Origin of the sequence: Pseudomonas ficuserectae, assembly GCF_024584585.1 — a bacterium.
Taxonomy (GTDB): Bacteria; Pseudomonadota; Gammaproteobacteria; order Pseudomonadales; family Pseudomonadaceae; genus Aquipseudomonas; species Aquipseudomonas amygdali.
In genome coordinates this window covers 4520234-5438482 of sequence record NZ_CP085684.1, presented here as the reverse complement: position 1 = coordinate 5438482, position 918249 = coordinate 4520234, and the positions used below count along the sequence as shown (strand labels likewise).

Sequence of the window (918249 nt, the reverse complement as noted above, 5' to 3'; positions counted from 1 at the left end):
AGCATGCGTCCATACTCAGATAATTGATTAACATAGAAGTCCAGAGGGGTTGTCGCTGCTGAACCGCCCCGGGTTTCTCGGAGACTCCAACCTTTGAGAGGATGGAGCGATGAAAAAACTACCGAAGTACTCCCCCAGAGGTCCGTGAGCGGGCCATCAGGATGGTTTTCGAACACCTTCCTGAGTACGAGTCGCAGTGGGCCACCATCAGTGCCATTGCCCCCAAGATCGGCTGCACGCCCGAGACATTACGGCTGTGGGTTCGCCAATCTGAGCGCAACAGCGGCCAGCGTGATGGGCTGAGCACAGTCGAACGTGAGCGAGTCAAGCTGTTGGAGCGTGAGAACCGTCAGTTGCGTCAAGCTAACGAGATCTTGCGTAAGGCCTCAGCCTATTTTGCCCAGGCGGAGCTCGACCGCCCATTCAAACGATGAAGACGTTTATTGATGAAAACCGCCAGTCTTAAGGGGTCGAGCCGATTTGCAAGGTGTTGCCAATCGCCCCGTCGACGTACTACCGGTACGCTGCTCAGCAGGCTGACCCCAGCCAGCAGTCAGCGCGTGCGCAGCGTGACCAGGAACTGGGTGAGCACATCCAGCGAGTCTGGGATGAGCACTTCCATGTATATGGCGTGCGCAAGGTCTGGCGACAGTTGCTGCGTGAAGGCCAGCAAGTCGCCCGCTGTACGGTGCAACGCCTGATGGGAGAGCTGGGCCTGCAAGGCGTGGTACGCGGCAAGCCTGTCAAGACGACGGTCAGCGACCAAGCCAGGCCGTGCCCGCAGGATCATGTCAACCGTCAGTTTGTGGCTGAGTGCCCGAACGCCCTATGGGTATCGGACTTTACCTACGTCAGTACCTGGCAGGGTTTTGTTTACGTGGCCTTCATCGTTGATGTCTTTGCCCGATTCATCGTCGGTTGGAAGGTGTCCAGTTCAGCGCGTACCGATTTTGTACTCGATGCACTGGAGCAAGCCCTTTACGCCCGTCGCCCAGTCAAGCAGGGTGGACTCATTCACCACAGTGACCGTGGCGTGCAGTACGTGTCCATTCGCTATACCGAGCGTCTTGTCGAAGCCGGTATTGAGCCATCGGTCGGGAGTGTCGGTGACTCTTACGACAATGCCTTGGCTGAGACCATCAATGGTCTTTACAAGGCTGAAGTGATTCATCGACGCTCTTGGCCCACACGGGGGGCGGTGGAGCTGGAAACGCTGAAATGGGTGGACTGGTTCAATCACCGCCGCCTGCTGGAGCCAATCGGTCATATTCCACCGGTCGAGGCAGAAGCCATCTATTATCAGCAACTCACCGAGTCTGCCCACGTGGCATGACTCAAACAAAAGGGTCTCCGAGAAACCCGGGGCGGTTCACTGCTGCTAAAGGTGGAAGTTTAGGGTCGAGCGAGCTAGTGGCCAAGTTCAAAAGAAAATAATTCGTAGCCAAAGCAGCTATAGGGGTAAGAATGTAAAGTAACCAGCTGCTTGAATTAAATTGACCTTTCAGAATGGATAGTATGGCGGCCGTAAGGCTGAAAGCAAGCACGCTAGTAATGATCACTATGAACACGTAGCGAATGTATTCTACGTAAACTACGTACTTCCAAATAAAAAATAGCATCGCAATAGCGGAAAATAATAGGATCGCTCCTGCGCCGCTGTCATCACTGGTACTTTTATGCTGCTTGTTATGAACCACAATATTTGTGGTCACAAATATGCGTGTAGTCTGGATGACTGTCACTGGCGCTTCTTCACTAGGTGGAGCATTGAAGCCGGCAAAAGCCATGCCCACGATGGCACCCATAAGAGGCCCCCAAATCCAAGCCTCCATGTGCGCATTAGTCATTAAATCCCAAATCTGTTGCATCCCCACTCCTATCATCCGGTCCCTGATCAACTCTGCGCTTAGCCAGAGCTGTTCGCGTGGCCTCGAGCTGTACTGAAAATTAAACCTTATTACGCCAATATCGAATCGTCACCGGCGCTACATTGTCTGCTCGAGTCAGAAGCGCTTTATGTCGGCATGCTTCTTTGACCCAAGCCAGACCAACATGCTTTTCATAAGCCCTGTAGAGAAACTCGCTTACCCATATATGTCAGGCCTTCTGGCGAGCCGATAACTTTGAATGCATTCTTGTAACCATAGAACTGGCCTGGTTGCTTTTCATCAGGAATATTGTCAAGACCATTTACTACTGCCGTGTTGCCACCGAATGATAAGAATTGTGGGGCATAAGGAGATGCACCGTCTGATACATAAAGTATGGGCGTTGGATTTTCTCGAGGCTGGCACCAGGAGTAATAGGAATGCACCACGCCAGCGAGTACCTCGCTGGCTGGATCGCTTCTCGAGAAGAGGACAATATATGGGCGCCAAATGCTCTCGTGTACACATGATACACCAAGTGAAAAGTTGCGCTCCGCTAGCTCGCCAATCAGGTGTAGAACAACTTTGGCTGTATCCTCATCAAGTTTTTTTGAGAAGGAAGCCATTTTAGTTTCGTCATCGAGCCATAAAGGCTGCCCACACCCATAGATCAGATGATTTACGGCTTCTTTTACAGAGTCGAATGGGATGGAATCAAAGTTCTTTGATTGGGTTACCTGTCTGCGCGACTTGGCATTTTCAAAGGCGCTCGTGGTTAGAGATATTGCCCAATTAGTCCGTTGTAGACTTGACTGAATCTCGGGGTCCAAAACATTCAAAATTGACGAAATCCAGCATCTAGAATCTGTGCATAGCGAAACAGGAAGAGTTTTTTCTCGCAAGTCCAGTGAACGGAATCCTTCGAAGATTTCATCAAGCCCTAGCGCCTTGATCCCGTCGTAGATCAGGGTTTCCTGAACTGACTCTGCCTGTGTTTCTAACAAGATCAGGCCCGGCAACTTTCGAGTACTCATTTCCTCAAACAGGAGGGTAAGGGCAGGGGTAATAGAGTGCCGTTGATTGCCCGTGAATACCACAGGACCATTCTCTGAGTACTCAAGACCAAGCTGGTATAAAGCACTCAATGCTGCTTGATGGTTATCGCTGCGCCCAAAAATCGTCCAGAAAGGTGCGTGTTTATTCAGTCCTAACCGTTGAGATATATTTTCGACATCGGCAAGTGAGCGGAATCCGCGAGACACTGCCACGGCTTGCTGGCATACCTTCAGTGGATACTCGGTACCAAAAACCAGCTGGGAGTTTTTTTGGAGACGCTTGGCATCACGCTTCAATGCCGATACGTTACGAACAACGGACGCAGTAAGACTGCGAATTAGAGAAAACGCCATTTTTTAGCCTTTGATGCCTACGTGGGCACCTTACGGTCAGAAAAATTGGCCCGCAGAGAGATGAGACTTCATGCAGAGACCATTTATTAAAGCAGTGCGTCCCTCTCAGGTTTCAATGCGCCGCACCAGCGCAGTTGTAACGGTAGCTCAAAGCTTTCTCAATGTGCAAGGTAAAGCCATGCTTTACACCGTCGGATTTTGACGGCTTGGTGACCGCTGTTTTGTGTTGACCATCATTTTCCGTTCAGGCTTGAAGGACTCGTCATGAACATCATCGCTACCTCCAGGCTTCAGCCCTGAGACAAGGGAAAATTGGTCGAGCAGACGCGTCGACTCCGGCTGAGAGGTATCTCTACCATCGGCAGCAATCTTCCAGTCTGCGACTTAATCTAGTTCGGCGTGCGTGACGTCGCTCATGGCGAGCACGTATCATCCCAAGTCATTGTGTACAGCAGAAAACTCAGTGCCCATTACAGTTCGAACTCACTGAGCAACCAAGGTCTATTCTAACGGTGGATGATGAGCACATGAGCGATATTCCTAAAGCAGCGACTGCCTTTGCTGCCTCGACGCCGCGTTTTGCAGGCAAATTTCCGGACAATGACTCAGAGGAGCTATGGGTAGCGGATATCAAGGCATGTGTGTCGGGCGGCATGTGTCAGGTTTTTAGAGATGTGATGTTTGTTGAGGCCCAGGGAGCAGCATATATCTTCGGAGTCGAGAACGAGGACGGCTGTCCCAAAGGTGTCAGAGCCGAATTAGCTGAGCGACAACAAGCCTTTGTCGACTTTATGCGAGAGCAAAACGAAATCATGGATCGGGCTATAGGAGGTTTTGGCGCCCTGTTCCAAGGCTCAGAATACGCTAGTGAGGCAAGGGTGACCGCCGCATATATGATTCATCGAAAACATCTGAAATACCTCGCCCTGGGTTACCGGAATCGTGAAGGTGAGTATTTACGTGAAAAATTCGATGACTCAAATGAGTTTCTTGAAAGTGCTCGCTCGATGTTGTCTTTCGACGAACTGGACCGCTGATCTGTAGCAATTCTAATAGTCGCATCCGGACATGACAGACCTCTCGCCCCAGCAAGTGCTTCTTGAATATCCGGCTGTTGGTGGTCACATGGAGCTGCTTCTTGACGTGGAGCTATGACTGACAATCCGAGCGACAGTCACTAATCCACAGTCGATCTGAAAGGCGTCGGTCCACCCGTTTTGCCTAGGTCTGATGATTTCTTCGCTTCGTGTTTGTTGAGAATTGCTCCAAGGGTCGTGCGCGTAACGAAGATCGGTAGACGATCAGTGAGACCGCTTTGATCATCTAAGAATAGCGGCTCTGGAATAGGTGTGGGCTTTTCCATGCTTTGCTCTCGAGTCTAAATGAGACAGATATCCGCCGCAGATCAGTTGCGGCGGTCTTCGTAATACTTAATCCGGAGTAGGATCTCTATTAATGAAATCTGCAAACTCATCGGATCCGCTCACACTATCACCGTCGAACCTCTCGTGCTTGTCGGAAAGGGACGCTTTGCTATTCTCATTGATCGAAGCCGCAACCCTGCCGCCCGCCGTCTCTGCTACCGCTGCACTGGCTCGACTGCTTATGCTCTGTCCCACTTGTTCAGCGATGAGCGCCCCGGCACTTGCTGCCAACCTTCCAGTCTGGGCCACCCTCGAAGCATAGCCTGTGTTCTGTCCATTGCCCATGGCTTGCCCAAAAGCCGATTGTCCCGAACCACTCGTTGTGTGCTGCTCGCTGCCGGAACCATATTCAAAGTTACCTGCATCAGTGGAGCCGCTGTCCATGTGGGCTTCAGCAGCTTTAAAGGCAGCCGTGAGTGCTGAAGTGCCTCCAGCTATCTCGTTGGCTCCCGCCAATGCGGTGCTCGCTGCCGAAGTTACGGTAGAAGCAGCCATGGTTGCTGCCCCTATCGCAGCTCCGGCGCCGAAACTACCGATGCCCGAGGTCTGCCCTCCAGAGCTGATGATACCGGCAAGCATTGGAGGTAGCTTATTGACCAAGGTGAGCAATACCACGGATGCGACCAGCAGTACGCATAGGCTATTCAGGTCAGGCGTCCCAACTGAAAAGGCCTGGTAGTACTGGTCCAAAAATGATTTTCCTACACCGATCAGAAACGTCATGGTGAAAAGTTGGATGCCGACGCCAAGTACAGTTTTGTAGTAGTTGATCGCTATATCCGAGGTCCATTGGCTACCGCCAAACCCTAGAAGGAAGATCCCGGCGTAGGCCAGCAACCATGCCGAGATGAGCAGCAGGAGCATGTTCACGGCGATCAGTGCAAGGATCACCAATACTACGATAGCTGCCGCGAGCATCAGGGCGGTGACTACCGGGTATAGCAGCGAGGCTGACTCGCTGACTTTAGTGAGAATATTGAAGCCTATGTCTACGATGCTCGACGGCGACAGGCCACTCCCAAGCCCAGAAGCTTTTGCGCTGACCTCTCGCATCGAGTCGATGATGGATAAAGAGATAACCGGTCCATGAATTAGTAACCACCAGAAGAATCCCAAGGTTACAAAGAATCGAATGGTCTCGGCGAAGAAGGCTTGGATGTCTGCGTTACGCAGGATCATCAGGCCATAAGTCCAAACCATGCTTATGGATGCGAGCCCCCAAAACAGCCATGAGGCGTGTTCTGTGATCTCGTCTTTCCAAGTCACTGCAACCGTCGAGAAGTTATCCAGAATGTTGTTGAGCATATCGCCGCTGTCCAGGCCCGCTGCTTGAGCCGTACTGCTGAATGCTAGCGCGATGAGCAGCAGGTGGATTGGTAGTAGCCTTTTCATAGAGTCACCATTTCCTGTCTGAGCTTTGGGTGTTTTTATGCCCCAGGACACACGCTTCCTGGTTGTTCGTTTTAGGCGACGCCTGCTCTGTTTGTGGCGCTCCGCAACCAGAAGGCTTGGTGTCATCAGGGGCTCCGCAACCACTGGTCAGTAACGCGATGAGAACAAGCCCCGTGGTTCGCCGAATGAAAGCATTCATATCGTCACCACTGCCTGTCTGCGCTTTGGCTATTGCGGCCGCTGAGAGCTTTTCGATCCGCAGCAAACTTTTGAGCGTCACGATCAGCCTCCACCTGTGCGTTGGTTGCAAGCGCGTTTTGCTGTGCAATTAGGAGGCTGCGGATTTGTAAAAGCTGATTGGTTTGCGCGCTGGCCAATTGGTTTGCTGATTGAATCGCCTGCATCTGGCCGGTAGCACCGCTCGCCGCACGCTGCACGCTTGCAAGAGCTTGGGCATCGGATTGCAAGGTTTCTTGCTGACGCGAGACGCTTGTTAGAAGGGCGTCATTTGCCCTTTTTCTAGCTGTAGTGGCATCGCTCTGCGAGTCGGCAATTGCTTGTTGGTCTTGAGCCGTACACGTGTCCATACCGATGCAGGGTGCATTAGCGTAGTGAGCAGCATCCCTATAACGCGAAAGGTACTGCTCTAAGCTCCCTGCTTGATTTTTGTAGTAGCTGAGTGTGTCCTGAGCCGCGAGTAGCTTTGAAATCGTCTGGTCAGCCTCACTCCAGATGTAGGCCGCCGGCGCAGCTGTGTTCTGCAGCATGGTTTGGTATTGCTGAAGCTGAATTTTGTACTGCTCAATCTGTTTGGCTACTGCCGCAACGTTCTGAATTGCGCTAATGGTCGTTTGGCTGGTGTTCGCGCCGTCGAATACTGGAACGCCTGCCATTGCGATGTGAGGTATGGCCGCGGCGATAAGTACACTAATCCACCGTGGGGTTTCTGGAATTTTCATTTGGACTCCAAAGGGTAGGATGAGGTGAATTTTTTAGCCGCTAAAATTTCAGCGCCTGTACCAGTCGGAGCATTTCGTCCTGGTTGGTCTCAATCCGCTTTAAAAGTGCGCGTACGACTGCGGGCGTCCAATTGCCACCACAGACAGCCAGCTTGGGGTCATCTGTTAACCACAGCTTTAGCAATCCACCTAATCTGCCTTGGTCAGCGTTAATCTTTACGATTTGCAATACGTAGGTGGAATCCAGCGTGCTCTTGACCTCGTATCCGAGGCTCAAACGGCGTAGATATTCCGCCACTGTCAGACCAACATTTGCTGCGTTCTCTTTAATCGTTTGCTCTTCGTCAGGTAACACCGGCACTCGCAGATGCTTTCCGTGTTTTCGTGTGTGTTCCTGCTGTTTGTGAGGACTCATTTTTAACCTCCTTCTGGTGTTCATAACGTCGCGGAAGCGACCTGCCTCGCAGAGCAAGACAGCATTGAGTGCCGCAGGCGCGAATACGCGATAGTGAAATTGGCTAACCGACTTGTCGGTTGGCTAACTTCACCTATCTTGCCCTCGAAATCACCGTTGTTTAGCCAAACAGTGTCCATTTCTCCGAGCGAACTACAGCATTGTTTTGCCGCACAAAAGGAAACTAATCGGTAGAACAACGGAATTGTTCGGCAGATGAACGTGAAAAGCGGTATTGATCGCTGTAGCAACGAAAAAAGTCTGGTTGCTGATAGCTTGTTTGGTCTGTTTAGTGCGTCTTGTTATCCGCATTTATGAGTACGCGAGCATATCGGCGAAATGCTTGGTAACCGAAATTGATTACTCCCTCTTCGCTGAGTGTTTTCCAAATGCTCAGCAGTGAGCATCCTCGCTGAACTGCATCCTCTATCTCTGATCTATGTATGATCATTACCGCGCGGTGCGCCAAAGAACTTTCTGGTTTTGCGCTTTGAATTACACGCTCTGCGATTCTGAGGCTTAGTGATTTCATTGCGTTTCTCTGGTCGCCTTATTGGCCTTGCTCCGAGCGAGGCCCCTCATCTGTCACGTCGCATTAGGGCGACGAGTTTGGGCTACGCGTAGTTTTCTTTAATTTGCCTAGATACTCCAAGCCTACGTCAGAGCGCTTGCTTGCATTGACACTTGGGGGGCTGTCGCGCGCCGTACTAACTGATTTAGCAGGACTGTTCTCCTGAACGTCCTGTGACGTCAGCGCTGTAAAATTGAAGGCCCCTTCTCGGTACCGCTTGAGCGCGCCATGAAACCAGCGGATCGGCGTAGTCTTGATTGCCCCTGACTTTATCGCTGCACATAACTCGTCGAGCATGCGTTGTCGATCAAGTGGATCTACCTGCCCCAGTGCTTTGAAAACTTGCTCACTGGTTTCCGTAAGCATCGGAGCGGTCAGTCGCAGTTCCTGCTGGACCTCGCCAAGGATAGGGGGGTGGGTTGTAGTAGTATTTTTTGTTTTTGGTTTTTTTGTTTTGTAAGTATTTATAGGTCTATGGTTATCCGAAATCGGGTCGCCCGAATGTGGGTTTTCCATATACGGGAGATCTTGGCTAATTTCGGTCACTTTAGAGTTTTCGGGCTGATCCCTCAGCCGCCATTCGTACCCAGCATAATGGCCGCGTGTATCGTATTTTTGCTCTACTTTCAAGTACCCAGCGTGCTGTAACTCCTTTATCCCGGACCTGATTGCGGTAGTCCCTGTTTTATACTTGACTGCCAGGCGTTCAACGCTTAGGTGTTCATAACCTGGCGGTAAAGAAAGCAATGCTGAGATTAGTCCCTTCGCCTTGAGGCTTAGATTTTCATCATTGATTATGTGATTGGGTATCATCGTAAAGCCTCTTGATTGGCTTTGTCTTTCCACGAGCAAAGTTATAGACATACCGCTAGCCCTGATCGATGGCTTTGGCTACATCAGCAGTACGAAAATAAATCCTTCGTCCAATCTTCACTTTGCAAGGTAGGAATTTTCTAGAGACCTCGTTATCACCGCTCAAGCTAATCCGTAGACCGTCCTTGCTTCGATGAAGTACCTCCGCCAGCTGATCAATAGACAAGAGCGGGGCCCCAGAAAAAAGCGCGCGTATTGACTCTTCGGTTGTCATATTTTAAGTCTCGTTCGGTTAGCTTCAAATATCCTATGACAACTTCCACTGGTATTGGAAGCTTTTCTTTAAAATTATCTTGGCATCTATAACTTTAGCTAAGCTAGTTGGGCTGGTGTTACGTAAATTTTAGCGGCTAAAATTTTAGCGGCTAAAATTTTGTTCCTAATGGAAATGGCTGCTAGCTTTGCGGCCAGGTTCTCTGATCTGAGATGCGTTACCGCTTCAGTATCCGCACTGATTTGTGGTCTCTACACTGGAAACCTCAAGGTCAGAAAGGCCGCCGTCAACGAGAGGGCTCACCACCCAGTGCCTTAAACCATGAAATCCGGCGGCGTGAACTTTTTAACGAAAACTCCTGTATTTAGGAAGTCGGCTAAATTCGGAAACCCCAAGAGGGATTTTGTTAGTTTTAGAGAAATTTATTTGCCACTTGATATTAATATTTATAACTTTAGCTAAACTTTGCTTTGGAATTAACTAAGAAGGTTAAATGGACGCGACGCGCTTTTTAGTCGCTAAATTTTTTTCCTAATAGCCATAGCGTCCAGTTTTTCCACCAAGTCCTCTGACCGTAGGTGCGTGTATCGTTTCAACATCTGCATTGATTTGTGGCCGCTAATACTGGAAACCTCTTGGTCAGAGAGGCCTCCTTCAACGAGGCGGCTCACGGCCTCGTGCCTTAGATCGTGAAATCTGAAGTCTGGCAACTCAAGCTTTTTAACGAGCAACCTCCACGTTTTGGTAAAGGCATAAGGGCGACGCTTTGTATCCTTGCCGGGTTCACCGAAGAACACCAGATTGCATTCACTCGGTCGAGCTGGATTTTCCATGGCCGATTGGAAGAGTGCTGTCGCTCGCTTGCTCAAAGGCACAGTGCGTTGTGCGTCGTTCTTCGTATCCACAAGCTTCACGATACGACGCTCCAGATCAACTTGGGATTTACGTAGCGAACTGATCTCTGCAGACCGCATACCTGTCTCTAGAGCGATACCAACGATCCAGCCGAGCATGGGGTTGCTGTGCTTATTCATGGCGATCAGTAACCGGCGCTCCTCGTCAGGTGATAGCCGACGATTTCGGCCTTCTCCCGGGCTCGGCTTGCGGATGTTCAGGACCGGATTGAATGCGAGGCCCAGCCCCCACTCTTGAATTGCAACGGTGAATAGATGGCTCAGTAAAGCCAGCTCCAGGCGAACAGTGTTGTTGCTGGTAGTACCAGCGCGCCCTTTTTCATTCAGGCGCTTGTCGCGATACCCTGCGATGATTTCAGCGGATAGGGCGGCCAGTGAATATTTGCCCAGATGCTCGATGAGCTTCTTGGCCTTCGAGGTTTCGCCACGCTGGGTGGTGGGCTTCTTGGTGGGGGTGATGTCACTCAAGTATCGCTTGAGGGCTGCCTCCAACGTCATGCGCTCGGAGCCGCTGCGCTGGATATACACACCTCTGACCATTTCGTCTTCGGTGCGACGTGACCAGTCCTCCGCATCGCGTTTGGTGCGGAAGGTTTTAGCCACAGTTGGCCAGCCAGTTTTGCGGATCAAAGCCTTCCAGGTGCCGGAAGGAGTTTTGACTAATGTTGCCATCTGAAAGGACTCCAAAGGTGTACTGGCGCACCAGTACTGTACCGATTTTGTACCTTTGGACCATAGGACTGTATTAGTGTAGAACCACCCAGAAACGCGAAAGCCGCGCAATGCGCGGCTTTCAAAGGTGGTGGGCCCACACGGACTCGAACCGTGGACCAAAGGATTATGAGTCCTCTGCTCTAACCAACTGAGCTATGGGACCTCAGTAGGCCGCGGATTATAACGGCGGTTTCGCGGCTGTGCTATCCGAAACGTCCGAAAGATTCATAAGAAGAAATCTCGCGCTGAATTCTTCGGGTTGAAGGGGCAGGCTGATGATGTAGCCCTGGATTTGTTCGCAGCCCTCGCGGGTCAGGAATTGCTGCTGTTCGCTGTTCTCTACGCCTTCTGCTATCACGGTCAGTTGCATGCTGCGCCCAAGGGCGATGATGGCGCGGACGATGGCGGCGTCGTGGGTGTCCTCGGGTAGTCCGCGAACGAAGGACTGGTCGATCTTGAGGATGTCCAGCGGCAGGCGTTTGAGGTAGCTCAGGGAGGAATAGCCGGTGCCGAAGTCGTCGATGGTCAGTTGTACGCCGAGTTTCTTCAGTTTGTGCAGCACTGCCAGCGCTTCCTGGGTCTGGCTCATGATGAAGTTTTCGGTGATTTCCAGTTGCAGGCAGCCTGGCTCCAGGCCGTTGTCGGCCAGTAGTTGTTCGATGTGTTCGACAAGGTTCGTCTGGCGCAGTTGAGCGCCTGCAAGGTTGACTGACACTAGGCCGAACGGCTGGCAGGTTTTGCGCCATTTGCCCATCTGTTGGCAGGCCTGCTCCAGCACCCATTCGCCGATTTGCAGGATCATGCCGTTTTCTTCGGCCAGCGGTATGAAGTGTTCGGGTGGCACGTCGCCGAAGGTCGGGTGGTTCCAGCGGATCAGCGCTTCTGCGCCTATCAGCGTGTGGGTCAGAAGGCTGATTTTGGGCTGGTAGGCCAGGGACAGCTGATTGCGGTCTAGCGCTCTTCTCAATTCCTGTTCAAGGGCAATACGTTCGCTGGCCTGTGTGGTCAGGTCGCAGGTGTAGCTTTCGACCCGATTGCGGCCCTTGGCCTTGGAGCGGTACATAGCGGCGTCGGCGTTTTTGACCAGTGTTGCTACGTCGGTGCCGTCAGTCGGGAAAACACAGCTGCCAATGCTCGGGCTGATGTAGAGCTCATGTTCGCCAGCTTCAAAAGGCGTGTTGAAGCAGGCCAGCAGTTTGTTGGCAATGGCTTGTGCGTCGCTGGGCTGCAGCAGGCCAGGTAACAGAACGATGAACTCGTCACCACCAAGGCGCGCGACCGTGTCGACATCGCGCAGGGTCTCCTTGAGCCGGTGTGCGATGCCCTTGAGCAGCAGATCGCCGACCGGATGGCCCAGGCTGTCGTTGATGTGTTTGAAGCGGTCCAGATCGAGGAACAGCACTGCGCCAAGGCTGCCGGATTCTTCGCTGTGCAGTAATGCCGATTGAAGGCGACTCTCGAACAGGGTTCGGTTGGGCAGGCCGGTGAGTGGGTCGTGGTGGGCCTGGTAGTCGAGGCGCGCCTGGGCGTGTTTGAGGCTGGAGATGTCAGCGAAGACGGCGACGAAATGGGTGGTGAGGTTGGCTTTGTTGCGCACTGCATTGATCGTCAGCCAGCTTGGGTAGAGCTCGCCGCTCTTGCGTCGGTTGCTGATCTCGCCCTGCCAGTGGCCATCGGCTGCAAGTTGATGCCACATTGAGGCATAGAACGCGCTGTCATGCTGGCCTGAGGCGAGCAGGCGAGGCGTCTGGCCGATGGCTTCGCTCTCGCTGTAACCGGTGATCTCAGTGAAGGCACGGTTGACTGCATTGATGCGCTGGTTGGTGTCGGTAATGAGCACGCCCTCGGCTGTGCTCTCGAACACCGTTGCAGCCAAGTGCAGTTTTTCCTGCATTTGTCTGCTTTCGGTTATATCCCGTGCAATCGTCAGCAGGCAGTCGTCGCCTGCGATGACGATCGGGTGCGAGGACAGTTCGCACAGTTTGATACTGCCATCAACATTACGAAGCCGGGCCCTGAAGTCCCGGACGGATCCGTGCCGCTTCAGTTGCTCAATGAGCCTGGAGCGGTCGCCCAGATCCACCAGACACCCAGGTCGAATGTCGAGTGCTCAAGGCAGTACGCTTCGCTATACCCCGTGATGCGGCAGAAACCTTCGTTCACCTCTAAAAGCATTCCGTCCTGTTGGCGGGTGATAGCCAGCCCGTCAGGCGAGGCATGAAACGCCTTGGCGAATTTTTCTTCGGAAAGTTGAAGTTGCTGCTGGGCCTGCTTGCGCTGGGTGATATCACGCACTATCACCAGTACGGCTGGCGTCGAGCTCTGGTCGAAAGGCTGAGCGGACATGAGCCCGGAAAAGGTTTCGCCGTTCTTGCGCCGAAAGGGTATCTCCAGATTATGAATGTTGCCTGTCTGCAGTTGCTGCAAAACTTTTGGGCCTATACCTGGCACTGCCCACAAATCCAGTTGGGTGGGCGTTTTCCCAATCACTTCGTCAAGGGTGAGGCCGGTCCGTTCAACGAACGCCGCGTTGGCATCCATGATATGCCCGTCGGCAAGGCTTGCGATAATCATGGCGTCCGGGCACTGAGCGAAGACCGAGGCGAATTTTCCCTCGGACAGGCACGACGCTTCCCGGTCATTGGTGTCGATTATTACTTCACGCATATGCGGCTTACGTCCGTGTCTGACTATCGCTGATATTGTTGTGGCGTGAATTTGTAACAATCACTGGCCAAGGCTCGACTGGCAAGCGCTTGTGTCCTGTGTGATACATAGTTGTAGGTCAATTCGCCATGGCCTGCAATTAGACCGACGTCTGACCTCTGTTTGATTTGATCAATTGACGACTGGACCTGCAAATCCGGATTTCTTTTTCCCGGAAACGCAAAACCCCCGGCAGGCCGGGGGTTTTGTTGACTCGCTGGTGCGATTACTCGTCGAGGAACGAGCGCAGGTGCTCGCTTCTTGTCGGGTGACGCAGCTTGCGCAGTGCCTTGGCTTCTATCTGACGAATCCGCTCGCGGGTAACGTCAAACTGCTTACCGACCTCTTCAAGCGTGTGATCGGTATTCATGTCGATGCCGAAACGCATGCGCAGAACTTTTGCTTCACGGGCGGTAAGGCCCGACAGCACTTCGCGTGTCGCTTCTTTCAGGCTTTCAACAGTGGCGACATCGATTGGCGACTGCATGGTCGAGTCTTCGATGAAGTCACCCAGATGCGAATCTTCGTCGTCGCCGATCGGGGTTTCCATGGAGATCGGCTCTTTTGCGATCTTCAATACCTTGCGGATTTTGTCCTCAGGCATTTCCATGCGTTCGCCCAGCTCTTCCGGGGTCGGTTCGCGACCCATTTCCTGCAGCATCTGCCGGGAAATACGGTTGAGCTTGTTGATTGTCTCGATCATGTGCACCGGAATACGGATGGTGCGGGCCTGGTCGGCAATCGAGCGAGTGATCGCCTGACGGATCCACCAGGTGGCATAGGTCGAGAACTTGTAGCCACGACGGTATTCGAACTTGTCCACAGCTTTCATCAAGCCGATGTTGCCTTCCTGGATCAGATCGAGGAATTGCAGACCACGGTTGGTGTACTTCTTGGCGATGGAGATCACCAGACGCAAGTTCGCTTCAACCATCTCTTTCTTCGCGCGGCGGGCCTTGGCCTCACCGATCGACATGCGACGGTTGATGTCCTTGATCTCGGCTATTTTCAGGCCGGTCTCTTCTTCCAGTGCCGACAGCTTCTGCTGGCAACGCTGGATGTCAGGCTGCAGACGACCAATGGCTTCGGCGTATTTGCTCTTGCCCTTGGCCAGTGCGTCAGTCCAGCTTTCGTCAACTTCGTTGCCCGGGAACTGGCGAAGGAAGTCGGCGCGCGGCATACGTGCATCACGTACACACAGCTGCATGATGGCGCGTTCCTGAGCACGAAGACGCTCAAGAGCACCCCGCACACGCTCTACCAGACCTTCAAACTGCTTTGGAACCAGTTTGATCGGCATGAACAGTTCGGCAAGTGCAACCATTTCGGCAATGGCGTGCTTGTCGTCGCGACCGAATTTCTTCAGCGCCTTGCGGGTGATTTCCATTTGATCGGAAACTGCACCGAAGCGCTGCTGGGCGATGACCGGATCGGGACCGCTTTCGACTTCGTCTTCGTCGTCGCTGGCGTCTGCCGATTCTTCCTCGTCGTCATCGGTGCCTTCGGCCTTGACGGCTTTGGGATCGACAGGCGGAGGTACTTCGGCAGGCGGCGCAATGCCGTCGTCCGGGTCGATATAGCCGCTCAGAACATCGGAGAGGCGACCGCCTTCGCTGGTGACACGTGTGTATTCGGAAAGAATATGGTCAACCGTGCCAGGGAAGTGCGCAATTGCGCCCATCACTTCACGGATGCCTTCTTCGATACGTTTGGCGATTTCGATTTCGCCTTCACGGGTCAGAAGTTCAACGGTGCCCATTTCACGCATGTACATACGAACGGGATCGGTGGTACGCCCGATGTCGGTCTCGACCGCTGCCAACGCTGCAGCCGCTTCTTCTGCGGCTGCCTCGTCGGTATCGGCGTCGGCCAGCATCAAGGCGTCCGCATCCGGAGCACTCTCGTGTACCGGGATCCCCATGTCGTTGATCATGCGGATGATGTCTTCCACCTGCTCGGGATCTGAAATATCCTCAGGCAAGTGGTCGTTGACCTCTGCGTAAGTCAGATACTTCTGCTCACGACCCAGGGTGATCAACTCTTTGATACGAGATTGCTGTTGCGCTTTTCCGGACATAACACCCTATCCACTGAAGGTCTTGGCGGGCAAAAAACAAGCCGAGGATTATACCCGAGCTATGACCTCACGCGCCAGTTGAGGTCGGGGTTTGTGCGGGAACATTGCGATTTAGCAGTTCCCTAAGCTGAATTTTCTCTTCTGCGCTCAACTCGGTTTGACGAGCCTTGCTGATCAGATGTTCCAGACTGCGCTCGCGTTGGCGAGCGGATAAGCTAGTTATAGTGTCGAAAAACTGTTGTTCAAGGTTGTCGGCCTCAATCAGCCATTCCTTTTCTGCCAGAGCGCGCAGCAAACGGCCCTGTTCAGTCCCGTGCCACCTCGCTATCAACTGTAACGACCGCAGGTTGGGATTCTTTTGCCTGGCTTCGATAAGGGCGACCAGCAGTTGCGCGTTAGATTGGTCTTCTGCAGCGAAATGGCTGGCATTTTCGACCTTTTCGGCCAGTTCAGGGTGATGCAGCAATGTTCTCAGTGCGGCCTGCATGGGTGGCTCGACAGCGGTCGGTACACGCGGCGTTCGAGGTTCGAAGTCCTGACGCTTGCCTTTTTTGCCCCAGGATTTGTTGTCCCATTTTTTTTGATTCTGACCGCCGGTTTTCTTTGGCGTCCATTCCTGCTGTGGCTCATAACCGCCTTGAGGCTGGTAATCGGCAAAGTCAGGCATGGCGTCGTAATCGATATAGGGGTCGTAGCTCGGTGGCGCATCCACCGGCGCGCTCTGTACCAGTTGACTGACGGCCTCGCCGGTAAGCCCGGTAATTTCGGTCAGGCGTTGGCGCATCAGAATGCGCAGGTTCGCCCCAGGCACTTTATCGATGAGTGGCGCCGCGAGGGTGGCCATGTGCGCCTTGCCTTCCAGCGAGCGTGGGTCAGACTCTTTGGTCAGTTGCTCGAAAAAATAATCGGCCAGTGGCTGGGCGTGCTGATTGATGCGCGCCTTGAACGCGTCGGTGCCTTCGGAGCGCACCAGCGTGTCCGGGTCTTCGCCTTCGGGAAGAAACAAAAAGCGCGCCCGACGCCCGTCCTGCAGGTTCGACAGGGTGGCTTCCAGTGCCCGCCACGCGGCATTGCGCCCGGCCTGATCGCCGTCGAAGCAGAACAGCACGTTGGGCACGACCCGGAACAGTCGTTTCAAATGCTCCTCGCTGGTCGCGGTACCCAGCGTGGCCACGGCATTGCGCAAACCTTGCTGCGCCAGGGCGATGACGTCCATGTAGCCTTCAACGACGATGATTTCATCGAGGTTGCGATTGAATTTGCGGGCTTCGAACAGCCCGTACAGCTCCTGGCCCTTGTGGAAAACCGGTGTTTCCGGCGAGTTCAGGTACTTGGGCTTGTCATCACCCAGTACGCGACCGCCAAAGGCGATGACGCGTCCGCGCGAGTCGCGTATCGGAAACATCACCCGGTCACGGAAGCGATCATAGCGTTTGCCGGTTTCGGCGTTCTCGATCAGCAAACCGGCATCGATCATGACCTTTTGCTGCAGTGAGTCGCTGCTCAGGTGCTTGTACAGGTTGTCCCAGCCTGGCGGAGCAAAGCCCAGGCCAAAGTCTCTGGCGATTTCACCGGACAGCCCGCGGCCTTTGAGGTAATCCACCGCTGCCTTGCGCGATGGATGGCTTTTCAACGCCTGGCGATAGAACTCGGCGGCGGCGGTCAGCAGCGGGTAGAGCGGGGAATCGGTTGGCTGGCGGGGCTTCTGGCCTTTTACGCCCTGTTCGCGAGGCACTTCCATGCCTGCTGCTTTGGCGAGGTCTTCGACAGCCTGGGGGAAATCCAGATTGTCGTGATCCATGATGAAGCCGAGCGCGTTGCCGCCAGCGCCGCAACCGAAGCAGTAATAGAACTGTTTGTCCGGGCTGACGCTGAAAGAAGGTGTTTTCTCTTTGTGGAACGGGCAGCAGGCGGTGTAGTTCTTCCCGGCTTTCTTGAGCTGCAAGCGCGAACTGACTACATCGACAATGTCGGTGCGGTTCAGAAGGTCGTCGATAAAGCTCTGGGGAATCAGCCCGGCCATGGCGTTCTCATCATTCAAGCGTGGTGCAAAAGTATCGGGAGACTCTACGAGCGTTCCGTCAGCCTGTCAGCCGTCTTTTTGAAGACGTGGGCAATCAACGGGCACGTCTTTGCATCCGATGGGCGGTGTGGGCCTGAAAGGGGAATAAACTTGAGCCTGCGGGCAGGTCATAAGGCTTCACGCTGGGTGTCCACCTGAGGGTGACAAAACCCGGTTACATAAGCCTGGGTGCACGGAAGACGCTGCCTTGGCTGAGCTTCTTGCGAAGTCATCAAGGCATACTCGTCTTATCATCGACCGGTCTGCTGCCCGAGTGGGCATGTCCGACGTAGCCTGTGAACAGGCTGGACGTGCTTGATTGAATGTCTGAGTCGCATCGGCGGCCTGGACGAGGTCAATCAATCTAGCTTACGCGCAATCCAGTTAACGCAAAAAAGCGAAGCTGGAACTGCCGACAGCCCGGCTGGTTGGCCGGGCAAGGCAGAAGCTTGCGACGAAGGTCTGTAAATTAATACAGACGAACGGCGCGGCGCTGTTCGCGCTGGACTTTCTTGGCGTGGCGTTTGACAGCAGCTGCTGCCTTGCGCTTACGCTCCGAAGTCGGCTTCTCGTAAAATTCGCGGCTACGAACTTCAGCCAGAACACCGGCTTTTTCGCAGGAGCGCTTGAAACGACGCAGAGCTACGTCGAAGGGTTCGTTCTCTTTAACTTTGACGGCTGGCATCCAGAGCTACCTTCATTCATTACCGGGGTCAACGCTTAGTGCAAACACTGCACAAAAGTACGTCGGTTTTTAAGGGTTGCGGATGTTAACCCCTCATTGAGAGGAATGCAAAGCCTCTGATCGAAAACCGCTGGTCGGCACCTCGGTCGACGACTATTATGCGCGCCTTCAAATCTGCCCCCTACAAGGCGCAACCCCATGCTAGTACTGGGATTAGAAACCTCCTGCGACGAAACCGGTGTCGCGTTGTACGACAGCGAACGCGGTTTGCTCGCGGACGCATTATTCAGCCAGATCGACCTGCATCGTGCCTATGGCGGTGTGGTGCCGGAGCTGGCTTCGCGCGATCACGTCAAGCGCATGCTGCCGCTGATTCGCCAGACACTGGCCGAGGCGGACTGCGTGGCCACTGACATCGACGCCATTGCCTACACGGCCGGACCGGGTCTGGTAGGTGCATTGCTGGTCGGCGCCTCGTGCGCTCAGGCGCTGGCATTCGCCTGGGATATCCCGGCGTTGGGTGTTCACCACATGGAAGGCCATTTGCTGGCCCCGATGCTGGAAGAAAACCCGCCGCAGTTCCCGTTCGTCGCTTTGCTGGTGTCCGGTGGTCATACGCAACTGGTGCGCGTCGATGGCATCGGTCAGTACGAACTGCTGGGCGAGACGCTGGACGATGCGGCAGGTGAGGCGTTCGACAAGACCGCCAAAATGATGGGCATGCAGTACCCAGGCGGCCCGGAGATTTCCAAGGCGGCGATGCAGGGCGTGGCGGGGCGTTTTGTCTTTCCCCGGCCAATGACCGATCGCCCCGGGCTGGAATTCAGTTTCAGCGGCTTGAAAACTTCTGCGCTCAATACCTGGCAGCAATGTCAGGGCGCTGGAGACGACAGCGAGCAAACCCGCTGCGACATCGCTCTGGCGTTCCAGCAGGCGGTAGTGGAGACTTTGACCATCAAGTGCAAGCGTGCGCTCAAACAGACTGGCCTCAAGAGCCTGGTCATTGCGGGCGGCGTCAGCGCGAATAAGGCGCTGCGGGCTTCGCTGGAAAGCATGCTCGGCGACCTGCGCGGAAATGTTTACTACGCAAGGCCCGAGTTCTGTACCGATAACGGCGCAATGATCGCCTTTGCGGGCTGTCAGCGTTTGCAGGCAGGGCAGAAGGAAGATTTGAGCATCAGCGTGCAGGCGCGTTGGCCCATGGAGCAGTTGCCGGGGCTGTGATGACAGGCGAGGGTGAGATGATTTCAGGTTGCCCTTCAGAAATGTCGTTCGCGCCCGGCGAGCAGGTCGCGTAGATTGCCGCGATGGCGCCAGACGATGAGCAGCGTCAATACGCTCATCGGCAACAGCGCATGAGGTTCTTGCCATGCCAGTAATGGCAGGGTCAGCGGTGTGGCAATCAGGGCGGCAAGCGAGCTGGTACGCGTCAGGTAGAACGTCAGCAACCAGGCCGCTATGGCAAGGGCGGCTGCGGGCGGGTACAGCCCCAGCAGCACGCCGGCGGCTGTTGCGACACCTTTGCCACCACGGAAGCGAAAGTACACTGGGAACAGGTGGCCCAGCACTGCGCAGACGCCGATCCAGCCCTGTTGCGCGATGTTCAGGTTCCAGGCGCTGGCGATCAGGATTGGCAGCAGGCCTTTGCAGAGGTCGCCAAGCAGGGTCAGGATGGCCAGTTTTTTTCCGGCCAGACGCAGCATGTTGGTAGCACCGGCATTGCCCGAGCCACTGGCGCGCGGGTCTGGCCTGCCGCTCAGGCGGCTGAGCAGAATGGCGAAGGACAGCGAGCCAAGCAGGTAGGCGAAGGTGGCCAGTAACCAAAACATGCTAACCATTCCGGGCGAGGATGCCCTGATTCTAACGGCGCATCGCGCCCTTGTCGTGCAGTGGAGAGTAGTGCTTGGACAGAGTTTTCATCGAGGGCCTTGAGGTTGATACGGTCATCGGCGCCTATGACTGGGAGCGCGGCATTCGCCAGTGCCTGCGTCTGGACCTCAGCTTCGCCTGGGACAATCGCCCTGCAGCGGCAGGCGACGACCTGAGCAAGGCCCTCGACTACGCCAGTGTTTCGACACGTATTCAGGCTTTCGCCGAGCAGGCTCAGTTTCAGTTGGTAGAGACCTTCGCTGAGCGGCTGGCTGAAGTGCTGATGAGCGAATTCAATATTCCCTGGCTGCGTCTGAAACTGACCAAGCCGGGTGCCGTAGCGGCCGCTGCCGGTGTGGGCGTGGAGATCGAGCGCGGATGTCGCTGACGCGGATTTTCCTCGGCCTGGGGAGCAATATCGAGCGCGAACGTCACCTGCATGCCGGGCTGGATGCGCTGGATGGCTTTTTGACTGACCTCAGTTGCTCGCCGGTTTTTGAAAGCCATGCGGTGGGCATCAAGAGCGGGCCGTTCTTCAATCTGGTGGTGTCGGCGTTGACCGATCTGCCGTTGATGGAGCTTGATCGCCGCCTGAAATTCATCGAGGCCGACAATGGCCGCTATGCCCCGGATCGCAAAGGGCTGCCGCTGGATATCGATGTGCTGTTGTATGGCGAGCAGGTCGGCAATTTTGACGGGCTGATTTTGCCCAGAGCGGAGATTCTGAAGAATGCCTTCGTGCTGTGCCCATTGGCATTGATTGCCCCTGAACGTCTGCATCCGGGTGTGGGGATTGCCTTCAGCAAGCTTTGGGCTGACGCGCAGATCGATCAGCAGCTCTGGCCGGTAGCGTTTGAGTGGCGCGGCATGGGTCTTACGCCTGAGAGTCTGCTGCGTAGCTAGCTGAGTGGGTTCGTGGTTCTCGGGTGCTGAGGATCGGACGCAGAGCGTCCAGGGCTGCGCTCCCACGCTGGAGCGTGGGAGCGCTAGTAGTCAGTTAGAGTCAGGCGACGTGCTCCGCCTTATAGATTTTCAGCGCCTTGAGGCGTTCGTTCTTTAGCGCGTCGCCCAGTTCCTTGCCCTTGAAGCCCTTCTCCAGCAGCGGCTGTACTGACACCGTTCGAGCGGCCTGTGCTGCACCGCGCAGGTAATCAGCCTGTGGATAACTGCGTTGTTCGAAGCCGTGACGTCCTCGCGCGTCCATCTCGCACGCCGCAATGAACTCTTCAAAACGCTGCGGGCGGCGGTAGACGTCGAAACTTTGCAGCAGCTCCAGCAAAGTCGAGGGTTTCAGTTCCAGCGCCCGATGGCCGTGGGTGTGGTACTGGCCGACCAGCAGTGCCAGTTCCTGACATTCCCTGGGCACCCGAAAACGCTCGTTGGCCGCTTTAATCAGGCGCAGGCCGGTATGTTCATGGGCGATGTGCCTGGGCCATTCGGCTTCCGGCGTCAGCCCCTTGCCCAGATCGTGCAGCAGGCAGGCCCAGCGTACGGTCAGCGGGTGTTTGTGAATCGCAGATTGCTCAAGCACGCTGAGGACATGTACGCCGGTGTCTATTTCCGGGTGATGTGCAGCGGGTTGCGGTACACCAAACAATGCCTCGACCTCAGGCATCAGTTCCTTGAGCGCGCCGCAGTCGTGCAGTACCTGGATGAACACCTGAGGCTGCTCTTCCATGAGCGCGCGTGAGATTTCCTTCCAGCTTCGCTCGGCGGTCAGCGCCTTGAGTTCGCCGGATTCACTGAGCTGGCGCATCAGTCCCAAGGTCTCGGGTGCGATGGTGAAACCGTAACGTGCGTAGCGCGCTGCGAACCGGGCCACGCGCAAGACCCTAAGCGGATCTTCGGCGAATGCGGGCGAAACGTGGCGCAATATTCGCGCTTCAAGGTCTTTCTGACCGTTATACGGGTCGGTCAGGTTTCCGTCCTTGTCTTCGGCTATGGCATTGATCGTCAGGTCGCGCCGAATCAGGTCCTGCTCAAGCGTTACCTCGGGGCTTGCATGAAAAACAAAGCCTCCATAGCCCACGCCGCTTTTGCGCTCGGTGCGCGCCAGCGCGTATTCCTCATTGGTCAGCGGGTGCAGAAACACCGGGAAGTCTGTGCCGACCGGGCGATAGCCCTTGACCAGCATGTCCTCAGTGCTCGCGCCGACCACGACCCAATCGATATCAGTGACAGGTTGACCCAGGAGGCGGTCGCGTACAGCACCGCCCACTTTATAAATCTGCATAAAAAGCCTCCGTAAGCGCGACAGGATAAACCTTGTGCCGTGCTTGCGGAGGCTAAAGCTGCATGAGCAGCCGTTTAAACAGCCTTTTCCCTAACGCCTAAAGGTGGACGACCGCCATATCAAGCCGGGGATACTCACTGTCGGCATGCTCGCCTTTTGGAGGTACGTGATGGGTCTTGACCACCTGATCGCCCTGCAAGGTTTCGAGATGGATATCAAAGCCCCACAGCCGGTGCAGGTGCTTGAGCACCTCGTCAGTCGAATCGCCCAGCGGTTTTCGGTTGTGCTGTTGGTGGCGCAGGGTCAGCGAGCGATCGCCTCGGCGGTCGATGCTGTAGATCTGCACGTTGGGCTCCCGATTGCCCAGGTTGTATTGCGCAGCGAGGATCTCGCGAATGGTCCGATAACCGTTTTCATCATGAATGGCAGGCACCAGCAGGTCTTCCTGCTGGTCGTCGTCCATGATGCTGAACAGCTTGAGGTCGCGAATCACCTTGGGCGACAAGTATTGGAGAATGAAGCTCTCGTCCTTGAAGCTGGTCATCGCAAACTTGATCGCCGTCAGCCAGTCGGTGCCGGCAATTTCCGGAAACCACTGCCGGTCCTCATCGGTAGGGTTTTCGCACATCCGGCGTATGTCCTGATACATGGCAAAGCCCAGCGCGTAGGGATTGATGCCGCTGTAGTAGGGGCTGTCAAAACCGGGCTGGAAAATCACGCTGGTGTGCGACTGCAGAAACTCCATCATGAAGCCGTCGGTGACCAGCCCTTCGTCGTACAGGTCGTTCATCAGCGTGTAATGCCAGAACGTTGCCCAGCCTTCGTTCATTACCTGGGTCTGGCGCTGTGGATAAAAGTACTGCGCGATCTTACGCACAATGCGCACCACTTCGCGCTGCCAGGGCTCCAGCAGCGGCGCGTGTTTCTCGATGAAATAGAGAATGTTTTCCTGCGGCTCGGCAGGAAAGCGTGCGTTGTCCTCTTTGCTGTTTTTTTCGGCGTTCTTCGGAATAGTGCGCCAAAGATCGTTGATCTGGCGCTGAAGATGTTCTTCCCTATCCTTCTGACGCCGCCGTTCCTCTTCAGCGGAAATCGGATACGGACGCTTGTAGCGGTCCACGCCGTAGTTCATCAACGCGTGGCACGAGTCGAGCAAATCTTCCACGGCGTCGATGCCATGCCGCTCCTCGCATTGCATGATGTACTGCTTGGCGAACACCAGATAATCAATGATCGAGCTGGCGTCGGTCCAGGTGCGGAACAGGTAATTGCCCTTGAAGAAGCTGTTGTGGCCATAGCAGGCGTGCGCAACGACCAGTGCCTGCATGCAGATGGTGTTTTCTTCCATCAGGTAGGCAATGCAAGGGTCCGAGTTGATCACAATCTCGTACGCCAGCCCCATCTGGCCACGCGAATAGGATTTTTCAGTGCTGAGGAAGTGTTTGCCGTATGACCAGTGATGGTAGCCCAAGGGCATGCCCACCGAGGCGTAGGCATCCATCATCTGTTCGGCAGTGATCACCTCAATCTGGTTGGGATAGGTGTCCAGAGCATACCGCTCGGCAATTCTGCCGATCTCACGGTCGTAGGCCCGGATCAGTTCAAATGTCCACTCTGACCCCGTGGAAAGGGGTTGGCGCTTCTGCTCTCTGGCGGTCATGACACTAACCTTCGCTGGAAGAGTTCGCGGAATACCGGATAAATATCACCGGCAGAGACCAGCTGCTGCTGGGCGAACGTGTCGGCATAGTCTTCACCGATGCGCTCGTATTCGTACCACAAGGCCTGGTGCTCACGCGGCGTGATTTCCACGTACGTGTAGTACTGCACGAAGGGCATGATCTGTTTGGTCAGGATTTCCCGGCAAATGGGCGAGTCGTCGTTCCAGTTGTCTCCGTCCGAGGCCTGTGCCGCGTAAATATTCCAGTCGCTGCTCGGGTAGCGTGCGGCCATGATTTCCTGCATCAGTTTCAAGGCGCTGGAAACGATGGTGCCGCCCGTTTCCCGGGAATAGAAGAACTCTTCTTCATCCACTTCACGGGCGCTGGTGTGGTGGCGAATGAACACAACGTCGATCTTGTCGTAATTACGCTTGAGAAACAGGTACAGCAGGATGAAGAAGCGCTTGGCGATGTCTTTGGTCGCCTGGGTCATGGATCCGGAGACGTCCATCAGGCAAAACATGACCGCTTTGGAGCTGGGGTTGGGTTGTTTGACCAACAGGTTGTACTTAAGGTCGAACGTGTCGAGGTACGGTACGCGACGAATACGTGCTTTCAGTCGATCGATTTCTACTTCCAGTTCCTGAATATCGCCGAAGTTGTCGGGCTCTTCGCGCTTCATACGCTCAAGCTCGACAGTTGCCTCTTTGAGTTTTGCCCGGCTGCTGCCGGACAGCGCAATGCGTCGCGCATGCGCCGAGCGCAGGGTGCGGATGATGTTGATACGTGAAGGGTTGCCTTCGTTGCTGATACCCGCGCGCACGGTCTTGAAGGTGTCGGTACCGGTCAGGTTGCGCTTGACCAGGTTCGGCAGCTCTAGGTCTTCGAACATGAATTCAAGGAACTCTTCCTGAGTAATCTGAAACGAGAACTCATCCATGCCTTCGCCGGAGTTGCCTGCCTTGCCAGGCCCTTTGCCGCCACCGCCGCCTTGAGGGCGGGCGATGTGCTCGCCTGTGGTGAACTCCTTGTTGCCTGGATGAACAACGGTCTGTTTGCCGCCACGACCGTGATGCAACACCGGTTCGTCGATGTCGCGTCCGGGAATGCTGATCTGCTCACCGTGTTCCATGTCGGTAATGGAGCGCCGGCTGACCGCTTCCTCCACTGCCTTTTTAATGTGGTCACGGTAACGCCGCAGAAACCGCTGCCGGTTTACCGTGCTCTTGTTCTTGCCGTTGAGACGTCGGTCGATCACATAGCTCATAGGCTCCTCCGAGGAGCTTCAAGTTGTAAGCTTCAAGCTGCAAGCGAGCGCGCCATCGATCCCGAAGCCGGGCCTCGATCGCTTTTCGCTTGCAGCTGATAGCTTGAAGCTTGCAGCTGCTTTATTGCGATTTCCGCACGCGCAGATACCATTCGGACAGCAGACGTACCTGCTTGTCCGTGTAGCCCCTCTCGACCATTCGTGTGACGAAGTCGTTGTGCTTCTGCTGATCCTCCTTGCTGGCCTTGGCATTGAAGCTGATGACGGGCAATAGGTCCTCGGTGTTGGAGAACATTTTCTTCTCGATCACCACGCGCAGCTTCTCGTAGCTGAGCCAGGTCGGATTCTTGCCGTTGTTATTGGCGCGGGCACGCAGCACGAAGTTGACGATTTCGTTGCGGAAGTCTTTCGGGTTGCTGATGCCGGCCGGTTTCTCGATCTTTTCCAGCTCCTCGTTCAAGGCCACGCGATTGAGAATCTCGCCGGTTTCCGGATCGCGGTATTCCTGATCCTGAATCCAGAAGTCTGCATACAGCACGTAGCGGTCGAAAATGTTCTGACCGTACTCGCTGTAGGATTCCAGGTACGCCGTCTGGATTTCCTTGCCGATGAACTCGATGTAGCGGGGTGCCAGGTATTCCTTGATGAAACGCAGGTAGCGTTCACGCGTTTCGGCCGGAAATTGCTCCTGTTCGATCTGCTGTTCCAGTACGTACAGCAAGTGCACCGGGTTGGCAGCAATTTCGTGTGGATCAAAGTTGAAGACCTTGGACAGAATCTTGAACGCGAAGCGGGTAGAGAGACCGTTCATGCCTTCGTCGACGCCCGCACTGTCGCGGTATTCCTGGATCGACTTGGCTTTGGGGTCGGTATCTTTCAGGTTTTCGCCGTCATACACGCGCATCTTGGAGTAGATGTTGGAGTTGTCCGGCTCTTTGAGGCGCGACAGCGTGGTGAATTGTGCGAGCATCTTCAAGGTGTCAGGTGCGCAATGCGCTTTGGACAGCGAGCTGTTGAACAGCAGTTTGTCGTAAATCTTGATCTCGTCGCTGACACGCAGGCAGTACGGCACCTTCACGATGTAGATACGATCGATGAAGGCTTCGTTGTTCTTGTTGTTGCGGAAGCTGTGCCATTCCGATTCGTTGGAGTGCGCCAGCAGAATACCGGTGAACGGGATGGCTCCCAGCCCCTCGGTGCTGTTGTAGTTACCCTCCTGGGTCGCGGTTAGCAGCGGGTGAAGGACCTTGATCGGTGCCTTGAACATCTCGACGAATTCCATCAGGCCCTGGTTGGCCCGGCACAGTGCGCCCGAGTAGCTGTACGCGTCGGCGTCGTTCTGTGGGAATTCTTCCAGTTTGCGAATATCGACCTTGCCGACCAGCGCGGAAATATCCTGGTTGTTTTCGTCGCCGGGCTCGGTTTTCGCTACGGCGATCTGGTTGAGAATCGAAGGGTAGAGCTTCACAACCTTGAACTGGCTGATGTCGCCACCGAACTCGGCCAGGCGCTTGGTCGCCCACGGCGACATGATAGTGCTCAGGTAGCGTCGCGGAATTCCGAAGTCTTCTTCCAGAATCGCGCCGTCCTCAGTGGCGTTGAACAGGCCCAGAGGCGACTCGAAGACTGGCGAGCCCTTGATGGCGTAGAACGGGACTCTTTCGATCAGTTGCTTGAGCTTTTCAGCCAGGGACGACTTACCGCCGCCAACCGGGCCGAGCAGGTAAAGGATTTGCTTCTTCTCTTCCAGGCCTTGGGCGGCATGGCGGAAATACGAAACAATCTGGTCGATGCATTCTTCCATCCCGTGGAAGTCGGCAAAGGCTGGATAGCGGCGTATCACCTTGTTGGAGAATATTCGCGAGAGCCTGGAGTTGGTAGAGGTATCCACCAGTTCGGGCTCGCCAATGGCCAGCAGAAGACGTTCTGCGGCAGAGGCATAGGCGCTGCGGTCCTGTTTGCAGAGCTCCAGATACTCCTGTAGCGAGAGCTCTTCTTGCCGTGTGCTTTCGAAGCGTTGTTGGAAGTGGCTGAATATACTCATGACGTCACCTCGCTCGATACGTGGAGCCGGCGGCGGATCGTCAGTCGATGCTGGCAGCGACCGCGATGCGGCTGCTGTTTCCCCCCAGAACACCTTAAAAGTAACTACCGATGACCCACGCGCCGGTGTACCGGCTCTCCCCTGAATACGGATGGCCTAGGCTAAGGATAGTTCGGATTCGGAAAGATAAAGAAGGGATGCGCGAGAAGACGGGCTGACCGTTCGTCAGATGGCTCGCGAGCCCGCGTAGAACGCGGGATCAGCTGTCATAAAAATATTTTTTATCAGCCTTGCACGGTTTCGTCAGGGTAAGTGGCGCGCCACAGCTCGAAACCACCGTCGACGCTGTACACATCGGAGAAACCCTGGCCGACCAGATAGGCTGCGGCGCTCTGGCTGGAGTTGCCGTGGTAGCAGACAACGACTAGCGGCTTGTCCAGATCGGCCTTGGCGATGAAGTCGGCAATCGAGTGATTGTCCAGATGCACGGAGTCAGGAATGTGATTGCTTTGAAAGGTCTGCGCATCACGAACATCGACCAGCACTGCGCCTTGCTCGCGCAGCGCCTGTGCCTCTTCAGGTGGAATACGTTTGAATTCGGTCATTGCCTGGGCTCCTGAGCCTTGGGGTTAGTGGCGGTGCCGGCCTGTGCGCTTGTAACAAGCCCGTTGGCGGCATGGCCGACAGCATCGCAATTGCACTGGTGACGTTCAAGGGTATCAACGTTGAGCAGCGTCATCGAACCTCCCCAGACACATCCACTGTCGAGGGCAAAGACGCCCGGCTCGTCGCAGCGACCCTCAAGCGCCGCCCAGTGGCCAAAAATGATTTTCAGCTCACGGGTCTTGCGTTTCGGGTGGCTGAACCAGGGCGCATAGCCAGGTATGGCGGTTTCAACGCCTTCCTTGCTCTTCAGGTCGAGCTTGCCATCGCTGGTGCAGAAGCGCATACGGGTGAAGTAGTTGGTAATGACCCGCAAACGCGTGACGCCTTGCAGGTCGTTGTCCCACTTGGCCGGCTCGTTGCCGTACATGCCGTCGAGAAAAGCGCCATATAGCTGGTCTTCCTGAAGTGCCTGCTCGACTTTGGCTGCGTGCTTCAAGGCCTTTTTCAACGACCACTGCGGCGCGATACCCGCATGCACCATGGCAACGTTGCGTTCTGCATCGTAGTGCATCAGCTTTTGCCGACGCACCCAGCCGAGCAATTCGTCACGGTCCGGCGCTTCAAGGATTTCGCGCAGCGTGTCGCCTTTTTTGAGCAGTTCGTGTTTACGGGCGACCGCAAGCAGGTGCAGGTCATGATTGCCCAGCACGCACACCAGCGATTCACGGAGGCCGTACAGGTAGCGAAGTGTTTCCAGCGATTGCGGGCCACGATTGACCAAGTCGCCCACCAGCCAGAGTCGATCATGCTCGGGGTTGAAGTGGACGTGCTCGAGCAGGCATTGCAGAGGTTCAAGGCAACCTTGCAGGTCACCAACGGCGTACACCGCCATCAGTGCAGCGAACCCGGGACGGCCAGACGAAAGGGCTTTATGACCGCATCAAAGCGTTTACCGTCTTCAGCCAGCATCTGATAAGAACCCTGCATATTGCCCACGCGGGTGGTCATTACCGTACCGCTGCTGTAGGTATGGCTTTTACCGACCTCGATCAACGGTTGCTGACCGACCACGCCCTCGCCGCGTACCTCTTCGACATGGCCGTCGCCGTCGGTGATGACCCAATGACGCGACAGCAGCCTGGCAGATAATTTACCGTTGTTGTGCACGGTGATGGTATAGGCGAAAGCGAAGCGATTCTGCTCGGGTTGCGACTGTTCCGAGAGAAAGCGTGTGACGACGCTGACGTCGACCTGGTAACGAGAATCGGGCATGCAATAGGCCTTGAAATCCATAACGAAAAAAGGGCGTGTGCGGCAGGTAGACAAGTCTAGGACAAGTAAGCGGGAAATGACGACTGGCAGTGCCGTTTACTTGTCCTCAGGGTTCACTCTGTCACAACTTTCTCGCTGAGAGTGTCTGCCAGACGGACGAATGCAGCCAGGTCGAGTTGCTCGGGACGCAGGCTGCCGTCTACTCCGGAAGCGGTAATCTCATCGCTGGTCAACAGCAACTTGAGCGTGTTGCGCAGGGTCTTGCGACGCTGGTTGAACGCTTCGCGAACGACCCGCTCCAGCACGCGGTGATCCTTGGCAGGGTGCGGCAATGTTTCGTAAGGGACGAGACGCACAATGGCCGAGTCCACTTTCGGCGGCGGGTTGAACGCCCCCGGCCCTACGTTGAACAGATGTTCCACGCGGCAATGGTACTGGACCATGATCGACAGGCGACCCCAGTCACCGCCGCCGGGACCGGCAGCCATGCGCTCGACCACTTCCTTCTGCAACATGAAGTGCATGTCGCGGATCAGGCTGGCGTTTTGCAACAGATGAAAAATCAACGGCGTCGAGATGTTGTACGGCAGGTTGCCCACGACACGCAGGCTGCGCGGTTCGGCGCCCAGGCTGTTGAAGTCGAACTTCAGTGCATCACCCTGATGCAGGTTGAAATTTGGCTTGTTGCCGAACTGGCCGGTGAGGATCGGGATCAGGTCCTTGTCCAGCTCGACCACGTCCAGCTGTGCGCCGCTGTTGAGCAGCCCTTCGGTCAGCGCGCCCTGGCCCGGTCCGATTTCCAGCAGCCGGTCTTCAGGTTTGGCACGAATGGCGCGCAGGATTTTGTCGATAACGCCTGCGTCGTGCAGGAAGTTCTGACCGAAACGCTTGCGCGCCCGGTGTTGGTATTGCTCGGTCATGAATGGGTCTCGGCCATCTGGTAGGCGGTTTGCAGTGCAACGTGCAGGCTGCCGGTGTCAACGTTCGCGCTGCCAGCCAGATCCAGCGCCGTGCCGTGATCGACAGAAGTGCGGATAATCGGCAGGCCGAGCGTCACATTGACTGCTGCGCCGAAACCTTTGTATTTCAGCACGGGCAAGCCTTGGTCGTGGTACATCGCCAGCACTGCGTCGCAGTGCTCCAGATATTTTGGGGTAAACAGAGTGTCGGCAGGCAGTGGGCCGCGTAAGTCCAGGCCCTCGCTGCGCAGGCGCTCCAGAGTCGGTTCGATGATGTCGATTTCCTCTCGGCCCAGATGCCCGCTTTCGCCAGCATGAGGGTTGAGGCCGCAGACCAGAATACGCGGGCGGGCAATGCCGAATTTGTTCACCAGATCGGCATGCAGGATGCGTGTCACGCGCTCCAGTCGGTCTGGCGTGATGGCATCAGCTACTTCGCGCAACGGCAGGTGCGTGGTCACCAGTGCCACGCGCAGGTCGCCGGTCGCCAGCATCATCACCACCTGTTCAGTGTGGGTCAGTTCGGCAAGAAATTCGGTGTGTCCGGAAAAAGCGATGCCGCCGTCGTTTATGACGCCTTTGTGCACCGGGGCAGTAATCATGCCGCTGAACAGCCCGTCGAGACAGCCTTGGCCAGCGCGAGTCAGGGTTTGCAGTACGAATGCTGCATTGGCCTTGTTCAGCACGCCGGTTTCTACCGCGGCTGCCAGGGGCGTATCCCAGACGTACAAACTGCCGGCAGGCGCAGGCAGGTCGGGAAGCTTATCAGGGGTGACGTCAAGCAGACTGACCGCCACACCCAGTTGCGCGGCCCGCTCAAGGAGCAGGTCACGGCTGGTGATGGCGATCAGAGGGTATGGCTGAGGCTGCGTGGCGAGCAGCAGGCAAAGGTCAGGGCCTATGCCGGCCGGCTCACCGGGTGTCAGGGCGAAACGCTTGGGTTTCACTGCGCAGCCTGGGTCGCGCCAGGGAGTTTGATTTCAACGTAGGCTTCGTCACGGATCTGACGCAGCCAGGTTTGCAGCTCTTCGTCGTACTTGCGGTTACGCAGTACGTTCAACGCCTGCTGTTCACGCGCCTGATCGGTAGCATCCGTGGAACGACGACCGAGAACTTCCAGAACGTGCCAGCCATAAGCGGTCTTGAACGGTTTGGACAATTCGCCTTGTGGCGTTTCGTTCATGACCTGCCGGAACTCCGGAACCAGAGAGTTCGGATCAACCCAGTTCAGATCGCCGCCATTGAGTGCCGAGCCCGGATCTTCCGAAAAGCTTTTCGCCAGTTCGGCGAAGTCTTCGCCATTCTGGATGCGGTCGTAGATTTTCTCGGCAAGACGCTTGGTCTCTTCTTCGTTACGGATTTCGCTCGGTTTGATCAGGATATGACGCACATGCACTTCATCACGCATTTGTGCCTGCCCCTGGCCGCCACGTTTTTCCAGTAACTTGAGGATAATGAACCCACCCGGCGTGCGCGCTGGAGGCGTCACGTCGCCGACAGGCATCGCGCTGAGCATGTCACCGAAAGGCGGTGGCAGTTGCGCAGCCTTGCGCCAGCCCATGTCACCGCCTTCCAGTGCATTTTCGCTGGAGGAGCTGGTGGCTGCGAGTTGGGTGAAGTCAGCACCTTTCTTCAGCTGGTCATAAATGCCCTTGGCTTTGACCGCTGCAGCCTGGATGGCGTCCGAAGAGGCGCTGTCAGGCGTGGCGATCAGGATGTTGGCCAGGTGGAACTCCTCAGACAACTGAGCCTTGCCCTGATCGGAGGCGAGGAAGTTTTTAACTTCCTGCTGGGATACCTGGATACGTTCGGCCACCCGGCGCTGACGCACACGGCTGATGATCATTTCCCGGCGCACCTGCTCGCGTGCATCGTTATAGGACAAACCGTCATGAGCCAGCGCGGCGCGGAACTGCTCCACGCTCATGTTGTTGCGCTGGGCAATGGTGCCAATGGCCTGATTCAACTCGTCGTCTGAGACGCGAATGCCAGAGCGTTCGCCCATCTGCAACTGCAGGTTTTCCAGGATCAGACGATCCAGAACCTGTGGTTGCAGGGCTTCTGCAGGCGGTACACCAGAGCCACGCTTGGCAATGGTCTGCTGAACTTCACGTACACGCTGGTCCATCTGGCTTTTCATGATCACATCGTTGTCGACGATAGCCACGACACTGTCCAGAGGTTGAACCGCAGCATGCACTGCACCGCTCAGGAGTAACGCGCCCAGCATCAGCGGGCGCAGACAATCAGAAAGCTTGGTCTTCACGTTCACGATAACCTTGAATGCCTTTGTCGAGGAAGCTGTCTACCTTGGCGCCAGTTACACCGCCGAGCCCCTTCAACACGATTTGTAGGAATATGCCGCGGTCGCCTTTCTCGTTCTGAGGTGCTGCCTGGCTGAACTCGTCGTAGTCGATCCAGTAGCGATTGACCAGACGCATTTTCCAGCAGCAGTTGTCGTACTCGAACCCGCCGAAAGCTTCGATGGTGCGTTCACGGTTGTAGTCATACTGCCAGCGGCTGATCAGGCTCCACTGCGGCACGATTGGCCAGATGACCGAGAAATCGTGCTGCTGGATCTTGTAGTAGTCCTTCACGTAGTTGTCATCGCCCGGACGTCCGTAGTCGCCACCGCCCACGATCCAGCGGCCAGTGCTTTCGTCGTAACGAATCTGGTCGTTGCGATAGCGATAGCCGAGGTTGACGATCTTGTTCGGGTTGTCTTCAGGCTGGTAATGGAACATTGCGCTGCCCGAACGGGTGCTCTTGCTGTCCGGATCCCAGTTGAAATCGGAGTTGAAGCGCCAGTCGCGGTTGAAGCGGTATTCGTATTCCAGCGCGTAAGGCGAAACTTTGGAACGCGCATCATCACGATCAGCGAACACGACGCCTGGCAACTGCACCTTGCGGTCTTCGAAATACAGCGCCTGGCCGATGCTGAAGCGTTGACGTTCAAAGCCGTTGTCTTCGATCCAGCGGTTGGTGATACCCAGCGACAGCTTGTTCTCGTCGCCGATGCGGTCGGAACCGGTGAAGCGGTTGTCACGGAACAGCGAGGCATAGTTGAACGTGCTTTCGCTGGTGTCGAATACCGGGATGTCGGTCTGGTCTTTCTCAGGTACATAGAGATAGAACAGGCGCGGTTCCAGGGTCTGACGGTAATCCTTGCCGAACCAGTTGGTGTTACGGTCGAAGTACAGGCCGCTGTCGACGCTGAAGATCGGCACGCTGCGGTTTACGCTGCTGTCGAACGTTCCGCCTGCGTTAGCCAGTTGAGTCTTGCCTATACCGTCCAGACTCAAGTCGTATTGGGTATAAACATACTTGAGCTTGGGTGTCAGGAAACCGTAGGTCCAGTTCATCGGCAGGCTGACGGATGGTGCCAGGTTCAGGCGATCACCGTTTGCCCGGTCAAGACCAGTAACGTTGGTGTCCAGACGGTTTTCAAAGTTGCCGTCTTCGTCAACAAATACGCCATTACGCAGGTCGCGGTCGAAACGAACGGCTTCGGTCTGGTAATCGAACTTCAACCCGCCAGGGCTGTACGGCAACGTACCGTTGACCATCAATTGAGGCAGGCGGTTATAAGGCGTGATGTTCGCAACCGTCGCCAGTTTGTAGGCCTGAGCGTTGAAAACTGCCGAGTAGCTGTCGCCACGGTAGGTCAAAGAGCCCTGCTGGTTGAGGAAGTCCGTCCTTTTAACGCCGATCTGATCGGTTTCCAGATCCTGGAAGTAATACGGGTCGCTGATGTCGGTGTAATCAACCTGGGTCAGCCAGCGCGTATCAAGTCCGCCCTTGTGCTGCCAGTTGATCATCCAGCGAGTCTTGTCGTAGTCCGACTGCAGCTTGCGGTCGTCATTCTCGTCGTTCAGGTACGCGCCGCCAAACTGGCCTTCGCTGCCTTTGGTCAGGTAGCGGAACTCGCCTTCCATCAGCAGGCCGCGGTCAGCCATGTAACGCGGGTACAACGTGGCGTCGTAGTTCGGTGCCAGGTTGAAGTAGTACGGAGTAACGAGCGTGAAACCGTTATCGCCGCCTGCCGCAATGGACGGCGGCAGGAAACCGGACTGACGACGGTCGTCGATCGGGAAGTAGATATACGGCGTATACAGAACCGGTATGTCCTTGACCCGCAGGGTAACGTTGGTCGCTGTACCGAAGCCGGTGGCCGGGTTCAGCGTGATGTTGTTGCCCTTGAGCGTCCAGGCGTTGCTGTTCGGCTCGCACGTCGTATAGGTGCCGTCCTTGAGCCGGATGATCGCGTTCTCTGCACGCTTGGCGTACAGGGCGTTACCGCGGATGTTCGACTTGTGCAGGACGTACTCGGCATTGTCGACACGGGCTTCGCCGGTATCGAGTTGCAGCTCGGCCTTGTCACCGACGATCAGCGCGCCGTTGTCGCGCAGACGGACATCGCCGTTCAGCTCGCCACGGTTCTCGGCCTGATGCAGTGCGGCCTCCTGGGCCTGTACCTGCATGCTGCCCTGGCGCAACACGACATCACCTGCCAGCGTCGCGACCTGCGCTTCCTGTTCGTAACGCGAAGCCTTGGCTCCGACGAACATAGGCGCGTCTTTCATCGGCGTCTTGTCGTCCATGCCTGGGCGGATCGGCTCGACGTAGGCACCCGAGCAATACGGACCGGTCTCGGCCAGTTGTGCTGCGGTGAGCTTTTCACGAGGAACCCAATCAAGGTGGCTGTAGTCAGCACTACGCGACCTGAGACCTTTGCCCTTGGCTTCGGTAACCAGTTGCGTACCCGCAACCTGCTCACCCGAAGAGGTGCTTTGCGAGGTGACTGTGCCGTTGGAACTGACCGACGTCGTGTCATGCACGGGGCGCGGAGGCAGGTCCACTGCAGCAGCATTGGATTTCGGCGCACAGTTCCAGGCACCCGAAGCAGAGACTGAGCAGTCATACTGTTCCGCGGCGACCACGAACTGAGTGGCCAGAGGTTGCATCGCCAGCAGACTGCCGGTTACGAGCAACGGAAATTTTTTACGAAACGCGGGGGATTTCAATGCCATCTTATTAGTCCGGGCTTCCTGCGCGCCATCTGCCCGCGGGGGGGCCGCACGCCTCTCGATGGGCTGAAAAAGATTCCGGATAATAAAGCATGACCCGCTTGACGGCTAGCGCCGTCGGAGACCCTTGTAATGTCAGATCAAGATATACGCCTGCAATCCCTGAAAGTTTGGCTCGATGAGCAGTTGCCAGCGCTGTTTGCGGCGCAAAATTGGGGCGCTGTACCCCCGGCTACATTGACTGCGGCCAGTAGTGACGCAAGTTTTCGTCGTTATTTTCGCTGGGAGGGCGCTGGCCGAACTTTTATTGTGATGGACGCGCCGCCACCGCAGGAAAACTGCAAACCGTTTGTGGATATCGCTCATTTACTGAAAAAGTCGGGCATTAATGTTCCAGAAATTTATGCCGAAGACCTGACGCAAGGCTTTTTGCTGCTCAATGATCTTGGCCGTCAGACCTATCTGGATGTGATTGACGCTGACAATGCCGATGCCTTGTTCGCCGATGCAATCCAGGCGCTGCTGGCCTATCAGCAATTGCCGATGGACGCGCCGCTGCCCAGCTATGACGTCGCGTTGCTGCGCCGTGAACTGGAGCTTTTCCCCGAGTGGTACGTAAAGCGCCACCTGGGTATTGAGATGGACGAGGCGCAACTGAGCGATTGGCAGCAGGCCAGCGATTTGTTGATCAACAGCGCTCTGGCGCAGCCCAAAGTGCTGGTGCATCGCGACTACATGCCGCGAAACCTGATGATCAGCGAGCCCAATCCAGGCGTGCTGGATTTTCAGGACGCTGTCTACGGCCCGGTCACCTATGACGTGACCTGCCTGTTCAAGGACGCGTTCCTGAGCTGGCCACAAGAACGCGTCAGCGACTGGCTCAGGGCCTACTGGGATCAGGCGCGCGCCGTTGGTATCCCGGTGCAGGAAGATTTTGCAGCCTTTGAGCGCGCCAGTGATCTGATGGGTGTTCAGCGCCATTTGAAGGTGATCGGTATTTTTGCCCGCATCTGCCACCGCGATGGAAAGCCGCGTTATCTGCAAGACGTCCCGCGCTTTTTCGCTTATATAGAGGCAGTTTTGTCGCGCCGCCCCGAGCTGGCTCAGCTCGGGCAGTTGCTCACCAGTCTGCAGCAACCGGTAGAGACCGCTGTCTGATACGCCAGCGACGGCCTGAAAAACGGCCATTTTGAAAGAAACCTGATTGTGTTGAAGAGGACTGCATGAAAGCCATGATTCTCGCCGCCGGTAAAGGCGAGCGAATGCGCCCGTTGACCCTGCACACGCCCAAACCGTTGGTGCGTGCCGGGGGGATGCCGTTGATCGAGCACCACCTGAACGCCTTGCGCGCAGCCGGGTTTCACCAGCTGGTCATCAACCATGCCTGGCTGGGGCAGCAGATCGAGGATTATCTGGGCGACGGTCAGCGTTTCGACCTGAGCATCCGTTATTCCCCCGAAGGCCAGCCGCTGGAAACAGGCGGCGGGATTCATCGGGCCTTGCCATTGCTGGGCGTTGAGCCGTTTGTGGTGATCAATGGGGATATCTGGACGGACTATGACTTCAGCGCTTTGCGCGTGCCGCTAGCCGGTCTCGCGCATCTGGTGCTGGTCGATAACCCGGCACATCACCCCACTGGCGATTTCTCGCTGGTTGACGGTCAGGTGCGCGATGACGATTCGGCAGGCCAGCGGCTGACCTACAGCGGCATCGCCATCCTGCATCCACAGTTGTTTGCCAACTGCGAGCCCGGTGCGTTCAAGCTTGCGCCGTTGTTGCGTGAGGCCATGCATCAAGGCCTGGTAACGGGAGAGCACCACAGAGGGCGGTGGGTCGATGTCGGCACGCACGAGCGTCTGGCTGAAGTCGAGCAGTTGCTTGCGGAGACCCGCTGAATGCTTTGGTCTGGCACATTGATCGGCGCGGGTGTCGGCTATGCAATTGCCAGCATCCCGGGCGCGATGCTGGGTGCTCTATTGGGGCAGGCGCTGGACCGGCGCCTGAAGCTGCAGAGCTGGGCGCACCTGCGCGAGCGTCTGGGCGGGCGGGCGGCGATACCCGCCGATGGGCTGCTGTTTGTGTTGCTGGGCCGTCTGGCCAAGAGTGACGGACGTGTCCTGGCCAGTCATATTAATCAGGCCCGTACCGAAATGCGCCGTCTGAACCTGAACGAGGCGGACCAGTTGCGCGCCATCAACGCCTTCAAACGCGGTCGTGACGGTGCCGACGGCCTGCGCAGTTATTTGCGCGGTCTGCACGGGCAGCCGGACACCGCCGAGGAGTTGTTGCGTGCCTGCTGGCGCATGGCCTGGGCGGATGGCAAGGCTTCCCGGGTCGAGCGCGAGCTGATCGGAGTATGGGGCATGTGGCTGGGCTGGACAGGACCACAAGTCGAAGCGCTGGCTGCCGATCACGACCCGATGAAGCGTTCGCCGGTCAGTAGCGGTGATGACTACAAAAGCGCGATGACGCTTCTGGGAATAAAACCGGACACCGATCCTTTAAGCATCAAGCGCGCCTACCGTCGGCTGCTCAGTCGGCATCACCCTGACAAGGTTGCCGGTTCGGGTGCCAACCCTCAGCAAGTGCGGGTGGCTACCGACAAGACCAGCCAGCTGCATAACGCCTATCGGGTGGTAAAGGCCCGACGCGGGTTCAACTGAGCCTGCTGTGCGTCGGGCGCTCGGGGTGAAGCTTATTTTTCTTCCTTGGCGTCTATCCAGCCACGAACCCTGCGGAACAGTTGTTCTTGCTCGGTATCTTCATTGCCCACGATATTGATCAGACCAATCTGCGTAAAACCGGGGCCTTTGGCGCGTTTGCTGGCCTGCAGACGTGCTTTGGCGGCCTGGTCCGGCGAGTTTTTGTAGATGAAGTCGGCGGTCTTTATTTTCAGCTGAGGCACCATGTCCAGCAGAGAAGGCGCAGCATTGACCGGCTCGCGCGCAGCAAGCATCACCAGCTTCTGCACGGCAGGCGATGTGCGTTCATTGAGGAATCTGGCTGCCCAATAGGCACCGCTGCTATGGCCGATCAATACGATGCTGCGAGCCTTGTTCTGCTGCGCAAAGCTGATCGCGCTTTCGATCCGCGCGAAGATGCGCTCGGCCTGAGCCTTGTTGAGTTCCTCGTCGGCAGCTGCCTTTGCGGTTGCTGCGGCAGCCAGAGCCTCGGCTTCAGCTGCCGGGTCTTGCGCTTTCGCACTGGCGTCCTTAGGGGATTCCTTGGGTTTGGCAGCGTTCGCGTCGGTCGAGGCGGCGTCGGGCTCGCGTGGCACCAGGCTGTTGTCTATCGCATCCGGCAGGGTGATGCTCAGGCTTGACCAGCCGACATCCGGAAATTTTCTGCGCAGCGGGCCGACGGCATCCGGCCAGTCCGGTGACTCGGCGTCGCCAGGCACAATGATCACCGCGCCCTGGGGCTCGTCACTGTTTGCGGGCTTCCAGAGCGCGAGAAAGCTTTCGTCACCCGCCTGAAGTTGCTGCTGATCCTCGCGAGGCAATTGACGCTCCAGCGCTATCGCGTCTTCCTGCGAGCGGCTGAGCAGCGGTGCCCGTTCTACCGGCGCTTCGGCAGCCGCGTCCTTGGCCGGGGCCGGATCGGCTGCGAGCACAGGCAATGCGCAAGGCAGGACCAATGACAGAAACAATGCAGGAAACGTTGCGCGAAAGGTGTAGGACATCGGATATTCCAAGCCAGAAACTGTCCCGGCAGCCTAATGGGTTGATCGGCTTTTGTCAGGCCTGAGCCTGCGCGGCATATGGCCGTCATACGAACACACGAGAGCGACACATTGATGATTGGTCTTCTGCGCACCGGCTTTATCGGCTGCCTGGCTTTGCTCTTGATGGTTCAGATGGCGAATACGCAGGCCGACGAGCCACAAACGCCTGAACCTGCGCAGTTGAGTTCAGCACAGCGTAGCTGGCTCGATCAGCATGGCCCATTGCGGGTTGGCCTGGTACTGCGCGCGCCTTACGCCCAGTTCGATCAGCGTTTGCAGCAGTTGTCCGGCGCTAACGTCGACCTGATGAACGCGCTGGCAGCAACGCTGCCGGTCGAGTTGCTGTGGCGGAACTTTCCTGATCAGGCGGCGCTTGAGAAGGCTCTGGCCAATGGTGAAATCGATGTTGCGCCTGGTTTGATGCAGACCCCGGCGGGCCTGCGTCTGTGGTTGTTTTCCGATCCGTATCTGCGTGTTTCGCAACTGTTGATCGGCGAACGTGACGGCAGCACTGCCGTGGACCTCGAGAAACTCGACAGCCTTTCGCGGGTTGCTGTACGCATGCCAGGCCCTGCCGCCGATTACCTGCGCAGCAATTTTCCGCACCTGAACCTGCAAGGCGTGCCGCTGGAGCGTCAGGCGCTGCAATTGCTGCTCAGTCAGCAGGCACGGTATGCCGTGGTGGACGAGGCGCAGCTCAGCCGTTTGCTCCGCGAGCCGGAGTTTGCCGGGCTTGCGATAGTGGGGGATATCGGGCTGCCGCAACTGTTGCGCGTGGCTTCACGCCGTGACATGCCGGAGCTGGCCGCCATTGTCAGCGAAGCGTTGCGCGCGATTCCTGCCAAAGAGCTGGAGCAACTGCACGCGCGCTGGATGCCACTCACCCCATCGCATTTCATCGAGTCGACCAAGCTCTGGAAAAACCTGTGCATTCTGCTGCTGGTAATGTTGCTGGCCTGTTTCGCCATCGTGATCTGGCAGCGTCGCCAGCAGCAAGCGCAGGAGCAGGAGTTGCTTTGCGCGCGAGAAGAACTCGCCCGTCGCGTCGAGGGGGAGGAGGCGCTGCGTCTGGCGCAATTCTCCATCGACCAGAGCACTGTCGGCATCCTTTGGGTCAATTGGGACAGTCGTGTGCGTTACGCCAACCGGGCGGCGGAATCCATGCTCGGCTACGCGCCGGGACAGGTGGTCGAGCGCCCGTTGATTGATTTCGAGCCCGGTCTGCACATGGACCGCTGGCTCAACCTGTGGAAGAACGCGCGTTCCCGCGAAGACAGCCCGCAGGTGTTCGAGGCCCATTGTCTGCGCGCTGATGGCAGTCTTCTGCCTGCCGATGTCTCGTTGAGCTTCCTGCGCTTTCACGAGGCGGAATACCTGGTGGTGTTTCTCAGCGATGCCAGCGAACGACGCCGTGCGCATGATCAGTTACGTGAATTATCAGCGCACCTGGAAAGCGTGCGTGAAGAAGAGAAGGCGCGTATTGCTCGCGAGGTGCATGACGAGCTGGGGCAGATGCTGACGGTGCTGAAGCTGGAAACATCAATGTGCGAACTGGCCTATGCTGACCTGGACCCCGGCCTTGGTGAGCGACTGGACAGCATGAAGCGTCTCATCGCTCAGCTGTTTCAACTGGTGCGTGATGTTGCCACGGCATTGCGGCCACCGATTCTCGACGCCGGCATTGCGTCGGCCATCGAATGGCAGGCACGCCGTTTCGAGGCGCGCACGCAAATCCCTTGCCTGGTGCAGGTGCCGGACAACCTCCCGGTGCTTAGCGATGCCAGAGCCACTGGCATGTTCCGGATTCTCCAGGAAGCGCTGACCAACGTCATGCGCCACGCCCAGGCGCACACGGTGGAAATCAGCCTGACGTTGCAGGATGGCATGATGTGCATGAGCATCGCCGATGACGGGCAGGGGTTTGTCGTCGAGTCGGGCAGGGTGGTTTCATTCGGTCTGGTCGGGATGCGCGAGCGGGTGCTGATGCTCGGCGGCAGACTGGAGCTGGACAGCGATGCCGGTGAGGGCACAACCTTGCGCGCCTACATCCCGTTGGACCCCGTCGCACAGGAGCGAAGCCAGTGATTCGTGTTTTGGTAGCCGAAGACCACACCATCGTGCGTGAAGGGATCAAGCAGTTGATTGGTCTGGCCAGAGACCTGCAAGTGGTCGGTGAGGCCAGCAATGGCGAGCAACTGCTCGAAACCTTGCGTCATGTGGCCTGCGAAGTGGTGTTGCTGGATATCTCCATGCCCGGCGTCAATGGTCTTGAGGCGATTCCGCGAATTCGCGCACTGGCCAGTCCGCCCGCCATTCTGGTGCTGTCGATGCACAATGAAGCACAGATGGCGGCACGTGCGCTGAAAGTCGGCGCCGCAGGTTATGCCACCAAGGACAGCGACCCGGCGCTGCTGCTGACGGCAATTCGTCGGGTAGCGGCAGGCGGGCGCTATATCGACCCGGACCTCGCCGACCGCATGGTCTTTGAAGTGGGCCTGACCGATAGCCGGCCTTTGCACTCATTGTTGTCGGAGCGCGAGTTCTCGGTGTTCGAGCGCTTGGCGCAGGGTGCCAACGTCAACGACATCGCCCAGCAACTGGCACTGAGCAGCAAAACCATCAGTACCCACAAGGCGCGGCTGATGCAGAAAATGAAACTCAACTCACTGGCCGATCTCGTCAAATACGCAATGGAGCACAAACTGCTCTGAGTCTGAAAACGACACTCCAGTTGAGTGTCGGGTCGGTGCCTTACTCACAACTATCGTGCGACGCTCCGCGTCGGCATGCCGTTCTGTACGCTCTGCGTCCTCTTTTGTGACGCAGAGCGTCACGTACTGCATTCCCACGCTGGGGCGTGCGCAACGATCAGGCTCACTCACATACTCAATCGCGCCATCGCTGTAGGGCAATCCCTACCCCCCCGCCTTCCAGCCTGCCTAGGCGATTCTCTCCCGGCTGCCGATTTGCGGGGCATTCAGGCTGCTCTAGGCTTGAGCCCACGCAGACAAAACAAAGGTGTGGGTAATGAGCGACGTCGATACAAGCGCTGGAGCAAATGATGTTCTGGTCAGCTTTCGTGGTGTGCAGAAGAGCTACGACGGCGAAGCACTGATCGTCAAAGACCTTAACCTGGATATTCGCAAGGGTGAGTTCCTGACGCTGCTCGGCCCGTCCGGCTCGGGCAAGACCACCAGCCTGATGATGCTGGCCGGTTTCGAGACCCCGACGGCTGGCGAAATCCTCCTCGGTGGCCGCGCCATCAACAACGTGCCGCCGCACAAGCGCGACATCGGCATGGTGTTCCAGAACTACGCATTGTTTCCACACATGACGGTGGCCGAGAACCTGGCGTTCCCGTTGTCGGTGCGTGGCATGAGCAAGACCGATGTTGGCGAGAAAGTGAAAAAGGCGCTGGGCATGGTCCAGCTGGACACCTTTGCACATCGTTACCCGGCGCAGTTGTCCGGTGGCCAGCAGCAGCGCGTGGCGCTGGCGCGTGCGCTGGTGTTCGAACCGCAACTGGTGCTGATGGATGAGCCGCTCGGCGCGCTCGACAAACAGCTGCGTGAGCACATGCAGATGGAGATCAAGCACCTGCATCAGCGTCTGGGTGTGACCGTGGTCTACGTGACCCACGACCAGGGCGAAGCCCTGACCATGTCCGACCGGGTCGCCGTCTTTCATCAGGGCGAGATCCAGCAGATCGCACCGCCACGCAGCCTGTACGAAGAGCCGAAGAACACCTTCGTGGCCAACTTCATCGGTGAGAACAACCGCCTCAATGGACGTCTGGTCAGTCAGGATGGCGACCGCTGTGTCGTCGAGCTTGAGCGCGGCGAAAAAGTGCATGCGCTGGCGATCAACGTCGGCCAGCCTGGCGGCCCGGTGACCCTGTCGATCCGCCCTGAGCGCATCAACCTCAATGGTCGCAGCGAGAATTGTGCAAACCGTTTTTCCGGCCGCGTGGCCGAGTTCATCTACCTGGGCGACCACGTTCGCGTGCGTCTGGAGGTAGCCGGCAAGAACGACTTCTTCGTCAAACAGCCGATTGCTGAACTGGACCCGACGCTCAGCGTGGGCGATGTCGTGCCGATCGGCTGGCAAGTCGAGCACGTCCGCGCGCTCGACCCCTTGCAGCAAGTGCATTGATCTACCGATAAAAGCAATAACAGAGGCGACCTGATCGCCCATCCCAATCGCTTACCAACACTGCTAGTGGAGAAAAGAACCTATGTTGAAGTCTTTGAAGTTCACCGCCATCACGTTGGGCCTCATGTGCGCCGCGCAGGCCATGGCAGCCACCGACCTGACCGTCATCTCCTTTGGCGGTGCCAACAAGGCCGCTCAGGAAAAGGCGTTCTACGCGCCGTGGGAAAAGGCCGGTAACGGCAAGATCATCGCCGGTGAATACAACGGTGAAATGGCCAAGGTCAAAACCATGGTCGACACCAAGAGCGTTTCCTGGGACCTGGTAGAAGTCGAATCGCCGGAGCTGGCCCGTGGTTGCGATGAGGACATGTTTGAAGAGCTGGACCCGAAACAGCTGGGCAATGCCGCTGACTTCGTGCCTGGCGCCATCACCACCTGCGGTGCCGGTTTCTTCGTCTGGTCCACCGTGCTGGCCTACAACGCCGACAAGGTCGCCACAGCTCCAAACGGCTGGGCCGATTTCTGGGACACCAAGAAATTCCCGGGCAAGCGCGGTCTGCGTAAAGGCGCCAAGTACACCCTGGAATTCGCCCTGATGGCTGACGGCGTTGCGCCGAAAGACGTTTATAAAGTGCTGGCCAGCAAAGACGGCCAGGACCGCGCGTTCAAGAAGCTCGATGAACTCAAGCCAAACATTCAGTGGTGGGAAGCAGGCGCACAGCCGCCGCAGTATCTCGCTTCCGGTGACGTGGTGATGAGCTCGGCCTACAACGGCCGGATCGCTGCTGTGCAGAAGGAAAGCAACCTCAAGGTCGTGTGGACCGGTGGCGTATATGACTTCGATGCCTGGGCCATCCCGAAGGGTTCGAAAAACGCCGATGCCGCGAAGAAGTTCATCGCCTACATGCTGAGCCCCGAGCAGCAGAAGACCTATTCGCAGAATATCGCCTACGGCCCGGCCAATACCCAGGCGGTCAAGCTGCCGGACAAGGAAACCCTGCAGAACATGCCGACCACGCCTGAGAACATCAAGGATCAGGTGCAGATGGACGTAGCGTTCTGGACCGACAACGGCGAATCCCTTGAGCAGCGTTTCACTGCCTGGGCTGCCAAGTAATCAGGCTGCATCACGTCAGATCCGGGCGCTCTCTGCTGTAGGGAGCGCCCTCTCGTTGAAAGATTCCGGAGTTCGCTATGGCCATCGCCGTGCCCCTGACTGAAGGCGCCAGCCCTAACTTGAAGCAACGTCTCGCTCGCGCCGAGCGGGTCAACCGCTGGAAGGCTCAGGCATTGATCGCTCCGCTGGTGATTTTCCTGCTGTTAGTGTTTCTGGTGCCGATTGCTGCGCTGCTCTACAAGAGTGTCGGCAACCCCGAAGTCGTCGCCGCATTGCCGACCACTGTGGTCGAAGTGCAAAAGTGGGATGGAAAAGGGCTGCCACCCGAGTCGGTCTACAAGGCAATGAGCCTGGACCTGGCCGAAACACGCAAGAATTCCACGCTGGGCGATCTGTCCAAGCGTCTGAACATGGAACTGGCCGGTTATCGCAGCCTGCTGAGCAAGACCGCTCGCGCCTTGCCGTTCAAGACTGAACCGGCCTCTTATAAAGAAGCGCTCGAAGCGCTGGACGAGCGCTGGGGTGACCCGGCCTATTGGCAGGCGGTGCGCCGCAATACCAGCAGCATCACCCCGTATTACCTGCTGGCGGCGGTAGACCATCGTATCGATGACCTTGGGGAAGTCGCGCCTGCGACCCCGGATCAGGCGATCTATCTGGATATCTTTGCCCGTACCTTCTGGATGGGCCTGGTGATTACCGCGATCTGTCTGGTGCTGGCTTATCCGCTGGCTTACCTGCTGGCCAGCCTGCCTGCGCGGCAGAGCAACCTGCTGATGATTCTGGTGCTGTTGCCGTTCTGGACCTCGATTCTGGTACGTGTGGCTGCCTGGATCGTGTTGTTGCAGTCGAGCGGTCTGATCAACAGCGCGTTGCTGGCGATGGGCATTATCGACAAGCCGCTGGAACTGGTCTTCAACCGGGTGGGCGTATACATCTCGATGGTGCACATCATGCTGCCGTTCATGATCCTGCCGATCTACAGCGTGATGAAGAACATCTCCCCGACCTACATGCGTGCCGCCATTTCACTTGGCTGCCATCCGTTCACCAGTTTCTGGCGCGTGTACTTCCCACAGACCTACGCCGGGATTGGTGCAGGCTGTCTGCTGGTGTTCATTCTGTCGATCGGCTACTACATCACCCCGGCCTTGCTGGGCAGTCCGAACGACCAGATGGTCAGTTACTTCGTCGCCTTCTATACCAATACCAGCATCAACTGGGGCATGGCCACCGCGCTCGGCGGGTTACTGCTGTTGGCGACCATCGTGCTGTACCTGATTTATAGCTGGCTGGTCGGCGCCAGCCGCCTGCGTCTGAGCTGAGGAGTGTCACCATGTTGAACCCCTACACATCGCCGATCGAACGCATCTGGTATTACGCCTTGCGCATCATCTGCGCACTGGTGCTGCTCTTTCTCGTGTTACCGGTGCTGGTCATCGTGCCGTTGTCGTTCAATTCAGGCAGCTTTCTGGTCTATCCGCTGCAAGGGTTCTCGTTGCAGTGGTATCAGGACTTCTTCAACTCCGCCGAGTGGATGCGCGCACTAAAGAACAGCACGATCGTTGCCCCGGCCGCTACGTTGTTGGCGATGGGCTTCGGCACGCTGGCGGCGATCGGCCTGACCCGTGGCAACTTTCCCGGCAAGGCGCTGGTCATGGCGCTGGTGATTTCGCCGATGGTGGTGCCAGTGGTTATCGTCGGTGTCGCCAGTTACCTGTTCTTCGCGCCACTGGGCCTGGGCAATAGCTACACCTCGCTGATTCTGGTCCACGCGGTACTGGGCGTGCCGTTCGTGATCATTACCGTGTCGGCCACTTTGCAGGGTTTCAACCACAATCTGGTACGCGCTGCCGCCAGCCTCGGTGCATCGCCGCTGACTGCATTCCGTCGTGTGACCCTGCCGTTGATTGCGCCAGGGGTGATTTCCGGTGCGCTGTTCGCCTTCGCGACCTCGTTCGACGAAGTGGTGGTGACGCTGTTCCTCGCCGGGCCGGAGCAGGCGACCTTGCCTCGGCAGATGTTCAGCGGCATTCGCGAAAACCTCAGCCCGACCATCGCTGCCGCCGCGACCTTGCTGATCGGCTTCTCCGTGCTGTTGCTGCTGGTACTGGAGTGGTTACGCGGGCGCAGTGAAAAACTCCGAACGGCTCAATAACCGGGCGCCGCAAGTTTCAAGCTGCCAGCCAAGGCGAATCCATTGGCGTGCAGCTTGAGGCTTACCGCTCCAGGCGAAGCTTGGCGTACAATCCGCGCACCGTGATTCTGCTCAAACAGGTGCGTCATGCAGCCCTTCGTTATTGCTCCATCGATTCTTTCCGCTGACTTCGCCCGTCTGGGTGAGGAAGTCGACAATGTGCTGTCCAGCGGCGCCGACTTCGTTCACTTCGACGTGATGGACAATCATTACGTCCCGAACCTGACCATTGGTCCGATGGTGTGCAGCGCGTTGCGCAAATATGGCGTTACTGCACCGATCGATGTGCATTTGATGGTCAGCCCGGTGGATCGCATCATCGGTGATTTCATCGAGGCCGGTGCCACCTATATTACCTTTCACCCGGAAGCGACCCAGCACATTGATCGTTCGTTGCAACTGATCCGTGAAGGCGGCTGCAAGGCGGGGCTGGTGTTCAACCCGGCAACTCCGCTGAACCTGCTGGAGTACGTGATGGATAAGGTCGACATGATCCTGCTCATGAGCGTCAACCCGGGTTTCGGCGGGCAGAAGTTCATTCCCGGCACGCTCAACAAGCTGCGTGAAGCGCGGGCGTTGATCGATGCGTCGGGCCGTGACATCCGTCTGGAAATCGACGGTGGCGTAAACGTCAACAACATCCGTGAGATCGCAGCGGCAGGTGCTGATACCTTCGTTGCCGGTTCGGCCATTTTCAACGCGCCGGACTATCGGGAAGTGATCGAGAAAATGCGTGCAGAACTGGCAGCATCCCGCGCATGAGCGGCTTTGAGCAGCTGTTTGCAGGCAAGTTGCCCAAGCTGATCATGTTCGACCTGGACGGGACCCTGGTGGACTCGGTCCCTGATCTGGCAGTAGCGGTGGATACCATGCTGGCTGAACTTGGCCGGCCAATAGCCGGGCTTGAGTCGGTCCGCGCCTGGGTCGGCAATGGCGCACCGGTGCTGGTACGCCGCGCGCTGGCCAACCACCTCGACCACAGTGGCGTCGATGATGAACTGGCTGAGCAGGGTCTGGAGATCTTCATACGTGCCTACGCTCAGAAGCACGAGTTCACCGTGGTCTACCCCGGCGTGCGTGAAACCCTGAAATGGCTGCAGAAGATGGGCGTCGAAATGGCACTCATCACCAACAAACCGGAGCGCTTTGTCGCGCCGTTGCTGGATGAGATGAAGCTGGGGCGTTTCTTTCGCTGGATCATCGGTGGCGACACCATGCCGCAGAAAAAACCTGACCCTGCCGCGCTGTTTTTTGTAATGAAAATGGCGGGTGTGCCTGCCTCGCAAGCGCTGTTCGTGGGTGATTCACGCAGTGATGTACAGGCTGCCAAGGCGGCCGGTGTGGCCTGCGTCGCGTTGAGTTATGGCTACAACCATGGGCGGCCGATTGCCGAGGAAAACCCGGCGATGGTCATCGATGATCTGCGCAAACTGATTCCCGGTTGCCTGGACATGGACGCTGAGATACTGTTGCCCGACATCAAACGTCCCTCCTCAAGAGAATCCATCGTGGTGGTCACTCGCAAGCTCTGGATGAAAGTCATCAAGGCCCTGGCCCGCTGGCGTTGGCGCGCCTGACTTGATCCTGGCCGGCCTGCCGGCACGTTTGCCTGACTGACCGTTTTTCCTCAAACCACGAGGTTGCTCATGAACCGTGAAGAATTCCTGCGTTTGGCCGCCGAAGGCTACAACCGCATCCCGCTTGCCCGCGAAACCCTGGCCGACTTCGATACGCCGCTGTCGATCTACCTCAAGCTTGCCGATCAGCCCAACTCCTACTTGCTGGAGTCGGTTCAGGGCGGCGAGAAGTGGGGGCGTTATTCGATCATCGGCCTGCCATGCCGCACCGTGATGCGCGTTCATGGCCATCACGTCAGCGTGACCCACGACGGCGTCGAGATCGAAAGCCTGGATGTCGAAGACCCGCTGGACTTCGTCGAGACCTTCAAGGCGCGTTACAACGTACCGACGATTGCCGGGCTGCCACGCTTCAACGGCGGGCTGGTGGGCTACTTTGGCTACGACTGTGTGCGCTATGTCGAGAAGCGTCTGGCCAACTGCCCGAACCCGGACCCGCTGGGCGTGCCGGATATCCTGTTGATGGTGTCTGACGCGGTCGTGGTGTTCGACAACCTGGCGGGCAAGATGCACGCCATCGTGCTGGTCGATCCGGCGCAGCAGGATGCCTACGCACGTGGCGTCGCGCAGCTTGATGAACTGATGCACAAGCTGCGTCAGCCGATCACGCCGCGTCGCGGTCTGGACCTGGACCGGCCTCCGGCTGCCGACCCGGTGTTTCGCTCCAGCTTTACTCAGGATGATTACGAGGCTGCGGTCGACACGATCAAGCAGTACATCCTCGCGGGTGACGTCATGCAGGTTGTGCCGTCGCAACGCATGTCCATCGATTTCAAGGCCGCGCCCATCGATCTGTATCGGGCGCTGCGCTGCTTCAACCCGACGCCTTACATGTACTTCTTCAACTTCGACGACTTCCATGTCGTCGGCAGTTCGCCGGAAGTGCTGGTAAGGGTCGAGGACAACCTGATTACGGTGCGTCCAATCGCCGGTACTCGCCCTCGCGGTGCCACCGAAGAGGCCGATCTTGCGCTGGAAGAAGACCTGCTGTCCGATCACAAGGAAATCGCCGAGCACCTGATGCTCATCGATCTGGGCCGTAATGACGTTGGGCGGGTGTCCGAGATCGGTACGGTCAAACTGACCGAGAAGATGGTTATCGAGCGTTATTCCAACGTGATGCACATTGTTTCCAACGTCACCGGTCAATTGAAAAACGGGCTGACGGCAATGGACGCACTGCGGGCGATTCTGCCGGCTGGCACGTTGTCCGGTGCGCCGAAAGTTCGCGCCATGGAAATCATCGATGAGCTGGAGCCGGTCAAGCGCGGTGTCTATGGCGGCGCCGTGGGGTATATGGCCTGGAATGGCAACATGGACACGGCTATCGCGATTCGTACTGCGGTGATCAAGAACGGCGAACTGCATGTACAGGCCGGTGGCGGCATTGTTGCCGACTCGGTGCCGGCATTGGAATGGGAAGAAACCCTGAACAAGCGCCGCGCCATGTTCCGCGCTGTTGCCCTGGCGTCGCAGCCTGCCGAGGGTTGAGCAGGCGTGCTGCTCTGGTAGTTAGATAGCTATCGTTCCTCATGCTCCAGCGTGGGAATGCCTTGGGTGATGCTCCGCGTCAGAGATTTGCACCGCGCCGCAGTTCTCAGGAGAGGACGCGGAGCGTCCAGAACGGCATGCGACGCGGAGCGTCGCACGATAGCCTAGATTATCGTTCCTCACGCTCCAGCGTGGGAATGCCTTGGGTGACGCTCCGCGTCACAGATTTGCGCCGCGCCGCAGTTCTCAGGAGAGGACGCAGAGCTTCCAGAACGGCATGCGACGCGGAGCGTCGCACGATAGTGAAACCCCGAAAAAGCGCCACGCACGATAGTGAGGCTGCCCAGCGGACTCTCTAGAAACTCATACTCAACGCAACATTCACACCTTGCTGGGTCACGTCGTCGTTCTTGCGCCAGTTGTAGTTGCCGCGCAGTGTCAGGTCTTGAGTCAGCTTCTGGCTGACACCCAGCGTTGCCCGATTCAGGTCGCGTTGCGGTGCGTAACCTTCCAGCGTGAAACCCACTGACTGGACGCTGTTGAGCGCCATGGTCACGTCCTGCTGATCGCTCTCGAACTCCCGTTCATGGGCAACTTCTCCCCATACCTGTGTGCTCGGTGTCACCTGGAACTTGCCCTGCACACCCACGCCTGCACGCCGCGACTTGCGGGTCTGGTCGCTGAAGGTCAGTGCCGTCGAGCGATCACCTTTTTCCGAGTAGCCATCGACATCGATGTGCGCGTAGTCGGCGCTGACAAAAGGCGACAGATGCCAGCGGCTGGAAGCCCCCGCGATGTCGAAGCCGACTCGACCGCTGGCCGCCCACATCTCACCGTCGGTATCGCCTTTTTCCTGACCCTCGCTGACCCCCAGTGCGAACTTGCGCTCGGCATTTTCGTAGTCCAGCTTGCCGCCTGAAACCGCCAGATCACCCCACCAATGGTTGGCCTGATACTGCAGAAACGCGGTGGCGATGTAGCTGGTGAGTTTGTAGTCCGAGTCCCTGGGGCCTGCCTCAAGATTCTGCCGATACGCTCCGGCAACAACGCCGGTGCGCCAGTTTTCGGCAAATCGGTAGCTGCCGCCGATGGTCAGGTTGTAGCCTCTTCCATCAGCATCGGCCGAGCTGTCCTGCGCGTCGAAGTCCATTTTCTGACCGCCTGCGGCGATGATGCTCTGCCACTGGCCGACACCTTGCCAGTTGCCCCAGTCGCTCAGCCACTGCGCGCGAATCTCGTCCTGATGCATCCGCAGCGTGCCATTGGCCATCTCCGGCAACAGGGTTATTTCCCATGGGGCCGAGAGCAACGAATAGGCGTAGTCGGCCAGCAGTCGTTGTCCGGCTTCCGTCGGGTGGACGCGGTCGTTGAAAAACACTCGGCTCGGATTCGGCGTCGCGCTGGACCTGCCGTTGGCTGCGCTTTCTGTGCAGCTGTCGCCACTGAAGCAGGTACTGACCAGGTTCTCGTTGGGATCGAACCCGAAGCGTGCCGGTTCAGCGAGGACTTCATTGATCAGCAATGGAACATTCAGTGGAATGATCTGGGCATTGATCTGCGCCAGTCGGCTGACCAGTTGCTGATTGAAACCCGCGCTGAGTGCCGAGGTGGCCGAAGCCAGTGGCGAACCGCTCAAGGCTGGCGTTTTACCGATGTCCGGTAGCAACCAGACCATGATGTAGCGCGCACCGGCCTGTTGCAGGGCTTGCGCGCTGTCAGCCAGCTGATTGGCGGCTTGCGCTGCGCTGCTGGCACTCACCACGCGACCCTGCAGGAAGTCGTTGCCGCCTCCGGTCAGGTAATAGAGCGCATTGGGGTCGGCGCGAAAACCGTTTGCGGGCAGATAGCCGGTCCGGCTGCGCAGCAGTGTGCCTGTGTTCGGGTCGACAACGGTGGATTGCGAGTTGATCGACTCAAGAATCTGGTCGGTCCGATAGCCGCCGACTGCCCAGTTATTGCCATCCGGGGCGCCCAGCGCAGCATTGACTGGCGACGTGGAGGCCGCCAGATCTCCTGCCGGAACACCGAGCATTCTGCCAATCAGCGTCGATGAGTTCAGATTGAACACTTCACCGCTGCCGTCCTGATACGTGGGGCCGACACGATTGGTGAACCTTAGCGTAGAGCCCCTGGGCCCTGCGGTATCCGGAAACTGCCCGGCATCGGCCAGACTGTCACCGAATACCACCATGGTCGAATAGGGCGCGGCAGCAGCGGTGCCGCAGGCAAGCGATAACAGGCAGGCCGCGAAGGGCCAGCGCCTCGATGTCTTGGTCATGAACGGATCCCGATTGTTTTTGTTTTGTACCGGAAACGTAGCAAGATTTTTCATGGCTGCAAAGTTTGATGAACATTATCGCGCTGCGGCGGTGGTTTTTTGACCTCAGGCAGCCCTGTTGGTCACGATGGCGCTCAGATAGTTGGCCAGGTCATGCAGGTACACGAAGGGGTGACCCTGACGACTGCCGCCTGTGCGGCTGACCTTCAAGTCGATGCGTCCTGCGTTGATCTTGCGCAGCAGATTTCTGTCGTTCGACAGGTGCGAAAAATAACGCTCTCTAACGGCGCTCAGCGAAGGGCACGGCGTGGCGAATTCTTTGCGAAGTTGATCCAGTATTTCGTTCATTCCATGACTCCCTGTGGTTTGCATGTGAGTACTCCCGAGATGGGGTGCAGACAAACAATACGATATGTAGCGCGTCGTGACAATACAGTTTGTATTTTAAATACGATTTGTATTGTTCGTCTTACAGGGAATCGATGTACCAGGACACGCGAGCAGTGCCGTTTTCAGGGTTGCGGGTGACGCTGATACCTTCGGCCTCGCTGATCTGATCCATGATGCGCTCCCAGTGAGCCACCGATTCGCCAGGCTCCCTGATCAGCAGGACCTGATGCTCGATCTGCGCCTTGTCACTGGTGATAGCGTCCTGAATGCGCTGTGCCAAGGCCAGGTAAGCGTCATGTTGCGAGGTGTCGGGGAACTGCTTGAGCATGAGTGAACTCCTTTTTACTGTATGTGCATACAGTAATTGAGGGGTGTTTCTCACGCAAGCTACAAATGTTTCCTACACGGACACCTGCCTGGGACGAAACAGCGGCGCATGAAAAAGCCCCGGTTATCGGGGCTTGGACGTGGCATGCCGGGGGTCAGAGACGCATCGTCATCTGCCTGATGACACCGATCAGTTTGCACTCCTCGGTCACCGCAAGGGTCGGGTAGGCGGGGTTCAGCGGCTTGAGAAAGTAGCGTCCGGCGTCTTCGACCAGTTTTTTGAACGTGGCCTCGTTACTTTCCGGCAGTTTGGCGATGACCAGCTTGCCGGCAGTGGGCTCGATTCCGGTGTCGACCAGAATCAACATGCCTTCAGGAATGCTCTGGCCTGCGGGTGCGGTCATCGAATCGCCACGGACCACCAGCCAGAAGGCTCTGCCCTTGGCTTTATAGTCGCTGATCTCGAAGGTGTCCGAATAGCCGGCAGGGTAGGGCTCGACGGCTTCACTCCAGCCACCGGCCTCTACCCAGCTGATGACCGGATAGCGATAGAAACGCGAGGGCTGCACCGTGGGCTCCACGTTGTGCATGCCGGGCTCGCTGGCCGGAATGGAGGTGGTGAGAATCGGCAGGCCGAGCTCGGTCAGGAACCGATTGATAACCTCGATCTTCGGCTCACGCTTGCCATTCAGCCAATGCCCTACCGCGCCGGGCGTCACGCCCATCCGCTCAGCCATCTCTTCCTGGCTGATCTGCTGGGTTTCCATGACCTGTCTTGCGACTTCATACCATTTTCTGTTCATGCGTCGAATCATACAGGCTGTAGGGTGTTGAGCAATATACATAATGTAATGCTTCGTTGTGTCATAAAAATACAAAATGTATTGTAAGGCCTTGGTTCTGCGCAGCGAAAGACGCTGCGCAGCGTTTCAGAAAGGTCCTACAGGAGAGACACGATGATCGAGAAAATAGAAACCGTGATGCAGCATTGGGGGGAACAGCGCATACGCATTGGCCTGGGCGGCGGACTGAGCAGCCCGATGGCCGGGATCATGGAATGGGGCGCGTACATTCCGCGTCGCACACCCGGCTCGCGCGCACTGGTGGGTAATGGCAGCGGCCTGGACTATATAAGCAGTGAAGTCGAGGCGGCTGTGGCGCAGCTTTCGCGCAGCCCTGCAAAGAGCCGCGGGCCTGAACTGGCCCAACTGGCGACATTGCGTTATGTCGAGTCGTTGCCGGTGCGCGAGCAGATGCGTCTGGTGGGCATCAATGAAGGCGCAGACCGCACCTATCGCAACTGGATCAACAAGCTTCACCAGCAAGTGCTGGCAATTCTCGCTGAGCGCAGCGCTTCCAGAAGCAACAACGCCGTCGCCAACAAAGCTGCACAGGGCTGAACGAAGACACGGTTTCACGCCGTTTATCCGGGTCGATTGCACAGCTGTGGCCGAACTCGTGTTGAACTCCGGTCAAACTCGACCCACCCCGAAACTGCCCCTTCCCAGCCTTTCCGGAGGGGGGTAAAAAGGTCCCACGATATGCGATTTGCGCCTCAGGGCAGCAGCCGGAAACAGGCTGAACAACAGCCACAACCGGTCACTCGCAACCCACCTCAAACCCCGCCTCGGCGGGGTTTTTCATTGGGTCAGGCACACGGAGGCCAGTGCACATGTTGAAGGACTTTCGATGCGGGCAGTGCAAGAAACTGCTGGCCCGCATGGGTGAGTACACAGAGCTCCAGATCAAATGTTCCCGCTGCGGAACGTTGAATCATGTGAAGGCCGCGCGCTTCGAGTTATCGCCGTTGAGCGACAGAGGTACAGCAGCGTCGTTGCTGCCTCGCGGTGCTAATCAGAGGTATTAATCATGTCCAATAGCAGTTCTGCTGTCAGCCAGCTCAAGAATATTCCGCTGGTAGGTATCAACCTGGGTTCAGTGGCTAACGCCGGGCAGATCGTGCCTGGCGAGGCAGGGACTCATTATCAGTGGCCCAATCGTGGAACCATCACTACCTGGGTCAAGAATCGGGGCGTGCGTCTGATCCGTTTCCCGTTCGAACTTCAGCGCGCTATTCAGCTGTCGACTCTGGACGGCCTGCCAGGTCAAGGGGCGAACCTGAATACCGACTTCGTGAAGCGCTGGAAAGAAATGCTTGGCTGGATTCGTGAAGACTCCAATGGCGAGGCCAGAATCATTCCTGATCCGCACCACTACATGCGTTTGCATCGCTACGAAACCGATGCAAACGGGAACCTGACCGGGCGCATTCTTCCTGCCGCGGAGGCCGGTAATCAGAACGGCTGGAAGGCAACCGAGTCGGTATTGATCAAGGATGGGAACGGTGTCAGTGGCACTTTCTGGAGCGCCGTTCACCTGGCCAACTTTCACCAGAAGCTGGTCACCGAATGCGACGATCCGATGGTGTTGGGCTGGGGGTTGGGTAACGAGCCGTATTCGAATACTACGGTGGGTGCCAAGGACTACATTACGTTCCCTGCTCTTGAGGCGCTATACATCAGCACGATGAATACCGTGCTGCAGGCGTTGCGCAACAGCTCGAAAAAGCCGGTGTTCATTTGTGGGCTTGAGTTTGCGAGCGCCAGAAACTGGGCCACCGTCTCTGCCAACCTTCAGTCAAAGATCGTCGACCCGGCCAATGCAATTGTCTGGGAAGCCCATGCTTACGGCGATTACGATAAAAGCTCCAGCGGTGCCTACGCCAATAACAACGACCTGATCTCGCCGACCGTTCTGCGCGATGAAATCGTGGGTCCGTTTCTGACCTATGCCAAGACCAACAAGATGGCCGCATTTATCGGCGAAACAGGGATTCCGCCAACGGCTGCCGGTCGCACCGCGCTGAAAAACCTGCTCGATAAAGCGAAGGCGGAAAAAGTGCCAGTGACACTGTGGGTCACAGGGCCAGGCACCGATGGCGAAAAGATGAGCCTGGAGGCCAGCAATCAGGCGGAGACCGTCGCACTGGTCACACCGTACTTTGCCGAGCGCATTGCCCTGTGGGGTTATGCACAGGCATGACGGTGCAAGTCATTCCGTTCTGACCCAACAACGGAGCCCCGCATCAAGGGGCTCTTTCCAGTTTATTCAGGCTTTCGATTTTCGAGGGCCTTGAGAGTCCACCACCCTATTACGGAGCACCAATGGACCCAACCGACCTAGGCCCAGGCACAGCTACCTGGCTGGGCGGCACGGGCACAATTCTGCTTGGCGGCTTTCTTTGGCTGCGCAAGTTTCTTTCCAGAGATGCAACAGACCGGGCGATGGACAACGCGGACATCGGTACGGTGCGCCGCCTCAATGAGCTGCTCGACTCCGAGCGTCAGGCGCGCAAGGAAGCCGAAGCGCGGGCTGATCAGTTCGCCAAGGAGCGCAACGAGCTCGCCGCAGCGGTTGGGCGGATGGAGGGCAAGATCGAAGCCCTAACCAGCCACATCGTTCAACTCACCGACAAGGTCACCACGCAAAGCGCCGAAATAGCCCGGCTGCGATCCCAACTCGGAGGTGCAAACGATGCACAGATGCGCAATTGATTTCATCGCTCGCCATTGGTGGCGGCGCCTGGAGGTCTGGCTGATTTCCGTACTGCTGATCGCCGGCTGCCTGATGCTCGGTTTTCAGGCCGGGCAGTGGTCGGCGAATGCCGAGCATACGCAGCAGCTGGCCGAGGTTCGCAATGCCTACGACGCAGCGCTGGGCAAGCGCGACCGGTGCCTGGACAGGCTGGCCTAAACCACCACCCAGGCGGCAGACAAGGTCGAGAGTGCTGCATCAATTGCCAATCAGGCCGCTCACACGGCCAGCCGTGCTGCAGACAAGGCTGATGAGGCGTTGGGCAAGGCGAACCAGTAGGCGTTTCCCACGCCGCAATCAACCTTCAACACACGCGGAACCCCTCATGAAGATAACCCCGATAGTTGCCCACTTGCAGGCGACCTGCCCGAGCTTTGCCGGGCGAATCAGTGCCGGTATCGACTGGGCGGCGGTCGCCCTCGGTGATCAGCTCGCCCACCCGTCGGCGTACGTCATTGCCACTGGCGATCAGTCCACCGCCAACGATTTGCAGAACGTTATTCGCCAGAACATCACCGACCGGATTGACGTGGTGGTGGTGCTCGACGGCGGTGACAAGCGCGGGCAGGAAGCCAGTGAGCAACTGCACACCCTGCGAGCTGAGTTGTGGCGAGCGTTGGTGGGCTGGAACCCGGATCGCGATTACGACGCGATGCAGTACACCGGTGGCGCGCTAGTGCAGATCAGCGGCGACCGGGTGACGTATCGCTTCGGGTTTGCAGCGCAGTTTCAACTGGGCCGCAACACCTCCGATCAGCCTGCCGAGACCTGGCATGAAGCGTATCTGGACGGTTTGCCCGGATTTACCGGCGCCACCCTCGAGATGGACTGCGTTGACCCCGCAGATCCGAACCTGAAATCCCCCGGCCCTGATGGCCGTATCGAAGTGAAATTCACAGCAGAGGTAACACCATGACTCAACGCATCACTGTAGTACCGGCCGAGGGCCGCACTGTGCCGGATCCTGAGGCGGGCGATTTGCTGCCCGTCGAAGGTCGGCAGGTGACCTTCAACGCCTGGTGGCAGCGTCGTCAGAACGACGGCGACATCACCCTTCAAACCGAGCAATCCACCACCACCCATCAAGCCTTCACTGCTTAACCAAGAGGAAGCCAAGCAATGGCTATCAGCTTTAACAACATTCCATCCGATGTTCGCGTGCCGCTGTTTTATGCGGAGATGGACAATTCGGCCGCCAACAGTGCGTCGGCCAGCATGCGTCGACTGATCGTTGCGCAGGTCAACGACGATGTGTCCGGCCCCGAACTGGGTTCTCTGGTGCTGGTGCCGAGCGTGGCGCTGGCGAAAAACATCGGCGGTCAGGGCTCCATGCTGGCCTCGATGTATGAAACCTGGCGCAAGGCGGACCCCACCGGCGAAGTCTGGTGCCTACCGCTGCTCAATACCGAAGGCGCCAAGGCCGGCGCGAAAGTCACCCTCACCGGGGCGGCGACCGAAGCCGGTTTGCTGAATCTGTATGTCGGCGGCATGCGAGTGCAGGCCACTGTCGTTAATGGCGCAACCGCTGCCCAGGCGGCCACTGCACTGTCGGTGAAGATCAATGCCACGCCTGACCTGCCTGTCACCGCGGCTGTCGAAGCGGGTGTGCTGACCCTTTCCTGCAAATGGAGCGGGGCAAGCGGCAATGACATCCAGCTGGAATTCAATCGCCAAGGCAAGACCAATGGCGAAGTCATTCCGGCTGGCCTGACGGCGGCAGTCACGGCCATGACCGGCGGCGTGGGTACGCCTGATCAGCTCAAGGCACTGGCTGCGCTGGGCGATGAGCCGTTCGAGTTCATCTGCATGCCCTGGACCGACACTGCCACGCTGGATGCCTGGAAAGCGGCAATGGACGACAGCACCGGTCGCTGGAGCTGGGCGCGTCAGTTGTACGGCCACGTTTACAGCGCCAAGCGCGGCACGGTCGGTACGCTGGTGGCCGCAGGTCAACTGCGCAACGATCAGCACATCACCCTGCAGGGTGTCGAAAACGGTGTGCCGCAACCGGTCTGGCTGCAGGCCGCTGCACTGGCTGCGCGCACGGCGGTGTTCATCTCTGCCGACGCCAGCCGTCCGACCCAGAGCGGCACCATGCCTGGCATCGATCCGGCTCCGGCCAGTCAGCGTTTCACCCTGACCGAGCGTGAGTCGCTGCTGCGTTACGGCATCGCCACGGCGTACTACGAAGGCGGTTACGTACGCATTCAGCGTTCGATCACCACCTACCAGAAGAACGCTTACGGCCAGGCTGACAACTCGTACCTGGACAGTGAAACCATGCACCAGTCGGCGTTCATCATCCGTCGTCTGCAAGGCATCATCACCAGCAAGTACGGCCGCCACAAGCTGGCCAACGATGGTACGCGCTTCGGTGCCGGCCAGCCGATCATCACGCCGAGCACCATCCGTGGCGAGTTGATTGCGCAATACGCACGTCTTGAAGAAGAGGGTCATGTGGAGAACGCCGAAACGTTCGCCCAGCACCTGATTGTCGAGCGTGACGGCAATGACCCAAGCCGCGTGAACGTGATGTTCCCGCCTGACTACATCAACGGCCTGCGCGTGTTCGCGCTGCTCAACCAGTTCCGCTTGCAGTACGACGAAGCGGCATAAGCCTAACCAACCCTTTCAAGCCCGCCTCGTGCGGGTTTTTTCATTCTGGAGATAAACAACATGGGTCAGAAAGTTGCGGGTACCTGCTACATCAAAGTGGATGGCACCCAATTGACTATCAGCGGCGGCGAAGCGCCTCTGATGAACATCAAGCGCGAGACCGTCGTGCCTGGTTACTACAAGGAAACCGAAAAGGCCGCCTGGTTGAAATTCACCGCCGTGCATACCGCGGATCTGCCGCTCAAGCTGCTCACTACCGGTGTGGACATGACCATCACCTGTGAGTTCAAGAACGGCAAGACCTACGTCCTGTCCGGCGCCTACCTGGTCGATGAGCCGAGCAGCAAGGCTGACGACGGCACCATCGAACTGCAATTCGACGGCAATCAGGGGAGCTGGCAATGAGTGAAGTCATCGACTTGGCCAGCCCGATCGAAGCGCACGGCGAAACCCTTTCGCAACTGACCTTCCGGCGCCCTACGGCGCAGGAAGCGCGGGCTATCAAGGCCCTGCCGTACAGGATCGACAAGAACGAAGAAGTTTCCCTGGATCTGGACGTGGCGGCGAAGTACATCGCCGTCTGCGCCGGCATCCCGCCCTCGTCGGTCAATCAGATGGACCTGTGCGACATCAACACGTTGAGCTGGAAGGTTGCGAGTTTTTTCATGGCAGCGGCATCAGCAACCTCGAAGGACTGATCGCCGTCGTTTACGACCTCGCGTATTTCTGGAAGACCGATCCCGAACTGATGATGTCCAGGGAGCTGGACGTCATCACCGAGTCGATCTTGCAGACGCAACGCATCAACCAGATCCTGCAGGGGGAGTGATGGCAGACACTATCAGAACGCTGATTACCGGCGTCGACCAGCTGTCTCCAACGCTGGCAACTATCCGCAACAATGTCAAAGGCCTCGAGACCAGTCTGGGGGCCATAGACCTTGGCAAGGCAGTCACGGACAACGCTTTGGCGGGGCCTTTGATTGCCGGGGTAAAGGCAGCGATCGGTTTCGAGACCAGCATGGCCGGCGTGAAACGCTCGGTAAGCTTTGAAACACCGCAGCAGTTCCAGCAGATGGGGTCCGACATTCTGGACCTCAGTGAACGGCTGCCGGAAAGCGCCAATGGCATCGCGGCGATTGTTGCTGCCGGTGCCAAGGCCAATGTACCGCGTGAAGAACTGACCGGGTTTGCCAGCGATGCCGTGAAAATGGGCGTCGCATTCGATCAGACAGCGGCCGAGTCGGGCGACATGATGGCTTCGTGGCGGTCATCGTTTCAGATGACTCAGCCGCAGGTCGCGGCGTTGTCCGAGAAGATCAACGTGCTCGGCGGCAACAACCTGGAAAAGAAAATCGCCACCATGGTCACTGCAATGGGCCCGCTCGGGCCGGTTGCGGGGATGGCCTCCGGGCAACTGGCGGCAATGGGCGCAACCCTGGCCAGCGTCGATGTGCCGGCCGATGTGGCCGCCAGCGGCATGAAGCGTTTCATGCAGTCGTTGACCGAAGGGGGCGCGGCGAAAGCCGGGGCGTTCGAGGCGTTGCAGCTCGACGTCAACCAGCTGACCCAGGGCATGCAGAGCGACCCGTCCGGGACCATTGAAAAGGTCCTGACGGCGGTCTCCAGTGTTGACCCTGGCAAGCAGTCGGATGTTATCACGCAACTGTTCGGTGCCGAATCGCTGGGTGCTATCACGCCACTGCTGGCCAATCTGGATGTGCTCAGGTCCAACCTGGCCAAGGTCGGCGAGGGCGTGCAGAACAGCGGCACTATCGAGAAGGAATTCGCCGACAACTCACAGACCACGGCCAAGGCCATCAAAGAGATGACCAACCGTGTCGATCGTCTGGGCATCAACATCGGCAGTATGTTTCTGCCGGCGATGAACGAAGCAATGGCCGTGATCGGGCCGATGATTTCTCAGGTCGCCGCGCTGGCGGCCGAACACCCTGGCGTGATCAAGGGTGTGGTGGCCGCTGCGATTGCGTTCGGTGTATTGCAAGTTGCGGTCATGACCGCGACGACCGCCATGAGCGTACTTAGCGCGGTGATGGGCCTGTCACCGCTGGCCCTGATCGTGCGCGGCCTGGCGCTGGCGGCAGGTCTTCTGATTGCCAACTGGTCGACCGTCGCGCCTTATTTTCAAGCTGTCTGGGAAGCGATTCGTGGGCCGGCCATGGCGCTTTGGGACGTACTAAAGGCGGTATTCGCCTGGACGCCGCTCGGTATGATCGTCGCCAACTGGCAACCGCTGTCCGAGTTCTTTGCTGCGCTTTGGGACGTTATCAAGGCGCTGGCAACACCGTTTTTCGACTTCCTGCAGACGCTGTTCGCCTGGACGCCGTTGGGCATGGTCGTGGCCAACTGGCAGCCAATCTCCGAGTACTTCGCCGGGCTATGGGAAACCATCAAGGCCGAGGCACAGCCGTTTACCGATGTGCTGGCAACGCTGTTCAGTTTTTCGCCGCTGGGCATGGTCATCGAGAATTGGCAGCCGATCAAAACCTGGTTCGCAGGTCTGTGGGCGGACATCAAGCCATTCATCGAACCGATCATGAGCTGGTTTGGTGGCGACACTGATAAGACCGTGCTGCAGAGGGCGACCGAGAAGGCCAATCAGTTCGCGGAACAACAGCGGATACGCAATGCAGGCCCGGGCGGCGGGACCGGTGCGTTTCTGGCGGCCGGTGCCGTCGAGAACGTTCGCATGAATCAGCAGTTGCTCAATCAGGCCACTGGCGTGCCGTCGACCAGCCAATTGCTCGGCGTACCCACCCCGCTGGCGCCCGGCAGCCTGTTGTTGCAGCAGGGCGCAGCCGGGGCCGGTCCGCGACTTGAAGGCGAGCTCAACATTCGCTTTGAAAACGCGCCGCCGGGCATGCGTGCCGGGCAAGTGCAAACCAACCAGCCGGGTTTGACGATATCGCCAAACGTCGGTTATCGAACCCTCGGCGCAGGAGCCGCATCATGAGTACATGGCGTGACAGCCTGCTGCCAGCGTCTTTTCGGGGCGTCGGTTTTTTCATTGAAAAAGCCGTCGTTCCGGCAGGCCGCAAGGGGCAGTTGCATGAGTTTCCACAACGCGACGAGCCTTATTTCGAGTCGCTGGGCAAACAGTCGAAAGTGCATACGCTGACGGGGTTCATTGTCGGTCCCGACTGTTTCGAACAGCGAGACAGACTGCTGCAGGCACTGGAGCAGGAAGGTGCCGGCGAGCTGGTACATCCCTGGCTGGGTCGCGTGCAGGTTCAGGTTGGCGAGTGCGGCGTCACACACAACCTGAGCGAAGGCGGACTCGTCCGGCTGGACCTGAAATTCTATCCGGCCAACCCGCTCAAGTTTCCCGTGTCGACGCTCAATACGCGACGGCAGTTGCTGGGCGCGTCCGAGAGCCTGCTGGATTCGGCGCTCAGGCGCTACCGCTCGGTGATGGCCACAGTGGACGCGGTACGTATCAACATTCAGGCGCTGCGCAGCGCCCTGTCGGGTGTGTTCGCAACCATTCAGCGGCAGTTCGTACCGTTTATGGCGATCTATTCGGATGTCACCGCGCTGGTGCATTCGCTGGTCGATGCGCCGTTGACGGTCAGCACGCTGTTTACCACGTTCTTCGCCAGTTTCGACGGTGACAGTCAACGAGCCAGAAGAGCGAGCGGCACCAGCAGTTCCGGCAGCTCGGTCACCGGCAGTTCAGCAAGCGGTTCCGCGAGCGGCAATAGCGGCGGCACGTCCAACAGCATTGCATCAAGGTCCAGCGGCAACGGTGGGGCGTCTTCTGTTGAAACGGTCGATTACCGGTCTGTGATTTCCGAGGCCACACAACAGGCAGAGGCGGTGTCCGGTATCAATCTGGTCAGCCAGGGCAGCGGTCGTGATACCAGTGTGACGGCTCAGGCCACTGCCAACCTGGTTCAGGATGCCTTGTTGGTCAAGGTGGCGAGAATCGTCGCGAGCATGCCTATTGCGACGACGGTCACGCCGCTCAACGTGGTGCCCTCGCTTGATCAGCAGGTGACGCAAGCCCTGCAACGCGTGGATGTGCCGGTTGCCGATGACATCATCGAACTGCGCGACACGCTGAGTTCGGCCATCTGGGAAGCGTCGTTGAAAGCCGATCCCGAACATTATCTGGCGCTCAACACGTTGCGTCAGGCGTTGATCAGGCACCTCAACGCGGTGGCGGCCTCCGGTGTACGTCTGGTGGACATGAAGGTCTCCGAGCCTTTGCCCGCGCTGGTGCTGGCCTATCGCCGATTCGGTGACGCCAGCCGGGCGCAGGAAATGGTGCAGCGCAATCGGCTGGCCCACCCGGGTTTCGTACCGCCAGGCACGCTGAAGATCGCACAGGAGTGACCCATGATCGACCCTAACGTTGTCACCCTGACGGTTGACGAGCACGACTATGCCGGCTGGAAGTCGGTGGAAATCTCTGCCGGGATCGAGCGTCAGGCGCGCAGCTTTGACGTGAGCATTACCTGGCAGTGGCCGGGCACTGAAATCTCGCATCCGATCACGCCCGGCGCAGCGTGCGAAGTACGTATCGGCGGCGAGTTGATTCTGACCGGCTGGGTGTTTGCCGCGCCGATCAGCTATGACGGCAAGCAAATCACGCTAGGGAAGGTCTGAAGTAGCCGGATGTTTTCCGGCTACCGAGTCCTCAGCACTTTTCAAAAAACGATGCATGTCGAAATTTGCTCAATTATCTTCGCTTTTTAGCTCTTTCGGCCGCTGCAAAGCCTTTTGCGGTAACCATTTCCTGCATTACACGCGCACCTCTCCTGCGCTCGCCAACAAATGTCGACGGGCCATCCACAGGTTTGACAGGGCGAACAACGTCACCATCTGCGCGGTGTTCTTGGCCAAGCCCCGAAAGCGCACTTTTTCATAGCCAAACTGGCGTTTGATGACCCGAAACGGATGCTCGACCTTGGCGCGAACCTGGGCCTTGGCCTTCTCGATTTTGCGGATCGCCTTGTACAAAATACTGCGTTTTCCGTGCTTTTTGTAAGTGCTGCGGCGGGCGGCAATCTGCCAAATGACCTTGCGCCCGGCGTGTTCTTCGCGCTTCTCGACCCCGGTGTAACCTGCGTCGGCGCAGACTACGTTTTCCTCGCCGTGCAGCAGTTTGGCAACCTGCGTGACGTCTGCCACATTGGCCGCTGTTACTACCACGCTGTGCACCAGGCCTGACTCGTCGTCGGCGCCGATGTGAGCCTTGGCGCCGAAATAGTACTGGTTACCTTTCTTGGTTTGATGCATCTCAGGATCGCGTTTGCCATCCTTGTTCTTGGTCGAACTGGGCGCGTGAATCAGCGTGGCATCGACGATGGTGCCTTGACGCAACGACAAGCCACGGTCGCCCAGATAACCATTAATTACGCCGAGAATCCCGGTCGCCAACTCGTGCTTTTCCAGCAGACGACGGAAGTTGAGAATGGTGGTTTCGTCTGGAATTCGCTCCAGGCTCAGGCCTGAAAACTGACGCAGGATGGTCGTCTCATACAGCGCTTCTTCCATCGCCGGATCGCTGTAGCCGAACCAGTTCTGCATCAGATGAACACGCAGCATCGCCATCAGTGGGTAGGCGGGCCGGCCACCTTCTCCTTTTGGATAATAGGGCTCAATCAGGGCAATCAAACCTTTCCAGGGCACCACCTGATCCATCTCGATCAGGAACAATTCCTTACGGGTCTGCTTGCGCTTGCCGGCATACTCGGCGTCGGCGAAGGTCATCTGTTTCATCATCGAAAAGCTCGGCGACTGGTGTCCGGAGATTTTGCCAAATTAGGAAGTCTTTTTCAGAGTTTCCCTAAAGATTTCCGGACGCTCGAAAACCGCCGACCTCATCGACTGCTCGGCCATCAACAGGCCGAGCCAGTGGAAGGAGGTGGGGGTGTTGAAGATCGTTGAAGCGCTGGCTGCTCCTTATGGTTTGTCGGTAATCAGCGAAATACCGGAGACCTCGAAGATGGCCGATCACACCATCGAGCCTGCCGAAACCGTGTTCAAGTCCATTGACCGGCTGCTGACCCTGTTCCGGATTTTTTCCACCGATGACGAATACGGCAATGTGGTGCTGGCCAGGCCGGGTAGTCGCGGGCAGAGCGCAGACGCGCTCGAACTCGGCAAGAATGTGTTGAGCGCCGTCATCGCGCGGGACTTTTCCGGGCTTTTTTCCGAATACCGGGTCATTGGTCAACAGACCGGTAATGACCAGACGTTCGGCAAGGAGTCGTCGGAGGTCTCGGCAGAAGTCACGGATGACCGGCATGACGACCCTGCGCATAAAAAGCGTCTTCGCGTACTGGTCGTTCATGAGGATGCGCCGATCACACCGACGCTCGCCTTGAGTCGCGCCAATTGGGAGCGTGGTCAGCGGGCCGGCAAGGCACTGCTCACCACCTACAAGGTCCAGGGCTGGCGGCAGTCCAACGGGGCGCTCTGGCGGCACAACACCATGGTCCGGGTGATTGATCCGATCATCGGTTTCACAAGCCGCAACATGCTGATTTCAGCCGTGACCTACTCGCTGAGCGACCAAGGCACGATCACCACACTGGTGGTCGGTCCGCCTGAAGGTTTCCAGGCCGAGCCAGGTGACCCCAACAAGCGCAGCAAGGTGCAGGTCAATCAGGACGCTTACTCCTGGCTGTTGCCCATCGACGAGGAAACAACCTCATGAGCTTACTCAATCGCATGCTGGTGCGCGGCACGGTGGTGCTCGCCAGGGCCAGCAGCAAAATGCAGGCGCTGCAAATGCGCCTCACCGCCGGAGAGGTCAAGGACGACATGGAGCACTTCGAACCCTATGGCTTCACCAGCAACCCGCTGGCCGGCGCCGAGGGCATCGCCGCCTTCATTGGTGGCGACCGGTCGCACGGTCTGCTGCTGGTAGTGGCCGACCGGCGCTATCGCCTCAAGGGCCTGGAGTCAGGCGAAGTAGCGATCTACACCGACGAGGGCGACAAGATTCACCTCAAGCGCGGCAAGGTCATCGACATTGAAACCGACACCTTGAACATCAAGGCCGCGGTAGCGGTGAACTTCGACACACCGCAGATCACCCAGACCGGAAAGATTGTTTCCAAAGGCGACCAGCTTGCCGCTGGCATCAGCCAGATCAGCCATCTGCACGGCAACGTGCAGGGCGGTAATGGCCAGAGCGGGCCGCCCGTTGGAGGTGACGGATGATTATCGAAGGCTCTCTGCAAGCGTCCTTGCTGCGCTCGGTGGTCATCAGCCTGTTCACCTGGCGGCGTGCCGAAGCGGACGATCCGTTCGACGATGCCGAGCGCTATGGCTGGTGGGGCGACACCTACCCGGCACAGGCCAATGACCGCATTGGTTCCAGGCTGTGGCTGCTGCGCCGGGTCAGGCTGACTGCCCAGACTCAGCGCGACGCCGAGTTCTATGCCCGCGAAGCGCTCGACTGGCTGATCGAAGATGGCCAGGTCAAGCACATCAATATCCTTACCGAACAGGTTCAGAGCAATCGCCTGAACCTGGGCGTCGAGCTGGTCGTTTCGGACGGTCAGATCGTGCGCTTCAACCCTTCTGAACAGTGGCAGGTGATTTATGCCGTTTGAAACACCTACGTTACCGGCGTTGATCAACCGAACCCAGGTCGACCTCGCCGACGAAGCGCTGCGTCAGTCCGATGCTCGGGTATTGTCCCGTGCGCACAGCGGCGCGGCCTACGGACTGTACGGCTATCAGGACTGGATCGCCGACCAGATTCTGCCGGACACCGCCGACGAGGAAACCCTCGAGCGGCAGGCCATCCTGCGCCTGAGGCAACCGCGCAAGGTGGCACAGGCCGCTACCGGCACGGTGCGCTTTACCGCTGCAGCCGGCGCGGTGCTGGATGCGGACACTGTGCTGCAGTTCAGTGATGGACGCTTCTACCGCGTGACCAAAGGCGTCACCACGGTTGCAGGCAACAACACAACCACGGTCGAAGCAGTGGATGCAGGCGTGCTCGGTAATGCGGATGCCGGTCTGGCGATGACCGCTGTGCAACCGGTCGAAGGTATCGACAGTACGTTCACCGTCATCGGCGATGGTCTTTCCGGCGGCATCGCGCAGGAAAGTATCGAGTCGTTGCGTGCTCGTGTGGTGCGTTCCTATCGGGTCATTCCTCACGGCGGCAATCAGGACGACTACGTGACCTGGGCGCTGGAAGTGCCGGGCGTGACGCGTGCCTGGTGTGTGCGTCGCTTCATGGGGCCGGGCACGGTGGCGGTGTTCTTCATGCGTGACGATCAGGCCGATCCCATTCCTGACGCCGAGCAGCTGGCTGCGGTCGCTGCGTATATCGAGCCGCTGCGTCCGGTCACGGCAGACGTGTATGTGCTGGCGCCGGTGCAGAAACCGGTGGTTTACACCATCCGGCTCACGCCTGATACCTCTGCCGTGCGATCAGCGGTCGAGGCTCAGCTGCTGGACCTGCACAACCGTGAGGGCGGACTGGGCGAAACTCTGTTGCTGACGCACATCGCCGAGGCCATCAGCCGCGCGACCGGCGAAACCGATCATGTGCTGATTGCGCCTGTCGCCAATGTAGCCGCAGGCCCTAACCAGTTACTCACGTTCGGGGGCATTCAATGGTCGTCATAAGAACTGCCGAGCACTACGCCGGGCAATTGCAGGCGCTGTTGCCACCCGGGCCTGCGTGGGACCCGGAGCGCGTACCGGAATTGCAGCAGGTCATTACCGTCCTGTCCCGCGAGTTCGCGCGCATCGATGGCCGTGCGTTCGACCTGCTCAACGAGATGGACCCTGCAACCGTCAGTGAATTGGTACCGGACTGGGAGCGGGTCATGAACCTGCCGGACCCATGTCTGGGGCTCAAACCCTTGTTCGCAGACCGACGCTTGTCAGTGCGCCAGCGGCTGGTAGCAACAGGAGGGCAGAACGCAGCGTTCTACATCGACATTGCCGTCAGCCAGGGCTACCCCGACGCCACCGTGACCGAACACCGAACGCCCCGTATGGGGCGTTCGCGTTTTGGCCAGGCGCACTTCGGCACCTGGAGCGCGCAATTCATGTGGACCCTGAACACCGGCGGTCGCCAGCGGCTGGGACGGCGCTTCGGGGCCAGCTACTGGGGCGAGCGGTTCGGGGTGAATCCCGGGCTCGCAATCGAATGTTTGATCCGTCGAGCAGCACCGGCGCACAGCGTCGAATTCGTAAACTTCAACTGAGGAACACAATGTGGATTATCCCAAGAGTGTGCCGGGCGTAGGCTTGGCAAGCGGCAAGTTTGTAGATGAAAACCCGGCAACCGGCACCCCTGGTTCGCTGATCCCGGCGCAGTGGGGCAACTCGGTGACGCAGGAGATTTTGAACGTGATCCTGGGGGCCGGTCTGGTGCCCAACGAGGAGGATGTCACCCAGTTACATCGAGCCATTCTCGGCCTGGCAGCATCCGATTACAAAAAATCGGTGCGTTGCGCCACGACAGTCTCCATTGGGCTGAGCGGTTTGCAGACCATCGATGACGTCACACTGGTGGCCGGCGATCGGGTGCTGGTCAAGAATCAGGACACTGCGTCGCAGAACTGGATTTACGTGGCCGCGGCAGGCGCCTGGGCACGTGCGCAGGATGCGAACGAAAGCACCGAGTGCACGCCGGGTCATATGGTGCCGGTGCAGGCCGGCACGAAGAACGCGGGCACCGTATGGCAACTGGTCAATACGACAGTGCCGGTGCTGGGTACAACTGACCTTGCGTTCGAGCGTCTGCTGGGACGCAGTGGTGTGGCCGCGGGTGATTACACGCGGGTCAAGGTCAATAAGTTCGGGCAGGTTGAGGTGGGGAGTAACCCTACGACACTTAGCGGTAATGGTATTTCGGATGCGTACACCAAGGCTGAGGTGTATGCCAAAAGTGAAGTTGACACGCGCTTGGACAGCAGGGCTTTAGCCGATGCCATCTCTTACGTGGGGCTTGCAGGCGGAGTTCTGGGACAGCCCTACATGCGACGTTCTTCTGACTCCGCTACCTGCTGGCTTCAGACTAAATTGCTTTACGCACCCGTTCAGCAGGGCACTGGCGTAGGGCAGCTCAATAATGTTGTGAAGATTGGTTGGTCGGACAACGGTCTCAAGGCGACCGTTGATGCTACTGATATGGGGACTCTCTGGTACGCCAACAACTTCGATCCAGGTAGCAAAGCCAATTGGGGCAGTACGCTTGCTGCGTATGGCATTACCAATGCGTATACAAAGGCTGAAAGTGATGCCCGTGACTTACAGCGGGCTATGGCGGATTCTATTTCATATGTGGGGTTTGCCGGTAATGACGTAAACCTTCCGTACATGCGCAGGGCTTCGGATGGCCAGGTTTATTACTTGCAGCCGCGTCTGGGATTTCCGCCTATTGAACAGGGCGGCGGCCCGAACATGTCGACCAACAAAGTTCGCCTTGGCTATAACAGTGCCGGCAGCCTGCGCCTTCAAGTAGATGTCACTGACTTCGGCGACCTGACGAATGATTACAACCTGCCTACGAAACTTGCCGGGTTGGGTATGAGTGCAATTGGTTCTTACGCTTTTGCGCGGGTCATTTCTTCTCAGGGCCAAGTCAATCAGGGAGGGATGATAGCGGGTTCCAATCTGATTTATAGCTCCACAAACGGCGGCGATGGCGCTGGTAACAACTCTGGCCTCATTGGCGTAGGCACCTGGCGTGCACACGGCGCCTTCTCTAGCGGTGAACGCACTCTCTTTCAACGAGTTTCGTAAAGGTAATCATATGAACACAGTATCAAGCGCTCGCAACCCTCGCTGGGCTGATCAGGCCCATACATCCATTGTTCTTTGGGTAATCTTCGAGGAAACCAAGGATTTGTATGGCGAGGTACCTTTCGCTGCCTCCGCCGATGACTCGGAGCCGCATGGCGTAGATCTTTTCAATCGCGCAATCGCCGGTGAATTTGGCGAGATTCTTGAGCCGACCGAAGAGATGGTCATGGCACATGTCATGATTCTGCGCGGCGGCTATTCGGCCGGGGCTACGGAAAAAATCAACGCATTGGCTAATGAGCTGGATACTTTGCAAGATGCCGTCGCATTGGGTTTGGCTACTGAGGCTCAACGGGAAGCGCTGCCTGTGCTGAAAGCTGAGTTAGATGCGTATCGGCTTTATCGGGTGCAACTTGCTCAGCTCGACGCACGCTCAGGCTTTCCTATGTCGTTCGATTGGCCCGTTCCGCCTGCTACGCCATTTGTCGACGTGCGGCCTCCGGAAAAGCTCGCGATTCCAAGGGGCGTAAGTGAAGACGAACTGCCCAAGCCATAACGCCCCGCATTGACGGGGCGTTGTTTTATCTGCCGTTCAACTTGCTTTTAAACAGGGGAATTTTATCGACTCAGGGGGCGGGTTAGTCCTGTAACCCCTAATAGGAGGACCGATGCCTATCAACCAGCAACAACTACTACAAATCCTCCCCAACGCCGGCCCTCAAGCCGGCGTTTTTGTTCCTGCTCTCAACATCGCCATGGCCCGCTACACCATCGACACCCGCCTGCGTATCGCCGCGTTCATCGCCCAGATCGGGCATGAATCCGGGCAGCTTCGTTATGTGCGCGAGCTGGGTAGCGACAGCTATCTGGCCAAGTACGACACCGGGCAGTTGGCGCTGCGTCTGGGCAACACGCCAGAGGCAGATGGCGACGGTCAACTGTACCGAGGGCGCGGGCTGATTCAGGTGACGGGGCGGGCTAACTACGAAGCGTGCGGGGAGGCGCTGGGGCTGGACTTGTTGCGCCAGCCGCAACTGCTTGAACAGCCGGAGCATGCCGCCATGTCGGCGGCGTGGTTCTGGGATCGGGCCAATCTCAATTTGCTGGCGGACAAGGGCGACTTGCTGATGATCACCCGGCGTATCAACGGAGGCACCAATGGCCTGGCAGATCGGCAGGCGCTTTACCAGCGGGCATTGGAGGTGCTGCCGTGAAAGTGCTGGATATGCGATTTCTGATCCTCGCATTCGTGCTGGGGTCAGGGCTGGGTACATGGGCCGCCTGGCAGTGGCAGGCGGCTCACTATGGTCTGCAACTGTCTACGCAAACGCTGGCTTGGCAGCAAGAGCGCGAGCAGGCGGCGCTGGCGGTCGTCGACTGGCAGAACGCTGAACAAGCGCGAAGGCGGGCGCTGGAACTCCGTCTGCAAGATAACGATACAACCATTCATAAGGAATTGAGCGATGCACAGACTTCTCAGGCTCGCTTGCGTGATCGTCTGGCTACCGCTGATCTGCGGCTGTCAGTCCTCCTTGCCAGCCCCACCGCTGGCGATGGAATGCCAACCGCCTCCGGTTCCGGCGGCGTGGTTCATGGAGGCCCACGAGGCGAACTTGACCCAGCGGCTGCTGGACGAATTGTCGCCATCACCGACTACGGCGATCAGGGATTGATCGCTTTGAAGGCCTGCCAAGCCTACGTGCGCGAGATTGCGCACTGATGTTCCTCTCGGCTCCCCACCCTCGGCCATCGTGCCCCTGCCTCAATCCCGCCTCCACAAGGAGGCGCGGCCCTCTTTTCAGCCTTTAACCGCTTTTCAATCGGCGCAGCCCGGTACATTCATATTGCACCGGTCGGTTCGGTACGCTAATGTCCCGAAACGTACCGATGAGACCCCTTCCGTGACGACTGTCAGCAAACTCTTGATGCGCGTTATCAAGGCTCACGCCCGTTGGCGTTGGCGCGCCTGACTATTTCCTTGCCGGCCCTGCCGGACCCGTACCTGTATGCCTTCGATTTTGTGATGTTTTTCTCCGTCCCCCGGCCTTATGGCTGACGAGGGGATGCATGAGTGAAGCAGAATCCGGAAGGCCTGAATCAAGTCAGTAAATCAAAAGGTTGATAGCAAAATGCTGCTGATGATCGATAACTACGATTCGTTCACCTACAACGTCGTGCAGTACCTCGGTGAGCTGGGGGCCGATGTCAAAGTCATTCGTAACGACGAACTGACCATTGAACAGATCGAAGCCCTGAACCCTGAGCGCATCGTGGTCTCGCCTGGCCCGTGCACACCCAATGAAGCCGGTGTCTCGCTTGAAGTGATCAAACATTTCGCGGGCAAACTGCCGATTCTGGGTGTGTGCCTGGGGCATCAGTCCATCGGGCAGGCCTTTGGTGGCGATGTGGTGCGCGCGCGTCAGGTGATGCACGGCAAAACCAGCCCGGTGGTGCATCAGGACGGCGGCGTGTTCGAAGGCCTTAATCATCCACTGGTGGTAACCCGCTACCACTCGCTGGTGGTAAAAAGCGATACCTTGCCCGAGTGCCTGGAAGTGACCGCCTGGACTGCGCTGGAAGACGGCTCGGTTGACGAGATAATGGGCCTGCGTCACAAAACGTTGAACGTGGAAGGGGTACAGTTTCACCCTGAGTCGATTCTGACCGAGCAGGGCCACGAGCTGTTCGCCAACTTTCTCAAGCAGAGCGGCGGCCATCGTCAGGGCTAAGGATTTTTTATGACTACCCCCATGAACATCAAAAGCGCGCTGAACCGCGTGGTCAACCAGCTGGACCTGACCACTGACGAGATGCGCGACGTCATGCGCGAGATCATGACCGGCCAATGCACCGAAGCGCAGATCGGTGCGTTTCTGATGGGCATGCGCATGAAGAGTGAAACCATCGATGAGATCGTCGGTGCTGTTTCGGTCATGCGTGAGCTGGCCAGCAGTGTCGAGCTGAAAACACTGGATGGCGTTGTAGACATCGTTGGCACTGGCGGTGACGGCGCAAATATTTTCAACGTGTCCACGGCGTCGGCTTTTGTCATCGCCGCTGCTGGCTGCACGGTGGCCAAACACGGCAACCGCGCCGTGTCAGGCAAGAGCGGCAGCGCCGATCTGCTGGAAGCCGCCGGGGTTTATCTGAACCTTACGCCTGTTCAGGTGGCTCGCTGCATCGACAGCGTGGGCATCGGTTTCATGTTCGCCCAGTCTCATCACACGGCCATGAAGCACACAGCCGGGCCGCGCCGCGAGCTGGGTCTGCGCACACTGTTCAATATGCTCGGCCCGCTGACCAATCCGGCCGGGGTTCGCCACCAGATCGTCGGCGTGTTCAATCAGGCGTTATGCCGACCGCTGGCCGAAGTGCTGCTGCGGCTGGGCAGCAAGCATGTGCTGGTGGTGCACTCGCAGGACGGCCTGGACGAGTTCAGTCTGGCCGCGCCGACCTTCGTTGCCGAACTGAAAAATGGCGAAGTGACTGAATACTGGGTACAGCCCGAAGACCTGGGCATCAAAAGCCAGAGTCTGTATGGCCTCGCTGTGGAAAGTCCGGCAGTTTCGCTGGAACTGATTCGTGATGCGCTTGGGCGACGCAAGACCGAGAACGGGCAGAAAGCCGCGGAAATGATCGTGCTTAATGCCGGCGCCGCGCTCTATGCTGCCGATCATGCGACCAGCCTGAAAGAGGGTGTGGCCTTGGCACACGATGCCCTGCACACCGGCCTTGCGCGGGAAAAGCTGGAAGAGTTGGGTGCCTTCACGGCAGTATTCAAACAGGAGAACGAAGCATGAGCGTGCCAACCGTACTGGAAAAGATTCTTGTTCGAAAGGCCGAGGAAATTGCGGCCCGTCGAGCAATTGTCAGCCTCGCCGAACTTGAACAACAGGTCGCCAGCGCCGGTGCGCCACGTGGCTTTGCCAACGCGCTGATCACTCAGGCCAGGTTGAAGCAGCCTGCCGTCATCGCAGAAGTCAAAAAGGCGTCTCCAAGCAAAGGCGTTATCCGGGAGAATTTTCTGCCGGGCGAGATCGCCAGAAGTTATCAGGCGGGAGGCGCTACCTGTCTTTCAGTGCTCACTGATGTCGATTTCTTTCAGGGTTCCGATGCCTATCTTCAGGAAGCGCGGGCGGCGTGCAATTTGCCGGTGATTCGCAAGGATTTCATGATCGATCCTTATCAAGTGGTCGAGGCTCGCGCGCTGGGCGCTGACTGCATTCTGCTGATCATGTCGGCACTGGAAGACGCGCAAATGGCTGAGCTGGCCGACGTTGCCAAGCGTGTCGGGCTGGACGTACTGGTCGAGGTGCACGACGGCGACGAGCTGGAGCGCGCACTCAAGACGCTTGATACACCGCTGGTGGGTGTCAACAATCGCAACCTCCACACCTTTGAAGTGAGCCTGGAAACCACGCTGGAGTTGCTACCGCGCATCCCGCGTGATCGCTTGGTCATCACCGAAAGCGGCATTCTCAATCGTGCGGATGTCGAGTTGATGGAAATCAACGATGTCTATTCGTTCCTGGTGGGCGAAGCTTTCATGCGCGCCGAACACCCGGGCGCCGAGTTGCAGCGGCTGTTCTTTCCGGAGCGCAAGCTTGCGGCGAGCGGCCCCTCTATCGACTGACTGAACTGAACACCACGCTGAGGTCCGGCATGCAAGACTCGATCATCGACATCTGCGTCGAACAAGGCTTGCAGGCCGAGCAGGACCTTCTGGCGGCTGTGTGCTCCGGCGCTGCCGATCATGGGTTGCTGTTCTGGCGACCTACTGATAGGGCGCTGGTCATGCCGCGGCGCATGAGCCGCTTGCCGGGTTTTGTCGAGGCCAGCGAGACTCTGGCTGACAATGGATGGCCCGTGTTGTTGCGTGAAACCGGTGGTGAGCCGGTGCCACAATCCTCTGCCACGGTGAATATCGCGCTGGTCTATGCACAGCCCGCTGCTGATGTTGATCGTGACCGCATAGAAACCGCCTACCTGCGCTTGTGTCAGCCGCTGCTCGACCTGCTGGTCGAATTGGGCGGCCAGGCTTCATTGGGCGAAGTGGCGGGTGCATTCTGTGACGGCCGCTTCAACGTCAACCTTGATGGTCGCAAGATGGTCGGAACAGCCCAGCGCTGGCGGCAGAGTCAGGGCGGAACGCGTCCTGTGGTGTTGGCCCACGGCGCATTGCTGCTGGATGATGAACGTGTACAGATGGCGGGAGCGGTCAACCGCTTCAACGAGCTTTGTGAGCTTGAGCCACGTATTCGGGCCGAAAGCCACGTTGCCTTGCACGAAGTGTTTCCGAATGTCGACGTTCTGCCTCGCCTGGCGCAGGCCTATCGGCAGCTACTCGCTGAACTCTGACTGGCAGAGGTTCAGCGCGTACCGTACACCACCATCGTTTTTCCCTTGACGTTGACCAGGCTCTGCTCTTCCAGGGCCTTGAGCACGCGCCCGACCATTTCTCTTGAACAGCCTACGATGCGTCCGATCTCCTGGCGGGTAATCTTGATCTGCATCCCGTCCGGGTGGGTCATTGCATCTGGCTGCTTGCACAGCTCAAGCAACGTGCGAGCTACTCGCCCGGTGACATCGAGAAACGCCAGATCACCGACCTTGCGTGTGGTGTTGCGCAGGCGCTCGGCCATCTGACTGCCCAGAGCGTAGAGAATTTCCGGCTCCTGGCGGGTCAGCTCGCGGAAGGCGCCGTATGAAATCTCGGCCACTTCGCATTCGGTCTTGGCTCGCACCCATGCGCTGCGCACGGATTCGCGTCCCGGCTGCTCAAACAGACCCAGTTCACCAAAAAAATCCCCGCTGTTGAGATAGGCGACGATCATCTCGCGTCTTTCGTCATCTTCGATCAGAACCGTGACTGAGCCTTTCAAGATCAGAAACAGAGACTCAGAGCGATCACCCGCATTGATGATGTTGCTTTTGGCGGGGCAGCGGCGGCGTTCCGCATGGGGCAACAGCTTGTCGAGACTGTTTGCTTTGGGCGTTAAAGTTATTGCGACCATGCGTGACTTCCGAAATAAGGTGTATGGCCAAATGGCATACCTGTAGGTATCGGCTGCGCCTGCATTCTCACCAGCTTTTCCAGACGTGTAGGAAGCTATTTGCGAATATTCCTACGCGTTTCCTACAAAAAGCATTTTTCCAATGCGTCCAGGCAGCGTTTGGCGCTGTGCTAAGCTGGCGACCCCTTTTTTACAGTGGAGTCCTGGCGATGAAGGCACGCATTCAATGGGCTGGCGAAGCCATGTTCCTCGGCGAATCCGGCAGCGGTCATGTAGTAGTGATGGACGGCCCGCCTGAAAGCGGAGGCCGCAACCTGGGTGTACGCCCGATGGAAATGGTGTTGATCGGTCTGGGCGGCTGCAGCAACTTTGACGTGGTGAGCATCCTGAAGAAGTCGCGCCAGCCAGTGGAAAGCTGCGAGGCATTTCTTGACGCCGAGCGCGCGGATGAAGATCCGAAAGTGTTCACCAAAATTCACCTGCACTTCGTCGTCAAGGGCCGCGGGTTGAAAGAAGCTCAGGTCAAACGGGCTATCGAGTTGTCAGCGGAGAAGTATTGCTCTGCTTCTATAATGCTCGGAAACGCGGGTGTGAAGATCACTCACGATTATGAAATTATCGAGTTGACCTGAACGCCAGACATCCAACGATCATAAAAACGGCGCACACTCTGGCAGACGGCTTCGGACGTCTGCATAATGCGCCACTTTTTACGGGCGCAGCATGTACTGGTTTTCTGCTGCCGGCCCGGACAGACAACCAAAATCGCCAACGCGAAGAGGTGTTAACCGTCCTACGCAGATGAGCCGGACTCAACTGACGGGCATGCTTGATCACGCGGCTGGCGCCGCACCCATATAGAGAGTTTTTAACGGTGAAAAGCAAACTCAAGCTCCACGGGTTCAATAACCTGACAAAGACCTTGAGCTTCAACATTTATGACATCTGCTATGCGGAAACCCCGCAGGACCAGCAGGCGTATGTCGAATACATCAACAGTGTGTACGACGCAGAACGCCTGACGCGGATTCTGACTGATGTTGTCGATATCATTGGTGCCAACATCCTGAACATTGCACGTCAGGATTACGATCCACAAGGTGCCAGTGTGACCATTCTGATCTCCGAGCAGCCGGTGACGCCTACCGAAAGCCAGATCGAAGAGTCGCCAGGTCCACTGCCGGAAACCATCCTGGCGCACCTGGACAAGAGCCACATCACGGTTCATACCTACCCGGAAATTCACCCGGTAGATGGCATCGCCACGTTCCGCGTGGATATCGATGTGTCGACCTGTGGCGTTATTTCACCGCTCAAGGCGTTGAATTACCTGATTCACAAGTTTGAGTCGGATATCGTGACCGTCGATTATCGCGTGCGCGGCTTTACTCGTGACGTGGAAGGCAAGAAGCACTTCATCGATCATGAAATCAACTCGATCCAGAATTACCTGTCCGAAGACACGCGCAACGGTTACCAGATGACCGACGTGAACGTGTATCAGGAAAACCTGTTCCACACCAAGATGCTGCTCAAGCAGTTCGAACTGGATAACTACCTGTTCGGCGACGCGACCAGCAACTTGTCTGCCGAGCAGCGCGAACAAGTGACCGCCAAGGTCAAACACGAAATGCTGGAAATCTTCTACGGCCGTAACGTAGCCGTATAAGCCCGGATTCCGGACATTAAAAAGGCGCCTGATGCAGGCGCCTTTTTTATTCGTCCTTATCCGTCCTGATGCGTCGTCAGATGCGATAAGCCGACTTGGTCATGACCTTGGCCAATATGCTCATGCCAAACTTGACCGGTGCCGGGAAGCGAAAGCCGCCCGCTTCCAGCGCTGACTCGGCATGGTGTTCTTCATCATTAAGCATCTGTTCCAGAATGGCCCGCGACTTTCCGTCTTCGCTCGGCAATTGCTCAAGGTGCTCACTCAAGTGCTTGCAGACCTGATCCTCTGTCGCCGCGACGAAACCCAGGCTGACCCGGTCGCTGATAACGCCGGCTACCGCACCGATCCCGAATGACAGGCCGTAGAACAGCGGGTTCAGCACGCTGGTATGGCTGCCAAGCTGATGAATGCGCTGTTCACACCACACAAGGTGATCGATTTCCTCTTCGGCCGCATGCTCCATCGCCTTGCGCACCTTGGGCAGCTTCGCTGTCAGCGCCTGCCCCTGATACAGCGCCTGGGCGCAGACTTCGCCGGTATGGTTGATGCGCATCAGGCCCGCAACGTGGCGAGTGTCGACGTCGCTCATCTTGTGATCGGGCTGGACAACCGCAGGGGAGGGCCGCTGCGGATGTGCGCTCAATGGCAGCAATGTGCGCATTGCGCTATCGGCTTGCAGTAGCAGACGGTCGAGGGGGGAATAGTGACGTTCGGTAGCCATGGGCACCTCCGGAAGATCATGTGGGCAGTTTACCCGAATCGGCCGCAGGCAGCAGGGGCTTGTGTCGACCGGCCAGCGAACATAACGGCCGCTGACCGGCTGCAAAGCCCGGAAACGCGGGATCAGCCCGGCGGCCAGTTCATCTGACGCTGACCGAGTACATGCATGTGAATGTGATAAACGGTCTGTCCGCCCAGATCATTGCAGTTCATGACCACGCGGAAGCCTTCTTCACAACCCAGTTCAATAGCCAGACGCTGCGCTGTGAAAAGGATATGCCCCGCCAGGCCTTTGTCTTCTTCGGTCAGATCGTTCAGGGTCCGAATGGGCTTTTTCGGGATAACCAGAAAATGCACGGGTGCCTGTGGGGCGATGTCGTGAAAAGCCAGTACCTGGTCATCTTCGTAGATGATCTTCGCCGGAATTTCCCGATTGATGATCTTGGTAAACAAAGTTTCCACAGCCGTTTGCTCCTTGTCGGTTGATGGTCGTCGCAGGGTATCGCTGTGCAGCAGTGCGCCTGAGTGTACTGAGCGAGACGCCGCTCGCCCAGTCGTTTGTCTGTCAGCGTGGGCAGTACTTCCTGTTGATGTAGCCGCTGATCTGGCGGGCCAGCCAGCGCGAGACCAGGCGCGGGCTGAACGTCCATAGGCGGGTGCTGAAGCCGGGGATGATCACTGCACGGTCCTTTGCCAGTGCGCGAACGGTATACAGGGCCACTTCTTCGGGGCTCATCAGGTTGTCGACATTGACCTGCAACTGCGCGGTACGGAAAAAAGCCGTTCGGGTCGGGCCGGGGCACAACACCGAGACCTTCACCCCGGCCTTCTTCACTTCCTCGCGCAGCCCCTCGGAAAAATGCAGCACATACGCTTTGCTCGCGTAGTAGGTGCTCATCCACGGCCCTGGCTGGAAAGCCGCCACCGAGGCGACATTGAGTATCTGCCCACCACCCTGAATGGCCATGAGGTTGCCGACCGTATGGCACAGGCGCGTCAGAGCGAGGATGTTCAGGTCGATCAGGTCCTGCTCGGCGCTCCAGTCCTGCGCCAGAAAAGGTCCGCACGTGCCGATGCCCGCTGCATTGACCAGCAGGTCAATCTGATGCGCGCCGTCTTCCAGCTCCAGCAGGAAGCCCGAGAGTCGCAGCGGTTCGCCCAGGTCGCATGCACGAAACAGCACTTCCACGCCAAAACGCTGAGTCAATTCCAGTGCAATTGTTTCCAGCAGGTCGCGCTGACGGGCGACCAGAATCAGGCTGCGACCACGGCGTGCCAGCGCTTCGGCCATCGCCAGGCCTATGCCGCTGGACGCGCCGGTGATCAGGGCGTAACGGGTCATGCATTTCTCCATTGAGCATATTGCGCCCGGCAGTCTGCCGAACCGTGAGCAGTCTATTACGTGTCACTGTGTTTCTTTGAGCTCTTTGTTGACATCCACCGGCACGATCAAGGCACTGTCCTGGTCTTGTTCATCGTCGTACGGGAGGGATTGCTCGTACTCGTCGGTCTGCAATTCCAGCTCGTCGCGCAGCATGCCTGCGCCTCCGGCAGTGAGGCCGATCAGAATAATCGGTAGCAGCAACAACCACAGAACGGCCAGCGTCTTTACGCCTTTCGAGTTCGGCGGTGGCGGTGGGCCGAACTGATTGGGGCCTTTTGTACCCGGCAGCAGGACCATGAGGAACGGGAAGACGCTGCCTATGAAGGGCACCATCGTCAGCAGTAAAAGCCAGCCCGACCAGCCCAGGTCGTGCAGCCGTTGTATACCGATCTGTGCACCGATGACTGCAAACACCACGAGCACCACTGCGCTCAGCAGCCCGCCAGCGACCAGCGACTCGTTCATCGTCAGCAGACACACGGCAACCAGCGCCAGTGCCGCTGCGCTCAATACCAGGCTCCAGGCCAGATAACGCAAACGCCCAATGCGCCCGTTTATGCTCAGGACTTTTAGAGTCGAATGCTCTGGCTGATCACCGCCAACCTGTGCTTTGGGCGGCGCATAGGGCGATATTTCCAGAAGCGCGGGTTTTTGTGCCAGAGCGCTGGCTGTTTCATTGAGGCTCAGGCTGATGTCGCTGTCAGGTTCGATGCGTGCTTCGACGCCTGCGTCATTAAGTGCCTTCAGGTAGCGCTCAGCATCCGTATGGGTCAGCCCGCGCTTGAGCGCAACGGGCTGGCCGTTGAACAACTTTTGCACTGCGCGAGCTTCACTTTTGAACAACCCCGCAAGGTTGGCCTTCGCGGTATCAAGCTCGACGCCTTCACGCACCTGTCCTTCAAATACAATCTTGAAGAGGGAATCGGCCATACAGGGCTTCCTTGTCTTGTGGTTGGGGACAGTACCGGGCGCTTGCGTTACACATTGCGTAAAGCCGAGCGCCCTGGTGTGTTACTGGAGAGGCCGAATGCTTTCCGGTCAGAAGGGTTTGACGATGACCAGAATGACGATAGCGATCAGGATCAGCACAGGAATCTCGTTGAACCAGCGATAGAACACATGGCTGCGGCCATTTTCTCCACGGGCAAAGCGTTTGACCTGTGCGCCACAGACATGGTGATAGCCGATCAGCAGGAACACCAGTACCAGCTTCGCGTGCATCCAGCCCTGACTGAAATAGCCGCTGACGTCAAAGCTGATCAGCCAGCCGCCGAAGACCAGCGTTGCGATCATCGCCGGGGTCATGATGCCTCGGTAGAGCTTGCGTTCCATCACCATGAAGCGCTCGCGGCTGACCGTGTCCTCACTCATCGAGTGATAGACGAACAGTCTTGGTAGATAGAACAGGGCTGCAAACCAGCAGACCATTGAAATGACATGCAGCGCTTTGACCCATAGATAGAGCATTTTTGATTATTCCCAGGTTCACGGTGGCCGAATAGTAGTGTCTTGTGCGTCCGTACGTCACGTTGTCGGTTGTCGCAGAGGCGATAGGCTCCTATTATCGACCGCTTTCCAGTTGTTTCGTTGAGGGCAGGTTATGGTCAAGGTCGGTATTGTCGGCGGCACGGGTTACACCGGGGTCGAGCTGCTGCGTCTGTTGGCACAGCATCCGCAGGCAGAAGTAGTGGTCATTACCTCGCGCTCGGAGGCCGGCATGCCAGTCGCCGAGATGTACCCGAACCTGCGCGGGCACTACGACGGCCTGGCTTTCAGCGTACCTGACGTGAAAACCCTGGGTGCCTGTGACGTGGTGTTCTTCGCCACGCCCCACGGTGTCGCTCATGCACTGGCCGGTGAACTGCTTGCGGCAGGCACCAAGGTGATCGACCTGTCTGCCGACTTCCGTCTGCAGGACCCGGTCGAGTGGGCCAAGTGGTACGGCCAGCCGCACGGTGCTCCGCAGCTGCTGCAGGATGCGGTTTACGGATCGCCGGAAGTCAATCGCGAACAGATCAAGAATGCTCGGCTCATCGCCGTGCCGGGTTGCTATCCGACAGCTACACAATTGGGTTTCCTGCCGTTGCTTGAGGCGGGCATTGCCGACAACACTCGCCTTATTGCCGACTGCAAATCCGGCGTGAGCGGTGCCGGACGTGGCCTGAGCATTGGTTCTCTGTATTCGGAAGCCAATGAAAGCTTCAAGGCCTACGCCGTGAAGGGCCATCGTCACCTGCCTGAAATCACTCAGGGCCTGCGTCGCGCTGCGGGCGGTGATATCCACCTGACGTTTGTTCCGCATCTGGTGCCGATGATTCGTGGCATTCATTCCACCCTCTATGCGACAGTCGCTGATCGTTCGGTGGACCTGCAAGCGCTGTTCGAGAAGCGCTATGCCGACGAGCCTTTTGTGGATGTAATGCCCGCTGGCAGCCATCCCGAGACCCGCAGTGTGCGCGGAGCCAACGTTTGCCGCATCGCGGTACACCGTCCGCAGGGCGGCGATCTGGTTGTCGTGCTGTCGGTTATCGACAATCTGGTCAAAGGCGCGTCAGGTCAGGCGGTTCAGAATATGAACATCCTGTTTGGTCTTGATGAGCGCGCCGGTTTGTCTCACGCGGGCATGATGCCGTAAGCACTGCCGCCGTCCAGCAAATAGTTGACCGATTTTCTAGGAGAAGCGGATAATGCCGTCATTACGCATTACGACGGCTAACGCCGGGAGATATCTGACATGAGTGTCGAATCCTTCACGCCTACCGCTTTGGAGTTCACTCCGAATGCAGCGCACAAGGTGAAAACCCTGGTCGACGAAGAGGGCAATGATCGTCTCAAACTGCGTGTATTCGTTACAGGTGGTGGTTGTTCAGGTTTTCAGTATGGCTTTACGTTTGATGAAGACGTGGCCGACGATGACACTATCGTCGAGCGCGAGGGCGTAAGTCTGGTTGTCGATCCGATGAGCTTCCAGTACCTGGCTGGCGCAGAGGTCGATTATCAGGAAGGACTTGAGGGTTCGCGATTCGTGATCAAAAACCCTAATGCTTCCACGACCTGTGGTTGTGGCTCGTCGTTCTCGATCTGATTGAAGCTTGTTGTAAACAAAAACGCCGCTCATTGAGCGGCGTTTTGCGTTCAGGCACGAGGTCAGGCGGGGTAGATCGCGCCCAGAACACGTCTGCCTTTAGCGCCGGTTACCGTTGGGCGGTTGGCCGGTACGCCTTCGAGGCAGCAATGAGCCAGCCAGGCAAATGCCATGGCCTCAACCCAGTCAGGGTCCACGCCGAACTTCTCGGTACTGCTGACCTCTGTGTCAGGCAATAGCTCTGCAAGGCGTTTCATCAGCGCCTTGTTATGTGCGCCGCCGCCACAGACCAGAAGCTCCTTGGTGATCGCTTGTGCCGATTGCAGGGACTCTGTGATGGTCAATGCAGTCAGTTCCAGCAGGGTGGCTTGCACGTCTTCAGGTGTCAACGTTGGCAGCTGGAACAGATGATGGTGCACCCAACCCAGGTTGAACACTTCCCGACCGGTGCTTTTTGGGCCTTTGGTCAGGAAAAACTGATCGCTGAGCAGTTTCTGGAGAAGCGCTTGATCAACCTCGCCGCTCGCCGCCCATTCCCCGTCCTTGTCGTAGCTTTCATGGCGCTGGGATTGTATCCAGGCATCCAGCAGCACGTTACCTGGACCGCAATCGAAGCCTTCGACCGGGCGATCGGATTCGATCAGGCTCAGATTGCTGAAGCCGCCGATGTTCAATACAGCGCGGTGGTCTTTGTTATCGTCGAACAGTGCTTCGTGGAAGGCGGGCACCAGCGGCGCACCCTGTCCGCCTGCGGCGATGTCGCGACGACGAAAATCGCTTACCACGGTGATTTCTGTCAGCTCTGCCAGCAGCGCCGGGTTGCCGATCTGAATGCTGTAGCCGCGCGCAGGTTCATGACGAATAGTCTGGCCGTGGCTGCCAATGGCGCGAATCTGAGCAGGCACCATGTTTTGATCTTCCAGCAAGGTCTGCACGCCCTGTGCGACCAGCCTGCACCACTTCTGCTCGGCGATTGCTGCACGTGCAAGCTCATCGACGCCACTGGAGCAAAGCCCCAGCAGTTCGGCATGCAGATCTTCCGGCATCGGGATGTAGTGAGTAGCCAGAAGCCTTGAGCGGTCATCCTGCTTCAAAAGGGCGATATCAATCCCATCGAGACTGCTGCCGGACATCACACCTATATAGAAGAAGTCCATGGATTACCTTTTATTCGAGGCCAGCGTGGTGGCCTTTTCCTGATCCATGCGCGCCATCAACGGCTGGCTTTGTTGCATGAACCGCTGTTTTTCGGATTTGGCGATCGGATCCGCCATCGGAAGCTTCTGGCCCAGCGGGTCTACGTGAACGCCATTGACCTGAAATTCATAGTGCAGGTGCGGGCCGGTAGACAAGCCGGTAGTTCCAATATAGCCGATTACCTGGCCCTGTTTAACGGTTCCGCCGGTTTGTATGCCTTTGGCAAAGCCTTGCATATGACCGTACAGCGTGCGGTAGGTATCGCCGTGCTGGATGATGACGGTATTGCCGTAACCGCCGCGACGGCCAGCGAGCAGAACCTTGCCGTCGCCGGTTGCCTTGATCGGCGTACCGCGTGGCGCCGCATAGTCGACGCCCTTGTGCGCACGGATCTTGTTGAGGATAGGGTGTTTGCGACCCATCGAAAACATGGAGCTGATGCGGGCAAAGTCTACCGGGGTGCGGATGAATGCCTTGCGCATGCTGTTGCCGTCGGCAGTGTAGTAATTGGTATTGCCTTGCTTGTTGGTGTAACGAACGGCGGTGTAGGTCTTGCCGCGGTTTGTAAAGCGAGCGGAAAGGATATTGCCTGTGCCGACGCTTTTGCCGTTGACCACTTTCTGCTCATACACCACGTCAAACTCGTCACCCTTGCGGATGTCCTGCGCGAAGTCGATGTCGTAGCCGAAGATGTTGGCCATGTCCATTGTCATGCTATGAGTCAGGCCAGCGCGCTGCGCGGATTGCGAAAGTGAGCTGTTGATCACGCCATGCACATACGCATTGCGCACATTGGGCTTGCTGATCTCGCGATTGAAAACGAAGCCGGAAGCCGATTTCGACAGGCTGATCGTCTCGAGCTCGCTGAGTTTGGTATGCAGTTGCTTGAGCTGGCCGTCCTGCGATAGTTCGAACTGCAGGGTTTGCCCGTTCTGCAGCTTGGTGAACTGTTTGGCCTGCTTGTCGCTGGCCAGTACTTCATGAACGGTAGCGGCTGGCAGCCCGACTTTTTCGAACAGAGTCGAAAGCGTGTCGCCCTTGCTGACGATCACTTCCCGATGGTTAGGGTCTTTGGCTGGGGTCGGCTTTTCTGCGTCAGACTGTGCTGTGGCGGTCTCTTGAGCCTGGTCATCTGCATTGTCGATCTGGGCAAATGGCGATTCAGTGGTTTCAGGTGTGGCTTGAGCAGCGTCTGGAGCGTCTTGGTCTTGTACGCCTTGATCCGGCATCTCCAGATCAAGGGAAAGGTTCGTTCGTTTAGCTTCAACTTCGCTGGAAGGGAAAACCAGGAGAGCCAGGCTCAACAATGCGGCAATGCCGCTTGCAGCGAGCAGGTGACTCTTCGGATAAAGCGGGGGCGCTTTAGGCGGTGTGTCTTTCATAGGTAATTTGACTTTGAAAAAGGTGAAATGGAAAAGATGAATGACATGATGAAGATGAAATAACTGTATAAAATATAACCAAAACCTGCTCGAAGCAACCCTTCCCGCGTATCAGTCACTGATTCGCAGGCGAACGCTGGGCAAAACTTGTAATTGGGCTCTGATCTTGTAAGGTTGGTTCCCTTTGAATTGGGGGCTGAAATGAAGTCGGTTGAAGAGCAGCTGGCGCTGATCAAGCGCGGTGCAGATGAACTCCTGGTCGAGGCCGAACTGGTCGAGAAGCTGAAGCGTGGCCAGCCACTGCGTATCAAGGCTGGTTTCGACCCGACAGCGCCCGATCTGCACCTTGGGCACACGGTGCTTATTAATAAGCTGCGCCAGTTTCAGGACCTGGGGCATCAGGTCATCTTCCTGATCGGTGATTTCACCGGCATGATCGGCGACCCGAGCGGCAAAAGCGCCACGCGTCCGCCGCTCACTCGTGAGCAGGTTCTCGACTACGCCGAAACCTACAAGTCTCAGGTTTTCAAGATTCTCGATCCGGCCAAAACCGAGGTGGCGTTCAACTCCACCTGGATGGACAAGCTGAGCCCGGCTGACTTCATTCGATTGTCTTCGCAGTACACGGTCGCCCGTATGCTTGAGCGTGACGATTTCGACAAGCGCTATAAAAGCAACCAGTCCATCGCCATCCACGAATTCCTTTATCCGCTGGTGCAGGGTTATGACTCTGTGGCCTTGAAGGCCGACGTCGAACTGGGTGGTACTGATCAGAAATTCAACCTGCTGATGGGGCGCGAGCTTCAGCGCGCTTATGGGCAGGAGCCGCAATGCATTCTGACCATGCCGCTGCTGGAAGGCCTGGATGGCGTGAAGAAGATGTCCAAGTCGCTGGGCAACTACGTTGGTATTCAGGAAGCACCGGGCATTATGTACAGCAAGCTGGTATCGATTCCGGATTCGCTGATGTGGCGCTACTTCGAGCTGCTGAGCTTCCGTTCGATGGAGGAGATCAATGGCTTGAGGGCTGATTGTGAAGCGGGTGCCAATCCGCGTGATATCAAAATCAAGCTGGCCGAAGAGCTGGTCGCCCGTTTCCATGGTGAAGAAGCTGCCGCCAATGCGCATCGTTCTGCGGGCAACCGTATGAAGGAAGGCGAGTTGCCAGACGATCTGCCGGAGATCTCCGTGGCTGCTACAGAGGATATGCCGATCTCGGCCGTCCTTAATAAAGCAGGGCTGGTAAAGAACGCTGCAGTCGCTCGCGATCTGCTGGCATCTGGTGGTGTGCGTATAGATGGTGAGGTGGTGGATCGCGGCTTTGTATTCAAGTTGGGTGCAACTCACGTCTGCCAGGCCGGTAAGAAGGCTTTCGGGCGCGTTAACCTGGTTTCTGAAGAAAGTTCAAAATAACGGTTGACGCCCTCTGTGATCTGTCTATAATTCGCCCCACTTCCGGCGCAGACGGAGACGAAAAAGCTTTGTAGATCAATGGTTTGCAAGGTTTTGAAGTGAAGAGTCAGCGAGGAAGGAGGTCGAGTCTGCAGTGATCGACAGCGGTGAGAAAAAAGAGTTTGACACGCGGTTGTAACGCTGTAGAATTCGCCTCCCGCTGATGAGCAACTGAAGAGTTGATCGAAGCGCAAGTGGTTGAAGTTGCAAAGGAAACTTTGAAAACTTCTTAAAATAACCGCTTGACAGATACAAGAGACGCTGTAGAATGCGCGCCTCGGTTGAGACGAAAGCTCTTAACCATCCGCTCTTTAACAACTGAATCAAGCAATTCGTGTGGGTGCTTGTGGTGTCAGACTGAAGTCAACAGATTATCAGCAACCCAAGTTACTCCGCGAGAAATCAAAGATGTAACCAACGATTGCTGAGCCAAGTTTAGGGTTTTCTCAAAACCCAGTTAGATGTTTGAACTGAAGAGTTTGATCATGGCTCAGATTGAACGCTGGCGGCAGGCCTAACACATGCAAGTCGAGCGGCAGCACGGGTACTTGTACCTGGTGGCGAGCGGCGGACGGGTGAGTAATGCCTAGGAATCTGCCTGGTAGTGGGGGATAACGCTCGGAAACGGACGCTAATACCGCATACGTCCTACGGGAGAAAGCAGGGGACCTTCGGGCCTTGCGCTATCAGATGAGCCTAGGTCGGATTAGCTAGTTGGTGAGGTAATGGCTCACCAAGGCGACGATCCGTAACTGGTCTGAGAGGATGATCAGTCACACTGGAACTGAGACACGGTCCAGACTCCTACGGGAGGCAGCAGTGGGGAATATTGGACAATGGGCGAAAGCCTGATCCAGCCATGCCGCGTGTGTGAAGAAGGTCTTCGGATTGTAAAGCACTTTAAGTTGGGAGGAAGGGCAGTTACCTAATACGTGATTGTTTTGACGTTACCGACAGAATAAGCACCGGCTAACTCTGTGCCAGCAGCCGCGGTAATACAGAGGGTGCAAGCGTTAATCGGAATTACTGGGCGTAAAGCGCGCGTAGGTGGTTTGTTAAGTTGAATGTGAAATCCCCGGGCTCAACCTGGGAACTGCATCCAAAACTGGCAAGCTAGAGTATGGTAGAGGGTGGTGGAATTTCCTGTGTAGCGGTGAAATGCGTAGATATAGGAAGGAACACCAGTGGCGAAGGCGACCACCTGGACTGATACTGACACTGAGGTGCGAAAGCGTGGGGAGCAAACAGGATTAGATACCCTGGTAGTCCACGCCGTAAACGATGTCAACTAGCCGTTGGGAGCCTTGAGCTCTTAGTGGCGCAGCTAACGCATTAAGTTGACCGCCTGGGGAGTACGGCCGCAAGGTTAAAACTCAAATGAATTGACGGGGGCCCGCACAAGCGGTGGAGCATGTGGTTTAATTCGAAGCAACGCGAAGAACCTTACCAGGCCTTGACATCCAATGAACTTTCCAGAGATGGATTGGTGCCTTCGGGAGCATTGAGACAGGTGCTGCATGGCTGTCGTCAGCTCGTGTCGTGAGATGTTGGGTTAAGTCCCGTAACGAGCGCAACCCTTGTCCTTAGTTACCAGCACGTTATGGTGGGCACTCTAAGGAGACTGCCGGTGACAAACCGGAGGAAGGTGGGGATGACGTCAAGTCATCATGGCCCTTACGGCCTGGGCTACACACGTGCTACAATGGTCGGTACAGAGGGTTGCCAAGCCGCGAGGTGGAGCTAATCTCACAAAACCGATCGTAGTCCGGATCGCAGTCTGCAACTCGACTGCGTGAAGTCGGAATCGCTAGTAATCGCGAATCAGAATGTCGCGGTGAATACGTTCCCGGGCCTTGTACACACCGCCCGTCACACCATGGGAGTGGGTTGCACCAGAAGTAGCTAGTCTAACCTTCGGGAGGACGGTTACCACGGTGTGATTCATGACTGGGGTGAAGTCGTAACAAGGTAGCCGTAGGGGAACCTGCGGCTGGATCACCTCCTTAATCGACGACTCAGCTGCGCCATAAGCACCCACACGAATTGCTTGATTCATTGAAGAAGACGATTAGAAGCAGCTTTAAGCTCCAAGCTGATAGCTCAACGCTAGCGGCTACAAGCTCGAAATTGGGTCTGTAGCTCAGTTGGTTAGAGCGCACCCCTGATAAGGGTGAGGTCGGCAGTTCGAATCTGCCCAGACCCACCAATTTTGTGTGGGAAACGGCTGTAGAAATACGGGGCCATAGCTCAGCTGGGAGAGCGCCTGCCTTGCACGCAGGAGGTCAGCGGTTCGATCCCGCTTGGCTCCACCACTTACTGCTTCTGTTTGAAAGCCTAGAAATGAGCATTCCATTGATCCTGATGATCAATGAGTGAATGTTGATTTCTAGTCTTTGATTAGATCGTTCTTTAAAAATTTGGGTATGTGATAGAAAGAAATAGACCGGGCACCTCTTTCACTGGTGCGTGTCCGGGCTAAGGTAAAGTTTGTGAATGCAAACTTTCGGCGAATGTCGTCTTCACAGTATAACCAGATTGCTTGGGGTTATATGGTCAAGTGAAGAAGCGCATACGGTGGATGCCTTGGCAGTCAGAGGCGATGAAAGACGTGGTAGCCTGCGAAAAGCTTCGGGGAGTCGGCAAACAGACTGTGATCCGGAGATGTCTGAATGGGGGAACCCAGCCATCATAAGGTGGTTATCTTGTACTGAATACATAGGTGCAAGAAGCGAACCAGGGGAACTGAAACATCTAAGTACCCTGAGGAAAAGAAATCAACCGAGATTCCCTTAGTAGTGGCGAGCGAACGGGGACCAGCCCTTAAGTTGTATTGAGATTAGCGGAACGTTCTGGAAAGGACGGCCATAGTGGGTGATAGCCCTGTACGCGAAAATCCCTTTGCAATGAAATCGAGTAGGACGGGGCACGAGAAACCTTGTCTGAATATGGGGGGACCATCCTCCAAGGCTAAATACTACTGACTGACCGATAGTGAACCAGTACCGTGAGGGAAAGGCGAAAAGAACCGCGGAGAGCGGAGTGAAATAGATCCTGAAACCGTATGCGTACAAGCAGTGGGAGCCCACTTTGTTGGGTGACTGCGTACCTTTTGTATAATGGGTCAGCGACTTATTTTCAGTGGCGAGCTTAACCGAATAGGGGAGGCGTAGCGAAAGCGAGTCTTAATAGGGCGTCTAGTCGCTGGGAATAGACCCGAAACCGGGCGATCTATCCATGGGCAGGTTGAAGGTTGGGTAACACTAACTGGAGGACCGAACCGACTACCGTTGAAAAGTTAGCGGATGACCTGTGGATCGGAGTGAAAGGCTAATCAAGCTCGGAGATAGCTGGTTCTCCTCGAAAGCTATTTAGGTAGCGCCTCATGTATCACTGTAGGGGGTAGAGCACTGTTTCGGCTAGGGGGTCATCCCGACTTACCAAACCGATGCAAACTCCGAATACCTACAAGTGCCGAGCATGGGAGACACACGGCGGGTGCTAACGTCCGTCGTGAAAAGGGAAACAACCCAGACCGTCAGCTAAGGTCCCAAAGTCATGGTTAAGTGGGAAACGATGTGGGAAGGCTTAGACAGCTAGGAGGTTGGCTTAGAAGCAGCCACCCTTTAAAGAAAGCGTAATAGCTCACTAGTCGAGTCGGCCTGCGCGGAAGATGTAACGGGGCTCAAACCATGCACCGAAGCTACGGGTATCATCTTATGATGATGCGGTAGAGGAGCGTTCTGTAAGCCTGTGAAGGTGAGTTGAGAAGCTTGCTGGAGGTATCAGAAGTGCGAATGCTGACATGAGTAACGACAATGGGTGTGAAAAACACCCACGCCGAAAGACCAAGGTTTCCTGCGCAACGTTAATCGACGCAGGGTTAGTCGGTCCCTAAGGCGAGGCTGAAAAGCGTAGTCGATGGAAAACAGGTTAATATTCCTGTACTTCTGGTTATTGCGATGGAGGGACGGAGAAGGCTAGGCCAGCCTGGCGTTGGTTGTCCAGGTTTAAGGTGGTAGGCTGAGATCTTAGGTAAATCCGGGATCTCAAGGCCGAGAGCTGATGACGAGTGTTCTTTAGAACGCGAAGTGGTTGATGCCATGCTTCCAAGAAAAGCTTCTAAGCTTCAGGTAACCAGGAACCGTACCCCAAACCGACACAGGTGGTTGGGTAGAGAATACCAAGGCGCTTGAGAGAACTCGGGTGAAGGAACTAGGCAAAATGGCACCGTAACTTCGGGAGAAGGTGCGCCGGTGAGGGTGAAGCATTTACTGCGTAAGCCCACGCCGGTCGAAGATACCAGGCCGCTGCGACTGTTTATTAAAAACACAGCACTCTGCAAACACGAAAGTGGACGTATAGGGTGTGACGCCTGCCCGGTGCCGGAAGGTTAATTGATGGGGTTAGCGCAAGCGAAGCTCTTGATCGAAGCCCCGGTAAACGGCGGCCGTAACTATAACGGTCCTAAGGTAGCGAAATTCCTTGTCGGGTAAGTTCCGACCTGCACGAATGGCGTAACGATGGCGGCGCTGTCTCCACCCGAGACTCAGTGAAATTGAAATCGCTGTGAAGATGCAGTGTATCCGCGGCTAGACGGAAAGACCCCGTGAACCTTTACTATAGCTTTGCACTGGACTTTGAATTTGCTTGTGTAGGATAGGTGGGAGGCTTTGAAGCGTGGACGCCAGTCTGCGTGGAGCCAACCTTGAAATACCACCCTGGCAACTTTGAGGTTCTAACTCAGGTCCGTTATCCGGATCGAGGACAGTGTATGGTGGGTAGTTTGACTGGGGCGGTCTCCTCCTAAAGAGTAACGGAGGAGTACGAAGGTGCGCTCAGACCGGTCGGAAATCGGTCGTAGAGTATAAAGGCAAAAGCGCGCTTGACTGCGAGACAGACACGTCGAGCAGGTACGAAAGTAGGTCTTAGTGATCCGGTGGTTCTGTATGGAAGGGCCATCGCTCAACGGATAAAAGGTACTCCGGGGATAACAGGCTGATACCGCCCAAGAGTTCATATCGACGGCGGTGTTTGGCACCTCGATGTCGGCTCATCACATCCTGGGGCTGAAGCCGGTCCCAAGGGTATGGCTGTTCGCCATTTAAAGTGGTACGCGAGCTGGGTTTAGAACGTCGTGAGACAGTTCGGTCCCTATCTGCCGTGGACGTTTGAGATTTGAGAGGGGCTGCTCCTAGTACGAGAGGACCGGAGTGGACGAACCTCTGGTGTTCCGGTTGTCACGCCAGTGGCATTGCCGGGTAGCTATGTTCGGAAAAGATAACCGCTGAAAGCATCTAAGCGGGAAACTTGCCTCAAGATGAGATCTCACTGGAACCTTGAGTTCCCTAAAGGGCCGTCGAAGACTACGACGTTGATAGGTTGGGTGTGTAAGCGCTGTGAGGCGTTGAGCTAACCAATACTAATTGCCCGTGAGGCTTGACCATATAACACCCAAGCAATTTGAATGGACTTCCTGACAGGAGCATCAGATTGCGGTGACTGTGAAGATGACACGAACCGAAAGTTTGCGTCACAACCGCACCGAGCTATCACATACCCGATTTGCTGAAGCGCGCCGCAAGGCACGATTCGGTACCCGAATTTCTTGACGACCATAGAACATTGGAACCACCTGATCCCATCCCGAACTCAGCAGTGAAACGATGTATCGCCGATGGTAGTGTGGGGTTTCCCCATGTGAGAGTAGGTCATCGTCAAGATTAAATTCCAGAAACCCTCTTCGCTTACGCGTTGAGGGTTTTTGTTTGTCTGGGGTTCCACAAACCTCTGCATTCTCCTGAACTCATAACCACACCTCTCCGGCAGTCATTCAGACCAACATGCTTATGGCAATCCAGCGCGCTTGCCCTTATGGTTCGGCATCAGGTTCTACGCACCGGTCAAGGAAGCAAGCATGTCCGTTACAACCTCTCTGAGTGCAGGTTTCATGGTGGTTCAAGGCAACCGCCCGGATGAGCTGCGCAGTCTGGTTGTGTCGTGGATGCGACGTTATCCATTGGCCCCCCTGGAAAACGAGATTGCTCTGGTGCAGAGCAACGGCATTGCGCAGTGGTTGAAACTGGCGTTGGCCGAGGACGCTCAGGATGAAGATAGCGGTGGCTGTGGCATTGCCGCAGCCATAGACGTCCAATTGCCCGGTAGCTTCATGTGGACGCTGTACCGCATGGTTCTCGGAAGCGATGAAATCCCCTCGACTTCCTTGCTCGACAAGACCCCGCTGACCTGGCGCTTGATGCGCTTGCTCCCTGAACTTATCAATCAGCCGCACTTCGAGCCTCTGCAGCGTTTCCTGACCGACGACACTGATCTGCGCAAGCGCTATCAATTGTCCGAGCGCCTGTCAGATCTGTTCGACCAATATCAGGTTTACCGCGCCGACTGGCTGGAGGACTGGGCCGCTGGCCGCCATCAATTGCGCGATGGGCGAGGTCAGGCCAGACCGCTGTCAGCCGCCAATTGCTGGCAAGCCGAACTGTGGCGCGCGCTGCTAAATGATGTCGGTGCCAAAGGTATGTCGCAGAGTCGAGCGGGTGTACATCAGCGTTTCATCGAGCGCATCGGCAGCATGACCGAAGCGCCTCCGGGTTTGCCGGCACGCGTCATCGTTTTTGGCATTTCCTCGCTGCCTGCACAAGCGCTCGAGGCATTGGCGGGCCTAGCCAAGTTCAGCCAGGTTCTGCTCTGCGTTCACAACCCGTGTCGCCATCACTGGGCTGATATCGTCGCCGACAAGGACCTGCTGCGTCACCAGTACAAACGCCAGGCGCGCAAGACCGGAATGCCGATGGTCCTCGACCCGCAAGCGCTGCATCAGCATGCTCACCCGCTGCTCGCTGCCTGGGGCAAGCAGGGTCGCGATTACATCAATTTGCTGGACAGCCATGATGATCCGCGCAGCTACCGCTCTTCGTTCAAGGATGAGCGGATTGATCTGTTCAGTGAAGTCGAGCCCACCAATCTGCTGAATCAGTTGCAGGACGATATTCTCGAGCTACGCCCGCTGGATGAAACCCGTGAGCTCTGGCCGGCAGTCGATCCGCTGGAAGATCGCTCGGTCCGTTTCCATGTTGCGCACAGTGCGCAGCGCGAAGTGGAAGTGCTGCATGACCAGCTATTGGCACGGTTCAGCAAAGACCCGGGCCTGCGCCCGCGTGACGTGATTGTCATGGTCCCGGATATCGACAGCTACGCCCCACACATACGAGCGGTATTCGGGCAAATCGAACGCGAAGACCGTCGCTTCATCCCCTTTACGCTGGCCGACCAGGGGCAACGTGGCCGCGAACCCTTGCTGATTGCCGTTGAACACCTCCTCAAACTCCCGGACAGCCGCTTCCCGGTCAGCGAAATCCTTGACCTGCTCGATGTTCCTGCCTTGCGCGCGCGCTTCAGGATTCAGGAGCGCGATCTGCCAACGCTGCACCGCTGGATAGAAGGCGCCGGCATTCGCTGGGGCCTCAACGCACAGCAGCGTGCCGGTCTGGGGTTGCCGGATGCGCTGGAGCAGAACAGCTGGCATTTTGGTCTGCGGCGCATGCTGCTGGGTTACGCCGTGGGTGCAGGTGACGCTTACGACGGCATTGAGCCTTACGATGAGATTGGCGGGCTTGATGCCGCATTGATCGGCCCACTGGTAGCGCTGATTGACGCGCTTCAGGTGGCCCATATGGAATTATCGACACCCGCAACTCCGTACGCGTGGGGAGAGCGCCTGCAATCGCTGTTGCAGTTGTTCTTCCTCGCCGACAGCGAACACGACGATTACCTGCTCGCTCAGCTTGAAACACTGCGCGAAAACTGGCTGGAAACCTGTGAAGCGGTAGGGCTGACCGATGAGCTGCCGTTGACCGTTGTGCGTGAGGCCTGGCTGGCCGGGCTTGATCAGGGGCGCCTGTCCCAACGCTTTCTGGCGGGTTCGGTCAACTTCTGCACCCTGATGCCCATGCGCGCCATTCCATTCAAAGTGGTCTGCCTGCTGGGCATGAACGACGGCGATTACCCGCGCGCGCAACCGCCGCTGGATTTCGACCTGATGGGCAGCGACTACCGTCCCGGCGACCGTTCGCGGCGTGAAGACGATCGCTACCTGTTGCTGGAAGCGCTGCTCTCGGCCAGAGACCAGCTCTATATCAGCTGGGTTGGCCACAGCATTCGGGACAACAGCGAGCGTCCTGCATCGGTGCTGATTGGCCAATTGCGCGATCACCTGGCCAGTGGCTGGAAGCTGGCTGGCGAGACCGAACCGGACGGCAAGCAGGACGATGGCGAGCGTTTGCTGAACGCGCTGACTGTGGATCACCCGCTGCAGCCTTTCAGTGCCAGTTACTTCCATGCAGGCACGGGGTATTTCAGCTTCGCCCGCGAGTGGCGCCTGCTGCATGAAACCGACCTTCAGGTGCCCGTACCTCAAGCGCTTCCCCCCCATGAGCAGGAAGAACCCCTGTCCATTGCACAGTTACAGGACTTCCTGAGAAACCCGGTGAAGCATTTCTTCAGCCAGCGCCTGAAAATCTATTTCGAAGTCGCCGAAGCGCCGCTCGCCGATGAGGAACCGTTCGTGCTCGACGCGCTTGAGCGTAACGGCCTCAGTGAAAGCCTGCTCAGCGCAGCGATGGCTTCCCCTGACGATATGGATGTCGCCCTGAAAGCCCAGGCACTGAAACTGCAAGCCAGTGGCCTGCTGCCGCTCGCGGGGTTCGGCACCTTGATGCAGAGCGAGCTGATCGAGCCGTTGCCAGACGTCCTCAAGCGTTACCACGACCTGTTGACCCTCTGGCCCGAAACGTTGAGCAGCGCATTACCGATCAGTTTCAGCCATGGCAGTGTGAGTATCGATGGCTGGCTTGGCGGGCTGCACCGTAACGCTCGTGGTGAGCTGTTGCTGGTCACGGCGATTCCCAACAGCATCGGCTCGAAAAAGACTCGCAAATGGCACCGGCTGATTCGGCCGTGGGTCAATCACCTGGTTGCCTGCGCCTGCGAGCTGCCGTTGCACACGGCACTGGTCGCCAGTGACGAAACCCTCATGCTCGAACCGTTGGACAAGGACGCGGCCATTACCACGCTGAATCACTTGCTTATGGCTTGGCTACGCGGCATGCAAGAGCCTTTACCAGTCGCCGTCAAAACCGCATTTGCCTGGCTGGGCCAGCCCGCCGACAAAGCCGAAGCAGCAGCCCGCAAGGCCTATGAGGGTGACGGGCAGACCACTGATGGTGAGCGCCGCGAAAGCACCGCGCTGGCCCGACAGTTTCCGGACTTTGACGCGCTGGTCGACAGTGAAGAGTTTGCAGGCTGGTGCGAGACGCTCTACAAACCGGTTTACGATGCGCCCTGGCAGTCGTTGTCTGGCGGGGAGGGTGGCGCATGAACAAACAATCCCTTCCTCTGGCGCTGCGCTTTCCACTACGCGGCAGTCAACTGATCGAGGCCAGCGCCGGGACCGGCAAGACCTTCACCATCTCCGCCCTGTACTTGCGCCTAGTGCTTGGGCACGGCACCGAACAGTCAGGCTTTGGTCGTGAATTGCTGCCGCCGCAGATCCTCGTGGTGACCTTTACCGACGCCGCTACCAAGGAGCTGCGTGACAGGATTCGTACCCGATTGGCGGAAGCTGCGCGGTTCTTTCGTGACGAGATTGCCGCACCTGACGGTTTGATTGCCGAGCTGCGCGAGCAGTTCGAGGCCGAGCAGTGGCCGGCCTGTGCCAGCCGTCTGGACATCGCCGCACAATGGATGGACGAAGCCGCCGTCTCGACGATCCACAGCTGGTGCCAGCGCATGTTGCGCGAACACGCATTCGACAGCGGCAGCCTATTCACCCAGACCCTGGAAACCGACCACAGCGATTTGCTCGGTGAAGTGCTGCGCGACTACTGGCGCCGCTTCTGCTACCCCATGAGCGGCGACGCGTTGACTTGGGTGCGGGAAAATCTGAGCGGTCCGGCGGCGTTGTTGCCGCGTGTGCGAGGTTTGTTTGGTCGTGATCGCAGCCCGCTCACTCAAGAGCCCGCCGAACTGATCGAGGCGTCATTGCAGGAGCGCCGAGCAGCGCTCGCTGCCCTGAAAGCGCCTTGGGCCGCTTGGGCTGAAGAGCTGTATGCGCTCTGTCAGGACGCCGTAGCCCGCAAAGTGGTCGATGGCCGCAAGATGCAGGAGCGCTACTTCAAGCCCTGGTTTGAAAAGCTTGCCGCATGGGCCGCTGACGACACACAGGAAACGCTGGACCTGGGAACCGGTTTCACTCGCCTGACCCCGGAAGGTGTTGCCGAAGCCTGGAAAAGTGATCCGCCTTCACATCCTGCTTTCGAGGCCATGGCACAGCTGAAAGCTGCGCTGGACAGCCTGCCCAAGCCGGATGCCGCGGTGTTGCAGCATGCGGCGCAGTGGGTAAGTGCCCGCTTTGAAGAAGAGAAGCGGCGTCGCGCCGAGATGGGGTTTGACGACATGTTGCTCAGGCTCGATGCCGCCCTGCACAGCGCTGGCGGCGAACGTCTGGCCACCCTGATTCGTGAGCAGTTTCCGGTAGCGTTGATCGATGAGTTTCAGGATACCGACCCGGTGCAGTACCGGATCTTCGACAGCATCTATCGCCTTGAGGGTAACGACGAGCAGACCGGGCTGTTCCTGATCGGCGACCCGAAGCAGGCGATCTATGCGTTTCGCGGTGCCGATATCTACACCTACCTGCGCGCCCGGCAGGCCACCGACGGCCGTTGGCACACGCTGGACACCAACTACCGCTCCAGCCATGCAATGGTCGCGTCGGTCAACCATGTCTTCACGCGCGCAGAGCAACGTCCGCAAGGCCGCGGAGCGTTTCTGTTTCGTGATGATCAAGGCAATCAGGTGCCGTTCTCCGATGCGCTGGCCCAAGGGCGCAAAGAGACCCTGGAAGTCGAAGGCGCGCCACTGACTGCACTGACGGTCTGGCATCTTGAAAGCGAACAGCCGGTGTCCGGGGTTATTTATCGCCAACAGTTGGCGGCCAGTTGCGCCAGCGAGATCGTGCGCCTGCTCAACGCCGGTCAACAGGGCCGTGCCGGTTTCGCCATGCTTGACAAACCGCTGCGCGGGCTGCGTCCGGCCGATATTGCGATTCTGGTCCGCGATGGCAAGGAAGCGCAGGCGGTGCGTCAGCAGCTCAGCGCGCGTGGCGTGCGTAGTGTTTATCTGTCGGACAAGGATTCAGTATTCGCCGCTCAGGAAGCCCACGACCTGCTGTCCTGGCTCAAAGCCTGTGCCGAGCCCGATTCAGAACGTACGCTGCGTGCCGCACTGGCATGTATCACGCTTGACCTGCCACTGGCCGAGTTGGAGCGTCTGAATCAGGACGAGCTGGCGTGGGAACGGCGCGTCATGCAGTTCCGTGGCTATCGTGCCGTGTGGCGCAGCCAGGGCGTCCTGCCAATGCTGCGCTGCCTGCTGCACGACTTTGCCCTGCCGCAGACATTGATGACGCGTACCGACGGTGAGCGAGTACTGACCAACCTGTTGCACTTGTCTGAACTGCTGCAGCAGGCCGCCGCCGAACTGGACGGCGAACAGGCGCTGATTCGGCATCTGGGCGACCACCTTGCGCTGTCCGGTCAGGCTGGCGAAGAACAGATTTTGCGTCTGGAAAGCGACGAGCAACTGGTCAAGGTGGTGACCATCCACAAGTCCAAGGGCCTGCAATATCCGCTGGTATTCCTGCCATTCATTTGCTCCTCGAAACCCGTGGACGGCAGTCGCCTGCCACTGCAGTTTCATGACGCCGACGGCAACTCGCAGATCAGCCTGCAACCCACCGAAGCGCTGATTCAGCAAGCCGATGACGAACGTCTGGCCGAAGACCTGCGCTTGCTCTACGTGGCGCTGACCCGTTCCGAACACGCTTGCTGGCTGGGCGTTGCCGACCTCAAACGCGGCAATGCCAGCAACTCGATGCTGCACCGTTCTGCGTTGGGTTATTTGCTGGGTGGCGGTGTTGTGCTGGCCGAGTCGGCAGAGCTGAAAGTCTGGCTGCGTGATCTCGCGCAAGGCTGTGATGCGATTGCCTTGCAGCCTGTTCCCGAGCCCACTGACGAACGCTTCAGTGCGCCGCGCAACGAAGCCGCGCTGGTCAAACTGCTGGTACCCAAACGTCGCGCTGCCGAGAACTGGTGGATCGCCTCCTACAGCGCCCTGCGTATCGGCGACACCGTAACCACCGGTGCCGATGAATCGCCTGACAGTCCGCAGGCACAGAAGCTGTTCGACGACGAGCGCCTGGACCCTGAAGCGCCGCGTGACATTTTGACCAGCGGCGGCGATATCCACCGCTTTCCGCGTGGCCCCAATCCCGGCACCTTTCTGCATGGACTGCTCGAATGGGCTGGCAACGAAGGTTTTGCGATGACCGCGCACGCGCCGGACAAACTGCAGGACGCCGTTGCCCGGCGCTGCAATCGGCGCGGTTGGGCGGGCTGGATCAATACCCTGAGCGATTGGCTGCAGCACATGCTGAACATGCAGTTGCGTCTGTCGCCGGATGCCACACCGGTCGCGCTGGGTGAGCTGGACCAGCCCAATCAGTACCGCATAGAGATGGAATTCTGGTTCGCCAGCAACAACGTCAATGTGGCGCAGATGGATGCCCTGGTACGCCGCTTCACCCACAACAACGCGCCGCGTGCCGCGACCGAGACGGTTTCGCTCAATGGCATGTTCAAAGGCTTTATCGACCTGACGTTCGAACACGACAGTCGTTATTACGTGGCTGACTACAAGTCCAACTGGCTGGGCACCGACGACACTGCGTACACCGAACTGGCGATGGAAACCGCCATTCTCGACAACCGCTACGACCTGCAATACGTCCTGTACTTGCTGGCGTTGCATCGTCAGCTCAAGGCACGGATGGCCGACTATGATTACGACCAGCACATGGGCGGCGCGCTGTATCTGTTCCTGCGCGGCAGCCGTTCGGTCTCTCAGGGCGCGTATTTTGTCCGTCCGCCACGCGAACTGATAGAGAGTCTGGACCTTTTGTTTCAGGGTAAACCGTTAGCGCATGACCTGCCGGGAGCATTGGCATGAGCCGCTCGTTCGACGATCTGTTGCCCACCGCGCTGGACGACATCAGCCTCGCTGAATTGAGTCCGCTGACGCGCGTCGGCGATCTGTTGATCCTGCTGGAGCGCTGGGTCGAGCGCGGCTGGTTGCGTGCGCTGGACAAAGCATTTGTCGCGTTCCTCAGTGACCTCGATCCGCAAGCCGATCCACTGGTGCTGGTGGCTGCGGCGCTGACCAGCCATCAGCTCGGCCACGGCCATGTCTGCCTGGATCTGTACGAAACCCTGAAAGAACCGGACTTCGCCCTGTCACTGCCACCCGAGGGCGATCAGCAAGGCGGGACAATGCTGCTGCCCTCACAACTGTTGGCCGCGCAGGATGGCACCGCGTGGTGCCAGGCGCTTGCAGGCAGCATGCTGGTGGCCGAAGTAGGAGACTCAAGTGCCGAGGCGTTGCAAAAACCATTAGTGCTGGCCGAGCGACGTTTATATCTGCGCCGCTACTGGACCTATGAACGGCGTATCGCCGCAGCCTTGCGTCAGCGCCTGGCGCAGAGCGAAACGCCGCCGGAGGATCTGCCGCAGCGCCTGAATGCCCTGTTCGGGCCTGCGAACTCAGCGCCTCAAGCCATTATCGACTGGCAGAAACTTGCCTGCGCGCTGGCGACCCGCAAGGGCTTCAGCATCATCACCGGTGGCCCTGGCACCGGCAAGACCACAACCGTGGTGCGCTTGCTGGCCTTATTGCAGGCCCCGGCGGTGCAGAGCGGCCAGCCGTTGCGTATCCGTCTGGCGGCACCTACCGGCAAGGCGGCGGCCCGGCTGACCGAGTCCATCAGCCAGCAGGTGCAGAGCCTGGACGTCAGCGACGACGTACGGCAGAAAATCCCCAGCGAAGTCACCACCGTCCACCGCCTGCTGGGCAGCCGCCCCGGTACCCGGCACTTTCGCCATCACGCAGGCAACTTACTGCCACTGGACGTGCTGGTGGTTGATGAAGCATCCATGATCGACCTGGAAATGATGGCCAATCTGCTCGACGCATTACCGCCGCATGCGCGCATGGTGCTGCTCGGCGACAAGGACCAGTTGGCGTCCGTTGAGGCGGGTGCCGTACTGGGCGATTTGTGTCGCGACGCCGAAGAAGGTTTTTACAGCCCTGAAACTCAGGCCTGGCTTGAAGCTGTCAGCGGCGAAGACCTCAGCAAAGGTGCCTTGCGCCAAGGCGATGCGCAGCACCATCCATTGGCCCAGCAGGTGGTGATGCTGCGCCACTCGCGTCGTTTTGGCCAAGGCAGCGGTATCGGCCAGTTGGCCCGACTGGTCAACCAGCAGCAGGACCAACAGGCCCGCGCGCTGCTTGCGGCGGGCAGTCACGACGACCTGTTCGCCCTGACCCTCAAGGGCGAACAGGATCTGAAGTTCGAACGCCTTGTGCTCGACGGGCTTGGCAGAGGCGAGCAAGGTCCGCAGGGTTACCGCCATTACCTCAACGTACTTGCCGCCGGGCGGCCCGCCGATGATTCGGCACTCGACGACCATTGCTGGACGCGATGGGCGCGCTCGGTACTCAGCGCCTTCGACGCCTTTCAACTGCTGTGTGCCGTACGCAAAGGCCCGTGGGGCGTGGAGGGTTTGAACCAGCGCATCACTCACGCGTTGTTCAGCGCGAAGCTGATCGAAAGCGAACAGCAATGGTACGAAGGTCGCCCGGTGCTGATGACCCACAACGACTATGGCCTTGGCCTGATGAACGGCGACATCGGCATCACCTTGCGCCTGCCCGAGCGCGACGGCGAGGGCAAACAGGTATTGCGCGTCGCCTTCCCCCGCAACGACGGCAGCGAAGGCGTACGCTTCGTCCTGCCCAGCCGCCTCAACGAGGTCGAAACCGTGTACGCCATGACCGTACACAAATCCCAGGGCTCCGAATTCGCCCACACCGCCCTGATCCTGCCCGAAGCGCTCAACCCGGTACTGACCAAAGAACTCATCTACACCGGTATCACCCGCGCCAAACACTGGTTCAGCCTGATCGAACCGCGCCAGGGCATCTTCGAAGAAGCCCTGCGCCGCAAGGTCAAACGCCTGAGTGGGCTGATGTTGGGGCTTTGAGCCTGCCCGTGATCACGCCTAAGCCGCCTGCAGTCGTGAAGGCTCTAAAAAGCTGGCGTCTGCCCGGATGGAGCGGAAGCGGACCGGGCGCCAGTGGGAGCGGACTCGTCCGCGAACTGCCGGGAACCGGCAGCAACGGTGCACACGGTACATCAGACGCAACTGAGGCAGCTCGTCTAAGGGCCGCCGCAGATCCGACACAACACCTCACACGCCATAATCCACATACCGCGCCATGAGATTCGGTCGGCTAAACGTGTCAATCGCATAAACCCGCTGCCACATGGCATCGACTTCCGCTTTGAACGTCTCGTTATCCATGTCGATCCAGTAACGAGGGTTGCGGCCGCGCTGCTGATCGTAACTGGCAGTGACCGGGTCCAGGTGCCGGTACGGTTCAAACAACGGGATATCCGGAATCGGGCCGCTGGTGTCCATGTAGTTTTGCAGGAAGTCCCAGAGAGCACAGGGGCGTTGCTGGAAATCATCAGGGCCGAGTAATGCGTGAAAGTTGATGCACTGCTCCTCGTAGCGATGCTGGAGCATCAGGCCGTGATAGCAGCCATGACGATCATGCGTGGTGGTCATGTAGGCATCGAACTCGTAGAACGGCGCGATGAACTCGTCGATCACCCCTTCTTTTCGATGGCGTTTGTAGCCGAAGATCGTGATCAGGCCGGTTTTGCGGTTAAGCTCCCAGAGTGGGCCTTTTGGCGGGCGGAACCAGAGGCGGGGAAAGTGATTGATGACGATATGGCCGACGACCCAAAAGACCAACTAAGGTGCCATAAGAATCGGAAATGTTTCGATGATATTATTAAAGTACAGGGTGATGGCTGAGACAGTCGGCTTATTGATACCCAAGAAGCTTACGAGCAAGAACATAGGAAGCAAAATAATGAAAGACCATTTTCCACCCTGTTGCATGAATAACCATAATTGCGTTTTTAACGGGAGCTGAGTAAAGCGGAATCGCTCTTGATCATACTTTTGATGCAAGTCAACTGATTCAAAGATAGCCGGTGCATAAGTATTTTCAGCTTTCTGTTGTATCGCTTTTATCTGCTCTTTTTGCCAAAATCTCATGCTCTCAGGTGTGGAGTTTTTCATGAGTTCAATAGGCACTGCCTCCTGAGTTGAGGACCAAGGCAAGCGTATGGCACCAGACAAGATAGTACGGGGCTTAAGTGCACATGATTGCCGTAAGATGTTGTCTGGACTGTATGAGTGGGAAGCGTAATAAAGCCTATGGATTGATTTAGTCATTAGCCTCGGCCTGGTGAGTTATTTCATCTGTCCAAAATGGTTGGTTAACCTTATTGACGTCTGGCTTGGTCCACGCATCGCTAAACCGGGGTTGACTCTCGTGCCAATGCTCCGCGTTGGCATGCATCCCGTGACGCTCCGCGTCACGAATCTGCAGCCTTGCGCGTTATCAAGTGTGACTGAGGTTTAGGTTTTGCATGCGTCCGACCTGGAACACAGTCCCGTCGCTGACCGGACGCCACATCTCATGATCCGTAATCCACATACCGAGCCATGAGATTCGGGCGGCTGAACGTGTCAATCGCATAAACCCGCTGCCACATGGCATCGACCTCGGCCTTGAACGTGGCGTCATCCATGTCGATCCAGTAGCGAGGGTCGCGGCCGCGCTGCTGATCGTAGCTGGCAGTGACCGGATCCAGGTGCCGGTACGGTTCAAACAACGGGATGTCCGGAATCGGGCCGCTGGTGTCCATATAGTTTTGGAGGAAGTCCCAGAGTGCACAGGGGCGTTGCTGGAAATCGTCAGGGCTGAGCAGTGCGTGAAAGTTGATGGACTGCTCTTCGTAGCGATGCTGGAGCATCAGGCCGTGATAGCAGCCATGACGATCATGCGTGGTGGTCATGTAGGCATCGAACTCGTAGAACGGCGCGATGAACTCGTCGATCACCCCTTCTTTTCGATGGCGTTTGTAGCCGAAGATCGTGACCAGACCGGTTCTACGGTTTAGCTCCCAGAGTGGGCCTTTTGGCGGACGGAACCAGAGGCGGGGGAAATGATTTACAACGATGTATCCCACGCTCCAGCAGAGTAGAGGGGGGAGTGAAATAAAGTAGCCACCTCCAATAAGCGTGTCAAAAAAATTAATTTTTGTGTAAGAATTTATCGAGGCAACATACATCATCAATGCTATAAATATATGAAATGGCGTAAATATTAAAAACGACCATTTTCCACCGAGATATGCGTAAATCCAGATTTTTGAATTCATGGGCAGCTGCGCAAAGCGCAGACGCTCGTGATCATAATTTTGATGAAGGTTTACCCCTTCAAACGGTGCTGGGACATAGGCTCTACTATTTGTGCTCTCCTGCTTTTCTTGTCTGATTTTTTTCCAAAAACGCATCTCCGCTGGGGTCGGCTCGTCCAAAATACTGTCTGGCACTACAGCCTTTGTGTGCCCCCAGGCCAAGCGCGAATCCTCAAAATTATAAGCAGATTGTGCAGGTTGAGCGGGTACGCTGTTTGGTAGGTAAGCGCTTTCGCCGTAGTAGGTGTTGCTTTCGGAATTAATCACTAGACGAAGCCCCGTGCGTGACTTCGTCAGCCCAGAACGGTTGATTGATTTTTCCAAAGTCAGGCGTTTCCCAGTTTTGGCTGTACTGAGTGGAGTCCTTGACACCCGGGGCGGGGAAATAATATTTTTCTCTTCCGCGCGTCAGGATAAATTGAGCTCTTACCACCCATTTGTAATAATGTCTGCGGCTGCCTGTCGAGGATATCTGATTAACTTTAGTTGTGAAAAAAAGCTCCAGTGCATCAGGGTGCAGCCGTTGTGCATTCGGCGTTTCAGGTCTTTCACCGGCCTCACTTTCTGCTCGATAAGGAACGCCCTGATTATTGGTTCTTTCAGTGATACGGCACTGCCGACACTCGGCTTGAATACTGATGCTGTCGAGACGACCTATAAAGCCCGGCAAGCGGCTTTGCAGGCGAATAATCGTGTCTGCACTAGGGATGGCGTGAGGTATGTCGGCGCGAGTATTAAATGTAGCGTGCTTTTCGTAAGCCGGATTTTTTTCGATGGAAATGCTAAGGAAGGTCTGAAGTAGCCGGATGTTTTCCGGCTACCGAGTCCTCAGCACTTTTCAAAAAACGATGCATGTCGAAATTTGCTCAATTATCTTCGCTTTTTAGCTCTTTCGGCCGCTGCAAAGCCTTTTGCGGTAACCATTTCCTGCATTACACGCGCACCTCTCCTGCGCTCGCCAACAAATGTCGGCGGGCCATCCACAGGTTTGACAGGGCGAACAACGTCACCATCTGCGCGGTGTTCTTGGCCAAGCCCCGAAAGCGCACTTTTTCATAGCCAAACTGGCGTTTGATGACCCGAAACGGATGCTCGACCTTGGCGCGAACCTGGGCCTTGGCCTTCTCGATTTTGCGGATCGCCTTGTACAAAATACTGCGTTTTCCATGCTTTTTGTAAGTGCTGCGGCGGGCGGCAATCTGCCAAATGACCTTGCGCCCAGCGTGTTCTTCGCGCTTCTCGACCCCGGTGTAACCTGCGTCGGCGCAGACTACGTTTTCCTCGCCGTGCAGCAGTTTGGCAACCTGCGTGACGTCTGCCACATTGGCCGCTGTTACTACCACGCTGTGCACCAGGCCTGACTCGTCGTCGGCGCCGATGTGAGCCTTGGCGCCGAAATAGTACTGGTTACCTTTCTTGGTTTGATGCATCTCAGGATCGCGTTTGCCATCCTTGTTCTTGGTCGAACTGGGCGCGTGAATCAGCGTGGCATCGACGATGGTGCCTTGACGCAACGACAAGCCACGGTCGCCCAGATAACCATTAATTACGCCGAGAATCCCGGTCGCCAACTCGTGCTTTTCCAGCAGACGACGGAAGTTGAGAATGGTGGTTTCGTCTGGAATTCGCTCCAGGCTCAGGCCTGAAAACTGACGCAGGATGGTCGTCTCATACAGCGCTTCTTCCATCGCCGGATCGCTGTAGCCGAACCAGTTCTGCATCAGATGAACACGCAGCATCGCCATCAGTGGGTAGGCGGGCCGGCCACCTTCTCCTTTTGGATAATAGGGCTCAATCAGGGCAATCAAACCTTTCCAGGGCACCACCTGATCCATCTCGATCAGGAACAATTCCTTACGGGTCTGCTTGCGCTTGCCGGCATACTCGGCGTCGGCGAAGGTCATCTGTTTCATCCTCGAAAAGCTCGGCGACTGGTGTCCGGAGATTTTGCCAAATTAGGAAGTCTTTTTCAGAGTTTCCCTAGAGATTGAGATATCCTGCAGGGAGGTGTTCAAGGGCGTTCTTGGGGTGTATGCCAGCACTGACTATTCCTTTACACGTGAAGATGTGAGCTACCTTCAAACACTTGCTAACCTGTTGGCCGCCGCGCTTGAGCGGTATGACGCCAAGAAAAAGCTAATCTATCTGGCCGAAAATGATTCGCTCACCCATCTGCCTAATCGCTGGTTTCTTAGCAATTATCTGCGCGAGATAATCAGTCGGAAAACGTCAGTGCCAGATGCAGTCAGCGTCATATTCATCGATTTGGACAGATTCAAAGCAGTGAATGACACCATGGGGCATTCAGTGGGCGACCAATTGCTTATACAGGCGGGTCGACGCTTGAAAGACTGCATTGATGAAAACAGTGTGGTTGCGCGGCTGGGAGGCGACGAGTTTTCTATCGTCGTTACCCATCATGTTTATTCCGAAAGCCTTATAAAAACCCTTGCGAACCATGTTGTTGAAGCGTTGGGGAAACCATTCAATCTGGGCGGTCAGGATGTATTTGTTTCAGCGAGTGTCGGTATCGCCAATTATCCGTTTGATGGACGTGACACTGGCGTTATCCTGAAGAATGCGGATACCGCCATGTACCATGCGAAAAAAAGTGGCCGTAATAACTACAAGTTTTACAACGCCACAATGAATGAAAGTTTGGTTCGGCGCTTGCAAACTGAAACGCGATTGCGGGGTGCGCTTGATCGTGATGAGTTTATTCTACATTTTCAGCCAAAGGTCAGCCTCACCGATGGCAGGATAAGTGGTTTGGAGGCTTTGCTGCGGTGGAATCACCCGGAGCACGGTATGGTTTCTCCGGCTGAGTTTATCCCTATTCTTGAGGACACTGGCCTGATAATTCCTGTCGGCGAGTGGGTTATCCGCAACGTCTGTGAAACCATAAAAAGCTGGGAAGAAAATAATGTCAGGCAGGTACCGATCGCCATCAATCTGTCCGTCAGGCAGCTTCAGGTAAAAGGCCTAGCTGAGACCATCAAGCACATTGTTGAGGGGTACGGTATCAACCCCGCTCTTTTAGAATTCGAATTGACCGAGTCAATGCTGATGATCGATCCCGAGTCGGCGGTTAACATACTTCGAGATATAAAATCGTATGGCATAAGCCTTTCGGTCGATGATTTCGGAACGGGCTATTCGAGTTTGGCTTACTTGAAACGATTCCCTCTTGACGCCCTCAAAATTGACAGGGCGTTCATAAAAGATATAACGAGCAATCATGAGGACGCCGCTATCACCAGAGCGGTCATCGTGTTGGCGCACGAATTGGGTCTTAAAGTCATTGCAGAAGGCGTCGAAACAGTCGACCAGTTAGCGCTGCTTGTGACGTATGGCTGCGATCAAATGCAGGGTTATCTTTTTAGTAAGCCTGTCATCATTGAAGAGTGTGCTTCTATGATTAAATCGTCACGTAGTCTGAGCTTGTTGGAAATACCTGCTTGAGAACCGCGAGCATGAGAGTTATTCGTAGCAAAGACTTCACCGCACTCAAGCTTGGGCAAGCAACGCCACTAATACTAGATTTCCTTTCACTGCATTTCCTTGCCTGAGTTATTTGAGGGCGTGATTATCAGGAACCTCAGATTCAAGGGCAATGCTTGATGGCCAGCGGGTCCTACATCCTCAGCGCTATAGCCTCTGCCACAAGACACTCCAGTGCAAACTGCTCGGTATAGGTCATCTGAATCGGCGTGGTTTCGCCTTTGACGGTCCTTTCCCCATCCAGAATGTAGCGAATGCGCTTGTCAGTCACACCAATGCGTTTTGCGATCCACGAAGGTGTTTGTCCGATGCGCGAAATCAGCTTGTCGGCATATTCGGTGGACGGGTTATAGAGTTCTGCGTTGGGTGTCATGGGGTGTCCAGATGAAGGTCAGGCGCTGTATGTCAGGGGAGTATGCAGCACGATGGGGTATTCGTCGCCATTGAGGTTGGCAACCCACGCGGTCGTGCAGAGACAGGTACATTGCTTTCGCGAGCAAGCTCGCTCCCACAAGAGCCTGTCTCCAAAATCAAAGTTTCACGCCCAGTGTTACAAACGCGCTGCGTGGCGTGCCCACCTGCAGAATCTGCAAATTGCCCGCCGGGTCGCTCGCTGCGCTGGCGTCGGTGTTGAGGGTGGAGATGTAACGCTTGTCGAACAGGTTGACCATGTTCAGCGAGACGGTGGTGTCTTTGACGGCGCCGAGTTTGCCGAAGTCGTAGCCGAGGTTGGCGTTCGCTACCCAGTAGCCGCTGACACTGGAGTCGTTGGTGTAAGTGTAATAGCGCTTGCTGATGTAGTTGCCCTGCATGCCGGCATTCCAGTGCTCCCAATTCCAGTCCAGGTTGCTGGAATACATCAGCTTGGGCGTATCGACGACTGTTTTGCCTTTCACATGAACGGTGCTGCCGCCGCTGGCATAGTCGTCGTCATAAGTGCTGTGGTTGTAGGACATGGAGTTGGACCAGCGCCAGTGCTCGTCGGGCGTCAGGCCGAATGACAGTTCCAGGCCCCGACTGGTGACAGAGCCGACGTTGGCAACGCCGTTCTGACAGATGACGATGCCGGTACAGTTGGTGATGGCCACCAGGCGATTGTCGAATTTGGTGTTGTAGACCGCCGCGGATGCCGAATACAGCTTTGTGCTGCGGCGCACGCCCAGTTCAGCGGTTTTCGAGGTTTCGGGTTTGAGGTCCTTGAAGCCGTTCTGCGCATCCACTGCGGTCTGCGTGGTGAAGAACGGGCTGTAACCGCCACTCGGAAAGGCCGCCATGTTTTCCGAATAAGACGTGAACACTTCATCGCTGTCATTGAGTGTGTAGGTTGCGCCCACTTGCGGCAAAAACCTGTCCCGCGCTTCCAGCGAACCGCTGGCATAACCGCCGCCTTTACCTTCGGCAGTGGAGGTGGTGACGGTATTCTTTGCGCCGAACTCAAGCTTGAGGCGGTCATCGAGCAGGGTGTAGGTGTCGCGCAGGAAAAACTGTCGGGTCAGGTCGTTGTAGCTCTGGTCCAGTACCGTAGCCGCCTGCCTCAGGCCATTGGTTTTGACGATATGGTTTTGCGGAGTCGCATTGGTGGTATCGAACAGGTAACGGGCGATGTCGTTCTTGTTCGATTGAATCCAGAACCCGCCCTGAATTTCATGCTGGCCCAGGAAGTAGGTCAGCGAACTCTGGAAGCCGGTTCGATCAATGCCATACACCGTGCTGCGAATCGAGTTGCTGGGGACAGTGGTCGAGCCGCTGGTAAAGATGAACGGATAGTACGAATTGCCCCGGCCCGAGTCATGGTGGTGATAGACCGTGGCGTCCAGCACCAGATCATCGGTGAGCGAGAAATTGCCGTTGAGGATGTCCAGTTCGTCGTCGCGCAGGCTGCTGGCGTTGTAGGTCGCATCGCCTGCGCTGGTTACGCCGCCGGTGTAGATGCCGTTGGCCGCATTGACCGCGCGGGTCCAGTCCGGGGTGTAGTAACTCCAGTTGTAGCCCAGGCGCTGAATGATGCTCTTCGACAGACTGGGCAGATTGGCTTCGTCGTGAGACGAGGTGCTGTGGAAAAAGCTCACGCGGTTTTCGCCGAAGTTGTAATTGACCTTGGCGTTCACAGCGTCGGATTTTTGCGGGTTGTCGTGACCTTTCCAGGCATCGGCGTCGTACTTTTCTCCCGACACATAAGCGGACAGACCGTTGTATTCGCCTGTGTCGACGCGCATGAAAGTGCGCGAGGTGTCGTAACTGCCCAAGGTCTGTGACAGTCGCGCGCCGAATTCCTTGTCCGGATTGGAACTGGTGAACTGGATGGTGCCGCCCAGGTCACTGTTCGATGCCGTGCCCAGCGAACCGATGCCTGGAGCCACTTCGTTGGCGGCGATGTTTTCCGCGATGATCGCCCGGGTGATGCTCAGACCGTTGAAGTTGCCGAAGCTCATGTTGCCAAGCGTGACGCCGTCCAGCGTGTAGCCTAGGTGGTGCATGTCAAAACCGCGCAGGCTGATGCGCTGGCTGCCTTCTTCACGACCCAGCGGGTCGCCGGACTGGAAGTTGACCCCCGGTAGCCGTTGCAGAACTTTCAACGGGCTGGTGCCTGCGGAATAAGCGCTTACGTCCTTTTGCGTGACGCGTTGCACCTGCCGGGTTTCGCCCTGGCCAATCACTGACACCGTGCCCAGTGTCACGGCAGCGGTGTCGTCGCTGGAGGGCGCCGTCACTGAGGTGGGCACATCGTCATCGGCCTGAATGAACGGGCTGATCAGGCACAGTGAATTCAATGAAACCAGCAACGCAAGGCGCGTTATCGGGAATCGAGAAGCACGCGGTATCGATCGATTGTTCATGAAAAGGTTTTCCTGGGGCGTCAGGGCGCCGCGCTTGCGACGGGGAATCTGCAGGACGGTGTTAGCGTTGACATGAGTCCAGTTCGCCCTTCAAGACGTACGAGTCCTTCGTGTTTTCGAGGGGCTCGTTTCAACGAAAGGGCTCGTTTGAACTGGGGGTGATATTAATACTCACTGTGTGTATTAATTATGACCAGTGGCGTGTTATCCCGATTTTTCTGCCGGTCAATGCCGACTCGGCGTGTTGGCAGTTGGTCGTAAATTTCATTAGGCAAGGCGTCCGTTGCGATGCTATCTGTCCAGACTCAGTGGGTTCAGCCCAATCGTGAATACGTATTTCCGAAGGCCGGGCAACAGGGCATCACCCTCTGAATCCGCGGTTTGCACCTTGGACTGAAACGGGAGAACTCGATGAAATTGCTTCGTTACGGTGAAAAGGGCCAGGAAAAGCCAGGCCTGCTTGATGCTGCCTACCAGATCCGCGATCTGTCCGCACATGTCACGGACATCGCTGGCGAGGTGTTGAGCCCGGCAGGCCTTGCCAGCCTGGCCGCGCTTGATCCCGAAAGCCTGCCTTTGGTGGCGGGCCGACCGCGCATCGGGGCGTGCGTCGGGCAGGTCGGCAAGTTTATCTGCATAGGCCTGAACTACGCCGACCACGCAGCCGAATCGCGGATGGAAGTGCCCAAGGAACCCATCATATTCAACAAGTGGACCAGCGCAATTTGCGGTCCGGACGATAACGTCGAAATTCCTCGCGGTTCGCTCAAGACTGACTGGGAGGTCGAGCTGGGCGTGATCATCGGCAAGGGCGGGCGTTATATCGACGAAGCCGTTGCCATGGAGCACGTTGCCGGTTATTGCGTGGTCAACGATGTGTCGGAGCGCGAGTGGCAGCTTGAGCGCGGCGGAACCTGGGACAAGGGTAAAGGCTTCGATACCTTTGGTCCGATAGGCCCTTGGCTGGTGACCCGCGACGAGGTTACCGACCCTCACTCACTCGACCTGTGGCTGGAGGTTGACGGTCATCGTTATCAGAATGGCAATACGCGCACGCTGATTTTCAACGTGCCGCAACTGATCGCCTACCTGAGCCGTTGCATGAGCCTGCAACCGGGTGATGTCATCTCCACGGGTACGCCGCCGGGTGTGGGCCTGGGCGTCAAGCCAGAGCCTGTCTTCCTGCGCGCAGGGCAACGCATGCGCCTGGGGATTGCGGGGCTGGGCGAGCAGAATCAGTTGACCGTTCAGGCCGACTGATTTGCTGCCTGCGGGGAGTCGGCAACCGGCTCCCTGTTACACAAAAATATCAGCCCTGCACAAACGTCAGCAGGTCCTTGTTGAGTGCCTCTGCATGGGTCACGGCAAAGCCATGCGGCGCGCCGGGATAGACCTTCAACTCTGCACCCTTGATCAGCTCGGCGGCGCGCTTGCCTGATGCTTCGAACGGCACAACCTGATCACCATCGCCATGAATCACCAGGGTCGGCACATCGATTTTCGCCATGTCCGCACGGAAGTCGGTTGCGGAGAACGCCGTCACGCAATCCAGCGTGCCTTTGAGCGAGGCGAGCAGGGCGATATTCAAGGTCTGGGCCTGTACGCCCTCGGAAACCTTCTGTCCTTTGTTCAGGCCGTAGAACGGCGTGGCGAAATCACTGATGAATTGGGCGCGGTCCTTGAGCAACCCTTCCTTGATGCCATCGAACACTGATTTGTCGACGCCTTCCGGATTATCGTCAGTCTTGAGGAAAAACGGTGTGACCGAGCCCAGCAAGGCCAGTTTGGCAACTCGCTCGCTACCATATTTTGCGATATAGCGCGTCACATCGCCGCCGCCCATTGAAAAGCCCACCAGCGTCACGTCGTGCAGATCAAGGTGCTCGATCAGCTCGGCGATATCGTCAGCGAAGGTGTCGTAGTCATAACCGGTCCACGGCTGGCTGGAACGACCGAAGCCGCGGCGGTCGAAGGCAATGGTGCGATAGCCCCGGCTGCTGAGGTATTCCATCTGGTATTCCCACATATCCGCATCCAGCGGCCAGCCGTGGCTGAACAGTACCGGCTTACCCTCGCCCCAGTCCTTGTAATAGATCTCGGTGCCATCTTTTGCGTCGAACGTGCTCATGCAGATTCCTCTCGATGTCGGGTTGATCGGGCAAGCGCTCTGGTGCACAGGCTCATGCATGCCTTCGGCAGCCGCCGATAATTCCGGCAGTTGGCGCTTTGCATAGTTCAGTCGGGAAGAATGAGCGTACTGTTCTGGCGCAATTTTTTGAAACATCGGCTCATCGTATTTCCCTACCGGAACCGAACTTGCCGGGCATGCGGGAATCAGTTCCTTGGGATCAAAGCGCGCTTTGGTCTGTGTATGGTTGTATTTGTCCATCGAAGGAGAGAACTGCGTGGCGTCTCAGCTGAAAATCTTGATCCTGTCGGGTCTGCTGCTATTCGCAGGCAGTTTCAATCTCCAGGCAGCCGATGTACCTGCGCTGCCAATGGGCGCTGCGGTGCCGACCGACGGCAAAGCGGCCGAAAAGGCCGATGGCAAAGCAGCTGAAAAACCTGCGGCGAAAGCGGATGACAAGGCCGCTGAAAAGGCGGATGCGAAACCGGCAGACGGTGGGGAGCCAGCAGCGGCCGAGGCCCCGGAACTTCTGGTGCAGGGCGGGTTGCTCGGTGCCATCAGTTCCAGCATTGATGACGTCCAGGAAAAGCTTAATCTTGACGACAACCTCTTCGACGCCTGGCAACTGCGCGCCGACCGTGCAGCCGACGAGCTGGAGAAGCTGGTCAACAAGCGCACCACACGTTCTCCGTGGAGTGTTGCCGGGGACTTCCTTGCCCTGTCGTTTGTCTGGATCGGCTCGTTTGCCGTTCTGACCACGTTGGGTCGTTTTCTGGCGGTGCGCTTGTGCCGAACGCCATTCATGCGGGTGCGCGAGCGCAGTCAGGCGCTGCTCAAATACGTATTGCCGTTCACCTTGCCAGCCATCGTCTGTCTGCCATTGACTCTCTACGTCAGCCACTTCATGCCGTCTTCGGTGGGCCGTGCGCTGGCGCTGTGCTTTGCCTATGCGACCAGCAGTGGCATCGTGTCGACCTCGGTGCTGCTCTGCGTGATTGTGATGTTCAACTCCGGGCACAAGCGCGCCGCGGTACGCATGATTCGCCGCTACGCGCCGAGGCCACTGTTTGTGGTCGGTTTTCTGGCGGCGCTGAGCGATGCACTGACCAGCCCGCAGATCGCCCGCCAACTGGGCAGCAACGTCACCACCAGCGTTGCGGTGTTCACCGGGCTGTTTGCGTCGGTGGTGTTCTGCATGCTGATCATCAAGGTGCGCCGCCCGGTGGCGCACCTGATTCGTAACCGTTCCTTGAGCAGCCGCCTGCAACGGCCAGCACTGCAGCAGTCGCTGAAAATCTTCTCCAACCTGTGGCACTTGCCGATCCTGCTGATGATTCTGGTCTCGGCGATCAATCTGATCGGAGCCGGTGAAGACAGTCAGGAAGCGCTGCGTTGTGCGTTGTTCACCACCATTCTGCTGATCGCCACGGTATTTTTGAGCACAGTGTTCCAGCACCTGTTCAAACCGACCGAATCCCTGGGGCGCGGCGGGCATGTGTACAAGGCGCGCCTGCTGAGCCTGGTGTACGCGGTGTTGCGCATTGCGCTGGCCATCGGGTTCATCGAGATACTGGGGCGTATCTGGGGCTTCTCGATGTTCGAGTTTGCCCAGCGCAACACGCTGGGGCGCGTGATCAGCGATTCGCTGAGCAGCATCGGCCTGATATTTGTGGTCACCTGGCTGCTGTGGGTGGTGCTCGACACGGCTATTCAGGAAGCCCTCAAACCACCGGCCAATCATCGCAGTGGCCGCCAGCCGAGTACACGAATCAAGACCATTTTGCCGCTGCTGCGCAACGCGGTGAAAATCATTCTGGTGGTGATCTGCGCGATCACCACCATGGCCAACCTGGGCATCAACGTTGCACCGCTGCTGGCGGGTGCCGGGGTTGTCGGTCTGGCCATCGGTTTCGGTTCGCAACAACTGGTGCAGGACGTGATCACCGGTCTGTTCATCATCATCGAAGACACCTTCTCGGTGGGCGATTGGGTAGTGCTCAGTACCGGCCACTCCGGATCGGTGGAAAGCCTGACCATCCGTACCGTGCGCCTGCGTGACGGCAAGGGTTTTGTCCATTCCGTGCCGTTCGGGCAGATTAAGGCGGTTACCAACCAGTCGCGGCAGTTCGCTTATGCGTTCTTCTCGGTGCAGTTCACTTACGACTCGGATATTGATGATGCGCTGGCGCTGATCCGCGAAACCGGGCAGTCGATCAGCGATGACATTCTGCTCAAGCACAACCTGCAAGGACCGCTGGAGGTGTTCGGCGTCGACAGCATGAATCTGAACGGCATGGTGTTGACCGCGCAATTCCGCACCTCTTCCGGTGGTCAGTACGCAGTGGGGCGCGCCTTCAACGAGCGCCTCAAGCGTCTTGTGGATAAAAACCCGAACGTGCGTTTCGCGCAGACTTATCCACAGATGGTCATGGGGCCGGGCTTCAACAACCCGCAGGCTGGTGTCGAAGCCGAGGGGCCTCCTGCGCCCTCGGACCCTGCCGCTGCGACACCTTCTGCGCCGACACCTGCACCGCTTGGTCTGCCCAAGGGCAACAGCCCGCTGGGTCCGGCAGCTCAGTAATCAATCGGGCGGCATGAGACGGCTGCAACGCGTTGTTGCGGCGTCATTGCCCCGCCGGGCTGCGCAACTGTTGGGGGTTGGCAGGCAACGTGTTATGTTTGCAGGCGTTTTTCAATTGTTCGTTTGATTATCTGATACCGAGCCTGCTGACTCTATGCGAATGCGCCTTATGCTGTTGGGCGGCGGGAATGCCCTCGGGCAGGCGCTGATTCGTCTGGGTGCCGAGGAAGACATTGGTTTCCTCGCACCACGTCCACCGCAAGACGGCTGGGACGTGGCGAGCCTCACGCAACTGCTTGATGACACCCGCCCCGATGCCCTGATAAACCTTGCTTACTACTTCGACTGGTTTCAGGCGGAGACCGTGAGCGCAGCGCGCCTGACCCGCCAGGAGCGCTCTGTCGAGCGTCTGGCCGAACTGTGTCAGCACCACAACATCACGCTGGTCCAGCCTTCCAGTTATCGTGTGTTCGATGGCTCGCGCGCGACTGCCTACAGTGAAAAAGACGAGCCAGTGCCCTTGGGTCTGCGCGGTCAGGCGCTGTGGCGTATCGAGCAAAGCGTGCGCGCCACCTGTCCGCAACATGTGCTTGTGCGTTTTGGCTGGTTGCTGGATGACAGCGCTGATGGCGTGCTTGGCCGCTTTCTTTCGCGCGCCAAAGAACCCGGAGAGCTGCTGCTGGCCGATGATCGACGCGGCAACCCGACGCCGGTCGATGATGCGGCGCGGGTGATTATTTCAATCGTCAAGCAACTCGATTGCGAAGCGCCGCTGTGGGGCACGTACCACTACGCCGGGCACGAAGCGACCACGCCACTGGCGCTGGGTCAGGCGGTGCTCACCGAAGCACGTCTGCTGCACCCGCTGGCCATTGAATCGCCCACCGCACAGGCTCACGCCGCGCGTCCCGATGCAGCCGAGGAACCGCAGCACGCGGTGCTGGCCTGCAAGAAAATTCTCCACACTTTCGGCATCAAGCCCCGCGCCTGGCGGGCCGGCTTGCCAAGCCTGCTGGACCGGTATTATCGACATGTCTGACGCTCCTGTTCTGATTACGGGAGGTGCGGGTTTCATTGGCTCGCACCTGACCGATGCATTGCTTGCCGACGGGCATTGCGTGCGTATCCTCGACAACCTCTCGGCGGGCAAGCGCAGCAATCTGCCGCTCGACAACCCGCGGGTTGAACTGATCGAAGGCGACGTAGCCGATGCCGAACTGGTCAAGCGCGCTGCGCAAGGCTGTAAGGCAGTGGTGCATCTGGCGGCGGTGGCCTCGGTTCAGGCGTCAGTTGATGACCCGGTGCGCACCCATCAAAGCAACTTCATCGGCACACTGAATGTCTGTGAGGCCATGCGCGAAGCGGGCATCAAACGCGTGATCTTTGCTTCCAGCGCGGCGGTATACGGCAACAACGGCGAAGGCGAAGCTATCACCGAAGACACCACCAAAGCACCGCTGACTCCGTACGCATCGGACAAGCTGGCCAGCGAGTTCTACCTGGATTTCTACCGCCGTCAGCATGGTCTGGAGCCGGTGATCTTTCGCTTCTTTAACATCTTCGGCCCGCGCCAGGATCCGTCGTCGCCGTATTCGGGCGTGATCAGCATCTTTGCCGAACGCATCCAGAAAGGCCTGCCGATCAGCGTGTTTGGCGACGGCGAGCAAACGCGCGATTTCTTCTACGTAGGCGACCTGCTCAAGCTGCTGCTGCAGGCCCTGTCACGGGAAAGCGCCATCGAGGGCGCGATCAACGTCGGCCTGAACAAGACCACTTCGCTCAACGAGCTGCTGGCCGCGCTTTCGCAAGTGGTCGGAAAACAGCCGGAAGTGAGCTATCAGGCACCGCGCTCGGGCGACATCAAGCATTCACGGGCCAGTAACCAGCGTCTGCTGGAGCACTTCAGCATTGATGAGCCGACACCACTGGTTCGTGGGCTTGAGTTGCTGATGGGGCAATGAGCCCCGCATCGACTGTAAGTGCTGATCGTCCCCACGCTCTGCGTGGTGATGCATTTCTGGACGCTCTGCGTCCGCTCTTGAGCGTGCGGTGCAGCGCCTATTTGTGACGCAGAGCGTCACGAACTGCATGCCGACGCGGAGCATCGGCACGATAGCCAGGAGTCCGGGCGCGGGTTAAATCACGGCACGATAGCCAGGAATCCGGCACGCAGAGTTCAAACCACAAAACACAAAGGCACCCGCTGAGGGTGCCTTTGTGTGTGTGGCGCTTGAAGGTGTGCAGGTCAGAACTTGTAACCCACGCCCACCATGTACACCCACGGGTCGATATCCACGTCGACCTTGGTCTTGCCGACGGCCAGGGCAGAAGGGCCGTCCACAGTCGCTTTGGTATCGATGTCGACGTACCAGACCGAGGCGTTGACCAGTACGTTGTCAGTGATCATGTAGTCCATGCCCAACTGAGCAGCCAGACCAACCGAGTCCTTGAGCTTGAGGTTGCTGAAACCCTGATCCTTGCGGTTGCCGGTCAGGTCGGTATCGAAGAAGGTGGTGTAGTTGATACCCACGCCCGCATACGGTTGAAATTTCGACGAAGGTTCCATCGGGTAGTACTGCAACGACAGCGTCGGCGGCAGTTGCTTGATATCAGCCAGCTTGCCGTCCAGGCCTGGCCCCAGGCCTTTTACTGAAACGGTGTGGCTGAACGGTGTAGCAGCCAGCAGCTCGATGCCGACATGCTGGGTCAGCATGTAAGCGAAGGTCAGGCCGAGCTGGTTTTCGCCATCGACAGTGGCTTTGGTGCCGGAGACCTTGGCACCGTCCAGACGGACTTCGCCGCTGTCTTCATTGGGCTGGACGTGCGCAACACCGGCGCGAACGATGAAGTCGCCAGGCTCGTAGGCATGTGCCGCGACCGGGGCGGCGATGGCAAGCGCGACAACAGACGCGCGTAGCAAGTGCTTGTTCATGGAGGCTCCAGAGATCAGTCAAAATTTATGGGCATAATGTTAAAGCGCTGTCGAGCGGCGACTTTGACTCAGCTCAATGAAATCGCTGGGAACCTCGTCATCCTTATGAATCCGGCAACTCGTAGACAAGTATCTTGTCTGCCTGCATCTGATAACCCGCTTCTGCCAGTTCGCTGGTAGACGATTTGGCCTGCATCGGTCCTTCGATCCAGTACGGCTGATACAGCTCATCGACCTTCACACCCAGCTCACTCGTGACATGCACGATCTGGTTCGCTGGCGGCGGCGGCACATGGATGCAGGCACCGAAATACGGCACCAGCAAAAACTCCGTCACTCTGCCTTCCTCGCTGACCTCAAGTGGCACGATGTAGCCCGGTAAACGCACCAGCTTGCCATCCAGTGCCTTGACCACTGGCGCATGCGGAGCCAGTTGATGGGCCGCAGGCGCTGCCTCCATGGCCAGTGCATCGGATAGCTTGGACATATCGTGTATCGGAGCCGTTACCGGCTTCACCACGGGTGCATCGGGTGGAATCATGTCATTCCAGGTCAGTTCACGCGGCTCGGCGGCCCACAGTTGAGTGGAAACCGAAAGCAGCAGAGTGAGTAGCATGCGCCGCATCATGAAGGTCCTCATAAACGAATCGACAGTCCATCGGCCAGTGACTGCCTGTAGGCTCGCCAGGCTGGCACGGTTCCCATCAACAGCGCGCAACCGAGAATGGCACCGAGCAGGGTCCATTCATATTGGCCAGGTGGCATAGACGACAGGTACAGACCGTAGTTGTCGAGCACGTAGTCTCTGGCCACGAAGATGCCGATATAGAGCAGTGCGAGGCCGCTGATGACACCCGCAAGTGCCAGGGCGAAGGCTTCAAGTATAAGCAGACTTGCGATATGCCAGGGCCGTGCGCCGACCGAGCGCAGGATGGCCATCTCCCGGCGTCGTTCATTGAGGCTGGTGAGAATCGCGGTCAGCATGCCGATCAGACCGGTCAGCACCACGAACAGCGAAATTACGAACAGTGCCTTTTCCGCGGTGCCCATCAGGCTCCACAGCTCTTGCAGCGCCACGCCGGGCAGAATCGCCAGCATGGGTTCGCCACGGTATTCGTTGATTTCGCGTTGCAGGCTGAAGGTTGAGATCTTGCTGTTCAAACCCAGCATGAAGGCGGTGATCGCAGTCGGCGTCAGATCCATATTGCGTGCCTGATCGGCAGAGATACGCTCGTTGCCTCGCGCCGGTGCGCCGTTGTGCCAATCGATATGAATGGCTTCCATGCCGCCCAGGCTGATATGCAGCGTGCGGTCCACCGGTGTACCGGTCGGCTTGAGTATGCCGACCACGGTGAACGGCTTGTCGTCATGCTTGACCAGACTGATCGCCGCCACACCGTGCGCCAGTACCAGCTTGTCGCCCAATTTATAATGCAGCGCCTTGGCGACCTCCGAGCCCAGCACTACCTCAAAGGGATCGGTCTTGAATTCACGTCCTTCGGCCATTTCCAGATGCTGTTGGCGACCGAACTGATAATGCTCGAAATACGCTTCGTTGGTGCCCATTACCCGATAGCCACGATGGGAGTCGCCCAGCGAAATCGGGATCGCCCATTTGACCTGTTTGCTCTGGGCAAAATGCTCAAAGCTGTCCCAGCGAATGTTGTTGGTGGCGTTGCCGATGCGAAATACCGAGTACAGCAACAGGTTGATCGAACCGGAACGTGCGCCGACGATCAGGTCGGTACCGCTGATGGTGCTGGCGAAGCTGGAGCGGGCTTCGGTGCGCACCCGCTCTACGGCCAGTAACAGGCACACCGACAGCGCAATAGCGAAGGCAGTGAGAAACGCGGTGAAACGGCGGTTGGCCAGGCTGGCCATGGCCAGACGAAACAGATACATCTCAAATCTCCACGGCGACGGCGGCGCGATTCAGGTCGCTGAGCGACAGGTTGCGATCAAACAGCGGTGCCAGGCTCTGGTCATGACTGACAAACAGCAGGCTGGCCCCGGCCTCGCGGCATTCGGCGAACAGCAGGCGAATGAACGCTTCGCGAGAGTCGGCGTCCAGCGCCGAAGTGGGTTCGTCGGCGATCACCAGTTCAGGTTGACCGATCAGCGCACGGGCCGCGGCCACGCGTTGTTGCTGGCCGATGGACAGTGAGTCGGCACGTCGTGTCAGCATCGCCGGGTCTTTCAGGCCCAGGTGGGCGAGCAGGGTGGTGGTCGCTTTTTCGACGCTGCCGTGGCGTTGCTTCGCACGCTCGGCGCGGACGCTGGAAAAGTGGCAGGGCAGCTCGATGTTTTCTCGCACCGACAGAAACGGCAACAAATTGAACTGCTGAAAGATGTAGCCGGTGTGATCGACTCGGAAGCGATCACGTGCTGCCGCCGACAGTGTCGACAGGTCCTGATTCAACAGGCGAATGCTGCCGCTGACAGGTTTTTGCACGCCGCCCAGCAGGCCCAGCAAAGTGGTTTTGCCGCTGCCGCTGGGGCCTTTGAGGAACAGGGTTTCGCCGGTTTGCAGGCGAAATTCAGGGATGTCCAGTAACTGCGGATGGCCTGGCCAGTTGAAGCTCAGGTTCGATAGCTCGATCAGTGCTTGGGTCATGGGCTGACTCACGCTAGGTTGGAAATTAAAAGACCGGGCCAGGCCCGGTCGTTGTACCGCAGAGTGCGATCAGAATTTCAGCGTTGGGTTGGCTGCGATCACTTCTGCGCCCGATTGGCCGCCTGGCGAGATCAGTTGTACCTGAAGCTTCTTGGTGTCGGGAAAGGTTTTGAAGATTTGCGACAGGTCGAGCCTCTTCAGAACGGCCGGTGCGTCACAGACGAACTTGTAGTGACCGTGAATTTCGCTGTGCTCATGATGATCGGCATCGCCGCCCTGGGCGTGCTCATCGTGATCGTCATCCTTGTCGCCGAACAGCGGGCTTTCCAGTTTCACCGAAGTGGCCGAGCAATTGGCGGCATCGGCGATGCTGAACAGCGCGTTGGGCTTGAGTAGCAACTCGCGCGCCTTGGCGACTTTGGCCTTGTCTTCATCCGAAGTCGCAACGTGCTCGAAACCGACGATATTCATGGCCGGGCTGTCGAATTCAAATTCCAGCGTCTTGCCTTCCAGCACCACATCCAGACGTCCTACGCCATGCTCGTGGGCTCCCAGACTGCCGTGTTCATCGCCGTGATCATGGTCATGTACTTCGGCTGCGTGGGCAGCAACGAGTGGCAACAGGGCGAAAGGCAAGGCGAGTAGCAAACGGCGCATAGCGGACTCCGGGGACAATATTGATGAAATTTGTTATGTGATCTTATAACAAGCGCTGGTGTGCGTGGACGTGTTTTTGTTCAAGCACTGGACGATCCGGTCTTCATGGACCGTTATCTGGCGGCGTTATCTGGAATACCCTGGCCCGTGCTTATGCTGAAGTAGTCTCAGCCTTTGCGTCATCAGGTCCTACTCTGAAAAATGAAAATCGCTGTACCTGCGCCGGATGCGCCGGGAGGATTTTCATCGCCAGCCGAGTGTGACATCAGGGAAGATACTCATGAACAAGCTCCATCCGAATAGAGAAATCCTGCGTGCGGTGTACAAGGATCCAACTCGAATTACCGAATTCGCCGACGCTGACATTGTGCTGCACAAAGCCGATCAGGGCGCTGGTGGTGGCTTGTCCATAGCCATTGGCAAGGACGCAGTGCTTTCCCACGAGATCAATCTGATCAGGCGCACACGTCAGACCCTCTACATGGATGTCCACGACATCATTGCCAACGAGCACTATGGCTCGGTGCTGGGAGAGATGCGCGCCAGTTGCGAGGGCCGGAAGATCATCATGCCGTTTTGCGGCCTGTGGCGGTTTCGTGATGGCAAAATTGTCGAGCATTGGGAAAATGTCTATGACGTGCGGGCGCTTGGCAACTTCATGAACGGCAAAGAGCCGGTCATCAGCCAGTGGCGTTACGGTTGATCATGGGCATGCGCGCCAGCCTGTGGGAGCATGTATGCCTGACTGTCAGCAGGTACACATCATGTTGCGTATTCGTGGAACCGTAGGCCAGTGGCCGGTGGATTTGACTCTTGAACTGGACGAAGGCGACTGGGCGCAACTGGGCGCGCAGCTCAAGGCGGCAGCTCCCGACTTATCGGCCGCCGTGGTCGAGAGCAAGCCGCTCAACCAGGACGACAGGCTGTGGCAGGTCGCACAGGAGTTGTTGCAAAAGGCCGGGCAGATGAGTGGGCCGGATCTGCTGGGGCAACTGGAAGGGCTGGCCGGCAGTACCGCGGCAGGCAAGCATTTGCTGGTGCGCCTGCGTCACTCTGCGAACGTGAAGGTCGAGAGCGGCGGGGATGCGCCGCTGTACAGCTGGGTCGACGCGACGTGATCTGACCTGGTTGTTCAGTCACCGGCACCCGCGCGGTGCCGGTGGCAAGCTGGCTTAATACAGCGCTGCGAACAGCTTGCGACGGTATGCGGTCACCAGTGGATGCTCATTGCCCAGCAGGTCGAACACTTGCAGCAGCGTCTTGTGCGGCAGGCCCTCGGCGTAATTGCGATTGCGAATGAACAGTTTGAGCAGGCCATCCAGCGCGGCTTCGTACTGTTGACGCGACAATTGCTGAATCGCCAGTTGATGCACCGCTTCGTCATCCTGAGGGTTTTGCGCCAGGCGACTTTTCAGTTCGGCCACATCCGGCAGGGTGGCCGCTTGTGCCAGGAACGTCAGTTGCGCCTTGGCACCCGCCAGCTCGGCTTTGTGTGCATCACCGGTAACGGCGTCCAGCACTGCCTTTGCCTCGCTCAGTTCGCCACGTTCTGCCAGGCAGCGCGCATACAGAATCAGTGCTGCGGCGTTGGTGTTGTCTTCGCCCAACAGCACCTTGAGCAGTGCTTCGGCTTCGGCAAAACGGCTTTCGGCAAACAGCTCTTGCGCTTGCTTGAGTGGATCGGCGGCCGGCGGAGGCGGCATGACGACATGCTGTTCGAGAATCTTGCGGATTTCCGATTCAGGCTGGGCTCCGGCAAAACCATCCACCGGCTGGCCGTCCTTGAACAGCACCACGGTCGGCAGGCTACGAATACCGAAGCGCGCAACAATGTCCTGCTCGATGTCGCAATTGACCTTGGCCAGCAGCAATTCGCCCTGATAACTCTCGGTGATTTGCTGCAGCAGGGGCATCAAGACCTTGCAGGGCGCACACCACTCGGCCCAGAAATCGACCAGTACGGGCTGGTCGAACGATTTGTCGATCACCAGTTGATCAAAGTTCGCGGCGGTTGCGTCGAAGATGTAAGCAGTTTCCTGGCTCATTGCACGTCTCGAAGAATCTGAATGCCGCCAACTATAAAGCCCGCAGGGCAATGCTGAAAGCGGCGTCGGCGGTGGGGCATCATCCTTGCCCCGCACGCTCAGCGCTATCCACACATCTGCTTTTGATTCTGGCCGAAGGCCGTGGGAGCGAACATGTTCGCGAAAGGGACGGAAAACGCTCTGGAAAGTTATCGTTCGAACGACCTCCTTCGCGAACAAGCTCGCTCCTACAGAGCCCGTTTAGCTGAGCGCTCCCGAGCTGTTATTTAGCGCTCACCGCGCCGCATGATACAGACTCACATCCCGAAACTCGTGGGGTTCAGCCAGGTCCGGCAGGGTGTGCGCATGCAGCATCGTCAGGCGCTGGTAAGCAGCGTGCTTGAAGTCGCGCACGCGGGAGTCTGCCACCAGTGCTTCGCGGCCCCGGGACAGAAATTGATCCAGCAGCGGCAGGTTGGCGCGGTCGTACAGCACGTCGGCAACCAGAATCAGATCAAAGCGATCCGCTTCGGCGAAAAAATCCGTCGAGTAGCTTAACTGCACCTGGTTGAGTTCGGCATTGGCCCGGCAGGCAGCGATCGCCAACGGGTCGAGATCACAGGCCACCACCTCAAGTGCCCCGGCCCTCAGCGCGGCAATACCTGCCACGCCCGAACCAGCACCGAAAACCAGTACCCGCTTGCCTTCTACCCAGTACGGGTTTTCGGCCAGAAAGCGCGCCAGAGCCAGGCCGCTGGCCCAGCAGAAGCTCCAATACGGTGGCTCTTCCAGAATGCGGCGCGTTTCATCCGGGCTGAAGGCACGGTCCATGTTGGCATCGTCGATCAGCCACAGTTTCAGCTCAGTGCCCGGCAACGTTGTGACAACCAGCCGGGCGTCGCCGAGCAGTTCGCTCAGCGCGTCCTGAAGGTGTCGCGGAGCAATCATGGCGCCTTGACGAATTGCAATTGCCCCAGTGCCTGAGTGGTGGGCTGGTCGATGCGCATCGACGGCAGGTGCAGTATCAATTGCCCCGACTGACTGGCGCGGCCGCGCAGTTCGACACGCCCGCCTACCGGAAAGGCTTCCGGGTTGAAGCGTAACTGGAACGGCAATGACTGGCCGTTGCCCTTCAGCAAGGTGTTGGTCAGCAGCTTCTGTGGACGACCGCGCTCGTCGATCACCAGCATCGCCAGTTCGACCTCGGCCCCGGCAGGTACGCCGAGCAGTTGCCCGCTGAGTTCACGTTGGTACGGTTGCAGCGGGCCGGGCCCGGCAGGCACTTTGATTGCCGGGGCGACGGGCGGTGCCGCAGCCGGTTTTGGTGCGTCATTGCTGCTGCACGCGGCCAGCAAGCCAATGAGGCTGAGTAGAATAACGGGGCGTAACGTCATCAAGAGCTCCACAAGACAAAAATCGAAAGGCTGAGTGACGCCATGTATGCAGTATTACCGAGCGCAGGCAATTTCACATCGCTTTAATGCGCGTCTATATACCGTAAACCCTCAGCCTTGTCTTGCCAGCAGGATGCGCTAACATGGCGCTCCTCATTCTTTCGTTGCCAGCCACCATGCACTGTCCCTTCTGCGGTGCCAATGACACCAAAGTCATCGACTCCCGCCTCGTCGCCGAAGGCGAGCAAGTACGCCGCCGACGCGAGTGTCTGGCCTGCGGCGAGCGCTTCACGACGTTCGAAACTGCCGAGCTGGTTTTGCCGCGTCTGATCAAACAGGATGGCAGTCGTCAGCCTTTCGATGAAGAAAAACTGCGCGCCGGTATGCAACGTGCGCTTGAAAAGCGTCCGGTGAGTGTCGAGCGCCTCGAGGCGGCACTGGTGCACATCAAGCACAAGCTGCGAGCGACCGGCGAGCGCGAAGTCAAATCGCTGGTGGTTGGCGAATTGGTCATGGCCGAGTTGCAAAAGCTCGATGAAGTGGCTTATATCCGCTTCGCCTCGGTGTACCGCCGCTTTCAGGACCTCAACGAATTTCGTGAAGAAATCGACCGTCTGGCCCGCGAGCCGGGTAAGGAATAAGTGCATTGCTGACTGAACAGGCGGCTCTCGACGTTCATTACATGGCGCGTGCGCTGGAGCTGGCGCGTAACGGGCTCTACTCCACGCACCCCAACCCACGCGTCGGCTGCGTTATTGTGCGTGACGGCCAGATCGTCGGCGAGGGCTGGCATGTACGGGCTGGCGAGCCGCATGCCGAAGTGCATGCCCTGCGCCAGGCCGGCGAACTTGCCAGAGGCGCGACCGCCTACGTCACCCTTGAACCGTGCAGCCATCAGGGGCGCACGCCGCCCTGTGCCGATGCGCTGGTCAACGCCGGGCTGGCGCGGGTCGTCGCGGCCATGCAGGACCCCAACCCTGAAGTGTCCGGTCGTGGCCTGTTGCGCCTGATGAATGCCGGTATCGGCGTTCAATGCGGCGTGCTGGAAAGCGAAGCGCGAGCGCTGAACAAAGGCTTTCTCAAGCGCATGGAAACAGGACAGCCCTACATACGCGTGAAGATGGCCATGAGCCTGGATGGCCGAACCGCTATGGCCAGCGGCGAAAGCCAGTGGATCACCGGTCCCGAGGCGCGTTCCGCCGTTCAGCGTCTGCGCGCGCAGTCGAGCGTAGTGCTGACCGGAGCCGATACGGTGCTGGCCGACAAGGCCCGCCTCACCGTGCGCCCCGATGAGTTGGGTCTCAATGCAGAATTGACCGCGCTGGCCTCTGCGCGTCCGCCCCTGCGGGTATTGATTGACGGTCGTCTGCGTGTGCCGCTGGACGCGCCGTTCTTTCAGGCGGGCAGTGCGCTGGTCGTGACCTGTGCTGCGGCGTCGGCGCGAGGTCGCTATCAGGAAGAAGGCCACGAAATGCTGGCACTGGCTGACAGCGCCGGTCATGTGGACCTGCGCAAGTTGATGGGCGAACTGGCCACGCGTGGCGTCAATGAAGTGCTGGTCGAAGCCGGTCCGCGGCTGGCGGGTGCCTTTGCGCGTCTCGGGCTGGTCGACGAGTTTCAGATATTCATTGCCGGCAAGTTTCTCGGCTCATCGGCCCGGCCGCTGCTCGACCTGCCGCTGGCGCAGATGAGCGAAGCGCTGGAGCTGAACATCGTGCAAATGCGTGCCGTCGGTAATGACTGGCGAGTCATCGCTCTCCCTGTGCGCGCACCCGGCGTATAATTCCCGGCGTTCGCCTTGCGCGCAGCCCTTGTTCTCCCGGAGGACCCATGTTTACCGGCATTATCGAATCCATCGGCAGCATCCGCGCCCTGACTCCCAAGGGCGGCGACGTCCGCGTTCACGTGGAAACCGGCAAGCTCGACCTGAGCGACGTCAAGCTCGGCGACAGCATTGCCGTCAATGGCGTATGCCTGACCGCCGTCGAATTGCCCGGCGACGGCTTCTGGGCTGACGTCAGTCGTGAAACCCTGACCGTAACCGCCTTCGTCGATCTGAAGAGCGGCAGCAGGGTCAACCTGGAAAAGGCCCTGACTCCGACCACGCGTCTGGGCGGTCATCTGGTCAGCGGCCATGTTGACGGCGTGGGCGAAATTGTTTCCCGTGCCGATAACGCCCGCGCCATTCAGTTTACGGTGCGTGCTCCGCGCGAGCTGGCCAAATACATCGCCCATAAAGGCTCGATCACGGTCGACGGCACCAGCCTGACGGTCAACTCGGTCAATGGTGCCGAGTTCGAACTGACCATCGTGCCGCACACCCTCAGCGAAACCATCATGGCCGACTACCAGCCTGGCCGTAAGGTCAACCTGGAAGTAGACCTGCTGGCACGTTACCTGGAGCGCCTGCTGCTGGGCGACAAGGCCGCCGAGCCTGGCCACGGCACGATCACCGAAAGCTTTCTGGCCGAAAACGGCTACCTCAAATCCTGAATTGATTGAAGGGGGTGCCGCGTGGCGCTCAACACTATCGAAGAACTGGTTGAAGACATTCGCCAGGGCAAGATGGTCATCCTCATGGATGACGAAGACCGTGAGAACGAAGGCGACCTGATCATGGCCGCCGAATGCGTGCAGCCCGAGCACATCAACTTCATGGCGCGTTTCGCCCGTGGCCTGATCTGCATGCCGATGCCCCGCGAGCGCTGCGAAACCCTCAAACTTCCGCTGATGGCACCGCGTAACGGCTCCGGCTTCGGCACCAAGTTCACCGTTTCCATTGAAGCCGCGGAAGGTGTGACCACTGGTATCTCCGCAGCTGACAGGGCACGTACCGTTCAGGCTGCCGCCGCAAAAGAAGCCAAAGCCGAAGACATCGTCAGCCCGGGGCACATCTTCCCGCTAATGGCTCAGGCCGGTGGCACTCTGGCTCGCGCCGGTCATACCGAAGCGGCCTGCGACCTGGCGCGCATGGCCGGCTTCGAACCGACGGGGCTGATCTGCGAAGTCATGAACGACGACGGCACCATGTCGCGTCGCGCCGAACTTGAAGAATTTGCCCGGCAACACGACATCAAGATCGGCACCATTGCCGACCTGATTCACTACCGGATGATCCATGAACGTACCGTTCAGCGGATTGCCGAGCAGCCGATGGACAGCGAACTGGGCAGTTTCAACCTGGTGACCTACCGCGATTCGGTCGAGGGAGATGTGCATCTGGCGCTGACCCTGGGCAAGATCTGCGCAGAAGAACCAACCCTCGTACGCGTTCATAACATGGACCCGTTGCGCGACCTGCTGATGGTCAAACAGCCCGGCCGCTGGAGCCTGCGCGCTGCCATGCGAGCGGTTTCCGAGGCTGGCAGTGGCGTTGTGCTGTTGCTCGGTCATCCGCTGGATGGCGATGTGCTGCTGGCTCACATTCGCGAAACGGCAGGGCAGCAACCGATCAAGACGCCGACCACTTACAGCACGGTGGGTGCCGGTTCGCAGATCCTTCGTGACCTCGGCGTGCGCAAAATGCGCCTGATGAGTTCACCGATGAAGTTCAATGCGATATCCGGTTTCGATCTGGAAGTTGTAGAATACGTGCCCTCCGAATAAATACCGGCAGGTCGGGGCGTGCGAAAGACGGTTTTTTCGCAGCTTTTGGCCTGACAGTTGCGATTCGTGGCCTAATATCCCTCAAAGTCCGCCCCAAGGCGGGCTTGCTCTTTAATACGAGACTCACCGAATGACCTTGAAGACCATCGAAGGTACCTTCATCGCCCCACAAGGCCGCTACGCCTTGGTAGTGGGCCGTTTCAACAGCTTCGTCGTGGAAAGCCTGGTTAGCGGTGCCGTTGATGCGCTGGTACGCCACGGTGTCAGCGAAAGCGACATCACCATCATCCGTGCGCCGGGTGCGTTCGAAATCCCGCTGGTCGTGCAGAAAGTTGCCCAGCGCAGCGAATTCGCGGCCATCGTCGCACTGGGTGCGGTGATCCGTGGCGGTACTCCGCACTTCGAATACGTTGCAGGTGAGTGCGTCAAAGGCTTGTCTCAGGTGTCCATGGAGTTCGACGTTCCGGTCGCTTTCGGCGTACTGACCGTCGACTCCATCGAGCAGGCCATCGAGCGTTCCGGCACCAAGGCCGGTAACAAGGGCGCTGAAGCTGCTCTGTCCGCCATTGAAATGGTAAGCCTGCTGTCGCAGCTGGAGGCCAAGTGATTTCCGACGATACCGACCAGTTCAACCCGCGCGACGCCAAATCGCCGGAAGCTGCCAAGGGCAAAAGTGCCAAACGTCGCGAAGCGCGGCAGATGGCTACTCAGGCCCTTTATCAGTGGCACATGGCTGGCCATGCGTTGAACGAGATCGAAGCACAGTTTCGTGTAGACAACGATTTCAGCAATGTCGACGGCGCCTACTTCCGTGAACTGCTGCACGGTGTGGCCACCAACAAGACCGAGATCGACACCGCGCTCTCGCCTTGCCTCGACCTGACCATCGAAGAACTCGACCCGGTTGAACTGGCCGTCCTGCGCCTGTCCACCTTCGAGCTGCTCAAGCGCATCGACGTGCCTTACCGCGTTGTGATCAACGAAGGCATCGAGCTGGCCAAGGTCTACGGCTCTACTGACGGTCACAAGTTCGTCAATGGCGTGCTGGACAAGCTGGCACCGCGCCTGCGTGAAGTCGAAGTGAAGGCCCACAAGCGCTGATTCGCGCCTGACCTTTATGGGAGAGTTCGAGCTGATCCGCAATTACTTCGCCGCCGCGCCCTGTGCGCAGGTGGGCGAGGAAGTTGCCCTGGGGATCGGCGACGACTGCGCGCTGCTGGCGTTAGCGCCCGGCGAGCAGTTGGCGATCTCGACCGATACCCTGGTTGCCGGGGTGCATTTTCCTGATGTCTGCGACCCCTTTCTGCTTGGCCAGCGAGCGCTGGCGGTATCTGCCAGCGATCTGGCGGCCATGGGCGCTCGTCCTGTCGCGTTTACCCTTGCCTTGACCCTCCCGCAGGTCGATGCCGACTGGCTGCAGGCATTTGCCCGCGGCCTCAATCACATGGCGCAGGGCTGTTCGCTGCGTTTGATCGGCGGCGATACCACACGCGGGCCCTTGAGCCTCACGCTAACGGTGTTCGGCGCTGTTCCAGCCGGCTCGGCCCTGACGCGCAGCGGCGCTTGCGCCGGAGATTTGCTCTGCGTTGGCGGCGCGCTGGGTGATGGCGCAGGTGCGTTGCCGCTGGTATTGAAGCAACGCAGCATCGAGGCTTCGATTGCCGAGGCGTTGCTGGCCCGCTACTGGTCGCCGCAACCTCAGCTAGCGCTGGGGCAGGCATTGCGGGGCAGGGCGACGTCGGCGCTGGACATCTCCGATGGGCTGCTGGCTGATTGCGGACACATTGCCCGTGCATCAGGCGTCCGGCTGGTCGTCGAGCGTGACAGGCTGCCGATGTCTGATCAGTTGCTGACGTTGTTCGATCTGCCGTCTGCCCGGCAGGCTGCGCTCAGCGGTGGCGACGATTACATCCTGGCTTTCACGCTGCCGTCCGGACACCTTGCCAGCTTGCTGGATGAAGGCTGGCCGGTGCATGTTGTTGGCCGGGTAGAGAAGGGCCAAGGTGTCGTTGTTGTTGTCGACGGCGCAGGGCTCGATGTCACGCCCGATACGCGTGGCTACCAGCATTTCGGCAGCGCGCAGTGAAGCGATGCACTGCGTCTATCTATCGAACTTTATGATCTAAATGCCCGAGAATTCAGCCTGAGCGTCCGCAGGAACCTGCTGTTACAATGCGAATCTTGCGAATTTCCAGTCTTCATACTGATCAGGAGCACACGGTGCCCGTCGTATTTGTCGCCGCTTCCAAACTGCCCACCCCCTTTGCAGAGTTTGCCATGCACGGCTTTATCGAGTCGGCAACCGGCCGTGAACATGTCGTCCTGAGTCTGGGCGATGTGGCGGACGGTGCGCCGGTTCTTGGCCGCGTGCATTCCGAATGCCTGACAGGCGACGCCCTGTTCAGTCAGCGTTGCGATTGCGGTTCACAACTTGAAGCCGCCCTGCGCGCCATTGCTACCGAAGGGCGCGGCGTATTGCTGTATCTGCGTCAGGAAGGGCGCGGTATCGGCCTGATGAACAAGATTCGCGCCTATGAGCTGCAGGATGGCGGTGCAGATACGGTAGAAGCCAATGAGCGTCTGGGCTTTGCTGCCGACCAGCGCGATTACGCGATCTGCCTGCCGATGCTTCAGCACCTGGGCGTTCGATCGTTGCGTCTGATGACCAATAACCCGCGCAAGGTCAAAGCCTTGACCGACATGGGCATCACGGTCGCCGAGCGTGTGCCGTTGCACACCGGACAAAACCCGCACAACCGCCTTTATCTGGCGACCAAGGCGGGCAAATTGGGACACATGATGGGTAACGAGCATCAAAGCGAGGTCGGCCCCGCGTGACACGTAGCGAGGTGCGCCAAAAGCTGGAAATGGCGTGGTGGCGTCAACTGGGTCTGACCCTGGCGCCATTGCTGGTGGTCTGTGTGTTTTTCGGTGCCAGCGAGCCGCTCATTCCTGTGTTGGCGATACCGCTGTTCATTGCCGGGGTAGGCTCGATGTTCGTCAGCCTGAAGCCGTTCGGGGCTTACAAGCGAGCGTTAACGGCTACCCAGGCTGCACTCGACACGCCGGAAGAGCCGGCAGCATGGCTCAAACTCGCTGCTGTCCGCCGCCTGGCCTTTCTCGCTGCCGGGCTGCCCGCCTGGATCGCCGCCATCGCAGTGCTGTTCGGCTTGCACCCTTTGCCGGTCTGCCTGCTGGCGTTTGCCAGCGCAGTGCTGCTCTACCTGTACCGCATTCCTGCGCTTTCCCGCTGATCGACCCTGGCTGATTTTTCCAGACGAAGTGGGTACGACCAGCGGAAATCCGATCAGCCCGCCAGCAACCACACACCCGTTGCCGCAGAAGCTGCACCTGCGATGCGCACCAGCGGCGCTGCCGCCTGAGGCAATACGCGAACCACGGCATAACCTGCCGCATGCAAGGCTGCAGTCGCTGCCACGAAGCCTGCTGCGTAAGCCCATGGGCTGGACATGTCCGGAAGCTCAAGGCCATGCGCCACACCGTGGAACAACGCAAACAGTGCTGTCGCTGCAACGGCCAGTGCCAAGGGCGGACGCACCGCCAGTGCCACAGCCAGACCCAGCGCCAGTACCGACGCGGCAATGCCGCTTTCCAGCGCTGGCAGGTTCAGACCTTCAAAGCCCAGCACGCCGCCGACCAGCATGGTGCCGACGAAGGTGCAGGGCAGCGCCCAGCGTGCGGAACCTTGCTGTTGTGCGGCCCACAAGCCAACGGCAAGCATTGCCAGCAAATGATCCAGACCGCCAATCGGGTGGCTGATACCCGCTATCAGACCGTTATCGCCATGACCGGGGTGGGCCAGCGCCAGGGTCGGGATCAGCAGCAGCGCGAGGGCGCCAAGGGCTTTTTTGTAGTTCATCGACGGGTTCCTTTTGGTTGTGAATTCAGGCGGCTGCAGTCAGCAGACCCTGGCGTTCAATGAAGGCAATGATCTGCTCCAGACCCTGACCGGTTTTCTGGTTGCTGAACACGAACGGCTTTTCGCCACGCATCCTGCGCGTGTCGCTGTCCATCATTTCCAGTGACGCGCCCACCAGCGGTGCGAGGTCTATCTTGTTGATCACCAGCAGATCGGACTTGCAGATACCCGGGCCACCTTTGCGAGGCAGTTTGTCGCCTGCCGATACGTCGATCACGTAAATCGTCAGGTCGGAAAGCTCCGGGCTGAACGTTGCGGAAAGGTTATCGCCACCGGATTCGACAATGATCAGGTCCAGGCCCTCAAAGCGGCGATTGAGCTGGTCAACCGCCTCCAGGTTGATCGAAGCGTCTTCACGAATGGCGGTGTGCGGGCAGCCACCGGTTTCAACACCGATGATGCGCTCAGGGGCCAGTGCCTCGTTGCGCACCAGAAAGTCAGCGTCTTCGCGGGTATAGATATCGTTGGTCACGACCGCCAGGTTATAGCGGTCGCGCAATGCCAGGCACAGCGCCAGAGTCAGAGCTGTCTTGCCGGACCCTACCGGGCCACCGATGCCGACGCGCAGAGGTTGGCTGTTCATTGAGTTCTCCATAAAGACTGATCAGGACCGGAATAACCGGCTGTATTGACGTTCATGCGCCATGCTCGCCAGGGACAGGCCGAAGGCCGCGCTGCCAGCATGGTGGGTATCTTGTCGGGTGGCATTGACCTGCGCTTGCTGCAGTAACGGCAACAGCTCGCTGGTCAGGCGTTGCGCAGCTTGCTGGCCGAGTGGCAGGGTTTTCATCAGCACGGCCAACTGGTTTTCCAGCCAGCTCCACAGCCATGCGGCCAGTGCGTCTTGCGGGCTGATCTGCCAGGCACGTGCGGCCAGCGCCCAGCCCAGGGCCAGATGCGGCTCTGCAGTCTGTTCAAGAAAGTGGCGTGCATCGCGATCCAGCTCAGGCAGGCCATTGAGCAATTGTTGCAAGGAATAACCCATCTGCCGGCTTTCCTGATGCAGCTCGCGCGTTTCACGGCTGGCGCGGTGTTGCTCGCTGACTTGCAGCAGTTGACCCCAGTCACCGGCCGACGCTGCTTCACAGTGGGCCAGCAGCAGGGGGGCCTCAAAGCGAGCGAGATTGAGCAGCAGCTGATCGCTGATCCAGCGCCCTGCAGTCTGCGGGTCTACCACGATGGATTGCTCCACGGCCATTTCCAGCCCTTGTGAATAGCTGTAGCCACCAATCGGCAGCTGCGGGCTGGCCAGACGCAAAAGCGCCCAGGCGCTGTTCACTTGCGCACGCCGAACTGGTGCATGCGGGGCGGATAGTTGAAATCCTCTTCGCCTGCACGCGAGTGGTGATGCCCGCCGCCATAGGCACCATGTTCCGGCTGGAACGGCGCTTCGATGGTTTCGACGGTGGCACCGAGCTGATCGAGCATGGCCTTGAGCACGTAGTCATCGAGCAGGCGAAGCCAGCCGTCGCCGACTTGCAGGGCTACGTGACGATTGCCGAGATGATAGGCCGCGCGGGTCAGTTCGAAGGTACTGCTGCAAGTAACGTGCATCAGCTTTTCCGGGCGTGCGCAGACACGCACCACGCGGCCATCTTCGGCCTTTAGAAACTCGCCATCGCGCAGGGGCGATTGACCGCGTTGCAGAAACAGGCCCACGTCTTCGTTTTCCGCACTGAAGCAGCGCAGGCGACTCTTGCTGCGTGCCTCGAAATTCAAATGCAACTCGGCGGCCCATTCGGCCTGAGGTTCGATTCGGTTGTGAATCACCAGCATTAGATAGCTTCCAGCCAATTGCGATGCTTCAAATCAGAGCAAGGGGCTTGCCAACAGGGCAGGCTGTAGGAAATTGCTGGCGGAAGTGGCTGACTTTTAATTGTGTACGGCCTTGTCGCGCTCATTAATGGTGCGCAACGAAAAAATCGACCTGTTTTGGTGCTATCGCTGACTTCAACTGACGCTCAATCGTGACTGCCGAGCCCACGCCAGTGCCGTGCGCCGATAAAGATGAAGCGCAATTGCTGGGTAATCTTGGCCTGAGGTGTCAGGTGCGGTGCAAGCGAAGCGGGTGGAGGGTCGATCAGCTCCGGCAGCATGGCGAACACGCTTTTGACCACAAGGTCGGCGATGATCGACAGCGCGTCAGCGTTCAGGTGCTGCCATTTGGGCATTTTTGCCAGGTCGGCCGTCAGGTCGGCGCTGATGCCCTCGCGCAGAGCCCCCAGAGCCTGACGCACTTTAAGAGAGCCGCCATACTGTTCTCGGGCCAGAAAAAGAAACTGCGAGCGATTGGCTGCTACACGCTCTAGAAATATCTTAACTGACGCGCGAATCAGTCCGCCCATGGCGAATTCGTTGTGGCGTACCAGCCGGATGGTTTCGCGGAAGGTCTGGCCGACCTCACTTACCAGCGCCAGGCCCAGCTGGTCCATGTCTTCGAAGTGACGATAAAACCCGGTCGGCACGATGCCCGCCGTGCGTGCCACTTCCCGCAGGCTAAGGCTGCCGAAGCCGCGCCCGCTTTCCATCAACTGATGGGCAGCGTCAAGCAAGGCTCTTCGGGTCTGTTGTTTCTGTTCGGCGCGGGGCAGCATGGCTCAAACGATTCTTGGATTAGGCTGGACTGCACTTTAGCAAATGCGCTTTACCTGCGTCGAAAGGGTTTTCATTCAGACTCTTTTACGTGCGCTGCAGCTCGGGTGCTGGCCTTTGGTGCGATTTCGTATTCAAATCAAACCCTCGGCGCGTTTGTCAGTCGAACATTCATGTCGTATTCAGCGCGCCAGGGTCGGGGCGCTGTTTTCTGGAGAGTCACGCATGACGCGCAGCCGCAAGATTTTCGCCTGGACAGGTGCCACGTTGTTGGTGGTGCTGGCCATACTGGTCATTGTGCTTGTCACGTTCGACTGGAACCGCATCAAACCTACCCTCAATGAGAAAGTCAGCGAAGCGCTGCATCGCCCGTTCGCCATCAATGGTGACCTGGATGTGCGCTGGACGCGCGAGCCCGAGCTCGGTGGCTGGCGTGCCTGGGTGCCGTCGCCGCACTTCGTGGCCGATGACCTGACACTGGGTAATCCCGAGTGGTCGAAAACTCCGCAGATGGTCACTCTCAAGCACGTTGAGTTTCGTCTTTCGCTGTTGCCGCTGCTGGCTCAGCAAGTGGTCATCCCGCGTATCGATTTGACCGGTCCAGAGGCAAAGCTTGAGCGGCTGGCCGATGGTCGCGCCAACTGGGTGTTCGACCTGCCCAAATCCGACCCGAACGCTGAACCTTCCAAGTGGGTGGTGGATATCGGGGCCATCAAGTTCGACAAGGGGCTGGTGAGTTTCAATGACCAGACACTGAATGCCAATCTGGATGTGGTGATCGACCTGCTCGGCAAGCCGATCCCGTTCAGCGAAATCGTTGGCAGCAAGGAAGCGCAAAAGGCCCAGGAAAAGGGCGCAGTACCTCAGGACTACGCGTTTGGTCTGGCTGTAACAGGCCAGTACCACGGTCAGAAACTGAGCGGCACCGGCAAGGTGGGTGGCCTTCTCGCACTCAAGGATGCCAGTCAGCCGTTCCCGGTGCAGGCCGATGTGAAGGTCGGTGATACCCACGCGGTCATCGCCGGGACCCTGACCGACCCACAGAACCTGGGTGCGCTGGATCTGCGCCTCAAACTTTCCGGCGCGAGCCTGAGCAATCTGTACCCGCTGACCGGCGTGACCCTGCCGGACTCTCCGGCTTACTCCACCGATGGCCGCCTGATCGCCAAACTGCATGACCCGGCAGGAGCCAACTTTCGTTACGAAGGCTTCAACGGCAAGATCGGCAACAGCGATATCCACGGCGATCTGGGTTACGTATCCAGCCAGCCACGGCCGAAGCTGAGCGGCGTGCTGGTGTCCAATCAGTTGTTGTTCAGCGACCTCGCGCCACTGATCGGTGCGGACTCAAATGCCGCTCAGAAAAAGCGCGGTGGCGAGAGCAAGCAGCCATCGGGCAAAGTCCTGCCCGTAGAAGAATTTCAGACCGACCGCTGGCGAGCGATGGATGCCGACGTGGAGTTCACCGGCAAGCGCATTGTGCAAAGCCCGGACTTACCGTTCACCGACCTGTATACCCATCTGATTCTCAACGATGGTCAATTGAGCCTGGAGCCGTTGCGCTTTGGAGTGGCAGGCGGCAAGCTGGATGCGGATATCCGCCTCGACGGCCGCAACAAGCCGTTGCAGGGCAGGGCGAAGCTGTCGGCGCGCAACTTCAAGCTCAAGCAGCTGTTCCCGACCTTTGAACCGATGAAAACCAGCTTCGGTGAGCTGAATGGCGATGCCGACATCAGTGGCCGAGGCAACTCGATTGCCGCTTTGCTCGGCACCGCCAACGGTGAAATGAAAATGCTGGTCAACGACGGCGCGATCAGCCGTGGCCTGATGGAAATTGCCGGGCTCAACGTGGGCAACTACGTGGTGGGCAAGCTGTTTGGCGACAAGGACGTGAAGATCAATTGCGCGGCTTCTGATTTCGGCATCAAGGACGGCTTGGCGACCAGTCGGCTGTTCGTCTTCGATACCGAGAACGCCATCATCTACATCAATGGCACCGCAAACATGAAGACTGAGCAACTGGACCTGCAGATCAACCCGGAATCCAAGGGCTTCCGCGTGTTCTCGTTACGCTCGCCACTGTACGTCAACGGCCCGTTCGCCAAGCCCAATGCAGGCGTGCAGTCCGGCCCGTTACTGCTGCGCGGCGCCGGTATGGTTCTGCTCGGTGCAACTGTAGGCCCGGTGGCCGGTCTGCTGGCGCTGGTCGCGACCGGCGATAGCGCACCGAACCAATGCGGCCCGCTGCTGGAGCAGATGCGCACCGGCAAGGCGCCGAAGACGGTGAAGTGATTGCACACTCAAGGATCAGCGGTGCGATGCAGATCTGCGACGCAGAGCGTCACGCAATGCATTCCGACGCTGGAGCGAGCGGAACGATAATCTCAACTATCGTGCGACGCTCCGCGTCGCATGCTGCTCTGGACGCTCCGCGTCCGGTCTTGATGTACGGTGCGATGCAGGCTTGTGACGCAGAGCGTCACGATCGGCATGCAAAGGGAGCACACGGAACGATAGTCGTGCGTCGAACACGCATTCCAGTTGTCCACAAAAAAAGCCAGGACACAGGTCCTGGCTTTTCACTTGTAGCCGCTTGTTACAGGCCTTCGAGGATGTCCGACATGTCGTCGGCGTGCTCTTCTTCCTGAGCAAGAATCTCTTCAAAGATGCGGCGGGTGGTCGGATCACTGTCACCGATGTACTGAATGATCTCGCGATAGCTGTCGACCGCGATGCGCTCGGCAACCAGATCTTCGTACACCATTTCCTTCAGCGTGTTGCCCGCAACGTATTGTGCGTGGGAGTTCTTCGACAGCAGGTCCGGGTTGAATTCCGGCTCGCCGCCCAGCTGCACGATGCGCTCGGCCAGCTTGTCGGCGTGCTGTGCTTCCTGTTCAGCGTGCTCCAGAAACTCGGCTGCCGCCACGCTCGCCTTGAGGCCGGACGCCATGTAGTAGTGGCGTTTGTAGCGCAGCACACAGACCAGCTCGGTCGCCAGCGACTCATTGAGCAGGCGCAGCACGGTTTCGCGGTCAGCGCTGTAACCTTCAGTCACAGCACCATTCTCAACGTTCTGGCGCGCACGCTGGCGCAGAGTATTTACATCGGAAAGCTGTGATTGCGGTGCAGAAATCATCATTTATCTCCAGGGTTCATCAGGTTTTGCTGTCCCGCTCTGTATGTTGCCCGGCAGGATCAGCAAAGGTTGTGAGTGCTGGAGGAGGGGAAAAGTTTTATCGGATTTTCGCCGGTGCGGACGGTTGTGACTGAATGTAAAAATATAAGAAACGAGTGCAGAACGCTGCGGTCCCAACCATGAGACCCAAATAAATCGTGGAGATACACAATGCTTAAGTTTCTGGGAAGCACCGTCGGCATCATCTTTCTGATCGGCCTGGTAGTGGTCATCGCCCTGTTCAAGCTGGTTTTCTAAGCGTCAACCTGCTGGTAGGCCTGATACTGCGCTCTGGAGGGTTCTCTGGGGCGTGGTGTACCTTCTATCCTAGGAAATGTGTTGTGATTCGTCGGGTAACTTAGGCAGATCACCACCGTCTATCCTGCGCCCGGACCTGCTTGGGTGCGCGTCATTATCATCTTTCAAGCGCGGGGAATCACAAACTGCGTGAACCAGATCAATGCAATAAGCACCACGATCTGCGCTGTCCAGGGGATAAACAGTAGGTACTTCATATTTTTAGGAAAGCTTCTGGATTCCTTTATATCCATAAGGCCTCGTTTCTTACCCAGGTCGGGAAAAATCAAAAACAGATACATCATCCCGCATCGCACCATTTTTCCAGGCATGCCTGCGTCGCCGTACGTGGATTTGTTGCCTGTGATGAGCTTGCAGTTGGGTAAGTGGGATTCAAAAATGTGCGTGTAGTTATGTGCTACGTAGGCTGAAGCGAGAATAATGATGAGCATCGCGGCGTACAAGAAAACCCCAATCAGGCCCGGCTCGATACTGGTCAAGTTCTGATCTCGCTCATGAAGACTGCTCCCTTGTGCGCTTTATGAAAGGGGGTGCCATGTATGCCTTTGGTCTTGTCGTTATCGAGTGCTAATTCTGACCCAGGGAGATACTAAGTGCCATCATTGTTGTAAATAAACAAAAATTTACGACTGTCGGGATTATCAAGATTTTTTTATAAAACGCTGGGAGTTTTTCAACCTCTTTGGCATCAATGACGCCTCTCTTGGCGCTTAGCTTTGGCACCATCAGTACTATTGAAATAACGCCGCCGCGCATGACTTTTCCGAGCAGGCCGCCGCCTGACCATGCTTCTCTGATGGTCTGCACGGAGGAGCAGTTTGGTAGCTGCTCCTCTATAATTTCAACGTATTTGTGCGCAATGACGTCGGTGGCGATGAGATTTAGTATCATCGGTACCATTATGAACAGGCCGATCAGGCCTATCGGGATATTCGTCATGACCTGATCGACCTTCAACATGGCGTATGAGCGTTTTATTCAAAGTAATACTTTCTATTCGGGCAGGTTTTTAAAATCCCCAAAAATAAGCTGAAACCCTGAGTGCCATAAGGCAGAAAAACAAAAAGAACGTCACGATTGTCGGGATGAGTAAAGATTTTTTGTAAAACCCTGAAAGGTTTCTGACTTCCTTAATGTCGATAAGTCCCCTTCTGGTGCTCAGGTTGGGGGCCGTGAGTATTGTTGCGATAATGCCGCCGCGCATGATTTTTCCAATCAGACCACCTCCCGACCAGGCCTCTCTAATTGTCTGTACAGAAGAGCAGTTGGGTAGTTGTTTCTCTATAGTTTCAACATACTTGTGCGCAATAATTGCGGTGGCAAAGAGATTTATTATCATGAGTGTCAATAGCAATCCAAAAAGCAAGCCTACTCCGGTTTCTGTCATTTTATTTCGCTATTATTCAAGAAGGTGGCTTGATATTTTAAGTAAGGCCAATGCGATAAATAATGTTGCTGACGTAACTGTCGGAATGACAAGCAATTTTTTGTAATGGCTTGGAAGGTTTTTTATTTCTCGTTCGTCAACGAAACCTCTTCGGGCGCTAAGCTTAGGCATCATTAAAATCAAGGCGATTACGCCGCCTCGCATTACTTTGCCGAGCAGGCCGCCACCCGAATATGCTTCTCTAACCGTTCTTATATAAGAGCAGTTTGGCAAATGTGCTTCTATGGTCTCAACATATTTGTGTGCAATTACAGCGATAACGATGCTTGTTAAGAACAGCGGTATCAATATGGCTCCCCCGAGCAGGCCTATCATGGTACTTGTCATTTCGACATCGCTCCATAAATGATCTCGCCAAAATGTTCACCCGCTGACTCACCTATTTCGCCGCCTGCCCATCCTCCAACTGCACCTCCGACCACGCCGCATGCCAAGGCACCTGGGCCCGTAGTTATACCCAAAATAAAAGCACAACCTCCCACAGCTGCATACCCTAAGAGGTAGCCACCGGTACCTGCTCCGCTGATGCTGCCCATCAATGAGCTACCTTCAACATACTTCGCTTTTCGACACTGCTCCTCGCGTCCCATCGTGCAGGCGTTACGAATTTCGATTGCGGTTGAACCTACTTCAAGCGCGGTTCCAATATAGGCTCCTCTCTTGATCCATTTGGAGGCTTTGGCCACGCCAGATACCTTGTCAGCATATCCCGCGATTTCTCCTGTGCGCATGTAGCTATTAGTCGAAAGTCCAAGCAGTCGTTTGATCGAGCCTTCGTTGCGCAGTCCGGATCCATACGCCAGAAAATTGTTCAGCAGCTTATCAAGCTTCATGAACAACTCAGTTCGTTTGGCGTAGAAAGCGTCTCGTTGGGTCATCGTGCCGGAGCCCATGTGTTCCCGGTAGAGTTTTTCGATCTGTTGAAGGGCTTTCTTGATCTCGTCCATATGCTTGGCCCAGCCATCACTCGTGGCGCCTATCCCCATGGACGTATAAGAAATCGTCTGCTTGAGCAACTCAAAATTCTCAAGAAAAAAGTCATCTCCCTCCACGCCATTCACCAGCAACGCTGTATGCACTTCCGCAGCCTTGGCCATCAGGAAGGCTTCCTGGGCGGTAGACGAGGGCGTGGACGCGTCGCCGACGATGACCAGCTCACCGGCCAGTACGACGCCGCCCGAGATGTGGGAATTGAGGGCGACGAATTTGGCTTTGGCATTCTTTGGCAGCGCAAGGTTGGCGTTCAAAGAATCGAAGGTCTGTGTTCTGGAGTTGATGAAGGATCGTGCTTCGGCCATGGTCGTGCCTCACGAGTACTTTTTATTATTGATCCGGTCCCAGCCGCCAGCCACGTTACCGCCTGCTGTGCCATCGACACGTTTCTGCAGGGTGTAGGTGGTTTTGATGCGGCCGTAATTGAGCTGTACGATTTCGATGGGGATGCCGGCGCTTGCGCTCTGGGTGTAGTCGGCGATGATGACTTCCTCGAGAACCACTTCGTAGTATTTGAGCTTGTCGGTGCCTGCGCGGCAGAGTACCAGCTTCACTTCCTTGAGGTGCTGGCCTGCGCAGCTGGCTTCCATGAGCTTGCAACTAGCGCTGTCGAGGTATTTGGTAAACGTGAAGTTGGTCATGGTGGTGCGACCGGATGAAGCGCCGCCCGAGGAGCTGGCGGTGGCAGAGGTGCTTTGGTTGACGCCAAAGTTATAGCCGGTGATTTCGATCCACTTGCTGTACTTCTCGTCCAGCGCCTCGCCCGGGATGTCTGCGATCTGAATAAAAGCGTCGAAAGCCATATGAACCTTTCCTTGGTCATTAGTGATGCGGTGTAGTGATTTTAAGATGAGCGGCTATGACAGCAAATTTGTACATGGGTTTCAAGGCGCAAGCGTTGGTTTGAAACGCAATGTCTAATGACGGGTTTAATACTTAAACATCAAAATAGAAATGCCCGGCGCATTGCGCGTCGGGCGTCGGGCGTCTGTAAGTTATTTCCGTTACATCGCTTTTTCGTTTTTCTCGCGTTGTTCGCAGGTCATGAAACCTTTGTTGGTCACGCGGCCGTCGCTGTTGAAGCTGACGTGGTAAACCTGTTTGTGGCCATCTTTGGCCAGGACGTAATTGTTGCAGGTGCCTGGGTTGACCTTACGCTCGATGGTGCTCGACGGCTCGCCGCCGATGGTCAGGACCTGCTGGCGCGTCATGCCGTTCTCAACCTGCTTGACCAGCGGTTCGTTGCGATAAGTGACGTAATCCACCGGGTTCTGCACGGTTGTGTTGCTGCAGCCGGCCATCGTCGCCAATACAAAAGTCGCCGCGAAGATTTTCTTGTACATCGTTATTGCTCCACATGTCAGAGCCGGTCTTGGCCCGGTAGCGCTTTGAGCAGGAAACCGGGCTAAGAGTTCGAAAAAAAGATGGCGATACGGCAGTACCTCTCGCGACAATCCCTGACCGCGAGGTGGCCCTTTGAATATTCGCCAGCACGTTCCCGAAACCGCGAGGTCAATCTGATGGCACGGTCGGACATTAGGGTCCGGCCCTGGGCTCGGTCATCGGTTGTCGGACCGTAGTTCGTTAATCAGCCGCTCCTCAGTGACGGCCAGGAAGATGCGATGAGCGATAAAGAACTGTATGAAATCGAGTACACCTTGCTGGGCGAGCACCACGTAGACTTCATCGAGAATCTGGATGTGCCCATCATCGAAGTGGTACACGAGCTGGCGCTCAAGCACCATGTCGAGCTGGACGATCTTGCAGTCGGTGAAGCCGGCATGGCTCACGCCGCCGGAATCACCGATGTGTCAATTCATAGTGTGGAGGGCAGTGAGGGCAGCGCGACTGCCTAACTCGTCTTTGACCGCAGCGGGGTCGTCCAGCGTTCTGCAAGGATGACGCCGCACAGGGTCAGCGCTCCGCCGAACAGGTGATAGAGCGCAAGTTGTTCGCCCAGCGTCGCCGCGGCAACCAATGCCGTGGCGATCGGCATCAGGTTGAAGAACAGCGTCGTGCGGCTGGGCCCCAGACGCATGATCGAGGTCATCCACAACCATGGCGCAAGCATGGAAGTCGGAATGGCTGCATACAGCACCATCGGAATGTTACTGGCATTCAAGCCGGTTTTTGCCGACAGGATAAAAGGCGGCAGCAATACGATAAGCGCCAGCAGAATCTGTACGTAAAGCAATTGCAGGGGCGGCAGGCACAACTGCCACTTCTTGAGCAGCGTGCTGTAGACCGCGTACGACGCTGCGGCCACCAGCACCATCGCATCGCCCCGATTGACGCCATGATCGATCAGCCCAGCGGGATTGCCCGCCGACACCACGACTACCACTCCCACGAATGACAGCACAGCGCCCAGCAGTGCGCCACGGGTCAGGCGATTGCCCAGGCAGGCTATCGACAGCCCCAGCGCCATCATGGGCACCAGCGACTGAATGATCCCCATGTTGGTGGCGGTCGTCAGGCTTGCAGCGAAATACGCCAGGCTTTGATACATCGCAGTGCCGAGCACGGCAAGAATGAAAATTTTACCCAGCACCGGTTTGATCGCGGCACGGTTCGCCCAGACAGGCCTGAGCATGAAGGGTGTGAACAGCAAGCCTGCCAGCGCCCAGCGATAAAAGCCTATTTCAGCCGGAAAGATCACTCCGGCAGACGCCTTGGTGACGGCCGTATTGATCGCCCAGATAAGGACTGTAATCAGTGGAAAAGCGTATTGCATGAGGGAATCATCGTTAAAGCGAGGCGTAATTATCCGCCTGTTGGTCGAGAATGCCAGCGGCGATGCAGTGTGCCCCGTCATGGGTCGCAACATCTGACTACACTGAATCACAGCCTGCGCCGTCCGGTGCGGTGGTTCTGGAGAGTGGATCGATGAAGAAGCTCGGTATTCCTTTATTGCTCGTTGGCTTGATGCTGTCTGCTCAGGGGTTCGCGGCGACTGCACAGCAGAACAAAATGACCACTTGTAATGCCGACGCCAGCGCCAAATCGCTTAAGGGCGATGAGCGCAAGGCATTCATGAGCACTTGCCTGAAAGCGGCACCAACGCCGGCAGCTACCCAGCAGGACAAGATGAAGACCTGCAATGCGACCGCCAGTACTCAGGCACTCAAGGGCGACGCTCGCAAGAGTTTCATGAGCGATTGTCTCAAGAAGAAATAATTTTCCAGCCATCGCCATCGCTACAGACAAGGCGCGCGGGTGCAGTAAACACTGCACTTTGGCGCCGTTATCGAGCCGATCATCGGGCAGATGATTGCGCCGCACTTTTTCCGGCTTTCGGATCACTGGTTCTCGACTGAGAAGGCTGGCAGACTGCCCACCTTCCTTGTGTTGCCCGTTGAGGGTCTATGCCAACGTTTTCTGCGCGTCAGGTGTTAATAGCCAGCTGGATTCTTGTATTTGGCGGTCTGTTATTGGTGTTGCCATTCAAGTTGCTGCCCAGCCTGCTGGCCGGACTGTTGGTGTTCGAACTGGTCAACATGCTGACCCCCAAGTTGCAGCGTCTGATCTCTGGCGAACGCGCCCGCTGGCTGGCGGTAGCGCTGCTGGGTACTGTGGTGGTCAGCCTGCTGACACTGATTTTTGCCGGTGTCATCAGCTTTGTGCTGCACGAAGCCGAAAACCCCGGTGCCTCGCTGGACAAGTTCATGACCCTGGTGGATCGCGCGCGCGGTCAGCTGCCGCCGTTCATTGATGCCTATCTGCCTGCCAGTGCGGCGGAGTTTCAGGTCTCCCTTGGGCAGTGGCTGCAGAAGCACGTCGGCGAGTTGCAGTTGATCGGCAAGGGCGCAGCACACATGTTCGTTACCATGCTGATCGGCATGGTGCTGGGGGCAATCATCGCCTTGCAGCGTATTTCCGATGTCCATGCGCGCAAGCCGCTGGCGGCCGCACTGTTCGATCGTCTGTATCTGGTCAGTCGCGCATTTCGCAACATCGTTTTCGCCCAGATCAAGATTTCCCTGCTCAACACGGCGTTTACTTCGGTATTCCTGGCCATCGTCCTGCCGTTGTGCGGGATTCACCTGCCGCTGACCAAGACCCTGATCATCATGACCTTCCTGCTCGGCCTGTTGCCGGTGGTGGGTAACCTGATGTCGAATACGCTCATTTTCATTGTCGGCATGTCGATCTCGATCTGGGTAGCGCTGGCTGCGCTGGGTTACCTGATCGTGATTCACAAGGTCGAGTATTTCCTCAATGCACGCATCGTCGGCGGACAGATCAATGCCAAGTCGTGGGAGTTGCTGCTGGCGATGCTGCTGTTCGAAGCCGCATTCGGCCTGCCGGGTGTGGTGGCAGGGCCGATTTACTATGCGTATTTGAAGAGCGAACTGCAGAAGGAAGGGTTGGTCTAGGGCGCGTGGATATCTGACTGGCTAGAGTCTGCGTTGCGGCTGGAATCTGTGACGCAGAGCGTCACGAACGGCATTCCCACGCTGGAGCGTGAGGAACGATAGTTCTTTAACTACCGTGCCTGCGCTCCGAGTCATGCCACTAGCCGTAACGCTTCTTCGCTTCAATCGCCAGGCCGCTGCCGATGCTGCCGAAGATGTTGCCTTCGAAGTGGCGGGCGTTGGGCAGCATCGCCGAGACGCTGTTGCGCAGGGCGGGAATGCCGCTGGAGCCGCCGGTGAAGAACACCGTGTTGACCTGTTCGACACTCACGCCCGCGTCGCTGAGCAAGTTCGTCACGCTGTTGCGCACGCGCTCAAGCTGAGCGTCGATTGCCGCCTCGAACATCACCCGGCTCAGGTCCACACTCAATCCTGCTTCCACCCGGTCCATTGGCAGATGGCGGTTTTCAGCGTGGGTCAGCTGGATTTTGGTTTCTTCCACTTCCATGGCCAGCCAGTGCCCGGCGCGCTGTTCGATCAGCTTGAACAGGCGGTCGATGCCACCCGTGTCTTCAATGTCATAACGCATGCTGCCCAGCGCCAGCTGCGACTTTTGCGAGTACACCGCATTGATGGTGTGCCAGGTCGCCAGGTTCATATGGTGGCTGGTCGGCATGTAGGCACCGCTTTTCATACGGCTGCCGTAACCGAACAGCGGCATCACGCCTTGCAGGCTCAGCTGCTTGTCGAAGTCGGTGCCGCCAATGTGCACGCCGCCCGTGGCAAGAATGTCCTGTTGGCGATCATCGTGCTGGCGTCGCTCGGGTGACAGGCGCACCAGCGAGAAGTCCGACGTACCGCCGCCGATGTCGACAATCAGTACCAGCTCTTCGTCTTTGATGGTGGACTCGTAGTCGAATGCCGCAGCAATAGGTTCGAACTGGAACGACACGTCCTTGAAGCCGATCTTGCGGGCCACTTCGGCCAGTGTGTCTTCGGCTTCCTGATCGGCCTGTGCATCGTCATCGACGAAATGCACCGGGCGACCCAGTACCACTTGCTCGAACTCGCGTCCGGCCGTGTGCTCGGCGCGTTTTTTCAGCTCGCCGATAAACAGCGCCAGCAAATCCTTGAACGGCATCGCCGTGCCCAGCACGCTGGTGTCATGCTTGATCAGCTTTGAGCCCAGCAGGCTCTTGAGCGAGCGCATCAGGCGGCCTTCATAACCTTCCAGATACTCGTGCAGCGCCAGGCGGCCATACACCGGGCGGCGTTCTTCCATATTGAAGAACACCACCGACGGTAGAGTAATCTTGTCGTCCTCCAGCGCGATCAACGATTCCACGCCGGGTCGTTGCCAGCCGACGGTGGAGTTGGACGTGCCGAAATCGATGCCGCAGGCACGGGCCGGGGATTGGTCATTCATGTCTTTTACGTTCCAGTCAAAAAACGGCCGCGCAGTTTATGTCAGCGCGCGCCAATTGCGTAGCGCGACACGTCGCTTATATTTACTTGGCTGTATTTACCGTCAAGGCTTGAACTGAAGCCCGTTACCCCCAATCTTGAAGGGATTCTCGGTAGACCTGGCTGTCGAACACGATGTTGTCGAGTGATCGACCCGTCTGCAAAGACGGCCGGCTATCTATAAATTTTCGACGTTAGGTAATCCAGATACCTCGTAAACAGAGGGAGCTGGGCGCGTGACGCCAGCGTATCTGGCTTTGCCGGATAATTCGGATGGGTGATCGTTACATGGATTTCAAAGACTACTACAAGATACTTGACGTTGAGCCGACTGCGGACGACAAGGCGATCAAGACCGCCTATCGCAAACTGGCGCGCAAGTATCACCCTGACGTCAGCAAGGAAGCAGGCGCTGAAGACAAGTTCAAGGAAGCGTCCGAAGCCTATGAAGTGCTCAGCAGCCCTGACAAGCGCGCTGAGTACGATGAGCTGCGCAAGTACGGTCGGCAGGGTCGTCCGTTCCAGACGCCGCCAGGCTGGCAAAGCCGGGCTGGCGCAGGCGCTGGAGGATTCGAGGAAACGGCAGACTTTTCAGAATTTTTCAGCTCCATTTTCGGCGGCCGGCCACAGCAGGGCGGCCGTACCCGCAACCCCGGGCGTACCGGGCAGGACGTTGAGATGGAGCTGGCAGTCTTCCTTGAGGAGACCTTGTCGGGTGAGTCCAAGCAGGTCAGCTTCAAGGTGCCGCAGCACAGCCCCAACGGGCAGCGCATGAGCGATATCACCAAGACCCTGAACGTGAAGATTCCTGCGGGCGTCGTCGACGGCGAGCGCATTCGTCTCAAGGGCCAGGGCGCGCCAGGAGTGGGCGGAGGTGCCAACGGCGATCTGTACCTGATCATTCGCCTGGCACCGCATCCGCTGTTCGAGGTCGAGGGCCATGATCTGGTCATCACCGTTCCACTGGCGCCCTGGGAAGCAGTGCTGGGCACCAAGGTGGCGGTACCGACGCTGAACAGCAGGATCAACCTGACCATCCGCCCGGACAGTCAGAACGGTCAGCGTCTGCGGATCAAGGGTAACGGCTTGATGAACAAGAGCGGCGAGCGGGGCGACCTTTACGCCCAGCTGAAAATCGTCGTGCCCAAGCACACCGACGAGGCAACCCGGGCACTCTGGCAGAAACTGGCAGACAGTGCCTCGTTTGATCCCCGGGCGCAGTGGAAGGGTTGAGCGTAGCAGTCTTGCGATTCTGTCTTTTCTGAATGGGCTGATGCGCCACCCGCATCAGCACGCAATCAGCCTCGATCAGTTTTTCGGCAGCACCACATTGAAGGTCGTGCCCTCACCAATGGTCGAGGTCACAGTGATGCTGCCACCGTGGGCGTTGACCACTTCCTTGACGATGAACAGGCCAAGACCCAGGCTGGTCGATGTACTGCGTGTTTCGCTGTTTTCCTCGGTGCTGCGCACCAGCGGATCGAAGATCGTCCCGATAGCGTCTTCGGCAATCGGCTTGCCTTCGTTGTGTACCACCAATATCACCGCTTTCTCGGCACCCGTAACACTGACCGTTATCTCGTGACTGGCCGCACCGTGCTGCAGAGCATTGCCGATCAGGTTCTGCAGCATCTGGCTGATCCGCCCGGCGTCCCAGTGCCCTTTGGTGTTGCCTTCGATGTTCAGCACCGGAACAGAGTCCGGTCGCCCGGCGCAGGCTTCCTCGATGGCTTCACGGCAAGCACTGGCCAAATCCATGTATTTGCGTTCAACCGGTAGCCCGGCGCCCAGGCGACTGCGCACGAATTCCAGCAGATCGCTGACCATCGAGCCCATATGGCGGGTGCTGGTCTGGATACGCGAAACATAGGACTGGGTCTTTTCGTCCAGCGCTATCTTGCGTGCCAGCAATTCCGTCGACATGCTGACGGCCTGCAGCGGCGCGCGCAGATCGTGACCCAGAATGGCAAGAAATATATCCCGTGAACGGCCAACCCGTTCCGCATAGGCAGCGGTGGATTCGGCAAGCGCCTCGTCGATGGCTTCGTTGAAACGAATCACGTCCTGAAAATCGGCCAGTTGCGGCGCTGCCAGGCTTTCTACCCAGAGGCGGATGACGCTGGCGCGCAGATGGCGAAATTCCGACGTCATCTGCACCAGATCAAAGCCGACCTCATGACGCAACTCGCCATGGCTGCTGGCTGCTTCGTCCAGGCTTGGCGTCTTGTTCAGCTCTTCGCCTCTGGCCTTGGCAATCTCCTCGCTTTTGCTCTGCGCGGTATTCATGTCCCGCGCAGCGGCGAGCAGGATCGACCTGGCATGATCCCGCAGCTCGGCTTTGCTCATCGTTTCTGCCGCCGGTTTCAGGGTCCTGGCGAAGTCTTCCCATTCATCGACAATGCGATCCACATGAACAACGATAAACTCGGAAAGGCGCATGGCCGACTACCTTGTTGGAGGAGCGTGACGGAAGATGGGCGCATATTACCTCCTTTGCATGACACGACAAACAGGGCGTTTACTGTCATTTCTGTCAGTAGACGCCCTTTTTTTGCAGGCCTATGTTCAATCAGCGATTAATTGAGTGGAGGGCTTGAGCATGAGTGTCATTACGGTTACGGACGCAACCTTTCAAAAGGAAGTTCTTGAAGCCAGCAAGATAAAGCCGGTTCTGGTCGAGTTTTCTACCAGGGCTAAAGAAAACAAACAAAAGCTGCCTAATGCCAGCGCAAAAATGGACGCCGTTATAGACGAGTTGGACGCAGTTTACGCGGAGCAAGTCAAATTCGTCAGGGTCGAGATCGAGTTGGATCCGGATTTGAAGGACACTCTGAATCCGGTGACTTCGAATATGTATGCCATCAACCATGGCCCGACGACCGTGTTGATCAAAACGGTCGAAGAAATAGCCGAAATAGTCGGTGGCTATGACAGGAAGTACGTAGAGGACAAGTTGAAAGCGTTCGCGGGGATTGATAACGGGGGTGCCAGATGATCAAGGCAGAATTCAAGGTGTTTATTGAAGAGCGCATCAAGCTGGCGGCGTTGCTCCTGGCCGACGGAAAAATCAGCGCTCGGGACGATATGGCAGAAGGGAAACTGAGCGTTTTACTCACATTGCGTCGAGCATTGTCTGGCAAGGGGACTGCGAAGGATCTGGGCATGCTCGACGCCATCAACGACTCGCTTCAGTTGTTACAGATACTTAACTCAAAAGAGACATTCCTGGGGCGTCTTGAGCCTTAGGACTTTAATCCAGGTAGTACGTCGAGAAACAGGGGCTCAACAAGAGCCCCCCTCCTTTCGAGCGCTTTGCTAGAACAGAAAATACCGTTGTGCCATCGGCAGCACATCGGCCGGTTCGCACCATAGCAACACGCCGTCGGCCTTGACCTGATAGGTCTGTGGGTCAACTTCGATGTCCGGCAGGTAGTCGTTGTGGATCAGGTCTTTCTTCTGCACGGTGCGACAGCCTTTGACTACGCCGATCTGCTTCTTCAGGCCCAGTGACTCCGGTACGCCTGCGTCGAATGCCGCCTGGCTGATAAAGGTCAGGCTGGTGGCATGCAGCGAGCTGCCGTAGCTGGCGAACATGGGGCGATAGTGAACCGGTTGCGGTGTCGGGATCGAAGCGTTGGCGTCGCCCATCAGGCTGGCGGCAATGGCGCCGCCCTTGAGGATCAGGGTCGGTTTGACGCCGAAGAATGCCGGACGCCACAGCACCAGGTCCGCCCACTTGCCGACTTCGATGGAGCCCACTTCATGGCTGATGCCGTGGGTGATCGCCGGGTTGATGGTGTATTTGGCGATGTAGCGCTTGGCGCGGAAGTTGTCGTTGCCGGGACCGTCCTGCGGCAGGGGGCCGCGCTGCTTCTTCATCTTGTCGGCGGTTTGCCAGGTGCGCATGATCACCTCACCAACCCGGCCCATGGCCTGGCTGTCGGAACTGAGCATCGAAAAGGCACCTAGGTCGTGAAGAATGTCCTCGGCGGCGATGGTTTCCCGGCGTATACGGCTTTCCGCGAATGCCACGTCTTCGGCGATGCTCGGGTCCAGGTGGTGGCAGACCATGAGCATGTCCAGGTGTTCGTCGATGGTGTTACGGGTAAAAGGCCGGGTCGGGTTGGTCGAGCTGGGCAGCACGTTCGGAGAACCACAGGCCTTGATGATATCCGGCGCGTGGCCGCCACCTGCACCTTCAGTGTGGTAGGTGTGGATGGTGCGGTTCTTGAACGCGGCGAGGGTGGTTTCGACGAAACCTGACTCATTCAGCGTGTCGCTGTGAATCGCGACCTGCACGTCGTATTCATCGGCAACGCTCAGGCAGTTGTCGATGGCTGCGGGTGTGGTGCCCCAGTCCTCGTGCAGCTTCAGACCGATAGCGCCCGCCTTGACCTGCTCGATCAGCGGGCCGGGCAGGCTGACGTTGCCCTTGCCGGTGAAGCCAATGTTCATCGGAAACGAATCCGAAGCCTGGAGCATGCGCGCCATGTGCCACGGACCGGGCGTGACCGTGGTGGCGTTAGTGCCAGTGGCAGGGCCGGTGCCGCCGCCGATCATGGTAGTCACGCCGCTCATCAGCGCTTCTTCGATCTGTTGTGGGCAGATGAAGTGGATGTGCGTGTCGACGCCGCCAGCGGTGAGGATCATGCCTTCACCGGCAATGACTTCGGTGGCCGCGCCGACCGCAATGGTCACGTCTGGCTGGATGTCCGGGTTACCGGCCTTGCCGATGGCTGCGATGCGTCCATTCTTGATGCCGACGTCAGCCTTGACGATGCCCCAATGGTCGATGATCAGGGCGTTGGTGATCAGCGTGTCGACCACATCGGCGGCCATTAGCTGGCCTTGGCCCATGCCGTCACGGATGACCTTGCCACCGCCGAATTTCACTTCTTCGCCATAGGTGGTGAAGTCCTTCTCGACCTCGATCCACAGCTCGGTGTCGGCCAGGCGAACCTTGTCGCCGACGGTGGGGCCGAACATGTCTGCGTAGGCTTGTCGGCTTATCTTCATCTTTCGTACCTCGGATTCAGAGCGGCAAGCTGCAGGCCGCAAACTGTAAGTTTTTCAAAGCGACCAGCGGCGAGCTGCAAGTCGTTAGTCGTCAAAGCTTTTGATCCTCGTGCCGAGTGCCCATCGTCATACACACGTCCCGATTGGATGCCTGCATGACCGTTGCGGCGATCCGCATTGCTCACGAAGACGTTAGTCCGAACGCGCTGTTTCTGGAGGCTGTACCGGCCTCTTCGCGAACAAGTTCGCTCCTACGGCCTTCGGCCAGAATCAAAAGCAGACTTGTATGTAACGATGAACGCGGAGCGTAGGAACGGTATTCAAAAAGGCTTCAATCCAGATCGCCCATTACCCGTCCGGCAAAGCCGTAGACCTTGCGCAATCCGGCCAGGTCCACCAGCTCGACTTCACGGGACTGGCCCGGCTCGAAGCGCACGGCGGTGCCGGCCGGGATATTCAGGCGCATGCCGCGGCTGGCGGCGCGATCAAAGGTCAGTGCGTCATTGGTTTCGAAAAAGTGGAAATGCGAGCCCACCTGAATTGGTCGGTCGCCGCTGTTGGCAACCGTCAGGCTGAGGGTACGGCGTCCGGCGTTGAGTTCGATATCGCCGGGCTGGATCTGGTATTGACCAGGGATCATGTCGGTTGCCCCAAGGTTTTAAAATAAATGGCGGTCGGATGAAGGCGACCGTCCGGTGTGGCGCAGTAGCCTGACAGTTCGCCGACGCGGGTGTAGGCCAGCGCGCTATAGAATGCTTCAGCAACCGAGCCCGCTTCGGTGTCCAGGTGCAACAGCCCGCGTTTGTGTTTCACGGCCGCCTGTTCAACGGCCTCCATCAATTGCCTGCCCAGGCCACGCCCGCGCGCCGCAGGCAGCACCATCAGTTTCTGTACTTCGGCGCGGTTCAGGCCGTTGGGCTTCTGGCACAGCGACAGTTGTGCACTGGCCAGGACGTTCTCGTTCTCGACCACCACCCACAGCAGCAGAGAGCCAGCGGCGACATCGGCTCTGAGCCCGTCGCACCAGCCGTAGGCCTGCGCCATGTCGAGGTCGGCCATGAAACCGACCGACGCGCCATCATGAACCGTATCGAACAACAATTGCGCCAGACCCTGGCGGTAATGCGCGAAGCTTTCGGCGGTGACGCGGCGCAGCTGTGCTGGATTCATGACGTGCTCTCTAAAGGGCGGAGGGGGCTTGCGAAGCCGGTGGCTGAGCACCGGGCGACAGGTCGAGCTGCATGAAGGTCAGGTCCAGCCAGCGGCCGAATTTGGTGCCGACCTGCGGCATTTGTCCGGTGGTCTTGAAACCCAGGCGATTATGCAGGGCGATGGACGCAGCGTTACCACTTTCGATCGCCGCGACCATCATGTGCTTGTCACAGTCGCGGGCGCGCTCGATCAAGGCGGCCATCAGACGCGGGCCCAAGCGTTTGCCACGCTGGTCAGCGCGCACGTAAACCGAATGCTCGACCGTATGGCGAAAGCCTTCGAACGGCCGCCAGTCGCCAAACGACGAATAGCCGAGCACTTCGCCTGCGGTGTCGGTCGCCACCAGAATCGGATAACCCTGACTCTGGCGAGCGGCGTACCAGGCCTGGCGGTTGGCCAGATCAACCGGCTGCTCGTTCCAGATAGCCGTGGTATTGAGCACTGCGTCGTTGTAGATCTCCAGAATGCCCGGCAGATCGTCCGGCAGGGCATCGCGAATCACGTCTTGCATGATCACTCCTTCAAGCAATCGGCTGATGCACGGTGACCAGTTTGGTGCCGTCCGGGAAGGTGGCTTCCACCTGAATCTCCGGGATCATCTCCGCAATGCCTTCCATGACCTGATCGCGGGTCAGCAGGGTCGTGCCGTAGTGCATGAGGTCAGCGACGGTCTGCCCGTCACGCGCACCTTCAAGCAGTGCGGCAGAGATGTAGGCCATGGCTTCCGGATAATTGAGCTTCACGCCGCGCGCCAGACGCCGTTCGGCAACCAGTCCGGCAGTGAATATCAGCAGCTTGTCTTTTTCGCGTGGTGTCAGGTCCATGGGGCTTCCGTTTGTTCAAATTCGGTGGTTGATCGTTCCCAGGCTTGAGCCCTCATCGTTATGTATAAGTCTGTTTTGGGTTCTGGCCGAAGGCCGTGGGAGCGAACTTGTTCGCGAAGGGGCCGGTGTAGTCGCCGAAAATGCAGCGCCTAAAACATTGTCTTCGCGAACACGTTCGCTCCCACGCCCTCCGGGCAGAAGCGCTAAAAGCCCCGATTTTCGGGCTTTTCAGGACTTATGTATCACGCTGAGTGTATCAGCGCCGAGGGTGTAGCCTGGAATGCAGAGCGTCCAGTCATCAATCAGGTGTTCCAGATTCTTGGCGTTACCGCCTCGCGTCCCAGCAGGGCAGGGCGCAGGTATTTCCAGATTTGTATCAGCCAGGCCCGCGCGTGCAGCGCTTCGTCTGCCAGGCAGCGAGCCACTACAAGGCCCGGCAATTGGGTCAGATCACCGCGTACCGGGTTGGGCATCGACAGCGAGCGACAGGCCTCAAGCAGATCGCTGCTCACTTCACCGGTCAGCAGCAGGGTGGCGCATACCGTTTTGCCGTCCAGGCCGATGGGCGAGTCCAGCAGCCCGTCGCCACCGATAATGCGTTGCCGTTCGTGCCAGAGCAATGTGCCGTCGCGACGGATATCCAGATGCGACTGAAAATGTCCCTGCTCGAAACGCTCGCCGCTGGCCGGACGGCCCAGTGCTACTACATCCCAGTAGCATAGCTTCGCGTCACCGTGCAGTTCTATGCGGGTGGTAAGTTCTGCCTGGGCATTGCTGAAGACGATGGTTTCCTGCGGCAGCCATTCCAGCGTCGCGCCGGGCTGGACATGCAGCTCCAGTTGCTGAAAGGCCGGGCTGGCGGCGCGATACCATTTCGCCGCGCCGGGGCTGGTCAGTTGTGCCCAGGCATCGGCACCGACCGTGGCTGAAATGTCCAGCCGGTCTCCCCCGGCGATACCGCCCGGTGGGTGAACGATGATGTGCTGGCACACCTGCGGTCCTTCGGCATACAGATGCTTTTGCACCCGCAGCGGCCCTTTGTGGCGACGTTGGGTCGGGCGTGTGCAGTCATCGAAACGGCCATAACCCAATTCCAGCTCGGCATGCCAGCTGGGGGTAAAAAGGGCGGTGTTGGCAGGCAGATTCATGGTGTCTTCATTGGCTTGTCGAGTGCAGCACGATAACGGATTGGCGCATTAATTAAATAGTCACCAGACCGCGAACCCCTTCGGTCTCCATGTTCTCGCCACGGCCCTGCTGGACGATTTCTCCCCGCGACATGACCAGGTATTGATCGGCCAGTTCCGCCGCGAAGTCGTAGAACTGCTCGACCAGCAGAATCGCCATGTCGCCGCGCTCGGCCAGTTTTTTGATCACTGCGCCGATTTCCTTGATCACCGAGGGCTGAATACCTTCGGTGGGTTCGTCGAGAATCAGTAAGCGTGGACGACTCGCCAATGCCCGGCCTATCGCCAATTGCTGCTGCTGACCACCGGACAGATCGCCGCCACGCCGATGTTTCATCTGCAGCAGCACCGGGAACAGCTCGTAGATAAATGCCGGCACTTCCTTTGCTTCGGAGTCCGGAAAGCGTGACAGGCCCATCAACAGGTTTTCCTCGACCGTCAGCCGGCCGAATATTTCCCGGCCTTGCGGCACGTAAGCAATCCCGGCATGCACCCGCTGATGCGTCTTGAACTGGGTGATGGCCTTGCCTTCCCAACGCACCGAGCCTTCCTTCGACGGCAACAAGCCCATCAGCACACGCAACAACGTGGTCTTGCCTACGCCATTGCGGCCCAGCAGGCAGGTGACTTCACCGACCTTCACATCAAACGACAGACCACGAAGAATGTGGCTGCCACCGTAATACTGATGAAGCTTTTCGACTTGGAGCATGGTGAATGTTCTCGTCGGTTGCAGCGTAATCGTAATGTTGGGACGCGGGGCGTCTGGACAGGTATTTCCGTGCCGCGCGCCGATCAGTTCGTTGCGTCAGCGCCCTAAATACACTTCGATTACGCGTTCGTCGGCCTGCACGTCGTTCAGCGAGCCTTCGGCCAATACGCTGCCTTGGTGCAGCACGGTGACGTGGTCGGCAATCGAGCCGACGAAGCCCATGTCATGCTCGACCACCATCAGTGAGTGTTTGCCGGCCAGGCCCTTGAACAGCTCGGCGGTGAATTCGGTTTCGGCGTCGGTCATGCCCGCCACCGGCTCGTCGAGCAGCAGCAATTGCGGATCCTGAACCAGCAGCATGCCGATCTCCAGAAACTGCTTCTGGCCGTGAGACAGCAAGCCCGCCGGGCGGTGCATGGAGGTGGTCAGGCGAATGGTTTCCAGGACTTCGCGTATCCGGTCCTGCTGTTCGCCGCTCAACCGCGCACGCAAACTGGCCCATACCGATTTGTCGGTCTTTTGAGCCAGTTCAAGGTTCTCGAACACGCTCAAGGCTTCGAACACCGTCGGCTTCTGGAACTTTCGGCCAATTCCGGTCTGAGCAATCTGCACTTCGCTCATCTGCGTCAGGTCCAGCGTTTCGCCGAACCAGGCCTTGCCGTGGCTGGGGCGGGTCTTGCCGGTGATGACGTCCATCAGCGTGGTCTTGCCAGCGCCGTTGGGGCCGATGATGCAGCGCAGCTCGCCCACGCCGATGTACAGATTCAGATCGTTCAGTGCCTTGAAACCGTCGAAGCTGACGCTGATGTCTTCCAGCGTCAGGATCGTGCCGTGTCGTGTGTTCAGCCCTTTGCCAGCGCTTTTGCCAAGGCCTACCGCATCGCGGCTGGTGCCTGCATCAGAGTTGGGTGCCAGAACCGGTTCAAGCATGAACGACGGGGTAGGAGTGGTTTTCATTGCTCGCTCCTTTTCTTCAGCAAGCCGATCACGCCTTTGGGCAGGTACAGCGTGACGATGATGAACAGCGCGCCGAGAAAGAACAGCCAGTATTCCGGGAAAGCCACGGTGAACCAGCTTTTCATGCCGTTCACCAGACCCGCACCCAGCAATGGGCCGATCAACGTGCCACGGCCGCCCAATGCTACCCACACTGCTGCTTCGATAGAGTTGGTCGGCGACATTTCGCTGGGGTTGATGATGCCGACCTGCGGCACATACAGGGCCCCGGCCAGGCCGCACAGTACGGCACTCAAGACCCAGACAAACAGCTTGAAGCCGCGCGGATCGTAACCGCAGAACATCAGGCGGTTTTCCGCATCACGCAACGCCGTCAGAACCCGGCCGAACTTGCTCTGCGCCAGGCGCCAGCCGATGTACAGGCTGGCAATCAGCAATAAGACTGTCGCCAGGAACAGCGTTGCTCTGGTTCCTTGGGAACTGATGCTGAAACCCAGAATGCTGCGAAAGTTGGTAAACCCGTTGTTGCCGCCAAAGCCGGTCTCGTTGCGAAAGAACAGCAGCATGCCGGCAAACGTCAGGGCCTGGGTCATGATCGAGAAATACACACCCTTGATCCGCGAGCGGAAGGCGAAGAAGCCGAACACCAGCGCCAGCAGCCCAGGTGCGAGGACCACCAGACACAGCGCCCAGAGGAAATTGTCGGTGCCTGCCCAGTACCACGGCAGTTCGGTCCACGACAGGAACGTCATGAACGCAGGCAAACCATCACCTGCGGCCTGGCGCATCAGGTACATGCCCATGGCATAGCCGCCCAGTGCGAAGAACAGGCCGTGGCCCAGCGACAATAGCCCGGCGTAGCCCCAGACCAGATCCAGCGCCAGGGCGACAATGGCGTAGCAGAGGATTTTGCCCACCAGGGTCAAGGTGTAGGCCGAGACTTGAAAGCTGTTATCGGCAGGCAACAACGACAGCATCGGCAGTGCCAGCAGCACAGCCAGTATCACAAAGCCTGCGGTCAACGTGCCTTTGGGGCCGACTTTTTGTGCGGCAGTTACCATCAATGGCTGGCTCATCAGTCGATCACCCGTCCTTTCAATGCGAAGAGGCCTTGCGGACGTTTCTGGATAAACAGAATGATCAGCGCCAGTATCAGGATCTTGCCCAATACAGCGCCGATTTGCGGTTCGAGAATCTTGTTGGCAATGCCCAGCCCGAAGGCCGCCATCACGCTACCGGCCAGTTGCCCGACACCGCCGAGCACCACCACCAGGAATGAGTCGATGATGTAGCTTTGGCCAAGGTCGGGGCCGACGTTGCCGATCTGGCTCAGGGCGACGCCGCCCAGACCTGCAATGCCCGAGCCCAGACCGAATGCCATCATGTCGATGCGCCCGGTCGGCACACCGCAGCAGGCAGCCATGTTGCGGTTCTGGGTCACAGCACGCACGTTCAGACCCAGTCGAGTCTTGTTCAACAGCAGCCAGGTCAACACGACCACGAACAGGGCGAAGGCGATGATCACGATGCGGTTGTAAGGCAATACCAGGTTAGGCAGCACCTGAATGCCGCCTGACAGCCATTGCGGGTTGGCGACTTCAACGTTCTGCGCGCCGAAGGCCAGACGTACGGCCTGAATCAGCATCAGGCTGATGCCCCAGGTGGCGAGCAGGGTTTCCAGTGGACGGCCATACAAGTGACGGATGACCGTACGTTCCAGGGCCATGCCGATCACGGCGGTGACAAAGAACGCCACCGGCAGTGCGATCAGCGGATAGTATTCGATGGCGCCCGGCGCATAGCGCTGCAGCATCAGTTGCACGACATAGGTTGAATAGGCGCCCAGCATCAGCATCTCGCCATGGGCCATGTTGATCACCCCAAGCAGGCCGAAGGTGATCGCCAGGCCCAGCGCCGCCAGCAGCAGGATCGACCCCAGCGACATGCCGCTGAACGCCTGACCGAGGATTTCACCGATCATCAGCTTGCGCTTGACCTGTGCCAGGCTGGTTTCAGCCGCCACGCGTACCGAAGCGTCGGTTTCCACGCCGGGCGCCAGCAATGACTCAAGACGGGTACGCGCCAGCGGGTCACCGGTTTCACCCAGCAGTCGCACGGCAGCCAGACGTACTGTCGGGCTGGAGTCGACCATTTGCAGGTTGGCCAGCGCCAGGGCCAGGGCGCTTTTGACGCTGGAATCGGTTTCGCTGGCGACACGTTCGGTCAGCAGCTCCAGTTGTGCAGGGCGAGCGCTTTTTTGCAATTGCAGGGCTGCTGCCATGCGCAGTTGCGTATCGGCTGCCAGCAGTTGGTGGCTGGCCAGCGCTGTTTCAACCAGACCACGCAGCCGGTTGTTCAGGCGCAGTTTGCGCGGTTCGTCAGGAGTTGGGGCGTCGGCTGCTGCAGGGGCTTGTGCATCGACCGGCACGTATTGATCGTTGTTTTCGATCCAGGCGCGCTTGCTGCTGTCGGCGGCAACACGCCCATCGCGTAGAGCTTCAAGCAGTTCAACGCGTTCCGCTGTCGGCTTGGCTGCCCATGCCTCCAGCAGCTCGGCCTGTTGTGCAGAACTGGCTGCGACAAAATCACTGGCATCGCTGGCCTGAGCTGCAAGGGGCAGCAGCAGGCTGATAGCGAGGATGAAACGGTAGAAGTAGGAAGGCATATCAATATGGCCTTGATTGAGTGTGGCGCCGTCTGCTCTTGATTCTGGCCGAAGGCCGTGGGAGTGAACTTGTTCACGAAAGGGCCGTTACATTCACTGAAGATGTATCGTTTGAACAGCCGACTTCGCGGACAAGTCCGCTCCTACAAAAAATGCTTTCCACCCTGAGGCCGAGCGAACGTGTGCGTACGACTAGCGCTGGAGCGTAGGGGCGAGAGTTATTGTGCTCTCAGCCCCGTCACATCAGTTGCTCTTCACGGGATGATCAGGCTTTTTGTCGTTGCCAGGAATGTAGGGGCTCCATGGCTGGGCGCGGATCGGCTCTTTGGTCTGCCAGACGACGTTGAACTGACCGTTGTCCTCCACTTCGCCAATCATTACCGGCTTGTGCAAGTGGTGGTTGGTTTTGTCCATGGTCAGGGTGAATCCCGACGGTGCTGCGAAGGTTTGTCCGGCCATTGCCTCGCGTACCTTGTCCACGTCAGTGGTTTTGGCTTTCTCGACTGCCTGTGCCCACATGTGAATACCGACGTAAGTAGCTTCCATCGGGTCGTTGGTTACCGCTTTGTCAGCGCCTGGCAGGTTTTTCTTTTTGGCGTAGGCAGTCCAGTCAGCGACGAACTTCTTGTTGACCGGGTTTTCCACCGACTGGAAATAGTTCCAGGCGGCGAGGTGGCCTACCAGTGGTTTGGTGTCGATGCCGCGCAGTTCTTCTTCGCCTACCGAAAACGCTACAACCGGTACGTCGGTGGCTTTCAGGCCCTGGTTGGCCAGTTCCTTGTAGAACGGTACGTTGGAATCGCCGTTCACGGTGGAGATAACCGCTGTCTTGCCACCCGCAGAGAACCTCTTGATGTTGGCCACGATGGTTTGATAGTCGGAGTGACCGAACGGAGTGTAGACCTCTTCGATGTCTTTATCCGCTACACCCTTGGAGTGCAGGAATGCACGCAGAATCTTGTTGGTGGTACGTGGGTAGACATAGTCGGTGCCGAGCAGGAAGAAGCGCTTGGCCGAACCGCCTTCTTCACTCATTACGTACTCGACCGCAGGGATCGCCTGTTGGTTAGGCGCGGCACCGGTGTAGAACACGTTGGGCGACATCTCTTCGCCTTCGTACTGCACGGGGTAGAACAGCAAGCCGTTGAGTTCCTCAAAGACCGGCAGCACCGATTTGCGCGATACCGATGTCCAGCAACCAAAGACCACCGCCACCTTTTCCTGGGTCAGCAATTGGCGGCCTTTTTCGGCGAACAGTGGCCAGTTGGAAGCCGGGTCGACAACCACTGCTTCGAGCATCTTGCCGTTGACGCCGCCTTTGGCGTTGATTTCGTCAATGGTCATCAAGGCCATGTCTTTGAGCGAGGTCTCGGAGATCGCCATGGTCCCGGACAACGAATGCAGAATACCGACCTTGATGGTTTCGGCAGCCTGAACCGTCCAGGTCAACCCCATGGCGGCGATCGATGCGGACAGGGTAAAGGCTTTGATCAGGCTGCGACGCTTCATTGACTAGCTCCCTTGGTTCATTTTTTTGATAGGTCTACGGCGGTGCATTACGTTGCTCTTTCATAGCAAGGTCTGGGCCAACCCAAGGGCGTCGCAAAATGGAACGAATGTGTCGCGCAGTAAAGGGTATGCGCACCAACCTGGAACGGGGGCAGGAAAAGGGCGTGCGCTATGCGCTGCAATGGTGCGGGTCACGAAATACCAGCATTGTCTCTACTGCCGTTGTGTTCAAACGGCCAAGCGCCTCATACCCAGAACTCCTGTGCTCCGGTGTAAAGATCGTAGGTCTGGTCAACGAGTCGCTCGGGAGCATCGAACTAGGCGAACAGCTGGCCGTTGACCCGTGTTGTCGCACCCAGTTGCACGCGAGTTCCAGGCGGGATGGCGACGTGATCACCGAGAAAGCCGGTAAACATGTTCTTCTTGGGCACATTCGGCGCGAAGATAAAGAATACCGGGTGATTTTCCGAGTTGGCGTTACTGCTCACAAATCCATCCTGGCTCCATCTGGAGGCATTGGCTCGCGATACCGATGCGGACTGCACGCCATTATCTGTAAATACCGCACCTATCTCGCGTTCCAGGCATGCCACTCCTTCGCTGGATACATACGTGGAGCGAAAGGCAGTGCCATGCCATGGCTTGAGTTTGTAGAACTGGCGGAGAAACCTGCTTGTGGTGGCGTTGCGCATACCGTTTCGCAATACAGGATTGATGGCCGCCGAACCTCCCTCTGTATAAGCTGCTATTTCCGAAAAGCTTTCTGCGTTGGACGCTCTACTCAGGGCGAGGTAATCGGCCTCGAACTTCAAACGTTCAGCGCTGCTTGCTTCTTCCAGGGACGCAGGCCAGGTAGTTGTCAGGCTGGTCAGCTGTGCTTGGGCATTGCGGATGGCTGGCTGACTCAGCCGCGGTATTTGTTTTCCCACGGTTTTCCAGGCACCGCTGGTAGTACGCAAGGCAAACTCCTGCTCATGCACCAACTGCGTTGCATCCATCGGGTTCGGCCGATAAAGGCGCGAGTGGCCAAACATGTTGGCACGACGGCTTATGAAGCAGGTCTGGCCCTCTATCTCGATGGCAGTGAAGCGGTGAGGGTCCATAGCGACGATCAATTTAGAGTCTGCAAAACGTGGGGCTTTGGAATGCGACAGGAGATAGCCAATCTGTATCTGCCCATCGCGGCCAACTCTGCGAATCAGGTGCGGACTTCTTGCTGCTCCGGAGGCATGCGTTACCGGTTTAAGCGCTAGCGCCACATGACCAATGAGAGCAGTGGCAAGATAGCCAATGGCGCTCAGAAACTCCTCGGCGGCTCCTTCGTGGTCGCCTTCGTCTATTTTCGAAAAGGCGTTCCAGGTTTTATACAGGCCCACGCCCAGCGCAACAGGCATCATGATCGGTTCAGGCAGAAACAGAATTGCGATACCGGCGATCAGATCGAAGCTTCGGCCGGCTTGCCCCTGATTGGTTTCCTGGCTCATATGCCGCTTGGCTTCGCTGATCAACTGAGTGATCCTGGTCTCGTGAATTTCCTCGTAGATATCTTTGCTCTGGCGGATAAAAACGACTGGATGCAGCAGCCTTGAAGGGATCGGTATAAGCGAAAATTGAGTAAGTACCTGTGGCGGGCGCCAGTGCTTTGCCTCTTTCTCGTACTGCATGGCACGCAGTGTCTCCAGACGCCTGGACAGCGGTATTTGCTTAAGCAGGTACTGCTGAAACGGGACTTCTTCCAGAAAGGTGGTGGTGAGATGAAACATGCTGCTGAACCAGCGGAAAACGATGCCGTCGGAAGCATTCAGTGTGCACAGTACAAGCGGTCCCTTATCGAATTTCCCCGCGGGAGCGATCAGCATGACATTGGTCATCTTGAATTGATTGACAGTGAAAAACCTGACTTCGATGGCTTCATCTTTGATGGTTCGGCGCCCTTGCGGTGCTGGCGAATCCAGCACTGCTTTGATCCACTCTCGACCCGCTGGCGCAAACGCCAGTTGTTCGATCTCCAGCAGCATCATCTTCATCTGAGCTTTCAGCATGACTTTTCGTGACTGCTTGAGTTGTTGCGCATACGCCGATGTTTTCAGATTGAGGTCGAGGTACTCGCTGAGGTGCTGAGGGGTCTCGATGGTTGTAACCAATTGGTCGTAGGTTCGAATCCCACACGACCCACCATTTTTGGTTCCAAGGTTTACCTTGGAGCCGAATCTTAAAGATCTGATGCCACTCGTATCAGGTCGCAGGCAGCTAGTTGAGGTGCCTTGATTTACCGGGGTATAGCGCAGTCCGGTAGCGCGCCTGCTTTGGGAGCAGGATGTCAGGAGTTCGAATCCCCTTACCCCGACCAAACACTGTTGTGGCTGTATCTTTAGGACCTTGATGGGTGTTCATGTCTCAGTTTGAGGCAGGCTTTACCGTATGAGGGGTCTTATACCCAAACAAGCAGCCGTCTGTCGCGAAACATAGCGTCAGCAAGCTGTGATGTCAAATTGGAGCGCCCCGTACCGAGCGAAAGCCTGTGTACGGGGCGTTTTTTTTTGGCAAAAAATGCTGTGCTGCGCGTGTATCGGCCCATATGAAGCAGTCATTAGGCCTGATAATTAAATAATCTGCACCGCGATGCATCTGCTGATAATGGCAGATTGAGTATTTTTACAAATATTCAACGCAGGTGATCAGCCTGACCTGCCAATCCATCCGGCCAATTCCAACATTTCCGGGCGTAGCTGCCGAGCATCCTGGCTTGGGACAGGTCTTTCCTCAATTACTGGTTCAGCACCAGTTCCACCGCCGGCAATGTTGTTCTGTACCCACCTGGTGAGTTCTCCCAAGCTTCTCAACAGATCTTCTGGACTGGAGCAGCCTAAAGGTAGCTGGCTGACTGCGGTGTCGCGGTCACTAGCGGGTGAGGGCGTCTCGTCGCGGTTCGCTGTCCTGGTATCTGGAGCAGTTGATGGGCTCATGGTAGAGACCGGTTTAGGCAGTGCGCGGGGCTTGGTCAAGGCCCGGACAGCTGCGCTTTCGGCTTTTGCAGTTGTTTCGCGAGTCGTAGTCGACGGAGTCAAGTCCTTAACTGGAGCAGATATTGATCGGTGTCTATCAGCACGCAGCGTCGCATCCGGTTTTGCCATGTAGCTGATTTTGGCCGGCCGCTTTCCTCGTTCATTCATCACCTCCCGCATCATGTCGTAGTCGGGTTCGATGTAATCCATCGTGGTAGCTATATTCGAGTGGTTCAGCAATTTCTTGGTCAGATAGATATTGCGCTCTGGTAGCGTCATGAGCTCACTGGCGATCGTGTGTCGGAAGCGGTGAGGCGTCATGCGTATGCCGGTCATCGCAGTGAGTTTTTTATACATCGCCTCAACTTGGTTGGAGTTCATCTCGTGGCGGCGGTAGTGGCCTGAAAATCTGTTTACGTTGAACAACTGGTCACCAGGCTGGAACCTCAAGGCCTTCGCTGCGTGCATAAGCGTTTCTAGCTGAGCCATCAGGCCGTCCGGGATAGGAATCAGGAACTCACGATGAGTCTTCTCCGTTTCGCCTCTGACTCTGATCAGTCGGTCGCGCAGGTATACATCCGCATATCTCAGGCATAGCAGCGCATTGAGCCTGATCCCCGTGTAGTAGAAAGTTTCGAACACGCACAGCCAGAACCAGGCAGGTGTAATTTCTGTCCGTTTAGCGGTGGCACGCTCCTCTGCCGCCAGCATCCTCAGCCAGTTACGAGCGCGGACGCTTGCGTCGTTCGCAACTGTCTTTTTTGGGCGCTTGGGCGGCATCACACGCGTGTTTTTAAGTGGGTTAACAACCAGATCCAGCAGACCGTGCTCAATTGCATAGCCGTATATGGTGCGCAAATGGCTGGAATACGTGTTCCAGCTGCGCTTGGAGATCCGCTCAAGCTCAGACCTACGCCAGTCAAGCATGTCGCGGTGGGTCGTCTCACAGGCAAGGCAGTCGCCGAAGAATCTGACATAGGATTTTGTGGCAGCCCAGTAGATCTTGACGGTGTCGGGCCTAAGATCATGAGTGAGTACATATTCCTGGGTCAGTTCCGGAAGCGTCATCGGTTTCATTCAGATGTGTCCTTGTCTACCAATTCTGCCAAGCTGATGACCGGGTTGTCATAGGGCACCTCGCTGAAAACGTCGGTAGGCTCTATGAGCAGATAGCCCCGCAGTTGCTTGCTTTTTCGTGGTCCTTTGACCAGACATGTCCAGATGTTCAGGCCTGCGCCAGTCTTGCGATGTTTTTTCAGCTTCTCAAAAGAACGCTGAACGACCTGCCAAGCTTCCAGATCACGCTCTTTAGCCTCACGCCCTATATCTGGGTGCTCAAGTGCGTAACGTTTGAATATGTCCGGGCTCACCAGGAACGCAGTGCCATCCACGGTATGCACACGTGCCTTGGCGTCATTGATGATGATCCTGTGGGAGATCACGCCCCCCTTCAGCCAGGTGAGGAAATTCAAGCCGTGGCTTGAGCCACCTTCAGGCGAGACTTTCGCTGGCTCTTCCACTCGCGGTGTGTCATTCGTTGCCTTGTCACCCACAAGCTGCCGAGGTTGGCTTAGACGAGTAGCTGTCGGAGGAGGTGGCGAAAAGGGAATCTGATCATCATCGTCTATCGACTCGGGTGCTGGTTGAGTTGGTGATGTCGCTACCGGGTCGGGGAATAGATCGAGCAGCTCGTCCAGTGCATCAAAATCTTTCGCTGCAGTAGGTGCTTGCTTTGGTGCAGGGGGCGCTGCTGACGCTGTAGGCGTAGTTTTGTTGCTCACGGGTTGTGATTCTTGGTCTCCAGCAGTAACTGGCTCGTTTTCATCAGCAACTGCTGACGATTCCACGGTCAGCGAGCCGGTATACGTCTCAGGTCTATCAGTTGTGTTTGGCCAGACCAGTGCCGGCGCTATTTTCAGCACCGTGAATGTGTTCTTCCAACCCCGACCATTGTCGATGCTGGCCTTCCATATCGCTTTCCCCTCTCCGTTGGGCTGAATGATCGCTTGATCCTGAAGCAGGTTAAACATCGGGGCGTTGGAGGTGGGGATGTGTTCGATACCTTGTGACAGCAGATGAGCTCTGAGCTGATCTACGGCTGGCTTGCTGACAAGCCACAAGCCGTCCTGAGTCAACCATCCGTCCGAGGGACCGTCGGGCTGGTTCAACTTAAACTTCTCGGAGACGAGCATCCTCAAGCCTTCAGCGAGCTGCCGTTGAATGGACTGCTTGGGCGCTGACATAGCTCGGCCAGGATTGCCTCCGAGCTCCTTTGCCACGGAAGCCTGGTCAGCTTGGGAGACAATTTCACCAAGGATATCGGCATGCTCATACTGACCAGCGAATGCGAACACGAGTTGAGACCAGAGCTCGGGAAACCCGCTGAGCCAGTCCAATGCCTTCGCCGGAATCACGTTGGAGTAGATCAGCGACGAAGCGGCTCCATGCAACCGATAGTCTCGACCTTTCACGTACTTGAATCGGTATGGCTGATCCATAGGCCCGTGCCATGGATGCCAGATAGTGCCATCCGCGAGTTCAACCTTCACGTCTACCGCAATCTTGCCCAAGTCGTGGACGAGCGCACCATAGGCTGATGCTGCAGACCATGCTTCTGACTGAGCCGCCTGCGACTCGGGCGGCGCTCCGATGGGGAGCAGATACATTTGCCTTATCTTCAGTGCGTAGGCGACGATTTCGAGACCGTGATCCAGCATGCCACCATGATATGCATGGTGATGATTTTCAGAGGCAGGGAGATGCTGCACCAAGGCTGCGTAGCTCTTGAATGCCTGCATGTAAAGCGTCTCGAACTGCTCACGCGGCAGAGAGGTCCGCTGCCAGATGTTTTCAATCAACTGGCGCCGTCGGGAAGTCGACAGCAACGCGTCGGGAGATTCTGGTTTGAAAAAGCCTGCAGCAGCATTGGACGATATCGGAGACGCTTTTCTTCGCGTGAAGAAACTAAGCATTTAGGCACCCATGATGAAGTCATTGGTGGGCCTTTTGCTTTATATGGCTCAGCGTGACAAGTCGAAACCTATATCCATCCTGGAAAGGTTACATACATAGCCGTCGCTTGATTGGCTGGGATCCAAACAGTGACAGAATTGGATGTTGCCACGCTCGCGTAAAAAAATGTAGCCTCCAAGTGACTGTTAAGTAACATTTATTGTAAATTTCTTTTTTATTGAGAATGCCTTTCGAGCCCTTTCGGCATCCATTTCCGGCGGACTCGCCGGCCCTTTCGGGTAAGGCACTTACCCTTATTCCCCATTCCATTCAAACCCTTCGCTCTGCCATTTGCTTCAGCCCATTTAGCCCCTTTCGGGGCGGACGAAGATGGACAGCCGTTTGTCGGGTCGAAGTCAAAGGCGTGGGGCAGTCAAAGCTCAACGGGCTGGATGAGCTCCGGTCCTTGATTCCGCACGTTCCCCACTGCGCGACCAACCGGGAACCATTCAAAATCGTCGACAATCCTGCAGTGCTCTTTTGCCAACGCTTCGGCTTTCTGCGGTGTAGTTTCGGAATCAAGCCATGCCCGCGCATCTTCTGCCGTCAGTACCACCGGGCGGCGATCATGAATGTCGACCATTCCCGAGTCGCTTGCCGACGTGATGATTACAAACCCGTCGCCATCATGCGGCTCAAGCCCTCTGTGGACCTGAACCAACGCAGCAAAAAACATGGGCTTTTCACTCTTAAGGCGGATGAAGTAGGGCTGCTTTTTCTTGGGGTCATCCGGGTCCTTGACCCATTCAAACCACCCGTTCGCTGGGACAACTGCCCGTCCGCTAGGCCAGAGCTCTTTGAAGAACTTTCCCGTCATTACGGTTTCGACTCGAGCGTTGATTGGGGCTGGTCGTTTGCCTTTCGCCCAGAAAGGCTCCCACCCCCACCGAACCTTGTCGACACTTAGGGAAACTCTGAAAAAGACTTCCTAATTTGGCAAAATCTCCGGACACCAGTCGCCGAGCTTTTCGATGATGAAACAGATGACCTTCGCCGACGCCGAGTATGCCGGCAAGCGCAAGCAGACCCGTAAGGAATTGTTCCTGATCGAGATGGATCAGGTGGTGCCCTGGAAAGGTTTGATTGCCCTGATTGAGCCCTATTATCCAAAAGGAGAAGGTGGCCGGCCCGCCTACCCACTGATGGCGATGCTGCGTGTTCATCTGATGCAGAACTGGTTCGGCTACAGCGATCCGGCGATGGAAGAAGCGCTGTATGAGACGACCATCCTGCGTCAGTTTTCAGGCCTGAGCCTGGAGCGAATTCCAGACGAAACCACCATTCTCAACTTCCGTCGTCTGCTGGAAAAGCACGAGTTGGCGACCGGGATTCTCGGCGTAATTAATGGTTATCTGGGCGACCGTGGCTTGTCGTTGCGTCAAGGCACCATCGTCGATGCCACGCTGATTCACGCGCCCAGTTCGACCAAGAACAAGGATGGCAAACGCGATCCTGAGATGCATCAAACCAAGAAAGGTAACCAGTACTATTTCGGCGCCAAGGCTCACATCGGCGCCGACGACGAGTCAGGCCTGGTGCACAGCGTGGTAGTAACAGCGGCCAATGTGGCAGACGTCACGCAGGTTGCCAAACTGCTACATGTAACGACCTGCAATCGAAATGGCCCCGACCTGCAATCATCGCGTTTTTCGACCGGGATTGATTGCGTCTATCCGAGCCAGCAAAACCGGGATTATTTGCGAATGAACCTGCATTCATCTGGTTCGACCTGCAATCAACCGTCATGAACCGGAATTATTTGCAAGTGATTGCTCGCCGTTGATGTCTCAGTTAAGTACGCCTAAATAGGCTACCATCATGACGACTCTCAATGTCACGCGGATCTACCTGCGTGTCAGTACCGAAGACCAGGACTTGCAGCGCCAAGAAGCAATCATTGGCAAAGCGCGAACCTCGGGCTACTACGTGGCTGCGGTCTATCGCGAAAACGCCTAGGCGCTCGATCCGACCGTCCCGAGCTGTTGCGCATGATCGAGGACCTGCAACCTGGTGAAGTCGTCATCGCAGAGAAGGCCGACCGAATCAGCCGCCATTGCTCCCCAGCCCCCTGTTCACTACGCATAAACCTGTATCAAAGACTTACGAGCGCACAGGCAGAATATGTATTTCTGGGACCGGAAATCTACTCGAATAGGCTTGAATTATATCTCGCATGCTCTCCTCAACGGTACCTGTGTCAGCTTTAAAACTGTATTCTCCATGATTCGGATCAAATACATGTAATTTGTTACCAGTACAGTGCGTGGCAATCGCATGGTTATCTCCGTTCATCCTCACGATAACAAGAACATGGGACGAATTGGGATCTCGCAGCGTATTTGCCATGCTTCCCATAGCTTGTTCTTCATCGCTCATAATATCAAGAATGCGAGCATTACTGAGACGCAATGAATAATCTCGGAAGGTGGGAGAGAATAATATTTCGTACGGAGTACGAGGATTATTTATTTCATGATTACGGTACGTCTGCTGACGCTCAGCAACTTGTTCCAGGGTCGCTCTATGTCGCATATGATCGATACGTGCTTCGGCCGGTTGTGAGTGATGGCGGACGCGGTCCAACCACGCTGCGGTTAACACAACGCAGGCCGCTCGTTGATCGCCGACTCTTGCCAGCTCATCTGCTTGCTTGAAAGGTATCTCTTTGATGCGTGAAGCTGTGGAGCTGGAGCATCCCCCTATAGTTGCTTGAGTAGTATGTTCGACCGCTGGTTGCAAAGTGTTTGATACTCTCACGCGCATATCCTCTGAAAAGTAGAAACACTGAGTGGTCGAGACCTTCTATCAGTTCCGCTGAAAAGGCATGGCAGCTCAAAGCGCCAGTTTTACCCAGAGGGTCAGTTCTAGGTTGGCGTTAGGTGTAGCGGCCTGCAATCGAAATGGCCTCGACCTGCAATCAACGCCTTTTCCGACCCGAATTAATTGCGGTTATCCAGCCCCGCAAACCGAGATTCAGTGCCAATGAACCTGCACCCATCCGCTTCGACCTGCAATCGAGCACAGCCGACCAGGATTAATTGCGACTGAAGGCTGTCGACTGTGGCAACTATCGAGCTTAAATTCCTATCTTTTCGACACAACCTGACAAATCTATAGAATTAATCCTCAGGAAAAAGAACTTCGTCTGGTTTTATACGTAAGTGACCAGTGAACTCGAACTGGGTCGTGTCTTTTTTTAGAAAGTGACTAAGGAAGGTCTGAAGTAGCCGGATGTTTTCCGGCTACCGAGTCCTCAGCACTTTTCAAAAAACGATGCATGTCGAAATTTGCTCAATTATCTTCGCTTTTCAGCTCTTTCGGCCGCTGCAAAGCCTTTTGCGGTAACCATTTCCTGCATTACACGCGCACCTCTCCTGCGCTCGCCAACAAATGTCGACGGGCCATCCACAGGTTTGACAGGGCGAACAACGTCACCATCTGCGCGGTGTTCTTGGCCAAGCCCCGAAAGCGCACTTTTTCATAGCCAAACTGGCGTTTGATGACCCGAAACGGATGCTCGACCTTGGCGCGAACCTGGGCCTTGGCCTTCTCGATTTTGCGGATCGCCTTGTACAAAATACTGCGTTTTCCGTGCTTTTTGTAAGTGCTGCGGCGGGCGGCAATCTGCCAAATGACCTTGCGCCCAGCGTGTTCTTCGCGCTTCTCGACCCCGGTGTAACCTGCGTCGGCGCAGACTACGTTTTCCTCGCCGTGCAGCAGTTTGGCAACCTGCGTGACGTCTGCCACATTGGCCGCTGTTACTACCACACTGTGCACCAGGCCTGACTCGTCGTCGGCGCCGATATGAGCCTTGGCGCCGAAATAGTACTGGTTACCTTTCTTGGTTTGATGCATCTCAGGATCGCGTTTGCCATCCTTGTTCTTGGTCGAACTGGGCGCGTGAATCAGCGTGGCATCGACGATGGTGCCTTGACGCAACGACAAGCCGCGGTCGCCCAGATAACCATTAATTACGCCGAGAATCCCGGTCGCCAACTCGTGCTTTTCCAGCAGACGACGGAAGTTGAGAATGGTGGTTTCGTCTGGAATTCGCTCCAGGCTCAGGCCTGAAAACTGACGCAGGATGGTCGTCTCATACAGCGCTTCTTCCATCGCCGGATCGCTGTAGCCGAACCAGTTCTGCATCAGATGAACACGCAGCATCGCCATCAGTGGGTAGGCGGGCCGGCCACCTTCTCCTTTTGGATAATAGGGCTCAATCAGGGCAATCAAACCTTTCCAGGGCACCACCTGATCCATCTCGATCAGGAACAATTCCTTACGGGTCTGCTTGCGCTTGCCGGCATACTCGGCGTCGGCGAAGGTCATCTGTTTCATCATCGAAAAGCTCGGCGACTGGTGTCCGGAGATTTTGCCAAATTAGGAAGTCTTTTTCAGAGTTTCCCTAAGCGTTCGAACAGAACATCCTTTCGCATCCACTTTTAATGCCCCACTCAAAGGAGTTCCCACGTTTTGGGCCGCTGCCTGATAAGCAGCAAGTACAAGATGAGAACAGAACGCGCCGTCTTCCCCCCACTTTGGATTGGATTCGAACGCGTCTTTCCCATATTTTTTTGCAGAGGCTATGGCTAATGGGCCAAAATTTGAGAAGCGAGTGACAGACTTAGCGGACTTAATTGCATTGTAAGGTATTTTTCGTTCGCTTGCCCATGACATGGCTGACTGCGCTGCCCAGTCACCTATATTTTTGTCTTTAGGCCGGTAAACCTGATAAAGGCCCTTGCGCAAGGCGGTGTCCATTATACCGCCGCCGCGCATTTCAACAACTTCACTCTCCCCCTTCCCACCACGCTCGGTTGAAACTGGATTTTGGGGATTTCGAGTCCACAATATTGCGTGAACCGCACTGGCTTTACCTAGATTATTCCTCAGCATAGACAGACCTTCAAGTTTTTGGCCTGCAATAATAATTTTATGCAGCTTCTCGGTATCATGTGGCTCATCGATCAGAAGCAAAATATCGCCTGGAATAAGATCGGCTTTCTTTACATTTGGCCTTTGTGGGCTCAGCATGACGCTCATAACTCGTGCGTTTTCAGCGGGTTCCGTTGACACTGATGCTTGGGAGCCGACAGGCGAGCTGATTGAAACCCTTTCCTCGCCGAAAGAAAACCTCCCTTGCTCTTGAGCTGGGTTATGCTCAGACATTGTGTTCTGTTGAATGCTAAAAGGCGTACCACCTTGTATTCTCATCATCATTCCTGCCTGTGTAAGTATTAATTTAAAAGCTATTTATTGAATATCTTGCAAAAGATCAAATTAGACGGCTAGTGAGCTACACGCTTGTTATGGCATAATCTGCTTTAGCACATTCTCCATCTTGGATTTTTACTTATGTGGTCAGAACCCCTCGATCGGTTCCACATAAAGCATGTCTATTGAATAAAATGTATTTTACTGGCTGTGGTCTGAGCTCTAACTGCAAACCTTTATTTTTAGGCGGCGGTTGCTGGGGCAGAATGCAGCAAAATAACTGAATTAAAGTTTACGTAGCATGTTGCACACTAATTTACTTGGTTATCACTTCAATCGAACATTTAAAATCGAAGTGCTCACGGCCTCACATTAATTGCGAATGAAACCGCATTCCGTCGCTTCCGATTCATATTAACTGCGGATGAAATTAAACGATTTCAAATCGGCAATCCCGCCGCCAGCATCCTGTCGCGCAGTTCTGTGGTGCGAGCCGGATCGAGTGCGTTACTGAACAGCGCTTTGATCTCGGTGGGTCTGGCGTCGAACTGCTCGACCAGATCCTTGATGCGGTAGCCATGGCGCGTCAGGGTTGGTTCCAGATCATCCAGTTGTCGCGACAGCACGGATTCCACCAACTCCGCTGAGACAGGTTTTTCTCCGGTCAGGTAAACGATGTCTTGAAGATCCTTGATGCTTCGTGCGAGACGATCAACACGCGTCACCACTAATGTATCGCCAGGGCGTAGAAAATCGAGCAGTGTTTTCAACTCCGTCCGACCAACCCGGCTAGCCCCGCTTTTTTTCTCGGAGCGCACGACATCACAACCTGCTTCACGAAAAGTTTTTTCTTGCAGAACGAAATCTTGATCGCTTGTGGAAACGCGAGCGTATCCGTAAAGGGCCATCGTCAAGTTTGTCTCTTTAGGCTCTAGAAGCTGAGAACTTACCATATCAAAAATGAAATGCCACCCTATTGAGACGCAAAAAGCGCCTCAGCCACGCGTCTCACAAGGGTGTGCTCAAATGAGACATAAGCGGCGAGCGATCACTCGCAAATAATTCCGGTTCATGACAGTCGATTGCAGGTCGAACCAGATGAACGCAGGTTCATTCGCAAATAATCCCGGTTTGCTGGCTCGGATAGACGCAATCAATCCCGGTCGAAAAACGCGATGATTGCAGGTCGAGGCCATTTCGATTGCAGGTCGTCACAGCTACACGGCGAGGAAAACGTAGTCTGCGCCGACGCAGGTTACACCGGGGTCGAGAAGCGCGAAGAACACGCTGGGCGCAAGGTCATTTGGCAGATTGCCGCCCGCCGCAGCACTTACAAAAAGCACGGAAAACGCAGTATTTTGTACAAGGCGATCCGCAAAATCGAGAAGGCCAAGGCCCAGGTTCGCGCCAAGGTCGAGCATCCGTTTCGGGTCATCAAACGCCAGTTTGGCTATGAAAAAGTGCGCTTTCGGGGCTTGGCCAAGAACACCGCGCAGATGGTGACGTTGTTCGCCCTGTCAAACCTGTGGATGGCCCGCCGACATTTGTTGGCGAGCGCAGGAGAGGTGCGCGTGTAATGCAGGAAATGGTTACCGCAAAAGGCTTTGCAGCGGCCGAAAGAGCTAAAAAGCGAAGATAATTGAGCAAATTTCGACATGCATCGTTTTTTGAAAAGTGCTGAGGACTCGGTAGCCGGAAAACATCCGGCTACTTCAGACCTTCCCTAGCGTTTTCGTAGGACCGATGCCAACGCCCACAGGAATGCCAGTGCATTTGAGAATGGTCGCCCGGATGCGTCGACCGAAAGCTGTTAGATCTCCAGGGATCCCAGTGAGGTCTGCAACGCCTCATCAATGTAAAGGAAAGATGTCAACCCATGGACATCGATTTGGATGAATATTTGTGAGGGTTTAAATTAGGTCTTCGATGTCCATAGACAATACACATTTTTCACAGAAATGGATCACGTGGTGTCCATGGCAAATACCTGAATTTTGTGGCGACGAAAGCTAGCGTGATCAAGATGAGCCAGAAATCGCGGTTGTGGCCACGATTCAATTGAAGGCCCTCTGTAGGGATCTATAGGCAGTGGCCGTCGTTAGTGCCAGAGCAGAAGGGTTTAGAGTAAGCGCTCCATAAACCTCACATACCGCAAGGTGAGGCTATGGCTTACCGTGGCATTTCCGGTGAGCAGTTCCACGGCAGCAAGGCTTCGTAATCCTCAACCGATTGCGCTTGCGGCAACCGCTCGAGTACGTGGCGCAGCCACGTATAGGGCTCTTGACCGTTTGCCTTTGCGGTCTCTACCAAACTGTAAATCTGTGCACTGGCCGTGGCAACGTTGACGGTATCGCTGAACAGCCACGCCTTGCGCCCGATCACAAACGGCTTGATCGCCCTTTCGGCGGCGTTGTTGTCGATGGGCAAATAACCTGCTTCGACATAGCGCTCCAGCCGACTCCAGTTGCTGGCCATGTAATTGACGGCCATGTGCACTTGGACGCAAGAACTGGCTCTTTGCAGGATCGTTGCACAGCGGCAAACGGGCGGCGGCGATCATGAGTTTGATCCCGTCTGCGCGGCTGAATGGCCATGATCCTTACGCGTATCTAAAAGATGTCCTCACGCGCCTGCCGACGCAGCGGGCGACTGAAATCGATCAATTGCTACCGCATAAGTGGCAACTGGATTAAATACCCCAGGCGATATGCGCGCATGCATTCCTTAAAAGCTATATGGCTCAAGCTCTGCAAGCTGGGACAACAGGATTAAATGCTCCACTGTTTTTAGTTTCTCAACATGATCAAGAGATGCCGATCCGCCAAGCATTAACGCTGGAACAAAACCATACATTTCATCATGGCGCAACGTGCCGAGCTTTTTCTTCGCCGGTGTGAACAAGTCATCGAAATCGTTATACTCAACTTCTATAGATAGAAGAAAGTTTTGTAGCTCTCTATCCATCTCATCACTAGTAATTTCAAAGTCATGAATGACACACCGAGAAATACAGCTAGTGATTTTAAGTGAAAATCCTGTTTTTTCGCCCCATAGGTACAGGTCACCAAAGGCGCTGCGGGCAATCAGGTGGTAGGTATCGCGCTGTTCAAATTTGGTCCCTTCAATCCATGACGCTACCACCCCTTCGTATTCTTGCGGGTTAACTATCCAGAAAATCCCCTCACCGTAACCGCACCAGCCGTGCTCGGCCCAGTATTCCAACAACTTATTGGGTAGCTTGCCTCTATAGAGTTCAATACTTGACGTTGGTACTTCCTGCCGATCAACAGGCCCGCCAAAGGTTTGCAAAAAAATTGAAAACACTTCATCCATAGCTTTTCCCCTTAACATTTATGCAGCTTTACATTGAGATAGGTGTCACCACGTAAAGTTGCTGGCACTGCCTCCACGGCCTTTTTCAAATTTGTAATTTTTGGCCCCCACTGAGGACCTATGCTGGAGTTGACTTGTCGGTCACCGAAATCGGCGATGATATCTTTCCCGCCAGCGCTCAGATCAGGGTTGTGTAGTCCTGCTAGGTTCGACATCGTTTCCTTGGCTTTTTTCACACTCTCTGCTTTCGCAGCTACGGGGCCTAGCGTTTTCGAATATTCCCTTTGAAATCGTGTTTGCAAGCTGGCTTGTAAATGTTTTCTAGCCCGTCGGGCAGCCGTTTGGCTACGCTTCGCCGGATTGGCGATATTCTCTAAATACTCATCAACCGTCAGCCGATTCAGTCCGTCCTCCTGCCCCTTCAATTGCCGCTCGAACTCTCCGACTTTAGAGGCTGGCATCTTGTCTGCCTTGAAGCATTCGACGTCATGGCGCGGCATGGTATTTGGCTTGCCTTTGGGCGGCTCTTTGTCTTTTCCAGATGGGCTGTTCGGTGGTGACTCCTGCGGCCCAAGTGCGCCTCTGCGAGGCTCTGCCGTTTGTAGGTCAGGGTGTTTTTTCAATGCTTCTTCGTGCTTGAGCATCCACTGGCCAAGCTTTGCACCTCTCTCGCTGCCTCGCATTTCGGTTGCAAGCACCCTTGCGCTTCCACGACCCCGCGTCAGATAAGCAACGATGGCGCTTAGCAGGAGAATCACTACGGCCTCATGGGAGCTTGCAATATCCCACGCACCTTGTTGTGCTGCCATGCTGTCATCGGAAAAGGAACTCAACGGATTGCCGGTTCGCTCTCGAGGGCCGTTCCAAGCGGTGGAAACCCCACGAATGTAGCCCGTAGCTATCGGCTTAAGGCCTTCTGTGAAGAATTCAGCAATCGAGGCCAGCCCCAGTACTCCAAGAATCCAAGTTCCCGCTTGCACTCCGACCAGTGCTCCTGCCGTCGCGCCTGGGAACGCGCCGATGCCGCCAGCGAGTAATCCGATCCCTCCACCTATCGTAGCGCCAGTTAACGCACTGCCGATAATGATTATGGCCATGTCGACCACTGCGCTAATCATCTCATCAAGGATGCTTCGAATATCAAGGTCAGAAAAGCGCTTCAGGATGCTGTTGGCGGCCTCTTTTTCGCCCAGATCACAAGCTCGGCGGACACATCTGACCCGGCGATAAATCAGATCGATACTAGGGAAGGTCTGAAGTAGCCGGATGTTTTCCGGCTACCGAGTCCTCAGCACTTTTCAAAAAACGATGCATGTCGAAATTTGCTCAATTATCTTCGCTTTTTAGCTCTTTCGGCCGCTGCAAAGCCTTTTGCGGTAACCATTTCCTGCATTACACGCGCACCTCTCCTGCGCTCGCCAACAAATGTCGACGGGCCATCCACAGGTTTGACAGGGCGAACAACGTCACCATCTGCGCGGTGTTCTTGGCCAAGCCCCGAAAGCGCACTTTTTCATAGCCAAACTGGCGTTTGATGACCCGAAACGGATGCTCGACCTTGGCGCGAACCTGGGCCTTGGCCTTCTCGATTTTGCGGATCGCCTTGTACAAAATACTGCGTTTTCCATGCTTTTTGTAAGTGCTGCGGCGGGCGGCAATCTGCCAAATGACCTTGCGCCCAGCGTGTTCTTCGCGCTTCTCGACCCCGGTGTAACCTGCGTCGGCGCAGACTACGTTTTCCTCGCCGTGCAGCAGTTTGGCAACCTGCGTGACGTCTGCCACATTGGCCGCTGTTACTACCACGCTGTGCACCAGGCCTGACTCGTCGTCGGCGCCGATGTGAGCCTTGGCGCCGAAATAGTACTGGTTACCTTTCTTGGTTTGATGCATCTCAGGATCGCGTTTGCCATCCTTGTTCTTGGTCGAACTGGGCGCGTGAATCAGCGTGGCATCGACGATGGTGCCTTGACGCAACGACAAGCCACGGTCGCCCAGATAACCATTAATTACGCCGAGAATCCCGGTCGCCAACTCGTGCTTTTCCAGCAGACGACGGAAGTTGAGAATGGTGGTTTCGTCTGGAATTCGCTCCAGGCTCAGGCCTGAAAACTGACGCAGGATGGTCGTCTCATACAGCGCTTCTTCCATCGCCGGATCGCTGTAGCCGAACCAGTTCTGCATCAGATGAACACGCAGCATCGCCATCAGTGGGTAGGCGGGCCGGCCACCTTCTCCTTTTGGATAATAGGGCTCAATCAGGGCAATCAAACCTTTCCAGGGCACCACCTGATCCATCTCGATCAGGAACAATTCCTTACGGGTCTGCTTGCGCTTGCCGGCATACTCGGCGTCGGCGAAGGTCATCTGTTTCATCATCGAAAAGCTCGGCGACTGGTGTCCGGAGATTTTGCCAAATTAGGAAGTCTTTTTCAGAGTTTCCCTAGGTACATTTATGGAGCTGGGTGGGCTGAGAGGACTCATGCCCCTTTCGCGTCCCCCTAGGCCGCGCTTACTAAATAGGCGTTCGGCATAAGCCTCGATATCGAGCCAACTGGGGATCCTTGTCCATAAACGCATTCATCGCTCCTGCGTTCGGGGGGAGAATTTGGAAAGCTAAACTTTGTGCCATGTTATGTCAAAAGTGATTTCAAGGGATCCAAACCTTTAAGGTAGCGGCAGTCGAAAGGCTCGTGCCAGAAGATTACCGCTTCCCTGTGGTTCAGGCAGTGCGATGCAGAGTCAGGATACTCACGTCGGACGTCTAAAAATTTACCTGCTAGATGACTTCGCCAGACGCATACGCTACAAAGGCGCTTTCACCGATCAATCTTCCCGCTGTTTTAGAAAACCGACTTTTTCAACAGAATCGGCTATTAGCAGACGTTTGTAGGGAACACGGATGCGCCGGATTCAGCCTGGTTGCCATCCAATACTGGAGAGCGCTCAATCCTTACCGGCTCTCTGCATCAGGGTTGACCGTCGCACCTTTTTCACCCGTGCGGGAAGCTATGGGATTGCCTGAAACTCGCCTTTGGCAAACCAGTTGCTCTCCTTGATTCTAGCCAGTGCCGCTGCAGGGTCGGACGACCAGAGCACAAGGGCAAGCGACTCCTGCGCGCGGCTGCAGGTTACGTAAAGCAGCCGCAAGGTGCGGTCGATAGTCGTCTCTTTGCCCAGCTCTACGTTTTCTTTGTCCCGCTTGCTAAGCTCCACACCACCAAAAATCTTGTCGTAGGAAATAATGTAGTGGTCTAATGGTTCCGGACACTCATTTAGGCGAGAATATCGCCAGATAGAGGTGTCTGATGACCAAACAACGCCGTACCTTTTCCGTTGAATTCAAACGCGAGGCCGCAGGCCTCGTGCTCGATCAAGGCTATAGCCATATCGAAGCCTCCCGCTCGCTTGGGGTGGTCGAATCTGCGCTGCGTCGCTGGGTCAACCAGCTTCAACAAGAGCGCAACGGTGTCACTCCACAGAGCAAAGCCCTCACGCCCGAGCAGCAAAAAATCCAGGAGCTCGAAGCCCGGATCGCCCGTCTTGAGCGGGAGAAATCCATTTTAAAAAAGGCCACCGCGCTCTTGATGTCGGAAGAGCACGAGCGCATGCGCTGATTGATCAGCTCAGTGTCCATGAGCCAATCGAATTGCTGTGCGAAGTGTTCGAGGTACCTCGCTCGTGCTACTACAACCATTGCCTGCGGCGTCGGTCTCCAGACGCCGAGCGGGTTCGTTTACTTAGCCGAGTCAATGAGCTGTTCGGGCAAAGTCGAGGCGCTGCCGGCAGCCGCAGTATCGTGTCGATGATGCAGGCGGATGGCGAGCAAATCGGTCGGTTCAAGGTGCGTAGCTTGATGCGGGAGCTGGGATTAATCAGCAAGCAACCAGGCTCGCATGCTTATAAAAAAGCAACAGTGGAGCGGCCTGACATTCCGAACATTTTGAATCGGGAGTTCGATGTACCCGCGCCCAATCAGGTCTGGTGTGGCGACATCACCTACATCTGGGCGCAAGGAAAATGGCATTACCTGGCGGTGGTTATGGATCTTTACGCGCGTCGGGTGGTGGGCTGGGCGTTTTCGAACAAACCGGATACGGACTTGGTGATCAAGGCGCTGGACATGGCTTATGAGCAACGCGGCAAGCCTCAGGGCCTGCTGTTTCATTCCGACCAGGGCGTCCAATACGGGAGCCGACAGTTTCGCCAGCGGCTTTGGCGATACCGCAGACGCCAGAGCATGAGTCGTCGTGGCAACTGCTGGGATAATGCGCCGATGGAGCGGGTGTTCCGGAGTTTGAAAACTGAGTGGATACCGACCGTGGGCTACATGACGGCCCAAGAGGCTCAGCGAGACATCAGTCATTATCTGATGCATCGCTACAACTGGATTCGGCCACACCAGTTCAATAACGGACTGGCGCCAGCTCAGTCCGAAAAAAGACTTAACGTCGTGTCCGGGATCAGTTGACCACTACAATACTCGGCGTCGGCGAAGGTCATCTGTTTCATCATCGAAAAGCTCGGCGACTGGTGTCCGGAGATTTTGCCAAATTAGGAAGTCTTTTTCAGAGTTTCCCTAGGTAAAGAGGAAAATCGTATGCTCCTTCTGACTCGCCGCGAAGGTGAAAATATTATGATTGGCGATGGAATTCAGATCCAAGTCTTAAGCGTTTCAGAGGATACTGGGAATGTACTTATCCAGATTGAAGCCCCGGATGTCGTCGAGGCCCAAGGCAGAACCGTTGGGAACGAAGTGACCGCTCACAAGCCTGGCCCTGTTATTACTCATAAGCGGCGGTGGCGTTCGTTGGTCACTCAGTAGGAAGTTTGGATGACCAACCAGATCAGGAGCACAAGATGGCATTGATGAGCGTTGACCAACTGCTGAATCAAGCAGAGGACGAGTACATGAGCGTAGACCAGCTGGTCTTTTTCAAAGACAGGTTGGAGGTCAAAGCCGCAGAGCTTCGTGATCGCTTGCTCAGCTGTCAGGTCAGTTGCGAGATCGAGCGTCACCCGGACGAAGCCGACTTCGCTTCCGATGAGGAAAACAGAGCGGTGGCAGCAAGCATGATAGAAAGGGACAGACAGACGTTGAGCCATGTGCTTAAGGCCCTGGAAATTCTCGCTCTGGGCGACTACGGTTTTTTTCAGGAAACTGGTGAGGCCATAGGCATAAAACGCCTGCTACTGGTCCCCGAGTCGTTGTACTCGGTCGAATCGATGCGTGCGCTGGAGGCCAAGGGAATGCACCAACGCCAAGCGGCCCAGTAAAGTCGCCGCAGCGATGTGATCCAGGAGAATTGCGATGACTGCAAAAAGTGTCGAGCGCGATATGGCTATCTCAGAGCTTGCCGACCATTTGGAGCGCGATCTGATGCCTTGTCCAGCAGGACGTACCGCACTGCTGACTTGGATAGAAAAAAAGCTGGCTCAAATAGCGCTCAATCCTGTACCCACAGCAGCTGATGCTGCGTGGTTGATCGAAAGCGCTTATATCCAATGGGCCGCTGCACAGCCAAAGGGCTAAGGGAAATTCTATGAACGCGATTGCTACCCCTGTTATGGGGTTCATAACGTTTACTGAGCCGCTTCAGGCCAAAGGCTATATTTTCTTTTGTTGATAGTCCTTCTTGGTGATCTCGGCCATCATATCTATCATCATGCAGTTGATGGCCTCCAGCATGCGGTGGGTGGACTCGTCCCCTGAATGCGCCTTCATGCCTTGATGACTGGTAGGCAGATCCACCGAGACGATCCGTATGCCTCGGTTATCGATTGCTGTTTTGAGGGATCGCCATGACTGGTCATCCATCCGCGACGGCCGATCGATACTTTCCACCAGCGGCACGTCACTTCAGCGAGAATCTTTGAGTAGTCGGATTAATTCCGGGCGGTCGGCAAGGCTGTCACTGGCATTTTCCATGTAACACGATGCGTTGGCCTTGCCGTAGCTGCGGCCTCGCATCGCGCCTTTGTCACGCACCTGTGCGCCCGATCGACCTAAGCGAATCGGCAGCAAAGCCGGTACACAGGTCAGACGAGATGACCAGACAAGCAAAGCAACAGCTGATGAAGCGCTTCACAAGCGGTCAGGTCGATATCTGCAAAAAGCTGCTGAAACTGAGTCGCCAGGTTATGCCGCATCTGCGGACTTCTCTATGCACCTTCATTGGGCGATAAGAAATATCACGCAGCTATCGGGTGGGGGAGGGGCGAGGAGCAATGGAACAGAAAGTTAACTTAACCCCGACGCCCGTCCGCAAATACGCATGCTGCCTACAGAAACGTTACGAATCAGGCTTGTCAACCGAGCTACTGTATAGCTGCGATTGTACATTGATCGCCCTTCCGCCATAAAACTCTGTCGCTGCAGCCTTGCATGCGTCATTGTAAAAATCTTCAGCATCCTCCACTGTGTAGCCAGCTCCAACGAAACACCCGTGCGCAATTTCCCTAAGAGTGTGGCGTTCACTACTGGCGTTGTCGTAAATCGCATTAAGGCATCCTACTATGGCGATCACGTCTTTCTTGGAAAGTCTGTCCTCACCACTCAACAAGCGTGCATGATTGATGTATGCCGATACGTTATATCCAGTAAATGAATCAGCCAGACCAGAAGAATCCTCAAAGCTGGAAACATCTTCATTCATCTTGAAATGGGCGATAGGGATGTATTTCATTTCACCCAGCTTTTTGGCTGTCAGATCACTTATTGCTTTTTCATCTTTCTTGTAAATCGACTTTTGCAAAAATATGTTAAGCTTGTTTAGTGTAGGTCCTGCAAGGCTAGTATTGCGCCGTGCAATTCCTTTTTCCATATCGGTTTGTGTAAACGGCCTAGTTGCGCCAAGCTTTTGATTTTCCTGAGAAGAAACTAGACCCTTTTTTTCAAGAAAGGGCATCAGTACTTTGTGAGCATCTCCCCAATTTTCTGAACTACAGTACAACGGCCTGAGTATCAGCAGAGCTTGCCCTGCACGGAATTGGGCTTCAGGACTTAGGCCCTCACTTTTCTGTAGGAGCGGCTGCAATGCATCGACACAATTTCTTGGCGTCAATGCCCGCTCACTGTTGATTGCTCGGGCATGATGGTTCTCGCCTTTTTCAATAAAAGGATTAGAGACAGATCGTGATGCATAGCCGTAAGACCCTGTCTCTTGATTTGGAACGCCGGACAAAGAATACTTATTTTTGCAATCATAAGACGCGCCCTTGGTTATATCGAAATCTGGCGGAGTTTGGACAATACCGTGTTTTTTCAACAACTCAGGCTTGACACGCTCACCCATGATGCAAGAAATATTATTAGCTATGGAATCATGCGCTTCCTTGGTGTCGATTAAGTTCTTCATGTGCACTTTTGTAGCGGCGCGAAAATCCAACATCGTAACGAAAAGGTTTTCCCCGCACAATTTTGGCAATAATGAAGAACGCGTCGGCGCAACACCTCCAAAATTGGCACGATTATGGTAGGCATGATAATTAGCTTCTGCCTTTTTCTCTGCCTTCTGCAGGCGGGCGTCGCTGGTAAAGCCTTGTTTGCCGTCATTTAAGGAAGTGGTAGAAAGAAAAAAATCATTGACTGTTTTGTCGTAGAGGTAGGCGCTGCCCGCAAGATAAGCAGCGTACCTCATACTTCGGAGGTGTGATCGAGAGCCATTACTAGATTTGCCTTTCGAATCGCCCTCGTGTGTCCGTGCGGTTTGAGTTGCGCTCAGCGCAGCGGACTCATTATTTTTTGCTATTGTATTAGCCGCTTCTTTCGTAGACGAGGCATTAAAGGTATTCTGCACCAGTCTTGAGGCTGAGTAGAGATGACTGTTCCTTATTTGCATAATCTATATCTCCTAATGCTATGAGGCATTTGTTCATGTAACAAGATTATACGTGGTCATCACAAAGCATAGAGTTCCGCAGAAAATTTCTGTCCGGGGAATGGAAGGTTCAGCGCTTTCCAGTCGTTACGTTTGATGCACTTGATAGCGTAGGTCTTCGATTGCTCCCTTCGGAGGTGTTCCGCAGCCGCTTCGCGCTCCTCCTCAACGATCCGAGCTTCGTCGCTTGAGCCTGCTCAGGTCCGCCAGTTTGGGAACGTCACTGAGAATAAGTCGGCATCTTGCGCCGTAGGGAACTGCGTAGCGCATCTTGCAGCGCGCTTGCAGCATAGCAAGCTCTTCCACAAGCCAGTACGCGTTGTTGGCAACGATCTTCGCCATCTGATGAAAACCAAGTGAGCCATAGCTACGGACCTGCACCCATAGTAAGCGCGCTTGTAAGGCTTGTTCAAAGGCTGGGTTCATTTATAAATCCTTCGTGCTGGCCAGCCAGTCGATTGCGGAAAGCAGCACGTTACCGTCAGGTGCTCCCTGCAGCTTGATCGATCGTCCAGAGACTTTATCCTTGATGACCAGCGTCGGTGTGGCAGTGATGCCGTCCAGGCCGGCCTTGTGCGCCTGGCTAACAACGGTCTGTCGGACAGCCGGGTTGCTCGACGCGCAGTTATCGATGAAGTGCTGTCGATCCTCAAGCCCCGGGATCTGCGGATTGCCAGCAGTTCCAGCACCGTTCGACCGAGTGCGCTGATAAATGAGTTCGACGGCGAGCCAGAAAGCGTCATTGCCGCGCTCAATCCCCGCGCACTCAGCCCACCGAGCTTCATAGCTCGCGGTCGGCTCGTGCATGGGAAGAGGGAGGTTGTGCCACTGCAGGTTCACGTCTGGATGCTGATCCACCCATGCTTTGAGCTGTGGGAAGTAATCCTTGCAGTACGGGCATTCCAGATCTGCATACTCGACGATGGTGAATCTGGCACTGCTGCTCCCGTAAACCCAAGCGCCATTATGCTTCGTCTGTTTGGATGTCTGGCTGACGGTGTTGAGCATTTGCATGGCCTGTCTGACATCTGGCAGGCATTTAAAGGCCAGAATTGCCAAGGCTACCGCACCGATGCCGTACAGGATCTGGCGACGCGTGGGGCTCATCATGCGGAGGCCTCTTTGTTGAGGAGCTGCTTTGCCAGCAGCTCCTGATCTAGCAGCGTTAGAAGAGCTTTCTGGGCGCTTTCAGGCTGTGGGTGGTGCTCAAGCCACTGGTCCAGCGCTTTGTGCAGTTGGGATTGAATCTCCCTGCGATCTACTGCTACATGTTTGACGACTTGTAGGTGCTCGATCAGTACCGGCGCGCAGATCTTCAATGCGAGCAGGGAGTCTTCCTGGGGGCACTGAAGTATTTGGGTAAGACTGTCGATCAGATTTTGAGTCAGGGCATCCATGGCTCTCATGCCAGGTTCTCCAATGCACGGGGTGTTGGGAATGTAATGTTCAGGGGTTCAATACCTCGTTTCCGGTCTAGATCTGCAGCTACTTCCAGGGCAGCTCCCAGCTCGTCGACACCCATTGACTGCATCAGGTCGTAGCGCTGTTTTTTCTCTTCAGGCTCGGTCATGGCCAATGCCAGGTACAGGCTCGGCGGAACAGCGCGAAACAGGACTTCCATCGATTTCGAAAGAACCACGCCTTCGGTGTATTTACCGCTTTCTTTGCGTGCTGACAGCATCAAGCCCTTCTGGGCAGGAGTTAGCTCACGGAAACGGGAGATCTTTTCCACTTCATCCGGGGGCATGTTCAGACAGATCCACCACTCGATCATGTTGAGCATCGGCGCAGCCGCAGGGGGTAAGTCATCGATGTTCTGAGTTGCAAGCCAGAACCATGCTCCGAGCTTTCGCCACATTTTGGTGATCTTCATAATGTAAGGGGCGAGGAGGGGGTTTTTGGTAATGATGTGGCCTTCGTCTGTCACGTTGACCAGAGGACGGCCCTTGTACTGATCACGCTCCGCTATGTTGTTCACGGTGTTGATCAGCGAGATATAAGCGATCGACAACTGGGCGTTGTAGCCCTCACGTGCATAGGTGGCCAAGTCGACGATGGTCAGATCTGCCTCAGGCCAAGGCGTACCAGTACGGTTGAACATCTCCCCGTCGGCGCCCATGCAAAACATGTCCATGGCTTCGGCCATTTCAAGCATCCGATTGCGTCTGCCCTCCGGAATCGAGGTGTCTTCCCCGGCCGCGCGCAACGCATTGCGGACATCTTCCGTCAGGACGGTGCGATCGGCGTCGGAGCAAATTCTGGCCGCAGCAAGGATGCACTGTCGGATTACGCTGCGGTCAGCCCGGGTCAGCCGAGCTTCCTCTTTTTCCTCACCGCCGGTGATCATCAAACGGGCTACGATTTCCATCTCGCCGAGGACATCCCGTTCGTCATCGTCTTCATCGGGCTTGGCATTCATGTCCTCGTCAGAGCTTTCTAGGTCATCAGCGTCCAAGGTCTTGACCTGGCTCGGGGTGTTTACCAATCGAATAGCGTCGGCGAACGGAGCCAAGCTAACGCCCGAGTTCGGGGCCAGCTTGATCCTGTTGACCGTCAACCCAAGCTTTTTCGCGAAATCCCCTAAGAGGCCGAAACTGTTACCCGCCTCGACGATGAACAGGCGGGGAGCGTAAACCGCAATGAGCTGGTTGAGCAGGTTATTCAACGTGGCAGACTTACCTGCCCCTGTGGGGCCGAACAGAAACATGTGGGCATTCATCTGACGATCCAGCTTGTTGAATGGATCAAATGTCAGTGGAGCCCCACCACGGTTGAATAGCGTGATGCCAGGATGCCCAGTACCACTGGAGCGACCCCACACAGGGCACAGGTTTGCAACATGCTGGGCGAGCATCATCTGCACGTACCAGTCCATGGCTCGCTTTTGATTGACGTCGAAGTTCCCGGGTAGCCAGCGTAGGTAGCTGTTGAGCGGGGCCACCTCGTCGTCAGTTGCTACGGGTTCCATACCGGCACCCAGCAATGCGTTGGTCAACTGCATGCTGCGCGCGGTGAGCTGTGCTTCGTCATTTCCTTTGAGGTAAAAGTCGATGCTGCCTCGGTACAGCTTGTGTTCACGACCGATCAGTTTCCTGGCATCGTTTACCGCTTCGCGGGTCAGTAGTGAAGCTTGGTTGTCACCCACCGACTTGCGTGCCAGCTTTTCAAGATGAGCCTCAAGCACGTCTGAGGGGTGATGACTAGGGTGATGGCCAGCACAGTGTCCTCAGGCAACTTGTCGAACAGGGCATGCAAGGCATCACCGCCTTTACGTGTTTCGCCAGTCAGGTGGCCGGTCTTCGGGGCTTCGCGCAGCCGATCCAGCATGATGACTTTGTGAGGCTGGCCATCGAAGTACCACAAGCCTTTTTGACTGTCGGATTTTGGCTCTCGATAAAAGAGTCTCTGCGCGAAGTCGTCGCCAGTGACCAGTGGGAGATCCTCGCCGGCATCCTCTGTGCGTTTGTTCACCAGTTGAAAGAAGCGATCAAAGTCTTTGAGCGTCGTTCCCAGGTGATCGGGGTGAGGGTTGAACCACTGCAGGAGCCAGTGTCGAATATCGTAACCGTCCATCCGTTTGCTTTTAATGCCGGCGTTGGCCAGGCCTCCTGTGAAGCGCTGACAGATGTTATCCAGATGGTTTGGCCACGGAAAGCTGCATCTCCGACTACCCGGCGATATACGACTACCCGCACGCGGCGTTGCTGGCCACGCCAAGGCAATTTGGAAACCGTGGTGTCTTCAAAAAGACCACCAGGTTTGGCGATTGCATCGAGGTGATGCTTGAACAGATCCAGGTACAGCTCCGAGAAAGGGCTGCCTTTAGCCTGTGGTCGGATGTATTCCCGCAGGTTCCGAAGGTAGTCATCCCAGCTGGTTTCGTCCTTCGCGTAGAACTGCACAACCCAAGGTGAGGTATCGAGCTCGTCAAAACTGTTTTGGAGAGCGTTCTCCAAGGCATCGCGCACCTTGCGAAGCCATTCGGGATCCCGGCCTTCAGTGCCGATCGGAGTCAGTTCGAAGAATGCTGCCAAGGATTTTCCATCCTCAAGCAGCATCGCTTGCTCAGCAGGCAGGTACTCAATCCATGGAAGGAGGTCGACAAAGCTCGGCTTGACGTCGTACAGCGCGGCGACGTCGCCAACTGTGGCAGGCTTCTGCTTTGGGTTTCTCCAATCGCCTGGCGCAGGTATGCCCTGATCCTCCAGTCGCTTCAGGTAACGCTCAAGGGCAGCATCCACATCGTTTTGGTCTGAAGCTTTCAAATCCTCAACCAGATCATCATCAGGCTGTTCAAATTCGACCGCTGAAGGCTCGCTCAGCAGAGGGGAGCCCGCTATATCCGTCTGCGTAGCTGAATTGAGGGATGCGCGGCTTTTGAGCCGTTGAAAAAGAGTCATCAGTAGTCCTCAACCCGCTCGCCAGGCATGGCGTACTGCACACGCTGATAGAGAGGGAAAACAGTGGTGTAGCCAGGGACTGGTGCTGGATCGGATCCCGCAAGATGTGGAAACACGTACATGACCAGGTCCGGATTGGGCAGTCGCTTGAACTGGCTGAAGATCTCGTTTTGAGCGGTACGGGTGTAGGCCGCGCTGCCCTGCAAGGGCTGGGTAGCGCGTACATCGATTGGACGGCGCAACTCCGAGCTCGCATCGAGCAACTGCCGGCCACTAGCGCTCCCGGCTGAACCGGTCGTGCCTTGGTTCCAGACGTCCATCATGGTGTTTTGACCATGCGGCAGCATTTGGTCTTTGTTTGTCGAGCATCCAGCCAGCAAGCCCGCGGTGAGAACGCAATACAACAGCGCGCTGCGCGCTGACCCCAAGTGATCAGTCCAGGTTGGCATTGGCATGGTTCGCTCCTGAGGCGTACTTGACCTTGCGGCCTTTGAGTTCGTAGTCAATTTCCAGCTCTTGATCGATGTGCAGTGAGACTTGCGCACCAGGCAGGACATAAATGGCCGCGAACGCTTGTCCGTAGAGTTTGTTAACCCAGCTCGAAACGTCCGTGACTCCTTGGGTCAGGATCTTCCCCATCGCCTCGTTACCAGACAAACCGGTGCTACCAAGCGTCCCAGAAGCGTTCGAGACGTATGAGGAGGTGCTTCCCTCGGTCTTGATCAACGATGCTGCTCCAGCGCCTGCTGCGGTGATGAGGGCTTGTGAACCGATGTACTGCTGCGCATTGCTGCGTCGCTCGCCCGCAATACATGGAATGCCATATGGATCACTGATCCAGCCAAGACCACCTTGGATGGGTTGTTGGTCTCCAGAGTTGTTCTGGTTGTTATTCTGTTGATTGCCACCCTGAACCGGTGCCGGCAACGTGCGGACAGTGCCGTCGGTAAACACGAAGGTCAGACTTTTGATCTGCCCCCGCACGCATGATAGGGTCCAGTCGCCGGACGCTGTACCGCTGGCCACCGCACCGGCTACGTCAGGAAGGTCGATGCCATTGGCAGTCAGGTTGTCCGGACCGATTAGCACCTTGAACGGGTAGGGGTCATTAACCGTCCCATCAACAGGAACCCGGCCGATCAACGCGGACATGGCCACCGAGCCCATCAACGTCGAGTTTTGAGGGAGGGTGTAGGCACGTCTTACCTTCTTACGCTCCTGTTGCTGGCCACCCATGTCATCGCGGACAGACTGAGCGCCTGTCGTGAGCGCTTTCTGTCCTCGGTCTACGGACTCGCCGAAGGCTGTAGGAAAGCTGTAGGCGCTCGCGGGGACGCTATTGCCGGCTGTGATCGGTTTACCGTTGCTGTCCAGGGCCGTCGCGTCCTGTGGATCGATCCAAACGATGTCTGAACCGTTTGTTTCCGATTTGAACTGTTGGCCATCACCAGGCTGAACACCCAAGCCAATCGGTAGATCCGAATTGGAATTATTGTTTTGTCCCAGTCGGGTCAGTTCATCCATCTGTTTGCGCAAGCCCTCCAGCACGCTCTGCTGTTGCTGCTGACTATCTAGCTTGAACTGCTCCTGGGCGTTTTTAAGGCGCTGGTCGACGGTCTGGTCAATGTTTGCCAGTCGCTGTTTGAGCGTCTCGTTGTCCTGCTTGTAGGCAGCGTTCTGCGCAAGGACGTCTGTGACCTGTTGCTTGAGCTCGCGTCCTTCAGCGACGACCGTGCGCAGCGTGTCGCTCGGCGTATCGCCTTCTACACCAAGGGCTTTGGCTTGCTCAGCCGTCAGTTTTGGAGCAGGGGTTTCGGTATTAGGTGCGGGAGCACTTCCCAGTGACTTGATGCCGACGAAAATCACTAACAGGAGGAATGGGATCACCAGGTACTTGAGCAGCGGATTACCTTTCATGCTTCGCTCCCTGCGCTGCACGCGGATCTGCTTGGGTCGCCGAGAATACGGCCGCCTGTGTCAGCCCGTGTCCCCGCGTGACAAGGTACAAGGTCGTGGTGTCACTGGCATCGCCGCGTGATCCAAGATAAGGATGTTGGAACGCTGCTGTGACGAATTCACCCATGAGCTCGCGAGGGTCAAGCGTGATGCGCTGCGCCGTCTGATTCTGTAGCTTCACGGCAGTCACCCAAAAATCATCCAGACGCCATGCGCCTAAGGGGGTGGACTTCACCGGTAGAGTGGGAAGCAGGGTGGCCAGATCAAGGCTGCGCTCAACCTTCACCTGTGCGATGCCGTCTACAGGCTCGACGGTGCGCAACGGCGCATAAAGCATCTGGGCTGCATAGCGGGTGAGGACGACTGGGACGGGCGTTTCTCGCTTGACTACTTCCTCTGGTTCATCGTTTTCATCGCTTGAACGGCTGGTTGATTCCGTGCTCTTCGCAGTGGCCTTGGCTGAGCGTGCTGTAGCAGCCCCTCCATACCGTGCGGATGATGTTTCACCTTCGACGATCTTCACCGGCTCCAGCGGCGTTTGATCCGCAGATGCCTCTGTAGCAGCGATGTCGACCAGAATGATTTCACCGGTCTTGGCGTTCTGCAGCTGGAGTCGAGTGGGCTCTATCGCTTCCTTCGCAAACAGGTAAATCGCACCGCCCGTACTCTGCACCCGCAGCTTTTCAGTCAGCGAGCGCGGGAGTCCAACACGAACATTTTGATCAACGAAGACGATGCGTTCCTGATTGATGCGCAGAGGAATGGCCAGCGGCAACCGCTCCCAGCGGAGAATCTCGACTGCCGAGGCGACTTGGGCGTTGCCAGCCAGCACCGCCAGTAATGTCGAGTATGTGATTACCCGCAATACACTCATTTGAAGACTCCTTTCGACGGAGTTGCGGGAGCTTCCACATTGCCCTCGATGCGTTGTGGTGCGCCGTTGTAGCAGTCCCATGCCAAACCGAAGGGATTGGTTTCGGGATCGACGTCCATGCGTACAACGTGGAGCGGATATCTCGCGAGGGCACGCTTGACCAACTGCCCGCCGTAATACTCGTCTGCTGTGATATCGAGCGTGACAGTCCAATCATCGATAGAGTTGGTCACCGTCCTGGTTTCTGGCGAATCTCCATAGCCTCGACCTGGAATTTCATACACGCCTCGGACGCGCTTGCGTAGCTCACCGCTAGACCTGCGCAGTTCAAAATCGCTCTGCAGGTAATGCTTACAAGATGGCGTGATGTAAGCATCCAGGCGGGTGATATTTGCCTGATAATCCAGCTCGCCGTCGACCGCCACCGGTTCATTTGCTGAAAGATGTACAGGCCGAATGTGTATACCGATTGGGGAGGGACATCCCACCACATTCGCGTGCTTCCAGACCGCAGATCTGGCGGAACGTGAACGGTCAATTGCTTCGGCGAACTCCACCAGCCGAAACCAAGGCCTGCTGCCACCAGCGCGATCAAGACTATCGCTATCCTCAAGCTATTGATGTGGGCACGTTGGGAGTCGGCCAACTTCAAGAAACGGCTCATCGTTGCTCGCTCCGGCGGCAAGTCCAGTTGCCTGATCGAAGGACCAGGTTGGCTTTGTTGAATGAGGTCGGACCGAGCATTGCCGTCTGCAGCTGCAACCTGCGGTAGACCCATGTCTCAGGTCTACCGCGTTTGAGGCGTCGCAAAACCCGAGATGCGATGAGCAGTCCCATTACTCCTCCTATCAGGGCGCACACCACGGGCATTGATGGTGTGATGATGAAGGCCAGCGGCAGACCAATCACAAAGCCTACGCCGCTGCAGCCGAATACAGTGACCCACATCTCGTCCGCCGTAAGACCGCCAATCACCACTGGCTGATTGTTCAATCGACTTGGCAGAAAACGCAGGGTGCCGTCTTCATGCTGATCTTGCTGGAGCTCAGTCATGGAAGCCTCTGCGACTCAAAGGATGTTGGTAGCTGTAGTGACCAGGTAGATCGTGACGCCAATCAAGCCCACACCGACTACGGCAGTGCTGCCCAAGTCAGCCCATTTGGCTTTGCCCATGTGGATTTCGTGGAAGACGCCCAGCGCATGGCGTCCGACCATCACGATGCCGTAAGCGCAGAGACACAACCCCAGTAGTGTGAAGCCATCAAACGCGTAGTTTTGCATCGTCTGTGCGAAGCTGGTGCCCGTCCCGCGCGTTGGGGCCTGCGCGGCTGGTAGCACTGCAAAAGCACTACCTGGGCTTACCGCCATCAGGACGATCAAGCGGCGGGACTGAAAAAAGGCAACTGCCTGGGAAAATAATCGATACAGCATCATCTTTGTCTCCTTGGAAAAATCAACTCAACAACATGAAAGTCATGATCATGAACAGCACCGCCCAGCGAGCAGCAGCGACTGCCGCCGCCGGGGCTGCCAGGTTTCGGGTGGCCCAGCCGCGATAAATGCTTGAAAACACCCAGACGCCCCACAGCAGGAGGATCCCCACTGCAATTCCGGTCCACAGCGTGTTGCTGCTGGCAGGCGTAAAGCCCGCCGCCGCCTGGAAGGCGCTGGTCTGGGTGGAGGACATCGTCATGGCGTGTGATCACCGCTGACGTTGTACTGGCCGGAAATTTCTACGGGGTCACGAGGCTGTGCGCGGGACGGCGACAGGTAGTCCTGCAAACCTTGGCGGATGCGGGCGATGTCGCTGGCCAACCGGGGATAGTCCAGGTGATAGCGTTGGGCCGGGTCTTGTGGAAGATCGACACTGCGCTGGGCGACGGCCTCGAGCGAGTTGAGCTGGCGAATCATCACTTCCACATTGGCGTGTTCAGAAGCCGTGCCAGCTGCTCCGGCATGGGTGGAAAACAGCAGCGGTAAGCACAGCAGGACTGCGGTCAAGCAGATCTGCACGCGGGAAGACGTTGATCTGAGCGCGGGGGGATTGAAGTTCACGTCGCGGGCCCTGGAAGCTGTAGGAATCTATGTCCACAGCATGACCAAGGGCCGAGTTTGAATCAGTACGAAACCCTTTTTAGGTCTGAGAGGGTTTGTCCAAGGAGGTCATTGAGGCAGTGCTGCGTTTAAAGAAGAACAGGAACCCGGTACTGATTGCATACCCAACCGCCCACGCCTGGGCGTTTTGATTACCAAATCGCTCATGGCCACGATTGATCTGCTGAACGTTGACCAGCTCCCATCCTTCTCTGCCGTGGCGATTCAATACGGCCAGCGTTTCAGGGTTGTTCAAATATCCGTGCATGTCCGGTTCGGTAGTGTCGTCCGTCGACTTGAACATCAGCACTCCGCTGGTAACGGTTTTGTAGGGGAGTGGGACGAAGGTCTGGGTGTATTCAAACAGTGTCATAGGATACCAACTGCAAGGTGGGGTGATCGGACAGATCATCATCGAGAAGCTCGGCGACTGGTGTCCGGGAGATTTGCCCAACCAGGAAGTCTTTTTCAGAATTGCCATTGAGTGGTGCTTAAGACGGATTCGGGTCCACGCAGTTAACGCAATCCTCGCCCAGTATCGCGTCGGCAGGTAGTGCGAGCTGAGGGCGAAGCAACTGTCGTATCCTACTGATCCACTTTGCCCATCAGAAAGCTTCAGTCGCGCGCGATGAGTACCAAACGCCATCATTATTGACGGGAATAGCGCCTTTGCATTGGGCTCATTCCGGCGCTAACAACTCCACCATGGCCTGTATTTTTCGAGATATGGGGGAATAACGGAACCCATCAGCACAAGCGCACCACGAACGTAACACTTAAAGCGCCCAGATCACCGCTCCCTTTATTGCGCATTAAGAAATTACCCGGTGGAAACGTATTTTATGGCTTTATCGAACCGTCCGGAAATCATCGATACCGCTGATGGCCATTCCCTTCCCAACTCAGACAACAGCGATCTTGAGAGCAATTGGCAGGTGCGTTTCTGGATGATTTTCACCGGTCAGACTCTTTCCCTGATCGGCTCCGGGCTGACCCAGTTCGTTCTCCTTTGGTGGATTACAGACACAACGGGTAGCCTGGCAGCGCTGGCAACCGCTGGGGTCGTAGCGCTCTTGCCACAGGCGCTGATCAGCCCTCTGGGAGGCATATTTGCTGACCGCTACAGTCGCCGCGTGTTGATGATTGCCACCGATATGATCAGCGCGCTGTGCATGTCGATATTGATTGTACTGTTTCTTACCGAGCGTGTTGAACTGTGGCACGTTTACTGGATGATGTTCGTACGCAGCGCGATGCAAGCGTTCCAGACGCCGGCCGCATCGGCCAGCGTGGCTATGCTTGTGCCACGCAGTTTTTTACCCCGTGCAGCGGGCCTGAGTCAGGCCATGCAGGGGATAACCCTGGTTGCTGCCGCACCGCTAGGCGCGCTCGCTATCAGCATGATCCCGCTGGGATGGGCACTGTCCATCGATGTGGTTACAGCACTATTGGGCTGCTTGCCGTTGTTGCGCTACCGTGTTCCCCAGGCATTCAATAGCAACCATACGGGTCTATCAACTCTAAGGAGTGAGTTTCGCGATGGCTTGCATTTGATCTGGAGTCACCCTGGCTTGCGCCACCTCTATGCGTTGATGGGGGGCGTGGTACTGATGATTACGCCTTCGTTCACATTGGTGCCATTGTTGGTCAAAGAGCACTTCGGCGGTGGTGCGCCGCACGTTGCGTTTATCGATGCAATGGCAGGCGCTGGCATGCTGATAGGGGCCGTAGCTGTGGCGCTATTTGCGCCTCGCCAGCAAGTCAAATGGATCCTCTGGGGCTTCGCTACCTCATGTTTCGCGCTAGCATTAACAGGTCTGATGCCGGCCGACCGCTTCAACATCGCCGCAGTGTGTTGGCTGATTAGTGGCATGTCCTTCATTCTAGGTGATGCCCCAATGACTGCATTGCTTCAAGGCACCATCCCCAATCACCTGCAAGGGCGTGGGCTTTCGTTGCTGAATATGGTCATGGGGCTAGCCGCTCCACTAGGTTTGGCGCTGACAACTCCACTAGGTGAGCTTATCGGCGTGCGATGGCTTTTTGTCTTTACCGGCGTGTTAGGCGGACTGATTTGCCTGATGGGATTTTTTTCATCCGCCGTGCGCCGTCTTGAAGACGGCACGCACTACTGATGGCCACTCACAAATAACGTTGATGACATGGAACCGATAACGACTTTTTGACCACTTATCTGGTTTAAGGACATTTCGATGCATAAGCTCTAGGTTTGGCAGAGTGTTTGATCTCAACCGCAGGGACACCCGATGGAGCAGACGACCTTCGCTGACGCCGAGTACGCTGGTAAATGTAGGCAAGCCTATAAAGAGCGTTTTCTGACAAAGCCTTATTATCCAAAATGCGAAGGGGTTCGTCCGGCTCTTCCGTAGATGGCCGTTCTGCGCATAAAACATGATTAAGCAGGCGGGATCAGCGGTAATGTGGGTTGCACCGGCGTGGACAAGCATCAGAATTGTCAGATTATCTGGTCGATTGTTGTACGTCCGACCAGCTGCAAAAAGCTTGATGAGACTAGTTGGATCGTTCGAGTGCATTGCAAAATCGAGTACGCGAAAGCCCAGTGCGCGCAAAGGTCGAACATCCGTTCCGCGTGATCAAGCGCCATTTTGGATATACGAAAGTGCGGTTTCGCCGGCGCTCTAAAAACACCGGGCAACAGGCCGCGCTCTTTACCCTGGCGAATAGTTGGGGGGCGGGCGAAAGCGCCTGCCGGGGATAGGAAAGTTGCACCTAAGTGTGGAAAACGTCTTGGGACTGTGCTAATCGACAAAACTTAATGAATTAAACGCGGGAAAAGTCTGATGGTCTGATAGGACGGGATTTTTTGAAACTCAGGCTAAAAAGTTATCAAAAGTTGATACCTGCTTCAGACCTTCCTCAAGGCGTTTAATGAAACAACCTGGAGGTGTTATGGTGTAATTATATACCTGCTGACGCTATGAGTGCCTGGATAACGTGAATCTCAGGATGCAGCGCTTGGCTGTGAAAGTCATACGTTTAAATGCGCCCCTTCAGTCAATATGGCGGCGTTTAAATCGATAGAAAAATAAGGTCAACCATGTCATATCAAAAAGCAGAACCCGCTTACTTCACAACGACCCAAAGTCCAGTTGAAGTTTACACAGAATGGGACCCGTTGGAGGAGGTTATCGTTGGAATCATGGATGATATTCGTGTCCCGGATTGGGACCTCGGCCTAAAAGCAATTATCCCGAAAGAATCCAGTGATTTTTTTATGACGTACTCCGGGCGTCGCTTCCCAGAGGAGTTGCTTGTTAAAGCCAGGCAAGAAGTCAACACATTGGCGCGAATATTGGAAACTGAAGGCGTTCGCGTAAAAAGGCCCAATGAGTCAAATCACCACCAACCCATAATGACGCCGCACTTTACAACGGGCGGAACCTTTTACTCCGCCATGCCCAGAGATTGTCTTTTCGCGATCGGCAAAAAAATCATTGAGGTACCCATGGCTTGGCGAAGCCGTTACTTCGAGACCTTCGCGTTCCGCGACCTGTTGAACGACTATTTCAGTCAGGGCGCCGAGTGGATCGCGGCCCCCAAGCCCATGCTGAAGGACGATGTCTGGCAACCGAATTATGATTTCGAACAAGAACTTCCGTTTCGTTCTATTATCACGGAGGCGGAGCCGCTGTTTGACGCCGCCGATTTTATGAAAATGGGCCGGGATATCATCGGGCAGCGCAGCCATGTGACGAATAATAAAGGCATTGAATGGTTGCGTAGAACCTTGGGTCCGGACTACCGCGTGCACATCTATGAGTTTGAAGAGCCGGGCCCCATGCACATTGATACAACGATATTGCCGTTAGCACCGGGCCGCGTACTCATCAATAAAGATTGGGTGCCACAGATTCCTGATATTTTCAAGGACTGGGAAATTCTCAATCCGCCCCCCTCCAACCTCCCGGATGACCATCCTTTGTTCATTACGTCGAAGTGGATTCACACGAATGTCCTGATGCTTGACGAGCGGACTGTCGTGGTCGAGAAAGATGAAGAGGCGCTCATCTCCGCTTTCCGCAAATGGGGCTTTGAAACCATTCTTTGCCCTTTCAAGCACTTCCAATCCTTCGGCGGCTCGTTCCATTGTGCCACTTTGGATGTTAAGCGACGGGGAGGACTGCACCGTTATATTTGAGGGCCTTGCCTAAGCGTGTGCAGGGCCTGAAGGCCCTGCCACTGACAAAGACATTTTCAATCGCACACAGACGATAGGAACTCGACATGCACCCTACAAAAAAAATACTGGTGGTTTCTTCCGAACTGGATGCCGCGAAAACGGTACGCGACGTCAAAACCATGTACCCGTCTGCCACGTGGGATTTTATCTTCCTGTTGGAGGATTTTCTGGGAGTGGCCAACGATGAGCTGAAGTGCCCTGAACACTTTATCGTGCGCGACTTCGCCGACACAGCCGGGGTGATGGCGGTGCTGGAAGTGATTGCCCAGCAGCACGTTATCTCTCAGGTTGTCCCCAGCGATGAATTTTCTGTTTACATTGCTGCATTGGCCAATGACCGCTGGGATCTTCCCGGTATAACCCGTGAAAAAGCCAAATCTTTTCGTGACAAAAAAGCAATGAAGGAAATCGCTCAACACGCCGGTATCAGGACTGCGCGGGAAATCACCTTGTCCGATATCGAGGGCGGGCATGTTGAATTTCCTGTGGTCGTTAAACCGCGCTCTCTGGCAGGTTCAATGGGCGTCAGAATCATTACTGAAGCAAAACAACTGACGGAAATGGATGTCGACTGGGGAGCGGCTTACCGAGATATGGATGAGCGACAGTACATGATTGAACAGTACAACCCTAATACGATTTATCATATTGACTGCATTGTTCTTAAGGGCCACCTATCTTTTATTTCAGTCGGTCAGTACTTGGGTAAGCCTATTGACTTCTTGCAAGAAAAGCCGGTCGGAGTATTGTCTGTACCTGATCAGGCCGTCGCAGATACGTGGCGACCCTTTGCTGAATCCGTGATTAAAGCTTTTGAAGCCCCTGAGGGGGTTTATCACATTGAAGCCTTTGCCGATGCCGGCTTCGGCTTAGAGTTATTGGAAATTGCTTATCGTCCTGGCGGAGCAGCGATTGTAGAAATGATTGAGATGGTGCATGGGCTGAATTTGAAGTGCATTCACTTAGCGGCGCAACTTGGGCTCGTCGATTATGTCGATTCGCAACGTCAGGAAGAGGCGTTTGGCTATATGACTTTTCCAAAAAAGCATCTTTCTACTGAAGCGCTTTACGTCACTCAGATTTCCTTGCCCCCCCTCGAAAGCATGCCGACCTTGAGAACCCACGTAGTGCCGGCTCTAGGTGACATCGCATCAGGTGAATTCTACTGTTACAAGGATTCTCTGGGATCCTTCGTATTTTGTGGAGACCGTGACCTTGTCTCACGGGATGTGTACTACCTGAGCGAACATTACTCGGTACAGGTCGCCGCGAAGAAAAACAGCCCTCCGTTTGAGGAGTGACATTCCCCTTTGCACAATTAATGACAAACACATTTAAAAGAGCTGTCAGGTCATGGACAAAAATAAGCCAAACACTATTCTGATCGTATCTTCCGAACTGGATGTAAGCGAGGTGGTCTCCCGAATCAGGAGTATCTATCCGATCGCTGCCTGGACGTTCATCTACCTTCTGGAGGATCTTCTGGGGCAGGCGGGAGAGGAGCTGAATCGCGATGGACACTTTGTGATCCGAGACTTTGCCGTGCACACCGAGGTCGAAAAGGTATTCGGTCAGATTGCAACGAAATATTCCGTCACCGCCGTCATTCCGAATGACGAGTTTGCGGTATACATTGCTGCATGGGCCAACGACTGTTGGCAGCTGCCTGGATTGACGTTTGACGTGGCGACACGGTTCCGTGACAAAAAGCGAATGAAACACATTGCCCAAACGTTCAATATCCCGACAGCAAAAGAACTGTCGCTTGATGACATTACGCATGGAGCGGTGACGTTTCCGGTTATTTTGAAGCCTCGGTCTCTGGCGGGCGCTGTAGGGGTCAGAATCATTACTGAGGTCCAGCAACTTTCTGAGGCATATGCCACCGAAAGTGATGACTATCAGGATATGAACGAGCACCAGTATCTTATTGAAACTTACAACTCACAACCCCTTTATCAAATTGATGCGGTGGTTCTAAAAGGGCAGTTGGCGTTCCTGTGTGCAGGTGAGTACCTAGGTAAACCCATCGATTATCTGGCCGAATGTCCACTGGGATATTTTTCACTTGCTGACGACGATCTACACACTCTTTGGCGTCCATTCATCGAGCGAGTATTGTTCGCTTTTGAGGGGGCTGATGGTGTTTACCATATTGAAGCGTTTGGTGATGCGGGCGACGGATTTGAATTACTTGAGATTGCCTATCGGCCCGGTGGGGCTTCCACTGTCGATATGATAAAAATCGCTTATGGGATAGACCTGCGTTTCATTCATCTTGCCGTCCAGTTAGGGCTTGTCGATGCCTTGCACGTTGACCGTAAGGGCGAGGCGTTTGGCTATATGACGTTCCCTAAAAAACACCTCGCCAAAGAAATGCTTTACGTCACTCGGGTTTCACTGTCGAGTATGGAAACCCTGCAAACACTGAAGATGAAGAAAATTGCGCAGGTAGGCGATATCGCTTCAGGTGAATTTTTCTGTCACAAGGATTGTCTGGGGGCCTTTGTATTCTGTGGCGATCGAGGCAGCGTCGCTCATGACTTGAAATATGTTGAGGAGCATTATCAAGTGCATGTAGAAGTTGTGCATGGTTGATAGACAGTACCCTTCCGGGCATCCCGTCTTGAATTAAACCGGTCGCCAGTTATGTGGCAGCCACTGATCTGTCTCGCATCGCCTGATGCGTCGGCTGGCGCGTGAGAACCTTCCTTAAGGTACGCATATTGGTCATGGCAATTAAGCCTCGCAAGGGGCACTGATCAAGGTCTTGAGCGCTGCATGATGTCGATCACCAGCGAGTTCACGGCCAGAATCTTCATGGCTCGTGTGACAGCTACGTACAGAAGGTTCAGCTCATCGTCGCGTTTGCCGGCGTCGATGTCAGGGGAAAGCGGATCTGCAGAAAAGTCGTCATAAAGCCCAACGAAGTCCCACTCCAGACCTTTGGCTCTGTGCGCAGTGGTAAGGGTCACGGTTGCATCGAGCTCCGACGTGACAGATGCAGCACGGAGCTGCTCGATTCGTTGGGGCAGATCCGCATAGTTTTCGATGATTTTGATTGAGCGCAGCATCTCAGGATCCTGCGTGGCCTTCGCGATCACGACATACTGGTCGTAATCGGCATAGTCGGTCAGCAATTTGCGCTGCTGGACCTGGTCATTCATATGCCGGCTGAAATAGAACAGGTCCTCCAGATCGCGCAAGGAATAGCTGTAGATCCCTCCGATCCACTGCATGCGGTGGTTTTGGTTGACTAGGCGCAGCGCGTTCTCGATCACACCGCTCACAGTACGGTGCAGGTAGGTGCGGTGAGGGAGATCGTCCGGTAAGACTCGTTTCACCAACGTCGGCTGTCCCAGGCCTTGCAGGGGGATCTTTTCACCCTTGAAGGAAAGGATGACGTTGGCCACGTAGGCAACTGAATCGCCCCGGATTCTCTAGACACCTTGCAAGCTCATTGCGTAACGTTTTTCAAACTCTACCGGTGACAGCTGATTGTTGAAACCATGGCGGCGTTTTGGGTTGTAGAACATCTCGATGTAATCGAACACATCACTACGAGCATCTTGCCGTGAGGTGTAGATTTTCCGCTTGATTCGTTCCCGTTTCAGAAGCTGGAAAAAGCTCTCAGCCACGGCGTTGTCATGACAATTGCCTCGGCGGCTCATGCTGGCAACCAAATTGTTTGCCTTCAAAAAACTGCGCCAATCGGAGCTGCTGTACTGGCTGCCCTGGTCGGAGTGAACCATCACCTCTTGTTTCGGTTTTCGCCTCCAAACCGCCATCAATAACGCATCAATGGCCAAATCACTGGTCATCTGCGACTTCATTGACCAGCCAACGACCTGACGAGAAAACAGATCCAGCACCACCGCCAAATACAGCCAGCCTTCATACGTACGAATGTAGGTGATGTCGGTGACCCAAACCTTGTTGGGTTCCACGACATCGAACTCGCGCTTCAGTAAATTGGGTGAGGCGACCGCTGGCTTACCGCCGTACTTTCCAGGGCGACGTCGATACCCTGTCTGAGAGCGCAGACCTTCAAGACGCATCAACCTCGCCACACGATGCCGACCACAATCTTCACCGACCTCGCGCAGGTCGTCATGGATTTTGCGATAGCCATAAACTCCGCCGCTCTCCAGCCACGAGTGCTTGATCAAACCCAGCAATCGCTGGTCGTCTTTAGCGCGTGCAGATTGCGGCTCAGACAACCAAGCGTAATAACCACTGGGATGGACTTTCAGCGTCAGGCAAAGCCGTCGAATGGAGTAGTCGCCCGCGCGCTGCTTGATAAAGGCGTACTTCAGCCGCACTCCTTGGCAAAGTACGCGGCGGCCTTTTTTAAGATGTCTCGCTCTTCAGTGACCCGCTTGAGTTCCGCTCGCAGACGACGCAGTTCAGCGTGCTGATCATCGTCTTGCTGCCGTTCTGCCTGAGGTTTGCTGTAGCGCTTTATCCAGGCATAGAGGCTATGCGTCGACACGCCAAGACGCGCCGCCACATCAGCGACAGGCAGCTTCTTTTCGGTCACTTGATTGACCGCTTGGATTTTGAATTCTTCGGGATAACGTGGGTTGCTCATGGCACCTCCTGATTGGCCTCAGTTTAAGGCATGGAGGTGTCTACGAAACCCGGGGCGATTCAGCGTCTACGGGTCTGCCTTTGTAGACGCCTGAAGCTTTTGCCTTCTCAATACCTTGTGCCTGGCGCAGTCTTCTTTGCTGATAGTCCTTCCTGGCGATGGCGGCCATCATATCGATCATCATGTAGTTGATGGCCGCCAGCATGCGGTCGGTGAACTCGTCCCCCGACTGGGCCTTCATGCCTTGATGACTGGTAGGCAGATCCACAGAGACGATCCGTATGCCTCGGTTATCGATTGCTGTTTTGAGGGATCGCCAAGCCTGGTCATCCATCCGCGACAGCCGATCGATGCTTTCCACCAGCAGCACTTCACCTCGGCGAGCATCTTTGAGTAGGCGAATTAATTCCGGGCGGTCGGCATGGCTGCCACTGGCATTTTCCATGCAGGGGTCGGTTCCGGCTGGGGGCGAAATGACACTCTAAGGAAACTCTGAAAAAGACTTCCTAATTTGGCAAAATCTCCGGACACCAGTCGCCGAGCTTTTCGATGATGAAACAGATGACCTTCGCCGACGCCGAGTATGCCGGCAAGCGCAAGCAGACCCGTAAGGAATTGTTCCTGATCGAGATGGATCAGGTGGTGCCCTGGAAAGGTTTGATTGCCCTGATTGAGCCCTATTATCCAAAAGGAGAAGGTGGCCGGCCCGCCTACCCACTGATGGCGATGCTGCGTGTTCATCTGATGCAGAACTGGTTCGGCTACAGCGATCCGGCGATGGAAGAAGCGCTGTATGAGACGACCATCCTGCGTCAGTTTTCAGGCCTGAGCCTGGAGCGAATTCCAGACGAAACCACCATTCTCAACTTCCGTCGTCTGCTGGAAAAGCACGAGTTGGCGACCGGGATTCTCGGCGTAATTAATGGTTATCTGGGCGACCGTGGCTTGTCGTTGCGTCAAGGCACCATCGTCGATGCCACGCTGATTCACGCGCCCAGTTCGACCAAGAACAAGGATGGCAAACGCGATCCTGAGATGCATCAAACCAAGAAAGGTAACCAGTACTATTTCGGCGCCAAGGCTCATATCGGCGCCGACGACGAGTCAGGCCTGGTGCACAGCGTAGTAGTAACAGCGGCCAATGTGGCAAACGTCACGCAGGTTGCCAAACTGCTGCACGGCGAGGAAAACGTAGTCTGCGCCGACGCAGGTTACACCGGGGTCGAGAAGCGCGAAGAACACGCTGGGCGCAAGGTCATTTGGCAGATTGCCGCCCGCCGCAGCACTTACAAAAAGCACGGAAAACGCAGTATTTTGTACAAGGCGATCCGCAAAATCGAGAAGGCCAAGGCCCAGGTTCGCGCCAAGGTCGAGCATCCGTTTCGGGTCATCAAACGCCAGTTTGGCTATGAAAAAGTGCGCTTTCGGGGCTTGGCCAAGAACACCGCGCAGATGGTGACGTTGTTCGCCCTGTCAAACCTGTGGATGGCCCGCCGACATTTGTTGGCGAGCGCAGGAGAGGTGCGCGTGTAGTGCAGGAAATGGTTACCGCAAAAGGCTTTGCAGCGGCCGAAAGAGCTAAAAAGCGAAGATAATTGAGCAAATTTCGACATGCATCGTTTTTTGAAAAGTGCTGAGGACTCGGTAGCCGGAAAACATCCGGCTACTTCAGACCTTCCCTAAGGAAACGCTGCAAAAATAGCCAACTGCGCGGCTTCCAAAAAAATCGATGGAACCAAATATGTAGTTATGGTCACTCACTTGAGTTAAAAGGTAGAGGTACTTCATGAAGAATTCGTTTGACCGCCTAATCGATGGGCTTGCAAGTGAATATGGTATGCCCAGTTTTCCTGAAAAAAACATAAGCACGAAATTTACTGCTTTGCATTTGAAGTCGGCGTTTCAATCAACATATATCAAGATGAGTTTCGATGGGTATATTTTGTTGCCGAAATGGGTCAGGTCGTAGAAACTAATGCCGACACACTGGGACGAATGCTATACTTCAACAGTTTCAGTTTTAAAAACCATTCTTTACACTAGGTTTTAGTGACGGAGACGTCGGAGAGCTACATGCGCGTGTTTCTTTGGTGGAAGTTGACAGTGTCGAAATGCGAAAAATCTTTTAGGTGGTCAGCCGTAGGAAATTAAAATGTTTAGGGTGAATACTTTTAACGGCTCTCATTATCCCGCTAAGACGGGAGATGAAGGGCAGGCTCAAAATAACGATCCCGGTACTTCTCGGCTCGTAATTGGGCCGCCATCTTCAGAAATTCCGGCCAATACAAACTGTTCTTTCATTGGCTCAAGACCAGCTTTTTATGCAAGCCAGACGATGGTCGAGGCTATTCCGCGAACGAATATTCCTCCATCATTACCAAAACAGTACCAAGGCTTTAATCGCATTTGTCAGTCATTACGTCATATAGCAACTTCTGTAAACTGGGGCATGATAGGCCTTAAGTCGTTGAGGCCTATCGAAGTTCAAGCATCTGTTATTAATGGACAGCTGCATGTCTCTTCAAATTTCCACAGTGAGCACATTCAGGAATCATTGCATTTTGCTTTAACGAGAGATACAGAACGCCCAATCCCCTATCCGGGAAATAGAAAATCTAAAGCGCTGGTTGAGGAAAGCAGAAATAGGCGTCATGTCGCAAAACTCAAGGAGAATTTCCTCAACCAAGATAGGTTTGAGGTATTGAAACAAAATACTATTTCCGAGATAGCCAAGGGTTTGGGTTGCCCAGTCGAGAATAACCTCTCACGTCAGGAGCTTTCTGAGCAAGCTATTGCTGCGCTGCATATTTTGCATAAGGTTATTCAGGCTGCCTCACAGGCGAAACCATCATTCGAAAGCTTGATTATTCATCCACCATTTAGGGATGCAAGTCTTGATGACATATTACCTGATGGGATCAATCAAACCATGCATGCAGAGCAGAACATTCAGAAAGCTTTGGCGGGCGATAAAGAATTTCAGTATCAAGAGCTAATAGCAAAGCTTGGACTGCAAGAGGGAAAACATGTAATTGTTCCTATTGCTGGAAAGTATGTGCCCTGCGCAACATGCTCTGAAGTTGAAAGCGAGGCTAAGGGGGTGGATGGATTATTTGATCCTAATAGAGGAAAGTTTATACTGCATAGATCAACTCAGCGCATCGGGATGGCTTTTTGGGATGAGGTGCAACATATTGCCATCGAAGGTCTCGATGCTGATCAAGAAAAAGCGCTTGCCAAAGGTATTGCTATCAGAGATCGTTTTTATGAAAATCCTGAAAAATTACAGGCTTCGCATCGAGAGATGGTGGAGGATTATTCGTTTGATACGGATAGTGCCTGTTCTGACGACGACTCCACCCTATAATGTCACACGCCCTTTGGCTCACTGATCGAGCGCCGACACCGGTATCAGGAGTGGCATGACTTTCTCCAGGCCAACATGCTGCGCCGGGTGGTGCAGCACATTCAGAAAAGCATTTTCGGATGATCCGGTATTTTGGATTCCTGGGCAATCGGGTCTGCGTAGTACCTGCTTAAGGTGTAAGCACCGACACCTGCCACCTGGTCGATACGGTTCATGCATAGGAATTTCAAAATGCCTATGCATCAAGCAGCACGCTATGACGGAGGCGTCATGCCTTCATAGCGATGCGTAGTAAGACGCTGATGCGTTACTTATGCAGTGAAAACCCCTATCAGCAAGCGTTAATGCAGGTTATTTCACCGCGAAGCCTAGGTGCGGACGCACCTTCCCCCTGTCAGTGCTTCACGTACCTCATCTGCGCGATCGCCTGAGCGTTGAGGACCAGTCCCTGCACCGTCAGCCCGCTGATTGCCGCCGTGTATACCATCCGCGCGCCACACAGCACGCAGCGGAACGGATCGACGTTTAGAAAGGCTTTGGCCAGGTGTGGTGCGGCGATATCACTTACATCTGGGCACAAGGGAAATGGCATTACCTGGCTGTGGTTATGGATCTTTTCGCGCGCCGAGTGGTGGGCTGGGCGTTATCAAGCAAACCGGATACTGATCTGGTAATCAAGGCGCTGGATATGGCCTACGAACAACGCGGCAAGCCGCAGGGCCTGCTGTTTCACTCGGATCAGGGCGCCCAGTATGGCAGCCGACAATTTCGCCAGCGGCTTTGGCGATACCGCATACGCCAGAGCATGAGCCGCCGGGGTAATTGCTACGACAACTCGCCGATGGAGCGTGTGTTCCGCAGCTTGAAAACTGAGTGGATACCGACCGTGGGCTACATGACGGTCCAAGAGGCTCAGCGGGATATCAGTCATTACCTGATGCATCGTTACAACTGGATTCGGCCACACCAGTTCAATGATGGAATGGCGCCCGCTCAGTACGAGAAAAACCTTAACGTCGTGTCCGGGATCAGTTGACCACTACAAACAGACGAAATTTTATCGACGCAAACGACACCAAACAAGCTATACCTGCCAACATAAAAGAGAGTCGATAACCAAAGCTGGAGATAATCAAACCAAAGAGCACCTGACCGAAGAAGAAAGAAAAATCGTACACTGAGCTGAAAATAGAAAGTTGAGTTGAGCTTGCTTTGGGATTCTGTTCCGCATTCAATCCTATTAATGAGGGGAAAACCAGCCCCCACCCGAGGCCCATGAAAGACGAAGCCGCAAGCATCATAGATTTCGAGTTGGATGCTGCGAGCACCGTGAGCGCCAGCGTGCATAACAGAGCGCCTGCCTGAGCGAGCCAAGTGAAACTTCGCCAACAGCTCAGTTTCGACATATTCACCCTGATAGCAAGTGTGGCACAAGCAAATATGAGGAAGAAGGCGCTCACAGACCCATAACCCCCCTGCCGCGAAAAAATCGGAACAAATGCTTCTGCCATACCTAGGGGGGCAGCGACCAGCATCAGTTGGATGCATGTCGAGCGCAGTGGCGGAGGTTTCTTGCTCTTCGTACTAATGGTCGGCCCTGATGGGAAGTTCAAGAGAGGCTCGCGACCTGCGCAAATAAATGCCGCAGCCAAAAAACACATGGCAGAAGCCATCTCAAAAGTGCGTGCGTAACCTAAACACTGAATAACAAATTCGCCTAATGCAGGGCCGAGCGCATAACCAAGAAAGCTAAATATACTGTTGATTGAAAACTGGCTGGTGCGCTCACGAGCCTGCGCAGAATTAACAGCAAAGGCCAGTATTCCAATAATTGAAATCGTGTAGCCTATACCCTGAACGAAGCGCACTGACACCAACTGAAAAATCCCTTCAACTTCATTTGTGATGAGATATGAAAACGCCGTCGTCACGAGCCCAAAAACAATCAGTATTTTCTTTTTTTTATATTCTAGCAGGCGGGAAATGTAAACTCTAAAAAATATCGGAGCAAGCCAAAAAGCCCCGCTAACAATTCCAATCCTGGCTTGGGTCAAGCCTGAATCTTCCAAGGATCTTGATAACAAAGGGATGGTGCAGCCGATACTGCCCAAAAGCAGGAACGTTGCTATGTTCGGCAGCCACACCCTAACACCCGAGTAATCCATTTTTCAGCCCTGTATTAGCTTCGGCAACCGCAAGATATATTGAGTTCACCAAGAAATTGAGGCGACTTGCTTCCAAGAGTCGATATCAGCTCGAGTCGGCACCATCCACGGCTTTCGTTGTTTAAGCTTTCCGATTCCTGATTTCGGATAGCCAGTCAGAAGACTGTAGTCAACTTGAAGGATGCGGTCAGTCCGAACTTCTTCAGAAACAGCCATGCCTAAGAATTTTTGATAGAAGCCAGCATGATCAGCACGCACTTCCCCGGTGATAAAATCAATATTGTCAATGGTTTGTATGGCCATGGCTGCCTTAAGAAGTGCGCAGGCAGCAATTGGGAAATTTCCACCCTCCGTGATGGCGAATCTATTAAACTCCAGAATGTTTGGGCTGGAATTCGAGATGCATTGGTCTATATGATCTTTCCAGAGCTCATAGCTCAACAGCCTATCAATCGTGTCCCTATTCGCTCGAATGATCCGCATCGTGCCAATCGGCTCATTCTTTTGGAATGCAATGAGCGAGTCCACCCAAGGATTTTCGTCCGTAGCATCGAACCCCATGCGCTTGCCATTGTTGCTCCACTCATATTTTGCGTATGCATTGATTCTCAACTCATGGACAGCTTGCTTGTCTTGATGTGATTCAGAGAGCCGTACGGTTATGCCAGAGAACATGTTTTTCATAAATTTCGTTTGATCATTCGTTGTGGACGTTGTAAGCCTGGACCCCAGATATTTCCGTTACCCCATCTTGAGGGATGGCAAGGGTTCGTTTAAAAAAAAGCAAAACCAACTAGGGCTCGCGTTGCTGGAGTTGCGCGTGCTGGTTCAGACTCTGTGTCCACCAGAATAAGCGCCATGTGAACCCGCTCCGTTGATACCTACCAACGCATACTGAACTGCATGACAACTGAGTGGCAACTGGGCAAGAAAGAGTTCCATCTTGATGTATAGGAATTTCAATAATTCCTATACAGGGTAATCCTCCTAAAAAGGCACCCTCTGCGTGATGCCAACGTGGCGTCGATGTCGGCAAAAAGCTTTTTTCACCCATCACCCACGCCGAAAAATGGATTGAAAGCGACTTTTCTGTACCTTTTCCAGATTTTGGACGCACCTCTCCCGTATCAGGCCGGCACGTACCTCAATTGCGCGATGCTTTGAGCGTTGTTGATCAAGCCCTGCACCGTCAGGCCGGCGATGGCTGCGGTGTACACCATCCGCGCTCCGCACAGCACGCAGCTGAACGGATCCCGATGCAAGAACGCTTTGCTCATCTGCGCAAAATACAGTTTTGGCGCTTTGCCACGCCTTTCCATGCGTAGCGCCTCATACACCCGGGGTAGCTGTCGGCCACAGACGCTGTTGGCCAGAAATCCAAAATACCGGATCATCCGAAAGTGCTTCTCCGGGATGTGCTGCACCACCCGGCGCAGCATGTCGGTCTGGCTCAGCGTTTCCTGCTGATAGGTCTTGGTGCGGTGATCCAGGTAGGTAAGCTCAACGTGGCACCGGAGGTGTAGTGCGCCAGACGACTGCTCGATTTATCCGCAGAACTACACCAACTGGCGAAGACAGTCCACGATTATGCTAGCCGATTTCCATCGACAGAAAGTGGCGATAGTCAGCTACTACAGGGCTGCTATGACTACATGAATGCTTTCAAACAGGTTCTCGACAGCTCATCAAAAATCCAGATGGACTACATTTGTCTACAATATCCGGGATTGTTTCGCTTCGCGCAGATGATGGAGTTGCTGGCCCAAGGTATTGCTGATGGCGTCATTCAGGTACCGAAAGAACAATAAAAGTGACAGACCGGAAATTTCGGCATTTTTAGGCGTACAACCATGATATGCAAAAAGCCCGCCAAAAGGCGGGCTTTTCTTGAATCTGGGTGGCCCCGTAGAGCGTGGCCAAAAACTGACCTAGTGTCATCACCAGTATAGTGGCTGGGAGAGAACATAGCCTAGGGCTGCACACGCAGTATATCATCATGATCCTAATATTCCAAATGATGCCAATGAACTGGTCTGACCTTGGAAAACATTTTTCATCCGCACGGCTAAGCCGCTATCGCGCTTCATGCGCCGACGATGAGGTGAAAGCCGCAACGGCCTACGTGAATAATATGCTCTTGGCTGAAGCCATGATGCCTATGCTCAGCGTTTTGGAAATCGCACTCAAGAATGGTATCCATCGTCGCGCTGTCAGCGCTCTACCACCGGGCCGACTGGTGGGAGGAATGGGCTAGCGATCAGGCGTTCGCATGGCAGAGCAGGGAAGTGGCAAGCGCGAAAAATAAGTTGCAACGCCGGTCAGAAACTGCCACCACTGACAAAATTGTAGCAGAGCTCGCCTTTGGTTTCTGGAGTTCACTATTCAACGGCAGCTTTCAGACTGTACTTTGGAAAGACCTGCGGTTGGTCTTCCCTCGTTGCCCCAAGCACCAGCGCAAACGTCAAACTATCTCATCAGCCTTGAACCTGATACGTAACTTGCGAAACCGGGTGTTTCACCATGAACAGCTCTTGTGGCTTGCGCCTTCTCTGCTTGATCTGCACATGAAGGGAACAGAAGTCATTGGCTGGCTTGACCCTCAATTGGTGCCTTGGCTCGCTCAATATGATCGTCTTCCTGCTACGTGGGCCATCTCCCAGGGGTACGGTTCTGGCTGACGCCGTGATGCAACGCATACGTCTCGGATCGCATAGCGAGCTTGGCTTGTCCTCCCCAGAACAAGGAAAGGACTAGCAGGGGAGCCCGCAGAATTCGGAAAAAATCGTACGGTAAGGGGTTGTAAGCCGGAATCCCAGAAATTTCCGTCATGGGCGGGAAGCCAGTACTGGTGCGGATTGACGCCAAACAGTTGATTTCCGATGCAGCCGCGCCAAGCGAGAAGATGGCACCTTTCCATGGGTAAAACGTGTACGTAAAACCATGTCGGGTAGACGAACCAGCCGGAAACCAAGCCTCAGACGTTTTCCGACGGAATTTTCGGCGATTCCGGCTTATACCCCCGTCATGGGGTTCTCACTGCCAGTTGGAACCGTTGGAGCCTATGCGCCCACGAAAGAGGTGCATTTGTTCATAGTATCCAATTCATGCAGAATCATGTCATTACTTCCCGAGGCGTCATACCTTTGTCGAAAGGGGGTTCAGCCAGCGATCTCGAGCCTGCCTATGCGCAGTTGACTCCCGAAGCCTATCGACACGCGGTTACGAAATTCAAACAAGCGCTGACTACACCGGAGCGGCCGACCGGTGAGCCCGTGTTCCTCTATGACCGCACACCAGGCGAACTGGAAAATTTCCGTTCTTCGGACAGTTTTATTCTTCCTCCTCACCTCAATCAAAAAGGCTGGGACACGCTGCACATTTCCGGCAGTGCCAGTATCGCCAGTTTGGAGCAAGTGCAACGCTTGCATCCCACCCCCGAAAGCCCCGTCGTGGTATTGGATGTACGAGAAGAATCTCACGCGATCGTTGGGGGCTATCCATGTACTTGGCGACTGGGCAACAATTGGGCGAACGTGGGTAAAAGTCGCAATGCCGTCATCGCCGATGAGCAATCTCGCATCGCTGCGCTCAAGCAGCAGCCAGCAGTCGAGATCATTCATCGCAAGGATGCCAAACACGGGCTGGAGAATCCTCGTAAGGTAGTGTTGAAGAACCCGGATATCTCCAGTGAAGAAGACTTGGTGAAGTCCACTGGTGCAGGGTACCTGCGTTTGATGGTGACCGACCACATGGGCCCGCGTTCGGAAGACATTGACCTATTCCTAGCCATGGAGCGCGCGTTACCCGAGCACGGTCGGGTACATATCCATTGCGGTGTCGGGCAAGGCCGCACAGGCATCTTCATCGCCATGCACGACATGCTCAAGAACGCTCACCACGTATCGTTCCATGACCTGATAGAACGCCAACTCGCGTTCAATCCAGGTCGCGCGCTGGATTTCAACAAGGATGTAACCCACGAAGGCCGCGCCAACCTGCGCAATGACCGCTTGGAATTCATTTCGCTGTTTTACGAATACGCCAAGCAAAACCCCAAAGGAGCGCCCCGCTCATGGTCAGAATGGCTCGCTGACCCGAACACCCCCTCTCAACAACGCTGACTGACTTACGCATAAGCATTATGCTAATGCCGTGCTCCTATAAGGGGGTTGTCAGCCTGAACCCGAGAATGGGGTCTGTTCCATTGCTCCCAGCCCCAAATCAGCCGAAAACAAAGGAAAGTTGTATGCTTCTTCTGACTCGCCGCGAAGGTGAAATTATTATGATTGGCGATGCAATCCAAGTCCAAGTCCTAAGGAAGGTCTGAAGTAGCCGGATGTTTTCCGGCTACCGAGTCCTCAGCACTTTTCAAAAAACGATGCATGTCGAAATTTGCTCAATTATCTTCGCTTTTCAGCTCTTTCGGCCGCTGCAAAGCCTTTTGCGGTAACCATTTCCTGCATTACACGCGCACCTCTCCTGCGCTCGCCAACAAATGTCGGCGGGCCATCCACAGGTTTGACAGGGCGAACAACGTCACCATCTGCGCGGTGTTCTTGGCCAAGCCCCGAAAGCGCACTTTTTCATAGCCAAACTGGCGTTTGATGACCCGAAACGGATGCTCGACCTTGGCGCGAACCTGGGCCTTGGCCTTCTCGATTTTGCGGATCGCCTTGTACAAAACACTGCGTTTTCCGTGCTTTTTGTAAGTGCTGCGGCGGGCGGCAATCTGCCAAATGACCTTGCGCCCAGCATGTTCTTCGCGCTTCTCGACCCCGGTGTAATCTGCGTCGGCGCAGACTACGTTTTCCTCGCCGTGCAGCAGTTTGGCAAGCCGTGTCTTCGAACACGCGCTCACAGCCTGCTTTCTCCAACGCATCGCGCTGCAGATCGAGTAGTTGGTCGTCGGTTGAGACGCGGGCATATCCAATCAGCATGGTTTCGTCCAGATACTCAATGAAAATTCAGTGTAGCCGGATATTGAAAATTGGAAGCTGTTACTGGATGCAGATAATGCAGCGTCCCGAGCGGACGATCTCATCTCGACCTGATGTCCAACAAACCTACGTTTGATAGACATTTTGACTCGAGCAAGATGTGGTTCGCATATCCGGCGGATCAAATCCGCAGATGTTCTAACCCGGAGCGAGCTGCACTTGACCCTGGTGATGAAACCGAAACGGCGTTGCTTGCCACACAGCAGGTTCATCTATCCAGGAGGTCGACTCAATGCATCGTCCTATCACCGCAGCCTATACCACCTCACGTCTCATCCTAAATCAGTCAAAACAGATATCACGCACCCCATCGGAAAGTAGCGTGCAATCAGCACTTCCTCAGCAAACAAGTATGAGCAGCCCAGTTCTGGAGCGGTCGAAAAGTGCGCCAACGTTATTGACTGCGGCACAGCGCACGATGCTTGCACAAGTGGGCGCATGCAACGCTCATCTGACCTCAGACGAAAACATGGCCATCAATGAACTGAGATTACACAAGCCCCGGTTACCTAAGGATACGTGGTTTTTCACTGATCCTAACAAGGACCCGGATGATGTCGTGACCTACACCTTGGGCAAGCAATTGCAGGCTGAGGGCTTTGTGCACATCACGGACTTAGTGGCAACACTGGGTGATGCTGAAGTTCGCTCTCAACGTGCCGAGATGGCCAAAGGCGTGTTCAACAAGCTTGGGTTGCATGACGTGCATGTGTCGCGTGGTCGGGATTACGCAATGAATTCGCTTCAGTCGAAGGAACATGCCAAATTTTTACTGGAAGGTCATGCTTTAAGGGCTGGACCTGGTGAAATACACCGCGACAGCTTGCAGGACATGAGCAGGCGCCTGGCCCGTGCGCCACATGGAGTCGGTATTGTCGTAATTGCAGGCATGAGTGATATCAATGCTCTCATCACTACCTGCCCGGATATGGTGCGCGAACGGGTTGATGACATCACCATCATGGGCGGCGTCGAGCCTTTAAAGGACGCAGATGGTTTTGTACAGCCTGATGCACGCGCTTACAACAATGCGACCGACATGGATGCTGCGCGCAGTCTTTATCGGAAAGCGCAGGAGCTTGGCATTCCACTTCGTATAGTGACAAAGGAGGCGGCCTATAAAACGGCGGTTTCGCCTTCATTTTACGAAGGGATAGCGGGGAGCGGACATCCAGTAGGCCACTACCTGAGAGACGTTCAGAAGAGTGCGTTGAAAGGCCTCTGGGAAGGTATTCAAGCTGGATTGCTTCCCGGGTTGGATGACTCATGGTTCTTTCGGACGTTCATGCCGAATGCACAGATTGAAGCAGCACAACTGGATAAAAATAAAGAGAGTTCGTTTGAAGATATCTGGCCTAAGGTGACGAAGCTAAACCTGTATGATCCTCTGACATTACTGGCCTCAGTGCCAGGGGCGGCAAAACTGCTATTTAAACCAAAAGCTATACACACAGAGGGATTTGGTGTTGTAGAGCAAGTAGGTCCAGATGATGTGACGCATCCAGAGAAAGCAAAGTTATTGATGTCCGCTTTAGCCAAATCTGCGCTTGTCCAGTCGACGGTAGCCCCAGATTGACCCGTAGTGCCGACAAATGTGGGAGCATCCGCGATGGCGAGGGTAGCACGGTGAAAAACCATGCTACCCGCCTGACTGCTGCTCGTGAAGTCCAGTAGGTCGCGTCGACTATGATTCAGGGTGCGGGCTGCCGCGACGTGTCGGGCACAGCCAGGTCTTGATACGGAATACGTTCGGCCAATGGAGCCTCACCGTATCCAAGCTTCCGAACCAGGGCGGGAATTGCCTCAAAGCTGGCATTCATGCCGTTGACAATCGCAGATCCCACATGGCGCAGGAACTCGCTCCGGGGAGCCAGCATTTGATGTAGCTCCTCTGCGGAAATGTCACGGTCTCCAGCTTCCATGTGCTGGCTGGCCCGCGCAAGGATGGTTTGTGCCACGCGTGCATGCTTGGCATTGTCGGAATCAAATAGCCCGGGAACGTTGACACGCCCGCCAAGCGCCAACGCGTTCAGAGCGATGGCTTCGATTGGATTGAAGACGGCGCTCCGGAAAATACGCAGTACCTGTTCCGACAGCAGCCCGGTTGCCTTGTTGCTGGCAATCAGTGGAATCATCCCGACAATCGATGCGAGCCCCATAGACTTGACAGCGGTGCTTTCGCCCGGAGCGATATCCAGCGCATGGCGCGTCATCCGCTCAATCGTCTTTTTGGTGTCCGCCCCCTCGCCTGGATGAGCCATCACGCCGTCCTTCATGCTCTGGAATAAGCCAGCACGCATCAGCTCTTCACTTTCCTTGACCTCGGGTGGAATACCGGAGGCGGCGCCAAAGATGGCCGCTTCAGTTGTCATTGAGTTTGCCGCAAGATCGCCGACTTTGGATTTGAAACCTGCGTACTGCAAAACATTATTGGGGAATGACACCACCGAGGAAATGGCACCGGCCTTCAACGCCTTGGGAAGTAGATCGCTCATGGACCACTCCTCACCTTTCATGCCCTTGATGATGGCAAGTACGCACATGGTGTCCATGGACTCGATAATCAAAGGAGGCACTGAATCGATTCCAGCCAATTGCAGGGCATATTGGCTCGGTGAGAAATTTTTGCCGAAGATGGCATTTTTCAACAGCTCAGAAGCGCCAAGCTCCCATGCCGAGCCGAGTATGCTGCTGACCCCGATGCTGCCGGCTAGACCGCCGAGCTGGAATTCCTTCTTGGTGGCTACATGCAACAATTCCTGTGCGCCCAAGCGAACTTGAAGATCGTCATCCCCCTTGAGTTTCTGGTTGATGAACTCGGAGAGGAAATCGTCATTGGACGTGATCTTGGGAGCACATGAGGCGAGAAACGCTTTCGCGCTATTCCGGTCGATCGATGCGTTTGGACCAAATGCCGCAGCCCCCCGCTCGATGGCCTTGAGCAATAAAGGGATATGGATGTCTGCGTTGACATCCTCATCTACCCGCTCCGACGAGTTGGTACCGGACATCAGTTGCGCCTTCTCCACCGTGAAGGCGCCTTTGAATTCCTCAAGTGCTTTCTCAATATCCCGACGTGGCCGCATTTCCAGCTGGACCCCGGCAATGCTCGCGGCCTGTGGTGGAAATGCCTGGTCGGCCTGCGCAAACGATAGCAGGGCCTGTACTACCGGGTTATCGGAAACAAGGCTACCAGAGTCCCTGCGGACCGACCCGATATGCACGGGCTTTGGCTGTGATGGCGGACGAGAATGGTCTGGCGAGCTCAGTAACGGAGTTTCCAAGCTACTGCTGTCTACTGCATCTTGTGAGAGAACGCGACTCATACCTAGATGGGTCCGTTCACTCAAGACAGAAGATGCTGAACCATGTGCGGGCAGGGGGCTGGGTACGTCGAAGGATATGGCTTTCGAAGAGCCATGCAAATGTGCGCTGACGATGTCGTACTCCGATTGATCATTTAATCGGGCCTTAACCGTCAGTTCGTTATTAATCAAGTGGTCGGTTCTCACGGTATCGGTGTCAGCTGGCAGACAGATTGACGCTTTATAGGTTACTTGCGTGTCGTTACTGGATTGAAATTGAAATGTGCCATCCTGCAGAGCGTTGCGTACCAGTGATGCAAGGCGTTGGTGTTCGGCATTAGCTGAAAGGCGTTCTAGAGCCTGGTGAGCGCTTTGGCTCAATTGAGAAGGTGAAATCCTTTCAGGATGGGATTGCTGGGCCTGAGGGCCCACCGCGTCTAATGGCTGACCGCCACTGATTGGGGGAGTTGTAATGTTGTGTTGAATAGATTGTAGAGAATTCATAGCGCTATCAGCTGTCCCGGATGAATTAATCGGATCCATTGTGTGGTCGCAAGGGCTCTTGGGTTCCAAAGACAGACTCAAAACCGGCGAATGCGTCGAGTGGGAAGCACACCACTGACATGGACACACTGCGCGATGAAATGCTCGCGGCGGATTTGCCGATCTGCCCCGCTCATTTTCACTCGCAGCTAATGTGAGTTGCCAGCGATGTAATGCAAGCAGACGCAGTTGAATGCAAGCTCGCTCGCCACCGAGCCCATGGATATGCGCGCCGGCACTGAAACGGCGCTGGCCAGGGTCGTCGCGGTGTTCGGTGCGGCGAAGCCGCACTGCGCCTATCTATTTGCCAATCGCCGCGCGACCCGGATGAAAGTGCTGGTACACGATGGGATTGGCGTCTGGCTGGCGGCACGTCGCTTGAACCAAGGCAGATTCCATTGGCCAGGCGTTCGGCAAGGCAGCGAAGTGCCGTTGGATGCTGAGCAGCTTCAGGCCTTGGTATCTGAAGGATGTTCTCACGCGCCTGCCGACGCAGCGGGCGAGTGAAATCACTGAATTGCTGCCGCATAAGTGGGTGAAAAGCCGGGACTAACCCTCAAGCCGTTTTTCCATAACGATGGTGCGCTCATCCCCATGAAACTCGTCGCGAATTTTCTGATAACCCAACGTAGCGTAAAACTTCTCCGCCGTAATCGACGACGGCACCCGCAAAGCTCCAACACCAGCGCTGGCAGCAGTAGCATGAATGACATTCATCAACTGCCGACCGATACCGCCACCTTGGTATGCAGGATCAACGAAAACGCTTCTAACAACATCACCGTCGAGGCTTGCAGTGCCGATAATAATTTCGCCTAGCAAAGCTACGAGAACCTTGCGCTTATCGAGCAGTGCGCTGACGGCTTCAGGAGCAAAGCTCCGCTCCACCTGAGCGATAACGTCAGGTGAGTAATCTTGTGAATTTGACTCACGCAGAGCGGCGATCACTACACGGCTAATTGCTGCTGTATCTCCGCCTGTTGCGGGGCGAACCTGATATTCCATGTTGGGAACCTCAATCTTTAACGATCACAGCGTAGCCCATCTCAATGTGCCTTCGCCGGACGCTTACCCCTGATGGCCTGGCAGGTGACAACGATTCTCCCCCAACAATGGAAGTGCTGACTGGCTCCTTTGGGCTGATCCCGTCTTGGAGCAAGGACAGCAAATTTGCCAAGCGCACTTACAATGCTCTATCAGAGACAGTGGCCGAAAAACCGTCATTCCGGCATGCATGGCGCCACGCGCAACACTGCATTATCCCTGCAGTGGCCATATACGAGCCGGCCTGGCGATCGGGCAAGGCCATTTCCACGCGTATAGCCCGTGCAGACGGCGAGCTGCTGGGCATTGCGGGCCTGTGGGAGCAGTGGCGCGATCAGTCCACCGACCAGACCCTGCACAGCTACACCATGCTGACCGTGAATGCTGATGATCACGACTTCATGAAGGCGTATCACAAGCCCCAGGACAAAAAGCGCATTGTAGTGATTTTGCCGAAGGGCTCGTATATGGACTGGTTGACCGCGCGGCCGGAGCAGAGCGCAGCGTTTATGAACCAGTACCCGGCAGATCGGCTGACTGTGGACATGTGATCATGTCTTCCCTTGAGCTGGTGATGGACAGGGTGACTCGCAGATGCTGGAAGCAGCGGCGGTGGGTAAGCAGGCTCCATGATGATCAATAACGGGCCTCATGACAAAGCTCAAATCGATGTTTCTGAAGCTACGCGATCGTAAGAACGGGCGATTTGCAGCCGCAGGCTGCCCTGTTCATGCATAGGAATTTCAAAATGCCTATGCATGAACAGAGGCTACCTTGATTCCGACCTGGTTACCAACGAGCGCCACCGCTTATGAGTGATGGCGCGGCCGTGCTTGCGGTAGCTCACTTCGCGGACCTCAACGACATCCGGAGCTTCAATCTGGATACGCACGGCCCCCTCTGAAACGCTTAGGGAAACTCTGAAAAAGACTTCCTAATTTGGCAAAATCTCCGGACACCAGTCGCCGAGCTTTTCGATGATGAAACAGATGACCTTCGCCGACGCCGAGTATGCCGGCAAGCGCAAGCAGACCCGTAAGGAATTGTTCCTGATCGAGATGGATCAGGTGGTGCCCTGGAAAGGTTTGATTGCCCTGATTGAGCCCTATTATCCAAAAGGAGAAGGTGGCCGGCCCGCCTACCCACTGATGGCGATGCTGCGTGTTCATCTGATGCAGAACTGGTTCGGCTACAGCGATCCGGCGATGGAAGAAGCGCTGTATGAGACGACCATCCTGCGTCAGTTTTCAGGCCTGAGCCTGGAGCGAATTCCAGACGAAACCACCATTCTCAACTTCCGTCGTCTGCTGGAAAAGCACGAGTTGGCGACCGGGATTCTCGGCGTAATTAATGGTTATCTGGGCGACCGTGGCTTGTCGTTGCGTCAAGGCACCATCGTCGATGCCACGCTGATTCACGCGCCCAGTTCGACCAAGAACAAGGATGGCAAACGCGATCCTGAGATGCATCAAACCAAGAAAGGTAACCAGTACTATTTCGGCGCCAAGGCTCACATCGGCGCCGACGACGAGTCAGGCCTGGTGCACAGCGTGGTAGTAACAGCGGCCAATGTGGCAGACGTCACGCAGGTTGCCAAACTGCTGCACGGCGAGGAAAACGTAGTCTGCGCCGACGCAGGTTACACCGGGGTCGAGAAGCGCGAAGAACACGCTGGGCGCAAGGTCATTTGGCAGATTGCCGCCCGCCGCAGCACTTACAAAAAGCATGGAAAACGCAGTATTTTGTACAAGGCGATCCGCAAAATCGAGAAGGCCAAGGCCCAGGTTCGCGCCAAGGTCGAGCATCCGTTTCGGGTCATCAAACGCCAGTTTGGCTATGAAAAAGTGCGCTTTCGGGGCTTGGCCAAGAACACCGCGCAGATGGTGACGTTGTTCGCCCTGTCAAACCTGTGGATGGCCCGCCGACATTTGTTGGCGAGCGCAGGAGAGGTGCGCGTGTAATGCAGGAAATGGTTACCGCAAAAGGCTTTGCAGCGGCCGAAAGAGCTAAAAAGCGAAGATAATTGAGCAAATTTCGACATGCATCGTTTTTTGAAAAGTGCTGAGGACTCGGTAGCCGGAAAACATCCGGCTACTTCAGACCTTCCTTAAATGAAAATTTATTCATGTCAGTTGTAACCTTATTGTCATGAAAACTATAGAATATCTATTTTGTAAAAAAAAATCGGTCAAAAGACTTCATTCGCGGTATTGTTCGCAACCACACACCCACTAATATATGCAGAGGAAATACCATGAAGTCAGCACTGAAAGGTTTCGTCGTGACCACCGTCGCAGTTATCGGCCTGCAGGGCATCGCTTTTGCCGGTACCGTCACACAAACCGCACCAGCTGTCGATGGAAAATATGCGATCATGCAGGACTCGGGTAAAGGCGTTACCCGCGATATCAAAGCCGTACCCGTGCAAGTAGCGCTCCGCTCATCCAGAGGTTTGCGCATCAATACTGCGTGCGATGACACTGGTCTTCCTTGCCCACGCGGCTAAAAGCATCTGACTGATACAGCAGCCGCAAATTAATACTTTGCGGCTTTAAGGTGACAGTGTCCCCAAACCCTTTTCTGTGGCTTATTCCATCACTGCGAACGGTCTAACTGTAGCGCATTGCAATCGGAAATCCCGCCTCTCGCCGAACTTATGTTGCACCAGACTTCGGTCAGTACTTCACTTTGAAGGTCGGTGAATCCTCCGCTCGATTCTGCCGCCGATCATAGATCCGGGTAGTGCTGATATTGGCATGCCCTAGCCAAACTTGCACCTTGGCGATGTCGGCCTCATGCTCCAGGACATTGGTGGCCGCGGTAGCCCTGAGTCCGTGCACGCCAAGGCCGTCGACCTCAATCCCGGCACCGGTTAGCTTGCCTCGCAGCGGTATGAACAGCGGCACCTTCCTGTCGGCCAGATGATGCCCTGAGCTTTCCAGGTACTGATGAATGCGGTCGGCCGCGATTGGGTGCAGCGGCAGGTAGCGGACTTTGCCGCCCTTGATGCATAGGAATTTCAAAATGCCTATGCATCAAGCTGACGCTATGGAAGGAGGCGTCATGCCTTCATAGCGATGTGTAGGAAGACGCTGATGCGTTACTTATGCAGTGAAAATCCCTATCATTAAGCGTTAATGCAGGTTATTTCACCGCGAAGCCTAGGTGCGGACGCACCTACCCCTGTCAGGGCTTCACGTACCTCATCTGTGCAATCGCCTGAGCGTTGAGGATCAGTCCCTGCACCGTCAGCCCGCTGATTGCCGCCGTGTATACCATCCGCGCGCCACACAGCACGCAGCGGAACGGATCGACGTTTAGAAAGGCTTTGGCCATCTGCACAAAATACAGCTTCGGTGTCGGTCCTGGCGTCGCCATCTTCAGTGCTTCATAGACCTTTGGCAGGTACTGCCCGCAGACCCGATTGGCCAGAAAACCAAAATACCGGATCATCCGGAAATGCTTTTCCGGGATGTGCTGCACCACCCGGCGCAGCATGTCGGCCTGGCTCAGCGTTTCCTACTGATAGGTCTGCGTGCGGTGATCCAGGTAGGTGAAGCTCAACGTGGCCCCGCAGGTGTAATGCGCCAGACGACTGCCCGAGATCGGCGGTTTTTTCAGGTAGCGGCCCAGGTAATTGACGGTCTTTCGGCCGTTTTCCGTCTTCTTCGACAAGTGGATGTGCCAGTGCTGGCCGCCAGCGGTCAGTATCAAACGGCGCCAGTCGCTTTCACAGAGGATGTGGGCCAGCGGCGGCGGCATCGTCAGTTGCGAAAGCGGCTGTCCCAGCAGGTGGACGTGGGGATGCCAGTTGAGCCGCCGGCCATAGGTGTGCAGCGCCCCGAAAATCCCGACGCGCAAACCGCGCCGCTTGGCGGCGTAGATCAGGTTATCGGCCGCCAGCCGAAACAGCGCATCGAGCAGCCAGCGGTTGTAGAAGAACAGGGACCACAGCGTGTCGGGCAGCGTGAACACCAGATGCTGCCAGGGACAGTCGGGCAGACGGTTGTTTTGCACGGCGATCTACTGGTCGATGGCCTTTTTGCCGCAGGATGGACAGGCGCGGCAGCTGCAGGTGTTGCACAGGTATTTGACGTGCGGGCAGCTGTCGTTGCCGCAGGTGTAGTGTTTGACGCCCAGTATCGAGGTGCCGCAGGCGAGCATTTTGCTGATCGACTCCACTTCGATTTGGCGCAGACCGCCGGCTTCCAGCAAATCTGCCCAGCAGCCGTTGGCCGTGAAGAGGTTTTTGAGCGGTCGAGGTGTGTAAGCAGGCGGTGGTGCAGAGGCCACGTCAGCAGGGTGGCTCCTCATCGTGGTGAATGACGGCGGTGATGGCCAATCCGCCCGGCCCTTCTCTCATCGAAACGCTTACGCAAGAAGCGTCGGGAAACCTGTCGTTCAGATACGCTGTCTGGCAGCAACTACAAAGATCGACATCACCCAAAGGATCGACATCGAAGAAAAAGTCGGTATCGGGAACGAAGGTGGTATGCCCGGCGCGTTGGAGACGGGTCTGCTTTGCCTTGGCTTTTGCCCGGCTCGCCCGTTTACGTTTTTTGGTCTCTGACGCCATGTGTAAGCCTGTGCTGATGAGGTATCGACTCCATTTCGGCTATGATAACCGATTTCAAAATCCCACAATTTGCAGCCGCAGGCTGCCCTGTTCGGCGTCGGACAGGACACTGATCAGCTTGTTCTTATGGATCATCAGCAACTCTTCCGTAACCTTGCCTACCGACACGCGCCAGGGTTTCGATCAAGGTGGTGCGCTTAACACCGAAGTTACGGCACACGGCGGCCTTAGACATGCCATCGTTCAGCGCAGCAACGATGGCATCCAGCTTCTCACCGGTGATCGCCTGCGGCCGTCCGCCAATGCGACCGCGCCGCCGGGCGGCGGCCAGACCCGCGACGACGCGCTCCTGGATCAGCGCGCGTTCGTATTGCGCGAGCGCACCGAACACATGAAAAAGCAGCTCGCCAGACGCCGTGGTGGTATCCATGCCCTCGGTCAGCGAGCGGAACGCCACCTGTTTGTCCCGGAGCGAGGTCACGATGCTGAGCAGATGCGACAGCGAGCGACCGAGCCGATCCAGCTTCCAGACCACAAGTACGTCGCCGGGGCGAACGAATTGGAGCGCTTGAGCCAAACCCGTGCGGTTATCCTTAGTGCCGGAGGCGTAATCCTCAAACAGGTGTCGTGCATCGATGCCGGCACTGAGCAGCGCATCGCGTTGTAAGTCAGTGTTTTGCCTGTCTGAGTCCGACGACACGCGCATGTACCCAACCAACATAGACGAATAACCATCAAGAATAGGTTTCCGTATGGTAGCGGAATGCGACAGAGTTTTCCGCACATTTCTAGAGCGTCTGCACGATCATATTCGCCAGATGGTGGCCGGTGATACGATCGTTGGATTTACCGCTTCAGCGCGGTTCAATACAGGTTCATTCGCAGTTAATGCTGGTTGCCCCATCTGGTCAGTCGCAATTAATCCTGGTCAAAAACCGCGCTGATTGCAGGTTGGGGATTTTTCATTTTAAGGTTACACCTAGGGAAACTCTGAAAAAGACTTCCTAATTTGGCAAAATCTCCGGACACCAGTCGCCGAGCTTTTCGATGATGAAACAGATGACCTTCGCCGACGCCGAGTATGCCGGCAAGCGCAAGCAGACCCGTAAGGAATTGTTCCTGATCGAGATGGATCAGGTGGTGCCCTGGAAAGGTTTGATTGCCCTGATTGAGCCCTATTATCCAAAAGGAGAAGGTGGCCGGCCCGCCTACCCACTGATGGCGATGCTGCGTGTTCATCTGATGCAGAACTGGTTCGGCTACAGCGATCCGGCGATGGAAGAAGCGCTGTATGAGACGACCATCCTGCGTCAGTTTTCAGGCCTGAGCCTGGAGCGAATTCCAGACGAAACCACCATTCTCAACTTCCGTCGTCTGCTGGAAAAGCACGAGTTGGCGACCGGGATTCTCGGCGTAATTAATGGTTATCTGGGCGACCGTGGCTTGTCGTTGCGTCAAGGCACCATCGTCGATGCCACGCTGATTCACGCGCCCAGTTCGACCAAGAACAAGGATGGCAAACGCGATCCTGAGATGCATCAAACCAAGAAAGGTAACCAGTACTATTTCGGCGCCAAGGCTCACATCGGCGCCGACGACGAGTCAGGCCTGGTGCACAGCGTGGTAGTAACAGCGGCCAATGTGGCAGACGTCACGCAGGTTGCCAAACTGCTGCACGGCGAGGAAAACGTAGTCTGCGCCGACGCAGGTTACACCGGGGTCGAGAAGCGCGAAGAACACGCTGGGCGCAAGGTCATTTGGCAGATTGCCGCCCGCCGCAGCACTTACAAAAAGCACGGAAAACGCAGTATTTTGTACAAGGCGATCCGCAAAATCGAGAAGGCCAAGGCCCAGGTTCGCGCCAAGGTCGAGCATCCGTTTCGGGTCATCAAACGCCAGTTTGGCTATGAAAAAGTGCGCTTTCGGGGCTTGGCCAAGAACACCGCGCAGATGGTGACGTTGTTCGCCCTGTCAAACCTGTGGATGGCCCGCCGACATTTGTTGGCGAGCGCAGGAGAGGTGCGCGTGTAATGCAGGAAATGGTTACCGCAAAAGGCTTTGCAGCGGCCGAAAGAGCTAAAAAGCGAAGATAATTGAGCAAATTTCGACATGCATCGTTTTTTGAAAAGTGCTGAGGACTCGGTAGCCGGAAAACATCCGGCTACTTCAGACCTTCCTTTACACCCGTTGATTATGACTTTGCGTCGGGCAAAAGCCTCAGCGACTACGCCCTTGAGGCAAGTACGGCGTTTCCTTTTGCATCCGCCGGCTTTGATGGCAATGTGCTCAGGCTTGTTGCCAGCGATGTGGCAGGAGGGGAGCTTATCATTCACACTGACGCGGGAACTCAGGGGATCGGACTGAGGCTGAAGGTGAAAAACGCGAGAGGAAATGCCACTACCGGAGGGGATGCGAACGCACTGATTAGCAATGAATATGTCGATACCACAACGGTCGGTAACGGGGCCCTCATTATATCCGTCAGGTATGGTGAGACATTCGAATTCACGGGATACAGCCTGATTAACGGGTAGACTCCTGATCCGGGTTCCGGCACAGAACCCCTGAGTACCGGGGCTGTGCCGGAAGCTGGTAAACGTCAGCTGTTTTTTCAGTAAACCTGCCACCGCTGCCGCTTTACAGCCGTGTAAATAAAAGACCTGCGGTCCGTCGGAGAGTCTTTTTCAAATCTAAAAAAGTAGTGACCGTCCGCCGCGCAGCAGATGCCAGCGTAACAAAAACAGCGGCGAACATATTGTTAAGGAAGATGAATATGATTCAGATAAAAAGCACGGCATTTAAAGAAACCGCGCTCCTCGTTCTTGTGCTTTTCCTGTCCGGGTTTGCGACCACCTTACCACCGACCATTGTGAAGAAAACAGCTCCCCCGGCTGGGGTGCCTGAACGAAAAGTCTGTTCCGGTCAAAAAGGGACGGTATTCCTGATTGCAAGCTCGTCGCAATATGACGAGAACATCATCCCGGAGATTGAGACGGCGTTTTCCCGCCAGTGCTACGCGGTTGACAAACGATATCTCGACCAGAAGCCTACCAGGCTGGGTTACGTCAATACGGATGAAAAGCGGGCCCGGACCCTCATTAATGCTCTCAGTAATCGCAACGTGCACTACCTCTGGTTTGTCAGGGGCGGCTCGGGGGCGCTCAACCTTTACCCTGCCCTGCATGCAAGCCGACAGCGTATTTCAGCCTCAACGCCGAAAATCCTCATCGGCTTCAGTGACGTAACGGCCATTCACAGCTTTGTCAGTCATGAGCTGAACTGGCCAGGCGTGCATGGCGTGGTGGCGTCTTATAATAAAGAAATGCATGAGATTGATAACAGTAAAAAACTCAGTATGAACAACAGTCTGAATGAAGTCTTTGAGGCCCTGTCTCACGGGGTTAATTACACCGGCATCGAGCCGATGAACCGTCAGGCAGCAAAAACAGTGAGTGGTAAACTGGATGGCGGGAACCTGACCCTGGTTCAGTCTCTGTTTTCCACTGTCTATGAGGGCAGCTATTCAGATAAAATTATGATGCTGGAAGATACGGGGGGAACTCCTGAACAGCTTGACCGCACCTTGCATCAGATAGAGTACAGCCGGAAATTTCACCCACGCGGTGTTATTTTTGGTCAGTTTTACGGCCTGAATGCCAGCGACGAAGAAAAAACGCTTTACCGGTATGTGATAAAACAGTTCGCCGGGCGCGTTAACTATCCGGTTTATTATTACCCGGAATTCGGGCATGGTGAAACTAATCAGCCATTTATTCTGGATCATCAGGCCAGTATTTTATGCAACAACCTGTCCCGGTTGTGCAGCCTGACACAGACTCCTGTAAATGAATAACCTGCATGGGGTCGGTTCCGGCTGGGGGCGAAATGACACCTTAAGCCGTTTCGCGATGCCTGCGCACGATGTCAGTGACGGTGTTTTTGCTGATACCCAGATATCGGGCGATCTAGCATTCAGGTGTGTGCAGGGTGAACGTCAGCTCGTCAGACGGGAATTCCGGAGAGCCCCAGAGCAGTGAAATGAAGAGCTTGATGTGCCGCCCGAGCTCCTGGCGCATATCTTTACCGGTGGGCTGGGCGCACGTATTCTGACTGGCGAATATCTCTGGCCCAACGGCGAAAAGCTTAGGGTGTCATTTCGCCCCCAGCCGGAACCGACCCCAAATAGCGCGTGACGACTTCGAGGACCGGCGAGAGCGACAGCGCCAAGGCATAGACTTGGCCAAGTGCGCCGGTCGATACGCTGGGCGTAAACCGAACACCAAAATGCATGGACTGGTCCTCAACGCTCAGGCGATCGCGCAGATGAGGTACGTGAAGCCCTGACAGGGGGAAGGTGCGTCCGCACCTAGGCTTCGCGGTGAAATAACCTGCATTAACGCTTTCTGATAGGGATTTTCACTGCATATGTAACGCCTCAGCGTCTTACTACGCATCGCTATGAAGGCATGACGCCTCCGTCATAGCGTCAGCCTGATGCATAGGCATTTTGAAATTCCTATGCATGAACTGGGCAGCCTGCGGCTGCAAATTGTGGGATTTTGAAATCGGTTATCATAGCCGAAATCGAGTCGATCCCTCCTCAGCACAGGCTTACACATGGCGTCAGAGACCAAAAAACGTAAACGGGCGAGCCGGGCAAAAGCCAAGGCAAAGCAGACCCGTCTCCAACGCGCCGGGCATACCACCTTCGTTCCCGATACCGACTTTTTCTTCGATATCAATCCTTTCGGTAATGTCGATCTTTGTAGTTGCTGCCAGACAACGTATCTGAACGACATGTTTCCCGACGCTTCTTGCGTAAGCGTTTCGATGAGAGAAGGGCCAGGCGGATTGGCCATCACCGCCGTCATTCACCACGATGAGGAGCCGCCCTGCTGACGTGGCCTCTGCACCGCCTGCTTACAAACCTCGACCGCTCAAAAACCTCTTCACGGCCAACGGCTGCTGGGCAGATTTGCTGGAGGCCGGCGGTCTGCGCCAAATCGAAGTGGAGTCGATCAGCAAAATGCTCGCCTGCGGCACCTCGATACTGGGCGTCAAACACTACACCTGCGCCAATGAGCATTGCCCACACGTCAAATACCTGTGCAACACCTGCCATTGCCGGGCCTGTCCTTCCTGCGGCAAAAAGGCCACCGACCAGTGGATCGCCGTGCAAAACAACCGTCTGCCCGACTGCCCCTGGCAGCATCTGGTGTTCACGCTGCCCGACACGCTGTGGTCCCTGTTCTTCTACAACCGCTGGCTGCTCGATGCGCTGTTTCGTCTGGCGGCCGATAACCTGATCTACACCGCCAAGCGGCGCGGTTTGCGCGTCGGGATTTTCGGGGGGCTGCACACCTATGGCCGGCGGCTCAACTGGCATCCCCACGTCCACCTGTCGGTGACCGCGGGCGGCCTGGATGAGCAGGGCGTCTGGAAAAATCTGTCGTTCCACAAAGAGGCCCTGCGGCGGCGCTGGATGTGGCTGGTGCGCGATTACCTGCTGGGACAGCCGCTTTCGCAATTGACGATGCCGCCGCAGCTGGCCCACATCCACTGTGAAAGCGACTGGCACCGTCTGATACTGACCGCTGGCGGCCAGCACTGGCACATCCACTTGTCGAAGAAGACGGAAAACGGGCGAAAGACCGTCAATTACCTGGGCCGCTACCTGAAAAAACCGCCCATCTCGGGCAGTCGTCTGGCGCATTACACCTCCGGAGCCACGTTGAGCTTTACCTACCTGGATCACCGCACGCAGACCTATCAGCAGGAAACGCTGAGCCAGGCCGACATGCTGCGCCGGGTGGTGCAGCACATCCCGGAAAAGCATTTCCGGATGATCCGGTATTTTGGTTTTCTGGCCAATCGGGTGTGTGGGAAATACCTGCCGAAGGTGTATGAAGCATTGAAGATGGCGACGCCAGGACCGACACCGAAGCTGTATTTTGTGCAGATGGCCAAAGCCTTTCTAAACGTCGATCCGTTCCGTTGCGTGCTGTGTGGCGCGCGGATGGTATACACGGCGGCAATCAGCGGGCTGACGGTGCAGGGACTGGTCCTCAACGCTCAGGCGATCGCGCAGATGAGGTACGTGAAGCCCTGACAGGGGGAAGGTGCGTCCGCACCTAGGCTTCGCGGTGAAATAACCTGCATTAACGCTTTATGATAGGGATTTTCACTGCATATGTAACGCCTCAGCGTCTTACTACGCATCGCTATGAAGGCATGATGCCTCCGTCATAGCGTCAGCCTGATGCATAGGCATTTTGAAATTCCTATGCATGAACACCGCGCAGATGGTGACGTTGTTCGCCCTGTCAAACCTGTGGATGGCCCGCCGACATTTGTTGGCGAGCGCAGGAGAGGTGCGCGTGTAATGCAGGAAATGGTTACCGCAAAAGGCTTTGCAGCGGCCGAAAGAGCTAAAAAGCGAAGATAATTGAGCAAATTTCGACATGCATCGTTTTTTGAAAAGTGCTGAGGACTCGGTAGCCGGAAAACATCCGGCTACTTCAGACCTTCCCTAGTGTTGGTTTAGTTAGCCAGTCACCAAATGTTTTATAAAGTGAGTCGAGTTGTCATCTAAAATAACAGCGCCCAGCAGAGTGTCAGAAGTTCTGTTTGCGCAGGTCTCGTCGAACTCTAGAGGAATCCCTTCATCTGCAAATAGCTGTTTCAATGCATCCGCCGTGCTAACTGAAAAATCACCCTCTCTATCCCCACCATGCATGGCGACACGCATTGTCAGACCCTGTGCTCTGGCATTTTGCAGATAATCGCGTATAGACGCTAAAACCTCTTCTGGCACAAGGTCTTCGTGACAAAAAGGGAGCAGATGGAATACGCGGACCTGCGCGCCCCGCATACGTTCACCCGTGTCAGCATCCACGTTTTCTGCAGCACAAGCAACAGCAATACAAGCAGTCATGTTATCTGTGACAACAGGCATGTTTATTTGACTCGTGCCAGCACTGTATAGATGCCGAGTCCCTTCGTCGTTGGGTGTAAGGCCGTTGAACCCCGCCACTTTGACAGTAGTGGTTCTGTCGATCTGAAAGCTGTAATCCAAACCTGTTTTAGAGTGATAGACACGGACCCACGGGAATGTAGATTCACTGCGATCCTTTATTGCATTGCCACTGTGCCGTCTTTCTGCTTGATAAGCGTCTAAAGAAACCATTTTAAGGGTATAATTTCCACCACGTCGTGCAAGTTGAAAATGAGAGAACTTTGCAGGACGTTCATTCACCTCGTCTGATGCTCTGTAGCTCGTAGACGCGGGTTGATGACCAAAAGTAGGCCTGGTGTTCGGAGAACTTGCAGAAGTTTCCAAGTTTTCACGATAGTTACTACTAGACGGTCTTGAAATACATAGTCCCATAACAATTATCTCTTTAGAATAGGGTTAAACTCTTAGATCATCTGTAGCTCATAGTGAATTTCGATGCAGAAATAGTTGCGCTGCCAAGTCTTCGCTCTCGCCTAAACCGCCGCCTAGATGCATTCGTGGCGGATCTGTGTACCCACCAAAATAAGCGCCAGATGACCCTGCTCTGCTGATACCCACCATATGCTGATTTTCTCCGCTTACGGGCTTGCAGGAAACTGAACCTGCAAAACAAAAATGGGTGGTAGCGGGCAAGAAAAAGTTCCATCTTGATGCATAGGCATTTTGAAATTCCTATGCATAAGGTCTGTCGCTTTCGTCGAGACCGCCGCCTGGATGTACTCGTGGTTGGACTTGGCACTGGGTGACGGAAATTTCTGGGATTCCGGCTTACAACCCCAGGTACTGGCGTACATTCCACATCCAGCGCCGACGCAAGGCTGATGGATGAAACGACAGATCTTTCCAGACACCTGCGTCATCGATCCCACCCAAGGTGACCGAGACATGGATGTGTGGGTGCCAGTTAAGTCGCCGGCCGTAGGTGTGGATGGCGCAGAAAACACCCACCTCCACGCCCCGGCGTCGGCCCGCATAGAGCAGGTTGTCGACGGCCAGGCGACACAAGGCATCGAGCCAGTGACGGTTATGAAAGAACAGCGGCCACAGGGTGTCAGGCAATGTGAACACCAGGTGTTGCCAGATACACTCGGGTAAGCGGTGCTGTTGATTGGCGATCCACTGATCGGTAGCTTTTTTGCCGCAGGATGGACAGGCGCGGCAACTGCAGGTGTTGCACAGGTATTTGACGTGCGGGCAGCTGTGGTTGCCGCAGGTGTAGTGTTTGACGCCCAGGATCGAGGTGCCGCAGGCCAGCATTTTGGTGACGGACTCGACTTCGATGTCGCGTAAGCCGCCCTCCTCGAGGAGGTGTGCCCAGCACTGGTTAGCGGTGAAGAGGTTTTTGAGCGGTCGAGGTGTGTAGGCTGGACTCATCTGAAGCAGCGGTGGGTAAGCAGGCTTCATGATGATCAATAATGGGCCTCATGACAAAGCTCAAATCCATGTTTCTGCTGCTACGCGATCGTAAGAACGGCCGATTTGCAGCCGCAGGCTGCCCTGTTCTTAACGTGTCATTTCGCCCCCTGCCGGAACCGACCCCGTCATGGGCGGGAAGCCAGTACTGGTGCGGATTGACGCCAAACACTGATGTCCGATGCTGCCGCGCCAAGCGCGAAGATGGCACCTTTCCATGGGTAAAACGTGTATGTAAAACCATGTCGGGTAGACGAACCAGCCGGAAACCTAGCCTCAGACGTTTTCCGACGGAATTTTCGGCGGTTCTGGCTTACACCCCCGTATAGGAGTTATTGAAATTCCTATACATGAACAGTTGGTGGAACTTCAATAGGGTGTCGTACCACTCAGATGGCTCAATATCTAAGGGGACCCCATGAAAAATTCATTCGACCGCTTAATCGATGGGCTCGCAAAAGACTATGGCATGCCTAGTTTTCCTGAGAAGAAACATGAGCACGAAATTTATTGTTTTGAATTTAATACCGGAATCTCAATCAAAATTTACCAAGACAAATTTCGCTGGGTGTATTTCGCGGCCGAAATCGGTCAGCTCCATAAAGCTGATGCCGATACGTTGATGAGTATACTTTATCTCAACAGTTTCAGTTTTAGAAAGCCTTTCTTTACACTGGGTTTGAATAACCAAAAAATTGGAGAGTTACATGCGCGTACCCCTTTACTGGAGGTTGATAACGTCCAGATGCGAGAGGTTTTTGAGAACTTGCTAGGCGTAGCAGCTGAAATTAAAAAAATGTTCGATTTTAATTGAGAGGTGTTGTTTGTGGGTAATATTTGTGGTACTTCCGGCTCCCATTATGTATATAGTCCGCCAGTAAGCCCTCGACATGTATCGGGTTCGTCCACACCGGTGCACAGTGTAGGCGGTCAAGGCCTAACCTCGGTGTATCAACTTTCCGCTGAGGCACGAGATGATTTTCTTGATCGCTTTGACCCAATGCGAAACCTGGGTCTGAACTCGGAAACGCCGCTTTACAGGACCACGGATACCAGCTGGCGCAATGTTATTGCGCAAGTAAGAAATCCTGACGAAGATCCGCGCATCGACTATCTGCTGACAATGGCAGAAGAAATTTACAAGGCATCAAGCACTTTTAGAAAAAGAATGAACGCAGTTGCGGGCGAAGGTGGTGTCACGATAAGGATCGTGCCAGACAGTGAGATCGGCCATTCCTTTGGGCATGCCGCAACAAGACCGGCAACTCGGTCTATTGCCTTGACAGAGACAACAGCAAGCAACGTTCAAGGAAGCCACTATCAATCTCTCAATATATTATTGGTTGAACTCTCAAACCTGAGCCGGGCCAATGAAATTACGGAGAACCGTTCCAGTTTCCAGCAGGGACGAATAGGTCAGCGGCGCGCGGCTCATAACGCCGAAAGAGCAGAGTATGGAACGATCGAAGACATGGTCAAATATTTTACGGAGGCTCGACCTGTCATAGAATCACTAGGCTACGGGAATCCGTCGATGTGGTACGCCGCACACGACTACGGCGGCGGAATCGTGCCAGCATACCGATCATTCGAAGATTACTACGCAACAGCGCTTTCAAGCGGCCATACTGACGTTCACCTTAACAACTATTCTCGGTCTGATGAATAGCTGCGTTGGAAGTCGCGGGTGATCGTGGACACCAAGGGCTTCCCCATTGAGCACAAGCCCAATAGTTTCTGTTTGACTCCGCTGCATGTGCCGGATCGACGGAAAGAAGGTGAAGGACTGCGGTACTACAAACGGTCATCTTGACTCGGGTAAGCGGTGCTGTTGATTGGCGATCCTGAACCGCCCCGGGTTTCTCGGAGACCCTTTTGTTTGAGTCATGCCACGTGGGCAGACTCGGTGAGTTGCTGATAATAGATGGCTTCTGCCTCGACCGGTGGAATATGACCGATTGGCTCCAGCAGGCGGCGGTGATTGAACCAGTCCACCCATTTCAGCGTTTCCAGCTCCACCGCCCCCCGTGTGGGCCAAGAGCGTCGATGAATCACTTCAGCCTTGTAAAGACCATTGATGGTCTCAGCCAAGGCATTGTCGTAAGAGTCACCGACACTCCCGACCGATGGCTCAATACCGGCTTCGACAAGACGCTCGGTATAGCGAATGGACACGTACTGCACGCCACGGTCACTGTGGTGAATGAGTCCACCCTGCTTGACTGGGCGACGGGCGTAAAGGGCTTGCTCCAGTGCATCGAGTACAAAATCGGTACGCGCTGAACTGGACACCTTCCAACCGACGATGAATCGGGCAAAGACATCAACGATGAAGGCCACGTAAACAAAACCCTGCCAGGTACTGACGTAGGTAAAGTCCGATACCCATAGGGCGTTCGGGCACTCAGCCACAAACTGACGGTTGACATGATCCTGCGGGCACGGCCTGGCTTGGTCGCTGACCGTCGTCTTGACAGGCTTGCCGCGTACCACGCCTTGCAGGCCCAGCTCTCCCATCAGGCGTTGCACCGTACAGCGGGCGACTTGCTGGCCTTCACGCAGCAACTGTCGCCAGACCTTGCGCACGCCATATACATGGAAGTGCTCATCCCAGACTCGCTGGATGTGCTCACCCAGTTCCTGGTCACGCTGCGCACGCGCTGACTGCTGGCTGGGGTCAGCCTGCTGAGCAGCGTACCGGTAGTACGTCGACGGGGCGATTGGCAACACCTTGCAAATCGGCTCGACCCCTTAAGACTGGCGGTTTTCATCAATAAACGTCTTCATCGTTTGAATGGGCGGTCGAGCTCCGCCTGGGCAAAATAGGCTGAGGCCTTACGCAAGATCTCGTTAGCTTGACGCAACTGACGGTTCTCACGCTCCAACAGCTTGACTCGCTCACGTTCGACTGTGCTCAGCCCATCACGCTGGCCGCTGTTGCGCTCAGATTGGCGAACCCACAGCCGTAATGTCTCGGGCGTGCAGCCGATCTTGGGGGCAATGGCACTGATGGTGGCCCACTGCGACTCGTACTCAGGAAGGTGTTCGAAAACCATCCTGATGGCCCGCTCACGGACCTCTGGGGGAGTACTTCGGTAGTTTTTTCATCGCTCCATCCTCTCAAAGGTTGGAGTCTCCGAGAAACCCGGGGCGGTTCATTCTGCTTTGCCTTGGCTTTTGCCCGGCTCGCCCGTTTACGTTTTTTGGTCTCTGACGCCATGGGTAAGCCTGTGCTGCCCTGTTCATGCTTTTGTTGATACAAGTCAATGACAGGGGCTCTTGGTTTTGTGCTTGTGGAACCTAATGGGTATGAACGCCAACCAAAGGCTGCGTTACCTAAAAATCACGAGAAAAGACAAGTCAACATTAGCAGAACTTAACTTTCTCCCCGCAAAAAGGCACGGAATGTCTTATGAAGCTTTCAATTGCATGCATTGGAGCGCTTATTTTTGGAGAGTTTCTGCTTGAAATTGGCCTTCCCACTACTGACCATGTGCTTGTTAAAGCGGGGCTTTTGGCGCTTAGCGCGTCAATTGCACTCTTCCTGGCGGAATTGGGCTTGGCGGCCATGAAGGTTCTTCGTGACCAAGCATGTCCAGCCGCTACACCGCTTGGCCGAATCAGTAGAGGCTCGTCCATGTCCGCCTCCAGGCAATCAATAAGAAAGGAAAGCGCTATGCTTGTTCTGACTCGCCGTGAAGGTGAAAATATTCTGATTGAGGATGGGATTCAGATCCAAGTCCTCGCTATTTCAGAGTTCGATCAGATTGTGCGTATCGGGATTGAAGCACCGAAAGTCGCCATTGTTCAATGCAGAGACTGTAGTGGTCTAATGGTTCCGGACACTCATTTAGGCGAGAATATCGCCAGATAGAGGTGTCTGATGACCAAACAACGCCGTACCTTTTCCGTTGAATTCAAACGCGAGGCCGCAGGCCTCGTGCTCGATCAAGGCTATAGCCATATCGAAGCCTCCCGCTCGCTTGGGGTGGTCGAATCTGCGCTGCGTCGCTGGGTCAACCAGCTTCAACAAGAGCGCAACGGTGTCACTCCACAGAGCAAAGCCCTCACGCCCGAGCAGCAAAAAATCCAGGAGCTCGAAGCCCGGATCGCCCGTCTTGAGCGGGAGAAATCCATTTTAAAAAAGGCCACCGCGCTCTTGATGTCGGAAGAGCACGAGCGCATGCGCTGATTGATCAGCTCAGTGTCCATGAGCCAATCGAATTGCTGTGCGAAGTGTTCGAGGTACCTCGCTCGTGCTACTACAACCATTGCCTGCGGCGTCGGTCTCCAGACGCCGAGCGGGTTCGTTTACTTAGCCGAGTCAATGAGCTGTTCGGGCAAAGTCGAGGCGCTGCCGGCAGCCGCAGTATCGTGTCGATGATGCAGGCGGATGGCGAGCAAATCGGTCGGTTCAAGGTGCGTAGCTTGATGCGGGAGCTGGGATTAATCAGCAAGCAACCAGGCTCGCATGCTTATAAAAAAGCAACAGTGGAGCGGCCTGACATTCCGAACATTTTGAATCGGGAGTTCGATGTACCCGCGCCCAATCAGGTCTGGTGTGGCGACATCACCTACATCTGGGCGCAAGGAAAATGGCATTACCTGGCGGTGGTTATGGATCTTTACGCGCGTCGGGTGGTGGGCTGGGCGTTTTCGAACAAACCGGATACGGACTTGGTGATCAAGGCGCTGGACATGGCTTATGAGCAACGCGGCAAGCCTCAGGGCCTGCTGTTTCATTCCGACCAGGGCGTCCAATACGGGAGCCGACAGTTTCGCCAGCGGCTTTGGCGATACCGCATACGCCAGAGCATGAGCCGCCGGGGTAATTGCTACGACAACTCGCCGATGGAGCGTGTGTTCCGCAGCTTGAAAACTGAGTGGATACCGACCGTGGGCTACATGACGGTCCAAGAGGCTCAGCGGGATATCAGTCATTACCTGATGCATCGTTACAACTGGATTCGGCCACACCAGTTCAATGATGGAATGGCGCCCGCTCAGTACGAGAAAAACCTTAACGTCGTGTCCGGGATCAGTTGACCACTACAAGGTGCGTGTAGCTGGGGAGCCTAGAGAATTCGGAAAAAATCGTACGCTAAGGTTTTCCGATCAGTCGCAGACCCGCCAGTTGATGTGTTCCGTTGCTCTATCGATCTTCGCGGCTGTGCCATAGGCGCAGCAGGTAGATAGTGGAATCCGCTATCTCGTAACGCATTTCGTATTGGCCGATCTGAATTCGGCGTACGTCCCTTGGCTCGAACTCCTCTAGACGTTCGCCAATGCGCGGATTAGCCAGCAGCGTGGTAGGTGCGGTGGTGAGTTGCTGCACTGCTCGTGCTGCGGCAGGTTGATTCGCCAAGGCCAGAAACTCGTATAGCCGGGTAATGTCGGAAAGCGCCTTGCTTGTCCACCTCAATTCCATCAGCGCGGCACCGCCAACGGAGTGTCGGTGCTAAGACTATCAGCCCAGGCCTGGACAGCTTGGTGGTCAACAACACGGCCAGCGTCGACATCAGCCAAGGCCTCACGGGTCAGGCGACTACGTTCTTCTTCCTGGTCTATCCAAGCAGACAGGGCTTGCTTGACGATCCAATTCTTAGAGCGCTCCAGACGCTCAGCCATTAAATCGACTTTTTCTGCCAGTTGCACCGGAACGTGAGCTGTGACGGATCGGGTTTTGGCGGTGGTTGCCATATGCGGTTAGTCCTGATTCAGTTCGATTAAAATATAATCATAGTTAATAATAGCGTGTCGTCAAGTGTGCTGTCAGTTTGTGCTATACCTCAAACGGGCGTCAGGCGGGGACTCAGCCAATAACCCCCGAGCATCGGCATGCGCCCAATCTACGGCAGGCGATGGCCCGCACGGCGGCGGGCTTTTCCCCCTACTTTTCCCACTTGTTGTCCAAGACAGCGGCTACCCAGCATTTCGCGCCGTTACATTCATCACCGCCTTCGGCAATGAAAATGTGATCTGTTTCATTCACAGCGTATACGCCTGGGCTCTCATCGCTCGCATCACGCAAGGAATCCTTCCAGCCGTACACCGCGCCCTGCCAGATGAGCACGACGCCGCCACAGTGATCCTGGTTAGCGTTCCGCCATTTTCTGGCAGTTGCACGAAGCGCTTCACTAATATTAGTCACGGCTGATTTTCCTAGTCAGTTACCGCGCCTGGCGAACGCGTTCGCAGACGACACCCAGCAAAAGCTGGCCCTGCAGCGTGTAAGTTGCCGAGACGCTAGAGCGCTCCGCTTCATCCGCAGCGTTCAGGCCACCATTTTTTAGAGCTTTCGCGTCAAGAGCCTTCCAGCGTTCCAAGGCCTGCTCGATATGTGCCAAGTCGGCGGCTAAGTCGGTCAGATCAACCAGCAACGGCGCGGCGGTAATGGACGTTTTCTCGGTCATGGCTACAATTCCTAGACCTTGTATGCAAATCGACTCAGGTCGCTATCGAAGTAGGGGTTCATTGGTCCAGTCTCTGGATTTTATTCTTAACCAACCCGTGGAAAAAATGACAAATCCCGCAGATGGCTGCCATCAGCATGATGAGCGGTGTCCAGCCTTCGGCAATGGCTTTTTGGTCCACTGGTTGTTCGGCGGCTAAACCCAACATAACGATGGCCACCATCGCGAAAAAAACTAGTGCGCCGCAGAAGAATGCAGATTTACACGCTTTGCGTAGCTTTGCCTCGACTATCAGTAGGTGGGCATTTTCGTTGCTCATAGCTTCATCCTTTTGAGTTCTTGTTCCGTTGTTCGTGGAGCTGATGGTGGACAGGGTGACTTGTCGTCCTAGTTATCAGCAGCCACCAAGCCCCTGGGCGCGGTAGCCGATTTTCCTACGCTGATTCAGTTCTCTCAAAACCGCCTGTTCCAAAGCCTCTTTCCCGGCGTGGTCGTACTGCCGCGAATACCGGCGCTTAACCAGCCAGGACAAGGGGCCGGCTGCAAATTTATTTGGCCGAGCTGACTGATACCAGCTCGATGTACCTGTATTTCTTGCGAGCGATCTTCAACGCATCCATTTCAGCCTGAAGGTGGCTAAGCGTATCGGCCTCGTGGGTGATCAGCTCTGTCTTGCCTTCATACTCATTGCCTACACGCAGCGTGACTGTCAGTTTGGGTACAGAATTCTTGGCCGTCTTCCGCCGATCAACTGAATGCTCAGGCCTTCTGACCAAAGCATGCGCTTGAGCCTGTGGGGTCGCTGAATGTCCGGCAGACCCGCTAGAGCCGAACAGTGCTTTCCGCATTTCTTCTTCGGTCATATTCATTCCGGCTTCCATAAGTACCCGAGCACAAATTCTTCGGCGACCGTGACGATGACAGTGTTAGGCATCTTGCGCACCCGCTCGACCATTTTCTCGATCTGCGCGTGGACCTGCGCTATCAGCTTGGGATCATCCTGTTCGATCTGGATCAGAGGCATGGTGGGGTTGCAGCGTTGGCCATGCCAGCTGCTGTGATCAGGATGACTCCCGTCAGTGTGAACATTCGCAGGTTGTAAACGGTCATGTGAACCTCTAAGGGCGCAGAGGCAGAATGCGGGTTGAGCCGTTGATGCTGAACAGGGCGCGGGAGTCATCCAGGCTGTTGAGCTGCCAGTTGCTCCCCCGCAACCATGTCGCCCGGGCGTACCAGATTCAGCTGACTCAACTGAGTGCTGCCAGGCGGGGCAACTGACAAGAAACGTTCCCCTCCGCGATACTCCACACCCACGACCGAAAACGGTGGAGGTGCATCTGGAGCTTTGGTTTGTGCTGTTGTTTTGCGGGAGGGGGATGGAGTCTTTGGCTTGGCTGCAGTGATTTGGACAGATGCTGGTTTAGCCGCACGCAGGTCCTGGAGTTTCACCTGCAGCTCCTCGATCCGAGCGCCCATGACCACAACTTCTTGCATCGAGGCACCCCGCTGGGCAGCGTCCTTCGCCGCCTCCTGCACCTGCTTCAGGAGTGCTTGAACGGCATCGATTCGGTTGGACAGAGCCTGCTGGCCGGCCCTGAAATCATCGATGGTCACGGACTTCAGCTGGCTGGCGGCATCGAGCCGGTCATCCACGCCATTGATGCGTTGGGTGATGGCGTTGACGGTTTCCAGGTTTGCAGCTGATTCAAAACCTGTTTTCAGGTGGAGAATCTGCCACTGCTGTTAGATCAGCACGCCGATCAGGACGATCAGGGCCAGGATTTGCAGTACGGTGGCGCGGGAAAGAGAAGGGCGCAGTGGCAGCTTCATGGAGGACCTCACTCAAGATGTGAGGCACGTTCGCAAAAACAAAGATCTGAAGCAGCAGGAAACCGTATTTCAGTCGCAATGGGTTTTCACTGAGAAGCACCACAATCCACTTTCGCGACGTTCTGACCAGCTACGGGGATGACGATCGAGAACCACAGGTTCAACTGAAACTTGGCCAAAGCCAAAATGGCAGCGACTGTTTGATCGCCTCAAAATACCGGAAGCGTAAGTCAACCGTATCATGTTCAGACAGTTGAATGAGAACCTATGCATCACGTAGCACTTTGACATGATCGCAATAGGTTCTGCGATAATTACGACATTAGCTCTGTTATGTGAGGATTTGGAAAAATATTTTTATATAGAGTATAGGTTTTGACCAAGCAATCTCAATCTCCAAAAAAATCAATGGAGTTCGGATGAGACGTAGATTTAACTGATCTTAAAATAAGTTTTTCAGAAAAATCTTTCTGGTTAGCAACATAATATCCAAGCTCTCCTACTCCGTTACCTATACGGCTATAGATAAACTGAAACTTTCTACTAGGGATCGTCGACAAAAGTGAGTTATTGAATTCGGTCATGGCACCTAAAATCTGTGGCGACGGCATGCCGCTTTCATTTTCGAGCCTATAGTTCCAGGCGACTACTACACGAACAGTCAGATCATCGGATTTGATCTGGTCTATCGCAGCGCGGGGCTTGAAATATAAAACTTTTTTTCCACTTTCAAATACCTCACCTACGACGTCTGAATCGAGAACATCGCTATATTTTCTCACAAAGGCCTCGTTAAGAAGTTTTCGCACTCAATGTTACTAAGCATCTATCGTGTGCTGACAAAAGCCAATAGGCACATCAATTTAATGCCTCTGTCCCGATGTCTTGAAGGAGAGGTAAGATTTGATGGCGACAAATCTGCTCAGCCCATGAAAGAGTGGCGTGATTAATAGGTGTGATATTGGCATTGCTATCGCAATATGCTGCAAGCTTAGAAGCCACTTCGAGGCCAATATTAAACTGCGCTTCAATTGTGGACCCCCCTATATGAGGAGTGAGGATAACATTGTCGATCCCTTGAAGAGGTGAGACAAAGTCATCTTCGCTGCTGAGCGGTTCTGTAGGGAAGACATCAATAGCGGCTCCGCCCAAGCTGCCGGACTTTAGTGCCTGGACAAGACACGGAATATCTACAAGACTGCCGCGAGCGGCATTTATAATCATAGCCCCCTTTTTCATGACGGCAAACTCGCCTTCGCCCATTATAAGGTGCGTCTCAGGAATGTCAGGAACATGCAGACTGACGATATCCACAAAGCTTAACATTTCGTGCAGTGTGGACACCTTTTTTGCATTCCCAATTGGCAGTTTAGCTACGACATCATAAAAGTAAACATCTAGGCCCATTCCCTCTGCCAAAACAGAAAGCTGTGAGCCTATAGCACCATACCCAACAATCCCTAATTTCTTTCCGCGAATTTCATGAGAGTTAACAGCTCCTTTTAGCCATCCCCCGGAGTGACAGCTAGAATTTTTCTTGATCAAACCTCGCATGAGAAAAATAATCTGACCAATGACTAACTCCGCAACTGATCGTGTATTGGAATGAGGTGCATTGAAAACTGCAATTCCTTTTCGACCGGCTGCGTCAAGATCTACCTGATTCGTACCTATACAAAAACAGCCTACCGCAATCAGATTATTAGCACAGCACAGTATCTCTTCACTGATAATGGTTCGAGAACGTATGCCAACAATGTGGACCTCAGAGATTTTATCTTTCAGTTCATCCTCACTGACAGACGAAGCACAATATTCCACATTCGAAAATCCCGCATTTTTTAAAAAAGACACGGCTGATTTATGGATGCCTTCCAGAAGAAGAAACTTCACATCACTTTTCTTTAACGGCATGTTGCTCATATATAATCCCTTATAAAGATTCGCGTAAAATTATTTTCTACTTCATAGACCCTAGCTTGAAGTTAGCCAGTGGATGAACCTGATGCCTGTGCAGGCAGCGTTTCGTTTTTATTTGAACCGCCTGAAGAAAGTATAATCAGAGATGTAAGTATCATAGCTGCTCCAACGGTTGACAGTAGGGTCAAGTGCTCGCCTAGAAAAATATATGCAAACAACGATGCAATCAAAGGGTCACACGTTTCGATAATTTGAACCACTCCCGCAGGTACTCTTTTAGTAGCCTGCAGCGTGAAATAAAACCCTCCAATAGTCGGAAAGATTGCCAACGCGCTAACGGCCGGAAGAGCGTCAATGGGGAGGTAAAGTTTATCACTGTACCAAGCTGGACCTAGAAGCATTAAGCCACCCAGCATAAACAACCACCAAACAAGCCCTAAACCATTCGATAAAGAAAAGTACCTTGAGAAAAAAATAAACAGTGCATACCCAAGGCCTCCCAATAACGCTAGAGATGTTCCTATGCCAACTGTGGGATCTTCTGATTTCCCCAGAAGCATGATAGCGACACCCACCATGCAAAATAGCAGTGCAAATCCTCTCGCTAAGCTCAGTCTCTCATTAAGAACCAATACTCCCAGGATCACAGTTACAATTCCCGGAACATAGATCATAAAAGCGGTCATTGGAACGTCAGCTATGGAAAATGCCCATGTTTCAAAGAAGTAAAGCGTAAATACGCCTAGTAGCGCCAATAGAAACACTTTCCAAAATGATTTTCTAAGCGCCCAAATATCTTTTCTTATCTTGGGAGCAATCAGAGCAAGCGCTGAGAGAACACAAAAGCCTATCAGGGTTTTATAAAACGCGACGCTTGCGAATGAGGCACCAAAAGAAAATGCGAATTTATTTAGCACTCCGATAGAAGCGTTTAGAGTGGCGGCGGTCAATGCAAAGACAAATCCTATTACATAAAACATCTTGCCATACCTTACTGTGGTCATCGTTCAACCAGTGTAGTTTCGATACGCTCTAAACCACGCCCTTGATTTTTACGTTTTAATGACACGCGCCCAATATGCCTGGTTGAGGGTGGGTGCGTCCCACTGCACATCGTTTTAAACGGGCCGCACTTCCAGTACTTTATATCGTTCTCCAACCAAGTTTCTATGGGGTAGTCAAGAGAAATAAACTCATTTATCTTGCATTCGATCAATGCTAGCTGGTCAGCCGTTAGTCTCGATGCAGTATTGTAGTCGGAACGGTCTTTTATTTCGTTAACATATGATCCAACTCGTTCAAAACCGCTGATCTCCGCGAATAAAAATTCTTCCATAATATGGCTTGCCGAGTGCAGGGCTTCTATTTTTCTACGTCGTAAAATATCAACTGCTCCGACAATCGAGGCACCAACTTCGAGGTGAGAGGTATCGCCATCAACATAATGCACGATAATTCCATTCACGCTTACCTGACTTCCATTTACGACCTTGGTGTCCGCAAGCTCGAGTTCCACTCGAGCTACTGAGATACCGTCCAAGGTTCCCCTATCCGAAACCTGCCCTCCTAACTCTGGATAGAAAGCGCTTCTATCCAGGACGATACGGTTAGCGTCCAGTTCCTGAACTGTGGCAGTAAATTGATGTTGTTCAGGGTGAGCATCAAACAACCTCAGCGTTCTGTCACTCATCAGCTGGTACTGCTAATGCTTGATTGAGGTCTTCTATTATTTCATCAACGTCATCGATGTAGCCCAACGCCAATCGAACGGTACCATAGGAAACGCCAATATTATCCAGCTCTTCTTTACTATATTCAAAATATGTAAAATAGGTGCTTTGTTCAACAAGCGTCTGTGGCGCTCCAAAATTAGATGCCATATAAGGCTTTTTGAGTCTGTCAACAAAGTCAGCCGTCTTCTGTTCATTAATGGGCAGAGTAAAAGTAATAACTCCGCCATGACCATTTAAGTACTTTCTGCCAAGGTCATAATGAGGGTGAGTTTTCAAACCCGTATAAAGTACGCTTTCAACTTTCGGATGAGTTGCTAGGAACTGGGCAACTTTCATGCCCATTTTGTTTATAGCTTCCACTCGTAAACGCAGTGTATGAAGACTGCGATTTAGTTGGCTAGCTACGTAACCATCTGCGATCGCACCTGTTGTATCACGGTACCAAGTAATTTTATCAATTAGCTCCTTCTTCCCGGTGACGAGACCTGCCATGATATCGCCGTGTCCGTTTAGATACTTAGTAGCACTGAAAATTGCCAAATCAACGCCCCATTTTAATGCGTAAAAATTAGGAGGCGGAGAGAATGAACTATCCATGGTGATGACTACGTCTGGAGATAACGCTGCTCTAACAGCCTCTATATCGATCAGATACATGTGGGGCGAAGATGGCATCTCCAAATGCACTAATTTGATATCATGTTTCTGAGAGAGTTCTCGAACCCCAGCCACAAATTTTTCAGGGTTAATTATTGATAGCTCATGAGCTATAACGCCCAAGCCAGGCAAGATTTTGAGAAATATATTCCTCACCTGCCTGTAGCATTCAGCTGGAAAAATGACATGATCACCAGCTTTTAAAAGCGATATAAAAGCAGTGAAATGCGCAGCCATGCCAGAAGCAAAAAGCAGTGTATCTTCCGAGTTGTTAATCTCGGTCAATCGATTTTCAACATGCACCCATGTAGGATTATTATACCTGCCATATCGCCCTACGGATATGGACCTATCATGCAAGCCTTTTTTTACCTCATCTTTACTAGTGAAGTAGTAAGAGGCATTAGAGTAAACAGGAATGTTAATGCTGTTCTGGTATGCATCGGATGGTCTGATTTTAGGCATGACTTAAATCCTTTTTAAAATTAAAAATCCAGTGTTGCAAAAAGGTCGGACGTTTGTTCTCGCCGACGAATCAGCTCTAGCTCGAAATGCTCTCCTTTGGAGCGCATTAAGACTTCTGGGGACTTCGTCTTGCCGTTATAACTGAACCCCATGGAGTAGCCGTGTGCACCAGTATCATGGATGATCAATAAATCGTCACGACTACACCTTGGCAACTCCCTGTCGATGGCAAATTTATCGTTATTTTCACAAAGAGACCCTGTTACATCACACTTGATTAGTTCTTTGCTGTCATTTAAAACAGTCACATGATGATAGTCTTTATAAAGCGCAGGCCTCATGAAGTCAGCCATTGATGCATCAACGCCCACAAAGCGCTTATGCTTACTAGTAACGTGTCGGACTTTGGTCAACAACACGCCAGCAGGTCCGGTAATGTATCTACCGTTTTCCATATATATATCGGGGGTGATACCATCTTCACTATGAAAATATTGGGTATAAAGCCTGCCTACCTCTGATCCGACTAAGTCAATATCAATTTCCGAATCTGTGGGATGCTGCGGTATACCTAAGCCTCCACCTAAATTAATGAATTCTATATCGATAGATAGGTGTTCGCTAATTCTTTTAGCTAGGTCAAACATTATTCTTGCTGTTTCGATGAAAAAAGCTGCATTTCTTTCATTCGAGGCCAGCATAGTATGAAGGCCAAACCGTTTTACGTTTCTCTTCTTCATCGCAGCAAAGCAGTGAAAAATCCTATCGTCGGTAATGCCAAATTTAGACTCTTTAGGAGAGCCGATGATCTGGTTGCCTTGTCTTTCTTCACCTGAGCTATTAGGTAGGTATCTGAAACTTACCAGTTCCGGTTTTATCTCCAATACATCGAGGCGAGTAATGTGTTCATAGTCATCTATATTTAAAATGGCGCCCATGCTACAAGACTTTACGAACTCTTCGTCAGGAGTATTATTCGAGGTAAACATAATGTCTCGCCCCCTGATACCCAATCTTTCACACAGCTCCAATTCTGCAGCTGAGCTACAATCCATACCCATCCCTTCTTCTTTCAATATCTGCATGATTCGAGGGTTAGGGGTTGCCTTTACGGCAAAGAAATTCTTAAAGTTTTTTACGCCCGCAAAAGCTTTATTCAGCTTTCTCGCCCGCTGCCGAATTAGGTTTTCATCGTACACATGGCACGGTGTACCAAAGTCTTGTGAAACTTGGTCAAGGCAATTTCTATCAAAAATATTTAACTCGCTCATTGCTATTCCGTCAGTCGATTGTTGTGTGCCATTGATACAAGTTGGAACTGGAATCATCATGCTTGAACTAACAAATCTACCCTGGCAGAAATAAAAGCTGAGGGCACATTAAGGTCGGCAAGCGTCCAGCCTTCGCATAGGTTAATATGCGGGTATCAAGTAATATGATTGAGTTATGCTCAGGATGAGCAAAGGCTAAAAATTCAAGATTGCTACTCCATCAGCGTTATATCATAGGCAGTCATTTAGCTTCTATATTAAAATTCATGTGACCAGGCCTGTCAACAAAAAAAGCTACTCCTCTGTGTGTCCATTGTGTGTTTGAAAATTGGAAATTTAACTAGTATAAAAGCTCAATATATTCAATGGGTTACTGAAATTTTCGGCCGCTATTCCGCTTTTGAATGACACCTGTATTCTGCTTTCTGTTAAACAGCTAGCTTTTTGATATCTGTTGTCTGATAACGTAGGATTTGTCTGAAAAGCCGCTTTGGATTAAATTGTGCACCTAGGGAAACTCTGAAAAAGACTTCCTAATTTGGCAAAATCTCCGGACACCAGTCGCCGAGCTTTTCGATGATGAAACAGATGACCTTCGCCGACGCCGAGTATGCCGGCAAGCGCAAGCAGACCCGTAAGGAATTGTTCCTGATCGAGATGGATCAGGTGGTGCCCTGGAAAGGTTTGATTGCCCTGATTGAGCCCTATTATCCAAAAGGAGAAGGTGGCTGGCCCGCCTACCCACTGATGGCGATGCTGCGTGTTCATCTGATGCAGAACTGGTTCGGCTACAGCGATCCGGCGATGGAAGAAGCGCTGTATGAGACGACCATCCTGCGTCAGTTTTCAGGCCTGAGCCTGGAGCGAATTCCAGACGAAACCACCATTCTCAACTTCCGTCGTCTGCTGGAAAAGCACGAGTTGGCGACCGGGATTCTCGGCGTAATTAATGGTTATCTGGGCGACCGTGGCTTGTCGTTGCGTCAAGGCACCATCGTCGATGCCACGCTGATTCACGCGCCCAGTTCGACCAAGAACAAGGATGGCAAACGCGATCCTGAGATGCATCAAACCAAGAAAGGTAACCAGTACTATTTCGGCGCCAAGGCTCACATCGGCGCCGACGACGAGTCAGGCCTGGTGCACAGCGTGGTAGTAACAGCGGCCAATGTGGCAGACGTCACGCAGGTTGCCAAACTGCTGCACGGCGAGGAAAACGTAGTCTGCGCCGACGCAGGTTACACCGGGGTCGAGAAGCGCGAAGAACACGCTGGGCGCAAGGTCATTTGGCAGATTGCCGCCCGCCGCAGCACTTACAAAAAGCACGGAAAACGCAGTATTTTGTACAAGGCGATCCGCAAAATCGAGAAGGCCAAGGCCCAGGTTCGCGCCAAGGTCGAGCATCCGTTTCGGGTCATCAAACGCCAGTTTGGCTATGAAAAAGTGCGCTTTCGGGGCTTGGCCAAGAACACCGCGCAGATGGTGACGTTGTTCGCCCTGTCAAACCTGTGGATGGCCCGCCGACATTTGTTGGCGAGCGCAGGAGAGGTGCGCGTGTAATGCAGGAAATGGTTACCGCAAAAGGCTTTGCAGCGGCCGAAAGAGCTAAAAAGCGAAGATAATTGAGCAAATTTCGACATGCATCGTTTTTTGAAAAGTGCTGAGGACTCGGTAGCCGGAAAACATCCGGCTACTTCAGACCTTCCTTAGCCCTTTGGCTGTGCAGCGGCCCATTGGATATAAGCGCTTTCGATCAACCACGTAGCATCAGCGGCTGTGGGTACAGGATTGAGCGCTATGTGAGCCAGCTTTTTTTCTATCCACGTCAGCAGTGCGGTACGCCCTGCTGGACAAGGCATTAGATCACGCTCCAAATGGTTGGTAAGCTCTGAGATAGCCACATCGCGCTCGGCACTTTTTGCAGTCATCGCAATTTTCCTATGCATGGACCGAGGCATTGCCCTCTGAAGCGGTGGGTGTAGCATTACGGAGACAGCGCGGCTGGCCGGGGTCTACGCCCCCGCAGCGCAGCATGTCGGCTTGTCACCCTGTCAACTTTATCTGAAAGGAGCATACTCATGCGTAAACGTACTGCGCTACTGCGTTTTGATCCAGCGCTTGCCTCATTGCGCGATGGCATTTCGGCAGTTCAACGGATTGGTACCACGCTCTGGATCGCCAACGATGAAACCACGAGCCTTGAACGGCTGACCGTTAGAAATGCTACGCGAGGCGAGGTGATATGTGATGAGCACCGATCATTTTCACTAATCAAGTATTTAAAGTTACCTCTACCAAAGTCGGATGCGGAGATCGATATCGAGGGGCTGGCCTATGATCACGGCACGGGTTACCTCTGGCTGGCCGGCTCACATAGCCTGAAACGCAAGAAGGCCAAAGCCGACGATTCCTCGCAGAAGAACATCAAGCAGCTATCGACGGTAGAGGCGGATGGCAATCGTTATTTGTTGGCCCGCATCCCGGTGGTTCAGGAGGGCGACAGCCATGTACTTACCAAAAAGGTGGATACCGATGCTAGAACAGCAGCACAGCTAAACGGTAACGAATTCGGCAATGACTTGATCAAGGAAATTGCAAAAGACGATCAACTGAAAGACTTTCTGCTGATCCCGAGTAAGGACAATGGTTTTGACATCGAAGGGCTGGTAGTCATCGGCTCGCGCCTGTTGTTAGGGTTGCGTGGTCCGGTACTCCGCGGTTGGGCCATCGTGTTTGAGATCGAGCCCGAACTGAGCAAGGACTCGACTGATACGCTGGTGCTCAAGAAGATTGGTCCAGATGGGCGCAGATACCGTAAACACTTCTTCGAGCTGAATGGCCTGGGTGTGCGTGACCTGTGCATCTCTGGTGACGACCTGCTGATTCTGGCGGGTCCGACAATGGAGCTGGACGGTCCGGTAAAAGTCTTTCGCTGGCACGGTGGCTTTGCCGAAGAAGAAAGCGTGATTTTCTCGGACCAATTGGAGATCGTGATGGAGGTGCCTTTCGGGCAAGGCGTCGATCATGCCGAGGGCATGTGCATCTTTGGCACCGGAGAACAGGCCGGTGATGAGCTGTTGATTGTTTACGACGTTGCCGCGCAGCGTCGCAAGCTTGGTGACACAGATGTAGAAGCGGACTTGTTTACGCCAAATCAGCTTTAAAGACTTGGCGAAATCGGGGTTTGGGGAGCAACGGAACCGTAAACGCACTTAAGACGTGGTTAGGGAAGGTCTGAAGTAGCCGGATGTTTTCCGGCTACCGAGTCCTCAGCACTTTTCAAAAAACGATGCATGTCGAAATTTGCTCAATTATCTTCGCTTTTTAGCTCTTTCGGCCGCTGCAAAGCCTTTTGCGGTAACCATTTCCTGCATTACACGCGCACCTCTCCTGCGCTCGCCAACAAATGTCGACGGGCCATCCACAGGTTTGACAGGGCGAACAACGTCACCATCTGCGCGGTGTTCTTGGCCAAGCCCCGAAAGCGCACTTTTTCATAGCCAAACTGGCGTTTGATGACCCGAAACGGATGCTCGACCTTGGCGCGAACCTGGGCCTTGGCCTTCTCGATTTTGCGGATCGCCTTGTACAAAATACTGCGTTTTCCGTGCTTTTTGTAAGTGCTGCGGCGGGCGGCAATCTGCCAAATGACCTTGCGCCCAGCGTGTTCTTCGCGCTTCTCGACCCCGGTGTAACCTGCGTCGGCGCAGACTACGTTTTCCTCGCCGTGCAGCAGTTTGGCAACCTGCGTGACGTCTGCCACATTGGCCGCTGTTACTACCACGCTGTGCACCAGGCCTGACTCGTCGTCGGCGCCGATGTGAGCCTTGGCGCCGAAATAGTACTGGTTACCTTTCTTGGTTTGATGCATCTCAGGATCGCGTTTGCCATCCTTGTTCTTGGTCGAACTGGGCGCGTGAATCAGCGTGGCATCGACGATGGTGCCTTGACGCAACGACAAGCCACGGTCGCCCAGATAACCATTAATTACGCCGAGAATCCCGGTCGCCAACTCGTGCTTTTCCAGCAGACGACGGAAGTTGAGAATGGTGGTTTCGTCTGGAATTCGCTCCAGGCTCAGGCCTGAAAACTGACGCAGGATGGTCGTCTCATACAGCGCTTCTTCCATCGCCGGATCGCTGTAGCCGAACCAGTTCTGCATCAGATGAACACGCAGCATCGCCATCAGTGGGTAGGCGGGCCGGCCACCTTCTCCTTTTGGATAATAGGGCTCAATCAGGGCAATCAAACCTTTCCAGGGCACCACCTGATCCATCTCGATCAGGAACAATTCCTTACGGGTCTGCTTGCGCTTGCCGGCATACTCGGCGTCGGCGAAGGTCATCTGTTTCATCATCGAAAAGCTCGGCGACTGGTGTCCGGAGATTTTGCCAAATTAGGAAGTCTTTTTCAGAGTTTCCCTAAGCCGCCCACCAGAGAGCTACCTTCGACATATTTCGCTTTTCTACACTCGTCCTCCCTGCCCATCGTACAAGCCTTATGGATCGACAAACCCGTGGATGCCACATCCAAAGCTGTGCCTATGTAGGCACCTCTCTTAACTAGATTAGCGGCTCTTGCGACCCCAGAGACTTTATCGGCGTACCCGGAGATTTCGCCTGTATGCATATAGCTAGATGTAGAGATTCCCAAAAGTTTTTTAATTGAACCTTCATTACGTAATCCCGAACCGTAAGAGGCCATGTGTGAAAGCTGCTTATCAAGTTTTAAGAAAAGAGCTGTTCTTTTCGCATAAAACGTGTCGCGTTCTACCATAGAGCCTGAACCGAGGTGCTCCCGATGCAAAATTTCTATGTCATCAAGTGTGGTCTTGATGGCGTTCAGATGTTTATTCCAACCATCGGTTACAGCACCTTGTAGTGGTCTAATGGTTCCGGACACTCATTTAGGCGAGAATATCGCCAGATAGAGGTGTCTGATGACCAAACAACGCCGTACCTTTTCCGTTGAATTCAAACGCGAGGCCGCAGGCCTCGTGCTCGATCAAGGCTATAGCCATATCGAAGCCTCCCGCTCGCTTGGGGTGGTCGAATCTGCGCTGCGTCGCTGGGTCAACCAGCTTCAACAAGAGCGCAACGGTGTCACTCCACAGAGCAAAGCCCTCACGCCCGAGCAGCAAAAAATCCAGGAGCTCGAAGCCCGGATCGCCCGTCTTGAGCGGGAGAAATCCATTTTAAAAAAGGCCACCGCGCTCTTGATGTCGGAAGAGCACGAGCGCATGCGCTGATTGATCAGCTCAGTGTCCATGAGCCAATCGAATTGCTGTGCGAAGTGTTCGAGGTACCTCGCTCGTGCTACTACAACCATTGCCTGCGGCGTCGGTCTCCAGACGCCGAGCGGGTTCGTTTACTTAGCCGAGTCAATGAGCTGTTCGGGCAAAGTCGAGGCGCTGCCGGCAGCCGCAGTATCGTGTCGATGATGCAGGCGGATGGCGAGCAAATCGGTCGGTTCAAGGTGCGTAGCTTGATGCGGGAGCTGGGATTAATCAGCAAGCAACCAGGCTCGCATGCTTATAAAAAAGCAACAGTGGAGCGGCCTGACATTCCGAACATTTTGAATCGGGAGTTCGATGTACCCGCGCCCAATCAGGTCTGGTGTGGCGACATCACCTACATCTGGGCGCAAGGAAAATGGCATTACCTGGCGGTGGTTATGGATCTTTACGCGCGTCGGGTGGTGGGCTGGGCGTTTTCGAACAAACCGGATACGGACTTGGTGATCAAGGCGCTGGACATGGCTTATGAGCAACGCGGCAAGCCTCAGGGCCTGCTGTTTCATTCCGACCAGGGCGTCCAATACGGGAGCCGACAGTTTCGCCAGCGGCTTTGGCGATACCGCATACGCCAGAGCATGAGCCGCCGGGGTAATTGCTACGACAACTCGCCGATGGAGCGTGTGTTCCGCAGCTTGAAAACTGAGTGGATACCGACCGTGGGCTACATGACGGTCCAAGAGGCTCAGCGGGATATCAGTCATTACCTGATGCATCGTTACAACTGGATTCGGCCACACCAGTTCAATGATGGAATGGCGCCCGCTCAGTACGAGAAAAACCTTAACGTCGTGTCCGGGATCAGTTGACCACTACACTTCTTTGAGGTGCTGGCCCGCACAACTGGCCTCCATAAGCTTGCAGCTGGCACTGTCCAGATATTTGGTGAAGGTGAAATTGGTCATTGTAGTTCGACCAGAGGACGCGCCTCCTGATGAACTGGCTGTAGCGGACGTGCTTTGACTAACGCCGAAATTGTAGCCAGTGATTTCGATCCACTTACTAAACTTCTCGTCAAGAGCTTCGCCAGGAATCTCTGCGATTTGAATATAACCGTCAAAAGCCATGTGTACCGCTCCTTGGCAAGCTGTAGTGTGTAAGGTTTAAGGAAACTCTGAAAAAGACTTCCTAATTTGGCAAAATCTCCGGACACCAGTCGCCGAGCTTTTCGATGATGAAACAGATGACCTTCGCCGACGCCGAGTATGCCGGCAAGCGCAAGCAGACCCGTAAGGAATTGTTCCTGATCGAGATGGATCAGGTGGTGCCCTGGAAAGGTTTGATTGCCCTGATTGAGCCCTATTATCCAAAAGGAGAAGGTGGCTGGCCCGCCTACCCACTGATGGCGATGCTGCGTGTTCATCTGATGCAGAACTGGTTCGGCTACAGCGATCCGGCGATGGAAGAAGCGCTGTATGAGACGACCATCCTGCGTCAGTTTTCAGGCCTGAGCCTGGAGCGAATTCCAGACGAAACCACCATTCTCAACTTCCGTCGTCTGCTGGAAAAGCACGAGTTGGCGACCGGGATTCTCGGCGTAATTAATGGTTATCTGGGCGACCGTGGCTTGTCGTTGCGTCAAGGCACCATCGTCGATGCCACGCTGATTCACGCGCCCAGTTCGACCAAGAACAAGGATGGCAAACGCGATCCTGAGATGCATCAAACCAAGAAAGGTAACCAGTACTATTTCGGCGCCAAGGCTCACATCGGCGCCGACGACGAGTCAGGCCTGGTGCACAGCGTGGTAGTAACAGCGGCCAATGTGGCAGACGTCACGCAGGTTGCCAAACTGCTGCACGGCGAGGAAAACGTAGTCTGCGCCGACGCAGGTTACACCGGGGTCGAGAAGCGCGAAGAACACGCTGGGCGCAAGGTCATTTGGCAGATTGCCGCCCGCCGCAGCACTTACAAAAAGCACGGAAAACGCAGTATTTTGTACAAGGCGATCCGCAAAATCGAGAAGGCCAAGGCCCAGGTTCGCGCCAAGGTCGAGCATCCGTTTCGGGTCATCAAACGCCAGTTTGGCTATGAAAAAGTGCGCTTTCGGGGCTTGGCCAAGAACACCGCGCAGATGGTGACGTTGTTCGCCCTGTCAAACCTGTGGATGGCCCGCCGACATTTGTTGGCGAGCGCAGGAGAGGTGCGCGTGTAATGCAGGAAATGGTTACCGCAAAAGGCTTTGCAGCGGCCGAAAGAGCTAAAAAGCGAAGATAATTGAGCAAATTTCGACATGCATCGTTTTTTGAAAAGTGCTGAGGACTCGGTAGCCGGAAAACATCCGGCTACTTCAGACCTTCCTTAAATCTATGTAACGGACAGCCCTTTTTTTTTGAGGTTCCATCCAGGCACTTTATTTTTTCGCTTCGTTCAATTTCTTTACCTCTTAGATAGTTTCGGCAAGAGCCTTTTTGCTCGACGCCTCCGCCTCCGCCTCGATGAGGTCGCTGGCCAGAGCGCGCTTATCCATGAGCATCTGCCACCGCTGCTGGTCGATGGTGTCCTCAGCTAGAGAGATTTTGACGACAACCATACGCCACTGCCCGTTGCGATAGGCTCGATCCTCAGCTTGGTCCTGCAGCCCCGGTGCCAGAAAAAACACATAGTTCGCAGCAGTCAGGTTGTAGCCTGTGCCGGCGGCCGATCTGGTCCCGATGAACACTCTGCAGTCCGGATCCTGCTGGAAAGCATCAATCGCTTTCTGTCGTTTCTTGGGCGAGTCACTGCCTACCAACGTCACGCACCCGGCGCCCATCTTGAGGCAGTGCTCACGCAACGTGGCCACGGATTCCTGATACTCGCAGAAGAGGATCACCTTGTCGTCGACGTCCAGTCGGCCATCAGATCCGCCAGGATCCGTACCTTCACGCGCTCGAGCAGTTGGCGCAGTGCGCCCAGCCTTGCGAATCGGTGCTGGTCGCTGCGCATGATCTGATTGTACTCGTCACGTTCTACTTGGCTGAGTATCACCGGCACAGTCTGGCGCTGCTTCCCCTTCAGGTTGGGCAGCACATCCTTGCGGCGACGAAGCATCCAGTCAGATATCTCATCCCTTAGCGTCTTGCGAAACTCAGGACTGCCGGCGAATCGCTCGCAGAACTCATTGAGGGGCAGTTGACCTATTGGGTGGCCTGAAAGCCTGAGCAGTGTGTGCAGCTCCGCTTCGCGATTGAGCACTGGCGTGCCCGTTAACAGGTAGCGGTTTTGTACCTGAGCCGCGATGTCGAAGCCGTGGCGTGTCCATGCAGCAGTGGGTTCCTTGAGTCGGTGAGCCTCGTCAATGACCATCACCGCGAAGCGGTTCGCGTGCATGACAAAATCGCCCAGTCGCTCGTAGTTCACGACGATCCATCCAGCGTTCGCATCAAAGGTTTGCATGGCGATCTGAGCTTGGGGAAATACCATCAGGATCTCGCGCTGCCAGTTGATGATCAGGCTGTTGAGCACTATCACCAGAACCGGTTTGCCTTGGGCACGTATACCAGCGGCAATCAGGGCAGTTCACCACCACTTTGATCGGCGATGTTCAGTCCAAGCCGAGAATATGGATGCAGGCCGTCTAGCATTTGCAAAGTGCCCCGATTGAATTCGCAGGCGTTTAGTATGTTGGGTTGTAGTGGGGACCCACCATTTTTGGTCAGTTTGTATCTGGCTGGATCTTAGGGAGTGACGCCACAAGCGTCACCCAAATAGAAAACGCCTCCTCGGAGGTATTTTTTAGCATCATCGGGGTATAGCGCAGTCCGGTAGCGCGCCTGCTTTGGGAGCAGGATGTCAGGAGTTCGAATCCCCTTACCCCGACCATTTTCGCCCAGCTGTATCAGGGTTGAAGATCAGAGCTCAAAAACAATTGTTTTGAGCTCAACAGAAAAGGCGTCCTTCGGGACGCCTTTTTTGTTGGAGACTTATAGCTACAACACTCATGAAGCGATTAATACTTCGTACGCCTGACCCCACCCCGTTTACGGTCTGGCCGGTAGAGGGTTGCCTGTAAGACTGCTTGCACGCTGTCTGGCTACGCACAAACGTCTCAAGGCGACCCCCGGCTTCCTACAACCCCCGCAGGCGTTATGCCTGGTTTACACCATGTCTATTGATTGGGTGGCCGCGCTAGCCACACCCACCAGAGACACCTGCGCGGTTGGCGCAAAGATCATATCGTTGTTGCCCAGATCCTGGGTCCAGTCGCCGGTGAGGGCAATCTCAAACCGATGGCCCTCAGCGTCAGGTTCCACATCCTTGAGGTAGGTGCGGTCCAGATCCGCGTTATAGGCCATCTTCAGCGTAGTGCCGGTACCGTCGCCGAACCCTGTGTAACCCAGCGCCGACACACCGATCTTGTCATTGTTGTCTGCGAACCGGGCAATCAGGTCCACGAAGCTCTGGCTGTCCGTGCGGTAGCTGTCAGTGGCTGCCGTGTAGCGGAACACGTCAGCGTCATTGATGCCATCACGGCCATAGACCGAAAGGTTCGGGTCGTCGCCGCCGATCAGCAAGTCGGCGCCCGCGCCTCCGATGATCACATCCGAGCCTCTGCCGCCGTCGATACGGTCGTTGCCGGCCAGGCCATAAATGACTTCCGACATTGCGCTCCCCGTGATTACGTCCTTGCCAGCCGTTCCTTCAACGGTGGGGGCCGTGAACACCAGGTTGGTGCTGTTCAACTGCCCCGTCAGGTTGCCTTCGAACGCCAGTTCGAAGCGCTGTCCGTTGGCGTCGGCATCGAAGCTTTTCAGGTATGTGCGAGTACCCTCGGCGTTGGCCTGGACGGCGAGCGTGCCATTGTGGCCATCGCCAATGCCGGTAAAGCTCAACGCAGTCAGATCGACACGGTCCTGAGAGGCGTCGAAGTCCAGAATCCGGTCGCTGCCTGTTTCGGTAGCGGTACGGTAGCTGTCGCTGATCTGGGTGAAGCGGAAAATATCTGCGCCCATCCCGCCTGCCAGCACGTCACGGCCACCCGCGCCTTGCAGCACATCGTCTCCGCCCAGGCCACGGATAATCTCGGCCGTGTCGTTGCCAATCAGGTGATTGGCCTGGCTGGATCCGTCCACGTGGTATTGGCCATCCTGGCTGCCGAAGGTGGTGTCCAGGCTGCCATCGGCGTTCAGACGGGTGATCACGTCGCCGGCGATAAGGATTTTGCCATCGGGCTGAACGATTGCCGAGTGGGCATAGTTCGACGCGCCTTGGGGTACCTGGATCGTCAGCTTGCCATCGTCACTAAAGGAGGTGTCGAACGAGCCATCCGCATTCAGCCGCAGTACGTTGAAGGCGTTATTGTCGTTACTCTCGCCGGCCACAATGATCTTGCCATCGGCTTGCACGGTTATCGCAGCGCGGTAGTCCAGCCCCAGCGCGGTATCGAAATACACCACGCCGTCCACGCCAAACGCGGTATCCAGGTTGCCGTCGGCTGCAAGTCGCTGAACGGCATAAACCGGATCGCCCGGGTCGTGGGGGCCGTCGGCACCCACGTACAGCCAACTGCCGAGCAATACGCTGCCGTCGGGCTGCACGACCGTGGCGATATTGCCGGTGCCGTATTGCCCGGTCGGGTTGAGGAGAAGTGCGCCGTTGGCACCGAAATCCTCGACCGGCGCCCCGGTGCTGTCCAGCTTGAATACGATCGCTTGGGACGTGCCGCGAAGGCTGACGTACACCGAGCCATCTGCTGTGGCGTAAATAGCCATTCCATCAGCGCCGATCGGTACATCAAGGCCCGCGGCACCGCCATTGCCGAATGTGGTATCCAGAGTGCCATCCACGTTGAAACGTTCAACCTTCAAACCGCCAAGCCCTGGCTGTGCTGATAGCACTTTACCGTCGGCCTGCACCGCCATTACGTAGTAAGCATAATCTTCCGGGTCCAGGTTGCCGGGCACGAGGGCAATTCCCTCTTGGCCGAAGCTGTTGTCCAGGCTGCCGTCAGCGTTGAGGCGCACCGCCGTGTAGCTGCCGCGCGCACCATAGCTTTCATCGCCCGGCGAGCCAGGATAGCCAATGGCAGTCTGGAAGCTTTCGCCACCGACAAGGATTTTGCCGTCAGGCTGAAGGATGATGCTCCAGTTTGAATCGCTACCCGTGGAGGGGGCGACCTGCACTGTCCCCGGGCCTGTCGCACGGTGTAGTTGATGGTGGCCTTGCTATCGATTGACGCCATGACATTGTCCTTTAGGCATGGAATCCGAACGGATTGGGAAGAGGCTTGCACGGATCCTCTGGATCTGACCTTGGCAGGATGGATAAATGCGAACGTTTTGTGTTCCGCCGACAGCACACCGGGTCAACTGGCCCTCGCGCTAGTACTCCGGTATTGAACAAACGGCCAAAAGCGTTAGTTGCCGGGGTCAGTCGTCCTTGCCTCCATTCATCAGAGATGAGCGTGAGTGGTCGCGTGCTCGCCGGTCGAAATACACTGAACGCCTCCGCCCAGTCTGACTCCAAATCTTGCCTCGGCGCTCAAAGCCAACGTATCACGTCGATGGGTGCTTGAATCCTCTGCCCAATCAAGGAATTCCCATGACCGACCCACGTAACGTCGCCCACGACAAAAAAGTTCAGCAAGAGAAAAAGAACCACGGCGAAGAAATCGCGCCCAACGCTGAACACGCGCCTCAGCCAGGCATGAAGCCAGCACTCAAGCACGACGACGATGACAAACAAGACGAGCAAGCTTGAGCCAGGTATCAGCCCGACTTGAAGATTGAGCTCAACAGAAAAGGCGTCCCCAAGGACGCTTTTTTTGTTCAAGGATAAATTTTCAGCCGAGACCGCTTTGAACATAGGGCACCTCGCTGAAGACGTCGGTAGGCTCTATGAGCAGATAGCCCGCAGTTGTTTGCTTTTTCGCAGTCCTTTGACAGGCATGTCCAGGTGTTCAAGTCTGCTTTAGCCAGTCGCGCCAGTAGCGTAAATAGCCCAGCTCAATAGTCTTGGGCGGATGCATCAAGCAAGCTGGGCAGTGCCGTGCGTGGTGGTACAAGTATCGGTGCGACCTTGTACAGCCGAACCTCTGGCTCGGGTTGGTCGATGAGTTCAAAGGCCAGCTCAAGGATGCGTTCGACGTTCTGTCGCATCATGTAGACCGGGAAGGGCAGGAAAGAGGCGAAGGGGTCGTAGTCGAAGCAGCCCACCACCAAGTCCGCGACAGGGTACGTCGACTGCTGCGGCAGCACGCCGAGCAGGCCCTCCAGGTTGATGGTGGAGTTGATGAAAACCCCTCTCGGCAACCGCCCATGGCATTGGACGTGAGCGGTCAGGGCCTGGCGGGTCATGGCTGGCGAATAGCCGGGGGCGCTGAAGACGTCGTCGCTGGTGGCTTCGCCGAAATGCGCTCGCTTGGCGGCCAGAAATCCGCCGATCCGTTCACGGCTGGCATAGTCGGAGTAGCCGCCGAACAGGCAGAGATCCGTCGATGACAGGTCGCCGATGGGCGCCAGTTCGCTGAGGATTGCCTGCGTCAGCTCGAAGGCGCCGGCGTAGTTGTCACTGGTGATCGATGGCGCGAGGGTACCCGGCAGGTCGAGATTGAGATGCCGCACGCCGGCACGCGCGCAGGCGCCGTGGATGCTGTCCGGATCGGTAGCGCCGACGATGAATAGCTCGTCGATGGAGTAGGCCAGCAGCGACTCCACGGTACTAAGCTCCAATTGCGGATCGCGGCAGCCGCTGACGACCAGCGGGCAGAGGCCTCGCGCCCGGACGCGTGCCTCGAAGCCTTGCGCCAGTGCGGAAAAGAAACGGTTGTCGTAGAGCGGCAGCATCAGCCCAACCAGGCCGGAACGAGACTGCCGCAGGCCACGGGCCTGCAGATTGGTGCTGTAGCCATGTTCGTCAGCGAGAGACTGGATGAGCTGCGCCGTCGCCTCCTTGATCCGTCGTTTTCGCCAGGAGCCGTTGAGCACCGCGCTGACGGTGGAAGCGGAAGAGCCCGAAAGCTGAGACAGATCGTAGATGGTCGCTTTCTTCTTGCTGCTAGGGGGCATCACAGAGCTTTTCCATTGGTCGCAAAGTCACTTGACAGTGGTGGAAGTCGAGGAGTAAATCTTATTGCACCATCGATTGTGCAATTTACGCAGCATCGTCGATGGGATTGCAATCTGGTCTGCAATGCTGTGCCGCTGGCCATATCCATCTTTCGTCGGATCTCGTGATCGGCGTCGGTCGGGTGTGTGTCGTCAGGTAGGGGAGTATAGCGATCCTGAGCCTCCCGCCGCAGCAAACCCCACCCACCGGGCGGGGCCGCAGTCTACGAATAGCCCGGTTCAAAGCCCTATCCAAGGATAACAAGAAAATGGCGCGAATCTTCAAGCTCTCCCGGCTCTCCCGCACCGTGCTGGCATTTGCCGTCGGCACCAGTCTGGCCGCCTCCGGTCTGCAGGCGGCCCCGCCCGTGGCATCGCCGGTGGCTTTCCTCATGCCCGACCAGAGTTCCACCCGTTACGAAGAGCACGACCTGCCAGGCTTCCAGCGACAGATGAAGACGGTCTGTGCCGACTGCCGAGTGATTTACCAGAACGCCAACGGCGACGCCTCCCGTCAGCAGCAGCAGTTCAACGCCGCGCTGTCGCAGGGGGCCAAGGTCATCGTTCTCGATCCGGTGGATTCCAAAGCGGCGGGCTCCCTGGTCCGTCAGGCGCAGGCCCGTGGCGTCAAGGTCATCGCCTACGATCGACCGGTGACCTCGGTGCCGGTCGATTACTACGTGTCCTTTGACAACGAGGCGATTGGCAAGACGATCGCCACCTCGCTGGTACAGCATCTGCAGGCGCAGAAGGTCGATCCGCAGAGCGGTGGCCTGCTTGTGATCGGCGGCTCGCCCACCGATGCCGCCGCCGGACTGATCAAGAAGGGCATCATGGCCGGCCTTGCCGAAGGCGGCTATCAGATCCTCGCCGATTACGACACGCCCGAGTGGGCACCTGCCAAGGCTCAGCAATGGGCCAGCGGCCAGATCACCCGCTTCGGCAAGCGCATTCTGGGCGTGGTGGCTGCCAACGACGGTACCGCTGGCGGTGCCGTGGCTGCTTTCAAGGCGGCCGGGGTGAGTCCAGTGCCGCCGATCACTGGCAATGATGCCACCGTGGCCGGCCTACAGCTGATCATTGCTGGCGACCAGTACAACACCATCTCCAAGCCCAGCGAGATCGTCGCCAGCGCGGCGGCTGATGTTGCGGGCGAGTTTATCGCCGGCAAGACGCCTAAGCCTGAGACCACGCTATATGACGCGCCGTCGCGGTTGTTCGTGCCGACTCTGGTCACGGCCGAGAATTTGAAGGCGCAGATTATCGATCAACGTGTGGCCGGCCAACCGATCCAGACCGCTGCCCAGCTGTGCACGGATCGTTATGCCGCGGGTTGTCAGAAGCTGGGCATCAAGCCCTGATGCCATTGCGCGGGCGGGGCAAGCGCGGTAAGTGACGCACAGCCGCCTTGCTCAGCTCGCGCTGACTTCTTACGTCCTGCTGGACATCAACAACACTATAAGGGAGTCAAACATGGATGATCATTCCGGCCAGACGGCCCCGCGCGAGCCCGTATTGAGCTTGCGTGGTATCTGCAAGAGCTTCGGTGCGATCTCGGTGCTCTCCGATATCGACCTGGACCTCTATCCCGGCGAAGTGGTGGCCCTGGTCGGTGACAATGGCGCCGGCAAGTCCACCCTGGTCAAGATCATCTCCGGCGTTCACCAGCCCACCTCCGGTTCGCTTAAGGTGGGCGGGCAGGCGGTGAGCCTGGCCAGTCCCGCCCAGGCCCAGGCGCTGGGTATCGCTACAGTGTTCCAGGACCTGGCGCTGTGCGAAAACCTCGACGTCGTGGCCAACATGTTTCTTGGCCGCGAACTGCACCCCTGGGCCCTGGACGAGACCACCATGGAGGTCCGTACCTGGAAACTACTGGGCGAATTATCGGCGCGCATTCCCAGCGTGCGGCTACCCATCGCCGCGCTCTCCGGCGGGCAGCGTCAGACGGTGGCCATCGCAAGGTCGTTGCTGCTTGAACCCAAAGTCATCCTGCTCGACGAGCCCACCGCTGCTCTGGGCGTGGCCCAGACCGCCGAGGTACTCAACCTCATCGAGCGGGTACGCGACCGGGGGCTGGCGGTGGTGGTCATCAGCCACAACATGGAAGACGTGCGGGCCGTGGCCGATCGCATTGCCGTGCTGCGTCTTGGGCGCAACAACGGTATTTTCGCCCCGGACGTGAGCAGCCAGGAGCTGATCGGCGCGATCACCGGTGCTGACGACAATTCGGTCTCGCGGCGCGCTCTGCGTCGTCAGGCTGCCACCCTCGAAACCACTCAGGAGCAGCCGTCATGAGCCAGACCAACGAAACGGCGACGTTACTCGACCGGAGCGACAGCCGCGTCAACCAGACCGTTGGCCTGGCCGCCAGCCTCAAGGCCACGGCTGAGCGGATTCGCGCCGGAGACCTCGGACCGCTGCCCGTAGTGATCGGCCTGGTGGTGATCTGGACAGCGTTCGGCGTTTTGAATCCGGTGTTTCTCTCCAGCGCCAACCTGTCCAACCTGCTGTTCGACGCCGCTACCGTGGGCATCATTTCTCTTGGTGTTGTGTGCGTGCTGATGGTGGGGGAGATCGATCTGTCCGTGGGTTCAATCAGCGGCTTCGCGTCAGCGCTGGTGGGCGTTCTCTGGGTCAATCAGGGTTGGCCGGTGGGCTTGGCGATGCTTGCTGCCCTGGTCGCGGGTGCCCTGATCGGCAGCCTCTATTCGCTGCTGTTCACCCGCCTGGGCATGCCCAGCTTCGTAGCGTCTCTGGCGGGACTGCTGACGGTGCTGGGATTGCAGCTTCAGGTGCTTGGTAACGCCGGCTCCATCAACCTGCCGTACGACTCCTTCCTGGTGAGCTTCGGCCAACTCGACACCCTGCCGCCGCTCCTGGCCTACCTGCTGGCGGGGCTGACCGGCACGTTGCGGTTCTTCAATGGCTACCGGGAACGGGCGCGGCGGCGCCAGGCGCAGCTGTCGTCGCCCTCGCTGGTCGGGCTGGCGCTGCAATCTCTGGCCCTGACGGTCCTGCTCGGTTCTGTCGCCTACTACCTCAACCAGGATCGTGGGGTGCCGTGGATCTTCGCCTTCTTCGTCGCGCTGGTGGTGGCGATGAATTATGCCTTTACCCGGACCCGCTGGGGTCGCAGCCTGATAGCGGTGGGTGGCAATCGCGAAGCTGCGCGCCGCGCCGGTATCAATGTGCGGCGCATCTACACCTCGGCCTTCGTGCTGTGCGCCAGCCTGGCCGCGCTGGGCGGCATCCTCGCCGCGGCGCGGCTGGCCTCGGCCAGTCAGCAGGCGGGGACCGGTGACGTCAACCTCAATGCCATCGCCGCGGCGGTGATTGGCGGCACCAGCCTGTTCGGCGGTCGCGGCAGTGCCTACTCCGCCCTGCTCGGGGTGATCGTTATCCAGTCTATCGCCAGCGGCCTGACCATGCTCGATCTGTCCTCGGCGCTGCGCTACATGATCACCGGTGCCGTTCTGGCGCTCGCGGTCATCATCGACGCCCTGGCGCGCCGTTCGCGGTCTGTCCACGGGCGGGCGTGACGCTGACGCCCCACTTTCGAATGCAAAGGTGAACACATGAACCAGAAACTATCCATGAAAGTAGCCGCCATCACCGGCGGTGCCTCCGGTATCGGCTTGGCGTGCGCCAAGGAAATGCTCGCCGCCGGTGCACAAGTGGCGTTGATAGACCGCTCTCGCGAAGGCCTGGAAAAGGTCTGTGCCGAGCTGGGCCCGAACGCCTTTCCCGTGGTGGTGGACCTGCTTGATCCGGACAGCGTCAAGACCATGCTGCCGCAGATCCTCGAGCGCTTCGGCCGGCTAGACATTTTCCACGCCAACGCCGGCGCCTACATCGGCGGCGAAGTTGCGGATGGCGATCCGGATCAGTGGGATCGCATGCTTAATCTGAACATCAACGCCGCCTTCCGGTCGGTGCAGGCGGTGCTGCCACACATGATCGAACGGGGCAGCGGCGACATCATGCTGACCAGCTCCATCGCCGGGCTGATCCCGGTGGTTTGGGAGCCGATCTACACGGCCTCCAAGCATGCCATTCAGGCCTTTACTCATAGCCTGCGTCGGCAATTGATTAAACATGGCATTCGCGTCGGCGCGGTGGCACCCGGGCCGGTGGTCACCGCGTTGATCAGCGACTGGCCGCAATCCAAGCTCGACGAGGCCAAGGCGTCGGGTGCCCTGATGGAGGCCAACGAGGTCGCCGAAGCGGTGCTGTTCATGCTGACCCGGCCGCACAACGTGGTGGTCCGCGATCTGGTCATCATGCCCTTCAGCGTGGACCTTTAATGCCATGAGCCGACATTTCATAGGGGTCGATGTGGGAACTGGCAGCGCGCGGGCAGGCGTGTTCGACGCCAGCGGGCGGCTGCTGGCCGCGGCCAAGGCTCCGCTTGAGATCTGGCATGGCGGCAGGCAGCGGGTCGAGCAGTCGGCTGAGCAGATCTGGCAGGCCATTGTCAGCAGCGTCCGCGGCGCGCTGGACAAGGCTGGCGTCGGGGCCGAGGCCATTGCTGGCATCGGCTTTGATGCCACCTGCTCGCTGGTGGTGGTAACGGCCGCGGGCGATCCGGTCGGCGTCGGCGACTCAGGCGACGACCAGCGCAACGTCATGGTCTGGATGGATCATCGCGCCACGGCGGAGGCGATCGAGATCACCGCGACTGGTCATCCGGTACTGCGCTACGTAGGGGGCCGCATGTCGCCGGAGATGGAAACGCCCAAGCTGCTCTGGCTCAAACGTCATCGGCCACAGGCTTTCGACCGCGCCGGGCATTTCTTCGACCTGGCAGACTATCTCACCTGGCGTGCCACCGGCGATCTGGCGAGGTCGGCCTGCACCGTCACCTGCAAGTGGACCTATCTGGCCCACGAGCAACGCTGGGACGCCTCCTATTTCGAGACCATAGGGCTTGGCGAACTGGCAGAAGAAGGTTTCGTACGGCTTGGCACGCGCATCGTCGAACCCGGTACGCCCTTGGGCCAGGGTCTCTGCCCGACCGCGGCAGCCGAGTTCGGCCTGCTGCCGGGCACGGCGGTGGGCGCGGCGCTGATCGACGCCCATGCTGGCGGGGTCGGCTCCCTCGGCGGTGCCTCCCCCGATGGGCAGACGGCGGTCACGCAGCGTCTGGCCTATATCTTCGGCACCTCGGCTTGCTCCATGGCATCCAGTCCGGTGCCGGCCTACGTTGATGGCGTCTGGGGCCCGTATTACTCGGCTATGCTGCCGGGGCTCTGGCTCACCGAGGGCGGGCAGTCGGCGGCGGGGTCGGCCATCGATCACTTGGTCTCTCTGCATCCGGCGGTGGGGGAAGCACGCGAGACGGCCGAGCGACAGGGCCAGACGCTGCTTGCCTGGCTCGAAGCTCAGGTGGCGCCCCTCGGCAGCGCGGCGCTGAGCCTGGCCGACGGTCTGCACGTGGTGCCCGAATTCCTCGGTAACCGTTCGCCGTTCGCCGATCCCGATGCCCGTGCGGTGCTCGCTGGGCTGACCCTGGATCGAGAGCTGGAGGGACTTCCCGGCCTATACGTCGCTGGCCTCTGCGGCATCGCCTACGGTCTGCGGCAGCTGCTCGAAGCCTTGGCGCGTGACGGTATCCCTATCGAGCTGATCGTTGCCAGTGGCGGTGCAGCCCAGAGCGATTTCGTCCGGCAGTTGCTTGCCGATGCCACCGGTGTACCGGTGGCGGTTAGTGACACCGAGGAGCCGGTATTGCGAGGGGCGGCCATGCTGGGCGCTGTTGCTGCTGAAGCGGGTCTGCGTCTGCTCGATGTCATGGAACGCATGGCGAGCCTGGACCGCGTATTTACACCGGTACAGGGAGCGTTCGCAGACCAGCATCGCAGGCGCTACACTGCGTTCGAGGTTCTTCAGGCAGCTGAACGAGAAGTGCGATCTATCTTCATTCGAGAGTGATTTCGACCCTGAAGTCCGTGATGAGCCTGCTTAACAAAAAAGGGTCCAGACGCCCCGTTTTCGGTGCTGTACTGGACCCTTGGCGATCAAGCTTGCTCCCACGGCCTTAGGCCAGAATCGAGAGCAGACTTGTGTATAACGCCGAGCGCTACAACTACGGTCAGAAGCGAACGGTCACGCCTGCATTGACCGAATGGAAGCGCGTGTCGGTACCGAACTGCCCCTGGTAGGACAGGTCCAGATCGGTCTGCTTGTTCAAGCGCAGTTTCGCGCCCACTTCAGTCAAGGCGGTGTTGCGTGTTTGAGCGACGCCCTGCACTTCGAAGTTTGGCCCGCCAGCGAAAGAGTGGACGTTGCGCGGGTCCAGGTCACCGTAGGCGCGTCGCCATCCTACTGAGCCGTAAACCTGCGTATTGACGTTCGCCACATTGATGCTCGACGACGCGCGCAGACCCAGTGTCGAGAAGAAGGTGTCCTGTTTATCGCTGGACACGTCCAGTGCGGCTGGCCCGCCTTTTTCGTGCAGGTCTTTGGCGTCGTAGCGCACGTAGGAAAGACCGGCGAAAGGCTCCAGAGCCATGCTGCCGACCGGTATGCGGTAGGCCGCTTCACCACTTGCCTGCAGCGACTGGGCGTTGCGTTTGCCGGTCAAGTGATCGCTGAATCCGGCAAACGCTACATTCCGCTCACTCTCCAGCTTGTGCCAGGTGTAACCGACGTCAGCACTGAGGCGCAGGGCATCGATCTGACCACCGGTGTAGAGGCCCAGATGATAGTTGTCGCTGTGACCGTCAGCATCGCTGTCATCGGCGTCGAACTTCGAACGGCTGTAGCCAGCGTAGACGCCACCGCGCCAATCCGGTGTGAAGCTACCGTCTGCCCCGAACAGCAGGCCGCCAGTGCTTTGGTGTAGACCACCGGCACCGTTATTGCCGCTTGTCTTGGTCCAGTTGCCGAATGGCTGCACCCAGGCACCGTTTTGCGTGGTCGGTGTGCTTGGCATCAGATTGAGTGCCATGGCAGGCATGCGCAATGTTCCCGTATCCAGCAGATTACGCATGCGGGTGCCCAGCACTCCGGACACCACTTGGCTATTGGCGATCAGGGCTGTTGAAGTACTGCCGAGGTAGTCGCCGGACAGTTGATCGGCTGCGTTGCGAGCGCTTTCGGCATCCAGAACCAGCAGGTTGTTGTAGAGGCGTAGCGGCTCGCCGCTTTGCTCGAGTACGCTCAGCGCGCCAGCGGTATTGAACTGGTTTTGAGTCAGCATGACCGTCTGAAAGATGCCCGGAGCAGGTGCGGGTTCTGGAGTGGGCGTAGGTGTAGGCTCTGGTGTCGGTGTCGGTGTCGGTGTTGGAGTTGGCTCAGGAGTAGGAGTCGGAGTTGGCGTAGGCGTAGGCTCTACGCTTTTTTGCTCGATGGTGAGGTTCAGATCATTGGCGGTGCGCTGCAGTCCGACATTCAGGAACGCCGAGTTGGTCAGCGCCTGGGCATAGGCGGTGCCTGCGGCGGCACCGTCGACCACACCGCCCTGAGCAGAGAGCAGGGTGTAGGTCCTGCCGCTCTGATAGCTCTGCGCAGGATCCAGCGCAGTCACGTTGACCTGCGTACCGCGCAGTGTGGCTGTGCCGCTTACGTTGATCTTGTCTGCTCTACCGTCGCCTGCGATGTCCGCGGCGTAACGTGAGCCTGCGGCCATGTCGAGGTCGCCTTGTATGGCCAGCGCACCTATGGCGTTTTCTCCGGGCGACAGAGTACCGCCGGAAGCTACCTGCGTAGTACCCACCTGACCGACGCCGGCCAGAACGCCGCCGTCCAGTACCTGTGCGCTGTTGGTATACGTCCCGAACTCGGTGCGCCCGGCAATACCGTTGACCACCAGGGTGCCGTTGCCTACGTTAAACCGCGAAAGGCTTTGGGTGGTGGCTGTATTGCCGCGCTGATTGACCTGGTCGACGTTCCCCGACAGCACCAGTCGCCCGCCGCGCACAACGACGCTGCCGGCCAGCCCGGTAAGGTCGCCGCTCAATGTGGTGTTGCCGTTGAACGCATACACTCGGCCCGTTCCGTTCAGCGTGTTGGCAACCTGCAGATCAGTATCGGTATGGTTGAACGCCAAATGCCCCCCGTTGCCGGTGCCGAAATTAATGGCGGTTTGCGGGTCCAGTCGGCCGGCCGCCTGAGCTGTTCCGGCAGTCGTCGAATCGATATCGGTACGGTTGGGGTCGGTCACGACCGGACCGCCCACAGCAAGCGTGCCGCGTGTCGGATTGTTGATGCTGCTGATGGTGCTGATGAGAATACCGTTGGTAGAACTCAGCTCGGCACCGTCGGACAGCGTCAGGTAAGTGCGAGAGTCACTGGTGCCGAGCGTCATGCTTTGCGCTGCCAGGCGGGTGCCTTGTCCGGAAATACTCACCTGATTGCTGCGGCCGATGATGGCCGAACCCAGTAAGAGCGAGTCGGTGGTCAGTACTGCGCCGTTATCGAGAGTAAGGTTGTTTCTGTTTCTGAACGCGCCACTGTTGTCCCAGCGGGTTCCGGCACCGGAAAGATTGACGACGGAGTCGATGTCTACCTGCTGGCTGTTGATCTTGCCGCCATCATTGGCCGTTATGCTCGACCTGTAGACAAACACCCCACCGGCTTCGATATTGACCGCGTCGACCAGGGAGTTCTGGCCACTCACCAGCAACTGCGCGTTTGAAAATGCGTTGGAGCGGGAGCCGTTGACTTCACCCAGATCCAGATCCCGCACCGACACCTGACCCCCGTTGCGCACGTTCAGGTCGCCTTGACCGACCCCACCGACAACGATCGTGTTACCCAGTACAAATGAGGTACGCGGTACTACCCAGCGCGAACCTGCCCCTTCGACTATGACGCTGGCCTGGGCCTGGTTGACGCCGGTACTGCTGGCTTGACCAACAATGTTGCCGCCTTCGCTGGTCACGGTTGCGCCACTGTTGATGGTGAGGCTGGAAGAGTTGCCGTCAGTTGACCGCACCTCGATCGAGCCATCAATGACGCGGTCGCTGTTAAAGGTTTCCTGACCATTGGTAAGAACGTAATCCGCTGCCTGAGCATCTGGAAGCAGTGCAAGAGTAACCGCAAAAGCAAGCGGGGATAGTTTGAATAAGGGGTTCATAGCGACTCCAGATACTCCATAAAAACCACAAGGGGTGGCTGCCAGCCCTGAGGGCTTAGGCGTTTCCGTTCGGCGGGGTGCCAACAACGGGAGTATTGAGAGGCGAAGGTTGAATGGAAATAGCACGCATGTACTAGTGGCACGTACGCGTATGTACTAGTGGCACATATTAATGCCTGGGTTGATCAGTTAGTCAGGGATGACGTAGTGCATCTGTACTATTGATATTCTGTTATGCCGTGACTACGGTTGCGTGCGAAATTATTCGACGTTAATTATTTAAATAATGAGTGGCAACGTTAGGTGTCTGGTGTGCCAGTCAGTGGAGTGTATGAATGAAAAGTGTAGCCTTGTTTCCGTTGATTCTGGCATTGTCGGGGTGTGCGGGTCTTGATCAGACCATGTCAATGACCAATGGCGTTCTTGATCAAACGGGTGATGTACTGAGCGGGGATTTCAGAGGGCTGGCTGAGGCCAGAGAAACAACCTTGACAGAAATATGGCGCGATTGGCAGACCAATGAGGTTACCGCGAAAGAAAAATGGGACGCTCAAACACTGATCATTCCTGGCGTCGTACAGCGCATTACTAAAACAGGGACGGCGGTCGGTCAGAATCAGATTGCGGTCATCTTCAGCGATCCGTCCAATCCCAAATGCACGGGCCAGGGCTTGACCCGCGATGACCTGTTGGTCAACAAGAAAAAAATAAGCAGCTTCAAGAAGGGCGACAGGGTTCTTGTGAAAGGTGTGTTGGGCACCAGTGAATCAAAGTGGACCGACAATGATGCTTGCTGGCTGTCTTTTGACAAAGCCGAATTCACACTTCAGAAATAGAAGCCGTCAGCATAAAACCCGGACAATGTCCGGGTTCTGTAAGCCGCGCATTGATAACGCTGTCAGTTCTGCCAGGTTGTGTAATAAACCGGAATACCCCGCGAGTTGGTGATGGATGCATAATTGAAACCTGGCGCAAACGACTCTCCGCCTGCGAAGGTGTAACCAAATGCGCTGAATTCAATACCACCGCCGACCTGGCTCAACTCGGTCTCGTTCAGCACTCGAAGTGCTGGTCCGGCAGGAAGCGCATTATGTACCTGTTGTGGGTTCACTGCTTGAGTCATGGCGTTGTTTCCTCTGAAATTGTCATTGATAAATCAGGGCTTCCGTACCGTTGAACGACGGAAGACAGCATCATTAAAGTCACCGCTTACAAACACCTCAATAGCACAAATGAGCTACTTTTTAGTGTGTCTTTTGGCCATTAGTTCATGTGTGCTATTGAGGTTACTTGTCGTCAGGGCTGTAATGCGTCGCCCGTTTATGGTGCCTGTTTTATGGAGCATTCCTGATGATTGAAGCGATGGTCATTCATGCTCTTTCGATCTGAGGCGCTTGATGCGCAAAAGCGCAGTACGTTGGGGACGGTTTTGCTGGTCAGTCCATTGTCGATGAGGCTGGCCGCTGCGGTGGCGTTGCTGTTTTGCATCAGCATGGGCCTGTTCCTGACCTTCGTCACCTACACCAAACGTACAGCCGCAAGCGGCGTACTGCTGCCTGAAACCGGCCTGATCAGGATCTACTCACCACAAGCTGGCGTGATCACCCGGCTCGACATCGTCGAGGGGCAACACGTTACAGACGGCGCCGTGCTGATGGCCTTGTCCAGCGACACACAAAGCGGTGAGGCGGGTGGCGCGCAACGTGCGATCAGCCTGTCGATCAAACGTCGTCAGGAAAGCCTCGCTCAGGAAATCGACGAGACGCTCGCTCTGCATCTTCAGGAGCTGGAGGGCAAGAAACGTCAGGTCGCGGCGCTTGAAACCGAGCAGCAGAAAATACTCGCGCAAATCGACCTGACGCGTCAGCGGCTGGCTTTGACCAAGGGCCTTGCCGAGCGCTACGCCAACTTGCAACGCTAGGACTACGTGTCCCGTGACCAGCTTCAGGAAAAGCAGGATGCAGTTCTGGACATGCGCTTGCGGGGCGAAGAGCTGAATCGCTCGCTGCTGACGGTTCGTGCCGAAAGCACCAGGCTGCGGGCGGAACTGGTCGAGCTGCCGTTCAACCAGAGCAAGCAGCTTGCCGATCTGCGACGCAGGCTGGCCGAGAATCAAGACCGCTTGATCGAAAGTGAAACCAAACGAGAGATTCTCATCACCGCACCGACGCTGGGTGAGGCCACGGCGATCGCGGTCTCCAATGGATCACGAGTCGACAGTACGCGACCGTTACTGAGCATTGTGCCTGCCGACGCAAAACTGCACGCCGAACTGTATCTGCCCAGCCGCTCCGTGGGGTTCGTGCGCACTGGTGACACGGTGATGTTGCGTTACCAGGCCTATCCCTATCAACGCTTTGGACTGCAACCGGGCAGGGTGTCATCGATCTCGCGTACCGCCTTGCCGGCCGATGAAGTCATGACCCTGGGCAACGTCTCTGAGCCGATGCGTGAACAGGGGCCTTTCTACCGGGTCACGGTTGCCCTGGCGTCTCAAACCATCGACGGCCAGGGCATGCATGAGCGCTTGCGTTCCGGCATGCAACTGGACGCCGACATCATGCAGGAAAGGCTGCCGCTCTATGAGTGGATGCTGGAGCCCTTGCGCGGAATAGGAAAGCGGCTTTGAACCTGAGAAATACCTTCGCTTTTGGTGTGGGGAGAAAGCTGCCGGTTGTGCTCCAGGCCGAAGCCACTGAATGTGGCCTGGCGTGCATGGCCATGATCGCCAGCTATCACGGCCAGCACAGTGACCTCTTGTCGTTGCGGCAACGTCTCTCGCCCTCAATGAAAGGGGTCAACCTCAAGCAACTGACCCACATGGCTGCGCGGCTCGGGTTGGGCAGCCGTGCGTTGCGGGTCGAGCTGAATGCGCTGGGTCAGTTGCAGTTGCCCTGCGTGCTGCACTGGAACTTCAACCATTTCGTAGTGCTCAAGGAGGTCAGCGCACGCGGCGTGGTGGTGCATGATCCGGGGCGTGGCCTGTGCAAGCTGACGCTTGACGAGGTGTCGGCAGCATTTACCGGCGTGGCACTGGAGTTGTGGCCGGAAAGTGATTTTCAGCCCGCCGCTGCAAAGCCGCCGATCCCGCTGCGCAAACTGCTGGGGCGAGTACAGGGCTTTGGCCGGGTGCTGACGCAGGTGCTGCTTCTGGCCCTGGCGCTGGAGCTGTGTACCATCCTCAGTCCGTTTTTCATGCAGACGGTTATCGACAAGGTGCTGGTCAGCGCAGACCTGGACCTGCTGACGGTACTGGCGATCGGCTTTGGCCTATTGCTGATCATTCAGCACACCGTTGCGTTGGCCCGTGCATGGGCGCTGATGTACCTGGGCACGATGCTCGGGTCACAGTGGCAGATCAATGTATTTACCCATCTGCTGCGCCTGCCGGTGGCATTTTTCGAGCGTCGTCATCTGGGCGATATCGTCTCGCGCTTCGGTTCTCTGAAGGCCATCCAGCAGACCGTGACGACATCGTTCATTGAGGCCCTGCTGGATGGGCTGATGACGGTCGTCACGCTGGGGCTGATGATTGCCTATAGCGCGAAGCTGGCGCTTGTTGCTGTGGTGGCGATGATTATCTACGGCCTGGCGCGCTGGATCTGGTTCGGGCCGTTGCGGCATGCCAGCGAGAACCAGCTTGTCCATGCTGCTCGTCAGCAGTCGCACTTTCTGGAAAGCGCGCGCGGCGTGCGCACCATCAAGCTGTTCAATCGGCATGAGCAGCGTTGCAGTGCCTGGAGCGCTTTACTGGTCGAGGAAATCAATGCCGGTCTGCACCCGCAAAAACTGCAACTGGCCTATCGGGCCTTCAACGGCGTGCTGTTCGGGCTGGTCACGATCATTGTTATCTGGATGGGTGCCAGACTGGTTCTGGAAGGGCAATTCAGCGCCGGTATGCTGATTGCGTTCAACTCGTACAAGGAGCAGTTCAACGGTCGTGTGGCTGGTCTGATCGACAAGATTGTCGACGTGATCATGTTGCGCCTGCACGGTGAGCGGCTCGCCGACATCGTGCTGCACGATGCCGAGCCGATTGCCGGTCCGGATACGTTCGATGACGCGTGCAACGACAGGGTGCCCAGCCTTGAAGTACGGCAATTGCGCTTTCGCTATTCCGAGCATGAACCGTATATGCTGGACGACGTGTCGATTCATATCCGCGCAGGCGAATCGGTAGCCATCGTCGGTCCCTCGGGTGGCGGTAAAAGTACCTTGCTCAATGTCATGCTGGGCATTCTGGCGCCCTGCGCGGGCAGTGTTCTGCTGGATGGCTTGCCGGTCGGGCCGGAAAACATCGGCAGGCTGCGCCGTATCACCGGTACGGTGCTTCAGGACGATGTGCTGTTCGCCGGTTCCATCGGCGACAACATCAGTTTTTTCGAGACCGGTGCCGATCAGAAATGGATCGAGCAATGCGCGCATCTCGCTGCAGTCCACGATGATATAGCGCAGATGCCGATGGGCTATAACACGCTGGTGGGCGACATGGGCACGGTACTGTCCGGTGGGCAGAAGCAAAGGGTGCTACTGGCCCGCGCCCTCTACAAGCGCCCGCAACTCCTGTTTCTCGATGAAGCGACCAGCCACCTGGACATCAACAGGGAAGCCGCAGTCAATCAGGCGCTGCAAACGTTGAACATCACCCGCATCATCGTTGCCCACCGTCCGGAAACCATCCGCACGGCGGATCGGGTCGTGGCACTTGCGCAAGGCCGGGTTGCCTACGACGGCCCGGTGCTTAACGAGGCTCCTTCAGCGTGAGGCGGCGGGGCATGATTCGTTGCGCTGGCTGGCAGTGCCTGTTGAGCGCGTTCGGCCTGTTAATGGCGTCGTTGTGCCTGGCCGATGCTCGTGTGGACGCGTGCCCCGGCTCCAGTCGTCTGCCAGACGCATTGAGTCTGGCAACGGCCGTGTCTGTTGCGCTGTGTGCCGACCCGAAATTGCGTGAGGTTTGGCTGACCGAGCTGGCACGGCAGGCTGACCTGGACGCCGAGCATTCGGCTTACTATCCGACCGTGCAGGGGCAGTTTCAAAAGGGGCGGGCTGGCAAGACCACGCGCTACCCGGGTTTTCCCGAAGCCGACTCCAGGTTGAACTCCAACACCAGCGTCTACGGTCTCAACCTGAGCTGGGTATTGTTCGACTTTGGCCTGCGCGCCGCCAAAGTAGAAAGCGCCCGGCAGTTATTGAATGTCGCCAGTAGCAGCCGGATCGAAGAGGTGCAGAAGTCGATGCTTGCCACCGCCCGGGTTTTCTATCAAGTACAGGCGAACATGGCGTTGTTACACGCCAGAATCAGCGCCGAGCGTCTGGCGGCCAACAGTCTGAAAGCCGCTGACGCAAAGTATCGCGAGGGTGCCGGCGAGCAGACGGATCGTCTCCAGGCTCAATCCAGTTATGCCGAAGCACAATTGAACAGGGTCATGGCGGAGGGCGATCTGGCAGCGGTGCAAGGCGAGTTGGCCAGTCAGCTGGGGTTGTCGCCGTCGGCACCGCTCAAGCTGGTTGAGCTGGTTGAGCTGGATGAACCCGGGGCTGATGAAGGGGTGTTTCTGGGCAACGTCAATAGTTTGATGGAGCAGGCCAGAGCGTCCCATCCGGCTATCGAAAAGGCCCGCGCCGACTGGGCGGCAAGCCAGGCCAAGGCCGATGCGGCAAAAGCCCAGGGGCTGCCGACGGTGTCGCTGTTCAGCAATTACAGCCGTCAGGACACGCCTATCGAGCAGGTTTCAACCCGTCAGGAGGTGAACACCTGGACTATCGGTGTGCAAATCACCGTGCCGATTTTCGATGGCTTTCTCAATCGGCGCAGAGCGCGGGCCGCCCGTTACGAAAGCGCCGCCCGCGAACAGGCCCTGCACGAGGTTGAAAACAGTATTGCGCTCAGTGTCTGGAGGAGTCGACAGACCCTGGAGTCCAGAACAAGGGCGCTGGCAATCAGTCGTCTTTTTGTCGAGAGTGCCAGCAAGTCTTACGAAATTGCCCAGGGTCGTTACAAAGCAGGCGTTGGCAGTATTCTTGAGCTTCTGCGCTCGCAAAACGATCTGAGCGCGGCGACCCAGAAACGCGTGGAGTCTCTGGTCAACTGGCATAACGCCAAGCTGCAATTGGCATCTGACCTTGGCAGCCTGAACATCGGCGACTGATGCCGTCACAGGCCCCGGGTGATCGACTGCATGGACGCAAGAATGTACTGCGCTCCCTGCACAACGAGGTGCGTCCATGAAAGACCGAAAGAAAAACGCTGAACTGGATCAGGCCACATTGCGGTTGATCGTGGCGACGTTCGCGATCAGCTATGTATCATTGATTGGCCTTCTGCCGGGGCTCAAGGTTGCCACCTATCAGCCCATCATTTTCTATTATGCGGGCTTTCTGGTGGTTTCTCTGATCTTGCGCCAGCACATCATCAGCTATCCAGGTGTATTTGCGTTGCGCCGTGTATTCGGGATGGTGCATGACTACACTGCCATTTCCGTCGGACTGATCGTTGGCGGGGAGGCAACACTGCCGGTTTTCAGCGTGATGGTCTGGGTCACTCTAGGCAACGGCATGCGCTTTGGTTCGCGATATCTTGCAATTGCGGCGTCCCTGGCCTTGTTGGCGATACTGGTCATCTATCAATTGACGCCGTACTGGCAGGCGCAGCCATTTATGGTCCTGATGCTCGTCGCCGTCACTATTCTGGTGCCTGGCTACGCGCACATTCTGTTGGTGAGGGCTCGCGAGGCGTCAGAGCAGGCGACCGTGGCCAATCGCGAGAAAGAGCGGTTTCTGGCTCAGGCCAGCCATGACCTGCGTCAGCCCATCCACTCCATCGGCATGTTTACCGCTTGCCTGCGGTCCAGCCCGCTGGGCGATTATGAGCGTCAACTGGTCGATAATATCGATCGCTCCCTGCACAACGTGTCGCAGCTGTTTCGCTCGATTCTGGATATTTACACGCTGGACAGCGGCAAGGTTTCAGCCAAGTCGGATGTGGTCAATCTGGGTGACATGCTCAATGAAGTCGCTCATCAGAACACTGCGGCTGCCCGCTGGGCCGGTGTAGAGCTTCGGGTGCGACCTTGTCGACGCTGGGTCAGGGTCGATGCCACGTTGCTCGCCACGATGGTGCAGAACATCATTTCTAATGCGCTCAAATATGCCCCTGATCACCCGGTGCTGATCGGTGTGCGCAGCCATGCTGGGCGTCTGTCGATCAGTGTGTATGACCGGGGCCGGGGTATTGCTGCCGAACATCTGCCCAGGGTCTGTGACGAGTTCTACCGCATCCGCCATGTGCGCGACAAAGACGTGGAGGGCGTCGGGTTGGGGTTGTCCATCGTCAAAAGGCTCAGCCAGATTCTCAATGTGCAAATCGCGATTGCCTCGCGAATAGACCGCGGGACTACGGTCACCATTCATGGGCTTGAAGAGGTGAGCGCGCCTGTTCGGGTGGTACCCAAGAAGGCATTGGGCGAGAGCCTGCTCAAAGGGGTCAGGGTGTGTCTGGTGGAGGACGACCAGAACGTTCTGATGGCCACCGCAGCGCTGCTTGAAAGGTGGGGATGCGAAGTGCAGACCGCCCGATCGGCGGAGGGGCTCACCACTCATTGCGACATTATCGTCGCCGATTACGATCTGGGCACAGTGGCCAATGGTCTGGACTGCATCGAGAGTATACGAGCTGCCCGTGGCTGGGATGTGCCTGCGCTGATTGTTACCGGGAGGGAAGTGGAAGTCGTGCTTGAGTCAATGCAGGGCGCGGAAGTGTCAGTGTTGTCCAAGCCGTTGCGGCCTTCGGAACTGCGTCTGAACCTGCTCTCGATTCGCGAGCGGCGGATGAGTACTCCCTGACCTGCGTGCATACGGGCCAGGGAATAACGGGGCATCAGGCAGTAATGAATGGCCCGCGAATATCCGACGGCGGGGGCACGTCAGGGAATGGATACACGCAGATCGGGTCCGGTTTGATCACACCAATGCCAGGCACCGGCATGATAGTGAAATCGGCTCCACCGGAGACGCTGTACGTCTCGGCGTCGGTCAGTACATGAGCATGAACCGAATAATTGTCGACGGTGGTTCCAGTGGTTTTCTGATTGCGGATAATCATGTCAAACCTCGTGGTCGTTATTGAAAAATACTATAAACCAAGTGGGCGGTCGGGCGGCTTGATCCTCGTGTGCAATCGGTTGTATCCAGGCGCTGGCGTTCTGTGAGTTTTGCAGCCGGACCAACCGTTGCAAGAGGTTAGATGATCAAGTCATTCATCATGAGTCTGGGCTGGTCAGGTTTCCTGCCGACGCCGAGCGGTGGCGGCCAGCGCTGTAAACATGCCGGCAAGGCCAATGTAATGCCATTGAAAATCAATACTGGCGGCAATAAGAAACGCGAGCGCTGCCAGCCAGAACAGTCTCGACGAATTGACGGTTTTCCCAAAGAGCTTATGACGATCGGGCATCATAATGTTCTCCTGTTTTCCCGGTAGGTGCCTGCACTGCGCTGCCCACCCGAAATGGCAAGGCGTGTTACTGCGCCATCTGGTAGGTCTGAAAGGCGTCAATCGCGCTGGCCCCTGCCACGCCGGCCAATATGACACCAGCCTCGACCGCAGTCACCGGAGCTACCGCCACAGCAGCGGCTACTACACCGATGGCTGTCAAGCCTTCTGTTACTGTCATACCGCCACCGATCTGTGCCAGTTCTTCATTGTCGAGTTCGCGCATCATTAATTCCTTATTCATTTGAAATCACCTGTTTGTCGTGTTATTTCAAAGTTTCTGGTCAGTAAGCCATTAGCGCATTACAGGCATTTCAGTCATTGCCTGATAAGTGTTAGTGGCCGTTACAATACTTAACCAGTGCGCAGGCTAAAGAAATAGTACAGGTGTGCTAAGACAGTGGCTTAATATTAAAAGGCTATTATTGTGATGCGTTAGTGTGTTGTGCTGCAGCGGTGGATTGAATGTTTGCCCAGTCTTCGATCAAACCGGCATACAGCTCGACGCACTGTTGAAGTTTGCTGACCTCACAATACTCATCCACCTTGTGGGCCATGCTCGGCTCTCTTGGGCCTGTCTTCACGATGATGCGGGCGAACCTGACCTTGATATGTTCCCAAGCCAGGGCGCTCCTCCAATCTCATCGGTGCAATATCGCCTGATGAATTTCCTGTAGTGGCATGATCCTCTGCGCAGCATTCAGTTTGATGGCTTCCTTGGGCATGCCGAACACGACGCAACTGGCTTCATCCTGAGCCACTGTCGAGCTTCCGGCATCAAGCATCTCCTTTAAACCGCGTGCGCCGTCGTCGCCCATGCCGGTCATGATGATACCCGTAGCATTCTTGCCGGCGAATTTGGCCACCGAACGAAACAGCACGTCCACTGAAGGGCGGTGGCGGTTGACCAGTGGGCCGTCGATGACCTGAACGTGGTAATAGGCACCGCTGCGAGTGACCATCATGTGTTTGCCGCCGGGCGCAATCAGGGCCAGGCCGGGCAGGATGCGGTCGTTGTTTCTGGCTTCGCGTACCTCGATCTGCGACAAGCCGTTGAGACGTTCGGCGAACGAGGCAGTGAATTTTTCCGGCATGTGCTGAACGATGACCATGCCCGGACAGACTCTGGGCAGGGCAGTCAGCACCGCTTCCAGTGCCTGAGTGCCGCCGGTCGAGGTGCCGATGGCCACAATGCGCTCGGTGGTCTGCGCCATGGCGTGACCGCTGGCTGCGGGCAAAATGGCGTCTGCGGTGAGTTTGCTTGCCGGGGCCAGAACGGGCGGAGCCGTGCGCTTACCGAGGTTTTTGACGTTGGAGTTCGCCGCTGCGCGGACTGCCGCGACCAGCTCGGCGGCTGAATCAATGAGAAAGTTCTTCAGGCCGGTGGTAGGTTTGGTGATGATTTCCACCGCCCCGGCAGACAGCGCCTGCAACGAAGTTTCTGCGCCTTTCTGGGTCAGCGACGAGCAGATCACCACTGGTGTCGGCCGTTCGCTCATGATCTTCTTGAGAAAGGTGATGCCGTCCATGCGGGGCATTTCCACGTCCAGCACGATGACGTCCGGCCATTCCTGAGCCAGCTTGGCCATGGCGAATATCGGGTCCGACGCCGCGCCCATGACATGAATATCGGGGGTGTCGTTGAGAATGGCCACGAGTACTTGGCGAACGACGGCCGAATCATCGACCAGCAATACGCTGATTTTTTTGTTTGGCATCTTTTTCGATTGCTTCCATTGGTTGGTGCCTGACCCATACGTTTCCGTTCCACAGGTCGAAGATGATGTTGCGATGACCGGTGCTGCCCAGGTCCTGAGCCATCAGCTTCAGGCGATGCCGGTCGGCCAGCGTCAGCGCCGCATTGATGTTGCGATCTGCGACGTTGTGCATCTGCTGGTCGTGGCGCTGCGCCGGAAACATCTCGCCGCCGCCAAACAGCTTGACCTGATATTCCTCCGGAAGCGTCCCGCTGGCCAGCGCATGGCTAATAAGCATCTCCATCGCTTCATCAGCGTATTTGCCGTCCAGTGGCTGACCCTTGCGAATACGTCCTGGCAGCATGAAGTGGCACATACCACCGATACGCCGCCACGGGTGCCAGAACGTGATTGCTACGCACGAGCCCAACAATGTGCGCAAGCGCGCAGGCCGGGTCTCGAAGACCACTTCGCCGGGAGCCAGGACTATTTCGGCCACGCCGACGGGCTTGATCATGGCTTACGGTATATCGACGGGGAGACGAGTTTCAGCAGGTCGTTTATGCCGTTGAGGCTTTCCGAATGACTGATGATGAAATACCCCCCGGACTTGAGGCGCGGTAATAAACGCGCCACGACTTTGCTCTTGGTTTCCTGATCGAAATAGATCATCACGTTGCGCAGAAAGATCACGTCGAACTCACCCAGATCGGGCAGGGTCTCGTTGAGGTTGACCTGCACGAAGCTGACCCGGCTGCGCAGCGATTTGTCGATCAGAAACGTGCCTTCCTGACGGCCAACGCCCTTCAGGCAATATTTGAACAACAACGGTTGGGGCAGGGTTTCGGTGCGTTCCATGGGGTAATGCCCACTGCGCGCCTTGCTCAGCACGCGGGTGCTGATGTCCGAGCCGATCACTTCCCAGGGCGTGGTGCCCAATTGTTCCGCCAGCGTCATTGCCAGGCTGTAAGGCTCTTCGCCAGATGAACTGGCGGCGCTCCAGACCCTGAATACCTTGCCCGGCGCCACCTTGGGCAGCACCTGCTGGCGCAGAAAATCAAAATGCTTGGGTTCGCGAAAGAAGTACGTTTCGTTGGTGGTCAGCAGGTCCAGCGCCACTTGCAGCTCGCCGTTGCGCTGATCGTTCATGATCAGCTTGAAATACTCGCCATAGTTGTCCAGCTCGTAATGCTTGAGACGCTTGAACAGACGGCCGGCGACCAGCGCTTTCTTGGCCAGCGTCAGTTTGATGCCCGCAGCGTTGTACAGCCAGTTCTGGAACTGGCCGAATTCGCGATCGGTGAGCGACGCTGTATCAGGCATGTGCAGGCCTCACGTCGCGTCGGCGTCGGAAGGCAGCGACTGACTTGCTTCGGCGAGGCTGGACATTTCATCGATAGACAACACCCGATCGACCTCAAGGACAATGACGAACTTGCCGTCGACCTTGGCCATGCCGCTGATGAAGTCGGCACGAATGCGCGCACCGAAGTTCGGTGGCGGTTCGATCTGCGAGGCCGGTATTTCCAGCACCGCCGAGACGTTATCGACCAGCAGGCCGATGTCCTGCGGCTGGCCGTCCTCGCTGCTGGCCTCGATGATGATGACGCACGAGCGCCGGGTGATGTACGAGTTCTGTCGCCCGAAGCGCGCCGACAGATCAACCACGGGCACTACAGCGCCGCGCAGGTTGATCACCCCGCGCACGAAGGCGGGCATCATCGGCACCACCGTCAGGCTGCCGTATTCGATGATTTCCTTGATGCCCAGAATGCCGATGGCGAACATCTCGCCACCGAGCATGAAAGTCAGGTACTGCGCCTCTTCCTCGACCGCCGTGGCAGTCTGTCGAGTCGTGACCAATGAGCCCATGTCGTTCTCCCTGTGAATCGCTATCGAGGCCGGCAATCAGCAGCCAGTCATCAGAAACGAGTGAATTCCGATTCGTCCGGGGCGCCCGCCATGCTTTGCGCAAACGCCTTGCGCGGAGCCTGTTGCGGTGGGCGCGGGGGCTGGCGGTTCGGGCTGCTGCGGCCGTCGACAGGGCTGCCTTGTGCGACGGCCCTTGGCGATGCATCGAGGGTGAAGAAACTCATGGCCTGTTGCAGCTGTTCGGCCTGACTGCTCATCTCTTCAGCGGTGGCGGCCAGTTCTTCGCTGCTTGATGCGTTTTGCTGAGTGACCTGATTGAGCTGGGTCATGGCGGTGTTGATCTGCGCAACACCGGCAGCCTGTTCCTCTGAAGCCGCGCTGATTTCCTGCACAAGGTCTGACGTCTTGTTGATCGAGGGCACCATCTCGTCCAGCAACTTGCCGGCCTTCTCGGCCATGTCCACGCTGCTCGACGACAACTCGCCGATTTCCTGCGCGGCCACCTGGCTGCGTTCAGCCAGCTTGCGCACCTCGGCGGCCACTACCGCGAAGCCCTTGCCATGTTCGCCCGCACGGGCTGCTTCGATGGCCGCGTTGAGGGCGAGCAGATTGGTCTGGTAAGCGATGTCGTCGATTATGCTGATGCGTTGGGCGATTTTCTTCATCGCCACGACGGTCTGCTGCACCGATTCGCCGCCGTCAGTCGCTTCCTTGGCAGCCTTGCTGGCCATGCCATCGGTGACTTTGGCGTTCTCGGTGTTCTGGTTGATGCTGGCGCTCATCTGCTCGACCGACGCGCTGGTCTCTTCGACGCTGGCCGCCTGTTCGCTGGTGGCCTGGCTCATGGATTGCGCGGTGGCGCTGACTTCTTCCGAAGCGCTGGCCAGGTTGTCGGCGGCGTTACGCACTTCGCCGATAATGTGTGACAGCTTGCCGACCATGTTGCGCATGGCGTTCAGCACCATGCCGGTTTCATCCTTGGAACCGTGCCCGATGTGGGCGTTCAGGTTGCCCTCGGCCAGTTGCTCGGCGGCAGTCGCTGCCTCTTTCAGTGGGCGGGAAATGATCCGTGCAATGAACAGCGCCAGACCCAGGCCGACCAGCAAGGCTGCAACCAGCACGGCAATGATCGAGATGCGCGCGCTTTCGTACAGGCTGGTGCCTTTGTCGCCAGCGGCAGTCGCGCCAGCGTCGTTGAGCTCGACCATTTTTTGCAACTGGTTGGTGACTTCGTCGAAGTGCAGTTTGGACTCGCCGCGCAGCAAGGCACGCGCTTCGGCCTCCTGGCCCTGCCGGGAGAGAGCGAACAGATTGTCGCTGACTTTCAGGTAGGCGGACCATGAGGCACTCACGGCACTGAACATCTGCCGGTCCTGATCGCTGACGATTAACTTGTCGTACGTGGCCAGCCGCGTTTCAAACTGTTTGCGCGCTTCTGCTGCCTCAAGCTCCATCTGCGCCTTTTCCTGGGCAGAGTCGGCGGCAATGTGGCGGTTTTCCTTCAGCCGGAAGTTGGCTGCGTAAAAGCGCATGCCCGACGCCGCGCGCATGGACGGCATCCAGTTTTCCTTGATGTCCTGGGCGGCCTGGTTGACCTGGCCCAGCTGGATAATGGCAAAGACTCCCATGGCCGCGGTCAACGCCAGAACCACCAGAAACGAGGTAATCAGCTTGGTGGAAATCTTCAGATCGTAAAACCATTTCATTGAAGTAACTCCTTGGGAATTGCAAATCCGTCAGCGAGAAGTGGGCAATAGGGATTGAGGCGCCTGGGTCGAGCGGGCTTCCATTTGTACGATCTGGTTGAGCAAGGCCGGTATGTCGAGAATCAACGCCACCGCACCGCTGCCCAGAATCGTCGAGCCGCTGATGCCGCGCAGTGCGCCGAACAGCTTGCCCAGCGGTTTGATAACGGTCTGGAACTCGCCGAGCAGGTCATCTACCACCAACCCGGCCTTGTGTTCGGCGTAGCGCACCACCACCACGTTCTGGCGTCGTGCAGCGGGGCCTTCATGGTTGAAGTGATCACGCAGGTAGACCAGCGGCAACACTTCGCCACGCAGGTCGAGGTAGCCGCTGTCGCGGGTCAGGTGACGATTCTGTTCGTCCAGCTCGATGCATTCCTGAACCATGTCCAGCGGGATCACGTAAGTCGACTGATCGATACCGACCAGAAAACCATTGATGATCGCCAGCGTCAGCGGCAGGCGAATGCGCACGATGGTGCCCTGACCGGGCTGGCTGTCCAGGTCCACAGTGCCGCGCAGCAAGGTGATATTGCGTTTCACCACATCCATGCCGACACCACGCCCTGACAGGTTGGTGACGGCCTCGGCGGTAGAAAAACCGGGCTCGAAGATCAGGTTGTAGATCTCCTGATCGGTGAGGCTTGCGCCAGCTGCCACCAGCCCGCGCTGCTGGGCCTTGTCGAGGATCCGCTCGCGGTTGAGCCCCGCCCCGTCGTCGGCAATTTCAATGACGATGCTGCCGGAGTCGTGGTACGCATTAAGGCTCAAATGACCTTTTGCCGGCTTGCCTGCCGCGCGCCGTGCTTCGGCGCTTTCGATGCCGTGGTCCATGGAATTGCGCAGCAGGTGCATAAGCGGGTCGCCGATCTTCTCGACAACGGTTTTGTCCAGTTCGGTTTCCGCACCGTTGATAATCAGGTCGATGTCCTTGCCCAGTTCCTGACTGACATCACGTACTACGCGGCGAAAACGATTGAAGGTGTCGCCGATGGGGATCATGCGCAGGTGCAGCGCGCCATCCAGAATTTGCTCGACCAGCCCCGACACGGTCGAGCTGGCTTCCTGAAGCGGGTCGTTGTCGCACGAACGGGCCAGCAGGCTGGCCCCGGCGCTAGCGATGACCAGTTCGCCGACCAGATTGATCAGCTCATCAAGCTTGTCGGCATTGACGCGCACATAACGACCGTCCTTGTTTTTCTGCTCGCTGGCCGAAGAAGGGCGCTCTACAGCTGTTGCCGCAGCAGGCGCACGCGGCACGGCGCGCTGGTCACCCAGCAGTTCGCCGCTGGCAACCGCAGGACTTTGTCCGGTCTGCGAGACCAGGTCTGTGCCAGTGGGCTCGACGTGGTTTGCTATCTCGCTCATCAAGGTGATTTCTACGGCGCAGTCTTCCCGCACGAAGTCGAACACTTCGTTGATCGCGGCATGCCCGGCAGACGAGCGAAAATCGATCTCGAAGCCCAGGTGGCAGGATTCCGGGTCCCACGCTTCCAACGCCGGGATGCTGTCGGTGACGGTGGTGACCTGAACCATTTGCCCCAGCGTATTGAGGTAACGCAGGAACGACAGCGGGTCCATGCCGTTGCGAAACACATCTACGCCAAAACGCAGCGAGATATGCCATAGCACTTCGGCAGGCTGTTCATCGATCACACTCGGCGCTTGTGCCTCGTCAGCAGGCTGGGCATTGCCCGGCACCTGATAGACCTGTAATGCCTGACGCAGCGCCGCTTCGCGTTCCAGTGCTGGTGGCTGCAATGTCTGGCCACGACTGGCCACTACGTCGATCAACTCAAGCATGTGATCGCCGGACTTGAGCAGCACTGCGATCAGCCCGGCGTCCACCGACACGCTGCCTTCACGCAGGCGGTCGAGCACGTCTTCAACGATGTGGGTGAAGCTGACGATAGGCGTCAGCCCGAATAGCCCGGCCGAACCCTTGATGGTGTGCGCTGCGCGGAACACTGCGCCAATCGCGTCCTGATCGCCCGGTTCGCTTTCGAGTTGCAGGAGGGATTCCTCCATGGCCTGCAAAAGCTCACGCGCTTCAACGATGAACGTCTGCTGTGCCTGATCGAGATTAATACTCACGATGACTTCCTTGATCGATCACTCGGCAATAATGCAAATGGACGCGCTACAGCACGACACCGGGATTACATAACTCGAAGGTTTCGGTGACTGCCTTGCTTTGCCCGGTCATGCGCAGCGAGGTCCCGGTCTTGCCGGCTTCGCGCTGGATGACTGCCAGCAATTGCAGGCCGGCACCGTCCATCTCGGTAACTTGCGACAAGTCGACTTCCACTCGTGCGGCACCAGTGATCTGTGGCAGCAAACGGGCGGCGAGTTCGGTCACGGTGTAGATCGTCAGCTCGCCGTCGATCTGCACGCGGGTGGCGTCAGCCTGATTGTCGTCTGGGGTTGGCATGCTGGCCTCCATGGCCCTTGATCTCAGGGCAGGATCAGCTTGGAAACCGCTGCGAGCATTTGCGCTGGCTGGAACGGTTTGACGACCCACGCCTTGGCACCTGCCGCCTGACCTTCAGCCTTTTTCGATTCCTGAGACTCGGTGGTCAGCATGATGATCGGCGTGAACTTGTAACTGGCCAGCTTCTTCACTTCCTTGACGAACGTGATGCCATCCATGTTTGGCATGTTCACGTCGCTGATGATCAGGTGCACTTTCTGCCCGGTCAGCTTGCCCAGTGCATCTTTGCCATCGCAGGCCTCGATAACGTCGTATCCGGCACTTTTCAGCGCGATGCCGACAACCTGCCGGACACTGCTTGAATCGTCGACCACCAATACACTCTTAGCCATGATCTACTCCTAGAAAAATGTAATTTCCTGCGAACTCTGCTGTGCGGCCGATTCGCCGCGGTGAGTGCGGCGTTGTTCGTCGGTCGCATAGGTGGACTCCATGCGCGCCAGCCATTGCCGGGCGTCGATGGCGACGGCCTCATCGGGAGACTGGCTGGCCTGCAACAGATGCGCGTGCAAAGAGTCGATGTTGTCGCGTACGTGAGCGAGAATCTGGCTGACCCGGTCCTGAAACTGCAGGTTTACAAGGACTTCGGTCATTTCGTCGCGAATACCGAAGCTTTCCTGCTTGAGCAGGTCGGCGGATTCGGCCAGGCGACCGGTAATGCTCTGGAAACGCTCCAGGACGTTCTGGATGCTTTGCTCGGAAGCGGCCACCGAATGGCTGTCCTGATCAGCACCGCTGGAGGCGGCCTGCACCAGTTGCGTGATGGCGTTATTGATGATGTCGACCTTGGCCGACATCTGCTGACCGGTTTCGCTGGACTTGCTCGACAGGCTGCGCACCGCGTCAGCTACCACGGCAAAACCACGGCCGGCTTCGCCTGCGCGGGCCGCTTCAATCGCGGCGTTAAGGGCCAGCAGGTTGGTCTGTGCGGCAATCGCTGCGACGTCCGCGGCCATGGTGCGCAACTCGCCTGTGTAGGCGGTCAGGCTGCGAACCTGGGAGAGCGTCTGGTCGCGGCTGGCCTGGGTGGCTTTAAGGGAGTCAATCACCTGGCTCAGCTCGCTGTCGCTCTGGGACAGGACTTTCAGAGCGCCATCGGCATTCTGACCGTCCAGCTCACCGGCAGCGTGCTGCGAGGCCTGCACGGTTTCCTGCAAGCGTTCGGAAATTCCCATAAAGCGGCTGCTCAGCTCGACAATGGCGGTTTCGGTCTGCTGGCGCGAACTTTCGACCTGTTTGGCCCAGATCGGCATGGCACCGAGAAAGACTTCATTGAGCTGTGCATGGGAGGCCATGGCGCTGGTTTGAGCGTTATGTGCCTGGTGATGGTCCAGCGCTTGGGCAACAGCGCGACGCACGTCGTTCTGCTGGGTGCGGGCAGCCAGTGCACAGGCACCGAGACCGATAGCGAGCAGTGCCGCACAAGCAAGCAGATTGGTCGTACTCGTACCGGATTGCGTGAGGATCCAGGCAACGGCAGGTATGACGGGAATCAGAGAAAACCAGATGAAATGCGGACGACTTTGCGCAGGAGTACTGCTGGAATGATTCGACATCATGGGTTCGATCCCTGAACAGTGCAGCGTTGTACACGACTCAATGGTTATCTGCGCGGTGCAGACGAACTTGATACCTGTACGAGCGCCTTCCGTCCGATCGCATCGCGCAGAGCCCGGTCAGACTAAAAATAGCGGGTATTCAGGGCACTGCAAGTCGGCGCAGAGCGAGATTCACTCAAGAGCGTCCAGAAGGGTATGACGATAGTGTTCTCCCCGCACGCCTCTCGTTCCTCACGCTCCAGCGTAAGAATGAATTTCACGACGCTCTGCGTCGCAAGTTCTGCGCTGCACAGGTCAATTCAAGGAGGACGCAGAGCGTCCAGAAGGGCATGCCCACGCGGAGCATGGGCACGATGGTGTTCTTGCGGACTGCGCTGCACAGGTCACTTCAAGAGAGGACGCAGGGCGCGCAGAAGGGCATGCCCACGCGAAGCATGGGCACGATGGTGTGTTCCCGCACGCCTCTCGGCTGGCGGGCCTTAGTGCAGCTTCATCCGTGGCTCGGTGCCTTTGCCGATCTTGCTGCCCAGCATCAGCATCAGGGTGCGGAAGGTGCCGTACAGCGCCATCTGGTGCATGCGATACAGCGACACATAGAACATCCGCGCCAGCCAGCCTTCAAGCATTACGCTGCCCATCAGGTTACCCATCAGATTGCCGACTGCCGAGAAGCTCGACAGCGAGATCAGCGATCCGTAGTCCTTGTAGGTGTACTCCGGCAAGGTCTTGCCTTCGATCCGCAGGCGCAGCGATTTTGCCAGCAACGACGCCTGCTGATGAGCAGCCTGAGCGCGTGGCGGGACGTTGCGGTCGGTGCCTTTTTGCGGGCAGGCGGCGCAGTCACCGAAGGCGAAAATATTCTCGTCACGGGTGGTTTGCAGCGTCGGCAGCACTTGCAACTGATTGATCCGGTTGCTCTCCAGCCCATCCAGCTCATGCAGAAACGCCGGGGCACGAATACCTGCCGCCCAGACTTTCAAACTGGCCGGAATGACCTGCCCGCTGGCCGTGATCAAGCCGTCGGCGGTCACTTCGCTCACCGCGGCATTGGTCAGCACCGTCACGCCAAGTTTTTCCAGTGTCTTGTGCACCGGCGCGCCGATACGCTCTGGCAATGCAGGCAGCACCCGAGGCCCGGCTTCGATCACGGTAATGCGCAGGTTTTCCGGCTTGATCTGGCCCAGCCCGTAAGCCGCCAGCTCGTGCGCCGCGTTGTGCAGTTCTGCCGCCAGTTCAACACCCGTCGCACCTGCGCCAACGATGGCCACGGTGATTTCCTGAGCACTGTCAGCCTGACCGGCGTGGGCGCGCAGGTAGTGGTTAAGCAGTTGCTGATGGAAGCGCTCGGCCTGTTTGCGGCTGTCGAGAAACAGGCAATGTTCTGCCGCGCCCGTGGTGCCGAAGTCGTTGGTGGTGCTGCCCACGGCGATGACCAGCGAGTCGTAACCCAGGCTGCGTGCCGGAACCAGTTCGGCACCGTTTTCATCCAGCGTCTCGGCCAGGTGAATCTGGCGACTGGCGCGATCCAGCCCGGTCATGCGCCCGAGCTGAAACTGAAAGTTGTTCCACTTGGCCTGAGCCACGTAGTTCAGCTCGTCTTCATACGAGTTGAGCGAACCCGCCGCGACCTCGTGCAACAGCGGTTTCCAGATATGCGTCAGGTTGGCGTCGACCAGCGTGACACTGGCCGTGCCTTTCTTGCCCAGGGTTTTACCCAGGCTGGTCGCCAGCTCCAGACCGCCAGCGCCGCCGCCAACGATAACAATACGATGCGTCATAAGGATTACTCGGAAGGTTTAAGGAATTCGCGGGGAGCCTGATCTTCGCGAGCGCAAGGCAGCTCATAGCGTCAGAAGGCTCAATAAACGGGTTCATCACGGCAACACCGGGATCAGGAGCGGCCTGCGCTCGACTGGATGCCGGTTTGCCTGAAGGTACTCTTCGACACACCTTTGCGGTTCCGGGTTCAGGTGGCGGCTCAATTTATGCGTTGTCTCAAGCGTGCTGACGGGCAGGGGGCCAGGGATCAGTGATTTCCAGCGGCTCGACCTGCAACACATCGTCCAGGCGGATAATGCCGCTTTGTAACACTCGCGCAGTGATTCCGCCATGCCCACGCACCGCCTGGAACGTCCCGTGACCAAGGCGTTGTTCAAGTCGCGCACACGGCTGACACCAGCCGGTGGTTTCGAATATCGCCTGACCGATCCGGAAACGTCGATTCTTCAGGCTGAACAGGTTGATGCCACTGATCACCAGATTGCGCCGCAAATCCTGCGGCACGATGGGGTTATCCGCCGCGCGGTTCAGCAACGAGCCAACCACCGCCAGATGCTCCCATTGGATCAGCGTCACCTGCCGCGCATTGCGCGGGCCGGGCCGCGAGTGATCGCCGGTCAGACCCGCTTCGCGACGCGCTTCCACGGCATCCAGCTCGATCATCTCGACCCGCGATTGCGGACGCACGCCTATCCAGCGCACGCGACCTTGTTGCGGCACACCGGCCAGCAGTTCCTGCAAGGGGCTCATAAACTGATTCCAACATCGAAAACGACACTGCGCCCCAGGTTGGTACGCAAAAAGTCCGGAGCGCCCGGATGCGCGAACAATACCCGAGCAAAGGTCGGCCCCACCAGCGACAACGAACGCCAGCCCTGACGCAGGTACTCGGTCGGTGGCGGAAAATGACTGTTGAGGTCCAGCACCTCGCGCTTGAGGCTGGCGAAGGCGATGATATCCAGCCCGCCGAGGTCAATGCCGCGTTCGCGATAATTGGTGGATTTCTTGCGCAGGGTAGGGGCGAGTCGGTGCAGCAATTCAGAGGCGGGAATCCGTTTGGGCTTCGCTTCCCGACGTACCAGTTGGCTCAACGAAAAAGCGCTACGTCGTCGCGCCAGCTCCTCGCGCCACTCGTCATTGAGACGACGCCCTTCATCGAGCACAAAAAACACCTCGAAACGCCCGTCACGAAACAGCACATCCGGAGGCTCCTGAGTGGCAGGCGTGAAGTCCTCGTTGCGATGCGCAATGTTCAGCCCCTGCAACAGGCGCTGACAAACCCAACGCTCACGCTCCCACTTCCGCGCATTGGAAAGAAAGGCGTTGGCTTGTTCGGCCTGGATCGTCAACAGGCGTAGGTAGTCTGAGTCATCCATAGGGCCAAGCTTAGCGTTCAAGTTGCCATGACTGGAAGAGTGAATGCAGGTGTGTAGACTGGCAATTCATTTTTTGATCGCTTGCGAAAAATGCCCGCAGGCGCTGCTTTTATCGAGGCTCTTCAGGACAAGCCAAAAGGCGTTCTGAGATCACGCCACACGGTGTTCGTCGCTGACATCCAGAAAATGCCATCCATCGCCAAGACGTTCGCCATTCCCAAAATGCGCGATTACAGCTATCGCATCATGCTTGATCGAGAGGTGCGCATCGTGCCGCAGTACGCAGGCGATGACGATAAAGGGCTGTGGTTACAGTTGCGCGACGGGCAGTTGATCAGTCAGCAGCAGTTTGGCAATGCTGATGCGTTGAGGACTGCGTTGGAGAAGCCTTGGCCGTAAATACGATCATTATCGTTCCCGCGCTCCGCGTGGGAATGCATTTCTGGACGCTCTGCGTCCAACCTGGAATGTGCGGTGCGGCGCAGATTTGTGAAGCGGAGCGTCACGGAATGCATGCCAACGCGGAGCATTGGCACGATAGTCATTCGTTGACTCGAACGATGAGTGCAGAGCCCGGGGATGCATCGCGGAACGTATCAATGCCCCCGGTGCGGAGCCTCCAGATCACCCGAGAACAACTCATCCTCAGCATCCGGGCTCACCGGAATCGCATGCTCTTCAGAAGCCCAGGCTCCCAGGTCGATCAGTTTGCAGCGCTCGGAGCAAAACGGGCGGCTCGGGCTGGCGGCGCTCCATTCCACCGGGGCATCGCAGGTTGGGCATTGGACGGTCATTGGTTGGCTCATGATTGGCCTCCACGCAAAGTAAGGTAAAAGTGGTGCAGCCGCTCGACTTCGCTGTTCAGCCAGGCGTGATCGCGGTCATTGACCAGCACATCGTTGGCATGGCGCAAACGGTCTTCACGCTGGATCTGCACCTTGAGAATGGTTTCGACCTGCTCCTGGCTGGAACTGTCGCGCAGCATCGTGCGCTCTATTTGCAGGTGTGCCGGAGTATCAATAACCAGCAGGCGCTGCACCATCCGGGATTGTCCGGATTCGATCAGCAGCGGCGAAACCAGAATGGCATACGGCGATTTGGCCTTGGACAGATGGCTGACGATTTCCTGATTGATCAGCGGGTGCAGCAGCGCTTCCAGCCAGCGTCGCTGCTCCGGGTTTTCAAAGATCACCTTGCGCAGCGCGCCACGATCCAGCTCGCCGCTGGCCTGCAAAACGCCTTTACCGAAGTGCGCGGCTATCTGCTCCAGCGCTGGACGCCCTGGCTCGACTACCCAGCGGGCGGCGTGGTCGGCATCCACAGTATCGATGCCAAGGTTGGTAAAGCACTGCGCCGCTGCGCTTTTACCGCTACCAATGCCGCCAGTCAGGCCAAGAATCCAGGGTTTTTGATCAGGGTGAGTCATCTGAAACCGGCAAACTGCATGTAAGAGTCGGTTATTTGACCACCCCAGAGCAAAGCGATCCACCCCGCAATGGCCAGATAAGGACCAAAGGGGATCGGCGTACCGCTTTCAACCCTGCGCACGCGCATCATGATCACCCCAAGCACCGCACCCACCAGCGATGACAGCAGGATGGTCAACGGCAGAATCTGCCAGCCGCCCCATGCGCCAAGCATGGCCAGCAACTTGAAGTCGCCATAACCCATGCCTTCCTTGCCGGTCACCAGTTTGAATAGCCAGAACACCGACCACAGCGCCAGATAGCCGGCCACCGCGCCCCACAGCGAATCGTTCAGCGATGTGAACAGCCCGAAAGCGTTGACGATGAGGCCCAGCCACAACAGTGGCAGCACCAGAGAGTCAGGTAACAGCTGGTGGTCGGCGTCGATCAGACTCATCGCCAGCAGGCCCCAGCTCAACACCAGCATTGCCGCCGTTTGCCAGCCGAAACCGAAATGCCAGGCGACGTAGGCCGACAACACTGCGCAGGTCAGCTCTACCATTGGGTAGCGCATGCTAATGGGGGCTTTGCAGTGTGAGCATTTACCGCGCAGCAGCAGATAGCTGACGACCGGCAGGTTTTCCCACGGGCGGATTTTGTGCGCGCAGTGCGGGCAACTGGAGCGGGGGCGGTTCAGGTTGAAGGCAGGCTGATCAGGTTCGGCGGGCAGGCCGAGCATTTCACGGGATTGGGCTTTCCAGTCGCGCTCCATCATTCTGGGGAGGCGGTAGACGACTACGTTGAGGAAGCTTCCGATGATGAGGCCGAGGATGCAGCAGGTAATGACGAAGGCCAGGGGGGAACTGGCCAGGAAATCGAGGAGGGGCATGTCAGACCGCGCTTCCAAGTTTGAAGATGGGGAGGTACATCGCAATTACTAAGCCGCCTACTATAACGCCCAGCACGGCCATGATCATCGGTTCCATCAGGCTGGTCAGGCTATCTACCATATTGTCGACTTCATCCTCGTAGTAGGTCGCTACTTTGTCCAGCATATTGTCTAATGCGCCGGACTCCTCGCCAATGGCAGTCATTTGGATTGCCAGACTCGGGAAAACGCCGGTAGAGCGCATCGAAAAATTCAATTGCATACCTGTGGAGACATCCTGTTTGACCTGATTGACCGCATGTCTAAAAACTACGTTACCCGTGGCTCCGGCGACAGAGTCCAACGCTTCGACAAGCGGCACGCCAGCGGCAAAAGTTGTAGCAAGTGTCCGAGCATAACGGGCCACTGACGATTTAAAAATCAATGGTCCAATGATAGGTGTTTTCAGTAGAAAACGATCCATGCTGTCTCGAAATTTCTGAGACTGCTTATAAGCTTTTTTAAATATGAAGAACCCGACAAAAAATAAGCCAACTAGCCCTAGCCACCACTGTTGTACGATTTCAGATAGGCCGATGACCATCAATGTGAACCCCGGCAGCTCCGCGCCAAAGCCGGTGAATACAGATTGAAATTGCGGCACTACCTTGATCAATAAGATGCCGGAAACAATAATGGCTACTATCAAAACGGCAGCGGGATAAGTCATGGCTTTTTTAATTTTGGCTTTCAGCTTTTCGGTCTTTTCCTTATAGCTCGCCACTCGGTCTAGCAGACTCTCTAGCGCACCAGCCTGCTCCCCAGCGTCTACTAAGTTGCAAAACAAGTCGTCGAAATATTCAGGCTTCTGCCTCAAGGCTGCTGCGAAACTATTGCCGGCAGACACCTCTTGTTTGAGGGAATTTACCAGCGCTTGCATGTTAGGGTTTTCGCTGCCCTCGATGATGATGTCAAATGATTGTAGCAGCGGCACCCCCGCCTTCATCATTGTCGCCATCTGCCGAGAAAAGAACGCGATGTCCAGCGGCTTTATCTTCTTGCCCTTGCCGAATAACGATACGGACTTCTTGCGCACCTTGGTCGGATTGATGCCTTGCTTGCGCAGTTGAGCTTTTACGAGCGCCAGATTATGGCCACTCAATTCGCCACTAATTTTAGTGCCTTTTTTATCGACACCTTCCCAGCTGTAAACGGTGACTTTAACTGCCTTGCTGGCCATGCTTAATCCTTGGTCACGCGATTGACTTCTTCAAGACTGGTAATGCCTTGCATGGCCTTCGACAGGCCGGAGGTCCTCAAATCATTGAAGCCGTCCTTGCGCATCTGCCTTGAAATCTCCAGTGAATTGCCTTCTTCCATGATGATACGTTCCAGCGCAGGTGTTTTCTTGACCACTTCATAAATCCCGACCCTGCCCCTGTAGCCGCCGTTGCAATGCTCACACCCTACTGGGCCATAGATTTTAAACGTACCGATCTTCTCCTCCGGAAAACCCTCCTGGATGAGCGTTTCCCGGGGTATATCGAGTTCTTTCTTACAATGGCTGCACAGCTTGCGCGCCAGCCGCTGGGCAATGATGAGGTTGATTGCTGTAGCGATGTTGAAAGCTGCGACACCCATATGATGCAAGCGAGTCAGAGTTTCTGCGGCGCTGTTAGTATGCAGAGTAGATAACACCATGTGGCCGGTCTGCGAGGCTTTAATGGCGATTTCGGCGGTTTCCAGATCTCGTATCTCGCCGACCATGATTACGTCGGGATCTTGACGCAGGAATGCGCGCAATGCCTGGGAAAAGTCCAATCCCTGACGCGGATTGACGTTGACCTGATTGATGCCTTCCAGGTTGATTTCTACCGGGTCTTCAGCTGTGGAAATGTTGATGTCCACAGTATTAAGAATGTTCAGGCCAGTGTACAGCGAGACGGTTTTACCCGAGCCAGTGGGGCCGGTCACAAGAATCATGCCTTGTGGCTGTTTCAAGGCCTCCATATATAAAGCTTTTTGGTCCGGCTCATAGCCCAGCGCGTCAATGCCCATCTGTGCGCTGGTCGGATCGAGAATCCGCATCACGATCTTCTCGCCCCACAGTGTCGGCAGCGTGTTCATACGGAAGTCGATAGCTTTGTTTTTTGACACTCGCAGCTTGACCCTACCGTCCTGCGGTTTACGCCGCTCAGAGATATCGAGACTGGCCATGACCTTAAGCCGTGCGGCAATCCGATTGGCCAGATGAATCGGTGGTCTGGCCACTTCATGCAAAATGCCGTCGGTACGCAGGCGCACGCGAAAAATCTTTTCGTAAGGTTCAAAATGCAGGTCCGACGAGCCCAGCCGTATCGCATCCATCAGCATCTTGTTGACGAAGCGCACAACAGGAGCATCGTCGGCATCACTCTGTGTCGCCAGTGAGGTTTCCTTGTCACTGGCAGGTTCGATTTCAAGACCCAGATCAATATCCGCCAACTCGCCGAGGCCGCTTTCAGTGTCAAAAAAGCGGTCTATGGCAAGGCTTAGCTTGTCATCTTCAACCAGAATCGCTTCAGTATTCAGGCCAGTGCTGAACTGAATATCTGTGATCGCCTGATGGTTTGTCGGGTCCGATATGCCGATAAACAGCTTGTTACCACGGCGCCACAGGGGGAGGGCATTATGCTGTCTGACGAGCTTCTCACTCACCAACCCCTTAGGCTGGCTTTCTTTGTCAAGACTGGAAAGATCCACGAAAGGAACGCCGAACTGATCAGACGCGATCTCTGCCAGCGTAAGGCTTTTGACCAGTTTGTTTTGTACCAGATAGCTAACCAGCGAAATTTTTTCGCGGCGCGCCTGCTGATAGGCCTGCTGGGCGGCAATTTCTGTAAGAAGCTCGGCCAAGACCAGTTGCTTGGCCAAACCGGTGAGAACAACATCAGTCATAAAACCACCAGACGCAGACAGTGTGAGGGTTATAGCGCAGTCGGACGATGCTGCCAAATAGCAGCGGTAAATGTGACAAAAATTGTCAGTTTCTGCGATTTTCTGAAAGCTATTCGGCTTGAATAGCTTATGGAATATGCGCAAGCGCAGAGTTGCCTTATTGTGGCACGAGCTGTGCTTATCTTGAGTGAAGGCGCTACCCTTTGACGCTTGGAGAAGTAAGCATGCAAACGCAAAAAGGCTTTACGTTGATCGAATTGATGATCGTTGTTGCGATCATCGGAATTTTGGCTGCTGTCGCACTACCCGCTTATCAGGACTACACTGCGCGAGCAAAAGCTTCGGAGCTGATCCTGGCTGCGAGTAGCGCCCGTACGTGCGTGACTGAGACCGTCGCCAGCAAGGGGTTTCTTGCGCTCGACGCATGTGGCACAGGATTCGTCGCTACTACATATGCGAAAAGCTTGACTGTCAACGCGACCACCGGGGCAATTACTGTGAAAGGCTTCATTAAAGCGGCGGATGACACAACTGTCACTATGACGCCCACTAAAAACGCTGGTGGCACAGACATTACCGGCTGGACGTGTATCGGTACTCCTTCCAATTGGATGCCAGGCTCTTGCAAGTCAAACAGCTAATCAGTCTGGAAGTGACTTTTGTGAGTCCACATTCAGAACGATATATGTTGTTGACGTGATTGAAAAAGCGCTACGCTTGACCCTCATATGACGGGCTAGTGTTTGCTTGACATAAAATAGAAACCCGATCATTAGTGATCGGGTTTTTTAGCGTGGACAGAATTTTGTTTTCAGTACTCAGAGAAAGCCTATTTTTTTTCGTGTGTTTTTCCGTACTGCTTGCGTGTGCTTGCATCTCTGATTTGACAATGCATGATCCCCAGAGGATGGGGCAGTTTTTTATCGGATTGTCATCTGTCGCAAGTCTATTCTGGAATTTCTCTAAGTATTCAGCTGTCAGTACTGCAGGGTTAAAGATAAGAGCAGTTTTTTTTCTTATATTGCTTGGTGGTGTTGTTTCAAGCCTTAGCGCCAGCCAGCCCTTGTGGGCGCTAACCGAGCTATCAGTCCTATTGCTGTCCTGCGCCATTGCCACCGCCTTTGCCCTGCAAAGAACACTTCACGGTGTCCAACTGGATCGCGCCTTTATAGGCTTTGTCATCCTCATCTGCATTGTTAAAACAATCCAGTTTCTATCCGCCTCCACAGCAGCATTCCTCAGCTCCGCCCCTGCCCTGGACACCGACCTCCTACTCGACGGCTTTTCCAACAAGCGCTTTTACGGCCAATTTCAGACCTTCACTCTGCCCTTACTGGTGCTGCCACTACTACTGCCCTCCACACGACGCTCAATCAAGGTCGGTTTGTTCTGCCTGACCAGCCTCTGGTGGATGATCGCGATCAGTGGGGGGACTCGGGGCACATGGCTGGGAATGGCCGCCGCAGTTGCAGTTTTGTTCTGCCTCGGACGTGCTGGACGCCGTTGGGCTGGTTGGCAGATGGGCGCGGCCTCGACGGGGCTTCTGCTGTTTACCCTGCTGTTTAACGTGCTGCCAAGCCTGCTGGGTATCGAAGTCAGCAATTTCGCAGGCGACCGCCTGACGACCTCACTGTCCGCACGTGAAATACTCTGGCAGCAAGCATGGGAAATGATCAAAGAGCGCCCGCTCCTTGGTTTTGGTCCCATGCATTTCGCTGATATATGGAATGCCGTGGCAGCGCACCCACATCAGGCCATTTTGCAATGGGCCTGTGAGTGGGGGATTCCCTCGACGTTATGCGTGGCAGGCCTTGCGTTATACGGGTTGAGCACCACCGCGGTACTATTGCACAAGCGCGCGCTGTCTCTTGAGCCTGTAGACCTAATGCGCCTGTGCCTGTTCGCCAGTCTCGTTGGTGCCCTGACCCAGTCGATGGTCGACGGCGTGATCGTCATGCCCTATTCACAACTCTGGCTGGCGATCATTGTGGGCTGGCTGCTGGCGTTGCATGAATGGCAAACACCCCTTCGTCCTGCCAGTGTTGCGTTCAGTCGTGCATGGCTGGTTTATCTGACGCTTGCAGTAGGTATGATCTTCTACATCATCGTTCGTGATGTTCCGGATATGGATACACGCAAGCAGCAATTCGCCGAAGACTTCGGTGGGCGGTATTCTCCTCGTTTCTGGATGCAGGGCGTTATTGCGCATCCCCTTGGGAGATGACTGCGACACTTGTGCTAGCATTTTGTGCGTTAGACAGCTTGATCCAGGGACGAGTAAGCAGAGACGCGTCTCGGTGAAATTTAGATAAAGTATTTTCTTTCGGAGTATTCAATGGCTGCAAAGATGCCTTTACAGCGCACTGAAACTCCATCGAATTTCTCGGTATTTTCTCTGTTGAGGAAAGGCAGTCCTCTAATCGTTCAGTGGATGTCAACGATTTACGGCGCTGCAATGTCGCTTGGCATCTCAGTTCTCCTGGCGAGAAGCATGGGGCCGGATGCCTTTGGCGCTTACACCTACATTTATGTTCTCGCTATGTTTCTGGCATTGATCCAGGACGCGGGTCTTAAGACCCTTTTTCTGCGTGAGCGAGCCTCTCCTACGGCGGCTCTGAAAGCGTTGAATCAAACGCTGCCGAGCCAAGCGTTATTGCATCTTGTAATCAGCAGCCTGGTGTTAATGCTGCTCGCCTGCCTGGCTTCCCGCTGGATAGATGGTTTCGCGCTGGCTGCTGCAGTGTTCTGTTTCGGCGCAATTACTCTGGTTACATGGTTATCGTCATGGCTCAAAGGCCCTGGAGAGTTTTCCAAGGATGCGTTCTTTCAGGTTTGCTCTCGAAGTCTGAGCGCGCTGATGATCCTGTCCAGCGTTGCTATCTTCGGTTTGACACCTGTCGCAATCTTCTCTGCCTGGGGGCTTGGCCTGCTGCTGACATTCGTTTGGTTTCGGCGAGAGTTGCCTACGCTGATCAAAGCACCGCTGATGTTGCCCGTATGGGCTTACCGTAGTGCGTTCGTTTTTCTGTTGCTAGACCTGCTTACAACAATCTACCACCGCGTAGACATCGTCATTTTGCATAGCGTGCTGGGTTATGTCCCGCAAGTAGGTTCCTACGCCGTTGCTTGCCGGTTGATTGACGGCGTCATGCTGCTTACTACTCCTCTCGCGCTAGTGATATTCCGGCGCATGCGGCATTTGGCGGAGACGCCGGACGGTAGCGTTAATTTCAGCCGCAAGGCGATCCTGATCGCTTTTGCGATTGGTGCGTTGCTGGCAGGCGGTGGCTGGATATCAGGCGGCTGGGGAGTAGGCCTGCTTTTTGGTAGCACTTATGTTGACGAAACACAGCCCATCATGGGTTGGTTGTCGATTTCATTGTTCTTTGCTCTCCCAAATTTTGTTCTTACGCAATGCGCAGTTGCAACTCATCAAGAGCGTTTTTTCCTGGTCAGCGCTGCATTTTCGTTACTCGTTAATGTATGCCTTAATGCGTGGCTTGTTCCATTGCACGGGGCGCTGGGGGCTGCATGGGCAACTGTCTGTTCAGAGGCCATATTGACTCTCTGCCTGTTGCTTGGCGGTATGCTCGCAGTAAAGCACGACACGTCTGCTCAATAAGGCCCTCGCCTTAAACTATCCGCCGAGGGCCGTAAGTCAGAGCTAAGTGCTACCTCACAACCCCATCAACCCGAGCCCGCCCTTTAAACCTCTTCCTCACCCCAACCACAACCATCACCACCAGCAACCCCACCACCACAAAAAAGATCGTGTTAAACACCGGAAACGGCTGATCACGGCTCGTCACCGCTTCAACCTCGGTCACGTTGGGAAACATCGATAGGATCGTTATGCGCCAGCCGTAATAACGAATCAGCGCCAGTTGCTGGGAATCACGCGAGTAGCCCTGGGCTTTGGCCTGGATGTCGGCGGAGTCGAATTTGAAGTACCACGGGAAGCTCCAGCCGGTGTCTTCGTTGCGGTAGACCACGACTTTCTTGGTGTCCGGGTCTTCGGTGTTGATGAAGTACACGTCGCGGGTCGGGCCGTCTGCCGGGTTTTCGGCGTTGATGACGCCGTCGGCGTCCATTCTTTTGACTTCCACGCCGGTGATCATCACGACATCATGGCGCGGCAGGACGTAATAAAGGCTTAATGCGCCGATCCCGAGTGCCACGAATACCACAAGCCAAATCGACCTTCTCAGCCACTTCATACCAGCGTCCTCTGTTTAAAATTGCGTGACTTTGCCCTAATCCGAACATTTCGAAGCAAAACAGTTATTACAAAATTCGACAAGGCCGTTGCAGATGGCGTTGTCTTCCGGAGATTTACATGATTTGGTTCCTTGAAGGGCAGTCCAGCCAGCGTGAAGTGATCATGGGCGCGCGCGATGCGCTGCCTGCGTCGGTGCAGATTATCGCCTCCCATCGCCAGCAGCGCTCCGAAATTACCGGGCAGGCCCATGTGGCGCTGCAAGAGCCGGTCGATAATGAAGAGCGTATCGACTGGGTGCTGGAGACCGCTCGTTCGCTGGGCGTCCGGACTATTGTCGCCGGGCGTATAGGCAGCTTTTACGAAGCGCAGCGTGCACGTTTTGTTGCCGAAGGTTTGGACCTCGTCACGGGCGGAACGTCCCAGCAGACCTTCATGGATGTCGATGACAAGAGCCGCTTCACGGCGGCGGCCGAGGCGGCGGGTCTGGCTTGCATTCCCGGAATTGCCGCGAGCAGCGCCGAGGAGTTGCAGGCGGCTTACGATTCGTTGTCGGTATCTGGCGAGGTGTGTATCAAGCCGGTGGTCGGGATTTACGGGCGGGGCTTCTGGCGCTTCAAGGCCGATGTCGACGATTTTCGCTGTTTCGCCAATCCGGATGCGCATGAAACGACTTTTCAGGCGTACCTTAATGCTTATCGTCAGGCCGAAGACGTACCGGCGATGCTGCTGATGCCGTATATGCCCGGCAGTGAATGCTCGGTGGACATGGTCTGTGAACACGGCAAGGCGGTTGCTTTTGTCGGGCGGCGCAAGGTGGGGCTGAATCAGACCTTCGAGCGCGACAGCGAAGCGGTGCAACTGGCGGTGCGCGCAGCGGAGCATTTTGCCTGCGACGGGTTGATCAATGTGCAGACCCGTGACGACGCTGACGGCAAGCCGCGTTTGCTGGAAATCAACCCGCGTTACTCCGGCGGGATCGGTTATACGCGTGAAACCGGCGTCAACCTGCCGGGTATTTTTGCGACACGCCGTCTTGGCTTGAAAGAACCGGAAACACATTGGCTTGAGGATATCCGCGTGAAGGCCATCACGGTCGCTGTACGGGCCACGGTTTGATCAGGATAATAGATTTTTGCTATCACTAATCGCTCTTATCAGGGAGGATCGGGCATGAAGCTTCTTGCGCCAGGTGCAAACACTGCTTTAGCAAACGCCCACTGCACCTGGAATCTGGAGAGCGGCAAATCTTCAGTTTTTGGTGAGTACGCAGCGGTCGCTTTGCTGGCGGTCAACGACAAGCGCCAGCCCATGGGCGACCCGGCGCTGCTGCACCAGGAACAGAGCTGGATGGAGTGGAGCGGCGGCCCTCAGGATGTTGGCTGTACGCTCAGGCTGGACAGGCTTCCGGCGGGCAGTGATCGCGTGTTGTTGATGGTCTATGTATATGCAGCCATGGGGCCGGTCCGTGACGTTTCCAGCCTGCATCTCAAAGTGGATGCCGACATCGAGCATCGGCTGGATCTGCGCGATAACGGCGAAGCGGCGATCATCATCGGCGAGTTCTACAAGCGCAATGAACAGTGGAAATTCCGCGCGCTGAGCGAAGGCTCGGCGTATGGGCTGTCGGCGTTTGGGCGCAAGATTGGCCTGGACGTTGATGACCGTCACCCGCGCCACCCGTCTGGTGGCTCCGGTGGCGGGCCTCGGCATGAGTCGGCGACCGGCACGGCATTTGTGGTCGGCCCGGCGCACGTCATGACCTGTGCGCATGTCATCGAAGACATGGGCGTGTTCTACATCACTTCACTGGAGGGCCGTTACAAGGCCGAGCCGGTGGTGATCGACCGTCGCAACGACATCGCGCTGCTGCGAGTGCAGGGCGCGCAGCCGTTGTCTCCGGTTACATTCCGGGACGGGCAGGGCTGTGAGCCGGGTGATACCGTAGCGGTCCTGGGTTACCCGTTGGCGTCCATTTCCGTTGGCGGGCTGCAGGTGACGCAGGGCGGGATCTCCGGTCTGTTCGGTCTGCACAATGACGCCAGCCTGTTCCAGTTCACGGCACCGATTCAGCCAGGGTCCAGTGGCAGCCCGCTGTTTGACAACGGTGGCGCGGTGATCGGCATGGTGACATCCACCGTGCCGGACGGGCAAAACATGAACTTTGCAGTGAAGTCCGCACTGCTGCTGTCCTTTCTGCAGGCATGCCGTATCGATGCGCCGCATGCCCGCCCGGAAAGGTCGTACACCACCACAGAAATCTCACGCGCCGCACAGTCATCGTTATGGCTCGTTGAAGCTTCTCGCCAATGACGTCGGTGTTGCCTGCTCAAGTGGCAGGCGTCTGGGGCTGCGGCCCCGTTACTCAGGAATTTATCAATGGACAGCAGCGCAGCTTTTTCCAACTCTACAAAGCTTCGTGCTGACCTGCTTCGTGGTCGTCTCGACGTCAGCGTCGATTCGTCCACTATTGCCCCGGATTCTCTGTTCGGCTTCGCTGAACGACGCAACCCCAAGCGCGCATTTCTGTTCGTGTCCCGGGTGCTTGGGCGTCATATTCCCGCGCGTCCGGGCGTGATGCTGAAAAGTTTTCAGGACCTGGCGCACAAGATTCCGGCAGACCTGCCCGGCCCGGTGCTCGTCATCGGCATGGCCGAAACCGCAGTCGGTCTCGGTGCCGGCGTGCACCGTGCCTACAGCGCAACGCGATCTGATGCCTTGTATCTGGTCAGCACGCGCCATCCTACCGGCAGCGAGCTGTTCGCCCGCTTTGAAGAAGAGCACAGCCACGCCAGCGCTCACCTTATCCATCTGCCTGTCGATCCGGCGCTACGCGAGATGATGCTCGGCGCACGTTCGCTGGTGCTGGTCGATGACGAGGCGTCGACGGGCAAGACCTTCATCAATCTCCATCAGGCGCTGGTCGAGGCCGGGCTCAGCAACATCGAGCGGGTGGTGACGTGTGTGCTTACCGACTGGTCGGCAGGTGCAGTCAGCACGTCGATGGGCGCAGTGGCCGAGCAGGTCTCGTTGTTGCAGGGCTCGTACTCTTTCGATGAAGACGTGAGCGCGCCATTGCCGGATATGCCTGAGGTTGGCACCGTCGCAATGGGCGACTGGCCGCTGGTAACCGCCAATGACTGGGGGCGGATGGGCGTGTTGTCGGTTGCCGATACGCTGGCGCCAGGGCTTACCGTGCAAAAGGGTGAACGCGTTCTGGTGGTGGGCACCAGCGAGTTCGTCTGGCGTCCGTTTCTGCTGGCCGAGCGTCTGGAAAAAGCCGGTGCCGATGTGCATTTCAGCTCTACCAGCCGTTCACCGATTGCACTGGGACATGCCATCGACCATGCGCTGTCGTTCTCCGACAACTATGGCCTGGGCATTCCCAACTTCCTTTACAACGTGCGGCCGGGTCAGTTTGACCGGGTGCTGATCTGCACCGAAACCCCGAGGCAGGCCGTACCCGCCGAGCTTATCGAAGCGCTGAACGCCGAGGTTATCTGCGATGAGTAACGACCGCCCGCTGATCTTCGTCGATCTGGACGACACACTCTTCCAGACCGCCCGCAAAACGCCCGCGAACATTGAAAAACATGTCGCAACGCTGGATATCAGCGGTAACGCCAATGGCTACATGACCAACGTGCAGAAGTCCTTCGCGCACTGGCTGCTGGCTCATTCCGATGTGGTGCCGGTGACGGCGCGCAGTGTCGAGGCCTACAGCCGGGTCAAACTGCCGTTCACCGCAGGCGCGATCTGTTCGCACGGCGGTGTGATGCTCGATGTCATGGGGCGGCTGGACCAGGACTGGAACGAGCAGATGAAAAATACCCTGGCCAGCTATCAATCGCGGTTGCATGAATTGTCTGCCGCCACACTGGCGATTGGTGAGGAGCTGGGCTTTTCACTGCGCGGCTGGGTGGTTGAAGAGGCGCAGCTGTTTCATTACGTGGTGACAAAGCATAACGAGAGCGATGACAGCGTGCTCAGCAAGGTGCTGGCCGAAGTGCAGGCCCGCGGCCTGCTTGACGGCATGCACATCCACGGCAATGGCAACAACCTGGCCTTTCTGCCCGAGGGGCTGGCCAAGCGTTACGCGGTTCAGGAGTGGCTGCGGCGCGACAAGGCCATCAATGGCGAACGCCCGGTGCTCGGTTTTGGCGACAGCATTACCGACCTAGGTTTCATGGACGAGTGCCACTGGTGGGCGACACCCGCCCGCAGTCAGTTGGCGAAAATGTTTGTCGGAGCAGAGCATGAGTGATCCCGTTCACGGGCTCGATACGGTAGGCAGTGGCAGTTATCTGTACGACGACGTGCATTTTCTGCTGCGCAGCGTTGCGATGCAGACCACCAGCGTGGTGGAGAAGGAGCGCCTGATCCAGACACGCCAGAAGCACTACTCGGAAATGATCAGCGAGGAGTCCGCCCCCAGCGCCGCTCACAAGGCGTTGTATGAGCGTGCACTCAGCCAGAACGGTGCGCGTATGGCCGATGACGTGCAAGCCCTGGCGCAGGCGCTTGACCGCGAATGCACCGGCGCTGAAATCGTTCTGGTGTCGTTCGTGCGTGCCGGTCTGCCGCTGGGTGTGTTGTTGCGTCGGGCGCTGATCGATCTGCACCGCGAAGCGCATCACTACGGCATCAGTATCGTTCGTGATCGCGGCATCGATAAAGTCGCGCTGGAGGCCATCATTCTGGCCCACGGCGCGCAAAACATCGTGTTTGTCGACGGCTGGACCGGCAAGGGCGCAATTTCGGGTGAAATACGTCGCAGTCTGGCAGGCGACACGCGCTTCCCTAAAGAACCGCGACTGGTGGTGCTGGCCGATCCCTGCGGCAGTGCCTGGCTGGCGGCGTCGGCAGAAGACTGGGTGATTCCGTCCGGTATTCTTGGCGCGACCGTGTCCGGGCTGGTGTCGCGCTCTATCTGGCCGACGGACGGCGGGCTGCATGGTTGTGTGGTTTACGAGCAGTTGCAGGGCCACGACGTCACGCAGTCTTTTATTGAACAGATCGACAGCCAGCGTCGTCAAAACAGTTCTACGCTCACGCTGACACCCTGGACGCTTACTCAGCGAGCCGGGCTCAAGGACGCTGCAACGCAGGTGGTCGACCGTTTGGCCGAACGCTTTGATATCACTAACTTCAATCGCATCAAACCGGGCATTGCCGAAGCCACTCGCGCAGTCATGCGCCGTGTTCCAGACCATGTGCTGGTACGCAATCGGGCGGACAGCGATGTGCAATTGCTGCTGCACCTGACCGAAAAAGCGGGGATTCCCGTTGAAGAAGTCGGCGATGTGCTGGGGCCTTATCGGGCAGTGACCATCATTCGGAGTCTGAGCTAATGGCCTTATTTTCGCCTTATGCGTTGGGGGCAACGCTGTACATGCCCGCCACCCGCGATGACATCGTCGATGTGGTGTTCGGTGAAAAGATTCCCGAACTGCGTTCGCTGGTCGTGTGCCTGGAAGATGCGGTAGCGCTGATTGATGTCGATACAGCGCTGGTCAACCTTCGCCAGGTGCTGACCCGCATTCAGGACCGTGGCGGCCGCCCGGCCAACGGTCCGCTGTTGTTCGTTCGTCCGAGAGATGCCGCAATGGCGCGGATTCTCAATGACTGGCCGCTGATGGCGCACGTTGACGGGTTCGTTGTCCCCAAGCTTTCACTGAAAAGTCTGACGAGTTGGGAGCAGTCCGTTACCAACCCGGCGCTGGCGTTGATGCCTACACTGGAAACGCCGGAAGTGTTCGATCCGTCGGCAATGGTCGAACTTGGGCAAGCGCTGAAAGCCAGTCTGTACGAGCGGATTATTGCGTTGCGCATCGGTGGCAATGACCTGATGGGCTGTCTGGGGCTGCGCCGCAACCCGGCCATGACCCTGTATTCGACGCCCATGGGCTATGTGATCCCGATGCTGGCGGGAGTGATGGGGTCGCAGGGGTTTGCACTCACCGCACCAGTGTTCGAGCAACTGGCCACACCTGACATTCTGGAACATGAACTGGCGCTGGATATTACCAATGGGTTGGTCGGTAAAACGGCAATTCACCCCTCGCAGGTCAATATCATTCAGAATGCACTACGCGTCAGTCTGGAGGACATGAACTCCGCCCGGATGATTTTGAACTCTGTGGCCCCCGCAGTGTTCAAGTACAACGATGCGATGTGTGAACCGGCTACCCATTACAAATGGGCAACCCACATCATGGAGCGCGCCAAATGGCATGGAGTGTTATCCGCACCCGCTTCGATCATGGATGCCAGCATTCGACTCGCTGAGGCAGTTAGCTAGATGATAGAACCTGACCTTGAAACCGTAGAACCTGATATTGAACCTGTAGGACCTGATCTTGAAATCGAAGTGGAACAACGCCTGCTAGCGGTTTTCGATTTCGACGGGACCATCACCCGGCACGACAGCTTTGTGCCTTTTCTCAAGTTCGCCTTTGGGCAACGTGCCTTTTCCGTGCGCATGGCCCGTTTGGTGCTGCCGAGCATCGGCTATCTCGCCAAGCGCGTGACCCGCGACGAACTGAAGGGGCGCTTGATCAAGGCGTTCCTCAGCGGCGTTGAAGTGCAATGGCTGCAGCAAAAGGCCGAGGCGTTCTGCCAGTCGCACTGGAGCCGCCTGATGCGCCCGGCTGCGCTGGAGTCCATCGCCGCCGAAATCGACAAGGGTGCCATTGTCACGCTTTGTTCAGCATCGCCTGCTATGGTTCTGCAACCCTTCGCTGATCGCTTGAAAGTAGAGCTGATCGGCACCAATCTGGAAGTCATCGACGGCAAACTGACTGGATTGATCGAAGGCAGCAACTGTCGTTGCGATTCGAAAGTCGCACGCCTTGAAAGTGTTTATGGGCCGCTCACGCAGTTCCGGGTTCGTGCCTGGGGCGACACGCGGGGTGACCACGAATTGCTCGCCGCTGCTCAGGATGCGCACTGGCGTTTGTTCCATCCGACGTGGCGTCGAGGTCGTTATAAAGGCCCCGTTAACGCCAAGTTACACAATCCTGATGGCAATGATGGGCCAACACGGTAAGGCTGTAACACTTTTATCCGAATTCCGACGTTCACATGGAGCGAAAAATGGCACTCACTTTGGCAAAGAACCAGACGATCTCACTGGAGAAAACCGCTGGTACCGGCCTCAAGAAAGTCAGTATGGGCCTTGGATGGGACCCTGAAAAAGCCAGCGGTTTCTTCGGCAAGTTGCTCGGCGGTGGCGGCGGCGATATCGACCTGGATGCCTCATGCATCATGCTCGACGCCGACAAAAAGCCCCTCGACCTGGTCTGGTTCCGCCAGTTGCAGTCGCGCGACGGTGCCATTCAGCACTCGGGTGACAACCGCACCGGCGAAGGCGCGGGCGACGATGAAACCATCAGCGTTGATCTGGAAAAACTGCCAGCCGCGGTCAAATACCTGGTGTTCACCGTCAACTCGTTCACCGGTCAGAATTTCGAAAAAGTCGCCAACGCCTACTGCCGCATTGTCGATCTGGGCAGCCGCAACGAACTGGGCCGCTTTGATCTGTCCGAGAAAGGTCAGCACACCGGCGTTGTGATGTCCTACCTGGCGCGCACCCCCGCAGGCTGGGATTTCACCGCAGTTGGTCAGGTTACCAACGGCCGTACTGCAGATGATCTGGTCGAACTGGCCATCGGAGCTGTACGCGCATGACCCAACTTGTCCCAGGCGCCAACGCGCCAGTCGCTGCCGGTCCGTTGACGGTCGAGGTCAGCTATTCCCCGCTGGCGGATGCGGATATCGACGTGTCTGCATTCCTGCTGACCGCCTCCGGCAAGGTGCGTGGCGATCAGGACATGTGTTTCTACGGCCAGAAAAGCGTCAACGGCGGTGCGGTCCAGCAGACGGAAGCGTCGGCCGGGCGTGCTGTGTTCAGTCTTGACCCGAGCCGTCTGGATTCAGTCATCGAGAAGGTCGCCCTGACGGCAACCATCTATGAGAACAAGGCCAGTTTTGGCAGCGTGTCACGGTTGGCTCTGAGCATCACTGGCGGTATCGAAGCCGATATCCCTACCAGCGGCATGAAAGAAACCGCATTGATTCTGGGCGAGTTTTATCTGCGTCAGGGCGCGTGGAAATTCCGCTGCGTCGCCCAGGGTTTTGCCGGCGGGCTTGAACCGCTGGCAAAAAACTTTGGCGTAGAGGTCGCAGCGCCCCAGGATCAACCTGCACCTGCACCTGCACCTGCACCTGTTCCCGCGCCTGCACCCAAGTCGACCGTCAGTTTGAGCAAGATCACGCTCGACAAGACCCGTGCTTCGATCAGTCTGGAGAAATCCAGCGCCGGTTTCGGTGAGATTCGGGTCAACCTGAACTGGAACCGTCGTAACGACAGCAAGGGCGGCGGCTTCTTCTCGATGAAGAAGAGCAATGCCATCGACCTTGATGTAGGCTGCCTCTTCGAAATGCACGACGGTCTCAAAGGCGCTGTGCAGGCGCTGGGCAATTCGTTTGGTTCGCTCAACACCGAGCCTTTCATCAAACTGATGGGCGATGACCGTACTGGCTCGATCAGTGACGGTGAGTGGCTGCATATCAATGGCGCGCACTGGAGCAAGATCCGTCGCATTCTGGTTTATGCGTTCATCTATGAAGGTGCGCCGAACTGGAAAGAAACCGACGGTGTTGTCACCATTCATGCGCCGGGCCAGCCGCCCATCGAGGTTCGCCTCAACGAAGAAGGTGGTCGTCAGGGCATGTGTGCAATTGCCCTGCTGGAAAATGACAATGGTGCAGTCAAGGTGACGCGTCGGGTGGATTTCCACAATGGCCACAGCAACATGGACAAGGCCTATGGCTGGGGCATGCGCTGGGCTGCCGGTTCCAAGTAAACAATACCGTGGTATTTCTGGGCTGGCTGTGCCGCCTCATGGGAGATAGACATGCTGGACTGGTTGAAAACAAACGCAACGGCTGCTCGCGACAAGCTGGCTTCGGAAGTTTCGAAGTTCAAGAACCGCGAATTCATGGAAGCTGTGGTTTCCGGCTGTGCGCTGGTATCGGCCGCTGACGGCGATATCAGCTCCAGTGAAAAGCAGAAAATGGCTGGCTTCATCCAGAACTCTCAGGAACTGAAAGTTTTTGACATGAAGGAAGTCATCCAGGGTTTTCAGGAAGCGTGCTCCAAGTTCGAGTTCGATTTTGAAATTGGTCGTGCCGAAGCGTTGAAAACCATCGGCAAGATCAAAAAGAAAGAAGATGCCGCCCGTTTGCTGGTGCGCGTCTGCTGTGCTATCGGTGGCGCTGATGGCAGCTTCGACGAGAAAGAGCGGGAAGTCTGCCGCACGATCTGCCGAGAGCTTGGCCTGAACCCGTCCGATTTCGACCTGTAATTTTTTACCCTAAGGAACGCAGTTAAATGGAAAGCACCTCTCTAGGCTTCCCTCCACTCACGATGGCGGTTTTCGTCGGCCTGGCCATTACGGCCATGGCTATCGACATGTTCTCCCACCGGGGAAACAAGCCGATCACCCTCGCGCAAGCCTCGGCGTGGTCGATTTTCTGGGTCGCCATTTCGCTGGCTTTTGCCGGTTTCCTGTATGTGCAGCACGGCTCCGAAGTCGCCACGCTGTTCGTTACCGGTTACGCGCTGGAAAAAGTGCTGAGCGTCGACAACCTGTTCGTGTTCATGGCCTTGTTCTCCTGGTTCAAGATCCCGGATGGCCTGCGCCACCGCGTTCTGTACTGGGGCATCATCGGTGCCATCGTCTTCCGCGGCATCTTCGTCGCCATCGGTACAGGCCTGCTGGCTCTGGGGCCGTGGGTCGAAGTGGTGTTTGCGGTCATCGTTGCCTGGACCGCCATCATGATGCTCAGAGCGGGTGATGATGACGACGAAGAAGTCGACTACTCGCAACACATGGCGTATCGCTTCGCCAAGAAGCTGTTCCCGGTATGGCCGAAGCTGCACGGCAGCAACTTCTTCGTCCGTCGCTCGGTACTGGAAGAAGAAGTCAAAAAACCGGAAAACGCCGGTATCACCCTGGCCGCCAAGGGCGCTCTGTTCGCGACCCCGTTGTTCCTGTGTCTGGTTGTGGCTGAAATCTCCGACGTGCTGTTCGCGTTCGACTCCGTGCCAGCAATCATTGCAGTGAGCCGCGAGCCGCTGATCGTGTTCTCGGCCATGCTGTTCGCGATTCTTGGTCTGCGTACCCTGTACTTCGTTCTTGAAGCCCTCAAGCGCTATCTGGTGCATCTGGAGAAAGCGGTTATCGCCTTGCTGTTCTTCATCGCCATCAAACTGGGCCTGAACGCAACCAACCACCTGTTCCACCACGGTTACGAGATCAGCGCCAATACCAGCCTGCTGGTTGTGGTCGTCGTGTTGATCATCGGTATCGTTGCAAGCCTGCTCTTCCCGGGTAAAGAAGAATCCGCTGAAGAAAAAGCGTAAACACTGGATAAAGGAGATAACCGAATCATGGCTTTGACTCTGCAAAAAGGTGGCAACCTTTCGCTGTCGAAAACCGACCCTACCCTGACCAATGTACTGATTGGTCTGGGCTGGGATCCGCGTGCCACTGATGGCCAGGAATTTGACCTGGACGCCAGCGCATTTCTGCTGGGCGCCAATGGCAAGGTCCGCAGTGAAGCTGACTTCATTTTCTACAACCAGCTCAAGAGCGCCGATGGTTCCGTCGAACACACCGGTGACAACCGTACCGGTGCTGGTGATGGCGATGACGAAGTGCTCAAGGTCAATCTGACCAGCGTTCCTGCTGACGTGGACAAGATCGTCTTCGTTGTGACCATTCACGACGCTGACAGCCGCAAGCAGAACTTCGGTCAGGTGGGCGGCTCGTTTATCCGTGTGCTGAATGAAAAATCCAGCTCGGAAATCGTTCGCTACGACCTGGCGGAAGACGCCTCGACTGAAACCGCGATGATCTTCGCCGAGCTGTATCGCAACAATGGCGAGTGGAAGTTCCGCGCAGTGGGTAGCGGCTTCGCCGGTGGCCTGAAAGCTGTGGCCAACTCTTTCGGCATGAATTTCTGATTCGCGCCTAACCATTTTTCCAGAAAGGATTACGAACATGGCAGTAAGTCTGAGTAAAGGCGGTAACGTTTCGCTGTCGAAAGAGGCTCCGGGCCTGACAGAAATCACCGTGGGCCTGGGCTGGGATCAACGTGTTACCGATGGCACCGAGTTCGACCTGGACGCATCGGTCTTCATCGTTGGTGAAAGTGGCAAGGTGTTGGATGACAACAGCTTCATTTTCTACAACAACAAGAAATCGGCAGATGGTTCGGTCGAGCACCTTGGCGATAACCGTTCCGGCGCTGGCGATGGTGATGACGAGTCGGTAAACGTCAAGCTCACCGGTCTGGCCGCTGCGGTCAAGAAGCTGGTTTTTGCGGTCACTATCCATTCGGCTGAAGAGCGCAAGCAGAGCTTTGGTCAGGTATCCAACGCTTACATCCGCGTTGTGAACAAGGCTGATGGCAAGGAAATCGCTCGTTACGACCTGTCGGAAGACGCGTCGACCGAAACCGCGATGATCTTCGGCGAGTTGTACCGCAATGGCGACGAGTTCAAGTTCAAGGCCATCGGCCAAGGTTTTGCAGGCGGCCTGAAGCCGTTGGCAGAAGCGCACGGCGTGGCAATCGGCTAAACCCCGAGCAGCGCACGACAAAAACCCCTGCCAGCAATGGCGGGGGTTTTTTATTGGGGCTGATTACGAGGCTATCGTTGCGCACGCTCCAGCGTAGGACGCATCTTGCGACGCTCTGCATCGCAAAGAGGACGCAGAGCGTCCGGAACGGCATGCGACGCGGAGCGTCGCACGATAGTTGAGAGCTCGATGCGTTATAAAATCCCTGCACCCTTTGCCGCTTTCAGCCAGTCGGGAAACTCTTCCATCAGCAGGTCATAAAGCTTTTCTTCCGGGATCTCGTCCAGCCGGTCGAGGGCGAAGAAGTTGCAGTTGTCGACAACGCGACCGCCCATGTCATCAAGTTTTTCCAGAATGCCGTAACCGCGTCCGCCAAGGCCGACGAACTGCCAGAAGATCGGCAGCTTCGCCGCTTCGGTCATCAACCTGGTAATTTCGCGATCCTGATGCACGCCGCCGTCGCTGATGAACAGGATGTAGACCGGAGTCTTGTCACCGGACTTCTTGTAGTAGTCGATGACCATGCGCATTGCCTTGGGCTCATCGTTGATGCGTGCGCCCAGTTCCCAGTCTTTCCAGCCGCCATGGTCGGTTCTGATGAAGTTCTGGAAGTTGCTCAGCGTCACCGCATTCAACTGCTGTGGCTTCGCCCCGAAAGCCCAGCAGTCCAGTGCGCCGTCGTCGTCGAAATGCACAGCAAGCGGAATCAGGCGATCTACCACTTCCTGAACATGACCGCGGGTGTACTGCGGATTCATCGAACCGGACGCATCCAGTACCAGACCAACCCTGGCCTTGGTATCGGTCAGTCTGGCTTTTTCCAGGCTGACCTGAGCCTTCTTGGCCAGGCTTATCAATTGCGGCGCGGCGTCAGCTATTTTCTTTTCCAGCGAAATACGCGGGGGTGCTGCTGGCGCGGGTGCTGGAGCATCAGCCACCTCGCCGCCGAAATGCACCACCAGCGCGTCCAGCCCGGCGTTATAGCCCTGCAGATTTGAGGCGATGCGCCACTCGCCGTTCTTGCGATAGATGTCGGCAACCATGATGGCTTTTTCGGCGGTGAAGGTTGCGCCGGAGAACTCGCCGCGAGCCACTTCGCGGCCCTGACTGTGGATACTGAATGGCTCGCCTGAATCTCGCTCATGGTGCCCGCACCATCGATGGACGCAGTAAATACCAAGCGCTCTATCGAGGCAGGCAAGCCCGCGAGCGATAGCTGAAAATCTCCGCCATTGACTTGTTTGACGCTGTTACAGGGGCTGCTCGGCTGATTGAAGAAAACCATGTAGCGGTCGTCCGACAGCTTGCCGTTGGCATCGACGCCGAAGCAGACGTAATCAATGACCTGTGCGGACTTGATGGCAATCGACAGGGTGAGATCAGAGCCCTGAATCAGGCCGGACAGGGGAACGCGTTGACCTTGAGTAATCTGCATGTCTCTTCCTTGGCAGTGAGGGCGCAGCATGGCCCTCGGTCGAATGACGAAGTGCTGACGTTAACGTTCGCTTCTGCCCACCCCGGCAGGCCCTGCTGCCAGCATGCGCCCGGCCAGTCGTGAGAAGGGCAGGCTTTGCAGCCACACAGTGCCAGGCCCGGTCAGCCTGGCGAAAAACACGCCTTCGCCGCCGAACAGCATCGACTTGATGCCGCCACCAACCATGCGGATATCGTAATCGACTGTCTGCGTCATAGCCGCCAGACATCCGGTATCGACATCCAGCGATTCACCTGCCGCCAGCTCGATCTTGCGCACTGTGCCGCCCATGTGCACGAATACCCAGCCGTCGCCTTCCAGCTTTTGCAGAATGAAACCTTCGCCACCGAACAGGCCAGTGAGGATTTTTTTTTGAAACTGGATACCAATGGATACACCTTTGGCACCGGCCAGAAAGCTGTCCTTCTGGCAGATCAGTTTGCCGCCGAAATCACGCAGGTTCAGTGGCAGGATGGTGCCGGGGTAGGGCGCTGCAAACGCCACGCGTCCTTTGCCCGAACCCTGTTGCGAAAACACCGTGGTGAACAGGCTTTCGCCGGTCAGCATGCGTTTGCCTGCACCGAACAGCGAGCCCAGCAGCCCTGAAGACTGGTTGCTGCCGTCGCCGAAGATGGTTTCCATCTGCACGTCGCAGGTCTTGTACATCATCGCCCCGGCTTCGGCGACGGCGCTTTCGCCGGGATCAAGCTCCAGCTCGACAAATTGTGTTTCCGCACCGTACAGCTTGAAGTCCACGCCATCGGTGGTCTGCGCCAGGCCATAGCCGCCCGAGGCGTTCGGGTCTGGCGTGAATGAGGGACGCTTGGCAGGAGGTGCAGGTGCCGCAGGTGTGGATGCCGCCTGTGCGGGCAGCCCGGACGGCTTCGGCTGGATCATGTCTGGCGTCGGGTCCGGGAAAGGTGTCACGCCGTCCTTCTTCATAGCGCGCACCTGCGCCACCTGATAGATCGGTTGCCAGTCCGGCATGCCCTGTTTCCAGCACCATGCGCCGGGTGACTCACGGGCAATCAGCCGTGCAGCGTCCGCATCCATCGGGCCAAGCTGTCGGCCCGCATTCATCACAAACCATTGTTCCAAAGCGTCTACTCCCGAGCGAATCGTGACAGTCGTTTGTGCGCGCGTTTTTGCGCGATATCAGAGGCTCAGGCGCATGGACAGGTCCACGGCCTTCACGTCCTTGGTCATCGCACCAATGGAAATGTAATCCACACCGGTCTCGGCAATTACCCGCAGGGTGTCGTCATTGATGCCGCCACTGGCTTCCAGACGGGCGCGGCCAGCGGTCAGCCGCACGGCTTCGCGCATGTCATCGAGGCTGAGCTCATCGAGCATGATGATATCGGCACCTGCGTCCAGCGCCTGCTTGAGTTCACTCAGGCTTTCCACCTCGACTTCCACAGGCTTGCCCGGCGCAATCCGGTGTGCAGCCTCTACCGCCTGGGCAATGCCGCCACAGGCTGCGATATGGTTTTCCTTGATCAGAAACGCGTCGTACAGACCGATGCGATGGTTATGACAGCCACCGCAGGTGACGGCGTATTTTTGCGCCAGGCGCAGGCCCGGCAGTGTCTTGCGGGTGTCCAGCAATTTGACCTGGGTGCCCGAGACCATGTCTGCGAAGTACTGTGCACGCGTGGCCACACCCGAAAGCATCTGCAGAAAATTGAGCGCGCTGCGTTCGCCGGTTAGAAGCGAGCGAGCCGGACCTTCCAGGTGAAACAGCGCCTGATTCGGGCTGACCCGGTCGCCATCGGTCACCTGCCAGTGCACCGCCACGCGAGGGTCCAGTTGGCGGAAGACCGTATCGACCCATGCGGTGCCGGCGATCACCGCTGCATCGCGGGAAATGATGGTGGCCTTGGCCAGCCGTTCCGCCGGAATCAATTGGGCGGTGATATCGCCGCTGCCGACATCCTCAAGCAATGCGCGGCGCACATTGGCTTCGATCTCGGCGGTCAGGTCGGCAATTCGTAAATTCGGCATAGCGGGCTCCAGTAGCAAAGTCGTCCGAGTATAAGGCACCGCACACCGCTTACCCACCTGCGGCGATGCTCAGGTGCAGCCTTGAGAACATGCAGTTGGTCGGTTTGGCAAATTCGTTTGCGATGGAAAGCGAATATCGCGGTCTATCGCAGCATATGAGTGCCTTGTCACAGTTCCAACGACAACCATAGAAGTGTCACTGGCGTTGATGACAAGTTTTGAAAGATAATCCGACTTGTAATTGACGTCATGACTTTGACGTTTTGCAAGGCCAAGCGGGTCGCTTCACAGTGCGAGGGTAGCAAGCCACGTTTGTGATGGGGTTCAGGTTGTTTCCTGTCAGGGGGTGTAATGCCGAACGACGAAAAAGTAGTGCCGTTGAGCAAACTGCTCCCCGCGCAGGGGGCCGGTACTCCTTTGGCCCGATTACCTGTTGTGTTGTTGCAGGTCCGCGACAAGGCGGCCCAGCAGCTCAAGGATGCGTTGCAGGCGCTGTTCGACAATGCCGACGATACGCTGTTCGAAATGGCTGACCGCGCCCGCAGCAATACTGATCAGAACATTTTCTTTGAAGCCATGCGCGACCTGCGCCTCAAGCGCAAAAGTATTGAGCGTGGCTTCCTCGACAAGTTTTATGAGTCTTTTCTGGCTTTGGGCCAGTATCAAATTCACGAGCCCGTGCTGCCCACCGCCGTGTCGTTCGATAAGCTGGCGCTGGTGCATAACGATGATCTCGAGAAGACTGTGGCGGTGGATGCCATGGTCAGCAAGGTCATGAGCCGCGACAGCCTCGCGCTGGGCCAGCTCACTGCCCGCCTGAATGTTCTGATTCCGCAAACCATCGCCGAGGATGCCAACCCGTTGGGTCCGGCAATGCTGTGCCGGTTTTTCCTCGATGCAGGACGTAGCCTTGGCGTCGAGATCAAGGTCAAGCTGATCATTCTCAAGCTGTTCGAGAAATACGTCCTGGCCAATACTGACCACCTTTACAGTGAAGCCAATCAACTGCTGATTGCCACGGGTGTGTTGCCGGACATGAAAGCACTGCCGGCCCGTCGATCGTCTGATCGGGCGGCCCCCAGGAACCGCGTCTCCGAGATGTCCGATCCTGCGCTGAATGAAGCCGCCGACAAGCTCGACAAGGGTGTGCAGGAGGTTTTCTCTGCACTGCAGGAGTTATTGCTGCAGGTTCGCGGCAACCTCGCTCCGCGTCATGAGCCCAATGCCGAGGTTCGGCCGATTTCCAGCAGGGACCTGCTGCGCCTGCTTTCTCACCTGCAGCAGTACGTCCCGTCTCAAGACACCGCAGACGATTTTGACCTGCGCAATCAGCTGGAACAGTTGCTGACCCGAGTCAACGTCAAAACCGGCAAATCCAGGATTGTCGGCGGCGGCGACGAGGATGTGATCAACCTGATTGCCATGCTCTTCGAGTTCATCCTTGATGATCGCAACCTGACGCCTTCGTTGCGTGCGCTGATCGGGCGCTTGCAGATCCCGATGCTCAAAGTGGCGGTGCTCGATAAAAGCTTTTTCAGTCGCGGCAGCCATCCGGCCCGCCGCCTGCTCAACGAAATTGCCACTGCCGCGCTGGGTTGGGGCAGCCGTGATGACTATCAGCGAGACTCGCTTTATCAGCGCGTCGAGCAGATCGTGCAGCGCCTGCTCAATGACTTTGTCGATGATCCGGCAATCTTCTCTGAATTGCTGGCGGATTTTCTGGCGTTCACCAGTGACGAACGTCGTCGCAGTGAGCTGCTTGAGCAGCGCACCCGCGATGCCGAAGAGGGGCGCGCGCGTGCCGAACTGGCACGGCAGCAGGTGCAGCATGAGTTGAATCAGCGCCTGCTGGGCCGCACATTGCCGGAGGTGGTTGTGCGTCTGCTGCAGGAGGCCTGGAGCAAGGTGCTTCTGCTAACCTGCCTCAAGCATGGCGAAGAGTCCAGCGAATGGCAGGCCGGACTGGCAACCATGGATGAGCTGATCTGGAGCGTCGAACAACATGACGACCCCCAGGCGCTGCAGCGCTTGCTTGATCTGGTGCCCGGGCTGCTCAAGTCCCTGCGCGATGGCCTGACCAGCGCTGCGTTCGACCCGTTTGCCACCAGTGAATTCTTCAGCCAGCTGGAATCGTTGCATGTTCAGGCGTTCCAGCACTTCTCGCGCTTGCAGGAAGGTGGTGATGCCCAGGGTGGTGAAACGTCGTTGACAGGCGCACAGCTCGTTGAAAGCCCGCCGATGATGGCCGTTGTTGAAGAAATCGTTCTGGTCACACCCGAAGAGCTGATGCTCAATGAGCCGACTGTGCAGCTGCCTGCCGACGATGCCGGTCTGCAGATGGTCGACAAGTTGCGCGTCGGTTGCTGGGTCGAGATTCAGGAAGATGAAGAGCACAAGCTGCGCTGCAAACTGACCGCGATTGTCGAGCCGACCGGGCGCTATGTGTTCGTCAACCGAACCGGTATGAAGGTTCTGGAAAAGACCCGTATCGGTCTGGCCATCGAGTTTCGGCGCGGTGCCGTGCGGATTCTCGATGATGCGCTGCTGTTCGACCGGGCACTGGAATCGGTCATCAGCAACCTGCGCAAGCTCAAGGGCGCCTGATCGTTATCTGATTGACCGTCTTGCCGGCGCTCCGCGTTGGCATGCAGTTCGACGATCTGCGTCACACATCTCTGTTGTGTAGAGCGTGTTTCCTACACCGCGGGTCAACTGCTAAACCTCCACATCCATTCCTGTCGCGGGCATAATCAGCGCCACTTATCCGCCCGTTCAAGGAGCGCTCATGCAACTGGACTCCGCAAGCGGCTGGTGCGATGGCGTACAGCATTGCCCTTCACCCAACTTCAATGCGCGACCTGAGGGCGAAATCTCGCTGCTGGTCATCCACAACATCAGTCTGCCGCCTGCGCAATTCAAGACCGGCAACGTGCAGGCTTTCTTTCAGAACCAGCTCGACAGCACCGAGCATCCCTACTTTGTGGGGATTGCCGATCTGCGCGTTTCAGCGCATTTTCTGATTGAACGTGATGGCGAGGTCATTCAGTTCGTCTCCTGTCTTGATCGCGCGTGGCACGCAGGGGTTTCCAGTTTTCAAGGGCGTGAGGGCTGTAATGACTTCTCTGTCGGCATTGAGCTGGAAGGAACTGACGAGCAGCCGTTCACCGAGGCGCAGTACGACGCTCTGATCGAGCTGACGCGTCAATTGCGTCAGGCTTTCGTGGCAATCACCCCCGAGCGCATCTGCGGTCACAGTGACATAGCGCCGGGACGCAAGACTGACCCTGGCCCCTTTTTTGACTGGGCCAGGTTCCAAGCGGCTTTGCTGGATTGATGTGAGGGACGAACAATGAGTTTTCTGGTGCTACTGCTGGCCGTTCTTGTCGAGAAGTTTTCGGCTCTGCGTCAGCGCGTTCAGCGTGACGGGCCCTGGCTGAAGGAACTGGCCAGGCTCGAAGCCAGCCCGCGGACGGCGACACGACCCTGGGTCATGCTGGCGCTGCTGGTTCTAGTGCCTGTCCTGCTGCTGCAACTGGCGCTGACCATCATCGGCTCGGTGGCTTATGGCTGGCTGGCCCTGCCTATCCACCTGCTGGTGCTGATCTACAGCCTGGGTCGGGTTGACCTGGTCGCGGTACTCGGGCCGTTTCGTGATGCCTGCAGGCGTGGTGATACGCAGGCCGCGGTGCACGTGGCCGGGCGCGACATGGGTGTGCAGGCAGATAACGGCGAGCAATTGCTGCACGGCGTGCAGGGCTACATGCTCTGGCAGGCGTTTCAGAGTTTCTTCGCCGTGATTTTCTGGTATTTCGTGCTCGGCCCGGTAGCGGCATTGGCCTACAGGCTGTTGGCGCTTGCCGCTGAACAGGGCACGACACCTGCACTGGTAGAGCGGGCAGGGCAACTGCGCCACGCCTTTGAATGGGTGCCGGTCAGGCTGCTCGCCGCAAGCTTTGCGCTGGTCGGCAACTTTGTAGCCGTGAGTCGCGTGATGTTGCACGAACTGCTCAACTGGAACATCAGCGCCGCACAGCTGATTACGCGTGTGGGTTGCGCTGCCAGCGAGGTGCCGCCGCCAGTGATCGGTCCGCAAGGTGTCACCGGTCTCGACATGCTCTGGGAGCTGCTGGTTCGTGCTGCAATTGTCTGGTACGCAGGATTTGCGTTGTGGACTCTGTTGCGCTGATTCGGCTCGGCAGTTTTGACCCAACGATTTTGACTTATGCGCTGGCCGTACGAGGCCAGCCGAACAGCTCGCAGGCATTCTCGGTGCTCGCTTGGGCCAGGCGCTCAGAGGGGATCTTCATCAGGTCGGCGAGCGCTTGGCAAATGTCAGGCAAGTGCTGCGGGCTGTTGCGCGTGTAGGGATGCATGGCAGGTGCCATGTCCGGTGAGTCGGTTTCCAGCACGACGCTGTCCAGCGGCAGCTCGGCGATGACACGATGCATGCGCAGCGCCTGGGGCCATGTCGCTGCGCCGCCAAGGCCCAGCTTGAAACCCAGCTTTATGTATTCACGCGCCTCTTCACGACTGCCTGCAAAGGCGTGAATAATGCCGCTGCGTTTGAGTTTGTGGCGTTTGAGGGCGGCAATTACGTCAGCGTGGCTGCGGCGCACATGCAGCAGGGCGGGCAGCTTGAAGTCTGATGCCAATTGCAGTTGTGCTTCAAAGAGCTCCTGCTGACGTGGCTTGTCCTGATGCTCGACGTAATAATCCAGACCGATCTCGCCCACTGCACACAACTGCGGATGGTCTTGTAGACGCGTCAGCCAGTCCGCCAGCTCGTTCAGGTGTTCGGCCCGGTGCTCATCGATATACACCGGATGCAGCCCGAAAGCTGCGTGCAGGGCAGGGTTTGCTTCGGTCAGCTCCCACAGCCGCTGCCAGTTGCGCTGATACACCCCAAGCACCACGATGCGCTGCACGCCGAGTGACAGGCAGCTATCCAGGACCTGGGCGCGGTCGGCGTCGAAATCCGCAAAGTCCAGGTGGGTGTGGGTATCGATCAGCGTCACATTCACACCTCGTGAATACGTTGCTTGAAGGCGCGTGCAATGGCATGCACACCAGGCTGATAAGTATCCTTCTCGATAGCGGCCAGGGCTAGTCGCAGCGCCGTGTCGGCGATCAACTGATGCTGCTGGGCCATGGCATTGACGGGCAACGGCAGGAAGTCCAGCAGTTGTGTATCGCCAAAGGTGCCCAGATGCAATTGAGTCGATTGCAGTGCCTGACTTTGCAGCACATCGAACACGCCTTGCAGCAGCACATAGGACGTGGTGATCAGCGCATCGGGAAAATGCCCCTCACGCTGTAGCATCTCGGTCATCAAACGCTGGCCACACTGACGGCTGAACGCTTCGCCGTGCTCGATGATGGTGGCCCCGGTAAAGCCGTCGAGTGCATGTTCGAAGCCTGCTGCACGTGCGCGACTGATGCTCAGCTCAGGACGTGCTCCGATCAGGGCGATGTGTCGCGGTCGGGTTTGCAAGAGGCTGCGAGTCAGTTGCAGGCTTGCGTCATGGTCGTCGCTGACTACCGAGCAGAAAAATTCGGGATTCATTTCCCGGTCGATTGCGATGATCGGCATGCCCTTGAGCTGCAAGTCGCGGTAGCTGTCGTCATCAGGTGGCAAGCAACTGGCGACCAGCAGTGCATCGCAACGTCGCGCACGGAAAAGCTGCAAGAGCTGCAGTTCGCTGACAGGGTCGTCATCGGAGCTGGCAATCAGCAGTTGATAGCCGAGACTGCGCGCGCCTTGTTCAAGCAGTTTGGCGATGCGCGCATAGCTGGGGTTTTCCAGGTCCGGCAGGATGAAGCCCAGCGTTTTGCTATGACGGCTGCGCAGGCCCGCCGCTTGCGGGTTGGGTCGGAAGTCGTGCTGCTCGACCACTGCCTTGACGCGTTCGACCGTTGCCGGGCTGATGCGTTGTTGTTCGGCCTTGCCATTGATCACGTAACTGGCCGTAGTGACAGAAACACCTGCCAGACGTGCGATATCGCTCAGTTTCACCCCGAAATTTCCTTTAGTCAGGTAAGTGGCTCTGGACAGTCGAATTATTTTTGCTATGACGATGATCTTTACACCAGACCGTAGGAAATTCCCATGTGCTTCAAGTATTTTGGGAAGTGTCCCACAGTGATCAGACCGACTGGGCTTCAATGAATCCCCAGAATCGAGTAACGTGCCGGGCAATTGTAGATTAAACGATTCAGCACGCCTGTTGTCTGCTGCAATCGAGATGAAAGTGATGTCCGATACGATGTCCGGACAAGCATCGCTTGCATCCCCCCAAGCTGTCGATCACGTGATCGTCATTAAAACAAGAATCAGGTGGCGCCTTGGCGCTGCACAGGAGTCAAGGCAATGCTCGAACTCACTCTGGAGCAAATATCCATGGCCCGGTCGGCTGTGGATAAAACTGCCGCACTTAAGCTGATTGCCGACCACCTGGTCGCTGATGGCCTGGTTGCCGAGGGCTACCTCACCGGGCTGATGAGCCGTGAGCAGCAGGGCTCGACCTTTCTCGGTCAGGGCATCGCCATCCCGCACGGTACTCCCGAAACCCGCGATCTGGTGGTTACCACCGGTGTGCGTCTGATGCAGTTCCCCGAAGGGGTGGACTGGGGCGACGGGCAAATGGTCTATCTGGCGATTGGTATTGCGGCCAAGTCCGATGAGCACTTGCGTCTGCTGCAACTGCTGACCCGCGCATTGGGTGAAGAGGATCTGGGCCAGGCGCTGCGCGAAGCCAGGACGCCGGAAGACCTGCTCAAATTGTTGCAGGGCGCACCTCAGGAACTGGCGCTCGACGCACAGATGATCAGCCTCGGCGTATCGGCCGACGATTTTGAAGAACTGGTCTGGCGCGGCGCACGCCTGCTGCGCAAAGCCGACTGCGTGAGCAACGGGTTCGCTGCCGTGCTGCAGCAGGTTGAAGCGTTGTCGCTGGGTGATGGCCTGTGGTGGCTGCACAGCGAGCAAACAGTCAAACGTCCTGGTCTGGCGTTCGTCACGCCGGACAAACCTATCCGCTATCTGGGCCAGCCGCTGACCGGTCTGTTCTGTCTCGCCAGTCTGGGTGAGGCGCATCAGGCGCTGCTGGAGCGTCTGTGCCTCTTGCTGATCGAAGGCCGTGGTCATGAGTTGGGCCACGCCACCAACAGTCGCGTTGTGCTGGAAGCTCTGGGCGGCGAAGTGCCTGCCGAGTGGCCGACCCAGCGCGTCCAGCTGGCCAACGCCCACGGCCTGCACGCCCGCCCGGCGAAGATACTGGCGCAACTGGCCAAGGAGTTTGACGGCGAGATCCGTATGCGCGTGCTGGAAAGCGGCGAATCTGCGGTGTCGGCCAAGAGCCTGAGCAAGCTGCTCAGCCTCGGTGCGCGCCGTGGTCAGACGCTGGAATTCATTGCCGAACCGACGATTGCCAACGACGCGTTGCCTGCCCTGATCGCCGCAGTGGAGCAGGGCCTGGGTGAAGAAGTCGAACCGTTGCCCGTTGCTTCAGAGGCTCAAGCTGCGCCAGCGCCTGCTGCTGTAGCCAAGCCGCTCAACGCCCCGGCTGCAGGCAGCGTGTTGCAGGCCGTGCCTGCTTCGCCGGGCATTGCTATCGGCCCGGCCCACGTTCAGGTGCTGCAAAGCTTTGATTATCCGCAGCAGGGTGAGTCTGTGGCTGCCGAACGCGAGCGTCTGCACAAGGCGATCGGTGAAGTCCGCAGCGACATCGAAAACCTCATTCAGCGCAGCAAGTCCAAGGCTATCCGGGAAATCTTCATCACCCACCAGGAGATGCTCGAAGACCCGGAACTGACCAACGAAGTCGAGGCGCGCCTCAACAACGACGAAAGTGCGGCTGCGGCCTGGGCCACGGTCATCGAGACCGCTGCCGTTCAGCAGGAACAACTGCAGGACGCACTGCTGGCCGAGCGTGCCGCCGACCTGCGTGATGTGGGGCGTCGCGTGCTGGCGCAGATCTGCGGCGTCGAAACCGTTGCGGCCCCGGACGAACCTTACATTCTGGTGATGGACGAAGTCGGCCCATCCGACGTAGCCCGTCTGGACCCGGCGCAGGTCGCTGGCATCCTCACCGCCCGTGGCGGCGCGACCGCGCACAGTGCCATCCTAGCGCGTGCGTTGGGCATTCCCGCATTGGTCGGTGCTGGTGACGAAGTGTTGCTGCTCAAGCCAGGCACCGTGCTGCTGCTCGACAGCCAGCGCGGGCGGCTCACCGTCGCACCTGACGAAGCAACCCTGCAGCGCGCCGCTCAGGACCGTGATGCCCGCGAAGAGCGCCTCAAGGCCGCAGCGGCAGCGCGTATGGAGCCTGCTGTGACGCGTGATGGGCATGCCGTCGAAGTCTTCGCCAATATCGGCGACAGCACCGGGACGCCAGCGGCTGTGGAGCAGGGCGCGGAAGGCGTTGGCCTGCTGCGCACCGAGCTGCTGTTCATGGCGCATTCTCAGGCCCCCGATGAAGCCACGCAGGAAGCTGAATACCGTCGCGTGCTGACTGATTTGGGTGGCCGTCCGCTGGTGGTGCGTACGCTGGACGTGGGTGGCGACAAACCACTGCCTTACTGGCCGATCGCCAAAGAAGAAAACCCGTTTCTTGGCGTACGCGGTATCCGCCTGACCCTGCAACGCCCGGATGTCATGGAAAGCCAGTTGCGCGCCCTGTTACGCGCGGCAGACAGCGGCCCGCTGCGCATCATGTTCCCAATGATCGGCACGCTTGAAGAGTGGCGTCAGGCGCGGGAAATGACCGAGCGGTTGCGCGAGGAGATTCCGGTCAGCGACCTGCAACTGGGGATCATGATCGAAGTGCCATCGGCGGCTCTGATTGCCCCGGTGCTGGCCAAGGAAGTGGACTTCTTCAGCATCGGCACCAACGACCTGACGCAGTACACAATGGCCATCGACCGCGGCCATCCGACGCTGTCGGCCCAGGCTGACGGCCTGCACCCATCGGTGCTGCAACTGATCGACATGACCGTGCGCGCTGCGCATGCCAACGGCAAATGGGTGGGTTTGTGCGGCGAACTGGCCGCCGACCCGCTGGCGGTGCCGATTCTGGTCGGGCTGGGCGTGGATGAATTGAGTGTCTCGGCGCGCAGCATTGGCGAGGTCAAGGCGTGCGTGCGTGAACTGACCCTGAGCAGCGCGCAACAACTGGCGCAAAATGCGCTGACGGCGGGCAGCGCTGCCGAAGTTCGCGCGCTTGTGGAGGCTGTGTAATGGCTAAGATTCTTACCCTGACCATGAACCCGGCGCTGGACCTGACTGTGCAGTTGGGCCAGCTGGAACTGGGCCAGGTCAACCGCAGCAATGCAATGCTCACTCACGCAGCGGGCAAAGGCCTGAATGTGGCGCAGGTGCTGGCTGACCTGGGTCACGACCTGACCGTTGCCGGTTTTCTCGGTGTCGACAACCAGCAAGCGTTTGAGGCGTTATTCGAACGTCGCAACTTTGTTGACGAGTTCGTCCGTGTGCCGGGAGAAACCCGCAGCAATATCAAGCTGGCCGAAGGCAGTGGCCGCATCACCGACCTGAACGGCCCTGGCCCGCAGGTCAGTGAAGAGGCACAGCAAGCGCTGTTCGCCCGTGTGCAACAGATCGCATCAGGTTTCGATGTTGTCGTGGTTGCTGGCAGCCTGCCGCGTGGTGTCACGCCGGAGTGGCTGCACAAACTGCTGGTGATGCTCAAGGACCTCGGTCTGAAAGTAGCGCTGGACAGCAGCGGCCTGGCCCTGCGCGCCGGTCTTACCGCCGGGCCGTGGCTGATCAAGCCCAACACCGAAGAGCTGGCCGATGCGCTCGACGCACCGATCATTTCCATCGCCGCGCAAGCCGAAGTGGCTGCTCGCCTGCACACGCAGGGCATCGAGCATGTAGTGATCTCTCAGGGCTCTGAAGGCGTGCACTGGTTCAGTCCAAGTGTGGCGCTGCACTCGCTGCCGCCCAAGGTCACGGTGGCCAGCACGGTAGGTGCTGGCGATTCGCTGCTGGCTGGCATGGTGCACGGGCTGATCAGCGCTCACGAGCCACAGAAGACCTTGCGCACCGCTACGGCGATTGCCGCCATGGCAGTGACCCAGATCGGTTTCGGTATCACCGATGCCGCGCAACTCAAACGGCTTGAAGGCGGCGTCACTGTACGCAGCCTTTCAGAACAATAAGAGAGGATCGTCATGAAGTTAGCCATAGTTACGGCCTGCCCGAACGGCAAGGTCAGCAGCGTACTCAGCGCACGATTGCTCGAAGCGGCGGCATTGCGCCAAGGCTGGGAAACCAGCGTCGAAATCATCGATCCCAACAAATCGGACCAGCAGTTGTCGGCTCAGGACATCGAAGCCGCTGACCTCGTTCTGGTGGTCAATACCGGTCCTGTGGATTTGGGCCGCTTTGTCGGCAAACGTCTGTTTCAGGATTCGCCTGCCCATGCGTTGCAGGACGTCGACGGTTTTCTGCAACGCGCCGAGCGAGAAGCGCAGGTGCATGCGGCGTCTGAGGCGGTCACGCCTCAAGCAGCCGATAGCTCGGGTGCGCAGCCGCGCATTGTTGCGATCACCGCCTGCCCGACCGGGGTTGCGCACACGTTCATGGCTGCCGAAGCCATCCAGCAAGCAGCCAAGCGTCTGAATTACGACCTTCAAGTCGAAACCCAAGGCTCGGTCGGCGCGCGCAACCCACTCAGTGCCAAGGCCATTGCCGAGGCTGACGTGGTGCTGCTGGCGGCAGATATCGAAGTCAATACTGATCGTTTTGCAGGCAAGAAAATCTACCGGTGTGGCACCGGGATCGCGCTCAAGCAGTCCGAAGCAACATTGAAAAAAGCCTTGGCAGAAGGTCAGGTAGAGTCTGACGAGGCTGCTGCCCAATCACCTGCCAGGCAAGAAAAGGCGGGTGTGTACAAGCACTTGCTGACCGGTGTTTCGTTCATGCTGCCGATGGTGGTGGCAGGTGGTCTGTTGATCGCCCTGTCGTTTGTGTTCGGCATTACCGCGTTCAAAGAGCAAGGCACGCTGGCGGCAGCCTTGATGCAGATCGGCGGGGAAGCTGCGTTCAAACTCATGGTTCCACTGCTGGCCGGTTACATCGCGTATTCGATTGCTGATCGCCCGGGGCTTGCGCCTGGCATGATCGGTGGTCTGCTGGCGAGTACGCTGGGGGCCGGCTTCATTGGCGGTATCATTGCCGGTTTTCTGGCCGGTTACAGTGCTGCGGCGATCAACCGTTATGCACGCCTGCCAGCCAGTGTAGAAGCGCTCAAGCCGATTCTGATCATCCCGTTGCTGTCGAGCCTGTTCACCGGTCTGGTGATGATCTACGTGGTCGGCAAGCCGGTTGCGGGCATGCTGGAAGCGTTGACACACTTCCTCGACAGCATGGGTACCACCAACGCCATTCTGCTGGGCGTGGTGCTCGGTGCAATGATGTGCGTCGACCTTGGCGGGCCGATCAACAAGGCGTCCTATGCGTTCTCGGTCGGTCTGCTGGCGTCCCAGAGCTACGCGCCGATGGCCACTGCCATGGCTGCCGGTATGGTGCCGCCCATCGGTATGGGCATCGCCACGATTCTGGCCCGTCGCAAGTTTGCCCAGAGCGAGCGAGAGGCAGGCAAGGCGGCGTTCGTGCTGGGGCTGTGCTTTATTTCCGAAGGCGCCATTCCGTTTGCCGCCAAGGATCCGTTGCGGGTGATTCCGGCCAGTGTCGTGGGTGGCGCGCTGACCGGTGCATTGTCGATGTACTTCGGCTGCAAACTGATGGCGCCACACGGCGGCCTGTTTGTGATGCTGATCCCCAACGCCATCAACCATGCGCTGTTGTATCTGCTGGCGATTATCGCCGGTAGCGTGCTGACCGGCGTGGTCTACGCGCTGATCAAGCGTCCAGAGCCGGTGGACATGGAAGTGGCGCCCGCAGGCGCCTGATTAAGATAGTAAGCGCCCTCAGCGTGCCAGCGCGAGGGCAACCCCCTGGCCACCGCCGATGCACAGCGTGGCCAGGCCCTTCTTGGCATCGCGCCTGATCATCTCGTGCAGCAACGTCACCAGCACACGGCAGCCCGACGCGCCAATCGGGTGGCCAAGGGCGATGGCGCCACCATTGACGTTGAGCTTTTGCGGGTCCAGCCCCAGTTCCTTGCCGACCGACAGCGACTGTGCGGCAAAGGCTTCGTTGGCTTCGATCAGGTCCAGCTCGTCCAGCGTCCAGCCAGCCTTGTCCAGACAGCGCCGGGTTGCACTGACCGGGCCGATGCCCATGATGGCCGGGTCGACACCTGCGTTGGCGTATGCGGCGACGCGCGCCAGCAATGGCAGGCCCAACTGCTCGGCTTTGGCCGCGCTCATCAGCATCACGGCGGCGGCACCGTCGTTGAGCGAAGACGCATTACCAGCGGTGACGGTGCCGTCCTTCTTGAACGCAGGTTTGAGTTTGCCGAGTGTTTCGGCCGTGGTGCCCGCGCGGGGCTGTTCGTCAGTGGCGAATGATAATGGCTCGCCCTTGCGCTGAGGGATCAGGATCGGGGTGATCTCATCGACAAAGCGCCCGCCTTCAATGGCCGCAATCGCTTTTTGCTGAGACAGGGCAGCGAACTGATCCTGGGCTTCACGGCTGATGTCGTACTGCTGCGCGAGGTTCTCGGCGGTGATGCCCATGTGGTAGTCATTGAATGCATCCCACAGACCATCAGTGATCATGGTGTCGACCATGCTGGTGTGGCCCATGCGCAAACCGGTGCGTGCGCCCGGCAGTACGTAGTTGGACAGGCTCATGTTTTCCTGGCCGCCAGCAATGATGACCTCGGCATCACCGCAGCGAATCGCCTGGGTCGCCAGGTGCAGTGCCTTGAGACCCGAGCCGCAGACTTTGTTCAGGGTCATGGCCGGTACCGAGAAGGGCAGGCCCGCCTTGATGGCGGCCTGTCGCGCCGGGTTCTGGCCTGCGCCGGCGGTGAGCACCTGGCCCATGATGACTTCATCGACTTGCGCGCCGTCCACGCCGGTCTGCACCAGCAGTTGACGAATGACTGCAGCGCCAAGATCTACAGCAGCAATGGCAGCCAGAGAACCCTGAAAACTGCCGACGGCGGTACGGGTGGCGGCGACGATAACGACGTCCTGCATGGTGCTGATCCTCATTGTTATTGAGAGCTCATGGTGGCACAGATAGGCAGGCAGGTTCCAACCGTGAACCGCTCGGTCACGTTTTGCCGAAAACCTTTACGTAACGTCCATGCGACGTCTGGCACGTTGCGCTGATCCGTCCCGTACGGCCCAACGCAAAATGGGCGCGGTGTTGTTGACGCCCAGGCGGATCATCCGGCGCTGCACGGGACCCTGGGTAATGTCGAGCATTTCGCTCGCCCAGTCCGGCAGCAAGTCGATACCGGCACGCATCATCAACACACCGAAAGGCTTGGCCAGCCAGTTGGGCGCAGGGGCATCAAGCAGCAGGCGCAGCACTTCGTGACTGCGTTCGTCACATACCAGTTGCCCGCGAATGTCTGCCAGATAATCAGCGATGGCCTGACGGGAGCGCGGAACATTACGAGCCCCGAGCCGTTCGGCAACCAGCGCTGTTTCAGCGTAGTACGCGTCCTGATCGGCGAGTGACATATCCGGGTTGAGGTAACGCAAGTGGGCTGCGAGAAAGCTGCTGACTTCGGCCACATGCACCCAGGTCAGCAAATCCGGATCGCTGGCGGCATACGGCCGGCCATCGGGCGCGGTGCCGACGATATTGAGATGAATGTTGCGCACCTTGTCGATCAGCCAGTTGGCATCTCGCGTGGAGCCGTAGGTAGTGCCGGACAGAAACTGCCCGGTGCGCCGCAGGCGGCCGAGCATGTCCTGACGAAAGTTGGAGTGGTCCCAGATGCCCGCCAGTGCCAGCGGGTGCAAAGCCTGCAACATCAAGGCGCTGATGCCACCGACCAGCATGCTGGTGAAGTCGCCGTGTACCTTCCAGCACACTGCCTGAGGACCAAACAGACCGGGGTCGCCCTTGGGGTTCTCCAGATCCAGCTGGCCCAGGGCCAGGCCGGTAAGGCTGATGACTTGGGTTTCGATGCGGGTGCGGATGAATTCCATGTCGTGCTCGTGCATCGGGAGGGCTTGGATAAAGCTGACTGAGGCTCGTTCGAAGCGCGGAGCGCTCATCGCCTGGCTGACTATCGTGCCGACGCTCCGCGTCGGCATGTAGTTCTGGACGCTTTGCGTCCTCTTTATGACGCAGAGCGTCACGCACGGCGTTCCCACGCGCAGCGTGGGAACGATGTCATGAGCGGGACAAATCAGCCGCGGTGACGGCCGCGGAAGTAGTTGATCAGACCTTGGGTCGATGCATCGTCAGCCGGCTCTTCGGTGCCGCCGGTCAGACGCTGGTACACGGCCTTGCCCATTTCCTTGCCCAGTTCCACGCCCCATTGGTCAAAGGCATTGGTGCCCCAGATCACGCTCTGCACGAACACCTTGTGCTCATACATCGCCACCAGTGCGCCAAGACGACGCGGGCTGATGCGTTCGACCACCAGGGTGTTGCTCGGACGGTTACCGGGGATGACCTTGTGCGGTGCCAGTTTCTGCACCTCTTCCTCGCTCATGCCCTTCTCGCGCAGCTCGGCTTCAGCTTCGGCGCGGGTCTTGCCCATCATCAGAGCCTGGCTTTGTGACAGGCAGTTCGCGTACAGCCACTGGTGATGGTCGGCAACCGGGTTGAAGCTGACGATCGGCACGATGAAGTCGGCTGGAATCATCTGTGTGCCTTGATGCAGCAACTGGTGATAAGCATGCTGACCGTTGGCACCCACGCCGCCCCAGATGACCGGGCCGGTGTCGGTGGAGGTTGGCGTACCGTCCTGACGGACGCTCTTGCCGTTGGACTCCATGTCCAGTTGTTGCAGGTGTTTGGTGATGTTACGCAGGTAGTGGTCGTACGGCAGGATCGCGTGGCTTTGCGCATTCCAGAAGTTGCCGTACCAGACACCCAGCAGCGCCAGCAGCACCGGCATGTTCTGTTCGAAAGGGGCGCTCTGGAAATGCTGGTCCATCGTATAGGCGCCGGACAGCAGTTCCTTGAAGTTGGACATGCCGATAGCCAGCGCGATAGGCAGGCCGATGGCCGACCACAGCGAATAGCGACCGCCAACCCAGTCCCACATCGGGAAGATGTTTTCTTCACGGATGCCGAAGGCTACGGCCGCGGCGTTGTTGCTGGAAACCGCGATGAAGTGGCGATGCAGTTCGACTTCGGAACCGCCCTGCGCCAGATACCAGGCGCGTGCAGCCTGAGCGTTTTTCAGGGTTTCCAGCGTGTTGAAGGACTTCGACGAGACGATGAACAGCGTGGTCTCGGCGCGAATTTTCATCGACAGTTCGTGAAACTCGCTGCCATCGATGTTCGCCAGGTAATGGCAACGGACACCTTTGTGCGCGTAGGCCACCAGCGCTTCGGAGACCAGCTCCGGGCCGAGGAACGAGCCGCCGATGCCGATGTTCACCACGTCGGTGATCGGCTTTTCGGTGTAACCGCGCCACAGGCCGTCATGGATGCGGCCGACCAGTTCGGTCATCTGATTGAGTACGCGGTGTACGTCCGGCATCACATCGACGCCGTTGACTTTCAACTTGTCGCCAACTGGCCGGCGCAGGGCAGTGTGCAACGCCGGGCGACCTTCGGATGAGTTGACCAGCTCGCCATCGTATTGAGCCTTGATGGCGTCCTTGAGGTTCACTTCGCCTGCCAGGCTGACCAACAGATCACGAGTTTCGGTGGTGATCAGGTTTTTGGAGTAGTCGAGAAACAGACCGGCGCTGCTGAGGGTGAATTGGCTGAAGCGCTGCGGATCAGAATTGAACGCTTCGCGCATGCTGAAATTCTGCATGGACTGGCGGTGTTTGCTCAACGCTTGCCAGGCGGGCAGAGCGGTCACATCGGAAGGATTGCGGTAGTACGCCATCGCTGCGGGTTTCCTTTAACTGGTTCTGTCTTTGGATATTCTTGGGGCGAGGTCGCAAGCTTTCTCACGGGCTATACATAGCAGACTACCCTTCGCGTACCCGTTTGTCTGCGCCTCGCCTTACATGACCCCGGTACTTTTTCGCACACAAGAAACCGGGGCTTGCGCTCAAATGCTGTCGGTTGTGGTTCAGGCAACCTGTACCGGTATGGCATTGCCGGTGTGGCTTAGTTCATTGCCACGGCGCATCCCGTCAGCTTCTGGTCAGGTGCAGATTGTCGATCAGGCGGGTTTTACCCAGGAATGCGGCGGCGAGGATGACCACGTCGCGATTTTCGGCAGTGGTCGGACGCAGGCTGGTGGCGTCACGTATTTCCAGATAATCGATACGAAAACCGGCTGCCTCCAGTTGCTGCTTCTTGCTCGTCAGCAGTGCGTCGAAATCCTGCTCGCCTGCGCTGATCGCGTCGGCGGTCTGGCGGATGGCCTGATACAGCGCGGGTGCCGCAGCGCGCTGAGCTTCATTCAGATAACCGTTACGCGAGGACAGCGCCAAACCGTCGTCGGCACGCACGGTAGGTTCTCCGATGATCTGGATCGGCATGTTCAGGTCACGGACCATGGCGCGAATCACCGCCAGCTGCTGGAAGTCTTTTTCGCCGAAAATCGCCAGGTCTGGCTGCACCATGTTGAAGAGCTTGCTGACGACCGTAGCAACGCCCTCGAAATGCCCGGGACGGCTCGCACCGCACAGGCCTTGCGACAGGTGTGGCACGCTGACCAGCGTCTGATCGGCCATGCCGTGAGGGTACATTTCCTCGACGTTTGGGGTGAACAGCAGGTTGCACCCGGCCTGCAGAAGTTTTTCCTGATCGGCCGCCAGGGTGCGAGGGTAAGTGGCCAAGTCTTCGTTGGGGCCGAACTGCAGCGGATTGACAAAAATGGTGGCGACCACGAAGTCGGCACGTTGGGCCGCCTTGGCGACCAGTGCGGCGTGGCCGCTGTGCAGGTTGCCCATGGTCGGGGTCAACGCGATCCGTTTGCCTTCGCTGCGTGCCCGCGCAACGGCGGCACGCAGTTCCTGTACGGTCTTTACTGTGTTCATGCCGAGAATCCGTGTTCAGTTGCTGGAAAGCTGACGTCTTTGACCGCGGCCACGTAGGCCTGGATAGCCGACTGGATATCGGGCTGACCGGTCATGAAGTTTTTCACGAATTTGGGTACGCGCCCGCTGATGGACAGGCCCAGCATGTCGTGCAGCACCAGTACCTGGCCGTCGGTAGCGCTGCCTGCGCCAATACCGATGACCGGAATTTTCACCGCCTGGGTGATTTCTTCGGCGAGTTCGCTCGGCACACACTCCAGCAGGATCATCGCTGCGCCCGCCTGTTCCAGCGCGATCGCGTCGGCACGCATCTGCCGTGCCTGTGCTTCCAGTCGACCCTGAACCTTGTAGCCGCCCAGTACGTTGACTGCCTGCGGCGTCAGGCCCATGTGTGCGCACACCGGGATGCCGCGTTCTGCCAGCAAACGGATCGACTCGCCAAGCCATGCAGCGCCTTCGACCTTGATCATGTGCGCACCTGCCTGCATCAGCGTCGCGCTGTTGATGAAGGTTTGCTCCAGCGTGGCGTTGGCCATGAACGGCAGGTCAGCAAGAATCATCGCGCCCTGATTACCGCGTTTCACACAGGCAACGTGGTACGCGGTTTCGGCGGTCGTGACGGGCAGGGTGCTGTCGTGACCTTGCAGGACCATGCCCAGCGAGTCGCCTATCAGCAGCACCTCGACACCGGCCTGGCAGGCGGTGTGGGCGAAGGTTGCGTCGTAGCAGGTCAGCATGGTGATTTTCTCACCCTTCTGCTTCATGGCCAGCAGCGACGTAACGGTTATGTTCGGCATGTAAAGTCCTCCATCAGGCGCTGTGAAGACGGGTGTTCAGCGCGTGAGAGTCATCCTGGAAAAGCAGGCACACCGTCGTGTCGCGGTGTTTTGCAAAGGCCTGTTTCGCGCCCGTTCGCCTGTGGTGCGGCGGCGGGAGGCCTATCTTCGTGAGGAGGGGGCGTGAAGTCAATTGAAGGTGTTACCTGTGCGTCGGACCGGTTACACATGTGCGGTGACAGACAGGCTTTACGCCTCGGCGGGCAGGCGTTCAAGGCCCGTAAACGGGCAGTCTTCGAGTAGACGATCGAGTTCGCGTCCGTCGGCCAGCGTCAGGCCTGGGGCCAGCTCTGCCAGCGGGTACAGCACGAATGCCCGCGCCTGCATGTGGTAATGCGGCACTTTAAGGCGCGGTTCGTCGATCAGGCGATTGCCAAACAGCAGAATGTCGAGGTCCAGCGTGCGAGGCCCCCAGCGTTCGTGGCGTTCGCGGCCCTGATCCAGCTCGATGGCCTGTAGCGCGTCAAGCAGGGTCAGTGGTGCCAGAGCAGTGTCGAGTGCTGCGACGGCGTTGGTAAAGCGCGGCTGGCCGGGCAGCAGCGAGTCGCTGACATAGAACGATGACACGCTGGTCAGTTCACAGCCGGGTAACTGCGCCATTGCCTTGAGGGCACTGCGCAATTGCTCGGCCGGGTCAGCAAGATTACTGCCCAGGCCGATGTAAACGCGTTCAGTGGTCAACAGCGGTTCATTCACCGCTTTGCGCCTCGCCGGTGGTGCGCTTGCGTTTGGCACCGCTGTTACGACGACGCTTGCGTGGCGCTGTGCCCGCCGCTTCGGGCTTGCTGCTCAGGTCACGAATCATGTCGCGGCGTTCGCTGTCGTTGCAGTCCTGATAATCGGTCCACCACTGGCCCAGACCATCGGTCTGCTCGCCCGCAGTTTCACGCAACAGGAGGAAATCGTAACCCGCACGGAACCTTGAGTTGTCCAGCAACAGGTCTGCACGTTTGCCCGAACGGCGCGGCAGGCGCTCCTGCATATCCCAGATCTCGCGGATCGGCAGCGTGAAGCGCTTTGGAATCGCGATGCGCTGGCATTGCTCGATAATCAGTTCGTGAGCGGCCTCCTGCATGGCTGCAATCGGTGGCATGCCGCGCTCTTGGGCGCGCAGTACCTTGGCCGGCAGGGCAGGCCAGAGCAGCGCGGCAAACAGGAATGCCGGTGTTACCGGTTTGTTCTGCTTGATGCGCAGGTCGGTGTTGATCAGGGCATTGCTGATCAGTGTATGGGTGTAGGTCGGGTTGTATTCCAGCGCCTTGGAACTGGCCGGGAACAGCGGTTCGAAAAGTTCAAGGTCCACCAGCATTTCAAAGGTGGGAGCAGCATGCCCGGAGAGGAACAGTTTGAGCACTTCTTCGAACAGGCGTGCCGATGGAATATCGCGCAGCATCGGTGCCAGCGAGCGAATCGGTTGGGCGCTGTGCTTTTCGATGCCGAAGTCCAGCTTGGCAGCAAAGCGCACCGCACGCAGCATGCGCACCGGGTCTTCCTTGTAGCGTTGCTCGGGGTCGCCGATCAGGCGGATCAGACGGTTACGAATGTCGTGTACGCCATTGGCGTAATCCAGAACACGCTCGCTGACCGGATCGTAATACAGCGCGTTGATCGTGAAGTCGCGACGCTGGGCGTCCTCTTCAAGCGTGCCGTACACGTTGTCGCGCAGAATGCGCCCGCTTTCATTGCGCGAGGACTGGTTGCTGTCCTCTTCTTCGTCATCCTGGGGATGATTGGCGCGGAAGGTCGCCACTTCGATGATTTCACGACCGAAATGGATATGCACCAGCTTGAACCGGCGGCCAATGATTCGCGCGTTGCGGAATTCGGCACGCACTTGTTCTGGCGTGGCGCTGGTGGCGACGTCGAAATCCTTGGGCGTGATATTGAGCATCATGTCGCGTACACAGCCACCGACCAGATAGGCCTGGTAGCCAGCGTTCTGCAGGCGCTCGACGATATTAACGGCATAACGGCTGAACTGGCTGCGTTGCAGCGAATGCTGGCTGCTATTGAGCACTTCAGGCGTGGTACGCGTATGTTGCTGCGGTTTGCGCAGTGGGGAACGAAATGACTGGAACAACTTCTTCAGCATGGGATGCACTGTTTGAAGGAATATTCGGCCAAAAACGTGGAATGACCGCATGATGGGCGGGGATTCTAGCATTTAGTCGGGGGATGGTGTAGGAAGCTGTCGCGGAAGGGCAAACGATGGCGCGTATTAGCGCTGGGGAAGCTACTGGGGGAGCCGAAGCTCCCCCAAAGTGTGTGCTCTTTATTATTGTTTTCTGTATGGGCTTCTTGTTTTTGTTGAGTGCCCATTCACAAGACCTTCGTCTGTGAAACCTCCCAATCGGGAGTCAAGAGCAAACGGATTGCTTTGGTCGCTGCGTTGCAATGATCATCCGATCCAACCAGTTCAGGCTCTACCTAAGGGTAGTTTTTGTTGTTCTCGGCCTGGTTGCGGGGCAAGCCCCAAATACAACTCCTCTCCAAAAGAATCAGTTAGCTGCGCCTCCGCCGTGTTGTTCTTGTTATGCGTGAGTCGATTCGTGTTGTTTTTATTATGGGTGTCGTACTGCTTGTTGTTTTTCTTGTACTAAGCATATAGCAGAAGCTGTGCCAACTTTTGCGAAGCCCCGTAAACCGGGCGTTTGCGGGCGAAAGGCGGTTGTTGCGGGCATAAAAAAGCCGGGTCTGCGTTACCGTAAGACCCGGCTTTTGTTACGTGAAGTGTTTGCGGTAACAGTTTCTACCCGCTCTGCGCACCGCGTGCCAGAGCCTTTTGCCGCTTTTTACGTCTCGTTGGCGACGCCCTTGCGACGCGGAATGCCCAGACGCTGACGACGTTCCCACAGACACTTGCGACTGACGCCCAGTTTGCGCGCCAGCTCGGTTTCAGTCATATGGTCCTGATGCTCCAGAACGAAGTGCTGGAAATAGTCCTCAAGCGACAGGTCTTCGGCCGGCTCATTGCCCGTCGAGCTGGAAGACCCCGGCAGCGGTGCCATGCCCATGTACTCGTCGTCATCCAGACCGTCGAGCTCGATGTCGATGCCCAGCAAGTCTGCGGTGATTTCCGGGTTTTCGCACAGGATCACCGAGCGCTCCACCGCATTTTCCAGTTCGCGTACGTTGCCTGGCCAACTGTAATGGCGAATGGCTTGTTCGGCGTCGGGGGAAAACTTCAGGTCGTCGCGACCGACCTTGGCGCTCTGGCGTACCAGAAACGCACGGGCGATTTCCAGAATATCGCTGCCACGCTCGCGCAGGGCGGGGAGTTTCAGGGCGATGACGTGCAGGCGGTAGAACAGGTCTTCACGAAACTCGCCATTTTTGGCCAGTGTCTTGAGGTCGCGGTGGGTTGCGGCAATCAGGCGTACATCAACCTTTTGCGATTGCACCGAGCCGACACGACGAATCTCGCCTTCCTGCAAAACGCGCAGCAGGCGTGCCTGGGCTTCCAGAGGCAGCTCGCCGATTTCATCGAGAAACAGCGTGCCTCCGTCAGCAGCTTCGACCAGACCAGCACGACCTGCACTGGCTCCGGTGAATGCGCCTTTCTCGTGACCGAACAATTCAGACTCGATCAGCGATTCAGGGATGGCCGCACAGTTGACCGAAATCATCGGCGCCTTGGCACGGCGTGACAGGTTGTGCAGGGCACGGGCGACCAGTTCTTTACCGGTGCCCGACTCGCCCTGAACCAGAACATTGGAATCGGTCGGTGCCACTTTGCGGATCTTGCTGTAGAGATCCAGCATGGGCGGGCAAGAACCGATAATGCCTATCTCGCCATTATTATTCTGTGCCGGGCCTTTTTCAGCGCCGTTAGCCTTGGCAAGGGCGTTACGCTCGTCCTGAAGCCCCTTGACCGTCTGGCGATCACGCAGGATTCGCGAGACTGCCTGCAGCATTTCATCGTGATCGAAGGGTTTGGCGATGTAATCCACTGCCCCCATCTTCATCGAATCGACCGCTGAGCGCAGGCTGGCGTAACTGGTCATGATCAGCACCGGTTTGCCTTCGCCGAGCTTGATCAGTTCGGTACCCGGCGCGCCTGGCAGGCGCAGGTCGCTGACGATCAGATCAAAAGACGGAATGCTGAAGCGCTCCTGAGCTTCCTGAACGGAGCCGGCTTCACTGACTTCATACTGATTGCGTTCAAGCAGGCGACGCAGGGCTGAGCGGATAATCGTTTCGTCTTCGACGATCAAAATATGCGGCATTGATTCAGTTCTCTCGACGGTCTCAGTTCACGGTGGACGTCGCGTCGACATGACGTGGCAAGGTCACCCGAATACGGGTTCCACGCTGCTGCTCGGGATCGGCCGGGCTGTCGATAGTGATTTGTCCATAATGCTCTTCAACGATGGAATAGACCAGCGCGAGGCCAAGTCCGGTTCCTTCGCCAGGCTCCTTGGTAGTGAAGAACGGCTCGAACAATCGGTCCATGATTGCCTTTGAAATCCCACTGCCTTCGTCTTCGACGATCAGGTCCACCGTGTGCTCGGATACTTCGCTTCTGACCCTGACCGCACTGCCTGCCGGGGACGCATCGCGGGCATTGGAGAGCAGGTTGATCAGCACTTGTGCCAAGCGCTGCGGGTCGCCGACAGCCCAATGTTCGGGGTTGCACAGGTTATAGAAGTGTACTTCGAAATTGCGCCGGTTCAGCGCCAGCAGACCAATAGCATCCTGAGCCACCACAGCCAGACAAACGGCCTCGTCGCTGTGCTGGTGAGCCCCCGCGTGGGCAAAGCTCATCAATGACTGGACAATGCGCGACACACGTTTGGTCTGTTCAAGTATCTGACTGCTGATTTCTTTCAGTTCGCCGTCTTCTTCACGCTCTTCACGCAGGTTTTGCGCGAGACAGGCAATGCCGGTGATCGGGTTGCCGATCTCGTGCGCCACGCCTGCTGCCAGTCGACCAATGCTGGCCAGCCGCTCTGAGTGCACCAGCTTGTCTTCAAGCATCTGCGTGTCGGTCAGGTCCTCGACCAGCACCACCAGGCCACTGTTGCCAGGGGCGAGAGGCTCGTTGATGGCCGCCTTGTGCAGGTTTAGCCAGCGGGTCTGGCCGTCCAGACCGAGTTTCTGCTTGTGCAGGTGCTCATCGGGCAGGCTGGCAAAGCCGGTAAGCAGGCTTTTCCAGGGTTCGGCAATGGTTTCCAGTCGCGAACCGACCACGCGCTGGGCGACGATGCCGGTCAGCTCTTCCATCGCCCTGTTCCACATCAGGATCTCCTGATCTTCGGCCAGCGAGCACACACCCATCGGCAGTTCCTGCAGGGTCTGGCGGTGGTAGCGGCGCAGGGCGTCGAGTTCGGCAGCAAGGCCGGTCAGGCGCGAGTGGTAGTCCTCAAGACGGCTTTCAATAAAATGTATGTCTTCGGTGACATATTTTTCGCTGCCCGATTTGTACGGCAGGAAGGTTTCCACCATGTCCTGGGCGACACTTGGCCCCATCAACCCGGACAGGTTGGCCTCGATCCTGTCGCGCAGGCGGCGCAGGGCATAAGGACGGCGCTCGTCGAATGGCAGGTACAGATCGCGCAGCGCCTGTTCGACTTCCTTCTGTGCGGCTTTCGCGCCCAGCGGCTTGGCCAGTTGGGTGGCGAATTCCTGGGGCGACACGGCATGCAATTCACGACGTTGCGGGCGGCGCACGTTATCGACCGCGCAGGCCTCGGCGGCTCCGACTTCTTCAGGGCTGGCATTGGTGAACAGGGATATCAGGGTGAACAACAACACGTTGGCCGCGAGGGACGCGATAGCTGCCATGTGCCAGCTGGTGTCGTCCAGCACGTAGATCATGTTCAGCCAGGGGATATAAAAGCCCTGCAGGTTGCCGATCAGCGGCAGCAGCATGCTGACTGCCCAGACCGCAATGCCGGCCAGCAGGCCTGCGATGAAGCCTCGCCGGTTGGCGGTCGGCCAGTAAAGCACCGACAGTACGCCCGGCAGGAATTGCAGCGTCGCAACGAAAGCGACGATGCCGAGATTGGCCAGATCCTGCTGGGCACCGAGCAGCAGGTAGAAGCCGTAACCCAAGGCAATGATCGCCACGATCAGCCCGCGTCGCGTCCACTTCAGCCAGCGGTAGATGTTGCCCTCGGCTGGCGGCTGATAAAGCGGCAGCACCAGATGGTTGAGGGCCATGCCGGACAGCGCCAGCGTAGTCACGATGATCAGCCCGCTGGCCGCCGACAGTCCACCGATATAGGCGAGCAGGGCCAACGCCTTGCTGTTGGCCGCGATACCGATCCCGAGGGTGAAGTATTCCGGGCTGGTCGTGGCCCCGAGTTTGAGCCCGGCCCAGAGGATCAGTGGAACAGCGAGGCTGATCAACAGCAGAAACAATGGCAGCCCCCAACTGGCGCTGACCAGCGAGCGCGGGTTGAGGTTTTCAGTGAAGGTCATGTGATACATGTGCGGCATGACAATCGCCGAGGCGAAGAACACCAGCAGCAGGGTGCGCCAGGGGCCTTCCTGCAACGGCGTGTGCAGCGAGGCGAGGGCGGTCTGGTTCTGCAACAGCCACAGTTCCAGCTGTTGCGGGCCGTCGAACACGCCATACAAGGCGTACAGCCCGACACCGCCCAGTGCGATCAGCTTGATCAGCGATTCGAAGGCGATGGCGAATACCAGCCCTTCGTGCTTCTCACGGGTTGCGATGTGTCGCGAGCCAAAGAAAATAGTGAACAGGGTGATCAGCGCGCAAAACGCCACGGCCACCCGATCCTGCACCGGTTCGCGAGTCAGAATGCCGATGGAGTCGGCCACTGCCTGAATCTGCAAGGCCAGCAACGGCAGTACGCCGATCAGCATGAATACGGTGGTCAGCGCACCAGCCCAGGTGCTGCGAAAGCGGAAGGCAAACAAATCGGCCAGCGATGAAAGCTGATAGGTGCGGGTGATTCTGAGGATCGGGTAGAGCAGCACTGGCGCAAGCAGGAATGCACCGGAAACCCCCAGGTAGCTGGACAGAAAACCGTAGCCATACTGATAGGCCAGGCCGACCGTGCCATAAAACGCCCAGGCGCTGGCGTACACGCCCAGTGACAGGGTGTAGGTCAACGGATGACGGATGATCCAGCGTGGAATAAGGCCGTGCTCGCTGACCCAGGCTACACCGAACAGCACCAGCAGGTAGGCGGCGCTGACCATCAGCATCTGCGTCAGACTAAAGCTCATCGGCATCTCGCTGGCTCTGCAGAATGAAAGTCACCACGATCAGGATCAGCCACAGCATGTAGGGGCGATACCAGGCACCGGTCGCATCGATCCACCAGTCCATGATGGCCGGAGAGAACAGATAGATGCCTACCACCAGAAGCAAAACCAACCGGTATATGTACATCTGGTCTCCCTGTGCTGGTAGATGAGGAGCGGCATGTTAACGGATGCCGGATAACCTGCAAGCATACTTGCGTCGCAGTTTGCGGCGACCGCTCTGGATCAGTCTATCCGGGCTTCTTCAATATTGCGCAGTCTGGGGATCAGGTCGGCGTTCCAGTGGCCGATTCCCCAGGCAAGCACTTCCTGCGCGGTGCCATCGGCCATGTGCGTATCGAGTGGTTGCCCCAGTGCCCGCAATGCCCGAATCAGCAGAGGGGTGGCCTGTTCGGCCGGCAACGGTGGCGAGCGATAGGATTTGCCGAGCTTGTGGCCATCCGGCTGGATGATCAGCGGCACATGCAGGTAGCGTGGCTGGGGCAAGCCCAGCAGTTCCTGCAAGTACAACTGGCGGGGCGTCGAGTCCAGCAGGTCGGCACCGCGCACGATATCGGTCACGCCTTGCCAGGCGTCATCGATTATCACGGCGAGCTGATAGGCATACAGGCCGTCGCGCCTGCGGATCACGAAGTCACCGCTTTCGCGTCCCAGGTGCATTTTGAATGTGCCCTGCACACGGTCTTCGAAGCGATATTCAAGCTCCGGGACCCGGATGCGGATTGCGGCATTCTCGGGCGCATGTCCCGCATTGCGGCAAAAACCGGGATACACGCCTTCAAACGGCTCGAGCTGTTTGCGTGAGCAGGTGCAGGCATAGGCCAGGCCATGATTGAACCAGCGCTGGAGTATTTCGGCGTAGGCATCATGGCGCTCGCTCTGCCGAGCCATCTCGCCATCCCATTCAAAGCCGTAGCGCTCAAGGGTTTCAAGAATCGCGGCTTGCGCGCCGGCCACCTCGCGCGGCGGGTCCAGGTCTTCCATGCGTAACAGCCACTGGCCGCCGACTGCGCGAGCGTCCAGATAGGACGCCAGCGCTGCGACCAGCGAGCCAAAATGCAGATAACCACTGGGAGTCGGCGCAAAGCGCCCGATATAGGCCGGTTTTTTCATGGGCGGGATGTTACGGGTGGCTAGCTTGAGTGGGCAAGCGAAACGCGGTTGGTCTTCACGCGGACTCTCGTGACGATGTTCACTCTGCGCCGCGTTGCTCGTCCAAGACCGGACGTAGAGCGTCCAGAACGGCATGCGACGCGGAGCGTCGCACGATAGTTAATACTGTCACGCCCTACACGCAGCCGCTGCCAACGCAAAGCTTTTCGGTCGCGATAGCACTGGCGACCCCCGGATCAGTGACAGGGCGAAGGAACCCGACGAAGTCGGGCCGGAAACAGGAGCGAGGGGATTTGCCTACTTTGGCCCCATCAAAGTAGGTCGCCGAGGGGCGAAAAGGGGACTTGAGCAGAATCCAACCCACCTGACATCACAGAACTGCCATGTGACGCAGAGCGTCCAGAACGGCATGCGACGCGGAGCGTCGCACGATAGTTGAGATTATCGTTCCTCACGCTCCAGCGTAGGAATGCCTTGGGTGACGCTCTGCGTCACAGGTCTTCGCCGCACCGCACATTCAAGATCGGACGCAAATCCAGAACGACGAACCGAAGTGAAGCGTCGGCACGATAGTCAACGCGCGTATTGGCACGAGGGGCGTGATTCCAACAGGCACAAAAAAGACGCCGAAGCGTCTTTTTCAGTCAAAGGCGGCCCCAGGTCACTTACCGACCTGTTTTTCCTTGATTTCAGCAAGTGTCTTGCAGTCGACGCACTGGTCGGCAGTCGGGCGCGCTTCAAGACGGCGAATGCCGATCTCTACGCCGCACGATTCACACCAGCCGTATTCTTCGTCCTTGATCAGTTGCAGCGTCTTGTCGATCTTCTTGATCAGCTTGCGTTCGCGGTCACGGGCACGAAGTTCGAGGCTGAACTCTTCTTCCTGACTGGCACGGTCGGCCGGGTCGGGAAAGTTGGCTGCTTCGTCCTTCATGTGGTCTACCGTTCGGTCGACCTCTTGCATCAAGTCCTGCTTCCACTTGTTCAGGATCTTGGTGAAGTGCGCGCGCATGGGCTCGCTCATGTACTCCTCACCCTTTGTTTCCGGGTAGGGTGCAAAGCCGCCGATTAGATGGCTGTGTTGCTTTTCTGGGGTGGGCATGTCTGGACCGCCTCTCAATCTTCTAATCTATTGCGCAGGATTGTTCCATCACCGACACCCGTCGGCCCTGCAGCTGCAAGCGGGCGAACTTACCAGATCAAATCGGAGTGCGCTACTCCCGGTTGTCGAGCATGACGACGCCGTCCGCTTATAGAGATGGCTATTTCACATCTGCCCTTCACTTAAATGAACTCTAGTCGATGCGTACCGTCGTAGCTTTCTTTTATTCAGCATTCGACGACTGGGTTTTTCAGCCCGTTAAAGCACCGTAGTGCGGTCGGTTCGGTAGAATCATGCCGCGTCGTCATGACAATCATGTTTTTAATACCCGCACCCATAAAGGAATATCCATGCCCCAGCCTTACAGTGCACGTAGTCGCGCCATCGAACCTTTTCATGTCATGGCGCTGCTGGCGCGTGCCAATGAACTGCAGGCAGCGGGTCATGACGTTATTCACCTTGAAATCAGCGAGCCCGATTTTACGACTGCGCAGCCCATCATCAAGGCTGGCCAGGCGGCGCTGGCAGACGGCAAGACTCGCTACACCGCCGCTCGTGGTCTTCCGCAACTGCGCGAAGCCATTTCCGGATTCTACGCCCGACGCTACGGCGTTGATATTGATCCCCAGCGCATTCTGGTCACGCCGGGCGGTTCGGGCGCGTTGTTGCTTGCCAGCAGCCTGTTGGTCGATCCGGGCAAGCATTGGTTGCTGGCCGACCCTGGCTACCCTTGCAATCGACACTTCCTGCGTTTGATCGAGGGCGAGGCGCAACTGGTGCCGGTCGGTCCGCAAGAACGCTATCAACTGAATCCCGAACTGGTGGCGGCTCACTGGAACCAGAACAGTATCGGCGCACTGGTGGCATCGCCTGCCAATCCTACCGGCACGCTGCTGAATCGCGACGAACTGGCAGCCTTGTCACAAGCGCTGAAAGCTCGCAACGGCCACCTGGTGGTGGATGAGATTTACCACGGCCTCACCTACGGCGTGGAGGCCAGCAGTGTGCTGGAGGTGGATGACGAAGCGTTTGTCCTCAATAGTTTTTCAAAGTATTTCGGCATGACAGGCTGGCGCCTCGGCTGGCTGGTTGCACCGCAAGACGCCGTGGCCGATCTGGAAAAACTGGCGCAGAACCTCTACATCAGCGCACCAAGCATGGCGCAACATGCCGCGCTTGCCTGCTTTGAGCCGCAGACACTTGAAATATTCGAGCAGCGGCGCGCCGAGTTCGGCCGTCGCCGGGACTTCCTGTTGCCTGCGCTGCGCGAACTGGGTTTCGGTATTGCCGTCGAGCCGGAAGGGGCATTCTATTTGTACGCCGACATCTCGGCGTTTGGCGGCGATGCCTTCGCGTTCTGCCGGCATTTTCTGGAAACCGAGCATGTCGCTTTTACGCCAGGCCTGGACTTTGGTCGCCATCAGGCTGGGCATCATGTGCGCTTTGCCTATACACAGAGCTTGCCGCGCCTTCAGCAGGCAGTCGAGCGAATTGCTCGCGGTTTGCGTAGCTGGGGTGCCTGATGCGCTTTGCTCCGCAGCTTGAACAGGGTCGTCTGCTGACCCGTTACAAACGCTTTCTGGCTGATATCGAAACCGACAGCGGCGAGCTGTTGACCATTCACTGCCCCAACACCGGTTCGATGCTCAACTGCATGATGCCCGGTGGGCGTGTGTGGTTCAGCCGTTCAAGTAACCCGAAGCGCAAGCTGCCGGGCACTTGGGAAATCAGCGAGACGCCGCAGGGCAGGCTGGCCTGTATCAACACCGGGCGAGCCAATACGCTGGTTGAAGAGGCCTTGCGCGCTGGGGTTATCAGCGAACTCGAGGGGTTTACGACGCTCAAGCGCGAGGTGGCCTACGGGCAGGAAAAGAGTCGTGTGGACTTTCGCCTTGAATACCCTGATGGCTATCTGTATCTGGAAGTGAAAAGTGTCACGTTGGGTTTCGATGATTCCAGTGTCGCTGCGTTTCCCGACGCGGTTACCCAGCGTGGTGCGCGGCACTTGCGTGAACTGGCCACGCTGGCGCGCGAGGGCGTGCGGGCCGTGTTGTTGTATTGCGTCAACCTCACCGGTATCGACGCCGTGCGACCCGCAAAGGAGATCGATCCGGCTTACGCGGCTGCGTTGCGCGAAGCTATTGACGCTGGTGTGCAAATTCTTGCCTACGGTGTGCACCTGACGCCAGACGAAATTGTTATTGACCGACGACTGCAGGTGCACTGGCTGGATTGAAGCGTTCCGGGCGTGACGAGTCAGCCCTCGTCATCCTCCATGGGCAGAGACACCCAGATCCCCTCAGCATCTTCACGGCTCTGGATCGCCGTCAATGATTGGCCTTCGCAGGGGCCGGCAACGCATTCGCCATTCTCGATCAGAAACAACGCCCCATGCATTGCGCACCGGATCAGGCTGGCGCTGCTGTCGAGGAATTGATCCGGCTGCCATTCCAGGGCGATACCGCGATGCGGGCAGCGGTTTTTGTAGATGAACACTTCACCCTGACGACGTACTGCCAGCAATGCGTGCTCGCCTAGCTCGAAACCCCTGCTTTGGGCTTCGTGCAAGTGACTTGAGGTGCAAAGGAATTTCAAGAAGCCTCCACAGGCCTGTTTTTTTGTAGACGCCTGACCTGGGTAGTCTGACAGCTTCTTTGGGTTGTCGCGTTGTCGTACGCGGGGCTTATTACAGGCTGCGTCAGTTTTTTCCTGTCTTCCTGTGGCTTTTTTCTCTGAGCATGGTCCTTGCGCCTTCTGGCCTTCAAGCCCGTATATCGTTCTGCTCATGTTTTGCAGAGCGAGTACGCCATGAAAGAGATGACAGCAGATGATGAGCGGCTGGCGCGTCAGGTCATAAGGCTGCTTGAGCTGTTTGCCCTCAATGCCGACGACACGGAGCAGCGCATCGTCGGCATTTGTCAGCGCGCATGGACGCCTGTGGGGCAGGTTGCCGCGGTCTGCGTGCAGCCGCGTTTCGTGTGTCTGGCGCGCACCACCCTGGACCGTATGCTGGCGCATGACATCAAGGTTGTCGCCATAGTCAATTTCCCTCACGGCAGCAGCAACATTCAGTCAGTGACCTCGCAAGTTCGCGCTGCGCTGCTGTCCGGCGCGGACGAAATAGATGTCGTGTACCCCTTTCGCGCACTGCTCTGTGGGGACAGGCAGCCCGGCCTTGAGATGATATCGGCGTGCAGCTCATTGTGTGCAGGGCGGGTCAAACTCACCGCGACACTTGAAACCGGCGATCTGCGCGATTCCCAAATGATCCTCAATGCCTGCCGCGATGCGATTGTTTCGGGTGCCGACTTTATCAAGACCAGCACAGGCAAATCAGCCACCCACGTTACACCGCAGACTGCGCGGGTGATGCTCGAGTCTATCGCGGACGTCGGCGGGCAGGTGGGGTTGAAGGTTGCGGGAGGGATCCGGACGTTCGACGAGGCACGTTTTTACATGACGCTGGCGCGTGCCCGTTTTGGTCGGCAATGGATGAACGCCGGGCGCGTGCGGTTGGGCGGCTCAAGCTTGCTGGACGATTTGCTGGCCAGACTTGGCCTGTATGAGTCATATGGCAACGGTTTTTGAGCGGTGGGCTGCTTTTTGAAGGACAAAAAAAGACCCGGCAAAGAGCCGGGTCAAAAACCGTGATTAGCCTGATGAGGAGATAATCTGAAAGTCCGAACCAAGGTCTTTCAGTTACCGTCCAGTCTCGCGACCGGATGTGATAATCATAACGATTCTCATTTCTAAGTCAACAGTTCTTTTGATCCTGTCCATGCTCTTCACCTGACAGCTATCCATAGGCCAAAAATGCCTCGCACGGCATAACGGCTGGCTGCGATATTTAGAGGGGGAGTTTCGGAAATGAAGCGACGCAGCGCCAGCCTGACATGCATTGCGCATGCAGGCTGCGAAGGTTTTACGGTTTTAGCGGGTGCGATAGCGCAGGCGCGTACCGAAATTTACCGACATCAGAATCTCGTCAGCCGAGAGCTCGGCGGGGAAGAACACGCCTGAAATCTGTGCGTGAGCGATACTCGCACCTTCCATCGGCGTGTGCCGCAGGTCCAGGCCGCGAAGGTCGGCAGACCGGAAGTAGGCGTCGGTGAAGTCGATACCGGCGGTGTCCAGTGCCCGCAGGTCCAGCCCTCGAAAGTCACCCCCGGCCATATCAGTTGTGCCGGTCCGCGGTTTCTCCTGGTTGAAACCTTCGACATCATCTTTGCGCAGCAGCATATAAAGCGGTGAGTCGATCTGTTTGGGCTGGCTCATGATGGCCTCGGACATGTGGTTGCGTTGGAATTATGACACCATTATATTGCCATCATTGCGAGGCCGTGAAGCGTTACCCGCTCAACGGCCATGTACCGGTTTTACAGCCCCGGCAGGCGCTGGCGCAGGTTGTCGATGAGGCTGTCCAGCTCACTGCTGATGTGGGTGGCAACCTTCTTGCTGCGCAGCGTTTCCTCTGCGCTCAGCGGTTCTCGGTTGGCCTGCTGGGCCTCGATGACCTCCAGGGTTGCGTCGGAAGGATCATTGTTCTGTGCCTGACGCTGGGCAAGCCAGCCAGCGATCACTGCCTGTGGTGCTTCGCAATCGAGGATCATAAACGGCACGCCGGTGTTTTCGGCGACTTTCGCCGCTGCATCACGCTGCCCATGCTTGAGGTAGGTGGCATCGATCACTACCGAGAAGCCTGCGCGCAGGGTTATACCGGCAAGTTCGTGCAGGTGTGCATAGGTTGCATCGTTGGCTTGCGCGCCATACATCTCTTTATCTCGCCCGGCAAACAGGCGCTTGCGCTCTATGTCCGAACGCAGGCGAATGGCGCCCAGCGATTCCACCAGGCGCATTGCGACATGGCTTTTGCCGACGGCTGATACACCGTGGGTAATTGTCAGGAACGGTGAGGGAATGGCGCTGTAGCTTTCGGCCAGATTGGCGTAATTGCGGTATTGACGAAGCGTCGCTGCGCGCTGTACACCGTCGGCGTCGGATGGCTGGCTGAACAGGGCCACTTTGGCACGAACCATCGCCCGATAAGCCTTGTAGAAATTCAGCAGTTCCAGGCCTGCGTAGTCGCCGGTGACTTCCAGGTACTGGCTGATCAGGCGCCGGGAAAGGGATTTCAGGCCGCGGTCCTCAAGGTCCATTGCCAGGAAGCCGATGTCGGCGTACACGTCGGTCTTGCGGAACGGTTCGTTGAACTCGATGCAGTCAAACAGCACGACCTTGCCGTCTATCACTGTCGCGTTGCCCAGATGGATGTCGCCGTGGCATTCGCGGATGAATCCGTCGGCCTTGCGCTGAGCCAGCAGTGGCTTGAGCCGCGCAAAGCTAGACTCTGCCCACGCCTGTAGGGCATCGAGCTGTGCCAGGTCGGATTTTTCGCTGATCAGTGGACGAATCTGCTCAAAATTCTGTACCACAGGGGCCATCACGCTGTCTGGCGAGCCCAGTTCGCTTTCGGTTCCGACCTGCGGCGAGGTGAGGTGGAAGCCTGCGATCTGGCGCGCCAGTTCGTCGATATGCGCAGTGGTCACCTCGCCGTTGGCCTGCAGGGTGCTGAGCAGGCCGTCCTGTGAAAACTGCTTCATCTTCAAGGCGTATTCGATGACTTCGCCGTCGCCGCCCAATTGCGGCGCGTCGACTGTGCCGGTGATCGGCAGCACTTCAATGTAGAGGTCGTCGGTCAGGCGCTGATTGAGGCGCAGCTCTTCTTCGCAGAAATGCTTACGCAGAGCCAGCGTAGTAAAATCCAGAAAACCGAAGTTCATCGGCTTCTTGAATTTGTAAGCATACGGGCCAGTCAGCAGAACCCACGAAATGTGCGTTTCGATGAGCTGGAAATTCTCCACCGGATGTGGGAAAAGAGCAGGGTTCTGCAGGGCAGCGATCAAAGACTTGCTCACGGGCGATCCTTCAGGAATGTGTTCAAAATGTAAGTACGCGATGCCGCCATTATGGCCGCTTGGCGCGAGGCTGCAAACCGCTGACTCGGGCGTCTGTCGATCCTTGCTAAAGTGCGTATAATCCGCGCCCATGACTCGATCCCGCACCTCTCGTTCTCCTAAAAAGCAACCTCCTCGCAGCCTGAACAAGTGGCTGGGCTGGGCGTTGAAGCTCGGTATTGTCGGCCTGGTTCTGCTGGGCGGCCTGGCCATTTACCTCGATGCAATCGTTCAGGAGAAGTTCTCCGGCAAGCGCTGGACCATTCCGGCCAAGGTCTATGCACGACCGCTGGAGCTGTTCGTCGGACAGAAGCTGAGCCGCGATGATTTTCTCATCGAACTCGACGCCTTGGGTTATCGCCGCGAAAGCGTCGCGAATGGTCCTGGCGCTGCGGCGGTGAATGGCAATACCGTCGACCTCAACACGCGGGGTTTCCAGTTCTACGAAGGCACTGATGCGGCTCAGCAGGTGCGCGTGCGCTTTTCCGGTGATTACGTCGCCGACCTGTCGTCGGGCAATGGTGCCAAGCTTGCCGTGGCGCGGCTTGAGCCCCTGCTGATCGGCGGGCTTTACCCGAAGAACCTCGAAGACCGGATCCTGATCAAGCTTGATCAGGCACCGCCGTATCTGCTCGACGGGCTGGTGGCGGTCGAGGACCGCGATTTCTATCACCACTTCGGCGTGTCGCCCAAGTCCATTGCCCGGGCTATCTGGGTGAATACTTCGCAAGGGCAGATGCGCCAGGGCGGCAGTACGCTGACCCAGCAGTTGGTCAAGAACTTCTACCTGACCAACGAGCGCAGCCTGACCCGCAAGCTCACCGAAGCCATGATGGCGGTCTTGCTGGAGATCCATTACAGCAAGCAGGAAATCCTCGAGGCTTACCTCAATGAAGTGTTTGTCGGTCAGGACGGTCAACGTGCAGTGCACGGTTTTGGTCTGGCCAGTCAGTATTTCTTCAGCCAGCCGCTTTCCGAACTGAAGATTCATCAGGTGGCGATGCTGGTCGGGCTGGTCAAGGGGCCGTCCTTCTACAACCCGCGCCGCAACCCCGAGCGTGCTCTGGAGCGTCGTAATCTGGTGCTCGACCTGTTTGAGCAGCAAGGTGTGGCAACCCCCGAAGTGGTGGCCGCCGCGAAGAAATTGCCACTGGGTGTGACCAAGACCGGCACGCTCGCCGACAGCTCGTTCCCGGCTTTTCTGGATCTGGTCAAGCGCCAGTTACGCGAAGACTATCGCGATGAAGACTTGACCGAAGAAGGGCTGCGGATCTTTACCAGCTTTGATCCGATCCTGCAGATGAAGTCCCAGGCCGCTATGGACGACACGTTCAAAAAGCTCGCCGGGCGCAAGGGTGTTGATGAAGTAGAGGCGGGTATGGTCGTCACCAACCCGGAGACCGGTGAAGTGCAGGCGCTGATTGGCGGTCGCGAGGCCGGGTTCTCGGGTTTCAACCGGGCGATCGATGCAGTGCGTCCGATAGGCTCGCTGGTCAAGCCGGCTATTTACCTGACCGCACTGGAACGTCCGAGCCAGTACACGCTGACCAGCTGGATTGCCGACGAACTGTTTCAGGTCAAGGGCGCTGATGGCCAGATCTGGAAACCGCAGAACTACGATCACAAGTCGCATGGCAACATCTTTCTGTATCAAGGGCTGGCGCATTCCTACAACCTGTCGACTGCCAAGCTGGGCCTTGAGCTGGGTATTCCAACTGTCTTCAAGACACTGGCCAAACTGGGTGTAACGCGTGAGTGGCCTGCTTATCCGTCGATGCTGCTGGGTGCGGGCGGCTTGAGTCCGATGGAAGTCGCCACCATGTACCAGACCATCGCCAGCGGCGGGTTCAATACGCCGATGCGTGGTATTCGCAGTGTGCTGACCGCCGAAGGTGAACCGCTCAAGCGTTATCCGTTCAAGATCGAGCAGCGTTTCGATCCGGGTGCCATTTACCTGGTACAGAATGCGATGCAGCGGGTCATGCGCGAAGGGACGGGCAAATCTGTTTACAACGTGTTGCCGAGCTCGCTGAATCTGGCGGGCAAGACCGGCACCAGTAATGACTCGCGCGACAGCTGGTTCGCCGGTTTCAGTCAGGATCTGCTGGCCGTGGTGTGGATGGGCCGTGATGATAACGGCAAGACACCGTTTACTGGCGCCACTGGTGCCCTGCAGGTCTGGACCAGCTTTATGCGCAAGGCCAATCCGCTGCCGCTGGACATGGCGATGCCGGATAACGTCGTTCAGGCATGGGTCGATGCGCAGACAGGCCAGGGTTCTGACTCAAGCTGCCCGAATGCAGTGCAGATGCCGTATATTCGCGGCAGTGAGCCCCAGCCCGGCGCGACATGCGGCGGCGCTCCGGCACCTGCCACTGAGGTGATGGACTGGGTCAAGGGTTGGTTGAACTAGGCAATCGAGGTTTTGAAGTGAATAAATGGTGGATTCCAGCTTTAACGGCACTGGCCTTGCTGAACGGCTGCGCCAGTGTGGAACGCGGCTCGATTCCGGTCGTGGATTCGAGCTCCAAGGTGTCCAACGGCGAGCGCGCGGCAGCGTCGCGTAATGGCACTTACCGAACCAACACCGCCCCGGTTCAGCAGCCGCAAGCCGTGCCGCAGGATTCGGGTGTTGTGGTGATGGTGCCGGGTGCGGGTGGTGCCGATGCAGGGCAGAGCTTCTCTGCGCCGACCAGTCAGGCTCCGTTCAGTGTCAACACGCCGCCTGTCGATGCCGCTCCGGTCAATCAGGCCCCGATCAGCCCGGCTCCGGCGAACAACAGTTACAGCATGCCGGCTGCCTCTGCACCGACCGGGATTCCGTCCAGTGGCGGCGGTCTGTCAGAGGACGAGCAGCTTGACGGGCCGGTACTGGCGTTGCTGACCACGGCACAGCAACAGCAGAGCAGTGGCGACCTCAACGGCGCATCCTCAAGCCTGGAGCGCGCGCAGCGTGTCGCCCCGCGTGAGCCTCAGGTGCTTTATCGTCTGGCTCAGGTGCGCCTGGCTCAGGGCGATGCAGCCCAGGCCGAGCAACTGGCTCGTCGCGGTCTGACCTACGCCAACGGGCGTACCAGCCTTCAGGCCAGCCTTTGGGGTCTGATCGCCCAGTCTCGCGAAAAGCAGGGTGACGCGGCCGGTGCTGCGCTGGCTCGCCAAAAGGCTCGCTGATGGACGTGCGTTTGCCTGAGGTGGCCGAGCAGTTGCTGTTGATAGAGCGCGAGTTGCGCGCGCTGGGCTGGTGGGATGCGACGCCGCCCAGCGAGCAGGCGCTTGCCAGTCAGGAACCGTTCAGCGTCGATACGCTCGAGTTCGCGCAGTGGCTGCAATGGATCTTCCTGCCGCGCATGAAAGTCATCCTCGAGCGTGACCTGCCGCTGCCCAATGCGTCCGGCATTCTGGAGATGGCCGAGATGGTCTATGCCGGGCGCCTGAGTGAAACCCGGCTGCTGCAGCAGCATCTGGCACGGTTCGACCAGTTGATTACGGCCGCTCGCTGAGCCAATCCTCTAGCGACAGAATTCGCTGATGGCTTTCTCGGTTTCTTCGATACGCGTCTTGCGGTTTTCATCCGTGAGACGCCTCGACTCTCCTCCGACCTGCTCGCGCACTCGCGGATTGTTCTGCAACTGCGCGAGATTGGTGCGCAGGGTTTCGCAATTCTCCGCGCGTTTCGCTTCCTGAGCCTTCACCTGACTTTTGACTTTCTGGTCAATAGCGCGTTGCTGTGCAGCTCCGTCGTCCGCAGGAGTGCTGGGCGCAGAGGCAGGTGGCGGCGTCTGCACATTGATTTCCTGCACCTGCTGGCCGGTGGGGGGTTGAGCATCAAAATGCGTCACGCCCTGAGCGTCGACCCATTTATAGATTGAGGCGGCCTGGCTGGTTGTGCTGAGGGCCAGTGCGGCGGCGAGAATCATCCAATGCATGTCGTGTCCTTGAGAGTCTGTGCACACAGAAAACTACCATAACGGTGCATTTCAGTCCGAAACGGTGCGATTTCGCCGGTCCTCTGTCAAGAAAGCGCACGGATCACTTGACTTGAAGGGGGGGAATCACAACAATCCAAAGTTCGCTGTAGAAGGACTGCCAGAAGCAGACCCTCTCAGTAGATCATGAGGCGCACACCCGCGCCGACCTGTAACACCCGCAACGCGTTACCTCGCGCTGGGTGGGAATGTTCCGCAACACTCAGGGACCTCCCAATACTTGCTCAGTCAGTGCTGACGTAGTCGGCGACCACCGTCGCTCATGCTCTGCTGGCAGTAAACCTATTAAGACCCGTCCCGGAGTGGGCGGTATTCTGGCGTTTTAGAGGTGAACAACGTGGAGCTTTTATCTGGCGCTGAAATGGTCGTCCGCTTTTTGCGTGACGAAGGCGTTGAGCATATCTATGGGTACCCGGGTGGTGCTCTCCTGCATGTCTACGATGCCCTGTTCAAAGAACCGGCGGTAAGCCATATCCTTGTTCGCCACGAGCAGGCTGCCACGCACATGGCCGACGGCTATGCGCGGGCTACCGGCAAGGCGGGCGTGGTGCTGGTGACGTCCGGTCCAGGTGCAACCAATGCCATTACCGGTATCGCCACGGCGTACATGGACTCCATTCCGATGGTGGTTCTGTCTGGTCAGGTAGCGAGTACGCTGGTGGGTACCGATGCCTTCCAGGAGACCGACATGATCGGTATCTCCCGGCCAATCGTGAAGCACAGCTTCATGATCAAGCACCCGTCGGAAATCCCGGAAGTCCTGAAAAAGGCTTTCTACCTGGCGCAGTCCGGTCGTCCGGGCCCTGTAGTGGTCGACATTCCGAAAGACATGACCAACCCGGCCGAGAAATTCGAATACGTCTTTCCGAAAAAAGCCAAGCTGCGCTCCTACAGCCCGGCGGTCCGTGGCCATTCCGGCCAGATCCGCAAAGCCGTCGAGATGCTGCTGGCGGCCAAGCGTCCTATCGTCTACGCCGGTGGCGGCGTGATCATGGGCAATGCTTCGGCGCAACTGACCGAACTGGCGCAACTGCTCAATGCTCCGGTCACCAATACCCTGATGGGGCTTGGCTGCTATCCGGGCACGGATCGTCAGTTCGTCGGCATGCTCGGGATGCACGGCAGCTACACCGCCAACCTCGCGATGCACCACACCGATGTGATCCTGGCAGTCGGCGCGCGCTTTGATGACCGTGTCATCAATGGCGCGAGCAAGTTCTGTCCGAACGCAAAAATCATCCACATCGACATCGACCCGGCTTCGATCTCCAAGACCATCAAGGCCGACGTGCCTATCGTCGGTCCTGTCGAAAGCGTGCTGACCGAAATGGTCGCCACTTTGAAAGAGATCGGCGAGACACCTGACAAGGCATCCGTTGCCGCGTGGTGGAAGCAGATTGACGAGTGGCGCGGTGCGGGTGATCTGTTCCCGTACAACCGTGGCGATGGCACGGTCATCAAGCCGCAAGCCGTTATCGAAACGCTGTGCGAAGTCACCAAGGGCGACGCTTACGTCACCTCGGACGTTGGCCAGCATCAGATGTTCGCTGCGCAGTACTACCGTTTCAACAAGCCGAACCGCTGGATCAACTCGGGCGGTCTGGGCACGATGGGCTTTGGCTTCCCGGCTGCGATGGGCGTCAAGCTGAGCTTTCCGGATGCGCACGTTGCCTGTGTGACCGGTGAAGGCAGTATCCAGATGAACATTCAGGAACTGTCGACCTGCCTGCAATACGGCTTGCCGGTGAAGATCATCCTGCTCAACAACGGTGTTCTGGGCATGGTCCGTCAGTGGCAGGACATGAGCTATGGCTCGCGTCACTCGCATTCCTACATGGAATCGCTGCCTGATTTCGTCAAGCTGGTCGAAGCCTATGGCCACGTCGGCATGCGTATCACTGACCTGAAGGACTTGAAGCCGAAGATGGAAGAAGCCTTTGCCATGACTGATCGTCTGGTGTTCATGGATATTCAGGTCGATGTGACCGAGCACGTCTACCCGATGCAGATCAAGGACGGCTCCATGCGCGATATGTGGTTGAGCAAGACGGAGCGGACATAATCATGCGCCATATCATTTCCCTGCTGCTGGAAAACGAACCGGGTGCATTGTCTCGCGTCGTCGGTCTGTTCTCCCAGCGCAACTACAACATCGAAAGCCTGACGGTTGCGCCGACCGAAGACCCGACCCTGTCGCGTCTGACGCTCACCACCGTAGGCCATGATGAGGTGATCGAGCAGATCACTAAGAACCTCAACAAACTTATCGAAGTGGTCAAGCTGGTCGACCTGTCGGAAAGCGCTCACATCGAGCGCGAACTGATGCTGGTCAAGGTCAAGGCCACTGGCGCGCAGCGTGCCGAGATCAAGCGCACCACGGATATTTTCCGCGGGCAGATCGTCGACGTGACTGCCAGCGTTTATACCGTGCAGCTGAGTGGCACGAGCGACAAACTGGACAGCTTCATTCAGGCCATCGGCACCGCCGCTATCCTGGAAACAGTACGTAGCGGCGTAACGGGCATTGCCCGTGGCGACAAAGTGCTGAGCATTTAAATCAATTAAGCAAATGGCCTGAACGGCCAAGATAACAGGGGATTTCCATGAAAGTTTTCTACGACAAAGACTGTGACCTTTCGATCATCCAGGGCAAGAAAGTCGCCATCATCGGTTACGGTTCGCAAGGCCACGCTCAAGCGTGCAACCTGAAAGACTCCGGCGTTGATGTCACTGTTGGCCTGCGTAAAGGTTCGGCTACTGTCGCCAAGGCCGAGGCTCATGGCCTGAAAGTGACTGATGTTGCTTCTGCCGTTGCTGCTGCCGACCTGGTCATGATCCTGACCCCGGACGAGTTTCAGTCCCAGCTGTACAAGAACGAAGTCGAGCCGAACCTGAAAAAGGGCGCAACACTGGCGTTCTCCCACGGCTTCGCGATTCACTACAACCAGGTTGTACCGCGCGCTGACCTCGACGTGATCATGATCGCGCCAAAAGCTCCAGGCCACACCGTACGTACCGAGTTCGTCAAGGGCGGCGGTATTCCTGACCTGATCGCGGTTTATCAGGATGCTTCCGGCAACGCCAAGAACGTTGCCCTGTCCTACGCTTCGGGCGTTGGCGGCGGCCGTACCGGCATCATCGAAACCACCTTCAAGGACGAGACTGAAACCGACCTGTTCGGCGAGCAGGCTGTTCTGTGCGGCGGTACTGTCGAGCTGGTAAAAGCTGGTTTCGAAACACTGGTTGAAGCTGGCTACGCGCCGGAAATGGCCTACTTCGAGTGCCTGCACGAACTGAAGCTGATCGTTGACCTCATGTACGAAGGCGGTATCGCCAACATGAACTACTCGATCTCCAACAACGCCGAATACGGCGAGTACGTGACCGGCCCTGAAGTCATCAACGCTGAATCCCGCCAGGCCATGCGCAACGCTCTGAAGCGCATCCAGGATGGTGAATACGCGAAGATGTTCATCAGCGAAGGCGCTACCGGCTACCCATCGATGACCGCCAAGCGTCGTAACAACGCTGCCCACGGCATCGAAATCATCGGCGAGAAACTGCGCTCGATGATGCCTTGGATCGCTGCGAACAAAATCGTCGACAAAGACAAGAACTAAGCTTTAGCTTCGCAAAAAAACGCGGACAATCGGTCGCGTTTTTTCGTTATGGGTCAGGCTCTGGTATAAAGCTGCATCGTTTGCCGCCGAACCCTCGCGGCAGACCTCTGTCGAACCTTTTCATACCGCTGCAAGGTAATCTCCATGAGCGAACGTCCCGAGGAGCCCAACAAGGCCTCCGACGCTGAAAGTCTGCTACCTATCGATGAACATGTGGAAGAAGGCCATGACGCCGAAGGCCGGCAGGTCCGGCATCGCGGTATCTATCTGCTGCCCAACCTGTTTACCACTGCGAACCTGTTCGCTGGCTTTTACTCCATCATCAGTTCCATGAGCGCACAAAGCGCGATGAGCGCGGGTGATACCGCCGGCGCGAGCAAGTATTTCGCGTTCGCTGCCATTGCGATCTTCGTCGCCATGGTTCTCGACGGGCTGGATGGTCGCGTTGCGCGCATGACCAATACCCAGAGCGCGTTTGGTGCCGAGTACGATTCCCTCTCCGACATGGTCGCCTTTGGTGTGGCACCCGCGTTGCTGGCATTCGGTTGGGCATTGGGGGACATGGGCAAGGTGGGCTGGATGGTAGCCTTCATCTATGTGGCGGGCGCGGCATTGCGTTTGGCGCGCTTCAACACTCAGGTCGGCAAGGCTGACAAACGTTACTTCATCGGTTTGGCTAGCCCGGCTGCGGCAGGTGTTGTGGCCGGCACGGTCTGGGCGTTCAGTGATTTCGGGATTCAGGGTTCGAAGCTGTCGTTCCTGGTGGCCTTGCTGGTTGCGGCGGCAGGCATGCTGATGGTCAGCAACATCAAGTACAACAGCTTCAAGGAGCTGGACCTGAAAGGGCGTGTACCTTTTGTTGCGATTCTGGCCGTGGTGCTGGTGTTTGCCGTGGTATTCAGCGATCCGCCACGTATTCTGCTGCTGATATTCCTCGCCTATGCCCTGTCTGGACCGATTCAGTATCTATTGCGTCGCCGCAAGGCCTAGTCAATGATCTAATTTCCACCATACTCCGTAGTCTATTGGTGCATCAGTTCCCTGGCCTGCGGAGTCATCATGCTAATCAAGCTTCCTTCTTCGTCCGACTCTAAAGAGTCGGACGTCACGCCTGAATCCATCTATCTCTCGCGACGTACATTGCTCGGCGGCTCGCTTGCGGGTCTGGCCGTCACGGCACTGCCACGCTGGGCAAGCGCTGCAGACGCTTCGCGCTATGCGGATGTAGAGCCCGGGAAAGCGCCGGGCTGGTTTGCCGACAAGCTGCCTTCTACAAAATGGCAGGCGGTCAACGTCAAGGATGAGGCGATCACGCCGTTCAAGGACGCGACCCACTACAACAACTTCTACGAGTTTGGTACCGACAAGGGCGATCCGGCAAAGAATGCCGGTTCCTTGCAGACCGAGCCGTGGAGTGTCGTGATCGATGGCGAAGTCGGCAAGCCGGGCCGCTATGCGCTGGAAGACTTCATGAAGCCTTATCAGCTGGAGGAGCGGATCTACAGGCTGCGCTGCGTCGAAGCCTGGTCGATGGTCATTCCCTGGATGGGCTTTCCTATCTCTGCACTGCTCAAACAGGTAGAGCCGACCTCGAAGGCCAAATACATTCGCTTCGAAACGCTTGAAGACCCAAAGTCCATGCCTGGGCAACGCTCTGACTTTGCCCTCATCGACTGGCCGTATGTAGAAGGACTGCGGCTGGATGAGGCGATGAATCCATTGGCGATTCTTGCGGTGGGCATGTATGGGCGTGAGTTGCCTAATCAGAACGGCGCGCCGCTGCGTTTGGTGGTGCCTTGGAAGTATGGCTTCAAGAGTGTGAAGTCAATTGTGCGTATCAGTCTGGTCAGTGAGCAGCCGAAGACCACATGGCAAAGCATTGCGGCAAATGAGTACGGCTTCTATGCCAACGTTAACCCGACGGTGGATCACCCTCGTTGGACTCAGGCCCGAGAGCGTCGCTTGCCGAGCGGCCTGTTCAGTCCGAATCTGCGCGACACGAAAATGTTCAACGGTTATGAGGAGGAGGTGGGTGCCTTGTATGCCGGTATGGATTTGCGGAAGGACTATTGATGCGATACCCGTTCTGGCGTCTGGCTGTATTTCTCGCCGCGTGCGTTGCGCCGGTCTGGTGGCTCTATCAGGCATGGATCTTTGCCTTGGGGCCTGATCCGGGCAAGGTTCTGGTAGAAGATTTCGGGCTAGCGACTCTGGTGATGTTGCTGATCACAATGTCCATGACCCCTTTGCAGCGTCTGACTGGCTGGCCGGGGTGGATCGTCGTCCGTCGTCAATTGGGGTTGTGGTGTTTCGCTTATGTGGTGCTGCACATGACGATGTATGCGCTGTTCATTCTCGGGCTGGATTTAGGACAGTTAGGCGTGGAGCTGGTCAAGCGTCCCTATATCATCGTGGGGGCGTTGGCGTTTCTCGGGCTGCTGGCTTTGGCTGTGACGTCCAATCGCTATAGTCAGCGTCGACTCGGAGCGCGCTGGAAGAAGCTACACCGGCTTATATATGTGATTCTGGGGCTGGGCTTGCTGCACATGTTCTGGATTGTCAGGGCTGACCTTAAGGAATGGGCGCTGTATGCGGGGATAGGCGCGTTCCTGTTGCTGTTGCGGATTCCAATGATTACAAGGCGAATCCCGCGTCTTGGAGGTTCTGCCGGGACAGGATCGAAGAAAGTTCAAAATAACGGTTGACGCCCTCTGTGATCTGTCTATAATTCGTCCCACTTCCGGCGCAGACGGAAACAAAAAAGCCTTGTAGATCAATAGTTTACAAGGGTTTAGAGTGAGGAGTCAGCGAGGAAGGAGGTCGAGTCTGCAGTGATCGACAGCGGTGAGAAAAAAGAGTTTGACACGCGGTTGTAACGCTGTAGAATTCGCCTCCCGCTGATGAGCAACTGAAGAGTTGATCGAAGCGCAAGTGGTTGAAGTTGCAAAGGAAACTTTGAAAACTTCTTAAAATAACCGCTTGACAGATACAGGAGGCGCTGTAGAATGCGCGCCTCGGTTGAGACGAAAGCTCTTAACCATCCGCTCTTTAACAACTGAATCAAGCAATTCGTGTGGGTGCTTGTGGTGTCAGACTGAAGTCAACAGATTATCAGCAACCCAAGTTACTCCGCGAGAAATCAAAGATGTAACCAACGATTGCTGAGCCAAGTTTAGGGTTTTCTCAAAACCCAGTTAGATGTTTGAACTGAAGAGTTTGATCATGGCTCAGATTGAACGCTGGCGGCAGGCCTAACACATGCAAGTCGAGCGGCAGCACGGGTACTTGTACCTGGTGGCGAGCGGCGGACGGGTGAGTAATGCCTAGGAATCTGCCTGGTAGTGGGGGATAACGCTCGGAAACGGACGCTAATACCGCATACGTCCTACGGGAGAAAGCAGGGGACCTTCGGGCCTTGCGCTATCAGATGAGCCTAGGTCGGATTAGCTAGTTGGTGAGGTAATGGCTCACCAAGGCGACGATCCGTAACTGGTCTGAGAGGATGATCAGTCACACTGGAACTGAGACACGGTCCAGACTCCTACGGGAGGCAGCAGTGGGGAATATTGGACAATGGGCGAAAGCCTGATCCAGCCATGCCGCGTGTGTGAAGAAGGTCTTCGGATTGTAAAGCACTTTAAGTTGGGAGGAAGGGCAGTTACCTAATACGTGATTGTTTTGACGTTACCGACAGAATAAGCACCGGCTAACTCTGTGCCAGCAGCCGCGGTAATACAGAGGGTGCAAGCGTTAATCGGAATTACTGGGCGTAAAGCGCGCGTAGGTGGTTTGTTAAGTTGAATGTGAAATCCCCGGGCTCAACCTGGGAACTGCATCCAAAACTGGCAAGCTAGAGTATGGTAGAGGGTGGTGGAATTTCCTGTGTAGCGGTGAAATGCGTAGATATAGGAAGGAACACCAGTGGCGAAGGCGACCACCTGGACTGATACTGACACTGAGGTGCGAAAGCGTGGGGAGCAAACAGGATTAGATACCCTGGTAGTCCACGCCGTAAACGATGTCAACTAGCCGTTGGGAGCCTTGAGCTCTTAGTGGCGCAGCTAACGCATTAAGTTGACCGCCTGGGGAGTACGGCCGCAAGGTTAAAACTCAAATGAATTGACGGGGGCCCGCACAAGCGGTGGAGCATGTGGTTTAATTCGAAGCAACGCGAAGAACCTTACCAGGCCTTGACATCCAATGAACTTTCCAGAGATGGATTGGTGCCTTCGGGAGCATTGAGACAGGTGCTGCATGGCTGTCGTCAGCTCGTGTCGTGAGATGTTGGGTTAAGTCCCGTAACGAGCGCAACCCTTGTCCTTAGTTACCAGCACGTTATGGTGGGCACTCTAAGGAGACTGCCGGTGACAAACCGGAGGAAGGTGGGGATGACGTCAAGTCATCATGGCCCTTACGGCCTGGGCTACACACGTGCTACAATGGTCGGTACAGAGGGTTGCCAAGCCGCGAGGTGGAGCTAATCTCACAAAACCGATCGTAGTCCGGATCGCAGTCTGCAACTCGACTGCGTGAAGTCGGAATCGCTAGTAATCGCGAATCAGAATGTCGCGGTGAATACGTTCCCGGGCCTTGTACACACCGCCCGTCACACCATGGGAGTGGGTTGCACCAGAAGTAGCTAGTCTAACCTTCGGGAGGACGGTTACCACGGTGTGATTCATGACTGGGGTGAAGTCGTAACAAGGTAGCCGTAGGGGAACCTGCGGCTGGATCACCTCCTTAATCGACGACTCAGCTGCGCCATAAGCACCCACACGAATTGCTTGATTCATTGAAGAAGACGATTAGAAGCAGCTTTAAGCTCCAAGCTGATAGCTCAACGCTAGCGGCTACAAGCTCGAAATTGGGTCTGTAGCTCAGTTGGTTAGAGCGCACCCCTGATAAGGGTGAGGTCGGCAGTTCGAATCTGCCCAGACCCACCAATTTTGTGTGGGAAACGGCTGTAGAAATACGGGGCCATAGCTCAGCTGGGAGAGCGCCTGCCTTGCACGCAGGAGGTCAGCGGTTCGATCCCGCTTGGCTCCACCACTTACTGCTTCTGTTTGAAAGCCTAGAAATGAGCATTCCATTGATCCTGATGATCAATGAGTGAATGTTGATTTCTAGTCTTTGATTAGATCGTTCTTTAAAAATTTGGGTATGTGATAGAAAGAAATAGACCGGGCACCTCTTTCACTGGTGCGTGTCCGGGCTAAGGTAAAGTTTGTGAATGCAAACTTTCGGCGAATGTCGTCTTCACAGTATAACCAGATTGCTTGGGGTTATATGGTCAAGTGAAGAAGCGCATACGGTGGATGCCTTGGCAGTCAGAGGCGATGAAAGACGTGGTAGCCTGCGAAAAGCTTCGGGGAGTCGGCAAACAGACTGTGATCCGGAGATGTCTGAATGGGGGAACCCAGCCATCATAAGGTGGTTATCTTGTACTGAATACATAGGTGCAAGAAGCGAACCAGGGGAACTGAAACATCTAAGTACCCTGAGGAAAAGAAATCAACCGAGATTCCCTTAGTAGTGGCGAGCGAACGGGGACCAGCCCTTAAGTTGTATTGAGATTAGCGGAACGTTCTGGAAAGGACGGCCATAGTGGGTGATAGCCCTGTACGCGAAAATCCCTTTGCAATGAAATCGAGTAGGACGGGGCACGAGAAACCTTGTCTGAATATGGGGGGACCATCCTCCAAGGCTAAATACTACTGACTGACCGATAGTGAACCAGTACCGTGAGGGAAAGGCGAAAAGAACCGCGGAGAGCGGAGTGAAATAGATCCTGAAACCGTATGCGTACAAGCAGTGGGAGCCCACTTTGTTGGGTGACTGCGTACCTTTTGTATAATGGGTCAGCGACTTATTTTCAGTGGCGAGCTTAACCGAATAGGGGAGGCGTAGCGAAAGCGAGTCTTAATAGGGCGTCTAGTCGCTGGGAATAGACCCGAAACCGGGCGATCTATCCATGGGCAGGTTGAAGGTTGGGTAACACTAACTGGAGGACCGAACCGACTACCGTTGAAAAGTTAGCGGATGACCTGTGGATCGGAGTGAAAGGCTAATCAAGCTCGGAGATAGCTGGTTCTCCTCGAAAGCTATTTAGGTAGCGCCTCATGTATCACTGTAGGGGGTAGAGCACTGTTTCGGCTAGGGGGTCATCCCGACTTACCAAACCGATGCAAACTCCGAATACCTACAAGTGCCGAGCATGGGAGACACACGGCGGGTGCTAACGTCCGTCGTGAAAAGGGAAACAACCCAGACCGTCAGCTAAGGTCCCAAAGTCATGGTTAAGTGGGAAACGATGTGGGAAGGCTTAGACAGCTAGGAGGTTGGCTTAGAAGCAGCCACCCTTTAAAGAAAGCGTAATAGCTCACTAGTCGAGTCGGCCTGCGCGGAAGATGTAACGGGGCTCAAACCATGCACCGAAGCTACGGGTATCATCTTATGATGATGCGGTAGAGGAGCGTTCTGTAAGCCTGTGAAGGTGAGTTGAGAAGCTTGCTGGAGGTATCAGAAGTGCGAATGCTGACATGAGTAACGACAATGGGTGTGAAAAACACCCACGCCGAAAGACCAAGGTTTCCTGCGCAACGTTAATCGACGCAGGGTTAGTCGGTCCCTAAGGCGAGGCTGAAAAGCGTAGTCGATGGAAAACAGGTTAATATTCCTGTACTTCTGGTTATTGCGATGGAGGGACGGAGAAGGCTAGGCCAGCCTGGCGTTGGTTGTCCAGGTTTAAGGTGGTAGGCTGAGATCTTAGGTAAATCCGGGATCTCAAGGCCGAGAGCTGATGACGAGTGTTCTTTAGAACGCGAAGTGGTTGATGCCATGCTTCCAAGAAAAGCTTCTAAGCTTCAGGTAACCAGGAACCGTACCCCAAACCGACACAGGTGGTTGGGTAGAGAATACCAAGGCGCTTGAGAGAACTCGGGTGAAGGAACTAGGCAAAATGGCACCGTAACTTCGGGAGAAGGTGCGCCGGTGAGGGTGAAGCATTTACTGCGTAAGCCCACGCCGGTCGAAGATACCAGGCCGCTGCGACTGTTTATTAAAAACACAGCACTCTGCAAACACGAAAGTGGACGTATAGGGTGTGACGCCTGCCCGGTGCCGGAAGGTTAATTGATGGGGTTAGCGCAAGCGAAGCTCTTGATCGAAGCCCCGGTAAACGGCGGCCGTAACTATAACGGTCCTAAGGTAGCGAAATTCCTTGTCGGGTAAGTTCCGACCTGCACGAATGGCGTAACGATGGCGGCGCTGTCTCCACCCGAGACTCAGTGAAATTGAAATCGCTGTGAAGATGCAGTGTATCCGCGGCTAGACGGAAAGACCCCGTGAACCTTTACTATAGCTTTGCACTGGACTTTGAATTTGCTTGTGTAGGATAGGTGGGAGGCTTTGAAGCGTGGACGCCAGTCTGCGTGGAGCCAACCTTGAAATACCACCCTGGCAACTTTGAGGTTCTAACTCAGGTCCGTTATCCGGATCGAGGACAGTGTATGGTGGGTAGTTTGACTGGGGCGGTCTCCTCCTAAAGAGTAACGGAGGAGTACGAAGGTGCGCTCAGACCGGTCGGAAATCGGTCGTAGAGTATAAAGGCAAAAGCGCGCTTGACTGCGAGACAGACACGTCGAGCAGGTACGAAAGTAGGTCTTAGTGATCCGGTGGTTCTGTATGGAAGGGCCATCGCTCAACGGATAAAAGGTACTCCGGGGATAACAGGCTGATACCGCCCAAGAGTTCATATCGACGGCGGTGTTTGGCACCTCGATGTCGGCTCATCACATCCTGGGGCTGAAGCCGGTCCCAAGGGTATGGCTGTTCGCCATTTAAAGTGGTACGCGAGCTGGGTTTAGAACGTCGTGAGACAGTTCGGTCCCTATCTGCCGTGGACGTTTGAGATTTGAGAGGGGCTGCTCCTAGTACGAGAGGACCGGAGTGGACGAACCTCTGGTGTTCCGGTTGTCACGCCAGTGGCATTGCCGGGTAGCTATGTTCGGAAAAGATAACCGCTGAAAGCATCTAAGCGGGAAACTTGCCTCAAGATGAGATCTCACTGGAACCTTGAGTTCCCTAAAGGGCCGTCGAAGACTACGACGTTGATAGGTTGGGTGTGTAAGCGCTGTGAGGCGTTGAGCTAACCAATACTAATTGCCCGTGAGGCTTGACCATATAACACCCAAGCAATTTGAGTCGAAGGACCAGATTGCGGTGACTGTGAAGATGACACGAACCGAAAGTTTGCGTCACAAACGCACCGAGCTATCACATACCCGATTTGCTGAAGCGCGCCGCATGGCACGACTCGGTACCCGAATTTCTTGACGACCATAGAACATTGGAACCACCTGATCCCATCCCGAACTCAGCAGTGAAACGATGTATCGCCGATGGTAGTGTGGGGTTTCCCCATGTGAGAGTAGGTCATCGTCAAGATTAAATTCCAGAAACCCTCATCGCTTACGCGTTGAGGGTTTTTGTTTGTCTGGGGTTCCACAAACCTCTGCATTCTCTGTCTACTGCAATGCAGCCACATAGGCGCCGGAGACCCCCCAAGGCTTAGTGAAACGCCCCCATCCCTGCCAGTCTGCTGCCAGGTCGAAGGTGGAAGCTGCGCAGCACTGGCAGGCTTCCGTCCGGCTGACGTGGCGCATCCCACCCCGTCTCCGAAACATCCTCAAAGTCTGCGTCGGTTACCGGCGTTGGCAATGTCCAGGAGTTGTGTGCCATATCCAGTCCCTCGGTGTTAACGGTCAACCGTCCCTTGTAGGCGATGTTGTTGAGCAGGTTACCGAGAGGGATCAGCGAACCATCCGGGGCGATACCCGCCATGTTGTAGTTTGCGCCATTGGAAAAAGCCGTGTTGTTGATGAAGTCCAGCGCCAAGGTATGGTGATTGGCGTAGAAACCGGCGGATTTGTTGTCGAAGGCAACTGAATTACGGACGATATGTTTCACGCCGTTGGACACATACTTGCCACCGTATCCGCCCGCTTTGATCCCATTACCGTTGCCCGCTTCGAGTTTGGTGTGCGTGCCAGGCAGGTAACCTTGCTGCCATGCCCACGAGTTTTCGATGGTTACCGGCGAGAAGGCATTGATCAGGTCAAAGCCGTCGTCGGAATTGGCCCAGGCTCTGCAACCGCGAAATACGTTACCTGGATGCCCCGCCTTGATGTGTGCGCCGAAGCCGTCAGCGCTCTGACCTGCGCCGTTTGAGGTGTAAGGATCGTAGTTGTGGTGCGAGTCGGTATTGAGTACCAGGTTATAACCGCCGTTCTGAATGAACAGGCCTGGCCCCATGTTGTGATGCAAGTTGAGTTGCTCGAAAGTGTTGTGGCTGCCGCTGTTCCAGATGCCCCAGGACTCGTGATTGAGATGGTTATCCGGCTGCTGCGGCACGCCCGTTACCTCCAGCCCCTTCAGGTGCAACCAGCTACCGGTAACGTTGAAGCCTTTGACGCGACAATCGTCTTTCATGGCCGAGAAATCAAACACCGGTGTTTCGCCCGGATAGGCCCAGTAACGTATAGGTTTGTTTTCGCTACCGCTGTTGTTCAGGGTGATGGCATTGACGGTGTCTGTGCGGGTAGCGCAGCTGTTGATGCCTGCTGTGTAGGTGTAGATTCCGCCGCGAAAATACACCGTGTCGCCGGCTTTTGCGGTTTGCTGTGCACGCATGATGGATTGCAAGGGGGCGGCTTTTGTACCGGCAGCGTGATCATTGCCATTTGGGGCAACGTAATAGTCGGTTGCATGCGCTGTTGCAGCAACGGTCAGCAAGACCGTCAACAGTATGGTTTTCATGAGGTCACTCCAGGCCAGCGTCTCGTAATCGTATGCGTGTTTGCTGCACCCCATTGTGAATTCAATGAATAAAGAGTCTGTTTGTGCAAGGCCTGCACTATGGCCTCACTCAATTCGAAGACAATAAAAAAGGCCGCATTCTCATGCGGCCTTCTGACTACAGCTAACGACCCTTACGAAGCCAGCTCTGGAACCGCTGGCTTCACTTCATCGCGACGCTGAATGTATTTCCAGTCCGCTTCATCAATGTAGATGCCATTGGGTCCGCTGCCGCCTTCCAGGTCGATGGCAACGTGAGCCGAGACCTGTGGCTTCACACTTGCCAGAATCGGAACGAAGCCCAGTTGCAGGCTCGTTTCCAGCAGCGCAGCCTGGTTCTTCTCATCGATGTCTGCTGCTTCGTCCAGGTAATAAGGCAAGCGCACCCGACCAGCCTGATCCCGATCCATCAAGTGCAGCAACAGGTACATGTTGGTCAATGCCTTGATGGTCATCGTCGTGCCGTTGGACGCTGCGCCGTCGATATCGGTGTGGATAACCGGCTGACCATTGACCTTGGTGATCTCGAATGCCAGTTCGAACAAGTCCTTCAAGCCCAACTGGTTATGGTTGGCAGCCACAAGTCGCGCCAGATACTCCTTGGCCTCTTCGTTCTTGTTGTCCTGCTCGGCGCTCTGGCTCAGGTCGAAGACTGACAGTGTCTCGCCTTCTTCATATTGCCCGGCGCTGTGGATAATCTGATCGATGTGCTTGAGTGCTTCCTTGTTCGGCGCGAGCACGATACGGAAGCTTGCCAGGTTAGAGACTTGACGCTTGTTGATCTCGCGGTTGAACAGCGCCAGTTGATGCTCAAGGCTGTCGTAGTCGCTACGAATATTGCGCAGGGTACGGGCGATGTCAGTAACCGCAGCGCGACGCGCTTTGCCCAGCGTAAGCGCTTCGTCGGTACGGTGCGCGTAGGCATTGATCAGCAGTTGCAGGCGACGCTCCATGTCGTCCTCGCTGTCGAATTTGGCCACGCCCTTGAGGCGAACCTGGGCATACAGCGCTTCGATCTGCCCATCGCTGCGCAACAGATCTTGCCAGCTGTCCTGATAATCGTTGAGCAGTGGCAACAGGTTATCCATGGAATCATCAATCGGGTCCATGAACGGCGTGCCGAACGGCAGATCCGCAGGCAACAACTGGCGGCGACGTAGCGCGTCGTCCAGCGTGCGTTGCTTGGATTCCATGTCACCAATCTGACGGGCGATCAGTTGCAGCTTGGCCGAGAGCTGCTGGACGCGCTCAGTGAACGCATCACTGGAGCGCTTCAGTTCATCCTGAGCGGCTTCCATCTGCGCCAGCTCTTCCAGCTTGCCGGACTCCTCTGCGCTCAAGGTCTGGCAACGGCGGAAGTCTTCAAGCGCTTTTTGCGCATCCAGCACTTGTTGATAAAGCGCTTCGGTCTGGGTCTTGCTCGCCGAACGGTCGGCGGCCACAGCCTGCTGGGTTTTCAGCTGTTTGAGTTCTTTTTCCAGACGCTCTTTCTGATCGCGCAGCGCAGCACGATCGGCCAGCGCCTGCAGGGCAGGAGGCTCGATACTCGACAGGTTGATTGTCAGCCCGGGTACGGCGAATTGATCGCCCTTGAAGCCATCCAGAATGGTCTCCAGCGATTTGACCCACGCGTCGCCGTCGTCCAGCGCAATGCCTTGCTCACCCAATGGCAAGCTGAACAGCGCGCTGTTGAACAGGCGCATCAGGCGTTCTACGTCCGGCTGGGAGAACTCTTCACGCAGACGGGCATAACTGTTGTTGTCCGCATGGTCGAGCTGTTGTTTGACCGACTTGAGGCGTTTCTCCAGGTCGCGCAAACGCTCGTCCAGATCTTCGGCGCTGAACTGCCGGGACTGGGCCAGCGCACCGGCCAGTTCATCGTGAGCATCCTTGGCTGCGAGCAGTTGCTGCTCCAGCACCTTGACGTCATCGACCAGCGCGAAACGATTCTTCAGCACCGACAGCTCGCCGACCCAGCGCTGGATACTGCTGATCTCGCGCTCCAGACGCATCAGTTCCTGAGTGCTGCTGCGCTGATCGTTCTGCATCTCATCTTGCTGAGCACGGTAATGCTCGGCCTGAGCGACCAGTTCTTCCTTGCGCGCGCCAGAGTAGTCCGACCAGGTGCCAAGCAGTGAATCAAGGATCGGCGACAGACGATGCAGTTTGCCGCGCAACAGATCACGCTGTTTGACCCCGGCAGCCAGTGCCTCGACCAGCGGGCCAGCCAGTACCAGCGAGTTGTAATCCTGTTCCATGCGCCGCACGTCGCGGAAAGCTTCTTCACAGGCGGCGATGTAGTCGACGCTGCCCGAACGCAGGCTGTGCTCGAACGCATCGAGAAACAGCTGCTTGAGTTTGGCTGCCGTGATTTCACGCATGTGCAGCAGGTTGATGAACAGCGCGCGGAAAGTCTTCAGGCTCTGCTCGCTGGTGGAGCGTAGCGGGATCAGGGTCAGGTCCAGCGGGATCGAGGTATGACCGCCGACCAGCAGGCGGCGCAACTCGTCCGGCTTGAGTTCGTAGGCTTTCAGGCCTTGGCTTTCCAGGTTGCTGAACAGCTCTTTCTGACGCAGGCAGGTGTCGTTCTTCTGGTAATGACCCAGGTCCAGCTCGCCGGCATAGGCAAAGAACTGGTGGCCGAAACCGCCACCCGGGCCGCGGCCTACCACGCCAATCACATGCGGGCCGTGGGGCAGGGAGACTTCCACCAGAATGTAACTGGTGTCGGTGGCAAAGTAGAAGCGCCGGGACTGCTCAAGGCTGTACTTGCCGAAGCTCATGTCCGACATGCGTGCCAGAATCGGGAATTGCAGGGCGTTGATCGAGGCGCTCTTGCCGAGGTTATTCGCGCCGTACACCGACAGCGGGTTTTCCAGCGGGAACAGGCCGAGGCTGTAACCGGCGGTGTTCAACAGGGCAAAGCGGCGGATGCCATAACGTTCCTGGCTCATGTGTCCATCTCCTGTCGTTGCTCATCGGCGATTGCCCGGGCAAGTGCCTCTTCCTCGGTTTCTTCACCGAATTCAGCCAGGTCCAGCGGGTCATCGGTTTCCAGCAGCTTCTCGTCGCTGTCGTCATCGATGAGCACAGGCGTTGGCAGTGGCAGGGCGCTATGCAGGCTGGCTGCCAGATCGCGGTCCTGTTGCACCGACAGGCATACATCGAGAAAACGGTGCATCGGCGGCAGGAAGCGGTAGATACCGACCTCTTCACTGGCAAAACCCAGTTGCGTCATGCGGCGCATGATCTTCTCTTCAAGCTCTTCCTGGGTCTGCACTTCCGCCTGAAGAAACAGGTCCCGGTACTTTTCCAGCATCGAAGGCAGTTCGTCACGGCCCAGACTGCCGCCATCCAGCACGGCCATCGGGTCACGGCCCTGATCGGCCAGATGCTCGACGAGGATGAAGGTGAACAGCGCCAGACGCTGAGCGGTCTTGTTGACCTGCGCGGCGGCCAGTTCAGGCACGAAATAGTAGAAACCGCGGGTGTCGCAGATCAGTTCGTAGCCCAATGCCTTGAACAGCGCGCGGTACTGGTCCTGGCAGTTGGAGAGTTGGGCATACAGCTCCGGGTCACGGCGGCTGATGTGATAGCCCTTGAACAGCTCGCGAAAGATCGGCGCGAGCTGGGACATTTCGGATAGATCAAGATGCATGAACAGGGCTCTCGGAATGCTCTGGCTGCTCGTCTTTTGCGGCGAGCAGGGCAAAGGAGCGCAGGCTGACGCGGTGCTCCCGGGTGAAATATTCGCGACGCTCGAGGCGTTCACGGGCGAAGCGCTTGTCCCGCGACAGCCGCGAGAACCAGTACAACAGCTCGTCGGTTTCGCCGGTTGGTTCCTGCTCCAGCAACCAGACCATCAGGTCAGGCATCGGCAGGGCGCTTTCGCAGCGCTCGAGCATTTCCTTGACCGTACGTGGCGCGCGGGGTGGTTCGCCCTTGCGTGTACCACTGGCCTTGGGGAACTTCGCGGGCTTGGGTTCAAAGCGCGCCAAGGCATAGACGTAAGCCTCGACCTGGCTCGCGCTGCCCAGAAAGGTACTTTGCGGGCGGGTAAACAATGGCATGGCAGCCTGTGGCACTGCGTCCAGGCCCTTGCGCCGAATCGCCGACAAGGCCAGCGCCGCGCCACGAGTCACCGCATTATGGCGACGTGCCTCCTCGCGCAGCGGCAACAGCAGCTCGCGTGCATGGCGCAAGGTCAACTGAGCGCTGGTCTGCATCTCCAGAATGCGCGCATGGGTGCGCAGCAGCATGTCGTCGTCGACCAGATGACCGAGGCGTTGTTGCTCGGTCAACAGGCGCAGCAGCACATTCTCGACCTTGCGCACACCCTGTTCGAAAGCACCGTCGGCATTGACCAGTTGAATCATCGGCTCGACGTATTCGTCCCAGGTGGCCAGAACTTCTGCATACCGCTGGCGCAAAGGGATCTGCCGGTCGCTGGTCTTGGCCCGGTCGGCGACCGCGACCAGTGCCTGTTCGTCGTTGGCAAGCTTCTTGAGAACGTCGCGCACCCGCATGTCCAGCAGCCGCAGCTGCCTGGCCAGATCATTGGCATCGCGAATATCGAACGCGTCCTGGATGTAACCGGCCAGGCGCTCCAGATGGCGCAGATAAGCCTCGATTTCCAGGCACAGGCCCAGCCGGTGCTCGCGGCGCAGGTAGGACAGGAAGTCATGGATCTGTGCGTTGAGCTCAAAGCGGTTCGGACTTTTCGCGACGGGCACCAGAATGTCCAGACGAATCCACACGTCCAGCAGGTTGGTGATGTCTTGCGGGGTGCTGTCCTGCTGCTGAGCGCCCAATTGCAGGCGCAGCTCGCTCAGGCTCAACGTACCCTGGTCGAAGTGTTCGCATAAGGGCTCGAGTAGCGCCCAGTGCTCGGCAAGGGCGCGCAGGACGCGCTTGGGTTCGATCATCGTTAGGCCGACTGTTGGCAAGTGAAAAGCGGCAATTGTACTGCATCAGTCGCCTGATATTTCACCTGCGGGCGATATGCTGCAGCGCAAAAAGGCGAACAACGCTAGAATTGCGCGCTTAACTTATCCACAGGTGGCTGACCCTTGCTCAACGAGTCCCGTCGCCGCGCTTATTTGACCGCCATGCAGGTGGTCAACTGGCTGCCGCGCACAGAACTGCCATTCGCTGCGCCCTCGCGTCCGGAGCTGCTTGCGCCGTTACCGCCGCCGGTCGAGGTGCAGAACATTGCGCCTGCTGCCGCGCCATCTGCGCACGCTGCGCCGGTCGAAGCCGCGAACGTGGTGCCGATCGCCCGGCAGCCCGAGCGCCCGAAGGTCGAGGTGCCGCGTCCGTCACTGGCCAGCACGCGCACAGTTGCCGCGGTCGAAGAGGTAGCGCCTGCGCAGCCAAAGGCTCCGGTCGTGCCGCCACCGCGTTTTGCCCTGCAATTACTGCGTGCCGGCCGTTGCCTGCTGCTGGTAGAACTGACTACCGGCCAGCCGTTTCAGAGCCGCGATCCGTCCTACCTGCTGCTCAAGGACATGCTGCGCGCTGCCGGTCTGCCCGACAGCCCGCAGATTATCGGCGAACCGGTGCGCTGGCCGTTGTTGGTGCGTGGTCAGATGGATCAGGGCCCGGAAGCGGCGCGCGACTTCGTGCAAGGCTTTGTCGGTGCCCGGCTTGAGGACGAACCCTGTGCGTGCCTGTGGCTGATCGGTTTGCCGTCGATGAAGTTCGCCGGTGAAGCCGACGCCGAATCCTATAACCGCGAATTGCAGATCGAAGGTCTGGGTACTGCCTGGGCGTTGCCGGGTCTTGAATTAATGATGGACGAGCCTGAGCGCAAGGCCGATGTCTGGAAAGCCATGCGTCGGCTGATGACGCGCTGGAAATCGATCGATGAGTGATGCCGTAACCTTCCGCCCCATGACCGAAGCCGATATGGATGCGGTGCTAAAAATCGAATACGCAGCGTTCAGCCATCCCTGGACACGCGGCATCTTTCTCGATGGCCTCAAGTCCTACGAGATCTGGCTGATGTTCGAAGGGGCGCAGCAGGTCGGGCACGGTGTGATTCAGGTCATCATCGATGAAGCGCATCTGCTCAATATCACCGTCAAACCTGAAAATCAGGGCCGTGGTCTTGGCTTGCTGCTGCTGGATCATCTGATGAAGCGTGCTTATCAGCTAAACGCTCGGGAATGCTTTCTGGAGCTGCGTGACAGTAATCGTCCAGCCTATCGTCTGTATGAAAACTACGGTTTCAACGAGATAGGCCGGCGTCGCGATTACTACCCGGCGGTCGGCGGCCGCGAAGACGCTGTGGTCATGGCCTGTACGCTTTTCGAATAGTGCTGGCGGTCAGCGCTGGGTGTTACCGTCCAGCGGGTCGATGATTGCCAGTTCCTCCTCGTCCAGACCGTTGCCACCACCGATGTCATCTTTATCGACTACCGTCAGGTCCAGGTCGGCAGGATCGTCTTCGCCCTGCTCATTCGGTGAACGGGCACCGTCTTCGCGGATCAGGGTTTCCGGAGACAGATCGTCATCGGTCGAATGGTGATCGTCAGTCGAGGCACCGGTCAGGCCTGCCTCACGCACACGCTGATCCGGAATTTCATGTTGCAGTTCGTCTTCAGGAATAAGATCACCGATACGGGCAGGATCTTCTTCGTCGAAGTCGAGTGTTTTCATGGAGCCCATACGGTCTTCGTTATCGTCGATGGGTTCCGGTTCGGTAGCACCGAACGGACGGCGTGAATCGTTCATGGGAAATCCTCATTTCAGGTGGTCGTAAAAAATGGACCGGCCATGACTTTGAAGATTCCTTTTTGTTGACCGACGAGCTTTGGTGAATTTTGTCAGTAGTGGCAAATAGGCGTGACTTGAAGGATTCGACTCCAGTCCAAGGCTGGGCATCATTATCGAGGCGTCAAAGCATGAACGAGCTACAAGACCTGATTGATAACAATGCACGCTGGGCTGATGCGATAAAGCAGGAAGACCCAGAGTTTTTCGCCAAGCTGGCCCGCCAGCAAACACCTGAGTTCCTGTGGATCGGTTGTTCGGATGCACGTGTCCCGGCCAACGAGATCGTCGGCATGCTGCCCGGCGATCTGTTCGTCCATCGCAACGTGGCCAACGTTGTGTTGCACACCGACCTCAACTGCCTGTCGGTGATCCAGTACGCAGTGGACGTGTTGAAGGTCAAACACATTCTGGTGACGGGCCACTATGGTTGCGGCGGTGTACGCGCGTCCATGCAGGACCGCCAGTTCGGCCTGATCGACGGCTGGCTGCGCACGATTCGTGATTTGTATTACGAAAACCGTGAAGTGCTGGCCAAGCTGCCGACCGAGGAAGAACGTGTCGACCGTCTGTGCGAGCTGAACGTGATTCAGCAAGTGGCCAACGTCGGTCACACCAGCATTGTGCAGAACGCCTGGCACCGTGGGCAGAGCCTGTCTGTGCATGGCTGCATCTACGGCATCAAGGACGGTCGCTGGAAGAGCCTCGACGTAACCATCAGCGGCTTCGAGCAGTTGCCGCCGCAGTACCGTCTGCGTCCGCAGGACTGACAGCCGCCCTCAGGCTGGAGCATCGCCAGCCAGTCTGTTTTTGCGACGGCTGGTTGGCGACAGGCAGGTCATCACAGCACGAAGCGCTGCACCATCAGGTTCAGATCAGCCGCCAGCATCGACAGCGAATTGCTCGCCACGGTGGTCTGCTGCGCGCCTGACGCTGTCTGGCTCGACAGGTCGCGGATACTGCTCAGGTTGCTGTCTACTTCAGTCGCGACCTGGGCTTGCTGTTCTGCGGCACTGGCAATCAGCAGGTTGCGGTCGTTGATGGTGGCCGTTGAATGGATGATCACGGTCAATGCTTCGCCAGTCGATGCAGCTTGCTCAAGCGTCAGGCTGGCTTGCGTTGCCGTGTTGCGCAACGAGCTTGCCGTTTGCTGAGTGCTTTGCTGCACACCGCTGATCAGCCCTTCGATTTCTGAGGTCGAGGCGCTGGTGCGTTGCGCCAGTGAACGAACCTCGTCAGCTACCACGGCAAATCCGCGCCCGGCTTCGCCCGCCCTGGCTGCCTCAATGGCGGCGTTCAGGGCCAGCAGGTTGGTCTGGTTGGCGATCGCGCGAATCACATCGAGGATGCTGCTGATGCTCTGTGTGCGCTCGGCCAGTCCTTCAGCCTGATGCGAGGAGTCCAGCACGTTTTCAGTCAGTTGCTTGATCGAAAGAATCGTCGCCGACAGTTTTTCCTGTCCTTGCGCTGCCGCCTGGGTCGACGCCTGTGATTCGGTCACGGTGCTGCTGGCGTTGCCTGATACTTCGATGGCCGCCTGACTCATCTGGTTGACGGCGACTGCGGCCTGCTCGATTTCGTTGTTCTGCAATTGCAGATTGAGCGCACTGGCTTCGGCAATGGTGCCCATCTCCTGAACCGACTGCGACAGCTGCGTCGCCGCTGCGTAGATCTGATCAATCGTGCCGTGCAGGTTGGTGCGCATGAGCCCCAGGGTGATCAGCAACTGCGCGGTCTCGTCCTTGCCATCCGGTATCCGGTGCTCTGTCAGATCACCATCGGCGATGGTGCTGGCAATGTGCAAAGCCTGGCGGACCGGGTGAATGATGCTGACGCTCAGACGCCAGGCCAGCAGCAGGGTCAGAGCCAATACGACGGCGATGGCGCTCAGCGCAATGATTCTCGCCTGCTCGTAACGGGTGCCTGCTGACTCTACGGCGGCGGCAGCGCTCTGTTTGTTCAGCTCGCGCAGCAACTGCACCTGCATATCCATCAGGTCGCCTTGCAGCGCGAGCATGGTATTGGCCAGCATTCGGGCCTCATCCAGCTTGTTCTGCTCGATCAGCGTGATCTGATTCTGCAAGCCGGGCATGAACGCCTTATAGGCATCCTGCAACGCGACGATAGAGTCATGCTCAGTGCCCGATTGAACACGCGCAAGGTATTCCGAGAAACCTTTCTCGACTTCGTTCTTGAGCTGTTCGACATTGATCTTGCTGTTGATGACCGCACCCGGATCGTCGGCGTTGGCGATCAGCCGGGTGGTCTCGCTGCGCAGTTTGACCAGGCCGATGGCGATGGCATCGGCCATGGCGATACTGGGCAGCGCGCCGCTCTCGACAGCTTCGCCCTGATTGCGGATCTCCTGCATCTGCAGCAGGCAGAAGGCCCCCAGCGCGACCATCAGCAGGGATGTGATGCCGAAACAGATCACCAGGCGCAGGGTAATCCTGAAGCGGCGCAATAGTGTTGGCGTTGTGGATTGCCGATGCAGGAAACGAGGCATAAATCTTTTCACGGCACACAACCCCTATAAACACGCAGACCTTCTCGGAGAGCCGTTTATAGGGCAGTTGTGTGATGTCTTTATGACATCTGATGTTTATATCGGAAACAGGTAACCCATCATGGCTGAGGCGCGCCGATTTCCTCCATCAGTTCATTCAGAAAACGCTTCAGCCGGTCGTGCCTGATCTTCGCCATCTGTGTCCCGGTGTCGGTTTGAAAGCTGTCGGCGAGGTGCAGCAGCTTGGTATGAAAATGGTCGGCGGCGAAGTTCCTGTCGTCATACGGGCGCTGGCTGGCATGCGGGTCGTTCGGTTCGTAAAGCTGTCTGCCCATCCGCCCTGATACGTAAAAGGTTCGAGCCACGCCGATCATGCCCAGAGAATCCAGACGGTCGGCGTCCTGCAGAATTCGGGCTTCCAGTGTCAGCGGGGTTATCGCCGCCGAGAAACTGTGCGCTTCGATAGCATGGGCAACCGCAGCGATACTTTCTTCGTCCCAGCCCATCTCGGTAAGCAATTCGCGGGCCCGTGCTGCCGCCAGTCGCGAAGCACTGGAGCGAAACGGTGAGTCTTTCTCGACCGAAACACAGTCGTGTAACAGCGTGGCGGCGATCAGTACACGGGCATCGCCGCCTTCCCGGTCACGGATGGCGCAGACGTTTTTCCAGACGCGCAGCAAGTGCGAGACGTCGTGCGCGCCATCGATTTTCTCTGCATGAGTATGCGGGATCAGCAGGCTGGCCAGATCCTGAAACGGGGCGAAGCTGGCGGCGGTCATGCGGTGGTCCTCGGGCGTCTGGTCAGGCATCAGCATTACAGACAATGCCGCCTGATAAAACCCTGTCACTGGTCAAGAATATGGCTGATCTGGCCGGCAAGCAGCCCCGCACCCCGGGCGTTGAGGTGGTTGAAATCCTTGTAGTACGAGTTCATATCGCCAATCAGGCATTGCTTGTCCTTACAAAAGGCTTCATCCAGGGTGATCAACCTGATCTGCTTCGCCTGGCTGGCGTGCAGGAACAGTTCGCGAGTGAAGCGTTGCAACAGAGCATGTTTTTCGACTGGCACCGACAGTTCACTGACCCACTGCAGTTTTTGTGCATCACTGTCCCAGGCATCACGGGCCAGGCGGTAGTAGAGGCTCTCGGGATTGATCAATTGCTGCGGCACCTGCGCGACGATGAATACCTCGGTGCCGATATCGCGGTAGGCCTTTATCGTGGTTTCAAATGCCTGCCTGAACACTGCTCGCGAGTTTTTCCGGTTTTTTTCCGGGTGGGTGCGGGAGGTCAGGAAATACTTGCTCATCTTCCGCTCGCCGTAATTGCCGCCGGTGTACAGCGTCCAGCGTGACACCAGCACGACTTTTTTGATCTGCCGCTGCTTCACGTATTCAAACTCGCGATTGGCCAGCGCCTCGCATACCCCGGCAGGGTAGTTACCCTTGGCGGTGTCCACGCCGAGCAAGGGCAGGCAACCGCCCAGACCTATGTGCGCGACGGTTCTGCCCAGATCCCGCGCGACAGCGTCAAACGTCGATAACAGGGCCTCTGAGTGGCTGTCACCAAACAGAGCCATCTCCGGTACGACGTTGCTGTCGGCAAGACCAAACAGGCAAAAATCGACATTCCAGCCTTGGCTATCAAGGTTCCGGTCGCATTTTTCGCGTATCTGCGGGTCGACAAATGCCTGATGCATCGCCGGATCGACAGCGAAGCGCTGGCTAAAGCCGTTATTGAGATAGCCGACCAGCCCCAGCACGACAAATAGCGTGGAAGCAACGCCTGCCGAGGCGAAGAGCTGACGGCGGTTGAATGCACCGGCCTTGCGAAAGGGCTGCTCGACGAAGCGCCAGCTCAGCCAGGCCAGCAGCAGCGAGAGCACGGTCAACGCCAGCATCAACGGCAGGCCTGGCTCAATCAGGCTGCGCTGACGAGCGAAGGCAAAGACGGGCTGATGCCACAAATAGGCGCTGTAACTGATCATGCCGATCAGGACCGTTACCCGTGAACTCAGCGCGTTGCCGACCCAGGTCTGGCCATTGCCGAAGACAATGATCAATGCCGCACCCAGCACAGGCAGCAGCGCGTTGAGGCCAGGGAAGGGTGTACTGCTGTCGAAACAAACCACGGCATAACCAATCAGCAAAATCCCCAGCAGCGTCGCCGCCTGATCGAGATGGCTGGCGCTATCAACGCTACGCGGGCGCCAGACAAAGTAGAAGGCGATGAACGAGCCCGTCAGCAATTCCCAGGCGCGTGCAGGCAGCAGATAAAAAGCGTTACTGGCGTTATGACGCGCCCCCAGCTCCGCCAGCGTCAGGCTTGCCAGGGCAGCTGCGATCAGCAGCACAATCAGCCACTTGCGACCCATGCTCCAGGCCAGCATCAGTAGCGGTGGGAAAAACAGGTAGTACTGCTCCTCTACCGCGAGCGTCCAGGTGTGCAGCAAGGGTTTGAGTTCAGCGGTTGCGTCGAAATAGCCGCTTTCCAGCCAGAACAGTAGGTTGGATGAGAAGGTCGGCACCGCCATCAGGCTCTTGGCGAAGTATTTCAGGTCAGACGGGTCGAGCGTCAACCACGCGACAGGCAGGCAGACCAGCATCATCACGAACAGCGCCGGCAGAATGCGTCGGGCGCGCCGTTCGTAGAAATCGATCAGCGAGAATCTGCCGTTGAGCATCTGCGCAAGAATGATCGAGGTGATCAGATAGCCAGAGATCACAAAAAAGATGTCGACCCCCACGAATCCACCGCTGAATAACGGCAAACCCGCGTGATACAGGATGACCGGGATCACCGCGAGCGCGCGCAGGCCATCGATTTCGGGTCGATAGCCGAGCGCCGGGTTATGAGGAATGCCCATGAAGTGTGCTCGATACAGGAAGTGGTGAAAGGCGGTAAATGCGCGCTGCAATAGCTACCGCCAACGCAGGGCGCAGGCGTTGGGAATGAAGGATCAGAAGGGAATCGCAGGAGAGAGTGGTGTATTTTTTAGTTCAGGTATTCGCTTCTGTCCAATGGCTGAATCCGGTTTATATCGACAGGTTTGCACCAGCGGATCAGCGTCTTCCAACCTGAAAGTGTAAAAGCCCTTTATAATTCATGGTTTTTACCCCTCGATGCGAGAACCATTGTGAGCTTACCGTCCTGCCCGAAATGCAATTCCGAATACACCTACGAAGACGGCAGCCTGCTGATCTGCCCGGAATGCGCCCATGAATGGTCTGCAGACGCTGCTGGCACCGATGCAGCCGACGACGTGAAAGTCATCAAGGACTCCACGGGAAATGTGCTGCAGGACGGCGATACCATTACCGTGATCAAGGACCTGAAGGTCAAAGACTCTTCGCTGGTGGTCAAGGTCGGTACCAAGGTCAAGAACATCCGTCTGGTCGATGGCGACCACGATATCGATTGCAAGATCGACGGCATCGGCGCAATGAAGCTGAAGTCGGAGTTCGTCCGCAAGGTTTGATTCTGTCGGGCAATGGCTTTAGCCTGAACGCCTCGCCGGTCCTTCGACTGGCGGGGCGTTCATGTTTCCGGGCGCGCCAGGGCTGTTTTTCCTGAACAGGTGAATACCGTGCCGACGACTACCCCCGCCCCGTATCTGAAACCCGATGAATGTGTCGTGCTGTTCGATGGCGTCTGCAAACTGTGCAATGGTGTGGTGAAGTTTCTGATTCGTCATGATCCGCACCAGCGTCTGCGCTTGGCCGCCGTACAGTCGGAGCAAGGGCAGGCATTGCTGAAGTGGGCCGGGCTGCCGCTCGACGATTTTCATACCATCGCAGTCATCGTCAACAATCGGGTGTTCGTACGCTCGGATGCCTTTCTGCACATCATGGGGCTGCTGCCTGCGCCTTGGCCGCTGCTGAAAGTGCTGGGTATTTTTCCACGCTTTCTAAGGGACTGGGCCTACAACCGTATCGCGCTCAACCGATATCGCCTGTTCGGGCGCTATGATCACTGTCTGTTGCCGTCGCCCGAGAACCGCCAGCGCTTCCTTGACGGCTGACGACCGGCGGTCATTTGTAAAGTCTGTCATGACTGTACGGGTTGTGATCCACTCTGGCGGTCCGTAGAATTCGTGTCATCTGGCTTCACTCCCCATATCCACAATAATCCACTTTGCACACTGCGCCCGATTCAGAAGGTCGAGCGGAGCGTTTTTGCGTTGGTTTTTCAGTGGGGGGCGAGCCGCGGTTTTCCATACAGGTGTCAGGCGTGCGTGTTCATGCGTGGCGATCGGCCTTCGGGTCGGAACATTTTCAGGGCGTTGCGATTCTTGATAACTTCACCTCCAAACGAGCAAGCAGGTAGCTGGCTTGGCGTATTCGCGCTGGCCTTGGCGGCCTTCATTTTCAATACCACCGAGTTCGTGCCGATCGGTCTGCTGAGTAACATCGGCCAGAGCTTCGAGATGACCCCGGCCCAGGTCGGGCTGATGCTCACGATCTATGCCTGGGTCGTGTCGCTGATGTCGTTGCCGATGATGCTGGCGACGCGCAACATCGAGCGCCGCAAGTTGCTGATGTTCGTGTTCGGCCTGTTTGTGGTCAGCCATGTACTCTCCGCAATCTCCCCCAGCTTTGCAATCCTGCTGGTGAGTCGGGTCGGTATCGCCTTTGCACATGCGGTGTTCTGGTCGGTCACGGCGTCGCTGGCCGTGCGCATCGCACCGCCCGGCAAGCAGGTTCAGGCGCTTGGCCTGCTGGCGACCGGTACATCGCTGGCGATGGTGCTGGGTATTCCGCTGGGCCGCGTGCTGGGTGAAGCCCTGGGCTGGCGGACTACCTTTCTGGGCATCGCCGGTATCGCTGCGCTGGTAGTCTTCCTGTTGGCTCGCGCGCTGCCTTTGCTGCCCAGCCAGAACTCCGGCTCGTTGCGCAGCCTGCCGATCCTGTTCAAACGCCCACGGTTAATGGCGATCTACCTGCTGACCGCGATTGTGGTGACCGCTCATTTCACCGCCTACAGCTATATCGAGCCGTTCACCCAGACTGTGTCCCGACTCAGCGGCGAAATGACCACGATTCTGCTGCTGGTCTTTGGCGGTGCAGGAATCATGGGCTCGATCATCTTCAGCCTGTTCAGCGACCGCTTCCCTAACGGGCTATTGATCACCGCCATTGGCACGCTGACCGTTTGCCTGCTCATGCTATTGCCACTCTCCGGCGATGCGACAGCGCTCGGCACGCTGACCATTATCTGGGGCATGGCAATCATGTGCTTCGGGCTGACCTTGCAAGCGCGTGTGCTCTCGCTGGCACCGGATGCGACCGACGTGGCGATGGCGCTGTTCTCGGGCATCTTCAATATCGGTATTGGTGGCGGTGCACTGCTCGGCAGCGTGGTCAGCAGCCATCTCGGGGTTGCCAATGTCGGTATTGTCGGCGGCCTGCTGGCCTTGGGCGGGTTGGGGTTGTGCTGCTTTACGACGCATTACTTCGGCAAAATCCCGCCTGCTGCCGAGGTGCAGGCCGAGAGCAAATAGGGCGCGCATAAAAAAGCTCGCTGACCGCGCAATGCGATCAGCGAGCTTTTTGTTCTGGCCTCGGCGTCAGGCTTTAAGCCGGCCCAGCCACTCCAGCGACGTTCTCCAGACACAAATTCCGAGAAAATACGCCGACATCGCCAGCCACAGCCCCATGACCACAGGACCGTTGTGCGGGTGGTTGATGATCAGCAGCGCGCTGGACAACAACCACACGGTGGTGACTGCGATGTTGATCGGCATGAAGCGACGCACACGGAACGGGTGCAGAAACTTCATGCGCGTCAGGGTCAGCAATGCCAGGGCGATGATGGTGATAAACGTCAGCCACGGCGCGGGCGACAGAATGTAAAGGCACAGGGCAACTACGTTCCATGCCGCGGGAAAGCCCTGAAAGTAGTTGTCCTTGCTTTTCATGTCGACGTTGCAGAAGCAGAACAGCGACGACACCAGAATCACCGATACGCTGAGCAGCAACGTGTAATCCGGCACTGGTATGTAGCGATAGATGAACAGTGCCGGAATGAACACGTAGGTCAGGTAGTCGATGACCAGGTCCAGCACCGAGCCATCGAAGTGCGGCAGTACCGATGTGGTATTGACCTTGCGAGCCAGTGAGCCGTCTACGCCATCCACGATCAGGGCAGCGCCCAGCCACAGCAGGCAGGCTTTGGGTTCGTTGTTGAACAAGGCAATGGTAGCCAGGAACGCAAGGACGACGCCGGTGGCGGTGAAGCCATGCGCGCCCCAGGCGTTGAGTCTGGCTATGCGTTGATTGGTTATCACGGGGGCGCTCTCCAGGAAATAGTGCTTGCCAGGGTGTGCCGCAAACCTGACCGGTAGCAACTATCGACCCGGCAATTGCCGATAAGTTTAGCGGTGACTATCCCTTGTTTCCCGGTTACTTTCCAGAAAACCACGATCTGTGTCAGACCGCTCGTCTCTGGAATCTTGCGGTTCGACGAAACAGGTAGGCGCGTCACCGTTGGCATTGAGTTGGTTGATCAGGGTCGGCTGGCCCTGTTCATTGAACATTACCTGACCGACACCTGCCGAGTTCCATAAGCGTTCACCGGCCTTGCTGTGCTCGGGCGTGCGCGGAACAACCTTCATCAGGCGGCGCTTGGTGAACCAGTTAAGAGGTGAGCGGGGAGAGTATAACCAGCGATTCAGCCGATCAAAAGTGTCCAGCAGACGACGGGGGAATTCATTCTTGATGCCACTGCTGGTGATTTGCCAGATGTGAGGCCCGCCACTGCGCTGCCGGATCAGGATTTCGTAGACGAACGAGTAATGCACATCACCCGACAGGATCACGTAGTTGCCCGGGGTTCTGGAATGGCGAAAGATGTTCAGAATGACGTTGGCTGCGCCACGATGCGCCATCCAGTTTTCCGCATCGACCAGCAACGGGTAGCCGCACCAACTGAAGACACGCTGTATCGCCTCAATCAACTTGACGCCGAACACGGGGGCAGGTGACACGATAATCGCCGATTTATGGTCGATCAGTTCCTGTTGCAGTTCACTGAGTGCTTCCCAGTCCAGCAGGCCGGACGGGTGATTGAAATTCGATTCGCTGCGCCAGCGCCGGGTGCGCGTATCCAGTACCACCAGCGCCGGGCTGGTCGGCAGAACGTAATGCCACTGTTGAAACTTCAGCAACTGATCGATCAGCGCGTCCTGGGCCGTGCTGTCCAGCCAGTTATCCTTGCGCACAGCCGCTGCACTCAATTCATGTACCTGCCGGACCAGGTCGTTGAGTGCGTCGGGATTGTTACCCCAGCCCTGGCAGAGCAGATAGGCGAGCAGGGCATTGCCGATGATGCGTTTCGAGAAGGGATGGCCGTACGCGGTTTCTTCCCAGTTTGCCGACAGGTTCCAGTCATCGGTGATGTCATGGTCGTCAAAAATCATCATGCACGGCAGGTGAGCCATCGCACGCGCCACGCCCTCAAGCCCCGCAGTGAAATCCTCGACCAGTTGCTGCTCTCTGGCATAACGCTCGACTTCGTCGGCTTCCAGATGCGGCTTGCCTGGCTCGATCAGGGTCCAGGGCGTGGGTGACCAGACCAGCAGGTACATCGCCACCACTTCCGCCAGAGTGACCAAATGGTTATCCGCAGTGCTGCTGGTAAATACCGGCTTGCTGGTGCCACCAAAGAACCGCTCACGCAGCGTGTCGTTGCTTTTCAGGGCGGGTAGCAGGTCGGCACGCTGGTAATAGCTGGCCGGGTGCGCATAAAGGCTGGTGCTGTCGTCGACAACAGCACCGTCGAGTTGCTCATCGAACAACCCCAGCCGTTCGATCAGCACATGAATGGCGCGCAGCATCGGCCCGGCGACATCGTCGGCGTAGATCTGATCGCCGCTCATCATCAACAGCGCAGGGCGTTGCAACGGGTCCTGGTTGTCGGCCAACAGGCGATCCACGCAGAGCAGACCCTCGGCCGCGCTGTGATGTGGCTTGCGACACGAGCCATGCAAGAGCTGATCAATGCTGCTGCGCACCACGAAATTCGGATAACGGGCACCGTCGTACAGCAGGTGCGGCGCCCACTCGGCGATACCGCCCGGTTGGCCATCTACCAAAAGGTCGTAATCGATCCTGGTGTCCAGGGGCAGTTCTGCCTCCAGTTGCAGGTCGATCAGGTGAATGAATGCGTGGCGACCTACCGCGACGATCTGGCATTGCTGATCGGTCAGTGAATGGTCGTTGAAGTCATCTGCTGCATTCTCAACGCCATGACGCAGACGCAGTATCAGCTTGAGCGGGCGCGAGCCCACCAGCCACAGTACCAGGCGGCCGGCTTCCTGGCGGCGTAACAGCGGGCCGACAAGAATGGATGGTAACGGACGTTTTTCGGCGGGCGAAGACGGCATCCTGATTCATGGCTCTGACTGATCGTAGGCGGGAAATACTAACGCAGTCAGTGCGGAAAGTTCTTGTTACACCGCTGGGCCGTTACCTTCAGCCTGTTTCAAAGCATTGCGCCATTAGCCCTGAGCCCTTGGCGGCCAATCGGATGAATGTCACTTCAGTGGTGCTTGATGCTGCCGATAGACGCTTTATACAGAGCCTGAAACTGCCGGTCCTCGAGCACCGCAGCCCAGCCTCAGCCAGCTGTTAAAACTAGAGATTTCTCCATGAACTGGTTCTACAACGCCAAGCTTTCCACCAAGCTGTTTATCTCATTTGCACTCTGCGCGGTTATCACCCTCGCGGTGGGCATGGTTGCCAGCCGGGGGATCGGTGAGCTTTCCAGCAACCTGAAACTTGCGTTCTCCAACAACCTGGTGTCGGTGTCGAAAACCAACGAGGCCACCATCAATGTTGTCGAGCAGAATCGTGATTTGTATCGCTTGCTTTCGGTCGCCGCCAGCGATGCGTCGCAAAGCGCGAAGGATGAAGTTCTCGCCAGCATGAAAAACAATCGCGCAGAAGCAGAAAAAGCTTACGCGACCTATCGTGCGACACCGCTTGAAGATGACGAGCGCGCTGCAGGTGATCAGATGGACAAGGACTGGCCCGTCTATCAGACGCTGGTCGATCGGGCTGCGGCTGTTGCCTTTTCCGGAGACGTTGCAGCCGCGAGGGCGCTGGTCGAAGGCGACGTTCGCAAGGCCTATCTGACCGTGATGGGTGAGATGAACATCATGGTCGGCTCCAACAACCGTCAGATAGGCGAAGGTGCAATCGCCGCTGGAAAAACAGAATCATCGGCCAATCTCAATCTGTATATGGGTATCGGCATTGCCTTCGTGGCTGCTTTCCTTTTGGCACTGTTTATCAGTCGTGTGATCAGTTCGCCCATTTCCTCTGCCCTTGTCAGTGCGCAGCGCATTGCCGGTGGCGATCTGACCCAGCCGATCGTCAGCACTCACCGTGATGAAGCAGGCCTGATGCTTACTGCGCTCAGTGATATGCAGAACAGCCTGAAGAGCACCATCGGACAGATCTCCAGCGCTGCCGATCAGCTTGCTTCGGCTGCTGAAGAACTCAATGCCGTTACCGAAGAAGGCAGCCGTGGCCTGACGCGACAGAACGACGAGATTCAATTGGCTGCCACGGCGGTCACCGAAATGACCGCTGCGGTCGAAGAAGTGGCGCGTAACGCCATGTCTACCTCTGACGCCTCAAAGCGGACCAGTACCGAAGCGGCTACCGGGCGTGATCAGGCGCGTGATGCGGTCAGTGCGATCAATAACGTCAGCGCCGAGATCAGCAGCTCCACCTCAATGGTTGAAGAGCTTGCCGGGCGGGTTTGTGAGATTGGTCAGGTGCTGGACGTGATTCGTGGTATCGCCGAACAGACCAACCTGCTGGCCCTCAACGCCGCCATCGAGGCTGCGCGCGCCGGTGAACAGGGCCGCGGCTTTGCCGTGGTGGCCGACGAAGTACGTGCGCTTGCCGCTCGTACTCAGGCGTCCACAGGTGAAATCGAAACCATGATAGGCAGCGTGCAGGCCAGTGCTGATCAGGCTGTGCGAGCCATGGGTAACAGCCGTACCCTTGCCAGCAATACTCAATCCCTGGCCCAGGCCACCGGCCAGTCGCTGGAGCGCATTGCGCAGAGCATTGCCGAAATCAACGATCGCAACATGCTGATTGCTACCGCGTCCGAAGAACAGTCCCACGTTGCGCGCGAGGTGGATCGCAACCTGATCAACATTCAGGACCTCTCCACCCAGACCGCTGCTGGCGCTCACCAGACCAGCGCTTCAAGTCAGGAGCTGTCTCGTCTGGCGATCTCCTTCAACAACCTGGTAGGCAAGTTCAAGGTCTGACGCAAGCGTCAGGACGCTGATACCGGCAGGCGCTTCTGGAAAAAGAAGCGCTTGCTGCCGGGCGGATAGTCTTCAATCTGCCCGAACTCGGTGTAACCGTGGCGGCGATAGAAGTCCGGAGCCTGGAAGTCGAAGGTATCCAGCCAGATCCCTGCACAGCCTTTCTCGACCGCAAGATCCTCAGCCATCTGCATCAAACGCGAGCCCATGCCTTGCCCCCGGGTTTGCTCCGGCACTACCAGCAACTCGATGAACAACCATTGATAAAGAATGCGTGCGTGCAGGCCACCGAGAATTTCCCGGGTCTGATCATCGCGAATGAACATCGCCACTTTCTCTGACTTGCCGTCACCCGCTTGCTCGGCGTTAAAGCGCTTCAGTGGTTCCAGAATCGCCAGGCGATCTTCTTCTGTAGGGTTGTTATTGACATCAATGTGAACGCTCATGCGCTGGCTCCTAGCCTTGGTTTGCGCGACGAGCTTAAAGCGGCCTGGATGTGGGGTAAAGCCAGGCCCTGCAAAGCGTCATTTCACGCAAAGCAAACACAGTTACGTCCGGCGCGCTTTGCGGCGTAGAGGGCATTGTCAGCAGCGCTGATCAGATGGTCGGCATTAGTCTGCGGCGCGGTTGCACACGCGACCCCCAGGCTTACAGTAACGAACGCGCTTTCGCCCAGCACCGGGTGCGGCAACTTGAGCGCCGCGACAGCGGCCTGCAGGACGTCGGCCATTTCTCTGGCCTGTCCGGCATCGCCATTCATTAAAACCAGAACCTCTTCACCGCCAAAACGAAACGCCACGGCACCGTTTTCATGTGCGCTTTGTTGGATTTTCTGACAGAGCAACTTGAGGCAGGTATCGCCTTGTGGATGCCCATAGTTGTCGTTGTAGGATTTGAAGTGATCGATGTCCAGCAGGATGATGGCCACGTCCGCCGGTGTTTTACGCGCGCGTTCCCAAACCGAGGTCATCACTTCGTCCTGATAGCGTCGATTGAACAGGCGGGTCAAACCATCGGTGCGCGCGAACTCCATCAACTGCACTTGCAGCAGGCGTCCGCGAAGCGCGAACAGATAGCTCATGCGGCTGGCGCGCTCCAGAAAATACGAAGCCATTAACAGCAGCGCTACCGTGGAGACGAACAGCACTGCATTGGCCTGCCAGATCACAAAGTCTGCGAAATTGGCAATGTAGGTTGTCACCAGCTGGATGATCAGCATGCATGACATCGCGACGGCTGCATGGCGCAGGGGCAATTGCTGGATCATGGTGCAATAGACCATGATCAACAGCATGCCCAGTTGATAAAAGATTTGATACGGGCTCTGACTGTGAATCATCACCAGCATGGGCATGAGCGAGCACAGTACCGTCGCGGTCGCAGCGGTCGTTTCCATTGCCCAGCGAGTGGAAAAGCGCTGCGCCAGCACTAAAAGCACAATAAACATCGGCGTTATCAGGCACAGACGCCCCAGCGCCACGTAGACAAACACATCCCGCAGAATCAACCAGTCACTGATCAGAAACAGGTTGTAGATCAGGCTGCCACCAATCCCCACCGCCGTCAGGAATTCGCGCCGCTGTGATCTGGTTTCCGCCTGGTAGCGTTGCTCAAGCACACGGCTGAAGCGCAACGCACCCACACCTGAAGTAATCGTCTGCTCTACCTCCGCAAGGAGTTGTGCATCTTCAGGATCGGGGCGTTCAAGGGCAGAAACGAGCATGTGACACCGGTACATTAACATCGAGAGACATTAGGACATCACGAATGATGTCTTAGTGCTATTAGTGTGTAGTGTGTGGGTCCTGAAGGCGACCGGCGGTTCCTCTCGGCTTTCCGGCAAGGCGTCAGGACGACTGCTGTTCTCCTTTTGGTCATCTGCGCTAGGGAAACTCTGAAAAAGACTTCCTAATTTGGCAAAATCTCCGGACACCAGTCGCCGAGCTTTTCGATGATGAAACAGATGACCTTCGCCGACGCCGAGTATGCCGGCAAGCGCAAGCAGACCCGTAAGGAATTGTTCCTGATCGAGATGGATCAGGTGGTGCCCTGGAAAGGTTTGATTGCCCTGATTGAGCCCTATTATCCAAAAGGAGAAGGTGGCCGGCCCGCCTACCCACTGATGGCGATGCTGCGTGTTCATCTGATGCAGAACTGGTTCGGCTACAGCGATCCGGCGATGGAAGAAGCGCTGTATGAGACGACCATCCTGCGTCAGTTTTCAGGCCTGAGCCTGGAGCGAATTCCAGACGAAACCACCATTCTCAACTTCCGTCGTCTGCTGGAAAAGCACGAGTTGGCGACCGGGATTCTCGGCGTAATTAATGGTTATCTGGGCGACCGTGGCTTGTCGTTGCGTCAAGGCACCATCGTCGATGCCACGCTGATTCACGCGCCCAGTTCGACCAAGAACAAGGATGGCAAACGCGATCCTGAGATGCATCAAACCAAGAAAGGTAACCAGTACTATTTCGGCGCCAAGGCTCACATCGGCGCCGACGACGAGTCAGGCCTGGTGCACAGCGTGGTAGTAACAGCGGCCAATGTGGCAGACGTCACGCAGGTTGCCAAACTGCTGCACGGCGAGGAAAACGTAGTCTGCGCCGACGCAGGTTACACCGGGGTCGAGAAGCGCGAAGAACACGCTGGGCGCAAGGTCATTTGGCAGATTGCCGCCCGCCGCAGCACTTACAAAAAGCATGGAAAACGCAGTATTTTGTACAAGGCGATCCGCAAAATCGAGAAGGCCAAGGCCCAGGTTCGCGCCAAGGTCGAGCATCCGTTTCGGGTCATCAAACGCCAGTTTGGCTATGAAAAAGTGCGCTTTCGGGGCTTGGCCAAGAACACCGCGCAGATGGTGACGTTGTTCGCCCTGTCAAACCTGTGGATGGCCCGCCGACATTTGTTGGCGAGCGCAGGAGAGGTGCGCGTGTAATGCAGGAAATGGTTACCGCAAAAGGCTTTGCAGCGGCCGAAAGAGCTAAAAAGCGAAGATAATTGAGCAAATTTCGACATGCATCGTTTTTTGAAAAGTGCTGAGGACTCGGTAGCCGGAAAACATCCGGCTACTTCAGACCTTCCCTAGGGTAATCGCACGGTGAGAGTGGTAAACCGCACGGCCTACTTATCCTGTTCTGATATTTGTTCGGAGCAGCTCGCAAACATAACTTACTGAAAATGACTGCTTGCACATCAGATTCCGCATCTATAGTGATCATATGCTTCGACTCAAGCGCTGTGGGTTGCCTTCGAAGCGAGCGTGCCGAGCGTCATGAATGCACCTCGGCGTAATAAATGAAGTCGCGTCAGCCCGGACCGGAATCCCCTATTTATGAATGCACCTAGAGAATCTGTAATTATCACGGGTATCACTGGCCAGGATGGCGCTTACCTGACTCAGTTGCTGCTGGAAAAAGGTTATACGGTTTACGGCACCTACCGCCGTACCAGCTCGGTCAACTTCTGGCGTCTTGAAGAACTTGGCGTGGCCAGCCATCCGAATTTGCACCTTGTTGAACACGACCTGACTGACTTGAGTGCCAGTATTCGCTTGCTGCAAAAAGCCGAGCCCACCCAGATTTACAACCTGGCGGCGCAGAGCTTTGTTGGTGTTTCCTTCGACCAGCCGATAACGACTGCTGAAATTACCGGCCTGGGCGCAGTCAACCTGCTTGAAGCGATACGCATAGTGAACCCGAAAATACGCTTTTATCAGGCGTCCACTTCTGAAATGTTCGGCAAGGTACAAGAAGTCCCGCAGGTCGAAAGCACCTCGTTCTATCCTCGCAGTCCTTATGGTGTGGCCAAGCTTTACGCGCACTGGATGACGATCAACTATCGGGAGTCGTATGGGATCTTCGGTGCCAGCGGCATTCTGTTCAATCACGAGTCTCCTCTGCGGGGAAAAGAGTTTGTCACCCGCAAAATTACCGATTCTGCCGCACGTATTTCACTGGGTATGTCACAACTTCTGGAATTAGGCAATCTGGATGCCAGACGTGACTGGGGTTTTGCCAAGGAGTATGTCGAAGGCATGTGGCGCATGCTGCAAGCTGATGAGCCCGACTCATTCGTACTGGCCACCCATCGATCCGAAACCGTTCGAGACTTTGTGGCAATGGCCTTCAAGGCTGTCGATATTGACCTGGAGTGGAAAGGTAGCGCAGAGAACGAACAGGGCATTGATGCGGCCACGGGCAAAGCCCTTGTTCAAGTCAACCCAAGATTCTATCGCCCCTCTGAAGTGGAGCTGCTTATCGGCAACCCTGAAAAAGCCAGGAAGGTGCTTGGCTGGGAAGCGAACACTAGTCTCGAGCAGCTATGCCGGTTGATGGTGGATGCCGATCTGAAGCGTAACCAGCAGGGAACATCGTTTTAAGCGTCCCTCTTTCATACTCTAGTAGGTGTAGGGTGGGTGTTTCAGGCGTTGTTGATCGCAACGCCCCTCACGCATAAACCGGTAGCTCAAGCCGTTGCAGCTATCTCATCGCGCCAGTAATTCAGCAGTGTCGTGAGTGTAGACTGCAGCGTTGTGGTGGGCGTCCAGCCAGTGACTTTCTGGATAGCGGAGTTATCACCGAACGCGCAGGGGATGTCAGATAACCGCATTCGTTCGGGATCGTTTATCACATCGATCCTCTCTGAGCTCAGTGCCATGAGCTGACTCAGTATTGCCTCTATACGGACGGGCTCGCCGCTGCAGATATTCAGGCATTGAGGATAGGCTTCCTGCCTGGTGGCCATGTCCAGCAGGGCGACGTAGGCATTGCACACATCACGCACATCGAGAAAGTCTCGCGCCGCTTGCAAGTTGCCGACTTTCAACTGTGGTGCTTGCTTGCCTGCTTCTATCAAGGCGATCTGACGAGCAAATGACGCGGTCGCGAAATCAGCCGATTGCCTAGCACCAATGTGATTGAACGGACGTACGACAATACCGTTCTGGCCACGACGAAAGTACTCATGAAAGGCCGCTTCGGCGGCAAGTTTGCTGGCGGCATAGGGGTTCATGGGTTTGCAGACACTGTTTTCATCGAGCGCAATACCCTGCTTGAATGCCTCGCCGTAGACTTCCGATGAGCTGACAAACAACACAAATGCCTGAGGGGCCTTGCGTTGCAATGCCTGTAGAAGGTTCACGCTTCCCATGACGTTAGTTTGCCAGGTGGCCAGAGGGTCCTGGAAACTGGTAGGCACATGCGTAATAGCCGCCAAATGCACAACGTGAGTGGGATTTGCCTGAGACACCACTTGCTCAAGGCCAGCGGCGTCGCGAATGTCACAATGCAGCGATTCGGCAGCATAAGCGGAGGGGGGAGAGTCAGGGCTCACCAATGCAATAATATGGTGCCCGGCGTGCTGCAGCTTACGGCACAGCATCTGCCCGACAAAACCGTTTGCACCGGTGATCAGAATGCGTCGCATCATTGAGGGTCCTTAATGGCGTTGCTGCAAGCAAGTGAGTCTAGCAGGCAATAGCTGGTCAACCCGTTGTGACCTATGGCTCCTGCATTTTGTTTCGCCTTGCACATTCGTTATCAGCCTGCCCATTCAAGGTTCCGCAATTGCAGGCCCCGGTTATGCGGGCAACCCACATCAATTCAATCTGCCATCATCAGACGAAACGCCTTAATCCCGTCTACGCTTAGGCCGATACATACGTACAACCCACTACTGGTGCCGTCATGTTCAACACTCGCTTGAAAAAGGAATTACAGGCACAACACGCCGAGTTATCTATGTATCGGCAAATGCAGAAAGGGATGGACGCGCGGATGGTGTCGCTGAGTCTGGACGCCAACAACCATATCGTCCATGCCAATGACAACTTCCTGAGGGCGCTTGGTTATTCTGCCGACCAGTTGCTGGGCAAGGATCTGGACCAGATGGTGCCGTCCTACGTCAAACAGCTCGATTGCTACCGTAACCTCAAGCTGGCGGTGCAGAAAGGCGAGTCGGTGATCGACAACTACCGTTTTCTGCATGCCAACGGCAGTCTGGTGTGGATTCGTGCCATGTGGCAGCCGGTTCTGGATGACCAGGGCAAACTGGTGACCTTGCAATGCTACGGGTCGGACATCACCCAGACAGTCGAGACCGCTGCCGAGAACTCTGCGTTCATTCAGGCATTGCTGCGCTCTACCGCCGTGATCGAGTTCGATCTTGGCGGCCACGTGCTCACGGCCAATGACCAGTTTCTGCGTGGCATGGGTTACAACCTGGCGCAGATCAAGGGCAAGCACCACAGCATGTTCTGTGATCCGGCTGAAACTTCACTGGCACCGTACCGGGAGTTTTGGGCGATGCTCAACCGCGGCGAGTTCGTCGCAGGGCGCTTCAAGCGTATCGACAACAGCGGGCGTGAGGTCTGGCTGGAGGCTACTTACAACCCGGTTCATGATGCTCAGGGCAAACTCTACAAGGTCGTCAAGTTCGCCACGCTGGTGACCGATCAGGTCGCCCGCGAAGATGAAGTCAGCCAGGCGGCCAGCGTGGCGTTTGAAATCTCCCAGCAGACCGACGTCAGCGCCCAGCGCGGCGCGGATGTGGTGCAGAACACTGTGCAGACCATGCGCAAGATATCCGAAGAGATGCAGTCGGCTTCCTCAGGCATCGAAGCACTGGGCAAGCAGTCCCTGTTGATCAGCTCCATCGTGCAGACCATCGGCGGCATCGCCCAGCAGACCAATCTGCTGGCGCTCAATGCCGCCATCGAGGCCGCGCGCGCCGGTGAGCAGGGCAGGGGCTTTGCCGTGGTCGCCGATGAAGTCCGCCAACTGGCCGGCCGCACCAGCGCCGCGACCGAAGAGATCGTCAGCGTCGTGCAGCAAAACCAGTCGCTGGCCGATGAGGCGGTACGCGGCATGGCCAACAGCCGCACTCAGGCGGAACAGGGTCTTTTGCTGGCCAACGAGGCGGGCGCGGTGATCGTCGAGATTCAGGAAGGGGCCAAACAGGTGGTAGGCGCAGTGGGTCGGTTTGCCAATCAGTTGAAGTAGCGGCTGACTTCACTGTCGGTATTTCAGGTGTTGCAGGGCATGGACGACCGGCAACACCTGATAGCTCTGGCATCATTTTTGGACGGCAGGCAGAATGCGCCGCAGTTGGTCAGTGATCACCTTCGCACTCAAGTGTTGTGAATCACTGGTTCCACTCTGACAAGGATTGGTTGGATGCTGCTTGCTGTACTTACCGTTCTCAATGCCCTTTGCCTGATCGGTGGCTTGCTGTTCAACGCAGAGTTGTTGAACAAGGCTGGCGCCGATATTCCCCTCAAAAACCTGCAGGCGCTGGAAATATACGGGCAGAGCCTTGCCGCAGTGAGCGTGTGCCTGGCGGCCTGGCGCCTGTGTATCTGGGCTCATGGGAAATGGGGACATCAGCAGCATCTCATGCGCTCCATCCTGCTCAGTACCGTGGTACTGGCCCCGCTGACCTGGTGGGTTCAGGGTGTGGTCCCGGACGCGATTGCTGAAGCGTTTCCGGCCGATCTGCGGGTTTACAGCCTTTACGCCTACGTGACGAAAAAAGGCCTGCTCTACGATTCGGTGCAGATACCCGGCATTCCCTATCAGGAATATCGCGACAAGGGCGAGGGCAAGGCCTTCATCGCCAATCTTGGCGTACTCATGAGTGTTCAGGGCTCGTACGTCGAGCAGATTGGCCACAATTTTCAGGGCTTCGCCCAAACCGTCTTCAAGGGCTATACCCGACGCAACGCCGATAGGCTCTACAGCCGGCTGCAAGCGGAAGTCATCCCGGTCTTTGACGATATCGCCCGTGAATACGCAAAGGTAGAAGCCTTACGGCGCTCTGGCGTAGCGGGTAATAAACGCAAGCCGCTTGCGCTCCCGAACGCAGCCCTGCAACAGGCCCCGCCGAGCGCCGAAGACTACGCGTTGGCGATGCCTTCAGGCCTGCGTACCCGTCAGGCGATGGCCAATACTGCGCAGGTGCGCGGCATGGCGCGTCAGGTCCTGGGCCCGCTCTACGTGGAAGGAATGGACCTGCTTGTCACGCCCAGTCAGTTCAACACGTACCTCAATGGCATCGCCAGCAATATGGCCAGCGACGTTGCGCGCACTGATGTGCATGGCGCACAGAGCCTGAGCGTCCTCAAAAACATGTGGTTCGTACCCTGGTCGTTGCTGAGTGGTCTTTTCATGGGCGCGCTCAATATCGTCGGGTTGTTGTTGTCGACCGTCGAGCAGCGCGCGTTCATACAGAAGAGGCTTGTCGCCGTCAGAGCGGCAGCGGTGGCCCTGATCGTGATGGTTCCATTGCTCGCCGGTAACGCAATCATTCAATCGCCAGGCTATCGCACTGCGTTCAAGGACATCGAGGCCGGCCCGACCCTCATGGCCGGTGTCTTTCATTGGGCGATGTCTGCAGAAGCCATGTTGTACAACTTGACCAGACCTCTGCTCAACGCCGAGTAAAACGTTTCAAAAGGGAGTAAGCCCCGTGCGCAAGAAATTCGTTGCATCAATTCTGGCGGTAAGCATCGCCACCTCAGTCACCGGATGCGCGCAGATGGGCATCAGCAAGGAACAGGCGGGTACTATGATCGGCGGTATCGCCGGTCTGGCGGTCGGTGCAACGATGGGCAAGGGTAACGGTCAGATCGCAGCCGCGCTGATCGTTGCAGGCATCGGCGGCTATATTGGTAACCGCATCGGTCAGTTGCTCGACGACAGGGATAAACAGGCACTGGCGCTGCGCACTCAGGAAGTTCTGAGTCAGCCCGCAACTCCTGTAGCGCAGCCTACGGCCATCTGGCGTTCCGATCACTCCAATGCAAGCGCCCGGATCACGCCAGGCCCGGAGTTCAAGGCGGTCCGGACCATCGATGTCAAACGCACGCCCAACATTCAGGGCGTGCCGTCGATGAAGCTGATCAATCAACCCTATGTCACCCGGTCTACCCTCAACGTGCGCTCTGCACCGAACATGAACGCTGACAAGGTGGGCAGCCTGCCGGGCAATACGCAATTCACTGCCGTGGGTTCTACCGGTGACTGGATTCTGGTGGGGCGCAAGGGCGTTACCGTGGGCTACGTGCACAAGGACTACGTGATGACGCAGTCCGATGCCGATACCAGAAAGAGGCTTGCTTCAGTCAGGTTCGATGATATGAATGTGTCGGCCAGCAAAGAGACTGAAGCATTCGATCTGGGCTCAATCTCTTCCTTGCCCTCCGGCAAAACAGCGGCCGAGACTACTTGTCGACCGCTTTCTGTAAGCCTGGAAGCCAACGGTGGCACCACTGAAAAGCAGGACAACACATTCTGCAGGCAGGCCAATGATACGTGGGAGTTGATTTGAAGCAGGGCCTCTAGCGGGCAGTCAGTGCCGAATAACTGTTCATCAGGTTACGGTAGTTCGGGATCCGCTCGGACAGCAGGTTGCCCAGCCCTTCGATATCGTTGCGCCAGTCACCTTGCAGCTCACAGGCCACCGAGAACCAGTTCATCAACTGCGCACCTGCCTGGGTCATACGCGACCAGGCGGCTTGCTGGACAGTGGTGTTGAAGGTGCCCGATGCATCGGTGACCACGAACACTTCAAAGCCTTCAGCCAGTGCCGACAGGGTCGGAAAGGTCACGCACACGTCAGTCACTACCCCGGCGATGATCAACTGCTTGCGGCCGGTCGCCTTGATCGCCTTTACAAAATCTTCGTTGTCCCAGGCGTTGATCTGGCCTGGACGGGCGATGTATGGCGCATCGGGGAACATGGCCTTGAGTTCCGGCACCAGCGGGCCGTTGGGGCCTTGTTCGAAACTGGTGGTGAGGATGGTCGGCAGTTCGAAGAAGCGGGCCAGGTCAGCCAGGGCCAGGACGTTATTCTTGAACTCGTTCGGCGTGAAGTCCTGTACCAGCGAGATCAGGCCTGTCTGATGATCGATCAGCAGCACGATGGCGTCATCTTTGTTCAGGCGGCTGTAAGGGGCGTTTTTCATGGTCAAGTCCTTTCGTTTGGGTAGGTGAGGTGTGGCGTTCAACGTGGGTTCAGATTAGTAGCTCACCGGAAAGGGAAAAAGCGCCTGACGCGCGTTTTACTGTCTCTTCACAGTGGACAATACTGTCCCAAGTGCTGCCCTCCCTACGAATCGCCTACCCAGAAACCGCCCCGGCCTTGCCAGCCTCCACCGCAAAGCGTTTGAGCGTCGACACACTGGCAGCGGGGTCGAGCACATCCGACACCACCTGGAAGCGGGTCAGCATCTGCTGCTCGCTGAGGTCCACCGCCACGTAGCCACGCTGGCGGCTGTCAAAGAACTTCACATGGGGGTTGAGCCCCAGAATGCTGTTGAAGGCGTCGAATGGCGGTCCGCCGGATGTCACCGAGGTGCCGACGAATTCAGTGGCGACGACGGCGGAATCCGGATTGCCCGCATCGGCGTGCAGGTCGGTGGTCCAGAACGAATGGATATCGCCACCCCAGAACACCGGGTTGCGGGTCTGCTGGCGTTGCAGGGATGCCAGCATGCGCTCGCGGGTCGCCGCGTAGCCGTCCCAGCCGTCGGTCCAGTGGCCCAGCGCCTGCGTTTTGAGATTGCGCTGTTCCAGTGGAGCGACCAGCAAGTCCTGGGCAATGACATTCCATTGCCCAGGTGATTCAGCAAAGCTGCGGTCCAGCCAGGCTTCCTGTTCCCAGCCGAGCATGGTGCGTTTGGGGTCACTCAGATCCGGACAGTCGCTGGGCGCTACGTAGCCTCGACGGCTGCCGTTGGCCTGGATGCACGCCTGTTCGGAACGATACTGCCGACCGTCCAGCACATGAAAGCGTGCCAGGCGGCCATAGTCCAGGTTCCGGTAAATACGCATGTCCGGTCCTTTGGGCAGGCTGCTCGCGCGCAAGGGCATGTGCTCGTAAAACGCCTGATAAGCGGCGGCTCTGCGACGTAGAAAGCTGTCCACAGGAACGTTCGGGTCCTGGGACCACTGCGCGGCGTAGTCATTCTGTACTTCGTGATCGTCCCAGGTGGCCACGCTCGGCGCGCAGGCATGCAGCGCTTGCAGGTCCGGGTCGGTCTTGTACTGCGCGTATCGGTTGCGATAGCCCGCCAGGTCCATCGGGTCTGAGGTGGCATGGCGGCGCGGGAACTGTATGTTTGTGGGAGAGACGTTCATTTCATAGATGTAGTCGCCGAGAAAGAACACCATGTCAGGTCGCTCCGCAGCCAGGTGCCTGTAGGCGCTGAAATATCCCGCCTCCCAATGCGAACATGACACGAAGCCGAACCGTGCCGAGACCATGGCGGTTGCCAGCGGCGCAGTGCAGGCCTGACCCACGGCGCTTTGCGCGCCCAGACTTTCGAACTGATACCAGTAGGGACGTCCAGGCTGCAAACCGCCCACTTCAATGTGTACTGAATGGGCAAAGCGCGGTTGAGCGGTCGCTTGCCCCGCACGTACGACGCGAGTCATCGCTGCATCGCTGGCGATTTTCCAGCGCACTTCGACGGGTTTTTTCAGGCCGCCGTCGCCCGTGGCTGTCATCACCTGTGGCGCCAGGCGTGTCCAGATCACGAAGCCGTCAGGCAGCGGGTCGCCGGATGCCACGCCCAGCGTGAACGGATAATCGACACCCGCGCTGCGGGCAAACGGGCTGAGGATCGATAGCAGCGTGGCACCGGCCACGCCGGTAATGATGCGTCGGCGATCCGGATTGAAGTCAGTCATTGCGCGGCCTCTGCTGGTTCGTACTGCGAGCGCAACAGCCCGAACAGCAACATGTCTTTGAAAACACCGTTCTTCAAAAATGCTTCTTTCATACAGCCTTCATACGACAGTCCGCACTTCTCCAGCACCCTGGCGCTGGCCATGTTGTCGGCAAAGCACTGACCGGCGATGCGGTTGAGGTTCATGACGGTGAAGCCATGCATCAGCAAACCCTGCACCGCCTCGCTGGTGTAGCCCTGATTTCGGTAATCGGCACCGATCCAGTAACCCAGGTTGCCGCTGCGATGCGAGGTTGACAGGCGCAGTGAAACGACCCCGGTCAGTTCCCCGGTTTCCTGGGCATGAACCCCCAGGCTCAATGTTCGTCCAGCGGCGAATTGTTCCGGTGCATCGACAATGAACGCCTGTGCATGCTCCAGGGTATAGGGCGAGGGGACCGTGGCCGTCATGCTCGCAATCACGGGGTCGTCAGCCAGTCGCGACAAGGCGCTGGACTGCTCGGCTCGCAACGGGCAGAGCAATAGTCGTGAGGTGCGGATACTGGGCATATCGAGAAGCATCCCGGATTTTCCGTTGAGTTGAATACTCAAGAATTGCCGCGTTTCCATGGCGTTTTTATGACGGCTGCGAGAAACATTTTAGTGCCATCAAAAGAGCTTACAAAGGCCATGTAACAGTCATGTAAACCTAACTGATCGGTCATATTCGGTTGCTAGATTCTCGGCCTCTGACAAGAAGGGCGGATGGTATGAGAACGTGGGACGAACCTAAAAAACGCAAGGCGCACATCGAACTGATCCCGATGATCGACGTGATGATGTTCCTGCTGGTTTTTTTCGTACTGGTCAGCCTGAACGTGATTCCGGCTCTGGGGATGAAAACCCAGCTGCCGAGCGCCAGCAGTTCACAGCAGCTCAAGCCGCAGAACAAATCGATCCTGACCCTGGGCCTCAACGGCGAATTACAGCTTGATGGCAAGGCGACCACAGTCGAGGCTCTGGTGCCTGCCTTGAAGGCGCTGGAAAAGCCCGATACTAAAACCACCATTATCGTCAACAGCGACAAGGGCGTTGAGGTCGCACGTCTGGTCGAGATCATGGACACCTTGCGTCTGGGTGGCTTTACCTCGGTCTCTATTGCCACGCGTAAATCCTGACCATGTATGTCCTGTTTCGTGTACGTCAGTGGCTCGCAGGCCTGCCAGCGCTGGTGGCGCTCATCGTGATTGTGATGGGCGTGCAAACGCGGGCCCTTAAGGTAGAGCCGGTTTATGACCAGTCAGCCGTGGAGCTGGCGTTGATCGAGCCCGAGCCTCCAGCGCCAGAGCCCGTGGTGCCGCCCGAGCCGCTTCCGGTTCAGCCTGAAGAGCCGCCACCACCGCCGCCCGTGGTGGAAAGCGAAGACGCCGAGCCTGCTCCGCCACCGCCCAAGCCCATGCCTAAACCTGTCCCCAAGCCCGTGCCCAAGCCCAAGCCGGAACCCAAGCCGCGCCCGGAACCTGTACCCAAGCCAGCCCCGGCGGTAGTAAAGCCCGCCGAGCCGGTCCAGGCCCCCAGTAAGCCTGTGGCCAGCGCTGCCGTCGCGCCGCCTCAGCCACCGGCGCAGCCGAAAGTAGACACGCAGGGCCTCGAAGGCGGCTACCTCAAAGGGCTGCGTAACGATCTGGATGGCTACAAACAGTACCCGACCGGACGCCAGGCCTCGCTGGAGCGCCCAAGCGGCGAGGTAGTGGTGTGGTTATTGGTTGATCGCCAGGGGCGAGTGCTGGACTCCGGCATTCAGACCCAGGCGTCCAGCATGCTGCTCAACCGCGCAGCAGCCAACAGTCTGCGACGCATCAAGCAAGTCAAACCGTTTCCCGAGCAAGCCTTCGGCGGGCGTAGCGAACAGCGCTTCACCGCCACCTTCAACTACAGCGTGCAATAGCACTGACAAGGAACAGAGTGATGAAGTTTTCCAGAATTCACCTTGCGTTGGTCGCCGCTGGCATGAGCCACGGCATGGCCATGGCTGATTCGAGTGCCAGTGACGTTGGCACCATTGGCGTACAAGGGAAGGCGACGGTGGGCGGTGGCTATATGGTTCAGGAGGAGAGCATCAAGGCGCGCTCCACGGTGACCAAGGAGGCGCTCGACAAGCAGACCGCAACAGGTAACGCGATCGACAAACTCAAATACACCCCGGGCCTGAATATCTCCAGTGAAGATGCCACCGGCCTGTCGGGCTTTCGCTTTACCATGCGCGGCCTCAACTCCGATCAGGTCGGGATGTCGGTAGATGGCATGCCCATCAACGACTCCGGCAACTATGCACTGTATTCCAACCTGCTGGGCGACCCGGAAAACATCGATCAGATCTTCGTCACCCAGGGCTCTGCCGAGAGTGACGGCCCGCACATCGGTTCCAGCGGTGGCAACATTGGTATTGTCACCATTCGGCCCACCAAGGAAACCGGCGCATTCGTCAAACAAAGTGCAGGCAGCAACGGTACTTACAAGACCTTTGCGCGGCTCAATACCGGTGAAATCAACGGGCTGAGCAACTGGCTGTCGATGTCTCACACCGAAGGCCAGAAATGGCGCGGTGACGGTGCCGTGCGCGCTGACAAGGTGGAATGGAACAGCTTCTTCGACATGGGCTCGGGCAATACGGCCAACCTGATCCTCAAGTATCACGAGCAGGACAACAACAGCTACAGCCAGCTCACCAAGAGCCAGTTTCAGCAGAACGGACGCAAGTTTGACCCCTATCCTTCGACGCCCACGCTGGGCAGCAACGGCAAGCTGTCCAGTTATTACGAACTGGCGCAAAACCCGTTCCAGACGTTCACCGCCGTGCTCAATACCCAATTCAAACTGGCCGACAATCTGGCGCTTTCAGTAATCCCCTATTACTTCTGGGGTAACGGCAGCGGTGTAAACAGCTCCTCCTATGCGCTCAACCGCGGCTCGAATCAGAACGGTGTATTCGACCTGAGCAACTTGCCGACGGCTGCCGCTTATAACGCTGATGGCTCATCGACCACTGGCGTGTATTACCGACCTTCGCGCACCCAGACCTGGCGTCCGGGGATCACCACCAAGTTGAACTGGGACGTCAACGACGAACACAGCGTGCAAGTCGGCTACTGGTATGAGCGCGCGCGTCAGTTGCAGACTCAGCCTTTCATTCGCCTGAAGAGCAACGGCAAGCCGGAAAGCATCTGGCCAGACTCGGATTACATGGTCGATGCCAACGGCAATGAGATTCAGGGCCGTGATCGCTATACCGTGACGCCTGCACAAAAAGTATGGGCTCAGGACACCTGGTATTTCGCCCCGGACTGGACGCTGATCGGCGGCCTGGCCTACATGAATGTCGAGCGTGAAGGCAATAACCACGGCAGCCTTACCGAGCGGCCGGAAAAACGTGACCAGACCTACAACAAGCTGCTGCCGAACGTGGGCCTCAAGTATCAGCTGGATGAGCGTGACCAGTTGTTCTACAGCCTGTCGCGCAACATGCGCATACCGCAGAACTACGTCCTTTATGACCCAGGCACCGGTTCCATCAACAGCAAGCCGGAGACCAGCTGGAACCACGAACTGGGCTGGCGCTTTACCGAACAGGACATGACGCTGGCCGCCACCCTGTTCTACATGCAGTTCAAGGACCGTCAGGTGTCATCGAGAGACATCAATGGTGACTTTGCCGACATCAATGCCGGTGCAGTCGATAACAGCGGGCTTGAACTGGAGTGGAGCGGCCTGCTGCCGCACCATTTCAATTACTACACCTCGTACACCTACACCCGCGCCAAACAGAAGGATGACCTGACCGTTTTTAATAACGGCGCCGCCATCGAGCTGCCTACCAGCGGCAAGCAGTTTGCCAACGTGCCGAAGAACATGCTGGCCGCCAACATCGGCTACGACGACGGCAGTTATTACGGCACCTTCGGAGCCAAGTTCACCAGCAAGCTGTATGGCGACCTGACCAATGACGAAAGCATTCCGGGGCGCACCATCTTCAATCTGGGCGCGGGCATCTATCTGCCGGTGGACAAGAAAATCGTCAAGGATGCCACCTTGCGTCTGAACGTCGACAACCTGTTCGACAAGGAGTACCTGGACGGCGTGTACACCACCAAGACCAACGCAGGTACATACAGCGGCTTCCGCGATGGCGACCCGGCGTACATCGTCGGCGTCGAGCGTACCGTTACCGTTTCTCTTGAAGCCAATTTCTAATCTTCATTGACCAGAGGTCTGTGCCATGGACATGAATCAGCTTCACGACATCACCTTCTATGTGATGTACGCCGCCATCGCGATAGCGATCTTTGTCGCGATCGAGCGGGGTATCTACTTTGCTTACGTACGCCGTCAGGCACGGGCGCTGCAAGCGGCACTCAGTGCTTCGGTGCACAGTGAAAAGGACCTGCCGGAGGCGCTGACACGCCGGGCCGGTTTGCCGCTGAGCATGGTCCTGCCGGTGCTTGCGCAAAAAAATGCTCAGGGCTCGCGCAGGGATCTGGATGATGTCATCGAAACCCAGTACCTGAGCACTCGCGCGCCGCTGGCCCGCAGCCTCTGGCTGATCGAGACCATCACTACCGCTGCACCTCTGTTGGGGTTGCTGGGCACCATTCTGGGCATCATCGACACGTTCAAGGCGCTGGCCAGTGCCGGGGTGTCCGATCCCGGGCAGATTTCTGCCGGTATCGGCACGGCGCTGTTCGCGACCGGGCTGGGTATTGCCATCGCCTTGTTCTGCGTGGTCTTTCATAACTACTTTCAGGACAGCCTGGAACGCATCAACGATCAACTCAAGATCCTGTTGATCCGCGCTTCCAGCGGCGCACAGGTGCAGGATGAAACCGAGCATTCGGCTGCCCCGGTCCAACCGAAATACCGCACTGCCTGATCAACCTGCGGCGTGTGCCCTTGGCATGCGCCATCCTGCCTGTGTCCGGCGATGAGGCCCGCATGTTCTTTGATCTTCCAGGCTGTAGGGTACTTACGCGTTCCCGCGTAGTGATCGCAGCGTTACTGCTGACGAGTTCGTTTGCGCAGGCCGACTTCGCTATTCCAGGTTTCGAGCTGGTACACACCGTTCCGCTCGGAACCGACCTGCAGACACCTGACCTGCGAGCGCCCGGCGAGGTCTGGCGCGAGCTGTTCGATGGTGCCCGCAAGGGTATCGATATCGAGCAGTTCTATGTCGCAGACCAGGCCGGTTCGGTGATGGACAAGGTGCTTGAAAGCCTGACTGCAGCGGGGCAGCGCGGGGTGAAAATCCGTTTTCTGCTGGAGGAAAAAGGCCTGAAAATGTCCGATCCGCAGATCCTTGAACGGTTGCGGGCGATACCCAACCTCACCTTGCGCGTACTGCCATACGCCAAGCTCACGGGCAGCGGCATCATTCACGCCAAATTCATCGTCGTGGATGGCCGGCAGGCGTTCATAGGCAGTCAGAATTTCGATTGGCGCTCTCTGGAGCACATCCATGAAACCGGCCTGCGCATCGACGAGCCGAATGTCGTGCGCCAGACGCAGGCCGTGTTCGATCAGGACTGGCTCGCCCAGGCCGCCATTGCCGAAGGCAAACCGATTCCGGTGCCACACTCGAACAAGAATGCTTTGCCTGCTGGCAACTATCTGGTCGCCAGTCCGCAGCGCTATAACCCGCCCGGCGTACTCGACTCCCAGGCCGAGCTGCCGCGTTTGCTGGCGCAAGCCAGCCGCGAGGTTCGCGTCCAGTTGCTGGATTACGCACCCTTGTCCTACGGACCTGACAAAACCCGGCCTTACTATGCGGTCATCGATAACGCCATCCGCAGCGCCGCCGCCCGTGGCGTGTCAATCAAACTCATGGTGTCGGACTGGAACACAGGCATGCCCGAAGTAGCCTATTTGAAGAGTCTGGCCCTGGTGCCCAACGTGCAGGTGCGCATTGTCACACTGCCCGTAGCCGCCGAGGGGTTCATCCCGTATGCACGCGTGATTCACAGCAAGACCATGGACATTGATGATCAGGTCGCATGGGTCGGCACCAGTAACTGGCTCGGCGGCTACCTCGACAACTCGCGCAACCTGGAAGTGGTGATGCACGACAGCACAATGGCCAAGCGCATCGGCGTTCTGCATGAGCAGCTATGGGATGGGCCGTATGCCAAACCAATCGACATCAACCGCGACTACCCGGAACCGCATCCGGGCCGGCCTTGACAGTAAACAGACGGGCAGCCGGAAGGGCGACGCCGGGCGCTAAGCATGGCGGGTTGTATCGACAATCAGAATGCGTCTGAGTCCGGACGGAACAGGTCTGGCAAGGAGTCTGAAATGAGTTTGATCGTTCGTGCGATGGCAGACAGTGACTGGTCTTCGCTGGCTCAGATTTTTGAACAGCCGGTGTTCCGTTGGTGGACGCTTCGGATGCCATACCAGTCAGTCAACGACATAAAAAAACTTGTTGAAGGTCGCAGCGCTTCAGGCCTATCCCTGGTTGCCGAGCGAGATGGCATCGTTGTCGGGTGCGCCATGCTCTATCGCTTTCAGGGGCGAAGGCAGCACGTAGCTGATTTCTGGATGGGGGTCGCAGACGGTCATCATCGCCAGGGCATTGGCGACGAATTATTGAAAGAGCTGTCTGCAACCGCCTGCCGATGGATGAATGTAAAACGCCTGGAGCTTACCGTCTTCGTTGATAACGAGCCTGCTATTGCGCTTTATAAAAAGAATGGCTTTGTCATAGAGGGGACGCACCGGAAATTTGCCTATCGGGATGGTGAATACATAGATGCTTTCAGTATGGCGGCAGTCTACTGAGGTGCTCTGAATGGGGTGGCAGGAGCGGCCTTCGATAGACCCGCTCTTGATAGCAATATGCCCGGCTTTGGTGATGAATGAAGCTCCCCACTAGGCCCCTCTGCCCGCTTCAGCCACAATGACGCCTTTTACCCTCCAGCCTGCTGTGGGCTGTAAAAGGATTGCTGCTGATGATGCTCTCTTTCAAGCCATGGTTCCGGGGGCTGGCGCTGGCTTTGCCGCTGGCTGCCCTGCTGACCGCGTGTGACAAGTCCGATAAGCCGGTGACGCCGCCTGCACCGCCACACACCACTTATAGCCAGGCTGGTTGGGACGCGCTGCCCGCCGTGTCGGACGCCGACTTGCAAGCCGGGTTTGCCTCATGGCGCAGTGCGTGTGTTCGTCTGAAGGCTGATGCCGTGTGGGGACCGACCTGTGCGGCGGCGGGCAGCCTTGTGGCGGCTCCGGATGCGGCGCAGATCCGTACGTTTTTGCAGAGCCAGTTGCAGGTCTACAGCCTGCGCGCTGATGGCGGCAGTGCCGATGGCCTGATCACCGGTTATTACGAGCCTGTCTACCCTGGCAGCCTGACTCAGACCGCCACGGCTAACGTGCCGGTTTACGGCATTCCGGACGATCTGATCGTGGTCAATCTGGACAGCATTTATCCCGAACTCAAGGGCAAGCGCTTGCGCGGTCGGCTTGAGGGGCGGGTGCTCAAGCCTTACGACGATGCCGCGACGATCAACGCGCAGGGGTTGAATGCGCCGGTGATTGCCTGGCTGACCGACCCGATGGATGTGCAGTTCCTGCAGATTCAGGGCTCCGGGCGCGTGAGTCTGGAGGATGGCTCGCAGCTGCGTCTGGGCTATGCCGATCAGAACGGCCGCCCTTATCGCGCGATTGGTCGCTGGCTGGTGGAGCAGGGCCAGTTGAAGAAGGAAGACGTGACCATGGGCAGCATCGCAGCCTGGGCCAAAGCGCATCCGGAGCGGGTCAGCGAGTTGCTGGCCAGCAACCCCAGCTATGTGTTTTTTGCCCGTAACCCCGACAGCAATGAAGGCCCGCGCGGCTCGCTCAACGTGCCGCTGACACCGGGCTACAGCGTAGCCATCGATCGCAAGGTGATTCCTCTGGGTAGTCTGCTCTGGCTCTCCACCACACGGCCGGATGGAAGCAGCGTGGTGCGCCCGGTTGCGGCGCAGGACACGGGCGGTGCGATTGCCGGTGAAGTGCGCGCTGATCTGTTCTGGGGCACTGGCGATGAGGCCGGTAAGCTGGCAGGTGACATGAAACAGAAAGGCAATATCTGGTTGCTGTGGCCCAAGGGTATGGCGTTGCCGCAGACAGCAGAAACAACGCCTGCAACGACCACTGTGCCTGCCAGCCACTGACCCGGTCCGCACGCTCGTCCGGCATGTAGCTGTGTATTCAACGAGCCGCTTTGCAGTTATCTGCCCGTTTAACCAAGGCGCGGATCAACCACAAACTCCAGCTCCTTGGCCGTTGCCACAACGGCCAGGAATTCCGGGTGCTGGACGTTGAGCAGGTAATTCGATTCACGCGGGATGATCACGCTGGGCACGGCCAGTGCCAGGCTCTGACCCGAGGCAAGCCAGTCGTCGCCGAACGAGGCTGTTGCCGGTGGTGCGGGCTCTTCGCGCCAGTCGGGAGGCAGGGTGTCCGGCCGTGCATTGAGGATGTGCTCTTCGCCAATCTGCAGCTCAAGCATCGCGTAATGCCGGGCCACGCCAGCGTTGCCCAGGTGCACCAGCACTTCCAGCAGCGCCAGCGATTCGCTGCCTGCGCAGTACACACAGGCGTTGCCTTTGCTGTTCCAGCGTCCGCCATAGAGCTTGGCGCCTTCACCGTCGAACGCCTGAGCCAGCCATTTGCGCTTTACCAGTCGATAGACTGCAATCACGCCACGACACCGTGTTCCAGCCGACCGATCAGGTCGAGCACTGCCTGCGCCTCGGCCGAGGTAGCGAGCATTTCCAGCGGCCTGCGATTGCCCAGCCCATAGACCGGGTTGGCCAGCCACAGACGGGTCGCTTCGGCATCGTCTTCGAACAGGTCCAGCGCCGCTTTGTAAACCGCTGCCAGGCGGAACAGACGATCGCTTTCCTCGGCATTGAAGCGGCGCACCTTGAGGCGTCGCTGCAAGGTGGCGGGAGCGATGCCCAGATGCTCGGCCAGGGTCGAGCGGTTCAGGTCGGTGTAATGCGCCAGACGCTCGAATACTTCATACGGCAAACCGTCGTGCAGCGCCGAGTACAGGCGCGTGCCACGGGCCGGAATACCCAGATGCTGCCAGAAATCGTCCTGCCGGGGCAGGGCCGGATGGTAGTCGCTTATAGGCAGAGACATGGACACACCTGTCTATCGAGTGATTGCTATTAAATCTATCACTTGATAATAGGCTGGTTTGGGTGGTCGCGGTAGTGATTTGCAGCAACAGAAAGCGACTTAAATTACAGAAACTGCAAACATCGCCGACTTAAGGCTATAGGTTTAGTTTGAATGTTGCTGATCGAGCGTTATAGGCTCAGTGTCAGTCGATTTCGATAGTGCTGTCGAACGTATACGTGCTGTCCGCCGTTGTCAGCCTGATTTTTTTGCAGTGAGAACCACACGATGTCCACGCTTGCACTATTGATATGCGATGACTCGAACATGGCGCGAAAGCAGCTTTTGCGTGCCCTGCCTGCTGATTGGGATGTATCGGTAACGCTCGCTACCCAGGGGCAGGAAGGTCTGGAAGCTATCCGTAAAGGCCAGGGCCAGGTGGTGCTGCTCGACCTGACCATGCCGGTGATGGACGGTTACCAGACCTTGACGGCGATTCGTGCCGAAAACCTCGACACCAAGGTGATTGTGGTGTCGGGTGACGTGCAGGACGAAGCGGTGCGCCGGGTCATGGAGCTGGGCGCGCTGGCGTTTCTGAAAAAACCTGCCGACCCGGACGAACTCAAGAGCACGCTGGAACGCCTGGGCCTGCTGGGCAAGCCGGCGGTGTCACCTGTTGCGCTGCCCGCCCTCAACAACAAGGGCGGGGTGATCAGCTTTCAGGATGCCTTCCGCGAAACCATCAACGTTGCCATGGGCCGCGCTGCGGCGTTGCTGGCCAAGGTGCTGGGCGTGTTCGTGCAGTTGCCGGTGCCCAACGTCAACATGCTCGAAGTCGGCGAGTTGCACATGGCGCTGGCCGATGCCCACGCTGATCAGCGTTTGACGGCGGTGTGTCAGGGCTACATCGGTGGCGGCATTGCAGGTGAAGCGCTGCTGATTTTCCATGACTCGGAAATATCCGGCATGTCGAAACTGATGGGCGACGATAACTCCGACAGCTCCAACATGGAGATGCTTCTGGACCTGTCCACGATCCTGATCGGTGCCTGCCTGAGCGGTATTGCCGAGCAGATCGACATCGCGTTTTCGCAAGGCCATCCACAGTTGCTGGGCGCGCAGGGTGGCATCGACGAGCTTATTCGTATTAATCAGCAGCGCTGGAAAAAGACCCTGGCGGTTGAAATCAGTTACAGCGTAGAAGGCCATAACATTCATTTCGATCTGTTGATGCTGTTCACCGAAGACTCGGTCGAGCTGCTTACCAAAAAACTCGCCTACATGATGAGCTGACCCATGAGCAACGCTATCGAAATCAACGAGCTCCATTGGTTGCTGGCCGTCACGCAGAACATTGACGTAGGCATTGTGGTGCTGGACCTGAACTATCGGGTGACGGTCTGGAATACTTTCATGGAAAACCGCTCTGGCGTGGTGCCTTATGTGGCCATCGACAAGACCTTCTTCGAGTTGTTTCCGGAGGTCAACCGCCAATGGCTGAGCAAGAAAATCGATAACGTCGTGACCCTTGGCACACCGGCATTCACCATCTGGGAACAGCGGCCGTATCTGGTGCGCTTCAAGAATTACCAGCCGATCACCGGGCACGAAGAGTTCATGTACCAGAACACCACGCTGTTTCCGCTGCGTTCAACCACCGGGGCGATCAGCCATGTGTGCCTGGTGATCTATGACGTCACCGACGTGGCAGCCAACCGCAATCAATTGCAGGCAGCCAATGACAAGCTGCAGCAACTGTCGGGTGCTGAACAAAAGTAAACGGCTGTCTGGCTCGTTGGGGCAGCAAAACCGCACTGCGGGCTTGATCCCGCTCGTGCTAGGATCGCGATTTTTCCGCTGACGCTCAGGGACATCATGCGACCTCAAGCCACCCTCACTGTTTTGCCTGTCGAGCGCCCGCTGGTCGGGCGCGTCAGCCCGCCGGGCTCCAAGTCGATCACCAACCGCGCATTGTTGCTGGCCGGGCTGGCCAAAGGCACCAGCCGCCTGACCGGCGCGCTGAAGAGTGACGACACCCGCGTGATGTCCGAAGCACTGCGTCTGATGGGCGTGCAGGTCGACGAGCCGGATGACAGCACCTTCGTGGTCACCAGCAGCGGCCACTGGCAGGCACCGCAGCAGGCACTGTTTCTCGGTAACGCCGGAACCGCAACGCGCTTTCTGACCGCTGCACTGGCTAACTTCGAAGGCCATTTTGTGGTCGACGGCGACGAGTACATGCGCAAGCGCCCGATCGGCCCGCTGGTCGATGCCTTGCAGCGCATGGGTGTGGAGGTCAGTGCGCCCAGTGGCTGCCCGCCGGTGGCGATCAAGGGCAAAGGCGGTCTGGAAGCCGGACGTATTGAAATCGATGGCAACCTGTCCAGCCAGTACGTGTCAGCGTTGCTGATGGCCGGAGCCTGCGGCAAGGGCCCGGTCGAAGTTGCTTTGACCGGCAGCGAGATTGGCGCGCGTGGTTATGTCGATCTGACCCTGGCGGCCATGCAGGCCTTCGGCGCCGAGGTTCAGGCCATCGGCGAAACCGCCTGGAAGGTCTCGGCCACTGGTTATCGCGCTACGGACTTCCATATCGAACCGGATGCATCGGCGGCTACCTACCTGTGGGCCGCCCAAGCATTGACCGAGGGCGATATCGACCTCGGCGTGGCCAGCGACGCATTCACTCAGCCTGATGCCCTGGCCAGTCAGATCATCGCAAGCTTCCCGAACATGCCTGCCGTGATCGACGGTTCGCAAATGCAGGACGCGATTCCGACGCTGGCGGTACTCGCCGCCTTCAACCGTCAGCCAGTGCGCTTTGTCGGCATCGCCAACCTGCGGGTCAAGGAATGTGACCGTATTTCAGCACTGTCCCACGGCCTGTGTGCCATCGCGCCGGGCCTTGCTGTAGAGGAGGGCGACGATCTGCTGGTGCACGCCAACCCGGCGCTGGCAGGCACCACGGTAGACGCATTGATTGACACCCACTCCGACCATCGCATCGCCATGTGTTTTGCGCTGGCAGGCTTGAAGATTGCCGGTATTCGCATTCTCGACCCCGATTGCGTCGGCAAGACCTACCCGGGTTACTGGGATGCACTGGCTTCGCTGGGGGTGCGTGTTCAGCGCTGAGAGCAGCTATGGAGCCGTTTTTCAGATCCCGAAGAACGGCTGCATCATCCGCGCCAGCAGCCCGTGAAAGCGCAGCCTTGATTCTGTCGCCAGTACGCAGATGCATTCCCGGTCAGGGTAAGCGATGGGCTGGTGCTGGATGTGGCTGTCCAGATCGGCCACATCATTGAGCGCGAACGCTCCCTGTATGTCGTGATACGCGCCCTTGAGCACCATAGTCATCTCGCCGCTTTCATGGCTGTGCACCGGCATGCTGACGCCGGGGGCGATTTTCAGCAGCATCAGGTTGCCTTGTTCAATACCTTGCGCACGTACTCGTTGCACGCCAGGAACCAGTGTCTTCCACTTCAGTGTGCTCAGCTGCCGACCGAAATGCGCGTGCATGCAGACAGGCAGCAAGTCCGGGTCCTGATTGGCTGCCGGCGTCCAATACATTGCCGGCTCAGCGCCCGTTTGCCGTTCATCGAGGCGCGCCAGCATTGCTGACCTGCCCTTGAGCGGCACCACGCTGCTGGTGTGCTGCTGCATCAATACACCGCCAATCTCTTCGGCTTGTCTGAGTCGCGCACGGCACTCGGCACAGCGTTCAAGGTGCGCCGCAGTCACCACCGCAAGGACCTGCGACAGCGCCCCTGCTGCATAGCTGACCAGCGTCGCGTCATCCGGATGATGTCGTGGGCTCATCATGATTCCTCTATCCGCGAACGCAATTTTTGAAACGCCAGGCGCAGGCACGATTTCACCGTGCCCAGTGGCATACCAAGGCGTTCGGAAATTTCCCGATGGCTGAGCGCTTCAAAATAAGACATTCGCAATACCCGGGCCTGATCGGTGGGCAGGTTCTGAATGGCAATGTTCAGTTGTTGCTCCTGGCGCTGGCTGTAATCGAGCGTTCGATCTACCGGCGCCTCCAGGCGCTCGAGTTGTTCCAGTGAATTCTGCACCTGCACCCAGCCGCGGTCCTTGCGCACGCTGTCGATGTACAGGTTGCGGGCGATGCGAAACAGCCATGTCCCCAGGCTGGCCTTGGTCGGATCGAAGGAATCGGCCTTGTGCCACAGCTTGAGCAGCACTTCCTGCACCAATTCTTCGGCTTGCCCCTCAGGCACATTCAGCCCGGTCAGATAACGTAACAGGCGCGGCGCGAAGTGATCGTAGATGCGCATGAAGCTTTCGCGGTCCCTCTGGCGGGCCACGGCGGCGACTTCATCAATCCAAAGTCGGGTTATTGTCGATTCGCTGTGAGGGGGGGACAAGTGACAGAAGGTCCTGAGACTGGCAGTAGTGCGCATGATCCACCTTCTGATCACCATTGTCTGGTTTTGGTTCGCAATGCAGAGGTGTTACGCAACGGGATGGGGAGTGGATCACAGGATATGACGAGCGGCGTGGAGGAATTTTACAGGTGCGGCCATGACAATGACCACGGGCCAGTCATGCAGACAGTCGCTGTCATTTCTGCCAGTAGCGCTATGAGCAGCTGGCTGCTTAACCTGTGATCTGGATGCTATCAAGGTCAGGGAGACCATTATGGACACTCACGTTGCACGTGCTTCATCTACGCTGGCCAAGCTGGCGTGTGTACTGCTGGTTATCATTTGTATGGGGCTTCTTTTTGCACCTTGGCGAGCTCAGGCTGAGGCTGTAAATCTGGTTACCTGTACAGGAACCCATACTACAAACTGGTCGCCAGGATTGACCAACACCAGTCAGACGATTGTTGTATCGACGATGAGCAGTTGGAACCCGTGTGTTTCGCTCTCATTCCCTTTGGTTACCAGCGCTTCGTCCAGCGAAAGCTTCCAGTCTACGTTTTCCTGCAAGTCGTTACTGCTACCAACGTCCAGCAGAACATGGGTCATTAGCTGGAGCGATGGAGTCACCAGCACTTACAAATTCAACGCGACGATCAATAATATTGGTACTTTGAACACGACCATTGTTGGTGTCGGGGCAATTGTGGATGGCCGTTATAAAGGCGCCAATGCGACAAGTACATTTTTACTTGGCAATCTTCAGTCAACGTTGGACAACAGCTGCGACACCGACACCGGCGTTACCCTCGTCAGCGGTCTTTCAACACTGTTGATTACCCCGTAACGAAAGACACGGAGCATGCACGCATAAAGCTGCTACAAGGGCTTGTAATGCAGACTGATCGTCAACTCCATCGACTCCTCCTGACGTAATAGGCTCAATCCCGGCCGGCCGGGCAAATGATGTGCGTTGACTGGGTGGCTAACCGGCTCGAAGCAGAAGAAACCCAACCCCGGCGGGCAGAACACCAGAAAGTAGTCGCTGCCAGTGGCCTGACAGTGCAGCTCATAGCCCAGGTCCGGCTGGCTGATGATGCTCAGGCCGTCCCAGCCGGTGAAGCCGTTATCCAGTCGTGCTTCAGGCAGCGTATTGCTCTGCCGGAAGTCCCATTCTGCTGGCAGGTCCTGCAAGGCGCTGGGCAAACCGGCTTCGTCGCACATCCATACCTGCGCAGCCTTGGCCTGCAAGCGTGTGTGAGGCGTGCGCGGCAGGTAAGGGTGCAAGCCCAGCCCGTGCCAGGCGGCGCGACTGTCCAGGTGGGTGGTGGTCAGTTCGATGCTCAGCTTGCCGTCTTGCAGTGTGTAGCGCAGTTGCGCGCGGTAGGCGAACGGCGTCTGGCTGTCGAGTTGCAGGCAGACCTGCTCTGCGGTCTGCTCGATAACACTCCAGACCTGTTGCCAGGCGCTGCCATGAATCGGCAACGGGTCGTTGGCGCTGTTGGCGGCCAGTGCGAGCCAGCCATCCGGCGTGTCGAAACCGCCATTGCCTATCCGGTTCGACCAAGGCGCCAGCGGGTAGCAGGCCAGTCGGCGAGGTGTACCGGCAGCCAGTGCCTGTTCGTCGCTCGGGCGCAGCAGGGGGGGCCCGCTGGCCAATACGGTCCAGTTGACGATACTGCCACCGATGTCGGGAGCCAGAGTGAGGCGGGTAAGGCCATCTTCAAGGGTCAGTACGTTCGCGGGCATGATGCAAAACCTTCTTGGATGATGGTCTGGATGGTTGAGAGGCAGATGGCGTGGCGCGCCGCCAGGTCAGCAGGACGATACCGCTGACGACGATCAGCCCGCCGATGACCTGGCCGCTGCTGAGCAACTGATCGAGAATCAGCCAGCCGAACAGCAGGCTCGCCACCGGCTCGATGTTCATCACCGGCGCATTGCGGGCGATGTCCAGCCGCGCCATGCAGATGAACAGCAGCGAAAAGCCCAACCCGTAGAGCACCACCAGACTGGCCAGCGCAGTCCAGCCGATGCGGCTTGACGGCAGATCCACGCCACCGGGCAACAGGCCACTGGCACCGGCCAGCGCAGCCGCCGCGAACACCACGACCATGGTCAGCATACTGCGCACAGTGCCGCGCATGCTGGCCAGTTTGTTGTCGGTGATCCATAGCGCAAAGGCGAACACCACCGCTGCGGTAAACGCATAGGCGATACCTTCCAGCCACTGCGGTTCGCTGCTGCCAGGGTTTGACAGCCGCTGCGGCACATCCAGCGCCAGCGTCAGGCCGAACAGAATCAACGCCATCAGGCCTGCGGCACGTCGTGTGGGCCTTGCGCCGCCCAGTGCCCAGGTCAACAGCGCCAGCAGAATCGGCGAGACGTTGACCACCAGCAATGCCAGAGCCACCGGAATACGTGCTACCGCCGAATAAATGCAAAAACTCTGAGTCGCGATCAGCAAGCCCAGAAGCAATTGCCAGCGCCAGGTGCTGGCAGGGAGACTGAGCTTTTCACGTTGCCAGAGCACCAGGCTGACCAGCACCAGCAGCGTGACGCCGGAGCGGCAGAGAATGGCCAGCAGCAAGCCGGTGTCATGATCGAAAGCGATGCGTGCCGCAATGTGATTGCCGGCAAACGAACAGGCCAGCAGCGCCAGAATAAGCACGGCAATGTGGCGGGGGAACAGGGCAGGGGCAGACATACGCAACCAGCCTCCTTGGCTGGACAACAGAGGTGCGTACCGGAGCGGTTTGAGCGCTCCAGTAGCGTTGCAACTGATGACGTTAGAGCACGACGCTCGGCAGCCACAGCGAGATGGCGGGAATGTAGGTGACCAGCATCAGCACCACAAACAGCGCGACGTAGAACGGCAGCAAAGCTTTCACGGTGGCTTCGATAGTGACTTTGCCCACCGCGGCACCGACGAACAGCACCGCACCCACCGGCGGTGTTATGAGCCCGATCCCCAGATTGACCAGCATGATCATGCCGAAATGCACTGGGTCAACGCCGACACCGACGATTACCGGCAACAGGATCGGAGTCAGGATCAGAATCAGCGGGGCCATGTCCATCACAGTGCCCAGCAGCAGCAACATGACGTTGATGCACATCAGGATCACGTAGCGGTTGTCCGAAAGGGTCAGGAACGCCGTGGTGATCTTCATCGGGATTTCCATCAGCGTCAGGATGTACCCGAAGCTGGCGGCAAAACCGATGAGGATCATCACTATGGAAATGGTCCGTGCGGCCCGGTGCATCAGCTTGGGCAGATCGCGCCATTTGTAGTCGCGATAGATGAACATGGTGACGAAGAACGCCCAGAGCACGGCAATGGCGGCCGACTCGGTGGCGGTGAAAATACCCGACAGAATGCCGCCGAGAATGATGACCATGGCCATCATGCCCCAGAGCGCTTCACCGGCAATTTTCAGCGCCTTGCGCAGCGGAATCACTTCACCCTTGGGGTAATTGCGCTTGCGCGCGAAAATCATGCACAGGCCCATCATCACTGCGCTGAGCAACAGACCCGGCATGATCCCGGCCATGAACAGCGAAGCAATCGATACCGTACCGCCTGCCGCCAGCGAATAGAGCACCGAGTTATGGCTGGGTGGCGTCAGCAAGGCCTGAACCGAGCCGCTGACGGTCACTGCCGTCGAGAAGTCCCGAGGATAGCCGTTGCGTTCCATTTCCGGGATCAGCACCGAGCCTACCGAAGCGGTATCGGCCACCGAGGAACCCGAAATCGCGCCGAAGAAAGTGGATGCCACAATGTTGACCAGCGACAGCCCACCGCGCACGAAACCCACCAGCACAGCAGCAAAGGCGACCAGCCGTCGTGACATGCCGCCTTCGGCCATGATTGCCCCGGCCAGCACGAAGAATGGAATCGCCAGCAGCGAAAACTTGTTCACGCCGCCCGCAATCTGGATCATCAGCGCATCGGCTGGAATATCGATCCACCAGGCGCCTATCAGGGCCGAAAGCCCCAGCGCATAGGCAACAGGCATGCCGATGAGAATCAATGCGATGAAGCTGCCCAGCAGTATAAAAGCGTCCATTTATGCGGCACCTTCGCTTTCTTCAATGACATCGAAGCGCATCACCGCGCGATGACTCTGGTCGCCCAGAAACAGTCTTTCCAATACGAAAATCAGGGTTACGATGCCGCCGATGGGGATTGGCAGGTAAGTGATGCCGACCCTCAGAAACGGTAGCTCGCCGACAAACTGATTCCACGTGGTAGCGCACAGCTTGAAGCCCTTGAAGATCATGAACAGGGCCACGATTGCCATCAGGATCTGCACGACCATCGAGGCGCTGCGACGCACCTGTTGCGGCATACGGTCCACGGCCATCGAAACGGCCATATGTGCACCGGCGCGGTAACTGGCGGCAGCGCCGAAGAAGGTAAATACCACCATCAGCAAAATGGCCGTGGGTTCCGGCCAGCTGGAGCCGCTGCCGAGTATGTAACGGGCAAAGATGCCCCAGGGGATGATCAGGGTCATGATCAGCACTGACAGACCGGCAATGCCGATGCAGACCCGATAAATCGTGTCGTTGATGCGCAATAGCGTATTTTTCATTGGGCTCACCACTGCGGCGGCGAACGAGCTTTTACTCATTCGCGCAGCATAATCGGACAGGCTTATTGGGCCGCTTGGGTACCGGGTGCAGCCAGTGCCGGATTGGTCTGGACCGCTTCGATGCGGCTGATCAAATCCTTGTAAGGCGCACCGAATTTGTCACGCACCGGCTGGGTGGCGTCGTAGAAGGCTTTCTTCTGCTCCGGCGTCAGGGTGATGAACTCCACGCCTGCTGCCTTGAGTTTGGTTTCTGCGTCGGCCGAAGACTTGTCCCACAGCGCGCGCTCTTCCATCTGAGCTTCACGCGCGAGCTTTTTCACCAGCGCCTGTTGTTCCGGCTTGAGCTTCTCCCAGGTGGCTTTCGCCATCACGATGGGCTCGGGCAGAATCAAGTGCTCGGTAATCGTGAAGAACTTCGCGTTCTGGTAGTGGTTGTGCTGGTAATAGGTCGGCGGGTTGTTTTCCGCGCCATCGATCACGCCGGTTTGCAGGGCGCTGAAGATTTCGCCAGTGGCCATGGCGATGCCGTTACCGCCCATGTCATTGATAGTTTCGATGAATACCGGGTTGCCCTGAACACGAATTTTCATGCCTTTGAGGTCGGAAATCTGGCGCACCGGTTTCTTCGTGTACAGGTTGCGGGTGCCGCCATCCATCCAGGCCAGTGCGACCATGTTGAATTGCGAGTTGGTGATCTTGTCGAGAATTTCCTGGCCGATCTCGCCGTCGATAATCGTGCGCATGTGCGCTTGATCACGGAACACGAACGGCAGGTTGAAGACGTTGACGTCCGGCACGACCGGGCCGACGATGCCCAGGCTTACACGGGTCATCTGCACGGCACCACTCTGGACCTGTTCAACGACTTCCTTCTCGGAGCCGAGCACGCCGCCAGCGTACATCTTGAAGGTAATCTCGCCCTTGGATTGCTCTTCGAGTTTCTTGCCCATGTTCTGTTCCGCCACGACCGGCGCGTAGCCTGCGGGGTGAACCTCGGCGAACTTGATTTTGACTTCTGCCTGAGCCATGCCTGACACGCAGAAGGCCAACGGAAGTGCAGCGATGAGAAGCTTGCGTTTGAAATCCATGGATATCTCCGATTTTGTTATTTTTGGTCGAGCTATGGGATTTTCGTTGGGCACTGTCAGCCCTGAAACTCGGGTTCCTCCAGGCCTTTGACACCAGGGCGCAAAGCGAACAGACCACCGGCGAATGGCTGGTCGCTGATATCGCCACCCGGGCGAATGGACGTTACGAACAAGGTATCGAGATCGGGGCCGCCAAAAGCGCACATGGCCGGTTTTTTAACCGGCACGACCAGCGAGCGGTCGAGTTTTCCGTTGGGCGTAAAACGGTGGATCAGGCCCGCATCATTGCCGCAGATCCAGTAGCAGCCATCGGTGTCGATTGCTGCACCGTCAGGGCGGCCCAGGTGGTGGTTCATGTCCACGAACAGGCGACGGTTGTGCGGCGTGCCGCTATCGGTGTCGTAATCGAAAGCCCAGATCTTCTGCACGCTGGGATGCGAGTCGGACAGGTACATGGTCTTGCCGTCCGGGCTGAACGCCAGGCCGTTGGGGACAATGAAGTCCTTTAAATGTGCATCGAGTGTCTTCTGCCCGGCGCTGTAGCGATACATCGCACCTACCCCTGCGCCTGCTGCCATGTCCATCAGCATGGTGCCGGCCCAGAAGCGTCCTTGCCGGTCGCATCGGCCATCGTTGAAGCGCATGCCTGTCTGTGCATGTTCGACGCTTGCCAGAAGAGTACTGATCAGGCTGCCGTCTTCGCAGGGCTGCAGATGATAAATGCCGTCTTCCATCCCCGCAATCCAGTCGCCGCGGCTGTCGGCTGCGATGCAGGCCAGCATCTGCGGCGCTTTCCAGCTGCGTATGCTGCCATCGGCGAAGCTCCAGCGCAGTAAGGTGCCCTTTGGAATATCCACCCAGTACAACGCTTGGTCATGTGCACTCCAGACCGGGCTTTCGCCAGTGGCGTTTTGTGCATCTACAATCAGTTCGGCATCCATGACAGGTCGTATCTCCAACGTTCTGCAACCAGAGTTCTGTAGTCGGAAGGGGCTGTTTATTGATCGCCGAAGGGGCCGGAGGCCACAAACGCACCGCCCTGATAAACCATCGCCGGGTCGTCAGCCGCAGGCTCCGGTTGGGCTTCAACCTTGGCGCGGAAAATTTCCGAGCTGTCTTTGGGGGTGTAGTCCAGTTTGCTGGCGAAACGGTTGTCCCACCATACGGTCTTGTTGTCCGAAACACCGTAGACCACGGTATGATCGACGTCTGGCGTGTACAGGGAGCGCTCGATCAACTGGGTCAGGTCGCCAAAGCTCAGCCAGGTGCTCATCATTCGACGGTTCTGCGGTTCAGGGAACGACGAGCCGATGCGGATGCTGACGGTTTGGATGCCGTAACGATCGAAGTAGAAGCTGGCCATGTCTTCGCCGTAGGACTTGGACAGACCGTAGTAGCTGTCCGGGCGGCGCGGGGAGTGCGCGTCGATGGTTTCGGTCTGCTTGTAGAAACCGATCACGTGGTTGGAACTGGCGAAGATTACGCGTTTCACGCCATGACGACGGGCCGCTTCATAGATGTGGAATACACCGCAGATGTTGGCACCGAGGATTTCCTCGAACGGCCGTTCGACTGACACACCGCCGAAGTGCACTATCGCGTCCACACCTTCGATCAGGCGGTATACGGCGTCCTTGTCAGCCAGATCGCAGACCTGAACTTCTTCACTGTCATCTACCGCCGGTGCCATCTCGGCAATGTCGGACAGGCGTAGCACGTTTGCGTAGGGGCGCAGTGTTTCGCGCAAGACCTTGCCCAAGCCACCTGCTGCACCGGTCAGCAGGAGGCGATTGAAGGGAGTTTGAGTGGTATGAGCCGATGCCATGAGAAAAGTCCCGATTGTTATTTTTGTCATCTGTTGTCGTATGACTTGCCGAATTATCGGCACCGCATACGCTGATTGTCAACGCGGCCAAAGTATAAAAACGACCTGTGTGCCCGCCTGTGCAGACACATTTGTAACAAGGCAAAACCTGTCCCTGTAGATGGGCTTTCAGGTAGGCTTCGCCAGAGGTTTCACAGCAGCGAAATAGGGTAGCTGATGAACACGCGGTTCTCGTCGAACTCATTGGTGCTGAAATCGCGACACAGGCTGGAGTTGCGCCATTTGACGTTCAGGTTCTTGAGTGCACCGCTTTGTACGGTATACGCCAGTTCAGATTCTCGTCCCCATTCCTTGCCGTCGGTGATGTTGCCGGTATGCACATTGTCGCCGCTGATATAGCGGTTCATCAGGGTCAGGCCGGGTACGCCGAGCACCGCGAAGTTATAGTCATGGCGTAACTGCCAGGACTTCTCCTTGGCGTTGTCGTAGCTGGAGTTGTAACTGTCGTTGGCCAGCGTGCCGCCGCTGGTGCCGTTGACGCGCATCCACGCCGTATCGCCGGTGAGCTTTTGCAGGCCGACATAGAACGTGCTGCCGCCATAGCGCGCCGAGAGCAATGCGTAAGCGGTCTTGTTGTCGAGATCGCCGGCCAGTTTGTTTCCGTCTTCCTTGCCGATGAAGTAACCCAGGTTGGCCCCCAGGGTCCAGTCGCCGATCGGCTGGCTGTGCAGCAGGTTGGAAAAACTGCTGCTGGTAGATGTCCTGTAGCTCCGAGTACCAGACACCTACCTGGGTACGCTTGTCGTTGAAGACATACTCGCCGCCGCCGAAGTTGAAGCGATCGGACGTGAACGCGCCTCGGCCGTTCATCGACATGTCTTCCATGCTTGCATCGTTGCGCGGGCTATTGCCACGGAATTGCCCGCCATACAGCGTCAGGCCGTCGATCTCCTTGGACGTCACCTGACCACCGCGGAAAGTCTGCGGCAACGAACGACCGTCATCGGAGCGCAGAATTGGCAGCACCGGCATCCATTCACCGACTTTCAGTTCGGTTTTGGAAACCCGCGCCTTGCCTGCAACGCCGAGACGGCCGAAATCATCGGCCGGGCGACCGTCGCTGTGGATCGGCAGCAACTGAGTGCCCCCTGTGCCTTTGCCACCATCGAGCTTGAGCGAATACAGGCCCAGCACGTCAACCCCGAAACCGACCACACCCTGGGTGAAGCCCGACTTGGCGTCGAGAATAAAGCTTTGTGTCCATTCCTCGGCTTTGCTCTGCGGAGCTGCGCTGTTGGGAAAGGCAGGGTTAGTGAAGTTGCGGTTGAAGTACGCATTACGCAGCGTAAGTGTGGCTTTGGTATCGTCGACGAAACCCTCTGCCATGCCGAGCATAGGGAAAATAAGTGTCATGCCGCCAATACCCAGCAGGATGCGTGAGCGGGAAGTGTGAGATGTCATTATTGTTTTGCTCCCTTGTTTATCGAAACCGTCCTCTTTTCTGGCCGCGCGCAAGCAGCAGCCGACACCTTTGAGGATTACGTGATGCCTGTTGCCAGGCATGGCCTCGACCGACAGACGGCCGAGTACCGTTCGCCATGTATCAGCGAATGTTATGAATCTGAAAGGATGTCGGGTGCTGCGAAACTGTCGGAACAGATGAGGCTTCGATAATCGGTGGAGCAGACGTACAGACGAGAGTTTTCATGGTTGGCCCAGTCTTGTTTTTATTTTTGGCGTTATAGGTTGTCGTACAACCGCGGTGATATTTGCAGCGCGGCCTCGGTTTGTCAACGCGCTGTTAGTCGAGGTTTACCGATTCACCTGATTTTTAACCCCTCGTAAGGCAGTGAATGATTTGGACTGAACGCTGTGTGCAACCGGGCAGTCCACCTCATAACCCCATTATTTTTTTGGAGCTGCTGCATGAATCGTTTCACCCAGAAAGTTGTTGTCGTGACCGGGGCTGGTTCCGGGATCGGCGAAGCCACCGCCAAGCGTTTTGCCCAGGAAGGTGCAAGCGTTGTACTGGTCGGCCGTAATCGCGACAAACTCGACAAAGTGGCCACGCAGCTGGCGGGCGAAGGGCATTTGGTCCGTGCTACCGATGTGGCGGACCCGAGCGATGTGGAAGCGCTGTTCAAGGAAGTCGCTACGCATTTCGGGCGTCTGGATGTGCTGGTCAACAACGCCGGTATCGTCAAGTCCGGCAAAGTGACCGAGTTGGGCGTAGACGACTGGAAAGAACTGATGTCAGTGGATCTGGATGGCGTGTTCTATTGCACCCGTACCGCCATGCCGGCGCTGATCGCCAGCAAAGGCAACATCATCAACGTCTCGTCGGTTTCCGGCCTGGGCGGTGACTGGGGCATGAGCTTCTACAACGCGGCCAAAGGCGCAATCACCAATTTCACCCGCGCGCTGGCGATGGACCACGGTGCCGACGGTGTGCGCGTCAACGCCGTCTGCCCGTCACTGACTCGCAGCGAACTGACTGAAGACATGCTTGGCGACAAGGCACTGATGGCCAAATTTATGGAGCGCATCCCGCTGGGGCGTCCAGGCGAAGCTGAAGATGTCGGCGATGTAATCGCCTTTCTGGCAAGTGAAGACGCACGCTTCGTGACCGGCGTGAATTTGCCGGTGGATGGCGGATTGTCCGCGTCCAACGGACAGCCGCCGCAAGCTTGATGCCGTCGACGAGAGTCATATGCACGCAGCCCGGAAACGTTCCGGGCTGCTTCGCTACGTTGAATGCAAACCTGTGTTTACACGTGCCTGAAACAAACAAGCCCGGCAAAAGCCGGGCTTGAAGGTTGCTACGGGAGGTCAGATCCGGAAGTGGCTGACCATCGTTTGCAACTGCCCGCCAAGGCGTGCCAGTTCGACGCTGGAGGCAGCGGTTTCCTCGCTGGCCGAGGCGGTTTGCTCGGACACATCGCGGACGTTAACGATGCTGCGGCTGATTTCCTCAGCTACGGCACTCTGCTCCTCGGCTGCGGCAGCGATCTGCTGGTTCATTGCCTGAATGTTGGAGACCGTCTGGGTAATACTGCCCAGCGATGTACCCGCCTGACGGCTGAGCTGTACGCTGCTGACGGTCAGTTCGCGGCTGCTGAGCATGATGCTGGACACCTGGCGCGTGCCGCTTTGCAGGGCTGCAACCAGTGTTTCAATCTCGACTGTGGACTGCTGCGTGCGTTGTGCCAGGCCGCGGACTTCGTCGGCAACCACGGCAAAACCACGTCCGGCTTCTCCGGCGCGGGCCGCTTCGATGGCTGCGTTGAGGGCCAGCAGGTTGGTTTGTTCGGCCACAGCCTTGATGACGTCCATGACCTTGCCGATCTTGTCGCTTTCCTGCTCCAGCTGGTTCATGGCATCGGCCGAGCGACCCACTTCGTTGGCCAGACGCTCGATCTGCACAATCGCTTCGCCCACGACTTTGTCACCGTCACGCGCTTCGCGGTCGGCGTTGGACGCTGCCTGCGAGGCCTGTTCGGCGTTACGAGCCACTTCTGCAACCGTTGCCGACATCTCATGCATGGCGGTGGCCACCTGGTCGGTTTCGACTTTCTGGCTGTTGACGCCGGCGCTGGTCTGCTCGGTAACCGCTGACAGCTCTTCGGCGGCACTGGCAATCTGCACAACGCTGTCGCGGATACCGCCAATCAGCTCGCGCAAGGTGCTGCCCATGCGTTGAATGCCTTGCTGCAGAACGCCCAGCTCGTCACGACGAGTGACTGCCAGGGTCTGGGTCAGGTCACCTGATGCAATACGGTCGACCACTGCCAGAGTTTCCTGCAATGGACGGGTAATCTGCCGGGTGATGATCACCGCTGCAATCATGCCCAGAATAATTGCCAGCAGCGTACAGGTGATCTGCGTAGTGCGAGCCTGTGCGCTTTCCTGATCGCGGCGATCCAGTTGCAGTTGGTACATGGCTTCGCTGATCTTGACGATATCCTGGCCCTGTACGGTCATCTCCTTACGAGCCTGAGCGATGTCGGCAGTTGCGGCCTTGAAGCTCTGCAGGGCTTTGCGGTACGCGGCCAACGAGGTTTCCAGCTGCTTGAGCTGATCAGCCTGGGTGCCGCTGAACGTCGTTTTCAGCGTGTCCAGATCCTTGATGGCAGAATCCAGCCTTGCAACGGCGGTCTGTTCAGTTTCTGCCGTAGGGTTGGTGGTGTAGCCACGCACCTCATAACGCGCGAGCCTGAGGTTTTCCTTTGCATCGGTGACGATCTGGTATTGCTCGAACCGATTGGCATCGGCAGGGTCCATTTTTTTCACTTCAGCCTGAAGCAGCTCAAACACATCAATGCTTTTGCCGGCATTCGTGCTCAGCTCATCACGCGCCACAATGCTGGCCTTGTACCCGCCGCGCATGTTGTTCAGCGATTTCTGGTAGTCAGCGATCACCACTCCCAGTTGCTCGAGCATTTTCACGTTTTCGGGACTTTTGAACGAGGTCAGCAGCTTTTGCTGATAGTTCTTGAAGCCGTCCAGCGAGACCTGAACGGTCTCTGCGACTTTCTCGTCGCCGTCAGCGACCATGTATTGCAGACGGGTCACACGCAGTTTGGTCAACTGGGAGTTGAGCGAAGTAATGTCACTCATCCAGTTGCTGCGATTAATCAGTCCGCTCATGCTGGTCCAGCCAGTCAGCGCAAGAATCGCAGTAAAAACAAGTACTAGACCGAAACCGAGGGCCAGCTTCATATTGACGCTGATGTTTGCAAACCAGCTACTCATTGAATTCTCCAACAACAGCCATTTAAAAGCAGTAGAGCCCCTGAAAGGCATGGCATACAGGTCAGGGGGGAAGGGGGTGGTATACAGACACTATCGGCAGGTGGTGGCCAAGCTGAAATAAAAAAAAGAAAAAGTTTCAAAACGCTTGAAATACTTTTTCAGGCCCTATCGTTCACGGCAATGCACCGCTATAAAGAATCGCTGAAAAGACTGAAATAGAGCGCCGCCTCTCATAGGGTGCGGCAAAATATTGTCTATGCTCGCGACAGTGGAAACCTTACCCGCTTCAGGTTCATTGCTTTTGCAGTGCGTGACATTTTTACGTCACAAGTTGTTCTGGCATCTGAGCCTTCTTCCCGTCACGTTGAGATGCCTTGTCATGAATTTGAAGTTTCGTCATAAAATTCTTCTGGCTGCGTCCGGTGTTGTGGTGTTGGCCTTTGCCTTGTTCACCCTTTACAACGACTACCTGCAACGCACCACCATCAATCAGAACCTTGAGTCCTCGGTGGGCCAGGCGGGTCAGTTGACGGCCAGCAGCGTGCAGAACTGGCTGAGCGGACGCATTCTGGTGCTGGAAAACCTCACCCAGAACGTAGCCTTCCAAGGGGTCAATTCCGACCTGAGCGGACTGGTGTCGCAGTCTTCGCTGGTGTCGACCTTTCAGTTCACCTACGTCGGTGACAGCAAAGGTGTGTTCACCCAGCGGCCCAATGTCGATATGCCGGCTGGCTACGATCCACGTCAGCGGCCCTGGTACAAGTCCACCGTCGACGCCGGCAAAACCATTCTCAGCCCGCCTTATCTGGCTTCCGTGGGCGGCCTGGTGGTGACTATCGCCAGCCCGGTCAAGACTGCAGGCCAGATAACTGGCGTGGCTGGCGGTGACCTGAGCCTGGACACGCTGGTCAAGATCATCAACTCGGTGGAGTTCGGCGGGCTCGGTTACGCCTTTCTGGTCAGTGGGGACGGGCAGATCATTGTCAGCCCGGACAAGGAACAGGTGATGAAAAACCTCAAGGACGTCTACCCGGGCCAGCCCCTCAGTCTGGATGCGCGCCTGCGTGAGGTCACGCTCAATGGTCAGCAGAGGTTGCTGTCGTTTACCCCGATCACCGGGCTGCCTTCGGCCGACTGGTACATTGGTCTGTCGATCGACAAGGACAAGGCTTATGCACCGTTGAGCCAGTTCCGCAGCTCGGCGATGGTCGCCGTACTGATTGCGGTGGCCGTGATTGCCTTGCTGTTGAGCCTGCTGATCCGTGCGCTGATGCGGCCGCTGACCGACATGGGTCGTGCGATGCAGGACATCGCCCAAGGCGAGGGTGATCTGACCCGTCGTCTAAGCATTCAGGGCAAGGACGAGTTTGCCGAGCTGGGTGGCTCGTTCAATCAGTTCGTGGAGCGCGTGCACGCGTCCATCGCTGAGGTCTCCTCCGCAACACTGCAGGTGCATGACCTGTCGCAGCGAGTGGTCAATTCCTCCAACTCTTCAATCGTCGGCTTTGACGAGCAGAGCGCCCGTACCAACAGCGTTGCCGCTGCGATCAACGAACTGGGCGCGGCCACTCAGGAGATTGCCCGCAACGCCTCGGACGCTTCGATTCAGGCCAGTGAGGCCCGCACCCAGGCTGAAGACGGTCAGGTGGTGGTCGAAAAAACCATCCACGCCATGAGTACGTTGTCCGCCAAAATCAGCGACTCGTGCACGCAGATCGAGCAGCTTAACGCCAGTACCGACAACATCGGCCACATTCTGGACGTGATCAAAGGCATCTCGCAGCAAACCAACCTGCTGGCGCTCAACGCTGCCATCGAAGCGGCCCGTGCAGGTGAAGCCGGACGTGGTTTTGCCGTGGTTGCCGACGAGGTGCGCAACCTTGCTCATCGCACGCAGACATCGGCTGATGAAATTCACAAGATGATCGGCGGGCTGCAAACCGGGTCTCAGCATGCCGTGCTCAACATGAATGAAAGCCAGGTGTCGAGTCAGGAAAGTGTCGAAGTTGCCAATCAGGCGGGCAGTCGTCTGCGTGATGTAACGCGCCGCATTGGTGATATCGATGGCATGAACCAGTCGGTTGCCGCTGCCACGGAAGAGCAGACCGCGGTTGTGGAAACACTCAATATCGATATCAACCAGATCAACACACTTAATCAGCAAGGTGTGGCCAACCTTAATGAAACCCTCAAGGATTGTGCCGCGCTTTCGCAACAAGCCGGTCGTTTGAAGCAACTGGTCGACAGTTTCAAGATCTGACCGTACATCCAGTAACAGAGGTCGGACCCTTTATACGGGGTCCGACTATAAAAGCCTGCTCGATGGCAGGCTTTTTTTCACAGATCTTTTTTAACCTCTTTATCGACATGCTTGTCAGCCTTGTGACGTTCCTTGTCATCGTGCTTTGCACCTTTGTCGACCTCGTCAGCATCATGCTTGACGCCCTTGTCCACTTCTTTGGCGTCATGATCAACACCCTTATCCAGCTCACGGTTATCGTGTCGGACGCCCTTTTCCAACTCACTCTCTGCAAAGGCCGCGGGCGCCACAGCGCCAGCGAGGAAGAGAGCGGCAGTCATTGAGAGTACGAGTTTGCGCATGCTTTGCTCCTTGTGAAAAATGCTGGCCCTTCATGAACCATCAATTTCCAGCATAGACCAGACAGACGACGTTGAGGGCTGTGATTCAGCTTCGCAAGCCAAGAAGTTTAAGCACCGTCAGTCCGCATAAACATTCGGACTGTAGCTTCATTGCATCCTCGGCAATGCTATTGGTTTCAATCGACGAAATAGCCCTCCTTCAAAGTTTGATTTATTTTGGAAACGGCTCATCTGCCAATGGCGCAGCTTTCAAGGTGGCCCCATACTGATGGGCCTTACACTTACACGTGCTCTCACATTTTCCCTTGAGGCTAAAATGACTCTACCTCGTCCGATTGTCTCGACGGGCAATGCCGGATTTGACTCGATCCTTAAGGGTGGTCTGCCGAACAACAGGCTTTATTTACTCGAGGGTACGCCTGGAGCAGGCAAGACAACGCTGGGTCTCCAGTTCTTGCTCGATGGGGTGAAGGCCGGTGAGTCCGTGTTGTACTGTAGTGGTCAACTGATCCCGGACACGACGTTAAGGTTTTTCTCGTACTGAGCGGGCGCCATTCCATCATTGAACTGGTGTGGCCGAATCCAGTTGTAACGATGCATCAGGTAATGACTGATATCCCGCTGAGCCTCTTGGACCGTCATGTAGCCCACGGTCGGTATCCACTCAGTTTTCAAGCTGCGGAACACACGCTCCATCGGCGAGTTGTCGTAGCAATTACCCCGGCGGCTCATGCTCTGGCGTATGCGGTATCGCCAAAGCCGCTGGCGAAACTGTCGGCTCCCGTATTGGACGCCCTGGTCGGAATGAAACAGCAGGCCCTGAGGCTTGCCGCGTTGCTCATAAGCCATGTCCAGCGCCTTGATCACCAAGTCCGTATCCGGTTTGTTCGAAAACGCCCAGCCCACCACCCGACGCGCGTAAAGATCCATAACCACCGCCAGGTAATGCCATTTTCCTTGCGCCCAGATGTAGGTGATGTCGCCACACCAGACCTGATTGGGCGCGGGTACATCGAACTCCCGATTCAAAATGTTCGGAATGTCAGGCCGCTCCACTGTTGCTTTTTTATAAGCATGCGAGCCTGGTTGCTTGCTGATTAATCCCAGCTCCCGCATCAAGCTACGCACCTTGAACCGACCGATTTGCTCGCCATCCGCCTGCATCATCGACACGATACTGCGGCTGCCGGCAGCGCCTCGACTTTGCCCGAACAGCTCATTGACTCGGCTAAGTAAACGAACCCGCTCGGCGTCTGGAGACCGACGCCGCAGGCAATGGTTGTAGTAGCACGAGCGAGGTACCTCGAACACTTCGCACAGCAATTCGATTGGCTCATGGACACTGAGCTGATCAATCAGCGCATGCGCTCGTGCTCTTCCGACATCAAGAGCGCGGTGGCCTTTTTTAAAATGGATTTCTCCCGCTCAAGACGGGCGATCCGGGCTTCGAGCTCCTGGATTTTTTGCTGCTCGGGCGTGAGGGCTTTGCTCTGTGGAGTGACACCGTTGCGCTCTTGTTGAAGCTGGTTGACCCAGCGACGCAGCGCAGATTCGACCACCCCAAGCGAGCGGGAGGCTTCGATATGGCTATAGCCTTGATCGAGCACGAGGCCTGCGGCCTCGCGTTTGAATTCAACGGAAAAGGTACGGCGTTGTTTGGTCATCAGACACCTCTATCTGGCGATATTCTCGCCTAAATGAGTGTCCGGAACCATTAGACCACTACATACATCACGCTTTCAGAAACCAGCGAAGAGCTTGAAAGCGTCGCTCACTCACATGGCTGGTCATTGGACGGCATTAATTTGTTCGAGTTTTCCTCAACAGAGGAAGTACTGGGCGATGAGTACGAGCAGTCTATACTGCATCCGTGGGAGGCGGAGCTGGGCGATACCATCAAGCTTATTCAGCAGCGAGTCGATAAACTTCAGCCCAGACGGCTAGTCTTCGACAGCCTCTCCGAGATGCGGCTTCTGGCTCAGGATCCTCTGCGTTATCGTCGCCAGGTGTTGGCGCTCAAGCAATATTTTGCAGGTCGGGATATCACGGTCCTGCTTGTGGACGATCTCACGGCTTCCACGGGGGAACGCGATAACCATCTGCATAGCTTATGCCACGGTGTGATCACGCTTGAGAGGCTGACACTGGATTTCGGTGCCGCCCGCAGGCGACTTCAGGTGCAAAAGTTACGAGGCGTTGACTTTGTCGCAGGCTTTCACGACTTCACTATTCGCAGGGGCGGATTGGAGGTGTATCCGAGGTTGATTGCGGCCACTCACCATGTCCCATTCAAAGCGGAGCCTGTGCCTAGCGGTGTCAAGGAGCTGGACGACTTGTTGGTCGGTGGCCCGCTCAGGGGAACCAGTACCTTGGTCACAGGGCCTGCTGGCTCTGGAAAGACCACCGTTACCCTTGCCTATCTGGCGGCAGCCTGCGCACGAGGTGAAAAATGCACCATCTACGAATTCGATGAGCGCATTGCTACTTTGATCTCCCGGGCAGACAGCATGGGCATGGAGTTAAGTCGCCACGTATCGAGCGGTCAGTTGATCATCCAGCAAATCGATCCTGCCGAGATTTCTCCCGGGGAATTTGCGTGGCGGGTTCGCACAGAGGTCGAAGAGCGCGGTAGTACCATGATCGTTGTCGATAGCCTTAACGGCTATATGGCGGCGATGCCACAGGAACAGCAATTGATCTTGCAGATGCACGAGTTGCTTTCATACCTGAGCCAACTGGGCGTCGTTACGTTCTTGATCAATCCTCAGCATGGGCTGGTAGGGTCGATGTCAACCAACCTGAATATTTCCTATGTCGCGGACTCTGTCATCCTCATTCGCTTCTTCGAGGCGCAAGGGCGTTTGCGCAAGGCCATCTCTGTTCTGAAACATCGCACCGGAGCCCATGAGGACGCGATTCGCGAACTCCGGATTGATTCCAGGGGTATTCGCGTCGGTGCGCCATTAGTCGATTTCCGCGGCGTGTTGACGGGTACTCCAGAGTACTTCGGTGCCAACCTTCCGCTGATGGAAGAGCGCAAGCGTGGCGACTGAGCAATTCTCTGAACGCAAAACCCTGATGATTGTGGCTCCCTTCAAGGGAGATGCAATAAGCCTCGGTAAACTGCTTGGCGATATTTACCCCGTTCAAGCTCACCACGACCTGGCCTCGCTTTCAATCGCTCTGGGTGAAAGCACTGGTCTGGTGATACTCACGGAGGAGAGCCTTTCGGGGGATGTGCTGAGTTTCGGAAACGCTTTGGACCGGCAACCGGGATGGTCGGAGATCCCCGTCATCTTGCTCGCGTCGAATAAAGGTCGTTCTGGGCGAGACACCGAGATGGCCAGGCGCAGGCTGCCAAAATCGGCAGGACATGTGATCGTCCTGGAGCGCCCTCTCAGCTCGTCCTCGTTATTGAGCGCGATCGCCGCGGCCTGGCGAGCCCGTGAGCGTCAGTTCGAGATGCGGCAAAGCCTCACTCAATTGGCTGAAGAAAGAACCCGGTTGCAGATCCTGCTGGAAAATATTCCGGTTGGAGTGTGCTTCATGGACACACAAGGGACCTCCCTGGTGAGCAATCCCTTGTATCGCCAATATGTGCCGGACAATGTGATTCCTTCCAGACAGACAGATGGCGCTGCACGGTGGGTAGGGCTCGATGCGCAAGGTCAGCGCCTGGAGCCCGACATGTTCCCTGGTGCCAGGGCTCTGAGAGGCGATGCGGCAACCGGCGTGGACTTTTATCATCGCCGGGATGCAGGTCGGGAATCATGGATGCGTGTCAGTGCTGTACCTCTGTATGACGAAAAACACCACATAATTGGTGCGGCCTCCGTCATCGTTGATATCAACGATGAAAAACAGGCTGAGCTGAATTTGCGCAGGTTCAATGAAGAGCTAGAGATTCAAGTCAAAGCCAGAACGCAAGAGCTGAACGCTGCTGTTGAGCAGCTCAAGGCCGAGAGTGAAGAGCGAGCCCGCGCCGAAGAGCAGTTACGACAGTCATTGAAGATGGAAGCCGTAGGTCAATTGACCGGCGGAATCGCCCACGACTTCAATAACATGCTGACCGGGGTAATTGGCTCGCTCGACCTGATCAAGCTCCGAATGGCCAGTGGGCGACTGGAAGGCGTTGAGCGATTCATGGACGCCGCACTCATTTCAGCCCAAAGGGCCGCGTCACTCACGGATAGATTGCTCGCATTCTCCCGACGCCAGTCTTTGGATGAAAAAGCAGTATCGGTCAATAATCTCATCACTGCTCTTGCCGACCTGCTCAAGAAAACCGTCACTGAAAAAATTATTATCAAGTTCGATTTGAGCCCCGAAGATCCCTGGGTTTTTGCAGACGCCAACCAATTGGAGAACGCCGTACTCAACTTGGTGATCAACGCAAGAGACGCCATGCCGCATGGGGGTGGTTTAACCATTGCTACATGCGTGGAGCAGGAAGCCCAGGACGAGCCTTTGCGGCATGTATGCGTGCAGGTGCGCGACACAGGGCATGGCATCCCCAAGGATATGCTGGACAAGGTAACCGAGCCCTTCTTCACGACCAAACCTATTGGTCAAGGCACAGGCTTGGGACTGTCGATGGTTTACGGGTTTGCCAATCAAAGCAATGGACGTCTTTCAATCGAAAGCACAACCGGAGTCGGGACGACTGTTTCAATCTGCTTGCCCAAATATAAGCAGGTTGAATCGGACCCACCGTTTACGTCCTCGGAATTCAGCACGGGTCAGGGTCAGGTTATTCTTCTGGTCGAAGATGACGACTCTGTGCGCTTGATCAACCAAGAGGTTCTTGAAGAGCTTGGATACCGGGTTCACGTCGCACGTGACGGTGAAGAGGCCTTGAGGGTTTTTAACGACCTGGAAAAGGTCGACTTTCTGCTCACGGATGTCGGATTGCCAGGAATGAATGGTCGTCAACTGGCCGAAATTCTCCAACAACTCAGTCCGCGTCTGCCGGTTTTATTCCTCACGGGGTATGCGGAAGGTGCGTTGACCAGGGCTGATTTTCTCGGCCCCTATATGCAGCTTCTGACGAAGCCCTTCACACTGGAGTCGCTTGCCATCAGGGTGGCGAGCATGCTGGAAGGCGATGTGAGTGCGGTTCTGGAGTAGGCGTTCCGGTATACGTCCAGTCGGTGAACATGCCTCGTGTCGTTAACCTGTTACCCACTTCCCGGGTCAATTTTTATTGAAGCATTGGAGAGGGCATACACGGGAGCGATGGTCGGGGGTAGACCCGGATGGAAGCCAGAAACAAGAAATCCCGCACGAGGCGGGCTTCTTGTTGAATGACAGGCTTCAGCTGAAATCTGTCATTCTGTACTTGGTGGCTACACAGGGACTTGAACCCCGGACCCCAGCATTATGAATGCTATGCTCTAACCAACTGAGCTATGTAGCCAAGTGGCGCGCATTATTCTCGGAGAACGCATGTGTGTCAAGCGTTGTTGTGAAAAATAATTGCGTGCGATCAACCGGTTAGCTGGCTGACCTCGCAAAAGGCAGGTTTTTCGGGCTTTTACCGGAGCAGGGTGTCCAGCAACTCCAGATCATCGAATTCTTCTACCCGCTCCAGCATCTCTGCCATGTCACGCTGATCCCTGAGCCAGGCTTTAAGGCTTTTCGGGTCAGTCAGTGCGTCCAGTTCATCCTGCGCGTCGTCGAGGTGTTCACGTATGGCCTTGAGCTGCTTCGCACATTTTGCATTGACCGTCTTGGGTCGGATGTCCTCATAGGGGTCCATCAGGAATTGTTCCCGGATCAGCATTTTGCGGTCGTGGATTTCGTCTTCCAGCTCTCTGAGTTGTTCGCTCAGGATACGGTTGAAGTGCTTCAGGCGTTTGTCGGTGATGTTGTCGATATGCGTCTGGTCGATCTGCTCGATCTCCATTTGCATTTGCAGCAGCGCCAGCAGGTTGTCATTTTCGTACGCTTCGTTGACCCGTTGCATGAGCGCCGTTTTCCGCTCGCGCTCATCGACATCCTGCTCGCGGTCCGGGTGCAAGGCGCTGGCCAGTTTGCGATAGATTTCGCGTAATGACTGGCTGCCTTCCGCCTCTTCCTGTTCACGGCGTATTTCGCTGGCAGTGGGCTTCTTCGGCTGTTGGGTGCTTTGCGCCTGTTCGGCCTGCTCGCGCAGTTTCTCTTCAATGTGCTGGGTCACATCATCTATGGAGTTCAGGTCGACATCGTCTCCCAGTTCCACGCCCAGCTCTTCTTCCAGCGAGGACTTGAACAGCTGGTTTTGCAGGCGCTCATCCTCGTCGTAATCACTGCCGGTGTATTTGAGGTAGAGCTGCTTCAGTTCTTCATCGTGTTCGCCGCCCATGAGCGACATCGTTATGACACAGATGATTTCCAGCAACGTGGCTCTGTCTTTCTTGCTCAGACGGAATTGATCGAAGGCCCCGTCGAGCAGGCGCAGCTTGGTAATTTCGTTTTCGGCCTGCTCGCTGATCATCGGGACCACTTCTTCGACCCAGAGCTTTTCGCAGGTTGTTGAAATAACGAGCCATTGCTGCAGAAGTTTGCGCCTGGTTTCGAGCTTTTCCATCAACGTGTTGAATTTCTTCTGACCGGCGCTCAGTTGAGGCCTGGACGGTTGCGCGACGATACGCGGTGAGGCGGGCGGTGTGGTCATGGCAAGACCTCCTTGACGAGGGGAGCGCTAAGACGGGGTCAATCGGTTTGCCGAAGTTTACGTTTCCAGTGCCCTGTTCGGGATGAATATTGTGCTGCCCTGAAAGAACGTTCCCAGCCTCGTGTACGGTCCGGTTCTTGCTTCAATGTCGGCGGTACGTCAATTGCTGCGCCATAGGGTACGAAAACCCATCATCGGCCGTGCTTTTCGTACCAATGTGAGGCGACACGTATCGCCATTGAAACAAGAACATGGCATTTTGCTGTTAGCGTTTTTTTAAAAAAAGCATCGCCTCTGTTTGCTCAGATCCGGCAGGTGTTCACGGGGAGTCGCAGGACATGAACAGTCTTTTGTCACCAGGCATGCGCCTGATGGGACATTTTGGTTTCGCTCGCAAGTTTCAGGTCTTGTTCCTGCTGTTCATGTTGCCGCTGGCGGGCAGCGCATGGGTCATCACCAAGGAGTACAGCAACAAGCTCGATGTCATTTCCGGCGAGCAATCGGGCGTGCGTCAGTTGCTGGCACTTGATGATCTGAATATTGAACTGGCTGCCCAGCGCGACCATGCCGCTCGCTGGAAGGCTGCCGACATTCTGCGCGAGCCGACCCCTGCCGCTAAAGCTGCGATGGCCAACGTCGATGCAGGCATCCCGCGTATCAGCAAAGCCCTGGAAGGCGTTGATGCCGCATTGAAGCGCGAAAATGCGCCCGCCGACACGATGACCCGTTTCAAGGCGCTTCAGGCGGCAGTCACTGGTCTGGACACTGCGTCATTGCGTACAGTGGGCTGGTGGCCCGATGGTTATGAGCGCTTCACGACGGTGTTGAACCTGGTTCAGGCGCTGCGCGAGCAAATCGCAATGGACAGCGGGTTGATTCTCGACCCCTGGCTTGAAACCTACATGCTCATGCAGCTTTCCACCCAGCAAGTACCGGATCTGATCGAGCGTATCGGCCGCCTGTCGAGTGTAGGGCAGACGTCAGTGGCATCGGGTCAGTTCAGCCTGCAGAGCCGCTTGCAGATGCGCGATCTGCGCGGTCGTATCGATGATTCCAAGGATCAGATGCAGAAGGCTGCCAGCCTGCTGTTATCCAAGCTCCCTGAGCAGTTGCAGCCTTGGGCCGACAAGTACGCTGCGGTCAAGCAAGTGCTGGAAACCGAACTGAAGGTCATTGATGACGGGGTTTTCGGCGGTAGTATCAAACTCAAGCCGGAAGAGTTTGAAAAGAGCATCGACACCTTGACCGGCAGCACGGCAGGTCTGCGCAGGCAGTCGCTTGATGCGCTCAACGGCCGTCTCGATTACTACCATGAAACCTCCAATATGGAGTTCATCCCGATGGCGGTGATCTTCTGTGTTCTGGTGATCATGGCCATCTATCTGTTCGCCTGCCTGCAATCCTCGATTCGCAACAGCGCCAGCGGCATTACCACGCTGGCTGAATCGCTGCGTGACGGCAATCTGTGTGTCGAAGTGGCCGTGCAGGGGCGTGACGAGCTTGCCGCTATCAGCAGGGCGCTCAATGTCGCGGTTATGCAGCTGCGTAACAGTCTGCTGGGCGTCAATCAAGAAACCGTGCGTGTCGGCGATGCAGTGCTGACGCTGAATGCTCAGTCCAGTGGGACGCTGACCGAGGTCGAAGACCAGCAACAGCAGATCAGCCAGATCGCTGCGGCAGCAACCGAGCTGGCCGCTACTTCTCAAGGTGTGGCCAGAAGCTGTGAGCAGGCATCTGAAAGCGCAAGGCATACCCGGCGTATTGCCGAGCAAAGCAGCCAGGACAGCCAGCGCACCACCGATAGCATCCAGCAGCTCAATCAGCGTCTGACCGAAACCGCCGCCGCCCTGGGCCGGGTCAGCGAGCAGGGCCAACAGATTCAATCGGTGGTGGACGCTATTCGCGGTATCGCCGAGCAGACCAACCTGCTGGCGCTCAACGCGGCGATCGAAGCGGCGCGGGCAGGTGAGCAAGGGCGCGGGTTCGCGGTGGTTGCCGATGAAGTGCGCAGTCTGTCGCAACGCACGCAGGCCTCGACCGCTCAGATCGCCGGGACGGTCGACAGCTTGCGCTCCACCGTGACTCAGGCTGTGAACCTGATGGAAGCTGCCTGCGGACAGGCCGTCAACGATGCGCAGTCGGTAACCGGCCTGGGGGTTCGTCTGGGCGAAATCGCCACGGCAGTGCAGGGCGTTACCGATACACTGGCGCAAATATCGACGGCCGTGGAAGAACAGGCATCGACCGCCGACGAGGTCAGCAGCAACATCCAGCAGGTCGATCAGGCAGCCGGGCGTTTGCTGGAAGGTGCGCGAGCGGTCAATCAGGCGGCGGATACTCTGAGCCAGGGCAGTCGGGCGTTGAATGACAATACGGCGCGGTTTCGGCTGGGGTGATTGGTGGGGTTGTAGCATTAGGACGAAGATCCGGCGTGATCAAGCCCGCCGGTTTTTCTGTATTCGATGGGGTAACGTATAAGAGTTGGATCAGCGGGGAGCGCATTCATTCATTTGATGACTGACGAGCGTCGATACAAGGCGTAAAATGCTTTATTTTTGCAGGCGAAAGGTTTCTTGAGAACGCAGCTTACCGAAAAAGCCAGCGCGGACGATGTCAATCTGCGGCGAGGGCAAGGCTCAACCGAGGCTGACGATCTTCTTCCGGGGCACCCTCGTGTAGCTATTTTGATGTGTACCTACAACGGTGCTGCGTATCTTCGTGAGCAGCTTGAATCATTTGCCGCTCAGACCTTTCGCAATTGGGTGCTTTATGTTTCCGACGATGCGTCAACTGATGACACTTCTGACATCTTGTCCGACTACAAGGTGCGTTGGGGGCAGGAGCGGTTGGTGATTTTCAGCGGGCCTTGTAAGGGCTTTGCAGAAAACTTCATTTCTCTGGTTCAGCGTCCTGAAATAGAGGCCGATTATTTTGCTTTCAGCGATCAGGATGATGTCTGGTTCAATGACAAGCTCAAGCGCAGTGTCGATCTGCTCGAGAGTGCCAACAGCAGCATTCCCGCGCTCTACTGCGGTAGAACCCGCCTGGTCGATGCGGATCTGGGTGTGATCGGGGTATCTCCGTTGTTCAGCAAACCGCCGTCCTTCAGAAACGCGTTGGTCCAAAGTCTGGCAGGCGCCAATACAATGCTGATCAATCAGGCGGCACGTCGATTATTGTGCAAGTTACCTGACCGGTCTCCCTTGATAGCCCATGACTGGCTGACCTACCTTCTGGTTTCAGGGTGCGGTGGTCAGGTGTCCTATGACACTGAGCCCTGCCTGGATTATCGCCAGCACAGCGGCAACCTGATTGGTGCCAATGCCAGCGCTCGTGACAGACTGGTACGTTTTCGCAAAATGCTTTCAGGACGGTTTGCCGAATGGAATGACGCGAACGTGACAGTTCTCAAAGGTATGGAGTTTATGCTTACTGAGGAGAGCCGGGGCGTCCTAGCGCATTTTGAAAGCGGTCGCAGGCAGGGGTTTTTTAAGCGCGTTTGCACACTTCGAAAGGCCGGGATATACAGGCAGACGCTGCGAGGTAACTTGAGCTTGATGATTGCGATATGGTTGGGGCAGGTGTAATGGTAATATCATTTCAGTAGGAAAATGGATGACACCGGCAGCCGACTATATGCCGCCACTTCCTTTGAGTTCAATAAAAATCTTACCGCTGTTGGAGCAACATGTGATTAATCGCAATAACGCGTTCGACTTGATCAGGCACGTGGCGGCACTGGCCGTGTTAGTTAGCCATCATTATGTACTGTCTGGTTTTCAAGAGCCTATGCTAAAGGGGTATAATTCGTTAGGTGCTATTGCAGTGCTCGCGTTTTTTGTGATATCGGGTTTTTTGATTTCTCAAAGCTTCTTGAACACGCCTAGTGTGTATCTTTACTTGGAAAAAAGAATAGCGCGACTATTTCCTGCCCTGATCGTATGTGCAGGTGTGATGGTATACATTGCAGGCCTTTTTTTCAGCAAGGGGCGCGGTGCTGAGTATGTCTTAAGTCTGGATGCTCTGATCGACTTTCTGAAAATTTCGATGTTTGGTCGTGCTGACATCAGTAAGATAACAAGTGGCTTTATATTCAACGACTCCTTTAATGGAAGCTTGTGGACGTTAAAGATTGAATTCGGATTTTACGTAGCGCTCGCCTTGGCGCTGCTCCTGATACGTAACGCCACAACACCTTTGCTCATTGCGTTGTTTTTTTGTCTCACAACGTATATATGCTCGACTTCATCGCATCCAATGGCACCAAAGCTTCTGGCTTATTCGACGGTCGGAATCGCATTTTTTGTAGGCGCTTCTTTGTATTTTTATAAAGCATTGTTTGCCAGTCCGAAGACAAAGATCGTGGTAAGTGTGCTCTCTATAATGCTTGTCTTTTTTTCATTGAATACGCCCTGGGTTATGGTGTTGGCAAGTGTAGGTATTAGCGTACTGGTCCTGATGGTTGGGACGTTTTTCAGCGATACAATTATCAGGTCCAGATTTGATATTTCTTATGGGATGTACCTCTACGCATTTCCCGTTCAGCAGTTGATGATTAATGTTTCTGGTTTAAGTTTTTATGCCTCACTGTCAGCGTCTGTCGCAGTGGTCATTGTGCTCGCTACCTTATCGTGGCTCATGGTCGAGAAGCCGATATTGAATTATGTACATGGTAAATCCCGTGCCCGGTTAAGCGGCGCAGCTGTTTAGTGTGAAGTTTTCAGTACGTCTTGTGTGACTCAGCGCTTGGCTTTGGCTTTTTGCACTGCGCTGGGCTTCAGAACCTTATGAGTGGCTAAAGGTGTCGATATCATGGATTGACACTTCATGGCGAATATAGTTACCGTTAGCGCCCGCATGCTCAAGTCTACTTATGGACAGGCAAGTTTTCTTCCTTAGCCAGCTTGGAGCGCTTACAGACAAGCTCATAAGGGAGAAAGTAAAGGAAGAGAGATAAGCACCCAGATGAAAAAAGTTGAAGAAATCGAAATTTTACGTGCCGTTGCCATTCTGTTTACGCTGTTTCAACATCTGGGGCCCCTGCTGATGCCCTCCAAAGAGGCGTGGGCATTTATCAATATGAACAACCCCTATTGGGGAGGGGTCGACCTTTTTTTTTGCATCTCCGGCTTCGTCATATCGAAAAGCATGTTTCAAACCTGGCATGATCTGCCTGGGCGTGAGCGCTGGGTTGAGATTCGTTTGTTCTGGATTCGACGGTTCTTCCGTATCGTTCCAACATTGTGGCTATGGGTAGGCTTGTCATTAATCGCGACAGTTTACTTCAATCATTCAGGTGCGTTTGGGCCCCTGTGGCCGAATGTTATGGACTCTATTGCAGCAGTCCTTAATTATTCGAATATACATGTTTTTCTTTGTGTGATCGGCACCTCTTCATGCGGTCCTAATCCCGTGTACTGGAGCCTTTCCCTTGAGGAGCAGTTTTATTTATTGCTCCCTCTTCTTTTCTTTCTGCCCAAAAAACGTTTAATCCTGATAGTCGTCGTGCTGGTGCTGATCCAGCTTCCTGTCTACCGCATGCCATGGCACCAAACGGTGGGCGGTGCTCTTTGGTTTATAAGGACGGATGCTATTTTACTTGGAGTGCTGATTGCCTATTTTTCGACAACAGATGTGTATAGTCGCCTTTCTACGCTTCTGGAGGATACACACAGGCACAGATTGATCCTGTTCTTATCGCTGGTTGCTTTGCTTTCTATTATGCCGAGAGTCGGGTTCTATTTTGCCGCAGGCGGCATCGCAATCGTCAGCGGTATGCTGGTTCTTCTGGCCTCATTCGATAAAGGCTTTCTCGTACCGAAGGCTGGTATCTTAGCGCCGTTTCTTTGGGTGGGTACGCGTTCATTCTCACTGTATCTCTTACATTTCCCGATCTATTACGCAGTGAATGAATTAGCGTTTCGTTTTTCCGGATTTGACAATCAGTTCAGGGTTCCGCTTACTCACGATGTCTTCAATCCTGTTCTGGCTATTGCGACGTGGTCGGCTGTATTCATCGCTGCAGAGTGCAACTACCGGTTTGTTGAAACTCCCTTGCGGAAAATAGGACGAAGATTCGGACGTACGAAAGTAGTGGTAGCCCCTCACTCTTCCTGATCACTCATCTTATCGGCATTGCCTGCAGGGCGGGCAATGGCCAATAAACTCTGTTTTTTCAGGGAAAAAATATCCGCTCCATTACGGTTGTCTTGGCCGTAGAGCCTTTCAGATTGCTACGGCAGCGGTGCATCATTAAGTGCATGCTCTCGACAAGCATGGGGGGGGGGCAGGGCGACAGGCCTCGTAATGCATGTTTACAGGCAGGAGTCGGACGGCTTGCCTTGGCTTTCGAGTGCGCTCAGTTGCAGCGCGCGTGCCCAGGCTGCAGACGCTTCCGGGTTGTTATTCTGTCTTTGCGTCTTCTTAACTATCGCTTAACGATAATAGTTAAATTAAAGTTAAGGCGTAGCCAGGAAGGTATTTTCTATGCTATCGTGACGGGTCGCTTTGTTTGTTATTTTTCAGAGGTTAAGGTGGAATCTATAAAACTTGCAATACCTGACGTTATTCTTTTTACTCCGAAAGTATTTGGTGACGAACGGGGTTTCTTTTATGAAAGTTTTAATCAGCAGGTTTTTGATTCGGCTGTAAATCGCAAAGTGAATTTTGTTCAGGACAACCACTCCAAGTCAGCGGGCGGGGTGGTACGTGGCATGCATTATCAAATCCAGAACCCACAAGGAAAGCTAGTCAGGGTCATAAAAGGTGAAGTCTTTGACGTGGCTGTCGACTTGAGAAAAGACTCTCCTTTCTTTGGCAAGTGGGTGGGAGAGTACTTAAGTGAAGAGAATAAAAAGCAGCTGTGGGTACCTGAAAGGTTCGCGCACGGCTTTATAGTGCTGAGCGACAGTGCTGAATTTCTGTACAAGACAACTAATTATTATGACCCTAGGTCTGAACGGTCTTTGAGGTGGGATGACGCAGACATTGGCATTCAATGGCCTGCGCTGTCTACTCAGCCAACCTTGTCAGTCAAGGATCAAAATGCATTACCGTTCTCCCAGTTGGAATACTTTGAAGATTCCAGTCTTCTCCCATGCGAAAAGGTATTGAAGCAGCAATGAAAGAGGGAATGAAAGATATAATAGCGGCTCTACGCAGACGAGATATCTGGCTTCACTTTGCGATCAGCGATACCAAAGCGCGGTATGCAAGAAGCATGTTGGGGCCATGGTGGATAACCCTGGGCACCGCCTTGGGGGTGCTAGGGCTAGGCGTGGTTTGGAGCGCCGTGATGAATGTGGACTTGCCGACGATGCTCCCCAACCTTGCAGTGGGACTTGTTCTTTGGTTCATGATGTCGGGAGTCATTTCCGAATCGGCGGGTTGCTTCAGTAATCAGGCTGCAATTATAAGAAACTATTCGTTGCCCTTGTCGATTCACACCTTGCGACTTCTGTTGAAGCATTTAATAAACTTCACCCACAATATAAGTATTATTCTTGTTGTCTTTTTTATCTATGGCTTCCCAAGTGTTCAAAACTTTCTGTGGGCGTTGCTCGGGCTATTGATTATTCTGATCAACTTGAGTTGGTTGTCGCTTCTGATTTCAACCATGGGCGCGCGTTTTCGTGACTTGGGACCATCTATTGATGCATTGATGCCTGTGTTGTTTTTTTTGACGCCGATTCTTTACAAAAAGTCAGATGTGGTAGCGTCGGTCGTTTGGTTTGATTACAACCCTATCGCCACGCTGTTCTCGCTTGTCAAGAATCCTCTTGTTTCCCTGCCGATCATTGAACAAGACTACCTGAATATGTTTGTTCTAAGTGTTGTAGGTTGGTGCCTGGTTTCAGTTGTCTTCAGTCGCTGCAAGAAAAACATAGTATTCTGGATCTAATATGGCATCTATAGAGCTTAATAATGTTTCATTAAAGTTTCCAGTCATCACTGAGTTGGGCGGATCTCTGCGACGTCAGTTGGTAAATCTGACAACGGGGGGGGCAATTTCCAGTGATAACACTCATACCATTCATATTCACGCGTTAAAAGACATCAACCTAAGCGTAAAGGAAGGCGACCGAATAGGCCTGATTGGTCACAACGGCGCTGGCAAGAGCAGTTTGCTGCGTATGTTGGCGGGTATCTATACGCCCACCTCCGGCGTTCGATCTATATCAGGTTCGGTAAGAGCCCTGTTCGAGCTGGGGGTGGGAACAGATCATGAGCTGACCGGCAGGGCAAATATAGAAAGGCTGTCAAGACTTTACGGGTACTCGTTGAAACAGGTCAAAGAAGATATACATAAGATCGAAGAGTTTTCGGGCTTGGGTGGGTACCTTGATTTGCCTATAAGGACTTATTCTTCTGGCATGCAGCTGAGGTTGTTGTTCTCGATCTCTACACTGTACCCCAGTGACATTCTCTTGATTGATGAAGTGTTCGGTGTTGGCGATGAGGCGTTTCAAGACAAAGCGCGTCAGCGCATGCAAGACATGATGAGTAGTTCAAAAATCGTCATCATGGCTTCGCATTCAAAAGATATAATTAACAAGTTCTGTAATAAGACAATTAAGCTCGAAGCGGGCGGAATTGTTGAAATTAACAACATTGAGAGCACGTTATGAGCAAATCTGGAGTTCTGAGAATCATGAAGATGATCGCATTTGAGGCTTTAGGCCCTTATGCGTGCCGACTTGCGCTGGCTACGCTTCGCGAAAATAAGTCGCCTGCGGCATTGCCTTTGCGCGTAAAAGTGGCTTTTTATGCACTAAAGGTGGTGAATATATTTTTGCCCCTCTCCAAGATGATGCGTGAGCAGGAAAAATCTGAAATCGAGCGACCGCAGGTCTATGATGCCCATCTTTTAAATTTGATGGTTAACCGGGCCTATGATCTTCCGGACGTTGTCGTCGATGAAAATGCACCCAAGCGTATAAATGTGCTTGTGCCTGCCTTTACACTTAATACCATTTCAGCTGGTTTTTTTGGTGTATTCAATATCGCCTTGTTTATAAAGCAACAGGGTTTTCAGGTGCGCATGGTGCTGTTTGATAACTTTTACTATGTAGAAGACGAATTCCGGCAGGCTTTGAAAAAATTTCCATCTATGGAGCGGCTTCTTGACGAGGTAGAAGTTGAGTACATAGGCTCTCGTGCTGAACCATTAGTCGTCTCGCCTCATGACAATTGTGTTGCTACCGTTTGGTACAGCGCTTATTTCGCAGATAAAATTGCCAGCCATACAGGCGGTAAACCATTCCTGTATCTTATCCAGGATTATGAAGCAGCGTTCTATCCATTTAACAGTCTGTACTGCATCGCCCGTAACTCGTATGATTTTAAATACCACACGTTGTCGTCATCGAGTGCGTTACTTGAGTACCTTAAGCGTGAAAAAATAATTTCGACCGAGGCCGCTTATAGAAGCATGAGTTTCGATAATGCCTACTCGTCTTCTATCTATTCTGCAGAAGAATTTTCTAAAGAGAAGAGCTCATCCAAAAAACGTTTTGTTTTCTATAGCCGCCCCGCGGTAAACAGAAATATGTTCGAAATGGCTGCGCTTTCATTAATCGATGCTTACTCAAAAGGCGCCTTCGACGCTGACGAGTGGGAGTTCTTCGGCATGGGCATCGGTAACACGACTGTTCAGCTGGCGAATGGCGTTGAGGTCAAACAACTGCCTCGAATGCCGCTGGACGAGTATGAGGCAATCACCAAGACATTTGATTTGTGTCTGACATTGATGTCCTCCCCTCACCCAAGTTTGATTCCCATGGACCTTGCTGCGTCCGGAGCAATTGTTGTTACAAATACGTTTGAAACCAAGACCCCTGAATATTTGAAGGGCATATCCGGGAACATTATTCCTGCGCATCCGGGATTGTATGAGCTGTCTGCAGCGATACAAGAAGGTGTATTGCGTACACGTGATGTTAAAGCCCGATATGAAAATGCCATTATCAATTGGCCTAAATCCTGGGATGAAACCTGGAGCGATGAGCATCGGTCCTTCATCAAGGAGATTTTTTCGTCATGAAAAGCAAACAAGAGTTTATTGAGCTGTTGAGGGAAGTGGGTGAAGAGTTTGGGTGCGATAAAATCGTCCCCCATAACTATCATCCGTTTTATGCTTCTCATCTCCAGGAATACATTGATCGTCCATTCAAACTGCTTGAAATCGGAATCGGCGGTGAGGGGCGTGAGATCGGTGGGGCCTCTCTTAAGTTGTGGGAGAAAGTATTTCCTCTCGCGGATATCTATGGGCTGGATATTTATCCCAAGAATGAACTTGACTCTGATCGTATCAAAACGTTCATCTGTGACCAAGGGGACTCTGCCGCATTAGAAGCCTTTGCACAAGAGTATGGCCCGTTTGACGTAATCATTGATGATGGCAGCCACAAACGGTCTGACCAGTTGACCAGTATGTTCTCGTTGATCGCGCATGTTTCACCGGGAGGATACTACATACTTGAAGATTACTTTACTGCTTACTGGCCTGTTTATGACGGGTCTACGTTAGCCAAGGATTATCTGGACACGCCAGTAAGATGGCTAAAACAGTCCATTGATATAATTAATCGTAATAATTTACTGTCCCCTGAAATGAAGGCCATGGTACCTGATTGGCAGATTGAGTCTTTGCATGTATACCCTGGTGTTTCATTTCTCCGGAGGGGAATGGCGCAAAATAGAAGCGAAATTCCAGAAGGCGGTTTTTTTGAGAACCAGATCGAGCTTGATCAGCTTCGTTATGGCCGTTTCCAGGATATGTTTTTGGCCACCGCTCAAAATCCAATGAATAACCTGTCTTTACTTGAAGAGTTGAAAAAGCTCATAGACGCTCATATTGATTCTGCTAAAGCGTTAAATGATCAGCAGCACTAAAATCACAGTGTCAGGGATTCCTCTCAGGGGGAATCTCTTTGATCGATACTTCGTCGGTCGCTGTTGAAGGCACCGTCAATGCTGCAATGATACATACCGCCGCAAAAAGAAGTTTGTCACGGGGGCGCCTACGGCACTCGTATGCATGACCTATGAGCTTTATAAAAAAGAACCGGCCTTGTTTTTTTGTGTATTTTAAGCTGGATCTCTTGGTCTCTGTCAGTTTGTTGATTAATAATACTTGTGAGCTCCACCAGCCTTTCATGATTTTTTTGAGCCTGGTTCTAGCTGATGCAACGCCTGCATTGACCCCTATCTCATTATGAGCATGCTGCCGGTAGTCCATGCCGGGAAGCGGATCAATAAACCATTTGTAATCATGACGTCGTGCAAACGCATAACAGTACCAGTCATGAAGGCTTACGTTCTGCGCCTGATCCCAGTTATCGATTAATGAATGCTTGAACGCATCTGCCAGCTCTCGCTTTAGTACGTATGTGCATCCAGGGCCTGCAGCTTCAAACAGGTAGTCCCACTTTACCTGTCTCTGAGCTTTGTCGACTACAAGGCGGCGGCCATCTGGCCAGAACGCTATTACGTTACTGGAGTAGGCACTAAAAGCTCCTGTTTTCAGACTTGAGTGCGCTCTGGCAATTTTTTGGTCGTGCCAAATGTCATCTTGATCAGAAAACGCTACGTAATCAAATGAGGAGAAGTCGACGTCTTTTATTAGTCGATAAAAGTTACGTGCCGCACCACCGAACGTCCCTGCCTGAGGCAGTATTATCACGTTGGGGTGTTTGGTAGAGTATTCCATGCACCGCTTTTCCGTTCCATCGGAAGAGGGGTCTATGCTTATGTAGATTGTTACATTGATATCCTGCTGAGCCAGTATTGAATCTAATTGCTGGTCTATCCATTTAATTCCATTATAGGCAGCTAGCAAGACAACTACATTTGGAAGCGTTGATTGCATGCCGATGGGCTACCTATAATGAAGAAGTTTTGCGTGTTTTCTGATTAGAAGTGTTTGAGTTCTAATATTTTTTGCAGGTATTGGCCATAACCCGTTTTCTTGAGCTTCTCGGCTTGTTTGGCGAGCTGGGCTTCAGTAATCCATTTGTTGGTGAAGGCAATTTCTTCAAGGCACGCGACTTTCCAGCCTTGGCGCTGCTCAATCGTGTGCACAAAATGGCTGGCTTCTAGCAGGGAGTCATGAGTGCCCGTGTCAAGCCAGGCAAAGCCACGTCCCAGTATTTCTACCGTCAGACTCTTCTGTTCAAGATAGACACGGTTTACATCAGTGATTTCCAGCTCGCCGCGCTCGGAAGGCTTAATGTTTTTAGCGATTTCAACAACCTGATTATCATAGAAGTACAGGCCAGTTACGGCATAGCTCGACTTCGGTGCGACAGGTTTTTCTTCAATGCTCAAGGCGCGACCGGTTTCGTCGAACTCTACAACGCCAAAGCGCTCAGGATCGGAAACGTGGTAACCGAAGACAGTAGCGCCGCTGGACTGTTGGCTGGCCGAGCGCAGGTTGTCGGAGAAGTGCTGACCGTAAAAGATGTTGTCGCCCAGAATCAGGCAGCAAGGATCTTCACCGATGAACTCTTCGCCGATGATGAAGGCTTGTGCCAGGCCATCAGGCGTTGGTTGCTCTGCGTAGGTGAGCTGAATGCCATATTGGCTGCCGTCACCCAGCAACTTGCGGAAGCTCGGTAAGTCTTCTGGTGTGGAGATGATCAGGACTTCACGCATACCTGCCAGCATCAGCACAGACAGAGGGTAGAAAATCATCGGCTTGTCGTAGATAGGCAGCATCTGCTTGGATACGCCAAGGGTAAGCGGGTGCAGACGAGTGCCCGAGCCGCCGGCCAGGATGATGCCTTTACGATTAATGGTGGTCATTTGTTCAGAGTTTCCATGAGCATTCGGGCTACACCATTTTGCCAGTCAGGCAGGTGCAGAGAAAAATTGTGGCGCAGCTTTTCTGTGTTCAGACGCGAATTCAGAGGGCGTTGCGCTGGCGTCGGGTACTCGATCGTACCGATTGGATTGATCGTTTCCACTGCCAAGGGTTCCCCGTTGGCGCGGGCGAAATCAATCACGTATTGCGCGTAAGCATGCCATGACACTTCACCGGCCGGTGCCAGGTTGTAAATGCCACATAGCTCCGGCTTCGCCAGCGTTTGAAGCAGGGCAGCCGTCGCTATGTCGGCCAGCAACTCCGCACCTGTAGGTGCGCCAATCTGATCGGCGATCACATTGAGCGTCGGGCGATCTTTTGCGAGGCGCAACATGGTTTTGGCAAAGTTGTTACCACGTGCCGCGTAAACCCAGCTGGTGCGGAAGATCAGGTGCTTGCAGCCTGAGGCAGCAATAAGCTGCTCTCCTTCAAGCTTGGTTGCGCCGTAATAGTTGACCGGCGACACCGCATCGCTTTCTTTCCATGCGGTGTTGCCCGAACCGTCGAACACATAGTCGGTCGAGTAGTGAACCAACAGCGCGTCCAGCGTGTGTGCCTCTTCTGCCATTACCTGACTGGCCAGAGCATTGACCGTGTGCGCAAGCTCACGCTCGGTTTCGGCCTTGTCGACAGCGGTATAGGCTGCGGCGTTGACTATAACCTGAGGTTGAATGCGACGAATCGAATTGCGTAACCCCTCCAGATTGGACAGGTCGCCAGAAAGGTCACCGTATGCCGTCGAGACGGTATGGCGATCAAGCGCGATAACTTCACCCACTACTGCAAGTGAGCGCTGCAACTCCCAGCCGACCTGGCCGTTTTTTCCCAAAAGAAGAATTTTCATTATTTATCGGCGCGCGCTGTGTAGTTCTTGTCGATCCATTGCTGGTAGCTTCCGCTCTTTACATGAGCAACCCATTCAGGATTATCGAGGTACCACTGTACTGTTTTGCGAATACCCGATTCGAAGCTTTCTTCCGGTGTCCAGCCCAGCTCGCGCTGAATCTTGCTGGCATCGATAGCGTAGCGCAGGTCGTGGCCCGGGCGGTCCTGAACGTAAGTGATCAGGCTGGCGTGCGGACGATGGACTGAATCCGGGCGCAGTTGGTCAAGCAGCGCGCAAACGGTGTTGACCACCTCGATGTTCTGTTTCTCGTTGTGGCCACCAATGTTGTAGGTCTCGCCGATCTCGCCTTCGGTCACAACTTTGTACAGTGCGCGGGCATGGTCTTCGACATATAGCCAGTCACGAACCTGATCGCCTTTTCCATAGATAGGCAGCGGCTTGCCTTCCAGTGCGTTGAGGATGATCAGTGGGATCAGCTTCTCCGGGAAATGGCATGGACCGTAGTTGTTCGAGCAGTTGGTTACCAGGGTCGGCAGGCCATAGGTGCGGCTCCAGGCGCGTACCAGGTGGTCGGAGCTGGCCTTGCTGGCCGAGTAGGGCGAGCTTGGCTGGTAAGGCGTTGTCTCGGTGAAGAGATCTTCCGGGCCTTCCAGGTCGCCATACACTTCGTCAGTCGAGATGTGGTGAAAGCGGAAGCTGGCTTTGCGCACTTCGTCCAGCTGGCTCCAGTAGCTGCGTGCTGCTTCAAGCAGTACATAGGTGCCTATGATATTGGTCTGGATGAATTCCGACGGACCCGTGATGGAGCGGTCTACGTGCGATTCGGCTGCCAAGTGCATCACAGCGTCAGGCTGGTGCTCTTTGAAAACCCGGTCCAGGTCTTCACGGTTGCAGATGTCCACGTGCTCAAAGGCATAACGCTCGCTTTGATCGGCCGACTGAAGTGATTCAAGATTGCCTGCGTACGTCAGTTTGTCGACATTGACGACTGAGTCGGCTGTATTGGCAATGATGTGCCGAATCACTGCCGAACCGATGAAACCAGCACCGCCTGTTACTAAGATCTTCAAAAGAGTATATACCTTGGGTTATGACAAGGCTCTGCCCGGTCCGTGGAAACAATCGCTGATCAGTCGCCGTCTTGAAACATCTGCCTGCGTTAAACATGAATGTTTAAATGACGTGGATGAGCGGCGGTAAAAAAACGACATTTTACATAGAAAAATAGACATCCCCATCAAATAATTTGAGGGCGTCTGCAATCGTGTAGCCAACCGACGGTGCCAATGCCTGAAACGCGAAAGCCCCAGATAATGGGGCTTTCGTGATAGAGGAATCTGCACTTGCCGAGATCCCGCTGGACGCTGCCTATGGCCTACACGTTAAACCTGAAATGCATCACATCACCATCCTTGACGATGTATTCCTTGCCTTCCAGACGCCATTTACCCGCTTCCTTGGCACCGGCTTCACCCTTGAACTGGATGAAGTCGTCATAGGCCACGACTTCGGCACGAATAAAGCCTTTTTCAAAGTCGGTGTGGATGACACCTGCGGCCTGTGGTGCGGTGGCACCGACGCGAACGGTCCAGGCGCGGACTTCTTCGACACCTGCGGTGAAGTAGGTCTGCAGGTGAAGCATTTCGTAGCCCGCGCGAATAACGCGGTTCAGGCCGGGTTCTTCGAGGCCCAGCGCTTCGAGGAACATGTCTTTTTCTTCGCCGTCATCCAGTTCGGCGATTTCGGCTTCGATCTTGTTGCAGACCGGCACCAGCATTGCGCCTTCTTCTTCGGCGATGGCGCGGACCACGTCCAGCAACGGGTTGTTCTCGAAACCGTCTTCGGCAACGTTGGCAATGTACATGACCGGCTTGGTGGTCAGCAGGTGGAAGCCACGGATGGTGGCCTTCTCGTCGTTGCTCATGCTCTTCATCAGGCTGCGTGCTGGCTTGCCTTCGCTGAAGTGGGCGATCAGTTGTTCAAGCAGGCCTTTCTGGACCACTGCGTCCTTGTCACCGCCCTTGGCATTGCGCGTGACCTTTTGCAGTTGCTTCTCGCAGCTGTCGAGGTCAGCGAAGATCAGTTCCAGATCGATGATCTCGATGTCGCGCTTGGGGTCGACGCTGTTGGAGACGTGAATCACGTTCTCGTCTTCAAAGCAGCGCACCACGTGAGCGATGGCGTCGGTCTCGCGGATGTTGGCGAGGAACTTGTTGCCCAGGCCTTCGCCTTTTGAGGCGCCTGCCACCAGGCCTGCGATGTCGACGAACTCCATGGTGGTCGGCAGGATGCGTTTCGGGTTGACGATGGCTGCCAGGGCCGCCAGGCGCGGGTCAGGCATCGGCACGATGCCGCTGTTCGGTTCAATGGTGCAGAAGGGGAAGTTCTCGGCCGCAATACCAGATTTGGTCAGGGCGTTGAACAGGGTGGACTTGCCGACGTTAGGCAGGCCGACGATGCCGCAATTGAATCCCATGGTGTTTCCCCTCGAGTGATGTCAGGCCTTCTGGCTGTGCAGGTTTTTCATCGCCCGGTTCCATTCACCGGCGAAGATATCCGGCAGCACGCCGAGGGCAAAATCGATACTGGCGTCCAGTTTTTCCTGTTCGGCGCGTGGCGCTCGACCCAGGACAAAGCCGGATACCTTGCTGGCATCGCCCGGGTGGCCGATGCCAAGCCGCAAGCGATGAAATGTGTTCTGGTTGCCGAGCTGCGCGATGATGTCGCGCAGGCCGTTATGACCGCCATGGCCGCCACCCACTTTGAGTTTGGCAACGCCCGGAGGCAGGTCCAGCTCGTCATGCGCCACCAGAATCGACTCAACCGGAATACGGTAGAAACCGGCGAGTGCCGCGACGGCCTGGCCGCTACGGTTCATGTAGGTGGTGGGGATCAGCAGACGAACATCCTGACCTTGATGCGTAAAACGCCCGGTCAGGCCAAAGAATTTGCGCTCGGGAACGAGATTGACTCGCTGCGCCGCAGCAATACGCTCAACAAAAAAAGCCCCTGCGTTATGCCGGGTCTGTTCGTATTCAGCGCCTGGATTTCCCAGACCCACGATCAGTTGTATGGCGGTCACGACAGGGGCTCTTCCTTTGGAGTTGAGGGTTAAACCGCTGGCGACAGCGGCAATGTAGGCGAAAACTGCTCATTTACCATGATGTAAACTCAGCGATCTCGCCCGCTTTGCCTGCTATCGCTCGCGATGTTTCCTGAGCAACTCCGACGTTACCAAGTAATGAATTACTCGGCTGCGCCTTCTTCACCTTCTTCTGCTTCGTCTTTGACGATGCGCGGTGCGTGGACGTTGGCGATTGCCAGGTCAGTACCGTGTGCCAAGGCAACGAACTCGACGCCTTTAGGTGCTTTCAGCTCGGACAGGTGAACGTTGTCGCCCACTTCCAGCGCGCCCAGATCAACTTCGATGAACTCAGGCAGGTCTTTAGGCAGGCAGGTCACTTCCAGTTCAGTGGTAGTGTGCGAGATCTCGCCGCCTTTCTTGACTGGAGCTTCTTCGTTCAGGAAGTGGATCGGCACGATTGCGGTCAGTTTCTGGCCGGCAATAACGCGCACGAAGTCAGCGTGCATCACGTGGCCTTTGGCCGGGTGACGTTGCAGCGCCTTGATGATGACGTTCTGCTTCTGGCCGCCAACGTTCAGCTCGATGATGTGGCTGTAGGCCGCATCGTTTTCGAGCAGTTTGGCAACTTCCTTGGCCAGCATGCTGATGGACTCAGGGGCTTTGTCGCCACCGTAGACTACAGCTGGAACCAGGCTGGCGAGACGACGCAGGCGGCGGCTCGCACCTTTCCCCAGGTCGGAACGCTGTTCTGCATTCAGGGTAAATTCGTTCATGTTGTATCTCCAAATTAACCACATCCGCCGTTGCGTTTGCGACCAGCGCTTGGGCGGTATGGGCAAAAAAGCCCCGCCCTGACCGGATGTCAGGGCGGGGCGCTTTTCGTCTGCGTGATGTCAGTTAACGGAACATCGCGCTGATCGATTCTTCATTGCTGATGCGGCGAACCGCTTCGGCGACTACCGGCGCAATATCCAGTTGACGGATACGGCTGCAGGCTTGTGCTGCTGCGGACAACGGGATGGTGTTAGTGACCACCAGTTCGTCCAGCACGGAATTTTCAATGTTTTCGATCGCCCGGCCCGACAGCACAGGGTGTGTGCAGTAGGCAAAGACCTTGGCTGCGCCATGCTCTTTCAAGGCCTTGGCCGCGTGGCACAGGGTGCCGGCGGTGTCGACCATGTCATCGACCAGAATACAGGTACGCCCTTCGACATCACCGATGATATGCATCACTTCAGAGTGATTGGCTTTCTCACGGCGTTTGTCGATAATACCGAGATCGACGCCCAGGGATTTAGCGACAGCACGTGCACGCACGACGCCGCCGATATCGGGGGAAACGATCATCAGGTTTTCAAAGCGCTGGTCTTCGATGTCATCCACCAGAACGGGGGAGCCGTAGATGTTATCTACCGGAATATCGAAGAAACCCTGGATCTGGTCAGCATGAAGATCAACCGTGAGAACACGGTCGATTCCCACCACGGTGAGCATGTCAGCAACAACTTTCGCGCTGATGGCAACACGTGCGGAGCGCGGACGGCGATCCTGGCGGGCATAACCAAAGTAGGGAATCACAGCAGTGATTCGGGACGCTGAGGAGCGGCGGAAGGCATCAGCCATCACAACCAGTTCCATCAGGTTATCGTTCGTTGGTGCGCAAGTCGGCTGAATGATGAAGACGTCTTTACCGCGTACGTTTTCATTAATCTCAGTGCTGATTTCGCCGTCGGAAAATTTTCCGACAGAAACATCACCGAGTGGGATATGCAGCTGACGTACTACACGCCGAGCGAGATCGGGGTTGGCATTCCCCGTAAAGACCATCATCTTGGACACGCGCAGTACCTAGAGGCTGAGGGTAACCTGGATGAGTATAGAAAATGGCAGGGGCGGCTGGATTCGAACCAACGCATGGCAGGATCAAAACCTGCTGCCTTACCGCTTGGCGACGCCCCTGTATTGAATCAATCGAGTGCTTGGCACTCAATTCCTGTTACAGAATTTACAGCTTGCGATGCAACATCGAAATGTTACTTCCTTTCGCTACGAACCCCGTAAGGGTCTCTGTAAGAAGGGCCGAGACTTTATCAGCTTCAGCTTTGTTTGGGAAGGCCCCAAACACACAACTTCCAGTTCCGGTTAATTTTGCTTCGGTAAAATTACCTAAAAAATTCAAAGCGTTACGTACTTCTGGGTAACGCCTCTCTACAACCGCCTTACAGTCATTTCGACTGTTTCCCTTGGGAACGGGGCGCACTTTAATGGGCGGCGTGTCGCGTGTCAACAACGGATCTGAAAAAATTTCTGCTGTACTTACAGCGACTTGCGGAACGAGCACCAAATACCAGGGTTCTTCGGGGTCAACCGGGGTGAGAATTTCCCCGACACCCTCAGCAAATGCGGCGTGTCCACGGACAAAAACCGGTACATCAGCGCCCAGAGTCAGGCCCAGTTGCGCCAGACGATCTTCATCCCAGCCAAGCTGCCACAAATGATTCAGCGCCAGCAGTGTGGTGGCAGCATCCGAGCTGCCGCCGCCAATGCCGCCGCCCATGGGCAGGCGTTTTTCCAGCCAGATATCCATGCCCAGCGTGCAACCGGACTGTTTTTGCAGCGCGCGGGCGGCTTTGACGATCAGATTGCTGTCATGCGGGACGCCGGGTACATCGGTCTGCAGACAAATTTCGCCGTCCTCACGAACGGTAAAGCCCAGTTCGTCACCATAATCGAGAAACTGAAACAGGGTTTGCAGCTCATGGTAGCCGTCCGGGCGGCGTCCCAGAATGTGCAGCATCAGGTTCAGCTTTGCCGGGGCAGGCAAAACCAGCTGGGGTGTGGCCATGTCTTGTAATGCAGTCATGGTCATTGCCCGAGTTTGCGAGGCTGCCAGTCCTTGATGACCAGCGTGACATCGAGGTCCTGGCCGTGCAGCTTGACGCGTTCGGGCAGCCAATAGCCATTCTGTTCGACATAACTGAGGTATTCCACCTGCCAGCCGTCCTGTTCAAGGCTGGCCAGACGGCTGTCGCCATCAAGCGTCACGTTGCTTTTGCTGTCCGGTGCCGGCAAACCGCGCACCCACCATACGAGGTGGGAAACCGGCAGTTTCCAGCCCAGTTGATCCTGAAGCAGTGTTTCCGGCGTTGTGGCTTCGTAGCGGCCCTGGTTGGCGACTTCAAGCGCGACAGCGCCGGGCCTGCCGGTCAGTCGTGCTGCGCCACGGCCGAGCGGACCGGACAAGCGGATATCGTAGTAATCCTGACGCTGCAGCCAGAACAGGGTGCCGCTGCCGGAGTCCTTCGGCGCACGAATACCGACCTTGCCGTTGATCTGCCAGCCATCGAGGCTGCTCAGTTGCTGTTTGTGTTCGCGCCATTGCGCGGGGTCGCCCTTGCCCTGAACGGCTTCGCGGGAAGTGAGACCGGCACAGCCGGTGAGCAGGGCGATGAGGCTGAATACGATTACGTGGCGCAAAAACATAACGTCAAAGGGTCTCTGAACCGGTCAAGCGTCGCAGTGTGCTGCGCAGGACGGTGCTGTCGGGTTGTTGTTCCAGGGCCTTGGCCCATACTTTCCGGGCTTCGCGCTGTTCGCCTTTGGCCCAGAGTACTTCTCCCAGATGTGCGGCTACTTCGTGGTCAGGGAAGCGTTCGAGCGCCTGGCGCAGGTAGCGTTCGGCAGCATCCAGATTGCCCATGCGGTAATTCACCCAGCCAAGGCTGTCGAGAACCGCCGGATCGTCGGGGCTGATCTGATGGGCTTTCTCGATCAGTTCGCGGGCTTCGGCGTAACGCGTGGTGCGATCGGAGAGGGTGTAGCCCAGTGCATTCAGCGCCATGGCGTTTTCCGGCTCGCGCTTGATGATGCTGCGCAGGTCTTTTTCCATCTGCGCCAGATCATTGCGCTTTTCAGCCAGCATGGCGCGGGTATAGAGCAGGTTGGCGTCGTCCGGGTATTGCTTGAGTGCCGTGTTCAGCACCTGCCAGCCGCGATCCAGTTGATCATTGCTGGTCAGGGTTTCGGCCCCGATCAGGTACAGCTGAATGGCGAAATCGGGCTCTTCGGCACGTGCTTCAGCCAGGCGTTTGGCCGCTTCTGCGCCGTTGCCATTGCTGACCAGAATATCGGCCTGGCGCAATTGAGCCGCCAGAAAGTCCGGGCCCGGACCGACCTGAGCGTATTCGTTGAGCGCGCTTTGCTGGTCCTCACGTTCTTCGTGGATGCGGCCGAGATTCAAATGCGCTGAATCGACGTGTGCACCACGGACGATCAGTTCTTCCAGGTAGCCAGCTGCTTCGTCCCAAGCCTTGGCTTCAAGGCATACCAAGGCCAGCGAGAAGCGCAGCTCGTCGTCATCCGGATATTGCTGCAAAAGGGCGGAAAACTGCACTTTGGCGTCTTCCATGCGGTTTTGCTCAACGAGCATGCGCGCATACGTCAGGCGCAGGCGTTTGTCGTCCGGGTATTTCTTGATGCTTTTCTCAAGCAGGGGCACCGCTTCCTTGCCCCGGTTCATGCTTTGCAGCAGACGGGCATGCAGCAGTATGGGCGCGATTTCGCCTTCTTTGGGCGGGTTGTCTTCCAGCAGCTTCAACGACTGTTCGGCGTCACCATTCTGCTGAAGCAACAGCGCCTTGCCGAAAATCAGCTGGCTGTTGTTCGGGTATTTGCCCAGCAACCGATCAAAACTTTTGAGCAGGCCGTTGCGGGTGTCCGGATCGGTTTCGGCCGCGGACAGTGCCAGAAAGTCGAAGTGCGTGTCGCCCTGACCCTGCAGGACTCTCTCCATGTACACCAGAGAATCGTCGTAACGTCCCGCGCGCGCCAGTTGAATGGCTGCGGCGCGTTGCGCTTCAAGGTCGGTCGGTGCGTTTCTTGCCCAGATCAGCGCGGTTTCCAGCGCAGACTGATCAGCGCCCATGTATTCGGCGATCTGATAGGCGCGTTCGGAGACCCCCGGGTCCTGAGTCTTGATCGCCTGGGTAACGTAGTTATCCAGGGCGATGTCGAAGCGGTTGCGCTGGCCGGCCAGCTCCGCGCTCAACAGGCTGACCAGGGTGTCCTGAGTGAACGAACCATAGACCTTCGGCTTGGCTTCAGGCGCGGGAGGGGCGTCTTTCTGAGCGGGCACGGGCTGTGACGAGGCGGGGGCCATTGACTGGCAGCCGCCTAGAAAGGCAAGAGCAAGGAACAACGCGGAGGATCTATTCATATATAAGAAGGGCGGCTTACCTGCGGTGGGAGCATCATGACACAAGGCTGTTGGCAAAACCCACAGCCGTCGGAAAAACTGATGCAATGCGTGTGTTTGCAGTGTCGCGAGCCTGAAAACGCAGGCTGTGACGATCGATTGTAGTGGGACAATAATATGTGGTGGTTGTTCTGAGCTTATTGAAGTAGGACAATTACCGGCTTAACGTCACCACCTGCGACCCTGAATGGCCTTCCTTGCACTCGGTATCAATCATAAGACCGCCTCGGTCGACGTTCGCGAGCGCGTGGCATTTACCCCGGAACAGTTGGTGGAGGCGTTGCAGCAGCTTTGCCACCTGACCGAAAGTCGCGAGGCTGCGATTCTTTCAACCTGTAATCGCAGCGAGTTGTACATCGAGCACGAGCATCTCGGTGCGGACAGCATTCTTGCCTGGCTTGCCAATTACCATCACCTCAGCCTGGAAGAACTGCGCGCCAGCGCTTACGTCCATGAGGACGATGCCGCCGTGCGACACATGATGCGTGTCGCTTCGGGGCTCGACTCCCTGGTGCTCGGCGAGCCGCAGATTCTTGGCCAGATGAAGTCTGCGTATGCCGTTGCGCGCGAGGCCGGAACGGTCGGGCCGTTACTGGGACGTCTGTTTCAGGCCACGTTCAGCGCTGCCAAACAGGTGCGTACAGACACTGCAATTGGTGAAAACCCGGTGTCCGTGGCCTTCGCCGCGGTCAGTCTGGCCAAACAGATTTTCAGTGACCTGCAACGCAGTCAGGCCTTGTTGATCGGTGCGGGCGAGACCATTACTCTGGTCGCCCGGCATCTGCATGACCTGGGCGTCAAGCGTATCGTGGTTGCCAACCGTACGCTGGAGCGCGCCAGCATGCTGGCTGCCGAGTTCGGTGCCCATGCGGTGTTGCTGTCGGATATCCCGGCCGAGCTGGTCAACAGCGATATCGTGATCAGCTCCACCGCCAGCCAGTTGCCGATCCTGGGCAAGGGGGCCGTGGAAAGTGCGCTGAAACTGCGCAAGCACAAACCGATTTTCATGGTCGATATTGCCGTACCGCGGGATATCGAGCCTGAAGTCGGCGAACTGGACGACGTTTACCTGTACAGCGTTGATGATCTGCACGAAGTGGTGGCAGAAAATCTCAAGAGTCGCCAGGGGGCTGCACTGGCTGCCGAGCAGCTGGTCAGCGTGGGTGCCGAAGACTTCATGTCGCGGCTGCGTGAACTGGCGGCGGTCGATGTGTTGCGCGCCTATCGTCAGCAAAGCGAACGGCTGCGTGACGAAGAACTGAGCAAGGCGCAACGTATGCTGGCCAACGGCAGTAATGCCGAGGACGTATTGATCCAGCTGGCACGCGGTCTGACCAACAAATTGCTGCACGCACCCAGCGTGCAGCTCAAGAAGCTGTCTTCCGAAGGTCGCGTCGATGCGCTGGCCATGGCCCAGGAACTTTTTGCCCTCGGTGAGGGCTCGACGGATAAAACCCCGCAATGAAAGCTTCACTGCTCAATAAGCTGGATGTCCTCAGCGACCGTTTCGAGGAACTGACCGCGCTGCTCGGCGATGCCGAAGTGATCAGCGATCAGACACGCTTTCGCGCCTATTCCCGTGAGTACGCCGAAGTGGAGCCGGTCGTTGCGCTTTACCAACAGCTGATCAGGGTGCAGGGTGATCTGGAGGGCGCGCAGGCGCTGCTCAAGGACAGCGACCCGGACATGCGCGAAATGGCCGTCGAGGAAGTTCGCGAAACAAAACAGCAACTGGTCGAGCTGGAAGCGCAATTGCAGCGCATGTTGTTGCCCAAGGACCCGAACGACGGCCGCAACGTGTTTCTAGAGATCCGTGCGGGCACCGGCGGTGATGAAGCCGCGATCTTCTCCGGTGACCTGTTTCGCATGTACTCGCGTTACGCCGAGCGGCGTGGCTGGCGGGTGGAAATTCTGTCCGAAAACGAAGGCGAGCATGGCGGCTACAAGGAAGTCATTGCGCGCGTCGAGGGGGACAGCGTCTACGGCAAGCTGAAATTCGAGTCCGGCGCGCACCGTGTGCAGCGCGTGCCCGAGACCGAGTCGCAGGGTCGCATCCACACGTCTGCCTGTACGGTTGCAGTGCTGCCGGAGCCTGACGAGCAACAGGCGATCGAGATCAACCCGGCCGACCTGCGTGTCGACACCTATCGCTCCTCAGGGGCCGGTGGTCAGCACGTCAACAAAACCGACTCGGCGATCCGCATTACCCACTTGCCATCGGGTATTGTCGTCGAATGCCAGGAAGAGCGTTCGCAGCACAAGAACAGGGCCCGGGCAATGTCCTGGCTATCTGCCAAACTGAATGATCAGCAGACCAGCGCGGCGGCCAACGCCATCGCCAGCGAGCGCAAGCTGCTCGTGGGGTCGGGTGATCGTTCCGAGCGTATTCGTACGTATAATTTCCCTCAAGGGCGAGTGACGGATCACCGCGTGAACCTGACGCTGTATTCGCTGGATGAAGTTCTGGCGGGCGGGGTCGATGCAGTGATAGAGCCGCTACTCGCTGAATATCAGGCTGATCAACTTGCGGCACTGGGTGAGTAAATGACCATCATCGCAAGTTTGTTAAGAAGCGCCGAGCTTCCCGATTCACCGACCGCGCGGCTCGACATAGAGCTGCTGCTGGCGGCAGCGCTGGGCAAACCGCGCAGCTTTCTGCACACCTGGCCTGAGCGCATCGTCAGCACCGAGGCTGCGCTGGCCTTTGCAGGTTATTTGCAGCGTCGACGCACGGGCGAACCGGTGGCTTACATTCTCGGTCAGCAAGGTTTCTGGAAGCTTGATCTGGAAGTAGCGCCGCATACCTTGATCCCGCGGCCAGAGACCGAAATGCTGGTCGAGGCAGCGCTGGAACTGGTGCCTGCGTTCGCGCCCGCCAAGGTGCTTGACTTGGGCACCGGCACTGGGGCGATTGCGCTGGCGCTGGCCAACGAGCGCCAACAATGGAAAGTCACAGCGGTCGACCGTGTGCCTGAAGCGGTGGCGCTGGCCGAACGCAACCGCCAGCGTCTGCAACTGGATAACGCCCAAGTGCTCAACAGCCACTGGTTCAGTGCTCTGGAAGGGCAGCAGTTTGATCTGATCATCAGTAACCCGCCGTACATCGCTGACGCTGATCCGCATCTGTCGGCCGGTGATGTACGTTTCGAGCCGAGTAGCGCGTTGACTGCCGGTTCCGACGGGCTGGACGATTTGCGCACGATCATTGCCGACGCACCGGTGCACCTCAGCGCCGATGGCTGGCTGCTGCTGGAGCACGGTTACGATCAAGGTCCGGCGGTGCGCGAACTGTTGATCCGTCATGGTTTCGAGCGCATCCAGACCCGCCGTGATCTGGGTGAGCACGAGCGCATCACGTTCGGATGCAAGCCGTGCTGAGTGATCAGGAGCTGCTGCGCTACAGTCGCCAGATTCTGCTGCAACACGTTGATATCGACGGCCAGCTGCGCCTCAAGCAAAGTCGCGCGCTGATCGTCGGCGTCGGCGGGCTTGGTTCGCCGGTGGCCCTTTATCTGGCCGCCGCAGGGGTCGGTGAACTGCATCTGGCGGATTTTGATCACGTCGACCTGACCAACCTGCAACGCCAGATCATTCATGATACCCAGAGCATCGGACAGGCCAAGGTAGATTCGGCTCTGGCCCGGCTCAAGGCGATCAATCCCGAGATCACTCTCGTCGCCCATCGCTCAGCGCTGGATACCGACTCACTGGAGGCGGCGGTGCAGGCTGTCGATCTGGTGCTGGATTGCTCGGATAATTTCGCCACCCGCGAAGCGGTCAATGCCACCTGTGTCGCTGCCGGCAAGCCGTTGGTCAGCGGTGCTGCCATTCGGCTTGAAGGGCAGTTGTCGGTGTTCGATCCGCGTCGTGCGGACAGCCCGTGTTACCACTGCCTGTACGGTCACGGCAGCGAAGCCGAACTGACCTGCAGCGAGGCCGGTGTCATCGGGCCGCTGGTTGGCCTGGTTGGCAGCCTGCAAGCACTCGAAGCCTTGAAGCTGCTGGCCGGTTTTGGCGAGCCAATGGTCGGGCGACTGTTATTGATTGATGCCTTGAGTACCCGTTTCCGTGAACTGAAAGTCAAGCGCGACCCGGCGTGCAGCGTTTGCAGTGCAGCAAGCGGGCAGAGCGAACATGCCTGACATGCAGATGAGCCATGCCAGCGATGCGCCTGTCGCAATCTTTGATTCCGGGGTCGGTGGCCTTTCAGTGCTCAATGAAATCCGCCAGTTGCTGCCCAGCGAGTCACTGCTCTATCTGGCGGACTGCGGGCATATTCCTTATGGCGAAAAGACCCCTGAATTCATTACCGAGCGGTGCCTGACAATTGCGGGATTCTTCCGCGAGCAGGGTGCCAAGGCACTGGTCGTCGCCTGCAACACCGCAACGGCGGCGGGCGTGGCGCACATTCGTCAACGCTACCCGGACTGGCCAATTGTGGGTATGGAGCCTGCTGTCAAACCTGCTGCCGAGGCGACCCGCAGCGGTGTTGTCGGTGTGCTGGCGACTACCGGAACGCTACAAAGCGCCCGGTTTGCGGCGTTGCTGGACCGATTTGCCAACGATGTTCGGGTCGTGACCCAGCCGTGCCCAGGGCTGGTCGAACTGATCGAAACCGGTGATCTGCTCAGTCCGAAAATCCGTCAATTGCTGCTGCATTATGTCGAGCCGCTGCTGGCAGCGCGCTGTGACACGATCATTCTGGGCTGTACTCACTACCCGTTTCTCAAACCTTTGTTGCGGGAGATGCTTCCCGAATCGGTCACCCTGATCGACACCGGGGCTGCGGTAGCGCGTCAGTTACAGCGTCTTTTGTCGCGTTCCAGCCTTCTTGCCACTGGCGACGCGCGAGATACTGTGTATTGGTCTAGTGACATTCCGGACAATTTCAGAAAAATCCTACCTTTTTTGTCGCAAAGTCCTGGCAATGTGAGAAGCTTCCGTTTGTAAAAAAAACGTGAAAAAAGGCGCTTTTGGGGTGAACTAACGTCGCCTCCGCGGCTTCTATAAAAGCGGCTGATGAATTCCAACACTTTTCGTACAATTTAATATAATTAGGACGTTTCTCATGAAGAGACTCTTTTGCCTGGCCGTGATTGCGGCCGCTTTGGCAGGGCAAGCTTCAATCGCGCAGGCTGATGATGTTGAGTTTTCGGTCGGTCAGACCGGCGAGTCGACCATGACTTATCGTCTGGGCGTGCAGTTCGATTGGGATAAAACCTGGCTGCAAAGCGACATCGGCCGTTTGACCGGCTACTGGGATGGCGCTTACACCTATTGGGATGGCAAGGACTACAAGGATAACCACAGCCTGTCGTTCTCCCCAGTTCTGGTCTACGAGTTCGGCAACGGCAACGTCAAGCCTTACGTAGAAGCCGGTATCGGCGTCTCGGTGTTCTCCAACACCCAGGTTGAAGATCGCAAGTTCGGTTCTGCCTTCAACTTCGAAGACCGCATTGGTTTCGGTCTGCGCTTCGCGGGCGGGCATGAAGTCGGCATCCGCGCGACTCACTATTCCAACGCCGGCATCAAAGAGCCGAACGACGGTATAGAAAGCTACGCACTGCACTACAAGATGCCGTTCTGATTTGACTGGCATTCGTGCCAACGCTTCGCTGCAGCACAACGTAATGCCCTGCCCAAAAGCCATTGCGCATAAAATGCTTTTTTATCGCGATGGCACTGACAACGCAGAGTGCGACGTTAGTGACGGCTGAGCTCTGACGCTGATCCGGGGGATGCGAGGCAGGACGCCGAGCAAGCTGCACCGGGCCAAGGATGGCCCGTTGCGGCGGCCCCCGGATCAGTGACAGGGCGAAGGAACCCGACGAAGTCGGGCCGGAAACAGGAGCGAAAGGCTTTGGTTACTTTGGCCTCATCAAAGTAACTCGCCGAGGGGCGAAAAGGTGACCTGAGTCGGGCACCAATTCACCTGATGTCGAAGAGCCGCCATGTGACGCGGAGCGTCACGAACTGCATTCCCACGCGGAGCGTGGGGACGATAGTTATCAACCAGGCAACACTGATCAGAGATACGCCGTCGCAATCCCTTTGCGTTCGTTCAGGCAGTCTTCTGCTCCGGCTTCGAACTCACGGCAGATCAGCGGGCGTTTCTCGTAGATCGTGCACATCATGGTGTTGCGATCCAGTGCTGCACACCAGCCGTCGTCCAGACGCAGCATGACCTCGCCACCCCACTCGTCGGTATCAATGTAGCGCTCAGGCACGCCCGTGTCGGTGATGAGCATCACTTCCAGTTGGCAACAGCAAGCTGCGCAGGTCGAGCAGGTGACTTCCGTTTCGCTGTGAATGTCTGCGAGCGGAATGAGCGTAGCGTTCAGAGCGTTTCTCCCGATTGTCTGGCTGCGCGTGCTGCCAGCCATTGCAGCAAGGGAAACAGCCCCGCCCAGACCAGCCCCAGCACCAGCATGCCAGGCCACACTCCGAGGGGAAGGTGGACCTGAGCCAGTTGTGAGCCGGCATAGTACGACATCGGGCCGCCAATAGCGCCCAGCACGGCGGCGCGCCATAGCGGCTTTGCGGTCCACGCCAGGCAATGATTGAGCGTCGTGCCCAGCACCGCCCACAAAACCGCCAGCCACAACGGCAGCAGGTAGCCGCCGCTGCCAAAGTCGAAAACGCCGAGTGTCATCAAGGCACTGTCGAGCACGATACCGATTAACGTAACCGTCAGGATCAGCCGGCCTTCCGCTGCCCATGAGCTGGTCCACAGAAAATGCCCCGCCAGCACGCCGACTGCAATCAGCAGCCAGTAACTGTTACCGCCCAATACGCAGGCGAACCAGCCGATCTGAAAGAGCAGCGCGTTGGCGATTGATTTAAGCATTGAAGCGCCCAAGCAAGGGTTCTCGCAGGGCATCGGGTTTGGCCAGGAGCAGCTGCGCCGTACCGATGGTCCGCTCCAGAAAGCCGCCTTCGCAGTAGCACAGATAGAACTCCCAAAGGCGCAGGAAGTGTTCGTCGTAACCCAGTTCGGCCAGTTTGCCGTGCGCGTGTTTGAAGTTGTCGTGCCACAGGCGCAGCGTGCGCGCGTAGTGCAGGCCGAAATCTTCCATGTGCAGCAGGTTCATGTCGGTATCGCTGCCGACAATGTCCAGCATCTTCGCCACCGAGGGCAGAGCACCACCGGGGAAGATGTAGCGCTGGATGAAGTCCACATTGCGTTTGGCCTGAGCATAACGCTGCTCGCGGATGGTGATCGCCTGCAGCAGCATCATGCCGTTGCTTTTGAGCAGGTTCGCGCATTGCTTGAAGTACGTCGGCAGAAAACGATGGCCGACCGCTTCGATCATCTCGATGGACACCAGCTTGTCATATTCACCGGTCAGGTCCCGGTAGTCGGTCAGCAGCAGCGTGACGCGTTCCTGCAGGCCCAGTTCGATCAGGCGCTGCTCGGTGTAGGCGAACTGTTCTCTGGACAGGGTCGTGGTGGTCACCCGGCAGCCGTAATGCTGCGCAGCATAAATAGCCATGCTGCCCCAGCCTGTGCCGATTTCCAGCAGGTGATCTTCAGGTTTCAGGGCCAGCTTCTGACAGATGCGTTCCAGTTTATTCAACTGCGCCTGTTCCAGCGTGTCGTCCTCGCTGAGGAACTGTGCGGCGGAGTACATCATCGTCGGGTCGAGAAACTGCTCGAACAGCGTGTTGCCCAGGTCGTAATGGGCAGCGATGTTTTTCTGCGAGCCTTCGCGTGTATTGCGATTTAGCCAGTGCAGGGCATGAATGAACGGACGGGTCAGGCGAGCCACGCCGCCTTCCATTGCATCCAGCACATCCAGATTGCTGACAAATACCCGCACCACTGCCGTCAGGTCCGGGGTAGTCCAGTAGCCGTGAATAAACGCCTCGCCAGCGCCGATGGAGCCGTTGCTGGCAACCATGCCCCATGCTGCCGAATCAAGAATGTGGATTTCAGCCTGAATCAGCGCGTTGTTCTTGCCGAACACATGGCGCTCACCCCGTTCGATAACCACCAACTGGCCGTTGCGCAGTCCTGCTAATTGCCGTAACACACCTCGGCGCAGGATATTGGCCGTCAGACCATTGGTGCCCAGATTGGCAGAAAAACTACTGCTACTGCTTTTCATGGCGTGAGTCCTTGGTTTGCGCGGCGGCAGCACGGTACTCGCCGTCGGCGGCCTGATGAGAAAAAATGGGTATGCGCTTGACCAGCAGACGCATCGCCTGCCAGTAAATCGCCAGACAGGTTTTGGCGGTCATCCACGGGTAAGCGATCAGGTAACGATGCAGCGTCTGGCGGCTGAGGTTCTGGCGGGTCAGGTTGAGCGTGGCGTCGAACATTTTCAGTTCGCCTTGCCAGTCAGCCATGTGCACACCAATCCGCTCGGCGGGCTGGCTGAAGCTCATACGGTATTCAAGGTCGCGCGGCAAAAACGGTGAAACGTGAAAGGCCTTGGCCACCGCGAAATACTGATGTCCTTCACCTGTCGCGGGCAGCACATAGCTGTAGCGTTCGCCCCACGGTGTGTTGGTGACTTCACAGAGAATGCCTGCCAGTGTGCCGTCTGCCTCATGGCAGTAGAAAAAGCTTACCGGATTGAACGACAAGCCCCAGCTGCGTGCCTGGGTCAGCAGGCAGACACGACCTGATGGTACGCGGCCCAGCGCTTTGCCAACCTGCTCGCGGACCGCCTCTATGAGGCTCATGCCTTGCCCGGTCAGCGCTGGCAGGTAGTCACGCTCGCGGAACGAGAAGGGCGCGAAACGCTTGCTGCCAGCCAGTGGCGAAAGCCCCAGCACGCTGTCCTGTTCATCCAGATCCAGATATAGCAGGCCTATCCGATAGGTGAACTCATGGGCACGCGGCGCAAATCGCCGGTGGCTGATCCAGCCACTGTAGAGCGCGCTGTTCACAGCGTTTCACCAAACGCCTGGGCGACACGCAAGCCGCTGACCACGCCGTCTTCGTGAAAGCCGTTGGCCCAGTACGCGCCGCAGTACCAAGTGTGGTCGACGCCATTGATTTCTTCCCAGCGCGCCTGCGCGGCGATTGCATCAAGGCTGTATTGCGGGTGCGCGTAACGGTAGCGGCCGAGGATTTTTGTCGGGTCGATGGCAGCGGTCTGGTTGAGGCTGACGCAAAAGGTTGTGTCGCTGTCGATCCCTTGCAGGATGTTCATGTCATAAGTGACGGCTGCCGATTGCTGTTCGCTGCCGCCGAGCCTGTAGTTCCAGCTGGCCCAGGCCAGTTTGCGCTCGGGCAGCAGTCGTGTATCGGTGTGCAGCACCACGTCGTTTTCGGCATAGCGCAGTGCGCCGAGCACCGACTGCTCGGCACTTGAGGGTTTTGCCAGCAGGGCCAGGGCCTGATCGCTGTGGCAGGCAAACACGACTTTGTCGAAGCGTTCGCTGCCCATGGCGCTGTGCAGCGTCACACCGTCACTGTCGCGCTCGACCCGTGTGACCGGGCATGACAGACGAATCCGCTCGCGGAACGACGCCGTCAACGGTTCGACATAACTTCTGGAGCCACCTTCGATCACGCACCATTGCGGCCGATGGGTGACCGAGAGCAGGCCGTGATTCTTGAAAAAGCGCACGAAGAACTGCAGGGGAAAGCCGAGCATGTCGGCCAGCGACATCGACCAGATGGCCGCGCCCATGGGCACGATGTAATGATCGATGAAACGCTGCCCGTAGCCGCCGCTCTTCAGGTACTCGCCCAACGTGGTGTCGGCCGCGATACGCTGGTTTTCCAGGTCGTCGACCGATTGACGATTGAAACGCAGGATATCGCGCAGCATGCCCCAGAACCTGGGCGACAGCAGGTTGCTGCGTTGGGCGAACAGACTGTTAAGGTTGTTGCCGTTATATTCCACGCCAGTGCGCGGATCATGCACCGAAAAGCTCATTTCGGCGGGCTTGAAGCCAACACCCAGCAGACTCAGCAGGCGAATGAAATTGGGGTAGGTCCAGTCGTTGAATACAATGAAACCGGTGTCAATGGCGTAAGCCCGGCCTTCGACCTGCACGTCCACCGTATGAGTGTGCCCGCCGACCCAGTCGGAGGACTCAAACACTGTCACCTCATGCGCGCGGTTGAGCAGGTAGGCACTGGTCAGGCCAGCGATCCCGCTACCAATGACGGCGATTTTCATTGCGCATCCTTATTCGACGACTCGGTCCGCGCCATACGTTTGCCGAGGGCCAGTCTGGCGCGTGCCGGGAGCATTGCCAGCGCGCGCATGCTGAAAATGAACAGCGCCGGGAACGCGATATCCAGTGGGCGTTTGTTGCGCCCCAGTTTGCTGGCGATATGTTTGGCGGCCTTCTCGACAGGCCAGCGCATCGGCATGGGGAAATCATTTTTCTGCGTCAGGGGCGTGTCGACGAATCCTGGGCTGACCACGGTCACGTCAATGTTCTCGCTGGCCAGGTCCAGACGCAGCGCTTCGAACAGATAACGCAGGCCGGCTTTCGAGGCGCCATAGGCTTCTGCGCGGGGTAGCGCCAGGTAGGTCACCGCACTGGCCACGCCGACCAGGTGAGGCTGATGCCCCTTGCGTAGCAGCGGCAGTGCTTGCTCGATGCAATAACTGCTGGCCAGCAGATTGGTGCGCACCACGCGCTCGACCATTGCCGCTTCGAACTGCCGCACGTCGATGTATTCACAGGTACCCGCGTTGAAGATGGCGGTGTCCAGCGCGCCCCATTGCTGCGCGATCAGGTCGGCCATGGCCTTGACCTGCGCAGGCTCGGTGATGTCGCCTGTCACCAGCAGCACCTGGGTCGGGTAAACAGTCGCCAGGTTCTGCAGCGGTTCAAGCGTACGGGCGGTCAACGCCAGCCGATGTCCGGCGTTGAGCAGTTCTTTGGCCAGCGCCAGACCAATGCCGCTGCTAGCTCCGGTCAACCAGATGCGTCGTGCAACAGGAGTGCTCATCCCAACCTCTTCTTCAGCCAATGGATGACTCGACCCATGATGGGCAGATGTTCGTAGAGCAATGCACCGGCATCGAAGTAATCCCGGTGTCGATAAACCTTGTCGTGCCACTTCAGGTGCGAACAGCCTTCGACACGAATCGTCCGGCCCCCAGCCAGACGCGGGTGCGAATAGCTCATGGTCCAGACCAGATAGCCCTCGCCGGGGCGCACTTCATCGAAGGCATGAAAGTCGAAGTGCAGATCCTGGACGTTGGCATACAGCTCGTCGAAATAACGTCGCATGGCGGCGAGGCCGTGTATGTCATGCATCGGGTCGCTGAACGACACGTCGTCGCTGTACAGCTCGGCGATCTGATCAAGGTTGTCCTTGTTCAGTGCGGCAAAACCTTCGGCGAAGCGAGGCAGGAAATCAGTCATGTTCGATTCCCGCAGCGGGTTGGCGGGCCGGAAGCGCTTTGAACGCTGCCAGGGCGCGGGCGCGGCTTTTGCTCATATCGACGATAGGTTTCGGGTAGTCGGCAGCGCCAAACAGGCCGCCGATGGACGCGGGGTCATGAATCTGCTTTTTATTCAGATCGGCGAGCTCTGGCAGCCAGCGCTTGATGAACAGGCCTTCGGGGTCGAAGCGTTCCGACTGCGACAAAGGGTTGAAAATACGGAAGTAGGGCGCCGAGTCGGTGCCGGTGGACGAGCTCCACTGCCAGCCACCATTGTTCGACGCCAGGTCGCCGTCGATCAGGTGGCGCATGAAAAACCGCTCGCCCTCGCGCCAGTCGATCAACAGGTTTTTGGTGAGGAACATCGCAACGACCATCCTTAGCCGATTGTGCATCCATCCGGTTTCCAGCAACTGGCGCATCGCTGCGTCAATAATCGGCAGACCGGTACGCGCCTCTTGCCACGCCAGCAGTTCTTCGGGGGCATCGCGCCACTTCAACGCCTCGGTTTCCGGGCGGAAGGCACGATGCCGTGATACACGAGGGTAGCCGACCAGCGTGTGTTTATAAAACTCTCGCCATAATAGCTCGTTGATCCAGGTCACAGTGCCAACGTCGCCGGTCTCGAATTCCCCCTGGTTGCTGCCCAGCGCCGCATGCAGGCACTGGCGCGGCGAAATCACCCCTGCCGCCAGATACGCTGACAGCTGACTGGTGCCGGGTTTGGCGGGAAAGTCGCGTTCGGTCTTGTAGTAACTGATTTGCGCGTCGGCGAAGGTCGCCATGCGCCGCCTGGCTTCGGCCTCGCCTGCTGGCCACAGGTCACGTAATGCTTTCGAGGGCGTGGCAAAGCCCTCGACCTGATCAGGGATCGAGTCGCTCTTGATCGACAGTGATTGCTGGGCTTTGGGTGTGCGCACCGGCTGCGGCATGGCCTGGTTCATCCGGTTGTAGCAGACTTTCTTGAACTGAGTGAATACCTGGAAATAATTGCCGGTCTTGGTCAGTATGCTGCCCGGCTTGAACAACAGCTGATCAAGGTAACTGGTGACCTGCACACCGGCTTTTTCCAGCGCCTTCTGCACCGCCTGATCACGGCGTGTTTCGTTGATGCCGTATTCCTGATTGAGGTGCAGGCCTTCGACCTTGAGCTGCGTGCACAGTGTCGACAGCACTTCAGGTGCCTGATCCCAGGTATCGGCCTCGCGAATCAACAGCGGTACGTTCAGCGCGCCCAGTGCCTTTTCCAGCTCGACCAGATTACGCAGCCAGAAATCCACCTTGCAGTCAGCATCGTCGTGGCTGCGCCACTGTGCTGGGCTGAGCAGGTAAACCGCCAGCGTCGGACCGCGCTCCATGGCAGCGGTTAGGGCAGTATTATCGTGAACGCGCAGGTCGCTACGCAGCCAGATCAGTTGCATGAGAAGTCCTTAGATAAGTCCGAGCTTGCCCAGCTCTATCTGCGCGCCGAGTGCGTCGTGGGCAAGGGTCAGTCCAGCTATCTCGCTAGCCTGTACGAGCAGCTCGGCGTTATGGATCTGCACCGTTGGTCCGCTCAGCACCACAGGGCAGGTGATATTGGCCAGCAAGCGGGGCAGTTGGGCCACATTCAGGGCTTTGCTGGAGTACAGCAATATGCCACGTGGCTTAAGGTATTCCGCGGCCAGCGCCAGCTCACCGACCGGCAATGGCCAGTCGAACACCTCGACCGGGCAGTCGGCACTGCTCACCAGCCAGGCCGCGAGCCACAGGTGTGGTTCCAGCGGCAGATCGGACTGATTGACCAGCAGCAAAGGGCTGCCATTGAGCTGGCGATTGTTGTGATAGATCCGCGCGCCAAACTTGCTGCGTAGCCAAGAGTAGAAAAAAGTGCGCTCCAGCTGTGCGCCGAACTTGCCTTGCCAGCGCTGCTCCAGTTCGGCAAGCAGCGGCAACAGCAGCTGTTCGCACAATGTGCGTGGCGGGTACAGCGACATCGCCTGATTGAACACGTCATCAACCCGGCGTTCAGCCAACTCGCCGATCGCCACCAGCAGGGTCTGACGCAAGGCGTCCCAGTCGTTGGTCGGCGGCAGGGCGTCCTGACGGTTGTCATCGATCAGGCCTTTGACTTGGCTCACGGAGACGCCACGGTTGAGCCAGGTCAGAATCTTCATGACGCGCTGCACATGCTCGTCCGAATACAGCCGATGGCCTTTGGCGGTGCGGTGCGGAACGATCAGTCCGTAACGGCGTTCCCAGGCGCGCAAGGTAACGGCGTTGACGCCTGTCTGCCGTGCGACCTCGCGGATAGGCAGCCAGTCGCCCGGCACCTCTGTGTCTGTTTCATTCATGAGTCAAATCGCATTACGCAGGCTGAGGTTTTCCGGATGGGGCTGCATGTACACCTGCAGCGCTACATACGGATCCGGATGTTGGCGAAAGTGATGCTTGAGCAGGGTCAGCGGTACGATCAGGGGGACGATGCCTTGGTGATACTGGCTGATCACTTCCTGAATTTCCTGCTTGTCCTCGGCACTGATGGTTTGTTTCAAGTAGCCGCACAGGTGTTGCAGGACGTTGGTATGAGTGCGACGCGTTGCGCACTTCTTCAGCGCCGCCATCAGCTCGCTGAAATACAGCGGCGCGATTTCGTTCGGGTCGGTGCGGCCCATGCTGCCAAGCATTTTGCCCAGTGCCTTGTATTGCACCGGGTCATTGGCCATCAGCTGGTATTTGTAGCGCGAGTGAAATTCGGTCAGTGCACGCCGGGTGACGCCGTCTTTCAACAATTGCTGCCAGGCGGCATAGGCAAACACACGGGTCACGAAATTTTCCCGCAGCACAGCGTCATTCAGACGCCCGTCTTCCTCGACCGGAAGGTTGGGGTGGCGCTCGCAAAAGGCCTGCGCGTAGATACCACGACCGCCACCGTCTACCGGGGCGCCGTTTTCGCGGTAGACCTTGACTCGCTCCAGGCCGCAGGACGGGGATTTCTGCATGAAAATGTAACCACAGATATCACCCAGCTCCTCGGCCATCTGTATGCCGTAATTGGCGAGCGCCTCGGTAACGTCCAGCTCACGATTGACGGTGCCCAGCGCCTTGGGGTTTTCCGCGTCGCCCACCAGCCTGATCGGCTCGCGCGGGATGCCCATGCCGATAGCGACCTCGGGGCACGCCTGGACGAAATCAAAATACTTGCTCAGTGCCCGCGTGCACAGATGGGACTCCTTGTGGCCGCCATTGAAACGAACCTCGGCACCCATCAGGCAGGCACTGATGCCGAGCTTGGGTTTTTCGATTGCGGACATTGGCATCGGTCACCTCTACAGAAGACTTGTACAGATAGTTCGCGCTGTACAACTTGTCTTCATCATAGGGGGATAGGTGTACAAGTCAAATTCTTTGTAGAGGGTTTTGAAGACTGCTCTGAACTGGCCAGTGCCAAAGCTGCGTTCGCACGCATCCTGTGACGCAGAGCGTCACGAACTGCATGCCGACGCGGAGCATCGGCACGATAATCATCCGAATCCGGGCAAACCCGCTACTTCCAGCCCATCCGCCATGTATCCGCCTGCTGCAGCACCTGCCACGGCAGTCGTTCGCTGCGCTGGGTCAGCACGGCCTGCAGTTCGATTTCCAGCACAGTGCCTTCTTCATCCTTGAACAGCTCAGTCACCAGAAAATGTTTTTCCCGGTTGAGCGGGGTGGCTGCGGTCCATTTCGACAGCAGCAGTTTGCGAGGGTTGATCTGATTCATTGCAGGTGTTCCAGCAGTCGGCGTGCCGCTTCCTGGCCACTCAGCCAGGCGCCTTCGACGCGACCCGACAGGCACCAGTCGCCACAGACATAAATGCCCAGGTCGGCATCCGACAGCGCGCCCCATTCATGAGAGCCGGCAGGTCGTGCATACAGCCAGCGGTGCGCCAGGCTGAATACCGGCGCGGGCATGGCGCAATCGATCAATTCCGCAAATGCGCCGTGCAAGTGTTCGATAACCTGTTCTCTGGAGGCGTCGAGGTTCTGCCGGCTCCATTGGCTGGTGGCGTGCAGGACCCAGCTATCGAGCGTGTCGTCGCGCCCCGGTTTGCTGCGGTTGCGGGCCAGCCAGTCCAGCGGGCTGTCCTGCACGAAGCAACCCTGCATGGGCGTTTGCAAGGGTGTTTCGAAGGCCAGGGCCACTGCCCAGGTCGGGTCCATCTTGACGCCTGCCACCACACTTGCCAGCTTCGGTGCGGCAGCCAGCAGAGCAGTGGCCTGCGGTGCCGGGGTGGCGATGATCACATGGCTGAAAGGGCCGTGGTTTTCGCCTTCGGCATCCAGCAGGTTCCAGTGCTGCTCTCCGCGAAACACATCGGTGATGCGGCACGAGAATGACACTGGCAAGTCGCCGCGCATGGCGCGGGTGATGGCGCTCATGCCTGGCTCGCCCACCCAGCGCACCTGCTCATCCGGCGATGGGCTGAGCCTGCCGCCGTGAAAGTTGTAGAGCAAGGGCGTCCACTCGGCGACGTGCCCTTGAGCCTGCCATTGCTTCACGGCGGTGGCGAAACGCCGGTCACGAGCGGTGAAATATTGTGCACCCATGTCCAGCGAACCTGCGTCGCTGCGCTTGCTGGACATTCGACCGCCGCTGCCGCGGCTTTTGTCGAAAAGGTGCACCTGATGCCCGGCTGATGTAAGCGCCTGGGCTGCTGAGAGTCCGGCGATACCGGTACCGATGATTGCGATAGGGACAGTCATAGGGGCCTCGTTACCTTGTCTGTACAGACTACGCCGTAGTTAAAACCTGTACAATCTTCTTCTTTGGTATAACTTGCAGTGGTTTTGGAATTTGCCTGTTGAGTCACATTGCTGCTTTGAGGGTCGAACGGGGCAGCCATAAAGGCAAGGGCCTCATGGCTGCGCTCCATTAAGCTGTGGCCTATGGTTCAACTGACAGTTTCGTTTTCCGGACAAGCGTCACGGAGATCGTCACTGGTAAAAATAAGACTACTCAATTGTCACGTACGCCACGCGAGGTTATCTGCCATGCACATATTGCTGACCGGTGGTACTGGTTTGATAGGACGAGCGCTCTGCCGTTTCTGGTCTGCTCAGGGCCATGAACTGACGGTATGGAGCCGAAAACCCGCCGATGTCGCCGAGCTATGCGGCGCCTCGGTGCGTGGCATTGCCAGCCTTGATGAGCTGGGTGCGCAGCCGGTGGATGCAATCGTCAATCTGGCGGGCGCGCCTATTGCGGATCGCCCCTGGACCCGCAAGCGTCGCCTGCTGCTGTGGGACAGCCGCATCGGGCTGACCGAACAACTGCTGACCTGGCTGGGCACCCGCTCGCAAAAACCTGCGCTGATGATTTCCGGTTCTGCGGTCGGCTGGTACGGCGACAGCGGCGAGCGTGAAATCGATGAAACTTCACTGCCTGCCAAAGAAGATTTTGCCAGTCAGCTGTGCAACGCCTGGGAAGAAACCGCGCAACGTGCCGAGTCGCTGGGTGTGCGCGTGGTGCTTATCCGTACCGGGCTGGTGCTGTCGGACCGCGCCGGCTTCCTGCAACGCCTGTTACCGCCCTTCAAATTCGGCATGGGCGGGCCTATTGGCAATGGCAGGCAGTGGATGCCCTGGGTTCATATTGACGATCAAATTGCGGCGATTGATTTTCTGTTGAATCTGAATGAAGCAAAGGGTCCTTATAATGTTTGTGCGCCATCACCGGTGCGCAATCGTCAGTTTGCCAAGGCACTGGCAGGTATTCTGCATAGGCCGGCATTCATGCCTATGCCTGCGCTGGCCCTGAAAGTATTGCTGGGCGAACTTTCGGTGCTGCTGCTCGGTGGTCAGCGTGCCCGGCCAGAGCGTTTGCAGAAAGCCGGTTTCACATTCAAGTACACCGAACTCGACACTGCCCTGCAAGATTTGCTGGGTCGCCACTGAACGCTTTGAAATAGGATGTTGCATGACCGATCACGCTTTGTTGCTGGTCAATCTGGGTTCACCTGCTTCTACTCAAGTGGCAGATGTGCGCAGCTATCTGAACCAGTTCCTGATGGATCCTTATGTGATCGACCTGCCGTGGCCCGTTCGCAGGCTGTTGGTCTCGCTGATTCTGATCAAACGACCAGAGCAGTCCGCGCATGCCTATGCGTCCATCTGGTGGGATGAAGGTTCGCCGCTGGTGGTGCTGAGCAAGCGCCTGCAGCAGGCGATGAAAAAAGAGTGGTCGCACGGGCCGGTCGAGCTGGCGATGCGCTATGGCGAGCCGTCTATCGAAACGGTGCTGACGCGCCTGTCAGAGCAGGGCTTCAAGAAAGTCACTCTGGCGCCGCTCTATCCACAGTTTGCCGACAGCACAGTGACCACTGTGATCGAAGAGGCCAAGCGCGTGGTGCGCGCCAAATCGTTGAAGATGCAGTTCTCGGTTTTGCAGCCGTTCTACGATCAGCCTGAATACCTGAGTGCGCTGGTGGAGAGCGTGAGGCCGCATCTGGAACAACCTTACGACCACTTGTTGTTGAGTTTCCATGGTTTGCCCGAGCGGCATCTGCACAAGCTCGACCCGACCGGCAAGCACTGCCTCAAGGACGATTGCTGCATGACCGCGCCGGCCGAAGTGCTTGCCACCTGCTACCGCGCCCAGTGCATACAATCGGCGGCGGCGTTCGCCAAGCGCATGGGCATTCCTGACGGCAAATGGTCTGTGTCGTTTCAGTCACGTCTGGGGCGTGCCAAGTGGATCGAACCCTACACCGAGGCGCGTCTCGACGAACTGGCTGCGCAGGGCGTGAAAAGGCTGCTGGTCATGTGCCCGGCATTCGTGGCTGACTGCATCGAGACCCTGGAAGAGATCGGCGACCGTGGTGCCGAGCAGTTCAAGGAAGCGGGGGGAGAGGAACTGGTGCTGGTGCCGTGCCTGAACGACGACCCCAACTGGGCGAAAGAGCTGAACAGACTATGCGAGCGCGCACCGCTGATGCTGTGATGCGTCGCACGCAATAGTCGCAGAACTATCGTTCCTCGCGCTCCAGCGCGGGAATGCCTTGGGTGACGCTCTGCGTCACAGATCTGTGCAGCGCCACAGCTTCAAAATCGGACGCGAAGCGTCCAGAACGGCATGCCGACGCGGAGCGTCGCACGATAGTCAAACTATCGTGCCTCACGCTCCAGCCATTACAGCAACTGATCATCCGGCTTGTTGCGCTTCCAGCTGTCATGTCCCGGCAGGACCAGATTGAGGATGATCGCGGTAATGGCGCACAGGGCGATGCCCTTCAGGCCAAAGTCGTTCGGACCGTTGCCGGTGCCGATCAGTACGCCGCCGATCCCGAATACCAGCGTCACCGAGACAATCACCAGATTGCGCGCTTCGGCCAGGTCGATCTTGTGGCGGATCAGTGTGTTCATCCCCACTGCGGCAATCGAACCGAACAGCAGGCACAGAATCCCGCCCATTACCGGCACCGGAATACTCTGCAGCAAGGCACCGAACTTGCCGATGAACGCCAGTGTTATGGCGAAGAACGACGCCCAGATCATGATCTGCGGGTTGTAGTTCTTGGTCAGCATCACTGCGCCGGTCACTTCGGCGTAAGTGGTGTTGGGCGGGCCGCCAAACAGGCCTGCCGCTGTCGTGGCGATGCCATCACCGAACAGCGTGCGATGCAGGCCCGGCTTTTTCAGGTAGTCGCGCCCGGTCACACTGCCGACTGCGATCACGCCGCCGATGTGCTCGATGGCCGGGGCCAGAGCAACCGGGACGATGAACAGAATCGCCTGCCAATTGAATTCCGGTGCGGTGAAGTGCGGCAGTGCCAGCCAGGCCGCGTCAGCAATCTTTTTAGTGTCGACTACGCCAAAGTAGAACGACAGCGCAAAGCCCACCAGCACACCTGAGATAATTGGCACCAGACGGAAAATGCCTTTGCCGAACACCGCCACGATCAGAGTCGTGAGCAACGCGGGCATCGAAATCAGCATGGCGGTCTGATAAGGAATCAGCACTACGCCGTCGCCGGTCTTGCCCATCGCCATGTTGGCCGCAATCGGGGCCATGGCCAGACCGATGGAAATAATCACCGGCCCTATCACCACCGGAGGCAGCAGCCGATCGATGAAACCTGTGCCCTTGATCTTCACCGCCAGACCGAGAAAGGTGTAGACGAAGCCTGCCGCCATCACGCCACCCATGGTCGCGGCCAGACCGAACTGGCCCTTGGCGAGGATGATCGGGGTGATGAACGCAAAGCTCGAGGCCAGAAACACCGGCACCTGACGCCCGGTGACAATCTGGAACAGCAATGTGCCAAGGCCTGCCGTAAACAGCGCCACGTTTGGATCGAGCCCGGTGATCAGCGGCATCAATACCAGTGCGCCAAAGGCCACGAACAGCATTTGCGCGCCGGAAAGAATCGTGCGCCACAGTGGATCGTTGAACTCCTGCTGCGTCATCGGGTTACGCGTCCTTCTGTTTGGTGCCGAAAATCTTGTCACCGGCATCGCCCAGGCCCGGAATGATGTAACCGTGTTCGTTCAGACGCTCGTCGATGGAGGCGGTGTAGATCATCACGTCCGGGTGTGCCTTCTCTACGGCCGCGATGCCTTCAGGTGCCGCGACCAGAACCATCGCGCGGATTTCCTTGCAGCCAGCCTTCTTCAGCAGGTCAATGGTGGCGACCATCGAGCTGCCGGTGGCCAGCATCGGGTCGATGATCATTGCCAGGCGCTCGTCGATTTCCGGGACCAGTTTTTCCAGGTAAGTGTGTGCCTGCAGGGTTTCTTCGTTGCGGGCCACGCCGACCGCGCTGACCTTGGCACCCGGAATCAGGCTGAGGACGCCGTCGAGCATGCCGATACCGGCGCGCAGGATCGGCACGACAGTGATTTTCTTGCCCGCGATTTTCTCGACTGAAACCGTACCGGCCCAGCCCTGAATGTCGTAGTTTTCCAGGGTCAGGTCGGCGGTGGCCTCGTAGGTCAGCAGTGCGCCGACTTCCTGAGCCAGCTCACGAAAATTCTTGGTGCTGATGTCGGCGCGGCGCATAAGGCCGAGCTTGTGGCGGATCAGCGGGTGACGGATCTCACGAATGGGCATGGGGAAAGGCTCCAGCGGGGCAAAAATCGGACTAGGTTAATCTATTCAGCTGTTACTGTCTTAAAGCACGTGCAGTATCGTTACGAAGCTTCGACGTTCGCGGCTTTTGCAAGACACACGCAACGTTAGTCCAGAATCACTTGCTCTGGCTTGAACGGATGCGTACCTTTGCCCGCTTTTCTCAAACTGCCTTACCTGGAGAGCGTCATGTCCGCTGATCTCGAGCATATCCGTCAAATCATGCGCGAAGCCGACTGCCTGTACACCGAGGCCGAAGTGGATGCTGCCATTGCCCGCGTCGGCGCGCAGATCAATGCCGAACTGGCCGAACGCAACCCGGTTGTGTTCTGCGTGATGAATGGCGGCCTGATTTTCTCTGGCAAGCTGCTGACTCATCTGAACTTCCCGCTGGAAGCGTCCTACCTGCACGCAACACGCTATCGCAACGAAACCACTGGCGGCGATCTGTTCTGGAAAGCCAAACCCGAAGTCTCGTTCATCGACCGTGACGTGCTGATCATCGACGACATCCTCGATGAAGGTCACACCCTGGGCGCCATCATCGACTTCTGCAAACACGCCGGTGCCCGCGCTGTGCACACTGCCGTGCTGATCGATAAAGACCACGACCGCAAGGCCCGCCCGGATCTGAAAGCCGACTACGTAGGCCTACCATGCATCGACCGTTACATCTTCGGTTTCGGTATGGACTACAAAGGCTACTGGCGTAATGCTGCCGGCATCTATGCCGTCAAAGGGATGTAAGGCATTCTGACGACCGCTTCTGCGAACAGGGGCGGTCGTCGATTCGCAATTATCTGGAAACCCTCAATGAAGCTACTGATTCCCGGCTCTTTTGTGTTGGTGCTGTTGTCTGGTCTGGCAGTTGCTGCACCTGCTGCGCCGGTATCGGCCAGCCCGATGCATGAGCAATATCTGCCGCCTGATGACCTGAGCCTGCGTGAGGGTGCGCCCGAGCAGCAACAGTTGATGCGTGTCACCGAGTACACCATCGTTGCCGGTAACCAGCGGCAATCCAGCCAGCAGCCGATCCCGGTCACTTCCCCGCTGTCGTTGCGCCTCAAAGGCAAGTCGCTGAACAAGGGCGCGTCCATCTCCCAGGTGCTCGTGCACTTCGATGGCGGTGATAGCAAAAGCCTTAAAAAGCCGACCTATGATGAGCCGTCGCGCACGTTGACGCTTTATTACCCGCTGTCCCAATACCGTGTGCTGGTGGACTTGCTGCGCAACGAGAAGGTCTATTGCCAGTTTCTCAGTTATGCCAACGGGCACATCTGGGCTGATCTGCACACTACCTCTGCACGTGCGCGTTGAGCGCTGTGCTTGCCGAGGGGTAAACTGCCCGCACGTGAAAGTGTCTGCGACCTGCTGGAGCCTGTAATGCGTAAAGATAAGAAGCAGCTGATTGGCGATGAGATCGGCGATGAGCAGATCAAACTGTTCCTCGACTTCGAGCCATATGATGCTACCTCGCCGTCGCTGCACAAACTGATCAAGGCCTACCGTGGGCTGCGCATCAACGATTTTGAGCGCTTTCTGGTTTTTTTCAGGGAAGCGGGCCACGACTTTGATGGCAAGGACGAGCACGGCAACGACTTCATTGCCCTGATCAAGGATCAGCGCAACGCCGATGAATACATCGAACTGATCGAAAAAGCCCGTAGTTGACTATCCTGCCAAGGCTCCGCATTGCCAGGGCTGGACGCAGAGCGTCCGGAACTGCATTCCCACGCGGAGCGTGAGGAACGAGAGGCGCACCAGAGAACACCTATCGTGCCAATGCTCCGCGTTGGCATGCATTTCGTGACGCTCTGCGTCACACGGCTACGCTGCACCGCACGCGGAGCGTAAGGACGAAAGCCGCAGTTATTTGCGCGCCCGATACGCCTTGCCGTAATGCCGTTCCAGCCTGGACTGCAACAGCTCCAGGCCGATCGACATGATCCAGTACAGCACCGCTGCGGTGGTCAGCATTTCGATGTATCGGTAGCTGGAGCGGCCATACGACTGGGCCAGGAACATCACCTCCCAGACGCCCATCACTGAAATCAGTGACGAATCCTTGAGCATGGAGATGAACTGGTTGGTGGTCGGCGGAATGATCGTGCGCATGGCCTGGGGCAGGGTGACGCGCCAGAATATCTGCGCAGGGCGCAACGCCAGGGCCAGTGCGGCTTCTCGCTGTCCTGCTGCGACGCCGATGATTCCTGCGCGAAAAATCTCGCTCAGGTAAGCCCCGTAGTTGAGCGACAACGCGATGACGCCCGCCGTGATGGCGCCGGGCACGATGCCCAGTTGCGGCAAGCCGAGATAGATCAGCAGAATCTGGATCAGCAGCGGCGTGCCGCGAAAGAACGACGCATAAAAGCTGGCGATGCCGAACGCCACGGCACTACTGGACAGCCTCGCCAACGCGGTGACAAAACCCAGCAGCACTGAAACCACAATCGAACACAGCGACACAAAAAGCGTCAGCGCAGCGCCTTGCAGGAAACCGTTGGGAGCCAGGTGCAGGCCGATCAGGTTGGGCAGTTTGTCGAGGATGATCGCAAGCTTCAGGTCGAAACTCAGAAAGAAGCCGGCGAACAGCGCGAACATGACCAGCCAGGTCAGGTACAGCCGCGTACGGAAACCGAAAACTCGCTTGAGCAGGCCTTGATCAGCCTGCTCGGGTGGGCGCTGGGGCTGGAAAGAAGTCATTTGCTGATATCAGCACCGATCCACTTTTGCGACAGCTTGCTCAGCGTGCCGTCTTTCTTGAGTTCGGCGAACACTTCGCGAACCTTGGCGTCCCATTCCGGGTCGTCCTTTTCGATGGCCACGGAGTTGGGTTCTTCGTACAGCGTTTCGCCCGCCAGCTTGAAGCGCTTGTCCTGGTCCAGACGCGGTTTTGCCGTCACCAGATTGGTCAGTATGGCGTCCAGCCGCTTGCCAGCGCCCAGCCCCAGGTCTTGAAACGCCACATTGTCGTTGTCGTACGGGGCAATCTGCACGTCGTCGAACGGGTACTGCAATGGCTTGTCTTCCGCGCCATCAATGACCAGATTCTTGTTCAGGTAGCTTTCGTAGCTCGAGGCGCTGGTCAGGCCGACTTTCTTGCCGCTCAGGTCCTTGGCCGAATGAATGCGATCATCCGAGGCATTGACCACAATCACCGCAGGCGATGCGTAATACTCGACCGGGAAGTTGAAGACTTCAGCGCGTGCCTTGCTCGGGGTCATCGAGCAGACGCAGATGTCGTAACGGCCACTCCAGTGACCTGCGGCGATAACATCCCAAGAGGGTGTTTCGAGGCGCAACTTGACGCCCAGTTTCTGCGCCACAGCCTTGGCGACATCCACGTCGAAACCGTCCAGTTCGTTCTTGTCATTCAGGAAAGAAAAGGGCGGGTAACTTTCCATGAGGACGTTGACCAGCTCTTTGTTTTTCTGCACGCGATCCAGCGTGGCACCGGCCAGGGCTTGAGTGGAGGCAGCCAGAGTAACCAGGCCAATGCCCAGCAGAGCGCGATAATTCACAGATATCCCCTGAAAAAAGTGTTTGTAGTTTGATTAAAGGGCCGTATTAAATACGTTATACAAGACTGACTCATAATGAGTTTTTTTCATATACATATAAGCAGATCACATATGACGCAAGGCACAACTGTAATTCTTGATGGCGGCATGGGCCGTGAACTGCAGCGCCGCGGTGCCCCGTTTCGCCAGCCTGAATGGTCGGCTCTGGCATTGAGCGAGGCACCTGAGGCCGTCAGTGCGGTACACGCCGCTTACATCGAAAGTGGCGCTCAGGTCATCACCAGTAACAGCTATGCCGTCGTGCCTTTCCATATTGGTGAAGAGCGCTTTGCCCGTGAAGGTCAGGCGCTGGCAGCGCTGGCCGGGCGACTGGCGCGTGAAACGGCCGACGCTTTCGGCGGGCGTGCACAGGTGGCAGGTTCCATTCCGCCATTGTTCGGCTCCTATCGCCCTGACCTGTACAAGCCGGAGCTGGCCGCCGATGTCCTGAGGCCGCTGGTGGCCGGCTTGTCGCCGTATGTCGATCTGTGGCTGGCGGAGACGCAAAGCTGCATTCTTGAAGCGCAAACCATCCGCGCCGGGCTGCCCAATGACGGCAAACCGTTCTGGTTGTCGTTTACCCTTCAGGATGAAGACACCGATGAGGTGCCGCGTTTGCGTTCAGGCGAGCCCGTTGCCGACGCGGCAAAGGCTGCCGCCGGGATGGGCGTGGCGACGCTGCTGTTCAATTGCAGCCAGCCAGAGGTGATCGGCGGTGCAATCGATGCGGCGCGTGAGGTGTTCAAAGCCCTGAACGTCGACATTGCCATTGGTGCCTACGCCAACGCTTTCCCGCCGCAACCCAAGGACGCCAAGGCCAACGACGGTCTGGATGAGCTGCGCGAAGACCTTGACCCGCAGGGTTATCAACAGTGGGCGGCGGACTGGGTAACGCGCGGTGCCACGCACATCGGCGGCTGCTGCGGAATTGGTCCGGAGCACATCGCTGTATTGTCCAAAAGCCTCTGACTGACATTCGCAACAAAAAGCCCCGTGACTCGGCAGAGCCACGGGGCTTTTTGTTTATACAGCGTGTCAGATGCGCAGGGCTTTCATGACACCGCAATCAGCTCAGGCGAAACTCTGTTCCTGACTGCTTTTCTCGACCAGTTCCAGCGCCTCGTCATTCTGGGCGCTGACGCGGTTATACAACTGCGCGTCGGTTTCGAGGATCTTTTCCCGAGCCGGGAAAATCTCGTCGAGTTTGGCAGCCCACTCGGTGCGGGTTTTCTCCGGGAAGCAGCGTTCCAGCAGTTCCAGCATGATCGACACGGTGACAGAAGCCCCCGGCGAAGCACCCAGCAGGGCGGCCAGTGAGCCGTCCTTTGCGGACACCAGCTCGGTACCAAATTGCAGCACGCCGCCTTTTTTTGCATCTTTCTTGATGATCTGCACCCGTTGACCGGCAATTTCGAGACGCCAGTCTTCGGCTTTCGCTTCCGGATAGAAGCGGCGCAGCGATTCCAGGCGTTGCTCCATCGATTGCATCACTTCGCTGACCAGGTACTTGGTCAGGTCCATGTTGTCACGGGCCACTGCCAGCATCGGTTTGATGTTGGCGACGCGTACCGATAGCGGCAGGTCCAGAAACGAACCGTGCTTGAGGAACTTGGTGGTGAAGCCGGCATACGGTCCGAACAGCAGGGACTTCTTACCGTCGACTACGCGGGTGTCCAGGTGCGGCACCGACATGGGCGGCGAACCCACGGCTGCCTGGCTGTAGACCTTGGCCTGATGGTGTTTGACCACTTCCGGGTTGTCGCAACGCAGCCACTGGCCGCTCACCGGGAAGCCACCAAAACCCTTGCTCTCTTCGATGCCCGACAGTTGCAACAGCGGCAATGCTGCGCCACCTGCACCGAGGAATACGAATTTGGCATCTATCTCACGTGTGCCGCCGCCATTCACGTCCTTGACGCTCACGGTCCAGCCTGCGCCGTTGCGGGTCAGGTTGGTGACCCGGCTGCGGTACTTGATCTGCGTGCCCGGAGCGCTGGACAGATGGCTGAGCAGTTGATTGGTCAGTGCGCCAAAATTGACGTCGGTGCCGTTCATCATGCGTGTTGCGGCAATTCTTTCATCAGCAGGCCGCCCAGGCATCATCAGCGGCATCCACTCGGCCAGCTTTGCCTTGTCTTCGGTGTATTCCATCGACGAGAAGGCGTGATGCTTGCTCATGGCTTCAAAACGGGTCTTGAGGAACGAGATACCGTTTTCGCCTTGCACAAAGCTCAGGTGCGGGACCGGATTGATGAAGGAACGGGCTGAACCGAAGGTGCCTTTGCGCGCCAGGTAAGCCCAGAACTGTTTCGAGACTTCGAACTGGGTGTTGATGTGCACCGCTTTCTTGATGTCGATGGAGCCATCAGCCGCAGGCGGCGTGTAGTTCAGCTCGCAAAGACCAGCGTGGCCGGTACCGGCGTTGTTCCACGGGTTGGAACTCTCCGCAGCACCGGAGTCCATCAGCTCAACGACTTCCAGCTTGAGGCCGGGGCCGAGCTCCTTGAGCAATACCGCCAGAGTGGCACTCATGATGCCCGCTCCGACCAGTACTACGTCGACTGCTTCGTTATGCGCCATTAACGCGTCTCCAAAATCTGCAGCACCAAATTGACGGCATACGATCCTGAGGCTGGTTGCCAGGTGTTCGGGGTCTGGATCAAAAGGGTGCCCTCGCTTTCCTGGCCAGGATCGCCTGACCGATTCTTCGCAATTTTCCGCATCTAAAGCGCAGGTCCCGGTCAGGCCCGGTCATGGTTCATCAATGTTTCATGAACGCATTTCCAGGCCCGCAAGGCCATTCGACCATCGTCAGGGAGCCCATCGCCCGATGGGCTCCTGTCGGTGGCGTCAGGCTCCGGTCATGGAGGCGCAGTCGCGGTCAGTCCTGTTCAAGAGAGCCGGTTCAGAGGCTGATGGTGCATTTACAAACGCGTACCTATTCATTTGCTCGCCACACTCTTGTGAAGTAGTGAAACCCGTTTTTCACGTCCTTTTGGGAACGTGAACCAAACCTCAAAATGGCTGCGATGACAGCGCTGGCAGGTCAGGGGCACCAAGAGTGAGGCGCTGGCGGGCGAGAAAGGTTCGATACGATTCGAGCATTCTTCACCTTTCATCGAGCACACTCGTGCGCACATGACCTGTGTGGGCGGCTCTCTGTGGGCAGTACGAAGGCGCTAATACGACGATTAGCAATGCTGCGAGGCCCGATCAGGAGACGTCCTTATAATCGGGGGGAGATTATAGCGATGAAATGGCAGGAATTGATCGCTTTAAATGACTTTTATTCGCTATCGGGTCAGGCGGTGAGCAGCTGGCCGCGCGTTGAACGCGCGCTACGCTGCGCCACTCGGGCGCTGGCGGGCAGTGGCTGGTTCAGCCAGGCAAGTCGTTGCTCGTTCACTTCCACCCATTCGACGCCAGACGGGCGTTGCGCACAATGCTTGAATGCGCGGCAGATGCCCGTCTGATCAATGCGTGCGTAATGGCGATGCTGGTGGCGTGTGGTGAACAAAGACCGGAACAGATTCATGGCGCAGCTCCTGTGACGTGGATGAGCGTCTGTGCGATGAGGGCGAGTCTGCCGACTGGATGTGACGCCCTGATTACATTGCGCTGCACGAATCATTGCCTGAGCTGCTGCCTGAACCCCGAGACGTGCCGAATGTCCGAGGCTTAACGGTCAGCGCCCTCTGGTTAGCGGCTGTTGCTGGCCGCTATACTGCGGCACATTCAGTGTCTGGCCCATGGAGAAATGAGCATGCTGCGTCGCATTTTGTTCGGTTTGCTTGCTGTAAGCAGTTTGACCCTGGTGGGCTGTGCCCACAGTCCGCAACAACTCAGCCCCACTCCCAAGCTCAACGCACAGCTTGCGGCCGTAGGACGTGGTCAGCCTGTGGTGGTGCGCGTAGTCGACGGCCGTCCTGGCCCGACGCTGGGCACGCGTGGCGGCATGTACCCGGAAACCAGCGCCATCAGCGTCAACGGTGCGGATATCGTTCCCAAGCTCCAGGCTCAGGCCGAGGCGGCAGTACGCCTGTTGGGCTTTACGCCGACTCAGGGTGGCAACGCTCCGCAGTTGACCGTGACCCTGGCAGACTTGAAGTACCAGTCGCCCAAAGAAGGTCTGTACGTGACTGAAGCCACCATCAGCTCGACATTCCGCGCTGACGTACGCAATAACGGTCGCAGCTACAGTGGCCGTTACGCAGCATCGCTGGATCAGCGTTTCGGCATGGCTCCGAACCAGGAAACCAACACCAAGCTGGTGAGTGACGTGTTGAGCGATGCACTGACCCGCGTCTTCCAGGACCCGACCATCGGTTCGACCCTGGCGCAGTAAGCTTCAGTGCTAGACAAAAAGCCCGGCCCTTGTTGAAGGGGCCGGGCTTTTATTTTTCCGGGGGTTGCGTCTTGGCAAGCGCAGGCTGGATGGAAGCGGGGTTGCCACCAGGTACGAAACTCATGGCTACGCTCTTTGTGTCGCCTTTTTATGGTTTGCATTTAGTATGCTGTCCCAACTGCAACGGAAGGTGTTTTCCATATGCTTGGCCAGATGACGAAACCGGAGAAAATATTGTGAGGCTCGACACACTGCGAATGCAGAACTATCGCTGCTTCGGTGAATTCGAGATCGACTTCGATCCGCATCTGACCATACTTATTGCCTCCAACGGAGGCGGAAAAACCACTATTCTTGATGCCGCTCGAGTTGCGCTGTGGCCTTTCGTCAAGGGTTTTGATCTTGGCGGTCAGACAGGAAAGTCCGCCACTATTCAGATTGAAGATGTGCGACTGGCCCAATTCGGCAGTGGCAATATGGAGTCGCAGGTACCCAGCGTTATCGAGGCAAAGGGCGTCTGGTGGGAAAGCGCCGTTGAAAGTAGCTGGGTGCAGCAGCGCGTCAGCCTGAAAAAGTCCACTAACACTATTGGCGATGCTGGATCGAAAGCACTGACTTCGTACGGTAAGTCGCTTCAGGACCGTGTGCGAAGCGATGCACATGTCACTCTGCCAATGGTGAGTTACCTTGGCACTTCCAGGCTATGGTTCGAGGGACGCTTCAGTTCGGCGGCGGCTCAGACAACACTCGATAAAAGTGAGTACTCCAGAACGTCCGCATACCTAAATTGCCTGTCTTATTCATCCAGTTTCAAGACCTTCACCGCATGGTACATCTGGATGTACCGCAGCTATCGTGAAGCTCAGTTGATAGCTCTGGAGCGCGATGAAGAAATGTCTGATGCCGGGCAGCGCTTTGAGAAAATCATCTCAGCTGTCAAAGAAGCCATCGACAGGTTGATAAAGGCTCCTACGGGGTGGCACAGACTGGAATACAGTGCCAGTCATCAACAGCAACTGGTTATGCATCATCCGGACCAGGGGGTTTTACCTGTCGAAATGCTTAGCGATGGGCTGCGTAACACTATCGCCATGGTTGCGGACCTCGCTTTTCGTGCCTGCAAACTCAACCCGCACCTCGGCGAGAGGGCGCCCTTGCAAACGCCAGGTATCGCCTTGATTGATGAAGTGGATATGTTTCTGCATCCCTTCTGGCAACAGACGATAGTCGGTTCATTACGTGCGGCTTTTCCCGCCATGCAGTTTATTGTCACCACCCACAGTCCGCAGGTGTTGAGTACAGTCCGACGCGAAAATATTCGGGTGATCGGTAAAGATGCCCAAGGGCGTTTGATTGCATCCCGGCCCCTTGCCATGACCTACGGTGAACCGAGCAACAGTGTGCTGCGAAGCGTGATGCAGGTCGATCCGCAGCCTCCGGTGGATGAAAAGCCGGGCCTGCTACAACTCACGGAATGGGTGGACAAAGGTCGCTATGACGAACCACAGGCGATCTTGCTGATGCAGCAGATAACGGAGGCTCTCACTGAACAACACCCTCAACTGCAGCGCAGCATAAAGCGGCAGAAGGCATTGAGGGGATGAGGTCAGTGCACAAGCGGGGAGGAGGACCTTATCAGTTGGCGCGTTCACATCGCAGCCCACCTGCTACCAGCGACACTTCCACAAGCCGGTGGAGTAGTTTTGGCTACAAGGCTCAGGTACTGGGCTGTCTTTTGGAGGAGCAGTACGGATTATGTTGTTATAGCGAAATTCGACCTGACCGGGTTGGCCTGAGTTTCCATATAGAGCACGTCGAAAACAAGAGCCAAAACCCTCAGCGTACTTTTGACTACAACAACCTCGCTGCCTGCGCGCTGGACAGTCAGAGCGATCTGGAGGTATTGAAAATACAGGGCGCTGAGGTATTTGGTGGGCACGCGTCAGGTAAGTCGAAAGGGGTCGACATGGCTCGCTTCGTTTCGTGTCACATGCCCGACTGTTCGCGCTTCTTCGCCTATTTGTCTGACGGCCGTGTAGTGCCTGCTGACGGGTTGTCACCGGAGGAAGTTGACCGAGCTGAATACACCATCGGCCTGCTGAACCTTAACAGCCCTTATCTCCAAGGCTTGCGACAATCCTGGTGGGATGAGCTGGAAGCTCTTTTTGAAGAGCATGTTAATCAAAATATGAGTCTGCATTGTCTGGCGGGGATTGATCTCATCCCTGTGGGGGCGAACTTAAGTCAGTTTTTCAGCATTACCCGGAATTTTTTCGGAGGTATCGCTGAAGAGGTCCTTGAGCAAGAGGCTGGTCGCTGGTAAAAAAAACTCGACCCCATCATCCTGTGATAGCGGCAAAGTGATAAAAAAGCCCGGCCTTTTTTGAACGGGGCGGGCTTTTTGCTTTCTGATGTGTGCCCTGAGGTAGGGCTCAAGCTGCCTGCTGATAAAAATCCAGAAAACTGAAACCGGTGTTCTGATCCATATCCGGCAGGTCATGATGAACGTGCCCGCCCAGTGCACAATAGACCAGCCAGTGGCGGTCCTGAACGTTGAAGGCCAGACCGTCGATCAACTCCTGCTGTTCATCGCTCTGGGCGATGAGGTAAAGGCGATCCTGATTTTTTGCGTGCAGCATGACAAGCTCCAAAAAGAGGGAAGTCCGTTTCTCGAGGAGCCACACAATGAGGGTGTCACGTTACGCTTGGGTGACAGCGGCAGCGAATTGTCATGCAGGATGTTTCGGGGGCTGCATGAATATGCGGAGCACGGACATGATACGTGCTCTCCCGTGCACCTATCGTTCCTCACGCTCCAGCGTAGGAATGCCTTGGGTGACGCTCTGCGTCACGGCGCGCTGACGAGCGTCCAGAACGGCGTACCCATGCGGAGCATGGGCACGATAGACGTTCCTGTTCTTAAAGCGCCAACCCGGCCTTGACCCGATATTGGTTGCGTACCGGTGTCGCGTACTGCTGAATCAGGTAAGGGCGATGCTCGGTCGGCACGCCTGCCAGGCGGCCTTCCCATTCATCTTTGGCGCGTTCGAGTTCGTCGGCCGCAAACACTGCGGACGCTGGCGGTACGTCGAGGCTCGGGTCGGCGTCGCTCCATTGCGCGTACGCCAGGTAATTCACCGGGAACAGACGATAGCCGCCTAGAATCTGCCGGTCCATTTCGATAGCCAGCTGCTTGGTGTCCTCAAAGTGCTCGGTGATCGGCGGCGCGAAGTTCACATGCACGCGACCTTTATAGCCAGTGATGCCCAATGCAATGCTCACGTCGTCTTCGCCCGGCGTCTTGGTGTATGAGCCGGTGGTCGCACGAATGTACAGCTCGCGCGCTTTGGCGCTGTCGCACGGATCGTACTCATAGCTGATCGAAACCGGGATCAGGTTCAGAGAGCGAATCACGTCGCCAAACGGTTCATCCTTGCGGCTCATGTGAAACATCTTGAGGATCGCCGACTCGGTGCGGTCGTCACCATCCTTCGCACGGCCTTCGGCCTGGGCGATCCAGATGGACTGGCAATCCTTGGTGATCGAGTGGTTGATATACGCCGACAGCAATTGGTAAGCCGCCATTTTCTCGCGCCGCCCGATAATCGAACGGTGCACGATGAAGCTCTTGTTCAGGCGCATCAGATCGCTGACAAACGGCTTCTGCAGCAGGTTGTCGCCAATGGCAATGCGCGGAGTTGGCAGGCCTGCGTGGTACACGGCATAGTTGACGAACGCCGGGTCCATGACGATATCGCGGTGGTTGGCCAGAAACAGATAGGCACAACCGGACTTGAGCTGCTCGACGCCCGTGTAGGTGACTCCGTCCGTAGCGCGCTCGATGGTGTGGTCGACGTAATATTCGACTTTGTCCTGCAGCGTGGCGACCGAGTCGATACCGGCAAACTCGCGACGCAGCTTGCGCGCCAGGGTCGGCTGCAGCAGCCAGCCGAATGCGCCCGCCAGGCGGGGAAAACGGAATCGGGTCAGAATTGCGAGAAAGGCTTTGTCGCTCAGCAGGCGTGCCAAGACGGCGGGGACTTCTGCATCGTTGTACGGTCGGATGGCATCAAATTCGCCCATCATGCTCTCTTGTTGGAATCGGATAGGGTAAAAAGAAGACGTACTTGTTAAAACAGCCTTCTGAAGAATGGGGCAATTATACGCATAACTGATCCCGGAGACCGTGATGCAGGAATTACAGAGTTACGACTGCCCTTATTGCGGCGAACCTGTCGAGGCCGTACTGGACCTGTCCGGTGGCGATCAACAGTACATTGAAGACTGTCCGGTCTGTTGCCGCCCGATCATTTTCGATCTGCAGACCGACGGCGAAGACTGGAACCTGGATGTTCGCAGCGAGAACGAGTGATGCGAAAGATCTAGGAGCCCGAGAACCTCATGGAGGCCGAGTTGCTGCTGGCGATGCTCGCCAGCGAAGGCATCGAGGCGCATCTGGCCGGTCGCGACCTGCTCGGTGCGATGGGCGAGCTGCCGGGGCTGGGGCTTCTGGCGCTCAAGGTCGACGATGCACAGGTCGAACGGGCACGCGAGCTGATCACTGCGTACAATAGCGCTTCGCCCTTGTCTGGCGATGAGCCGGACGACTTCCCCGATGTACTGGTGTGCTGAGCACCTTCAATAGAGTCTGATTAGCCCCCATGTGTGGACGCTTCGCCCTGTTTCGCTGGACCCCCGCATTTGCCGCCTTGCCCGGTTTTCCCGCCGATCAGCAGGCGCAATGGAACATTTCGCCAGCCGACTGGGTGTTGATCATGCGTGCCGCCGAAAACGAGGGCGGTATCGAACTGGTGCGTGCGCGCTGGGGTTTGACCCCGGCCTGGCTCACCGATCTGTCGAAAACACCCGCCCATGCACGCGCCGAAACCGTGGCCGAGCAACCCATGTTTCGTGATGCCTTTACCCATCGCCGCTGCCTGCTGCCCGCCAACGGCTTTTACGAGTGGCGCGGCACACTGCGCAAGCGTCCGTTCTGGCTGACGCCGGGGGAGGGCGCCGCGCTGTTTTTCGCCGCCATCTGGGAAGCCTATCCGGTGCAGGGGCATACGTACCTGAGCGTGGCGGTGGTCACGCAGGCGGCTGCGACTCAGCGTCGCCCGCTGATTCTGGATGCCAGCGGCCAGAAAGCCTGGCTGGCTGCCAACACACCGCTGCCGACCCTGCAAGCGTTGCTGGCAGCTCCGCAGACCGCATTGCGAGAGCGACCACTGGCCAATCTGGTCAACGATCCGAAGCTCAATGCACCTGAATGTCTGACGCCATTGAGTTAGACGGGCAGGGATAAGACCGATGAATCAGACAAATCCGATATCCGCCTTGAAGCGCATCTGATACAAACTGGACATACGTGCGGGAACCATCCACCTCTCTCAAAGACCAAGATGCCAGTTGGCCGGCATCTGGCGCAGAGATCTGTCCCGCAATGGCCGTTTCACAAACAAGGAGATTCACCATGCGTCAGTCATTTGCCCTCTGTGCCTTGAGCGCTGCGTTGCTGCTCGGCGGGTGTCAGGCAGTCAATACCACCAGTGGTGACTCGGTTGGTGTGGAGCGCAAGCAGTACATGTTCAGCATGCTCTCCACCGATGAAGTCAACAAAATGTACGCCCAGTCTTATCAGCAGACCGTCGGCGAAGCGACCAGCAAAGGTGTGCTGGATACCACCAGCGCCAACGCCAAACGTGTTCACGCAATCGCTGATCGGCTGATCGCCCAGGCCCCGAAACTGCGTCCTGATTCGGCTCAATGGCAGTGGGAAGTCAATCTGATTAAAAGTGACGAACTGAACGCCAACTGTGGTCCGGGCGGCAAGATCTTCGTTTACACCGGTCTGATCGACACCCTCAAGCTGAGCGACGATGAAATCGCTGCGGTCATGGGACACGAGATCGCCCATGCCTTGCGTGAGCACGGGCGTGAGGCGATGTCCAAGGCTTACGGTGTGGCGATGGCCAAACAGGGGGCGGGTGCCTTTCTGGGGCTTGGGCAAGACAGCCTGGCGTTGGCCGACACTGTGGTCAATTACAGCCTGACACTGCCCAATAGCCGCAGTAACGAAAACGAAGCCGACCTGATTGGCCTGGAGCTGGCTGCGCGTGCGGGTTACAACCCGAATGCGGCCATTACCCTGTGGCAGAAAATGACTCAGAACTCCGGGGGTTCGCAGCCAGAGTTCATGAGTACTCACCCGGCATCGCAGAGTCGCATTGCTTCGCTGCAGGCCGCGATTCCCAAAGTGATGCCGCTGTATCAGGCAGCCCCCAAATCCTGATCGGCTGAAACACCCGTGGCGTTGCGCGTCTTGCAACGCCACGGGAATGCATCACACCCAGCCGCTGACCTGCATTGCCTTGTACACCGCCACCAGTGCCAGCACGAAAAACGCACAGGCAGCCAGGCGGCGAATCAGGGTCAATGGCAATTTCTCGGCGGCAAAATTGCCCGCCAGCACCACCGGCACGTTGGCCAGCAGCATGCCCACCGTGGTGCCGAGAATCACCAGCCACAGGTAGGAATACTGCGCCGCCAGCATCACCGTGGCGATCTGCGTCTTGTCACCGATTTCGGCGATGAAGAAGGTGATCAACGTAGTCATGAACGGGCCGAATTTACGTGCCGTGCTGGCTTCGTCATCGTCCATCTTGTCTGGAACCAGTGTCCACAGCGCCGTCGCCGTAAAGCTGGCCGCGAGGATCCAGTGCAGCACTGCGTCTGACAGGAAGCTGCTGAACCATGCACCTACAGCGCCTGCTGCCGCATGGTTGGCCAGCGTTGCGGCGACAATGCCCGCAATGATCGGCCAGGGTTTGCGAAAGCGTGCGGCGAGAATGAGTGCGAGCAATTGCGTCTTGTCACCGATTTCGGCGAGCGCAACCACAGCGGTAGGGATTAAGAATGATTCCAGCATCAGGTTTCCTAAGGGGCGGGTCGACACGGCTATGACACGTACGACCTCCCCGCCCCGGGTAAGGTGTTCGTGTCATAGGTCTTGTCAAACCACCGATCCGTCTGAGCGGATTCCGGGTCGCACGTACCATGGTCTGAGGACCAAGTATGTTGATACGTGCCGGACGAGCATGGCGCTCGTGGGAGACTACTCCCCTAGGACGGAGCGGATTCTGCCTCCGCAAAAACGTTTCGGCAAGTGCTTATTTCAGGAGCGTTTGGCGCTGTAGATTTTAAAACCGCTGCCCTGAGCCCTGACTTCACATTGCCCGACATGCTCTTCGATCAGTGGCTGATAACGCAGAAAGTTATTCGCGACAAGGCGTAGTTCACCGCCTGATTTAAGATGTTGGCGTGCTTTTCTCAGCAGGTTTTCCGTTGCCATGTAGTCGGTATTAACCCCCACATGGAACGGCGGGTTGCTGAGAATCGTGTTCAAACCCATTGGCGCTGCGTCGATTCCGTCACCGGTCAGCACCTGGGCTTGCAGGCCATTGGCGGCGAGGGTCAGGCGCGAACTTGCGGTTGCGAACGCATCCACGTCCAGCATGATGACGTCGTTGTGCGGGTAGCGACGCTTGACCGCTGCACCGAGTACGCCGGCACCACAGCCGAAGTCGAGCAGGTTGCCGCTCGGCAGCTTGTCGATGTTTTCCAGCAAAAGCGCCGAACCACGATCAAGTCGGCCATGGCTGAAAACGCCGGGCAGGCTGACGACTGTGAGCGGGCCGTCCTGCAGCTCGATCTGGTAGGGCCTGGCGAGGCTTTCCAGCGTAACGGCTTGTGGTGCGTTCTCGACAGTGACCTGCCAGAGCTGGCAGTGGCGGGCACTGTCGAGCTTGCGCGCGCGGCCGAAGGGGCTCAGTTGCTTTGCAGCCGCTTCGATACCGCCACGTTTCTCGCCGACCAGAAACAACTCGCGCCCGGCCAGGCGGGAAGCCAGGGCGTTGAGCAGGTAGTCTGTCAGGTCGCGGGCTTTGGGCAGGAACAGCACGGCGGCTTCGAAGGCGGCCTCTGGCGCTTCAACGCCGAAATCCACACGGCCCTCGAACCGCGCATCCAGCGCGGCCTGGTCACCGGCATGCCAGCACCATCCACGCGCGTCCGGCAGTTTTCCGAGCAGGTCATCGGCGGGCAGCCCGACCAGCAACAGCGAGCCCTGAAACAGCTCGGCCTGACGGAGTAACACTTCACTGCGCGGGTCCATGGAATGGCTCCTGAAAAAGCGCGCAGTCTAACAGGATATGGGTCAGGAGGACGCGGAGCGTCCGGAACGGCATGCGACGCGGAGCGTCGCACGATAATCGAGATGATCGTACGATAGTTGAGATGATCGTTCCGCACGCTCCAGCGTGGGAATGCAGTTCACGACGCTCTGCGTCGTCAAGAGGACGCAGAGCGTCCAGAAAGGCATGCGACGCGGAGCGCCGCACGATAGTTGAGGTGATCGTTGCCAGTAACTGTTGCGCAGACATCAGACAGCGTAATCTGCCGGGTCTGAAGTCAATCCTCCAGGAGGTCCCACATGTATTGGGCAGAATTTCTTACCGTTGCGCTGATCCACCTGCTGGCCGTCGCCAGCCCCGGTCCGGACTTCGCGGTGGTGGTGCGTGAAAGCGTCACGCATGGTCGTAAGGCTGGTACCTGGTCAGCGCTTGGTGTCGGCTCGGCTATCTTTCTCCATGTGGGCTATTCGCTGCTGGGTATCGGGATTATCGTTTCCCAGTCCATCGTGCTGTTCAACGCGCTGAAATGGGCGGCAGCTGCATACCTGCTGTACATCGGTATCAAGGCCCTGCGCGCCAGGCCGGCGGCTGCGACGGGCGATGCCGCTATCAAGGCAATCCCGGGCGAGCGCACAGCAAAGAGTGCCTACATCAGCGGTTTCGTCACCAACGGCCTTAACCCCAAGGCAACGCTGTTTTTCCTATCGCTGTTCACCGTAGTGATTAATCCGCACACGCCGCTGCTGGTGCAGGGCGGCTATGGGGTCTACCTCGCAGTGGCGACGGCCGCGTGGTTCTGCCTGGTGGCGCGGCTGTTCAGCCAGGCTCGGGTACGCGCGGGTTTTGCGCGCATGGGCCACTGGTTCGATCGGGCCATGGGCGGAGTGCTGGTCGCGCTGGGTATCAAACTGGCGTTCACTGAAGTGCACTGAAGCCTGCATTCAACAACGCTTTTGCCGAGCGTATACCGAGTATGAGTGCCTCTTGCAGAAAGCGAGAGGCGCTTCGAAAAAACATCCCTTTTACTGATTTCACTGGTAGGCGAGGGCTCTAGAGTCCATATTTCCAGCTCCGCCTGTGGACTTTGAAGGGTGACTCATATGTTACAGACTCGCGTTCTTGCGCCCGCCGATGGCGCTTACCAGTACCCTCTGTTGATCAAGCGCCTGCTGTCGTCCGGCAGTCGTTATGAAAAGACGCGTGAAATTATTTACCGCGACTCCGTTCGCTATACCTACCCGACCCTCAACGAGCGCATCTGCCGCCTGGCCAACGTTCTCACGGCGGCAGGCGTGAAAGCTGGCGACACCGTGGCGGTCATGGACTGGGACAGCCATCGCTATCTGGAATGCATGTTCGCGATCCCGATGATTGGTGCAGTGATCCACACCGTCAACGTGCGGCTATCGCCCGAGCAGATCGCCTACACCATCAATCATGCCGATGACCGGCTCGTATTGATAAACAGCGACTTCACGGGCCTGTATCAGGCGATGTCCGGACATTTGACCACCGTTGAAAAGACCCTGTTGCTGACGGACCTGCCCGACAAGACCGCCGACCTGCCAAACCTCGTCGGCGAGTACGAGACCCTGCTGGCGGCAGCCAGCCCCGAGTACGCTTTCGAGGATTTCGACGAGAACTCGGTCGCGACCACGTTTTACACCACAGGCACCACGGGCAACCCCAAAGGCGTCTATTTCACCCATCGCCAGTTGGTACTGCACACCATGGGTGTGGCGGCCATCCTGGGATGCGTCGAAAGTCCGCGGCAGCTGGGCAACGATGACGTCTACATGCCGATCACACCGATGTTCCATGTGCATGCCTGGGGCGTTCCCTATGTGGCGACCATGCTGGGCCTGAAACAAGTGTATCCCGGCCGCTATGAGCCCGAATTGCTGGTAGAGCTTTGGCGCAAGGAGAAAGTGACCTTCTCCCATTGCGTGCCGACCATCCTGCAGATGCTGCTCAACGCCAAGTCTGCTCAGGATGCGGACTTTGGCGGCTGGAAAATCATCATTGGCGGCAGCTCGCTGAACCGCAGCCTGTATCAGGCTGCCAAGGCCAGAGGCATCCAGCTCAGCGCCGCGTATGGCATGTCTGAAACCGGGCCACTGATTTCTGTCGCGCACATCAACGACGAACTGAAGGCCAGCAGCGAAGACGAGCAGATTACCTACCGCATCAAGGCCGGTGTGCCTGGCATGCTGGTAGAAGCAGCCATCGTCGATCAGCAAGGCAACTTCCTTCCGGCCGATGGCGAAACCCAGGGTGAGCTGGTCCTGCGTGCGCCCTGGCTGACCGAAAGCTATTTCCGCGAGCCTGAGAAAGGTGCTGAATTGTGGGCGGGCGGCTGGCTGCACACTGGCGATGTGGCAACGCTGGACGGTATGGGCTTCATCGATATTCGCGACCGCATCAAGGATGTGATCAAGACCGGTGGCGAATGGATTTCCTCGCTGGAGCTTGAAGACCTGTGCAGCCGGCATCCTGCTGTGCGCGAAGTAGCTGTGGTCGGTATCGCCGACCCGCAATGGGGTGAGCGGCCTTTTGCCTTGCTGGTGATTCGCGACGGCCATCAGCTTGATGCCAAGGGCTTGAAGGAGCATCTCAAACCGTTCGTCGAGCAAGGTCACATCAACAAGTGGGCAATTCCCAGCCAGATCGCGCTTGTTACTGAAATTCCCAAGACCAGCGTCGGCAAGCTAGACAAGAAGCGCATGCGTCTGGACATTGTGGAATGGCAGAACAGCAACAGCACGTTCCTTTCCACGCTCTGACACCGTCTGCTTGCCGCGCCCGTCGGGCGCGGCAAGTGTCTGCGTCGCAGGTCCTGTTCTGCGACTTGCCAAATTTCCAATTTAATCCATTCTCCCTGCCACAGGTTTTTTAGCGGCCTTCCGGAAACGGGCGGGCCAGAGGCGTTGGTCCTGCAAATCACACTTTAGAGGGATCTAGCGTCAGGGCGTGCTGGCTATAGTCAGCACAGGGAATGAGCAAGAGCGGAGCTGGCTGTGTGTAGTGATTCGAAGACAGAGTCGTTTTTGGATTTTCCCACTGCCATAACAATAAAACACAAGGAGTAGCGTCGATGACAAGCACACCCCCATTCTGGCATCGGGCCAGGCTGCCTCTGGCCGTCAGCCTTGCTTCCTCGCTCGCCGGCCCGGCCTTTGGCGTGACCTTCAACGTCGGTGAGATCGAAGGCAGTTTCGACTCATCGCTGTCGGTAGGTGCCAGCTGGTCGACTGCAAACCCCAATAAAAACCTGATCGGTGCCAACAATGGCGGGCGTGGTCTGTCGCAGACCTCCGATGACGGCCACTTGAACTTCAAACGTGGGGAGACGTTTTCGAAGATCTTCAAGGGCATCCATGACCTGGAACTCAAGTACGGCGATACCGGCGTGTTCCTGCGTGGCAAATACTGGTACGACTTTGAGCTCAAGGACGAAAACCGCGAGTTCAAGGACATCAGCGACTCGGGCCGCAAAGAGGGCGCCAAGTCGTCCGGGTTTCAGTTGCTGGATGCGTTTGTCTACCACAACTATTCGATTGCCGATCAGCCGGGTGCGGTGCGCTTCGGCAAGCAGGTTATCAGTTGGGGTGAAAGCACTTTCATTCAGGGGGGCATCAACAGCGTCAACCCGGTCGATGTCTCGGCCTTTCGGCGTCCAGGCTCTGAAATCAAGGAAGGCCTGATCCCGGTCAACATGTTCTACCTGTCGCAAAGCCTGACCGACAACCTGTCTGCCGAGGGCTTCTACCAGCTTGAATGGGACCAGACTGTCGTCGACAACTGCGGCACCTTCTTCTCGCAGCCGGACGTGATCGCCGATGGCTGCAACAACAACCTCGCGGTATTGCGCAGCCGCAGCGGCCTGAACAGTTCGCTGACGGCTGCCGGTTTGCCAGCAGGCGCACGCGGCGCTGTGTTCAACTCGTTGTCGCAGCAGGGCGTAGTGTTCGGTAACCCGGATGAAGGCGCTGTGGTGCGCCGTGGGCCTGACCGCGATGCGCGTGACAGTGGCCAGTTCGGCTTTGCCTTGCGTTACAACTTCGAGCCGCTGGATACCGAGTTCGGTGCCTACATGATGAATTACCACAGCCGTGCGCCGATCTTCAGCGGACGCGGCGGCTCGGCTGCTTCGTTCAGTCCGCAAGGTCTTGTTGGCTCGCTGGTCCGTAACGGTATACCGGCAGCAACGGCGACGCGACTCGCACCCACGCTACTGCCGGTTGTTGTGGCAGGCAACTCCAGTTACTACGTCGAATACCCAGAAGACATCCGTCTGTACGGTCTGAGCTTCTCGACCACCTTGCCTACCGGCACCGCGTGGAGCGGCGAGATCAGCTACCGTCCGAATGCACCTATTCAGGTCAACACCACCGACATCCTGTATTCGGGTATTTCGCCGCTCAACCCCAACGTTTCGCTGCTGAGCGGGCAGCCCAATACTGATCAGCCCGGTTATCGCCGCAAGGAAATCACTCAGTTGCAAACCACGTTCACCCAGTTCTTCGACCAGGTCATGGGCGCAGAGCGTCTGACCGTGGTCGGTGAAGTGGGCTGGACCCACGTGGGTGGCCTGGAAAGCACTTCCAAAATCCGCTACGGCCGTGACCCTGTGTACGGTCCTGGCCCGCTGCCTGGCGGCCAATGCGCGACGCTCAACGCAGGCACTCTGACCGGTGCCGAGCAGAATAACCTGACCCGTTATTGCGAAGACGACGGCTTTACCACGGCCAACTCCTGGGGCTACCGCGCCCGTGCCATCTGGGATTACAACAGTGTGTTTGCCGGGGTCAACCTCAAGCCGAGCGTGGCCTGGTCGCACGACGTCAAAGGCTATTCGCCGGGCCCTGGCGGCAACTTCGAAGAGGGACGCAAGGCCGTCAGCCTGGGGCTCGATGCCGAGTACCAGAACACCTACACCGCGAACCTTTCCTACACCAACTTCTTTGATGGCAAGTACACCACAGTTGATGACCGGGATTTCGTGGCGCTCAGCTTTGGCATGAACTTCTAAGAACATGGTTTTCAGGATGACGATGAATATGAAAATAACAAAAAGTCTGTTGCAAGCCGGGGTTTTGGGCATGTCGTTGCTGGCGACCAGCGTGATGGCGGCGGTCTCCGCCTCCGACGCGGCAAAGCTGGGTACCTCGCTGACGCCGATGGGCGCTGAAAAGGCTGGCAATGCGGCCAACACCATCCCTGCCTGGAGCCCGCTGCCGAAAAATGCCGGAGCGGTGGACAGCAAAGGGTTCCTCGCCAACCCGTATGCCAGCGAAAAGCCGTTGTTTACCATCACCGCGGCCAATGTAGAGCAGTACAAGGACAAACTCGCACCGGGCCAGTACGCGATGTTCAAACGTCATCCGGACAGCTACCGGATTCCGGTCTACCCGACCCATCGCGGTGCCACCGTGCCGGATGAAGTGTTGGCCGCCATCAAAAAGAACGCGACGACCACCAAACTGGTCGGTGGCGGCAGCGGTCTGGAAAACTTCGATACGGCCATCCCGTTTCCGATCCCGACCAGTGGCGTCGAGGTTATCTGGAACCACATCACCCGTTACCGGGGCGGCAGCGTCAAGCGTCTGGTTACCCAGGCGACGCCACAGCCCAATGGCTCGTACAGCCTGGTGTATTTCTCTGATCAATTCGTGTTTCGCGACAAGATGAGGGATTTCGATCCGAAAAACCCGGGCAACATCCTGTTCTACTTCAAACAGGAGGTGACCGCGCCAGCCCGTCTGGCGGGCGGTGTGCTGCTGGTGCATGAAACCCTGGATCAGGTCGCCGAACCGCGCTCGGCATGGCTGTATAACGCCGGTCAGCGCCGTGTAAGGCGTGCGCCGCAGGTTTCGTATGACGGGCCGGGCACTGCGTCGGATGGTCTGCGTACTTCCGACAACCTGGACATGTACAACGGTGCGCCTGATCGCTATGACTGGAAACTGATCGGCAAGCAGGAAATGTACATCGCCTCCAACAGCCACAAGCTGGACGATCCGACGCTCAAGTACGCTGACATCATCAAGGCTGGCCATATCAACCAGGACCTGACCCGCTATGAGCTGCGTCGCGTCTGGCACGTGACCGCCACCCTCAAGGAAGGTCAGCGTCATATCTACGCCAAGCGTGACTTCTTCATCGACGAAGACACCTGGCAGGCCGCCGTTATCGACCACTATGACGGCCGTGGCCAGCTGTGGCGCGTTGCCGAGGCACACTCGGAAAACTACTACGACAAACAAGTGCCTTGGTACGCGATTGAAACCCTGTACGACCTGCAATCCGGTCGCTACGTGGCACTGGGCATGAAAAACGAAGAGAAGAGGGCGTATGAGTTCGGCTTCACTGCCGGCACCAGCGACTTCACCCCCAACGCGCTGCGTCAGGAAGGGGTTCGTTGATACCTGACCGATACACGCTGTAAATCAATGTCTTGGTCATGTGCTTGAAAAGCCCCTTTAACGGGGCTTTTCACGTAGAGGACATGGTCTTATAAGCTGTAGGAATTTTGTTACAGTCTTTTCCGTGATGACCTTTCAAAAGAGGCGATTTACCCGCTAGTCTCCGAACACCGCTATGCCGCAACAACGATTTTCACACGAGCCGGCCATGACTGATCTGTCCCGAATGCAAGGGTTCGCAGACAGCGCGATTCCTGCGTTGGAGGGGCGATTTTTTCGCCCGCCACTCCCTGAGGGTTACGTCCCTCGTTCCCGCCTGTGCCAACGCCTCGAGGACGGGCTGAGCGGCAGGCTGCTGCTGGTATGCGCCCCGGCCGGGTTTGGCAAGAGTTCGCTGGCCGTCGAGTTCTGTCAGGGCTTGCCGGACAAATGGCAGAACGTATGGCTGGGGCTGAGCGCGCGGGACAGCGACCCGGGTCGTTTTCTGGAGCGTTTGCTGGGCAGCCTGCAGCAGTTTTTCCCGCAACTGGGCACGCAGGCAATGAGCCTGTTGAAAATGCGTCAGCGCCATCAGCCGTTCGCGTTCGAGGAATGGCTCGACGGTCTGCTCGACGAACTGGCCATGCACCTGATGCTGAGCAAACCGCTGCTGTTGGTGCTGGATGATTATCATCTGGCCCAAGGCCCGGTGCTTGACCGCTGCCTGCAGTTTTTTCTCAATCATTTGCCGGTTGGGCTGGTGGTCATGGTGACCAGCCGACAGCGCCCGGACTGGCACCTGGCACGCCTGCGTCTGACGCGCCAGTTGCTTGAAATCAACGAGCAGGATCTGCGCCTGACGCACGCAGAATCAATGGCAGTGCTGGATCGCCATAGCAGCTCGCTCGACAGTGAGGTGCTGCAAAACCTGATTCAGCGTAGCGAAGGCTGGGTGGCCGGGTTGCGATTCTGGTTGCTGGCAGCGTCTGAAGCGGGTGATGAAAGCGCTTTGTCGCAGGCGCTGCGCGGTAGTGAGGTGCTGATTCGCGAGTACCTGCTTGAAGAGGTGATCGACTGCCTGTCGGCCGATGTTCAGGCGTTTCTTTATGACACTGCGTGTCTTGAGCGTTTTTGCGTCGGGCTGTGCGACGCCGCGCGTGACAGCCATGACAGCGTCGAGATGATCCGTTATCTACAGGCGCATCAGGTCTTTTTGGTGCCGCTGGACGAGCAGGGCCACTGGTTTCGCTATCATCATCTGTTTTCCGATCTGTTGCGCGCGCGTCAGGCTGACGGCGCGCAACCGACCCGGTTGCACCTTAACGCCTGTCGCTGGTTCAGCACTCAGGGCCAGCTGGATGAAGCGGTGGAACAGGCATTGCGCGCCGGGCATCTGGATGTGGCCGCCAACCTGGTACAGAGCCTCTCTGAAGAGCAATTGCTGGCCGAGCAGAATGTCGGCATGTTGCTGCGCTGGAAGATGGACTTGCCGGATGATCTGTTGACCAGCACGCCACGTTTGATTGTGCTCTACGCCTGGGCGCTGGGGCTGGCCTGCCAGCTGGACGCTGCCGAGGAGCTGGCCAATCAATTGAGCCGGTTCCTGCCAGCGCCCTCGGCGACTGCGCAAAAATCCATGCTCGCCCAGTGGCTGGCGCTCAGCGGCATCATCGCGCGTGGCCGTGGAGACAGTGAACGCTATTGCACTGAAGCCCTGCTGACCTTGCCGGAAAAACGCTATGGACAGCGGCTTGTCTGCCTGTCGACGCTGGCCAACCTTGCGGTTGCCAATGGTGATCTGTGGCGCGCCCGCGTGTTGAATCGTGATGCGCTGGAGCTGGCACAGCGGGTTGCCAATCCACTGTTCGAAGCGCTGGCGCATTACGATCGCGCCAGGGTCTTGCAGGCTCGAGGCGAAATTCTGCGTGCGCTTGATGAAGTACGCCGGGGGCAGCAGCGCCTCAAAGGGTTGTCCACCGTGCGCTTGTACGCAGTTCGCGCGCGCCTGACGCTGTATGAAGGCTATTTGCTGACCCTGCGCCTGCAAGTGGACCAAGGGCGGGTTTTATTGCTGGCCGGGCTGGCCGAAGCGCGCGCCTGTCGCGACATCAGTGTGCTGATCGGCCACTGCGTGATTGCCACCATGGAGGGCTGCGCCGGTCGGTTTGCCGAAGCTTTCGCCGAACTTGCCGAGGTCGAACGTTTGATGCACATCTGGGATGTGCCACCGATCTACTATCTGGCGATGGTGACTCTGGTGAAATGCGAATTGTGGCTGCTGCAAGGGCGCATGGACCTCGCCGAAGCCTGGTTGTTGCGCCTGACTCAGGCCTACAACGGCGAGCCGGGCGCTGCGGCCCCCGAGTGTCATCCGCAACTGCCACAACACATCGAATTGCAGCGTGCGGTGCTGGATCGACTGCAGGGTGATGATGTTGCCAGCGAGCAACGTTTGCAGGCGCTGGAGCGGCATGCCCAGGAGGTGGGCGCGCCACTGCTCGGGCTTATCGCGATGACTCAGCAGATAGGTCTGCTGCTGAGCCAGACGCGTCGCGACGAAGCGCGAGAGCTGTTGCTGCGCAGCCTGCAGTCAGCGGCCGGAGGGGCTCTTATTCCCTTCAAAACGCTACTGGGCGAGCACTCCCAATGGCTGCATGAGCAGCTGCTGCAACTGCCGTCCTGCAAGGTTCGCGAGGCCTTGCTGGAAGAACTCCCGGCCTCCTGCACGCCGACACTCGAACCTGCGCATGGCAGCGACTGCCTGAGTGTGCGTGAGCTGGGCGTACTGCATTTGATTGCACAGGGCTGTTCCAACCAAGAGATCAGCGAGCAACTGTTCATTTCCCTACATACCGTCAAGACTCACGCCAGCCACATCAACAGCAAACTGGGCGTCGAGCGGCGTACCCAGGCGGTGGCGAGGGCGAAGGTACTGGGCTTGCTGGGTTAGCCAGCAGGGCGACTCATCAACTGATCAGGCCGGGCTGCCCGCCCACAGCGTATCAACCTCTTCCAGCCCCCAGTCGGTCGGCGTTTCGATTTTGACGATCACGTCCGGGTCGGCAAAACTGCCCAGATCGATGATCTGCGCGGCGAACGTCTTGCCGGTCCGTGCCGACATGAAGACCTTCACCCTCGGTTTCAACAGCGATGCATCACTTTGCTCGACCACAACGCCGAGACGCCCGCTTTCCAGACGCACCAGCGTACCGGTCGGGTATATGCCCACGGTCTTGACGAAGCTTTGAAACACCACATCATCAAAATGGCCTTTCCATGAAGCCATCTCGCGAATCGAATGGGCAACGCCCCAGCCCTTTTTGTAGGGGCGGTCGGAAGTAATGGCGTCATACACATCGCAGACTGCGCCCATGCGCGCAAAGATGCTGATCTGGTCGCCTTTCAGGCCGTGGGGGTAGCCCGAGCCGTCGACCTTCTCATGATGATGCAGGCAGACATCCATTACCGTCGCCGCCACGGGCTGATTTTCCTTGAGGATTTTCAGACCCAGTTCCGGGTGAGCCTTCATGATCTCGAATTCATCATGGGTGAGGCGGCCCGGTTTATTGAGCACTTGCGGAGCAATCATCATTTTGCCGACATCGTGCATCAGCCCGGCCACACCCGCTTCGCGCACCTGATCATCAGGCAGGCCCATGCGTCTGGCGAGCGCAACCATCAGCGCGCAGACCGCCACCGAATGCATGTAGGTGTACTCGTCGGACGTTTTCAAGCGTGACAGGCTGATCAGCGCATGCGGGTGGCGCAGGATCGAACTGGAGATTTCTTCCACCAGCAACTGCACGTTGTCGACATCCATCGCCTGGCCCATGCGGGCTTCGGTAAACATGGCCATGACGGCGTTTCTGGCTCTACCGCAAATGGCCCGGGCGCGCAGGACTTCCTTGTCCAGACTGGCTGGTGCGGTGTCATGTATGGAGGGTGCTGGTGCTGTTTGGGGTGCCAGTACACGGCTTTTGCCGGTTTCGATCCAGACTTCCCGGGTGCCCGATTGCTGGATGCGCTTGAGCACCTCGACGTCATCAAGCATGACTTCGACCAAGCCTATCCAGAATGGATCGTTGGTCCAGCGGCGACAGATTTTATGGATGTGCATGCCAAGGGCAAGCTCAGCGACAGGGATTTTTTTCAGCATGCTCAGTCACCCGGGTGTGTTGGCACGGCAGGCAACGGGCAAGCGAAGAAAGCAGACGGCCAACTGCCAGATGAGGCCAGCAGAGTGCAAGAGCTACCGATCGACATGATTTCACCTCGTTGACTGCAAGGATCATCCTGATCTCAAGGTGCCAGTATAGGGCGCTGCCTGCGAAAAAATCTTGTCTATTTGTTGTGTCAGCAACCCGTCAGGCAGCCCGCAGTGCCCTGTGCAAAACAGGCGCAGTGTAGATTTCCTGACGCGTTCAAGTGCTGAAAAGTATTTTCAGGCAGCCGGTGCCGCACCTGGCAAGTGATGATACTGACGGGCAAAGTACACCAAGGCGTCTGACTCACCCTGATCCCTTATATCCAGCACTTGGCAAAAGAGAATGTCATGTGTGCCGACGCTGACGGATTGGGTCACCTTGCAGTCGAGGGCCAGTTTGGCGCTGTTCAATATCGGCGCACCCGTCACCCCGCTTTCCCACTGGCCACCGTCAAAACGCTCCTGCTGTGAGCGCTTGCCACCGAACAGGTTGGACAAGTCCTGCTGACCGTTGCCCAGTGTGTTGACGCATAACAGGCCGTTCTCGATGAAGGTTTCATACACCGAGGCGCTGCGATTGATACAAACCAGTAGCGTGGGAGGCTGATCGGTCACGCTGCAGACCGCTGTCGCAGTAAAACCGGCGCGGCCGCCGGGGCCATCGGTGGTGATGACGTTGACGGCTGCGGCGAGGCTGGACATTGCATCGCGAAACGCCAGCTGGCTGACCGGGTCAGCGGGGAGGGTGGCAAGGGCTTCAGAGTCGGCATGCATGGGATGAGTCCTTTCAGGTCTGTGCGTTGAGAAAGTCGAGCAGGGTGCGTTGGAAGGGCAATGGGTCGGTGATGTTCGAGGCGTGGCCGCCATATTCCAGCAGTACCAGCCTGGCATTGGGCAGTGCCTCGGCCAGATGTTGCGATTGTTGCCAGGGCACCAGCATGTCGTCGCGGTTGGCAATCAGCAGGGTCGGCGTCTGGATACGAGCCAGACTGGCCTCCACGTCGAAGGTTTGCAGTGCATGAATACGTCGCAGCAGGTTGTCGGTGTCGGGAAAATGCGCCAGCGCATGGGCCTCGTCATCGGCCAGCCGGGCACCGTTGGCGGCGATCCAGTCTGCCGGGTACAGAAACAGTGCCTGCGCTTGCACGTAGGCGTCCGGCCCGCTGTTCAACAGCAGTTTTTTGCGCACTGAAAAGCAGCGCGCGCTGTGTGGGTTGGGGCTGCTCCACGCATTGATCAGCACCTGACTTTGCAACAAATCGGGGCGCAACAGCGCAAGCTCCAGACCCACCAGCCCGCCCAGCGCATGGCCCATGAAATGGCAACGCTGGATACCGAGCGAGTCGAGCAGGGTCAGCAATTCCATGGCCATATGGCGGATCGAATAGTCTGCCGGCAAATCCGCAGGGCTGCGTCCAGTCCCGGCGTGATCGTAGACCAGTACGTCATGGTCGCGGGTCAGCGCCGCCAGGTCATCCGCCCAGTAACGGCTGGATCCGCCCAACCCGGAACTGAGCACCAACAGAGGCGCATCGGCATGCTGACATCGATGAATTTCATGAAACATGCACGTTCTCCGGGTGGGCTTCAGGTCGGTTTTTAAGTCAGTGCTCAGCCGATGTGGGCGATGCTGGCGATTTCGATCAGCGCCTCGGGCTTTACCAGACCGCACTGGATGCAGTAACGGGCCGGTTTCTCGCCCGCGAAGTATTCGGCGTACACCTCGTTGACCTTGGCGTAATCGGCCCAGTCGCGAATCATGATCATGTTGAAGGTGACATCGTCCATTGTCCCTCCAGCGGTTTCGACCACGCTTTTGATGGTTTCCAGCACATGACGGGTCTGGGCGGTCGCATCGCCGACGTGCACCACGTTGTTGTCCTTGTCGAACGGTAACGTGCCGGAAACGTAGAGCACGCCATCGGCCATAGAACCCGGCACAAACGGAGCAATGGGCTTGGTGGTGCCAGCAGGAATAATCGCTTTCTTGGTCATGCGTATGTCCTCACGAAGGTTGCCCGACAGGGCTGAAAGTGGTGCAGAAGTCATCGACGCTGGAAACCCAGCCGAAGAAGGTTTCGATGTTGAACAGCGCGGCTTGTTGAGCGAAGTCGGGGCCTGCCTGATGGGTTGCATCGGCCAGCACTACGCCGAAGTACTCCAGGTGGAAACCGTCACGCAGGGTGGATTCAACGCACACATTGGTGGCGATGCCGGTGAACACCAGGTTACGAATGCCGCGGCTGCGCAACACGCTGTCGAAGCTGGAATTGAAGAAGCCGCTGTAACGGATTTTCGGCACCACAATGTCGCCAGGCTGTGGCTTTAGTTCATCGACCAGTTGATAGTCCCATCCGCCTTTGGCCAGCAGTTGCCCTTCGAGCTCCGGGCGCTTGCGCATGGTTTTCAGTGCATTGGACTTATGCCAGTTCGGCGAGCCGGGCCCTCCCGCCTCGACATAGGCCGGGTCCCAGCCATTCTGGAAAAAGATCACCGGGATGCCTGCTGCACGCGCTGCGGCACAGGCCTTGTTGATATTGGCGATAACCGGCCCGGTGCTGCTGACATCGAACCCGGCAAGGTCCAGATAACCCCCCAGCGATGCGTAGGCGTTCTGCATGTCGACGACCACCAGCGCTGTTTCGCCGGGTTTAATGCGCAGCGGCTCGGGACGGGCGGGCAGCACACGGGCGGGTTGCCCGTCCGGCAGGTCGACGCCTGCGACAGTTGCCGAAGCATTCATCAGACCACCTCCTTGAGCTGCGCGATGTGCTTGCGACTGGTCATCAGCGGCTGGATTTTCTCGCCGAAATCCTCGACGCCTTTCACGAAGTCATCGAAGGTCAGCATCACGCCCTGAGTCCCCGGCACACTGGCGACTTCATCAAGCATTCGCGCCACAGTGGCCCAAGAGCCGACCAGCGTGCCCATGTTGATGTTGACCGCCGAGGTCGGGTCGGCCATCTGCCGCAGGTTCGAACCGGCGCTCTTATCCGCCGAGCCCTTCTCGCTCAACCAGGCGATGGCCTCTTCGTCGGCACCGTCCTTGATGTGCTCCCAGCGAGCCCTTGCCCCTTCATCAGTATCGTCGGCGATGATCATGAACAGCACGCAGGAGGTAACGTTGCGGCCGGTCTTTTCGTTGGCTTCGATCAGTTTCTGTGCGGTGGGCGCAAACGCAGTAGGGGTGTTCACGCCCTTGCCGAAGCAGAAGTTGTAATCGGCGTACTGTGCTGAGAAAGCCATGCCTGCTTCGCTTTGACCGGCGCAGATCAGCTTCATGTCAGCCTTTGGACGAGGGCTGACGCGGCAGTCCTGCATGCTGAAATGCTCGCCCTTGAAATCACTGCTGCCGGTGGCCCACAGGTCGCGCAGAACCTGGGCGTATTCAGCCAGGTATTCATAGCGGGTGTGGAAGAACTCATCGCCGGGCCACAGGCCCATCTGCTCGTATTCGGGTTTCTGCCAGCCGGTGACCAGGTTGATCCCGAAGCGGCCGTTGGAGATCGAATCGATGGTCGAGGCCATGCGTGCAGCAATGGCAGGTGGAATGGTCAGCGTGGCCACGGTGGCGAACAGCTGGATCTTGCTGGTCACTGCCGCCAGACCCGCCATCAGCGTGAAGGACTCCAGGTTGTGCTCCCAGAACTCTGTCTTGCCGCCGAAGCCGCGCAGTTTGATCATCGATAACGCAAAGTCGAAACCGTAGCCCTCGGCCGTCTGCACGATCTGTTTGTTCAGCTCGAAAGTCGGCATGTACTGCGGTGCGTTGCTGGAAATCAGCCAGCCGTTGTTGCCGATGGGGATGAAGATACCGATGTCCATATAAGGCCTCTCTGCGTTGGTCGATGCGTGCCAGAGCACTTGATTCATCTCTTAATTCGCCATTGCATTAAGCGGGCCATAAATTTTTATTGTTTTTATTCAATTGCTTACAAATAAAACTCATTTTTTGCAGACCATTTGGTCTGAATCAGAGCACTTGGTTTGTGCAGGGCGCACGCAGATGGGGCAGAGTCGACCGGCTGGGTAACCCATATCGACAAAACAGCTGCGCCCGTTAAGATGCCCGCTCATTTCGGCATCACTGGATGGATGTGCGTGAACAAGAAACCTCCTGTGACGGAGCCCGCGAGCAAGCGCGGACGCAAGGTCAAGCCCGAAACCGTGGTCAAGACCACTCGCGAGCCCAGCGCTACTTCCCTGAAGCGGCGCATGCGCCTGATGGAAGGCAAGCGCACGCTGATTCTCGATGCGGCGCTGGAGATATTTTCCCGCTATGGCGTGCACGGCAGCAGCCTGGATCAGGTCGCGAGCCTGGCGGATGTTTCCAAGACCAACCTGCTGTATTACTTCAGCAGCAAGGATGATCTGTACCTCAACGTACTGCGTCAGTTGCTTGAAGTCTGGCTAAGCCCGCTGGTGCATTTCACTGCCGACAAGGAGCCGGTGCAGGCTATCGGCGCCTACATCAAGGCCAAACTGGAAATGTCCCGTGATCACCCGGCCGAATCACGGCTGTTCTGTATGGAAGTGATGCAGGGCGCGCCACTGATTCAGGGCGAGTTGCAGCACCCGTTGCGCGACACGGTGCAGGCCAAGGTGGCAGTCATTCAGCACTGGATCGACAGCGGCCAGTTGGCCCCGATCAACCCGCACCATCTGATTTTCACCCTGTGGGCGACCACTCAGCATTACGCCGATTTCCGCACTCAGGTCGAGGCCGTGACCGGCAAGACGCTGGACGACCCGGTGTTTTTCGAAGAAGTGCTGGCGAGCCTGCGCAGCATGATCCTGGACGGCATCCTGCCGCGTACTGCCTGAAAAATTGCGCGGGCCCCGACACGCGCACCCTGGACGCGCAGCGAATGCAGGTCATGCACAAACCAAGTGCTCTGATTCAGACCATTTGATCTGTTCTGCGCGGTGAAATCGAGTCAGGCCGTTGTTCCATAGCGTTTTCCCGGTAGTGGCATGGATGCTGCTACGGCCTGAGAGTCGGCCACGTGCTGCCCTCATCGGCCATTACCCTCAGGAAAACGTCTATGTACAAGAAACTGTTGCCCGGGACATTGTGTGCGGCTGTAGCGTTCGGGGCCGCTGGCTTCGCTCAGGCCGAGGGCTTGACCCTGAAGGGACCTGCGAAAATCGCCATGGTCTACATCAGCCCGCGCAATGATGGCGGCTGGACTCAGGCATTCGATGAGGCGCGCGTGAAGCTTGAGAAGGATCTGGACACAAAAATCCAGTTCGTTGAAAGCGTGCCCGAGAACGCCGCTGCCATTACCCCAGTGGTCGACCGGCTCATCGCGCGCGGAGCCAATATCATCGTCGGTACTGCATTCGGTTACTCAGACACCTTCCTTGCGCTGGCCAAAAAATATCCTGATGTCGCGTTCCTGAACGGCTCGGGCACCACCAACGCGGCGAACCTCGAATCGTTTTATGGCCGTACCTACGAGAGCCAGTACCTGTGCGGCATGGCCGCTGGTGCTGCGTCGAAAACCGGCAAGCTGGGCTTCGTCGCCGCCAACCCGTTCGGCCAGGTCAACTGGACCATCAACGCCTACGAACTGGGTGCCCGGCAGATCAATCCGAAAGCCACCGTCACTGTGGTTTATACCGGCGCCTGGAATGACCCGGTCAAGGAGCGCGCGGCAACCATGGCATTGATCGACAACGGCGTCGATGTGGTCGGCCAGCACGTCGACAGCCCGACACCGCAGATCGTCGCTCAGGAGCGCGGCATTCATGGCACCGGCCACCATCGGGATCTGAGCGAGTTTGCCCCCAAGGCAACCGTCTGTTCCTCGTTGTGGGTCTGGGACCGCTTCCTGGGGCCAGAGCTCAAAAAGGTCATCGCGGGCAACTGGACCCCGCCCGCCAACGGTGCACTGCTGTCGATGCAGCAGGGCGGCACCGATATCACGCTGAGCAAAGACCCGATCATTTCGGAAGACAATCGCAAGAAGATCATGGCCGAGCGTGACGAGTTGCTGGCAGGCAGGAAAATCATCTACAGCGGACCGCTGGCGGACCGTGACGGCAAGGAGCGGGTTGCGGCCGGTCAGCAATTGTCTGACCCGGATCTGTGGAAAATGGACTGGTTTGTCGAAGGCGTGAAGACTCAGCAATGAGTCAGGTCAACGCGCTGCAACTCACTGGCATCAGTAAATCGTTCGATGGCTTCAAGGCGCTGATCGATGCCGACTTCACCGCCTGTTGGGGCGAAGTGCATGCGTTGCTGGGCGAGAACGGTGCAGGCAAGTCATCGCTGATGAACATTGCAGCCGGGCTGTACGCACCGGAAACCGGCACGCTGCTGCTGGACGACAACCCGGTTCAGCTTCAGGGGCCCAGGGACGCCAGCCGTTACCGGATTGGCATGGTTCACCAGCACTTCAAGCTGGTGAAGCCCTTTACAGTGGCGCAGAACATTCTGTTGGCACTGCCCGAGCAACCGGGCGAAGGCAGCTATCGCAAGCGTCTGCGTGCGCTGGAGCAAGAGATTGTCAGCAAGGCGGACGAACTGGGGTTTGCGATTGACCCGGCCCGGACCGTCGACAGCCTGTCGGTTGCCGAGCAGCAGCGCGTCGAGATTCTCAAGGTGCTGCTGGCCGGTGCGCGCATTCTGATCCTTGATGAGCCGACCGCAGTCCTGACCGATCAGGAGGCCGAACGTTTGCTGCTGACCGTTCAGGCCTTTGCGCGGCAGGGCGCTGCGGTGATTCTGGTGACGCACAAGATGGCCGACGTCAAACGCTATGCCGACCGTGTGACCGTGATGCGCGGCGGGCGCACCGTGCAGACTGTTGACCCGCAGAAGGTGAGTGTCGAGCAACTGGTGCAACTGACCGTGGGCGAGTCGGTGCCGGTCGCAGAACATCATTGCGCAATGCCTGGTGAGGTGCGTTTACAGGTACGCGATTTGCGCAGCGTCGACGGCGCACTCAACGGCGTGAACATGACCCTGCACGCCGGGCAGATCTACGGTATTGCAGGCGTTGGCGGTAATGGTCAGGCCGAACTGGCCAACGCATTGATGGGGCTGCCGCAGGCCACCGAGGGCGAAATCCACATGGCCTCTTTTGGCGACCTGCGCAGTGCGTCAGCTGATCAGCGTCGGCAACTGCGCATCGCTTCCATCCCGGCGGACCGCTACGGCGCGGCGCTGGCCGGGTCGCTGTCGGTGGCCGAGAACTTCGGCATCGGCAACATCCATAGCGGGCAATACGGTTCTTTCTGGCGTCTGGGTTACAAGCGCCTGAAGCAGGACGCGCAACGCGCGGTGGCGGACTTCGATGTGCAGGGCGTGCGCTCTCTCGACCAGAAAGCTGCACTGCTGTCGGGCGGCAACGCACAGAAACTGGTGATCGCCCGTGAATTCAGCCGCGACCCGCAATTGGTGCTGGTGCATAGCCCGAGCCGTGGCCTGGACGTTCGTGCCACACAGGCGGTGCATGCCCGCCTGCGCGCGGCACGCGATGCAGGCGCTGCGGTGCTGGTGATCAGCGAAGACCTGGACGAAGTATTGAGCCTGGCTGACCGTATCGGCGTAATGAACGGCGGGCGTATTGTCGCCGAGTTCGATTACCCCGCTGACCGTCAGGCTATCGGCAAAGCGATGGTGAGCCATGAGTGACACAACTGCATTGCAACAGACTGCTCCGGCACGCCAACCGTTGCTGTCGCGCCGCTACACGCTGGAACTTCGTCAGCAGACTGGCTGGCCCTTGCAGGCGCTGATCATAGCCCTGGCGTTGCTGGTCGGCCTGGCGATCTGTACCACGATCCTGATTCTTGCCGGGGTGCCTGCTGACGAGTTGCTCAACGAATTCGTCGTTCAAACGGTGTTCGATGCCCAAAACTTCAAGGCTGTGCTGTTTCAGGCGTCGCCGATGATTATGGTCGGCCTGGCCGGGTGCATGGCGTTTCGTGCGCGCTTCTGGAACCTGGGGCTGGAGGGCCAGATGATCTGGGGAGCTATTGGTGCCACGGCGATTTCGCTGTTCCAGGTGGGGCCGGAAGTTCTGCGCCTGCCGCTGATGATGGCGGCGGCTGTGATCTGCGGGTTGCTGTGGAGCCTGGGGCCGGTACTGTTGAAGCTAAAGTGGCAGGTCAACGAGATCATCTCGACCCTGATGCTCAATTACATCGCCGCCAACTTCCTTCTGCATCTGGTTTATGGCAGTTGGAAGGACCCGCGAGACAACTTTCCCTACTCGCCTGCGTTTCAAAGCTTTGAGCGTTTGCCTGATCTGTTTGCGGGGTATAACGCAGCGATCCCCCTGGCGCTGTTGGTCACCGGCCTGACCCTGTGGTTTGTCGGCGTCTCGCGGGCCGGGCTGTACCTGCGCTTCGTCGATGCCAACCCGAAGGTCGCCGGGGCTGTGGGTGTGCCGGTGCGCAAGATGATTATCGGCACTGTGCTGCTTTCAGGTGCATTGGCAGGGCTCGCGGGTTTCGTTGTGACGTCCGGGCAGGAAGGGCGCCTTACCCAGTCGTTCTATCAGGGCTACGGTTTTTCCGGGATTCTCATCGCCTTTCTGGCCCGCAATAACCCGGTGGCCGCTACCGTGGTCGCGCTGCTGATCGCCATGCTGTTCGTGGCCGGGCGCAACCTGCAGGTGTTCTATCAGATTCCGTTTTCGATGGTGCAACTGATCCAGGCAATCCTGGTGATCTGCGTCGCGTCGTCGGACTTTTTCATCCGCCATCGCCTGCGTCGCATTCAGGCAGGAGAACGTTGATGGAGCTTATTTCCCACTGGTTGGGCAGCGCACCGGATTTCGCCGTGCCGTTTGCTCTGGCCGCACTGGGCCTGATCCTTATCGAGCGCAGCGGTGTACTGGCGCTGGGCGTCGAGGGGCTGATGCTGGTCGGTGCATTGGCGGGCATCGGTATGCAGTTGAGCCTGGGCTCGCCTGGTCTTTCGCTGCTGGCGTCGATGGTGGCGGCAGGCCTGGTTTCGTTGCTGTTTGCGCTGATGGTTTTGGTGCTGCGGATCAATCAGGTGATTGCCGGCCTGGCGCTGGTGTTCTTCTGTCAGGGTTTGACCGGCCTGCTGGGTACGCTGCTTGGCTGGACCAACCGGCCAGTCAGCGGCTTGCAGGCGTTGGAACTATGGCCTTTGTCCGAGCTGCCGGTGGTAGGCAGGGTGTTTGTTCAGAACACACTGGTGTATTTGAACGTGGTGATTTTCATTGCGGTGGTCTGGCTGCTTGACCGCTCCCGAACCGGGCTGCGTTTGCGGGCGGTTGGCGAGAACCCGCAGGCCGCCGATGCCGCAGGCATTTCTGTGTTGGGTTACCGCCTGGCGGCAATTGTCGCCGGTTCTGCATTGATGGGGCTGGCGGGCGGCTTCATTGCCGTACTCAGTACCAAGATGTGGATCGCGGACATGACAGGCGGACGCGGCTGGATTGCGGTTTCGCTGGTGATCTTCGCGCGCTGGTCGCCCTGGCGTGCGTTGGCCGGTGCTTTGCTGTTCGGTGGCATCGAGGCGCTGATTCCGCAATTGGCGGCCACGGGGGTGCGCCTGCCTCAGTATTTCGTCTTGATGACGCCCTACGCGGTCACGTTGTTGGTGATGGTCTGGGTGGCAAGCGGCAAGCGTCAATCCAGCAGTCAGCCGGGTGCGTTGGGCGAGCCTTATATTCGTGAGGAACGACGCTGAGCAAAACACGTCAAGCGCCGTAATACGGGCGGTTCAGCAGGGGTTAAGGAATTTTTGACAGCTGGCATGCTCTAATCCGGTTACCAGCGTTCGTCAAAACCAGGAGCTCCTGAATGTTTACCTCGCGTCGTTTGATCATTGTTGCCACCGCCGTAGCCATGCTGTCGGGCTGTGCAACATCCAATCCCTATGACAATCAAGGCCAGGCGCAAAGCTCCGGTGGCATGAGCAAAACAGCCAAGTACGGCGGACTCGGCGCATTGGCCGGTGCAGTAGCAGGTGCCGCCATCGACCACAATCATCGTGGCAAGGGCGCATTGATTGGTGCTGCCGTTGCGGGCGCTGCATCGGCGGGGTATGGCTATTACGCAGACAAGCAGGAAGCAGCATTGCGCGCGAGCATGGCCAATACTGGCGTCGAGGTGCAGCGTCAGGGTGACCAGATCAAACTGATCATGCCGGGTAACATCACGTTCGCAACGGACTCTTCGGCAATCGCCAGCAGCTTCTATTCGCCGCTCAACAACCTGGCGAATTCACTCAAGCAGTTCAACCAGAACAACATTGAAATCGTCGGTTACACCGACAGCACCGGCAGCCGCCAGCACAACATGGACCTGTCGCAGCAGCGCGCACAAAGCGTTGCGACTTACCTGACTTCGCAGGGCGTTGATCAATCGCACCTGTCAGTGCGCGGCGCGGGCCCCGACCAACCGATTGCCAGCAACGCCGATGTCAATGGCCGCGCCCAGAACCGCCGCGTAGAGGTCAACCTCAAGCCGATTCCGGGTCAGCAGTACTGATCAACAACGTTGCGTCGCGGGTTGGTTGAATGCGGGGCAAAGTGGGAGCGAGCTTGCTTGCGAAGGCGATGGCTGAAACGCTAGTTTTGCGGCGGCCTTTATGGCCTCTTCGCGAGCAAGCTCGCTCCCACGAGTCACTATCAATGCTGCGCTGGATACTGCTCATGCAGGCTGTCCAGCAGCCGGTCTTTTTCTTCCCATAGCGCATTGATCCACTGCTGGAATTCCAGGCGGTACTCCCCGTCCTGGTCGTAGTTCCTGCCGAGAAACTGCTGCGGGATTTTGATCTCTTCGAAGTAGGCAACCACTTCCCTCACATTGCCGCACAACAGGTCCCAGTAGCCGGGTTGCCCGCCCGGATAGTGGATGGTCACGTTGATGATCGACTCCAGCTGTTCGCCCATCGCATCGAGCACGAAGGCAATGCCGCCAGCCTTGGGTTTGAGCAAGTGGCGGAAGGGCGAGTTCTGCTGCGCGTGCTTACCAGCGGTGAAGCGCGTGCCTTCTGCGAAGTTGAAGATGCCCACCGGGTTGTGACGAAACTTCGCGCAGGTGCGGCGGGTGGTTTCCAGGTCCTTGCCTTTCTTTTCCGGGTGTTTCGCAAGGTACGCCTTGGAGTAACGCTTCATGAACGGAAAACCCAACGCCCACCACGCCAGACCGATGATCGGGACCCAGATCAACTCCTGCTTGAGGAAGAATTTCAACGGACGAATGCGCCGGTTGAGCACGTATTGCAAGACCATGATGTCGACCCAGCTCTGGTGATTGCTGGTGACCAGATACGAGTGTTTGTAATCGAGCCCTTCCAGCCCGCTCAGGTGCCAGCGGGTGTGGCAGAGCTGCTTGATCCAGGCATTGTTGTTGCCGATCCAGGTTTCATGGATGTGGCTCATCAGCCAGTCGGTAAAGCGCTGTGCCGCAGAGAAGGGCAGGCAGATCTTGAGGATCGTGACCGCGAACAGCACCGAGCAACAGACGATGGTGTTCAGCGCCAATAACAGCGATGCGATGACGCCGCGCAACGGGGCAGGCAGGAAATCCATGAAGGAGATGCTCCGGAAGTTGTCGGAAGCAGCAGATGGGTCTGCGGCATCATGAGTAGGCATCAGGACAGCGTGTCGGCCTGTATCGCCGTCAGTGCGATGGTATAGACGATGTCATCCACCTGTGCGCCACGTGGCAGGTCGTTCACCGGCTTGCGCAGGCCTTGCAGCATCGGGCCAAGGCTTACACAGTCGGCACTGCGTTGCACCGCCTTGTAGGTGGTATTGCCAGTATTGAGGTCCGGGAACACGAACACGTTGGCACGTCCTGCCACCGGGCTGTCCGGAGCCAGCTGTCGGGCGACATGTTCGTTGGCGGCCGCATCATACTGCAGCGGCCCGTCGATCAATAGATCGCGCCGGGTTTCTCGTGCCAGTTGCGTTGCTTCGCGGACCTTCTCCACTTCTTCGCCGATGGCCGAGTTGCCGCTGGAATAGCTGATCATCGCTACCCGTGGCGAAATGCCGAACGCAGTGGCTGAGTCGGCGCTTTGCAAGGCGATCTCGGACAGCTCGCTGGCACTCGGATGCGGGTTCATGATGCAGTCGCCGTACATCAGCACCTGCTCGGGGAACAGCATGAAAAATACCGAAGACACCAGCGTGCAGCCCGGCGCGGTCTTGATCAGTTGCAGGGCAGGCCGGATGGTGTTGGCGGTGGAGTGAATGACACCCGATACCAGACCGTCGACTTCGTCCAGCGCCAGCATTACGGTGCCGATGACCACCGGGTCTTCGAGCTGTTGCTCGGCCATGGGCGCGTTCAGGCTTTTGTTTTTGCGCAGTTCCACCATCGGCGCAACATAGCGCTCGCGAATCAGCTCCGGGTCAAGAATCTCCAGCCCCGGTGGCAGCTCGATACCGTGTGCCTGAGCCACGGCCTGAACTTCCTCGGGTCTGGCCAGTAACACGCAGCGCGCGATACCGCGCGCCTGGCAGATGGCCGCCGCCTGAATGGTCAGCGGTTCGTTGCCTTCGGGCAGGACAATACGCTTGTTGGCTGCCTGCGCTCGCTGGATCAGTTGATAGCGAAACACGGCAGGCGACAGGCGCAGCTCGCGGGGTGTTCCGCAGCGCTGATGCAGCCAGCCGGCGTCCAGATGGCCGGCCACGAAATCGGTGATGTTTTCCGCGCGCTCGCGGTCATCGATGGGTATTTCCTTGTTTAACTGATTGAGCCGGTTTGCCGTGTCATAGGAACCGCTGCTGACCGACAGCACAGGCAGACCGGCCTGGAATGCACCTCGGCACAGTTCCATGATGCGCGGGTCGGGCACGGTGTCGCTGGTCAGCAACAGGCCCGCCAGCGGTACGCCATTTATTGCCGCCAGGCTCACTGCCAGAATGATGTCGTCACGGTCGCCCGGCGTCACGACCAGCACGCCTGGCTTGAGCAGCGGAACGGTATTGAGCACCGTTCGGGCACAGATAATGATTCTGGACATGCGCCGCTGATCGTAATCGCCTGCGTTGAGTACCTGCGCGCCCAGCAATTCGGCCACATCACGAGTGCGCGGCGCATTGAGTTCAGCACGATAGGGAATGCAGCCCAGCAGTCTGAAATCGCCACTGCGCAGCAGTGGAGAGTGCTCTTTCAGGCGAGAAGAGAAGACTTCCATGCTCTCTTCGGTGCGCACCTTGTTGAGTATCACGCCCAGCACCTTCGGGTCCTTGGGGCCACCAAACAGCTGGGCCTGCAATTCGACCCTGCCCGACAGCTCTGCAAGCACTTCGTTTTCCGGGGCAGAGACCAGAATGACGTCAGCATCCAGGCTCTTGGCCAGATGCAGATTGACCCGCGCGGCATAGCTCGCGCTGCGGGTCGGGACCATGCCTTCGACCACCAGCACGTCCTTGCCGACAGCTGCCTGTTGATAAAGATTGATGATCTCTTCGAGCAGTTCATCCAGTTGACCATCGCCGAGCATGCGCTCGACATGCGCCAGCCCCAGAGGCTTGGGCGGCTTCAGGCCGTGGGTGCGGGCCATCAGTTCAGTCGAGCGCTCGGGGCCCAGATCGCCGGGGTGCGGCTGGGCAATCGGTTTGAAAAAACCTACTTTCAAGCCTGCGCGCTCCAGTGTGCGCACCAGGCCCAGGCTGATAGAGGTCAACCCCCCGCCAAAGTCAGTGGGGGCGATAAAAAAAGTCTGCATACTGGCTTCTCGATTGAGCAGTGCAAGGGTCGCAGCACATAGGGAACAGCTGCTGACCAAAAAAGTCCGGAAATCGTCTAACGCGATTTCTCTGCGGCAAGACTATCGTTATCTGCGGCGTTAGCACACCAGCCGCAGCGAAAGGCCTGACCTGTCATCTGTTGGCGTTTTATCGGGTCAAGAACCCAGGCTCGCGACTGCCATGGCGGCTGATGGCGCAGGTGCTGAGTGTGGCCGCAGGACAGCACGGCAATCCAGTGCCCTTCTTGATCCTGTTGCAAGTTGAGAACAGTTGAACCTTCCATTCTGGGCCGTTTGTCAGAGTTGCGTTCGCTTTCGGGCGATTGCTTGGTTAAACTTGCTCGTTCTTCAATCTTAAGCAAAAGGTCTTGTCCCCATGCCGATCGCCGCCAATAAGGCTGTCTCCATTGACTATACCCTGACCAACGACGCTGGTGAGGTCATCGACAGCTCTGCCGGTGGTGCGCCGCTGGTTTACCTGCAAGGTGCAGGCAACATCATCCCGGGCCTGGAAAAGGCGCTGGAAGGCAAGGACGTCGGTGACGAGCTGAAGGTAGCCGTCGAGCCGGAAGATGCCTATGGTGGATACTCCGCCGAACTGGTCAGCACCCTGAGCGCCAGCATGTTCGAAGGTGTCGACAAACTCGAAGTCGGCATGCAGTTCCACGCATCCGGTCCGGACGGCGGCATGCAGATCGTGACCATCCGCGATCTGGACGGCGATGACGTTACTGTTGACGGCAATCACCCGCTCGCGGGCCAGCGCCTGAACTTCGACGTAAAGGTTGTGGCTATCCGCGATGCCAGTGAAGAAGAAATGGCTCACGGCCATGTTCACGGTGAAGGCGGTCATCAACACTGATTTGTGCTGCTAAGCTCAGGTCACTGAAAAGGCGCCCTGGCTGTTCTGCGATGACGACTTTCGTTACGCGTGCGGTCACGGTGCCTTTTTTCAGGTTGTGGCTTTGGGTTACTTGTTTCAAAAGGGGTTCTCATGAGTGCTTTTCACGACATCAAATTGAAAGCGCTGGGTGGTCAGGAACTGCCGATGGCGGGTTTCAAGAACAAAGTGGTTCTGGTGGTCAACGTCGCGTCCAAATGCGGGCTGACACCGCAATACGCAGCACTTGAAAACCTCTATCAGCAATACAAGGACAAGGGCCTGGAGATTCTCGGGCTGCCGTGCAACCAGTTTGCCGGGCAGGAACCGGGCAGCGAAAAAGAGATCGCCGAATTTTGCGAACTCAATTACGGCGTGACCTTTACGCTGGGTGAAAAACTCGACGTCAATGGCCCTGACCGGCATACGCTTTATCGCCTGCTGGCTGGCGAAGGCGCCGAGTTTCCCGGGGATATCACCTGGAATTTCGAAAAGTTTCTGGTCGGCAAGAACGGTGGCGTGAGCGCGCGTTTCTCTCCGCGTACTGCACCGGATGATCCCGCAGTGATTCAGGCCATTGAAAAGGCCTTGGCACAAAGCTGATCACCTCGTTGAGGTAGCACCGGGTTAGCGTGTGCTTGCCCGGCTGTCTTGCGCCTTGGCGGCTTTTGCACTCAAATCAGCCAAATCAATAGTACTGGGCCAGCGCTGATGCCCAGCGATATTCTGCGCGCCTGATCCGGCGTTTGTCGCCGTAGTGCAATCGACCATTTTTCCGGAGTTTCGCATGTCGGTAGAAGCCTTGTTTACGCCTTTCCGTCTGGGCAGCCTGGAATTGTCGTCGCGGGTGGTGATGGCACCCATGACCCGTTCGTTCTCGCCGGGACATGTACCCAACTCAAAGGTGATCGAGTACTACCGGCGTCGCGCGGCGGCAGGTGTCGGGCTGATTGTCACCGAAGGAACGACGGTCAACCACAAGGCTTCCAACGGCTACCCGAACGTTCCGCAGTTTTTTGGTGATGCGCCACTGGCGGGTTGGCGCAAGGTTGTTGAGGCGGTGCACGCAGAGGGTGGCAAGATCGTCCCGCAACTCTGGCACGTAGGTGCGGTTCGTCGTCCCGGTACCGAGCCGGACGGGAGCGTGCCTGCCTATGGGCCGATGGAGAAGGTCAAGGATGGTCAAGTGCTGGTGCATGGCATGAGCAAACAGGACATTGATGATGTTGTGGCCGCTTTTGCTCAGGCTGCTGTCGATGCCAAGGCGATTGGCATGGACGGTGTCGAAATTCATGGGGCCCACGGTTATCTGATTGATCAGTTCTTCTGGGAGGGCAGCAATCAGCGCAGTGACGAGTACGGTGGCAGCTTGGCCAACCGTTCGCGGTTTGCCATCGAGCTGATCAAGGCAGTGCGCGTCGCGGTAGGGGCGGACTACCCGATCATCTTCCGTTTCTCACAATGGAAACAGCAGGATTACACCGCACGTCTGGTGCAGACGCCCGAGGCGCTGGGCGAATTCCTGCAACCGCTGGCTGACGCCGGAGTGGATATCTTCCATTGCTCTACGCGTCGTTTCTGGGAACCCGAGTTTGAAGGCTCTGACCTGAACCTCGCAGGCTGGACGCGCAAACTGACCGGCAAACCGACCATTACCGTCGGCAGTGTCGGGCTGGACGGTGAGTTTCTGCAGTTCATGGTCAACACCGATAAGGTCGCACAGCCGGCCAGCCTGGAAAATCTGCTGAAGCGGCTGGGCAACGACGAGTTTGATCTGGTTGCGGTGGGACGTGCCTTGCTGGTCGACCCGGACTGGGCATTGAAAGTGCGTGAGGGACGCGAGCAGGACATCCTGCCATTCAGTCGAGAGGCACTGACGACACTGGTCTGATCTTCTTGGTAGCCACCTGCCTGGTCTCTTTGGCATTTACAGGTTTTTCGCTTGGGCAGGCCTCACGCAGTTGTCGTTCGAACTGATCGATGATAGCCGTCCAGCCCTGGCGACTGGCGTGTTGACGGGCATTGAGGCGCACCCGGCGCAACGTTTCGCTGTCTTCCAGCAACCAGCGTGCTGCGTCGATGAACGCCGCCTCGTCACCCGGCATGGCCAAGGCCCCATTGTGGCCATGACGAATATGCTGCCCGGCAGCGGCTTCGTCGTAAGCAACCACACCCAGCCCTGAGGCCAGCGCTTCAAGGACCACGTTGCCGAACGTTTCGGTCAGGCTGGGGAACAGAAACATATCTGCCGAGGCATAGTGCATGGCCAGCACTTCACCGCGTTGAGTGCCGCAGAAGATCGCATCCGGAATCTGCTGCTCAAGCTGCTGGCGCTGAGGCCCATCGCCGACAACAATCAGTTTGATATTGCGTTGCGGGTAACTGTTCTTTAGCGTTTCGAAGCTGGCTTTGAGCAGGCCCAGGTTTTTCTCGGGTGCCAGGCGGCCGACGTGTATCACGCCTATATCACCCGCTTGCAGGCCCCAGCTTTCGCGCAGAGTCTGCGAACGTCTGGACGGGTTGAACAACTGGCTGTCCACGCCGCGAGACAACAACTCGATTCTTTCAAAGCCGCGCCGCTCCAGTTCCATCTTCTGGCTGATGCTCGGCACCAGCGTCATGCGCGAACGATTGTGGAACCAGCGCAGGTAGTGGGTCAGCAGCCGGGTGATAAAACCCATGCCGTATTGCTGTGTGTACTGTGGAAAGTTGGTGTGAAAGCCACTGATCACCGCTATACCCAGACGCCGCGCTGCCCGTAGCGCCGACAGCCCCAGCGGGCCTTCAGTGGCGATGTACAACACATCCGGTCGACGCCGCTGCCAGCGGCGCAGCAGTTTGTGCATCGAAGACTGACCCCATTGCAATCCTGGATAGCCCGGTATCGGCCAGCCCCGGCACAGCAACAGGTCTTCTGCGGCACCTGCATGGGTCTCGTCATTCTGGCGCGGCCGAACCAGCTCGACCCGGTGCCCGCGCAACCGCAACCCTTCACAAAGACGCCCCAGGGTATTGGCAACGCCGTTGATCTCGGGAATGAAGGTTTCAGTAATCAGGGTGACGTTAAGAATTTTGCTCATGGGAGCAGTTTCGGCTGGTTACATTTCGGTTATGTGGCGGTTGTGTGAACTTCAAGTGGCTTCACATCAACCGCCCCGATTCATCTCAATCGGCGATTTTCAGGATCGGCGATTCGCTCCATGGCTGCAGGTTTTGGCAGAAATCCCTGGTCGTCGACCACAGATCTGCGCTGCTCAAGGCTCATGTTTTCCATAAAAAAGGTCGAGCGGGGCTGGATATGTTTGCCTAGAGTGGCAGGTTCGTCCGCTGTAAGGTCTTCGACCCTCTGGCTCAATATCTGAGCCAACCTGCCTGATCGCGATTGCGGGAGTGTTTCGAGACCGGCAGGCCGGTTGGTGTTAATGGGTTTGACTGTTGCGGTATTTACGATGTTTTCCATTGCTCTATGGCTCCTGTTGTCTAGACGCAACAGAGCAAGCGCAATGCCAATATTGAGATATTAGTTTGGTCCTACACGCTTGAGACGAGTGGGCAGGGTGTTATTTTTTTTGCCGACAGAGACGGCCTACATGAAATTTTTTGAAACGCTGGCAACGTTTGTTTTTTAGCGGCAACCGCTTGCCGACTGTCAGATAGACGAGTTTGGTCATGGTTGTAAGGCTTGAGGTTTTTGTTTGTAGGAAACTTCTTTATAGCTATATTTTTTGCAGAGTTTTGATTCGTCTGATAACATCCGCTCTCTTTTCAAAGGGATATGAAATGTCAGATTTAATGTATGCGCCACCGAAAGCCAGCCTAGAAAAAGATGAAACGGACAGTAGAGGTCCGGAATTTTATGTCGTGTCTCTAAAGAAATTCTTCATTCTGTATCTTTTGACATCGGGCTTTTTCGCGATTCACTGGTTTTATCGAAACTGGTCGCTGAACAAGAAATTTTCAGGCAGTAAGGTGTGGCCCGCTGCGCGTGTGATCTTCGCCGTTATTTACGCCTTTCCACTATTTCGCACTGTGGACAAAAGTCTGCGGCGACAGGGGCGTGGTCACATGGCGTACTGGGCGATTAGCGGCTTGGTGTTGCTGGCGTTGACTATTGCGGGGATGGTGCTTTCGCAAGGTGTTTCCGGGCATGTGCAATTCAAACCGGTCGGCGGCTGGCTGGTATGGGCGGTTCTGCTGGCCACTGCGCAAACATTTAATTTAATGCTGGTGCAGTCGAAGATGAATGCCGCGGCGCTTGATCCAGATGGAAGTACCAACTCAAGATTGACATGGGCCAATGGCCTATGGATTCTTGCCGGGTGTGCTATCTGGTTGATGAGTATACCGACCTACCTCTCTGCGTCTGCTGCAGCGTAGATACTACTGACGCCAATTGAAGTGCCGAACAGATCATCCATTATCTATTCGGCACTCTTTCAGGCTTTGTCGTCACTCAGCCAGTCAATCAGAGTAATCAGCCCAGGTCATTGACCAGTTGGCCGATCACTTCACCTACCTTGGCCAGGTCCGGCGCAGCCAGGCGATGTTCATCGGCATACGAATACGCCACGGTGAACAAGCCTGCGGTGCGAGTAGAGTAAGACGGAGCGTCTTTCTCGAAAACACGGTTGGCTGCCTCGGCAGTCAGGGAGCTGGAACTGATGACCAAACGTTCTTCCGGGTTGTTTACGCCGTTGATGTAGACGTTGTCCGGATTGATCGACCATTCGGCCAGTTCACTGACCAGAAACGCACGAATCTTTTCTTCGACTGTGGCGTTTTCAGCGGCAAATGCTGCAGGGTTTACTGGAGTATTCATGATTTAACTTCCTTGTTAAGTTCATGTGTCGCATGTTCGATGGAAGCAGACTTCACATGAACGGGTTGGTTGAGGCTCTATTGAGCCTCAGTCGAAAGAGCCTTGTGCGGTAAATATATATAGCGAGTGATTTTTTTCAGATAGTCCGGGCCGTGTTGCGCGGCCCGGCAATGTTTCGGGGTTCAGCCCCGTGCCTGCGTCACCGGCAATGCATCCGCCCCGCGTTCGCGCACCCAGAACAATGTCGCACCGGCCACTGCGGCGGGCATCATCAGCAGGTTGACCACCGGGATCAGCAAGGCGACGTAGACAATGCCGCCGAAGCTCAGGCTTTGCCAGCGCTTGCTTTTCAGCCAGCCGAGCATTTCGTTCCAGCCCAGTTTGTGGTTGTCGGCCGGGTAGTCAATGTACTGGATCGCCATCATCCAGACGCCGAACAACAGCCACAGCGGAGCGGCGATGATGTTGGCCACAGGGATGAACGACAGAATGAACAGCCCCAGCATGCGCGGCAGCATATAGCCCAGCTTGCGGGCTTCGCGGGCCAGGGTACGTGGCACCATGGCCACCAGTTCGGCCCAGCTGAAATCCGGTGAATCGTCTACGCCACGAACCACGGCTTCGACTTTTTCGGAGAGAAACCCGTTAAAGGGCGCGGCGATGATGTTGGCGACCACGGTGAAGGTGAAAAACACTATCAGCAGGACCAGCACCACGAACAGCGGCCAGAGGATATAGCTGAGAAAGCTCAGCCAGTGAGGGAGCGTAGGCATGAAGGTGTCGACCCACAGCTCGAACTGGTGCACCGCCAGATAGATCAGGCCGCAGAACAACACCACATTGATGCTCAAGGGCAGCAGGACGAACAATCGCAAACCAGGACTGAGGACCAGGTTCAGTCCCTCTCTGAGGTATTGCGGGCCGGTAAGGGCGGGCGCGGGCATGGCAGTCTCCAGGTGCTTGAAAGGCGTGACCTTACCGGCTTTGTGATGGCCATGAAAGAGCGGAGAGCCGACGGTTTTTTGAGCATGTCAGACTTGTGGCGTATCCTTGGCGACGAAGAATATCCGGATGGCGCCGCTTTCAAGCGCCCGCGCTATAGAAATGACCTATAGGGTGGATTGTGAAACGATATTTCCTTAACCTCTGCGGCCCCGATAGGCTGTTCGGCAATCTAGGACCTGTCCTTCAGGTCAGAATTTTCAGGACCTGCCGAACCAAACGACGCTTCCCCAAGCGTTTCGGTGGTCCTTTTTATCCAGCCGTCCCGACCGCGGCGTAAACGGTCGGTCGATAGGAGTGTGTCATGTCAGACGTACGTCATTCCCGAGTGATCATTCTCGGTTCCGGCCCTGCCGGTTACAGCGCTGCGGTCTACGCCGCTCGCGCCAACCTCAAGCCTCTGCTGATCACCGGCATGCAGGCTGGCGGCCAATTGACCACGACTACAGAAGTTGATAACTGGCCTGGCGACCCGCACGGTCTGACCGGTCCGGCGCTGATGGAGCGTATGCGTGAGCATGCCGAGCGTTTCGAGACTGAAATCGTCTTCGACCACATCAACTCCGTTGATCTGGCCGGCAAGCCGTTCAGCCTTCAGGGCGATAGCGCAACTTACACCTGCGATGCTCTGATCATCGCCACCGGTGCCAGCGCCCGTTACTTGGGCCTGCCTTCGGAAGAAGCGTTCATGGGCAAGGGGGTTTCTGCCTGCGCCACATGCGATGGCTTCTTCTACCGCAACCGTGAAGTCGCGGTAGTCGGTGGCGGTAACACGGCGGTGGAAGAAGCGCTGTATCTGGCCAACATCGCCAGCAAGGTGACTCTGGTTCACCGTCGCGAAACCTTTCGCGCCGAGAAGATCCTGATCGACAAGCTGCACGCACGTGTCGCCGAAGGCAAGATCGAGCTCAAGCTCAATGCCACGCTGGACGAGGTATTGGGTGACAACATGGGCGTGACCGGTGCGCGTCTGAAGAACAATGACGGGACCAGTGACGAGCTGAAAGTCGACGGCGTATTCATCGCCATCGGCCACACGCCGAACACCTCGCTGTTCGAAGGGCAACTGGCTCTGAAAGATGGCTACATGGTTGTGCACGGTGGGCGTGAAGGCAATGCGACTGCTACCAGCGTTGAAGGTGTATTCGCGGCCGGTGATGTGGCTGATCACGTATACCGTCAGGCCATCACCTCGGCTGGTGCAGGCTGCATGGCGGCACTGGACGTCGAGCGTTATCTGGACGGTCTGGCAAACGCCACGTTCTGATTGGCGTCCCTCCAGGCCTCTGCAACCAGGTTCTCGTGCCAATGCGTTGGTATGAGAACCTGTCAGCTCAAGCCTTGCGCTTGAGCGTCTCGCCTTCGAATTTCACACCTGCCAGCCCATACTCGATCAGCGCACGGATATTGCCGTGGTCGCTGCCTTCAGGTGTGGCTTGCACCGAGCGGTAGTGCTCGCCAAATGCCAACAGTGCCTCTTCATCGCTCAAACCTTCCAGCAATGCCAGGCCTAGTGTCTTGCAAGACCCTTCGTTTTGCCCGGCAGCATTGTCGACGGCGCCGTTTCTGAACGGCTGAGGCTGATAATCGTAACCTTCTGCGATAAAGGCCAGGGTATCAGCGAACACATGCTCGCCGCTGCGCAGGCTGGTGCGCAGGGAGTTCAGATCAGTCATGTTTGGGTTCCTTGGCGAACGCCGCCTGTTGTTCGGCGTTTGCTTCTTTCTGGTATTGGGCTTTCCACTCGCTGTACGGCATGCCGTAAACCACCTCGCGAGCATCATCGAGGCTGATGTCGATGTGCTTTTCATCGGCGGCGGCCTTGTACCACTTGGACAGGCAGTTACGGCAGAAACCGGACAGGTTCATCAGGTCGATGTTCTGGACATCCTTGCGGCTGTCCAGATGCGCGACCAGGCGACGGAAGGCTGCAGCTTCGAGTTCGAGGCGTTCTTGCTCGGTCATGACGGGCTCTTTTCAATAGACGGTTCGCGTCATGATAAGAGTTTCAGCGTTGACCGGCGAGCGTGATCGATACCGATTCGGCAAAGCGCAGCGCATGCGGCTTGTCGACTTCCACTTCTGCGTAGGTCACGGCCTTGTGGCTCATCACCAGGTCCAGCACTTCCTGTGTCAGTCTTTCCAGCAGAGCGAAGCGGTTGCCCTCGACATGCTGAATGATGGCCTTGGTGATGGTGCGATAGTTGAGAGCATGCTCGATGTCGTTGTCGCGAACGGCTTCCTGTGCGGCGTAGAGAATCGTCAGATTGATCAGCACATCCTGCTTGTTGACGATTTCGTCTTCGTTGATACCGATATATGTGCGCAGGCGCAGGTCCTTGACCCGGATGCGCGCGGTGCCAGGTTCGAGTCTTGCCATTATTGTCTGCTCCGTCCGATCAATTGCAGAAACTCCATGCGGGTGGTGCTCGAGTCACGGAAGGCCCCCAGCATCACTGAAGTGTTCATGGTCGAATTCTGTTTTTCGACACCGCGCATCATCATGCACATGTGCTTTGCCTCGATGACCACGGCTACACCTGCCGCCCCCGTGACTTGCTGAATGGCATCGGCAATCTGCTTGGTCAGATTTTCCTGAATCTGCAGGCGGCGGGCAAACATGTCCACAATGCGCGCGATCTTCGACAGGCCCAGCACTTTGCCGGTAGGGATATAAGCCACATGCGCCTTGCCTATGAATGGCAACAGGTGGTGCTCGCAGAGTGAATACAGCTCGATATTCTGGACAATGACCATCTCATCATTGTCGGATGCGAACAGGGCGCCATTGACGATTTCGTCGACGCTCTGGGTGTAGCCGTGACACAGATACTGCATCGCTTTGGAAGCGCGTTTCGGGGTGTCCAGAAGGCCTTCGCGGTCTGGATCTTCACCAAGGCCGAGCAGAATGTCTCGATAGTGCTGGGGCAGGGACGAACTCATCAGAATGTTCCTCGGGGCGGCTTACTTGACGTGCCGTCCGCCGTTTACGGTCAGTGTTGTGCCGGTGACATAGGTGCTGTCCAGAAGGTAACGCAGGCTCTGGTAGATCACTTCTGCACCAGGCTCTATGCCCAAAGCCGATTTGGCCAGGGCGTTGGCGCGGTAGGCCGCATCGTCCTTGGGTTGAAACATCAACAGCGCCGGTGCTATGCCGTTGACTTTGACAAGAGGGGCGAACCGGGCAGCGAAGGACAGCGTCAGGCTTTCCAGGCCGGCCTTGGTTGCACAGTACGCGATGTGCTTGCTGCTGCCCTTGCGGGTCACGTCATCGCTGATATGCACGATGTCAGCGACTTCACTGGCGGTCAGCAACGGCTCACAGTGCAGATTGATCAGGTAGGGTGCCAGCATATGTACGCTGAACATACGCGTGAAGTTATCCGCTTCCTCGCCCGGGGTTTCAGCCAGCCACTCGGATGCATTGTGTACAACGGCACGCAGGCTTGAAGTTTGGGTTTTCAGTAGATCAATGAACGCCATGATCCCGGTTTCGCACGAAAAATCGCCGTAGAGGGCCACCGCTCCGGCCTGGCGCAGTTCCGTCACGCTTGCGTGTTCAGTGCGATAACTGATGATAACCCGATGCCCATGCTCAAGCAGTCGCAAGGCGCAATGCAGGCCTACGCGCTGGCTGGCTCCGGTGATCAGAATCGGTGCAGAAGATAATGTCATCGACAGCTCACGTATCGGTTATCCACAGTGGACGGGGATTGTACGGTCGATTGCTCCTTCCGGTTTACAGGCAAAATTATACCAGAGAATTTTTTTGTACAACCCTGGACATCATGAAACTCGCCGAGGCAGTGCTCGAAGGCGCTGAGCACGTGGAGGCTGAGGGAACGAGCGGGGCTGGGACGCGACCAAGACCTGTACCGAGGTGTAAAGGTGTACAGGTCTTTATGAGTCTAGCGAGGGGAAGGTGATTGCGTCGGGCGTGCCGGTGCAGGCGTGCTTTGCAGCCAAGGGGCAAGCAGGCGCGTGGACAGGGGAATGAACAGGTAGACCATCAGCGGGGTAAGCACCGCTGTACTGATCATGATGCGCGGCAACAGATCCAGATGATTGAGCAGCGGGCCAAGCAGGAAATTGAAGATCAGTGACACGGGAAAAAACGCCAGCCAGATCGCGACAGCCTGTTTCCAGCGTGGCGGGCGCTGATCGATTGCGCCGAACCAGCCATCAATACCACTGACGCGATGTTCCGAGGGTTGCGCGAAAAGACCGCTGCCGCGCACCAGCCAGGAGCGTCGAGAGGCGGAATGCTCCCAGGCGTGCATGGTGTGCTCATCGGTAAAGCGGAAAATGATCTGAAATTCATCATCGCCAGGCGGAGGCGCCAGCACGCCGGAACCCAGATACCCCGGGAAATCCGTGGCCAACTGTTCGCCTTCGTGCAGCCAGGCCATCATTTCATGGTAACGACCCTGTGCCACGCGGCGGGCGACCATCAAGGTGACGGGTGAGGTAGACATTGTGTATCTCCGGTAGAGGCGTGAGATTCCCGGGTAGGGAGGTCACATGCCGCGATCCGGGGTGGTGGGTCGCGACAGCTTCACTTGAAAAGCAAGCAAGGATTATTCCTGAAACGCTGACGGACCGGTAGAGCTTTGCGGTGTTGGCTGATTACTTGTGCAGGGAAGGGTGCTTGCGGCGATGCTCTTGGAGGATGTACTGACGCAAGCGCTCGGCGTCGTCCTTGCCATGCTTGCTGAAGTGATAGGCACCGAAACTGTGTTCGGTCATTCGCTCCAGCTTGCCGCGCATTGGAATAGGGGCCTGACCTGGCGGGTTGAACCAGGCGGAAAAGTTTCTCGGCAGCTTGCCTTCCTTGCGGTACTCAAGCAGCACCCCCTTGAACGACAGCTCGTGAACCCAGAGCGCCGTCAATGCACCCTTTTCGGTCTCAAGCGGGATTGGCTCTTCAAGCACGAGCCGCCAGGGGCGAATCTTCGGGCCTTCCTCGAAAATACTCGGTGCGCCCAGTTCCAGATGCAGCGCATGGAATTCGTCCTCGACCAGATGCAGAGGGAAATTCATCTGCTGGTTTTCGAACTGCGCATGGATCGTGACCTGCTCGTGAGCAGCCAGACGTGTCAGCAGATCCTGAATCTGAACCCCGCCATTGACCAGAAGGCTACGCGTGCTGTCGCGCACGTTCAGCTTCGGATTGCGCTGCATGCTCTGGATAAAATCCAGTTCAGCCTGTGTGAGGAGAGAATCAGGTTGCATTGGCGGAAAGCTCGGTCTGACCGGTTATTGAGAACAAAGACCATTGATTCCGCAAGTTGTTCGGACCGCTCATCATATTTTTCCATTTTAATGTTTCAACTTGGCTGTGCTTTTTCCGTGCCGGCCAAAGGCAAAAGGGTCCGTAGAAAATTCAGATGGCATTCTAGGGCATAATGTTTCACTTTTTTTCAGCTGCTGCAGGAATAGCCATGAAAGTTGCCATCGTGTGTGGAACGGTTTACGGATCGGCCGAAGAAGTTGCCAGACACGCCTCTGCACTGTTGCGTGCCGCTGGTCACGAAACACTCGTCAACCCTAGGCTCGCGTTGCCTGATGTGTTGGCTTTCGAGCCTCAGGCCATCCTTGCGGTGACGTCGACCACCGGGATGGGGGAGCTGCCCGACAACCTCATGCCTCTCTATTCAGAGCTTCGTGATCTTTTGCCTGGCCAACTGCGTGGCTTGCCGGGTGGTGTGATCGCATTGGGTGATGCCAGCTACGGCGACACCTTCTGTGCAGGCGGCGAGCAGATGCGTGAATTGTTCGCTGAACTGGGTGTGAATGAAGTGCAGGACATGCTGCGTCTGGACGGAAGTGAAAGCGTGACCCCGGAAACCGACGCCGAGCCTTGGCTGGCAGCGTTCATCAAGCACTTAGGCTGAAATCATCCCGCTGCTTTATTGAGCATGATTCAGCACTGCGCGTGTTGATTGTGACTGGCAGGTGCCTGGACGACACTCATCGCAACGTTTCTTTTGATCCTGGAGCCTGCGATGAGTGAGTCGGTGCGTTTTGAAGATAAAGTCGTCATTGTGACTGGCGCAGGAGGCGGGCTGGGAAGGGCTCATGCGCTGCTGTTTGCAAAGCACGGCGCGCGGGTGGTGGTCAACGACCTGGGTGGCTCTGCCCATGGCGAAGGGGCCAGTGCTTCTGCTGCTGATCGCGTTGTAGCCGAGATTCGTGAAGCCGGTGGCACCGCTGTGGCCAACCATGACTCGGTGACCGACGGCGGGCGCATAGTGCAACACGCGCTCGATGCCTTCGGTCGCATAGATGTGCTGGTCAACAACGCTGGCATCCTGCGCGACAAGACCTTCGCCAAAATGGAGGACGCCGACTGGGACCTGGTTTACCGCGTCCATGTCGAGGGCGCCTATAAGGTCACACATGCCGCCTGGCCATACCTGCGTGAGCAGAACTACGGGCGGGTGATTTTCACTTCATCGACATCCGGCATCTATGGCAATTTCGGCCAATCCAATTACGCAACCGCCAAGCTCGGGCTTTACGGACTGACTCGCACCCTCGCGCTGGAAGGCCGCAAGCACCGGATTTTCGTCAACGCCATAGCCCCGACCGGGGGCACGCGCATGACCGAGGGGCTTATTCCTGCCAACGTATTCGAGCTGCTCAAACCTGAACTGATCAGCCCGTTGGTGGTGTATCTGGGCAGCGAACAGTGTCAGGACAGTGGCGATCTGTTTGAAGTGGGCGGCGGCTGGATCGGCAAGGTCCGTTGGGAGCGCAGTCAGGGAGCATGCTTCGACCCACAGGCGGGCTTCAGCCCGGAGGACGTTGCTGCACAATGGCAGACGATTGCTGATTTCGATCAAGCCGCGCACCCCGCCGACAATATCGAGGCGTTGAAAGAAATGATGGCCAATCTGCAAAAATACGCTAATTAAGCAGGTTCTGAGATATGCGGCGGCTTTGGAAAAGAAGTCTCTGTTTGGTGCACGACTTTATAACTGGTTAATTATTTATCGGAATTTTTACCGTGTTCTGTAAGAACTGTCTTTTGGCTTTGTAGGTTTGGTATGGATTTCTGTACAACTATTCATTAAGCAGCTTTTACTCCGATATGAAGTTTGAACACATTCATATAGGGAGTATCACGTGGGAAGAACAATGTGGGGTGACCTGCCACCGGTCACTGTTGCTGCGCCGCCTGAAAGACTCAAGCTCAAGAAGGCCGCAGCGCAGGTCAGTCAAGTGTTGCAGGAGGTCGGTGAGAACGCCGTTGCGCTCAACTCGCTGGCGATGGAAAAACGCAGGATGAAGCCACTGTTCAAGGGTTTCAACCCCGAACAGATTACGCCCAAGGATCTCAACAGGGCAGGAATGATCTTGTACAAGTTCGGGATGATCGACAATCATACGGCCGAACTCATGAGTCGAGCGGGCGATGAGTTCGACAAGAAAGGCAAGCTGGTCGACCCGAGCAAGGAAATCAATGCGCTGGAGTTCTTTGCCAATCGGATCATTGAAATGAAAGAAAAGGCAATGAGCGGAGACCCATACGCCAAAGTGTTATTGCCTGATTACATTCGCACGATTCATATCATGCAGAATCTTCAAACGTTTGCCGAGTCTGGCGACAGTTACGAGATGCGCAAGATCAAGGATATGGAAAACAAGGGGCTGGTCAAAAAAACACCAAACGCCAAAGCGTGAGGGTGTCTTGATACTAAAACGTCTGGCAATAAAAAAGGCCGCTGCATGGATAGCCACGCAGCGGCCAAACAAAACGCAGGATCAAGGGAGCTTGCAAATCCACGTCGATTTAACGGGCGCAGGTTACCCTCCATCACTGTTCTGAAAAATCCCCGTACAGGATATGCAGCATTACCCGGCAGGTAACAATTCGCGGGGAGTGTGCCAGTGGCTCAATGAACGCTGTGGTTCGCTGGCAACCGACTCAGGCGCTCGGCAAGCTCGATTCGTTGCAGTGGGTCTTCGCTGAGCAACAGCGCGCGTTCCAGGTCGAAACGTTCGGCCTGCGGGCATTCAAGGAGTTGATACAGGCTGGCACGGGCCAGGTGATCTCCGCTGGTAGCCTGGCCCAGTTCGACGATGCGGTCGGCGTCTTTGAGCGCAGCGAGAAAATCATCGTTGATCTGATGCAGATGCCGCAGGTTACGCGATAATCGCTGCAGCATGCTGGTGGGTGTGGCGCGTGTCATGTGTTCGGCGCGCAATTGCATGGTCGGGCCGAATTGCCGGATCAACAGCTCGCGGCAGTCTCTGGGGTAAAGCCTGCGCCCGCTGCAAGGGTCGAGCAAATGATCGGCACCTGGCACACGCAGCAGAAAGTGGCCTGGAAAGTTCACGCCCTCCAGTGCAATCTCCAGCCGCCTTGCTATCTCCAGCGCGATCAGTGCCAGCCCCAATGGCTGACCGCGACGCTGCTGCACAACCTTGTGCAGCAGCGCCGAGTCGGGTTTGGGCGGGTTCCAGTCATCTTGCTGAAAACCCAGTGCATTGAGTTGTCGCAAAAGCGGTTGCGCGAGTTCGGGGGCAGGCAGGACCGGCAGCGCAGCGTCGATCTGGCGCTGTAACTGGTCCATGTCACTGATCACCGCATGCCGGGCAAAGTGTGCGTCATGCTCGCTCGACACCCATAGCGCTGCTTCAAACACCGAGGGCGGTGTCTGTTGCAGACAGGCCAGGCAATGCTGACGTGGAGTCATCGACCGCTCCGTGCAACTGAAAATCCAGTAGGAAGACTCTTTGTAGCCCCGCGCGGGAATTTCGTCCAGCGCCAGTTGTTTCTACTTGTTCAGGGCTTTTATCAAGTCGGGCGTCACATAGTGCGGACCGTCGAACAGGTACAGCGGATAGCCATCGAAAGCCGCTATTTGCGGTTTCAGTTCGGCAGCCGTCGCCGGTCGGAAACCTCCACCCACTTGCGGGCGAAACGCTTCGACGATGATTCTGACGCGATTTTTGCCCAGCCGTTTACGTAACGCGTCTGCGTAGGTTCGGGCAACCGGAGCGGTGCGCGCATAGACACCCACACCGTCCTGAAAGAACACGCCGATATCGTCCGGCAGCCAGGTTTTCAGCCAGTCCGCAGTGGCGGCGGGGCCGATGTTGGCACCATCGTAGACGCTGATCCATAACGGCCTGGGCAGCTTCGCCAGCAGCGCGGGTAATTCCTTGGCACGACTCCAGCTGGGGTCGACCTCGGCCGGGAAGTACCAGCCGGTGACATTGAGCGGCGTTTTCACTTTGGCCAGCTGTGCCGAAAGCACCGCCAACTGTTCGATATTGTCCCGTGAGCGGTTTTCGCTGAAGTACCCCGCCAGCCCGAGAATCACCTCCTGCGCCCAAGGCTCCTTGGCGATCCGCGCCCAGTCCGGCAGCACCGGCACGTTGGTCATCTGAGTACCTGGTATGAACGACTGGTCATCGACCGCCGTCCACTGCACAAGCAATTGCCGTGCGCCGAGTTTGTCCCAATTGCCGCTTATGCCCACCGTTGCGTTATCCGGTTGCCAGACGATGCCGACAATTCCCGGCCCGTTGGGCTGTATCAGTTGATACAGCTCGCTGGAGGCGAGGGTCAGCGCACCTACCAGGGCGGCTGCCAGCGAGGTCTTGATCAATATTGTCTGTCGTAGCAGTGCGGCCAAAGCCTTCAAACATTACTCCCTGATGGATGACTCGTGATTGTCACCACGAGAATGTCATACGTGCGAACACACCTTCTGCGCGGTCGTCGCCAAAGACTTTCTCGCGGTATTGCACCGAGAAGTCGACATACGACTGTGGCGCCTTGTACGTGTCCTCGCGAAACCAGTAGCGTACGCCGGTACCAACACCCAGCCCGCCAGCGTTACCGGATGACGTACTGCTGCGGCCCAGGCTGTCGACTTCGCTACGCATCTTTGAATCGTAGTCCACTGCGGCGACCATATGTGGAAACACCACCAGCCTGGGGCTGATGCTGTCCAGACGAAAGCTGCGTCCGACCTGCCATTCACTGTTGAAATAGTTGCGCTTGTCCTGCAAATAACGCCCACCTTCAGCATACAGCTGCGAGGTCCACCAACTGGGCACGTCGACACGCAAGTCAGTACCGATGCTGGAGCCGTAGCCCAGACGTACCAGCCAGTCGCCATCGGCGTTGGAATTGCCCAACGGAAAGGTGCGCTCAAAGGCACCGATGACGTTGACTGAGCTGAACGGCTTGACCCTGATCCCCAGCGCTCCCTGCAATGCATCCGCGCCTGTGTCAGAGTCGCCTTCCTTGCTCCACAGCGTGTCGGTGACGCGTCCGTAAAGCTCGACGAAGCGTGCATTGCGGTAGCCCAATGGGCGCCAGAACACTTCGGTGCTGTTCTGCACACTGTCAGTGTTGCTGCTCGGTGCGCTGTTCAGGCCGCTGCCGCTGCTGGTGCTGGCACCGCGATACGTCGTGGTGTTGGTCAAACCCCATTCACGGGACAGGTCGGAGACGGCGCGTCGGGTGTCGAACACCTGTTGCGCGGGCATCTGCAAATCACCGGCCTTTTGATAATCGAGCACGCGCTTGAAGTAGGCGATGGCCTGTGCATCGTCCGGCGTACGCATGGCGCTGTAGGCTGCGTCCTGAACTTCACGCGGCTTGAGTCCGGAGCTGCGGTCGACCCGTTTGAACTCGTCCAGCGCGCCACGATCGTCGCCCGCCTGGCTGAGGAAATAGGCAATCTGCACTTCATCGCCGGGTTGCAGTTCGCCCGCATCGCGAGCTTTCTGCAGACGTTGCAGCGCCTCGCTCGGCTGGCCCATCGCTGCGTACAAGGAAGCTTGCTCGCGCAGGGGCAGATTACCCACGGCGAGTGCCTGAGCGAAGTCCTGACGCGCACCGTCCTGATCGCCCAGGCGTTGACGCATTTGTCCGCGCTGGACGAGCAGGGTGGCGTCGTTGCCATTGAGCGCCAGTGCTTCGGTAGCCGCAGAGCGCGCTTCGGCATATTGCCCCTGGGCAATCAGGGCGCTGACCAGCAGCTTTCGGTAAGCCATCTGTTTCGGAAAACTGCGAACAGCCTCCCGCGCCTCGCTGACAGCGGTGTCGTTATCTCCGCGTGCCAGTGCCTTATAACCCGAGGCTGCCTTATCGACTGCTGCCTGTTCCTGAATCGCTTGCCGACGACGAGTCAAAACCGGCTGCGGGCCGACTGCCTGCTCTGCATCGTTGATGGCCAGCTGTGCTTCGTCCAGACGCTGCTGACGTTGCAGTGCCTCGATCAGCATCATGCGGTAATCGAGATTCTTAGGTGCCTGGGCAATGGCCTTGCGTGCATGACTGGCCGAGCCGTCGTAGTCGCGGTTGGCGTAGGCGCGCAGCGCCTGATTGCCTTCCAGGTAGCCAAGCTTGGGGCGCGCCTTGGGGAAGCGGGCCGGGTGATCGCGGCGGTATTTGTCACGTTCTGCCAGGGCAATCAGATCACGCAACTGATCGGCATCCGCACGCTGACGCAACGCTTCGCGCGCCTTGGCGATGGCCAGGTCGTAGTCCTTGCGGTTGTAGGCCATGTAGGCTTCGTTGGCGATGGCATAGGCGGGTCCGGTCAACGGCAAGGGCAGTGTTTCCGCCTGGCTGAGCGGTGCAACAAGACCCAGGCCGCTCACCAGCAGCGACAGGATGAAGGGGCGCTTCATAGTGGCTGCTCCGTTTGATCGTCAGATCGGTAATGGTTGTGCTGACGTGCCACAGCCTGTTCGATGGTTTCTCTGGACAGCACGCCGATGTCGACCAGGTAATCGCCGATCCGGCCATGCACATGCGGGCGGTAGCCGAGCATGGCTTTCTGGAACACTTCGCGGTCCAGCAGGCCTTGCTCGATCAGCAGATCGCCGAGCAGTGGCGCTCTGGCTGGAAGCGGCTGACCCTCGACCACCTGAAGCTGACGCAACTGCGCGACGATGTCGCTTTCACGGGCAATCAACTGCACCGGCTCGGCACCCAGTTGCTCGGTAATCTGTTGCAGACCGTCAGGCGGCAGCGGGCTGGCCACGGCAATTTCCTGGCGACCCAGCGCATTCATTTGCAACGGCACAACACGCCAGCGCAGGCAGAACTCATCGGCCAGCACATCGTTTGTCGCACGTTTGCCGGCAATGTCGAATACCCGTGGCAGGTCGTTCTGAAAAGCGATGGCCTCAGCCAGGGTTTCATCGTCGAGCCAGCCGTGGCTAAGCAAAATCCTGCCCAGCGGCAACTGACGGGTCTGTTGCTCAGCCAGTGCGGTCTGCAGTTTTTCGTCGTTGATGGCTTGCCAGGACAGCAGCACGCTACCTAGGCGGCGTGGCGCTACGGCAATCAGGTCGGAAGACGGAAAGTCATGCATGGTCTTGTCCCAGACCAGCTTGCGGTTGAGCACCTTGCCCACCAGAAACATCCGCCAGGCGCGCGCTGCAGCCATGAAGTTGACGAAGTTGCCGACCACCATGCGCGGTATCGACAGCAAACCGTGCTGCCAGCCGTAAAGCACGGTAGTGAAGTAGCAGCGGTGCAGGATTCGCCATAGCAACGCAATGCCGTTGGCCACCAGCAGGTACTGAATCAGACCTGTGGTTTCAAACGGGGTCGGAAAGCTGGTGTTCCACAGTCCGCTGGAACGCAGCACAATCAACGCCAGCAATTGAATGAGGATAAAGTAAGCGAGGATGCTGACGAACGAAGTCACTACGCCCTTGCGGTCCCGAAACAGCAGGTAACGGTTGGCCAGCGACCCGGTCCAGCCCATTTGCTCCCAGCCCTGCAGGCCGATGCCCAGAGTCCAGCGCGCTTTCTGGCGAAAGGCGGTACGGAAGGTGTCCGGGAAAAATTCACGCACACACAGCGGCATTTCCAGCGTCGACTCATACGGCTTGCGGAACCACGATTTGCGCAACACCCGAAATTGCACAGGGAAGCGCACAAAGATCGCCTGCATGCCGTATTTCGCCAGCCGAGCGCCTACATCGTAGTCTTCGGTCAGGCTTTCGGTATTGAAGGGCTGGTTCTGGTTTTCATCGGCCAGCACCATCAGTGCACGTCGCGAGAAGCAGGTGCCGACGCCCGCCGAAGGCACGGTGTCAGTCATGCTTTCGCGTACCACCAGATCCTTGCCGTGCCATTCGGCAAACTCGTCCATGTAGGTGCCGGCCACCCATTCGTACCAGTTGCGTTCCAGCGACACGACCGGTAACTGGATCATGTCCTTGCGTGGCAGCAGGTAATTGAACAGGCGCAGTTCAAGCGGGTGCAGTACATCTTCGCTGTCGTGCAGGATGGTCCCGGCAAACTGTACAGCGTGGGTTTTCTCATACAGAAAAATCGCCTGTATGACCCAGTTCAGGCAGTCGGCCTTGCAGGTCGGGCCGGCGTGCGGCACCTCCACGCGGTGCAATTGCTTGTAACGACGACGCATGCGCTCCACTTCATCGATGGTGCGCTGGTCGTTGATGTAGGTGCCGACGAACACTACGTAGTTCTGGTAATCGAGCGTCGATACCATATTTTCGATCATCGGCGCGATGACGTCGTATTCCAGCCAGGCCGGGACCATGATCGCCAGCGGCTGCTCGTCGCGGGCAATCAACTGCTCGGCAGTCAGTGGCCGGTAGCGACGTTCGGCGGTGAACTTGCGGTAAAGCCGTCTGGCCCAGTACCAGATATCGATGAACAGGTCATCGATACTCGATACCAGGATAATCAGCCCGACAACGATCGTCGCGACTTCCAGCACGCTGTAGTAATGGGCCAGCCAGTAAGGCCAATAGAGCGACGTCATTGCGGCGGCCCGTTACGAGCGATTGCGACGGGCGCTACGGCCAGCCAGCAACAGGATGAGAAAGAGTACGATGCCAGCCGGAATCAGCCACAGCAGCGATGGTTTGCGCCAGGCGTCGAGGCCAGTGCTTTGCTCGTCCTCGATCATCTGGCTGCCGGTCGGGTCCTTGGCGTCAAAGGTGGCGATCGGGCCGTTGTCAGCCAGCAGCGTGGCGTTGCCGCGCTCCAGCAGCAGCGGGCGCTCGAAAACCGGGGCCTGACCACCAAGCGTGCGATAGACCATACCGTGCTGGCCGCCCGCGTCGATCACTTGCAGCGAGGCCAGGTGGTTGAGGGATTTGAGGTCGAGCAGCGTCTGCTCTTTGTGATTGATCAGCAGATGGCCGTCGTTGCTGGCCTTGACCGACTCGGCGCCATCCTTGACTGGCAGTTCGAACGCCAGAAACGCTTTGGCGGGCGTCACGGCTACGCTGGCGTCATCGCTGACGCTGAGTTGCGCACGCAACGGCGAGACACCGGAAGCGCTGGCGACGCGGATCACTTGAGGCAGGCTGCTGGCCGGGCGCTCGAGATAGGCCTTGGGCACCATTATCTGGGTGTCCGTAGCGAAGCGTGCCGCCATGCCCGAGAAGTTTTCGTCGGGAGTGATCTTGTCCAGCACCACATGGCTGGTCGGCAATACCGAGATCGGGAACGCCTGCGGCGTCTCCAGGCACTGGTTGCTGACCGGCTGACGCTGGAACGAGACGCGCAAGGTGTTCTGCGCTGCCAGTGCATATTGCGGAATTCTTGCTTCGATGCGCTCTTTCTTGCCATCGGCAGTCAGTTGCATCGCACCAATCAGGTAGTCATTGAGAAACAGCGTCGCAACCGGTGGCGTTCCGGATGCACCGGGGGCCGCAGCGACATCAATCATCGCAGTTACCGGTACGCGCCCGTCATAGGCCACGCTGCCCAGCGGGAACGAGGCGCTCCAGTCGGTTTTAGCCAGCACATCCACCGTGCCGGGCTTGCCGCCCAGGCGCGTCAGCGCAACGCGACCGTCTTCGCTGAGCGGCATCGCGGCTTCTTCGCCAATGGTCAGCTGACGATTGCGCGCCAGTTTGTTCCACGCCGAACTGAACAGGCCGATGGCCTTGTTCGCCGACTCCGGCTTGATCATCAGCAGCGCGCGATTGCCCAGCAGGGCCAGACTCACGTCCTCGGTGCTATTGGCGAGCGGTTGCTTGATATGACGTTCGCGCCACTGGCTCAGTGCGCTGGCCGCCGAAGCATCCAGACCCTGCACCTGCGCCTGGAGAGCGTCCATGGCGTCGTCGATTGCCTTGAGCAGCTGTGGATCGCTGATCGCCAGGTCGGCCTGCAACGCAGGTGTCTGGCCAAGCATCAACAATGCACCGATTTCCGCCGGGTCGCGCAGGGTGTATTGGCCCTTGCCTTCGAGCCCTGCAAACGCCGGAATCTGCTTGAGTTCTGCCGGAATATTCAGGCCGCTCAGGTCCACGCTGTCCTGCACGGCAGGAAACGGCAGGATGCGTGCCTGTTTACCGATGCGTTCCAGCGCTACGCCCAGACGCCAGGCGGCGTCGTAGCTGGCGCTCGACAAGGTGCCGGGTGCGACCAACAGGCCAGGTTTGCCGGGCAGCGCGTTCCACGCTGCACCCACATCCTGCAACTGGCTGGCGTCATAGCCGTAAGTCAGGCGCGTGTGCGGATCGATGCGCAGCACATTGCCGATGGCGCGTTCGTCTTCGCAGAGCACTTTCGAGATCACAGAGGACCAGGCAATGCCCAGGCGCACCGAGCCGCTTTCCCGGGCTGCCTTGTCGACGCCCAGTACGGCGCTGGCATTACCCTGTTCTTCGTTGAGGCCCAGCGCGCGCACCGGATAACCGTCCAGCGACAGTAGCAGCGTGTTGCGGCCTGCTTCGCCATTCAGATAGCTGGCGTCAAAATTCAGCGTCGCATCCGTCAGCGGCACATTGGCGGGCACTGGCAGGTAAAGTTCACGGCGCGCATCAGTGGCATTGAGAATGATCGGGCGATCAATGCCCAGCTCCCTCAGCTCGATCACTCGCTCCTGACGACTGTCGGCGGTGATTCGGTTGATCGCCTGGGTCAACGGGCTTTCGGCAGCCAGGGCAAACGCTGGCATCAGAGCCAGCAGGCTCATCCCGCAGGCAAGGACGTTCAGCGTGCCCATGTTTACGGCAACGGAAGATTTCATTGTGCAGATCTCGGTAAAGGCTCAAGGCCATTGGGTCTTGATACAGGCTGCCGGTCTGCTACAACGTTTTTCGGGCACTCGGTCTGAACCGGGTGCCCGTATCGTTTGCGGACTGCTTCCTGCGGATATGTTTGGTATTCGTTTGCGCTACCTGCGCGTGTTTTCGCTAACTTGCCATCGAGCGCATCTGGGCATGCTGGTGTTGAAGTTGAGGCTGGATCAGCGTGTCGAGCTGCACATCGACCGGGTCGGTGCGATAACGCGGCAGCTCGGCGACAAATTCATCCACCGGACGACCCATCAGGGCATCGACGATGCGCGCACTGGCCTTGCCGTCGCCGTAAGGGTTGGCGGCATGGGAGGCTCTCTGCCACAGGGCGTCGTCATCAAACAGGGCGTTCACGCCACGAATGATCGCGTCGGTCTCGGTGCCCACCAAGCGTACGGTACCCGCGGCGACTGCCTCGGGACGCTCGGTGACATCGCGCATGACCAGCACCGGCTTGCCCAGCGACGGCGCTTCTTCCTGCACGCCGCCGGAGTCGGTAAGGATGACGTGGGCGCGTTGCATCAGGCGCACGAACGACAGGTAATCCAGAGGCTTGATCAGGTGCACGTTGGGCAAATCGCCCAGATGCTCGGTGACCGGCCCCAGTACGTTGGGGTTCAAGTGCACCGGGTAGACGATTTGTATGTCGTCGCGTCGGGCCAGTTCGCCCAGCGCCCTGCAGATGTTCAGGAAGCCGTCGCCAAAATTCTCGCGCCGATGCCCGGTCACCACCAACACCCTGCGTTCAGGCACCAGGAAGGAAAACTGGCGATCCAGTGCGTGGCGCAGCTGGCGGTTGCTGTCGATCCGCTGAGCGGTCAGGTGCAGGGCGTCGATCACGGTATTACCGGTCACGAACGAGATACCTTGCAGGCGCTCGCCCAGCACGTTGCGGCGCGACTCGGCCGTCGGTGCAAACAGATGATCGGAAATCAGATCGATGCAGCGGCGGTTCATCTCTTCAGGCCATGGCTGACGGATGTCACCGGTGCGCAAACCGGCTTCGACGTGGCCGATGGGGATGCGGCGATGAAAAGCCGACATGGCCGCCACCATTGCTGAGGTTGTGTCGCCATGAACCAGCACCTTGTCCGGTTTCATCTCGTCCAGAATCGGATCGATAGCCGCGTAAAGCGCCGCGGTCAGGGAATTCAGCGTCTGATCGGGGCGCATCACATCAAGGCTGTAATCGGCTTTGAGCTCAAACATGTCCAGCACCTGTTGCAGCATGCTCTGATGCTGCCCGGTGATGCAGATTCTCGAATCGATACCCGGCTCTGCGGCCAGTGCTCTGACCAACGGAGCCATCTTGATGGCCTCTGGGCGAGTGCCGAATATGGAAAGGACCTTCATCCTGGGTTGCTGACCAGCCATTATTTCCTCCCGCGCTTTGAGCGCGCCGCGCAATAGCAAAGCCAGGCTGAGAGCAGCGTGGCCAGCTGGCGAGTTAATGAGTTTCTCGGGCGGGGAAGATCGGAGTGCATAGCTCGATATTCACTTCAATGTGATGTAGCAATGTGCCTCGTTACCCGGAATTGTCGGGATTATTAGCAGAACAAAATAATAAAGCAAAATGTTTTATTAGCTATTTTTCAAAGTAATAGTTTTCAGGAACTTTGGTTTTTCAGGATGGTCAGTTCAGGGTTATAACTTTTGAAAAATCCGTTTTGCCCAATGAATACGGGGGGGGGTTGCGGGCGCATGATAGCGTCGGTCAGGCTGTTTTCAAAGGACGCTAATGTGCTGAAAGTCGCCATGATGGCAAAAAGTTCCAACAAAAATCGCCGTGCTGTGGCGTGCATCACTACAGCAGAATACTGACGCCTGATTAATGACAGGAAAAGCGAAGGGGTTCACAAAAATGGCGCTGATATAATGACAGTGTGGAACTTTGCTTTTGTATCGAGTGTGATGCGCTGCAGGTGAACGAGATGTTAAGGAATAGCTTACATACCGCTAAAGTTAAGTGAGCTGCACTATTGAGTTGTAGCAGCAATGCGGACAGTTGCCCAGTTATTAAATGAGAATGATTAGCGAACCCCTCCGAATGAGGGGGTCGCGGTGCAGAACGCAATCAGCCTTCTGACTCGGCAGGCTCCGACAGCTCACTGAGTGCAGTCGCGTTGTTTTTGAAGGCGGCGGCAAAGACGGCGCGATTTTTCGCCATGTAGATACTCGCATCCTCTGCATGCTTCTCCGAGATGCCCGGCACGTTCTTGATCAGGACGTCGGTGAGAAGCTCGGCCAGCTCGAGCATTTGATCGTGCGCATCGGCGAGTTTACGGTCCACGAAAGTAGTCTCCAGATCGCGGGTGCTGCGGTAAAGGGTTTCAACAGCCATTTTGGCCTCGTCGTGTTATCCAGTGTTGAAAGGGGCTAGACCCGGACGTTCAGCGCTTCACGCTCTGACCAGCGGGTATGCAAAAGCAGTGATCCTGCAAGACCAGCATGCCGGTCAGGTTTAGCGGGGCGCTGCATGCATATCCAAATGAGGGTCTGCATGAAGGCCGCTCTCCGACGCATCGGCGTTGAAGGTGATTTCTTGATTGCTGTGTTTTTATACAGTAAAAAGGCTGCACCAATCAACCCCTCTCTGAATAGTGGCGTTTAAGCATCTTTTTTTGCGCCGCAAATGTGCCTTGCGACAACCCGTCGCGCTCTCAACCATAGCCTATGGCCCTGTTCCTGCTTTAAAAAGCAGGCCACAAAGGTGTCACGAGTACCCGGCATCATCCGGTCGGCATAAACGAAGATTCAGAGGTAGAGCGTCATGGGAAACAAATGGGCAGTAAAGATAAGACACCGCGTGCACGGCCAGGCCGAGTCACTGGGTAATCTCTGCGTCGAGAGCTTTCACTTTCTGGCGCTGTTCGCGATTGGCGCGATCACTGCCTGGGCGTCAGTGGTTGCATTCCTGGGTATGGTCGAGAAAGGCAACGTCACGGTCGATGACATCCTGCTGCTGTTCATCTACCTGGAGCTGGGGGCGATGACCGGGATTTATTTCAAGACCAACCACATGCCCGTGCGCTTCCTGATCTACGTTGCGATCACTGCACTGACCCGCCTACTGATTTCCGACGTGTCCCACCACAACCCGCCGGACATCGGCATCATCTACCTGTGTGGCGGCATTCTGCTGCTGGCGTTTGCAATTCTGGTGGTGCGCTACGCGTCTTACAAATACCCGTCGGCGAAGATTCCCGATTCGTCCAGCGCGGTCAAAGGCGCGGTGACGGAGGAGAAGGGCGAGATCTGATCGAGACACTGGCGACATCGGTGATCGATGCCGCCAGCGTGTTGCATGGAAGTCGCCTGTCAGTTAAGCCACACGCCGGCATGCCAGTGCCAGCCGTCTCCGGCGCTTTCCCAGTGCGGATGCACGTAGTGGTAGCCAGGTCGTTCCGCCTCCCAGTGACCATGAACCGGCACGAAACGCTGCCCGTTCCAGTGCCAGTAACCGCGCGCCCAGATGTAGCCGGGACGAGGCGCTGGTTCCACTTCGATTACCCGCTCAGGGGGTGGTTGCGGCGCGATGACTTCTTCGACGTATTCATGATGTACGTGTGGTCGCTCATGGACTACCCGCTCTTCGACACAGCCTGACGCTATCGCAAGTGATGCGATCAATACCCCATACCTCAAGAACATGTTGCCTCCTCGGAATCATCCGCAGGTGCAGTGGCGCTGAACGCAGTGCCCAGTCGCTCGAATGTTTCTGCGCAAGGATTGTTGTAGCAGGATGTATCTGTACTTTTGCTGAACCTTCGGGAGAGCGGATGGTGGCGTATGGCCGTGATGTTTGGCGTGTTCTAGACCGTGCAGGTGTCGGGGCATAGGACCTTTCTGACAGTCACAGCCCTACCCCTTGTATGACGTTGCTGAAGATGGCAGTCCTGCCCCTATGCCTGGGTATTCACTGCCAATGTCCTTCCCTTACGCTTTGAATCCTCAACTCTCTGAGGGCAGGAAGCCAGGACTCAGTCGCACGTAAGGGACAACCTGTGATCACCCATAACATCACCGTACCGGTCGCTACCAGCCAGCGGCTTGCAGTCAATCTGACGCTGCCATGGTTCATTCAGAAAACCGAGTTCACCCCAGTACCAGCCGTCTACGAACCTTTGATAAACGGTGAAGATACCTTTCGCGCTGTGCATCAGGCGATTGATAGCGCCAAGGCGTCCATCGACATCGTCTGCTGGGGCTTTCAACCCTCCATGTATTTCATCCGCGACGGGTGCCATCCCTGCATCGGTGAACTGCTCATGCTCAAAGCGGCGCAGGGCGTGAAGGTCCGTGTGCTTGCATGGGAAATGCCGTTCAACAGCGCGGGGGTGGCTGGTGAAGCCAATTTGCCGGGCAAGGGGCCGATACGCATCAAGGACCGGGTTTTGCAAAACTCGACTCGGGCTCAGTACGACTATGACCGTGACTGGTTCAACCATTACGCCGTGGCAGACGAGCAGGCCGCCCGACGTGTCGCAGACAATGTGCCGGTGCTGGTGAGCCGGGGTTTCAGTGTGCTGGAAAGAGCCGAAATTGACCATTGGGTGAAGTATCGAAGCATGGACCCGAACGTCAGTTGGCGTGCGCGTAAAGCCATGAGTGCAAGCGCGACACACCATCAGAAAAGCATATTGGTCGACTACGAACTACCGAACGCCGTCGGTTTTGTCATGGGCCACAACATGCTGGACGAATACTGGGACACCGACAGCCACTCGGCACTGAACCGCACCCAAGCGACCGCGCCCAATCCTGATCGCGGACCACGGGGTGCCCTGCCGCGCCAGGACATCTCCTGCAAGATATCCGGCCCTGTCCTTGAACACCTGCACTGCAACTTTGCCTGGGCATGGCGCAGGGAGACCGGTGAAGACCTGTTTCAGTCACGTCAGTCCATAGAAGCCGCATCCCGACTCACGTGTGACCGCGGCACCCGGATAATGACTCAATTGCTGCGTACTCAGGCCCAGGAGCATGTGTACGACATCGAAAAGCTTTATCTGAATGCGGCCAACAACGTTTGCCAGTTTATCTACATCGAGAACCAGTATTTTCGCTGGGGACCGCTGGCCGAGAAAATCAAACAGATTGCAGAGCGACAAACCAGTTGGGGGCGTGATCCGGCGCAGCACAACGCCATCCATTTATTCGTGATCACCAATGACACCAACGACGGGATCGGCATGGGCACGCTCAAGACTCAGGAAATGCTCGCCCAACTGGGCCGCGCCGACGTCATCCCCGGCGTGACCCGGCTGCTGCGTATCAAGCAGATCAGAGCAGACGCGCCACCCAAGCCTCAACCCGAAACCGCAAATGATCATGCAGGCCAGAGAAAGCTGGATGAGTGGCAGGCCGAGCAGGGCAGGAAAACCAGAGAGGCCGAAAACAGCACGGTGCAGGCGCAAGAAGTGCCCGGCCTGAAAGTCCATGTCTGCTCACTCGTTGCTCCCGACTCGCCCGAAGGTCAGCCATGGATGCCGGTGTACATCCACTCCAAGCTAATGATCGTCGATGACGTATTCACCACACATGGGTCGGCCAACCTTAATACCCGAAGCATGATGGTTGATAGCGAACTGAACATATGTCATGAGCATCCGGCGTTTAGCCGGCCGTTAAGGCAGCGGTTGTGGGGTATGTATACGAATAGGATGGGGGCGCAGGATGAGCCTGAGCTGGCGTTCAAAGCGTGGGGCGAGATGATTAGGCAAAATAAAGAGTTCAAGTCAAAAAAGCTGTCTCCTGTTGCTTCCCTTGTCGAATTTTATTACGGCGAAACGACTGTGGCGGACTTTGACTAATGCGCATGACTTCACTGCTCCCAAGCTTATTACTGGTTGCCTGCAGCGCTGGCAATGCCATCAATTTTTGGACAAAGGATGCTCCCTTGAAGCAACTAAGCGAAGTCAACGCCAAGCTGAAATTTACCTGTGCGCATGAGACGATTCCGACGTCTTCGGCAGAAACAGATGTTCTGTTCCAGTACGCGCGCTGGCTACAGAAAAATAATCAGCTAAAGCAGGACAAAGCAGTTGACCTTGAGATCGAACGGCTTTACCGCATCTCTGCTGAGAACCACCATTACAAAGCCAACGTCAATCTGCAGAACGGAAGCATGCGTGGTCATTTCAATCTGAGTGGATCGGAGCATCTGCGCCTTAGTCAGCAGTTGATCGACGCCAACGTTGCGTCCGGCTATTACTTCATTGCTATATTTCTGCGACGGGGCGTTGCAGGTTTACAGCAAGATCAAGAAATTTCCTTGCGCTACTATCGAAAAGCAGCAGATGAAGGCAACCCCCAAGCCCAGGCTTTCTTGGCCGACAAGCTGGAGCCAATCGACATTGCTCCCGAGATTGCACGCCAGATGCGACGTTGCGCAGCCACGCAGAGTAATGGCGATGCGGCCGTTGCCTTAGGCTTTGATCTAAAAACAGATAGAAGCTATAAAGATGCGCTTCAAGCGTTTCAGAATGGCGTTGCATCAGGTGATGAAATTGCTGCATCTTTTTTGAGTAAAGTTTTTCGCGGCCCAAAACCGGATGATCGTTTGTACTTTATGGCTCAGGAAGAAGACTTACAGCGCGCAGAACGTTACAAGCTTATTAGCAAGATATTAGGCGACTGGTCCTACGCCAACCCAAGCGTTCCTGAAATCAATGAAATCGTTCCCCTTCCACCAGCCAGACTGCCTACTTGGGATGGCAAGCTGAAATGGATTGAAGAACGTAAAGCCAATATCCCGCCGCCCAAGCCATCCGAGGCGCTGATCGAGTTACTGGCTAAAGCCATGGTTCTCGATCCTAAAACAGGTAAGCCAATGCCGGGATCGCCTGTGTACAGCAAGGAAGACTGATGGTCGGTGCGAAAGCACATCGGCGTGATCGTGCCGCGCCTCTACAAGCGTTGTTCGACGACTATTCTGCTGTAACCGCCAGAAATGGAAACCGGGAGGCAATTACGTGACTCCCGGTCTGGTCATCCAACCTGTATGGATGTCATTACGCATCAAACCCCGGCATTCACCGCGGCCTGATTCTGCGACCACAGACCATTGGCCGGACCGGGTGTCTTTTTCAGCGTGGCACCGTCGGTCATCGCTGCAAGAATCTTGATCGCGCTGTCGCCACGCTCGATGGCGATGCCGAATTGCACGCTTTCTATAAGCTTGCGCAGGCGTTGCGGGTCATTGCGTTGCGCTGCGCTGATCAGACGCTTGGCAACGACTCCGCATTCGTTGGACAGGGTCAGCATGATGCTGCCGTCCAGCCCTTGAATGCTCAGATTCACCCGATAGTCGGGGTGAAAAGTATCCGTGATCATCTGAAAAGGATTGTCCATATCATTCACCTGCTAAATGGTCTGCATAAGTTGACCGGGTAATAGTCCTTTTGGTTCTCGACGACTGATCAGCGGTTGCGTTACTCCTTCGCTTGCTGCTGACAGGTTTGCCGTCGTCTTTCGCGTTGATGAGAGGTTTCGTTTAAGACGCTTTAACGCACCCACGGCGTGAGTCCGCGCCTGGAGGTGGCCGTCCTGATGGTCAGCCTCGTGGCGCGTACTACAGGACACTGCATGGTTCGGGCCATATTGCAGGGGTGATGCGCGAGAGGCCGCTGAACGGGAGCCCATTGCAGTTGCTTCACGGCTTACTCTGCTGCAATGCGAACCGGTCGATCCGGCCGGCAAACGTGCTCTCGAAAAGCTGCGGAGAACACTTCCCGGATATGGCCTGCTCCTTTTGCGACTGCAGTTTGCGTACGACTTTTTTGAGTGATTGTCTGACACTCCGACAACCGAATCCTGGCGTCAAAGATTCGTAAAGACGGGTCGAAACCGTACTCGCCTGCTGTCCAGGTCCTGACGTTGACCGTCTTGCTGCAGAGCGGCGGGGTGAGTGTTGAACGCTTGTCGTATGAAGGGCTGAGCCGACTGCTCATGTAGGCGAGCGGCTTGATTTTTTGCTCGCCAATTGCCGTCAGATGCAGCGCTCGGGCTGCCCGGTGCTGAATGTTAAATTCGATGGACGGCGACCGGCGATCGAGAAGGCTGCGAGGCGAGCGATGGTGCGAGGTGGCCAAAGCTGTGCAGCGAGCGTTTGTGGTGCGCACTGATTGGGGCACAACAGTCTGTCGGGCACGCTGGTCGACAGATTGTCGGCGTGCGTGGAGCGCTGCGCTTGCCTGCTCATGGGGAACAATCCATGGCAAACAAAAAGGGCGAACCGTTGCCGGTTCGCCCTTTTTTTGCAAAACGTGTCAGTGGAACATCAGGTCAGACGAGCGGCTTCTTTCTCCTGCTCTTTTTCCAGAAATTCTTCTTCGAGCAGCGCGTCCGGGCTGACCGGATCTTCATCCTGTTCGGCGATAATCGGTGCGGCACCTCGTTTGCCGCGCAGTTTGCCAAACAGATGCTCGAGGGCGTGATCGAGTTTTACAGCAGCGCCATCCACAGCCTGATCTACCGTATCGGCCTTGTGGGAAACAGAAATAGGTTGGTGTCCTTTGGGGCGAGCTTCCATCTGGCACTTGATGTCGTGCGGGCCAGGCTTGTCCCCGTTTTCGTCGCGGATGTGGACTTCCACGCGGGTCAGGTTTTCATCGTAGTGTTCGAGCGTGCTTTCAACGGTGGTACGAACCCACTCCTCCAGTCGGATACTGCTTTCGATGTGATTATCGCTATTGACCTGGATTTGCATAGTTAATCCTTATTAGGGCTTGCTCGTGCGAGGCTGGACTACGTGATTCCTTGCGGAATCGATTTCGTTTGCGCTCATTCACAGTGTTGGCGGCAATGGCCTGACAATTCAACCCCAATATGTAAGAAATATTTCGCAGCAAAAAATGGCCGCCCTGATTCAAGGCTGAGAATCAGGAGCGGACGCAGAGCGTCCAGAACGGCATCCCCACGCGGAGCGTGAGGAACGAGAGGTGTCCGGGAGAACACTTCTCTCACGCTCTGGCGTCCGGGAACTAGAATGCGACTGACGTCTGTACGTACACCGTGCGCGGTTCGCCGACATATTTGCCACGGTTGTTGTCGTCGAACGAGCGGGTGTAGTACTGGCGGTTGAAGATGTTCTTCATCCCGACCGCTACATTGAGGTCCGACAGTTGCGGGCCGAAATCGTAGTTGGCGCGGGTGCTGAACAGCATGTACCCAGAGATCTTGCCAGTGCTGCCGTCGGCGCTCTCAGCCGCTGTGTTGGCGTTGTCGGCGAACTGGTCGCTCTGGAAAGAGCTGTCAAAATTCAGCTTCCACGGCCCTTCGGTGTAGCTGACGCCCATCGTTCCTTTGTGTTTTGACGAGAACGGCACGCGATTGCCCTTGTTCGGGCCGTCTTCGCGGATCGTGGCGTCAACGAAGGCGTAGCTCGCGTAGACATCGTAACCGGCCAATACCGGGCTCAGGCCTTCCAACGCATAGTTGACGCTGGTCTCGATCCCCTGATGACGAGTCTCGCCGCGTGCAATCACGGTGTCGTTGGTCTGATTGCTGTCGTACTGGTTATCGAAGTTGATCAGGAATGCACCGATCTCGGCTCGCAGGTTGCCGTTGTCATAGCGCGTGCCGAGCTCCCAGGTGCGGGCTTTTTCCGGTTTGACTTCATCGCCGGTAACGCGGTTAGGCATCTGGCTGTACTGCACGCTGCCGAACGAGCCTTCGGTGTTGGCGTACAGGTTCCAGGTGTCGGTCAGGTGATAAAGCACATTCAGCGCTGGCAGTGCGGTGCTGTAGTCGCCTTGATAGCGGGCGTTGGTCAGATTGTTGTTCTGCGCGGTGTCGATCATCTCGTAGCGAACGCCGGGCGTGATGGTCCACTTGCCGATGTCGATACGGTCATCGATGTAGAACGCATGCGCTTCAGTCGCGCCGCGGGTGTCACGGTCGTTGCGGCTGGCGGTGGTCGGCAGGTTACCGGTCACCGGTTCGCGATAGCGCAGTTCGTGACCCGCTTCGTTGACGTAGCGGTAGCCGACGCCCACTTCATGCCAGGTCTCGCCCAGTGCAAAGCCTTGCGAGAAGCGCGTTTCCAGACCGCGTACCCAATATTCGCGGGGCGACAGGGAAACGAAGCTGCCCTGATCCAGATAGCCGCTGCGCAGGGTTTTGGTGAAGAACGTGTTGGCGGTGAAGACGCGGGCATCCTCTTCATAGCGGTAGCCGAAGTTGAACATGGTGCGACGGCCCCAGAACTTGTCCTTCACACGCGTCGACTGGTACGGATCGGCATCGTAATCCCTGACGTTCAGGCCGCCGGGCATCTGCGCTTCGCCATCGTAATACTGCGCCATGGCATTGAGGCTGTTGGCTTCGTCGATCTGGTATTTGCCCTTGAGGATCAAGTCGTCGATCTGGGTATCGCTGTGCTCGCGCCAGTCACCGCCGCGTACTTCGGAATACAGAATCGCGCCGCCCAGACCATTGTCCGCCGTGCCGCCTGCCAGCAGGTTGCCGGTGGTCTTGAAGCCATCGTGGCTGGACGACGGGCTGGTTTCGGTCTGTATGCCGCCTTTGAGGGTGGGGGCGTCAGGGATGGCACGGGTCACGAAATTGACGATACCGCCCACGTTCTGCGGGCCGTAACGCACAGCACCACCGCCACGCACCACGTCGACCGCGTCCATGTTGCCCATGCTGATCGGCGCGAAGGACAGCTGCGGTTGACCATAAGGTGCGAACGGCACCGGGATGCCGTCCATCAATACGGTGGAGCGTGACGCCAGACGCGGGTTGAGGCCACGAATGCCGAAGTTAAGCGCCATGTCGTGGCTGCCGGTGCCGTTGTTGTCCGGGGCATTGACGCCCGGGATGCGATTGAGCACTTCACGCGCCGAGGTTGCGCCGACACGCTCGAATTCTTCACGACGGATCACATCACGTGCGCCGGGGTGTTCGAAAACGTTGGTCTGCTGCGCGGCACCCAGCCAGTCGCCGACCACGGTGGACACACCCAGCTCGATAGGCGCGCCAGCAGCATTGACCGGTTGCAGGGTGAAGCCGTTATTGCCGTCGGCCAGGGCCAGCAGCCCGGTGCCTTCGAGCAACGCATTGAGGCCCTGCTCGGGCGTGTACTGACCTTCCAGGCCGCGGCTCTTCAGGCCGCTGGTGATTTGCGAACCATAGGAAATCAACACGCCGGACTCTCGACCGAACTGGCTCAGCGCAGCTTCAAGCTCGCTTGGCGCAATGTGATACGCCTTGGGTGCCACCTCGGCAGCCTGCGCCATCGACAGACTGCCGACCGAAAGGCTGGCACCGAAAATGACATGGCGCAACGTACGCACCAGCGGTGAAAGTTGGGTAGGGCGGGCTGACATGCAGGAGTCCTTTGACCGGAAGGTTGAGAGATGCTTTCCCTGTCTGTCACGCGAGCAACAGAAAACGGCTCACGGGTTTTGAAATTATTTTTTCCGGGTTTGATTATCGTACCCGGGCCTCGCGTGGTGATGCGTTTGGCGACCCCCGGATCAGTGACAGGGCGAAGGAACGCGACGAAGTCGGGCCGGAAACAGGAGCGAGGGGCTTTGGTTACTTTGGCCCCTTCAAAGTAACTCGCCGAGGGGCGAAAGGTGACTTGAGTCGAGCCGAAATCTCACTGAATCGCAGAGTTGTGTGACGCGGAGCGTCACGAACTGCATTACCACGCGGAGCGTGGGAACGATAGTCAGCGTGGTTTCAGCCTCGTATTTCGGTATCTCCATAAACACTGGAACGCAGGAGCGAGCGGTCAGCATTTGAGGAGACATCAAACCCGCGCCTGCACGTTCACCCAATACCGGGTGAAGCGTTGTACATGCACAGGGAGGGCGAGTTCCAGCATGTCGAGGATGCGCTCGCTGTCTGCCAGCGGATAGCTGCCGGAGATCAACAGGTTGGCCACTTTCGCGTCGCAGTTCAAACGACCGCGTCGATAGCGACCCAGCTCCGCAAGGAAGTCGGAGAGCTTCATGCGCGACGCCACCAGCATCCCGTCCGCCCACGCGCCACTGCCCGCATTTATCGGTTTCACGCTGTCCCAGGCGTCACGACTGAAGGTCGCTTGCTGGCTGGCCCGCAGCATCAAACCCGGACCGCTCCTGCCGAGCGGGGCTATTTCAAGGGCTCCGGCAAACACCGCCAATTGCGTGCGCCCGTCCAGCTGGCGCAGGTTGAAACGGCTGGCCCCCGTCGACGCCCTGACCGTGCCTTCGGTGCTCAGCAGGCTCAGCGGGCGGCTGTCCGCCGAGGCGCTGATAAGGATTTCGCCCTGTAATAGCTTGATCAGGCGCTGCTGTGCATCGAAACGCACATCGACCGCGCTGGCCGTATTCAACTGCACCTGACTGCCATCGCTCAATGCCACCTTGCGCTGCTCGCCAACGCCACTGTTGTAGTCAGCCAGCAAGGGTTGCAGGGCGATCTGCTCGCGCAGGCTCCAGCCCGCTGCCGAGCCTGCGCCCAGCAACAACAGCAGTTTCAGAGCGTGCCGACGGCTGGCGGATTTCGGCGCATTGAGTGCCGCATGCGCCAGCGGCGAAGACAGCCCGCTAAGGCGCTGATTGACCCGCTGCATATGCGCCCAGGCCCGCTGATGTTCAGCGTTGCCATTGAGCCAGAGCTGCCAGGCCTGCTGACGACGCGCATCCAGCGTGCCTTCCTGCATTTCCAGCAGCCAGCCGACCGCTTGCTGCGCCACGCCAAGCGAGATGTCGGATTTGTTCAAGGACTCGTTGCTCGGGTTCATAAGGCGAAATAGCAGCGCAGTGCGGCCTTGTTCAGATGGCGTTTGACCGTTGCGATAGAGATGTCCAGTTCGGCGGCAATCTGGCGGTGGCTCAACCCGTCGACCTGCGACATCAGGAACGCCCGCTTGACCAGCACCGGCAGGCCGTCCAGCAGTTGATCGAGTTCCACCAGGGTTTCGAGAATGATCGCCCGCTCTTCTTCCGAAGGTGCCACGCATTCCGGCAGCTCAGCCAGCGCCTGATAGTAGGCGTGCTCCAGGTCCTGACGCCGGTAGTGATTGCACAATACACGTTTGGCAATCGTCGTCAGAAAAGCGCGAGGCTCGATGATCTGCGGCGTATCGCGTGCGCCCAATACCTTGATGAAGGTGTCCTGGGCCAGATCCGCTGCGCTGTGCGGACAGCCGAGCCTGCGTCGCAACCAGGTCGTCAGCCAGGTGTTGTGTGCCCTGTACAGGCTTTCGACAGTGTGATTGAGAGCGGAGTGGGCGATGGGCATCACAGGGAACAATCCACGGGGACTCGTTGATGGCGTGGATTCTGGCAGACTCTTTTGCGTATGAGAATATTTATCATTAATATTGCGGTTCATTTGTCTTGCTCAGGGACGAATGGCGCAAACAGCTGGCATTCATCGCGGCCTCTTCCCGAGGGCTGGTGATCCGGCTTCCGAGGTTTCATGAATCAATGAAGACCCTTTGATGGATGTCACCACCGCAAGCGGTTCGCTGCCGGAAAAACGCATGGCGAAAGCCAGAAGCAAGGGCCTGACGGTTGCTTATCGGTTTGCCGTTACCTCGCGGGCGCTGGCGGCCGTGTTTGCCGGTTATCTGCTCGCGTCAGTGGTCAGCATTTGCGTTTCGCAGTGGCTGCCCATCCCCCGCGCCGAAGCAGTGGTGACAGGCATGATGCTGTCCTTTCTGGTTTATCTGGTCGCGGTGCTCTGGTGTTTTGCCTGCCGCACAGCATTGCAGGCCTGGGTCGGAGTGCTGGCACCGTGCGCATTGCTGGCGGCTGCCTGCGCCTGCGGTCGGTGGCTATTGTGAAAGAGGGTTTTCGTCAGTCGATGGCCTGGTTGCACACCTGGGTCGGTTTACTGTTCGGCTGGCTGTTGTTCGCTATTTTTCTGACCGGCACGCTTTCCTACTTCAAGGATGAAATTACCCAGTGGATGCAGCCGGAAATTCCGGTGCGCGCTCTGGATGCCGGTGCCAGCGTGCAGCGGGCTCAGGATTATCTGCAAAGCCACGCCGCCAGGGCCACGCGCTGGTTCATCAGCCTGCCGGACGAGCGCACGCCAGGCCTGGCGGTTGGCTGGCTGCCTGAAGGCAAGCAGGGCCAGCGCAACAACTTCGTGCGCAAGCTGCTCGACCCGCAAACCGGTAGCGAGGTGCTGGCACGTGACACGCGCGGCGGTGATTTCTTCTACCGTTTTCACTATCAACTGCAGATGCCTTATCCCTGGGGGCGCTGGCTGGCGACGAGCGCCGCGATGGTGATGTTCGTTGCGTTGATCACCGGCATCATCATTCACAAAAAAGTCTTCAAGGAATTCTTCACGTTTCGTCCACGCAAGGGCCAGCGTTCTTGGCTGGATGGGCATAACGCGCTTGGCGTGCTGGTGTTGCCGTTCCATCTGATGATCACTTACAGCAGTCTGGTGATCTTCATGTCGATGGTGATGCCCGCGAGCATCCTCAGCCAGTACGACACGGTTCAGGCGTTCTACCGCGAAGCCTATCCGACCCCGGAAATGCTCAAGCGAGAAGGCAAACCTGCGCCGCTGGTGGCACTTGCGCCGTTGGTCAATGCGGCGAACGCGAAGTGGGACAGCGGGCAGGTGGGTCGGGTGATCGTCAATAATCCGGGCGACAGCACCGCCACGGTTCTGCTGACGCGTGATGACAAGGGCAGCATCGTGCCGGATCGGGGCGGCGCGCTGACGTTCAGCGGGGCCAGCGGCGCGTTGCTGAACGAAGTACCCGAGCGCCCCGTTGCGCTGCTGATCTCCAGCGGGATGTACGGTCTGCATGTAGGCCATTTCGCTGAGCCGCTGCTGCGCTGGATGTACTTCATTTTCGGTGTCGCCGGAACCGCAATGATCGGCACCGGGCTGGTGATGTGGCTGGGCAAGCGTCAGCTCAGGCACGCCAAAAACGGCGTGCTGCCACTGGAGTTGCGCCTGGTGGAAGTGCTGAACATCGCCAGCATGTCCGGGTTGATGATTGCCGTGGCCAGCTTCTTCTGGGCCAATCGTCTGCTGCCTTCGGGGTTCACCGGGCGTGCCGATTGGGAAGTCAGCGTGTTCTTCACATGCTGGGCGTTGTCAGTGGTGCACGCCCTGGTGCGCAAAGGGCGCAGCGCATGGCGCGAACAACTGGGGCTGGGCGCGGTGCTGTTTGCCGGGCTGCCGCTGCTCGATCTGCTGACCAGCGGCCGCTATCTGCTGGGTTCGCTGATGTCGGGAAGCTGGGTAATGACGGCCTTTGACCTGACGGCGCTGGTCACCGGGCTGTTTCTTGGCTGGGCAGCGCTGAAATTCAAAGCGCTACCCGCCGCCGAAACAGCCCGCGTCGCCTTGCAAGCCATACCTCGGGAGAGCCACTGATGCTGTTGGCTGCCTTGTTGTGCTACGTAGGTTTTACCTGCCTGTGCCTGTCCATGGCGCGCCATTACAGTGAACTGCTCAAAGGCCCGTTGACTGAACAGCGGCGTCGGGCGCTCAAGCTGGTCGGCTGGGGCGCGCTGCTGTTGTCGTCATGGGCGGCGGTTCAGGCCGATGGCTGGATGATGGGCACGGTGCACTGGTTCGCCGCATTGATGAGCAGTGCGGTGTTGCTGGTTGCGCTGCTGCCGTTCCGGCCGCGTTGGGTGCTGGCGCTGGCAGGATGCGGCGTGCTGCTCAGCCCGTTGGCAGCCGTGAGTCAATTATTGGCCTAACGCCAGCCGGTATTCGCCGGGCGTGGCCCCCACGGCCTGACGAAACCGATTGCTGAAATGGCTGGCGCTGGCAAAGCCGCAGGCCAGCGCTATCTCGCCTAATGGCTTGCCGGTGCTGCGCAACAACTGGCGAGCCTGTTCGATACGTCGCGCCAATAAGTACTGGTGTGGCGGCAAGCCGAAGCTTTCGCGAAACATTCGCGCGAAGTGGTATTCCGACAGCGCGCACATGCCAGCCAGTTCACCGAGGCTCAGCGGATCGGCGAGGTGCATTTCGATGAAGTCCACCAGATGCCGCCGCAGGTGCGGTGCCAAGCCGCCTTTCAGACGTAAACCTTCGCGCAACCCTACCTGGCTGAGCAACGCATGGCTGACCATCTCGTGCGCCAGGCTGCTGGTCAGCAAACGCTCACCGGGTTCTGCCCAGTTCAGGCGAATCAACTGCCGGAAGCGTGCGGCTTGTGCGGGGTCTTCCAGAAAGGTGTTTTCCCGCAGTTGCATCTCGCGCGGCTCGCGATCCAGTAGTGTCACGCAGCCCAGCGCAAACTGTTCCGGGCTGAAATACAGATGTGCCAGACGGATCTCGCCGTTCACCACCCAGGCGGACTCATGACCGGCAGGCAAGATGCACAGCTTGCCCGGCGCACCTTTCTGGTCGGGTCTGCCGCGCCGAAAAGTCCCGGTACCGTCCTCGATATAGCACGACAGCGTATGGTGGGTCGGTGCGTGATATTCCTGCGAGTCATGCCGATTGTTCCACAACGCTGACACCAACCCGTCGCCCAGCGGCGCGCTCTGCTCCAGATTGGCATTGGGTGAGCTGTTCAGGGCCTGAAAGACCTGGATGGATTCAATGGCGGGCATGACGATTCCTCTAGGATTTGTATCCTACTCGCTGGCAACGCCGCTGCCAGTAGCGCCTGACGCAAATGCGCAAGATTGTGCAAGCGCTGGCAGACCGGCACGCAGCAGACTGATGGCTCATCAAGGAGCCTGCACCATGAACATTTCGCTTTATCTGCTGACTGTGCTGATCTGGGGGGCGACCTGGATCGCCCTGAAACTTCAACTCGGCGATGTCGCGATTCCGGTATCGATCGTCTATCGCTTCGCGCTGGCGGCCCTGGTGCTGTTTGCATTCCTGCTGCTGGCAAAGCGCTTGCAACCGGTCAATCGTCGCGGCCAGTTGATCTGTCTGGCGCAAGGTGTGTGCCTGTTCTGCGTCAACTTTATGTGTTTCTACACGGCGAGTCAGTGGATACCCAGCGGCTTGATCGCGGTGGTGTTCTCGACCTCGACGCTGTGGAATGCGCTGAATGCGCGGGTGTTCTTTCGCCAGAAAATCGCCGGTAATGTTATGGCCGGTGGTGCCATGGGCCTGATCGGTCTGGCGTGTCTGTTCGGGCCCGAGCTGTCCGGGCACAGCGCCAGCCGCGAGACCCTGATCGGTCTGGGCCTGGCCCTGCTGGGCACACTGTGCTTCTCGGCGGGCAACATGCTGTCGAGCCTGCAACAGAAAGCCGGCCTGCGTCCGCTGACCACCAATGCGTGGGGAATGTTCTACGGGGCGACCATACTTGGCCTCTACTGCCTGCTCAGCGGCACGCCTTTCACCTTCGAATGGAACACGCGCTACGTAGGCTCACTGCTGTTTCTGGTGATCCCCGGCTCGGTGATTGCGTTCACCGCCTACCTGACCCTGGTCGGGCGCATGGGGCCTGAACGTGCAGCTTATTGCACTGTGCTGTTCCCGATTGTGGCGCTGAACATCTCGACGTGGGTCGAAGACTACCAGTGGACCGTGGCTGCCTTGCTCGGGCTTGTGCTGGTGATGGCGGGGAACGTGCTGGTATTCAGGAAGACCAGGCCGGTTGCCGTCCTGGTCGGCGGCAAACTGGCCTGAGTCGATGTTCATACTCGGTTATAGAGCAGAAACGCCTTAGCCCTTCCACACCTGCGGATTGACCAGGTCCTGCGGCCGTTCGCCCAGCAACGCGTTGCGCAAGTTGTGGTAGGCGCGGTCTGCCATCGCCTGACGGGTTTCAGTAGTGGCTGAGCCGATGTGCGGCAGGGTGACGGCGTTCTTGAGCTGGAACAGCGGCGATTCTTTCAGCGGTTCTTTTTCATAGACGTCCAGACCGGCACCGCGAATGGTGCCGTTCTGCAGGGCTTCGATCAGCGCGGGTTCATCGACGATCGGGCCGCGGGCAATGTTGACCAGGATGGCGCCGGGCTTCATCAGGCTCAACTCGCGACGGCCGATCAAATGTTTGGTCTTTTCGCTCAGTGGCACTACCAGGCAGACGAAATCCGCTTCGGCCAGCAGTTGGTCCAGGCTGCGAAACTGTGCGCCCAGTTCCTGTTCAAGTTCGGTCTTGCGGCTGTTGCCGCTGTACAGGATCGGCATGTTGAAGCCCAGACGACCACGGCGGGCGATGGCTGCGCCGATATTGCCCATGCCGACGATGCCCAGCGTCTTGCCGTGTACGTCGGTGCCGAAGTGCGGAGGCTCGATACTGCGTGTCCACTGTCCGGCCTTGGTGTAGGCGTCCAGTTCGGCGACGCGCCGGGCGCTGCTCATGATCAGCGAGAAGCCCAGGTCGGCGGTGCTCTCGGTCAGTACATCCGGCGTATTGGTGAGCAGAATGCCGCGCTCGCTCAGGTAGTCGACATCGTAGTTGTCGTAGCCCACCGAGATGCTGGAAACCACTTCCAGTTTCGCGGCGTTTTGCAGCTGCTCGCGCCCCAGCTTGCGGCCGGAGCCGATCAGCCCGTGGGATTCAGGCAAGGCCTCATCAAACTGGGCGTTGATGTCGCCCAGCTTGGGGTTGGGCACGATCACGTTGAAGTCTTGCGCCAGGCGCTCGGCCATTTCTGGAGTAACACGGCTGAAGGCGAGTACGGTTTTTTTCATTGGGCAGTCACTCTTGAGCGGTTGAATGAGTAGCACGCTAACATTCCTCTCCGCTCTTTGGCAGCCGCTTTTTACAGTTGTACGATGTCAGAACGAGGACTTGAGTGCCTGTACATGGAGATCCGCTTCATCGGCCGCGAGAATTTCCGGCAGGGAACCTCGCAGGTATTCGACCCAGGTTCTGATCTTGGCATCCAGATACTGGCGTGACGGATAGATGGCGTACAGGTTCAGTTCCTGCGAGCGGTAATCGGACAATACGCGCACCAGTGCGCCGTTGCGCAGCCCCTCGATCGCCGAGTAGATCGGCAGAATGCCAATCCCCATGCCGCTGGAAATCGCAGTCTTCATCGCATCCGCAGAGTTGACCAGCAGCGGCGAGCTGTTGATGGTGACCATCTCCTGACCTTCCGGGCCATCGAACAGCCATTTGTCCAGCGGGAACACCGGGCTGACCAGGCGCAGGCACGCATGATTCAGCAGGTCGGCAGGCTTGTGGGCCATGCCGAAGGTTTTGATGTACTCGGGCGATGCACACACGATGCTGTAGGTAATGCCCAGCCGCTGAGACACAAAGCCCGAGTCTGCCAGTTCGCTGGCCAGTACGATCGACACGTCATAGCCTTCTTCCAGCAAGTCCGGCACGCGGTGGGTCATGGTCAGGTCGAACGCAACGTCAGGGTGGTTGCGGCGATAACGGGCGATGGCGTCGATCACGTAATGCTGGCCGACGCCGGGCATCGAATGCACCTTTAGTTGCCCGGCCGGGCGGGCATGCGCGTCGCTGGCTTCGGCTTCAGCCTCTTCGACCGAGGCCAGAATCTGCTCGCAGCGCAACAAGTAGCGCTTGCCTGCTTCGGTGAGGGCAATGCGTCGAGTGGTGCGATTGAGCAGGCGCGTCTGTAAATGTGCTTCAAGGTTGGAGACCGCGCGCGAGACGTTGGCGGTGGTGGTATCCAGCACGGCGGCGGCAGCAGTGAAGCTGCCCGCTTGCGCCACGCAACTGAAGGCACGCATGTTTTGCAGGGTGTCCATGGGTACTTCTCTGAGTAGATGGCAAATTGTGACATGAAGTAACGGATGCATGTATCCAGACCAAAGGATTATCGCCGTTTCAGTAACAAAGATTCACAAATCTCCCCGCTTATCGCCGCGTCAAGCGCCGCCTAGAATCGCCGCCATTCAAGGTGTATTACCTCCGTTCGGGAACTCGCAGCTGTGCCGCGTCGCATCATCAGAGGGCTCTGGCCCGTCGGTATCCTGGCTTTTACGCTGGTCCTCAACGGCTGTATCGGAACACATGGAATCAAACCGCAGGGCAGTGTCCTGCAAGCGGACAGCCTGGCCACCGATCAGGCGATTCAGAGCGCTGCCCTCGACGCCCATTGGCCCGCAGCGCAATGGTGGCGTGCCTACGGCGATGCGCAACTCAATCGCTGGGTCGATATTGCTACGCTTGGCAGCCCGGGTCTGGTGCTGGCCGCTGCCCGTGTGCGCCAGGCAAGAGCGATGGCGCAGATCGCCGAGTCATCCGAGTCGGTGCAGGTGCAGGGCAGTGCCAGCCTGATGCGCCACGACTGGCCCGAGGATCAGTTTTATGGTCCCGGAGCGCTGGCCGATACTCGCACCTGGGACAACAATGCGTCGCTGGGTCTGAGCTACGCGCTGGACCTCTGGGGACGTGAACGCAATGCCAGCGAGCAGGCCCTTGATCTGGCGCACGTGAGTGCTGCCGAGCAGCGTCAGGCGCAGCTCGAATTGCAGGAAAACGTGGTTCGCGCCTACATCCAGCTGGCCCTTGAATACGCCCGACTGGATATCGCCGAGGCAGCGCTGGCCCAGCAGCAACAGATACTCGATCTGGCGCAGCGTCGCCTCAAAGGCGGGATCGGCACGCATTTCGAAATCAGTCAGGCCGAAACGCCATTGCCCGAGGCCCACCGGCAGATTGATGCGCTGCAAGAGGCCATCGCTCTGAGCCGCAATCAGCTGGCTGCTCTGGCAGGTAAAGGGCCGGGTGAGGGCGCGGCGCTGCAACGGCCCACGCTGTCGTTGCACACCGAGCTGAAAATGCCGTCGGCATTGCCCGCCGAACTGTTGGGACGGCGGCCCGATGTGGTGGCCGCGCGCTGGCAGGTTGCGGCGCAGGCGCGCGGTATCGATGTCGCGCAGGCGGGCTTTTATCCCAATGTCGATCTGGTCGGCAGCCTGAGCTACATGGCCACGGGCGGCGGCATGCTGGAGTTTCTGACCGGCAGCAAGTTGGGTTACAAGGTCGGACCGGCCATCAGCCTGCCGATCTTCGACGGTGGACGCTTGCGGGCGGAACTGGGGCAGGCGTCGGCCGCTTATGACCAGGCCGTGGCGCATTACAACCAGACGCTGGTGATGGCGTTGAAAAGTATTTCCGACCAACTTATTCGTCGCGCCTCGATGGACAAGCAACAGGCATTTGCCGCCGAGTCGGTAGCGTCGGCACAAAAGACCTACGACATCGCATTGATTGCCTGGCAGCGCGGGCTGACCGATTACCTGAACGTGCTCAACGCCCGGACCCAGTTGTTTCGCCAGCAGCAGATTCAGCAACAGGTCGAGGCTGCGCGCCTGAATGCCTATGCCGGATTGGTGGTGGCGCTGGGTGGGGAGAGCGGCAGTTGCCATTCCTTACGCACCACGGCCGATCTTGAGTGTGCGAAATGATTGCTGCTTTTGAGCACATGGCGGCGTTGCCCTGGCGTCGTGAATTTCGCAGTTGGGCGCGCAGTGACGGGGTGACCTGGGTTTACCTTTTCAAAGTATTGATCGCTGCTTTTCTGACCTACTGGCTGGCTTTGCGCCTGGAGTTGCCGCAGCCGCATACGGCGATTATCACCGTGTTCATCGTCATGCAGCCGCAGAGCGGGCAGGTGTTCGCCAAAAGTTTTTACCGCCTGCTGGGCACGCTGGCCGGGTCGGCCATGATGGTGCTGCTGATGGCCCTGTTTGCGCAGAACCCGCTGCCGTTTCTCGGCAGCCTGGCGCTCTGGGTCGGGATTTGCTCCGCAGGTGCGGCACGTTATCGCAACTTTCGCGCTTACGGCTTTGTGCTGGCGGGGTATACGGCTGCGATGGTAGGGCTGCCCGCCCTGGCGCACCCCGAAGGTTCATTCATGTCGGCGTTGTGGCGGGTACTGGAAATCACTCTGGGTATCCTCTGTTCCACTGCGGTGAGTGCGGCGATCCTGCCGCAGAGCTCCAGTGCCGCCATGCGCAATGCGCTGTACCAGCGCTTCGGCGTATTCGCCCGCTTCATGGCCGAGGGCTTGCGCGGGGACATTTCACGCACGGCATTTGAAACCGGAAACGTGCGCTTCGTTGCCGAGGCCATCGGACTGGAAGGACTGCGCAGCGTCACGGTATTCGAAGACCCGCACATGCGCCGACGCAACGGGCGGCTCAATCGCCTGAACAGCGAGTTCATGGCCGTTACGACGCGCTTCAATGCACTGCATCAGTTGCTTGAACGGCTGCGTCTGGAATGCGCCGATACCGTGTTAGAGCACATCGGACCCGGCCTTGAAACCCTCGCAGAATTACTTGATGGCTTCGCCGACCGCGCATTGACCAACGATGATGCCGCGGTGCTGGTCACGCGCCTTGAGGCCTGCAGGGCGCAGTTGCCCGAGCGGGTCAGAAGCCTGCGCGCCGAGCTGGAGCACACCCTGCCGAGCGACGCCGAACGACTCGATTTTCATACGGCGTTCGAGCTGCTGTACCGGCTGGTCAGCGAGCTGCATGATTACGCGTTGACCCACGCATCGCTGGCCGATCACACCCATGCGCGTGAACAGTGGAAAGCGTCATTCGTGCCGCGTACCCACTGGATGACAGCCCTTGCGTCTGGAGCCCGCGCGACCTGCGTGGTCGGCCTGATGAGTGCCTATTGGGTGCTGACGGCCTGGCCCAGCGGCGCGAGCATGGTTCTGGCTTCAGCGGCGACTGTTGCGCTTTCATCGACCACCCACAACCCCAGGCGCATGTCTTTGCAGATGGCCGGCGGTACGTTGCTCGGCGCGCTGCTGGGGTTTGTCGAAACCTTTTTTCTTTTCCCGCACATCGACGGCTTCCCGCTGCTGTGCCTGCTATTGGCCCCTGTGTTTGTGCTCGGCGCCTTTCTGGGCTCACGTCCGCAGTGGACGGGATACGGCCTGGGGCTGCTGATTTTTTTCAGCCTGGGCTCGGTGCCGGACAACCTGACGGTCTACAACCCTTACACCTTCATCAACGATTACCTCGCGATGGTCATCGGCATGCTCATCTGTGCCGCAGCGGGGGCAATCATCCTGCCACCCAACAGCCGCTGGATGTGGCAGCGTCTGGAGCAGGCCTTGCGCAATCAGGTGGTGTTTGCGATTGGCGCACCGCTCAAGCGTCTGGGTTCAAGCTTCGAAAGCCAGACCCGCGACCTGATGCATCAGGCGTACGGTCTGGCGATCAGCAAACCCCAGGTGCAGCGCGAGCTGTTGCGCTGGATGTTCGTGGTGCTGGAAATCGGCCACGCCATTATCGAGCTGCGCCGCGAACAGGCAATTCTGCCGATTCATCCGGCCTACGCCGAATACCAGCCCTGGCGCATCGCATTGCGCGTCATGGGGCGCGCCTTGGTACGCCTGTTCATCCAGCCCGATGTGGTCAATCTGCAGCGCTGCCTGTCGGCGGTCAATCAGGCGATCAAGCGGGTACAGGACGCTGATGAGCCGTTCGCCTCGCATTTCGACACGTCGGTGCTGCGCCGGGTGAAAAGCTATCTGCACTTTATCCGCACCTCGCTGCTGGACCCGCAATCGCCGCTGGCCGCCTATGGCGTCGAGCGCACCGCTTCAGGAATGGCTCATGCCGCGTGAGATAGCTTTCCACGGTCTGTACATGCCGAGCCTGACGCTGATGTTTCTGCTGGCTGTCGTTCTGGCATGGGCGCTGGATCGTCTGCTGGCCGGTTTTGACCTGTACCGGCATTTCTGGCACCCGGCCTTGCTGCGCCTGTGCCTGTTTATCTGCATCTTCGGCGCTCTGGCGCTGCCCCTTTATCGTTGACGCCTGAGTCGAGAAATATCCGCATGAAAAAGTTCTATAGCCTGCTTGCCACGTTGCTGGTGCTGGCAATCGCGCTCTGGGTTGGTCGTACGCTGTGGGTCGACTACATGGATATGCCGTGGACCCGTGATGGTCGGGTACGCGCCGATATCATCAATGTAGCCGCCGATGTGTCCGGCACCGTGGTCGATGTGCCGGTGCACGACAATCAACGGGTAAAACGCGGCGATTTGTTGATGCAGATCGACCCGGAGCACTACCGGATCGCAGTCAAACAGGCGCAGGCGTTGCTGGCCTCACGCAAGGCGACGTGGGAGATGCGCAAGCTCAACGCGAAGCGCCGTGCCGACATGGATGAACTGGTCATCTCGGCAGAGAACCGTGACGACGCGAGCAATGTTGCCACCTCGGCGCTGGCGGATTACCAATTGGCGCAAGCGCAGCTGGAAGCGGCCGAACTGAACCTGTCCCGCACACGCGTGCTGGCAGCGGTGGACGGTTATGTCACCAACCTGAACGTGCATCGCGGCGACTATGCGCGTATCGGCGAAGCGAAGATGGCGGTGGTCGATATGAACTCATTCTGGGTTTACGGTTTTTTCGAGGAAACCAAGCTGCCGCACCTTAACGTGGGCGATCCTGCCGATATGCAGTTGATGAGTGGCGAAGTGCTAAAAGGCCATGTCGAAAGCATCGCACGCGGTATCTACGACCGCGACAACCCGCAAAGTCGCGAATTGATCGCTGACGTGAACCCGACCTTCAACTGGGTGCGTCTGGCCCAGCGCGTGCCGGTGCGCATTCATCTGGATTCCGTACCGGAAAGCGTATTGCTGGCGGCGGGGATGACCTGCACGGTGATTGTCAGGCCGCTAGACGGCTGATGGTCGAGGACGCAGAGCGTCCAGAACGGCATGCGACGCGGAGCGTCGCACGATAATTGCGATGATCGCTCCCTACGCTCCAGCGTGGGAATGCAGTTCGTGACGCTCTGCGTCACAAGTCGGTGTTCAATCCAAAGCGTTTTCTCAGGCCCATATCCAGTAGCCCTTTGGGCAGCAACCACGCCATCAGCGGCAGCAGGCGTGAGCCGTTGCCCAGGCGCAGCAGGCGTGGCGGATGGGTTTGTTGCACGGCTTTGAGCAGGTCGCGGGCGAATTCTGTAGCAGGAGTAGGGTTGTCCAGTGAAGCCTTTGCACGTGCGCGAATGCCTTCGCGGATAGGCCACCAGGGTGATTGTTCACTGATCAACTGTTCGGCTTCATGACTGGCATTTTTTGCGAAGCTTGACGCAATGGCACCGGGCTGGACTTCCATTACCTGTACGCCAAATGGTGCCAGCTCCAGACGTAGCGCATCGCTGAGGGCATGTACCGCGGCTTTGGAAGCACAGTAAGCACCTGCAAACGGGGTGACCAATACACCTGAAACGCTACCGATATTGACTACCAGGCCTTTGTTGCGACGCAGCGCCGCAAACAGCGCGCGGGTAACGCCGATGACGGAAAACACATTGGTTTCAAACTGCCGCTGCAAGGCCTCCACGCCGCCGTCGAGCAGCGGCCCCATCGCGCCGTAGCCTGCGTTGTTGATCAACACATCCAGGCCACTGTGCTCCAGCCCGGCAGCCAGTTGCTCCAGCGCCAGTCCATCGTTGACATCCAGCTGCACGGCAATGAAGCCCGCGGCACTGAGTGCAGCGACATCCTCGGCCTTGCGCGCCGTCGCCCAGACTTCATAGCCAGTAGCTTTGAACGCATCGGCCAGTGCACGACCGATTCCGCTGGAACAGCCTGTAATCAAAGCGATGGGCATGAGGGAGATCCTTGTGATCAGTCCGAGAAGCTGCCTTGCAGATGTTCTGCGCGAAATTCCAGGGTTTGCGGGCGATAGCCATTGCGCAGTGCAGGCAGCGGCACGCAATCCTGCCACGTACCTTTGGCCTGAAGTTCGCCGGGGCCGCGATAGCGTGCAGAGGTGTAGGTGTTATCCGCCAGATTCACCGAGTCGCCAGGCGCATAGGCCGCGATCCGCCAGCGCAGTTCCTGCAACGCGACCTGATTGGTATTGGTGATACTGACCTGCAACGGACGATCTGCCGGGCAGCCTTGCGGATCGTATCCGAGGCGGATTTCCAGGCGCTCAAGCTGACGCGTTTCCTGGCTGTCCTGCCAGATCACCACAGCCGCCACGACCCCAAGCCCGACCGCCGCAGCCAACGAGACCGGCAAGGCCTTGGCGGGGTAGCGCAATAACAACACAAGCCAGGTCAGGATCAACAGGATGCCGATAAACATGCAGGTCTCCAGCAAAGGTAATGCTGGACATCCTACAGAACCTGAGAGGGGGACGTCGCGCAAATGAAAAGCCCCCGACAACTCTCTGCGTATAAATCTGCGCAAATAGTTGTCGAGGGCTGTGTTACCTGTAACGTGCAGCTAAAACCCTATCAGCGAGCGATAGTTTGCGTCTTCACACCCGCTTCCAGCGCGTTTGAACGACCGTAGATATCTTCGAAACGCTCGATATCGTCTTCGCCTAGGTAGCTGCCCGATTGCACTTCGATGATTTCCAACGGGATCTTGCCTGGGTTGCGCAGGCGATGCACCGAGGCGATCGGGATGTAGGTGGACTGGTTCTCGGTGAGCAGGAACACGTTCTCGTCACAGGTCACCTGCGCAGTACCGGATACCACGATCCAGTGTTCGGCGCGGTGGTGGTGCATCTGCAGCGACAGGCAGGCGCCTGGCTTGACGGAGATGCGCTTGACCTGGAAGCGACCGCCCATGTCCACCGAATCGTAGGAGCCCCACGGACGGTACACTTCGAGGTGGTTCTGGGTCTCGGTGCGGCCCTGTTCGTTGAGGGTGGCGACCATCTGCTTGACGCCCTGGACCTTGTCCTTGTGGGCAATCATCATCGCGTCCTTGGTTTCGACGACCACGATGTTGTCCAGACCGATCACCGACACCAGTTTGCCGTTGCCGTGGATCATGCAGTTGCGGCTGTCCTGGATGACCACGTCGCCCTTGGTGACGTTGCCGTTGGCGTCCTTGGCGTTGACTTCCCACAGCGACGACCAGCAGCCGACATCGCTCCAGCCAGCCGACAACGGTACAACGCAGGCGCGCTGGGTTTTTTCCATGACTGCATAGTCGATGGAGTTGTCCGGGCAGCAAGCGAAGGTGGAAGCGTCGATTTCCAGCGCATCGCCGTCCTGCACGCTGCGCTCAAGGGTCAGCAGGCAGGTGTCGTAGATGTCCGGATCGTGCTTTTTCAGCTCTTCCAGGAAGCGGCTGGCGCGGAACAGGAACATGCCGCTGTTCCAGTAGTAACCACCGGCTTCGACGAATTCCCTGGCGCGTTTTTCGTCAGGTTTTTCGACGAATTGCGATACGCGACTGACGCCTTCCGGCAGCAGGGCATCGGCGGTGGACTTGATGTAGCCGTAGCCGGTTTCAGGCTTGTTGGCCGGTACGCCGAACAGCACCATTTCGCCACGTTCTGCGGCTACGGTTGCCAGAGCCAGTGCGCGTTGCAGGGCCTTCTGGTCTTCGATGACATGATCGGCTGGCAGCACCAGCATCAGGCCGTCGTTGCCTTCGTTGACCAGCTTCATGGCGGTCAGGGCAACGGCTGGCGCCGTGTTGCGGCCGAACGGTTCCATGAGGATCGCCTGGGTTTCCAGGTTCAGCGCAGCGAGTTGCTCGTTGACGATGAAACGGTGGTCCTTGTTGCAGACCACGATAGGCTCCTGCATGCCCTCGAACACCAGACGCTCCAGGGTTTGCTGGAACAGGGTGTGCTCGCCGGTCAGTGCCAGGAACTGTTTAGGGAATTGTTTACGCGAAAGCGGCCAGAGTCGTGAACCACTACCGCCTGACAAGATAACTGGAATCATTTTGTTTCTCCAAAAGCATTCAATTAGGGCCGTACGAGGTGTCTGTCGTTTCTGTCTTGTTCTTGTTCCGCGCGGGTCGGTTCAGCGCTGATGCCCTGAACCGACCGGCATAATTCGTTTAGCGGGTTGCGACCGGTGGCTTGACCCACACTGGCGAGAGGCTGCTGCCACTGCCGGTGATGTAGAGCACAGCGGCTTCGCCACGCTCCAGTGCCACAGGTTTCAAATCGGTGACTTTCTTGTCGCCGTCGTACAGCGCCAGGCTGACTTTGACCGGGTTGATCTCACGCTCGCCGGTGCCTTTGGCCGCTACAGCGTTGACCACTTCGGTCTTGCCGTCGGCGGTTTTCAGAGTCAGGGACTTGTCGCTGAGGTTCTGAACGCGAACCAGGGATTTCTGCTTGTTCTTGAACGGCGGCTCTTCAACCAGCTGCGGTTTGCCGCTGGCGTTGTTGACGATGGTGTAGTAGTGATCACCCGCCAGTTTCACCGGCAGGCTCTGGCTGCCCAGCTTGGCGGTGTAGTCGCCCTGTGGCATGAAGCTGAACGCAGTGCTACCCAGTGGCGCCACTTCGTTGAGGTTGGTGTTGCCAACGGTGGCGCTGATTTCGGCGTTGCTGGCGTTGTAGACACGCACGAAGGTCGAGCCTTTTGGTGCGGTCGGGCCGTACAGGGCGGAGTCACCGGCGAAAGCTTGCAGGGACATCAGGCCCAGACCTGCGGCCATTGCGCAGGTTTTGAAAATGCGTTTTGCGGCCGAACGGTTGGCAGTAGTGTTAAAAGTCATGAGTCAGTCCTCTCAGTTTTGCGCCCGGTTGGGCGACTCGGATTGTTTGGCGTTGAGCGCCACGTTTTCTTGGGTGTCACGCGATTTCTTCAGCTCGGCGATCCACTTCGGATCGAACTCGCCAAGATCGTTGTGTGCCGGCAGGTAGCGCTCCGGGAATTCCCAGATCACCACTTGCGGCGGGGTGTTCTTGAAAGCATCGGTCTGCAGGTACTTGAGCATCGGCAGGATCGGGCCATGGCCGTCTTCGGCGTAGTTGACGACATCGCTGCGCAGCGCTTCTTTCAAGGCACCGACGAAGTTCCAGTTAGGGTTGGCGCTGTAGCTGGTGCCCACCAGACCCACCGGGATGTCGCTGTCTGCGAACAGTGCGTCACCGCCTGCCGCTTCGCCTGCTACCGGATCGGTACTGCGTTTCTGCAACTCGTCCGGCTTGGGCAGCATGTTGCTGAACAGCGGATCGAGCGGCAGGAATGTAGTCAGGTCACCTTTGTAGGCTTCGGTTCCCTTGGCTTGTGTGACGAACTGCTCAGGTTCACCTTCCAGTGGCGTTTTCTGGGCAATCGCTGCGCTCAGTTGCTGCGCGGCGACTTCGGCACCCATTGGCGTCCAGTGGGTGTCGGTGCGCAGGAAAACCTGGCCCTGTTGCTTGGCAGCTTGCAGCGGTGCCAGCAGGTCCGGGGCAAAGATCCCGGCCTTGGCGACCTGAGCGTGGAACTGCTGATACAGGTCGGTGTGCAGGCTGGCAGGCTTGCTGTCACCGATATGCTCCGGGTACAAACGGGTCTTCGCCGGAACGATCGCCAGGACCAGTTTGGTGCCCTGTTTTTCCAGCGCGTCACGCACACCCTGAATGATTGCCAGGTTGTCGGCTTCGTTCTGCTCGCCGTTGGCAACCGCGTCGAACTCTTCGTCGGTGTACAACCACTGGTCCTTACCGAGCACAACACCCGGACGACCTTCGTTGAACAGTTTGAAGTCCAGCGCTGCCCAGAGGTTGGTGCCCAGGCGCTTGATCGGGAACTCATCGTCGTAATGAGTTTCCGCCGCCTTGGTCCACTTGCCGTTGAGCACGGTGGTCTCGGCCGAGGTCGAGAACGTGCTGAAACTGCGCAGCGACCAGATGCCCAGGACCAGCAGAATGGCCAGGAAGATGGCGATATAGAGGATTCGTAATGAACGGGTCATGTCAGGCTCCTCAGAACTGGAAGTAAAGGAACGGCGAGAAGCTTTGCGCCGAGAGTTTGAGAATCGAAGCCACGAACAGCAGCAGGATCAGTGCACGCATGGCGTAACGTGGCCAGTCGGCAACCCAGTACGCGGGCTGCACCTGTGCTTCGCTGCCCACGGTGTAGCCTGGCAGGTGCAGACTGCCGGGAGCATCGCCGGGAACGGCCTTGATGGTGCCCGGTTGTGCGGTCGCAGGACCGTCAGCCTTGGCGCTCTTGCCGGTGTCTTTTTCGCGGTTCTGGTAGAAGTCGCGCAAACCGAAGAACGCCAGCGTCAGATAAGCCACCACCAGTGTTGCAACTTGCAGACCGGTCAGGCTGGCGCGGTTGAGTTCCGACAGCTGCCACTCGCCGAAGCTGAACATGGCGCTGTACATACGACCGGCGACATGCAGGTTTTCGGCGCGGAAGATGACCCAGCCTATGACCACCAGCAAGAAGGTCAGTGCCCAGCGAATCGGGTTGAAGCTGTAAGGCTTGGTGTTGATGCCGACCGCTTTCTCGATGGCCAGCCACATGCCATGCCAGGCACCCCAGATGATGTAGGTGACGTTGGCACCGTGCCACAGACCGCCCAGCAGCATGGTCAGGAACAGGTTGCGATAAGTCGCGAACTTGCCGCCACGGTTGCCGCCCAGGGTGATGTACAGGTAGTCACGCAGCCAGGTGGACAGGCTGATGTGCCAGCGACGCCAGAACTCGGTGATCGACTGGCTGATGTAGGGCTGTTTGAAGTTTTCCATGAAGCGGAAACCCATCATCAGACCCAGACCGATGGCCATGTCGCTGTAACCGGAGAAGTCGAAGTACAGCTGCGCGGTGTAGGCCAGGGCGCCCAGCCAGGCGTCCCCGGTGGTCGGGTTCTGCAGAGCGAAGCAGTGGTCGGCGACCACCGCCAGGGTGTCGGCGATGAACACTTTCTTGATGAAGCCCTGCATGAAGCGCGTTGCACCTTCAGAGAACTTGTCCAGCGTGTGAGTGCGGTTGTTGAACTGGTCGGCCAGGTCGCGGAAACGCAGCACGGGGCCGGCGATCAAGTGCGGGAAGATCGCGACGAATGCAGCGAAGTCGATCAGGTTGCGCGTGGCCGGGGTGTCGCCGCGGTAAACGTCGATGATGTAGCTGATGGACTCGAAGACATAGAACGAGATACCGATCGGCAACAGCACGTGGGTCAGGATGAACGGTTCAAGACCCATCGAGGTCATGGCTGCGTTGATGCTGTCCACACCGAAGTTGGCGTATTTGAAGTAGCCCAGAATACACAGGTCCACGATTACGCCGAGCAGCAGCCAGCGCTGTGCCGGTTTGGTCCGCACACCTGCTGCGCCTACCTTGAGACCGATCCAGTAGTTCCAGACGGTCACGCCGATGAACAACGCCAGAAAGTCCACACGCCACCAGGCGTAGAAGATATAGCTGGCAATCAGCAACAGCAGATTGCGATAGCGTTGCCCGCTCAGGTAGTACAAGCCGAGGAAGATCGGCATGAACAGGAACAGGAACACGTTGGATGAGAAAACCATCCTTATCTCTCCGTTTGTCCAACATTCAAGGGCTCAAAGCCCCCCAAACCCCCCGTTGAAATTGGGGGGTAAACACGTCGCTTTACGGCTTGTCGGTGAAGCAGCTCAGGCGAGGTCCGGTCTCATGGATGCATCGCTTGGGCGTGGGGCTTCGCGGACAAGTCCGCTCCTACAAATAACAACAGTGAATCAGGAGCCGTCGTTGTCGCCCTTGTCGCCTTTCTCGTGCGTCGGGTCGTAGACCTTGGTCAGGTCACCGCCCAGGCGGAAAGTCTTGAACGGCTGCTTTTCGTGTTTCTCTTCCAGCACATCCGGGCTGCAGGTGTAGAGCGAGCAGTACGGTTCGAGCCAGGCGAATTTCGGATCTTTCTTCAAGTCCGTCATGTCCTGTTTCTCGCCGTTGTGTTCAGCGAAAATCGAAGGGTCTTTGACGCCGGCCAGCACACGGTCACCCAGACGCTTCAAGGCACCATTGTTTTCCGGACGCAGATCGACACCGTTGGCCTGGGCGAAACTGGCGATCATCGCGAGCGGCGGCAGGGCGTAGTTGTGATACGACAGCGCGCGTTGACGACGCTTCATCTCGTTAGGCAGGAAACCGTCCTTGTCCACCTGATTGGCGGCGACCTTGTATTCCTTCACAGCCCAGTCGAACAGGTCCTGTCGATTGGTGGCGACGGCGGTTGCCATCACTGACCAGGCGGCCCAGTACGAGTGGTTGTTGATTTTTTCCAGCGGCAGGTTGCTCCAGTCGCTGACCACCTGGTCGGCCAGCTTGCTGAACCATGCTTCGATGATCTTGGCGTCCTGCTGACGATTGGCCAGCGGATGCGACTCGGAGAACTTCAGACGCAGGTAGGCGGAGGACATGCTGCCCAGTGCCCATTTGCGCATGGACTTGCCGGTGTGGTTGAACTCGCGAGATTCCAGCGCATCGGCCTTGGCCCAGGTAGTCATCATGTTCAGCGCGCAATCGAGCTGTTCCGGACGACCGTCGCGCATGTACTGCATCACGACTTTGCTGACGCCGCGCTCAAGGTCGGTGATGTCCTTGGTCGCATCGCGAAAGGCTTCTTCCGAGACGGCGTTGAGGGTCGCACGTGCCTTGTCCGAACCTTCGTACTTGCTGCGGAAAACCAGCTTGTCGGTGTACGGCTTTGGAATGGCTTCACAGCTGAAATTGTGATCGCCAGTCTTCATTTTTTCGATCGGGGCGTCATAGCCCTTGGGTGGAACCAGTGCGGCGGACGCACCCGTAGCCCAGGCCATCGATGACAGAATTGCCATCGACAGCAGGGTAGGGCGTATCAGTTTAGGAGTCTGCATAAGTCACCTCATAGTCCGGCTTGAGCGGTGTGTGTCGCAGCGCTCGGGAACACGTTGCGTTTGCATACTTTGGCTTCGACTTTCTGTGGTGCCGTGCCTGCTTCCGGTCCCTGGATCTCCAGCGCCAGCAATTGCTGGTTAGCCCAGTCCTCGTCTTCGCGCAGTTCGAACGCGAAGCGTCCGTCAGTATCGGACGTTTCCGGTTTTTCGATTTTCAGATCTTCGTGACGCCCGTTCATGTACCAGAGCCTGGCTTGAAGGACTTTCACCGAAGTATCGTCAAACTTGATATCGATCTGATTGCTGCCGTTGCGGATATCCTTGATGCCATTCTTGCCATTGACCAACACTTCGTTGGTGCCCGGCTTGAGGGTGGTGCTGGCGCTCATTACCGCAGGCTTGCCTTCGCAGCCGTTGTCCAGCAGCGCCATCATCTGGCGATAGATGGTTTCCTGATCCAGGCGATACAGCGGCGAGAATTCCCAGATGAGAATTTTCGGCGGACGCTTCTGGAAGTCTTCACTGCCCAGGTACTGCAGCATCGAACCTTCCAGACCACCACCAGGGAACGCTACGTTCAACACGTCGACACCCATGTATTCCTGCAGGAAGCCAGCGAAGTTGTAGTTCTTGCCGCTGTGACTGGTGCCGACCAGCGTGATCTCCGGGTTGCCGGAATCGCCGAACAGGTCTCCGTCGCCCGCCTCACCCTTGGGTTCGGTGGTGAACTGATCCATGTACTGGATCGCGTAGCTGGTGCCGCACAATTGACCCGCCATATTGTGCAAAGTGCCCGTTTTGCCCATGCGTCCGGAAATATGGCTTTCGAACTCACGCTTCGGGATGTCGCTGTAACCCGGAACCTTCTTCACGGTTTCAGCGACAATCTTCGCCGTGCGTTGTGCGCCGTAAGGCGTCCAGTGCTGGTCACCGCGGAAGTAGAAGTCATGCGCCTGCTGCTCGTTGGTCAACGGCGACAGGTCCGGGACCCAGTAACCCATCTTGCTGAAGCGGCCGAGCATGGCCTGATAGTTTTTCAGCGCCTTGTCGTAGTCGAACTTGTCGCGCTCGGCTGGAAACAGCTTGTTGCGATCTACCAGACCACGGGTCGGTTGATAGACCACTACCAGTTCGACGCCTTTGCTTTTGAACGCATCGTGCAGTTCTTTCATACGGCGGTAGCCGGCAGGCGTGGTGTCGAATTCGGTGCGCAGGTCTTCCTGAGTCCGGAACAGCCAGTCGCCCTGCGCCTGGACCAGTGTGGTGAAGTTCTGCTGATAACGCGTGGTGTAGTTTTTCGCGTCATGCGCGGCCGGGCACAGAGAGCAGCAAGGCTCGGCCTTGAATGTAGGCGCTTGTGAGTCATCCGCCCGAGCGACACCTGCGGCGGCCATGAGGGCGGCGGTGAGGCTGGACAGGCTCAACAGCTTGATCAGATGTGCGTGCATAACAATACCCTTCCTCATTCCCGCAGCTCGGTCTGGCTTTCGACGGGGTCGATCAATACGGCTTTTTTCTGGCGTACAAGCAGGTCGAGGATCTCGTCCTGGCGCTCACCGAGGATGCCGTTGAGGCTGATACCGACTTCTTTGGTGGGCATCAGCATTGAGACGCGATACAGCTCGACACTCAATGGCGAGTCGATGGACAGCGGGCCGGAGCCATTGCTGGACAGTTCGCCGCCGACCATGATCAGCGATACCTGAGCGTCGAACGGGTCGAGCTCGATGTCGCGGTCGGTATCGCTCAAGTCCTTGATGTGGCCGTAGACGCCCATCAGGCCGTTGCCTATGGCGACGTTTTCGTACAGCTTGATGTTCACGCTGTTACGCACGCGGATACCGTGGCGACGGTTGGCGATCACGCGATTGCCCCACAGCAGGTTATTGCCGCTTTCGTACAGGGTGATGCCGTCAGTGTGGTTCTGATAGATCTCGTTGTAGGCGACGATATTGCCCACACTGTTACGGTCCAGAACCACGCCGGACAGTTTGTTGTCGTGGCTCTTGTTGCGGAAGATGAAGCTATTGTCCACTTCCCGGGAAATAATGATCCCGTGCTTCTTCTTGGTCCCGTAAACGTCGTTTTCGGCGATGATCAGCCCGTGCGAGCGGTCGTGCGGGTCAATGCCGTAAATGATGTTGTCGCGGTAAGTATTGCCCTTGACCACGAAGTCGCGGGTTTCATAGCAGTAGAAGCCGTACCACATGTCCGAGAACTCTGAATCGATGATCCAGCCGGTTGGCTCGGCACGCTTGAGAATCTTCGCGGTGTTGGGCGTGTACTGGGAAATACTGATGCCGTAGGACTTGCTCTGGTCGTAACCCATGCTCGCCATTTTGGTATTGGCGATCCAGGTTTCCGAGCCACCCCAGGTCAACAGAAACGGACGAAACTCGTCAGGCTTGCGATAGGTCGCCAGGCTGTTGCGGGTTTCACTCCAGGCGTTGACCTGAGTGTGGGTGATCAGCATCTTGCCTTCGCTGACGATGAACGAACCTTTTTCCTGAGACAGACGCAATTCCTTGGTCTTGCTGTCGATCTCGAAGATCCCGGTCTCCTTGATCAGAATCGGCAGGCGCGCCACATAGACACCCGGCGACACTTCATTGAGGAACTGCTTGGGGACCTTTTTGGCCAGGTCCTGCAGGTTCACGTAGCCGTCGGAAATCATGATGGCCTGCGGGATGCCGCGCTGACGGTTGACCCATTCGGCCATCTTGTTATCGCCGCCGATGAATTCCTTCAGGCCGGTTTCTTCCATCATCCGCGAGACAGTGACCTTGCCCGGCTTGTTGCGCACGATCTTTTTCAAGGCGGCTTCTGCGGTATAGCCCTTGAGGTCGGGCAACACCGGCTTGGACATTTCCAAGGGCTCGGTCGGCGGGCTGGTGATGGTGTAGGTCTTGGCCTGGTGCAACTCCTTGACCACCGCCTTCTGTGCATCTGTTACGACAGGGGCGTTAGCCAGCGCCACACCGCTGGCCATCAGCAGAGCGCTGGTCAGCAGTGCGCTTTCGAGCAGGGCATGCGGCCAGCTTCGGCTACGCCCATTGCTTGTATGACTGTTCATCTCTGGCACTCCTTTGGCGGTTCGCATCAAAAGCGCCAGATGACGTCGACAACAGCGCGGTGCATGTATTCATCCACGCCGTTGTGATACGCATCGCCGGGCTTGAAGACACCTGCGCGCAAGCGCACCAGTGCCGAAGGTTCGTCGAACGACTGGCTGAGCGAGGCGGGCAGCAGGCCTTGTTTGAAGTACTTGGTCACGACCAGGTCCATTTCCTGACCCAGGTCCTTGCGCCCGTCTTCCAGCGGCAGCGAACTGAACGTGTTGCTGTTGCCGTTTTCACGCACTGCATTGATACCCGAGCCGCCAATACCGGTATTGCCGTCCACTCGACGGAACTTGTGGTAGATCAGCGACGCATCGTATTCCTCGTTCATCTGCCAGGAGGCGAACAGCGAGCCGCTTTCCACGTTGGCCATTTCGCCCTGGAACGCTTCGCCGAAACGATGGATGCGCGAACGCGTGCCGGTCCAGTTCGAGCGGTTGCTCTCTAGACCGTTCTGGACGTAATCCTTGCTGGCGCGCGAGTAAGCCGCACCGACTTGCCATTGCGGGTCAAGACGCAGACGCAGACCCAGGTCAGTGGCCCAGCCATTCATGTCGCGGTCGTTTTTCTCGCCGGCGATGAACTGGTCGTTGCCTGCGGAAGTCACGCCGATTTCGTCGCGTGTACCGTTCAGCCAGGTCAGGCTGCCCCAGTAATTGAGCGGGGTGGTGTTGCGATAGTTGTAGGCATCGCTGTCGGCTTGCAGACCCAGCCAGGTCAGGTTGCCGTTGGACGTCTTGTCCAGATCATCCAGTTGCTCGCCCTGAGACTTGAGCTTGCCGTCGTCATGACTGTAATGAGCGCGCACGCCTGCCCAATGGCCGGGGGTCCACTGGTAGCTGGCGGAACCGAACAGGTGCTTGCGGTCTTCGTCGTCGGGTGCCAGTTCGGTCAGGTCGGTGCGGTATTCGCTGAAGCGCTGGGCGGCACCCAGTTCGGCACGCAGCAAGGTGGTATCGAAGTTCCAGTTGATGGCCTCGATATTGGTGTCATGCCACTGACCATCGTCGTTGCGCAGACGCTGACGACCCACTTTGAGTATTTCGCCGGGGTAGGGCGTGAAGCCACTGTAGCCGATCCAGAATTCACGCAGCGCAGCATAGGACTTGTCGACTTCGCGTTCGCTGGCAGTGCCACGGGAGGTTTGCGTGCCGCTGCCGTCGCTGTTGCTCTGCTCCAGCGGGTCGGTCTGAATGGTGTCGGTGGCGGTGACCACCTGGCCCATGGCATAACCGCTCCAGTTGCCGCGCTCACCATAGACCCAAGGGCGCAGGTCCAGGCCCACACCGTTGACGTCGCCGCCCGAACGGGTGCCCAGATCGCGATCATCCTCGGCCTGTGCCGTGGCTTTCACTTCGATACCGAAATTCTGTTCTTCGGTCAGCGCTGCCAGCGTCGGGCAGGCCCACAACAGGGTGAAGCCAAGGCCCATGCCAGCAGCCATCAGGGGATTCAACTTCATAATGCTTCCTCACCGTCTTTTTCTTCTTGCAGGGCCTGCATCGCCATCGCGTTCTGAGTAGCGGTAGCGCCCCGGACTTTTTGCTCGCGTGCCAACAGGTCTTTGGCGGTGGCGAGCTTTTCAGGCGGCAGTTGTGTATTGAGGGCCTCGGCAAGCTCGGTCGCTTGCGGGGTCTGACTGGCCAGCGCCAGTTGCGCGAACACCCAGGCGTTGACCGGGTCGGGCATCGTGCCCTTGCCCTGTGAGAACAGTTGCGCGAGGGCGAAATCTGCGCTGTTCTGGCCGCCACGGGCTGCGGTCAGCAACTCGTCCACGGCTTTTTGCGAGTACACCTGACCGAGGTAGCCACGGCGGTAGATCTGACCCAGGTAGTAATGGGCGGAAATCTCCGTTGCTGTGGCTTTCTTCAGGTGCTCCTCTGCCTTGAAGGCATCGGGCGTGACCCATTTGCCTTCGTAGTACAGGCGTCCAAGCAGCAGCTCGGCGCGAGGCTGATCGGCCGCGCGGCCGTTGTTCAGGTATTCCATCATCTTGTTGACGTCGCCCAGTTCGGGGAAGTCGTAAAGCAGTTTGGCCAGCGTGACCCACGAGACCGGGTAGCCAGGCGCAACGCTTTCCAGCAATTGCTGAGCGGTCTTTTCGTCTGGCGTACCGATGGTGGAGTCACCCAGTACGCGCGCGACGCTGTCCACTCGTTGAGCATTGACGCGGCCAGCGGCGTAGTCGCTCTTGAGCTTTTCGATCAAGGCCGTGCGCTGCTCGGCCTGGCCGCGTGTCTGGTAGACAGTAGCCAGCTCGACGTAGCAGATATCCGTGGCTGACAGTGCCTGTTTGCAGATGCTCTCGACCTCATCGAGGTGTTGAGCATAAGTGCCTTGTGTGCGATACAGCAGCACCTGAGCCAGACCTGCCTCCGGATAACCGGCAGCGCGCCACTCACTGATCTTCTGTTGCGCATTCACTTCAGGGAAGGTGTGCGGGTATTGCAGATACAGCATCGCCAGCGGGATCAGGGTGCCGGATTCGCCATTGGCGAAGGCCTTTTTCAGCAGGCCTTCGGCTTCGCGATGTTCGGCTTCGGTAGCGTCGGGCTTGGCAGCCAGCAGACGGCCCAGGCGCGACTGCGCCCGAGGGGAGGTCTGCGCGGCAGCGCGGTAGGTAGCCTCGGCCTGCTTGAGCTGAGCCGGGTCGCGAGTCGCGACCTGAATATCAGCAAGGCCGACTTGCGCGTCGCTGTAGCCCAGGTCCGCCAGCTGCCGATAGTTCTGCTCCGCCAATGCAGTGTCGCCGTTTTTCAGGGCTTCATTGGCAAGGCGTTGATCAGGCAGGCCGGCACAGCCGCTCAGGCCGAGCGCGACGGCGAGGCTCAGTAGCGTGGGGGTCGACAGGCGTCGTAGTGGGCTGTTCATGGTTACAGACCCGCAGCCATTGCTTTATCGATCAGCCAGTTCACGGACGGGCCGCGATCGCTGACCACTTCGACAGGGCGACCGGCAAGCGAGCTGCTCAGGCTTTCATCAGGCTTGATCTGCACGCGGATGTCAGTGGACAGGTCAGCGTCGCTGAGGTTGGTGCTGCTGACGATCTGACCAGTGCGCAGTTTGTCTTCGCCAGCGATCTGGAAGCTGACACGTGTGCCTGGCTTGACGTCGTTGAACTGGCGATAGGTGAAGCGAGCTTCAACAGTGGCCGGCGCGTTGCGTGGCACCAGTTGGAAGATCACCTGACCCTTGGACGCGAACTGACCGTCGGCAACCAGTTGGCGAGCCACGACGCAATCGCACGGGCTAGTCATTGTGCCGCTCATCTGCTTGCCATACAGCTCTTCGATCTTGGCGGGCTGCAGGTCTTCACCGGTCAGGCTGCCTTTGAGCATTTCCAGCATGCTGGTGTTGAAGGTTGCCAGTGGCGCGCCTTTGGCGGCTTCGCCATTCTGGGCGACCAGGCTTTGTACGGTACCTTCACGTGGCATGGTCACGTCCATGCTTGGAATGGTGACCAGACCGGCCGATGCATGGCTGACGAAGTACAGGCCGTAGATTGTCTTGAAGATGAAGCCGAAAGCGGCCAGACCGACAATGAACACGCCCAGGCTGAAGGTCACGGCGCGCAGGCGACCCATGGCGCTCATGCCGCTGTCCTTGCCCTTGACCTTGCGTGCCTTGGTGAAGTTGTCGCGCTGCAGCGTGGCCAGCACTTCGCCCAGGGTGACGACTTCGCCGGACAGGTGCGAGGTGATCAGGTGGCGCAGGGTAGCGATGTCCTGAGGTTCCAGATTCTGGAACTGGCAACCGATGCGGTTGCTGGCGTTGTCGATCGAGCGCACCTGCAGATCGACGTCCATGGCCAGGCCAAGGTTGTCGATGATGAATTGCAGGCGTCCCTTGACGATCTGCCCTTCGCTGAATTTCTGCCCGGACGGAGCAACGAAGCTCAGGCCACCGGCCGACAGGTCTTCGATACGTACCAGTGGCGCGTTGGGCTGATCATTCAGCAGGCGCAGCTTGGCAGGGATCTTGATCCGCGCGTGTTGGCGCTGGGCTTCGGATTCATGTACGACGTTCGCATTCACGGCTGTATTCATGGCTAATTTTCCTACTTAAGCGATTAATCCGTTGGCCCGGTCAAACCATCGTCAACAGCACAGCGACGAAGATGGTGCCAGCCGAGAAAGTCATGGTTCGGGACGACCACGTGTTGAACCAGCCTTGAAAGCTGGCCATGTCGCGGCTCAGTTTGGTGTCCTGGCGTGTCCAGGACTGGCGGTCCAGCCGGAAGAAGACATAGATCTTCATCAGCGCGCCGACGATCTGGTTGTAATAGAGAATGATCGGGTAGGCAGGCCCGATTCTGTGTCCCGAGAGGGACAGCAGCAGGGTGAGGATCAGACGGGTCATGCCGATCCACAGCAGATACATCAACAGGAACGCGCCGCCATACTTGAAGCTGGCGATCAGGGCGACGGTCAGACCGAGGATGGAGGTCCACATCGACACCCGCTGGTCGAACAGTACGATGCTGGTGAAAATCCCCAGGCGACGTACGCCCAGACCCAGTGCACGCGAGTTCTGACGAAGGTTGTTGCCGTACCAGCGATACATCAGCTTGCGGCTGGCCTTCAGGAAGCTCTTTTCGGGCGGGTGTTCCACGGTGTTGATCGCTGCGTCCGGCACGTAGAACGTGTCGTACCCCAGGCGCATCAAGCTGAACCAGCTGGACTTGTCGTCGCCGGTCAGGAAGCGGAAGGTGCCCAGACGCCAGTGATTGAGCGAGTCGCTTTCCACGTCGGCAATGAACTCGGGGTCGGTTACCACGGTTGCGCGGAACACCGACATGCGACCGGTCATGGTCAATACGCGTTTGGACAGGGCCATCGAGCACATGTTGATGTGACGCTGAGCGAAACGCAGCTTGTGCCACTCGCTCATGATGTAGCCGCCACGTACTTCGCAGAACTCGTTGGTGGTCAGGCCGCCGACATTGTCGAACAGCTGGAACCACGGCACGGTCTTGGCGACCACACCTTCGTTGAGCACGGTGTCGCCGTCGATCACTGCAACCACGGCACGGCTGTCAGGCAAGTGACGCGAGATGGCGCGGAAGCCATAGGCCAGACCATCGCGCTTGCCAGTGCCCGGAATACGTACGAAGTCCAGCTTGACGCGCTCCGGCGGGTTGAACTTCGCCCACATGCTCTTGACCAGCAGCTCATCGGACATTTCCACCAGCGAGCAGACGATAGTCGTCGGCAGGCCGCAGTCGATGGCTTCGCGGATAACCGAGTTGTAGACCTGTGCGGTGGTCAGCGCGTCGATGCGGAAACTGGTGACCATCAGAAACACATGGGACGGGTCTGCTGCACTGCCCAGCTTGCGAACCTTGCGGCGCAAGTGCGGGTAGACGATGTACAGGAAAATCATCCCGCGTACGAAGTGCGTGATTCCCATCGAGTAGCGCCAGATACCAACGGCGCCAATCAGGAATATAAAGTTCTTCGACTGTGAGTCGAAGATACTGGTAGGCAGTGCCGCGGCAAGGCCCATGAGTAAACTTAAATAGAACAGCCAACCTGCGGCCTGTAACAGGCCGTGCTTGAGCCTCTGCATAATCGTATCCCTAAGTCAGTTGCGAGCCTCAAGCCCCAGGCTGCAAGCACATTGCTTGAGCCTGTGGCCTGGAGCCTGGCGCTTGTGGCTTGCGGCTGATTTACCAGCAGATACCTTCGGCGCGACCGTCTTCGCTGGTGGCGTTGGTCATGAAACCCACCAGATCGATGACGCGCTTGCCTTCGGGAGTCTTGTTGGCGAGGGCGCGGAAACGCTCATCGCGGTTGCCAAGGATGATCACGTCAGAGTCGTTGATGACCTGATCGAAGTCCGAATTCAGCAGCGACGATACGTGCGGAATCTTGGATTCGATGTAGTCCTTGTTGGCACCGTGAACGCGTGCATATTCGACGTTGCTGTCGAAGATGCTCAGGTCGAAGCCCTTACCGATCAGCATTTCGGCCAGTTCTACCAGCGGGCTTTCGCGCAGGTCGTCAGTACCTGCCTTGAAGCTCAGGCCCAACAGTGCAACCTTGCGGGTGTCGTAGCTGGCAACCATGTCGAAAGCGTTCTGCACTTGCGAGGTGTTGCTGCGCATCAGCGAGTTGAGCAACGGCGCTTCTACGTCAAGGCTGCTGGCGCGGTAGGTCAGGGCGCGAACGTCTTTAGGCAGGCAGGAGCCGCCGAATGCGAAGCCTGGGCGCATGTAGTACTGGGACAGGTTCAGCGCCTTGTCCTGGCAGACCACGTCCATCACTTCACGACCATCGACGCCGACGGCCTTGGCAATGTTGCCGATTTCGTTGGCGAAAGTAACCTTGGTGGCGTGCCACACGTTGCAGGTGTACTTGATCATTTCGGCAACGGCGATGTCCTTGCGGATGATCGGTGCGTCGAGTTCTTCGTACAGCGATTGCAGTACGTCGCCCGAGGCTTTATCGAACTCGCCGATCACGGTCATTGGCGGCAGATCGTAGTCCTTGATTGCGGTACTTTCACGCAGGAACTCAGGGTTTACGGCGACACCGAAATCAACACCGGCTTTTTTGCCGGAGCAGTCTTCCAGAATCGGGATGACCACGTTGGCAACCGTGCCTGGCAACACAGTACTGCGAACAACGATGGTGTGGCGGGTGGCTTTGTCACGCAGGACATAGCCGATTTCGCGGCATACCGACTCGATGTAATCGAGTTCCAGATCGCCGTTCTTCTTGCTCGGCGTACCGACACAGATCATCGACAGGTCAGTGGCGCGAATGGCTTCGGCGAAGTCGGTAGTGCCGCGCAGTTTTCCGGTACTGATACCTTTCTGCAGCAGCTCTTCCAGACCCGGTTCAACGATAGGTGATTTGCCGTTGTTGATCAGATCGATCTTGGTGCTGGAAATATCCACACCAACTACATCGTGACCGCGGGCAGACAGGCAACCGGCACAGACTGCACCGACATAACCCAAACCAAATATGCTGATACGCATCGTATTCTCCTCGATTTTTCACGCCATAAATTGGCTGGATATTAATTTTGGCCAGCAGATGTCACGCGCCATCCTTTACGGCTAACAACGCCGTGGAACTAACGCAGGCATATTTAATGAGTGAGTGCCCAAATAGGTGAGGCGAACTCAAATGACACTAAGTACAAGCGGCAAGTGACCTGTCCGGTGGGCAGGGCCCTGCTCTCCTTGGATGCAGTAAACCACTCCTGTTTGACGATCGACGGCGGACCTCGTTCGGAAAGCCTCCGGCTAGAGCCTTGGCTGACCTTGTCGAATCCTGCGCATCACACCTGTTGGGCGCTTCGCCTGTCTACAACATCAACTAGTGATGTGAGTTTAGTTCTAGTACCTGACGCCAGCGTTACATCAACCTGGCTTCCCTGTCGGTAACTTCCCATTTTTCCAGTCGACCTGTAAGTGATCTCTTACACGTCAGCCCAGAATTGTTACGGGATGTAGGAGCGTAGGAATTCGCATTTAGTTCCGGGCCACTCGTCCTGATTTGCGGATTTTGCTGTATCCAGTTTGTGACAGGGGCAGTATCGCGGTGATGGCGTTTTTCTTAAAAGCCTTATTGCGCGGGGATTTCAGCGGGGTAGATACGAAAGTGCTACTACTGCAAAAAGCCAAAAAGCCACTACGTAAAAAAGTGGATTTTTTTTAATGAAAAAATCAGGCGAGATTGCGTCGTCGAAAAGTTGACGTTTATCTGGCGTCACGATGTTGGCATTTGCTGTTGGATCGTAGGACAGGTCGTGTAACAGCGATGCGTTACACGACGGTTACAGTGTCTAGTCTTCTACGACGTTGCGCAAAAATACCAACTTGTCGGGCGTCGATTGCTCACGGTTATAACGATAGCCCTGAACATCGAACGCCTGTAACGCTTCGGGGCTGTTGATACGTTCCTCAATGACGAAACGGCTCATCATGCCGCGCGCTTTCTTGGCATAGAAGCTGATGATCTTGTACTGACCGTTCTTGAAGTCCTTGAACTCGGTGTCAATGATCCGGGCGTTGAGCGCTGAACGTTTGACCGCAGAGAAGTACTCGGTAGACGCAAGATTGAGCAGCAGGTCGTCGCCCTGGGCTGCCAGCGCTTCATTCAACCATTCGCTGATCTGCGTGCCCCAGAACGCGTAGAGATCCTTGCCGCGAGCGTTTGCCAGTCGCGTACCCATTTCCAGGCGATAGGGCTGCATCAGGTCCAGCGGGCGCAGCAGCCCATAAAGGCCGGACAGCATGCGCAGGTGATCCTGTGCGTAGTCGAGCTGCGCGTCGCTTAGTGATTCGGCTTGCAGGCCGGTATACACATCGCCCTTGAAGGCCAGCAGCGCCTGCTTGGCATTGTCGAGCGTGAAGGCCGGGGTCCAGCTGCCGAAGCGTGCCGCGTTCAGCCCGGCAAGCTTGTCGGACAGGTGCATCAGTTCGCTGATCTGCGCTGGCGTCAGTTCACGCAGTTGGGTGATCAACCCCTGAGAGTGATCCAGATACTGCGGCTGAGTGAAGCGTCCGGTAGTGGGCGGGGTCTCGAAATCGAGGGTTTTTGCCGGGGAAATCACCATCAGCATGAAGTCGTCTCCTTTGATCGTCCGGGGATTCTAGGGGCTGATGGCCCACGACTCCAGCTATGGTGGCGATAGAGTCAGGCCGTGTGTGCCGCGCCAGCATGCCATGCGGCTTTGTATGCGCTCCGACATAAGAAGCCAGGCTCATATCAGCTATAGTGGCGCGCTGGTCATGATGTTAATGGTTGATCGAGAGGGCATCGGGTTTGCGTATTGTTTTAGCAGTGTGTGCAGGTCTGTTCTGGCTCCAGGCGCAGGCGGCAGTGCCGGTCACTGCCACCATAGACCGCAGTGTGTGGCCCGAGCGCCTTGAAACGCCGGGGTTGTTCGACGTCGCGTCGCGCGCGGAAATCCTCGCCTTTGCCCACGAACTGTACCTCAGCGAGAAGCTGGACGAGGAAGGGCTCAAGCAGCGCCTCGGCCTGCGCTTCGTCAACGTGCCTTCGTTGAACGTGGTCCGCCATCGTCTGTGGCTGCGCTTGCTGGAAAACTATCAGAATGCCCAAAAGAGCTGCGAGCAGGATGCCAACTTTTGCGTGCTGGTCGAGGACATGGACCAGCTGCGTCAGCGCGCTGAAGAATTTCAGGTGTCGAACGATTCGTTCTACGCCAACTGGGCCAGACCCGGCGCCGTGTTCCATCAGCGTTATTTGAACGAGCTGCTATTCATGGCTGCCTTGTTCCCGCAGACCAGCAGCGAGATCGAGCGCTACAACTCTGATGAGATGAGTGGCGACGAGATGCCGGACCGCACCTTCATGCTCAATTTCGAAAGCGGCCCGAGCCCGGTCGATGGCGGAACCGACTGGCTGGCCGACTTCATGCGTCAGCAGAAGATGACCGCCACCTTCTTTGTGCTGGGCAAAAGCCTTCAGGAACGCCTCGACAGCACATCGACCACAAGCTTGCAGGCGCTGTATCGCCAGCAGTGCGTGGGCATTCAAGGGTGGGAGTATCGTTCGCATAGCCAGTGGCTGGACTGGCAGGATTCAGTGCAACGCAGTGCGGCACTGGTTCAGCGTGTGCTGCCGGATAATTTCGTGCCGCTGTTTCGCCCGCCTTACGGCCATCGGCGGGCCGACAGCGGCGACTTCTTCCGCGCCGAGCATTTACGCGTGTCATTGTGGAACATCGATGCCGAGGACAATACCGGGCGGCTTTCGGCAGAGCAGGTTGGCGACCGCGTACTAACCCTCATGCTGCTCTGGCGCAAGGGCACGGTGGTCTTCCACGACGTGGCCAACAAGGCGCAGTCTGCACTGCCATTGCTGCTGGCCAATACCGCGCAAAGCGAGTTGATCTGGGACGATTGCCGGAATATCTCTGAAAGCCCCGTAGAACAAGGGCCGCAGAGCAGTGAAGAGGCTGCGCCCGAGGGAGAATGAAGGCAGATTCGGCGTGGGCGGACTTCCGACTTTAAACGTGCTGTGTACGTCCGCCAAGCTCTATTCGTCAGGCTGTGAAATAAACTTCAAAAAACTGTCAAAGAGCTTTTTTCTGTCATCCCTTTTGCTGTATTACGAATACAGACCGCCGAAACCTGCAACACAGGTGGCGTCTTCCAAGACCCACCTTGAGCGACATTTCTCCCCTGCCTGAAGGGAAGAATCCGGCGGCCTTTTCGTGGCGCAGTACTGTCGTGGTTCTGCGTCGCCCGGCTTCTACAAAGGTGAGCGAGTATGGATGACCACGGACGCACCCCTTCCACTAACCAGCCAATCCTTTACGTGCTCGATACCAACGTATTGATCCATGATCCAAACGCACTGCTGAATTTCGAAGAACACCACGTCGCCATCCCCATGACGGTTCTGGAGGAACTGGACAAACTCAAGGCCGGTAAACATTCGGTTGCTGCCGAGTGCCGCCAGGCCATCCGCCTGATCGACAAGACCCTCGGCGAGGCTAACCCTGAAGAAGTTGAAAAGGGCGTGCCGATTGACCGCGGGACCGGTGTTTTCAAAGGTTTTCTGTCGATTTTGATGAGCAAGCGCGAGGAACCCAACAGCCTGCTGCCCGAGCACCTCAACGACAACATCATCATCAACCAATTGATCGACCTGCATGCGCGCAACAAGGACTTGAGCGTTGTGCTGGTGACCAAAGACATTAACATGCGCCTCAAGGCGCGCGCCTGCGGCATTGCGGCCGAAGATTACAGCACCGACCAGTTAGTCGATGACGTTTCGCTGTTGTCGCGTGGCTACCACGACATGACCGGTTCGTTCTGGGACCGGGTCAACAAGGTCGACACCCGTCAGGAGCGTGGCCGTACCTGGCACCGCGTCCAGCTCAATGAAATGCTGCCTGCGGTTCATATCAACGAGTTTATTGTCGATGAACAGGGCTTCGTAGGCTGGATCAAGGGCGTCAAGAACGACGAACTGCTGATTCTGGATATGCATCAGGAGCCACTGCTGCATCAGGAGGCCTGGGGCCTGAAACCGCGTGATATCTATCAGGGGCTGGCGTTGTTCGCACTGCTCGACCCGGATATTCACCTGGTCAACCTGTCAGGTGCTGCTGGTTCGGGTAAAACCATTCTGGCATTGGCGGCGGCCATCGAGCAGACCATGGTCACCAAGCGTTATCGGCGCATCATCGCTACCCGTAGCGTTCAGGGCCTGGATCAGGAGATTGGCTTCCTGCCCGGCACCGAGGCGGAAAAGATGGAGCCTTGGCTTGGCGCGATCACCGACAACCTTGAAGCCCTGCACATGGATGATGAAAACACTCATGGCAGTGTCGACTACATCCTCAGCAAGGTGCCGTTGCAGTTCAAATCCCTCAACTACATTCGAGGTCGCAGCTTCCAGCAAAGCCTGATTCTGATCGATGAATGCCAGAACCTGACCCCGCACCAGATGAAAACCATCATCACCCGTGCCGGCGCCGGTTCCAAAGTGGTCTGCCTGGGCAACCTGGCGCAGATCGACACCCCTTACCTGTCAGCCACCAGTTCCGGACTGACCTACCTGACGGAGCGCTTCAAGGACTTCCCTAACGGCGTGCACATCACCCTGCAAGGCGTGCCACGCTCGATACTGGCCGAATACGCGGAGAGTCATCTTTAGCTGAAAAGCAGCTGTAAGCTTCAAGCTATTAGCTTCAAGTGGGGGACTTCGGTGTACGAGAGCCCTCACTTGCAGCTTTTGATTATCGCGCCCATGCACCAAGCTTATCGTCACACACAAGTTCGCTCCTACGCCCTCCGGGCAGAAGCTAGGATTTTCGTACGCTTTAAAACCTGTGTATAACGCCGGGCACTTTCAGCTTGTAGCTTGCAGCTTGCAGCTGCCACACTTCTTGCTTCTGCCAAGGAGTAACGTTGTGCTCACTCATCTCGATTCCCAAGGGCGCGCCAATATGGTCGATGTTACGGATAAAGCCGTGACGTCCCGTGAGGCGGTGGCCGAAGCAGTGGTGCGTATGCTGCCCACCACGCTGCAAATGATTGTCAGCGGCGGTCATCCCAAAGGGGATGTATTTGCTGTCGCACGCATTGCCGGCATTCAGGCGGCAAAGAAAACCAGTGATCTGATCCCGCTCTGCCATCCATTGATGCTCACCAGCATCAAGGTTCACCTCGCCGCTGACGGCGATGATGCGGTGCGTATTACCGCGAGCTGCAAGCTGGCCGGGCAGACCGGTGTGGAAATGGAAGCCCTGACCGCTGCCAGCATTGCGGCGCTGACAATTTACGATATGTGCAAGGCGGTCGATCGCGGCATGGTCATCGAGTCGGTTCGGCTGCTGGAAAAGCTCGGCGGCAAGAGCGGTCACTTCATTGCCGATCAGACACAGGTATCACCATGAAGATCCAGGTTCAGTATTTTGCCCGCTACCGTGAAGTCCTGGACTTGGACAGCGAGTCTGTCGAAGGCGAGTTCGCCACTCTGGACGCGCTGCGCCAAGCGCTGCTGCAGCGTGGCGAGGCCTGGCAGATCCTTGCCGAGCAGAACCTGATGTGTGCCCGCAACCAGGAACTGTGCAAGCCGACCGAGCCGCTGTCTGATGGCGATGAAGTCGCGTTCTTTCCACCCGTGACCGGAGGCTGAACATGACCATTCGCGTTCAGGCTGCGGCGTTCGACCCTGGTAATGAAGTCAATGCGTTGCATGCGGCCAACCTCGGCATCGGCGCGGTGGTCAGTTTTGTCGGCTATGTGCGGGATTTCAACGAAGGGCGTGAAGTGTCGGGCATGTTCCTGGAGCACTATCCGGGCATGACCGAAAAGGCACTGGCAAAAATCGTTGCCGAGGCCGAACAGCGCTGGCCGTTGCTGCGTGTCGATGTGCTGCATCGGGTAGGGGCGCTGGAGCCCGGCGAGCCGATCGTGTTCGTGGGTGTTGCCAGCGCTCACCGACAGGCAGCGTTCGAAGCCTGCGATTTCGTCATGGACTATCTCAAGACCCGCGCGCCGTTCTGGAAGAAGGAAAAGACTTCCGAGGGACCGCAGTGGGTTGAAGGCCGCGATAGCGATCAGGCAGCAGCCCGGCGCTGGTAGTGGTTGGTCGTTGCGTCCATCTTTTTTGCCTGAAAGTCCGACCTTCCGCTTTTTATATCGTCTATTTGCATCTTTCTCGGTACAGAAAGATGGCTTCGGGCTATCATGCGCAGCCGCGAAAAAGCGGCCTGTTGGCTTTGCCCAATCCTATTCAATAACTGTCCGAACGTGATCGCGTTTTGCGAGCCACGTTGCGGGCAGTTTTTCGTAAACGCTCGGAGCAGAATGTGAAGAAACTTCAGCAGGTTTTGGTTTCAGGGATGACGACAGCGGCTTTATTGCTGGTTGCTGGTTGTGCAACGGAAAGCTCGCGGGCGCTGCCTGTGACAAAGGTTGAAAGTGCTGGGGTTGTCTATTCCGGTGTGCGCTATCCGGTTGCGGTCGGCAAGTTCGATAACCGCTCCAGCTATATGCGCGGGATCTTTTCCGATGGCGTCGATCGTCTTGGTGGTCAAGCCAAGACTATCCTGATCACCCACATGCAGCAAACCAACCGGTTCAATGTGCTGGATCGCGACAACATGGAGGAGATCAAGCAGGAAGCCGCTATTAAATCTACCGCCCAGCGTCTGAGGGGGGCTGACTACGTGGTGACCGGCGACGTGACCGAGTTCGGTCGCAAGGAAGTCGGCGATCAGCAACTGTTCGGCCTGCTGGGCCGCGGCAAATCCCAGATTGCCTACGCGAAAGTCGCGTTGAACATCGTCAATATCAGCACTTCGGAAGTGGTGTACTCGACTCAGGGCGCAGGCGAGTTCGAGCTTTCCAACCGTGAAGTCGTCGGCTTTGGCGGCACCGCCAGTTATGACTCGACACTCAACGGCAAGGTTCTCGACCTGGCCATGCGCGAAGCCGTCAACAACATGGTGCGTGCGCTCGATAGCGGTGCCTGGAAACCGACTGCCAACTGATATTTCAAAAGGGAATTTGTTGTGTTCATGAATCGTTTTAATGTTTCGTTGCGCGGTGTCGCAATGCTTTTAGTCGCCGGCGTGTGCCTGACGGGCTGTGTCCAACAGCCGAAAACCTTGTACCAGTGGGGCAGTTACCAGCCTGAGGTGTACGAGTATTTCAAAGGCGAGTCCAAGGAAGCCCAGGTCGCCAAGCTCGAAGAAGACCTGCAGAAAATCCGCTCTACCAACGCAACGCCGCCACCGGGCTACCATGCTCAGTTGGGCATGCTATACGGCAGCATTGGCAAGGATGACCAGATGGTTCAGGAGTTGCGCACGGAAAAGGCACTGTTTCCCGAGTCGGCCACTTATATGGACTTCCTGCTCAAGAACGCCCACGCAGGAGTCGTCAAATGAACCTCGCTCATCTGAAAGTTGCTGTAAGCCTGTTTGCCGTTGCCCTGCTGTCGGGTTGCGTTACCCCGCCAACGGTGGATTACTCGGCCTTCAAGGAAAGCAAACCGCGTTCGATTCTGGTACTGCCGCCGGTCAACGAATCGCCTGACGTCAAGGCGACGTACAGCACCTTCTCGCAGGTGACCTACCCGCTGGCCGAGTCGGGCTACTACGTGTTGCCTGTGGCGCTGGTTGACGAGACGTTTCGCAATAACGGCCTGACCAATGCCAACGATATTCAGGCAACGTCGCCTGCCAAGCTGCGTGAGATATTCGGAGCCGACGCCGCGATGTACATCACGGTCAAGCAATACGGCACCAGTTACGTGGTCATCAGTAGCCAGACCGTCGTGACGGTCACGGCAAAGCTGGTTGATCTGCGCACCGGTACTGCGCTGTGGACGGGTACAGCGTCGGCGTCCAGTGAAGAGGGCGGCAACAACAGCGGTGGCGGTCTGGTGGGTATGCTGATTACAGCGGCGGTCAAGCAGATCATCAACAGTTCGACCGATGCCGGTCATCCCATCGCTGGGATAGCCAGCAACCGACTGCTCACTGCTGGTCGGCCGGCGGGCCTGCTTTACGGTCCACGTTCGCCGAAATACGGTACTGACTGACCCTCACGCTGCTGATTTCCGGCAGGCACAAAAAAAGCGCAGCCCCGTAAAGGCTGCGCTTTTTTGTTGATCGCACGTGTCAGGTCGTTTGCCGCACCACTGCCCTGAGCAGGTGAGTCGGTGGTGTTTCACAACTGATCTTGCGACCCAGCTTCTCTTCGATGGCGGGCAACTGGTAGGAGTCATCTTCGCCAGCGAAGCTGATGGAGACGCCATCGGCACCTGCGCGACCGGTACGCCCGATGCGGTGCACGTAGTCGTCCGGCACCTCTGGCAGGGTGAAGTTGATCACGTGGCTGATGCCGTCGATGTGGATACCGCGACCGGCCACATCGGTGGCGACCAGAACGCGGATCTTGCCTTCGCGGAAGCCTTCAAGGGTCTTGATGCGCTTGTGCTGCGGCACATCGCCCGATAGTTGTGCGGCATTGACGCCATCGCGTACCAAGCGCTCTTCGATGCGTCGCACCTCGTCCTTGCGGTTGGCAAAGACCATCACTCGTTCCCAGCCGTTGTCGGTGACCAGGTTATAGAGCAGCTTGTACTTGTCGGCACCGGCAACGGCATAGATATGCTGTTCGACGTTGTCACTGGCGACGTTCAACGATTCGATTTCGACGATGGAAGGGTCTGTCGTCCATTGTTTGGCGAGGTTCATCACGTCTTCGGTGAAGGTCGCGGAGAACAGCAGGGTCTGGCGTTCACCCTTGTGCGGTGTTTGGCGAATGATCTGACGCACCTGCGGGATGAAACCCATGTCGAGCATGCGGTCGGCTTCGTCCAGGACCATCACTTCGACCATGTCCAGATGCACTTCACCGCGCTGGTTGAAGTCCAGCAGGCGGCCAGGCGTGGCCACCAGAATATCGCAGTGCCGTGCTTCAAGTTGTTTGAGCTGCTTGTCGAAATCCATGCCACCGACGAACGTCATGACGTTCAGGTTGGTGTATTTGGTCAGGTCGGCAGCGTCCTTGGCGATCTGCACCACCAGTTCGCGAGTGGGCGCAATGATCAGCGCTCGGGGCTCACCCATGTAACGTTCGGCTGGCGGTGGCGTCTGGGTCAGTTGCTCGATGATCGAGATCAGGAACGCAGCGGTCTTGCCGGTACCGGTCTGGGCGCGACCGATCGCGTCCTTGCCTTTGAGCGTGAAGCCCAGCACGCCCGCTTGAATCGGTGTGCAGTACGGGAAACCAAGGTCCTGAATTGCGTGCATCAGTTCAGGCGCAAGGCTGAAATCGTGGAAGCGGGTCTTGCCTTCCTGTGGTTCGACGACGAAATCTTCGAGTTTCCATGCTGGCGCAGGCGGTTTTACCACGCGCTCACGACGCGGGCGCTCGGCCCTTGGCTTGTCGGTGCGCGGTGCTCTGGCTTTGGAGGGCTCGTTGACGGTGTCCGAAAGCTGAGTCTGGGCATGATCCGGTATGTCGCCTGCGGCAGCGGGGGAGGCGGGAATAAAGGCTGTCGGACCAGGCGCGCGCTGCTCAGCCTCACTTTTACCGAACATCTTTTTAAGTGCTTTGAGCACGGTCATCTCATCAATTGATTAAGGAATGTACGCCGAGCAGTGTAAAGCAAGAACCGTGCTCGGCGTAGTGCCATCCGTGGCGAGCTACAAAAGCGGTCAGTTGCAGGCGGGCCCAGGGCGCTTTAGCGCAGCTTGTCAGCCAGCCAGACGCCGATGTCATGGATTTCCTGCGGTAACACTTGGTGCCCCATTGGGTACTCTTGCCATTGAGCGGTTACACCCTGAGCCTTGAGGTGCTCGTACACCGTCCGACCCATGGGGTTGTGCACCACTTCGTCGTGCTGGCCATGCAGGCAGTAGGCAGGAATGCGCTGTTGGCTGGCAGACAGCGTCATCTCATTGCTGAATGTCGGGGCATAAGTGGACAGCGCGAGGACGCCGCCCAGCGGACCCTGCCAGCGTCTATAGCCCGCGTGTAACACCACCGCGCCGCCTTGGGAAAAGCCTGCCAGAAATATCCGTGACGGGTCGATGCCGCTGTCGCGTTGTTGCTCGATCAGGTCCAGCACCTTTTGTGCCGAGGCTTCCATCTGATCGTGATCAATGGCGCGGGCCTCGGAACTCATGGCCTTGATGTCGTACCAGCTTGGCATTTCATAGCCGCCGTTGACCGTTACGGCGCGTGTCGGTGCCTGAGGCAGGACGAAACGTGTAGTCGTCAGCGACTCCTGCAGCATCTCGGCGACCGGAAGAAAATCATAGCGGTCGGCGCCCAACCCGTGCAGCCAGATAACGCAGGCATCCGCGGTGCCTGAAGGTTGGATGATCAAAGGTTCGCTCATGTCTGCTCCATTTGTGTGCGCTGGCTCATTTAGAGCGCATTAATAGGGTGCGCGGTTAGATTAAAAATGAAAGAAGATGTCGCAAGGTTACAAGTTTTTGTCTTGACCTGTCGCTAATTCGACATAGCCAGCATGCTGGTACGGGCTTTGCTACAGCAGGACTGGAGTCGAGGCGCTCACATCGTTCGGTAACACTATAAGGCTATTACTTATAGCGATCGAAAAGCAGCTCGGGAGTCCATGCGTCAGGATTCGCGGCACGATTCAACCTGTACCGCTCCGGTCCAGGAAAATCATGGGGTTTCAGTCCACGGGGCCGATTCTGAATGATGAAGACGAATGACGGGATGATCCTGCAGACGATTCGTGATTCAGGCCCAGCGTTGCATGACCCAAAAATAAGCCAGCACGGGTCATTAGCGCCTCACAAAGGTGCGACGCGACTGAGGCACCTACACAACAAAGAGCAAACTGGAGGTTTTTGAATGAAGATGTTGAAATCCACCCTGGCTGTCGTCACCGCCCTGGCTGCATTTGGTGTAACCGGGGCTGCCAACGCCGGTGCCACCCTTGACGCTATTCAGAAGAAAGGTTTTGTTCAGTGCGGCGTCAGCGATGGCCTGCCAGGGTTCTCCGTTCCGGACTCCACCGGCAAGATCACCGGTATTGACGCTGATGTCTGCCGCGCAGTAGCCGCCGCAGTATTCGGTGACGCCACCAAGGTCAAGTTCAGCCAATTGAACGCCAAGGAGCGTTTCACTGCACTGCAATCCGGCGAGATCGACATCCTTTCGCGTAACACCACCTGGACCAGCTCCCGTGATGCGGGTATGGGCCTGGTGTTCACCGGCGTGACTTACTACGACGGTATCGGCTTCCTGGTAAACAACAAACTGGGCGTCAAAAGCGCCAAGGAACTGGACGGTGCAACCATCTGCATCCAGGCCGGTACCACTACCGAGCTGAACGTCTCCGACTACTTCCGTTCGAACGGCCTGAAATACACCCCGATCACCTTCGACACCTCCGACGAAAGCGCCAAGTCGCTGGAAGGCGGTCGTTGCGACGTACTGACTTCCGACCAGTCGCAACTCTACGCACAGCGCAGCAAGCTGGCCAAGCCGGACGATTACATCGTTCTGCCTGAAGTGATCTCCAAGGAGCCGCTGGGTCCTGTCGTGCGTAAAGGCGACGAAGACTGGTTCTCGATCGTTCGCTGGACCCTGTTCGCCATGCTCAACGCCGAGGAAGCCAAAATCACTTCCAAGAACGTTGAAGCTGAAGCCAAGTCGACCAAGAACCCTGACGTAGCCCGTATGCTGGGTGCCGACGGTACTTACGGCAAGGACCTCAAGCTGCCGAAAGACTGGGTCGTGCAGATCGTCAAGCAGGTCGGTAACTACGGCGAAGTGTTCGAACGCAACCTGGGCGAAGGCACCCCGCTGAAAATCAAGCGCGGCCAGAACGCTCTGTGGAATGCTGGCGGCATTCAGTACGCTCCACCTATTCGTTGATTGACCCGGCGCCCGGCAGGCTTCCCAGCCTGTCGGGCGTTGTTCTGTTGGATTTTTCCTGGGGCATTTCATGGAAAAGCAAATCGTCGCACCCAAGCAAAAGCTCTCTCTGAGCGATCCGAAAGTGCGCGCGTGGTTATTTCAGATCATCACTGTCGTAGCGGTGATCGCGTTGGGCTGGTTCATCTTCGACAATACCCAGACCAACCTGCAACACCGTGGTATTACCTCGGGTTTCGGCTTTCTTGAAAACAGTGCCGGTTTCGGTATTGCTCAACACCTGATCGACTACAGCGAAGCGGACAGTTATGCCCGCGTATTCGTCATCGGCCTGCTGAATACCTTGCTGGTGTCGGTTATCGGTATTGTCCTGGCGACCTTGCTGGGCTTTGTCATTGGTGTCGCTCGCCTGTCTCCGAACTGGATGATCAGCAAGCTGGCAACCGTTTATGTCGAAGTCTTCCGCAACATTCCGCCACTGCTGCAGATCCTCTTCTGGTACACCGCCGTATTCCTCACGCTGCCTGGTCCGCGTCAGGCGCATGGTTATCTGGACATGTTCTTCGTCAGCAGCCGCGGGCTCAATATGCCCAGAGCGTTGCCAGCCGAAGGTGCATGGGCGTTTCTGATCAGCATCGTGGTTGCCGTTATAGCGATCGTGATGATGGTGCGCTGGGCCAACAAGCGCTTCGAAGCCACTGGCCAGCCGTTTCACAAGTTCTGGGTCGGTCTGGCGTTGTTGCTGGTGATCCCGGGCCTGAGCATGCTGGTCTTCGGCAGCCCGGTGCATTGGGAACTGCCGCAACTGAAGGGCTTCAACTTCACCGGTGGCTGGGTGCTGATCCCGGAACTGATCTCCCTGACCCTGGCACTGACCATCTACACGGCGGCGTTCATCGCTGAAATCGTGCGTTCGGGCATCAAGTCGGTCAGTCACGGTCAGACCGAAGCTGCCCGCTCGCTGGGGCTGCGCCCTGGGCCGACGCTGCGCAAGGTCATCATTCCGCAGGCGCTGCGAGTGATCATTCCGCCGTTGACCAGTCAGTTCCTGAACCTGGCGAAGAACTCTTCGCTGGCAGCAGCCATCGGTTATCCGGAAATGGTTTCCCTGTTCGCCGGTACGGTGCTCAACCAGACCGGGCAGGCTATTGAAGTCATTGCCATCACCATGAGTGTGTACCTGGCGATCAGTATCAGCATTTCTCTGCTGATGAACTGGTACAACAAGCGCATTGCGCTGATCGAGCGGTGAGGAAACGCGCATGACGACTCATACTTTCAAACCTGATATGCCACCACCGGGCAAAGTGTTCGGCCCGATGGCGTGGATGCGGCAGAACCTGTTCTCCAGCTGGATCAACACCCTGCTGACCCTGTTCTCGCTCTACCTGATCTATCTGGTCGTTCCGCCGATCATCAGTTGGGCGCTGCTGGACGCCAACTGGGTCGGCACGACCAAGGAAGACTGCACCAAGGCGGGCGCCTGCTGGGTGTTCATCGAGCAGCGCTTCGGCCAGTTCATGTACGGCTACTTCCCCAATGAGCTGCGCTGGCGGGTCGACCTGACCGCCATCCTGGCGATTGTCGGTGCTGCGCCGCTGTTCATCTCGAAGTTTCAGCGCAAGGCTGTCTACGGTATCGCCTTTCTGGTGATTTACCCGATTGTTGCCTTCTACTTGCTGCACGGCGGTGCTTTTGGTCTGACCAACGTACCGACCAGCCAGTGGGGCGGCCTGATGCTGACCCTGGTGATTGCCACCGTGGGTATCGTCGGTGCCTTGCCGCTGGGTATTTTGCTGGCGCTCGGCCGTCGCTCCAACATGCCGGCTGTGCGTGTGGTGTGCGTAACGTTTATCGAGTTCTGGCGCGGCGTGCCGCTGATCACCGTGCTGTTCATGTCGTCGGTGATGCTGCCGCTGTTCATGCCCGAAGGGATGAACTTCGACAAACTGCTGCGGGCGTTGATCGGCGTGATTCTGTTCCAGTCGGCGTACATCGCCGAAGTGGTACGCGGCGGCATGCAGGCCATCCCCAAGGGCCAGTATGAAGCCGCCTCGGCGATGGGCCTGGGTTACTGGCGCAGCATGGGTCTGGTGATTTTGCCGCAGGCGTTGAAGATGGTCATTCCCGGCATCGTCAACACCTTCATTGCCTTGTTCAAAGACACCAGTCTGGTGATCATTATCGGCCTGTTCGACCTGCTCAACAGCGTCAAGCAAGCTACCGCCGACCCGGCATGGCTGGGTATGGCCACTGAAGGCTATGTCTTCGCGGCCCTGGTGTTCTGGATCTTCTGTTTCGGTATGTCCCGCTATTCCATGCATTTGGAACGTAAGCTGGACACAGGCCACAAGCGTTAGGAGTTTTGTGATGAGTGAAGTTATCAATAAGCCTCTGGGCGCTGAAGGCATGATCCGCATGGAGGGCGTCCACAAGTGGTACGGCCAGTTCCATGTACTCAAGGACATCAACCTGAACGTGCGTCAGGGCGAACGTATCGTGCTGTGCGGCCCATCGGGTTCGGGCAAATCGACCACCATTCGTTGCCTCAACCGTCTGGAAGAGCACCAGCAGGGCCGTATCATCGTCGACGGTACCGAGCTGACTTCCGACTTGAAGCAGATCGAGACCATCCGCCGTGAAGTCGGCATGGTGTTTCAGCATTTCAACCTGTTCCCGCACCTGACCATCCTACAGAACTGCACGCTGGCACCGATGTGGGTACGCAACATGCCGAAAAAGAAAGCCGAAGAAATCGCCATGCATTATCTGGAGCGTGTGCGTATTCCGGAGCAGGCCCACAAGTTCCCGGGTCAGCTTTCCGGTGGTCAGCAGCAGCGTGTGGCGATTGCCCGTGCCTTGTGCATGAAGCCGAAAATCATGCTGTTCGATGAACCGACTTCGGCTCTTGACCCGGAAATGGTCAAGGAAGTGCTCGACACCATGGTTGGCCTGGCTGAAGAAGGCATGACCATGTTGTGCGTGACTCACGAGATGGGCTTTGCCCGTACCGTGGCGAACCGGGTGATCTTCATGGACAAAGGCGAAATCGTCGAACAGGCCGCGCCGAACGACTTCTTCGACAACCCGCAAAGCGATCGTACCAAGCTGTTCCTCAGTCAGATCATTCACTGAGTAGTAGCTGCCAAACGGAAAACCGGGCCATGTGCCCGGTTTTTTTTGCCTGCATTTGCCATGCATCTTGTATGCAATTCTGGCTGAACCTTGTATTCGCGATGATTCTCCAACAGGATACCGCCCCCCTGAAAAGGGTCGACATACCTGATTACCGAGAAACCGATGACTGCCAAGGCTCAATCCAGCCCCCAACCGATTACCGATCAAGCCCATCCTGTTCTAAAGCGCCCCTGGCTGTTGCTGCTGGGTCTGGTGCTGGTCGCCCTCAACCTGCGCCCCGCGTTATCCAGCGTTGCGCCGTTGCTTAACGAGGTGTCCGCAAGCCTTGGGATGTCGGCTGCCGAAGCTGGTCTGCTGACCACCTTGCCGGTGTTGTGTCTGGGCCTGTTCGCGCCATTGGCACCGATTCTTGCCCGGCGTTTTGGCAGTGAACGGGTGGTTTTGGTGGTGCTCCTGACACTGGCGTCGGGTCTGGCAGTACGCAGCCTGTTCGGCGAAGTCGGCCTGTTTACCGGCAGCCTGCTGGCGGGCGCGAGCATTGGGATCATCGGCGTATTGTTGCCCGGTATCGTCAAGCGCGATTTCCCGCACAAGGCCGGGGCCATGACCGGTGTCTACACCATGGCGCTGTGCCTGGGCGCTGCGATTGCAGCCGGTTCGACGGTGCCGCTGAGCCAGTACGTCGGCGACAGCTGGCAAATAGGTCTGGGTTTCTGGCTGGTCCCGGCGTTGATTGCGGCGCTGTTCTGGTTTCCACAAGCACGTGAAATGCATGGCTCACATCGCGATGTCTATCGAGTTCGCGGTTTGTTGCGTGACCCGCTGGCGTGGCAGGTCACGCTGTATATGGGCCTGCAATCGTCGCTGTCGTACATTGTCTTCGGCTGGCTGCCCTCGATTCTCATCGGTCGCGGCCTGACGCCGACCCAGGCCGGTCTGCTGCTGTCCGGCTCGATCATCGCGCAAGTCATCAGCGCCCTGGCGGTGCCCTATCTGGCCACACGCGGCAAGGATCAGCGTCTGGCGATCATGCTGGTCATGTCGCTCACACTGACCGGGCTGTTCGGCTGCCTGTACGCTCCGCTCGGCGGGCTGTGGGGCTGGGCCATCCTGCTGGGGATCGGGCAGGGCGGCACGTTCAGCCTGGCGCTGGCCTTGATCGTCCTGCGCTCGCGCGACTCACATGTCGCCGCCAATCTGTCGAGCATGGCGCAAGGCTTTGGCTACACCATCGCCTCGACCGGCCCGTTTGCCGTGGGCGTGGTGCATGACATGACCGGCAGCTGGAGCGCGATTGGCTGGATCTTCGCGGTACTCGGGCTGGGCGCCATCATCGCGGGCATGGGTGCCGGTCGGGCGCTGCAGGTGCAGGTCAGTAGCGAGAAGGTTTGATTTTCGATGATTGTTGATCGTTCGGACCGGGCTTGAGCTGCTTCAGGTCTGAGCCAGATTGGCCAGGGCCCATTGTTCGGCACTGGTGACGCTCAGCCCTGATTTCGCGTTGTAGGTACGGGCGACGTCCCATGCCACGCCTCGGCCCATGGCAAAGACTGCCCGGTATTTGCGCAGATTGTCATCCGGCATTTCCGTCAGATCGGCCTGCAACTGCGCAACACTCCATACGTGCCGCTCGATGTCGCGCCCCGTGACACGCTCCACAAGATCGGCCAGCCCGGCGTACGTCAATGTGTCGCCAGCGGTGTACACCACCTGATTCACTATGCGCGGCTCGTGCATCACGATGGCAGCAGTCAGCCTGCCAATGTCCTCTGCGGTGGTGACTGTCACGGCCGTATCGAGGCTGCCCAGCGCATTGATCCGACCGCCTTGCAGATCGACGACACCGAACGCGGGTTCGAACAGGAAGCTTGTAAACATACCGGTCGAAACGATTACCCATTCGGTTTGCTGCTGGGCGCGCAGCTTTTCTCGCACATCGAGTTGCTCATCGAACAGATCCTGAGGGCTGCCCCGGCCGATAAGGTCGTAGTCAACGCCGAACTGCCAGGGCAGGTAGCGTTTTATGCCGGCCTTGAGCGCCGCATCGGTCAGTTTGCGTTGAGTGCCCCGGCCAGCGGCAAAACCCGCACAACTGATTACCGTGTCATAGCGCTTCATGACAGTGGCTAGTTCGTCCACGGTGGCATCGGCCAGATCGGCGGTTTCGATGGCAATGTTCAGCGCGCGGATTTCTTCGATTTCCACACGCTTGGCGGGCGCTTGAGTGCTCAAGCTGCTCTGGCGTAGCAGCACGGCAATGCTCAAATCATATGCTCCGGCTTTCTCGACCAGCCCTCGCAGCACGGAGAGCCCAAGCTCTCCTGCGCCTATTACCAGAATGCGTTGTTTGACGTTTGCGTTATCGGCTTGCATGGTGACCCCTTTGGACAGTCTTTCAATTCAGGCGGGAGAGATGCTGGCATGCCTGTCGACATACAAAAAGTAGGCACATCGGTGATACCGGGCGGGCTGGACGCGCAGGAAGTGGTCAGACGCTCCGAAGCGGCCTGTGCTGCGCTCAGCGATGATGAGGATGGTCTCAAGCGCGATATTCTCGGCCACGCCGGAAACCGCTGGCCATTGGGCGTGGTACATGCCCTCGGCGTCAGCAGCCCTTTGCGCCATGCCCAATTGCGCCGAAAGCTGCACGGCGTCACCCAGCGCATGCTCACTCATACCTTGCGCCAGCTTGAACAGGACGGGTTGATCACCCGGCATGACTACTGCGAGAAGCCGCTCAGGGTGGAATATTCGTTGACCGACCTTGGCATGGGGCTGCTGGTACAAATGATTCCGCTGTGGACTTGGGTGATTGAAAATTCAGAGGCGTTCAGTGCAGCGCGAAATCGTTATCCGGACAGGTAAAAGTGATGGCTGATGCGCCATCAACCCTCGCCATTTTCAGCGGCGCCGCTTATCGTGCACGGATAATTCGCCAAGGGATGTGCACGCATGAACTACGAGGAACAAAGTCAGGCCAACAGCGCACTGATCACCCGCTTTTATGAGGCGTTTGCGCAGCTGGATGCCGAGGCGATGAGTGCCTGTTATACCGATGACGTGCTGTTTAGTGACCCGGCATTTGGTGAATTGCGCGGGCCTCAGGTAGGCGACATGTGGCGCATGCTGACTTCCCGGGCGAAGAATTTCTCGGTGGTCTTCGATCAGGTGCGTGCCGATGATCGGGCGGGCACTGCGCATTGGGTGGCGACCTATCTGTTCAGTCAGACCGGGCGCACGGTGGTCAACGATATTGAGGCCCGATTCGTGTTCCGCGATGGCAAGATCTGCGAGCATCACGATAATTTCGATATGTGGCGCTGGTCGCGACAGGCGCTGGGTTTGAAGGGCCTGTTGCTTGGCTGGACGCCTTTGGTACGCAATGCCGTCAGGGCTCAGGCGCTCAAGGGTCTGAAGACCTTTTCAGAGAATCGCCGTGCCTGAGGTTGCCAGCACCGCGAGTGCGCCGACTTCCGAACAGGCAGTCGGCAAACCCTGGTTTGTCTATCTGGTGCGCGCTGCCAACGGCTCGCTGTACTGTGGCATCAGTGATGATCCGCAGCGCCGATTCACTATGCACCAGAGCGGCAAGGGCGCGCGCTTTTTCTCTTCGAGCCCGGCAATGGCCCTGGTCTACGTCGAACAGTGGCCCAGCAAGGGTGAGGCGTTGCGTCAGGAGCGGCTGATCAAGAAACTCAGAAAAAGCGCCAAAGAGGCTCTGGCAGCCAGTTACGCCTGATCCCCGATCCATGAGCGTGATGTCGTGCCATCAGCTTGAGTCTGTGGGCGGGCAGGGTGCTGCGGGTTAAGCTGTGTGCTTCCCGAGTGCGCAGAGGCTGAACATGTCCGAGTTGATTCTTCACCATTACCCCACGTCACTGTTTGCCGAAAAAGCCCGCCTCATGCTGGGTTTCAAAGGCCTCACATGGCGCTCGGTGACGATCCCGTCGATCATGCCCAAGCCCGACCTGACCGCGCTGACAGGCGGTTATCGCAGGACGCCGGTGTTGCAGGCTGGCGCAGATATCTACTGTGACACGGCACTGATGGCGCGCCGCCTTGAGCAGGAAAAGGCTTCGCCAGCGTTTTATCCGCAAGGTCAGGAGTTTTCGGTTGCCGGTCTGGCCGCCTGGGCGGATTCGGTGCTGTTCCTGCATGCCGTGAGCCTGGTGTTTCAGCCTGAGTCGATGGCTGTACGATTTGCCAAGGTGCCGCCAGACGCTGCCAAGGCTTTCATTGCCGACCGATCCACGCTGTTCAACGGTGGCACGGCTTCACGCCCGCCTGTCGAGCAGGTCAAGCATCAATGGCCCACGCTGATGTCGCGTCTGGAGTTGCAGCTGTCGCGCGGTGGTGATTTTCTGTTTGGCGTACCTTCGATTGCCGATTTTTCGGTTGCTCATACGCTGTGGTTTCTCAAGCAAACGCCAGTGACTGCGCACTTTGTCGATGATTATCCGGGTGTCAGTGCCTGGCTTGATCGCGTTCTGGGGTTTGGGCATGGCACGTTCAGCGACCTGAGTTCGACTGATGCCATTGAAATCGCCAGAAATGCAACGCCTGCGCCACTGCCCGACGAAGTCTTTGTTGATCCGAATGGCTTCAAAGCGGGCGACAAGGTCGCTGTCTCGGCAGTCGACTATGGCGTCGAGGCGGTTGAGGGTGAATTGATTCTTACCGGGCGCGAAGAGTTGATCCTGCGCCGCGAAGATGAACGCGCTGGCGTCGTGCATGTGCACTTCCCGAGAATGGGATTTCGGGTCGAGAAGCGCTGAAGTTTACGAAGCTCTGCGTCGCATGCCGTTCTGGACGCTCTGCGTCCTCTCTTGAGTGTGCAGCGCGGCAAAGATCTGTGACGCGGAGCGTCACGCAAGGCATTCCCACGCTGGAGCGTGAGGAACGATAATCTCAACTACCGTACGACGCCGCGCCGACATGCCGTAATCTCGATTATCGTGCGACGCTCTGCGTCGCATGCCGTTCTGGACGCTCTGCGTCCTCTCTTGAGTGTGCAGTGCGGCAAAGGTCTGTGACGCGGAGCGTCACGCAAGGCATTCCCACGCTGGAGCGTGAGGAACGATAATCTCGACTATCGTGCGGTGCCACGCCGACATGCCGTAATCTCGATTATCGTGCGACGCTCTGCGTGGCACGCCGTTCTGGACGCTCTGCGTCCTCTCTTGAGTGTGCAGTGTGGCAAAGGTCTGTGACGCGGAGCGTCACGCAAGGCATTCCCACGCTGGAGCGTGAGGAACGATAATCTCAACTACCGTACGACGCTCCGCCGACATGCCTTAACCTCGACTATCGTGCGACGCTCTGCGTCGCATGCCGTTCTGGACGCTCTGCGTCCTCTCTTGAGTGTGCAGTGCGGCACAGATCTGGGAAGCGGAGCTTTGGCACGGTATTCCAGGTTATTTCAATGCTGCCAGTATCTGATCCGGGTCGAAACCCCGGATCAAGGTGCCGTTGACGTCGATCAGCGGTATGCCTCTGCCACCCAGTGCTTCGTAGGCCTTGCGGCCTTCTTCGGACTTCTCGATGTCGAACTCCTGATACGCAATCCCTTTGCTGTCGAGAAAGCGCCGCGTCTGTTTGCAGTAGCCACACCAGTCAGTGGCGTACATCACCACTTTCGCCTGGCTGTAGCTCTGCGCAACGCTCGCTGGCGGCGGGTTGACGAAGTTCTCGATCTTGCCCCAGTTCTGATAAACCACCACAATCAGCATGATCAGCGCGAATTTCTTGAGGGTGCGTATCAGCATGTCGGTTACCGTCGCTTCAACTGATCGGTCAGTTGGGTCGGCAGCCCCTTGATGATCAGGGTGCCTGCAGTTTCGTCGTACTCGATCTTGTCACCCAGCAGGTGAGCCTCGAAGCTGATCGACAGTCCTTCGGCGCGTCCCGTGAAACGTCGGAACTGGTTGAGGGTGCGCTTATCGGCCGGGATCTCGGGCGACAAGCCATAGTCCTTGTTGCGGATGTGATCGTAAAACGCCCGTGGCCGCTCTTCGTCGATCAGTTCGGACAGTTCTTCCAGGCCCATCGGCTCGCCCATCTTGCTCTGGCTGCTGGCGTAATCGACCAGGGTCTTGGTCTTCTCGCGGGCTGACTCCTCCGGCAGGTCTTCACTTTCAACAAAGTCACTGAAGGCCTTGAGCAGGGTGCGGGTTTCACCGGGGCCATCAACGCCTTCCTGGCAACCGATGAAGTCTCGGAAGTACTCGGAAACCTTCTTGCCGTTCTTGCCCTTGATGAACGAAATGTATTGCTTGGACTGTTTGTTGTTCTGCCATTCCGACAGGTTGATCCGCGCAGCAAGGTGCAACTGGCCCAGGTCCAGGTGGCGCGAAGGGGTGACGTCCAGCTCGGCATTCACTGCCACGCCTTCGCTGTGGTGCAGCAGGGCGATGGCCAGGTAGTCGGTCATGCCTTGCTGATAATGGGCAAACAACACATGGCCACCGACGGAAAGATTGGATTCTTCCATCAGCTTCTGCAGATGCTCGACCGCTGTGCGCGAGAACGCGGTGAAGTCGTTGCCACCGTCCAGATACTCTTTCAGCCAGCCGCTGAACGGGTGTGCGCCGGATTCTGGATGGAACAGGCCCCATGCCTTGCCTTGTTTGGCGTTGTAGCTCTCGTTGAGGTCGGCCAGCATGTTCTCGATGGCCTGGGACTCAGCGAGTTCGGAGTCGCGTGCATGGAGAACAGCGGGCGTACCGTCGGGTTTCTTCTCGATCAGGTGGACGATGCAGTGACGGATCGGCATGGGCTTCTCGGCTGAAAAAGGTGAAGAGCGTGCAGCTCGTTGCAAGACGGCAAGTGTAACGCACGCGTGCGCCACTTGGCCCCGGGCAGGCTGGTTTTCGCCAGCAGGGCGTGTTTGCTGGATGTTTTTTGTGCAATTGGCATTAAAACCTGACCAAAAGGATAGGTAGAGGCGGATATTTGTCCGGCTCTGTGCTAGTTTTGCGCGGTCTTGCGCACTTAGCGCGTCAAGCATGCAGTTAGCGCACACGTAGGTCGAACCATTGCCCGGTTTCAGTATCTACACTTTCGCGATTAATCGTGGCTGCTAGCGGGTGGCCAGGTTCATTGCCTGGCCACGGGCCGACGTTGCACTCTGCAATCCAAATGAATTTGATAGGGAAGGAACACCACCATGGCTCTTACTAAAGACCAATTGATCGCCGATATCGCTGAAGCTATCGACGCGCCAAAAACTACCGCGCGTAATGCTCTTGAGCAATTGGGCCAAATTGTTGCCGACCAATTGGAAAACGGCGTGGAAATCACTTTGCCAGGTATCGGCAAACTGAAAGTTGCAGAGCGTCCGGCTCGCACTGGCCGCAACCCTTCGACTGGCGCTGCCATCGAAATCGCTGCCAAGAAAGTTATCAAGTTCGTACCAGCCAAAGTGCTGACCGACTCGATCAACAAGTAAGCAACCGCTTGCTGTGAAAAAGCCGTGCACCGGTTAACCGGGCACGGCTTTTTTGTGGGCGTCTGATCACAGATCTGGGCCGCACGGCACACTCAAGAGAGGACGCAGAGCGTCCAGAACGGCATGCGACGCGGAGCGTCGCACGATAATCGAGATTAAGGCCTGCCGACGCAGAGCGTCGCACGGTAGTCGAGGTTAAGGCATGTCGGCGGAGCGTCGTACGGTAGTTGAGATTATCGTTCCTCACGCTCCAGCGTGGGAATGCCTTGCGTGACGCTCCGCGTCACAGATCTGTGCTGCACTGCATACTCAAGAGAGGACGCAGAGCGTCCAGAACGGCATGCGACGCGGAGCGTCGCACGATAATCGAGATTAAGGCCTGCCGACGCAGCGCGTCGCACGATAGTCGAGATTACGGCATGTCGGCGTGGCGCCGCACGATAGTCGATGCGGCACGATAGCCCTATCAGTGGGGTGTGCGCTGTGCCTTGTCGAGGAAGGTCCAGGCCACGAAGCGGCTTTGTTTCTGGCCCTGGCCCATCTCGATCACTTTCACCTCAAGCGCGCCGGCTTTTTTCAGGGCGCTCTGGATCGGTGGCAGGTTGGATGCCTTGGACACCAGGGTGCTGAACCACACCACCTGGCCTGGCAATATGGCGCTTTCCTGGATCAATTGGGTCACGAAGCCGATCTCGCCGCCTTCGCACCACAGCTCCTGAGATTGCCCACCGAAGTTGAGAACCGGCAGCTTGCGCTTGGGATCAGCCTTGCCCAGTGCGCGCCATTTTCGTTGGCTGCCACGCTGCGCCTCATCCAGCGAGGCATGGAAAGGAGGGTTGCAGAGGCTCACGTGGAAGCGTTCGCTGCTGTCGAGTAACCCGAGCAGGATCTGCTGGCGGTTGTCCTGCTGGCGCACGCTGATGGCCTTGCTGAGGCCATTGGCTTTGATGATCGTGGTAGCCGCCGCGATGGCCGTGCTGTCGATGTCCGACCCAACGAAATGCCAGCCATAGTCGCTATGCCCCAGCAGCGGGTAGATGCAATTGGCTCCGGTGCCGATATCCAGCGCCTTGATGGATGCGCCGCGTGGGATCACACCTTCATTGTCCTCGGCCAGCAAGTCGGCGAGGAAGTGCAGGTAGTCCGCACGCCCTGGAATAGGCGGGCACAGGTAATCGGCCGGAATGTCCCAATGGGCGATGCCATAGAACGCTTTGAGCAGCGCGCGATTGAACACCCGCACCGCCTGTGGATTGGCAAAGTCGATGCTTTGCTTGCCATACGGATTGAGGATCACGAACGCTGCCAGCTCGGGGCTGGATTTGATCAGCTTCGGAAAATCGTAATGACCCTGATGACGATTGCGCGGGTGCAAGGTGGCCTTTTCACGCGGCGCAGCAGGTTTGGCTGGCCGCTGAGGTTTTTTGCGCGGGGGGTTGCGGGTATCGGTCATGGGTTTGATGGTCAGCCGTGATGTCGAGTACAGAAATTCAGATAACAAAAAGCCAGCCCATAATCGGGCTGGCTTTTCTGGCCACCTTACAGGCTGGCGATGCGGGCGTGTTGCTCGGCCAGCTTGCCCAGTGCCTGTTCGGCTTCGGTCAGCTTGGCGCGTTCCTTGGCGATGACTTCAGGCGGTGCCTTGTCGACGAAGGCGGCGTTGGACAGCTTGCCGCCGACGCGTTGCACTTCGCCTTGCAGGCGCTGGATTTCCTTGTCCAGGCGCGCCAGTTCGGCCCCTTTGTCGATCAGCCCGGCCATCGGCACCAGCACTTCCACGTCACCCACCAGCGCGGTGGCCGACAGTGGCGCTTCTGCACCCTCGGTCAGTACGGTCATCGATTCCAGCTTGGCGAGCTTCTTGAGCAGGTAATCGTTTTCGCTCAGGCGGCGCTGATCCTCGGCACTCACATTCTTAAGGAACATTTGCAGCGGCTTGCCCGGGCCGATGTTCATTTCGCCACGGATGTTGCGCACGGCAAGCATCAGGCCCTTGAGCCATTCGATATCGTCTTCGGCAGCCTGGTCAATGCGTGCTTCGTTGGCCACTGGCCAGGGTTGCAGCATGATGGTCTTGCCTTCCGCGCCCGCCAGCGGTGCGAGGCGCTGCCAGATTTCTTCGGTGATGAACGGCATGAACGGGTGCGCAAGGCGCAGCGCGACTTCGAGCACGCGTACCAGTGTATGGCGTGTGCCACGCTGACGTTCGACCGGTGCGGTTTCATCCCACAGCACAGGCTTGGACAGCTCCAGATACCAGTCGCAATACTGGTTCCAGATGAACTCGTACAGCGCCTGGGCCGCGAGGTCGAAGCGGAACTGATCCAGTTGGCGGGTCACTTCGGCTTCCGTGCGCTGCAATTGCGAGATGATCCAGCGATCAGCCAGCGACAGTTCGACAGCTTCGCCGTTCTGGCCGCAGTCTTCGCCTTTGTCCAGCACGTAACGCGCAGCGTTCCAGATCTTGTTGCAGAAGTTGCGATAGCCTTCGACGCGGCCCATGTCGAACTTGATGTCGCGACCGGTGGACGCCAGCGAGCAGAAGGTAAAGCGCAGGGCGTCGGTGCCGTAGCTGGCGATGCCGTCGGCGAACTCCTGACGGGTCTGCTTCTCGATCTTCTTCGCCAGCTGCGGCTGCATCAGCCCACTGGTGCGTTTCTCTACCAGCGTTTCGAGGTCGATACCGTCGACGATGTCCAGCGGGTCAAGCACGTTGCCCTTGGACTTGGACATCTTCTGGCCTTGGCCGTCACGCACCAGACCGTGCACGTAAACAGTCTTGAACGGGACCTGCGGCGTGCCGTCCTCGTTCTTCACCAAGTGCATGGTGAGCATGATCATCCGGGCGACCCAGAAGAAAATGATGTCGAAACCGGTGACCAGCACGTCGGTGGAGTGGAAGGTTTCCAGTGCCTTGGTCTTTTCCGGCCAGCCGAGCGTGGAGAAGGTCCACAGGCCCGAGCTGAACCAGGTGTCCAGTACGTCGTTGTCCTGCTGCAGCGCGATTTCCGGGCCAAGGTTGTTCTTGGCGCGAACTTCGGCTTCGTCGCGGCCGACGTAAACCTTGCCGGACTCGTCGTACCAGGCCGGAATGCGATGGCCCCACCAGAGCTGACGGCTGATGCACCAGTCCTGGATGTCGCGCATCCACGAGAAATACATGTTTTCGTATTGCTTGGGCACGAACGCGATACGGCCGTCTTCGACAGCGGCAATCGCAGGCTCGGCCAGCGGTTTGGTGGAGACATACCACTGATCGGTCAGCCACGGCTCGATGATGGTGCCGGAACGGTCGCCTTTCGGCACCTTCAGGGCGTGATCATCGACGCTGACCAGCAGGCCGGCGGCATCAAACGCAGCAACGATCTGCTTGCGCGCTTCAAAGCGGTCGAGACCGGCGTAGTCCGCAGGCAAGCTGCCGTCGACGCTTTCGTTCAGCGTGCCATCAAGGTTGAAAACCTGAGCAGCAGCGAGAACGTTGGCATTCTTGTCGAAGATGTTCAGCAGCGGCAGGTTGTGGCGTTTGCCGACTTCATAGTCGTTGAAGTCATGCGCCGGGGTGATTTTCACGCAGCCGGTGCCGAATTCAGGGTCGCAGTAGTCGTCCGCGATGATCGGGATGCGGCGGCCTACCAGCGGCAGTTCGACGAACTTGCCGATCAATGCCTTGTAGCGCTCGTCCTGTGGGTTCACCGCAACGGCGGCGTCACCGAGCATGGTTTCCGGGCGAGTGGTGGCAACGATCAGGTAATCCAGACCTTCGGCGGTTTTTGCACAGTCGGCCAGCGGATAGCGCAGGTTCCACAGATGGCCTTTCTCGTCGTGGTTCTCCACTTCAAGGTCGGAAATCGCGGTGTGCAGCTTGGTGTCCCAGTTGACCAAGCGTTTGCCACGGTAAATGAGGCCGTCTTCATGCAGGCGCACGAAGGCCTCCTTCACGGCGTCGGACAGGCCGTCGTCCATGGTGAAGCGCTCGCGGCTCCAGTCGACGGACGAGCCCAGACGGCGGATCTGACGGCTGATGTTGCCGCCGGACTCGGCTTTCCATTCCCAGATCTTGTCCAGAAACTTCTCGCGGCCCAGCTCATGACGGCTTATGCCCTGCGCTTCAAGACGACGCTCCACCAGCATCTGCGTGGCGATACCAGCGTGGTCGGTGCCCGGTTGCCACAGCGTGTTGCGACCTTGCATGCGACGGAAACGGATCAGGGCGTCCATGATCGCGTTATTGAAGCCGTGGCCCATGTGCAGGCTGCCGGTAACGTTCGGCGGCGGGATCATGATGGTGTACGAGTCACCCACGCCTTGCGGAGCGAAGTAGTTCTCGGACTCCCAGGTCTGGTACCAGGAAGTTTCGATGGCGTGCGGCTGGTAAGTCTTGTCCATGCGCGGCGGGAACCTGTGGCATTGATTCGGAAACCGGTAAGTATAGACCTGACGGCAAGCGACAAGCCATAAGCGCCGGGCCACAACTGGCAGATCTGTCAGTAGGCGGCGAGTGGACCAAGGGGCATGATCCGGTGTTCAAGCATTGATCACAGGACGGATGCGGCCATGGACAAGACTTCGGAAAGCAAGCGCGTACTGTGCCGATATCGCTATGACGCGCTGGATCGTGTTGCCGTCGTCGATCCCGAGGTGCAGGAGGCGGTGTCGCGGTTCTATCAAAAGAACCGTTTGACGGTCGAGATACAGGGTGAAACGCGCCGTCGTGTATTTCACGGCGATGATCGCTTGTTGGCTGAGTATGAAACGGACGGCTCCATCACTCGGACCGACCTGTTGGGCACCGACAGGCAAATCAGCGTGCTGCATGCCCTGAGTTCAGAGGAACGGCAGCCGCTTGCTTATAGCCCTTACGGACATCGCGCGCAGGGCGGCCCCTTTTCCGGCTTCAATGGCGAGCGCGCGGACCCTGTGACCGGGCATTACCTGCTGGGTAACGGCTACCGCGCTTTCAACCCGGTGCTGATGCGATTCAATAGCCCGGACACCCTGAGTCCATTTGGACGGGGAGGCCTGAATGCGTATGCCTACTGCCAGGGCGATCCGGTTAACAGGAGTGATCCTGATGGGCATATTCCCGTGGCGGCGCTCGCCAGCGCGGCCAGGCGTTTTGTTTTTGAAGAGCTTCCTGAGAATGCCCTTAAGAATATACTCGGGCGCGTTTCTCTAGGAGATGCGGCCGCGTTGAGTGCAACGACCCCTCAAACAGGCAGGAGTGAATCGCCCCGGATTCTCTAGACACCTTGCAAGCTCATTGCGTAACGTTTTTCAAACTCTACCGGTGACAGCTGATTGTTGAAACCATGGCGGCGTTTTGGGTTGTAGAACATCTCGATGTAATCGAACACATCACTACGAGCATCTTGCCGTGAGGTGTAGATTTTCCGCTTGATTCGTTCCCGTTTCAGAAGCTGGAAAAAGCTCTCAGCCACGGCGTTGTCATGACAATTGCCTCGGCGGCTCATGCTGGCAACCAAATTGTTTGCCTTCAAAAAACTGCGCCAATCGGAGCTGCTGTACTGGCTGCCCTGGTCGGAGTGAACCATCACCTCTTGTTTCGGTTTTCGCCTCCAAACCGCCATCAATAACGCATCAATGGCCAAATCACTGGTCATCTGCGACTTCATTGACCAGCCAACGACCTGACGAGAAAACAGATCCAGCACCACCGCCAAATACAGCCAGCCTTCATACGTACGAATGTAGGTGATGTCGGTGACCCAAACCTTGTTTGGTTCCACGACATCGAACTCGCGCTTCAGTAAATTGGGTGAGGCGACCGCTGGCTTACCGCCGTACTTTCCAGGGCGACGTCGATACCCTGTCTGAGAGCGCAGACCTTCAAGACGCATCAACCTCGCCACACGATGCCGACCACAATCTTCACCGACCTCGCGCAGGTCGTCATGGATTTTGCGATAGCCATAAACTCCGCCGCTCTCCAGCCACGAGTGCTTGATCAAACCCAGCAATCGCTGGTCGTCTTTAGCGCGTGCAGATTGCGGCTCAGACAACCAAGCGTAATAACCACTGGGATGGACTTTCAGCGTCAGGCAAAGCCGTCGAATGGAGTAGTCGCCCGCGCGCTGCTTGATAAAGGCGTACTTCAGCCGCACTCCTTGGCAAAGTACGCGGCGGCCTTTTTTAAGATGTCTCGCTCTTCAGTGACCCGCTTGAGTTCCGCTCGCAGACGACGCAGTTCAGCGTGCTGATCATCGTCTTGCTGCCGTTCTGCCTGAGGTTTGCTGTAGCGCTTTATCCAGGCATAGAGGCTATGCGTCGACACGCCAAGACGCGCCGCCACATCAGCGACAGGCAGCTTCTTTTCGGTCACTTGATTGACCGCTTGGATTTTGAATTCTTCGGGATAACGTGGGTTGCTCATGGCACCTCCTGATTGGCCTCAGTTTAAGGCATGGAGGTGTCTACGAAACCCGGGGCGATTCAAGGTTTGGGTTGATATAAACGATCCCAGCGCACTGTCGACAATTGAAGGGCATTTAAGTACGACCGGGGCGCTAAGGCATGACGCTTTCTACAGCGCGCAGTTCGAGCATGTAGCGACGAGCATCGAGAAAGGATTCAGTAGAGAGATAAATAGCGTTGATCGTCAAACACAAGCGATTCTTGATCACGTGGCTGGCGTGAGTGGAAGCAGTGAGTTGCAGGCTACGCGCGCGCTAGAGCGTGCCCAGCGCTATCAGTCAGAAAGCCTGACAAGAATCACTGAGCACATGGAAACGCACAGGAAGTTGCACAAGGACTGGAATGCACTTATCAATTGTGAAGCAGACACGCGCCGGCGTATAGCTGCTATCCGCTCCACATTCAATCCTCGCTGATAACGTATCCACACGCATGTGAGCCAGTTTCCAAACCGCGCGCCTCACTTCTTCTGCTGCGCCAATAACCGCCCCAGCCTTGCCTTCAGCCGACGCTTGATCTCGTTTTCTATATGTGGGGCGAAGTATGTGGAGCGAAGTCGTCGACCACGTCCTGCATGATCAATTGCGCGGCTGCGCGCAGTTCGCTGTTCAGATGAAGCAGTGCATCAGGGTTGGGCTGCGCTTGCGGCGGAGCTGTCTGCTACGCCCTGCGGAGCGAAATAATTTTCGGACTCCCAGGTCTGATACCAGAAAGTTTCTATGGCGTACGGCTGGTAAGTCTTGTCCATGCGCGGCGGGAACCTGTGGCATTGATTCGGAAACCGGTAAGCATAGACCTGACGGCAAGCGACAAGCACATAAGTGCCGGGCCACAACTGGCAGATCTGTCAGTAGGCGGCGAGGGGGGAGAGGGGCATGATCGGGTATTCAAACCTTGATTGCGGGGCCTGCGTCGCCATGACCAATACTCCCGAAACCAGGCGCGTGCTGTGTCGATATCGCTATGACGCGCTGGACCGTATTGCCGTCGTCGATCCCGAGGTGCAGGAGGTGGTGTCGCGGTTCTATCAAAAGAACCGTTTGACGGTCGAGATACAGGGCGCAACGCGTCGCCGTGTATTTCACGGTGAAAACCTTTTGTTAGCGGAGTATGAGACTGAAAGCTCTGTCGCCCGGACGGACCTTCTGGCCACCGACCTGCAAAGCAGTGTATTGCATGCTTTGAGTTCGGAGGGGCACCAGCCGCTGGGCTACAGCCCTTACGGACATCGCTTGCCGGGCGGCTCCTTTTCCGGCTTCAACGGCGAGCGCGCGGACCCTGTGACCGGGCATTACCTGCTGGGTAACGGCTACCGCGCGTTCAACCCGGTGCTGATGCGTTTCAACCGGCCAGACTCGTTAAGTCCATTTGGGCCGGGAGGCTTGAATGCATATGCGTATTGTCAGGGGGACCCGGTTAATAGAAGTGATTCTGGTGGACACGTCGGGGTCCACATACTCTTTCTCGACAAGTTACCAGACCTGGCGCTTGACAGAATATTCAGGCACCTGTCTTTCAAAAATATGGCCGCAGTGAGTGGAGCGTCTAATACGTTGAATGAGAGAGGAGCCGGGCTGATAGCCTCGCAGTTAAATAAGCGTTTTGTAGACGCCAGTAACCCAGACGTACTGTCGGACCTTCGCAGCGCTATAGAAAACGAACCGGGTTTTCTGCCGAGTGTATTCAAGAGTGCAGACTTCAAAGTACAGTTTGAAAAAGTCACGGCGAACGCCAGTCAAAAAACGAGCGATCGAATCAAGGAGGCCTGGCGTGCAGAGCAATCATTCTCTGACAAATTCACGGGTAAAACCCAATACCGATTACGACGATTTCAAGAAGGCATTGGCTATTAAGCTCAAGGAGCACGAAGGGTCTCCCGAAATACTGCTAAATATAAAAAAGGATGAGGCTAGACGCAAGACGCTCATGAGAGCCTGGTATACCCAACTTAATCTCAAGGGGAAAATGGAGCAGCACGTAGCAAAGATCCGCTCCCTATTGAATTCTCCCTGACAGCGTCTGTATGCCTGTGTACTCAGGACTCCTGATCACACGTTCACTTCTGCTGCTGCGCCAATAACCGCTCCAGCCTCGCTTCCAGCCGACGCTTGATTTCAGCCTCGATGTGCGGGGCGAAGTCGGCGATCACGTCCTGCAGGATCAACTGCGCGGCGGCACGCAATTCGTTGTCCAGATGCAGCAGGGCATCCGGGTTCGGCAGTGCTTGAGGCTGGGCAGGCTGTTGAACGGTCTGAAGCTGCTCGACAGGTGCGGCTTGCACATCAGGCGTCAGCGTCGGGATGTCGTCTTCGTCGAAGTCCTGTTGATAAGTCGCGTCGGGGCGAGCGCCGACCACATCGAATAACAGAGGAATCTGGCCTTCCGGACGAGCCGGGTCGTTCGGCAGCGGGGAGTGTGCGGAGTCATCGCCAAGCAACTGGCGGATCGATTCCAGATCGTTCAGCAAATGGGTGGATTCAGCTTTTTTTGAAGTATCCATCATGTCCTCAAAGGCGCTGCAGTCGGTGATCTTGCGGAGGATAGCCCTGTTCACGGTAGGAACGGAAACTCTCGCGTGCGGCAAGACGTATGGCCGGGTCTTCGACAACCACTTCCGCCACGCGGGCGAAGCGTTTGAAGAAGGCCGGAATGCTCAGGTCGAGGTTGACCAACAGGTCCTCGTGAGCGCCCGAGTCGTCACCCAGACCCAGCACCACGGGGGCATCGGAGTCGCTCTCGGCATCGCCGTGGGGCAGAAACACTTCGCCCCTGAAGCGCCAGAGCCGGGCATCAAGGTCTTCACGCTGCGCTGCATCGCTGCAGTGCAGATAGACCTTGTGACCCAGACGCCAGGCTTTTTCCGTTAGTTTGCAGGCAAAGTCCAGGCGCGCGGCAGGATCGGCGCTGGGCAGGATGTAAAAATCGACTTGGGTCATACAGGTTCCAGAACCAGTGGCGTATCGACCGTGAAGCCGACACGCCAGGGTGTCTTTTTATACGCCAGCGCGGTCGAGCAGGTACTGGGTCAGCAGCGGAACCGGACGTCCGGTGGCGCCTTTTTCCTTGCCGCCGCTCAGCCACGCAGTGCCAGCGATGTCCAGGTGAGCCCAGTCATAGGCCTTGGTGAAGCGCGACAGGAAGCAGGCCGCCGTGATGGTGCCGCCTTTCGGGCCACCGATATTGGCGATGTCGGCGAACGGGCTGTCGAGCTGCTCCTGGTACTCATCGAACAACGGCAACTGCCAGGCACGGTCATCCGCCTGTTTGCCCGCGTCGAGCAACTGATTGATCAGCGCGTCATTGTTGCCCAGCAGGCCGGAAGTGTGGCCGCCCAGCGCAACCACGCACGCGCCGGTGAGAGTGGCGATGTCGATGACTGCCTGTGGCTTGAAGCGTTCGGCGTAGGTCAGTGCATCGCACAGCACCAGACGGCCTTCAGCGTCGGTGTTGAGAATTTCGACCGTCTGGCCACTCATGGTAGTGACGATGTCGCCGGGACGTGTCGCGGTGCCGCTCGGCATGTTTTCGGCGCAGGCCAGAATACACACCAGATTGATCGGCAGTTTCAGTTCCAGTACGGCGCGCAGGGTACCGAATACGCTGGCAGCGCCGCACATGTCGAACTTCATCTCGTCCATGCCCGAGGCAGGCTTGATACTGATGCCGCCGGTGTCGAACGTGATGCCTTTACCGACCAGCACGAAGGGCTGATCACCTTTTTTGGCACCCTGATAGTTCATGACGATCAGGCGAGGTGGCTGGGCGCTGCCCTGAGCCACCGCGAGGAAAGAGCCCATGCCCAGTTCGGCCAGTTTCTTCTCGTCGTGAACTTCCACTTTCAGATTCTTGTGGGCCTTGCCCAGCGCCTTGGCTTCTTCGCCCAGGTAGGTCGGGTGGCAGATGTTAGGTGGCAGATTGCCCAGGTCGCGGGTCAGTGCCATGCCGGTGGCGATAGCCTTGGCGTGAGTGGAAGCGCGCTCGATGTCAGCTATGCGTACCTTGTCGGTCAGCAGGGTGATTTTTTTCAGGACGCGAACTTCGGCTTTCTGGGTCTTGAAGCGGTCGAAGACGTATTCGCCATCCGCCAGGGCCTCGACCAGCAGGCGAGCCGTGCCGTAGGTGTCGCGGTTTTTCACTGACAGGTCATCGAGCGCAATCGCAGCGTCGCTGCCGCCCAGGCCTTTGAGGCAGGTCAGTGTTGCACCGACGATTTTTTTCAGCTGGCGGTCCGACAGTTCACCTTCCTTGCCGGTACCGATCAGCAGAACGCGCTCTGCCTTGATGTTGGGCAGGTTGTGCAGCAGCAGGCTCTGACCGACCTTGCCCGCCAGATCACCGCGTTTGAGAATGAGGGAGATGGCTCCGCCGCTGAGGATATCGACAGCCTGGGCAGCACCAACCAGTACACGGCTTTCGCCGACGGTGACCACCAGCGTTGCGGTTTTCAAGGTTTCTGGGCTTACGCTTTTAACAACCAATTCCATGTGGGGTCCCCGAGTAGACGATGAGAGTCGCAATATGAATGATGTACGCGGGATGGCCTGAGTGTTTTCAAGGAGGATGCCCGCGGTAAGCCTTGCAGTTTGACCCCGCTGCACGACTGCTGACAACCCCGTAGAGCCGCCTGCTTTGCGTGTATGTGCGAACTATCCCCGGTGCGCAGTGACAGAAACACACAATCACAGGATAATGCCGCATATTTTTTGATGCCCACGCCTTTTGCCGGCGTGAATCTCTGGTTGCCGTGGCTCACAATTTTTCCCTGTTTGGCTGCCTGAGCCTGACAACTCTGGAGTGTCTGGTTTGATTGTCTTCCGTTATCTGTCCCGAGAAGTGCTGCTTACCTTGAGCGCGGTCAGCGCCGTGCTGCTGGTGTTCATCATGAGCGGACGCTTCATCAAGTACCTGGCGCAGGCCGCGTCCGGTGCGCTCGATCCGGGCGTGCTGTTCCTGATCATGGGCTTCCGCCTGCCAGGCTTTCTGCAGGTAATTCTGCCGCTGGGCCTGTTCCTCGGCATTCTCATGGCTTACGGGCGCCTGTACCTGGAAAGTGAAATGACCGTGCTGGCCGCCACCGGCATGAGTCAGCAGCGGCTGCTTGCCATCACCATGGGGCCTGCCACGCTGGTCGGGCTGTTGGTCGCCTGGCTGAGTTTCAGTCTGGCTCCACAGGGCGCTACCCAGTTTTCGCTGCTGATCAACAAGCAGGACGCCATGACCGAGTTCGACACGCTGGTGCCGGGCCGTTTTCAGGCGCTGCGTGACGGTACGCGTATCACTTACACCAAGGAACTGTCGGAAGACCGCTCGCAACTGGCTGGTGTGTTCATCTCTGAAAAACGCATGTCCGGCGACAAGAGCAAGGACAACGGTATTACCGTGCTGGTGGCAGAGAAGGGCCATCAGGAGGTAAGGCCCAATGGCAGTCGCTTCCTGATCCTCGAAAACGGCTACCGCTACGATGGCAATCCTGGTGCGGCTGATTATCGTGTGATCAAGTACGACACCTACGGGGCGATGCTGCCCAAGCCGGAAATCAGTGAAGAAATCACCGACCGTGAGGCCATTCCGACCAGCGAACTGATCGGCAACCCGGCACCGCGCTCTGTCGCCGAGCTGCAATGGCGTATTTCGCTGCCGCTGTCGGTGTTCATCGTCACGTTGATGGCTATTCCGTTGTCGCGCGTCAATCCGCGTCAGGGCCGTTACCTGAAACTTTTGCCGGCGATCCTTCTGTACATGTCTTATCTGGCCATTCTGATCTCGGTGCGCAGTTCGCTGGAGAAGGGCAAGCTGCCGCTCAGCCTGGGCATGTGGTGGGTGCATGGCATCTACCTGTCCATTGGCCTGCTGTTGTTCTATTGGGAGCCTCTGCGTCTGAAGATGGCGAGTCGTCGCAGCGTCACGGAGGTGACTCGTGGTCAAGCTTGATCGATACATCGGTAAAAGCGTATTGCTGGCGATTCTTGCGGTTCTGGGAATCATTCTGGGGCTGGTTTCATTGTTCGCGTTCATCGACGAGATGGGTGATATCAGTGACACCTACACACTGGCGGATGCCCTCAGCTACGTCATGCTGACCGCGCCGCGGCGTGTCTACGACACGCTGCCAATGGCTGCCCTGATCGGTTGCCTCATTGGTCTGGGTACGCTGGCCAGCAGCAGCGAACTGACCATCATGCGTGCAGCAGGTGTGTCCATCGGGCGCATCGTCTGGGCGGTCATGAAGCCGATGCTGCTATTGATGGTTGCTGGTGTACTGGTCGGCGAGTACGTGGCTCCCTACGCCGAGAACCAGGCTCAGGCCGCTCGCTCGCTGGCTCAGGGCTCGGGTGATGCGCAGAGCGCCAGGCATGGTCTTTGGCACCGTCAGGGTGACGAATTCATCCACATCAACACCGTCCAGCCCAATGGTCTGATGCTTGGCGTGACACGTTATCGTTTCGACGATCAACGCCACATGCTGACGTCCAGCTTTGCCAAAGAGGCCAATTTCAAGACCGATTACTGGGAGTTGAAGGACGTCAGTACCACGCATTTCAATGACGGCCGTACCGAGGTCATCAATACGCCGGTCGAGCGCTGGGATGTAGCGTTGAGCCCGCAATTGCTGAGCACAGTGATCATGCCGCCCGAGTCGCTTTCGATCAGCGGTCTCTGGAACTACGCGCATTATCTGGCTGATCAGGGCTTGAGCAATGGCCGCTACTGGCTGGCGTTCTGGACCAAGGTATTGCAACCAGCTGTGACAGTAGCGCTGGTGCTGATGGCAATCTCGTTCATCTTCGGCCCGCTGCGTTCGGTTACGCTGGGGCAGCGCGTGTTCACGGGGGTGGTGGTCGGCTTTACCTTCCGCATCATTCAGGACCTGCTCGGCCCGTCCAGCCTGCTGTTCGGTTTCCCGCCGTTGCTGGCCGTGCTGATGCCTGCTGCAGCCTGTGCGCTGGCCGGTGTGTATCTGCTGCGCCGCGCCGGATAGCGTCGTGTAGCCGCTGTGAAAAAGCCGACCTTGAGTCGGCTTTTTCATGGGCTTACTCATGTACTTGCCGAGCGGAATCGCACATATAAAAAAGCCTCTGACATTGCTGTCAGAGGCCTTCTGTACGTACGAGAGTGTGTCGTATCAGGCTTCGGCTTGAACTTCGTCAGCCTGCATGCCTTTTTGGCCCTGCACGGCAACGAAGGTAACTTTCTGGCCTTCTTTCAGGCTTTTGAAGCCGTTACCCTGAATGGCGCGGAAGTGTACGAACAGATCCGGCCCGCTCTCAGGAGTGATAAAACCAAAACCTTTTTCATCGCTGAACCACTTGACGGTACCGCTCTGACGATCAGCCATTTTCTTATTTCCTTGACGCTTGACTTGAATTGGTTACAGCCTCTTTCACACGAAAGAGCACTGGGGCTGGTTGCAGGAAGTAAGAAACGTAGAACGGGTTGTAGCAAACCTAGAGCTACTGCCCAGGTCCAGATTCGGCGACCCATGCAAACACAGTCCGGAAACTCTACGCCAACTCTCGTTACAAATACAACCCCCCTGCCTTGTACCCTGTTTCCGGGGGGGAGAGCCTTATGCCCGGCGTGTTTGCCTGCTGTGCACGGTGTTTGGTCTGTCATAACATTTTGCACTTTATAGGTGCATTTTTGGCATATACAACAGACTGTTCACTCGGTTGAAACACGGCCGAAACAGTAGTGTGTAACAGCACCTGCGCAACAGCGAAGTATTGCTGTTTTTTTGACGCCGTTGTTTAGCCGCGAAAGTAACGTTGTGCAACGAAAGGCATTTTTGCCACACGCATGGGCACTTTCTTGCCGCGCACCATTGCCCAGACCTGTGTATCCAGCGCGGTGTAAGCGTTGTTCAAATAACCCATGGCCAGCGGGCCAGCCAGGCTCGGGCCAAAACCGCCGCTGCAGACAGTGCCGATGACAGCGCCCTGTTCATCGACGATTTCTGTGCCCTCACGCACTGGCGTACGCTCTTCGGGAAGCAGGCCGACACGTTTTTTGGCGACACCGTTCTGTTGCTGGGCAAAGACCTGCTCTGCTCCCGGGAAGCCGCCTGCACGTGCACCGTCGGCGCGCCGCACTTTGGAAATAGCCCATAACAGGCTGGCCTCTACCGGGGAGGTGTCGGTGTCCATGTCATGACCGTACAGGCACAGACCTGCTTCCAGTCGCAGCGAATCACGTGCGCCCAAACCGATCGGGGCAACTTCCGGTTCTTCCAGCAGGCGGCGCGCTAGGGCTTCAGCCTGTTCGGCCGGTACTGAAATTTCATAGCCGTCTTCGCCGGTATAGCCCGAGCGGCTGACATAGCATTGAACGTCCAGCAGCTTGACGCTGGCGAACTGCATGAAGGTCATCTTCGCCACTTCCGGCGCAAGGCGCGCCAGCACCGTGACAGCGACCGGACCTTGCAGGGCGAGCAGGGCGCGCTCTTCGAACAACGGTTCGATAGTGCAATGCCCCGCCAGGTGCTTGCGCAAGTGCGCCAGGTCCTGATTCTTGCAGGCCGCGTTGACCACCAGCATCAGTTGATCACTGCCGAGATTGGCAACCATCAGGTCATCGAGAATGCCGCCAGCATCGTTGGTGAACATCGCATAGCGTTGCATCCCGACTGGCAGGTCAATGATGTCCACTGGCACCAGGGCCTCAAGGGCCTTGGCAGCATCTGTGCCGGTAAGACGAATCTGGCCCATGTGCGAGACATCGAACAGGCCGGCCTGCGCGCGAGTGTGCAAATGTTCTTTCATTACGCCAGCCGGGTATTGCACGGGCATGTCGTAACCGGCGAAGGGCACCATCTTCGCGCCGAGTTCGCGGTGAAGGGCGTGCAGAGGAGTGGTCAGCAGGGTTTCTGTGGACATGTTCAATTCCTTGTTGAGCGGGCCATGCAGAACGGCATCGCCTGTGCGCACTCACCATCGAGCTGCGCACAGGCATGCCAAAGCACGGGCTATCAGGCTTCCTGATAGCTCTCGATGGACGGGCAGGCACAGACCAGATTGCGGTCGCCGAAGACGTTGTCGACACGACCGACCGGAGGCCAGTACTTGTTCTCGATCAACGAATCGACCGGGTACACCGCCTGTTCGCGGCTGTAAGGATGGCTCCACTGGCCGACCATTTCCGCAGCGGTGTGCGGGGCGTTTTTCAACGGGTTGTCGTCTTTGTCCAGTGTGCCGTTTTCAACCGCGCGTATTTCTTCACGGATCTTGATCATGGCGTCGCAGAAACGGTCCAGTTCTTCTCTGGACTCGCTCTCGGTCGGCTCGATCATCAAGGTCCCGGCAACCGGGAACGACATGGTCGGGGCATGGAAGCCAAAGTCGATCAGACGCTTGGCCACGTCATCGACGCTGATGCCGCTGCTGTCCTTGATAGGGCGCAGGTCAAGGATGCATTCGTGGGCAACCAGCCCGTTGGTGCCGGTGTACAGCACCGGGTAGTGCTCTTCCAGGCGGCGCGAAATGTAGTTGGCGTTGAGGATCGCCAGTTGCGAAGCGCGTTTCAGGCCTTCGCCACCCATCATGCGGATGTACATCCAGGTGATTGGCAGGATGCTGGCGCTGCCGAATGGGGCTGCGCAGACTGCGCCTTCCTTGCGCTCCATGCGTGCATGGCCCGGCATGAACGGGGCGAGATGGGATTTGACGCCGATCGGACCAACGCCTGGGCCACCGCCGCCGTGCGGAATGCAGAAGGTCTTGTGCAGGTTGAGGTGCGATACATCGCCACCGAATTTGCCCGGAGCGCACAGGCCGACCATGGCGTTCATGTTGGCGCCGTCAATGTAGACCTGGCCACCGTTGTCGTGAACGATACCGCAGATTTCACGGATGCCTTCTTCGAACACGCCGTGGGTCGACGGGTAGGTGATCATGATCGCCGCAAGCCGGTCGCGGTGTTGAACGGCCTTGGCGCGCAGGTCTTCGATATCGACGTTGCCACGTGCATCGCAGGCGGTGACCACGACACGCATACCGGCCATGTTGGCTGTGGCCGGGTTGGTGCCGTGTGCCGATGAAGGGATCAGGCAGATATCGCGATGCTCATCGCCACGGCTCTGGTGATAAGCGCGAATGGCCAGCAGTCCGGCGTATTCACCCTGGGAGCCGGCGTTCGGCTGCAGCGAGATCGCGTCATAGCCGGTGGCCGCACAGAGCATGGCCTCTAGCTCGTCGGTCAATTGTTGATACCCGGCGCTCTGCTCGGCCGGGGCGAACGGGTGCAGGTTGCCGAATTCGGCCCAGGTCACCGGGATCATTTCACTGGCGGCGTTGAGCTTCATGGTGCACGAGCCCAGTGGAATCATGGTGCGGTCCAGCGCCAGATCCTTGTCAGCCAGCTTGCGCAGGTAGCGCATCAGTTCGGTTTCAGAGTGGTAGCGGTTGAACACCGGGTGGCTGAGGATTGCCGACTGGCGCAGCAGTGCAGCGGGCAGGCGCGACGGGACGCTGGCTGCCAGTGCGGTGAAGTCGGGCAGGTTCTGACCGTCGCTGGCGAAGATTTCCCACAGCGTTTCAACTGCCGACTGCGAGGTGGTTTCGTCCAGTGACAGACCCAGGTGCTGGTCGTCGATTTCACGCAGGTTGATGTGCCTGGCGCGAGCCGCTGCGTGCAGCGCCGCGGTCCTGCTGCCGGTGTTCAGGGTCAGGCTGTCGAAGAAGAATGCCTGCTCGGCCTTCAGACCCAGCGTACTCAAGCCTTCGGCAAGGATCGCGGTCAACTGGTGAACGCGTTTGGCGATCTGTGTCAGGCCGCGCGGGCCATGGTAGACGGCGTACATGCTGGCGATGTTGGCCAGCAGGACCTGTGCAGTGCAAATGTTGCTGGTGGCCTTCTCGCGACGAATATGCTGTTCGCGGGTCTGCATGGCAAGACGCAGGGCCTGCTTGCCGTGACGGTCCACCGATACGCCGACCAGGCGGCCCGGCATGTCGCGCTTGAAGGCATCGCGGGTTGAGAAGTAAGCCGCATGCGGGCCGCCGAAGCCCAGCGGTACACCGAAGCGTTGTGCGCTGCCGATGGCCACGTCGGCGCCAAATTCGCCTGGCGGGGTCAGCAACGTCAGTGCCAGCAAGTCGGCAGCCACGGCGACCAGCGCGTTGGCAGCATGGAAACGTTCGACCAGCTCGCGGTAATCGAACACGTCGCCGTTGCTGGCCGGGTATTGCAGCAACGCACCAAAGTAATCGCTGACGTCGCCCAACTCGGCTTCGTCCGCCACCACAACGGTAATGCCCAATGGCTCGGCACGGGTACGCAACACATCAAGTGTCTGCGGGTGGCAGTGGCTGGAGGCGAAAAACTGCTGGCTGCCTTTGTTCTTGCTCAAACGTTTGCAAAAGGTCATTGCTTCGGCAGCAGCGGTCGCTTCGTCGAGCAAGGACGCGTTGGCAATCGGCAGGCCGGTCAGGTCGCTGATCAGCGTCTGAAAATTGAGCAGCGACTCCAGACGGCCCTGGGAAATCTCCGGCTGATAGGGCGTGTAGGCGGTGTACCAGGCCGGGTTTTCCAGCAGGTTGCGCAGGATCGGTGCCGGCGTGTGGGTGTTGTAGTAACCCTGGCCGATGTAGGTCTTGAACAGTTGATTCTTGCCGGCGATGGCCTTGATGGACGCCAGCGCATCGGCTTCACTCTGCCCGGCAGGCAGGTTCAGCACGCTGGTGCCCTTGATGCTTTCCGGGATAACGCTTTCGCTCAGCGCTTCAATGGAGTCGAAACCCAGCGTCTGCAACATGGCCTGCTCGTCGGCAGCGCGCGGGCCAATGTGACGGGCGATGAATTCGTTGGCAGTGGTCAGTTCAATACGGTCAGTCATGGCGTGCTCCTCAGGCTTGAGCGTTGGCTTTGATCAGGCGGTCGTAGGCGTCCTGATCCAGCAGGCCGTGGATGGCGTCGGCATCCTGTGGAATGAAACGAAAAAACCAGCCTGCACCGAGAGCGTCTTCATTGACCAGCTCCGGCGTGTCATCGAGGACTGAATTGACCTCGACCACTTCACCGTCCAGCGGCATGTTGATGCTGCTGGCGGCTTTCACCGATTCCACCACTGACACTTCAGCGTGTTGAGTGTAGGCCTGCAAATCCGGGAGCTGCACGAAGACTACGTCGCCCAGCGACTCTTGCGCATAGGGCGTGATGCCGACCGTAATGCTGCCGTCGGCTTCGGCACGCAGCCATTCATGGTCAACGGTGAATCGCAACTCGCTCATACAAACTCCTCGGAGAACAGGGCTCGCGCAGCACGCGAACAATATGAGCTATGGCTAAGCAATTTAGCGGCCATGTTTTATTTTTTCATATAAATCAAATAGTTAATGATTATTAGATCAGTACGACCGATTTCAGCTGTAGCGAAATCGCTACACAGTTCAGGTATTTGAAAATACGTGCCTGATCAAGGCCTTGATGCAAGGGGAGTGAGCTTTAATGGAGTGAAATCATTACAGTGGAACGATTTCGTTGCGAGGCGAGGGGTGTTACTGCACCCAGCCAGCGCATAGCGCTGACCGGGTGGTCTTTCATGATGCGGGCTTAAGGCTTGGGCGCGGTAGCGGCTACTGAAATATTACCCGCTTCCCACTGCGACTCGCGCGCATCCAGTGCAACAGCAATGGCTTGCACTTTGGTGGATGAAAGCTCCGACGGCAGCGGGTCCAGACCCGCACTGGCGAAAATCTGGCCGTAAGCGTTGCGCAGGTCGGCATACGCCAGGTCACGACGCAGATCAGCCTGCAGGGTGTTCAGTTCGCCCTGGATCAGATCCAGCTCGCCCAGACCGGCAGCCTGATAACGATTGCGCAGTTGACCGACGATCTGGCTGTCGATGCTCGACAGCTGTTGGCTGGTTTTGAACTGGCGCAACGCCTCGTTGTAGTTGGCGTTGGCCACGTAGAGCTGGGCCAGTACGGCAATGGACATTGCCTGACGACGCGCAGTAGCGACTTCTTCGCCGGCCTTGGCGACGTCAATGGCGGCGGGTGCCGACAGCACATTGAACAGGTTCCAGGTGACTTTTACGCCCAGATCAGCCCATTTGTCGTTGACCAGAAACGAGTTGCTGTCGTAATGGCCGCCTGCCGAGAACTCCAGGCCCGGCAGCATGCGCAGCATGGCCTTGCGGGTTTCGGCCGAGCTGATACGGGTTTGGTAATCCTGTTCGCGCAGTTCGGGACGACTGGCCAGCGCTTCGGTTTCCAGGCGCGCCATGTCGACCTTGAGTTGCGGAATCGAGTAGTCGTCCGGCGTCGCCAGCTTCAGATCAGTGCCCAGCGGCAGGTTGATCAGGGTCGCCAGTTCGGTCTTGGCCAGTGAAAGCGCCTTGCGCTGTTCTTCAAGCTGACGCGTCGCCTGGATCAGTGAGCGCTGATAACCCAGTGCCTGTACCGGGTCACCTACACGCTGCTGGCTCATTTGCTGGCTGTTGTCCTGCGCTTTTTCAACGCGAACCATCAGGCTGTCGATCTGCTTGAGCATGCGTTCGGCGGCGACGGCGCGCCAATAGGCTGAACGCACGTCCTGAACGATGGTGTTGATCACCTTGCGACGGCGTTCCTGAACGATCAGGCGTTGGTCGCCTTGCTGTTTGGCGCTGATGTAGCTGACACCGAAGTCGAGTACGTTCCATACCATGGTCAGGTCGGCGACACGACGGCTGCGATCCTGCGAGGTTGAGGGTTCGAGAGACTGGGTCCCGGTCTCGACGCTTTCACTGCTCGATGCGCTGACGTTACTGCGTCCGGCATAGCCCGCTGAAAGTGCCATGCGCGGCAGCATGTCGAAGCTGGCGAGGTCCAACTGACGTTTGGCCAGGGCTTCTTCCATGATTTTCAGGCGCGCTTCAAGGTTGTACTTCACCGCGCGGGCCATGGCTTGGTGCAGGGTCAATGCACCGTTCAATGGTTCTTGATCCTTGTACATCAGTTGCAGATCGCTTTTGGCGCGCTGCTCGCTGACGCTTCGGTCGATAGGCTGGCTGGTAACAGCACAACCACTCACTACCAGCGCCAGCAGGCTGATGCTGAACAACTTCTGACTTCTTTTCATGCTCCGACCGCCCCTAGCTCTAGCTACCGCATTCTTTTTTATGAGCGCCGTACAGGTACGACGCCTTACCAAACCCTGTTTCAGGCTTGCACTTCACTCACACCGACTTCCCCTAAAGCCCATGCCAGTGCGCTCAGTTTTTCTTGCTCGTTATCGGTGATCTGTTGCAACTGCTGACCCAGGGTCAACGCGCCGAAACCTGCCTGGATGCTCTGTGACGAGTCTCGCAGGTCATTGCTGCCAGCGCTGTTGAGGGCGCCCGTCGTCGAGCTGTCCGTCGCGGATTCGCGGGAAAACAGCGTCGACAGCGTGCTGCTGCCGAACACGCTGCCTTCGCCGCTGTTGAAGCCTGTGAACCCGGAGCCCGGGCCGCCGACACTGCTGGAGTCGAACACCTGGGCAATAAAGCTGGGTGCCAGGGCGCGGTTGGTAATGAAGATATTGCCCACAGGCGGCAGACCACCCCCGGTAGTGCGCTGTTCGAACAACGGCGAGAAGCTCAATGGCGAACCCAGATTGCCGGTTGGCAGATCGAACAGTGCCGGCTGCAGTGGCAGATTCCGTGTGTTGACCAGCGGTGCTGGCGCGTCTATCCGGAACTGCGGGTCTCCGGTCAGCGACGTGGTCGTGATGGCGTAGTTGGGAGACAGCGCGATGCCTGTCCCTGCGTTGCCTGCCCGGTCAGTTACTGTGCTGCTGTCCAGCACAATGAAGTTGCTCGGGTCAGTGACATTCGCCGTCGGCGTCAGGGTCGCGGTCCAAGTGGCTCCGCCATCGCTGCTGGCCAGGTTGGACAGCGTGCCGTTGGCCACGCTGACATCCGCCAGCGTGAAGTTATTCACCGGCTCGCTGAAGGCAAAAGTCACCAGGGATGTCTGACCCGTCGCCAGGTTTGGATTGGCGATGGAAATGTTCGCTGTCGGACGCTGGTTATCGATGCTGTAGTTGCTGGACAGCGCGACTGTCGTACCCGCGTTGCCGGCCAGATCGTCGATCCTGCCGCTGTCCAGAACGATGAAGTTGTTGGCTGCGGTGATATTGGCATCCGGCGTCAGGGTGGCGGTCCAGGTGAGGCCGCTGTCGCTGCTGCTCAGGCCGGACAGGCTGCCGTTGCCGACACTGATGTCCGACAGATCGAAATTGGTCACGCGCTCGCTGAAGGCGAAGGTCACCAGCGAGGTTTGACCGATGGCCAGGTTCGGATTGGCGACGGTAATGGTCGCGGTCGGGCGCTGAGTATCGATGGTGTAGTTGTTCGAGGCCGTGGTGCCGCTGCCGGTACTGCCCGATGCGTTGGTGACACCGGTGTTATCCAGCGTGATCAGGTTGCTTGCATCGGTCACGTTTGCGTTTGGTGTGAAGGTGGCAGTCCAGGTGCTGCCGCCATCGCTGCTGGAAACCGTGCTCAGCGTGCCATTGGCGACACTCAGGTCGGCGTTGCTGAACCCGCTGACCGCCTGACTGAACGTGAACGTGACCAGAGTCGTTTCGCCTGCGGACAGGGCATTGTCGGCCACCACGATGGTGGCGGAAGGTCTGGTCGTGTCGACGGTGAAACTTCCCGAACTGATGATGCCGCTGCCCGCGTTGCCCGCCAGGTCGGTGACACCTGCGCTGTTCAGGCTGATCTGCCCGGTGCTGGCATTCACATTTGCGTTTGGTGTGAAGGTGGCAGTCCAGGTGATGCCGCCGTCATTGCTGCTGACCGTGCTCAGTGTGCCGTTCGGTACGTTCAGGTCGCTGTTGTCGAAACCACTGACTGCCTCACTGAAGGTGATAGTGACCAGTGAGGTTTCACCCGCCGAAAGGGCGTTGTCAGCTATTACGATGCTGGCGGTCGGTCGCGTCTGGTCGATGGTGTAGTTATTGGAGAGCGTCAGGCCGCTGCCCACGTTACCGGCCAGGTCAGTCACGCCGCCATTGTTCAGGGTCACCGAGTTGCTTGCGCTGGTAATGCCTGCGGTCGGAGTAAGCGTTGCCGTCCAGGTAATACCGCCGTCGCTGCTGCTGACCGCGCTCAGGGTGCCGTTGGCAACGCTCAGGTCCGCATTGGTGAAACCGCTGACCGCTTCGCTGAAGGTGATCGTTACCAGAGAGGTTTCACCGACGGCCAGCGCATTGTCGGCCACCACAATGGTGGCGGTAGGGCGCAGGGTGTCGATGGCGTAGTTGTTCGAAGACGTGATGCCGCTGCCGGCGTTGCCCGGGGCATTGGTGAACCCGGTGTTGTCCAGGGTCACGAGGTTGCTTGCGTCGGTGACATTGGCGTTCGGCGTGAAGGTCGCGATCCAGGTGATACCACCGTCGCTGCTGCTGACCGCGCTCAACGTACCGTTCTCGACCGTCAGGTCGGCGTTGTTGAAACCGCTGACCGCTTCGCTGAAGGTGATGGTGACCAGCGAGGTTTCGCCCACAGACAACGCACTGTCGGCGACGACGACGGTGGCGGTCGGCTGCTGAGTGGCAATGGTGAAATTGCCGGAATCGGTCGTGCCGCTGCCGATATTGCCTGCCAGATCGGTCACGCCCGTGTTGTTCAGCGTGATCACGTTCGTGGTATCGGCGACATTGGCATTCGGCGTATAGGTCGCCGTCCAGGTGATACCGCCGTCGCTGCTGCTCACAGCGCTCAAGGTGCCGTTGGGTACGCTCAGGTCGGCGTTGGTAAAGCCGCTCACTGCCTCGCTGAAGGTAATGGTAACCAGTGAGGTTTCACCTGCGGTCAAGGCATTGTCCGACATTGTGATACTGGCAGTCGGGCGTACCGTGTCGATGGCGTAATTGTTCGACGTGCTCAGGCCGCTGCCGGCGTTGCCCGCCAGATCGGTGACGCCGCCGTTGCTCAGATTCACCGAATTGATGTTGCTGTTGACCCCTGCGGTCGGCGTCAGGGTGGCGGTCCAGGTGATGCCGCCATCGCTGCTGCTGACCGTACTCAGTGTGCCGTTGCTGATGCTCAGGTCGGCATTGGTGAAACCGCTGACCGCTTCGCTGAAGGTGATGGTCACCAGCGACGTTTCACCAATGCCCAGCGCGTTGTCGGCCACCACGATGCTGGCCGTCGGGCGCTGAGTGTCGATGGCATAGTTGTTGGAACTGATGGTGCCAGTGCCTGCGTTGCCGGAAGCGTTGGCGACGCCGCTTGCATTGAGCGTGATCAGGTTGGTGGTATCGGTCACGTTGGCGGTTGGCGTGAGGGTCGCGGTCCAGGTGATGCCACCGTCGCTGCTGCTCACTGCGCTCAAGGTGCCATTGGCGATGGTCAGGTCGGCATTGTTAAACCCGGTCACGGCTTCGCTGAAGGTAATGGTGACCAGCGAGGTTTCGCCAGCAGAAAGGGTGCTGTCGGCCACGACCACGGTAGCGCTCGGGCGCACGGTGTCGATGGTGAAGTTGCCCGAGTTGCTGGTGCCGGACCCGGCATTGCCAGCCAGATCCGTTACACCTGCGTTGTTCAGGCTGATCAGGTTGGTGGTGTCGTTGACGTTGTTGTTCGGCGTGTAGGTCGCCGTCCAGGTTATGCCGCCGTCGCTGCTGGTGACGGTGCTCAAGGTGCCGTTGGGCACTGTCAGGTCGGCATTGGTGAAACCGCTGACGGCCTCGCTGAAGGTAATCGTCACCAGTGATGTTTCACCGGCCGTGAGACTGGCGTCTGCCACCAGAATGCTTGCAGTCGGGCGCTGGGTATCGATGGCGTAATTGTTCGAGGTTGTGGTACCCGAACCCGTATTGCCCGCAGCATCGGTGACCCCAGTGTTGTCCAGAGTGATCACGTTGGTGCTGTCGGTAATGTTGTTGGTCGGCGTGAATGTCGCGGTCCAGACAATATTGTTGCTGGTGGTCACGGTACTCAGGGTGCCGTTGACGACGGTCAGGTCCGCGTTGGTGAAACCGGACACCGCCTCACTGAAGGTGATGGTCACCTGCGAGGTTTCACCAATGCTCAGGGAGTTGTCGGCCAGCACGATGGTTGCGGTCGGGCGCGACGTGTCGATGGCGTAGTTGTTGGACGTGGCAGTGCCTGAACCGGCGTTTCCGGACAGATCCTGCACGCCTGCCCGGTTGAGGCTGATCTGGTTGGTGGTGCTGGTCAGGTTGGCGGTCGGTGTCAGGGTCGCGGTCCAGGTTTTGCCGCCATCACTGCTGCTCACAGCGGTTAATGTGCCATTGGCGACCGAGATGTCGGTGTTGTCGAAGCCTGTAACCACTTCACTGAACGTAAAGGTGACCAGTGATGTTTCACCCGCTGCCAGTGCGGTGTCTGCTACCACGACAGTCGCTGTCGGCGGAACGGTATCGGACACTGCGTAGCTGTTGGAGGTCACTGTCCCGGTACCGATATTGCCGGCTGAGTCCTGCACCGCCGATAACGGCAGGCTGATCGCATTGGAATTGGAGGAAGTGTTGCTGGAGGCCGTAAGAGTGGCTGTCCAGGTAATGTTGTTGGTGGTCACCAGGTTGCTCAACGTACCGTTGGGCACGGTGATTTCGGAGATTTCCAGGCCGAAGACCGGCTCGCTGAACGTGAAGGTGACCAGCGATGTGCCACCCGAACTCAGCGACGTATTGGCAATCACGATGCTGGTGCCCGTTGGTGCAGTCGTGTCAGAGGTATAGGCCGTGTTGAGCGTGCCGCCGTCGTTGAGGATGTTATTGACGGCGGTAGGCGAGGTGCCATTGGTGCCGCCGCTGATCGCTTGTCCACCAGATCCGCTGCCACCCACGTTGCCGGTCAAGGCCGCGTTGTTGCCTGAAGTGATGTTGAGTGTGCCTTTGTTCCAGATCGCCCCGATACCACGGCCGCCGTTGCCGCCAATCGTGCCGCCACCGCCGCCACCACCGCCTGCTCCGATGTTGCTGCTGATGGTCGAAGTGCCGATGATCGCCAGCGTACCGGTCGATGCGTTGTAAATGCCGCCGACTGCTGATCCGCCTCTGCCGCCACTGGCGTCATAGCCCGAACCGCCGCCACCGCCACCGATGGTGCGTCCGCCGCTGGTCGCAGTACCGCCTGCGCCACCGATGGTGTACCCGGAAGTGCCAAGGCCCCCCGCGCCGCCACCCGCAGAAGTACCGCCTTTACCACCCATGTACACAGTGTTGAACCCGGCACCGTTGCCGCCGGTATTGGCTGACGGGGCCGTAGGGGTGTAAGTCCCGGCACTGCCACCCGTAGCACCGTTTTGCCCGCCGATGCCGCCGCCGCCGCCACCACCACCCCCTACGGTGGGCGAGAGGACACCGCCACCACCGCCACCGCCTGCTGCCGCGTTTGCAGTCACCGTGACGTTGCGCAGGGTGAGGTTGCCGGCGTTGTTGATACCGCCGCCCAGCGCATCAGAGGCCGAAATGGCCGAGCCGCTGTTTGCGCCCGCCGTGCTGGCCACGCCTCGGGTGATGATCACGCCGTCGAGTGTGGCCGTCACTCCCGAGTTGACCCTGATGACGCTGGTTCTGTTCTGGCCGTCCAGCGTGACGTCGGCAACTCCGTCGTTGTTCAGGTCACCATCAAGGGTGATGTTCTTGCTGACCACCAGTTGGCTTTGCAGCGCGACGGTCATGCCGCTCGAAAAGGTTACGATATCGCCGTTCTGGGCATTGGTCAGCGCTTCACGCAAGCTGCCTGCGCCGGTGTTGCTGGTGGAGGTGACCGTAAACGTTGCCAGCCCCCACTGGTAGGCATCCATCGACTGTTGCGAGAGGGCGCTGACGCTTTCAATGCTGCCGGTGGCGATTTCCAGATCCCAGTCGCCACCCACACCGGTGCGGTTAGTGGACGCAGCAACATCGCGGCCAGTCAGGGTTGCCAGCGAGTCGACAAAGCTCAGGCCGGTGTCGCCCTCGGCGGTGTTGCAGGCGTAGATCAGAATATCGCCACCAACATTCATGTCGTTGCCGATTTCGGCCAGCAGGGCGCTGCGTTGCGCGATGTTGTCCGCGGAAACATAGCTGTTGCCCAGCCAAAGGTCGCCGGAGTTGCCGTGCGCAATGATCTGCACTGAGCTGACGCCCTGATGAGACCCCAGGTAATCGGCAATCTGTTGCAGGCCATCCTTGGTGGCGTCCAGTTCGACGACTTGCGCACCGGGCGCAACGCCCGCCAGCAGGCTGGCCGAATCCTTCACCCGTGAATCGACAAATACGACGGTGGTGCCGGGTAAGGCGGCAGGCGTTGCGGCCACGTCCGAAGAGGCTGGCGCTTGCGCGTGATGGTCGTTACTGGCGCTGTTGGCCTGCTCGGCGCTTTTGGCCGATGCGTCGGGCGTGGGCTGGCTGTCCGGCTGGGCCGCTTCAGCAACGGTGGCTGCGACCGCACCGTCGAACAGCATGCGCGGTTCGAGAGACATGATCATGGGCGAAACGGGGGAGGTTGCACTCGACGGTGCCCGCTTTGCAGTCCGCGATTTTTGTTTATTCCACCACATGTTGCTCACCAGAGATCGAACGTTACGAGTGATAAAACCGCAGTCAGTTAACGGCGGCGTCTGATTTCATGCGGATGACATTGGCTGCGCTGGCAGACCCGTCATTCCAGAACGACAACTTTGAATACTGCTCGAACAGGTCGGGCGGCAGGATGGTGGGCCTTTGCTCCAGCGCAACGCGCGGCTTGACCTTGTGCAGGCCTGATACGCCCAGCGCATCATCGAACTGCGGGGCGTCATAGGCGAGGTTGTTGAAGTCGTGTTCAAACCACGGTTCTTCGATGAAGTCGTAGACCAGCCGTATGACCCGTTCCGGGGCCTGGGACAGCAGTTCGTAATCGATCAACAGAATCGAGTCGGCATGCTCGCCGTAATAGGCTTCCTTGAGCGATGCCCAGGCAAAGCCCACCAGACGATTGCGCTGCGCCAGCGTCTCGACCCGGCTGTAGACCGTATTGCGTTCCACGTCATCGTTGAACAGCTTGGTGTTTTCAAAAGGGTTGGCGCGGTACAAACGTTCGATACTGTCCATGACCCAGGCGACGTTACGTACGCAGGCAATTACTTTGCTTTGCGGGAACAGGTCCATAAGCGCAGGCAGACGTGAACACCAGCCACGGTTTGTATCGAACACCACGTCTTTATCGGCCTTGTCGGCGTAGTAGGACTCGAAAACCCCGCGCAACAAGCGACGACGCACATCGGTGTTGATCACTGAGGAGAATTCACTGCCAGCGCTGCACTGGCCAAGAATACTGGAGAAAAGAGAGCCAACCGGGCTGCTCATACCCGCATGAAAGCGCGGATTTTGCAGGAGAATGGCTGATAGCAGTGTGGAGCCCGATCGTGGCAAACCTGCAATGAAGTGGAATTTTTGCATCCATGCGCCCCGGAAAAACAACTGTTTATACGAGTGTGTGAACTACGTAACAAAGTGCATTCATATGCCAGTAGTTCGACAGGAGCCAGCATGTCTTGAGGGATGGGAACGTTAAAAAAACTGATGTGGCGTTCTCCCTCCCGATTTTATTAGGGTTTTCCCGATGAAAGAATGATGAGTATCAGATGAACGGTAATGAACTTTCCAACAAATACTTTTGAATGTCACTGGATGTGCGACGGATAACGGTCATTTGCAAAAACATTTACACCCTGAAAACTGCGTCTACGCTTCTATCCTGCCACCTGTGGACCGTGCCTCGGTGGATCGAAGTTTCCCATGACATAGAAGAAGGATGAGGGTGTATGGAAGTTTTTATGGGTTCGATCATGATGTTCAGTTTTGATTATGCGCCTTCAGGCTGGGTGCAATGCAACGGACAAACAATGAGCATCGCCCAATACCAGGCTTTGTATTCACTGATGGGTGTCAAGTATGGAGGTAACGGTTCGTCAACCTTCATGGTGCCTAATTTTCAGGGGCGAGTGCCGATGAATCAGGGCTCCGGCGTCAACCTCACCCCCCGTGCGATGGGCGACAGTTCGGGGGTCGAAAAGGTAACGGTTGCCATCGCCAACATGCCAGCTCATGTACATGCACTGAGTACACTGACAGCGACCACCACGATCAATCTGGCCAACCCGGCAGTGACCGGGGCGACCATCGCGCCCACCACAGACAATGCGTTCATAGGTGCTTCCACTAGCGGACCGACCTCCGCCAATATCTTTTCGCCCAATCCAGGCACCGCACCTGTCGTGCAGAAGGGCGTCAGTACCGCCATCACCGGAACCATGCAGCCCGCCGGAGGCAGCCTGCCTATCGACAGCATGAACCCGTTCCTGGTGGTGAACTTCAGTATCGCCCTGCAGGGTCTTTTCCCTACCAGGGACTGATCTGACACGAGTCCCGGGACGGGCTATTCCCACTCATTTCACTGGAGATGCGTCATGCTGCAAGACGTTACCGTTGAACACTTCCAGAGCCTGCTGGGTAATACCTGCCAGTTGCAAATGAGCGACGGCAGCCAGTTGCCTGTGCATGTCGCCTCAGTGGCCGAAAAACCGCAGGCACGAGCCGCCCGGCAACAGCGTATGCCGTTCAACGTTTCACTGGAGTCACTTGAGCCCAGCGAGTTTGTCGATGGGGCCTGTGCTATCGAACTGCCGGAGCTGGGCCTGCTACAGAATGTGTTCGTCTCTCGTGTTCCCGCCATGGGCCGCGACGAGAACCTGGCCTACTACTGCATAAGCTTCAACTGATCAAAAGGCAGCGGTCTGGCCTGGATACCAGATCAGTCTCGCCGCCGCCACATCCTGCTCTTCAACCTGAAACCCCAGCGCCAGATATTGCTGGCGAGCATGCGGGTTGTTGGCCCAGACCACTGTTGCCACCGGGCAGCGGATCTGTTCGGCGGCCTGCTGCACACCCTGCAAAACGTTGCGCCCGTAGCCCTTGCCGCGCGCTGCCGGAATGAACGCCAGATACAGCACGCGTATCTCGTTGTGTCCGAAATCTGTGACCAGCGCACCGATGGGCGTGCCGAGCTTTTCAATCACGTAGTGCATGGCGTTGGGGAAGTTTTCTCCCTGTCCTAGATCCTGCACGCGAAACTGCTGGGCGATGACGTCTTCAACCTGATCGCGTTCGCCGTCGATCGATTGCAGATCGGGCCGCGCCGAGTGGTAGAGCATCTGCAGAAAGGCAGTGTCGGTTTCTCTCGATGGCCTTACAACCAGTCCGTCGAGGTTGGCGAAAGGTTTTTTTGTCATCAGGGCTGTCCTCTGTCCATGTGTCAGCTTCAGAACCCGCTTTCTCTTACTCCCAGGGCGGCAAGCCTGCGCCAGGTTGCGCCCAGCATGGATTCACTACGGCCGTCCAGCACCGCGACGCCGCGCAAAGGCTGAGACGGTGCTGCGGTATTGTCGACCAGTCTAAGGCGTACACCATACTGGCCCTGTACCGGTTCGGCGCGCTGATTTTCGTCGCGCCGCACGGCAATCGGTCCGTGGTGATCGGAACTCAACGCCTCTTGATCCAGCCACGCCACGCCGTTGGCATCGACTTCCTGAAGCTCCACGAGCAGCGACTCACGCATCGGATCATCGGCAATAAAGCGTCCGCGATCACCAGGTGCGATACGCCACAGCGCGTTCTCGGCCACGTAACCGCGAATTCGCGTGCCTTCCTCGACAATCCTCAGCAGCGGGTCTCTGGTCGAAACCCAGCGACCTTCGCTCAACTGAGGCAGCAGGTCGCGCACCTGCCCGGCCTTGGGAGCGCGTAACAGCAGACGTTCGCGTCGTGCGGCCAGGCCGCGATACTCGGCAACTGCTTCGGCCAGACGCTGTTCGAGAATCCCGGCATCGGCGGCGGTCTCGCTGCGGCCTGCCTGACGACGCATCTGCAACTGCAAAATGTTGATCTCACGGCGCACGATACTTTGCCGCGAGTCGATATCCGGGGATTCCAGTTCCATCAGCACGGCGCCTTGTTCGACCTTCTGGCCGTCGTGCACATTGACCTGTCTGACTCTGGCAGCGGCCGGGGCATGTATGGCCGTCACACTTTCGGCTTCCAGCATCACCGGCAACTCGACACTGCTGTGCCACGGTACTATGAGCAACAGGAGCAGTGCCAGCAAGCCTGCCGCACTGAGCAGCACACGGGGTGCTTACGCCTGTTCGCGGTGTGACCACCAGTGGTGACATTCCTTGAAAATCGGCAGAAAAATGAACCAGCCCAACTCCACCAGCATCAGGAAAATCCCCAGCAACTTGAAAAACAGATGGTAGACCGCCAGCGCGATGCCAAAAAACAATGCTGCACGCCACAACCAGGACAGATACCCCCACCACAATAGACGACGCTGCATGGCCGCTGACCACGGCTCCGGTGCGGGAAGGCCGTAGCCGAACAGTGCCTCGCGCAGTCGCCAGCGACACAGGGCAAAAGCCCGGCCCTGAAGATTGTCGACTTCCCAAAAATCGCTGATCAGAAAGTAACCATCAAAGCGCATGAGCGGATTGAGGTTGACCACCACAGTGGTCAGCCACGTCGCGCTGGCGAGCATGAATGCTGCGGTGCGCGCCGGCCCGTCGGGCAGCAGTGACCAGGCCAGCAAGGCGATGCATGCCAGCAACATTTCCGCCAGCACGCCGCCTGCGCCGATCAGCAATCGGGCGCGGCGATCGTTGACCCGCCAGGCATCGCTGACATCGGTATAGAACAACGGCAACAGTACCATGAACGCTACGCCCATGCTCTGTACCCGGCATCCGGCACGCTTGGCCATGAATGCGTGGCCGAACTCATGGCAGAGTTTGGCGAAAAACAGCGCTATACCGAATGCCAGCGCGCCACCCAGGCTGAACAGGTGGGGAAAGGTCCCGATGAAGCGTTGCCAGTCCCGGGCTACCAGAAAAATTCCCAGCCCCAGCGTGAGCGGCAGCCCGTAGCGCAGTAATCCTGAGCCATGGCGCGCCAGCCACGGCCAGACGCGGTTTAGAAATGCGTCAGGACGCCAGAGCGGAATCCGGAAGAACAGATATTGATGCAAGAGCATCTGCCACAGCCCATGACGTGCCGCTGCGGCCTTGTAGGCGTAGCTGGCGCGCTGCTCCGGATCGCGCGCTACGATCAGGTCATGGCCGCGTAAAAAACGCAACAGTTCGTCAATCTCGGTGTTGCCCAACGGCAGGCCCGGCTCGCGGTTTGCCGCTTGCAGCACCTGTGAAGCATCACCCAGCGCCCAATGACGCAACAGGCGAATGGCCTGGGTGCCAAGCTTGAAATAGCGACCGCGCACCGGGTCGGCCAAGGTCCAGCGTGGCGAACCGTCAAGGGCTGGGGCGGCAGGTGTAAGCTGCAAATCTGCACGCAGGTTGGGCAGGTTCATTACAGGCCTACACTTTGACGCAGGCCGGCAAGAGGGCGACGCAGCAGGTACAGCGCCAGTGGAGCACGGTCGCCGAATACCTTGGCTGTGCCACGCAGCCCGATCCGGGGTGGCGGCGAATCGAGAAAGCTGGCATCCAGACGATACGCCAGCTGCCCGCCGGGAGTGGGCTGGGCCTCATAGGCTGCTCGCTCAAGGCGGGCGGCATGCCGTTGCAGCGGGTCGCTGTCCAGAAACAATGCGATTTCGGCATCCGGTTGCAGGGCGATGGCGTCGCCAACTGCCAGCTCGATGCGCAGCTCGGCCTGAGTCGGGTCGGCAATTTCCAGCAGACGCTCGCCGGTCTGCACCGGCTTGCCGAGCCAGCGCTGGGCATCGGCAAATACCGCGATACCGTCGCGTTCGGCGCGCACTTCACTGCGTTTAAGCAGTTCACGGGCATAATCGCGCTCGGCACGCTTCTGCTCGACACGGGCCGCCAGCAGGTCGATTCGTGAACTGGATTCGGCATCGGCGAAAGAGCGCTGCGAGTTGGCTTTCAGTTCCGCTTCGGCAACGCCCAGTGCCCGTTCGGCTACATCAGCCTGAGCCTTGAGGGTCGTGTTCTCGAAACGCAGCAGCAGGTCCCCGGTCTTGACGACCTGATTGGGCTTGACCAGAAACTCGGCCACCACGCCATCCAGCGGCGCAGCCACCACGCGTCCGCCCAGCGGTACGACTTCGGCGGGTGCCAGTACCGACTGACGCACCGGAATCAGCAGGCACAACAGCGCCAGCATCACTAGTAAGGCCTGGCGCTTGCGGTTGAAGCGCAGGCGCCACGGTTTTCCGGGCTGCAAGGCGAGCCACGCGTGGCTGCAGGTATCGCCCAGTTGCGCCAGCAGGATTTGCTCTGCGGGTGTCCACGGCGTGTCGCGGGCCAGCCACAGGCCGCCAAACACCTCACCTTTACGGTCTTGCAGCGGCAGCCAGAAAACATGCGGTGCCGAGAGGCTGTTCCAGTCATCGCGTACCGATGCGCTGAGTGAACCCATGTGCACGACGCGCGCCGGTTTGACCTGCTCCAGTTTCAGCAACTGGCCGACGGCATGTTCGACAAAGGCCACGAACGGCGCATTGGGTTCGATGATGCTGACTCCCGTCACTGAGCGCACCTTGCCGGCGATCACAAGCGCTGCGTGGCGATAGCCGAACAACCCCTGGCTGTCGTTGACCAGGCTGTACGCCAGTTGATCTATCGCAGGTGCGGCGCGGGTCAGCCGTTCAAGGTCGAGAAACTGCGCGAAAACCCGTTCAACCGCGCCGGATGCGGGGGCGTTCACTTGAGCTCCGCAAAATGTGCAGTACCGCTCATGCCTCCCAGCAGGCCCTCCGCTTTGGGCAGGCTGGCGATCAGCAGCAATGTCTGGCTGCCTTCATCGATACGCGCACCGAGGCGCTTGACGGTGGCGGTCAGCGGCTGACCGGTCTCGTCGGGAACGAAGCTGAAGGTTTGTCCGGGCTTGAGTCTGCTCATCCAGCGCGAGGGCACCAGCAGGTGAATTTCCAGCGTGCGGTTGTCGACGATTTCGAGCATCGGCGTACCGGCTGCGACACTCTCGTAACGCTTCACCTTGCGCTCGACCACTTGCCCGTCGTAGGGCGCAACCACGCTGCAGCGCTTGATCTGTACCTGATAGACGCCAGACTGCGCCTGAGTTTCGGAAAGCTTTGCCTCGGCACGTGCCACCTCGAAACGACCCACCGAGTTGAGCGCCGCCAGTTGCCGGTTGTGCGCCAGTTCCTCGCTGGCACCACGGCTGGCCGCCTGCGCGGCATTGAGCTGAGCCTGGTAGGCCGAACAGTCGAAGCGGGCGAGGGTATCGCCTTTGTTGAAAGACTCGCCTTCCTGGAAAGGCAGGTCAGTAATACGGCCGGACAACTCGCTGGCGAGGACCGCCTGATTGGTTGCGCGCAATACGCCCCGCGTTTCGCTGGACGAGGTGGGTGTACTGGCTGCTGCGTTGTCCTCGATCAGTCCGGCATCGCTCGGCGTTTGCGCCTGAGCCAGACCTGCCACACTTAGCATCCCTAAAAGTACAGCTGGCAAACACCGCATGCAGCGAACTCCTTCAAAAATGGCATGATCGGCACCGCCTGTGCCGACTATGCTGTGTCACCCGACGCGGCTTGCCGGTGATCGAAGAAAGACCTCGAGCTCTCCAAGTGGCAGCGGCTTGCTGATCAGGTAACCCTGGATTTGATCGCAATGGTTTTCACGCAGAAACGCCAGTTGCTCGGGTGTTTCCACACCTTCGGCGATAACCTTCAGGTCGAGGCTGTGAGCCAGTTCAATGATGGCTCTGGCAATGGCCGCGTCCTGTGGGTTGCTGGTCACTTCGCGAATGAATGCGATATCGATTTTAAGCTTGTCGATAGGGAATCGGCGCAAGTAAGCCAGACTTGAATAGCCGGTGCCGAAATCGTCGATGGAAATACTCACGCCATTGGCGCGTAGCGCACCCAGGGTAGCGATGGTGTGAGAGGTGTTTTCCATCAACGAGCTTTCCGTCAGTTCGACCTCCAGCCACTGCGGCGCAACCTTGTGTTTCTCAAGTGCCTGACGAATGTCGGCCACCAGACTGCTGCTGGAAATCTGCTGCCCGGAGATGTTGACTGCCACCTGAAAAGAGCCCAGCCCGGAACGTTGCCAGCGCGCAATCTGCGCGCAAACGCTGTCGACGACCCAGTTGCCGACTTCACCGATCAACCCCAGACTTTCCAGCACCGGAACAAATACGGCGGGCGAAATGCCTGACTGGCCAGGGCGCGGCCAGCGCAGCAAGGCTTCAAGCCCGCATACCCGCTTGTCAGCCAGGTTGAGTTTAGGCTGGTAGACAATCTCGAACGCCTGTTTTTGCACGGCCTCACGTAATGCCGCTTCGAGGTCCAGACGCGCCGAGACGTCAGCGTTCATCTGCGGCGTATAGAACCGGTAGTTGTCCGGGCCGATTTTTCGGGCGCTGTTCATGGCGGTGTAGGCGTGTCTGATCAGCTCGCGTGAGTCTTCGCCGTCCTCCGGGTACAGCGCAATACCGATGCTGGCAGTCATGACCAGGCTCTGGCCTTCTATGTGGAAGGGCGCTCGCAATGAGTTGCGGATGCGCTCGAGCGTTTGCCGGGTATCCGCCTGGCCGGGACGAAGCATCAGAATCAGGGCGAACTGATCGCCGTCCACGCGGCCAAGGGTGTCGCTGGCATTCAGGCAGTTCGACAGTCGGCGGCTGACCTCCAGCAGCACCTCATCGCCCAGCACATGCCCCCAGGTTTCGTTGATATTCTTGAAACCGTCGATATTGACCGTCAGGGCCGCCAGCTTCCAGCGACTGATGGCCGCCTGGGTCACGCCCATTTGCAGGCTGGTAAAAAACAGGTCCCGATTGGGCAGGCCGGTCAGTGCGTCGTAGTGGGCCATGGTCAGCAGGCGCTGATCGCTTTCCTTGCGCCGGGTGATGTCGCGGACGATGCCGACGATGACCCAGTCCTCGCCGGTACGATAGGCCTGGCGATGGATCTCTACCTCGACATCGCGTCCGCTCTTGTCGCGAATCTGGGTTTCCAGTGGTTCGCTGGGGCCTTTGCCGGCGATGATCTGGTCATACACGACTTCCAGATTTTCCATTGACGTCTCGCCCAGCTCGGCCGGGGTCTTGTGCGCCAGTTCTTCAGCGGTGTAGCCCAGCAGCTGACATGCCCTGCGGTTGAATTCGATCAGGCTCATGGTGTTGCGGTTGATCAGGAAAATGGCATCTTCAGAAGCGTCCATCACCGTACGAAAGCGTTCAAGGTCGATGGTGCGCTGCTGCAATTGGTCTTCGAGGATCAGGCTGTGGCTTTTCAGGTAGTCGCCAAAGGACTTGAGGCGCAGCAGATTACGCACACGTAACCATAGCTCGGCGCTGTCCACCGGTTTGTTGAGGTATTCCTCGGCACCGGCTTCCAGCCCTGACAAACGCGCACTTTGTTCGTCGAGTGCCGAGAGCATGATGATCGGTATATTGGCGGTGCTCTTGCTGGCCTTGAGCTGACTGGCGACTTCGTAACCGTCCATGCCCGGCATCATGATGTCCAGCAGGATCAGGTCAGGCGCTTGTAGTTCGACCATGGCCAGCCCCAGCTCGCCCGATTCCGCAGTCAGCGTCCGATAACCCTGATTCTGCAGCAGAACCTCCAGCAGGTCCCGGACATGGACATCGTCATCGATAATCAGGATGGTTGCGGCGCTCTGGGTCATATCGAATGCTCAGGTAATTGGCTGTTGAGGCAGTTTTTTTTCCAGCAGGGTGTCGATAACCCGGTACAGCTCCTTGTAGCGCAATGGTTTGATGATGTAAGCGTTGCAGCCCGCCAGACGGATCTTTTCCTTGTCTTCCTTCATGGCCATTGCGGTCAAGGCGACCACCGGGATCGCGGCTGTGCCGGCGTCTTTCTTCAACAGCGCGGTGGCACTCAGGCCGTCCATTTCCGGCAGGTGAATATCCATCAGAATCAGGTCGGGCTGACGCTCACGGGCCAGTTTCAGGCCTGTTTCAGCATCGACTGCCGACAGTACGCTGTGACCGGCGCTGGTCAATAACAGCTCCGTCAGGCGCATATTCGCCGCATTGTCTTCAATGATCAGGATCTGGGCCATCGTGCCTCCTCGCATTCAGGCGGGCGGATTGGCAGCCAGACCACAAAGCGTGCGCCGAGGTCCTTGACGCTTGCGACCGCGACGCAGCCACCATGCAGTTCGGTCAGCTGCTTGACCATCGCCAGGCCCAGTCCGGTGCCCTCGAATTTGCGTGCCAGACCACTGTCGATCTGACTAAAGGCTTTGAACAGTTTGTTCATATCGCTTTGAGCGATACCGATTCCTGTGTCGCTGACGCTCAGTTCCAGAAACTGTTCGTATTCACTGGAGGGCAATGGAAACGTGTGTGCTGGCCAGTCACCCTCGATGACGCCTGCCTGGGCAAATGACACTTGGCGCACTGCCAGTGTCACCCAGCCGCCGGGTTCGCTGAATTTCACTGCGTTGGCCAGCAAATTGTAGACAATCTGCTTGGTCTTGCGCCGATCCAGCTCAAGCAGACCGAAGTCGGCTTCGGTTTCCAGTTTCAACTGGATGCGTTGCAGGGCGGCTTGCTCGCGAACGATCAGCAGGCTGTTGCTCAGCAATTCGTCCAGATCGACCGGTTCAAGCTCCAGTGTCATCATTCCGGCTTCGACCTTGGACAGGTCGAGAATGTCGTTAATCAGCGAGAGCAGATGCTGGCCGCTGTTGAAGATATCGCCGATGTACCGTCGCTGGGCATCGGTCATGTCGCCGACCATGCCGTCCTTGAGCGCCTCGGAAAAACCGATGACGGCGTTCAGCGGTGTGCGCAACTCGTGGGACATAGTGGCAAGGAACTCGGACTTCATATGGCTGGCGTGTTCCAGCTCGACGTTTTTTTCTTCCAGCGTGCGTTCGAAGCGCTTGCGCTCGGTCACGTCCCGGGCGGCAGCGAAGACACCCTTGAGCTTGCGGTCCCGGTCATGAAAAGTCGCAGCGTTGTAGGACACCACGGTTTCGGTGCCGTCGTAGGCACGCACGGTGAGTTCGTAGTCGCTGACCTTATGTTCGCTGAGCACGCGTTTGATCGCGGCATCGGCACTCGCCGGGTCTGTGAAGAAGTTTTTGCAGGGCGCGCCGATCAACTCATCACGGGTGCGCCCGGTCAGCGCCATCATCTGCTTGTTGACGTTGGAAATGATGCCTTGCGGGTCGGTCATCATCAGCGCGTCGATGTTCGATTCGATCAGCGAGCGGGTGTAGAACTGCTGGTCACGCAACCGCTGATCCAGTAGAGCCTGGGCTTCCTCTTCCTGCTTGCGCGCGGTGTTGTCGGTGCCGATCAGTAGATAACCAATGATGGTTTCAGCGCTGTCTCGCAGTGAAGTGACCGACACCATGGCCGACAGGCGGCTGCCGTCCTTGCGGATGTAGGTCAATTCGTAGATGTCTTCGATGCCACGCGAAGCCTTGAATACCAGTGCCTCAAAGCCCGGCGTGATGGGCGTGTTCAGTTCATGGCTGAGCGCTGCCGCGCGGATGATCAGCTCGGCGGGGTCGGAGATATCTGCCGGCGTGATTTTGTCGACCACATCTTCAGAGTGGTAACCAAGCATGCGTTCGGCACCCACGTTGAATATCTGGATGACGCCGTGTTCGTCGGTCGCGATGCTGGAGAAGTAGGCGCTGTTGAAAATCGCGTCCTGCAGCGCGCCGGTTTTGAGCAGGATTTTCTGACGGCGAGATTCGACGATTTTTTCAGCACGAGACTGAGAATCGGCAAGCGGGCGGTCTGCTGGCGGGGTTGACATATCACTTCCCGGTACTACCTGACCTTTCTGCCATTACGGCCGTAATCACACTTACGGACATCCACTCAAATGGATGATAAGAGGTTTGTGGACCATACCAGATCAGTATCGGCAGATTAGTTATTAAATGAATCTTTTCGGAATATATTTTCGATAAATGGCGTCAATAGATTAGCGCTTGCCCGGTATTCCATATTTTCGCAGTCGATGAGCGATGGCGGTGTGCGATGTATGCAGACGCGCGGCCAACTGACGGGTAGATGGGTAGTCTGCGTAGAGTTTTTCCAGCAGATTTCTTTCAAATGCCTCGACGGCATGTTCGAGGCTGTCCACGGGGCTGTCGTGCGGATGCGCAACTGCAGTGCCTGCGATATCCAGATCGCCTATATCCACTTGAGTGTGTTCGCAGATGGCGGCAGCACGGAAAATCACGTTCTGCAATTGACGAACATTGCCCGGCCAGCGATTGCCCAGCAGAGCAGGGTAGGTGCCGTGCGCAAGCCTGCACACTGGACGCTGAATCTGCGCGCAGGCCTGTTCCATGAAGTAGCGGGCCAGCAGCAGAATGTCCTGCCCGCGTTCGCGTAGCGGCGGTACCTCGAGATTGAGGACGTTGAGGCGGTAGAAAAGGTCTTCACGGAAAGTGCCTTCGCTGACCATTTTTTCCAGATCGCGGTGGGTAGCGCTGAGGATACGCACATTGACCCTGACCTCCCGGTCTCCACCGACACGCCGGAAGCTGCCATCGTTGAGAAAGCGCAGCAGTTTGGCTTGCAGGTACGGCGACATTTCGCCTATTTCATCAAGAAACACTGTGCCCTGATTGGCCAGTTCCATCAGCCCCGGCTTGCCACCGCGCTGGGCGCCGGTGAAGGCGCCCGGGGCATAACCGAACAGTTCGCTTTCAGCCAGGTTTTCCGGCAGCGCCGCGCAGTTCAGTGCCAGGAATGGCTCGCCGTGACGCGCGCTGCTGGCGTGGCAAGCCCGCGCTACCAGTTCTTTACCGGTGCCGGTTTCACCTTGAATCAGCAACGGTGCATCCAGCGCCGCCACACGTTGCGCGCGCGCCTTTAGGGTGCGGATTGCAGCTGACTCGCCGAGCAGCGCATCGAAACCTTCGGCGTGATCGTGATGCAGCGCCGACAGGCGCTCACCGATACGGCTGGGCAGGTACAGGGTAATCAGCGCACCCGCCTCGGTGATCGGGGTGGCATCCAGCAACAGCGCTTCACCGTTGAGGGTGATTTCGCGCAGTGGCAGTCGAAAGCTGTTTTCCAGCAATGCTGCTTGCAGACCGGGGTCGGCGAACAGTTCAGCAATGGGTTCGCCCGCAGGTTCCCGGCCGATCAGTGCGATCAACGCGGGATTGGCCAGCAGCACATGCCCGGCGCTGTCCAGTGCGAACACAGGGTCGGTCATGGCGGCGAGCAGCGCGTCCAGTTGCAGATGGCGGCGCTGACCCGGCAGGATGTCGACCACAGTGATTGCTTCTACCCCACGAACCCGAAACAGCGCGTCCTTGAGTTCTTCGAGCATCTGGTGGCTGAGGGTCGGCGCGTCAATATAGACATTGGGCGGTACCATCTCCACGGCATCCAGATTCAGATTGCGTCCACCCAGGATCGCCAGCACTTCCTGGGTGATACCGACGCGGTCGATGAAGCTGACATGGATGCGCATGAGGCGTAGACGGTTCGCGGATTAGAAGGAGGCAAGTATGCCTTGTAGCGGCAGGTTTGGTGAAATCCGGCGGTGGGCATGGGCACGATAGTGTTTTGCCGCACACCTATCGTTCCGCACGCTCCAGCGTGGGAATGCCCTTCTTGACGCTCTGCGTCATGGATTTACGCTACGCCGCATATTCAGGAGAGGACGCAGAGCGTCCGGAACGGCATACCCACGCGGAGCATGGGCACGATGGTGTTCTCCGGAGCGTCGTTCCTCACGCTACTGCACGCTGGTGTTCTGCCGTACACCTATCGTTCCTCACGCTCCAGCGTGGGAATGCCCTTCTTGACGCTCAGCGTCATGGATTTACGCCACGCTGTTTATTCAGGAGAGGACGCAGAGCGTCCGGAACGGCATACCCACGCGGAGCATGGGCACGAGAGTGTTCTCCGGAGCGTCGTTCCTCACGCTACTGCACGCTGGTGTTCTGCCGTACACCTATCGTTCCTCACGCTCCAGCGTGGGAATGCCCTTCTTGACGTTCTGCGTCATGGATTTACGCCACGCTGTTTATTCAGGAGAGGACGCAGAGCGTCCGGAACGGCATACCCACGCGGAGCATGGACACGATGGTGTTCTGCGGAGCGTCGTTCCTCACGCTACTGCACGCTGGTGTTCTGCCGCACACCTATCGTTCCGCACGCTCCAGCGTGGGAATGCCCTTCTTGACGCTCTGCGTCATGGATTTACGCTATGCCGCATATTCAGGAGAGGACGCAGAGCGTCCGGAACGGCATACCCACGCGGAGCATGGGCACGATGGTGTTCTGCGGAGCGTCGTTCCTCACGCTACTGCACGCTGGTATTCTCCGGACCTCGTGCTCCCGTTGCCAAGAGGAGCCTGGCGCTTACTCCAGATGCTCCGGCTTGACCGGGTCGCCTGATTTGGCGTGGAGTTTGTCACGGATGTCCGCGAACATTCGGTCGTAGTCCTTGTGCTGGGCGATGGGCAGTGCGGCCGAGTTGGGCAAGCCGTGTCTGATCGCGATGCGACTGGCGTCATGGGCGAAGTTGAAGGCGAGGTCACGGGGCAGCTGGAACTGCTCTTCGAACGGCTTGCCGTTGATTTCGCCCTGCATGGTGAAGTGCATGGACGTGCCTTGCTTGGGATCTTCCTCCACGTTGTAGCGCAAGTGGATGTCATAGCTGATATCCGACGGTTGAAGCGCCACGTGGGTGAGATGCAGATGGCCTGGCTCGTACATGAAGTGACTCCATCAAGTGTTGAGTGTGTTCAGTCTGACACTCCTCGCGACCGGACGGTTCAGCCTCGTGCAGGGTGCCGCTCGCATCATGCCTGCGCTCAACGATCGATCTTGTCCGGTTCCGGCCTCGACCATATCCACAGATTACCTAGCGCCATACCGGTAAGAGCCAGATAAAGCCACCAGGCGTGGCCGATCAGGCTCAGCATCACCACGGCGCAGACCAGCATGCTGATGGTGGCGCTGATCTTGGCCTTGCGGGCGACCAGTCTGCCGTTGCGCCAGTTGTGCAGGATCGGGCCGAACACACGATGGTTTTCCAGCCAGGCATTCAGACGCGGCGAGCTGCGTGTCGCCGCCCAGGCCGCCAGCAGAATGAACTCGGTGGTCGGCAAGCCGGGAATGAAGATCGCGACAATGCCTATGCCGAGGGCGACGTAGGCGAGGATGCCGTATAAAAGGCGCGAGAGTCTTGAGCCGGGTGGTTTGTACGTCATGGTCTCTACAGGCAGGTTCGGGGAGCCCGGCCAGCTTAACAGCACCGGGCGCTTTTTCATGCCTGTGCCATGTCTGCAACCGGGGCATCGGCGTAGGCGTATTGCAGCAGGACATTGAAACGCTCGAATGCGGCAATGGCGCCTCGATCAAGTGCTGCTTCCTGCTCGGCGGTCAGCGACAGCTCGTCAAGCGTCCTGACAAAGGTCTTCCAGCCTGCTGCGCGGCCTCCGGCAGGCTCGCTCAGATGCCGGGCGCCAAAGCTGTGGCTCAGATTCAAGGCTTCGGCACGTTTGATCAGGAATGCAGCACCCAGCTTGGAACCTTCGGAGACAAATAGCCAGCCGAGCGCTTCTGCGGTGCTCGGCGTTGGTATTGCGCCAGCCACCGGCAGGGGAAGGTCCATGTTCAGGTCGGCAAGATCCGCTCCGGCCTGTTCTGCGCGGCAGCGGGCCGGCAGGTCGTTGATGATCGCCCCTAGCGCGGGCTCGTTGTACAGGCTTTGCAATTCCGTCTGAAAAAGGTATTGAGCAACCACGAAGCGAGCGTAGCTGGCCAGGGTTTCAAACGGCGCATGTGCCTTGACCGCCTTGTCGAGCTGTTCGTGTGGCGCGTGGGTGATCTGGCTCAGGCGTTGCGAACGCAGAGTCGGTCGGTTCTGATCAAGGGTCATCGAGTTCTTCCTTGCTGAAAAAGGGGGCTTGTTGAATAGACGAATAGCTGCACCCGAAAGCGTAAAAAAAGCCTGCCGCCGATGTACTCGGCGACGGGTTTTACGCTACTTTCGGGTTCATATGTCCCACACCACGTTGACGCTGAAGTTGCGTCCCGGCTGGGTCAGGCGATCCAGATTAGCGGGCGCCGTCACACCAGCTTCGCCCACGCCGTCATAGCCGCGCACATCATCCCAGCGCCAGTATTTCTTGTCGGTCAGGTTGTACAGACCCGCATTGACGGTCACATCGTTGCTGACCTTGTAGTAGCCGCTCAGGTCCAGAATGCCGTAGCCCGGGGTCTTGAATTGACTGGAGGTGCCGTCCGGCGTGTGGAAATTGCTGTCATCCACGCGATTCTTGCGCTTGACCAGCGTCCAGCTCAGCAGGCCGCCGTAGTCATTCTGGTCATAGCCCAGGCCGATCACACCGGTCAGCGGGTTGACGCTGTTGATTGGCTCGCCTGTATCGTTGTTGCGGCCCTGCACGTAGGCAACCGATGCCTGGCTGTAGAGACCGTTTGGCGCACCGATGCTGTCGAGATTGATGCGCCCTTTGAATTCCGCGCCCTTCATGGTTGCGTGCTTGATGTTGTTGGACTGGAACGTGAGTTCGCTGTAACCGGGGGTGATGGCGTCCTCGTTGATGAAGTCGCGGTATTTGTTGTAGAACACCGCGATGTCAAACGAGCCGGATTCGAAGCGACCGCGTAAACCGGTTTCATAGCTTTTGCTGGTTTCCGGCTCCAGGTTCGGATTGGGCTCAACCACGTAGCCTGCCGTCGGGTTTTCAAAGCGTCCATAAAGTGACTTGGCCGACGGTGTGCGGAAACCTTCGGCATACTGGCCGTACCAGGTGTAGGCGTCGCTGAGTGCATAAGTCACACCGAACTTGGGCGACAAGCGATGCCATGTCCGCGTTTCGTCGTTGCCCTGACCGGGGTCGGCGAGGCTGACCGACCTGAGAAATTCTGGCGTGAACTTCGGGTCGAGTGTGGTGTGGTCATAACGCACGCCGGGCATGAAGGTCCAGTCGTTCCAGCTGATCTGATCCTGGGCGAACAGCGCATAGCTGGTGATGGTCGGGTCCGGGAAATCGCTCGTCGCGGCCAGACGGTCGCTCGGGCTGTCTGCACCGACCACGCGGCAGGAGCCGAATACGCGTGCACAGGTCCCGCTGCCGCTGCGCAGCCCGGTGACTTTCTGCTGCTTTACCGTCGTACCGTAGGTCAGCACATGGTCCGTGCTGGCGATAGAGAATGCCTTGTCCAGTTGGGCATCGAATACCCACTGCTTTTCCTGATAGTGCGTGTCGCGATCACGAATGACATCTCGGGAAAACGGAAAGTACCGCTCCCGGGTGCTTTGATCAGTCTTTGCGGTCTGGTAATTCAGGCTCCACTTGAGGTTGTCGACCAGCAGACTATCGACGGCGAAGCTGGTTTCGACCCCGAAGCGCTCGCGGGTGATGGTGTCGTTACCCTCGCGCGATTGATACATGCCCAGCCCGCTGCCGTTGGTGAACGGCCCGCCGACTGCGCTTTTCAGGTTGCTGTCGCGGTCGTCCTTGTACTTTTCGTAAGCCAGAGCCAGACGCGAACCGTCGGTATAATTCCAGCCCAGCTTGGCCAGCACGTTGATGCTGCGCGCATCCTCAGGGTTGGCTTCGGTGCGGCTCAAGCCTGTGCCACCTGTTTCGCCATAGGATTCGGTCTCATGACCATTGCGCTGGCTCACGTGCAGCAAGCCGTCAAACTCGCCCTGACGGCCTGCGAAAGTGGCCGAGTTCAACCAGCTTTCGTCTGCCGAGCTGTAACCGGTCTTGAGGCGTGCGCCGACATCCTTGCCGGGCTTGATGATGTCATCCGGGTCCAGCGTGTAATAACTGACCACCCCACCGATTGCGCTGCTGCCGTACAGGGCCGAGGCCGGACCGCGGAGGATTTCCACGCGCTTGACGATCTCCGGGTCGACATAGTTGCGATGGGTCTGCGCATAAGGACCGGTGAAAAAGCTGTCGGGGACTTCCACGCCGTCGACCTGAGTCAGTATCCGGTTGCCGTCAATGCCGCGGATGTTATAGCCGGTTGTGCCTGCGCGCTGGCCTGCGCCGCCCACCGAAACCCCCGGCTCGTAGCGCACCAGATCACGGATGGTGTTGACGTTGCTGCGGTCCAGTTCTTCACGGGAATGCACGCTGACGGTGCTTGGTACCGTGGCGACATCCTGTGCCTGACGCGTGGCGCTGACGGTGATCTGATCGAGGGCCAAGACGCCGGCGGTTGCGGTGCGCCTTTCCAGCACTACATTGTTGTTGCCCAGATTGCGATAGCTCAGCGAGCTGCCGGCCAGCAGGGTGTCCAGCGCCTGCGCAGGTCTCAGGTTGCCGCGGGCACCCTGGGAGGTGACATTTTGCGCGAGATCCGATGACACGCCCACCTGCCAGCCGGTGATGCGGCTGAATTCATGGAGTGCCGACACCAGCGATTGCTGACCAATCGAGAAGTTGTAGGTGCCTGTCGAACGTGCCGCCTGGGTGCTTTCACTGGCAGCACTGGCGTTGACCGTCTGTAGACTGGCGCCCAGCACTGCAAGTGTCAGCAGAGATAGCGTGAGCCGTACGCGTGGTTGGGCGGCAGGCGTGAACGTGGATGACATCGGTAGCGCTCCCTGGGGTGTTGCTCGTTATAGTGTTTACAAACCGTTTCAAAATGAGAATCAGTTGCATTGGCTATAACTAGACGAACGGGCAGTCGCTATCGAGTAAAAAAACTTTGCTTCAGTTGAGAATCACTAGCGCAGGCATTTCGTGAAGGCTTGCCGAGGTGATCTGTGCCAGCGACCGCACCACGTCGAGCGGGTTGTCCAGGCGATAGTTGCCGGTCACTGCCACACGATCCAGTTGCGGGTTGGTGCTGATGATCCAGCCGGGATAGTAACGACGCAGCTCGGTCAGCACTTCGCTCAGCGGGCGGTTATCGAAGATCAGTCGACCTTGCACCCAGGCGAAATCCCTGAGCGGGTCAAGCTTTTCACGATGCCCGAAGCCAGCAGGCCCCACGCGAACGCTTTCTCCGGCCCCCAGGCTGACGCTGGAGTCGCCGCGTGTGGCACGCACGTCGACAGCGCCGCGCTGCACTTTTACCTGGGCAACGCCGTTCAGATAACGCACGGAAAATTCGGTGCTGTTGGCACTCATGCGCACCGGTCCGGCTTCGATTTCCAGTGGCACGCCCGCTCTGGAACTGACATCGAAGAATGCTTCGCCTTGCAGCAGGCGAGCAGAGCGCTGTTGTTCACCGATCTGACTGGAGAACGCCGAGTCGGTGTTGAGCAGCACTTTCGAGCCGTCTGCCAGTTCCAGGCGCTGGCGCTCACCCACTATGGTCAGGTGATCGGCCTGCAGGCGCAGCGGCAGATTGCTGAAACTGAACAGCCCCAATAGCAACACCGCAGCAGTGGCCAGAGGTTTCCATTGCGCACGGACACGTTGCCACGCCGATGGCTTGCGGGGTTGCGCGATGCTTTCGGCGGCGCGCTGAACCGGCTGTGAATTCCAGAGTGTCCGGGCCTTATCGAAGGCGCGTGCGTGTTCTGGATCGGCGTTCAGCCATTCCTGAAAACGGGCAAGCCGGGTGGCGTCTGCGCCTTCCAGTTCGACCAGCCAGGTCAGTGCCTGATCCATTGCAGCATTGCTCAACACGTCCTGCGCAATCGCGTGCGGGCGTTCGGTTCTCGGGGCCACAGTGTTCCTCGGCAATCCTGAAACTGTATCGATAAGAGTCTGGCAGCGTGCGGCAGGGTTCAGGGCGGGTCAAGTCTTGAGAGGACGCCTACGCAGATGGCCATGATCAGTTTCAGTTCTTTCTGGACAGTACTGGCGGAGACCTGAAGCTGCTCGGCGATTTCCAGATAACTGCGGCCATCGAGGCGGCTGAGGGTAAAGATTTTCTGCTGACGCGGGCTCAACGTACTCAGGCTGGCACTCAGGTTTTCAAGCAGGCGCTTGGCATGCGCAGCGTCCTCAGGCGAGCCCATCTGGGCTACGACGCTTTCGAGTTGGGCGGGTGAGACATCTTCGAGCATGGTCCGGCCATGAATACGCCGTGCACGCAAATGATCCAGCGCCAGGTTGCGGGCGGTCTGAAAGACGAAGGGTTCAAGGTGGTCGACGGGGTGTTCGGTCAATGCACGGCTGACGCGCAGCCAGGTTTCCTGAAGCAGGTCTTCGGCAGCGTTTTGGTTGCCGACCATGCGTTGCAGGGTGCGTAGCAGAACCGGGCGCTGTGCCAGAAAGACATCGTTGAAGCGTGACTGCGACACAGAGAGGCCCGACCAGAGATGTGAGCAAATGATAATGCTTCTCATCTTTTGGTCGGGTCAAGCCTGCATCTGTAAATAATTATCTTACGCTGCTGCCCACTGCGACGCTGAATTTACTCGGCGTTGTGCAGCGCCAGGCAGTTGTCGAGCATGCGATTGGAGAACGCCCATTCGTTGTCGTACCACGACAGTACCTTGAGCAACTTGCCACTGACCTTGGTGTGATTGGCGTCGAAAATCGACGACAACGGGTTGTGATTGAAGTCGTGGGAAACCAGCGGCAGGGCGTTGTAGCCCAGCACCTTGGAATGCTGGCTGGCTTCTTTCATCAGCGCGTTGACTTCATCGACCGTGGTTTCACGCTTCAGGGTCACGGTCAGGTCGACCAGCGAAACGTTGATGACCGGTACGCGTACCGCCATGCCGGTGAGTTTGCCTGCCAGCTCCGGCAGTACCAGGCCCACTGCTTCGGCAGCGCCGGTCTTGCTCGGGATCATCGACTGCGTCGCCGAGCGGGCGCGGTACGGATCGGTGTGATAGACATCGATCAGGTTCTGGTCGTTGGTGTAGGCATGGATGGTGGTCATCAGGCCATTTTCGATCCCCAGTTCACGGTGCAGTACCTGGGCGACCGGGGCCAGGCAATTGGTGGTGCAGGATGCACTGGAGATGATCTGGTGCGACTGACGCAGCGTGTCGTGGTTGACACCATAGACGATGGTGGCATCGGCACCGCTGGCCGGGGCGGAGATAATGACCTTGCGTGCACCGGCAGTAAGGTGCGCTGCGGCCTTGTCACGGCTGGTGAACAGGCCGGTGCACTCGAACACTACATCAATGTCCTGCGCCTTCCACGGCAGCTCGGCCGGATTGCGAATGGCACTGACCGAAATACGGTCACCATTGACGGTCAGGCTATCCTTGTCGCACTCGACCGTGCCGCTGAAAGGGCCGTGTACGGTGTCGAAGCGCAGCAGGTGTGCGTTCATTTCGCTGTCGCCAAGATCGTTGATGGCGACGACCTGCAGGTCCTGGCGGTAGCCTTGGGTATACAGTGCGCGTAGGACGTTGCGGCCGATGCGGCCAAAACCGTTGATTGCGATACGAAGAGTCATACAGCCGTCCTTCTGAATTTGTTGTTGGAATTACAAGATTATTCTCATAGAAATAGAAAACAAGCCTTTTTAGTGGCAATATTTTGTTTTATCTACAACTACAAGCCTGAAAGGCCCTCCCGGTTGATCGAGATCAGGGTTCTGCTCCCCGCCCGTCACTGCTCGAAAACCGGAACCGTCTTTACGGGTGACCTTAGACGTTAGCCTGGAGTTCATCACATGCATCCCCGCGTCCTTGAAGTAACCGAGCGACTCATCGCCCGCAGTCGCGATACCCGTCAGCGCTACCTTCAATTGATTCGCGGCGCAGCGAGCGATGGCCCGATGCGCGGCAAGCTTCAATGTGCCAACTTTGCTCACGGCGTCGCTGCCTGCGGGCCTGAAGACAAGCAAAGCCTGCGTCTGATGAACGCCGCCAACGTGGCAATCGTCTCCTCCTACAACGAGATGCTCTCGGCGCATCAACCCTACGAACACTTTCCTGCCCAGATCAAACAGGCTTTACGTGACATTGGTTCGGTCGGTCAGTTTGCCGGCGGCGTGCCTGCCATGTGCGATGGCGTGACTCAGGGTGAGCCGGGTATGGAGCTGGCGATTGCCAGTCGCGAAGTGATTGCCATGTCCACGGCAGTTGCGTTGTCACACAATATGTTCGACGCCGCGATGATGCTGGGTATCTGCGACAAGATCGTCCCTGGCTTGATGATGGGCGCACTGCGTTTTGGTCATCTGCCGACCATCTTCGTGCCGGGCGGACCAATGGTTTCAGGTATCTCCAACAAGGAAAAAGCCGACGTACGGCAGCGTTACGCGGAAGGCAAGGCCAGCCGTGAAGAGTTGCTCGACTCGGAAATGAAGTCCTATCACGGTCCGGGAACCTGCACCTTCTACGGCACTGCCAACACCAACCAGCTGCTGATGGAAGTCATGGGCATGCACCTTCCCGGTGCCTCGTTCGTCAATCCCTACACACCACTGCGCGATGCACTGACCGCCGAAGCAGCTCGCCAGGTGACGCGTCTGACCAAGCAGAGCGGCAGCTTCATGCCGATCGGCGAAATCGTCGACGAGCGCTCGCTGGTCAACTCCATCGTTGCCCTGCACGCGACAGGTGGCTCGACCAACCACACGCTGCACATGCCGGCGATTGCCCAGGCCGCGGGCATTCAACTGACCTGGCAGGACATGGCCGACCTGTCGGAAGTGGTGCCAACCCTGAGTCACGTCTACCCCAACGGCAAAGCCGATATCAACCACTTCCAGGCGGCGGGCGGCATGTCGTTCCTGATCCGTGAGTTGCTGGCTGCCGGTTTGTTGCACGAAAACGTCAATACCGTGGCCGGTTACGGCTTGAGCCGCTATACCAAAGAGCCATTCCTGGAGGATGGCAAGCTGGTCTGGCGCGAAGGACCGCTTGAAAGCCTTGATGAAAACATTTTGCGTCCGGTCGCCCGTCCGTTCTCGCCGGAAGGTGGTCTGCGGGTCATGGAAGGCAATCTGGGCCGCGGGGTGATGAAAGTCTCTGCCGTGGCCCCGGAGCATCAGATCGTCGAGGCACCAGCCAAGGTCTTTCAGGATCAGAAGGAGCTGGCCGATGCTTTCAAGGCGGGTGAACTGGAGTGCGATTTCGTCGCCGTGATGCGCTTCCAGGGGCCGCGCTGCAACGGCATGCCCGAGTTGCACAAGATGACGCCGTTTCTGGGTGTTCTGCAGGACCGTGGTTTCAAGGTGGCGCTGGTCACCGACGGACGCATGTCGGGCGCGTCGGGCAAGATCCCGGCGGCCATTCATGTCTGCCCTGAAGCGTTTGATGGTGGCCCGTTGGCACTGGTGCGCGATGGTGATGTGATCCGTGTGGATGGCGTAAAAGGCACGTTACAAGTTCTGGTCGAAGCGTCAGAATTGGCCGCCAGAGAACCGGCCATCAACCAGATCGACAACAGTGTCGGCTGTGGCCGCGAGCTCTTTGGATTCATGCGCATGGCCTTCAGCTCCGCAGAGCAGGGTGCCAGCGCCTTTACTTCTAGTCTGGAGACGCTCAAGTGAAGTTGGCCCTGGTCGGTGATATAGGCGGTACCAATGCACGTTTTGCCATTTGGGAAGACGACACGCTGCATTCTGTCCGGGTATTCCCGACCATTGACTATGCCGGCCCGGAAAAGGCCATCGAAGTCTATCTGCAGGACCTTGAATTGCAGCGCGGTGATATCAGCCACGTATGCCTGGCCGTGGCCGGACCGGTGGATGGCGATTTTTTCCAGTTCACCAACAGCCACTGGCAGTTGAGCCGTGAGGCATTTTGCGCCGACCTGAAAGTCGATCACCTGCTGCTGATCAACGACTTCACCGCCATGGCGCTGGGCATGACCCGGCTCAAGGAAGATGAATACCTGACGGTTTGCCCTGGCGCTGGCAAGCCTGATCGGCCGCGTGTGGTGGTCGGGCCGGGTACCGGGCTGGGCATCGGTACGCTGATCAAGCTTGACGGCAGTCGCTGGCTGGCGCTGCCGGGCGAGGGCGGGCATGCTGACCTGCCAATCGGCACGGCACGCGAGGCCCTGTTATGGACACGCCTGATGGCTGAGCATGAGCATGTCAGCGCTGAAGTGGTACTCAGTGGCGCGGGCTTGCTGTTGCTCTATCAGGTCAGTTGCGCCCTGGACGATATCGAGCCAGTGCTCAAGTCGCCTGCGGCTGTCACCTCGGCAGCGCTGGCGGGCGACCCGGTAGCCGCAGCCGTGCTGGAGCAGTTCTGTGTGTTTCTAGGCAGGGTGGTGGGCAACAATGTGCTGACCCTGGGCAGCCTGGGCGGCGTGTACATTGTCGGCGGCGTGGTGCCGCGCTTCACTGAGTTCTTTATCAACAGCGGTTTCAAGCGCGCCATGGCCGAGAAGGGCGTGATGAGCGACTATTTCAAGAACCTGCCGGTCTGGCTGGTGACCGCCGAGTACCCTGGCCTGATGGGCTCAGGCGTCGCTCTGCAACAGGCCTTCGGTTCGCAGATCTGAGCAGCATCCCATAACAACAAAGATTCACCGTCAAACAAGGACGCCTCAACTTGAGTTCAGTCAGTAAATCGATCCTGCTGGTGGATGACGATCAGGAGATTCGCGAGTTGCTGGACACCTACCTGAGTCGTGCCGGTTTTCAGGTGCGCACGGTGGGTGATGGCGCTGATTTTCGCCGCGCCTTCAACGAAGAACCCAGTGATTTGCTGATCCTTGATGTGATGCTGCCCGATGAAGACGGTTTCAGTCTGTGCAAATGGATCCGTCAGCATCCGCGCCAGCCGCATGTGCCGATCATCATGTTGACCGCCAGTTCGGACGAAGCCGATCGGGTCATCGGCCTGGAATTGGGCGCTGATGATTATCTGGGTAAGCCGTTCAGCCCGCGTGAGCTGCAAGCGCGTATCAAGGCACTGTTGAGGCGCGCCCAGTTCGGTCAGGAGCGTCCTGGCGGCGATGTCATTCTGTTCGACGAATGGCGGCTGGACATGGTCAGTCACAGGTTGTTTCACAATGACGGCGAAGAAGTGATTCTGTCCGGTGCCGACTTTGCGCTGCTCAAGCTGTTTCTCGACAACCCCCAGCAGATTCTCGACCGCGACACTATCGGCAATGCCACACGCGGGCGTGAGCTGATGCCGCTGGAGCGGATCGTCGACATGGCGGTCAGTCGGCTGCGTCAGCGTCTGCGCGATACCGGCAAGTCGCCGCGCCTGATCCGCACCATTCGCGGCAGTGGTTATCTGCTGGCCGCGAACGTCAACTCGCAAGCGGGCAACGGCTATTAACTCGCCGGTGGCAGGAGCGAAAAGAACCGGCCTGCCACTGCCGCGCTCATTGCTGGGGCGCATGCTGCTGTTGACGTTACTGGCGGTTCTGCTGGCTCAGACACTGTCCAGTGTGATCTGGCTGTCACAGTTGCGCGCCACACAGACCGAAGGGCTGGTGACCAGCGCGCGCAGCCTCGCTTACTCGATGGCGGCCAGTGTCAGTTACTTTCGCTCATTGCCGCTGGCCTACCGGCCCATGGTGCTGGATCAACTGCGCAGTATGGGCGGGACCCGTTTCGTCGTCTCGCTCAACGATCACCCGCTGGATATGCAAATCATGCAGCCCACGCCTCGCAAGCAGGCGGTGCTGGACGTGGTGGGCGAGGTATTGCGCCAGCGTCTGGGCAATGGGCCGGACATCACCGTATGGTTTGCGCGGCCCGATGAGCTGCGCATTTTCAACAGCGGCCTGAAGCTCGATGAACTGCCGCGTTCCTGGGCGCATTACGCGCTGACACTTGAACCGGTGAACCCGCCGGTGCTGGTTACGCAAATCGAAATGGCGCCCGGTGAATGGTTTTACATTGCCTCTCTGCTGCCTGAGCCCTACACCTCGCTGGAGGAACAGGAGTTGCCCCTTCAGCAGGTTTCATTCATCGTCCTGACCAGCATGTTTTTGCTGTTGTTCATCGGTTTGCTGGTGCATTGGCAGAGCCGGCCGCTCAAACGCCTGGCGCGGGCCGCACGGGACATGTCACTGGGCGCGGACGTCGAGCCGGTGGTCGAGGGCGGCGGCAGCGAGGTGATCGAGGTCAGCCGTGCGTTCAACGCCATGCGCACCCGTATCAGCCGCTACCTGACCGAACGGGGTCAGTTGTTCAGTGCCATCTCGCATGATCTGCGCACGCCCATCACCCGGCTGCGGTTGCGTGTCGAGCTGCTGGAAGATGAGCACATGCAGCGTAAATTCAGCCGCGATCTGGACGAACTGGAATTGCTGGTCAAAGGCGCGCTGCAGTGCGTCAAAGACACCGATATTCATGAAAACATCGAGCCGGTGGACCTCAATGCACTGCTTGATTGCCTGGTCGAGCCCTGGCTGCTTGCTGACGGCAATGGACGGGTCACGCAGCAGGGTGAGGCTCAGGCTGCCTATTCCGGCAAACCACTGGCGCTCAAGCGCTGCATCGGCAACCTGATCGATAACGCGCTCAAATACGGTGATCGCGCGCATCTGAAAGTCGAGGACGATGCCCAGGCGTTCGTACTGCATGTGGATGACGAAGGGCCTGGTGTGCCCGAACAACGTCTCGAACACGTTTTCGAACCGCATTTCCGTCTGGCAGGCAATCAGCAGCAGGGCTACGGTCTGGGCCTGGGTATCGCGCGCAACATTGCCCACAGTCACGGTGGCGAAGTCAGCCTGCAGAACCTGCGTGAGGGTGGGTTGCGGGTAACATTGTACCTTCCGAGAACTGCGGAATGACGCGCTGCACAGTGGCTTTTAGCTAGCGATTGCACCGGGATTTCAATTGTCACCATCCTGTGACAATTGCGCGTCCCTTCGTTACTGTCGGCGCTTCAGGCTTGGTTAGACTCCCACGAAGCGCAAGCATCAGACTTGCTCATGCATAACAACAAGAAAGGTCAATTCGATGAATTCCATGTCACGTCTCGCTGTTGTCATCTCTCTCGCTTCGTTGTTCCCTCTGAGCGCTACTGCCTCTGAATCCAAAGGCACTGTAGAAGTTGTGCACTGGTGGACGTCGGGTGGCGAAAAGGCTGCGGTCGATGTTCTGAAGGCGCAGGTCGAAAAAGACGGCTTTGTCTGGAAGGACGGCGCCATTGCCGGCGGTGGCGGTTCCACCGCCATGACCGTGCTCAAGAGCCGTGCGGTTGCCGGTAACCCGCCAGGTGTTGCCCAGATCAAAGGGCCTGACATTCAGGAATGGGCCTCTACCGGTCTGCTTGATACGGACGCGTTGAAAGACGTCGCCAAGGCCGAAAAATGGGACTCGCTGCTGGACAAGAAGGTCTCCGACACCGTGAAGTACGACGGTGATTACGTAGCGGTGCCGGTGAATATTCACCGCGTCAACTGGCTGTGGATCAACCCTGAAGTCTTCAAGAAAGCCGGTATCGATAAGGCACCCACCACGCTCGAAGAATTTTACGCTGCGGGCGACAAGCTGAAAAAAGCCGGTTTCATCCCGCTCGCCCACGGTGGTCAGCCGTGGCAGGACAGCACTGTCTTCGAAGCCGTTGTGCTCTCGGTCATGGGCGCTGATGGCTACAAGAAGGCCTTGGTTGATCTGGACAAGGACGCGTTGACCGGTGAAGGCATGGTCAAGTCCCTCACCGAGCTCAAGAAAGTCGCGACCTACATGGATGCCGATGGCAAGGGCCAGGACTGGAACCTGGAAGCTGCCAAGGTTATCAACGGCAAGGTCGGCATGCAGATCATGGGTGACTGGGCCAAGAGTGAATGGACCGCAGCCAAGAAGGTCGCAGGCAAGGATTACCAGTGCGTAGCCTTCCCTGGCACCGACAAGGCGTTTACCTACAACATCGACTCGCTGGCGGTGTTCAAGCAGAAAGACAAGGGCACCACTGCCGCACAGCAGGATCTGGCCAAGGTCGCGATGGGCGAGGACTTCCAGAAAGTCTTCAGCATCAACAAGGGCTCGATCCCGGTTCGTGAGGACATGCTGTCCGACATGAGCAAGTACGGTTTCGACTCGTGCGCGCAAACCGCTGCCAAGGATTTCCTGGCCGATTCGAAGACCGGTGGCCTGCAACCGAGCATGGCGCACAACATGGCCACTACGCTGGCGGTGCAGGGTGCTTTCTTTGATGTAGTCACCAACTACATCAACGACCCGGCAGCTGATCCTGCAGCGACAGCCAAGAAGCTGGCCACTGCGGTCAAATCGGCCCAGTAACTCTCTCTGAACCGCCTGTGCCCGCAGTTCGTGGCGCTGAAATCATTTGTTGATTTCACCCGCGGCTGCGGCCTGGATTCGATACACCGGATGGGATACTCCCGATGAGCTCTGTCGCTGCGATCAGCAAAGCCTCGCCAATGGATGCGCTGCAACGCTGGCTACCAAAACTGGTGCTGGCACCCAGCATGTTCATCGTGCTGGTGGGTTTCTATGGCTACATCCTCTGGACATTCGCGCTTTCGTTTACCAACTCGACGTTTCTGCCGTCCTACAAATGGGTAGGTCTGGCGCAATACGCACGCCTGATGGACAACGATCGTTGGTGGGTGGCAAGCAAGAACCTTGCGGTGTTTGGCGGGATGTTCATTGCCATCAGCCTGGTGATCGGTGTTCTGCTGGCCGTCCTGCTGGACCAGCGGATCCGTCGTGAGGGCATGATCCGCACCATTTACCTGTACCCGATGGCACTGTCGATGATCGTCACCGGTACGGCGTGGAAGTGGCTGCTCAACCCTGGCCTGGGCCTGGACAAGATGCTGCGTGACTGGGGCTGGGAAGGTTTTCGTCTCGACTGGCTGATCGACCCGGACCGCGTTGTTTACTGCCTGGTCATTGCTGCGGTTTGGCAGTCTTCCGGCTTTGTCATGGCGTTGTTTCTGGCGGGCCTGCGTGGCGTCGATCAATCGATCATTCGCGCTGCGCAGATGGATGGCGCGAGTTTGCCGATGATCTACTGGCGCGTTGTGTTGCCAAGCCTGCGTCCGGTGTTTTTCAGTGCCGTGATGATCCTTGCGCACATTGCCATCAAGAGCTTCGATCTGGTGGCTGCTATGACTGCCGGTGGCCCCGGTTACTCATCCGACCTGCCTGCGATGTTCATGTACTCCTTCACCTTTAGCCGCGGCCAGATGGGCATGGGCTCGGCCAGTGCGATTCTGATGCTCGGCGCGATCCTGGCGATTCTGGTGCCGTACCTGTATTCCGAGCTGAGGACCAAACGCCATGACTAGTCATGTTGGCAAACCGGGCATCAGCTTCAGTCGTATTCTGATTTACGCCGTGCTGATACTGGCCTGTCTGATTTATCTGGTGCCGCTGGTGGTGATGCTGTTCACCAGCTTCAAGACCCCCGAAGACATCGGCACCGGCAACCTGCTGAGCTGGCCAAGTGTGATCACCGCAATTGGCTGGATAAAGGCCTGGGACCTGGTAGATGGTTATTTCTGGAACTCGATAAAAATAACCGTTCCGGCAGTCATTATTTCCACCGCCATTGGCGCGCTCAATGGCTATGTATTGTCGATGTGGCGCTTCAAGGGCTCGCAGCTGTTCTTCGGTCTGTTGCTGTTTGGTTGCTTCCTGCCGTTTCAGACTGTTCTGCTGCCGGCTTCCTTTACGCTGGGCAAAATGGGCCTGGCCAGTACGACCACCGGGCTGGTGTTTGTGCATGTGGTCTACGGGCTGGCGTTCACCACGCTATTCTTCCGTAACTACTACGTCAGCATTCCCGATGCGCTGGTCAAGGCTGCACGGCTGGACGGTGCCGGGTTTTTCACCATCTTCGGGCGCATCATTCTGCCGATGTCCACGCCTATCGTGATGGTCTGCATTATCTGGCAGTTCACCCAGATATGGAACGATTTCCTGTTTGGCGTTGTGTTCTCCAGTGGTGAGTCTCAGCCGATCACCGTGGCCCTGAACAATCTGGTCAACACCAGCACAGGTGCCAAGGAATACAACGTTGACATGGCGGCGGCGATGATTGCCGGCCTGCCGACACTGCTGGTCTACGTACTGGCTGGCAAGTATTTCCTGCGTGGGCTCACGGCCGGCGCGGTCAAGGGGTAATCATGGCGACTCTCGAATTACGCAACGTCAACAAGACCTACGGCAGCAACTTGCCGGACACGCTCAAGAACATCGACCTGTCGATCAAGGATGGCGAGTTTCTGATTCTGGTCGGCCCTTCCGGCTGTGGCAAATCCACCTTGATGAACTGCATTGCCGGTCTGGAAAGCATCAGCGGCGGTGAGATTCTCATCGATGGCCAGGACGTCAGCAGCACCAGCCCCAAGGATCGCGACATCGCGATGGTCTTTCAGTCCTATGCCCTTTACCCGACCATGAGCGTGCGTGAAAACATCGCGTTCGGGCTGAAGATCCGCAAGATGCCGCAAGCCGACATCGACGCGGAAGTGGCTCGTGTAGCCAAGCTGTTGCAGATCGAGCACTTGCTCAATCGCAAGCCGGGCCAGATGTCCGGTGGCCAGCAGCAGCGTGTCGCGATGGGGCGTGCCTTGGCGCGTCGTCCCAAGATCTACCTGTTCGATGAGCCGTTGTCCAACCTCGATGCCAAGTTGCGCGTCGAGATGCGTACCGAAATGAAACTGATGCACCAGCGCCTTAAAACCACCACCGTCTACGTGACCCATGATCAGATCGAGGCCATGACGCTGGGCGACAAGGTCGCGGTCATGAAGGACGGTATCGTTCAGCAATTCGGTACGCCCAAGCAGATTTACACCGATCCGGCCAACCTGTTTGTCGCCAGTTTCATCGGCTCGCCGCCGATGAATTTCATCCCGCTGCGTCTGCAACGCAAGGATGGCCAATTGATTGCGCTACTCGACAGTGGTCAGGCGCGTTGCGAGCTGCCGGTCGGCGTATCCGATGCCGGGCTGGAAGATCGAGAAATCATTCTCGGTATCCGGCCGGAACAGATTATGCTTGCTGGCGCTGAGTCGAATGGCATGCCGACCATCCGTGCCGAGGTCCAGGTGACCGAGCCTACCGGGCCGGACACGCTGGTGTTCGTCACGCTCAATCAGAGCAAGGTCTGCTGTCGCCTTGCGCCGGATGTCGCACCGCAGGTGAGCGAAAGTCTGACCCTGCAGTTCGACCCTTCCAGGGTGCTGATTTTCGATGCTCAGAGCGGTGAGCGTCTTGGAGTTCTGGGAGCACCACCTTTGGCTGAACGGGCAAACAATGTTCCAGTTGAGCCGCAAGTGATAAATTGATTCAGCACCGAGCATCGCTGGCCGCCTGTCTACTGCCACAATGAAGCGGCCGACCGGCGAAAACGAAGCAGTGAATGAAGCAAAACGTCTACCAAAGCTAATAACAATAAAACGAGGATTGATGGGATGAAGAAGATCAACAAAGGTAAATCGCTTTCCCGGTTCCAGTTGGTAAGCACGCTGTCGGTGTTGGGTGCGATGGGGCTGGCAGGCAGCGTTCATGCGGCCGACGCATTTTCTGCCGATTCACCGTGGATGACTGGCGACTGGAACGGCAAGCGTACCGAACTGCTCGACAAGGGCTATGACTTCTCGCTGGAATATGTTTCCGAGATGGCCAGCAACATCAAGGGCGGTTACAACGACGACAAGACCGGCCGCTACAGCGACCAGTTCGCGCTGGGCATGAAAGTCGATTTGCAGAAGGCTTTCGGCTGGCAGGACGCAGAGTTCAAGCTGGCAATCACCGAACGTAGCGGGCGCAACATCTCCAACGACCGGATCGGCGACCCTCGTGCCGGTACCCTCAGTTCCTCCCAGGAAGTCTGGGGTCGCGGCCAGACCTGGCGTCTGACGCAAATGTGGATCAAGCAGAAGTACTTTGACGGCGCGCTGGACGTCAAGGCTGGTCGTTTCGGACCGGGCGAAGACTTCAACAGCTTCCCTTGCGATTTCCAGAACCTGTCGTTCTGCGGCTCGCAGGTCGGTAACTATGTGAACACCTGGTACAACTGGCCAATCAGCCAGTGGGCCTTGCGCGTGAAGTACAACATCACGCCGGAAGTGTACGCACAGGTCGGCGTCTACGAGCAGACCCCGTCCAACCTCGAAACCGGCAACGGCTTCAAACTCAGCGGCAGCGGCACCAAAGGTATGATTCTGCCGGTTGAACTGGTCTGGACCCCGACCGTCAATTCGTTGCCCGGTGAATACCGTGTCGGCTTCTACAAGAGCACGCCCAACGCCGATGATGTCTATGAAGACGTTAACGGTCAGCCACAGGCAGCTACCGGCGCTGCGTTCAAGTCGCATGACAGCAAGCACGGCTGGTGGGTTGTTGCTCAGCAACAGCTGACTACTCACGATGGCGATGCATCGCGCGGCCTGAGCATTTTTGCCAACGCTACCGTGCATGACAAGGCCACCAACTTCGTCGATAACTACCAGCAGATCGGTTTCACGTACAAAGGTCCCTTCAACTCGCGTCCGAAAGATGACATCGGTATCGGTATCGCCCGTATTCACGTCAACGACGATGTGCAGGATAGCGTGCGTCTGGCCAACCAGATCAGCGGCATCAACGACTACGACAACCCTGGCTACCTGCCGGTCCAGAGCACTGAGTACAACTCGGAAATCTACTACGGCTTCCACGTCACCAACTGGCTGACCGTGCGTCCCAACCTGCAGTACGTCAAGCACCCTGGCGGTGTAGATCAGGTTGATGACGCGATTGTGGCGGGCATCAAGATCCAGTCGAAGTTCTGATTACTGATTGACGCGTAACGCGATCAAAGGTCGTGTGTGCTTTGCGGGCAGCCTGGCTGCCCGTTTTTTTTGGCTTGATCCTTTTATTTTTCAGGGACGCGATTGGCGATGACCTCTCTCGACGCGCAACTGCCTGAACATCCATTGCAACGCTTCTTCCGATCCCGACGTGCCAGACCCACTTTCGAGTGGGAGCGTCACCAGCTGCGCGATGTACTGGTTATCGATCATCCGCAGTGTCAGGCGGTCTTCAGTCGCCAGGGCGCGCAGTTGCTGCATTTTCAGCCGCAAGGCCAGAAACCCTGGCTCTGGTGCGCTGCACAATGGCCGCAGGTGGGGGCGATTCGGGGTGGCGTTCCAGTGTGCTGGCCTTGGTACGGCCGACACCCCGGTGAAAGCGGCTGGCCGGCACACGGCTGGGGGCGCTTGCTGGACTGGAAACTGATCGACAGCAGCGAGAGCGAAAAGGGCGTCAGCCTGCACTGGCGCTTGCAACTGTGGGACTGGCAGGTCGATCTGCATGCCGAGCTGGGGCAGGGCATGGAGTTGCGTCTGAGCACACGCCACGAGGACAGTGAACCGTGTCATTTCAGTCATGCGCTGCATGCGTACTGGCGGATTGGCGATGTGGCTGAAGTCGCGCTTGAGGGCCTTGATGGGGCGCAGGGCTATGACGAACTCAGCCGACAGGTCTGCCAGCAACATGGCGAATTGCGTGTGGCAGGCGGCTGCCAGCGAGTTTTCGAACATGCGGGAGCCCTGCAACTGCAGGACCCGACCTGGCAGCGCAGACTGAACATCGACACCGGCGACAGCGTCAATACCGTGGTCTGGCACCCCGGCAACAGACCGCTACTGGGGGTGTGTGGCAGCGAGACCGCAGGCTTTGTGCGCGTGGAAGCCGCTTCGACTTCCGGCGACGCCTTCAGCCTGCAACCGGGCGAGCAGGTGCAACTCAAATTGCAGGCCAGCCTGGCGGGGTGATTTGCGTGTGACGCAGAGCGTCACGAACTGCATGCCGACGCGGAGCGTCGGCACGATAGTCAAGACCGCAATCATTGCCGAAAAAGCGCTTTTCTATCGCGATGGCACTGACGACGCAGAGTGCGACGTTAGTGACGGCTGAGTCCTGGCGCTGATCCGGGGGATGCGAGGCAGGACGCCGAGCAAGCCGCATCGGGCCAAGGATGGCCCGTTGCGGCGACCCCCGGATCAGTGACAGGGCGAAGGAACCCGACGAAGTCGGGCCGGAAACAGGAGCGGGGGGCTTTGGTTACTTTGGCCCCATCAAAGTAGGTCGCCGAGGGGCGAAAAGGTGACTCAAGTCGAGCCTGAATCTCGCTGAATCGCAGAACTGTGTGACGCAGAGCGTCACGAAGGGCATTACCACGCGGAGCGTGGGAACGAGAATCTGAGTCGAACACCAATCCACCTGAAGTCACAGAACCGCTGTGTGACGCGGAGCGTCACGAACTGCATGCCGACGCGGAGCGTCGGCACGATAGTGATATCTGAATCGTGCCTTTAACCAAACTGCTCTAAGCGCTTTTCAACCACGATGGCACAGACAACGCAGAGTGCGACGTTAGTGACGGCTGAGTCCTGGCGCTGATCCGGGGGATGCGAGGCAGGACGCCGAGCAAGCCGCATCGGGCCAAGGATGGCCCGTTGCGGCGCCCCCCGGATCAGTGACAGGGCGAAGGAACCCGACGAAGTCGGGCCGGAAACAGGAGCGAGGGGATTTGGTTACTTTGGCCCCATCAAAGTAGGTCGCCGAGGGGCGAAAAGGTGAATCGAGTCGAGCCGAAATCTCGCTGAATCGCAGAACTGTGTGACGCAGAGCGTCACGAAGGGCATTACCACGCGGAGCGTGGGAACGAGAATCTGAGTCGAACGCCAATCCATTTGATGTCACAGATAGTGATATCTGAATCGTGCCTTTAACAAACTGCTCTAAGCGCTTTTCAACCACGATGGCACTGACGACGCAGAGTGCGACGTTAGTGACGGCTGAGTCCTGGCGCTGATCCGGGGGATGCGAGGCAGGACGCCGAGCAAGCCGCATCGGGCCAAGGATGGCCCGTTGCGGCGCCCCCCGGATCAGTGACAGGGCGAAGGAACCCGACGAAGTCGGGCCGGAAACAGGAGCGAGGGGATTTGGTTACTTTGGCTCCATCAAAGTAACTCGCCGAGGGGCGAAAAGGTGAATCGAGTCGAGCCGAAATCTCACTGAATCGCAGAACTGTGTGACGCAGAGCGTCACGAAAGGCATTACCACGCGGAGCGTGGGAACGAGAATCTGAGTCGAACGCCAATTCACCTGAAGTCACAGAACCGCTGTGTGACGCAGAGCGTCACGAAAGGCATTACCACGCGGAGCGTGGGAACGAGAATCTGAGTCGAACACCAATTCACCTGAAGTCACAGAACCGCTGTGTGACGCAGAGCGTCACGAAAGGCATTACTACGCAGAGTGAACGATAGTCAACGACACCCAGTCAGCCCTGATCCTCGATCGGATAGCGGCTGTCATTCAGGCTTTCCTTGATCTTGCGCAGGTGCGGCTGGAAGTCGACGCCGCGGCGCAGGGTCATGCCGGTGGCCAACACATCGAGAACGGTGAGCTGGATGATCCGCGAGGTCATCGGCATGTAGATGTCGGTGTCTTCCGGCAATGGAATGTTCAGGCTCACAGTGCTGGCCTGCGCCAGTGGCGAGCCAGCGGCGGTCAGGCCCAGCACCGAAGCGCCATTTGCACGGGCGATGCGGGCCACTTCCACCAGCTCGCGCGTGCGCCCGGTGTAGGAAATGATCACGAACAATTCGCCGGTATGGGCCACCGACGCAATCATCCGTTGCATCAGCACATCGGCATGCGCCGTGACCGCCAGGTTGAAACGGAAGAATTTGTGCTGCGCATCAAGCGCCACCGGCGCCGAGGCACCCAGCCCGAAAAAGTGGATCTGCCGTGCCTGGATCAGCATGTCCACGGACTTGCTGATCAGCGCCGGGTCCAGTTGCTGGCAGGCGCTGTCGAGCGAAGCAATGGCGCTACCGAAAATCTTCTGGGTGTAGGCCTCGGGATTGTCGTCGGCTTCCACAGCGCGGCTGACATAGGCTGCGCCGCTTGCCAGGCTCTGGGCCAGTTGCAGTTTGAGCTCCGGATAACCGCTGACGCTGAACGAACGGCAGAAGCGGTTGACCGTCGGTTCGCTGACCTTGGCGGCCTGGGCAAGCGCTGCAATGCTCAGCCGCGTTGCCATCTGCGGGTTGAGCAGGATCACTTCGGCCACCTTGCGCTCGGCCTTGTTCAACTCATCGAGTCGGCCCTGGATTTGCTCCAGGAGGTTTCTTACGCGGTCCATTCAAAGTCCTTGTCGGGGGCTGATTCACCAACGGTTTTGGCCTGAGCTTTTTTTAGCTCTTTAGCCTGTAGCAAAGGTGGCCTATCGTACTGAGGGCCTGTGTTGATCACCACTGAAATATGCTTTTAGGCAGAATGTTGTGGTTATTACTACATATGGCCTTGAGTAACGCCTTTAAAAAAGGTATTTGTAGCCTAACTTGATAAAAGAACCAACATTATGCCCTTGATTACGGTTGAACCGTGCACATTTGCCCTGTTTGGTGCCCTGGGGGACCTGGCGGTACGCAAGCTGTTCCCGGCTCTTTATCAGCTTGATCGCGCTGGACTGCTGCACGAAGACACAAAAATTCTTGCCCTGGCGCGTGAACCCGGCGACGAACAGTCGCATCTGGCGTATATCGAAAAATCCATGCGCCGCTTCATTCCCGAGGCCGAACTCGAGCCCGACAACCTGGGCCGGTTTCTGGCGCGCCTCAGCTACCTGCATGTCGACTTCCTCAAGGCTGAGGACTACGTCGCGCTTGCCGAACGCGTCGGCACTGCCGAAACCCTGATCGCCTATTTCGCCACCCCGGCCTCGGTCTACGGCGCAATCTGCGAGAACCTCGCTTCGGTCAATCTGGCCGAGCGGACGCGCGCCGTCCTGGAAAAGCCCATTGGCCACGACCTGGCTTCTTCGCGCCGGGTTAACGATGCAGTGGCGCAGTTCTTCCCGGAAAACCGCGTCTATCGTATCGACCACTACCTGGGCAAGGACACGGTACAGAACCTTATTGCCCTGCGTTTCGCCAACAGCCTGTTCGAAACCCAGTGGAACCAGAACCATATTTCTCATGTGGAAATCACGGTTGCCGAGAAGGTCGGCATCGAGGGCCGTTGGGGGTACTTCGATCAGGCCGGTCAATTGCGCGACATGATTCAGAACCACTTGCTGCAACTGCTTTGCCTGATCGCCATGGACCCGCCCAGCGATCTGTCGGCAGACAGTATTCGCGACGAGAAGGTCAAGGTGCTCAAGGCGCTGGCACCGTTCACGCCCGAGCGTCTGGCGACCCAGGTGGTGCGTGGCCAGTACACTGCTGGCTACAGCGAAGGCAAGGCGGTGCCGGGTTATCTGGAGGAAGAGAACTCCAACACCCAGAGCGATACTGAAACCTTCGTCGCGTTGCGTGCCGATATCCGCAACTGGCGCTGGTCGGGTACGCCGTTTTATCTGCGTACCGGCAAGCGCATGCCGCAGAAAATGTCGCAGATCGTGATCCATTTCAAAGAGCCGCCGCACTACATCTTCGCGCCTGAACAGCGTTTGCAGATCAGCAACCGCCTGATCATTCGCCTGCAGCCCGACGAAGGTATTTCCTTGCAGGTGATGACCAAGGACCAGGGGCTGGACAAAGGCATGCAGCTGCGCAGCGGGCCCTTGCAACTGAATTTTTCCGACACCTACCGCAGCGCTCGTGTCCCCGACGCTTATGAGCGGTTGTTGCTGGAAGTCATGCGTGGCAATCAGAACCTGTTTGTCCGCAAAGATGAAATCGAGTACGCCTGGCAATGGTGCGATCAGTTGATCGCTGGCTGGAAGAAGGCGGGCGACGCGCCCAAGCCTTATCCGGCCGGAACCTGGGGGCCAATGAGCTCCATTGCCCTGATTACTCGTGACGGGAGATCCTGGTATGGCGATATGTGACCTTGAGCTGCCAGCAGGGCTGGTAGCACGTGATTTCGACACAGCGCAGCAACTGGCTGATGCGCTGGCTGCCAACGTCGCCGAGCGCCTGAAGCAGGCAATTGGCGAAAACGGTCTGGCGACCCTGGTGGTGTCCGGTGGTCGCAGTCCGGTGGCTTTTTTCAAGAGCCTGGCCGTGCAGCCGCTGGACTGGTCGAAAGTAGTCATCAGCCTGGCTGACGAGCGTTTCGTGCCGACCGAGCATGCCGACAGCAATGCGGGCCTGCTGCAGCGCCACTTGCTGCAGGGGCCTGTGGCGAAGGCGAAGTTTCTGGGGTTGTACAGCGTGGCGGGCAGTGTCGAGGAGGCAGCGCTGGCTGCCGATCAGGCGCTGGCCGAGCTGCCACCGATTGATGTATTGATTCTGGGCATGGGCGACGACGGGCATACCGCGTCGCTGTTCCCTGGTAGCCCGAACCTGAAAGAAGCCCTTGATCTGCAAGGTGAGCGCCGCTGCCTGCCGATGCTCGCACCGAGCGTGCCGCATCAGCGCCTGACCCTGACCCGCCGCCTGTTGGCGTCGGCACGTTCGCCGATCCTGTCGGTGTCCGGCCAGGCCAAACTCGACACCCTGCGCACCGCGCTGGCGGGCGATGACCTCGCCGAGATGCCGGTGCGTGCGTTTCTCAACCCGTCTCTCGAGATTTACTGGTGCCCATAAGCAAAGGAAACGTCGCCATGACACAGAACGAAAATAATCAGCCGCTCATCAGCATGGCGAACAAGATTGCCCAGATTGACGAACTCTGCGCCAAGGCGAAGATTCTGCCGGTCATCACCATTGCCCGTGACCAGGATGTGCTGCCTCTGGCCGATGCGCTGGCCTCTGGCGGCATGACTGCACTGGAAGTTACGCTGCGCTCGGCGTTCGGTCTGAGCGCCATCCGTATTCTGCGTGAGCAGCGCCCGGAATTGTGTGTGGGCGCCGGCACCATTCTGGACCGCAAGATGCTGGCGGACGCCGAGGCGGCAGGTTCGCAGTTCATTGTGACCCCTGGCAGCACGCAAGACCTGCTGCAAGCCGCAGTCGACAGCCCGTTGCCCCTTTTGCCGGGCGTCAGCAGTGCTTCGGAAATCATGATCGGTTATGCCATGGGCTATCGCCGTTTCAAGCTGTTTCCGGCCGAGATCAGCGGCGGTGTGGCGGCAATCAAAGCCCTGGGCGGACCTTTCAACGAGGTGCGTTTCTGCCCGACTGGCGGCGTCAACGAGCAGAACCTGAAGAGCTACATGGCCTTGCCCAACGTTATGTGCGTGGGCGGGACCTGGATGATTGATAACGCCTGGGTCAAGAATGGCGACTGGGGCCGCATACAGGAAGCCACTGCGCAGGCAATGGCGTTGTTTGACTGATTTTCAGGATTTCGGAGTCAGCCCCTTTGCGGCTGACTCCGGCAAGGAAGTTGTTGTTGGTTGTATGGCTTTTCGGTGCTCCCTGGTCCGGAGCACCGTTTTTTTCTCCCCCGGACCGCCTCTTTGTTTATCCCTTGTCCTTGAACGACTGACGCGGACGTGTGCGCATTGGGTCCAATAGCGCGCCAAGGCCGTTGTGATCGATTTCCTGCATCAATGCCAGCAAACCTCCCAGTTCACCTTTCGGAAAGCCTTCTCGCGCGAACCAGTTCAGATAATGACCTGGCAAATCCGCGATCAGCCGTCCTTTATATTTGCCGAATGGCATTTCCTGCGTCACCAATAACCTGAGTTTCTCCGGGTTCACCTGCAAGCCTCCCATCAATACATGTCGAACATCACGATACGTGCATTCTGCATGCAGGCCAAACGACAGATCATGCAGAAGTCACGAACAGTCAATTGTGAAAATTTCTTAATTCATTGATTTTAAACAATTATTTCCATATCAAAAACTGGCACGGTGTCTGCAATTACCTATACATCGAACACTTTCGTATCAACCTGCCATTAGGAAATTATCAAATGACTGATATCAACAAAGAAACGATCTCTATCCTGAATGACCTGATCGAAACCAGCAAAGACGGTGAAGAAGGTTTCCGTACCAGCGCAGAACACGCAAAAAGCGCTCAGGTAAAATCGTTCCTTACCAATCGCTCCACTGAGGTGGCTGCAGCCGTTCGTGAATTGCAAGCTGAAGTGACCGCACTGGGTGGCAAGCCTGAAGATTCTTCCAGCGTGTCTGGCGCGCTGCACCGCGCATGGGTCAACCTGAAGTCGATGGTGACTTCGGATGACGACAAGGCTGTACTGGAAGAAGTCGAAAAAGGCGAAGACGTTGCCAAGAAGGCCTATCGCGAAGCGCTGGAAAAAGCCCGTGCCAAGAACGTTTCCCCTAACGTTATTGCGCTGATTGAAAAGCAGCAGGCTGGCGTTCTGGCCAACCACGACAAAGTAAAAGCACTGCGTGACGCAGCACGTGCAGCCCACGCCGCATCGTAATTCGATGTTGCAGCGGTAGCCGAAAACGCCAGCCAGTCTGGCGTTTTTTTATGCCCTCCGGTAGCTCATCAAACCTGATCAGTCATCTCTCTGGCAACCGAACTGCGATGCTCTACGCGGTTACGACCCTTGTGTTTGGCCTGATAAAGCGCCTTGTCGGCTATTCCGAAAAACGCCTCCAGTTTGTCTCCCTGACGCACCATCTCTGAAACGACACCTATACTCACGGTGATGGGCTGTTGCGCACCCGGAAATGGCGGCAGTGATTCAGCTGCCTTGCGGATCTGTTCGGCAATCATCATGGCTCCCGGCAAGTCGGTTTCCGGCAGCACTACCACAAACTCCTCGCCGCCATAGCGTGCAACCCGGTCACCGGGGCGACGGATATTGAAGGAGATGGTTTGTGCAATCAGGCGCAGTGCTTCGTCACCGCCCTGATGACCATGACGCTCGTTGAATGCCTTGAAATGGTCTACGTCGATCATCAGTAAAGACAGCTGTTTGCCTGAGCGCTGTGCCCGCGCCGATTCGGTTTCCATGGCTTCGTCAAGCTGGCGACGATTATCGAGCCCTGTCAAACCGTCCGTTGCAGCCAGGCTGGCCAGTGCATCCTCAGCGCGATGGCGTCGTCGCAACTCGCGACACAGCAGCCATGTCAGCCACAGGATTCCGAGACACAGTACGCTGGTAGCGGAGCCGACCAGCCAGGCATTGCGCCGCCATACGGCATACACCTCATCCTCGGATTGACCGATCACGACAACCAGCGGCAGATTGCCGACCCGGGAAAACGTATACAGCCGACGAGCGTTCAACTGCGTCGACATGGCAGCAAAGCTGCCATCTCCTTCCTGAAGAATGCGCTGAAAGTTGGGGCTGTGGCTGTAATCCTTGCCAATCAGATCTTCACCCTCCAGATCGGGGTAGCGGACGATCAGGATGCCTGCGGTATTGATCAGGTTGATACTGCTGCCGACACCCAGATTCTGGCTCATGAACAAGTGTTTGAAATACACCAGTCGCATGGCCGCACTTACCATTCCGGTGAACTCTCCATTGGGGCCTGACATGCGACGGCTGAAACTGATGCACCAGTCCTTGTAACCCCAACGGCTTTTGTACGGTGCACTGACGTGCAGACCCAGCGAAGGGTCCGCCTTGTGGTCCTTGAAATAGGAACGGTCAGAGAAATTGTCGTTTCGAGGGATGACGGACAGTGAGTCAGCCAGGATGGCGCCCTTGTTATCGAGCAATACCAGATCGCCTTTGTAAGACGCCGCAGTGGAGCGATCAAACAGGACAAGTTGTCGCAGCTCAGGTGACAGGTCCTGAAGGTCCGGACGCTGCCATGCGCTGATCATGCCTTGCAGGGAAGAGTCGTAGAGCTCTGCGTTATGCATGACGTCGGCATCAATCAATTGCACGATATTGGCCGCCGCACGCGCTGCAGTCTGCGCTGCGTCGTCACGCTCTCGGACCAGTAAAGACGCCACAATCCCCAGTATGGCGAACATTGACAGTGAACTGCCAAAGATCAGCATGAGTTCCGGTCGGGTCCATTTGAGCCGGTCTTGCCGAGATGACGCAAACAACATCATTGGTTGTTCTACCTGCAGACGAATGAATCTTGATAAATGGTTAAGACAGTTATCATTATTTTTATGATTTTAATGCTGGGTGTATAGCACGCTCCTTATAGCCTCATATGAATGGAATGTGAATAAAGCAAGTGTATTTAAAATGATGCGAACAGACGCACACGGACGACTGTAAAAAACAGGGGGAATAATTTATTTCTTGAAGGGATCAGCGAGGCAGCTGTATGCCGAACGTATTGACACCGTTATCGCTGTTCACGAACACGGTGCCGCCGTGCATCAATGCAATGGCCTTGACGATGGCCAGCCCCAGGCCATGATTGGCGCCGCTGTTGCTGCGTGAGGCATCGACCCGGTAAAAGCGCTCGAACAGCCTAGGCAAATGTTCCGGGGCTATCTGCACGCCAGGATTGGTCACGCTGATACTCACATCGGCATCGCGCGACTCGATAGTTACCTCGATGACCTGACCGGCGTCGGTATGTTGCACGGCGTTGTGCAGCAGGTTGATCAACGCGCGGCGCAAGCGGGGCTTTTCAATCGGCGCGCTGGCGTCGCCCTGAACCCGGACTTGTACGTGGGCATCTTCCAGAATGAAATCCAGGTAATCCAGCGTGGTGGCGACTTCGTCTGCCAGTGACGCGCAGGTCTGTGCTTTGACCTTGGTGCCCTGATCCGCGCTGGCCAGAAACAGCATGTCGTTGATGATCGAGCGCAAACGCTCCAGCTCTTCGAGGTTTGATTGCAACACCTCGAAATAATGCTCGGCAGAGCGGCCGCGGGTCAGCGCCACCTGGGTTTGGCCGATCAGGTTGGTCAGCGGTGAGCGAAGCTCGTGCGCCACATCGGCATTGAACGACTCGAGCCTTGAGTAGGCCTGCTCGACCCGTTCCAGCGTGGAGTTGAACGAGGCTACGAACTGTTCAAGCTCCGGTGGCAGCGGCGACAGCTGCAAGCGTCCGGACAGCCGTGGCGGGGCGAGCTTCTGGACTTCCTGCGATAGGCTGGTCAAAGGACGCAGGCCAATACGCGCGACCCAGTAACCAAGCGCCGAAGCCAGCAAAATACCCAGCGTGGCCAGGCTGATCAGCGCGACCAGCAGCGAGTGTTGGGTATGCCAGAATGTCTCGGTATCGATGGCGGTCAGAAAACGCAGTGCCGGGCGCTGTTCCTTGGCCGGGAATTCGCTGACCAGCACCTTGAATGCGAACGGGTGATCGGCCAGCTTCAGGTCATGCATACCCGGTGCGCCTTGCGCGAAACGACGAATGTTCGCGTCCGGGTTGCCGAATTCGTACAGCGGGTTGTCGCTGACTACCCAGAAACGCAAGCGCTTGTCTTCCTCGCTGAGCAACTCCAGTTTTGCCTTGATCTTGCCCCAGTGCTCCGGGTTGCCGAAACGTCCGACAGCCGATTCCAGAACACTGTAGCGCGCATCGACTTCGGCACGCGGCAACAGGTCCAGGCTCTTGTCGACCTGCAGGTACAAGGCCCAGCCGATCAGCAGGAATACCACCAGTGCCACCAGCGCGAACAGCCCGCTGAGGCGCAGGGCGATCGAATCAACCCGCACTGCGGTTCTCCAGCACGTAGCCCATGCCACGAATGGTGTGCAGCAGTTTGTGTTCGTGAGGACCGTCCAGCTTGGCCCGCAAGCGTTTGATTGCGACTTCGACCACGTTGGTATCACTGTCGAAGTTGATGTCCCAGACCATCTCGGCGATTGATGTCTTGGAGAGGATGTCGCCCTGGCGTCTGGCCAGCACGCTGAGCAGCGAAAACTCCTTGGCGGTCAGGTCCAGACGCATTCCGGCGCGGGTCGCCTTGCGGCTGATCAGGTCGATCCACAGGTCGGCGATGGTGATCTGCACCGGTTCGTGGCCGCCGCTGCGGCGGGTCAGGGCCTGCAGGCGGGCGACCAGTTCCAGAAAGGAAAACGGTTTGCCGAGATAGTCATCGGCACCTTCGCGCAGGCCGCGAATGCGGTCATCGACCTGCTCGCGAGCGGTCAGCATGATGACGGGCGTCTGCTTGCGCGCACGCAACGCACGCAACACGCCAAAGCCGTCCAGGCCGGGCAACATCACATCAAGAATGATGATCGCGTGGTCGTTCTCCAGCGCCAGGTGCAGACCTTCGATGCCATCGCGCGCCACGTCGACGGCGTAGCCCTGTTCGGTCAGGCCGCGACGCAGGTAGTCTGCGGTTTTCTCTTCGTCTTCGATAATCAGCACGCGCATCGGGTGACTCTCACTTGTGAAGGGCCAGCGCGGGTGCGGCGGGCGCCGGGTGGCGTTTATGAAACAGCCGCTCCAGTTGCAGGTAAATGACTGGCGTAGTGAACAGGGTCAGCATCTGGCTCACCAGCAGGCCGCCGACCACTGCGATACCCAGCGGTTGACGCAGTTCGGCACCTACCCCGAAACCCAGCATCAGCGGCAGTGCGCCGAGCAGGGCGGCAAGGGTGGTCATGATAATCGGTCGGAAGCGGGTAATGCAGGCCTCATAAATGGCCTCCTGTGGCGACAGGCCCTGCTCACGCTGCGCTTGCAGGGCAAAGTCCACGAGCAGAATGCCGTTCTTCTTGACGATGCCGATCAGCAGCACGATGCCGATCAGGGCCATGATTGAGAAGTCCTGCCCCATCATCCATAGCAGCAACAGCGCGCCGATACCTGCCGAGGGCAGGGTGGAGATAATGGTCAGCGGGTGCACGAAGCTTTCATAAAGCATACCCAGAATGATGTACACCGCCACCAGCGCGGCGAGAATCAGCCACGGCTGGTTGGCCAGCGAACTCTGGAATGCCTGCGCCGCACCCTGAAAACTGCCGATGATCGAGGCAGGCATGCCGATCTCTTTCTTGGCCTGATCGAGCATGCTTACCGCGTCGCCAAGTGCGACTCCAGACGCCAGGTTGAATGACAGGTTGGCAGCCGGGAACATACCGTCGTGGCTGATCGACAGCGGGCCCATGCGCGGCGCACTGACTTTGGCCAGTGCCGACAGCGGCACCATTTCATTGGTCAGCGGTGAGCGCAGGTAGAAGTAAGCCAGGCTTTCGGCCTTGCCACGCTGCTGGGCATCCAGTTCGAGGATCACTTTGTACTGGTTGACTTCGGTCTGGTATTCGCTGATCTGCCGCTGGCCGAACGCATCGTACAGCGCCTGATCGACGTCGGCGGTGGTCAGGCCGAATCGCGCGGCAGCACTGCGATCAATATCGATATGGGTGACGCTGCCGCCCAGTTGCAAGTCGTTGGACATATCGCGAAACGCTGGATTGCTACGCAGCTTTTCAGTCAGCCGTTGCGTCCAGGTGTTGAGCAATTCGCCGTCGTTGCTCTTGAGCACGTACTGGTACTGACTGCGGCTCGGCCCGGAACTCAGGTTGATGTCCTGCCCGGCGCGCAGATACAGAACGATGCCGGGGACCTTTGCCAGTTTGGGGCGCAGGCGGTCAATGAACTCACTGACCGACACATCGCGTTCAGAGCGCGGCTTGAGCGAGATCCAGAAGCGACCGTTGGCGATGGTCTGGTTGCTGCCTGACACACCGACTGAATGCGAGAACGCCAGCACTGCCGGGTCTGCACCGACGATTTTTGCCAGTTGCAGGTGTTTTTCCACCATGTCCGGGTAGGAAATGTCGGCAGCGGCCTCGGTGGTGCCGAGTGCAAAAGCAGTGTCCTGAACCGGAAAGAAGCCCTTGGGTATGAGGATGTAGCCGACCACCGCAAGCGCCAGGGTCAGGCCGAACACGCCGAGCAGCAGTCGCTGATGGGCCAGCGCCTTACGCAAGCCTCGCTCGTAGGAAGCCAGCAAACGTTCACCGAAGCCCGGCTTCTGATGCGGGTTGTGCGTGGGGGCGCGCATGAACAATGCCGCAAGGGTCGGCGCCAGGGTCAGGGAGACGACCACCGAAATCAGAATGGTTGCAGTGGCGGTCAGGGCGAATTCCTTGAACAGCCGCCCGACCACGCCGCCCATGAACAACAGCGGAATGAACGCCGCCACCAGCGAGAAGCTGATCGACACCACGGTAAAACCGATTTCCCCCGCGCCCTTTATGGCGGCCTCGCGCATGCCTTGTCCGGCTTCAAGGTGGCGATGGATGTTCTCCACCACCACGATGGCGTCGTCCACCACGAACCCTACCGCGACCACGATGGCTACCAGTGTCAGGTTGTTCAGGCTGAAGCCGAACAGGTACATCATCGCAAAGCTGGCGATCAGCGATACCCCGAGCACCGCGCTGACGATCAACGTGGCCGACAGCTGGCGCAGAAACAGCGCCATGACTGCCACCACCAGCAGCACTGCGATCATCAGGGTCAGTTCCACTTCGTGCAGCGAGGCACGAATGGTGCGGGTCCGGTCGTTGAGTACCGAGACCTCAACGGTGGCCGGGAGCATTTCCTGCAGCCTTGGCAGTTCACGCTGAATGCGGTCAACGGTGTCGACAATGTTGGCGCCCGGCTGACGAAAAATAGCGATGTTGACGCCTTGCTGGTCGCCGGACCAGGCCTTGACGTAGGCGTTTTCCGAACCCGCGACCACCCGCGCCACATCCTTGAGCTGGACGGGGGCGCCGTTCTTGTAGGAAACGATCAGTTGCGCGTAGTCCTGCGGCTTGAACAACTGGTCGTTGGACGACAGTGTCGAAATGCTGTCCTTGCCATACAAGGCACCTTTGGCCAGGTTAAGGCTGGTCTGTTGCACCGCTAGGCGAATGTCGGCCAGGGTCAGCCCCAGCGCGGCCAGTTTTTCGGGGGCGGCCTGCACACGAATCGCCGGCCTTTGCTGGCCGGTGATGAACACCTGGCCCACGCCTTCGATCTGGCTGAGCTGGCGCGCCAGGATGGTTTCGGTGACATCGCTCAGCTCCGTGCCGGGCATCAGGCTGGAGCTGACACTGAGGATCAGCACCGGACTGTCAGCCGGGTTGACCTTGCGCCAGGTCGGCAGGCTCGGCATGTCGGCTGGCAGGCGTCCCGCCGCAGTGTTGATCGCGGCCTGGACTTCCTGGGCGGCAGTGTCGATGCTTTTGTTGAGGGTGAATTGCAGCGTCAGGTTGGTGGACCCCAGCGCGCTGCTGGAGGTCATCTGGGTCATGCCGGGGATCGCGCTGAACTGCACTTCCAGCGGCGTGGCAACCGAAGACGCCATGGTTTCCGGGCTGGCACCGGGCAACTGCGCGGTAACCTGAATGGTCGGGAACTCCGCTTCCGGCAACGGCGCAATCGGCAGTCGTGGAAAGGCAATGACCCCCAGCAGTACCAGCGCGAAGGTCAATAACAAGGTGGCCACCGGGTGGTCGATGCACCACGCCGATACCGAGCCTCGGCCACTCATCGTGCGTGCTCCACTTGCGCGCTCGCGACATCCGGGGCGGGCGCGCTGACCACTTCGACAGTTGCCCCAGGCCGCAGTCGCGACTGGCCGTCGCTGACCAGCACATCTCCGGCATTTGGACCGCTGATCAATGTCTGCTCGCTGTCCTGATAAAGCACCTTGACCGGTACGACTTCCACTTTTTTATCAGCAGTGAGTCGATAGACGAAGTGCTGATCGATGCCGCGCTGCACTACTTGTGGCGGTACCTTGAGCGAGTTGAGTTCGACACCGGTCTGGATCTTCACCGTGACGAGTTGCCCGGGCCACAGTTGTTCGCCGGGGTTTTTGAATTGAGCCTTGGCGCGGATCGTGCCGGTGGTTGCCGAAACCTGATTGTCGATCAGCGAAAGCGTGCCTTCACCCAAAAGCAGTCCGTTGGCCGCGCCGTCGCCCTGATACGCCTTGACGGTCGCAGCGCTACGCTCGGCAATCAGCCCCTGCAGGGTCGGTAACATTTGCTGAGGCAGAGAGAATTCCACCGCAATCGGGTCAATCTGTGTCACCGAAAACAGCCCGGTAGCATCGCTGACGCGCAGGAAGTTGCCTTCATCGACATTGCGGATGCCGACCCTTCCCGTGACCGGCGAGCGAATCTGGGTGTAGGAGAGCTGCACCTGTGAGGCGTTGATGCTCGCTTCGTTGCCTTTCGCCGTGGCTTCGAGTTGCCTGACCAGTGCCTGCTGCTGATCGAATGTCTGGCGCGAAATGCCATTGTCCTGAGTGAGTTGGCGATAGCGCTTCAGGTCCAGTTGCGCGACATCAAGCTGCGCCTTGCTCTGCGCCAGCTGCGCGCGTGCCTGCTCCAGCGAGGCGCGGATCGATCGATCATCCAGCGTCGCCAGCAACTCGCCGGCCTTGACCTGTTGACCTTCCTTGACCAGCACGCGCGTCAGTACGCCATCTACCTGAGGACGGATCACCACACTTTGCAGTGACAGCACCGAACCGATACCTGTGACGAAACGCGGTACGTCCTCAATGCTGACCGTGATCACCTTCACAGGCACCGCAGTCACGGAGTTTTTCGGGAATGTAGCGGGGCGTGTCAGTTTCCATCCGGCAATGGCCGCGCAGGCTATCAGCAGGACTACAGCGGTGACGGTCAGGGTCTGTCTGCGCATATGAAGAAAACGCCAAATGTCGGTACGGGAGTAATATTTTTTTAGGGCTTCCTTATAGCCTGCAAACCCGGTCAGCAGAATGACTTTTAGCTGTCAGGTTTGTCAGGAAGCCTCCACCGCGCATAGCGTGCAGTCAAGAAAATCCGCTAACGGACGATATCTATGTTGAAGAGATATTTGTCCAGATGTTTATAAAGTCCTAAGGAAACTCTGAAAAAGACTTCCTAATTTGGCAAAATCTCCGGACACCAGTCGCCGAGCTTTTCGATGATGAAACAGATGACCTTCGCCGACGCCGAGTATGCCGGCAAGCGCAAGCAGACCCGTAAGGAATTGTTCCTGATCGAGATGGATCAGGTGGTGCCCTGGAAAGGTTTGATTGCCCTGATTGAGCCCTATTATCCAAAAGGAGAAGGTGGCCGGCCCGCCTACCCACTGATGGCGATGCTGCGTGTTCATCTGATGCAGAACTGGTTCGGCTACAGCGATCCGGCGATGGAAGAAGCGCTGTATGAGACGACCATCCTGCGTCAGTTTTCAGGCCTGAGCCTGGAGCGAATTCCAGACGAAACCACCATTCTCAACTTCCGTCGTCTGCTGGAAAAACACGAGTTGGCGACCGGGATTCTCGGCGTAATTAATGGTTATCTGGGCGACCTTGGCTTGTCGTTGCGTCAAGGCACCATCGTCGATGCCACGCTGATTCACGCGCCCAGTTCGACCAAGAACAAGGATGGCAAACGCGATCCTGAGATGCATCAAACCAAGAAAGGTAACCAGTACTATTTCGGCGCCAAGGCTCACATCGGCGCCGACGACGAGTCAGGCCTGGTGCACAGCGTGGTAGTAACAGCGGCCAATGTGGCAGACGTCACGCAGGTTGCCAAACTGCTGCACGGCGAGGAAAACGTAGTCTGCGCCGACGCAGGTTACACCGGGGTCGAGAAGCGCGAAGAACACGCTGGGCGCAAGGTCATTTGGCAGATTGCCGCCCGCCGCAGCACTTACAAAAAGCACGGAAAACGCAGTATTTTGTACAAGGCGATCCGCAAAATCGAGAAGGCCAAGGCCCAGGTTCGCGCCAAGGTCGAGCATCCGTTTCGGGTCATCAAACGCCAGTTTGGCTATGAAAAAGTGCGCTTTCGGGGCTTGGCCAAGAACACCGCGCAGATGGTGACGTTGTTCGCCCTGTCAAACCTGTGGATGGCCCGTCGACATTTGTTGGCGAGCGCAGGAGAGGTGCGCGTGTAATGCAGGAAATGGTTACCGCAAAAGGCTTTGCAGCGGCCGAAAGAGCTAAAAAGCGAAGATAATTGAGCAAATTTCGACATGCATCGTTTTTTGAAAAGTGCTGAGGACTCGGTAGCCGGAAAACATCCGGCTACTTCAGACCTTCCCTAAGAGTTTTCCTACATTTTCCTAGGCCGGCTTCTGGCAGTTAATTCTCCCATCAACTTAACTCACTGTATGAGCCTATAAGTGGAGAACGCCATGAACAGTAAAAAATCGACCTGGAAATTTATGTTGAGGTGTTTGTTTCTTCGTCAAGGTTTGGGGGCCGTCATGGTGTCGATTCCCTTGCTGGCTGCGCCTGCTTTTTCATGGGCAAAGGACGGCGCATTGACGTTGCATGGCAGTATCGTCAACAGCAGTTGCGTGATTTCCGACATTAATGTGAATACGCCTGTTGCTCATGCGCGCATTTTGCAAGTTGCACCGGGCATCAATATGCAGGTGAGCACTGAACACAATGCATGTGGTGATCAGGCCGTGCCCTTTGTCGCGCAGTATCAGGTACTTCCGGTCGCCGAGACCGACGGCGAGGCCCTGCAGGCCCGCGCTGGAGTCATCACGTTGAGCTATCAATAAATACAGATCTGTATTATTTTTTCGACCGGACTGTCACCCACGCTTAAGTGACGGTCCCGTGTCCGGTCAGCCCTTTCAAAACTGAAAGCGCCGCGGTTTAAAACATCGGCGCCACACTGTTTAACAGCCGTAATTAGCCTACTTGCGCAAGACGCCTGGTTATTCCTACAGACCTGTCCTGCGTGTCGTGTTGTGTTGTCTGCGGGTTAAAAGTTATCCAGCTGACAGCATCGAAATAGACCTGGATCTATAGTGCTCACCGTCCGATAGCGGGCACACACGACATAACACAAGGAAGGTCGTTAGCATGAAAAAGCTTTCTCTTACATTGGCAGTTCTGGGCGTAATGGGCGTTGGCATGGCGGGTAACGTCAGTGCAGCGAACAACGGAAAAATGGTCTTCAATGGCACACTGACCAATATCTCCTGCGATGTGGGACCGGGCACAGGCGTCAGTACGGGCACCAACCCTGGCGAAATCAATGTCGACCTGGGTAACGTTTCCTTCTCCGATATTGGTGTATCGAGTGAAAGTCGATTCGAAACGGCTGCGCCTATTCAGCTGCTGGTCAACTGTAGCGCGGGCGCAGATCAATACAGCATGGTCAAGATGCGCCTTACTGCCCGTAACGGCAGCGGCCTGGACAATAACGATGCCAAACTTCTGCGCACCACCGGCGCGGCAGATGGTGTCGGTATCGGCCTGCTCAATACCTCCAGCGTTCTGATGGACCTGAGCGGTGCTGAAACCGTCGACACCACGCTCATCAAGGATGGTGCCGGCGGCGCGACTGCTGAAATAAATTTTGGCGCGGTCTATGTGCTTAACGGCACGCCGACCAATCCGGGTAATGCCGACGGCTTCCTGCCGTTCGTGATGGATTACGAGTAACCGTGTCGGACAGGGCGGGCACGGCTCGCCCTGTCCCTTATCGAATTCAAGGCGAACGCCAGTATGTTTCCTGTTTTTTTTCGCTACACGATGCTTGTTGCGCTAGTGTGCTGTGCGTCCTCTGTTCAGGCGGGCATCGTATTGAATACGACGCGCGTCATTTATCAGGGTAATGAAAAAGAGGTCAGTCTGGGGGTTCATAACAGTGGCGGGGGAGAGATTCTCCTGCAGTCCTGGCTTGAATCTCCGACAGCGGCGACCAACAAGACTGATAACAACGACACCCCAGCGTATTTGCCTTTTATCGTCACGCCTGCGCTGACGCGCATGGCCGGAGGTGGCAAGCAACTGTTGCGCATCATTCATTCCGGTGCAGACATGCCCACTGATCGTGAATCAGTGTTATGGCTCAATGTGCAGGAAATCCCCCAGACTGCTGCCGAGAACACGCTGCAGATTGCGATACGTCAGCGCATAAAAGTGTTCTTTCGGCCTGACGGTTTGCAGGGCGATCCGCAGCAGGCACCTGAACAGCTGAACTGGCAATCAATCGATAACGCGGGTGTGCAGGTGGAAAATCCAGGGCCCTATCACGTGTCCATGCTGAGGATTTCCATACGCCAACACGATAGTGAACTTGCCCGTCTCGACAGTCAGATGCTTGCCCCCCATCAACAGCTGCGTATCCCGTTGCTGCACACACCGGGAAGTGCGCCGTTGCTGGTGAGTTTCGTGAGTATCAATGACTACGGCGGGCAAGTGCCTTATCAAGTGACACTGGCCGATAAAGAACCGGGTCATGCCCACAAGGCCTTGCCTCGGTAACCTGCCACATCACACATCAGCGTTAACTGTTCAAACCGTTGGGCCTGCGTGACAAACCGGCCCGGCAGACCTGCGTCTGTGTAAAGGATTGCGCGGCGCGCGCGACAGCCGAAGTAGAGTGAAGACCGCTATGGAATGGCGCAAAAAAGATCACAAGGGAGTCATTGCACAGTTCGCTCTGCCTCACCCACGACACTGTCCACTGGGTATCGGCCTGGGGTTGACGTTGATGTTTTCGCTCAGCGCGTTCGCAGCCTCGCCTGGCGGTACTCGGGCTGACGGGACAGTCAAATTCAATACGGCATTTATCCAGGGAAGCGATCAGCCGCCTGACCTCCAGGGGTTTCTGCGTACCAACAGCGTACTGCCCGGCACTTATCGGGTTGATATTTACGTCAATCGCAAACTGAGCGGCAGGCGAGATATCGCCTTTTCAAAAAGTCGGGTGTCAGGCCTGATTGAACCCTGTCTGTCGCTTGAAATGCTACAGAGCTTCGGTCTGGACCTGAGTCGCCTGCCTTCAGATGAAGGCGCTGCTCAGGGCTGTTTCGATTTGCCTGCGCGTGTCGAGTTTGCGCGCGTCGACTATCAGCCCGGTGCGCTGCGACTCACTATCAGTGTGCCGCAAGCCGTTATGTCGCGGGGCGCTCGCGGTTATGTTTCACCGGAGCTTTGGGATCAGGGTGAGACGGCAGGTTTTATCAATTACAACGCCAATGGCAGCAGACGCCGTAACAAGGGTCTGGAAACGGACCAGTATTATCTCGGGATGCGAAATGGCCTGAACCTCGGGGCCTGGCGATTGCGCAATGAGTCCTCGCTGGTCGGCGGCAGTGATCGGCCCTGGCGTTATCGCAGCAATCGTACTTTCGCGCAGCGTGACATCACTTTCCTGAAAAGCCAGTTCACGGTGGGGGAGACCTTCAGCGACTCGCAGGTTTTCGACAGTGTTCGCTTCAAGGGCGCAGCACTGGCTTCTGACGATGGCATGCTGTCCGACAGCGAGCGCGCCTATGCCCCGGTCATCCGCGGGATTGCCGAGACCAACGCGACGGTGGAAGTTCGTCAGAACGGTTTTCTGCTGTACAGCGGCAGTGTTTCACCGGGGCCTTTCGAAATTGCCGATATTTACCCCAGTGGTTCCAATGGTGATTTGTCGGTGTCGGTCATTGAGGCCGATGGGCGCGTACGGACTTTTACCCAGGCCTACGCATCGCTGCCGATCATGGTCCCCTGGGGATCCTTGCGCTACAGCCTGGCCGTCGGGCAGGTCGATAACAGTAATGATGTTCAAGCCTCTCCCTACTTTGCCAGCACAGCCCTGATTTATGGGATTTCCGAGCGGATTACCGGGTTCGGGGGGCTGCAGCTGGCCGAAGATTATCAGGCCGCGAATATAGGTGCCGGGATCAATACCGGGCTGGGCGCAGTGTCGCTGGATATCACCCGATCTGTCAGTCAGGTTGCTCAACAGTCGCGCAGCGGCCAGAGCATACGGGGGCGCTATGCCAACACGCTGGACGTTACCGACACCACTCTGGCCGTGGCAGGTTACCGCTATTCCACTGAAGCGTACCGGACCCTGAGCCAGCACATCAGCGATACCGACCCGCAGAGACATGCGCTGTCCACTGGCCTGGCTCGGGATCGGCTTGAGCTAAGTGTTACCCAGATAGTGTCGAGCCACGCCGCATCGCTGAGTCTGACCGCTTCCGAGCAGCGCTACTGGAATCTGCCCGGCAAGACCCGGCAACTTTATCTGTCCTATAACGCTGCCTGGCAGACCGTCAATTACAGCCTGTCCATTGAACGCAACGAGGACTTCGGGCGAAACGGTGAAGCGAGCACCGACAATCGTGTTGCCTTGAGCGTGACCCTGCCACTCGGATCGAGCCCTGGTTCGTCGCGACTGTCTTTCAATGCCGTGCGCGACAGCACCGGTGAGTACAACGCTCAGACCGGGCTCAACGGCCAGGTGCTGGGGGATCGTGATACGTTTTATTCGGTACAGGCCGGGCATGACAGCAGCTCCGGCAGTTTCGGTGCCGGGAAGATCAGTACCACCACCGGGTTCGGTCGCTTCGAGGCAGGTTATAGCCAGGGCCAGGACTACGATGCATTCAGCCTGTCTGCGGCGGGTTCGCTGGTGGCTCACCCCGGAGGTGTGAACCTGGGGCAGGCGCTGGGTGAAACCTTCGCCCTGGTTCAGGTTCCGGACGTCAGCGGGGCTCGGTTGAAGTCCTTCAGTAACGTCGAAACCGCAGGCAACGGATATGCGGTTCTGCCCTATGCGCAGGCCTACCGGACCAATTGGGTCAGCCTGGATACCCGCCAGTTGGGTGCTGATGTCGACCTGGAAAATGCCATCACCCAGCTCGTACCGCGCCGGGGAGCGATACCGTTGGTGCGCTTCAAAGCCGTTGTGGGCCGCCGGGTCCAGTTTGAACTGGTGCGCGCCGACGGCAGCAAAATACCGCTGGGTGCCAGTGTCGAGGATGAACAGGGCAGGGCGCTGGCGGTGGTCGACCCTGGCAGTCAGGCGTTGGTGCTCAGTGAGCAGTATGTCGGCAGCTTGCGGGTTCGCTGGTCTGATCAAAGTTGTCAGGCAGCATTCTCGCTGCTGCCCAGAGATCCGACCCGTGCCTACGAGCGGATCAGGGTGACATGCCAATGAGCGCCTTTGCTGATTCATGCCCGGCAATGTTGGCGGTGCTGCTGCTGATGGGCAGCGTTGGCGCACAAGGGGCGATTTCGCTGAGCGGAACACGGCTGGTCTTTGATGGCCAGTATCACGAAGCCAGTATTGAGGTGCGCAACCGAGGTGATTCCGAGGCACTTTTTCAGGCATGGATAAGTGATGCCCGCGATGACGACGACACTCCCCAGGCTCGGCGCAGTACGCTGCCGTTCGTGGTCACGCCACCGCTTTCACGTCTGCCGGTGGGTGGCAGGCAGGCCCTGCGCGTGTTGTATCAGGGCACAGGCATGCCACAGCGGCGCGAGTCTCTGCTGCATTTGTATGTGCTTGAGGTGCCCCGACGGCAGGAAGGCGTTCGCCAGCTGAATGTTGCCGTGCGCCAGCGCATCAATGTGTTTTACCGGCCCATTGGTCTAGAGGGGGATCCGGCTGACACGGGCGCAAAGTTGCTGTGGACACTGACTCATGACGAGGCAGGCGTTTCCTTGCTGACGGTTAGTAACCCAATGCCTTATCACGCTTCCCTGCAAGCGTTGCGCATCGACGCTGTTCAAATCAGCGAGTACCTGTTGCTGGCACCGGGTGCCCATTCTGAAATGGTTGTGCCAGCGAGCGTTCTGCCTTCTGCAACCCGCCGTTTTTCATACAAAGCGCTGACCGACTACGGCGGTCAGCGAACTTATTGCACACCGCTCAAGGGGCATGCGGTCTTTACAACCCGCCTGCTGGAGAACAATTCCTTTCAGGACGAATGCTGATATGAAACTACTGTCTGCCAGACGCTGGCTGCGCTCCACTGTGGTGTTGCTGATGCTGAATCCGACTTCCGTCTTCGCGTTGGTCTGTACCACCCAGGGGACGGGCGAAACCGAAATTCACGATGATCTGGGTAGTACGGTGGCGATCCCGGAGTCGATTCCCAACGGGGAGGTAGTGTGGCGTTCCGAGCCTGTGAATGTTCAGGTCGAATGTGCCAAGGAAGGCTCGCAGTCTGTCGAGGAAGAAATTTTCATCTACCTGAATCCGGACAATCGTTTGATCGGTCAGGGTATCCGCGCTGGCATGACACTTCAGGGTACCGATTACCTGCAAGGCAGTGGACGGGTCAGTACCGGGAGTTACCTGCCTGTCTGCCATGAAGGCGATAGCAATATCGAAAATTGCCCAAAGGTGCGCTTCAATCTGGCGTTTTCCGTGTTTATTCAGAAGTTCGGCGCAACACCACCCTCTGGGGTGGCCAGTGATCTGCTGGATTACCGGTTTTTTCAACTGGGTGGTGCGACGGACTCCAGCCGGGTGCCGGGACGCAGCCTCAGTTACGTGATCAACAACCTGCGGGGGCTGCGGTTCGTGGCCTGCGACGCCGACCTGCAAGTGCTCCCGGAAACCGTGGAGTTCGGCGACGTTGCCATACACGAGGTGACTATTGGCAAGGTGATCGCCACACAGACATTTTCTCTGCTGACCAGCCGCACGTGCGATTCGCCTTTCAGCATTGATGCGCGTTTCAGGCCGGTGACAGGCAGTCTGTCGGGCGAATTGCTCGTTCCCTCTGGCAACGACTCACTGGGGATTCGCATTGCCAGTGCCGTCAATGGTCAGCCGTTACGTTACAACGAGCCGTTCCATCTGGCGGAACTGCTGGGCGAAACCAACGCTGCCAGTGCTGACTTCAATGCGCAATTGCTCTGGAATACCAACACACCAAGGCCGGGGCCGTTCAATGCCGAGATCATGGTCGATCTGTTCTACAAATGACGGCGACAGGAGGCTCGGGCGGTTGCGCGGCGATTGATGTATGCTGCGCTACCGCGGGCATGTGCCCGGCCAATTCGACTTTCTGGTGACACCATGACCACTCCTGAACAACCCACTGTTCAAGACGCCGCAGCCGACTCCAACGCAGACACTGAAAAGAAGGCTGTCATTGCGCCTTTCAGCTTTCCGTTCAAGCCTTCGGAGTTTGCCCAGGCCAAAAAGGAACCCGCATGGCATCAGAAAGCCAACAAGCATGGCCATCACAAAACCCCTGGCGTAGCCCCGGCGGGCACGCGCAGATCGATGGGCAAGCGCTGATCGCGTGAGTAATCCTGTTCAGGCTGCCTGCAAGGGTATGAACAGGTAGGAAACCGGCTCCCGATCCGTAACGTCGGCACCCTCCTGTTGCAGGGTGTCCAGAAACTGCTGTCCCGCCACATGAAATTCCCAGTGCGCGCCATTGGGTTGCATATCCTGCGCACGGTTTGCGACTTCCGCGATGGCGGTCGCAAATGCGTTCATGTCCGGCAGATACGCGACGAAGCCGTTGCCCTTGAGGGCGGTGGTGCGTATGCCCAGTTTCTGACAGATCAACTGTTTGGTCTCTATCTCATCCCGATCGGCCTGACGGGATTGTTCGATCAAGTCCATCAATTGCGTATCAACCAGCCTGTCGCCAACGATCAGGTCGGGGCCCTGCTCCCAGGACTCTGGCGGGCAGCCCTTGGTTTCGGGGCGCAAGGGAATGTGCGGATTGATCTCCATCGGATAGATCCGGCACACCAACGGCCTGCGCTCGTAAATGCGACACAGGTTTTTCTCGTCAAGATTCCGGCAACGCCCAACGTTGTAGGCCGCGAAGGTGATCGCCACAAAGGCTGTGGTGCTGCCGCTGTTCACCTGCGTCGAGCGACGGCTGGCATGGGTCAGTTGGGTCTCGGACACACCATAGCCATTGCTTAGAAACGCTTCGGTCAAGACAATCACGTTGCCGCCGTCTGCCGCCCATTGCGCGGCTTCGCCGAGCGTGAGAGGCACGTGGTGGTCGGTGCAGCAACCGCCGCAACCCACACAGGAAAACTTGGTGTCCATTGTCTCGATGACCCTTTCAGAGCTGCGCGCCGAGCGACAACAATTGGTCACTCTCCCGGCTGATGCAGCTCAGGAAGCAAGTTGTGCGCCAGTCGCTGGTTGAGTCAACGGGCCCGTCAGGCTTCGGGGATATCGAAACGTTTCAGGTAGGACATCCCTGATTTCTCGTAAAGACGCCGTGCCTTGAGGTTGTTTTCCATGACGTGAAGATCGATCGCTGCTTCGCCACACTTACTCAAATGGGCGAACAGGTGGTTGAGCAGAGCGGAACCGATCCCGCTATGCCGCACATCGGGATGCACGACCAGGTCTTTGATGAATGCGCTGGTCCAGCAGACGATCACGCCCACCACTGTTTCGTCGAGCATGGCCAGAAAGCACCGCGACGTGTCGAATTCAGGGTCTTGTTCGAAGGCAGCTCGCCAGTGCGGATAATCCGGCACACTGCCTGTCGCGCTCGCATGACCCAATGTCAGCAGGCGGTGAACCTCTGGGGCTTGCTCAAGGGTGAAAGATCGCGGCAGGACGCGCGGTGGCCAGACCGCGGATGGTACTGGCAAGGCGAGAGTCCGACGCATCAGCCAGTAGTGTCCGGCAGATGCATCGGTCAGGTTCGGACGTTGCGTCGGTGCGCGCTCCGGGATCAGAGCCCTTGGGCGACCACCGTACGTGCGGCCTCGATCAGGCATTTGGTCAGCTCGGGTGACGAGAACTTGGTCAGCACAGCGTTGGCCCCGGCGATCTGCGACTTCTCGCTGTTCATCGCGCTGTCGAGCGAGGTGTGCAAGAGGATATACAGATCGCTGAAGTCGGGCGTGTCGCGAAGAGTACGGGTGAGCGCGTAGCCATCCATCTCCGACATCTCGATGTCGGAAACCACCACGTTGATCTGCCGATCAGTACCTTGAAGATCCAGCAGAACGTCGATGGCTTCCTTGGCACTGCGCGCCGTGTGGCATTCGATGCCCAGATTGCGCAAGGTGATGATCGACTGCTGCAGGGCAACCTGGCTGTCATCGACGACCAGAATTCGCGCCTTGCTGAGCATTTCGGCATCCTCTTTGGCCAGCTCCGTCGACTGCACGACGATTTGCGCCGGAGCAATACCGTGAATCACTTTTTCGATATCCAGAACCTGTACCAGCACGCCATCGACCTGAGTGACCCCGGTGATGAACGATTTGCTGCTCGACCCATAGGGTGGAGGACGGATATCAGTGGTCAGGCAGTGCACAATCTTGCTCACGGCCTGAACGTGCAGGCCCTGTTTGGAGCGGCTGACGTCGGTAACGATCAGGCAGCCACCGTCGGGATCGGCCAGAGGGCGCTCACCGATTGCACGACTCAGGTCAATGACCGACAGTGATGAGCCGCGCAACGTGGCGATACCTTTGACGTGCGGGTGCGATTCGGGAAGATGGGTCAGGGGAGGGCAGGGAATGATCTCACTGACCTTGAGCAGGTTGATCGCCATCAGCTTGCCGCTGCGCAACGTGAAGAGGAGCAGCGAAAGTGAATCTGCTCGGACGTTCTTGGACATATGAACCTTCTGGCTGTAGGTGTTTCGTCGCCTGGAAGCGGCAAACAACTTTCTATGACAGGTTATCGACCTGCGACGAGCAGGCTTGAGGATTTTTAACGGACGGCTGGCCGCGCCGCTCGCTGGTCCTTGAAAGTTGTTTCAACACGTAACGGCAGCCGGCATGAGCTGCCAGTGCAAGCGTGAATAGTGGCAGTCTGGCTCCGGTCCAGTCAAACCGGGCGAGATGCGGCACACTGTCGCTCTGCGCATTCCGACAGTCAGCGTCGCAGGTTCGTACGCGACTGTGCTTTGACATCAGCATGCCCTGCGGCAAAATACCGCAGCTATATATAGAAGAGGTGGTGCGACATAGTGACGCACCCTCTATATATAGAAGCGCTTTTCATCCAGCCCTTGGCGAAGACCGCCTGGTTGATCGCACAGGTACTGCTCAGACCATCCAGCGGGCAAATGTGCCCGTATAGCTGGCGAGCGCTTGAGTTGCAGAATCAGACAGATGATCATCGCGCACGCTTCGGTACGGTCGGGCCGTGCACTCCTGTTTCAGGCTTCGCCCTTACATTGCAGGGCGTTGACCAACCACCTCATCAGTTCAGTAAGGTATGTGAATGAGCGACAACACGTTGTACCTGAGACGCGAAAAGCGCTTTCTGGTTTTGCTGGGGATTATCTGCCTGGCTCTGATCGGCGGTGCCCTGTACATGCAGATCGTGCTGGGCGAGGCGCCTTGCCCGCTATGCATCCTGCAGCGCTACGCACTGCTGTTCATCGCCATTTTTGCGTTCATCGGCGCTGCCATGTCCGGACGTCGCGGCGTTACGGTGTGTGAAACGCTGGTCACCCTCAGCGCATTGGGCGGAATTGCCGCGGCCGGTCGGCATGTATGGATACTTGCCCATCCGTCCGACAGTTGCGGTATCGACGTCCTGCAACCGATCGTTGATGGCCTGCCATTGGCTACACTGTTCCCAACAGGGTTTCAGGTCAGCGGTTTCTGTACGACGCCGTATCCGCCGGTCCTCGGATTATCACTCGCGCAATGGGCGCTGGCAGCGTTTGTTCTGACTGCAGTTCTGGTACCGGCGTGCATCATTCGTAACCGCCGCAAACCTTACTAAATACAGGGGCTTTCGAGAAAAAAGCCCCGTGATTACGGGGCTTTTTTTGGGTGAAATGACGTGTTTGGAGGGTGATTGTTACGAATAGAGAGAATAACTGTTACAAAATTAGGCATAGTCATTAAAAATTTACGTATCTACAATCCCCACCACTTGTCGTCCAGCCTGGCTGAACGATCAGCATTTTGAGGCTTGGAGCGTCCCCTGTGCACTCTGAACAGGCAGCGCAACGCTTGCCTCTGAGGGCGTATGATGGCCGCGTCGAAAGCGTCTGCCCGATATTTTGGGCAGTTCCAGCAACTCAAAAAACAAGAATCCATAGCTCAACCCGGACTTGTCGATATGCCGCTGTGCGTACTGGCAGGCCCTTGTTCAATTCAAAAAAATTAGCCGGCACTGGCAGGGCGAAGTGTTGGCGGTCGAAACCCAACTGCACCGCGCAAGCTGCTTTTAGAGGTCGTGAAATGAGTAAAAAAAGGTACCCCAGGTTTTTTGGCTTCTTGGCCCTTTTCTGTATGCTTTTGCTCAGTGGATGCGATGGCGTACCTCTGCTCGATCCAAAAGGGCAGGTGGGTATCGAGCAGCGGAACCTGATCGTAATCGCTACGTTGCTGATGCTGATTGTCGTGATCCCGGTCATTCTGATGACCCTGATCTTCGCATGGAAGTATCGCGCTTCGAACAAGGCCGCCAAGTACACGCCGGACTGGTCCCACTCCACCAAGATCGAAATCGCAGTCTGGGGCGTACCCATGCTGCTGCTGGTCTTCCTGGGGTACATCACTTACGTCTCTACTCACTCGCTGGACCCTTACCGTCCGCTTGAGTCGGACGTGAAGCCGATCACCATTCAGGCGATCTCGGTCGACTGGAAGTGGGTATTCGTCTATCCGGACTACGGCATCGCCACGGTCAACAAGATCGTGTTCCCGGCCAAGACCCCGATCAATTTCCAGGTTACCTCGGACAGCGTGATGAACTCCTTCTTCATCCCTGGTCTGGGTGGTCAGATCTACGCAATGGCGGGCATGCACACCAAGCTGCACCTGATTGCCAACGAAAATCACGAATTCAACGGTATTTCGGCCAACTACAGTGGCGCGGGCTTTACCGGTATGAAGTTCAAGGCTATCGCCACCAGCCAGGCTGATTTCGACAGCTGGGTCAGCGAAGTCAAGAGCTCACCTAAAAAGCTTGGCACGGCCGAATACGCCGAGTTGATCAAGCCGAGCGAACGCAACCCTGTCGAACTCTTTTCCTCGGTCACCCCGAACCTGTTCCAGATCGTCATCGACAAGTATGAAGGTATGAATCCAGGCAAGAAGGTTGTTGCTGGTGAGAAGGAAGTGGCCGGTGACGCTGGTGCGGAAAAAGGCAAAAATTCAGCTGCTGGGGCAGAGGAGTAAACGATGTTTGGCAAATTAAGTCTGGAAGCGGTGCCGTTCCACGAGCCGATAGTCATGGTGACACTTGCCATGATCGCGCTCGGCGGCATTGCGGTTGTCGGGTTGATCACCTATTTCCGCAAGTGGACGTACTTGTGGTCTGAATGGCTGACCTCTGTCGACCACAAGAAAATCGGCGTGATGTACATCGTCGTTGCCATGGTCATGCTGCTGCGCGGTTTTGCCGACGCCATCATGATGCGTACCCAACTGGCGATGGCCCAGAACGGTTCCGAAGGGTTCCTTCCGCCTGAGCACTATGACCAGATCTTCACCGCTCACGGTGTGATCATGATCATCTTCATGGCGATGCCGTTCTTCACGGGTCTGATGAACATCGTTCTGCCTCTGCAGATCGGCGCTCGCGACGTGGCGTTCCCGTTCCTGAACTCCCTGAGCTTCTGGCTGCTGGTCGCAGGTATGCTGCTGATCAACATCTCCCTGGGTGTCGGTGAATTCGCCAAGACCGGCTGGGTAGCGTATCCACCTCTTTCCGGGTTGCAATACAGTCCTGGCGTAGGGGTTGACTACTACATCTGGGCGCTACAGTTATCCGGGTTAGGTACGACGCTGACGGGGGTCAACTTCATCGTGACCGTTCTGAAGATGCGTACCCCTGGCATGAAACTGATGGACATGCCGATCTTCACCTGGACCTGCACCTGGGCAAACATCCTGATCGTGGCTTCGTTCCCGATCCTGACCGCTACCCTGGCGTTCCTGACCCTTGACCGCTACCTGGACTTCCACATTTTCACGAACGAAATGGGCGGCAACCCCATGATGTACGTGAACCTGTTCTGGGCGTGGGGTCACCCTGAGGTGTACATCCTGATCCTGCCGGCTTTCGGCGTGTTCTCGGAAGTCATCTCCACGTTCTCCGGCAAGCGTCTGTTCGGCCACAAGTCGATGATCTTCGCCTCCGGTGCGATCTGTATCCTGGGCTTCATGGTCTGGCTGCACCACTTCTTCACGATGGGTGCGGGTGCCAACGTCAACGCCTTCTTCGGCCTGGCCACGATGCTTATCGCGATCCCGACGGGTGTGAAGCTATTCAACTGGCTGTTCACCATGTATCAAGGGCGTCTGCGCTTCACCGCGCCAGTACTCTGGACCCTGGGCTTCATGGTCACCTTCTCGATCGGCGGTATGACCGGCGTTCTGTTGGCGATTCCAGGTGCTGACTTCGTACTGCACAACAGCCTGTTCGTAATCGCTCACTTCCACAACGTCATCATCGGCGGTGCGGTATTCGGTTACATCGCCGGCTTCGCGTTCTGGTTCCCTAAAGCGTTCGGCTTCACCCTGAACGAGAAGTGGGGCAAGGCAGCGTTCTGGTTCTGGATCGTCGGCTTCTTCGTCGCGTTCATGCCGCTTTACGCGCTGGGCTTCCTGGGCATGACCCGTCGTCTGAACGCTACCGACATGCCAGAGTGGAACATCTACCTGGACGTCGCGCTGTTCGGTGCCGTGCTGATCGCCATGGGTATAGCTTCGCAGCTGATCCAGCTGTTCGTGAGTATCCGTGACCGCGACAACAACCGCGATCTGACCGGTGACCCATGGAATGGCCATACCCTGGAATGGTCCACTTCTTCGCCACCGCCGTTCTACAACTTTGCCGAGCTGCCAAAAGCTGACGACATCGACGCGTTCACCGATGCAAAACGTGCCGGCACCGCTTACAAGGTTCCTGCCCGCTACTCGGCGATCCACATGCCTAACAACACTGCAACAGGCCTGTACATGGGTATGTTGCTGACGGTCTTCGGCTTCGCATTCATCTGGCACATCTGGTGGCTGGTAGGCGCAAGCCTGGTGGCGACCATTGCAGTCTTCGTTGCTCACGCTGTCCGTGACGACCAGGGTTATATGGTGCCGGCTGAAGATGTAGCGCGTATTGAAGGTGAGCATCACAAGGTCCTGGCGGCCAACGGTGCATACACTCCTGTCAAGTCCTCGCTGGAACAGGTTTAAACAATGTCAAATATTGCAATCAACTCCGGAGCCCACGATCACGGTCACGACCATGATCATGGGCATGACGATCACCACGACAGCGGTGGCATGACGGTCTACGGCTTCTGGCTGTACCTGATGACTGACTGCGTGTTGTTCGCCTCGTTCTTCGCGGTGTACGCCGTGATGGTCAACAGTGTCGCGGGTGGCCCGTCGGGCCAGGACATCTTCCTGCTGCCATTCGTGGCTGTGGAAACCGCGTTCCTGCTGGTCAGTAGTATCACCTACGGCTTCGCCATGCTGGCGTTGTACAAGGGCAAGAAAAGCCAGGTTCTTGGCTGGCTGGCCCTGACCTTCCTGTGTGGCGCTGCGTTTATCGGTATGGAAATCTATGAATTCCATCACCTGATCCACGAAGGCTACGGTCCGAGCCGCAGCGGCTTCCTGTCAGCGTTCTTCGCGCTGGTAGGTCTGCACGGTGCACACGTGACCAGCGGTCTGATCTGGATGGCGATCATGATGTTCCAGGTCCAGAAAAAGGGCCTGACCAACACCAACAAGACTCGCCTGAGCTGCCTCAGCCTGTTCTGGCACTTCCTGGACGTTGTCTGGATCGGCGTGTTCACCGTTGTCTATCTGATGGGAGCTTTGTAATGTCAAATTCGCATCACTCCGCTGAAGACAATAGTCACGGCTCAGTGAAGTCGTACATCATCGGTTTCGTACTGTCGATCATCCTGACCGCCATTCCGTTTGCCCTGGTGATGTCGCCGTCGCTGCCGAAGGACATGACGATTGCAATCGTTCTGGTCTTCGCGATCATCCAGATCCTGGTGCACCTGCATTACTTCCTGCACCTGGATTTCACGAGCGTGCAGCGCAACAACGTGATGGCCTTCGCCTTTACCACGATGGTTATCGTCCTGCTGGTTGGCCTGTCGCTGTGGATCATTTTCAGCGTCCACCGCGAAATGATGGCGCATTGAGGAATACCAGATGTCACTGAAGCACTTTATCCAAATCACCAAGCCGGGGATCATTTTCGGTAACGTGCTTTCGGTGGCAGGTGGCTTTTTTCTGGCTTCCAAGGGAAATATCGACTTCGGCGTCTTCCTCGCTGCAGTAATCGGTACTTCCCTGGTCGTTGCGTCTGGTTGCGTGTTCAATAACTGCATCGATCGCGATATCGATCAGCGTATGGAAAGGACCCGTAACCGGGTCCTGGTGCAGGGCCTGGTTTCATTGAAACTGGCGCTGCTCTACGCAACCATACTCGGCGTTGCGGGCGTTGCCCTGCTGTACACCGAGGCCAACCCGTTGGCTGCCTTGTTTGCGGTCATCGGGTTTGTGATTTATGTCGGCCTTTACAGCCTGTACCTGAAACGCAGATCGGTTCACGGCACACTGGTGGGCAGTCTCTCGGGGGCCATGCCTCCAGTGATCGGCTACTGCGCAGTGACCAACAGCTTCGACTTCGCGGCCCTGACGCTACTGGTGATGTTCAGCCTGTGGCAGATGCCGCATTCGTATGCGATCGCCATCTTCCGTTTCAACGACTATCGTGCGGCGAAAATCCCGGTACTGCCGGTCAAGCGCGGCATTCTGGTCACCAAGCGCCACATCATGCTCTACATCCTGGCGTTCCTCGTGGCGACCCTGATGTTGACCGTAGGTGGTTATGCGGGCCTCAACTACCTGGCTGTTGCAGCAGGCATGGGGATGTACTGGTTGTACATGGCCTGGAAGGGTTACAAAGCCGTTGACGATACTGTCTGGGCTCGCAAGCTGTTCGTGTTTTCTATCTTCACCATCACTGCCTTGAGCGTGATGATGTCGGTGGACTTTCAGGTGACAAAAGAGTTGTTGGTGACCTACGCCTTCTGATTTTCACCTGATGCACAACCTGAAAACCCCGTTCTGCGAAGAGCGGGTTTTTTTTGGATGCGATCTACACTTGATGAATGACAGCAAACGGCAGCAGATTCCTAGTGGCTGGATACACCTGTTTACACGGCGTTTGTGACCTGCTGTAGAAAATCAGGATCGCTTGTCGCATGATGTGCCGTTTTCAAGCGACCTGTTATAGATATCCGGTTTCCGACCCCGTCAGGACCGATAATGATTATGGCTATTACCCCATGATGCCCTCAGAAAGTCAGAGCCTCACGCCTCAACCCCTGGTTTCGATCGTCGCCCCTTGCTATAACGCCGAGCGCTTCCTTGAAGCTGCCCTTCAGAGCATCTTTGCTCAAGACTACGGTAATTTTGAAGTCATCATCGTTGACGATGGTTCGACCGACAACAGCATCGCGATGCTTGAGTCATTGCAGGCGCGTTACCCGTTCCAGCTCTATCGCCAAGCCAATCAGGGGGTCAGTGCCGCTCTCAATCATGGCCTGCGATATGCGAAAGGCGTCTATCTGTCCACACCGGACCTCGATGACATCATGCTCCCGTTTTCGCTGCGTATCCGTGCGCAGTATCTCGACGAGCACCCCGAAGTCGGCTGCGTAGGCGCACTGATCAGCTACATGGACTGCGACGGCAACACGATCAAATGCCAATCGCGCGACTATATCGAACGGCTGACATTCGACGACGTGTTGCGCGGTGCGGTCGTTGTCGGGGCGCCGGTGGCCCTGTATCGGATGCAGGCCATGCGCGACGCGAACGGCTACGATCCGGAGATAAAGGTTCAGGATTTCCAAGCCACGCTGAGAATTGCCCGCCTGGGCTATGAAATGCATGTGATCCCCGAAGTCGTGACACGCTATCGACGTCACCCCAACAACCTTTCACGCAAGTACAAGGTGCTGCTTGAGGCTGATCTCAAAAGTATCGAGCCCTATCGTGAGCATCCCGAATATCAGAGTGGCCGCACTCAAGTCGTCAACAAGGCATTGAAATACGCTGCGGTCGCGGATAAGCGATACGCCTGGAGTCTTTTGCGTACCATCCCCTGGAAATATTTCAATGGAACGACCTGGCGACGCTGCAAGCGTTTGCTGCTGAGCTATCGGTAAGCATCATCGTCGTTGGTCAACTCACTGAGCATACAGAGCGCCCATGTTTGGGCCTGGGTCAGAAATGCCATGTCGGTTTGCATTTATTTCGAGCCTCAGGGCCTGAATGATCTGGCAGAATAAGGCATTGGCCTGACTCGTCCAGGCAGTCGCTAAAATGATAGAGGGCGTTATGAGTCAAGAAAGCATCAACTGGGACACTCTGGGTTTCGATTACATCAAGACTGACAAGCGCTACCTTTCTCATTGGCGCGACGGCGCCTGGGATCAGGGGTCGCTGACCGAGGACAACACGCTGCATATCAGCGAGGGTTCGACCGCGCTGCATTATGGTCAGCAGTGCTTCGAAGGTCTCAAGGCCTATCGCTGCAAGGATGGCTCGATCAATCTTTTCCGTCCCGATCAGAACGCGCAGCGCATGCAGCGCAGTTGTTCTCGTCTGTTGATGCCTCATGTACCGACTGATGTGTTCATCGAGGCCTGCAAACAGGTCGTCAAGGCCAACGAACGTTTCATCCCGCCATACGGTTCAGGCGGCGCGTTGTATCTGCGCCCGTTCGTGATTGGTGTGGGTGACAACATCGGCGTGCGTACGGCCCCGGAGTTCATCTTTTCGATCTTCTGCATCCCGGTGGGCGCCTATTTCAAGGGCGGCCTGAAGCCAAACAATTTCGTGATTTCCGGGTATGACCGCGCTGCGCCCAATGGCACCGGGGCTGCCAAGGTTGGTGGCAACTATGCCGCCAGCCTGATGCCCGGCTCTGAAGCCAAGAAACACAGTTTTGCCGATTGCATCTATCTCGACCCGCAGACCCATTCCAAGATCGAGGAAGTGGGTTCGGCAAACTTTTTTGCCATCACCAATGATGATGTGTTCCTGACGCCGAAATCACCGTCGGTGCTGCCGGGCATCACCCGCCTGTCGTTGATCGAACTGGCAAAATCCCGGCTGGGCCTGACGGTCGAGGAGGGCGATGTATTCATCGACCAGCTCGACACTTTCAAGGAAGCGGGCGCTTGCGGTACGGCTGCGGTGATCACCCCGATTGGCGGGATTTCCTACAAGGACAAGCTGCATGTGTTCTACAGCCAGACCGAAGTCGGTCCGGTCACTCAGCGTCTGTACAAGGAATTGACCGGCGTGCAGTCCGGTGACATCGAGGCGCCAGCCGGCTGGATCGTCAAAGCCTGATAGCTTGACCTGTATCGTTCCAGCGCCATGCGCTGGAACGGTCACTGGACGCATGCTCAAGGTGCAGCGGCTTTCCCTTCCTCGACCAGGTCTTTCGCTGGGCCCAACACAATCGCCAGATGCCGCAAGTCATCGACTTCCAGGCCATAGCTCTTGCCCGATGGGCTTTGCGTAACCGTTCCCAGTGCATATACCGTGAAGAACTTCACGTCATCCGCGTGGCTTAATAGCTCACTGATATAGCGGCTTGAACGGTAGGCCTGCATTTGCGCGGGCGATACGTAAAGCGTTACCAGTTTGCCGTCGATACGGTCAAAAAACCTGAACTTGAACCCCAGCCCGTAACGTTGCTCAATCAACCCTCCACCAAATAGCACACGGCCGTTGTCACCCGTTTGCGCGTACTTGATATGGCGGAAATACCCGCGTAGCGACACTTCGCCCTGACCGGGAATTCTCAGTTTCAACAGCTTGAAATCGTCCAGTGACAACTCGGCCTTGGCCTGTCGATAGCTGTCTACCAGGCGCTCCAGGTTGTTGGTGCGGGTTTCACTGTAGCGGGCGGCCTTGGGTGACGCGGGTTCGGTCAAAGGCTGGCTGAGGATGGGCTGCAGATTGCCTGCACCGGCTTTTTCTTCCCCGGACTTCTCTTTGACCGGTGCTTTGAGCGTCGGGTCGAATATGTCGATGTAGTCATCCAACTTGCGCTTGGCCTGGCGCACACGCGTCTGAGCATCTGTTTCTTCGACATGAACGTCCGGCTTTTCGTCTGCGCTCTCATCCACCCATTCACACTCCGGATGGTGATCGTAGTGCGGGTTGGCGCGGAAGTGCGCAGCAACGAAGGTTGGGTTGTCCTGTGGTTTCACGTCATAGCGAACCCCGGTCACCTTTGCCCCCATTGCCCTGCAAGCCTCATTCGAGCAGAGAAACTCGAAGCGTTTGCGTGGCGGCTCCTGAGAGAAGTATTCGCGTCGGGCAGCCGCGATTGACAGCTCTTGCTGCAACTCGACACAGAATGCGCGTGTGATAGGTTTGCCGGGCTTCATGCGTGCCGTCCTTGTTCGTCCAAGGCACCACGCTATTTCAGGCGCAACGGGCTTGCAACAGAATATGTACGCAGACGCGGATATAGGCCGGCCAGGTCCGGAATTTGCGCACTCTGCGCGCTGTAGCAGCGCACAGAGTGTGCCTCGCATCAGGACAGACGGAAGCGCCCGACGATATTGTTCAGGTCCAGAGCCAGCGTCGACAATTCACGGCTCGCGCTGCTGGTCTGCTGTGCACCTGATGAAGATTGCGCAGACAGGTCACGAATGTTCACCAGATTGCGGTCCACTTCCCGCGCAACGTGTGCCTGTTGTTGTGCGGCGCTGGCGATGACCAGATTGAGGTCGTTGATTTCACTGACCGCTGTACTGATGACGCTCAGAGAATCATTGGCACCCTCGGCGATACTGAGCGTGTCGCTGGCTAGTTCAGTGTTGCCGCGCATGGAGCTCACCGCCCGGTCAGTGCCGTTCTGAATATTGCTGACCAGGCGCTCGATTTCGCTGGTTGATTGCTGAGTGCGGTGCGCCAAGGCACGCACTTCATCCGCCACCACAGCAAATCCGCGTCCGGCTTCACCCGCCCGGGCTGCCTCGATAGCAGCGTTGAGGGCCAGCAGGTTGGTTTGCTCGGCGAGACCACGGATCACATCCAGAACCTTGCCGATGTCGCGCGACTGATCAGCCAGCTCGCCAATCAGCACGGCTGTTTTCTGTACGTCGGTGCTCATGGTGTTGATTGCGCTGACGGTCTTCTTAACCAGGCCCAGACCTGCTTGTGCTGCGCTGGTCGCGTTGCTTGAAGAGCGTGCGGTGTGTTCGGCATTACGCGCCACTTCTTCTACCGCACTGGTCATTTCATTGACGGCAGTCGCGGCCTGGTCAATCTCGTTGTTCTGTCGCTGGATGCCCTGAACCCCGTCTTCAGTGATGGCGGTCATCTCTTCAGCAGCGGCAGCCAGCTGGGTCGCTGAGTTTGAAATCTGTTGCAGGGTGTCCCGCAGTTGAGTCTGCATGGCAACCACGGCAGCGGCGACGCTGGTGTTGTCATTGGCATTGACCTTGATCGTACTGCTCAGATCGCCTCTGGCGATGGTGCGGGTAATGGTGGCCACCGTATCCGGTTCGCCACCGATGGCTGCCAGAATGCTGCGTATGGTCAGTAGTGTCACCACGACACCCAGCACCGCAATCAAAAGTGTGGCGGTGATGGACAGGTTGTTGGTCCGGGTAGCACTTGCTTCCTGAGCCTCAAAGCGCTCGCCTGCCTTTTGTTTGCCTTGTTCGCGCAGGGTTTGCAGGGTTTTGAAGACCTGCTCGGCGAAGGGTTTGACCTCGGTGCGATTGATGTTGGTGGCGGCGGCGATATCACCCGTCTGGATAACGCTCGTCTGGTGCCGCATACCATCACGTAACTTAGTGTAGTCGCGCTGCAACTGCTGGGTCAGCGTGACATCCAGCGTTTCAGCGGTGTCCTTGCCGAGCAGAACGGTCAGCTCATCAAGCTTGGCAAAAGCGGCCTCGTTCTCGTTTTTCCAGCCCGCAGTCTGCTCCGGATTGCCGATGGCGATCATGCGCAGGATATTGATGTCCACACGGGTCAGTGCACCGTCGATATTGTTCACGGCCTCGGTGGCCAGAAAATCCCGGTTGTACAAAGCGTCGACATTCTCAGTGGATGTCTTGAGTGTATGGATCATGAAAAACGACAACGCGATAAACGCAACAATGATGGCGAAGGTAGAGGCCATCAATCGTTGTTTTATAGTGAAACCGCCATGAGGCGCTTGAGTTTGAGACATGGGAGTTCCCCTGTAGGGTTTGTTCGCCTGCTGAATCGGGACCTTGCGAATGCATCGCTGGCCATCAACTATCGGCGTCTCGAACTCAAGCTTTAGGTGTGGTGGCTAAATGATACTTTTTACAGTTGCGTAGGCACTGCCAGCCATTCCCCGAGCGCCTGCTGATACTCGCCAGTGGCCTTGCTCAAATGCAGCCATTGGTCAACGTAGCTTTTCCAGGTCACATCATCGCGGGGCAACAGGTAGGCCTTTTCGCCGTATTGCATGTACGCGGTCGGGTTGACCGCACACAAGCCAGGCATACGTTTCTGCTGATAAAGCGCTTCGGAGGCATCGGTGATCATCACGTCAGCCTTCTTGTCCTGCAGTTCCTGGAAGATGGTCTTGTTGTCTTGAAATGCCAAAGACGCCTTCGGCAGATGAGCGCGCGCGAAGGCTTCATTGGTGCCGCCAGCAGGTTCTATCAAGCGCACCGAGGGCTGATTGATCTGCTCGACCGTCTCGTACATGGCCTTGTCTTCACAGCGCACCAGGGGAATCTTGCCATCGACATCCAGCGTATTGCTGAAGAAGGCTTTCTTCTGGCGTTCCAGGCTGACCGAGATGCCGCCCATGGCTATGTCGCATTTGCCGGCAACCATGTCCGGCATCAGGTTTTTCCAGGTGGTAGGCACCCACCGCACGTTAACTCCCAGGCTCTTGGCCAGCGAGCGTGCCATGGTGATATCGATGCCTTCGTATTCACCGTCTTCGCGCAGCAGGGTATAGGGCTTGTAATCGCCAGTCGTGCAGACTGCCAACTGGCCGGCTTGCAGAACCTTGTCCAGATGCGAGGTGGATTCCTGAGCCTGAGCCATGCCTGTCATGCCCAGCAGCAGGGCGGTGAATGCGCTGTATTTAAGGTTCATCATGAGTCTGAGTGCTCTCAGCCGTGCAGTCGGTTTTGTTGGAGTCGACAGATTGCTTCATTTGTCAGGCCGATGTGAAGCTGTAATGAAATATGCGTTCAGATGTACGGGCATAAATCAGGGGTTGAACATTTCGTAAAAAAGCGTAATGTTGTGCCCCATGATTCTTGAGCAAATCAAAGCGGTCGGCAATGACACTCGCATGTTGATCATGGAGTGGCTGAAAAACCCGCAAGCCCATTTCCCTCCACAGGACCACGGTGATCCGGCGATAGGCGTGTGCGTCTCGCACATTCAGGCCAAGGCCAGTCTTTCGGCTTCCACCGCGTCTGCGCACCTGGCGATTCTGCAACGCGCCGGGCTGGTTCAGGCGACAAGGATCGGCAAATGGACTTATTTTCGCCGCGACGAGCTAGCCATCGACCGGTTTGCCGATCGGCTCAAGAAAGAACTATGACCTTTAGCGTTACTCACACATTTCGTCATTTTGCGTAATGTTGAATTGATAGGAGATTGACCATGAGCAATACAACCATCTACGTGCAGGCTGGCGGCGGCTACGATCAGGTCAGCGTTGGCGAAAGCGAAGTGCTGGCACCGAAAGCCGGTGAGATCACTGTGCGTCTGCACGCAAATTCGCTCAACTATCACGACTTCGCAGTCGTCACCGGCATGTGGGCACCGACTGAAAAACGCATTCCCATGGCCGATGGCGCAGGCGTGGTAACCGCAGTAGGCGAGGGCGTCAGCGAGTTCGCTGTCGGCGACTCTGTCGTCAGCACGTTCTTCCCTGAGTGGATCAGCGGCGAGCCGCTGGTTGAAGGTTTCGTCACTGTGCCGGGCGATGGCATCGACGGTTATGCCCGCGAGCAGGTGACTGCCCGTGCCACCTCATTCACCCACGCGCCACTGGGTTATACCCATGCCGAAGCGTCCACCCTGACCACCGCTGGCTTGACCGCGTGGCGCGCGCTGATGGTCGATGATGCTTTGAAAGCCGGTGATACCGTCCTGGTGCAGGGCACTGGCGGTGTATCGATTTTCGCGTTGCAGTTCGCCAAGATGGTGGGTGCGACCGTTATCGCGACGTCGTCGAGTGATGAAAAGCTGGAGCGTCTGAAAGCCATGGGCGCCGACCACCTGATCAACTACCGCAAGGACAGCAACTGGGGCGAGACGGCCCGCAAGCTGACTGGCGGCCGTGGTGTTGATCACATCATCGACGTGGGCGGCCCCTCGACATTGCAGCACTCCATGACAGCCGCACGAGTCGCTGGACATATCTCGGTCATCGGCATTCTGAGCGGTGTCGCCGGTCAGCTGGAATTCGTCCCGGCACTGGTCAAGCAACTGCGCATGCAGGGTGTATTGGTGGGTAGCCGCACCCAGCAGCAGGACATGATCCGCGCCATTGATGCCAATGGCATGCGTCCGGTCATGGATCGCTCCTTCCCGATGACCGACATTGTCGAGGCGTTCCGTTATCAGGAAACCAATCAGCATTTCGGCAAGATCTGCATGGATATCTGAGTGGCGCCCCTGCGCCCATAGCTGAGCGCAAGTCAACGTCGCTGGTCTGCCAACTTTCGTAATGGCAGGCCAGTCGAGACGTTTTGCATAACTTTCCCCGGTCATCTTTTTGCATCAAGTGCGCTGGTCTGTGGTCACACCCTCTGTGACATCAAGGACGTTGCGTGGCATGCCGCTTCACGCTGCCCGTCGCGACGTTCAATCCGATTACCAGATCAGGGACGCATTGAAATCATGAAACCTTATCTTTGGCTAGGCCTGCTTGGCGTTTTCTCCCTCAGTGTCCAGGCTGCATCGCTGGACGTTCCCATCAATCTGGTCAGCGCTGACGGCGCGCCCAAACCTGTTGGCAACGTGACGGTGAGCGAAACACAGTACGGCTTGCTGTTTACCCCGAATCTGAAAGACTTGCCTGCGGGCATTCACGGTTTTCACGTACATGAAAACGGCAGCTGCGAAGCCGGTACTAAGGACGGCAAGAAGGTCGCTGCGCTGGCCGCAGGCGGCCACTTTGACCCGGCCAAGACCGGCAAGCATCTGGGGCCTTACGCCGATGGACATCTAGGCGATCTGCCTGCGTTGTACGTTAACGCCGACGGCACCGCAAACTATCCGGTACTGGCACCACGGTTGAAGGAAATCTCCGAAATCAAAGGCCATGCGCTGATGGTTCATGCGGGCGGCGACAACCATTCTGACCACCCTGCACCCTTGGGTGGTGGCGGTGATCGTGCAGCCTGTGGCGTGATCTGATACGCCGTGCCTGTGTCCGGTTCGGGTGCAGGCACCCCTTGGATATTTTCGCGACCGATCAGCATCACCAGCGTTACAACTGGCCGTCAGTGCGTTCCTGAGAGTCAGGCGCGCCATAGGGGGCGCAAGTGGTTATCTATCATCCAGTGAGGTTGTCCGGGCTGAATACAGACGCCGCCAACCCAGCGCGCTTGATGGCAGTAGTTGGGCCAATAGGCTTTTGCGGCCAATACTTGCTGTCCCAGCGGGGTTAGCCTGAGCGAGCGGCGAGGCCATTCAAGTTGGGGGTCTGATTCGATCAGTAGCGCGGTCGGAGAATCAATCAAGGGGCGCATCATCGCGTGAAACATCATGTCGCCCAGAAACGGTAAAGGCTCGCGCTTGTCCGTCAGCTCAGCAAACACTTGGCCGAAGGTCATTGACCCGGCTTCGCTGATGCACTGCAACGACAGACGCTCGGTGAGTGACAGGCCGTCTTCGACGCCTGGTAATTCCTGTAGCTGACGTAACAGGGCCGGGGCAAGGCAGGGCAATGATGGTTGCGCGGTGTGGGCCAGTTCGGCGAGGGCAACCGGCGAGGCGTTGCAGTAAGCCGCCCATGTCTGGCGGGCCAGATGCAGCATTTCTTTGGTCACCGCCTTGCGCTGCGGCCACAGCCAGGCAAGCAGGTCGGGCGCCAGTTGGCCAATGCCAATGCCGATGAAGCGCTGGACGCCTGGAATCTGGCTCACCTGAATAATTTCAAGCCTGGCAGGCAGCTGCTCAAGGGTTGACAGCGTCCTGATCAGGAAAAGCTGATCGTAGGCATCTGCCTCGCACCACAGCACGCAGTGATCGGCACTGCTCATTTGCTGCAGGTCGGTGTATTCATCATCAAACCGGCGTGCGACATCCGTAAGGCTCAGCCCGAATGCCTGGCTGATGTACTGACTGCGCGCTGCCTGATATGCCTTTTCAGGCACAGCCTGAACCGGACCCATGCACAAAGGGTCTGTCAGCATCTTGAAAGAGCCTTTGAAGCCCGCGAGTTTGAGAGTGTGGGCAATGTCGCTGCCGCATCGCCAATGCACGGTTCGCGCTTCGTCGCTTGCTTCGAAGTCCGGATTCCGGGCTGCGAAGTCGACTGCATCGACATGGGCCTTTAGCCTGGGCCAGCTGCTGAAGCCCAATTGCCTCGCGATCAGCCATTGGGCATCAGATAAGGTCGGTGCCGTTTTGTCGAGCAGGATGAGCTGATCAGGTGCAGTGCCGTCTTTCATCCGCAGCAGAAGCTCTTTGGCACGCTTACGCTGCTGTTCGAGGTTGATACGGCCGTGATGGGACGAGGGCTTATTATTGCCGGGCATACGATCTCCTTGCAAAAAACCTTGTCCGCTTGAAGGTCGGGAGTCGTAGTGACGGAATATCGAATCAGAATCCTGGGCGCAGCCCTTTCCGCGGTAGGTGGCGTAGATGGCGCCACGCCGGAATATAGGTAATCGGATGGGGGATTGCAACTCGGTCAGGCTGTATTGAACACGTGTGTTTCAAGGCACATTGATCATTCGAGCCCTTTAAGGCATTGCTTCATTTCAAAGCGGGGATTCTCGCATCATTGCTCATGGTGTAAGTTTGAAATCTTACTGATCAAGTGGTCAGAATTTTTGCGTGCTGTACCTGCCAAGGAATGCCCTGAACAATGAACCTGTCACTCAAGCAACTGGCCGCAACCGCGCTGATAATGGCCAGCCTTTCGTCCTTCACCTGCGTGGCGAATGCCAACGTCACTGCCCAACAGAGCACGATCATTCTCAAGACTTTCAATGAGAAATCGGTCACGGATTTCAGGCAGTTTCTGAAAAGTCTGTCCAACACTGATGGTGTCAAAGCTGCTGATTTTGGCCCGGCCATCAATACCTTTCTTGACAACAAAACACTTTCCGACGCACAACGGAACGACATTAATCGCCTGCTCGGTCTGTATACCCGGTTGAAGTATGGCAATGCGGCAACCGACACATTGCGTGAGCTGGTCGCCATTCCAACCGCCCGTGTTGACGGCGTTGCCCAGCATGAAAACCCGGAGTTCATCAAGATCGCCAACGCGATCAAAGGCCTTGCCGAACGCTTCGATCTGAAGTTTCGCAACGTCGATAACCGTGTTTATGAAGTTTCGCTCGACGGGGCGGGCGATGAAGTCGTGGGCATTCACGTCCATGCCGATGTTGTACCGGTCACGCCGGAAAACTGGGTGTTGCCGGACGGCACGCGGCTCGATCCGTTCAAGGTTACATTGATTGGTGATCGCCTGTATGGGCGTGGCACCGAAGACGATAAGAATGGCATTGTCGTGGCGCTCTATGCCATGAAGGTCATCAAGGAAGAAAAGCTGCCGCTGGCCAGGAACTTCAAGTTGCTGATCGATACAACTGAAGAGACCACGGGTGACGCAATCCCCTACTATTTTGAACGCAACCCAACGCCTGGTTACAACCTGGCGCTGGATGGCAGCTACCCGGTTGTCATCGCGGAAAAAGGTTATGGGACGGTCATGGCCAGTTTCGCGCGACGCAACGCTGACGGCGAGGGTGCTGAAATCGTTTCGATGACCGGAGGTGCGGCCACCAACCAGATTCCATCGAAATCGGTCGCTACTCTGTTAACCGACAAGCCTGCGCAACTGGCTGCCAGCCTGCAACAGGCCGGTGCGGATTACGTGAAAAGCAATGGCGGCAATTTCGCGGTCGATGCCAGCGTCGACGGCAATGACGTCAAGCTGACAGTGACGGGTGTTTCCGCGCACTCATCGGCGCCCCAGTCTGGAGTCAACCCGGTTGCGAGGATGCTTGACTTCATCAACAGCCTTCAAGGCAAGGTCGCGCTCAAACATAACCAGATTACTGACGCTGCTCGCTATGCAGCCGACAACTGGGGCCTTGATTATCTGGGCAACAAGTTGGGCGTTGGTTTCTCCGACGAGTTCATGGGGCCGCTGACCGCTTCTCTTACCTATGTCGCGATGGATGAAACAGCGTTCAAACTTGCGGTCAACTTGCGCGTGCCCAAGGGCAGGTCTCCGGAAGAGCTCAAATCCGAAATCTCCGAAAAACTTGCAGCGTGGAGCGTGAAAACCGGCATCAAGCCTGCGTTCGACTATTCCATTGCCAAGCCGATGTACCGCAATCCAGAGGGCGAATGGGTCAGGGCGCTGCTTGCGGTTGCCAGCGAAAATCTGGGTATGGAACATGCGTTCGGCACCTCGGCTGGCGCGACGTCGGTACATGAACTGCCCAATGGCGTGCAGTTCGGTCTGGCGAGGCCCGAAGTCAAATATACCGGTCACACGGACAACGAGTTCAAGACGACCGGACAGTTTCTGCTGGACCTGCAGATCGTTACCGAAATGATGGCGCGCATCGGTCAGTTACCGAAACTCTGATTTAACGTCCGGGCCTGTCAGGGCAGGTCCGGTTTCGATGAGTGATCGTTTGATCGCGCGTTATTACGCGACTGGCCTAGTGATTGGTAGTGGCACAGCGACGTTGTCTTCCCACCCAGTGTTCTCGCGAACAAGGATTTACCCATGAAAACGCTCTTTGCATTTGCACTGACCTTTGCTGCCGTTTGTGCGGCAAGCAGTAGCGTCAATGCGGCGGTACTGTCTGTACCCGCAAACTCTCAAGAAAGTACCACCAGCAACGGCAAGCTTCAGCCCCCCGTCAAGTACGCCACTGTCTGGGCTGACGAGACAGGGGCCACTCATGTCGAGCATTGCCGTATCGAGGGGCTGGAATTCAAAAGTTACGCGCCACCTGCCGAGCCTCAGTGGATCGGAGTATCGCCCGACGGAGTAGAAAGTATTGCCTACGCGGTACTGCCGCCGGGTTACGTCGGCAGTTGGCACCATGCGCCGGGCCCTCAGTGGGTGATCACCTTACAGGGTCAGTGGTCGGTGGAAACCACCGATGGCACGGTATTGGTTCAGGGCCCCGGGGAAATGCAGTTCAATGCCGACAGCAGCTCCAAAGCAAGGCCTGGCGACAACAGGGTCGGGCATCTGACTCGTACCGTGGGTGATCAGCCCAACGTTCAGCTCATCGTGAAACTCAAGCCGGATGCTGCTGCCAAACGTTCTTCTGGCCGATGTGCCTACTGATCAATTGGGGCGAAATGCATGAATCGAGTCTTCCGTCATCCAGGCAGGAAAACCACTTCGCTCGTGTTGGCGGGCGCGCTTCTCGCCGCAGGCGCAGTGATGGCTTCAGACGCGCCGCCAGTCACGGTGGTTGCCAGTAATCCGCGGTTTGCTGCACTCATCCAGCCCGGCGCGCAGGCACAAGTGCTTACCGCCGATGCGCAATGGGCGGAAGGCCCTTTGTGTTTGACCGACGGTCGGTTGATCTGGAGTGATGTGAAGGCGAACAAGTTCATGAGCTGGAAAGAGCATGACGGCGTCACTGTATGGCTCGACCCCGCCCATGATCAGAACGGGCATGCTCTGGATGCCGAAGGCCGAGTCATCGCCGCATCCCATGGCGAACGCGCAATAGTGCGACAGGAGGCGGATGGTCAATGGCGCACAGTGGTCGACAGGTACGAGGGCAAGCGTTTGAACAGCCCGAATGACGTCGTGGTCGATAAGCGCGGTGGTATCTGGTTCAGTGATCCAACCTTCGGCGTGTTGAACAAGGCTGAAAGTTATGGCGGCAAACCGGAGCAGGGCGGCGAGTATGTATACCGCTACGATCCGGAACAAAACCAACTGGTAAGGTTGAATACCCCGGGACTTCATTCGCCGAACGGTCTTGCGTTTTCAACCGATCAAAGCTTGCTGTATGTCGCCGACTCGCAACTGGCGCATGATTTCAAGAATCCGAAACTGGCACACAGCATCCGGGTGTATCAGGTGCGCGACGGGGCGCTGAGTAACGGCAAGGTGTTTGCCGAGATTGCCCCCGGCATCCCTGACGGACTCAAGGTCGACGCGCAGGGCAACGTCTGGAGCAGCAGCAAAGAGGGCATTCAGGTGTTCTCTGCCAGCGGTGAGTTGCTGGGGAAAATAAAGGTGACGGCGAAAGACACCGGCAATCTTGCATTCTGTTCTACCGGTCACAGCACTGGATTTACATCACCGCTGCCAACAAGGTGCTGAGAATACCCGCTCTTGTTGGTGGTAGTCGGTCGTAAAGCCTCCGTCACGGTGAGATACCAATAGCGCCGTACGGTATTCCTGAAGACTCCGCTTGTAGCCAACCTCAATAAATCGTGTCGTCTGCCTGTGCGATATCGACACGGTTGCGGCCCCGGCGCTTGGCCTGATAAAGCGCTTTGTCTGCACGCTGAATCAGGCTTGCCGCTGTTTCTCCCGGGCTGAGTTGCGCAACTCCCAGAGAAATAGTCACTGAGCCTGCATTCGGTATCAACAGACCCTCAACGCCCTTGCGAATGCGATCGGCCAATTCAGCGGCATGATCCAGTGAGCTATCGGGCACGAGTATCAGAAATTCTTCTCCTCCCCATCGAGCCGCGACATCCTGCAGGCGGATCCGTTGTTTAAGGATGACTGCAACGCTGGTCAATACCCTGTCGCCAGCAGGGTGGCCGTATCGGTCATTGACCGATTTGAAATGATCGATGTCGCCGATGATAAGACTGAACGGCTTGCCCGATATTCGCGCGGTATCGATGAGCCGCTCAAGGGTGTGTTCCGCCGCCCTTCGGTTGTTCAGCCCGGTCAGCGGGTCGCTGTGAGCAATCTCCAGCAACTTCTGTTCACGGCCCAGCCGCGTGGTTACATCCTGGCTGATGCTGACGTAATGCGTGATGGTTCCTTCCAGGTTACACAGCGGGGAAATGCTGTGTTCTGCGTAGAACAGAGAGCCATCCTTGCGCTTGTTGATAAAGGTAGTACGAAAGGGCGTACCACTGGCCAGCGCTTCATTGAATTGCGCATAAAACATCTCATCATGCTTACCCGAGCTAAGCACTCGCGGGTTTTCGCCGATTATTTCCGACGCGCTGTAACCGGTGATGTGCTGAAAGGCCTCATTGGCAAAAACGATAGTGGCGTTGCAATCGGTAATCATGATCGGATCAAGCGCGGCGTTCAGCGCCTGAGCCAGCAAATGCTGTTCGCGCTCTGCTCGAATGCGCGGGCTGATGTTTTGCTGCACCGATACAAAGTTGCAAACCGCACCCGCATCGTTGCGCACCGGGGAAATTTTCCACTCGACGACATAGGGGCTTCCGTCCGCGCGGTAATTGACTGTCGACCCTTCGAAAAAGAGGCTTTCGCTCAAACACTGACGCATACGCTCGATCACCTGACGATCGGTGTCGGGTCCTTGCAGGATCCGTGGCGAAAGGCCGATCAATGCCTCTGCTGCGTAGCCGGTCATCGCGCAGAATGCCGGGTTGACATACACAATGAACGGGCCGCCATTGGTCAGATTGGCATCGGTGATCAAAACGGCATTGAATGACTGCTCGACAACTGCTTCAAGCAAGGCCAGGCGCTGGCTGGATGAGGTCATCTGATGTCCTGTCGAGTGATCCGTTGAATTGATCGCGGCTCTGATCAGATGATGGGTGACGCGATGCCGGGCGGGTAGTAAGTGCAGTGAGTTGGACCGCAAGCACCAAGCCTTGTTGCACAGGCACTATACCCACATGACTAAAATGATTTATTGCGCGCGTGACGATATCCAGTGCATTGGCTGGTGTGAAATGGGGTTGTCCGCATCGGTGAAAGGGCTGCTTGTACGAAAGGGATTGGAGCAGACAAGTCTCTCGTTTGCGCCACATCTGGTAAACAAGGTGTCATCTGTTTTTATGCCGTTCAGAATACGACCTCATTAGCTACGCCCGGACAGTTCTAGATGGCCGTCGCAACTCAACAGCGCCTGTAATCTGTCCTGGCCGACGTCGACCGGAACTATCCACCAGTGGGTACGATTGTCGTAGCGGGCGCTGTAAGGAATGGTCACGGCGTTACCGGCTTTTGGTGGATGTTTGTCAAAATAAGCGTTGATGGCGTCAGCAAAAAAATTCGCATCTTTGTCAGGGCAGTGCATTTCGTCGCCATCACCACTTTGCGCCAGCCATGCAACCGAGAGGATCAACAGCACCAATAATACGGCTCGTGTCATTGTGGGCTTCCATTTCCGGAAAGTGCTGACGATAGCGTTAATAGCTGAACAACAACGAGCACGCTGTTTTCCTCTGAAAGGCGTTTTGTCCAACTCACGTATCGCATTTTCCCGAATCTGCCGTCCGGTTTTTCTCAAGCTCTTGTGGGTAACATCTCTATCGGCAAGCGCGGCTCATGTGGACTAGGCATATTGACCGGGAAAACCATCGACGTTCCGAACGTGGCAAACGACCCGCGCTTTTCGCAAGAATGGAAAGCGCTCTTCGCCCGACGCGTATAGCAGGTCGCAGAAATCCAACGCGCTTATTCTGGGCGAGCTTGAGCTCCGTATTCGACATCTGTTTCTGACAATTGGCGGTATCGCCAATCTAATCTTGAAACGATCTCCCGACGCCCGTTCACCGGCAAACTCGGCAGAAGCAGCTGATAACCGTCAACGCTTCATGCTTCATGCTTCATGCTTCATGCCGCCGCCGCGCATCACTGAGCATCGATATCGTCAGCTTGCGCACTTCGAGTTTGCTGATTTCCACATGAGAGCGCAGTAGCAGCAGCGCTTCGTCCCGTTTGCGTGCCTGCAATGCATTGAGGATCGCGGCGTGCTCCAGATAGGTATGTTCGATACGGGCGCTTTTGAAGAAGTCCAGCCTGCGCACGATGCGAATGCGCTCGGTCACTTCCTGATGAACACGGGCCATTTCCAGATTGCCCGAGGCGGCCACCAGTTGGGTGTGAAACTGTTCGTCGAGGTCTGCGACGACTTGCATGTCGCTCTGCCAGTGGCTGCGATCAATCAGCCAGTGTTGACGCAGCACATTGAGTTCCGGATGCACCTCGTGGGATGCACAGATGCGCTCGACCGCAGCACATTCAAGCACGATGCGCAGATCGTACAGCTGGTCTATCTGGTCGAAATCCAGCGGCTTGACTGACCAGCCCCGTCGAAACTCGACATCCAGATAACCCTCACGCTGTAGCCGGTACAACGCGTCACGCACCGGCGTGCGTGACACCTGATAACGATCAGCCAGCTGGGTTTCAGTGAAGCGGTCGTAGGGCAGCAGATAGAAGTCGAAGATCTCCTGCTTGAGCCGACGATAGACGTCCTCTGCCAGCGCGTTGGTGGTGTTGGGGGAATTCAAGGGCGTGGCTCCAGGCTGCTCAGGTCAATGCTGACATGTGCCGCAACGACTTTCCAGCCGCCGTCCAGGCGTGCCCAGGTTTGCATCTGCCGTCCCAGACGCTCAGTAACGCCATCGTGAAACTCGGTGCTGACGGTGGCGAAGTCTTCACCGAAGGTGCTCACCACGGTGCGCAATAATGTGCGACCGGGCCCGACTGGCTGACAGTGGCGTCGATAGCGCGCGATGGCTTCGGCACCGTGCAGGTTTTCCGCGACGCCATAGCGAACGGTCTGTTCGGAATTCCAGAAATACGCATCCAGTGTGGTCAGCTCGTTGGCCAGCAGGGCGCGCTCGTAATCAGTGAAAGCGTGGGTCACTTCGGCGACGATGTGCGCAAGATTGATGTCCATCAGGATGTACTCCTTGTTTGCAGGGCCTGTTGCAGATCGGCCAGCGACGCTGCACGCCCGACAATCGCGTTTTGTGCGGTGATCATGTCCAGAGTGGCTTGTTTGAACGCGGGGAAGTAGCTTTCGGTCGCATCCTCGATCAGCAGGCAGCGATAACCCCGATCACTGGCTTCGCGCATGCTGGTCTGCACGCAAACTTCGGTGGTAACGCCTGCGAAGATCAAATGCGTGATGCCAGCGTCGGTCAGCCGCTGATGCAGGTCGGTGGCGAAGAACATGCCCTTGCCGGGTTTGTCGATGACCCACTCGCAGGCGAGCGGTGTCAGGCTGTCGATAATCTGATTGCCGGGTTCGCCGCGAATCAGGATACGCCCCATCGGGCCAGGGTCGCCGATGCGCAGGCCTGGCGAGCCGTGGGCCAGCTTGGCGGGCGGGCAGTCGGCAAGGTCCGCGCTGTGTGATTCACGAGTATGTATGACCACTATGCCCTGATCACGGGCCAGCGCCAGCAGTTGTTGCTCCGATGGCACGATGGCTTGCAACGGTGCGACATCGTTGCCCAGCGCGTCACCAAAGCCGCCGGGTTCGAGGAAGTCGCGCTGCATGTCGATGATCACCACAGCGGCACAGGAGGGGGCGAACGTGAAACAGTCCGGACGCGCATTGACGCTGATCATGCCGGTTCTCCGGCAAGCTGTTCGGCACCGGCCATGTGTCGACCCAGCTCGGTTCGATCAGCGGCCGCTGCGCTGGTTTCAAAAACCAGTTCGCCGTCATGAATGACCACGATGCGGTCTGCCAGGCTCAGCAGCTCGTCGAGGTCTTCACTGAGCAGCAGGACCGCTGTGCCGCTGTTGCGCGCGTCAATCAGGCGCTGGTGGATAAGCGCGACGCTGGCAAAGTCCAGGCCGAATACCGGATTGGCGACGATCAGCACCGCGACGTCAGGGGGCAGTTCTCGCGCCAGTACGGCGCGCTGCACATTGCCTCCCGACAAGGTGCCGATAGGGCGGTTCGGGTCGTTGGGCGAGACTTTGAACTGTTCGATCAGGGTGCGTGCCTGTGCGCCTATTGCATGACGATCAAGACGCCAGCCCTGACGGCACAGTGGCGCCTGGTCGAAGTTGCGCAGGGCCAGATTGTCGGCCACGCTGAAGCTGCCGATACAGGCGTTGCGCAAGGGCTCCTCGGGCAGGCTGAACACGCGCAGGCGCTGCATTTGTTCACGCTGCGCATGGTAGGGCTGGCCATCGACCGATATCTGTCCGGCACTGAATGGTCGCTGGCCGAGCAGGGCTTCGGTGAGTTCGCGCTGGCCGTTACCGGAAATACCCGCAACCCCGACGATCTCTCCCGGATGCACCGCCAGAGAAAGGTTTTTCACCGCCAGCGTGCCTTTGTCGCCAGGAACATCCAGACCTGCCACCTGCAACTGCGGCGGACGAGCCGCCATCACCGGGCGCTCGGTGCTAACCCCGCGCACCTGTGCGTCGCCCATCATCCACGCTGCCATCTGTTGTGTGGTGGTGTCAGCCACTGCTGCGCTGCCCACCCAGCGACCTTTGCGCATCACAGTAACGTCATCGGCATAGGTGCTAACCTCGCGAAACTTGTGGGTGATCATCAGCACGGTGAGTTCACCGCGATGCGCCATCGCCTGCATCAGCCCCAGCACTTCATCGGCCTCTTGCGGCGTGAGTACCGAGGTCGGTTCATCGAGAATGATCAGCCGACGCTGCAGATACAACTGCTTGAGGATTTCCAGTTTCTGTTTTTCACCGGCGGCCAGGCTGCTGATCGGCCGATGGATATCCAGACGAAAAGGCATCTTTGCCATGAAGGCTTCGAGACGCTCGTGCTCGCGGGTCCAGTTGATACGCCACGGCAGATCACCGCGTGAGAGCACCAGGTTTTCAGCCACGCTCAGGCCCGGCGCGACGGTGAAGTGCTGATACACCATGCCGATATGCAACTGATGAGAATCGCGCGGGGTGCTGATCGCATGCTCGCGGTTGTTGACCAGAATACTGCCCGATTGCAGCGGGCTGTAGCCGATGATGCCTTTGACCAGCGTGCTTTTGCCGGCGCCGTTCTCGCCGAGCAGGGCGTGGACGGTGCCGGCGCGGACCTTGAACGACACCTCGTCGAGTGCGCGAAACGTACCGAAATGCTTGCTGGCACCAATCGTCTCAAGGCTTGGGGCGTGCATGTTCATGCTCCAAACAGGTCGCGAAACATCGAGGAATGTCCCACTGCGCCGAACACACCGCCCTGCATTTTGACCATGCTCAGGGCCGCCGCATGGTTGGCGGGATCGGTCGCGCCGCAGCAGTCTTCCAGCAGCACGCACTCGATGCCGCGGTCATTGGCTTCGCGCATGGTGGTGTGCACGCAGACATCGGTGGTAATGCCGGTCAGGATCAGGTTGTCGATGCTGCGTGTGCGCAGGATCAGTTCCAGATCGGTGGCGCAGAAGGAGCCTTTGCCGGGTTTGTCGATAATGATTTCGCCAGGCAATGGTGCCAGTTCTTCGATGATTTCCCAGCCCGGTTCGCCACGTACCAGAATCCTGCCGCAGGGACCTGGGTCGCCTATTCCCGCGCCGATGCGTTGCGAGCGCCAGCGTTTGTTGGCTGGCAAGTCACTGAGGTCCGGGCGGTGGCCTTCTCGAGTATGAATAATGGTGAAGCCGAGCGGGCGCATCACCGCCAACAGTGCCTTGATCGGCTCGATGGGCGCACGGGTCAGCGAAAGGTCGTAACCCATGCTGTCGACGTAGCCGCCGACGCCACAGAAGTCGGTCTGCATGTCGATGACGATCAGCGCGGTGTTGTGCGCATGCAATTGCCCGTTCCAGGGCCAGGGGTAGGGCGCCGATGCAATATGACGTTCACTCATGGCATTACTCCTCCCAACTGCTGGGGGTAGGTTTGAAGTCGCGCTCGGGGGCCGCAAACCCGCACGAGCTGCCATCGGTATGCACGACATCGTTTTCCCAGGGCAGACGGTATTGGCCTGCGGTCAGATCATGCATGTAGGTGTAAGGACAGTCGCGCGCGCCACCCTTGACCGCCACATAGCCGCGATGGCCGAATTGATAGATGTTGTTCTCCACGCCCCAGTGCACACGGGCCTCACGGACCAGATCGGGGCGCAGTTCGCAGCAGACGATTTCGTCGGCCCGACCGCCGCCTTCAGCCATGATCGTGCCGTCGAAATCGACGAACATGGCCTCGCCCATGGAATCGAACGTGCCGTCGGAGCCACACATACAGACGCTTGCGGTCTGCATCAGGTTGGTGAAGGCATTGCTCTGGTTGGTGATCTTCCACGAGTGACGGATCGGTGCGGTGTAACCCGCTGTGCGCAGCATGATGTCGGCACCCTTGTAGGCGCACTCGCGGGCCATTTCCGGAAACATGCCGTCGTGACAGATGATCAGCGCCAGCTTGCTGCCACGCGGCCCATCGCAGACCGGAATACCCAGATCGCCAGGTTCCCAGGGCTCGACCGGCACCCACGGATGGAGCTTGCGGTAATACAGGCGAATCTCGCCGAGATCGTCGACGATCAGGCCGCTGTTGAATGGATTGCCGTGCGGGTTGGCCTCCATGATCGAGAAACAGCCCCATATGTGCTGCTCCCGGCACGCCTCGCGCAGCGCCATTACTTCCGGCCCGTCGAGGCTGCACATGATCTCTGGCGCGGTGCTCATCGACAGGCCATGCAAGGAGTACTCGGGAAACACGATCAGGTCCATGCCCGGATTGCTGCGTCGCGCCTTGGCCACCATGCTGACCACTTTCTGCGTTTGTGCCCACAACGCCTCACGGGTGTGCGGATCAGGCAGCGCCAGTTGCGCCAGGCCGATCACCACACCATTGGGCGACTTGTTCAAACCACCAAGACCACTGGCCATGTGCATGCCTCCTCGAAAAGATCAGTTCATCGCGTCAGGCTGAGCTCGCCAGGTGCGCCGTTCAGGGTGCGACCACGGCGGCAAGTGGCATACATCACCACCAGCGTCAGCGCATAAGGTGCTGCGGCAAACAGGTAGTAGCCGGTGCTGATACCGACCGCTTGCAGGGCCGGGCCGATGGCTCCGGCAGCGCCGAACAGCAACGATGCCCACAGGCACGCCAGTGGACGCCAGCGGGCAAAGATCACCAGCGCCACGGCCATCAATCCTTGCCCGCTGGACAGCCCTTCATTCCAGCTGCCGGGGTAGTAAAGCGACAGGTAAGCGCCGCCTATTCCGGCCAATCCGCCGCCGACCGCTGTCGCCAGAATGCGCACCTTGAGCGGTCGATAGCCCAGCGCCTGAGCGGTTTCGGCGTGGTCGCCGACCAGGCGCAGCATCAGCCCCCAGCGTGTGGTGCGCAGCCCCCAGTGCAGTACGAATGCCAGCGCTGCGCCGACGAAGAACAGCACATTGATATTCAGCGCCGAACGCACCCGTTCTTCGTCGCTCCAGGCACCCAGCGCCAATGAAGGCAGCATGGGCGCTTGCGGCTGGATAAACGCCTTGCCTAGAAAAAACGCCAGCCCGGTGCCGAGCAGAATCAGCGCTATGCCGAACGCGATGTCGTTGACCCGAGGTAATGAGCACGCCAGGCCGTGCAGCAGCCCCAATAAGATGCCGACCCCGGCGGCAGCGCCAACGCCCAGCCACGCCGAGCCGCTCAGGCACGCCACGGCGTATCCGGACATCGCGCCGGCAACCAGAATGCCTTCCAGCCCCAGATTGATCCGGCCACTTTTCTCGGTCAGGCATTCGCCCAGGTTGACGAACAAAAAAGGTGTGCCGACGCGGATAGCTCCGGCCAGCAGGGCGAGGAGAAAGGTAGTCAGGTCGATATCAGCCATGTTGCAGTGCTCCCTTGTCGAGTGACGCGGGCGACGCCGTCAGCCTGATCTTCCAGGCGGCGATACGCCCACCCAGGGCTTCCCAGAGCAGCAGATTGGTGAACAGCAGACCTTCAAGAATCAGCGTGGTGGCGTCTGGCAGGCCAAGCCGTCGTTGCAGCAGCCCACCACTGGCTTCCAGACCACCCAGCAAAATGGCACAAACGATAATGGCCAGCGGATGATGGCGTGCGGCAAAGGCGACCAGAATGCCACTGGTGCCGTAGCCTGCAATCAGCGCGGCGTTGGCGCTGCCTTGCACTGCGGTGACCTCGAACATGCCGGCCAGACCCGCTGCCGCGCCGCCCAGCAGGCAACTGAGCAGGATCAAGCGGTCTACCGGAAGACCGATCATCAACGCCGTGCGTACGTTGCCGCCGACCACGGCGAGGGCAAAACCCTTGATGCTGTGGCGCACCAGCACATACGCCAGCAGACACGCGACCACGCCCGCCACCAGCCCCCAATGCACCTCGAAACTGTCGCTGATGGTGCCGAGCATATAGGCATCGTCCAGCGGTGGAGTCGAAGGCTTGTTCAGGCTTGCAGGATCGCGTAACGGCCCTTCCACCAACTGCCGGAACAGCGCCAGAGCGATGTAGGAAAGCAGCAGACTGCTGATCGTTTCGTTGACTCCGCGACGCTGGCGCATCCAGCCACTCAGACCGATCCACAGCGCGCCGACGCTCATCGCCGCCAGGGCCATGCAGACGAGCATCACCCCGGGTGACAAAGGGCCGAGCCACAAGGGTGTCACTGCCGCTGCCAGACCGCCCAGTACCAGCGCGCCTTCGCCGCCGATAATGATCAGCCCGGCCCGGGCGGGCAGGGCCACACAGAGCGCGGTCAACATCAATGGCGCTGCACGCTGCAAGGTATTTTCCAGGGCGAACCATGAACCAAACGCGCCTTCGCCGACCAGTTGCAGGGCTTGCCAGGCAGGCTTGCCCTGAACCGCCAGAAACAGCCCGAACAGCACGCACGAGGAGAACACCGCCAACACCGTAGGCAGCCCAGGCAACAGCGCGCTGGCGAGGCGACGCAGACTAATGGATAGGCTCATGAACATTCCTCAGAGCTGGCCAAGTACACCTTCGACCAGGTAATTCATGCTCTCCAGGGCGATGTCGGTCTGGCCTTGTGACACACCATCGGCAATCACCACTGCGCCTTTGTTGTCCTTGAGCGGGCCTTTGAAGATCACGAACTGCCCGGCCATCATTTGCGCCTTGATGGCATCCGCTTTCTGTTTGGCGTCGCCTGTTACCGCAGGCCCATAGGCGGAAGTCTTGACGAAGCCTTCCTTGAGCCCGCCACGCAGGAAGTTGATCATCGGCGCGCCGCTTTGGGCTGCCGCGACATGGGCGCGATAAGGCGTTTCCCAATTCCATTCGGCACCGGTCAGGTAACCTTTTGGTGCCAGCGCGGCCTGGCTGGCGTGGTAGCCACAGGTCATCACACCGCGCTTTTCAGCCGTCTCGACGATCACCTTGGGGCCGTCGACATGGCAGGTCAGCACGTCACAGCCCTGGTCGATCAGGCCGTTGGCGGCTTCTGCTTCCTTGACCGGCAACGACCAGTCACCGGTAAAAATCACCGTGGTCACGATGCTCGGGTCTACCGAGCGTGCGCCCATGGCAAAGGCATTCAGGTTGCGCAGTACCTGAGGCACAGGCTTGGCGGCGACGAAACCGAGTTTTTTGCTCTTGCTCATGTGCCCGGCAATCACGCCGTTCAGGTATTGCGCTTCGTCGATGTAACCGAAAAAGCTGCCCGCGTTGATCGGGTCCTTACCTTTCTGCCAGAGGCCGCCGCAATGCGCGAAACGCACGTCCGGGTACTTTTTCGCGACCTTGACCACATGCGGCTCGAAGTAGCCGAATGAGGTCGGAAAAATCAGTGTTGCACCGTCCTGACGGATCATGGCTTCCATGGTCTTCTGTACGGCCACGGTTTCCGGGACGTTTTCCTCTTCGATCACTTTGACGTTGGGCAGCGTCTTGATGATGGCTGCCGCCTGGGCGTGAGCCTGGTTGTAGCCAAAGTCGTCGCGAGCGCCGACGTAGATGAAACCCACCACCACCAGCGGCGCGTCGGCTGAGTAGGCACGACCAAACGGCAGTGCTGCGCTCAGGCCGATAATGCCTGCCAACTTGATGAAACTGCGACGATCAACGTTCGACATGCGTGCTACCCCTGATCAATGAGCGATGGAAGATGTGTGCGCGGCGCGGTAGGCGCGCCAGCCTTTGAAATCAGTGATGTCCAGCGCGCCCTCAAGGCCGGCTGGCTCACAGATGAAACCCTTGACCCACTGGCCGTCGGCCAATTGCAGAGAACCGATGCCCAATGGCGCGGGAATCGCGGCGACGAAGGCCCCGAACAGGTTCAGCGGCATTTCCCAGACCTCGACTTCGATGCGCTCGCCCTGGTCAGGCACACGCACTAGGCCCGGCTTCGGTGGCGAAGTCCCGGCCAGTGCATACAACCGGTAATCTGCGCTGGTGGTTGTGGTACGCAGCAGACGGGCACTGCCTTCGAGCAATTGCCAGTTGAGCGGCTGGCCGACGAGGTGCGCGCCGACAACCGCGACCTGCACGACAGGGCTGTTGCGGGGCAGGGGTGCCATCGCGACGGCTTCGCTCTGGTCTGTCTTGCCGAAGAGTGGCTGCCAGGCTGCGGCTATTTCTGCCAGGCGTTGGTCGGCACCAGCGGGGCCGATCAGCGTGATGCCCGCAGGCAAACCGTCGGCACGGCGCTCTGTCGGGACGGCGAGGGCGCACATATTCATCAGGTTAACGAAGTTGGTGTAATAGCCGAGCTGTGAATTGAGCTCGACCGGATTGGCGAGCACTGCATCAATGGTCGGCATGCAGGGCGCCGTCGGGACCACCAGCACATCGACCCCGGCCAGCAATTGCTGGGCTGTTCGCGTCAGATCCGCCAGTCGATAGCGGGCATTGAATGTGTCCACGGCATCAAACGAAGCGGCGCTCTGCAGGATGCCGCGCACCACTTGATGAATATTGTCAGCATGGGTGGTAAAGAATCTGCCTACTGCTGCCCGCCGCTCGGCCACCCATGGGCCTTGGTACAGCAGGGCCGCCGCTTCGGCGAAGACATCGAAGTCGATGGGTTCGATAGTCACCAGCGGGTCGCTTTGCAGGGCTTCCAGGGTTTTGATGTAAGCCGTTTGCGCCTGAGCATCACCGAAGAACTCGCAGTGCCTTGGCACCGCGACACGCCGAGCCCTGCGCTGCACCGCCAATGCCTGCACGGCCACACTGGCCGGGTCGAGCGGATCGTAAGCCGCTATGACCTGCGCCACTTGCCAGGCTTGTAGTACATCCCCGGCAAATATCGACGGGCAGTCCAGCGTGCGGCAGGCAGGCACGACGCCTCGGCTGCTGAACAGGCCAAGGCTGGGCTTGAGCCCCACGATACCGTTGAAACCGGCGGGTACTCTGCCTGATCCTGCCGTGTCCGTGCCCAGTGCAAAACTCACGTAGCCACGCGCGACGGCCACCGCCGAGCCGGAGCTTGAACCGCCGCTGACGTAGGCCGGGTCTTGGGCATTGCGCACTGCCCCATAGGGCGAGCGGACACCCACCAGACCGGTGGCGAATTGATCGAGATTGGTCTTGCCCATCAGTATCGCGCCACTGTCGAGCAGTAGCTGGACGACGTGAGCATTTTCCTTGGGCGTGTAGGCGAAAGCCGGGCACGCAGCCGTGGTCGGCATTCCGGCCACGTCAAAATTGTCCTTGACCGCAAACGGCACGCCGAACAGCGGCAGTTGCTCATACACCGAATCGCCCGCTTCTGCGGCAATGCTTTCCAGTGTCTCCGCCCTTTCAAGAAGCTGCGTCACGGGCACGCGATGAATCCAGACTTCCGTCCGGTCATCCGCATCAATGTGCGCCGTCAGGGTTTGCACAAGTGCCGTCAGGGTTGTTTGACCTGAACGTAACGCCGACTGAAGTTGGGAAATATCGAGTGCGGTCATAGTGGTGTTCATTCATGTATACAAGATGAACTGGCACGTTTGCACGTTATGGGCCAAGGTTGACCGAAGGCGGATTGGCAGGGGATTAAAGGCTGTTAGCGAAGTTTTTTGACGCAGTCATGCGTCATCTTTGCGCTTGAACGCGGCAATGTGCACAACGATGGATCACGGCATATCCATTGTGCAGGCAGTGGTGGCGTCAGCCGGACAACCGGTTTATCGGCCTCCGCTGACGTTAATGCGTTTGCCTCAACTCTGGCAGAACCTGATGCGGTTGCCGAACGGATCGCAGACTTCAAGTACCTGGCCCCAGCCCTGCTGAACAATGCCGGGTCGTGCATAACCGTACTGCTTGCCAAGCTGCTCATCGCGCAATTGCTCGATGTTTTGAGTGGGAATAAACACCGCAGCCCCCGGACAGGCGTCGCCGTGATGTTCGGAAAGGTGCAAATGCAGGCCATTGCGGCTGATCCCCAGATACAACGGCAGATCGGCCTCGAAACGATGCTCGAATTCGACGCTGAAACCGAGAAAGTCGAGGTAGAACTCACGCGCTTTGCGTTCGTCGAACATCCGCAGGATCGGGATTGCACTATCGAAAGTCACAGTGGCTTGCTCGGTCGTGGACATGACTATTCCTTTATTGAAAACGATCGATTGTTTGATGTTTGCAGGCGATGCATGTTTGCTGACCCGAACTTGCCATCCAGGGCCTAAGCCTGATGCGGTCAGGCCGCAGGTTTGACCGGAAATGAGACGAAAGGCTTTATCTCCTTCAAGACGAACATGCTCTGCATCTCTTTAATCCCGGGGAGCCTTCTGACCACCGTCATGGCGAAGTCAGCAAACGAATCCAGGTCGCGTGCCACCACCTGAAGCAGAAAGTCGGCATCTCCGCCGATGCTGTAGCACGCCACGACGTTCTCCAGTTGCATGACTTCCTGCTCGAATTTTCTTGCCTCGGCTTCACTGTGAGAGTCGATGCTGACCCGAATGAACACCATGACACCCAGCCCGATCTTGCGACGGTCCAGCACCGCTCTGTAACCCAGCACATAGCGATGCTCTTCAAGTTGTTTGACCCGTCGCCAGCAGGGCGAGGCAGACATGCCGATCTGATCGGCCAGGGTCTGATTGGTGATCCGGCCGTCCTGTTGCAGGGCCGTGAGGATCCTCATATCAATCGAGCTTAACGTCGCTGAGGTCATAAATACCGTTACTCCGCCTGGATGGGGAAACTTATACCGGTTTCAGCCGCGAAGCCAGTAAGAACAGGTGATTTTTTCCGGCTTCAAGCGCGTAGTATTTTTGAACATGGAGCTTGAGCAGGCTCTGTATTCAAGCTGGCTGTTACATTTCAAGGAGTGCTACATGCTGGATCTGACTCAGGCTCTTACGTACTCGGCAGCGCTGGGCATTGCCGCGGCCATTCCCGGCCTTGGCATGGCAGCGCTGGTTGCGCGCAGTGTCAGTGGCGGTGCGCTGTCAGGCTTCTGCCTGCTGGCCGGTCTCATCCTGGGGGATCTGACCTATCTGTCATTTGCGGTATTCGGCCTTGCAATGATTGCCGAACACTTCAATGCGTTGTTTCAGGTCGTGCGTTGGGGAGCCGCGATTTATCTGTGCTACCTGGCCTGGCAGTTCTGGTTCGCAGACCATCAAGCCATAGAAATCGGAAAATCAGCAAAGAAAACAGAGTTGCTGTCTGCGGCCGCTTCAGGATTGACCATCACCTTGGGCAATCCCAAGACGATTGCCTTTTATCTGGCGCTTTTACCGTTGGTCATCAATCTCGAAACGGTTTCTTTGCAGACCTAGGGGCTGGTTCTGGTGCCGTTGACTGTATTTGTGCTGCTGGGGGTAGGGGCAGTATTCATATTTGCCGCATTGCGCATTCGACATTTATTGTCGAGCGAGCGCGCCCAGAGAAAACTGTTTCGCGGTGCGGCGGCAATCATGGTCGCGGCGGCAGCGTCGATGCTGGTGCGCTGATCTGCCTGGAGGGTAGATGAGGCCGTTGATGGCCTCATCCGGTCAGCCGTTACAGCTCCTTCTTCAGATGCTTCTCGATCTGCTCAAGCGACTTGCCTTTGGTTTCCGGAAGGCACAGGAAGACAAATATCAACGAGCCGACGTTGATGGCCGCAAAGATGAAGAACGTCGGGTTACCGATGGTATCGACTGCAATCGGGAAGGTGAATGCCACCGATGCGTTGAACAGCCATTGCATCGATACCGCTGTGCCGGTCAGCAATCCGCGCACCTGCATCGGGAACAATTCCGACATCAGCAGCCAGTAGACCGGCGAGATGCACATCTGCATGAACAGCAGGAACACCAGAATGCAGGCGAGGGCGGTGTAGCTCTGGGTCAGGTTCTGCGGCATGAATTGCAACACGCAACCCAGCGCTGCCTGCATCAGGATGACCATCACCAGCCCGGTCATCAGCAAGTGCCGACGGCCATAACGGCCAATCGCCCAAATGCCGAGCAGGGTCGCGATAACCGATACCACGCCGTTGCCGATGGTGGCGGTCAGCGCGGCGTTGGTGCCCATGCCGGTATTCTTGAGAATGATCGGGGTGTAGTACATAAAGGCGTTAACGCCTGTGAGCTGCGCGGTAAAGCCCAGGCCAATGCCGATCAGCAACAACTTGATGACCCAGCCCTGACGCAGCAACTCCCTGGCTTTCGGGCGATGACGAGCCTCCTCGTCCTGCGCTTTCATCTCGTCCACTTCGCGCTGCGCATCCTGCTTGTTGGTGCGCAGTTGCTCCAGCACATCCTGCGCTTCATCGAAGCGGCCTTTGGACGCCAGCCAGCGCGGCGACGGCGGTACGAAGAATGTACCGACCAGCAGCAACACTCCCGGGACCATGGCGATGGCCAGCATGTAGCGCCAGATGCCAGGTGTGTGCAGCAGAGCGGCCATGACCGCGCTCAGAACGTAGGCGAGCAACTGGCCGCTGACGATCATCAGTTCGTTACGGCTGACCAGTCGCGCACGACGCGACGGCCCGGCGATTTCGGCAATGAACACCGGCACCGTAGCCGAGCCGCCACCCACCGCGATACCCAGCAGGAAGCGCGCAGCGACCATGAACGGAATGGAAGGCGCGATGGCCGTGCCCAGTGCGCCAGCAATGAACAGCACCGACAACAGGCGCAAGGTCAGACGGCGTCCGAAACGGTCGGAGATGTAGCCGCTGGCAAGCGAGCCAAACGCAGCGCCGACGATCAGTGAGGCGGTGATCATTCCTTCGCTGTAGGCATCCAGGCCCAGCCCGCCCTGATCGGTGGGTAGCGTCATGAAAGGCAATGCACCGGCGATGATGCCGGTGTCATAGCCGAACGCCAGCGCACCCATGGTGGCCACGAGCACGGATATAAAAATGAGTCGATTCGGTGAAGCGCTTTGCCGACCTTGCGGATCGGCCGCTGCTGAGGTGCTACTTGAAGACATGAATCTGAAGTCCTTCGTTTGAAACCAGCGTCGCGCCAGTACGTAGATGTCAGGCTTAGGGCGATGTGTTGCGCGCTAGTTCCCTACAAACCCGGTCGGGATTGAATTCTTGAAGGCGTTCTGCGTGCGAGGATGGCTGAAACGATTAACTGCGCCTGGTCGTAATGACCAAAATTTTCCATTTTTTGGTCAATAAGACTCAGTCTTTTTGACTGGTAAGTCTGCTATTAATTGATTTTAAATAGGTTTTTATCTGGCATGCGCGTTGCTCTGACTCCATAAACGAAACTACACACTCTGGAGTGGATCATGCTCAGCACTGCCCATCGCGACATCATTAAAGCCACCGTACCGATCCTTGAAACAGGCGGGGAGGCACTGACCACTCATTTCTATCGCATCATGCTCAATGACTATCCTCAGGTTCGTCCGCTGTTCAATCAGGCCAACCAGGCAAATGGCGCACAGCCACGGGCGCTGGCCAATGCGGTGTTGATGTACGCGCGCAATATTGATCGCCTCGAAAACCTCGGGCCGCTGGCGGCGCAGATCGTCAACAAACATGTCGCGCTGCAGATACTGCCGGAGCATTATCCGATTGTCGGTGCCTGCCTGCTGCGCGCCATTCGCGAGGTGCTGGGCGCAGAGATCGCAACGGATGCAGTGATCGATGCATGGGCTGCGGCGTATCAGCAACTGGCTGACATGCTGATCAATGCCGAGCGCGATGTGTATGAAAGCATCGCCGCAGCACCGGGTGGCTGGCGTGGCGGACGGCTGTTCAAGGTTGTTCGCAAGGTGCCGGAAAGCAGCGAGATCATGTCGTTCTACCTGCAGCCTGTTGATGGTAAACCGGTCATCGCGCACAAGCCCGGTCAGTACATCGGTATCCGGTTGAACACCGAAGGCGGAGAAATTCGTAGAAATTACTCGCTCTCTGCGCCTGCCAACGGTGTGAGCTATCGCATCAGCGTCAAGCGAGAGCAGGGGGGCGTTGCGTCCGGCTACCTGCACGATCAGGTCGCAGTGGACGACACCGTAGAATTGTTCCCGCCCTCTGGCGAGTTCGTGCTTATCGAAGGCAGCAAACCGCTGGTACTGATCAGCGGCGGTGTCGGTATCACCCCGACGCTGGCCATGGCGGAAGCGGCGTTGCAGGCAGGTGGCCGACACGTCGTGTTTATCCACTACGCGCGTAATGCCAGCGTGCAGGCGTTCCAGGCGGTCATTGATGATTGGCGCGAGCGATATGCGCAGTTTGCGGCGCACGTGGTTTACAGCGAAGCTACGGCCGGTGATGTACCGGCAAATACCGTGACGGGGCTTGCTTCGACGGAGCATCTGCAGCAATGGTTGCCGGAGGACACGGATGTCGAGGCCTACTTTCTTGGTCCGAAGCCGTTCATGGTGTTCATGAAGCGCGCGCTGCACGAGCTGGGTGTTCCGGACGGGCAGAGCCATTATGAGTTTTTTGGTCCGGCCGAGGCGTTGGCCTGAGCGCATTCAGATGCGCAGAAGCGCATATCTTTTGAAGCATCCCCTTAAAAAGGCTGCTTCAAGTATTTTTTGAACAGGAGGGCACGCCATGAATCTGACCGAGCGATATCGAGCTTATATTGCCTGTCTCAACGAACGCCGCTGGCAGGACCTGGGCGATTTCGTCGACGACGACGTGCAATACAACGGCGAGCGGATCAGCGTGGCCGGCTACCGGGCGATGCTGGAAAACGACGTCAGGATTATCCCTGACGTGCGTTTCAACATCGACTTGCTGGTGGTTGAGGCGTCACAGGTTGCTGCCCGCCTGATATTCAACTGCTCGCCGCAGGGGCGATTTCTGGGGCTGGATGCGCATGGCCAGCGCATTACCTTTTCTGAAAACGTGTTTTACACATTCAGCGACGGCAAGATTGTCAGCGTCTGGTCGGTCATTGATAAAGCCGCAGTGGAGCGAGAACTTCGTGGCGAGCCAGCGGCCGGCTCCAGTGACAGAGGCGCCTGAAATTTTCATCGGTGTGCAGCTCATCAACGCAGCTTTTCCGGCACGCTCGTCGAAGTAACAGCATTTCAGGGCACTCCCCGGTGGCAGCGCAGTCTTTTCTAGACACTTTCACCCCGCGGAGCCCGACATGATCACTGTCCACCACCTGAACAACTCACGTTCGCAGCGCATTTTGTGGCTGCTTGAAGAGCTCGACCTGCCCTACGAGATCAAGCGTTATCAGCGCGACCCGAAAAGCAATCTTGCGCCGCCTGAACTCAAGGCTGTCCATCCGCTGGGCAAATCACCGGTTATTGAAGATGGCCCTCATGTTGTCATCGAGTCAGGCGCCATTGTCGATTACCTGATCCGCCGTCATGGCGATGGCCGACTACAACCGGACCCTGCCAGCGCTACCTACGATGAGTACGTGCAATGGCTGCATTTCGCGGAAGGCTCGGCCATTCTCCCGCTGATGCTCAACCTGTACGTAGGACGTCTGGGTGACGCTGGCGCACCGCTGCATCCGCGAATCCAGTCAGAGCTGGCCAATTATCTGGGTTACCTGAACGACTCTCTGGGGTTGACGCCTTATCTGTTGGGAGAAGATCTGAGTGGCGCGGATATTCAGATGAGCTTCATTGGCGAATTCGCCAAGGCTCAGGGAATGCTGCAGCCGTACCCGAATGTGACGGCGTGGGTTGAAAGGCTGCAGGGCAGGCCTGCGTACCGCAAGGCTTTGGAGCAGGGCGGGGAATATTTTTTCGCCAAGTAACCGCCGTGCCTTAGGCGCTGGCGCCGCGCATAGTCACGAGAAGTGTTCTCCCGGACACCTCTCGTTCCCATGCTCCAGCGTGGTAACGCAGTTCTCGACGCTCTGCGTCGCAAGAGGACGCAGAGCGTCCAGAAAGGCATGCGACGCAGAGCGCCGCACGATAGTTGCGGTTATCGTTCCGCACGCTCTGCGTCGCCAAGGCGCGTACGTTGCTGGTCAGCCTTCGGACAGGCTTACCGAATCCTGATCCGCTTCGGCCGCCAGCTTCAAGCGGTCGGCCTTGCTGATGTATTTGGCCTTGCTCTGCGGGGCCAGTTTTGCGCTGGCCTTTTTTGCGTGGGCTTTCAGTAGCTGCTGTATTTTTTTACGACGATTCATGCTCTTCAACTCGCTTGCAGATGCGTGGATGATACCAGCTGGAATATCTGCTCATACACGCGTCGATTACCCTACGTTCCCAACCATCTGCCACAGCGACGCCCCGACACCGGTGATGCTCTCTCCGGCAATCAGGCCTGCCGCTGCGGTAATGGCGAAGCGTTCTGTAAGGGACGGCCAGCGACAGTTCACCAGCCAGGTGAGCACCGCGCCAAGGGCCATCATCAGAGATACTGAGGCTGGCAGGACAAAAGCCAGGCCCAGGGCGGCGGCGCTCGGCATGTACCGGGTGCGATGGGCGGGTAACGTGCTGTCGAGGATGCCCAGCAACAACCCCGCCAGCCCGCCGATGAAAATTGCCCAGCGGATACTCGCTGACAATGAATCCAGGCCGTGGGTCAGCGTTTGCGCGACGGCTTTCCAGGTGGCCACCGCCGGGGCGGGCCATTCCTCGGTAAGCAGCATCGATTGCGGGTCCGGGATCAGCGCCATGTAAGCCAGGACGCCGACGATGCTGCCGACGAAAATCCCCAGTGTCTGGGCGATCAACTGTTTACGCGGCGTGGCACCAATCGCCCGACCGACCTTGAAATCGTTCATCAGGTCCGTGCATTGCCCGGCAGAACCTCCGGCCGTGTTGGCGCTCATCAGGTTGATCGGCACCTGCCCGGGCGCGACGATGCCGAAGCTCAGTTGCGATAACTGCCCGATTGCCCCAATGGGAGGAATGCCGGTGGCACCGACCACTCGAGCCGCCACGGCCGCCAGGCAGATTGCCAGGGGAATGGTCAGCAACGCCATCCACAGGTTAATGCCGAACAACAGCGCCTGCAGGCTAACGACCAATATGATCGCCAGTACGAAACCGGCGGCAGGCCCTGCCTTTGGCATTGACCACGTCGTCCCGCCACTGGCTCTGGTGGATTTGTGCAGTGCCCACAAACGAATCACCAATGAGGCCAGGGTCGAGCAGACCATCAGGCTTACACCCGGCCACAGCAACCATTCCACCAGTGCTGCGAACTGCGGGCCGCTGCTGTCGGCCGGTAATATCACCAGCCCCTGTTCCAGCAGCCACGGCCCCACGCCGCCCCAGGCCAGCAGAGCACCGAGCAGCAGGGTCATGCCGACGCGAATGCCGATAATTGCGCCAAACCCCACCAGCAGCAGCGAAGGGTCGGCGGTAAAGGTCAGACGCTCCAGGTGAGCGCTCGGCGACCAGCGCGGGAAGGCCCATATGAACGTGTCGACCCATTTGGCCAGCGCAGACAGCAACGCGGTGCTGAGCAGCACCTTCAAGCGTATTGCGGCTTCGCGCCCATGGTTGTAGATGTGTAGCAGGGTTTCCAGAGTGGCCATGCCTTCGGGAAACTTCAGCGACTTGTCGTTGAGCAGTGATGGGCGCAAATACCAGGCAATCCAGATCCCCAGAAAACTTACCGAGAATACCCAGGCGATCATCGGGACGGCATCCAGTTGCTGACCGGTCAGCAAGGTATAAGCCGGAATCGGCGCGACCAGCCCACCGGAAATGATCGACGCAGCCGCCGATGCCACGGTCTGATTGATGTTGCTCTCATGCAGCGTCCACGGCAGATGCTCGGATGAACGCTTTGAAAGCCCTTGCCATATCGCATAGCCGATCAACAAGGCGATGATCGACATATTGAACGACCAGCCAATCTTCAACCCGGCGTACACATTGGAAGGCGTCAACAGGATACCGAGCACGACCCCGGTAATGACCGCGCGCAGACTAAGCTCGCGCTCGACAGGACTGACAAGAGGGATCGATGGCGAGGTTGAAAGCATGCGAGTTCCTTTCGGCAATGAGACAAGGCAACCTATAAAGTGAGCGTCATAGTGGCCGAAGGTTCAGATGACGGAGTCAGGCGAGTGTTTGAATAACTTCCGCTGACCGCTTTTCTCCGGCGATGGCTCGGGTTAGCTTGCAGAAATCGGACTATTCCAGTGAGGATAAAAAGTGACGCACGTGGACATCCGGAAAGTCATCGAACTGCCGCCGCAGCTCCTGATATTGGAAAAAGAGGCCGTCGCGCAGGGATTCAGGTTCGTCACGCGATTGATCGACGACTGGGAGTCCGGAAATAACAGATTCGATGCTCAGGGCGAATGCCTCATGGGTGCATTTCTGAACGACGATTTGGTGGGCATCGGAGGTGTTTCGCGTGATCTGCGTACTCAGAGCAACACCGGCAGGCTGCGAAGGGTGTACATCGCAGGCTCATATAGAGGTCAGGGTATTGGCAGAATCCTGGTGGAGCGCCTGGTGTCGCAGGCGTCTCGACACTTCCGTGTCTTGCGCTTGTTTACCGACACTTCAAGTGGCTCTGCATTTTACGCGCGCTGTGGCTTCCAGCGAGTGGACGAGGATGACGCTACGCACATGAAATTTCTGAAAGAGTTCGCAAGCCGTTGAAGACGTCGACAGTGGCTTATTCACCGTGGATTATTTAATGAATCCCCGACGGTGAATAAGAATATCCAGCCCCTCTTCAGTATCGGGAACACAGAAATAACCGGTGATCAGCTTGAACTGTTCATCTGTCGCTGCAAAATCGTGATCTGCTTTTTCGTTGCGAGCATGCAGTCTGGCAAGGCAAATATCATCTTCTACATCGAGATAGTGCAGTCGATGCTTAACCTGAGCGTCTTCAGCCAGGCTGAGAAGCCACTCACGGTCTGCAAGCGTGTTTGCAGGAAAATCCAGAACCAAGCAAATGTCTGACTTCAGCATGTCTATGACCAGAGGGCCGATGATGTCGCGAATTCTATGTGCCAGGCGTACGTAGTCAGACACCGATTTGATCTCGTCAGGGTAGAGCCGCGAGAGCCACTGATCTTCACTCAGCAGAATCGCCGAGTATTCAGCCGCGAGTGACTTCGCGAGCGTCGATTTACCGGATGCGATCTTGCCGCACAGGAGGTGAAGTTTCGTGGCTAGCATCAAGGCGTGTCCTTTTCCCGTCGTAAAATATGCATTCCTGAAGAGAGGGGAGTCCTTAACTCTGTAGGGCCCTCTCAACCAAGCACATTCAGCCCATCATTGAAATGGCACTCGCGATCATCACCGCCAAGGTTTTCCGGCAGGAAAGCGGTGAGGTCGTAGGGCAAAAACAGCGTATCCAGCGCCAGAGAGAACGGTACGTCTATCAGGCAGGGCCAGGTTGATGTCACGTCTTTGGTACCCCATGCCCAGCCGTGTCGTGTTCCGGGATAGACGCAACGTTCACCATCAAGCTGATACATCAGGCTCCAGCAGCCGCTCAGTGAGATGGACGTAGCAAGTAACAGGCATTGCTTGAACATACAGTCCCTTGTTTCCGAGTGATGCAACGTGTGCGTCATTCTAGTCGCATAACCCTGCGGCAATCATCCTGCGAACGGCGCGGGCAATATCTTGCGTCGCCTGTCCGGTCTGCTCGCCTGGCAACTGATCGAACATATGCGGCACGCCTGGATAGACGTGCATTTCAACAGGCACTCCCGAGCGCGACAGGGTCAGTGCGAATGCCAGGTCCTCTTCAAGAAACAGATCGAGTGCGCCAACGCAGATGAAAGTGGGCGGCAGATCGCTCAGGTCGGTGGCCAGTGCGGGGGAGAACAGGGTCTTGCGATCATCGTCCAGTGCGTAGGCACCGCGCAGGCTTTCCCAGCAAAAATGATTGGCCTGGCGCGACTAGCTGAAAGTGCCGGTAGTCGGGTTGGCTGGCGGAGCGTCAGGCGCGCCAGTGCGGTGATCGAGCATGGGGTAGATCAGCACCAGACCGGCGAGTGTCCGCAGCCCTTTGTTTCTTGCCAGCAGGGCGAGCGCGGCAGCAAGCCCGCCACCGGCACTGTGGCCCATGATCACCAGGTTGCCGGTGTTCATGCCCAGCGTCGGCCCGAGGCTGAATATCCACTCCAGCACTGCGTAACAGTCTTCCAGCGGGATCGGGAATGGATGCTCGGGGGCGAGCCGGTGATCGACAGCGACGATTATTGCGTTGAGCTCGACGGCTAGCTCTGCGAGGTAATCATCGGCCATCTCCGGGCTGCCCAGAACAAAGCCGCCGCCGTGGATATACAGGATGACGGGGAGTCCAGAGTGAGAGAGCGAAAGGTCCGGACGATAAAGACATAACCTGACGCCGTTGTCCGAATCGGAGGAGGTCCAGTGTTGCTCGCCGCGCTTGGTGGCGGCGGTTGCCCATGGGGCGCTGACGCGAGCCCTGATGTCGGCAAGGGTGTGCAGCGTCCAGTTGCTCGACGGCTCGTCCATGAACCAACGATAGGCCGGGTCCAGTAATTCATCGGCGTTCAATACGTGCTCCCGAGGCGCAGGGAAATAAGCCCCTGCGCCTGTCAGTGTTTAAAGCCACGCCTTGATTTGCGTACAGACGGCGGGCGTGGAAATGCCATAACGATCATGCAGTGTAGGCAGCGCTCCAGCGTCGAGAAAAGCGTCCGGCAGGGCGATCTGCCTGAAGGTCGGTGTAACGCCATTGCGCAGCAACACCGTCGCCACTGCTTCGCCCAGCCCGCCGATAATCGAGTGGTTTTCGGCGGTCACCACCAGACGGCCTGGTTTTCTGGCTTCCGCCAGAATGGTCTGCTCGTCCAGCGGCTTGATGGTCGGCACGTGCAGCACTGCAACATCGACACCGTCGGCTTGAAGTGCCTTGGCCGCTTCCAGGGCACGCATGGTCATCAGGCCGGTGGAGATGATCAGCACGTCGTTGCCGGTGCGCAGGGTCTTGGCTTTGCCGATCTCGAATGTGTAACCGTATTCGTCCAGCACCAAGGGCACGTTACCGCGCAGCAGGCGCATGTACACCGGGCCCTGATGCGCTGCGATCGCAGGGACCGCCTGTTCTATTTCCAGTGCATCACAGGGGTCGACGATCATCAGGTTGGGCATGGCGCGAAAGATCGCCAGGTCATCGGTGGCCTGATGGCTGGGGCCGTAGCCGGTGGTCAGGCCCGGCAGGCCGCAGACGATTTTGACGTTGAGGTTGTCCTCAGCAATCGCCATACAGATGAAGTCGTAGGCGCGACGTGAGGCGAACACCGCATAAGTGGTCGCAAATGGTACGAAGCCTTCCCGAGCCATGCCCGCAGCCGCGCTCATCAGCAATTGTTCGGCCATGCCCATTTGGTAGAAACGTTCAGGGTGCGCTTTGGCGAAGATGTGCAGGTCGGTGTATTTCGACAGGTCAGCCGACAGCCCGACGATATCCTGACGTTGCTCCGCGAGCGCCGCCAATGCATGACCGAACGGAGCCGGGCGGGTGGCCTGACCCTCGGAGGCGATGGACGCGATCATCGCCGAGGTAGTGAGTTTTTTCTTCGGGGCAACGGACGGAGCCGAGGTGTTATTGGCAGAGCTCATACGGTTTTCCCCTCGTCGAGGTTGTTCAGTGCGACGTCCCATTCGTGCTCATCCACGCGGATGAAGTGGGTCTTTTCACGGGTTTCCAGAAACGCCACGCCCTTGCCCATTTTCGTGTCGCAGATGATGACCCTGGGCTGAGCGCCGACGTGTTGGCGGGCCGCGTCGAAGGCTGCGACCAGTGCGTTCAAGTCGTTGCCGTCGACGCGCTGGGTAAACCAGCCAAACGCCTGCCAGCGATCCACGATGGGTTCGAAAGCCAGCACTTCACTGGAGTGGCCATCGGCCTGCTGGTTATTCACATCGACGATCGCGATCAGGTTGTCCAGTTTCCAGTGCGAGGCGGACATGGCCGCTTCCCAGGTCGAGCCTTCGTTCAGCTCGCCGTCCGACAGCAGGTTGTAAACGAAAGATCTTGAGGCCTTGCGCTTCAGCCCCAGGCAGGCACCTACCGCAATGCCCAGACCATGACCTAGCGAACCGCCGGTTATTTCCATTCCGGGGGTGTAAGTCGCCATCCCGGACATGGGCAAACGGCTGTCATCCGAGCCGTAGGTTTCCAGTTCATCGAGCGGGACGATTTCCGCCTCTATCAATGCCGCGTACAGCGCAATGGCATAGTGGCCGATCGACAGATAAAAGCGGTCGCGCTGCTCCCATTCAGGGTCTTCAGGCCGATAGTTCAGCGCGTGAAAATAGGACACTGCGAGCAGGTCCGCAGCGCCCAGTGCCTGTCCGACATAACCCTGGCCCTGAACCTGGCCCATGCGTAATGCGTGCCGGCGAATGTTATGAGCACGCTGCGCCAGCGAGGTTGAAGGCGCAGATAAAGTAGTGGCTGTCATGGTGATTACTCCGTTGACTCAACGATTGACCGAGGCGGCAGGGATGCGCAGCACCAGATAGGCGCCGATGAACAGCACGCCGGTAATCAGGTACATGCCGATGGCGCTTGAGCCGGTCGTGGTGGTGATCCAGCCGATCAGGTAGGGCGAACAGAAGCCCGCGAGATTGGCGAAACTGTTGATCCCGGCAATCCCGGCGGCCGCCGATACTCCGCCCAGCAGCGTGGTAGGCAGCATCCAGAACATGGAGGACGCCGAAAGAATGCCCGCAGCGGCGATGCACAGGCTGAGCACTGACAGCAGCAGATTGCCGCCGAACAGCGCTGCCAGGCTTAACCCCAGAGCGCCTGCGATCATCGGGCCGACCAGGTGCCAGCGGCGTTCTCGATGCTTGTCGCCGCTGCGCCCCATCAGCAGCATCACGACGATTGCGCACAGGTAGGGAAGGCTGGTCATCAGGCCGATGTGCAGCGGGTCGGAAACGCCTGCGTTGCGAATCAGCGTCGGCAGCCAGAAGGTGATCGCGTACTGGCCCATCACCACGCAAAAGTAGATGCACGCCAGCAGCCACAGACGCTTGTCGCGAATGAAGGCGCCTACCGACGCGTGTACCACTTTCTGGCTGTTGTCCTCTTGCAGCTCCTTGTTGACCAATTCCTTTTCTTCAGCGGACAGCCATGTCGCCTGATGCACGCCATCCTTCAGATAGCTCAGTACCAACAAGCCGACGATCACCGTCGGGATCGCTTCAAGGACGAACATCCATTGCCAGCCGGCCCAGCCATGAACGCCTGCGAAGCGGGTCATGATGTAGCCCGACAGCGGACCGCCGATCATGCCGGACAGCGGGATGGCGATGAACCAGAGCACGGTCATGCGCGCGCGGCGATAAGAGGGGAACCAGTACGTCAGGTACAGCAGCAGGCCCGGTGCCAGACCGGCTTCCGCCACGCCGAGCAGAAAGCGCAGGGCATGGAACTGCCAGGCGGTTTCGACAAAGGCGAAGAGGGCGGAAATGATGCCCCAGGAGATCATGATGCGGGCGATCCAGCGTCTTGCCCCGACGCGATGAAGGATCAGGTTGCTGGGCACCTCACAGAGGAAATAGCCGATGAAAAACATGCCTGCACCCAGCCCGTAGACGGTTTCGCTGAAGGCCAGGTCGTTCATCATCTGCAGCTTGGCGAAGCCGACATTGACACGGTCCAGGTACGCGCACAGGTAGCACAGCATCAGGAACGGCATCAGTCGCCAGGCGGTCTTGCGGTAGGCACTGGCGCGCGTGGTCGACACCGCGTCGAGGGTCATGGTGGTTATCATGATGGTCTGATCTCTTGTTTTTATAGACCGCCAGGCATTCGCCCGGCGTATCGTCGATCCAGAACAAACACGGGCTGTTTGCCAGCCCGTCCACACGCGGTCAGTGAATCAGCATGCCGCCGTTCACATCCAGCGTGATACCGGTGAGATAGGACGACAGGTCGCTGGCCAGAAACAGCGCGGCATTGGCCACGTCCTGCGCTGCGCCCAGGCGGCCTAGCGGAATGCCGTCGATGATCGCGTGGCGTCGCTCATCCTGCATCAGACCGCCGGTGATATCGGTATGAATCAGGCCGGGGGCGATGGAATTGACACGCACCTGATCAGGCCCGAATTCACGTGCCATCGCCTTGCCCAGCCCCAGCACGCCGGCTTTCGCTGCGCTGTAGTGAGGGCCACCGAAAATGCCTCCGCCACGCTGGGCGGAAACCGAAGACATGCAGACGATGCTGCCCGAGGATTGGGCGCGCATGGTTGGGATCACCGCTTGCGACATGAGCAGAGTGCCGCGCAGGCTGACGTCGAGCACCTTGTCGTAATCGCCAGGGCGGATGTCCAGAGTCTTGATGGGCTGTGTGATACCCGCGTTATTCACCAGAATGTCAATACGACCGTAGTGCGCGATGATTTTGCTGACGGCTTCGTGAACCTGTTTTTCATCGGCGACGTTGGCTGCCAGGCCCAAGTGGCCTTCACCCAACGCGGCAGCGGCATCGCGTGCAGCGGATTCGTCCAGATCGATAATGACCACGCGTGCGCCATGGCGGGCGAACGTGACCGCGGTTGCGCGACCGATACCGCGCTCCGACGCCGCGCCGGTGATGACTGCGATTTTGCCTTGAAGAAGCATGAGGGATACCTCTGATTATTGTTGTTGGGTTCGATTCGGGTGATCGATGACTTCAGAGTGTTCCCGGTGCCGGTTCTGAGCAATGCCGCAAAAATCACTGGGTGCTGAAAAAAATTCACCTCTCGTCAATCCGCAATACCAGTGGTTGAATGCACGAAACTCGAATAATCGGACACATCGGAGTGTTCATGCAGCCTGATGACGATGCACCTCTGAGCCTGCCACCGCTGAAAGCGCTTCAGGCCTTCGAACAGACTGCCCGCTTCGGCAATCTGGCCAGAGCAGCCGAGGTCCTGGACCTGACACCCTCGGCAGTCAGTCACCAACTGGCCAGACTGGAGGCTTTGATCGGACGGCAATTGTTCGTCCGGGCCGCGCGTGGTGTCACGCTCACGCCGGTCGGCGAGCAGTATCTGAAAGATGTCTCGGGGGTGTTGCACAGCCTTGCCGTCGCGACCGAACGTGCTGCAAGCGATGTCAGTCTCGATTGCTTGCGCCTGCATTCCGCGCCCAGTCTCGGGCTGCTCTGGCTAATGCCGAGGCTGGAGGCGTTTCGGGTAAGCCACCCGGATATCCAGATCAACCTGTCGTGCTCTTATGAGTCACTGCATTTCAGCCGGGACAAGATCGATGTCGATATCCGTCATGGCAGGCCAAACTGGCCGAGCTACGAAGTGCGCACCCTGCGTGACGAGAAGTTCGCTGTGCTGGCGTCTCCGCAACTGCTGGCGCGTCGCCCGGTGCACAGCGCAGCGGACTTGCTCGAGCGTGAATTGATTCTCTCCGAAGCCACGTTGCTCAAATGGCCCGAGTGGTTTGCCCGGCATGGACTGGCTCGCCCGGAAAAGCCTTATGCGCTGAGTTTCGACCGCTCGTACATGACGCTGGAAGCCGCCAGTCACGGCTTGGGTTTTGCGCTGGAAAGCACCTTGCTGGCGCAAAAGTATCTGGGCACTGGCGAACTGATCGAAGTTGCGCCTCAAGAATTGACTGCACCGGTTGCAGCGCATCATCTGGTCTTTCCCAAGGCCCATTCCGGCTTCCCCAGAGTCAGAAGATTTCTTGAATGGATGGAGCATGAGTTAGGGCAGGGGTTTGTGTTTTGAGCCGCCCCGCTTATGTTTTAGCCTCTTTGCCAAGCGTGAGCATGGCATAGGGCATGGCCTCATTCTCATGCGGTCTGAATAAGCCTCACCATGGAGATGTCATCATTTATGGAAAATAAACTGGTTTCCAGGACCGCAGTCGTTACCGGCGCGGCTCAAGGCATCGGTGCCGCCATTGCAAGACTCTTTGTGCAACAAGGCTGCTTCGTTTACGTCACTGATATTAACGACGACCTTGGTAATGCGGTTGCAAGCTCATTGGGTAGTCGCGCCTGTTTTCTGCGTCTGGATGTGCGGCGTGAAGAGGATTGGCAACGACTGGCCGCGCAGATTTCGAATCAAGGCCGGAGTTGGAACATCCTCGTGAATAATGCGGGCATCACCGGATTCGAAAATGGCTCAGAGCGGCATGACCCGGAACATGCAAGTCTGGAAGACTGGCGTTCGGTGCATCAAACCAATCTCGACGGTGTATTCCTCGGATGCAAATACGCCATTCGCTCCATGCGCCATTCAGGCGCCGGTTCCATCATCAACATTTCCTCTCGCTCCGGCCTGGTTGGCATTCCAGGCGCCGCAGCGTATGCGTCGTCCAAAGCTGCCGTTCGCAATCACACAAAAACGGTGGCGCTTTATTGCGCCGAACAAGGACTGAACGTTCGATGCAACTCGATCCATCCGGCGGCCATCCTGACCCCCATGTGGGAACCCCTGCTAGGTAGCGATGCCGGTCGTGAGGACCGAATGGCTGCGCTGGTGCAAGACACTCCGCTCAGGCGATTCGGAATGCCTGACGAAGTGGCCGCTCTGGCCTTGTTGCTCGCGTCGGATGACGCCACCTACATCACGGGCAGTGAGTTCAACATTGATGGTGGTTTGTTGGCTGGGACGGCTGCGACTCCGGCAGTCCTGAACGACAGCTAAATCAAGGACATTCAGATCACGCCTGCCAAAGACGGTTTTGGCCGAAAGCTGGAGGTCGCGAAAAGCCGTAATCGGCCGGAAACAGACGCTTACTCAGAGGATGCTTCCGGCTTGCTGTTCAAGCGGTCGAGACGACAGACGGTTATTCTCTAACCGTCCCCCCACTATGCTCGCAAGAAGTAGAAACCTAGCCGTGCTAATCCACGAGCCAGTCTCAATTCTGTCGCCCCTGCAATACTAATGCCTTGTCATAGGTACGCTCAAATTGCAGGGGGGTTACGGTAATATGCCCAGCAAGAAGCTCGGCCGTTTCAGTACCTGCTGTATCAGCTTGTGTGTGCCTGTCCAGGCTCAACCAGTGATATTGAAGACCGCGAGGATCATTCTCTGTGCGTACGGATACACCGCTCAAACGCCCAGATCCTTGGCGTGTCAGTTTCAATGGAAGCACGGCGGCCAAGGGGCAGCAGGGGAAATTGATGTTCAAGCAAACGTCTTTCGGCCAGTCCATACCCATGAGCTGGGCGATGACTTGTGGCGCATGATTGAGCGCGTTTTCCCAAGGTACAGCACTCCTGTCGGTAAACGACTGGCTCAACGCGATAGATGGAACCCCATACAGCAACCCCGTCATGGCGGCCCCAACCGTGCCCGAGAAAACTGTTTCGACTCCCAAATTCGCGCCTCTATTTATTCCTGACAAAATCAGATCAGGCCTGTCGTGATTGAGCAGGTGCCCTAACGCCATTGCCACACAATCCCCCGGTGTCCCGGTGACTGCAAAGCGTCTGGGGCCATGAAAGCTCATCCGCAATGGAGTGTGAAGACTCAGCGAGTGAGAAGTGCCGCTTTGATCCAGTAACGGAGCTACAACCCAGACCTCCCGTGCTATTTGAGACGCAATGCGTTCCAAAACCTTAAGCCCCGGAGCATCAATACCGTCATCATTGGTGAGAAGAATCCGCTCGAATCTCGGGTGGTCATTAGGCATCTTAATTCCCGTCATGATTTTCCTGCCGAATCTGAGAGTACTGTCGTAGGCCGTTTTAGCTATAATCACATAGCTATTTTATTATAGGTATACCTTTATGGATATTTCGTTGTTTCGTGAGCAGGTGACTCGACTAAGCAAACGTCTGCGTCAGGAAGCACAAAATCACCCTGAAACGTGGTCGCAAATGTTGGTCTTGAGTGCAATTGACCAAATGGACGGGACGGCGACGCCTTCGAAAATTGCAGAGGCCGAAAACATGCGGTCGTCGAACGTGGCCTCTCTGCTGCGCGACCTGCAAGCTCGTGAGCTGATTACGCGCACTCACGACACCAGTGATCTACGCCGCACATGGATAGGGTTGTCCGAAAAAGGCAGGCTGGTATTGCAGACAAGCAGAGATCGACGCGACGAATGGCTGGGCAACGCGGTGGAAGCCTACCTTTCGGATAAAGAACTCAAACAACTGGAAGTTGCTGGAGCGCTGATGGAGAAGCTGGCCGGTTATAAGAAATTAAGCGATTAGCAAAAATTAGCCCAAAATAAGCCCCGACAGCAGGCAGCTATGGGTCGAGATTCGCCTCTCGCGCCAGCCGACTCTCGACCCGAATACGCTGCTCACGAAAAACAGAAATCGGCCAAGTGTTGCCGGTCGTAAACCATCGCTATGGTAATGCTTGACAAGATTTTCTGAGAGACTGAAATTCGACAAGTACGAAAAGAGAGGCGCGCTTCAGTCTCTCTTTTACTTCTTCAATTTGAACCACGCCGCGGAACAGGATTCTGCGGCCGTTGGGAGATCCGTTTGCTTAATGTCCCCAAGGATCTGATCGGTGATGACCGCCTGTCTCACGTGCTGAGTGCCAGCGAGAGACTGACCTGTGCGGCCTCGGTGGAGGAGGTCGTCGCTGTGTTGAGGGACACGGCGCGCGCTGCGGTAGGCGCGGAGGGCATTGTGGTCGTCATTGAAAATGAAGGCCGCTGTTCTTATGTAGCCGAAGATGCGGTCTCTCCCCTTTGGCAAGGACAGAGCTTCTTGATTGACCATTGTGTATCTGGTTGGACGATGCGCCATGGTGAGACGGTTGCGATCCGTGATGTTTGGCTCGATCCACGCATCCCTCAGGACGCTTACGCGCCGACCTTTGTCCGAAGCCTCGTGATGGTGCCCATAGGTAGACCTGTTCCGTTCTCGGCGCTTGGCGCTTACTGGTCCGATGTTCGCGATCATGATCCCGATACGATCAAACTGTTGGAAAGTCTGGCGCGACTGGCAACCATCGCAATCGAGAATGCGCGCCTGACCCAGGCACGCAATCGCGGGGCGGCACTAAGGACCACTCAGAATCGAATCCTGGAGCTGGCTGTAGAAGTAACAACCCTGAACGTTACCCTGGATGCAATCGTCCGCGAAGTGGAAGCGCTGTCAACGTCGGGATTCGTGGGGAGCATCGTGCTCCTGGATGAAGACATGTATCACGTGGAGCATTGTGCCAGCCCAAGTCTGCCTGACGCTTACACTGACGCTCTCAAAGCCATTGCTGTCGCCCCGTTCCTGGGCTATCAGAGCGCATTAACGGCAGCGGCCGACATCATGATCGACCCGCGCTGGAGCGAGTTCCGCGATCTGGCCGTCGGACATGGGCTGCTCGTCTGCTGGTCGGTTCCTATCCGTTCGGCGCAGGGCGCACTGCTCGGTGCGTTCGTCCTGTACCACCGTGAGCTGCGTGAACCATTGCCAGCGGATATTGAGATCATCAACTTCGTGGCTCATACGGTCGGACTGATTGTTCACCGTGCACGAACGGATTCCGCGATCCGTATCAGCGAGTTGAGATTGCGTCTTGCCGTCGACCACGCCGATGTGGGTTTCTGGGACGTGGATCTGGTTCATGACACGCTGGTTTGGCCTTCACAAACCAAGGCGATGTTCGGCATCTCGGCTAACGTGAAGGTCACGTTGCAAGATTTCTATGATGGTTTGCACCCCGAGGATCGTGATGCGACGATCGACGCCTTCCTGGCGGCCGCAGATCCAGAGCGTCGCGCGCTCTACGAGGTCGACTACCGCACGGTTGGCCGAGAGGACGGCATCGTTCGCTGGATCGCGGCAAAGGGGCGCGGGGTGTTCAATGCAGCCGGTGTCTGTTTGCGCGTCACCGGCACCGCAATCGAAATCACTGCTCGCAAGGCTGCCGAGGAGGAGTTGAGGGAGCTTAACGACACCCTTGAAAGGCGAATTGTCCAGGCCATCGCCGAGCGCGAGGAGGTCCAGCAGACGCTGCGCCAGAGCCAGAAGATGGAAGCGATGGGGCAGCTTACCGGCGGCGTTGCGCATGACTTCAATAACCTGCTCACGCCCATTGTGGGCACGCTCGATCTGCTTCTGCGACGTGGCGTGGGTGGCGATCGAGAGCAACGTCTCATCTCGGGCGCAATGCAATCGGCGGAGCGTGCCAAGACGCTGGTACAGAGACTGCTAGCCTTCGCGCGCCGTCAGCCGTTGCAGACGGTTCCGGTCGATGTGGCCAAATTGCTGAGCGATATGGGCGATCTGGTGGCCAGAACGGCCGGGCCGAAAATCAAAGTGGTCGTCGACGCTCCAGAAAATCTGCCCGCTGCCATTGCCGATCAAAACCAGCTGGAGATGGCTGTTCTCAACCTTTCCGTGAACGCGCGTGACGCGATGATCGGGGGCGGCACGCTGTGCATATCTGCCGGTACGGTGCTGGTCGGCGATGGGCATCGTTCGAAGCTGCCGAAAGGCGAATACCTCTGTTTAACTGTCGCAGATACGGGCACTGGCATGGACGCTGCCACGCTTGGCCGAGCGGTGGAGCCATTCTTCTCCACAAAGGGTGTCGGCAAAGGGACTGGTCTGGGTCTTTCGATGGTGCATGGGCTGGCATCACAATTGAACGGTGCTCTCACGATTCAGAGTTCGCCAGGTTTCGGGACGAAAGTGGAGCTGTGGTTGCCGCGCAGCATGACCGTGCCAGCAGCGGCTTTGCACATTGTCGAGGCGTCAGAGCCGCAATTGACGCGCGGGATCGCGCTGCTGGTCGACGATGAGGAACTGGTACGGGCAAGCACCTGTTACATGCTGGCCGAGCTGGGTTACCGCGTGATCGAGGCCGGGTCAGGTGAAGAGGCCATGCAACTGATAGCCAACGGGCAGGCATTTGATCTGCTGATCACTGACCACCTCATGCCGGGTATCAACGGGACCGATCTGGCCCGGGTGGTCCGCTCCTCAAGGCCTGGAACCGCGGTCCTTCTGGTCTCCGGGTATGCCGAACGTGAGGGCCTTGATCCGGATCTTCCGCGGCTCACAAAGCCGTTTCGCAAAAGCGAACTTGCAGCATGCCTTGCCCCGCTTCACGGCAAGGGCGGCGGCCCCGCGTCAGAAGCTTATGGCTTGGCACCCTGACCTTCGCCAGAGCACGGGGTGAAGGCCGTCGTTCCTGTCAGCTCGGCTTTGGCAGTCAATGATGTGCCGCTCATCCCAGGCTACGGCCTCACACCTGCCGACGGGATGATCATCGACGCTACGCCTCTAAACCTCCTTGGGCTGTGAAAATTTGCAGGGTTGGCCGCTAGCGCTTATATCCGCCCCTCAAACGGCCAGCCGATGCGCTTTCCAAGCATCACCGTCGTCGCTTTGCGAGCCTGTCCACAGCAGCTGCTTTTCCGGCGCACTAAACATCGAACGCAGGTTTTTTTCGATGGTGTTGCACAAGTCTTCCATGCGAATCTGGTGCTGACTGCTGCCGAAGGGCGCTTGCAGGTCGGTGCCGATACGGTCCATTGCCAGTAGGAGGCAGCCGACTACTGTGGATATCGCCGGGGTGAACCAGCCCAGGGTGGTTACCATGCTCAGTGGCATGATGACGCAGAACAAGGTGCTGAACAGCCTCGGAAAATAGACGTACGGATAGGGCAGAGGTGTGTTGGCGATGCGTTCCATGCCGCCCTGGCAGTTGGACAGTTCGACCATGGTCGACTCCAGTCGCGCCAGACGAATGCTGTCGATGCGTCCCGCTGCAAACTCTTCGGAGATGATGGCCGCCGAGCCGTTCAGAATGTCATTGGGAAAGTTATTGCTATCAGAGGCCCGACGAATTTCGGCGTCCGACAACAGTCCGTCGAGTTTTGCGGTGCCGACATCGCCTTTGAGATGGGCCCGCAGTGCCCGCAGGTAGGCCACGTGGCGATGAAACAGCACTTCTTTCACCGGGTTGTTGCGATCATCGGTATTACCTTCAATCAGTGTAATCACCTGGCGGCCATAGCTGCGTGAGCTATTGACCATCGCGCCCCACAACGTACGCGCTTCCCACCAGCGGTTGTAGGCACTTGTGTTGCGAAAGCTGATCAGCACGATCAATGCCGAGCAAAGCAGCGTGAGAGGCATCAGCGGGAAATCGATGCCCTTGCCTTCGATCAGCATGACATCCATGGTCACGGCCAGGTCCCAGAGCAGAAGCCAGAACAGCGACCAGCCAACATAGGTCACTGTTCTGCTGATGCACCGCCATTTTTTTTCGAAAAGACCCGTCATTACGGCACTCCCTTGCTGGGTTGGAAAAAGGCTGTGCATGTTCATTGAACACGCTATGCCGCGAACTTACGCCGCTTGCCTTAAAGCCCGCTTAATTTCCAGGTGCGTAATCTTCAACACGGTTTGCTGTGCTGTTTCGGCTGCAGCCTTTGAGTTCGGCATGCACAGGTCATGCACTGGAACCGTCAACAGATCCGGGACCACACAGCCTTTGTCGATCCTGTTCAATTGGCGGGTAGCCGGACGTTTCGCTGTTTCTGGCGTTGTTTAATCGACACTTCGCTGCATTGCTTTCGCGCAACTACTCGTTCCGGACAAGCCCGCCTCAGCGTTTTGCTGTTCAAACTCCGTAGACCGAGAGGGAATTTCCATGCACATCAACCGATCCGCCCCACAACCGCCTGGTATTGAGATGGAGAGCTTTCGAACCGCGTCTGACGCGTCTCTTGCTTCCAGTTCTGTGCGGTCCGTCAGCTCCGGTGCGCAGGACAATCTGCATGCGATTACTGATTACCTGAAGGATCATGTGTTCGCTGCACACAAATTGCCGTTGACCGACTCATTGGAGGACCACGCTGCCATTCATGCTCATAACGAGCAGATCGATGCGCTGATCGATGCACGCGCCAGGCGTTTGAGCGAGCAGGGCGAAACCCGTGCAAGCATCGGAGAAACATTTGCCAAGGCGGAAAAGTTCGACCGATTGGCGACTACCGCATCAAGCGCGTTACGGGCCACGCCATTTGCCGCGGCTTCGGTGCTTCAGTACATGCAACCGGCGATTAACAAGGGCAATTGGCTACCTGCTCCACTCAAGCCGCTAACCCCTTTTATTTCCGGGGCGCTGTCGGGAGCGATGGACCAGGTGGGCACCAAGATGATGGATCGCGCGACGGGTGATCTGCATTATCTGAGCACCTCGCCAGACAGGCATCCATGATGCGATGGCTACTTCCGTGAAACGCCACTCGCCAGGGCTTGGCAGGCAGGTTGTGGACATGGGGATTGCGGTGCAAACGTACTCGGCGCGCAACGCAGTACGCACGGTATTGGCGCCGGCACTGGCGTCCAGACCAGCAGTCCAGAGTGCTGTTGACATCAGCGTGTCGACGGCGGGTGGTCTGGCTGCCAACGCAGGCTTTGGCAACCGCATGCTCAGTGTGCAGTCGCGCGATCACCTGCGTGGTGGTGCATTCGTGCTCGGCCTGAAGGATAAAGAGCCCAAGGCTGACCTGAATGAAGAAACCGACTGGCTCGATGCTTACAACGCGATCAAGTCGGCCAGCTACTCAGGTGCGGCGCTTAACGCTGGCAAGCGGATGGCCGGCCTGCCACTGGACATCGCGACTGACGGGCTCAAGGCGGTGAGAAGTCTGGTCTCGGCAACCAGTCTGGTACAAAACGGTGTTGCCTTGGCGGGCGGTTTCGCAGGGGTAGGCAAGTTGCAGGAGATGGCGACGAAAAACATTACCCATCCGGCGACCAGTGCTGCGGTCAGTCAGTTGACCAACCTGGCGGGTTCGGCAGGCGTTTTCGCAGGCTGGACCACCGCTGCACTGGCGACTGACCCTGCGGTTAAAAAACCGAGTCGTTCATACAGGACACGGTGAAGTCGACTGCGTCCAGTACGACAGGTTATGTCGCCGACCAGACCGTAAAACTGGCGAAAACCGTCAAAGACAAAGGCGGGGAAGCGCTCGTCAATACCGGTGCCAGCTTGCGCAACACGGTCAATAACCTGCGTCATCGTCCCGCTCGTGAAGCGGATATCGAAGAGGGTGGTATTGCGGCTTCTCCAAGTGAAACACCGTTTCAGCCTGGGCGGTCGTAAGCAAACTGTAAGTTGCAATTAGACGGTAAAAAGGGGTGGGCTCAACGAGTGAGGCCACCCCTTTTTTCCAGCTGTCCGGTTGGGATTCAAAGCTCTGTGTGTTGGGTGGAGGCCTTGGTTTTATCATAGGCATGTTTGACATCGGTCATGGCGATGTTGCTGGTCTCCAGCTGCAGGTCTTCGCTGTCGCTTTTTACCAGTGCGAACTTGCCGTGATTAGCGTCTACACCGTCCAGCTTGATATTCATGTCATCAAACTGCTTTTCACCATTGGTGCGAACCAGCGTTCCGAAATTGTTGGCTTCGAAACCAGTGATGTTCAAATGAGTGTTCGCGTTAAGTTGGACAACCTTATCGTCTGCGTTTTCAGCACTGCTGTTTTTGATTTGCAGATTGGTTACCTTTGCGCCTCCCTCGCCCTTGACGGTGATCATGTCCTCCCCGACGTTTTCGGCGTGCACGTTATCGATGGTGACTTGCTGGGCGTCCTTGGCTTTCACGTGTATGCCATCCACTTCGTTCTCACCCAGGTTAGCGTTTTTCAAGGTGGCGCCTTCTGCCAGTTCGAACAAAGGCTTCTGGTTTTCGCTCTGGTCTCCGTTACCCATCGACTTGTCGGCGGTGAAGGTTGCGCCGTGTGCGTCATAGACTGTGTTGGCAGCGACTTTGATGGTGTCTTTCACCACAATGACCTTGCCTGCCTGGTCGTTGGCGCCCGCTGTATCCGAAACCGGACCCGTGCCTGAGGTATGGTTGGGGTTGGCCAGTTGCGGTGTGATTTGCGGTGTTACGCCATCATCGTTCTCGCTGCTGCCTTCGACAGAAGGCGTGTTGCCATCTGTTGCAGTGGGTGCAGGGCTATCGCCGCCGTCACCGCCTGTTGCAGTCGGCGTATCGCCACCGCCATCACCTGTTGCAGTGGGTGTATCGCCGCCGCCATCGCCCGTTGCGGCTAGCGTACTGCCGTCACCGCTGTCCCCGCTATCGGTTGAAGGCGTACCGAGCCCGCCATTGTTCTGAAAAGGGTCCTGCCACTCGCTCGAGTCCTGATCTGTGTCCTGTTTTTTATTAAGGTTCATGAGCATCTGCAGCAGTGAAACAATCAATGCACTGAACAGCTTGATGAGGTTGGACTCGGGGTTTGCTGTGTTGTTGGCATCCTGCGGGCTCTGCACGCTGTTGTCAGGTTGCCCGAAACTGACGTTTTTCGGTGCGGCGCTGTTGAACAGCATGGCACCAGCGTCTACGGCCTGTGGGACGTTCTCATCGTGGAAGGTGTTTGTCTGCGGGCTTTTTTCACTCAGCGCCGAGAAGTCCAGCGCGGCTGACGTGGGTTGGTAGGGCGTGGGGGTGATACCGATGCTCATGATGTTTTACCTCGATGGGGTGGACATATGAACCAGCGTCGTCTTCCGGATTTACCAGCGTCGGTCGCCGCTTCCCTGTCAGTTCTATAGGTCGACGAGGAATTCGCCAGACGTTGCTCGAAGTGAGTGGCAAAGCGAGGTGAGCGGTTCCCGTTTCGCTGCTATTGATGGCGATGTTTTCAATACGCCATCCCTGGTGCGCTTGACGAGCACACGGAACCAAAACGCTTTTACCTTCGACTCAGTGCGGAACACACCGACAGAAAAACGGCGTGGTCTCATATCGCACTCAGAGGCCGTGAAATGACCAATAATGACCCGTACCACACCCTGATAAATGAAATCTGCGCGCTCAGCCTTATTTCCACGCCTGAACGTTTTTACGAGTCTGCCAATTTCAAAATCAGCGAAGTGGACTTCACACTTCAGTATCAGTATCAGGATCGCGATGAGGGCCGTGCTGTTTTGATTTACGGCGACATGGGAGCGTTGCCGACACGCAATCGTGACGCTGCATTGTTGGCGTTGATGGACATTAATTTTCATATGTTCTCGGGTGCCCATAGCCCGGTTTTCTCCTGGAATGCTCAGACCTGTCGGGTATTGCTTATGGGTTCCGTGAGCCTGGAGCGAGCCTCTGCCGAAGGCGTGCTGCTGTTGATGAAGTCGTTCGCTGATTTGGCGAACGAGTGGCGCGAGCATGGGGTCATCGGGCAGGTAAAAACAGCAGGTGCCCCGGTTGAGCAGCCTGTTGCCACGGCAGCCAAACGCGAGAGCCTGTCGGCCTCAGGGAGGTTTCAATGAACACTCCGCGAATCGGTGGATCGGGCGGCATCGAGCTCTCCCGGATAAACCAGCAGCCCGATGCTATTCCCGCCCAGACCGCTCACCCGAATGCAGTGACGCCAGGCATGAATCCGCCGCTGACTCCCAATCAGGCAGGGCCGCACGCAGCAGAAAGCTCTGCTACCGGTGCCGCGCGGCTGAATGTTGCGGCGCGACACACGCAGCTTTTGCAGGCCTTCAAGGCTGAGCAGGCGACAGCTCCGGTCAGCGGCGCGCCGATGATCAGCTCGCGTGCCGCGTTATTGATTGGCAGCTTGCTGCAAGCTGAAAAGCTGCCTTTTGAAGTCATGGCCGAGCGTCTGTCCCCTGAGCGCTATCAACTGAAGCAGTTTCATGGTTCGGACTTGCAACAACTGCTGGACAAGTTTACCCAGCCGGGTCAGGTACCCGACAAAGCCGAAGCCGGTCAACTGATCAAGGGCTTCGCGCAATCGGTCGCCGATCAACTGGAGCACTTTCAGTTGATGCATGACGCTACGCCCACCAAGACAGGCCCGCATGCCAACGAGGATCGGGCGACTCTTGCCGTCAGTCAGACAGCCCTTGGCGAGTACGCCGGTCGTGCGAGCAAGGCAATCGGCGAAGGACTGAGCAAAGGCATCGTGTCGCTGGATGATCACATCGCTGCAGTGGATGTGAGCCTGCAAGGTGCCGAAGAGGGCGATAAGGAAGCTTTGCACGCTAACAGGCAGGCGCTGGTTGATGCCAAAACCACTCTGGTCGGCCTGCACGCCGATTTCGTCAAATCGCCAGAGGCCAAACGCCTTGCTTCGGTCGCCGCACATACACAACTGGACACCGTCGTCAGTGATCTTGTCACTGCCCGCAACTCGGTTGGCGGCTGGAAAGGTGCCGGGCCGATTGTCGCGGCTGCGGTTCCACAGTTCCTGTCGTCAATGACGCACCTGGGTTATGTGCGTTTGTCCACCAGTGACAAGCTGCGAGAGGAGGTGCCTGAGACCAGCAGCGACGCCAGCATGCTCAAGGCGGCGATAACCGGAATGGTCGCGGGCATTGCCCACGAGACAGTCAACAGCGTAGTGAAACCGGTGTTTCAGGCTGCTTTGCAGAAGACTGGCCTGAACGAACGGCTGAACATGGTGCCACTCAAGGCTATCGATACCAATTCGGTGATTCCTGACCCCTTCGAACTGAAAAGCGAGCACGGTGAGCTGATCAGAAAAACGCCCGAGGAAATCGCTCAGGACAAGGCGTTCGTCAAGGGCGAACGCGCAGTGCTGAATCAGAAGAAGGTCCAGGGTTCGTCCACCCATCCGGTGGGTGAAATGATAGCTTACAGTGCCTTTGGTGGTTCACAGGCCGTGCGCCAGATGCTCAACGATTTACACCAGATCAATGGTCAGACGCTGAGTGCAAGAGCCTTGGCATGCGGCTTTGGCGGGGCGGTGTCTGCCAGTTCGCAAACGCTTTTGCAGTTGAAGTCGACGTATGTCGATCCCGCAGGGCGCAAAATTCCGGTATTCACGCCAGACCGAGCCGAGGCAGAGCTGAAAAAGGATCTGGCCAAAGGTATGGACCTGCGCGAAGCGTCGGTACGTACCACGTTCTATAGCAAGGCAATATCGGGTATTCAGAGCTCGGCGCTGACCTCGGCACTGCCGCCCGTGACAGCCCAGCCGCAAGGCGCGCGGGGTACGCTCAGTTCGGGGAATATCCTGCGCAATATGGCTCTGGCCGCAACGGGCTCGATTTCCTATCTGTCCACGCTGTACGCCAACCAGTCTGTCACCGCCGAAGCCAAGGCGTTGAAGGACGCGGGCATGGGGGGCGCAACGCCGATGCTGGATCGTACCGAAACAGCCTTGAACAACATCCGCCATCCGAACAGGGCATCGCTGCCACATACCTTCCAGCCGAGCACGTTGAGCGGTATTCCAAGGGCTATGGAAAGCGCTTATCACATGGGCCGAGGCGCGTTGCAGCTGCCAACCCAGATGGCCGTGGACACGGTTCGAGTGTTGGCAGACGGTGCGCTGAACGGCGTGTCGTCAGCACGCGCTGCGCTTACGCCAGCAAAACCGCCTGAAGCTAGCGGGTCCGTCGACGAGCTCCGGAACACGGCCCCAACGCCGCCATCCAGCCCAATAGTGCAGCGGCCGGCACCCTCCGTTCCGCTTGACGACGAGCAATTGCAGGCGCTCGAAGAAGGCTTGCTCGCTCCGCGTTGATTCCAACGCCGGGCACAGTCCGTACCTGTCTGCTGTCCGGCTGATTCAGGCCGCTTTAACTTTAAAGGACCATAACGATGAGAAACCCGACACCCGATTTTGCCCGCTTCATCAACGCTCTGGGCGTCCAACTCGGTACATCACTGGCCTTGCAGAATGGCGTATGCGCCCTTTACGACGGCCAGAACAACGAAGCAGCGGTCATCGAATTGCCCGAGCACAGCGAAATGGTTGTCTTTCATTGCCGAGTAGGCCGTTGTCCGGAGCGTTCCACTGATCTACAGCGCCTGTTGAGCCTGAACTTCGACGTCGCCCGTTTGCACGGTTGCTGGTTTGCTGTCGATCAGGGCGATGTACGTCTATGCGCCCAGCGCGAACTGGCATCGCTCGATGAGCCGGCGTTCTGCGACGTGACGCGCGGCTTCATTTCCCAGGCTCGTGAGACTCGCGCATTTCTACAGGCTTGAATAAAAAAGCGCCGCGTAAAAGCGACGCTTTTTTCACTGTTTGCGTTTTCAGCTCTTCAGTTCAAACCCTTCTTGCTTCAACTTGTCCGCCGCGTCTTTGAGCGACGCCGATGGCCGCGACAACTCCCCGTCAAAGGTGTAACCAATCGGTTTGTCCTGGTCTGCGCCATAAATGAAGTTGATGCGCCCCAGCGTTTTAGTGACGCTCATATTCGCTCCGCTGTTATAGCTGACCAAGGGGGTGGGTGAGGTGAAGTTTTCAGCCTGAGTCGCGGTGTGGAATACCACCAGGCGCTTGATGCGCATCTGGTTGCGATCTCCCAGAAGGGCGGAGAGGTCGCTTTGGGTCATGGTGCCGTCCAGGCTACCTTCGTCGATTTTATCGACCAGCGAGTCCTTCGGTTCCAGCCGTACGCGCGCCAGTGTCCCTATGCTGCCCTCCATGTCCTTGAGCATGGCGCGGAGTTTCGGGTCCTGGCGCATGAACTCGGCAACCCTGGCCGCATTGCCGGGGGCGCTCGCTTCACGCACTGAGCCCATGATTTTGGTGAGTATGCTTTCACTGCTCAGGCCGGAGAGGTTGGTTTTGCTGGTCTCAAAACGTGCGTTATCCATCACGCTGTGCTTATTGACTGATGCCCGATGCTCGACCGCCCCGCGTTTCAGACCACGAAGCGCTTTGTACTGCTTGTCGTTCTGCCATTGAGTGTCGGCAAACAGTTCTTCAAGGCCGTCGAGGTGCGCCTGAATAACCTCATCCGGTTTCTTGCCTGCGTAACGCGCATTCAGCGGGTCGGCCAGTTCGGCCAGTTTTGCTTTGGTCGTGCTGTCCTTGAATGCCTCGCCGAGGCTTTTAGACAGCTTGCCCAAACCTTCGGTGGTTATCGGCTTGGCGACGTTATAGCGAAACTTGACCCGTTTGACAGTCCTGTTCTCTACGCTGAAATTGACCGCTACTCCCAGATTGTTGGCGGCTGTCTGTGACGCGGGCGTCGGTCCCGGGGCGGAGGCCGGTGTGCCTGTGGGGGCCGTGTGGGTGCCGCCGATCTGCCCGCGAAGCTGCCCGCCAAGCGTTGCGTTGTTGAGAAAACGCGGGCGGTTCTTGCCGCCTTCGCGCAACTCGGTCTTGTCGTTTTTCTGGGTCAACGAGTAATCGGTGTAGGTCATCAGGTTAACGGTGATGTTCGCCGCGAATCCGCCGCGTACCACCGCAGAGAACGAATCGCTATTGGGATCGGCATCCGTGTCTCTGTCTTCGGTCAGGTTTATCCCTGCGCGTAGATCGGCAGTTCCGCCCGCCGTGAGGTCGAAGTTGAATCGCCGAGCCTCGTAGGTCTCATGGTCTACTGCCTTTTTAAGCACCTGCAATGGATTCAGCTTGCCTTCAAACAGGTCGTCGACGAATGCGTCGATGTCTTCATCCGGAACGTTGAAGACCACGCCGGCACGTTGGCTGGCGGCGACGGTGGCTGTCACGTCCACGCCCAGGCGAAAGTTGGGGGTCAACGTGCGGTTGTTACCGACGTCGACACTACGAGCAGGATGGTTTTCGTCAAAAAAGCCCGGCCAGTAGTCTTTGCCGGCACCGAAGCCACCGCTTACGTTTCCCGCACCTTCGCTGATCAGATACAGGGTAACGCCGCCCTCGCAACGCTCGGCATTGAGTATGTAGTTACGGTTGCCGGTGGTGCCTGCCGTTGGCCATAGTCCTATGGACTTGTCGGCAAGCATGATGAACGGGGTGGTAAGGTTCAGTCCGTAACTGCGTTGCAGCCTGATTTCGTCGTCGCCATGCTCCAGTTGCTTGAGCATGCTTTTGAATTTCCCGGCCAGCTCCGCCTGGTCCTTGCTGCCTGTGGCTGCGCGCATGTTGACGCTCACGGCATGGTCAGCTTTTTTGAACGATTTGAGGAATGTCTTGACCGCTTCATAACCGCTTTCCAGCGCTTTGTTATCGGTAAAGCCCATGTCTGTAACCACCTTGACCGGGTTTTCGCCGTAAGTCACATCACGCAGCGTCGCCAGTTTGTTTTGTAACGGATCTATGTCGGCTTGCGGCGGTAGCTGTTCGACCTCGTCGAGCAGCGCGCCGAGGCTTTTCAGCGTGACCAGATCCAGCGCCAGACGCGCTTTACTCAGGCCATGCTCCTCACTGGCATCGCGGCGCTGCCCCAAGGGTACATCGGCTTTCTGGTGGCTGAGTTTCAGCCCTTGATACTTCAGCGTGCCGAGTAACTTTTTGGTGGGGTTTTCAGCAGACGGAGCAACTTGAGTCAAGGCGTCCTGAAGCTCCTTGACCAGGTCATGTCCAGAGCTTTTGAAGTTGAGCTTTGTGCCCAGCTCAGCGAGTTTCTTGCCGAACTGGGTGCGCACCGACGGCTTGGCCAACTCACCGTGCTGGTTAAGAATGCCATCTTGTTGCCTGAGGTTTTTCACCTTGCCATAGCTTTGGCCGATAGACATCAGCGCCGTATAGCTGTGATTTTCCAGCTCTTCGCGCAGGGTTTCCAGTTCCTTGACCAGCGCAGCGCCTTGAGGCCCCAGTTTTGATTCCAGTGCGGCAATACGCGCTTTCAAATCCTTGCCCGGGGCTGGCGGCCTGCCGCCGGACTCATTGATCAGCTCCAACTGCTTGAACAGCATGGACTCGGTTTCATAAACCTCATTCAGACCCAGACGACCGTGGTGGCGATGTTGAATACTGTTGCCAACGTTCTTCATCCAGCGGGGCACTTCTGCGGTGTTTTTGTAGACGTTGGCGCGCATGAATTCGCGGGTGCTGGCTTTTTTGGATTTCTCCACACCGCTGCGCCCGAATGCATTGATGTCCATTCTGAGCGTCAGCCCGGTTTTTGGAATTCGCCAGGTCTTGTTCGATCCCGTGATTCGCGAGTGCACGTCATTCAAACCGTTTTCTTCTACCGGGCGCTGCTCGAAAGCTTGCCATTTGCCTGCACTGAGCCGCATCAGACCCTGGCCCTCGGCGTCTTCGATCTGGGCGCTGAGCACGTTGTCGTCATTGGCGAAAAGTGCCTTGACCGGCTGACCCCCAGGTAGGTCAACCGGCGTCCAGCGGGCGCGCATCTGATCCCCCAGCTTTGTCGATTGCCAGGCTTCCTTGGGCAGGCAATAAAGCCCGCCGGTACTGGTGAGCGCATGAAGGTTCTGTTTTTCATCCAGAGCAAGGCTCTTGATATCGCCCTCCAGGCCGGGGATATCGAGAGTGAAGGGTTTGTGATCTTTGCTGTGGGCGGTCAGCTTGTTCTGGTCATCAAGGGCGACGAAGCATTTGTTGCTGACCATTGCAAAGGCTGTGATCACTCGGTCGTCGAGGCCTTCGATTTCCTTGCCCATCTCGACTGTTGTCGAGCGCGCGGTCTGGGCCAGCGCTGTGTTGTGGTCAAAGGCCATGTTGGGGTGTTCAGGAGTCACCTTGAGCGCGTGCAGTTTGCCGCCCTTGAGCACATAGGCGTTGCTGTCGGCACCGCGTTGCAGGCGCTCAATATCTTTTATACCGGCGTCTTTCCAGCATTCGGGCGTCGCGTCCCAGCGCTGAATGCGTCCTTCGCTCAGGCCAACCAGACCCGCACGATCGAGGTTGAGCCGGTCAGCGGCGGTGGGGGGCGGGGGCATGCTCAGCCCGCGATTGTTGCTCAGTACCAGAGCATTGGTCAGGTTCCAGCCGCTTTCCAGTTTTGAATACTGCTCATTGAGCGCGTGGGAGTGAATCTCGCCCTGGCGGTTTTTGATCAATGCATGCACACGGCCGTCATCCCCGTTGATGAATCCGGTGACGCTGTCGTGGCCACCCAGCGGCAGGCCTGCCAGTTGAAAGTTTGCCTGATCGGGCGTCAGCTTCAATTGCGGGTCATTGCTTTCAAATGCACTACGGTCCGCGCTGTAAAGTCTGCCTTGGGTGTCTGCTATGAACAGCTTGTTGTCGCTCAGGCCGACCGCAGCCGCTTGCGCCTTGCCGCCGTCGAGTTCAAGCGCTTTTGTTTTCTTCTCGGTCAGATCGCCAATCACCGGGCTCATGTCTGTGAGCAGGATCGCCTGAGTCTCCTTGCCGCTGAGCAATGCCGCTCTGTTGTCCGGTGCCACCGAAAATGACTGCAGATCCTTGACTTCGATGTGCGGCATGAAAGGGCTCGTGAGGTCGACTACCACATCGTCGCTTTTCGCATAGACCGAGCCGTTGCCGCCTGTGGCCAGACTATTGAAAGCAATGTCCTCCGTGCCTTCAGGCGCTTTCCAGCGAGCACTGAGCGGGTCGAACTGATAGAGCCGGTCTTCATGCACACGCATACGCTCGCCGTCGTGCCTGAGAAGCACGCCGGTGATGTGAGCGATGTGCGCCTTGCCGGGTAACTCTTGAGTCTTGCGTCCGCTGGCGGTGTCGATGTGAATGTTGCCGTCTTCACGCTCCAGTTTCACCGCTGGCGGTTTCTTTCCTTCTATATGCAGTGCTTCTTTGCTGCTGCGGATCAAGGCTAGCGAACTGTCGTCCTGCGCCAGGTGCAGCAGGTGCCCGTTGGCCTGTAGCAACTGATGGCCGTGCACGCCGTCTTTGCTTTGATGGGCCAGGTAGGTTTGCCTTGGGGTGGCGAGAATGGAATCCAGCAATGGGGCCAGGCCGGGAGTATTGAACGTGGAGAAATCAGGCTTTCCCTTGGCGTCCAGTTGAATGCTGCCTTGTGGCTCTGAGTTGCGAACCAGTTTTTCGTCTTTCAGCTCGAAACGGCCTCCGTTGCTGCGCGTCATCATCGATTGCCGAGAACTCTGGATAGTAGCCGGCTCGTCCGGGTCTTGGGCTTTGGTGCCGGAAGTGCTGGCGCCGCTATGCCCCGCACGCATCACTGGCTGGCGCGTATCGTCCAGGTCATCAAGACTATTGCTCGATAACTGAGATACAGGCGCTTTATCTTTGGCTGTCTTCGCATTTGAAGTGGGCTGTGAAGGCTTGACGTTTTTTACGGTGGGAGGCGTGGCCGCTTTCTGCTGCGGTGCCTTGGATTTCTGGAACAGTTTGCTGACGTTCTTCAGCGCTCGCTTGCCGACACTGCTCAGTGAGTGGGAGGAGCGTTGTTTGGGTTGTTCGATTTTTTGCTGTAGATCAGTTGCAGCGTTCGTGTTTGCCGGGACTGGCGGCTGAATGATGCTTCCGGTGTTGCGGTGGATCGAGGATGAATGCACGGTGAATCTCCCTGTCCTTGTACCACTGATGGCAGCCTGATGCAAAGCTTGAAAATCCCTTCATTGGCTGAGTAGCACCTGATAACGGAGGGTTCCATCGCAAATACTTATGGCTGAAATGATTCAGCAAGATGCTTTGCGCGGCTGATATCGGTTTCAAAAGGGAACCGTAACGGTGAACGTGCCACGTAGGATGGACACGTTCAGGACATTCCCCCCATGCCCGCCGTTGCCTCCATCGTATCGAGCCCCCGCTTGCTGGCTCGCGCTATTCAAATTGCTGTGCTCGCACTGGGCTCGCTGTGTGTGGGTTGTCAGTCTGTGGACTATTCAGCACCCCGGCAGGAACGCAATCCGCGTCTGGTTACGGGCCTGGTCTACTGGGGGGGAGATGATCAGGAAGGTGCGCGGGCGGCAGAGAAAATTTCCGATTTGCCCGTCTATAACGGCGAGGACGTGTGGCAGCGCGTTGCGCAACGCAGCAGGCTGGCCGATGGCCAGGGTATGAATGAGCGTATCGCTCGCCAGCGCGATTGGCTGCTGAGCAATCGTGGGTTTATCAGTGGGGCAAGTGTCCGGGCCAGCCCCTATCTGCATTTTATTGTCGAGCGCCTGGACGAGCGCAACATGCCGTTGGAGCTGGCGCTGTTGCCAATGATCGAAAGCTCCTACAACCCGATGGCCAATTCACCGGCTGCGGCGGCTGGCCTGTGGCAATTCATGCCTTCTACCGGGCGCAGCTTCAATCTTTATCAAAGCGCTACGTACGACGCTCGCCGTGACGTGGTGGCCTCAAGCAAGGCAGCGATGGATTACCTGACCCGCCTGCATGATCAGTTCAATAATGACTGGCTGCTGGCACTGGCGGCCTACAACTCGGGCGAAGGCACAGTCGGCCGGGCGATCGAGGCCAATCGGCGGCGCGGACTGCCTGTTGATTACTGGCACCTGAATTTGCCCAGGGAAACCCTGGATTACGTGCCCAGGCTGCTGGCGCTCTCGCTGATCGTGCGCAACGCCGCTACCTATGGTGTAAAACTCACCCCTGTCGCCAATACGCCATATTTCGACGTGGTCGAACTCAACCATGCAGTAGACCTGACCCAGCTTGCGGCCACTGCGGGTGTGGATGAGGGCCAGTTGCTGAGACTCAACTCGGCGTTTCTGCGCAAAAAAACGCCAGATGGACCAGGGCGGTTGCTGTTGCCCAAGACTCAGAAGCAAGTGCTGACAGCCGGTATCGCGCGAATAACCGGGGAATCTCCTGTGACTACGGGCACCCCTCAGCGCATTGATAAGCCTGTGGTCGAACACTTGGCATTACCCCAGACGGCACAGCCGGTGAGGGTGGTCGAGCGAACGCCGGTGCCCAGGCCAGCGCAGCCGGTTGAGGTAGCTGAACGGGCACCTGTGCCTGTGCCCAACCCAGTGGAAACCATGCGGGTAGCAGAGCAGTCTTCTGCGCCGCAAACACCAACCTTGATACCGGCTGTCGAGCATAAAGAGCCGCCGATGACCCCGCGGACACCGGCAAGGGAGGCATTATCGGTGCCTAGCGTGGTACAAGCCGGGCGCTACGTGGATGACCGCTCGTCGCCTCGCAGGCGTGATGATATAGAGGATCGTACGGGCCCGCGCGAGCTGCCAAGCGGCCCGCGTATCGTGGTCTATGCCAGCGGTTCACGCTAATAACCTGCGGTTTTAAAGCCGGATGTCTAGCAAAATCACCTTAAAAATGCCCTTTTTTGGTGCTTTTTCTTGTTAGCGTTTCGGTGTGACTCGCCGTTAAGACGCTATATTTCAACGCTGATACGTCCTTGTTTTTGTTCTCGTTCGCGGCAGGTAGCCATGAACTTTTTACGCTCCCCGACTATTTTTGCTGAACTTTTGTAAAGTTTTGTAAGCTAGTGCTTACACACATTTAGAAACATTCTTCCGTGATGACGAGGTATCACCGTTCGTTATGGTCACCGCCTTTGGCGTGGCGACAGCTTGCGATTGACGGATTGTCCTACACTGAATCCTTTCAGTTAACTATCTCTTCGATCAGATTTTGAGCCCGCATGCTATGAAACCCACCCGTTCGGATAGCCGAATGGGTGGGTGGCAAAAAGCTATCTCGTTTCGAGCCCAAAAACCGGGAGGATTTTGTAACCCTCCATGCCAAGGGTGAGCGGCGTTCGGAAAACCGAATGTATGAAAACCCATGAGTCACCCTGTCGAGCGTTACGTGTAACATCTTCCGTTCCCCATCAGTAAGTTAAGTTTCACTGTCGAACTTTTCGTTTTAGTCGGGTAGTTTGTTACGTTTATTTTCCTTGAAAGGGGACGGCTTGAGTATGTGTTTCCCGTTTTAATTTCTTTCAGCCCGTTATTAAGTGAGCCCTTGTAAAACGGCCTATAACGTTAAATTAATTTTTATAAGTTGAGTGACTTTTCTGTGAGGTTTTTTTAATAATAAGCCGTGTGCTTACATGGTTTTTTGCCAAGGTCCAAGACGGGGCAGTGCGGTTGACTCCCCGGAAGCCGGGGGTTTTAACGTTTTTTTGAGCGGTAAGCGCTTGATCGGAATACAGTATCGATAGATTAAGCTAATCATCCAAACAGTCTGGCTCTATGCTGGGGTTGTGCTTCATATGACGATATTACTATGATAATAATTCTCAACTTTGTGAGGTTTTTCTCATTTCATGGGGAACTAAATTACTATATGTATGCCTTGTAAGACGTGGTATTAATAATCCGCTTGCCACCCACAGTGAGAGTGATCGATGAGCACAGACATTGATAAGGACGTCCGAGCGTGTTGGGACGTAACTGCATTATCCGCTGGTCATCAAATTGCAATGAACAGCGCGTTTCTGGATATGGACTTACTGCTGTGCGGGGAAACCGGGACGGGTAAAGACACCCTGGCCAATCGCATTCATGAGCTGTCCAGCAGGTCCGGGCCCTTTGTCGGCATGAACTGCGCCGCCATCCCCGAATCGTTGGCAGAAAGCCAGTTATTCGGTGTCGTCAATGGCGCATTTACCGGTGTCTGCCGCGCTCGCGAGGGCTACATCGAAGCGTCCAGCGGCGGCACGCTTTACCTCGATGAAATCGACAGTATGCCGCTTAGCCTCCAGGCCAAGTTACTTCGCGTGCTGGAGAGCCGGGGGGTCGAGCGGCTGGGCTCAACCGAATTCATTCCACTGGATCTGCGCGTGATTGCTTCCGCCCAGCGCCCTCTGGATGAGCTGGTGGAACAAGGACTTTTTCGTCGCGACCTGTTTTTTCGGCTCAACGTGCTGACGCTTCACTTGCCAGCCTTGCGCAAACGTCGCGAACAGATCCTGCCATTGTTCGACCAGTTCACCCAGGAGATTGCCGCTGAGTTCCAACGTCCCGTCCCTGCACTGGACAACAGTCGTGTGCAGATCCTGCTCAGCCATGACTGGCCGGGCAACGTACGCGAACTGAAATCCGCAGCCAAGCGTTTTGTGCTGGGATTCCCGCTGCTGGGAGCCGAGCCAATGGATGCGCGCGATCCGGTGACAGGTCTGCGCATGCAGATGCGCGTGATCGAAAAGATGCTTATTCAGGATGCGTTGAAACGGCATCGACACAATGTCGACGCCGTGCTTCAGGAGCTCGAACTGCCTAGACGTACGCTTTACCACCGCATGAAGGAGTTGGGAGTTGCTGCATAGATCGCAGCAAAGGCTGGAGTCCAAAAAGCTGATGTCTCGGGAGTCATGTGATGGATCTTGATGAGGGGTTTGATGACGACCTGGACGAGGAGCGTGTTCCAAATCTGGGGATCGTCGCTGAAAGCATTTCGCAACTCGGTATCGATGTGTTGCTGTCAGGCGAGACCGGGACTGGCAAAGACACGATTGCCCAGCGCATTCACACAATGTCTGGCCGTAAAGGTCGCCTGGTTGCGATGAATTGCGCTGCGATTCCGGAGTCGCTGGCAGAGAGTGAGCTGTTTGGAGTGGTCAGCGGTGCGTACACCGGTGCTGATCGCTCCAGAGTCGGCTACATCGAAGCGGCACAAGGCGGAACGCTGTATCTGGATGAGATCGATAGCATGCCGCTCAGCCTGCAGGCCAAGCTGCTGAGGGTGCTGGAAACCCGAGCACTGGAACGACTGGGTTCGACATCGACGATCAAGCTGGATGTCTGCGTGATCGCTTCGGCCCAGTCGTCTCTGGATGATGCCGTCGAGCAGGGGAAATTTCGTCGGGATCTGTACTTTCGCCTTAACGTGTTGACACTCCAGCTGCCACCCTTGCGCACACAGCCTGAGCGCATTCTGCCCTTGTTCAAGCGCTTTATGGCCGCGGCTGCCAAAGAACTGGACGTCGCCTCGGCCGATGTCTGTCCGCTGCTTCAGCAGGTGCTGTTGGGGCATGACTGGCCCGGCAATATCCGTGAGCTCAAGGCTGCTGCAAAGCGCCATGTATTGGGTTTCCCGGTGTTGGGTGTCGACCCGCAGAGTGAAGAACACTTGGCCTGTGGGCTCAAATCCCAGCTGAGGGCGATTGAAAAGGCCCTGATTCAACAGTCACTCAAGCGCCACCGTAACTGCATTGATGCGGCAAGCCTGGAGCTGGACATGCCACGCCGCACGCTCTATCGACGTATCAAGGAGTTGCAGATCTGATTTTTTTGTGTGAACGCTGGAACCCATTCACCGCCTGTCACCACCTAGTTGTACCAAGCAATTACGCTGGTACTGACTAAAGGGTATCAAACGATGAAGTTATCCAGCATGGGCACCAAGTTGATCAACGGCGGCGGTAACGCCGCGCAAGGTCTGAGCGACATAAACAGCGCCAAAGACCGTCAGACGTCGCTGTACAAAAACACCGGTTCCAACGATTCCGCAAATTCTGTGTATGACAACCTCAGAAAGGGTGACAAAGAGAACGATAAACTGCAGGACATTTCCACCGAAGAGGGTGCCAAGCGTCGCGAAGAAAGCATGCTGGCGGGCTTCGAGGCTGCTGATGAAAAACTGGCTAACCAGATCGTGGCAAAGAAAATCGAGAACGCGGTCGTCCAGTTCTGATGTCTTGAGCGCCCCTTCACACCTGAAGGGGCGGTTTCTTTGAGGAGGTTGTGATGCAGAGTCTCAGTCTTAACAGCTCATTGCAGACCCCGGCGATGGCGCTTGTTCTTGTTCGTCCTGAAACCGAGGTTACGGGTGCGAACACATCCAGCAAGGCGCTTCAGGATGTCATCGTGCAGTTGGCTCAAGAGTTGACCCGTAATGGTCAACTGGACGAGAGCTCGCCATTGGGCAAGCTGCTGGCGAAGTCGATGGCGGCCGACGGCATGGCTGGCGGCGGCATTGAGGATGTCATCGCCGCGCTGGACAAGCTGATCCATGAAAAACTGGGTGACAATTTTGGCGCCGCTGCCGACAGTCTGGGCGGTGTCGGACAGCCTGACCTGATGACGCAAGTGTTGAACGGTCTGGCCAAATCGATGCTCGATGATCTTCTGACCCAGCAAGGTAACGGGGCTAATTTTTCCAATGACGACATGCCGATGCTGGAAAAGATCGCGCAGTTCATGGATGACAACCCTGCACAGTTTCCTGTGCCGGACTCGGGCTCGTGGGTGAACGAACTCAAAGAAGACAATTTCCTCGATGGCGACGAGACCGCTCAGTTCCGTGCTGCGCTCGATATCATCGGTCAACAGCTTGGCAACCAGCAGAATGATACTGGCGATTTCGCAGCAGGCGATGGCGGCTTGGGCAGCTTTTCAGCCGGTTCATCCGGCCCGGTAGGTGACCCGCTGATCGAAGCCAACACCGGCCCCGGGAACGGTACAAATTCCACGGGTGACGTGGGGCAGTTGATCGGTGAGTTGATCGACCTTGGCCTGCAGTCGGTATTGTCCGGCGGCGGACTGGGAACCCCCCCGGTCAGTCTGCAGGCAAACGCTTCGCTGGGTAGCGAACAGAATCTGGATCAGTTGCTCGGCGGCCTGGTGCGTAAAGGGCTGGAAGCGACGCTCATGGGGACTGGTCAGATCGGCAATGACCTGAACAGCAGTGCAGCGCAGGTTGCCAACTTGCTGGTCAACGCGCTGCTGCAAAGTAACCGCAACCAGGCGGCTGCCTGACGGACACCCGCCTGACGGAGAACTCACGTGACCATTTCCCATATTGGTAATGTTAAAAGCATCCCGTCCGAACTTGGGCAGGATGTGCCACAGGGGCTCGTTCTGGAACCGGACCAGGCTGATGTCGACCTGTTCACCGCCGCCGCGCAACCGGACAAGGTTTCGAGTGGTGCGCCGCTTTCCGAGCATATCGCCAGTGCGATTTCCGGTGGTCTGGGCGAGACCGAAAAGGTCTCCCAGCAAGCCATGCGCTCCATGAAAAAAGCCTCTGGTACCGGTGATGCGCTGGATATTGCGGCGATGACCAGAACCTTGTCGCAATGCTCGTTGCAGACTGCGCTCACGACCAAAGTCGTGAGCAAGACTGCGCAGGCGATCGATAAGCTGACTAACTTGCAGTAGAGGTTGCCGTGAAATTTCTGAGCGCAGGGCTGCTGCTGTTTTGCATGCTGCTGCTCGGTGGGTGCAGTGATGAAACCGATCTGTTCACTGGCCTGTCCGAGCAGGACTCCAACGAGGTGGTTGCACGCCTTGCGGATCAGCATATCGATGCGCGCAAGCGCCTGGAAAAAACCGGCGTCGTCGTCACGGTCGCGACCCGTGACATGAACCGCGCCGTGCGGGTGCTCAACGCTGCGGGCCTGCCGCGCCAGTCACTTACCAGCCTGGGGGAAATCTTCAAGAAAGAAGGGGTCATCTCGACCCCGCTCGAAGAGCGTGCCCGCTACATTTATGCGTTGTCCCAGGAGCTTGAGGCGACGCTGTCGCAGATTGATGGCGTTATCGTCGCCAGGGTTCATGTCGTGTTGCCAGAACGTATAGCGCCAGGCGAGCCGGTGCAACCGGCGTCTGCTGCGGTGTTCATCAAGCATTCGGCGGCGCTCGACCCTGACAGCGTACGTGGGCGTATTCAACAAATGGTCGCCAGCAGTATCCCCGGTATGTCGACGCAATCGGCAGAATCAAAAAAGTTTTCCATTGTTTTCGTGCCGGCTACCGAGTTTCAGGAAACCACCCAGTGGGTCAGTTTCGGACCGTTCAAGCTGGATAGCGCCAATCTGCCATTCTGGAACCTGATGCTGTGGCTGGTGCCGGTCGGCCTGGTGCTGTTGTTGCTGATTGCCGCGCTGCTGTTGCGCAGTGACTGGCGTAACGCGGTGCTTCAGCGAGTTGGATTTGGCGGCAAGCAGAGCCGTTCGAACGTACCGGCGCGCGCATGATGGAGCGGGCTGCCGAGGACCATTGTGTGCACTGGTGGTGCAACCCCTGGCAGTGGGCACATCCTGACTGGCAAAGCCGGTTCGCCGCTGAGTGCGGATTGACGGTGGAGGAGTGTGACGCGCTCATGGTCAGCCGCCACAGTGTATTTCTGCAGCGCATGGGCATCGCCCCCAGTCAGCCGCCGACGCCTGCCGAGCCGCTGTTGAACTGGCTGGCACTGACACCCGCCCAACGTGATCAGGCACTGGATCTGGCGCAGCGAATCTGTTTCTCCCGCAACGAAAGCGATGGCGCTGATGGGGCGTGGTGCTGGGCGCTGACTAAAGCGCTGCGCCCCGGTGTCTGGCTCGATCAGGAGTCTGAAGATGCTCGCTTGCTGCTGGGTGCCTGGCTGGGGCCTGAATACTGGCCGCGCCTGCGTCTGGCCTGGGCGCCCGATGCGGTTGCCGACAGGCCCTGCGAGGCACCCGAGAATAAACTTCGGACGTTGTGGCAGGCTGTTTTATGGCGTGTCACAGCGGCTTGAATCCCGATTCGGTTCGCTCTGTACCAGGACATTCTCATGCTTGCCAAACGCAGTATTACCTTGACCGGCAACGCGGTTCTGCCTGAGCCAGTGTTGCGCCGTGAAGATATTGCCAACAGTCTGCTGGCGCGCAACATTCTGGCTGATGCACGCCAGCAGGCAGAGCAGATACTGGTGCTGGAGCAGGAGAAAGCCGAGCGCCAGCATCAGCAGGCTCTTGCACAGTTCTGGGAAACCGCCAATGCCTTTCTTGGCGAACTGCAGATGCAGCGCGACGCCTTGCAGCAGCAGGCAATGGTCGCCGTGGAGGAGCTGTTGAGTGTGGCGTTGCGGCAGTTGCTCGATGAAACAACATTGGCCGAGCGTGCCCGGGCGCTGGTCAGAAACCTGGCTGCCAGTCAGCTCAATGAGGCTGTGGCAACTCTCAGCGTTCACCCCGACATGGCCGAGCCGGTCGCCGAATGGCTGGCTGAAAGCCGCTTTGCCGAACACTGGCAGCTCAAGCGCGATGCCACGCTGGCGCCCGAATGCCTGCGCCTGAGCGATGCCAACGGCGCTTTCGACATCGACTGGACGACGCTGTGCAATGGCCTGGCAGGCAACGAACCGTCTGCCTGAAACAGACTCTCACAGCAAAAATGGAACCGCCCCACCTGTTTGCTCCACTCAAGGTTTGAACCTTTCTGCTGGAGTATCAGGACATGATAAATTTCAAATCCCTGCAAACTAACCTCGACAGCACGATGACGCGCGCCTTGTCCGACGTGGATGACGTACTGGACAGCGGTAACGGCCAGTTCACTGCCGACGATATCGATGCCTTCAGCGAAGCGAGCCAGCAAGCTGCGGTGAGCTCCAGCATCGCTAATCAATGCCAGCAGGCTGGTTACAAATTGACCAAAAATGTCATCGATGGATTTCAGTGAGTTCGCTGAGGTCGTCGGTCAGTGGTGTGATCAGCGTCCGGCGACTGCGCTGGACTGCTGGGTCGACGACGCCAACGTCCGCCTGGAAGTGGTTGGTCATGGAATACGTTGCAGCATTGAGCTGCTCGATCCCTACGATGCCAATGACTCCCAACGCATCGAGGCGTTGCTCAGCCACGGGGGTGCCAGCCTTGCGTGTGCCTGTGATGGCGCCTTCGCCATTGATCCGCAGACCCGCTGCATGGTCCTGGTCACCTGGATACCCAACCCCTGCAACCTCGCCGATCTACTCGATCGCCTTGAAAGCCTTGCCAATCAGCGTGCGGCCTTGCTCAGCCTGATGCAGACCACCATTGGCGACATGACGCCCGCGATATCCGGGCGCACGACCCTCAATCACCGGCAACCGGGAGTTTGAAATGCGCAAGGCCTTGATGTGGTTGCCTTTATTGTTGATCGGGTTGACCCCTGTTACATGGGCGGTCACCCCCGAAGCCTGGAAACACACGGCTTACGCCTACGACGCCCGGCAGACTGAACTGACCACGGCGCTGGCTGACTTTGCCAAAGAGTTCGGCATGGCGCTGGACATGCCGTCCATTCCGGGAACTCTGGATGGCCGGATTCGTGCCCAGAGCCCGGAAGAGTTTCTCGACCGGCTTGGTCAGGAATACCACTTCCAGTGGTTTGTCTATAACGACACGCTCTACGTCAGCCCGTCCAGCGAACACACCTCGGCGCGCGTCGAAGTATCAGCCGACGCGGTAGACGACTTGCAAACGGCCTTGACCGACGTGGGATTGCTGGATAAACGCTTCGGTTGGGGGGTGCTACCGAACGAGGGCGTGGTGCTGGTGCGCGGTCCGGCAAAATACGTGGAGCTGGTGCGCGATTACAGCAAGAAAGTCGATACGCCGGAAAAGGGCGACAAGCAAGACATCATCGTATTTCCGCTCAAATATGCCAGCGCGGCGGACCGTACCATTCGCTATCGTGATCAAGAGCTGGTAGTCGCAGGGGTCGCCAGCATTCTGCAGGATCTGCTCGATGTTCGTTCTCGCGGCCAGTCTATAAAAGGTACGGACCTGATAGGGCGAGGTGGTCGCGGTACCGGCGGCTTGTCGGGCGGTGACGGTCAGGACACCCCGAGTCTGCCGCTGAACGCCAGCGGCATTAATACCGGCGCATTGGAGCAAGGCCTGGATCAAGTGCTGCACTATGGCAGCGGCGGCGGTGGCAAGAGCAGCGGAAAAAGTCGCTCGGGTGGCCGTGCGACCATTCGTGTAACAGCCGATGTGCGTAATAACGCTGTGCTGATTTACGACTTGCCCTCACGCAAGGCGATGTACGAAAAGCTCATCAAGGAACTGGACGTTTCGCGCAACCTGATCGAAATCGATGCGGTGATTCTCGATATTGATCGCAACGAACTGGCAGAACTGTCCAGCCGCTGGAACTTCAATGCGGGCAGTGTGGGTGGCGGTGTCAATATGTTCGACGCAGGCACCACTTCCACTATGTTCATTCAGAACGCAGGCAAGTTCACGGCGGAGCTGCATACTCTGGAAGGTAACGGTTCAGCGTCGGTGATCGGCAACCCGTCCATCCTGACGCTGGAAAACCAACCGGCGGTGATTGATTTCAGTCGCACCGAATACCTCACTGCAACCTCAGAGCGCGTCGCCAATATCGAGCCCATCACCGCCGGCACCAGCCTGCAGGTGACTCCGCGCTCACTGGATAACGACGGCAAGCCGCAGGTGCAGCTGATTGTCGACATCGAGGATGGTCAGATCGATATTTCCGACATCAATGACACGCAGCCCAGTGTGCGCAAAGGCAACGTCAGCACCCAGGCCGTCATCGCTGAGCATGGCTCACTGGTGATCGGTGGCTTCCATGGCCTGGAGGCCAATGACAAGGTCCACAAGGTTCCGTTGCTGGGCGATATTCCTTACATTGGCAAGCTGCTGTTCCAGTCCCGCAGCCGTGAATTGAGCAATCGCGAGCGCCTGTTCATTCTGACCCCGCGCCTGATCGGTGATCAGGTCAACCCGGCTCGCTATGTGCAAAACGGCAACCCGCATGACGTCGATGATCAGATGAAAAGGATCAAGGAGCGACGCGACGGTGGAGAGTTGCCGACCCGTGGCGATGTCCAGAAGGTCTTCACCCAGATGGTCGATGGAACTGCCCCCGTAGGTATGCGTACCGGCGAAACACTGCCATTTGAAACCGATAGCCTTTGTGATCCGGGCGCGGGGCTGACGCTCGACGGTCAACGTTCGCAGTGGTACGCCAGAAAGGATTGGGGTGTTGCGGTTGTCGTGGCGCACAACAATACCGACAAACCGGTACGTATCGACGAGAGCCGATGCGGCGGTCGCTGGGTCATCGGCGTTGCCGCCTGGCCTCACGCCTGGCTGCAACCGGGCGAAGAGAGCGAGGTGTATATCGCTGTGCGCCAGCCACAGATATCGAAAATGGCGAAAGAGAGTCGGCCATCACTGCTCAAGGGAGCGAAACCATGAAGATCAGTAGCATTGCAGTTGTGCTGGTGCTGTTCGCTACCCTGTCGGGGTGTGCCACCCATGGCTGTACGGGAGTTGCCTGCAAACGTCCGGACTCCACAAACCGCGAACTGGTCATCTGGTGGCCGCCGGACATGCGCGACGGTCTGGACGACCAGGACCACGAGCGGGATTACACAGTCGTGAAGTTAAAGGATTAGAAATGATTGAGGTAAAGGAAAAAGCGGCGTTCTACTACAACGTCGCTGCCCAGAGCCCTGCTGTCTGGCCGGTGGCAAACGGAGTGTCCTTCGTCAGTCGGCGTGAGCATCATGACTGGGGCATCGCGCTGCACATCGAAGGGCGTGCGCTGCGTCCCGAGCAACTGAGAGAGGCGCTGCAAATGAGGTTCTCAGAGGCCGAGCGGTTCCGTAACTACTTTCTGTTTCTGGATGTACAGCGTGATTTTGTAGTGTGGCATGCCGTAAGCGACGCGCCGGATGCCGTCACCAACCTGGATGACATACGGCGACATGAGTTGATGCTGGCAGGTCTGGAACATCTGGCTTAGGCAACTCTGTCAGCATGAAAGAAGACCGTCCCTGCAGAGGAGGCGGTCTTTTTTTGGGGCAACTGAAAGAGGCAAGCTACAAGGTAAGCGTTAAGCGTCCGGGCATCACACCTTGCGTGATGAAACCGGTTGGCACTTAGAGGTTTTTCCTGGTTTCTCGATTCGGAGCCGCAGCGCGTCAACGTCAGTTCAGGCTTGGGCAGATAGCTCACGCAGTGCTCGCCTGATAACCCGCCCGCCCGGGGATTAGCCGAGTGCTCCCCCTGAGGTACGGTGTCAAACTATGTCGTTTTTACCCATAGCTCCTGGTTTCGTTAGGGGCTTTTTCATGCTCAGGACGAGTCATTCAAGATGTTGATGAAGCTGGCGCCGAAGAAGCGGCGCAACCCGCGTAATTTCTACCTGGGTATCGCTGCGGTGCTCCTGGTTGCCGGGATTGGGCGCTATTTCTCGCTCAAGGCAGAGCAGGAGAAGGTGGCCCAACAGGCTCTGCTTGTCGAGCGCCTCGCCCAGTTGGACGCGACCCTGCCAAAGCAACTGGATGCAATTACCACCCTTGAGTACGTGGGTTTGAGGTACGGTGACACGATCTTCTACCGCTACAGGATCGACTTGCCAGCTAGCAGCCTCTCCGAGGAACGCAAGGCCAGCATGGAGGCGAGAATACGTCTTGGTCTGGACCAACTGGCCTGCAAGGAACCGCAGTTGCTGGCTATGATGCGCAGGTTCAAGTTTCACCAAGAGCATAGCTACCTGGCCAGGGACAGCACGCTCTTTTCCATTGAACTTCACCCTGAACAGTTGAGCTGCCCAGGGGGATGCCGATAATGGGAGTCGTCGCTCGTTCTTCGCCTCACGCCATTCCCTGAACCGCAAGCGTTCAGCAACTCCGTCTTGCATGACTGAAACGGCATCCGCTTATGCGGCAGCAGTTGATCAACTTCACTCGGCTGCGGCGTCGGTAGGTATGTGAGGACATCCTTCAGATAAGTGTACGGATCATGCCGATTGAGCTACGTTGAGTGCAGCGCTGGCGATGGAGGCTCCGGCTTGCAGCTCCCAGCTTAAAGCTCCACCTCAACCTGAATCACTTCATCGGTGATTTCATCCAGCTGGCGAACCACTTTGTAGATGTGCCCGACAGCTTGCAGCGTGGGGCGAGGGATGTATTTGCCCACCTTGGCGCGGTACAGCGTTCTTGTCAGCCAGATGCTCTGCACCACCGGGATACCGGCCTTTTTGGCCCGAGCAATCAGCGCCAGGGCTTCTTCATCCTCACCCTTGCAATGAATCAGCGGCAGAGGCGTCTCGCCTGGCCGGTAATACAGCGCCACCGCGTAGTGCGTCGGGTTGACCAGCAGCATGTCTGCTTCCTCCACCGGATTGGGGGCGGCGCTGGGCTCCTGGTTGAGGATTTCATGGGACAGTTGTCGACGATGGCCTTTGACATGAGGATCGCCTTCGGACTGTTTGTATTCTTTTTTGATGTCCTCGTGGCTCATGCGCAGCTTCTTGGCGTGAAAGTATTTCTGCATGGCGAAGTCGACCATGGCGACGACCAGCAGCAACCCCAGAATCACGCGCAAAATATGGCGAAAGAGTTCGACCAATGCGTGCCAGTACGTCGTCAGATCGCTGTTGGCCAGCAGGATAAGAGCGCCCAGCGCGGGCTTGACCTGCATGTACAGGGTCGCGCCAATGGCAACAGCCTTGAGGATACTGAGCAGCAGGTTGAGGATGTTCTGCCCGGAAAACATCTGCTTGGCATGCGAGAAGGGGTTGATCTTGTTGATGTCCAGCTTCAAGGCCTTGTGCGCGAACAGAAAGCCGATCTGCATCCAGCTGCTGACCAGGCGCATCAACATGGCCATGCCGACGCTGCATAACGTGAAGCTGAGCAACACGGAAAGGCCTTCGCTGGCGATCAGCTCGACGGATGCAGCGAAGCTCCGGTCAATACCTTTGAAAGACAGTGCGAGCAAGGCCTGCAACCGGTCGACGCTGTCATCGGCCAGGCCCAGGGTGATTTCACTGACGACCATCAGTACCAGCAGTTTGCCAAGGTCCTGACTCTGCCCCACCTGACCTTTTTCGCGAGCGTCACGTATCTGTTTGGGGGTAGCCTTTTCGGTTTTTTCACTCACGGCACTTGCACCAGAAGCGCCAGCAGCGACTTCAGATCAACCAGCTTCAACAGTTGACCGGTGCCCAGCTCCAGCAGCGTTGGCAGGTAGATCAACAGAAAGGCCAGACCGGCCATGCTTTTGGCTGGCATGGCCAGAATCGATACGTTCAGTTGCTGTGCATACAGACCGATGATCGCAAACGCGGCTTCGATCAACAGCAGCAGGGCAATGAACGGCGCGGCATACAACAGCATGTGTTGCATGGTCTGGTTGAGCTGTTCCAGAAAGACGTCCAGACCGCCTGCGGTCATGCCCGGCAGCCAGGCAGTCGGTGGCCAGACGCTGTAGCTGTCCCAGATGACCTGAGTGATGAGTGAAAGACCGCCAGTGAGAATCACCAGCATGATCAGGGTTTCCTGAAACAACTCGCCCAGCGGTGTGGCGTCCGGACCGAGGGCCGGGTTCAACTGGCCACCGCTGAGCGCCCCGCGCTGACTGTCGAGCAGGGCGCCGACCGAGGCAAACATCCAGAACGGCGCATACAGCAACAGCCCCAATAGCGTGCCCAGTACCGCCTCTTTGATCATCAGGCCGCCGATGGCAAACCAGTTATCGTCAAGAGAACCCAGCGCGCGGCTGATTGCGGGGGCCGGGACCATCGCCAGCACGGCCACTACCGCATAGCGCAGCGGGCCTTTCAGGTATTTGAAACAGAAGGCTGGCACCAGAAGCATGCACGGCAGCAGGCGCGCCATCGCCAGACCCATGCCCAGCATGAATTGGAACGCTTCGTGGGCGTCGAAGGGCATTTAGTGATTGACCCCGGACCGTGCAATCAGGTCGAAGGCCATATTGATGAACTGAATCAGCTCGACGCCGATCCAGCGGCCGGTCATGGCCAGGGTCAGCCCGACCGCCCCGAGCTTGATGCCGAAGGGCAGCGTCTGATCCTGAATCTGCATGAGTGCCTGCAGCAGCGAGGTGAGCACCCCGACCAGCACAGCGACACCCAGCGGCGGAGCGGTCAGGATGACGACCAGAAACATGCCTTGCTTGAACAACGCCAACGCTTCCATGGCCGCCTCACATATACGAATAGAAGAGGCTGTCGAGCAGTCGGGACCAACCCGACACCAGCACGAACATCAGCAGCTTGAGCGGCAACGACAGGGTCATCGGCGAGACCATCTGCATGCCCAGTGCGAGCAACAGATTGGAAACAATCAGGTCGATGACGATGAAGGGGATGTAGATCAGAAAGCCGATCTCGAAACCGGCCTGCAACTCCGATAACACAAAGGCCGGAATCGCCAGCAACAGGTCGTTTTTGTTGGCCTGATCGGCCATTTCCTTGGGCCACATGCGCTGGGTGTTCTCCAGCAGATGGGCGACGACATCCGGGTCGGTGTTGCGGGTCATGAAGCGTTGCAGCGGCTCGATTACCAACTTGAGGCTGCTCTGCAACTTGTCGGCGCTGCTCATTTCCAGCGGGTGATCATGCACGCGCTGCTGGATATCGTGGGCCACCGGGGCCATGACGAACATCGTGGCGGCCAGGGCAATGCCGTACAACGCCATGTTCGGCGGCACCTGCTGAACGCCAATCGCGTTGCGGGTGATCAGCAGGGTCATGGCGATTTTCAGAAAGGCGGTGCAGACAATCAACAGAAAGGGGATCAGTGACAGCGAGCCGAGAAACAGCGCCAGCATGATCGGGTTTACGCCCTCCATGATCATGAGCGTGTCACCAGGCGGGTAATCTGCAGACCGAGCCGGCCCTCGACATCCACCAGCTCGCCCTCGGCCACCACCTGTTCGCCATGGCACAGTGTCGCGTGCCCCGGCGAAATGCCGGTGACTTCAAGGATGGTCCCGGCATCCAGCCGGCGCAGTTCGGCGAGGGTCAGCCTGAGCTCGCCGCAACGCAGGGTCAGGTCCAGTGCCAGCGAATCGAGTGCCGGGGGCTCGTCCTGTTCTTCCTGCGCTGCGTGATCGTCCGGTTCGGCCGTCGCATACCCGGATGGCTCGCCGTCTTCTTCTTCGGACCAGTGCTGTTCAGTCGACGGGTCTTCATAGTCGTCGAGCATCTCGACATCTTCCTGATACAGATCTTCAGTACTCATGGTGGCGGTGCTCCTCATGACTGAGCCGCAAAAAAAGACGCTGCGCGTGCTGGTCGGTCTGCGCCGCCCATTGCCGCCCTGCCAGGCTCAGGAACCCTTGTCCGGCGCTGTCGAACTGGCAGTGGGCGGGCAGCACCACGTCACCGGGGCGCAGCGAGGCGATCTGTTCCAGGGTCAGCGACATTTCACCGATGATCAGGGGGCTGGCCACTGACCAGGACTCATCCACAGTGCGCGTGCGGGCTTGCCAGGACGCTGATCGCAGCAGCCTGAGCAGTGTGTCGGGCGTGGCATGCAAGTGCGCGTGAAGCTGCTCATCACCACGCCGTATCTGAACCCGGCAGCCCAGGGTGGGTGCTTGCGGTTTGTTGTGCAGGGGTTCGATCGGTGCCAGCAGTCGGGCAACAGTCGGGCTCAGGCGTTGATTGAACAGCTGCCAGTACCAGGCTTGTTGCTCGCCCCCGAGCGTAAGGGGGATATCGCCCAGCAGGCTGAGCAGCGCTTCGGCGTCGCTCAGCAACAGGGGCCCGATGGCTGTGCTCAGCCAGACAGCACCTGCCGGTTCGCCTGTGTCGGCAAGCAGTGGCAACAGGGTCAGTTCGGCGTCCTGACCTGCGGCGCTGAAGCCCAGGCTCTGACCGGCACCCAGCTCACGCGTGGCCTGAGCCAGCAGGGCATCGACCTTGCGCAGACGCAGCGCGCTCATGCTGCAAGATCTTCATGCATGTCCAGCTCAACGTCATGGCCGAGTGCCCGCGACAGTGAATCACGGCATGCGCCGGTATGACCCTGCAAACGTTTCAGAACGTCGCGACGGGCGAAGCCCAGCTGGATGCTCCAACGGTGTTCGGTTTTTTCGGCATTGACGCGTACTGTCCCCAGGCTGGGCATCAGCAGGGTAAACGCCAGCGGACCGGCGGGCTGTTCGGGCAAGCGCTGCGCCAGCTCGTCGATCAATGGGGTCGGTACATTTTCGGCGTGCACGGGCAGGGCGATGCTGCTGCCGCCGAAGCCTTGCTGATCAGGCTCTTCGCCGACCTGAGGTATCAGCAGTTGGGAAAAGAACAGGCCGTCGGCGCTCTCCGGTGTCTCTGTCGCCGAACGGTTTTGTGCGAAACGGACCTTCGGCATGTCGGTACGCGTTGTGCTGCCAAAAGCCGGTGGCTTGTCATCAGCCTTGTCCTGTGCGCGCTGCGCGGGCGCAGAAGGCGGGGTGGCATGCACTACGGGTGGTGCCGTTGGCGCTTTGGCCGGGTGTTTGATCGGTGCGGTCATCGTCACTTAACCTTCTTCGTTGAGCGTCTCCTCCATGCAGGCGAGTTTCTCGACCGCGCGCTGAGACGCTTTGGCTTGCAGGCGCTTCTGCTCAAGCAACGCCTGCTGTTCGGCTACCCGCAATTGCTGTTGCTGCACGTCCTGCCGAATACAGGCCAGGCGGTCGAGCATGTGTTTTTCTTTCTCATGCCATCGGTCGATATCGTTCAGGCTGATGGCCTTTTCCAGGTGTTCCTGAGACAGGCCCTCGCGACGCCGCTTGTGGTTGTCACGTTCCTGATCCAGCGATGCCCGTGTTTTTGATAAGTGGTCGAGCATCGATTTCAGTTCCACCTGCGCGTGGCGATGAGCCCGTTCAGCGCTCGCCTGACGATGCTGGCGCAGCGGCGTCAGCAAGCCGATCACCTGTTCCAGTGCCGCGCGCTGTGGGTCGTCTTCCAGTGTGTCGTCCATGGTCACTCCGGCAGTCTGGAAGTGAGCCGCAACAACCCGTCCAGGGTTTCCTGCAAGGGCACCGGCTCACGCAGGTCCTGGCGCAGAAAGGCGTTGATGTCGTCATTGAGTTGCACCGCGCAATCGGTCACCGGGTCTGCACCGGCCTGGTATTCGCCCAGCCGCAGGAGCATTTCCACTTGTTTGTAGGCAGCCAGTAGCTGGCGCAGGCGATTGTTCGCTCGCTGGTGTTCGCGGCCGGTGACATTGCTGAGGATCCGGCTGATGCTGGCGGATACGTCAATGGCGGGGTAATGCCCGCGCTCGGCCAGCTTGCGGGACAGCACGATGTGCCCGTCGAGCAGTGAACGCACTTCATCCGCCACCGGATCGTTCATCGAGTCCTGCTCTATCAGCACGGTATAGAGGGCGGTGATCGAGCCGTTCTCACTCATGCCGGCGCGCTCGACCAGGCGTGGCAGCAAGGTGTAAACCGAGGGTGGCAGGCCGCCACGCCCCAACGGTTCGCCCGAGGCAATCCCTATCTCCCGCTGCGCACGGGCAAACCGGGTCAGGGAGTCGAGCAGCAACAGCACTTTCTGGCCTCGTGCGCGGAATGCTTCGGCGATAGCGGTCGCGGTGAACGCTGCGCGTGCGCGCTCCATGCTTGAACGATCAGAGGTGGCACAGACCAGCACCGAGCGGGCGCGTAGGGTTTCGTCCAGTTCATGGTCGAGAAACTCGCGCAGCTCGCGGCCCCGTTCGCCGATCAGCCCGAAGACGATGACATCGCAGCCCATGTTGCGGGCCAGTTCGGCCATCAGTGTGGTCTTGCCACAGCCAGCACCGGCGAACAGCCCCACACGTTGACCCTCGCCCAGAAGGATGGCGCTGTCGATGGCGCGTACCCCGGTGGGCAGGGCGTTGGTGATGCGCGGGCGCTGGGTGGGCGGCAAGGCGTCAGCGATCACCGGCAGTGTTTCGCGACGATCATCCTGTCCGGCAAAAGCACCGAGGCAATCACCGAGCAGCGGACGTCCGAAGCCATCCAGAACACAGCCCAGCAAACTGTCGTCAACGCCAATCCGGTGGGCGATGCCCAGCGGGCGGATCGGAGCACCGACCTGAATTCCGTCGGGTGCGCCCAAGGCACTGAGCAGCGTACATTCCTGAGTGAAACCGACGATTTCAGCCAGCAGAAAACTGCCGTCGGCTTTGCTCACCTCGCAAAGATCGCCCACCTTGGCCGCAGGAATCTTGCATTCCAGCAGAATCCCGCGCACTGCACTCACCCGGCCACTGACGCGCACGGCGCAGTAGTCACGCAGGCGCGCTGCGTGGGCGTCTTTCCATTGGCTCAGTGCAGCATTCACCAGTTCACCTCAATGTGCCGATTGCCGTCGAATTGCAGGCGCTGATTGTCGATTCGCGTCAGGCGCAGGCCATCCACTTCGTCACCCACATAGATACGGCGGCCGTCTGCAGTTACCAGGTGCGCATGCGGGCCGGTCATGATCTGAACCACCACAAAGGGCAGGGCGCTGCGCGTACTGGCGACGTTGTCGAACACCGTCACCGGCGACTCATAGCGGTCCTTGAAACGCTGCAGCATGCGTTGATAGACCAGCAGGGATTCCTCTTTGAGATCACCGTTAAGCACCAGCCCCTCGGCTGTTTCTTCCACGCTGACATCGGTCAGCAGTCGGTCGCTGAGCATGGTGCCCAACTGATGGCGGACCGCATCCGCGCTGGTCAGGCGTATGCGTTTATCGGCCGCGGGTTTGATGATCTTTGCCGGTGTAGGAGATGTCTCTACCGGTGCCTCTGCTGTGACCGAGGCCATGTGGCCGGGGCTTTGGTCCATTGCAATGGCGGGCGGGCGGGTCAGGCTCCAGGCGCTGCCGATGACGCCCACCAGCAAGCCGGCTATGATCCCTGTGGTACGGTTGAGCAATTGCGAGCGCGACTTGACCTTTTTCAGCGGCACATCATTGCGCACGGGCTCGGGGTCGGCCTGTGGCTGTTTCGGGATGACCGCTGGCACTGAAGGCCACTCATCGCCTGCGGGCGAAACGCATAGCCACACTGAGCCCAGCAAGAATGCAGTGTTGAGTGTCAGATCAATACCGGGCCGGGCGTTACCCTCTTCGTCGCACACTGCGCCTTCTTCAGCGTTCAGTGTCCAGCTGTCGTCCAGGCGTTGCAGGCGGCAATGCAGGCTTTCCACTCCTGCGTCGTCCAGTGCCAGATCGTGTTGCGCGGCAGAGCCAATCGACCATTGCTCGCCCACCAGTGGCAAGGCTGCGCCTTGGTGCTGACCGTTCAGTACGCGTAATTCAAACATCTGAAAGTCTCCCTTTGCTCAAGCCTGAAAGGCTCAAGCTGCGTGCTCGTTGTCCATTGGCTCAAGATCGTCTTCGAGGTCGAAACGACCCATTACCTTGACCTTGGCCGCGTTGCTGATTTCTGCGAAAGACAGTACGGGAACGTGATAGAACTCCTCCCTCAACAAGGTCCGCAGTGGGCTGCGCAGGTCCTGCGCGACCAGCAGTACCGCCTGTTCGGGCGCGCGCACCGGGAATGCGATATTCATTTGTTGCACGAGCATCTGGCTGATCTCGTTACTCAGTGCGAAGAACGTTTCGGTCTGTGTCTGGCGCAGACCGTCGCGCAGCAAGCCCTCGCTTTCCGGCGTGAGCAGCCACACCTGCAGGCCTTCGGCACCGCAATACTGGTGGTAGATCTGCGATTTGAGCGCGATGCGCACGTAGTCGGTCAGCACGTTGGTATCGCGTTCATGCTGGCAATGCTCGATCAGGGTCTCGGCGATCAGCCGTATGGCTCTGAGCGGTACGCGCTCCGACGCGAGACGTTGCAGAACCGCCGAGAAGCGCGTCAGCGTGAGCACTCGCTGTATCTCTTGTGCAAGCTCCGGCTGCTCGGATTCCAGCCAGCTGAGGATGGCTTTGGTCTCCTGCAAGCCGATGAACTGAGGCGCGCAGGACTGCAATGCGCGTTCCATGCGTTCGACGATCAGGGTCATGGCGCTGACCGGGTTCAGCTCACCGCACTGCTCAGCGGGCAACCACACCCATTGATCTTCCTGGCGGTCGGTATTGCCCGGAATCGCCGCCGGGAGGTTTTCACCACCCAGTTGGCGGGCGTCCACGGCGACATGGGACTGGGTAAATGTCGCCTTGAGCATGGGGACGTCGTAGACGGTGAAGCGAAACTCGTCCGGAGGAAGATGATCGGCATGTTCAATGATGAACGACGGCAGGGTCAGACCGTATTGCACTACCAGACGGTTGCGTCGCCGACGTATTTCGCTGATCAGTGCCTCTATCTGTGCGCTGTCCTGGCCAGGGTGAAATTGCAGGACGAACTGCCGGCTGGGTGAGAAGGTACGCAGGTCTTCCTTGCCGTTCATTTCCGGGGCGACGGCAGTGGCGCGTTGTTCGTCGGGCTTGGGTTTTGCCCGTTGCAACTGCAGCATGCCACCGGCACCGCAGATGATCGCGATGGTGATGAACACCCCCGTGGGCATACCCGGCAAAGCCGCGAAGCCGAGCATGGCCACTGCGGCGATGATCCATGCCTTGGGCTGGCTGGTAATCTGTTCGGCGATTTCACGGCCAATGTTGGCCTCCGCGCCAGCCTCGGTATTGGGTACGCGGGTGATGATCATGCCGCAGGTTACGGAGATCAGCAGCGCCGGAATCTGTGCAATCAGGCCGTCGCCGATGGTCAGCACGGTGTACAGCTGCAACGCATCGCCTGCGCTCATGTTGTGCTGCAACACGCCGATGGAAATACCGCCGATCATGTTGATTGCAACGATGATCAGGCTGGCAATGGCATCACCGTTGACGAACTTCATCGCGCCGTCCATGGCTCCGAACAACTGACTTTCCTTGTTCAGCTCGGCGCGACGCTTGCGCGCCTCCTGAACGGTTATCAGGTTGGCACGCAGGTCACTGTCGATCGACATCTGCTTGCCGGGCATGGCGTCCAGCGTAAACCGCGCGCCGACCTCGGCGACCCGTTCCGAACCTTTGGTGATAACCAGAAAGTTGACCACTGTCAGGATCAGAAAGATCACCAGGCCCACCGCCAGGTTGCCACCCACCACGAACTGGCCGAAGGCTTCGACAATGTGCCCGGCGTCCTGATTGAGCAGGATCAATCGTGTGGTGGAAATCGACAGCGCCAGACGAAACATGGTGGTCAGCAACAGCACGGCCGGAAAGGTCGAGAATGCCAGCGGTCTTGGCAAATGCATCGCCAGCATGATCAGCAGGCACGAGATACAGATGTTCACCGCAATCAACACATCAACCAGCCCGGTGGGCAGGGGGGTGATCATCATGAAGACAATGGCGATGACGAAGAATGCGCCGACCAGCTCTGACCGGCGCATGGCCGACAGGGCAATCATGTTCAGAAAGTTGATGACTTGATTCATCCGGCAAGCCCCTCAAAAAGCTGCTTCTGTTCCTGTTGAGTCAGTTCTGCCATCAGGGTGAGCAGGTTATTCAGCGCAGCCTGGCGGCTTTTCATGTCCTTCCAGAGCAGGATGGGCAATTGCATCAGCATCGGCCGCAAGCCATTGAGAAATGCCAGCTGGTTCTTGAGCCTGGCACCGCCGATGTGTTGAGTCAGTTGCAGGGTCTGGTTCACGTTCATTCCATTGGCCGTCAGGGTCAGCAAGTGTTTGAGAAAGGCTGGCGGATCCACCTTCAGGTCAGGGTTCTTGTTGCGCATGCGCCCAAGCAGGTGTTCACAACCGCGCAACAACGTCGTCACGTGCCGTGCTGTGGTCAGCCCGTGCATCAACGTGCGCAGCTGTTCATGAGATGCCGAAGGGGTAATCGCCGAGAGATCGTCGGCAATGGCTCTGCGCATGTCGCGCAGGTTGAGGTCGAAGTCTCCGGTCTCTTCCTGCTCGTTGATCAAGGCTTCGATCAGGCCGGTCACGTTTGGCTGTCCGGAAACCGCTACGCTATAAAGTTTGCGCAACGCGGCACGGCGTTTGTTGTCGACGTTCTGCCGACCGAACGCCCTGGCAGTATTAATGCCTGCCCGGGCGTGTGGTCCGAACTTGCGTCGCAACTGTTTCAGCGTTTGGGTGAGCGCCACGTACTCGCCTTCAGCGCCATCTTCCTCAGCCTGTTTGCGTGCCGCTTGCAGCACCACGTGGGCCTTGGCCGCATCGCCATCGGCAAATTCCAGAACCTGTTCCAGTTCTGTGTCGTTCTCTTGCAGCAGTTTTTTGCGCAGCAGCCTCGCGGCATTATCCAGACCGGTATCGTTGGCGCTCATCAACAACTGATAGAGCTCACCCAGTTTGACGGCCCGTGATTGCAGTGCATTTCTGCTTGCGATCAGTTCGCGCTGGCGCAGTATCCGGCTGTTTCGCACCAGTGCTGCGGCGAAGCGCGAGACCTGTTGCGATGACGTGCCTTTTTCCGACGACAGGGTCCCGGGAATCGCTCGCGCAGCGGGCGTGACGGCGCGAATCGGCGTGACCGTGTGGGTTGGCAATATAGGCGGGGCGACGATTTTCATAGGACGGTTCTGAGCCTGGTGATGACCGCTGAGTGGGGCCTGGCCAGTATTCGGTTCCCTTGTAAAAGGGGCTGACGCGTTTGTGCCAAAAGCTGTAGTGATAAAAACGGCGTTGCGCAAAAAAATGTATTACAAAGAATTACAAATTTTAGAATAATTATATAAATCAGTAACTTAAATAAGTATTTTGGCTGGCACGGTTATCGCTATAGGGCTTGCACACCATTAAATTAAGGTAAGCCCATGTTTCCGAACCTAGTGATCCTTGATGCAACCCAGCCACGCCAGGACTCTTCGTCTGCCGGTATCCGTCAACTGACGGCTGATCAGATACAGATGCTCAGAGCGTTCATTCAGAAGCGCGTAATGAACCCGGATGATGTCGATGACATCTTGCAATGCGTATTTCTGGAGGCCCTGCGCAACGAGCACAAGTTTCAACATGCCAGCAAGCCGCAGACCTGGTTGTGTGGTATTGCGTTGAACCTGATCCGTAATCACTTCCGCAAAATGTATCGCCAGCCCTATCAGGAAAGCTGGGAAGACGACGTTCATTCAGAGCTGGAATGGAATGGCGATATCACTCATCAGGTAGACGGGCACAGGCAATTGGCACGCGTCATCGCAGCCATTGATTGCTTGCCGTCGAACATGCAAAAGGTCCTGGAAGTGTCGCTGGAGATGGATGGCAATTATCAGGATACGGCGAACACGCTCGGCGTTCCGATTGGCACTGTGCGCTCGCGACTGTCCCGGGCACGTGTGCAATTGAAGCAGCAGATTGACCCGTTCGCCTGAGTGGATATCTGTCTGGAACCAACTCGCACGCAAAACCACACAGTTGCCATCCCTCACCACTTGGATGGCAACCATGCGTATATCCAGTTCTCCCAGTCCTGCCCTCGGCAGCATCGTGAATCAACCCACCTCTGGCGAACTGGCTGCTGAGACGCCATTAGCCAAGGCCTCGCTCACGCAGAGCAGCGCAGGTGGTGATCAGGCCTTTGTGCAGTTCGGCCAGGCCAACGACAATACATCTTTCTTTTCTGATGCCGAGCAAAGCGGCTCATCGCTGATGAGTCTGCTGACTCGCAGCAGTAATAGCGAAAGCACCTCCAGCGTTGATCAGGACAGTGATCAGGTGTCCCCTATGACATCGGTCTTGTCAACAGCCAGCGCGTCACCTGCGGCGTCTGCCTCCGGCCCGGCAAATGCTCCCAGCGCTACCGATGCCGCGTTTCTCGATAACTCCGAATACTCTTCGCCCGAGGCCCTCAAGCGCTGGGATCCGATGGTCGCCCATCTGCCGCCCGAAGAACGCGAGCAGGCGGCAAAAGAACTCAACCGGCCGATTGCGGCCGCCTGGATGGCCAGAGAGCACGGCCCCAATGCTGATAAGGCGATGGCGTTCATCAACGCCAACCCTGCGTTGAAGACGGCTGTGGACGTCGGCAAGGATGGCGGTAATGCGGATGGGAAAATCACCAACAAAGACCTCAAGGCGTTCGCCAAAAATATGGAGAAGGCGGCCGACAATGCCGACAAGGACTTGGCCAAGTACATGGAAAATAACCCCGGCGCTGATCCTCAATCCCTTGAAATGGTGCGCAGCGCAGCGGTGATGCGCGCCAATATGCCGTTGGCGACGGCAGCCGACCCTCATCATGCCGTTGGGGCGCCGGACAAAACCGATGTCGATGGTAATGTCAGCGCCGAGGGTCTGAAAGCGCTGATTAAAAGTAACCCAGGGTTGTCAGGTACGCTCAAACAGTCGTCCAACATGTGGTCACAGGCGGGCTTCCTCAGCCAGGTGGATGAAGCCGGTCTGACCGGGCGCAAGAAGGCTGCACATAGCCCCGACCAGGTGTTCGATGCGTCCAATATGAGCGAGTGGATCAGGAAGAGCGCCCCCAAAAATGGTGGCCAGTTCGCCAGCATGCTCAGCGACGCCGCGACGTTGAATTCGGTAGCCGGTATCGATATCAGCAAACTCAACGCTCAGGTTTTCGAGAAGCCCAAGGCTTACACCGGCGCGCAGAAGGCCGCTGTGATGATCAAGTTGCAGCAGACCCAGCAGAGCGTGATAGCCGGGCGGGATTTGCGCAATACCGAGAAGACCGAGGCGGGACTTAACGAGCGAATCGCTCAGTTGCAAGCCGATCCCGATGTTCAGGAGTACCTCAACAAAAGCATTCCCGAACAGGAGCGCAGCCTGGTTCGCAGCGATTCGGCACTGCAGAAGGCCGTGACTGAGCAGGCTCAAAACGTCAACAGCGGAAAGGCCTTGCAAACCGACCTGGCAACCGCGGACAAGGCCGTCGACAAACACAACCCCAACCCCGATTACAGCGGCGCCATTACCGGCCTGTCGGCTCAACTGCAACTGCAAAAAGACCTGTTTCCCGATGCCCAGGTGCCCACTGCCCAGCAAGTATTCAACAACCAGCCTGATGAAGTGCAAACGAAGATTGCCGATTCCTACGTTCGCAACTTCAGCGAGGGGGGCGCTCTGAAACAACTGCTCGGCCAGAAAAAGTCTGACGCCGGTGAGTCTCTGCAAACCGCAGATAACCAGAAAGCGGCGTATGAAAGCGTGCTGCCCGCTGATTTCGTTAATGGTGAGCGTGAGAGTTACACGGCCAGCACCTTGTCCGAGCTGCAGAACTCCAAAAAAGGCCGCAAGTTGCTAGAGGGCAAGACCGATGAAGAGGGCGGTCCTTCGCTGGCCGCGCAGCTCGCCGAGCAAGGTATCGGAGGCAAGGCATTCAACTCGGTCATGGGCTTTGCGTCAGTGTCTGACAGGCTCGCCAGCGGTGACAAGCTGGGCGCGGCTCAGAGCATCATCGACAGCTCCAGGTTGGGCGCGGAGGCAATCAAGGGCGGCATAGACACCGGCGCGAAAATGATGGGTCGCGAGGCGTCCGCCGGCCTTGGTCGTCTGGGCGGACAGATGATCGGCCGCGCTGTCGGTCTGGTTGCCGGTGAAGCCACAGGGCTTGCCGCAGGCGCAGCGCTGGGTGCTGCAATCCCGGTTATCGGCTGGGCCATCGACGGCGCCATGGCCCTGGGCTTTGGTATCTCCGCGATCATTGATGCGGTCAAGAAGCACAAGGCGCAGAAGGCGTTCGATCATAACGTTGACCCGGTGCTGGACCAGTTCGGGATTGCCAAGGCGCATTGATTGACAGTGATGAGAGCGTTGAGATCGGTCGTTCCTGTGTTGGCCGTAATGAGCTTTTTCGGGTGCGATGAGCGCCCGCAATCAGTGAGGAACATATGAGAATTCACAGTGCTGGTCACAGCCTGCCCGCGCCAGGCCCTAGCGTGGAAACCACTGAAAAGGCTGTTCAATCATCATCGGCCCAGAACCCCGCTTCTTGCAGTTCACAAACATAACGTCCTGAAGCCGGTTCGACTCAAGTGCGACCGAACTACCCTTACTCATCAGTCAAGACACGCTTGCCACCCGTTTCTTCTACAGGGCAGGCCATTTCTGACACGCCATCTTCATTGCCCGGTTACCTGCTGTTACGTCGGCTCGACCGACGTCCACTGGATGAAGACAGTATCAAGGCTCTGGTTCCGGCAGACGAAGCGGTGCGTGAAGCACGCCGCGCGTTGCCCTTCGGCAGGGGCAACATTGATGTGGATGCACAACGTACCCACCTGCAAAGCGGCGCTCGCGCAGTCGCTGCAAAGCGCTTGAGAAAACTTGAGAAAAGATGCCGAGCGCGCTGGCCATGAGCCGATGCCCGAGAATGATGAGATGAACTGGCATGTTCTTGTCGCCATGTCAGGGCAGGTGTTTGGCGCTGGCAACTGTGGCGAACATGCTCGTATAGCAAGCTTCGCTTACGGGGCCCTGGCTCAGGAAAGCGGGCGTAGTCCCCGCGAAAAGATTCATTTGGCCGAGCAGCCCGGAAAAGATCACGTCTGGGCTGAAACGGATAATTCCAGCGCTGGCTCTTCGCCCATCGTCATGGACCCGTGGTCTAACGGCGCAGCCATTTTGGCGGAGGACAGCCGGTTTGCCAAAGATCGCAGTGCGGTAGAGCGAACATATTCATTCACCCTTGCAATGGCAGCTGAAGCCGGCAAGGTTGCGCGTGAAACCGCCGAGAACGTTCTGACCCACACGACAAGCCGTCTGCAGAAACGTCTTGCTGATCAGTTGCCGAACGTCTCACCGCTTGAAGGAGGCCGCTATCAGCAGGAAAAGTCGGTGCTTGATGAGGCGTTCGCCCGACGAGTGAGCGACAAGTTGAATAGTGACGATCCACGGCGTGCGTTGCAGATGGAAATTGAAGCTGTTGGTGTTGCAATGTCGCTGGGTGCCGAAGGCGTCAAGACGGTCGCCCGACAGGCGCCAAAGGTGGTCAGGCAAGCCAGAAGCGTCGCGTCGTCTAAAGGCATGCCTCCACGAAGATAATGTATCGATTCGTACGTTAAGCAATAAAAAACTCATCGCTCTGCCAATGATTAATTTTCAAGAAAACAGGTCATAGAGTTCGGTACTGTAAAACTGCACTGCGCAAACGTTCGGGATTAGACGGTGTCAGAGCGTCTCGTAAACGAAGTATGGCCAGACGGTCTGACTGACGGATCACAGTATTCAATCACCCTCGTTCTTTTCCTCTACCTTTAGAGATCAACCTTGATGCGTGTGTATAACGCTCTGACTGCAAAGATCGGCGGCCTTCTGCTTGTGTTGACCATGGTAGGTACTTCGTTACCTGCGTACGCTGTAAACGATTGTGATATGGACAACGACAACAGTACTGATGCCATGTGTGGTGGTAACGACAAGGACCTGGATAACGACAACGTCACTGACGCTGCTTTTGGTGGCAATGACAAGGATATGGACAACGACCATCACACCGATGCGGCATTTGGTGGTACTGACAAGGATCTCGACAACGATAACCACACGGATGCGGCCTTCGGCGGAACTGATCGCGATCTTGATAACGACAACAACACTGACAAATACCACGGCAGCGTGCCCTCTGCCGCTAAAAAGTAGCAACGCGGCCGAACGTGTTATTTCGTGCTTCGAGCCTGATTCTCAGTTAATAGGGGCAGATCGCGGATTATGTCAGACCACTTTTCACCAGACGAAAAAAAAGACCTTGAATTTCAAGGTCTTTTTTAAAGGTGGTGCCCCGAGGGAGAATCGAACTCCCACTTCTTTCGAAAACGGATTTTGAATCCGCCGCGTCTACCAATTCCGCCATCAGGGCTCAATGGCGGCGAAGTATAAGGATGAGTTTTCCGTTGGTCAACAGGGATTTACGCAGGTTTTTTACTAATGCCGCCAAACCGGATAAACTTCCCGGCCCTGCTAAACGAACCCGATCATGCGCGTCGCTGACTTTACCTTCGAACTCCCCGATTCCCTGATTGCTCGCCATCCACTGGCCGAGCGTCGCAGTAGTCGTCTGTTGACCCTCGACGGGCCGACTGGCGCGCTGGCACATCGTCAATTCACTGATTTGCTTGAGCATTTGCGCCCGGGCGATTTGATGGTGTTCAACAATACCCGTGTGATTCCCGCGCGGCTGTTCGGGCAGAAGGCGTCCGGCGGCAAGCTGGAGATTCTGGTCGAGCGCGTGCTGGACAGCCATCGTGTGCTGGCGCATGTGCGTTCCAGCAAGTCGCCCAAGCCTGGCTCGTCGATTCTGATCGATGGCGGTGGCGAGGCCGAGATGGTGGCGCGGCACGATGCGCTGTTCGAGCTGCGCTTTGCCGAAGAGGTTCTGCCGTTGCTGGAGCGTGTCGGCCATATGCCGTTGCCTCCTTATATAGACCGCCCTGATGAGGGCGCGGACCGCGAGCGCTATCAGACTGTTTACGCGCAGCGTGCAGGCGCTGTGGCTGCACCAACTGCCGGCCTGCATTTCGATCAGCCGCTGCTGGAGGCGATCGCCGCCAAGGGCGTCGAGACTGCGTTCGTCACGCTGCACGTCGGCGCGGGTACGTTCCAGCCGGTGCGCGTCGAGCAGATCGAAGATCACCACATGCACAGCGAGTGGCTGGAAGTTGGCCAGGACGTGGTCGACGCCGTGGCCGCATGCCGTGCGCGAGGCGGGCGGGTGATTGCCGTCGGGACCACCAGCGTGCGCTCGCTGGAGAGTGCCGCGCGTGATGGCGAACTGAAACCGTTCAGCGGCGACACCGACATCTTCATCTATCCGGGGCGGCCATTTCATGTGGTCGATGCCTTGGTGACCAATTTCCATTTGCCTGAATCCACGCTGTTGATGCTGGTTTCGGCGTTCGCCGGTTATCCCGAGACGATGGCGGCTTACGCTGCGGCCATCGAGCACGGCTACCGCTTCTTCAGTTACGGTGATGCGATGTTCATCACCCGCAATCCCGCGCCGACGGCCCCACAGGAATCGGCACCAGAGGATCACGCATGAGTCGCACCTGTCGTATGTCTTTCGAGTTGTTGGCCACCGACGGCAAGGCCCGTCGCGGTCGCCTGACCTTTCCGCGTGGTGTAGTCGAGACCCCGGCGTTTATGCCGGTGGGCACCTATGGGACGGTCAAGGGCATGCTGCCGCGTGATATCGAGGCCACTGGTGCGCAGATGATTCTGGGCAACACGTTTCACCTGTGGCTGCGTCCGGGCACTGAAGTCATCAAGGGCCACGGTGACCTGCACGATTTCATGCAGTGGAAGGGACCGATTCTGACCGACTCCGGCGGTTTTCAGGTGTTCAGCCTGGGCGCGATGCGCAAGATCAAGGAGGAGGGCGTGACCTTCGCCTCGCCGGTTGATGGTGCCAAGGTGTTCATGGGGCCGGAAGAGTCGATGCAGGTTCAGCGTGATCTGGGCTCGGACGTCGTGATGATCTTCGACGAATGCACGCCGTACCCGGCCGACGAAGATGTGGCGCGTGTCTCCATGGAGCTGTCGTTGCGTTGGGCCAAGCGCTCCAAGGTTGCGCATGGCGAAAATACTGCTGCGCTGTTCGGCATCGTTCAGGGTGGCATGCACGAGAACCTGCGCAAGCGTTCGCTGGAAGGTCTGGATGAGATCGGCTTCGACGGTCTGGCGATTGGCGGCCTGTCGGTAGGCGAGCCCAAGCACGAGATGATCAAGGTGCTGGACTATCTGCCGGGCCTTATGCCAGCAGACAAACCTCGTTACTTGATGGGGGTAGGCAAGCCGGAAGATCTGGTCGAAGGTGTGCGCCGCGGCGTTGACATGTTCGACTGTGTGATGCCGACCCGCAACGCTCGCAACGGCCACTTGTTTACCGATACCGGTGTGCTGAAAATTCGTAACGCGTTCCATCGCCACGACAATTCGCCGCTGGATCCGACCTGCGATTGCTACACCTGCAAGAACTTCTCGCGCGCTTATCTGCATCACCTGGACAAGTGCGGAGAAATGCTGGGGAGCATGCTGAATACGATCCACAATTTGCGCCACTACCAGCTCCTTATGGCTGGTTTGCGCGAGGCTATTCAACAGGGTACATTGGCCGCCTTCGTCGATGCCTTCTATGCCAAACGCGGCCTTCCAACGCCGCCTCTGGGTTGAAACAGAACGAGTTTTTCCTGCTTTTTATACTAATTATGTAACTGGAGCGACAAATGAGCTTTTTCATCTCTCCCGCTTTTGCGGATGCTGCTGCACCGGCTGCCGGTCCTGCGGGCAGTGGTTTCGAGTGGATTTTCCTGGTCGGCTTCCTGGTCATCTTCTACCTGATGATCTGGCGTCCACAGGCCAAGCGCGCCAAAGAGCAGAAAAACCTGCTGGGCAACTTGCAGAAAGGCGATGAGGTTGTGACCAGCGGCGGCATCGCGGGCAAGATCAACAAAGTGACTGACGACTTCGTAGTGATCGAAGTGTCGGACACCGTTGAGCTGAAAATCCAGAAGGGCGCCATCGCGGCCACTCTGCCAAAAGGCACCCTGAAAGCGATCTGAGCAGTAACTTTTTACCCATCGACGGGGCGCGCAAGGCGCCCCGCGTTTTAAGCGGGCGGCGTGATGCTGAACAAATACCCTCTGTGGAAATACATACTGATCCTGGCGGTGCTGGTGGTCGGTTTTATTTATTCCGCACCCAATCTCTACCCTGATGATTCTGCCATCCAGATCAGCGGTGCAAGTACTGCACTGCAAGTCAATCAGGCAGACGTGGATCGTGCAGCCAAGGCGCTTGCCGATGCAGGCATCTCGGTCAAGGCTTCTTCTCTGGCCGAGAATGGCAAGGGCGGTTTGTTGCGTCTGAGCAAGCAGGAAGACCAGTTGCCAGCCAAGGATGTCGTGCGCAAGGCGCTGGGTGACGACTATGTCGTTGCGCTGAACCTGGCGCGTACCACGCCCACCTGGTTGCGTAACCTGGGTGCAAGCCCGATGAAACTCGGTCTCGACCTGTCCGGTGGTGTGCACTTCCTGCTGGAAGTCGACATGGACAAGGCGATCGATGCACGTCTGAAAGTCTACGAAGGCGAAGTCAAATCCCTGTTGCGCAAGGAAAAGGTGCGTTATCGCAGCCTGCCGCAGCTGGGCAATGTGATTCAGCTGGGCTTTACCGATGACGCAGAGCGCGAACAGGCTCGTGCACTGGTGCGCAAGACCTTCACCGATTTCGAAATCACGCCTGCCGAGCTGAACGGCATTCCCGTGCTGCGCATGGCGTTGACGCCGGCCAAGCTGGCCGAGATTCGCGAATACTCGATCAAGCAGAACCTGACTACCGTGCGTAATCGGGTCAACGAGCTGGGTGTTGCCGAGCCGCTGGTTCAGCGCCAGGGTGCCAACCGCATCGTGGTCGAGCTGCCGGGTGTGCAGGACACGGCCGAAGCCAAGCGTATTCTGGGCAAGACCGCCAACCTCGAATTCCGTCTGGGTGCAGGCCCGGATGATTCGAAAGGCACCACCGAAATGTTCGAATTCCGCGAAGGCGGTCGTCCGGCAGCGGCGGTGGAGCGTGGTCTGATCATCACCGGCGATCAGGTGACTGACGCCAAGGCCAGCTTCGACGAACATGGCCGTCCACAGGTGAACATCAATCTTGATGGCCACGGTGGCGAGCTGATGAGCCGCGCAACCCGCAGTAATGTGGGTCGCAGCATGGCGGTGATCTTCATCGAGCAGCGTCCGACCACCACTTACACCAAGCAGATGGTCAACGGCGTCGAGAAAGACGTGCCGGTGCAGACCTTCAAGGAAGAAAAGAAGATCATCAGTCTGGCGACCATTCAGTCGCCGCTGGGCAGTCAGTTCCGGATTACCGGTCTGAACGGTCAGGGTGAGTCTTCCGAGCTGGCGCTGCTGTTGCGTGCCGGTGGTCTGGCGGCACCGATGTACTTCGCTGAAGAACGTACCATTGGCCCGAGCCTGGGTGCCGACAACATTACCAAGGGTATCGATGCTTCCCTGTGGGGCATGCTGTTCGTCTCGCTGTTCATCATGGCGATCTACCGATTCTTCGGTCTGATCGCGACCGTCGCACTGGCCTTGAACATGGTCATGCTGCTGGCACTGATGTCCTTGCTGGGTGCAACACTGACCCTGCCAGGTATCGCCGGTATCGTGTTGACCATGGGTATGGCGGTGGATGCCAACGTGCTGATCTTCTCGCGTATTCGTGAAGAGATCGCCAATGGCATGACGGTCCAGCGCGCTATCAACGAAGGTTTCGATCGTGCCTACACGGCGATCCTCGACGCCAACCTGACGACGCTGTTGGTCGGCGGCATTCTCTTTGCGATGGGCACCGGCCCGGTCAAAGGGTTTGCGGTGACCATGTCGCTCGGGATCTTTACCTCGATGTTCACGGCCATCATGGTGACCCGCGCTATGGTCAACCTGATCTACGGCGGTCGTGACTTCAAGAAGTTGTGGATTTAAGGGGCTGCCATGTTACGTACCATCAACTTCATGGGCGTTCGCAATGTTGCGTTCGCCATCACAATGCTCCTTACCGCACTGGCGCTGTTCAGCTGGTTCCATAAAGGGCTCAACTTTGGTCTGGACTTCACCGGCGGTACGCTCATCGAGCTGACCTACGAGCGTCCAGCCGATCTGGGCAAGGTGCGCCAGGAGCTGGTTTCGGCGGGCTATCATGAAGCCGTTGTTCAGAGCTTTGGTGCCACCACTGACTTGCTGGTGCGCATGCCGGGTGAAGACCCGCAACTGGGCACTCAGGTGGCCGAAGCGCTGCGCAAGGCCGGTGCCGATAACCCGGCAGTGGTCAAGCGTGTCGAGTTCGTCGGTCCGCAGGTGGGTGAAGAGCTGCGCGATCAGGGCGGCCTCGGCATGCTGATGGCGCTGGGCGGTGTTCTGATCTACCTGGCGTTCCGCTTCCAGTGGAAATTTGCCGTCGGGGCGATCATCTCGCTGATCCACGACGTGGTTGTGACGATGGGTATCCTGTCGTTCTTCCAGATCACCTTTGACCTGACGGTGCTGGCGGCGGTGCTGGCGATCATCGGTTACTCGCTGAACGACACCATTGTGGTCTTCGACCGGGTACGCGAAAACTTCCGCCTGCTGCGCAAGGCTTCGCTGATCGAGAACATCAACATCTCCACCACGCAGACACTGCTGCGCACCATTGCCACTTCGGTCTCGACCCTGTTGGCGATTGTTGCACTGTGGGCGTTTGGCGGCGACAGCCTGGAAGGCTTCTCCATCGCGTTGTTCATCGGTGTTCTGGCGGGTACTTACTCGTCCATCTACATCGCCAACGTGGTGCTGATCTGGCTGAACCTGACCACTGAGGACCTGATTCCTCCAGTGGTCGTCGAGAAGGCTGACGACCTCCCGTAGGTCCGGCCATCATAAAAAAGGCGCGAGTGCTGAACTCGCGCCTTTTTTTATGCTCCAAGGCTAGGCATTGCGCAGTCATGCTGCGTTTCGATTGGTCAGGAGGTTCAAGTGAACAAGTCTATGCTTGTTGGTGCTGTGTTAGGTGCTGCTGTCGTGACTGCTGGCGGTGCCGTTGCCACCTATAGCTTGGTCAAGGGTGGTCCTGAGTATGCGGATGTATTGGCAGTAGAGCCGATCAACCAGCAGATCAAAACCCCCCGTGAAGTTTGCAAGGACGTAACCGTTACTCGTCAGGCACCGGTCAAGGATCAGCATCAGATCGTAGGTAGCGTTATTGGCGCGGTTGCCGGTGGTTTGCTGGGTAACCAGATCGGTGGCGGTAACGGCAAGAAGATCGCTACAGTCGCGGGTGCGGTAGGTGGTGGTTATGCGGGCAACAAGGTTCAGGAAGGCATGCAGGAGCGTGATACCTACACCACTACGCAGAACCGCTGCACGACGGTCAACGATGTGAGCGACAAGGTTGTGGGCTACAACGTCAAATACAAGTTGAACGAGAAAGTGGGTCAGGTTCGTATGGAGCGTGATCCGGGCAGTCAGATTCCGGTCGACAAGAATGGTCAGCTGATATTGGGTCAGGCGCAGTAACGCCAGCCGCTGAGCTTTAGAAGACATAAAAAAACCGGCTTTCGCCGGTTTTTTTATGTCTGCAGCTTAGCGTTTGAGCGAAGGCGGCAGGTGCGGTGCGATTGCGGTCAGTACGGCCTTGAAGCATTTGGTGTTGCCGGCAACGATATGGCCTTTCTCGAGGAAGTCGTGACCGCCGGTGAAATCGCTGACCAGACCGCCTGCTTCCTGAATCAGCAGAGCGCCTGCTGCCATGTCCCATTCGGACAGGCCCGACTCCCAGAACGCATCGAAACGACCGGCAGCTACGTAAGCCAGATCGAGGCTTGCAGCGCCTGCGCGACGGATGCCGGCGGTCTGGCCTACCAGGCTGCGGAACATGCCCAGGTAGTTTTCGATGTTGTCCATCTGGTTGTCACGGAACGGGAAGCCGGTGCCGAGCAGTGCGCCTTCCAGGCTCTTGCGCTGGCTGACGCGCAGACGGCGACCGTTCAGGGCTGCGCCACGACCACGGCTTGCGGTGAATTCTTCCTGGCGGACCGGGTCGAGAACCACTGCGTGCTCAAGGCGGCCGCGGTATTTGCAGGCGATGCTGACGGCAAAGTGCGGAATGCCGCGAACGAAGTTGGTGGTGCCGTCCAGTGGGTCGATGATCCACAGGTAGTCGGTGCCTTCGCCGCTGCCTTCGTGCAGGCCGCTTTCTTCGCCGAGAATGCCGTGAGTCGGGTAGGCTTTGCGCAGAGCGGTGATGATGCTTTGCTCGGCAGCTCGGTCGATCTCTGTGACGTAGTCTTTGGCTTCTTTTTCGTCAACCTTGATGGTATCCAGGCGCTCGATGGAGCGGAAAATCAATTCGCTGGCGCTGCGGGCGGCGCGCAGCGCGATATTCAGCATGGGCTGCATGGATAATTCACCTAAGGTTGTTAAAGATAGCCGTGCATTTTATGGGCTGATTCGAATTATTTCCAGCCTTGCGTGGTTACGGTTGTCGGGTTCGTGTGGATTTTTTCATGTCGCAAGCGGTCAGTTCCGATCTTCCGGCCCGCACAGCTTCATAGCGTTAGTCGAACCGTTTCTGTAAGATTTGCCCCCCTAATTCGCGTCAGTGAGCGTTCGCTTTGTTGCAGAACATTCGTGTTGTCCTGGTTGGCACTACCCATCCCGGAAATATCGGCGGGGCCGCTCGCGCCATGAAAAACATGGGGCTTTCGCGTCTGGTGCTGGTCGATCCGCGCATCTTTCCTTCGCCTGATGCCGATGCGCGTGCGTCAGGCGCCACCGATATTCTTGAAGGTGCACAGGTTGTTGCGACTCTTGAAAACGCGTTGGTCGGCTGTCGTCTGGTGCTCGGTACCAGTGCGCGTGATCGCAGTTTGCCGTGGCCGTTGCTCGATCCGCGCGCTTCCGGTGAAAAAGTCATCGAGCAGGCCGGAGAGGGCGCGGAAGTGGCGCTGGTCTTCGGTCGCGAGCACGCCGGCCTGACCAATGAAGAGCTGCAGCGTTGCCACTTCCATGTGCACATCCCGTCGGACCCCGGGTTCAGCTCGCTGAACCTCGCCGCGGCTGTGCAGGTGCTCAGCTACGAAGTGCGCATGGCCTGGCTGGCGGCTTCGGCACACTCAGAGCAGGGCGAAACGCCCAAGGCAGTCTCGGCGCATAACGCCGAGCTGGCGACGATGGATGAGATGGAAGGCTTTTACACGCATCTTGAAGCCACGCTCGTGGCCATCGGTTTCCTTGATCCGGAAAAACCACGTCATCTGATGGCACGACTGCGCAGGCTATACGGGCGTAGCGAGGTCGAGCGATCCGAACTGAGTATCCTGCGCGGTGTGCTCACCGAAACCCAGAAAGCCGCACGCGGTGAGCCCTACAAGCGGAAGGATCAGTAATGTTCAAGCGTCTGCGAGAAGACATTCAAAGCGTATTCCATCGTGACCCTGCTGCGCGCAACGCCTTTGAGGTGCTGACCTGTTATCCGGGCATGCATGCCATCTGGCTGCACCGCTTTGCGCACATTCTGTGGCGCAACGGCTGGAAGTGGCTCGCGCGGCTGGTCTCCAACTTCGGTCGCTGGATGACCGGTATCGAGATCCACCCGGGGGCGCGCATCGGTCGCCGTTTTTTCATCGACCACGGCATGGGCATCGTGATCGGCGAAACCGCCGAGATCGGCAATGACGTAACGCTTTACCAGGGCGTGACCCTGGGCGGTACCAGCTGGAATGCCGGCAAGCGTCACCCGACGCTGGAAGATGGCGTAGTGGTCGGGGCGGGTGCCAAGGTGCTCGGGCCGTTCACAGTGGGTGCCGGTGCCAAGATTGGTTCCAACGCAGTGGTGACCAAGGCGGTGCCTGCGGGGGCAACTGCCGTGGGCATTCCGGGGCGCATCATCGTCAAGTCCGACGATGAAACCGAAGCCCGGCGCAAGGTCATGGCTGAAAAGCTCGGTTTCGACGCGTACGGCGTCAGCGCCGACATGCCGGACCCTATCGCTCGCGCCATTGGCCAGTTGCTCGACCATTTGCAGGCTGTCGACGGCCGTCTTGAGGGCATGTGCGATGCGCTCGGCAGGCTGGGCAGTGATTATTGCGCCAAAGACCTTCCCGAGCTGCGTGATGAAGTATTCGACTGCGTCAAGGATCGCCACGAAGACAAGGTTGGCTAGGCGATACGGCGGCGTGACGCGTGCCATTACGCCGCACCTTTGCTATGATGCAGCCCGCGCTTTTCGCTAATCCCGACTGTTTTACTTGGTCTAATAGTTGACTCTTTTACTCGGGAATAGCATACTCGCTCTCATTCCGAACCTCTGCGGTATACGCCATGCGACTGACTACTAAAGGCCGATACGCTGTAACAGCCATGCTTGACCTGGCGTTGCACGCGCAGAACGGGCCAGTGTCTCTGGCCGACATCTCCGAGCGGCAGGGTATTTCCCTGTCCTACCTCGAGCAGCTGTTCGCCAAGCTGCGTCGCGGCAATCTGGTTTCCAGTGTTCGTGGTCCAGGTGGTGGTTACCAGCTGTCGCGCGACATGAAAGGCATCCAGGTTGCTCAAGTCGTCGATGCAGTCAATGAATCGGTCGACGCCACGCGGTGTCAGGGTCTGGGCGATTGCCATGCTGGCGATACCTGCCTGACCCACCACTTGTGGTGTGACCTGAGCCAGCAGATTCACGAATTTCTAAGCGGTATCAGCTTGGCGGATCTTGTCACTCGCCGTGAGGTACAAGAAGTCGCTCAGCGCCAGGATATGCGCCGTGGTCATAACCACATGTCGCAACTGGGTAAGATCGAAACGTCCGCCGTCGAATGAACGCAGATGAATGAGCGGTGCGCCTGCCTGATAGGAGAGCTTCAATGAAATTGCCAATTTACCTCGACTACTCCGCGACGACCCCGGTCGATCCGCGTGTCGCGCAGAAAATGATCGATTGCCTGACCGTCGAAGGAAACTTCGGCAACCCGGCCTCGCGCTCCCACGTCTTTGGCTGGAAGGCCGAAGAAGCGGTCGAGAACGCTCGTCGTCAGGTCGCTGATCTGGTCAACGCCGATCCGCGCGAAATCGTCTGGACCTCGGGTGCCACTGAATCCAACAACCTGGCTATTAAAGGTGTTGCGCATTTCTACGCCAGCAAAGGCAAGCACCTGATCACGTCGAAGGTCGAACACAAGGCGGTCCTCGACACCACTCGCCAGCTGGAACGCGAAGGTTTCGAAGTTACCTACATCGAGCCAGGTGAAGACGGTCTGATCACGCCTGCCATGATTGAAGCGGCACTGCGCGACGACACCATCCTGGTTTCGATCATGCATGTGAACAACGAGATCGGCACCATCAACGATATCGCTGCGATCGGTGAACTGACCCGTTCGCGTGGCGTGCTGTTCCACGTTGACGGCGCGCAGTCGACCGGCAAGGTTGAAATCGATCTGGCCAGCCTCAAGGTTGACCTCATGTCGTTCTCGGCGCACAAGACCTATGGTCCTAAAGGTATCGGCGCGCTCTACGTCAGCCGCAAGCCACGTGTTCGCCTTGAAGCGACCATGCACGGCGGCGGTCACGAGCGTGGCATGCGTTCCGGTACTTTGGCGACCCACCAGATCGTCGGTATGGGCGAAGCATTCCGCATTGCCAAGGAAGAAATGGCTGCTGAAAACGTGCGCATCAAGGCACTCAGCGATCGTTTCTTCAAGCAGGTCGAAAATCTGGAAGAGCTGTACGTCAACGGCAGCCTGACCGCACGCGTACCGCACAACCTGAACCTGAGCTTCAATTACGTCGAAGGCGAGTCGCTGATCATGGCGCTCAAAGATCTGGCGGTATCGTCCGGTTCGGCCTGTACCTCGGCCTCGCTTGAGCCTTCGTATGTGCTGCGTGCCCTGGGTCGCAACGATGAGCTGGCGCACAGCTCGATTCGTTTCACCTTCGGCCGTTTCAGCACTGAAGAAGAAATCGATTACGCCGCGCAGAAGGTTTGCGAGGCTGTCACCCGGCTGCGCACACTTTCGCCGCTGTGGGACATGTTCAAAGACGGCGTCGACATCTCCAAGATCGAGTGGGCGGCGCACTAATTTAAAGTCGCCTCCAACACAGGTCATGTGCAATTGCGCGTGACCTGCAGAGCGGCTCCCTGATGTGAGAGGAATAGAATCATGGCTTACAGCGAAAAGGTCATCGACCACTACGAGAACCCACGTAACGTCGGCAAGATGAACGCGGAAGATCCTGATGTCGGCACCGGCATGGTCGGCGCTCCAGCGTGCGGCGACGTAATGCGTTTGCAGATCAAGGTCAACGAGCAGGGCGTTATCGAAGACGCCAAGTTCAAGACATACGGCTGCGGTTCGGCCATTGCTTCCAGCTCGCTGGCGACCGAGTGGATGAAAGGCAAGACTCTGGATGAAGCAGAGACCATCAAGAACACTCAGCTGGCTGAAGAGCTGGCGCTGCCGCCGGTCAAGATTCACTGCTCGGTACTCGCTGAAGACGCCATCAAGGCCGCCGTTCGCGATTACAAGCAGAAGAAAGGTCTGCTGTAATTAGGCAGGCTTTTCAAGAGAAGCTTGCAACAGAGTCAACTGCAACAGGCTAATGCAACAGGCTAAGGAGTTCCGATGGCTATCAGCATGACAGAAGCTGCCGCTAACCACGTACGACGTTCCCTTGAGGGACGCGGCAAGGGTGATGGCGTTCGTCTGGGTGTTCGCACCACAGGTTGTTCAGGTCTTGCCTATGTGCTCGAGTTCGTCGATGAGGCGGCCGGCGAAGATACTGTGTTTGAAATGCACGGCGTCAAGGTGATCATTGACCCGAAAAGCCTGGTCTATCTGGATGGCACCGAGCTCGACTTCGTGCGCGAAGGGTTGAACGAAGGCTTCAAGTTCAACAACCCCAACTCGCGCGGTGAGTGCGGCTGTGGCGAAAGCTTCAACGTCTGAGGCTTTTATTGTGGGTACTCCCTGTCACTTCGCCCTGTTCGATCTCAAGCCCGAGTTTCAGCTTGATCTTGACCAGTTGGGCACTCGTTACCGTGAGCTTGCGCGCAACGTGCATCCGGATCGTTTTGCGGATGCCCCAGAGCGTGAGCAGCGTGTGGCGCTGGAGCGTTCGGCCAGTCTCAACGAGGCTTATCAAACCCTGAAAAGCCCGCCGAAAAGGGCGCGCTACCTGCTGGCAATGAACGGCAACGAAGTGCCGCTCGAAGTCACGGTGCATGATCCCGAGTTTCTTCTGCAGCAGATGCAATTGCGCGAACACCTTGAGGACTTGCAGGAAGAGGCTGATCTCGCTGGCGTTGCGACCTTCAAGTGTCAGCTCAAGGTCGCTCAGGACGAGCTGAACCAGAGCTTCGCGGCCTGTTGGAATGATGCTGCACAACGCGAGCACGCTGAAAAGCTGATGCGGCGTATGCAGTTTCTCGACAAGCTCTCTCACGAAGTGCGCCAGTTAGAAGAGCGCCTCGACGATTAACCCCGCGCGGCTTCGGCCGCGCGCCAGTGATTATTCTGAACAGCATGGCTTTACTGCAGATCGCCGAACCCGGCCTGAGTCCTCAACCGCACCAGCGTCGTCTGGCTGTGGGTATCGACCTGGGCACCACCAATTCTCTGGTTGCTGCAGTACGCAGCGGCCTGTCCGAACCGCTGGCCGATGCAGAGGGGCAGGTCATTCTGCCGTCTGCCGTGCGCTATCACGCTGATCGTGTCGAAGTAGGGCAGTCAGCGAAGATCGCCGCCTCCCAGGATCCGTTCAATACCGTTCTGTCAGTCAAGCGCCTCATGGGGCGCGGGCTGACTGACGTCAAGCAATTGGGCGAGCAACTGCCGTACCGGTTTGTTGGCGGTGAGTCGCACATGCCGTTCATCGACACCGTGCAGGGGCCGAAAAGTCCTGTTGAAGTGTCTGCCGACATTCTCAAGGTCCTGCGCGAACGCGCCGAGTCCACGCTGGGTGGCGAACTGGTGGGGGCGGTGATTACCGTGCCTGCTTATTTCGACGACTCTCAGCGCCAGGCGACCAAGGATGCCGCCAGACTTGCCGGCCTCAATGTGTTGCGCCTGCTTAATGAGCCAACGGCTGCTGCCGTTGCCTATGGTCTGGATCAGAAAGCCGAAGGCGTGGTTGCCATCTATGATCTGGGCGGCGGAACCTTCGACATCTCGATCCTGCGCCTGACCGGCGGTGTGTTCGAAGTACTGGCCACTGGCGGGGATACCGCTCTGGGTGGCGATGACTTCGATCATGCGATAGCCAACTGGATTGTCACTGATGCCGGTCTGTCTGCCGATATCGACCCTTCCGCGCAACGCAGCCTGCTGCAGGCTGCCTGCTCGGCCAAGGAAGCGCTGACTGACGCCGAGTCTGTCGAGGTCGCCTACGGTGACTGGCGTGGCACGCTGACCCGCAAGGCGCTCAATGCGCTGATCGAGCCTATGGTCGCGCGCAGTCTCAAGGCCTGTCGTCGTGCGGTGCGTGATACCGGTATCGAGCTTGAAGAAGTCGAGGCGGTGGTCATGGTCGGCGGTTCGACCCGAGTTCCACGCGTACGCGAAGCGGTGGCCGAGCTGTTCGGTCGTCAGCCATTGACCCAGATTGACCCGGATCAAGTGGTAGCCATCGGGGCTGCGATCCAGGCCGATACGCTGGCAGGCAACAAGCGTGACGGTGGCGAACTGCTATTGCTCGATGTGATTCCGCTCTCGCTGGGGCTGGAAACCATGGGCGGGCTGATGGAAAAGGTCATTCCGCGCAACACCACCATCCCTGTAGCGCGTGGTCAGGAATTCACCACGTACAAGGATGGCCAGACGGCCATGAAGATTCATGTTCTGCAGGGCGAGCGCGAGTTGATCAGTGACTGCCGTTCCCTTGCACGTTTCGAATTGCGCGGCATCCCGCCGATGGTCGCGGGTGCGGCAAAGATTCGTGTCACCTTTCAGGTCGATGCTGACGGTCTGCTCAGCGTTTCGGCGCGTGAAATGGGCTCGGGTATCGAGTCGAGCATTCAGGTCAAGCCTTCCTACGGGCTGACCGATGACGAAGTCACCCGCATGCTCAAGGACTCCTTCGAGTATGCCGGCGACGACAAGGTCGCTCGTGTGCTGCGAGAGCACCAGGTTGACGCCGAGCGCTTGCTCGAAGCGGTTCAAGGTGCCCTTGAGGCTGATGGTGAGCGTCTTCTCGACGAAGAAGAGCGCCTGGTCATCAACCTGCAGATGGACGAATTACGTGAATTGATGCAAGGCACCGATGGTTATGCCATCGAGCAGCAGACCAAGCGTCTGTCGCAGGTGACCGACGCATTTGCTGCCCGACGCCTTGATTCGACGGTAAAAGCCGCACTGGCCGGGCGCAACTTGAATGAGATTGAGGAATAACTGATGCCGCAGGTGATTTTTCTGCCCCACGCCGAGCATTGTCCGGACGGGCTGGTTGTAGAAGTGGAGCCGGGCACGTCTATTCTCGAGATTGCCCACGAGCACCACATCGAGATTGAAAGCGCCTGTGGTGGCGTGTGTGCCTGCACCACCTGTCACTGCATCATTCGCGAAGGCTTTAATTCGCTCAATGAAGCGGACGAACTGGAAGAAGACATGCTCGACAAAGCCTGGGGCCTGGAAGCGCAATCGCGTCTGTCCTGTCAGGCCATTGTCGGCAACGAAGACCTCACGGTCGAAATACCCAAGTATTCGCTCAACCACGCCGCTGAAGCGCCACACTGATTCAAGGATTGCTCATGAGTCTCAAATGGGTTGATGTGCGGGAAATCGCCATCCAGCTGGCTGAAAGCCACCCGGATGTCGATCCGCTGACTGTGAGTTTCCCCAGGCTGCGTAATCTGGTCATGGCGTTGCCTGAGTTCGATGACCACCCGGACCGTAGTGGGGAAAAGGTTCTCGAGGCGATCCAGGGGTTATGGATCGAAGAGGCCGATTGACGTTCAGTAACGTACGCAGTTAGGCAATACACCAGAACCCGCGTATAATTCGCGGGTTTAATTTTTCGCTTCAATCACTGCTTCTGGAGTTTCACCATGGCTGTTCAACGTACTTTCTCCATCATCAAGCCTGACGCCGTTGCCAAGAACGTAATCGGCGAGATCACCACTCGTTTCGAAAAAGCCGGTCTGCGCGTTGTCGCGTCCAAGCTGAAGCAACTGTCCAAGGCCGAAGCTGAAGGTTTCTACGCTGAGCACAGCGCTCGCGGTTTCTTCGGCGACCTGGTTGCTTTCATGATCTCCGGTCCGGTTGTTGTTCAGGTTCTGGAAGGCGAAAACGCTATCGCTCTGAACCGTGAGCTGATGGGCGCTACCAACCCTAAAGAAGCTGCTGCCGGCACCATCCGCGCTGATTTCGCTGACTCCATCGACGCCAACGCTGTTCACGGCTCCGATTCGGAAGCGGCCGCCGCACGCGAAATCTCGTACTTCTTCGCAGCTACCGAAGTAACCGCTCGCTAAGTCATTTTTGACTGACGAGTGAAGGGTGAATTCATGATTGCATCGACTGGTAAAACCAACCTGCTGGGGCTGACTCAACAGGAAATGGAGAAATTCTTCGACTCTATCGGGGAGAAGCGCTTCCGTGCCGGTCAGGTCATGAAGTGGATTCACCACTTCGGCGTCGACGATTTCGACGCGATGACGAACGTCAGCAAGGCCCTGCGCGAAAAGCTCAAGGCCTGTGCCGAAGTTCGCGGTCCCGAAGTGGTCAGCGAGGACATCTCCAGCGACGGCACCCGTAAATGGGTGGTGCGCGTAGAGTCCGGCAGCTGTGTCGAGACCGTCTACATTCCGCAGGGCAAGCGTGGCACCTTGTGTGTTTCGTCCCAGGCGGGCTGTGCCCTGGATTGCAGCTTCTGTTCCACGGGCAAGCAAGGCTTCAACAGCAACCTCACCGCCGCCGAAGTCATCGGTCAGGTGTGGATTGCCAACAAATCCTTTGGCAGCGTACCGGCGACCGTCGACCGTGCCATCACCAACGTGGTGATGATGGGCATGGGTGAGCCGCTGCTGAACTTCGACAATGTCATTGCTGCCATGCATCTGATGATGGATGACCTGGGGTATGGCATTTCCAAGCGCCGGGTGACGTTGTCCACCTCCGGCGTGGTACCAATGATCGATGAGCTTTCCAAGCATATCGACGTTTCCCTGGCCTTGTCGCTGCACGCACCGAACGATGCGCTGCGTAACCAGCTGGTGCCGATCAACAAGAAATACCCGCTGCAAATGCTCCTTGATTCCTGCCGCCGTTACATGTCCAGTCTGGGCGAAAAGCGTGTGCTCACCATCGAATACACCATGCTCAAGGATATCAACGACAAGGTTGAACACGCCGTCGAGATGATCGAGCTGCTCAAGGACACGCCTTGCAAGATCAACCTGATCCCGTTCAACCCGTTTCCGCACTCCGGTTACGAGCGTCCCAGCAATAACGCGATCCGTCGTTTTCAGGACCTGTTGCATCAGGCTGGTTATAACGTCACTGTGCGCACCACGCGCGGTGAAGACATTGATGCAGCATGCGGCCAGCTGGTCGGGCAGGTGATGGACCGTACACGCCGTAGTGAACGCTACATTGCTGTGCGTGAGTTGAGCGCCGAGGCCGAGACGGCCCCGGTTGCGGCGACTCGAACCTGACTGCCAACCTGATCGAGAGAGACTCCATGTCTGTGCGTGCCTCGCTGTTGCTATGTGTTGTCATGTTGCTGACGGCGTGCGTATCCACCGGCAACGTCAACCCGATGACAACGGCGCAGGGGCGCGAGGAAGCGCGCAGAGCGTACGTTCAGCTTGGGCTGGGTTACTTTCAGCAGGGGCAGACCGAGCGCGCCAAGGTTCCGCTGAAAAAGGCGCTCGAGCTGGACAGTTCCGACGCGCAGGCCAATGCCGCACTGGCGCTGGTGTTCCAGACCGAGATGGAGCCGGAGCTTGCAGAGCAGTACTTTCGCAAGGCGCTGGCTTCCAGTAACAACGAAACACGCATCGTCAATAATTACGGCAGTTTTCTGTTCGAACAAAAGCGTTACAAGGAAGCCTACGAGCGTTTTGAACAGGCCGCTGCCGACAACCTGTATCCTGAGCGGTCGCGAGTCTTTGAGAGCCTGGGCATGACTTCGCTGAAGCTGGGTAATCGCGAGCAGGCCCGTGAGCATTTTACCAAGGCGTTGCGCCTGGACCGTCAGTTGCCAAGGTCCTTGCTGGAAATGGCGCAGATATCCTACGAAGACAAGCAATATGTGCCGGCGCGTGATTATTACGACCGTTTTAGCCAACTCAGCGAGCAAAATGCACGTAGTCTATTGCTCGGTACACGCTTGGCGAAGATTTATGATGATCGTAACAAGGCGGCCAGTTTTGGTCTGCTGTTGAAAAGACTCTATCCCGGTACGCCGGAATATCAGCAATACCTGTCGGAGCAATGATGAAAGCGGCGCATCCCGAAGTTGTAGCAACCACCCGCGTGAACCCTGGAGAAACCCTGCGTCAGGTCCGCGAGAGCAGGAGCTGGTCGCTGCCAGATGTGGCTTTGAGACTGAACCTCACCGTGACCTCCCTGAGCAATCTGGAGAACGGACATTTTGAAAAGCTGCCTGGGCATACGTTTGCCCGGGGGTATGTACGCGCCTACGCCAAGCTGCTTGACCTCGATCAGGCGGCGCTGGTCGAACAGTTCGACCAGTTCACCGGCACCGATGGCAAGGGCAGTTCGGTCCACGCATTGGGCCGTATCGAAGAGCCGGTCAGGCTGTCACACAACATCCTGCGTATCGTCAGCCTGTTGTTGCTGGTGCTTCTGGTCGGTGGCGGTTTCTTCTGGTGGCAGGATCAGGCTTCTCTGCGTGGCAGGGACCAGTCCGGGCTGAACATGGAGCACGTCGAGGTCGAAAGCGCCGACGGCACCACTCAGATTCACCCGCTGGACGAGCCGGAAGAGCCCGCAGTGGCCGAAACGCCTACTGCCGGACAGACTTCGCTGCCGTTGAACACCGGTGCGCCTGCCAGTGAATCGCCGAGCGCGACGCCTGCTGCTCCTACTGCAGGTGTTACGAGTCATGCGCCTGCGCAGACACCAGCCACCGCTACGCCGCCAGCAAATGCTCCACAAGCGCCTGTCGCTGCGCCGACCGTACCGTCGATGCCGGCCACACCAGCCGAGCAGCCAGCGCCAGTCATGGCCGCGGCCGGTCAGGTTACTGTGCAGTTCGTCGCCGATTGCTGGACCCAGGTCACTGACGGAAACGGCAAGGTGCTGGTCAGCGGCCTCAAGCGCAAGGGCGACAGCCTGGATGTCAGCGGCAAGCCGCCATTGACGCTGCGCCTGGGCTACGCACGCGGCGCGCAGGTCAGCTACAACGGTCAGCCTGTAGACGTGGCACCTTTTACCAGCGGCGAAACTGCTCGCCTGAAGCTAGGGCAATAAGTCATGCACGGCGAATCTCCAATCAAGCGTCGCGAATCCCGAAAAATATGGGTCGGTTCCGTACCGGTCGGCGGTGATGCGCCGATTGCCGTGCAGAGCATGACCAACAGCGATACCAACGATGTTGCGGCCACCGTCGCCCAGATCAACCGTCTGGAAGCTGCCGGTGTCGACATCGTGCGTGTTTCTGTACCGGACATGGACGCTGCCGAAGCCTTTGGTCGCATCAAGCAACTGGTCAAAGTGCCATTGGTCGCCGACATCCACTTCGACTATCGCATCGCATTGCGTGTGGCTGAACTGGGTGTCGACTGCCTGCGTATCAATCCGGGCAATATCGGTCGTGAAGACCGGGTGCGGGCCGTGGTCGATGCTGCGCGTGATCGAGGTATTCCGATCCGCATCGGCGTCAACGCCGGGTCGCTGGAAAAAGACCTGCAGAAGAAGTACGGCGAGCCGACGCCAGAGGCGTTGGTGGAGTCTGCGTTGCGCCACGTCGAGCACCTGGAGCGCCTGAACTTTCAGGACTTCAAGGTCAGCGTCAAGGCATCCGATGTGTTCATGGCCGTCGCAGCCTACCGCCTGCTGGCCAAACAGATCGTCCAGCCCCTGCACCTGGGTATTACCGAAGCTGGCGGCTTGCGTTCAGGCACGGTGAAATCGGCTGTCGGTCTTGGAATGCTGCTTGCCGAAGGAATTGGCGATACTATCCGCATCTCGCTGGCTGCTGATCCGGTCGAGGAAGTGAAAGTCGGGTACGACATCCTCAAATCGTTGCGCCTTCGTTCCCGTGGTATCAACTTCATCGCCTGCCCGAGCTGCTCGCGGCAGAACTTCGATGTGGTCAAGACCATGAACGAGCTTGAAGGTCGCCTTGAAGATTTGCTGGTGCCGCTTGATGTCGCAGTGATCGGTTGTGTAGTCAACGGTCCGGGCGAGGCCAAGGAAGCGCATATCGGCCTGACTGGTGGTACGCCGAACCTGATTTACATCGACGGCAAGCCTGCGCAGAAACTGACCAACGACAATCTCGTGGACGAGCTTGAACGCTTGATTCGCGAGAAAGCGGCTGAAAAGGCCGAAGCCGACGCATCTGTCATCGTGCGCGGCTAACCAGGATTGCTAAGGATTTTCTGTGAGTAAGTCTCTACAAGCCATTCGTGGCATGAACGACATCCTGCCCGAGCAGACGCCGCTGTGGCGCCACTTCGAAGGCACCGTTTCACGTCTGCTGGATAACTACGGTTACCGGCAGATTCGTATGCCTATCGTCGAATTCACCGAGCTGTTCAAGCGCTCCATCGGTGAAGTGACCGATATCGTCGAGAAGGAAATGTACACCTTCGCCGATCGCAACGGCGACTCCCTGACCCTGCGTCCGGAAGGTACTGCTGCCTGTGTGCGTGCGGTCCTGGAGCACGGCATCACCGGTGGCGGTCAGGTTCAGAAACTATGGTACATCGGGCCGATGTTTCGTCACGAGCGGCCACAGAAAGGCCGTTATCGCCAGTTTCACCAGATTGGTGTCGAGGTCTTCAATCTTGACGGTCCGGACATCGATGCCGAGCTGATCGTCATGACCTGGCGCCTGTGGGGCATGCTGGGCATTCGCAATGCGGTCAAGCTTGAACTGAACAGCCTGGGCACCAGCGAAGCGCGTGCGCGTTATCGTGATGCGCTGGTCGAGTTTCTGTCGGCACGTCTTGATCAACTCGACGAAGACAGCCAGCGTCGTCTGAAAACCAATCCGCTGCGCGTGCTGGACACCAAACATCCTGAAACCCAGGCTGTGCTGGTCGATGCGCCAAAGCTGGCAGATTATCTGGATGACGAATCTCGCGTTCACTTCGAAGGCCTGAAGGCCCGTCTGGACGCAGCCGGCATTCCTTATGTCATCAACCCGAAGCTGGTTCGCGGGCTGGATTATTACAGCAAGACCGTTTTCGAGTGGGTTACCGACCAATTGGGTGCTCAGGGTACGGTCTGTGCAGGCGGTCGTTATGACGGTCTGGTCGAGCAGATGGGCGGCAAGCCGACGACCGGCGTTGGTTTCGCGATGGGTATCGAGCGTCTGGTTCTGTTGCTTGAAACCCTCGGGCAGGTCCCGGAAGAAATTGCCCGTCAGGTCGATGTTTACCTGTGCGCCTTTGGCGAAGCAGCTGAGCTGGCTGCGCTGGCTCTCACCGAAAAGGTGCGCGATCAGTTGCCGAGCCTGCGTTTGCAGGTCAACGCCGGTGCCGGCAGCTTCAAAAGCCAGTTCAAGAAAGCCGACAAGAGCGGTGCGCTGTATGCGCTGATTCTCGGTGAAGAAGAACTGGCGGCAAAGGTCATTGGCGTCAAACCCCTGCGCGGTCAGGGTGAACAACAAAATATTGCCTGGGACGCTCTGTCAGAGCACCTGGCCTCCTGCGTTGTGCAGGGTTGAAGCTGATTTAACAGCCGTTTAGCGAATAGGAGTATTGGGGTGTCGGGTACCGAAGATGAAGAGCTGGCGGTAATGAAGGACTGGTGGCAGCGTAACGGCAAACCCCTGTTGACCGGTGGTCTGCTTGCGTTGGTCGTGGTCTTGGGTTGGCAGTTCTGGCACAGGTATCAGGCCAGCCAGTCGCAAGGCGCCTCGATGCTTTATCAGCAATTGCTGGAAACCGCACTGACGCCCAGTGGCCAGGCAGACACCGCACGTGTCGCCGAGATATCCGGCAAACTGAAAAGCGAATTCGGTGGCACTACCTATGCACAGTTCGGTAGCCTGTTCGTCGCCAAGGTGGCGGTCGATGCCGGTAAGCTGGACGATGCTGCAGCCGAGCTGAAAACCGTGGCCGACAAGCCTGCCAATGACACGCTGGGCGAGATTGCCCGTCAGCGTCTGGCTCGCGTGCTGGCTGCGCAGAACAAGACTGATGACGCGCTGAAGCTGCTCGACGGCGATGCCGACAAGGCTTTCCTCGCCAGTCGTGAAGAACTCAAGGGTGACCTGCTGGTACAGCTGGGTCGTACCGACGAGGCATACGCTGCATACCAAAAGGCCAAATCCGCTCTGTCCGAAGACGCAGCAGTGGGTGGCCTGCAAATGAAGCTCGACGATCTGGCGAAAGGGGATGCGTGACGTGATTCGTTGGAAACATGCAGCATTGCTGGCTCTGGCCATTCTGGCCGCGGGTTGCAGCAGCAACAGCAAAAAGGAATTGCCTCCGGCCGAGCTGACCGACTTCAAAGAAGAAGTGGTTCTGCACAAGCAGTGGAGCCGTTCCATTGGCGACGGTCAGGGCAAGACGTACAACATGCTCGTGCCAGCCATTGATGGCGACCGCATCTATGCGGCTGACGTCACTGGCGAAGTTGTATCGCTGGATCGTCTGACCGGTGATGTGATCTGGAAGAAGGATCTCGATCTGCCGGTTTCCGGTGCAGTCGGCGTGGGCTATGGCCTGGTAATGATCGGCACCCTCAAGGGTGAAGTCATTGCCATGGACGCCACCTCCGGTGAAGAAAAGTGGCGCGCTCGCGTCACCAGCGAAGTGCTGGCCCCGCCTGCCACCAACGGTTCTGTGGTAGTGGTTCAGACTCAGGATGACCGTATTGTTGGTTTCGATGCCTCCACCGGTTCCCAGCTCTGGATTTACGAAAGCACTCCAGCGGTCCTGACCCTGCGTGGTACCGGTGCTCCACTTGCAACCAATCGTCTCGCCGTGGCGGGTCTGTCGACCGGTAAGGTCGTCGCGCTGGACATTACCAATGGCGTGCCTGTCTGGGAGCAGCGTGTTGCCATCCCGCAAGGTCGCTCGGAACTGGATCGTGTCGTGGATATCGACGGCGGCCTGCTGCTGTCCGGCGGTACACTGTACGTCGCTACCTATCAGGGTCGCGTCGCGGGTCTGGACCTGGAAAGCGGTCGTGTGCTCTGGCAGCGTGACGCCTCGAGCTACTCGGGCGTAGCCCAAGGCTTTGGCAGCGTTTACGCAACCCTCGCCTCCGGCACTGTTGAAGGTATCGACGAGCGTTCGTCCTCTGCACTGTGGAGCAACGAATCACTGGCTCGCCGCCAGCTCGGCGCGCCGGAAGTGTATTCCAGCTATGTAGCGGTCGGTGACATGGAAGGCTACCTGCACCTGTTGAGCCAGGTGGACGGTCGTTTTGTCGGTCGCGAACGTATCGACAGCGACGGCCTGCGTGCTCGTCCGCTGGTGGTTGGGGACATGATTTACGTGTATGGCAACAGCGGCAAACTGGAAGCCCTGACCATCAAGCAATAAGTGTCCATGCCCGGGGCCAATGGCCCCGGGTGCCCTTGCTTCGGCAAGGCTGCGGTGCCTTTGTGGCATCGCCCCGAACTCCGGCCGCTGCCCTGCAGCGGCTTTTGTATTTTCTGAAATAACGAAGTGGAGAGCCGCATGGTTCCCGTAATCGCCCTGGTGGGTCGACCGAACGTCGGCAAGTCCACCATGTTCAACCGCCTGACCAGGACTCGCGACGCCATTGTCGGTGATCTGTCCGGTCTTACCCGTGATCGCCAATACGGAGAGGCGAAGTGGCAAGGGCGCTCCTATATTCTGATCGACACCGGCGGTATCTCCGGTGACGAGCATGGCATGGACGAAAAGATGGCCGAGCAGTCGCTGCTGGCCATTGAAGAAGCCGATGTGGTGCTGTTTCTGGTGGACGCCCGTGCGGGCTATACCGCTGCTGATCAGATGATTGGTGAGCACCTGCGCAAACGCAACAAGCGTTCCTACGTGGTTGCCAACAAGATCGACAACATCGACGAAAACCTGGCACGTGCCGAGTTCAGCCCAATGGGTCTGGGCGACGCCATTCCGGTGGCCGGTGCTCACGGTCGTGGCATCTCGCAGATGCTCGAAATCGCCCTGCGGGAGTTTCCCAAGGACGAAGACGAGCTGGAAGAGGGCGAGGAGGTCGAGGAAGTTGCCGAAGGTCAGGAAGCCAAGCGCATTCCTGGTCCTAGCGAAAAAGACGGCATCAAGATCGCCATCATCGGGCGTCCCAACGTCGGCAAATCGACGCTGGTCAACCGAATGCTGGGTGAAGACCGGGTTATCGTCTATGACGAGCCAGGCACCACGCGCGACAGTATCTACATTCCCTTCGAGCGTAATGAAGAGAAGTACACGCTGATCGACACTGCCGGTGTGCGCAAGCGCGGCAAGATCCACGAGGAAGTTGAAAAGTTCTCGGTGGTCAAGACGCTGCAGGCCATCAAGGACGCCAACGTGGTGATCTTTGTCATGGACGCCCGCGAAGGTGTGGTCGACCACGACCTGAACCTGCTGGGCTTCGCCCTCGAAGCGGGGCGTGCCCTGGTCATTGCGCTGAACAAGTGGGATGGCATGACGCCAGGCGAACGTGATTTCGTGAAGATCGAACTGGAACGCCGGTTGTTCTTCGTCGACTTCGCAGACATCCACTTCATCTCTGCGATGCACGGCACGGGCGTGGGCAACCTGTATCAGTCGGTACAGAACTCGTTCAAGTCTGCCGTAACGCGCTGGCCAACCAGCCGTCTGACCCAGATTCTGGAAGATGCGGTCAGCGAGCATGCGCCACCCATGGTCGGCAGCCGCCGTATCAAATTGCGTTACGCTCACCTGGGCGGCGCCAACCCGCCGCTGATCGTAATCCACGGCAACCAGGTCGAAAAAGTACCGAAGTCCTATGTCCGGTATCTGGAAAACACCTATCGCCGCGTGCTCAAGCTGGTCGGTACGCCGATCCGCATCGAGTTCAAGGGCGGCGAGAACCCGTACGAAGGCAATAAGAACACGCTGACTGACCGTCAGGTCAACAAGAAGCGTCGAATGATGTCGCACCACAAGAAGGCCGACAAGAAGCGCCGCGACAAGCGCTGAGTCAGCACTGGGAAAAAGGCGCTTCGGCGCCTTTTTTTGTGTCCGTTTAATGGGCTATCCTGCCTGACCCGTGCCGCCCGGTGCCGGGAGATTGCAGGGAAAGGGTTCCATGATCGACAGCAAGTTGCCCAACGTGGGCACCACTATCTTTACCGTCATGTCACAGCTGGCCGCCGAAACCGGCGCTATCAACCTGTCCCAGGGTTTTCCCGATTTTGATGGGCCGCAGGCGCTGCGCGATGCGGTCTGTCGGCATGTCACTCAAGGCCATAACCAATACTCACCGATGACCGGGCTGCCTGCGCTTCGTCAGCAGGTCGCGGCAAAGATCGCCCGCAGCTATGGCCGTACGGTCAATCCGGACAGCGAGATCACCATCACACCGGGTGCCACGCAGGCGATTTTCTGCGCGATTCATAGCGTTATTCGCGCTGGCGACGAAGTGATTATTTTCGACCCTTGCTATGACAGCTACGAGCCCGCTGTCGAGCTGGCCGGTGGGCGCTGCGTCCATGTGCAACTGGGGCTGGATGACTTCTCCATCGACTGGCAAAAGCTCAGCGATGCACTGAGCCCGCGTACCCGCATGATTGTCATCAACAGCCCGCACAACCCCAGTGGTGCCCTGATCAGTCGCGCCGAGCTTGATCGACTGGCCGCGCTGATTGCCGATCGTGATATCTACCTGCTCAGCGATGAAGTCTACGAACATCTTGTGTTCGATGGCGCGCGCCATGTCAGCGTGCTTGATCACGAGGCACTGTATCAGCGCGCCTTCGTCGTCAGCTCGTTCGGCAAGACATATCACGTCACAGGCTGGAAAACCGGCTACGTGGTCGCGCCACCCGCGCTGACGTCCGAGTTGCGCAAGGTGCATCAGTACGTGAGTTTCTGTGGCGTGACGCCATTGCAATACGCGCTGGCCGACTTCATGGCCGAGCACCCGGAGCATGTCGATGAGCTGCCAGGTTTCTACCAGGCCAAGCGCGACTTTTTCTGTGGTCATCTGGCTGAATCGCGTTTCAGCTTCCGGCCTGTTGGCGGTACTTATTTCCAGTTGGTCGATTATTCGCAGATACGGCCTGACCTGAATGACGTGGACATGGCGCTGTGGATGACCCGTGAACACGGTGTGGCGAGCATTCCGATCTCTGTGTTCTACCAGAGCCCTCCAGCAGGCCAGCGTCTGATTCGCCTGTGCTTCGCCAAGCAAGAGGACACATTGCGTCAGGCGGCGGAGAAACTATGCGCGATATAAGCGAACTGCCAAACCTGAACCTTGCGCTGATTCAGACCACTCTGGCATGGCATGATCGCGAGGCCAACCTGGAGCATTTCGAGCACTTGCTGGGCCAGGCGCATGACGCTGATCTGGTGATCCTGCCTGAAATGTTCACCACCGGGTTCTCGATGGAGTCCGAGGCCCTGGCTGAGCCTGAGGCAGGTCCTACATCGACCTGGCTGTTGGCGCAGGCTAAGCGGATCAATGCGGTGGTGACCGGCAGCGTCATCATTCGCGCTGCCGATGGCACTTATCGCAACCGTCTGCTGTGGGCGCGACCGGATGGTGAGTTGCTGCATTATGACAAGCGTCACTTGTTTCGTATGGCGGGTGAACACGAACACTACACGCCGGGCGAGCGTCAGGTGATGTTTGAGCTCAATGGGTGGCGTATTCGCCCGCTGATCTGCTACGACCTGCGCTTTCCGGTCTGGAGCCGTGACGCCGAAAGTACCGACCTGTTGCTGTACACCGCCAACTGGCCAGGCGCGCGACGTCTGCACTGGAACCGCCTGCTGCCCGCCAGGGCCATCGAAAACCTGTGCTACGTTGCCGCGGTCAATCGGGTAGGGGCGGACGGGAAGGGCTTTGCGTACACCGGTGACAGTCAGGTTCTGGATTTTCAAGGCGAGAGCCTGTTGGGCGCAGGCGAAGCGGATGGAGTGTTCAGGGCGACGTTAAGCGCGGCGGACTTACAAGCCTATCGCACACGCTTTCCAGCCGGGCTGGACGCTGACTCTTTTAATATTCAATAAAATTACTTCAGAATGTTACGAGTCGGCCGATAGTGTGTGCAGACAACCTGGAGACCGCCATGATTACCATCAATACGTCCACATTGAACAGCTATTCAAGCCCGTTGACCTTAGCGGTTAAATCTACCGACGCAGAGGCAATCAAGTCTGCAACTACCACGACTGAAACCGAGAAGACCTCTGATCAGGCCTCGACCGAAGGCGGTAAGGCCGGAGCGGCCGGTGGTGGGGGCAGCGTTGGCGGTTCCAGCAAATCGGCTCTTAATCAGACGATCGAACAGATAAAGCAGCAGATCAAGGACGCCCAGAAGCAACTGGCTCAACAGCAGGCGCAATTGGCTGCCGCTCAAAGCGGTAATGGCACAGCGGAAGAAAAGGCCCAGAAAGCCATGGCAATTCAGGGCCAGATTGCGTCCACCAGCGCTAACCTGCAGACCTTGCAGGCATCGTTGTTGCAGCTGGAGACTGAAGGTGGCGTGAATACCACTGCCTGATGTCCTGACACGGATGATGGTCGTGCCGACGCGCTGCGTCGGCATGCGGTGCTGACGTTACGGGTCTGCTCCCGGCTATGTGGTACGCGCAGATCTGTGACGCAGAGCGTCACGACAGGCGTTCCCACGCTGGAGCGTGCGGAACGATAACCTGACTATCGTGCGACGCTCTGCGTCCGATCTTGAGTGTGCAGCTTGGCGCAGATCTGTGACGCAAAGCGTCACAGCATCCAGAGCCCTTACTCGTTCACATTCATGAACTTGCGTGCCCACTCTACGTAGTCTTCAGGCTGCGTATAGGTGTGGGTCAATTCGGTAGCGCTCATGTTCGACTCGCTGCCCAGAATCTGGCGTTGCTCGCGCAAGCAGTCGTAGGTGGCTTTGATTGCGGCAAAGTACGCAGCGTGGCCATGCACGCAGACTCTCACGCCCATCTCGGCAAGACGCGCATTGTCGTGCAGCTCAGGGTTGCCGTAGGTCACCAGCATCAGCGGTACGGTCACGCCTTCGGATATCTGCGCCAGGTGATCAAAGTCACGAATGCCGACGATGGTAATGCCGTCAGCCCCGGCAGCCTGATACTGCTGAACCCGACTGATGGCTTCCTGAACCGGGATGATCGCCGCGTTGGTGCGAGCGAAAATCGACATCTCCGGGTCGACACGTGCCTCCAGTGCTGCGCGGATCTTGCCAACACCTTCGGCCGTGGAAATCAGGTCAGTGGATTTGCGTCCGAACTGCGCAGGCAGCAGGGTATCTTCAATCGTCAACGCCGAGATGCCGGCGCGTTCCAGTTCAACAACGGTACGCATGACGTTAAGGGCATTGCCATAACCATGGTCTGCGTCCGCGATAACCGGCAGTTGCGCAACGCGGCCGATGCGCGTGGCCTGTTCAACGAACTCGCTCAGGGTGATCAGTGCGAAGTCAGGTGCTGCCAGTACTTGCAGCGATGCGACAGAACCGCCGAGGATGCCTACTTCAAAGCCCAGATCCGCTGCGATTCGCGCTGACATGGGGTCGAATACCGAGGCGGTGTGAAAGCACGAGTTCGACGAGGTAAGCGCACGGAAACTGCGGCGCAAATCTTGATGGGAAGCCTTGGGCATAATCGCTCCAAATGTGATTGGATCAGCTCAGCGTACCGAGGCCGATAGTAATTTCAATGCACGGTGGGTCTGCCCGAGCATTCTTTTCGTCCGGAAATCAATGCAATAGTCGTCTTGGTTTTATAGGAAAGATGTAGCTGGCAGGTAAGTCCGGATGGGCATCGTCAGCATATGAATTGCTGTTGGATGTTGGCCCGTCCTAGAATAAAGGCAGCATGCTACCACAGCATAAATGAAAAAGATTATGCCGAAACAGGCAGGGTCATGCGTGGAATGCAAGAGGCTGGCGAGGAGGGGAGTCGCGCGGTCGGTTTGGGTGAGGATGGCGAACTGGCGTCCGCCATCCTGCCTGTAGACTCAGGCGGCCTTGGCTTGTGTCTGGCTCAACGAGCGGTTCAGTGCGCTGAACAGTGCCCGGAAGCTGGCGGTGGTAATGTTTTCATCAATACCCACGCCATGCACGGCACGCTCGCCATTCACGCGCAGTTCGATGTAGGCAGCGGCCTTGGCCGTGGTGCCCGAGCCAATGGCGTGCTCGTTGTAGTCCATGATCTCCACGGCAACTGGCAGACCGGCGACCAGCGCTTCCAGAGCGCCTTTGCCCTTGCCGCGCCAATGCTGGGTTTCACCGTCCACATGCACTTCGGCATCGACCGCACTGTTGCCGTTCTCCTCCTGCAACTTATGGCTGATCAGCGCATAAGGAACGTTGGCTTGCAGGTACTCACGACGCAACAGCGAGTGAATCTGCTCGGCCGTCATCTCCAGACCCAGACGATCGGTTTCACCCTGAACCACCTGGCTGAACTCGATCTGCATGCGGCGTGGCAGGGAGATGCCATATTCCTGTTCCAGCAGGTAAGTGATGCCACCTTTGCCCGACTGGCTGTTGACGCGAATCACCGCCTCGTAGCTGCGACCGATGTCGGCCGGGTCAATCGGCAGGTAAGGCACTTCCCACAGCTCGCCGTCCTTCTGCTGGGTGAAGCCCTTGCGGATGGCGTCCTGGTGCGAACCGGAGAACGCGGTGTGTACCAGGTCGCCAACGTACGGGTGACGTGGATGAACCGGAATCTGGTTGCACTCTTCGACGACCTTACGCACACCGTCGATATCCGAGAAGTCCAGCTCCGGGTCGATGCCCTGGGTGTAGAGGTTCAATGCAACGGTGACCAGATCGACGTTGCCGGTCCGCTCGCCGTTACCGAACAGGCAGCCTTCGACGCGATCTGCACCGGCCATCAGGCCCAGCTCGGTAGCAGCGACGCCTGTACCACGGTCGTTATGGGTGTGCAGGCTGATCAGCACGCTGTCGCGACGGGTGATGTTGCGGCCGAACCATTCGATCTGGTCAGCGTAAATGTTGGGTGTCGCCACTTCCACGGTAGCCGGGAGGTTGAGGATCACCTTGTTCTCGGGCGTCGGGTTCCACACCTCAATCACGGCATCGCAGACTTCCTTGGCAAATTCCAGCTCGGTCGCGCTGAAAGTTTCCGGTGAGTACTCGAAGGTCCACTGGGTTTCAGGCTGTTGTGCAGCGTATTTGACGAACAGCTTGGCCGCATTGACCGCGATTTCTTTCACGCCAGCCTTGTCCTGATTGAAGACAATGCGGCGGAACGACGGGCTGGTCGCGTTATACAGGTGGACGATGGCTTTCTTCGCGCCACGCAGCGATTCGAACGTGCGAGCGATCAGGTCTTCGCGAGCCTGGGTCAGTACCTGAATGGTGGTGTCATCCGGGATATGGCCGTCTTCGATCAGGGTACGCACGAAATCGAAGTCAGTCTGCGAAGCTGATGGAAAGGATGCCTCGATTTCCTTGACGCCAACGCTGACCAGGGTTTTCCAGAAGCGCAGTTTCTTGGCCGCGTCCATGGGTTCGATCAACGACTGGTTGCCGTCGCGCAGGTCGGAGCTGCACCAGATCGGCGCTGCATCGATGGTCTTCGAAGGCCAGGTGCGGTCAGGCAGATCGATGGTCGGGAATGCGCGGTACTTCTTCGATGGGTCTTTGAGCATGGTCATCAGGAAATCCTTTTGTATTCACGGGGCCGGGTTAGGGTCGGCCTTCCGTTCTAAAAAGCACAGGGGTTGCGAACACAGGGGCGAGGCACAGCAATCTAGCCTGGCAGTCGGGCACTGACCAGGCTGAGGCACCGATGTTGGCGCAACAGAATTAGGGTTTGAGAGGTTTTCATGAGGCCAACCGTAACCATTGGAATGAATGATGGCAAGCACTTGAAAAAGATTGGGATAAATTCTCGAAAATACGCCGTTATCGATTTTTTATAGCGGGTTATGAGCGTTTATTTTCTGGTTATTGTTGGTCGAAAGCGATGTGCGCAAAGAACCGCTGTCGTTGGCAAGCGCCTTAGCGCTTGCTGACGAACAGTGTTACGGCTGAAACGCGCCGATGAAGATTGCCGGGTCCACGCGCGCATCGTTGAGGCTGACGTTCCAGTGCATGTGCGGGCCGGTTGCGCGACCGGTAGCACCGACCTTGCCGACCACGCCACCACGAGGGACCAGATCACCGACTTTCACATCGATTTTCGACATGTGGCAAAACATGCTGATGAAGCCTTGGCCGTGGTCAACAAATACAGTGTTGCCATTGAAAAAGTAATTACCGGTCAGGATGACCTTGCCCGCAGCCGGAGATTTGATCGGCGTGCCGGCCGGTACAGCGAAATCCAGTCCTGAGTGCGGGTTGCGCTCCTCGCCGTTAAAGAGTCTACGTACGCCGAACCTGCTCGATAGCGGTCCGTTGACTGGCTTGTCCAGAATCAGGTTGCTCGGCGTTCCGGGGCTGAAGCTGCGGTAGGCGCGTAGCTGTTCAGCCAGTTCGCCCTCGATACGCTTGTTGTCTTCAGGGTTTGGGTTCACCTGACGTTTGTTCTTGAGCGTGATGTGCTGTTCCGGGTATTTCTTGCTGCCGACCGTGAAGTTCAGCGTGCGCCCGCCCGAGGTCACTTGTTGAGTGCCAGGCTTGACCGTCAACGGGATGCCGACGATGGCCAGCCATCGCGTGCCCTGTTCCTTGACCACCAGCACCGGTTTGCCTTGATAGGTGGCAGTCGGCGCCTGAGTGCCAGTGCCCAGATCAATTACGGCAACGCCACCGGGCACCGGTTTGTCGAGTGCGCGGGTGATGAAGCTGTCGGCGTGGGCGGGCAAACACAGGAGCAGGGCGAACAGCGGGGCAATAAAACGTAGCATCAGGCAGTCAGTCCAGAAGGGAAAGGGTCACAGGCGTGAGGTGATTGTCTTCGACGCGCACTTGCAGTTCGCCTTCGCCGAGCCTGGCGGTGAGTCGCTGGCCCGTTCGGGTTTGTGCGGCATTACGGATCGCATGGCCCCGCTCGTCGAGCAGAATGCTGTAGCCGCGTCCCAGTGTGGCGAGCGGGCTGACCACGTTGAGGGTCTGCACCTGACTTTGCAGTTGCAGCTTGCGTGCCTTGATCTGTTCGCGAATGGCTCTCGGCAGACGCTCGGCCAATGCATCCAGACGCTGACGCAGAAAACCCAGGGTTCGGCCCGGATGCTGTGCAGCGAGACGGCTCTGCATGTGGGCGAGACGCACCTGACGTTGGTGCATGTTCTGTTCGAAAGCGCGGCGCAGGCGCATGTCCAGGTCGTCCAGCCGTTGCGACTGCTGACGCAAGCGCTCGCCAGGATGACGCAGACGCCGCGAAATGCCCTCAAGACGCAAGCGCTCGCGCATCAGTCGATCCTGCATACGGCTCACCAGTCGGCGGTGCAGGCTGTCGACGCGTCGATGCAGGTCACTGGAGTCCGGGGCGAGCAGTTCGGCGGCAGCGGAGGGCGTCGGTGCGCGCACATCGGCCACGAAATCACTGATGGACACATCGGTCTCATGGCCAACGGCGCTGACAATCGGCGTCACGCAAGCATCGATGGCGCGGGCGACGGCTTCTTCGTTGAAGCACCACAGGTCCTCCAGCGATCCACCGCCACGGGCGAGTATCAGTGCATCGAAGCCTCTGCTGTCGGCCAGTTTCAGCGCGCGGACAATCTGGTTGATCGCCTCACGCCCCTGAACGGCGGTGGGGATCAATGTCAGTTCGACCCTCGGTGCGCGGCGGCGGAACACACTAATGATGTCGCGGATCACCGCACCGGTCGGAGAGCTGATAATCCCGATACGTTGCGGGTGCAGCGGCAGTGCGATCTTGCGCTCGGCGCTGAACAGGCCTTCGTCGCTGAGCTTGGCTTTCAACGCATCGAATGCCAGGCGCAACGCACCATCACCGGCAGGTTCCACCGTGTCGAGAATCAACTGATAGTCGCCGCGGCCTTCAAATAGCGACACCTTGCCGCGCACCTTGACCTGCAAACCGTCCTTGAGCGCCTGACGCACACGCGCCGCGCTCTGCCGGAACAGTGCGCAACGCACCTGCGCGCCAGAGTCCTTCAGCGTGAAGTACACGTGCCCCGAAGCCGGACGCGAGAGATTGGATATCTCGCCTTCGACCCAGATACTGCTGAACACGTCCTCCAGCAACACCCGCGCACGGCCGTTGAGCTGGCTGACAGTAAGGACTTCCCGGTCGAGGCCGAGTCTTGCGAAAGGGTCTTTGATCATGTCGGGCATCATAATGGCAATGCCGGTCTGGCGCACGGGTCCGTATCGCCACTTCGATCATGATTTCACCTTGACCAGAATGATCAGCCTATTAAGCTGCGGCCTCGAACAGCTTTAAGCGACGCTCCGTTATGAACACCCAAAGCATTATCGTCCCGCAAATTTCCACCTTTCCCGGGCACGAGGCCAGGGCGCGGCTGATTCTGCGCTGGCTGGTCAAGCTCGATGTAGTCGAGCCGGAGCTGACGACATGCGGGCGCACCTATAACAAGATGGCCTACGCCGTGGCACCCGGAGCGAGAAGGGTAGTAAAGCACCCCGATGCATTGCCTTTCGGGCAAACAGTCAATGGTCTGGAAATCGTCACCAAGCGCTGCATCTATACCCCGCTGAACGACTTTGCCGAAGAGGCCGGTTGCCCGGAGTGTCGTCGCGAAGTGGGGGACGCGCTGTTCGACAGCCTGGAAGACTGGATGCCCGGTCACACCGATAATTTCACCTGCCCCGAATGCCGCCACGAAGATGACATCAACGGCTTTCTTTTTCTCGACGCCTGCGGATTTTCCAACCTCGGTTTCATCTTCAACAATTGGCTGGATGCGTCGTTCACGCAGACCTTTCTGGATGACTTCGCCGAACGTCTGGATCGCCCGGTCTCCTGCGTTAATGTGCGTCTATAAACAGCTTTGATAATAGGCTGAGGTTTACATTGAGCCGGGCGGGGTCTGTGGGTATAATGGCGCGCTTCCAATTTCCCGCCCGGGAGCCCCCGCGATGCTGCGTATCAGTCAAGAAGCCCTTACATTCGACGACATTCTCCTTGTGCCCGGTTATTCCGAGGTACTTCCCAACGAAGTCAGTCTGAAAACCCGTTTGACCCGTGGCATCGAGCTGAATATACCTTTGGTCTCTGCTGCAATGGATACAGTCACCGAGGCCCGTCTGGCAATTGCCATGGCCCAGGAAGGCGGTATCGGTATCATTCACAAGAACATGACCATCGAGCAGCAAGCTGCCGAAGTGCGCAAGGTCAAGAAGTTCGAGGCCGGTGTGGTTAAAGACCCGATCACGATCGAAGCCGACGCCACTGTTCGCGATCTGTTCGAACTCACCCGCATGCACAACATTTCCGGCGTACCGGTTCTGCACAATGGCGACCTGGTCGGCATCGTGACGTCCCGCGACGTACGCTTCGAAAACCGTCTTGATGTCCCTGTCCGCGAAGTGATGACGCCTAAAGAACGTCTGGTCACCGTGCGTGAAGGCGCCGACAAGAACGAAGTGCGTGAGCTGCTGCACAAGCACCGTCTGGAAAAAGTCCTGATCGTGGATGCCAACTTCGCGCTCAAGGGCATGATGACCGTCAAGGACATCGAAAAAGCCAAGGCATACCCGCTGGCCAGCAAGGACGATCAGGCTCGCCTGCGCGTCGGCGCTGCAGTCGGTACCGGCAAGGACACCGGCGAGCGCGTCACTGCGCTGGTTGCTGCCGGCGTTGACGTTGTCGTGGTCGACACCGCTCACGGTCACTCCAAAGGTGTGATCGACCGCGTTCGCTGGGTGAAGGAAAACTTCCCTCAGGTGCAGGTCATCGGCGGCAACATCGCCACCGGCGAAGCAGCCAAGGCACTGGTTGCCGCAGGCGCCGATGCAGTAAAGGTCGGTATCGGCCCTGGCTCCATCTGCACCACGCGTATCGTTGCCGGTGTCGGCGTGCCGCAGATCAGCGCCATCGCCAACGTCTCCGCTGCCCTTGAAGGCACTGGCGTGCCGATGATCGCCGACGGCGGTATCCGCTTCTCCGGTGACCTGTCCAAGGCTATCGTGGCTGGCGCCTCCTGCGTGATGATGGGCTCGATGTTCGCCGGTACTGAAGAAGCGCCAGGCGAGATCGAACTGTTCCAGGGTCGTTCCTACAAGGCCTATCGCGGCATGGGGTCGCTGGGTGCAATGTCCCAGGCGCAAGGCTCGTCCGATCGCTACTTTCAGGATTCGTCCGCAGGTGCCGAGAAACTGGTGCCGGAAGGCATCGAAGGCCGTGTGGCTTATAAAGGTCCGTTGTCGGCCATCATCCATCAGTTGATGGGCGGTCTGCGTTCCTCCATGGGTTACACCGGCAGTGCTGACATCGAGCAGATGCGCACCAAGCCCGAGTTCGTGCGCATTACTGGCGCCGGTATGGCTGAGTCCCACGTCCATGACGTGCAGATCACCAAGGAAGCGCCGAACTATCGCGTTGGTTGATCCGGACTGCATCGTGGTGTGCGCCGCGATGCAGGCCAATACTTTTTATAGCCGGGGCTGTTGACGCAGCCCCGTGTCGTTTCTGTTTTTTGACGAGAATGAGTCATGGCCCTCGACATTCACGCCCACCGTATCCTGATCCTCGACTTCGGTTCCCAGTACACCCAACTGATCGCCCGCCGCGTGCGTGAAATCGGCGTGTACTGCGAGCTGCATCCGTTTGACATGGACGACGAAGCGATTCGCGAATTCGCTCCAAAAGGCGTGATCCTCGCCGGCGGCCCCGAGTCCGTACACGAAGCCAACAGCCCGCGCTGCCCGCAAGCGGTATTTGACCTGAGTGTTCCGGTGTTCGGTATCTGCTACGGCATGCAGACCATGGCCGAGCAGTTGGGCGGCAAGGTTGCCGGTTCCGAGCTGCGCGAGTTCGGCTACGCTCGCGTTGATGTAGTCGGCAAAAGCCGTCTGCTCGATGGTATCGAAGACCATATCGACGCCGACGGCCTGTTTGGCCTCGACGTATGGATGAGTCACGGTGACAAGGTCACCAAACTGCCGGAAGACTTCCACATTCTGGCCAGTACCCCGAGCTGCCCGATTGCCGGTATGGCTGACGATGCTCGCGGTTACTACGGCGTGCAGTTCCACCCGGAAGTGACCCACACCAAGCAGGGCGGTCGCATCCTGTCGCGCTTCATCCTCGACATCTGCGGCTGTGAAGCACTGTGGACCCCGTCGAAGATTGCTGAAGACGCTATCGCTCAGGTTCGCGCCCAGGTAGGCACCGACAACGTCCTGCTGGGCCTGTCCGGCGGCGTTGACTCGTCTGTCGTTGCCGCGTTGCTGCACAAGGCCATTGGCGATCAACTGACCTGCGTATTCGTCGACAACGGCCTGCTGCGTCTGCACGAAGGCGAGCAAGTAATGGCCATGTTCGCCGAGAACATGGGCGTCAAGGTGATCCGCGCCAACGCCGAAGAGCAGTTCCTGAACAACCTGGAAGGCGAGAGCGACCCAGAGAAGAAGCGCAAGATCATCGGCCGTACCTTCATCGACGTGTTCGATGCCGAGTCCTGCAAGCTGGACAATATCAAATACCTGGCGCAAGGCACCATCTACCCGGACGTCATCGAGTCGGCTGGCGCGAAAAGCGGCAAGGCCCACGTCATCAAGTCGCACCACAACGTGGGCGGCCTGCCGGAAGAAATGAACCTCAAACTGGTCGAGCCACTGCGCGAGCTGTTCAAGGACGAAGTCCGCCGCCTGGGCCTTGAACTTGGCCTGCCGTACGACATGGTCTACCGCCACCCATTCCCAGGCCCAGGCCTGGGCGTGCGCATCCTCGGCGAAGTGAAGAAGGAATACGCCGATCTCCTGCGTCGTGCCGACCACATCTTCATCGAAGAACTGCGCAAGGCCGACTGGTACCACAAAGTCAGCCAGGCGTTCGTGGTGTTCCAGCCGGTCAAATCGGTTGGCGTCGTCGGCGACGGCCGCCGCTACGCCTGGGTCGTCGCGCTGCGCGCTGTCGAAACCATCGACTTCATGACCGCTCGTTGGGCGCACTTGCCTTATGAGCTGCTGGAGACGGTGAGTGGCCGGATCATCAATGAGATCGAAGGGATCTCGCGGGTGACTTATGACGTGTCGAGCAAGCCGCCGGCTACTATTGAGTGGGAATGATTGGATGTCCGGCATTGTCCGGCACGATCTAGCAAGAAATGCCCTGAGGCCCGCGTAATTGCGGGCTTTTGGCTTTTTGGGTCTGGCAAATTCTGGCAGCTTTGTGCATCGCCAAGCACCGTGTTTGTATGGCATGGTACGGGGCATTGACTGATCCAAATACCATGTTCGGTGCTCGATACCATGTCGCCCTAGTAAGGTAGGTCATGGTATCAAATCTCATCATCAGCCCGGTTTCATTGGATTTTACCGTGGTGCATGAGTGCTTTTCTGAGCATGGTATTTTTTTTCATGGAATCCATAACTGCCATGTTGACCGATACCAAGCTGCGTAACCTCAAATCGAAAGAAAAACTCTACAAAGTGAACGACCGCGACGGGCTGTACGTGGCCGTCACTGCTGCCGGTTCCATCTCATTTCGCTACAACTACTCCATCAACGGCCGTCAGGAGACCATCACGTTCGGTCGCTATGGTGTGGGTGGCATCACACTTGCTGAAGCCAGAGAGCGCCTGGGAGAAGCTAAAAAGATGGTTTCGGCGGGTAGGTCACCTGCCAAAGAGAAAGCCCGTGCCAAGGCGCGCACCAAAGGGGCAGAGACGTTTGATGCGTGGGCTGAGAAATGGCTGCGTGGGTATCAGATGGCTGACTCGACCCGTGACATGCGCCGATCGGTTTACGAGCGCGAGCTAAAGCCGCACTTCGGTAATCAGAAACTGGTGGAAATCAATCATGAGGATTTGCGAGCGCTGACTGATGCAATCGTGGAGCGAGGAGCTCCAGCTACGGCAGTGCACTCCCGCGAGATCGTGATGCAGGTGTTCCGATGGGCGATTGAGCGCGGCCAGAAGGTCGATAACCCGGCTGATTTGGTACGTCCTGCAAGCATCGCTAAATTCGAGCCACGTGACCGCGCTTTAGGGCCTGACGAAATCGCGTTGATGTATCAGTACCTGGACCGCATCGGCACCGCCTCATCCGTGAGGGTGGCCGCTAAGTTATTGTTGCTGACCATGGTTCGCAAAAGTGAGCTGACCAACGCTACCTGGAATGAGATCAATTTCAGCGAAGCCTTGTGGACCATTCCGAAAGAGCGGATGAAGCGCCGCAACCCCCATTTGGTGTTCTTATCTCAGCAGGCTTTGGATTTCTTCATCGCGTTGAAGACGTTTGCCGGTGGTTCGGATTACGTCTTTCCCTCCCGGTACGATTCCGATTTGCCAATGAGCACCGCGACGATCAATCAGGTGCTGACGCTAACCTACCGGCTTGCGCAGAAGGAAGGGCAGCCGTTGAGCAAGTTCGGACCGCATGATTTGAGGCGCACAGCCAGCACGCTGCTGCATGAGGCGGGTTACAACTCAGACTGGATTGAGAAGTGCCTTGCGCACGAGCAGAAGGGCGTACGGACCGTCTACAACAAGGCCGAATACCGCGATCAGCGTCGGGCGATGTTACAAGATTGGGCGGATATGATTGACGAGTGGACGCTAAAAAAACCACGAGCGAGGGTTTGAGATCCGGTGCGGCCGCGTGAACCGTTATTGATTGTGTGTTTTGGTTGACACTAAAACGAGCCACTAACGGGATCGTTGTGGCTGACTCAAGTAAAGTATTTCTGGGATTGAGGCAATGGCTTTGGATACCGCTTGGCGTTCAATACCCAGCCTGCGCGCAATCTCTGATTGATTGAAGCCAAGCCGTCGGAGCATGAGCATTTGTTTTTTTCTGTCAGATAACCTTGAATCCACCATAAGCCGCGCTAGGTCCCGTAACTCTGCTTCCTCTCCTAGCGTTAACGTCTGGCCAAGCATGTAGTTGTGTATGTAGCTGTCAACCAGCTCGTCACCTGATTTCGCTTGCGGAGTACCTCGCGAGGCGCATTGTCGGCTGATTCTGGCTAACTCAAGGTCGAATTGCGCTATAGATCGTTTCGCTTTTCTGTAAGCGGGATTCCACGTTTTATCCGGCAACTTGGGGCGATGGGCCTCGCAGTACAGATTGCTCAGGCGTAAGTCTTCATCTACTCCACGCATTTTGCTCATGCGTAGCTCTTCATCTATTCCGCGTTTGCCCTCTGCATCTGCGGATTCGGCGAATGAAGTCAGCTCTGCAAGGGTGCCGCAAAATCTACAAAAGCCCCTAAAGCGTCGACCATTCACGCCGCCACCACGCACTTTTCTCTTCGCCGGTTGTTTGCGTTTGCATGCCCATACAAGCTCTATCAACGTTTCGAGGGTGGCGATATATCGTCGGTCTCCTTCGGACTGTTTGTCTTCTGTTAAGACAAAAGCTCTCAGCAATTGGCGTTGTACGCGGAGCATTGCCTCAATACCTACCAACCGCATGATTTTGCTGAAGGCTACGCCTGAACCGGCTCCCGGTATGTGCCCCCGATGAGGCGAGGGAAGCGTTGCCGTATACGTAGTTACGGCAGGGTCGATAAGTTCTTCTACAAGTCGGGCGATAGGGTAACGCTTCGAAGCTGCGGAGTACGGCTCCCAGCAATCCCGAAACCGTCGAATGGCATCTGCGACGGTTGGGTCGCATCCCTTCCAAATGGCGATGGTTGATCTATTTTTCATGTCAACCATTTTAGCCAATCATCTCGTCGAAGCAAGCGGCACATCCGGGCACGATCAGGCACACATTCAATGTGACTGATTGAGGCAAGGGTATGCAGGTATCAACGAACAGAACGCTTATCGATAAAAAGACGCTGCTAGCGATGATCCCGCTGTGTGAGCGGACCATATACAACTTTGAAATCAAAGGTAAGTTCCCACGCCGCATTGCGATCAGCAGTCGCAAAGTAGTATGGGATTTGGCTGAGGTCGAAGATTGGATTGAAGCATGTAAGGACTCCGGCCCTGCGCCCAGGCCCGGAATTGGAGCTTGAGCGGTGCAGATCGGGCCCGATGCAGGGCCCATATCGCAGCAGCATGCTAGAACGGCTTGCGGTCGACACCAATGTTCACAGCTTGCGCTGTTCAGTTCTCAGGACGAGGCGCAGATGTACCACGACAGCAACAGGAGCGGGTTTTTCTCGCTGCTGGTTGACGTACGTGGCGAAAAACGCCAGTCCTCCCACCGGTTAGCGGACATGCCCGCCGTTCTCAATTTGGTGGATAAAACCCGCGACACATGGATGTCACAGGCAGAGTTCATCCGGCCCAATCGACGGGTCGTGAACCTTGCCCGTTTGGGGCTGTTGTTCACCGATCTTGACACCTACCGCATACCGGCTCTCGCCGGTCGCACGCCTGACCAACTGGCGATGTCGGTGCTGTATTTCTGCGCCGAAGAAGGATTGCCGGCACCGTCCGTACTGATCTACAGCGGCCGGGGTATCCAAGCGAAATGGCTACTCGACGGTACTATCCCGCGTCAGGCATTGCCCCGCTGGAATGCGTGCCAACGCTACCTAGTGGATCGCCTCGCACACGTCGGTGCCGATCCGATGGCCAAAGACGCGAGCCGCGTTCTGCGAACCATCCAGACAGTCAACAGCAAGAGTGGCGAAGTCTGTCGCGTTGTTCACGTCACCAACGACACCGATGGCCAGCCGGTCCGCTATAAGTTTGAGTATCTGGCCGAGGCCCTGCTACCAACTGCCCGCTGGACAATAGAGCAGCAGCGGCAGGAACAGGCCGAGCGGGTCAAATGCAAGCCTAAGCCCTTCCTTTTGGTGTCTGGGGGAAAAGCTGACAATCTCCGCAGATTCTCCGGCCGCCAGCTTGCGTGGGATCGACTCGAAGACCTGCGCAAGCTCGCCGAGCTGCGCGGCGGTGTCAACGAAGGCTGCCGGATGCAACACTTGTTTTGGCGCTTGAACTTCCTGCTACTGTCCGGCGCGACCAACAGCAAGCAGATGTATCACGAAGCCTCAGCGCTGGCCCGCGAACTAGATCCACAATGGAACAGCCGCTCCAGAGAGCTGATGACGTTGTTCAGCAAAGCCAAAGCCTACGAGTCGGGGGAAAGGGTCAGTTTCGGAGGCAGAGACTATCCACCGCTATACACCCCTAAGAACGACACCCTCATAAACCTGTTTGGGATCACTACAGATGAGCAACGGCAACTCAAGACGATTATCAGCTCGGAGATGGCCCGAGAACGCGATAAGAAGCGCCACGAGATCCGTAGGCGCGCCGCCGGCGCAACAGACCGTCAGAGCTATGAAAGCGCCTCATTGAGCCGCCGGAAGCCTTGGGAGTCCCTTGGAATGAGCCGTGCGAGCTGGTATCGCGCTGGTAAGCCAGCCGCTCCATCTGTTGAGACAGGTGCATGCGTATTACATTCCAAAGCAACTGGCACTGAGGTGGAAATACAGTGAGACAAGTCCGTCCGTATTACTAATGGCGAAGCCTCTGTGCGGTTGAGAGGAATTCGTTAGCGCTGATCCAGAGGGTATTTAGGCGTCGTAGCAGGGGACTGAAAGGTGTTCAAAGTACGTGCGTATTACTAACGCAGGGCTTCTCCAGATTTCGCCAGACGCATTTGTAGGTTCGTGCTCCCGCTCAGCACGCCCAGCTCGATAACCCCTTTATGGAGGAGTCTCGTCAATGCTCCTGTACTGCATCATCGGGCTTTGCGGGCTGTATTTTGCACCCCATGGTTTCGTACGAGTAACCTTTAGCGGCAGGTGTTGCAATCACTGTTCGACCTTCGGCGACAAGGGCAGCCCAGGTGTCTGCGGTTCTACCCTGAATTCCACAGTCTTCAGGATGGAGGTGAAATGAGGCAAAGATCATTACATCTTGGAGGCCTTCTTCTGCGTGCCCCAGGATAGACACCCAAGAATTCAACAGGATGGCTACGGTAAAAGCTGCCCCGCTCCAAATGGTCACGAGCAGCCTGGAATGTCTTCGTTGCTCCAAACCGGGTTTGTACTGGTTCCAATTTTTGAACTTCAAGTGCTTTTTCTTGGTTTCCAGCATGAAAGCGGGTTGTGTCACGGTGTAGTGGTCAACTGATCCCGGACACGACGTTAAGGTTTTTCTCGTACTGAGCGGGCGCCATTCCATCATTGAACTGGTGTGGCCGAATCCAGTTGTAACGATGCATCAGGTAATGACTGATATCCCGCTGAGCCTCTTGGACCGTCATGTAGCCCACGGTCGGTATCCACTCAGTTTTCAAGCTGCGGAACACACGCTCCATCGGCGAGTTGTCGTAGCAATTACCCCGGCGGCTCATGCTCTGGCGTATGCGGTATCGCCAAAGCCGCTGGCGAAACTGTCGGCTCCCGTATTGGACGCCCTGGTCGGAATGAAACAGCAGGCCCTGAGGCTTGCCGCGTTGCTCATAAGCCATGTCCAGCGCCTTGATCACCAAGTCCGTATCCGGTTTGTTCGAAAACGCCCAGCCCACCACCCGACGCGCGTAAAGATCCATAACCACCGCCAGGTAATGCCATTTTCCTTGCGCCCAGATGTAGGTGATGTCGCCACACCAGACCTGATTGGGCGCGGGTACATCGAACTCCCGATTCAAAATGTTCGGAATGTCAGGCCGCTCCACTGTTGCTTTTTTATAAGCATGCGAGCCTGGTTGCTTGCTGATTAATCCCAGCTCCCGCATCAAGCTACGCACCTTGAACCGACCGATTTGCTCGCCATCCGCCTGCATCATCGACACGATACTGCGGCTGCCGGCAGCGCCTCGACTTTGCCCGAACAGCTCATTGACTCGGCTAAGTAAACGAACCCGCTCGGCGTCTGGAGACCGACGCCGCAGGCAATGGTTGTAGTAGCACGAGCGAGGTACCTCGAACACTTCGCACAGCAATTCGATTGGCTCATGGACACTGAGCTGATCAATCAGCGCATGCGCTCGTGCTCTTCCGACATCAAGAGCGCGGTGGCCTTTTTTAAAATGGATTTCTCCCGCTCAAGACGGGCGATCCGGGCTTCGAGCTCCTGGATTTTTTGCTGCTCGGGCGTGAGGGCTTTGCTCTGTGGAGTGACACCGTTGCGCTCTTGTTGAAGCTGGTTGACCCAGCGACGCAGCGCAGATTCGACCACCCCAAGCGAGCGGGAGGCTTCGATATGGCTATAGCCTTGATCGAGCACGAGGCCTGCGGCCTCGCGTTTGAATTCAACGGAAAAGGTACGGCGTTGTTTGGTCATCAGACACCTCTATCTGGCGATATTCTCGCCTAAATGAGTGTCCGGAACCATTAGACCACTACAAGATCCAAGAAGGGAAAAAATACTGTTGAGGCTGTTGAGGGAAACCGACAAGGAGACTTGTTTCTTGAACTTCTACCTGAAAAAAACTATAACGTGCCCTTCAAATCATGATACGTGGATTTTGCTGCATCATACCGACATCACAAAGAAGGAAATTCGTATCGAATTTTCTAAGCCTTGGGATATTGGGGAAGATGGTAAAATTACATCCTGGGCTGAACGTATCCTTCTGAGCAGCATTTCGTTCGATGACGACATCCAATTGGATGATTTCATTGAGCCCGATGGTATGAATATTAATATCAACATTACTAGAAAAGCATCTTGACTTACCATGTTTAATGCCATGCGATTCTCCCTTGCTCGGAAGCGGAGGGGGATGAAAAAACGTGAACTCGCTATTTCAATTGGGGTGACAGAACGCTCTGTGTCGGGCTACGAGAACGGTAGTCAGGAGCCTGAGTCTGGTACGTTGCATCGAATTGCAGAGGCCCTTGGGTTTCCTGAGAGTTTTTTCTTTGGTGACGATCCCGAAATCCCGACTCCAGATATTGCAAGTTTCCGTTCTCTTTCAAAAATGTCGGCTGCTTTGCGTGACTCTGCACTTGGAGCAGGGGCTATCGCTTTACTTTTAAATAATTGGATTGAGTCACGATTTGATTTGCCGGAGCCTGATATTCCAGATCTAGGGAGCGATAGAAATTTTTCAATATTAAATCAGGGTGATTGTAAGTCCCACGAGATTGAGGAATACCCGGCAGCAGGAGCAATTCAAGAGCCGGAGGCTGCAGCAGAAATGCTGCGGGCTCATTGGGGATTAGGGCAAAACTCTATCAGAAATTTGATAGTTCTATTAGGGAAGGTCTGAAGTAGCCGGATGTTTTCCGGCTACCGAGTCCTCAGCACTTTTCAAAAAACGATGCATGTCGAAATTTGCTCAATTATCTTCGCTTTTTAGCTCTTTCGGCCGCTGCAAAGCCTTTTGCGGTAACCATTTCCTGCATTACACGCGCACCTCTCCTGCGCTCGCCAACAAATGTCGACGGGCCATCCACAGGTTTGACAGGGCGAACAACGTCACCATCTGCGCGGTGTTCTTGGCCAAGCCCCGAAAGCGCACTTTTTCATAGCCAAACTGGCGTTTGATGACCCGAAACGGATGCTCGACCTTGGCGCGAACCTGGGCCTTGGCCTTCTCGATTTTGCGGATCGCCTTGTACAAAATACTGCGTTTTCCATGCTTTTTGTAAGTGCTGCGGCGGGCGGCAATCTGCCAAATGACCTTGCGCCCAGCGTGTTCTTCGCGCTTCTCGACCCCGGTGTAACCTGCGTCGGCGCAGACTACGTTTTCCTCGCCGTGCAGCAGTTTGGCAACCTGCGTGACGTCTGCCACATTGGCCGCTGTTACTACCACGCTGTGCACCAGGCCTGACTCGTCGTCGGCGCCGATGTGAGCCTTGGCGCCGAAATAGTACTGGTTACCTTTCTTGGTTTGATGCATCTCAGGATCGCGTTTGCCATCCTTGTTCTTGGTCGAACTGGGCGCGTGAATCAGCGTGGCATCGACGATGGTGCCTTGACGCAACGACAAGCCACGGTCGCCCAGATAACCATTAATTACGCCGAGAATCCCGGTCGCCAACTCGTGCTTTTCCAGCAGACGACGGAAGTTGAGAATGGTGGTTTCGTCTGGAATTCGCTCCAGGCTCAGGCCTGAAAACTGACGCAGGATGGTCGTCTCATACAGCGCTTCTTCCATCGCCGGATCGCTGTAGCCGAACCAGTTCTGCATCAGATGAACACGCAGCATCGCCATCAGTGGGTAGGCGGGCCGGCCACCTTCTCCTTTTGGATAATAGGGCTCAATCAGGGCAATCAAACCTTTCCAGGGCACCACCTGATCCATCTCGATCAGGAACAATTCCTTACGGGTCTGCTTGCGCTTGCCGGCATACTCGGCGTCGGCGAAGGTCATCTGTTTCATCATCGAAAAGCTCGGCGACTGGTGTCCGGAGATTTTGCCAAATTAGGAAGTCTTTTTCAGAGTTTCCTTAGAGTCGAAGGGTGTAAGGGTCTACTCGTTGGCTATTGATGCTAAAGAAGTAGACGCATTTTCAATGTGGAGTGGTGGCCGTCCCTTCATGTTTTTGAATACGTATAAGTCCGCAGAGCGCTGCCGGTTTGATGCTGCTCATGAACTTGGGCATTTAGTTTTACACCAACACGCGCACCCACAAGGGCCAGACTTGGAGAGAGAGGCTAATGCCTTTGCATCTGCTTTTCTTATGCCGCGAGCCAGCGTGCTTGCCAAGGCGCCGCGTTCAGCGACAATTCAAAGTCTTATAAAATTTAAGAAATACTGGTCTGTCTCGGTGGCGGCTTTGAATTATCGCCTTCATACATTAGGTTTGATTACTGACTGGACATATCGAACTTTATGTATTCAGATTGTTCAGGAGGGATACCGGACTTCCGAGCCTGAATCAATACCTCACGAGAAATCAGTAATCCTTGAGAAAGTCTTTTCGACGCTGAGAGATGAGGGAATAAGCAAGAATCATGTAGCACAACAGTTGGCTATACCTCAAGCAGAAATAAATGAGCTTACATTTGGCCTAATGTTGAATGTGTTAAAAGGCGGAGGGGGGACAAGCGTTAAAGGCAGTCAATCCTCTCTTCGGTTAGTCAAAGGATAAGTTATAGGTTTTGACAAGCCTTTGAATGCGGCAACCGATCATCACTGGGATTTTATTCTTTTGGAGTGAGGCTTAATGGACTTTGTATTCGGCAAAAAGAAAAATCCTCAGGCGGTTGATGAGTTAGTTCAGTCCCTCCGAGTCCTCGATATTGAGGGTAGCCTATATATCGGTTACCCGATTTTTGAAGTTAATGAGAACGCGGTGCTTACTGATGCGCTGATGGTGACAAAAGATCACGGCGTGGTGGTATTTGATCTGAGTAATACAGCAGAGGATGATCCAGTCATTGTTGAGGAATATCAAGACGATTTATACAGAGGGTTGGTTAAGCGTTTTTTGGCTGAGAAGGGGTTGGTAAACAGACGCGATCTCTCCATCCAAGTAAACGTTTTATCTTTTAGGCAGGATACACTTGAAGGTGTAGACTCATGCACCCCAGATACAGTTGTTTCGACTGTCCAGCAGTTTGCTGGTATTTCTGACGAGCAATTCAAACTCGTAAATGCTTCGATTCAAAAGACATCAGTTCTTAAGCCTACTAAAAAAAGAACAAAGGTTAAAGATGACGGGTCTTTAGGTTCAACTATAAAGAAAATTGAAAAAGAGATTGCGAATTTAGACCGGTGGCAGAAGAAAGCCGCAATTGAGTCGCCAGATAAACCCCAGCGGATAAGAGGGCTTGCTGGATCTGGCAAGACAATTATTCTTGCTATGAAAGCTGCGTACTTGCATGCGTATAATCCTGAGCTTGTTATTGCCGTTACTTTCCAAAGCCGATCTCTTTACCAACAATTGGAAAGGCTTACAGATAAATTTTATTTTGAACACAAACAAGAAGATACGGATCCAAACTTTCTTAAAATTCGTCATGCTTGGGGTAGTACTAGAGAAGTCGGTATTTATTCAGAGATATGTAGTCAGATTGGCATTTCACCATTGAATTTTATGGATGCCAAACAAAAATATACCCGTGAAACTGCTTTTGAGGGAGCTTGCCAAGAAGCTCTTGATGCAATCAATGGCGTTCAAGTTGAGCCCTTGTATGATTATTTGCTTATAGATGAAGCTCAAGATTTTCCGGTTTCTTTCTTTAAATTGGTCTATAGATTTGTACGCAGTCCTGAAAAATTAATCTGGGCCTATGATGAGTTACAAAATTTAGGCAACTTCACCATGCTTCCGGCGGATGAGCTTTTTGGGTGCTCCCCTGAGGGTGTTGCACTTGTGCATCTTGAAAATGAGCCAGGTCGTCCTCAGCAAGATATTATGCTGCCGATTTGTTACAGGAACCCTCCTTGGACACTCACCCTCGCTTTGGCTCTAGGACTGGGTATCTATCGTGATAGCGGGCCCATACGCATGTTTCCGGACCCTAGGTTTTGGAAAGACATCGGTTTCGAGCTCGTGTCTGGGGAGTTGTCCCTTGGGAAAACAGTGTCGCTACAGCGCTCATCTTCAAGAACTCCCGACTATTTTTATAGCTTGATGAATGTTGATTCAGCGATAGGATATCAAGCTTTCGATACTAAAGAGTTACAAGGTAAGTGGGTGGCACAGCAGATTCAGCGCGATGTCACTAGCGGTGAACTTGAGTTTAGCGACATCCTGATAGTTTTCCCTGATGCATATACTTTAAATAGCGAGTCCGCTTATGTGATGCACGAGTTGAGGAATTTAAGTTTAAATTGTCATGTTGTAGGGAAAAATAGCAGTCAGGATGTGGTTTTCGTTGAGGACTCTATAGCGATAACGCATATCCATAGGGCCAAGGGTAACGAAGCTCCCATGGTTTACGTCATGAATGCGCAATACTGCTGTTCTGGTTTCGATCTAGGGAAAAAACGAAACTCGCTATTCACTGCTATTACTAGGGCTAAGGCCTAGGTGAGAATTACTGGTGTTGGTACTGTAATGCAGTCTCTGGTCAAGGAAATTGATCAAGTCTATGCAAATAATTTCATGCTTAATTTTAAATATCCAACTCGGGAGCAGTTGGATGAGCTGGAGAATGCATACAAGGATAAGTCACCTGATGAGGTGCAGGAGCTTTATCAAGGATTTGGACAGATAAAGAAAATTAAGCGTCTTTTGAAGGAAGGGAAAATAGCTTTGGAGGATCTGCCAGACGACCTCCGTGATATCTTTGAGTGACTGACCATGCCTATTCAGTCTGAAGAGTTAATTGGGGCTATTAATCAGCTGATTTTTGAATGGCAAAAAACCGGGTTGATAATCGATTCAAGGAACCATCAGGCCTATCAAAAATCGAATGGTTTGGTAGAGGTGACTTGGGGTAACGATGGATATGTTCTGAAAGAAAACGATTTCTCAACCCTGAGCGAATACTGCTCGTTAGTGGAAAATCGACAGTATTCAATGTTGCTCACGGATGGTTCTTTTTTTCAAATTTCTTATGGGTTGCGCAGACGTGAGATTGTTCGCCATCGGCTCTGTTGGTATCCCTCACCTGTCAAATTCTCAGACGATCTAATGGATTCCGGACGCATCATTGATGAGGTCTTGGAGCGCATGGCTAAAGGAGACACGGGTTTCTTTCAGGCCAGAAGTCCTTTAAGGTTCGACTACTCTCCTGACGATGCCAACGAGTTGCATCCTGAGGTGCATCTCCATATAGGCCACGAGGAGTGCAGGATTCCTGTTAAATCGGCACTTAGTTTAAGGGCGTTCATGGTATTTATAGTGGACAATTTTTACGCAGATATTAGAGCAGGCTCTCGCTTACATCGCGATGCTTTGACTTGGTTTTGTGGGGATAAGCTTACACAGGATCAAAGGCAGAGAGTACATATCAATGGACTATAATGGTGGGCAAGGTTGCCGCTGAATTTATCTACCATGTCGTTTTTGCCAGAATTTTAAATATTCTGCTTATAACAATAGGTAGAGGTACGGTAGCTGGGTGAGGCTTTTATTCGAGAGGTTACTGGGTCTAGCTAATTACTGTCTACCCTGTTGCAGCAAAAAAGCATAGGGCGCTTCATTGCTATAATGTAATTATTCAATCAGTAGGGTGTATAAAGTGAAATATATTTATCTTGATTGGAACGTAATAAAGTACATGAAGGGTCAAGTGGTAACCGATAAGTATGATGGTCTCGAGTTTGAGAAGTTGTTCAAGAAGCTGTCAAAAAGGTTTAAATTTCCTTACTCCGAAAGTCATCTCCGGGATTTATTAGTTTCGGATAAAGATGATAATCCGAAGGTAAAAGAAGATCTAGATTATCTTATGTTTGTTTCAGAAGGATTTGGTGCATTTACTGTTGGTCACGATATTGTGATAAATGGATCTGATGTGTATGAGCATTTTGAATACTTAAAAAGTGAACCCGCTGCTTCAATGGATTTTGATGTGACAGGTGAGTCGTTTGAAATTGATACGGATAAGATGCATAGCGACTCTGCATATAAGAAATTAATTGAGGAAAATGACGGAGTGCTTGATAGTTCTGTAGTTAAGAGGTTTATTGAAAGTGCAGCTGTATCGATGGACGATCCTGATTGGTATAAAAATATAAGGGAGCAGATTTTTAGGCTTAAGAAGGATTTTGAGAGCGAGAGTAATACCGTTCTTGACCAAAAATCAGAGTATTATAAAAGTGTTTTGCCCTTTCTTGAGTTTTTAGCAGATGAAGCTGCTGCGGACCATCCGGACAAATTTCCTGCTGCTGTTCAGGGTTTTTTGTCGATAAGTGGTAAAAAAATTGAGGACCTGAAAAATTTAGATAAGCTGCATATCGGCTATCAGTTACTAGACTTTCATCCTGCTTTTAAAGAAAAAATCAAGAAGAAGAATAAGCCGTCTAATCTGGTGAGGGATATGTTGAGTGTAATCTTTGCCGCTAAGGCAACATATTATGTTAGTGAGGATGGCAATAGTAGAAAAAAAGCAAAGTATATTTATTCCGCTTTTTCGCTTCCGGTAAAAGTAGTAGGTATGAATGAGTTTGTCAGTAGATTTTGCTGATTTATCACGATGCACTAATGATTAGCGATCTTTTTTATGGAGAAGGTAGGGGCTGTAAGTATCCATCCTTTTGCCACTTGATTCTGATGGGATGGATGATTTTTCGCAGCTCGCAAAATGCGCTGATCGAAACATTCCCAAAAGGAAGAGACGTTAAGCGATAGCTTCGAACCGCTCTCTGCCGGTTTCCACTCAATATGTTTTGGCCAATTTTAATGTAATGATTGGTCTGCAGGAACTCATTTGGCTGGCATGTTATCGTGTAAATGTATGCATTTACGTGGCGGATAACCGGGAGGAAAAAGCATCTGTAGTCATGGCGCTCTAGGGCATATATCGCATAGCTTTGTACTGCGCAGTCAACAAAGAGGATGGCACCAGATGAAAAGCCGACCACACGACGAAGCCATGGCTGATCTATTTCGCTTAGATCCGGTCTATGCGGCCGAACTGCTGAGTGAAGTGCGCCGGAACGGCGACCCGGCTGAGCTGACTATTTTTTTGCGACAGATGGCTGAAGCGTTCGGACAAGACGTGGAGTGGAAGCTTGTCGACGCAGAGGCTAAATTTTCGTCAAAGTAGCAGCGTATGGCATATCTCATGGTATTTTCAGTTTATCTAATTTTAACATGCTGATATAAAAGGTACTTTACGTAGTATTTATAATAGAGTGGGAGTAGATCATGTTTGTAACGCTTTGATTTTTTATATAAATATTCTCAATATTTACGATAGTTTCTGCGTCATTAATGGCATTGGCCATGGTTGCAGCGCAGGCATCCTCAGCCAGTTATATCGATACCATGTTCGGTCATGTGTGCTGATATGGTATCCGGAGTTGTTAACGCTGGTGCAGAATTGATCCATCTGCCGACTTGGCAATGCCCCATGAGTGTTTAGTCCCAAGTCAGACCTGCTAACGCTTTACGAAGTGGAACCTTGGGTCAGCGAAATTTCGGCAGCTGGGGCAATTCTGCATCAGTCATGTCATTCCGGGCGGAGAGTCTCCTCTAGATAGGGGCATTTAAGTGAACGTTATAAAAGATATTAATAGGTGGCTGAGGCAAAGTTGGCAGCTACCTTGATAAGTAATTTTTAAAAGAGCTGTGGGCGAAAATATTTTCTTGAAAAATTAAATATCGATTCTCAAGATTTTAAAAGTCATCCCAAGGGGCGTATTCATAATTCTCATCTATTTTTTTAAATGATAGGCCAGCTAAACCTTGTTCTATATATTTGTCTAGAAATTCATTAGAGCAAACTACTTCATGTATCTCTTCGAAGTAAAATAAATCTGATTTTATGTTTTTCAGCACTACCAGTTTCTCAATGCGCTCGTATACCGGGGCATTAGATATTGAGGCGTCAATCTTAGGGTTAGTGTCAAGGGTGAATGTCGACATATCTAAATCCATTGCATTTATTCTGTCGGAAGCAATAAAAAAGAAGTATTCTTTCTCACTGACTTTGCCTTGAATATTAAGTTCAATGGGGCGACTAATATAAGAGCACCTAAGATGATCACAAATTTCCAATAATTTTTTAGACGCTAAGAAATGATCAGGCAGCCAGTCTGCATTAATTTTCGGAGTGTCAGCAATTGCACGATAATGAGAAGTAAGTGAACTCTCTACTGGATTTTCGCTTGGATAGTGAAACGTTGGAAGATCTGGTACCCACTCTAGATCAAAAAAATATGGCGCGCCCTCACCATTCGGTTCATAGCTGATTATATATAGATCTTTCATGATAATATTACCCTCATAGCAATCGGCCGGTTATAGCATCTATTTTAAACAGGCCATTCTCAAGGCCTTGCGAAGCCCAAGCCTGAATATTTTTTACTCCAAGAGCCAAGTCAATATCAGTTAAGCTGCCTAGGTTGTTATTCAGCTTCACTAATTTGTTTTTCACTGCTTCTGTGTATTGGCCGTGATTTGACCAATGCCCTGGCATTCCCGTAGTCTGAGCAAGATTTTTGGAGCCAGGAAGAAAAATACCATTTGAGGCCCCATCAGGATCCCAGCCAATACCTTTCAGTCTACCGAACATGGTTTTGAACTGTGGGCTCTTTATCAATTCTTCCGGCAACAGGTGATGGTTTGCCATTCCATCACCTGGCTTTGCTCCCATATTATTACCCAGCTTGGTAGAGCACCAACCTAGAGGATCAATCCAATTGTTAGGGCTGAATGTATGAAAATATAAGTTCGTGCCTCCTGATAACCCAATCGGATCCTGCGTAATAAACCGCCCAATCTCCGGGTCATAATACCGAAACGTATTGTAGTGCAGCCCCGTTTCGGCATCAAAATACTGCCCCTGAAACCGCAGGTTCTGTTCAACCTCGTTCACCACCAGTTTTTCAACCGCACCCCACGCCCGGTACTTCGCCTGCCAGACGATCTGCCCTTCGGCGTCGGTCATTTCCAGCGGTGTGCCGATCTGGTCGGTATGGAAGTAGTAAACCTTGTTCTCTACCTCGCCTTCTTTTTCATCCACGCGCGCCAGCGGCGCATAGCTGCCGGGCTCGTATATATACAGGCTGCTCTGTCCTGGACTTTCCTCACGCAGCATGCGCAGGCCTTGCCAGAGGAAGCGTTTGTGGTCGGTCTGGCCTTTGATCTCGGACTGTTTGGCAACGCGTCGGCCCAGGCTGTCGTATTGGTAGCTACTGGTGCTTTCCACCTGCGTATCGGCCATGGTCTCGGTTTTGACCAGGCGGTTTTCGCAGTCGTAGGTGAAGGTCTGCCAGCGCACGATGCCGACCACTTTTTCGATCAGGTTGCCCCAGGCGTCGTATTTGTATTCGTGGTTCGCCCACTGTTTGAGGCGGTTGTCTTTGACGTGGTCGAAACGACTGGTGTTGAAGTTCAGACGGTTGGCCGCGGCGTCGTAGCGGAATTCTTCGCCGTCGACCACGCGACCGGTGTTGCGCGCCAGCAACTGGCCGTTGGCTTCGTATTCGTACTGGGTTTCGCCGCGCAGTTTGTCGAGGGTGCGGCTCAGTTCGCCGGCCGGGTCGTATTCGTAGCGGCGGTGAATCGGGTTGTAGGCGTGTTCGACGTAGCGCTCTGGCTTTATGAGCGGGTTCTGGATCTGTGACAGTTTTTCCGCAGGCAGGGTGGTTGCGTACTGCCACGCTTTGCGGCCCATGCTGTCGTAGCCGAAGCAACTGGTGAGTTTGCCCTGGGTGCGGTAGACCTCGCGGTGCAGGTCGTCGCGTTCCATGTCGCTGATCAACTGGCCATCGAGGTTGAGCTGATGCAGATGACCGCTGCCGTAGTACAGGTGGTTCAGGTGCTGGCCGGTAGGAAGGGTCAGCGTGGTCAGGTTGCTGAGCGGATCGTACTCGTAGGCCAGCGCGCCCTGAGGCGTGGTTTCTTTGACGAGGCGGCCGAGCAGGTCGTAGGCGAAGTCGATCTTTTCAGCGGTGATGCCCAGTTTTCTGCCGGTGTCCGTCGGTTTGCGCTCGATTGACAGCAGTCGGTCGCCGTCGTCATAGGTGTAGTCCTGACGCGCGTCGTCGTTGAGTTTGGCCAGCAAACGGCCTATCGGGTCGCGCTCCAGATGGGTGCTGCGCCGTGGCTGTTCGCCTTTCTCGCCGTAGCCGATTTCCTCGACCTGTGTCAGGTGCCCGCCGAGGTTGTAGCTGAAACGGCGGGTGAGGTTATCGATGCGTTTTTCTTCGATCAGACGGTCTGCGTCGTCGTAGGCAAAGCGGTAGGTCGCATCGTTTTCGTTGGTCAGGCCGACGAGGCGAATGGCTTTGTCGTATTCGTAGGTGATGGTCTGGCCTTTGGCATCCTGTCGCCATTTAGGCAGGCCACGGCCGTTGCGCAGCAGTTGGGTGGTCTGGCCTTTGCCATCGGTGTGGGTCAGGACCTGGCCCAGTTCGTTGTAGGTAAAGGTCTCGCTGGTGCCATCCGGGTGGTTGATGCGCAGCACTTCGCCGTCGGGCTTGCGTTCCAGCGTGGTGGTGTTGTTCAGGGCATCGGTGACGGCCACGAGGTGGTGGCGCTCGTCATAGCGGTAATGCGTGCTTTTGCCCGAGCAGTCCTGAAAGCGCTGCACTTGCGCCAGGTTGTTCCACCACAGGTATTTGGACTTGAGCGTCGGGTCGACGATGGTGTGCGGCAGGCCGTCCTCACCGTTGAGGTATTCGGTCTTGTGGCCCAGCGCATCGATCTCGGCAACGAGGTTGCCTTTGGCATCGTAGTTTGCCTTCCAGGTACTGCCATCGGGGTAATCGACCTGAGTGATCAGCGTCGTCAGGTGGTGGTACTGGTAGCGAATACTGCGGCCTAGCGGATCGGTCTCCTTGAGCAGCCGAGCAAACTCGTCGTACTCGAACGCCAACTGGTTGCCATCGGGCAGGATCAGCCCGGTCATGTTGCCGGTGTCGTCGATCTCGATGACGTAGTGATCGCCACTGTAGTCGCGGCTCGAGGTGACGCGATGGTCCTTGTTGTAATGAATTTCCAGCTCGCGCCCTAGTACGTCGGTGACCCAGGTGGTGCGGGCCTCACGGTCGTAGCGGAAGTGGAAATGCTCACCATCGCTGGTCTGGTGTTCGACGACACGCGGCTGGCCGTCGATGATTTCCCAGCGGTACTCACAGGTCAGGCCCAGTGCGTTGCTGTAGCGGGTCATGACGCCATCGGTGTAACTGAAACGGCGCACTGAATCACCGTTGCGGTTGAACACCTCAGCGAGCTGACCGTTGCTGTCGTAGTGGTATTGAACCAGGGTTTCAACAGCCTCGTTGTCGACGATGCGCTTGACCGAGGTCAGGCGTGTCGTCACCTCGTCGTAGTGCAGGTGAACGCGTATGCCACCGGTGGCAGTGATGTCGGTCAGCGTGCCTTGTTCGGTGCGGGTGAAATGCAAGAACTGGCCGAGTGCGTTTTCGATACGATCCAGCGGGACCGGCTTGTTGTCGCCGGGCACTTCGCCGAAGTAGAAGAAGATGTTATCCAGCGTCTGCAACAGGTAATGACCGCCCTGGGTGCAAACCAGATAGACCTGCTCGTGGGGATTGTAGATGCGCTGGCCCGGCGCTATGTCCACGAACGGGACGGTACGGCCCTGATTGTCCGTGAGGTAGACGAAACTGCCGCGCTTGCGCAGGCTTTGTTCCCACGGCAGCACCCAGCCTTTGCCAAGCACGCTGTCCACATCCAGATTACTGGCGTAGAAGCGCGACCACTCGATGGGCATCAAGCCAGGCAGGCTGAAGTCAATTTCATCGGGGATCAGCTTGCGGCCCGTGGTGGTGTCGACCGGGTTGCCAGTCAGACCACCGATGGCACTGCGCGCCACCGGTTCTACCACATAGCGGCTGGCAACTTCGCCGGCCACGAAACCTGCTGTGAATTTAAGTGCGCAGGGCAACACTGCTTTCATGCCCGCCTGTGCCCCTGCCTTAAGCAGTTGGGCAATACCGCCCGCCGCGCCTGCCACCGCCATCAGCACATCGACGGTGGTGCGCAGCCAGCCTGGAATTTCGTCGTCTACCGGCAGATAGCGATACCTGCCGCCGCCGATGAACACGTTGTTGGAGCCGCCCGAGATGGTCGCGCCGCAGGTGAGTTTGTCGCCCTTGCGCGCCGCGGCCACGCTGTTGATGAAGACGTTGGTCGAGCCTTCGGCGATCCTGATCGGCCCCGGATGCTTTTCGCAGGCACCGATGCTTTTCTCGACATGCGCCGCCTTACGGTTGTTGATGTACACATTGGGCGAGGCCGTGATGATGGTGCCGGAAGGGGAGGAAAACATACTCCCGATTGCCTCTCCTGCGGCGGTGAGCAGGCTACCTCCGACGCCTGCTGCAAGTCCTGCCAGAAGAGCCACGCCGAACCCGCACGTGAAGGTTGCGATCGCCACCGTCGCAATGAGCGCAATACCGAGTACAGCCCCGATCAGGAATCCTCCCAGGGCGCCGGTATGCGATATTTCGTCACCAAACCGCGCGGCCTCGAACATAAGCGTTACTCCTGTTCGCGGGTGTCGGTTGGCGTGGTGTGAGGCACACGAGGCTGGAAACTGGTCAACATGTGATCCCAACCCTGGGTCTGCTCGTCACTGAAATCTGTCTGGGATGTTGTCGAGAACACAATCACGCGCTCGGGCTCGATCAAAAATGCCGCCTGACGCTGATAGTGAGGTCGCCCTTCGGTCATGTAATACGCGTCAATCTGAACGCCCTCGATAGGCGCCACCGTCGATAGCGAAACCGCTTTTCTGTTCAGGAGCGTATAACCGCGAAGCTTGGACGAAAGCATTTTGACCTGACGATCAACGTAAGTCTTGAGAAGCTCTGTGGACAGCAAGGTGTCTCTGGACACTGTAATGCTCAACGGGGCAGGGAGCGTCGATCCCAGCACAAACATGTTCACCGTGCGGTCCTGAAAACCTTCCGGCAGTGTGATGCTGCCTTCGTGCAACTCATAGTCCATGTGATAAGAATTCCTGAAGTCGAAAAATAAACAATCAGTGGGCGGCAAGACCACTCAACATGCTGTCAAAGTCGGCTACCCATGGTCATATACATATCCTTGAATGCGCCTACGGCTGCTACTGCGGAGAAATGCTAGCAAAAGGTCGGAAGCTGATGCCTTCAGCCAGTCTGCAGAATATTTCGTCTTGAAATATTTTTCTACGCTTGACGCCGATTCGAGAAGTGTAATGTCTCCTAAACGCTCGTAGGAGCCTTACTACAGCAGTCCCGCTCGGCTTCTACCGAACCAGCGCTTCAGACCGTCCAGAAAGGCAAAATTGCCACTAGCTATGCAGAAAGTAGCGCTTTTCTCTAGGGATGCTCTGAAATAGCCGGATATTTTCCGGCTACCGAATCCTCGGCACGTTTCAAAAAACGATGCATGTCGAAATTCGCTCAATCCTCTTCGTTTTTCAGCTCTTTCGGCCGCTGCAAAGCCCTTTGCAGTAACCATTTCCTGCATTACGCGCGCACCTCTCCTGCGTTCGCCAACAAATATCGGTGGGCCATCCACAGGTTTGACAGGGCGAACAACGTCACCATCTGCGCGGTGTTCTTTGCCAAGCCCCGAAAGCGCACTTTTTCATAGCCAAACTGGTGCTTGATTACCCGAAACGGATGCTCGACCTTGGCGCGAACCTGGGCCTTGGCCTTCTCGATTTTGCGGATCGCCTTGTACAAAGCGCTGCGTTTTCCGTGCTTTTTGTAAGTGCTGCGGCGAGCAGCAATTTGCCAAATGACCTTGCGGCCAGCATGTTGCTCGCGCTTCTCGACCCCGGTGCAACCTGCGTCGGCGCAGACTACGTTTTCCTTGCCGTGCAGCAGTTTGGCAACCTGCGTGACGTCTGCCACATTGGCCGCTGTGACTACCACGCTGTGCACCAGGCCTGACTCGGCGCCGATGTGAGCCTTGGCCTCGGCGAGCGCAGGCTTGTCGAACGACGCGATGCGTCGAGCAAGATTGTCGACAAATGCGTCAAGTTCATTATCGGGAAGGGCGCGGTTCTGGGCCGAAGCCGCAACCATGGCGACCAACCAATAACCGAGCGTGCAAGGGCTACTGCCGGCCGAGACCTAGGCTTTATGCCTGGATATGGTGTCGCCATTTTGAATGGACACAAGCGGAGTTGGCCCGCTGACGCGTTGTCGCGCTTCCCCTCGACGAGCGGAAGTAATTGCGCTGAGACTTAGCCGAGTCATTGGAGTAGATGCGTACCGGGTTGGCCTCGCAAAAAATCAGCTAAATAGGGGCGTGGTATTTTTCATGGTATCAGAAAGGCCAAAACATCGATAACCGCTCTAGATAGGGGTATAAATCTACCATTTATAATAGAGTGGGATGATTGGGCGTCCGGCATTGTCCGGCACCAACTAGCAAGAAATGCCCTGGAGCCCGCGTAATTGCGGGCTTTTGGCTTTTTGGGTCTGGCAAATTCTGGCAGCTTTGTGCATCGCCAAGCACTGTTGTTATGTGGCGCGCCCTATCAAACAGCCCCTCGCCACACTTCGCGCTGGCATCAATCTGTTTAGGGAAGGTCTGAAGTAGCCGGATGTTTTCCGGCTACCGAGTCCTCAGCACTTTTCAAAAAACGATGCATGTCGAAATTTGCTCAATTATCTTCGCTTTTTAGCTCTTTCGGCCGCTGCAAAGCCTTTTGCGGTAACCATTTCCTGCATTACACGCGCACCTCTCCTGCGCTCGCCAACAAATGTCGACGGGCCATCCACAGGTTTGACAGGGCGAACAACGTCACCATCTGCGCGGTGTTCTTGGCCAAGCCCCGAAAGCGCACTTTTTCATAGCCAAACTGGCGTTTGATGACCCGAAACGGATGCTCGACCTTGGCGCGAACCTGGGCCTTGGCCTTCTCGATTTTGCGGATCGCCTTGTACAAAATACTGCGTTTTCCGTGCTTTTTGTAAGTGCTGCGGCGGGCGGCAATCTGCCAAATGACCTTGCGCCCGGCGTGTTCTTCGCGCTTCTCGACCCCGGTGTAACCTGCGTCGGCGCAGACTACGTTTTCCTCGCCGTGCAGCAGTTTGGCAACCTGCGTGACGTCTGCCACATTGGCCGCTGTTACTACCACGCTGTGCACCAGGCCTGACTCGTCGTCGGCGCCGATGTGAGCCTTGGCGCCGAAATAGTACTGGTTACCTTTCTTGGTTTGATGCATCTCAGGATCGCGTTTGCCATCCTTGTTCTTGGTCGAACTGGGCGCGTGAATCAGCGTGGCATCGACGATGGTGCCTTGACGCAACGACAAGCCACGGTCGCCCAGATAACCATTAATTACGCCGAGAATCCCGGTCGCCAACTCGTGCTTTTCCAGCAGACGACGGAAGTTGAGAATGGTGGTTTCGTCTGGAATTCGCTCCAGGCTCAGGCCTGAAAACTGACGCAGGATGGTCGTCTCATACAGCGCTTCTTCCATCGCCGGATCGCTGTAGCCGAACCAGTTCTGCATCAGATGAACACGCAGCATCGCCATCAGTGGGTAGGCGGGCCGGCCACCTTCTCCTTTTGGATAATAGGGCTCAATCAGGGCAATCAAACCTTTCCAGGGCACCACCTGATCCATCTCGATCAGGAACAATTCCTTACGGGTCTGCTTGCGCTTGCCGGCATACTCGGCGTCGGCGAAGGTCATCTGTTTCATCATCGAAAAGCTCGGCGACTGGTGTCCGGAGATTTTGCCAAATTAGGAAGTCTTTTTCAGAGTTTCCTTAGCAATGCCAGAATGGCACCGGCTACCCGAATCAATGAATTCGGATTTTTACGGCACGGATGCGTACAGGTGGTCATCACACCTGTTTAAGGGATTTATGGTTTCCATCTTTGTGTGTGGCGAGGACAAGACCCGGCAAATTAGCGACTGGGTTATAAAAAAGGATGTCAGGGGTGCATTCATTCTGACTTGCCATTACCCCTCAAAAAAAACCTACACCCGTCCGCTTGACGACTGCAAAGTCGATCCGACCCGAGAGGTCAACGGCATGCTTCTTTTGAGACGAGGAGGCTATGTTCTGAGTCCCGTCGAGAAAGCGGTGATCTATGGCGAGAAATACGCGCTCGTTCAGTTTCCGGGCAGTTCGGACATCTACCCGTTCAACATGGACAACATCGATTTCGTTTCCCCGACCTCAATCACTGATGAGCCTGCATTCACTTATTTTCGCTCAGTGGCCACAGCCAGGGTCAGCAGCTGCCGCTGCCGGTGATAAAAAGGGCATGGCCGAAAATATTGACCGCCAAATGGGGACTCTTTCGTTGTCTCCGGCCACGGCGCTGCATGCCTACTGCAAAGGGCAGCATGGAAAGCTGGAGTCGTCGGGTAATTTCATCTTTCCTTTCGGCCTCAACGAAAGTCAGCTCAGGGCGGTGGAGCAAGCGTTCCTTTCACAGGTAAGCGTGATTGAAGGTCCTCCCGGTACGGGCAAGACGCAGACTATTCTGAACATCATTGCCAACATCCTTTTGCAGGGAAAAACAGTGGCGGTGGTGTCCAACAACAATTCCGCGGTCGAGAATGTTTATGAAAAGCTAGGCAAGTGTGGCCTGGATTATCTGGTCGCGAGGCTGGGTAAGAACGACAATCAGAAAGAGTTTTTTGCCAACCGTCCTTCTCGACCTTCCACAGATCCTTCACCAGCGCCTGCCATTGAGCATATCCAGGCTGTGCTGCAACAGCTCAAAGGCTACCTGGGCGCTCGTAACGCAGTGGCGCAGTTGCAGATCGAGATTAGCGAACTGGAGATAGAGCGTCGCTACCTTACTGAGTGGCAGCGGGATAACGGTGTGGCCGGTCCTTCTCTGGACAGATATAAACTGTCGCCACAAAAGACGACGGACTTGATGGCTTACCTCGAGCAGCTTGCGAGCGAGCGCATCAGAATCAAGGACCGTATCGAGCTCTTGTTCAATTTCAGAATTTTGCGCACCCGACCCTTCGATAATTGGGACAAGCGCATGTCTGCCTTCTACAGCCTGCAGCTCCATTATTACGACAAGGTCTTGCAAGATAAAAAGACGGAGTTGGCTGCCCATGAAGAAGCGTTGCGACTCGGTAACTTCAAGGCGCTGCTGGAGGAGTTGACCACTTCTTCCATGCTTCACCTGAAACACCACCTGCATCGTCATATCTCTGATGACGATACCTTCGACACCACTTACAGAAAGCGGCTTGATGCGTTCCTGAAGCGCTACCCGGTCATTGGCAGCAGTACGCATTCAATCGTCAACTCCCTTGGCGGCAAGGCTGTTCTCGATTACGTGATTATCGACGAGGCCTCGCAACAGGACATCGTCCCAGGTGTACTGGCACTCAGTTGTGCGAAAAATCTGATCATCGTGGGGGACAGGAAGCAACTTGCACACATCCCGGAAAAACTCGGGCTGGAAGCGTCCGCGCCCTGGTATGACTGTGAGAAGTACAGCCTTTTGGACTCATGCGTCAGTGTGTTCGGCAACTCGATACCGATGACGTTGCTCAAAGAGCACTATCGGTGTCATCCCCGAATTATTCAGTTCTGTAATCAGCAGTTTTACGATAATCAGCTAGTACCGATGACAATGGACAATGGCGAAAAACCGTTGACGCTGCTGGTGACTGCCAAGGGAAACCACACGCGCAACAATTCCAATCTCAGAGAGCTCGACTCTTTATTGGCAGTGCTTGAGGCCGACGGGGAAAGCCTCTGGGAGGGAGAAGATGGCAGAGGGTTCATTGCCCCCTTCAAGAATCAGGCGATGCTTTCAGGTTCCTGCCTGCCAGCTGATTTTGTCAGAGCCACCGTGCATAAATTTCAGGGCAGGGAGTGTGACGAAATTGTCTTTTCTACCGTGCTGGACAAGTACAAAAGCCCGGAGCGCCTGAGTTTCGTCGACGATGCACGTATGGTCAACGTCGCGGTTTCCAGAGCCAAAAGCAGGTTCACGCTGGTCACGGGTGATAACGTTTTCAAAACCAGTAATGGCCATATCGCTGCGCTGATCCGCTACATGGAATATTACGCAGATGACGGGCAGGTCCATCGAGCGCCTGTTATCTCGGCATTCGATCTGCTCTATAAAGAGTACGACCGATCACTTGAGCGTCTCAATAAAAGGCTCAATCCCGATGACTCGTTATTCAAGTCCGAGCAGATTGTGGCGCAGATACTTCGTGAAGCGCTGGCTCAGGAAGCCCGCCAAGGGATCATGTTCCACCGTGAGATCCGGTTGATGCAACTGGCATCGGTGGCCCGCGCAAGCTTCACGGAGAGAGAGCTGGAGTTTATGAGAAATGCTGCGCGATGCGATTTCGTGCTCTATTTCAAGGTGGGTAAGACCCCCTTGGGCGTGATTGAAGTCGACGGTGGTCACCATGACGATCCGTTACAGATTGAACGAGACGCTGTGAAAAACAGCATTCTGAATAAATGCGGTATCCCTTTGCTTCGTTTGCGGACCATCGAGAGCCGTATAGAAGAAAAGGTTGCGGCGTTTCTGGATCAATGGACGCCACCTGCGCGGGATGAAAGTCGGAGAGTTTCGCCGGGTTGAAGGTGGCTCTAACGTTCAGCATGAGGGCCCGTTCATCAAATTGAGCGGTATCGAGACAAGCTATTGTTAAACCAGATTCCGGTGGCTCCAGGCCAAACCAGGCTTGATCGCCTCTTCCAGTGCAGCGTTGAATTCACTGGCAAGCCTCGCCCTGGATCTGCCAGTACCCATTAACCCCAAACCGCGGCGACTCCACTCATGTTCAAACGCATTCTGTCCGCTCTCAGCGGCAAGAAATCTCAAGCTTCAACAGATAACGCGCCTGCTGATACGACGTCGCCAGAAGCCCACGACGGCGAGTTGATCACTGCCTACGACAGTTACGGACGCGAGATAAAGATCACTCGGGCCGAGTGGCGCGAGAAGGTGTTCCTGCCCAATCTGAAGCAGCACTGGGGTGATGCTGACGAGCTCTACAACCTCATTGTTTCGGGCCTGAACGATGGATTTGCGACTGACCTCATGCCAGCAGCCGAACGACTGGTCGAGATCGACGCTAATCCCGAGCGCAGTCATGTGGTGAACGGCATCGTGCTGATGCACAACGCTCAGCTTGATGCTGCTGAAGCCACCCTGCGGGCCGGGATGGCGAAAGTCGGCGTGTCGGGAATCATTCTGACCAATCTGGCCAAGGTGTTTGCCGAGCGTGGCGATCAATCAGTTGCAGAGGCAACGCTATGGCAGGCGGTTGAAGCCGATCCGAATCAAGAGAATGGTGTGATGTGGTGGCTGAGCATCCAGCAGGAGCGGGGCGGCGAGGCGGCCTATCTCGCTGCTCTTCACACAGTAGCGGCGTTGCCGGGCAGTTGGCGTGCGCAGTTGTGGATGGCGCGGCATTACCTGCAACAGCGCAACGTCGCGCAGGCGCGCGTGCTGTATGAAGAAGTGTTGGCAGGTGGCCAGTTCGACCGAAGCGCGCTGCAGATGATCTCGGGGGATCTGGGCAACAATGGCCACATCCCGCTGATCGTCGAGCTTGTCGGGCCTGCTTACGATGAGCACAAACATGATTCGACGGCAGGTCTCAACTTGCTGCGTGCCTATCAGGAGCTGGGCAGGGTGGATGAAGGCGAGGCGTTGCTTACTCGCTTGTATGCCCTCGGCTTTGCGCCAATCAAAAGTCACCTTGACCAGTTTGCGCACGCTTTCGAGGACGTGCGCAGGCAGGAAGACAAAGGCGTTCCGATTGATCCTGCCAGCGTGACGATCAATACCGTGGCGCTTACCAAGCCGGTCTGGCACTACGGTTTGCGCAATGCTGACTGGCTCTTCGCGCAAAAACCGGAAGGTGCGCCAGAAATCGGTTTCTTCGCCTTGTCCAAAATCATGGAGAAAGCAGAACCTGCCGAATCGCAGCGCGAGGATGATATCGGGCGCTATACGCGTGCCATCCCTCTTTACATGGCTGAGTCGGTTCACTACTGGAATGACTATGCAGCCAATTGTTATGTCCAGGTCGCGGAGGGTGCGGGGCCGGTTGTATCGGGGGTTGAAGTCGACGGCAACACATTGTTCGATATCGTCCCGCCAACGACGAAGTATTTCGTGACGGGCGAGGTGGGGTGTTCGGGTGAGGGCGATCAAGCCCAGTGGCGGATTTCACTGAGCCTGTGGAACTGCACGAGCCGCACCCGGCAAACCGTTGAAAACGGTAGTGCAGGCAAAGCGGAACTTGGCGCGCTTGTACTTGATCTTCAACAGCGCTTGCTGGCCGGTATCGGGCTCACGCGTGAGCAACCACTGGATGTGTTTTACCGGCAGCCCACCGCTGAGGTCTTGCCGGTGTATCTGACCCAGTTGGGCCAATCATTCATGCTGACGTTGCTTGCGAACGACCATTTACCCAAGTCGTCGATGTGGGGCGAACGCGCGATGCTCGAATGGCCCCTGAATATGGCGCTCCAGTGGCCTGAGATAGAAACCGCAAAACTGATGTACCTCTCCGGGTTGGGAAAGGCGTTTGATTACAAGTCGGATACAGTGGCCGAGCACAAGCAACGAAGCCTGCAAGTGCTGAGCGAACTGGAACGGGCGAACAGCCCGGCATCGCGCCTCGCACCGCTGATATGGAAAGGGTTTGGCATGCAGGCAGAGTTGCAGGGTCACCGCGCCAATGTACCGACTGATGCAGAGCCGGCATATATCGAATGGCTGGAGCGGGTTAGTCAGTCGTAGCGCGGTTGATTAATGCAAAAAGCCGGAGCGGGCGTCACTGCCTTGCCCGGCTTTTTTACGCCTCAACTTCAGTTCGTGGTATCCACCCTTATCTTTACGCAAATGCAGGTGTATCGTATTCGCCCCTCGCATTTGCATCGCAGATGCGCTCAGTCGTTGTTTTCGAGGTCCCGCCGTTCATGTCCTTTACCCGTCGTCAGATCCTCACAGGCATCGCCGGTCTTGCTGTAGTCGGCCTTGGCGCGGGTGGTGCTTCGCGTTACTGGATGGGGCGTCGCGAGTCGGAAGCGGGGTCGGACTTTGTGTTGATCGCTGCACCGCTGGATATAGAGCTGGTCTCTGGCCACAAGACGCCTGCCTGGGCGTTTGGCGGTTCTGCGCCGGGCACTGAGTTGCGGGTTCGGCAGGGTGAGTGGCTGCGGTTGCGCTTCATCAATCAGTTACCGGTCGAGACGACCATTCACTGGCATGGCATCCGCTTGCCGCTGGAGATGGACGGCGTGCCGTACGTGTCACAGTTGCCGGTCAAACCGGGTGAGTATTTCGATTATAAATTCCGTGTGCCGGATGCTGGCAGCTACTGGTATCACCCGCACGTCAGCAGCAGCGAAGAGCTGGGGCGCGGGCTGGTCGGGCCGTTGATTGTCGAAGAACGTGAGCCGACCGGTTTTGCCCATGAGCGCACGGTCAGCCTGAAAAGCTGGCATGTGGACGAACAGGGAGCGTTCACCGAGTTCAGTGTGCTGCGTGAGGCGGCGCGCGAAGGTACGGCGGGGCGGCTTTCGACGCTGAACGGCGTTCCTCAGGCCGTCATTGAATTGCCAGCCGGGCAGATCACTCGCGTACGGCTGCTCAATCTGGACAATACCGTGACCTACCGGCTCAACCTGCCGGACGCCGAAGCGCAGATTTATGCGCTGGATGGCAACCCGGTCACGCCGCGTCCGTTTGGTGATGAATACTGGCTCGGGCCAGGCATGCGACTTTGTCTGGCGATCAAGGCACCGCCCGCGGGCGAGGAAATTTCATTGCGCAACGGCCCTGTGCGTCTGGGGACGTTCCGGTCAGTCGCCAATAACGACGCGCCCGGCCAATGGCCAGCTGAGCTGCCGGCCAATCCGGTGGCCGAGCCGGATATGGATAACGCCGAGAAGATCAATTTCAACTTCGAATGGGTGGGCTCAATGTCGGTCAACACCGACAACGGCAAGCCGCCCAGCTTGTGGCAGATCAACGGCGAAGCGTGGGACATTACCGACAAGACTTGCGCCGACCGGCCTATCGCCAAATTGAAGTTGGGCAAGAGCTACATCTTTGAATTGAAGAACATGACTCAGTATCAACACCCGATTCACTTGCACGGCATGAGTTTCAAGGTGATCGCGTCCAATCGGCGCAAGATCATCCCGTACTTTACCGACACGTTCTTGCTGGGCCGCAACGAGCGGGCGCGGATTGCGCTGGTGGCGGATAACTCCGGTGTGTGGATGTTCCACTGCCATGTGATCGATCACATGGAAACCGGCCTGATGGCCGCCATCGAGGTGTCGTGATGCGTCAGCCGCAAATCATCGACCGCAGCAAGGATCAGGACTTCATGCGCGAGGCACTGGCGCTCGCCGCGCAAGGCGCATTGCTGGGCGAAGTGCCCGTCGGTGCAGTCGTGGTGCAGAACGGCGAGATCATTGGTCGTGGTTACAATTGCCCGATCAGCGCAAGCGACCCCAGTGCGCATGCCGAAATGGTCGCTATTCGTGATGCCGCCAGGGCGCTGGACAATTATCGGCTGCCAGGCAGTACGCTTTACGTGACGCTGGAACCATGCAGCATGTGCGCCGGGTTGATCGTGCATTCGCGGGTGGCGCGCGTGGTTTACGGCGCGCTTGAGCCCAAGGCAGGCATCGTTCAAAGCCAGGGGCAGTTTTTCAGTCAGGGCTTTCTCAATCACCGCGTGCTGTTTGAAGGCGGGGTATTGAGCGAGGAATGCGGGGCAATGCTGAGCGAGTTTTTCAGAATGCGCCGGGCTGCCAAGGATGCAGATAAAAACCAGGGCGGCGTCTAGAGCGCAGGCTTGTCGGGGCTACTGCCTGAAGCAGGTGCAGGCGGCGCAGGTGGTTGGGTCTTGTCGACACCGGGAACATGCAGGTTGCCATCGGCGACCTGGCTGCCCTCGAGCTGAGGCTGCGTGACCCAGGTCAGAATGTCGTAATAACGACGAATGTTGGCAACGAAATGCACCGGCTCGCCGCCTCGGGCGTAGCCGTAACGCGTTTTGCTGTACCACTTCTTCTGCGCCAGACGCGGCAGCATTTTTTTCACGTCCAGCCATTTATCAGGATTCAGCCCCTCGTTCTGGGCCAATTTGCGCGCATCTTCGAGGTGACCGCTGCCAATGTTGTAGGACGCGAGAGCTAGCCAAGTGCGATCTGGCTCTTTAATCGAGTCGTCCAACTGATCCTTTACGTAGGCAAAATACTTTGCCCCGCCCTGAATGCTTTGTCGCGCGTCGAGCCTGTTGGTCACGCCCATCGCCTGAGCGGTGTTCTGGGTCAGCATCATCAGGCCGCGCACACCGGTTTTCGAGGTAACGGCCGGTTGCCACATTGATTCCTGATAGCCGATGGCGGCCAGCAATCTCCAGTCGACCTGTTCTTTCTTGGCCGATGTCTGAAAGTGTTTCTCGTATTTGGGCAGGCGTTCCTGCAAATGCTGGGCAAAGGTATAGGCGCCAACGTAGCCAAGTACATCGACGTGGCCGTAGTAACGGTCTTTCAGACGTTGCAGCGTGCCATTCTTCTCGACCTTGTCGAGGTAAGCGTTGATTTCGTTGAGCAGGCTGTTGTCTTCGCCCGGTGCAACCACCCAGCGTTGTTCGCGGGCTTCGCCCAGGTCGAAGGCTACACGCACGTTGGGAAAGTACACCTGGTTCATCGCCAGCTCGTTGGAGTCGACCAGCGTCAGGTCAATCTGGCCTTCATCGACCATACGCAGGAGATCGACGACCTCGACCGCGTCCGACTCTTCATATTCAAGGCCGGGATTCTGCGCCTTGAGCGCCGCAAGCTGCTCGGCATGCGCGCTACCTTTCAGGACCACGATACGTTTACCCACCAGGTCGCCCGGGTCGGTGGGACGCGACTGGCCGTTGCGGTAGACAACCTGAGGGGTCACTTCCAGATAAGAGTGCGAGAAACGCGCCTGTTGCTTGCGCTTTGGCGTCTCGATCAGGCCCGCAGCACCCAGGACCGGACCGCCCGGTTTGTTCATCTGGTCGAACAGATCGTCCAGATTGTCGGCCGTTTCGATCTTCAGTTCGACGCCCAGATCATCGGCGAAACGCTTGACCAGCTCGTATTCGAAGCCGGTTTCGCCGTTGCGATCCTGAAAATAAGTCGCCGGGCTGTTACGGGTGATCACCCGCAGCACGCCGTCCTCCTTGACTCGCTCCAGTGTGGTGGGTTTCTCCACACAGGCGCCGAGCATCAGGAAGAGTCCGGTTGCGATGAGCCACTTGGCGCAACGTGGGCGGAAATCTGGTCTGAAGAACATCGGTGCAGTATACGCAAAGCGCACCGGGCGCCATATCTCGACAGTGAAGCCTGCGTCTGATAGGCGAGGGGGTTTTACAGGCATTTTCAGACTTTTTTTGCCTGGAGCGACATTCGGGCGCACCCGATGCCGCCGTTTTGGGTGATCAAAGGCCCGCTTTAGGCTAGAATGTGCGGCCTCAAAGCACACCCCCTTCTCGAGGCTGTCCCGAAGATGTTGATCCTGCGCGGTGCTCCTGCCCTTTCTGCCTTCCGCTACAGCAAATTACTAGAACAACTGAAACAAAAAGTTTCAGCTGTCAGTGGCTTGTACGCCGAATTCGCCCACTTCGCGGACGTCAACGACGTTCTTACCAGCGAAGAACAGCAGGTTCTCGACCGTCTCCTGAAATACGGCCCCAGCGTGCCGGTTCAAGAGCCGAGCGGCCGTCTGTTTCTGGTGTTGCCGCGTTTTGGCACCATTTCACCTTGGTCGAGCAAGGCCAGCGACATCGCCCGCAATTGCGGCCTGACGAAAATCCAGCGCATCGAGCGCGGGATTGCCTTCTATGTAGAAGGTCAGTTCAGTGAGGCCCAGGCTCAGGCAATCGCCGACAGCCTGCACGACCGCATGACGCAACTGGTGTTGGGCGATCACGAGCAGGCCGCTAGCCTGTTCAGCCACGCCCAGCCCAAACCGCTGACCGCGGTGGACATTCTGGGTGGCGGCCGCGCGGCGCTGGAAAAAGCCAACGTCGAGCTGGGCCTGGCCCTCGCTGAAGATGAAATCGATTACCTGATCACCAGCTTTAACGGTCTCGGGCGCAACCCGCACGACATCGAGCTGATGATGTTTGCCCAGGCAAACTCCGAGCACTGCCGTCACAAGATTTTCAACGCCAGTTGGGATATCGACGGCCAGAGCCAGGAAAAAAGCCTGTTCGGCATGATCAAGAACACCTATCAGATGCACAGCGAAGGCGTGCTGTCCGCCTACAAGGACAACGCTTCGGTGATCGTCGGCAACGTTGCCGGCCGCTTCTTCCCGGACCCCGAAACCCGCCAGTACGGCGCGGTGCAGGAGCCGGTGCATATTCTGATGAAGGTCGAAACTCACAACCACCCGACTGCCATTGCGCCGTTTCCTGGCGCAGCGACCGGTTCCGGCGGCGAGATTCGCGACGAAGGTGCAACCGGTCGCGGTGCCAAGCCCAAGGCAGGTCTGACCGGTTTCACCGTGTCCAACCTGCAGATTCCCGGTTTCGTGCAACCTTGGGAAGTGCCATACGGCAAGCCCGAGCGCATCGTCACCGCGCTGGACATCATGATCGAAGGTCCGCTGGGTGGCGCGGCGTTCAACAACGAGTTCGGCCGTCCGGCGCTGACCGGCTACTTCCGTACCTTTGAGCAGTCCATTACCACGCCGCACGGCGATGAGGTTCGTGGTTATCACAAACCGATCATGCTGGCTGGCGGTATGGGCAACATCCGCGAAGATCACGTCCAGAAGGGCGAGATCACTGTGGGTTCCAAACTGATCGTGCTGGGTGGCCCGGCAATGCTGATCGGCCTGGGCGGCGGCGCGGCGTCCTCGATGGCGACCGGTACAAGTTCTGCCGACCTGGATTTCGCTTCGGTTCAGCGTGAAAACCCTGAGATGGAGCGTCGCTGTCAGGAAGTGATCGACCGCTGCTGGCAGCTGGGCGACCGTAACCCTATCAGCTTCATCCATGACGTCGGTGCCGGTGGTCTGTCCAACGCCTTCCCGGAACTGGTCAACGATGGCGATCGTGGTGGGCGTTTCGAACTGCGTAATGTGCCCAACGACGAGCCGGGCATGGCCCCGCTGGAAATCTGGAGCAACGAATCCCAGGAGCGTTACGTGCTGGCCGTCGGCGTCGAAGATTTCGACCGTTTCAAGGCCATCTGCGAGCGCGAGCGCTGCCCGTTTGCGGTTGTCGGCGAGGCCACTGCCGAGCCGCAACTGACCGTTACCGACAGCCATTTCGGCAACAGCCCGGTGGACATGCCGCTGGAAGTGTTGCTGGGCAAGGCGCCGCGCATGCACCGTTCGGTCGAGCGCGAAGCCGAGATCGGCGATGACTTCGACCCGAGCACGCTGGATATCGAAGAAAGCGTGCAACGTGTACTGCGTCACCCGGCAGTTGCCAGCAAAAGCTTCCTGATCACCATTGGTGACCGCAGCATTACCGGTCTGGTTGCTCGCGATCAGATGGTCGGCCCGTGGCAGGTGCCTGTGGCTGACTGCGCCGTGACCGCGACCAGCTTCGACGTCAACACGGGCGAAGCCATGGCGATGGGCGAGCGCACGCCGCTGGCTCTTCTGGATGCTCCGGCTTCGGGCCGTATGGCGATCGGCGAAACGCTGACCAACATTGCGGCCTCACGTATTGAAAAGCTGTCTGACATCAAACTGTCGGCCAACTGGATGTCGGCTGCCGGTCATCCCGGAGAAGACGCGCGTCTTTATGACACCGTGAAAGCGGTGGGCATGGAGCTGTGTCCGGAGCTGGGTATTACCATTCCGGTGGGCAAGGACTCGATGTCCATGAAAACCCGCTGGAGCGATGAAGGCACTGAGAAGAGCGTGACTTCGCCGCTGTCGTTGATCGTGACCGGCTTTGCGCCAGTGGTCGACATTCGTCAGACCCTGACGCCTGAATTGCGCATGGATAAAGGCATCACTGACCTGATCCTGATCGATCTGGGCCGTGGCCAGAACCGCATGGGCGCTTCTATTCTCGCCCAGACCCACGGCAAACTGGGTCGTGTGGCACCAGACGTCGATGACGCTGAAGACCTCAAAGCCTTCTTCGCCGTGATTCAGGGCCTCAATTCAGACGGTCATATCCTCTCCTATCACGACCGTTCCGACGGTGGTCTGCTGGTCAGTACGCTGGAAATGGCCTTTGCCGGTCACTGCGGCCTGAACCTGCACCTCGACGGTGTGGCCGACAACGTTTCCGAGCTAAGCGCGATCCTCTTCAACGAAGAGCTCGGCGCGGTCATCCAGGTGCGTCAGGACGCGACTCCGCTGGTGCTGGCGCAATTCAGCGCTGCCGGTCTGGAAGATTGCGTTGCGGTGATCGGTCAGCCGATCAACAACGACGAAGTCTCGATCAGTTTCCATGGCGAGCCGGTCTTCAGCGGCCAGCGCCGTCTGCTGCAACGTCAGTGGGCCGAGACCAGCTATCAGATCCAGCGCCTTCGCGATAACGCTGAATGCGCGGATCAGGAATTCGATGCGCTGCTGGAAGAAGACAATCCGGGCCTGACCGTCAAACTGGGCTTCGACGTTAACGAAGACATCGCTGCGCCGTACATCAAGACGGGCGTCCGCCCTCAGGTTGCCGTGCTGCGCGAGCAGGGTGTCAACGGTCAGGTCGAGATGGCGGCAGCCTTTGATCGCGCAGGCTTCAATGCGATTGACGTGCACATGAGCGACATCCTTGCCGGTCGTGTCGACTTGAACGACTTCAAGGGCATGGTTGCCTGTGGCGGCTTCTCCTATGGCGATGTGCTGGGTGCCGGTGAAGGCTGGGCCAAGTCGGCACTGTTCAATAGCCGCGCCCGCGATGCGTTCCAGGGCTTCTTCGAGCGTGCCGACAGCTTCACGCTGGGTGTGTGCAACGGTTGCCAGATGCTGTCCAACCTGCACGAGCTGATTCCGGGCAGCGAGTTCTGGCCCCATTTCGTGCGTAACCGCTCCGAGCAGTTCGAAGCGCGCGTGGCAATGGTTCAGGTTCAGGAGTCGGCGTCGATCTTCCTGCAAGGCATGGCCGGTTCGCGCATGCCAATCGCCATCGCTCACGGTGAAGGTCACGCAGAGTTCCGCAATGAGGACGCGCTGCTTGAGGCGGACGTGTCCGGTACTGTGGCACTGCGCTTCGTCGATAACCACGGCAAGGTCACTGAAACCTACCCGGCCAACCCGAACGGCTCGCCGCGCGGTATCGGCGGCATGACCACCCTGGACGGTCGCGTGACGATCATGATGCCGCACCCGGAACGCGTGTTCCGCGCGGTGCAGAACTCGTGGCGTCCCGAGGACTGGAACGAGGACGCTGCCTGGATGCGCATGTTCCGCAACGCACGGGCCTGGGTTAACTAAGGCGCATGTACAAGCTCGCCTTCTTTGTTCCTCCGAGTCATGTGGACGAGGTCAAGAGCGCTGTATTCGCTGCTGGTGCAGGGCGAATCGGCGCTTACGATCACTGTTCATGGCAAGTGCTCGGCCAGGGCCAGTTCCGCCCGCTGAATGGCAGTCAGCCATTTGTCGGGCAGAGCGGAGTGGTCGAATCGGTGGAGGAATGGAAGGTCGAGCTGGTCGTGGCTGATGATCTGATTCAGCAAGCAGTGTTGGCGCTCAAGCAGAGCCACCCCTACGAAACGCCTGCTTACGAAGTATGGCGGCTGGAAGAGTTCTGAGGGGCTGTACTGGCCTCTTCGCGAGCAAGCTGGGCGCGTCGCCCGGATGCCCCCACGATGTAAACGATTGACAGCTATCGTGCGACGCTCCGCGTCGGCATGCCGTTCTGGACGCTCTGCGTCTGATCCTGACTGCTCGCTGCAATGATCAAGGCCGAATCTCGATCATCGTCCCGTCTTTCACCAGATCCCATATCTCCCGCATGTCGTTGTTCTTCAGCGCGATGCATCCGTTGGTCCAGTCCAGCGTGTGGAAGTACCATTCCGGGTACTCTTCATCCACCGGCGTGCCGTGAATCATGATCATGCTGCCCGGTTTCACGCCTTCGCGACGTGCCCGTGCCGAGTCCGAAATGTTCGGGTAGGAAATGTGCATCGACAGGTTGTAGTTATTGCTGGGCTTGCGCCAGTCGAGCCAGTAGAAACCTTCTGGCGTGCGTTGGTCGCCTTCCTGCAATTTGGTGCCCTTGGGGTTCTTGCCCAGAGAAATTCGATAGGTCTTCAGCGCCTCGCCACCGCTGATCAGTTGCAACTGGCGAACCGATTTGAGCACCAGCACCTTGTCGATCGGCTTGCTGGCAATACTCTCGGTATTGATGACTTTATTGTTGATGATTTTCTGTTCGCTGCCCTTGGGCACGATGGTCTGGGTAAACGCAGCCTGCGAAAGCGGTACGAATGACATGCAAAAGAAGGCGAACAACCAGCGCATTACGATTTCCCTGAAGGTGCTTCTTTCTATAAAAAGCGCCGATATTGTGTGCGACCCTGACTCTCAGGTGTCCAGCAACGGACGTGACGGGGGAAGGGCGCTGGTATGAACCGGGTAGACCTGCCGACGCCGATCCGCGAAGAAGTATTCTAGGGTACGTCCGACTGTCATGAAAGCTAGGTCCGACCACGGAATGTCGGCTTCGTCGAATAACTGTACTTCAAGACTCTCGATTCCTGCGGCAAACGCCTCAGTCGCCATTTCTGCCCGATAGAACACATGCACCTGATTGATATGCGGAACGTCGATCAACGTGTACAGATGCAGCTCGGTCAGAGTGGCGCAGGCTTCCTCGATGGTTTCGCGCCGGGCGGCCTGTTCGATGGTTTCGCCGTTTTCCATAAAACCTGCCGGCAGTGTCCAGAAGCCCAGGCGCGGTTCTATGGCCCTGCGGCACAGCAGGACCTTGTCGCCCAGCGTCACCAGACAGCCCGCCACGATGTTCGGATTCTGGTAATGAATGGTGTGACAATGCTCGCAGACATACCGCAATCGGCTGTCGCCTTCGGGAATACGCTGGATAACGGGGTTGCCGCACTGGCTGCAAAATTTCATGGGGTCAGTCGATAGTGAACGCAGTCGCTATCTTGGCCTGTCGTGCTGCGGCTCGGCAACCCTCTGTGTGACAGGAGTTGCCTTGCGAGGGGTTGGGCGCAACCTCGCTTTGGTGCATGATGCCAGACAGGCAACAGATCGAGATTTCCCATGCTGGATGAGCTACTTCGCCGTGTAGTCAGTCATACGCCCGAAACCCTCGACTCGGATCGACGATTCCCCGAGGCGGCTGTTCTGGTGCCTGTCACCCGCAGTGAGCAACCCGAGCTGATTTTGACCTTGCGTGCCAGTGGTCTGTCGACACATGGTGGCGAAGTGGCTTTTCCGGGGGGACGACGCGATCCAGGCGACCCGGACCTGATTTTTACTGCCCTGCGCGAGGCCGAGGAAGAAATCGGACTGCCTCCCGGGCTGGTCGAAGTAGTCGGCCCGTTAAGCCCGCTCATCTCCAAACATGGCATCAAAGTCACGCCGTATGTCGGTGTCATACCTGACTTTGTCGAATACCAGCCCAATGACGGCGAGATCGCGGCGGTGTTCAGCGTACCGCTGGAGTTCTTCCGTCAGGACACCCGTGAACATACGCACCGCATCGATTACGAAGGCCGCAGTTGGTACGTGCCCAGTTACCGTTACGGCGGTTACAAGATCTGGGGGCTTACCGCGATCATGATCGTCGAGCTGGTCAATGTGCTGTACGACACCAAAATCAGTCTGCATCATCCGCCCGAACGCTCGACCACCTGAACCTGAGTGGCTTGCTGCAGAAGTGCTGTCGACAGGAAGTGCTGTTCATAACAATCCGTACCCATGAGTACGACCCGCCTGAGGAAGCTGCATGAAATATCGCCTGGGGGAATCCCGTGTCCAGACCGACCCGCAGAGCTGGGTTGCTCCCAATGCGGTGCTGATCGGTAATGTCAGGCTGGAAGCCGGAGCAAGTGTATGGTTCAACGTGGTGTTGCGTGGCGACAACGAGCTGATCCATATCGGCGAAAACAGTAACGTGCAGGATGGCACAGTAATGCACACCGACATGGGCTCGCCCCTGAGCATCGGCAAGAGTGTGACCATTGGGCATAACGCGATGTTGCATGGCTGCAGCGTTGACGATTACAGCCTGATCGGCATCAACGCGGTCATCCTCAACGGGGCGAAAATTGGTAAATACTGCATCATCGGCGCCAATTCGTTGATCGGAGAAAACAAGGTCATTCCCGACGGGTCGCTGGTCATGGGGTCTCCGGGCAAAGTGGTGCGCGAACTCACCGACGTGCAGAAGAAAATGCTGGAAGCCAGCGCCGCCCATTACGTACACAATGCCCAGCGTTACGCCCGTGACTTGGTTGTGCAGGAAGAGTGATGAGCACTGATACCCCGATTGAAAAGCCGGTCCGTTCTCCCTGCGTGAGCATTTGTGCGCTCGATGAGCAGGACATATGCACCGGTTGCCAGCGAACCGTGAACGAGATCACCCGGTGGAGCCGGATGAGCAACGACGAGCGCCGTGTCGTGCTGGGGCTGTGCGACGAGCGCGCCAGGGCCAGCGGGTTGATGTGGACGGTGGGCGGGGCACGCTCACGTTCCCATGGCCTTACAGGAGCGAACTTGCTCGTAAAGAGGCCGGTGCAGTAGAAGAATTTGCTGCGTTTGGAATATAGCCTTCGCGAACAAGTTCGCTCCCACAGGTTATCCGTGGGCGTTGTGGGAGCGAACTTGTTCGCGAAGAGGCCGGTGCAGTCGATGCATTATCTTCGTCAGAAATAGCGCTTTCGCCTACGCCTGGGCACGGTCCTTGCCCGCGTTTGCTATCATTGCCGCTCGCTTGCACAGGCCCAAACCCTCCATGCTTTTCCTGATCGCTTACATCGGCAGTGTCGTGCTGATCAACTTCGCCTTCTCCAGTGCGCCGCATCTGGACATCATCTGGTCTGCCTGGGGCGGTCTGGTGTTTGTGTTGCGCGATATGGTGCAGATTCGCTTTGGTCATGGCGCGATCATCGCCATGCTGGTGGCGCTGGTGCTTTCGTATGTCACCAGCGACCCGACCATTGCCCTGGCCAGCGCCACTGCGTTCGCGGTCTCCGAGTGCATTGACTGGCTGGTGTTCAGCATCACCAGACGCCCGTTGCGTGACCGGTTATGGATCAGCTCGGCACTCAGCATCCCGCTGGATACCTTTATCTTCTTCGGCATGATCGACGCGCTGACTGCACCGGTCGTGCTCACTGCGCTGGCATCGAAGTTCGCCGGCGTGACCCTGGTCTGGATGATCATGGCCTGGCGAGCGCGCAACAACGCTTGTCCGGGCTGAGCGCCCATTTACCGGGGCTTCGTGGTAAATTGCGCGCCTTTCTCCACAGCGGTTGCTTGCATAAGGCAGGCAGCCCTCGATATCTGCTTCACGAGGACCTGAGATGACTCAAATCGGAACTCCACTGTCGCCCACCGCGACTCGCGTACTGTTCTGCGGCAGCGGCGAACTGGGCAAGGAAGTCGTGATCGAGCTGCAGCGCCTTGGCGTTGAAGTGATCGCTGTTGACCGTTATGAGAACGCGCCCGCGATGCAGGTTGCTCATCGCAGCCATGTGATCAACATGCTCGACGGTGCTGCGTTGCGTGCAGTCATCGAGGCCGAGAAGCCGGATTTCATCGTTCCGGAAATCGAAGCCATCGCCACCGCAACCCTGGTTGAGCTTGAGGCCGAAGGCTTTACCGTGATTCCGACCGCGCGCGCCGCGCAACTGACCATGAACCGCGAAGGCATTCGTCGTCTGGCGGCCGAAGAGCTGAAACTGCCCACCTCGCCTTACCACTTTGCCGACACCTTCGAGGCGTACAGCAAGGCTGTCGAAGACCTCGGTTTCCCTTGCGTGGTCAAGCCGGTCATGAGTTCGTCGGGCAAAGGGCAGAGCCTGCTCAAGAGCGCTGATGACGTGCAGAAAGCCTGGGATTACGCGCAGGAAGGCGGTCGCGCTGGCAAGGGCCGCGTCATTGTCGAAGGTTTCATCGACTTCGATTACGAAATCACCCTGCTGACCGTGCGTCACATCGGTGGCACCACGTTCTGCGCGCCGGTTGGCCATCGCCAGGAGAAGGGCGACTATCAGGAATCCTGGCAGCCGCAGGCCATGAGCCCGGTAGCGTTGGCGGAGTCCGAGCGTGTTGCAAGGGCAGTGACCGAGGCATTGGGTGGTCGTGGCATGTTTGGCGTCGAGCTGTTCATCAAGGGCGATCAAGTGTGGTTCAGCGAAGTCTCGCCACGCCCGCACGACACCGGTCTGGTCACTCTGATTTCTCAGGACCTGTCGCAATTTGCCCTGCACGCTCGCGCAATTCTCGGCCTGCCGATTCCGTTGATCCGCCAGTTCGGGCCATCTGCTTCCGCAGTGATTCTGGTCGAAGGCCAGTCCACTCAGACCGCTTTCGCCAACCTCGGCGCGGCGCTGGCCGAGCCTGACACCGCGTTGCGTCTGTTCGGCAAACCGGAAGTCAACGGTCAACGCCGCATGGGCGTCGCCCTGGCTCGCGACGAGTCCATCGAAGCCGCGCGGGCCAAAGCGACCCGAGCGTCGCAAGCGGTAGACGTAAAGTTGTAAGGGCGCAGCTGCAAGCTACAAGCAGGAGTGTGGTGCTCTTGCTTGCAGCTTGAGGCTTATAGATCCCTATCCCGAGTTTCCTTCAGGCTCAACACCGCCAGCACGCTGATCAGCGCAGCTGCAGATACATACCCGCCCACCCAGCTCAAGCCGCCCATCGCCACCAGTTTCTGGGCGAAGAAGGGGGCAACCGACGCGCCGACGATTCCGCCCAGGTTGTACGCCGCCGATGCGCCTGTGTAGCGAACCTGTGTCGGGAACAGCTCTGGCAGCAGCGCGCCCATGGGGGCAAACGTAATGCCCATCAGAAACAGCTCGATGCATAGAAACAACGCAACAGCCCAAGTGCTGCCGTGGGTTAAGAGTGGTTCCATGGTGAAACCTGACAGAATCGCCAGCACACCGCCAACAATCAGTACCGGCTTGCGCCCGAAGCGGTCGCTTGCCAGTGCAGCCAATGGCGTGGCAGCCGCCATGAACAGCACCGCAAAGCACAACAGCCCCAGAAACGTTTCACGGGTATAGCCCAACGTGGCCACGCCGTAACTCAATGAAAACACCGTCGAGATATAAAACAGCGCATAACAGACGACCATCGACGCTGCACCAAGCAGCATTGGCCGCCAATGCTGGCTGAAGGTTTCCACGATCGGCAGGCTGACGCGTTGGTGACGGGCCATGGCCTTGGCGAAGACCGGAGTTTCTTCCAGCTTCAGGCGCACATACAGCCCGACCATGACCAGCACGGCGCTGAGCAGAAACGGGATTCGCCAGCCCCACGCGCGAAACTGCTCGTCGCTCAGGGTCATGGCCAGTGCCAGAAACAGGCCATTGGCGGCCAGAAAACCGATTGAAGGTCTCAACTGTGGAAACATGCCGAACCAGGCGCGTTTGCCTTTCGGGGCGTTCTCGGTCGCCAGTAGCGCAGCGCCACCCCATTCCCCACCCAGGCCAAGCCCCTGACCGAAGCGCAGTACACATAGCAGAATCGGTGCCCACGCGCCGATAGTCGCGTAACCGGGCAATACGCCGATCAGCGTGGTGCAGATACCCATCAGCAGCAGCGACGCCACCAGGGTCGATTTACGCCCGATCCGGTCGCCAAAATGACCGAACAGCGCCGACCCGAGCGGGCGTGCGAGAAAGGCGATACCGAAGGTCAGAAATGACGACAGCATCTGTGCCGTACCTGAGGTCTGCGGGAAAAACACCGGACCTATCACCAGCGCGGCGGCAGTGGCGTAAACGTAAAAGTCGTAGAACTCGATAGCCGTGCCGATAAAGCTGGCTGTGGCGACGCGGGTTGCCGAATTCACCGGTTTTACGGACTCGGTGTTATTTTCGCGAGAGAGCGGGGTGCTGGTCATGCGGATTCCCTGGCTGTCGACTCGCCGGGCGGCAAGGACCGTGCTCCGGCTAGCATTCATTATTGTGATTGTGGGTAAAGCGTCGAGCAGAGTAACCCGAATGGGTCGAGAGACAAGGGTGTCGCCGGGATCTATTTGAAGGCAGAAATCTATTTGAAGGTGCGAACGAGGGTGTTCTGCCACATGGCCACGCGCTTGACGCGATTGTCTTCGGTCTCGAGGATTTCCAGCCGGTAAGGCCCTATTTTCAGGCAGACCGGAGCCTCTGGAATGGTTTCCAATGCTTCGGTAACCAACCCGTTAACGGTTTTCGGACCATCCGAAGGCAGGTGCCAGCCAAGGCTTTTATTGAGTTCGCGAATGGATGCAGCACCTTCTACCTCAAGGCGTCCGTCTTCCTGTTGCTTGACGTGGGGGTTGTCCAGCCGCTGCTCGCTTTCGAATTCGCCGACGATTTCTTCAAGAATGTCTTCAAGGGTGACGATACCCAGCACTTCCCCGTACTCATCAACCACCACGCCGAGGCGGCGCTGCTGTTTGTGGAAATTCAGCAGTTGCAACTGCAACGGAGTGCTTTCCGGAACGAAATAAGGCTCGTAGCAGACTGCCAGCAACTGCTCTTTGGTCAGTGTGCCTTTGGGCAGCAGGTGGCTGATGTCGCGTGTATTGATGACGCCCTGAACCTGATTTATGTCGTTGTGATAAACCGGCAAGCGTGTGTGACGTGAAATGATCAGGCGCTCGATGATCAGCTCCATCGGATCATCAAGGTTGACGCCATCCACCTCGTTGCGCGGTATCAGGATGTCATTGACCGTTATGCTGTCCAGTGCGCGGATGCCCGACAGCACGCTGGCGCGCGGATAATGCTCGTGAACAATGTCGTGGCGGTTGGTTTTCTGCACATCGTCTTCAAAGTTCTGCTCCTGTTGCTGCACGTGGCGTGACAGAAACGGGCGCAGCAGCGTCTTGGCGAGCACGTTGAACACGTAGGCCAGCGGCCAGACGATCTTCATTGGAATGCGCAGTACGCCATTGCCCAGTAGCAGTGTCGAGACAGGATGACGGTTCGCCAGGCGGCGCGGTATGTATTCGGCGAACACCAGCATGACGCTCACGGTACCCAGCCATGCCACGGTCGGGCCGTTGTAGAACCAGTAATTGGCAGCAATCAGTGTTGCGATTACGGTGATCAGCACTCTTATCAGCGTATTGCCCAGGATCAGGCTGTTCAGGTTGAACGCCAGCTCGGGAAGCGGCGCGGCCTTGTCCGAACGGCTGGCGGCGCGCATTGCCTTGAGTTGGTGGTGCGCGGCTTCGACTGACGTCAGCAGACCAGCCCAGAGCATAAGGAGGGCGAGGACGCCAAGCAGTGGGCCAAGGGGCAGATTATCCATGATCAGGGCCCGTCAGATGTGCAGGATGAATTCGCGTACCAGCTTGCTGCCGAAGTAGGCGAGCATCAGCAGGCAGAAGCCGCCCAGGGTCCAGCGAATGGCTTTGTGACCTCGCCATCCAAGGCGGTTGCGCCCCCACAGCAGTACGCTGAATACGACCCAAGCCAGGCAAGCCAGCAGGGTCTTGTGCACCAGATGCTGGGCAAACAGGTTTTCAACGAACAGCCAGCCGGAAATCAGCGACAGCGAAAGCAGCGTCCAGCCAGCCCAGAGAAAGCCGAACAAAAGGCTTTCCATGGTTTGCAGCGGCGGGAAGTTCTTGATCAGTCCGGAAGGGTGCTTGTGCTTGAGTCGGTAGTCCTGCAACAGCAACAGCAACGCCTGGAATACGGCAATGGTGAACATTCCGTAAGCCAGCAGCGACAGCAGTATATGGCTCAGGATGCCGGGTTCTTCCATGATCGGCTGTACGGTGCCGCTGGGGGCGAACTGAGCGAGCAGCACGGTCACCATTCCCAATGGGAACAGCAGCACCAGCAGATTTTCCACCGGAATGCGTGACGTGGCGATCAGGGTCACAACGATCACTGACGCGGCAATCAGGCTGGCGGAGTTGAAAAAGTCCAGACCCAGGCCGACGGAATGCGTCAGTTGGGAAAACAGACCGATGGCGTGTGCGATCACCGCCAGCGTACCGAGCAGGCAAAGCAGCCGCTTGTCGGGCTTGACGGCCTGGCTCAGGCGCAGGCTCTGATAGACGGTCGCAGCGGCGTACAGAACGGCGGCGGCGAGGCTGGGAAGCAGGCTGGGTGGCAAAGGGGACATAGATCCTGATGGACGGGCCTGAAAAGACGTTGAGTTTGGCATAGAACCGGCAAATCACGAAAGACCAAAGAAGCAGACTGCGTGGTGTCCGTGCGGCGGAGTCTTCGCTATAATCCGCGACCTGCTCAAGCCGCAGGCTCGCCGAGCGCCATTTCTGCATTACGGGCCGGGCCGCATCAACCGGGGTTCGACGAGAGCCTGAAAGGATCGCGCATGTTTGAAAACCTGACTGACCGCCTCTCGCAGACGCTGCGCCATGTTACTGGCAAGGCCAAGCTGAACGAGGACAACATCAAAGATACCTTGCGCGAAGTGCGTATGGCGTTGCTTGAAGCCGACGTCGCCTTGCCGGTGGTCAAAGACTTCGTCAACAACGTCAAGGAACGCGCCGTCGGCACCGAGGTGTCGCGCAGCCTGACGCCAGGCCAGGCGTTCGTGAAGATCGTCCAGGCCGAACTCGAAAGCCTGATGGGCGCTGCCAACGAAGATCTGGTGCTCAATGTCACGCCGCCTGCGGTCATCCTCATGGCGGGCCTGCAGGGTGCGGGTAAAACCACCACCGCTGGCAAGCTGGCGCGCTTCCTTAAAGAGCGCAAGAAGAAGACCGTGATGGTTGTGTCGGTCGACGTCTACCGTCCTGCCGCCATCAAGCAGCTTGAAACCCTGGCCAACGACATCGGTGTGACGTTCTTCGCCTCCGATATCAGCCAGAAGCCGGTCGACATCGCCCTGGCAGCCATTAAAGAAGCCAGGCTCAAGTTCATTGACGTGGTCATCGTCGATACCGCCGGTCGTCTGCACGTCGATGTCGAGATGATGGGCGAGATCCAGGCGCTGCATGCTGCGACCAAGCCAGCTGAAACGCTGTTCGTGGTCGATGCCATGACCGGTCAGGATGCGGCCAACACCGCCAAGGCCTTCGGCGATGCGCTGCCGCTGACCGGTGTGATCCTCACCAAGGTCGACGGTGATGCTCGCGGTGGTGCGGCCCTGTCGGTGCGTGCAATTACCGGCAAGCCGATCAAGTTCATCGGTATGGGTGAGAAGAGCGAGGCGCTGGAGCCGTTCCACCCAGATCGTATCGCTTCGCGAATCCTTGGCATGGGCGATGTGCTCAGCCTTATCGAGCAGGCTGAACAGACCCTCGACAAGGATAAAGCCGACAAACTGGCGAAAAAGCTCAAGAAAGGCAAAGGCTTCGATCTCGAAGACTTCCGCGATCAACTGCAACAGATGAAAAACATGGGTGGCCTTGGCGGTCTCATGGACAAGCTGCCAAGTATCGGCGGCGTCAATCTTGCGCAGATGGGCAATGCCCAGGGCGCGGCCGAGAAGCAGTTCAAGCAGATGGAAGCCATCATCAACTCGATGACGCCTGGCGAACGCCGTGACCCGGACCTGATCAGCGGCTCGCGCAAGCGCCGTATTGCAATGGGCTCGGGTACCCAGGTGCAGGACATCGGGCGTCTGATCAAGCAGCATAAACAGATGCAGAAGATGATGAAGAAGTTCTCCGCCAAGGGCGGAATGGCAAAAATGATGCGCGGCATGGGCGGAATGCTCCCCGGCGGCGGCATGCCAAAAATGTAATTGCGTCGCGTGCAAGCTTCTTTGCACGCGTCCCACACGGGGGGCGACCCCCGGTCAGCCTGCGTTATGCGGGCTTTTACCTGCTGTCATACCGACAGCTCCCTCGCAAATCTGGAAGGCATGCCGATAGGCGCCGGAAAAAGACATTTGCAAAAGTCGGGATATTCCTTAGAATATGCGGCCTTTCGGGCACCTATGCCCGCTGTGCATCTTAGATTTGCAGCACCGACTACAGGAACGATGTTCAATGCTAACCATCCGTCTTGCCCTTGGCGGCTCCAAAAAGCGCCCGTTTTACCACTTGACCGTAACCGACAGCCGCAACGCTCGTGACGGTTCCCACAAGGAACAGGTTGGTTTCTTCAACCCGGTTGCCCGTGGTCAGGAAATCCGTCTGTCCGTTAACGAAGAACGCGTCAACTACTGGTTGAGCGTTGGTGCACAAACTTCCGAGCGCGTTGCCCAGCTGCTCAAAGAGCACAACAAGACCAAGGCCGCGGCCTGAGTCTTATGAACGCGACGCCTGCATCTGCCGACGATCTGATCGTCATTGGCAAGATTTACTCGGTTCATGGCGTTCGCGGCGAAGTGAAGGTCTTTTCCTTTACTGATCCGATTGGAAACCTGTTGGACTACAAAACCTGGACGCTTCGGCGCGAAGGCAGCGTTGAGAAACAGGTGGAGCTGGTCAGCGGACGCTTGCAAAGCAAGTTTCTGGTCGCAAAGCTCAAAGGTCTCGATGATCGTGAAGAAGCCCGTCTTCTCTCCGGTTACGAAATCTGCGTGCCGCGTAACCTGTTCCCTGATCTGGACGATGGCGAGTACTACTGGTACCAGCTTGAAGGCCTCAAGGTCATCGACCAACTCGGGCAACTGCTCGGGAAAATCGATCACCTGCTCGAAACCGGTTCGAACGATGTAATGGTTGTAAAGCCCTGCGCGGGTAGCCTGGATGATCGTGAACGCCTGTTGCCCTATACGGAGCAATGTGTGTTGGCAATCGATATGGCTGCTGGCGAGATGAAGGTGGATTGGGACGCGGACTTCTGAATGCCATGGCCAGCCTGCGCATAGAAGTCATCAGTCTGTTTCCCGAGATGTTTTCCGCCATCAGCGAATACGGCATTACCAGCCGTGCGGTGAAACAAGGGCTGTTGCAGCTGACTTGTTGGAATCCGCGGGATTACACCACTGATCGCCATCACACTGTGGATGATCGCCCATTTGGCGGTGGTCCTGGCATGGTGATGAAGATCAAGCCCCTCGAAGATGCTCTGGTTCAGGCCAGGCAAGCGGCAGGGGATGCGGCGAAGGTTATTTACCTGTCGCCACAAGGCCGTCAGCTGAATCAGTCTGCGGTACGCGAACTGGCGCAGGAGGAAGCGATTATCCTCATCGCCGGTCGTTATGAAGGCATTGACGAGCGTTTTATTGATGCTCATGTCGATGAAGAGTGGTCGATTGGTGACTATGTTCTTTCCGGTGGCGAGCTGCCGGCTATGGTCCTGATTGACGCGGTTACGCGGCTGCTGCCTGGAGCTTTAGGGCATGTGGACTCCGCGGAGGAAGATTCCTTCACGGACGGTCTGCTGGATTGCCCGCACTACACCCGACCTGAGGTGTATGCGGATCAGCGTGTTCCCGACGTGTTGCTAAGTGGCAATCACGCGCACATCCGGCGTTGGCGTTTACAGCAGTCCCTTGGGCGGACCTATGAACGACGCGCTGATCTTCTGGAAAGCCGCTCGCTTTCTGGAGAAGAGAAGAAGCTGCTGGCGGAATACATCCGCGAGCGGGACGATAGTTAACGTATCGATGGTCGATCCATACGGATTACCTTAGGAGCACCAGCATGACTAACAAAATCATTCTTGCCCTCGAAGCAGAGCAGATGACCAAAGAGATCCCTACCTTTGCACCAGGCGACACCATCGTCGTTCAGGTTAAAGTGAAGGAAGGCGACCGCGCTCGTCTGCAAGCATTCGAAGGCGTTGTAATTGCCAAGCGTAACCGTGGCGTGAACAGTGCTTTCACTGTTCGTAAAATCTCCAACGGTGTTGGCGTTGAGCGTACTTTCCAGACTTACAGCCCGCAAATCGACAGCATGGCTGTGAAACGTCGCGGTGACGTTCGCAAGGCCAAACTGTACTACCTGCGTGACCTGTCCGGTAAAGCAGCGCGCATCAAGGAAAAACTGTCCTGATACAGTTTTTCGATGCATAAAAAAGGCAGCCTTCGGGCTGCCTTTTTGCTATCTGATGTTTGAAAATTCGTTTTTGGCGTACACGCACACATACTGAGTTGAAATGGCTGCCATCGACCACCCGCTGATTGACCGGTTTCTGGATGCGCTCTGGCTTGAAAAGGGGCTGTCCGATAACACCCGCGAATCCTACCGCAGCGACCTGGCGTTGTTCAATGGCTGGCTGCAGGAGCGCAACGTTGATCTGCCCAGTGCCGGACGCGAGGTCATCCTCGATCATCTTGCGTGGCGCGTTGAAAATGCCTACAAACCGCGCTCTACAGCACGTTTTTTATCCGGTGCCCGAGGCTTCTATCGGTACCTGCTGCGTGAAAAACTCATCACGCTCGATCCAACTCTGCAGATTGATATGCCTCAGCTGGGCAAGCCATTGCCCAAGTCACTCTCCGAAGCCGACGTCGAAGCGCTGCTGGCAGCACCCGACCTGAGTGAGCCCATCGGCGAGCGTGACCGTGCCATGCTTGAAGTGCTGTATGCCTGCGGTCTGCGCGTGACCGAACTGATCAGCCTGACACTGGAACAGGTCAACCTGCGCCAGGGCGTACTGCGGGTGATGGGCAAAGGCAGCAAGGAACGGCTGGTGCCCATGGGCGAAGAGGCCATCGTCTGGGTCGAGCGCTACCTGCGCGGTGCCCGCGACGAGTTACTGGGCGGGAAACCCAGCGACGTACTGTTCCCTAGCACCCGAGGCGACCAGATGACCCGGCAGACCTTCTGGCACCGCATAAAGCATCAGGCAACGGTTGCGGGCATCGGCAAATCCCTGTCACCGCATACCCTGCGCCACGCCTTCGCCACCCATTTGCTTAATCACGGCGCTGACTTGCGTGTGGTGCAGATGTTGCTGGGGCACAGCGATCTTTCGACGACCCAGATTTATACCCATGTGGCACGGGCGCGGTTGCAGGAGATGCATGCCAAGCATCATCCACGCGGTTGACTCACGACGTATTTTGCGAAGCTTCTTACGTCGCTCCGAGTCGGCCCCGCGAGCCTTATGTGGTAGGCTTTGCCGGTTTCGCATATCAAGGCTGGCGCCCCTTTTTTCGACCGCCGCCAGTCTGCCCGTCGTCATAGGAGTTTCCATGCGTTTGCCCCAGATTTTCGCTGCCGCCGCTTTACTGCTGGCCGGCACATTCAGTATGTCTGCCCTGGCTGATGCAGCCCCCGATCAGGCCATCCGCAAGACCCTTGATTCGCTGGAATTGCAGTTGCCGGTCGAGAGCATCTCGCCGAGCCCGCTCAATGGCCTTTATGAAGTGAAGCTCAAGGGCGGTCGCGTGCTTTACGCCAGCGCCGACGGCCAGTTCGTGGTTCAGGGCTACCTGTTTCAGGTGCAGAACGGCAAGCCGGTCAACCTGACCGAGAAGACCGAACGTCTGGCCATTGCCAAGACCATCAACGCCATTCCGCTTTCTGAAATGGTGATCTACCCGGCGGTGGGCGAGACCAAATCGCACATCACGGTATTCACCGACACTACCTGCCCGTATTGCCACAAACTGCACGAAGAAGTCGGGCAGTTGAACAAAATGGGCGTCGAAGTCCGTTACATGGCATTCCCGCGCCAAGGCCTGGGTTCTCCGGGTGACGAGCAGTTGCAGGCCGTGTGGTGTTCCAAGGACCGCAAAAGCGCCATGGACCGCATGGTAGACGGCAAGGACATCAAGGCCGCCAAGTGCGACAATCCGGTGAGCAAGCAATATGAGCTGGGCCAGTCGATCGGCGTCAACGGCACCCCTGCGATTGTCCTCGCCGACGGTCAGGTGATTCCGGGCTATCAGCCTGCTGCTCAGGTTGCCAAACTGGCAATGGGCGCCAAATAACGCTTTGTCACATCAGTATGCTTCATATGAGCATGCGCTACACGAGGCCGTGTTTTTGGCGCCTCTTCACATTTGTAGCCGTATGGCAACGTGCGGCGGATTTCACGGCTGATCAAGCATCAGCTGTTTTTCGGGGAGTTCATCAGTGAAACCGGTCAAAGTAGGCATATGTGGGCTGGGTACTGTCGGTGGCGGTACTTTCAACGTACTTCAGCGTAACGCCGAGGAGATCGCCCGCCGTGCCGGGCGAGGAATCGAAGTTGCGCAAATTGCGGTTCGTACACCAAACCCCAACTGCCAGATTGCCGGTACGCCTACTACCAGTGATGTGTTTGCCGTTGCGACCAACCCTGAAATCGACATCGTCGTTGAATTGATCGGTGGCTACACCATCGCCCGTGATCTGGTGCTCAAGGCCATCGAGCATGGCAAGCACGTGGTGACGGCCAACAAGGCGCTGATCGCGGTTCACGGCAACGAAATTTTCGCCAAAGCGCGTGAAAAGGGCGTAATCGTTGCTTTTGAAGCAGCTGTCGCTGGCGGCATCCCGGTCATCAAAGCCATTCGCGAAGGGCTGTCGGCAAACCGTATCAATTGGGTGGCCGGCATTATCAACGGCACTGGAAACTTCATCCTCACCGAAATGCGCGAGAAGGGCCGTACCTTCCCGGATGTTCTGGCCGAAGCCCAGGCGCTGGGTTATGCCGAGGCCGATCCGACCTTCGACGTTGAGGGTATCGATGCAGCGCACAAGCTGACCATTCTGGCCTCCATTGCCTTCGGCATCCCGTTGCAGTTCGACAAGGCCTACACCGAAGGCATCACCAAACTGACCACCGCCGACGTGAACTACGCTGAAGCGCTGGGCTATCGCATCAAGCACCTGGGCGTTGCACGCAGCACGGCCCAGGGCATCGAGCTGCGCGTACACCCGACGCTGATCCCGGCCGATCGTCTTATTGCCAACGTCAACGGCGTGATGAACGCGGTGATGGTCAATGGCGATGCGTCCGGCTCGACGCTGTTCTACGGTGCCGGTGCCGGTATGGAGCCTACGGCTTCCTCCGTAGTGGCCGATCTGGTGGACGTGGTGCGGGCGATGACCTCCGATCCGGAAAACCGTGTGCCGCATCTGGCCTTCCAGCCCGATTCGCTGTCCGCGCACCCGATTCTGCCGATCGAAGCCTGTGAAAGTGCCTACTACCTGCGCATCCAGGCCAAGGATCACCCGGGCGTGCTGGCCCAGGTGGCGAGCATCCTGTCCGAGCGCGGCATCAATATAGAGTCGATCATGCAAAAGGAAGTCGAGGAGCACGATGGTCTGGTGCCGATGATCCTGTTGACGCACCGTGTTGTGGAGCAGCGCATCAATGACGCCATTCAGGCCCTGGAAGCTCTTCAGGACGTGGTTGGCCCGGTGGTTCGTATTCGCGTAGAACATCTTAATTAACATCAGCTGCGAGCCGTCAGTTGCAAGCTTCAAGCTACAAGTCAGACGCCAGTCGTTTTGAGCTTGACGCTTGAAGCTTGAGGCTTTCAGCTCAAACCAAAGGTTTGATCCCATGCGCTATATCAGTACTCGCGGCCAGGCGCCGGCCCTGAACTTCGAAGATGTGCTGTTGACTGGTCTGGCCAGCGACGGCGGTCTGTATGTGCCGGAAAACCTGCCACGCTTCACTCAGGAAGAGATCGCTTCCTGGGCCGGTCTGCCGTATCACGAACTGGCCTTCCGGGTGATGCGCCCCTTTGTGGCTGGCAGCATCCCGGATGCCGATTTCAAGAAAATTCTTGAAGAGACCTACGGTGTCTTCGCCCACAGTGCTGTGGCACCGTTGCGTCAGTTGAATGGCAACGAGTGGGTACTTGAGCTGTTCCACGGTCCTACCCTGGCGTTCAAGGACTTCGCGCTGCAATTGCTCGGTCGCTTGCTGGACTACGTGCTGGCCAAGCGTGGCGAGCGTGTGGTGATCATCGGCGCTACCTCGGGTGACACCGGCTCTGCAGCCATCGAAGGCTGCCGTCGCTGTGACAACGTCGATATCTTCATTCTGCACCCGAACAATCGGGTATCGGATGTCCAGCGCCGGCAGATGACCACCATCTTTGGCGACAACATCCACAACATTGCAGTAGAAGGCAACTTCGACGACTGCCAGGAAATGGTCAAGGCCAGCTTCGCCGATCAGGGCTTCCTGAAGGGCACGCGTCTGGTCGCCGTCAACTCGATCAACTGGGCGCGAATCATGGCCCAGATCGTCTACTACTTCCATGCATCGCTGCAGTTGGGCGGTCCCGCGCGCTCGGTATCGTTCTCGGTTCCGACCGGCAACTTCGGCGATATCTTTGCCGGTTACCTGGCACGCAACATGGGGCTGCCGGTCAATCAACTGATCGTCGCCACCAACCGCAACGACATTCTGCACCGTTTCATGAGCGGCAATCAGTACGTCAAGGAAACCCTGCACGCTACGTTGTCGCCTTCCATGGACATCATGGTGTCGTCGAACTTCGAACGCCTGTTGTTCGATATGCACGGTCGCAACGGTTCTGCCATTGCCGAGTTGATGAGCACGTTCAGGCAGGGCGGCGGTTTCAGTGTCGAAGAAGAGCGCTGGACCGAAACCCGCAAACTGTTCGATTCGCTGGCAGTCAGCGACGAGGACACCTGCACGACCATTGCTGAAGTGTTTGCCAGCACCGGCGAACTGCTTGATCCGCATACCGCTATCGGGGTGAAGGCTGCTCGCGAATGCCGTCGCAGCCTGGACACGCCGATGGTGATTCTGGGCACGGCGCATCCGGTCAAGTTTCCGGAGGCAGTGGAGAAGGCCGGTGTAGGAAAAGCGCTTGAGCTACCTGCACATTTGTCTGATTTGTTCGAGCGTGACGAGCGCTGCACTGTGCTGCCAAATGACCTGAAAGCCATACAGGCATTTGTCAGCCAGCATGGCAATCGCGGCAAACCGCTCTGACAGAAGCGTCGTGTAACAACTTTAGGCCCGCCACTTGGCGGGCCTTTCTGTTTCTACGTGCCAAACTTCGCTGGTTTTCGAACCATAGAGTTGGGTCATTTGTAGTGAAGCAGGCAAGCATGCAAAGCGTAGTCAGGGAGGCAGACAGCACATTGAGAGGCCGCGCATGGCATGCATGTTGTTGGCGCTGGTTTTTGTCGGGCCAGCCGATGCGGCGCAAAGCTTGCCGTTTACCCTGACAGCCCCTTTCGTGGCTTCAGCGGATCTGGCCCTCACAGATCAGGATCGTGCATGGCTAGATCAGCGCAAGGTACTTCGGGTCGGCATTGCGATTGCCGACTACGAGCCGATTGATATCACCAGTGACCGCAACCGTTATCAGGGCATCAGTGCCGACTATCTGGGGTTGGTCAGCGACCAGTTGAACATCCCGGTGCAGGTGACCGGGTTTGCCAGGCGTGACGAGGCCATCGAGGCATTGCACGACGGCAAGATAGACCTGCTGACCAGCGCCAATGGCTTTGAGCGGGGCGTGAAAGGACTGTCGTTCTCAACCGAATACATGCCGACCGATCTGTTGTCGTCGGTCGTGGCAACGATCTGAGCCCGCCGCCAAGCCTGGCCGGCAAGAAGGTTGTGCTGCTTGATGGCTATGCCGACTCGGACGTCGCTCACCGCGTTTATCCTGACAGCGAGCTGATTATCGCGCCTAACCTCTACAGTGCTCTGGAGGCCCTGAGCCAAGGCGAGGTCGACGCGTTTATCGGCAACGAAGTCATTGTCCGGGCCTACACCGCCCTGCGTCCTTATCTCGGATTGCAGATCAAGTTCGAAAGCCGGTTGCCTCCGGTAGGGTTTTCTTTTGCAGTGCGTGACGATGAGCAGCGCTTGCTGACCTTCATCAATCGTGCGCTGGACAGTATTGAACCGTCGATCGGTCGTGAAGTGCTCGGCCGCTGGACGATGGGGCTGGGCGCTGACGTGGAGGGACAACGCATTCGCCTTACCGGTGCCGAGCGGCGCTGGCTGCTCAAGCACCCGAGCGTGACCATCGCCACCACACAGCATCCGCCGTACATCTACAAAGACAAGAATGGCCAATGGGTGGGGCTGAACGCAGATGTGCTGTCCCGTATCTCACGCATGACCGGGTTGCAGTTTGTCCATCAGGAAGTGCCTTCCACGCAGCAGAGCATTGAAATGCTGCGTGCCGGTCTTGCCGAGATGAACACCTCGCTTGCAGAAAATGCCGAGCGTCGGCGGTTTCTGGACTTTACCTATTCGTTCGGAGGCAACAGTTGGATGTTCGTGGTCCGCTCCGAGCGCTCATCCCGAGTATCGCTCGACAGTCTGGCCGGTAAAGTGCTGGCACTGCCTGCCCGGCATGCGCTCGAGGACCTGATCAGGCGCGAGCACCCCTTGATCCAGCTGCGTCTGGTGGACACCTACGACCAGGCCCGCGCCCTGGTGGAAAGCGGTGTTGCCGACGCGACCATTCAGAATGAAGTAGGTGCCTACCTGTTCCCGGCCGGGCAACTGAAGGTCGCCCGCAGTGTCGATGGCCAATGGTCACCCGACAGGTTTTCGGTGATCAAGACCCAGCCCGAACTGCTGGGCATTCTGAATAAGGCGCTGGAAGAGTTCCCGGTGGCCGAGTTGCGCTCGATCCGCTTGAAGTGGCTGGGCTCGGCACTGCCTCAGCCTTCGCTCTGGGGGCGGATACCGCAGTGGGTATTCTGGGTACTGGCCCTGGCCTTACTGACCGGGCTGGTGTCACTGGTCTGGAGCAGTCGCCTCAAGGTACAGATTCGCCAGCGCCTCAAGGCTGAAAGGCAGCTCAATGACCAACTGGCCTTCAAACACGCCTTGTTCGATGGTATCCCCAATCCGATTTATGTTCGCGATCTCAAGGGACGACTGATTTCCTGCAACCGTAGCTACGAGCAGAGCCTTGGCATCAGTTTCGAGCAGATGAATGGTCGACGCCTTACGGATGTCAATCTGATACCGCGTGCATTGGCTGAGCAGATGCATACCGACTACCTCAACTTGCTGGAAAATCACCAGCCAGTCTTTTCCGACCGCACCATCGAACTGTCCGGAAAACGCATGGACGTCTGGCAATGGACGGTCCCTTTCTTCGCTGCCGACGGACAGCTGCAGGGGCTGCTGGGCGGCTGGGTCGATATCACCGAGCGCAAGCAGCTTGAGCAGCAGCTCCAGAAAGCAATGCGTCTGGCCGCTCAGGCCAACGAGGCGAAGAGTGTCTTTCTGGCCAGCATGAGTCATGAAATTCGTACCCCAATGGGTGCAATCATCGGTTTGCTGGAGCTGGAATGCGCACACGCTTTACGCAAGGGGCATACACCGTCGCAAGGCTTGCAGGTCGCCCATCGCTCGGCTACGGAGCTGGTGGCACTGATTGGCGAAAGTCTTGATCTGGCCAGAATCGAAGCGGGCGGCATGCAGTTGTCATTGACAGTCACATCCTTGCAGGCTCTTTTCGAGGGCGTAATCGAGCTTTTTTCAGCGCAGGCCCGGGAAAAGGACCTGGAACTGCGGCTGGAATTTTCCGAACAGGCTCAGGGCGATTACTGGCTTGACCCGCTGAGGCTGCGTCAGGTGCTGCACAACGTCCTGGGCAACGCCCTGAAATTCACCCGGCAAGGGTCGGTCGTCTTGAGAGTGGTGGCGCTGGATGACTCATCTCGCGTACGCATCGCTATCCAGGACAGTGGCGAAGGTATCGAGCCAGAGCGTCAACAGAAGATATTCCAGCCCTTCACTCAGGCCAGCGATGACACTGCCGCCCATTACGGCGGGAGCGGGCTGGGACTGAGCATCACCCGGCAACTGGTGGAGTTGATGAAGGGCGACATCAGCCTCTACAGCGAGCCGGGCGAGGGTACGCTGGTCAACATCGATTTGCCGCTGGTCAGGGTAAGCGAGCCGGTTTCGCCCTCCAGCGATGTCCCGGATGCACCTGTGGATACGCGCAGCCTTCGCTTGTTGGTGGTCGATGACATGTCGGCCAACCGGCTGGTGTTGACCCGCCAGCTGGAGTTTCTTGGTCATCAGGTGGTGGCTGTCGAAGACGGCAAGGCTGCGCTGTCGAGGTGGTGCGAAGAGCCGTTCGATGCGGTCATCACCGACTGCAACATGCCGGGTATCAGCGGTTATGCATTGACCGAAGCCATTCGACAGACCGAAGAGAAAGAGCAGCGCCGGCGCTGCCCGGTCATTGGCTGTACCGCTAACGCAATGAGCGACGAGGCTGCACGGTGTGAGCAGGCGGGGATGGACGGTCTGCTGATCAAACCGCTTTCCCTGGCGCGTCTGGCCCAGGAGCTGGCGGATCGGGTACGTGAGCCGACGTTCGACATCAGCACGCTGCAAAACATGACCCGGGCCAACCCGCAACAGATGCAACGGTTGTTGGGCGAGTTGTGGAAGAATCTCAGGCATGAACACGCCTTGCTGGAGCCTGCGGTGCTGGCAAATGACTGGAACGCCTTGAGCGCTTGCCTGCATCGGCTCAAGGGCGCGGCGAGTCTGGTTGACGCAGTGCCGTTGGCCAAGGCGTGCGCGGCGCTCGATGAAAGTGTGCGGCTTGAGTGTGTAGCCAGTGTGCCTGAGCGCTGGTTGGCGCTGGAGGCTGCGATGACCGGCCTGCGCGCTGATATCGAGTTGCAATTGGTGGCAGTGCCCGACATTGCACCGGCTTGCGATTGATGCTTGCTGAAAAAAAACGTTAATCGCTACCGGGTTTAGGACATGTCCTATGGGGCATGCGTGCGGGAGGAGCTACAGTAAGTGTTCCCCTTGTAGTGGTCTAATGGTTCCGGACACTCATTTAGGCGAGAATATCGCCAGATAGAGGTGTCTGATGACCAAACAACGCCGTACCTTTTCCGTTGAATTCAAACGCGAGGCCGCAGGCCTCGTGCTCGATCAAGGCTATAGCCATATCGAAGCCTCCCGCTCGCTTGGGGTGGTCGAATCTGCGCTGCGTCGCTGGGTCAACCAGCTTCAACAAGAGCGCAACGGTGTCACTCCACAGAGCAAAGCCCTCACGCCCGAGCAGCAAAAAATCCAGGAGCTCGAAGCCCGGATCGCCCGTCTTGAGCGGGAGAAATCCATTTTAAAAAAGGCCACCGCGCTCTTGATGTCGGAAGAGCACGAGCGCATGCGCTGATTGATCAGCTCAGTGTCCATGAGCCAATCGAATTGCTGTGCGAAGTGTTCGAGGTACCTCGCTCGTGCTACTACAACCATTGCCTGCGGCGTCGGTCTCCAGACGCCGAGCGGGTTCGTTTACTTAGCCGAGTCAATGAGCTGTTCGGGCAAAGTCGAGGCGCTGCCGGCAGCCGCAGTATCGTGTCGATGATGCAGGCGGATGGCGAGCAAATCGGTCGGTTCAAGGTGCGTAGCTTGATGCGGGAGCTGGGATTAATCAGCAAGCAACCAGGCTCGCATGCTTATAAAAAAGCAACAGTGGAGCGGCCTGACATTCCGAACATTTTGAATCGGGAGTTCGATGTACCCGCGCCCAATCAGGTCTGGTGTGGCGACATCACCTACATCTGGGCGCAAGGAAAATGGCATTACCTGGCGGTGGTTATGGATCTTTACGCGCGTCGGGTGGTGGGCTGGGCGTTTTCGAACAAACCGGATACGGACTTGGTGATCAAGGCGCTGGACATGGCTTATGAGCAACGCGGCAAGCCTCAGGGCCTGCTGTTTCATTCCGACCAGGGCGTCCAATACGGGAGCCGACAGTTTCGCCAGCGGCTTTGGCGATACCGCATACGCCAGAGCATGAGCCGCCGGGGTAATTGCTACGACAACTCGCCGATGGAGCGTGTGTTCCGCAGCTTGAAAACTGAGTGGATACCGACCGTGGGCTACATGACGGTCCAAGAGGCTCAGCGGGATATCAGTCATTACCTGATGCATCGTTACAACTGGATTCGGCCACACCAGTTCAATGATGGAATGGCGCCCGCTCAGTACGAGAAAAACCTTAACGTCGTGTCCGGGATCAGTTGACCACTACAGACCGAGCTCGTCGTTTCTGCCGTGCTGACCGCAGCTTTGATTGTGATCGGAATGGTGTTGCAAGCGCGCGATAAACCATAGCTGTAGTGTTCCTCCCAAGCTGAAAGGTTAATCGCTGCTCCTCCCTTCTTTGCCCGTCTCAGAACGGGCTATTTTTGTAGCTGGAATTTTGGTTTCTGCGCATTAGTATTCAGGAGCTACTGCACCTTGTCCTAGCCAACCGAAGACTGCTGAGAGCGTTTCTTGATAACGTGATCGTTTAAATTACTGCACCAAAGGAAACTCTGAAAAAGACTTCCTAATTTGGCAAAATCTCCGGACACCAGTCGCCGAGCTTTTCGATGATGAAACAGATGACCTTCGCCGACGCCGAGTATGCCGGCAAGCGCAAGCAGACCCGTAAGGAATTGTTCCTGATCGAGATGGATCAGGTGGTGCCCTGGAAAGGTTTGATTGCCCTGATTGAGCCCTATTATCCAAAAGGAGAAGGTGGCCGGCCCGCCTACCCACTGATGGCGATGCTGCGTGTTCATCTGATGCAGAACTGGTTCGGCTACAGCGATCCGGCGATGGAAGAAGCGCTGTATGAGACGACCATCCTGCGTCAGTTTTCAGGCCTGAGCCTGGAGCGAATTCCAGACGAAACCACCATTCTCAACTTCCGTCGTCTGCTGGAAAAGCACGAGTTGGCGACCGGGATTCTCGGCGTAATTAATGGTTATCTGGGCGACCGTGGCTTGTCGTTGCGTCAAGGCACCATCGTCGATGCCACGCTGATTCACGCGCCCAGTTCGACCAAGAACAAGGATGGCAAACGCGATCCTGAGATGCATCAAACCAAGAAAGGTAACCAGTACTATTTCGGCGCCAAGGCTCACATCGGCGCCGACGACGAGTCAGGCCTGGTGCACAGCGTGGTAGTAACAGCGGCCAATGTGGCAGACGTCACGCAGGTTGCCAAACTGCTGCACGGCGAGGAAAACGTAGTCTGCGCCGACGCAGGTTACACCGGGGTCGAGAAGCGCGAAGAACACGCTGGGCGCAAGGTCATTTGGCAGATTGCCGCCCGCCGCAGCACTTACAAAAAGCACGGAAAACGCAGTATTTTGTACAAGGCGATCCGCAAAATCGAGAAGGCCAAGGCCCAGGTTCGCGCCAAGGTCGAGCATCCGTTTCGGGTCATCAAACGCCAGTTTGGCTATGAAAAAGTGCGCTTTCGGGGCTTGGCCAAGAACACCGCGCAGATGGTGACGTTGTTCGCCCTGTCAAACCTGTGGATGGCCCGTCGACATTTGTTGGCGAGCGCAGGAGAGGTGCGCGTGTAATGCAGGAAATGGTTACCGCAAAAGGCTTTGCAGCGGCCGAAAGAGCTAAAAAGCGAAGATAATTGAGCAAATTTCGACATGCATCGTTTTTTGAAAAGTGCTGAGGACTCGGTAGCCGGAAAACATCCGGCTACTTCAGACCTTCCCTAGGTCTTGGCATTTACCTCCACTTTCGATGTGGCTCAACCTATGGTTCTTAGCTACTCGCCCTATTCCGCATTCCTTTATAGCCGCTATGTTATGTCGATGTTGTAGTCTCGCTGTCGGGTGAGGACCGTTTTAAGGCCTGATCGGTGTCTAAGTGTCTTTGAGGAGGTGCCTTGCCAGTGTGAGGAGCCTATTGAAGCACTTGCTACAGCCCAGTTCGTTGTGCCTTTTCGGTGGTGGTATACAGCATAAGGGCGCGCAGTGTCGTGGCTGTCAAGGAAGCTGTTGTGGATGTCTGTCTATCAGTAGGAACTCACAAATCGTTAAATTTGTCTTTCACTCACGCGTAGTTCTGCACTTTGACGGTGTGCAGGGTGATGTCCACCACGTCGCCATCTGCGCCCACTTGTGGCATTTCGATCCAGTCGCCGACGCGCAGCATGTCGTTGCTGGTCAGCTGCACACTGGCGACGAAGGAGAGCAGGGTGTCCTTGTAGACCAACAGGATGACCGCCGACATGGCGCCAAGGCCGGACAGCAGTAGCAGGGGCGAACGGTCGATCAGGGTGGCGACGATGATGATCGCGGCGAAGACGTAGAGGATCATCTTCGACAGTTGCACGTAACCCTTGATGGAGCGCGTGCGGGCGTGTTCGGTGCGCGCGTAGATGTCCAGCAGGGCGTTGGGCAGGGCACCGATGGCCAGGGTCATGAACAGGATGGTGAAGGCCATGGCTATATTGCCAATGACGTTTCTGCCTGCCGCACTCAGGCCCGGGACCAGGGTCAGTCCGAACTGGATGACCAGCGACGGTACCATCTGCGCCAGTCGGTGAAAGACCTTATTGTGGCGGAAGTCGTTGACCCAGTGCAGGGACGGCTGACGGCCGAGCATCTTCACTGCGTACAGCACCAGAAAGCGCGCGACACGACCAAGTACCAGCGCGGCGGTCAGCAACAGGACCAGTGCCAGCCCGGTACGTACCCACGGGTGCTGGTCGAGCATGTCCCAGAGTTCCTGGGTCTTGAGCCAACGCGAGTGAATATCCATAAAAGCATCGGGCCCGTTGAGCGAAGAGGGGCGTGATTAAAACATTTACCGGGTCGGACGGGGCGGCCCGTCAGCACAAAGTGCACGTTGGGCAATGATTTCAAATTGTATCGATTGCTGAAGTAGACTCATCGCTCATTATCAAAGGAGTTGCGTCTTGCACCTATCCATCGTTCAACGCTGTGCGTCACGCCTTGGGTTGCAGGCCTTGTGGGTACTGGTCGGTCTGGCCTCGTCGGCAATGGTCAGTGCCGCCGGTGCGCTACCGACCTACGGTGACATGGATGCAGCAGGCTTTGCGGGTGCCCCGCGGGAGAACTATGTCCTGCAGGACTTTTCCGATAAATACCGTGCGACGCTGGATATTTCTGCCAAGGACGATGTGTTTCGTCCCGGCGTCATCAACGTGTACGACAAGGCCAGCGGTGCGGCTTTGATCCGCGTGCAGTCCGATGAGCTTGTGCTTGGCACTGACCCGAAAACCGGCGAGGTCAAAACCAACGTGCACGAGTTGCCCTATGGCGAACAGAGCGTGCTGATCTATCAGGATTTCAACTTCGATGGCATTAAGGACCTGGCCTTGATGGACGGGCAGAACAGCTGCTATCACGGCCCCTCGTATCAGGTCTTTCTTGGCACTGCCGATGGTTTCCGGCACAGCGATTCGTTTACCGAACTGGCGCAAAACAACTGCGGCCTGTTCAGCGTGGATGAGAAAGCCCGCAAGATCGAGACCATGACCAAAAGTGGTTGCTGCTGGCACCAGATGTCCACTTACAGCATCCATAACGGTGAGCCGGTTCTGGAGACGCAAACAGTCATTGAACACACCGGCGGGTCGGGGCTGCCGACTGAAACAGTCAGTCGCAACCAGAATGGCAAGATGACGCACACCACCAGCATCGTCTGGGAAGAAGACCAGCAGCGTGAGATTCTTCTGTTGTTCAGGCTCGCGCCGTCCGGCAAGCGCATTGTGTTGTTTCGCTCGGGGGCCGCAAGCCCGGTCTTCTACGCGGCCGTGGACAGCAAGAATCTGGTCGGGCTGGTGTATCCCCAGGCCGAAGGTGAGCAATTGAAGTACGACGACACTACTCACACATTGAGCTTCGTGCGCGGTGACACGACTTACCGCATTGTGGGCGACGCACAGGGTGCGCCAACCGGCATGCAAGTGATTGTGCGCGGCAAAACCACCGAACTTAAACTGCTCGCCGAGCCTGCCGAAGGCTCGCTGAACAAGGTCGCAGAGGCTATCAAGGCTGCGCAGTAACAGGCCGCGAAGTGCTAGCCGCGATACCTCACCGCCTCGACAAATGCACTGAACGCCGGTGACGCCTGTTGCCCGTCCTGAATACTTCAAAAGGCCCTGCAACAGCAGGGCCTTTTTCGTCGTCAGCCTTTTGCGACTTCAAATTTGACCGCCACTGCACCCTGGTGACAGAAACTGTCCCTCTCCCCACTTACCATGGCACAGACAAGGCAAAGCCCTTGATGAGCGCTTGACGCAGCGGAGACTGTCGTTGCCTTGGCAATTGAATCAGTAGCTGATTGAGGAGATCACCATGTCCAGTGTTGAGCCGCTTGATCCGTCGTTTCCATTAAGCCAACAAATGGGAATCGATGCTGCCCCCATTGTGTTAGTCAACGTCTGCACGATGTCAGCTGAGGACAAAGCAGCCTTTCTCATCGCGTGGGCAACTGACGCTGCGTTCATGAAAAAACAGCCTGGCTTCATCTCGACGCAGCTACATCGCGCCTTGGGAGACAGCCCAACGTATCTCAACTACGCAGTGTTCGAGTCTGCGCAGTCCTGGCGCACTGCTTTCAAACACCCCGATTTCCGCGAGATCACCAAGGCCCATCCGCCATCGGCGGTATTTCGCCCGCATCTGTTTCAAAAAGTCGCTGTAGCGAATTTATGCACAGCCTAACGACGGGAATTCCACTCCCGACAGTTATTGACGCAGTAAGAGGACTACTTATGAAAGCCGTTCAGTTCAACGAATATGGTGGCACCGATGTATTGAAGATCGTCGACATAGATCCTCCGCACGCTGGGCCGGGTGAGGTGCGCATTAAAGTGCAGGCGGTCGGTGTCAATCCCATCGATTGGAAAATACGCGCGGGGTATGTTCATGACTTCATGCCCGTTACCTTTCCTGCCGGGGTCGGCTCAGAGGCGGCAGGCATCATCGATGAGGTCGGTGAGGGTGTTTCAGGATTTGCGGTCGGTGACGTCGTTTTTGGCTACGGACGAAATACTTTGGCGGAACAGGCCGTCCTGAGAAGTTGGGCGTCTGTGCCGCGCAACATGCCAATCGAGGTGGCAGGTGGTTTGCCTGTCATTGTTGAAACTGCGACCCGCATCCTCGATCACGTCAATCTCAAAGCTGGCGAAACACTCCTGATAACGGGCGCGGCAGGTGGTGTCGGGTCTGCCACCATCCAGATGGCACTGCATCTCGGTGCCATCGTGATCGGTACGGCGAGTGCTCCCAAGCATGAGTACCTTCGCAGCCTGGGCGCTGTGCCGACCACCTACGAACCCGGCCTGGCCGCCAGAGTCCAGGCCTTGGCACCCAACGGCGTCAATGCCGCGCTGGACCTGGCCGGAGCTGGCAGCGTGCCTGAACTGGTTGCCATTGTCGGCGATGCCAGTCGGGTCGTGTCCATTTCTGATGTGTCGGCCCCGCAGCATGGCGTGGTTTTCTCCGCGAAATCGCTCGACCATCCCGAGCGGGCGTTTAAAGAAGCGGCGCGCTTGTATGAGATGGGAGCCCTTGATTTGCGTATCGAGCAAACCTTTTCGCTCGGGGAAGTTGCCAATGCTCAAGCGATCAGCGCCGCCGGGCGCGTCACCGGCAAGCTCGTCATTACGCTGGCTTGATCAAAACACCGGGTCGCGGCCTGTGTCTGCAGGCCGTGACAGGTTTGAAGCTTCAAACGTGCGCTCCAGGCTGCGCTGCTCACAGTCGCAGTATTCAAAGTAGTCCTGATCTTTTTTATGAGAGCAAGCCAGTAGGGGAGTTGCTGTAATGAACGTGAGCGCAAAGACTGTACTGATCACCGGCGGTACCCGCGGTATAGGCCTTGAACTCGCCCGCCGCTTTCTGGCCATGGGAAACGTGGTCATCGTTACAGGGCGTGACGAGGCAGGATTACAGGCAGCCCAGCGCGAGTTGCCGGATGTAAAGGCAATACGCAGCGACGTCGGTCGACCAGAGGACATCGTGAGGTTACATGAGCAACTGATGCAGGAATTTCCGACGCTGGATATTCTGGTGAACAATGCGGGCATCATGCGCAACATCGAACTTTCCGAACCCCGCTCGCTGGATGATGTAGCGCTTGAAGTCGACGTTGACCTGAATGGCCCCATTCGAATGGTGCAGCAGTTTCTCCCGCACCTTCTCAGTCGGCCCCAGGCAATGATCGTCAACATTACTTCCGGACTGGCGTTCGTTCCCTTTACTGCATCCCCGGTCTACAGCGCCGCGAAAGCCGGGTTACATGCCTACACTCGCGCATTGCGCGTGCAATTAAAAAACACCTCGCTCAAAGTGATCGAAATTGCTCCGCCGGGTACCGACACAGCGCTATTCAATAACCTGACAAGTGAGCACGCTGCCAAAGGCCCGCCACCGATGCCCCTCGCCAAGCTGGCAGATCAGGCAATGGCAGGTATCGCAGCAGGTAAGACCGAGATTCGCCCAGGCTTGAGCCAGATGCTTTATTTGCTGAGTCGCATCGCGCCGGAGTTCGGGTTGCGGCAATTGGCCAAGGCAGCGGGATACTGAGCGCGCGGATCCGGGCAGATCGAAAAGCTGACCGATGAAACAGTGCCGCTGTTTCTGCTCATGCGGGGCAGGGCAGAGTGTTGCGAGTGCAGCGGGTGTATCAGCAGGTCTCGCCCCGGACGTTGCAAGGCAGAATCTCCAGTGCTCGCCACTCCTTGATAAGTTGGCGGCGGTTGCGCGTGTAGCGTTCAGTCAGGACTTGCGCCTGCGCGATGTCATCCATGTCGATTACCCGGTAGCGACTGTCGCCCTCACACCAGGCCGCCAAATGACGCCTGGACTCGATGAAGCCGAGCATGATCGGCCAGATGACCTGCGGGTCCTTGGGCGCGTGCTCTATCGAAAGTGTGATGCTCAGCTTGCACTGGTCGCGCAGCGCACGACGGATCTCACTCAGGTCGATGGTCGTTGCGACGCTGAGCGGTTTGCTGATGTAGAACGTTTCGTCTTCCAGTGTCGGGCGCATCTCTACAGGCAAAACGGCGCTGATTTTGGCCAGGGCATTTTTTACGGCGAAGGCGAACTTGTCGTCCGTCTGGCGACTGACCCATTGCGCACCGATCATCAGCGCCTGCACTTCTTCTTCCGTGAACGACAATGGAGGCAATAGAAAACCGGGCTTGAGGATGTACCCCAGGCCCGGCTCGCCGTCGATATCAGCACCCATGCCTTGCAGGGTCGCAACATCGCGGCGGATGGTACGCAGTGAAACGCCCAGTTCCTGCGCAAGAGACGCGCCTGATACCGTTCTGCGATGCCGACGAAGCGCTTGCATCAATTCAAACAAACGATGACTTCTGGCCATGCCTACTCCATCGCGATAACACCTTTGCCACCGAGCTTGCGACCTTTCTCAAGTTCGTTGATCAGTGTGATTGCGCTGCTCAAGGTAACCACTTCACCCACCGGGATCTTGAAGGTGCCCCTGCTGGCGGCTTCGGCCAGCTTATCCAGAATCTCGACGCGTGGCGAACCTATGATTGGCTTGAGCCTGCGATCGAAGAGGGCGCGTATGAACTTGCCGGGGCCAGGATTCAGGTCAGAAATACCCGGCCTGGTCGAAATCCGCGGCACTGCGAATCCGCTGCATCAGTCATCTCCCCCCGGTGAGTGTGGAAGTGACAGTACACAGCGACAGGGACAGTTTTTGTCACCATGATTAGCCAGGGCAGCCCGTATCAACTCGCTATGCGCCGCCCCCGCAACGCGCTCAAACATTCACGCCCGGCGTCCTCGGCCGTTTGCAGCACTGTCTGGCTGCTGTCCTCGGTGATCCAGGTCAGCACCCGCACCTGACCCGTAGCCTGGCTACCGCCGTGCATGCGATTCAGGGTTTCACGTTGCTTGAGCATGGCTTTCATGCGCGTGGCCAGCAGAAAGATGTCGTCAATGAAACCGTCTTCGACGTTGTCGTGATGCTCGATGCCAAGCCCCGTGGCGTCGTGGTCGATACGCAGGTGGTAGTGCATGGCCCCGGTTGCATCCTCGCTGCCGAACAGCGCGATGACGAAGCCTTTGCCCAGCAGTGAGCGCAGGGCGTGCTGGATGATTTCCTGCACATCGGGGGTGATCTGTCTGACTTCGCGGCTCATGTAACGACTCCTGACCTGATGAGTAGTGCAGGCAGTATTCAACGACGGGATGTAAAGCGCGGTCCGGGCCAGGTAATGCTGGGTAAAGACCGCCTGATTCATGCTTAAAAGGTCAGTGTTTCAGAAGGTCTGGCCCAGCGAGAACTGGAACACTTGGGTCTCGGCGTCTTCGGGCTTTTTGATCGGCACGGCGAGGTCGAAGCTCAGGGGGCCGAGCGGCGAGTACTAGGTCACGCCGACGCCGACCGAGCTGGCCATCTGGTCGATATTGATGTTGCCGCAGTTCTGCGTGGTGCTCAGGTAGCACTTGTCGGCGTAGACCGTGCCGAAGTCCCAGAACAGCGAGGTGCGCAGGGATTTCTGGTCTTTGACGAAAGGCATCGGGAACAGGTATTCCATGCCACCGGTGATCAGGATGTTGCCGCCCAGCGCTTCTGTGTCGCGGTCCGAGTAGTAAATCTGCCCTTGACTGGCGTAGGTGCCGGTCGACGGGGTATTGCGTGGTCCCAGCGTGCCGTCCTTGAAGCCGCGCACGGTAGCCTGGCCGCCCGCCGTATAGTTTTCGTAGAACGGCAGGCCGTCGGTTTCGCCGTAACCGTTGCCGTAGCCCAGTTTGGTATGCAGGCGCAGCGAGGTGGTGTCGCTGAGCGGCAGGAAGGTCTGGCCGTTGTAGTCGAGTTTGTAGAACTGCAGGTCACTGCCCGGCACGGTGCTGGTCAGGGTCAGGCTTTGTGAATGGCCGCGAGTGGCCAGCACGCCTTTGTTGAGGGTCGATTCCGACCAGCCGACACTGGCCTTGAGGTTGGTGAATGACGAGCCCTCACGCTCGATGAAGTCATAGATCTCGTCGGCGCTGTAGCTGCCGGGGTCGAGGGTGTCGTGCTGGATCGACAAACCGTAGGTCAGGCGCGAGGTTTCGCTGATCGGGTAGCCGAGGTTGACCCCCGCACCGACGCTGTTGAGCGAGTAGTAGGACACCTCGTCGTCATCGTCGTAATACTTGCTGTAATCAGTGGCGTTATAGAAAACGTTGTAGCCCAGGCTCACACCGTCAGGCGTGAAGTATGGGTTGGTGAATGCAAAGTTGTACTTGGTCTGGTACTCGGAGCGCGTCATGCCAAGGCTGGCGAAGTTGCCGGTGCCGAGGATGTTGTTCTGCGAGATGGAGCCACCCAGTATCAGCCCGGCGCTTTGGGCAAAGCCTACGCTGGCGGTGATGTTGCCCGAGGCCTGTTCTTCGACGGCGTAGTTGATGTCCACTTGATCGTCGGTGCCGGGGACCGCTGGCGTTTCGACGTTCACTTCCTTGAAGAAACCGAGACGCTCCAGGCGCACCTTCGACTGGTCGATCAGGTAGGTCGACGCCCAGCCGCCTTCCATCTGACGCATTTCACGGCGCAGCACCTCATCGGCGGTCTTGGTGTTGCCGCGAAAGTTGATGCGGTTGGCGTAGGCGCGCTTGCCGGGGTCGACCACGAAACTGATATCGACGGTGTGATTGGCCTCGTTGGCTTTCGGCACGCCATTGACGTTGGCGAATGTGTAGCCATCGTTGCCCAGGCGGCGGGTGATCAGATTGGTGGTATCGGTCATGACCTTGCGTGAAAACACCTGGCCCGGTTTGACCAGAATCAGTTGTTCGAGCTGATCCTGCGGCACTTTCAGGTCGCCGCCCAGCTTGACGCTGCCCACTGTGTATCGGTCGCCTTCGGTGATGTTGACGGTAATGAACACGCCTTTCTTGTCAGGTGTCAGCGATACCTGCGTCGAGTTGATATCCATGTTGATGTAGCCGCGGTCCAGATACCACGAACGCAAGCGTTCCAGGTCACCGGAGAGTTTTTCGCGGGCGTACTTGTCATCGTTCTTGAAAAACGACAGCCAGTTACTGGTCTTGAGCTGAAACTGGTCGGCCAGCTCCTCATCTGAAAACACCGTATTGCCGACCACATTGATGTGCTGGATAGACGCCACGGTGCCTTCATCAATGGTTATTTTCAGCGCGATGCGGTTGCGCGGCGCAGGTAACGCTTCGGTATCGACTGAGGCACTATAGCGGCCTTGAGAGACGTATTGACGTTGCAGTTCATTGCGCACGCCTTCCAGGGTAGCGCGCTTGAAGATTTCACCTTCACTGAGGCCCGACTGCTTCAGCCCTTTCATCAGGTCGTCGGTGCTGATTGCCTTGTTGCCGATAATCTCGATGCTGGCGATGGACGGGCGTTCGACGACATTGATCACCAGCACGTTGCCGTCGCGGGCAACGTTGATGTCTTGAAAGAAACCGGTCTTGAACAGTGAGCGCGACGCGTCGGCCAGACGCTGTTCATCGGCCTGATCGCCGACATTGAGCGGCAGCGCAGCGAATACGCTGCCGGCAGACACGCGTTGCAGGCCGTTGACGCGGATGTCCGAGATGGAAAAAATGTCGGCGTGTACCAGCGGGACGCTGAATAACAGGCAGAACGATAGAAGCAGACGCGAAGAAATCATCAAACCCTTTCCAGAAAGCGGCGACAAAGGCATTTGAGCGCTGCCGATGACACGCCAGAAAGGGCCGGTCCGGCAGGCGCTGTTGGCTGCGCAGCATAGGGGGAGGGCATGTTGGGGACGGTTAACGCGGTGTAAGGTTAGGTAAAGATCATCAGGCCTGGCTGACACGCTGCAGCGGCGCCGGGATAATCGGCAACCACCAATCAAGGGCCTGCCATGACTCGCGTATTGCTTGTCGACGATGATCGGGAACTGACCGAAATGCTCAGCCAGTACCTGACCCGTGAAAGCTTCACTGTGACCTGCACCAACAGTGCGGAAGAAGGGGAAATCGAGGCGCTGTCCGGTCGTCACGACATTGTTGTGCTCGACATCATGATGCCGCGCATGTCCGGAATCGAAGTGCTTCGGCGCATCCGCGCGCAAAGCCAGGTGCCGGTGATTCTGCTGACGGCCCGTGGCGACAATATCGACCGTATTTCCGGGCTGGAGCTGGGTGCTGATGACTACGTGCCCAAGCCCAGTTCACCGGGCGAACTGGTGGCGCGTCTGCGGGCGATCATGCGCCGGGTGAGGGCGGTGCCGGTGGTCGAGACGGTCAGGGAGGTGATTCAGGCCGGTGACCTGACGCTCTGGCCGGGCAAACGTGAAGCGCGCTGGCAGGGCGTCACGCTGGAGCTGACCGGCAACGAATTCTGCCTGCTGGAGGAGCTGGCGCGTCATGCCGGGCAACTGGTCAGCAAGCAGAATCTGTCGATGAACGCGCTGGGACGGCCGCTGGCCCGCTACGATCGCAGTATCGACGTGCACATCAGCAGCATTCGCCACAAGCTCGGCCCGCGCAACGATAACCAGAGCTGGATACAGAGCGTGCGCAATCTGGGCTACCTGTTGATTACGCCATGAGGCCGAGCCGGTTGTTCTGGAAGCTGTTTCTGGCGTTCTGGCTGGCGACCAGCCTGACGTTCATGGTCGGTGCGGGCTTGTTCATGCTGTCCCGGTCAGGACCGGGCGACCCCTCGTTCAGCACCGTGTTCGACAACGAAGTGCGCATGCTTCAGCAGTCGGGCATTCCCGCAGGGCAGGCGTTGCTCGATGCCTGGCAGCCTGACGGGCAGGACCGGGTCGGGCTGTACGATGAAAAGGGCCGGTTGCTGGCGGGCAAGCCGGTAGATAATCCGCGTTTCGAAATGGCCGTGCACACAAGGGAAGGCACAGTCGTAAACATCAGGGCCACCCAACGGCCCAACCACGAAGATCGGCCTTCCCACCTTAACCCACTGATCACCGGCACCTTCATGAGTGCGCTGTTCAGCTGGTTCCTCAGCGCCTATCTGGTGGCACCGCTGATTAAGTTGCGTGAGGCGATGGGCAAGGTCGCCAGAGGCCGATTCGACACACGGGTGAAACCTGATATGGGCCGCCGGCGCGATGAAATCGTCGACCTCGCCGAGGACTGCGACCGTATGGCCAATCAGCTCAAAGTCATGGCCGACTCTCAGCAGCAACTATTGCATGACATTTCCCATGAGCTGCGTTCACCGCTGACCCGCATGAGCGCCGCCATTGGCCTGTTGCGCCAGGCGCCGACGCAACTGGACATGCTCGAGCGGATCGAGCGCGAGTCGGAACGGATGGACGCACTCATCGAGGAGCTGCTGACCCTGGCGCGCATGCAGAGCGATGCCGAAAGCCTGGAGCGAGAGACGGTCGATGTCATCAGCCTGCTGGCCGCCATCGTCGAGGATGCCGCGTTCGAGGCTGGCCTGAAACAGTGTCGGGTCAGGCTGCAGGCCCCCGAACCTTTTGTGGCACAGGTCGACAGCGAATTGCTTTACCGGGCATTCGAAAACGTGATCCGCAACGCGGTTCGCCACACGGCGGTGGGCACTGATGTGGTGGTGGTTGCCAATGTTCAGGCGCAGCCGCCGTGCTTGACGGTCAATGTCATTGATCAGGGGCCGGGCGTGGATGACGATTGCCTGCAACGTATTTTTCAGCCTTTTGAGCGTGGCCCCGACAATACCGCGCAAGGCTTCGGTCTGGGCCTGGCCATCGCGCTGCGTGCCGTTGAAATGCACGGTGGCCAGATTGCTGCGCGCAATCGGCCGGGCGGTGGGTTGGTGGTGGATATTGTGCTGCCGGTGTGCTGAGGCGTGCTGGTTGATCACCTTCAGCGGTTCGATTGTGCTGCTTGCGGCGGTGCTTCACCGGGCAATTCATAAACAAAATCGACCTTTGGTGGTAAAGAAACTCGGCCCCGGCGCTCGAAACCGTTACGCTATGCAGCTGTATTTTTGTTTTTCGTCGAGGTAGCACCCGTGTTTTCCGAATTCGCCCTGCACGAACGCCTGCTTAAAGCTGTGGCCGAGCTTAAATTTGTCGAGCCTACGCCCGTGCAGGCGGCCGCCATTCCGCTCGCACTGCAAGGGCGTGACCTGCGGGTGACAGCGCAAACCGGTAGCGGCAAGACCGCGGCATTTGTGCTGCCGATCCTCAACCGTCTGATCGGCCCGGCCAAGGTTCGCGTCGACATCCGTGCGGTGATCCTGCTGCCGACCCGTGAGCTGGCTCAGCAGACGCTCAAGGAAGTCGAGCGCTTCTCGCAGTTCACATTCGTCAAGGCCGGTTTGATCACCGGTGGCGAGGACTTCAAGGTTCAGGCCGCGATGCTGCGCAAGGTGCCGGACATTCTGATCGGCACGCCGGGTCGTCTGCTGGAGCAGTTGAACGCAGGCAACCTGGACCTCAAGCACGTTGAAGTGCTGGTGCTGGACGAAGCCGACCGCATGCTGGACATGGGCTTCTCTGAAGACGTCGAGCGTCTGGCAGGCGAATGTGCCGGTCGTGAGCAGACCATGCTGTTCTCCGCGACCACCGGCGGCGCTGGCCTGCGGGAAATGATCGGCAAGGTGCTCAAGGATCCACAGCACCTGCAAGTGAACAGCGTCAGCGAACTGGCTTCCGGCACACGCCACCAGATCATCACTGCCGACCACAATGTGCACAAAGCGCAGGTCCTCAACTGGCTGCTGGCCAACGAGACTTACCAGAAAGCCATTATCTTCACCAATACCAAGGCTATGGCCGACCGTCTGTATGGCCGTCTGGTGGCGCTGGAATACAAGGCGTTCGTGCTGCACGGCGACAAGGACCAGAAGGACCGCAAGGCGGCCATCGACCGTCTGAAGCAGGGCGGTGCCAAGATCATGGTCGCGACCGATGTGGCGGCTCGCGGTCTTGATGTTGAAGGTCTGGACATGGTGATCAACTTCGACATGCCGCGCAGCGGTGACGATTACGTCCACCGCGTCGGTCGTACCGGCCGTGCGGGTAGCGACGGTCTGGCGATCTCGCTGATCTGTCATGGCGACTGGAACCTGATGTCGAGCGTCGAGCGCTACCTCAAGCAGAGCTTTGAGCGTCGTGTCATCAAGGAAGTCAAAGGCACCTACGGCGGGCCGAAGAAGGTCAAGGCATCGGGCAAGGCTGTAGGCGTGAAGAAGAAAAAGACTGACGCCAAGGGCGACAAGAAAAAGACAGCGGCCAAGGGGCCGACCAAGCGCAAGACGGTCAACCGTCCCAAGTCCGACCTGGTCAGCCAGGACGGCATGGCACCGCTGAAAAAACGCAGCACCCCGGCCCCGGCTGCCGAGTGATTGCCATGATCGCTCCCGCGCAGGCGGGAGCGGTCAGCTTCTCCTCTGTCTGCCACCTGTGCAGAACAACTCCCGTTATACCTTCCAGCAGCTTCTCTGAACCGCGACAAACCCCGCAGGTCACATATTCTGAGTCGTATGCCTGTGGCTGGATGTCATGGGCGATCAATCCATGCTGGACGGAGGTTTAGAAAAATGACTTACAACTGGGACCTTATCGAGCGTTTGTTGCACGAAGTGCAGAACGACGGCGCCAAATCGACAGCCACTGAATTTGAGACGCTGCTTAATCGCGGTTACATCGAACCTCGTCCTGGCGAGGAGGGCGGTGATGGCTCGAGCTACATGCTGACAAAGCGCGGCGCAAGCCTGCTTTCTTTGATCGACAGCAGCATTCCGGGAAATGATCACCCTCGTCAGGTGCTGAATGAGCAGGCAGGCGACCCGCTTGACCCCGCGCTCTTCGACACCATCGCCAAAAAGCCGCAGATCGCCTGAAACCGCTGACACTGCACATGCCGATTCTGAGGACGCAGAGCGTCCAGAACGGCATACCCACGCGGAGCATGGGTACGATAGTCATAGTTGTGCTGAAATGACCATCGTTCCTCACGCTCCAGCGTGGGAATGCATTGGGTGACGCTCTGCGTCACGATCCTGCGCCGCGCACTCAAGGCAGAACGCAGAGCGTCCGGAACGGCATGCCCACTTCAGAGCATGGGCACGATAGTCATGGTGATAGGGCTAGCGGACTACTTCTGCGACTTCAGGCAATCCAGATCGGTGAAGTCCTTGCGCATATCGGCGATGCGGCTCAGCAGTTTGGCGCGCTGTTCCGGGGTGCTCAGGGCGGTGATGTCGACGATCAGCGATATCGCGGCCTTCTCGGTCTGGTCGTAGGCCTTGCGGTATTCAGGGGTCCAGAACGTCTCGCGGTCCTGCAGCAGCGCGGCGATGCGTTGCGGGAAGTCACTGGCCTGACGCTGCTGGACCGTGGCCAGGAACAGGTTCTGCCAGCGCGTACGGTTTTCAATCCACGCCTTGTTCTGCTCGCCCAGTGATGCAGACCATACCTGAATGCGATCCTTCTGCGCCTGATTAAGCTTGCCGACCCACGGTGTCACGCGTTTCTCCATCCGGTCGGCACGCTCTGCAATCTGGCGCTCCAGTGGCTGGTCGAGGTACTTGTTTTCGCGCTTGCGCTGGTCCTTGGCGAACGACTCCTGCATCTCCTGCACTTGCTTGTCGTCAAAGCGCGACAGCAACTCCACGGCAGACGGGGTGATTTCCTTCGAGATCTTGGCTATCGCCTCTTTGGCTTCGCTGGTACGGGCTTGCAGCCCTTCGTAAGTCACCTGGTCGGTTTTGACCATATCCTCAAGCTTGTCCAGCCAGGTCAGATACTCCGGCAACTGGGTACTGCAATGCCAGCTCAAGTGTTGCTTGAGTCGCACATCCAGCCAGCTTTTCTGTTCCGAATTCATGTCCAGGTAGTCGCTGAGCGTCCACGGGATGATGACGTCGAGATTGCGATACGCCAGTCCAACCTGATTGCATCCTGCAAGCAGCGCAACGGTCATCAACAGGGTGATGAGGGCTTTGAATAAAGACTGCATGACAACTCCTTGGCGTACTGACGTGCAGTAGAGGAGTGTAGCGTCTGGCAGTTCAACCGGTTTGAGCCTTTAAAAGAACGAGCGCACCGCTTTGAGCGTAAACGTCCCTTCACAGCGCGCGTTGTGGCCGCTGTAGACACTGCAATCGCCGCCGCTCAGGCTTGAGCCGCTGTAGATGAGGTTCATGTCAATGCCCAGCCAGGGGCGTGACAGGTTAAGCGACCAGTCGTTGAAACCGTTGATCAACCCGCCGTCGGCGGAAGACTGCGGGGTATCAAACTGATGATTGGCGTATTGCATGCGCACGCCCACACCCAGTTGCTCGATAGCCCCCAGGTCGACAAATACCGTGCTGTCGCGTGTGCCAACATCGTTACTGAATGCTGCGCCGATGCGGCTGTTTCGCATGCGCAGTCCGGCGTAGAACTCGTGACTGTCGATCTGGCTGGTATCGGGGTAGCTGTAACGAATCATCCCCAGTTCATAGCCCAAGGTATTATCGAAGGGTTTCTTGAAGCCCATGTAGGAGTCAAGTTCCATCCCTGAATCGGAAGCAAAACCCATGTTCGGTGCCCATTGGCCGAAGTAGAAGCCGCTCTCGTGGGTCAGGTCCAGTCCGCCATGAAAAGAGCCCGAGCCGCCGCTGGGCGTCACAAGGCCTTGCGCCATGCTGCGCGTGGGCGTAGTTGCCAGTTTCAGGTCGAAGTCGCCCAAATCCCGCTCCAGAACCTGAGCAGAGACGGACTGACAGACAAGCATGGCGCTGAAAGACAGCACATGTAAGCGATGGCTGAGCATGGCTCACTCCTTGATCTGCGAGGAGTGTGGTCAGGGATGGCGTATCAAAAATGGCTCAGGAGCCGACACAAGCCGCGAGCTAGAGCCTCGCAAGGATACCGTTGAAATGGACCGCGGGCGCACCGTTCGTCGATCCGTTGTGTGTCAGTTAGCCGCAGTGGTGCGCGCCGAGGGGATGACCAGGCCGCGAATCACTACCAGCGCCTGTTGAAATGACGGGTAGCCGCTCTTGGCAACGTCCAGTTGGGAGTACTCGGCCTGGTAACGTTCAGCAAGCTTCGGGTCGCTGACGCTCAGCTGTTGCGAGAGTAGGGCGATGGCCAGTGGATGCTTGTGCTTTGCCGCAGTCTGCAGCAGTTCGACAATCTGTTTTTGATCGGCCTGCTGGCGGATCAACAGTACGGCCTGGTAGAACTCGGCTTCGCCCGATGCGTCGTCGAGTGCGGCACGGCGCAGCATGGCTTCGGCCAGCTCGTAGTTTTCGCGGTCGTCTTCGCTGATCAGCAACTTGGCCTGGAGCATGTCGTTCTGATAAAGCAGATGCCCCGCCCGGCATGGGCTGTCGGTGAGCTGACTGTCATTGGGACCGTTTTCGCAGTGGTGCGATGCGCAGCCGCCAAGGTAGACAAGTGCGCCGAAAAGCATCCAGTTCTTCATTCGAGCATTCCACAAAGGAGATAACGTCCAGAGCGTGATCCAGCTCGTGGTCATAGTGATATCAGAGGAGAGAGTAGCAGCGTGACCGGAAGAATATCCAGCGAAGGATCGTCAATCTAGCGCCTTGAGCGTCAAGGCGCATAGAGATCGACAGGCAGGGCGCGGTTTTACTTTTTACCGAGATTGATCTGCTTGGAAGGTGCGAAGGTCTGGCCACTCACGCCTTTGGCAATTTGCTGGATTTCACCGCCGGACTTCAGGAAAGCTGCAATCTGCGCGTTGATCGAATCGCTCGTTTCAACGGCTGGGGCGGGTTTGGCTTTCGAGTGGGATGCTTTGATACGCATGGCTGCCATTTACCTTCATAAACGTAATACGGCCAGCCAGAGTACAGGAAACGCTTGATTATTGCTTGGCAAATATGGCATTCGCCCGAGGTCGGCCGTTTGGCGGAGCTGCCTGGGCTCTGCGCGATTTAAATCTAACACTCTGTTTTAAAAGACAAGTTTATGACTGGTAGCCTTTGTGCTGCCCGAGCGCGTCAAGCCGTTTCGATCGGGGAAACTGACGAGTGGAAGCCATGTCGGCACCTTCTGCCACGCGGCGCGAACCCGGCGGTAAAGTCGGGTAGAATGCCGCCCACGTAATGAGGGTATCTGGAAATGGCTTTAATCGGGCGCTACAACAGCTTGCAAATCGTCAAGCACACGAACTTCGGTCTGTATCTGGACGGTGCGCAGGATGGTGAAATCCTTCTGCCCAATCGGTACATCCCCAAGGATATTCCTACTGAAGATGAAGACTGGCTCAATGTGTTCATCTATCTGGACAGCGAAGACAAGCTGATCGCCACCACTGAAAAACCCAAAGTGCAGGTCGGTGAGTTTGCCAGCCTCAAGGTGGTTGAAGTCAACAGCATCGGCGTGTTCCTCGACTGGGGCCTGCCCAAGGACCTGTTACTGCCGTACTCCGAAGAGAAGCGTACCTTGCAGGCCGGTGAATACTGCGTGGTTCACGTTTATCTCGACAAGCACACGCGGCGTATTACCGCCACCGCGCGTCTGGATCGTTATCTGGACAAAACCCCCGCCAATTACAGCGTTGGCCAGGAAGTTGACCTGCTGGTCGCCGAAGCGACCGATATGGGTTTCAAGGCGATTATCAACAACAAGCATTGGGGCTTGATTCACAAGAACGAAGTGTTCAAGTTCATGCGCGCCGGCAAGCAGGAAAAGGGCTACATCAAGGAAATCCGTGCCGACGGCAATATCAGCCTGAGCCTGCAGCCGGTGGGCGCAGAAGCAGCGAGCAGCCTGAATTCGAAAATTCTCTCAAAGCTGCGTGAGAACAACGGTACATTGCCAGTCAGCGACAAAAGCGATCCGCAGGTCATCAGCGGCCTGTTCGGGGTCAGCAAAGGTAACTTCAAGAAAGCTATCGGTGCGTTGTACAAACAGGGGCAGATCGTGATTCACGCTGACCGTATCGACCTTGTCTGATATATCGCCCGGGCCCGGAATTTCATCAAGGACGTCCCATGAAAAGAATACTCACGGCTTACCTCGGCACGTTACTGGCGTTTCTGATCCTCGACGGGTTGTGGCTGGGCGTCCTCATGGGGCCGACCTACCGTGAATGGCTCGGACCGCTGATGCTTGCCACGCCCGTGGCTGGGCCTGCAATAGCGTTCTATCTGCTCTACGGGGCAGGCGTCGTGGTTTTCGGCGTAATGCCCGCGGTCAGAGAGCAGCGACTGAGCCGTGCGACCTTGTTCAGCGGGCTGCTGGGGCTGGTTGCCTACGGTACTTATGACCTGACCAACTGGGCCACCTTGCAGGGCTGGCCTGCGCAACTGGCGCTGATAGACCTTGCGTGGGGCACGGTGGTGTCGGCATTGGCCGGGACGGCGGGGTATCTGGCGGTGCGTCGGTTTACGTGAAGCGGCAGGCCGGGATGAGGTTGCCGATTGGCAACTTTCATCCCGAGCCGTGCGGGAACGTGGCGACTGCTGGTGCAGCTATTTTTGCAAGAAGGCGGCAAAACCCAGGTTGCTGCCCTTGGGGCGCATGTCCTTGAGGAATGAATCCTTGTCGGCGCTCAGCTCCAGGCTGACGGTCGGCTTGCGTTTGTCCGCATTGCGCACTTCAAGGCCTTCCATGTGATCGCGCATGAACACCGTGGTCACTTTCAGGTGCAGCAACTGGTCGGTTTCAGGTGTGTGCAGCAGCAAGTGCAGCCATTCGTACTGACCCACTTGCAGGCGCGGCACAGGCAGGTCGAACCACCAGATGTTTCTTTTTGGGTCCAGCACGGCGAAGTGCGTGTTATTGTCGCCGAGCACCGCGCCGCCCAAGTCCTGGTTTCTGCGTGCAATGGCCAGCTTTTTATCGAGTTTCATAACGTTCCTGTGCATCGGTTTGTTCAGCGTGTCGGCCATGCCGGACAACAGTGGCGCGCATTCTCGCACAAACTTCGATGCAAACTCGCCGTCGGCGGCGCTAAAAACGCGCCATTGCAAATGGCAGATGAGTGGCATCAGCCGGCCAGAAAATAGTTGAAACTCTTCGCGACAGCCGCAGGTCAACCATTTTGTCGAGTACGACATCCGATTCCAGCGCGGTCTTCAGACCCAGGAGATTCACGATGAGCAGCACCAGCGATAAAGCCAAAGGTATGGCCAACGAAGCCGTTGGTAACGTCAAGCAGGCTGTTGGCAAGGCTACCGACAACACCAAACTGCGGGCTGAAGGCAAGGCGCAAGAGCTGAAAGGCGAAGGCCAGCAAGCCAAAGGTAAAGCCAAGGACGCGATCAAGAAGGGCGTGGACAAGGCTTGAGTCGAGTGGTCCCGGGGCTTTCATTCCGGGGTCAGGCAAGACCGATAACGGCCATCCGCGGATGGCCGTTATGCTTTCTGCTCTGCGGGACTGAAACCTTTCACGACCTGTCCAGTCAATGTGCCATCGGTATTCGCATCTCTGCGCCACATACGGGACACTGCATGCATGAAGTACCGGTTTTCAGGATGTGAGGTTTTCCAGTAAGGGAGCGAGAGGAAGCGCCATGATTTTCCCCCATTTGCGTAAATTGAAACTCAGCAAGGTGCTGGTGAGAACCGTCAACGAGTTTCTCGACGACGAGATGTCCACCTACGCCTCGGCACTGGCTTACCAGATGCTGTTCTCTCTGTTTCCGTTTCTGCTGTTTCTGATCGCATTGATCGGCTTTCTGCACCTGCCGGACTTTTTTTCCTGGTTGCGGCTGCAATCGGAATTCCTCTTGCCGCCCCAGGCGCTCGAGCAGGTCAACCCGGTCATCGACCAGTTGCAACAGTCCAAGGGTGGCCTGCTGTCCATCGGTATCGTGATCGCGCTGTGGACTGCTTCAGCAGGTGTGCGCCTGATGATGAGTGCCATGAACGCTGCCTACGACGTGGTCGAAGGGCGGCCTATCTGGAAGCGCCTCCCGCTGTCGATCCTGTATACCGTAGGCATTGCCGGCATGTTGCTCGCGGCCGCAGCTTTCATGGTGCTGGGGCCGCAAGTGATGAACTGGATTGCAGCCCAGATCGGCATGGAAGACTTCATCGTGACGCTGTGGACCATCCTGCGCTGGCCGGCGATCATCATTCTGCTGATGGTTGCGGTGGCGCTGATCTATTACGTGATGCCTGACGTCAAACAGGAGTTTCGCTTTATTACCCCAGGCTCGGTGCTGGCGGTGGTGGTATGGATCGTTGCTTCACTGGCGTTTGGTTTTTACGTCAAGACCTTTGCCGATTACAACGCGATGTACGGCAGTATCGGCGCGATCATTGTCCTGTTGCTGTACTTCTATATTTCGGCTGCCGTGCTGTTGCTGGGGGCTGAAATGAATGCGGTGATCGAGCATATGTCCGCCGAAGGCAAGGACGCAGGCGAGAAGGAAGCCGGTGACGGGCTGGGCGAGGAAAGCAGCGAAACAGGCAAACAGCACGTTTCCGGCCTGGGCCGCGATCACTCGGTTCCACTGCAGAAGGCTGACGAAACCTGATCGCGTTCTGTGGCAAGATTGCTTTTTAGGCAAGGAACACGCAGCCATGATCCGTAGCATCCTGAAAATGGGCGATGAGCGCCTGTTGCGCATCGCCCCTCCGGTGCCCGCAGACATGTTCGGCAGCAGCGAACTCAACACGCTGATTGCCGATATGTTCGAGACCATGCACAGCGTGGGCGGTGTGGGCCTTGCCGCACCGCAGATCGGCATTGATCTGCAACTGGTCATTTTCGGTTTCGAGCGCAGTGAGCGCTATCCCCAGGCCGAGGCGGTCCCGCAGACGATCCTGCTTAACCCACTGATTACCCCATTGAGCCCGAGCCTGGAAGAGGGTTGGGAAGGGTGCCTGTCGGTGCCCGGGTTACGGGGTATGGTGAGTCGTTACCAGAGCATTCGCTATGAAGGTTTTGACCCTGAAGGCCAGCCTGTCGAGCGTGTTGCCCACGGGTTTCATGCACGGGTCGTGCAGCATGAATGCGACCACCTGATTGGCCGTCTCTACCCGTCGCGCATTACCGATTTCAGCAAGTTCGGCTTCATGGACGTAATGTTCCCGGACATGGACCCCAATGCCGATGAGTGATCTTCCGGCGGCTCTGCAAAACCGTCAGGCTTCCCGACAGAGCGCAATCAGCGGTTTGCTGCGGCTGTAGCGCATGAATTTCTCGCCGAGGGTGTGTGGCAGACGTTGTGCTGTCTCAAACCCGGCGAGCTGGTAAAAACCCAGCAAATCCGGATGGCAGAACAGCCATACCGGCCCGGCCAGCGGTTGCAACGCGGCATCGATCAAGCTTCGCGCCACTGTCTTCCCGCGCATGGGGGGCGCTACGAACAGCCCGGTCAGCCAATGTCCCTCAGCGACGGGCGTCAGGCACAAGGCACCGATGATTTCTGCCTGCTTCGCCACCCACGCCTGCCCTTTGCTGGCCGCACGCATCGATGACTGGTGCTCGCGGTAAAACTTGCCCAACAGCGGGCGGCACGCATCGGGTAACGGGTAAAAGCGGATTTCAGACATCGCGGACAGGCTCGGTACGTGGGCTGCGCATCATACAGAGGCTAAAGCCGTCACAACTAATCGCCAAGGGCTGCTGTCGATAGTTTCAGACCCGTTTTTTTTTCGCGCCATTTGAGGTGAGCATGAAATCGATAACACGACTGTTGGGCTGTTCACTTCTGGCGCTGGGGCTGCTTGGGCAGACAGCAGGGGCGGCTGAAAAAAACGCGCCTATCCAGTTCGGTGCGCTCACTTGGGAAAGTGGCAGCCTGATCACCGAGGTGCTGCGTACCCTTGTCGAGAAAGGCTATGGCTACCGTACTGATACCTTGCCCGGCAGCACCGTCAGCCTGGAAACCGCGCTGGCGAAAAACGACATTCAGGTGATCGCTGAAGAGTGGACCGGACGCAGCCCGGTGTGGGTCAAGGCTGAAGCTGACGGCAAGGTGCTCGGCCTGGGCAACATCGTCAAAGGCGCGACCGAAGGCTGGTGGGTGCCTGAGTACGTGATCAAGGGCGATGCCGCCAAAGGTATCAAACCTGTAGCGCCCGATCTGAAGTCTGTCGCTGACCTGGCGCGCTACAAGGACGTTTTCAAAGACCCTGAATCGCCCGACAAGGGTCGTTTTCTGAACAGCCCGAGCGGTTGGACTTCGGAGATCGTCAACACCCAGAAGCTCAAGGCTTATGGCTTGACAGACAGCTTCGTCAACTTTCGCACCGGCTCGGGCGCGGCGCTGGACGCCGAAGTCGCATCGGCCATCCGCCGTGGCAAACCAGTGCTGTTCTATTACTGGTCACCCACACCCCTGCTGGGCAAGTACAAGCTGATCAAACTGGAAGAGCCCGCTTTCGATGCCGAAGCCTGGAAAACCCTGACCGACGCGAGTAATCCCAACCCGCGTGGCACCTCTTCGCTGGCGGCGACGCTGTCTATTGGTGTGTCGGCAGAATTCAGCAAACAATACCCAGAGTTGGTGAGTGTCTTCAAAAACGTCGATTTTCCAATTGATCTGCTCAACCGGACATTGGGTGAAATGAGTGACAAACATGAGGACCCCGGCGTCGCCGCCAGGTTCCTCAAGCAGCACCCTGAGGTCTGGAAAGCCTGGTTACCAGCCGATGTTGCCGCCAAAGTCAGTCACAGTCTGTGACTGTTGCGCTGCAAGGATCATGGAAGGGGCATAGCTGATAACGTCATCAATGGCCGGTATACGACGTGTCGGGTGGTAAAGCCCTGCCGAGCTGTTAAGTTCAAGACTCAGTCAATTCATGCTCAGGAGGAGCCATGGCTGATTACATCCAGGGCTCGCGAGGTGCGTGGCAGACCTGTCTGGCACTCATGGCCTGCCTGTGCCTGGACGCGATGCACCCGGTCAATGCTGAAGAAGCGGATGACATGGCGCTGGCGTTGGTGGAACAGCGAAATCTGGGCGAAGGTCTGGCGTGGCTGGGTTATCAGGTCGCCTCGCGCACAGCGACGTTTGCCGGTATCGTGCAAGCAATTGGCAAGACCGAAGCTCAGGAACTGGTGCAAAAAGAGTTGCAGCGCCTGCAACCTGAGTATCAATCGCAATGGGACCGCAATCTGGCAGCGGCCTATGCCCATTCATTTACGGCCGAGGAATTGCGTTCGCTCAATCAGGGCGAGGACTCGCCTTCCCTGGTGAGCAGATTCAGAGCCAGAAACACCCAGGTCAGTGCCGACATGAAAGCCCGGTCCTCGGAGCTGCTGGGACAATTCGTAAGTCGTGCGCTGGGCAACGCTCAGGCAGCACTGCAACGCTGACATCCATTCGATGATATGAGGCAAAACCATGGACGCATTCATGCAGGCTGCAATCGATGAGGCACAACTAGGGCTGAGGGAAGGTGGAATCCCCATCGGCTCGGTCATTGTTCACGAGGGCAAGATCATTGGTCGGGGGCATAACCGCCGTGTGCAAGAGGGCAGTGCAACCAAGCACGGCGAAATGGATGCCCTCGAAAACGCCGGTCGCCAACCGGCCCGCGTGTACCGTGACGCGGTGCTCTATACCACGCTGTCTCCTTGTGCGATGTGCAGCGGGGCGATCCTGCTCTACGGCATTCGCAAGGTGATCGTCGGCGAGAACCAGTCGTTCATGGGCGAGGAAGAATTGCTACGCTCGCGTGGCGTGCAGATCGAGGTGCTTGATAACCAGGAGTGCAAGCACATGATGCAGGGCTTCATCGCCAGCAAGCCTGAGTTGTGGAACGAAGATATCGGCGAGTAAGGGGGGTGAAACCTCCAGGTCATGAGTCCGAGAACGGGCTCGGACCAGCGCAATTGCCACACAATTGCCACAATAGTCATCGCGATACTTGCCTGCCGTGCCAATGCTCTGCGTTGGCATGCCTTTGGTGAGATTCTGCGTCACACATCCTCAGCCTGGCGAGGCAGCGTGCATAACCGACGCTCAGGCCTCAATGGCCCGACCCTGATCATCGATCAATAATCTTCTTCCGCTCCGGACTTAAAGTGCTGTTTGTGCCACTAGTGTGCCTTTAACGGTGATAATCTCCTCTCATCATCATTACGGTATACACAACAGGCCGGTTGCCTGGTTATTTTCGGAGCCCGATATGTCGGTCCAACAGCGCAATAACGTCAATATCGTGGGCGACGGACCGGCCACTCTGATTTTTGCTCATGGATTCGGCTGTGATCAGCACATGTGGCGCTTCATGGCTCCGCACTTCGCCGAACGCTTCAAGGTTATTCTGTTCGACCTGGTAGGCAGCGGAGATTCCGACGTGTCGGCCTGGTACCCGCACAAATATGCGTCACTCAAGGGCTATGCAAGCGACTTACTGGAACTGGTCGACGAGTTCGCCGGAGACGGGCCGATTGTGCATGTCGGGCACTCGGTAAGTTGCATGATTGCGGTGCTTGCTGAACTTCAGTCACCCGGCCGGTTCGACGGCCATATCATGGTGGGTCCATCGCCTCATTACCTCAACGACGGTGATTACGTCGGCGGCTTCACTCGCGCTGATATCGACTCGTTGCTTGAGACGCTGGAAAGCAATTACCTGGGCTGGTCCAGCACCATGGCGCCGACACTCATGGGCGCCTCTGACCGGCCTGAACTGGGTGAAGAGCTTGCCAGCAGCTTCCGTCGTACCAATGCCGAGATTGCCAGGCAGTTTGCCCGCGTAACCTTTCTTTCCGACCATCGTGCCGATGTCGCGAAACTCAAAAGCAAGACGCTGATCATGCAAAGCAGTGACGATCTGGTGGTGCCGGTGCAGGTTGGCGAGTACCTGCACCGTGTCATTGCCGACAGCACCTTGCACATGATCGACAACGTGGGGCATTACCCGCACATGAGCGCGCCGCAGGAATGCATAACCGCCATGAATCAGTTTCTGGCGTCTTACGAGAGCGCTGCACATGACGGTTGAACAGGTGAGTCTGCCAGTCACAGAAGACCTGTACGAACATGCGGCCTGCGGTCTGTTGGTTACCTTGCCCAATGGCACCATTGAGCGTGCCAATCTGACGTTCTGCCGCTGGCTGGGCCTTGAGCGTGAAACTGTTCTGGGTCGCCGCTTTCAAGACCTGCTGAGTCTGGCAGGCAAAGTCTTCCTGCAAACCCACTGGGCGCCGCTGTTACAGACCCAGGGGTCGATTGCCGAGGTCAAGGTTGAATTGATCCATGCCGATGGCCGCGCCATTCCCATGATGCTCAATGCCGTACGCCGCGAGCATCCGACCGGGGTTTTGCATGAAGTGGCGGTGTTCATGGCCGAGGAGCGCAACAAGTACGAACGTGAACTGCTTGCTGCGCGCAAGATCGCCGAAGAGCTGTTGCAGCAACAGATGACTGTTCAGACAGAACTTACCTCGGCACGCAATCGCCTGCGTCTGGCTCACGCCGAGGCTGAAATACGGGCCATTTTTGCCGAGCAGATGATTGGCATCGTCAGCCACGACCTGCGTAACCCGCTGGCGGCAATCAAGATGGCGGCCGGGCTGCTGGAGCGCACGCAACTCGAGTCGCGACAAGAACGAATCCTCGGGCACATCCACCACTCCACTGATCGGGCCGACCGCATGATTGTGGATCTGCTGGATTTTACTCATGCCCGCGTCGGCAGCGGTATTGCCGTGGTCCCTCATGCTATCGATCTGCACGCGGTTGTTGCTCGAGGCGTCGAAGAGCTGCGCCAGGTTTTCCCGCACAGGGTGCTGACGCATCGCAGCGAAGGACAGGGTGCGTGCTTGGCGGATCCGGATCGTCTCCTGCAAATGCTCGGCAATCTGGTGAGCAACGCCATCAACTATGGCACGGACGGCAGCGAGGTTTTGATCACGTCGTCCTTCGATACCTGGCTGATCAAGCTGTCGGTGCACAACGTCGGCGAACCGATACCGATGGAGAAGGTGGACGACCTGTACGAACCCGTCGTACGGGTGGTCAGTGACAGTGACGAAACCCGCACAGTCGGGCTTGGCCTGTTCATTGTTCGTGAGATCGTTCGAGCCCATCTGGGTGAGGTGACGGTTCGCTCGTCGGTTGAGGAGGGTACAACGTTCACCGTGGCCTTCCCGCGCCCTCCTGCATGAGTGAACGTGCGGCCAGGTTTTTTTCGGTCACCGTGGCGTATTCACGGGTGCACAATGATCGTTACAGACCTAAACTAAACGCTGCGCTATTACCTCAAGGCTGATACAGGTTCTCCATGCGGCAATCCATTTCAAATGATGTAGCCAAGATAAGCCGGATCAGCGCGGTTCCGGCCATCCTGCAAGTCATCACCGAATCAACCGGCCTGGGCTTTGCCGCCGTGGCGCGTGTCACCGAAAGTACCTGGATGGCCTGCGCGGTTCTGGACAAGCTGGATTTTGGTTTGAAACCCGGCGGCGAGCTGGAACTCAGCAGCACAATCTGCCACGAGATTAGCAGCTCCGAGAAGGCTGTGGTGATTGATCATGTCGCTGAGGATCCGCTGTTTTGTGAGCACCATACGCCGCGGTTATACAACTTCCAGAGTTACATATCGGTGCCGATCTTCCTCTCCAATGGCACCTTTTTCGGCACTATCTGTGCGCTGGACCCCAAACCCGCCAAGCTGACGGGTACCCCCATCGAGTCGATGATGGCGTCTTTTGCGCGTCTTCTGGCACTGCAGATCGAGGCCGAGGAAAACCTGCAGCAAGTGCGTGAAGACCTTCTGGCCGAGCGTGAGGTGGCAGAGCTGCGCGAGCAGTTCATCGCCGTTCTGGGGCACGACCTGCGCAACCCTTTGTTTGCCATCAATGCCAGTGCCGAATTGCTGCTGCGTCGGCCACTGGATGAAAAGGCCCTGCAAGTCGTGCAACACATCCTGACGTCTGGCAAACGCGCCTCGCAACTGGTCGACGACGTGCTCGACTTTGCCCGTGGCCGCATGGGGCATGGTATTCCGCTGAGCATGCACGATGCACACGGGCTGGATGAAACGCTTGAGCATGTTGTGTCAGAGATACGCCGCGTTCACCCGTCCCGGCTGATCAAGTCGGATATAAAGATGCTGGAGCGTATTCGCTGCGACCACGAGCGGATCGCACAATTGCTGTCCAATCTGGTGTCCAACGCGATCAGTCACGGCGATCCCCAAAGCCCGGTCGAGGTGACAGCGGGCGTGCGCGGTGATCTGTTTCTACTCAGCGTTACCAATCAGGGCGAGCCCATACCCGAGTCCGTTCGTTCGCAGTTGTTCCTCCCTTACTCACGGCCAATCACCGACGCGCCGCAAGCCGGGCTAGGCCTGGGGCTCTATATCGCCAGCGAGATAGCCCTGGCGCATGGCGGTACGCTTGAAGTGTGCTCGACACAAGAGCAGGGCACTGTCTTCACGTTCAGGATGCCTTTGAAGTCGGCGTAGATACGCCCGCAAACCACGATGTGTGACCTGTGCGTGGCGCTTCCTTGCTCTGCGCCAGGGCCAAGCCTGCGTGGCGTCGCGCATGGCTGAAGGTATGCGCTTTGACCATCCTTGTTACAAACTCTCACACCGCTATGCTTGCTCATCGACACTGTCCGGTCGAACCTGAGGCCTGGGCTGCCGTCAAAGGCCTGAGTCTTCACGGTTACCCCGCAGTTTCACCTTTGCCAAGAGGTAGTGATGAACAGTTTTTTGCGCAATCTTGTAGGGGGCGTGCTGGTTGCGTCATGTGGCATCGGTGCTGTTCAGGCGCAGATACTGCCAAACAGCACACTCAACAACGGCGCCAGCAGCAACCCCTATAACAGCCCGATCAAGCGCTCCAACCCCAACAGCCGTCAGGGCACCGAGTCAATCACGCCCCGCGCGCCCGGCTCCAATATTGCGCCGCCTGTGCGCAGGCCTACGCTGGAGAACGGCGGTATCGGCAACGGCTACCCCACGCGCCAGAATGCTCCGCGTCCCTCTACGCCGACAACCGACCCCAGCCGCGCCAACTGAATCTTCAACCAAGCGAGCCCGTTTCACCGCGGGACGTCGACTCAATGCATAAGGAAACGCTCATGCTTAGAAAAACCCTGATCGCCACTTGGTGTGCTGCTGCCATTCTGAGCCTGCCGCTGACGGCAAGCGCCGCCCCGGAAACCTACAAAAGCGAACAAGGCACCGTCACGGTCACCCCGGTTGCCGAAGGTCTGGATCACCCGTGGGCACTGGCATTTCTGCCTGACAAGCAGGGCATTCTGGTGACGGAGCGCTCCGGCAACCTGCGTATCGTGTCGGCGGACGGCAAATTATCCGAGCCGCTTTCCGGTGTGCCGCAAGTCTGGGCAAGAAAACAGGGTGGGCTGCTCGACGTCGTGCTTTCCCCGGACTTCGCCAAGGACCGCATGGTCTACCTGACCTACTCCGAAGGCAGTGGCAAAACCGCTGCCGAGGGAGATACTGCGGGTACTGCGGCAGGGCGTGGTCGTCTGTCCAAAGACATGACCCGTCTGGAAGACTTCGAGGTTATCTTCCGTCAGCAACCAAAACTCTCGGTGGGCAACCACTTCGGCGCGTGGATGGTATTCGATCGCGACGGTTATCTGTTTATCGCGCTGGGCGAGAACAACGATCGTCCCACTGCGCAAGACCTGGACAAGCTGCAAGGCAAGATCGTACGTATCTACCCGGATGGCAGCGTGCCGAAAGACAACCCTTTTGTCGGGCAGAAAAACGTCCGGCCCGAGATCTGGTCCTACGGCCATCGCAACCAGCAGGGCGCAGCGCTCAACCCGTGGACCGGTACGTTGTGGACCAACGAGCATGGGCCCAAGGGCGGCGATGAATTGAACATCATCGAGCGTGGCCAGAATTACGGCTGGCCGATTGCGACCCACGGTATCAATTATTCGGGCGAGCCGATTCCGGAAGCCAAAGGCAAGTTTGTCGAAGGCACAAAAGTACCGTTTCAGGTCTGGGAAGTGTCACCGGGCATCAGCGGTATGGCGTTCTATGACCACAGCCTGTTCAAGGCGTGGGATCACAATCTGTTCATCGGCGCGCTGGCCACTGAGGAATTGATCAGGCTGCAATTTGATGGCGACAAGATCGTTCATGAAGAACGGCTGTTGAAAGGCATGAAACAGCGGATACGCGATGTGCGTCAGGGGCCGGACGGTTACTTGTATTTGTTGACGGATGAAGACGAGGGTAAGTTGCTGAAAGTCGGGTTGGCTCAGTAATAGCTTGTTAAACCTTTGAAAAAGAAAACTCCCACAATGTAGTGGGAGTTTTCTTATGGTTTCTCGGTGCGATAACTGTTAGGGCAGTCGGATCAATTATCCTTTGCGTCACGTACCACTTCGCCCGTCTTGGCATCGACGTCGTAGTTCCATTCCACACCCTTAGCGTCTTTCAGTTCGATTTTATAGACCAGGCGGCCGTCGCGTTCTTTTTCCAGCTCGGTATCGTGGACCGTGAAGCCTGTGTGCTTGGCAACGGCCTGCTTGTTGAACTGTTCAAAGTCACCCAATGCCTGAGACTTGTAAAGGCGGATCACTTCATCGGGACCAACGTCGGCCTGGGCGGCACCTCCAACAGCAGTGAGGGCAACAGCGGCGAAGACGGCAGGCATAAGTTTCATAGGGTATTCCTTTCTGATTGATCTGTTTCAATGGATTCGTGACACGCTGATTGGTTCAGCGGTTTTGTTGAATTCAGATTAGCCACACTTACTTAATTCACGCTTAATTATTCCGGTGCGCAACGTTTTTTGCGGTGGCTTCTTTCCCCAGGTACGTAAGTAGAGTTTTTCCGCGTCATTCGTTTATCGGCAGACCGTCACGTAAAGGTTGAAAAAAACCGGCAGTGAACGTAAAAGGTTGGCCCCCTGCCGGAAGGTGCATCGCGTCTGTCCAGGCACCTGTCCTTGCGGAGTCTGATCGATGAGTACGCCCTACCGACCTGCCATGCGTCATGCCTGGCGATTGTTACCGTTGGGCATGGCTGTTGCCTCGCCGCTAATGGCTGCGGATCCGCTCACTCTGGACGCGGTCAACGTGACCGGGTTCAGCGAACAGGAAGGTGCCAGCGACTATAAAGCTGGTCGGGCGTCGATTTACGGGTTTGATCAGGCTTCGCTGCTGGACACGCCTGCCTCGGTTTCAGTGTTCAGCGAAGCGCTGATCAAGGACCGTCAGGCAAAACTGCTGAGTGACGTGCTGCGCAACGATGCCTCGGTCGGCGACGGCTATGCGCCGGTAGGCTATTACGAAAACTTTGTGGTGCGCGGCTTCTCGTTGAACGCGGCCAACAGTTATCGCATCAACGGCCGCAGCATTGCCGGCGAGCAGAACGTGGCGCTGGAGAACAAGCAGCAGGTCGAGTTGCTCAAGGGGCTGTCCGGCTTGCAGAGCGGCGTTTCAGAGCCCGGTGGGGTCATCAACTACCAGACCAAGCGCGCGCAGGATGTCCGGTCGGTCACGGTCTCTACCAACGAACACGGCGAGCGCTACCTCGCGACCGATGTCGGCGGCTGGTTCGGCAGCGAACAGCAGTTCGGGCTGCGCGCCAACCTGGCCCATGAAGACATTCGCTCGTACGTCGAGCACGCCGATGGCCAGCGTGATTTCGCCTCGCTGGCCTTCGACTGGAACATCAGCGAGCGCGCCTTGCTGCAACTCGACATCGAGTATCAGAGCAAAGAGCAGCGCTCGGTGGCCGGTTATCAATTGCTCGGCGGCACGGTGCTGCCTCACGACGCCTCGCCACGCAAGCTGCTGGGCTATCAAAACTGGTCCAACCCGGTGGGCATAGACTCGCTGAACATGAACGGGCGTTTCGAATACCGGTTCAACGACAGCTGGAAGGGCAGCCTGAGTGCGTCGCGCAGTCGCGTGGTCATTGATGACTACAGCGCCTTTGCGTGGGGCTGTTACGGCTCGGCCAGCTGCGCAGCCGAAGCGGTACCCAACCACTTCAGCGCCGAGGGTGGCTACGACATTTACGACTTCCGCAGCCCGGACGACACGCGCCGTAACGACGAGGTCGAAGCGGCAATGTCCGGTACGTTCAATACCGGATCACTGGGGCACGAGCTGACCTTCGGCACCAGCGCCTACCGCCGCACCGTGGACACGCGCGGGACCTTCAATGAATTCGTCGGCTCGGGCACGATCAACGAGTCGCCTGAATCGATGGCACCGTCGCCTTTGACACTGCCACATACCGAGCGCCGTCTGGACAGCCGCCAGTACGGGCTGTTTATCACCGACCGGATCAGTTTCAACGAGCACTGGCAGACCGTGCTGGGCGGGCGACAAGTGCGGCTCGACGAGCAGGCGTTTACCGAAGACGGCAGCGACGCAAGACACACCGAGCGTTACGTGTTCCTGCCGCAGGCGGCATTGATCTACAAACCGGTGGACAACGTTTCGCTCTACACCAGCTATAGCAAAGGCCTCTCGCTGGGCGGGACAGCTGCCTGGTTTACTACCAACGCCAGTGAAATTCTTGCGCCCACCGTGTCTCGACAACTGGAAGCGGGTATCAAGTATGACTGGCAGCGTATGAGCCTGACGGCCGCAGTGTTTCAAGCCCGTCAGTCTTACCAGTATTCCAGGCCTAACGATGACGGCACGTTTACCTATGTGCAGCAAGGCGAGCAGAAAAACACCGGGCTTGAACTGGGCGCGAGTGGCTGGGTGACCGACCGCCTGCAGATATCCGCCAGTGTGGCGGCCATCCGGGCGCGAGTCGAGGGCAGCGGCACCGACGCCTACGACGATCACCAGGCCCTCAATGTGCCCAAATACCGTGGCACCCTGCAAGCTGACTATAGCCTGCCGGTGACCGGGCTCGCCTTACTCGGCGGGATGCAGTACAGCGCCAGCAAGTACGCTGACCGTGAAGGCTCCGTGCAGGTCAATGACTACACACTGTTCAATATCGGCAGCCGTTACAGCACCCGAATCAGCGGCTACGACACGGTCCTGCGCCTGACCGTCGACAACCTCTTCGACAAACGCTACTGGCGTGATGCCGGGGAGTATCTGGGTGACGACTACCTATTCATGGGCGCACCCAGAACGGCGAGATTGTCGGCCACTGTCAACTTTTAGTGGACGGGCTCTACTGCACGGAGCGTTGGCACGATCGTCGGAATTCTCGTTCCACATGCTCCAGCGTGGGAGTGCAGTTCACGACGCTCTGCGTCGTCAAGAGGACGCGGAGCGTCCAGAAACGGCATGCGACGCGGAGCGCCGCACGATAGTTGAAGTGATCGTTCCTCACGCTCCAGCGTGGGAGTGCAGTTCTCGAGGCTCTGCGTCGTCAAGAGGACGCGGAGCGTCCAGAAACGGCATGCGACGCGGAGCGCCGCACGATAGTTGAAGTGATCGTTCCTCACGCTCCAGCGTGGGAATGCAGTTCACGACGCTCTGCGTCGTCAAGAGGACGCGGAGCGTCCGGCACGGCATGCGACAGCGTCGCACGATAGTTGCGATCCTCGTTCCCGCTATAGGCCTCAGCTCCGTATCAGTGCGCCCGCAAGCTTTGCTATTCTTCGCGCCCTGTGAGCGCCAGGCGCTTTTTTCAGCCATGTTTCGGGGGCTTCATGACGGCCATCGTTCAATCCACTCCGCAACCTTTCACCAAAGGCGACTACAAGACCCTGAGTCTTGCGGCGCTGGGTGGGGCGCTGGAAATCTACGATTTCATCATTTTCGTATTCTTTGCACTGACCCTCAGCCAGCTGTTTTTCCCGCCCGACATGCCCGAGTGGCTGCGTCTGCTGCAAAGCTTCGGGATCTTCGTGACCGGCTATCTCGCACGCCCGCTGGGCGGCATTCTCATAGCGCATTTTGCCGACCGGCTGGGACGCAAGCGGGTGTTCAGCCTGAGCATTCTGATGATGGCCCTGCCTTGTCTGCTGATCGGCATCATGCCCACCTACGCACAGATCGGTTACTGGGCGCCGCTGGTGCTGCTGGCGTTACGCATTCTGCAAGGCGCAGCGGTCGGCGGCGAGGTACCCAGTGCCTGGGTCTTTGTGGCAGAGCACGCACCCCAAGGGCATCGCGGCTACGCACTCGGGGTTTTGCAAGCCGGTCTGACGTTTGGATACCTGCTCGGTGCGCTGACCGCAACATGGCTGGCAAGGGTCTTCAGCCCGGGTGAGATCCTTGACTGGGCGTGGCGCATTCCGTTTCTGCTGAGCGGTGTTTTCGGTGTAGTGGGCGTCTGGCTGCGTCGCTGGCTGAACGAAACGCCAGTGTTCATCGCCATGCACGCCCAGCGTGAAAACCTGCCTGCACTGCCGCTTGGCCAGGTCCTGCGCGATCATCGCCAATCCTTGCTGCCTGCCGCGCTGTTGACGTTTGTGCTGACGTCCGCGGTGGTCGTGCTGGTGGTGATTACCCCGACGGTCATGCAGCAGCGCTTCGGGATCAGCGCCAGCAATACCTTCGCCCTGAGCGCAGTGGGCATCGTCTTCCTCAATATCGGCTGCGTGCTGGCAGGCATGCTGGTTGACCGCATCGGTGCGTGGCGCGGGGTCATCATCTACAGCCTGCTGCTGCCGCTGGGTATAGGCGTGCTTTACGCCAGCCTCATCCAGCAATGGATGCCGCTGGGTATCGCCTACGCCATTGCAGGGCTGGCCTGCGGGGTTGTCGGCGTGGTGCCTTCGGTGATGGTCGGACTGTTCCCTGCGAACATTCGTGTGTCAGGCATCTCGTTCACTTACAACATTGCCTACGCTTTTTGGGCGAGTACCACGCCATTGCTGCTCATCGCGCTGATGCCCTGGAATATCTGGGTTTGCGTGCTTTACAGCCTGGTCATGGGGATTGTGGGTCTGACGACCGCAGCGGTATTCGGCCTGCGCCGGGGTGTAGTGGTAGATGACCTTGCAACCGGCAGAAGCGGATAGCGCCAAGCCTGTTCCTGCTGGCGCGCCTCTTTCTCGCACGCAGCCGCTCATCTCTGTGGGCGGCTTTCGCAAATGAAACATATCAAGAAAGTTCCTCAAGTCAGGCGCTGTCAATTGTAACAAGTGATTGTAATTCTGTTTGCTCAAGTCTATCTTGCGCCCTTCTATATTATTTTTATTTATTGAGCTGGTGTGCTCTTGCCTGCCACGACTCCAACGTGGCTCGGCTGGCGGGTTATTTATGATTTCATTAAATTGATAGTCGTAATTTTTCTGTATTTTCTGTAGGAGATTTCTTCAGTCGTTTATTAATTAACGATTATTCTTACAGGTCTTTGTTTTTGGCAAGGTTTTGGTTTTTATTCGGGTTTAATGAAAAACAATACTAAATAAAATGATTTCTGTGCCGATTTACTTTTTAGGTCATGGAAGACGAGTGTAAGAAACATCCTACAAATTTGCCCTAGGGCAAAATGATGGCAAGGGGAAGTAGTATGGAGGTGACAATGAGAGAGCAAGAGGTTCTTGGCCTGCTGTTGCAGGGCTGTACGAACAAGGAAATCGCCAGGCAGCTCCGTATCAGTGACTACACGGTTCGCGATCACGTGTCTTCGCTACTAAGAAAGAGCCGTGTAAAGACCCGTGTCGAGCTCATGGCGCGTTGTGTTTCTATCTTGCTTCCGGGAAAAAGTAACCGACCCCCTACATCTGTCGGATTGCGTAACGAGTCAGCACATACATAATGTGTCTTGTCACAGAATATATCTTGTCAGGGCGATCAGCGTTATCGGGATAGTGCCTCAAGGTCAATAATCTCAATGTTGCACTACGGTTGCTTTTCGGTGTTCGGCTATCTGGCTGCCCGGAACAGGGGATTTCTGAAGTTCGTCCTTACGGCAAACCGTAAAGAATAAAAAGGAGCAATCATGACTGTTTGTTTTGTTCGGGGCCGGTCTGAGTTCGATCAGTCATTGCGGCTGGATCCGCATCGGCCCGGTTTGAATCTCACAACAGACTTCCATCGCCTGGCAACCCGTCAGTCGGCACTTTCGGTGACGCAACTTGCCGAGCAACAGAAAAAACTGTCCGGCCCCGTTGGCCTGTTTGCCAAACTCTGCCGACAGGTTCGCTCGCATGGACGCCAGGCCCCGTTGATCGAAGAGGTCGAGCGGCTTGAGGGGCGCAAGCGCAAGTGGCTGGCCGAGCAGGCTGTACAGTTCATCCTGGGCTTGCACGGCCGCCGGCCAGCGGTCGATAACCCGTTCAAAGGCCTGTTACGCGAAGACCTGTGCTGCATCGTGTTCGATGACGCATCGCTGCACACGCTGGTCGAGCGCTACACTGCCGGTGAAGCACTGCGGCATCAGGACAGCGAGTACTTCGTCAAACTGATTGCCACCACACGGAACACGGTCGAGCGACGAATCGTCTTCCACGGCCTGCTCGAACACTTCGACCGATTATTGCCGATCGAAAAGAGCATCTACCCGCTCAATTACCGCGCCGTCCAGCTTGCTCATCTGGAGCAGGAAGAAACCCTCTACGGCAAGTTGATCATGGAGCAACCCATTAGCGCACTGCTTGAAGTACATACCCCTGCATGGCTGTTGGAAAATCTTTCCTCTTTTGAGTTTTCGATTGATTGAGAACCCGCTCTGGATGTCCACGGGCTAAGGCTTTTTCTGAAAAGTATTTGATATGGATATATAAAGCTGTTCGGGGTTTACGATTTTTTCAGTAACGGTTTTAAATTTTTTCGAGCTTTTTGAAGGCGTAGCATTAAATACCGCATGTTTTTATCAGTGGCTTATACAATAAAAGAGTAGTAAGAAGAATCGCAAATGCCGCGTGTTTTTAATGATAAATCATTGGGAAAAGTGTTATGAAGAAATTAGTACCTCTGTTGCTGTTGTTTTTGTCTTAGGCCAGTCAAGCTGCAGATTACTCGGTGACAACTACAAGAACACCTACGACTATAAACGGACCTGGGCATAATGCATTCTCCAGGCACCAGTTGAGATTGTCCGATTACCCTCGCGGGGCGGCCAATAACTCCCGATTGCAGAAAATCTCATGGACGGCGACATCATTTCCGGACAGTAAAGGTGAGCGCGCCAATCTTTGCTTTCGAACCACGGGTGTACACGATATCGATTGTGTAACTATTATTCCTGGCGCTCCAGGTAGTACTGAGCTCTTCAATAATCTCGGTTTTAGCTACGCGTCGGATGTGATCATTCGGCACAACGCTGAAAGTGGACCTTGGCAAAGTAAGCCGTTGGGGGCGGAAACAGTCACCTTTCATTTAACGTATTGATTGTCGACCCCTGACGATAAACGTCAGGGGTTCTATAGGCCAGGAGTCCACATTATGCGGGTAATTAGCTCTGGAATAGAAGCGCTGGTAACAGCAAGGCAACTTGATGAAAAAATAGCCTCTAAAAAAATACCCGTTCTTGCTAGGGAAGGTCTGAAGTAGCCGGATGTTTTCCGGCTACCGAGTCCTCAGCACTTTTCAAAAAACGATGCATGTCGAAATTTGCTCAATTATCTTCGCTTTTTAGCTCTTTCGGCCGCTGCAAAGCCTTTTGCGGTAACCATTTCCTGCATTACACGCGCACCTCTCCTGCGCTCGCCAACAAATGTCGACGGGCCATCCACAGGTTTGACAGGGCGAACAACGTCACCATCTGCGCGGTGTTCTTGGCCAAGCCCCGAAAGCGCACTTTTTCATAGCCAAACTGGCGTTTGATGACCCGAAACGGATGCTCGACCTTGGCGCGAACCTGGGCCTTGGCCTTCTCGATTTTGCGGATCGCCTTGTACAAAATACTGCGTTTTCCGTGCTTTTTGTAAGTGCTGCGGCGGGCGGCAATCTGCCAAATGACCTTGCGCCCGGCGTGTTCTTCGCGCTTCTCGACCCCGGTGTAACCTGCGTCGGCGCAGACTACGTTTTCCTCGCCGTGCAGCAGTTTGGCAACCTGCGTGACGTCTGCCACATTGGCCGCTGTTACTACCACGCTGTGCACCAGGCCTGACTCGTCGTCGGCGCCGATGTGAGCCTTGGCGCCGAAATAGTACTGGTTACCTTTCTTGGTTTGATGCATCTCAGGATCGCGTTTGCCATCCTTGTTCTTGGTCGAACTGGGCGCGTGAATCAGCGTGGCATCGACGATGGTGCCTTGACGCAACGACAAGCCACGGTCGCCCAGATAACCATTAATTACGCCGAGAATCCCGGTCGCCAACTCGTGCTTTTCCAGCAGACGACGGAAGTTGAGAATGGTGGTTTCGTCTGGAATTCGCTCCAGGCTCAGGCCTGAAAACTGACGCAGGATGGTCGTCTCATACAGCGCTTCTTCCATCGCCGGATCGCTGTAGCCGAACCAGTTCTGCATCAGATGAACACGCAGCATCGCCATCAGTGGGTAGGCGGGCCGGCCACCTTCTCCTTTTGGATAATAGGGCTCAATCAGGGCAATCAAACCTTTCCAGGGCACCACCTGATCCATCTCGATCAGGAACAATTCCTTACGGGTCTGCTTGCGCTTGCCGGCATACTCGGCGTCGGCGAAGGTCATCTGTTTCATCATCGAAAAGCTCGGCGACTGGTGTCCGGAGATTTTGCCAAATTAGGAAGTCTTTTTCAGAGTTTCCTTAGAACTCTGTCAAAGGAAAAGTACGCCCCTGGCGAGGGTGACATTCGGGAAACCGGCATCCCCGCTCAAAAAACCACAAAACCCAAGGAAATCACCCTGGAAAGCCTGCGAGAAGACATGCGCAACTCGTTCATGAAGGCGATGGGCATCAAGAACTTCTCATCCCTGTTTGACGTCCTGTTCAAGAACCGGCGTTGACCGGTCAGGCATCGGCACTCAGTGGTTGGAGCTCTGACGGCATATCCTGAGCGCTGGCCACGCAGTTGCGACCAGTGCTTTTGGCGAGGTAAAGCGCCTTGTCTGCTTCGTGCAACCAGGATGAGGCATCCGGCAGTTCAGGAGAGTAGGCGGCTATGCCGATACTGAGGCTGACCTTGAGATCGCGCTGCAGAGAGTAGGTCATTTCATCTATCGCCAGACGCGTGCGCTCCAGGATTTCCCGCGCTTGAAACAAGTGGGTGTCCGGCAGAATGACGCAGAACTCATCCCCGCCACAACGTCCGATCAGATCCGAGTCACGCAGGTTTTCCATCAGTGCTTCACTGATGTTCTGCAGCACTGTATCGCCCATGAGGTGGCCATAGGTATCGTTGATGACTTTGAAATGGTCAATGTCGATCAGTGCGATGACGCACTGCTGATGCTGGTTCTGGCTTTTTACGTACTCCAGATCAAGCAGGTCTTTCCATGCGCCATGATTGAGCAGTCCAGTGAGGCTGTCGGTGCGGCTTATTTTGCGCAGGATGTTGCGATGCTCCCAGAGCTTCAGGGTGACCTGATGGCTCATCCAGCCGATGAAAATAGGGTAAATCACCAGTACGGGAAGGCAGGCGTAGATCTGTGCCATGTTGCCATGCAGATTGACAGCAGGGTTGAGCAAGGCCAGCGAGATCAGTACACCCAGTGCCTGTGCGCACAAGCCTTGCAGCATCAGGCGTGGCCCGGCAGCAGCCATGTTATGCATGGCCATCATCGCGATGACCGTAACGCCGGGAACGGCACTGAAGCCCATCGCGCCAATCCAGAACCCGCCCATCAGCGAATCGAAGAGCAGATTGCGCCATTCAGCCTGATAGGGTTCGCGCGACTTTTTCGCAATCTGGTAAGCAACATGTGGCCAGACCAAGGCATTGAGCAGTGCCAGCGTCCAAAGCCAGTGTGCGGCATTCACGTAATACAAAGACACAGCGACAGTAATAAAGCCAACGCTGACACCGAGAGATCTCGGCGCGTAGATCCGCTTGGCGAATGCCAGTCCCTTGCGGTGATATGAGCTCATAGTTCCTTACCGGACATAACGTCTTGAATCGGTCAGAAACCATGACTCCTTGACCGAAAGGCTGGAGTTTGAGCGTTCGACAGTGTCATGGGAAGAGCATTTTGCAGTGCTGTGTCAATTAGCTGCACATTGGGAAGGCTTGCCTGTTCCGGAGTCAATTAACTGACAAAAACAGCCAGGAAACAGGTTCAAAAATATGACGAAACATACAAGCAGCGGCACACTGGAATAACCGGGCAGTGTAGTTGCGTCTTTGCAAAAGTACTGCCCGGTGACATCCGGCTAATCGAGCCGGGCCAGGTTATGCGGCTGCCTTGTTTTTCTGAATCCCGGTCATCCAGGCGACAGCAATGGCCAGCAATGCAACGACGGCTGCGACATATCCAACTGCATTCAGGCCCAGATGCTCAATGGTCAGACCGCCAATGATCGATCCCAGACCTATACCTGCGTTGGCGGCCGAGACGTTCAAGGTTCCTGCCAGTGCCTGGGCCTGCGGTGCGGCTTTCATCACCCTGATCTGACAGATAGGGAACAACGCTGTGTGGGCAATGCCCCAAATCACCAGCACCACGGCCAGTAACGGCATCGAGCCTGCGGCAGGTACGCTTGCGGTCATGCCCAGCGCCAGCAGCAGCGCAAACACCATGGTTGAGCCCAGCGGGCTGCGGTCCACATACCGGCCACCCAACGCATTGCCGATCAGGCCGACTGCACCAAAGCCCATTAACCACCAACCTACTTGAGCCGACTCGATACCTGCGATGCGTTCCAGCGTATCTGCCAGGTAGGTGTAGGCGCCAAACATGGCAGTGAACAGCAAAATGGACAGTAGCAGGTTGGCGAGGAACAGCGGATCTCGCAGGATTTTTGCCTGCTCGGCGAGGCCTACCTTTGCGGTAGGTTCAATACGTGGCATCGACAACGCCAGCAGCACTGCCATTAATGCAGACAGCAGCGTCAGCGCCCAGAACGCGCCGCGCCAGCCCACTGCATCAGCAAATACGGTGCCCAGCGGGATGCCGAACAGCATGGCTGCAGAGATACCGAGGTAGACCTGCGCCACAGCCTTGCCAGCGCGCTTCGGTCCGGCCAGCAGGCTTGCGGTTTCACTGGCGGTGCCCCAGAACACCGGCAACGCCAATGCTGGAATGAATCGCGCCAGTGCCAGCACCCAGATGTTGCTCGACACCGCAGCCAGAGCGTTGGAGGCCGCGAAAATCAGCAGGATGACGATGAACGTACGCTTGCGGTCCAGGTGCGAAAGCATGGCTGTCAGCGGCGGGCCAAACAGCATCACCGTGAAGGCGAATAGCGTGACCAGCAAACCGGCAGTAGAAATGGAAATTCCCAGATCGCGGGCCAGTGAAGGCAGCAGTCCTATGATGAGAAATTCAGTGGTAACGATTACGAAGCCAGCCAGCGCCAGGATCGCGATGGACAAGCCAGCACCGGTCGAGCTTTCGCTCTTGGTGCCGGAGGCGGCAGTTTCCAGAGACGGCATGATACGAACCCATAAAAAATAAGTTCGCCAGCTTATTGCAGAAAATGATTCCTATCTTTGGCAAATATTCCGTACATTGTGGACTTAAATTCACTAATTGGTCTTCCATGTGCTGTCCACTGACCGCCTCAAGGGCATAAACGTTTGTCGCCGTTGCCAATGCTGGGAGCTTTACGGCAGCCGCTGACCGCTTGAGTCTGACCAATTCCGCAGTCAGCAAAAGCGTTGCACGCCTGGAAAGCCGCCTGGGCATGCGTCTGTTCGAGCGCACTACCCGAAGTCTGGCGCTGACCGAGGAGGGTGCGGCCTATCATGCGGTATGCACGCGCATGCTTGCCGACCTGGAGGCTGCCGAAACCGCGCTGGCGGCGCAGCGTACAGAGCCCGCCGGACAACTGCGTATCGATCTGCCCGCGACCTTTGGTCGTTTGCACGCTCTGCCACTGATCCTCGCCTTCACCGGGCAGCATCACAAGCTGCGCCCGCGGATAACCTTCACTGATCGTTTCGTTGACATTCTTGAGGAAGGTATCGACCTGGCCGTGCGCATCGGCGGTCCTGCTGTCTGGCCAGCGGGCGTGGCGCACCGTTACCTGGGCACCGAGCGGGTGATCTTCTGTGCGGCACCGGCTTATCTGGAGCGCCACGGCGTACCGACGACGTTCGAGGACCTTGCCAGTCACGCATGTATTCTGTTTGGTCGTGGCGATGGCAGCACCAGCCCCTGGTTGTTTGTTGACGACCAAGGGCAGCGTGAGGCTCGCGCTGTCGAAGCGCGGCTGGTTATCGGCAACGGCGAAGCCCAGGTGGCTGCGGTGACTTCGGCGTGGGGCATTGCGCAGCTGGCGACCTGGCTGATCAGGGAGCAGTTGCAGCGTGGCGAGTTGGTGGAGATCCTTCCACAACTGGCCACTGACGGTTTGGCGCTGCATCTGGCCTGGCCGCGCAACCGCGAGTCATTGCCCAAGGTGCAGGCGCTGGTTGAGCGACTGTCAGAGGCGTTGCGGGTGGATTAAGCCATACAGGTCAGAGCCACCCGATGCTCGAATCATTCGCCTATGACGGCCTTCACCAGCGCTGCGTGTTCCTTCGGGTTTTTCGCGTTGGAGACCACGTTGAGCACGGCTGCGCGGGCACCCGAAGCGGCAATGATCGATGTGCTCAGAACCTGAGCGTCGCTCATGGTCGCCGAGGTATCCAGCTGCCGTACACCCAGACCGTTCTTCTTGACGATCTTTTTGTCACCCAGCTTTTTGAAGTCTTTGTAGCCGGTACTCTGCTGGGCAAGTATCCCGGTGACCAGGCCATCAAGCACTACGCCGTCGTTGTCGCTGGCCTGCACGCCCATTGGCATAGGCGTCTCGGTAACGATCAGCACGCGCTTTTCAGCGGCATTGGTGTACAGCGCACCCGTCACCCCCTGAGCCTTGGCCTTCGCGTCAATCTCGGGCATCTCGCCCTGCACGTAGCCCGCAGGAATGGTAAACGCCAGTTTGCCACCCAGCAGCGAAGCCTTTTGTACCGCAGCGGCAGCGGGCGCGGCGGCCTGGGGCTTGGTCGCGGCCTGAACGCTGACCATGCTCTGGCAGGCTGCCAGCGCGACACACACAACGATTGCCTTGAAACCGAAAGACCGCATGGAAATTCCTTGTTTGTCTGTTAAATGGAGATGGATCGAGGCCTGTGTGCCCGAGGAATGTGAGTGGCCCGGCAGGTAAAAGTGCCCATAAAAAACGGCCAGCAGGATCACTCCAGCTGGCCGTCCTTTTACTGCGTTTCGCTTACTCGGCGATCTGCAACTTGCGCGACTCGGTATAGACGTAACGCACCTTCTCGTACTCGAATGGCGAGTTCAGCTGGCCATAGCGGAAGCTGGTGACATACCGGCGGTCAATCGCACGCAGCACGGTGATTTCCGGATGGTCGTCGCTGACTTCGGCAACGTTCAGGAAGTTGATCTGGTTTTCAGCCGTGTAGTCAAACAGCATGCCGCCCGTGTCACGCAGGTTCGATGGACCGAACAATGGCAACACCAGATAAGGGCCGGCAGGAACACCATAAAAGCCCAGCGTCTGGCCGAAGTCTTCGCTCTGGCGCGGCAGGCCCATCATGGTCGCCGGGTCCCACAGACCGGCGATGCCGATGGTGGTGTTGAGCAGCAGACGACCGGTTGTGTCCAGCGAACGCTCACCCTTGAACTGCAGCAGGCTGTTCAGCAGGTTGGAGACGTCGCCCAGGTTGCTGAAAAAGTTGCTCACGCCGCTGCGCACGAAGCCGGGTGTGATGTAGCGATAGCCGTCCACGACCGGCAGGAACACCCATTCATCAAAGCGGTAGTTGAAGTGGTACACCCGACGGTTCCAGGATTCCAGCGGGTCGTAGACTTCCAGCGCGTTAATGGAGGCGCGCTCGAATTCACGCTGATCCAGCCCCGGGTTGAATTGCAGCGACTTCAGCGGCTGGGTGAAACCGTCAGCATCGGTCTGACGGGCCACAGTGGCCGGGTGTTGAGCCTTGTTGCTGGTATCCGCGTCAGCGGCCTGGACTGTGCCGGCACAGAGCAGAGCGGCAAGAAGTAAAAGACGTTTAGCCACGGAAAAACTCCAGCATGGCGTCGGTGTTGACGCGGTAATTAAGGTTGCCGCAATGCCCGCCGTACGGATAAACGGTCAGACGATCCCCGAAGGTCTTGCGCAGGAAGCCCAGATCACCCGAGCCCAGAATCACATCGTCAGCGTTGTGCATGACGGCAATCTTGGTGTTGCTGTGCAGGTAATCCTTGAGTGCGTAAAGACTGACCTGGTCGACCAGCTGCAGCAGGCTACCGCCGTCAGTGCGGGCGCGCCACATCGGAATGACCTGTTCGGTCAGGTAGCAATCGAAGTCGCATTGCAGGGCACGCTTGAGGAACGGCGTCAGGCTGGTGCCTTCAGAGATAGGGAATTTTGGTGGCGTGATCAGGCCGCGGCGGTTGATCAGGTCCGAGGTGAACGCGATGTCGGCCGACGAGAAGCGGAACGAGGTACCGATCAGCATCGCCATCTGCTCATTGGTCAGGTGCTGCTTGGACTGCTGAAAGTCGAACAGCAGTGCATCGTTGAGGTCGATGTAACCCTTTTGCCGGAAATAACGGGTCAGCTTGGCCAGCACCAGCTCGTAGAACGTGGTGGTGTTGTTGATGCCCTTGACGTTGGTCTGCACCAGTTTGTCGAGGTTGCTGATCGAGGTGTAAAGGTTGACCGGCGGGTTGAGCAGCAGCACTTTCTTGAAGTTGAAGCTGCGGCGGGTTTCATCCAGCTTGCTGACGAAGGCGGCATTCAGTGCGCCGAGGCTGTAACCGGTCAGGTAATAGTCGGTTACCGGCAGTTGCGCCTGCTGAGCACGAATGGCCTGCATGACGCGATAAATGTCTTCTGCGTCGTCGGTGGAGACACCAGGAGTGGCGAAGCGCGAGGCCGAGCTCATGAAGTCATAGCTGGTGGGCGAAGACAGCTGCACGACGTGGTAGCCCGCTCCGTAATAGAGTTTTTTCAGGAATTCATTGATGGTGCTGTTATACGGCGCACCGGTGCCGGCGA

802 protein-coding genes, 10 tRNA genes, 6 rRNA genes, 81 pseudogenes, 1 riboswitch and 2 other annotated features (1 of these 902 running past the window's edge) are annotated in these 918249 nt (G+C 57.3%); of the genes and pseudogenes, 450 read left to right on the top strand and 449 right to left on the bottom strand.

Features of this window, described 5'->3' with window-relative positions; translation table 11 throughout:
• Window positions 1–109: 109 nt before the first annotated feature.
• Window positions 110–1333: pseudogene (locus LJU29_RS24390) on the top strand (IS3-like element IS51 family transposase).
• Window positions 389–505, top strand: a sequence feature (AL1L pseudoknot). Its footprint overlaps the pseudogene before it by 117 nt.
• A 1-nt stretch (window position 1334) precedes the next feature.
• Here LJU29_RS24390 and LJU29_RS24385 read toward each other — a convergent pair.
• Together LJU29_RS24385 and LJU29_RS24380 are read right to left on the bottom strand one after the other, a co-directional pair.
• Window positions 1335–1868, bottom strand: coding sequence for a hypothetical protein (locus LJU29_RS24385; protein WP_257111290.1), 534 nt, complete (start codon window positions 1866–1868; stop codon window positions 1335–1337).
• Window positions 1869–2059: 191 nt separating this feature from the next.
• Complete coding sequence (locus LJU29_RS24380) at window positions 2060–3277, bottom strand: hypothetical protein (protein ID WP_257111289.1); 1218 nt, start codon at window positions 3275–3277, stop codon at window positions 2060–2062.
• Between the two features lie 527 nt (window positions 3278–3804).
• Between LJU29_RS24380 and LJU29_RS24375 the strand changes: the two genes are divergently transcribed.
• Window positions 3805–4314: a hypothetical protein gene (locus LJU29_RS24375; RefSeq protein WP_257111288.1), complete on the top strand. Its 510-nt coding sequence runs from the start codon at window positions 3805–3807 to the stop codon at window positions 4312–4314.
• 393 nt (window positions 4315–4707) lie between these two features.
• Here the strand turns inward: LJU29_RS24375 and trbL are convergent, their stop codons facing one another.
• The 12 genes and pseudogenes from trbL to rpsU form a co-directional block, all read right to left on the bottom strand.
• Window positions 4708–6219: a P-type conjugative transfer protein TrbL gene (trbL, locus tag LJU29_RS24370; protein WP_257111287.1), complete on the bottom strand. Its 1512-nt coding sequence runs from the start codon at window positions 6217–6219 to the stop codon at window positions 4708–4710.
• 77 nt (window positions 6220–6296) lie between these two features.
• The gene (trbJ, locus tag LJU29_RS24365; RefSeq protein ID WP_257111286.1) at window positions 6297–7052 is read right to left on the bottom strand and encodes a P-type conjugative transfer protein TrbJ; all 756 of its coding nucleotides are present in this window, start codon (window positions 7050–7052) and stop codon (window positions 6297–6299) included.
• Between the two features lie 40 nt (window positions 7053–7092).
• Window positions 7093–7467, bottom strand: a complete 375-nt coding sequence (gene traJ, locus LJU29_RS24360; protein ID WP_024651933.1) for a conjugal transfer transcriptional regulator TraJ — start codon at window positions 7465–7467, stop codon at window positions 7093–7095.
• A gap of 328 nt (window positions 7468–7795) precedes the next feature.
• Window positions 7796–8038 (bottom strand): TraK family protein, encoded by a 243-nt coding sequence (locus LJU29_RS24355; RefSeq protein ID WP_080053433.1) that lies wholly within the window; start codon window positions 8036–8038, stop codon window positions 7796–7798.
• A 63-nt stretch (window positions 8039–8101) separates the two neighbouring features.
• Window positions 8102–8941, bottom strand: coding sequence for a helix-turn-helix domain-containing protein (locus LJU29_RS24350; protein WP_257111285.1), 840 nt, complete (start codon window positions 8939–8941; stop codon window positions 8102–8104).
• A gap of 4 nt (window positions 8942–8945) precedes the next feature.
• Window positions 8946–9164, bottom strand: a complete 219-nt coding sequence (locus LJU29_RS24345; protein WP_003433273.1) for a helix-turn-helix domain-containing protein — start codon at window positions 9162–9164, stop codon at window positions 8946–8948.
• A 518-nt stretch (window positions 9165–9682) separates the two neighbouring features.
• Complete coding sequence (locus LJU29_RS24340; RefSeq protein ID WP_024649581.1) at window positions 9683–10750, bottom strand: integrase; 1068 nt, start codon at window positions 10748–10750, stop codon at window positions 9683–9685.
• 128 nt (window positions 10751–10878) lie between these two features.
• Window positions 10879–10955, bottom strand: a tRNA-Ile gene (locus tag LJU29_RS24335).
• 15 nt (window positions 10956–10970) lie between these two features.
• Window positions 10971–13447, bottom strand: a pseudogene (locus tag LJU29_RS24330) (EAL domain-containing protein).
• 277 nt (window positions 13448–13724) lie between these two features.
• Window positions 13725–15575: an RNA polymerase sigma factor RpoD gene (gene rpoD / locus LJU29_RS24325; RefSeq protein WP_002551876.1), complete on the bottom strand. Its 1851-nt coding sequence runs from the start codon at window positions 15573–15575 to the stop codon at window positions 13725–13727.
• A gap of 67 nt (window positions 15576–15642) precedes the next feature.
• Window positions 15643–17598 carry a DNA primase gene (gene dnaG / locus LJU29_RS24320; RefSeq protein ID WP_257111284.1) on the bottom strand — a complete coding sequence of 652 codons (1956 nt, stop codon included), beginning with the start codon at window positions 17596–17598 and terminating at the stop codon, window positions 15643–15645.
• A gap of 508 nt (window positions 17599–18106) precedes the next feature.
• A complete protein-coding gene (rpsU, locus tag LJU29_RS24315) occupies window positions 18107–18322 on the bottom strand; it encodes a 30S ribosomal protein S21 (protein WP_002551877.1) in 216 nt (71 codons plus the stop codon).
• A 198-nt stretch (window positions 18323–18520) separates the two neighbouring features.
• Here rpsU and tsaD point away from each other — a divergent pair, with 198 nt between their 5' ends.
• Window positions 18521–19546 carry a tRNA (adenosine(37)-N6)-threonylcarbamoyltransferase complex transferase subunit TsaD gene (gene tsaD, locus LJU29_RS24310; protein ID WP_002551878.1) on the top strand — a complete coding sequence of 342 codons (1026 nt, stop codon included), beginning with the start codon at window positions 18521–18523 and terminating at the stop codon, window positions 19544–19546.
• A gap of 35 nt (window positions 19547–19581) precedes the next feature.
• On the opposite strand, the gene plsY is transcribed toward tsaD, so the two are convergent.
• On the bottom strand, window positions 19582–20151 hold the full coding sequence (gene plsY, locus LJU29_RS24305; protein WP_257111283.1) for a glycerol-3-phosphate 1-O-acyltransferase PlsY: 570 nt from the start codon (window positions 20149–20151) through the stop codon (window positions 19582–19584).
• Window positions 20152–20225: 74 nt separating this feature from the next.
• Between plsY and folB the strand changes: the two genes are divergently transcribed.
• A complete protein-coding gene (gene folB / locus LJU29_RS24300; protein ID WP_002551880.1) occupies window positions 20226–20579 on the top strand; it encodes a dihydroneopterin aldolase in 354 nt (117 codons plus the stop codon).
• Window positions 20570–21094 carry a 2-amino-4-hydroxy-6-hydroxymethyldihydropteridine diphosphokinase gene (gene folK / locus LJU29_RS24295; protein WP_005744007.1) on the top strand — a complete coding sequence of 175 codons (525 nt, stop codon included), beginning with the start codon at window positions 20570–20572 and terminating at the stop codon, window positions 21092–21094. The genes folB and folK (LJU29_RS24295) overlap by 10 nt, the downstream gene beginning before the upstream one ends.
• A 100-nt stretch (window positions 21095–21194) precedes the next feature.
• Here folK (LJU29_RS24295) and LJU29_RS24290 read toward each other — a convergent pair whose 3' ends face one another.
• The 11 genes from LJU29_RS24290 to LJU29_RS24240 all read right to left on the bottom strand — a co-directional run bounded on the left by LJU29_RS24290 (window position 21195) and on the right by LJU29_RS24240 (window position 35263).
• On the bottom strand, window positions 21195–22424 hold the full coding sequence (locus LJU29_RS24290; RefSeq protein ID WP_257111282.1) for a multifunctional CCA addition/repair protein: 1230 nt from the start codon (window positions 22422–22424) through the stop codon (window positions 21195–21197).
• Window positions 22425–22521: 97 nt separating this feature from the next.
• Complete coding sequence (locus tag LJU29_RS24285) at window positions 22522–24084, bottom strand: SpoVR family protein (protein ID WP_002551883.1); 1563 nt, start codon at window positions 24082–24084, stop codon at window positions 22522–22524.
• Complete coding sequence (locus LJU29_RS24280) at window positions 24081–25352, bottom strand: YeaH/YhbH family protein (RefSeq protein WP_005757952.1); 1272 nt, start codon at window positions 25350–25352, stop codon at window positions 24081–24083. The genes LJU29_RS24285 and LJU29_RS24280 overlap by 4 nt, the downstream gene beginning before the upstream one ends.
• A gap of 121 nt (window positions 25353–25473) precedes the next feature.
• On the bottom strand, window positions 25474–27396 hold the full coding sequence (locus LJU29_RS24275) for a PrkA family serine protein kinase (RefSeq protein WP_002551885.1): 1923 nt from the start codon (window positions 27394–27396) through the stop codon (window positions 25474–25476).
• A gap of 284 nt (window positions 27397–27680) precedes the next feature.
• Window positions 27681–28001 (bottom strand): thiosulfate sulfurtransferase GlpE, encoded by a 321-nt coding sequence (glpE, locus tag LJU29_RS24270; RefSeq protein WP_257111281.1) that lies wholly within the window; start codon window positions 27999–28001, stop codon window positions 27681–27683.
• Complete coding sequence (locus tag LJU29_RS24265) at window positions 27998–28894, bottom strand: symmetrical bis(5'-nucleosyl)-tetraphosphatase (RefSeq protein ID WP_257111280.1); 897 nt, start codon at window positions 28892–28894, stop codon at window positions 27998–28000. Before LJU29_RS24265 ends, glpE begins: the two co-directional genes overlap by 4 nt.
• On the bottom strand, window positions 28894–29274 hold the full coding sequence (gene apaG, locus LJU29_RS24260; RefSeq protein WP_057422416.1) for a Co2+/Mg2+ efflux facilitator ApaG/CorD: 381 nt from the start codon (window positions 29272–29274) through the stop codon (window positions 28894–28896). The genes LJU29_RS24265 and apaG overlap by 1 nt, the downstream gene beginning before the upstream one ends.
• Before the next feature lie 113 nt (window positions 29275–29387).
• Complete coding sequence (gene rsmA, locus LJU29_RS24255) at window positions 29388–30194, bottom strand: 16S rRNA (adenine(1518)-N(6)/adenine(1519)-N(6))-dimethyltransferase RsmA (RefSeq protein ID WP_005757958.1); 807 nt, start codon at window positions 30192–30194, stop codon at window positions 29388–29390.
• Complete coding sequence (gene pdxA / locus LJU29_RS24250) at window positions 30191–31180, bottom strand: 4-hydroxythreonine-4-phosphate dehydrogenase PdxA (protein ID WP_257111279.1); 990 nt, start codon at window positions 31178–31180, stop codon at window positions 30191–30193. The genes rsmA and pdxA overlap by 4 nt, the downstream gene beginning before the upstream one ends.
• The gene (locus LJU29_RS24245; protein ID WP_005757964.1) at window positions 31177–32499 is read right to left on the bottom strand and encodes a peptidylprolyl isomerase; all 1323 of its coding nucleotides are present in this window, start codon (window positions 32497–32499) and stop codon (window positions 31177–31179) included. The genes pdxA and LJU29_RS24245 overlap by 4 nt, the downstream gene beginning before the upstream one ends.
• Entirely contained in the window at window positions 32480–35263 is a 2784-nt protein-coding gene (locus LJU29_RS24240; protein WP_257111278.1) for an LPS-assembly protein LptD, read from the bottom strand. Before LJU29_RS24240 ends, LJU29_RS24245 begins: the two co-directional genes overlap by 20 nt.
• Before the next feature lie 129 nt (window positions 35264–35392).
• On the opposite strand from LJU29_RS24240, the gene LJU29_RS24235 reads away from it, so the two are divergent.
• The 3 genes from LJU29_RS24235 to LJU29_RS24225 all read left to right on the top strand — a co-directional run bounded on the left by LJU29_RS24235 (window position 35393) and on the right by LJU29_RS24225 (window position 37923).
• Window positions 35393–36418 (top strand): aminoglycoside phosphotransferase family protein, encoded by a 1026-nt coding sequence (locus LJU29_RS24235; protein ID WP_257111277.1) that lies wholly within the window; start codon window positions 35393–35395, stop codon window positions 36416–36418.
• 65 nt (window positions 36419–36483) lie between these two features.
• The gene (gene murU / locus LJU29_RS24230; RefSeq protein ID WP_257111276.1) at window positions 36484–37155 is read left to right on the top strand and encodes an N-acetylmuramate alpha-1-phosphate uridylyltransferase MurU; all 672 of its coding nucleotides are present in this window, start codon (window positions 36484–36486) and stop codon (window positions 37153–37155) included.
• A complete protein-coding gene (locus LJU29_RS24225; RefSeq protein WP_257111275.1) occupies window positions 37156–37923 on the top strand; it encodes a TerB family tellurite resistance protein in 768 nt (255 codons plus the stop codon).
• A 32-nt stretch (window positions 37924–37955) separates the two neighbouring features.
• On the opposite strand, the gene LJU29_RS24220 is transcribed toward LJU29_RS24225, so the two are convergent.
• Window positions 37956–38942 (bottom strand): alpha/beta hydrolase family protein, encoded by a 987-nt coding sequence (locus LJU29_RS24220; protein ID WP_004663780.1) that lies wholly within the window; start codon window positions 38940–38942, stop codon window positions 37956–37958.
• A 78-nt stretch (window positions 38943–39020) separates the two neighbouring features.
• On the opposite strand from LJU29_RS24220, the gene LJU29_RS24215 reads away from it, so the two are divergent.
• The 9 genes from LJU29_RS24215 to trpE all read left to right on the top strand — a co-directional run bounded on the left by LJU29_RS24215 (window position 39021) and on the right by trpE (window position 49578).
• Window positions 39021–41069 (top strand): sensor histidine kinase, encoded by a 2049-nt coding sequence (locus LJU29_RS24215; RefSeq protein WP_257111274.1) that lies wholly within the window; start codon window positions 39021–39023, stop codon window positions 41067–41069.
• On the top strand, window positions 41066–41695 hold the full coding sequence (locus LJU29_RS24210) for a response regulator (RefSeq protein WP_004660136.1): 630 nt from the start codon (window positions 41066–41068) through the stop codon (window positions 41693–41695). The genes LJU29_RS24215 and LJU29_RS24210 overlap by 4 nt, the downstream gene beginning before the upstream one ends.
• Before the next feature lie 316 nt (window positions 41696–42011).
• Window positions 42012–43136: an ABC transporter ATP-binding protein gene (locus tag LJU29_RS24205; RefSeq protein ID WP_005733265.1), complete on the top strand. Its 1125-nt coding sequence runs from the start codon at window positions 42012–42014 to the stop codon at window positions 43134–43136.
• Window positions 43137–43218: 82 nt separating this feature from the next.
• On the top strand, window positions 43219–44253 hold the full coding sequence (locus tag LJU29_RS24200; RefSeq protein ID WP_257111273.1) for a polyamine ABC transporter substrate-binding protein: 1035 nt from the start codon (window positions 43219–43221) through the stop codon (window positions 44251–44253).
• 77 nt (window positions 44254–44330) lie between these two features.
• The gene (locus LJU29_RS24195; protein WP_005743992.1) at window positions 44331–45578 is read left to right on the top strand and encodes an ABC transporter permease; all 1248 of its coding nucleotides are present in this window, start codon (window positions 44331–44333) and stop codon (window positions 45576–45578) included.
• 11 nt (window positions 45579–45589) lie between these two features.
• Complete coding sequence (locus tag LJU29_RS24190) at window positions 45590–46411, top strand: ABC transporter permease (protein ID WP_257111272.1); 822 nt, start codon at window positions 45590–45592, stop codon at window positions 46409–46411.
• A gap of 126 nt (window positions 46412–46537) precedes the next feature.
• Window positions 46538–47212 (top strand): ribulose-phosphate 3-epimerase, encoded by a 675-nt coding sequence (gene rpe / locus LJU29_RS24185; protein ID WP_005733270.1) that lies wholly within the window; start codon window positions 46538–46540, stop codon window positions 47210–47212.
• Window positions 47209–48027 carry a phosphoglycolate phosphatase gene (locus tag LJU29_RS24180; RefSeq protein ID WP_257111271.1) on the top strand — a complete coding sequence of 273 codons (819 nt, stop codon included), beginning with the start codon at window positions 47209–47211 and terminating at the stop codon, window positions 48025–48027. The genes rpe and LJU29_RS24180 overlap by 4 nt, the downstream gene beginning before the upstream one ends.
• Window positions 48028–48096: 69 nt before the next feature.
• On the top strand, window positions 48097–49578 hold the full coding sequence (gene trpE, locus LJU29_RS24175) for an anthranilate synthase component I (RefSeq protein WP_257111270.1): 1482 nt from the start codon (window positions 48097–48099) through the stop codon (window positions 49576–49578).
• Between the two features lie 355 nt (window positions 49579–49933).
• Here the strand turns inward: trpE and estP are convergent, their stop codons facing one another.
• From estP to LJU29_RS24155, 4 genes are all read right to left on the bottom strand, one after another.
• The gene (gene estP, locus LJU29_RS24170) at window positions 49934–51856 is read right to left on the bottom strand and encodes an esterase EstP (protein WP_257111269.1); all 1923 of its coding nucleotides are present in this window, start codon (window positions 51854–51856) and stop codon (window positions 49934–49936) included.
• A gap of 105 nt (window positions 51857–51961) precedes the next feature.
• A complete protein-coding gene (locus LJU29_RS24165; RefSeq protein WP_003316268.1) occupies window positions 51962–52204 on the bottom strand; it encodes a pyocin activator PrtN family protein in 243 nt (80 codons plus the stop codon).
• A 121-nt stretch (window positions 52205–52325) separates the two neighbouring features.
• Window positions 52326–52574 (bottom strand): DUF1654 domain-containing protein, encoded by a 249-nt coding sequence (locus tag LJU29_RS24160; protein WP_002551908.1) that lies wholly within the window; start codon window positions 52572–52574, stop codon window positions 52326–52328.
• Between the two features lie 154 nt (window positions 52575–52728).
• Window positions 52729–53340 (bottom strand): LexA family protein, encoded by a 612-nt coding sequence (locus tag LJU29_RS24155; protein ID WP_003372744.1) that lies wholly within the window; start codon window positions 53338–53340, stop codon window positions 52729–52731.
• A gap of 189 nt (window positions 53341–53529) precedes the next feature.
• On the opposite strand from LJU29_RS24155, the gene LJU29_RS24150 reads away from it, so the two are divergent.
• The 13 genes and pseudogenes from LJU29_RS24150 to LJU29_RS24090 all read left to right on the top strand — a co-directional run.
• Window positions 53530–53973 (top strand): hypothetical protein, encoded by a 444-nt coding sequence (locus LJU29_RS24150; protein WP_005757996.1) that lies wholly within the window; start codon window positions 53530–53532, stop codon window positions 53971–53973.
• 272 nt (window positions 53974–54245) lie between these two features.
• Window positions 54246–54440, top strand: coding sequence for a Com family DNA-binding transcriptional regulator (locus LJU29_RS24145; RefSeq protein ID WP_005757998.1), 195 nt, complete (start codon window positions 54246–54248; stop codon window positions 54438–54440).
• Between the two features lie 2 nt (window positions 54441–54442).
• A complete protein-coding gene (locus LJU29_RS24140) occupies window positions 54443–55615 on the top strand; it encodes a cellulase family glycosylhydrolase (RefSeq protein ID WP_016982694.1) in 1173 nt (390 codons plus the stop codon).
• A gap of 122 nt (window positions 55616–55737) precedes the next feature.
• Window positions 55738–56127 (top strand): hypothetical protein, encoded by a 390-nt coding sequence (locus LJU29_RS24135; RefSeq protein ID WP_003411734.1) that lies wholly within the window; start codon window positions 55738–55740, stop codon window positions 56125–56127.
• Window positions 56108–56446, top strand: a pseudogene (locus tag LJU29_RS24130) (hypothetical protein). The gene LJU29_RS24135 and the pseudogene LJU29_RS24130 overlap by 20 nt, the downstream one beginning before the upstream one ends.
• 46 nt (window positions 56447–56492) lie before the next feature.
• Window positions 56493–57083, top strand: a complete 591-nt coding sequence (locus LJU29_RS24125) for a phage tail terminator protein (protein ID WP_122323024.1) — start codon at window positions 56493–56495, stop codon at window positions 57081–57083.
• On the top strand, window positions 57080–57268 hold the full coding sequence (locus LJU29_RS24120) for a DUF2635 domain-containing protein (RefSeq protein ID WP_002551914.1): 189 nt from the start codon (window positions 57080–57082) through the stop codon (window positions 57266–57268). The genes LJU29_RS24125 and LJU29_RS24120 overlap by 4 nt, the downstream gene beginning before the upstream one ends.
• Window positions 57269–57286: 18 nt before the next feature.
• Entirely contained in the window at window positions 57287–58783 is a 1497-nt protein-coding gene (locus LJU29_RS24115) for a phage tail sheath subtilisin-like domain-containing protein (protein ID WP_005758009.1), read from the top strand.
• Window positions 58784–58843: 60 nt separating this feature from the next.
• Complete coding sequence (locus tag LJU29_RS24110) at window positions 58844–59188, top strand: phage tail tube protein (protein WP_011167615.1); 345 nt, start codon at window positions 58844–58846, stop codon at window positions 59186–59188.
• A complete protein-coding gene (locus LJU29_RS24105; RefSeq protein WP_003316280.1) occupies window positions 59185–59481 on the top strand; it encodes a phage tail assembly protein in 297 nt (98 codons plus the stop codon). Before LJU29_RS24110 ends, LJU29_RS24105 begins: the two co-directional genes overlap by 4 nt.
• Window positions 59482–59611: 130 nt before the next feature.
• Complete coding sequence (locus LJU29_RS24100) at window positions 59612–61756, top strand: phage tail tape measure protein (RefSeq protein WP_257111268.1); 2145 nt, start codon at window positions 59612–59614, stop codon at window positions 61754–61756.
• On the top strand, window positions 61753–63138 hold the full coding sequence (locus tag LJU29_RS24095; RefSeq protein WP_257111267.1) for a DNA circularization protein: 1386 nt from the start codon (window positions 61753–61755) through the stop codon (window positions 63136–63138). Before LJU29_RS24100 ends, LJU29_RS24095 begins: the two co-directional genes overlap by 4 nt.
• 3 nt (window positions 63139–63141) lie before the next feature.
• Window positions 63142–63399: pseudogene (locus LJU29_RS24090) on the top strand (phage baseplate assembly protein); the annotation flags it as partial.
• A gap of 147 nt (window positions 63400–63546) precedes the next feature.
• On the opposite strand, the gene LJU29_RS24085 reads toward LJU29_RS24090, so the two are convergent.
• Window positions 63547–64527 carry an IS5-like element ISPsy2 family transposase gene (locus LJU29_RS24085; RefSeq protein ID WP_054078085.1) on the bottom strand — a complete coding sequence of 327 codons (981 nt, stop codon included), beginning with the start codon at window positions 64525–64527 and terminating at the stop codon, window positions 63547–63549.
• 58 nt (window positions 64528–64585) lie between these two features.
• Here LJU29_RS24085 and LJU29_RS24080 point away from each other — a divergent pair.
• The 13 genes and pseudogenes from LJU29_RS24080 to LJU29_RS24020 form a co-directional block, all read left to right on the top strand.
• Window positions 64586–65467 (top strand): annotated as a pseudogene (locus LJU29_RS24080) (phage baseplate assembly protein); the annotation flags it as partial.
• The gene (locus LJU29_RS24075) at window positions 65464–65976 is read left to right on the top strand and encodes a phage baseplate assembly protein V (RefSeq protein WP_257111266.1); all 513 of its coding nucleotides are present in this window, start codon (window positions 65464–65466) and stop codon (window positions 65974–65976) included. The pseudogene LJU29_RS24080 and the gene LJU29_RS24075, both read left to right, overlap by 4 nt.
• Window positions 65973–66371, top strand: coding sequence for a phage GP46 family protein (locus LJU29_RS24070; RefSeq protein WP_054996826.1), 399 nt, complete (start codon window positions 65973–65975; stop codon window positions 66369–66371). Before LJU29_RS24075 ends, LJU29_RS24070 begins: the two co-directional genes overlap by 4 nt.
• The gene (locus LJU29_RS24065; RefSeq protein WP_122323020.1) at window positions 66361–67401 is read left to right on the top strand and encodes a baseplate J/gp47 family protein; all 1041 of its coding nucleotides are present in this window, start codon (window positions 66361–66363) and stop codon (window positions 67399–67401) included. The genes LJU29_RS24070 and LJU29_RS24065 overlap by 11 nt, the downstream gene beginning before the upstream one ends.
• Window positions 67389–67988 (top strand): YmfQ family protein, encoded by a 600-nt coding sequence (locus LJU29_RS24060; RefSeq protein WP_005758021.1) that lies wholly within the window; start codon window positions 67389–67391, stop codon window positions 67986–67988. The genes LJU29_RS24065 and LJU29_RS24060 overlap by 13 nt, the downstream gene beginning before the upstream one ends.
• 10 nt (window positions 67989–67998) lie before the next feature.
• Complete coding sequence (locus LJU29_RS24055) at window positions 67999–69531, top strand: hypothetical protein (protein WP_005758023.1); 1533 nt, start codon at window positions 67999–68001, stop codon at window positions 69529–69531.
• A gap of 10 nt (window positions 69532–69541) precedes the next feature.
• Complete coding sequence (locus LJU29_RS24050) at window positions 69542–70087, top strand: tail fiber assembly protein (RefSeq protein ID WP_005758025.1); 546 nt, start codon at window positions 69542–69544, stop codon at window positions 70085–70087.
• A gap of 112 nt (window positions 70088–70199) precedes the next feature.
• On the top strand, window positions 70200–70745 hold the full coding sequence (locus tag LJU29_RS24045) for a glycoside hydrolase family 19 protein (RefSeq protein ID WP_257111265.1): 546 nt from the start codon (window positions 70200–70202) through the stop codon (window positions 70743–70745).
• A complete protein-coding gene (locus tag LJU29_RS24040; RefSeq protein WP_005743966.1) occupies window positions 70742–71251 on the top strand; it encodes a lysis system i-spanin subunit Rz in 510 nt (169 codons plus the stop codon). The genes LJU29_RS24045 and LJU29_RS24040 overlap by 4 nt, the downstream gene beginning before the upstream one ends.
• Before the next feature lie 409 nt (window positions 71252–71660).
• Complete coding sequence (locus LJU29_RS24035; protein WP_002551940.1) at window positions 71661–72260, top strand: aminodeoxychorismate/anthranilate synthase component II; 600 nt, start codon at window positions 71661–71663, stop codon at window positions 72258–72260.
• A gap of 21 nt (window positions 72261–72281) precedes the next feature.
• On the top strand, window positions 72282–73331 hold the full coding sequence (gene trpD, locus LJU29_RS24030; protein ID WP_004663830.1) for an anthranilate phosphoribosyltransferase: 1050 nt from the start codon (window positions 72282–72284) through the stop codon (window positions 73329–73331).
• Window positions 73328–74164, top strand: a complete 837-nt coding sequence (trpC, locus tag LJU29_RS24025; RefSeq protein WP_257111264.1) for an indole-3-glycerol phosphate synthase TrpC — start codon at window positions 73328–73330, stop codon at window positions 74162–74164. Before trpD ends, trpC begins: the two co-directional genes overlap by 4 nt.
• Before the next feature lie 29 nt (window positions 74165–74193).
• Window positions 74194–74889, top strand: a complete 696-nt coding sequence (locus LJU29_RS24020) for a lipoyl protein ligase domain-containing protein (protein WP_257111263.1) — start codon at window positions 74194–74196, stop codon at window positions 74887–74889.
• An 11-nt stretch (window positions 74890–74900) separates the two neighbouring features.
• On the opposite strand, the gene crp is transcribed toward LJU29_RS24020, so the two are convergent.
• Window positions 74901–75545 (bottom strand): cAMP-activated global transcriptional regulator CRP, encoded by a 645-nt coding sequence (gene crp, locus LJU29_RS24015; RefSeq protein ID WP_004660759.1) that lies wholly within the window; start codon window positions 75543–75545, stop codon window positions 74901–74903.
• 209 nt (window positions 75546–75754) lie between these two features.
• On the opposite strand from crp, the gene LJU29_RS24010 reads away from it, so the two are divergent.
• Both LJU29_RS24010 and speD read left to right on the top strand, forming a co-directional pair.
• The gene (locus tag LJU29_RS24010) at window positions 75755–76177 is read left to right on the top strand and encodes an OsmC family protein (protein WP_005758036.1); all 423 of its coding nucleotides are present in this window, start codon (window positions 75755–75757) and stop codon (window positions 76175–76177) included.
• A 242-nt stretch (window positions 76178–76419) separates the two neighbouring features.
• Entirely contained in the window at window positions 76420–77214 is a 795-nt protein-coding gene (gene speD, locus LJU29_RS24005; RefSeq protein ID WP_002551946.1) for an adenosylmethionine decarboxylase, read from the top strand.
• 76 nt (window positions 77215–77290) lie between these two features.
• Here the strand turns inward: speD and coq7 are convergent, their stop codons facing one another.
• The 5 genes from coq7 to hemJ form a co-directional block, all read right to left on the bottom strand.
• On the bottom strand, window positions 77291–77938 hold the full coding sequence (gene coq7 / locus LJU29_RS24000; RefSeq protein ID WP_005758040.1) for a 2-polyprenyl-3-methyl-6-methoxy-1,4-benzoquinone monooxygenase: 648 nt from the start codon (window positions 77936–77938) through the stop codon (window positions 77291–77293).
• 122 nt (window positions 77939–78060) lie between these two features.
• On the bottom strand, window positions 78061–78399 hold the full coding sequence (locus LJU29_RS23995; protein ID WP_005758042.1) for a histidine triad nucleotide-binding protein: 339 nt from the start codon (window positions 78397–78399) through the stop codon (window positions 78061–78063).
• Between the two features lie 103 nt (window positions 78400–78502).
• Window positions 78503–79279, bottom strand: a complete 777-nt coding sequence (locus tag LJU29_RS23990; protein WP_002551949.1) for an SDR family NAD(P)-dependent oxidoreductase — start codon at window positions 79277–79279, stop codon at window positions 78503–78505.
• A 63-nt stretch (window positions 79280–79342) separates the two neighbouring features.
• Complete coding sequence (locus LJU29_RS23985) at window positions 79343–80251, bottom strand: DUF805 domain-containing protein (RefSeq protein WP_257111262.1); 909 nt, start codon at window positions 80249–80251, stop codon at window positions 79343–79345.
• A gap of 108 nt (window positions 80252–80359) precedes the next feature.
• Window positions 80360–80788, bottom strand: a complete 429-nt coding sequence (hemJ, locus tag LJU29_RS23980; protein WP_257111261.1) for a protoporphyrinogen oxidase HemJ — start codon at window positions 80786–80788, stop codon at window positions 80360–80362.
• A gap of 133 nt (window positions 80789–80921) precedes the next feature.
• Here hemJ and argC point away from each other — a divergent pair, with 133 nt between their 5' ends.
• Both argC and erpA read left to right on the top strand, forming a co-directional pair.
• A complete protein-coding gene (argC, locus tag LJU29_RS23975) occupies window positions 80922–81956 on the top strand; it encodes an N-acetyl-gamma-glutamyl-phosphate reductase (RefSeq protein ID WP_257111260.1) in 1035 nt (344 codons plus the stop codon).
• Between the two features lie 99 nt (window positions 81957–82055).
• Complete coding sequence (gene erpA, locus LJU29_RS23970) at window positions 82056–82406, top strand: iron-sulfur cluster insertion protein ErpA (protein ID WP_002551953.1); 351 nt, start codon at window positions 82056–82058, stop codon at window positions 82404–82406.
• Between the two features lie 62 nt (window positions 82407–82468).
• Here the strand turns inward: erpA and LJU29_RS23965 are convergent, their stop codons facing one another.
• Window positions 82469–83563 (bottom strand): anhydro-N-acetylmuramic acid kinase, encoded by a 1095-nt coding sequence (locus LJU29_RS23965; protein ID WP_004663838.1) that lies wholly within the window; start codon window positions 83561–83563, stop codon window positions 82469–82471.
• Window positions 83564–83566: 3 nt separating this feature from the next.
• Window positions 83567–84985, bottom strand: a complete 1419-nt coding sequence (locus LJU29_RS23960) for a peptidoglycan DD-metalloendopeptidase family protein (RefSeq protein WP_257111259.1) — start codon at window positions 84983–84985, stop codon at window positions 83567–83569.
• Window positions 84986–85186: 201 nt separating this feature from the next.
• On the opposite strand from LJU29_RS23960, the gene tyrS reads away from it, so the two are divergent.
• The 9 genes from tyrS (at window position 85187) to recD (ending at window position 101607) form a co-directional block, all read left to right on the top strand.
• Window positions 85187–86398: a tyrosine--tRNA ligase gene (gene tyrS, locus LJU29_RS23955; RefSeq protein WP_057452980.1), complete on the top strand. Its 1212-nt coding sequence runs from the start codon at window positions 85187–85189 to the stop codon at window positions 86396–86398.
• 506 nt (window positions 86399–86904) lie between these two features.
• Window positions 86905–88443: ribosomal RNA gene (locus tag LJU29_RS23950) — 16S ribosomal RNA — on the top strand.
• A 123-nt stretch (window positions 88444–88566) separates the two neighbouring features.
• Window positions 88567–88643, top strand: a tRNA-Ile gene (locus tag LJU29_RS23945).
• A gap of 30 nt (window positions 88644–88673) precedes the next feature.
• Window positions 88674–88749: transfer RNA gene (locus LJU29_RS23940), tRNA-Ala, on the top strand.
• Between the two features lie 239 nt (window positions 88750–88988).
• Window positions 88989–91881 (top strand): 23S ribosomal RNA (locus tag LJU29_RS23935).
• 160 nt (window positions 91882–92041) lie between these two features.
• Window positions 92042–92157, top strand: a 5S ribosomal RNA gene (gene rrf / locus LJU29_RS23930).
• Together the 16S, 23S and 5S rRNA genes with 2 tRNA genes alongside form the textbook arrangement of a ribosomal RNA operon.
• Window positions 92158–92351: 194 nt before the next feature.
• The gene (gene recC, locus LJU29_RS23925; RefSeq protein WP_257111258.1) at window positions 92352–95828 is read left to right on the top strand and encodes an exodeoxyribonuclease V subunit gamma; all 3477 of its coding nucleotides are present in this window, start codon (window positions 92352–92354) and stop codon (window positions 95826–95828) included.
• The gene (gene recB / locus LJU29_RS23920; protein ID WP_057424189.1) at window positions 95825–99517 is read left to right on the top strand and encodes an exodeoxyribonuclease V subunit beta; all 3693 of its coding nucleotides are present in this window, start codon (window positions 95825–95827) and stop codon (window positions 99515–99517) included. Before recC ends, recB begins: the two co-directional genes overlap by 4 nt.
• Window positions 99514–101607, top strand: a complete 2094-nt coding sequence (recD, locus tag LJU29_RS23915; protein WP_257111257.1) for an exodeoxyribonuclease V subunit alpha — start codon at window positions 99514–99516, stop codon at window positions 101605–101607. Before recB ends, recD begins: the two co-directional genes overlap by 4 nt.
• A 207-nt stretch (window positions 101608–101814) precedes the next feature.
• Here recD and LJU29_RS29405 read toward each other — a convergent pair.
• From LJU29_RS29405 to LJU29_RS23890, 4 genes and pseudogenes are all read right to left on the bottom strand, one after another.
• Window positions 101815–102717: pseudogene (locus LJU29_RS29405) on the bottom strand (hypothetical protein).
• Window positions 102718–103118: 401 nt separating this feature from the next.
• The gene (locus LJU29_RS23900) at window positions 103119–104000 is read right to left on the bottom strand and encodes a hypothetical protein (protein WP_257112864.1); all 882 of its coding nucleotides are present in this window, start codon (window positions 103998–104000) and stop codon (window positions 103119–103121) included.
• Between the two features lie 163 nt (window positions 104001–104163).
• A pseudogene (locus LJU29_RS23895) lies at window positions 104164–104691 on the bottom strand (hypothetical protein); the annotation flags it as partial.
• A 145-nt stretch (window positions 104692–104836) separates the two neighbouring features.
• Window positions 104837–105817, bottom strand: a complete 981-nt coding sequence (locus tag LJU29_RS23890; RefSeq protein ID WP_054078085.1) for an IS5-like element ISPsy2 family transposase — start codon at window positions 105815–105817, stop codon at window positions 104837–104839.
• Between the two features lie 58 nt (window positions 105818–105875).
• Between LJU29_RS23890 and LJU29_RS23885 the strand changes: the two are divergent.
• A pseudogene (locus LJU29_RS23885) lies at window positions 105876–107366 on the top strand (putative bifunctional diguanylate cyclase/phosphodiesterase); the annotation flags it as partial.
• A gap of 172 nt (window positions 107367–107538) precedes the next feature.
• Here the strand turns inward: LJU29_RS23885 and LJU29_RS23880 are convergent.
• Both LJU29_RS23880 and LJU29_RS23875 read right to left on the bottom strand, forming a co-directional pair.
• Window positions 107539–107778, bottom strand: coding sequence for a hypothetical protein (locus LJU29_RS23880; protein ID WP_003317071.1), 240 nt, complete (start codon window positions 107776–107778; stop codon window positions 107539–107541).
• A 157-nt stretch (window positions 107779–107935) separates the two neighbouring features.
• Window positions 107936–110242 (bottom strand): TonB-dependent receptor, encoded by a 2307-nt coding sequence (locus LJU29_RS23875; RefSeq protein ID WP_057452618.1) that lies wholly within the window; start codon window positions 110240–110242, stop codon window positions 107936–107938.
• A 411-nt stretch (window positions 110243–110653) separates the two neighbouring features.
• Here LJU29_RS23875 and LJU29_RS23870 point away from each other — a divergent pair, with 411 nt between their 5' ends.
• Window positions 110654–111502: an ureidoglycolate lyase gene (locus tag LJU29_RS23870; RefSeq protein ID WP_002555446.1), complete on the top strand. Its 849-nt coding sequence runs from the start codon at window positions 110654–110656 to the stop codon at window positions 111500–111502.
• Between the two features lie 49 nt (window positions 111503–111551).
• Here LJU29_RS23870 and LJU29_RS23865 read toward each other — a convergent pair whose 3' ends face one another.
• Entirely contained in the window at window positions 111552–112370 is an 819-nt protein-coding gene (locus LJU29_RS23865; protein WP_054994876.1) for an alpha/beta fold hydrolase, read from the bottom strand.
• 277 nt (window positions 112371–112647) lie between these two features.
• On the opposite strand from LJU29_RS23865, the gene LJU29_RS23860 reads away from it, so the two are divergent.
• From LJU29_RS23860 to LJU29_RS23850, 3 genes are all read left to right on the top strand, one after another.
• Window positions 112648–114951 (top strand): mechanosensitive ion channel family protein, encoded by a 2304-nt coding sequence (locus LJU29_RS23860; RefSeq protein WP_057452619.1) that lies wholly within the window; start codon window positions 112648–112650, stop codon window positions 114949–114951.
• 154 nt (window positions 114952–115105) lie between these two features.
• On the top strand, window positions 115106–115990 hold the full coding sequence (locus LJU29_RS23855; RefSeq protein ID WP_257111253.1) for a sugar nucleotide-binding protein: 885 nt from the start codon (window positions 115106–115108) through the stop codon (window positions 115988–115990).
• Window positions 115983–116912 carry an NAD-dependent epimerase/dehydratase family protein gene (locus LJU29_RS23850; protein ID WP_004655869.1) on the top strand — a complete coding sequence of 310 codons (930 nt, stop codon included), beginning with the start codon at window positions 115983–115985 and terminating at the stop codon, window positions 116910–116912. The genes LJU29_RS23855 and LJU29_RS23850 overlap by 8 nt, the downstream gene beginning before the upstream one ends.
• Before the next feature lie 284 nt (window positions 116913–117196).
• Here the strand turns inward: LJU29_RS23850 and LJU29_RS23845 are convergent, their stop codons facing one another.
• The 5 genes from LJU29_RS23845 to LJU29_RS23825 form a co-directional block, all read right to left on the bottom strand.
• A complete protein-coding gene (locus tag LJU29_RS23845) occupies window positions 117197–117883 on the bottom strand; it encodes an OmpW/AlkL family protein (protein WP_004666334.1) in 687 nt (228 codons plus the stop codon).
• 103 nt (window positions 117884–117986) lie between these two features.
• Window positions 117987–118511 carry a DUF3299 domain-containing protein gene (locus LJU29_RS23840; RefSeq protein ID WP_002555440.1) on the bottom strand — a complete coding sequence of 175 codons (525 nt, stop codon included), beginning with the start codon at window positions 118509–118511 and terminating at the stop codon, window positions 117987–117989.
• A gap of 8 nt (window positions 118512–118519) precedes the next feature.
• Window positions 118520–119785: an ABC transporter permease gene (locus LJU29_RS23835; RefSeq protein ID WP_002555439.1), complete on the bottom strand. Its 1266-nt coding sequence runs from the start codon at window positions 119783–119785 to the stop codon at window positions 118520–118522.
• Window position 119786: 1 nt separating this feature from the next.
• A complete protein-coding gene (locus LJU29_RS23830; RefSeq protein ID WP_002555438.1) occupies window positions 119787–120497 on the bottom strand; it encodes an ABC transporter ATP-binding protein in 711 nt (236 codons plus the stop codon).
• Window positions 120498–120566: 69 nt separating this feature from the next.
• Window positions 120567–121154, bottom strand: coding sequence for a DUF2796 domain-containing protein (locus LJU29_RS23825; RefSeq protein WP_005753216.1), 588 nt, complete (start codon window positions 121152–121154; stop codon window positions 120567–120569).
• A gap of 280 nt (window positions 121155–121434) precedes the next feature.
• Here LJU29_RS23825 and LJU29_RS23820 point away from each other — a divergent pair, with 280 nt between their 5' ends.
• Together LJU29_RS23820 and LJU29_RS23815 are read left to right on the top strand one after the other, a co-directional pair.
• Window positions 121435–121857: a nuclear transport factor 2 family protein gene (locus LJU29_RS23820; protein ID WP_004655855.1), complete on the top strand. Its 423-nt coding sequence runs from the start codon at window positions 121435–121437 to the stop codon at window positions 121855–121857.
• Window positions 121858–121918: 61 nt separating this feature from the next.
• Window positions 121919–122272, top strand: a complete 354-nt coding sequence (locus LJU29_RS23815) for a hypothetical protein (RefSeq protein WP_004655852.1) — start codon at window positions 121919–121921, stop codon at window positions 122270–122272.
• A 54-nt stretch (window positions 122273–122326) separates the two neighbouring features.
• On the opposite strand, the gene trxA is transcribed toward LJU29_RS23815, so the two are convergent.
• The 3 genes from trxA to LJU29_RS23800 form a co-directional block, all read right to left on the bottom strand.
• Window positions 122327–123199, bottom strand: coding sequence for a thioredoxin (trxA, locus tag LJU29_RS23810; RefSeq protein WP_002555434.1), 873 nt, complete (start codon window positions 123197–123199; stop codon window positions 122327–122329).
• Between the two features lie 273 nt (window positions 123200–123472).
• Window positions 123473–124126 carry a class I SAM-dependent methyltransferase gene (locus tag LJU29_RS23805; protein ID WP_257111252.1) on the bottom strand — a complete coding sequence of 218 codons (654 nt, stop codon included), beginning with the start codon at window positions 124124–124126 and terminating at the stop codon, window positions 123473–123475.
• Complete coding sequence (locus LJU29_RS23800) at window positions 124123–124572, bottom strand: hypothetical protein (protein WP_005745959.1); 450 nt, start codon at window positions 124570–124572, stop codon at window positions 124123–124125. Before LJU29_RS23800 ends, LJU29_RS23805 begins: the two co-directional genes overlap by 4 nt.
• A 176-nt stretch (window positions 124573–124748) precedes the next feature.
• Between LJU29_RS23800 and nrdR the strand changes: the two genes are divergently transcribed.
• The 9 genes from nrdR to LJU29_RS23755 all read left to right on the top strand — a co-directional run bounded on the left by nrdR (window position 124749) and on the right by LJU29_RS23755 (window position 131432).
• On the top strand, window positions 124749–125213 hold the full coding sequence (gene nrdR, locus LJU29_RS23795; RefSeq protein WP_002555431.1) for a transcriptional regulator NrdR: 465 nt from the start codon (window positions 124749–124751) through the stop codon (window positions 125211–125213).
• A 41-nt stretch (window positions 125214–125254) separates the two neighbouring features.
• Entirely contained in the window at window positions 125255–126355 is a 1101-nt protein-coding gene (gene ribD, locus LJU29_RS23790) for a bifunctional diaminohydroxyphosphoribosylaminopyrimidine deaminase/5-amino-6-(5-phosphoribosylamino)uracil reductase RibD (protein ID WP_257112862.1), read from the top strand.
• A 47-nt stretch (window positions 126356–126402) separates the two neighbouring features.
• Window positions 126403–127065, top strand: a complete 663-nt coding sequence (locus LJU29_RS23785; RefSeq protein ID WP_002555429.1) for a riboflavin synthase — start codon at window positions 126403–126405, stop codon at window positions 127063–127065.
• Window positions 127066–127086: 21 nt separating this feature from the next.
• Window positions 127087–128178, top strand: coding sequence for a bifunctional 3,4-dihydroxy-2-butanone-4-phosphate synthase/GTP cyclohydrolase II (ribBA, locus tag LJU29_RS23780; protein ID WP_257111251.1), 1092 nt, complete (start codon window positions 127087–127089; stop codon window positions 128176–128178).
• 130 nt (window positions 128179–128308) lie between these two features.
• Entirely contained in the window at window positions 128309–128785 is a 477-nt protein-coding gene (gene ribH, locus LJU29_RS23775; RefSeq protein ID WP_054994677.1) for a 6,7-dimethyl-8-ribityllumazine synthase, read from the top strand.
• A complete protein-coding gene (gene nusB, locus LJU29_RS23770; protein ID WP_002555426.1) occupies window positions 128782–129279 on the top strand; it encodes a transcription antitermination factor NusB in 498 nt (165 codons plus the stop codon). Before ribH ends, nusB begins: the two co-directional genes overlap by 4 nt.
• Window positions 129280–129295: 16 nt before the next feature.
• The gene (gene thiL, locus LJU29_RS23765; RefSeq protein WP_054994678.1) at window positions 129296–130264 is read left to right on the top strand and encodes a thiamine-phosphate kinase; all 969 of its coding nucleotides are present in this window, start codon (window positions 129296–129298) and stop codon (window positions 130262–130264) included.
• A gap of 134 nt (window positions 130265–130398) precedes the next feature.
• Window positions 130399–131016 carry a GTP cyclohydrolase II gene (gene ribA, locus LJU29_RS23760; RefSeq protein ID WP_257111250.1) on the top strand — a complete coding sequence of 206 codons (618 nt, stop codon included), beginning with the start codon at window positions 130399–130401 and terminating at the stop codon, window positions 131014–131016.
• A complete protein-coding gene (locus tag LJU29_RS23755; protein WP_005745954.1) occupies window positions 131013–131432 on the top strand; it encodes a hypothetical protein in 420 nt (139 codons plus the stop codon). Before ribA ends, LJU29_RS23755 begins: the two co-directional genes overlap by 4 nt.
• A 53-nt stretch (window positions 131433–131485) precedes the next feature.
• Here LJU29_RS23755 and LJU29_RS23750 read toward each other — a convergent pair whose 3' ends face one another.
• The 5 genes from LJU29_RS23750 to LJU29_RS23730 all read right to left on the bottom strand — a co-directional run bounded on the left by LJU29_RS23750 (window position 131486) and on the right by LJU29_RS23730 (window position 134712).
• The gene (locus LJU29_RS23750) at window positions 131486–132058 is read right to left on the bottom strand and encodes a HupE/UreJ family protein (RefSeq protein ID WP_005753202.1); all 573 of its coding nucleotides are present in this window, start codon (window positions 132056–132058) and stop codon (window positions 131486–131488) included.
• A gap of 25 nt (window positions 132059–132083) precedes the next feature.
• Window positions 132084–132701, bottom strand: a complete 618-nt coding sequence (gene ureG / locus LJU29_RS23745; RefSeq protein WP_003368915.1) for an urease accessory protein UreG — start codon at window positions 132699–132701, stop codon at window positions 132084–132086.
• 21 nt (window positions 132702–132722) lie between these two features.
• Window positions 132723–133397, bottom strand: a complete 675-nt coding sequence (locus tag LJU29_RS23740; RefSeq protein WP_002555420.1) for an urease accessory protein UreF — start codon at window positions 133395–133397, stop codon at window positions 132723–132725.
• On the bottom strand, window positions 133394–133894 hold the full coding sequence (gene ureE, locus LJU29_RS23735) for an urease accessory protein UreE (RefSeq protein ID WP_004655826.1): 501 nt from the start codon (window positions 133892–133894) through the stop codon (window positions 133394–133396). The genes LJU29_RS23740 and ureE overlap by 4 nt, the downstream gene beginning before the upstream one ends.
• Window positions 133895–134079: 185 nt before the next feature.
• The gene (locus LJU29_RS23730) at window positions 134080–134712 is read right to left on the bottom strand and encodes a TetR family transcriptional regulator (protein WP_002555418.1); all 633 of its coding nucleotides are present in this window, start codon (window positions 134710–134712) and stop codon (window positions 134080–134082) included.
• A gap of 223 nt (window positions 134713–134935) precedes the next feature.
• Between LJU29_RS23730 and LJU29_RS23725 the strand changes: the two genes are divergently transcribed.
• On the top strand, window positions 134936–137002 hold the full coding sequence (locus tag LJU29_RS23725; RefSeq protein WP_054994679.1) for an AsmA family protein: 2067 nt from the start codon (window positions 134936–134938) through the stop codon (window positions 137000–137002).
• A gap of 304 nt (window positions 137003–137306) precedes the next feature.
• Here the strand turns inward: LJU29_RS23725 and LJU29_RS23720 are convergent, their stop codons facing one another.
• On the bottom strand, window positions 137307–137846 hold the full coding sequence (locus LJU29_RS23720; protein ID WP_004655820.1) for a ferritin-like domain-containing protein: 540 nt from the start codon (window positions 137844–137846) through the stop codon (window positions 137307–137309).
• Window positions 137847–138056: 210 nt separating this feature from the next.
• On the opposite strand from LJU29_RS23720, the gene LJU29_RS29950 reads away from it, so the two are divergent.
• The gene (locus tag LJU29_RS29950; protein ID WP_441344152.1) at window positions 138057–138143 is read left to right on the top strand and encodes a small membrane protein YohP; all 87 of its coding nucleotides are present in this window, start codon (window positions 138057–138059) and stop codon (window positions 138141–138143) included.
• 164 nt (window positions 138144–138307) lie between these two features.
• Here the strand turns inward: LJU29_RS29950 and LJU29_RS23715 are convergent, their stop codons facing one another.
• From LJU29_RS23715 to osmE, 7 genes are all read right to left on the bottom strand, one after another.
• Window positions 138308–138682, bottom strand: coding sequence for a hypothetical protein (locus LJU29_RS23715; RefSeq protein WP_005747242.1), 375 nt, complete (start codon window positions 138680–138682; stop codon window positions 138308–138310).
• An 88-nt stretch (window positions 138683–138770) separates the two neighbouring features.
• Complete coding sequence (locus LJU29_RS23710; protein WP_257112859.1) at window positions 138771–139142, bottom strand: hypothetical protein; 372 nt, start codon at window positions 139140–139142, stop codon at window positions 138771–138773.
• 70 nt (window positions 139143–139212) lie between these two features.
• Window positions 139213–139590: a hypothetical protein gene (locus LJU29_RS23705; RefSeq protein ID WP_257111249.1), complete on the bottom strand. Its 378-nt coding sequence runs from the start codon at window positions 139588–139590 to the stop codon at window positions 139213–139215.
• A gap of 12 nt (window positions 139591–139602) precedes the next feature.
• A complete protein-coding gene (locus LJU29_RS23700; protein ID WP_005753191.1) occupies window positions 139603–139977 on the bottom strand; it encodes a hypothetical protein in 375 nt (124 codons plus the stop codon).
• On the bottom strand, window positions 139974–140948 hold the full coding sequence (locus LJU29_RS23695) for a hypothetical protein (RefSeq protein WP_005753190.1): 975 nt from the start codon (window positions 140946–140948) through the stop codon (window positions 139974–139976). Before LJU29_RS23695 ends, LJU29_RS23700 begins: the two co-directional genes overlap by 4 nt.
• Window positions 140949–140957: 9 nt before the next feature.
• Window positions 140958–141446, bottom strand: coding sequence for an Hcp family type VI secretion system effector (locus tag LJU29_RS23690; RefSeq protein ID WP_004655811.1), 489 nt, complete (start codon window positions 141444–141446; stop codon window positions 140958–140960).
• A 201-nt stretch (window positions 141447–141647) separates the two neighbouring features.
• A complete protein-coding gene (osmE, locus tag LJU29_RS23685) occupies window positions 141648–141986 on the bottom strand; it encodes an osmotically-inducible lipoprotein OsmE (protein ID WP_002555413.1) in 339 nt (112 codons plus the stop codon).
• A gap of 279 nt (window positions 141987–142265) precedes the next feature.
• Here osmE and LJU29_RS23680 point away from each other — a divergent pair, with 279 nt between their 5' ends.
• Window positions 142266–142499: a hypothetical protein gene (locus LJU29_RS23680; protein ID WP_005753189.1), complete on the top strand. Its 234-nt coding sequence runs from the start codon at window positions 142266–142268 to the stop codon at window positions 142497–142499.
• On the opposite strand, the gene LJU29_RS23675 is transcribed toward LJU29_RS23680, so the two are convergent.
• Window positions 142496–143377 carry a DMT family transporter gene (locus LJU29_RS23675; protein WP_257111248.1) on the bottom strand — a complete coding sequence of 294 codons (882 nt, stop codon included), beginning with the start codon at window positions 143375–143377 and terminating at the stop codon, window positions 142496–142498. The genes LJU29_RS23680 and LJU29_RS23675 overlap by 4 nt on opposite strands.
• Window positions 143378–143529: 152 nt before the next feature.
• On the opposite strand from LJU29_RS23675, the gene LJU29_RS23670 reads away from it, so the two are divergent.
• Together LJU29_RS23670 and LJU29_RS23665 are read left to right on the top strand one after the other, a co-directional pair.
• Entirely contained in the window at window positions 143530–143820 is a 291-nt protein-coding gene (locus tag LJU29_RS23670) for a PsiF family protein (protein ID WP_005732120.1), read from the top strand.
• A gap of 188 nt (window positions 143821–144008) precedes the next feature.
• A complete protein-coding gene (locus tag LJU29_RS23665) occupies window positions 144009–145019 on the top strand; it encodes an AI-2E family transporter (protein WP_002555409.1) in 1011 nt (336 codons plus the stop codon).
• A 139-nt stretch (window positions 145020–145158) separates the two neighbouring features.
• Here the strand turns inward: LJU29_RS23665 and LJU29_RS23660 are convergent, their stop codons facing one another.
• Entirely contained in the window at window positions 145159–146424 is a 1266-nt protein-coding gene (locus LJU29_RS23660) for an Hsp70 family protein (RefSeq protein WP_257111247.1), read from the bottom strand.
• Window positions 146425–146750: 326 nt separating this feature from the next.
• Between LJU29_RS23660 and cbpA the strand changes: the two genes are divergently transcribed.
• The gene (gene cbpA, locus LJU29_RS23655) at window positions 146751–147695 is read left to right on the top strand and encodes a curved DNA-binding protein (RefSeq protein ID WP_005732125.1); all 945 of its coding nucleotides are present in this window, start codon (window positions 146751–146753) and stop codon (window positions 147693–147695) included.
• Between the two features lie 75 nt (window positions 147696–147770).
• On the opposite strand, the gene LJU29_RS23650 is transcribed toward cbpA, so the two are convergent.
• On the bottom strand, window positions 147771–148901 hold the full coding sequence (locus LJU29_RS23650; protein WP_005753184.1) for a sensor histidine kinase: 1131 nt from the start codon (window positions 148899–148901) through the stop codon (window positions 147771–147773).
• A gap of 160 nt (window positions 148902–149061) precedes the next feature.
• Here LJU29_RS23650 and LJU29_RS23645 point away from each other — a divergent pair, with 160 nt between their 5' ends.
• Window positions 149062–149457 (top strand): thioredoxin family protein, encoded by a 396-nt coding sequence (locus tag LJU29_RS23645; protein ID WP_054076841.1) that lies wholly within the window; start codon window positions 149062–149064, stop codon window positions 149455–149457.
• Window positions 149454–149708 (top strand): hypothetical protein, encoded by a 255-nt coding sequence (locus tag LJU29_RS23640; protein WP_054076840.1) that lies wholly within the window; start codon window positions 149454–149456, stop codon window positions 149706–149708. Before LJU29_RS23645 ends, LJU29_RS23640 begins: the two co-directional genes overlap by 4 nt.
• A 69-nt stretch (window positions 149709–149777) precedes the next feature.
• Here LJU29_RS23640 and ureC read toward each other — a convergent pair whose 3' ends face one another.
• The 12 genes and pseudogenes from ureC to LJU29_RS23580 all read right to left on the bottom strand — a co-directional run.
• Window positions 149778–151478 carry an urease subunit alpha gene (ureC, locus tag LJU29_RS23635; protein ID WP_002555404.1) on the bottom strand — a complete coding sequence of 567 codons (1701 nt, stop codon included), beginning with the start codon at window positions 151476–151478 and terminating at the stop codon, window positions 149778–149780.
• 331 nt (window positions 151479–151809) lie between these two features.
• Window positions 151810–152118, bottom strand: a complete 309-nt coding sequence (locus tag LJU29_RS23630) for an urease subunit beta (protein WP_002555403.1) — start codon at window positions 152116–152118, stop codon at window positions 151810–151812.
• Window positions 152115–152648, bottom strand: coding sequence for a GNAT family N-acetyltransferase (locus tag LJU29_RS23625; protein WP_257111246.1), 534 nt, complete (start codon window positions 152646–152648; stop codon window positions 152115–152117). Before LJU29_RS23625 ends, LJU29_RS23630 begins: the two co-directional genes overlap by 4 nt.
• 10 nt (window positions 152649–152658) lie before the next feature.
• Window positions 152659–153201, bottom strand: coding sequence for a GNAT family N-acetyltransferase (locus LJU29_RS23620; RefSeq protein ID WP_054995484.1), 543 nt, complete (start codon window positions 153199–153201; stop codon window positions 152659–152661).
• A 10-nt stretch (window positions 153202–153211) separates the two neighbouring features.
• Window positions 153212–153514 carry an urease subunit gamma gene (gene ureA, locus LJU29_RS23615; RefSeq protein WP_002555400.1) on the bottom strand — a complete coding sequence of 101 codons (303 nt, stop codon included), beginning with the start codon at window positions 153512–153514 and terminating at the stop codon, window positions 153212–153214.
• A 302-nt stretch (window positions 153515–153816) separates the two neighbouring features.
• Entirely contained in the window at window positions 153817–154662 is an 846-nt protein-coding gene (locus LJU29_RS23610; protein ID WP_054996585.1) for an urease accessory protein UreD, read from the bottom strand.
• Window positions 154663–154714: 52 nt separating this feature from the next.
• Entirely contained in the window at window positions 154715–155413 is a 699-nt protein-coding gene (urtE, locus tag LJU29_RS23605; RefSeq protein WP_257111245.1) for an urea ABC transporter ATP-binding subunit UrtE, read from the bottom strand.
• A gap of 96 nt (window positions 155414–155509) precedes the next feature.
• Window positions 155510–156370: an urea ABC transporter ATP-binding protein UrtD gene (gene urtD, locus LJU29_RS23600; RefSeq protein ID WP_257111244.1), complete on the bottom strand. Its 861-nt coding sequence runs from the start codon at window positions 156368–156370 to the stop codon at window positions 155510–155512.
• The gene (gene urtC / locus LJU29_RS23595; protein WP_257111243.1) at window positions 156367–157446 is read right to left on the bottom strand and encodes an urea ABC transporter permease subunit UrtC; all 1080 of its coding nucleotides are present in this window, start codon (window positions 157444–157446) and stop codon (window positions 156367–156369) included. The genes urtD and urtC overlap by 4 nt, the downstream gene beginning before the upstream one ends.
• Window positions 157446–159035 (bottom strand): urea ABC transporter permease subunit UrtB, encoded by a 1590-nt coding sequence (gene urtB, locus LJU29_RS23590; RefSeq protein WP_057453112.1) that lies wholly within the window; start codon window positions 159033–159035, stop codon window positions 157446–157448. Before urtB ends, urtC begins: the two co-directional genes overlap by 1 nt.
• A 243-nt stretch (window positions 159036–159278) precedes the next feature.
• The gene (urtA, locus tag LJU29_RS23585) at window positions 159279–160544 is read right to left on the bottom strand and encodes an urea ABC transporter substrate-binding protein (protein ID WP_257111242.1); all 1266 of its coding nucleotides are present in this window, start codon (window positions 160542–160544) and stop codon (window positions 159279–159281) included.
• A 245-nt stretch (window positions 160545–160789) separates the two neighbouring features.
• Window positions 160790–162700: pseudogene (locus LJU29_RS23580) on the bottom strand (dermonecrotic toxin domain-containing protein); the annotation flags it as partial.
• Between the two features lie 117 nt (window positions 162701–162817).
• Between LJU29_RS23580 and LJU29_RS23575 the strand changes: the two are divergent.
• Window positions 162818–162894: transfer RNA gene (locus LJU29_RS23575), tRNA-Pro, on the top strand.
• Window positions 162895–163222: 328 nt separating this feature from the next.
• Here LJU29_RS23575 and LJU29_RS23570 read toward each other — a convergent pair.
• The 3 genes and pseudogenes from LJU29_RS23570 to LJU29_RS23560 form a co-directional block, all read right to left on the bottom strand.
• On the bottom strand, window positions 163223–164626 hold the full coding sequence (locus LJU29_RS23570; protein ID WP_057423110.1) for a site-specific integrase: 1404 nt from the start codon (window positions 164624–164626) through the stop codon (window positions 163223–163225).
• Window positions 164623–166521 carry a MobH family relaxase gene (gene mobH / locus LJU29_RS23565; protein ID WP_257111241.1) on the bottom strand — a complete coding sequence of 633 codons (1899 nt, stop codon included), beginning with the start codon at window positions 166519–166521 and terminating at the stop codon, window positions 164623–164625. The genes LJU29_RS23570 and mobH overlap by 4 nt, the downstream gene beginning before the upstream one ends.
• 413 nt (window positions 166522–166934) lie before the next feature.
• Window positions 166935–167468: pseudogene (locus LJU29_RS23560) on the bottom strand (SOS response-associated peptidase); the annotation flags it as partial.
• A 67-nt stretch (window positions 167469–167535) separates the two neighbouring features.
• On the opposite strand from LJU29_RS23560, the gene LJU29_RS23555 reads away from it, so the two are divergent.
• Both LJU29_RS23555 and LJU29_RS23550 read left to right on the top strand, forming a co-directional pair.
• Window positions 167536–168309, top strand: coding sequence for an IS5 family transposase (locus tag LJU29_RS23555; RefSeq protein ID WP_257112858.1), 774 nt, complete (start codon window positions 167536–167538; stop codon window positions 168307–168309).
• 70 nt (window positions 168310–168379) lie between these two features.
• A pseudogene (locus LJU29_RS23550) lies at window positions 168380–168612 on the top strand (recombinase family protein); the annotation flags it as partial.
• Between the two features lie 49 nt (window positions 168613–168661).
• On the opposite strand, the gene LJU29_RS23545 reads toward LJU29_RS23550, so the two are convergent.
• The 4 genes and pseudogenes from LJU29_RS23545 to LJU29_RS29780 all read right to left on the bottom strand — a co-directional run.
• Entirely contained in the window at window positions 168662–169324 is a 663-nt protein-coding gene (locus tag LJU29_RS23545; protein ID WP_194246791.1) for a YopT-type cysteine protease domain-containing protein, read from the bottom strand.
• A gap of 594 nt (window positions 169325–169918) precedes the next feature.
• Window positions 169919–170899: an IS5-like element ISPsy2 family transposase gene (locus LJU29_RS23540; RefSeq protein WP_054078085.1), complete on the bottom strand. Its 981-nt coding sequence runs from the start codon at window positions 170897–170899 to the stop codon at window positions 169919–169921.
• 42 nt (window positions 170900–170941) lie between these two features.
• Entirely contained in the window at window positions 170942–171604 is a 663-nt protein-coding gene (locus tag LJU29_RS23535) for a hypothetical protein (protein ID WP_257111240.1), read from the bottom strand.
• A gap of 782 nt (window positions 171605–172386) precedes the next feature.
• Window positions 172387–172683: pseudogene (locus LJU29_RS29780) on the bottom strand (recombinase family protein); the annotation flags it as partial.
• A gap of 309 nt (window positions 172684–172992) precedes the next feature.
• On the opposite strand from LJU29_RS29780, the pseudogene LJU29_RS23525 reads away from it, so the two are divergent.
• A pseudogene (locus tag LJU29_RS23525) lies at window positions 172993–173352 on the top strand (transposase); the annotation flags it as partial.
• Between the two features lie 138 nt (window positions 173353–173490).
• Here the strand turns inward: LJU29_RS23525 and LJU29_RS23520 are convergent.
• Together LJU29_RS23520 and LJU29_RS23515 are read right to left on the bottom strand one after the other, a co-directional pair.
• Window positions 173491–173616, bottom strand: a pseudogene (locus tag LJU29_RS23520) (DNA polymerase V subunit UmuC); the annotation flags it as partial.
• A gap of 328 nt (window positions 173617–173944) precedes the next feature.
• Window positions 173945–174262 (bottom strand): annotated as a pseudogene (locus LJU29_RS23515) (transposase domain-containing protein); the annotation flags it as partial.
• On the opposite strand from LJU29_RS23515, the pseudogene LJU29_RS23510 reads away from it, so the two are divergent.
• Window positions 174259–174468: pseudogene (locus tag LJU29_RS23510) on the top strand (transposase domain-containing protein); the annotation flags it as partial. The pseudogenes LJU29_RS23515 and LJU29_RS23510 sit on opposite strands and share 4 nt — an antisense overlap.
• Before the next feature lie 31 nt (window positions 174469–174499).
• Here LJU29_RS23510 and LJU29_RS23505 read toward each other — a convergent pair.
• The 3 genes and pseudogenes from LJU29_RS23505 to LJU29_RS23495 all read right to left on the bottom strand — a co-directional run bounded on the left by LJU29_RS23505 (window position 174500) and on the right by LJU29_RS23495 (window position 177481).
• On the bottom strand, window positions 174500–175108 hold the full coding sequence (locus LJU29_RS23505) for a GAD-like domain-containing protein (RefSeq protein ID WP_054997438.1): 609 nt from the start codon (window positions 175106–175108) through the stop codon (window positions 174500–174502).
• 11 nt (window positions 175109–175119) lie between these two features.
• Window positions 175120–176355, bottom strand: a pseudogene (locus LJU29_RS23500) (DUF6861 domain-containing protein); the annotation flags it as partial.
• A 145-nt stretch (window positions 176356–176500) separates the two neighbouring features.
• Window positions 176501–177481 carry an IS5-like element ISPsy2 family transposase gene (locus LJU29_RS23495; RefSeq protein WP_054078085.1) on the bottom strand — a complete coding sequence of 327 codons (981 nt, stop codon included), beginning with the start codon at window positions 177479–177481 and terminating at the stop codon, window positions 176501–176503.
• 932 nt (window positions 177482–178413) lie between these two features.
• Between LJU29_RS23495 and LJU29_RS23490 the strand changes: the two genes are divergently transcribed.
• From LJU29_RS23490 to LJU29_RS23475, 4 genes are all read left to right on the top strand, one after another.
• A protein-coding gene (locus tag LJU29_RS23490; protein WP_257111239.1) for an IS3 family transposase occupies window positions 178414–179576 on the top strand; the annotation gives its coding sequence in 2 pieces (ribosomal slippage) (window positions 178414–178669 and window positions 178669–179576; 1164 coding nt in all).
• Between the two features lie 129 nt (window positions 179577–179705).
• The gene (locus LJU29_RS23485) at window positions 179706–179930 is read left to right on the top strand and encodes a carbon storage regulator (protein ID WP_041924429.1); all 225 of its coding nucleotides are present in this window, start codon (window positions 179706–179708) and stop codon (window positions 179928–179930) included.
• Between the two features lie 35 nt (window positions 179931–179965).
• Window positions 179966–180382, top strand: a complete 417-nt coding sequence (locus LJU29_RS23480; protein ID WP_005748016.1) for a TraR/DksA family transcriptional regulator — start codon at window positions 179966–179968, stop codon at window positions 180380–180382.
• A gap of 34 nt (window positions 180383–180416) precedes the next feature.
• Window positions 180417–180638, top strand: coding sequence for a hypothetical protein (locus LJU29_RS23475; protein WP_004663650.1), 222 nt, complete (start codon window positions 180417–180419; stop codon window positions 180636–180638).
• Window positions 180639–180716: 78 nt separating this feature from the next.
• Here LJU29_RS23475 and LJU29_RS23470 read toward each other — a convergent pair.
• The 15 genes and pseudogenes from LJU29_RS23470 to LJU29_RS23400 all read right to left on the bottom strand — a co-directional run.
• Window positions 180717–181064, bottom strand: a pseudogene (locus tag LJU29_RS23470) (recombinase family protein); the annotation flags it as partial.
• Between the two features lie 334 nt (window positions 181065–181398).
• Complete coding sequence (xopAG, locus tag LJU29_RS23465; RefSeq protein ID WP_050542023.1) at window positions 181399–182946, bottom strand: XopAG/AvrGf1 family type III secretion system effector; 1548 nt, start codon at window positions 182944–182946, stop codon at window positions 181399–181401.
• A gap of 204 nt (window positions 182947–183150) precedes the next feature.
• A complete protein-coding gene (locus LJU29_RS23460; RefSeq protein WP_019742064.1) occupies window positions 183151–183411 on the bottom strand; it encodes a hypothetical protein in 261 nt (86 codons plus the stop codon).
• Window positions 183412–184095: a DsbA family protein gene (locus tag LJU29_RS23455; RefSeq protein WP_054072138.1), complete on the bottom strand. Its 684-nt coding sequence runs from the start codon at window positions 184093–184095 to the stop codon at window positions 183412–183414.
• Complete coding sequence (locus LJU29_RS23450; RefSeq protein ID WP_057413645.1) at window positions 184092–184391, bottom strand: hypothetical protein; 300 nt, start codon at window positions 184389–184391, stop codon at window positions 184092–184094. The genes LJU29_RS23455 and LJU29_RS23450 overlap by 4 nt, the downstream gene beginning before the upstream one ends.
• Window positions 184388–187385: pseudogene (locus LJU29_RS23445) on the bottom strand (conjugative transfer ATPase). Before LJU29_RS23445 ends, LJU29_RS23450 begins: the two are co-directional and overlap by 4 nt.
• Entirely contained in the window at window positions 187385–187840 is a 456-nt protein-coding gene (locus LJU29_RS23440; RefSeq protein ID WP_257111238.1) for a TIGR03751 family conjugal transfer lipoprotein, read from the bottom strand. Before LJU29_RS23440 ends, LJU29_RS23445 begins: the two are co-directional and overlap by 1 nt.
• On the bottom strand, window positions 187818–189302 hold the full coding sequence (locus tag LJU29_RS23435) for a TIGR03752 family integrating conjugative element protein (protein ID WP_005783172.1): 1485 nt from the start codon (window positions 189300–189302) through the stop codon (window positions 187818–187820). The genes LJU29_RS23440 and LJU29_RS23435 overlap by 23 nt, the downstream gene beginning before the upstream one ends.
• Entirely contained in the window at window positions 189292–190215 is a 924-nt protein-coding gene (locus LJU29_RS23430; RefSeq protein ID WP_122322120.1) for a TIGR03749 family integrating conjugative element protein, read from the bottom strand. The genes LJU29_RS23435 and LJU29_RS23430 overlap by 11 nt, the downstream gene beginning before the upstream one ends.
• Window positions 190212–190879 (bottom strand): annotated as a pseudogene (locus LJU29_RS23425) (PFL_4703 family integrating conjugative element protein). The gene LJU29_RS23430 and the pseudogene LJU29_RS23425 overlap by 4 nt, the downstream one beginning before the upstream one ends.
• Window positions 190876–191268: a TIGR03750 family conjugal transfer protein gene (locus LJU29_RS23420; protein WP_005759777.1), complete on the bottom strand. Its 393-nt coding sequence runs from the start codon at window positions 191266–191268 to the stop codon at window positions 190876–190878. Before LJU29_RS23420 ends, LJU29_RS23425 begins: the two are co-directional and overlap by 4 nt.
• 15 nt (window positions 191269–191283) lie before the next feature.
• Window positions 191284–191649 carry a TIGR03745 family integrating conjugative element membrane protein gene (locus tag LJU29_RS23415; RefSeq protein WP_054995593.1) on the bottom strand — a complete coding sequence of 122 codons (366 nt, stop codon included), beginning with the start codon at window positions 191647–191649 and terminating at the stop codon, window positions 191284–191286.
• 19 nt (window positions 191650–191668) lie between these two features.
• Complete coding sequence (locus LJU29_RS23410) at window positions 191669–191908, bottom strand: TIGR03758 family integrating conjugative element protein (RefSeq protein WP_004662733.1); 240 nt, start codon at window positions 191906–191908, stop codon at window positions 191669–191671.
• Window positions 191905–192270 (bottom strand): integrative conjugative element protein, RAQPRD family, encoded by a 366-nt coding sequence (locus LJU29_RS23405; protein WP_122302854.1) that lies wholly within the window; start codon window positions 192268–192270, stop codon window positions 191905–191907. The genes LJU29_RS23410 and LJU29_RS23405 overlap by 4 nt, the downstream gene beginning before the upstream one ends.
• A gap of 79 nt (window positions 192271–192349) precedes the next feature.
• Window positions 192350–192682, bottom strand: coding sequence for a DUF4177 domain-containing protein (locus LJU29_RS23400; RefSeq protein ID WP_135187383.1), 333 nt, complete (start codon window positions 192680–192682; stop codon window positions 192350–192352).
• A gap of 469 nt (window positions 192683–193151) precedes the next feature.
• Here LJU29_RS23400 and LJU29_RS23395 point away from each other — a divergent pair, with 469 nt between their 5' ends.
• From LJU29_RS23395 to LJU29_RS23375, 5 genes and pseudogenes are all read left to right on the top strand, one after another.
• Window positions 193152–194444: an MFS transporter gene (locus LJU29_RS23395; protein ID WP_005759779.1), complete on the top strand. Its 1293-nt coding sequence runs from the start codon at window positions 193152–193154 to the stop codon at window positions 194442–194444.
• A 294-nt stretch (window positions 194445–194738) separates the two neighbouring features.
• Window positions 194739–195093, top strand: a pseudogene (locus LJU29_RS23390) (transposase); the annotation flags it as partial.
• Window positions 195094–195388: 295 nt separating this feature from the next.
• Window positions 195389–196489, top strand: coding sequence for an amidinotransferase (locus tag LJU29_RS23385; protein ID WP_002553184.1), 1101 nt, complete (start codon window positions 195389–195391; stop codon window positions 196487–196489).
• 86 nt (window positions 196490–196575) lie between these two features.
• On the top strand, window positions 196576–197832 hold the full coding sequence (locus LJU29_RS23380) for an ATP-grasp domain-containing protein (RefSeq protein ID WP_044322244.1): 1257 nt from the start codon (window positions 196576–196578) through the stop codon (window positions 197830–197832).
• 52 nt (window positions 197833–197884) lie between these two features.
• Window positions 197885–199129, top strand: coding sequence for an ATP-grasp domain-containing protein (locus LJU29_RS23375; protein ID WP_005747146.1), 1245 nt, complete (start codon window positions 197885–197887; stop codon window positions 199127–199129).
• A gap of 164 nt (window positions 199130–199293) precedes the next feature.
• On the opposite strand, the pseudogene LJU29_RS23370 reads toward LJU29_RS23375, so the two are convergent.
• From LJU29_RS23370 to LJU29_RS23360, 3 genes and pseudogenes are all read right to left on the bottom strand, one after another.
• Window positions 199294–199962: pseudogene (locus LJU29_RS23370) on the bottom strand (3'-5' exonuclease); the annotation flags it as partial.
• Between the two features lie 9 nt (window positions 199963–199971).
• Window positions 199972–201122, bottom strand: a protein-coding gene (locus LJU29_RS23365; protein ID WP_086004489.1) for an IS3-like element ISPsy29 family transposase whose coding sequence is annotated in 2 segments (ribosomal slippage) — window positions 199972–200888 and window positions 200888–201122 — 1152 coding nt in all. Because the reading frame shifts where the segments join, the coding sequence is not laid out codon by codon here.
• A gap of 58 nt (window positions 201123–201180) precedes the next feature.
• Window positions 201181–201567: pseudogene (locus LJU29_RS23360) on the bottom strand (recombinase family protein); the annotation flags it as partial.
• Between the two features lie 107 nt (window positions 201568–201674).
• Between LJU29_RS23360 and LJU29_RS23355 the strand changes: the two are divergent.
• The 4 genes and pseudogenes from LJU29_RS23355 to LJU29_RS29775 form a co-directional block, all read left to right on the top strand.
• On the top strand, window positions 201675–202655 hold the full coding sequence (locus LJU29_RS23355) for an IS5-like element ISPsy2 family transposase (protein WP_257112854.1): 981 nt from the start codon (window positions 201675–201677) through the stop codon (window positions 202653–202655).
• A gap of 253 nt (window positions 202656–202908) precedes the next feature.
• Window positions 202909–203251: pseudogene (locus tag LJU29_RS23350) on the top strand (type III secretion system chaperone family protein).
• A 572-nt stretch (window positions 203252–203823) separates the two neighbouring features.
• A complete protein-coding gene (locus tag LJU29_RS29400; RefSeq protein ID WP_122322263.1) occupies window positions 203824–204489 on the top strand; it encodes a hypothetical protein in 666 nt (221 codons plus the stop codon).
• 12 nt (window positions 204490–204501) lie between these two features.
• Window positions 204502–204647, top strand: a pseudogene (locus tag LJU29_RS29775) (transposase); the annotation flags it as partial.
• 236 nt (window positions 204648–204883) lie between these two features.
• Here the strand turns inward: LJU29_RS29775 and LJU29_RS23335 are convergent.
• Window positions 204884–205033, bottom strand: a pseudogene (locus tag LJU29_RS23335) (IS91 family transposase); the annotation flags it as partial.
• Here LJU29_RS23335 and LJU29_RS23330 point away from each other — a divergent pair.
• Window positions 205031–205525, top strand: a pseudogene (locus LJU29_RS23330) (IS3 family transposase); the annotation flags it as partial. The pseudogenes LJU29_RS23335 and LJU29_RS23330 overlap by 3 nt on opposite strands.
• On the opposite strand, the gene LJU29_RS23325 reads toward LJU29_RS23330, so the two are convergent.
• From LJU29_RS23325 to LJU29_RS23315, 3 genes and pseudogenes are all read right to left on the bottom strand, one after another.
• Window positions 205518–206654, bottom strand: a complete 1137-nt coding sequence (locus LJU29_RS23325) for an MFS transporter (protein WP_054996745.1) — start codon at window positions 206652–206654, stop codon at window positions 205518–205520. The pseudogene LJU29_RS23330 and the gene LJU29_RS23325 sit on opposite strands and share 8 nt — an antisense overlap.
• Before the next feature lie 45 nt (window positions 206655–206699).
• Window positions 206700–207338 (bottom strand): N-acyl amino acid synthase FeeM domain-containing protein, encoded by a 639-nt coding sequence (locus LJU29_RS23320; protein ID WP_054996744.1) that lies wholly within the window; start codon window positions 207336–207338, stop codon window positions 206700–206702.
• 443 nt (window positions 207339–207781) lie between these two features.
• Window positions 207782–208197, bottom strand: a pseudogene (locus tag LJU29_RS23315) (transposase); the annotation flags it as partial.
• Here LJU29_RS23315 and LJU29_RS29395 point away from each other — a divergent pair.
• The 4 genes from LJU29_RS29395 to LJU29_RS29390 all read left to right on the top strand — a co-directional run bounded on the left by LJU29_RS29395 (window position 208190) and on the right by LJU29_RS29390 (window position 210981).
• Window positions 208190–208462, top strand: coding sequence for an arylsulfatase regulator (locus LJU29_RS29395; RefSeq protein ID WP_306459406.1), 273 nt, complete (start codon window positions 208190–208192; stop codon window positions 208460–208462). The pseudogene LJU29_RS23315 and the gene LJU29_RS29395 overlap by 8 nt on opposite strands.
• Window positions 208463–208843: 381 nt before the next feature.
• The gene (locus LJU29_RS23305; protein WP_223886703.1) at window positions 208844–209332 is read left to right on the top strand and encodes a hypothetical protein; all 489 of its coding nucleotides are present in this window, start codon (window positions 208844–208846) and stop codon (window positions 209330–209332) included.
• A 426-nt stretch (window positions 209333–209758) separates the two neighbouring features.
• Window positions 209759–210775, top strand: coding sequence for a phosphatase domain-containing protein (locus tag LJU29_RS23300; RefSeq protein WP_122322147.1), 1017 nt, complete (start codon window positions 209759–209761; stop codon window positions 210773–210775).
• A gap of 20 nt (window positions 210776–210795) precedes the next feature.
• Window positions 210796–210981 (top strand): carbon storage regulator, encoded by a 186-nt coding sequence (locus LJU29_RS29390; protein WP_306459384.1) that lies wholly within the window; start codon window positions 210796–210798, stop codon window positions 210979–210981.
• A gap of 135 nt (window positions 210982–211116) precedes the next feature.
• On the opposite strand, the pseudogene LJU29_RS23290 reads toward LJU29_RS29390, so the two are convergent.
• A pseudogene (locus LJU29_RS23290) lies at window positions 211117–211488 on the bottom strand (transposase); the annotation flags it as partial.
• Window positions 211427–211591, bottom strand: a pseudogene (locus LJU29_RS23285) (recombinase family protein); the annotation flags it as partial. The pseudogenes LJU29_RS23285 and LJU29_RS23290, both read right to left, overlap by 62 nt.
• 412 nt (window positions 211592–212003) lie before the next feature.
• Here LJU29_RS23285 and hopQ1-1 point away from each other — a divergent pair.
• Window positions 212004–213227, top strand: coding sequence for a type III secretion system effector HopQ1-1 (hopQ1-1, locus tag LJU29_RS23280; protein ID WP_183138033.1), 1224 nt, complete (start codon window positions 212004–212006; stop codon window positions 213225–213227).
• 115 nt (window positions 213228–213342) lie between these two features.
• On the opposite strand, the gene hopD1 is transcribed toward hopQ1-1, so the two are convergent.
• Complete coding sequence (gene hopD1, locus LJU29_RS23275; RefSeq protein ID WP_257111236.1) at window positions 213343–215460, bottom strand: type III secretion system effector HopD1; 2118 nt, start codon at window positions 215458–215460, stop codon at window positions 213343–213345.
• Between the two features lie 258 nt (window positions 215461–215718).
• Here hopD1 and tnpB point away from each other — a divergent pair.
• A pseudogene (gene tnpB, locus LJU29_RS23270) lies at window positions 215719–215904 on the top strand (IS66 family insertion sequence element accessory protein TnpB); the annotation flags it as partial.
• Between the two features lie 55 nt (window positions 215905–215959).
• A pseudogene (locus tag LJU29_RS29770) lies at window positions 215960–216052 on the top strand (transposase domain-containing protein); the annotation flags it as partial.
• Here the strand turns inward: LJU29_RS29770 and LJU29_RS23260 are convergent.
• Window positions 216049–216504 (bottom strand): GNAT family N-acetyltransferase, encoded by a 456-nt coding sequence (locus LJU29_RS23260; protein ID WP_005759964.1) that lies wholly within the window; start codon window positions 216502–216504, stop codon window positions 216049–216051. The pseudogene LJU29_RS29770 and the gene LJU29_RS23260 overlap by 4 nt on opposite strands.
• A gap of 68 nt (window positions 216505–216572) precedes the next feature.
• Between LJU29_RS23260 and LJU29_RS23255 the strand changes: the two are divergent.
• Window positions 216573–217094, top strand: a pseudogene (locus tag LJU29_RS23255) (SOS response-associated peptidase); the annotation flags it as partial.
• 218 nt (window positions 217095–217312) lie between these two features.
• Here LJU29_RS23255 and LJU29_RS23250 read toward each other — a convergent pair.
• Window positions 217313–217456, bottom strand: a pseudogene (locus LJU29_RS23250) (carbon storage regulator); the annotation flags it as partial.
• Window positions 217457–217523: 67 nt separating this feature from the next.
• Between LJU29_RS23250 and LJU29_RS23245 the strand changes: the two are divergent.
• Both LJU29_RS23245 and LJU29_RS23240 read left to right on the top strand, forming a co-directional pair.
• Window positions 217524–218504: an IS5-like element ISPsy2 family transposase gene (locus LJU29_RS23245; protein WP_054078085.1), complete on the top strand. Its 981-nt coding sequence runs from the start codon at window positions 217524–217526 to the stop codon at window positions 218502–218504.
• Window positions 218505–218809: 305 nt separating this feature from the next.
• Window positions 218810–219049: a hypothetical protein gene (locus LJU29_RS23240; RefSeq protein WP_044325093.1), complete on the top strand. Its 240-nt coding sequence runs from the start codon at window positions 218810–218812 to the stop codon at window positions 219047–219049.
• Window positions 219050–219218: 169 nt separating this feature from the next.
• Here the strand turns inward: LJU29_RS23240 and LJU29_RS23235 are convergent.
• The 4 genes and pseudogenes from LJU29_RS23235 to LJU29_RS23220 form a co-directional block, all read right to left on the bottom strand.
• Window positions 219219–219548: pseudogene (locus tag LJU29_RS23235) on the bottom strand (tyrosine-type recombinase/integrase); the annotation flags it as partial.
• 181 nt (window positions 219549–219729) lie between these two features.
• A pseudogene (locus tag LJU29_RS23230) lies at window positions 219730–220857 on the bottom strand (IS91 family transposase).
• On the bottom strand, window positions 220838–221119 hold the full coding sequence (locus tag LJU29_RS23225) for a hypothetical protein (RefSeq protein WP_060407184.1): 282 nt from the start codon (window positions 221117–221119) through the stop codon (window positions 220838–220840). Before LJU29_RS23225 ends, LJU29_RS23230 begins: the two are co-directional and overlap by 20 nt.
• A 124-nt stretch (window positions 221120–221243) precedes the next feature.
• Window positions 221244–221840: a recombinase family protein gene (locus tag LJU29_RS23220; RefSeq protein WP_003381935.1), complete on the bottom strand. Its 597-nt coding sequence runs from the start codon at window positions 221838–221840 to the stop codon at window positions 221244–221246.
• Between the two features lie 329 nt (window positions 221841–222169).
• On the opposite strand from LJU29_RS23220, the gene LJU29_RS23215 reads away from it, so the two are divergent.
• Both LJU29_RS23215 and LJU29_RS23210 read left to right on the top strand, forming a co-directional pair.
• Entirely contained in the window at window positions 222170–223150 is a 981-nt protein-coding gene (locus LJU29_RS23215) for an IS5-like element ISPsy2 family transposase (RefSeq protein ID WP_054078085.1), read from the top strand.
• A gap of 742 nt (window positions 223151–223892) precedes the next feature.
• Entirely contained in the window at window positions 223893–224972 is a 1080-nt protein-coding gene (locus LJU29_RS23210) for an LD-carboxypeptidase (RefSeq protein WP_054996845.1), read from the top strand.
• 40 nt (window positions 224973–225012) lie between these two features.
• Here LJU29_RS23210 and LJU29_RS29385 read toward each other — a convergent pair.
• Window positions 225013–225195, bottom strand: a pseudogene (locus LJU29_RS29385) (hypothetical protein).
• Between the two features lie 103 nt (window positions 225196–225298).
• Here LJU29_RS29385 and LJU29_RS23205 point away from each other — a divergent pair.
• The 4 genes and pseudogenes from LJU29_RS23205 to LJU29_RS23190 form a co-directional block, all read left to right on the top strand.
• A pseudogene (locus LJU29_RS23205) lies at window positions 225299–225421 on the top strand (recombinase family protein); the annotation flags it as partial.
• 315 nt (window positions 225422–225736) lie between these two features.
• Window positions 225737–226018 (top strand): hypothetical protein, encoded by a 282-nt coding sequence (locus LJU29_RS23200; protein WP_257111235.1) that lies wholly within the window; start codon window positions 225737–225739, stop codon window positions 226016–226018.
• A gap of 1 nt (window position 226019) precedes the next feature.
• Window positions 226020–227228: an IS91 family transposase gene (locus tag LJU29_RS23195; protein WP_257111234.1), complete on the top strand. Its 1209-nt coding sequence runs from the start codon at window positions 226020–226022 to the stop codon at window positions 227226–227228.
• A 172-nt stretch (window positions 227229–227400) separates the two neighbouring features.
• Window positions 227401–227502, top strand: a pseudogene (locus LJU29_RS23190) (IS5/IS1182 family transposase); the annotation flags it as partial.
• Window positions 227503–227663: 161 nt separating this feature from the next.
• Here the strand turns inward: LJU29_RS23190 and xopAF are convergent.
• Entirely contained in the window at window positions 227664–228305 is a 642-nt protein-coding gene (xopAF, locus tag LJU29_RS23185) for a XopAF/AvrXv3 family type III secretion system effector (RefSeq protein ID WP_019740102.1), read from the bottom strand.
• 606 nt (window positions 228306–228911) lie between these two features.
• Window positions 228912–229538: pseudogene (locus LJU29_RS23180) on the bottom strand (IS91-like element ISPsy3 family transposase); the annotation flags it as partial.
• Between the two features lie 427 nt (window positions 229539–229965).
• Between LJU29_RS23180 and LJU29_RS23175 the strand changes: the two are divergent.
• Window positions 229966–230361 carry a CesT family type III secretion system chaperone gene (locus LJU29_RS23175; RefSeq protein WP_005748059.1) on the top strand — a complete coding sequence of 132 codons (396 nt, stop codon included), beginning with the start codon at window positions 229966–229968 and terminating at the stop codon, window positions 230359–230361.
• Between the two features lie 12 nt (window positions 230362–230373).
• The gene (locus LJU29_RS23170) at window positions 230374–231216 is read left to right on the top strand and encodes an AvrPphF family type III effector (RefSeq protein WP_146754870.1); all 843 of its coding nucleotides are present in this window, start codon (window positions 230374–230376) and stop codon (window positions 231214–231216) included.
• A gap of 215 nt (window positions 231217–231431) precedes the next feature.
• Here LJU29_RS23170 and LJU29_RS23165 read toward each other — a convergent pair.
• Window positions 231432–232655 (bottom strand): annotated as a pseudogene (locus LJU29_RS23165) (IS3-like element IS51 family transposase).
• Window positions 232260–232376: a sequence feature (AL1L pseudoknot), on the bottom strand. (Overlaps the previous pseudogene by 117 nt.)
• Before the next feature lie 568 nt (window positions 232656–233223).
• Here LJU29_RS23165 and LJU29_RS23160 point away from each other — a divergent pair.
• Window positions 233224–233367: pseudogene (locus LJU29_RS23160) on the top strand (carbon storage regulator); the annotation flags it as partial.
• Window positions 233368–233430: 63 nt separating this feature from the next.
• Window positions 233431–234593, top strand: a protein-coding gene (locus LJU29_RS23155) for an IS3 family transposase (protein WP_122320854.1) whose coding sequence is annotated in 2 segments (ribosomal slippage) — window positions 233431–233686 and window positions 233686–234593 — 1164 coding nt in all. Because the reading frame shifts where the segments join, the coding sequence is not laid out codon by codon here.
• A gap of 106 nt (window positions 234594–234699) precedes the next feature.
• Here the strand turns inward: LJU29_RS23155 and LJU29_RS23150 are convergent.
• The 15 genes and pseudogenes from LJU29_RS23150 to LJU29_RS23085 all read right to left on the bottom strand — a co-directional run bounded on the left by LJU29_RS23150 (window position 234700) and on the right by LJU29_RS23085 (window position 243836).
• The gene (locus LJU29_RS23150; RefSeq protein WP_054077733.1) at window positions 234700–234975 is read right to left on the bottom strand and encodes a type II toxin-antitoxin system RelE/ParE family toxin; all 276 of its coding nucleotides are present in this window, start codon (window positions 234973–234975) and stop codon (window positions 234700–234702) included.
• Window positions 234975–235247, bottom strand: a complete 273-nt coding sequence (locus LJU29_RS23145; protein WP_054077734.1) for a CopG family ribbon-helix-helix protein — start codon at window positions 235245–235247, stop codon at window positions 234975–234977. Before LJU29_RS23145 ends, LJU29_RS23150 begins: the two co-directional genes overlap by 1 nt.
• A gap of 190 nt (window positions 235248–235437) precedes the next feature.
• Entirely contained in the window at window positions 235438–235698 is a 261-nt protein-coding gene (locus LJU29_RS23140) for a hypothetical protein (protein WP_257111233.1), read from the bottom strand.
• Between the two features lie 19 nt (window positions 235699–235717).
• On the bottom strand, window positions 235718–235960 hold the full coding sequence (locus tag LJU29_RS23135) for a hypothetical protein (protein WP_057422558.1): 243 nt from the start codon (window positions 235958–235960) through the stop codon (window positions 235718–235720).
• 58 nt (window positions 235961–236018) lie between these two features.
• Entirely contained in the window at window positions 236019–236279 is a 261-nt protein-coding gene (locus LJU29_RS23130; protein ID WP_057422556.1) for a hypothetical protein, read from the bottom strand.
• A 229-nt stretch (window positions 236280–236508) separates the two neighbouring features.
• On the bottom strand, window positions 236509–236823 hold the full coding sequence (locus LJU29_RS23125; protein ID WP_057422565.1) for a hypothetical protein: 315 nt from the start codon (window positions 236821–236823) through the stop codon (window positions 236509–236511).
• A 2-nt stretch (window positions 236824–236825) separates the two neighbouring features.
• On the bottom strand, window positions 236826–236984 hold the full coding sequence (locus LJU29_RS23120) for a hypothetical protein (protein ID WP_183137992.1): 159 nt from the start codon (window positions 236982–236984) through the stop codon (window positions 236826–236828).
• Window positions 236985–236989: 5 nt separating this feature from the next.
• Window positions 236990–237070 (bottom strand): annotated as a pseudogene (locus LJU29_RS29380) (TIGR03759 family integrating conjugative element protein); the annotation flags it as partial.
• An 8-nt stretch (window positions 237071–237078) separates the two neighbouring features.
• Window positions 237079–237790 (bottom strand): annotated as a pseudogene (locus LJU29_RS23115) (hypothetical protein).
• Between the two features lie 389 nt (window positions 237791–238179).
• On the bottom strand, window positions 238180–238572 hold the full coding sequence (locus LJU29_RS23110) for a DUF695 domain-containing protein (RefSeq protein WP_158500901.1): 393 nt from the start codon (window positions 238570–238572) through the stop codon (window positions 238180–238182).
• Window positions 238573–238648: 76 nt separating this feature from the next.
• On the bottom strand, window positions 238649–239713 hold the full coding sequence (gene serA / locus LJU29_RS23105; protein WP_057423211.1) for a phosphoglycerate dehydrogenase: 1065 nt from the start codon (window positions 239711–239713) through the stop codon (window positions 238649–238651).
• A gap of 62 nt (window positions 239714–239775) precedes the next feature.
• On the bottom strand, window positions 239776–240690 hold the full coding sequence (locus tag LJU29_RS23100) for a DMT family transporter (RefSeq protein WP_057423210.1): 915 nt from the start codon (window positions 240688–240690) through the stop codon (window positions 239776–239778).
• Between the two features lie 20 nt (window positions 240691–240710).
• Window positions 240711–241400, bottom strand: a complete 690-nt coding sequence (locus tag LJU29_RS23095) for an alanine--tRNA ligase-related protein (RefSeq protein WP_057423209.1) — start codon at window positions 241398–241400, stop codon at window positions 240711–240713.
• The gene (locus LJU29_RS23090) at window positions 241393–242565 is read right to left on the bottom strand and encodes a PLP-dependent transferase (protein WP_005759855.1); all 1173 of its coding nucleotides are present in this window, start codon (window positions 242563–242565) and stop codon (window positions 241393–241395) included. Before LJU29_RS23090 ends, LJU29_RS23095 begins: the two co-directional genes overlap by 8 nt.
• A gap of 20 nt (window positions 242566–242585) precedes the next feature.
• Window positions 242586–243836 (bottom strand): diaminopimelate decarboxylase, encoded by a 1251-nt coding sequence (locus LJU29_RS23085; RefSeq protein ID WP_057423207.1) that lies wholly within the window; start codon window positions 243834–243836, stop codon window positions 242586–242588.
• A 579-nt stretch (window positions 243837–244415) separates the two neighbouring features.
• Between LJU29_RS23085 and LJU29_RS23080 the strand changes: the two genes are divergently transcribed.
• Complete coding sequence (locus tag LJU29_RS23080) at window positions 244416–245396, top strand: IS5-like element ISPsy2 family transposase (protein ID WP_257112852.1); 981 nt, start codon at window positions 244416–244418, stop codon at window positions 245394–245396.
• Window positions 245397–245542: 146 nt separating this feature from the next.
• Here the strand turns inward: LJU29_RS23080 and LJU29_RS23075 are convergent, their stop codons facing one another.
• Complete coding sequence (locus LJU29_RS23075) at window positions 245543–245764, bottom strand: hypothetical protein (protein ID WP_122389671.1); 222 nt, start codon at window positions 245762–245764, stop codon at window positions 245543–245545.
• A gap of 150 nt (window positions 245765–245914) precedes the next feature.
• Between LJU29_RS23075 and LJU29_RS23070 the strand changes: the two genes are divergently transcribed.
• The gene (locus LJU29_RS23070; protein WP_054994785.1) at window positions 245915–247000 is read left to right on the top strand and encodes a DUF3616 domain-containing protein; all 1086 of its coding nucleotides are present in this window, start codon (window positions 245915–245917) and stop codon (window positions 246998–247000) included.
• A 209-nt stretch (window positions 247001–247209) separates the two neighbouring features.
• Here LJU29_RS23070 and LJU29_RS23065 read toward each other — a convergent pair whose 3' ends face one another.
• Both LJU29_RS23065 and LJU29_RS23060 read right to left on the bottom strand, forming a co-directional pair.
• Window positions 247210–248190, bottom strand: coding sequence for an IS5-like element ISPsy2 family transposase (locus LJU29_RS23065; protein WP_054078085.1), 981 nt, complete (start codon window positions 248188–248190; stop codon window positions 247210–247212).
• Window positions 248191–248258: 68 nt separating this feature from the next.
• A pseudogene (locus tag LJU29_RS23060) lies at window positions 248259–248711 on the bottom strand (hypothetical protein); the annotation flags it as partial.
• A 64-nt stretch (window positions 248712–248775) separates the two neighbouring features.
• Here LJU29_RS23060 and LJU29_RS23055 point away from each other — a divergent pair.
• Window positions 248776–249938 (top strand): IS3 family transposase gene (locus LJU29_RS23055; protein ID WP_122320854.1). Its coding sequence is split into 2 segments (ribosomal slippage): window positions 248776–249031 and window positions 249031–249938, totalling 1164 coding nucleotides; the frame shifts between segments, so codons are not numbered across the junction.
• 6 nt (window positions 249939–249944) lie between these two features.
• Here the strand turns inward: LJU29_RS23055 and LJU29_RS23050 are convergent.
• Window positions 249945–250196, bottom strand: a pseudogene (locus LJU29_RS23050) (type VI secretion system tube protein Hcp); the annotation flags it as partial.
• Window positions 250197–250303: 107 nt separating this feature from the next.
• Here LJU29_RS23050 and LJU29_RS23045 point away from each other — a divergent pair.
• Window positions 250304–251284 (top strand): IS5-like element ISPsy2 family transposase, encoded by a 981-nt coding sequence (locus tag LJU29_RS23045; RefSeq protein WP_257112852.1) that lies wholly within the window; start codon window positions 250304–250306, stop codon window positions 251282–251284.
• A gap of 231 nt (window positions 251285–251515) precedes the next feature.
• Here LJU29_RS23045 and LJU29_RS23040 read toward each other — a convergent pair.
• Window positions 251516–252627 (bottom strand): annotated as a pseudogene (locus LJU29_RS23040) (DEAD/DEAH box helicase); the annotation flags it as partial.
• Window positions 252620–252752: pseudogene (locus tag LJU29_RS23035) on the bottom strand (ParA family protein); the annotation flags it as partial. The pseudogenes LJU29_RS23035 and LJU29_RS23040, both read right to left, overlap by 8 nt.
• A 104-nt stretch (window positions 252753–252856) precedes the next feature.
• Here LJU29_RS23035 and LJU29_RS23030 point away from each other — a divergent pair.
• Window positions 252857–252933: transfer RNA gene (locus tag LJU29_RS23030), tRNA-Pro, on the top strand.
• Window positions 252934–253208: 275 nt separating this feature from the next.
• On the opposite strand, the pseudogene LJU29_RS29375 reads toward LJU29_RS23030, so the two are convergent.
• Window positions 253209–255292 (bottom strand): annotated as a pseudogene (locus LJU29_RS29375) (calcium-binding protein).
• Window positions 255293–255651: 359 nt separating this feature from the next.
• On the opposite strand from LJU29_RS29375, the gene LJU29_RS23015 reads away from it, so the two are divergent.
• Entirely contained in the window at window positions 255652–255810 is a 159-nt protein-coding gene (locus tag LJU29_RS23015) for a hypothetical protein (RefSeq protein WP_005732296.1), read from the top strand.
• An 82-nt stretch (window positions 255811–255892) separates the two neighbouring features.
• Here the strand turns inward: LJU29_RS23015 and LJU29_RS29765 are convergent.
• Both LJU29_RS29765 and LJU29_RS23010 read right to left on the bottom strand, forming a co-directional pair.
• Window positions 255893–256031: pseudogene (locus LJU29_RS29765) on the bottom strand (conjugal transfer nickase/helicase domain-containing protein); the annotation flags it as partial.
• 24 nt (window positions 256032–256055) lie between these two features.
• A complete protein-coding gene (locus LJU29_RS23010) occupies window positions 256056–257117 on the bottom strand; it encodes a LacI family DNA-binding transcriptional regulator (protein WP_122322662.1) in 1062 nt (353 codons plus the stop codon).
• Window positions 257118–257425: 308 nt separating this feature from the next.
• Here LJU29_RS23010 and LJU29_RS23005 point away from each other — a divergent pair, with 308 nt between their 5' ends.
• The 5 genes from LJU29_RS23005 (at window position 257426) to LJU29_RS22985 (ending at window position 263087) form a co-directional block, all read left to right on the top strand.
• Window positions 257426–258517 carry an ABC transporter substrate-binding protein gene (locus tag LJU29_RS23005; RefSeq protein ID WP_257111231.1) on the top strand — a complete coding sequence of 364 codons (1092 nt, stop codon included), beginning with the start codon at window positions 257426–257428 and terminating at the stop codon, window positions 258515–258517.
• Window positions 258518–258671: 154 nt separating this feature from the next.
• Window positions 258672–259451 carry an ATP-binding cassette domain-containing protein gene (locus LJU29_RS23000; protein WP_223886591.1) on the top strand — a complete coding sequence of 260 codons (780 nt, stop codon included), beginning with the start codon at window positions 258672–258674 and terminating at the stop codon, window positions 259449–259451.
• Window positions 259448–260695 carry a sugar ABC transporter permease gene (locus LJU29_RS22995; RefSeq protein ID WP_257111230.1) on the top strand — a complete coding sequence of 416 codons (1248 nt, stop codon included), beginning with the start codon at window positions 259448–259450 and terminating at the stop codon, window positions 260693–260695. The genes LJU29_RS23000 and LJU29_RS22995 overlap by 4 nt, the downstream gene beginning before the upstream one ends.
• A 36-nt stretch (window positions 260696–260731) precedes the next feature.
• The gene (locus LJU29_RS22990) at window positions 260732–261460 is read left to right on the top strand and encodes an SDR family oxidoreductase (protein ID WP_122322659.1); all 729 of its coding nucleotides are present in this window, start codon (window positions 260732–260734) and stop codon (window positions 261458–261460) included.
• 4 nt (window positions 261461–261464) lie between these two features.
• Window positions 261465–263087 carry an FGGY-family carbohydrate kinase gene (locus LJU29_RS22985; protein ID WP_122322658.1) on the top strand — a complete coding sequence of 541 codons (1623 nt, stop codon included), beginning with the start codon at window positions 261465–261467 and terminating at the stop codon, window positions 263085–263087.
• 160 nt (window positions 263088–263247) lie between these two features.
• Here LJU29_RS22985 and LJU29_RS22980 read toward each other — a convergent pair whose 3' ends face one another.
• Window positions 263248–266235, bottom strand: coding sequence for an autotransporter domain-containing protein (locus LJU29_RS22980; protein ID WP_257111229.1), 2988 nt, complete (start codon window positions 266233–266235; stop codon window positions 263248–263250).
• A gap of 335 nt (window positions 266236–266570) precedes the next feature.
• Between LJU29_RS22980 and LJU29_RS22975 the strand changes: the two genes are divergently transcribed.
• Window positions 266571–267071 carry a hypothetical protein gene (locus LJU29_RS22975; protein WP_057423317.1) on the top strand — a complete coding sequence of 167 codons (501 nt, stop codon included), beginning with the start codon at window positions 266571–266573 and terminating at the stop codon, window positions 267069–267071.
• Window positions 267072–267133: 62 nt separating this feature from the next.
• Here the strand turns inward: LJU29_RS22975 and LJU29_RS22970 are convergent, their stop codons facing one another.
• Complete coding sequence (locus LJU29_RS22970; protein WP_257111228.1) at window positions 267134–267358, bottom strand: hypothetical protein; 225 nt, start codon at window positions 267356–267358, stop codon at window positions 267134–267136.
• Between the two features lie 249 nt (window positions 267359–267607).
• On the opposite strand from LJU29_RS22970, the pseudogene LJU29_RS29370 reads away from it, so the two are divergent.
• The 4 genes and pseudogenes from LJU29_RS29370 (at window position 267608) to LJU29_RS22945 (ending at window position 274077) form a co-directional block, all read left to right on the top strand.
• A pseudogene (locus LJU29_RS29370) lies at window positions 267608–268864 on the top strand (HlyD family secretion protein).
• On the top strand, window positions 268861–270999 hold the full coding sequence (locus LJU29_RS22955) for a peptidase domain-containing ABC transporter (protein ID WP_257111225.1): 2139 nt from the start codon (window positions 268861–268863) through the stop codon (window positions 270997–270999). The pseudogene LJU29_RS29370 and the gene LJU29_RS22955 overlap by 4 nt, the downstream one beginning before the upstream one ends.
• Window positions 271000–271010: 11 nt before the next feature.
• Entirely contained in the window at window positions 271011–272384 is a 1374-nt protein-coding gene (locus LJU29_RS22950) for a TolC family protein (RefSeq protein ID WP_257111224.1), read from the top strand.
• Window positions 272385–272460: 76 nt separating this feature from the next.
• Window positions 272461–274077, top strand: coding sequence for an ATP-binding response regulator (locus LJU29_RS22945; protein ID WP_016981122.1), 1617 nt, complete (start codon window positions 272461–272463; stop codon window positions 274075–274077).
• A gap of 34 nt (window positions 274078–274111) precedes the next feature.
• On the opposite strand, the gene LJU29_RS22940 is transcribed toward LJU29_RS22945, so the two are convergent.
• The 17 genes and pseudogenes from LJU29_RS22940 to LJU29_RS22865 all read right to left on the bottom strand — a co-directional run bounded on the left by LJU29_RS22940 (window position 274112) and on the right by LJU29_RS22865 (window position 287242).
• Window positions 274112–274336 (bottom strand): hypothetical protein, encoded by a 225-nt coding sequence (locus LJU29_RS22940; RefSeq protein WP_122322315.1) that lies wholly within the window; start codon window positions 274334–274336, stop codon window positions 274112–274114.
• Between the two features lie 174 nt (window positions 274337–274510).
• On the bottom strand, window positions 274511–274687 hold the full coding sequence (locus LJU29_RS22935; protein ID WP_005745449.1) for a hypothetical protein: 177 nt from the start codon (window positions 274685–274687) through the stop codon (window positions 274511–274513).
• A gap of 64 nt (window positions 274688–274751) precedes the next feature.
• Window positions 274752–274967, bottom strand: coding sequence for a hypothetical protein (locus LJU29_RS22930; RefSeq protein WP_257111223.1), 216 nt, complete (start codon window positions 274965–274967; stop codon window positions 274752–274754).
• A 178-nt stretch (window positions 274968–275145) separates the two neighbouring features.
• Window positions 275146–275298, bottom strand: a pseudogene (locus LJU29_RS22925) (M20 family metallopeptidase); the annotation flags it as partial.
• A 66-nt stretch (window positions 275299–275364) separates the two neighbouring features.
• The gene (locus LJU29_RS22920) at window positions 275365–276441 is read right to left on the bottom strand and encodes a protein-glutamate methylesterase/protein-glutamine glutaminase (RefSeq protein WP_004663674.1); all 1077 of its coding nucleotides are present in this window, start codon (window positions 276439–276441) and stop codon (window positions 275365–275367) included.
• Complete coding sequence (gene cheD, locus LJU29_RS22915; RefSeq protein ID WP_005757201.1) at window positions 276404–276937, bottom strand: chemoreceptor glutamine deamidase CheD; 534 nt, start codon at window positions 276935–276937, stop codon at window positions 276404–276406. Before cheD ends, LJU29_RS22920 begins: the two co-directional genes overlap by 38 nt.
• The gene (locus tag LJU29_RS22910; RefSeq protein WP_122322316.1) at window positions 276934–277743 is read right to left on the bottom strand and encodes a CheR family methyltransferase; all 810 of its coding nucleotides are present in this window, start codon (window positions 277741–277743) and stop codon (window positions 276934–276936) included. Before LJU29_RS22910 ends, cheD begins: the two co-directional genes overlap by 4 nt.
• Window positions 277744–277752: 9 nt before the next feature.
• Window positions 277753–278292, bottom strand: a complete 540-nt coding sequence (locus LJU29_RS22905) for a chemotaxis protein CheW (RefSeq protein WP_257111222.1) — start codon at window positions 278290–278292, stop codon at window positions 277753–277755.
• A gap of 50 nt (window positions 278293–278342) precedes the next feature.
• The gene (locus tag LJU29_RS22900; protein WP_122322318.1) at window positions 278343–279998 is read right to left on the bottom strand and encodes a methyl-accepting chemotaxis protein; all 1656 of its coding nucleotides are present in this window, start codon (window positions 279996–279998) and stop codon (window positions 278343–278345) included.
• Between the two features lie 30 nt (window positions 279999–280028).
• On the bottom strand, window positions 280029–282131 hold the full coding sequence (locus LJU29_RS22895; RefSeq protein ID WP_122389952.1) for a chemotaxis protein CheA: 2103 nt from the start codon (window positions 282129–282131) through the stop codon (window positions 280029–280031).
• A gap of 46 nt (window positions 282132–282177) precedes the next feature.
• On the bottom strand, window positions 282178–282468 hold the full coding sequence (locus LJU29_RS22890; RefSeq protein WP_005732323.1) for an STAS domain-containing protein: 291 nt from the start codon (window positions 282466–282468) through the stop codon (window positions 282178–282180).
• 23 nt (window positions 282469–282491) lie between these two features.
• Complete coding sequence (locus LJU29_RS22885) at window positions 282492–282860, bottom strand: response regulator (protein ID WP_002553206.1); 369 nt, start codon at window positions 282858–282860, stop codon at window positions 282492–282494.
• Window positions 282861–282869: 9 nt separating this feature from the next.
• Window positions 282870–283703, bottom strand: a complete 834-nt coding sequence (locus tag LJU29_RS22880; protein ID WP_371321922.1) for a methyl-accepting chemotaxis protein — start codon at window positions 283701–283703, stop codon at window positions 282870–282872.
• 863 nt (window positions 283704–284566) lie between these two features.
• Window positions 284567–285865, bottom strand: coding sequence for an NAD(P)/FAD-dependent oxidoreductase (locus LJU29_RS22875; RefSeq protein WP_011167718.1), 1299 nt, complete (start codon window positions 285863–285865; stop codon window positions 284567–284569).
• A 96-nt stretch (window positions 285866–285961) separates the two neighbouring features.
• Window positions 285962–286147, bottom strand: coding sequence for a DUF3094 family protein (locus tag LJU29_RS29760; RefSeq protein ID WP_324608203.1), 186 nt, complete (start codon window positions 286145–286147; stop codon window positions 285962–285964).
• Window positions 286083–286616: an MOSC domain-containing protein gene (locus LJU29_RS22870; RefSeq protein WP_122322321.1), complete on the bottom strand. Its 534-nt coding sequence runs from the start codon at window positions 286614–286616 to the stop codon at window positions 286083–286085. Before LJU29_RS22870 ends, LJU29_RS29760 begins: the two co-directional genes overlap by 65 nt.
• A complete protein-coding gene (locus tag LJU29_RS22865; RefSeq protein WP_003430735.1) occupies window positions 286613–287242 on the bottom strand; it encodes a DUF1780 domain-containing protein in 630 nt (209 codons plus the stop codon). Before LJU29_RS22865 ends, LJU29_RS22870 begins: the two co-directional genes overlap by 4 nt.
• 114 nt (window positions 287243–287356) lie before the next feature.
• Here LJU29_RS22865 and LJU29_RS22860 point away from each other — a divergent pair.
• Window positions 287357–287641: pseudogene (locus tag LJU29_RS22860) on the top strand (hypothetical protein); the annotation flags it as partial.
• 197 nt (window positions 287642–287838) lie between these two features.
• On the opposite strand, the gene yacG reads toward LJU29_RS22860, so the two are convergent.
• The 5 genes from yacG to pilB are packed head-to-tail and all read right to left on the bottom strand — an operon-like array spanning window position 287839 to window position 292453.
• Window positions 287839–288048 carry a DNA gyrase inhibitor YacG gene (gene yacG, locus LJU29_RS22855; protein WP_002552020.1) on the bottom strand — a complete coding sequence of 70 codons (210 nt, stop codon included), beginning with the start codon at window positions 288046–288048 and terminating at the stop codon, window positions 287839–287841.
• Entirely contained in the window at window positions 288045–288668 is a 624-nt protein-coding gene (coaE, locus tag LJU29_RS22850; protein WP_005745478.1) for a dephospho-CoA kinase, read from the bottom strand. The genes yacG and coaE overlap by 4 nt, the downstream gene beginning before the upstream one ends.
• Window positions 288665–289537, bottom strand: coding sequence for a prepilin peptidase (locus tag LJU29_RS22845; protein WP_122322324.1), 873 nt, complete (start codon window positions 289535–289537; stop codon window positions 288665–288667). Before LJU29_RS22845 ends, coaE begins: the two co-directional genes overlap by 4 nt.
• A gap of 1 nt (window position 289538) precedes the next feature.
• Window positions 289539–290756, bottom strand: a complete 1218-nt coding sequence (locus LJU29_RS22840; protein ID WP_122322325.1) for a type II secretion system F family protein — start codon at window positions 290754–290756, stop codon at window positions 289539–289541.
• 2 nt (window positions 290757–290758) lie between these two features.
• Entirely contained in the window at window positions 290759–292453 is a 1695-nt protein-coding gene (gene pilB / locus LJU29_RS22835; protein WP_122322326.1) for a type IV-A pilus assembly ATPase PilB, read from the bottom strand.
• A 224-nt stretch (window positions 292454–292677) separates the two neighbouring features.
• Between pilB and LJU29_RS22830 the strand changes: the two genes are divergently transcribed.
• From LJU29_RS22830 to LJU29_RS22820, 3 genes are all read left to right on the top strand, one after another.
• Entirely contained in the window at window positions 292678–293094 is a 417-nt protein-coding gene (locus LJU29_RS22830; RefSeq protein ID WP_122322339.1) for a pilin, read from the top strand.
• Window positions 293095–293255: 161 nt separating this feature from the next.
• A complete protein-coding gene (locus tag LJU29_RS22825) occupies window positions 293256–294677 on the top strand; it encodes an O-antigen ligase family protein (protein ID WP_371321921.1) in 1422 nt (473 codons plus the stop codon).
• A gap of 111 nt (window positions 294678–294788) precedes the next feature.
• Complete coding sequence (locus LJU29_RS22820) at window positions 294789–296075, top strand: oligosaccharide flippase family protein (protein ID WP_122322328.1); 1287 nt, start codon at window positions 294789–294791, stop codon at window positions 296073–296075.
• A gap of 49 nt (window positions 296076–296124) precedes the next feature.
• On the opposite strand, the gene LJU29_RS22815 is transcribed toward LJU29_RS22820, so the two are convergent.
• The gene (locus tag LJU29_RS22815; RefSeq protein WP_011167731.1) at window positions 296125–296670 is read right to left on the bottom strand and encodes a DUF1523 family protein; all 546 of its coding nucleotides are present in this window, start codon (window positions 296668–296670) and stop codon (window positions 296125–296127) included.
• A 119-nt stretch (window positions 296671–296789) separates the two neighbouring features.
• Between LJU29_RS22815 and LJU29_RS22810 the strand changes: the two genes are divergently transcribed.
• From LJU29_RS22810 to LJU29_RS22750, 13 genes are all read left to right on the top strand, one after another.
• Window positions 296790–297788 carry an ATP-grasp domain-containing protein gene (locus LJU29_RS22810; RefSeq protein WP_122322330.1) on the top strand — a complete coding sequence of 333 codons (999 nt, stop codon included), beginning with the start codon at window positions 296790–296792 and terminating at the stop codon, window positions 297786–297788.
• 54 nt (window positions 297789–297842) lie between these two features.
• Window positions 297843–298982 carry a trypsin-like peptidase domain-containing protein gene (locus LJU29_RS22805; RefSeq protein WP_122322331.1) on the top strand — a complete coding sequence of 380 codons (1140 nt, stop codon included), beginning with the start codon at window positions 297843–297845 and terminating at the stop codon, window positions 298980–298982.
• 66 nt (window positions 298983–299048) lie between these two features.
• The gene (locus LJU29_RS22800; RefSeq protein ID WP_002552029.1) at window positions 299049–300182 is read left to right on the top strand and encodes a phosphoribosyltransferase domain-containing protein; all 1134 of its coding nucleotides are present in this window, start codon (window positions 299049–299051) and stop codon (window positions 300180–300182) included.
• Complete coding sequence (locus LJU29_RS22795) at window positions 300175–300933, top strand: HAD family hydrolase (protein WP_054995235.1); 759 nt, start codon at window positions 300175–300177, stop codon at window positions 300931–300933. The genes LJU29_RS22800 and LJU29_RS22795 overlap by 8 nt, the downstream gene beginning before the upstream one ends.
• The gene (locus LJU29_RS22790; RefSeq protein WP_005757140.1) at window positions 300926–302020 is read left to right on the top strand and encodes a cysteine protease StiP family protein; all 1095 of its coding nucleotides are present in this window, start codon (window positions 300926–300928) and stop codon (window positions 302018–302020) included. The genes LJU29_RS22795 and LJU29_RS22790 overlap by 8 nt, the downstream gene beginning before the upstream one ends.
• On the top strand, window positions 302020–302970 hold the full coding sequence (locus LJU29_RS22785) for an HpcH/HpaI aldolase/citrate lyase family protein (RefSeq protein WP_002552032.1): 951 nt from the start codon (window positions 302020–302022) through the stop codon (window positions 302968–302970). The genes LJU29_RS22790 and LJU29_RS22785 overlap by 1 nt, the downstream gene beginning before the upstream one ends.
• Window positions 302971–303717, top strand: a complete 747-nt coding sequence (locus LJU29_RS22780; protein WP_044321542.1) for an HAD-IB family hydrolase — start codon at window positions 302971–302973, stop codon at window positions 303715–303717.
• Between the two features lie 47 nt (window positions 303718–303764).
• Window positions 303765–304358: a TerD family protein gene (locus LJU29_RS22775; protein WP_005757133.1), complete on the top strand. Its 594-nt coding sequence runs from the start codon at window positions 303765–303767 to the stop codon at window positions 304356–304358.
• On the top strand, window positions 304355–305536 hold the full coding sequence (locus LJU29_RS22770) for a TerD family protein (RefSeq protein ID WP_257111221.1): 1182 nt from the start codon (window positions 304355–304357) through the stop codon (window positions 305534–305536). The genes LJU29_RS22775 and LJU29_RS22770 overlap by 4 nt, the downstream gene beginning before the upstream one ends.
• Window positions 305537–305587: 51 nt before the next feature.
• A complete protein-coding gene (locus tag LJU29_RS22765; protein ID WP_002552036.1) occupies window positions 305588–306037 on the top strand; it encodes a tellurite resistance TerB family protein in 450 nt (149 codons plus the stop codon).
• A gap of 26 nt (window positions 306038–306063) precedes the next feature.
• Window positions 306064–307098 carry a TerC/Alx family metal homeostasis membrane protein gene (locus tag LJU29_RS22760; RefSeq protein WP_005732348.1) on the top strand — a complete coding sequence of 345 codons (1035 nt, stop codon included), beginning with the start codon at window positions 306064–306066 and terminating at the stop codon, window positions 307096–307098.
• 27 nt (window positions 307099–307125) lie between these two features.
• Window positions 307126–307701: a TerD family protein gene (locus LJU29_RS22755; protein ID WP_002552038.1), complete on the top strand. Its 576-nt coding sequence runs from the start codon at window positions 307126–307128 to the stop codon at window positions 307699–307701.
• 37 nt (window positions 307702–307738) lie between these two features.
• On the top strand, window positions 307739–308317 hold the full coding sequence (locus LJU29_RS22750) for a TerD family protein (protein WP_122322332.1): 579 nt from the start codon (window positions 307739–307741) through the stop codon (window positions 308315–308317).
• 194 nt (window positions 308318–308511) lie between these two features.
• Here the strand turns inward: LJU29_RS22750 and LJU29_RS22745 are convergent.
• The 3 genes and pseudogenes from LJU29_RS22745 to nadC form a co-directional block, all read right to left on the bottom strand.
• Window positions 308512–309752 (bottom strand): annotated as a pseudogene (locus tag LJU29_RS22745) (VWA domain-containing protein).
• A 60-nt stretch (window positions 309753–309812) separates the two neighbouring features.
• On the bottom strand, window positions 309813–310889 hold the full coding sequence (locus LJU29_RS22740) for a TIGR00266 family protein (RefSeq protein WP_004667371.1): 1077 nt from the start codon (window positions 310887–310889) through the stop codon (window positions 309813–309815).
• A gap of 57 nt (window positions 310890–310946) precedes the next feature.
• Entirely contained in the window at window positions 310947–311795 is an 849-nt protein-coding gene (nadC, locus tag LJU29_RS22735) for a carboxylating nicotinate-nucleotide diphosphorylase (RefSeq protein ID WP_002552042.1), read from the bottom strand.
• Window positions 311796–312146: 351 nt separating this feature from the next.
• Between nadC and LJU29_RS22730 the strand changes: the two genes are divergently transcribed.
• From LJU29_RS22730 to ampE, 3 genes are all read left to right on the top strand, one after another.
• Window positions 312147–314399, top strand: a complete 2253-nt coding sequence (locus tag LJU29_RS22730; protein WP_122322333.1) for a DUF1631 domain-containing protein — start codon at window positions 312147–312149, stop codon at window positions 314397–314399.
• A gap of 181 nt (window positions 314400–314580) precedes the next feature.
• Window positions 314581–315129, top strand: coding sequence for a 1,6-anhydro-N-acetylmuramyl-L-alanine amidase AmpD (gene ampD, locus LJU29_RS22725; RefSeq protein WP_005757115.1), 549 nt, complete (start codon window positions 314581–314583; stop codon window positions 315127–315129).
• A gap of 15 nt (window positions 315130–315144) precedes the next feature.
• Entirely contained in the window at window positions 315145–315981 is an 837-nt protein-coding gene (gene ampE / locus LJU29_RS22720) for a regulatory signaling modulator protein AmpE (RefSeq protein ID WP_122322334.1), read from the top strand.
• A gap of 34 nt (window positions 315982–316015) precedes the next feature.
• Here ampE and LJU29_RS22715 read toward each other — a convergent pair whose 3' ends face one another.
• Together LJU29_RS22715 and cra are read right to left on the bottom strand one after the other, a co-directional pair.
• Window positions 316016–316816 (bottom strand): TatD family hydrolase, encoded by an 801-nt coding sequence (locus LJU29_RS22715; RefSeq protein ID WP_257111220.1) that lies wholly within the window; start codon window positions 316814–316816, stop codon window positions 316016–316018.
• On the bottom strand, window positions 316813–317808 hold the full coding sequence (gene cra, locus LJU29_RS22710) for a catabolite repressor/activator (protein WP_004658635.1): 996 nt from the start codon (window positions 317806–317808) through the stop codon (window positions 316813–316815). The genes LJU29_RS22715 and cra overlap by 4 nt, the downstream gene beginning before the upstream one ends.
• A 354-nt stretch (window positions 317809–318162) precedes the next feature.
• Here cra and ptsP point away from each other — a divergent pair, with 354 nt between their 5' ends.
• From ptsP to LJU29_RS22695, 3 genes are read left to right on the top strand one after another with little or no spacing between them, the layout of a single operon-like run.
• Window positions 318163–321030: a phosphoenolpyruvate--protein phosphotransferase gene (gene ptsP / locus LJU29_RS22705; protein ID WP_257111219.1), complete on the top strand. Its 2868-nt coding sequence runs from the start codon at window positions 318163–318165 to the stop codon at window positions 321028–321030.
• Window positions 321030–321971 carry a 1-phosphofructokinase gene (gene pfkB, locus LJU29_RS22700; protein ID WP_002552049.1) on the top strand — a complete coding sequence of 314 codons (942 nt, stop codon included), beginning with the start codon at window positions 321030–321032 and terminating at the stop codon, window positions 321969–321971. Before ptsP ends, pfkB begins: the two co-directional genes overlap by 1 nt.
• 12 nt (window positions 321972–321983) lie before the next feature.
• A complete protein-coding gene (locus LJU29_RS22695; protein ID WP_005757105.1) occupies window positions 321984–323726 on the top strand; it encodes a PTS fructose-like transporter subunit IIB in 1743 nt (580 codons plus the stop codon).
• An 18-nt stretch (window positions 323727–323744) separates the two neighbouring features.
• Here LJU29_RS22695 and LJU29_RS22690 read toward each other — a convergent pair whose 3' ends face one another.
• The 12 genes from LJU29_RS22690 to dksA form a co-directional block, all read right to left on the bottom strand.
• The gene (locus LJU29_RS22690; RefSeq protein ID WP_122389955.1) at window positions 323745–324923 is read right to left on the bottom strand and encodes an acetyl-CoA C-acetyltransferase; all 1179 of its coding nucleotides are present in this window, start codon (window positions 324921–324923) and stop codon (window positions 323745–323747) included.
• 96 nt (window positions 324924–325019) lie between these two features.
• Complete coding sequence (locus LJU29_RS22685; RefSeq protein ID WP_005757101.1) at window positions 325020–325889, bottom strand: oxygenase MpaB family protein; 870 nt, start codon at window positions 325887–325889, stop codon at window positions 325020–325022.
• 203 nt (window positions 325890–326092) lie between these two features.
• Window positions 326093–327757, bottom strand: a complete 1665-nt coding sequence (gene pgi, locus LJU29_RS22680) for a glucose-6-phosphate isomerase (RefSeq protein ID WP_004658628.1) — start codon at window positions 327755–327757, stop codon at window positions 326093–326095.
• A gap of 253 nt (window positions 327758–328010) precedes the next feature.
• A complete protein-coding gene (gene panC, locus LJU29_RS22675) occupies window positions 328011–328862 on the bottom strand; it encodes a pantoate--beta-alanine ligase (protein WP_054097673.1) in 852 nt (283 codons plus the stop codon).
• Window positions 328859–329659 carry a 3-methyl-2-oxobutanoate hydroxymethyltransferase gene (panB, locus tag LJU29_RS22670; protein WP_044318578.1) on the bottom strand — a complete coding sequence of 267 codons (801 nt, stop codon included), beginning with the start codon at window positions 329657–329659 and terminating at the stop codon, window positions 328859–328861. The genes panC and panB overlap by 4 nt, the downstream gene beginning before the upstream one ends.
• 228 nt (window positions 329660–329887) lie before the next feature.
• Window positions 329888–330394, bottom strand: coding sequence for a 2-amino-4-hydroxy-6-hydroxymethyldihydropteridine diphosphokinase (folK, locus tag LJU29_RS22665; RefSeq protein WP_057452673.1), 507 nt, complete (start codon window positions 330392–330394; stop codon window positions 329888–329890).
• On the bottom strand, window positions 330387–331790 hold the full coding sequence (locus tag LJU29_RS22660) for a polynucleotide adenylyltransferase PcnB (protein ID WP_005732362.1): 1404 nt from the start codon (window positions 331788–331790) through the stop codon (window positions 330387–330389). Before LJU29_RS22660 ends, folK (LJU29_RS22665) begins: the two co-directional genes overlap by 8 nt.
• A 700-nt stretch (window positions 331791–332490) precedes the next feature.
• Complete coding sequence (locus tag LJU29_RS22655; protein ID WP_004663726.1) at window positions 332491–333924, bottom strand: sigma-54-dependent transcriptional regulator; 1434 nt, start codon at window positions 333922–333924, stop codon at window positions 332491–332493.
• Between the two features lie 22 nt (window positions 333925–333946).
• Window positions 333947–336901: a sensor histidine kinase gene (locus tag LJU29_RS22650; RefSeq protein ID WP_122322338.1), complete on the bottom strand. Its 2955-nt coding sequence runs from the start codon at window positions 336899–336901 to the stop codon at window positions 333947–333949.
• A complete protein-coding gene (locus LJU29_RS22645) occupies window positions 336885–337061 on the bottom strand; it encodes a hypothetical protein (protein ID WP_002552060.1) in 177 nt (58 codons plus the stop codon). Before LJU29_RS22645 ends, LJU29_RS22650 begins: the two co-directional genes overlap by 17 nt.
• Before the next feature lie 98 nt (window positions 337062–337159).
• Window positions 337160–338047 (bottom strand): tRNA glutamyl-Q(34) synthetase GluQRS, encoded by an 888-nt coding sequence (gene gluQRS / locus LJU29_RS22640; protein ID WP_016981152.1) that lies wholly within the window; start codon window positions 338045–338047, stop codon window positions 337160–337162.
• A 661-nt stretch (window positions 338048–338708) separates the two neighbouring features.
• The gene (dksA, locus tag LJU29_RS22635; protein WP_002552063.1) at window positions 338709–339149 is read right to left on the bottom strand and encodes an RNA polymerase-binding protein DksA; all 441 of its coding nucleotides are present in this window, start codon (window positions 339147–339149) and stop codon (window positions 338709–338711) included.
• Between the two features lie 350 nt (window positions 339150–339499).
• Between dksA and LJU29_RS22630 the strand changes: the two genes are divergently transcribed.
• Window positions 339500–340672, top strand: coding sequence for a pyridoxal phosphate-dependent aminotransferase (locus tag LJU29_RS22630; protein ID WP_257111218.1), 1173 nt, complete (start codon window positions 339500–339502; stop codon window positions 340670–340672).
• Window positions 340672–341385, top strand: a complete 714-nt coding sequence (gene sfsA, locus LJU29_RS22625) for a DNA/RNA nuclease SfsA (protein WP_257111217.1) — start codon at window positions 340672–340674, stop codon at window positions 341383–341385. Before LJU29_RS22630 ends, sfsA begins: the two co-directional genes overlap by 1 nt.
• A gap of 20 nt (window positions 341386–341405) precedes the next feature.
• On the opposite strand, the gene LJU29_RS22620 is transcribed toward sfsA, so the two are convergent.
• The gene (locus LJU29_RS22620) at window positions 341406–341744 is read right to left on the bottom strand and encodes a Rieske (2Fe-2S) protein (RefSeq protein WP_011167755.1); all 339 of its coding nucleotides are present in this window, start codon (window positions 341742–341744) and stop codon (window positions 341406–341408) included.
• Between the two features lie 213 nt (window positions 341745–341957).
• Here LJU29_RS22620 and deoC point away from each other — a divergent pair, with 213 nt between their 5' ends.
• Window positions 341958–342737: a deoxyribose-phosphate aldolase gene (gene deoC / locus LJU29_RS22615; protein WP_257111216.1), complete on the top strand. Its 780-nt coding sequence runs from the start codon at window positions 341958–341960 to the stop codon at window positions 342735–342737.
• Window positions 342738–343079: 342 nt separating this feature from the next.
• Here the strand turns inward: deoC and LJU29_RS22610 are convergent, their stop codons facing one another.
• Window positions 343080–343424: a pentapeptide repeat-containing protein gene (locus LJU29_RS22610; RefSeq protein WP_122323081.1), complete on the bottom strand. Its 345-nt coding sequence runs from the start codon at window positions 343422–343424 to the stop codon at window positions 343080–343082.
• A gap of 101 nt (window positions 343425–343525) precedes the next feature.
• Window positions 343526–345064, bottom strand: a complete 1539-nt coding sequence (locus LJU29_RS22605; RefSeq protein WP_122323076.1) for a bifunctional aminoglycoside phosphotransferase/ATP-binding protein — start codon at window positions 345062–345064, stop codon at window positions 343526–343528.
• A 130-nt stretch (window positions 345065–345194) separates the two neighbouring features.
• Here LJU29_RS22605 and mrcB point away from each other — a divergent pair, with 130 nt between their 5' ends.
• The 3 genes from mrcB to LJU29_RS22590 are packed head-to-tail and all read left to right on the top strand — an operon-like array spanning window position 345195 to window position 348603.
• Complete coding sequence (mrcB, locus tag LJU29_RS22600) at window positions 345195–347516, top strand: penicillin-binding protein 1B (protein WP_002552070.1); 2322 nt, start codon at window positions 345195–345197, stop codon at window positions 347514–347516.
• A gap of 17 nt (window positions 347517–347533) precedes the next feature.
• On the top strand, window positions 347534–348274 hold the full coding sequence (locus tag LJU29_RS22595) for a tetratricopeptide repeat protein (RefSeq protein ID WP_004658615.1): 741 nt from the start codon (window positions 347534–347536) through the stop codon (window positions 348272–348274).
• Window positions 348274–348603, top strand: a complete 330-nt coding sequence (locus LJU29_RS22590; RefSeq protein ID WP_004658614.1) for a YqcC family protein — start codon at window positions 348274–348276, stop codon at window positions 348601–348603. The genes LJU29_RS22595 and LJU29_RS22590 overlap by 1 nt, the downstream gene beginning before the upstream one ends.
• Window positions 348604–348612: 9 nt before the next feature.
• On the opposite strand, the gene LJU29_RS22585 is transcribed toward LJU29_RS22590, so the two are convergent.
• On the bottom strand, window positions 348613–349029 hold the full coding sequence (locus LJU29_RS22585) for a DUF4124 domain-containing protein (protein WP_005745528.1): 417 nt from the start codon (window positions 349027–349029) through the stop codon (window positions 348613–348615).
• A 397-nt stretch (window positions 349030–349426) separates the two neighbouring features.
• Between LJU29_RS22585 and LJU29_RS22580 the strand changes: the two genes are divergently transcribed.
• The 11 genes from LJU29_RS22580 (at window position 349427) to rrf (LJU29_RS22530) (ending at window position 361154) form a co-directional block, all read left to right on the top strand.
• Window positions 349427–351151 carry an acetolactate synthase 3 large subunit gene (locus tag LJU29_RS22580; RefSeq protein ID WP_002552074.1) on the top strand — a complete coding sequence of 575 codons (1725 nt, stop codon included), beginning with the start codon at window positions 349427–349429 and terminating at the stop codon, window positions 351149–351151.
• A 2-nt stretch (window positions 351152–351153) separates the two neighbouring features.
• On the top strand, window positions 351154–351645 hold the full coding sequence (gene ilvN, locus LJU29_RS22575) for an acetolactate synthase small subunit (protein ID WP_002552075.1): 492 nt from the start codon (window positions 351154–351156) through the stop codon (window positions 351643–351645).
• A gap of 47 nt (window positions 351646–351692) precedes the next feature.
• On the top strand, window positions 351693–352709 hold the full coding sequence (gene ilvC, locus LJU29_RS22570) for a ketol-acid reductoisomerase (RefSeq protein ID WP_002552076.1): 1017 nt from the start codon (window positions 351693–351695) through the stop codon (window positions 352707–352709).
• A gap of 144 nt (window positions 352710–352853) precedes the next feature.
• A complete protein-coding gene (gene pssA, locus LJU29_RS22565) occupies window positions 352854–353699 on the top strand; it encodes a CDP-diacylglycerol--serine O-phosphatidyltransferase (protein WP_002552077.1) in 846 nt (281 codons plus the stop codon).
• 69 nt (window positions 353700–353768) lie between these two features.
• On the top strand, window positions 353769–354782 hold the full coding sequence (msrP, locus tag LJU29_RS22560) for a protein-methionine-sulfoxide reductase catalytic subunit MsrP (RefSeq protein WP_004667380.1): 1014 nt from the start codon (window positions 353769–353771) through the stop codon (window positions 354780–354782).
• On the top strand, window positions 354782–355414 hold the full coding sequence (gene msrQ / locus LJU29_RS22555; RefSeq protein ID WP_004658606.1) for a protein-methionine-sulfoxide reductase heme-binding subunit MsrQ: 633 nt from the start codon (window positions 354782–354784) through the stop codon (window positions 355412–355414). The genes msrP and msrQ overlap by 1 nt, the downstream gene beginning before the upstream one ends.
• A gap of 499 nt (window positions 355415–355913) precedes the next feature.
• Window positions 355914–357452: ribosomal RNA gene (locus LJU29_RS22550) — 16S ribosomal RNA — on the top strand.
• Window positions 357453–357575: 123 nt separating this feature from the next.
• Window positions 357576–357652 (top strand) — tRNA-Ile (locus LJU29_RS22545).
• A gap of 30 nt (window positions 357653–357682) precedes the next feature.
• A tRNA-Ala gene (locus LJU29_RS22540) sits at window positions 357683–357758 on the top strand.
• A gap of 239 nt (window positions 357759–357997) precedes the next feature.
• Window positions 357998–360890: ribosomal RNA gene (locus LJU29_RS22535) — 23S ribosomal RNA — on the top strand.
• Window positions 360891–361038: 148 nt separating this feature from the next.
• Window positions 361039–361154, top strand: a 5S ribosomal RNA gene (gene rrf, locus LJU29_RS22530).
• 123 nt (window positions 361155–361277) lie between these two features.
• On the opposite strand, the gene LJU29_RS22525 is transcribed toward rrf (LJU29_RS22530), so the two are convergent.
• The 4 genes from LJU29_RS22525 to mksB form a co-directional block, all read right to left on the bottom strand.
• Window positions 361278–362525, bottom strand: coding sequence for a right-handed parallel beta-helix repeat-containing protein (locus LJU29_RS22525; RefSeq protein ID WP_122322820.1), 1248 nt, complete (start codon window positions 362523–362525; stop codon window positions 361278–361280).
• A 173-nt stretch (window positions 362526–362698) separates the two neighbouring features.
• Window positions 362699–365518: an Mks condensin complex protein MksF gene (gene mksF / locus LJU29_RS22520; protein WP_122322819.1), complete on the bottom strand. Its 2820-nt coding sequence runs from the start codon at window positions 365516–365518 to the stop codon at window positions 362699–362701.
• Window positions 365515–366222 (bottom strand): Mks condensin complex protein MksE, encoded by a 708-nt coding sequence (gene mksE, locus LJU29_RS22515; RefSeq protein ID WP_002552081.1) that lies wholly within the window; start codon window positions 366220–366222, stop codon window positions 365515–365517. Before mksE ends, mksF begins: the two co-directional genes overlap by 4 nt.
• Complete coding sequence (gene mksB, locus LJU29_RS22510; protein WP_002552082.1) at window positions 366212–367489, bottom strand: Mks condensin complex protein MksB; 1278 nt, start codon at window positions 367487–367489, stop codon at window positions 366212–366214. The genes mksE and mksB overlap by 11 nt, the downstream gene beginning before the upstream one ends.
• Before the next feature lie 144 nt (window positions 367490–367633).
• On the opposite strand from mksB, the gene LJU29_RS22505 reads away from it, so the two are divergent.
• Together LJU29_RS22505 and rimI are read left to right on the top strand one after the other, a co-directional pair.
• On the top strand, window positions 367634–368437 hold the full coding sequence (locus LJU29_RS22505; RefSeq protein WP_002552083.1) for a hypothetical protein: 804 nt from the start codon (window positions 367634–367636) through the stop codon (window positions 368435–368437).
• Complete coding sequence (gene rimI / locus LJU29_RS22500; protein ID WP_002552084.1) at window positions 368430–368882, top strand: ribosomal protein S18-alanine N-acetyltransferase; 453 nt, start codon at window positions 368430–368432, stop codon at window positions 368880–368882. The genes LJU29_RS22505 and rimI overlap by 8 nt, the downstream gene beginning before the upstream one ends.
• Window positions 368883–368891: 9 nt before the next feature.
• Here the strand turns inward: rimI and LJU29_RS22495 are convergent, their stop codons facing one another.
• Complete coding sequence (locus LJU29_RS22495) at window positions 368892–369299, bottom strand: serine kinase/phosphatase (protein ID WP_122322818.1); 408 nt, start codon at window positions 369297–369299, stop codon at window positions 368892–368894.
• 170 nt (window positions 369300–369469) lie between these two features.
• Here LJU29_RS22495 and can point away from each other — a divergent pair, with 170 nt between their 5' ends.
• Window positions 369470–370108, top strand: coding sequence for a carbonate dehydratase (can, locus tag LJU29_RS22490; protein WP_002552086.1), 639 nt, complete (start codon window positions 369470–369472; stop codon window positions 370106–370108).
• A 71-nt stretch (window positions 370109–370179) separates the two neighbouring features.
• Here the strand turns inward: can and LJU29_RS29945 are convergent, their stop codons facing one another.
• The 3 genes from LJU29_RS29945 to LJU29_RS22475 all read right to left on the bottom strand — a co-directional run bounded on the left by LJU29_RS29945 (window position 370180) and on the right by LJU29_RS22475 (window position 374710).
• Complete coding sequence (locus LJU29_RS29945; RefSeq protein WP_257111215.1) at window positions 370180–371844, bottom strand: methyl-accepting chemotaxis protein; 1665 nt, start codon at window positions 371842–371844, stop codon at window positions 370180–370182.
• A 119-nt stretch (window positions 371845–371963) separates the two neighbouring features.
• Window positions 371964–372623: an HD domain-containing protein gene (locus LJU29_RS22480; RefSeq protein WP_029240861.1), complete on the bottom strand. Its 660-nt coding sequence runs from the start codon at window positions 372621–372623 to the stop codon at window positions 371964–371966.
• Window positions 372624–372688: 65 nt separating this feature from the next.
• Window positions 372689–374710 (bottom strand): acyltransferase family protein, encoded by a 2022-nt coding sequence (locus LJU29_RS22475; protein WP_122322816.1) that lies wholly within the window; start codon window positions 374708–374710, stop codon window positions 372689–372691.
• A gap of 267 nt (window positions 374711–374977) precedes the next feature.
• On the opposite strand from LJU29_RS22475, the gene LJU29_RS22470 reads away from it, so the two are divergent.
• The 3 genes from LJU29_RS22470 to LJU29_RS22460 all read left to right on the top strand — a co-directional run bounded on the left by LJU29_RS22470 (window position 374978) and on the right by LJU29_RS22460 (window position 377344).
• Complete coding sequence (locus LJU29_RS22470; RefSeq protein WP_257112850.1) at window positions 374978–375322, top strand: zinc ribbon domain-containing protein YjdM; 345 nt, start codon at window positions 374978–374980, stop codon at window positions 375320–375322.
• A 108-nt stretch (window positions 375323–375430) separates the two neighbouring features.
• Entirely contained in the window at window positions 375431–375865 is a 435-nt protein-coding gene (locus tag LJU29_RS22465; RefSeq protein WP_002552091.1) for a thiol-disulfide oxidoreductase DCC family protein, read from the top strand.
• Between the two features lie 270 nt (window positions 375866–376135).
• Entirely contained in the window at window positions 376136–377344 is a 1209-nt protein-coding gene (locus LJU29_RS22460; protein WP_029240860.1) for a sugar transporter, read from the top strand.
• Window positions 377345–377410: 66 nt separating this feature from the next.
• Here LJU29_RS22460 and pcsA read toward each other — a convergent pair whose 3' ends face one another.
• Together pcsA and LJU29_RS22450 are read right to left on the bottom strand one after the other, a co-directional pair.
• Entirely contained in the window at window positions 377411–378130 is a 720-nt protein-coding gene (gene pcsA / locus LJU29_RS22455; RefSeq protein WP_002552093.1) for a phosphatidylcholine synthase, read from the bottom strand.
• Between the two features lie 87 nt (window positions 378131–378217).
• The gene (locus LJU29_RS22450) at window positions 378218–380227 is read right to left on the bottom strand and encodes an alkaline phosphatase D family protein (RefSeq protein ID WP_005758755.1); all 2010 of its coding nucleotides are present in this window, start codon (window positions 380225–380227) and stop codon (window positions 378218–378220) included.
• Between the two features lie 264 nt (window positions 380228–380491).
• Between LJU29_RS22450 and LJU29_RS29940 the strand changes: the two are divergent.
• Both LJU29_RS29940 and LJU29_RS29935 read left to right on the top strand, forming a co-directional pair.
• A pseudogene (locus LJU29_RS29940) lies at window positions 380492–381274 on the top strand (MCP four helix bundle domain-containing protein); the annotation flags it as partial.
• Entirely contained in the window at window positions 381248–382132 is an 885-nt protein-coding gene (locus LJU29_RS29935; protein WP_438942842.1) for a methyl-accepting chemotaxis protein, read from the top strand. The pseudogene LJU29_RS29940 and the gene LJU29_RS29935, both read left to right, overlap by 27 nt.
• A gap of 8 nt (window positions 382133–382140) precedes the next feature.
• Here the strand turns inward: LJU29_RS29935 and LJU29_RS22440 are convergent, their stop codons facing one another.
• Both LJU29_RS22440 and LJU29_RS22435 read right to left on the bottom strand, forming a co-directional pair.
• A complete protein-coding gene (locus LJU29_RS22440; protein WP_054996627.1) occupies window positions 382141–382578 on the bottom strand; it encodes a GNAT family N-acetyltransferase in 438 nt (145 codons plus the stop codon).
• Window positions 382579–382661: 83 nt separating this feature from the next.
• On the bottom strand, window positions 382662–383855 hold the full coding sequence (locus tag LJU29_RS22435; RefSeq protein ID WP_005758760.1) for a GGDEF domain-containing protein: 1194 nt from the start codon (window positions 383853–383855) through the stop codon (window positions 382662–382664).
• Between the two features lie 231 nt (window positions 383856–384086).
• On the opposite strand from LJU29_RS22435, the gene LJU29_RS22430 reads away from it, so the two are divergent.
• Together LJU29_RS22430 and gmd are read left to right on the top strand one after the other, a co-directional pair.
• A complete protein-coding gene (locus LJU29_RS22430) occupies window positions 384087–385067 on the top strand; it encodes an IS5-like element ISPsy2 family transposase (protein ID WP_054078085.1) in 981 nt (326 codons plus the stop codon).
• Window positions 385068–385463: 396 nt separating this feature from the next.
• Window positions 385464–386510 (top strand): GDP-mannose 4,6-dehydratase, encoded by a 1047-nt coding sequence (gene gmd / locus LJU29_RS22425; protein WP_005758761.1) that lies wholly within the window; start codon window positions 385464–385466, stop codon window positions 386508–386510.
• Window positions 386511–386596: 86 nt separating this feature from the next.
• On the opposite strand, the gene LJU29_RS22420 is transcribed toward gmd, so the two are convergent.
• Complete coding sequence (locus LJU29_RS22420) at window positions 386597–387556, bottom strand: GDP-mannose 4,6-dehydratase (RefSeq protein ID WP_054076991.1); 960 nt, start codon at window positions 387554–387556, stop codon at window positions 386597–386599.
• A 260-nt stretch (window positions 387557–387816) separates the two neighbouring features.
• Between LJU29_RS22420 and LJU29_RS29745 the strand changes: the two are divergent.
• From LJU29_RS29745 to LJU29_RS22405, 4 genes and pseudogenes are all read left to right on the top strand, one after another.
• Window positions 387817–388533 (top strand): annotated as a pseudogene (locus tag LJU29_RS29745) (PAS domain-containing protein); the annotation flags it as partial.
• 42 nt (window positions 388534–388575) lie between these two features.
• Window positions 388576–389130, top strand: coding sequence for a methyl-accepting chemotaxis protein (locus LJU29_RS29740; RefSeq protein ID WP_369812071.1), 555 nt, complete (start codon window positions 388576–388578; stop codon window positions 389128–389130).
• Between the two features lie 174 nt (window positions 389131–389304).
• Window positions 389305–390570: a hypothetical protein gene (locus LJU29_RS22410; RefSeq protein WP_122322982.1), complete on the top strand. Its 1266-nt coding sequence runs from the start codon at window positions 389305–389307 to the stop codon at window positions 390568–390570.
• Between the two features lie 25 nt (window positions 390571–390595).
• Complete coding sequence (locus LJU29_RS22405; RefSeq protein ID WP_122322983.1) at window positions 390596–391456, top strand: SH3 domain-containing protein; 861 nt, start codon at window positions 390596–390598, stop codon at window positions 391454–391456.
• A gap of 10 nt (window positions 391457–391466) precedes the next feature.
• Here LJU29_RS22405 and ycaC read toward each other — a convergent pair whose 3' ends face one another.
• The 3 genes from ycaC to LJU29_RS22390 all read right to left on the bottom strand — a co-directional run bounded on the left by ycaC (window position 391467) and on the right by LJU29_RS22390 (window position 394379).
• Window positions 391467–392093: an isochorismate family cysteine hydrolase YcaC gene (gene ycaC, locus LJU29_RS22400; protein WP_005777887.1), complete on the bottom strand. Its 627-nt coding sequence runs from the start codon at window positions 392091–392093 to the stop codon at window positions 391467–391469.
• 154 nt (window positions 392094–392247) lie between these two features.
• Window positions 392248–393819: an alkaline phosphatase D family protein gene (locus tag LJU29_RS22395; RefSeq protein ID WP_122322984.1), complete on the bottom strand. Its 1572-nt coding sequence runs from the start codon at window positions 393817–393819 to the stop codon at window positions 392248–392250.
• Window positions 393816–394379 carry a GNAT family N-acetyltransferase gene (locus tag LJU29_RS22390; RefSeq protein ID WP_054996621.1) on the bottom strand — a complete coding sequence of 188 codons (564 nt, stop codon included), beginning with the start codon at window positions 394377–394379 and terminating at the stop codon, window positions 393816–393818. The genes LJU29_RS22395 and LJU29_RS22390 overlap by 4 nt, the downstream gene beginning before the upstream one ends.
• A gap of 188 nt (window positions 394380–394567) precedes the next feature.
• Between LJU29_RS22390 and LJU29_RS22385 the strand changes: the two genes are divergently transcribed.
• From LJU29_RS22385 to mltA, 7 genes are all read left to right on the top strand, one after another.
• Window positions 394568–394975 carry an ExbD/TolR family protein gene (locus LJU29_RS22385; RefSeq protein WP_002552107.1) on the top strand — a complete coding sequence of 136 codons (408 nt, stop codon included), beginning with the start codon at window positions 394568–394570 and terminating at the stop codon, window positions 394973–394975.
• Window positions 394976–394977: 2 nt separating this feature from the next.
• A complete protein-coding gene (locus tag LJU29_RS22380; RefSeq protein WP_122322985.1) occupies window positions 394978–395745 on the top strand; it encodes an energy transducer TonB family protein in 768 nt (255 codons plus the stop codon).
• 20 nt (window positions 395746–395765) lie between these two features.
• The gene (locus tag LJU29_RS22375) at window positions 395766–398048 is read left to right on the top strand and encodes a TonB-dependent receptor (protein ID WP_057424026.1); all 2283 of its coding nucleotides are present in this window, start codon (window positions 395766–395768) and stop codon (window positions 398046–398048) included.
• A 25-nt stretch (window positions 398049–398073) separates the two neighbouring features.
• Window positions 398074–398724, top strand: a complete 651-nt coding sequence (locus LJU29_RS22370; RefSeq protein ID WP_044294177.1) for a MotA/TolQ/ExbB proton channel family protein — start codon at window positions 398074–398076, stop codon at window positions 398722–398724.
• A gap of 62 nt (window positions 398725–398786) precedes the next feature.
• Window positions 398787–400028, top strand: a complete 1242-nt coding sequence (locus LJU29_RS22365; protein ID WP_057424027.1) for a phospholipase D-like domain-containing protein — start codon at window positions 398787–398789, stop codon at window positions 400026–400028.
• 114 nt (window positions 400029–400142) lie between these two features.
• Window positions 400143–400628: a GNAT family N-acetyltransferase gene (locus tag LJU29_RS22360; RefSeq protein WP_004655458.1), complete on the top strand. Its 486-nt coding sequence runs from the start codon at window positions 400143–400145 to the stop codon at window positions 400626–400628.
• A gap of 170 nt (window positions 400629–400798) precedes the next feature.
• A complete protein-coding gene (gene mltA, locus LJU29_RS22355; RefSeq protein WP_057424028.1) occupies window positions 400799–402001 on the top strand; it encodes a murein transglycosylase A in 1203 nt (400 codons plus the stop codon).
• 68 nt (window positions 402002–402069) lie between these two features.
• Here the strand turns inward: mltA and LJU29_RS22350 are convergent, their stop codons facing one another.
• Both LJU29_RS22350 and LJU29_RS22345 read right to left on the bottom strand, forming a co-directional pair.
• Window positions 402070–402531, bottom strand: a complete 462-nt coding sequence (locus LJU29_RS22350) for an RES family NAD+ phosphorylase (protein WP_005777906.1) — start codon at window positions 402529–402531, stop codon at window positions 402070–402072.
• Window positions 402528–402977: a DUF2384 domain-containing protein gene (locus LJU29_RS22345; protein WP_004663867.1), complete on the bottom strand. Its 450-nt coding sequence runs from the start codon at window positions 402975–402977 to the stop codon at window positions 402528–402530. The genes LJU29_RS22350 and LJU29_RS22345 overlap by 4 nt, the downstream gene beginning before the upstream one ends.
• A gap of 267 nt (window positions 402978–403244) precedes the next feature.
• On the opposite strand from LJU29_RS22345, the gene LJU29_RS22340 reads away from it, so the two are divergent.
• From LJU29_RS22340 to aroA, 3 genes are all read left to right on the top strand, one after another.
• Complete coding sequence (locus LJU29_RS22340) at window positions 403245–404249, top strand: response regulator (protein ID WP_011167792.1); 1005 nt, start codon at window positions 403245–403247, stop codon at window positions 404247–404249.
• A gap of 3 nt (window positions 404250–404252) precedes the next feature.
• Complete coding sequence (locus LJU29_RS22335) at window positions 404253–404735, top strand: PAS domain-containing protein (RefSeq protein WP_002556144.1); 483 nt, start codon at window positions 404253–404255, stop codon at window positions 404733–404735.
• Window positions 404736–404831: 96 nt separating this feature from the next.
• Window positions 404832–406088, top strand: coding sequence for a 3-phosphoshikimate 1-carboxyvinyltransferase (gene aroA / locus LJU29_RS22330; protein WP_122322986.1), 1257 nt, complete (start codon window positions 404832–404834; stop codon window positions 406086–406088).
• A gap of 21 nt (window positions 406089–406109) precedes the next feature.
• Here aroA and LJU29_RS22325 read toward each other — a convergent pair whose 3' ends face one another.
• Both LJU29_RS22325 and LJU29_RS22320 read right to left on the bottom strand, forming a co-directional pair.
• Window positions 406110–406772 (bottom strand): ChrR family anti-sigma-E factor, encoded by a 663-nt coding sequence (locus tag LJU29_RS22325; RefSeq protein ID WP_054996616.1) that lies wholly within the window; start codon window positions 406770–406772, stop codon window positions 406110–406112.
• Complete coding sequence (locus LJU29_RS22320; RefSeq protein ID WP_004642487.1) at window positions 406772–407284, bottom strand: sigma-70 family RNA polymerase sigma factor; 513 nt, start codon at window positions 407282–407284, stop codon at window positions 406772–406774. The genes LJU29_RS22325 and LJU29_RS22320 overlap by 1 nt, the downstream gene beginning before the upstream one ends.
• 334 nt (window positions 407285–407618) lie before the next feature.
• Here LJU29_RS22320 and LJU29_RS22315 point away from each other — a divergent pair, with 334 nt between their 5' ends.
• Entirely contained in the window at window positions 407619–408188 is a 570-nt protein-coding gene (locus LJU29_RS22315) for a hypothetical protein (RefSeq protein WP_162233809.1), read from the top strand.
• Window positions 408189–408220: 32 nt separating this feature from the next.
• Here the strand turns inward: LJU29_RS22315 and LJU29_RS22310 are convergent, their stop codons facing one another.
• The 8 genes and pseudogenes from LJU29_RS22310 to LJU29_RS22275 form a co-directional block, all read right to left on the bottom strand.
• Complete coding sequence (locus tag LJU29_RS22310) at window positions 408221–409090, bottom strand: aldose 1-epimerase (RefSeq protein ID WP_257111214.1); 870 nt, start codon at window positions 409088–409090, stop codon at window positions 408221–408223.
• Complete coding sequence (locus LJU29_RS22305; protein WP_005758803.1) at window positions 409065–410048, bottom strand: EamA family transporter; 984 nt, start codon at window positions 410046–410048, stop codon at window positions 409065–409067. The genes LJU29_RS22310 and LJU29_RS22305 overlap by 26 nt, the downstream gene beginning before the upstream one ends.
• 82 nt (window positions 410049–410130) lie before the next feature.
• Window positions 410131–411411 (bottom strand): TRAP transporter large permease, encoded by a 1281-nt coding sequence (locus tag LJU29_RS22300; RefSeq protein ID WP_054079177.1) that lies wholly within the window; start codon window positions 411409–411411, stop codon window positions 410131–410133.
• On the bottom strand, window positions 411412–411939 hold the full coding sequence (locus LJU29_RS22295; protein WP_002556153.1) for a TRAP transporter small permease: 528 nt from the start codon (window positions 411937–411939) through the stop codon (window positions 411412–411414). It lies immediately after the preceding gene.
• A 62-nt stretch (window positions 411940–412001) separates the two neighbouring features.
• The gene (locus tag LJU29_RS22290) at window positions 412002–413027 is read right to left on the bottom strand and encodes a TRAP transporter substrate-binding protein (RefSeq protein WP_005747206.1); all 1026 of its coding nucleotides are present in this window, start codon (window positions 413025–413027) and stop codon (window positions 412002–412004) included.
• 56 nt (window positions 413028–413083) lie between these two features.
• Window positions 413084–413968: a glucurono-1,5-lactonase gene (locus LJU29_RS22285; RefSeq protein WP_122322988.1), complete on the bottom strand. Its 885-nt coding sequence runs from the start codon at window positions 413966–413968 to the stop codon at window positions 413084–413086.
• Between the two features lie 56 nt (window positions 413969–414024).
• Entirely contained in the window at window positions 414025–414852 is an 828-nt protein-coding gene (locus LJU29_RS22280) for an NAD-dependent epimerase/dehydratase family protein (protein ID WP_054996611.1), read from the bottom strand.
• Between the two features lie 191 nt (window positions 414853–415043).
• Window positions 415044–416313: pseudogene (locus tag LJU29_RS22275) on the bottom strand (OprD family porin).
• 465 nt (window positions 416314–416778) lie between these two features.
• Between LJU29_RS22275 and budC the strand changes: the two are divergent.
• Window positions 416779–417543, top strand: a complete 765-nt coding sequence (budC, locus tag LJU29_RS22270) for a meso-2,3-butanediol dehydrogenase (protein WP_005746516.1) — start codon at window positions 416779–416781, stop codon at window positions 417541–417543.
• 138 nt (window positions 417544–417681) lie between these two features.
• Here budC and LJU29_RS29735 read toward each other — a convergent pair whose 3' ends face one another.
• Together LJU29_RS29735 and LJU29_RS29730 are read right to left on the bottom strand one after the other, a co-directional pair.
• The gene (locus tag LJU29_RS29735; protein ID WP_369812070.1) at window positions 417682–418386 is read right to left on the bottom strand and encodes a methyl-accepting chemotaxis protein; all 705 of its coding nucleotides are present in this window, start codon (window positions 418384–418386) and stop codon (window positions 417682–417684) included.
• Between the two features lie 198 nt (window positions 418387–418584).
• A pseudogene (locus tag LJU29_RS29730) lies at window positions 418585–419469 on the bottom strand (methyl-accepting chemotaxis protein); the annotation flags it as partial.
• A gap of 391 nt (window positions 419470–419860) precedes the next feature.
• On the opposite strand from LJU29_RS29730, the pseudogene LJU29_RS29725 reads away from it, so the two are divergent.
• Window positions 419861–420958, top strand: a pseudogene (locus LJU29_RS29725) (cache domain-containing protein); the annotation flags it as partial.
• Window positions 420959–421003: 45 nt separating this feature from the next.
• Window positions 421004–421864, top strand: coding sequence for a methyl-accepting chemotaxis protein (locus LJU29_RS29720; RefSeq protein WP_369812069.1), 861 nt, complete (start codon window positions 421004–421006; stop codon window positions 421862–421864).
• A gap of 77 nt (window positions 421865–421941) precedes the next feature.
• On the opposite strand, the gene LJU29_RS22255 is transcribed toward LJU29_RS29720, so the two are convergent.
• Window positions 421942–422205: a hypothetical protein gene (locus LJU29_RS22255; protein ID WP_005747060.1), complete on the bottom strand. Its 264-nt coding sequence runs from the start codon at window positions 422203–422205 to the stop codon at window positions 421942–421944.
• 268 nt (window positions 422206–422473) lie between these two features.
• On the opposite strand from LJU29_RS22255, the pseudogene LJU29_RS22250 reads away from it, so the two are divergent.
• Window positions 422474–422698: pseudogene (locus tag LJU29_RS22250) on the top strand (ATPase domain-containing protein); the annotation flags it as partial.
• An 8-nt stretch (window positions 422699–422706) separates the two neighbouring features.
• Here the strand turns inward: LJU29_RS22250 and LJU29_RS22245 are convergent.
• A protein-coding gene (locus LJU29_RS22245; protein ID WP_122320854.1) for an IS3 family transposase occupies window positions 422707–423869 on the bottom strand; the annotation gives its coding sequence in 2 pieces (ribosomal slippage) (window positions 422707–423614 and window positions 423614–423869; 1164 coding nt in all).
• Between the two features lie 66 nt (window positions 423870–423935).
• Between LJU29_RS22245 and LJU29_RS22240 the strand changes: the two genes are divergently transcribed.
• Complete coding sequence (locus tag LJU29_RS22240; RefSeq protein ID WP_257112848.1) at window positions 423936–425258, top strand: ATPase domain-containing protein; 1323 nt, start codon at window positions 423936–423938, stop codon at window positions 425256–425258.
• Window positions 425248–427332 (top strand): hybrid sensor histidine kinase/response regulator, encoded by a 2085-nt coding sequence (locus tag LJU29_RS22235; RefSeq protein ID WP_054996671.1) that lies wholly within the window; start codon window positions 425248–425250, stop codon window positions 427330–427332. The genes LJU29_RS22240 and LJU29_RS22235 overlap by 11 nt, the downstream gene beginning before the upstream one ends.
• A 212-nt stretch (window positions 427333–427544) precedes the next feature.
• Here the strand turns inward: LJU29_RS22235 and LJU29_RS22230 are convergent.
• Window positions 427545–427621 (bottom strand) — tRNA-Met (locus LJU29_RS22230).
• Window positions 427622–427738: 117 nt separating this feature from the next.
• Complete coding sequence (locus LJU29_RS22225; protein WP_257111212.1) at window positions 427739–428860, bottom strand: J domain-containing protein; 1122 nt, start codon at window positions 428858–428860, stop codon at window positions 427739–427741.
• Window positions 428861–429198: 338 nt separating this feature from the next.
• On the opposite strand from LJU29_RS22225, the gene LJU29_RS22220 reads away from it, so the two are divergent.
• The 9 genes from LJU29_RS22220 (at window position 429199) to LJU29_RS22180 (ending at window position 439753) form a co-directional block, all read left to right on the top strand.
• Window positions 429199–431256: a methyl-accepting chemotaxis protein gene (locus tag LJU29_RS22220; RefSeq protein WP_257111211.1), complete on the top strand. Its 2058-nt coding sequence runs from the start codon at window positions 429199–429201 to the stop codon at window positions 431254–431256.
• 177 nt (window positions 431257–431433) lie between these two features.
• Window positions 431434–432447: a glycosyltransferase family 2 protein gene (locus LJU29_RS22215; RefSeq protein WP_257111210.1), complete on the top strand. Its 1014-nt coding sequence runs from the start codon at window positions 431434–431436 to the stop codon at window positions 432445–432447.
• A gap of 28 nt (window positions 432448–432475) precedes the next feature.
• Window positions 432476–433570: an acyltransferase family protein gene (locus tag LJU29_RS22210; protein ID WP_257111209.1), complete on the top strand. Its 1095-nt coding sequence runs from the start codon at window positions 432476–432478 to the stop codon at window positions 433568–433570.
• Window positions 433571–433825: 255 nt separating this feature from the next.
• A complete protein-coding gene (locus LJU29_RS22205) occupies window positions 433826–434977 on the top strand; it encodes an acyltransferase family protein (protein WP_257111208.1) in 1152 nt (383 codons plus the stop codon).
• Window positions 434978–435393: 416 nt separating this feature from the next.
• Entirely contained in the window at window positions 435394–435984 is a 591-nt protein-coding gene (gene rfbC, locus LJU29_RS22200; RefSeq protein WP_257112847.1) for a dTDP-4-dehydrorhamnose 3,5-epimerase, read from the top strand.
• A complete protein-coding gene (locus LJU29_RS22195) occupies window positions 435981–436760 on the top strand; it encodes an ABC transporter permease (RefSeq protein ID WP_257111207.1) in 780 nt (259 codons plus the stop codon). The genes rfbC and LJU29_RS22195 overlap by 4 nt, the downstream gene beginning before the upstream one ends.
• Before the next feature lies 1 nt (window position 436761).
• Window positions 436762–437487, top strand: a complete 726-nt coding sequence (locus tag LJU29_RS22190; RefSeq protein WP_005753036.1) for an ABC transporter ATP-binding protein — start codon at window positions 436762–436764, stop codon at window positions 437485–437487.
• A gap of 23 nt (window positions 437488–437510) precedes the next feature.
• Window positions 437511–438902, top strand: a complete 1392-nt coding sequence (locus LJU29_RS22185) for a rhamnosyltransferase WsaF family glycosyltransferase (protein WP_257111206.1) — start codon at window positions 437511–437513, stop codon at window positions 438900–438902.
• Window positions 438899–439753, top strand: coding sequence for a class I SAM-dependent methyltransferase (locus LJU29_RS22180; RefSeq protein ID WP_257111205.1), 855 nt, complete (start codon window positions 438899–438901; stop codon window positions 439751–439753). Before LJU29_RS22185 ends, LJU29_RS22180 begins: the two co-directional genes overlap by 4 nt.
• A 10-nt stretch (window positions 439754–439763) precedes the next feature.
• Here the strand turns inward: LJU29_RS22180 and LJU29_RS22175 are convergent, their stop codons facing one another.
• The 12 genes from LJU29_RS22175 to LJU29_RS22120 form a co-directional block, all read right to left on the bottom strand.
• A complete protein-coding gene (locus LJU29_RS22175; protein ID WP_257111204.1) occupies window positions 439764–440729 on the bottom strand; it encodes a glycosyltransferase in 966 nt (321 codons plus the stop codon).
• 44 nt (window positions 440730–440773) lie between these two features.
• Window positions 440774–441664 (bottom strand): glucose-1-phosphate thymidylyltransferase RfbA, encoded by an 891-nt coding sequence (gene rfbA, locus LJU29_RS22170; RefSeq protein WP_257111203.1) that lies wholly within the window; start codon window positions 441662–441664, stop codon window positions 440774–440776.
• Window positions 441661–442566, bottom strand: a complete 906-nt coding sequence (gene rfbD / locus LJU29_RS22165) for a dTDP-4-dehydrorhamnose reductase (protein ID WP_257111202.1) — start codon at window positions 442564–442566, stop codon at window positions 441661–441663. Before rfbD ends, rfbA begins: the two co-directional genes overlap by 4 nt.
• Window positions 442566–443639, bottom strand: a complete 1074-nt coding sequence (rfbB, locus tag LJU29_RS22160; protein ID WP_002552133.1) for a dTDP-glucose 4,6-dehydratase — start codon at window positions 443637–443639, stop codon at window positions 442566–442568. The genes rfbD and rfbB overlap by 1 nt, the downstream gene beginning before the upstream one ends.
• 305 nt (window positions 443640–443944) lie before the next feature.
• Window positions 443945–445045: a redox-regulated ATPase YchF gene (gene ychF, locus LJU29_RS22155; protein WP_004663905.1), complete on the bottom strand. Its 1101-nt coding sequence runs from the start codon at window positions 445043–445045 to the stop codon at window positions 443945–443947.
• 21 nt (window positions 445046–445066) lie between these two features.
• Complete coding sequence (pth, locus tag LJU29_RS22150) at window positions 445067–445651, bottom strand: aminoacyl-tRNA hydrolase (RefSeq protein ID WP_003317127.1); 585 nt, start codon at window positions 445649–445651, stop codon at window positions 445067–445069.
• Between the two features lie 164 nt (window positions 445652–445815).
• Window positions 445816–446427 (bottom strand): 50S ribosomal protein L25/general stress protein Ctc, encoded by a 612-nt coding sequence (locus LJU29_RS22145; RefSeq protein ID WP_002552144.1) that lies wholly within the window; start codon window positions 446425–446427, stop codon window positions 445816–445818.
• Window positions 446428–446551: 124 nt separating this feature from the next.
• Entirely contained in the window at window positions 446552–447493 is a 942-nt protein-coding gene (locus tag LJU29_RS22140) for a ribose-phosphate pyrophosphokinase (protein WP_002552145.1), read from the bottom strand.
• A 45-nt stretch (window positions 447494–447538) separates the two neighbouring features.
• A tRNA-Gln gene (locus LJU29_RS22135) sits at window positions 447539–447613 on the bottom strand.
• 46 nt (window positions 447614–447659) lie between these two features.
• A complete protein-coding gene (gene ispE, locus LJU29_RS22130; protein ID WP_257112845.1) occupies window positions 447660–448499 on the bottom strand; it encodes a 4-(cytidine 5'-diphospho)-2-C-methyl-D-erythritol kinase in 840 nt (279 codons plus the stop codon).
• 20 nt (window positions 448500–448519) lie between these two features.
• Window positions 448520–449137, bottom strand: coding sequence for a lipoprotein insertase outer membrane protein LolB (lolB, locus tag LJU29_RS22125; protein ID WP_004660426.1), 618 nt, complete (start codon window positions 449135–449137; stop codon window positions 448520–448522).
• Window positions 449138–449141: 4 nt separating this feature from the next.
• A complete protein-coding gene (locus tag LJU29_RS22120; RefSeq protein WP_257111201.1) occupies window positions 449142–450869 on the bottom strand; it encodes a tetratricopeptide repeat protein in 1728 nt (575 codons plus the stop codon).
• A 226-nt stretch (window positions 450870–451095) separates the two neighbouring features.
• On the opposite strand from LJU29_RS22120, the gene hemA reads away from it, so the two are divergent.
• The 6 genes from hemA to LJU29_RS22090 all read left to right on the top strand — a co-directional run bounded on the left by hemA (window position 451096) and on the right by LJU29_RS22090 (window position 456495).
• Window positions 451096–452373 (top strand): glutamyl-tRNA reductase, encoded by a 1278-nt coding sequence (hemA, locus tag LJU29_RS22115; RefSeq protein ID WP_257111200.1) that lies wholly within the window; start codon window positions 451096–451098, stop codon window positions 452371–452373.
• A complete protein-coding gene (prfA, locus tag LJU29_RS22110) occupies window positions 452370–453452 on the top strand; it encodes a peptide chain release factor 1 (RefSeq protein ID WP_002552150.1) in 1083 nt (360 codons plus the stop codon). Before hemA ends, prfA begins: the two co-directional genes overlap by 4 nt.
• Window positions 453453–454286, top strand: a complete 834-nt coding sequence (prmC, locus tag LJU29_RS22105; RefSeq protein ID WP_005746222.1) for a peptide chain release factor N(5)-glutamine methyltransferase — start codon at window positions 453453–453455, stop codon at window positions 454284–454286.
• Window positions 454280–455050, top strand: coding sequence for a molybdopterin-synthase adenylyltransferase MoeB (locus LJU29_RS22100; protein ID WP_162266881.1), 771 nt, complete (start codon window positions 454280–454282; stop codon window positions 455048–455050). The genes prmC and LJU29_RS22100 overlap by 7 nt, the downstream gene beginning before the upstream one ends.
• A complete protein-coding gene (gene murI, locus LJU29_RS22095) occupies window positions 455043–455858 on the top strand; it encodes a glutamate racemase (protein ID WP_005777964.1) in 816 nt (271 codons plus the stop codon). The genes LJU29_RS22100 and murI overlap by 8 nt, the downstream gene beginning before the upstream one ends.
• 118 nt (window positions 455859–455976) lie before the next feature.
• Window positions 455977–456495 carry an acyloxyacyl hydrolase gene (locus LJU29_RS22090; RefSeq protein ID WP_257111199.1) on the top strand — a complete coding sequence of 173 codons (519 nt, stop codon included), beginning with the start codon at window positions 455977–455979 and terminating at the stop codon, window positions 456493–456495.
• A gap of 439 nt (window positions 456496–456934) precedes the next feature.
• On the opposite strand, the gene LJU29_RS22085 is transcribed toward LJU29_RS22090, so the two are convergent.
• From LJU29_RS22085 to LJU29_RS22030, 12 genes are all read right to left on the bottom strand, one after another.
• Window positions 456935–457291, bottom strand: a complete 357-nt coding sequence (locus LJU29_RS22085; RefSeq protein WP_044294123.1) for a YkgJ family cysteine cluster protein — start codon at window positions 457289–457291, stop codon at window positions 456935–456937.
• Complete coding sequence (locus tag LJU29_RS22080; RefSeq protein ID WP_257111198.1) at window positions 457246–457755, bottom strand: DUF2878 domain-containing protein; 510 nt, start codon at window positions 457753–457755, stop codon at window positions 457246–457248. Before LJU29_RS22080 ends, LJU29_RS22085 begins: the two co-directional genes overlap by 46 nt.
• Entirely contained in the window at window positions 457748–459016 is a 1269-nt protein-coding gene (locus LJU29_RS22075) for an SAM-dependent methyltransferase (RefSeq protein ID WP_005746219.1), read from the bottom strand. Before LJU29_RS22075 ends, LJU29_RS22080 begins: the two co-directional genes overlap by 8 nt.
• A complete protein-coding gene (locus tag LJU29_RS22070) occupies window positions 459003–459803 on the bottom strand; it encodes a DUF1365 domain-containing protein (RefSeq protein WP_004663913.1) in 801 nt (266 codons plus the stop codon). The genes LJU29_RS22075 and LJU29_RS22070 overlap by 14 nt, the downstream gene beginning before the upstream one ends.
• Window positions 459800–461047 (bottom strand): NAD(P)/FAD-dependent oxidoreductase, encoded by a 1248-nt coding sequence (locus LJU29_RS22065; protein WP_122359070.1) that lies wholly within the window; start codon window positions 461045–461047, stop codon window positions 459800–459802. Before LJU29_RS22065 ends, LJU29_RS22070 begins: the two co-directional genes overlap by 4 nt.
• Window positions 461044–461832 (bottom strand): SDR family NAD(P)-dependent oxidoreductase, encoded by a 789-nt coding sequence (locus tag LJU29_RS22060; RefSeq protein WP_044294119.1) that lies wholly within the window; start codon window positions 461830–461832, stop codon window positions 461044–461046. Before LJU29_RS22060 ends, LJU29_RS22065 begins: the two co-directional genes overlap by 4 nt.
• The gene (locus tag LJU29_RS22055) at window positions 461829–462251 is read right to left on the bottom strand and encodes a nuclear transport factor 2 family protein (protein WP_054996051.1); all 423 of its coding nucleotides are present in this window, start codon (window positions 462249–462251) and stop codon (window positions 461829–461831) included. The genes LJU29_RS22060 and LJU29_RS22055 overlap by 4 nt, the downstream gene beginning before the upstream one ends.
• Window positions 462244–463692: a deoxyribodipyrimidine photo-lyase gene (gene phrB, locus LJU29_RS22050; protein WP_257111197.1), complete on the bottom strand. Its 1449-nt coding sequence runs from the start codon at window positions 463690–463692 to the stop codon at window positions 462244–462246. The genes LJU29_RS22055 and phrB overlap by 8 nt, the downstream gene beginning before the upstream one ends.
• 9 nt (window positions 463693–463701) lie before the next feature.
• Complete coding sequence (locus LJU29_RS22045) at window positions 463702–464604, bottom strand: MerR family transcriptional regulator (RefSeq protein WP_005733601.1); 903 nt, start codon at window positions 464602–464604, stop codon at window positions 463702–463704.
• A gap of 3 nt (window positions 464605–464607) precedes the next feature.
• Window positions 464608–465564, bottom strand: a complete 957-nt coding sequence (locus LJU29_RS22040) for a YbgA family protein (protein ID WP_004663916.1) — start codon at window positions 465562–465564, stop codon at window positions 464608–464610.
• Window positions 465565–465797: 233 nt separating this feature from the next.
• Window positions 465798–466013, bottom strand: coding sequence for a TIGR02450 family Trp-rich protein (locus LJU29_RS22035; protein ID WP_002552164.1), 216 nt, complete (start codon window positions 466011–466013; stop codon window positions 465798–465800).
• Window positions 466010–466996, bottom strand: coding sequence for an NAD(P)/FAD-dependent oxidoreductase (locus LJU29_RS22030; RefSeq protein WP_004660400.1), 987 nt, complete (start codon window positions 466994–466996; stop codon window positions 466010–466012). Before LJU29_RS22030 ends, LJU29_RS22035 begins: the two co-directional genes overlap by 4 nt.
• Before the next feature lie 288 nt (window positions 466997–467284).
• Here LJU29_RS22030 and LJU29_RS22025 point away from each other — a divergent pair, with 288 nt between their 5' ends.
• Together LJU29_RS22025 and hemH are read left to right on the top strand one after the other, a co-directional pair.
• A complete protein-coding gene (locus LJU29_RS22025; protein ID WP_002552166.1) occupies window positions 467285–468187 on the top strand; it encodes a TIGR01777 family oxidoreductase in 903 nt (300 codons plus the stop codon).
• A 22-nt stretch (window positions 468188–468209) separates the two neighbouring features.
• Complete coding sequence (hemH, locus tag LJU29_RS22020; protein WP_004660393.1) at window positions 468210–469232, top strand: ferrochelatase; 1023 nt, start codon at window positions 468210–468212, stop codon at window positions 469230–469232.
• 188 nt (window positions 469233–469420) lie between these two features.
• Here the strand turns inward: hemH and LJU29_RS22015 are convergent, their stop codons facing one another.
• A complete protein-coding gene (locus LJU29_RS22015; protein WP_002552169.1) occupies window positions 469421–470698 on the bottom strand; it encodes a uracil-xanthine permease family protein in 1278 nt (425 codons plus the stop codon).
• 4 nt (window positions 470699–470702) lie between these two features.
• Entirely contained in the window at window positions 470703–471341 is a 639-nt protein-coding gene (gene upp / locus LJU29_RS22010; RefSeq protein WP_002552170.1) for a uracil phosphoribosyltransferase, read from the bottom strand.
• Between the two features lie 207 nt (window positions 471342–471548).
• Here upp and LJU29_RS22005 point away from each other — a divergent pair, with 207 nt between their 5' ends.
• The 3 genes from LJU29_RS22005 to LJU29_RS21995 all read left to right on the top strand — a co-directional run bounded on the left by LJU29_RS22005 (window position 471549) and on the right by LJU29_RS21995 (window position 473030).
• Window positions 471549–472106 carry a hypoxanthine-guanine phosphoribosyltransferase gene (locus tag LJU29_RS22005; protein WP_002552171.1) on the top strand — a complete coding sequence of 186 codons (558 nt, stop codon included), beginning with the start codon at window positions 471549–471551 and terminating at the stop codon, window positions 472104–472106.
• Window positions 472107–472172: 66 nt separating this feature from the next.
• Window positions 472173–472676 (top strand): hypothetical protein, encoded by a 504-nt coding sequence (locus LJU29_RS22000; protein ID WP_122389874.1) that lies wholly within the window; start codon window positions 472173–472175, stop codon window positions 472674–472676.
• A 66-nt stretch (window positions 472677–472742) separates the two neighbouring features.
• Window positions 472743–473030 (top strand): PA4642 family protein, encoded by a 288-nt coding sequence (locus tag LJU29_RS21995; protein ID WP_002552173.1) that lies wholly within the window; start codon window positions 472743–472745, stop codon window positions 473028–473030.
• A gap of 198 nt (window positions 473031–473228) precedes the next feature.
• Here the strand turns inward: LJU29_RS21995 and LJU29_RS21990 are convergent, their stop codons facing one another.
• A complete protein-coding gene (locus LJU29_RS21990) occupies window positions 473229–474062 on the bottom strand; it encodes an amino acid ABC transporter permease (RefSeq protein ID WP_057424167.1) in 834 nt (277 codons plus the stop codon).
• Window positions 474059–474880 (bottom strand): ABC transporter substrate-binding protein, encoded by an 822-nt coding sequence (locus tag LJU29_RS21985; RefSeq protein WP_002552174.1) that lies wholly within the window; start codon window positions 474878–474880, stop codon window positions 474059–474061. Before LJU29_RS21985 ends, LJU29_RS21990 begins: the two co-directional genes overlap by 4 nt.
• Window positions 474881–474991: 111 nt before the next feature.
• On the opposite strand from LJU29_RS21985, the gene LJU29_RS21980 reads away from it, so the two are divergent.
• The gene (locus LJU29_RS21980; RefSeq protein ID WP_057432333.1) at window positions 474992–475888 is read left to right on the top strand and encodes a homocysteine S-methyltransferase family protein; all 897 of its coding nucleotides are present in this window, start codon (window positions 474992–474994) and stop codon (window positions 475886–475888) included.
• A gap of 102 nt (window positions 475889–475990) precedes the next feature.
• On the opposite strand, the gene mqo is transcribed toward LJU29_RS21980, so the two are convergent.
• Window positions 475991–477499, bottom strand: coding sequence for a malate dehydrogenase (quinone) (gene mqo, locus LJU29_RS21975; RefSeq protein WP_057424166.1), 1509 nt, complete (start codon window positions 477497–477499; stop codon window positions 475991–475993).
• A 721-nt stretch (window positions 477500–478220) separates the two neighbouring features.
• On the bottom strand, window positions 478221–478454 hold the full coding sequence (locus LJU29_RS21970; RefSeq protein WP_004659896.1) for a hypothetical protein: 234 nt from the start codon (window positions 478452–478454) through the stop codon (window positions 478221–478223).
• A gap of 228 nt (window positions 478455–478682) precedes the next feature.
• Between LJU29_RS21970 and LJU29_RS21965 the strand changes: the two genes are divergently transcribed.
• The 3 genes from LJU29_RS21965 (at window position 478683) to LJU29_RS21955 (ending at window position 481587) form a co-directional block, all read left to right on the top strand.
• A complete protein-coding gene (locus LJU29_RS21965; protein WP_002552178.1) occupies window positions 478683–479264 on the top strand; it encodes a YajG family lipoprotein in 582 nt (193 codons plus the stop codon).
• Window positions 479265–479500: 236 nt separating this feature from the next.
• On the top strand, window positions 479501–480868 hold the full coding sequence (locus tag LJU29_RS21960; protein ID WP_306459405.1) for an AAA family ATPase: 1368 nt from the start codon (window positions 479501–479503) through the stop codon (window positions 480866–480868).
• 35 nt (window positions 480869–480903) lie between these two features.
• A complete protein-coding gene (locus LJU29_RS21955; protein ID WP_223886626.1) occupies window positions 480904–481587 on the top strand; it encodes a retron system putative HNH endonuclease in 684 nt (227 codons plus the stop codon).
• A 109-nt stretch (window positions 481588–481696) separates the two neighbouring features.
• Here LJU29_RS21955 and LJU29_RS21950 read toward each other — a convergent pair whose 3' ends face one another.
• Together LJU29_RS21950 and LJU29_RS21945 are read right to left on the bottom strand one after the other, a co-directional pair.
• Window positions 481697–481903: a hypothetical protein gene (locus LJU29_RS21950; RefSeq protein WP_002552179.1), complete on the bottom strand. Its 207-nt coding sequence runs from the start codon at window positions 481901–481903 to the stop codon at window positions 481697–481699.
• 280 nt (window positions 481904–482183) lie between these two features.
• On the bottom strand, window positions 482184–483347 hold the full coding sequence (locus tag LJU29_RS21945; RefSeq protein ID WP_044321474.1) for a 1-acyl-sn-glycerol-3-phosphate acyltransferase: 1164 nt from the start codon (window positions 483345–483347) through the stop codon (window positions 482184–482186).
• Window positions 483348–483453: 106 nt separating this feature from the next.
• Here LJU29_RS21945 and LJU29_RS21940 point away from each other — a divergent pair, with 106 nt between their 5' ends.
• The 4 genes from LJU29_RS21940 (at window position 483454) to LJU29_RS21925 (ending at window position 485556) form a co-directional block, all read left to right on the top strand.
• On the top strand, window positions 483454–483636 hold the full coding sequence (locus LJU29_RS21940) for a CPXCG motif-containing cysteine-rich protein (RefSeq protein WP_002552181.1): 183 nt from the start codon (window positions 483454–483456) through the stop codon (window positions 483634–483636).
• A 29-nt stretch (window positions 483637–483665) separates the two neighbouring features.
• A complete protein-coding gene (locus LJU29_RS21935) occupies window positions 483666–483896 on the top strand; it encodes a putative signal transducing protein (protein WP_257111195.1) in 231 nt (76 codons plus the stop codon).
• Window positions 483897–483925: 29 nt separating this feature from the next.
• Window positions 483926–484555 carry an SOS response-associated peptidase gene (locus LJU29_RS21930; RefSeq protein ID WP_054995247.1) on the top strand — a complete coding sequence of 210 codons (630 nt, stop codon included), beginning with the start codon at window positions 483926–483928 and terminating at the stop codon, window positions 484553–484555.
• A 182-nt stretch (window positions 484556–484737) separates the two neighbouring features.
• Window positions 484738–485556, top strand: a complete 819-nt coding sequence (locus LJU29_RS21925; RefSeq protein WP_004663924.1) for a M48 family metallopeptidase — start codon at window positions 484738–484740, stop codon at window positions 485554–485556.
• Window positions 485557–485607: 51 nt separating this feature from the next.
• Here LJU29_RS21925 and LJU29_RS21920 read toward each other — a convergent pair whose 3' ends face one another.
• The gene (locus LJU29_RS21920; protein WP_002552184.1) at window positions 485608–486192 is read right to left on the bottom strand and encodes a TMEM165/GDT1 family protein; all 585 of its coding nucleotides are present in this window, start codon (window positions 486190–486192) and stop codon (window positions 485608–485610) included.
• A gap of 69 nt (window positions 486193–486261) precedes the next feature.
• Window positions 486262–486400: riboswitch (yybP-ykoY riboswitch) on the bottom strand.
• A 38-nt stretch (window positions 486401–486438) separates the two neighbouring features.
• Window positions 486439–487437, bottom strand: a complete 999-nt coding sequence (locus tag LJU29_RS21915) for a methyltransferase (protein ID WP_257111194.1) — start codon at window positions 487435–487437, stop codon at window positions 486439–486441.
• Window positions 487438–487755: 318 nt separating this feature from the next.
• Here LJU29_RS21915 and LJU29_RS21910 point away from each other — a divergent pair, with 318 nt between their 5' ends.
• The 5 genes from LJU29_RS21910 to LJU29_RS21890 all read left to right on the top strand — a co-directional run bounded on the left by LJU29_RS21910 (window position 487756) and on the right by LJU29_RS21890 (window position 496810).
• Window positions 487756–488388 carry a LysE family translocator gene (locus LJU29_RS21910; RefSeq protein ID WP_002552186.1) on the top strand — a complete coding sequence of 211 codons (633 nt, stop codon included), beginning with the start codon at window positions 487756–487758 and terminating at the stop codon, window positions 488386–488388.
• 168 nt (window positions 488389–488556) lie between these two features.
• Entirely contained in the window at window positions 488557–490239 is a 1683-nt protein-coding gene (locus tag LJU29_RS21905; RefSeq protein ID WP_054995244.1) for a fatty acid--CoA ligase, read from the top strand.
• A gap of 311 nt (window positions 490240–490550) precedes the next feature.
• Entirely contained in the window at window positions 490551–492488 is a 1938-nt protein-coding gene (locus LJU29_RS21900) for a DUF1302 domain-containing protein (protein WP_005752994.1), read from the top strand.
• 28 nt (window positions 492489–492516) lie between these two features.
• Window positions 492517–493881 carry a DUF1329 domain-containing protein gene (locus tag LJU29_RS21895; protein ID WP_257111193.1) on the top strand — a complete coding sequence of 455 codons (1365 nt, stop codon included), beginning with the start codon at window positions 492517–492519 and terminating at the stop codon, window positions 493879–493881.
• 208 nt (window positions 493882–494089) lie between these two features.
• Window positions 494090–496810, top strand: a complete 2721-nt coding sequence (locus LJU29_RS21890; protein WP_257111192.1) for a winged helix-turn-helix domain-containing protein — start codon at window positions 494090–494092, stop codon at window positions 496808–496810.
• A 24-nt stretch (window positions 496811–496834) separates the two neighbouring features.
• Here LJU29_RS21890 and LJU29_RS21885 read toward each other — a convergent pair whose 3' ends face one another.
• The 6 genes from LJU29_RS21885 to rutA form a co-directional block, all read right to left on the bottom strand.
• Window positions 496835–498016 (bottom strand): cyclic di-GMP phosphodiesterase, encoded by a 1182-nt coding sequence (locus LJU29_RS21885; protein ID WP_054995242.1) that lies wholly within the window; start codon window positions 498014–498016, stop codon window positions 496835–496837.
• 285 nt (window positions 498017–498301) lie between these two features.
• A complete protein-coding gene (gene rutF / locus LJU29_RS21880; protein ID WP_011167871.1) occupies window positions 498302–498838 on the bottom strand; it encodes an NADH-dependent FMN reductase RutF in 537 nt (178 codons plus the stop codon).
• Between the two features lie 13 nt (window positions 498839–498851).
• Window positions 498852–499631, bottom strand: a complete 780-nt coding sequence (gene rutD, locus LJU29_RS21875; protein WP_054076949.1) for a pyrimidine utilization protein D — start codon at window positions 499629–499631, stop codon at window positions 498852–498854.
• A gap of 44 nt (window positions 499632–499675) precedes the next feature.
• Window positions 499676–500059, bottom strand: coding sequence for a pyrimidine utilization protein C (rutC, locus tag LJU29_RS21870; RefSeq protein ID WP_002552194.1), 384 nt, complete (start codon window positions 500057–500059; stop codon window positions 499676–499678).
• A 10-nt stretch (window positions 500060–500069) separates the two neighbouring features.
• Window positions 500070–500807, bottom strand: a complete 738-nt coding sequence (gene rutB / locus LJU29_RS21865) for a pyrimidine utilization protein B (protein WP_257111191.1) — start codon at window positions 500805–500807, stop codon at window positions 500070–500072.
• On the bottom strand, window positions 500807–501889 hold the full coding sequence (gene rutA, locus LJU29_RS21860) for a pyrimidine utilization protein A (protein ID WP_122322133.1): 1083 nt from the start codon (window positions 501887–501889) through the stop codon (window positions 500807–500809). The genes rutB and rutA overlap by 1 nt, the downstream gene beginning before the upstream one ends.
• Window positions 501890–502159: 270 nt before the next feature.
• On the opposite strand from rutA, the gene rutR reads away from it, so the two are divergent.
• The 6 genes from rutR (at window position 502160) to LJU29_RS21830 (ending at window position 508543) form a co-directional block, all read left to right on the top strand.
• Window positions 502160–502888, top strand: coding sequence for a pyrimidine utilization regulatory protein R (gene rutR, locus LJU29_RS21855; protein WP_005752985.1), 729 nt, complete (start codon window positions 502160–502162; stop codon window positions 502886–502888).
• A 221-nt stretch (window positions 502889–503109) separates the two neighbouring features.
• Window positions 503110–504201, top strand: a complete 1092-nt coding sequence (locus LJU29_RS21850) for a BMP family ABC transporter substrate-binding protein (protein ID WP_004659938.1) — start codon at window positions 503110–503112, stop codon at window positions 504199–504201.
• Entirely contained in the window at window positions 504198–505706 is a 1509-nt protein-coding gene (locus LJU29_RS21845) for an ABC transporter ATP-binding protein (RefSeq protein WP_054995240.1), read from the top strand. The genes LJU29_RS21850 and LJU29_RS21845 overlap by 4 nt, the downstream gene beginning before the upstream one ends.
• Window positions 505699–506814, top strand: coding sequence for an ABC transporter permease (locus LJU29_RS21840; protein WP_005746191.1), 1116 nt, complete (start codon window positions 505699–505701; stop codon window positions 506812–506814). The genes LJU29_RS21845 and LJU29_RS21840 overlap by 8 nt, the downstream gene beginning before the upstream one ends.
• Complete coding sequence (locus tag LJU29_RS21835) at window positions 506814–507740, top strand: ABC transporter permease (protein ID WP_060407030.1); 927 nt, start codon at window positions 506814–506816, stop codon at window positions 507738–507740. The genes LJU29_RS21840 and LJU29_RS21835 overlap by 1 nt, the downstream gene beginning before the upstream one ends.
• Before the next feature lie 113 nt (window positions 507741–507853).
• Window positions 507854–508543, top strand: coding sequence for a YiaD family glycine zipper/OmpA-like lipoprotein (locus LJU29_RS21830; protein WP_005733218.1), 690 nt, complete (start codon window positions 507854–507856; stop codon window positions 508541–508543).
• 140 nt (window positions 508544–508683) lie between these two features.
• Here the strand turns inward: LJU29_RS21830 and yihG are convergent, their stop codons facing one another.
• From yihG to LJU29_RS21815, 3 genes are all read right to left on the bottom strand, one after another.
• A complete protein-coding gene (yihG, locus tag LJU29_RS21825) occupies window positions 508684–509589 on the bottom strand; it encodes a 1-acylglycerol-3-phosphate O-acyltransferase, YihG family (protein WP_057454643.1) in 906 nt (301 codons plus the stop codon).
• A gap of 62 nt (window positions 509590–509651) precedes the next feature.
• Window positions 509652–511742, bottom strand: coding sequence for a phosphate acetyltransferase (gene pta, locus LJU29_RS21820; protein WP_257111190.1), 2091 nt, complete (start codon window positions 511740–511742; stop codon window positions 509652–509654).
• A 77-nt stretch (window positions 511743–511819) separates the two neighbouring features.
• Complete coding sequence (locus LJU29_RS21815) at window positions 511820–512125, bottom strand: DUF3565 domain-containing protein (protein WP_005752975.1); 306 nt, start codon at window positions 512123–512125, stop codon at window positions 511820–511822.
• Window positions 512126–512139: 14 nt separating this feature from the next.
• Between LJU29_RS21815 and LJU29_RS21810 the strand changes: the two genes are divergently transcribed.
• From LJU29_RS21810 to LJU29_RS21800, 3 genes are all read left to right on the top strand, one after another.
• Window positions 512140–512625 carry an FKBP-type peptidyl-prolyl cis-trans isomerase gene (locus tag LJU29_RS21810; RefSeq protein WP_257111189.1) on the top strand — a complete coding sequence of 162 codons (486 nt, stop codon included), beginning with the start codon at window positions 512140–512142 and terminating at the stop codon, window positions 512623–512625.
• Window positions 512626–512757: 132 nt separating this feature from the next.
• Window positions 512758–513246 (top strand): glutathione peroxidase, encoded by a 489-nt coding sequence (locus LJU29_RS21805; RefSeq protein WP_044344707.1) that lies wholly within the window; start codon window positions 512758–512760, stop codon window positions 513244–513246.
• Between the two features lie 184 nt (window positions 513247–513430).
• Window positions 513431–514534, top strand: a complete 1104-nt coding sequence (locus LJU29_RS21800; protein ID WP_057454641.1) for an NADH:flavin oxidoreductase — start codon at window positions 513431–513433, stop codon at window positions 514532–514534.
• On the opposite strand, the gene LJU29_RS21795 is transcribed toward LJU29_RS21800, so the two are convergent.
• Window positions 514503–515723 carry a glycosyltransferase family 4 protein gene (locus tag LJU29_RS21795; RefSeq protein WP_057454640.1) on the bottom strand — a complete coding sequence of 407 codons (1221 nt, stop codon included), beginning with the start codon at window positions 515721–515723 and terminating at the stop codon, window positions 514503–514505. The two genes, LJU29_RS21800 and LJU29_RS21795, sit on opposite strands and share 32 nt — an antisense overlap.
• A gap of 80 nt (window positions 515724–515803) precedes the next feature.
• The gene (locus tag LJU29_RS21790) at window positions 515804–516103 is read right to left on the bottom strand and encodes a hypothetical protein (RefSeq protein WP_257111188.1); all 300 of its coding nucleotides are present in this window, start codon (window positions 516101–516103) and stop codon (window positions 515804–515806) included.
• Window positions 516104–516423: 320 nt separating this feature from the next.
• Here LJU29_RS21790 and LJU29_RS21785 point away from each other — a divergent pair, with 320 nt between their 5' ends.
• Window positions 516424–517020 carry a hypothetical protein gene (locus LJU29_RS21785; protein ID WP_057401707.1) on the top strand — a complete coding sequence of 199 codons (597 nt, stop codon included), beginning with the start codon at window positions 516424–516426 and terminating at the stop codon, window positions 517018–517020.
• Between the two features lie 97 nt (window positions 517021–517117).
• Here the strand turns inward: LJU29_RS21785 and LJU29_RS21780 are convergent, their stop codons facing one another.
• A complete protein-coding gene (locus LJU29_RS21780) occupies window positions 517118–517462 on the bottom strand; it encodes a hypothetical protein (RefSeq protein ID WP_004659963.1) in 345 nt (114 codons plus the stop codon).
• Between the two features lie 182 nt (window positions 517463–517644).
• Entirely contained in the window at window positions 517645–518406 is a 762-nt protein-coding gene (gene cysZ / locus LJU29_RS21775; RefSeq protein WP_257111187.1) for a sulfate transporter CysZ, read from the bottom strand.
• A 362-nt stretch (window positions 518407–518768) separates the two neighbouring features.
• Between cysZ and trxB the strand changes: the two genes are divergently transcribed.
• Window positions 518769–519731, top strand: a complete 963-nt coding sequence (gene trxB / locus LJU29_RS21770) for a thioredoxin-disulfide reductase (RefSeq protein WP_004659967.1) — start codon at window positions 518769–518771, stop codon at window positions 519729–519731.
• A gap of 67 nt (window positions 519732–519798) precedes the next feature.
• Here trxB and LJU29_RS21765 read toward each other — a convergent pair whose 3' ends face one another.
• The 7 genes from LJU29_RS21765 to LJU29_RS21735 form a co-directional block, all read right to left on the bottom strand.
• Window positions 519799–520140, bottom strand: a complete 342-nt coding sequence (locus LJU29_RS21765; protein WP_054077830.1) for a HopJ type III effector protein — start codon at window positions 520138–520140, stop codon at window positions 519799–519801.
• Complete coding sequence (locus tag LJU29_RS21760; protein ID WP_002552213.1) at window positions 520133–520429, bottom strand: DUF1244 domain-containing protein; 297 nt, start codon at window positions 520427–520429, stop codon at window positions 520133–520135. Before LJU29_RS21760 ends, LJU29_RS21765 begins: the two co-directional genes overlap by 8 nt.
• 43 nt (window positions 520430–520472) lie before the next feature.
• Window positions 520473–520844 carry a dihydroneopterin triphosphate 2'-epimerase gene (folX, locus tag LJU29_RS21755; protein WP_002552214.1) on the bottom strand — a complete coding sequence of 124 codons (372 nt, stop codon included), beginning with the start codon at window positions 520842–520844 and terminating at the stop codon, window positions 520473–520475.
• Window positions 520844–521407 carry a GTP cyclohydrolase I FolE gene (gene folE / locus LJU29_RS21750; protein WP_004659974.1) on the bottom strand — a complete coding sequence of 188 codons (564 nt, stop codon included), beginning with the start codon at window positions 521405–521407 and terminating at the stop codon, window positions 520844–520846. Before folE ends, folX begins: the two co-directional genes overlap by 1 nt.
• Before the next feature lie 21 nt (window positions 521408–521428).
• Window positions 521429–522139 carry a dihydromonapterin reductase gene (gene folM, locus LJU29_RS21745; RefSeq protein ID WP_002552216.1) on the bottom strand — a complete coding sequence of 237 codons (711 nt, stop codon included), beginning with the start codon at window positions 522137–522139 and terminating at the stop codon, window positions 521429–521431.
• Between the two features lie 233 nt (window positions 522140–522372).
• Window positions 522373–522939 carry a putative antibiotic biosynthesis monooxygenase gene (locus LJU29_RS21740; protein ID WP_003346204.1) on the bottom strand — a complete coding sequence of 189 codons (567 nt, stop codon included), beginning with the start codon at window positions 522937–522939 and terminating at the stop codon, window positions 522373–522375.
• 151 nt (window positions 522940–523090) lie between these two features.
• The gene (locus LJU29_RS21735; protein WP_002552218.1) at window positions 523091–523696 is read right to left on the bottom strand and encodes a hypothetical protein; all 606 of its coding nucleotides are present in this window, start codon (window positions 523694–523696) and stop codon (window positions 523091–523093) included.
• A 209-nt stretch (window positions 523697–523905) separates the two neighbouring features.
• Between LJU29_RS21735 and LJU29_RS21730 the strand changes: the two genes are divergently transcribed.
• The 3 genes from LJU29_RS21730 to LJU29_RS21720 all read left to right on the top strand — a co-directional run bounded on the left by LJU29_RS21730 (window position 523906) and on the right by LJU29_RS21720 (window position 526150).
• Window positions 523906–524358 carry a flavodoxin gene (locus LJU29_RS21730; RefSeq protein ID WP_002552219.1) on the top strand — a complete coding sequence of 151 codons (453 nt, stop codon included), beginning with the start codon at window positions 523906–523908 and terminating at the stop codon, window positions 524356–524358.
• A 111-nt stretch (window positions 524359–524469) separates the two neighbouring features.
• On the top strand, window positions 524470–525381 hold the full coding sequence (locus LJU29_RS21725; RefSeq protein WP_054996778.1) for an SDR family oxidoreductase: 912 nt from the start codon (window positions 524470–524472) through the stop codon (window positions 525379–525381).
• 223 nt (window positions 525382–525604) lie between these two features.
• Window positions 525605–526150: a hypothetical protein gene (locus LJU29_RS21720; RefSeq protein ID WP_004658362.1), complete on the top strand. Its 546-nt coding sequence runs from the start codon at window positions 525605–525607 to the stop codon at window positions 526148–526150.
• 212 nt (window positions 526151–526362) lie between these two features.
• On the opposite strand, the gene LJU29_RS21715 is transcribed toward LJU29_RS21720, so the two are convergent.
• The 8 genes from LJU29_RS21715 to LJU29_RS21680 all read right to left on the bottom strand — a co-directional run bounded on the left by LJU29_RS21715 (window position 526363) and on the right by LJU29_RS21680 (window position 536855).
• On the bottom strand, window positions 526363–527166 hold the full coding sequence (locus LJU29_RS21715) for a SirB1 family protein (RefSeq protein WP_005752961.1): 804 nt from the start codon (window positions 527164–527166) through the stop codon (window positions 526363–526365).
• Window positions 527167–527247: 81 nt separating this feature from the next.
• Complete coding sequence (locus tag LJU29_RS21710) at window positions 527248–528120, bottom strand: alpha-amylase family protein (RefSeq protein WP_057404666.1); 873 nt, start codon at window positions 528118–528120, stop codon at window positions 527248–527250.
• A 31-nt stretch (window positions 528121–528151) separates the two neighbouring features.
• The gene (locus tag LJU29_RS21705) at window positions 528152–530122 is read right to left on the bottom strand and encodes an NfrA family protein (RefSeq protein WP_057423395.1); all 1971 of its coding nucleotides are present in this window, start codon (window positions 530120–530122) and stop codon (window positions 528152–528154) included.
• Window positions 530119–532239 carry a glycosyl transferase family protein gene (locus LJU29_RS21700; protein ID WP_010202078.1) on the bottom strand — a complete coding sequence of 707 codons (2121 nt, stop codon included), beginning with the start codon at window positions 532237–532239 and terminating at the stop codon, window positions 530119–530121. The genes LJU29_RS21705 and LJU29_RS21700 overlap by 4 nt, the downstream gene beginning before the upstream one ends.
• Window positions 532240–532251: 12 nt before the next feature.
• Window positions 532252–534465 carry a cellulose biosynthesis cyclic di-GMP-binding regulatory protein BcsB gene (locus LJU29_RS21695; protein ID WP_257111186.1) on the bottom strand — a complete coding sequence of 738 codons (2214 nt, stop codon included), beginning with the start codon at window positions 534463–534465 and terminating at the stop codon, window positions 532252–532254.
• A 166-nt stretch (window positions 534466–534631) separates the two neighbouring features.
• Window positions 534632–535888 carry a non-hydrolyzing UDP-N-acetylglucosamine 2-epimerase gene (gene wecB / locus LJU29_RS21690; RefSeq protein WP_257111185.1) on the bottom strand — a complete coding sequence of 419 codons (1257 nt, stop codon included), beginning with the start codon at window positions 535886–535888 and terminating at the stop codon, window positions 534632–534634.
• Window positions 535889–536121: 233 nt separating this feature from the next.
• Window positions 536122–536289: a hypothetical protein gene (locus LJU29_RS21685; RefSeq protein ID WP_257111184.1), complete on the bottom strand. Its 168-nt coding sequence runs from the start codon at window positions 536287–536289 to the stop codon at window positions 536122–536124.
• A gap of 299 nt (window positions 536290–536588) precedes the next feature.
• Window positions 536589–536855, bottom strand: a complete 267-nt coding sequence (locus LJU29_RS21680) for a YebG family protein (RefSeq protein ID WP_005615333.1) — start codon at window positions 536853–536855, stop codon at window positions 536589–536591.
• A 429-nt stretch (window positions 536856–537284) separates the two neighbouring features.
• On the opposite strand from LJU29_RS21680, the gene LJU29_RS21675 reads away from it, so the two are divergent.
• On the top strand, window positions 537285–537773 hold the full coding sequence (locus tag LJU29_RS21675; protein WP_002552228.1) for a phosphate-starvation-inducible protein PsiE: 489 nt from the start codon (window positions 537285–537287) through the stop codon (window positions 537771–537773).
• Window positions 537774–537832: 59 nt separating this feature from the next.
• Here LJU29_RS21675 and LJU29_RS21670 read toward each other — a convergent pair whose 3' ends face one another.
• Window positions 537833–538165, bottom strand: coding sequence for a YXWGXW repeat-containing protein (locus tag LJU29_RS21670; RefSeq protein WP_002552229.1), 333 nt, complete (start codon window positions 538163–538165; stop codon window positions 537833–537835).
• A 353-nt stretch (window positions 538166–538518) separates the two neighbouring features.
• On the opposite strand from LJU29_RS21670, the gene LJU29_RS21665 reads away from it, so the two are divergent.
• Together LJU29_RS21665 and LJU29_RS21660 are read left to right on the top strand one after the other, a co-directional pair.
• Window positions 538519–540327: a phospholipase D-like domain-containing protein gene (locus LJU29_RS21665; protein ID WP_257111183.1), complete on the top strand. Its 1809-nt coding sequence runs from the start codon at window positions 538519–538521 to the stop codon at window positions 540325–540327.
• Complete coding sequence (locus LJU29_RS21660) at window positions 540327–541382, top strand: SEL1-like repeat protein (protein ID WP_057454634.1); 1056 nt, start codon at window positions 540327–540329, stop codon at window positions 541380–541382. Before LJU29_RS21665 ends, LJU29_RS21660 begins: the two co-directional genes overlap by 1 nt.
• Window positions 541383–541534: 152 nt before the next feature.
• Here LJU29_RS21660 and LJU29_RS21655 read toward each other — a convergent pair whose 3' ends face one another.
• The 5 genes from LJU29_RS21655 to LJU29_RS21635 all read right to left on the bottom strand — a co-directional run bounded on the left by LJU29_RS21655 (window position 541535) and on the right by LJU29_RS21635 (window position 547753).
• On the bottom strand, window positions 541535–541867 hold the full coding sequence (locus LJU29_RS21655; protein ID WP_054994989.1) for a DUF3509 domain-containing protein: 333 nt from the start codon (window positions 541865–541867) through the stop codon (window positions 541535–541537).
• A gap of 928 nt (window positions 541868–542795) precedes the next feature.
• Window positions 542796–543224, bottom strand: a complete 429-nt coding sequence (locus tag LJU29_RS21650; RefSeq protein ID WP_002552231.1) for an HPF/RaiA family ribosome-associated protein — start codon at window positions 543222–543224, stop codon at window positions 542796–542798.
• Between the two features lie 274 nt (window positions 543225–543498).
• Entirely contained in the window at window positions 543499–545847 is a 2349-nt protein-coding gene (gene fecA / locus LJU29_RS21645; RefSeq protein WP_257111182.1) for a TonB-dependent Fe(3+) dicitrate receptor FecA, read from the bottom strand.
• 428 nt (window positions 545848–546275) lie between these two features.
• The gene (locus LJU29_RS21640; protein ID WP_257111181.1) at window positions 546276–547253 is read right to left on the bottom strand and encodes a FecR domain-containing protein; all 978 of its coding nucleotides are present in this window, start codon (window positions 547251–547253) and stop codon (window positions 546276–546278) included.
• Complete coding sequence (locus tag LJU29_RS21635) at window positions 547250–547753, bottom strand: sigma-70 family RNA polymerase sigma factor (RefSeq protein ID WP_057453791.1); 504 nt, start codon at window positions 547751–547753, stop codon at window positions 547250–547252. Before LJU29_RS21635 ends, LJU29_RS21640 begins: the two co-directional genes overlap by 4 nt.
• A 202-nt stretch (window positions 547754–547955) precedes the next feature.
• Here LJU29_RS21635 and LJU29_RS21630 point away from each other — a divergent pair, with 202 nt between their 5' ends.
• Genes LJU29_RS21630 through LJU29_RS21620 form a run of 3 tightly spaced genes read left to right on the top strand, consistent with a single transcriptional unit; the run spans window position 547956 to window position 550194 of the window.
• Window positions 547956–548300, top strand: coding sequence for a DUF3649 domain-containing protein (locus LJU29_RS21630; RefSeq protein WP_057453789.1), 345 nt, complete (start codon window positions 547956–547958; stop codon window positions 548298–548300).
• 20 nt (window positions 548301–548320) lie between these two features.
• Complete coding sequence (locus LJU29_RS21625; RefSeq protein WP_257112831.1) at window positions 548321–549862, top strand: PepSY-associated TM helix domain-containing protein; 1542 nt, start codon at window positions 548321–548323, stop codon at window positions 549860–549862.
• Window positions 549862–550194: a DUF3325 domain-containing protein gene (locus LJU29_RS21620; protein WP_057401246.1), complete on the top strand. Its 333-nt coding sequence runs from the start codon at window positions 549862–549864 to the stop codon at window positions 550192–550194. Before LJU29_RS21625 ends, LJU29_RS21620 begins: the two co-directional genes overlap by 1 nt.
• Here the strand turns inward: LJU29_RS21620 and LJU29_RS21615 are convergent.
• Entirely contained in the window at window positions 550183–551058 is an 876-nt protein-coding gene (locus LJU29_RS21615) for an AraC family transcriptional regulator (RefSeq protein WP_057453788.1), read from the bottom strand. The genes LJU29_RS21620 and LJU29_RS21615 overlap by 12 nt on opposite strands.
• A gap of 136 nt (window positions 551059–551194) precedes the next feature.
• Here LJU29_RS21615 and LJU29_RS21610 point away from each other — a divergent pair, with 136 nt between their 5' ends.
• A complete protein-coding gene (locus LJU29_RS21610; RefSeq protein ID WP_257111180.1) occupies window positions 551195–552097 on the top strand; it encodes a DMT family transporter in 903 nt (300 codons plus the stop codon).
• 36 nt (window positions 552098–552133) lie between these two features.
• On the opposite strand, the gene LJU29_RS21605 is transcribed toward LJU29_RS21610, so the two are convergent.
• A complete protein-coding gene (locus LJU29_RS21605) occupies window positions 552134–553108 on the bottom strand; it encodes a 2-hydroxyacid dehydrogenase (RefSeq protein WP_257112830.1) in 975 nt (324 codons plus the stop codon).
• A gap of 87 nt (window positions 553109–553195) precedes the next feature.
• Window positions 553196–554143 (bottom strand): LysR family transcriptional regulator, encoded by a 948-nt coding sequence (locus tag LJU29_RS21600; protein ID WP_057453781.1) that lies wholly within the window; start codon window positions 554141–554143, stop codon window positions 553196–553198.
• A 183-nt stretch (window positions 554144–554326) separates the two neighbouring features.
• On the opposite strand from LJU29_RS21600, the gene LJU29_RS21595 reads away from it, so the two are divergent.
• Genes LJU29_RS21595 through LJU29_RS21580 form a run of 4 tightly spaced genes read left to right on the top strand, consistent with a single transcriptional unit; the run spans window position 554327 to window position 559065 of the window.
• Entirely contained in the window at window positions 554327–555808 is a 1482-nt protein-coding gene (locus LJU29_RS21595) for an efflux transporter outer membrane subunit (protein ID WP_057453779.1), read from the top strand.
• Window positions 555805–557991: an FUSC family protein gene (locus LJU29_RS21590; protein WP_257111179.1), complete on the top strand. Its 2187-nt coding sequence runs from the start codon at window positions 555805–555807 to the stop codon at window positions 557989–557991. Before LJU29_RS21595 ends, LJU29_RS21590 begins: the two co-directional genes overlap by 4 nt.
• Window positions 557981–558181, top strand: coding sequence for a DUF1656 domain-containing protein (locus LJU29_RS21585; protein WP_005778074.1), 201 nt, complete (start codon window positions 557981–557983; stop codon window positions 558179–558181). The genes LJU29_RS21590 and LJU29_RS21585 overlap by 11 nt, the downstream gene beginning before the upstream one ends.
• A 23-nt stretch (window positions 558182–558204) precedes the next feature.
• A complete protein-coding gene (locus tag LJU29_RS21580; RefSeq protein ID WP_057453775.1) occupies window positions 558205–559065 on the top strand; it encodes an efflux RND transporter periplasmic adaptor subunit in 861 nt (286 codons plus the stop codon).
• Between the two features lie 112 nt (window positions 559066–559177).
• Here LJU29_RS21580 and LJU29_RS21575 read toward each other — a convergent pair whose 3' ends face one another.
• From LJU29_RS21575 to yaaA, 15 genes are all read right to left on the bottom strand, one after another.
• Window positions 559178–559996: an SDR family oxidoreductase gene (locus LJU29_RS21575; protein WP_002552245.1), complete on the bottom strand. Its 819-nt coding sequence runs from the start codon at window positions 559994–559996 to the stop codon at window positions 559178–559180.
• Between the two features lie 17 nt (window positions 559997–560013).
• On the bottom strand, window positions 560014–560478 hold the full coding sequence (locus LJU29_RS21570; protein WP_054077852.1) for a hypothetical protein: 465 nt from the start codon (window positions 560476–560478) through the stop codon (window positions 560014–560016).
• A 152-nt stretch (window positions 560479–560630) separates the two neighbouring features.
• On the bottom strand, window positions 560631–562082 hold the full coding sequence (locus LJU29_RS21565; RefSeq protein WP_004663964.1) for a mannose-1-phosphate guanylyltransferase/mannose-6-phosphate isomerase: 1452 nt from the start codon (window positions 562080–562082) through the stop codon (window positions 560631–560633).
• Between the two features lie 118 nt (window positions 562083–562200).
• Window positions 562201–562869 (bottom strand): alginate O-acetyltransferase AlgF, encoded by a 669-nt coding sequence (locus tag LJU29_RS21560; protein ID WP_004658322.1) that lies wholly within the window; start codon window positions 562867–562869, stop codon window positions 562201–562203.
• A gap of 12 nt (window positions 562870–562881) precedes the next feature.
• Complete coding sequence (locus LJU29_RS21555) at window positions 562882–564057, bottom strand: alginate O-acetyltransferase (protein ID WP_005732683.1); 1176 nt, start codon at window positions 564055–564057, stop codon at window positions 562882–562884.
• 10 nt (window positions 564058–564067) lie between these two features.
• Window positions 564068–565624, bottom strand: a complete 1557-nt coding sequence (locus LJU29_RS21550; RefSeq protein WP_005746022.1) for an MBOAT family O-acyltransferase — start codon at window positions 565622–565624, stop codon at window positions 564068–564070.
• Between the two features lie 189 nt (window positions 565625–565813).
• On the bottom strand, window positions 565814–566950 hold the full coding sequence (locus LJU29_RS21545) for a mannuronate-specific alginate lyase (protein WP_005752927.1): 1137 nt from the start codon (window positions 566948–566950) through the stop codon (window positions 565814–565816).
• 8 nt (window positions 566951–566958) lie between these two features.
• Window positions 566959–568398 (bottom strand): alginate O-acetyltransferase AlgX-related protein, encoded by a 1440-nt coding sequence (locus LJU29_RS21540; protein ID WP_054996325.1) that lies wholly within the window; start codon window positions 568396–568398, stop codon window positions 566959–566961.
• A 14-nt stretch (window positions 568399–568412) separates the two neighbouring features.
• Complete coding sequence (gene algG, locus LJU29_RS21535) at window positions 568413–570023, bottom strand: mannuronan 5-epimerase AlgG (protein ID WP_005752926.1); 1611 nt, start codon at window positions 570021–570023, stop codon at window positions 568413–568415.
• Between the two features lie 26 nt (window positions 570024–570049).
• Complete coding sequence (locus LJU29_RS21530; protein WP_004658317.1) at window positions 570050–571531, bottom strand: alginate export family protein; 1482 nt, start codon at window positions 571529–571531, stop codon at window positions 570050–570052.
• Window positions 571528–572940 carry an alginate biosynthesis TPR repeat lipoprotein AlgK gene (gene algK / locus LJU29_RS21525; RefSeq protein WP_004663968.1) on the bottom strand — a complete coding sequence of 471 codons (1413 nt, stop codon included), beginning with the start codon at window positions 572938–572940 and terminating at the stop codon, window positions 571528–571530. Before algK ends, LJU29_RS21530 begins: the two co-directional genes overlap by 4 nt.
• A gap of 2 nt (window positions 572941–572942) precedes the next feature.
• The gene (locus tag LJU29_RS21520; RefSeq protein ID WP_002552254.1) at window positions 572943–574115 is read right to left on the bottom strand and encodes an alginate biosynthesis protein Alg44; all 1173 of its coding nucleotides are present in this window, start codon (window positions 574113–574115) and stop codon (window positions 572943–572945) included.
• Window positions 574116–574155: 40 nt separating this feature from the next.
• Window positions 574156–575637, bottom strand: coding sequence for a mannuronan synthase (gene alg8, locus LJU29_RS21515; protein WP_002552255.1), 1482 nt, complete (start codon window positions 575635–575637; stop codon window positions 574156–574158).
• A gap of 100 nt (window positions 575638–575737) precedes the next feature.
• Window positions 575738–577054: a nucleotide sugar dehydrogenase gene (locus tag LJU29_RS21510; RefSeq protein ID WP_002552256.1), complete on the bottom strand. Its 1317-nt coding sequence runs from the start codon at window positions 577052–577054 to the stop codon at window positions 575738–575740.
• A gap of 812 nt (window positions 577055–577866) precedes the next feature.
• Window positions 577867–578646 (bottom strand): peroxide stress protein YaaA, encoded by a 780-nt coding sequence (gene yaaA / locus LJU29_RS21505; protein ID WP_257111178.1) that lies wholly within the window; start codon window positions 578644–578646, stop codon window positions 577867–577869.
• 203 nt (window positions 578647–578849) lie between these two features.
• On the opposite strand from yaaA, the gene LJU29_RS21500 reads away from it, so the two are divergent.
• The 8 genes from LJU29_RS21500 to LJU29_RS21465 all read left to right on the top strand — a co-directional run bounded on the left by LJU29_RS21500 (window position 578850) and on the right by LJU29_RS21465 (window position 585116).
• Window positions 578850–580028 (top strand): polysaccharide deacetylase family protein, encoded by a 1179-nt coding sequence (locus LJU29_RS21500; protein ID WP_054077885.1) that lies wholly within the window; start codon window positions 578850–578852, stop codon window positions 580026–580028.
• Between the two features lie 294 nt (window positions 580029–580322).
• Entirely contained in the window at window positions 580323–581717 is a 1395-nt protein-coding gene (locus LJU29_RS21495) for a PhoH family protein (RefSeq protein WP_002552259.1), read from the top strand.
• Between the two features lie 256 nt (window positions 581718–581973).
• Complete coding sequence (gene moaC, locus LJU29_RS21490) at window positions 581974–582459, top strand: cyclic pyranopterin monophosphate synthase MoaC (protein ID WP_002552260.1); 486 nt, start codon at window positions 581974–581976, stop codon at window positions 582457–582459.
• The gene (moaD, locus tag LJU29_RS21485) at window positions 582456–582701 is read left to right on the top strand and encodes a molybdopterin converting factor subunit 1 (protein ID WP_005752918.1); all 246 of its coding nucleotides are present in this window, start codon (window positions 582456–582458) and stop codon (window positions 582699–582701) included. The genes moaC and moaD overlap by 4 nt, the downstream gene beginning before the upstream one ends.
• Before the next feature lie 2 nt (window positions 582702–582703).
• Window positions 582704–583150 (top strand): molybdopterin synthase catalytic subunit MoaE, encoded by a 447-nt coding sequence (moaE, locus tag LJU29_RS21480; protein ID WP_005752917.1) that lies wholly within the window; start codon window positions 582704–582706, stop codon window positions 583148–583150.
• Between the two features lie 260 nt (window positions 583151–583410).
• A complete protein-coding gene (locus tag LJU29_RS21475; RefSeq protein ID WP_005752916.1) occupies window positions 583411–584061 on the top strand; it encodes a CsgG/HfaB family protein in 651 nt (216 codons plus the stop codon).
• A 27-nt stretch (window positions 584062–584088) separates the two neighbouring features.
• The gene (locus tag LJU29_RS21470; protein ID WP_005752915.1) at window positions 584089–584460 is read left to right on the top strand and encodes a DUF4810 domain-containing protein; all 372 of its coding nucleotides are present in this window, start codon (window positions 584089–584091) and stop codon (window positions 584458–584460) included.
• Window positions 584457–585116: a DUF799 domain-containing protein gene (locus LJU29_RS21465; protein WP_005746009.1), complete on the top strand. Its 660-nt coding sequence runs from the start codon at window positions 584457–584459 to the stop codon at window positions 585114–585116. Before LJU29_RS21470 ends, LJU29_RS21465 begins: the two co-directional genes overlap by 4 nt.
• A 79-nt stretch (window positions 585117–585195) precedes the next feature.
• Here LJU29_RS21465 and rhlB read toward each other — a convergent pair whose 3' ends face one another.
• Both rhlB and LJU29_RS21455 read right to left on the bottom strand, forming a co-directional pair.
• Window positions 585196–586650 (bottom strand): ATP-dependent RNA helicase RhlB, encoded by a 1455-nt coding sequence (gene rhlB / locus LJU29_RS21460; RefSeq protein ID WP_060407026.1) that lies wholly within the window; start codon window positions 586648–586650, stop codon window positions 585196–585198.
• Window positions 586651–586766: 116 nt separating this feature from the next.
• The gene (locus LJU29_RS21455; protein WP_004663973.1) at window positions 586767–587426 is read right to left on the bottom strand and encodes an alpha/beta hydrolase; all 660 of its coding nucleotides are present in this window, start codon (window positions 587424–587426) and stop codon (window positions 586767–586769) included.
• A 485-nt stretch (window positions 587427–587911) separates the two neighbouring features.
• Here LJU29_RS21455 and LJU29_RS21450 point away from each other — a divergent pair, with 485 nt between their 5' ends.
• From LJU29_RS21450 to LJU29_RS21430, 5 genes are all read left to right on the top strand, one after another.
• Complete coding sequence (locus LJU29_RS21450) at window positions 587912–588940, top strand: amino acid ABC transporter substrate-binding protein (RefSeq protein ID WP_002552268.1); 1029 nt, start codon at window positions 587912–587914, stop codon at window positions 588938–588940.
• 70 nt (window positions 588941–589010) lie between these two features.
• On the top strand, window positions 589011–590192 hold the full coding sequence (locus LJU29_RS21445) for an amino acid ABC transporter permease (protein WP_002552269.1): 1182 nt from the start codon (window positions 589011–589013) through the stop codon (window positions 590190–590192).
• A gap of 10 nt (window positions 590193–590202) precedes the next feature.
• Window positions 590203–591300: an amino acid ABC transporter permease gene (locus LJU29_RS21440; RefSeq protein WP_005752912.1), complete on the top strand. Its 1098-nt coding sequence runs from the start codon at window positions 590203–590205 to the stop codon at window positions 591298–591300.
• A gap of 10 nt (window positions 591301–591310) precedes the next feature.
• Window positions 591311–592075 carry an amino acid ABC transporter ATP-binding protein gene (locus LJU29_RS21435; protein WP_003365366.1) on the top strand — a complete coding sequence of 255 codons (765 nt, stop codon included), beginning with the start codon at window positions 591311–591313 and terminating at the stop codon, window positions 592073–592075.
• Between the two features lie 165 nt (window positions 592076–592240).
• A complete protein-coding gene (locus tag LJU29_RS21430) occupies window positions 592241–593470 on the top strand; it encodes a CynX/NimT family MFS transporter (protein ID WP_005732704.1) in 1230 nt (409 codons plus the stop codon).
• 42 nt (window positions 593471–593512) lie between these two features.
• Here the strand turns inward: LJU29_RS21430 and LJU29_RS21425 are convergent, their stop codons facing one another.
• On the bottom strand, window positions 593513–594451 hold the full coding sequence (locus tag LJU29_RS21425; RefSeq protein WP_005752907.1) for an aromatic alcohol reductase: 939 nt from the start codon (window positions 594449–594451) through the stop codon (window positions 593513–593515).
• A 48-nt stretch (window positions 594452–594499) separates the two neighbouring features.
• On the opposite strand from LJU29_RS21425, the gene LJU29_RS21420 reads away from it, so the two are divergent.
• The 4 genes from LJU29_RS21420 (at window position 594500) to LJU29_RS21405 (ending at window position 596853) form a co-directional block, all read left to right on the top strand.
• Entirely contained in the window at window positions 594500–594943 is a 444-nt protein-coding gene (locus LJU29_RS21420; protein WP_005752906.1) for a winged helix-turn-helix transcriptional regulator, read from the top strand.
• An 87-nt stretch (window positions 594944–595030) separates the two neighbouring features.
• Window positions 595031–595522 (top strand): nuclear transport factor 2 family protein, encoded by a 492-nt coding sequence (locus LJU29_RS21415; RefSeq protein ID WP_257111177.1) that lies wholly within the window; start codon window positions 595031–595033, stop codon window positions 595520–595522.
• The gene (locus LJU29_RS21410) at window positions 595515–595817 is read left to right on the top strand and encodes a GIY-YIG nuclease family protein (protein ID WP_005752904.1); all 303 of its coding nucleotides are present in this window, start codon (window positions 595515–595517) and stop codon (window positions 595815–595817) included. The genes LJU29_RS21415 and LJU29_RS21410 overlap by 8 nt, the downstream gene beginning before the upstream one ends.
• A gap of 103 nt (window positions 595818–595920) precedes the next feature.
• On the top strand, window positions 595921–596853 hold the full coding sequence (locus LJU29_RS21405) for a glutathione S-transferase family protein (RefSeq protein ID WP_122320578.1): 933 nt from the start codon (window positions 595921–595923) through the stop codon (window positions 596851–596853).
• A gap of 639 nt (window positions 596854–597492) precedes the next feature.
• Here the strand turns inward: LJU29_RS21405 and LJU29_RS21400 are convergent.
• Together LJU29_RS21400 and yejK are read right to left on the bottom strand one after the other, a co-directional pair.
• The gene (locus LJU29_RS21400; RefSeq protein WP_257111176.1) at window positions 597493–597843 is read right to left on the bottom strand and encodes a glutaredoxin family protein; all 351 of its coding nucleotides are present in this window, start codon (window positions 597841–597843) and stop codon (window positions 597493–597495) included.
• 5 nt (window positions 597844–597848) lie between these two features.
• Complete coding sequence (gene yejK / locus LJU29_RS21395; RefSeq protein ID WP_005752900.1) at window positions 597849–598850, bottom strand: nucleoid-associated protein YejK; 1002 nt, start codon at window positions 598848–598850, stop codon at window positions 597849–597851.
• Window positions 598851–599243: 393 nt separating this feature from the next.
• Here yejK and LJU29_RS21390 point away from each other — a divergent pair, with 393 nt between their 5' ends.
• Window positions 599244–599525, top strand: a complete 282-nt coding sequence (locus tag LJU29_RS21390) for an HU family DNA-binding protein (protein WP_002552279.1) — start codon at window positions 599244–599246, stop codon at window positions 599523–599525.
• Between the two features lie 466 nt (window positions 599526–599991).
• Here the strand turns inward: LJU29_RS21390 and rlmF are convergent, their stop codons facing one another.
• Window positions 599992–600978: a 23S rRNA (adenine(1618)-N(6))-methyltransferase RlmF gene (rlmF, locus tag LJU29_RS21385; RefSeq protein WP_057422817.1), complete on the bottom strand. Its 987-nt coding sequence runs from the start codon at window positions 600976–600978 to the stop codon at window positions 599992–599994.
• Between the two features lie 86 nt (window positions 600979–601064).
• Complete coding sequence (locus LJU29_RS21380) at window positions 601065–603911, bottom strand: valine--tRNA ligase (RefSeq protein ID WP_257111175.1); 2847 nt, start codon at window positions 603909–603911, stop codon at window positions 601065–601067.
• Window positions 603912–604079: 168 nt separating this feature from the next.
• Between LJU29_RS21380 and LJU29_RS21375 the strand changes: the two are divergent.
• Window positions 604080–604742 (top strand): annotated as a pseudogene (locus LJU29_RS21375) (RHS repeat-associated core domain-containing protein); the annotation flags it as partial.
• A 23-nt stretch (window positions 604743–604765) separates the two neighbouring features.
• Here the strand turns inward: LJU29_RS21375 and LJU29_RS21370 are convergent.
• The 3 genes and pseudogenes from LJU29_RS21370 to LJU29_RS29715 form a co-directional block, all read right to left on the bottom strand.
• A protein-coding gene (locus LJU29_RS21370) for an IS3-like element ISPsy29 family transposase (RefSeq protein WP_086004489.1) occupies window positions 604766–605916 on the bottom strand; the annotation gives its coding sequence in 2 pieces (ribosomal slippage) (window positions 604766–605682 and window positions 605682–605916; 1152 coding nt in all).
• A gap of 501 nt (window positions 605917–606417) precedes the next feature.
• Window positions 606418–606602: pseudogene (locus LJU29_RS21365) on the bottom strand (DNA polymerase III subunit chi); the annotation flags it as partial.
• A 19-nt stretch (window positions 606603–606621) separates the two neighbouring features.
• Window positions 606622–606705: pseudogene (locus LJU29_RS29715) on the bottom strand (hypothetical protein); the annotation flags it as partial.
• A gap of 169 nt (window positions 606706–606874) precedes the next feature.
• Between LJU29_RS29715 and LJU29_RS21360 the strand changes: the two are divergent.
• A pseudogene (locus tag LJU29_RS21360) lies at window positions 606875–607970 on the top strand (RHS repeat-associated core domain-containing protein).
• 43 nt (window positions 607971–608013) lie between these two features.
• Here LJU29_RS21360 and LJU29_RS21355 read toward each other — a convergent pair.
• From LJU29_RS21355 to LJU29_RS21345, 3 genes are read right to left on the bottom strand one after another with little or no spacing between them, the layout of a single operon-like run.
• A complete protein-coding gene (locus LJU29_RS21355) occupies window positions 608014–608457 on the bottom strand; it encodes a hypothetical protein (RefSeq protein ID WP_054995310.1) in 444 nt (147 codons plus the stop codon).
• A gap of 7 nt (window positions 608458–608464) precedes the next feature.
• Window positions 608465–608893: a DNA polymerase III subunit chi gene (locus tag LJU29_RS21350; protein ID WP_005756882.1), complete on the bottom strand. Its 429-nt coding sequence runs from the start codon at window positions 608891–608893 to the stop codon at window positions 608465–608467.
• 57 nt (window positions 608894–608950) lie between these two features.
• Complete coding sequence (locus LJU29_RS21345) at window positions 608951–610441, bottom strand: leucyl aminopeptidase (RefSeq protein WP_257111173.1); 1491 nt, start codon at window positions 610439–610441, stop codon at window positions 608951–608953.
• A 319-nt stretch (window positions 610442–610760) separates the two neighbouring features.
• On the opposite strand from LJU29_RS21345, the gene lptF reads away from it, so the two are divergent.
• Together lptF and lptG are read left to right on the top strand one after the other, a co-directional pair.
• Window positions 610761–611888 (top strand): LPS export ABC transporter permease LptF, encoded by a 1128-nt coding sequence (lptF, locus tag LJU29_RS21340; protein ID WP_002552286.1) that lies wholly within the window; start codon window positions 610761–610763, stop codon window positions 611886–611888.
• Window positions 611875–612936: an LPS export ABC transporter permease LptG gene (lptG, locus tag LJU29_RS21335; protein WP_002552287.1), complete on the top strand. Its 1062-nt coding sequence runs from the start codon at window positions 611875–611877 to the stop codon at window positions 612934–612936. The genes lptF and lptG overlap by 14 nt, the downstream gene beginning before the upstream one ends.
• A 144-nt stretch (window positions 612937–613080) precedes the next feature.
• Here the strand turns inward: lptG and LJU29_RS21330 are convergent, their stop codons facing one another.
• The 7 genes from LJU29_RS21330 to LJU29_RS21300 form a co-directional block, all read right to left on the bottom strand.
• Window positions 613081–613293: a cold-shock protein gene (locus LJU29_RS21330; protein WP_005756878.1), complete on the bottom strand. Its 213-nt coding sequence runs from the start codon at window positions 613291–613293 to the stop codon at window positions 613081–613083.
• A gap of 412 nt (window positions 613294–613705) precedes the next feature.
• Window positions 613706–614830 (bottom strand): glycine cleavage system aminomethyltransferase GcvT, encoded by a 1125-nt coding sequence (gene gcvT, locus LJU29_RS21325; protein ID WP_257111172.1) that lies wholly within the window; start codon window positions 614828–614830, stop codon window positions 613706–613708.
• 92 nt (window positions 614831–614922) lie between these two features.
• Window positions 614923–617787, bottom strand: a complete 2865-nt coding sequence (gcvP, locus tag LJU29_RS21320; protein WP_005756875.1) for an aminomethyl-transferring glycine dehydrogenase — start codon at window positions 617785–617787, stop codon at window positions 614923–614925.
• Between the two features lie 10 nt (window positions 617788–617797).
• On the bottom strand, window positions 617798–618181 hold the full coding sequence (gene gcvH, locus LJU29_RS21315; protein WP_002552291.1) for a glycine cleavage system protein GcvH: 384 nt from the start codon (window positions 618179–618181) through the stop codon (window positions 617798–617800).
• A 322-nt stretch (window positions 618182–618503) separates the two neighbouring features.
• Window positions 618504–619997 carry a TolC family protein gene (locus LJU29_RS21310; protein ID WP_010202019.1) on the bottom strand — a complete coding sequence of 498 codons (1494 nt, stop codon included), beginning with the start codon at window positions 619995–619997 and terminating at the stop codon, window positions 618504–618506.
• Between the two features lie 98 nt (window positions 619998–620095).
• Window positions 620096–626344 carry an Ig-like domain-containing protein gene (locus LJU29_RS21305; protein ID WP_257112822.1) on the bottom strand — a complete coding sequence of 2083 codons (6249 nt, stop codon included), beginning with the start codon at window positions 626342–626344 and terminating at the stop codon, window positions 620096–620098.
• Between the two features lie 139 nt (window positions 626345–626483).
• Window positions 626484–627320: a sulfotransferase family protein gene (locus tag LJU29_RS21300; RefSeq protein ID WP_054996688.1), complete on the bottom strand. Its 837-nt coding sequence runs from the start codon at window positions 627318–627320 to the stop codon at window positions 626484–626486.
• A gap of 365 nt (window positions 627321–627685) precedes the next feature.
• Here LJU29_RS21300 and LJU29_RS21295 point away from each other — a divergent pair, with 365 nt between their 5' ends.
• Both LJU29_RS21295 and LJU29_RS21290 read left to right on the top strand, forming a co-directional pair.
• Window positions 627686–628276, top strand: coding sequence for a phage tail protein (locus tag LJU29_RS21295; protein WP_054996687.1), 591 nt, complete (start codon window positions 627686–627688; stop codon window positions 628274–628276).
• 54 nt (window positions 628277–628330) lie between these two features.
• Entirely contained in the window at window positions 628331–628642 is a 312-nt protein-coding gene (locus tag LJU29_RS21290; protein ID WP_005745808.1) for a DUF6916 family protein, read from the top strand.
• On the opposite strand, the gene LJU29_RS21285 is transcribed toward LJU29_RS21290, so the two are convergent.
• From LJU29_RS21285 to gap, 15 genes and pseudogenes are all read right to left on the bottom strand, one after another.
• Window positions 628643–629152: a GNAT family N-acetyltransferase gene (locus tag LJU29_RS21285; RefSeq protein WP_257111171.1), complete on the bottom strand. Its 510-nt coding sequence runs from the start codon at window positions 629150–629152 to the stop codon at window positions 628643–628645.
• A gap of 29 nt (window positions 629153–629181) precedes the next feature.
• Window positions 629182–631278 (bottom strand): annotated as a pseudogene (locus LJU29_RS21280) (site-2 protease family protein).
• The gene (locus LJU29_RS21275) at window positions 631278–632600 is read right to left on the bottom strand and encodes an efflux RND transporter periplasmic adaptor subunit (RefSeq protein WP_005756860.1); all 1323 of its coding nucleotides are present in this window, start codon (window positions 632598–632600) and stop codon (window positions 631278–631280) included. Before LJU29_RS21275 ends, LJU29_RS21280 begins: the two are co-directional and overlap by 1 nt.
• Window positions 632597–633346, bottom strand: coding sequence for an efflux RND transporter periplasmic adaptor subunit (locus tag LJU29_RS21270; protein WP_257112821.1), 750 nt, complete (start codon window positions 633344–633346; stop codon window positions 632597–632599). Before LJU29_RS21270 ends, LJU29_RS21275 begins: the two co-directional genes overlap by 4 nt.
• 87 nt (window positions 633347–633433) lie before the next feature.
• Window positions 633434–635551 (bottom strand): putative bifunctional diguanylate cyclase/phosphodiesterase, encoded by a 2118-nt coding sequence (locus LJU29_RS21265; protein WP_054996685.1) that lies wholly within the window; start codon window positions 635549–635551, stop codon window positions 633434–633436.
• A 9-nt stretch (window positions 635552–635560) separates the two neighbouring features.
• Window positions 635561–635950 carry a response regulator gene (locus LJU29_RS21260; RefSeq protein ID WP_004655995.1) on the bottom strand — a complete coding sequence of 130 codons (390 nt, stop codon included), beginning with the start codon at window positions 635948–635950 and terminating at the stop codon, window positions 635561–635563.
• Window positions 635935–637665 (bottom strand): PAS domain-containing sensor histidine kinase, encoded by a 1731-nt coding sequence (locus LJU29_RS21255; RefSeq protein ID WP_257111170.1) that lies wholly within the window; start codon window positions 637663–637665, stop codon window positions 635935–635937. Before LJU29_RS21255 ends, LJU29_RS21260 begins: the two co-directional genes overlap by 16 nt.
• 171 nt (window positions 637666–637836) lie before the next feature.
• Window positions 637837–639345, bottom strand: coding sequence for a transcriptional regulator GcsR (gene gcsR / locus LJU29_RS21250; protein ID WP_257111169.1), 1509 nt, complete (start codon window positions 639343–639345; stop codon window positions 637837–637839).
• Window positions 639346–640241: 896 nt separating this feature from the next.
• Entirely contained in the window at window positions 640242–640598 is a 357-nt protein-coding gene (locus LJU29_RS21245) for a DUF5064 family protein (RefSeq protein ID WP_002552307.1), read from the bottom strand.
• A gap of 98 nt (window positions 640599–640696) precedes the next feature.
• On the bottom strand, window positions 640697–641155 hold the full coding sequence (locus LJU29_RS21240) for a YbaN family protein (protein ID WP_054077878.1): 459 nt from the start codon (window positions 641153–641155) through the stop codon (window positions 640697–640699).
• Window positions 641152–641766 (bottom strand): biliverdin-producing heme oxygenase, encoded by a 615-nt coding sequence (locus LJU29_RS21235; RefSeq protein WP_005756850.1) that lies wholly within the window; start codon window positions 641764–641766, stop codon window positions 641152–641154. The genes LJU29_RS21240 and LJU29_RS21235 overlap by 4 nt, the downstream gene beginning before the upstream one ends.
• 117 nt (window positions 641767–641883) lie before the next feature.
• Window positions 641884–644463 carry a TonB-dependent receptor gene (locus LJU29_RS21230; RefSeq protein WP_257111168.1) on the bottom strand — a complete coding sequence of 860 codons (2580 nt, stop codon included), beginning with the start codon at window positions 644461–644463 and terminating at the stop codon, window positions 641884–641886.
• Window positions 644464–644584: 121 nt separating this feature from the next.
• Complete coding sequence (locus tag LJU29_RS21225; RefSeq protein ID WP_005756844.1) at window positions 644585–645550, bottom strand: FecR family protein; 966 nt, start codon at window positions 645548–645550, stop codon at window positions 644585–644587.
• Between the two features lie 59 nt (window positions 645551–645609).
• A complete protein-coding gene (locus LJU29_RS21220) occupies window positions 645610–646128 on the bottom strand; it encodes an RNA polymerase sigma factor (RefSeq protein WP_002552313.1) in 519 nt (172 codons plus the stop codon).
• A 113-nt stretch (window positions 646129–646241) separates the two neighbouring features.
• Window positions 646242–647243, bottom strand: coding sequence for a type I glyceraldehyde-3-phosphate dehydrogenase (gene gap, locus LJU29_RS21215; protein WP_005756842.1), 1002 nt, complete (start codon window positions 647241–647243; stop codon window positions 646242–646244).
• Window positions 647244–647462: 219 nt separating this feature from the next.
• On the opposite strand from gap, the gene edd reads away from it, so the two are divergent.
• From edd to LJU29_RS21165, 10 genes are all read left to right on the top strand, one after another.
• The gene (gene edd / locus LJU29_RS21210; RefSeq protein ID WP_057423476.1) at window positions 647463–649289 is read left to right on the top strand and encodes a phosphogluconate dehydratase; all 1827 of its coding nucleotides are present in this window, start codon (window positions 647463–647465) and stop codon (window positions 649287–649289) included.
• Window positions 649286–650251, top strand: coding sequence for a glucokinase (locus LJU29_RS21205; protein WP_002552316.1), 966 nt, complete (start codon window positions 649286–649288; stop codon window positions 650249–650251). The genes edd and LJU29_RS21205 overlap by 4 nt, the downstream gene beginning before the upstream one ends.
• 50 nt (window positions 650252–650301) lie before the next feature.
• Window positions 650302–651039, top strand: coding sequence for a response regulator (locus LJU29_RS21200; protein WP_004656016.1), 738 nt, complete (start codon window positions 650302–650304; stop codon window positions 651037–651039).
• 61 nt (window positions 651040–651100) lie between these two features.
• Entirely contained in the window at window positions 651101–652507 is a 1407-nt protein-coding gene (locus LJU29_RS21195) for an ATP-binding protein (protein ID WP_306459381.1), read from the top strand.
• A 169-nt stretch (window positions 652508–652676) separates the two neighbouring features.
• Complete coding sequence (locus LJU29_RS21190) at window positions 652677–653963, top strand: ABC transporter substrate-binding protein (protein WP_257111167.1); 1287 nt, start codon at window positions 652677–652679, stop codon at window positions 653961–653963.
• Between the two features lie 104 nt (window positions 653964–654067).
• Window positions 654068–654976: a carbohydrate ABC transporter permease gene (locus tag LJU29_RS21185; RefSeq protein ID WP_004666129.1), complete on the top strand. Its 909-nt coding sequence runs from the start codon at window positions 654068–654070 to the stop codon at window positions 654974–654976.
• Window positions 654969–655814, top strand: coding sequence for a carbohydrate ABC transporter permease (locus LJU29_RS21180; RefSeq protein ID WP_257111166.1), 846 nt, complete (start codon window positions 654969–654971; stop codon window positions 655812–655814). The genes LJU29_RS21185 and LJU29_RS21180 overlap by 8 nt, the downstream gene beginning before the upstream one ends.
• 2 nt (window positions 655815–655816) lie before the next feature.
• Window positions 655817–656983 (top strand): ABC transporter ATP-binding protein, encoded by a 1167-nt coding sequence (locus tag LJU29_RS21175; protein WP_057452667.1) that lies wholly within the window; start codon window positions 655817–655819, stop codon window positions 656981–656983.
• Between the two features lie 126 nt (window positions 656984–657109).
• Window positions 657110–658471, top strand: coding sequence for a carbohydrate porin (locus tag LJU29_RS21170; protein WP_257111165.1), 1362 nt, complete (start codon window positions 657110–657112; stop codon window positions 658469–658471).
• Between the two features lie 108 nt (window positions 658472–658579).
• Complete coding sequence (locus LJU29_RS21165) at window positions 658580–659455, top strand: D-hexose-6-phosphate mutarotase (RefSeq protein WP_057422813.1); 876 nt, start codon at window positions 658580–658582, stop codon at window positions 659453–659455.
• A 1514-nt stretch (window positions 659456–660969) separates the two neighbouring features.
• Here LJU29_RS21165 and LJU29_RS21160 read toward each other — a convergent pair.
• Entirely contained in the window at window positions 660970–661836 is an 867-nt protein-coding gene (locus tag LJU29_RS21160) for a MurR/RpiR family transcriptional regulator (protein WP_002552324.1), read from the bottom strand.
• A 219-nt stretch (window positions 661837–662055) separates the two neighbouring features.
• On the opposite strand from LJU29_RS21160, the gene zwf reads away from it, so the two are divergent.
• Genes zwf through LJU29_RS21145 form a run of 3 tightly spaced genes read left to right on the top strand, consistent with a single transcriptional unit; the run spans window position 662056 to window position 664917 of the window.
• Window positions 662056–663525 (top strand): glucose-6-phosphate dehydrogenase, encoded by a 1470-nt coding sequence (zwf, locus tag LJU29_RS21155; protein ID WP_004656035.1) that lies wholly within the window; start codon window positions 662056–662058, stop codon window positions 663523–663525.
• The gene (gene pgl, locus LJU29_RS21150; RefSeq protein WP_122322860.1) at window positions 663512–664225 is read left to right on the top strand and encodes a 6-phosphogluconolactonase; all 714 of its coding nucleotides are present in this window, start codon (window positions 663512–663514) and stop codon (window positions 664223–664225) included. Before zwf ends, pgl begins: the two co-directional genes overlap by 14 nt.
• Window positions 664226–664242: 17 nt before the next feature.
• Window positions 664243–664917: a bifunctional 4-hydroxy-2-oxoglutarate aldolase/2-dehydro-3-deoxy-phosphogluconate aldolase gene (locus LJU29_RS21145; protein ID WP_005756820.1), complete on the top strand. Its 675-nt coding sequence runs from the start codon at window positions 664243–664245 to the stop codon at window positions 664915–664917.
• Between the two features lie 127 nt (window positions 664918–665044).
• Here LJU29_RS21145 and LJU29_RS21140 read toward each other — a convergent pair whose 3' ends face one another.
• A complete protein-coding gene (locus tag LJU29_RS21140) occupies window positions 665045–665299 on the bottom strand; it encodes a DUF3820 family protein (RefSeq protein ID WP_183137971.1) in 255 nt (84 codons plus the stop codon).
• Between the two features lie 203 nt (window positions 665300–665502).
• On the opposite strand from LJU29_RS21140, the gene LJU29_RS21135 reads away from it, so the two are divergent.
• On the top strand, window positions 665503–665982 hold the full coding sequence (locus tag LJU29_RS21135) for a PA2169 family four-helix-bundle protein (protein ID WP_005756816.1): 480 nt from the start codon (window positions 665503–665505) through the stop codon (window positions 665980–665982).
• A 68-nt stretch (window positions 665983–666050) separates the two neighbouring features.
• On the opposite strand, the gene LJU29_RS21130 is transcribed toward LJU29_RS21135, so the two are convergent.
• The 5 genes from LJU29_RS21130 to LJU29_RS21110 all read right to left on the bottom strand — a co-directional run bounded on the left by LJU29_RS21130 (window position 666051) and on the right by LJU29_RS21110 (window position 674098).
• The gene (locus LJU29_RS21130; protein ID WP_257111164.1) at window positions 666051–667580 is read right to left on the bottom strand and encodes a sensor domain-containing diguanylate cyclase; all 1530 of its coding nucleotides are present in this window, start codon (window positions 667578–667580) and stop codon (window positions 666051–666053) included.
• A 208-nt stretch (window positions 667581–667788) separates the two neighbouring features.
• The gene (locus LJU29_RS21125) at window positions 667789–669153 is read right to left on the bottom strand and encodes a heavy metal sensor histidine kinase (RefSeq protein ID WP_257111163.1); all 1365 of its coding nucleotides are present in this window, start codon (window positions 669151–669153) and stop codon (window positions 667789–667791) included.
• Window positions 669143–669820 (bottom strand): heavy metal response regulator transcription factor, encoded by a 678-nt coding sequence (locus tag LJU29_RS21120; protein WP_002552331.1) that lies wholly within the window; start codon window positions 669818–669820, stop codon window positions 669143–669145. The genes LJU29_RS21125 and LJU29_RS21120 overlap by 11 nt, the downstream gene beginning before the upstream one ends.
• A gap of 10 nt (window positions 669821–669830) precedes the next feature.
• Window positions 669831–672935, bottom strand: coding sequence for a multidrug efflux RND transporter permease subunit (locus tag LJU29_RS21115; protein ID WP_257111162.1), 3105 nt, complete (start codon window positions 672933–672935; stop codon window positions 669831–669833).
• On the bottom strand, window positions 672932–674098 hold the full coding sequence (locus LJU29_RS21110) for an efflux RND transporter periplasmic adaptor subunit (RefSeq protein ID WP_005756806.1): 1167 nt from the start codon (window positions 674096–674098) through the stop codon (window positions 672932–672934). The genes LJU29_RS21115 and LJU29_RS21110 overlap by 4 nt, the downstream gene beginning before the upstream one ends.
• A gap of 270 nt (window positions 674099–674368) precedes the next feature.
• Between LJU29_RS21110 and LJU29_RS21105 the strand changes: the two genes are divergently transcribed.
• From LJU29_RS21105 to LJU29_RS21070, 8 genes are all read left to right on the top strand, one after another.
• The gene (locus LJU29_RS21105) at window positions 674369–675349 is read left to right on the top strand and encodes an IS5-like element ISPsy2 family transposase (protein ID WP_257112819.1); all 981 of its coding nucleotides are present in this window, start codon (window positions 674369–674371) and stop codon (window positions 675347–675349) included.
• Window positions 675350–675589: 240 nt separating this feature from the next.
• Window positions 675590–675967, top strand: a complete 378-nt coding sequence (locus tag LJU29_RS21100; RefSeq protein WP_002552333.1) for a hypothetical protein — start codon at window positions 675590–675592, stop codon at window positions 675965–675967.
• Window positions 675968–676274: 307 nt separating this feature from the next.
• Window positions 676275–676859, top strand: a complete 585-nt coding sequence (locus LJU29_RS21095; protein WP_004656053.1) for a fimbrial protein — start codon at window positions 676275–676277, stop codon at window positions 676857–676859.
• 63 nt (window positions 676860–676922) lie between these two features.
• Entirely contained in the window at window positions 676923–677684 is a 762-nt protein-coding gene (locus LJU29_RS21090) for a fimbrial biogenesis chaperone (protein ID WP_005756800.1), read from the top strand.
• Between the two features lie 130 nt (window positions 677685–677814).
• Window positions 677815–680358, top strand: a complete 2544-nt coding sequence (locus tag LJU29_RS21085) for a fimbria/pilus outer membrane usher protein (RefSeq protein WP_495629031.1) — start codon at window positions 677815–677817, stop codon at window positions 680356–680358.
• Window positions 680355–681140 (top strand): fimbrial biogenesis chaperone, encoded by a 786-nt coding sequence (locus LJU29_RS21080; protein ID WP_122358879.1) that lies wholly within the window; start codon window positions 680355–680357, stop codon window positions 681138–681140. The genes LJU29_RS21085 and LJU29_RS21080 overlap by 4 nt, the downstream gene beginning before the upstream one ends.
• Window position 681141: 1 nt before the next feature.
• The gene (locus tag LJU29_RS21075; RefSeq protein ID WP_005778174.1) at window positions 681142–682140 is read left to right on the top strand and encodes a fimbrial protein; all 999 of its coding nucleotides are present in this window, start codon (window positions 681142–681144) and stop codon (window positions 682138–682140) included.
• Between the two features lie 93 nt (window positions 682141–682233).
• On the top strand, window positions 682234–682458 hold the full coding sequence (locus LJU29_RS21070) for a hypothetical protein (protein ID WP_004656067.1): 225 nt from the start codon (window positions 682234–682236) through the stop codon (window positions 682456–682458).
• An 18-nt stretch (window positions 682459–682476) separates the two neighbouring features.
• Here the strand turns inward: LJU29_RS21070 and LJU29_RS21065 are convergent, their stop codons facing one another.
• The 3 genes from LJU29_RS21065 to LJU29_RS21055 form a co-directional block, all read right to left on the bottom strand.
• Window positions 682477–683232, bottom strand: coding sequence for a YkgJ family cysteine cluster protein (locus LJU29_RS21065; protein ID WP_257111161.1), 756 nt, complete (start codon window positions 683230–683232; stop codon window positions 682477–682479).
• 116 nt (window positions 683233–683348) lie between these two features.
• Window positions 683349–683810: a GNAT family N-acetyltransferase gene (locus LJU29_RS21060; RefSeq protein ID WP_054995106.1), complete on the bottom strand. Its 462-nt coding sequence runs from the start codon at window positions 683808–683810 to the stop codon at window positions 683349–683351.
• 65 nt (window positions 683811–683875) lie between these two features.
• On the bottom strand, window positions 683876–684772 hold the full coding sequence (locus tag LJU29_RS21055; protein WP_004656074.1) for a chemotaxis protein: 897 nt from the start codon (window positions 684770–684772) through the stop codon (window positions 683876–683878).
• A gap of 611 nt (window positions 684773–685383) precedes the next feature.
• Between LJU29_RS21055 and LJU29_RS21050 the strand changes: the two genes are divergently transcribed.
• From LJU29_RS21050 to LJU29_RS21015, 8 genes are all read left to right on the top strand, one after another.
• Window positions 685384–685893: a disulfide bond formation protein B gene (locus LJU29_RS21050; RefSeq protein WP_004666118.1), complete on the top strand. Its 510-nt coding sequence runs from the start codon at window positions 685384–685386 to the stop codon at window positions 685891–685893.
• 464 nt (window positions 685894–686357) lie between these two features.
• Window positions 686358–687299 (top strand): ubiquinol oxidase subunit II, encoded by a 942-nt coding sequence (gene cyoA / locus LJU29_RS21045; protein WP_004656081.1) that lies wholly within the window; start codon window positions 686358–686360, stop codon window positions 687297–687299.
• Between the two features lie 3 nt (window positions 687300–687302).
• A complete protein-coding gene (cyoB, locus tag LJU29_RS21040; RefSeq protein WP_257111160.1) occupies window positions 687303–689315 on the top strand; it encodes a cytochrome o ubiquinol oxidase subunit I in 2013 nt (670 codons plus the stop codon).
• Window positions 689316–689318: 3 nt separating this feature from the next.
• A complete protein-coding gene (locus LJU29_RS21035; RefSeq protein ID WP_002552344.1) occupies window positions 689319–689951 on the top strand; it encodes a cytochrome o ubiquinol oxidase subunit III in 633 nt (210 codons plus the stop codon).
• Window positions 689951–690283 carry a cytochrome o ubiquinol oxidase subunit IV gene (gene cyoD / locus LJU29_RS21030; protein WP_002552345.1) on the top strand — a complete coding sequence of 111 codons (333 nt, stop codon included), beginning with the start codon at window positions 689951–689953 and terminating at the stop codon, window positions 690281–690283. The genes LJU29_RS21035 and cyoD overlap by 1 nt, the downstream gene beginning before the upstream one ends.
• Before the next feature lie 10 nt (window positions 690284–690293).
• A complete protein-coding gene (gene cyoE / locus LJU29_RS21025; protein WP_002552346.1) occupies window positions 690294–691181 on the top strand; it encodes a heme o synthase in 888 nt (295 codons plus the stop codon).
• A gap of 254 nt (window positions 691182–691435) precedes the next feature.
• Window positions 691436–692320: a glycosyltransferase family 2 protein gene (locus LJU29_RS21020; protein ID WP_005756784.1), complete on the top strand. Its 885-nt coding sequence runs from the start codon at window positions 691436–691438 to the stop codon at window positions 692318–692320.
• 172 nt (window positions 692321–692492) lie between these two features.
• A complete protein-coding gene (locus LJU29_RS21015) occupies window positions 692493–693512 on the top strand; it encodes a branched-chain amino acid aminotransferase (RefSeq protein ID WP_002552349.1) in 1020 nt (339 codons plus the stop codon).
• 56 nt (window positions 693513–693568) lie between these two features.
• Here LJU29_RS21015 and LJU29_RS21010 read toward each other — a convergent pair whose 3' ends face one another.
• From LJU29_RS21010 to LJU29_RS21000, 3 genes are all read right to left on the bottom strand, one after another.
• Complete coding sequence (locus tag LJU29_RS21010; protein ID WP_005756783.1) at window positions 693569–694561, bottom strand: hypothetical protein; 993 nt, start codon at window positions 694559–694561, stop codon at window positions 693569–693571.
• Window positions 694562–694710: 149 nt separating this feature from the next.
• Window positions 694711–696363: a methyl-accepting chemotaxis protein gene (locus LJU29_RS21005; protein ID WP_117140281.1), complete on the bottom strand. Its 1653-nt coding sequence runs from the start codon at window positions 696361–696363 to the stop codon at window positions 694711–694713.
• A gap of 119 nt (window positions 696364–696482) precedes the next feature.
• A complete protein-coding gene (locus tag LJU29_RS21000) occupies window positions 696483–697274 on the bottom strand; it encodes a transporter substrate-binding domain-containing protein (protein WP_057453386.1) in 792 nt (263 codons plus the stop codon).
• A gap of 145 nt (window positions 697275–697419) precedes the next feature.
• Between LJU29_RS21000 and LJU29_RS20995 the strand changes: the two genes are divergently transcribed.
• The 3 genes from LJU29_RS20995 to sodC all read left to right on the top strand — a co-directional run bounded on the left by LJU29_RS20995 (window position 697420) and on the right by sodC (window position 699554).
• Window positions 697420–697728 carry an ArsR/SmtB family transcription factor gene (locus tag LJU29_RS20995; protein WP_016980457.1) on the top strand — a complete coding sequence of 103 codons (309 nt, stop codon included), beginning with the start codon at window positions 697420–697422 and terminating at the stop codon, window positions 697726–697728.
• Between the two features lie 62 nt (window positions 697729–697790).
• The gene (locus tag LJU29_RS20990) at window positions 697791–698801 is read left to right on the top strand and encodes a zinc-dependent alcohol dehydrogenase family protein (protein ID WP_257111159.1); all 1011 of its coding nucleotides are present in this window, start codon (window positions 697791–697793) and stop codon (window positions 698799–698801) included.
• Window positions 698802–699035: 234 nt separating this feature from the next.
• Window positions 699036–699554: a superoxide dismutase [Cu-Zn] SodC gene (sodC, locus tag LJU29_RS20985; RefSeq protein WP_257111158.1), complete on the top strand. Its 519-nt coding sequence runs from the start codon at window positions 699036–699038 to the stop codon at window positions 699552–699554.
• Window positions 699555–699658: 104 nt separating this feature from the next.
• On the opposite strand, the gene LJU29_RS20980 is transcribed toward sodC, so the two are convergent.
• Complete coding sequence (locus tag LJU29_RS20980) at window positions 699659–700900, bottom strand: DUF1835 domain-containing protein (RefSeq protein ID WP_257111157.1); 1242 nt, start codon at window positions 700898–700900, stop codon at window positions 699659–699661.
• Window positions 700901–701232: 332 nt separating this feature from the next.
• On the opposite strand from LJU29_RS20980, the gene LJU29_RS20975 reads away from it, so the two are divergent.
• From LJU29_RS20975 to LJU29_RS20965, 3 genes and pseudogenes are all read left to right on the top strand, one after another.
• Window positions 701233–702972, top strand: coding sequence for a dipeptidase (locus LJU29_RS20975; RefSeq protein ID WP_054996484.1), 1740 nt, complete (start codon window positions 701233–701235; stop codon window positions 702970–702972).
• A gap of 144 nt (window positions 702973–703116) precedes the next feature.
• The gene (locus LJU29_RS20970; RefSeq protein ID WP_257111156.1) at window positions 703117–703689 is read left to right on the top strand and encodes a cupin domain-containing protein; all 573 of its coding nucleotides are present in this window, start codon (window positions 703117–703119) and stop codon (window positions 703687–703689) included.
• Window positions 703690–703707: 18 nt separating this feature from the next.
• Window positions 703708–704720: pseudogene (locus tag LJU29_RS20965) on the top strand (SMP-30/gluconolactonase/LRE family protein).
• A 68-nt stretch (window positions 704721–704788) separates the two neighbouring features.
• On the opposite strand, the gene LJU29_RS20960 reads toward LJU29_RS20965, so the two are convergent.
• Together LJU29_RS20960 and LJU29_RS20955 are read right to left on the bottom strand one after the other, a co-directional pair.
• The gene (locus LJU29_RS20960; protein ID WP_122322868.1) at window positions 704789–706066 is read right to left on the bottom strand and encodes a sensor domain-containing diguanylate cyclase; all 1278 of its coding nucleotides are present in this window, start codon (window positions 706064–706066) and stop codon (window positions 704789–704791) included.
• A 321-nt stretch (window positions 706067–706387) separates the two neighbouring features.
• Entirely contained in the window at window positions 706388–706681 is a 294-nt protein-coding gene (locus LJU29_RS20955; protein WP_057423081.1) for a hypothetical protein, read from the bottom strand.
• 63 nt (window positions 706682–706744) lie between these two features.
• Here LJU29_RS20955 and LJU29_RS29365 point away from each other — a divergent pair.
• A pseudogene (locus LJU29_RS29365) lies at window positions 706745–707081 on the top strand (hypothetical protein); the annotation flags it as partial.
• 57 nt (window positions 707082–707138) lie between these two features.
• Here the strand turns inward: LJU29_RS29365 and LJU29_RS20950 are convergent.
• From LJU29_RS20950 to LJU29_RS20895, 12 genes are all read right to left on the bottom strand, one after another.
• The gene (locus LJU29_RS20950; protein WP_005745866.1) at window positions 707139–707825 is read right to left on the bottom strand and encodes a GntR family transcriptional regulator; all 687 of its coding nucleotides are present in this window, start codon (window positions 707823–707825) and stop codon (window positions 707139–707141) included.
• On the bottom strand, window positions 707822–708217 hold the full coding sequence (hpxZ, locus tag LJU29_RS20945) for an oxalurate catabolism protein HpxZ (RefSeq protein WP_002552365.1): 396 nt from the start codon (window positions 708215–708217) through the stop codon (window positions 707822–707824). The genes LJU29_RS20950 and hpxZ overlap by 4 nt, the downstream gene beginning before the upstream one ends.
• On the bottom strand, window positions 708217–708894 hold the full coding sequence (locus tag LJU29_RS20940) for a cysteine hydrolase family protein (RefSeq protein WP_257111155.1): 678 nt from the start codon (window positions 708892–708894) through the stop codon (window positions 708217–708219). The genes hpxZ and LJU29_RS20940 overlap by 1 nt, the downstream gene beginning before the upstream one ends.
• Entirely contained in the window at window positions 708891–710432 is a 1542-nt protein-coding gene (locus LJU29_RS20935; protein ID WP_257111154.1) for an ABC transporter ATP-binding protein, read from the bottom strand. Before LJU29_RS20935 ends, LJU29_RS20940 begins: the two co-directional genes overlap by 4 nt.
• Window positions 710429–711115 (bottom strand): biuret amidohydrolase, encoded by a 687-nt coding sequence (biuH, locus tag LJU29_RS20930; protein ID WP_257111153.1) that lies wholly within the window; start codon window positions 711113–711115, stop codon window positions 710429–710431. The genes LJU29_RS20935 and biuH overlap by 4 nt, the downstream gene beginning before the upstream one ends.
• 4 nt (window positions 711116–711119) lie before the next feature.
• Complete coding sequence (locus LJU29_RS20925) at window positions 711120–712136, bottom strand: formamidase (protein ID WP_005756763.1); 1017 nt, start codon at window positions 712134–712136, stop codon at window positions 711120–711122.
• Window positions 712137–712162: 26 nt separating this feature from the next.
• Window positions 712163–713083: an ABC transporter permease gene (locus LJU29_RS20920; protein WP_257111152.1), complete on the bottom strand. Its 921-nt coding sequence runs from the start codon at window positions 713081–713083 to the stop codon at window positions 712163–712165.
• Complete coding sequence (locus LJU29_RS20915; protein ID WP_054079130.1) at window positions 713076–714185, bottom strand: ABC transporter permease; 1110 nt, start codon at window positions 714183–714185, stop codon at window positions 713076–713078. Before LJU29_RS20915 ends, LJU29_RS20920 begins: the two co-directional genes overlap by 8 nt.
• A gap of 9 nt (window positions 714186–714194) precedes the next feature.
• On the bottom strand, window positions 714195–715307 hold the full coding sequence (locus tag LJU29_RS20910) for a BMP family ABC transporter substrate-binding protein (protein ID WP_005756757.1): 1113 nt from the start codon (window positions 715305–715307) through the stop codon (window positions 714195–714197).
• Between the two features lie 15 nt (window positions 715308–715322).
• The gene (gene atzF, locus LJU29_RS20905) at window positions 715323–717128 is read right to left on the bottom strand and encodes an allophanate hydrolase (RefSeq protein WP_257111151.1); all 1806 of its coding nucleotides are present in this window, start codon (window positions 717126–717128) and stop codon (window positions 715323–715325) included.
• A 249-nt stretch (window positions 717129–717377) separates the two neighbouring features.
• Window positions 717378–717758 carry a glyoxalase superfamily protein gene (locus tag LJU29_RS20900; protein WP_005756751.1) on the bottom strand — a complete coding sequence of 127 codons (381 nt, stop codon included), beginning with the start codon at window positions 717756–717758 and terminating at the stop codon, window positions 717378–717380.
• Between the two features lie 98 nt (window positions 717759–717856).
• On the bottom strand, window positions 717857–718336 hold the full coding sequence (locus LJU29_RS20895) for an Lrp/AsnC family transcriptional regulator (RefSeq protein ID WP_005756749.1): 480 nt from the start codon (window positions 718334–718336) through the stop codon (window positions 717857–717859).
• 163 nt (window positions 718337–718499) lie between these two features.
• Here LJU29_RS20895 and LJU29_RS20890 point away from each other — a divergent pair.
• Window positions 718500–719120 (top strand): annotated as a pseudogene (locus tag LJU29_RS20890) (LysE family translocator).
• 49 nt (window positions 719121–719169) lie between these two features.
• Here the strand turns inward: LJU29_RS20890 and LJU29_RS20880 are convergent.
• Window positions 719170–720591, bottom strand: a complete 1422-nt coding sequence (locus LJU29_RS20880) for a sugar porter family MFS transporter (protein ID WP_002552378.1) — start codon at window positions 720589–720591, stop codon at window positions 719170–719172.
• Between the two features lie 309 nt (window positions 720592–720900).
• On the opposite strand from LJU29_RS20880, the gene hmpA reads away from it, so the two are divergent.
• From hmpA to LJU29_RS20865, 3 genes are all read left to right on the top strand, one after another.
• On the top strand, window positions 720901–722088 hold the full coding sequence (gene hmpA / locus LJU29_RS20875) for an NO-inducible flavohemoprotein (RefSeq protein WP_257111148.1): 1188 nt from the start codon (window positions 720901–720903) through the stop codon (window positions 722086–722088).
• A gap of 88 nt (window positions 722089–722176) precedes the next feature.
• The gene (locus LJU29_RS20870; protein WP_054996494.1) at window positions 722177–722593 is read left to right on the top strand and encodes an ester cyclase; all 417 of its coding nucleotides are present in this window, start codon (window positions 722177–722179) and stop codon (window positions 722591–722593) included.
• A 127-nt stretch (window positions 722594–722720) separates the two neighbouring features.
• Complete coding sequence (locus tag LJU29_RS20865; RefSeq protein ID WP_257111147.1) at window positions 722721–723347, top strand: glutathione S-transferase family protein; 627 nt, start codon at window positions 722721–722723, stop codon at window positions 723345–723347.
• Window positions 723348–723563: 216 nt separating this feature from the next.
• Here the strand turns inward: LJU29_RS20865 and LJU29_RS20860 are convergent, their stop codons facing one another.
• Both LJU29_RS20860 and LJU29_RS20855 read right to left on the bottom strand, forming a co-directional pair.
• Window positions 723564–723725: a DUF2986 domain-containing protein gene (locus tag LJU29_RS20860; protein WP_004656149.1), complete on the bottom strand. Its 162-nt coding sequence runs from the start codon at window positions 723723–723725 to the stop codon at window positions 723564–723566.
• A gap of 66 nt (window positions 723726–723791) precedes the next feature.
• Window positions 723792–725537 carry an OPT family oligopeptide transporter gene (locus LJU29_RS20855; RefSeq protein WP_054995818.1) on the bottom strand — a complete coding sequence of 582 codons (1746 nt, stop codon included), beginning with the start codon at window positions 725535–725537 and terminating at the stop codon, window positions 723792–723794.
• 172 nt (window positions 725538–725709) lie between these two features.
• Here LJU29_RS20855 and LJU29_RS20850 point away from each other — a divergent pair, with 172 nt between their 5' ends.
• Window positions 725710–726165 (top strand): GNAT family N-acetyltransferase, encoded by a 456-nt coding sequence (locus tag LJU29_RS20850; RefSeq protein WP_044319585.1) that lies wholly within the window; start codon window positions 725710–725712, stop codon window positions 726163–726165.
• Window positions 726166–726195: 30 nt separating this feature from the next.
• Here the strand turns inward: LJU29_RS20850 and LJU29_RS20845 are convergent, their stop codons facing one another.
• The 7 genes and pseudogenes from LJU29_RS20845 to LJU29_RS20815 form a co-directional block, all read right to left on the bottom strand.
• Window positions 726196–726693, bottom strand: a complete 498-nt coding sequence (locus LJU29_RS20845) for a P-loop nucleotide/nucleoside kinase family protein (protein ID WP_044323371.1) — start codon at window positions 726691–726693, stop codon at window positions 726196–726198.
• Window positions 726694–726767: 74 nt separating this feature from the next.
• On the bottom strand, window positions 726768–727055 hold the full coding sequence (locus tag LJU29_RS20840; RefSeq protein WP_257111146.1) for a YceK/YidQ family lipoprotein: 288 nt from the start codon (window positions 727053–727055) through the stop codon (window positions 726768–726770).
• Between the two features lie 40 nt (window positions 727056–727095).
• Window positions 727096–728049: pseudogene (locus LJU29_RS20835) on the bottom strand (alpha/beta hydrolase).
• 48 nt (window positions 728050–728097) lie between these two features.
• Window positions 728098–729117 carry a transketolase family protein gene (locus LJU29_RS20830; RefSeq protein WP_011167980.1) on the bottom strand — a complete coding sequence of 340 codons (1020 nt, stop codon included), beginning with the start codon at window positions 729115–729117 and terminating at the stop codon, window positions 728098–728100.
• Window positions 729114–729962 (bottom strand): transketolase, encoded by an 849-nt coding sequence (locus tag LJU29_RS20825; protein ID WP_005743283.1) that lies wholly within the window; start codon window positions 729960–729962, stop codon window positions 729114–729116. The genes LJU29_RS20830 and LJU29_RS20825 overlap by 4 nt, the downstream gene beginning before the upstream one ends.
• A gap of 18 nt (window positions 729963–729980) precedes the next feature.
• The gene (locus LJU29_RS20820) at window positions 729981–731282 is read right to left on the bottom strand and encodes an MFS transporter (protein WP_257111145.1); all 1302 of its coding nucleotides are present in this window, start codon (window positions 731280–731282) and stop codon (window positions 729981–729983) included.
• 100 nt (window positions 731283–731382) lie between these two features.
• Window positions 731383–732132 (bottom strand): SDR family NAD(P)-dependent oxidoreductase, encoded by a 750-nt coding sequence (locus tag LJU29_RS20815; protein WP_004656170.1) that lies wholly within the window; start codon window positions 732130–732132, stop codon window positions 731383–731385.
• 188 nt (window positions 732133–732320) lie between these two features.
• On the opposite strand from LJU29_RS20815, the gene LJU29_RS20810 reads away from it, so the two are divergent.
• Together LJU29_RS20810 and LJU29_RS20805 are read left to right on the top strand one after the other, a co-directional pair.
• Window positions 732321–733238, top strand: a complete 918-nt coding sequence (locus LJU29_RS20810) for a LysR substrate-binding domain-containing protein (RefSeq protein ID WP_257111144.1) — start codon at window positions 732321–732323, stop codon at window positions 733236–733238.
• 108 nt (window positions 733239–733346) lie between these two features.
• Window positions 733347–734162, top strand: coding sequence for an SDR family oxidoreductase (locus tag LJU29_RS20805; RefSeq protein ID WP_057403503.1), 816 nt, complete (start codon window positions 733347–733349; stop codon window positions 734160–734162).
• Between the two features lie 214 nt (window positions 734163–734376).
• Here LJU29_RS20805 and surE read toward each other — a convergent pair whose 3' ends face one another.
• Window positions 734377–735153 carry a 5'/3'-nucleotidase SurE gene (gene surE / locus LJU29_RS20800; protein ID WP_057422983.1) on the bottom strand — a complete coding sequence of 259 codons (777 nt, stop codon included), beginning with the start codon at window positions 735151–735153 and terminating at the stop codon, window positions 734377–734379.
• Window positions 735154–735250: 97 nt separating this feature from the next.
• Between surE and LJU29_RS20795 the strand changes: the two genes are divergently transcribed.
• Window positions 735251–735679 (top strand): MarR family winged helix-turn-helix transcriptional regulator, encoded by a 429-nt coding sequence (locus tag LJU29_RS20795; protein WP_005735168.1) that lies wholly within the window; start codon window positions 735251–735253, stop codon window positions 735677–735679.
• A gap of 384 nt (window positions 735680–736063) precedes the next feature.
• On the top strand, window positions 736064–738583 hold the full coding sequence (locus LJU29_RS20790; protein ID WP_371321919.1) for a GAF domain-containing hybrid sensor histidine kinase/response regulator: 2520 nt from the start codon (window positions 736064–736066) through the stop codon (window positions 738581–738583).
• 186 nt (window positions 738584–738769) lie between these two features.
• Here the strand turns inward: LJU29_RS20790 and LJU29_RS20785 are convergent, their stop codons facing one another.
• Window positions 738770–739714, bottom strand: coding sequence for a bestrophin family protein (locus LJU29_RS20785; protein ID WP_054995993.1), 945 nt, complete (start codon window positions 739712–739714; stop codon window positions 738770–738772).
• A 460-nt stretch (window positions 739715–740174) separates the two neighbouring features.
• Between LJU29_RS20785 and LJU29_RS20780 the strand changes: the two are divergent.
• Window positions 740175–741545: pseudogene (locus LJU29_RS20780) on the top strand (type III effector).
• A gap of 86 nt (window positions 741546–741631) precedes the next feature.
• Here LJU29_RS20780 and LJU29_RS20775 read toward each other — a convergent pair.
• Window positions 741632–742912 (bottom strand): pectate lyase, encoded by a 1281-nt coding sequence (locus LJU29_RS20775; protein WP_257111142.1) that lies wholly within the window; start codon window positions 742910–742912, stop codon window positions 741632–741634.
• A gap of 303 nt (window positions 742913–743215) precedes the next feature.
• Between LJU29_RS20775 and LJU29_RS20770 the strand changes: the two genes are divergently transcribed.
• The 3 genes from LJU29_RS20770 (at window position 743216) to LJU29_RS20760 (ending at window position 746414) form a co-directional block, all read left to right on the top strand.
• Window positions 743216–743716, top strand: coding sequence for a CesT family type III secretion system chaperone (locus LJU29_RS20770; RefSeq protein ID WP_257111141.1), 501 nt, complete (start codon window positions 743216–743218; stop codon window positions 743714–743716).
• Window positions 743713–745947 carry a hypothetical protein gene (locus tag LJU29_RS20765; protein WP_057422652.1) on the top strand — a complete coding sequence of 745 codons (2235 nt, stop codon included), beginning with the start codon at window positions 743713–743715 and terminating at the stop codon, window positions 745945–745947. Before LJU29_RS20770 ends, LJU29_RS20765 begins: the two co-directional genes overlap by 4 nt.
• Before the next feature lie 77 nt (window positions 745948–746024).
• Entirely contained in the window at window positions 746025–746414 is a 390-nt protein-coding gene (locus tag LJU29_RS20760) for a type III secretion system chaperone (protein WP_005759994.1), read from the top strand.
• Window positions 746415–746462: 48 nt separating this feature from the next.
• Here the strand turns inward: LJU29_RS20760 and LJU29_RS20755 are convergent, their stop codons facing one another.
• Entirely contained in the window at window positions 746463–751607 is a 5145-nt protein-coding gene (locus LJU29_RS20755) for an AvrE-family type 3 secretion system effector (RefSeq protein WP_257111140.1), read from the bottom strand.
• Window positions 751608–751826: 219 nt separating this feature from the next.
• Between LJU29_RS20755 and LJU29_RS20750 the strand changes: the two genes are divergently transcribed.
• The 15 genes from LJU29_RS20750 to LJU29_RS20680 all read left to right on the top strand — a co-directional run bounded on the left by LJU29_RS20750 (window position 751827) and on the right by LJU29_RS20680 (window position 764312).
• Window positions 751827–753296, top strand: a complete 1470-nt coding sequence (locus LJU29_RS20750) for a transglycosylase SLT domain-containing protein (protein WP_257111139.1) — start codon at window positions 751827–751829, stop codon at window positions 753294–753296.
• A 1082-nt stretch (window positions 753297–754378) separates the two neighbouring features.
• Complete coding sequence (locus tag LJU29_RS20745; protein ID WP_257111138.1) at window positions 754379–755299, top strand: sigma 54-interacting transcriptional regulator; 921 nt, start codon at window positions 754379–754381, stop codon at window positions 755297–755299.
• Window positions 755300–755349: 50 nt separating this feature from the next.
• The gene (locus LJU29_RS20740; RefSeq protein WP_005743301.1) at window positions 755350–756258 is read left to right on the top strand and encodes a sigma 54-interacting transcriptional regulator; all 909 of its coding nucleotides are present in this window, start codon (window positions 755350–755352) and stop codon (window positions 756256–756258) included.
• Between the two features lie 93 nt (window positions 756259–756351).
• Complete coding sequence (locus tag LJU29_RS20735) at window positions 756352–756666, top strand: type III secretion system major pilin HrpA (protein WP_122320740.1); 315 nt, start codon at window positions 756352–756354, stop codon at window positions 756664–756666.
• Window positions 756667–756719: 53 nt separating this feature from the next.
• A complete protein-coding gene (gene hrpZ / locus LJU29_RS20730; RefSeq protein ID WP_005760006.1) occupies window positions 756720–757730 on the top strand; it encodes a type III secretion system effector HrpZ in 1011 nt (336 codons plus the stop codon).
• Window positions 757731–757757: 27 nt separating this feature from the next.
• Window positions 757758–758132 carry a type III secretion system inner rod subunit SctI gene (gene sctI, locus LJU29_RS20725; RefSeq protein ID WP_054076878.1) on the top strand — a complete coding sequence of 125 codons (375 nt, stop codon included), beginning with the start codon at window positions 757758–757760 and terminating at the stop codon, window positions 758130–758132.
• A gap of 8 nt (window positions 758133–758140) precedes the next feature.
• On the top strand, window positions 758141–758950 hold the full coding sequence (gene sctJ, locus LJU29_RS20720) for a type III secretion system inner membrane ring lipoprotein SctJ (protein ID WP_257111137.1): 810 nt from the start codon (window positions 758141–758143) through the stop codon (window positions 758948–758950).
• Window positions 758950–759477, top strand: a complete 528-nt coding sequence (locus tag LJU29_RS20715) for a type III secretion protein (protein WP_257112812.1) — start codon at window positions 758950–758952, stop codon at window positions 759475–759477. Before sctJ ends, LJU29_RS20715 begins: the two co-directional genes overlap by 1 nt.
• A gap of 36 nt (window positions 759478–759513) precedes the next feature.
• Complete coding sequence (gene sctL / locus LJU29_RS20710; RefSeq protein ID WP_005743308.1) at window positions 759514–760095, top strand: type III secretion system stator protein SctL; 582 nt, start codon at window positions 759514–759516, stop codon at window positions 760093–760095.
• 83 nt (window positions 760096–760178) lie between these two features.
• A complete protein-coding gene (locus LJU29_RS20705; RefSeq protein WP_005743309.1) occupies window positions 760179–760403 on the top strand; it encodes a type III secretion protein in 225 nt (74 codons plus the stop codon).
• A complete protein-coding gene (locus LJU29_RS20700) occupies window positions 760390–760821 on the top strand; it encodes a type III secretion system protein HrpG (protein WP_054076880.1) in 432 nt (143 codons plus the stop codon). Before LJU29_RS20705 ends, LJU29_RS20700 begins: the two co-directional genes overlap by 14 nt.
• Window position 760822: 1 nt before the next feature.
• Entirely contained in the window at window positions 760823–762934 is a 2112-nt protein-coding gene (sctC, locus tag LJU29_RS20695) for a type III secretion system outer membrane ring subunit SctC (protein WP_057405407.1), read from the top strand.
• Window positions 762931–763134, top strand: coding sequence for an HrpT family type III secretion system protein (hrpT, locus tag LJU29_RS20690; RefSeq protein ID WP_002552409.1), 204 nt, complete (start codon window positions 762931–762933; stop codon window positions 763132–763134). Before sctC ends, hrpT begins: the two co-directional genes overlap by 4 nt.
• Window positions 763135–763136: 2 nt before the next feature.
• Window positions 763137–763484 carry a hypothetical protein gene (locus LJU29_RS20685; protein WP_002552410.1) on the top strand — a complete coding sequence of 116 codons (348 nt, stop codon included), beginning with the start codon at window positions 763137–763139 and terminating at the stop codon, window positions 763482–763484.
• Window positions 763485–763835: 351 nt separating this feature from the next.
• Window positions 763836–764312 carry a hypothetical protein gene (locus LJU29_RS20680; protein ID WP_257111136.1) on the top strand — a complete coding sequence of 159 codons (477 nt, stop codon included), beginning with the start codon at window positions 763836–763838 and terminating at the stop codon, window positions 764310–764312.
• Window positions 764313–764392: 80 nt separating this feature from the next.
• Here LJU29_RS20680 and LJU29_RS20675 read toward each other — a convergent pair.
• The 13 genes and pseudogenes from LJU29_RS20675 to sctW all read right to left on the bottom strand — a co-directional run.
• Window positions 764393–764497 (bottom strand): annotated as a pseudogene (locus LJU29_RS20675) (transposase domain-containing protein); the annotation flags it as partial.
• Between the two features lie 51 nt (window positions 764498–764548).
• On the bottom strand, window positions 764549–765628 hold the full coding sequence (gene sctU / locus LJU29_RS20670; RefSeq protein ID WP_257111135.1) for a type III secretion system export apparatus subunit SctU: 1080 nt from the start codon (window positions 765626–765628) through the stop codon (window positions 764549–764551).
• On the bottom strand, window positions 765625–766419 hold the full coding sequence (sctT, locus tag LJU29_RS20665) for a type III secretion system export apparatus subunit SctT (RefSeq protein WP_044322147.1): 795 nt from the start codon (window positions 766417–766419) through the stop codon (window positions 765625–765627). The genes sctU and sctT overlap by 4 nt, the downstream gene beginning before the upstream one ends.
• Window positions 766420–766686, bottom strand: a complete 267-nt coding sequence (gene sctS / locus LJU29_RS20660; RefSeq protein ID WP_002552413.1) for a type III secretion system export apparatus subunit SctS — start codon at window positions 766684–766686, stop codon at window positions 766420–766422. It lies immediately after the preceding gene.
• Between the two features lie 7 nt (window positions 766687–766693).
• Window positions 766694–767347, bottom strand: a complete 654-nt coding sequence (gene sctR / locus LJU29_RS20655; RefSeq protein WP_257111134.1) for a type III secretion system export apparatus subunit SctR — start codon at window positions 767345–767347, stop codon at window positions 766694–766696.
• Entirely contained in the window at window positions 767344–767733 is a 390-nt protein-coding gene (locus tag LJU29_RS20650; protein ID WP_002552415.1) for a FliM/FliN family flagellar motor switch protein, read from the bottom strand. The genes sctR and LJU29_RS20650 overlap by 4 nt, the downstream gene beginning before the upstream one ends.
• Window positions 767723–768439, bottom strand: coding sequence for a hypothetical protein (locus LJU29_RS20645; protein WP_054996530.1), 717 nt, complete (start codon window positions 768437–768439; stop codon window positions 767723–767725). Before LJU29_RS20645 ends, LJU29_RS20650 begins: the two co-directional genes overlap by 11 nt.
• On the bottom strand, window positions 768436–769008 hold the full coding sequence (locus LJU29_RS20640) for a type III secretion system HrpP C-terminal domain-containing protein (protein ID WP_054996531.1): 573 nt from the start codon (window positions 769006–769008) through the stop codon (window positions 768436–768438). Before LJU29_RS20640 ends, LJU29_RS20645 begins: the two co-directional genes overlap by 4 nt.
• 6 nt (window positions 769009–769014) lie before the next feature.
• Window positions 769015–769461 (bottom strand): YscO family type III secretion system apparatus protein, encoded by a 447-nt coding sequence (locus LJU29_RS20635; protein WP_054996532.1) that lies wholly within the window; start codon window positions 769459–769461, stop codon window positions 769015–769017.
• A 2-nt stretch (window positions 769462–769463) separates the two neighbouring features.
• Window positions 769464–770813, bottom strand: coding sequence for a type III secretion system ATPase HrcN (hrcN, locus tag LJU29_RS20630; RefSeq protein WP_054996533.1), 1350 nt, complete (start codon window positions 770811–770813; stop codon window positions 769464–769466).
• Complete coding sequence (sctD, locus tag LJU29_RS20625; RefSeq protein WP_005760037.1) at window positions 770810–771784, bottom strand: type III secretion system inner membrane ring subunit SctD; 975 nt, start codon at window positions 771782–771784, stop codon at window positions 770810–770812. The genes hrcN and sctD overlap by 4 nt, the downstream gene beginning before the upstream one ends.
• Before the next feature lie 33 nt (window positions 771785–771817).
• Entirely contained in the window at window positions 771818–773905 is a 2088-nt protein-coding gene (gene sctV, locus LJU29_RS20620) for a type III secretion system export apparatus subunit SctV (protein WP_054076889.1), read from the bottom strand.
• Window positions 773902–775008, bottom strand: coding sequence for a type III secretion system gatekeeper subunit SctW (gene sctW / locus LJU29_RS20615; protein ID WP_257111133.1), 1107 nt, complete (start codon window positions 775006–775008; stop codon window positions 773902–773904). Before sctW ends, sctV begins: the two co-directional genes overlap by 4 nt.
• Before the next feature lie 243 nt (window positions 775009–775251).
• Here sctW and LJU29_RS20610 point away from each other — a divergent pair, with 243 nt between their 5' ends.
• The 5 genes from LJU29_RS20610 to LJU29_RS20590 all read left to right on the top strand — a co-directional run bounded on the left by LJU29_RS20610 (window position 775252) and on the right by LJU29_RS20590 (window position 780034).
• The gene (locus LJU29_RS20610; RefSeq protein ID WP_005735147.1) at window positions 775252–775806 is read left to right on the top strand and encodes an RNA polymerase sigma factor; all 555 of its coding nucleotides are present in this window, start codon (window positions 775252–775254) and stop codon (window positions 775804–775806) included.
• Between the two features lie 73 nt (window positions 775807–775879).
• The gene (locus tag LJU29_RS20605; RefSeq protein WP_257111132.1) at window positions 775880–778189 is read left to right on the top strand and encodes a type III effector HrpK domain-containing protein; all 2310 of its coding nucleotides are present in this window, start codon (window positions 775880–775882) and stop codon (window positions 778187–778189) included.
• Window positions 778190–778467: 278 nt separating this feature from the next.
• On the top strand, window positions 778468–778752 hold the full coding sequence (locus tag LJU29_RS20600) for a hypothetical protein (RefSeq protein WP_155556612.1): 285 nt from the start codon (window positions 778468–778470) through the stop codon (window positions 778750–778752).
• Complete coding sequence (locus LJU29_RS20595; protein ID WP_223886779.1) at window positions 778721–779437, top strand: type III effector; 717 nt, start codon at window positions 778721–778723, stop codon at window positions 779435–779437. Before LJU29_RS20600 ends, LJU29_RS20595 begins: the two co-directional genes overlap by 32 nt.
• A 228-nt stretch (window positions 779438–779665) precedes the next feature.
• Window positions 779666–780034: a hydrolase gene (locus tag LJU29_RS20590; RefSeq protein WP_257112810.1), complete on the top strand. Its 369-nt coding sequence runs from the start codon at window positions 779666–779668 to the stop codon at window positions 780032–780034.
• A gap of 132 nt (window positions 780035–780166) precedes the next feature.
• Here LJU29_RS20590 and LJU29_RS20585 read toward each other — a convergent pair.
• Window positions 780167–780251, bottom strand: a tRNA-Leu gene (locus LJU29_RS20585).
• Window positions 780252–780368: 117 nt separating this feature from the next.
• Between LJU29_RS20585 and queA the strand changes: the two genes are divergently transcribed.
• The 6 genes from queA to LJU29_RS20555 all read left to right on the top strand — a co-directional run bounded on the left by queA (window position 780369) and on the right by LJU29_RS20555 (window position 786453).
• Window positions 780369–781433 (top strand): tRNA preQ1(34) S-adenosylmethionine ribosyltransferase-isomerase QueA, encoded by a 1065-nt coding sequence (gene queA / locus LJU29_RS20580; RefSeq protein ID WP_004418793.1) that lies wholly within the window; start codon window positions 780369–780371, stop codon window positions 781431–781433.
• A 14-nt stretch (window positions 781434–781447) separates the two neighbouring features.
• Complete coding sequence (gene tgt, locus LJU29_RS20575) at window positions 781448–782563, top strand: tRNA guanosine(34) transglycosylase Tgt (protein WP_004656249.1); 1116 nt, start codon at window positions 781448–781450, stop codon at window positions 782561–782563.
• A 53-nt stretch (window positions 782564–782616) separates the two neighbouring features.
• Entirely contained in the window at window positions 782617–782952 is a 336-nt protein-coding gene (yajC, locus tag LJU29_RS20570; protein ID WP_002552468.1) for a preprotein translocase subunit YajC, read from the top strand.
• A gap of 63 nt (window positions 782953–783015) precedes the next feature.
• Entirely contained in the window at window positions 783016–784884 is a 1869-nt protein-coding gene (gene secD / locus LJU29_RS20565; RefSeq protein WP_057423824.1) for a protein translocase subunit SecD, read from the top strand.
• A gap of 9 nt (window positions 784885–784893) precedes the next feature.
• On the top strand, window positions 784894–785805 hold the full coding sequence (gene secF, locus LJU29_RS20560) for a protein translocase subunit SecF (RefSeq protein ID WP_004666079.1): 912 nt from the start codon (window positions 784894–784896) through the stop codon (window positions 785803–785805).
• 108 nt (window positions 785806–785913) lie between these two features.
• A complete protein-coding gene (locus tag LJU29_RS20555) occupies window positions 785914–786453 on the top strand; it encodes a glycine zipper 2TM domain-containing protein (protein WP_002552471.1) in 540 nt (179 codons plus the stop codon).
• A 66-nt stretch (window positions 786454–786519) separates the two neighbouring features.
• Here LJU29_RS20555 and suhB read toward each other — a convergent pair whose 3' ends face one another.
• Window positions 786520–787335, bottom strand: coding sequence for a type III secretion system regulator SuhB (gene suhB / locus LJU29_RS20550; protein WP_002552472.1), 816 nt, complete (start codon window positions 787333–787335; stop codon window positions 786520–786522).
• Window positions 787336–787550: 215 nt separating this feature from the next.
• Between suhB and trmJ the strand changes: the two genes are divergently transcribed.
• The 22 genes from trmJ (at window position 787551) to LJU29_RS20440 (ending at window position 806757) form a co-directional block, all read left to right on the top strand.
• On the top strand, window positions 787551–788324 hold the full coding sequence (trmJ, locus tag LJU29_RS20545; RefSeq protein ID WP_005760054.1) for a tRNA (cytosine(32)/uridine(32)-2'-O)-methyltransferase TrmJ: 774 nt from the start codon (window positions 787551–787553) through the stop codon (window positions 788322–788324).
• A complete protein-coding gene (gene cysE / locus LJU29_RS20540) occupies window positions 788324–789100 on the top strand; it encodes a serine O-acetyltransferase (protein ID WP_004656256.1) in 777 nt (258 codons plus the stop codon). Before trmJ ends, cysE begins: the two co-directional genes overlap by 1 nt.
• 158 nt (window positions 789101–789258) lie before the next feature.
• Entirely contained in the window at window positions 789259–789750 is a 492-nt protein-coding gene (iscR, locus tag LJU29_RS20535; RefSeq protein ID WP_002552474.1) for a Fe-S cluster assembly transcriptional regulator IscR, read from the top strand.
• A 44-nt stretch (window positions 789751–789794) separates the two neighbouring features.
• On the top strand, window positions 789795–791009 hold the full coding sequence (locus LJU29_RS20530; RefSeq protein ID WP_003365095.1) for an IscS subfamily cysteine desulfurase: 1215 nt from the start codon (window positions 789795–789797) through the stop codon (window positions 791007–791009).
• An 81-nt stretch (window positions 791010–791090) separates the two neighbouring features.
• Window positions 791091–791477, top strand: coding sequence for a Fe-S cluster assembly scaffold IscU (iscU, locus tag LJU29_RS20525; protein ID WP_002552476.1), 387 nt, complete (start codon window positions 791091–791093; stop codon window positions 791475–791477).
• A gap of 75 nt (window positions 791478–791552) precedes the next feature.
• A complete protein-coding gene (gene iscA, locus LJU29_RS20520) occupies window positions 791553–791876 on the top strand; it encodes an iron-sulfur cluster assembly protein IscA (RefSeq protein WP_002552477.1) in 324 nt (107 codons plus the stop codon).
• A gap of 10 nt (window positions 791877–791886) precedes the next feature.
• On the top strand, window positions 791887–792408 hold the full coding sequence (gene hscB / locus LJU29_RS20515; protein ID WP_005760058.1) for a co-chaperone HscB: 522 nt from the start codon (window positions 791887–791889) through the stop codon (window positions 792406–792408).
• Window positions 792409–792452: 44 nt separating this feature from the next.
• Window positions 792453–794315: a Fe-S protein assembly chaperone HscA gene (gene hscA / locus LJU29_RS20510; RefSeq protein ID WP_005760061.1), complete on the top strand. Its 1863-nt coding sequence runs from the start codon at window positions 792453–792455 to the stop codon at window positions 794313–794315.
• Window positions 794316–794318: 3 nt separating this feature from the next.
• On the top strand, window positions 794319–794660 hold the full coding sequence (gene fdx / locus LJU29_RS20505; RefSeq protein ID WP_005760063.1) for an ISC system 2Fe-2S type ferredoxin: 342 nt from the start codon (window positions 794319–794321) through the stop codon (window positions 794658–794660).
• A gap of 14 nt (window positions 794661–794674) precedes the next feature.
• Window positions 794675–794875: a Fe-S cluster assembly protein IscX gene (gene iscX, locus LJU29_RS20500; RefSeq protein WP_005760065.1), complete on the top strand. Its 201-nt coding sequence runs from the start codon at window positions 794675–794677 to the stop codon at window positions 794873–794875.
• Window positions 794876–794971: 96 nt separating this feature from the next.
• Complete coding sequence (gene ndk, locus LJU29_RS20495) at window positions 794972–795397, top strand: nucleoside-diphosphate kinase (RefSeq protein WP_002552482.1); 426 nt, start codon at window positions 794972–794974, stop codon at window positions 795395–795397.
• Window positions 795398–795430: 33 nt separating this feature from the next.
• Complete coding sequence (rlmN, locus tag LJU29_RS20490) at window positions 795431–796579, top strand: dual-specificity RNA methyltransferase RlmN (protein ID WP_002552483.1); 1149 nt, start codon at window positions 795431–795433, stop codon at window positions 796577–796579.
• 26 nt (window positions 796580–796605) lie between these two features.
• Entirely contained in the window at window positions 796606–797364 is a 759-nt protein-coding gene (gene pilW / locus LJU29_RS20485; protein ID WP_002552484.1) for a type IV pilus biogenesis/stability protein PilW, read from the top strand.
• A complete protein-coding gene (locus tag LJU29_RS20480) occupies window positions 797364–798362 on the top strand; it encodes a RodZ domain-containing protein (protein ID WP_257112805.1) in 999 nt (332 codons plus the stop codon). The genes pilW and LJU29_RS20480 overlap by 1 nt, the downstream gene beginning before the upstream one ends.
• 3 nt (window positions 798363–798365) lie before the next feature.
• The gene (gene ispG / locus LJU29_RS20475) at window positions 798366–799475 is read left to right on the top strand and encodes a flavodoxin-dependent (E)-4-hydroxy-3-methylbut-2-enyl-diphosphate synthase (RefSeq protein ID WP_004656273.1); all 1110 of its coding nucleotides are present in this window, start codon (window positions 798366–798368) and stop codon (window positions 799473–799475) included.
• Window positions 799476–799497: 22 nt separating this feature from the next.
• A complete protein-coding gene (gene hisS, locus LJU29_RS20470; RefSeq protein ID WP_002552487.1) occupies window positions 799498–800787 on the top strand; it encodes a histidine--tRNA ligase in 1290 nt (429 codons plus the stop codon).
• A gap of 39 nt (window positions 800788–800826) precedes the next feature.
• Window positions 800827–801468 carry a YfgM family protein gene (locus tag LJU29_RS20465; protein WP_002552488.1) on the top strand — a complete coding sequence of 214 codons (642 nt, stop codon included), beginning with the start codon at window positions 800827–800829 and terminating at the stop codon, window positions 801466–801468.
• Window positions 801461–802615 (top strand): outer membrane protein assembly factor BamB, encoded by a 1155-nt coding sequence (gene bamB / locus LJU29_RS20460; RefSeq protein WP_004666072.1) that lies wholly within the window; start codon window positions 801461–801463, stop codon window positions 802613–802615. Before LJU29_RS20465 ends, bamB begins: the two co-directional genes overlap by 8 nt.
• A gap of 138 nt (window positions 802616–802753) precedes the next feature.
• On the top strand, window positions 802754–804226 hold the full coding sequence (gene der, locus LJU29_RS20455; RefSeq protein ID WP_004666071.1) for a ribosome biogenesis GTPase Der: 1473 nt from the start codon (window positions 802754–802756) through the stop codon (window positions 804224–804226).
• Window positions 804227–804335: 109 nt separating this feature from the next.
• Window positions 804336–805484, top strand: a complete 1149-nt coding sequence (locus tag LJU29_RS20450) for a pyridoxal phosphate-dependent aminotransferase (RefSeq protein ID WP_005778315.1) — start codon at window positions 804336–804338, stop codon at window positions 805482–805484.
• On the top strand, window positions 805472–806263 hold the full coding sequence (locus LJU29_RS20445) for an amidohydrolase (RefSeq protein WP_057453124.1): 792 nt from the start codon (window positions 805472–805474) through the stop codon (window positions 806261–806263). Before LJU29_RS20450 ends, LJU29_RS20445 begins: the two co-directional genes overlap by 13 nt.
• Window positions 806264–806322: 59 nt before the next feature.
• Window positions 806323–806757, top strand: a complete 435-nt coding sequence (locus tag LJU29_RS20440; protein ID WP_002552493.1) for a hypothetical protein — start codon at window positions 806323–806325, stop codon at window positions 806755–806757.
• 239 nt (window positions 806758–806996) lie between these two features.
• Here LJU29_RS20440 and LJU29_RS20435 read toward each other — a convergent pair whose 3' ends face one another.
• The 4 genes from LJU29_RS20435 to xseA all read right to left on the bottom strand — a co-directional run bounded on the left by LJU29_RS20435 (window position 806997) and on the right by xseA (window position 812475).
• Window positions 806997–807866: an oxaloacetate decarboxylase gene (locus tag LJU29_RS20435; RefSeq protein ID WP_002552494.1), complete on the bottom strand. Its 870-nt coding sequence runs from the start codon at window positions 807864–807866 to the stop codon at window positions 806997–806999.
• A 357-nt stretch (window positions 807867–808223) separates the two neighbouring features.
• Window positions 808224–809894 carry a 2-isopropylmalate synthase gene (gene leuA / locus LJU29_RS20430; RefSeq protein WP_122320714.1) on the bottom strand — a complete coding sequence of 557 codons (1671 nt, stop codon included), beginning with the start codon at window positions 809892–809894 and terminating at the stop codon, window positions 808224–808226.
• 369 nt (window positions 809895–810263) lie between these two features.
• On the bottom strand, window positions 810264–811088 hold the full coding sequence (locus LJU29_RS20425) for a M23 family metallopeptidase (protein ID WP_057454373.1): 825 nt from the start codon (window positions 811086–811088) through the stop codon (window positions 810264–810266).
• Window positions 811089–811095: 7 nt separating this feature from the next.
• Window positions 811096–812475, bottom strand: coding sequence for an exodeoxyribonuclease VII large subunit (gene xseA, locus LJU29_RS20420; protein ID WP_183137965.1), 1380 nt, complete (start codon window positions 812473–812475; stop codon window positions 811096–811098).
• Window positions 812476–812606: 131 nt separating this feature from the next.
• Here xseA and LJU29_RS20415 point away from each other — a divergent pair, with 131 nt between their 5' ends.
• The 4 genes from LJU29_RS20415 to LJU29_RS20400 all read left to right on the top strand — a co-directional run bounded on the left by LJU29_RS20415 (window position 812607) and on the right by LJU29_RS20400 (window position 817920).
• Window positions 812607–813155, top strand: coding sequence for a hypothetical protein (locus LJU29_RS20415; protein ID WP_057454372.1), 549 nt, complete (start codon window positions 812607–812609; stop codon window positions 813153–813155).
• 94 nt (window positions 813156–813249) lie between these two features.
• Window positions 813250–814719, top strand: coding sequence for an IMP dehydrogenase (guaB, locus tag LJU29_RS20410; RefSeq protein ID WP_004666065.1), 1470 nt, complete (start codon window positions 813250–813252; stop codon window positions 814717–814719).
• A 105-nt stretch (window positions 814720–814824) separates the two neighbouring features.
• Window positions 814825–816402, top strand: a complete 1578-nt coding sequence (gene guaA, locus LJU29_RS20405; protein ID WP_257111131.1) for a glutamine-hydrolyzing GMP synthase — start codon at window positions 814825–814827, stop codon at window positions 816400–816402.
• A gap of 309 nt (window positions 816403–816711) precedes the next feature.
• Window positions 816712–817920: a tyrosine-type recombinase/integrase gene (locus LJU29_RS20400; protein ID WP_257112804.1), complete on the top strand. Its 1209-nt coding sequence runs from the start codon at window positions 816712–816714 to the stop codon at window positions 817918–817920.
• A 63-nt stretch (window positions 817921–817983) separates the two neighbouring features.
• Here the strand turns inward: LJU29_RS20400 and LJU29_RS20395 are convergent, their stop codons facing one another.
• Window positions 817984–818727, bottom strand: a complete 744-nt coding sequence (locus LJU29_RS20395; RefSeq protein ID WP_257111130.1) for a hypothetical protein — start codon at window positions 818725–818727, stop codon at window positions 817984–817986.
• Window positions 818728–819080: 353 nt separating this feature from the next.
• Between LJU29_RS20395 and LJU29_RS20390 the strand changes: the two genes are divergently transcribed.
• Together LJU29_RS20390 and LJU29_RS20385 are read left to right on the top strand one after the other, a co-directional pair.
• The gene (locus LJU29_RS20390; protein ID WP_257111129.1) at window positions 819081–819302 is read left to right on the top strand and encodes a helix-turn-helix transcriptional regulator; all 222 of its coding nucleotides are present in this window, start codon (window positions 819081–819083) and stop codon (window positions 819300–819302) included.
• Window positions 819303–819416: 114 nt separating this feature from the next.
• Window positions 819417–820739: a replication protein gene (locus LJU29_RS20385; RefSeq protein WP_257111128.1), complete on the top strand. Its 1323-nt coding sequence runs from the start codon at window positions 819417–819419 to the stop codon at window positions 820737–820739.
• 226 nt (window positions 820740–820965) lie between these two features.
• Here LJU29_RS20385 and LJU29_RS20380 read toward each other — a convergent pair whose 3' ends face one another.
• Window positions 820966–821343 (bottom strand): hypothetical protein, encoded by a 378-nt coding sequence (locus LJU29_RS20380; protein WP_257111127.1) that lies wholly within the window; start codon window positions 821341–821343, stop codon window positions 820966–820968.
• Between the two features lie 28 nt (window positions 821344–821371).
• Window positions 821372–822534, bottom strand: a protein-coding gene (locus LJU29_RS20375) for an IS3 family transposase (protein ID WP_122320854.1) whose coding sequence is annotated in 2 segments (ribosomal slippage) — window positions 821372–822279 and window positions 822279–822534 — 1164 coding nt in all. Because the reading frame shifts where the segments join, the coding sequence is not laid out codon by codon here.
• A 127-nt stretch (window positions 822535–822661) separates the two neighbouring features.
• On the opposite strand from LJU29_RS20375, the gene LJU29_RS20370 reads away from it, so the two are divergent.
• Window positions 822662–822925, top strand: a complete 264-nt coding sequence (locus LJU29_RS20370) for a hypothetical protein (RefSeq protein ID WP_257111126.1) — start codon at window positions 822662–822664, stop codon at window positions 822923–822925.
• Window positions 822926–822931: 6 nt separating this feature from the next.
• Window positions 822932–823465, top strand: coding sequence for a helix-turn-helix domain-containing protein (locus LJU29_RS20365; RefSeq protein ID WP_306459380.1), 534 nt, complete (start codon window positions 822932–822934; stop codon window positions 823463–823465).
• 135 nt (window positions 823466–823600) lie between these two features.
• Here LJU29_RS20365 and LJU29_RS20360 read toward each other — a convergent pair whose 3' ends face one another.
• On the bottom strand, window positions 823601–824581 hold the full coding sequence (locus tag LJU29_RS20360) for an IS5-like element ISPsy2 family transposase (protein WP_054078085.1): 981 nt from the start codon (window positions 824579–824581) through the stop codon (window positions 823601–823603).
• An 82-nt stretch (window positions 824582–824663) separates the two neighbouring features.
• Between LJU29_RS20360 and LJU29_RS20355 the strand changes: the two are divergent.
• The 6 genes and pseudogenes from LJU29_RS20355 to LJU29_RS20330 form a co-directional block, all read left to right on the top strand.
• Window positions 824664–825293: pseudogene (locus LJU29_RS20355) on the top strand (ImmA/IrrE family metallo-endopeptidase); the annotation flags it as partial.
• A 75-nt stretch (window positions 825294–825368) separates the two neighbouring features.
• Entirely contained in the window at window positions 825369–827180 is a 1812-nt protein-coding gene (locus tag LJU29_RS20350) for a DEAD/DEAH box helicase (RefSeq protein ID WP_257111125.1), read from the top strand.
• Between the two features lie 27 nt (window positions 827181–827207).
• The gene (locus tag LJU29_RS20345; RefSeq protein WP_257111124.1) at window positions 827208–827447 is read left to right on the top strand and encodes a hypothetical protein; all 240 of its coding nucleotides are present in this window, start codon (window positions 827208–827210) and stop codon (window positions 827445–827447) included.
• Between the two features lie 6 nt (window positions 827448–827453).
• Window positions 827454–828119: a DUF2290 domain-containing protein gene (locus LJU29_RS20340; RefSeq protein ID WP_069076953.1), complete on the top strand. Its 666-nt coding sequence runs from the start codon at window positions 827454–827456 to the stop codon at window positions 828117–828119.
• Between the two features lie 256 nt (window positions 828120–828375).
• The gene (locus LJU29_RS20335) at window positions 828376–829281 is read left to right on the top strand and encodes a hypothetical protein (RefSeq protein ID WP_257111123.1); all 906 of its coding nucleotides are present in this window, start codon (window positions 828376–828378) and stop codon (window positions 829279–829281) included.
• Between the two features lie 408 nt (window positions 829282–829689).
• Window positions 829690–829863 carry a transcriptional regulator gene (locus LJU29_RS20330; RefSeq protein WP_442628259.1) on the top strand — a complete coding sequence of 58 codons (174 nt, stop codon included), beginning with the start codon at window positions 829690–829692 and terminating at the stop codon, window positions 829861–829863.
• 572 nt (window positions 829864–830435) lie between these two features.
• On the opposite strand, the gene LJU29_RS20325 is transcribed toward LJU29_RS20330, so the two are convergent.
• The 5 genes and pseudogenes from LJU29_RS20325 to LJU29_RS20305 form a co-directional block, all read right to left on the bottom strand.
• Complete coding sequence (locus LJU29_RS20325; RefSeq protein ID WP_057421829.1) at window positions 830436–831029, bottom strand: hypothetical protein; 594 nt, start codon at window positions 831027–831029, stop codon at window positions 830436–830438.
• 13 nt (window positions 831030–831042) lie between these two features.
• Entirely contained in the window at window positions 831043–835266 is a 4224-nt protein-coding gene (locus LJU29_RS20320; RefSeq protein ID WP_257111121.1) for an RHS repeat-associated core domain-containing protein, read from the bottom strand.
• Between the two features lie 5 nt (window positions 835267–835271).
• Window positions 835272–835739 carry a DcrB-related protein gene (locus LJU29_RS20315; RefSeq protein ID WP_046719818.1) on the bottom strand — a complete coding sequence of 156 codons (468 nt, stop codon included), beginning with the start codon at window positions 835737–835739 and terminating at the stop codon, window positions 835272–835274.
• 503 nt (window positions 835740–836242) lie between these two features.
• Window positions 836243–836692 (bottom strand): annotated as a pseudogene (locus LJU29_RS20310) (IS5/IS1182 family transposase); the annotation flags it as partial.
• A 764-nt stretch (window positions 836693–837456) separates the two neighbouring features.
• Entirely contained in the window at window positions 837457–838437 is a 981-nt protein-coding gene (locus LJU29_RS20305; RefSeq protein WP_054078085.1) for an IS5-like element ISPsy2 family transposase, read from the bottom strand.
• A gap of 166 nt (window positions 838438–838603) precedes the next feature.
• Here LJU29_RS20305 and LJU29_RS20300 point away from each other — a divergent pair.
• The 4 genes and pseudogenes from LJU29_RS20300 to tadA all read left to right on the top strand — a co-directional run bounded on the left by LJU29_RS20300 (window position 838604) and on the right by tadA (window position 845559).
• Window positions 838604–841322: pseudogene (locus LJU29_RS20300) on the top strand (DEAD/DEAH box helicase).
• Between the two features lie 198 nt (window positions 841323–841520).
• A complete protein-coding gene (locus LJU29_RS20295; RefSeq protein ID WP_257111120.1) occupies window positions 841521–843497 on the top strand; it encodes a tetratricopeptide repeat protein in 1977 nt (658 codons plus the stop codon).
• Window positions 843498–843676: 179 nt separating this feature from the next.
• Entirely contained in the window at window positions 843677–845050 is a 1374-nt protein-coding gene (locus tag LJU29_RS20290; RefSeq protein ID WP_257111119.1) for a multicopper oxidase family protein, read from the top strand.
• Complete coding sequence (gene tadA, locus LJU29_RS20285; RefSeq protein WP_004656314.1) at window positions 845050–845559, top strand: tRNA adenosine(34) deaminase TadA; 510 nt, start codon at window positions 845050–845052, stop codon at window positions 845557–845559. Before LJU29_RS20290 ends, tadA begins: the two co-directional genes overlap by 1 nt.
• Here tadA and mltF read toward each other — a convergent pair.
• A complete protein-coding gene (gene mltF / locus LJU29_RS20280) occupies window positions 845556–847046 on the bottom strand; it encodes a membrane-bound lytic murein transglycosylase MltF (RefSeq protein ID WP_002552508.1) in 1491 nt (496 codons plus the stop codon). The genes tadA and mltF overlap by 4 nt on opposite strands.
• A 213-nt stretch (window positions 847047–847259) precedes the next feature.
• Between mltF and purL the strand changes: the two genes are divergently transcribed.
• Complete coding sequence (gene purL / locus LJU29_RS20275) at window positions 847260–851156, top strand: phosphoribosylformylglycinamidine synthase (protein ID WP_257111118.1); 3897 nt, start codon at window positions 847260–847262, stop codon at window positions 851154–851156.
• Window positions 851157–851161: 5 nt separating this feature from the next.
• Window positions 851162–851473, top strand: coding sequence for a YqfO family protein (locus tag LJU29_RS20270; RefSeq protein WP_004656323.1), 312 nt, complete (start codon window positions 851162–851164; stop codon window positions 851471–851473).
• Between the two features lie 148 nt (window positions 851474–851621).
• Here the strand turns inward: LJU29_RS20270 and LJU29_RS20265 are convergent.
• Window positions 851622–852044 (bottom strand): annotated as a pseudogene (locus LJU29_RS20265) (L,D-transpeptidase family protein); the annotation flags it as partial.
• Window positions 852045–852248: 204 nt separating this feature from the next.
• Complete coding sequence (locus LJU29_RS20260; RefSeq protein WP_002552512.1) at window positions 852249–852800, bottom strand: NUDIX hydrolase; 552 nt, start codon at window positions 852798–852800, stop codon at window positions 852249–852251.
• 150 nt (window positions 852801–852950) lie between these two features.
• Here LJU29_RS20260 and LJU29_RS20255 point away from each other — a divergent pair, with 150 nt between their 5' ends.
• From LJU29_RS20255 to purT, 5 genes are all read left to right on the top strand, one after another.
• Window positions 852951–853547 carry a CoA pyrophosphatase gene (locus LJU29_RS20255; protein WP_005732461.1) on the top strand — a complete coding sequence of 199 codons (597 nt, stop codon included), beginning with the start codon at window positions 852951–852953 and terminating at the stop codon, window positions 853545–853547.
• Between the two features lie 91 nt (window positions 853548–853638).
• Window positions 853639–854163, top strand: coding sequence for a gamma carbonic anhydrase family protein (locus LJU29_RS20250; RefSeq protein WP_004656329.1), 525 nt, complete (start codon window positions 853639–853641; stop codon window positions 854161–854163).
• Window positions 854163–854435, top strand: a complete 273-nt coding sequence (locus LJU29_RS20245; RefSeq protein WP_257111117.1) for a DUF1289 domain-containing protein — start codon at window positions 854163–854165, stop codon at window positions 854433–854435. The genes LJU29_RS20250 and LJU29_RS20245 overlap by 1 nt, the downstream gene beginning before the upstream one ends.
• 211 nt (window positions 854436–854646) lie before the next feature.
• The gene (locus tag LJU29_RS20240; RefSeq protein WP_004666056.1) at window positions 854647–855114 is read left to right on the top strand and encodes a preQ0 transporter; all 468 of its coding nucleotides are present in this window, start codon (window positions 854647–854649) and stop codon (window positions 855112–855114) included.
• Between the two features lie 103 nt (window positions 855115–855217).
• Window positions 855218–856399 (top strand): formate-dependent phosphoribosylglycinamide formyltransferase, encoded by a 1182-nt coding sequence (gene purT / locus LJU29_RS20235; protein WP_002552516.1) that lies wholly within the window; start codon window positions 855218–855220, stop codon window positions 856397–856399.
• 56 nt (window positions 856400–856455) lie between these two features.
• On the opposite strand, the gene LJU29_RS20230 is transcribed toward purT, so the two are convergent.
• The 3 genes from LJU29_RS20230 to LJU29_RS20220 all read right to left on the bottom strand — a co-directional run bounded on the left by LJU29_RS20230 (window position 856456) and on the right by LJU29_RS20220 (window position 859988).
• Complete coding sequence (locus LJU29_RS20230) at window positions 856456–857766, bottom strand: MFS transporter (RefSeq protein WP_257111116.1); 1311 nt, start codon at window positions 857764–857766, stop codon at window positions 856456–856458.
• A gap of 149 nt (window positions 857767–857915) precedes the next feature.
• Entirely contained in the window at window positions 857916–859163 is a 1248-nt protein-coding gene (locus LJU29_RS20225; protein WP_005732466.1) for a CNNM domain-containing protein, read from the bottom strand.
• A 12-nt stretch (window positions 859164–859175) separates the two neighbouring features.
• Complete coding sequence (locus LJU29_RS20220) at window positions 859176–859988, bottom strand: cytochrome C assembly family protein (protein WP_002552519.1); 813 nt, start codon at window positions 859986–859988, stop codon at window positions 859176–859178.
• Window positions 859989–860201: 213 nt separating this feature from the next.
• On the opposite strand from LJU29_RS20220, the gene ffh reads away from it, so the two are divergent.
• From ffh to LJU29_RS20160, 12 genes and pseudogenes are all read left to right on the top strand, one after another.
• Entirely contained in the window at window positions 860202–861578 is a 1377-nt protein-coding gene (ffh, locus tag LJU29_RS20215; protein ID WP_005732467.1) for a signal recognition particle protein, read from the top strand.
• A gap of 247 nt (window positions 861579–861825) precedes the next feature.
• On the top strand, window positions 861826–862083 hold the full coding sequence (rpsP, locus tag LJU29_RS20210) for a 30S ribosomal protein S16 (RefSeq protein WP_002552521.1): 258 nt from the start codon (window positions 861826–861828) through the stop codon (window positions 862081–862083).
• A gap of 5 nt (window positions 862084–862088) precedes the next feature.
• Window positions 862089–862628 carry a ribosome maturation factor RimM gene (gene rimM / locus LJU29_RS20205; protein ID WP_002552522.1) on the top strand — a complete coding sequence of 180 codons (540 nt, stop codon included), beginning with the start codon at window positions 862089–862091 and terminating at the stop codon, window positions 862626–862628.
• A gap of 5 nt (window positions 862629–862633) precedes the next feature.
• Window positions 862634–863386, top strand: a complete 753-nt coding sequence (gene trmD, locus LJU29_RS20200; protein ID WP_002552523.1) for a tRNA (guanosine(37)-N1)-methyltransferase TrmD — start codon at window positions 862634–862636, stop codon at window positions 863384–863386.
• A gap of 44 nt (window positions 863387–863430) precedes the next feature.
• Window positions 863431–863781, top strand: coding sequence for a 50S ribosomal protein L19 (gene rplS, locus LJU29_RS20195; RefSeq protein ID WP_002552524.1), 351 nt, complete (start codon window positions 863431–863433; stop codon window positions 863779–863781).
• Window positions 863782–863884: 103 nt separating this feature from the next.
• Window positions 863885–864781 carry a site-specific tyrosine recombinase XerD gene (xerD, locus tag LJU29_RS20190; RefSeq protein ID WP_057452690.1) on the top strand — a complete coding sequence of 299 codons (897 nt, stop codon included), beginning with the start codon at window positions 863885–863887 and terminating at the stop codon, window positions 864779–864781.
• A 145-nt stretch (window positions 864782–864926) separates the two neighbouring features.
• Window positions 864927–865667: a bifunctional protein-disulfide isomerase/oxidoreductase DsbC gene (gene dsbC, locus LJU29_RS20185; protein ID WP_002552526.1), complete on the top strand. Its 741-nt coding sequence runs from the start codon at window positions 864927–864929 to the stop codon at window positions 865665–865667.
• A 145-nt stretch (window positions 865668–865812) separates the two neighbouring features.
• The gene (locus LJU29_RS20180) at window positions 865813–867117 is read left to right on the top strand and encodes a homoserine dehydrogenase (RefSeq protein ID WP_002552527.1); all 1305 of its coding nucleotides are present in this window, start codon (window positions 865813–865815) and stop codon (window positions 867115–867117) included.
• 112 nt (window positions 867118–867229) lie between these two features.
• On the top strand, window positions 867230–868639 hold the full coding sequence (gene thrC, locus LJU29_RS20175) for a threonine synthase (RefSeq protein WP_002552528.1): 1410 nt from the start codon (window positions 867230–867232) through the stop codon (window positions 868637–868639).
• A 166-nt stretch (window positions 868640–868805) separates the two neighbouring features.
• Window positions 868806–872371 (top strand): annotated as a pseudogene (locus tag LJU29_RS20170) (ATP-binding protein).
• 154 nt (window positions 872372–872525) lie between these two features.
• Window positions 872526–873688 (top strand): IS3 family transposase gene (locus tag LJU29_RS20165; RefSeq protein WP_122320854.1). Its coding sequence is split into 2 segments (ribosomal slippage): window positions 872526–872781 and window positions 872781–873688, totalling 1164 coding nucleotides; the frame shifts between segments, so codons are not numbered across the junction.
• Between the two features lie 353 nt (window positions 873689–874041).
• On the top strand, window positions 874042–875022 hold the full coding sequence (locus LJU29_RS20160; protein WP_054078085.1) for an IS5-like element ISPsy2 family transposase: 981 nt from the start codon (window positions 874042–874044) through the stop codon (window positions 875020–875022).
• A gap of 493 nt (window positions 875023–875515) precedes the next feature.
• Here the strand turns inward: LJU29_RS20160 and LJU29_RS20155 are convergent.
• Window positions 875516–876220, bottom strand: a pseudogene (locus tag LJU29_RS20155) (mechanosensitive ion channel domain-containing protein); the annotation flags it as partial.
• A 157-nt stretch (window positions 876221–876377) separates the two neighbouring features.
• Between LJU29_RS20155 and LJU29_RS20150 the strand changes: the two are divergent.
• The 4 genes from LJU29_RS20150 (at window position 876378) to LJU29_RS20135 (ending at window position 880017) form a co-directional block, all read left to right on the top strand.
• Complete coding sequence (locus LJU29_RS20150) at window positions 876378–877490, top strand: XAC2610-related protein (protein WP_005758729.1); 1113 nt, start codon at window positions 876378–876380, stop codon at window positions 877488–877490.
• A 292-nt stretch (window positions 877491–877782) separates the two neighbouring features.
• Entirely contained in the window at window positions 877783–878151 is a 369-nt protein-coding gene (locus LJU29_RS20145) for an antibiotic biosynthesis monooxygenase family protein (protein ID WP_005758728.1), read from the top strand.
• A 50-nt stretch (window positions 878152–878201) separates the two neighbouring features.
• Window positions 878202–879107, top strand: coding sequence for an NADP-dependent oxidoreductase (locus tag LJU29_RS20140; RefSeq protein ID WP_054995518.1), 906 nt, complete (start codon window positions 878202–878204; stop codon window positions 879105–879107).
• A gap of 148 nt (window positions 879108–879255) precedes the next feature.
• Window positions 879256–880017, top strand: a complete 762-nt coding sequence (locus LJU29_RS20135) for an SDR family oxidoreductase (RefSeq protein WP_054995517.1) — start codon at window positions 879256–879258, stop codon at window positions 880015–880017.
• 100 nt (window positions 880018–880117) lie between these two features.
• Here LJU29_RS20135 and LJU29_RS20130 read toward each other — a convergent pair whose 3' ends face one another.
• From LJU29_RS20130 to bamA, 4 genes and pseudogenes are all read right to left on the bottom strand, one after another.
• Entirely contained in the window at window positions 880118–880822 is a 705-nt protein-coding gene (locus LJU29_RS20130; protein WP_005758723.1) for a helix-turn-helix transcriptional regulator, read from the bottom strand.
• A 2-nt stretch (window positions 880823–880824) separates the two neighbouring features.
• Window positions 880825–881058, bottom strand: a pseudogene (locus LJU29_RS20125) (hypothetical protein); the annotation flags it as partial.
• A gap of 137 nt (window positions 881059–881195) precedes the next feature.
• On the bottom strand, window positions 881196–881609 hold the full coding sequence (locus tag LJU29_RS20120; RefSeq protein ID WP_005758717.1) for a hypothetical protein: 414 nt from the start codon (window positions 881607–881609) through the stop codon (window positions 881196–881198).
• Between the two features lie 120 nt (window positions 881610–881729).
• Window positions 881730–884102: pseudogene (bamA, locus tag LJU29_RS20115) on the bottom strand (outer membrane protein assembly factor BamA).
• Between the two features lie 216 nt (window positions 884103–884318).
• On the opposite strand from bamA, the gene LJU29_RS20110 reads away from it, so the two are divergent.
• From LJU29_RS20110 to LJU29_RS20095, 4 genes are all read left to right on the top strand, one after another.
• On the top strand, window positions 884319–885008 hold the full coding sequence (locus LJU29_RS20110) for a response regulator transcription factor (protein WP_002554410.1): 690 nt from the start codon (window positions 884319–884321) through the stop codon (window positions 885006–885008).
• 11 nt (window positions 885009–885019) lie between these two features.
• Complete coding sequence (locus LJU29_RS20105; protein WP_257112802.1) at window positions 885020–886255, top strand: HAMP domain-containing sensor histidine kinase; 1236 nt, start codon at window positions 885020–885022, stop codon at window positions 886253–886255.
• Between the two features lie 168 nt (window positions 886256–886423).
• Window positions 886424–887761, top strand: a complete 1338-nt coding sequence (locus tag LJU29_RS20100) for a DEAD/DEAH box helicase (RefSeq protein WP_257111115.1) — start codon at window positions 886424–886426, stop codon at window positions 887759–887761.
• Window positions 887762–887956: 195 nt separating this feature from the next.
• Window positions 887957–888259 carry a hypothetical protein gene (locus LJU29_RS20095; protein ID WP_005734009.1) on the top strand — a complete coding sequence of 101 codons (303 nt, stop codon included), beginning with the start codon at window positions 887957–887959 and terminating at the stop codon, window positions 888257–888259.
• A 254-nt stretch (window positions 888260–888513) separates the two neighbouring features.
• Here the strand turns inward: LJU29_RS20095 and LJU29_RS20090 are convergent, their stop codons facing one another.
• The 4 genes from LJU29_RS20090 to LJU29_RS20075 all read right to left on the bottom strand — a co-directional run bounded on the left by LJU29_RS20090 (window position 888514) and on the right by LJU29_RS20075 (window position 891188).
• Window positions 888514–889377 carry a DUF6279 family lipoprotein gene (locus LJU29_RS20090; protein ID WP_122323032.1) on the bottom strand — a complete coding sequence of 288 codons (864 nt, stop codon included), beginning with the start codon at window positions 889375–889377 and terminating at the stop codon, window positions 888514–888516.
• A gap of 69 nt (window positions 889378–889446) precedes the next feature.
• Window positions 889447–890175, bottom strand: coding sequence for a TorF family putative porin (locus LJU29_RS20085; RefSeq protein ID WP_005734007.1), 729 nt, complete (start codon window positions 890173–890175; stop codon window positions 889447–889449).
• A 144-nt stretch (window positions 890176–890319) separates the two neighbouring features.
• A complete protein-coding gene (locus LJU29_RS20080) occupies window positions 890320–890832 on the bottom strand; it encodes a hypothetical protein (RefSeq protein WP_054995258.1) in 513 nt (170 codons plus the stop codon).
• Between the two features lie 167 nt (window positions 890833–890999).
• Entirely contained in the window at window positions 891000–891188 is a 189-nt protein-coding gene (locus LJU29_RS20075; RefSeq protein WP_002554403.1) for a PFL_1563 family small protein, read from the bottom strand.
• Between the two features lie 306 nt (window positions 891189–891494).
• Here LJU29_RS20075 and LJU29_RS20070 point away from each other — a divergent pair, with 306 nt between their 5' ends.
• Together LJU29_RS20070 and LJU29_RS20065 are read left to right on the top strand one after the other, a co-directional pair.
• Entirely contained in the window at window positions 891495–892331 is an 837-nt protein-coding gene (locus LJU29_RS20070) for a CvfB family protein (RefSeq protein ID WP_230016658.1), read from the top strand.
• Between the two features lie 38 nt (window positions 892332–892369).
• Window positions 892370–892771 (top strand): DUF2177 family protein, encoded by a 402-nt coding sequence (locus tag LJU29_RS20065; protein WP_002554401.1) that lies wholly within the window; start codon window positions 892370–892372, stop codon window positions 892769–892771.
• A gap of 78 nt (window positions 892772–892849) precedes the next feature.
• Here the strand turns inward: LJU29_RS20065 and LJU29_RS20060 are convergent, their stop codons facing one another.
• The gene (locus LJU29_RS20060) at window positions 892850–893230 is read right to left on the bottom strand and encodes a hypothetical protein (protein ID WP_257111114.1); all 381 of its coding nucleotides are present in this window, start codon (window positions 893228–893230) and stop codon (window positions 892850–892852) included.
• A 245-nt stretch (window positions 893231–893475) separates the two neighbouring features.
• Here LJU29_RS20060 and LJU29_RS20055 point away from each other — a divergent pair, with 245 nt between their 5' ends.
• From LJU29_RS20055 to def, 3 genes are all read left to right on the top strand, one after another.
• Window positions 893476–893667, top strand: coding sequence for a CsbD family protein (locus tag LJU29_RS20055; protein ID WP_002554399.1), 192 nt, complete (start codon window positions 893476–893478; stop codon window positions 893665–893667).
• 226 nt (window positions 893668–893893) lie between these two features.
• Window positions 893894–894862 (top strand): YihY/virulence factor BrkB family protein, encoded by a 969-nt coding sequence (locus tag LJU29_RS20050; protein ID WP_257111113.1) that lies wholly within the window; start codon window positions 893894–893896, stop codon window positions 894860–894862.
• A gap of 46 nt (window positions 894863–894908) precedes the next feature.
• Window positions 894909–895448, top strand: coding sequence for a peptide deformylase (gene def / locus LJU29_RS20045; protein WP_057424196.1), 540 nt, complete (start codon window positions 894909–894911; stop codon window positions 895446–895448).
• Window positions 895449–895472: 24 nt separating this feature from the next.
• On the opposite strand, the gene LJU29_RS20040 is transcribed toward def, so the two are convergent.
• Complete coding sequence (locus tag LJU29_RS20040) at window positions 895473–895883, bottom strand: GNAT family N-acetyltransferase (protein ID WP_002554396.1); 411 nt, start codon at window positions 895881–895883, stop codon at window positions 895473–895475.
• A gap of 122 nt (window positions 895884–896005) precedes the next feature.
• On the opposite strand from LJU29_RS20040, the gene LJU29_RS20035 reads away from it, so the two are divergent.
• The 8 genes from LJU29_RS20035 to LJU29_RS20000 all read left to right on the top strand — a co-directional run bounded on the left by LJU29_RS20035 (window position 896006) and on the right by LJU29_RS20000 (window position 903541).
• The gene (locus LJU29_RS20035) at window positions 896006–897016 is read left to right on the top strand and encodes an ABC transporter substrate-binding protein (protein WP_257111112.1); all 1011 of its coding nucleotides are present in this window, start codon (window positions 896006–896008) and stop codon (window positions 897014–897016) included.
• Between the two features lie 134 nt (window positions 897017–897150).
• Window positions 897151–897651: a hypothetical protein gene (locus LJU29_RS20030; protein WP_004657606.1), complete on the top strand. Its 501-nt coding sequence runs from the start codon at window positions 897151–897153 to the stop codon at window positions 897649–897651.
• Window positions 897652–897679: 28 nt separating this feature from the next.
• On the top strand, window positions 897680–898117 hold the full coding sequence (locus LJU29_RS20025; RefSeq protein ID WP_257111111.1) for a nucleoside deaminase: 438 nt from the start codon (window positions 897680–897682) through the stop codon (window positions 898115–898117).
• 349 nt (window positions 898118–898466) lie between these two features.
• The gene (locus LJU29_RS20020) at window positions 898467–899288 is read left to right on the top strand and encodes an alpha/beta fold hydrolase (RefSeq protein WP_005746268.1); all 822 of its coding nucleotides are present in this window, start codon (window positions 898467–898469) and stop codon (window positions 899286–899288) included.
• Complete coding sequence (locus LJU29_RS20015) at window positions 899278–900453, top strand: PAS domain-containing sensor histidine kinase (protein ID WP_057454140.1); 1176 nt, start codon at window positions 899278–899280, stop codon at window positions 900451–900453. The genes LJU29_RS20020 and LJU29_RS20015 overlap by 11 nt, the downstream gene beginning before the upstream one ends.
• 116 nt (window positions 900454–900569) lie before the next feature.
• Window positions 900570–901754: a GAF domain-containing sensor histidine kinase gene (locus LJU29_RS20010; protein WP_057424198.1), complete on the top strand. Its 1185-nt coding sequence runs from the start codon at window positions 900570–900572 to the stop codon at window positions 901752–901754.
• 240 nt (window positions 901755–901994) lie between these two features.
• Window positions 901995–902315 (top strand): hypothetical protein, encoded by a 321-nt coding sequence (locus LJU29_RS20005; protein ID WP_257111110.1) that lies wholly within the window; start codon window positions 901995–901997, stop codon window positions 902313–902315.
• A 62-nt stretch (window positions 902316–902377) separates the two neighbouring features.
• Entirely contained in the window at window positions 902378–903541 is a 1164-nt protein-coding gene (locus LJU29_RS20000; RefSeq protein ID WP_257111109.1) for a PQQ-dependent sugar dehydrogenase, read from the top strand.
• Window positions 903542–903633: 92 nt separating this feature from the next.
• On the opposite strand, the gene LJU29_RS19995 is transcribed toward LJU29_RS20000, so the two are convergent.
• Complete coding sequence (locus tag LJU29_RS19995) at window positions 903634–903942, bottom strand: PepSY domain-containing protein (RefSeq protein WP_257111108.1); 309 nt, start codon at window positions 903940–903942, stop codon at window positions 903634–903636.
• Window positions 903943–904243: 301 nt separating this feature from the next.
• Here LJU29_RS19995 and LJU29_RS19990 point away from each other — a divergent pair, with 301 nt between their 5' ends.
• From LJU29_RS19990 to LJU29_RS19975, 4 genes are all read left to right on the top strand, one after another.
• Window positions 904244–906418, top strand: a complete 2175-nt coding sequence (locus LJU29_RS19990; protein WP_257111107.1) for a TonB-dependent siderophore receptor — start codon at window positions 904244–904246, stop codon at window positions 906416–906418.
• A gap of 494 nt (window positions 906419–906912) precedes the next feature.
• Window positions 906913–908229 (top strand): MFS transporter, encoded by a 1317-nt coding sequence (locus LJU29_RS19985; protein ID WP_257111106.1) that lies wholly within the window; start codon window positions 906913–906915, stop codon window positions 908227–908229.
• 473 nt (window positions 908230–908702) lie between these two features.
• Window positions 908703–908972, top strand: coding sequence for a helix-turn-helix domain-containing protein (locus LJU29_RS19980; protein ID WP_004657623.1), 270 nt, complete (start codon window positions 908703–908705; stop codon window positions 908970–908972).
• A gap of 183 nt (window positions 908973–909155) precedes the next feature.
• Window positions 909156–909875 (top strand): hypothetical protein, encoded by a 720-nt coding sequence (locus tag LJU29_RS19975; RefSeq protein WP_257111105.1) that lies wholly within the window; start codon window positions 909156–909158, stop codon window positions 909873–909875.
• Between the two features lie 963 nt (window positions 909876–910838).
• Here LJU29_RS19975 and LJU29_RS19970 read toward each other — a convergent pair.
• Complete coding sequence (locus tag LJU29_RS19970; protein WP_054078085.1) at window positions 910839–911819, bottom strand: IS5-like element ISPsy2 family transposase; 981 nt, start codon at window positions 911817–911819, stop codon at window positions 910839–910841.
• A gap of 30 nt (window positions 911820–911849) precedes the next feature.
• On the opposite strand from LJU29_RS19970, the pseudogene LJU29_RS19965 reads away from it, so the two are divergent.
• Window positions 911850–912086: pseudogene (locus tag LJU29_RS19965) on the top strand (hypothetical protein); the annotation flags it as partial.
• Between the two features lie 4 nt (window positions 912087–912090).
• Here the strand turns inward: LJU29_RS19965 and LJU29_RS19960 are convergent.
• Window positions 912091–913167, bottom strand: a complete 1077-nt coding sequence (locus tag LJU29_RS19960; RefSeq protein ID WP_002552545.1) for a diguanylate cyclase — start codon at window positions 913165–913167, stop codon at window positions 912091–912093.
• Window positions 913168–913468: 301 nt separating this feature from the next.
• A complete protein-coding gene (locus LJU29_RS19955) occupies window positions 913469–914671 on the bottom strand; it encodes an MFS transporter (protein WP_002552546.1) in 1203 nt (400 codons plus the stop codon).
• Between the two features lie 109 nt (window positions 914672–914780).
• Between LJU29_RS19955 and LJU29_RS19950 the strand changes: the two are divergent.
• Window positions 914781–915687, top strand: a pseudogene (locus LJU29_RS19950) (LysR family transcriptional regulator).
• Window positions 915688–915719: 32 nt separating this feature from the next.
• Here the strand turns inward: LJU29_RS19950 and LJU29_RS19945 are convergent.
• The 3 genes from LJU29_RS19945 to mlaY all read right to left on the bottom strand — a co-directional run.
• Window positions 915720–916310, bottom strand: coding sequence for a DcrB/PsbP domain-containing protein (locus LJU29_RS19945; RefSeq protein ID WP_002552548.1), 591 nt, complete (start codon window positions 916308–916310; stop codon window positions 915720–915722).
• 142 nt (window positions 916311–916452) lie between these two features.
• Window positions 916453–917265 carry an MlaA family lipoprotein gene (locus LJU29_RS19940; protein ID WP_005733992.1) on the bottom strand — a complete coding sequence of 271 codons (813 nt, stop codon included), beginning with the start codon at window positions 917263–917265 and terminating at the stop codon, window positions 916453–916455.
• Window positions 917258–918249, bottom strand: the 3' portion of a protein-coding gene (gene mlaY / locus LJU29_RS19935; protein ID WP_005733991.1) for a lipid asymmetry maintenance lipase MlaY. 307 nt of this gene lie beyond the right edge of the window; only the last 992 of its 1299 coding nucleotides appear in the window; the start codon falls outside the window, past its right edge; it ends in the stop codon at window positions 917258–917260. The genes LJU29_RS19940 and mlaY overlap by 8 nt, the downstream gene beginning before the upstream one ends.

Bases quoted from the DNA above. Each gene is read 5' to 3' on its own strand.
- LJU29_RS24385 (WP_257111290.1), bottom strand. From the start codon at position 1,868: ATGCAACAGATTTGGGATTTAATGACTAATGCGCACATGGAGGCTTGG.
- LJU29_RS24380 (WP_257111289.1), bottom strand. From the start codon at position 3,277: ATGGCGTTTTCTCTAATTCGCAGTCTTACTGCGTCCGTTGTTCGTAAC.
- LJU29_RS24375 (WP_257111288.1), top strand. From the start codon at position 3,805: ATGAGCGATATTCCTAAAGCAGCGACTGCCTTTGCTGCCTCGACGCCG.
- trbL (WP_257111287.1), bottom strand. From the start codon at position 6,219: ATGACACCAAGCCTTCTGGTTGCGGAGCGCCACAAACAGAGCAGGCGT.
- trbJ (WP_257111286.1), bottom strand. From the start codon at position 7,052: ATGAAAATTCCAGAAACCCCACGGTGGATTAGTGTACTTATCGCCGCG.
- traJ (WP_024651933.1), bottom strand. From the start codon at position 7,467: ATGAGTCCTCACAAACAGCAGGAACACACACGAAAACACGGAAAGCAT.
- LJU29_RS24355 (WP_080053433.1), bottom strand. From the start codon at position 8,038: ATGAAATCACTAAGCCTCAGAATCGCAGAGCGTGTAATTCAAAGCGCA.
- LJU29_RS24350 (WP_257111285.1), bottom strand. From the start codon at position 8,941: ATGTCTATAACTTTGCTCGTGGAAAGACAAAGCCAATCAAGAGGCTTT.
- LJU29_RS24345 (WP_003433273.1), bottom strand. From the start codon at position 9,164: ATGACAACCGAAGAGTCAATACGCGCGCTTTTTTCTGGGGCCCCGCTC.
- LJU29_RS24340 (WP_024649581.1), bottom strand. From the start codon at position 10,750: ATGGCAACATTAGTCAAAACTCCTTCCGGCACCTGGAAGGCTTTGATC.
- rpoD (WP_002551876.1), bottom strand. From the start codon at position 15,575: ATGTCCGGAAAAGCGCAACAGCAATCTCGTATCAAAGAGTTGATCACC.
- dnaG (WP_257111284.1), bottom strand. From the start codon at position 17,598: ATGGCCGGGCTGATTCCCCAGAGCTTTATCGACGACCTTCTGAACCGC.
- rpsU (WP_002551877.1), bottom strand. From the start codon at position 18,322: ATGCCAGCCGTCAAAGTTAAAGAGAACGAACCCTTCGACGTAGCTCTG.
- tsaD (WP_002551878.1), top strand. From the start codon at position 18,521: ATGCTAGTACTGGGATTAGAAACCTCCTGCGACGAAACCGGTGTCGCG.
- plsY (WP_257111283.1), bottom strand. From the start codon at position 20,151: ATGTTTTGGTTACTGGCCACCTTCGCCTACCTGCTTGGCTCGCTGTCC.
- folK (WP_005744007.1), top strand. From the start codon at position 20,570: ATGTCGCTGACGCGGATTTTCCTCGGCCTGGGGAGCAATATCGAGCGC.
- LJU29_RS24290 (WP_257111282.1), bottom strand. From the start codon at position 22,424: ATGCAGATTTATAAAGTGGGCGGTGCTGTACGCGACCGCCTCCTGGGT.
- LJU29_RS24285 (WP_002551883.1), bottom strand. From the start codon at position 24,084: ATGACCGCCAGAGAGCAGAAGCGCCAACCCCTTTCCACGGGGTCAGAG.
- LJU29_RS24280 (WP_005757952.1), bottom strand. From the start codon at position 25,352: ATGAGCTATGTGATCGACCGACGTCTCAACGGCAAGAACAAGAGCACG.
- LJU29_RS24275 (WP_002551885.1), bottom strand. From the start codon at position 27,396: ATGAGTATATTCAGCCACTTCCAACAACGCTTCGAAAGCACACGGCAA.
- glpE (WP_257111281.1), bottom strand. From the start codon at position 28,001: ATGACCGAATTCAAACGTATTCCACCTGAAGAGGCACAGGCGCTGCGC.
- LJU29_RS24265 (WP_257111280.1), bottom strand. From the start codon at position 28,894: ATGGCGGTGTACGCCGTTGGTGACCTGCAAGGTTGCCTTGAACCTCTG.
- apaG (WP_057422416.1), bottom strand. From the start codon at position 29,274: ATGCCCGATTCTCGTTACCAGGTCGACGTCAGCGTCGTCACACGCTTT.
- rsmA (WP_005757958.1), bottom strand. From the start codon at position 30,194: ATGACCGAGCAATACCAACACCGGGCGCGCAAGCGTTTCGGTCAGAAC.
- LJU29_RS24240 (WP_257111278.1), bottom strand. From the start codon at position 35,263: ATGGCATTGAAATCCCCCGCGTTTCGTAAAAAATTTCCGTTGCTCGTA.
- LJU29_RS24235 (WP_257111277.1), top strand. From the start codon at position 35,393: ATGTCAGATCAAGATATACGCCTGCAATCCCTGAAAGTTTGGCTCGAT.
- murU (WP_257111276.1), top strand. From the start codon at position 36,484: ATGAAAGCCATGATTCTCGCCGCCGGTAAAGGCGAGCGAATGCGCCCG.
- LJU29_RS24225 (WP_257111275.1), top strand. From the start codon at position 37,156: ATGCTTTGGTCTGGCACATTGATCGGCGCGGGTGTCGGCTATGCAATT.
- LJU29_RS24220 (WP_004663780.1), bottom strand. From the start codon at position 38,942: ATGTCCTACACCTTTCGCGCAACGTTTCCTGCATTGTTTCTGTCATTG.
- LJU29_RS24215 (WP_257111274.1), top strand. From the start codon at position 39,021: ATGGCCGTCATACGAACACACGAGAGCGACACATTGATGATTGGTCTT.
- LJU29_RS24205 (WP_005733265.1), top strand. From the start codon at position 42,012: ATGAGCGACGTCGATACAAGCGCTGGAGCAAATGATGTTCTGGTCAGC.
- LJU29_RS24200 (WP_257111273.1), top strand. From the start codon at position 43,219: ATGTTGAAGTCTTTGAAGTTCACCGCCATCACGTTGGGCCTCATGTGC.
- LJU29_RS24195 (WP_005743992.1), top strand. From the start codon at position 44,331: ATGGCCATCGCCGTGCCCCTGACTGAAGGCGCCAGCCCTAACTTGAAG.
- LJU29_RS24190 (WP_257111272.1), top strand. From the start codon at position 45,590: ATGTTGAACCCCTACACATCGCCGATCGAACGCATCTGGTATTACGCC.
- rpe (WP_005733270.1), top strand. From the start codon at position 46,538: ATGCAGCCCTTCGTTATTGCTCCATCGATTCTTTCCGCTGACTTCGCC.
- LJU29_RS24180 (WP_257111271.1), top strand. From the start codon at position 47,209: ATGAGCGGCTTTGAGCAGCTGTTTGCAGGCAAGTTGCCCAAGCTGATC.
- trpE (WP_257111270.1), top strand. From the start codon at position 48,097: ATGAACCGTGAAGAATTCCTGCGTTTGGCCGCCGAAGGCTACAACCGC.
- estP (WP_257111269.1), bottom strand. From the start codon at position 51,856: ATGACCAAGACATCGAGGCGCTGGCCCTTCGCGGCCTGCCTGTTATCG.
- LJU29_RS24165 (WP_003316268.1), bottom strand. From the start codon at position 52,204: ATGAACGAAATACTGGATCAACTTCGCAAAGAATTCGCCACGCCGTGC.
- LJU29_RS24160 (WP_002551908.1), bottom strand. From the start codon at position 52,574: ATGCTCAAGCAGTTCCCCGACACCTCGCAACATGACGCTTACCTGGCC.
- LJU29_RS24155 (WP_003372744.1), bottom strand. From the start codon at position 53,340: ATGGAAACCCAGCAGATCAGCCAGGAAGAGATGGCTGAGCGGATGGGC.
- LJU29_RS24150 (WP_005757996.1), top strand. From the start codon at position 53,530: ATGATCGAGAAAATAGAAACCGTGATGCAGCATTGGGGGGAACAGCGC.
- LJU29_RS24145 (WP_005757998.1), top strand. From the start codon at position 54,246: ATGTTGAAGGACTTTCGATGCGGGCAGTGCAAGAAACTGCTGGCCCGC.
- LJU29_RS24140 (WP_016982694.1), top strand. From the start codon at position 54,443: ATGTCCAATAGCAGTTCTGCTGTCAGCCAGCTCAAGAATATTCCGCTG.
- LJU29_RS24135 (WP_003411734.1), top strand. From the start codon at position 55,738: ATGGACCCAACCGACCTAGGCCCAGGCACAGCTACCTGGCTGGGCGGC.
- LJU29_RS24125 (WP_122323024.1), top strand. From the start codon at position 56,493: ATGAAGATAACCCCGATAGTTGCCCACTTGCAGGCGACCTGCCCGAGC.
- LJU29_RS24120 (WP_002551914.1), top strand. From the start codon at position 57,080: ATGACTCAACGCATCACTGTAGTACCGGCCGAGGGCCGCACTGTGCCG.
- LJU29_RS24115 (WP_005758009.1), top strand. From the start codon at position 57,287: ATGGCTATCAGCTTTAACAACATTCCATCCGATGTTCGCGTGCCGCTG.
- LJU29_RS24110 (WP_011167615.1), top strand. From the start codon at position 58,844: ATGGGTCAGAAAGTTGCGGGTACCTGCTACATCAAAGTGGATGGCACC.
- LJU29_RS24105 (WP_003316280.1), top strand. From the start codon at position 59,185: ATGAGTGAAGTCATCGACTTGGCCAGCCCGATCGAAGCGCACGGCGAA.
- LJU29_RS24100 (WP_257111268.1), top strand. From the start codon at position 59,612: ATGGCAGACACTATCAGAACGCTGATTACCGGCGTCGACCAGCTGTCT.
- LJU29_RS24095 (WP_257111267.1), top strand. From the start codon at position 61,753: ATGAGTACATGGCGTGACAGCCTGCTGCCAGCGTCTTTTCGGGGCGTC.
- LJU29_RS24085 (WP_054078085.1), bottom strand. From the start codon at position 64,527: ATGAAACAGATGACCTTCGCCGACGCCGAGTATGCCGGCAAGCGCAAG.
- LJU29_RS24075 (WP_257111266.1), top strand. From the start codon at position 65,464: ATGAGCTTACTCAATCGCATGCTGGTGCGCGGCACGGTGGTGCTCGCC.
- LJU29_RS24070 (WP_054996826.1), top strand. From the start codon at position 65,973: ATGATTATCGAAGGCTCTCTGCAAGCGTCCTTGCTGCGCTCGGTGGTC.
- LJU29_RS24065 (WP_122323020.1), top strand. From the start codon at position 66,361: ATGCCGTTTGAAACACCTACGTTACCGGCGTTGATCAACCGAACCCAG.
- LJU29_RS24060 (WP_005758021.1), top strand. From the start codon at position 67,389: ATGGTCGTCATAAGAACTGCCGAGCACTACGCCGGGCAATTGCAGGCG.
- LJU29_RS24050 (WP_005758025.1), top strand. From the start codon at position 69,542: ATGAACACAGTATCAAGCGCTCGCAACCCTCGCTGGGCTGATCAGGCC.
- LJU29_RS24045 (WP_257111265.1), top strand. From the start codon at position 70,200: ATGCCTATCAACCAGCAACAACTACTACAAATCCTCCCCAACGCCGGC.
- LJU29_RS24035 (WP_002551940.1), top strand. From the start codon at position 71,661: ATGCTGCTGATGATCGATAACTACGATTCGTTCACCTACAACGTCGTG.
- trpD (WP_004663830.1), top strand. From the start codon at position 72,282: ATGAACATCAAAAGCGCGCTGAACCGCGTGGTCAACCAGCTGGACCTG.
- trpC (WP_257111264.1), top strand. From the start codon at position 73,328: ATGAGCGTGCCAACCGTACTGGAAAAGATTCTTGTTCGAAAGGCCGAG.
- LJU29_RS24020 (WP_257111263.1), top strand. From the start codon at position 74,194: ATGCAAGACTCGATCATCGACATCTGCGTCGAACAAGGCTTGCAGGCC.
- crp (WP_004660759.1), bottom strand. From the start codon at position 75,545: ATGGTCGCAATAACTTTAACGCCCAAAGCAAACAGTCTCGACAAGCTG.
- LJU29_RS24010 (WP_005758036.1), top strand. From the start codon at position 75,755: ATGAAGGCACGCATTCAATGGGCTGGCGAAGCCATGTTCCTCGGCGAA.
- coq7 (WP_005758040.1), bottom strand. From the start codon at position 77,938: ATGGCTACCGAACGTCACTATTCCCCCCTCGACCGTCTGCTACTGCAA.
- LJU29_RS23990 (WP_002551949.1), bottom strand. From the start codon at position 79,279: ATGACCCGTTACGCCCTGATCACCGGCGCGTCCAGCGGCATAGGCCTG.
- LJU29_RS23985 (WP_257111262.1), bottom strand. From the start codon at position 80,251: ATGGCCGATTCCCTCTTCAAGATTGTATTTGAAGGACAGGTGCGTGAA.
- hemJ (WP_257111261.1), bottom strand. From the start codon at position 80,788: ATGCTCTATCTATGGGTCAAAGCGCTGCATGTCATTTCAATGGTCTGC.
- argC (WP_257111260.1), top strand. From the start codon at position 80,922: ATGGTCAAGGTCGGTATTGTCGGCGGCACGGGTTACACCGGGGTCGAG.
- erpA (WP_002551953.1), top strand. From the start codon at position 82,056: ATGAGTGTCGAATCCTTCACGCCTACCGCTTTGGAGTTCACTCCGAAT.
- LJU29_RS23965 (WP_004663838.1), bottom strand. From the start codon at position 83,563: ATGGACTTCTTCTATATAGGTGTGATGTCCGGCAGCAGTCTCGATGGG.
- LJU29_RS23960 (WP_257111259.1), bottom strand. From the start codon at position 84,985: ATGAAAGACACACCGCCTAAAGCGCCCCCGCTTTATCCGAAGAGTCAC.
- tyrS (WP_057452980.1), top strand. From the start codon at position 85,187: ATGAAGTCGGTTGAAGAGCAGCTGGCGCTGATCAAGCGCGGTGCAGAT.
- recC (WP_257111258.1), top strand. From the start codon at position 92,352: ATGTCCGTTACAACCTCTCTGAGTGCAGGTTTCATGGTGGTTCAAGGC.
- recB (WP_057424189.1), top strand. From the start codon at position 95,825: ATGAACAAACAATCCCTTCCTCTGGCGCTGCGCTTTCCACTACGCGGC.
- recD (WP_257111257.1), top strand. From the start codon at position 99,514: ATGAGCCGCTCGTTCGACGATCTGTTGCCCACCGCGCTGGACGACATC.
- LJU29_RS23900 (WP_257112864.1), bottom strand. From the start codon at position 104,000: ATGCGTTTTTGGAAAAAAATCAGACAAGAAAAGCAGGAGAGCACAAAT.
- LJU29_RS23890 (WP_054078085.1), bottom strand. From the start codon at position 105,817: ATGAAACAGATGACCTTCGCCGACGCCGAGTATGCCGGCAAGCGCAAG.
- LJU29_RS23880 (WP_003317071.1), bottom strand. From the start codon at position 107,778: ATGACACCCAACGCAGAACTCTATAACCCGTCCACCGAATATGCCGAC.
- LJU29_RS23875 (WP_057452618.1), bottom strand. From the start codon at position 110,242: ATGAACAATCGATCGATACCGCGTGCTTCTCGATTCCCGATAACGCGC.
- LJU29_RS23870 (WP_002555446.1), top strand. From the start codon at position 110,654: ATGAAATTGCTTCGTTACGGTGAAAAGGGCCAGGAAAAGCCAGGCCTG.
- LJU29_RS23865 (WP_054994876.1), bottom strand. From the start codon at position 112,370: ATGAGCACGTTCGACGCAAAAGATGGCACCGAGATCTATTACAAGGAC.
- LJU29_RS23855 (WP_257111253.1), top strand. From the start codon at position 115,106: ATGCGAATGCGCCTTATGCTGTTGGGCGGCGGGAATGCCCTCGGGCAG.
- LJU29_RS23850 (WP_004655869.1), top strand. From the start codon at position 115,983: ATGTCTGACGCTCCTGTTCTGATTACGGGAGGTGCGGGTTTCATTGGC.
- LJU29_RS23845 (WP_004666334.1), bottom strand. From the start codon at position 117,883: ATGAACAAGCACTTGCTACGCGCGTCTGTTGTCGCGCTTGCCATCGCC.
- LJU29_RS23840 (WP_002555440.1), bottom strand. From the start codon at position 118,511: ATGATGCGGCGCATGCTACTCACTCTGCTGCTTTCGGTTTCCACTCAA.
- LJU29_RS23835 (WP_002555439.1), bottom strand. From the start codon at position 119,785: ATGTATCTGTTTCGTCTGGCCATGGCCAGCCTGGCCAACCGCCGTTTC.
- LJU29_RS23830 (WP_002555438.1), bottom strand. From the start codon at position 120,497: ATGACCCAAGCACTGATCGAGCTATCGAACCTGAGCTTCAACTGGCCA.
- LJU29_RS23825 (WP_005753216.1), bottom strand. From the start codon at position 121,154: ATGCGCCGTTTGCTACTCGCCTTGCCTTTCGCCCTGTTGCCACTCGTT.
- LJU29_RS23820 (WP_004655855.1), top strand. From the start codon at position 121,435: ATGAACAAGCTCCATCCGAATAGAGAAATCCTGCGTGCGGTGTACAAG.
- LJU29_RS23815 (WP_004655852.1), top strand. From the start codon at position 121,919: ATGTTGCGTATTCGTGGAACCGTAGGCCAGTGGCCGGTGGATTTGACT.
- trxA (WP_002555434.1), bottom strand. From the start codon at position 123,199: ATGAGCCAGGAAACTGCTTACATCTTCGACGCAACCGCCGCGAACTTT.
- LJU29_RS23805 (WP_257111252.1), bottom strand. From the start codon at position 124,126: ATGATTGCTCCGCGACACCTTCAGGACGCGCTGAGCGAACTGCTCGGC.
- LJU29_RS23800 (WP_005745959.1), bottom strand. From the start codon at position 124,572: ATGACGTTACGCCCCGTTATTCTACTCAGCCTCATTGGCTTGCTGGCC.
- nrdR (WP_002555431.1), top strand. From the start codon at position 124,749: ATGCACTGTCCCTTCTGCGGTGCCAATGACACCAAAGTCATCGACTCC.
- ribD (WP_257112862.1), top strand. From the start codon at position 125,255: ATGGCGCGTGCGCTGGAGCTGGCGCGTAACGGGCTCTACTCCACGCAC.
- LJU29_RS23785 (WP_002555429.1), top strand. From the start codon at position 126,403: ATGTTTACCGGCATTATCGAATCCATCGGCAGCATCCGCGCCCTGACT.
- ribH (WP_054994677.1), top strand. From the start codon at position 128,309: ATGACCTTGAAGACCATCGAAGGTACCTTCATCGCCCCACAAGGCCGC.
- thiL (WP_054994678.1), top strand. From the start codon at position 129,296: ATGGGAGAGTTCGAGCTGATCCGCAATTACTTCGCCGCCGCGCCCTGT.
- LJU29_RS23750 (WP_005753202.1), bottom strand. From the start codon at position 132,058: ATGAACTACAAAAAAGCCCTTGGCGCCCTCGCGCTGCTGCTGATCCCG.
- ureG (WP_003368915.1), bottom strand. From the start codon at position 132,701: ATGAACAGCCAACCTCTGCGCGTCGGCATCGGTGGCCCGGTAGGGTCC.
- ureE (WP_004655826.1), bottom strand. From the start codon at position 133,894: ATGCTGGTGATTCACAACCGAATCGAACCTCAGGCCGAATGGGCCGCC.
- LJU29_RS23730 (WP_002555418.1), bottom strand. From the start codon at position 134,712: ATGCTGCCCCGCGCCGAACAGAAACAACAGACCCGAAGAGCCTTGCTT.
- LJU29_RS23725 (WP_054994679.1), top strand. From the start codon at position 134,936: ATGACGCGCAGCCGCAAGATTTTCGCCTGGACAGGTGCCACGTTGTTG.
- LJU29_RS23720 (WP_004655820.1), bottom strand. From the start codon at position 137,846: ATGATTTCTGCACCGCAATCACAGCTTTCCGATGTAAATACTCTGCGC.
- LJU29_RS29950 (WP_441344152.1), top strand. From the start codon at position 138,057: ATGCTTAAGTTTCTGGGAAGCACCGTCGGCATCATCTTTCTGATCGGC.
- LJU29_RS23710 (WP_257112859.1), bottom strand. From the start codon at position 139,142: ATGACGAATATCCCGATAGGCCTGATCGGCCTGTTCATAATGGTACCG.
- LJU29_RS23705 (WP_257111249.1), bottom strand. From the start codon at position 139,590: ATGACAGAAACCGGAGTAGGCTTGCTTTTTGGATTGCTATTGACACTC.
- LJU29_RS23700 (WP_005753191.1), bottom strand. From the start codon at position 139,977: ATGACAAGTACCATGATAGGCCTGCTCGGGGGAGCCATATTGATACCG.
- LJU29_RS23695 (WP_005753190.1), bottom strand. From the start codon at position 140,948: ATGGCCGAAGCACGATCCTTCATCAACTCCAGAACACAGACCTTCGAT.
- LJU29_RS23690 (WP_004655811.1), bottom strand. From the start codon at position 141,446: ATGGCTTTCGACGCTTTTATTCAGATCGCAGACATCCCGGGCGAGGCG.
- osmE (WP_002555413.1), bottom strand. From the start codon at position 141,986: ATGTACAAGAAAATCTTCGCGGCGACTTTTGTATTGGCGACGATGGCC.
- LJU29_RS23680 (WP_005753189.1), top strand. From the start codon at position 142,266: ATGAGCGATAAAGAACTGTATGAAATCGAGTACACCTTGCTGGGCGAG.
- LJU29_RS23675 (WP_257111248.1), bottom strand. From the start codon at position 143,377: ATGCAATACGCTTTTCCACTGATTACAGTCCTTATCTGGGCGATCAAT.
- LJU29_RS23670 (WP_005732120.1), top strand. From the start codon at position 143,530: ATGAAGAAGCTCGGTATTCCTTTATTGCTCGTTGGCTTGATGCTGTCT.
- LJU29_RS23665 (WP_002555409.1), top strand. From the start codon at position 144,009: ATGCCAACGTTTTCTGCGCGTCAGGTGTTAATAGCCAGCTGGATTCTT.
- LJU29_RS23660 (WP_257111247.1), bottom strand. From the start codon at position 146,424: ATGAATGACCAATCCCCGGCCCGTGCCTGCGGCATCGATTTCGGCACG.
- cbpA (WP_005732125.1), top strand. From the start codon at position 146,751: ATGGATTTCAAAGACTACTACAAGATACTTGACGTTGAGCCGACTGCG.
- LJU29_RS23650 (WP_005753184.1), bottom strand. From the start codon at position 148,901: ATGCGCCTTTCCGAGTTTATCGTTGTTCATGTGGATCGCATTGTCGAT.
- LJU29_RS23645 (WP_054076841.1), top strand. From the start codon at position 149,062: ATGAGTGTCATTACGGTTACGGACGCAACCTTTCAAAAGGAAGTTCTT.
- LJU29_RS23640 (WP_054076840.1), top strand. From the start codon at position 149,454: ATGATCAAGGCAGAATTCAAGGTGTTTATTGAAGAGCGCATCAAGCTG.
- ureC (WP_002555404.1), bottom strand. From the start codon at position 151,478: ATGAAGATAAGCCGACAAGCCTACGCAGACATGTTCGGCCCCACCGTC.
- LJU29_RS23630 (WP_002555403.1), bottom strand. From the start codon at position 152,118: ATGATCCCTGGTCAATACCAGATCCAGCCCGGCGATATCGAACTCAAC.
- LJU29_RS23625 (WP_257111246.1), bottom strand. From the start codon at position 152,648: ATGAATCCAGCACAGCTGCGCCGCGTCACCGCCGAAAGCTTCGCGCAT.
- LJU29_RS23620 (WP_054995484.1), bottom strand. From the start codon at position 153,201: ATGCAAGACGTGATTCGCGATGCCCTGCCGGACGATCTGCCGGGCATT.
- ureA (WP_002555400.1), bottom strand. From the start codon at position 153,514: ATGGACCTGACACCACGCGAAAAAGACAAGCTGCTGATATTCACTGCC.
- LJU29_RS23610 (WP_054996585.1), bottom strand. From the start codon at position 154,662: ATGAATCTGCCTGCCAACACCGCCCTTTTTACCCCCAGCTGGCATGCC.
- urtE (WP_257111245.1), bottom strand. From the start codon at position 155,413: ATGCTCCAAGTCGAAAAGCTTCATCAGTATTACGGTGGCAGCCACATT.
- urtD (WP_257111244.1), bottom strand. From the start codon at position 156,370: ATGAAAACCACTCCTACCCCGTCGTTCATGCTTGAACCGGTTCTGGCA.
- urtC (WP_257111243.1), bottom strand. From the start codon at position 157,446: ATGAGCCAGCCATTGATGGTAACTGCCGCACAAAAAGTCGGCCCCAAA.
- urtB (WP_057453112.1), bottom strand. From the start codon at position 159,035: ATGCCTTCCTACTTCTACCGTTTCATCCTCGCTATCAGCCTGCTGCTG.
- urtA (WP_257111242.1), bottom strand. From the start codon at position 160,544: ATGAAGCGTCGCAGCCTGATCAAAGCCTTTACCCTGTCCGCATCGATC.
- LJU29_RS23570 (WP_057423110.1), bottom strand. From the start codon at position 164,626: ATGAAACCGATGACGCTTCCGGAACTGACCCAGGAATATGTACTCACT.
- mobH (WP_257111241.1), bottom strand. From the start codon at position 166,521: ATGCTTAGTTTCTTCACGCGAAGAAAAGCGTCTCCGATATCGTCCAAT.
- LJU29_RS23555 (WP_257112858.1), top strand. From the start codon at position 167,536: ATGAAACAGATGACCTTCGCCGACGCCGAGTATGCCGGCAAGCGCAAG.
- LJU29_RS23545 (WP_194246791.1), bottom strand. From the start codon at position 169,324: ATGCGCGTGAGAGTATCAAACACTTTGCAACCAGCGGTCGAACATACT.
- LJU29_RS23540 (WP_054078085.1), bottom strand. From the start codon at position 170,899: ATGAAACAGATGACCTTCGCCGACGCCGAGTATGCCGGCAAGCGCAAG.
- LJU29_RS23535 (WP_257111240.1), bottom strand. From the start codon at position 171,604: ATGAGCGTCATGCTGAGCCCACAAAGGCCAAATGTAAAGAAAGCCGAT.
- LJU29_RS23505 (WP_054997438.1), bottom strand. From the start codon at position 175,108: ATGGATGAAGTGTTTTCAATTTTTTTGCAAACCTTTGGCGGGCCTGTT.
- LJU29_RS23495 (WP_054078085.1), bottom strand. From the start codon at position 177,481: ATGAAACAGATGACCTTCGCCGACGCCGAGTATGCCGGCAAGCGCAAG.
- LJU29_RS23485 (WP_041924429.1), top strand. From the start codon at position 179,706: ATGCTCCTTCTGACTCGCCGCGAAGGTGAAAATATTATGATTGGCGAT.
- LJU29_RS23480 (WP_005748016.1), top strand. From the start codon at position 179,966: ATGGCATTGATGAGCGTTGACCAACTGCTGAATCAAGCAGAGGACGAG.
- LJU29_RS23475 (WP_004663650.1), top strand. From the start codon at position 180,417: ATGACTGCAAAAAGTGTCGAGCGCGATATGGCTATCTCAGAGCTTGCC.
- xopAG (WP_050542023.1), bottom strand. From the start codon at position 182,946: ATGCAAATAAGGAACAGTCATCTCTACTCAGCCTCAAGACTGGTGCAG.
- LJU29_RS23460 (WP_019742064.1), bottom strand. From the start codon at position 183,411: ATGAACCCAGCCTTTGAACAAGCCTTACAAGCGCGCTTACTATGGGTG.
- LJU29_RS23455 (WP_054072138.1), bottom strand. From the start codon at position 184,095: ATGATGAGCCCCACGCGTCGCCAGATCCTGTACGGCATCGGTGCGGTA.
- LJU29_RS23450 (WP_057413645.1), bottom strand. From the start codon at position 184,391: ATGAGAGCCATGGATGCCCTGACTCAAAATCTGATCGACAGTCTTACC.
- LJU29_RS23440 (WP_257111238.1), bottom strand. From the start codon at position 187,840: ATGCCAATGCCAACCTGGACTGATCACTTGGGGTCAGCGCGCAGCGCG.
- LJU29_RS23435 (WP_005783172.1), bottom strand. From the start codon at position 189,302: ATGAAAGGTAATCCGCTGCTCAAGTACCTGGTGATCCCATTCCTCCTG.
- LJU29_RS23430 (WP_122322120.1), bottom strand. From the start codon at position 190,215: ATGAGTGTATTGCGGGTAATCACATACTCGACATTACTGGCGGTGCTG.
- LJU29_RS23420 (WP_005759777.1), bottom strand. From the start codon at position 191,268: ATGACTGAGCTCCAGCAAGATCAGCATGAAGACGGCACCCTGCGTTTT.
- LJU29_RS23415 (WP_054995593.1), bottom strand. From the start codon at position 191,649: ATGATGCTGTATCGATTATTTTCCCAGGCAGTTGCCTTTTTTCAGTCC.
- LJU29_RS23410 (WP_004662733.1), bottom strand. From the start codon at position 191,908: ATGACGATGTCCTCCACCCAGACCAGCGCCTTCCAGGCGGCGGCGGGC.
- LJU29_RS23400 (WP_135187383.1), bottom strand. From the start codon at position 192,682: ATGACACTGTTTGAATACACCCAGACCTTCGTCCCACTCCCCTACAAA.
- LJU29_RS23395 (WP_005759779.1), top strand. From the start codon at position 193,152: ATGGCTTTATCGAACCGTCCGGAAATCATCGATACCGCTGATGGCCAT.
- LJU29_RS23385 (WP_002553184.1), top strand. From the start codon at position 195,389: ATGTCATATCAAAAAGCAGAACCCGCTTACTTCACAACGACCCAAAGT.
- LJU29_RS23380 (WP_044322244.1), top strand. From the start codon at position 196,576: ATGCACCCTACAAAAAAAATACTGGTGGTTTCTTCCGAACTGGATGCC.
- LJU29_RS23375 (WP_005747146.1), top strand. From the start codon at position 197,885: ATGGACAAAAATAAGCCAAACACTATTCTGATCGTATCTTCCGAACTG.
- LJU29_RS23355 (WP_257112854.1), top strand. From the start codon at position 201,675: ATGAAACAGATGACCTTCGCCGACGCCGAGTATGCCGGCAAGCGCAAG.
- LJU29_RS23325 (WP_054996745.1), bottom strand. From the start codon at position 206,654: ATGGATTACTCGGGTGTTAGGGTGTGGCTGCCGAACATAGCAACGTTC.
- LJU29_RS23320 (WP_054996744.1), bottom strand. From the start codon at position 207,338: ATGAAAAACATGTTCTCTGGCATAACCGTACGGCTCTCTGAATCACAT.
- LJU29_RS23305 (WP_223886703.1), top strand. From the start codon at position 208,844: ATGGTATCCATCGTCGCGCTGTCAGCGCTCTACCACCGGGCCGACTGG.
- LJU29_RS23300 (WP_122322147.1), top strand. From the start codon at position 209,759: ATGCAGAATCATGTCATTACTTCCCGAGGCGTCATACCTTTGTCGAAA.
- LJU29_RS29390 (WP_306459384.1), top strand. From the start codon at position 210,796: ATGCTAATGCCGTGCTCCTATAAGGGGGTTGTCAGCCTGAACCCGAGA.
- hopQ1-1 (WP_183138033.1), top strand. From the start codon at position 212,004: ATGAGCAGCCCAGTTCTGGAGCGGTCGAAAAGTGCGCCAACGTTATTG.
- hopD1 (WP_257111236.1), bottom strand. From the start codon at position 215,460: ATGAATTCTCTACAATCTATTCAACACAACATTACAACTCCCCCAATC.
- LJU29_RS23260 (WP_005759964.1), bottom strand. From the start codon at position 216,504: ATGGAATATCAGGTTCGCCCCGCAACAGGCGGAGATACAGCAGCAATT.
- LJU29_RS23245 (WP_054078085.1), top strand. From the start codon at position 217,524: ATGAAACAGATGACCTTCGCCGACGCCGAGTATGCCGGCAAGCGCAAG.
- LJU29_RS23225 (WP_060407184.1), bottom strand. From the start codon at position 221,119: ATGGCGTCAGAGACCAAAAAACGTAAACGGGCGAGCCGGGCAAAAGCC.
- LJU29_RS23220 (WP_003381935.1), bottom strand. From the start codon at position 221,840: ATGTTGGTTGGGTACATGCGCGTGTCGTCGGACTCAGACAGGCAAAAC.
- LJU29_RS23215 (WP_054078085.1), top strand. From the start codon at position 222,170: ATGAAACAGATGACCTTCGCCGACGCCGAGTATGCCGGCAAGCGCAAG.
- LJU29_RS23210 (WP_054996845.1), top strand. From the start codon at position 223,893: ATGATTCAGATAAAAAGCACGGCATTTAAAGAAACCGCGCTCCTCGTT.
- LJU29_RS23200 (WP_257111235.1), top strand. From the start codon at position 225,737: ATGGCGTCAGAGACCAAAAAACGTAAACGGGCGAGCCGGGCAAAAGCC.
- xopAF (WP_019740102.1), bottom strand. From the start codon at position 228,305: ATGGTTTCTTTAGACGCTTATCAAGCAGAAAGACGGCACAGTGGCAAT.
- LJU29_RS23175 (WP_005748059.1), top strand. From the start codon at position 229,966: ATGAAAAATTCATTCGACCGCTTAATCGATGGGCTCGCAAAAGACTAT.
- LJU29_RS23150 (WP_054077733.1), bottom strand. From the start codon at position 234,975: ATGGAATTGAGGTGGACAAGCAAGGCGCTTTCCGACATTACCCGGCTA.
- LJU29_RS23145 (WP_054077734.1), bottom strand. From the start codon at position 235,247: ATGGCAACCACCGCCAAAACCCGATCCGTCACAGCTCACGTTCCGGTG.
- LJU29_RS23135 (WP_057422558.1), bottom strand. From the start codon at position 235,960: ATGACCGAGAAAACGTCCATTACCGCCGCGCCGTTGCTGGTTGATCTG.
- LJU29_RS23130 (WP_057422556.1), bottom strand. From the start codon at position 236,279: ATGAGCAACGAAAATGCCCACCTACTGATAGTCGAGGCAAAGCTACGC.
- LJU29_RS23125 (WP_057422565.1), bottom strand. From the start codon at position 236,823: ATGACCGAAGAAGAAATGCGGAAAGCACTGTTCGGCTCTAGCGGGTCT.
- LJU29_RS23120 (WP_183137992.1), bottom strand. From the start codon at position 236,984: ATGCCTCTGATCCAGATCGAACAGGATGATCCCAAGCTGATAGCGCAG.
- serA (WP_057423211.1), bottom strand. From the start codon at position 239,713: ATGAGCAACATGCCGTTAAAGAAAAGTGATGTGAAGTTTCTTCTTCTG.
- LJU29_RS23100 (WP_057423210.1), bottom strand. From the start codon at position 240,690: ATGTTTTATGTAATAGGATTTGTCTTTGCATTGACCGCCGCCACTCTA.
- LJU29_RS23095 (WP_057423209.1), bottom strand. From the start codon at position 241,400: ATGAGTGACAGAACGCTGAGGTTGTTTGATGCTCACCCTGAACAACAT.
- LJU29_RS23090 (WP_005759855.1), bottom strand. From the start codon at position 242,565: ATGCCTAAAATCAGACCATCCGATGCATACCAGAACAGCATTAACATT.
- LJU29_RS23085 (WP_057423207.1), bottom strand. From the start codon at position 243,836: ATGAGCGAGTTAAATATTTTTGATAGAAATTGCCTTGACCAAGTTTCA.
- LJU29_RS23080 (WP_257112852.1), top strand. From the start codon at position 244,416: ATGAAACAGATGACCTTCGCCGACGCCGAGTATGCCGGCAAGCGCAAG.
- LJU29_RS23075 (WP_122389671.1), bottom strand. From the start codon at position 245,764: ATGACTGCAAAAAGTGCCGAGCGCGATGTGGCTATCTCAGAGCTTACC.
- LJU29_RS23070 (WP_054994785.1), top strand. From the start codon at position 245,915: ATGCGTAAACGTACTGCGCTACTGCGTTTTGATCCAGCGCTTGCCTCA.
- LJU29_RS23065 (WP_054078085.1), bottom strand. From the start codon at position 248,190: ATGAAACAGATGACCTTCGCCGACGCCGAGTATGCCGGCAAGCGCAAG.
- LJU29_RS23045 (WP_257112852.1), top strand. From the start codon at position 250,304: ATGAAACAGATGACCTTCGCCGACGCCGAGTATGCCGGCAAGCGCAAG.
- LJU29_RS23015 (WP_005732296.1), top strand. From the start codon at position 255,652: ATGACCGACCCACGTAACGTCGCCCACGACAAAAAAGTTCAGCAAGAG.
- LJU29_RS23010 (WP_122322662.1), bottom strand. From the start codon at position 257,117: ATGCCCCCTAGCAGCAAGAAGAAAGCGACCATCTACGATCTGTCTCAG.
- LJU29_RS23005 (WP_257111231.1), top strand. From the start codon at position 257,426: ATGGCGCGAATCTTCAAGCTCTCCCGGCTCTCCCGCACCGTGCTGGCA.
- LJU29_RS22995 (WP_257111230.1), top strand. From the start codon at position 259,448: ATGAGCCAGACCAACGAAACGGCGACGTTACTCGACCGGAGCGACAGC.
- LJU29_RS22990 (WP_122322659.1), top strand. From the start codon at position 260,732: ATGAACCAGAAACTATCCATGAAAGTAGCCGCCATCACCGGCGGTGCC.
- LJU29_RS22985 (WP_122322658.1), top strand. From the start codon at position 261,465: ATGAGCCGACATTTCATAGGGGTCGATGTGGGAACTGGCAGCGCGCGG.
- LJU29_RS22980 (WP_257111229.1), bottom strand. From the start codon at position 266,235: ATGAACCCCTTATTCAAACTATCCCCGCTTGCTTTTGCGGTTACTCTT.
- LJU29_RS22975 (WP_057423317.1), top strand. From the start codon at position 266,571: ATGAAAAGTGTAGCCTTGTTTCCGTTGATTCTGGCATTGTCGGGGTGT.
- LJU29_RS22970 (WP_257111228.1), bottom strand. From the start codon at position 267,358: ATGACTCAAGCAGTGAACCCACAACAGGTACATAATGCGCTTCCTGCC.
- LJU29_RS22950 (WP_257111224.1), top strand. From the start codon at position 271,011: ATGATTCGTTGCGCTGGCTGGCAGTGCCTGTTGAGCGCGTTCGGCCTG.
- LJU29_RS22945 (WP_016981122.1), top strand. From the start codon at position 272,461: ATGAAAGACCGAAAGAAAAACGCTGAACTGGATCAGGCCACATTGCGG.
- LJU29_RS22940 (WP_122322315.1), bottom strand. From the start codon at position 274,336: ATGATTATCCGCAATCAGAAAACCACTGGAACCACCGTCGACAATTAT.
- LJU29_RS22935 (WP_005745449.1), bottom strand. From the start codon at position 274,687: ATGATGCCCGATCGTCATAAGCTCTTTGGGAAAACCGTCAATTCGTCG.
- LJU29_RS22930 (WP_257111223.1), bottom strand. From the start codon at position 274,967: ATGAATAAGGAATTAATGATGCGCGAACTCGACAATGAAGAACTGGCA.
- LJU29_RS22920 (WP_004663674.1), bottom strand. From the start codon at position 276,441: ATGCCAAACAAAAAAATCAGCGTATTGCTGGTCGATGATTCGGCCGTC.
- cheD (WP_005757201.1), bottom strand. From the start codon at position 276,937: ATGATCAAGCCCGTCGGCGTGGCCGAAATAGTCCTGGCTCCCGGCGAA.
- LJU29_RS22910 (WP_122322316.1), bottom strand. From the start codon at position 277,743: ATGCCTGATACAGCGTCGCTCACCGATCGCGAATTCGGCCAGTTCCAG.
- LJU29_RS22905 (WP_257111222.1), bottom strand. From the start codon at position 278,292: ATGGGCTCATTGGTCACGACTCGACAGACTGCCACGGCGGTCGAGGAA.
- LJU29_RS22900 (WP_122322318.1), bottom strand. From the start codon at position 279,998: ATGAAATGGTTTTACGATCTGAAGATTTCCACCAAGCTGATTACCTCG.
- LJU29_RS22890 (WP_005732323.1), bottom strand. From the start codon at position 282,468: ATGCCAACCCCAGACGACAATCAGGCTGACGCCACCCGCGTGCAGATC.
- LJU29_RS22885 (WP_002553206.1), bottom strand. From the start codon at position 282,860: ATGGCTAAGAGTGTATTGGTGGTCGACGATTCAAGCAGTGTCCGGCAG.
- LJU29_RS22880 (WP_371321922.1), bottom strand. From the start codon at position 283,703: ATGGGAATTTCCGAACGCTTGCAGGAAACCGTGCAGGCCTCGCAGCAC.
- LJU29_RS22875 (WP_011167718.1), bottom strand. From the start codon at position 285,865: ATGACGCATCGTATTGTTATCGTTGGCGGCGGCGCTGGCGGTCTGGAG.
- LJU29_RS29760 (WP_324608203.1), bottom strand. From the start codon at position 286,147: ATGTGTTGCAGGTCGAGCCGCTGGAAATCACTGATCCCTGGCCCCCTG.
- LJU29_RS22870 (WP_122322321.1), bottom strand. From the start codon at position 286,616: ATGAGCCCCTTGCAGGAACTGCTGGCCGGTGTGCCGCAACAAGGTCGC.
- LJU29_RS22865 (WP_003430735.1), bottom strand. From the start codon at position 287,242: ATGGATGACTCAGACTACCTACGCCTGTTGACGATCCAGGCCGAACAA.
- yacG (WP_002552020.1), bottom strand. From the start codon at position 288,048: ATGAGCCAACCAATGACCGTCCAATGCCCAACCTGCGATGCCCCGGTG.
- coaE (WP_005745478.1), bottom strand. From the start codon at position 288,668: ATGACTCACCCTGATCAAAAACCCTGGATTCTTGGCCTGACTGGCGGC.
- LJU29_RS22845 (WP_122322324.1), bottom strand. From the start codon at position 289,537: ATGCCCCTCCTCGATTTCCTGGCCAGTTCCCCCCTGGCCTTCGTCATT.
- LJU29_RS22840 (WP_122322325.1), bottom strand. From the start codon at position 290,756: ATGGCCAGCAAGGCAGTTAAAGTCACCGTTTACAGCTGGGAAGGTGTC.
- pilB (WP_122322326.1), bottom strand. From the start codon at position 292,453: ATGACTGATGTTGTTCTCACCGGTTTGGCCAAGCAACTGGTCTTGGCC.
- LJU29_RS22830 (WP_122322339.1), top strand. From the start codon at position 292,678: ATGCAAACGCAAAAAGGCTTTACGTTGATCGAATTGATGATCGTTGTT.
- LJU29_RS22820 (WP_122322328.1), top strand. From the start codon at position 294,789: ATGGCTGCAAAGATGCCTTTACAGCGCACTGAAACTCCATCGAATTTC.
- LJU29_RS22815 (WP_011167731.1), bottom strand. From the start codon at position 296,670: ATGAAGTGGCTGAGAAGGTCGATTTGGCTTGTGGTATTCGTGGCACTC.
- LJU29_RS22810 (WP_122322330.1), top strand. From the start codon at position 296,790: ATGATTTGGTTCCTTGAAGGGCAGTCCAGCCAGCGTGAAGTGATCATG.
- LJU29_RS22805 (WP_122322331.1), top strand. From the start codon at position 297,843: ATGAAGCTTCTTGCGCCAGGTGCAAACACTGCTTTAGCAAACGCCCAC.
- LJU29_RS22800 (WP_002552029.1), top strand. From the start codon at position 299,049: ATGGACAGCAGCGCAGCTTTTTCCAACTCTACAAAGCTTCGTGCTGAC.
- LJU29_RS22795 (WP_054995235.1), top strand. From the start codon at position 300,175: ATGAGTAACGACCGCCCGCTGATCTTCGTCGATCTGGACGACACACTC.
- LJU29_RS22790 (WP_005757140.1), top strand. From the start codon at position 300,926: ATGAGTGATCCCGTTCACGGGCTCGATACGGTAGGCAGTGGCAGTTAT.
- LJU29_RS22785 (WP_002552032.1), top strand. From the start codon at position 302,020: ATGGCCTTATTTTCGCCTTATGCGTTGGGGGCAACGCTGTACATGCCC.
- LJU29_RS22780 (WP_044321542.1), top strand. From the start codon at position 302,971: ATGATAGAACCTGACCTTGAAACCGTAGAACCTGATATTGAACCTGTA.
- LJU29_RS22775 (WP_005757133.1), top strand. From the start codon at position 303,765: ATGGCACTCACTTTGGCAAAGAACCAGACGATCTCACTGGAGAAAACC.
- LJU29_RS22770 (WP_257111221.1), top strand. From the start codon at position 304,355: ATGACCCAACTTGTCCCAGGCGCCAACGCGCCAGTCGCTGCCGGTCCG.
- LJU29_RS22765 (WP_002552036.1), top strand. From the start codon at position 305,588: ATGCTGGACTGGTTGAAAACAAACGCAACGGCTGCTCGCGACAAGCTG.
- LJU29_RS22760 (WP_005732348.1), top strand. From the start codon at position 306,064: ATGGAAAGCACCTCTCTAGGCTTCCCTCCACTCACGATGGCGGTTTTC.
- LJU29_RS22755 (WP_002552038.1), top strand. From the start codon at position 307,126: ATGGCTTTGACTCTGCAAAAAGGTGGCAACCTTTCGCTGTCGAAAACC.
- LJU29_RS22750 (WP_122322332.1), top strand. From the start codon at position 307,739: ATGGCAGTAAGTCTGAGTAAAGGCGGTAACGTTTCGCTGTCGAAAGAG.
- nadC (WP_002552042.1), bottom strand. From the start codon at position 311,795: ATGCCGAATTTACGAATTGCCGACCTGACCGCCGAGATCGAAGCCAAT.
- LJU29_RS22730 (WP_122322333.1), top strand. From the start codon at position 312,147: ATGCCGAACGACGAAAAAGTAGTGCCGTTGAGCAAACTGCTCCCCGCG.
- ampD (WP_005757115.1), top strand. From the start codon at position 314,581: ATGCAACTGGACTCCGCAAGCGGCTGGTGCGATGGCGTACAGCATTGC.
- ampE (WP_122322334.1), top strand. From the start codon at position 315,145: ATGAGTTTTCTGGTGCTACTGCTGGCCGTTCTTGTCGAGAAGTTTTCG.
- ptsP (WP_257111219.1), top strand. From the start codon at position 318,163: ATGCTCGAACTCACTCTGGAGCAAATATCCATGGCCCGGTCGGCTGTG.
- pfkB (WP_002552049.1), top strand. From the start codon at position 321,030: ATGGCTAAGATTCTTACCCTGACCATGAACCCGGCGCTGGACCTGACT.
- LJU29_RS22695 (WP_005757105.1), top strand. From the start codon at position 321,984: ATGAAGTTAGCCATAGTTACGGCCTGCCCGAACGGCAAGGTCAGCAGC.
- LJU29_RS22690 (WP_122389955.1), bottom strand. From the start codon at position 324,923: ATGCAGGACGTCGTTATCGTCGCCGCCACCCGTACCGCCGTCGGCAGT.
- LJU29_RS22685 (WP_005757101.1), bottom strand. From the start codon at position 325,889: ATGGAATTCATCCGCACCCGCATCGAAACCCAAGTCATCAGCCTTACC.
- pgi (WP_004658628.1), bottom strand. From the start codon at position 327,757: ATGGCGTACTACCGCAATCCTTCCGATGTGACCGCTCTGCCCGCCTGG.
- panC (WP_054097673.1), bottom strand. From the start codon at position 328,862: ATGAACACAGTAAAGACCGTACAGGAACTGCGTGCCGCCGTTGCGCGG.
- panB (WP_044318578.1), bottom strand. From the start codon at position 329,659: ATGCCGAACATAACCGTTACGTCGCTGCTGGCCATGAAGCAGAAGGGT.
- LJU29_RS22660 (WP_005732362.1), bottom strand. From the start codon at position 331,790: ATGCTGAAGAAGTTGTTCCAGTCATTTCGTTCCCCACTGCGCAAACCG.
- LJU29_RS22655 (WP_004663726.1), bottom strand. From the start codon at position 333,924: ATGCCGCATATTTTGATCGTCGAAGACGAAACGATTATCCGCTCAGCC.
- LJU29_RS22650 (WP_122322338.1), bottom strand. From the start codon at position 336,901: ATGCCGATGAGCTTTAGTCTGACGCAGATGCTGATGGTCAGCGCCGCC.
- LJU29_RS22645 (WP_002552060.1), bottom strand. From the start codon at position 337,061: ATGTACATATACCGGTTGGTTTTGCTTCTGGTGGTAGGCATCTATCTG.
- gluQRS (WP_016981152.1), bottom strand. From the start codon at position 338,047: ATGAAAAAACCGGCCTATATCGGGCGCTTTGCGCCGACTCCCAGTGGT.
- dksA (WP_002552063.1), bottom strand. From the start codon at position 339,149: ATGCCCACCCCAGAAAAGCAACACAGCCATCTAATCGGCGGCTTTGCA.
- LJU29_RS22630 (WP_257111218.1), top strand. From the start codon at position 339,500: ATGCCCCAGCCTTACAGTGCACGTAGTCGCGCCATCGAACCTTTTCAT.
- sfsA (WP_257111217.1), top strand. From the start codon at position 340,672: ATGCGCTTTGCTCCGCAGCTTGAACAGGGTCGTCTGCTGACCCGTTAC.
- deoC (WP_257111216.1), top strand. From the start codon at position 341,958: ATGAAAGAGATGACAGCAGATGATGAGCGGCTGGCGCGTCAGGTCATA.
- LJU29_RS22610 (WP_122323081.1), bottom strand. From the start codon at position 343,424: ATGAGCCAGCCCAAACAGATCGACTCACCGCTTTATATGCTGCTGCGC.
- mrcB (WP_002552070.1), top strand. From the start codon at position 345,195: ATGACTCGATCCCGCACCTCTCGTTCTCCTAAAAAGCAACCTCCTCGC.
- LJU29_RS22590 (WP_004658614.1), top strand. From the start codon at position 348,274: ATGGACGTGCGTTTGCCTGAGGTGGCCGAGCAGTTGCTGTTGATAGAG.
- LJU29_RS22585 (WP_005745528.1), bottom strand. From the start codon at position 349,029: ATGCATTGGATGATTCTCGCCGCCGCACTGGCCCTCAGCACAACCAGC.
- ilvN (WP_002552075.1), top strand. From the start codon at position 351,154: ATGCGCCATATCATTTCCCTGCTGCTGGAAAACGAACCGGGTGCATTG.
- ilvC (WP_002552076.1), top strand. From the start codon at position 351,693: ATGAAAGTTTTCTACGACAAAGACTGTGACCTTTCGATCATCCAGGGC.
- pssA (WP_002552077.1), top strand. From the start codon at position 352,854: ATGAGCGAACGTCCCGAGGAGCCCAACAAGGCCTCCGACGCTGAAAGT.
- msrP (WP_004667380.1), top strand. From the start codon at position 353,769: ATGCTAATCAAGCTTCCTTCTTCGTCCGACTCTAAAGAGTCGGACGTC.
- msrQ (WP_004658606.1), top strand. From the start codon at position 354,782: ATGCGATACCCGTTCTGGCGTCTGGCTGTATTTCTCGCCGCGTGCGTT.
- LJU29_RS22525 (WP_122322820.1), bottom strand. From the start codon at position 362,525: ATGAAAACCATACTGTTGACGGTCTTGCTGACCGTTGCTGCAACAGCG.
- mksF (WP_122322819.1), bottom strand. From the start codon at position 365,518: ATGAGCCAGGAACGTTATGGCATCCGCCGCTTTGCCCTGTTGAACACC.
- mksE (WP_002552081.1), bottom strand. From the start codon at position 366,222: ATGCATCTTGATCTATCCGAAATGTCCCAGCTCGCGCCGATCTTTCGC.
- mksB (WP_002552082.1), bottom strand. From the start codon at position 367,489: ATGATCGAACCCAAGCGCGTCCTGCGCGCCCTTGCCGAGCACTGGGCG.
- rimI (WP_002552084.1), top strand. From the start codon at position 368,430: ATGAGTGATGCCGTAACCTTCCGCCCCATGACCGAAGCCGATATGGAT.
- LJU29_RS22495 (WP_122322818.1), bottom strand. From the start codon at position 369,299: ATGAACGATTCACGCCGTCCGTTCGGTGCTACCGAACCGGAACCCATC.
- can (WP_002552086.1), top strand. From the start codon at position 369,470: ATGAACGAGCTACAAGACCTGATTGATAACAATGCACGCTGGGCTGAT.
- LJU29_RS29945 (WP_257111215.1), bottom strand. From the start codon at position 371,844: ATGCCTCGTTTCCTGCATCGGCAATCCACAACGCCAACACTATTGCGC.
- LJU29_RS22480 (WP_029240861.1), bottom strand. From the start codon at position 372,623: ATGACCGCCGCCAGCTTCGCCCCGTTTCAGGATCTGGCCAGCCTGCTG.
- LJU29_RS22475 (WP_122322816.1), bottom strand. From the start codon at position 374,710: ATGGGCATTCCTCATAACCCGGCGCTCGGCTATCGACCCGAAATCGAT.
- LJU29_RS22450 (WP_005758755.1), bottom strand. From the start codon at position 380,227: ATGCCGTCTTCGCCCGCCGAAAAACGTCCGTTACCATCCATTCTTGTC.
- LJU29_RS29935 (WP_438942842.1), top strand. From the start codon at position 381,248: ATGCTTACTGCGCTCAGTGATATGCAGAACAGCCTGAAGAGCACCATC.
- LJU29_RS22440 (WP_054996627.1), bottom strand. From the start codon at position 382,578: ATGAGCGTTCACATTGATGTCAATAACAACCCTACAGAAGAAGATCGC.
- LJU29_RS22435 (WP_005758760.1), bottom strand. From the start codon at position 383,855: ATGCTCGTTTCTGCCCTTGAACGCCCCGATCCTGAAGATGCACAACTC.
- LJU29_RS22430 (WP_054078085.1), top strand. From the start codon at position 384,087: ATGAAACAGATGACCTTCGCCGACGCCGAGTATGCCGGCAAGCGCAAG.
- gmd (WP_005758761.1), top strand. From the start codon at position 385,464: ATGAATGCACCTAGAGAATCTGTAATTATCACGGGTATCACTGGCCAG.
- LJU29_RS22420 (WP_054076991.1), bottom strand. From the start codon at position 387,556: ATGCGACGCATTCTGATCACCGGTGCAAACGGTTTTGTCGGGCAGATG.
- LJU29_RS22410 (WP_122322982.1), top strand. From the start codon at position 389,305: ATGCTGCTTGCTGTACTTACCGTTCTCAATGCCCTTTGCCTGATCGGT.
- ycaC (WP_005777887.1), bottom strand. From the start codon at position 392,093: ATGAAAAACGCCCCTTACAGCCGCCTGAACAAAGATGACGCCATCGTG.
- LJU29_RS22395 (WP_122322984.1), bottom strand. From the start codon at position 393,819: ATGACTGACTTCAATCCGGATCGCCGACGCATCATTACCGGCGTGGCC.
- LJU29_RS22390 (WP_054996621.1), bottom strand. From the start codon at position 394,379: ATGCTTCTCGATATGCCCAGTATCCGCACCTCACGACTATTGCTCTGC.
- LJU29_RS22385 (WP_002552107.1), top strand. From the start codon at position 394,568: ATGAGAACGTGGGACGAACCTAAAAAACGCAAGGCGCACATCGAACTG.
- LJU29_RS22380 (WP_122322985.1), top strand. From the start codon at position 394,978: ATGTATGTCCTGTTTCGTGTACGTCAGTGGCTCGCAGGCCTGCCAGCG.
- LJU29_RS22375 (WP_057424026.1), top strand. From the start codon at position 395,766: ATGAAGTTTTCCAGAATTCACCTTGCGTTGGTCGCCGCTGGCATGAGC.
- LJU29_RS22370 (WP_044294177.1), top strand. From the start codon at position 398,074: ATGGACATGAATCAGCTTCACGACATCACCTTCTATGTGATGTACGCC.
- LJU29_RS22365 (WP_057424027.1), top strand. From the start codon at position 398,787: ATGTTCTTTGATCTTCCAGGCTGTAGGGTACTTACGCGTTCCCGCGTA.
- LJU29_RS22360 (WP_004655458.1), top strand. From the start codon at position 400,143: ATGAGTTTGATCGTTCGTGCGATGGCAGACAGTGACTGGTCTTCGCTG.
- mltA (WP_057424028.1), top strand. From the start codon at position 400,799: ATGATGCTCTCTTTCAAGCCATGGTTCCGGGGGCTGGCGCTGGCTTTG.
- LJU29_RS22345 (WP_004663867.1), bottom strand. From the start codon at position 402,977: ATGTCTCTGCCTATAAGCGACTACCATCCGGCCCTGCCCCGGCAGGAC.
- LJU29_RS22340 (WP_011167792.1), top strand. From the start codon at position 403,245: ATGTCCACGCTTGCACTATTGATATGCGATGACTCGAACATGGCGCGA.
- LJU29_RS22335 (WP_002556144.1), top strand. From the start codon at position 404,253: ATGAGCAACGCTATCGAAATCAACGAGCTCCATTGGTTGCTGGCCGTC.
- aroA (WP_122322986.1), top strand. From the start codon at position 404,832: ATGCGACCTCAAGCCACCCTCACTGTTTTGCCTGTCGAGCGCCCGCTG.
- LJU29_RS22325 (WP_054996616.1), bottom strand. From the start codon at position 406,772: ATGAGCCCACGACATCATCCGGATGACGCGACGCTGGTCAGCTATGCA.
- LJU29_RS22315 (WP_162233809.1), top strand. From the start codon at position 407,619: ATGGACACTCACGTTGCACGTGCTTCATCTACGCTGGCCAAGCTGGCG.
- LJU29_RS22310 (WP_257111214.1), bottom strand. From the start codon at position 409,090: ATGCCCGCGAACGTACTGACCCTTGAAGATGGCCTTACCCGCCTCACT.
- LJU29_RS22305 (WP_005758803.1), bottom strand. From the start codon at position 410,048: ATGTCTGCCCCTGCCCTGTTCCCCCGCCACATTGCCGTGCTTATTCTG.
- LJU29_RS22300 (WP_054079177.1), bottom strand. From the start codon at position 411,411: ATGGACGCTTTTATACTGCTGGGCAGCTTCATCGCATTGATTCTCATC.
- LJU29_RS22295 (WP_002556153.1), bottom strand. From the start codon at position 411,939: ATGAAAAATACGCTATTGCGCATCAACGACACGATTTATCGGGTCTGC.
- LJU29_RS22290 (WP_005747206.1), bottom strand. From the start codon at position 413,027: ATGGATTTCAAACGCAAGCTTCTCATCGCTGCACTTCCGTTGGCCTTC.
- LJU29_RS22285 (WP_122322988.1), bottom strand. From the start codon at position 413,968: ATGGATGCCGAACTGATTGTAGATGCACAAAACGCCACTGGCGAAAGC.
- LJU29_RS22280 (WP_054996611.1), bottom strand. From the start codon at position 414,852: ATGGCATCGGCTCATACCACTCAAACTCCCTTCAATCGCCTCCTGCTG.
- budC (WP_005746516.1), top strand. From the start codon at position 416,779: ATGAATCGTTTCACCCAGAAAGTTGTTGTCGTGACCGGGGCTGGTTCC.
- LJU29_RS29735 (WP_369812070.1), bottom strand. From the start codon at position 418,386: ATGTCGGCAACGGTTGCAGAAGTGGCTCGTAACGCCGAACAGGCCTCG.
- LJU29_RS22255 (WP_005747060.1), bottom strand. From the start codon at position 422,205: ATGCGCAAACTCGTACTCTCAATGACTGCCGCTCTCTTCCTCGCTGGC.
- LJU29_RS22225 (WP_257111212.1), bottom strand. From the start codon at position 428,860: ATGACCACACCGCCCGCCTCACCGCGTATCGTCGCGCAACCGTCCAGG.
- LJU29_RS22220 (WP_257111211.1), top strand. From the start codon at position 429,199: ATGAACAGTCTTTTGTCACCAGGCATGCGCCTGATGGGACATTTTGGT.
- LJU29_RS22210 (WP_257111209.1), top strand. From the start codon at position 432,476: ATGACACCGGCAGCCGACTATATGCCGCCACTTCCTTTGAGTTCAATA.
- LJU29_RS22205 (WP_257111208.1), top strand. From the start codon at position 433,826: ATGAAAAAAGTTGAAGAAATCGAAATTTTACGTGCCGTTGCCATTCTG.
- LJU29_RS22195 (WP_257111207.1), top strand. From the start codon at position 435,981: ATGAAAGAGGGAATGAAAGATATAATAGCGGCTCTACGCAGACGAGAT.
- LJU29_RS22190 (WP_005753036.1), top strand. From the start codon at position 436,762: ATGGCATCTATAGAGCTTAATAATGTTTCATTAAAGTTTCCAGTCATC.
- LJU29_RS22185 (WP_257111206.1), top strand. From the start codon at position 437,511: ATGAAGATGATCGCATTTGAGGCTTTAGGCCCTTATGCGTGCCGACTT.
- LJU29_RS22180 (WP_257111205.1), top strand. From the start codon at position 438,899: ATGAAAAGCAAACAAGAGTTTATTGAGCTGTTGAGGGAAGTGGGTGAA.
- LJU29_RS22175 (WP_257111204.1), bottom strand. From the start codon at position 440,729: ATGCAATCAACGCTTCCAAATGTAGTTGTCTTGCTAGCTGCCTATAAT.
- rfbA (WP_257111203.1), bottom strand. From the start codon at position 441,664: ATGACCACCATTAATCGTAAAGGCATCATCCTGGCCGGCGGCTCGGGC.
- rfbD (WP_257111202.1), bottom strand. From the start codon at position 442,566: ATGAAAATTCTTCTTTTGGGAAAAAACGGCCAGGTCGGCTGGGAGTTG.
- ychF (WP_004663905.1), bottom strand. From the start codon at position 445,045: ATGGGATTCAATTGCGGCATCGTCGGCCTGCCTAACGTCGGCAAGTCC.
- LJU29_RS22145 (WP_002552144.1), bottom strand. From the start codon at position 446,427: ATGAACGAATTTACCCTGAATGCAGAACAGCGTTCCGACCTGGGGAAA.
- ispE (WP_257112845.1), bottom strand. From the start codon at position 448,499: ATGGCCACACCCCAGCTGGTTTTGCCTGCCCCGGCAAAGCTGAACCTG.
- lolB (WP_004660426.1), bottom strand. From the start codon at position 449,137: ATGTTTTTGCGCCACGTAATCGTATTCAGCCTCATCGCCCTGCTCACC.
- LJU29_RS22120 (WP_257111201.1), bottom strand. From the start codon at position 450,869: ATGAATAGATCCTCCGCGTTGTTCCTTGCTCTTGCCTTTCTAGGCGGC.
- hemA (WP_257111200.1), top strand. From the start codon at position 451,096: ATGGCCTTCCTTGCACTCGGTATCAATCATAAGACCGCCTCGGTCGAC.
- prfA (WP_002552150.1), top strand. From the start codon at position 452,370: ATGAAAGCTTCACTGCTCAATAAGCTGGATGTCCTCAGCGACCGTTTC.
- prmC (WP_005746222.1), top strand. From the start codon at position 453,453: ATGACCATCATCGCAAGTTTGTTAAGAAGCGCCGAGCTTCCCGATTCA.
- murI (WP_005777964.1), top strand. From the start codon at position 455,043: ATGCCTGACATGCAGATGAGCCATGCCAGCGATGCGCCTGTCGCAATC.
- LJU29_RS22090 (WP_257111199.1), top strand. From the start codon at position 455,977: ATGAAGAGACTCTTTTGCCTGGCCGTGATTGCGGCCGCTTTGGCAGGG.
- LJU29_RS22085 (WP_044294123.1), bottom strand. From the start codon at position 457,291: ATGGCTGGCAGCACGCGCAGCCAGACAATCGGGAGAAACGCTCTGAAC.
- LJU29_RS22080 (WP_257111198.1), bottom strand. From the start codon at position 457,755: ATGCTTAAATCAATCGCCAACGCGCTGCTCTTTCAGATCGGCTGGTTC.
- LJU29_RS22075 (WP_005746219.1), bottom strand. From the start codon at position 459,016: ATGAAAAGCAGTAGCAGTAGTTTTTCTGCCAATCTGGGCACCAATGGT.
- LJU29_RS22065 (WP_122359070.1), bottom strand. From the start codon at position 461,047: ATGAAAATCGCCGTCATTGGTAGCGGGATCGCTGGCCTGACCAGTGCC.
- LJU29_RS22060 (WP_044294119.1), bottom strand. From the start codon at position 461,832: ATGAGCACTCCTGTTGCACGACGCATCTGGTTGACCGGAGCTAGCAGC.
- LJU29_RS22055 (WP_054996051.1), bottom strand. From the start codon at position 462,251: ATGACTGATTTCCTGCCTCGCTTCGCCGAAGGTTTTGCCGCACTGAAC.
- phrB (WP_257111197.1), bottom strand. From the start codon at position 463,692: ATGCAACTGATCTGGCTGCGTAGCGACCTGCGCGTTCACGATAATACT.
- LJU29_RS22045 (WP_005733601.1), bottom strand. From the start codon at position 464,604: ATGAATGAAACAGACACAGAGGTGCCGGGCGACTGGCTGCCTATCCGC.
- LJU29_RS22040 (WP_004663916.1), bottom strand. From the start codon at position 465,564: ATGTCCGCAATCGAAAAACCCAAGCTCGGCATCAGTGCCTGCCTGATG.
- LJU29_RS22035 (WP_002552164.1), bottom strand. From the start codon at position 466,013: ATGAATCAGATCAACCCTCGCAAACTGCTGCTGTCGAAATGGACCGCA.
- LJU29_RS22030 (WP_004660400.1), bottom strand. From the start codon at position 466,996: ATGACTGTCCCTATCGCAATCATCGGTACCGGTATCGCCGGACTCTCA.
- LJU29_RS22025 (WP_002552166.1), top strand. From the start codon at position 467,285: ATGCACATATTGCTGACCGGTGGTACTGGTTTGATAGGACGAGCGCTC.
- hemH (WP_004660393.1), top strand. From the start codon at position 468,210: ATGACCGATCACGCTTTGTTGCTGGTCAATCTGGGTTCACCTGCTTCT.
- LJU29_RS22015 (WP_002552169.1), bottom strand. From the start codon at position 470,698: ATGACGCAGCAGGAGTTCAACGATCCACTGTGGCGCACGATTCTTTCC.
- upp (WP_002552170.1), bottom strand. From the start codon at position 471,341: ATGCCCATTCGTGAGATCCGTCACCCGCTGATCCGCCACAAGCTCGGC.
- LJU29_RS22005 (WP_002552171.1), top strand. From the start codon at position 471,549: ATGTCCGCTGATCTCGAGCATATCCGTCAAATCATGCGCGAAGCCGAC.
- LJU29_RS22000 (WP_122389874.1), top strand. From the start codon at position 472,173: ATGAAGCTACTGATTCCCGGCTCTTTTGTGTTGGTGCTGTTGTCTGGT.
- LJU29_RS21995 (WP_002552173.1), top strand. From the start codon at position 472,743: ATGCGTAAAGATAAGAAGCAGCTGATTGGCGATGAGATCGGCGATGAG.
- LJU29_RS21990 (WP_057424167.1), bottom strand. From the start codon at position 474,062: ATGACTTCTTTCCAGCCCCAGCGCCCACCCGAGCAGGCTGATCAAGGC.
- LJU29_RS21980 (WP_057432333.1), top strand. From the start codon at position 474,992: ATGACGCAAGGCACAACTGTAATTCTTGATGGCGGCATGGGCCGTGAA.
- mqo (WP_057424166.1), bottom strand. From the start codon at position 477,499: ATGGCGCATAACGAAGCAGTCGACGTAGTACTGGTCGGAGCGGGCATC.
- LJU29_RS21970 (WP_004659896.1), bottom strand. From the start codon at position 478,454: ATGAATCTGTTCCGGTCTTTGTTCACCACACGCCACCAGCATCGCCAT.
- LJU29_RS21965 (WP_002552178.1), top strand. From the start codon at position 478,683: ATGCTGCGTCGCATTTTGTTCGGTTTGCTTGCTGTAAGCAGTTTGACC.
- LJU29_RS21950 (WP_002552179.1), bottom strand. From the start codon at position 481,903: ATGCTGCACGCAAAAAATCAGGATCGCCTTTACCTCATCGCCCAGAGC.
- LJU29_RS21945 (WP_044321474.1), bottom strand. From the start codon at position 483,347: ATGGGCGAATTTGATGCCATCCGACCGTACAACGATGCAGAAGTCCCC.
- LJU29_RS21940 (WP_002552181.1), top strand. From the start codon at position 483,454: ATGCAGGAATTACAGAGTTACGACTGCCCTTATTGCGGCGAACCTGTC.
- LJU29_RS21935 (WP_257111195.1), top strand. From the start codon at position 483,666: ATGGAGGCCGAGTTGCTGCTGGCGATGCTCGCCAGCGAAGGCATCGAG.
- LJU29_RS21930 (WP_054995247.1), top strand. From the start codon at position 483,926: ATGTGTGGACGCTTCGCCCTGTTTCGCTGGACCCCCGCATTTGCCGCC.
- LJU29_RS21925 (WP_004663924.1), top strand. From the start codon at position 484,738: ATGCGTCAGTCATTTGCCCTCTGTGCCTTGAGCGCTGCGTTGCTGCTC.
- LJU29_RS21920 (WP_002552184.1), bottom strand. From the start codon at position 486,192: ATGCTGGAATCATTCTTAATCCCTACCGCTGTGGTTGCGCTCGCCGAA.
- LJU29_RS21915 (WP_257111194.1), bottom strand. From the start codon at position 487,437: ATGGACCCGCGCAGTGAAGTGTTACTCCGTCAGGCCGAGCTGTTTCAG.
- LJU29_RS21910 (WP_002552186.1), top strand. From the start codon at position 487,756: ATGTATTGGGCAGAATTTCTTACCGTTGCGCTGATCCACCTGCTGGCC.
- LJU29_RS21905 (WP_054995244.1), top strand. From the start codon at position 488,557: ATGTTACAGACTCGCGTTCTTGCGCCCGCCGATGGCGCTTACCAGTAC.
- LJU29_RS21900 (WP_005752994.1), top strand. From the start codon at position 490,551: ATGACAAGCACACCCCCATTCTGGCATCGGGCCAGGCTGCCTCTGGCC.
- LJU29_RS21895 (WP_257111193.1), top strand. From the start codon at position 492,517: ATGAAAATAACAAAAAGTCTGTTGCAAGCCGGGGTTTTGGGCATGTCG.
- LJU29_RS21890 (WP_257111192.1), top strand. From the start codon at position 494,090: ATGACTGATCTGTCCCGAATGCAAGGGTTCGCAGACAGCGCGATTCCT.
- LJU29_RS21885 (WP_054995242.1), bottom strand. From the start codon at position 498,016: ATGCTGAAAAAAATCCCTGTCGCTGAGCTTGCCCTTGGCATGCACATC.
- rutF (WP_011167871.1), bottom strand. From the start codon at position 498,838: ATGCATGCCGACTCTGAAGCCCTTGCCACCCTCCCCGCTGACCCGGTC.
- rutD (WP_054076949.1), bottom strand. From the start codon at position 499,631: ATGTTTCATGAAATTCATCGATGTCAGCATGCCGATGCGCCTCTGTTG.
- rutC (WP_002552194.1), bottom strand. From the start codon at position 500,059: ATGACCAAGAAAGCGATTATTCCTGCTGGCACCACCAAGCCCATTGCT.
- rutB (WP_257111191.1), bottom strand. From the start codon at position 500,807: ATGAATGCTTCGGCAACTGTCGCAGGCGTCGACCTGCCGGACGGGCAA.
- rutA (WP_122322133.1), bottom strand. From the start codon at position 501,889: ATGGACATCGGTATCTTCATCCCCATCGGCAACAACGGCTGGCTGATT.
- rutR (WP_005752985.1), top strand. From the start codon at position 502,160: ATGTGCGTGAACAAGAAACCTCCTGTGACGGAGCCCGCGAGCAAGCGC.
- LJU29_RS21850 (WP_004659938.1), top strand. From the start codon at position 503,110: ATGTACAAGAAACTGTTGCCCGGGACATTGTGTGCGGCTGTAGCGTTC.
- LJU29_RS21845 (WP_054995240.1), top strand. From the start codon at position 504,198: ATGAGTCAGGTCAACGCGCTGCAACTCACTGGCATCAGTAAATCGTTC.
- LJU29_RS21840 (WP_005746191.1), top strand. From the start codon at position 505,699: ATGAGTGACACAACTGCATTGCAACAGACTGCTCCGGCACGCCAACCG.
- LJU29_RS21835 (WP_060407030.1), top strand. From the start codon at position 506,814: ATGGAGCTTATTTCCCACTGGTTGGGCAGCGCACCGGATTTCGCCGTG.
- LJU29_RS21830 (WP_005733218.1), top strand. From the start codon at position 507,854: ATGTTTACCTCGCGTCGTTTGATCATTGTTGCCACCGCCGTAGCCATG.
- yihG (WP_057454643.1), bottom strand. From the start codon at position 509,589: ATGGATTTCCTGCCTGCCCCGTTGCGCGGCGTCATCGCATCGCTGTTA.
- pta (WP_257111190.1), bottom strand. From the start codon at position 511,742: ATGCAGACTTTTTTTATCGCCCCCACTGACTTTGGCGGGGGGTTGACC.
- LJU29_RS21810 (WP_257111189.1), top strand. From the start codon at position 512,140: ATGCCGATCGCCGCCAATAAGGCTGTCTCCATTGACTATACCCTGACC.
- LJU29_RS21805 (WP_044344707.1), top strand. From the start codon at position 512,758: ATGAGTGCTTTTCACGACATCAAATTGAAAGCGCTGGGTGGTCAGGAA.
- LJU29_RS21800 (WP_057454641.1), top strand. From the start codon at position 513,431: ATGTCGGTAGAAGCCTTGTTTACGCCTTTCCGTCTGGGCAGCCTGGAA.
- LJU29_RS21795 (WP_057454640.1), bottom strand. From the start codon at position 515,723: ATGAGCAAAATTCTTAACGTCACCCTGATTACTGAAACCTTCATTCCC.
- LJU29_RS21790 (WP_257111188.1), bottom strand. From the start codon at position 516,103: ATGGAAAACATCGTAAATACCGCAACAGTCAAACCCATTAACACCAAC.
- LJU29_RS21785 (WP_057401707.1), top strand. From the start codon at position 516,424: ATGTCAGATTTAATGTATGCGCCACCGAAAGCCAGCCTAGAAAAAGAT.
- LJU29_RS21780 (WP_004659963.1), bottom strand. From the start codon at position 517,462: ATGAATACTCCAGTAAACCCTGCAGCATTTGCCGCTGAAAACGCCACA.
- cysZ (WP_257111187.1), bottom strand. From the start codon at position 518,406: ATGCCCGCGCCCGCCCTTACCGGCCCGCAATACCTCAGAGAGGGACTG.
- trxB (WP_004659967.1), top strand. From the start codon at position 518,769: ATGTCAGACGTACGTCATTCCCGAGTGATCATTCTCGGTTCCGGCCCT.
- LJU29_RS21765 (WP_054077830.1), bottom strand. From the start codon at position 520,140: ATGACTGATCTGAACTCCCTGCGCACCAGCCTGCGCAGCGGCGAGCAT.
- LJU29_RS21760 (WP_002552213.1), bottom strand. From the start codon at position 520,429: ATGACCGAGCAAGAACGCCTCGAACTCGAAGCTGCAGCCTTCCGTCGC.
- folX (WP_002552214.1), bottom strand. From the start codon at position 520,844: ATGGCAAGACTCGAACCTGGCACCGCGCGCATCCGGGTCAAGGACCTG.
- folE (WP_004659974.1), bottom strand. From the start codon at position 521,407: ATGAGTTCGTCCCTGCCCCAGCACTATCGAGACATTCTGCTCGGCCTT.
- folM (WP_002552216.1), bottom strand. From the start codon at position 522,139: ATGACATTATCTTCTGCACCGATTCTGATCACCGGAGCCAGCCAGCGC.
- LJU29_RS21740 (WP_003346204.1), bottom strand. From the start codon at position 522,939: ATGTCTACCTCACCCGTCACCTTGATGGTCGCCCGCCGCGTGGCACAG.
- LJU29_RS21735 (WP_002552218.1), bottom strand. From the start codon at position 523,696: ATGCAACCTGATTCTCTCCTCACACAGGCTGAACTGGATTTTATCCAG.
- LJU29_RS21730 (WP_002552219.1), top strand. From the start codon at position 523,906: ATGAAAGTTGCCATCGTGTGTGGAACGGTTTACGGATCGGCCGAAGAA.
- LJU29_RS21725 (WP_054996778.1), top strand. From the start codon at position 524,470: ATGAGTGAGTCGGTGCGTTTTGAAGATAAAGTCGTCATTGTGACTGGC.
- LJU29_RS21720 (WP_004658362.1), top strand. From the start codon at position 525,605: ATGTGGGGTGACCTGCCACCGGTCACTGTTGCTGCGCCGCCTGAAAGA.
- LJU29_RS21715 (WP_005752961.1), bottom strand. From the start codon at position 527,166: ATGACTCCACGTCAGCATTGCCTGGCCTGTCTGCAACAGACACCGCCC.
- LJU29_RS21705 (WP_057423395.1), bottom strand. From the start codon at position 530,122: ATGAAGCGCCCCTTCATCCTGTCGCTGCTGGTGAGCGGCCTGGGTCTT.
- LJU29_RS21700 (WP_010202078.1), bottom strand. From the start codon at position 532,239: ATGACGTCGCTCTATTGGCCTTACTGGCTGGCCCATTACTACAGCGTG.
- LJU29_RS21695 (WP_257111186.1), bottom strand. From the start codon at position 534,465: ATGAAATCTTCCGTTGCCGTAAACATGGGCACGCTGAACGTCCTTGCC.
- wecB (WP_257111185.1), bottom strand. From the start codon at position 535,888: ATGGCTGGTCAGCAACCCAGGATGAAGGTCCTTTCCATATTCGGCACT.
- LJU29_RS21680 (WP_005615333.1), bottom strand. From the start codon at position 536,855: ATGGCTGTTGAAACCCTTTACCGCAGCACCCGCGATCTGGAGACTACT.
- LJU29_RS21675 (WP_002552228.1), top strand. From the start codon at position 537,285: ATGGGAAACAAATGGGCAGTAAAGATAAGACACCGCGTGCACGGCCAG.
- LJU29_RS21670 (WP_002552229.1), bottom strand. From the start codon at position 538,165: ATGTTCTTGAGGTATGGGGTATTGATCGCATCACTTGCGATAGCGTCA.
- LJU29_RS21660 (WP_057454634.1), top strand. From the start codon at position 540,327: ATGCGCATGACTTCACTGCTCCCAAGCTTATTACTGGTTGCCTGCAGC.
- LJU29_RS21655 (WP_054994989.1), bottom strand. From the start codon at position 541,867: ATGGACAATCCTTTTCAGATGATCACGGATACTTTTCACCCCGACTAT.
- LJU29_RS21650 (WP_002552231.1), bottom strand. From the start codon at position 543,224: ATGCAAATCCAGGTCAATAGCGATAATCACATCGAAAGCAGTATCCGA.
- fecA (WP_257111182.1), bottom strand. From the start codon at position 545,847: ATGTCAGCCCGCCCTACCCAACTTTCACCGCTGGTGCGTACGTTGCGC.
- LJU29_RS21640 (WP_257111181.1), bottom strand. From the start codon at position 547,253: ATGAACCCGAGCAACGAGTCCTTGAACAAATCCGACATCTCGCTTGGC.
- LJU29_RS21635 (WP_057453791.1), bottom strand. From the start codon at position 547,753: ATGCCCATCGCCCACTCCGCTCTCAATCACACTGTCGAAAGCCTGTAC.
- LJU29_RS21630 (WP_057453789.1), top strand. From the start codon at position 547,956: ATGGATGTCACCACCGCAAGCGGTTCGCTGCCGGAAAAACGCATGGCG.
- LJU29_RS21625 (WP_257112831.1), top strand. From the start codon at position 548,321: ATGGCCTGGTTGCACACCTGGGTCGGTTTACTGTTCGGCTGGCTGTTG.
- LJU29_RS21620 (WP_057401246.1), top strand. From the start codon at position 549,862: ATGCTGTTGGCTGCCTTGTTGTGCTACGTAGGTTTTACCTGCCTGTGC.
- LJU29_RS21615 (WP_057453788.1), bottom strand. From the start codon at position 551,058: ATGCCCGCCATTGAATCCATCCAGGTCTTTCAGGCCCTGAACAGCTCA.
- LJU29_RS21610 (WP_257111180.1), top strand. From the start codon at position 551,195: ATGAACATTTCGCTTTATCTGCTGACTGTGCTGATCTGGGGGGCGACC.
- LJU29_RS21605 (WP_257112830.1), bottom strand. From the start codon at position 553,108: ATGAAAAAAACCGTACTCGCCTTCAGCCGTGTTACTCCAGAAATGGCC.
- LJU29_RS21600 (WP_057453781.1), bottom strand. From the start codon at position 554,143: ATGGACACCCTGCAAAACATGCGTGCCTTCAGTTGCGTGGCGCAAGCG.
- LJU29_RS21590 (WP_257111179.1), top strand. From the start codon at position 555,805: ATGATTGCTGCTTTTGAGCACATGGCGGCGTTGCCCTGGCGTCGTGAA.
- LJU29_RS21585 (WP_005778074.1), top strand. From the start codon at position 557,981: ATGCCGCGTGAGATAGCTTTCCACGGTCTGTACATGCCGAGCCTGACG.
- LJU29_RS21580 (WP_057453775.1), top strand. From the start codon at position 558,205: ATGAAAAAGTTCTATAGCCTGCTTGCCACGTTGCTGGTGCTGGCAATC.
- LJU29_RS21575 (WP_002552245.1), bottom strand. From the start codon at position 559,996: ATGCCCATCGCTTTGATTACAGGCTGTTCCAGCGGAATCGGTCGTGCA.
- LJU29_RS21570 (WP_054077852.1), bottom strand. From the start codon at position 560,478: ATGTTTATCGGCATCCTGTTGATCCTGACCTGGCTTGTGTTGTTATTG.
- LJU29_RS21565 (WP_004663964.1), bottom strand. From the start codon at position 562,082: ATGATTCCAGTTATCTTGTCAGGCGGTAGTGGTTCACGACTCTGGCCG.
- LJU29_RS21560 (WP_004658322.1), bottom strand. From the start codon at position 562,869: ATGACTTTTAACACTACTGCCAACCGTTCGGCCGCAAAACGCATTTTC.
- LJU29_RS21555 (WP_005732683.1), bottom strand. From the start codon at position 564,057: ATGACCCGTTCATTACGAATCCTCTATATCGCCATCTTCCTGGCCATT.
- LJU29_RS21550 (WP_005746022.1), bottom strand. From the start codon at position 565,624: ATGGTTTTCTCATCCAACGTGTTCCTGTTCCTGTTCATGCCGATCTTC.
- LJU29_RS21545 (WP_005752927.1), bottom strand. From the start codon at position 566,950: ATGCAGACTCCTAAACTGATACGCCCTACCCTGCTGTCGATGGCAATT.
- LJU29_RS21540 (WP_054996325.1), bottom strand. From the start codon at position 568,398: ATGCACGCACATCTGATCAAGCTGTTGAGCCTGTCCAGCCTCACCGCC.
- algG (WP_005752926.1), bottom strand. From the start codon at position 570,023: ATGAACAGTCATACAAGCAATGGGCGTAGCCGAAGCTGGCCGCATGCC.
- LJU29_RS21530 (WP_004658317.1), bottom strand. From the start codon at position 571,531: ATGAAGTTGAATCCCCTGATGGCTGCTGGCATGGGCCTTGGCTTCACC.
- algK (WP_004663968.1), bottom strand. From the start codon at position 572,940: ATGAACAGCCCACTACGACGCCTGTCGACCCCCACGCTACTGAGCCTC.
- LJU29_RS21520 (WP_002552254.1), bottom strand. From the start codon at position 574,115: ATGAATACAGCCGTGAATGCGAACGTCGTACATGAATCCGAAGCCCAG.
- alg8 (WP_002552255.1), bottom strand. From the start codon at position 575,637: ATGCAGAGGCTCAAGCACGGCCTGTTACAGGCCGCAGGTTGGCTGTTC.
- LJU29_RS21510 (WP_002552256.1), bottom strand. From the start codon at position 577,054: ATGCGTATCAGCATATTTGGTTTGGGTTATGTCGGTGCAGTCTGTGCC.
- yaaA (WP_257111178.1), bottom strand. From the start codon at position 578,646: ATGCTGATGGTGATTTCCCCGGCAAAAACCCTCGATTTCGAGACCCCG.
- LJU29_RS21495 (WP_002552259.1), top strand. From the start codon at position 580,323: ATGGATGACCACGGACGCACCCCTTCCACTAACCAGCCAATCCTTTAC.
- moaD (WP_005752918.1), top strand. From the start codon at position 582,456: ATGAAGATCCAGGTTCAGTATTTTGCCCGCTACCGTGAAGTCCTGGAC.
- moaE (WP_005752917.1), top strand. From the start codon at position 582,704: ATGACCATTCGCGTTCAGGCTGCGGCGTTCGACCCTGGTAATGAAGTC.
- LJU29_RS21475 (WP_005752916.1), top strand. From the start codon at position 583,411: ATGACGACAGCGGCTTTATTGCTGGTTGCTGGTTGTGCAACGGAAAGC.
- LJU29_RS21470 (WP_005752915.1), top strand. From the start codon at position 584,089: ATGAATCGTTTTAATGTTTCGTTGCGCGGTGTCGCAATGCTTTTAGTC.
- LJU29_RS21465 (WP_005746009.1), top strand. From the start codon at position 584,457: ATGAACCTCGCTCATCTGAAAGTTGCTGTAAGCCTGTTTGCCGTTGCC.
- rhlB (WP_060407026.1), bottom strand. From the start codon at position 586,650: ATGACCGTGCTCAAAGCACTTAAAAAGATGTTCGGTAAAAGTGAGGCT.
- LJU29_RS21455 (WP_004663973.1), bottom strand. From the start codon at position 587,426: ATGAGCGAACCTTTGATCATCCAACCTTCAGGCACCGCGGATGCCTGC.
- LJU29_RS21450 (WP_002552268.1), top strand. From the start codon at position 587,912: ATGAAGATGTTGAAATCCACCCTGGCTGTCGTCACCGCCCTGGCTGCA.
- LJU29_RS21445 (WP_002552269.1), top strand. From the start codon at position 589,011: ATGGAAAAGCAAATCGTCGCACCCAAGCAAAAGCTCTCTCTGAGCGAT.
- LJU29_RS21440 (WP_005752912.1), top strand. From the start codon at position 590,203: ATGACGACTCATACTTTCAAACCTGATATGCCACCACCGGGCAAAGTG.
- LJU29_RS21435 (WP_003365366.1), top strand. From the start codon at position 591,311: ATGAGTGAAGTTATCAATAAGCCTCTGGGCGCTGAAGGCATGATCCGC.
- LJU29_RS21430 (WP_005732704.1), top strand. From the start codon at position 592,241: ATGACTGCCAAGGCTCAATCCAGCCCCCAACCGATTACCGATCAAGCC.
- LJU29_RS21425 (WP_005752907.1), bottom strand. From the start codon at position 594,451: ATGCAAGCCGATAACGCAAACGTCAAACAACGCATTCTGGTAATAGGC.
- LJU29_RS21420 (WP_005752906.1), top strand. From the start codon at position 594,500: ATGCCTGTCGACATACAAAAAGTAGGCACATCGGTGATACCGGGCGGG.
- LJU29_RS21415 (WP_257111177.1), top strand. From the start codon at position 595,031: ATGAACTACGAGGAACAAAGTCAGGCCAACAGCGCACTGATCACCCGC.
- LJU29_RS21405 (WP_122320578.1), top strand. From the start codon at position 595,921: ATGTCCGAGTTGATTCTTCACCATTACCCCACGTCACTGTTTGCCGAA.
- LJU29_RS21400 (WP_257111176.1), bottom strand. From the start codon at position 597,843: ATGCTGATACGCACCCTCAAGAAATTCGCGCTGATCATGCTGATTGTG.
- yejK (WP_005752900.1), bottom strand. From the start codon at position 598,850: ATGCCGATCCGTCACTGCATCGTCCACCTGATCGAGAAGAAACCCGAC.
- LJU29_RS21390 (WP_002552279.1), top strand. From the start codon at position 599,244: ATGGCTCTTACTAAAGACCAATTGATCGCCGATATCGCTGAAGCTATC.
- rlmF (WP_057422817.1), bottom strand. From the start codon at position 600,978: ATGACCGATACCCGCAACCCCCCGCGCAAAAAACCTCAGCGGCCAGCC.
- LJU29_RS21380 (WP_257111175.1), bottom strand. From the start codon at position 603,911: ATGGACAAGACTTACCAGCCGCACGCCATCGAAACTTCCTGGTACCAG.
- LJU29_RS21355 (WP_054995310.1), bottom strand. From the start codon at position 608,457: ATGGATACTTCAAAAAAAGCTGAATCCACCCATTTGCTGAACGATCTG.
- LJU29_RS21350 (WP_005756882.1), bottom strand. From the start codon at position 608,893: ATGACCCAAGTCGATTTTTACATCCTGCCCAGCGCCGATCCTGCCGCG.
- LJU29_RS21345 (WP_257111173.1), bottom strand. From the start codon at position 610,441: ATGGAATTGGTTGTTAAAAGCGTAAGCCCAGAAACCTTGAAAACCGCA.
- LJU29_RS21330 (WP_005756878.1), bottom strand. From the start codon at position 613,293: ATGGCTGATCGTCAGAGCGGTACCGTCAAGTGGTTCAGCGATGAAAAA.
- gcvT (WP_257111172.1), bottom strand. From the start codon at position 614,830: ATGTCCACAGAAACCCTGCTGACCACTCCTCTGCACGCCCTTCACCGC.
- gcvP (WP_005756875.1), bottom strand. From the start codon at position 617,787: ATGACTGACCGTATTGAACTGACCACTGCCAACGAATTCATCGCCCGT.
- gcvH (WP_002552291.1), bottom strand. From the start codon at position 618,181: ATGAGCGAGTTGCGATTCACCGTTGACCATGAATGGCTGCGTGCCGAA.
- LJU29_RS21305 (WP_257112822.1), bottom strand. From the start codon at position 626,344: ATGCTGTTCGACGGTGCGGTCGCAGCCACCGTTGCTGAAGCGGCCCAG.
- LJU29_RS21300 (WP_054996688.1), bottom strand. From the start codon at position 627,320: ATGCAAAAATTCCACTTCATTGCAGGTTTGCCACGATCGGGCTCCACA.
- LJU29_RS21295 (WP_054996687.1), top strand. From the start codon at position 627,686: ATGGAAGTTTTTATGGGTTCGATCATGATGTTCAGTTTTGATTATGCG.
- LJU29_RS21290 (WP_005745808.1), top strand. From the start codon at position 628,331: ATGCTGCAAGACGTTACCGTTGAACACTTCCAGAGCCTGCTGGGTAAT.
- LJU29_RS21285 (WP_257111171.1), bottom strand. From the start codon at position 629,152: ATGACAAAAAAACCTTTCGCCAACCTCGACGGACTGGTTGTAAGGCCA.
- LJU29_RS21270 (WP_257112821.1), bottom strand. From the start codon at position 633,346: ATGCTAAGTGTGGCAGGTCTGGCTCAGGCGCAAACGCCGAGCGATGCC.
- LJU29_RS21265 (WP_054996685.1), bottom strand. From the start codon at position 635,551: ATGACCCAGAGCGCCGCAACCATCCTGATTATCGATGACGATGTCCAT.
- LJU29_RS21260 (WP_004655995.1), bottom strand. From the start codon at position 635,950: ATGGCCCAGATCCTGATCATTGAAGACAATGCGGCGAATATGCGCCTG.
- LJU29_RS21255 (WP_257111170.1), bottom strand. From the start codon at position 637,665: ATGTCAACCCCGCCAGCAGACCGCCCGCTTGCCGATTCTCAGTCTCGT.
- gcsR (WP_257111169.1), bottom strand. From the start codon at position 639,345: ATGCGCATCCATGTCAGCTTCATCGACCGCGTCGGTATCACCCAGGAA.
- LJU29_RS21245 (WP_002552307.1), bottom strand. From the start codon at position 640,598: ATGTACGAGCCAGGCCATCTGCATCTCACCCACGTGGCGCTTCAACCG.
- LJU29_RS21240 (WP_054077878.1), bottom strand. From the start codon at position 641,155: ATGAAAAAGCGCCCGGTGCTGTTAAGCTGGCCGGGCTCCCCGAACCTG.
- LJU29_RS21235 (WP_005756850.1), bottom strand. From the start codon at position 641,766: ATGACCCTTGATCAGAACCGACCGACTCTGCGTTCGCAACGCCTGAGC.
- LJU29_RS21230 (WP_257111168.1), bottom strand. From the start codon at position 644,463: ATGTCATCCACGTTCACGCCTGCCGCCCAACCACGCGTACGGCTCACG.
- gap (WP_005756842.1), bottom strand. From the start codon at position 647,243: ATGACTCTTCGTATCGCAATCAACGGTTTTGGCCGCATCGGCCGCAAC.
- edd (WP_057423476.1), top strand. From the start codon at position 647,463: ATGCATCCCCGCGTCCTTGAAGTAACCGAGCGACTCATCGCCCGCAGT.
- LJU29_RS21195 (WP_306459381.1), top strand. From the start codon at position 651,101: ATGCTGCTGTTGACGTTACTGGCGGTTCTGCTGGCTCAGACACTGTCC.
- LJU29_RS21190 (WP_257111167.1), top strand. From the start codon at position 652,677: ATGAATTCCATGTCACGTCTCGCTGTTGTCATCTCTCTCGCTTCGTTG.
- LJU29_RS21185 (WP_004666129.1), top strand. From the start codon at position 654,068: ATGAGCTCTGTCGCTGCGATCAGCAAAGCCTCGCCAATGGATGCGCTG.
- LJU29_RS21180 (WP_257111166.1), top strand. From the start codon at position 654,969: ATGACTAGTCATGTTGGCAAACCGGGCATCAGCTTCAGTCGTATTCTG.
- LJU29_RS21175 (WP_057452667.1), top strand. From the start codon at position 655,817: ATGGCGACTCTCGAATTACGCAACGTCAACAAGACCTACGGCAGCAAC.
- LJU29_RS21170 (WP_257111165.1), top strand. From the start codon at position 657,110: ATGAAGAAGATCAACAAAGGTAAATCGCTTTCCCGGTTCCAGTTGGTA.
- LJU29_RS21165 (WP_057422813.1), top strand. From the start codon at position 658,580: ATGACCTCTCTCGACGCGCAACTGCCTGAACATCCATTGCAACGCTTC.
- LJU29_RS21160 (WP_002552324.1), bottom strand. From the start codon at position 661,836: ATGGACCGCGTAAGAAACCTCCTGGAGCAAATCCAGGGCCGACTCGAT.
- zwf (WP_004656035.1), top strand. From the start codon at position 662,056: ATGCCCTTGATTACGGTTGAACCGTGCACATTTGCCCTGTTTGGTGCC.
- pgl (WP_122322860.1), top strand. From the start codon at position 663,512: ATGGCGATATGTGACCTTGAGCTGCCAGCAGGGCTGGTAGCACGTGAT.
- LJU29_RS21145 (WP_005756820.1), top strand. From the start codon at position 664,243: ATGACACAGAACGAAAATAATCAGCCGCTCATCAGCATGGCGAACAAG.
- LJU29_RS21140 (WP_183137971.1), bottom strand. From the start codon at position 665,299: ATGGGAGGCTTGCAGGTGAACCCGGAGAAACTCAGGTTATTGGTGACG.
- LJU29_RS21135 (WP_005756816.1), top strand. From the start codon at position 665,503: ATGACTGATATCAACAAAGAAACGATCTCTATCCTGAATGACCTGATC.
- LJU29_RS21130 (WP_257111164.1), bottom strand. From the start codon at position 667,580: ATGATGTTGTTTGCGTCATCTCGGCAAGACCGGCTCAAATGGACCCGA.
- LJU29_RS21120 (WP_002552331.1), bottom strand. From the start codon at position 669,820: ATGCGCGTGCTGATTATCGAAGACGAAGAGAAAACCGCAGACTACCTG.
- LJU29_RS21115 (WP_257111162.1), bottom strand. From the start codon at position 672,935: ATGAGTGGCCGAGGCTCGGTATCGGCGTGGTGCATCGACCACCCGGTG.
- LJU29_RS21110 (WP_005756806.1), bottom strand. From the start codon at position 674,098: ATGCGCAGACAGACCCTGACCGTCACCGCTGTAGTCCTGCTGATAGCC.
- LJU29_RS21105 (WP_257112819.1), top strand. From the start codon at position 674,369: ATGAAACAGATGACCTTCGCCGACGCCGAGTATGCCGGCAAGCGCAAG.
- LJU29_RS21100 (WP_002552333.1), top strand. From the start codon at position 675,590: ATGAACAGTAAAAAATCGACCTGGAAATTTATGTTGAGGTGTTTGTTT.
- LJU29_RS21095 (WP_004656053.1), top strand. From the start codon at position 676,275: ATGAAAAAGCTTTCTCTTACATTGGCAGTTCTGGGCGTAATGGGCGTT.
- LJU29_RS21090 (WP_005756800.1), top strand. From the start codon at position 676,923: ATGTTTCCTGTTTTTTTTCGCTACACGATGCTTGTTGCGCTAGTGTGC.
- LJU29_RS21085 (WP_495629031.1), top strand. From the start codon at position 677,815: ATGGAATGGCGCAAAAAAGATCACAAGGGAGTCATTGCACAGTTCGCT.
- LJU29_RS21080 (WP_122358879.1), top strand. From the start codon at position 680,355: ATGAGCGCCTTTGCTGATTCATGCCCGGCAATGTTGGCGGTGCTGCTG.
- LJU29_RS21075 (WP_005778174.1), top strand. From the start codon at position 681,142: ATGAAACTACTGTCTGCCAGACGCTGGCTGCGCTCCACTGTGGTGTTG.
- LJU29_RS21070 (WP_004656067.1), top strand. From the start codon at position 682,234: ATGACCACTCCTGAACAACCCACTGTTCAAGACGCCGCAGCCGACTCC.
- LJU29_RS21065 (WP_257111161.1), bottom strand. From the start codon at position 683,232: ATGGACACCAAGTTTTCCTGTGTGGGTTGCGGCGGTTGCTGCACCGAC.
- LJU29_RS21060 (WP_054995106.1), bottom strand. From the start codon at position 683,810: ATGCGTCGGACTCTCGCCTTGCCAGTACCATCCGCGGTCTGGCCACCG.
- LJU29_RS21055 (WP_004656074.1), bottom strand. From the start codon at position 684,772: ATGTCCAAGAACGTCCGAGCAGATTCACTTTCGCTGCTCCTCTTCACG.
- LJU29_RS21050 (WP_004666118.1), top strand. From the start codon at position 685,384: ATGAGCGACAACACGTTGTACCTGAGACGCGAAAAGCGCTTTCTGGTT.
- cyoA (WP_004656081.1), top strand. From the start codon at position 686,358: ATGAGTAAAAAAAGGTACCCCAGGTTTTTTGGCTTCTTGGCCCTTTTC.
- cyoB (WP_257111160.1), top strand. From the start codon at position 687,303: ATGTTTGGCAAATTAAGTCTGGAAGCGGTGCCGTTCCACGAGCCGATA.
- LJU29_RS21035 (WP_002552344.1), top strand. From the start codon at position 689,319: ATGTCAAATATTGCAATCAACTCCGGAGCCCACGATCACGGTCACGAC.
- cyoD (WP_002552345.1), top strand. From the start codon at position 689,951: ATGTCAAATTCGCATCACTCCGCTGAAGACAATAGTCACGGCTCAGTG.
- cyoE (WP_002552346.1), top strand. From the start codon at position 690,294: ATGTCACTGAAGCACTTTATCCAAATCACCAAGCCGGGGATCATTTTC.
- LJU29_RS21020 (WP_005756784.1), top strand. From the start codon at position 691,436: ATGATGCCCTCAGAAAGTCAGAGCCTCACGCCTCAACCCCTGGTTTCG.
- LJU29_RS21015 (WP_002552349.1), top strand. From the start codon at position 692,493: ATGAGTCAAGAAAGCATCAACTGGGACACTCTGGGTTTCGATTACATC.
- LJU29_RS21010 (WP_005756783.1), bottom strand. From the start codon at position 694,561: ATGAAGCCCGGCAAACCTATCACACGCGCATTCTGTGTCGAGTTGCAG.
- LJU29_RS21005 (WP_117140281.1), bottom strand. From the start codon at position 696,363: ATGTCTCAAACTCAAGCGCCTCATGGCGGTTTCACTATAAAACAACGA.
- LJU29_RS21000 (WP_057453386.1), bottom strand. From the start codon at position 697,274: ATGATGAACCTTAAATACAGCGCATTCACCGCCCTGCTGCTGGGCATG.
- LJU29_RS20995 (WP_016980457.1), top strand. From the start codon at position 697,420: ATGTTGTGCCCCATGATTCTTGAGCAAATCAAAGCGGTCGGCAATGAC.
- LJU29_RS20990 (WP_257111159.1), top strand. From the start codon at position 697,791: ATGAGCAATACAACCATCTACGTGCAGGCTGGCGGCGGCTACGATCAG.
- sodC (WP_257111158.1), top strand. From the start codon at position 699,036: ATGAAACCTTATCTTTGGCTAGGCCTGCTTGGCGTTTTCTCCCTCAGT.
- LJU29_RS20980 (WP_257111157.1), bottom strand. From the start codon at position 700,900: ATGCCCGGCAATAATAAGCCCTCGTCCCATCACGGCCGTATCAACCTC.
- LJU29_RS20975 (WP_054996484.1), top strand. From the start codon at position 701,233: ATGAACCTGTCACTCAAGCAACTGGCCGCAACCGCGCTGATAATGGCC.
- LJU29_RS20970 (WP_257111156.1), top strand. From the start codon at position 703,117: ATGAAAACGCTCTTTGCATTTGCACTGACCTTTGCTGCCGTTTGTGCG.
- LJU29_RS20960 (WP_122322868.1), bottom strand. From the start codon at position 706,066: ATGACCTCATCCAGCCAGCGCCTGGCCTTGCTTGAAGCAGTTGTCGAG.
- LJU29_RS20955 (WP_057423081.1), bottom strand. From the start codon at position 706,681: ATGACACGAGCCGTATTATTGGTGCTGTTGATCCTCTCGGTTGCATGG.
- hpxZ (WP_002552365.1), bottom strand. From the start codon at position 708,217: ATGGACATCAATCTTGCGCACATCGTCGCCGAAGTGACCCACGCTTTC.
- LJU29_RS20940 (WP_257111155.1), bottom strand. From the start codon at position 708,894: ATGATCAGCGTCAATGCGCGTCCGGACTGTTTCACGTTCGCCCCCTCC.
- LJU29_RS20935 (WP_257111154.1), bottom strand. From the start codon at position 710,432: ATGAACATGCACGCCCCAAGCCTTGAGACGATTGGTGCCAGCAAGCAT.
- biuH (WP_257111153.1), bottom strand. From the start codon at position 711,115: ATGAGTGAACGTCATATTGCATCGGCGCCCTACCCCTGGCCCTGGAAC.
- LJU29_RS20925 (WP_005756763.1), bottom strand. From the start codon at position 712,136: ATGGCCAGTGGTCTTGGTGGTTTGAACAAGTCGCCCAATGGTGTGGTG.
- LJU29_RS20920 (WP_257111152.1), bottom strand. From the start codon at position 713,083: ATGGCTGATATCGACCTGACTACCTTTCTCCTCGCCCTGCTGGCCGGA.
- LJU29_RS20915 (WP_054079130.1), bottom strand. From the start codon at position 714,185: ATGAGCCTATCCATTAGTCTGCGTCGCCTCGCCAGCGCGCTGTTGCCT.
- LJU29_RS20910 (WP_005756757.1), bottom strand. From the start codon at position 715,307: ATGTCGAACGTTGATCGTCGCAGTTTCATCAAGTTGGCAGGCATTATC.
- atzF (WP_257111151.1), bottom strand. From the start codon at position 717,128: ATGACCGCACTCGATATTTCCCAACTTCAGTCGGCGTTACGTTCAGGT.
- LJU29_RS20900 (WP_005756751.1), bottom strand. From the start codon at position 717,758: ATGTCCACGACCGAGCAAGCCACTGTGACTTTCGATAGTGCAATCCCG.
- LJU29_RS20895 (WP_005756749.1), bottom strand. From the start codon at position 718,336: ATGACCTCAGCGACGTTAAGCTCGATTGATATGAGGATCCTCACGGCC.
- LJU29_RS20880 (WP_002552378.1), bottom strand. From the start codon at position 720,591: ATGTCTTCAAGTAGCACCTCAGCAGCGGCCGATCCGCAAGGTCGGCAA.
- hmpA (WP_257111148.1), top strand. From the start codon at position 720,901: ATGCTCAGCACTGCCCATCGCGACATCATTAAAGCCACCGTACCGATC.
- LJU29_RS20870 (WP_054996494.1), top strand. From the start codon at position 722,177: ATGAATCTGACCGAGCGATATCGAGCTTATATTGCCTGTCTCAACGAA.
- LJU29_RS20865 (WP_257111147.1), top strand. From the start codon at position 722,721: ATGATCACTGTCCACCACCTGAACAACTCACGTTCGCAGCGCATTTTG.
- LJU29_RS20860 (WP_004656149.1), bottom strand. From the start codon at position 723,725: ATGAATCGTCGTAAAAAAATACAGCAGCTACTGAAAGCCCACGCAAAA.
- LJU29_RS20855 (WP_054995818.1), bottom strand. From the start codon at position 725,537: ATGCTTTCAACCTCGCCATCGATCCCTCTTGTCAGTCCTGTCGAGCGC.
- LJU29_RS20845 (WP_044323371.1), bottom strand. From the start codon at position 726,693: ATGCTAGCCACGAAACTTCACCTCCTGTGCGGCAAGATCGCATCCGGT.
- LJU29_RS20840 (WP_257111146.1), bottom strand. From the start codon at position 727,055: ATGTTCAAGCAATGCCTGTTACTTGCTACGTCCATCTCACTGAGCGGC.
- LJU29_RS20830 (WP_011167980.1), bottom strand. From the start codon at position 729,117: ATGAGCTCTGCCAATAACACCTCGGCTCCGTCCGTTGCCCCGAAGAAA.
- LJU29_RS20825 (WP_005743283.1), bottom strand. From the start codon at position 729,962: ATGACAGCCACTACTTTATCTGCGCCTTCAACCTCGCTGGCGCAGCGT.
- LJU29_RS20820 (WP_257111145.1), bottom strand. From the start codon at position 731,282: ATGATAACCACCATGACCCTCGACGCGGTGTCGACCACGCGCGCCAGT.
- LJU29_RS20815 (WP_004656170.1), bottom strand. From the start codon at position 732,132: ATGCTTCTTCAAGGCAAAATCGCAGTCATCACCGGCGCGGCGTCGGAG.
- LJU29_RS20810 (WP_257111144.1), top strand. From the start codon at position 732,321: ATGCAGCCTGATGACGATGCACCTCTGAGCCTGCCACCGCTGAAAGCG.
- LJU29_RS20805 (WP_057403503.1), top strand. From the start codon at position 733,347: ATGGAAAATAAACTGGTTTCCAGGACCGCAGTCGTTACCGGCGCGGCT.
- surE (WP_057422983.1), bottom strand. From the start codon at position 735,153: ATGCCTAATGACCACCCGAGATTCGAGCGGATTCTTCTCACCAATGAT.
- LJU29_RS20795 (WP_005735168.1), top strand. From the start codon at position 735,251: ATGGATATTTCGTTGTTTCGTGAGCAGGTGACTCGACTAAGCAAACGT.
- LJU29_RS20785 (WP_054995993.1), bottom strand. From the start codon at position 739,714: ATGACGGGTCTTTTCGAAAAAAAATGGCGGTGCATCAGCAGAACAGTG.
- LJU29_RS20775 (WP_257111142.1), bottom strand. From the start codon at position 742,912: ATGAGCATCGGTATCACCCCCACGCCCTACCAACCCACGTCAGCCGCG.
- LJU29_RS20770 (WP_257111141.1), top strand. From the start codon at position 743,216: ATGACCAATAATGACCCGTACCACACCCTGATAAATGAAATCTGCGCG.
- LJU29_RS20765 (WP_057422652.1), top strand. From the start codon at position 743,713: ATGAACACTCCGCGAATCGGTGGATCGGGCGGCATCGAGCTCTCCCGG.
- LJU29_RS20760 (WP_005759994.1), top strand. From the start codon at position 746,025: ATGAGAAACCCGACACCCGATTTTGCCCGCTTCATCAACGCTCTGGGC.
- LJU29_RS20750 (WP_257111139.1), top strand. From the start codon at position 751,827: ATGCCCGCCGTTGCCTCCATCGTATCGAGCCCCCGCTTGCTGGCTCGC.
- LJU29_RS20745 (WP_257111138.1), top strand. From the start codon at position 754,379: ATGAGCACAGACATTGATAAGGACGTCCGAGCGTGTTGGGACGTAACT.
- LJU29_RS20740 (WP_005743301.1), top strand. From the start codon at position 755,350: ATGGATCTTGATGAGGGGTTTGATGACGACCTGGACGAGGAGCGTGTT.
- LJU29_RS20735 (WP_122320740.1), top strand. From the start codon at position 756,352: ATGAAGTTATCCAGCATGGGCACCAAGTTGATCAACGGCGGCGGTAAC.
- hrpZ (WP_005760006.1), top strand. From the start codon at position 756,720: ATGCAGAGTCTCAGTCTTAACAGCTCATTGCAGACCCCGGCGATGGCG.
- LJU29_RS20715 (WP_257112812.1), top strand. From the start codon at position 758,950: ATGGAGCGGGCTGCCGAGGACCATTGTGTGCACTGGTGGTGCAACCCC.
- sctL (WP_005743308.1), top strand. From the start codon at position 759,514: ATGCTTGCCAAACGCAGTATTACCTTGACCGGCAACGCGGTTCTGCCT.
- LJU29_RS20705 (WP_005743309.1), top strand. From the start codon at position 760,179: ATGATAAATTTCAAATCCCTGCAAACTAACCTCGACAGCACGATGACG.
- LJU29_RS20700 (WP_054076880.1), top strand. From the start codon at position 760,390: ATGGATTTCAGTGAGTTCGCTGAGGTCGTCGGTCAGTGGTGTGATCAG.
- sctC (WP_057405407.1), top strand. From the start codon at position 760,823: ATGCGCAAGGCCTTGATGTGGTTGCCTTTATTGTTGATCGGGTTGACC.
- hrpT (WP_002552409.1), top strand. From the start codon at position 762,931: ATGAAGATCAGTAGCATTGCAGTTGTGCTGGTGCTGTTCGCTACCCTG.
- LJU29_RS20685 (WP_002552410.1), top strand. From the start codon at position 763,137: ATGATTGAGGTAAAGGAAAAAGCGGCGTTCTACTACAACGTCGCTGCC.
- LJU29_RS20680 (WP_257111136.1), top strand. From the start codon at position 763,836: ATGTTGATGAAGCTGGCGCCGAAGAAGCGGCGCAACCCGCGTAATTTC.
- sctT (WP_044322147.1), bottom strand. From the start codon at position 766,419: ATGCCCTTCGACGCCCACGAAGCGTTCCAATTCATGCTGGGCATGGGT.
- sctS (WP_002552413.1), bottom strand. From the start codon at position 766,686: ATGGAAGCGTTGGCGTTGTTCAAGCAAGGCATGTTTCTGGTCGTCATC.
- sctR (WP_257111134.1), bottom strand. From the start codon at position 767,347: ATGATCATGGAGGGCGTAAACCCGATCATGCTGGCGCTGTTTCTCGGC.
- LJU29_RS20650 (WP_002552415.1), bottom strand. From the start codon at position 767,733: ATGAGTACTGAAGATCTGTATCAGGAAGATGTCGAGATGCTCGACGAC.
- LJU29_RS20645 (WP_054996530.1), bottom strand. From the start codon at position 768,439: ATGAGCGCGCTGCGTCTGCGCAAGGTCGATGCCCTGCTGGCTCAGGCC.
- LJU29_RS20640 (WP_054996531.1), bottom strand. From the start codon at position 769,008: ATGACCGCACCGATCAAACACCCGGCCAAAGCGCCAACGGCACCACCC.
- LJU29_RS20635 (WP_054996532.1), bottom strand. From the start codon at position 769,461: ATGGACGACACACTGGAAGACGACCCACAGCGCGCGGCACTGGAACAG.
- sctD (WP_005760037.1), bottom strand. From the start codon at position 771,784: ATGTTTGAATTACGCGTACTGAACGGTCAGCACCAAGGCGCAGCCTTG.
- sctV (WP_054076889.1), bottom strand. From the start codon at position 773,905: ATGAATCAAGTCATCAACTTTCTGAACATGATTGCCCTGTCGGCCATG.
- sctW (WP_257111133.1), bottom strand. From the start codon at position 775,008: ATGAAAATCGTCGCCCCGCCTATATTGCCAACCCACACGGTCACGCCG.
- LJU29_RS20610 (WP_005735147.1), top strand. From the start codon at position 775,252: ATGTTTCCGAACCTAGTGATCCTTGATGCAACCCAGCCACGCCAGGAC.
- LJU29_RS20605 (WP_257111132.1), top strand. From the start codon at position 775,880: ATGCGTATATCCAGTTCTCCCAGTCCTGCCCTCGGCAGCATCGTGAAT.
- LJU29_RS20590 (WP_257112810.1), top strand. From the start codon at position 779,666: ATGCGTGTGTATAACGCTCTGACTGCAAAGATCGGCGGCCTTCTGCTT.
- queA (WP_004418793.1), top strand. From the start codon at position 780,369: ATGCGCGTCGCTGACTTTACCTTCGAACTCCCCGATTCCCTGATTGCT.
- tgt (WP_004656249.1), top strand. From the start codon at position 781,448: ATGTCTTTCGAGTTGTTGGCCACCGACGGCAAGGCCCGTCGCGGTCGC.
- yajC (WP_002552468.1), top strand. From the start codon at position 782,617: ATGAGCTTTTTCATCTCTCCCGCTTTTGCGGATGCTGCTGCACCGGCT.
- secD (WP_057423824.1), top strand. From the start codon at position 783,016: ATGCTGAACAAATACCCTCTGTGGAAATACATACTGATCCTGGCGGTG.
- secF (WP_004666079.1), top strand. From the start codon at position 784,894: ATGTTACGTACCATCAACTTCATGGGCGTTCGCAATGTTGCGTTCGCC.
- suhB (WP_002552472.1), bottom strand. From the start codon at position 787,335: ATGCAGCCCATGCTGAATATCGCGCTGCGCGCCGCCCGCAGCGCCAGC.
- cysE (WP_004656256.1), top strand. From the start codon at position 788,324: ATGTTCAAGCGTCTGCGAGAAGACATTCAAAGCGTATTCCATCGTGAC.
- iscR (WP_002552474.1), top strand. From the start codon at position 789,259: ATGCGACTGACTACTAAAGGCCGATACGCTGTAACAGCCATGCTTGAC.
- LJU29_RS20530 (WP_003365095.1), top strand. From the start codon at position 789,795: ATGAAATTGCCAATTTACCTCGACTACTCCGCGACGACCCCGGTCGAT.
- iscU (WP_002552476.1), top strand. From the start codon at position 791,091: ATGGCTTACAGCGAAAAGGTCATCGACCACTACGAGAACCCACGTAAC.
- iscA (WP_002552477.1), top strand. From the start codon at position 791,553: ATGGCTATCAGCATGACAGAAGCTGCCGCTAACCACGTACGACGTTCC.
- hscA (WP_005760061.1), top strand. From the start codon at position 792,453: ATGGCTTTACTGCAGATCGCCGAACCCGGCCTGAGTCCTCAACCGCAC.
- fdx (WP_005760063.1), top strand. From the start codon at position 794,319: ATGCCGCAGGTGATTTTTCTGCCCCACGCCGAGCATTGTCCGGACGGG.
- iscX (WP_005760065.1), top strand. From the start codon at position 794,675: ATGAGTCTCAAATGGGTTGATGTGCGGGAAATCGCCATCCAGCTGGCT.
- ndk (WP_002552482.1), top strand. From the start codon at position 794,972: ATGGCTGTTCAACGTACTTTCTCCATCATCAAGCCTGACGCCGTTGCC.
- rlmN (WP_002552483.1), top strand. From the start codon at position 795,431: ATGATTGCATCGACTGGTAAAACCAACCTGCTGGGGCTGACTCAACAG.
- pilW (WP_002552484.1), top strand. From the start codon at position 796,606: ATGTCTGTGCGTGCCTCGCTGTTGCTATGTGTTGTCATGTTGCTGACG.
- LJU29_RS20480 (WP_257112805.1), top strand. From the start codon at position 797,364: ATGAAAGCGGCGCATCCCGAAGTTGTAGCAACCACCCGCGTGAACCCT.
- ispG (WP_004656273.1), top strand. From the start codon at position 798,366: ATGCACGGCGAATCTCCAATCAAGCGTCGCGAATCCCGAAAAATATGG.
- bamB (WP_004666072.1), top strand. From the start codon at position 801,461: ATGCGTGACGTGATTCGTTGGAAACATGCAGCATTGCTGGCTCTGGCC.
- der (WP_004666071.1), top strand. From the start codon at position 802,754: ATGGTTCCCGTAATCGCCCTGGTGGGTCGACCGAACGTCGGCAAGTCC.
- LJU29_RS20450 (WP_005778315.1), top strand. From the start codon at position 804,336: ATGATCGACAGCAAGTTGCCCAACGTGGGCACCACTATCTTTACCGTC.
- LJU29_RS20445 (WP_057453124.1), top strand. From the start codon at position 805,472: ATGCGCGATATAAGCGAACTGCCAAACCTGAACCTTGCGCTGATTCAG.
- LJU29_RS20440 (WP_002552493.1), top strand. From the start codon at position 806,323: ATGATTACCATCAATACGTCCACATTGAACAGCTATTCAAGCCCGTTG.
- LJU29_RS20435 (WP_002552494.1), bottom strand. From the start codon at position 807,866: ATGCCCAAGGCTTCCCATCAAGATTTGCGCCGCAGTTTCCGTGCGCTT.
- leuA (WP_122320714.1), bottom strand. From the start codon at position 809,894: ATGACCATGCTCAAAGACCCATCGAAGAAGTACCGCGCATTCCCGACC.
- LJU29_RS20425 (WP_057454373.1), bottom strand. From the start codon at position 811,088: ATGCTACGTTTTATTGCCCCGCTGTTCGCCCTGCTCCTGTGTTTGCCC.
- xseA (WP_183137965.1), bottom strand. From the start codon at position 812,475: ATGATCAAAGACCCTTTCGCAAGACTCGGCCTCGACCGGGAAGTCCTT.
- LJU29_RS20415 (WP_057454372.1), top strand. From the start codon at position 812,607: ATGAACACCCAAAGCATTATCGTCCCGCAAATTTCCACCTTTCCCGGG.
- guaB (WP_004666065.1), top strand. From the start codon at position 813,250: ATGCTGCGTATCAGTCAAGAAGCCCTTACATTCGACGACATTCTCCTT.
- guaA (WP_257111131.1), top strand. From the start codon at position 814,825: ATGGCCCTCGACATTCACGCCCACCGTATCCTGATCCTCGACTTCGGT.
- LJU29_RS20400 (WP_257112804.1), top strand. From the start codon at position 816,712: ATGTTGACCGATACCAAGCTGCGTAACCTCAAATCGAAAGAAAAACTC.
- LJU29_RS20395 (WP_257111130.1), bottom strand. From the start codon at position 818,727: ATGCTCCGCGTACAACGCCAATTGCTGAGAGCTTTTGTCTTAACAGAA.
- LJU29_RS20390 (WP_257111129.1), top strand. From the start codon at position 819,081: ATGCAGGTATCAACGAACAGAACGCTTATCGATAAAAAGACGCTGCTA.
- LJU29_RS20385 (WP_257111128.1), top strand. From the start codon at position 819,417: ATGTACCACGACAGCAACAGGAGCGGGTTTTTCTCGCTGCTGGTTGAC.
- LJU29_RS20380 (WP_257111127.1), bottom strand. From the start codon at position 821,343: ATGCTGGAAACCAAGAAAAAGCACTTGAAGTTCAAAAATTGGAACCAG.
- LJU29_RS20365 (WP_306459380.1), top strand. From the start codon at position 822,932: ATGTTTAATGCCATGCGATTCTCCCTTGCTCGGAAGCGGAGGGGGATG.
- LJU29_RS20360 (WP_054078085.1), bottom strand. From the start codon at position 824,581: ATGAAACAGATGACCTTCGCCGACGCCGAGTATGCCGGCAAGCGCAAG.
- LJU29_RS20350 (WP_257111125.1), top strand. From the start codon at position 825,369: ATGGACTTTGTATTCGGCAAAAAGAAAAATCCTCAGGCGGTTGATGAG.
- LJU29_RS20345 (WP_257111124.1), top strand. From the start codon at position 827,208: ATGCAGTCTCTGGTCAAGGAAATTGATCAAGTCTATGCAAATAATTTC.
- LJU29_RS20340 (WP_069076953.1), top strand. From the start codon at position 827,454: ATGCCTATTCAGTCTGAAGAGTTAATTGGGGCTATTAATCAGCTGATT.
- LJU29_RS20335 (WP_257111123.1), top strand. From the start codon at position 828,376: ATGAAGGGTCAAGTGGTAACCGATAAGTATGATGGTCTCGAGTTTGAG.
- LJU29_RS20330 (WP_442628259.1), top strand. From the start codon at position 829,690: ATGGCTGATCTATTTCGCTTAGATCCGGTCTATGCGGCCGAACTGCTG.
- LJU29_RS20325 (WP_057421829.1), bottom strand. From the start codon at position 831,029: ATGAAAGATCTATATATAATCAGCTATGAACCGAATGGTGAGGGCGCG.
- LJU29_RS20320 (WP_257111121.1), bottom strand. From the start codon at position 835,266: ATGTTCGAGGCCGCGCGGTTTGGTGACGAAATATCGCATACCGGCGCC.
- LJU29_RS20315 (WP_046719818.1), bottom strand. From the start codon at position 835,739: ATGGACTATGAGTTGCACGAAGGCAGCATCACACTGCCGGAAGGTTTT.
- LJU29_RS20305 (WP_054078085.1), bottom strand. From the start codon at position 838,437: ATGAAACAGATGACCTTCGCCGACGCCGAGTATGCCGGCAAGCGCAAG.
- LJU29_RS20295 (WP_257111120.1), top strand. From the start codon at position 841,521: ATGTTCAAACGCATTCTGTCCGCTCTCAGCGGCAAGAAATCTCAAGCT.
- LJU29_RS20290 (WP_257111119.1), top strand. From the start codon at position 843,677: ATGTCCTTTACCCGTCGTCAGATCCTCACAGGCATCGCCGGTCTTGCT.
- tadA (WP_004656314.1), top strand. From the start codon at position 845,050: ATGCGTCAGCCGCAAATCATCGACCGCAGCAAGGATCAGGACTTCATG.
- mltF (WP_002552508.1), bottom strand. From the start codon at position 847,046: ATGTTCTTCAGACCAGATTTCCGCCCACGTTGCGCCAAGTGGCTCATC.
- purL (WP_257111118.1), top strand. From the start codon at position 847,260: ATGTTGATCCTGCGCGGTGCTCCTGCCCTTTCTGCCTTCCGCTACAGC.
- LJU29_RS20270 (WP_004656323.1), top strand. From the start codon at position 851,162: ATGTACAAGCTCGCCTTCTTTGTTCCTCCGAGTCATGTGGACGAGGTC.
- LJU29_RS20260 (WP_002552512.1), bottom strand. From the start codon at position 852,800: ATGAAATTTTGCAGCCAGTGCGGCAACCCCGTTATCCAGCGTATTCCC.
- LJU29_RS20255 (WP_005732461.1), top strand. From the start codon at position 852,951: ATGCTGGATGAGCTACTTCGCCGTGTAGTCAGTCATACGCCCGAAACC.
- LJU29_RS20250 (WP_004656329.1), top strand. From the start codon at position 853,639: ATGAAATATCGCCTGGGGGAATCCCGTGTCCAGACCGACCCGCAGAGC.
- LJU29_RS20245 (WP_257111117.1), top strand. From the start codon at position 854,163: ATGAGCACTGATACCCCGATTGAAAAGCCGGTCCGTTCTCCCTGCGTG.
- LJU29_RS20240 (WP_004666056.1), top strand. From the start codon at position 854,647: ATGCTTTTCCTGATCGCTTACATCGGCAGTGTCGTGCTGATCAACTTC.
- purT (WP_002552516.1), top strand. From the start codon at position 855,218: ATGACTCAAATCGGAACTCCACTGTCGCCCACCGCGACTCGCGTACTG.
- LJU29_RS20230 (WP_257111116.1), bottom strand. From the start codon at position 857,766: ATGACCAGCACCCCGCTCTCTCGCGAAAATAACACCGAGTCCGTAAAA.
- LJU29_RS20225 (WP_005732466.1), bottom strand. From the start codon at position 859,163: ATGGATAATCTGCCCCTTGGCCCACTGCTTGGCGTCCTCGCCCTCCTT.
- LJU29_RS20220 (WP_002552519.1), bottom strand. From the start codon at position 859,988: ATGTCCCCTTTGCCACCCAGCCTGCTTCCCAGCCTCGCCGCCGCCGTT.
- ffh (WP_005732467.1), top strand. From the start codon at position 860,202: ATGTTTGAAAACCTGACTGACCGCCTCTCGCAGACGCTGCGCCATGTT.
- rpsP (WP_002552521.1), top strand. From the start codon at position 861,826: ATGCTAACCATCCGTCTTGCCCTTGGCGGCTCCAAAAAGCGCCCGTTT.
- rimM (WP_002552522.1), top strand. From the start codon at position 862,089: ATGAACGCGACGCCTGCATCTGCCGACGATCTGATCGTCATTGGCAAG.
- trmD (WP_002552523.1), top strand. From the start codon at position 862,634: ATGGCCAGCCTGCGCATAGAAGTCATCAGTCTGTTTCCCGAGATGTTT.
- rplS (WP_002552524.1), top strand. From the start codon at position 863,431: ATGACTAACAAAATCATTCTTGCCCTCGAAGCAGAGCAGATGACCAAA.
- xerD (WP_057452690.1), top strand. From the start codon at position 863,885: ATGGCTGCCATCGACCACCCGCTGATTGACCGGTTTCTGGATGCGCTC.
- dsbC (WP_002552526.1), top strand. From the start codon at position 864,927: ATGCGTTTGCCCCAGATTTTCGCTGCCGCCGCTTTACTGCTGGCCGGC.
- thrC (WP_002552528.1), top strand. From the start codon at position 867,230: ATGCGCTATATCAGTACTCGCGGCCAGGCGCCGGCCCTGAACTTCGAA.
- LJU29_RS20160 (WP_054078085.1), top strand. From the start codon at position 874,042: ATGAAACAGATGACCTTCGCCGACGCCGAGTATGCCGGCAAGCGCAAG.
- LJU29_RS20145 (WP_005758728.1), top strand. From the start codon at position 877,783: ATGTCCAGTGTTGAGCCGCTTGATCCGTCGTTTCCATTAAGCCAACAA.
- LJU29_RS20140 (WP_054995518.1), top strand. From the start codon at position 878,202: ATGAAAGCCGTTCAGTTCAACGAATATGGTGGCACCGATGTATTGAAG.
- LJU29_RS20135 (WP_054995517.1), top strand. From the start codon at position 879,256: ATGAACGTGAGCGCAAAGACTGTACTGATCACCGGCGGTACCCGCGGT.
- LJU29_RS20130 (WP_005758723.1), bottom strand. From the start codon at position 880,822: ATGGCCAGAAGTCATCGTTTGTTTGAATTGATGCAAGCGCTTCGTCGG.
- LJU29_RS20120 (WP_005758717.1), bottom strand. From the start codon at position 881,609: ATGAGCCGCGAAGTCAGACAGATCACCCCCGATGTGCAGGAAATCATC.
- LJU29_RS20110 (WP_002554410.1), top strand. From the start codon at position 884,319: ATGACTCGCGTATTGCTTGTCGACGATGATCGGGAACTGACCGAAATG.
- LJU29_RS20095 (WP_005734009.1), top strand. From the start codon at position 887,957: ATGACTTACAACTGGGACCTTATCGAGCGTTTGTTGCACGAAGTGCAG.
- LJU29_RS20090 (WP_122323032.1), bottom strand. From the start codon at position 889,377: ATGCAGTCTTTATTCAAAGCCCTCATCACCCTGTTGATGACCGTTGCG.
- LJU29_RS20085 (WP_005734007.1), bottom strand. From the start codon at position 890,175: ATGCTCAGCCATCGCTTACATGTGCTGTCTTTCAGCGCCATGCTTGTC.
- LJU29_RS20080 (WP_054995258.1), bottom strand. From the start codon at position 890,832: ATGAAGAACTGGATGCTTTTCGGCGCACTTGTCTACCTTGGCGGCTGC.
- LJU29_RS20075 (WP_002554403.1), bottom strand. From the start codon at position 891,188: ATGGCAGCCATGCGTATCAAAGCATCCCACTCGAAAGCCAAACCCGCC.
- LJU29_RS20070 (WP_230016658.1), top strand. From the start codon at position 891,495: ATGGCTTTAATCGGGCGCTACAACAGCTTGCAAATCGTCAAGCACACG.
- LJU29_RS20065 (WP_002554401.1), top strand. From the start codon at position 892,370: ATGAAAAGAATACTCACGGCTTACCTCGGCACGTTACTGGCGTTTCTG.
- LJU29_RS20060 (WP_257111114.1), bottom strand. From the start codon at position 893,230: ATGAAACTCGATAAAAAGCTGGCCATTGCACGCAGAAACCAGGACTTG.
- LJU29_RS20055 (WP_002554399.1), top strand. From the start codon at position 893,476: ATGAGCAGCACCAGCGATAAAGCCAAAGGTATGGCCAACGAAGCCGTT.
- LJU29_RS20050 (WP_257111113.1), top strand. From the start codon at position 893,894: ATGATTTTCCCCCATTTGCGTAAATTGAAACTCAGCAAGGTGCTGGTG.
- def (WP_057424196.1), top strand. From the start codon at position 894,909: ATGATCCGTAGCATCCTGAAAATGGGCGATGAGCGCCTGTTGCGCATC.
- LJU29_RS20040 (WP_002554396.1), bottom strand. From the start codon at position 895,883: ATGTCTGAAATCCGCTTTTACCCGTTACCCGATGCGTGCCGCCCGCTG.
- LJU29_RS20035 (WP_257111112.1), top strand. From the start codon at position 896,006: ATGAAATCGATAACACGACTGTTGGGCTGTTCACTTCTGGCGCTGGGG.
- LJU29_RS20030 (WP_004657606.1), top strand. From the start codon at position 897,151: ATGGCTGATTACATCCAGGGCTCGCGAGGTGCGTGGCAGACCTGTCTG.
- LJU29_RS20025 (WP_257111111.1), top strand. From the start codon at position 897,680: ATGGACGCATTCATGCAGGCTGCAATCGATGAGGCACAACTAGGGCTG.
- LJU29_RS20020 (WP_005746268.1), top strand. From the start codon at position 898,467: ATGTCGGTCCAACAGCGCAATAACGTCAATATCGTGGGCGACGGACCG.
- LJU29_RS20015 (WP_057454140.1), top strand. From the start codon at position 899,278: ATGACGGTTGAACAGGTGAGTCTGCCAGTCACAGAAGACCTGTACGAA.
- LJU29_RS20010 (WP_057424198.1), top strand. From the start codon at position 900,570: ATGCGGCAATCCATTTCAAATGATGTAGCCAAGATAAGCCGGATCAGC.
- LJU29_RS20005 (WP_257111110.1), top strand. From the start codon at position 901,995: ATGAACAGTTTTTTGCGCAATCTTGTAGGGGGCGTGCTGGTTGCGTCA.
- LJU29_RS20000 (WP_257111109.1), top strand. From the start codon at position 902,378: ATGCTTAGAAAAACCCTGATCGCCACTTGGTGTGCTGCTGCCATTCTG.
- LJU29_RS19995 (WP_257111108.1), bottom strand. From the start codon at position 903,942: ATGAAACTTATGCCTGCCGTCTTCGCCGCTGTTGCCCTCACTGCTGTT.
- LJU29_RS19990 (WP_257111107.1), top strand. From the start codon at position 904,244: ATGAGTACGCCCTACCGACCTGCCATGCGTCATGCCTGGCGATTGTTA.
- LJU29_RS19985 (WP_257111106.1), top strand. From the start codon at position 906,913: ATGACGGCCATCGTTCAATCCACTCCGCAACCTTTCACCAAAGGCGAC.
- LJU29_RS19980 (WP_004657623.1), top strand. From the start codon at position 908,703: ATGATGGCAAGGGGAAGTAGTATGGAGGTGACAATGAGAGAGCAAGAG.
- LJU29_RS19975 (WP_257111105.1), top strand. From the start codon at position 909,156: ATGACTGTTTGTTTTGTTCGGGGCCGGTCTGAGTTCGATCAGTCATTG.
- LJU29_RS19970 (WP_054078085.1), bottom strand. From the start codon at position 911,819: ATGAAACAGATGACCTTCGCCGACGCCGAGTATGCCGGCAAGCGCAAG.
- LJU29_RS19960 (WP_002552545.1), bottom strand. From the start codon at position 913,167: ATGAGCTCATATCACCGCAAGGGACTGGCATTCGCCAAGCGGATCTAC.
- LJU29_RS19955 (WP_002552546.1), bottom strand. From the start codon at position 914,671: ATGCCGTCTCTGGAAACTGCCGCCTCCGGCACCAAGAGCGAAAGCTCG.
- LJU29_RS19945 (WP_002552548.1), bottom strand. From the start codon at position 916,310: ATGCGGTCTTTCGGTTTCAAGGCAATCGTTGTGTGTGTCGCGCTGGCA.